Genomic DNA, 922,746 nt, shown 5'->3' on the forward strand with positions numbered 1-922,746 from the left:
TTGGCTCCGGCCCTGCGGGCCTGATGGCTGCCAGATCCGCAGCTGCATCCGGTGCACGGATTATTCTTGCCGAAGATTCCGCCACATTGGGTGGTGCACTGCCGGAAGAAAGCCAGACTATCGATGGACTGCCTGCTGCGGACTGGGCGTCCCGGGAACTGGACAGGCTGGCAGAGCTTGAAAGCGTCCGCATCATGCCGCGCACTGCTGTGTTTGGCTATTACGATGACAACACGCTTGGAGCTGTTGAACGGGTCGCTGATCATGTGGCCGTTCCCGGTGAAGGGGTGCCACGCCAGAAATACTGGACCATCCGCACAGCTCAGGTGGTCATCGCCTCCGGTGCTCTTGAGCGGCCTCTGGTCTTTGCGGGCAATGATACGCCAGGTGTCATGCTGGCAGATGCCATGCAACGCTATGCGGCGCGCTATGGTGTCAGTGCCGGTCGGTCGGTCGCAATCTTCACCTGTCACGATGGCGGATGGGCAACGGCTCAGGCTCTGGTCGAGGCGGGTGTGCCGGTGACGGCGATCATCGATCCGCGCAAGGAGATGCCAGCTGCCTATGCGGAAGCCTTGCAGGGCAAGGGCATTACCTTCTACCCAGGTCATGTTGTGGCAGAAGCGTCAGGCGGCAAGGCACTGAAGACCATCCATGTGGCTCCTTATGATGCGATGGGGGAACGTCTGACAGGCCCGGCGAAGGCTGTCTCTGTTGATGCTCTGGGTGTGTCTGGTGGCTGGACACCGAGTGTCCATCTGGTCAGTCAGGCTGGCGACAAGCCGGTTTTCCGTGAGGATATCAGTGCATTTGTTCCTGCTGAAACAGCTGGCAAGGGCTGGCGTTCTGCTGGCTCTGTCAATGGCGCGTTTTCACTGAAAGCCTGTCTGGAGGAAGGCCAGGCCGCAGGTCAGGCTGCGGCTGTCGATGCCGGTTTCCCGATTTCGGAAGACAGCACCCCTGTCGTTGAAGGGGCTGAAGCGTCAATGGTTCCCCTGCCGCTCTATGAGGTGCCTTCGCCAAATGGCAAGGGCAAGAAGTTTGTCGACTTCCAGCATGATGTGAAAGCCAGCGACGTGCGTCTGGCCAATCAGGAAGGCTTCCGGTCCGTTGAACACCTGAAGCGCTATACCACGCTGGGCATGGCGGCGGACCAGGGTAAGACGTCCAACGTCAACGGCCTTGCTATCATGGCCGCTGCCCGTGACGCCAAGATTGATGATGTGGGCACAACTCGCTTCCGTCCGCCCTATACGCCTGTGGCATTGGGCCCGCTTGCGGGTCGTGAGGTGGGCGATGAGGTTCTGCCCGAGCGGCGTACGGCAGCGCAGGACTGGCATGAAGCCAGAGGGGCTCGCATGGTGTCTGTCGGGCTCTGGCGCAGGCCGCAGGCCTATATCAGGCCGGGTGAAAATCTGGAGGCAGCAGCCACTCGCGAAGCCCGCGCTGTGCGTGAGCGGGTCGGCATGGTCGATGTCTCTACACTGGGCAAGATCGATGTTCAGGGCCCGGATGCAGCAGAGTTCCTCAACCGGGTCTATTCCAATGCGTTTGCCAAACTGCCTGTGGGCAAGGCCCGATACGGTCTGATGTTCCGTGATGACGGGCTGGTTTATGATGACGGCACCACCTGGCGTCTGTCGGAAAACCAGTTTCTGATGACCACAACAACAGCAGCGGCTGCTACTGTGATGCAGGAACTTGAGTTCCTGCTGGCAACCGCCTGGCCGGACCTGAAGGTTCAGCTCACCAGTGTCACCGATCATTGGTCGGGTCAGGCTGTGGCCGGACCAAAGTCCCGCGAGCTCCTTTCATCTGTCATCACGGATGTTGATTTCTCCAACGAAGCGTTTCCGTTCATGGCGATCCGCACGGGTAGTCTCAACGGCGCGCCTGTGACCATTGCCCGGTTGTCGTTCTCGGGTGAGCTGGCCTACGAGGTGTTTACGCCTGCGCATTTCGGCCTGTCCGTTTGGGAGCAGTTGATGGAAGCCGGGCAGTCCTTCGGCATTGAGCCATATGGAACAGAAGCGTTGAATGTGCTGCGTGTTGAGAAGGGTCATGTGACCCATGCCGAGATTGACGGACGCACCACAGCCGATGACATGGGTCTTGGCGGTCTTGCCTCGAAGAAAAAGCCTTTTGTCGGCAGTGTCCTGCATCAGCGCCCGGCACTTCAGGCAGAGGGCCGCCATCAGCTCGTGGGTCTGATGTCAAAAGACGGACAGGAGCTTCTGGCCGGGTCCCATCTGGTTGCCAACAGCGCTTTGCAGCAGCCGGCCCAGAGCCTCGGTCATGTGACATCGCCCTGCTACAGCGTCGTCAAAGAGCAGTATATTGCCCTGGCGTTTCTGGAGAATGGCCGGGCTCGTCATGGCGAGACGCTTTATGCCACCTATCCGCTGAAAGACAGGCATCAGCCGGTCGAAATTGTCGATCCGTGTTTTTATGATCCAGAAGGGAGCCGGATGCATGTCTGATCTCCATTTTCCTCTTGAGCATGTTGCTGTTGCCGGAAAGGGCGCAGGCGCATCCCCGGCCAGAATAACCGTGTCCGAGCTGCGACCGACCAGCTTTGTGCAGGTGGGCGCATGGCCTGAAACCAACGAACTTGTGGCGTCTGAACTGGCCGCTGTTATGGGTGTTGAAGCACCCAAGGCTTATTGTGATGCCCGGCATGTGGATGAGCGGTCACTGATGCTGACAGCACCGGGGCGTTATCTGGCTGTGTCCAACCGGCCTGGTCTTCATGCGGAACTGGCCGCCCGTTTCAAGCCGGAAGAAGCATGCGTTACGGATCTGAGCCATGCCCGTGCGGGTGTGCGGGTTGAAGGTGACCCAGTGGTCGAGATTCTGCAGAAGGGGATCGCGATTGATTTCCACACCAGCGTCTTCCCTCATGGAAAAGCGGCCCAGGCCAGTCTCGAGGCCCTGTCTGCTCTTGTCCACAGACGGGATGAAACTGTGTTCGATCTTTATGTCTTCCGTGGTTTCGGATTATCCTTGTGGCACTGGGTCACGGATGCGGCGCTTGAATACGGCTATCGTGTCGGAGATCCGGTCGGCTGACAGAGCCGGGCAATCACGGGCAGATAGTGACGGGCAGGGGCACGAGAAATGGACTTCCCGCAGGGCTTTGACCTGAAAGCGTTGAGAATATTTCTCGTTGTGTCCGAACATGGGTCGATGACCGAGGCGGCTCAACGGCTTGGTCTGACCCAGTCCACCATTTCCCAGATTATCAGCAATCTGGAAGCAGCAGTCGGCACCCAGCTTCTTGACCGCTCCATGCGTCCGATGGCACTGACGACGGCGGGCAGCACGCTGTTTGCCTCAGCTCGCGCGTTACTGCTGGATGCCGGTGATGCTCTTCAGTCGACCCGGGGAACATCAGGTCAGCCGCTGCCGGATATTACCCTGGCTGTGGCTGACAGTATTGCCAGTACGGTGATTCCACAGGTTGTCAGTCGCCTGACCTCATCAGCGCGTCGCTGGCGAGTGTGGTCGGAATTCTATTCCGATGCCTATTCCGCTCTCTCCGGGCGCACGGTTGATCTCACCATCACCACAAGCCTTGAAGATACTCCGGGGGATCGCTTCCAGATTGTGCCGTTCATCCGCGAGCCCTTCGTGCTCGCCCTGCCAAACCGCCTGGCGGATCATGACGGGGAGCTGGAGGCTCTGTCCGAGCATCCCTTTATCCGTTTCTCCTTGCGGTCTTCTATCGGACGTATGGTTGAGCGGCAGGTGCAGAGATTACGGCTGGATCTGCCCGTGTCCCTTGAGTTTGATCTGGCCGTGGGTCAGCTTGTTGCGGTTTCGGAAGGGCTTGGGTGGTGCATCACGACACCTCTTTGCCTGTTGCAGAACGAAAGCCTGATGCAGAAGATGACTATCCGCCGTCTGCCCCGTGGCCGGTTCTTCCGGGATATGGCTGTCTCAGCCCGTCAGGGTGAGCATACGGAACTGGCCGAGAAGCTGGCTCTGACAACAGAGACAGTCATCAGGGAGAAGCTGCAGGCTCGGTTCACCGGAGATCTGGCCTGGGTGCTGGATGACATCATCTGGCCCAATCCCTGAAACGGCTGTTCCGGTCACTGAGACTCGATCCCGCACTGTCGCCCCGCGCTTTGTTTCTGTCGCAATTGGGGAAGGTGTGTCCTGTATCCCGATGATAATCCTACAGCGTGCTTCTGAAAAGTTGACAGACTTTTCAGATAAAAGCTCGCTTAGAAATAAACTCTTAAAGCACCACCGCCAATTCAGGTTAAAGGTCTGGTGCTTTATGGTCCTTGATATAGGCGGATTCTGTCTGTTGTTTTGCGCGGCAATCGTCTAAAGGAAAGCATGGACGGTGCCCCTTGAACGGGGCTGCAAGAGAGTCCAGTGAGGCGGACCCATTCCGGGCGTCAACTCTGGAACTGTCCGGTGACACGTGTCCGGCCGCACCAGCGGCCTTTGGCGCATGCCCCGGCCCGTTCAACCTGATGATGACGGGGTCGGCCCAGATCTCGCATCATCTGAAAAGAAGCCTTTGAAGGGCCAAGGGGAGCGTAACGTGTGCGCGGGTTTGGAAAGCAGAGTGACGACGGACATGTTTGACTATATTCGCGATCCGGCAGCGATTTATGAAGAAAGCTTTCGCCAGATTCGCGATGCGGTGGATCTGAGCCAGTTTCCGGAATCCATGCACGGTATGGTGCAGCGGTTGGTTCATTCCTCCGGTATCCCTGAAATTGCGGACGATCTGGCCTTCACAGACGAAGCCGTCACAAAAGGCCGTGCAGCGCTTGAAGCGGGTGCGCCAATCCTCTGTGATGCCCGCATGGTCGCCATGGGAGTGATCGAGCGGGTTCTCCCGGCCTCTAATCCGGTTCTCTGCATGCTTGAGGATGAGCGGACGCGTCCCCGCGCGCTGGAAATCGGCAATACGCGCTCAGCTGCAGCCGTTGACCTCTGGCAGGACAGACTTGATGGCGCTGTAGTGGCCATCGGCAATGCGCCGACTGCGTTGTTCTACCTGTTGGAAATGATCGCAAAGGGCGCGCCGAAGCCCGCTGTTATTCTGGGTTTCCCGGTCGGCTTCGTCGGTGCCGCTGAATCGAAGCAGGCTCTAGCGGAGAGCGATCTCGGTCTTGAATTCATCACCTTGCACGGACGCAAGGGCGGTTCGGCTTATGCGGCGGCAGCTGTCAATGCTCTGGCTATCGGGGCGGGAGCTGTTTCATGAGCGAACGCTGGCTGAAAGTCATCGGCATTGGTGATGATGGCTGTGCTGGTCTCAGCCCTGCAGCGCGCGCGCTTGTGGACGCAGCAGATATCGTTGTCGGCGGTGAACGGCACCTTGCCTTTCTCTCCGATGGCAGGGCAGAACGCCATCCCTGGACGTCACCCCTATCCGATATGGTCGAGCGCCTGAAAGACTGGCAGGGACGGTCTGTTGTAGTGCTGGCCACAGGTGACCCTATGTGGTTCGGCATTGGTGCCACCCTGCGGCGGGTTTTTTCAGCAGATGATATGCTGATCGTGCCGTCACCATCCGCCTTTTCTCTGGCGGCGAGCCGTCTCGGCTGGTCTCTTGATCAATGTGAGACGATGACCCTGCATGGCCGTCCTCTAGATCTCCTCAATGCCCGGCTTTATCCCGGTGCACGCATTCTTGCGCTCACAGCAGATGAAACAACGCCGAAGGCTGTTGCAGATCGTCTGGTTGAGCTGGGATATGGTGATGCCCGGCTGACGGTTCTGGATCATATGGGCGGGGACCGCGAGGAGGTTCAGACGAGCGCTGCCAGCGCGTTCGCGTTTGACGTGACACCGTTCAATACGCTGGCCATTCAGTGTCCCGCGGATGCGCCGTTCCACAGTCGTTGCCCCGGCTTGCCGGATGAGGCTTTCAGCCATGATGGCAAAATGACCAAGCAGGAAGTGCGGGCTGCGACCCTGGCGCGTCTCAAGCCCTATCCGGGCGCATGCCTCTGGGATGTGGGGGCTGGCTGCGGGTCAATCGCCATTGAATGGATGCGCGCGGCTCACAGAGCCAGTGCTATCGCCATCGAACCGCTTGAAAAACGGCGGGCGATGATCCTTGAAAATGCGGCCACCCTTGGTGCGCCGGGCCTTGAGGTGGTGACAGGGCGCGCTCCTGAAGCGCTTGATGGTCTGAAACAGCCGGATGCGGTCTTTATTGGTGGCGGATTGAGTTTTGAAACGGTGGAATTGTGCCAGGACAGGCTCCGACCGGGAGGTGTTCTGGTGGCCAATGCTGTGACGCTTGAAAGTGAAACCGTTCTTCTTGAGTGTTTTAATCGTTTTGGCGGTGAACTCAGCCGCATTGCTGTCTCCCGAGCAGAACCGGTCGGCCCGTTCCACGGCTGGCGACCGTTCATGCCGGTGACGCAATGGCAGCTGACAAAGCCGCATGTGAACAGGAGTTGAGATAGGGAATGAGTGGAATTCTCTATGGTGTGGGTGTCGGGCCTGGTGACCCGGAGCTGCTGACCCTGAAGGCTGCGCGCCTGATGTGGGAAGCGGATCTGATTGTCTATCCGGCACCGGATACGGGGCCGAGTTTTGCCCGTGAAATTGCGTCACCGCATATCCCTGATGGGGCTGCGGAAATGCCGATTATCGTCCCGATGCGGCCAGAGCGGTTTCCCGCACAGAATGTCTATGACACAGCATCGGAAGAAATTGCGGCTGTTCTGGATCAGGGAAAAACGGTTGTGGTTCTCTGTGAAGGGGATCCGTTCTTCTATGGTTCCTTCATGTATCTGCATGATCGCCTGGCAGACCGGTTCAAAGTGAAAGTGGTGCCCGGGGTCTCGTCCCTGATGGCCTGTGCGTCTATGTATGGGCGTCCGCTTGCGGGCCGCAATGATGTGCTGACCATCATTCCAGGCCCGCTCGATGATGAAGCGATAGAAGCCCGGCTGAAGTCAACAGATGCTGCTGCCATCATGAAGGTGGGGCGGCATTTTCCGCGCATTCGCGCGCTCATTGAACGGCTGGGTCTGACCAACCGGGCCGCCTATGTGGAGCGGGCCACTCTGGAAAACCAGAAGCTTTGCCCGCTTGCTGATGTGGGGGAGGATTCCGCTCCCTATTTCTCTATGATTCTGATTTATGATGGGAGTCGCCTATGGACAGGTTGACCAATCCGGCCATTGTTGTGCTGACCCAGAGTGCAGTTGATGTGGCTAAAACCCTGCATGGGGCTCTGAACGGTTCTGAACTGCATCTGAAAACCGGTCTTGGTGATGCGGATCAGGTGTTTTCTGACACCACGACCCATCTGCAATCCCTGTTCAAGGCTGGTCAGCCGATTATCGCGCTGTGTGCATCAGGGATTGTCATCCGGGCTCTGGCATCTCTTTTGGACGATAAATGGCAGGAGCCACCGGTTCTGTCGGTTGCCCGTGATGGTGGCGCAGTGGTGCCGCTTCTGGGTGGGCACCGTGGTGCCAATGATCTGGCACAGCAGATTGCCGGGATCATCTCCGGCACTGCTGCGATCACAACTGCGGGTGAATGCCGGTTCAAGCTGGCTCTTGATACACCGCCCGCCGGATGGGAGCTTGCCAACAAGCGCGCTGCCGGCCCTGTTATGGCAAAAATGCTGGATGGTGCGCCGGTGCGTCTTGAAGGCGCTCTGCCATGGATTGAGGAAAACGGCCTTGCCTCCGATGACAGTGCGGATCTGGTGCTGAAGGCAACAGATCGGCGCGAAGAGGGTGATGCATCAACGCTGGTCTACCACACCAAGACCCTGGTTCTGGGGCTTGGGTGTGAACGTGGTGCAGGCGCAGATGAGGTGATTGCGCTGGCTGAACAGATCCTGTCAGACAATAATCTGGCTCCGCAGTCCCTAGCGGCGATTGCCTCCATTGATGTGAAGGCGGATGAAGCCGCTATCCATCAGGCCGCAGCGCATTTTGGTGTTGAAGCCCGGTTCTTCCCGGCGGCCCGCCTTGAAGAGGAAACGTCAAAGCTGGCAAACCCGTCTGATGTGGTGTTCTCGGAAGTCGGCTGTCATGGGGTTTCTGAAGGGGCTGCACTGGCCGGTGCCGGACAGGACGGAGACTTGATCGCGCCGAAAATCAAGTCACAGCGGGCAACAGCTGCTGTGGCGCGTGCGCCGGAGCCGCTTGATACAGATGCGATCGGTCGCATCCGTGGCCATCTGTCCGTGGTCGGTATCGGCCCGGGGCAGGCCGCCTGGCGAACGCCTGAAGCAACCCGCCTTGTGGCTGAAGCTGAAGAACTGGTGGGCTACGGTCTCTATATCGATCTGCTCGGCGATCTGGCCGCAGGCAAAGAGCGGTCTGATTTCCCGCTCGGTGGTGAGGAAGATCGCTGCCGCTATGCGCTTGAACAAGCTGGCACGGGCAAGAATGTGGCGCTGATCTGCTCAGGCGATGCGGGCATCTATGCCATGGGCGCTCTGGTCATGGAACTGCTGGACCGGGATGAGAGCAATGGCGGGGTGAGCTCGTCTGCTCGCCGTGTCAGCATCACCAATGCTCCGGGTGTCTCCGCCCTGCAGGCAGCGTCTGCTCGTGCAGGTGCGCTTCTCGGGCATGATTTCTGCACCATCTCCCTGTCAGACCTGCTGACCCCGTGGGAGACCATTGAACAGCGCCTGAAAGCCGCTGCAGAGGGTGATTTTGTCGTGGCCTTCTACAATCCGGTTTCCATGCGCCGCAGAACCCAGCTGGCGCGTGCCAGGGAAATCCTGCTCGAAAAGCGGCCAGCTGACACGCCTGTGGTTCTGGCGTCCAACCTTGGCCGCCCGACAGAAGAGCTGAAACGCCGGACACTTGGTTCGCTTGAAGTGGATGAAGTGGATATGCTGACCGTGGTTCTGGTTGGCTCGTCCCAGTCCCAGACCTTTGATACCGGTTCCGGTGGCTGGCATGTCTATACACCGCGTGGTTACGCCAAGAAAATCGATGCGCCGTCTTCATCAGGCGATGCCAACGGAGAAGCAGCAGAATGACCGTTCACTTTATCGGCGCCGGGCCCGGAGACCCGGATCTCATCACCGTCAAGGGCCGTCGCCTGATTGAAAGCTGCCCGGTCTGCCTCTATGCGGGATCTCTCGTACCGGAAGCGGTTGTTGAGTGTGCGCCAGAGGGGGCTCTGGTTCTGGACACGGCTCCCATGCATCTTGATGCCATCATTGAAGAGATCAAGAAAGCCCATGACGCCGGCCGGGATGTGGCCCGTGTTCACTCAGGTGATCCGTCTCTCTATGGCGCCATTGCCGAGCAGATCCGTCGCCTGAAGGCCTTGGGGATCGACTACGACATCACACCGGGCGTTTCCGCCTATGCGGCCGCAGCCGCAGCGCTCGGTCAGGAGTTGACGGTTCCGGAGATCTGCCAGACCGTGATCCTTACTCGTACGGCTATGCAGTCATCCTCCATGCCGGAAGGCGAGGACCTTGAGACTCTGGGCAAATCCGGTGCTCTTCTGGCAATCCATCTGTCCGTCCGCAATGTGCGTGAAATTCAGCGTAAGCTGATCCCGCTCTATGGTGCCGATTGCCCGGTTGTCGTGGCCTATCGGGTCGGCTGGCCGGACCAGATGTTCATCAAGGGAACGCTGGAAGACATTCAGTCGAAAATCCGCGATGAGAAGATCACCCGCACGGCACTGATCTTTGTTGGTCCGTCTCTGGCCGAGGTGGATTTCCGAGATTCCGCGCTCTACGATTCCGAATTCTCGCATGTGCTGCGCGTGGCCGAGAAAAAGCAGAAGAAGTCAGCCTGACAGGAGTGGTGAGCATGTCTATCGAGCGCCTTGAAGTGGGGCAGCGCATGAGTAAGATCGTTATCCATGGCGAGACGATCTATCTCTGCGGGCAGGTCGGTACAGCGGGGGATTCCGTTGCCGACCAGACCCGAACCATCCTCCAGAAGGTGGAAGACCTTCTGGCTCAGGCAGGCAGTGACAAATATCACATGCTCCAGTGTGTTATCTGGCTGGCTGATATGGCCGATTTCGCCGAGATGAATGCAGTCTGGGATGCCTGGGTCCCTGAAGGTCACGCTCCCGCACGGGCTTGTGGCGAAGCAAAACTGGCCCGTCCGGAACTGAAGGTCGAAATGATCGTGACCGCAGCGAAAGCGTGATGTTAACCGGGATATGGTCTCGAACAAGTTCGGGGCCGTATCAGGGATTTACTGTGCATTCATTGTTTAATTTGAACACATTGAATCCTGTTGTGCACTCGACGGGTTCTATTTTTGCGGTGACGAAATTTAAGTTAGCCGCCTGCTCTTTTCCAAATGTCTTTTCAAAAGCAGACCGGGCAGATGAAATTGCAAAGTCATCGTCCGCGTTTGGATGCAGCACAAAAACGGTGCCGCCGGATTGAATGTCTATAGTTGTTGTCTGGGTTTTGGCAGCATGTATCTGGTCGCCAACTTTTGTATAGGCCAATGCAAACTTGCCGGACGAACTGAAAGTTGTTGAGCGGATGTCGTATTTGGTTATCCCGTCTTCAACAAAAACAGAATCTCGAGTCCCTGGTACGACACTCCATCCCACGAGCGGTGTCTTGAATGTTGAAAAAACATAGGGTGCTTCGGCAGCATCGCATGTCTTGAACTGACCATCAGCTGAAACCGGACAGAATATATCTGTTGAGGCGCGAATGTTTCTGGCGGATGCAAGAGCGAAGTACACCTGATTGGAGGCCAGGTCAAAATCCTGAAGCTCTTCAAGGCTGGATGCCGTCCGACAAGCTGACAAGGCACCAAGCAGCAGGATAAGGATAATAGATCTAGGCATAATATCTCTGATCAGCTCGCAGATCTGCACTCAACGATCATGCGTTTTGCAGGAAGCTCGTTGCCGTGCTCATCCTGGACAGTTACATCCTCGGTTTCATCCTTTTCCCTCTTTACGGGCTGGCTTCCAGGCTCTTTGTGGGCGCAGAATGTCGTGAAACGGGACACGGCTTCCTCTTCACTGATCTGGTCGGCGAAGTAGGTTACCAGCAGAATGTCGCTGAAAGGGAAAGCCAGGTGTATGCCGACACGGTCCGCCGGATCCGGAAGGATACCGGCATTGTGGCGGGCACGACGATCTGCGAAATCTTTAGGCGTGCCGCATGCTGACAATAGCAGTGAAGCGAGAACGGCAACGAGAAGAGTTTTGAAGGTCATAGTCGTCATTTGGTACCCCGGAATCATTTCGGCGCACGCTATAGACCAATCTGTAGTTTTGCAATTAAAGATATTAAATATCTCGTATAGAGGGAATTGCTGTGCCTGGGATCAGGCTGCGCGTTCGACCGCCTGACGGATCGTCTCGAGAAACAGTTCTCCGTAACGCTCCAGCTTCTTGTCACCAACGCCGTGAATATCGCGCATGGCGTCCAGGCTTGTTGGGCAGCGCGTGGCCATATCAATCAGGCTGCGATCTGGAAAGATTGTATAGGCGGGAACGGCCTTCTCAATAGCGATCTCGCGGCGGAGACTTTTCAATTCCTTCAGGACAAACGGATCGGCGTCCGCTTCAGCCAGGGCAGGGGATGAAGCCTTGCTGCGGTCTTTCTTGGAGACCAGTTTGTCCTTGCGGAGCTGGACCTGCCGTTTGCCTCGCAGAACTTCCCAGCCCTGTTCAGTCAGAAGCCAGCGGCCATAGCGTGTCATGTCAATATTGGCGTAGCCACCTGCAAAAAGCTGGCGATAGATGGATCGCCAGTCATTGCGGCTGATTGCAATGCCAACGCCGAAAGTGGGCAGCTGGTCATGCAGATGCCGCTCCACCATCTCATTGGTTTCGCCACGCAGAACCGTGATCAGATGCTCGACGCCAAACAGTTCCCGGGTGCGGGCGATGGCTGAGAGGGCTTTCTGGGCGTCTATGGTGCCGTCATAGGTTTCGATATCACCAAGGCAGAGATCACAGTTCCCGCATGGTTTTGATTCCTCGCCAAAATAGGCGAGCAGTGTGACGCGGCGGCAGGACGGTGCCTCGCAGAGAGAGACCATCGTATTGAGTTTTTGCCGCTCAATCCGTTTCTGTTCTTCGCCTGCATCGCTCTCGTCGATCCACTGGCGATATTGTCTGATTTCGTTCAGGCCATAGAGCGTATGGGCAATGGCAGGCAGACCATCCCGGCCCGCACGACCGATCTCCTGATAGTAGCCTTCGATATTCTTCGGCAGATCCATGTGGAACACAAAGCGCACATCCGGCTTGTCGACCCCCATGCCGAAGGCAATTGTTGCCACCATGACAACGCCATCATTCTGCAGAAAATGATCCTGTGCCGCTGCGCGGTCTTCCGACGGCAGGCCGGCATGGTAGATCTGCGCATCAAATCCCTTGGCGCGGAGGAAGTCGGCTGTCTCATCCACCTTGCGGCGTGACTGGCAATAGATAATGCCGGATTGGCCTGACTGGCTTTTCAGAAAATCGAGCAGTTGCTTGCGGGCGTTGTTGCGCGGCGACATGGCCAGGCTGATATTGGGTCTGTCAAAGCCGCGCAGAAAAACCTTCGGAGTACGGGAAAACAGGCGGCTTTCCATATCCTGGCGGGTGGCGGCATCTGCCGTTGCGGTAAAGGCAACCACCTGCACATTGCCGAGCGCATCGCGAACTGTGCCGATCTCCCGGTATTCCGGCCGGAAATCGTGTCCCCACTGAGAGACACAATGAGCTTCATCCACCGCGATCATGGCCACATGAACAGCCTGCAGAAGCTGGATGGTTTCTGCGCGCAACAGCCGCTCGGGTGACAGGTAGAGAATCTTGATCTGTCCACCCTCTACAGCACGACGGGTGGCAAAATTCTCTTCAGAGGTATTGGCTGAATTGAGACAGCCAACGGCGACCCCCAGCTCTTGCAGCTGGGCAACCTGATCGCGCATCAGGGCAATAAGCGGAGAGACGACGACGGTAAGGCCGTTCCGCAGCAGAGCAGGGAGCTGATAGCACAGGGATTTGCCGCCCCCCGTCGGCATGATGGCCAGCAGATCGTCGCCTGCAAGGGCAGCGGAGACAATATCCTCCTGCCCCGGGCGGAACCGGGGGAAGCCGAAAACCTGCTCGAGGACAACCTGAGCATCACTCTGTTGTTCGGCTGAGACGGATTGTAGAGACGAATCACTGACCATAGCGCCATCATAGCCGCCGGAAACAGCCAGGCAACGGGTCCTATGCGTCCTGACAAACCCTTGATGCCAGATATTGGGCAAAGTCGAAGTTCGGCCGTTCCAGATGAGACAGAGGACCAGGCGCTGCAAGGTCAGAACAAAGTCCGTTGAAGACCTTTTCCGTGCAGCCGCGATCTTCGATATTCACCTCGTCCAGCAGGGTCTTGAGCTGGGCGAAATGCGCCTCTGCATCCTCATCACCCATATAGTCGGCTGACATGCCTCCGCCGAACATGATCTGAACCTGTCCAACGCCTTTCGGGTGAAGCGACAGATACCAGAAGTAGCCGGGCGTCAGGGTGATCAGCAGGCTTGGATAGATCGCCAGAAGATATGTGGTGCGTCTGCGGTCTCCGGTCATCCGCGTATTGCTTGGATGCGCAAGAGCGATCTTCAGGGATTCATCCTTGAGGATCGTATGATAATTGAAAGCCTTGCGGCCCGGTGGGCAGATCATTTCATCAAGACGGGACAGGCCGCCAATTGTGCCTGCATGGCAGACCGGCAGATGGTAGCTCTCCATGAAGTTTTCGGCGAGAACCTTCCAGTTTGTATCCCAGACATGGGTTTCAAAGAAGGTTTCCTGATAAGTCTCCATGCCATAATCGGAAATGAGTTCCTCAACCTCTGCCAGTTCTTCGGATACAGGTCTTGCGTCCGGATTAAGCGAAATCATGATCCAGCCAAGCCATTCCTCACACCGGACCTGTGGCAGTTTCAGCTTGTCCTTGCAGAATGCCGAGTTCTGGCTCATAGCAGGTGCCCCACGCAGACTGCCGTCGAGATTGTAGGTCCAGGCGTGATAGGGACAGACGATGCTGCGGGTTCTGCCGCGCCCTTCCAGCAGGGTGGACATGCGATGCAGGCAGACATTGGACTGGGCGCGAAGCGTTCCGTCCCGGTCGCGAATGATCATGATTGGCTGTCCGGCCAGTTCGAGGGTCGTATAATCTCCCGGCTCGCTCAGAGAACTGGCCCGACCCGCGCAGAACCAGTCCTTGCGGAAGATATGCTTCAGTTCCTCTTCCAGGAATTTGGGCGATGTATAGACGCTCTTCGGCATGGCCTCAGCCTGCTCGAAGGGGCTTTCCACATTATGCTGCAACTGAGCGATGGGATCACTGATCGAAGCACTCATTTTCTTCCCTCTTCCCGGCTTGGCAATCATGTTGTTCTTGAGAGGATAGCGAGACAGAAATGACAGACATGTCACTCGTGCCTCACTGTCCTCCCAGAATGTTTTTTTTCCGCCAGGAGATAAAGCAATCTTTTGGTGGGTCTGAGATTAGAAAAAAACGAAACTGTCAGCAGCACCTATTTTCCGTAGATGAGTTCCGGCAGCCACAAGGTCAAAGACGGAACAAAAGAGAGCAGGAGAAGAACGCCAAGAAGCGGCACAAGGAACGGCATGGTTGCCCGCACACATTGCTCGAATGGTATTTTCGACACGCGTGACAGGACAAACAGCACCATGCCCACAGGCGGCGTCAGAAGACCTAGCATCAGGTTAAGTATGACGATAATGCCGAGATGGACCGGATCAATGCCGAAATTCGCCGCCACAGGCATGAGAACCGGCACCAGAATGGAAATCGCGGCAATGGTCTCCATGAACAGGCCGACCACGAGGACGACCGCCATGATGAGCAGCAGGATCATGGTCTTGCTGTCCGTAATCGACAGGGCGAAGTCTGCAAAGTGAGTTGCCACCTGATTGGCCGTCAAAATCCAGGCAAAGACGCTGGCGGTGCCGACAATCATCATAATGGCTGCTGTGGTCTCTATGGTCTCGAGCGAGATGACAGCCAGTTTGCGAACCGAGAGGCTGCGATAGACCACCAGTCCGAGAAAGAGCGCGTAAGCCGCCGCCGCTATGGCAGCCTCTGTCGGTGTGAAGGCACCTGAAACGATGCCGCCCACGATAATGACAGGGGTGAGCAGCGGCAGGATGGCTGATTTGAAACGCGTCGCAATGATGCTTGGGTTGAAGGCCACATCCCTTGGATAATTGCGGCTGCGAGACATCCACCAGACCATGGCTGACAGGGAAAGGGCCATCAGCAGGCCGGGAATGATCCCTGCCACAAACAGTTTGCCGATGGAGACAGAGGCCATAACACCAAAGATCACCAGTGGCAGAGATGGCGGGATGATGGGGCCTATGGTCGATGAGGCCGCGGTAATGCCGACACTGAAGTCATCGTCATATCCGGCTTCACGCATGGCCTTGATCTCGATGGACCCGAGCCCTCCGGCATCGGCAACAGCCGCGCCGGACATGCCGGCGAAGATGATGCTGGCTCCGATGTTCACATGCCCCAGGCCGCCATGCAGCCAGCCGACAATCGCACGGGCAAAGCCGAAGATCCGGGCAGTAATCCCGGCAGAATTCATCAGCGCGCCTGCCAGGATGAAGAACGGGATTGAGAGCAGCGGAAAGCTGTCCATCCCGTTCACCAGATTATGGAACAGCAGGACAGGAGGGAGTCCGGCATAGAGAATATAGGCAAACGAGGACAGGCCGAGTGCATAGGCGATTGGAACACGCAGCAGCATCAGCAGGACCAGTGAGGAAAACAGGATTGTCAGTGCCATGATCTATCTCCCGGCCGGTTTGCGAACGTGCAGGGCAATCTGCCTGAGAATGATGGCTGCATTGACCGCTGCCAGGGTCATGACACCAGCATGCAGGTAGTATTTCGGAAACGGCAGGGAAACCATCTGCTGGAACGAGGTGCGCTGAATCAGCTCATAGGCCGACCAGAGCAGGACGCTCATCAGAACGAGAACCGCGCAAAGGGCCAGAAGCTTGATCAGCGGAAGCGCTCGTCCGTAATATTTGTCGACAAACTCAAGGACAATATGCGTGCCCTTGACCTGGCAGCGCACAGCACCCGCAAAGGACAGAAGGATCAGAAGATATCGTGCGGCCTCTTCAGTCCAGGCCAGTGAGTCATTCAGAATGTAGCGGGTAAAAAACTGCAGGAAGACCACAAGAAACAGCGCTGTAAACAGGGCGATCAGAACCGCGTCGGCCTTGTGAATGGAAAAGGTCGCAAAGTGCTCCTCGTCCTCCTTCGCCATGGCATTGAAGTCGATAGCGACCTCGGAGCCCGAACCGGGTGTCGTCATAATGTCCTCTCCTCCTCGTCACCCGGGCCTCTGGTGAGAGGTCCGGGGTCTTTCGTATCAGGGGCGAACCTTAGTCCTTGATTGCCTGCAGTCGCTCAAAGGTCTCTGCATCCCAGGGGACATCAGAGCCGGTCAGCAAGGGAGCGACAGCTGCCATGAACGGTGCCCGGTCGATCTCATTGACTGTGACACCCTGAGCGCGGAACCAGTCGGCCAGCTCAGCCTCTGACGCGACAATTTCGTCAGATGTGGAGGACGCAGCGCCTGCCAATGCATCCAGGAGAGCCTGTCCGTCATTACCCATTTTGGACAGGGTGACCGGAGAGACCACTACGGCCAGTGAATTGGTGATGTGGCCAGTCAGGTTGATGTTCGACTGGACCTCATAGAATTTCTTGAACTGGATGGTCGGAAGCGGGTTTTCCTGGGCATCGACCACACCCTGCTGCAGAGCCAGATAGACCTCGGCAAATGCCATTGGTGTCGGGTTGGCGCCGGTTGCTTTCGGGAACATCTGATAGGCAGGGGCATTTGGTGTGCGGATCTTCAGACCATCCATGTCGGAAGGCTGCAGGATGGGCTTGTTGGATGTTACATGCCGGGCTCCGTAATAGGTCATCGCCGCAATCGTGTTGCCGGATACGGCCTTGTACTTGCCAGCCATTTCAGCGAACAGATCCGAGTTCACATAGGCTTTCCAGTGATTGTAGGAGCGCATGGTGAACGGATAATCCGAAATGCTGATTGGTCCGTAACTCTGCCCGAGAAAGGCGACGCCCGTATAGATCACATCCACCGTCCCGATGGACAGTGCCTCATTGAGAGCGGCTTCCTTGCCCAGCTGGGAGGCTGGGAAAACATCCATCTTGTAACGGCCCTCCGTCGCCTTCTCCAGAGCCTCAGCAGCTTTCAAGGCGGCTGCATGATAGGGTGTTGAGGCCTCATAGACATGGCCAAAGCGCAGAACCTGCTGGGCGTTGGCTATGGTTGACCAGGCCGTGGCTGCAAGGGCAGTAACAATGGATGCCTTTATCAGTTTTCTGAACATGACTGGATTTCCTCCCAAGTTTGAATATTCAGATCTAGAATGTGTTAAGTCGTTGGTTTAGCTCGTTCTATTAGTGTTACTTGTTTTTGTTTCGGTATCGAAATCCTAAAATTTCGAGCAAAAGCTATATTTTTAGACGGTCGTCTACCTAGTGGTTGCTTTCTGTATCCGAAACAAAGGGTTATTCCGCTGCAAGCCGATGAGAAAACTCAAAATCGCGCAGCGTTGCGTTTTTGATCTGGACTGAGAAGCCTGGTTTTGATGGCGCGCGATAGACACCATTCTCAACCACACACGGATCAATGAAGTGCTCATGCAGATGATCGACAAATTCAATCCGTTTGCTGTCCTTCTCTGCGGAGATCGCCACGTAATCGATCATCGACATGTGCTGGACATATTCGCAAAGGCCAACACCTCCGGCGTGCGGCCAGACTGGCAGATTGTATTTCGCTGCCATCAGCATGACTGCGAGAACCTCGTTCAGCCCGCCCATCCGGCAACTGTCGATCTGTACAACATCGATGGCGCCCTCTGAGATGAACTGCTTGAACAGAATCCGGTTCTGGCACATCTCACCAGTGGCAACCTTGATAGGGGCAACACCCTGGCGGATCTTGCGGTGACCAACCACATCATCAGGACTTGTCGGCTCTTCGATGAAATAAGGTCGGGCGAATGCCAGCTCCTTCACCCAGTCTATGGCCTCATCCACTTCCCAGACCTGATTGGCATCAATCATGATGTTCATCTCATCGCCCAGTTCCTCCCTGGCGATGGTCAGGCGGCGGATGTCGTCTTCCAGATCTCTGCCGACCTTGAACTTTGTGTGGGTGAACCCGGCGGCCTTGGCCTCACGGCAGAGACGCCGCAGCTTGTCGTCCGGATAACCGAGCCATCCGGCAGAGGTGGTGTAACAGGGATAGCCCTCGTCCCGGAGCGTCTTCATGCGCCCGGCCTTGCCTGGTTCAGCTTTCCGCAGAATGTCCAGCGCCTCTTCAGGCGTCAGCACATCCGTCAGATATCGGAAATCAATCAGTTTCAGGATGTCTTCGGATGACATCTCCGAGACCAGCTCCCAGACAGGTTTGCCTGTCTCTTTCGCCCAGAGGTCCCAGACCGCATTGATAACAGCACCGGCAGCCAGGTGGATGGCACCCTTGTCCGGCCCGATCCAGCGCAACTGGCTGTCACCTGTCACGTGCCGCCAGAACCGCCCCATATCGTTCTTGATCCAGTCGAGATCAAGGCCGGTTATCAGAGTGCCAAGCGCCCTGATGGCAGTAACGCACACTTCGTTGCCGCGCCCGATGGTGAAGGTAAGGCCATGTCCTTCATGGGAGCCATCGGTCTCAAGGATCACATAGGCCGCCGAATAATCGGGGTCCGGGTTCATTGCGTCTGACCCGTCCAGGGACTGGGATGTGGGAAAGCGCAGATCGTGGGTGCGAAAGCCAGTAATGCGGGTCATGCGCTTGCCACCACAGGCTGCTTCTGAACGCCCAGACCGGCAATGCCCAGTTCCATCCTGTCACCTGGCTTAAGATAGGTTTCAGGTTTCTGACCCATGCCAACACCCGGAGGTGTTCCGGTTGAGATAACATCACCAGGCTGAAGGCTCATGAACTGTGACAGATGGGAGATGACGGTTGCGACGCTGAAATGCATGGTCCGGGTGGATCCGTCCTGATAGCGATGCCCGTTCACGTCCAGATACATCGGAAGATCCTGCGGATCAGGAATTTCGTCACGGGTTACAAGCCATGGGCCGATCGGGCCGAAGGTATCGGCAGATTTTCCTTTCACCCACTGACCGGAGCGATGAAGCTGGAAATCCCGTTCTGACAGATCATTGATGACACAATATCCAGCCACGTGATCAAGGGCGTCGGCTTCTGAAACATATTTGGTTTCCTTGCCGATAACGACGCCGAGCTCCACTTCCCAGTCGGTCTTCACCGAGCCACGTGGAATTTCTACCGTATCGTCGGGGCCGATAATGGCCGAGGTCGCCTTGAAGAAAATCACCGGCTCCTCAGGAAGCGCCATGCCGCTTTCTTCTGCATGATCAGCATAATTAAGCCCGATACAGACAAACTTGCCCACCTGGCCGACACACGGGCCGATACGGGGATTGCCGCCCACCCAGGGCAAGTCTGCGATGTTGAGCTCGCGAATCTTGTCCAGAGAAGCATCGCTCAGTGTGTCTCCTGACAGATCGGAAATATGTTCTGACAGATCCCGGATATTGCCGTCTGCATCAAGCAAACCGGGTTTCTCCGACCCCTTGGGGCCGTAACGCAAGAGTTTCATAGGTCTGGTCTCCGGTGAATTACATGCTCCAGCCGCCATCAATGGCGAAGGCCTGGCCGGTGGTGTAAGCGCTTTCGTCGCTGGCGAGATAAAGTGCCAGCGCGGCGATCTCGTCGGCTGTGCCGATCCGCCCCATGGGCTGGCGGGCAATGAAGTCTTTCATCGCCTGATCGTAGTCGCCTGTAGCCCTCAGCCGGTCATGCAGGCTCGGGCTGTCAACCGTGCCCGGGCAGATGGCGTTGCACCGGACGCCGCGCGTGATGAAATCCGCGGCAATGGCTTTCGTCATACCGATAACGGCGGCTTTTGAGGCGCAATAGACAAACCGATTGGGCACACCCTTCATGGAGGATGCCACCGACGACATGTTGATGATAGAGCCGCCACCCTGTTCAAGCATGCCGGGGATAACCAGTTTGGACAGCCGGTACATGGCTTTCACGTTGAGGTCGAAACTGAAATCCCAATCACGCTCGTCGCATTCGAGGATGGAGCCGTTTGCGACATAGCCCGCACAATTGAACAGGACATCCAGCCTGCCGAGACTGGTAATGGCATCCGCGACAGCCTCTGCATCAGTTACATCAAGCTTGAGTGCGGTAATGCCGTCAATGCTGGCCAGCTCTGCCAGGGAGGTATCGTTGATGTCACTGGCAATGATTTCTGCGCCTTCAGCGGCAAAGCGCTCGGCTGTAGACCGGCCAATGCCCTGGCCTGCAGCAGTAATCAGAATACGTTTTCCGGCCAATCTTGAGGATGTCATGTCAGGTGTCGCTCGTTACAGGGTGAAGATAGAAACTTGGCTCCCGACCCGGCAGGAGTGATCCGGGTCGAGAAGGGTTGGACGTATCAGTCGTAAAGAACCGCGGCGATTTGCGGGTCGTCGATATTGGACGCGTCGTAGTAGAAGAAACCGGTGTCGATCAGGTCTGGCACGGTTTCGCCCTTGATCGCGGCGACAGCCGCCTTGACGGTTTCATAGCCGATACCGACCGGGTTCTGGGTGATTGCTCCGGACATCAGCCCGCTGCGAATGGCATCTTTCTGGGCCTTGCCAGAATCATAACCAATGATCACAAGGCCCTTGGTGCCCAGCTCACTGACGCCATTGACCACGCCGATGGCGGAGCCCTCATTGGTGCCGAAAATGCCTTTCAGATCAGGGTTGGCTGTCAGAATGGCCTTGGTCACCTCTGTGGATTTCAGATGATCACCCTGACCGTATTGCACGGTTACCACTTCGATATCGGGATATTTCTCTGCAATTCTGTTGACGAAGCCATCCCGACGGTCAATGCCGGTACGGCTGGTCTGGTCATGGGCAACAACGGCAACCTTCCCCTTGCCACCGATCATTTCGGCCATTTTGTCAGCGGCAAGACCTGCGGCTGCGCTGTTGTCTGTTGTTGCGGTTGACAGTGGAATGTCACTGTCGACGCCGCTGTCAAAAGCGATCACCGGAATGCCTGCTTCATTCGCCTGACGCAGAAGAGGAATGGCAGCCTGGCTGTCCAGTGCGGCAAATCCGATAGCAGCCGGTTTATTGGCAAGAGCGGCGGCCAGCATATCGATCTGCCGGTCCACCATGGTCTCGTTGTCCGGGCCTTCAAATGTGATCCGTACATTGAATTCACCGGCGGCCTTTTCCGCACCAGCTTTGACAGCTTGCCAGAACTGGTGCTGAAAGCCCTTCGAGACCAGCGGGATGTACACCTCATCCGCAGCGGATGCGATTGATCCGGTGGCGCTCAAGGCAACAGCACTCAAGGCACCGATAATAAAACGGCGTGTAAACATGATTTCCTCCCTTTGCGATGTCAGATTGACCCTGGATATGCTTCATTCCTTGGCCAAGGTTTATTTCGCTTTCTGCCGGCGCAGCATGTCTGCATAGACGGCAAGAATGATGATTGCTCCCGTCACAACGGTCTGCCATTCCTGGGCAACAGACAGAACGCGCAGGCCATTGGTCAGAACAGCCATGATCAGGGCTCCAATCAGAGTGCCGAGCACCGTGCCACGCCCGCCGGACAGGGATGTTCCGCCGATAACCACGGCTGCGATTGCTTCTAGCTCGTAGCCAAGCCCAAGGGCTGGCTGTGCAGAATTCAGACGGGATGCGATAAGAATGCCGCCAATTCCGCAGATGCCGCCTGCAAGGGCATAGATGCGGATTTTCCAGGCATCTGTATTGACGCCGGAAAGACGGACGGCTTCTTCATTGGAACCCAGCGCGAAGGTGTAACGGCCAAGGACAGTACGACCCAGAATGTAGGAGGTCAGAATGGCGACCAGAAACAGGATCAGAACACCGTTCGGAATAGGCAGGGCGGGAAAAACCTCGCCAATCAGGGAGCCGCGTGAGATCTGGTCAAACCCGGGTGTGTCGTTGAAATAGATCGGACGCGTGCCCGAGATCACCAGGGACAGACCCTTCAGGATCAGCATCATGCCCAAAGTGGCGATAAAGGGCGGAATCTTCATTTTGGCAATGAATGTGCCGGAACACAGACCGCAGCAGGCACCGGCTGCAATCGCTGCCAGAACTCCGAGGGGCAGCGGCATGCCCCAATAGGTCAGAACCACGCCAGCGACAACAGCGCAGAAGGTCATCATGGTGCCGACCGAAAGGTCAATGCCGCCAGTGATGATAACCAGTGTCGCCGCAACGGCCAGAACACCGTTAACCGATGTGGCCTGCAGAATGGCAATCATGTTCGAGGTCTGCATGAAGTTGGGGGACGCGATTGAGAAAGCAATCAGCAGTGCGATCAGGCTGGCGAAGGCCAGAACCTTCTGGTAGGCACCACTGTCACCCAGCCCGGAAAGCGCTGACTTGGATTCATGCTTCTGCTTGGCGTCGCTTGTGACACTCATAGTGCTATTCCTGTTACCTGCATGGCGGCATCCCGTTGAGTGGCCAGCTTCATAATATCTTCCTGTGTGGTGTCTTTTCCGCCTGGCAGGATGCCGGTAAGGCGTCCTTCGCACATCACCGCGATACGATGGCTGAGGCGCATGATCTCGGGCAGTTCTGACGAGATCACGATGATGGCCTTGCCATCTGCTGCAAGTTGCTCCAGCAATTTGTAGATTTCCGACTTGGCACCGACGTCAATGCCGCGCGTGGGCTCATCAAAGAACAGGATATCGCAGTCTCTCAGAAGCCATTTCGCCACAACCACCTTCTGCTGGTTGCCACCTGAGAGCAGCTTGACTTCCTGACTGTCGGAGGGTGTGCGAATGCCCAGGGTCCGGATATAACCCTTTGCGGTCTCTCTCATGGCGGTGTCATCCAGAACACCGGTTTTGCCGTGAAACCGGTCCATCGATGCCATGGCGATGTTATCGCGAACCGTCATGCCTGTTGCGAGGCCAAAATGCTTCCGGTCTTCAGACAGATAGCCAATTCCGGCTTTCACCGCATCTTTCGGAGATGAGATGGCAACCGCCTTGCCATGGACGCGAATTTCGCCGCTGTCATGCGGGTCCGCGCCGAAGACTGCACGGGCCACCTCGGTCCGACCCGCACCCATCAGGCCGGCAAAGCCAAGGATCTCACCCCTCCGGACAGAGAAACTGATGTTCTGCAAATCATGGCCGCGATTGAGGCCCAGGACTTCGAGCGAGAGTTCAGCATCACTCAGATCAGGTACATCAAGAGGCTCTTCTGTCACCTCGCGACCAACCATCATGGAAATGATGCTGCTGATAGGCGTATCCTTTGCGTCCACCGTATCGACAGTTTCACCATCCCTCATCACAGTGACGCGATCTGCGATCTGCTTCAGCTCATCCATCTTGTGACTGATATAGACAATCCCGACACCTTCCTGCTTGAGGCGTCGAATGATCACGAACAATTCGGCAATTTCAGCATCATTCAGCGCGGCGGTCGGTTCATCCATAATGAGAACCCGGGACCGGTAGGAGAGAGCCTTTGCAATCTCGATCATCTGCTGTTTGGCAATTGTGAGTGTGCCAACGAGTGCTTTTGGGTCCAGATTGAGATTCATCGAAGCGAAGATGTCAGCAGTTTCTGCATTCAACGCTGTATCGTCCAGCCGTCCAAAGCTCTTGCGGGGCTCGCGGCCGATAAAGATATTCTGGGCTGCGGTGAGGTCATTCATCAGGCTCAGTTCTTGATGAATAATGCCGATACCAAGTGCCTGCGCTGCACGCGGGGTGTCCGGGTTCGCAGGTTGGCCATCAATCAGGAGCTCACCGCCGTCGCTTTGATAAATGCCCGACAGGATCTTCATCAACGTGGACTTTCCGGCACCATTCTCGCCCATCAGGGCGTGGACTTCTCCCGGGCGCAGCTCGAATCGGGCATCCTTCAAGGCATGGACGCCTGGAAAGCGCTTGTCGATGGCTGTCATTGTGACGATCGGTGTCATCTTCTCCCCTCTGATGACGTCGAAATACTGTCGAAGGCCCACCTGAGTGGAACTTCAAGCGTCGAAACAGCTGATAATTCAAATGATTATGCCGTGTTCCTCCGCCACCTGCCCACTTTGCTGTTATTCCCTCCCAGGCTACAGCTTTGTGATAGACGATCATGAGATTTCTAGATTGACTTCCATGATATGTCAACTAACATGTTAGTATGCTTATGACCAAAGATATTGATGCGAGCCATCTGGCTGACATTGCGGAGTTGGAAGGATCTCTGGCGCAAAGGGTCTACCAGACCATCCGCGAAGCTATTCTGTCCCTTGATTTTCCACCCGGAGCCATCCTTCGCAAGGGTGCGATTTGCGATGCACTTGGGGTGTCGCGATCGCCGGTTTCAGAGGCTATTGCCCGTCTGTCAGCGGAAGGGTTGGTCAATGTGGTGCCTCAGTCTGCCACGCGTGTCTCATACTTCTCCATGTGGGAAATTCGGGAGGGGTCGTTCCTAAGAGAGGCTCTGGAGCTGGCCGCAGTTGCGAAAGTGGCTGAAGATGTCACGGATGAGCAAATTGCTCAGCTTTCCCGCAATATGCGGCTGCAGCAATTGCTGGTGGAGGATGGCGATTATTCGGGCTTTTATCAGACCGATGAGGAATTCCATGGGCTGATGATGCAGTTTACCGGCTTCAAGCGTGTCACCACTGTAGCGTCTACGGTTTCTCTTCAGGTGACCAGGGCCCGCATGCTGCTGTTGCCAACACAGGGTCGTGTTTCAGAGACCCTGGTTGAGCATCAGGCCATTGTTGATGCGATAAAAAACCGGGATCCGTCTACAGCGCAAGACGTTATGCGGTTTCATTTACGGCAACTGATGCCACGGATTGAGATGCTCGCCAAAGAGCGTCCCGATCTGTTCCTGACTGAATAGAACTGGCCGTTGAACCATGAAGATTGATGATATCTGTAAACTGAACAGTCGTACGGCCAGGCCTGTATTGCTGACCCGGATGGGATTCGGTGGCGCGCCGCTCGGAAATCTTTATCGCAAGGTCAGAGAGGACGATGCTCAGTCTGCGCTGCAGGCCGCGTTTGATGCAGGCATTGGTTATTTCGATACTGCGCCTCAATATGGACTGGGCCGGTCAGAGGAGCGGTTTGGCAGAGCCATCAAGCGGTTCGGGCGCGATAACATTCAGCTGTCAACCAAGATTGGCCGTCTGTTGCTGGACTGTGAGCCTCATGAAGTGACGCCGGAAGCCTTTGTGGATGTGCCGCAGAAGCGGATTGTCTTTGATTACACCTATGACGGGGTCATGCGGTCTTATGAGGCCAGCCGAAAACGGCTGGATGTAGCCTGCGCCGATATTCTTCTGGTCCACGATGTCTGTGCTTTCAGCCAGGGCAGCCAGGAGGCGTCGGACGCAAAGGTGCGTGAACTTTTTGATGACGGTGGTTTCAGGGCGCTGACCGAATTGCGGGCATCCGGCGACATTGCTGCTATTGGTGCCGGTGTGAATGAGTGGCAAGTCTGCGAGAAGCTCCTGGGGCTTGGAGATTTCGACGGCTTTCTGCTGGCCGGTCGCTATACCCTGCTGGAGCAGGATGCTCTCGACAGTTTCCTGCCTCTCTGTGCGCAGAGAGATGTGGGGATCATTCTTGGTGGGCCCTATAATTCAGGTATTCTGGCCACTGGCCCTGTCCCGGGTGCAAAATATAATTATGCTGATGCGCCACCGGAGATTCTGGACAGGGTCCGCAAGATAGAAGCAGTCTGCAATGCTCATGAGACGCCTCTCATTGCGGCTGCCCTGCAGTTTGTTCTTGGGCATCCATCCGTCAAGACTGTCATTCCGGGTGCGGTCAGCGCGGAAGAGGTCAAAGCCAATGTGGCTCTGCTCGAGCGCCCCATAAATCCGTCTCTCTGGTCTGATCTGAAGGCGGAAGGTCTGATCCGCCCTGATGCGCCGACACCAGAGGAGGCGGCACATGCTGCGTAACATCGACCCTGTTCTGTCGCCTGATCTGTTGCATGCACTGCGCGCCATGGGGCATGGCGACGAGATTGTCATTGCGGATGCCAATTTCCCTGCTGAGAGCAGTGGGACGCTCTGTCTGCGGGCTGACGGGGTGACCGCGGATGTGATGCTGCGCGCGGTCTTGTCCATCATGCCGCTCGATACATTTGTCCCCGATCCCGCTTTATCCATGCAGGTGGTAGGCGATCCGGACGCTATACCGGAAGCCGTGTCCCATTTCCAGGGCATCATTGATGAAGTAGCGGATAATCCGATCCCGATCAGGGCGCTGGAGCGGTTTGCGTTTTATGAGCGCGCACGACAGTCTTTCGTGGTGGTGCAAACCGGTGAACAGCGTCTGTACGGAAACATTATCCTGAAAAAAGGTGTCATCGGGTAATGCGCATTGATGCTCATCAGCATTTCTGGACCATTGCACGTGGGGATTATGGCTGGCTTAAGCCAGAGCTCAAGCCGCTCTACCGGGATTTTGGCCCTGATGACCTCCACCCCTTGCTGCAGGCTGCCGGTCTTGATGGAACCATACTGGTTCAGGCGGCGCCGACACGTGCAGAAACAGATTTCATGCTTGGTCTGGCACGTGAAACGCCATTTATAAAAGGTGTGGTTGGCTGGGCTGATTTCGAAAGCCAGACAGCATCGGATGATATCCGGCAGATGGCAGGCAGTCCGGCACTTGTGGGTCTGCGGCCGATGATACAGGACATACCCGATCCCGACTGGATGCTGCGCCCTGATCTTGCGCCCGCATTTGACGCGCTAATTGAGGCCGGGCTGGTCCTTGACGCACTCACCCTGCCGCATCACCTCAGCAATCTGAAAACACTGCTCGCACGTTATCCGGACATGAAAGTGGTGATCGATCATGGGTCAAAACCATTGATCAGGGACGGCATTTTTGAAGGCTGGGCCGAAGACATGGCGGCCATTGCCGCAGAAACAGGTGCCTTCTGCAAACTGTCCGGCCTTATTACAGAAGCGGCTGAAAACTGGACGGCCGATGACCTCCGCCCCTATGTGCGGCATCTGCTCACCTGCTTCGGACCTGAAAGGCTGATCTGGGGCAGTGACTGGCCAGTCTGCACCCTGGCAGGAACCTATCATGCCTGGCTGGCGGCGACCGCAGACCTTCTGAGCGACCTGTCAGATGGGCAACAGGCAAAAATCCTGGGCCTCAATGCGGTGGAGGTCTACGGTCTCGCGCTGTGAGCGAAACTAGGCCTGTATTCAACGCTGCCATACCAAACAGCTTCCAAAGCAAATCGAATGCTTCAGAGCATATTATATTCGTTTGATTTTAAAGAAGAATGGTGCCCAGGAGAGGACTCGAACCTCCACTTCCATACGGAAACTAGCACCTGAAGCTAGCGCGTCTACCAGTTCCGCCACCTGGGCCTTGGAGGGGTGAATAAGGATCGGGTCTGCTCTTGTCAATCGTCTTTTGCATTTATGTGTGATTTGTAGGGGAAAACTCTTCAGACGGCATCTGTCACCGCTCTTCTGGAGTGGCTTATGGATCGATTGTCGCCTGTACAGCGTATAGACAAATAGCTAAAAGCAATATCAGTGAAGAAAACCGCTTTGCCGGGGCGGGGACAGGGAATGCGCCGGATATCCGGTATGAAGCAGGAAAGGCACGTCATGGGTTCTGCAATCAACGGCAAACTGGTCACGGTTTTCGGAGGCTCAGGGTTCCTGGGGCGTCATGTTGTCAACGCTCTGGCCCGTCGCGGATACCGGGTTCGGGCTGCTGTCAGACGGCCCGACCTGGCACATCATCTGCAGCCTTTGGGCATTGTCGGGCAGGTGACACCGGTGCAGGCCAATATCCGCTACAGACAATCTGTTGATCAGGCTGTTGCTGGTGCGGATGCGGTGGTCAATCTGGTGGGGATCCTGTTTCCGACCGGTCGCCAGTCATTCGATGCCGTGCAGGATACAGGCGCGCGCGCCATTGCAGAAGCCAGCCAGGCCGCAGGAATAGAAACACTGGTTCATGTCTCGGCAATCGGGGCAGATGCCGATAGCAAGTCAGCCTATGCCCGATCGAAAGCCGCAGGGGAAGCCGCCGCGCTTGAGACCTGTCCGGATGCCATCATCATGCGCCCGTCTATCGTCTTCGGACCGGAGGATGATTTCTTCAACAAGTTTGCCGAAATGGCGCGCCTGGCACCGGCACTGCCTCTTGTCGGGGGTGGGGGGACCAGATTCCAGCCGGTTTATGTGGGCGATGTGGCGGATGCCATTGCTGATGCCGTGGATGGCAAGCTGAAGCCAGGCACCACTTATGAACTGGGTGGACCGGATGTCAAAAGCTTTGCCGAATTGCTGCAGATGATGTTGCAGCTTACCTGCCGCCGCCGGGCGCTGGTACCTCTGCCATTCGGGCTGGCCAAGACCATCGGGTTCTTTGCGGAATTCCTGCCAAAGCCGGTTCTGACGCGGGATCAGGTGGAATTGCTGAAGCGGGACAATATTGTCTCGGACGAAGCTCGTGCCGAAGGGCGCACCCTTGACGGGATGGGCTTCAAGCCGCGAACACTTGCATCTGTCCTGCCGACCTATCTTGAGCGGTTTCGCCCGCAGGGGCAGTTTCAGCCGAAAGACAACGGTGCCTGAAATCCCGCAGGGGTTGTTTGCCGGTACCTGACCCTAGCCAAGAAGCTGAAGGGCGATCAGCCCGCATGTGCCGACGATAATGCGCCACCAGGCAAACAGCATGAAGCCGTGACGACTCACAAAATCGAGCAGCACCTTGACCACGGCCAGGGCGCAGAAGAAGGCTGCGACAAAGCCGATGGTAATCAGCCAGACATCATCAAGGGAGAGAGCGTCGCGGTTCTTGTAGAGGTCGTAGACAAAGGCACCAGCCATGGTTGGCATGGCCAGAAAGAATGAAAATTCCGCAGCTGAGCGTTTGTCTGTTCCCATCAGGAGGGCACCTGCAATGGTCGCGCCTGAGCGTGAGGTGCCCGGCACCAGGGCAAGGCACTGGAACAGGCCGATTTTCAGGCAGAGCGACAGGGGATAGTCCATCACATCCGTATAGACCGGCTGCTGTTTGAGGCGATCGACCCAGGCCAGAAGCACACCGCCGATAATCAGCACAACACAGATGAGGGCCGGGGTTTCAAACAGAACGGTCTTGATAAAACCGTGCAGTGACGCGCCCAGTATGGCGGCGGGCAGGAAGGCAATCAGAATCCCTGCGACAAAACCGCGGGCTTTCGCGCTTGTAGGCAGGGCGGTTGCCAGTGACCACAGGCGGGTGAAATAGACCGACAGAATGGCCAGAATGGCACCAAGCTGAATGAGGACTTCAAAAGTCCGCCCGGTGCTGTCAAAACCCAGGAAATGACTGGCCAGCAACACATGGCCGGTGGATGAAACCGGCAGGAATTCTGTCAGGCCTTCAAGGATGCCAAGCAGAAGCGCCTGAATGATGGTGTCATTGTCCATAAAACGGCCTTAATGAAAATGTGTCTGGACAGTCGGCCGGAAAGTCTTGTGACATTGGCCAACCCGCACTATAGGGAAAACTCCTCAATCCCTTAACAAGCCCCTGAACACACTGCAAGCAACCTGTTATAGTTCCCGCATGTTGAAGCTTCACCATTACACATTGTCCTCTGCCTCCCGGTTTGCCCGCCTTGCTCTGGGTGAATATCGGGTTGGAATGGCTTTGATTGACGAGAAACCCTGGTTGCGACGGGAAGAGTTCCTGAAGCTGAACCCGGCGGGTGTCTTGCCGGTGCTGATCGAGAATGACGGACCGCCTGTCTGTGGTGTGGGGCCGATCATGGAATATCTTGATGAAACCCGTGGCTATGCCATGGGAGATCGGCGGCTGATGCCGGACCATCCTTATGCGCGGGCTGAAATGAGACGGCTGTGCGAGTGGTTTTTCCTCAAGTGTGAGGCCGAGGTCACTGAATTTCTGGTGCGGGAAAAGGTGATGAAGCGGGAAAGCGGGTCCGGTTCTCCCGATACCGGTATCATGCGCGCTGCCCGTGGCAATCTGAAAATCCATCTCACCTATGTTGATCATCTGCTCAGTGAGCGGAACTGGATTGCCGGCGACCGTCTGAGTTATGCGGACCTGGCTGCCGGGGCGCATATTTCCTGTCTTGATTATCTGGATGAGATGGACTGGTCGGCGCACCCCAATACGCGTGAATGGTATGCGCGTATCAAGTCGCGCCCCTGCTTCCGCCCGATCCTGGCCGACAAGGTTCTGAGCCTGCCACCATCCAAGACCTATGCCAATCTGGATTTCTGATCGTGTCGCCCGAGGCCATCAAGGAGCTGATTCGCAAACGGGCACAGACAGAAGGGTTTGATGTTGTCCGGGTCACCCGGCCAGACGCTATCCCTGAAGCCGCTGGTCGGCTGAGAACCTTTATCGAACAAGAGCGATACGGCACCATGGACTGGATGCCGGAGACCGAGCAGCGCCGGGCTGACCCCCGCGCATTATGGCCGGATGTGAAATCCATTGTCATGCTGGGCATGAATTACGGGCCTGACTGCAATCCGCTGGACCTGCTGGACCGTCGGGATCGTGCAGCTATTTCCGTTTACGCCCGCAATCGTGATTATCACGACGTCATGAAAGGTCGCCTGAAGCAGATAGTCAATATGGTTGCGCAGAAGGCGGGTGTTGATCTCAAGGTCTTTGTTGATACCGCACCGGTCATGGAAAAGCCGCTGGCTGCCGCAGCCGGGCTCGGGTGGCAGGGCAAACACACCAATCTTGTCTCCCGCGAGTTGGGCTCATGGCTGTTTCTCGGAGCGATATTTCTGGCAGCCGAACTGCCTGCTGACGAGGCGGAAATGGATCATTGCGGGTCATGCCGGAAATGCCTTGATATCTGTCCCACGCATGCTTTTCCGGCGCCGTACCAGTTGGATGCCCGCAAATGCATTTCTTATCTGACCATCGAGCATAAAGGGCCCGTGCCGCGCCGGTTCCGCCATGCGATGAAGAACCGGATCTATGGTTGTGATGACTGCCTGGCCATTTGCCCATGGAACAAGTTTGCGCAGGAAGCGCGGGAAACCAGGCTGCAGGCGCGGGATGATCTGAAAGACCCGCATCTGACCGAACTGTCAGAGCTGGACGATCCGGCATTCAGAGCCCTGTTCTCCGGCTCGCCGGTCAAGCGGATTGGTCGGGACAGGTTTCTGCGCAATGTGATGATCGCTCTGGGCAACAGCCGGGATCCTGACGTGATGCCCTGGGTTGAGCGGCGTCTTGGAGACGACAGTGCTTTGGTGCGTGGTGCTGCGGTCTGGGCTTTCGGCCGTCTTGAGCCTGAAGCGTTTCTTGCTGCCCGGTCTGTGTATGAAGGCCGGGAAAATGACCCGGATGTACTTGAGGAATGGCATCTGTCGGCTGAGCGCATTATATCGAAACAAAAGACCGCAAGCGGTCATGGTGAGCATAGGTGATCTGATGCGGTTGTTTATTTTCGGAATGGGATATTCGTCCCACGCAATTCATGAACGCATGAAAGATGAATGCGAATGGGTGTGCGGGACAACGCGTTCGGTGGAAAAAGCAGAGGCACTCACAGAGCTGGGCATTGATGCGTTCCTGTTTGATGGTTCGACCCCAAATCCTGAGATTTCGGACAGGCTGAATGAAGCGACCCATCTGGTGATATCAGCAGGGCCGAATGAGGCCGGTGATCCGACAATTAATCAGCACCGTCAGGACATTCTGAATTCGGAAAGTCTCGCGTGGATCGGTTATCTCTCGACAGTTGGAGTCTATGGTAATCACGATGGTGCCTGGGTAACCGAAGAGAGTGAGTGCCGCCCTGTCTCGCAGCGGTCTGTGCAGCGTGTTGCTGCAGAACAGGCCTGGCGCGCGCTTGCAGAGGAAGCGGGTCTGCCACTGGCTATCTTCCGTCTGGGTGGAATCTATGGGCCGGGCAGGAACGCTTTCGTCAATTTTGAAACCGGTCGTGCCAAACGCATCATCAAGAAAGATCAGGTTTTCAACCGTATCCATCGTACCGATATTGCAGAGGCTGTCGCTCTGGCTGCCGGTGTAAAATCGGGGCTGACGTTCAACGTGATTGATAATGAACCGGCACCGCCCCAGGATGTTGTTACAATGGCTGCCGAGCTCAAAGGCGTGACTCCGCCGCCTGAAATCCCGTTCGAAGAGGCCGAGCTTCGCCCTATGGCGCGGTCGTTCTATGGGGAGAACAAGCGGTGCTCCAACGCGCGGCTGAAGGCGGAGCTGGGCATGCGGTTCCGCTATCCGACTTACAGGGAAGCGCTGACAGAAATGTGGGAAACGGATAGCTGGCGCGGTTAGGAAGAATACCCGCTGCCTCAGGCCAATCAACGCTGCCGCTGATGAACAGACAGGGCTTGAAGAGAGTGTCTTGAGCTTTGGAGCCGGATTTATCCAGCGTGAACTGTTCTGACTTATGTATTCTTACTTATTAAGTTGACAGGTGGCGGATGTGCTACATGGTTTGTGGGTGCGGCATAGTGTTGTAGACAATAAGTAATTAAACTTAGGATAAATGCTTATTTTTGAGAATTTCAATTAAAATAATACTGATTATTGTGGTTTAATACTTATTTACTAGAGTATTTCCTGCGTCGATTTACCAAGTGTTGACGGCTCAAGCGTATCGTTTTGCCATCTGATGAACCTCTACCGGCTGATTGGCGAGGGACGGCTGGCCAGGGTTTGAACCCTAGAACACTGCTTGGGGAAGTGGCACAAAATGTTCCGGTTGAACGATCTGAAGATTAGGACAATTGCACTGTTTCTGATTGCGATTGTCGTGACATCAAGTCTCATCATTATTGGTGCGTCTATTCTGGCAACAACGCGAATTGTAGACTCCAAGGCTGTCTGGGCACAGTATCAGGCTGACACGGAACCCAGGTCACAGGCTCTCGAAGCAATTGTGGGGCATCTTGGTTATGGTGGTATGATCCACCATTTCAAGAACTACGTGCTTCGCAAGGACGAAAAGCGGGTAAGCCGGTTTCATATTTCTGTGGGCGGTGTCATGACCGCATTGGACCAATATGCCATAGCCGGGCTTGATGCTGAGGAGAAACGGGCGATCGAAGCTATCCGGTCGGTTGTTACCGAATACAATCGTAAAATTGATGTCGTTGGAACGTTGGCGTCGGAAGCCCGAAGTGCTTCGGAAATCGATAAATTAGTCAAGATCAATGATGGACCAGCCGTAGAAGGTCTGAAACTTCTGCACGAGCGCTTGTTGGCAACGATTGCCCATGAGCATAGGGCTGAAAGCAAGATGGAATTGATCAGTGATCTGCGCGGTGCCCTTGGTTATGGTGGCATGATCCACCACTTCAAGAATTATGTGCTTCGCGGCGATGCCCCAAGAATTGAGAAATTCAACAATGCCGTTGCCCTAGCGGAAAAGGCAATTGCTGAATATCGGTCCCTTCATACAGTAGATGCAGAAACCGCTGCCTTGAGAGATATTGAAGCGGCCATTCAGGCCTATAAGAGTGCGATTAATCAGATCAAGGTGATGATTGGTGAGGGGGCAACCCCGGAAGCTATTGATAAGGTCGTGAAAATTAATGATGGACCTGCCGTCTCCGGTTTGTCCGGCCTGATCGGTGCGGTTGCTGCTGAGCGTCGGGAAGAAGGAAAAAAACTGTCTGTCGCAATGAATGAAGCCGAGAGCATTGCCCGCTGGTCAGCAGGTATTGCGATTGTTTCGGCTCTGCTGCTGGCAACCATGATGTATATGGTGCTGTTCCGTCAGATTATTCGGCCCGTATCCCGCATTGTGGATGCCATGGTGCATCTGGCGAAAGGTGAGCTGCATGTGGATCTGCCCCCGGCACGCGCCAATGAGATCGGCGATCTGGTTCGGTCCATGGACGTGTTCAGGCAGAACGCCCAGGAAAAGGCCTCCATGGAACAGGAACAGCTCGAGTTCCAGCGCCGGAGTGAGGCTGAAAAGCATGAGATGATGCAGCGACTCGCATCGGATTTTGACGCCAGCATCGGCGGTATCATCGAACAGGTATCCCAGGCGTCCACAGAACTGAATGTAACTGCCCAGACCATGGCTGGTGTTTCTGATGCTGCGCGTCAGAAGGCGGCCTATGTGGCGGAAAGCTCAGCAGGAGCCACATCCAATGTGGAAACTGTTGCAGCGGCGACCGAGGAAATGGCGTCATCCATCAGGTCGATTGAGCAACAGATGGCAGATGCCTCTGCGGCATCCCGTGAAGCGGTGACCACCGTTGGTCAGACCAGTTCAACAGTTGAGAGCCTGGCCGAGAAAGCAGAGACAATTGGCGAAGTGGTCAAGATGATCTCCGAAATCGCCAAACAGACCAATCTGCTCGCGCTGAATGCGACGATTGAATCTGCCCGGGCAGGTGAGGCTGGCAAAGGGTTTGCCGTTGTCGCCGCCGAAGTGAAGGCTCTTGCCACACAGACCGGTGATGCAACAGACAAGATCAACGATCAGATCGAGTCAATCCAGGCAGCAACCCAGGATGCGGTTTCATCAATGAAGGCGATCAACGAGGTGGTGCGTCAGCTTGACGAAACCTCCGCTCAGATGGCGGCAGCCGTCGAGCAGCAGGGAGCAGCGACCCAGGAAATCTCCCAGACAGTGCAGGCGACTGCTGTCGGAACCCGTGAAGTGTCTGAAAATATTGCCGGAGTATCGGATGCGGCGGGTCAGGCTGGAACTGCATCGGAGCAGGTCAAGACAGCAGCTGTTGATCTGTCATCTCAATCTGAACTGCTGAAATCGGAGGTGTCCCGCTTTATCGGGCAGATCAGAGCCGGATAATGTGGTGCCTTGTTTAGGAAAGACCGGATCGGCGGGGCCTCAGGCAGGCTCCGCCGATTGTGTTTAATCAGCCCTGTCTCTGATCTGGTTTGCCATCGCTTCAACAGATTTAAGGATGAGAGCAATATCCTGCTCGCGGGACAGCCGATGGTCGCCATCCTTGACCAGGGTCATCAGGGCATCATCGCTGGTCATAAGTTCAAATGTTGCCTCCGCATGCTGCCAGGGCACATCTTCATCTCGCATCCCCTGCAGAATATGAACCGGACAACCGGTTTCAATCGGTGCGTCCATCAGCAGATTGTCGCGGCCATCCTCAATCAGATCGCGGGTGATGATATAGGGTTCATCGGAATATTCGGATGGTTTCTCGAAGCGGCCTTTGGTCAGAATATCCTGACGAACAGCCTCGGGGAAATTAGCCCACATCAGCCGTTCCGTGAAATCAGCGGCGGGGGCTATCAGAACCATTCCGGCAATGCGGGACTGATCCTTGCCGACACTCTCAAGATGACGCTTGGCCAGCAGCAGGGACATCCATCCACCCATGGAAGAGCCGATCAGGATCTGAGGCCCTTCCGTGACACGATCCAGCACCGCCTGGGATTCCTCGGCCCATTTTGAAATGGTTCCATCGGCAAAATCACCGCTTGAGAGACCATGGCCGGAATAGTCGAACCGGGTACAGGACAGGCCATTGGCCCCGGCCCAGTCATCAAGCGCAATGGCCTTGGTGCCGTCCATGTCCGACTTGAACCCGCCGAGCCAGACCAGGCCGGGTCTGCTGCCGCTTCTGTGACGGACCGCAATGCGGCGCTGATCATTCTCCGGGCCGACCTCGATATATGTTGCCTCTGTCATGCAATCCCTGCCGAACTGTTGGTTTGCGCCGATCCTCGCCTTGGCTTATACCGGCTGATCGTTGATCTCAGCTGAACGCTCTATGATGTCGATTCGACACTGGCATTATCGCTTCCGGCTTGTGTGAAAGAAAGACCATGTCCTCTTCGGCCAAGACCATTCTTCAAATTATTCCGGCGCTGGATACAGGCGGAGCCGAGCGGACGACCGTTGATATCTCGAACGCTCTTGTCGCCCGAGGCTGGAAATCTCTGGTGGTCTGTGAGCCGGGACGGTTGATCGAGCCGCTTGAGAAAAATGGTGGCGAATGGATTGGTATGGCTGCTGCCAGCAAAAACCCGCTGATTATTCTGGCAAACGGGTTTCGTCTTGCGGGTCTGATCAGGGAACGGGGCGTTGATCTCATTCATGCCCGCAGCCGTGCGCCGGCCTGGTCAGCCTTGCTGGCCGCGCGTCTGACAGGGGTTCCCTTTGTGACCACCTGTCACGGCAAGCTCAATCAGAAGAGCTGGATAAAGGGTCTCTATAATTCGGTCATGGCCCGGGCCGATGCGGTGATTACCAATTCAGCCTTTACCGATCACATGGTGCGGAGCAAACATCCCCGTGCCCATGGCAGAACCACAATCATACACCGTGGTGTGGATATTGATCAGTTCAGCATGGCAGCCGTCGAGCCGTCTCGGATCTCGGCGCTGCAGCAGGCATGGGGCGTCTCACCGGACCAACCGGTGATTCTCAATCTTGGGCGCCTGACCCGTTGGAAAGGCCAGGGTGTGCTGATTGACGCAGTGGCCCGCTTGAGTGCTGACAAAGCCGCGCGACTGCCGGACAATGCGGTGGTGATTATCGCCGGAGGTGATCAGGGGCGTGAGTCCTACAGGCAGTCTCTGGAAGAGCGGATAAAAGAACTTGGTCTTGAAGGGCGCGTTCGGCTCGTTGGACATTGTGATGATCCTGAAGCCGCGATTGCCTTGTCCAGTGTGGTTGTTGTTGCCTCAATCGAAGCCGAGACCTTCGGCCGTGCTGCGGCAGAAGCCCAGGCCCTCGAGAAGCCGGTAATCGTGACGGATCTTGGGGCCGTGCCTGAAACTGTGTTGTCTGTGCCGGCTGTCTCGAGCGACGAGCGGACCGGCTGGCGCATCGCCCCGGATGACCCAGATGCAATTGCGGGAGCCTTGTCGGATGTGTTTGCCATGAGCCCGGCAGAACAGCATCAGATCGGCCATCGAGGCAGGCGGCATGTGGTAGAGAACTTCTCCCTCAAGGCCATGTGTGACAAGACTTTGGCCATTTATGATCGGCTTCTCGGAGTTGATGAGGGCATTACCTAGAAACGCGCCTTACTATTTGGGTGCAAAATCAACCTTGCAGAACGATTCGACGTTGACTTATGGGCGCTTTCGCAGGATTCTTGCACCAAAGCCGGATTCAAGGATCGCGGCATGTTTTGCAATGGATGATTTGATCGTGTTCTAAACCTGCGCCAGCCTGTGCAAAGACCTCCGGTTTGGGAGGGCTTGTCTGCGCCGCTTAGAGCCATTCACTATGATGTCAGTCAATATAGGAGACTAAGACCATTCGCCGCCCATTTAGAGCTCAGCCTCAGAAGAAGGAAGGTCCTCGTACAAACCGGGATATCCGTGTTCCTGAAGTTCAACTGATCGATGCAGAAGGCACCAATGTTGGTGTCATTGATACGCAGGAAGCCCTGCGTCAGGCCGAAGAAGCGGGCCTCGATCTGGTGGAAATCTCTCCTAACCAGGAACCTCCAGTCTGTAAAATCCTTGATTATGGCCGGTACAAGTACCAGGCACAGAAGAAAGCCGCTGAAGCCCGTAAGAAGCAGAAAGTGGTCGAGATCAAGGAAATCAAGATGCGCCCGAACATCGACACCCATGATTATGAGGTGAAGATGCGGAACATGCAGCGCTTCTTCGACAATGGCGACAAGGTCAAGGTGACATTGCGCTTCCGTGGTCGCGAAATGGCGCACCAGGAACTGGGCATGGAACTGCTGAAGCGTGTGAAAGCCGAAACCACGGAAGTGGCAAAGGTTGAAGCAGAGCCGAAGCTTGAAGGCCGTCAGATGATCATGGTGCTGGCACCGAAGTGATTTGGGCGAAGCGCTTGTAGGCTTTCGAAAAGCATTCTCTTAAAGCGCAAGACCTTTAACCTGAATCGGCGGCGGTACTTTAAGAGTTTGTTTCTGCGCGAGCTTTTATCCGAAAAGTCTATCAACTTTTCAGAAGCACGCTGTAGATCTCAGGATTATATGGGCGGGGCATCAGGCTCCGCCTTTTTTGTGTCTTTCATCCGGGCAAGAGCTGTTGCCAAAAGCATCCTATTTATGCGCCAACGGTCTGGCTCGTCGGCCGTGAAGTGAAGGCAAAAAAAACCGGCCTTTCGGCCGGTGAACAAAATGGTGAAACAGTTCATGCAGTTGGTGGTACTGGGATAGCTCCGATACCACAAACAACTTATCCGTCCTGTTCGACCTGCGCATGATGCAAATGCACTAGGAATGTAAATTTATTCAATTTTTCGAATATAGGCATAAAATGCTGCAAAATAAGAAAAATTCTTACCGTAAATGCCTTTTCAAAGTCACAATATGACCACAGCCTTACCGTCTTTCTGACCGGATTGGAGTTCAGAACCCTGTCCAGGAGACTGAAACAGACGCAATTGCGTCAGGTGAACTGGAGTGGACATAATCAAAATGACATTTGGCAAATATCTTATCCCGACCGCCGCTTTGATCATGGCATCTGTTGGAGTGGTTCAGGCTGCTGACCTGCCATCTGAACCCGTTCTTCCGGAGGTGCGGGGCAGTCATGCAGAACAGGATGCTGAGGCTTATGTCAAAGTCGGTGTTCTGGTCTGTGAAAGTGAGGGCGGGTTCGGTTATCTGATCGGGTCATCAAAGGATCTGGCGTGCACCTTCGATGCGCAGAATGCGGCTCTGGACGGGGCGGAATACAGCGGTCGGATTGTCAAGGTCGGCGCAGATGTCGGCTATACGGCTGGCGGTGTTCTGGCCTGGGCTGTTCTGGCTCCGGCCTATGATGTGCCTGCCAGCGGGCTTGACGGGACTTATCTGGGTGTCTCTGCAGAAGCCTCTGCCGGGATTGGAGCCGGGGCCAATGTGTTGATGGGCAGTTTCGAGCGGTCGATCAATCTGGTTCCGGTGAGTGTGTCCGGCACGGTTGGCCTTAATGTCGCCGGCGGCCTTGGTGCAATCACGCTGACCAGCATCAATTGATCTGAGTTGGCTATAGTTTATCCCACAGGCAGTCCTGAACAGAATGGGTGTGAGCAATGAGTCTTTACCCTGGCGGTGGAAGAGAGGCGATTCCGCCGCTTTTCTGTGATTTTCAAGGTTGCACTTCGCCGCCAAGCCGACTATAACCCCTCGGTCTCAAGCGGCCCGGCTCAAGGCGGCCATGGTTCACTCGTGTGTCATGGTAGTCGGTCGGACAGGACTGGATGCTTCAAAACATCAGGTCTCTCGTCACATCTTCAGATGTGTGTCCGGTTTTCAGGGCATGCCGTGGCTGCTTGAATTCGCTCAATCAAGGAGTAAGAGCAAAATGCCCAAGCTGAAAACAAAGTCCGGCGTCAAGAAGCGTTTCAAGCTGACCGGCACTGGCAAGGTTCGTGTGGCTCAGGCTGGCAAACGCCATGGCATGATCAAGCGTACGAACAAATTCATCCGTAATGCGCGTGGCACCACTGTTCTGTGTGATGCCGATGAGCGTATCGTCAAGAAGTTCATGCCGTACGGCTGAGCCGCGGCTTTTTTCTAGTTCGGAAGGATTTGTTCCATGTCACGTGTGAAAAGAGGCGTCACCGCGCACGCTCGCCACAAAAAAGTTCTGAAGGCCGCCAAAGGTTATTATGGCCGCCGCAAGAGCACCATTCGCGTTGCCAAACAGGCGGTTGAAAAAGCCGGCCAGTACGCATATCGCGACCGTAAGGCTCGCAAGCGCAGCTTCCGCGCGCTGTGGATCCAGCGTATCAACGCTGCTGTCCGCGAGCACGGCCTGACCTATAACCGCTTCATCGACGGTCTGTCCAAGTCCGGTGTTGAAGTAGACCGTAAGGTTCTGTCCGATCTGGCCATTCACCAGCCGGACGCATTTGCAGCCCTGGTTGAAAAGGCCAAGGGCGCGATTGCTGCATAATTATCGAAGCAGCAGAGTTTCAGAAAACCCGCGGCCTTACGGTTCGCGGGTTTTTTGTTGCTTTGCCCCACTGGATTGCCCGGCAAATTCTGCTAAAACCCATATCAAATTCACATCCCGGAAATCTGATAGACCTTCCATGTTGGACCTAGAACAGCTTGAAACAGATATTCTCGCGCGCCTTGAGGCTGCCGAGAGTGAGGCGGCTCTTGAAGAGATCCGCATTGAAACCCTCGGCAAGAAGGGCTCCATCTCTGAAAAGATGAAGTCGCTTGGCAAGATGACGCCGGAGGAGCGGAAAGAGGCAGGCCCGGCTTTGAACGGCCTGAAGACCCGTGTTGGTGATGCGATTGCGGCCCGCAAGGATGTGCTGAAGGCAGCAGCCCTTGATGCACGATTGAAGGCCGAGACGGTCGACATCACTCAGCCGGTCCGTTCCGGTCCCGCTGACCGTGGTCGGGTCCATCCGATCAGTCAGGTGATGGATGAGCTGACGGCCATCTTTGCCGATATGGGCTTCTCCATTGCTGAAGGGCCGGATATCGAGACGGATTTCTACAATTTCACGGCCCTTAACATCCCTGATGAGCATCCGGCCCGTCAGGAACATGACACCTTCTATTTCAACGAGAAGGAAGACGGCTCCCGTATGGTTCTCAGAACCCATACATCACCGGTTCAGATCCGCACCATGCAGTCGGTGACACCACCGATCCGCGTTATCTGCCCGGGCCGGACCTATCGTTGCGACTCTGATCAGACCCACACACCGATGTTCCATCAGGTGGAAGGTCTGGTGATTGATAAGGAAGCCAATCTTGGCAATCTGAAATGGACCCTGCAGGAATTCTGCAAGACCTTCTTTGAGGTTGAATCTGTTGAAATGCGCTTCCGCGCCTCGCATTTCCCGTTCACTGAACCCAGCATGGAAGTGGATATCCGCTGCGAGCGGGTTGGCAACGAGCTGCGTATCGGCGAAGGGGATGACTGGCTGGAAATCCTCGGCTGCGGCATGGTGCACCCGAATGTGCTGCGCAATTGCGGCCTCGACCCTGATGAGGTGCAGGGCTTTGCCTGGGGCATAGGCATCGACCGGATCGCCATGCTGAAATATGGCATGCCGGATCTGCGCGCCTTCTTCAATGCGGATACCCGCTGGCTGAACCATTACGGCTTCCGCCCGCTTGACCTGCCGACGCTGTTCGGCGGTCTGAGCGCATAGGTCGGGGGAGAGAGACATGAAATTCACACTGTCCTGGCTGAAGGAATATCTCGACACCGACGCGTCGCTGGACGAGATCCTTGAAAAGCTCACAGTCATTGGCCTTGAGGTTGAGGAAGTCGTTGATCGCGCCAGGGAACTGGCCGCTTTCACGGTGGCCTATGTTGAAGAGGCTGAACAGCACCCGAATGCGGACCGCCTCCGCGTCTGTAAGGTGAACACCGGTTCTGAAGTGCTGCAGATCGTCTGTGGTGCTCCCAATGCCCGTGCGGGCATCAAGGTGGTTCTGGCCCAGAACGGGTCCACTATTCCCGCGAACGGCATGGTCCTGCGCCCGACCAGCATCCGTGATGTCGATTCGAACGGCATGATGTGCTCCGAGCGTGAAATGGGCCTCTCGGATGAGCATGACGGCATTATTGAACTGCCGGAAGATGCGCCCATCGGAGAACCATTCGCGCCGGTTCTCGGGCTGGATGATCCGATTATCGACATTGCAATCACGCCGAACCGTGGCGATTGCCTTGGCGTTTACGGGGTTGCCCGTGATCTGGCAGCAGCCGGTCTTGGCGAGTTAAAGGAAAATACGCCAAAGCCGGTCGCCGGATCCTTCAAAAGCCCGGTTGATGTGCATTTGAACTTTGATGCCGAGACGGCGAATGCCTGCCCGGTCTTTGCCGGTCGCTATGTGCGTGGCGTCAAGAACGGTCCAAGCCCGAAATGGATGCAGGACCGCCTGCGGGCCATCGGTCTCCGCCCGATCAATGCTCTGGTGGATATCACCAACTACGTTTCCTACGACCGTGGACGTCCGCTCCATGTCTATGATGCGGACAAGCTGAACGGCAACATCCAGGCTCGTCTTGGACGCGAGGGAGAAAGCTTCCTTGCGCTGGATGGCAAGGATTATGCCGTTGATGAAACCATGTGTGTCATCGCCGATGATACATCTGTACTCGGCTTTGGCGGCATTATGGGAGGCGAGGAGAGCGGCTCGACCAACGAGACCGTCAACGTCTTCATCGAATGCGCCTGGTTTGATCCGATCCGCACAGCGACCACGGGTCGGAAAGCGGGGATCAATTCTGATGCGCGCTATCGTTTCGAGCGGACGGTTGATCCGGAAAGCGTTATTCCGGGTGCGGATCTCGCAACACAGATGGTGCTGGATCTGTGCGGCGGAGAAGCATCTGAGCCGGTTCTGGCTGGTGAAGTGCCGACCACAGACAGGATCATCGAATTTCCGCTGACGGAAGTGAAGCGCCTGACGGGTCTTGATGTGCCGCTGGTGGAAATCAAGGCTATCCTCAAACGCCTTGGCTTCTGGATGTCCGGTGCTAGTGACGTTGTGAAGGTGGCTGTGCCATCCTTCCGGCCGGATGTGTATGGCAAGGCCGATCTGGTGGAAGAAGTGATGCGGATCGTAGGTGTTGACCGCGTGCCGCTTCAGCCTTTGCCGCGCATTGGCACCGTTGGCCAGAAAATCCTGACCACAGGGCAGATTCGGAAAAACCGCGCCCGCCGGGCTCTTGCGGCCCGTGGCATGGTGGAAGCGGTCACATGGTCCTTCATTTCTGAAGAACAGGCGAAACATTTCGGCGGTGGTGACAAGGCTCTTCAGCTGGCCAACCCGATTTCGTCTGACCTGTCTGACATGCGCCCGAGCCTGTTTGCCGGTCTCCTGGCTGCAGCCCAGCGCAATGCAGACCGCGGTGTGACGGACAGCGCCCTGTTCGAGGTGGGGCAGGTCTTCCACGGTGATCAGCCTGACGATCAGAAGACTGTCGCAACCGGCATTCGCAAGAACACTGCTGTTCTGACGGGCTCAGGTCGCGATTGGGCCGGGAACAGTGCCAGCGTTTCTGTCTTTGACGCCAAGGCGGATGCCTTTGCCGTTCTTGAAGCGCTGGGTATGGAAACTTCCAAGCTTCAGATTGTGGCAGAAGCTCCGGGTATTTTCCATCCTGGCCGGTCCGGACGGATTCAGCTGGGGCCGAAAAATCACATCGGATGGTTTGGCGAACTGCATCCATCCACGCTGGAACTGATGGACGTGGATGGGCCGGTCTGCGGCTTTGAGATTGTTCTTGATGCCATTCCGCAGCCAAAAGCAAAGGCCACCCGGACAAAACCGGCGCTGGTTCTGTCTGATCTGATGGCCGTGAAGCGTGACTTCGCTTTCGAGGTGGACAAGGACGTGTCCGCACAGAGCATCATGCGTGCCGCCATGAGTGCAGACAAGAAACTGATTACGAATGCGTCTGTTTTCGATGTCTATGCCGGTGAGCACATGGCAGAAGGGCGCAAATCTGTCGCCATCGAGGTGATGCTGCAACCGAAAGACAAGACACTGACAGATGTGGAGATTGAAGCTGTTGGCAGCAAAATCGTCGCAGCTGTGGAAAAGGCGACAAAGGGAACCCTCAGAGGATAAGCGAAATCCTGCTGGTTTCCGGTGTTAGAAAACAAAAGGGCGCTGTCTTCGGGCAGCGCCTTTTTTGCTCGTATCTGCGATTTGGAAAAATTGACATGGTTAATTGATACAGCTTCTGGTACATATTTCTCTATCGGACATCCGGGGACAGGGGGGATGTTCGGCAGGCCTTTTCTGGCTGATTTGGGGAGAGAACCAGACGATGCCCTTATGGCGATCCGGCGTATTGAGCGCCTTGTTTTTATTATTGATTTTACCATCTCATGCCGAGACGGCTTTTCTCGATGGCCCGACAATCGACAGAGCCCTGCGTGGCAATACGGTAAAGGGGACGCGCCCGAACGGAACGCCCTGGTCCCAGTATTTCGCCGAAAGCGGTCGTACGCAGTATCGCGAGGGCGGCGCGGCGGTCCAGACCGGTCGCTGGGAAGTGCGGGACAATCAGTATTGCTCGAAATGGCCACCATCCAATGTCTGGTCCTGTTATCAGATCAAGGGTGACCTGGCCAACCAGCCCGTCACTCTGACTTGGCTCTTCGCCGATGGAGATGAATGGGATGGTCAGGTCATGTCGGGAAACCAGTTCTAGAATACATCCACTCTAGGGTTCAGGCGAACCTCGTCGTGTAACCATGGCCGGGGGCTTGCACAAATGTCGGAGCGGGAGAGTCTTGATCGCAGGCTGACAGAGATTGTTCTGGCTGACCCGGTCTTGATGAGAATCCTTCGAACCTGCCGTGACGCTGACCTTCCGGACTGGCGGCTCGTCTCGGGAGCCGTCTATCAGACGGTCTGGAATGTGCTGACCGACAGACCTCGGGGCTTCGGCATCAGAGATTATGACGTCGCCTATTTTGATGCTGATGATTTGAGCTATGAAGCGGAAGACATGCGGATCCGTAAGCTGTCCAGAGACATGAGCGATCTTGCTCCTCTTGTGGAACTGCGGAATCAGGCCAGGGTCCATCTCTGGTTTGAACAGCGATTTGGTCGGCCTTATCCTCCACTCGCGTCGACGGATGAAAGCCTGATCCGCTATCTCTCACCAACCCATGCGGTTGCTGTCAGGCTGGAGCGGGATGACCGTCTTGATATTGCCGCTCCCTTTGGCCTTGAGGATATCTTTTCCATGATCATACGTCCTAACAGGCTGCGGACGGATGCGGGCCAATATGATGAGAAAGCCAGGCGGATGAAAGAGACCTGGCCTGAACTGACAATTCACCCCTGGTCTTGATGCGCCCGGATGGAACCTTGCTTAGCGGCTGGCGGTGCGGTCCGCCCAGACCATGGCGGCCAGTGCTGCGCAGCTGAGGATGGCAAAACCTGCGACCAATGGCACGACGGTTCCATCATAGGCCTGGCCGATGACCATGCCGAGACCAAGGGATATGAAGGTTGTCAGGGAACCGATAACTGCAGATGCCAGCCCGGCAATATGTCCAAGCGGCTCCATGGCCAGAGCATTGAAGTTTCCAAACAGAAGGCCGATGCAGAAGAACACGACCGAGAAGAACAGCATATAGATCCAGAGTGGCGGTGTATCGCCATGAAGGGCAGCATAGACTGTGAAGGCCGTACTCAGAACGATCATGCTGATGACGGCGCGCATGGACAGGTATCGCATGCCCAGTTTCATCACCAGTCTGGCATTGACCAGAGAGGCTGCCCCGATAGCCAGAGCCAGCACTGCGAAAAACAGCGGGAATTTCTCACCCAGTTCATATTGCTGCTGAAAGATCTGCTGGGCGGTCGAGAGGTAGCCGATAAAGGCGCCGAAAACGAACCCGGCTGCCAGGATATAGCCCACGGCAACGCGGTTGCTCAGGCAGTCGCGCAGTCCTGCAACAAGGTGGCTGAGCGAGAAAGGAAGGCGTTTGTCTTGCGCGAGCGTTTCATCCTGGCGCAGGAAAAACCAGACTGTGACGACCATTGCCAGGCAGACAAAGCTGAGAAAAATTGCCCGCCAGTCGGCAAACAGCAGAATGCCCTGCCCGAGGGCTGGTGCGATTGCGGGGACAAGGATGAAGACAGCCATCACAAAGGACATCAGCCGGGCCATGGCGCGACCTTCATACTGGTCACGGACCAGCGCAATGGCAACAATGCGGGGCCCTGCAGCTCCCAGACCCTGCAGGAACCGGCCAAGCAGCATGGATTGGAAATCCCAGGAAATAAAGGACAGCAGGCTGCCCAGCATGAAGATGCCCAGTCCGGCATAGATGGGGCGCTTGCGGCCAAAGCTGTCCGACAGTGGCCCATAGAGGATTTGTCCGATAGCCATGCCGAGAAACAGTACGATCACAATCAACTGGTTATCGTTTGGGTCTTTTGTACCCAGATCCTGCCCGATCTCCTGCAGGGCTGGCAGCATGGCATCAATCGACAGAGCGACAAGGGACGTGAGCAGGGCGAGCAGGCTAACAGTCTCGGCAAAACCAGGGCCGACCCTGCCTTTGTCGCCAGCCGGTTGATCAGACATGAAATGGCCCCCTAACGCACATATACTCGTTGCATTCCTAGCGGGAAAGCAGGCGCGGTGACAGCAAAATTTCGCTCCGCCTGCAAACTTGAGAAAAACCGCTTTCCGAGTGAAGAAAGCAAGGCTATAAGCGCCCTCATGAGCACAGAAACGCTAAATCACATTCGCAATTTTTCCATTGTCGCGCATATCGATCACGGCAAGTCGACCCTTGCCGACCGGTTGATCCAGAGCACCGGATCCCTGACCGAGCGCGAAATGAAGGATCAGATTCTCGATTCGATGGATATCGAGCGGGAACGCGGCATTACCATCAAGGCCCAGACCGTGCGGCTGATTTATCAGGCGCAGGATGGTGAGAAATACACTCTGAACCTGATCGACACGCCAGGCCACGTGGATTTCGCCTATGAAGTCAGCCGGTCCCTGTCTGCCTGTGAAGGTTCGCTTCTGGTGGTTGACGCCAGTCAGGGCGTGGAAGCCCAGACGCTGGCCAATGTGTATCAGGCTATCGACAATGATCATGAGATCGTCTCTGTTCTCAACAAGATCGACCTGCCTGCAGCGGAGCCGGACCGGATCAAGGCTCAGATCGAGGATGTGATTGGTCTGGATGCGTCTGATTCCGTGATGATTTCAGCCAAGACAGGTCTCGGGATCGAGGATGTTCTGGAGGCAATTGTCCAGCGCCTGCCTGCGCCGGAAGGTGACCGCTCAGCACCGTTGAAAGCCATGCTGGTGGACAGCTGGTATGACACCTATCTTGGCGTCGTGGTTCTGGTGCGGGTGATCGACGGCACTCTGAAGAAAGGCCAGCAGATCAAGATGATGGGCACCGGTGCCACATATCATCTCGAACGCGTTGGTGTGATGACACCCAAACTGATTCTGACTGACAAGCTGGAGCCGGGCGAGATTGGTGTCTTCACCGCGTCCATCAAGGAAGTGGCGGATACCCGTGTCGGTGACACGATAACCGAGGACAAGAAGCCTTGTGCAGAAGCCCTGCCGGGCTTCAAGCCTGCTCAGCCGGTTGTGTTCTGTGGTCTGTTCCCGGTTGATGCGGCTGATTTTGATGATCTGCGTGCCGCCATGGGCAAACTGCGTCTGAATGATGCGAGCTTCTCGTTCGAGATGGAAAGCTCGGCAGCGCTCGGATTTGGTTTCCGTTGTGGTTTCCTCGGGCTCCTGCACCTGGAAATTATTCAGGAACGCCTGTCCCGTGAATTCAATCTGGATCTGATCGCGACAGCTCCGTCGGTTGTCTATGAGATGACCATGACAGATGGCACGGAAATTGAGCTACATAACCCGGCAGATATGCCCGACGTGGTCAAGATCTCGGAAGTGCGTGAGCCCTGGATCAAGGCCAGCATCATGACGCCTGATGATTATCTTGGTGGTATCCTGAAGCTGTGTCAGGAGCGTCGGGGCATTCAGACCGATCTGTCCTATGTGGGTTCCCGCGCCATGGTCCAGTATGATCTGCCGCTGAACGAGGTGGTGTTTGATTTCTACGACCGGCTGAAATCCATCTCCAAGGGCTACGCATCCTTTGACTATCAGATTTCGGACTATCGGGCCGGTGATCTGGTCAAGATGCAGATTCTCGTGAATGCTGAGCCGGTGGATGCTCTGTCGGTGCTCGTGCATCGCAGCCAGGCTGAACGTCGCGGCCGGGCCATGTGCGAGAAGCTCAAGGAACTGATCCCGCGCCATCTGTTCAAGATTCCGATCCAGGCTGCTATTGGCGCCAAGGTGATTGCGCGTGAGACCATCGCAGCGCTGCGGAAAGATGTGACCGCCAAGTGTTATGGCGGTGATGCGACCCGTAAGCGGAAGCTTCTGGAGAAGCAGAAAGAGGGCAAAAAGAAAATGCGGCAGTTCGGCAAGGTCGAGATTCCGCAGGATGCCTTCATTCATGCACTGAAGATGGACGACTGATCCTCATCTGTTGTCCATCTTAGCCGGGCTTAGCCGGGCACATGGTCTCGCCAAATCAGGAAACTCCTGTTAAAACCCTCTCACATTTTGATCCGGAGGGGAGCGCCACTGCATCAGGGCGGAAGCTTTGATGCATAAACGTAATGGTGCAATGGAGTTTTTATGACTTTGAATGATATCAGCATTCGACTGGCTGGAGCGTCCGACGCCGAGGCTCTGCATGACATGTTGCTGACGCTGGCTGATCATACGGGCAATCGCCACAAAGTCACTGCCACACCTGAATCCCTGCGGAAATACGGCTTTGGTGACAGACCGGCTTTTGCGACATTTTTCGCTGAGCTGTATGGCGAGCCGGTGGGCTTCTGCACATTCATTTACCGGTTCTCCACCTGGCGCGGTGAGCCGGGCGTGGCCGTTCAGGATATCTATGTCAGCGATAAGGTGCGTGGACTGGGTGTCGGGCGTGCGCTGCTGGCACAGGTTATCCGGTTTGGGCTGGCAGATGGATGTACCCATTTGCGCCTGAATGTGGATACGGAAAATACGACCGCCAGAGGTTTTTATGAAAAGCTCGGCTTTACCGAGCAGCCGGATGAACATACGCATATGCTGACTGACGAGGCCTTCGAAGCCTTGATTCAGGCAGGATAACAGCGAACTGAGTTTGAAAGCCATTAATGGGTGTCATGGTTGCAACTGGCACGGCGACCATGGTCGTTCTTGCTGGCCCCATAGATGACTAAAAACTGGTTGCGTAGACTGGTTTTGCCTGATACGCGTCTGCGAAAGGCATATTTTCCTATTGCGCTGTAAAATCGGTAATTGGCGTTCTTTCCGCTCTCCGGCGCTGGCTGTAGAGTTCGCGCAATAATTTCAATGTGTCAGGACAGGTCGGTTTGCGACCGGAGCGTTCTGACCATTTGACAGATGAAAGGGTCTCAGGTGTCTGCCCGTCACGATCACCTTCGCCGCCTGGAAGCGGAATCCATTGATATCATTCGTGAAGTCGCGTCCGAATTCAAGAAGCCGGTTATGCTGTATTCAATCGGCAAGGATTCGTCCGTCATGCTTCATCTGGCGCGGAAAGCATTCTATCCTGCACCGCCTCCCTTCCCGCTTTTGCATGTGGACACGACCTGGAAGTTCAGGGAAATGATCAGCTTCCGTGATCGTATGGCAAAAGAAGCCGGGATGGAGCTGATCGTTCATACCAATCCCGATGGCAAGCGTGACAATGTCAATCCGTTTGACCACGGATCCAGTTTCTATACCCATATCATGAAGACTGAGGCACTGAAGCAGGCTCTGAATGAGCACGGCTTTGATGCGGCTTTCGGTGGTGCCCGGCGTGATGAAGAAAAATCCCGCGCGAAAGAGCGTGTTTTTTCATTCAGAACATCAACCCATGGCTGGGACCCGAAAAACCAGCGGCCGGAGCTTTGGTCCACCTACAACACCCGGGTCAAGCAGGGCGAATCCATTCGCGTCTTCCCGCTGTCCAACTGGACCGAGCTGGATATCTGGCAGTATATCCTGTCTGAGAACATCCCGATTGTACCGCTCTATTATGCGGCAGAGCGTCCGGTCGTTGAGCGCGATGGACAGTGGATTATGGTGGATGATGAACGCTTCAAGCTGAATGAGGGTGAAGAGCCTCAGCAGCGTCTGGTTCGGTTCCGGACCCTTGGCTGCTATCCGCTTACAAGCGCGTTTGAATCGGATGCAGCAGATCTTGAATCCATTGTCGGCGAAATGTTGATTGCCCGCACATCAGAGCGGGCCGGTCGCCTGATCGACCACGACGACAATGCATCCATGGAAAAGAAAAAGCGTGAGGGGTACTTCTGATGACACAGGCTGCCCAGACCAGACAGGATACAATTTCAGAGTATCTTGAAGCACAGAGCGACAAGTCACTGTTGCGCTTTCTCACATGCGGCAGTGTGGATGATGGAAAATCCACGTTGATCGGTCGCCTTCTCTATGATTCCAAACTGCTGTTTGAAGATCAGCTTGCCACCCTTGAGCGGGATTCCAAAAAGCGCAGCTCAGCGGGCGGTGATATCGACTTCTCATTGCTGGTGGATGGCCTTGAAGCCGAACGTGAGCAGGGTATCACCATTGATGTGGCATACCGCTTTTTCACAACAGATCGTCGCAAGTTCATTGTGGCTGATACGCCGGGCCACGAACAGTATACCCGGAATATGGCGACCGGGGCATCGTCTGCTGATTTGGCCGTGATCCTGATTGATGCGCGCAAAGGTGTTCTGCAGCAGACCCGTCGTCACTCCTTTATCGCGTCATTGCTGGGTGTCCAGCATGTGGTTCTGGCGGTGAACAAGATTGATCTGGTTGACTATTCAGAAGAGCGTTTCAACGAGATTCTGGAAGAATACCAGAGCTTCAGTTCCGGCTTTGACTTTGCCACTTTCCAGGCGATTCCGATGTCCGCCAAACTGGGTGACAACGTTACGATACGTTCGGACAAGATGCCGTGGTATGCAGGCCCGACCCTGATTGACCATCTGGAAACGGTTGATGTCGAGACAGACCGGCAGGCAGGTGCCTTCCGCATGCCGGTGCAGTGGGTAAACCGTCCCAACCTTGATTTTCGCGGGTTCGCCGGGACCATTGCAGGCGGTGTCATTCGTCCGGGTGACGAAGTCGCCGTGGCCAAGTCAGGCCGGACCTCCCGGGTCGAGCGGATTGTCACGATGGATGGTGACCTGACCGAAGCGTCCGCCGGAGATGCGGTGACACTGACGCTGGCCGATGAGATTGACATCAGCCGTGGTGACGTTCTGGCTGATCCGACGGATCGCCCGGAAGTCACGGATCAGTTCTCCGCTCATCTGATCTGGATGGGGGAAGACAGCATGCTTGCCGGTCGTCCTTACCTTCTGAAAGTGGGACGTAAAACGGTCACTGCCACGATCACGGAGATCACCCACAAGGTGGATGTGAACACATTCCAGCATCTGGCAGCCAAGACCCTTGAGCTGAACGAGATTGCGTTCTGTTCCTTCTCACTGTCAGAGCCGGTTGCTTTTGACCCCTATGAGATCAACCATCAGACAGGCTCTTTCATTCTGGTTGACCGGTACAGCAACCAGACGGTCGGAGCTGGCATGATCTGGGGTGCGCTCCGTCGCGCGTCAAACATCCACTGGCAGGCGCTGGATGTGAACAAGCAGTCCCGTGCCAATCTGAAACTTCAGAAACCGGCTGTGCTCTGGTTCACCGGTCTCAGCGGCTCCGGAAAGTCCACAGTCGCCAATCTCATTGAGAAGAGGCTGCTCAACCTTGGTCGCCACACCATGCTTCTGGATGGAGACAATGTGCGCCATGGCCTCAACCGCGACCTCGGCTTCAATGATGCGGACCGGGTGGAGAATATCCGTCGTGTTGGTGAGGTTGCCAAGCTGTTCTCGGAAGCCGGACTGATCACGCTGGTCTCGTTCATCTCTCCCTTCCGGTCAGAGCGCCAGCTGGCGCGTGATCTTCTGGAAGATGGGGAATTTGTCGAGATCTTTGTTGATACGCCGATTGAGGAGTGTCGCAAGCGCGATCCAAAGGGATTGTATGCCAAGGCTGATCGCGGTGAGATCAAGAACTTCACGGGTATTGATGCACCTTATGAAGCCCCGACAAACGCTGAAATTGTTCTGAAGGCAGGTCGATATTCTCCTGAAGAGCTTGCCGAGCAGGTGTTCAATTATCTCGAAAGCAAAGGTTATCTCAGCGGGGCTTATGAGAGCCAGTCCAGCTCTGATTGGGTGATCTGATCGCTCATCCGTTGCGTTAGTCTGCAAAGACTTTTATGAACAGCCATCCCGCATCAGGCGGGATGGCTCTTTTTATTTGGATTGATGGTATGGCAGGACAGAAGCCTCCAAGGCAGGATCGGCAGCGTCGCCCCAACAAAGGCGGCGGCCATATGCAGAAGCGGAAACCGCAGGCAAAGGCTGCTTCGTCAGGTGCTGCCGCAGAGCGTGGTGGCCACAAGCCCGTTCAGAAACCTGCCCAGAAGTCTCCCCAAAGGGCTACTCAGGGGGCTGCACCAAAAGTATCCCGCGAGACGGCCAGCGCGACTGCCCGACAGGTATCTGCCACCATCCTTGAAACCCGTCCCTGGGATGATTACGCCCTGGTCGATATGGGGGCTGGTCAGAAGCTGGAGCGCTATGGTCCTTACCGGATCGTACGTCCTGAGCCCCAGGCCATGGGGCAGCCGCTTCTGCCACAGGCGGACTGGGACAAGGCTGATGCAATTTTCTCAGGCAACACGGATGAGGAAGGGCCGGGGCGCTGGCGCTACCAGACCCCGCTTGGAGAAACCTGGCCGATGGCCTACAGGGATATTCGGTTCCATGGCCGGTTTACCTCATTCCGCCATGTGGGCGTCTTTCCCGAGCAGGCCGCCCATTGGGACTGGATGATTGATCGGGTCAGCCAGTCCAGCCGCCCGCTGAAGGTGCTCAATCTTTTCTCTTACACCGGTGTCGCCAGCCTGCTGGCTGCTGCAGCCGGGGCCCAGGTCACCCATGTGGATGCGTCCAAAAAGGCGATTGGCTGGGCGCGGGAGAATCAGGAGCTTTCGCGTTTGACCGAAGCTCCGATCCGCTGGATCTGTGATGACGCGGTCAAGTTTGTGGCGCGGGAAAAGCGCCGTGGCAACACCTATGACGGCATCCTGCTTGATCCGCCCAAATATGGTCGTGGTCCGAAGGGAGAGGTCTGGCAATTGTTTGATGGACTACCGGATCTCCTTGCCGATTGCCGGGATATTCTGAGCCCGAATGCAAGTTTCCTTATCCTTACGGCCTATTCCATCCGGGCGTCCTTTGTGGCGCTGGACATGCTGATGCAGGATGTGATGGCAAACAGAGGCGGCCAGGTTGAATCCGGCGAGCTTGTGCTGAAGGCGGAAACCGGTGGACGTTATCTCTCCACATCCCTGTTCAGCCGCTGGCAGGGAGGGCAGGGCTGATGTCTGAAGAACGCCCGGGTCTCGTCAAGGAAATCACCAGTCTCAATAACCCGCTGGTGAAAGAAATCCGCGCCCTGATGCAGCGGAAAAACCGTGAAGCCGACGGCCTGTTTGTGACCGAAGGCATGAAGCTGGTGGCCGATGCGGCAGAAGCTGGCTGGCCAATCAGGACGCTTGTCTACGCCACCAAAGTCAAGGACCATCCACTGGTGGAAAAACTGGCGCGGACCTGCAAGTCCGGTGGCGGTCTTGTCCTTGAGGTGACAGAGGCTATTCTGTCGAAAATCACCCGTCGGGATAATCCCCAGATGGTCGTGGGTGTTTTCACCCAGCAATGGGCCGAGCTGCCTGTGAAGACTGGAGAAAGCGGTGACCTCTGGATCGCGCTTGAAGGGGTCAAAGACCCCGGGAACCTCGGCACGGTGATCCGCACGGCTGATGCTGTCGGAGCCAGAGGGGTGGTTCTGGTGGGTGAGACAACAGACCCGTTCGGCGTGGAAGCGGTTCGGGCGACCATGGGCTCAATCTTCCATGTGCCGCTGGCGAAGGTCAGTGTGGCGGAATTCTCATCCTGGCGTTCATCCTGGTCCGGACAGCTGGTCGGTACGCATCTGAAGGGTGCTGTTGATTATCGCTCGGTTGATTATGCACAGCCCACCATGCTGCTGATGGGCAATGAGCAATCCGGGTTGCCTGACAATGTGGCGGAGCTTTGCGACAAGCTCATTCTCATTCCTATGGCAGGAAAGGCGGATAGCCTTAATTTGGCCATCGCAACAGCCGTGACAGCCTTTGAAATCCGCCGGAATCATCTGAGCTTATGATGTGAGCCAGTCGAACGCGCCCTCAGCGCTTTCCGTGGTGAAGCATTCTGGCAGCGATGGTCTGTCAATCATGATGACTGGAAGGCCGAGCTGCCGGGCGGCTTCAATTTTGGCATAAGACGCTGACCCACCGGCATTCTTGGTGATAAGACAGTCGACCCGGTGCTTGTCCATCAGGTGGATTTCGTCCTCTACTGCGCTGGCTGGACGGGACAGAATGATCTCGCCATCTGGTCGGGCAATCGGTCCCGGATCATCAATCATTCGCATCAGGAACCAGTGATCCCGGCAGTTGCTGTAGCCAGCCAGTTCCAGACGACCAATGGCAAGGAAAACACGTTTATAGGGCTCAAGCGCAAGGCGCGCGCTGTCATGATCTGACACATGATGCCAGGCGTCCCCATCTCTTGCCTGCCATTCAGGGCGGTTGAGACGACAGAGAGGAATATTTCCCTTCTGTGCGGCTTCATAGGCATTGTGGCTGATCTTGGCCGCAAAGGGATGGGTTGCGTCCACCAGATGACTGACACCATGGTCCTTCATCCAGGCGATCAGCCCGTCAACACCACCAAATCCACCAACCCGCACCTGGCCAGCGAGGGCTTTTGCCGACCGGGTCCGCCCGGCCAGAGAGGTCGTGACAGGAATGCCCTGTTCCGTGAGTAAACCAGCCAGATGGGCTGAATCCCGTGTGCCACCTAATATGAGCACATGATCAGGCCGGGAGATGGGCAAGACAGTTCCCCTTCCGGTCGACAACAAAGATGCCCACTGATATCGGCGCATCTTTCAGTATCCTGCGGGCTTCTGTCTGTGCGCGCCTGGCCACGGAGAGGGCAAGGTCCGGCGCTCTGTCCCCCGCCATCTGCAACACTTCCATGGCCGTGTTGGCTCCAAGGGCCTGTTCGGCCAGATTAGCCCCGAGGCCGTCTTCCGAGATCACTCCGGAAAGCCAGTCGAAATCCACCTGAGAACGGCCTGAGTGAAGGTCCATATGGCCCTGCGCCAGTTTTGACAGTTTGGCAAATCCGCCTGCAATCGTTGCCTTGGGCACCGGGTTCTGTCGCAGATATTTGAGCATGCCTCCGACGAAATCACCCATATCAAGAAGCGCTGTCAGAGGCAGGTCAAGCGCCTGCTGGACGGCCTTTTCCGATGTGGAGCCGGTGCTGCCTGCCACATGATCACGGCCTTCGGCGCGGGCCACATCGATGCCGCGATGGATGGAATGGATCCAGGCTGCGCATGAGAACGGCACAACAACACCCGTTGTGCCGAGAATGGAAAGACCGCCGAGAATGCCGAGGCGCGGGTTCCAGGTTTTCTCAGCCAGTTTTTCTCCGGTTGGAATGGAGATTTCAATCTCCACATCACCGGAATGGCCATGTTCTTCTGCAAGGTTTTCAATCACCCCGGTCATCAGGCTGCGGGGAACCGGGTTGATGGCAGGTTCACCGGGTGGAATGGGCAGCCCGGGCCGGGTCACCATGCCGACACCGGTGCCAGCCTTAAACGTGACGCCGCTGCCTTCAACTCCATGGCGCACGCGGGAGAGAACCAGTGCGCCATGGGTCACATCAGGATCATCACCCGCATCCTTGATCACCCCGGCTTCAGCACAGCCGTCTGACAGGTCTTCCCGCGCCAGCGCAAAAGCTGGCGTCTCTCCCTTTGGCAGGGTGATTGTGACGGGATCAGGAAATTGCCCGGTCAACAGAGCCTGATAAGCGGCTTTCGTCGCCGCTGTCGCGCAGGCTCCCGTTGTCCAGCCACGCTTGAGCGGGCCCTCAGGCTTTTTTGCCATCTTCGTTTATCCGGTCGTCAAATTTCCTGTAAATGTCGTACATGAAATAGCTTTTCGAGCACAGGAAATCCAGATAATACAGAGGAAACAGGGACAGACGGGTCCGATAAGTGAACCGGATCAGATGTTCCAGACCAGTGGACCAGCAGCAATGACAGATACCAGAGCCCCGATAGATACGGCCTTTGCCAACCTGCCTGAATTCGAGCAGGGCTGGGTCTGGCTGGTGGGTGCCGGGCCGGGTGACCCCGGACTTCTGACATTGCATGCCATGAATGGCATCCGTCAGGCGGATGTCATCGTCTATGATGCGCTGGTTGATGAGAGTGTTCTGTCTCTCGCCCGCCCGGATTGCAAACTGGAATATGCCGGGAAGCGTGGTGGGCGGCCATCACCCAAGCAGCGGGATATTTCCCTGCGCCTTGTGGAACTGGCCCAGCAGAAGCTTAGGGTTCTGCGGCTGAAGGGCGGTGATCCCTTTGTCTTCGGGCGTGGTGGTGAAGAAGCGTTGACCCTGGTTGATGCGGATGTCCCGTTTCGGATTGTACCGGGCATTTCCGCCGGTATTGGTGGCCTGGCCTATGCTGGCATACCGGTCACCCATCGGGATGTGAACCAGTGCGTGACCTTCCTGACCGGTCACGATCAGACCGGACAATCACCGCAGAAGATCAACTGGACGGCTCTTGCCCAGGGTTCTCCCGTGATTGTCATGTATATGGCGATCAAGCATATCGGCACCATCCGCGATAATCTGATTGCCGGTGGCAGAAGCCCGAGCGAACCGGTGGCCATTGTCACCGACGCAACACTCCCCACAATGCGCGTGGTTGAAACCACTCTGGAACATGCTGAACAGGCGATCCGGGACAATGACCTGGCTCCTCCTGCCATCGTCGTGATCGGTGGTGTGGTTGATCTGAGAAAATCTCTCGACTGGCTTGGAGCTATGGGCAGCCGTGTGCTCCAGTCAGATCCGCTTGGAACCCGCAGCACAGATCTGACGGCTTAGGGGATGACCAGAGGTCTGATCCTTGCAGCACCCTCATCCAATTCCGGCAAGACGACCGTAACGCTTGCCCTGTTGCGGGCCTTGAAACGCCTTGGTGTCTCTGTGGCACCGGCGAAGACAGGGCCGGACTATATTGACCCACGCTTTCATGAGATTGCAGCCAGTCATCACTCGGTCAATCTTGATCCCTGGGCCATGCGAGCTGACCTGATCCAAAAGCTTGCCGCAAATCATGCGGCGATAGTGGATTTTCTCCTGATAGAAGGGGTTATGGGTCTGTTCGATGGGGCAACAGGTGGTGCCGGGTCTACCGCAGATCTGGCAGCCGGTCTGGGTCTCCCCGTCCTGCTGGTGCTTGATGTGAAGGGTCAGGCGCAGTCTGCCGCTGCAATCGCGCAAGGGTTCAGACATTTCCGTCCGGATGTTCATATTGCTGGTGTTCTGTTGAACCGGGTCGGGTCTGATCGCCATCTGACCTTGCTTAGAGAAGCTTTTGAAACCATTGATCTGCCGATTATCGGCGCGCTCCGGAATAATCCGGATCTTGTTCTGCCATCCCGGCATCTCGGGCTGGTGCAGGCGATGGAACAGGACGGCCTCGATAGTCTGATCGACAAGGCTGCCGAGACACTGGTTGGCCATCTGGATCATGAGAGGCTTCTTGCTATTGCAGGCGAAATGCCAGGATCTGTTGCATCTGCCTCATCAGATGCAGCGCCACTGGCACCACTCGGCCAACGCATCGCCGTGGCATGGGATGAGGCCTATGCTTTCTCCTATCCCCACATGCTGAGGGGATGGCAGGAGGCTGGAGCGGAGCTCAGTTTCTTCTCACCACTGAAGAATGGAGCACCTGATGAGAGAGCCGACGCGATCTTTTTGCCCGGTGGCTATCCCGAATTGCACGGCGCAACACTCGCCTCTTCAGACGTGTTCAAGACCGCCATGAAAGCTGCCGCTCGGCGTAATGCTCTGATCTATGGTGAGTGTGGTGGCTATATGACCCTCGGCAAAGCCATCATAGACACAGACGGCACCAGTCATCCGATGCTGAACCTGCTGCCGCTTGTGACCAGTTTCCAGACCCGGAAGCTGCATCTGGGCTATCGGCGCGTGACGATACCCGGAGAAAGCGGCCTGCCATGGCGAGGGCCGCTCAGGGCGCACGAATTCCACTATGCCTCTATCGTGGAAGAGGGGGATGTGCCGCGTCTTTTTGAGGCAACGGATGCAAGCGGCACGGAGCGTCCGCAAATGGGCTTGCGTTCCGGTTCTGTTATGGGATCATTCGCCCATCTGATTGATCACGAATAGAGGGCAGTCTGGCGTGCAGCCTGTTATCGGAATTACAGGATCGGGCCTGTCTGAGGTGCCCGCAAGGACCGCTCACTATGATGCGTTCTATACATCGCCCGCGCTCTATAGCCAATGTGTGGCAAGAGCGGGTGGTATCCCGGTTGTCCTGCCGCCACTGGATGGAGACTGCGACACTCTTCTGAACCGGTTGGATGGCATTATCTTCACTGGCGGGACAGACATTAACCCCGCGCTTTATGGCGGTGACGAGCAGCATCCTAATCTCTTTGCGGCAGATACGAACCGGGACCGTGCCGAGCAGAACCTGATCAGACATGCTGTTGAACGAAAGGACCTGCCGATTCTGTGTATCTGCAGGGGGATGCAGATGCTCAATGTTGTGCTTGGTGGCACGTTGACAGAGCATGTTCCTGATCTTGGCAGAGGTGATATGCATCGTGACGACAAGGGTCTGTGGGTCCGCCATGATGTCGCTGTTGAAGAGAAGAGTCGTCTGGCCCGCGCCATAGGAACGGAGACGGTCAACACAACATCCGGTCATCATCAGGCGCTTCATGAGGTCGCAGCCGGTCTGACTGTCGCTGCAACGGCTGCGGACGGCATTGTTGAGGCCGTGGAACTGGAGAGCCACCCCTGGTGCCTTGCGGTTCAGTGGCATCCAGAGCTGACAGCGCATGCAGATCGGACACAACAGGCTCTGTTTGATGAGCTTGTGCGCGTTGCCCAGGATGCCTGATCTCTCACTCCTGCCGATTGATGACGTTCTGCCAGACCTCCTTGGAGCCCTCCGGCAGTCAACAAGAGTTGTGCTCGCCGCGGAGCCCGGGGCAGGTAAAACCACCCGAGTGCCACTGGCTCTTCTTGATGCAGCTTGGCGCGATGACGGCAAAATCATCATGCTGGAGCCTCGCCGTCTTGCTGCGCGTTCTGCAGCGGGGCATATGGCGCACCTCCTAGGTGAGGATGTGGGCCAGACGGTCGGCTACCGAGTGCGTATGGACAGCCGGATATCTGCGAAAACCCGCATAGAACTCGTAACAGAGGGGGTCTTCATCCGCATGTTGCAGGATGATCCGTCTCTTGAGGGGGTGGCTGCCGTTCTGTTTGACGAGTTTCACGAACGGAGCCTGGATGCAGATCTGGGGCTGGCTCTGGCGCTTGATTGTCAGGATGGTTTGCGTGATGACCTGCGTATTCTGGTCATGTCTGCAACGCTGGATACAGATGCTGTGGCGGGACTTCTCGACAATGCCCCGGTGATCTGCAGTACAGGCCGGTCTTTCCCCGTCGAATTGCGCCATGAACCACGCAGGCCCGATCTGGCTATCGAGGATCAGATGGCAGAAACTATCCGCTGGATACTGGCAGAAGAAACCGGATCGCTTTTGTGCTTTCTGCCGGGTGAGCGGGAAATACGCCGCGTTGCGGAGCGTCTGGGAAACCGTGTTGATGGGGGAACGCTGATCGCCCCGCTTTACGGACGGCTGGACCGGGCCGATCAGGACAGGGCCATATCCCGGCCGCCTGAGGGGCGTCGGAAAGTGGTGCTCGCCACAGATATTGCCGAGACGTCTCTGACGATTGATGGCATCCGGGTCGTGATTGATTCAGGGCTCAGCCGGAAACCCATTTTTGACCCTGCATCGGGCATCAGCCGTCTGGAAACCGTCAGGGTGTCACAGGCTGCGGCCAATCAGCGGCGGGGACGTGCCGGACGCCTGGAGCCCGGGCTTTGTATCCGCCTCTGGCATGAAGGGCAGACAGCCGCATTGCGCGCCTTTGATCGGCCCGAAATACTGGAAACAGACCTGTCCGCACTGGTTCTGGGGCTGTTGCAGTGGGGCGTGAAAGACCCGCAGCAATTACGCTGGCTTGACCCGCCGCCTGCCATTGCCTGGCGTGAGGCAAGGGATATGCTTCTGGATCTGGGCCTGATCAGCGCGGCTGACCACCTGACGGAGCTGGGTGTTGAAGCCGCGCGCCTGCCCGTGCGACCGCGATTGGCAGCACTGATTGCCAAAGCCGCAGCTTACGGTCAGAGCAATGTGGCAGCCCGGCTTGCGTGTCTGATTGACGAACCGGGTCTTGGTGGTCGGGCAACAGATCTGGAAGATCGCCTCCAGGCGCTTGAGCGGGACAGATCCCCTCGGGCAAAGCAGGCAAAAGCGCTCGCTGATCGATGGAGCAGGCTGATCCCGTCGGCCATATCAGACGCTACGGATGGTCCTCCGGTGGCCGTAATGCTTGCCTGGGCTTTCCCCGACAGGATTGCCAGACGGCGAGGGCAGAGCAACCGTTATCTGCTGTCCAACGGCAAGGGCGCTTTTCTGCCTGAGCATGACAGTCTTGGCGGACAGGACTTCCTGGTGATCGCGGATGTTCTGGGGCAGGGCGCTGAAGCCCGTATCCTGTCGGCTGCCCCGCTTTTGCGTGTTGACCTTGAGAATTATCTGTCAGACCGCATCGAGGATGTGCACCTAAACAGCCTTGATCCTGAAACCGGAGCCTTGAAGGCGCGGCGTGTGTCACGACTGGGGCAGATTGTCCTGTCGGAGGCTACAGTAAAGCCGGACCCGGCTGTCTGGCCGGACGCATTCTGTGATCTGGTAGCAGAGCGTGAATTGACAATTCTGCCTCTTGGAGACGGTGGTGAGCGGTTGCTTGCCCGCATGCAGTTTGCCCGGGAGCGACTGGCTCTGTCAGATGAAGGAACAGACTGGCCGGACCTGACAGACGTGGCCCTGAAAGAGGCCGCCTCAGACTGGCTGAAGCCGTTTCTGGTGGGCAAGACCAGAGCCAGCCAGATTTCCGAACAGGACATGACCCACGCCCTTCTGTCGCTTCTGCCGTGGGAAGGACAGCAATTCCTCAAAGCGCATGTGCCGGACCGCTGGACGGTGCCGACAGGCTCGTCTATTCGGCTCGATTATTCCGGAGATGAACCGGTTCTCGCTGTACGCGTTCAGGAGCTCTACGGGCTGTCAGAGCATCCGACCATCTTCAATGGCACCCTGCCGCTGACCCTGTCGCTTCTGTCCCCGGCCGGGCGTCCGATCCAGATCACCAAGGACTTGCCCGGATTCTGGACCGGAAGCTGGTCTGAGGTTGCCAGAGAGATGCGCGGACGCTATCCCAAACATGTCTGGCCGGACAAACCGGCTGAGGCTGAACCAACCCGACGGGCCAAACCGCGGCCCTGATCAATGGAAATGGATCATGCTGCGTTCCTGTCTTGCTGTTTTTCTGACTTTTTCATCTCTGGTCTTTTTATCTCTAGCCCCTTCATCTCTGGCCATGGCGGAGACGCTGAAACCCGCCGTTGTGTATTCGGTAGGAGGCAAGTTTGATCAGTCGTTTAATGAAGCGGCCTATCGCGGACTTGAGACATTCAAGGAAGAGACCGGAACGGCTTACAGAGAGTTTGAAATTCTCAATGACGCCCAGAGCCTTCAGGCGGTCCGGTCTTTTGCGCGCAAGGACTTCAGCCCGGTCATTGCCGTCGGGTTTAATCACGCGGCTGCAGTTACTGCTGCTGCCAGTGAATTTCCGGATACACGGTTCATTCTGATTGATGCCTTTGTGGATGCACCCAATGTTCAATCTGTTCTCTTTCGGGAACATGAAGGCGCCTATCTGGTTGGGATTCTGGCCCAGATGGCATCAAAGACCGGCAAGATTGGCTATGTGGGCGGTATGGACATTCCGCTGATCCGGAAATTCGAGTGTGGGTACAGGCAGGGCTCGTACGCGGCTAACCCGAACGGAACCGTGTTTGCCAACGTGGCTGGAACGACTGTTGCGGCCTGGACTGATCCGGCCAAAGGTGCCGAGCTGGCCCGCTCCCAGATGGATCGCGGGGCTGATGTTATCCTGCATGGGGCTGGAACGACGGGCCTTGGTGTTCTGCAGGCTGCCGCTGATGCCGGGAAGTTTGGCATTGGTGTTGATTCCAATCAGAACGGGCTTCATCCGGGATTTGTACTCACCAGCATGCTGAAGCGGGTTGATGTTGCCGTCTTCGATGCACTGACGGCTTTGAATAAGGGAGACTGGCAACCCGGTGCCCGCGTTCTCGGTCTTGCTGAAGGTGGGATTGGCTGGGCATTGGATGACAACAACCGGTCTCTCATCACGGAACAGATGCAGGTTGCTGTCGAGAAGGCGGAGCGTGACATTGTTTCCGGGATAATCAAGGTGCATGATTCGACCCGGGATGGGGCCTGCCCGCTCTGATATCTTCCAGATTCCACCTCCTGCCCGCCGCGGGCAGATGAATTCAGCCTGAAAACGCTCGGAATTGCGGTTTTCCTTGACCGCTTGGACGTTCTGTGTTGAGTTTTGAAAAATTTCTCATTCAATGAAGAAATTTTCAAAGCAGGGCAAATGAACCGGGGCGCGTGAGATGGCGGGAGCGGAGACCGATTGGCCGACCTATCTGGCAATTCGTGCTGCCTGGATGTCATTCGTGGGTGGTTCCACTCAATCAGAGATTGCCAGTCATCTGGGTATTTCTTCTGCAAAAGTTCACCGGCTCATCGCTCAGGCCCAGCGTGACGGTCTGATCCGCTTCCAGATTGAAGGACGTCCGATTGAATGTCTGCAGTATGAGGATCAGTTGCAGGCTACTTTTGGTCTGAAAACCTGTCTGGTCGTTCCGCGTGTACGACCGGCGGGGCAATCTGAAGCGCATGTGATTGATGCGATTGCCTCCGCTGCGGGACCGTTCCTCGGTAATCTTCTTTCCCAGCCCCATATCGGCAGCGTCGGCGTGGGAATGGGGCGAACATTGAAAGCCGCGTTCTCCGCTCTGCCCAGGCAGCGAAGGGATGATCTCAGTGTTATGGCCGTGTCCGGCAGCCTGACGCCCAAGCTGGCGGCCAACCCCTATGACGTTATCCAGCTCTTGCAGGAGCGTACCGGGGCTGAGGGTTATTTCCTGCCGGTTCCGTATTTTGCCTCAAGCAGGCAGGAACGCGACACCTTTCTCAATCAGCCCAGCGTCCAGGATCTGATGGCGCGAGCCCGACAGGCGGATCTGTTTGTCATCGGCATCGGTTCCATTGATGATAAAAGCCACCTGATGACCACGGGTATGATTTCGACCGAAGAACAGTGCCGTCTGGAAAAGGCCGGAGCAGTCTGTGATCTGATGGGTCGTTTCCTCAATGATCAGGGGAGCCAGGTACAGACAGAGCTGGAGCGCCATCCAGTTGGTCTGCATTTCAATGATATCCGTGGCGCGCGTGTTGTTGCTCTCGCCGGGGGGCTCAACAAACTGGCTGCGACACGTGCCGCTCTTCTGAGCGGCGTCATATCAGACATCGTGCTGGACGAAGCCCTGGCCGCCGAACTGGTCGCATCCGGAGCAGGTGCAGCAAGATCCACATCGAAACTATCAACGCAATATTCTGAAGCATAACAGCATAAAGGAGCGTGGGAGGTCCCATGACATTCATGAAAACCCTGATGGGAGCCCTGGTTGGCACTGCATTGGCCAGCGCCGCCTGGGCCGCGGAAATCAAGCCTGCTCTGGTCTATGATGCGGGCGGGAAGTTCGACAAGTCCTTTAACGAAGCGGCCTATACAGGCGCAGAGAAGTTCAAGTCCGAGGCTGGCATCGCTTATCGCGATTTCGAGATCCAGAATGACAGCCAGCGTGAGCAGGCAATGCGGAACTTTGCCCGCCGTGGCTATTCGCCCATCGTGGCGATCGGCTTTTCTCAGGCCGAAGCCGTGCGCAAGGTCGCCACAGAGTTCCCGGATACGAAGTTCGCCATCATCGACATGTTTGTTGATCTGCCAAATGTTCGCTCGGTGGTCTTCAAGGAACATGAAGGATCCTATCTGGTCGGGCTTCTGGCAGCGCTGAAATCGGAAAGTGGCAAGGTCGGCTTTGTCGGTGGCATGGATATTCCTCTGATCCGCCGCTTTGCCTGCGGGTACGTGCAGGGTGCCAAGGCTGCCAGAGACGGAGCGGAAGTTTTCCAGAATATGACCGGCACAACAGGTGCGGCCTGGAGCGATCCGGTCAAGGGCAGTGAACTGGCCAAGGCGCAGTTCGACAAGGGTGCGGATGTTGTCTACCACGCAGCAGGTGGTACCGGCCTTGGTGTGCTGCAGGCTGCAGCGGATGCCGGGAAACTGGGTATCGGGGTTGATTCCAACCAGAACCATCTGCATCCGGGCAAGGTTCTCACATCCATGCTCAAGCGGGTGGATATCGCTGTCTACAACGCCTTTGAAGATGACAGAAACGGCAAATGGTCCAACGGCCTGCAGGTTCTGGGTCTGGCGCAAGGCGGCGTTGACTGGGCGCTGGATGACAACAACAAGGCTCTGATTTCTGATGAGATGATGGCTGCGGTGCGGGCTGCTGAGGCGGATATCAAGTCTGGCAAAGTGGTTGTCCATGACTACATGGCCGATTCCACCTGCCCGTTCTGATGAAAGACGAGAATGACCGCGGCGATTGAGCTCGCAGGAATTGACAAGCGGTTTGGGGCGGTTCACGCCAACCGGTCCATTGACCTGACGGTTGATCGTGGCAGCATCCACGGGATCATCGGGGAGAATGGTGCGGGTAAATCCACCCTGATGTCGATCCTCTATGGCTTCTACACAGCGGATAAGGGCGAGATAAGGGTTGGCGGCGCGCCGGTCAGTATCTCCGACAGCCAGACGGCCATCTCCCTTGGTATCGGCATGGTTCATCAGCATTTCATGCTGGTGGATACGTTTACTGTGCTTGAAAATATCATGCTTGGCGTCGAGGGAGGCGCATTACTGAAGGCTGGAGCGGCTAAAGTCCGTGCGGAATTGCTGCGTCTGGCGCGGGATTATGCCCTTGATATCGACCCTGATGCACTGGTTGCTGACCTGCCGGTCGGGCTGCAGCAGCGGGTCGAAATTCTGAAGGCTCTTTATCGCGGGGCGGATATTCTGATCCTTGATGAGCCGACAGGGGTTTTGACACCTTCTGAAGCTGATCATCTGTTCCGGATTCTCGACAAGCTGCGTGCGGAAGGCAAGACGGTTCTTCTGATCACCCACAAGCTCCGCGAAATCATGGCAATCACGGATACGGTTTCTGTCATGCGGCAGGGTGCTATGGTTGCCACGGTCAAGACGGCAGAGACACGGATTGAGGATCTGGCGGAGCTGATGGTTGGTCGTCGCGTGCTGCTGCAGGTCGACAAGGAGGCCGCCCGGCCCGGTGACGATCTGCTGACTGTGCAAGACCTCACAGTAACCGACAGCCGTGGCGTTACCCTGCTCGATACGGTTTCTTTCTCTGTGAAAGCTGGAGAAATCCTAGGGATTGCCGGGGTTTCAGGCAATGGCCAGAGTGAGCTTCTGGAAGTGCTCGCGGGGATACGGCAGGCATCAGGCGGGGCAATCATGGTGCTGGGCCATACAATCGACCCGTCTGACACACCGGACCCGGCGCGGATGCGCACGTTCGGTGTTGCCCATGTGCCGGAAGACCGCCATCGCATGGGGCTGGTCACACACTTCTCAGCCGAGGAGAATGCCATTCTCGGCTATCATCATGATGATGAACTGGCCTCCGGTCTTTTGTTTGACCGGACAGCTGTGCGTGCCAGAAGTGAGGCGGCGATTGAGGCTTTTGACATCCGGCCCGCCAGCTCTGAACTGAAAGCCGCCAACTTCTCAGGTGGCAATCAGCAGAAAATCGTCCTGGCCCGCGAGATCGATCAGGATCCCGGCCTGCTTCTGGTTGGGCAGCCAACCCGCGGCGTTGATATTGGTGCGATTGAGTTCATCCACAAGCGCCTGATTGAATTGCGTGATGCAGGCAAGGCCATTGTGCTGGTGTCAGTGGAACTTGACGAGATCAGGGCGCTGGCGGACCGGGTTCTGGTCATGTGCGCCGGGCGCATAGTTGGCGAACGGCCGCCGGAAACCAGCGAGCAGGAGCTGGGGCTAATGATGGCTGGTGTGTCCGGAGTGGATGAGACTGGCCCAACGAAGAGAGACGTTGCATGAGTGCACCGCGCGCAGCACTACCGGCCTGGGTGGACTATGGCCTGATCCCGATACTGAACCTGGCCGCAGCCTTTCTGGTCTCCGGCCTGGTGGTTCTTCTGATTGGTGAAAGCCCGGTCGAGGCTGTTAAGGTTCTGCTGTTCGGCGCGTTCGGCTATGAGGAAGGGCTTGGCTTCACGCTCTACTATGCCACCAACTTTATCTTTACCGGCCTTGCTATGGCTGTCGCCGTCCACTGTGGTCTGTTCAATATTGGCGGCGAGGGGCAGGCCTATGTGGCAGGCCTCGGGGTGGCGCTGGCCTGTCTGGCCATGGACAGCTTTGCACCCTGGTGGGTGATCCTGCCTTTCGCCATTCTCGGGGCTGCACTCTTCGGGGCTGCATGGGCGTGGGTGCCGGCCTATCTTCAGGCCAGGCGCGGCAGCCATGTGGTTATCACCACCATCATGTTCAATTTCATTGCCGCGTCGCTGATGGTCTATCTGCTGGTCAATGTGTTGAAAGTGCCGGGATCGATGCAGCCGGAAACCCGCACCTTTGAAGAAGGTGGTCGGCTGCCGTTCATCCATCAGGTGGTGGAATGGTTCGGCGGTACCATGGCCCATTCGCCTCTGAACCTGTCCTTTGTTATCGCGCTGCTGGCAGCGTTCGGCGTCTGGTTGCTGATCTGGCGGACACGGCTCGGCTATGAAATCCGCACGATGGGGCACAATCAGACGGCAGCCGTCTATGCCGGGATCAAGCCGGACCGGATTATCATCATCACCATGATGATTTCCGGCGGGCTGGCCGGAATGATGGCGCTGAACGAGGTGATGGGTGTTCAGCATCGCCTGCTGATAGACTTCACCAGCGGATACGGTTTTGTCGGCATCGCGGTCGCCTTTATGGGGCGGTCTCACCCGGTGGGCATCATTCTGGCCTCTGTCCTGTTCGGGGTGCTTTATCAGGGCGGGGCCGAGCTGGCGTTTGAAATTCCCGCCATCACCCGAGACATGATCATCACCATTCAGGGTCTGGTCATCCTGTTTGCCGGAGCCCTTGAGCATATGTTCCGGCCTGCACTTGGGGCGATGTTTCGCCCTCAGCCGGCATAGGAGGCGATAATGACGCTCCTTGATCTGATCGCCATTCTGGATTCAGCCGTTCGCCTGTCGGTGCCACTGTTGTTTGCTGCCCTTGCGGGGCTTTATTCCGAGCGGTCCGGCATTTTTGATATTGGCCTTGAAGGCAAGATGCTGGCTGCGGCCTTTGCAGCCGGTGCTGCAGCCGGTGTCACCCAATCGGCCTGGATCGGTCTGTCAGCCGGAATTGCCGTCTCCATCGTGCTGGCACTCGTTCACGGGTTTGCATCCATCACCCAGCGCGGCAACCAGATTGTCTCAGGCGTTGCAATCAACTTTGTTGCTGTCGGCCTGACGGCTCTTCTCGGGCAGGCCTGGTTCCACCAGGGCGGGCGCACACCGGCAGTCTCAGGTGACGGGCGCTTCAATCCTGTCTATCTGCCCTTTGCCGAGGATCTGGTTCAGGTGTCGGTACTGGGGCCCATTTATGAGGGCCTGATCTCGGGGCACAATCTTCTTGTCTATCTCGCCTTTCTGGCTGTTCCCGTAACCTGGTGGGTTCTGTTCCGAACCCGGTTCGGCCTGCGCTTGCGGGCCGTGGGTGAAAATCCGGCGGCCGTTGATACAGCAGGTATCTCGGTTATCTGGCTGCGATATCGTGCGGTGATCATCTGCGGGATCCTGTGCGGGTTGGCCGGGGCCTATCTGTCGATTGGTCAGTCGGCGGGGTTCATCCGTGATATGACGGCGGGCAAGGGTTTCATCGCACTGGCGGCCCTGATCTTTGCCAAATGGCGGCCGTGGCCGGTTCTCGGATCATGCTTTCTGTTTGGTTTTCTCGATGCGGTTGCCATTCGGCTGCAAGGGGTGGCCCTGCCGGGTGTGGGAGAGCTGCCTATCCAGATTTTCCAGGCACTGCCCTATGTGCTGACCGTTATTCTGCTGGCCGGGTTTATCGGCAAGGCTGTGCCGCCGAAGGCAGGCGGCATCCCCTATGTGAAGGAACGCTAGATCATGGCGAATGATCTGTTCGAGGCGGCTCGTGCCGCCCAGGAAAAGGCTTATGCGCCCTATTCGAACTTCCCGGTCGGCGCGGCCATCCGGGCAGGATCAGGGGCGATTTATACCGGCTGCAATGTGGAAAATGCCTCCTATCCGGAAGGATGGTGCGCAGAGACCTCTGCCATCGGCCAGATGGTTGTGGCAGGCGATCTCAGAATAGTCGAGATCTGCGTCATCGGCAGTGCTGATATGGTGATCACACCATGTGGTGGTTGCAGGCAGCGCCTGGCGGAGTTTTCAAGCCCGGAGACACGTGTCTTCGCTGCAGGCCCGGATGGAATTCGCGCGACTTATACCATGGCGGACCTGCTGCCCGCTGCGTTCTCACTGGAACAGGACAGGTCCGAATGAGTATCGAGACGATCATCAGGACTATCCGCGAGCGCACCGGTCTTTCTGTGCGATATGGTCTTGTGCTTGGCTCGGGACTTGGAGATCTGGCTGACGAGTTCAGCGATCCGGTACGGATTCCCTATGAGGATCTGCCGGGCTTTCCGGTCTCTGGCGTGGCATCCCATGCGGGAGAACTGGTAATAGGGCATCTGGAAGAAAGCCCTGTGGTGATCCTCTCCGGTCGCGTCCATTATTATGAATCAGGAGATTCCCAGGCCATGCGCCTGCCTCTTGAGACAGTGAAAGCGCTGGGCGCAGAAGGTGTTATCCTGACCAATGCGGCGGGATCTCTGAGAGACGACATCCCGCCTGGAGATATCATGCAGATTGCCGATCACATTAATCTCGGCAATCGTAATCCGTTGATCGGGCACGATATCGACGACCGGTTTGTGGATATGACGGAAGCTTATGACGGTGCGTGGCGTGCCTGGATGAAAGAGGCAGCCAATGCCGAAGGTATCGCGCTTGAAGCGGGTACCTATATGTGGTTTTCCGGCCCCAGTTTCGAAACGCCTGCGGAAATCCGTATGGCGCGTGTGCTCGGTGCGGATGCTGTCGGCATGTCCACGGTGCCTGAGACCATTCTGGCCCGTTGGCTCGGGTTGAAGGTTGCCGGGTTCTCGACCATTACCAATTTTGCCGCGGGGATGACGGGAAATGCATTGTCCCATGAAGAAACAATGGCGCTCGGCCCCATCGGGGCTGACAAGATCAAGCGGGTAATCAGACGGTTCATGAGAGATCAATCCATACGGGACAGGGACGCTGCAATCCGCGCTATCCGACTGCTCGATCTGACCAATCTGAATGATGACTGTGATACAGCGGCTATTAGCAGTCTGTGCAAGCTGGCCCAGACACCATTTGGCAATACGGCAGCAATCTGTATCTGGTCACAGTTTGTGGAACAGGCCAAAGCCGAGCTGGCTGGCACGGGTATCAGGATAGCAACTGTCATCAATTTTCCCCATGGCGGAACAGATATACAGGCCGTCTTGCAGGAAGCGGATGAGGCGATGGCAGCCGGTGCGGACGAGCTGGATCTGGTCTTTCCTTATCATGCTTTCATGGAAGGCAATCACCAGCTCGCCAGCGATATGATCAGGCAGGTCAAGGATCGCTGCACGGGGGATGTGCGGCTCAAGGTTATTCTTGAAACCGGTTGTCTCGAGACTGAAGTCCTGATCCGGGAGGCAAGCCGGCTCGCCATTGAGGCCGGGGCCGATTTCATCAAGACCTCCACCGGCAAGGTGGCGGTCAATGCCACGCCGGAGGTCGCGGCCTACATGCTTGAGGAGATTGCCAGCTCGGGTCGGGATGTGGGTTTCAAACCGGCAGGCGGGCTGAAGACAGCGTCTGATGCCGCTGCATATCTGGCTCTGGCAGATCGTATTCTGGGCCTGGACTGGGCCATGGCAGACCGGTTCCGCTTTGGCGCCAGCAGTGTGTTGAAAGCTCTGCTTGCCACGGCCGAGGGGCGTGAAGCCGGACAAGTGGATGAGGGGTATTGATCATGCTGCCGCAGGAAGTGATCCGCCACAAAAGGCAGGGCAAGGTTCTGTCGCTTGAAGAGATAGAGTTCTTCGTTCAGGGCATGACGGATGGCTCCATCAGCGAAGGTCAGTTGGCGGCTTTTGCCATGGCTGTGATTTTCAACGGCATGACGCTCACCGAGCGTGTCGCCCTGACCCGTTCCATGCGGGATTCGGGGTCTGTCATGTCCTGGCCGGATCTGGATGGTCCTGTGCTCGACAAGCACTCGACTGGTGGCGTTGGCGATAATGTGTCTTTGGCGCTGGCTCCCATTGTTGCGGCCTGTGGCGGCTTTGTTCCGATGATTTCCGGACGGGGGCTTGGTCATACGGGCGGTACGCTCGACAAATTCGAGGCCATTCCCGGTTACAAGACCAAGCCGGATAACGACCTGTTCCGTTCCGTGGTCAAGGATGTTGGCTGTGCGATTATCGGGCAGACAGACGATCTGGCACCGGCAGACAAGAGGTTCTATGCGGTTCGGGATGTCACCGCGACGGTTGAGTCCGTCGATCTGATTACCGCGTCCATTCTGTCAAAGAAACTGGCCGCTGGCCTTGATGGGCTGGTACTGGATGTGAAATGTGGTTCGGGCGCATTCATGGAAAACCCGGATGATGCGCGGGCGCTCTCGGAAAGTCTGGTCCTTGTTGCCAATCGGGCCGGAGTACGCACATCTGCTTTGCTGACAGACATGAGCCAGCCTCTTGCCAATGCTGCAGGCAATGCGGTTGAGATGCGTAACGCGGTTGAGCTGCTGACCAATGATGGCCATGACACGCGATTACGAGCGGCAACCCTGGCCCTTGCTGCTGAAATGCTGGTGGTCGGGGGGCTCTATCCGGACAATGGGCAGGCTCTAGAGGCTGCAGAGGAGGCCCTGACGTCAGGGCGGGCTGCAGCGCGCTTCGGGCGGATGGTCAGCGCTCTGGGCGGGCCTTCAGATTTCATCGAATGGATGGATCATTATCTGCCGAAAGCCGATCATGTGGTTCCGGTTCCTGCGCTGAAACCCGGCCTTGTCACGACTATTGATACAAGAGCCGTCGGTGTTGCCGTGGTCGAGCTCGGCGGTGGTCGTGTGCGCCCGGAAGATGACATTGACCATGGTGTCGGGTTGACCGGACTTGTGGAAGTGGGAACCAGGATTGAGGCGGGGCAGCCACTGGCACTTGTTCACGCCCGCACAGAGGATGATGCAGAACGCGCCATTGCCCGCGTGCAGGCCGCCTACACCGTTTCCGATATGGCAGATGCACCGGAAATCAGCTCCGTTGTTCTCGACAGGGTGGATTTTGATGATGCCTGACTTTGAGATGGGGATGTGTTGCTGATGGCCCGGGCTTTTCTCATGGTTATGGATTCATTTGGCATCGGCGGTGCGCCGGATGCGGCGGCATTTGGCGATGAGGGCGCTGATACATTCGGCCACATTGCTGAGGCCTGTGCAGAAGGGCGGGCGGATGTGCCGGGCCTGCGTCATGGCCCATTGCTCCTCCCCAATCTGCAAAGGCTTGGCCTTTTGGAGGCAGCCAGGAAGGTTGCCGGGAAGACTGTTGCCTCTCTGGGGTTTGAAGGGGAGATCACAGGCTTCTGGGGTGCTGCTCATGAAATCTCGAACGGCAAAGACACACCATCGGGCCACTGGGAACTTGCAGGCGTGCCGGTCACGTTTGACTGGGGCTATTTCCCTGATACGCGCCCTTCGTTCCCGGAGGACTTCACCCGAGCCTTTATTCGTGAGGCGAGATTGCCGGGGATCCTGGGAGATTGCCATGCATCCGGGACGGTGATCATTGATGAATTCGGTGAAGAACACGTCCGCAGCGGTAAACCCATCTGTTATACAAGTGCGGATTCCGTTCTCCAGATTGCTGCTCATGAGGAGCATTTCGGGCTTGAGAGGCTTTATGATATCTGCGCCATCGCCCGTGAAATGCTCTACGACCTGAACATTGGCCGGGTGATCGCAAGGCCCTTTGTGGGAGAAGACAGGGCCAGTTTCGAACGGACGGCCAACCGGCGGGATTTCTCCGTATTGCCACCTGCTCCCACATTGCTGGACCGGGCAAAGGCGGCTGGTCGGTCTGTTCATGCGGTCGGCAAGTTGAATGATATCTTTGCAGGCCAGGGCGTGACAGATGTTCACAAGGCTGCGGGGACAGACGCGCTTTTTGACCTGACCCTGTCGCTTGTAGACACAGCCCGGGATGGTGATCTGGTTTTCGTGAACTTTGTCGATTTTGACACGCTCTATGGACACCGTCGGGATATTCCCGGTTATGCCGCTGCTCTTGAGGCATTTGACGCGCGGCTGCCGGAGCTGGAAGCCCGCCTGCGGCCCGGTGACCTTGCGGTTCTGACTGCAGACCATGGCTGTGATCCGAGCTGGCATGGAACAGAACACACGCGGGAGCAGGTTCCGTTTCTGGCGTTTGGGCCTGGTCTTGAAGCTGGAGAAGCCCGTGATTCCATGACTTTCTCGGATATAGGCGCCAGTGTTGCCCATCATCTGGATATTGATCAGGGGCCAGTGGGGAGGAGTGTCTGGATATGAATGCGAGACGGTTTCAGGCAACCGAAGACGGTCATCTGACGGGCGATATGCAGCAGGCCTATGAGGATGACGGGTTTCTTGTTCTGGAAGGCTTTGTCACCCCTGAAGCATGCGACCGTTTAAGGGCGCGCATGGATCAGTTGATTGACGGGTTTGATCCACAATCCGTGGCAACCGTCTTCTCAGCCCGGGATCAGGGGCATGGCCAGGACACCTATTTCCGGGACTCCGGCGACAAGATACGGTTCTTCTTTGAAGAGGAAGCGTTTGATGCCGATGGTCAACTGACCAAGGACAAGCATCTGGCGCTGAACAAGGTTGGCCACGCCCTGCATGATCTAGACCCGGTTTTCGAGGCGTTTTCGCATACGGACAAGCTGGCTTGTCTGGCCAGAGATCTGGGGCTGGCCCAGCCTCACCTGATGCAGTCCATGTATATCTTCAAGCAGCCGCATATTGGCGGAGAGGTGAATTGCCATCAGGATTCGAGTTTCCTTCATACGGAACCGCTTTCCTGTACCGGCTTCTGGTTTGCCCTTGAGGACGCGGATTCAGGCAATGGTGGTTTGTATGGCGTTCCGGGCGGGCACAGGGAAGCCCTGCGGCAGCGTTATCATTATGCCGGTGATGACCTTGTGATGGACACGCTTGATGAAACCCCGCATGCCCCGGACCATAAGCATGTAGCACTGGATGCGCCGAAAGGAAGTCTTGTTGTTCTGCATGGTTCAGTGCCTCACAGATCAGCACCAAACCGGTCTGACCGGTCTCGTCATGCCTATGCGATCCACGCGGTCGATGGACTGGCGCACTGGTCTGATGACAACTGGCTGAGACGGGACAACGCGATGCCACGTCGGGGGTTTGCACTCTGATGCAGTCGGGCACTCTGCCGAAAGTCGAGCTTCATTGTCATCTGGAAGGAACCATTACGCCAGACTTTGCCTTGAAGCTGGCGGAGAAGCGAGGCGTTGATCTCAAAGCACTCGGGAACCGGGACGGGACGTATAGCTGGCATGATTTCACAAGCTTTCTGAAAGCCTATGACAAGGTCAGTGACCTTCTGAACAGGCCGCAGGACTATTACGATCTGACCCTTGATCACCTCACCCGTGCAGCTGGGCAAGGGGTGATCTACACGGAATTTTTTCTCTCTGCTGATCACGGTCGCCGTATCAATATCGACTATGCAGACATGGTGGAGGCCATTGACGAGGCCTGCCGTCATGCGGAAGAGGCGTCTGGCATCATCTGTCGTCTGATATCCACCTGTGTCCGGCATCTTGGGCCGGATGCCGCGCTTGATGTGGCGCGGGAGACCTGCGCCAGAAGCCATCCAAGGGTCACAGGATTCGGTATGGGAGGCGATGAGCGTTGTCATCACCCATCCGAATTTACACCGGCTTTTGCAATGGCCCATGAAGCCGGCCTTGGCTGTACCGTTCATGCCGGAGAATTCGGTGGACCTGAGAGCGTGTCCTCCGCTCTGGATTGTCTGCCGGTAACCCGTATCGGGCACGGAGTGCGGGCCGCGGAGAGCCCGGATCTGGTCAAACGTCTCGTAGACGAACAGATTGTTCTTGAAGTCTGCCCGGGGTCAAATATCGCGCTGGGGCTCTATGAAAGCCTGGCCGCCCACCCCTTGCCCGCACTGCTGGCAGCAGGTGTTGCCATAACGGTTTCCTCTGATGACCCGCCTTTCTTTCATACGGATATGCAGGCCGAATATGAGACGCTCGAAACAGTATTCGGGCTGTCTCACAGCCAGATCAACGATCTCAACTGTACCGGGCTTCAGGCGGCTTTTGTCGATGAAGACACAAGAAAGAGCCTGATTAATCGTCTATAAACCCCGGATTGCCGAAATATTCCTGTCACAGTTCGGTGTTCATCTTTTGGTTTGCTGAAGCCTGTAGCCTTTGGGATACTGAACTTTTGGTTCATTCGAACCGAGCCTTGGGAGATGTAATTCATGCATGGCAAGGATAACAAACCCACGCGACATATCCGGCTGACCTCCCATACGGGCAGTGCCGGTGATGTCATCCATCCGATTGACTGGGGCGCAGCCAGCGCCGGAGAGCGTGGCCCCGTGGTCGCCACCGTCACAAATCAGCAGGATCGCAACGCCATTGGCGCGCACGGGGGCTCTTACTCCCTTTACAGAGCGCTTGCTGTGTCATCCGGTGCACTCAATCCGGTACAGAGGCCGGACTACACCAATACCCGGCCTGTGGTGGATATTGGGCCTTATCCGCAATGGTTCGATCCGGACAAGATCGTTTCGCTCGACCCGTTCGGTCATCAGGTGATGGATTGTTTCGCAGATGAAATCGCCGCAGGGCACGATATCAGGCCGACAATTGCGGTAACGCGTGCGCGGATCTCCATCATTGAACTGGACGAAGCCATTGCTTCCGGGCGGATCAGGGTGGATGGTGATATTGTCGGAGAAGCCGGAGATGTTTCGGTGATCAAGGCGGCAGTGGACCCGGTCTGGCACCTGCCGGGCATTGCCCGTCGCTTTGATGTGACAGAAGATGAGTTGCGCCGCACTCTGTTTGAGCAGACCGGTGGCATGTTCCCCGAACTTGTGACACGCCCGGACCTGGATGTCTTTCTGCCTCCGATTGGCGGCATCACGCTCTATATTTTCGGCGACCCGGCGGCCCTTTCAGATCCGGGAAAGAGCCTGACCTGTCGGGTTCATGATGAATGTAACGGTTCCGATGTCTTTGGGTCCGATATCTGCACCTGCCGCCCCTATCTGATTCACGGTATTGAGGAATGCGTGAAAGAGGCTCAAGCGGGCGGTGTCGGGCTGATTGTCTATAATCGCAAGGAAGGGCGGGCGCTCGGAGAAGTGACTAAGTTTCTGGTCTACAATGCCCGCAAGCGCCAGGAAGGTGGAGATAGTGCCGCCACCTATTTTGCCCGCACGGAATGTGTGGCAGGCGTACAGGATGCCCGTTTTCAGGAATTGATGCCGGATGTTCTGCACTGGCTTGGTATCACACGCATTGATCGCTTTATCTCAATGAGCGACATGAAATATGATGCGGTCACTGGATCGGGGATTGAAATCGTCGAGCGGGTGGCAATCCCGGATGATATGGTGCCTATGGATGCACAGGTAGAACTGGAAGCCAAGAAAGCAGCGGGGTATTATGCGCCTGACGGAACACCGGATGAAACAGATCTGGAGTCAACCGTCGGCCGGTCTCTTGAGGAGTTCTGACCCCTATGACGGAACTTGAAACGCTGTCTGCACGTCAGTTGCTGTCCGCTACGGCAGTCAGGGAACGTGCACATGGGCTTTTGGCACTGGGCGTGCTGAACCAGCTTGACCACTTCAGTGTGGATATGGATGCACTGAGCGAAGTGGCAGACTTCGTGCTGGATGTGACACGGGACACTTACCCGGACGGACGGATACCGTTTCATGCCCGTTGGCGGCATTTTGATGATCCGATCACTGATGCCCTGCCAAATCTCATTCCTGAACTGACCAATGATGAAGCAAAGGCTGCGGCACGGCTGGCGGTTGATCTGACATTCGTCTCTGTCCTGCTTGATGCTGGTGCCGGGCCGGACTGGTCTTATGAGGATGACAATACAGAACAGGTCTATACCCGCTCTGAAGGCCTGGCCCAGGCCAGTCTACGCATGTTCCGCTCGGGGTTCTTTTCAAGCGATCCGCTGGATCCGATGCGAGTGGACGCACAGGCTCTTGCAACGCTCACCCTTGATGAGCTGGAACGCGGGTTCAAGGTCAGCCCGTCAAACCCGCTTGTGGGGCTTGAGGGCCGTTTGAGTCTGCTGCAGAAACTGGGCGGTGCGCTGGTCGGTAATCCGGATGTCTATGAGACCGAAGATGGCCTGCGTCCTGGCGGCCTGGTGGACCATTTCACAATCCGTGCCGAGGAAGGGCTGGTGACCGGAGAGGATATTCTCAAGACGCTGCTTGAATCCCTCGCGTCTATCTGGCCAAGCCGCTATGCCATTGGCGGTTATCCGCTGGGGGATACCTGGCAGCATCGCAAGGTGACAGTGCCGGACCCGACCAACAGCTTCATTCCGTTCCACAAGCTCTCCCAGTGGCTGACCTATTCACTGGTTGAGCCGCTGCAGTGGGGGCGTGTGCCGGTTCATGGGCTGGACACACTTACGGGCCTGGCCGAATACCGCAATGGCGGGCTCTTTATCGATCTGGGCGTGCTGACGCCAAAAGACGCCACGGCGATGGAGCGGTCGCACAGCGCTGACAGTGAGCTGATTGTTGAGTGGCGGGCCCTGACCATCGCATTGCTCGACAAGCTTGCTGATGAGCTGCGTAATCGGACGGGGGGAGATCCTGAGACCCTGCCGCTGGCGCGTATTCTCCAGGGTGGCACATGGAATGCCGGTCGCAAGATTGCCAAAGCCCGGAGAGAGGACGGAACACCGCCGCTCAAAATTGAAAGCGACGGGACCGTTTTCTGAGTTCCGGGCCATAGTCTGCCAGAACAGAATGAACGACATTAATGGGTCTTGACCCTAGCCTTCTGTTTTAAAGGCCAGCGTCGCCTCCATGATCGGATGATAGCGACAATAATAGTCAAGAACCATGTCTTCGGTCACTGTGACAGTCGCTGACTGATCCTTGTCGATCTGCCCTGTATCCCAGGAATGATCGCGCGCGGTTGCCGTATGCGGGGCGATGTCGAGGTTGGTCCAGGTGATCCGGTCACCAGGGCGTACGGTCAGATGCGCCGGTTCAAAGACAAAGCCTGTGATCGTGACCATGTGGTGGACTGGATTTTCAGCGGTGTAGCCCATTGTTGCTCGGGCTGGCAAAGAAAGACCCGCGGCGAAGAGGCTCGCCGCGGTTCCTGCAAGAAGGTCTCGTCGTTTCATAATGATCAGCCGCCGTTGACAGCCTTGACCATCATTTCAGCGTGATGCTCATGACCCTTGAAGATGTTCAGGCCAGCCTTGAACAGTTCTTTCACTTCAGGATTGTCAATATTCGGGATGAAGGTCTTCTCCACAAGCTCATTGACGGCCTTGTGGTAAGCCAGCTCGTTTTCGGCGTAGCGCTTATCAAAGGCAGCGCCTTCGAGTGCGCTCATTTCGCGGACCAACTGGTCAGCACCTTCATTCAGGGACTGGCTGAGGAAGTTGTCCTGCGGCTGGGCTTTGAGTTTCTTGAGAAGGGCCAGAGCCTGGTCGTTGACGGCTTCATGATCCCGGATCATGGTTTTGGCAAACTCGCGAACAGCCGGGTTGCTGGACTTGGCAAGCGCCAGGTGAGCATAGCGGATGTCGATATTGTCTGCTGTATAGGCCACGTGGGCGATCTGCAGATCGTTCAGATCAGCCGGGGATTCCGCCTGCGCGGCAGTCGCAAGCATAAAGGCGGTGGAAATAGCGGCAAGCATTGTTTTAATGGACATTTTAGGCTCCCTTGAAGACGTGAAAAGCATCCCTCCTGATGCCTGCGGTCTAGGTAATCATCAGGGCCCCAAGAGAAATAGACCTGATATGCCGGGTTTTTTGACCAATCGTACGGAAGGTTCTGTGGGTTGCGTGAGAGAAGCCCTATTATCGCATTCGTATTTGTCTGCGGTTGCGGTAGATTGCCAGTAAAGCGATTCATATAAAGCTCCGCATGAATCTGCGGAGGCAATGAGGAAGAAAGGACCATCGTCATGGATGGCGTAACCGTCATTGATCATCCGCTTGTCCAGCACAAGCTGACCATCATGCGCAAGAAAGAGACATCGACCGCGAGCTTCAGGAGGCTGCTGCAGGAGATCTCAACATTGCTCTGCTATGAGGTGACGCGTGATCTGGAACTGACGACGGTTATGATAGACACGCCGCTTGAAGAGATGGAAGCGCCGACGCTTGCAGGCAAGAAGCTGGTTTTTGCCTCTGTTCTCAGGGCGGGCAATGGCCTTCTGGAAGGGATGCTGGATCTGGTTCCATCTGCTCGCGTGGCGCATGTGGGGCTGTACCGGGATCCCAAGACGCTTGTCGCCGTTGAATATTACTTCAAGGCACCGGAAGATATTTCCGACCGGCTGGTTGTTGTGGTGGACCCGATGCTGGCTACGGCCAATTCGGCAATCGCCGCCATCGACCGCCTGAAGGAGCGCGGTGCTCACAATCTGCGCTTTGTCAGCCTGCTGGCTGCTCCGGAAGGAATCGCGAATTTCAGGGAACATCACCCGGATGTGCCGATCTTCACCGCCTCCATTGACCAGCGTCTCAATGAGAAGGGCTATATCATGCCTGGCCTGGGAGATGCCGGCGATCGCATGTACGGCACTAAATGATTTACCAATAATCCAGATTTGATGCGCGATTAGAGGTTATTCCGGGGTTTTCTGCCTGTCGTGCACGGATTGGCAATCTTGTTGGCTTAGGCGAGAACATATCATTTATGAGTTTACGACCCGGTTGCCATGCAATTGTCACAGAGTCTTTTCTATGACTGACGCAGAAGTGTCGTTCAATGTCTTGAGGTTATGATCCATGTTCCCGAAGCCACAGCCAAAGCTGGTTGAAAACACGTATGAATATGAAGCCCGTCCAATGGTGAAAGCCACGGGCTTCCGGGAATATGATGCGCGGTGGCTGTTCGGTGCTGAGATCAATCTCATGGGCATCCAGGCTCTTGGAATGGGGCTGGGGACACTGCTGCATGAGATGGGTGTGCGTCCCGAGCTGGTGACCGGCCATGACTTCCGTGGTTACTCGGCATCAATCAAGATGGCACTCACCACCGGATTGATGGCCGCAGGCATCAAGGTTCACGATATCGGCCTGGCCCTGTCGCCCATGGCCTATTTTGCCCAGTTCGAGCTGGATGTGCCAGCTGTTGCCATGGTGACCGCCTCGCATAATGACAATGGCTGGACCGGTGTGAAGATGGGGGCCAACAGGCCGCTGACTTTCGGGCCGGATGAAATGACACGGCTGAAGGAAATTGTGCTGGCGGCGTCTTTTGACCTACGCGGTGGTGGCTCCTACGTCTTTGTGGATGACCTGGCCGAGCGTTATATTCGCGATCTGACCAATAGACCCGGCCTTGAAAATCCGATCAAGGTTGTGGCTGCTTGCGGCAATGGCACAGCAGGTGCCTTTGCTCCGCGTGTTCTTGAGGCCATTGGCTGTCAGCTGATCCCGCTTGATTGCGAGCTTGACCATACGTTCCCGCGCTATAATCCGAATCCGGAAGACATGACCATGCTCCATGCGCTCCGGGACAAGGTTCTGGAGACCGGGGCTGATGTGGGGCTTGGTTTTGACGGCGACGGTGACCGGTGCGGCGTGGTCGACAATGAAGGTGAGGAAATCTTTGCAGACAAGGTCGGCGTCATGCTGGCTCGCGACCTGTCAGCCCTGCACGAGAACGCCCGGTTTGTTGTGGATGTAAAATCCACGGGGCTTTTCAATACGGATCCGGTTCTTCTCGGGAATGGTGCAAAGACCGACTACTGGAAGACCGGTCATTCCTATATCAAGCGTCGGGTCAATGATCTGAACGCACTGGTCGGATTTGAGAAATCAGGTCATTTCTTCTTCAATGCCCCGATAGGCCGTGGCTATGATGATGGTCTGGTCTCAGCTCTTGCTGTCTGTGACATGCTGGACAGGAACCCGGGTAAATCCATGGCTGATCTTCGCCGCGGATTGCCCAAGACCTGGGGGTCTCCGACCATGTCACCCCATTGCGCCGACGAGATTAAGTATGACGTCGTGGATCGTGTGATTGCCCGTTTCAAGGCCATGAAAGAGCAAGGAGAACAGGTCGCCGGGTCAGAGATTACAGATCTCGTGACGGTCAATGGCGTCCGCGTTGTAACCGAAGACGGCACCTGGGGTCTCATCCGTGCGTCATCCAACAAACCTGAACTGGTTGTTGTTATCGAAAGCCCGGCATCTGAAGAGCGTCTCCACGCCATGTTCAAGGCGATGGACGCTGTTCTGCGGGAGAACCCGGAAGTCGGAGCCTATAACCAGACCCTCTAGCTTTCCGATGCCGGAGGGGCTTGCGGTTAATTTCATATTGACCCGACCTGTCTCTTCACCCACCCTCCGAATCTAGCCGGATGTTTTCCGGCGCGATACGGAGGGTTGTTGTGAAAACCGTTTTCTCATCACTGCAATTGAACCATCGCCCCACCAAGGAAATGGCTGACGGGCAACTGGTCGATGCTGTCGAAATCCCGCGTCGCGCGGAAATCGTTCATGAGCACGTGAAGCTGGCCGGGTTTGGTGAGATTCTTGAGCCGAAAGATTTCGGGCGTGCACCGCTGACCCGTGTGCATACGGAGGATTATGTCTCTTTCCTTGAAACATTCTGGGCAGACTGGCTTGCCGAGGGACGCGACGGTAAGGAGGCCTTTCCCTTTGTCTGGCCGGTGCGAGGACTGCGCGATGACCGGGTGCCGGAACATATTGACGGCAAGCTTGGCAGGTTCTCCTTTGATGCGGGCTCGCCGCTGACTGTTGGCACGTGGGAAGCTGCAGCGGCTTCGGCCAACACAGCACTGACGGCTGCGGAGCTGGTCAAGTCCGGTGACAGGGTGGCATTCGGGCTCTGCCGCCCGCCAGGGCACCATGCGGGTCCGGATTACTACGGCGGCTATTGTTTCCTCAATAACGCGTCAGTCGCAACACAATGGTTGCTGGATCAGGGCGCATCGAAGGTCGCGCTGCTGGATATCGATTATCATCATGGCAATGGCAGTCAGACGATCTTTGAGCATCGCTCTGATGTTCTTTTCCTGTCGGTTCATGCTGACCCGGCCCATGAATACCCGTATTTCCTCGGATATGCAGATGAAACCGGCAAGGGAGAGGGTGAAGGCTATACGGCAAACTATCCGCTGCCTTTCGGAACGCCGATTACGCCCTGGATGGATGCGCTGGAGCATGCCTGCAAACGGATTAAGGCTTATGGCGCAGAGGCACTGGTCATCTCGCTTGGCATGGATACGTTCGAACGTGACCCGATCTCCAAATTCAAACTGAAGACGGATGATTTCCCGGGTGTTGGGGAGCGGCTAGCACAGCTCAATCTGCCAACCACCTTCATCATGGAGGGAGGATATGCAGTGGATGACCTGGGCCGGAATACGACCGCACTTCTGGGCGGCTTTCTGTCTCGGCTATAGTCCTTCAGCCCGGAATATCCTGCCAGAACGAGGCGTTGAACCCGGTTATTGTGGCTGAGACAAGATCCTGTGCCACAAAAGGATCAGCATCGACAAACTGCTGTGCATCATCGATGCTGTTGCATCTCAGGATGACGATGCCGCCATCACCGGACGTCTTGCCTCCAAAGGCGAGAACGATCCCGTCCCGTGCTCCATCTTTTAGTTGAGCAACATGGGACGCCATTGCCGGCTCCAATGCATCTGTTGGAACCTTGTAGGTCAGTTCAACGACAAAATGTTTTGGATTGGCTGCCATGGTTGACCTTTCACGCGGATATGGCTGCGGCGTGGACTGCCGGAGAGATCAGGCCGCGGTTGGTGAGGGCCTGATGCAACTGTGCAGGCGAACGGAACAGGATTGCATCCATTCCCAGAGCCGCACCTGTACCAATATTAGCCGGATTGTCATCGATGAAGATGCAGTCCTCAGGTTTGAGAGCGTTGCGGTCCAGGAGGCAACGATAGAAACGGGGATCCGGCTTGATGATCTTTTCAATGCCGGAGACCGCAATGTCCTGGAACAGAGAAAAGAAGTCGTATTTCTGCCGGGTTTCCTCGAAGGTATCAGCTGCGAAGTTGGTCAGGCCATAGATTGGGTGCCCGGCAACGTGCAAAGCTTCCAGAATATCGATACTGCCCTGTATCGGGCCCGGAACCATCTCGTGCCATCTGCTGCGGAAAGCGCGGATCATCCGTTCCTGGTCAGGATAGGCACGAATACGCTCTGCAATGGCTTCGTCCCAGTCGCGGCCCGCATCCATACCTTCATTCCACTCGATCGAGCAGACGTCTGACAGGAATGTTTCCATCGCCTTATTGTCGCCCTCAAACAAAGGCTCGAATAGAAACCTGGGGTCCCAGTACAAAAGAACATTGCCGATATCAAAAACAATCGCTTTCATGGAACCTACCCGAATCAGACCGGCACCAGATACGCACAGCATTGTGTCATCTGCAACACGCGGGGCATATTTGGTCGGACGGACTGAGCATGGCGCGAGAGAAAAGGCGCGAGAAGAACGATGACAGGTTGGTTGGGGGACGTGCCAGAAACAGGATATGGAGCGCGCAGAATGGACAAACCCTCGGCAATGAGTGGTCTGTACCGTTCAGTGCTGGCGATCCTGTGTCTGCTCTGCTTCTCTGGAGGGCTGTTCGCCATCCAGATATCTGCCCTGGCGCAGAATAGTGATGTTCTCGAGGAAATCATCATTGAGCCGCTGGATGGGCTCGAGGATTTTGATCTCAACGATGGTGAGATCGGTTCGGACCTCCCTGATATCTCGATAGAAGAAGTGCCGGTTGAGCAAATCCCCGTAGAGCGCCTGCCTGTTGAACAGTTGACGATCAATCCGCCTCAGGAGAATGCTCCTGAAGGAAGTGAGGAGGTCAACGCGGAAGATGGAACCGGTCCGCAGCCGCAGCAACCAGCTACAGCCGGGACGGATACTGAGACTGTGGATTCAGTGGCGTCTGAACTGATCGCAGAACAGGGGCGCCCCCTGAGGTATGGGCTTGTCAGTCGTGATCTGAAAGTGGCTGTTGAGCGTGACTATGCTCCGGTCACCGACTATCTGTCTGCACAGACTGACCGGGATGTGGATCTGGTTATTCTGCCAACCTGGAAGGCCCTTCTTGATGCGATGGAAAGCGGGCGTATCGATGCGGCCCGCATGCCCAGTTTTGCCTATCTCACAGCCAGAATACGATGTGATTGTGTTGAGCCGGTGGTTATCCCGGTTTCAGAGACCGGCGCGACCGGTTTCCGGAGCCTTTTGCTGGTCCGGTCCGGCAGTGATGTGGAGACGCTCGCAGACCTGTCCAGTCGGTCCGTGGCGCTAACAGATCGGTCATCCATCAGTGGACACTTCATGCCAATGCGTCAATTGGCACGCTCGGGAGTGTTGGTGAAGAAGGCGGTTGGGGGCTCTTTTGCTGATATTCTCGGCGCGCTGGTCAGCGGGGAGGTTGATGCCGTGTCCGGCTGGGCCCTTGATCAGAACGGCCGTTCAAATCTGGCTGGAGAAGGGTCTCTTGGCTGGTTCCTGAGGGACCAGGGACTGACTGTCGATCAGTTCAGGCTCGTCTGGCAAAGCGCACTCGTTCCATTTCCGCCGCTCGTCGTGCGCAGTGCAATGAACGGCAATGATCGCATAAACCTGCGACAGGCTTTCATTGATATGAATGAAATTGCGCCAGAAATTTATGACATTGTCGAGACGCACCGCACGGGTGGTTTCCGCCTGGCGAGGAGTGAGCAGTTTGATCCGCTGAAGCCTCTGCTACAACCGGATATCAGAGGCACATCAGCTGGTTCCGTAGAGAAGTCTTCATTGGAGGATAATGATCTGCGCACCGGTGAATCCGGTCTTTAAAACACCAGACCTTTAGCCCGCAGACAAACTCGTGGTGGATTAACCGGTCTTCTTCAAGGCTACCGAAGCGCCTTCACGGTCGTCCAGCGGTACGCGAATGGAAAGCTCGGGTTTGGGATCTGATGGTGAGGCCGTGAGAGAGACGATTTCACCGCTGGCCTCGGCCAGAAGACTGCGCAGTGCGGCGTAGGGCAGGGCCCATTGCAAGGCTGCATGACCACGGGCTCCGGCAGACTTGCGTACTGCAAATGTGAACGTTGCAGATCCTGCGCCGTCTTTCTCCCCGGAGATGTGGATATCCGGCTCCGAGACACGAGCACGTGCCACAAGCAGCAGCATGCACTGCCTGATGATGTTGCGGATCACCGGTTGCCTGTTGATGATCAAAGGCAGGGTTGTGTGCGTGAGTGCGCCAAGAGCAAGGCCGTCCTTAAGGACTTCATCATGCCATTCATTGGCAAAACGCTCGATGCGCAACTCTTCCCTGGATTCTGTCTCCGTCGGTCCGCCGATCAACAGACTGCACGTCTCGAGCAATTGCTTCAGCTCTTCACGGCTTTGCTGCAGCTGGGTTATTGTCCCGGTCTTCTCCTGATTGCTGGTCCGCAGATCGCGCAGGCTCTTCGAGAACATCGACAGATCAACGATCACCGCGTTGATGCGCAATATGTCACCCTTGTCATTGCGCACAGCCTGTAGGGACATGAAACCGTCCACGTTTCTCTGGCCTGTGACGATAGTAACCGCACCGGAGAAGGTGTCGGACGCCGCAATATCTGTAAGCTGTTTGTCAACATAAGTGTCGCCGGTCTGGACCCGGATAAACTGGTTCGTATGATCCTTGAATTCTGCAACAGTGGTAAACTTGAACAAGGCAAGAGCTGCAGCATTAGCCGTGCGTACAAAGCCATCGGCATTGGCTTCCAGAACCGCAATGTCTGCATCAGCCAGAACGCGGGAAAGAGAGTTTGCCCGTCCACCGCTTTCTGAAACTGACGTTGCCAGTATCAGCATGTCGACGGCGCGAGCCGTCTCACTCAATTCATCACGGCCTCGCCAGCCAAGGCGCATATCGGCTGCGCGTCCAGGCTGTTCCATAGCTGAGATGGCCGCTCGTCTGATCTCCTGCAGCGGTTTCAGGAGCCAGGAAACCAGGAAGAACACAACGGCAAGGCTTGTGAGGCCGGTGAGGACTGGAATCCAGTAGGGAATCTGCAGGATGTCCGTCCAGCCTTGGCTGTAAATCGCCTCACGATCAAGCCGGATGATCATGTGATAAGGCGCATTGATATTTTCAGGGGAAAGATAAACGTCGAGATAAGTCTCGCCATCTTCGGCCAGCCGGGTCAGGCCATTGCGTTGCCACATGAGGAAAGACAGGCTTGGCCTCTGCCCGAATGTGCCGACAACAGCACCCAGGTCATCATGAAGAACACCACCACTGAGCATGGTTCGTGCCGTCAGACGTTCTCCGATGGCAGCCTGTTGCATGGCTGCAGCTTTGGGGGATGTCGATGGAGCAACCGCCCATGCGGTCTCAAGCTGTTTGATGACGGAGTTGACCGCCTGATTCTCCCAATGCATCCGAAGCCCGGACAGGATCAGGAACTGTGGGGCGGCAACACAGATGAAGACGATCAGCGCAAGTGCATAACGCACGCGCATCCTCAGAAGCCATCTGAGTGTCAGTTTTACCAAGCCTGGTCTGCGACTTCCACGCAACTCTGTCCACTCCCCACCCGGGACAAAACGGTCACCACAGCGTGCTTCTGAAAAGTTGATAGACTTTTCGGATAAAAGCTCGCGCAGAAACAAACTCTTAAAGCACCGCTGCCAATTCAGGTTAAAGGTTTGGTGCTTTAAGCCAGAGAGGGTAACCGGGAACCGATTAATATTTTGTTCACGATGAAAGCTGACTGCGAATTCTGGATAGAAGTGCGCGCAAAGGCAAGACCCAGGACGACTGGCGCTTTAGCAGTTTGAGCAGGTGACTGGGTTTTCCGTGCGTGGCCGCGAAAAGAAAAACCGCTCGATCCTGTACTCGGGGAAAATCGTCTCTGCCAATGATGGCCTGAAGATGTAGCGGGTGCCTGAAGCAATGAATGAGCTGTTTGGCTGCAACAGAAAAGCGGGAACATTGTCTGTATCAATCCGCAGGGTTCCGTTTCTGGAGTGAATCCAGTCCCGTCTCACCCTGCCATTGCCATCGACCACAAAGCTGGCGATTGTCAGAGTCGTCTCTGCAGACGAAAAAGGCTGCATTAGAGATGCAGACAGATTGAAAACCCTGTCCAGCCCGGCGCGATTGACGGTCTGCTCACGGCCAACCAGGTCGCCAACGGCGCTGGCCAGATGGTATACGCGACGCTGGGCACTGAGGGCTGTGCCGATTTCTACAGAACCCAGATACATGCTCAGCATAAGCGGCAGAATGATTGCAAACTCAACCGCTGCCACGCCGGCTATACTGTTGTCCCGGAACCGTCTTTTGATACGACGGGCCGCCTGATGTTCGCGAATGAGCTGTTTGCGAAAGAAGCGCTGGAGCATGTTATTCTTTTTCATAAGGAGCTCCGTCAGCCGCAGGCACTGGTTGTCCGGTTCCCGGTGGCACCCTGAAATGGCTCGTTCACAAATACGGTTGCTGAAGACAGCTCGGTAGAGGTGGCTGATGCAAACCCTGTAAAGAAGTTCCAGGTGTAGAAGGCCCGGACAACAACGATGTCATTGGGATTGCCGGTGCTGAATGTCAGATTGTTGTTGTTCAGCGTTCCGTCTGGATTCCTGATATTCTGATCGGTAATGTCGTTGAAATTCGCATAGGTTCGGACGTCAAGCTGAAGCCGTGCGGTACATTTTGGCAGGAGCACACCTGCGCAACCGCAAATCATTTCACGAAATTTGGTTTCCGTGATGTTGCCACTGGCAACCTGACCCGTTCTGATCAGGCGTCCATTCAGTTCAGTCCCTGACTCAAGAACCTGCCCGGCCCAGAAGGCCATGGCTGTCTCAAAAATCAGAAATACAAAGAGAAAAAAGGGGATAGCCACAAAGGCGAACTCAATTGCAGCTGTGCCGCTTTCATCAGATCGGAAGCGGCGGAGCCGCTGATGCAAATTTCTGATCTTTTCAAGTCTGGACATTATAGCTGCCGTTACTGGTTCGGAACCTCTTTGGACTTTTAGTCGAAATGTGTGTCTATTCCGTTCAGGAGGTCGCTAAGGTTTTAATCGAATAGCTCGTTTTACTCTTCGGTAGTCCCGCTGGAGGCAAGACCGAGACGTCCTTGAACATCAGACTGTATTTTGGCGAAGTTGGCGTCGCCGACACGCAGATCCGGCTGACATTTGGCATCGCAGGCCAGCGTCTCGCGCGCGTTGCCTCTATAAACTGTAACAGTCTGGGTATCACTTGACGGAACGTGGATGATCTCATTGGCAATCGGTTCGCCATCAGCATCCAGAATGATGACATTGGTTGTGCCGAAATTCTTGCCGGTGATGATCAGCATCTGGCCGTTCTGAACCGTCGCATCCGCAATGACCGGGTTGCCGATGATCACAGTGGCCGCAGGCCTCGTGATACGCATGACCTTTGCCTGGTCGAGAGCAACGATGATCGGTGAGCCACCCTTCTCGTCAGATTCCGTCTCAGCCCAACTGGCTGAAAAAGACATGAAAACAAGTGCAATGGCACAGAGGCCTGAGCGAATTAATTTATATATCTCTGCACGAGCAGCACACATGGCTCGACACTCCTTGGCGCAATTACTCCTTACAGATTGCTCATTATTGGTTGACGTTTCGTTTAAATCGGCATGTCGCCAGCGTGTTTTGTACGCTGGCGACATGCCGACATGCGTCGTTTTGGATGCCTGATAGGTTGTTTTATGTTGTAAAGGTCGCAATATGACGGAAATCTAGATGTTGTTATGTGTCAAAATTTGGAATATTATAGTAATATAGTTAGATATATAAAATTTGAATTAAATAAATTGTGCATTTTATTTATTATTTACTTATAAATCTCAACTTAATTGCATGTTAACCACGATAGTTTTGCTTTGTGTTATTGTTTTTAAATATAGAAATGACGCTTCTGCTTAAGATTTTTGTAACGAATAGGCTGTAGATTGCTCCTCAGTTCCGATCGACAGGAAGAAATCGACGGGATGGTGCTCAAAACAGTGGAGTAGGAGTTAGTCATGACCAAGTTTCTTGCACGTTTCGCAAACGATGAATCCGGCGCTACCGCCGTTGAATACGGCCTTATTGCCGCTCTGATTTCCATCGCAATTATCGCTGGCACAGAAATCGTTGGTACGCAGATTAATGCGACCTTTGATAATATCGGTGCCAAAGTTCAGGCTTCTGGTGCTGCAACAGCGAACTGATTGAACTTGCAATCAGTCATTGTTGTATAGAAGTTGATTGAGAAATTGGGCAGCCCGTCAGGGTTGCCCTTTTTTGTTGGCCTGTCGCCGAAGAGGTATGGTTGAGCATTGATCAGGCTCGTTATTCAGACCTTAACCCATGAGGGTCTATGATTCTTAGGCTGTATGCAGTCTGCGTTGGAGATCCCCGATGACATCATTTCTTGCCACCATATTGCTCTGCGTGTTCCCGCTTTTGATGATCTATGCGGCTCTATCTGATCTGTTCACAATGACAATCCCCAACCGGATCTCATTGGTTCTTATCGGGGCTTTCCTTGCAATTCTGCCATTTTCCGGGCTCGACCTGCATACAATAGGGCTTCACTTTGCTGTAGCTTTTGGCGTGCTTGTTGTCGGTATGTGCTGCTTCGCAATGGGTTGGGCAGGCGGTGGCGACGTCAAACTTGCTGCTGCAACAACCCTTTGGCTTGGGCTGGGCAGTCTGGCGGAGTACTTCCTCTATACGGCTCTGTTGGGAGGAGGGGTCACACTGATGCTGGTCCTGTTCCGGAGCCAGCCTCTGTTGCCATTCCTCTATCGGTATGACTGGATGCAGCGTCTGCACAGCAAGACAACTGGTATTCCATACGGTGTTGCCCTGGGAATAGCAGCTCTGATTGTTTATCCCGAGACTGGCTGGGTTCGATCAGCCCTCGCTTTGACATCCTGATTCAGACGCCTCTGATTTTCCCGACACACTTGGTGAACGATGGTCCATTGCGGATGATCAGCAGAACAGATCCAATTGATTAGAATACGTTAACCATAATTTGACGATTCATGGACGACACTAGGCTCTGAACAGTGAACCAGATTGGGTCTCGTGTAGTCGAGTGTCGGACCATGAAAATAATTCGTATTGCTATTCTTTTTGTTGCATTGGGAGCAGGGCTTTTCGCTGCGATGCTCGCAATGGATCTTACTGCTCAAAACGAACGTGTCGCTGAAAAGCCGGTCAATGAGAATGTCAGTATGGTACTGACAGCCTCCAAGGACATCCGTATCGGTGCGAGGGTCGCCGAAGGGGATCTGACCTGGGTTTCATGGCCGAAAGAGTCTGTGCAGCCAACCTTTGTGACACAGGTGGCAACGCCCGATGCCCATGAGAGTTTTGTTGGCCATATTGCCAGAACAAACTTCCTTCAGGGTGAACCGATCCGGTCCGGTCGTCTTATTGCATCAGCTCAGGGCTTTCTTTCTGCGATCCTGCCGGCGGGAATGCGCGCCATCGCTGTGCAGATCTCAGCCAATACCAGCGCAGGCGGGTTCATCCTGCCGAACGATCGCGTGGACGTTATCCTGACCTCCCAGCAGGAACAGGTCGACGGTACAACCGGTTTTTCCAGCAACACTATTCTGGAGAATGTCCGTGTATTGGCCATTGACCAGCAGATTGAAGAGAAGGGCGGCGAGAAAGTTGTTGTCGGGCAGACTGCCACACTCGAACTGGACCGTCCGCAGTCAGAAATTATCGCCGGTGCTGAACGCCAGGGCGATATTATTCTGGTGCTGAGAAGCCTTGCCGACAACGGGACAGAAACACCCAGCATCACCACGGACAGTCGCGAGAGCCCGACGATTAACGTGGTGAAGTTTGGTGTCCAGAGACAGGTTGCGCCGAAATGATGACGCTTGCCGTAATGTCCTTTAAGGAGAAGCCGATGATCCGCAGCTTGATTGGAAGACTTCCGGCTCTGGTAACCGGTGCGATGTTGGCTCTGATGCCGCTGGCGGATCATGCGTTGGCGCAGTCATCAGGTGACAGAGAAATCGTTGACGGAAACTCCGCTAATCGAAATCTCACACTCGGCTTGCGTAAGTCACTTGTTGTCGAGGTTCCCCGCGCCGTCGGTGAGGTTCTTGTCGCTGATCCGAGTATTGCTGATGCTGTGGTCAGGACTCCTTATAGAATTTATCTGTTCGGCAAGCAGTTGGGTGAGACCAATATCTTCATCTTTGACAAGAACGGTGCCCAGATTGCCGGTTTTGACGTATCAATCTCTGTTGATACCGCAAAACTGCAGCGTCAGTTAAACCGGATGATTCCGAAAGCCAAGATCAAGATTGAACCTTTGGGTCGCTCCATTGTGCTCACCGGATCAGTCTCATCAGCAGCCGACGCCAAGAAGGCTGAAGAAGTTGCACGAAAATACATCGATCTTGGTGATGGAAGTGGCGCGGCCGCGCCGGAAGAATCAGTTCTCAACTACCTGTCTATCACGGGCAAGGATCAGGTGCTTCTGAAGGTTACGGTTGTTGAAGTTCAGCGTAACTTGTTGAAACAACTTGGCGTTGATCTGACGGCACAGTTCTCTGCAAGTAATGTTTTTGGCCTTGGTGCCATATCCAACCCGCTGTCTTTGGGGCAGGGATTTGCTGCTCCAGGATTGAATTTCAACGGCAACACCAATGTGACTGGTCTGGCTGGCGGGTTCAATGATGGATCGACATTTTTCGCAGCTCGCTTGCGAGCGCTGGAGCGGGATGGACTGGTCAGAACTCTGGCCGAACCAACACTCACGGCTGTTTCTGGTGAACAGGCCGAATTTCTGGCGGGTGGTGAATTCCCGATCCCGGTTCAGCAGGATGAGAACGGCATTACTGCGGAGTTCAAGCCTTTCGGTGTGTCTCTGGCCTTTACGCCGATTGTCCGGTCTGAAAACCGGATTACCCTGCGTGTGAAGACTGAAGTCAGTGAACTGTCCAGTAACAACTCGGTGGTTCTGAGCGAGATTGCCCTGCCATCTCTGGAAGTCAGGCGAACAGGAACAACTGTTGAACTGCCGTCCGGTGGTTCCATTGTGCTGGCTGGCTTGCTGAGAGACCAGATTCGCCAGGATGTGAATGGCTTCCCTGGTCTGAAACGTGTTCCAATCCTTGGATCTCTGTTCCGTAGCCGTGACTTCCTGCGAAACCAGACAGAACTGGCGATCTTCGTAACGCCTTACATCGTGTCACCGAAAGCGCCGTCAAAACTGAAAAAACCAACCGACAATCTCTTTATCGCATCCGATGCGGAAACGATCTTTCTGGGTCGTCTGAACCGCCTCTATGATGTCTCCGGTGGTGCTGCCGGAGGTGATTATGAAGGCGATGTCGGTTTCATCTTCAAGTAAGGGGAGGGGTGAATATGTCTCGAGAAACCATCATAGCATCTGCTTCCCGGTCTTCTGTGGGCAATGGCTTTACAATCTCAAAGGTTGGTCCAATGACGCGCACATGTCTTGTGATTGGTGTGGCTCTTCTGGCCGCGTCCTGTAAGTCGATTGTGTCTGAAGTAGATGTCGCCGGGCATGATTACCGGAAGAACCACCCTATCATTGTCGAAGAAGCACCTGCGGTCCTTGATGTGCCGGTTGCACGTCAGACGGCACGTATTGATCCTGGCCTCAAGCAGGCCATCCGGCTCTATGCGGAAGGCTACAAGCGGCGTCATGCTCAGGTCATGCATATTCTGGTGCCATCCGGTTCAGGCCATGATGCAGCAGCAGTGCGAACCGCCCGGCAGATCACCAAGATTCTCAACCAGTCCGGTGTCCCGACCAGCCGCATTCACAGACGACCTTATCGTTCAGAAGGGGGGCGGGATGCTGCTCCTATCCGCTTAGCCTATCACCGTTTGACAGCACGGGTTGAGCAGTGCGGAAACTGGCCGGATAATCTCGCAGTCAGTCCGGAAAATGAGAACTGGCACAATTATGGGTGCGCGAGCCAGTCCAATCTGGCTACCCTTGTCGATAACCCGTCTGACCTGCTTTATCCGCGCGGTTCCGCGTCCGGTGACACAGCACGCCGTATCCGGGATCTCGATGTCTATCGGGATGGCTCAAGCCCCGCGACAGACTGGAAGGATGAGGATGACGGCTTTGCTTCGGAGGTTCAGAACTGATGGCTGACCCTGCAGTTTACAGTGAACAGGATTCCGAAGAAGGTATCCTGACTTCAACCGATATCCGACCTGTTCCCCGTATTGCGATCCAGGCGTTCTATGAGAATGCGTCGGTTGCTGAAGAGCTTGAAGATGTCTTTGCAGACCGGCGTCTGTCGCGTGCAAAAACAAGCCTGCATACCGGAGGGCTTGCTGCCGCCATTGAGCTGTTTCTCGGGTCTCCAACCCCGAATCTGGTGATTATCGAGACCACATCAACTCATGACAAGCTTCTAATTGATCTTGAGCAGCTCGCCGAGGTTTGTGACCCGGGAACTAAAGTCGTTCTTATCGGGCAGACCAATGATGTGCAGTTGTATCGCGAGCTTATCCGTCGCGGTATCAGCGAATATATTGTTGCGCCGCTTAATCTGGTCGAGGTCGTCCAGCTTATCTCCGAGCTCTATACCGGCCGGGATACGGATCCGGTTGGAAAAGTCATCTCTTTCATTGGTGCGAAGGGTGGTGTTGGTGCATCAACGATTGCTCACAATGTAGCCTGGTCGATTGCCCGGAATTTCAACAACAATGTTGTGATTGCCGATCTGGATCTTCCATTTGGCACCGCTGGCCTCGATTTTAATCTCGACCCGGTTCAGGGGATGGGTGATGTCATTGCACATCCTGATCGTGTTGATGATGTGCTGATTGACCGCCTTCTGTCCAAATGCGCTGACAATCTCAGTCTTCTTGCAGCACCGGCAACGCTTGATCGCACCTATGATTTCGAAGAAATGGTGTTTGACCCGCTGCTGGAGGTCATTCAGGGGAATGTGCCGCTGACCGTGCTTGACGTTCCCCACAGCTGGAACGCATGGACCAACCGGGTTCTGCTGGCATCAGATGAGATCGCAATTGTTGCAGCACCGGACCTTGGCAATCTGCGCAATGCCAAGAACCTGATTGATCAGCTCAGGCAGATGAGACCCAACGATCAGAAACCGCATCTGATTATCAACCAGCAGGGCGTGCCCAAACGTCCTGAGATTGGTGCCGATGATTTTGCGGATGCTGTGGGCATTGAACCTGTCGCGGTCATCGGGTTTGACCCGCATTTGTTTGGTCAGGCGTCCAACAATGGTCAGATGCTGGCGGAAGTCGACCCGAAAGCAGGGGCTGCCGCTCAGCTGGAAACACTGGCATCGATTGTCTCCGGGCGGTCTGAAGTGAAAAAGCAGGCCAAGCGCGGATTGGGGCCGATTTTGTCAAAACTGATGGGCAAGAAATCATAAGGACGGTACAGGGGTCTCATGTTCGGTAAGAGAGGAAATCACAACAGGCCGGCTGGTGCTGATGTGGCAGTGCCGCCAAAGCCGCAGTCACAGGCCCGTCCGGTCGCGCAGCGACCTGCTGCGGCTGCAAAGCCTCAGACAGAAGCCAAGCCGAAACAGGACATGACGATCCCTATGGATCCGGGTGCGCTGTCAGAAGGCAAGGAAAAGTCCGAACAGTACTATGACATCAAGACATCGATCTTCTCGGCCCTGATCGATTCCATCGATTTGTCGCAGCTTGCATCTCTTGATGGAGATACTGCCCGAGAAGAAATCCGCGATATCGTCAATGATATCATCGGGTTGAAGAATATCGTCATGTCGATTGCCGAGCAGGAGGAACTGCTCGAAGATATCTGTAATGACATTCTGGGCTATGGTCCGCTCGAGCCCCTTCTGGCTCGCGATGATATCGCTGATATCATGGTCAACGGAGCTGATGACACCTATATCGAGGTGGACGGCAAGGTCTACATGACCAATATCCGCTTCCGCGACAACACGCAGCTGATGAATATCTGTCAGCGGATCGTGAGTCAGGTCGGTCGTCGTGTGGATGAAGCCAGCCCGATCTGTGACGCCCGTCTGCCGGATGGTTCTCGTGTCAACGTTATTGCACCACCCCTGTCTATCGATGGTCCTGCACTGACCATTCGTAAGTTCAAGAAGGACAAGCTCACTCTTGAACAGCTGACACGCTTTGGTTCGATTTCCCCGGAAGGTGCCGAGATCCTTGAGATTGTCGGTCGTGTCCGCTGCAATGTGGTGGTGTCCGGTGGTACAGGTTCCGGTAAGACGACGCTACTGAACTGTCTGACGCGTTACATCGATGCGGACGAACGCATCATCACCTGTGAAGATGCCGCAGAACTTCAACTCCAGCAGCCGCATGTGGTGCGCCTTGAGACGCGCCCGCCCAACCTTGAAGGCGAAGGTCAGGTCACCATGCGGGATCTGGTCAAGAACTGTCTGCGTATGCGCCCTGAACGCATTATCGTTGGCGAGGTGCGTGGCCCTGAGGCATTTGACCTGTTGCAGGCTATGAACACGGGTCACGATGGCTCCATGGGAACCCTGCACGCCAACTCTCCCCGTGAAGCTCTGTCCCGTATGGAATCGATGATTACCATGGGAGGTTTCTCACTTCCTTCCCGTACCATCCGCGAGATGATTGCCGGTTCAGTGGATGTGATTGTGCAGGCCGCACGCCTCAGAGACGGATCGCGTCGGATCACACATATTACGGAAGTTCTGGGTATGGAAGGCGATGTGATCACCACCCAGGACCTGTTTGTCTACGATATTGTTGGTGATGATGCCGGCAAGATTCTCGGTCGCCACAGGTCAACCGGTATTGCCCATCCGGCTTTCTGGCCGCGCGCCCAGTACTATGGTGAGCATACCCGCCTGGCGGCCGCTCTCGACAGCTCTTTTGCTGAAGCAAGCGATGAGTCTCGTGTTGCGTAATAAAGGACAGATGGGTTTCGGCCCAGGGAGTGTGTAATGGATTCTCCTGTGTTGTTTGCGATCGCTCTTGCATTGCTGGTGATGTTCTCGATTGGAGGCGTTGCCTATGCGATTCTCTATCCAATGCTGGCTCGGGAAGCGCGTAAGGAAAAGCGCATGGGCCGGATCAGTTCGAGGGCGGACCTGTCCGTTGGGCAGCGTGAAGCTGCGCGCGATCGTTCCCGTCGTCGCAAATCCATTGAAGATACGCTGAAGGAAGCAGAAGAAAAGCAGAAAGCCAAGAACCAGGCTGGCAAGATTTCGCTGAAAGCCAAGATCAAGCAGGCGGGGCTTTCCTTGGAGATTACACATTTCTGGCTGGCAAGTGGCGCAAGCGGGCTGCTTGCTGCCCTTGTGGCCCTGGTCTTTGCGGGAAGTCCTCTTATTGCTCTTTGTGGTGGCCTGATTGGGGGGTGTCTCCCACTTTGGGTTATTACCTATATCCGCAAGAAGCGTCTCGCAAAGTTTGTTCTTGAATTTCCCAATGCAATTGATGTGATCGTTCGTGGTGTGAAGGCTGGCCTGCCATTGGGCGAGTGTATTATCCTGATTTCAAAGGAAGCGCCGGAGCCCGTTCGCACCGAATTCAAGGCCGTTGTGGAAGCTCAGTCCATTGGGGCGTCTGTATCCGAAGCGATTCAGCAATTGCCGAAACGTATTCCGGTGCCGGAGGCCAACTTCTTTGCCATTGCAATCACCATCCAGCAGCAGGCTGGTGGTAACCTTGCCGAGGCCCTGTCGAACCTGTCTACCGTGTTGCGTAGCCGAAAGGCTCTGCGTCAGAAAGCTGACGCCATGAGTATGGAGGCAAAGGCATCAGGGGCAATCATTGGATCCATGCCACCTGCTGTCATGTTTCTGGTGTACATCACCAGTCCCGATTACGTGACTATTCTGTTTGATACAGAAAGCGGCAATCTTGTTCTTGCCTTTGCGCTTGGCTGGATGTGTGTCGGGATCGGCGTCATGAAAAAAATGATCAACTTTAATATCTAGGCGACGAGGACAACATGGATCCACAAATCTTGCAATATGTTGTCGCTGGCCTGACCCTTATTGCGGTATCGGCAACAGTTCTTATGGTCGCTCTTCCCTACATCCAGGGTGACAGGCTGCAATCCCGCATGAAGGCAGCCGCAACGGAACGTGACCGGCTGCGCCGGGAAGCACGGGCACGACTGGAACAGGAAGAGGAGCGCAAGTCACTGCGCGGCCAGGAATCCCGTGCCTACATGCGTGATGTAGTCCGGAAGTTCAATCTGCGCAAGGCACTGGCCGATGACAAGGCTATCGAAAAACTGCGCATGGCCGGTTTCCGTGGTGAAGCCCCGCTGACCGTCTTTCTGTTTGCCCGCGCAACATTGCCTTTCCTGTTCTTTGCCCTTGGCCTTGTCTATTTCTTTATCGTCAGTGATCTGCAGTATTCCACTCTGACCAAGTTTCTCTTCTCGCTCATGGTGGCTTATGGAGGCATCTTTGCCCCTAACCTGTTTGTCAGCAACCGGCTTCAGAAAAGGCAGGAAAGTATTCGTCTTGCATGGCCGGACGCGCTGGATCTGATGCTGATCTGCGTTGAATCGGGTATGTCGATTGACGTGACCCTGAAGCGTGTGTCCGATGAAATCGGCGCACGGTCCCCGGAACTGGCAGAAGAGCTGGTTCTGACCAGCGCTGAACTGTCCTATCTTCAGGATCGACGGGCAGCGTTTGAAAATCTCGGCAAGCGGACCGGTCTCGAAATGGTGAAAGCTGTCATGACCAGCCTGATGCAGGCCGAGAAATACGGGACATCACTGGGTACGTCTCTCAGAACCATGGCCAAGGAAAGCCGTGATGAGCGAATGACGGCCGCCGAGAAAAAGGCCGCCGCCTTGCCGCCGAAGCTGACAGTTCCGATGATTCTGTTCTTCATGCCAGCTCTTTTTGCGGTGATCATGGGCCCAGCCATCATCCAGGTAATGGCAACAAACTTCAGTGCTTCCCATTAGACCAGAATAACAGTGCGAGGCCGCGTCTTGTCTAAGAGCGGTATCAAAAAAGGGCCGATCCTTATATATGCGGATCAGCCCTTTTTGTTTTGTTTAAGGTGCCAGGTCTCTAGCCTGAATTGGTAGCGGCACATTTAATGTACTGTTTTCAAAAGAAGTTTTTATCCAAAAAGTCTGTCAATTTTCCAGAAGCACGCTGTAGCTTTGAAATTTCTATGACCGTTTTTTCAGCTTGTTCCAGGCGTTTGGCTGGGACAGCATCCGGCGCAGATAGCGGATATTGGCGCTGGCCTGCTCCTGAGAGAGCTCGTTGCGGGCAATTTTTTCGGCTTCATCGAACCGGCCCTGAAGGCCAACCACCAGAGCAAGGTTCTGTCGGACACGGCTGTCGGCATTCGGGCGTGATGCAGCCCGGCGCAGAATACGTTCGGCTGTTTCCAAATCGCCGGACAACACATGAGAAAGCGCCAGGTTGGACAGGATTGATGGCTCATCAGGCTCAATGGTCAGCGCCTGTTTGTAGAGCTTGCGGGCTTCCTGGCGGTTGCCAAGCTGGTCGACCAGAGCCGCTTCTGCTGAAAGCAGTTTCCAGTCCGGTCTGTCCCGGCGCTGGGCGCTTCGGATCACGGTCAGTGCCTGCTTGAACTTGCCATCGGATGCCAGTGCCTTGCCATAGGCCGACTGCAGTTCCACATCTTTCGGGTTGGCAGTTATGGCTGACTGCAACACGGAAACCGCCTGACCGCTCTGTCCGACACGACGGAGGAGAAGCGCATAGGTAATCGCCGCTTCCTTGTCCTCGCGATCCTTCTCGTAGCGCTGACCCCACTGGTTCAGTGCCGAGTGGATTTCGGCTTCTGATGCCGGCTGACTGCTCAGGCGGTTATGGGCCGAGGTCGAACTTGTTTTCTTGCCCGCACAGCCTGCGAGCCCGATGGCGGTGGCAAGAAGCAGCACACGAACAAGGGATCGGCTTCTGACAGAAGGTCTGCCTGACAGCAACATATCCTGACCCATAATGAACTCCCAGCAAGCTGATAAGGATGCGTCGCGGCATCCGGGTGATTTACTCAAGCAATAAACCGTTAACCCTAACGCTTGGTTAAATCTGCCTTGCAGAAGGAGGCTTGAGCCGGGCCGGAGGGCTCGCTAAAACTCATAGACGAGTCTGTTGCATGGACGGCTTGAAGCGATGCTGTTTATGTCTGGTCTGTGCCCTGCCTTTCGGTCCTGAGGAGATAATCTGTGCCAAGCCGTTTTTTTGCTGAACAATCCACCGATGCGGTTCCTGTCTGGTTTGTTGAACCGTCATCCCTGGAGGATATTCTTGGCTCACTTGACGCGGCAGCCCGTGCTTGGGCCGATGCAAACGGGTTTAGTGCAGCGGCCGGGGCAAGTCTTCTTGTCCCGGGGTCCGATGGAACGCTTGCACATGTGTTGTTCGGCCTGGGAGAGGCCGGTACAGCTGCGCGGACGGCTCTGTTGCCGGGCAAACTGCCATTGGCATTGCCCGACGGCGACTACCGGTTTGCCAATGAGCCGGATGACCTGTCTCTGGCATGTCTTGCATGGGGGCTTGGGGCTTATGAATTTGATGCCTACAGACCACGCCAGGCCAAGGTACCCAAACTCTGTTGGCCTGATACGGTTGATCGCGCGGAGGTTTTGAGGATCTTGTCCGGTGCTTATCTGTCCCGTGATCTGATCAACCGGCCCTCCAATGATATGGGGCCTGCTGAGCTGGCTGCAGCCGCATCAATGCTTGCAGAGCGCTATGGAGCTGATTGCAAGGTGATCGTGGGGGATGACCTGCTGACGCAGAACTTCCCGATGATTCATGCGGTTGGCCGAGCCAGCAGCAGGGCACCCCGTCTGATTGATATGAGCTGGGGCAAGGAAACAGATCCGAAAGTGACGCTGGTTGGCAAAGGTGTCTGCTTTGATACCGGTGGTCTTGATATCAAGCCGTCGAGCGCCATGCTTTTGATGAAGAAGGATATGGGCGGGTCCGCTGCCGTGCTGGGTCTGGCGTCAATGCTGATGGATGCAGGGCTGCCTATCCGCCTGAGGGTTCTTGTCCCGGCAGTTGAGAATTCGATTTCCGGCGATGCCTTCCGGCCCGGTGATGTGTTGCCAAGCCGCAATGGGTTGACTGTTGAGATTGGCAACACGGATGCCGAGGGGCGTCTGGTTCTTGCTGATGCGCTGACTTTGGCCGGAGAGGACAATCCGGACCTGCTCATTGACATGGCGACCCTGACAGGGGCTGCACGTGTAGCCCTTGGCCCGGATCTGCCACCTTACTACACGCGTCATGATGAGCTGGCGGCAGCCTTTGAAACCAGTGCGGATACACAGACGGACCCGGTCTGGCGCATGCCGCTTTGGCCTGCTTACGATGCCATGCTGAAATCAAAGATCGCTGACGTCAATCACATCTCTTCCGGCGGGTTTGCAGGCTCAATCACCGCGGCTTTGTTCCTGGGGCGTTTTGTTGAGAAATCCGTTCCCTGGATGCATTTCGATATTTACGGCTGGGTGCCATCCGCTCAGCCGGGACGCCCGGAAGGTGGGGATGCGCAGGCAATCCGCGCTCTTTATGATCTGATCAAAACCCGTTTTGAGGGTTGACTGGACATAAATTTTCCTTGCGGATTGAAACGGTTCCGAAACATTATCATGGTTTCATGAGCTTGTACGAGTTTCACCACAGGCGGGGAAAATATGCCGGTTGAGTTGCGTCCAAGTCAGGCGCTTAAGTTATGGCATGATGTGACCATGGATCTTGTCCTTGATGGAGGGCAGGATCTGTCGGCGCGACAGATTTCCATTCTGCTGACGATTTATCTGGAACCGCCGCCCCATACTGTGCGGGGCCTTGCTGCCAAACTTGATGTGACCAAGCCGGCTATTACGCGGGCACTGGATACAATGGGCAAGATAGGGCTTGTGACCCGGAAACGGGATGAGGCGGACCGGCGCAATGTGATTATCCAGCGTACCGTTGAAGGTGCGCTTTATGTGGAACGTCTTGGAGACCTGATCGTGGAACGGGCGCGGAGTGTACCGAGATGACCGGCTTCTCATTTGATCGCAGAATCCATGCAGCGCGCCCTGATCTGGCAGATGTCCGGTTGAAAGATCATGTAACGGCTGAGCGGTATGTGGAAGGTAGTCCGGCCTGGGTTAAGGCGGCAGGCGTTCCCTTGCGGCCGGGGCCGGATCCTGCCCGGCCGATTGATACCGAACTCCTGATGGGAGAGAGCGTCCTGGTCTTTGATGAGCGGGATGGCTGGTCCTGGTGTCAGAATGACGAGGATGGCTATGTGGGCTATTGCCCGTCAGACAGTCTGGAAAGCGGCCTCGACAGGCCGGCTGCAACCCATCGGATCTCCGCGCCATCCAGCTTTATCTATCCTGAAGCTGATCTGAAATATCCGCCGCGTGCCCGGCTCAGCATGGGAACAGGCCTTGCGGTTGTCGGGGAAGCGGAAACCAGGGGCACGCCATATCTGCAGCTGGCTGATGATCTGGGCTGGATCGTGGCCACTCATGCATCTGCTGCAGACAAACAGCGGTCCGATTATGTCGATTTTGCCGAGGCCTTTCTGAATGTGCCCTATCTCTGGGGTGGTCGGACAGGGCAGGGGCTTGATTGCTCAGCACTTGTTCAGATCCCCATGATGATGGCAGGGCAGACTGTCCCGCGCGACAGTGACATGCAGGCCAGAGCCATCGGCGCGTCTCTCGGACATGATATTTCTGCCCTGTCGTTCAGGCGAGGGGACCTCATTTTCTGGCGAGGTCATGTGGGCATTATGTCGGATGCCGAGACACTGCTGCATGCAAGCGGCTATCAGATGATGGTCGTAAAGGAACCGTTGCAGAATGCTGTCGCACGGATCGGGGCAAATGAATTCGGGGCTGTGACTGATATCAGACGTCCCTGAAGTACGTCAGAAGCGAGCCTGAAACGTGGCAAAGACAGGTTTGCGATAATCCTGCCTCACCCCGAACAGGCGTGACACAAAAACTCACAATCGCGAAAACAGCCTTGCATCATGGGTCTTGTTACCCCCAATCTCTATTGGAGTATGATGAGGTATGGTCTGATTGGGAGGTGTTCATGAGGCAGGTTCTGTCCGGGTTTCTGGGTTTTGTGTTGATCTTGGCAAGTGTCGGTCTGGTTCATTCAGCAGATCTTCATGCGGGATACTATTATCCGACACCACAAACGCAGGAAGTGTTTGTCGCCCGCGTTCCGAAATCTGAAAACGTCTCAAAGGAATCGCGAACGGCCTTCACTGTCGGCCTTGAGAAGCAACTCCAGATGCGGGGATATGCCCCGTCATATCACCTCTTTCCGAAGGGGCAGTATGACGAAAAGCTGATTATCGTTGTGGTCGACAGTAGCAAATACAATACGCTCTACCGCATGCGGGCCTTGATTGCCTCGCTGACATCTCTTGTGCGCTCCACACCGATCTTCAATGAGGTGGAAGACCCGACTGATCTGACTTTTCTGGATTTCAGCAAACTGATGGGCTTCAAGTGGGTGACGATCACCGATGGTGCCAACTTCGCCCATCGTTATATTATTGAGTGAGCCTAGAGCATATTCCCGAAAAGTGTGTGCGGTTTTCGGATAAGAATATGCTTGGAAACAAAGAGATAGAGCATTTGGGGTGACTCTGTTCTCACACAAAATGCTCTATCTCAAACTGACTTGATGGGTTTCTTCCCGGAGAGGCTTGCCGTTCCGAATGAGGGAGACGCGGCCTGAATAGGTGCCGTGGCTCCAGCCGGCTTTGGGTTGCCGTTTGCCGGTGAAAAGAAACTGCTGGGCGCGATTGCGGTCAAGGGTCAGAGAACGGGATGCCGAGAAGCCACCCGGTCCCGTAATCGATAGCCGGATTTCGTCGCCTTTGACCACATTGATGGCCCAGATATAAATCACCAATGCCTCACTTGAGTTCTGAAAGTCCGGTTTCTGTAAGCCTTTGGCGGTCAGAATGCCAAAATCGGGGGCCTGATCTGTAAAGCCTGAAGCCAGCAACTGGCCTGTGCCGCCGGACAGTTTGTCCAGTGTGTCAGGCTGCCAGAGGGTGTCGGCTGTAGAATGACCACATCCTGCATCAAGGCGCTTGCCGGTAAATGGGTCGACGGGCTGACCATTCTTGCGGACGCTGAGGTGAAGATGCGGGAAGGCCGCATCGCCGGAATATCCCATAAGACCCAGTGTTTCGCCTCGCTCGATGGTCTGGCCTTCACGAACGGAAACGCTGTTCTGCTTCATATGGCAATATTGCGTTTCGAAACCGCCTTCATGACGGATAACAACACCATTGCCGCATTCCTTGCCCCTGATTCGGGCACGGTCTTCAGCGGTGGCCACAATCCTGTCAGGCTCAGAATTCCGAAGTGCGACCACGGTTCCTCCTGCAGAGGACAGAACCGCAACGCCTGTCTCAATCTCACGGAGCGTACGGACGCGGATATCAGTTCCCTTGTGGCCATCATAGGCAGAGCTGCCACAGGTATAATCAGCAATGCCTGACCCCTGATCCACATCAGGGTACTGCTGGACAAAACAGTCGTCACCGATTGTACAGGCGACCGGCAGTGACAGAAACGGTTCTGCGGAAACGGAACTGATGAAAAGCGTCGCAACAAAAAGCGAGGCTGTCCGGGTTGCTTTATGAAGAGGGGAGAGTGTCATGAACCTGTCCTGTCTGTTCGGTCCCGATGCATCCGCCCCCTGTGGATTGCGCCTGTGCTGATCTCGCTTTCTTACGAGCGTATCTCCGGCCGCAGATCACGATTGGCTTCCGGTTCCTTGATCTTCTCACGGAACGGAGAGGCCGGATAAATGCCGACAATCTTCAGTTCTGCTGAGAAGAAGGCCAGTTCTTCCAGTGCCAGAGCCAGTGACCGGTCATCCGGGTGTCCTTCCACATCCGCATAAAACTGAGTTGCGAAGAATTCGCCGCCAAGCTGATAGGATTCAAGCTTGGTCATATTGATGCCATTGGTGGCAAAACCACCGAGACCCTTGTAGAGCGCGGCCGGAACGTTGCGGACCCGGAAGATGAAGCTGGTTACCACCGGGCCACTGTCAGCCTTTGCTTCAAGCTTGTCGCGGGACAGAATAATGAAGCGGGTCGTGTTGTGATCTTCGTCCTCAACATCCTTTTTCAGGATATCAAGGCCGTAAATATCGGCAGCCAGATCAGAGGAAATAGCCGCGACACTCGGATCATTCAGCTCAGCAATCTGCCGGGCGGACCCGGCCGTGTCAGCACCAACGACGGCCTGAATGCCAAGCTGGCGGATGATTTTCCGGCATTGCCCGAGGGCCATCACATGGCTCTGTACGGATTTCAGTCCTTCCAGGGTGGCCCCTTTCGGCGCGACAAGCTGGTGATGAATGGGCAGGAAATATTCACCGATAATGTGGAGGTCGGCTGTGGGCATCAGATGATGGATATCAGCAACACGACCGGCGACGGAGTTTTCAATCGGGATCATGCCCAGATCGGCCTCACCGGAACTGATCGCCTGAAAACAATCCTCGAAAGTAGCGCAGGGAACGGCTTCCGCATCGGGAAATACTTCATTGCAGGCTATATGGGAATTCGCCCCGGGTTCCCCCTGAAACACAACTTTTTTGGCAGTTTCGATCATTCTGGTCTCACAAACTCAACAGCTTTATTCTGTGATGGCGGGTTACGACTGGTCCGTCAAGAGTGTGCGGGCCTTCTCGAGGTCTTCGGGTGTATCCACCCCGAGTGGTACAGAAGAGACCAGTGCCACATCAATGCGCATGCCTGCCTCAAGCGCCCTTAACTGCTCAAGCTTCTCGCGGCTCTCAAGTGGTGACGGTGGCAGACTGACAAAGCGCTCCAGTGCGGCCCGCCTGTAGGTGTAGAGCCCGATATGATGATAAAGCGGTCCGTCACCCCATGGCGCTGTCGCCCGCGTAAAATAAAGGGCACGCAGGCGCTGGTCATCCAGAGGAGAGCCGATCACCTTGACCACATTGGGATTGGTAATCTCCTCGGGATCAGTAATCTCTGCTGCTATGGTGGCCAGATCCACTGCATCGTTGCTGAGTGGTGTGAAACAGGCACGGATAGATGTCGGGTCAATCGTCGGCAGATCCCCTTGAACATTGACGATCACATCGTGATGGCCATCCGGGTCCAGCTTGGTGATCGCCTCATGGATGCGATCGGAACCGGATGGGTGGTTCGGGTCGGTGAGAACCGCCTCGCCCCCGGCGGCCTCAATGGCACTGACAATCTCGTCTGAATCAGCTGCAACAGCAACACGGCCAATACCGGCTTCCTGAGCGCGCTTCAACACCTGTACAATCATCGGCAGGCCTGCAATGTCGGCCAATGGCTTACCAGGAAGGCGCGTTGAAGCAAGGCGTGCGGGAATCAGTACAATCGGATTCATTGATGTTGTCATAGGTGTTTAGCTCCAAACTGTCGGTGCACCACCGGCCTATCACAGCCTGTAAAGTGCGAAAAGTGGTAGCCGAAGACAAAAACTCCACTTTAGACCTTTTATAGAGCTGGACAGTCGGGGTGCATTCCTTGTAATTTCCGCCAAACTTTTCGTGATCCTGTCTGCGACTGCCGATTCAGAGCCGGACGAGCAGACCAAGACTGCAGGAGCCTGGAGCGAATGGATTCGTTCGAACTGAACAAAATCTTTGGAGCCCTTTGCCTGAGCGTGCTGATTGTCCTCGTTGTGTCAAATCTCGCAGGCATTCTCTACCACGTGGACAAGCCGGAAAAGCCGGGCTTTGTCATCGAGGTTGCTGAAGCATCTACGGGCGATGCGCAGACCGAAGAAGTGGTGGAAGAGCCATCCATCGCTGAGCTGCTTGCAAGTGCAGATGCCGGCAAGGGCGAGAAAGTCTTCAAGAAGTGCGGCGCATGTCACACCGTAGACAATGGTGGCGCTAACAAGGTTGGCCCGAATCTCTGGAACATTGTGGATCGCAAGCCGGGTTCTGTTGATGGCTTTAAGTATTCCGCAGCTATGGTCACCTTCGGTGAAAGCGCGTCTTGGGATTATGACAATCTCGACGGGTTCCTGAAAAAGCCGAAAAGCCACGTGAGCGGAACGACCATGAGCTTTGGCGGTATTAAGAAGCCGGACCAGCGCGCTGATCTGATTGCTTACCTGCGTGGTTTTGCAGACAGCCCGGCACCGCTGCCTGCTGCTGAACCAGAGCAGGAAGAAGAAACAGCACCGGCTGCTGCTGAATAGACGTCAGCAACAAGGTCTGAAATTAAGAGCCCGGCCATCGCGCCGGGCTTTTTGCTGTCGTGCTATTAAATTTTCGTCATCTTGGCGCTTGCATCTGGGCTTGGCGATGCCGAACGACTACATTGAAGCAAATCAATGTGTTGAAGCGAACGCTCGGGTGATCAATGTTCAAACTAGCCAAGCCGTTTTTCATCGCTCTCGGTCTGACGGTTCTGTCTGTCACCGCTCTGCCAGTTACAGCCCTGGCTGAAGAACCTGAATGGCGTCATGCAACAGCCCTCACGGGGACGCCGAAATACCCCCGCGATTTCAAGCGCTTCGATTATGCCAATCCGGATGCCCCAAAAGGTGGGTTGGTTCGGCAGGCCACATCCAACTCCTTTGATACATTTAACCCGATTCTTCAGAAAGGGTCGCCGACAGCCGGTCTCAACCTGATTTATGAGACCCTGATGACATCCTCCCTGGATGAGCTGGATATAAGCGCTGCCTATGGGCAAATCGCTCTCGAAACCCGATATCCGAAGGATTATTCCTGGGTCGAGTTCCGTTTGAACCCCAAGGCCAGATGGCATGATGGTCAGCCAATCACTGCAGAAGATGTGATCTGGTCTTTCGAGAAAGCTATCGAACACAATCAGGGGCAACGGGCTTATTATCACAATGTGACAAAAGCCGAAGTGCTGGCCACAGATGTGGTGCGCTTCACCTTTGACGGGCCGGACAATCGCGAGCTGCCGCATATTATGGGTCAGGTTCTGGTCCTCCCCAAACATTGGTGGGAAGGAACCAATGCCAAGGGTGAACAGCGTTCCATCGGCAAAAGTACTCTGGAAATTCCACTTGGCTCGGGCCCCTATCGCATGAAGGAATTTGTCGCCGGGCGGTCGGTGACCTATGAGCGGGTGCCGGACTACTGGGGTAAAGATCTGCCTGTAACCATCGGTCACTACAATTTCGACCAGATCCGTTACGACGTCTATCTGGACCAGACCGTTCTGGTAGAAGCCTTCAAGGGTGATCAGTACGATTTCCGCACAGAGAATTCTGCAAAGAACTGGGCAACGCAGTACAAGTTCAAGGCCGCCGAAGAAGGTAAAGTCATCCAGGAAGCTTTTGATGACAAGGCTTCTGGTGCAATGCAGGCCTTTGTTCTAAATCTGCGTCTTGACAAGTTCAAGGATCCCCGCGTCAGGCGCGCCCTGAACCTGGCATTTGATTTTGAAGCGCTGGCAGAAACCATCTTTTTTGGCCAGTATCAGCGAACAGGTAGCTATTTCGCCGGCACAGAACTGGCTGCGTCCGATGTTCCGACAGGACTCGAACTCGAAATCCTGGAGGGGGTTCGCGGTGAGGTTCCGGAGCAGCTGTTCTCAGAGCCCTACACCAATCCGGTTGGCGGCTCCCCCCGCAATGTCCGCAACAATTTGCACGAAGCCGTGAAGCTTCTGAAGGAGGCAGGCTGGGTGTTGAAGTCTGGCAAGCTGGTCAATGCGAAGACAGGTGAGCCCTTCACCATCGAGTTTGTTGACAATTCTCCAAGCACGGAGCGGATCGCATTGCCCTATCAGTCTGCACTGAAGCGGATTGGTATTGAGATGACCCTCAGGATTGTTGATACCTCCCAGTATATCAACCGGATCCGCAGCCGGGATTTCGAGATGACCACGCTGGGTTGGGGGCAGTCTCTGTCCCCTGGTAACGAGCAGCGGGAATACTGGGGATCTGTTGCAGCGGATTCCAACAGCTCCCGTAACTATGCCGGTATCAAGAACCCCGCTATCGACAAGCTGATTGATCGGGTGATTTTTGCAAAAGACCGGGCTGAGCTTGTTGCCGCCACCAAGGCTCTGGACCGGGTGCTGCTCTGGAACAATTACATGGTCCCTCAGTGGTATGTGGCAAAGACGCGGACCGTGCGCTGGAACAGGTTCTCGCATCCTGAAAACCTGCCGGAATACAATCACGGCTTCCCGCATATCTGGTGGTATGATGAAGAGAAGGCGCGGAAAACCGGATTGGCCCGATGACGGTGTCTGATCTCTCACGCCGGACGCTTCTGAAAGGCGGGGCCGCTCTTGCGACCCTGTCCGGGCTTCATCTGCCTGCACGGGCAGCGGGAGAGCAGCACGGTCTCTCTGTTTTCGGGGATCTCAAGTATCCGGCGGATTTCAAGTATTTCGATTATGTGAATCCGGAAGCCCCAAAGGGCGGTTCCCTGTCCATGACTGCGCCGAACTGGCAGTACAATCAGAACGCCCAGACCTTCAATACCCTGAACAGTTATATCTTCCGTGGTGACGCGCCACCGCGTATGGAGCTGACTTTTGACACCCTGATGGTCCGGGCCTTCGATGAGCCTGATGCGCTCTATGGCCTCGTGGCAAAGAGCGTGTCTGTATCGGATGACGGCAATATCTATCGTTTTCATCTGCGCCCGGAAGCGCGGTTCAGGGACGGTTCACTGCTGACTGCAGACGATGCCGCGTTCACCATCAATCTGCTGAAAGAGCAGGGGCACCCGCAGATCCGTGATCCGATCCGCGAGCTGGTATCGGCGGAGGCTGAGGCGGAGCACGTCCTGCGTTTGACATTCTCCGGCAGGCAGTCCCGTCAGGTGCCGCTGATTGTCGCTTCCGCCCTGCCGGTCTTCTCAAAGGCCTATTACTCCGAACACGCCTTTGACGATGCCAATCTGATGGTGCCGCTAGGATCCGGCCCCTATCGGGTTGGAGCGTTCAAGCCTGGTGACTTTATCACCTATGAGCGTGATGAGACCTATTGGGCCAGGGATCTGCCGGTCAATCGCGGGCAGAACAATTTCGATACGATTCGCATCGAATTTTATCGCGACAGCACGGTGTCCTTTGAAGCATTCAAGACGGGAAGCCTGACATTCCGCGAGGAGTTTTTCTCAAAGCTCTGGGCCACCTCCTATGACTTCCCGGCCATGAAGGATGGCCGTGTGAAGAGGGTCACCTTTTCTGACAAGACGCCTGCCGGAGCGCAGGGCTGGTTTCTCAATACACGACGGGAGAAGTTCGCGGACGTGCGCACTAGGGAAGCCCTGGGCCTGACCTTCGACTTTGAATGGTCCAACAGAAAGCTGTTTTACGGGCTTTACACGCGGACAGCGTCATTCTTTGAGAACTCCATTCTGAAAGCGGCAGGAAAGCCCGGTGCCGAAGAACGTGCTCTCCTGGAACCCTATCGGGGACAGGTCCCTGACAGTGTCTTTGCAGATGCCTTTGAACCGCCGGTTTCAAGCGGCACCGGCAAGGACCGCAATCTGCTGAGGCGTGCGGCAAAACTGCTGAATGAGGCCGGTTGGCGACGGCAGGGTGGTCGGCTGGTCAATGCCAGAGGTGAACCGTTCACCATGGAGATCCTTGGCAATTCACCTGCTTTCGAACGGATTATCGGTCCATGGGTCCAGAACCTGAAAGCGCTTGGCATTGAGGGGTCTTTCCGTCTGGTTGATCCGTCCCAGTATCAGGCACGGCTGAACAGCTTTGATTTCGATGCGGTCGGGCGCCGTTATTCTTTCCCGCCCACACCAGGCGAGCAGGTCAGGCTCTATTGGGGCTCGGAAGCGGCCAGAACCGAAGGCAGCTTCAATCTGGCAGGGATTGCCGATCCGGTCGTGGATGCCCTGATGGAGAAGATGTTTGCAGCCGACAACCGCAAGGATCTGGTCGTGGCGGCTAGGGCTCTGGACAGGGTTCTGCGCTCCGGACACTATTGGGTGCCGAACTGGTACAAAGCCAGTCACACCACAGCGCTCTGGGATATGTATGGCTGGCCGGACCCTCTACCGGATTTTGCCTTTCCAGTAGAGCGCCTCTTCTGGTACGACAAAGAGAAAGCCGAAGCCTTGAACAAGAAGGGGTCCTGATCCTCCATGGGTGCCTATATTCTCCGCCGCCTTCTGCTGATCATCCCGACCATGTTCGGAATCATGGCGATCAGTTTTGCTGTCATCCAGTTTGCCCCTGGTGGCCCTGTTGAGCAGGCCATTGCCAAACTGACCGGCACGGATGTGTCAGCCACGGCTCGTATTGGCGGAGGTCAGGGAGGTGATTTCACCGGCACCGGTGCAGGAACCGCGAGCGGTGCAGATGCCATCTCGTCGAAATATCGCGGGGCGCAGGGGCTTGATCCGGAATTCATCAGGGAGCTGGAAAAGCAGTTCGGCTTTGACAAACCGCCGCTTGAGCGGTTCGGGCTGATGATCTGGAACTATATGCGCTTTGACTTTGGCGAAAGCTATTTCCGCGACATTGCCGTGGTTGATCTCATTGTCGAGAAGATGCCGGTCTCCGTCTCGCTTGGCCTGTGGCTGATGCTGATTTCCTATGGTATTTCCATCCCGCTTGGTATTTCCAAGGCGGTGAGAGACGGGTCTGCCTTCGATATCTGGACCTCTGCCGTGGTGATCGTGGCCTATGCCATCCCGGGGTTCCTCTTTGGTATCCTGCTAATTATCCTGTTTGCTGGCGGCTCGTTCTGGGATCTGTTCCCGCTCAAGGGTCTGACCTCCGATAACTGGGCTGACCTGAGCTGGCCCGAACGGATTGTCGATTATTTCTGGCACCTTATTCTGCCGCTCTTGGCATTGGGTCTTTCTGCCTTTGCAACAACCACGCTTCTGACCAAGAACTCGTTTCTTGATGAAATCCGCAAGCAATATGTGGTGACAGCACGGGCCAAGGGGCTCGGCGAACGGCAGGTGCTTTACGGGCATGTGTTCCGGAATGCCATGCTGATCATCATTGCCGGTTTCCCGGGGGCCTTTATCGGTGCCTTTTTCACAGGGTCCCTGCTGATCGAGCAGATTTTCACGCTGGATGGCCTGGGATTGCTCGGGTTTGAATCCGTCTTGAACAGGGACTACCCGGTGGTCTTTGCCACGCTCTATATTTTCTCGCTGGTGGGGCTGCTCGTGGGGCTCCTGTCCGACCTCATGTATACGTGGATTGACCCGCGTATCGATTTTGAATCGCGGGAGGTCTAGACCGATGGAGGCAAGCATCTCCCAGCCCGCAGCAGAACCGGTCAAGCGCCCGTTCTTCTCGCCGCTCAACCAGCGTCGCCTGCAGAATTTCCGCGCCAATAAACGCGGCTACTGGTCCTTCTGGATTTTCATGGTGCTGTTTGTTCTGACCCTGTTTTCAGAACTCATCGCCAATGACCGTCCGATCCTCGTGCACTATAAGGGAGAGCTGCTGGCACCGATCCTGGTGGATTACCCGGAGGAGAAGTTCGGCGGGTTCCTGGCAACAACCGATTATCGCGATCCCTTCATCCAGGAAGAGATAGAGGCCAATGGCTGGATGCTCTGGCCGTTCATCCGCTATTCCTACAACACCACCAATCTGGATCTGCCACGCCCGGCTCCCTCGCCACCTTCATGGTCTCTGAGCAAGGAGGAGCGCTGCAGTCCCTATCCCTCAGGCACCGAGGATATGAATTGTGTGGTCGGCAACTGGAACTGGCTCGGTACGGATGATCAGGGTCGGGATGTGGTGGCGCGGATGCTCTACGGCTTCCGGATCTCAGTGTTGTTTGGTCTGGTGCTGACCTTGTTTTCATCTGTCATCGGTATCGCTGCAGGGGCCATCCAGGGTTATTTCGGCGGCTGGACTGACCTTCTGTTCCAGCGCTTTATCGAGATCTGGACATCAGTCCCCCAGCTGTATCTGCTGCTGATCATTGCGTCGGTCCTGCAGCCCAATTTCTGGATCCTGCTTGGTATCCTCCTGCTGTTCTCCTGGGTGGCGCTGGTCGGCGTTGTGCGGGCTGAGTTCCTGCGGGCCCGGAATTTTGAATATGTGCGAGCAGCGCGTGCTCTTGGTGTCAGTAACGGAACCATCATGTGGCGGCATCTTCTGCCCAATGCCATGGTGGCAACGCTGACCTTCATGCCGTTTATCCTGAATGGATCGATCACCACTCTGACCTCGCTGGATTTCCTTGGTTTCGGCCTGCCTGCCGGATCAGCTTCGCTTGGTGAAATGCTGGCCCAGGGCAAGCGTAACATTCAGGCTCCGTGGCTGGGGCTCAGCGGTTTCTTTGTCATCTCAATCATGCTCAGCCTGTTGATTTTCATCGGCGAAGCGGTGCGCGATGCCTTTGATCCCCGGAAGACATTCAAATGAGCGGAGACAGCATGACAGAACCTCTTCTCTCCGTTCGCAATCTGAGTGTTGATTTCTCGCAGGGTAATGCGGTCAATCACGCAGTCCGCAACGTATCCTTTGATATTGCCAAGGGTGAGACCGTGGCTCTGGTCGGGGAATCCGGGTCCGGGAAATCCGTAACGGCCCTGTCTGTCCTGAAACTGCTGCCCTATCCATCAGCATCTCATCCGGGCGGCGTGGTGCTCTGGAATGGAACGGACCTGCTCAAGGCCGACGACAGTGCCTTGCGTAAGGCACGGGGCAATGAAATCTCGATGATTTTTCAGGAACCGATGTCCTCGCTCAACCCTCTTCATTCCATTGAGCGGCAGATTGGTGAAGTGCTGAAGATTCACAAGGGCCTGTCCGACAGTGCAGTCCGGGAGGCCGTGATTGATCTCCTGAACCAGGTCGGCATTCATGATCCTGAAAGCAGACTTGGATCTTATCCGCATCAGTTGTCAGGTGGTCAGCGCCAGCGCGTGATGATCGCCATGGCGCTGGCCAATGAGCCTGAATTGCTGATTGCCGATGAGCCAACCACAGCGCTGGATGTGACAGTGCAGGCCCAGATTCTCAAACTCCTGAAAGAGCTGCAGCAGCAGCGTGGTATGGCGCTTCTGTTTATCACCCATGATCTGGGGATCGTCCGCAAGTTTGCCGATCGGGTCTGTGTAATGACCAATGGCGAGATTGTCGAAGCGGGCAAGACTGCGGATGTGTTCGAGAACCCGCAGCACAGCTACACCCAGCATCTGCTGGCGGCTGAGCCCAAAGGTGATCCGCTGCCGGTGGCTGATAATGCGGAAACGATTATCGATGCGACGGACATGAAGGTCTGGTTTCCCATCAAACGGGGTTTCCTGCGGCGTACTGTGGATCATGTGAAGGCGGTTGATGGCATCGACCTGTCCTTACGTGCTGGTGAAACGCTGGGCATTGTAGGCGAATCGGGTTCCGGCAAAACCACATTGGGCCTGGCCCTTTTGCGGCTGATTTCATCTGAAGGGCAGATCCGGTTCTCGGGCGGGCAGATTGACGGTCACTCCTGGAAGGAGATGAAGCCGTTGCGCCGGCACATGCAGGTGGTGTTTCAGGACCCGTTCGGCTCGCTCAGCCCGCGCATGTCAGTTGCGGGGATCGTGGCGGAAGGCCTGCGTCTGCATCATCCCGATTTGACTGATGACGAGGTGGACCAGAAGGTCGTTGCGGCGCTTGAGGAAGTGGGGCTCGACCCGGCCAGTCGTCACCGGTACCCGCATGAGTTTTCCGGTGGTCAGCGCCAGAGGATTTCCATCGCGCGGGCCATGATTCTGGAACCGAAATTCGTCATGCTGGATGAGCCCACATCAGCGCTGGATATGAGTGTCCAGGCTCAGGTCGTTGACCTGCTTCGTGACCTGCAGAAACGTCATGGCCTCGCTTATCTGTTCATCTCCCACGATCTGAAGGTGGTTCGTGCCCTGGCCAATAATGTGATTGTCATGCGCCATGGCAAGGTGGTTGAGCAGGGGGCGGCAGAGCAGATCTTCGATGCGCCTGAGACGGATTACACCAGAGCCCTGATGGCGGCCGCTTTCCGGCTTGAAACGGTCGCAGAAGGCGTTGTATCTCAGTAATTGCAAAGATGCGATTTCACGTGCTGTTTCGGGAGGCAGGGCATGTCTATTCTACTTGCGCTTAAAGGTATGGATATCCCGGCCTGGGTTGCCGGATTAAAGGAAGCCTTGCCGGATCATCCGATTGTTCTGGCCGATGAGGATTACGACCCGGCAGCGATAGACTATGCCGTTGTCTGGCAGCCGGACGACGCTCTGTTCAGGCCTCTTTCCAATCTGAAAGTGATCTTTTCAGCGGGCGCTGGTGTTGACCATATTCTGAGACATCCGGCCCTGCCCGATGTGCCGATTGTGCGTGCGGTGGATACGGAACTGTCCCAGCGGATGACTCACTACATTCTCTCCCAGGTCTTCTTTCATCACCGTAAGATGTTTGAGGTCCAGGCTGCTCAGGCCAGAGGGGAGTGGATCATGCTTGATCAGCCATCCGCGTCCCGTATTCGTGTTGGCATTATGGGGCTTGGCGTTCTCGGTACAGATGCGGCAGAGAAGTTGAAACTGCATGGCTATGATGTGGCGGGCTGGAGCAGAACGGAAAAACAGATCGACGGCATCAGGACCTATTCCGGTGAAGACGGGCTGGATGCGCTTCTTGGCTGGAGCGACATTCTGGTCTGCCTTCTGCCGTCCACACCAGCAACGGCAGACATCCTGAACTATGATCTCTTCTCCAAGCTGCCACAGACCGGTGTTCTGGGTGGTCCTGTCCTCATCAATGTGGGACGAGGTGCCCTGCAGAAGGAAGAGGATATCATCCGGGCGCTGGATGATGGAACTCTGATGGCGGCATCACTCGATGTCTTCAAGGTTGAGCCTCTGCCTCAGGACAGCCCGCTCTGGGGTCATCCACGAATCGTGATTACCCCCCATGTGGCTGCAGACAGCGACCCGGCAGCCTTCTCGCGCAGTATCGGCACCCAGGTGCGAAAATTTGAAAGTGGGAAGCCGCTTGATAATCAGGTGGATAAGACCGTCGGCTATTGATCAATGGATCTGAGACAGCGGATTTATCTGAATTACCTTCGCTTCCGTGAGCATGTACCGTCTGTACTGATGGTCATTGGGATGTTTGCCGGGTTAGCCGGTATTATACTCTGGTACATCCACTCGACTGAAGTGGTTGCGCGGTACAATGTGGACGGTGTGGTGCAGTCCTGGACGCGGGTGCAGAGTGAAGAGGGTACGGGCGGCTACGTCGTTTATGTCACACTTGAGAATGGCAGAAAAGTCGTTGCGTCAATGAGTAAGCACAGCTCTTTATTTCTGAAGCACGGCATGACCATTGAACTGACCGTTCTGAAACAGAAGAATGATTCTCTGCGCTATGTGATCAGGAAACAGTAAGCCTGTATTTTTTGTAATTTAGACAAAGTTTGACCGGCAGCCCCGTCTGTGGGAGGGGAACTGCCGGTCTGAAAGCCGCACGGGTACTGCAGAGTGGGGGGAACGCTGTCAATACGAGAGTGCGCGGCTAACCCTGATCAGGTGCTTACTTGTGCAGCTTGGCGACGCCGAGCGGAACCGTGAACTTTTTGCACCAGATGTAAACTTCGTTGAAGTCACCAGCCTTGTCGGCTTTGATCTTGTAGGTCTGAGCACCGTCTTTGTTCTTCAGAACCGCGATCTCAGCGCCGTATTTACCGTTCTTGCCGAGGCCGACCCATGGGTCCGGAGCGCCATCAAGAGAGAAGTCTTTGCCGAGCTTGACCACGTAGTAGCCGCCTTCTTTTTTGACTTCCACTTTACCGGTGGTGATGTGGTCAGACTTACCGGTGAAATTGCCATGCTTGGCGCCACCAGCCTGAACGCTGGTTGCTGCGAGTGCGAGGCCTGCTGCGAAAACCAGACCGGTAGCAATGCGAGAAACAAGTTTAAAGAACATGGCCAATCCTCCTTGGATGCCGTTGCACATTATTCATTGTTGTGAAGGATCGAAGACGTCCCCCAGCAGTCGATTGCACATCCGACATAGGACGACTTGGCGAAGATTTCACTTCACACGTTCACACAGCTTGGTGATTTATCTATATATATTCGAATACGCGAATGAGTAGATTGGCGATGGACATACGGGTTGGTGCGTAGAGATTTACGCCATCTGTATCCTGGGAAACACTGGTGGTTTCCCGTGGCAACAGGGCGCGGACTTCTTTCCTTGTGAACCAGCGGCAGTCATCAAGTTCCTGCCGGTCAAAGTTGATCTCTGTCGTCTTGGCCTCTGCAACACATCCCAGCATCAGGGAGGACGGGAACGGCCAGGCCTGACTGGCGCAATAGCGCACCCGCCCAACCTCAAGACCTGATTCTTCCTTGATTTCCCGCCTGACGGCAGCCTCCATGGTTTCCCCCGGTTCCATGAAACCGGCAAGAGCGGAATACATGCCGTCCGGCCAGGAATGCTGACGACCCAGCAGGCATCGGTCACCATCAACCACCAGCATGATGACCACCGGATCAACCCGCGGGAAATGAGCCGCCTTGCAGTCCGGACAGTCGCGCCGGGCTCCACCCCAGACCTTCAAGGTCGCCGAGCCGCAATTGGCACAGAACCCGTGCCTGTCATGCCAGTGCAACTGGCTGCGGGCCTGGGCAAGGGCACCCATGTGATTGGCAGCCAGCACCCCCTGAATGGCAAGTGATCGGAGGTCGATGGCCTTGTGATGATCATCGAGACCATCAAGCGCCTGCTCCGGCACCAGGCCTGCCAGATAGGGGATGGCTTCGTCATGGCCGAGCAGGATCAGGCTTTCCGGTGTGAGCCCCAGACCAAGGGCCTCTTTATGCGAAAAATCCGCCCTGAGGCCGTCCGGAGCAACCCGGTTGATGACCCGGTCCTGATGCAGCAGGTAAATGCGGGCTTCCGGATTGGCCAGCGCGTCATCAAGGCATGTGGCGCTACGCTGTTCTGCCTCGCGATCCAGGCGGTTTCCCGCATAACCTGGAACGAGGCTCCATTCGTCCTCCGGCATATGAGAAAACAGATCCTGTGCCATGGTAAGCCTTCCTATTTGCCGAAAATCATCTGAGCGAAAGAGACACCGGGGCGTCCCAGAGTATCGCCAACCCGTTTGTCATCCAGGCAGACAAGCCCTGCTGCAAGCGCCGAGTTGAGTACGTGATCGACACTGACCGGATACATCGGCCGCCCCAGTGGGGCCGGTCCCTGCCGGTGCAGCAGCGCCAGTCGTCCATGGGCTTTGAGAAGCGGTCTCAGCCGTTTGAAGACCATAGGGATAATGGCCGGGCGCAAGTGGATGAGAACGGAATTGATCAGAATGAAATCCGCGGTCACACCGCGACGGTAAAGCTCGGGCAGGTTCGGCAGGGCATCACCCAGCCAGGTCACCCGTTCATCCGGTGCGGTTTTCTGGCCCATCCTGCGCATGGCATCAGACGGCTCAACGGCCAGGACCCGGTGGCCTCGCCGGGCCATCAGCCTGGCAGGTTCACCAGTGCCGGCACCCAGGTCCAGAACGAGGCCGGTCGGGCCGGGCAGATGGTCAAGCCACCACTGGTTCTCCGCCTCGTAAGTCAGGCGCCCCATCCGGTGAGCATAGGTCTGCGCCTGTCGATCGTAAGCCTCAATCTGCAGCGGTGTGCCCATCACGCTTTCCTGTCGGCGGGCAGGGCCAGCCGGTCCTTGAGCTGAGCCATAAGAGCGTCACGCTCAGCGTCGTCCCATTCCTTCGGCTCCGCGACACCCCAGACCGGTCCGGGCCAGGCTGCATCGTCTTCAGTTCGGGCGATAACATGCACATGAAGCTGGCGGACCATGTTGCCGAGCTGGGCCACATTCAGCTTGTGGCAGCCGGTGAATTCCTTCAGAGCTTCCGAGACCTTGGAAATCTCCAGCATCAGCTGCAGGCGCTCATCGGGTTTCAGATCGATGATTTCAACGAGATCGTTCTGCCGGGGAACCAGAAGCAGCCAGGGATAGTTGGCATCCTTCATGATGCGCAGGTCGCAAAGCCAGAGTTTGGTAATGTGCAGGGAATCCGCTTCAAGCCGCTCATCCAGTTGGAAATTGTTGATCATCGCCGAATCACCGTGAAATTGTTGTCTCTCTACTCTTGCCATAGCACGAACAACATGTGATATGGTTGCTCTTGAGAGGTTGGCAGTGGACGAGCCCCTCGCCAATCGGGTCAGGTCCGGAAGGAAGCAGCCCTAACGAGTTTCGGCACGGGTCATTCGTCCAGCCTCTCACCTTCGGGTCAACCGCAAGGGTAACCTGATGATCTGCGTCATTGCACGGCAGGTCGTCTCGCAAACTTCCGGATCGGTTTATATGGACGATACTTCTGCCAAGACACCGGAAAATAAGGCATCCGGTCAGGCAGGCTATCGCGTACTGGCCCGGAAATACCGTCCCCGTACCTTTGATGACATGATCGGCCAGGAGCCTCTGGTCCGGACATTGTCCAATGCGTTTGAGACCGGGCGCATCGCGCAGGCCTATATGCTGACCGGTGTCCGTGGTGTGGGCAAGACGACCACAGCCCGTATTCTGGCCCGCGCGCTCAATTATGAAGTCCCTGGCGAGATTGATCAGCCCACCATTCACATGCCTGCTTTCGGCAGTCATTGCGAGGCGATTATTGAAGGTCGCCATGTGGATATCATCGAGATGGACGCGGCCTCTCATACGGGCATTGGCGATATTCGCGAAATCATCGAGGCCACCCGCTACAAGCCGGTGTCGGCCCGGTACAAGGTCTATATCATCGATGAGGTGCACATGCTCTCCACAGCGGCCTTCAACGGTCTGCTGAAAACGCTGGAAGAGCCGCCGGAACATGTGAAGTTCATCTTTGCCACAACAGAAATCCGCAAAGTCCCGGTTACGGTCCTGTCCCGTTGCCAGCGGTTTGACCTGCGACGGATTGATGCCAGTGATCTGACGGGCCATCTGCGCATGATCTGCGATAGGGAAGCGGTCGAGATTGATGACGAGGCGCTGGCGATGATCGCGCGGGCCGGTGAAGGATCAGCCCGTGATTCGCTGTCTCTGCTGGACCAGGCCATGGCTCACGGGGCCGGGCGGATCACGGCGGATGACATACGCCAGATGCTGGGCCTTGCCGACCGTGCCCGGGTTATTGATCTCTTCGAAGCCGTCATACGCGGGGCTCTGCCTGACGCGCTGACAATTCTGAAAGACCTCTATGACGTGGGTGCCGAACCCTTTGTGGTTCTGTCTGACCTGTCCGAATTTACTCATCTGGTGACACGCCTGCGGGTGATTCCGGATTCAGCTTCAGATGCCTCCTTGTCGGAGGAAGAGCGGACGCGTGGCCTTGCGCTGGCCGAGAAACTGTCCATCCGGGTTCTGAGCCGCGCCTGGCAAATCCTGCTGAAGGGATTGCCGGATGTGCAGGCCGCACCGCGACCGCTGGCAGCAGCCGAGATGGTACTTGTCCGTCTGGCTTATGCTGCTGACCTTCCCACGCCCGATGAGGCGCTGAAGGCCCTGCTGAACGAAGGCGTGCAGACAGATGGTTCGCCAGCACCAGGTGGTGGTTCAGGCAGTGGTTCAGGCGGAGGGGGAGGTGGTGCTCCCGCGCAGGCCCGGTTCCAGTCGGTACAGGGAGGGCGGGTTGCCACGGCTCCACGCGCCATGCCACAGCGGGAGACAATCGCTCAGGCCGACGCAGGCCCGCAGCTCAGGCGGTTCGAAGACATCATCGCGCTGGCTGAAAAACATCGCAACGTGGTGTTGAAACTTGACCTTGAGAACAAGGTCCGTCCGCTGCGTCTTGAACCGGGTCGTCTTGAAATCGGTCTGACCCCGGACGCACCGAAGGATTTTGCCAACAAGCTGTCCCGCCAGCTGAAGGAATGGACCGGTTATAACTGGATCATTGCTGTTGAGCAGGATGCGGAAGCCGATACGCTTGCGGAACGGCGGGACAAGACCAAGCGGAAGATGCTGACCGATGCCCGGTCTGACCCTCTGGTGGAAGCCGTGCTGAAACGCTTCCCCGGCGCGGAAATCGTCGATGTCCGGGTGCATGAGGATCTCGAAGATCCCATATTGGAAGCAGTGCCCGAGGCTGATGACGAGGTCGCTGTTGATGATCTCGGGCTTGACGAATTTGATTCTGAACTGGATTGAACAACTGTTGACGTTAAAGCACCAAACCTTAATGTTGAATCGGCGGAGGTGCTTTAACATATTGTTTTCACGCGAGCTTTTATCCGGAAAGTCGGCCAGCTTTTCGGAAGCACGCTATAAACGGCGGCCTGGCCCGTCGCAACGCTTATGGAGGCTGACATGCGCGATCTGATGGGCATGATGAAAAAGGCGCAGGAACTGCAGGGTAAGATGCAGACCATGCAGGCCGAAATCGAAGATCTGACCGTGGATGGCACAGCAGGTGCGGGCATGGTGACTGTCACCCTGTCCGGTAAGGGTGAAATGCGTGGCCTGAAAATCGATCCGTCCATGTTCCAGGAAGATGACGTGGAGATTCTTGAAGACCTGATCGTCGCAGCCCACAATGATGCCAAGGGCAAGGCGGAAGTGATGATGCAGGAGAAAATGCAGGAAATCACTGGTGGTCTCGGCCTGCCCGACGGCCTCAAACTGCCGTTCTGAGAGACGATTAAAACGTGTCCCGTTCCGTCACCGGCCCTGAGATTGAGCGCCTGATTCAGCTTCTGGCGAAACTGCCCGGCCTTGGCCCGCGTTCGGCCAGGCGCGCGGCTCTGCATCTGATCAAGAAGAAGGATCAGGTGTTGAAGCCTTTGTCAGATGCCATGTCTGTGGCCGTTGACAAGGTGTCGGAATGTTCGACCTGCGGAAATGTGGATACGTCTGACCCCTGCACCATCTGTACAGACCCGCGCCGGGAACAGGGGGTGATCGTGGTGGTGGAAGATGTGTCTGATCTCTGGGCACTGGAGCGGGCTGCTGCCATCAATGCCCAGTATCACGTGCTTGGCGGCGTTCTCTCGCCGCTTGATGGCATTACCCCGGACGACCTCAGTATCGGCCGGTTGGTTGACAGAATTGCAGGCGGTGCCGTCAGCGAAGTGATCCTCGCGGTCAATGCAACGGTGGAAGGCCAGACAACGGCCCACTACATCACCGATCAGCTCTCAGCCCACGACGTCAAGGTGTCCCGCCTCGCCCATGGCGTACCAGTCGGTGGTGAGCTGGATTATCTCGATGAGGGCACCCTTGCCCAGGCCATCAGGGCGCGGACGAATTTTTGAATGAGGGTGGGGCGATCTGATACCCACTCATACTCTTCAGGTTCCAGTTTGATTGTGTGATGTTCGTAAGGGCCGAAATCCTTGCTGACCCAGACATAGCCATACTCGTCGATCTCTGTAACAGCGCAGATGTCACCGATAAAAGACATGACCTTGTCGCGGGTTTTCGTATCAAATTGAAAGCCGGTTGGGTCGAATGTGATGACGCGGACAAGAGAGCGCTTTGTCACGACTCGGCCATTGCAATCCACAGCCATACAAAATCCTCTGTCTCTTTGTTTCCAAGCATAGTCTTATCCGAAAACCGCACACACTTTTCGGGAATATGCTCTGGTATCCGGCGATCAGATAAAGCGGAGAGATGGTGGATTGATGGACAGAACGTGGTGAGTTCGTGGAACCGTCAGGCCTGGAACAGGCGCGCCAGTTTGCGGACCAGAAAACGCGGAGCGAAGCGACCCGAAAAGGCCAGAAGCCAATTGTGCAGACCTGGAATGGTGAAGGCCCGGTTCTTTTCAAGCGCCCGGATGGCCTGGCGGACAACAGGCGGTGACGGAAGCGCGGTTTTAAACAGCAGCGTGTCGGTCATGTCCGCGGTTTCAGCAAATTCTGTTGCGACGGGACCGGGGCAGAGTGCTGAGACACGAATGCCGTGCGGCTTCAGCTCTTCATGCAGGGCTTCGGTAAAGGACAGAACATAAGCCTTGGTCGCGTAGTAGATTGCCAGCAGCGGGCCAGGCTGGAAAGCAGCAAGAGAGGCCACATTGAGAATGCCGCCGTCGCCCCGTTCAATCATCTGAGGGATGAAGCGATGGCACAGATCAGTCAGCACGGAGATATTCAGCTGTATCATCTCAAGCTGACGCCGACGGTCGAGAGTGTGGAAAGGGCCACGCAGGCCAAAGCCTGCATTGTTGACCAGAATATCTACGGTCAGGCCTTCTTCGGTGAGGCGGGCTTCAAGCTGGTCGAGCGCGCCCGGAGCGATCAGGTCCAGAGCGATAGGCAGGACTTTGATGCCGTATTTGCGCTCCAGTTCATCGCGCAAGTCATCCAGCCGGTCGCCGCGTCGAGCCACCAGAACCAGATTGCGGCGCTGCTCTGCATAAAGCCGGGCAAAGTCGACACCCAGGCCGCTGGAAGCACCGGTAATCAGAACGCGCAAATCGGCCATGGTGGGCTCCTGTCTTCACTCAGCTCCTGTCGGAGCCATTCTGAAATGTTTCGTGGTGCCGGATCACTTCCTCAATCACAAAACGGATGAACTTCTCGGCAAAGTCCGGATCAAGGTCTGCATCCGCTGCCAGTTTGCGCAGGCGTTCCACCTGTCGGGCCTCGCGGGATGGATCAGACACATTCATGCCCTGCATTGCCTTGAGACGGCCAACGCGCTTGGTCAGCTTGAACCGCTCGGCAAGCAGGTGAATAAGTGAGGTATCCAGATTGTCGATGCTGCCCCGGATTTCCAGAAGCTCAGAAGGGATATCGTCTTGTGCCAAGGCCCGTTGCTCCATCTTGCATGATCGGCGACACCCTACTTTCAAGCCCTGAATGCTTCAAGTTAGATTTGGCGCCTCGGGCAGGATTTTCCGGAGATAAAGGCTACTCGCCTGCCAGAAGGTCACGCGGTACAGAAGATCCCTCTGGGGCCTGATCATCCCCCACATCAAGGGCCTCGATTTTCCGGCCGCGCTTCACCACCTTGTCGGTGGAAATCAGGATCTGGTCGATATCTTTCGTGGTCATGTTGAAATGACTTTGCAGTTTGCGCACACGGTCATCCAGCCGCCCCACATCATCCATCAGCTTGATGACTTCCGCCTGGATCAGATGGGCCTGTTCCCGCATCTGGGCGTCACGCAGAACGGACTGGATCACCTGGATGGACAGAAGCAGAAGCGATGGCGAGACGATGACAATCCGGCTTCTGTGCGCTTTCTGTACCAGATCCTCGAACTGTTCGTTCAGATCAGCGAAGATCGATTCCGACGGTACAAACAGAAAAGCCGTGTCCTGGGTTTCACCAGGAATGAAGTAGCGCTCGGCAATATCCTTGATGTGTTTCTGCACATCCTGCCGGAACTGGGCACGTGCCGCCTTGTCTTCTTCGGAACTGTCCGCATTGCGGATGCCGTTCCAGCCCTCCAGTGGAAATTTGGCATCCACCACAAGAACCGGTGCGTCATGAGGCAGGTGAATGACGCAATCGGGTCGTTTGCCATTGCTCAGGGTGGTCTGGAAGGAATAGCCGCCCGGCTGCAGGCCATCCTGAATGATGGCTTCCATTCTCCCCTGACCGAATGCCCCGCGTGTCTGCTTGTTGGACAGGATATGCTGCAGCTCCACCACCTGACCGGTTAGGGAGGTGATGTTCTTCTGCGCGGTATCAATCACCGCCAGTCGTTCGTGCAGCTGCGTGAGATGGTCATGGGTGTTTTTGCTGGTCTGGGTCATGGATTGACCGATTTTGTGGCTCATGGAATCGAACCGTTCGGACATGGCGCGGGTCATGTCAGCCTGTCGTGAGCCAAACACCTCGGCCATGGTCTGCATGCGGCCGGTCATCTCAGCCTGCAGCTTGCCCATCTCTGAGAGCTTTGCTTCCAGATCCTGTGCCCGTTTCTGCGCGTCTGCTGCGCGGCTGTCATGGACACCGCGTCCTTTCAGAAGAGCGGCAAGAATAACCAGCAGCAAGACAACAGCAACGACGGACAGGCCTGCCATAAGGGCAGCCATCGTCACCGGCGTCTGGCCGAGCATGAAGACAATCTGATCCATCCGGCCAGTCTATACATGATTCGCTGAGGTGGCGAGATCAAACCATGAACATGATCGGTTTTATGAAGAGCGCGTGCGACGGCGTACCCGTTCACGGCGGCGGGCTGGAGCGTGGCCCTTGAGCTGGTCGGCACGGGAGGGCAATTCCGCTTTCCGTGTCAGCCGATCCTCCTGGCTGTAACGGGCCCAGTTGGCAATTTCTTCAGCGGTGCGATGGCAGCCGATACAAAGACCCGCAGCAGGGTGGATCATACAGATCTTCTCACAGGGAGAATCCGGCTCATTCCGCTTCCAGACCTCATCGGTGGCGGACGAATTCCCGATCGAATCTTCTGTCACTGGCTGTCTCCGTTCCGGCTGTCTATCCGATATAGCCACCACCCCGCAGAGCCACAAGTCAAACGCGCGTTTTTTCGCCTCAGGCAGGTCATAGATCATTGACCCGTTCCCGTTGATCTTCTATCCCCACAGCATGTCTGTACTCGATATTGTAAAAATCCCTGATGATGTTCTCCGCCAGACCGCAGCGCCGGTCGAGCGGGTGGACGATGAGCTGCGCCGGTTCCTCGATGACATGATGGAAACCATGTATGACGCACCGGGCATCGGGCTCGCTGCCCCGCAGGTTGGTGTGCTGCGCCGGGTGGTTACGGTTGATGTTGCTCGGGAAGATGAGGAGAAGCAGCCGCTGTTTCTGGTCAACCCGGAAATCGTCACCTCGTCAGAGGAGCGGTCGACTTATGATGAGGGATGTCTCTCTATCCCGGATTATTATGCCGAGGTGGAACGTCCTGCTTCCGTGACCGTGAAATATCTGGACCGTGACGGCAAGGAACAGCAGCTCGACTGTGAAGGGCTTCTGGCCACTTGTGTGCAGCATGAGGTGGATCATCTGAACGGTGTTCTGTTTATCGACTATCTGTCGAAACTGCGTCGGGACCGGGTGTTCAAGAAATTTGCCAAGGCCAAGAAACTCGGCCTGCTGTAATCGATAATCCGCTCTGAGAACGGGAGAACCATCGCCATGCCATTGCGTGTTGTCTTTATGGGAACCCCGGATTTCTCCGTTCCGGTTCTGATGGAAATCATGGGGCAGGGGCATGAGGTCGTGGCGTGTTATACGCAGCCGCCAAGACCTGCCGGTCGCGGTATGGCTGAACGCAAGTCCCCGGTGCATGACAAGGCGGAAGCGTTTGGTATCCCGGTTTTCACGCCAACCAGCCTGAAAAATGAAGACGAGCAGGAGTTGTTCCGGTCTCATCAGGCTGATGTCGCCGTGGTCGTCGCCTATGGTCTGCTTCTGCCAAAAGCCATCCTGGATGCACCTGAAGAGGGCTGCCTCAATCTTCATGCGTCCCTTCTGCCGCGCTGGCGCGGTGCCGCGCCTATTCAGCGCGCTATCATGAGCGGCGATGCGGAAACCGGTGTTATGGTTATGCAGATGGATGAAGGGCTGGATACAGGTCCGGTCGCCATGGCGGAAAAACTCCAGATTACGGATCAGATGACCGCGTCCGATCTTCATGACCGGTTGGCTGTCCTTGGTGCGGACCTGATGGTCCGTGCTCTGGCTGCCCTTGACCGCGGCTCGCTTGGGGCGCAGCCGCAGTCTGATGATGGCGTGACCTATGCTGCCAAGATCGATAAGGCTGAAGCCCGCATCGACTGGGCTCGTTCAAACCGCGATGTGCACAACCATATTCGTGGCCTGTCTCCGTTCCCTGGCGCATGGTGCGAGATGGATCTCGGTGGCAAGGTTCAAAGGGTCAAAATCCTGAGAACGGAGCTGGCAGATACAGAACACGAGGCGGAGGCTCCCGGTAGCCTGCTTGATGACGGTTTGACCATCGCCTGCTCTTCCGGCGCTATCCGTATCCTTGAGCTTCAACGGGCTGGCAAGGGTGCGATGAAAGCGGATGAGTTTCTGCGTGGCAATGATGTCCGTACGGTTGGGTAGACGGCCCTATATCTCCGGGTCTGTGCGCTGTTTGCTTATCCAGGGAAGTTTGAAGCGATCGGTATGGTAGGGCAGTCTTATCTGTGCCCGCTCGACGGCTGATTTCTCGAGGACCGCCAGTGACAGGCCGGAGTTCGCCTGCTCGGCTCGCGCCAATGCCTTGCCGTCAGGGGCAATGATACAGCTGCCACCATAATAGTGCATGTGGTTTTCCTGTCCGGTATAGTTGGCGTAGCAGAGAAAAACCCCATTCTCGAAAGCCCGGGCCGGAACCACTGATTCCGCAACAACTCCCCACTGTGCGCCGAGCGCGGTCGGGACTAGGACAAGATCTGCACCATTCAGGGCCACGTGGCGCAGGGCTTCTGGAAACTCCACATCATAGCAAACCAGAATGGCGACGGTGAAATCGGCAAGCTGAAACAGCTCGCAGCCGTGTCCGGGTGCGAAATAGTTCTCCTCAAAGCCAGGAGGCAAGACCAGCTTCCGGTGCTGCCCGATGAGCCTGCCGGTTCTGTCTATGCATTGGGCCGTGTTGAAAAGTGTTTTGTCCTGTCGCTCGGCAAACCCATAGAGGATTGCCGTCTGATGATGCCGTGACAGCTCGGCAATTGCTTCAGCAAATGGCCCGTCCGGTGTCTCGGCCCTGTCGAGGATGGCTTCACCGATATTGTATCCGCACTGAAACAGCTCGGGCAGAACAATCAGATCCGGTCGCAGGCCTGTATTGCTGGCCAGCGTGTTGGAGAGCCAGCGCAGGCGCTCTTCGGAGGTTGCAAGGTCCGCTGGGCACTGCGCGACACCCACTGTCAGGGACGAGGTCATGGATCAGCTCTTGCTCAGCAGGATTTCACGCGGATAGTGCGTGATATAGTCTGCGCCCGTTTCCGTGACCACAATGCTGTCGCCAATGCGTCCGGCGGTCTCCCCGTTGACGGAAATGCCCCCATCCACCGCGAAAGTCATCCCCGGCTGCAGAATAGTCTTGTCACCGGCTTTCAGTTCCGGTGCTTCAAGATAGGCAACGCCGATTGACCGACCTGTTCTATAGCCGGTTTCGTAGCCACGTTCGCGGTAAACATCATTGGCTGCGGCGGCCACATCCTCGGCCTTGACGCCGGGGCGGATGGCTGCGATGGCAGCCTGCTGTGCATCAATAGCCGCCTGCTGAACATCCCTGTCCTTATCCCTGATATCGTCAATATGAAACATCCGGTCAAAGCCCAGCTTGTATTGTTTGAACTGTGCCATATTGCAAAAGCAGAAATAGACCGGATCAAATCGCTCATAGGGTTTGACGCTGGCGCGCTGATGGACCATGGATGTGTTCTTGCCGCTCTGCAGAATTTGCAGATTGTGAATCATGGGCGACACAAACCGGTCCCATCCCCTGTCGGTCAGGAACCCGGCTGCCTTATGTGATCCTGCTTCAATCACGGCAAGGGCCGATTCGTATTCCCGGGCTCCTTCGCGCAGGCTGTCATGGGCCGCCGCCATCATGGCTCCGGCAATCTGCCCGGCTTCCTTCATAATGCTGATCTCAAAGGGCGTCTTGATCATGCGCATGGCCCCGAGCACAGGTGAGATATCCCGCAGCGGTACACCGGGATAGGTGTCGTCCAGATGATTCCGGACCAGGGCTGGCACTGTCGGTTTCTCAATCCAGATGTCCTGCGGGTTATCCCCCAGAGTTTCCGCAAGCGCCCGGCCCCAGCTCCGTTGCCCCATATCTTCCCATGTCTGGACATCATCAACCCAGGTCATGGCAGAAACCATTTCCGATTCCATCAGAGGGGTGATGACTGTCGGTTCACCATCTGCATCAACAATCAGCATGGTCGGGCGCCCGAATTCGATGCCCAGATAGCCCCAGAAGCCCGCCAGATAGGCAATCGAACTTTCATCGGTAAAGACGGCTTTCCGGATCTTCCGGTCTTTCATCTGCGCCTGAAGAAGGCGGGTGCGGGCTTTGGCTTCATCCAGCATGTGGTGCTCCCTGTCCGATGTGTGGTCTGGCTTTACGCGTGGACGGTCTCATTTAAAGCCAAGCTGTATACACCTGTCGAGAAAAAAGATAATAATATAGAAGGATTCAGTCGAAATCTGAGAGAGCTGTATGCATTTGTAAGGTTCTCTCGTAAAAAGGGGTCGTAATGACAAAGGGTTTCAGGGCATCAACGGAGAGTTCAGATGATGAAAAAATGTCCGTTGACGCTATACAGAAAGAGATTGTTCGTCGGATCTGTTTCCTTGATTACGCCCCGGGATGTCAGCTGAAGGAGGCCGAGCTGGCCAGGGAGTTTGGCGTTAGTCGTACGCCTGTCAGAGATGCGATCAGTCGGATCAAGCACCTTGGCCTGGTTGATACACGCAACGGTGTCGGAACCGTGGTTGTCAGGCTTACGAAGGATCAGATCCGGGATGTCTATGACATGCGATTAAATCTGGCCCAGCTGATTGGCAGCATGTCTCCAAGGCCCGTAACCGCTCATGATATCCAGCAGATCAATGACCTTCTGAACTCGGCTGTCGAACTGGAACAGGTCTTTGACGCCCGCCTTTATGTTGCGTTGAATGATCGGCTGCAGAACCTGATTGCCGGTCTCATCGGTAATGAGATGTTGCGGGCGTTCTGGTTGCACGCCTATGTGCAGGCTGCGAGCACCTGGTACCGTGTTGCAGCGCTTGCGGGTCAGGAAGTGGCCGGTGCTTTTGTGCAGGAGCTTCAGGGCGTCAGAGAGGCGCTACTGCAGGGGGACATGGTCGCGCTGGGGCTCGTCCAGAGAATCCATATCGGCTACGGCTACCAGAGAATTATTCAGCATGCGTCGGCTGACGTGGGAGCCGGTTCTGCAGTCTCACCTCATGGGAGTGCATCCTGACCCTAGAGATGCAACACGTCCAGACGGCCGTCTGCATAGGCATTGAGCAGGCAGGTCACCAGCGGTATCAGATCTGAATCCACCATATTGCACGCAAAGGCCGGGCTGAAGATGGAGATTTCTCCGGCGAAGAACTGGTCGAGCAGACGCTGGCAGACCGGATGTATGTCGTCCGGCAGACTGCAGAGGTCAGGCGTCGGGATAGGCAGTCCTTGTGTATCCGTCATCTGTCCAGTGTGCCGAAGAATGGGCTGACTGTCTTCTGAAAACCGCTCAACAAATTCGTGAAGATCAAATCGCGCTGGCGCGGCACACTATTTTCTACGGTTTTGCCGTCTTATCTGCTAAGAGGTGCGTCTGGGCGGTCCTGAGGCTGCCCCATGACAAGACTGATCCGCATGGACAGATGAATGGGAGACGTGCTCGTGCGTTATGTCAGTACGAGGGGGGAAGCCCCGGAACTCGGTTTTTCAGATGTATTGCTGGCTGGCCTGGCCCGTGATGGTGGCCTTTATGTGCCTTCCGACTGGCCGCAACTTGATGAGAAGACCATCAAGAGCTTTGCCGGTAAACCTTATGCGGATGTGGCTTTTGAAGTCATCAAGCCCTTTGTTGGTGGCGAGATTGCTGACAGCACTCTGAAGACCATGGTTGATGAGGCATATGCCTCCTTCCGTCATCGTGCCGTCACCCCGCTTGTCGAGATCGGCCCGGAAGAATGGGTGCTGGAGCTGTTCCACGGCCCGACGCTGGCTTTCAAGGACGTGGCCATGCAATTGCTTGGCCGTCTGATGGATCATGTGCTTGGCGAGCGCGGACAGCGGGCGACCATTGTCGGGGCAACCTCCGGCGATACTGGCGGTGCTGCCATTGATGCATTTCGTGGTCGCGACAATGTGGATATCTTCATCATGTTCCCGGACGGGCGGGTATCGCCTGTACAGCGGCGACAGATGACCACAATTGAAGACCGCAATGTGCATGCGATTGCTGTTGAAGGCACGTTTGATGACTGTCAGGCCATCGTCAAGGGCTGCTTCAATCATCATGCATTCCGGGATCGGGTTTCGCTGGCTGGTGTCAATTCGATCAACTGGGCACGGGTCATGGCCCAGATTGTCTATTATTTCACCAGTGCTGTTGCCGTTGGCGCGCCGCACCGTCCCATATCCTTTACGGTACCAACGGGCAATTTCGGCGATATCTTTGCGGGCTATGTAGCCATGCAGATGGGCTTGCCGGTCGACCGTCTGGTGGTTGCCACCAATGAGAACGACATTCTGACCCGGGCGATGGATACGGGATCTTATGAGATGCGCGGCGTCAAGGCGACCATCTCGCCCTCCATGGACATTCAGATCTCGTCGAACTTCGAGCGTCTGCTGTTTGAAGCCTATAACCGTGATGGCGATGCGATTGATACGCTGATGCAGCGTCTGGGACAGGCCCGCCGGTTCGAAATCACCGATGATGCACTGATGCAGATCCGGTCGGATTTTGCTGCGGGTCGGGCTGATGAAGATGAGGTCCGGGCGACCATCCGCACCGTGCGGGAGGAGAGTAATTACCTGCTTGATACGCATACGGCCATTGGTGTTGCCGTCGGGCGCAAGCATGTGAAAAAGGGCGTTCCGATGATCGTCCTCGGCACAGCCCATCCGGCCAAATTCCCTGATGCTGTCGAAGAGGCTTGCGGTTATCGCCCGCCTTTGCCTCTCTGGGCCGAAGGGATGATGAGCAAAGAAGAAAAGTTCTCGGTTCTTCCTAATGATCAGGCTAAGGTCGAAGCCTTTATTGAAGAACACAGCCGCGCAGTCGGCATGGAGGTATAAGCATGACTGTCAGGGTGACACAACTGGAAACCGGACTGACAGTCGCTACTGAAACCATGCCTCACCTGCAAAGCGCCGCCCTTGGTATCTGGGTAGCCGCTGGCGCGCGGGTCGAAACAGCTGCACAGCAGGGGATTTCCCATCTGCTTGAGCATATGGCATTCAAGGGCACCAAAACCCGCAACGCCCTTGAAATTGCCGAAGAGATCGAAGCCGTTGGTGGTGAGCTGAACGCCTCGACCGGGGTTGAAACCACGGCTTTCTACGCCCGGGTTCTGAAGGAAGATACGCCTCTGGCCCTGGATATCCTCAGTGATATCCTGACCCATTCGGTGTTTGATGATCAGGAATTGCGCCGCGAACAGCACGTGATCCTTCAGGAACTTGGGGCCGCTCTGGATACGCCGGATGACCGGGTTTTTGATATCTTTCAGGAAACGGCATTCCCCGATCAGCCGCTTGGGCGGAATATTCTTGGTACTCGCGAGACGATCACCCGGATCGGGTCAGCGGACCTGCGCAGTTTCATGAAGACTCATTATCGCGGTTCTTCCATGGTTCTGGTTGCGGCCGGTGGTGTTGATCATGACGAGATCGTCGCTCTGGCCCGTGAAAAACTGGCGGATGTCTCCACCGGAACCACACCTGATATGGAAGAAGGCAACTATGTGGGCGGAGACCGTCGGGAGGTTCGCGACCTGATGGAAGCCCAGCTGACCCTTGGCTTCAAGGGGCGGACCTATCGGTGCGATGATTTCTACACAGCCCAGCTTCTGGCAGCAGTCATGGGCGGCGGTATGTCATCCCAGCTCTTCCAGGAAGTGCGCGAGAAGCGTGGCCTCTGCTATTCCGTCTATGCTTTCCACTGGGGCTTTTCCGATACGGGACTGTTCGGCGTTCATGCAGCGACCGGCGAAGAAGATATCGAAGAACTGATGCCGGTGATCATCAATGAACTTGGCAAGGCTAAGGACCGGATTGAAGATGATGATGTGGCCCGCGCCAAGGCCCAGATGAAAGCGGGTCTTTTGATGGGGCTTGAAAGCCCGGCATCCCGCGCAGGCCAGATTGCCCGGCAGATCATCGTGTTCGGCAAGCCGATGATGCTTGATGAAATCGTGGCACGGATCGACAATGTATCGACCCAGGCCATTCGGGATCTGTCTGTCGAGATCTTCTCCCAGTCCATGCCGACACTGGCAGCCGTCGGGCCCGTTTCGCGTATTCCGGCTGCGTCAGATATCGCGTCAGCGCTTGCGGCCTAGGGTGAGTGTTATGCCGGTGCCGTTTTTTCAGGTGCTGAACAGACTACCGGAGATGCCGCCACTGCAGCATCATGATGTGGTGTTGCGGATCCCTGCGCTGACGGATTACCAGGACTGGGCCGCATTGAGAGAAGAAAGCCGGGCTTTTCTCAAGCAATGGGAGCCGACCTGGCCCTCAGATGATCTGACCAAGCCCGCTTTCCGTCGTCGCATCAGGCGTTATCATCAGGATATGCGGTGTGACCGGGCTTATTCGTTTTTCCTGTTTCGTCAGAGTGATGACCGCCTGATTGGTGGTCTGTCCCTCTCCAATGTCCGGCGGGGGATTACGCAGGCCTGCACGCTTGGGTACTGGATGGGGAAGCCCTATGCCGGATCCGGTTACATGACAGCAGGTGTTACAGCTGCGTTGCCCTTTGTTTTCCAGACCCTGCGTCTGCACCGGCTCGAGGCAGCCTGCCTCCCGTATAATGCAGCATCTATCCGGCTCCTTGAAAAAGTCGGATTCGACCGTGAAGGTTACGCGAAACGCTACCTGAAGATCGATGGTGAATGGCGGGATCACCTGCTGTTCGGCCTGATCTCATCGGATGAGTCGCGTTAGCTTCAGCCGTATCGCGATATCTGACAGGGTGGGGATGCAAAAACCCTTGTTCCTGCTCTGATATGCCAATAAAACCGGCTGGGGTTCGGAAAGCGCTTTGCTTTGAATCGCAAAAGGCCTATCACCGATAGGGGCGGCTGGTTTTCCGGCTGAATGAGAAAGAACGTTGAACATCAGTTTGTATGCTGGGCATCTGATAGTTCGGGGCAGAAGGTCAGGTTAGGTACGAGTGTTCACGCGCGGACTTCTTCTATGTCTGTTGGTCTTGTTTTCGATGCTGGGGGGCATCGGCTCGGCACAGTCTGTCGAGGCCATTTCTGTTCCCCTTGACGTCCCTGTTCTGGATCTGACGACAACGATTGAACGCCATTCCGGGACGGACCGGAAGGTTCAGGTTTCAACGGCCCCCGGGTCTGACGGAATCGTTCGCCGGATCGAGGTGCAGAGCCGCAGCTCGGAAGGCGCTGAAGGCTGGGCTGTCTTTGCTCTGGCCAATACCAGTGATCAGCAGATTGACCGTCTGCTTGTTGCCCCGCATTTCAGACTGGCCGGATCTGGGCTGGTCTGGCCGGATCTGGGGTCTGCTCGCATCGCCAACATTACCCGAAGCGAGGGTTTTGCCCCGCGCCGTCAGGACGCGACAGAAGCCGATGTGTTTCTCGTCACGCTTGACCCGGGCAGTGTGGTGACGTTCGTTGTGGAGCTTAGAACTGCAGAGCTGCCGCAATTCGCTCTCTGGGATCCGAATGCCTACAAGGATTCAGTCCATTCCTACGCGTTCTTCCGGGGCATTGTGATTGGCATTGCCGGTCTTCTGGCGCTGCTGCTGACCATTCTCTTCATTGTGAAATCGACAGCCATGTTCCCGGGCGCAGCTCTCTTTGCCTGGTCTGTACTGGCTTATCTGTCGATCGATTTCGGTTTCCTGACCCGCGTTTTGCAGATTGACCCGGGTGCCGAGCAGATCTGGCGCGCGATGACTGAGGTTCTGCTTTCCACCTCACTGGTTATCTTCCTGTTTGCCTATCTCAATCTGAACAGATGGCATGCGCGCTATTCCCATGTGACCATTGGCTGGCTTGTCATTCTTGGCCTGGTGCTCGGTATCGCCGCCTTCGACCCCGCCGTCGCCGCAGGAATTGCACGCATTTCGCTCGGCCTTATCGGCATTGTCGGCCTCGGCGTGATTATTTATCTGGCGCTGCATCACTATGACCGTGCCATCATGATCCTGCCCACATGGGTTCTGTTGCTGTTCTGGCTGCTGGGCTCTCTGCTGGCTATCTCGGGTGATATCGTCAACGATATCATTCAGCCTGCCCTGTCCGGCGGAATGGTGCTGCTGGTGCTCCTGATCGGCTTCACCATCATGCAGCATGCGCTTGCTGGTGGTTCAATTGGCCATACGGCGCAAGGCGATGTGGAGCGCAAGGCTCTGGCCCTTATCGGCTCGGGCGACATTCTCTGGGACTGGGATATCGAACGGGACCGGATTCATACGGGAAATGCCGCAGAGGATCTGCTTGGCTTGAGCCGTGGCAGTCTTGAAGGCCCGGCGCGCGACTGGCTGGAAATCCTGCATCCCTCTGACAGAAGCCAATTCAGCGCAACGCTTGATGCGGTGATTGACCAGAGGCGAGGGCGGGTCTCTCAGGATTTCAGACTGCGGTCAGAGGACGGCCACTATCGCTGGTTCCGCCTGCGTGGACGGCCGGTTCTGGGTTCAGATGGCGAAGTGATCCGCTGTGTTGGTACTCTGGTTGATATTACCGACCAGCGCCTGACAGAAGAACGGCTGCTGCATGATGCCGTTCACGACAATCTCACCGGTCTGCCCAATCGAAGCCTGTTTGTTGACCGTATGGAAACGGCAATTCGCCTGGCTCAGGCCGGGGCGGCCCCGTTGCCGGCCATGCTGGTGATTGATGTGGACCGGTTCAAGAATGTCAATGACAGCCTTGGCGTCACGGTCGGCGATTCCATTCTGCTGACGATTGCCCGGCGCCTGGCGCGGCACCTGAAGCCGCAGGATACGCTGGCGCGTCTCTCTGGTGATCAGTTCGGCCTGCTGCTGATTTCCGAGACCCAGCCAGACCGAATTGCAAGTATGGCGGACCATCTGCGCAAGGCTCTGCGCGCGCCTATTCTGTTTGGGGACCGCGAGATCTATCTGACGATTTCCATTGGCATAGCAATCGGGCAGGCCAACCAGACGAGCCTTGATTCCTGTCTGGGCGATGCGCAGCTGGCCATGTATCACGCCAAGCGGGGCGGCGGCGATGCCGTCGAGATCTTCCGACCCAGCCTGCGCCAGCATGAGCCGGACTACCTGTCGATTGAATCAGATCTTCAGAAGGCGCTGGAACGTAAGGAAATTGTTGTCTATTACCAGCCGGTCATTGACCTGAGCAGCCAGTCCGTTGCCGGGTTTGAAGCACTGGTACGCTGGAAGCATCCCCAGCGCGGGCTGCTGTTGCCGGGTGACTTTATTCCGGTTGCTGAGAATACAGGCCAGATCACAGAGCTCGGATCCTATGTTCTCGAAGAAGCCGCAAGGCAGCTTGCGGTCTGGCAGAGCAACCGTACGGATGGCCCGGGCCTGTTTGTCAGCGTCAATGTCTCCAGCAGACAGCTTTTCGCCAATGATCTTCTGGCTGAAGTGAAGGCCATTCTGGCGCGCAACCACATTGCCCAGGGTACCCTGAAGCTGGAACTGACAGAATCGCAGATTATGGAGAACCCGGAGCAGGCGTCGAAGATCCTGACCCGGATCAAGGAGTTCGGCGCGGGTCTGTCTCTGGATGATTTTGGAACCGGTCACTCATCGCTGTCTTATCTGCAGCGCTTCCCCTTTGATACGTTGAAGATTGACCAGTCATTCGTTCATCCAAGTGACCGCGGTACAGGCCCTGTTATCCTGCGGACGATTATCGGCCTGGCCCATGACCTTGGCCTCGATATTGTTGCTGAGGGAGCCGAGACAGAGTCAGATGCGCTGCAGCTTTATCAGATGGGCTGCCAGTATGCGCAGGGCTTCCTCTATGGACAGGCTGTTGAGGCCAATGACGCAACAAAGCTTCTGAACAGTGCTGACTTCACCCCAAGCAGCCAGGCCGGGCAATAGGCGGGATAGGCGCTATGCCACGTTTTCGTCTTCACGTTGAATATGCAGGCACGGGCCTGGCAGGATGGCAGAAGCAGGCTGATGTGCCCTCGGTCCAGCAGCAGATAGAAGAGGCGGTCAGAGCGTTCTCCGGTGAAGCGGTGACCATAAGGGGAGCCGGCCGGACGGATGCCGGTGTTCATGCGACCGCGCAGATAGCCCACCTTGATCTTGAGAAAGATTGGCCAACGGATACGATCCGGGATGCGCTCAATCATCACCTGAGGCCAACGGCAACAGCGATCCTTTCCGCAGAGATGGTCGATGATGATTTTGATGCCCGCTTCTCTGCAACAAAGCGTGCCTATGTCTACAAGATCGTCAACAGACGGCCTCAGCCAACGCTTCAGCGTGGACGGGTCTGGCAGGTGCCGCGCCCGCTGGATGTGGAAGCCATGCAGGCTGCTGCTGACAGCCTGATGGGAACCCATGATTTCACCACCTTCCGGTCTTCTGAATGCCAGGCCAAGTCACCGGTCAAGACCCTGGACGAGCTTTCCGTGCACAGGACAGGCGACCTGATCACCATCCATGCAGTGGCGCGGTCCTTTCTTCACAATCAGATTCGCTCTTTCGTCGGTTCATTGAAACGGGTGGGGGAAGGTGTCTGGCCTGTGGAGCAGATGGCCGAGGCGCTTGAAGCGCGGGACAGAAAAGCCTGCGGCCCGGTTGCACCACCGGACGGGCTCTATCTGATGCGGGTCGATTACCCGGACAGGTCCTTTGTCAGCTGGCCCTGAAAATACAGAAATGGCCCATGAGCCTTGGCTCTGGAACAGTTTGCACCACCGACAAGATCCTTTAAAGGCCTGCGAGCTTTTCCAGCCCCTGGCTAAACAGGATTGCCAGCAGAATATCGATTACGATCAGTCCGACAGCAGCTGATACAGGGCAGTGCAGCGTCCGGCGGATGATGATGAACTGATAGCGTATGATCAGGGCAACAGCGATGATCCTCAGGAACATAAATGTGGCGATATCGACCACACCCAGAAGATAGAGCAATGCAGGAGCGGTAACGAACTGGATGGCAATCAGTGAGGCCCAGTTTCTGGCGACAATCAGCCGTGCATAATGCTCACTGCCGCCGAATGCTCTCACAAAAAAGATCGCCAGAACCGGAAAGACAAGCCAGTCTATGCCGATGGTCACAGCCTCAAGCAGGTAGTGGTTCCCCGTCGGCGTGAATCCGTCCGGCGCGGCATTCTCATCCAGAAGAGCAAACCGGGCCAATACATTGATGGCATAGAAAGGGACAAGATAAACCAGCACCAGAAACGAGCGCCAGAACCCCGAGTAGCTCGTATCTAATGCTGACAGCCCGCTTGTGTCACCAAAAAACAGGCGCCAGACGCCTTTTACAGAGCGGGTTGTTTCCTCAATGCTTGGCAGGGCCATCAGGTTTACAGATCCGTATTGAGTGACCGCCGGATAAAGGCTGCATAGATGAGGGTCAATTTCTGAAGATCGGCAACAGGGACGCATTCATCCGTCTGATGCATGGTCTGGCCGACCAGCCCGAACTCGACAACCGGGCAATAATTGCGGATGAAACGGGCGTCAGAGGTGCCGCCACCTGTGGACAGCGCCGGTTTATGACCTGTCACATCCTCAATAGCTGCGGACAGGTTACCGATAAGCGTTTCATCGCGTGTCAGGAAGACCCGGCTCAGAGCGGGTTCCATGCGGATGTCAAAGCCGGTGCCGTCAGGCAGGGCCGAAGACAGTTTCGCGCTGATCCAGTCTTCAATGGCCTCCGGCGTCCAGAGATCGTTGTAGCGCACATTGAAGGTGGCACGAACCTCAGACGGAATGACGTTGAAGGTGGTGTTGCCGGTATCAATGGAAACAATCTCAAGATTGCTTGGCTGGAAATGATCCGTGCCCTGGTCAAGTGGCTCGTCAAACAGGCTCGTCAGAGCTTTTGCCAATCCGCGCATCGGGTTGATGGCCCGATCCGGATAGGCCACATGCCCTTGCTTGCCGAGAATACGAATTGCTCCGTTCTGGCTGCCGCGACGGCCGATTTTGATGGCATCGCCAATGGTTTCCGGATTGGTCGGCTCACCAACAAGGCACATGTCGAAACGCTCGCCGCGGTCATGGACCCATTGCAGCAGCTTGATGGTGCCGTTGATGGCCGGGCCTTCCTCATCCCCTGTAATCAGGAAGGAGAGGCTGCCCTTTTCAAGACCGTGTTCCCGCAGATGGTTCAGGGCTGCCGCTGCATAGGCAGCAATGCCGCCCTTCATATCAACCGCGCCGCGTCCATGCAGGATATCGTCCGCAATCACTCCGCCAAAGGGCGGGTGTGTCCAGTCCGCTTCGTCCCCGACGGGAACCACATCCGTGTGGCCGGCAAAACAGATATGCGGTGACCCGGAACCGATGCGGGCATAGAGATTGTCGATATCCGGTGTGTTGTCATCGGAAAACGGTACCCGATGAACTTCGAAACCTGCATCCGACAGCAGAGTGCCAAGATAGTCCAGCGCGCCACCTTCGTGCGGCGTGATGCTGGGGCAGGTGAGGAGAGACCGGGCTATGGCCACCGGATCGGTGCTGTCGACATCATGTTTCATGACCTCGGTTTAGCCCGAGCATGATGGGGCGTCAAACGTCAATTCCGGATCTGAACAGACTTTACAGCTTGCTGATTTTCAGCGGGTTCTGCCAGGGGCAGACGATCGCGGAATGGCTGCTTCAACCTCAGCAGAGCGCTGATAACATCAAAGGCGGTCGGAGGCAGGAAATGGAACCCCTGACCAATCGTGAGACCCAGATGTGTGATCTTTGTAAGCTGGTCGACGGTCTCGATGCCTTCGACCACAACATCCATGTTGAGTGGCCCTGAGAGGTCGCCGATTGCTTTGACGATTGCGAGACATTCGCCAGAGCCATCTCCGAGCTTACGGGTGAAATCCCGGTCCACTTTGAGTTCCGCCACTGGCAGTTCCATCAGGTGGGTCAGGGAGGCAAAGCCTGTACCAAAATCATCCAGTGACAGGCGATATCCGGCCGAGCTCAACTCTTTCAGGAAGCGAGGGACATCTTCTGTGCCTCGACCGACAACGCAATCCTCGGTGATTTCCAACGTCAGACATTCCCGCGGTACACCGGTTTCTTCAAGCCGATTGAGCAACTGGCGCAGGACACTGGATGTTCTGAGCTGGGTTGGATGCAGGTTCACGGCAACTGGAATCCAGCGACCTGTCTGGCTGTGCCATTTCTTCAGGTCCCGGCCAACAGTGGAGAACAGCAATTCGCTTAGCTCGCTGACCAGCCCGTAACGTTCGGCGACCGGGATAAACTCGCTTGGCGGAATGATACCGTCTTCTGGATCAGGCCAGCGCATCAGAGCTTCAAGCCCGAGCAGATTGCCAGCGGTAAGGCAGACCTTCGGCTGATAATGCACGGTCAGATAATTCATGCTGATGGCATGCTGCAGACGTTGTCCCAGGTCTCTGGCGCGATTGGTTGTATGGCGCAAGGCGTCATCAAAGACACAGAAACCGTGACGGCCTGCAGCCTTTACAGAGCGCAGAGCATGCCCGGCATTGACCAGAAGACGGTCCGGATCAATACCGTCGAGAGGCGTCCGAACTGCACCGATGCTGACACTGGGCATCAGGTGCTGGCCGTCATAGACCACAGTCTGGCCCAGTATGTCTCTGGCCGTTCTGCAGCAATCCTCTAGAATCTGCTTGTCCTGATGGTCTGTAATAATCAGGGCAAACTCATCGCCGGACAGGCGCGCAACCAGACCATCTGGCCCAGCCAGTTTGACCAGACGGTTGGCTATCTCGGCCAGCAGGAAATCCCCGGCCTCGTAGCCATAGCTGTCATTGACATTCTTGAAGTGGTCCAGATCAACCAGAACGATAGCGTAGCTCTTGCCTTGCTTGGATACTCTGGACAGACAAAGATCAAGCTCGCGGCGGAACATGACGCGGTTGCCCACTTGAGTAACGCTGTCTGTGTAGGCCAGCTCGGAAATCTGTCGTGCTGCGCGCTTCAGCTTGACGTTCTTCTCCTGCATGGCGTTTTTCTGAAACCGTTCCTGCTGGTATTTCGTCATGAACAGGAAGGCGAAGAAAACCAGAGCTGAAAGCAGAGCATAAAGGCCAAGCACCAGATAGATTGATGAACCCAGTTCACCAATGGACCAGATCGAATAGTTCTGGACCGGGACGGTAACACCCAGAACGCCCCGAATCTCTCCGACCTTCCAGTCGGTCTTGGGAGAGCCTGCAATTGTGTTGTGGCAGTCCACACAGCCCTGCTCCATACGGATCGGCTGTGCCAGACGAAAAACCGTCTGTCCATTGATGGTGTCCAGTTTCTGGAACCGATCCGTCTTCCCCTGGCTGAGAACGGACAGGGCATCATTTTCAAACTGATCCCGTGGCGTTCCGTCTGCAGCCTCCCGGAATGAGTAGTCACTGTAATAACGGAACTGCAGGTCTTCGTAACGTTTGCTCAGATTCCGTGTCAGATCGATCGTGAAGCTGGCCGGGAAGGGAATGGTTGGTGTTTCGCTTGTGCGATAATCCCGTTCAATCCGGATACCGGTTCGCTTGCCGTGTTTGACGATGGCATCTGAATAGAAGTTCTGGATATCCATAATGACGGTGGCGTAGGTCTCAGCAGACCGTTCTGCGAACTGTTCGCTGACCCAGTCAGAGACCTCGGTCGCCGTCAGCATGAGAAACAGACCACTGGCTAACGAGAACAGGCCGGCTGCGATCAGCGTCCTGACTGAATAGACAGTTGTCGAAAGTGTTTTCATGCGCCCCATCCTGAAAAACAGGCTAAAATTAGAGATAATAATTTAACAATTGGTAAGGAAGTAATGGATTCCAGTTTGTTAGGACGCGGAAAAAAGCCGGAAGCTGTATGATACAGCCTCCGGCTTTATAAGGTGCTGATTCTTGATAAAGTTGATTTCTAATCGCGCAGCAGCTCGTTGATTGAGGTTTTGGAACGCGTGCGCTCATCGACCCGCTTCACAATAACGGCGCAATAGAGATTCGGGCCTGGAGTGCCGTCAGGGAGCGGCTTGCCTGGCATGGTACCGGCCACGACAACGGAATAAGCCGGAACTTCACCCATGTGAACTTCGCCGGTTGTGCGGTCAACAATCTTGGTGGACTGTCCGATGAAAACGCCCATGCCGAGAACCGCGCCCTCACGGACGATGCAGCCTTCGACAACTTCCGAGCGGGCACCGATAAAGCAATTGTCTTCAATGATAACCGGTCCGGCCTGCAGGGGCTCGAGAACACCGCCAATGCCGACACCGCCGGAAAGGTGAACATTCTTGCCAATCTGGGCACAAGAGCCAACCGTGGCCCATGTATCCACCATGGTGCCTTCGCCGACAGACGCGCCAAGGTTGACGAAAGATGGCATCAGGACAGCACCCGGAGCAATATAGGCCGAACGCCGGACAACGCAGCCCGGTACAGCGCGGAAAGCTGCATCCCGGAAGCTGTCAGCAGTCCAGCCGTCAAATTTTGACGGAACCTTGTCCCACCAGACAGCGTCACCCGGGCCACCCTTGATGATGTCCATGTCATTGAGGCGGAAAGACAACAGAACAGCTTTTTTAAGCCACTGGTTGACGTGCCAGTTGCCGTCATCCTGGCGAACAGCCACGCGCTCTTTGCCGCTGTCCAGCAGCAGTAGAGCTTCATCGACAGCATCCCGGATTTCACCTTTGGTGGAGGTGGAAACGGAATCGCGGTTGTCAAAAGCGGTTTCGATAATGGATTGAAGCTGTTCGGTCATAATGTGTCCGTCATCAAGAAGGCCTTTTCTCCCGGAGAGGGCGGAAACAGGCAGGTTGAGTTGCGCTGACAATAGTCGACAGAACTGGCCTGTCAACGCGATGATTGCGCGGTTCTATAGAGAATGTTTTTTGTGAATGCAAGTCTGTATACAGTCTTGCGGAAGTATTATTTTTTTGCGTTGGCCGATGCGCTGTCATTACAGCGTGCTTCTGAAAAGTTGATAGACTTTTCAGACAAAAGCCCGCACGGAAAAAACTCTTAAAGCACCGCTGCCAATGCGGGTTAAAGGCCTGGTGCTTTATGGGTCTGAACCCCAGATCAAGGAATGAAAAGGAAGCTGCTCCCGGCAACCACCAGAAAAGCACCCAGCCATGCCGCGCCTGCGGGTCTTTCGCCTGTTTTGATCCAGAGCAGCGGCAAAAGCAGAACCGGCGTCGTTGCAGACAGGGTGGAGATGACACCAACTGATCCGCCTGAAAGAGCGAACAGCAGCAGGGTCATGCCGATGCCCATTCCCAAAAGCCCGGTGATACCGGCAAGTGCAGCTATTCTGGGGGTCAGAGGATTGCGTTGTTTGACCGCAGGAAACGGCAATTGCATGGCCAGGATAAGACAGAGTGCGGCAATACCCACCCGGATAGCAGATACAGCCACCGGGTCGGCACCACTTTCCATGACCGGTCTTGCCAGGATAGAGCCCACGGATTGAGACAAAGCCGTGACCAGACCGAAACCAACGCCAACAGCAAGAGAGCCTCTCACCTGTTCCCATTGGTGGAGCTGATCTTTCCGCTTGCCGAAGATAATGGCCAATACAACGCCGATGATGATCAGAAGGATACCGAAAAGCGCAGAGGGAGACAGTGTTTCGCCCAGAAATATCCAGCCGAGCAACACCGATATGGGCGCATTCATTGCGAACAGGATACCAGTCCGTCTTGGCCCGAGCCGGATCAATGTCAGATAGAGAGCGGTATCACCAAGAAAGATGCCGATAAATCCGGACAGGATGATTGGTACGGCCTGCGACACAGAGATCGTATCCCATGTCTGAGTGGCTGTGCAAAGACTGGCGAGCAGAACGAAGACAAAAATCTGGCGGATACGATTGAACCCGACCGCGCCCAGATGATCGGCTGGCTCTCTGGAAAGGAGTCCGCTGAGCGTCCAGCAAAGAGCGGCTGCCAGTGCGGCAAGTTCATAGATTGGCATGCGGGAACCGATATTGGAAAAAGAGAAGTATGCCGGTTCTGATGATTTCCGCAACTCAAGAGATTTGATGGATAGGACCACCAGGGCTGATCAATCGGGGCATGCCTGAAAACAAACAAGCAGGCTGTGAGACACAGCCTGCTTTGTGTGCTGTCGCGATATGACAGGGATAAAACCGCTTGTCAGAACAGGCTGTTGCTGCCCTGTTTTTTGAGCTCTTCGCGTGAATAGCCGTAGGTTTCAAGTGTGGCGTCATCAAGCGCCAGCAGAACACCATTCACATAGCGGCGCGCCTGGGCCATGCGGGCCTTTTCGTAGCGTGCGAAGATATCGCTGAAGAAGCGGCGTTTTACATTCGACATAACTGTTCCCTTCGATCTTGGCGAGCATAATGGCTGTCTGAAAGTCGCCATCCATGTCGCATGGAGAACATAGTTTGAATTTCTGTCGGTACCAGAGGCAATCACGCATAGGACCTATGCGTCAGGCGGGAAGCAAAGAGCATGGTAGATGCCCTTCTAAAGAGAAATTCTAACTATCTGAAATCGTGTATCTTTGCCGATATTCCGAGGGCGTATCGCCAATCTCCCGCTGAAAAAGGGCTCTGAACGCGCCTGTATCCTGATAGCCAACAGCCCAGGCAATCTGCTCAACAGACTGGACCGTTGTCTCCAGAAGGCGACACCCCTGGTCGAGGCGATGCTTTTGAAGATAGCGGGTTGGGGTCAGGCCTGTTGCACGCTTGAAACGACGCAGGAAGGTGCGGGGTTCAAGCCTCGCAGCATCTGCCAGAGCCGCGATGGTATGATGGTGTGCCGGGTTCTGCCGCATGATGTCTTGTGCCCGAAGGATATGGTCATCGCCATGAGACGTAACATCCTGAAAACGTGCATAGACACGCTGGTCTCTGCGCCCGGGATCTGCGAGGACAAAATGGGCGGTTTCCATCATGACGGCCTGGCTGCAATACCTCCTGATCAGCGCCAGTCCGAGATCGATCCAGGCCAGAAAACCACCGGCGGTGATCAGGTCCGGTTCTTCTATCACGGTACGACTGCAATCAAGTTGGACTGTGGGAAACTGTTGGGAGAAGGAAGCTGCCGCGCTCCAGTGCGTTGTCGCCGGACGTCCGTCCAGAAGCCCGGTTTCAGCAAGGCGGAACGCCCCCATGCAAACGGACCCGATAAGGCTGCCATTCTTATGAGCAGTTTGAAGATGTCGCAGGCCGTCGGATAACCCGTCCGGCTTTTGGCAGGGCAGAATGATCAGAGCATCCAGATCATCAAATCTGGCATCCGGTTCACAGATCTGAACGTTCAGAGGGGCTGTTGTCGAGAAAGTGTTGGCAGTTTCCAGAAGATCGGAAAGGCCATGGAGAACGGATTGACGGCAGGTCTGCCCCGTGATGAGGCCAATATCAGTCATGTGTCACTTATGCCCTCTGAAATGTCAATTTAGACACTCGTGGTCACACAATAAGCAGATTACGGAAGAGCATGCAATCCAATTGAAGGACGATAACAATGAATGATGTGCTCAAGGCAGCGGTCGAGAAAGCAAGCAATGGCTGGAAAGAGGCGTTCAATGCAGGCAATGCGGAAGGCTGCGCCTCTTTCTATGAGACTGATGCCACAATGACGGCCCAACCGTTCGGCACGTTCACAGGCCGTGAAGCAATCCAGGCGTTCTGGCAGCAGATCATTGATGGCGGCTATGCGGATGTCTGCTATTCCGACATCGAATGCGTCCAGGTTGATGACCAGAGCGTTCGTCTGTCTGCAAGCTGGACCATGAACAAGGCCGGTGGCGTTATTACCAATGAGCTCTGGGTTCTGCAGGCCGATGGCAGCATGCAGCTGCGGATCGATGAATTCGAGGCCAGATCATAGGCTGCGTGCCAAGCTTGTGTGATAGGCAGCCTGGGCTGTCTCAGGCTGCATCAAACTGAAGATTGTAAAGAGCCGCATAGTGGCTCTTTCTTGCCAGAAGCTCCGTATGTGAGCCTTCTTCCACAACGGTCCCTTCCGAGAGAACGGCAATCTTGTCAGCGTTCCGGACTGTTGACAGGCGATGAGCCACAACGATAACGGTCCGGTTCTCCGACAGAGCATCAAAGGCAGCCTGAACCTTGGTTTCAGACTCGCTGTCAAGCGCTGACGTTGCCTCATCCAGCAGAACAATCGGGGCGTCCTTCAGAATGGCACGTGCAATGGCCAGTCGCTGTCTTTGCCCGCCGGATAGCTGAGCGCCGTTCTCACCGACTTCCGTATCATATCCATGATCCAGAGCCGTTATGAAGTCATGGGCAAAAGCGCTGCGCGCGGCGGCCTCGATATCTGTATCGCTTGCATCCGGACGGCCAAGGCGCAGATTGTCACGGATAGTGCCCGAGAACAGGAACGTGTCCTGACTGACGAGGGCTATTGAATCCCTGAGACTGGTTGTGGTGACGGAAGCGATCTCCTGCCCGTCGATCTCAATCCGGCCGCTACCCACATCATAGAAGCGGAGGATCAGGTTGATGATTGTCGTTTTACCGCTGCCCGACGGACCAACCAGTGCGGTGGTCTTGCCACCTTCGGCTTTAAGAGACAGGCCATTCAGAATAGGGCTGTCCGAACCATACTGGAATGTCACATTGTCGAGCGCGACCGCACCTTGTGAGAGGGAAAGCGGCCTGGCATCCGGTTTCTCCCGTATTGTGAGCGGCAGGTCGAGAATCTCATACATCAGCCGGACACCGACAATATTCTGCTCAATCACGCCGCGCATCTTGGCGAGCCTCTTGGCAGGCTCATAAGCCATCAGCAGGGCGGTCAGAAAGGAGACGAATTCGCCGGGTGTCTGAGTGCCGCCAATTGTGCGCCAGCCGCCATAGAGGATGAAAAGGCCTACGGTCACACCGCCGAGTGTTTCCATCACCGGGCCGGTACGGGCTTTCAGCTTGGCAATCTTGTTCGCCTTGTCCTCAACGCTGGCCGTGGCATTTTCCATCCGGGCGTTCATATGACCCTCAAGACGGAAGGACTTGACGATCCTGTTGCCCTGAGTGGACTCCTGGACGACGGAGACGATCTCGGAAAGGGAGAGAAATTCCGCCTTGGCGATCTTCTTGATCTTGCGAATGATCCGCACCACCAGCGCGAAAGCCGGAATCCCCAGAAGAACGGCCAGGACCGAAAGCAGCGGATCCTGTATCAGCATGACAACAATCAGGCCGATGACTGTGAGCAGGTCGCGTCCGAACCGGGTTACGATGATCTCAAGCAGCATGCGGGCTGCTGTGGCATTGTGCGTCAGCCGGGTAACCAGTTCGCCAGTGGCGTGGCTGTGATAGAAATTGACACCCTGCTGTTGCAAATGAGCGAAGATTCGCCTCTGGCAAGTGGCCACAACGGCATTGCCGATCACATTGAGAATGACGGTCTGGGCGAAGGTCGCGAAACCCTTGGTCAGAAAGATTGCAACCACGGCTGCAGAGACCAGCGCAACCTTCTGCATGTCGCGTTCGACAAACAGCTCGTTGATCACATCCTTCATGATCCAGGCGCTTAAGCCGGTCATGGCAGCTGTGATAGCCATGAACAGGAAGGCAAGCAGATAGCGTCGTGCGTGGAGATGAAAGTTCTCGCGCAGCAACCGGATGATCAACTGCATAGCGCCATCCTGATCAGGAAACAGGCGATCTAACAGGCGTTGTGACACAGGCGATGCTATCTTTCTCTTTCGGGCTTATGCTTTGATAAGGGGCCCTTATATGGTTCCTTGCTTCTACATTTCATCGCGTGGCAGAAAAATCAAACAGTTTCATGGCAAATTCCTGTTATGGAGCATCAGGACGCGTGAGATGGCATTGTCAGCCTGTCACCTAATCTCTATGGTCGCTCCACATGAGAGAGGGACAAGATCAGATGGCGAATCCGGCAACGGGATCAGCCGAGATGCCGGATTGGCGGCGGGCAGCTGTTATGCTGATGCTGATGGCAATTGCCATGCAGATAGCCTTTGCCACCTGGTGGAACCTGCTGAACAATTTTGCCATCGAAGAGATCGGCTTCACTGGCCGTGAGATCGGAATTCAGCAGTCTATCCGCGAGATTCCCGGCTTCCTGGCCTTTACGGCAATTTTCCTGCTGCTGTTTATCCGCGAGCAGAGCTTTGCGCTTGTTTCTCTGGCCGTCATGGCCGTCGGCATCGCCGCCACTGGTTACTTCCCGACAATTGTCGGGCTCTATGTCACCACACTCATTATGTCCGTTGGTTTTCACTATTATGAGACGGCCCATCAGTCCCTGTCTTTGCAATGGCTGCCGCGCAGTGAAGCGCCGCGCGTCATGGGACGGATTGTCGGTATGGCATCTTTTGCCAAGCTCGGTGTGTTCGGCTTTATCTTTGTCGGCTGGAGTTATCTGGGGCTCGATTATTCCACTCTGTTCACCATGGCCGGTCTTGTCGCCCTGTTGATCGTTGTCTGGCTTGTCATGGCCTTTCCGGCTTTCAAGCAAACCGTACCCCAGCACAAGAAGCTCATTCTGCGGAAACGATACTGGCTCTATTACGCACTGACATTCATGAGCGGCGCGCGGCGGCAGATTTTCATCGTCTTCGCGGGCTTTCTGATGGTTGAGCGTTTTGGTTATGATGTGCACGAAATTGCTGGTCTGTTCATCATCAACAGTGCGTTCAGCATGGTCTTTTCACCGGTCATTGGCGAGCTTATTGCCCGGTTTGGCGAGCGCCGGATCCTGACGCTTGAATATATCGGTCTGATCGGAATTTTTACCGCCTATGCCTTCGTCTCCGACCCTTGGGTCGCTGCCAGTCTTTATGTTCTGGATCATGCCTTCTTTGCCATGGCTATTGCCATGAAGACCTATTTTCAGAAGATTGCAGATCCGGCTGACATTGCGCCGACCACGGGTGTTGCCTTCACCATCAACCATATTGCTGCGGTGATAATCCCGGTCATCTTCGGTCTGATCTGGCTGGTCAGTCCGGCAGCAGTGTTCCTGGCCGGTGCCGCGATGGCTGCTGTATCCCTTGCCCTGGCCCGTCTGGTCCCCATGGACCCTGATATGGGGCGTGAGACAATCGTACCCCGCCTTAATTCTGTACCAGCAGAATAGGCCTATAGCGCGCGTCCGAAATGCTGACGGGCTTTTCGGGTAACGCTTCAGATTGTGTTCGTATCCGGGCCGGCAATGGAACCGTCCGCCTCGAGGCCAGGATGCAAACCCTGTTCGTCGCAGACTTCCTTCAATGCGCGCAGGGCTTTCTGGACCTTGTGGTCATGGCGACGTCGAACATGGGTTGCCACATAGGTGCGCTGCTCGAAATCGGGCGCATCTTCCACCCGCATGAAGCCCTCATTTTCCACAAAATCATCAGCCAGCGCCTCGGGCAGATAGCAGGATCCGCCTTCACGGCGCAGCAGAGTGACGGCCATACTGCCGAGCCCGACGGCCAGTCTGCTGCGACAGAGGTCAGGCAGAAATTCCGAATGCTGCTTGTCAAAGGTTCCTGAATAGCTGACCCGAATATAGCGTTCCGGCGTCTGGTCTGACAGATGCGGGCTGTCTGAAGACACCATCACCATACGCTCGCGGAAAATCTCTTCATAAGAAATATCGGGGATATAGCGCGGCATATAGAGAAGGGCGATATCGAGATTGCCGAACATCAGGTCTGTGACCATCTGGTTCGAATAGTCCGCCTCAAGATAAATGGCTGTCGAGGGCAGGGCCACTTTCAGCTTGTCGACCCATTTCAGCAGAACCTGATCCATCAGGCTGACCTGGCTTGCAAAGCGCATCAGGCCGTCGAACTTGTCGAGAACGCCGATATCCTGCCGTGCCATAGTCCAGGACAGTTTGATCGAGCGGGCATAGTCAATAAACCTGCGCCCTGCAGGGGTGGCATGCGCGCCTCCGCGTCCCCGTTCAAACAGAACGGCCCCCACATGTTTTTCAAGAGACTGGACCCGGGCACTCACTGTGGACTGGGTGATGTTCAGACGTTCTGCAGTTCGGTTGAAGTTCTTCGTTTCCAGCAAGTCGAGGAACGTATCTATCCAGTCCAGTTGCATCAACAGTCTCCACTAGGAGTGTGGTTTCGCGATTGAAGAGGGCTATATAATGAAGAATATCGATTTACAATGCAAAACACAGCTCCGAGAAGGTATTTCGGTAGCGTATTTGTGTGACCTACCCGATGGGGTGGGCTTCAGCCCATTCGAAAGAGACAATTTCCTATCCTGTCGGAGCTTTTGCATGGTGTGGCCAACGCGTATGGTTTGAGACGTGTTCTCCTCAACACACGAACTGGACCCTGATTGTCATGGCACAATCCGATGACAGCATCGCCGGACTTCTTCAGGCTGCCACCGAATATGCGGCGGCGACGGCGGCGCATTGTATCCAGAACGGCGATGAGGACCATCTCGAAGACCGCGCCCGTGAGTCTATGGCCGTGGCTCTTGCGAAGATACCCGGCGCGACACGGCTGGTTCTTGGCGGTGGAGATGCGGGCTCAACCACGCTGGTCGACGGTGCTCTGCTTGGGCGGACTACTGATAGCGATCCATCCGGTGATCTGGCGATTGACCCGGCGGAGGGGACGACATTTCTGCAGCCGGGCCTGACCAATGCCATGGCTGTGGCGGCACTTGTGGAGCCGAACGGGTTCATGAATCCAGGCCCGGCTCTTTACATGGAAAAGCTGGTTCTGCCACCGGAAGCCAGAGGCAAGGTCGACCCTTCTGCTTCTGTTCCTGAGCGTCTGCAGCAATTGAGTGACGCTTTGAGGAAACCGGTCGCCCGGCTGACGGTCTATGTGCTTGAGAAAACACGCCACAATGCGCTGATAGATGCTGTCCGGTCAGCTGGCGCGTCTGTTGCTCTTTACCCGGCGGGAGACATAGCGGGCGCGCTTCTGGCAGGGGCTGGAGGCGGCGATATTGATGCGCTGATGGGCACAGGAGGAGTGCCTGAGGGGTTTCTGGCGGCTGCGGCAGTAAAGTGTCTGGGAGGAGAGTTTTTGGGTCGCATGGATCCCCAATTGCCAAGTGAGCATGCTGCAATGCGGGCGGAAGGGCGCTCGACAACGCAATGGCATGATCAGGACAAGCTGGTTCCGGGATATGTTCTGGGGTTCAGCGCGACGGGGATCACGTCGGGCCTACTGCTATCTGGCGCAACCGTTCAGCAAACAGAGGTAGCGCTTGAAACTCTGACCTTGTCTTCCGGACGGTCGAGCTGGGAAAAGCAGCCCTCTATCCTGTCCGCTTGGCCCGGGCAGGAAGGTCCGGGGGGCGCATGATGATTGCAGCAAAGCGGACCGGGCCGGTTATTCTCGGCATTGTTGGTGACTCAGGTGTGGGGAAAACCACTCTGGCACGCGGTATCGCCCGTATTCTGGGGCCTGAGCGTGTCACGATTTTCTCAATGGATGACTATCACCGCTACACCCGCGCCGAACGCTATGAGCGGCAGCTGAGCGCTTTGGAGCCCGATTGCAATCATCTGGATATCCTGACCCAGCATTTGAAACTGCTCAGGAAGGGAGAGGCTGTTCTCAAGCCGGTCTATGACCACACCAATGGTGAGCTGGTACGCCCGGAACTGATGCAGCCAGCGGACTTCATCATTGCTGAGGGGCTGCTCGGCTATGCCAGCCGCGAACTGCGTTCCTGCTATGACGTGAAAATCTTCCTTGAACCGGAGGAAGACCTGCGGCTGCGCTGGAAAATTCATCGGGACACCACCCAGCGCGGTTATTCCCAGTCGGATGTCCTGTCCATTCTCGAGCGGCGTCAGCGTGCGCGTGATACCTATATCGTTCCCCAGCGCCTGTTTGCGGATATTGTTATTCGGTTTGTCAGACCGGCAGTGGAGACAGGTCAGCAGGACGACCAGCTTGATGCATGCCATGTGTTGCGGCCAACACTCCCGCACCCGGATTTCACCAGCCTCCTCGACAGTATCCATGCGGATCGCGATATCCGTCTGCAACTGACACGGGACCATGGCAAACCGGTTGATCTTCTGGAAATCTCAGGGGGCATCTCTCCAGAGCGGGCTAGCGATATTGAGCGCTATCTGTGGAGTGAACTGCAGGATGCCAAGCCGGATCTGGATGATGTCGGGCTGTATGAGTCGAGCGTCGGAATGCGGGTCAGCCACCCGCTGGCACTGACACAGCTCTTTATTGCCATCCATATGATGAAAGCTGCACAGGGAGAATATGCGATCTGATGCAGCGATGTGTTCTGACCGATCGCCGTCTGGGTGATCGGTCATCTCGGTTGGGTCCCCTCATGGGCTGATGGACGGGACCTGAACGCTCCGGAGAACCCACTCCTCCGGAGACCGGGCCAGACGCGTTTCGTGTGAAGCGTGTCTGGCTCACTTCGAACGCTCGCTCAGGCGGACGTTCACCAACGGAAGGAACTTTCCGGTTATCTGTCTGTGTCTGCCGTCACAGGCAGAAATGCCGGACCGGTGAAGGCAGGATGACAAGCCCTGTCTTCGCCGTGCTTTTCGGGAATCTTGACCCTAGTGATGCGGAGCCTGATGCCAGCCGGTGTAAAGCATGGCCAGTCCCACCAGCACAATCAGCACAGCCGAGACATAGGGTGCCCGGTCCATGAAACGGTCGAACGCTCCCGATTTGGCCAGAACATAGTTCATGCCAATGGCAGCGGCGGATCCAACGGCAACCAGCATGACAGCCAGGCCGATCGAGAATCCGGCCACCAGTGTGACGCCAAGCCAGAACTGTTGCAGGTTCAGGCAGAGAATGAGAACGGTAATGGCGGCTGAGCAGGGAATAAGACCGCCGGTCAGACCGAACAGGATTGTCTGCCCCGTTGTCGCGGAACCATCACCAAACCGTTCTTCGATCTCGCGTGCATGGGCGCGTGCATGGGCGTCGTCATCCAGATGGTCATGCCCGTGAGAATGGTCGTGGTCATGTGAGTGATCGTGGTTGTGGCTATGCCCGTGATTGTGCCCATGACCATGATGATGTCCATGGCTGTGCGCTGCACGTTTTTTGGCTCTCCGCCATTGCTGAATGAAAATCCATGCGCCCATCACGATGATAATGCCGCCTGACGCCATCATGAAAACAGGCTCGAGCTCTTCACCAATCAGTTCATTGCCGAGGCTGAGGGCAATAAGCGCAAGAATCCAGACAATCGCTGTATGGGAAAGGGCTGCCGAGAGGCCCAGCAGGATAGCCTGACTGACCGTGCCGCGCACAGCGATGATAAAGGCCGCCATCATGGTTTTGGAATGGCCGGGCTCAAGGCCGTGCAATGCACCAAGAACAATGGCCGCAGCCATCAGAAAAACGGGAGAAACAGAACCAGACTGGATCAGCGAGGTGAGATCCATAGCAGATTTCCTTAGAGGTATTTCGAGATTGCCTTGAACTCATCCAGTGCCGATCTGCCTTCGTCCCGCAGTCGGTCACTGTCTCCAAGACAATGATCGATATGGTCGTGAATGAGGGTGCGTTTGGCATTGGCAATGGCACGTTCAACCGCATGCATCTGCTGTGCAACGTCCGCGCAGGGACGATCATCCTCCATCATCGATATGATCTTGCGAAGATGGCCTTCCGCCCGCTTCAGCCGCTTGATGATATCCCCATGGGATTGATGCCGCATGTCCTGCTCCAATGCTGGGGCGCGGTCCCGATCATGGATGCGCCCTGTCCTCGTCCCGATTTGGGTCCCGACGGATCGATTGCAGATGGCTGAGCCATCAAATCAGGCGCTTCTGTAATCTCATCAAAGGCTTCTGATGAAGCCAAAGCAAAGACCGAAACGTTCCGCTCGCAATCCGCCATATCCTATCCTGGGGGAGGGGATAAAAGCAATGAGACCTCGATCACATTTTGTGTGAGGAGACGTCGATGGGTGGAGAGTCGGAGTTTATGGGTCTGAATCTTGGAACTGCAGAAGAATTGCGTCTCTCAGATGTCCGGTCTGAAGTCCTGGAAAATATCAGGCCGTGTCCGCAGCATGGCGACACTTGGGCTGGAGTTCTTCAATCCTGCCATCTTGCAGCTTCAGGGTTCTGGTGCCGATACGGGTTCGGAAATGGGGGTCATGGGAAATGACGACCATGGCCTGCGGCAGATTGCAGAGGATATCCACCAGATGCTCGGTGGTTCCTTCATCCAGCGCGTTTGTCGGCTCGTCCAGCAACAGGACATCCGGCTTCATCGCCAGAACGGATGCAAGGGAAACCAGGCGTTTTTCTCCGCCGGACAGTTTGTGTGTCACGCGGTCACGAAACTTGCCCAGATTGAGCTGATTGAGGGTTTCTTCCACAATAGCCAGTGCTTCTTCCCGCGACTTGCCAAGGTTTAGTGGGCCGAAGGCGATATCATCAGCCACAGTCGGGCAGAAGAGCTGGTCATCAGGGTCCTGAAAGACGAGACCCGCCCGCTGACGGACCTCGCGGAAATCAGCTTCAGTTCCGCGGATTTTGCCGAAGGCTTCAACAGTTCCGGACTGAGGTTGAATCAGGCCGACCATGATGTGGAACAGAGTGCTTTTCCCCGCACCGTTATGGCCGGTAAGACACAGACGCTCACCACCAACGAGCGCGAATTTGGCGCCGGTCAGGACGGTATGGCCATCCGGGTAGGAATAATGGATATCGGCGAGATTAAAAAGAACGTCCAAAGCCGACCTCCATGAGGATAAGCCCGATCAGTGCCATGACGGACAGCGCTGCGAAAGAATAGTCGCGCGGATGCAGGTGCATGGAATCGAGCAGGTAGAATTTTCCGGAAAAGCCCCGACATTTCATCGCTTGAAGGATACGCTCTGACCGCTCCAGTGAACGCACAAGCAGCATGCCGATAAGATAGCCGAAGGACCGATAGGTATGCAGGGAATTCCTGGCCTTGAAGGCCCGGGCCCGCATAGCCAGACGAAGGCGCTGATACTCCTGCTGGATAACGTCAATATAGCGGACCGTAAACAGTAGCAGATGGATCAGGCTTTCCGGCACACGCAGCCGATAGAGCGCATGGCCAAAAATGACCGCATCCATGGTGCCGACCAGTGTCAGCATCATCAACACCACTGCATTGGCTGTCAGGGCAATTTCAGACGCCCGATAGAAACCTTCAAGACTGGCCGGATAGCCGAACAGGGTGAAGAGCTCTGTGCCTGGCATGGTAAAGGGCAGGGTTGCCAGCATGAAGATGATGAAGCTGTCCATGGTAATCATGCGCTTCAGGGTCCGCCGCATGGGCAGGCGGGAACCAAAAAGAGCCATAAAAGACAGACCCAGCGCCATAAACAGCGCCGGGAAACTGTCAAGCGCCACGGTCACGAAGGAGAATGCCACGCAGGTCACAATCCGCAGACGGGGATCGGCACCGCCGATTAGTCCGGCAGGGCCGATAAGCCGTCTCGCGTCCTGTGACATGGCGTGACCCATGATCAGGCCTTTCCGCTGTTCTGGTCAGCCAGCTTTCGCCGGGCTGCTAGATAAAAACCAACGCCGAACAGGCCGACAATATAGCCGATACCGCCGAGAACCCTTTGCAGGTCCAGCTTGTCCTGGAAACTCTGCAGTTCCTTGCGCAAGGGCCTGACACCCTTTGCAACAGCCTTGGCAATCGCTGCTTCCAGCTCTTCCTTGTTCACGGCTGCTGAGGCGGAATTATTAGGTTCGCCAGTTTCTGTTGTTGCAGGGCCTGATGTGGTGGAGGCTTGCTGTTGGGGGGTAGATCCCGCCTTCAGGCTTTCCGGCATTTCATCAACAGTCAGCGTGCCATTGGCCACATGCCCCTGTCCGAGATTGGATGTAAAGACATGGTCAATCCGGATTGTCGGTTTGAAAATGAAAATGCCTTCATCATCGGTTTTGGTTTCGCCCAGTTTCTTTCCGGACGAATCAAAAACCTCGACGAGCACATTCTTCGCCATATCTCCGTTGGAAAAGCCGACTTCCCCTTCGATATGATCTCCTTCCGCGTAAAGCCCGATAATGACTTTATGGGCCAGGGCAGGTGTGAGCATGGAAAGGGAGAAGCAGGCGACCAGGGCCAGGCGTGCAAAAAACTGAAAGAGTGTCATGAGGATCGCCCCGCAGTTGGAATGGAGGCCGACAGAAGTTCCGGCTTGACCTTGCGGACCAGAAGAATAGCTGCACCGGTCAAAAGACCCTCGATAATCATTACGGGAATATGGGCGAAGAAAGCAAGCTTGGCTGCAGGAATCAGCTCTTCACCGGAAAAAGCCAGACTGATACCGACAAACAGGGCTGTCAGCCCGATGGCCAGCGCCCCTGCAATACCGCCTGAGATCATGGCAATCTTCAGATTGGGAGAGGAGATGCCACGGCGGCAGATTGCAGCTGCAATAACTGCTGACAACGCAATATTGGCTGCATTGACGCCGAGAACGGTAACGCCGCCAAATCCGAAGAACACGGCCTGTAGCAGAAGGCCCACAAAAAGCGCGGGAAAGGCGGCCCAACCGAGAATAACACCTGCCATGCCGTTCATGATCAGGTGCACGCTGGACGGACCAAGCGGCACATGCACAAGAGACGCCACAAAGAATGTGGCGCTCAGAATGCCCGTAGCCGGAATGCGCTCCATATCAAGCTTTCGGAGCCCAAGTGCCAGGCCGGCGGCGGTGATGATACCGCCCCCGATCAGGACTTCTGTTGAAAGTGCTCCGTCAACGATATGCATTAGGGTCAAAACTCATTGTTTACGTCCATTCCGCGATAGTCATTTTTTCGTCCGGCGCTCTTGTTTCTGCCCATTCTGTACGTCCCAGATGAACAGAATGGGCATGAGCAATGAGTCTTGACCCTAGGCTCTATTCCATATCGTAGGCGCGGATCCAGATAACTGCATCCTGGGAAAGTTCCTTGCCTTCATGTTCCTTGACAGGACCAGAGCCAAGAGCGGCAAAGCCCCAGAAACCGGCTTTTGGAACGCCGAAGGAGAACATGCCGTTTTCGTCGGTCACAAGAGCAACGGCACCGCCCGGAGGAGGCGTAACTGTTGCCGGTTTGGCCGCATTGGTTTCCATATCCGGCTCAGCAGCCATGTACTCGATTTCGAGCTCGGCATTGGCGACCGGCTTGCCGTCTGCCAGAACCTGACCGGTAAAGGTGGAACCGGCAAGAATGTTGGTTGGCTTTACAAGCGGCACGATTTCGGTCTTAAGGCCGAGGGCAGAATTCCAGTCAGTCGGCACACCGCCCTTGTTCACAAAGCTTTTTGTGATCTGCTGAATGTAGATGTCTTCGCTGCCTTCATAATAGGGAGCCGGCTCGACGACGAAGATATAGTCGCCGTTGCGCTTGACCTTGGCAGATGCTTCAAAAGCAGCGGCATCATTGGTCGGGCCCTTGAAGGAGATCGGCTTAACAGCGCCCAGAAGGTCGGTCTTCTTGCCTTTGTGGATGACAAAAAAGGCTTCCGGCTGGCCCATATCCATCACATGGCCTGCTTCATACGGATGCCAGAAGATGAGCTTGAACGGAACGTCGCCAGCTTTTTCGAGATTGACTTCCGGTGTGTAGACAAGCTGGAAATGGGCTGCAGCAGACACTGTGCCTGCGATAAGTACGGCGGTTGTGGCCGCCAGGATTTTCTTCAACATGTAAGGTCTCCATGAGCTCACGAGGGAGCGGAAAACAATGGAGACGCTCGGGGACTTCAAAGGCCAAAGACGCATACGACTGGTGTCAGGCAATGCCGCCTTTAGACCTGACGCTCACCCCGGCGTCGGGACACCATCGATGAACGCCCGCATTTGGTCGCGATCATCGGTTGACGGCAGGTCTCCTGGCTTGCGGGTCATGCGAGCGGTTCGCCTTCCCGGACAAAGATCTGTCCAGTGGCTTTATGAACCGTCGTAGTCGCTTACAGTTGCGGGGGCAGCTGAGGATTTGGCCGGAGGCCGCACCACATTCCCTATTAATCTACGGAACCGTCAGCGACGGGATGTAGCACTGGATTGCCGTAAGCGCAATTCAGATATGCCACGGTTATGACAAATTTTCCCCATTCGGATGATTGCGGATTGCAATCTGCATGAAACCTCGTGATGATGAGTACGTTAGGTGCTGCGATTCACCCACAAGATGTGTCGCAGATAATTGGGAAGCCGGTGATGCGTATGCTAAGTCCGGCACTGCCCCCGCAACGGTGATAGAGTTGCGCGTAACCAAGGCCACTGGGATGTCTGTCCTGGGAAGGTGTTACGCAGGTTCAGATGTCATCTGACCGCTCTTCAGTCCGGAAACCAGCCTGATGAAACCGGCATGCCTGATGGTGTGCCTTGGCTACCGAATCGCGGAGGGCGATTGCAGGGGCGATTTGGTGGCTCAGGCCATCCGGCGTCCATCTGACAACTCCCCGCGAACATACCACAGCAGGCTGGAGCCTGTACGAAAGGATACTGGTATGGACGCGACAGACCTGAATTCCATAAATGGCCGAATGACCGGCATGCGGAGACGATCAGCCAGATCCTCCCGCAGAGAGAGAAGAGAGCGGACGCATTATGGCCGGTCAGACCAGGCCGGTCTGGCGCTGGGGCTCTGGCTGGCAAGTCTGCCTGATCACGTCAATCCTGTAGAAGCGGCGCGGGCACTTCTGAAAGAAGCCGGTCCTGACGCGTCCGGGCCAGTTGCCGAGCTCATGGAGCAGGTGGCCAGTATGCCGCTCGACTGGCGCGCCACATCGCAGCCTGCAGAGCGACGAGCTCTTATGAACTGAGAGTGTGGAGTATTTTGGGGGCAAGACTCCAATCTGAAAACGGGAGTGCATGGCGCTCCCGTTTTTGTGTTTGAGGGATACGGCGCGGCGCGATAGATCGTGATACTTATGTAGATCACTGATAAATCTCTGAAAAATATAGCTTCTGAAAATCCCGATGATGTGTGCGGCCTAGTGTTCTTGTTGCAAGTCATTCGCAAAAAAGTGTGATCTGCTCTTGCAGTTGCGAATTATTTGCATTAAAGATCCAGGATCGAAGTTCAGAAGTGAGAATGCGTTGATGCGTCGTCTGTCTGTCTTGATTGTTGCTGTTCTGATGATGGTTATGCCAGCCCATGCGGGCAAGCTGAACATTGTCACCACGGTCGGGATGATCGGTGATCTGGTATCCGAAGTTGCCGGAAACCGGGCGGATGTCAGCACGTTGATCGGCGAGGGTGTCGATCCGCATTCCTATCGCACCACCCGCAGCGATGTGATCCTGTTGGGGCGGGCGGATGTGATCATTCACAACGGCCTCTATCTGGAAGCCCAGATGGAGGAGCTGCTTCATAAACTGGCGAAGAAAAAGCCGGTCATCGCGCTGGGAGAAACCCTGCCGAAGGAGCAGCTGTTTGCCAGTGATGAATATCCTGACAAGTTTGATCCACATATCTGGATGAGCCCTGCTCTCTGGAAGGAAGCAGCGGAGAATGCCCGCGACGAACTGATCCGCCTTGATCCGGAGGGCGAGTCGGAATTTCGCAAAAATGCTGCAGCCTACATCACGAGACTGGATGCTCTGTCCGATTATGTAAAACGCTCGGCCCTGTCGGTTCCGGAAAACAGCCGCGTGCTGGTCACAGCTCACGATGCCTTTGGCTATTTCGGCAAGGCCTATGGCTTCGAGGTGCTTGGTATTCAGGGTATCTCCACCCAGAGCGAGGCCGGGCTGCTGCGGATCGAAGAGCTGGTCAATCTGCTGGTCGAGCGCAGGGTTTCAGCGGTTTTCGTGGAAAGCTCCGTATCCGAGCGCAATATCAGGGCGCTGGTCGAGGGAGCTGCCGCCCGTGGGCACAAGGTCATTGTGGGTGGTGAGCTGTTCTCAGATGCCATGGGTGCGCCTGGGACTTATGAAGGCACCTATATCGGTATGCTGGATCACAATGCCACGGTGATTTCCCGTGCACTTGGCGGTAATGCTCCAGCGCGCGGATTGAACAATCGCCTCGGGGCCGGGAGCTGATCATGTCTGGAGCCTCTGTGGAACTGATTGCTGATCATGGGGTCATTGCCCCGCGTCTGGACCCGAAAAGCCCGTTTGCGGTCAATGGTCTGACCGTTGCCTATCACCGTAAGCCTGTTCTCTGGAATGTGTCTTTCTCGGCACCTGCCGGAAAACTGGTTGCGATTGTCGGCCCGAACGGCGCCGGGAAGTCCACTTTCCTCAAAGCGTCACTTGGTCTGATCCCGCGTATTTCCGGTGATGTAAGTGTGTTCGGCAGCGCGTTTGACCAGGCCCGCCGCCAGATCGGTTACGTCCCGCAGCGATCCTCTGTCGACTGGGATTTTCCCTCAACGGCTCTGGATGTTGTGCTGATGGGGCTGTATGGCGAAATCGGCTGGTTCCGCTGGGTTGGCCGGTCCCATCGCCGGAAGGCCATGGATTATCTGAAACTGGTTGAGATGGAAGAATTCGCTGACCGTCAGATCGGGCAATTGTCCGGCGGCCAGCAGCAGCGTATTTTCCTGGCACGTGCTCTTGCCCAGAATGCTGATGTCTATTTCATGGATGAACCGTTTGCCGGTGTTGATGCGGCAACCGAACGGGCCATCATCACAGTCCTGCGCAAGTTGGTGGATGATGGCAAGACGGTGATCTGCGTTCACCATGATCTTGAAACCGTACCGGACTATTTCGATCATGTGCTTCTGCTCAGTGGTCAGACCATTGCCGATGGTTCTGTCCGCGATGTGTTCACCCCCGATAACCTGCAGAAGGCCTATGGTGGCCGTCTGGCCGAGACACAGTTGAACGCCCTGCGTCACTCAGCCGAACTGTAAGCCGGAGCTGATCCCATGAAGTTGATCTCATGAGGCCGATCCTATGAGTGCTGTCTGGGGAACGTTCTGGTCTGCCTTCTTCATGCAGGCCGGATACAACACCGTTCTGGTCTCTGTCGGGGCGGCACTGCTGGGAGCTGGTGCCGGGGCTATCGGGGTTTTTGTCCTGTTGCGCAAGCGGGCGCTTGTTTCTGACGCGATCAGTCATGCAACATTGCCCGGCGTGGCAATTGCTTTCCTCATCGGTACAGCCTTGTTTGGTGACGGACGCAGTCTGCCGCTGCTTCTGGCCGGTGCAGCCGCATCCGCTGCCATCGGGGTTTTGAGTGTTGAGTGGATCAAGAACAACACGCGGCTGACCGAAGACGCTTCCATTGGCACAGTGCTGTCGACCTTTTTCGCTCTTGGCATTGTGCTGCTGACCATTATCCAGGCCATGCCAACCGGAGGGCAGGCCGGCATGGAAGGGTTTCTTCTTGGTGCAACAGCAGGTCTGCTGAAGAGTGAGGCCGTTCTGATTGCCGTGGCTTCCTTTGTGGTCTTCTTGATCATCCTTGCCTCTATGAAGGAATTCGGCCTGGTCTGTTTTGACCCCGACTATGCAACAGCGCGAGGCTGGTCATCCCGTCGCATTGATCTTGCCATGCTGGGCCTGCTTCTGGCTGTCGTGGTGATCGGGCTGAAAACTGTTGGGCTGATCCTGATCATTGCCCTGGCCATTATTCCACCGGTGGCGGCGCGCTTCTGGACAGACCGCTTACCGCCCATGGTGGCGATTTCATCCGGTCTGGGGGCTGTGGGCTCTTATACAGGAGCCGTCATCTCCTCAACAGCACCGGACCTGCCGACCGGAGGCGTGATTGTGCTGGTGCTGTTCGCACTGTTCGTTCTGTCGCTGCTGTTCGCACCGCACCGGGGTGTTCTTGCGGCCTTGATCCGGCACCGTCGGTTCCAGCGTGTGGTGCATGAACGTCAGGGGCTTCTGGCACTGGCACGCGGAGAACCGATCTTCGATACCATGACACGCTGGGTCCTGCGCCGGTCCCGCTATATCCGCCGGGATGGAACACCAACCCTGGAGGGTCGTGGTGCGGCGGCGCGGATGGTTCGCGATCAGGCTCTGTGGAACAGGTACCGTGAGGATTACCCGGAAGAGGCGCTTGTGATGGATGACTGGTCGCTCCGCCCGATAGAGGAAGTGCTGCCGCGCGATCTGATCTCAGAGCTGGAAGCCCGGCTGACCGTGCAGGAGCTGCCCGCATGAGCCTTGAGATTTTCCTGCAGTTCGACCTTCCCTCCATTCTGCTCGGTGTCCTGGCAGCACTGTCCTGTGGTCTGCTTGGCAATTATCTGGTGCTGAGACGACAGAGCCTGATGGGCGATACGATAAGCCACGTGGTTTTGCCCGGTATCGTTGTCGGTTTTCTCGTGACCGGCACAACAGGCACCTGGCCGATGATGCTGGGTGCGGCGCTGGCGGCTCTGGTCTCAGTGGGCCTGATTGAAGTTATCCGGCGTGTGGGCAATGTGGAGCCAGGAGCGGCCATGGGGGTGGTGTTTACCACCATGTTTGCAGCGGGCGTGGTTCTGCTGGAGCAAAGCGACACATCCGCGGTGCATCTGGATGTGGAACATGCCCTCTATGGCAATCTGGAAAGCGCCGTATGGCTGTCTGCATCCAGCTGGTCGGACCTGCTAAACCCGGAAGTGCTCAAGGATCTGCCTGATGCTGTGCATCGTCTGGCTCTGGTGACAGCCTGTGTGCTCATCTTCATCCTGGCTTTTTTTAAGGAACTGAAGCTGACGAGTTTTGATCCGGGACTGGCGGACAGCCTGGGCATCTCATCCCGGAAGCTCGGTTTTGCCCTCACATTCATGACGGCTGTTGCAGCCGTCGCCGCCTTTGATGCTGTGGGCTCCATTCTGGTCATTGCCATGTTTATCTGCCCGGCCGCGACCGCACGAATGCTGACGGATCGCCTGTCGCGACAATTGGTGATCAGCGGTGTGGTCTCGGTGTTCAGCGGAATAAGCGGTTATGGGCTGGCAGCGTTCGGTCCCCTGTTGCTGGGGTTCGATCATTCGGTGTCTGCCGCAGGTATGATCGCTCTGGTGGCCGGGCTTTGTCAGGTGCTGGCCATGGTGTTTGCCCCCCGTTACGGGGTTGTGCCGCGTCGCCGGGCCCAGCGTCGTCATACCAGTTTGATGACTGACTGATATCCTGACAGCTGATGACAGAGAGGCTTTGACTGACCGACCGGTCAGCCTTAACCTGTTCCTGTAATGCCGAAGGAACTCAGGAGATGTCATGGCAGAGCACAGCCCGGTTTCCATTCTGGTTGATGGCCCTCTGGCGATTATTCGTGTTGATAATCCGCCGGTCAACGCGCTCTCCCAGACTGTTCGCCAGGGACTGCAGGATGCTGTTCATCAGGTGGAGCAGGATGCGACCGTCAAGGGTTGCGTTCTCATCTGTGCGGGACGAACGTTTATCGCAGGGGCTGATATCCGGGAATTTGGCAAAGGGCCTCTAGAGCCGCCCTTGCCTGATGTGATCAATGCTATTGAACAAAGCAACAAGCCGTGGCTGGCTGCAATCCACGGGACAGCGTTGGGAGGTGGCTTTGAGCTGGCGCTCGGCTGTCACTACCGGGTCATGTCAGCAGATGCCGAGATCGGTCTGCCGGAAGTTGCTCTTGGAATCATTCCCGGCGCTGGCGGCACCCAGCGCCTGCCTCGGCTGACTGGTGTGGCCAAGGCGGTTGAGCTGGTAACCTCGGGGCGGAGGATTACGGCATCAGAAGCCGAAAATCTGGGTATCTGCGATCTGGTCGCGGTGGACGGGCTTGAAGAAGCCGCGAAGGCTTTTCTGACTGAGCGCCTGAAAGGTGACCGGGCTCATGCGAAAACCTCGGAACGACCGGTTGAAGGCCTATCGGATGAGGATGCCGCGACCGCTCTTGCAGCTATCGGGAAGAAAGCCCGAGGGCAGGTCTCTCCGGTGAAAGCGGCCGAATCCGTCCTGAACAGCCAGGCGATGACGTTCCCGGACGGACTGTCTGCAGAGCGGGCGATCTTCATGGAGCTTGTTCAAAGTGATCAGGCGAAAGCGCTTCGGCATGCGTTCTTTGGTCAAAGGGCCGCTGGTAAGGTCAGCGAGATAGAAGGAATCAGCCCCAGGCCTGTCAGTTCTGTGGCCGTGATTGGTGCTGGCACGATGGGAGCGGGGATTACCGTTGCGTTTGAACGGGCGGGATTTGCCGTAACCTTGATTGAGCAGACAGCAGAAGCCCTGTCGGCGGGTGTCGAGAGGGTCAGCGGGCTGTATCGCGCTTTGATCGTAAGGGGAAAAATAACGGAAGAGGACGCGGGCGATGCACTTGCTTCCATTCTCCGCTCGACCAGCCTTGATGCTGCATCAGAGGCTGACCTGATTGTCGAGGCCGTGTTTGAAGATATGGCCGTGAAGTCAGACCTGTTCCGCAGACTGGACGGTGTGGCAAAGCCCGGTGCCATTCTCGCCACCAATACGTCTTATCTGGACCTGAATGCGCTTTCAGCAGAGACAGCACGTCCTCAGGATTGTCTGGGCCTGCATTTTTTCTCCCCCGCCCATGTGATGAAGCTTCTGGAGGTTATTCGCGGTGCTGAAACGGCACCTGATGTTCTTGCGGCCGGGCTTGGAATTGCGAAACGTCTCGGCAAGACCGGTGTCGTGGCCGGGGTCTGTGATGGGTTTATCGGCAACCGGATCTGGTCAACCTGTCGCAAGCAGCTTGAATGTCTTCTCGAAGATCATGTGATGCCCGAAGACGTGGATGCCGCAATGACCCGCTTCGGTTTTCCCATGGGGCCTTTTGCGGTCTACGATCTGTCGGGGCTGGATATCGCCTGGGCTCAGCGCAAACGTCTTGCGGCCAGTCGGAACCCGCAGGAGCGCTATGTCTCCATTCCGGACAGGCTGTGTGAAGCGGGTCGTCTGGGGCAAAAGGCGGGGCGCGGATATTATCGCTATGAAGCGGGAGACAGGCGGCCTCAAACGGATCCTGACGTTCTGGCAATCATCGTGGAAGAAAGGGAAGCGCAGGGCATCTCGCCTGAGCCACTGGAAGCCGGAGAGATTCAGCAACGGGTGCGTGCCGTCATGGTCAATGAAGGGGCACGTATCCTGGAAGAGGGTATTGCCACGCGCCCTGTTGAAATCGACATGGTGATGATCCACGGCTATGGCTATCCAGCCTGGCGCGGCGGGCCTATGCACGAGGCGGATCAGATCGGTCTCGACAGAATTCTCGAGGATGTAAAGGCGGTCTGCCGGACAGGAGGGTTCGGCTGGCAACCTTCGGAACTGCTTGTGGAACTGGTTCGGTCCGGTCGTTCCTTTGAGAACCTGAACAGTTGAATGGTGTACAGGTCGCCGGTGTTGGTGTTGGACTTCCACCCGTGACATGATAAGGACAGGCTGACAGTCACAACATGGTCTCGTGAGAACTCGATGACAGAAGCCAAGTCGTCGGCACCCGTTGCCGACCAGACGCAAATGACACCCATTGCGTCAGCCGATCGTACCCTGCAGTTGGAAATCAATGGCCTTCTGGCTGTGAAAGAGAGCCTGAACAACGGTCTTCAGGATCAGTTCAAGGCAGCCGTCGAGACCATTCTGAAGGCCAGCGGGCGTGTCATCGTATCCGGCATGGGCAAAAGCGGTCATGTGGGCAACAAGCTGGCCGCGACCCTGGCATCAACGGGAACTCCGTCCTTTTTCGTGCATCCTGCAGAAGCCTCTCATGGCGACCTTGGCATGATTACCAAGGATGATGTGGTGATCGCCTTGTCATGGTCCGGCGACACGGCGGAGCTGAGCAGCCTTCTGGCCTATACCCGCCGGTTTGGTGTGAGCATGATTGCGATCACCTCAAAGAATAACAGCGCGCTTGGTCGCAATGCCGATATTGTCCTGGCCCTGCCGCGTGAAGAAGAAGCCTGCCCGCATGGACTGGCACCGACCACCTCCACCACCATGCAGCTTGCCCTGAGTGACGCGCTGGCCATTGCGCTTCTTGAGGCCCGTGGGTTCACGGCGGAACATTTTGGCGTCTATCATCCGGGTGGCAGCCTTGGGGCCAACCTCAAATACGTGCGTGATCTGATGCGCAAGGGCAATGCCATGCCGTTGGTCGAATCGGGCATCAACATGACAGACGGCCTTATTCTGATGACTGAAAAAGGTGTCGGCTGTCTCGGGATTGTCGGCCAGGACGGTGAGCTGGTCGGCATGGTTACCGATGGCGACTTGCGGCGTCATGCCCAGGATAACCTGCTTGAGCTGACGGTTGATCAGGTCATGACCGCCGGCCCAACGGTGGTGTCGCCTGACATTCTCGTCAGCAAGGCCATGGAGATCCTGTCACAGGGCAAAATCAATGTGATCTTTGCCGTTGAGGAAGGACGTCCTGTCGGTGTTCTCCACGTTCAAGACCTGATCCAGCAGGGTGTTGTCTGAACCCTATTCCGACCCGATCAGAAATCCGGGGCCGTTGCCGAGAACAAGTGGATCGGTCGCCCCGATAGTATCCTGATCCCTGCCCGGATAGTCGATTGAGGTGAGGACATGCTGAATAGCATTCAGCCGCGCCCGCCGCTTGTCGTTTGAACGCACAATTGTCCATGGGGCAATATCTGTATGGGTCCGGTCAAGCATCTGGTCGCGGGCGGACGTATAGGCGTCCCATTTGCCCAGTGCCGAGACGTCAATGGGAGACAGTTTCCAGACCTTCAACGGACTGTGACGCCTGTCGTGGAATCTTTTCCATTGCATTTCCCGTCCGATATTGAGCCAGATCTTGAACAGATGGATGCCTTCATCCACCAGCATGCTTTCAAAGCGGGGGACATCTGTCAGGAATTTCTCGGTTTCGCTGTCCGAGCAGAAGCCCATGACCGGCTCCACCCCGGCGCGATTGTACCATGACCGGTCAAACAGGACGATCTCGCCCTGGGTCGGCAGGTGATCCACATAACGCTGGAAATACCACTGGCCGCGCTCGCGCTCGGTCGGTTTTGAAAGGGCCACAGTGCGCACCCAGCGCGGGTTGAGATATTGCCGGAAAGCCCCGATTGTGCCGCCTTTCCCCGCAGAGTCCCGACCTTCAAAAACAATAACGACCCGTTCGCCCTTGTGTTGGACCCACTGTTGGAACTTGACCAGCTCAATCTGCAGATCTGTCAGGTGTTTCTCATATCTGGAGCGCTTCAGTTTGCGGTCATAAGGGTAGCCACCGCTGGTCAGGGCTGCATCCTTCAGTGCTTTGGGGAACTCGGCATCCTCAAGATCAAATGGCAGAGCATTACTCATAAATTGGCCCTTTTTGAAAACTCGGCGAAGGTCATACCAAAGGAATTTAATATTGACCCTGGTGACCGAGATTTATCCGTTTTCTGACAAGGAGCAGTTGGCGAGGTGGTATGGATACCATAAGCCAGCTGCAACGCTGCTCAGAATGCGGATAAATCCAGCCTTCGGCGCCTTGCAATCGCCCACTGGACTTCGTTGCTTTCCTCGACCGATGCGCCGCATCGCCCTTCGAAAAGCGCCTTGCCAGTAAACGATTGTAAGGCATCACATGGGTCAATATTAAACTCCTTTGGTATCAGTTCCGGCAAGTATACAAGGTCGGGTCACCGGGAGTCGATCCTGTGTCAGAATACTGTCGCCGAATACGTCTATACTCATGATTCGTTTTTCTGTGCACAGATGGGCTGCAGGCCCTATCTTTGCAGCACGAAGCCTGATTGGTGAAAAGAGTATGGTGGAACACAGTCTGGATGAAAACAGGTTGCCGACCCTGTCCCGATCCCGCGAATTGCGGGAGCGGTTGCTGAATGGCAAATGGGTTATTGGCGCGTCTGTACTGGTCCTGTCCCTGCTTGGCTATTTTGAAGATGTGGCATGGCCGCTTCTTGCAGCCTCGTTCCTGGTTCTGGCTTTCGCCGTTGTCCTGACCCCGCGCAAGCCGCGTCTGGCCAAGATCAGGGCAGGGCTGGCCCAGCGTAACGTCTGGCCCGATACGCGGATCAAGGCTGCAGTGGAAGCGCTGCCGGAGCCTTCGTTTCTGATCGGGCCAAAGGGTATCGTCCGTTTCGGCAATATGGCAGGGCATCAGATGTTTCCGTCTGTCGAGGTTGGCGAGCCTCTTTCATTCAAACTCCGGGTTCCGGAATTCCTCGACGCGCTGGCCAGAGTGACGCAAGGGGGAGACGCTGAATCCGTTGATTATGCGGAGCGCCTCCCCACAGCCCGGTATTTCCGAGCCACATTCACAGGAATCCGTCTTGGCCCGGGCAACAGGCGCTCCGGCAAGCTGCCGCCGGACTTTGTCTTGCTGGTCTTCCGGGATCAGACGGAACAGCGACGTGTTGAGCAGATGCGTGGGGACTTCATTGCCAATGCCAGTCATGAGCTGCGAACGCCCCTTGCCTCTCTTTCAGGGTTTATCGAGACCCTGAAAGGACCGGCCAGGGATGATGCAGAAGCGCGCGATCGATTCCTCGATATCATGTCCAGTCAGGCCCAGAGGATGTCCCGTCTGATTGATGATCTTCTGTCTCTCAGCCGGATCGAAATGAAACCGGCCATGAGTGATGCGGAAGAGATTGATCTGAACAACCTCGTTCATCAGATCGGAGATACCCTGGCTCCGCTCCTGGAAGAGCTGAATGTCAGCCTTGAGATGGATCTGCCGGAGACGCCTCTTCACGTCCACGGCGTGCGGGACGAGATGACCCAGGTGTTCAGCAATCTTATTGAAAACGCGATCAAATACGGCCAGAGCGGTGGTCGTGTTCGTGTGTCAGGTCGCCTCGAGACGCGGGTACCTGACGGGCGGATAAATGCAGTTCTTTCGGTGCGGGACTGGGGTCCGGGAATTGATGCCGAACATCTGCCCCGGCTGACGGAGCGATTCTATCGTGTGGATGTTCAGACCAGCCGTGCCAAGAAGGGTACAGGACTGGGGCTGGCCATCGTGAAACACATTATAGGGCGGCATGGTGGGCGGCTGGCAATCCGCAGTGAGCCGGGAAATGGTGCCTGTTTTGATGTCATTCTGGAATCATCAGAATCTTGAAGAGAATAAATTAGTAATGATATCAATAGTTTAAAATGTCGCAAAACTGTCATGAAGACGTCATATAACGATGATGTCAGGTGCCTATTGTGCGGGCAGAGCTTGGTCCGGAAGAGATCAGGTTTTAAACCTTTCTAGGAGAGAACTCGTGTTGAACAGATTGACAGTAAGCGCTGTTGCTCTTGCCGTGGCTGGCACCATGTTTGCCGGTGCTGCAGAAGCACGCGACCGTATTCAGATCGTTGGCTCTTCAACGGTATTCCCGTTCGCAACAGCGGTTGCTGAGCGGTTTGGTCAGAAAACCGAATTTGACACCCCGGTCGTTGAGTCCACCGGTTCCGGCGGCGGCATGAAGCTGTTCTGTGCAGGTGTTGGTGAAAACACCCCGGATGTGACCAATGCATCCCGTCGCATCAAATCCAGCGAATTCGAAAAATGTGTTGCCAATGGCGTGACCCCGGTTGAGGTCAAAGTCGGCTTCGATGGCATCGTTATCGGTAATGCAAAAGCAGGTCCGGAGATTGACGTAACCCGTCAGCAGCTGTTCCAGGCTCTGGCTCGTCAGGTTCTCGTTGATGGCAAGCTGGTCGATAACCCGAACCAGAAGTGGTCTGACATTGACCCATCCCTTCCGGATGTGAAAATTGAAGTCCTCGGCCCGCCACCGACCTCCGGTACCCGTGATGCTTTCGCTGAGCTTGCTCTCGAAGGTGGTGCCAAGAAATTCCCGATCCTCAAGGAGCTGCGCGGCCTGAAAGCTGGTGACCCGCGGATTGCTGAGATCGCAAAAGAAATCGGCATTCCGGAAGCTGCTCTCAGCAAAGACGGCAAGGCTCTTAAGGGTAAGAAAATCTTCGGCGCAATCGCTCACGCCGTTCGCGAAGATGGCGCTTACATCGAAGCTGGTGAGAACGATAACCTCATCGTTCAGAAGCTGGAAGCCAACCCGAATGCATTCGGCATCTTTGGCTTCTCCTTCCTTGATCAGAATGCTGACAAGATCCAGGGTGCTCAGGTTGGCGGTGTTGCTCCGGAATTCGATTCCATTGCAGATGGCGACTATCCGGTTTCCCGCTCCCTGTTCTTCTACGTGAAGAAAGAGCATGTGGGTGTTATCCCGGGCATCGAGGGTTATGTTGCCGAGTTCACCAAAGAGGGAACCTGGGGTGATGAAGGCTACCTGACCGACAAGGGTCTGATCCCGCTTCCGGCGGCTGATCGCAAAAAAGGCGCTGAAGAGGCCAATGGCCTGGTTCCGCTGAGCCTTTAAGACTTTCTGGACCGGCCCCGCATTCTGACGGGGCCGGCCTTTCTGATTTTCGGCCGAAAGGTCGACCCGAAGGCCTGCAAAAAAAGGCCGTCTGCTGGGGCAGGGATGTCATGTCTGTTTTCTGGATTGTGCTTGCAGGACTCTGTGTTCTGTTCGCTGTAGGGTTTGGTGCTGGCAAGGCCCGAGCTTACGCGGTGTGTAACGGAAGTGTTTCGGACCTTCATTCGCGGCCTGGCTACCACGGAGCCTATGTGGCTCTGTCAATCTTCCTGCCCTGTCTGTTTGCCTTGCTGGCCTGGGCGATCGTTTCCCCGTCCATTCTGGAATCCTATGTTCTGTCCGAAAGTGCTGCCGTAACTGCGGGCATGAGCGCGCCGGAAGTTCAGGCTTTCGCACGTGATGCCCGGGCTCTGGCCTTTGGCGGTATCGTTGGACGTCCGGAGCTGGTGAAGGATGCGGCAGAGCTGTATCGATCCTATTCCGCCGTCAGTGATACCCTGATCCTGGTTGTCGCCGGTCTTCTGGCCGCTGCCGGGTTTTTTCTGAGCTACCGCAAGATCCAGGTCGATACGCGCACCCGGCATACGGTTGAGCGCGTTATCCGCATCACACTGATCGCCTGTTCAGCTATTGCCATTCTGACGACGATTGGCATTGTGATGTCGCTGATCTTTGAATCCCTGCGGTTTTTCCAGAAAATTCCGCTGCTTGACTTCCTGTTTGGTATCGAATGGAGTCCGCAAACCGCGCTCCGTGCGGATCAGGTTGGCGGTTCCGGCACATTCGGCATGATTCCGCTGTTCGTCGGTACTCTTTTGATTACGCTGATTGCGATGCTGGTTGCAGCGCCTGTCGGTCTTCTGGCGGCAATTTACCTGTCTGACTATGCCACCAACCGGGTGCGTGCAATTGCCAAGCCGGTGCTTGAGATTCTCGCCGGTATCCCGACAGTGGTGTACGGCTTCTTTGCAGCGCTGACTGTTGCGCCCATGTTCCGGGGGTTTGGTGAGAGTGTCGGCCTGACGGTATCGTCCGAATCCGCGCTCGCTGCCGGGGTTGTCATGGGTATCATGATCATCCCGTTTGTTTCTTCGCTGTCCGATGATGTGATCAATGCGGTTCCGCAGTCGCTGCGAGATGGCTCTGCCGGTCTGGGGGCAACCAAGTCCGAAACCATCATGCGCGTCGTTCTGCCCGCTGCCCTGCCGGGTATTGTCTCGGCTCTGCTTCTGGCTGTCAGCCGGGCCATCGGTGAAACCATGATTGTGGTGATGGCAGCAGGTCTTGCAGCCAATCTGACAATCAATCCGCTTGAGGCGGTCACCACAGTGACTGTGCAGATCGTCACCCTTCTGGTCGGTGACCAGGAGTTTGACAGTGCCAAGACGCTGGCTGCCTTTGCGCTGGGTCTTGTCCTCTTCTGCGTCACGCTGGCGCTGAACGTAATCGCCCTTCGTGTGGTCCAGAAATATAGAGAGCAATATGACTGATATGGCAAATCAGGCTGCGCCTGCGACCCATGCGTCTGGCGCGAATTTCCAGTCAGATGCCGCTCGTCGTCATCTGGCCCGTCGATATGCAAGGGAGCGCCGGTTTCGCTTGCTGGGCATGAGTGCGGTACTGGTCGCTGTCCTGTTCCTCGCCATGCTGCTGTCAACGGTGGTGTTTCAGGGCATTCCGGCCTTTACCAGCTATTCGCTGTCCCTGACCGTGAATGTGCCGAAGAGTGAAGTCGACCCGGAAGGGACGGGCGATCCGGCTGTCCTCCGTCGTGGTGACTATGAACTCTATCTGAAACAGGCCATGGCTGAGGCGCTGCCGTTCAAAATCGGTCGTAAAGACCGACGCTTGCGCAATGGCCTGATCTCAAGCGGGGCCGGTTTGTCAGTGCGTGATGCGCTCATCGCCGATCCGTCCCTGATGGACAGGCCGAATGCCTATTCCGTCCCCCTGTCGGATTTTGCGGATCTTTATTTCAAGGGTCTTGTTACAGATCGCGAGATGGTGGCTGTTCAGGGAACCCTGTCTCCGACGGTGGATGGCAAGGATGCGGAACTGCTGTCCACCAGCAGCAGTGATTTTGCGGCCATTCTGGATGAAGTGAAGGACCATCTGGCGGGACGCGCCAATGGTTTGCGTCAGAAAGCCCGTCTCTCACAACTGTCCGAGAAAGCGCTTGAGGCTGATCTGGCGGATTACAGACGTCGCCTTGCAGATGCAGATGCGGAAACACGGGAGACCCTTGAAGGCCGTATCGAACGGGCCGACAAGGATCTGGCTGCGGTCAAGGCCCGTATTGCCAACCACCTGGCGGAAGCTGACAAACTCGACCAGAAGGCTGCAGATGTCAGTGAAAGTCTTGAGCTTGATACAACGCTGCCGTCTTACCTGATCCGCATCAATGATGGCGTTGTTCGCCTGAATCAGGTCTCGGCTGCCGGTGTGAAGGGTGAAGTGCTCATTCCGCTGTCATCGGATGAGGATGCTGCAGCCGTTAACTGGACAATGGAACGTCTGGTCAAGCCGGAAAGCAATCGCAAGCTGTCTGATAAGGAAATCGTCTGGCTCGATCATCTGAAAAGCCAGAATCTTGTCTCCTACGGCTTCAACACAACATTCTTTTCGGCCGGAGCCAGCCGCGAGCCGGAACTGGCAGGGATCTGGGGTGCCATTGTCGGCTCATTCCTGACGATGGTAGTGACCCTGCTGCTGGCTTTCCCGCTGGGTGTTGCTGCTGCCATCTATCTTGAGGAATTCGCGCCCAAGAACCGCTGGACCCAGCTGATTGAGGTGAACATCAACAATCTGGCTGCGGTACCATCCATTGTTTTCGGTCTTCTGGGTCTGGCCGTCTTCCTGAATGTTTTCCACTTGCCGCGCTCCGCGCCGATTGTCGGTGGTATGGTTCTCGCTCTGATGACCCTGCCGACCATCATTATTGCGGCGCGGGCCGCTCTGAAGGCCGTGCCGCCCTCCATCCGTGAGGCTGCACTGGGCATTGGGGCCTCGAGAATCCAGACCGTGTTTCACCATGTTCTGCCTCTGGCAATGCCGGGGATCCTGACCGGCACCATTATCGGCATGGCCCAGGCCCTGGGTGAAACTGCACCGCTGCTGATGATTGGCATGGTCGCCTTTATCGTCGACATTCCGGCAGGTCCACTGGACCCGGCGACCGTGCTGCCGGTGCAGATCTTCATGTGGGCGGATTTCCCGGAAATCGCGTTCCAGCAGAAGACGGCGGCAGCCATTATGATCCTGCTCGGCTTCTTGATTTTGATGAATGCGCTGGCCGTTGTGCTGCGCAAGAGATTTGAACGGCGCTGGTAGACACAGGTCTCAGCTGCTTTAGAGGAAAAAGCAATGTCACTTCAGGAACAGACCGCGTCAGAAACCGCGATGGCTTCCGCATCGGCTAGCCCGAGTTACAAGATGCGCGGCAAGTCCGTTGACGTTTTCTATGGAGAAAAGCAGGCGCTTTTCGGCGTTGATCTCGATATCCGTGAGCGCCAGGTGACAGCCCTGATCGGCCCGTCCGGCTGCGGCAAGTCGACCTTTCTGCGCTGCCTGAACCGGATGAATGACACCATTGATGTGGCTCGGGTTCAGGGTGATATCACACTTGATGGTCTGGATATCTATGACCCGTCCATCGATGTGGTCGAGTTGCGCGCCCGTGTTGGCATGGTGTTTCAGAAACCTAACCCGTTTCCGAAGTCCATTTTCGAGAATGTGGCCTATGGGCCACGCATTCATGGCCTCGCCCGGGACAAGGCGGAGCTTGAGGAAATCGTCGTGACCAGCCTGCAGAAGGCGGGTCTCTATGAGGAAGTCAAGGATCGGCTTGATGCGCCTGGTACAGGTCTCTCCGGTGGTCAGCAGCAGCGCCTGTGTATCGCCCGCGCCATTGCCGTGAGCCCGGAAGTCATCCTGATGGATGAGCCATGTTCGGCGCTTGATCCGATTGCAACCGCCAAGGTTGAAGAGCTGATGGATGAGCTGCGGGAGAACTATACGATCGTGATCGTGACCCATTCCATGCAGCAGGCCGCGCGCGTGTCGCAACGGACAGCCTTCTTCCATCTGGGCGTTCTGGTTGAAGAAGGGGCGACAGACCAGATCTTCACCAACCCGGCGGACAAACGGACGCAGGATTACATCACAGGCCGTTTCGGCTAAGCCGGATTGCACAGAATACAGAGCACCTGATCAGCCCGGCTGATAAATGGTGCTCGTGACAGGGATCAGATCAATGACAGATCATATTGTATCGTCTTTTGATGAAGAATTGCAGCGGCTTGCCGGCCGCATTGCAGAAATGGGCGGTCTGGCTGAAAAGCAGGTGGCTGAGGCTGTTACTGCGCTGAACCGCGGCGATATTCCGTTGGCCAAGTCTGTTATTGAGTCGGACAAGCGGCTGGATGATATGCAGCGCGAAATTGAGGACCAGGCGATTATTCTGATCGCGCGTCGTCAGCCGATGGCCTCTGATCTGCGTGAAATCATTGCAGCCATGCGAACCTCAAGTGATCTGGAGCGGGTCGGTGATCTGGCCAAGAATATCGCCAAACGTGTTGTGGCAATGGATGGTGGCCATCACTTCAAGGCGTTTATTCTGGGCGTTGAAAACGTTTCCGAGCTGGCTCTCGGGCAGCTGCAGCGGGTGCTGGATGCCTATACGGGCAAGAACATGGCTCTGGCTGAAGAAGTGCGGATGCGCGATGATGAAATCGACGCGCTTTATACGTCTCTTTTCCGCCAGCTTCTCACCTATATGATGGAAGACCCGCGCAATATCACATTGTGCACGCATCTTCTGTTCTGCGCCAAGAACATTGAGCGGATTGGTGACCATGCAACCAATATCGCTGAGACTGTCTACTATGTGAAGACAGGCGAGCAGTTCGAGGAAGAGCGTCAGAAAGCCGATGAGACGTCTTTGCTGTCGCATGAAGACATCAGTCAGCCGGAATAGCTGAAGGGGACAGACCAGGATGGGACCGCGCATACTCGTTGTGGAAGATGAAGAGCCGCTCAGTGTTCTGCTGCGGTACAATCTTGAGGCGGAGGGCTACAGTGTCAGCACCGCTATGACGGGAGACGATGCAGAACTGTCATTGCAGGAGGCAACCCCTGATCTGATCGTCCTGGACTGGATGTTGCCCGGCCTGTCAGGTATCGAACTGTGCCGACGCATTCGTGCTATGCCGGACACCGAGCGGGTGCCGGTGATCATGCTGACAGCACGATCTGAAGAGACAGATCGTATTCGCGGCCTCACCACTGGCGCCGATGATTATATGGTCAAGCCTTTCTCGGTGCCCGAGCTCGTGGCTCGCGTAAAGGCGCTGTTGCGCCGCGCCAGCCCGGAGCTTGTCTCAAGCCTGCTGAAAGCCGGTGATCTGGAACTGGATCGGGAAACCCACAGGGTGCACCGCAACGGTCGCGAGATCCATCTCGGACCTATCGAATTCCGTCTGCTTGAGTTCTTCATGCAGAGCCCGGGGCGTGTCTTCAACCGTGAGCAGTTGCTGAATGGCGTCTGGGGGCACGATGTCTATGTGGATGAACGCACCGTCGATGTTCACGTAGGCCGCCTGCGCAAGGCGATCAACCGTGGCCGCAGCAAGGACCCCATCCGCACAGTCCGCGGCGCTGGTTACGGGCTGGACGACAAAATTCACTAGGGTCAGGACCCATTAATTTCATTCATCCTGCGGAGGAGATTTTTCTGTTCGGCGCGGCGAAGGTCTGAAGGAAACCTGGCAGGTTTTCGAAGAGCTTCAACAAAGCCGGGCTGTAAAATCACCCCGCCCTACGGGTTCATCAGGGAAATGCAGCCTGGACACAAACCAGATCTTGAATAGGGTCCACCTGTCCTGCGTCCTGCTTTGCGCCCATTCTACATTTCCCTGATGAACAGAATGAACGAAATTAATGGATCCTGACCCTAGAGCGCGTTGCGCCAAAGTGGGAACCGGTTTGGCGAATAACAACACGCTTCAGCAAAGTAGTGAGCGCGTTGCGCCAAAGTGGGAGCCGCGTCAGCTCAGTATTTCAGGTCGTAGTGAGCCGTCACCACATTCCGCATGGCATCCTTCAGGGCTGCCAGGTAACGGGGCATATCCGTCCGGATGACATTCGTATGGCTTGGCGCGAAAATCCGAATGTCATAGGCCTCGAAGAAACGGTCTATCGCGCTGATGATCTCATCAGGATCTGCCCACCGGAGCCAGGGAAAGACCACACAGTTTGTTATTGAGACATCGGTGGTAAATCGCTCGGCGGAATAGCCGACATCCTCCATCTCGTCCATGAAACGGAAGCACTGGTGCTCATTGTGGGCGTTAAGAGCCCAGTCCACCGGACACAGAAATCCGGTCTTGTGCTCATAGATCCATTGGGTCAGCGCATGATCGACGAACAGCGGCTTGATGATTTCTATCGTATGCTCGCCAAGCTCAATCCTGTCGCCATAATCGAGTTTTACCGCGTCACCGAGCCCGTGGATGTCGTAGTGGTCATGCCCGCTGACCGTCAGAACCTGCATATCAGGATAAGCCCGTTGAATAGCGGCTGTATTGGCCGCATGCGGTAGCTCTGTATGACTGATCCAGAGATAATCCAGACTGCGACCCTGGAGCAGGTCTTCAAGGGCTGAGAGAATTGTAGTGTGCTGAGCCGGGCCAAGTGTATCAATCAGAAATGTCTTCTGATCGATAAACAGATAGGAGCTGTAGATAATATCGTTGGCTTTGGGGTCGAACGCCGGATCAATCCGTGCGAAATCTTCGGCAAAACCGCGATTGAGGCGGGCGGCATCTGCGCCCGCACAATGGCAGATCCAGTATATCTCAGGCGTGATCTGTCGCACACCGACGCGGGTTGCGCCGTCTCCGTACACTTTCATGGTGGTCGGCAAGGTCATTGGCACAACTCCGAAATAGCGTCCTGTATCTTTGCAACATGGCCTGGAACGTCCCCACGGATCGCATTGCCATGGGTCGGTGCGATGACATTGACCTGCCTGCTGGCAAAGACCCTGGTGATGTCCGCATTGGCGGCCTGCCCCTGAACCATGGGAAGAAACCGGAAAGCCGCGCCGTGATAGTGACGGAACCATTGTGTCGGAATGCCGTCTTCCATCTCATCGTCAAAGGCGTCATCGGCTGTTTCCGGAAACAGATATCCAAAGGCATCGGCTGTAAACAACGTGCCTGTCTGTGCGTCATACATCCACTGGGTGCCGGGCTGATCCTTCAGTATCCCGTCAGTGAAGGAGATCGTGCGCCCGCCATAGGAGCCTTCAGTCCCCGCATAGGCGAAGTCTACCTGTTCCTCTGAAACCCACCATGGGAGCTCGACATGAGGCAGGATCGCGCTTGAGACGACCAGTCTTGTCTGCGGCCAGGCGTCAAGTATGGCGCTCAGATTTCCCGTATGAGGCAGTTCCGTATGGGTCAGGAAAACAAAGCCGGGTGAGCTTTCTCCCAACAGCTCCTTGAGCTCGGCCATAATCTGTTTGCGGTGCAGATGTGAGCCTGCATCGAAGATCAGAGGACATCCATTATTGAGCAGAACAAACACACGGACAGCCTCACACCAGCCGTCTGCACCCAGGGCACTCTCTCCGATCTGATATAGATCGTCACGAACCTGTCTGAGCATGATCCGCCTCCCTTGCCTCTTTCATGCCACGCAATATTCGAGTTCAGTGAACGATAAGGTCGGGAGAGGTGGGACGACTATTGCTTTTTATGTAAATAATAATATCAATATTGATATGAGTGGGCTGAGACGAAATCTGCCGTCTATTCGTGCATTGGAAGTGTTTGACTGCGTTGCCCGGGTGCAGAACGCGACACGGGCGGCTGAAGAGCTGAGCACCTCCCAGTCCGCTGTAAGCCGTCATATCCGGCAGCTTGAGATCCAGCTGGGAGCGGCTCTCTTTGCCCGACACGGTCGCGGCATCATTCTGACCCCGGTTGGGGAGGTCTATGCCCGGGAGGTCGCGGATATTCTGCAAAGGCTGCATGAGGCGGGACAAAGCGTTGCGTCCGGCAGGCATGAACTCACCATTGCCTGTACCCACGAGGTTTCTCATCTTCTGCTGATGCCACGATACAACGCGCTTAAGGAAGCCGTTGGATCGGGCACTCATATCCGGATTCTGACCTGCGAATATACCGCTATTCCCGGGATGATAGACGAGGGCGCTGACATCGTGTTTGATTATCTCCCAAAGCGACCAAGAGGACATGCTGCCATGGTGTTGCGGGAGGAGGTGACACCGGTTGCCGCTCCTGACTTTCTCGCCGGGATCAAGGATATTCTGGCTGAACCACCGGATCGGTGGGGTGGTATTCCTCTTTTGTCTCTTACAAAGGACAATACCGGATGGGCAACCTGGAGGGACTGGTTCTCATTTCAAGGCGTCACACCGCCTCCAACTGCGAAACAGGCGTTCAGCAACTATGTTTATGCGCTTGAGGCCGCAACACGCGGTGAGGGGCTGGTTCTGGCCTGGCGCGGTTTCGCTGACCGGTATCTTGAATCTGGTCAGTTGGTTCCGGTACGGGAGACCTGGCTTAAGAGAGAGAACAGACTTTATGCCGTCATGACACGCAATGGAGATCTGAAAGATGTGGCGAGAAACTGCCTGCGCGCCCTTTCAGGTTTCGGTTCTTCGGTCGGGCACCGCCTGAAATAATAAAAGCCGGTCCATGACCGGCTTTCATCTGATGCTGATAATGTCGGGATCAGCCTTGCGCGGCTTTCTTTTCGCGACGGCGATCACTGACCGGCTGATAGGCAACCTTGCAGTGATAATCGCAATAGGGCAGGCCGCTCTTGGACTTGTTGCCACAGAAATGGAATTCCTGATCACCCGGATCGCCAATTGGCCATTTGCAGGTGTATTCGGTCAGGCTCAGGATTGTCGCGCGCTTGGAAATCGGCACAACCACATCTGATTTCGGTTCAGCCTGAGGCTGCGCCTGTGGCGCTGCTTCCGGTTTCATCTGCGGTTCCATTTTCAGAGCCGCATTGCCGACACTCTTGGGGGCAGCTCCACCGGAGCTGCGAGCCCCTGGCTGGCTCGGAGTTCTGGCGCGTCGCGGGCGCGGTGCGCTGGAAGATGTGGTCTTGGCACGGCCCGATAGCCCCAATCGGTGCACTTTGCCAATGACTGCGTTTCGGGTGACGTCGCCCAGCTCAGCTGCGATCTGGCTGGCGCTCAAACCCTCTGTCCACAGTTTCTTTAAAGTTTCAACACGCTCGTCTGTCCACGACATTGAGATGCCCCTGAAGTCCGTGTTTGCTCAGAATCCTGCCCCGTCATGCCAAAATACATATGGCACGCTCTTTCAGAATCCGTTTATGGTAATGACTAGTCCGCCGCACGAGATGTAGTCGTTAACAATTTAGAAACTACTATATGCATCGACTCTCTGGCAAGAGTCGCCGTGCTGATTTCTGTTGATAGCGTCGATTTTATGACAGAAATCCGGCACTTGCTGCATCGCAGCGATGGGTGATCCTGATCCTCCGGCCTTGTCTGCCCTCGAAGCGCCGGGAAATGTTGACAATCCGGCGGATTTCGGAAATAAACGGTTTTCAGGAAATGCCGCCTGGAGTGCGGCATTTTTTGTTTTTCTAGGCATTAAGTGAATAATCATCGGAAATATATAATTTTTCCGCAGATAATTCTCTTTTTGTTGAAGAGCTGATATCCGGGTGCTCATTTTGCCTGACAGCGGGCAGGAGAGGTGTCCGGATAAGACCGTAACGGATCGGTTCAGACCGTCTGGACTGATAATGCAGGAAGACGAACATGCAGACCTCGTCGCTCTATGGAACCTATGCGCGGGCCGACCTGGCCTTCGAAAGAGGTGAAGGTGCATGGCTGTATGATGAGGCGGGAAATGCCTATCTGGATTTTGCGGCTGGTATTGCCGTCAACTCAGTTGGCCATTCTCACCCCCATCTGGTTGAAGCACTGAAAGCCCAGGCTGAAAAGCTGTGGCACGTGTCCAATATCTATGGCATTCCCGGCCAGGAGCGACTGGGGCGACGACTGTGTGAAGCAACCTTTGCTGACCGGGTCTTTTTCACCAATTCCGGCGCTGAAGCGCTGGAATGCGCGATCAAGACTGCGCGGCGCTGTTTCTACGACAGGGGTGAGGCAGATCGTTTCGAGATCATTACCTTTGAAGGCGCCTTTCACGGCCGGACACTGGGTACGATTGCTGCAGGCGGTAATGAGAAATATCTGGAGGGCTTTGGCCCGAAGGCTGATGGCTTTACCCAGATTGTTCATGGTGACCTGGATGTGGTGAAAAAGGCGGTGTCCGCCAGAACAGCAGCATTGCTGATTGAACCTATTCAGGGTGAGAGCGGAATTCGCTCAGCTGATCCGACTTTCCTGCGTGGATTGCGCCAGATTGCCGACGAGGCCGGTTGCCTGCTGATCTTTGATGAGGTCCAGACTGGTGTCGGGCGGACAGGTCGTCTGTTTGCCCATGAGCTGTTTGGTGTGGAGCCGGATATCATGGCAGTGGCCAAGGGAATTGGTGGCGGCTTCCCGCTCGGGGCCTGTCTGGCCAGGGAAAGTGTGGCTGCCGGCATGGTTCCGGGAACCCATGGGTCGACCTATGGCGGTAATCCACTTGCCGCCGCAGCCGGAAATGCGGTGCTGGATATCGTCCTTGAGGACGGTTTTCTGGATGAGGTTGCACGCAAGGGCCTGTTGCTGAAGCAGAAGATTGCAGCGCTTGTCGACCAGCACGGAGATATTTTCGAGCTGGTCCGTGGCGAAGGCCTGATGCTTGGCCTGAAGTGCAAGCCGCCGGTTGGTGATGTGCTTGCTGCGGTCCGTGAGCGCAAGTTCCTTGCTGCTGCTGCCGGAGACAATGTCCTCCGTCTCCTGCCACCGCTGGTCATCACCGAAGAGGACATGGATGCAGCCATTGAGCGTCTTTCCGCTGCTGCATCTGACCTTGAAGCAAAATTGAAGACAAAGACGACAGAAGGGCAGGCATCATGACCGGCCGGAGCTTTATTGACTTAACGGATTTCTCCAGATCTGAGCTGAAAGCCATTCTCAAGGCCAGCCATGATATGAAGGCGGACAATCCCTGTGTGCGTGCTGGTCAGGGCCCTCTGGCTGGCAAGGTCCTGGCGATGATTTTCGACAAACCGTCGACCCGCACGCGAATTTCCTTTGATGTGGGCATGCGTCAGCTGGGTGGCGAAACCATTATGCTGACCGGAGCTGAAATGCAGCTTGGCCGCGGCGAGACCATCGCTGATACGGCGAAGGTTCTGTCTCGCTATGTGGATGCCATCATGATCCGGACCCTGAGCCACACGGATGTGCAGGAACTGTCCGAACATGCCACCGTGCCGGTGATCAACGGCCTGACCCGCTTTTCCCATCCATGTCAGATCATGGCTGACCTGATGACCTATGAAGAGCATAAGGGTGATATCGAAGGCCGCAAGGTGGCCTGGGTTGGCGACACCAACAATGTGCTCGTATCCTGGATGCATGCAGCAGAACGGTTTGGCTTCAACCTTTCGGTTGCCACACCGCCGGAACTGAGCCCGGGAGACGAGATCAGGAGCTGGATCAATACCGCCAGTGCACCGGTGTCTCTGACCAGCGATGCCTATGAGGCGGTCGAGGGAGCGGATTGCATCATCACCGATACCTGGGTTTCCATGGGTGATGACGATGCGGAACGACGTCACAATCTGCTTATGCCCTATCAGGTCAACAGCCGCCTGATGGCAGAAGCCGACAAAGACGCCATCTTCATGCATTGCCTTCCGGCCCATCGTGACGAAGAAGTGACGACAGATGTGATGGATGGTCCCCAGTCCGTGGTCTTTGATGAAGCGGAAAATCGCCTACATGCACAGAAGGGCGTTCTGGCCTGGTGCTTTGGTGAGGTTGCCGTCTAATGAGTTCTGAAGACACGATGGAAGCGTTGAGCGGTTTCTCTGAAACCGACGACCGGGTGTTGCCGTTTCAGGTTGCCCCGCTGGATGTACGTGGGCGCGCGGTCTATCTGGGCCCGGCCATCGACACGATCCTGTCCCGGCATAACTATCCCCGCTCGGTGTCAAAGCTTGTGGCCGAGGCAACTGTGCTGACGGCTCTTCTGGGCACGGCGCTGAAGTTTGATGGCCAGTTCATTCTGCAGACCCAGACGGATGGCCCCGTCAGTATGCTGGTGGTGGATTTCCGCAGCCCCGGAGATATCCGTGCCTGTGCCACATTCGACGCCGAGGCAGTGAAACAGGCCGAGGCTGAAGGGCTGCTCGGGCATGCGGATCTGATAGGCGATGGTGTTCTCGCCATGACAATCGACCAGGGCGCTCATATGCGGCGTTATCAGGGGATCGTCCCGCTGGAGAACATGACGCTGGAAGATGCGACCCATCACTATTTCCAGCAGTCAGAACAGATCCCGACAGAGGTGCGGGTTTCTGTGGCTCAGGTCCAGACCCGGGGAGAAAACGGCGCTCAGCCCATGTGGCGGGCTGCCGGGATCATGGTTCAGTTCCTGCCGGAATCCGAGGAGCGCATGCGGCAGGCCGATTTGCCGGGCGGCGACAACCCGGATGATGAGGCTGAAACCACGCGGTTTGATGAAGATGACGCATGGACAGAGGCCAAGGCCCTGCTGCGTACGGTCGAGGATCATGAACTCACAGAGCCGTCCGTAACCGCAGAACAGCTTCTCTACAGGCTCTATCATGAGCGCGGTGTCCACGTGTTCGACAGTCAGAAGCTGGTGGAACGTTGCGGTTGTTCGGAAGCACGCATTCGCGATGTGCTGAGCCAGCTCAGTCCTGAAGAGATCGAGGACAGCATTGAAAACGGCGAAATCTCGGCCACATGTGAGTTCTGTTCCGTTCATTATCGCTTTGATCCGTCCGAATTCCGCTCGTAACTGATCCGCACCACCTTATATGCATTATAAGAGACGAACCGCATCGGCACTCATGGCTTCTTCGGGATTTCAGAAGGAACATGAACGGTTTGTAACTTGCCGCCTCTTGTCGCAGGCCAGATAATGGTCTGGTCCGATCGGGAGCCGGGCAAGCATCTGTGAAAATGCGTTGTTTGGCGGTATATGGCAGATTTGCTAGACTGACCGCCACGGCGCACTCCTGAAAGGTTGAAAGACTTTTCAGACAAGAGTTCGCGCAAGATAGTGTTTTAAAACGCCGTCCACGCCTTTGGGTCAATGATGCGGCGCTTTAAAATCAGGTGGCAGTTTGTGATGGATGGCAGCATCGAAACGGAAGACGTGAAAAATCCGGGAAGCCTGACGGGACGGTTTCTGAAAGCCTGCATACAGTTGAGTCTGATTGTTGGTGTCGGCTACGGGACCTATACGGGCATCGGCGCGCTGTTTGGCGAAGCAGACGGTGCGAGTGGATTCAAGCCGCGCGAGAAGGAATATACCGTTCAGACGCAGATTGCCGATCCGAAGGCTCTGCGGCAGGAAATTGGCGTGTTTGGCACGATCGTTGCCGGCCGTTCGGTTGAGCTGCGCGCGCTTGTTGGCGGGCCGGTTGTCAAGGTCAGCAGCAATCTGAAAGCGGGCTCTGTGGTCAGAAAGGGCGAAGTTCTCGCCGAGATTGATCCGTTCAATTTCAAGGGTGCTCTGTCTGAAGCTCGGGCCAATCTGGCTGAAGCCAAGGCAAGGCTTAAAGAAGCGCGTGCCCGGATTGACCTCGAAAACACCATGCTGCGACATGCACGCTCCCAGCTGGATCTGGCTGTTCGGGATGAAGAGCGCGCCCTGTCCCTTGTGGAGAATGGCACCGTCACCAGCCAGACGGTTGATACCCGCAGACTTGTCACCAGTCAGCGCCGTCAGGCCGTTGGTCAACGGGAACGAAATCTTGAAATCGAAGCGGCCCGTGTGGGCCAGCAGCAAGCAGTGATCGCGCGTCTTGAATGGCAGGTCGAACGGGCCGAGCGAGATGTGGAGAACACGCGTCTTCGGGCTCCGTTCGATGCGGTTGTGATGACCGAGACCGTCGAGCCGGGTCGGATGCTCTCCGTCAATGATGTGGTCACCTCTCTCTATGATATCGGTTCTCTCGAAGTGCGGTTTACGCTCTCGGATGCACAATTTGGCCGGATATCAAAAGATGACCGCCCGCTGATTGGGCGTGCCGTTGATCTCAAATGGCGGCTTGGTGACGAGCTTTACAGCCGCAAGGCGGTGATTGACCGGGTTGGCGCTGAAGTGGCTTCAGATCGTGGCGGTGTGGATGTGTTCGCCCGTCTTGAAGATGGAGCAAAACCATCGAGTATCCGCCCGGGCGCATTCGTCGAGTTGCAGATCCCGGGACATCGTGTTCTGAACGCGGTGCGCGTGCCGGAAGCCGCTGTCTATGGCGGCAATCAGGTCTTTATCATCAAGGACAATCGCCTGAAGTCTGTGTCGGTCAGTCTGGCGGGCTTTGAAGGCGAGCAGGCTATCATTCAGGGTGGTCTGAAGAAGGGCGACGAGATTGTCGTCAACCGTCTGTCCCGCGCTGGAGATGGCCTTCTGGTTATCCGGGAAGGCGAGGCGTCGAAAACGTCTGATGAGGATGACAGCTCAGACAAGATTGCCGAGCTGAAACCGTCCGGTCACCCTTGAGGTCAGGTCGCCCATGAACCCGTCGGAGCATCGCCAATCGCTGATCCGCACCTTTGTGCGGCATCGTAATGCTGCCAATCTTCTGATGGTGCTGATGCTGATTTTCGGTGCCTTCGGCATTCTCAAGCTCAATACCCAGTTCTTCCCGACTGTAGCCAGCAATATCATTACCGTTGTTGTTTCCTGGCCGGGGGCCAGTGCGGAAGATGTGGAAACCAATCTTCTTGCCGCGATTGAGCCGGAGGTCCGGTTCCTTGACGGGGTAGATGAAGTTATTTCCAGTGCCCGCGAAGGCGGAGCCGATGTCAGTATCGAATTTGTGCGCGGCGCGGATATGCAGAAGGCGCTGTCCGACGTGGAAGCTGCCGTTTCGGCGCTGACAACATTGCCCGAGGAGGCGGAAACGCCGAGTGTTTCACGCAGATTGTCCCGTGAGCGTGTGGCGAGACTGTCTGTAGCCGGGCCTTTCTCGGAAGCGGCCTTGCGGGAATATGCAAAAGAGTTGCGCGATGCCCTGCTGACCGCAGGCGTGGACGCTGTGACATTTGAAGGTCTGCGTGAGCAGGAAATCCGCGTGACCATTCCTGAATGGCAATTGCGCCGGTTTGGCCTCACCGTCAACGATGTTTCAGAAAGAGTGGCAGCGGCCAGTCGGGATATCCCGTCCGGGACACTTGATGGTGCCGTGGACAAACAGGTCCGTGCACTGGCACAGGACGAGACGGAATTCGGCATCCGGGATATCGAAATCCTCACCTTGCCATCGGGAGAACGGGTCCGGTTGCGAGATATTGCCTCTGTGGATGTGGATCATGATCGGGATGGAATTCTGTCATTTATTGACAGAAAGCCGGCAATTGAGCTGACCATCCTGCGGTCTGTCGACAGTGACATGATCGAGACGTCGGAGATCGTTGATCGGGTTCTGGCGCAGTTGACGCCAACCTTTCCGCCAACGCTTGAAGTCAAGAAATACGGTGTTCGTGCAGACCGGGTTCAGGCGCGGATCAACCTGCTGCTGTTCAACGGCCTCTCCGGCCTGGTGCTTGTGGTCACCATCCTGTTTATCTTCCTCAATGCACGGATTGCCTTCTGGGTTGCGGCGGGCATTCCGGTCGCCCTGATGGCAACGCTTGGGATCATGTGGCTGAGCGGCCAGACACTTAATATGATCTCGTTGTTTGCCCTGATCATGACACTGGGCATCATTGTTGATGATGCCATTGTGGTGGGCGAGCATACAGCGACGCGACTGGCTATGGGGGACAGCCCGGCCATGGCAGCGGAGAACGGTGCCGGTCGCATGATTGCCCCAGTGGTTGCTGCCAGCCTCACCACCATGGCGGCCTTCATGCCGATCCTGCTTGTGGAAGGGCGCATTGGCGACTTCATGAGTGCCTTGCCGCTTGTGGTCATTGCGGTGCTTATTGCCAGTATCATCGAGTGCTTTCTGATCCTGCCAGGCCATCTGCGCCATGCCCGGGACGAGCGGCTGAATATTGTCATTCTGACTGCCCTGCTCTCAGCGGGACTTGCCGCGTCTCTGGCGGTTGGTCACCGGCTTGTGGAAGCCGGCGCGTTCAGTGCCTGGCTGGACTATTTCACAGCCGCAGCTGCAGCCTTGCCTCTCTGGATCTGGGTGGGCCTGGCCGCTGCTGCCATCCTCATTGGCCTGATGATCAGACGCGGCTTCCGCCAGAGCTTTGACCAGGCCTTTGAGTGGTTCAAGATGAACCCGTTCAACTGGTTCGTATCCTGGGCTTATGACTTCCGTTATCTCACGGTTGTTGTGGCTTTTGCTGTTTTTGCACTGACCCTGGCATTCTACATGTCTGGCCGGGTCGGGTTCTCCTTCCTTCCGTCTCCGGAGCCTGAGAGCATCCGCGCCTCTCTGGTCTTTGCGTCCGGCACCCCGCGTGATGCTGTTGTCGATGCGGTTGAGAAGGTAGAGGACAGTCTGAGGGGCGTTGAGACGGAGCTGGGACAGGGTGAACCTCTGATCATCTCAAGCTTTTCCGTCGTTGGGAAATCGGGTCGGGGGCGGGGCGACAATCTGGCATCCATCGATGTGGAACTGACGGCATCCGAAGAGCGATCCGTGCGAACGGAGCCGATCATTCAGGCCTGGCGCAAGGCTGTGCCGAAGCTTGCCGGGCTGGAACGGTCCGCCATTTTCGCCATTCGCGGTGGCGGTGGTCGCAGTGGTGATACATCCCTTGAAATCCGCCTGCAGGGTCAAAGGGCAGCCAATCTCAAAGAGGCTGCGCTTGAGTTGCGCAATATTCTGGCAGGTATCCCCGGCCTCTCCTCCTTTGCCGACGACCTGCCTTACGGGCGACCGGAATGGGTAATGGAATTGACCGATCGCGGTCGGGCGCTCGGCTTCACCATTGACCAGGTCGGGCGGCAGGTTCGCGATGTTTTTGAAGGCCGGATTGCACGCAGGCTGTCGGCCGGTGATGAGGAAATCCGTGTTCGCGTGGAGCGCGAAGCGCGCGAACGTGGCAGTGGAGCCCTGTTCAATCTTGAACTCAGAAGCCCGACAGGTGTTTTTGTTCCACTGGCTGAAGTGGTCAGTTTTGAAGAAAAGCGCGGCTTCACCTCAATCCAGCATTATGACGGCAAGACAACGGTAATTGTAACCGCCGATGTGGACTTTGACGTTGTCACAGAAGAGGTTCTGGCGGCGCAGCTGGCCGCTGATGTCATGCCGCAACTGGCTAGCAAATATGGCATCTCTTATGAGTTCGGCGGTGAGACCGAGCAACGGGAAGATGCTCTTGTCGATCTGCGCTATGGATCGATTGTGGCGCTGGCCCTGATGTACATCATTCTGGCGTGGGTATTTGCCAGTTACTGGCGACCGCTTGCGGTGATGATGATCATTCCTTTCGGCATTGTTGGAGCCATCTGGGGTCATTACCTGATGGATTTCAAGCTCAGTATCCTGAGCCTGTTCGGCCTGATGGGCCTGGCCGGTATTCTGGTCAATGACTCGCTTATTCTGGTGAGCAGGCTGGATGAACGGCTCGGCTTTGGAGAAACTCTTCGGGCCGCGGCTATTGGCGCGAGCCGTGATCGCCTGAGAGCTGTTCTGCTGACATCCCTCACCACAATGGGCGGTCTGACGCCGCTTCTGTTCGAGAAGAGCCTTCAGGCCCAGTTCCTTCTGCCCATGGCTATTACCATTGTCTTTGGTATCGGCTGTGCCACGATTTTCGTGCTGTTCCTTATTCCGGCACTGGTGGGCATCGGCGGTGATATCTCATCCGGTGCCCGCTGGGTGATCGGCAGCAGCAGGAAAGCGTCTGATCTTAAGCCCGCCAGAAGCGTGGAAGAAACAACACCAGCACAGTAAAGAGCTCAAGCCGTCCCATCAGCATGCCAGCGGTAAGCAGCCACTTGGCGGTGTCGTTCAACGGCTTGAAATTTCCTGATGGTCCGATGATATCTCCGAGCCCGGGCCCCACGTTGGAAATGGCGGTTGCCGCGCCTGAGATGGCAGTCAGGTCGTCAAGTCCGGTAAAACTCAAAGCGACCGCAAGAACCGCCACGCTGCACAGATAGAGGAAGAAGAAGCTCATCACGGCGCCGGAGACGGAATCCGGCAGCTTGCGGCCATTGAAGCGGGTGACAAAAATGCCGTTGGGATAGACGATCCGGCTGAGATGCTGGCGCACATTCTGATAGAGCACCTGAAAGCGGAAGATCTTGATGCCGCAGGATGTTGAGCCAGCGCAGCCGCCGATAAACATGATGACAAAGAAGAACGTGACCGCAAAAGGCCCCCAGGCACCGTAGTCGGTGGTCGCATAGCCGGTGCCTGTCATGATCGAGATGACATTGAACGCCGCATAGCGCAGGCCTTCAATACCGGGATTGAACCCGCGCGCATGTTCATAGATCCAGGCAACCAGAACCAGGGCAAAAACGGTCAGCATGAAGGCTTTCACCTGGCTGTCACGCCACAGGATGCTGGTCCGTCCCTGAACCGCCTGCACATAAAGGAGAAAGGGCAGGGATCCGGCCAGCATGAAGGTGATGCCGATCATGTCAATCGCCGCACTGTCGAAATGACCGATAGAGCCGTCCTTGGTGGAAAAGCCCCCGGTTGCTACCGTGGTCATGGCATGGATCAGCGCGTCGGTCATGCGCATTCCGGCAGCCCAATAGGCAATCATGCAGAGCGTCGTGAAGATCAGATAGATCATCGTCATGGAGCCGGAGATCTGCGTCGCACGCGGCAAGATTTTATCCGGTGTTTCAAAGGCTTCCACCTTGAACAACTGCATGCCACCGATCTGCAGCATAGGCAGAACAGCAACCGCCATGACGATAATACCGAGACCGCCCAGCCATTGTTGCAGACCGCGCCAGAACAGGATGCCCGGCGGGGCATTGTCCAGCCCGACAATAACCGTCGCGCCTGTGGTTGTGAGCCCGGACATGGATTCAAAAACAGCATCCGTTATGCTTGGCACAACACCGGACAGGTAGAACGGAATGGCTCCAAAACCCACCAGAGAAACCCAGGCGGCTACCGTCATGATGAAGGCCTGGCGCAGGTTCATCTGACCGGCAGACCCCTGAGCAGAGAGAAACAGCATGCTGCCCGTCAGCATGGTGAACAGTGAACTGGCGACAAAAACCTGCCAGTGCGGATTGCCAAGCAGGATGTCGAGCAGAGCAGGTGCCAGCATGGCCGCACCCAGACCGGTGGTCAGGGCTCCGACAATCAAGGTGATGGGACGTGGATCAATCACGCAGCCGCTTCCTGCAAGGTAAATGGTCGCCGGACTTTATGAGCCTATGTGCCAATCCGCAATGGAAACTTGCAGCCCCGATAACAGGTATGACAGCACGGATGGCGGCTGTACATGACAGCTCTGCGATTGCCGCTTACACTTCCGAGTGTGATTCCGCTGGCCCGATTGCTGCTGTCTGAATTCCGCTACGCTGTTTCAGAGAGGCGTAATCTGCCGGGGATTGCGAGGGAGAAGGGGGAAATGCGGATGATGAAACGGGTATCGACTGGCTGCGTCATTAGCTTGTTCTGGGGGCTCTTCTGGCTGTGGCCAGCAGCGGCCCAGACCATTGACAGCCCAGAACGCTGGGCCGACGGGTTCATGAAAACTCTGTCAGAGAAAGGCGTAGACCCCGCTCATGATATCATCAGGATGACCATGAGTGGTCAGGGAGATGGGCACAGTCAGGGCCTTGCCAGCCTTGAACAGGCCATGAAAACGGCGGAGGCCAATTATGGGTCATCGCTTGGCTATGAGTTTATCAGCAAGAGGGCCGTATCAGACTCTGTTCGTCTGATTTTCATGATCAACAAGCGCGGCAAAGCACCCATCTTCTGGAAATTCGCATTCTATAATCCGGATGAAAACTGGACGCTGCTTAATATCAATCTGAGTGATCAGCTGGCAGACCTGGATGATTTCAAGCGGTTCACTTGGCCCTAGAGTGAATCCTACAGCGTGCTTCTGAAAAGTTGATAGACTTTTCGGATAAAAGTTCGCGCGGAAAAAGTCTAAAGGCACTGCTGCCAATTCTGGTTAAAGGTCTGGTGCTTTAGTTTACCGTTCTTGGTGTGTCCGGCAGGTCAAGCGAGAAGGCAGGGACATCCACGAGAAATCTCTGCCCGTCCGGGCTTTCCATCTCATAAGCCCCAACCATGATACCGGAGGGTGTTGGTAACGGGCAGCCACTTGTATATTCATAGGTAGAGCCGGGATCGATGACCGGCTGCTCGCCGATGACACCTGCGCCACGCACTTCCTCAATCCGTCCCAGACCATCCGTGATATGCCAGTAGCGGTTCAGAAGCTGGACCGGGCTGTCGCCAAGATTGGTGATTTCCACCGTATAGGCCCAGAGATAGCGGGGCAGATTGGGATCAGATTCCTCTTCCAGATAAAGAGGGGTCACCGAAACCTCTATTGACCGCGTTACCGCCGTATACATCAAAGCGCCTCATCCTGCTGATAATGATAGTGTTATCGTGTTTTCCCTTATACGGCCAGCAAAAGCCGATGGGTTCGCGGAACTGTGACAGGTCAGGCCTGTATAAACTGGTGTAGTGTCAGGACAGATTGCCCACGCTCTAGGGTCCTGACCCTACTCTGTTGCCATCTTTGGGGAGACTGCCGCCATGGTTCGCGCCTTCACTGAATTGACCTTCACACCCACGGTTCTTGACCTTCAGAAAGAGGATGGATCATCCGGGCTCTATGCGCCGTTTATGGAGGCGGACGCCGACAGGCGCGATCGTCTGGGGGATGCCGAGGCGGAGTTTATCCATCAGCGTGACGGGTTCTATCAGGCCAGTGTGGCAGAAACCGGCTGGCCCTATGTGCAGTTCAAGGGCGGGCCACGCGGGTTCCTGAACGTTCTGGATGAGAAGACCATCGGCTACGCGGATTATCGCGGCAATCGCCAGCATCTGAGTGCGGGTAATCTGACCGCAGACAGCCGGGTCTCCCTGATCCTGATGGATTATCCCAACCGTCGTCGGCTCAAGCTTTGGGGGCGAGCCAGGCTGACCAGCCGCAAGGATGCGCCGGATCTGGTCCAGTCTCTCCATGTGGACGGCTACAAGGCCCTGCCGGAGCGGGCAATCCTGATTACGGTCGAGGCTTTTGACTGGAATTGTCCGGCTCACATTCCTCAGCGTATGACGCTGGAAGAGCTTGAACCACAGATCACCCCGTTTCGGGAGAAGATGGAAGACCTGATCCGCGAGAATACAGCGCTCAAAGAAGAGTTGGAGCGGCTAAAGCAGGAACGTTGAGTTTCGGACAGAAAACAGCGAGCGGTTATTGGCGCTGATCCAGTCGCCGGTTTGTCTGCTGCAACGTCTCGCCCACTTCAGAAAGCAGGGCCGAGCCTATAAACAGATAGCTGATGGCGGATGAAACCTTTGTCTCTCCGAAACGGCCAGCCGCTTCTGCCGTCGTGGTAACATCCCGCGCCACAGCCCGTATACCGTGCAATGGGTCGTTGATCAGATCATTCGTGAACCGTTCATAGCTGCCATTGCTGTGCAAAATAGCGAGCCCACTCAACCACCCAAACAGAAACGTCCCCAAAATCATGCGCCCCATCGCACATTCTCCATCATGCAACCCCAAACGCCGTCCCAGCGAATGTTAACAGAGTCTTAATTTATACACCTATGGAGTGTGATGCAAATTTATACATGGTTAATATGCACAAGTTTCAATTATGGGCTGTATCGGAAGGGTTTTATTCGGAGCGCGTTGGGATATCTGCTCCGCAGACAATATCCGGCTGGCAGATTTCGGCTGGAGCGGGTGAAGAGAATCGAACTCTCGTCTTAAGCTTGGGAAGTTTCTGCTCTACCATTGAGCTACACCCGCCTTTGCATTTCATTTTGCGAATGGTGACGAGCCTGTCAAGCGGTCAGGTTGTCGTCTTTCGACAGTCTCACCACTTGACGACACCCCGGTGCCTTGCCAAATAGGCTGACTATCTGGAACCCTCAAGAGGCCTGCCTGTCATGGACCGCCTGAAGCAGCTGTTGTCGTCCCGTTCGTTTGAATATTTCATCACCGCCGTGATTGCGATCAACGCGATCACCCTGGGGCTGGAAACCAGTGAAACGGTGATGAATTCTGTAGGCCCGCTTCTGCATATGCTGGACCGGATTGCCCTTGGCATCTTCATTGTGGAGATTCTGGCGCGGCTTCTGGTCTATCGCCTGTCTTTCTTCCGTGACCCGTGGAATATCTTTGACTTTGTCATCGTCTCCATCGCCCTGGCACCAGCTACGGCTTCGTCGTCCATTCTGCGTGCATTGCGCATTCTGCGTGTGCTGCGGCTTCTGTCCTTTGTCCCGACGTTGAAACGGGTGGTGGGCGCGCTGGTTTCGGCCCTGCCGGGTATGGGCTCGATCATCCTCCTGATGACGCTGATTTTCTATGTCTTCGCTGTCATGGCGACGCAGCTTTACAGCAATTCCTTCCCGGACTGGTTCGGCACCATCGGACATTCAGCTTATACGCTGTTCCAGGTGATGACACTGGAGAGCTGGTCTATGGGCATTGTCCGCCCGGTTATGGAAACCTATCCCTTCGCCTGGGCCTTTTTCGTGCCGTTCATTCTGGCGACAACCTTCACCATGCTGAACCTGTTTATCGGTATCATCGTCAAGGCGATGCAGTCAGAGCATGAGGCAGAAGCTGATGCGGAGCGGCAGGCCATTCAGGAGGAAACCGAGAACATGACCAGCGCTCTCAAGGACCTGAAGCGGGAGGTTGTGGAGCTGAGGGCTGAGATCAGACTGCTGAAGCAGCCTGATCCCAAGCCATGAAATTAATGGGTCCTGACCCTAGAGTGGATGTGCTCTAAATGACGATCAGGCTCTGGCTTGTTCCAGAGCCGAGACCAGGTCTTCAAGCAGGTCTTCCTGATCTTCCAGGCCCACAGACAGGCGCAACAGGCCGTCGGTAATACCGAGCTCGGCGCGCTGTTCTTCGCTCAGACGCTGATGCGTGGTGGTGGCCGGGTGGGTCAGCAATGTTTTTGCATCACCCAGATTGTTGGAAATCTTGCCGATCTTCAGGTTGTTCAGCACCTTGAATGCGGCTTCCTTGCCACCCTTCACATCAAAGGCGATCAGGGTGGAGCCTGCCTTCATCTGTTTGGCCACAATATCGGCATGCGGATGGTCGTCACGACCCGGATAGATCAGCCGGTTGATATTGCTGACCTCGGCAAGCTGGTCAGCCAGATAGCGGGCGCTCTGGGTCTGGCGTTCCACACGAACCGGCAGGGTTTCAAGCCCTTTCAGCAGAACCCACGCGTTGAACGGGCTCATGCTTGGCCCTGTATGCCGGATGAGGTTTTTCATCTGGCCGTCGAGCCATTCCACATCAGACAGCACCACACCGCCAAGACAGCGTCCCTGGCCATCAATATGCTTGGTCGCCGAGTAAACAACCACATCAGCACCGAACTTAAGCGGCGACTGCCACAGCGGAGTGGCGAAAACATTGTCGATGACAACGCGTGCACCCACTTCATGGGCAATGTCCGAGACGGCCTGAATGTCGATCACATCAAGGGTCGGGTTGGTTGGCGTTTCAAGGAAGAAAGCCTTGGTGTTGGGCTGAACCGCATTCTTCCATTCTTCCAGACTGTTGCCGTTGATGATGGTGGAGCTGACACCATAGCGGGGCAGAAGGTCTTCCACCACATAGAGGCATGAGCCGAACAGCGCACGCGATGCCACCACATGATCACCGGCTTCCACCTGCGCCAGAAGCGCAGCGGAAACAGCTGCCATGCCGGAGGAGAAACCGCGTCCGCCTTCCGCGCCTTCAAGAGCGGCCATGCGGTCTTCGAACATGGAAACGGTCGGATTGGCATAGCGGGAATAGATATAGCCCGGGTCTTCTCCCTTGAAACGCGCTTCCGCGGCTTCCGCGGTGGGATAGACATAGCCCTGGGTCAGAAACAGGGCCTCGGAGGTTTCGTTGAACTGCGAGCGCAATGTGCCGCCATGTACAAGCTCAGTGGCCGGGCGCCATTTTTTTGTATCAGACATATCGTCACCATCATCTTGGGCCGAAACTATGGCCCGAATGCAAAGAACCCGGCCTGCTTATCTGCAAGACCGGGTTCTTTGCCCCCGGTCTTTTTAGCAACTTGTTTAACGTGGCTGCAAGCCGACCGGCCTCAAATCACCACACAGTGATCGGTGTCTTAGGAGGATTGACCGCAATCGTCAAGAGACTTTGCCGTGAACAGCAATTCCCTGCGAAACTGGGCTGGAAATGCGCCAGACTGTCAGCTAAGACAGGAGAAAGATCCAATCGGGAATCGACAATGAACGAAAGACGATCCGGCATCCTGCCCGCCCATGAACTGGTCTCCATGGTTGAGCGTGGCGAAATCGCGATTGCCGACCCTCTTCAGGACGATCAGGTTCAGCCTGCCAGTCTTGATCTGCGCCTTGGTACTGTGGCCTATCGTGTCCGTGCCAGCTTTCTGCCGGGACCGGGGCAACCGGTCACGGAAAAGCTCGAGCGTCTGCGTCTACACGCCATCGACCTGACACAGGGAGCGGTGCTGGAAACCGGCTGTGTCTACATCGTGCCCTTGCTTGAAGCTCTGGCTCTCCCGGCGCATGTGGCCGCAACGGCCAATCCGAAGAGCTCCACAGGACGCATCGATGTATTCACCCGGGTGATTGCAGACAGGAGCCAGGAATTCGACAAGATCCCGGCAGGCTATAACGGGCCGCTCTATCTGGAAATCAGCCCGCGCACATTCCCGGTTCTGGTTCGTACCGGCTCGCGTCTGTCGCAGATCCGGTTCCGTGTCGGCAATGCGGTTCTCACCGACGCTGAACTTGGCTATCTGCATGACAGTCAGCGCCTGATGGTATCTGACAGACCGCCACACATCTCAAATGGTATTGCCGTTTCCATTGACCTTGAACCATCGGGCGAGACGCCGGTGGGATACAGGGCCAAACGGCACACCGGTGTTATCGATGTGGACAACAAGTCTGGTTATGACGTGCTGGATTTCTGGGAGCCCGTGTTCCTGAGGCGCGAGCGGGAACTGGTTCTCGATCCGGATGAGTTCTACATCCTCGCCTCACGGGAAGCGGTCCATGTGCCGCCTGACCATGCAGCTGAAATGGTGCCGTTTGATCCGCTGGTTGGGGAATTCCGTGTGCATTATGCGGGCTTCTTTGATCCGGGCTTCGGTCACGAGGCCGCTGGTGGTGCTGGCAGTCGGGCCGTGCTGGAAGTGCGGTCGCACGAGGTGCCGTTCATTCTTGAACACGGACAGATCGTCGGTCGATTGGTGTATGAGCGGATGCTGGAGCAGCCGGAAACCATCTACGGATCAGGCATGGGCTCCAATTACCAGGCTCAGGGCCTGAAACTGTCCAAGCATTTCCGTCTCTGACGCTCATGAGCCTTTATACGGTTCAGTCAGAGACGATAGCGGAACTGGAGGACCGCAAATCGCGGTTCCTTGCCTATCTGGTTCCTTATGCTGATTTCGCCCGGCGTCTGGATGAACTGCGCACCGACGAGCATCCCAAGGCGAACCATCATGTAACAGCCTTCCGCCATATGCTGGAGGATGGCCGGATAGATGAAGGCGCCAAGGATGATGGTGAGCCATCCGGTACATCTGGCATGCCGGTGCTCAAAGTGCTTCATGGCGCAAACCTGGTGGATACAGGTGTAATCGTGGTGCGCTATTTCGGAGGCACCAAGCTTGGCGGTGGCGGGCTCGTCAGGGCCTATTCGGGCGCCGCGAAACGGGCTATCGAAGATGCCCGGCTTGTTCCCTGGCTGAAGATGGTCCGGAGAACCGTTGATACAGATTTCGCGGATGCATCTGCTCTGGAGAACAAGCTGTCAGCGCTTGAAAACGTGACTGTGGAAGAGCGAACCTACACGGAAACCGGTGTTACTTTTGCTCTCTATGGACCAGAGCAGGATCTGTCTGGTCTTCAGTCTTGACGCCTGAGCTCTGATGAGGGGTTTTGTGCCAGTGATGCGGGCGGGTGACGAGATCCCAAAGCGCCAGATAGGCACCCGCTGACATCAGGACCCAGTAGACCGGCAGTCCGAATATGGCCTGTCGGTTCAGATCGGGATGAGCCCGTGGCAAGGTCCTGTAGGCCAGCAGCATTGCAGCCCCGTACCCGACAAAGAGATTGATGGTATTGAGGAAGAACAGGCTCAGCTCGGCAATGTTCTTTGTGGAAACCGAGCCGAGCTCATACAGGGCGTAGCCTAGGGCAAAGATAAAGAACGGGTGGATAAAGGCGGCCAGCAACATGCCGCCGATCATGATCTGGAAAAACAGGAAACCGGCAAATCCCATATTCCGCTTTGTCGCGAGCGGTCGCCGCATGTGAACGAGCCAGGTCTGCATCCAGCCCTTGAACCACCGGGCCCGTTGTTTCAGCCACGGCATCAGGGTGGTGGGGGCGTCTTCCAGAGTGGATGAGGCCAGTGTCCGGCAATCATAGCCGAGCCTGAACAGTCGCATGCCGAGATCAGCATCCTCTGTGACATTGTGCGGGTCCCATCCACCAACGGCGACCAGTATGTCACGTCGAAAATGGTTGGACGTCCCTCCAAGAGGCAGCGGCAGGCCATGATGGGACAGATCCGGCAAAAGTCCGTGAAAGAGGGCTGCATATTCTATGGTGAACTGCTTCGCCAACCAGCTGTCTCTGCTGTTTCTGATATCGAGTCTGGCTTGCAGGCAGGCCAGCTTGCTGCCTGCCGCATTGAAGGCCGTAACCGCCTTTTTCAGCTGGTCCGGGTCCGGTCTGTCCTCGGCATCATAAACAACCACATAGGTCCCCCGAGCCATCTGCAGCCCCACATTGAGCGCTTTGGGCTTGGTCCGCGGACCAGATCCGGCAATGCGGTGGCTTTCAAAGTCCAGCCTGTGCCGGTGTTTCTGTAAAGCCAGATATGTTTCGCGGTCATCAGCTTCCAGCAGGAACTTGATGTCCAGCTTATGCCCTGGATAGTCCAGCGCTCGAAGAGTATCAATCAGACCAGAGACCATTTCGGCTTCCCTGTAGAGAGGCACCAGAATGGTATATGTGGGACACTGGTCTGAGGGCAGATATGCGGCCTCCGGGTCTGTTTCAGCCGGGCCGGAAGTCCTGGAGATGGAAGCAGCTGCGTCCAGACGCAGCAAGGCGACCGATAGAAAGGTAAAAGCAAGAAGAGCATTCAATCCGACCAGAAGAACAGATGGAATGCTCCAGCCGAGCAGCAGCAGAACGGCCAGGCCGGCGATGCAGAGATATGCCTGGGCCGGTGTCATCACATGAAGCGCGGAGAGAGCTGCATCCCGCTTGTGCAGATATGTGGTGGCCTCCCGCGCCAGCCGGAGGGTGTAAACCTGTGACAGGCTTTCCCGGAGCGTTCTGACATTGATGGCCGCAATCCGGTTTCGGATGCCGGGTGATCGGTCACACAGTGCCTTCAGTTTCCTCAGCCCCGGCATGGTGATGCTGACAAGGGTCATGCCGTCGCGGGTGCGTAGGCTATGGGCATGGGGGATCAGCCGGTCCGGCGCGAGACCCTGCGGCTGGGCAAGTTGCGCGGGATGAAGATGATCGAGAATGGCAATACCCAGATAATCTGCGAGGACCTGGCAGCATTCTTCATCGTTCAGGGCCAGATGGGATTTCAGATAATCCGACAGAGTGAGGCCTTGCGCTTCGGCCTCGCTCATGGCGGTGTCCAGTGGGTGGACTTTGTCAGTTTCTGATGCAAACGCCCCGTGCCTCGCCGTCAGAAGGGCGTGGCGGGTCTCATGCGGGTGCTGTCCGGGGTATCTGCTCACATCAGAAATTCTTTTATCGGCATTCGAAGATGATTAGGGTATGAGGGAAGAGGTTTGTGATCCGCAGCTTCTCAGAATTGCGACTTTAAGGTGTAAATATGGTGTATGGCAAGTCAGATGCGTCCGGTTTGATGGCCTTTCTTGCAAGCATGATCCTGACAAGTCTCATGGCATTGAGCCCGGTTGCGGCACAGCAGGCGGCAGATGGTGAGAGTGGAACGGCTGCGACACTGCAGCGGGATTTCCCCAGCTTCGCCGATCCCACTGTCCGGCACACAAAACCTGAAGACGGCACCATCGGTGGTATCCGGTTTGTCACCACCACTGATTTCCCACCGTTCAACTATATGGGGCCAGACAAACGTCTGAGAGGGCTGCATGTCGATCTGGCTGGAGCCATATGCATGGAGCTGCTTGTCCCGTGCACCATTCGCTCTGCCCGGTGGGATGAACTGGAAAACCTGCTTGAAACGAGAAAGGCTGACGCGGTTCTGGCTGGCTGGGGACCTGATACAGGGACAGGAGACGGGGTGCGCTTCTCGGATATCTATCTGAAGCTGCCAGCGCGGTTTGCCGTGCTTCGTCAATCAGATCTGAAGCTGGCAGACCCGGAACGCCTGGCTGGCAAGCTGGTGGGTGTGGTGGCAGACAGTCGTCACGACACCTTTCTGACGGACTATTTTGCCAGTGTTGTCATCAAGCGCTTTAAGACAGCGGAACAGGCCACGCAGTCCCTGAAAGATGGTGATCTTGATGCTCTGTTCGGAGATGGAGTGCATCTGGCCTTCTGGATAAACGGTCAGGGTGAAGAGGCCTGTTGCCGTTTTCTTGATGGAGCATTTGTCGAGCCGGGTTATTTTGGAGCCGGTATGGCAATCGGCGTTCGCGCTGATAATGACCGCCTGCTTGCGGCCCTGAACTATGCTCTCCAGCACCTGGATGAGAAGGGTGATTTCTACAGTCTGTATCTGAGGTCGTTTCCGATCTCGATTTATTAGGGTTCAGACTCATAAATTCCGTTCGTTCTGCGGAGGATGTTTTTCTGTCCGGCGCGACGGAAATCTGCAGGAAGCTTGGATGGCTTTTAAAGATTTCCAACAAAGTCGGGCTGAAAAACAACCCCGCCCTTCGGGTCTACGGGAAAGACACAGCCTGCACATAAATCAGGACTTGAATAGGATCCACCTGTCCTGCGTCCTGATTTCCGTCCATTCTGTATCTTTCCCGTAGACAGAACGAACGGAATTTATGGGTCTGAACCCTAGGGCCAAGGCCTGTTACGGTGAGGGTCGCCTGCTTGTGCGGAACGGCAGCAGCAGGGACCAGAGGATCTGGGTCGGTCCGTCATCCTGATGCATTTCAAGACCGATGGTCATCCCGGTCTGCCCGCCTTCCGGCTCCGGGATATAGGTCTGAAACCATCTGTCCCAGATAGACAGGTTGAACCCATAATTCGAGTTGGTCTCTGTCATGCGGACAGAATGATGAACCCGGTGCATGTCCGGAGTGACAATCAGCAGCCGCAGGACGTTGTCCAGTGTCTTTGGCAGATGGACATTGGCATGGTTGAACATGGCTCCGCCATTCAGAATGATCTCGAACAGCAGGACGGCTTCAACCGGGGCGCCAAGCAACAGGATGAAAGTGCTTTTCCAGACCATGGACAGGAGGATCTCTCCGGGGTGAAACCGAACGGCAGAGGTCACATCCAGATCGCGGTCCGTATGATGAACCTTATGGAAGCGCCAGAGAAACGGCACATGATGCGAGATCACATGCCAGAGCCAGACGGCAAAATCGAGCACAAGGAAACTGATAATTCCAGCGACCCAGAGGGGTAGAGGCAGCCAGTGAAACAGGCCAAACCCGAGATCAGAGGCCCATGCGGCGATACCAACAGCTGCCGCAGGAAAGACGACCCGCAGCACGGTCCCGTCCACTGCAAGCATCAGCCAGTTGGTGATCCAGCGCCTGGGTTTTGACGCAATCAGCACCCGGCGTGGCAGCCATAGCTCCAGGAGGGCCATTGAACCGAAAATACCAAAGAATGCCAGAAGGCGGATAGTCGGTTCATTGTCTGTGAGAAACGCCTGCAAAAGATACTCCGGTGCCTTGTTTCTTTCACCTTGACCATAGCGCCATGCCGGGTCAAGAGGATGCAGGGCCGCATGCGAATCTGTGATTGCCATGTGACCATTAACAAACCAGAGGCGCGGGGTATCATGTCGGAGTGGCTATGGACGGGCGACAGAGATGGGGATGGACCAGTTCTTCTGCTGGCCCACGGCTCAGGCGCGCCGATGGATTCCGCTTTCATGAACCGGTTTGCGGATAGTCTGGCAGAGTTCGGCGGTACGGTGGCCCGGTTTGAGTTTGCCTATATGGCCCAGCGACGGACCGGTGGCAAGAAGCGTCCGCCGCCCCGGGCTGATAAACTGATTGATGAGTTCAATGCAGCAATCAACAGCCTGAAGGAGCAGTCTGACAGGCCAATTGTTATCGGTGGCAAATCACTTGGTGGCCGGGTTGCAGCCATGACGTCTGGCACGGAGCTTGATCCGGCTGTGCGCGGTGTTCTCTGCCTTGGATATCCGTTCCACCCGCCAGGCAAGGTGGACGCAGAGCATTGGCGTCTGCCGCCACTGGAGGAGGCGCGCCTCCCTGTACTTGTCTGTCAGGGAGAACGCGATCCGTTTGGCAAAAGAGCAGAGATCGAAGACATCACCCTGCCTGAAAGAGTCAGGCTTGAATGGATCAGCAATGGCGACCATGATTTTGGCCCGACTGGCCGGGCCGAGGCCACGCTGAAAGGCAATATCCGGCATGCTGCCGAGCTGGCCTTGTCCTTCATGAAGGCTGCTTAGGGTCAAAACTCATTGCTGGCCCTTAAAAGGTGAGCTCGCGTCTTCCTTCCGCAACGGCGGTCAGAATGGCCTGGCACTCTGCTTTTGACATGGCCTTTGGCGGTGCATAGGAGAACCTTGCCTCGTTCAGAGCGTTGCGAATAATGGTCGGGAAATCTCCGACCTTGAGATCATCCAGATGATGCGGGATGGATACGCGGTCTGACAGGGCTTCTATCCGATCAATGAACCGTGTGGACAAAACCAGCGGACTGGTCTCATCCCGGTCGTTGCCCAGCATGGTTTCCAGAGCGGCAAAGTCATCCTGACAGACCGTCTTGTTGAAACGCATGACGCGGGGCAGCAGAATGGCATTGGCGACACCATGCGGTGTGTCGTAGTGCGCACTGATCTGATGAGAGATGGCGTGTACATAGCCAAGGCTTGTTTTGGCAAAGGCATACCCGGCAAGAAAAGATCCTATGGCCAGCTTCTCACGGGCCTCAAGATCATCTCCATCATCGATGGCTGCAGGCAGGTTCTCGACAATCAGTCTGATGGCCAGTGCAGCATCACGCCGCGCATCTTCAAAGCGATTTAAAGAGGTGTATGCTTCGATGGCATGGGTCAGTGCATCCATGGTCGTTGCTGCGGTCATGGCTGGCGGCAGTGACTTGAGCATTGCAGGATCCAGCGCAGTGGCTCGCGAGATCAGCTTGGGGTCAACCACAAAGGTCTTGCGGTGGGTCTTGTTGTCGGACACCACCGCAGCCGGGGTTGCCTCGGATCCTGTGCCCGATGTGGTCGGCACCACATATATTGGCAGAGGCGGCGTTTTGACTTTGAGAAGGCCTGCCAGTTTTTCACCTGACTTGCCATTTGTATAGCTGGCGGCAATGACCTTGGCCGCATCAATGGCGGAACCGCCGCCGACAATCAGAATACTGTCGCAATTGTTAACCCGGCAGGCTTCAACCCCGTCATCAACGACTGAAAAGGTTGGGTTTGGGGGCACCGTGTCAAAAATGGTGACGACACAGCCTTCGGCATCAAAATAAGCCAGCAGGTCATCCAGCATGCCGACACGCAGCGCAAACTTGCCGGTGACCAGCAGCGGTCTCCGATGCCCGGCTGCGACCATCAGTGATGCCAGCTTGAGAGATGAGTTGAGGCCTGAGAACAGCAGAGGTTTCTGAGGCGGGAACAGGGTGGATAATGTTCGCAATGCGAACCGGACTGTTGGTCTGATCATCACAAAAGCCCCTCCTTAAGGGCCGGTGAGTTCTGAAGTGCAGAATGATGACGGGCTGTATCAGTCAGAAGACGACGGTTCAGCCAGCTCGGATCTTGGGAGATAAGTCAGGCGGTCCAGCGGAATTGGCGCTCCGGTCTCATCTCTGATGATCTGGCGCGGGATCTGCGTGCCGGTCGCGGTGTCGACGACAACGATTGCTTCATCATGCGTTGTGCCTGTCCACTGCTCTCCCCATTGGCTGAGAGCAACAAGAACGGGCAGCAGATCAGCTCCTTTTTCGGTCAGCTGATATTCATGATATTTCGATCCGGCGCTGTCCGGGACCTTTTCCATGACGCCCGCTTCAACGAGCAGTCTGAGCCGTGACGTCAGCGTTGTTTTTGCGATGCCAAGCGAGCGTTCGAAGTCGCTGAAGCGTCGGATACCCAGAAATGCATCACGGATAATAAGAAATGCCCACCATGGCCCAATGGCCTCAAGAGCCTGGGCGATTGAACAGGACATGTCCGCATAGGATGTGTGCTTCATGAGATGTCTTATCTAGTATCGATATAAAACTAGTTTTCATATGATACCAAATTCTCATCATGTCAAGCCTGCTTCCTTCAAATGTCCGGGTGATGAGACAGGCATAGAAAAACCCGGCTGAAAATTCAGCCGGGTTCCGTATTCTGTCCGTGTCTGGCGCGGGAGAGTTAGAGCGTTCTGTAACGTGCCCGCGCGCCGCGTTCGATGGCTGCCACTGTGAGCTTGTCCAGATCCAGCGTATCCCGGAGGAATTGCAGATAACGCAGTTCTTCCTGATGAACTTCCAGGTCGGCGGCGGCGACTTCCACAGCCAGTGCATAAGCCGTATCGTAGAACTGGCTTGGCAGGGATTCACGAATCTTGTCGATGATCACGTCCAGCCCGTCTTCGTCCTGCAGAAGTTCGCCGCAATCCTCGGCGACCTGTACCAGCTTTTCCTCATTGAAATCGGAAAAGGCAGGCAGGGACCGCACGATGTCGCCGATCTTCATGAGCTCGGAGTCAGTCATGGTCCGGTCTGCGGCAGACATGGTAACCATGACATAGATGAGGGCTTCGTGATGGGAAATCTTGGCGGTCATGTGATTGATGTTCCGTGGTTAAGGTCTTTGCCAATTTATCACGCATGATCCGTAAACCAAGCGTTTATCCGTACAGATCTTGCCTGCCAAGATAGGGATGCTCACAACGTGATGCAATGTGCAGGCTGTAATGCAGAGCCCGGTATGCAGAGTCTTATTGACGCGAGCCACGTCTGTTTCTAGACAAGGCGCGTTGAGTGCCGCGCTGTCGCGCGGGCTCTGCGGATTTCAAACAGTCAAAGGACATATGTCATGACCACCGGTATTTCCCCGGATCTCGTCGATGCAGCCCGCACCTCCAAGGCCTGGCCTTTTGAGGAAGCAAGGAAGGTTGTTGCGCGTCTCGAGAAACAGGGCAAACCGGACAAGACGGTGATCTTTGAGACAGGGTATGGACCTTCCGGCCTGCCCCATATCGGAACCTTTGGCGAAGTCGCACGGACGACCATGGTACGTCATGCGTTCAATCTGATGACGGACAATGCCTACAAGACCCGCCTTATCTGCTTTTCTGATGATATGGATGGCTTCCGCAAGGTGCCGAGCAATGTGCCCAACGGGGAGGAGCTCGAAAAGGCGCTGGGTCAGCCCTTGACGAAGGTGCCGGACCCTTTTGGTGAATATCCGAGCTTTGCCCATCACAACAATGCCCGCCTGCGCATGTTCCTCGACCAGTTCGGCTTTGATTATGAGTTTGCCAGTGCGACGGATGCCTATACATCAGGACAGCTGGATGAAGCGCTTCTGCGCATGCTGGCGGTGTATGACAAGGTCATGGATATCATTCTGCCGACGCTTGGGGCAGAGCGGCAGAAGACCTATTCACCATTCCTGCCTGTCTGCCCGAGAACCGGTGTGGTTCTTCAGGTGCCGATGATCGAGCGGAATGTTGAGGCCGGGACGGTTGTCTATGAAGACCCCGAGACAGGCGAGAGAATGGAAACACCGGTCACGGGTGGCCGTGTCAAATGTCAGTGGAAGGCAGACTGGGCTTTGCGCTGGTTTGCCCTTGGGGTGGACTATGAAATGGCCGGTAAGGATCTGATTGACTCGGTCAATCTCTCCGGCCGTATCTGCCGGGCCATGGGCGGCACACCGCCGGAAAACCTGAGCTACGAGCTGTTTCTGGATGAAAAGGGGGAGAAGATCTCCAAATCCAAAGGCAATGGTCTCACCATCGAGGAATGGCTGACCTATGCCAGCCCGGAGAGCCTGTCCCTGTTCATGTTCCAGAAGCCGCGCACGGCCAAGAAACTCTATTTCGATGTCATTCCGAAGAATGTGGATGAATATTTCACATTCCTCGACAAGGCCGGCTCGGAAGAAGGGGATGCCCTTCTGAAAAACCCGGCATGGCATATCCATTCCGGTGATGTGCCTGGCGAAGGGGTGCCTGTCAGCTTCTCAATGCTGCTCAATCTTGTCAGTGCCTCAAACTCCGAAGATAAAGCCGTTCTCTGGGGCTTTATCAGGCGCTATGCACCGGATGTGACACCGGAAAGCAATCCTGTTCTCGACAATATGGTTGGATATGCGATCCGGTATTTTGAGGATTTCGTCAAGCCGAACAAGGTGTTCCGCCTGCCGACCGATCTTGAGCGGGATGCACTTGAGGATCTGGATGCAAGGCTTGATGCGCTGCCTGCAGATGCGGATGCCGAAACCATCCAGAACGAGGTCTATGCTGTTGGCAAGGCACATGCATTTGACAATCTGCGGGATTGGTTCAAGGCACTCTATCAGGTTCTGCTTGGCCAGGATCAGGGTCCGCGCTTTGGTTCCTTTGTTGCGCTTTATGGCATTGAGGAAACCCGGGTGATGATCGGCAAGGGGCTTTCCGGAGAACTCGCGGAATAAGGCTGCGAGCTTGAGCATATTCCCTAAAAGTGTATGCGGTTTTCGGACAAGAATATGCTCACAAACAAATAGACAGAGCATTATGAGTGACTCTGTTTAAGCTCAAAATGCTCTGACAATTGGTCCGTGTGTGTTTATGGGGACGTCCACAGGATGCGTGCGGACCATCCTATTCTAGAGGAAGGCAGTGGATCGGGCAGATGGGCGGGTTCGGTACTGTCCAGATCAAGCGTCTGATCTGTTTTCCTGCTTAGGCGCCCGGTTCTGAAACTGCCGTCCGTGAGCTGGACAAGCACTGTGTCCTCTTCTTCAATGTCATGCCCAAGGTCGAGGACAATCCGGTCACCGGGCTTGTAATCCGGACGTAACGCATCGCTGGTGACAGCCACAACGCAAACAGGCTCATCGCGGGGGCTCATCACACGGGAGGCCCAGTGGTTGTCTGATGTCAGGTCATCAAGCGCCACGCGCGGAAGGGCGCGGTCGAGTGGTTCTGTGAGCTTGCCCGTGTAGAGCAACTGGCAGAGCAGCTCAGGCGTGATGCCGGTATAATCGAGAATTTTGGCGATGGATTGTGTGGAGGGCCAGTGTAACTGGCCGTCTGCTCTGACCCGCTTCGACTTGTTGAAGGTGGTGGGGTTCAGCCCGGCCTGGCGTGCGAGTGCTGAGACAGACATGCCATGATGTCTCGCAAGCATATCGATTGCCGCCCATAGTCGAGAATGCAATTGCTTCGACATGATCGGGCTACCACATCTGTCTTAAGATATGGCCAGGTGCCCAAATGAGGACAAAATGACGGTCAAAGTGTGGACATGCGCCTGAGGGTAAGGTCACAGCAAAGACTCGCTTAATTAGAATCAAATATTATATGCAATCTAGAATATATGCTTCTGTACCCTTGGTGCAATTCAAGATGTGCCTCTGTGGCAAAGCTTGCTTTCCTTGCCCCAAAGAGGCAAGAAGAGGCCCGTGTTCGTATCGGAATTTGTGGAATGTCATCCCTAATCTATAAAATCGTATCCGAGGAGCTGTGGGCTGCAGCTCTCAAGACTGGCCGCTTTGATGGTGCGCCGATTGATCATCAGGACGGATATATCCATCTGTCATCTGCTGGTCAGGTTCAGGAAACGGCGGCCAGGCACTTTTCGGGTCAACGCGACCTGTTGCTGGTGGCTGTGGAGGCTGACAGCCTCGGTGAGGCGTTGAAATGGGAGCCATCCCGCGGTGGGGCGCTGTTCCCGCACCTCTATGCCCCGCTGGATGTCAAAGGTGTCGCCTGGATCAAGCCTCTGCCTCTGGGTGATGATGAGGTCCATGTCTTTCCCGATGAGGTTCTGTGATGATTGGTTCCTTCTCTGATCTTGCCCGTCCACTGCTTCTGACGATGGATCCGGAAAAAGCGCATGGACTGGCCATAAAGGGCCTGAAAGTGATGCAGGCGACAATCGCCTGTCGTCCCACGGATGACCGGCGACTGGCTGTTGATCTGTTCGACTGGTCCGTACCCAATCCGGTCGGCATCGCCGCCGGGTTCGACAAGAATGCGGAAGTACCTGATGCTCTTCTGGCGCTTGGTTTCGGCTTTGCAGAGGCTGGCACCGTAACGCCACGGCCACAGGCGGGTAATCCGCAGCCGAGGCTCTTTCGCCTTGAGAAGGATCGCGCCGTCATCAACCGCATGGGCTTTAACAATGACGGGCATGCGGCGGCTCTTGCGCGCCTCGAAAAGAGACGTGGCCGCGGTGGCGTTGTCGGGATCAACATTGGTGCCAACAAGGATGCTGATGATCGTGTTGCGGACTATGTGACGGGCATCCAGCGTTTCGCGCATCTGGCCAGCTATTTTACGGTCAACATTTCATCCCCGAATACACCGGGCCTGCGGGACCTTCAGGGGCGCATCGCCCTGGATAACCTTCTGGCGCGGGTGGCAGAGGTCCGGGACGAGAAGAAAGAGGAACTCGGACGATCTGTTCCGATACTCGTAAAAATTGCGCCGGATATAGATGAAGTCGGACTCGATGACGTGACCGAGGTGGTTCTGGCGCGCGGCATGGACGGCCTGATTGTCTCAAACACCACCCTTGACCGACATGGCCTGAAAGACGTGAAGAAGGCTGAAGAGCAGGGTGGGTTGTCCGGACCTCCTGTCTTTGAAAAATCAACCATTGCCCTGGCGAAAACCCGCCAGCGCGTTGGCAACGATTTCCCGATCATCGGGGCGGGTGGCATCTCGTCGCCGGAAACCGCTGTTGAGAAGATCCGGGCTGGTGCGACTCTGATCCAGCTGTACTCCTCTCTGGTGTTCGAAGGCATGGGGCTGGTCAACCGTATCAAGGACGGTCTGGTGGCTGAACTGGAACAGGCAGGTGCTGACAGCCTGGATGGAATACGCTCGACAAAAGTCAATGAGTGGGCTGCAAAGCCCCTGAAGCACTAAGCATAGTCCCGAAACGTGTGTGCGGTGTTTGGATAAGCTCCAGAGGACAAGACAATGACCAAGACAACAATCTGGCATAATCCACGATGTTCGAAGTCCCGCCAGACCCTGGCCCTGTTACAGGAGAAGGGGCTTGAGCCGGATATTGTTACCTATCTGGAGACGCCACCGTCTGTAGATGAGTTGAAGGCCGTGCTTTCGCTTCTGGATCTGAGCCCGAGGCAGCTGATGCGGACCGGTGAAGCGCTTTATAAGGAGCTCGGCCTTGCGGATGCGTCGGACGATGGCGCCCTGATTGATGCCATGGTTGCCAATCCAAAGCTGATTGAACGCCCTGTGGTAATTGCAAACGGTAAAGCGCGCCTTGGTCGGCCGCCCGAGCAGGTTCTGGAAATTCTCTAAAGCACCAGACCTATAATCTGAACGGGCGGTGGTATTTTAGGAGTTTGTTTTTGAGCGAATTTCAGTGAAGCGTGGCCTCGAATTGTCCGGCCTCAAAAGCATTGCGGAAGTCACGCAGATGAGTTCCGTCGTGCCTGGCCAGCATCATGGAGATGAAGGGCTTTGCCAGCTTCCATGTCAGCGTTTCGGCACGGCACCTTGCTTCCAGCATCAGGAGCGTGCCGTTCTTATGGGGCTCAACGCTGTAGGTATAGTCTGCGGTAACGCCACCGGCCTTGGATGTCAGCGTGATTGAGAAGCCGAGGTCATAGTCGGTCACATACATATCGCGCACGGCTTCATGGCTGCCATTGCCAATGACAACCTCAAACTGCTTGCCGTGGGTAAGAGGGGTGTCATCGACAGCCCGGACCTGATGAATGCCCGGCATCCACAAGGGTGCATCTTCAAGCGTAACCAGAGCTGCCCAGACGTCTTCCAGCGGGGCTCCAATCCATTCAGCTCTCTCAAAAGAAACGCTCACAATCTCTACACCCTGTTCTGCTGATACGCGCAGTATAGTTAAACTATAACACAGTTTTTAGACAAATTCGAATCACTGCATGTATATGAATATTTGACCCTAACTCTAGAGGCTATCCGGAAAAGGTCTGACGTGCCCGCGGAATACTGATCACGGATAAGGACAACCCCCGCGCGCCAAGGAAAACCAGAAGGGCTATCCATAGCGCGTGATTGCCCCAGAGGTCGGAAAAGCTGTGTAATGTCAGAAGGTAGAGCCCGAGAGACAGCAGCATCATGTTGCGCATGTCTCTCGACCAGGTGGCTCCGATGAAGACCCCGTCCATCTGGAAGGCAAGCACACCGGCCAGTGGCGTGAGGGCCGCCCAGATCAGATAGTCACCCGCATGAAGGCGGACGTCCTCGGATGTGGTCATCGTGTCAATAAAGGCTGGTCCGAAAACCAGCATGACAGCTGTCAGGAAACCGGACAGGATAAAACCCCAGACCACAGTCAGCCACAAGGTCCGGTCATAGGCCGGACGCCAGCGGGCGCCCACGGCCCGTCCGACCAATTGCTCGGCAGCTGTTGCAAAGCCATCAAGGAAATATCCCGCAACGAAGAAGAAATTCATCAGGATGGCGTTGGCGGCCAGGACCACGTCGCCTGACTGCGCGCCTTGAGCTGTGAAATAGGCAAAGGCAAAGACCAGGCAGAAGGAGCGGATCATGATGTCCCGGTTGAGCCCGAACATGGCTTTGAACCGGGAGGCATCAAAGAGCCGTGCTCGACTGGGCCACTGACCGCTGTGAGACGTTGCGCGGGCCTGAGCCAGGATGAGGCCCACCCCGGCAAAGGCTGTCACCAGCTCAGCGGTAAAGGTTGCCCAGGCCGCCCCTGCGACCCCCCAGTCATAGACGAGGACCAGCAGGAGGCTGAGACCGATATTCAGACCATTCAGCATTGTTTGCAGCAAAAGACCTGTTCCGGCGCGCCCCAGTCCCAGCACCCAGCCAAGAATTGCAAAGTTCAGAAAGGTAAAGGGGGCGGCCAGAATGCGGATGAGAAAATAGGTTTCTGTTGCCTGTGCCACCTCCGGACTGGGCTCCATGAAAGCCAGCCCAAGCTGGAGAAAAGGCTCACGCAATGCCAGCAGCAGAAGACCCAGAATGACAGCCGTCATGCAAAACCGCAGCAGAACAGCGCCGATCTCCACATCATCCTGCGCGCCATAGGCCTGTGCTGTCAGTCCGGTGGAACCGGACCGCAGGAAATTGAAGCTGGAAAACAGCAGGTCAAACAGAATGGCTCCGACGGCTATCCCGCCGAGCAGGGCCGGGTCTCCCAGCTGGCCGATGACAAATGTATCGGTAATGCCCACAATCGGCGTCGACAGATAGGCAATGGTCATCGGAACGGCAATCTTGAGAACAAGACCGAGCGAGACGTCAAACGCCTTAGACTGATCTGCGGAGACCTGTGACATGTATGATTCGACCAGACAGGAACAAAGCAGGAATTTAGAACTGTTCTATTGTCCTGTCTTCTGTTTTGTTTGAGAGCCAACAGTCAAGGTCCAGAAATCAACGGATTTTCATGCTGCCTATTGTCCATAATCCGGCCTATCACGCTGATCTGCCCCAGGGGCATCGTTTTCCTATCCTGAAATTTCGCAGGCTGGCCGAGGTGCTGGTTGATGATGGTTTAGTGAGCGGGAGCGGCTTTCACGTGCCTGACCCGGCCCCGGCGGACTGGCTGAAGCTGGCGCATGAACCGGGCTATGTGGATCAGGCCCTCGCACTTGATATTCCGCCTGCCGTGATGCGTGAAATCGGCTTTCCGCTCCATGACGACGTGATCATGCGGGCCCGTTGCGCGACAGGGGGAACGGTTCTGGCGGCAGAACTGGCTTTGCAGCATGGTCTGGCCTGCAACACGGCTGGCGGCAGCCATCATGCGCGCTATCGGCATGGGGCCGGGTTTTGTACGTTCAATGATGTGGCTGTGGCCATTCGTGTGTTGCAGACCCGGGGGCAGATCCGGACTGCCATGGTGGTGGATTGTGATGTTCATCAGGGAGACGGAACTGCGGATATTTTTGCAGGAGATCAGAGCGTAACAACTCTGTCTCTTCATGCGGAGAGGAATTATCCGGTCAGGAAGAAAACCTCGACCAGGGATATCGCTCTGCCTGATGGAACAGAAGACCGGGATTATCTGGCCGCTCTGACCGAGGCTTTGCCGCGTCTGCTGGATCAGAGACGGCCCGATATCATCTTCTACAATGCAGGTGTTGATCCGCATGCGGACGATATGCTCGGGCGATTGGCGCTGACAGATGTGGGGCTTGAGGCCCGAGACCGGTTTGTGATTGAAACCGTCCGCGATCGTAATTTGCCTTTTGTTGGCGTTATCGGTGGTGGTTACCTGAAGGATGAAGACGCTCTGGCCCGTCGTCATGCCATTCTGCATCATGTCGCCGCCTGCTTCTGCTGACGGGCTTTAAAGTGGACGCGATCTAGCGTCGCCGACCAAGCCCCATCATCCGGCTGAGCGTGCCATCCTTTCGAATCCACTGGTGCTTGATGGCGGCAAGGCTGTGCAGCAGGATCAGCACCAGCAGCATATTACTGGCCAGTTCATGGACAGCGCTGCCCCAATTGGCCAGATGGCGTTTGCCATCCACATAGGCAGGCACCGTGAACAGACCGGCAATGTCTGTGCTGTATCCCACCCCGGAGGCATAAGCGAGGCCTGACAGGATCATGACCAGAATGAGCAGCAATTGTCCGCGGTGCACCAGCTTTCTGGCCAGAGCCTCAGGTCGTGAAAGCGGGGAGAGCGACGGCGGGAAGGGTCGATAGCACCTGAGCAGAAACCGCACCAGCAGAAGAAACAGGATTGCGATACCAATCTGCCGATGCCAGTGAACCAGCTCAAAGGTCAGGCCATCATCGGGCAGGGTCTCGATGATCAGACCGTAAGCCAGCATGAACAGCGTCGCCAGGGCAATCAGCCAGTGGAGCAGAAGGTCTGCAGGTGGCAGGCGGTCGAAAGTGTGCCGGGAAGGCATGACAGCAGGATCAGTCGCGACGCCCGAACCGGGTGATCCGCATGATCAGCCAGATCGGCACCACAATGATTGCCCCAAGCAGGAAATACTGGACAGCCCATTCGATTGCCTCAAAGCCCATCTCGTAGATGCGCTTGAAGAAATCCACCACCCAGTCGAAAATATCCAGAGGGTGAATGTCGATGGCACTGAGGATGAACCCGACCATCAGGGAGAGGAGGATCAGCCGGACCAGAACGGCACCGGGGCTGCCGCCAAGAAAGCGATTGAGCGTGTTGGAGCTCATGATGTGATCCTCTGGACTTCTGACAAATATCTCTGGTGACCAAGATAGGTCGTTTCATGTCGAATTTCTACATATCTCACCACAATTGGGGCGATAGCATGTGTACAAAGCCGGAGATGAACCACTATGCATATCAATCCTGAAAGTTCCCCGCCGGAACTGCTCGCCCTTGATCGGGAAATCGCGCCGCTTGGTATGGTCAGGTTGGGCGCATTCTGCCCGGGTCCCGATGAAAACGCTGTGCCGGGCCAGGATGCGCAGCCGGGCACGATTGTGCTGGTTGGCAATGCCGGTTCGGCTATCTGGCAGCCGTTCAATGAAAGCCGGGTTCTGTCTGACAAGGATGCGATGAACCATTGGACTGAAGCGGTTCTGAAGCCGATTGCAGGCCGTCTTGGCTGTGATCTGGTTTTTCCGTTCGGCGGTCCGCCCTGGTATCCGTTTGTAAGCTGGGCAGATCGGTGCACAAGTATCGTGAAATCTCCGCTGGGTATGGGATTACATCGACAGTATGGCCTGTTTCATGCCCATCGCGGGGCCTTCCTGTTCAGCCAGCGTCTGCCGCTCCCCGCAGAGGATGCTGCAAATCCGTGTGATGATTGTACTGAAAAGCCGTGTTTGTCTGTCTGTCCTGTTTCAGCCTTTGATGGACAGTCTTACGCTTATGACGCCTGCAAGACCCATCTGCGCAGTGGCGATGTTCCATGCTGGTCAGGCTGCCTGGCCCGCAAGGCATGCCCTGTGGGACGGGACTATCATTATGACCCCGACCATGCCGCCTATCACATGACCGCTTTTGTGAGACCGGACATTGAGTGACGCATTTGGTATTCCAATAAACGAATATTTACGTAGAATTACAGGTAGGGATGTGGCGGATCTGTTTGCAAGATCCTTCCTGTAAATCTGGGAGAGGCAATTATGCTCAAGGAATTCAAGGAGTTTGCTGTCAAAGGCAACATGATCGACATGGCGGTGGGGATCGTCATTGGTGCTGCTTTCAGTGGCATTATTTCATCGCTTGTTGATGATGTGATCATGCCGCCTATCGGTCTGATGCTGGGCAACGTGGATTTCAGCGAACTTTTTGTCATTCTGAAGGAAGGGGCAACTGCAGGGCCGTACGCCACCATTGAACTGGCCAAGGAAGCCGGTGCAGTGACCTGGAATCTTGGCCTCTTTATCAATGCCATCATCAAGTTCCTGATCGTGGCTTTTGCGCTGTTCATTGTGGTGAAAGGTGTCAACCGCATGAAACGTGAGCAGGAAGAGGCTCCGGCTGCGCCTGCAGCGCCACCCAAGAGCGAAGTTCTGCTTGAGGAAATTCGAGACCTTCTGAAGAAGTAGACCGCCTACTCATCGGGAAGCAGGGCTGTCAGACTGTCAAGACGGTCCGCTTCATGAGGAGGCTTGTCCCATCTCAGGCGTGAAATACGCGGGAACCGCATGGCCACACCGGACTTGTGGCGACTGGAGCGATTGAGACCTTCAAAGGCAATTTCAAGCACCAGCCCTGTGTCTTCTGTATGGGTGACTTCCCGCACAGGTCCGAACCGGTTGATGGTATTGCGCCGAACGAAACGATCGAGCTCTTTCAGTTCTTCATCGGTAAAGCCGAAGTAAGCCTTGCCCACGGGCACAAGCTCGTGTTCGTCACTGCCCGCGCGCCAGACGCCGAACGTAAAGTCCGAATAGAAGCTTGACCGCTTGCCATGCCCGCGCTGGGCATACATCAGCACTGCATCAATGATATGCGGATCGTTTTTCCACTTGTACCAGTATCCTTTAGGCCGTCCGGGGAGATAGGGACTGTCAGCCCGTTTGATCATCAGGCCTTCGACTGCGTCTGCGTCAATTCCCGCGCCATGTGTTGCCGGTTCGGCACGGGCCAGGCCCAGCGCATCCCAGTTCTCGAAGGCCACAAGAGATGAGAGATGGATACGAGGCTCGGAAAGACCGTCGACCAGCGCCTCCAGGCGACTGCGCCTATCGGTGAACATCTGCTCACGCACATCGACACCATCAACAGCGAGAAGATCGTAGGCGCGGAGAAAGGCGGGACTTTCCGCCATCAGTTTCTTCGACACGGTCTTGCGGTTCAGGCGCTGTTGCAGAACGTTGAAGGGCTGAACTCGGCCATCGCGAAGGATCAGCAATTCACCATCCAGCGCTCCATCAAAGGTGAACGTATCGACCAGATCTGGAAAGCTTCCGGAAATATCATCGCCGGTCCGTGAAAACAGCCGCCTGACAGTCTGACCGTCCTTATCCCGGCCACTGACGGCCTGCACGCGGATGCCGTCCCACTTCCACTCTGCCACATAATCTGATGGATCCATGGATGGAAAGGCCTCGGGATCAAGCGGGTGCGCCAGCATGGCCGGGCGAAATGGAGCCGGGTTGGTGTTCTCGGGCCGGTCACCCTGGCCTTCAGCCCAGGCGAAAAGGCTTTCATAAGGCGGGAGAAGGCCGTGCCAGACTTCCTCAATGTCGTTCGGTGCAAGGGTGCCCAGTTCTGCGACGGCTGTCTTGGCCAGGCGGGCTGACACACCGACCCTGAGCCCGCCCATGATCAGTTTCAGAAGTGCCCAGCGTCCCGTTTCGTCCAACTGATCAAGCCAATGCGAGATAAGGCCGGGTGCCTCGGATTTCCCCGCCTGTTGCAGATCAGAGACAATGTGGATGAGAGCTGGTGGAGTGTCCGGAGTGTTAGGGGTTGCAGGCCAGAGAAGTGCCGTGGTTTCGGCCAGGTCACCCACAAAATCATAGGACAGCCTGAACAGGGTTTCGTCCACCCGCTCCATAATAAGTGTCCGGACCAGGGCCGGTTTTGCAGTCTTGAATGTGAGGCTGCCAGTCAGGGCGGCAAGCGCTATACCACGATCCGGATCGGGCGTGGTGCGGAAGTAATCTGTCATCAGTCGCAGTTTTCCATTGCGACGAGGCTCGTAGGACAGGCGATCAAGAAGGTCGGCAAAGGCCTTCATGCTGCCGGCTCCTCATCACCATAACCAATCAGCCGCAAGGGCTTGGCATCAAGGCCTTCACCTCGGCACCAATGAACCAGAGCGTCCTCCTGTCCATGCGTCACCCAGATTTCGGATGCTCCTGTATCCCTGATTGTCCGACAGAGATCTGTCCAGTCCGCATGATCCGAGACAATCAGTGGAAGCTCCGCACCGTTCTGGCGTGCTCTGGCGCGGACCCGCATCCAGCCTGAAGCGCAGGCCTTGATCGTGTCGCCGAACTTGCGTGACCAGATATCATTCAATGCACCGGGCGGGCAGAGCACAAGCTTGCCTGTCAGGCTCTTGGGGTCATGATCCGCGACCGGTGAGAGCTGCCCAAAATCAAAACCGAAGGATTGATAGAGCGCGAACAATGCCTCACAGGCCCCGTGCAGATAGATAATATCGTCGAACCCGGCCTCTCGAATAAGCGCAACAAGTCTCTGCGCCTTGCCGAGTGTATAGGCGCCGAGCATGTGCGTTTTGTCTGGAAACAGCTGCATGGAGGATAGCAGCTTCCTGATTTCATCATGTACGGGTGGGTGACGAAAGACCGGCAGAGCAAAGGTCGCTTCAGTAATGAAGATGTCGCACGGGACCACTTCAAAAGGCAGGCAGGTGGGATCAGCTGAGCGTTTGTAGTCACCTGAGATGACAATCCTCTGCCCGCTCTTCTCAAGTCTGATCTGGGCGGACCCAAGCACGTGTCCTGCCGGATGAAAGGATACACCCACATCCCCGATACGCAGTGGGTCATTGTAGATGACCGTCTGGCGAGTGGCGCAGAAGTCTTCGCCATAGCGGGTGGCCATGATCTGCAGCGTTTCTTCCGTGGCCAGCACTGTGTCATGTCCGGCACGGGCATGGTCCGCATGGCCATGGGTGATGAGTGCGCGCGGGACCGGGCGCATCGGATCAATATGAAAATCACCACCCGGGCAATAAAGCCCGGCCTCTGTCTGCGTCAGCACGGAAACGCCTTTGTTCTGAATGACGAATCCCCCCTATAGTCAGATGAACGCGCAAGGAAACGCAAGATGGATACGAGAGAGGCATGCCTGCCGGATCGGTTTCAGGCCTGGTTTGACAGCCGGGGCTGGCAGCCGCGACGCCATCAGCTTGACCTGTTGGAGAAAGCACAGTCCGGGCAATCCACTCTTCTCATTGCGCCCACAGGCGCCGGTAAAACGCTCGCCGGATTTCTACCGAGCCTCACGGAGCTGGCAGCAGAGACGGATGTGCGGCGTGGCGTCCATACGCTTTACATCTCCCCGCTCAAGGCGCTGGCGGTTGATATTGCCCGTAATCTGGAAGACCCGGTGCGGGATATGGCGCTGGACATACGGATGGAAACCCGCACTGGTGATACCAGCCAGCACAAGAGGCAACGGCAGAAGCTGAACCCGCCGGATATCATGCTGACCACACCGGAACAGGTGGCCTTGCTGATCGCATCTGACTATGCCGAAGCCCTGTTTTCTGATCTGCGTATGGTGGTGCTGGATGAACTCCACGCGCTTGTGACATCAAAACGTGGAGAACTGCTGGCCCTGGGACTGGCACGATTGAGAACGCTCTCCCCGGATCTTCGGATGATTGGCCTGTCGGCAACGGTGGCAGAACCAGACGAACTGCGTGCCTGGCTGGTGCCTCAGAGACCGGGCGAGGAGAGGAATCTCTCCGGGCTGGTCGAGGTTACCGGAGGGGCGCAGCCTCAGATTACAGTCCTCGAAAGTGATGAACGGATACCATGGTCCGGTCATTCGGCCCGATATGCTCTGTCTGATGTCTATGACGCGATCAGGCAGCATCAGATGACGCTGGTTTTCGTCAATACCCGCAGTCAGGCTGAGATGCTGTTTCAGGAGTTCTGGCGGATCAATGAAGACCTCCTGCCCATTGCACTGCATCACGGGTCCCTTGATGCAGGCCAGCGCCGCAAGGTGGAAGCGGCTATGGCTGCGGGGCAGTTGAAAGCTGTTGTCTGCACATCAACGCTGGACCTCGGGATTGACTGGGGGGATGTGGATCTGGTGGTTCATGTGGGCGCGCCAAAAGGGGCAAGCCGTCTCGCTCAGCGCATTGGGCGGGCCAATCACCGGATGAACGAGCCTTCAGAAGCCCTGCTCGTGCCCTCAAACCGTTTTGAGGTTCTGGAATGCCGGGCTGCGCTTGATGCCAACTATCTGGGTGCTCAGGATACCCCGCCAGTCCGGCCCGGGGGGCTGGATGTCTTGGCCCAGCATGTGCTGGGTTCAGCCTGCGCCGGGCCATTTGACGCGCAAAAGCTCTACGATGAAATCACCAGTGCAGCACCCTATTCCGGCCTTGAATGGGAGGTGTTTGAAGAGGTTGTAGGGTTTGTCGCAACCGGCGGCTATGCTCTTAGGACCTATGACCGTTTTGCCAGGATCAAACGTCGTCGGGATGGCCTCTGGCGTATTGCACATCCGCGCGTTGCCCAGCAGTACCGGTTGAATATCGGTACGATCATCGAGGAGCCGATGATCCGGATCAGGCTCACCTCGCGACGCAAGAACGGGTCTCTCGGCAGGGGCGGGCGCGTTCTGGGGGAGGTGGAAGAAGTTTTCATTGAATCCATGGTTTCGGGTGACACCTTCGTGTTTGGTGGGCAGGTGGTCCGGTTCGAGGCTATGCGGGAGAACGAGGTTCTGGTCACCAAAGCTCACGGCAATGACCCGAAGGTTCCGGCCTATGCTGGTGGCAAGTTCCCGCTCTCAACGTATCTCGCCGACCGGGTGCGGGCCATGCTGGTGGATGAGGAGAGCTGGTCCCGGTTGCCGGAGCAGGTGCGCGACTGGCTGTCTCTGCAGAAGGAAACCTCCTGTCTGCCGGGCAGAGAAGGTCTTCTGGTCGAAACCTTCCCGAGAGCGGACAAGCATTACATGCTGCTCTATCCGTTTGAGGGACGCCTGGCCCATCAGACCCTCGGTATGCTGCTGACCCGCAGGCTTGAGCGAGCCGGGCAGCGTCCGCTTGGATTTGTTGCTACCGATTACGCTCTTGCGATCTGGGGACTTAAGGATCTCGGGCGGGGGATCCGACAGGATATGCTGTCGCTGGATGACTTGTTTGATGCGGACATGCTCGGCGATGATCTGCAGGTCTGGCTTGAGGAAAGTGCTCTGCTGAAGCGGACTTTCCGCAATTGCGCGATTATTTCAGGGCTGATTGAGCGTCGGTTTCCGGGGCAGGAAAAATCCGGACGGCAGGTGACCATGTCATCCGATCTCATCTACAACGTTTTGCGGGATCATGAACCGGATCATATCCTGTTGCGGGCCACCTGGCAGGATGCGGCGGGTGGCTTGCTCGATATTGCCCGGTTGAGTGCCATGCTGTCCCGGATTAAAGGGCGGATTGTGCATAAGGATCTTGAACGCATTTCGCCATTGGCGGTGCCGGTTATGCTGGAAATCGGACGAGAACCCATTTACGGCGCGGCTCAGGATGATCTGATTGCCGAGGCTGCCGGTATCCTGTTGGATGAAGCTGGAATAGAGGGACGTGCCCCATGACATCTGCGGCTCTGGCAGGCGACAAGACAGAGATGCTGTTCTGTGGCGAGACATTTATCCTGCTGCCGGAGGGTGCATTGTACTGGCCGGCGCAAGAGACGCTGGTCGTTGCTGACATGCATTTCGAGAAAGGCTCGAGCTATGCCCGGCGAGGGGTCTTTCTGCCGCCCTATGATACGCGTGCCACTCTTGCAGTTCTCGGTCAGCTGATTGAAGCCTGTCGTCCGAAGCGGCTTGTGGCTCTTGGCGACAGTTTTCACGACAGAACAGCGGCAGAGCGCCTGTCAGACGATGATCGCAACAAGATTGTTACGCTGGTCTCCCGGTGTGATGAATGGGTCTGGGTGACAGGCAATCATGATCCGGATACACCGCAGGAACTGGGCGGCATCGGATGCGCGGTTTATCGTCTGAAGAATCTCACCTTGCGGCATGAGCCGACAGGACAACCGGGCGAACTTGCCGGTCATCTCCATCCGGCGGCAAAAATCCGCAGGCGCGGGCGTTCAGTCCGAAGGCCCTGTTTCATCTCAGACGGGCGCAGTCTTATCCTCCCGGCTATGGGGGCTCTGACAGGCGGGCTTGATATTGGTGACAAGGCCTTTGATGCGGTCTTGCAGCCTGGCAAACGCTCAGTCTGGATGCTGGGAAGCCGGGGTGTTTATCAGGTCCAGGGCAATGAATCTTGACTCTAAGGGGTTGTTTTTGCGCGAGCTTTTATCTGAAAAGCCTATCAACTTTTCAGAAGCACGCTGTAGAATCAGTTGCGGCGGAAGACGACACTGCCGACCCAGCCCGTGAAAATGGCGATAAGTACGGATGCAATTCCGTAATAGAGCGCATAATCGCGTGAGGCTTCATAGGTCCAGGCTTCAAACCCTGTTTTGTCGATGGTCAGAAGCTCTTCCTTCCGGTCGAGCAGCACACCGCCGCGGAAAAGGAAGATCTTGACCCGGTACGGGCCGGTCTTGACGTTACCCGGCAGGAAGAAATCTGTCTTGAAGATCGTGTCGTTGAGGAACTCGATCTTGCCTTCGACCTGCTTGTAAAGCCCGTCTTTTTCTCTGAGGCGACTGACAGCTTCCTTGTGGTCCAGAGTCGGGTCCTGATCTGCATCAGGGATAACAAATGTATCCCCCACATCTTCGATCAGAACCCGGTTTGTAAGACCGATCTGATGACGGGCCAGGGTTCTGTCCGTGGCGATATCGCTCAGTGGGCGGCTCGAATGGATGGACAGGAAGGACGGAACACCGGCAAAGGTGTGGGACTCCCTGTTGATCCACAGGCCTACCACGCGTTCTTTCTTGCGGCTGACGATGGTCTCACGCGGGCCTTCAACCATGGCTACGATGTCATAGGGGTCGGCACGGGCAACAGTCTGTGCATCCCGCTCGATCGCCCCGAAGATGACGATATCGGTGCCGGTGAACTGTGAGTGGATCTTCACCTCAAGCGAGGACAGGGTGGCAATCAGGCTTTCAGAAGCGGTAGGTGACACCATCAACAGCGACAGAAGCAGGGAAAGAAGCAGTCGATGCATGATCAGCCTCCCCCGAACTGTCCGATGGAGTAAAGCTCGCCCGGTTTTGTGATCAGGTCCACAGCAAACCGGACCCCGACGCCAAGCACGATCAATGCCAGAAGCGCGCGCAATTGTTCGCCGCGCATTTTCTGCCCCATGGATGCACCGAACTGGGCACCGATCACGCCACCGACCATCAGGAGAACGCCCAGAACCACGTCCACAGTCTGGTTGGTCACAGCGTGGAGAACGGCTGCAACCGCCATGGTGACGATAATCTGGTAAAGTGAGGTGCCTATGACCACGCTTGTTGGCACCCGCAGCAGATAGATCAGCGCAGGCACCAGCATAAAGCCACCGCCAATCCCGAGAAGGGAGCCGAGAAAGCCGATTGATCCGCCAATCAGGACAACCGGGATAACGCTCACATAGAGTTTGGAGCGCTTGAACCGCATCTTGAAAGGTAGACCGTGGATCCAGTTGTGCTGTCCCGGTTTTTTCAGGGCAACATCTTCCCCCCTATGCCGGTTCAGGATGGCTTTCACTGATTCCACCATCATCAGGCTGCCGATAGCACCGAGAAAGGTCACGTAGGACAGGGAAATAATGAGATCCAGCTGACCGGCAGAGCGCAGCAGGCTGAACACCCAGACGCCGAGACTTGAACCGGCGATACCGGCAGTCAGCAGAACTGTGCCGAGCTTCACATCCACAAGTCCGCGACGGAAGTAATTGATCGTTCCAGAGGTGGAGGATGCGATAATCTGTGTTGTCACCGTGGCAACGGCAACCGAGGTCGGGATGCCTGTAAAAATCAGCATCGGTGTCAGAAGAAAGCCACCGCCGACGCCAAACATGCCGGAGATAAAACCGATAGACGCACCCATGCCCAGGATCAGGAAAATGTGAACAGGAATCTCGGCAATCGGCAGATACAGTTCCACGACAAATCCGGCAGGTTTGGTGCGGTCAGGGCATCAAGGGTGCTTGCACAAGCCAAAAAAGCACGCCAAAGGCCCTATCTCGTTGTTTAAACGCATATTCTATACTGTTAAGCGCCTTTTTTCGATGTCTGTCAATGGACCATAGGCCAGTTCGGCCTATGGTCCCAGCACTTGTCCAAAGGTGGCACCACGCGTGGCGATAGGGAGCTCGCTGACGTCCGGTATGATACCTGGCAATCCCGGCACTACTGAGCGTGCGCTGTCAGGGCGGTCATCAGTTGCTGATCAACCTGGCCCGTTACCTGCATACCGCTTGCGCGCTGGAATGAAGAGATCGCTTCCCGTGTCTTCGGTCCCATGACGCCATCGGCCGGTCCGGCCTCATAACCGAGCTTGCCCAACAGGGACTGTGCCTGGCTGATCTGGCCGACCCGGTCCAGCGCAGGGCTGTTGGTGATCTGGCTGATCGCGCTCGGCAGGGCATCCGCCCAGCCATCTTCCGGCTGCAATACCACATTGGCCAGGTCCGGAGCCTTCCGGGCTTTCCAGATGGCAATCCGGCTTTCCACTTCACGCAATTCCTCAGGTGTCATGGTTGCTGCAACCTTGTCACGTTTGGATGCGGAATCCCTGTCACCCTGCTGAGCCGCAAGAGCAAACCACTGATAGGACATGGATGGATTACGTTTCACCCCAAGGCCCTTGAAGTGCAGAATGCCGAGATTGTACTGGCTGTCGCGGACGCCGTGTTCAGCGGCCATGGTGAACCAGTGAACGGCCTGTTTGAAATCAGGCTTGCCGCGTGCATTTCCGGCATAGAGAACTGCGAGATTGTGCATGGCCTTGGTGTTGCCGAGATCAGCAGCGCTTGTGTACCAGCGGATGGCCTGTTCAACACTGCGGTCGACACCTTCACCCTTTTCATAAAGGCTGCCAAGGCGGTATTGCGCCGGCGCAAGGCCGCTCCGTGCCGCATGCTCATACCAGGTCGCGGCCTGCTTCAGGTCGCGGACAACACCCTCGCCGTGGGTAAAGCGTGCAGCCACCTCAAACTGGGCAATCGGATCACCACTGGCTGCGGCCAGGCGCAGGCGTTCAGAGCCGATTTCAATCGGTGGCATGGGCACAGTTGGACCCGCTGCATTGGTATCAAGACGTGACAGCTCGGTGCCAGAAGCCTGTGTGGCATCGGGAAGGGCATCATCTGCGTCCGTATAGTCAAATGTGTCGTCCACAGGCGAATAGGTAATGTCCTTGGGTGGAGATTGCTCTGGCAGAATGCTGGCCAGGTCCTGATGGCCAGTGACCGCAGACCGGTTGATTGAACCGGTGACTTCAGGCTCCGGAGTATGCAGCTGCTCTGCAGGCGTGGCAGGCGCTTCAACAACAGGCGGCGTCGGGTTGAGCAGGCCACCAGGCTTGAGCTGGCCCATGGTCAGCGTGCCGACACCGAGAACGATCGTAGCGATGGCCAGGATGAGAATGCGCTTGCGTGAACGGGCTGCTTTCTCTGCCTCTTCATCGGTGAGGCCTGAGCCGGTCTCTTCGTCATTCACAGAGCTGAGGCGAGCACGCAGAGCATCAGCACCGGCTGTACGGACTGAGCGCTTCAGCTTGGCATCGCGGTCTGTTTCAGTGGCTGCCTGCGCTGCGCGGCGGGCAGCAGCAATGAAGTCGCTGCGTGGCTGCTCGCCACCGGCAGCCGCTGCATCGCCCTCGGCTGGCATGGCCTTGTCGGAATTATCTAGCCGCCCGAAATCAGGGCGCTGGCCCGGTGCCAGAAGTGCGTCCCCTTCAAGGCTGTCCTGTTCAGTCGTGTGCTGATCCAGATCATCAGAGATGGCCTGGGACAGAACATCGTCAAGATTTGGCTCCGCCGCGTTGATCGGGCCATGATCCATGTCCCAGTTCCGGTCGTCGCCTTTGGCCGCGCTGCCCATTGGCGCAAGCGGCGCTTCATCCTGATCAAGCAGAGCATCCAGATCCGATGGCGGAGAAACCGGAGGTGTCTCCAGGGCCTGGCTGGGAGCAGGCATAGCCGGAGCCTGTGCCTGTACTGGTGCCTGTACTGGAGCTGGTGCCGGAGCGGTTTCCAGCGCATCCATGCGGGTTGCAAGACGCTCCAGCGCCAGATGCATCTGCTCCAGGGCTTTATGGGTGTTCTGATCAGGCTTTGCTTCACGCTGAAGAAGCGCCTGCATATCCTGCTGGAGCTGGCTGAGCAAAGCGTCGTTTGACGGCTGTGACGGACCGGCAGCCAGAGCATTTGTCACCGTGTCACGGATGGTATCGAGCAATCCGTCCTGTTGTGCAGGCTCCTGACTGCTCATGGCGGTGATCAGGTCTGCCAGATCGTTAACGCGTTCATCCAGCTGCTGGATAGAGGCCTGATCAAGCCCGTTTCCGGCGGCCTGGTCGACCTTGCTGCTGAGATCGCGAATTTCACGCGCCAGCACGGACATGTCATCACCGGCTCCTGCATTCTGCAGATGCTGGGTCAGGGCGCCAATCTGGTTATCGAGGTCAGCAAAGCTGTTGGGATCAGGTGCTTTTGCAAAAGCCTGTTCAACCCGTTCGATGAGGTCATCCAGCGGGGCGGCTGGTCCATGGGGCTTCTTGGCCAGAATGCCAATTTCTGAAGCAAGACCATCAAGGCGCTGCTCTACCTTCTCAAGAGCGCTTTCGAGCCTGTTGCTGTCTGTCAGGTTCTGAACCGCATCCACTTCTGCGGCAATCCGGTCCAGCTGCTCCGCAATGGCACCAAGGCTCTGATTGTCTGATGCATCGGCCAAGTGGTCGGCCAGAACGTCCATCTGCTGCTCGAGCTTGTCGAAACGCTCATCCATGCTGCCGCGAGACATCATCTGGGTCAGCGTCACCAGTTCGGATTGAAGCGCATCCAGAACATCTGTGCGACCACCAGCAGACTCAATATCTCTGATCCGCTCGATAACCGTATCAAGACGCCATTCGAGCTGGTCAAAGCGATCTGTGTTGCCAATCTGGGCAAGAGCATTCTCGACTGCGGCAAACCGGTCGATCATCATTTCGACGGGGCGTGTTGCAGACTGAATCTGGTTGGAAATCGTTCGTCCCAGCATTTCCAACCGCTGTTCGAGCGCCGACAGTTCCGGCTCCTGATCGAGGCGGGTGCGAATAACGTCAAGCTGGTCCTGAACCGAGCGGAGATCATCGCGTCGTGGCATATCAGCAAGCTGCAGACGCAGTTCCCCGACTTCACCGGCAAGACGCTCACTGAACGGATCCGGCTGCTTGGGGGATTGCAGCAGTTCGCCAATCTGACCCGCAAGGCTGTTGAAGTGACGTGTGATGGTCTGGTCAAACTCATGCTGCGACAGGGCGATATTGCTCTGTTTGCGCTGGTCATCGGAAATCCGCTGCAGGGTTTTCTTGAGATCGACCGGACGAGCTGTCCGGGCCGGGCTCTGAACAGGAGGCTGAGCTGGTGCCTGAACTGGGGCCTGAGGAGCAAGGTCCGGTGACAGGCGAACCTGAGGTCTGGGGTGTGGCGCTGCCTGGGGCTGCTGCATGTGTGGTGCTTCAGCATGCTGGTGAGACATGCTCTCAACCTTGCGTGCGAGCGATCCCAGCTTGATCCGCAAGCGTTCGGCTCTGTTCTGGTCGGGCCCTGGAGGGGTTGGATTTGTGCGAGGTGCTGTGCGGTAGGGCGTGCCTTCGATATCCGCGCGGGCGGCATCATCACCGTAATGGGGGGCATTCCGCTCCGGGTAAGCTGGCCGGGCACGTGTTGTTCCCATCCGGTCCGCAAGAGTCTCAATGTCAGAAACGAGCTGATCTATAGAAACGCTTTCAGAATGCTTTTGCCGCATGTCTTCGGCCTCGCGTGATATAACATTATCAAAATCCGAAGTGGCAGGTTGGCGAAGAAACACGGCGTGGGGAACGCTGAATGAATCACCAGAATCATGCCCACCTCGGCAAAATTCGTCACGCAAACATTTTGCGATTAGGGTAAACATAGAGTTAAGATTTCTTAAAATGACACGGTTGAGCAGTGTGGTTTTGCGTGCTGGCTGTCGGCAGAAAACCGTCTCTTGTGTCCCGATGTCATATCCCGGCTTTCGCCTGTAAGAATTGGTTCTGGACAGTTTACGTTTACGTAATGTAAGATTTACGGAAGGCCTCGTATGGGGCGTATCCGTAAATTCATCTGTGTGGCCCGAAGGGGGAGACCATGAACAAGACCGTGCTTGATGGGACTGTAGAACTTGAGCAGGGCAGTGAACGTGAAAACCCGAACCGGCTGTTTTCCATCGGTGATCTGTCAAAAGAGTTTGATGTTACGCTGCGGACTCTGCGGTTTTATGAGGATAAAGGCCTCCTCAACCCGCGTCGTGACGGCATGACCCGGCTTTATACCCGCCGTGATCGCGCGCGTCTGAAGCTGGTCCTGATGGGGAAGCGTGTTGGCTTTTCGCTGACCGAGATCCGCAAGATGCTGGACCTGTATGATTTGCGTGACGGCCAGGTAACCCAGTTGAGAGTTTCTCTTGAGCGCTTCCGCGAGCAAATCGACGTGCTGCAGAAGCAGAAAGACGACATTGAGGAAGCTATCCAGGATCTGGAAAGAACCTGTGATGTTGTGGCAGGCATGCTGAAAGAGCGCGAAAAAGCGGGGGAATCCTGACATCTTACTGATGTCTGAATTGTCGGATAATCAAGAAACGCAAGCAAAGCATTGAAACGGGCAGGCAAGGGATCTATATTGAGTTTACGTTTACGCAAACGTAAGGTGTTGGGAGGATGATATGCCGACTTATAAAGCTCCAGTTGATGATACGCTTTTCATTCTGAATGATGTTCTGAATCTCGGACAGCATGCGCACCTTGAGGGCTTTGCGGAAGCGAGTCCGGATCTTGTTGAAGCCATCCTCTCCGAAGGCGCGCGTTTTGCGGAAGGGGTTCTTCAGCCTCTCAATACGACAGGTGACGAAGAAGGCTGCAGCCGGGCTGACGATGGCGCGGTGACAGCCCCTGCGGGCTTCAAGGATGCGTACGATACCTATCGTGAAGGCGGCTGGATGGGACTGGATGTCTCGACCGACCATGGTGGTCAGGGCCTCCCGTCTTTTCTCAATACTGCGCTTAGCGAATTTGTCTCCTCTGCCAATATGGCATGGGCCATGTATCCCGGTCTGACAAAGGGGGCGATTGCGGCTCTTGACCATCACGCCTCAGATGAACTCAAGGCGAAATATCTGCCGTCCATGGTCGCTGGCGACTGGACCGGCACCATGAACCTGACTGAGCCCCATTGCGGGACGGATCTTGGCCTGATCAAGACCAAGGCCCAGCCTAATGGCGATGACTCCTATGCGATTTCCGGCACCAAAATTTTCATCTCAGCCGGTGATCACGACTTGTCAGACAATATCATCCATCTGGTCCTGGCGCGGATTGAAGGCGCTCCTGAAGGTGTTCAGGGTATCTCGCTGTTTGTTGTTCCGAAATTCCTTGTCGGAGACGACGGTGTGCCCGGTGAGCGCAACGGGGTTGGATGTGGCGCTCTTGAAAAGAAGATGGGTATTCATGGCAACGCCACCTGTGTGATGAATTATGATGGCGCCACCGGCTGGCTGGTCGGTGAAGAGAACAAGGGTCTCCGGGCCATGTTCACCATGATGAATGAGGCCCGCCTGGGCGTTGGCGTCCAGGGGTTGAGCCAGTCAGAAGTCGCTTATCAGAATGCCGTTGTCTATGCCAAGGAGAGGCTGCAGGGCCGCGCTCTCACCGGTGCAAAGGAAGAAGACAAGGCAGCAGATCCGATTATTGTCCATCCGGATGTGCGGCGGACACTGATGACAATCAAGGCCTGGAATGAAGGCGGTCGGGCGCTGGTCATGTGGACTGCTTTGCATGGCGACCTGTCCCGCTTGTCGAATGATGAGGCCGAACGTCAGGCATCGGACGATTATATGGGCCTGCTGACACCGGTGGTGAAAGGTGTTCTGACCGATGTGGGTTTCGACAATGCCGTCAATGCCCAGCAGATGTTTGGCGGTCACGGCTATATCCGCGAATGGGGTATGGAGCAGTTCGTCCGTGATGCCCGTATTGCAATGATCTATGAGGGTGCCAATGGCATTCAGGCTCTGGATCTTGTGGGTCGCAAGCTACCCCGCGACGGCGGCCGTGCCATCATGGCTTTCTTTAAGGAAGTCGGTGAATTCATCGAGGCCAATGGGGCTGACGAGACGTTGGCACCCTTTATCGGAGGTCTGAAAGCCGGTGCGGAAGATCTTCAGAAAGCCACCATGTGGTTTATGCAGAACGCTATGGCCAAGCCGGACAATGCGGGTGCCGGGTCTGTCGACTATATGCATCTCTTTGGTCTGGTTGCCGTCGGATATATGTGGGCGCGCATGGCAAAGGCCGCTCAGGAAAAACTTGCCGCGGGTGAAGGCAATTCCGATGTGTGGAAGACCAAGCTGGTGACCGGCCGTTTCTTCATGGAGCGGATGATGCCCGAGACCCGTCTGCGTCTAAAGCGGATCTCGACCGGGTCCGATACCATGATGGAGCTTGACGCGGAGCTGTTCTGATCACTGGGCGGGAGGCTGTCATGTCTGTTCTCGACATTCCAAGACCGGACTGGAAAACAGAAGATGTTGTGCTTCTGGAAGAGGCTGCGACGCGCTTTTTTGAAGCGGAGATTGTACCGTTTCATGACCAGTGGATTGCCAATTCGGAAGTGGACAGGCAGGCCTGGAACAGGACAGGCGAAGCCGGGTTCCTGTGTCCGAGTGTCCCTGAAGCCTATGGCGGTTCCGGCGGGTCTTTCGCCCATGATGCTGTCATAGATGATGTGCTCGGAAAACTTGGCTGTGATCATTTCGGGATCGCACTGCATTCAGGCATTGTCGCGCCCTATATCGTCAAATATGGCACGGAAGAGCAGAAGCAGCGCTGGTTGCCCCGGATGGTATCAGGTGAGCTCGTCGGAGCCATTGCAATGACAGAACCCGGTGCCGGGTCTGATCTTCAGGGTGTGCGGACAACGGCCGTCAGGGATGGCAATGGCTATCGTGTCAACGGTCAGAAAACCTTTATCACCAATGGTCAGCAGGCCGATCTGATCATTGTTGTGGCAAAGACAGACCCGGGGGAAGGTGCCAAAGGCACATCTCTTGTGGTGGTTGAGGCAGCAGAGGCGGACGGGTTCCGGCGCGGGCGCAATCTCGACAAGATCGGCCTGAAAGGCAATGACACATCTGAGCTGTTCTTTGATGATGTCTGGATTCCGGCAGAGAACCTCATCGGTCTTGATGAGGGACAGGGCTTTGCTCAGTTGATGAATGAATTGCCGCAGGAACGTCTGATCGTCGCCATACAGGCTATCGCCATGGTCGAAAGGGCGCTGTCTGTGACCCTTGACTATGTGAAGGAACGCAAGGCCTTCGGCAAAAGGGTGATCGATTTCCAGAACACCCAGTTCAAGCTGGCAGAGCTGAAAAGCGAAGCCACGATAGGCCGGGTGTTTGTGGACCATTGTATTGCCCGGCACGTGGCCGGAGAGCTGGATACGACCACTGCGTCCATGGCCAAATACTGGCTGACGGATCTGCAGTGCAAGGTGGTCGATGAATGCCTGCAGCTTCACGGCGGCTACGGCTATATGAGCGAATACCCGATTGCCCGGATGTATCAGGATGCCCGGGTGCAGAAGATCTATGCAGGTACAAACGAAATTATGAAAGTTCTGATTTCCCGCAGTCTCTGACGGGACAGGCGGCCTTGGAGGAAGGGACGACTTATGACAGACGCATTCATTTATGACTCGGTGAGAACGCCGAGAGGACGCGGCAAGGCAGACGGTGCATTGCACGAAGTGCCCGCCGTTGAACTGTCAGCCGGAACCTTGCGCGCCATTCGCGACCGCAACGGCCTGGATACGGGCCTTGTGGATGATGTTATCCTTGGTTGTGTCGACCCGGTGGGGGAAGCGGGCGGTGATATCGCCCGTGCTGCGGTCTTTGCTGCTGATTACGACACGTCGGTTCCTGGTATGCAGATCAACCGCTTCTGTGCGTCGGGCCTTGATGCTGTCAACACAGGCACGGCTCAGGTGATGGCCGGGCAGCATGATCTGGTGATTGCAGGTGGTGTGGAGAGCATGAGCCGGGTGGGTATGGGCGCGTCCGGCGGGGCGTGGTTCATGGACCCGGGCGTCAATGTTCCCTCCTATTTCATGCCCCAGGGTGTTTCTGCTGATCTGATCGCCAGCAAATACGGTTTCTCCCGCGATGATGCGGATTCCTACGCGGTAGAGAGCCAGCGTCGGGCTGCCAGGTCCTGGGAAGAAAACCGCTTTGAACGGTCTGTTGTGCCGGTGAAGGACATTAATGGCATCACCATTCTGGACCGTGATGAGCATATGCGGCCCGGGACTGATATGCAGTCTCTCGGCAGCCTTCAGCCATCGTTTGCGATCATTGGCGAAATGGGCGGCTTCAATGCGGTGGCCACAGCACGTCATCCGGAAATCGAGGTGCTCAATCATGTGCATCACGCGGGGAACTCATCCGGCATTGTGGATGGTGCAGCTGCGGTGCTGATTGGCAATGAAGATGCCGGAAAGGCCGCTGCCCTGACACCGCGTGCCCGTATCCGGTCCTTCGTCAATACAGGTTCTGAACCGGCCCTGATGCTGACAGGCCCTGTGGATGTGACGGAAAAGCTTCTGAAACGCACCGGTATGGAGCTTGGCGATATTGATCTGTTTGAGATCAATGAGGCGTTTGCGTCTGTCGTACTGCGCTATCAGCAGGCCTTTGATCTTGATCCTGAAACGGTCAACGTCAATGGCGGTGCGATTGCCATGGGGCACCCGCTGGGGGCAACGGGAGCCATGATCCTCGGAACCGTTCTTGATGAGCTGGAGCGACGGGATCTGAACACGGCCCTTGTGACCCTGTGCATCGGTGCAGGCATGGGGACCGCAACAATCATTGAACGCGTTTGAGCCGGGAGGACAGATCATGAGCTACAAGAATTTCACGCTCGATATTGATACAGACGGCCTGGCGCTGGTGACCTGGGACATGCCGGACAAATCCATGAACGTGATTGACCTTTCGGTCATGGATGAGCTGGAAGCCATTGTTGAGAAAGTGGCCGGTGATGAGGCTATCAAGGGCGCAGTTGTCACCTCTGGCAAGGATGCTTTTTCCGGTGGTGCCGACCTCAAGATGCTGGAAGGCCTGCTGGGCCAGTTCGAAGCCGAAAAGCGCGAGCTGGGTCACGAAGAGGCGGCCCGCCACCTGTTCGAAGGTTCACGCCGCCTGACGCTCATCTTCCGCAAGCTGGAAACCTCGAAGAAGCCGTGGGTCGCCGCCCTGAACGGAACGGCCATGGGCGGGGCGTTTGAGCTGGCTCTTGCCTGCCATGCAAGGATTGCAGCAGACAAGTCTTCCACCAAGGTGGGCCTGCCGGAGATCAAGGTTGGCCTTTTCCCCGGCGCTGGCGGAACCACTCGTATCCTCCGCATGATGGATACCCAGAACGGCATGCAGATGCTGCTGCAGGGCAAGACCCTGGATCTGAAAAAGGCCAAGGGCTTCAAACTGGTTGATGTCGTGGTTCCTGCAGACGACCTGATCGGTGAGGCAAAAGCTCTGTTGAAAGCAGGCGTTGATCCGGTCAAGCCGTGGGACAAGAAAGGCTACCGTCTGCCGTCCGGTCGGGTCTATTCACCTGCAGGATTTCAGCTCTGGCCAGCAGCCGGGGCTATCTATCGCCGTGAGACCCACGACAATTACCCGGCGGCCCGCGCTCTTCTGCGTGCGGCCTATGAAGGCCTGCTACTGGAGATGGATGATGCCCTGAAGGTTGAGTCCCGTTATTTCGCTCATGTGCTGCAGACCAAGGAAGCGGCATCCATGATCCGCTCGCTGTTTGTCTCCATGCAGGACCTCAATAAACTGGCCCGCCGCCCGAAAGATGTGGCAAAGACAGCGCTCACCAAAGTGGGCGTTCTGGGTGCCGGTTTCATGGGCGCCGGTGTGGCCTATGTCTCAGCGCGTGCTGGACTTGAGGTGGTTCTGATTGACCGGGAGCAGGAGGCTGCGGACAAGGGCAAGGCTTATGCCGATGAGGTCATGAGCAAATATATAGCCCGTGGACGTGGTTCCGAGGAAGAAAAGCAGGTGGTGCTGGGTCGCATCACGGCGACCACTGACTATCAGGCACTGGAAGGCTGCGATCTGGTTATCGAGGCTGTCTTTGAAGACAGGGATGTAAAGGCTGGTGTCACCAAAGAGGCAGAAGCCGTACTGGGTGAAAATGCCGTCTTTGCATCCAATACGTCCACGTTGCCGATTACCTCACTCGCTCAGAATTCGGTGCGGCCAGAGCGGTTCATCGGCATTCACTTCTTTTCACCGGTCGACAAGATGATGCTGGTCGAAGTTATCATGGGCAAGGAAACCGGTGATGAAGCCTTGGCTACGGCTCTTGATTATTGCCGCATCATCAAGAAGACGCCGATTGTGGTGAATGACAGCCGCGGATTCTACGTCAATCGTCCGGTGACAGCCTATGTGCGGGAAGCGCATCTGATGCTGATGGAAGGAGTTCCTGCACCCATGATTGACAATCTGGCCCGTCAGGCGGGGATGCCGGTCGGCCCTCTGGCTCTCAATGATGAGGTCGCGCTGGATCTGGCCCGGAAAATTCTTCAGGCAACCAAGAAGGACCTTGGCGAAGCCGCTGTTGATCCACGACAGGAGAAGCTGCTTGAGGAAATGGTGGTTCGTCAGGAACGCCTTGGACGCAAGAACAGCAAGGGCTTCTATGACTATCAGGGCAAGAACAAACGCCTCTGGCCCGGTCTTGCCGACCTGCAGGAGACCAGACTGGATGCTGACAGCATCGATCATGACGAGATCAAGGACCGCTTCCTTGTCATGATGGCGCTTGAAGCGGCCAGGTGCTTCGAAGAGGGTGTGCTCACGGATATCCGTGAGGCTGATGTGGGGTCGATCCTCGGCTTCGGGTTCGCGCCCTATTCCGGCGGCACGCTCTCCTATATCGATAATATGGGACTTGCCGAGTTTGTGGCCCGCGCTGAAGAATTGGCGGAGCGCTATGGCGACCGGTTTACACCACCGGCTCTCGTGAAAGAAATGGCCGCAAATGGTGAGACATTCTATGGCCGCTTCTCACCTGATGAGAGTGCGGAAGCAGCGTAGGGTCAAGATCAAACCTTCACCCGGAACGCGGTTGCCCCCGTTCCGGGTGATGCCTTTTTGCGATCAGATGCGGACGCCTGATCGGTTTGATTGTTCTTAAGGCTCTGTCATTGGCAGAAACTGGCCGATTTCAGAACGAAACCCTTGCTTTTTTGCGGTATCATGCAGATAAGCTGCGTTTCGATTCTTTTGGGGCAAAATAAAAGAATGATCAGCAAGGCACTTAAAGAGAGCCTGAAGGGGCGTCTGACACGTCGGCTTGTTATGGTCGTTATCGGGATCAGTCTTCTGACGGCAATCCTGACGACAGTCTTGCAGGTCTATTTTGAAAACTCGCATCGTCGCGAGCGTTTTGCCTATTTCGTAGAGCATATGGCTGCGTCCCATATGCCGCTCCTGTCACGCTGGATCGAGAATGGTGATCAGGACGGTCTGGCTCTCGGGCTGTCCAGTCTGGACAACCTGCCGAAAGTGGATTTCGCTGCAATTCAGATTAATGGCCGTACGCTGGGTAGTTCTGGAGCCCTGCCGGAAGAACCGACTATCGAGAAACGTCTGCCGTTTGACGTATCTGTGGATGGGGTCACAAAGAAGGCCACTCTGCTGGTTATTTCCCACTATCCGACGATTACGCGGGTCATGATCCTGGATGGTGCGACCCTTCTCATTCTCAACATGATCCAGATCCTGTTTATTGCCTGTGCGTTGTTGCTGGTCTTCCATCTTCTGGTCATCCGGCATCTCGACAAGCTTGCCGATTATGTCAGCGGCCTTGATGTGCGTCGCTTGCAGAAGCCGCTGGTGTTCGAGCGTCCGGCTGCCGATGATGAGCTGCAGGATGTGGCGGATGCCACCAATGAGATGACCCAGCGCCTGGCTCAGACCTATGATGACCTGCAGCAGTTCAATTACTTCGCCTCCCATGATTTGCAGGAACCCCTGCGCAAGGTCTGCATCTTCGGGGACGTGCTGAAGGATTCGATTGAAACAGGCGATCGCAAGGAAATCGAATACTCGATCAGTGTTATGCAGGATTCGGCCGACCGCGCCTCAAATCTTGTAACGGACCTTCTGACATTCTCGCGTATCTCGCGCCGGGACAGCCAGTCTGACTGGGTGCCGCTGGAAACGATTGTTTCGATTGCGCTTGAGAACAACCAGACTGCCATTGCGGAAACCGGAATCCGCGTCATCAGCAATCTGCGTGATCTGTCGATCCGCATTGACCGGGGCATGGGAACCCAGCTGTTTGACAATCTGATTTCCAACGCGGTGAAATATCAGCACCCTGACAGGCCGTCCTTTGTCCGGATCACCGCGGATGTGGACGAGGAACATGTTCTGAAAATCTTTGTCGAGGACAACGGCATTGGGTTCGACAATCGACACCTCGACAAAATCTTCGAGCCATTCAAGCGCCTGCATCCCCGTGCTGATTTTGCGGGAAGCGGTATCGGGCTTGCTATCGTACGCAAGATTGTCGAACGGGCAGGCTGGCAGATTACCGCCCGCGGCGAACCTGGTGGCGGTGCGACCTTTATCGTCACCGTCCCATCCGATTGTGTGATCGAAGGGTCTCTTCGGGACTGATCGGACAGAATTTATGGGTCCGGGCTCTTGACCGAATCGATAGTGTCACGGGAAAGAGACTTGACCTCGACATGATTTAGACCAATCATTCTGCAATCCCGGAACATATGCAGGAGCTGTTCATGTCTACGACTGTCGACTATTTCTACACGTCCATCAGCCCCTTTTCCTATCTTGGCCATGCCAAGCTGCTTCAGATGTCGGAAAACCTTGGTTTTTCCATACGGTTCAGGCCAATCAAGCTGGCCGGTGTCTGGGCTGAATCCGGTGGCGTTGCACCACCCCAGCGGCATCCGGCCCGGCTGCGCTACCGCTTGCTTGAACTGCAGCGCTGGCGGGAAGAATGCGGTGTTCCTCTGAACCTGCAACCAGCCCACTTCCCGACCGATCCCTCACTCGCTGATCGCTGTGCCATCACCCTTCAGGAGCAGGGAGAGAATCCGGGCATCTTTATTGAGCGCGTGTTCCAGGCCTGCTGGATGCACGACAAGAATGTGGCCGACGAGGCGGCTATAAGCGGCCTTCTGGATGATGCCGGTTTTGATGCCCATGCGGTTCTCGCTCAGTCAGGCTCAGATGCGGTTTCCGGAGTGTATGATCAGAACACCGCTGATGGTGTGCGGTTTGATATTATCGGTGCTCCGGGCTATGTGCTGAACGGAGAGGCTTTCTGGGGACAGGATCGTCTGCCCCTGCTCGAAAGTGCCATTCGCTCCGGCCGGGCACCGTTCCACGCGGAATGATCCCGATGTGAGTATTTTCCGATTGCCATGCTCTTGCCATGTGTCAAGTCTATGACAGAGGCGTAGGGAACAGCGACAGGTCATCGGGACACTATCATGATCAGATCAGTATTCTGGATTTTGCTTGCCAGTGGAACGTTGGTGAATTCCGCCGTTCTGGGTGAAGATGGGCAGACGGAGACTATCGACAAAATCCAGCCGGAAGGGCGCTATGCACTGGTCGAGCGGTCAGATGGTGTGATCCGTCTTGATACCAGAACCGGCGCGATGACAATCTGCAAGAAGGTTGATGACAACGACTGGGCCTGTCGGGATCTCATCTCAGAAAAACCGCAGCTGGATGACGACGAGGCCCGGTTGGAATCCCGCCTGGCAGAGATGGAAGAACGTCTTGCTGCTCTTGAAGCGACGCCAGGGGAACTGCTTGGGGCCGGAACACCCGATGCCCGCCAGCAATCCCGACCGGACCAGACTGGCAAACGGTCTCCAGAGCCATCGAAAAAAGACAAGCTGGACAGAGACGTAGATGAGGTCTTCACCTTTGCCGAGAAGTTCTTTCGCCGGTTCTTCGACATGGTGGACGACCTGAAACAGGAGCGGGAGAGCAAGGAGATCTGACAGGATCGTCTTTGTTCTATCCGATGGCCTCATCAAGTCTGGCGCGGATCTCCTTTGGCCAGATAACCGCTTTCCGTGCCCCAAGATCCATGGCAAGGCCGGTCACATCGACAACAGCTGAAAGCGCGCCTGATCGTGTGTTGATCAGGTGGTGGCGGAAAGAGAAAGTCCTGTTCGCGGCAGATGTGGTTACGCTGACAAGATGAACCGGGTCATGCGCCTGCAAGGGCGCCAGACGGGATAGCTTCATCTCGACCGCGACCCGGCCAAGATTGTTTTCATTCAGCCAGTCTGTTGTCAGCCCGGCTGCCTCCCAGGCATGTGAGGCACCATCTGTTGCGCAATGGATGATATAGGAATCCAGTGCCCGGCCATTCTGGTCACACTGATCCGGCGAAACCTGGCCGCGATAGGACGTCACGGCTTTCGGGCTGTGCCTGGTCTGCTCTGCATCGTCTCTGGAAACCGGGACGGGTGAGAAACTTCGTGGCGCGGCCTCAGTGGTCAGGGGAGCCCGATAGGGATAGGCCAGCCCGGCCCAGTGCTCCATATCACTCAGGTCATAGCGGTCGATAAGGGTTGCGGACAGCCTGTTGCTGATGGCGTCGCGCATCTCATGAATGATGGCAAAAGGATATGAAATATCGAGTGTCACAAAGGACTGGACAGCAAGAGGCGTTGCCGCGCCAACCTCTGAGTGATAGCGGATATGGCGACTGGTCCTCGCATCTTCCGGCAGCTCTTCAAGCCCGGTCTGAAGGCGGAAATGCAGGGCGGCTGCCTGAAATTTCGTCCAGTAGAACTGAACGTTCATATGATCGTTTTCATCGCATTCCCAGCGATTGACAAAGCCTTTGCCACTCTCGATACGACCCATCAGCCTGCCACCGCCTGCTTGAGAAACAGATCCATTCTGGCCTGACTGTCTTCACTGAGCGCTGATGTGAAGGCCTGGAAAACGTGGCACCCGCCGGGATAAACCTCCAGCGCGGCCTGAAGACCGGCAGACTGCCAGCGCTGTACCATGAACAGGCTGTCATCCAGCAGAAGATCGCGGGTGCCGACAGAAAAGAGCGCAGGCGGCAGCCCTGTCAGATCTGCATAAAGCGGAGAAATGTCCGCGTCGTTCGGATCGCCATCATCTTTCAGGAAATTCTCGACAAATTTCTGCACATCCCTTGTGTTGATGATCAGTGGTTCTGTCCCCCAGTTCCGCACACTGGGTGTCAGTGTCAGATCATAGCAGCCGGCCACAAGGTTGGCGGCACGGAATGGTACTGTGTTATGCCGGTCCCTGAGGCGCAGGAGTGTCACCACGGCCAGATGGGCGCCAGCGGATTCTCCGCCAATCAGCAGGATGTCCGTGTCAAACAGCGCTTTGCACTGCTCGATCAGCCAGCATGCGGCAGCCTCGCAATCATCCGGCCCCTGGGGGTAGGGATGTTCAGGGGCCAGTCGATAATCGACAGAGACAACGGCAAGACCGCACTGGTCGGCAATCCGGCGATTGCGAGGGTCATTTTCAGCCGCCGTTCCAAGAACCCATCCGCCACCATGAATGTGAAAATAAACCCCGCGACACGCTCCTTGAGATGGGCGCATGATGCGAAGCGGTATCGAGCCGTGCGGACCATCGATTTCGCGGATTTCTGCGGCCGGGTCGGGCTCTGCCAGCGGGAATGGGCCCTTGCCCTCCAGCCGGGCTTTGCGAATATCAGCAGGCGGGAAAGCCCATTTGTCCGGCAGCCGTTCGAGACGGGAAATCAGCTCCTTGTTCTGGGCTTTGATTTCGTCTGACACCGCATCCGGTTCGAATGGTGAAAGGGCCTTGCTGGACATGAAAACCTCAACGGAACACGTAATCTTGGACTTTGGAGAGGAAATCTAGCGATTTCACATCAGGTCGTATACTGATTTTATGAATGAAATTAATGGGCCCTGACCCTAGGAATGCCATGTCCAGCCAGCCAGTCGAGATCAGAACGCACCGGTCAGAGCCGGTGACCCGTTCAATAGCAGCAAGTGTCGTCATCCGCAGTTCCGGACGATCGATGATTGATATCACCAGAGCGATTTCAGGATGGCTGCTTGACCAGCAGGTGGGCGCAGGCCTGTTGACCCTTCATATCCGGCATACATCTGCGTCACTGACCATTCAGGAGAATGCCGATCCGGATGTCCAGGCCGATCTGCTGGATGCCTTTGACCGGCTGGCACCGGACCATCACGCTTACAGGCATGATTGTGAGGGACCTGATGATATGCCGGCCCATATCAAGGCGGCTCTGACAGATGTGAACCTGTCAATCCCGGTGCGGGATGGTCGTCTGACTTTGGGAACCTGGCAGGGCATCTATCTTGTTGAACACCGGACTAGGCCGCACAGCCGCACCATTGACCTGGCCTATATCGGAAACTGACCTGACCTGATCTGAAGCTGTCCTAAAGTTGTCCGGGGCGGGGGCTGTGATAGAGCGGGCGTCCGTCTCTCTTGTGGAGGTTCCTGAGCAGCTCTCTGGTCCGCTCATCAGGCTGAGTGCGCTTCAGGAGTGAGACAAGAACACAGACCAGTAATCCGGCAGGCATGCCGAAAACTCCGGCAGCCTTGTCTGTGAGCCCCCAGAGAAGCGGCTCGCCAAGGCCGAATGGTGGTTCTGAGACATAAAGCATATAGCCAAGTGTGACAGCAAAACCACTGAGCATGCCGAGAGACGCACCAAGAGCAGTACAGCGTTTCCACCAGATGGACAGAAGCAGAACCGGCAACAGGGATGCAGCCGTCAGGGAAAATGTCCAGGTGACCAGATCAAGAATCATCTGCGGGATGTAAAGTGCGGCTGCCACGGCTGCTCCCAGAACGGCCAGCAGGCTGAGGCGGGACAGGGTCAGGCGACGTCCTGAGGGCGCTGTGCGATCAACAAGCCCGTAAGCCACATCATGTGACAATGCGTTGGCCATGGAAAACAAAAGGCCATTTGTGGTTGCCAGTGTGATGGACAAAAGGCCGACACCCAGAAGGGCAATAGCAATAAACGGAATCTCCATGGCCATCAGGCTTGTCAGAAGCAGAGCGTCTTTTGCGAGGCTGATATCATCCAGAGTAATGGTACTGACACCAGCTGCACGACAGGCGGCTCTGATCTGCTCTAGATTTGTGGTGGCCGTGCCGCAGATCTGTATTCCATTGGTGAGAACAGGATGAGAGATCCAGTCCGGGAGGGCTGTAAGCGTGCTGCCTACAAGCTGATCCTGAAGACCCTGTCCGGCAAAGAATGCATAAGCAGGCAGGCATGTCAGAAGCAGGGCTATAAACAACATGGCCCAGCCTGCGGACCGGCGGCTGTCTGATACGGTCGCGCTGGTCAATGTCCGCATCAGCACAAAGGGGAAGGCAGCTGTTCCTGCGGCCAGACAGGCGACAATCGCGATGAAATTCCTGTTCAGGTCAAGGCCTTGAAGCGTTGCTCCAATCAGGGCCGGGGTCGGGTCCAGCATGGCCTCGATTGTTCCGGGTGCCGATGGCAGGGCCTCCGTATTGAGAAATTCGGCATAAGCGAGCTGTGGCAGGGGGAAACCAAAAAAGGCGGCAGACATCAGAGCAACAGGAAGCACAAGACCGGCCGTGAGAACAATTGCCTGAAGAATCTGCGTACGTGTCACACCGCGCATGCCGCCAAGAGTGGTGCAGCTCAGAACTGTTACGATGACAATACCCAGAGACCAGGGAGCGGGAAGGCCCAGGAAACGCTCTCCCAGAAGAACGGCTATTTGCAACTGAACGACAAGAAAAAGAAAAGAAACCACAAGCACAAGGAGCGCCGCCACAAACCGGACCCACTGGCTTTCAAAACGCAGGAACAGAAAGTCCGGAAGTGTATAGGCACCACTCTTGCGCAGGTAGGGCGCTATCAGGACTGCCATAAGGAGGAAGCCGCCAAGCCCGCCCAGAAGGAGCGCGGACGCATTGCCCATCATCTGAAACGGATCACCGGCCAGACCCAGAAAGGCAGACGCACTTGCCCAGCCGACCCCCATGGCCAAGCCGTTATAGGGAGCCGTGATGCGCCTGTCGGCCACATAGAACGTTGTTGTTGACATGGTGCGGGCCATCAGCCCTGTTGCAACATAGGTCAGGATGACAAACCCGAACAGAACCGATGTCAGCACGAAGACCGGGACGCCGAGCTGCTCCAGAATAAGCAGGAGGGCCAGAAAACTTCCGAAACCGGCGCAGAAGAACGATATGGCCTTACCCATTCTTGAGTGCTGGCCGGTATAGTCATTTTGCATTGCGGAAGCCTTCATCAACAAAACGCGTATCTGTTTCACCTATACTGTCTTGTCACTTGCTTCCAGAAAATTTGTCCAAAAGGCCATGTCTGCATTGGTCGAAAATGATTCTATAAGTGCATATGGTAGTCAGGTCCGCATCTGTGTGGCTGCAGAGATTATGGCGCTCAAGAAATAGCGAGTAGGATTGTGGATTTGTGACGCCATTGGGAAAACAATGGCCATACTTCGCCTAATTACCAAGCGTTTGCGAGGAATAAGGGCAATCATGTCTTGCCGCGCACGCTACTTTTGTAGAATAATCGGTCAACCGCGTGATGCGACGGGCAAAACATGCAAGAAATTGCCACGGAGCTCATTGATTCAGGCTGCCAGTTGGGTATGTGCCTGATCGAGCTGACCGGGAGGGAGCGACAAGTTGGGTCTATCAGCCAATTCGTTTGTTATTGCAGATGACCACCCGTTGTTTCGGGGCGCAATGAGACAAACCCTGGAAACGGGATATCCCGGAGCCAAGATTGAAGAAGCCGGAAGTTTGGACGAGGTTGTCCAGCAGCTTGAAAACAATGATGGCATAGATCTGGTCCTGTTTGATCTGACCATGCCTGGTGTACGCGGCTTCTCCGGGCTTATGTATCTGCGCGCACAATATCCAATGGTCCCTATCGTCGTTGTCTCCGCGTCGGAAGAGGCCCCGGTTGTCCGGCGCTGCATGGAGTTTGGCGCGTCCGGGTTCATCCCAAAATCCCTGGGCATTGAGGCAATCCGCGAAGCTGTCAGTGTCGTTCTGGATGGCGACCAGTGGCTGCCTGAAGATGTGGATGGGGCCAGCGGTGAAGACAGCGAAATCAGCGACCTTGTCAGTCGCCTTGCCTCGCTGACACCGCAGCAGGTGCGCGTATTGATGATGCTGAGTGAAGGCTTGCTGAATAAGCAGATCGCCTATGAGCTGAGCGTTTCGGAGGCAACTGTAAAGGCCCATGTTTCCGCAATCTTGCAGAAATTGAACGTGGACAGCCGGACACAGGCTGTTATCGCTGCCTCAAAGATTGAGCAGGGTCAGTGGCAGGCCGTTCTGTCTGACGGTGACTGATCACCAGCTTTTCTGAATTCTCGGATCAAGGACACATCCAGGCCGGATAGCTATTCAGCTGCGGCATGTCGTGATGTGTGGTGGGTGAGAATGGCACGCAGGGCTGCCGGTTTGATCGGCTTGTTCAGGACCGGCATATCCTTCTGAGCGGCCTCCTGTTTGACCTCGTTGGACCGGTCTGCGGTAATCAGAATGGCCGGGAAAGCCATGTCGAATTTCCAGCGCAGTTTGACCACGGCATCCGGGCCTGATCCACTATCCAGATGGTAATCAACCAGCATGATATTGGGTGGTGTATGGAGACGTCCGACCACATCCACAGCCTCGTGATAGCTGGATGCCGTATAGACCTCACATCCCCATCCTTCGAGCAGAGCCTGCATCCCGTCCAGAATATCAGCCTCATTGTCGATACACAGGACAACAAGACCATCAAAACGGGATCTTGCCCGCTTGGGTTTGGCCTGTGTCTGAACGGTTCTGAGCGGGACGGCCGGGCCGATTGTTTTCAGATCAAACGAGAAGACAGTGCCTTTCCCTGCTATTGAGGAAAGCGTCACGGGTACATCAAGCACACGGGTAATTCTGTCCACGATTGAGAGGCCAAGACCCAGACCCGGCGCGATGCGCGCGCCCTGATCCAGCCGCTGGAATTCCTGGAAGACCATGTTCTGCTGCTCTTCCGGAATACCGACACCGGTATCAAGCACCTGAACCGAGACCCGTCCCTTGCCGCGACGACATCCGACCAGCACGCGACCTTCCGGCGTATACTTGATTGCGTTGGAAATCAGGTTCTGCAGCAGACGGCGCAGCAGGCGGCGATCCGTATTGACATTGACCGAAGTGGACAGGATCCGGAGGTCAAGGTCCTTCTCCGCTGCCTGGGGTTCAAAATCCACCCGCAACTGCTCAAGCAGCTCACCCAGACTGAAGATACTCTTGTCAGGCTGCATGGCTCCGGTGTCGAGGCGGGAAATATCCAGCACGGCACCAAGAATATCATCCACCGCGTCAAGTGACGCGTTGATCTTGCCCAGCTGCTCCGCTTCCCGACCGTTTTCAAATCGTTCGGACAGGCTTGATGTATACAGACGTGCAGCATTCAGAGGCTGTGCCACGTCATGGCCGACCGCGGCGAGGAACCGTGTCTTGCCGAGGTTTGCAGCATCCGCATCAGACTTGGCTGCGGTCAGTTCCTCGTTCAGATGGGTCAACTCTTCCGTTCGCTCGCGCACCCGTCGTTCAAGAGTGACGTTGGCCTGCGCCAGTGCATCGGCCGCACGCACACGGTCTGAGATATCTGTCAGGGTAATGACCAGACCGCCATCGGGAATGGCGCTGACGCTCACATCCAGAACGATATCGCGGCTCGGAATCGTTTCCTGAAACTTGCCTCTGTCAACGGCGATGCGGCGGATGCGGTCCTCAACCAGCGCATCCGCAGCTTCAGGCGTTTCGGTTGCCTGCAAAGCATGATGGCGCAGGATCTGGTCCAGTCGCATGCCCACCTGGCCAAACTCGGTCGGTAGGTCCAGAAGGTGCCGGAATTGCCGGTTCCAGATGATCAGCTGCAGCTCTGAATCAAAGACGCCGATCCCCTGTTCCACATGCTCAAGGGCAGAATGCAGAAGATCACGATTGTACTGGATGGCTGCGGATGCATCATCCAGCAGCTTCTTGGCGCCTTTCGGAGACGGGTCATTCTTCTTCAGCACCAGCATCAGGACAAGTCGGGCAGAGGGCGCTCCGATGGCACTGGCAAGGAGCTGCTCGGCAAAGCGAAGAACGTGAGAGCTGGCAGGCTGGTCTATGGAGAGGTCGATACCATACTCGCGTGAAAAGCGCTCAAAGGACCGGTCGGTCCTCTCATCACCCAGATAGCGGGCAACGGTCGCTCTAAGCTCGAAAGTTGAGATGCCGGGTTTTGTATACCGAAAGGCAGGAACAGGTGTCAGGTCACTGGGGACGAAAATCCCGGCCTGGATGCGTTCCACAGGTTCCGGTGCTCTGGAAAACGAAACCAGGAAATACACCAGGACATTGAGCGTCAGGCTCCAGAGAACACCATGGGTCAACGGATCAAGTGATGATATACCGAAGAGGGCCTGGGGGCGCAGGAGATTGAGGCCGAAGGGGCCGTTTTCCACGAAACCGGAGGAAATCAGACCGGACTGGGCAAAGCTTGGAAGAAGCAGGGTGTAGAACCAGAAGGCGAAGCCGACAGTGAGCCCGGCAATGGCTCCGCGTGCCGTACCGCGCCGCCAGAGAAGGCCTATGGCCGCAAGTGCTGCTTCGCCTGAAAGCCTGTAATAGAGATAGGCGAGAAACAGCAGCCCGAAGATCGCGCCACGCCGGATAACCATCAGCAGGGACGCCATGCCATAGGTTCCCGGACTGTCAGCCTTCTGGTTCCTCAGAACGATGGGCATGACGATGTCGTTCGAGATCATGATAGACAGAGTGACGGCTGCCACAATCACCATTGCAGTTGCCGCAGAAAGGCCGCCGATAAAGGTGATCAGGGTTACGAGCTCAGCTTCTGCCGACATGGGAAGCGCCAGGACAAACATATCTGCATTCACCCCGGTGCCGCCGAACTTCAGAAGACCTGCAAGGGCGATCGGGATGATGGGCAGGTTGATGAGAACCAGATAGAGCGGAAACAGATAGGACGCCCATTTCAGGTCTTTTTCGCTGGCATTTTCAACAACGGTCACGTGAAACTGACGCGGTAGGAGAAGGATGGCCGTTGTGGACAACAGGATCATCACTGTCCATGTACTGCCATTGATACTCTGGGAGAAGATGTCTCGAATATGCGGCCGGGCGGCAGCCTGGGTAATCAGATCTCCGACACCATCAAACATGATGAAGGTCACATAGGCTCCGACGATCAGGAATGCGAAGAGCTTGACGAGAGACTCGGTCGCGACCGCCAGCATCAGACCGTCCTGATGCTCTGTGGCATCGATGTGACGGGTTCCAAACAGAACCGCAAACAGGGCCATGGCCAAAGCGATGTACAGTGCAATATCGCCAGTGATAGGCGGTCCGTTGGGGTCTTTGATGCCAAAGGTGAAATAGCCCATATGGGCCACGAGGGTCTCGACGGAAACCGCCACGGCCTGAAGCTGGAGCGAGAGGTAGGGAAGGACACCGACAACGGCAATGAGCGTGACAACGGCGGCAACGGCCTGACTTTTCCCGTAGCGCGCGGCGATGAAGTCGGCAATCGAGGTAATGCGCTCGGCCTTTGACAGCCGGATGACCCGCCGGATCAAAGGGAACCCGAACACAAGAACAATGATCGGTCCGATATAGATTGTCAGGAAGTCATATCCCGTGCTTGCAGCGAGGCCGACGGAACCAAAGAATGTCCAGGATGTGCAGTAGATGGCAAGGGACAGGGAATAGATGATGGGACGGCTGCGCAGCAGCTTGCCCTTGACCGCCATGCGATCACCCCAGCTGGCGATTGCAAACAAGGCCCCCATGTAAAGCAGTGCCGCACTGGCAACAACCCAGCCTTGAAGCATCCTGATGTCCTTCTCGTCTTTTGCTGATCCGACCACAGATGCCCGGCGATGTCCAGTCTCCGGGCATTCAGTCGATGTCAGCCTTGTGTCTGATCCTGAGTCTGCGGTCTGAAGGGCTCTGGCGGTGAAATTGTGAGGTTGTCTTCCAAATCGGCGCTTGAATCTGGCATGGATTCATGATGATTTCAGCCGGGGTGCCGACAAGGCATAACCGGGGTGCGGTCAGGACGGGAAAACAACCCGTTGATGACCCGAATCCACTCAGGATGGACAGAGTGACAAGACAGCCTAATGCAAGCGCAATGCCGTTGGCGGCAATTGACGCTGTCGTTCTTGGATTGCAGGCGTCCGATCAGGATTGTCGTGAAGCTGAAATCATTGATCTGGGGCTGATCCCTGTATCGTCAGACGGACTGGATGAAGCTGAGGCCTTCGCATTGTCTGCTGCAATGGAGGGTGTCGGATCCAGACCTTCATTCGCTGAAATCTGCGATGACATTCTGAACAGAATGGATGACAAAATCTGGATCGGACACCGGATTGGTTTTGACCTGGCTGTTCTGAAGCGTGATATGCGCGAGAAGGCGAGGCAGCCATGGATTCAGCCGCGATCGCTTGATGTGCAATTGCTGGCGCAGGCTGTTGATCCCGAATGTGCCGGTTTGTCTTTGACTGATCTTCTATCCTGGCTTGAGCTGGAGCCGGTTGATGAAGACGCACTGACCGCGCTTGAGCGTGCCCGCTGTATCGGTCGTATTTTTATTGCGTTGCAGCCGCATCTCCGGCGCGTGGATATCCGGACCCTTGCAGAAGCGGAGATGGCGTGCCTTCAGTTTGATGACATTCTCGATGATCAGAAAGAAGAGGGCTGGGAGGAAGCCGTGATGGCGCCACCACCTCTGCCGGAATTCAGCGGCGGCGGTGATCATCTGGAACCCTATGCCTATTCCCATCGCACCACTGATGTCATGTCCTCACCACCGCTTGGTATTGATGGCAACAGAACCCTGTCTGACAGTATGGCCGTGATGGTTGAGGAGGGCGTGTCATCCCTGTTCGTGCGCATGCATAACGAGGCGGATACAGGGGATGATGAAATGGGATTGGATGCCCATGGCATTATCACTGAGCGGGATGTGCTGAGGCACGTTTCGGACCGGCAGGCGGCAGCGCTTGCCGAACCGGTGAAAAACCTGGCCACATATCCGTTGATCTCCATTCCCCAGGACGCTTTCGTTTATCGTGCCGTCGGGCGCATGACCCGGCACAGGCTCAGGCATCTGGCGGTGGTCGATGAACGGCTGAATGTTGTCGGAGCTCTCTCAGCACGTGACCTCCTGCGCCTGCGGGCCGATGGGGCGGCAGAGCTGGGCGACGAAATTGATGCCGCTGATAATGAATCAAGTCTGCTGAAGGCCTGGGCCAAGCTGCCCATGGTGGTCGAAAGCCTTCTTAATGTGGATATTGATCCGCTGCATATCACCAATGTCATCAGTCGGGAGCTCGGTGCTCTGACCAGACGGGCTGCGCTGCTTGCAGAGCGTCAGATTCGTGATGAGGGTGAAGGCGATCCTCCCTGCAGCTATGCTATTGCTGTGCTCGGGGATGCAGCGCGCGGAGAGATGACACTTCAGGTCGAGCAGAGCCATGTGATCGTCTATGACAATGCTGCCTCCGATGAGGGTGCGGACCGCTACTTTGCGCATCTGGGTGATCGTCTTGTCCGTATTCTTGATCTGGTTGGTGTCCCGCGCACGGCTTCAGATCTCATCTCGTCAAACAAGGCTGGACGTGGTTCTGTTTCTGACTGGCGGGCTCTGGTTGCTGCCTGGCTGCAGGCTTCTGATGATACATCGAACCTTGACCTCTCCGTACTCCTGGATATGAGACCGGTCCATGGCGCGTCCGATCTGGTGACGGCATTGCTGGAACAGATCCGTGACGAGGTTTCCGAAGGATCCGGCCGTATTCCGGTTGCCATTGAGACAGCGGATACCGTTCCAGGTTATTCCGGTCGCCTGAAAGCCCGGGATGGTCGTATTGAACTTGGTCGGGATGGACTGGACATTATTTCCAGCACAGCCCGGATCCTGGCTTTCCGTCATCAGGTTGATTCCAGATCAAGCGTTGACCGCCTGCAGGGGCTGCTTGATGACAACAAAGGGGCCGAGTTCGGGCTCTATCGCCTGCAATCGGCTCTTGGGATTTTGTCAGACGTGATCCTGCGCCAGCAAATCCGGGACGTCTATGCGGGCATCCGGCCCACACGGGCTGCCCGTTTGAAAGATCTCCGCCGCGCCCGTCAGGATCGTCTGCTCGATGTCCTTAAGGAACTCGCGTCCGTCAGGGATCTCACCGAGACCGGTTAGGCAAACTTGGAGTGGCATCTGTGACTTTTGATCTTTTGGCATCCCTGCGTCCGGCATCCATGTCGGTGCCGGAAAGCGGTATTGTTCGCCTGGTGAACCATGGCCGGACCAAAGAGGGACTGATTCCGCTCTGGGTTGGCGAGGGGGATATGCCGACCCCGGCATTTATCAGCAAGGCCGCTCACCAGTCGCTGGAGGCCGGCGAGACCTTTTATACGGCCCAGCGTGGCATCCCGGAATTGCGGGAAGCTCTGGCCGACTACCATACACGTCACTTCGGGCGGCCTTTCTCATCTGAAGAGATGTTCGTTGTCGGCTCCGGCATGCAGGCGCTGCAGATTGCTGTCAATATGACGGCTGGTGATGGTGATGAGGTGGTTATTCCGTCTCCGGCCTGGCCCAATATGGCGGCTGCAGTTCAGATCGCTGGCGGAACACCGGTCTTCTGTCCCATGTCCCTGAGCAATGATGGGTGGTCGCTGGATCTTGACCGCCTGTTCGGGATGGTCACCGAGAAGACCCGTGCGCTGTTCATCAACACACCATCCAACCCTACCGGCTGGGTGGCAGAGCAGTCTGATCTTGAACAGATCCTGAACTTCGCCCGCCAGAAGGGTATCTGGATCATTGCTGACGAGATCTACAGTCGTTTCTACTATGGAACAGCCCGTCGGGCACCGTCCTTCCATGACATTCGAAAGCCGGGTGATCAGATCCTGTTTGTGAACAGCTTCTCCAAGAACTGGGCAATGACCGGATGGCGTATAGGCTGGATGGTTGCTGATCCGTCTCTGGGGCAGGTGATCGAAAATCTGGTTCAGTACTCCACATCAGGCGTGCCGGTTTTCAACCAAAGGGGCGCGGTTGCAGCGCTGAACGAAGGCGAGGCCCTTGCTGAGCAGCAGATTGAGAGGGCAGAAGCCGGGCGGGCTATTGTCGACGAGGCGATGGCCTTGTGTCCGTCTGCCCGGTTTGTTGCTCCAAAGGGTGCGTTTTACGGGTTCATATCTCTGGACGAGGTTGATGACATCGAGGCGATCGCCTTCAGGCTGGTTGATGAGGCCAATGTGGGTCTGGCGCCCGGCACGGCGTTCGGCCCGGGTGGTGAGACATCATTGCGTCTGTGTTTCCTCAGGGATGCTGACCAGCTTCGGGAAGGCTGTAGACGTCTGGTCCAATGGCTGAACAGTCGCTGAACCGGAAAAAAACTCGGGCAGACTGCATATATTGGCCCTGTTGCATCAGAACTCAGGGTCTGACCATAGTTGGCAACGACAAGAACAGAAGTACGGCGCTTCTCTTATGACTGAACCTGATATGTTGATTGATCCCCGCCTGGGATCAGTGCTCGATACTGCTGTAGACGGTATTGTGGTTATTGATCAGATTGGCTCTATTCTGATGTTCAACAAGGCGTGCGAGATCCTGTTCGGGTATCAGGCCGATGAGGTGCTCGGAAAGAACGTCAAATGTCTGATGCCTCCGGTCTTCTCCCGTGAGCATGACCATTACATCTCCCATTATCAGGAAACTGGTGAGAAGAAGATTATCGGTATCGGGCGTGAGGTTCAGGGGCAGCACAAGGATGGCACCATCTTTCCACTGGAGTTGTCGGTGGGTGAGGCCAATGTGGAAGGCGGCCGTCAGTATATCGGCATTATCCGGGATCTGCGTCCTCGAAAGGAAGCGGAAGACAAGCTCGAGGAACTGCAGGCAAAGCTCGTCCACATGGCTCGTGTCAGCGCGCTGGACGAGATGGGAGCAGCCATCGCCCATGAGGTGAACCAGCCACTGACCGCACTTCTGCTCTATCTGCAGGCCTTGAACCGGGCCATTGACCAGCGAGAGGGTTCTCTGCCGGAAAATGGTGCGGAAATTCTTCAGAAAGCCGAGCGTGAAGCGCGGCGGGCCGGAGGCATCGTCGATCGCCTGCGCCGGTTCGGGGAGCGCCACAAGCCGGGCTGGGAACGTGTGGCGCCCATTACCCTGATGGAAGATGCACTTGAGCTGATCCTGATCGGCAAGCGGGCAGGCGATATAACGATTATACGCGATTATGAAGCGACCTTGCCCGAGGTCGCAGTTGATCCGGTCCAGATCCAGCAGGTGCTTGTCAATATTCTGCGTAATGCGGTTGATGCTCTGCGGGACAGACCGGAGCGGCGCATCCGGCTGAAAATCAGCCGACTTGATCGTATGCTCGGTATCAGAATTGAAGATACCGGTCCCGGTATTTCAGAGGCAGTGCGAGCAGATTTGTTCAAAACTTTCGCCACAGGGGGCAAAGGGATGGGATTAGGTCTGGCAATTTCGCGCTCAATTGCGCAAAATCATGGCGGCGATCTGACTATTGTGGATTCTGAGGTGGAAAATGGGGCTGCATTCCTCCTTCAGATCCCTGTCGGACAAGAAGCGGATCAGCCTTGAAATGGTCTTTACGACGGAAAGCGCGGGCTTTTCTGTGTAAGGAATGAATGGCTGTGGAGTTTTGTCTATGTCTGATCGGCTGATCCATATTGTTGATGATGATCTGTCTGTTTGTGATGCCCTCAAAATCGTGTTCGAGCTGGACGGGTTCGAAGCTGAGGCTTTTACGGATGGAGAGCAGTTTCTGAAAGCACAGGCGGAGCGACGTCCTGATTGTGTCATTCTGGATGTGCATATGCCGGGCCGGTCAGGGATCGATATTCTCAACGTCCTCAATGCACCGGGTTATCAGGCTCCGATTTTCATCATTTCGGGGCAGGGTGATATCCCCATGGCTGTGGCGGCCATGAAGCACGGTGCCACCGATTTCATCGAGAAACCGTTTGACGCCACCGATGTGGTCAACCGTATCCGGGCCGCGATCGAGACCAGACGCGAGGAAAGCCTGACTGCGGATCTGAAGGGCGCATTTCCCGGCAGTGACAAGCTGACCCAGCGTGAGCTTGATGTGGTGGAAGCGATCACGGACGGTCTGTCGAACCGGGAAGCTGGCGAAAAGCTCTCGATTTCCCCACGCACAGTCGAAGTGCACAGGGCCCGTATCATGGATAAACTGGGTGCGCGCAACGCCGCTGATCTGGTGCGGATCGTTCTGTCGAGATAAAATCTCGTTCGGTCTTCCTATAAAAGAACGTCCTGGACATCCTTGCCCCAACCCAGATATCGGCCTGTGTCGGTTTCAATGACAGGTCGTTTCATCAAGGTCGGGTTTGCCTGCAGCAGGGTCAACGGATCCTGAGCCCGCTCGGCATCATCCAGCCCGCGCCATGTGGTTGACTTGCGGTTGATCAGGGCCTCTGCGCCAAAGGCATCAAGAAAGACTGAGAGACTGTCGGCAGACACGCCATCAGCACGCACATCCACATAGTCCGGTGCATGGCCAGCAGCCGTCAGAGCCTTGAACGCCTTGCGGCAGGTGTCACATGTCTTCAGCCCGTAGAATTTCATCGACCATCCTCATCTTTGATATGATCCAATACCGCGATTCCGAGGGTGGGCGTCAAGACTCTAGGTGCTGGCCGGGGTCGGAACCTGCCATTCAACCCCTGGCCGCTGGTGATAAAAGCCATTTGAAAAGGGCACATCAAGGCTTGAAGCCTTCAGCATGACATGGGCCTCGTCTGCATCAAGTGCCCCGTCCATCAGGGAGCGGAATGTCTGTGCCACATCCACCGTGCCCGCGCTGTGAGGAGACAGGCGGAACCGGCCAATTCCCATTTCTGCAAGCTCGGTCAGTGAATCGGCCATATTCAAGCAGGTGTAAGACATAGTCTGAATGCCGTTGATGGTCAGGAAAGGCTTGTCGTCCAGCGTCTTCAGCACCATGCCGTCAGGGTCTTCATCACAGACAAACAGGCAACTGTCCTTGGTGCGGTTATGGGCCCGAGCATGATAACAGCGGGCGGAAAGCGCCAGTGGTACCCGCCCGAAGATCTGAAGTTCCAGCGAAACGCCTCGGGTTGCGGCCTCCGCCGCCATGACGCGCAAGCCGCTCTTTGGCATCTCCGTTGGCAGGCAGATGGAGGTCGCTCCGCCATCCGCAAAGATATGGAGCGCGTCCTCATTATAGCAGTTGATAAAGGGGCCAATGTGATGAGGTCTGCCGTCCAGATAGGACAGGGCCGAGATGTCATTGGCCTCAATCAGCAGACCATCACTCTCTGCCACACGCCGGATCAGTTTGCGATCAATGGTGCTGGTAACCTCCGACAGGCTGGAAAAGACAAGCTCCTTGCCTGCAGCCTCAAGCCGCTCGACAACCGGCGTGAGAACCTTGTCGAAAAGGGGTGCACGCTTGGAACAGACAGCCTCGCCCAGATAAACAGTCGAGACCGGAGCCTCATCGGCAATCTCGAAATAGAAATCCCGCCACAGTTCTGCGGTCCAGTTGAACAGAACCGGCCCCAGCGTCAATGTGCAATCTTTGAGATCCATGTCTGTAATTCCCTTACAGCGTGCTTCCGAAAAGTTGGCAGACTTTTCGGGTAAAAGTTCGCTTTGAAAGCAATGTGTTAAAGCGCCTCCGCCGATCCAGCATTCAGGTCTGGTGCTTTAACGCCAGGTTTTTGAGCGGAATGCGCCCTGGGTTTCGCGGTGGCCTTCGGTCAGGGCCAGCAGATGGCTTACATCGGGCACATCGCCACGGGCATACCCGTCCACCGCATCGCGGAAGGCGGAAACCACAGACCGGACGTAAGCGCGGGATCGCTGGCGGCCTTCAATCTTCAGTGCTGTGACCCCGGCCTTCATCAGGTCTGGCAGAAGGTGGGTGAGGTTGAGGCTGACCGGCTCCTCGAAAGCGTAGAAATTGTCCTTGGGACCGGTCGAATAGCGCCCCTTGCAGATGGTCGGGTAACCGGCCGTCTCACCGCAGGCGAACTGGTCAATTACCGTGTCGCCCAGGCGGGAGGTCAACGTACCATCATCATCCTCGTCATAGTGGACGTGGTGGGCCGGAGAGCAGACCCCGTCCATATTGGTGGAGGAGCCGGTGACATAATTGGTCAGCGAGCAGCGCCCTTCGGCCATCATGCCGATATTGCCAAAGACGAAAGCCTCGATCTCGCAGGGAATTTCATCGTGAACGGCCTTGATCTCGGAAACCGTCAGAATGCGCGGCAGAACCACCCGCTTGATGTTGAACTTCTCGCACCAGTAGCGGATTGCCTCCGCCGAGGAAGCCCCGGCCTGAACCGATAGATGCACACGCTGATGGGGATGGGTCTGCATCAGATATCGGGCCATGCCGATATCCGCCACGATCACCGCGTCCACGCCGCAGGCAACCGCGTCATCAGTAGCCTTTTTCCAGATCTCGGTCCGCCCGGCTGTAGGGAAGGAATTGATCGCCGCCAGCACCTTTGCGCCCCGGTCGCGGGCATAGATCACCGCATCCGCCATCTGCCTCGGGGTAAAGTTGAGGCCGGGGAAATTCCGGGCGTTGGTTGGCCCCTGAAAGCCGCAATAGACAGCGTCCGCACCCGCATCAACGGCGGTGCGGAGTCCTGCCGGTGTACCCGCCGGGCAGACCAGTTCCGGCTTTGTCATGGAGGAAAAAGGCATATTGCTCATCTGGAAGGGCTCCCGCTTCTGGCGGCATAATCCATGATGGCCTTGACCGGCTTTGCCAGCGGTCCGAAACAGGCAATCACATCCTGCGCCAGGGTTGAATCCATATCGTCCAGCGCATTGCGCAGGGCAACCACGGCCTCTGTATCTCCGGTAATCAGCAAATCGCGGTTGAAGAACAGCGCGTCACTGTCGGTCTCGCCATCAATCATCCGCAGAAGGGTGCCGAGTGAGCCCGAGATATGCACATCATGGGCGGGCCTGTCCCGGCGCCCGTAGGCTGTCAGCCGCGGGGCTGCCGAACGCGGTTCCAGAAGCAGGGTGAGGGGCAGACCTTTCGGGTCGATCAGAAAGCGCTTGTCCTGGCTTGTGCCCAGCCGGTCAAACAGATCAGGGTGATTGCGACCCACCGTTGTCACGATATGGCGCAGAAGCGGCTGCACCAGAAACAGGGGCAAGGGCGGCTGCAGACGATGGCTCGCCTCTGCCTGTCCTGATAACCCGTCTGTCCCCGCAGCGTGTGTGTCTCTCTCGCTCAACATGACCCGCGTGATAACGTGAGAACCCGCCACGGCTTTTGATCAACATCAAGCAGGCAGCACATTGGAATGATTGGAATGTGCAGGAGGCCAGGACAGGAAGGCGCGATAGAATAAAGCTCGATACGGCACGGAGGGTGTAGTGACTCTCTGTCTTCCTGCCATCCAGAGCCTGTCATCCCGGACAAGCACAGCGCAGATCCGGGAACCAGAGGCGGCAGGTTCTGAGTGTGTGGAATCCTTCCGACTGGATGCCGGATCAAGCGCATTCCTGAAAAGTTGCAGACTTTTCAGACAAGAATACGCGACAGAATAAAGTCCGGGATGACATGGAGAGTGTGGCGCGCTCTGTGCCTCTGCTCTACCCCCTGCCTCCGACCCACCCAAAGGATGTCATCCCGCACTCGATGCGGGATCCAGAGCGGCAATAAAGGTAAGGAATAGTATCAGCACCCAGGCTATCTTGATCCAGTCTGGCATGGACAAAAGCTGTTTATCATATGACTTTCTCCCCCGATGGTAGTACTCAACCAGTGTCGGAGGCTGATATATGTGTCTCTGCGGCTATAGGGATTCTCAGGAGGCAGAATGAAAAAAATCAGCACCCTCAATCTTTTAAAGAACGGAGACGTGTCTCCTCTACATCTGGGTATGTACTACAAAGATATATTGAAGTTGTGGGGGAGCCATTTGAATTTTTTCCCGTGTCATCGTGTGACCCTACGCCTTCGCAGATTGTTTATCCCGGAGTTAATTTGTATTTTGGCTGGAATAGTACAGGGCATCTGCAAAATGTAGGCTTTGAAAGTTTGGATATATACAGTTATAGAGTAGAAAAAGGGTTTATGAGATTCAAAAAATTTGATAGAAAGTGGTTTAGAGATAGTAAAAGATTTTACAATTACGCCTATAAATCAGATAAGAGGCATATAAGATTTCGAGATTTCAGGAGTAGCTGGTTTAAAGGTCGTTACGGTAGTCTGAAATTTCTCAAATTTTTGGAGAAAAATAATATTAAGCACGAGAATTACATTAGTAATTATAATGATTTGGTCACTATGGTGAATGAAAATACGCTATGTCATCATGGTGGATGCGATTCAAGTTCTGACATAAATGACATTCTGATGAATTCGCAATTAGAACTCATCTATTTAAAAGAAGAGCTAACGAATACATTTACCTGGACAAAAGCTTCCTTGTAAAATGCGCGATCAATCGCTGTTACCGTGGTGCAGTGCTTGGAGGGGCATGTCGACTATCCTGCCAGGGCCAGCCGGTAGTGGTTTTGTATTACTCATCGACTTCCGATAAAACAGCCTCTATAGCATGTTCTAATTCTTCGATAAGTGCTTCTCGATTCAGATCAGATTTCTCGCGTGCAATCCTTGCTCGACACGCAGGAAGGACCTGGTCGGCATATTTTCGATAGATTCCGGTCTCGTCCAGACTGATGATGCCGCATGCATAATAAACCGAATAAAAATCATCATTTTCCAGCTGTTTCAAGAACTTACCCAGGAATTCATCTTTCCCCAGTTGAAGGAACAGTCCGTATGCTGTGACGATTTCATAGATATGGGAACGCAATCTGAGCCGTTCACTTACGATCTCAAACGTATCTGCGCGGTTTTGTTCAAACAGGCAATTCAATGCGTAACGACGGACCTGTGGTTCATCATCAGTCAGCCGTTTGTATATTGCATCAAACGGAATTTCAGCTTTCTCAAAACACCCTCGCGCTATGGCCTGAAGACACTCGATCCTAATCAAATCGCAGCTGTGATCCAGGTAATCGGTGTAGATGTCCATGAAATCGTCGTCGCTTCCCGTCGTGTATTCCGACAGTCTTTCAATGGCATACTGTTTGTATATATTGTCCATAGTTGCGATAATTTCACGCAACCTCGTGGCATCTTCTGCGATTTCAGGGTTGAGCGTTTCTATCTCAAGAAAAATATTCATTTCTAGTGGTCACTATTTGGATTGCAATTCGAAGGCTAATCTCTTGGATTGCCTGTATCAATGGAGCATTTGCTTTCTCTAACTTCTATATCCTGTTCGATGGACCAGGAAGAATTCAGGGATCCGAACTCTAAATTCGGAATCGTCTTAATCCTTCTATGGAGTGTGTTACCAGCATAACCAGGATTGGGAAGATCGACACCGCGGAAGATCCTTCCTTTGACTCTAAGTATTCAATAAGAAAAAGTAAAGAAATAATATAAGAAGGTGCCACAATAAAATTGACTAAATATGTATTGTCTCTGAGTAGCAGCAAGCCAAAGCTTCGATACAAATCGTGTAGAGTAATTTCTTGAGGGTCGTCTATTAAAAACAATATATAATATGACGAAATCAATATGCTTATTATTGCTGTGTATAATATGAAGTTGTAGTTGAATATTCCTGAAATATAAATTATTGACAGTAATATATTAAAGAGAATTATTGTACATAGTATAATGCGTTTTTGGTCTGGTGTTATTTTCATCTCATTGCTGTCCGGCGGTTGATTCAGGCGTTTGCTCGTAGCGTAAAGATAATTTTGCTAAGCGTGTAGAGTGGCTCTGTTGCTATAAACTGATGCCTCGCAGATGGAGCTCTCTCCAGGTCCGAGGCTGGACCGGTGTCGAATTTATTGCAATTATAGCGAGAAATTGAGTGACGGGGAAGGGAAGATACTGTCTGCGTTATTGGTTGAAAGTCGGAAATGGTGACAAAGGAGAGATTGCTTTTCAAATAAGCTGAGTGTGACGAGGCGAGTTGATCCGGGATCTGGAACGGCGCTTCCAGATGAAGCAATCGACAATAATGAGGATGAAATTGATGAGGGTAGTCAGTAATCTATTTCGATTAATTTGGAGGCAGTCTAAAGAATATCGAGGCAGTTACTGCTTATTTTTCCTTCTGGTTTTCGTGAGTGTTTTGGCGAAAGATGCGAAGTTTTTATTAAACAATATGATTATTTCAATTGGATTGGTAGCTATTTTCGCCTATTTTATATTTTCATTTTTCATATTGATTGCATTCTTTATATTTGTTGTCGGCAGTAAGGTTAGATTTCTCTGTTTTATTCGAGGAGATTTGAACGATTTTAATCGTTTATATGATGAATATTTGGATTTTTGAAGTAAAGGGTATTTGTGAGCGTTTTAAATGTTTTCGTCACAAATAGTTCCTGGAGTTGCGGTGGCAGACGCTGAACGCGTGGTAGCTTCCCCCGCCGGATGCCTGATCAAGCGCATTCCGGAAAAGGTACAGACTTTTCAGATAAAAGTACGCGACAGAATAAAGCTCGGTACGGCACAGAGGGTGTGGTGACTCTCTGCACCCATTCCACCCATAGTCTGCGATCCCGGACAAGCACAGCGCAGATCCGGGAACCAGAGGCAGCAGGCTCTGAGTGTTTGGAATCTTCCCAGCTGGATGCCGGACCGGTGTCCGGCATGACACTGAGGAAAAGGCGCGTTCTTTGCACAAATCAGCCTTTTGAAAAAGGGTCTTTCACCCGATCTCTACAGTGAAAAGCCCCTGTGCAGGCTTACCCCACATCCCGGAAGCTTTCGGCTGTTTCCAGGTCGACGGAGACCAGTTGGGAAATGCCGCGTTCGGCCATGGTGACGCCGAAGAGGCGGTTCATGCGGGCCATGGTGATGGGGTTGTGGGTGATGACGATGAAGCGGGTTTCGGTCTCGCGGGCCATTTCATCCAGCAGATTGCAGTAACGCTCCACATTGGCGTCATCCAGCGGGGCGTCCACCTCATCGAGCACACAGATGGGGGAGGGGTTGGTCAGAAACACCGCAAAGATCAGCGCGGTTGCCGTCAGGGCCTGTTCACCGCCGGAAAGCAGGGTCAGGCTCTGGGGCTTCTTGCCCGGTGGGCGGGCGATGATCTCAAGACCGGCTTCCAGCGGGTCGTCGGATTCAACCAGTTTGAGCTGGGCGGTGCCGCCGCCAAACAATCGGGTGAACAGGCTTTCAAAGTGATCGTTCACAGTCTCGAAGGCGGCCAGAAGACGCTCGCGACCTTCCTTGTTGAGGCTCTGGATACCCTGACGCAGGCGGCGGATGGCCTCGATCAGGTCATCCCGCTCTTTGGTCATAGTCTCGATCCGCTCTGAAACCTCCTGAGCTTCCTCTTCAGCACGCAGATTGACGCCGCCAAGGCGTTCCCGCTCGCTCTTCAGGCGGGCTAGACGGTCGTCTACCTGCTGCTCTGTGGGCAGGTCATCGGCCTCAGCAACATCAGCCATCCGGTAAAGCGCGTCAGGACGGCATTCCAGCGCTTCCGCAATCTGGCGAATGATCTCGTGAAGCCATGTCTGGGCACCGACCACCTTTTCCTCAGACCGGGCAGCTGTCTCTCGGGCAGACGACAGGGCCGTTGAGGCCTCCTTCGCCAGCCGGTCCGCTTCCATCAGCTCAAGCTCGGCCTGGGACAGCACATTGCTGGCTTCCGTCCGTTTGATCTCGGCTGCCTCTATTTCACGGAACAGCTTGCGGCGTTCGCCGGAAATGGCCTCCGGCCGCTCTGCCAGAGTGGTACGCTCGGTTTCGGCTTCTGTAATCCGGTCTCTGAGTTTTTTCACCTGGGCTGAGGCGTTGGCCGCGCGCTTCTTCCAGCTCTGCCGCTCACGCTCAATGGCCTGCAGACGATCCCGCCGGATGCGTGTTTCCCGCTTCAGACCATCCAGCTCGGCGCGGATTTCGCTGAGCGCCGCCCGTTGCTGGGCCACTTCAGCCTTGCCGGTCTCAAGAGCAGCCCGCTCCTGACCCGGATCAGCCAGAGCAGCACGGGCCTCTTCTGCTTCCTTCTGGTTGGCATGGGCCTCATCCAGAGCCGCAAGCAGATGGGCGCGATTGTCCTTGAGGGCGGTGAGCCGGACCTGCAGGCTGTCCTGCGCCCGCTCGGCCTTGGTCAGGGCCGCCTGCGCTTCACCCAGAAGCGATTGACAGCGACGACGGGCCTCGCGCGCGGTCCGCTCATCATCCTGCGCGGCCCTTACGGTTTCAACGGTTCTCAGGTGCTGCTGCTTGATGCCGTCAACTGTGGCACGGCTGGCTTCCGCCTGACGGTCCAGATCGGTCAGACGGTTTTTGTGGGCCAGCCGCTGCGCTGCAGCTGTAGGCGCATCTGCTGCGGCCACAAGTCCGTCCCAGCGCCAGACTGCACCATCACGGGTTACCAGTTTCTGGCCCGGCTTCAGATCCTTGTGCAGCCGGTCGCCATCTTCAGCCGTCTCGACCAGACCAATCTGCGACAGAGCCCGCTTGAGCGCATCCGGTGCGGAAACATGATCAGAGAGCGCGGTAACGCCCTGGGGCAGCAGGGGATCATCTGCAAGCGGAGCAATGGCCCGCCAATGCAGTGGCGAGCAACTGTCGAGCGGCGCATCAAGGTCATCCCCGAGGGCTGCCCCCAGCGCGGTCTCAAAACCGCTGTCAGCGCGGATATCATCAACAACCGGGCTCCAGCCACCAGCATTATCGACCTGAAGAATGCGGGCAATGGTCTTGGCTTCGGTCAGAAGACCGTCCAGTTCCCGTTCCGCAGCAGACAGGGTCTGGCGGGCTCCGGTTTCGGCATCACGGGCCGCTTGAAGGTTTTTCTGCACCGTATCGATACGGGTTTCGGCATCCTGCAGGGCACCTTCGGCCACGGCCACGGCGCTGCGCTTTTCCTGCAGGTCCGAGGATTGCGCCAGCTGCTGCTCAATGGTGGCACAATCCCGGTCCACCTGATCGAGTTGCCCTGTTGCCCGCTCAACGCGACTGCCCGCGTCCTGGGCGGCTTTCTGCAATTGCGCCTTGCGGGCTTCAAGCTCGGCCAGCCGCCGGGTCATGTCATTCAGTGCCTGCTCGCGTTCTCCCAGGGCGCGGCTGGCGGCCTCCAATCGGGCTTCCACATCAGCGGCCTGCTTGTCAGCACCCTTGTCGGCGGTCTTGAGCTGTTTTTCCTCATCCGTCAGCCGGGCGAGGATTTCGCTGTTCTCGCTGGCAAGGCTTTCCTCACGCTGGATGTCATCCTTCAGCTGGGCAATCCGGCGATCAAGTTCTGTCAGGCGCTCCTGCACCCGCTTGTCTTCGCTTTCAAGCTCCCGTTCTGCCACTTTCAGGCGCTGCAGAATAGCGGCCGCTGCAGCTTCTGCCTGCCTCAGGGCAGGGAGCTTGTGGGCGACAACAGCCTGATCGCGAGCGGTCTTGCCCTGCTGTTCCGTACGCTCTGCTACAAGCCGCATATCAGCAGCGGCGGCATCCTGCGCGGCCTTCAGCGCCAGCCCGGCGCTTCTGTAACGGATGAGAAACAGTGCAGCCTCCGCCTTGCGGATTTCAGAGGAGAGGTTGCGATAGCGGGTTGCCTGTCTGGCCTGTCGCTTGAGGCTGTCGAGCTGGGCTGTGATCTGGCCGAGAATATCCTCAAGCCGGTCGAGATTCTGCTCAGCCGCCCTGAGGCGTAGCTCGGCCTCATGGCGTCTTGTGTGAAGCCCGGAAATGCCTGCAGCCTCTTCGAGGATGGCGCGGCGCTGTTGTGGTTTCTGGCTGATCAGCTCGCCAATGCGACCCTGGCCCACCATGGAGGGAGAACGGGCACCGGTGGATGCGTCGGCAAACAGCAATTGCACATCGCGGGCACGGCAGTCGCGGGCGTTGATCTTGTAGGCGGAACCGGCTTCCCGCTCGATCCGGCGGGTAATCTCAAGCTGGTCGCTGTCATTGAAGCTGGCCGGTGCGGTGCGCTCCGCATTGTCGGCAAACAGGGTGACCTCGGCTGTGTTGCGGGCCGGACGGTTGGCCGAGCCGCCGAAGATCACATCGTCCATGCCGGTGGCGCGCATATTCTTGTATGAGCTTTCGCCCATCACCCAGCGCAGGGCTTCCACCAGGTTAGACTTGCCGCAGCCGTTTGGCCCGACAACACCGGTCAGACCCGGCTCGATCAGGAAGTCGGCCGGTTCGACAAAGGATTTGAAACCAAGGAGACGGAGCCGCGTAAACTTCATGACGCGACCCCATGGGTCAGACTAAAAACGGAAGAGCGGGACTCGGACTCTCTCTGTTCCGGATCCCGCAGGATCCGGGCGGGGAAGGCTCTACTTGAGAAGCTCCTCAAATGCCGCAAATGAAATTGCCCCTTCTACCTTCTCTCCGTTCACGAAGAAGGTTGGCGTTGACCTGACGCCAAAATCCCTCTGGCCACGATTTTTCACTTTGTTAATCCCGTCGAGCAGTGACTGATTCGTCAAGCACTTTTCAAAGGATTCCTGTGTAAAACCGGCCTGTTTGGCCACATTTTGCAGTCCCTGGAGCGGATTTCCACCGGTCCACTGCCTTTGTGTCTTGAACAGAAGGTCGACCATTTCGAGGTGTTTTCCACCCGGTGCGCAGCGCGCCAGCATGAAGGCGGCTGCCGAGAACGGGTCAAACGGGAACTCGCGGAAGACGAAATAGACCTTGCCGGTTTCCACATAATCCTTCTTGATCTGCGGCCATGTTTCAGCGTGGAAGCTGGCACAGTGCGGGCAGGTCATGGAGGCGTATTCAATCACCTTGAACGGCGCATTCTCGTCACCAAGGGTGAGTTCGGGAAGCGGGCCGGGCTCCATCAGCTTGTCCACATCAACCGACTGGGCCTGAGCGTCTGTGGCAAAGCCACCCGCAGCCAGTGCGGTAAGGGATACGGCACCTAGGCCTTCCAGAATTTGTCTGCGCGTTGCGTTCACCGGAATTCTCCTGACAAAAGATGTTTGTTGCCTGATAGCAAAATCTGGGCGGGTCTGAAATCGGATATTCCTCAAAAGAGGCTGACCAATTGACACATGCAGAAATTTACATGGGAAGAAGAGTGGGGCGGTTTTGTGATAATTGCGACCGGGGTTGTCTTCACGTTTTCTTGAGTGGAGAACGGATGCCGCGACCAAGCCGCGCCAGAGCCTCATGCAGGCCTTTGTCCTCAATCCCGGCCAGGTCATCCTGAAGAGATGCTTCATCGCTCTGGTCAAGACTGGGTGCTGGGCGACGAAGGGGTGCTTTCGGTTTGCTGACCGGGCGCTGGATCAGGCGGATACGGCCAATGGCACTGTAACCGAACATGGCATTGACCCGGTCAATGATCTGCGGAATCTCATGCTGGAAAAACAGGGCCTGCGCCCCCGAAATCCGCACATGCAGTGTGGCGGGCTCGAACTGTTCTACCGTGTCTTCCTTTTGCTTGGGCCAAGCAATACGATCCGGCTCGCTGCAATCCGCATAGCGCTCGCCGACAATATCAGGCCACCAGGCCACAATATCGGCAGTGGCAAAACCGCGCTTTCGGCAGACCGGGTCGACAATATCGCCGATAAGATCTGCGATGGGTTTGCCCACGGGCCGCTTGCGATAGGGGCGGGAATAGGATGCCAAGGCATACTCCTGAAGCACAGTAATAAGTCTGTGTGAATTTATGGCTCTGAAGCTTAATATCCCGGCTCTTGTGCGGCAAGGGGCGGTGTGAAACGAAAAAAGAGGCTCCGACGTCTCGGAGGCCTCTTTTTTAGGCGTTGACGAGCCACTGTCACATGATCGTCTCTGGAGATCAACCGATGACACGTGTCAGAACCGGCCCGGCTGGTTCGATGTTGGGGTGCGTTTCGAGCGCCAACCGGGCTGTCTTCCCATCGGTAAATCTGATATGGGGATGCCAATATTCACCTTCAACTGACATATCCGTGTGGGGGCATTGACAGCCTCTCCGGGAACACAAGGGCACATCAGATGAACTGGTCCGTATACCTGTCTGGCGAGATCCACACCAACTGGCGCGAAGAGATTGAAGAGGGCGTGAAGGCTCTGGACCTGCCGGTTGTCTTCCACGCTCCGGTCACGGATCACGCGGCATCAGATGATTGTGGTGTCCACATTCTGGGGCAGGAAGACAAGAAATTCTGGCATGACAACAAGGGTGCCAATGTCAATGCCATCCGCACCCGCACCCTGATTGAGCAGGCCGATGTGGTCGTGGTCCGCTTTGGGGATAAATACAAGCAGTGGAATGCCGCTTTTGACGCGGGCTATGCAGCAGCGCTTGGCAAGCCGATCATCGTTATGCACGGGGATGATCACCAGCATGCCCTGAAAGAAGTGGATGCGGCGGCGCTGGCGGTAACAGAGACCCCGGCTCAGGTGGTTGATATTCTGAACTACGTGATCAATGGAACGCTGCGGTAGATCAATATTCAGCCAGAATAATAGTCGACGCCACTGAGGCGACGTGATCAAGGCCCGACAGGCGGTCGATGAGCAGAGACAGCTCCTCGGCCGTTCTGACGCTGGCAAGCGCAATCGCGTCCATCTGCTCCCCGGACACCGAATAACACCGGTCTATCCCCGCGCATGCCGTGATCGCCGTCAGAACTGGCGCGCAGGGTCGTGTGGAGATCCTGATATGCAGAATGGCGCGAGTGTTGTCTGCGGTTTCAGCCAGGCGGGCATGATAGCCCGGGGTCAAGACTCATTGCTCACGTCCATTCTGTTCATCAGGGAAGGACAGAATGGACAGAAACAAGAGCGCAGGACAGGTGGACCCTATTCAAGCTGTTGTTTGTGGTCAGGCTGCGCTTCCCTGATGAACCCGACGGGCGGGGTCATTTTAGCGCCCGGCTTTGTTGGAGATCCTTGAAAACCGGAAGGTTTCCTGCGGACCTCCGTCGCGCCGGACAAAAAAATGACCATCGCAGAATGGACGTGAGCAATGAGTCTTGACCCCAGAATCAGACCGTCGGTTTCAAGCCGTCTGATACGATCCTGAACAGCCGGGCGTGACAGATGCACAGCCCGCGCCAGATCAGTGGCTGAAATCCGGGCATTCATTCTGAGTTGTTCAAGAATCTTCCGGTCAATCCGATCAAGTACGCGCATGTGTTCAGGCCCTGGCCAGCTTCTTTAAAGCACAAGACCTTTAACCTGAATCGGCGGCGGTGCTTTAAGAGTTTGTTTCTGCGCGTGCTTCTGAAAAGTCTATCAACTTTTCAGAAGCACGCTGTAATCCCGTCAGATTGCAGGCCCTTCCGTCACACTGCAGGCATCAGGTTTGTCATATATCCGCAGCAATGACACATAACCTGAGGGAGACGGATATGAAACTCATTGATCCGCAGGATTTCACCGGTGACTTTGCCTGGCACGCTCTGGATATTGCCGAGATTGACAATGCAACTGTGCGCCTGCACTGGACCAACGAACCCTATATCTGGCATGTGAACGACGGGCCAGAGGTCTTTGTGGTTCTGTCCGGCGCTGTCGACATGCATGTGCGGGATGGTGAACAGGAAAGGGTGCTCGCCATGTCGCCCGGACAGATTTTCCATGCGGAGCCGGGCGATGAACATGTGGCTCATCCCCGGGGAGATGCCCGCATTCTGGTGATTGAACAGGCGGGCAGTCTGTGAGTGGGACCCTCGGGGTCGAACCCTATTTGCCCTGAAGTTTGCCCCGTTTCAGATGCTCATCCAGCCGCGGCATGATTTCGACGAAATTGCACGGAAGGTGCCGGTAATCGAGCTGCTGGGCGAGGATGCCATCCCAGGCATCCTTGCAGGCTCCTGATGAACCGGGAAGGACAAAGATATAGGTGGCATTGGCCACGCCGCCTGTGGCGCGGGACTGGACTGTCGAGGTGCCGATTTTCTCATATGAAATCCGGTGGAAGACAGCCGAAAAGCCATCCATCTTTTTCTCGAACAGAGGCTCGAAGGCTTCCGGGGTGATATCCCGTCCGGTAAAGCCTGTGCCACCTGTGGAAATGATCACATCCACATCGTCCCGGTTGATCCAGAGTTTGGCCTGTGCCTGGATCCTGTCCACGTCATCGGTAACGATGGCCCGGTCTGCCAGCACATGACCGGCTTTCTCAAGGCGATCAACCAGTGTCTGGCCGGATTTGTCATCAGCCAGACCACGTGTGTCCGACACGGTCAGAACCGCAATCTTCAGCGGGATGAACGGGCGCTTTTCTGACGGGTCAATCTTGGACATGACATGCTCCTTTGGTGTCAGCTGACCACAGACCTATCCGCTCTATTGGTCAGAGGCATTGCGTTAAGTCAAGCGGTGGATACAGGAAATGCGGCCTCGGATAGCAGCTCAGCCGAGGGGATAATCTGTTTCATGGTCAGGGGTAAATTAATTCGATTGCCCGAATGCCCGCGCTCACTCAAACTGGATACTCTTTTAAGCCGGATAAATGTCAGACTGTCGGGAGGCCTGGCTGTAGGGAGAACTGAGTGCAGAACGCGGACTATATCATTGTGGGGGCCGGGTCTGCTGGCTGTGTGCTGGCGGACAAGCTTTCGGCGGATGGCCGCAACCGTGTGCTGGTCCTGGAGGCCGGCGGTCATGACAGCCGCTTCTTTATCAAGATGCCGATTGGCTACGGACGGATCTTCCATGACCCGACCCTGAACTGGCGCTATGAAGCCGCCCCCGATGATGGTCTGAACGGACGGGCTGATTATTGGCCGCGTGGCAAGGTTATTGGCGGCTCCAGCTCCATCAATGCCATGGTCTATTTTCGCGGGCTGCCTGGTGATTTCGATGACTGGCGGGATATGGGCAATACCGGCTGGGGCTGGGAAGACGTTAAACCGGCCTTCGAGCGGTTTGAGACCTTCACTGATGATGAGGGACATGAAACAGGGTCCGGGCCCCTGCATATTTCAACAGGCGTACGGGACCTGCATCCCATGCGGCATGTCTTTGCCAGGGCCTGTGGAGAAGCCGGATTACCACAGACAGATCATATGAATGGGGATAACCCGGAGGGCTTTGGCACCTATCAGATCACCACGCGGAATGGCATCCGCTGTTCTGCGGCAGATGCGTTTCTGCGTCCGGCTCTGAAGCGCCCCAATGTTGAGCTTATGACCAATGTTCATGTCACCCGAATCCTGTTCGAGGGCGGCAAAGCTGTCGGTGTGGTGGCCAGGCGAGGCAATGACGAGATTGAGTTTCGGACAGCGGGAGAAGTGATCCTGTCAGGCGGGGCCGTGAACTCGCCGCAGCTGCTTCAGCTTTCAGGCATCGGCCCCGGATCGCTGTTGCAGCGAATGGGGGTGAAGGTCACCTTTGAAAACGACAATGTGGGTGGAAATCTGCAGGACCATCTCGGGGTGAGCTATTTTTACCGCTCACGCATCCCGACATTGAACAATCAGCTTGCGCCCTGGTGGGGCAAAATCTGGCACGGCCTGCGTTATGTTCTGCTGCGGCGCGGTCCATTGCGTTGCTCGGTGAACCAGAGTGGTGGTTTTGTCCGGTCATCATCGGAGCTCGACAGGCCCGACTTGCAGCTCTACATGGCCCCGGTCACCTATAATCGTGATCCGATGTCGGAAAAGCGTCGCCTGATGAACCCCGACCCCTGGCCGGGCTTCCTGATATCATTCCAGCCCTGCAGACCGACCAGCCGTGGCCGCATCGATCTGGCGTCTCCTGATCCGTTCAGCCAGCCGCTGATTCAAAGCAATTCGCTGTCGACCAATCAGGACATCGAAACCGTGGTGGCTGGTGGCCATCTCATGCGACGCCTGTCGGAAACTGACGCCCTCCGTTCGGTCACCGAAAGTGCTTATGATCATAGTCTTGCTTCGATGAGTGATGAGCAACTGGTCGATGATTTCCGCAATCGCTGCGGAACGATCTTTCACCCGGTCAGCACGTGCCGCATGGGATCGGACGCAGCAACGTCCGTGGTGGACCCGGGCTTCCGGGTAAGGGGTGTTGAAAGCCTCCGGGTGGTCGATGCATCCACGTTTCCTGCTATCACATCCGGCAATACCAATGCGCCAACCATCATGCTGGCGCACAGGGCTGCTGACATAATTCTGAGCGCCCGCTAAAGCATGTTGCGTGAATCCTGTTCAGTGCAACCTGCTCCAGGCGGACCCTTTATAATCCTGAACTTGGTTCTGTGATGAGCAGAGAAGGTGCCGTCATAATTGGCCTGTTCCTTTGGTATAAGGAACAGCGGGCAACAGGAGAGCGGGCATGGACGAGCGTATTGCACGAGAGGCCGAAGCTGTAGAATTTGGTCAGTCCCTTTCAGGACTGGGGATCAATCTGGTTGTCTCTGACGTGGAGCGGGCTGCGCAGTTTTTGCAACAGGTCTTCGATATGACCATTTATCGCAGCGATCGGGATTTCGGAGTTATCGGAACCCATGGCACCGTGTTCCAGCTGCATGCGGATCATACCTATTCCAGCAATCCGCTTCTGTCGCTTCTGCCGGAAAACGGGGCCAGAGGAGGTGGGGCTGAATTACGGCTTTACAATATGGACCCGGATCTGTGCGAAAAGCGCGCTCTGGATCTGGGTTATGTGGTGCTCCGCGGCAGTGAGGACAGGCCACACGGGCTTCGTGAGTGCTTTATCCTTGATCCGGACGGCTATTGCTGGGTGCCAGGCGCGGCTATCTAGATTTGAACCCTGGATAAAACAAAACCGGGCTGCGTTGTCGCAACCCGGTTCAAGAACAGTTCTGGCGTAAGACGCTTTAGAAGCGATAGCCGAAGCCTGCGCCGATGATCCACGGATCAATATCCACGTCAGCCTGGATCGCACCGTTGATGGTGACATCTGTTTCCAGAAAGATTTTCTTGACGTCCACGTTGAACAGCCAGTTGTTGCCAAGATCGACATCAATGCCAGCCTGCAGAGCCCAGCCGAAAGCGTCGTCATAATCGATGCTGGTGGCAACCCCATCAGGATCTTCGTTGAAGAAGATCGTGTAGTTGATACCGGCACCCACATAGGGACGGAACTTCTCGTTCGGCAGGAAGTGATACTGCAGTGTCAGGGTCGGTGGCAGCAGCCAGACATCGCCGAGGCGACCAACGACAGTTGAAGACACATCATGCGGCGTGGTTGCAAGAATAAGCTCTGCCGCGATGTGATCGGTGAAGAAATAAGTGATATCCAGTTCCGGAACAAAGGTATTGTCGATATCGACGCCACCGCCGATCGTTCCGACCTTTGCGCCTTCATCTGGAACAACGAAGATACCGCGAACGCGAACCTGCCACGGGCTGTCGCCTTCTGCAGCCTGGGTTGCATCAGAAAATGTTGTCGCTGCGAATACCAGTCCGGTGAGCAGTGTGCAGGCTTTCAAAGCCTGTTTGATTTTTGCCGTCATAAGCCTAACCCTATAATTTATAGGGGAAAATCCGTATGCTCTGATTTGCCCCGCTGCAAACTGACTCCAACAGCAGTGAATGGGTTTGATTTGAATCAAAGATCTGGGAAAAGTTGTAAAAGGTGCAAAAATGCCGCAGATGACCCGGCTTCCAGAGCACCTATCCGCATTATTGCTTGCCTGGGTCGCCATATCGCGTTAGCGCGGTAAGAGTGGAAAACAGTCAATGGTGTCGTGGAAGGTGCCCGGTTAATGTCCAGTTCCCCCTTGAAAGCAGCGGCATGGATGATGGGTGCTCTGACATCCTTTCTGGCCATGGCGATTTCGGGGCGGGAACTGTCATCGGACCTGACCACGTTTCAGATTCTGTTCTGGCGTAGTCTCTCGGGCCTTCTTGTTTTAAGCCTGCTGCTGAGTGTGATCGGATGGCAGCGCATAGCCACCAGGAGACTGACATTCCACGGGGTGCGAAATGTCATTCATTTCGGTGGTCAGTATGGCTGGTTCCTCGGTTTGAGTCTTTTGCCGCTGGCGGATGTGATCGCGATTGAATTCACGACGCCGGTCTGGTCTGCGCTGCTGGCCATGCTGCTTCTGGGCGAACAGCTCACAAGGGCACGCATGCTGGCAATCGGATTGGGTTTCCTGGGCATTCTGGTGATTTTGCGACCGGGTGTCGAGGTTCTCAGTGCTCCGGCTCTCATCGTCCTGGGCGCGGCGATCTGTTACGCGGCGACCTATATCAACACCAAGATTCTGGCAAAGACCGAATCCGTTATCGCCATTCTCTTCTATATGTGTCTGATCCAGCTCCCCATCGGGGCTGTCCCCACCCTGTTGAACTGGGTGACGCCGTCATCATCCATGCTGTTCTGGATTCTGGTGGTGGGCTGCAGCGGATTGTCCGCCCATTACTGCCTGACCAGAGCGCTGTCTCTGGCGGATGCAACGATTGTCGTGCCGATGGATTTCATGCGGCTGCCGCTGATCAGTCTTGTGGGGTTCTGGTTCTATCAGGAGGGCATTGACCTCTGGCTCCTGTTTGGAGCGGGCCTGATTGCCTTCGGGACCCTGATTTCCCTGAGGGCAGAACGGCACAGGAATCGCCAGCTTGAAGGGCTGAAAGAAGAAGGCCGCCCGTAGGCGGCCAACAACAGAGCTTTTTTCAGTTCACCGGTTTAGCTGTTTTGCGGTCCAACCGTGGTGACCAGAATATCTGATCCGAACACACGCTTGGCAGCCCGTTTGACATCCTCAATCGTGATCGCCTCGATCAGACTGTTGCGCTGGTCGATATAGTCGATGCCGAGATCCTCGATCTGGATGCCCAGCAACTGGCGGGCAATCTTTGAGGAGCTGTCAAAGCGCAGAGGATAGGAGCCGATAAGGAATTTCTTGGCCTTTTCCAGCTCTTCCTCGGTCGGACCTTCTGCTGCCATGCGATCGATTTCAGCACGCACCACATCAATGGCCTGTTGAGCCTGATCGGCGCTGGTGCCGAGACCGCCAAAATAAAGGGCTGTGTGATCATAGGGCAGCAGGGTCGTGAAAACGGAGTAGACCAGTCCGCGTTTCTCCCGCACTTCATTGTAGAGCCGGGACGTGAAACTGCCACCGCCGAGAATATGATTGGCCACATGAGCGGCCAGATAGTCCGGGTCCTTGCGCTTCAGACCCTTGCCGCCGAACTGAATGGTAGTCTGCGGCACATCCAGGGTGCTGGTGATCAGGCCCGCTTCAAGTTTCGGCTGCACCTGATCCACACTTGTAACCTGCCCTTCAGCAGGAAGGGACACGAACAGGGTGTCGAGAACCTCTTTCAGTTCTTCAGCTGAAATCGCACCGACAACCGAAACGGTCAGATGATCACGGGTGAAAACCCGCTTGTGAAAATCAACAAGATCGTCTCTGGTGATTGCAGTAACGCTGTCTTCTGTACCTTTGGACGGACGCCCATAGGGATGATCTGGAAACGCCGTCTGGAACCAGCTTCTTGATGCGATGGCATCAGGGTTTTTGAGATCAGAGCGAATGCCGGAAATGATCTGCGCCCGGATGCGGTCGACCGCATCCTGATCGAACCGCGGTGATGTCAGGGCCTGGTTCACCAAAGCCAGTGATTCGTCCTGATTCTGTTTCAGCAAACGGACCGTGCCGTAGAACCAGCCCCGTCCGACGGAATAGGACATTTTAAGGGCCTGTTCCTGCATCTGCTGCTGAAAATCCCGGGCAATGGTCTCACCGGACCCCTCGTCAATCAGCGCCGTTGTAAGATTGGCAAGACCTTCGCGGCCTGCCGGATCATGAGCGCTGCCGCCACGAAAGGCGAAATTGATCGCAACGATGGGAACTGAATGCTCTTCAACCAGCCAGGCTTTGATACCAGACGCGCTTGTCACTTCCTGAATGTCGGCTGCCTGTGCCATTCTCGGCATCATCAGAACAACCAGCAGCACAATCGCGAGTGTGAAATGCGTGAAATGACGGTGGATCATGTGATCAGACATCTTTGTCACTCTTCTTCAAATAACCGGTAACGGAACGGCGTTTGTCCAGCCAGCGGGAGGCCGCTTTCCGCACATCTTCAACAGAAACCTTGTTGATGGCTTCCGGCCACCCCTGAACGGCTTCGATGGTTTCGCCGGACGTCAGTGAGGCGCCGAAGATCCGGGCGAGGGACGTCTGGCTGTCCTGCGCATAGATGGTATCGGCAATCAGGCTGCGTTTGGCCCGTTCCACATCGTCTTCGGTCAGGCCGGATTTGATGAACTCGGCGAGAGTCTCGTCGATGGCTGCTTCCACCTCGGTCAGGGTCTTGCCCGGCAGGGGGACGCCATAAAGACCGAATGTTGTGTCATCATAGGCCGATGAGCCATACCAGCCGCCTGCCGTTGCGGCGATTTTCTGCTCGACGACGATTTTCTGATAGAGATAGCTGGTTGCTCCGGCGCCGAAAACCTGGCCCAGAACATCAAGTGCTTCTGCTTCGCCATCCGCTGCATTGGCATAGGACGGCACCAGATAGGACCGGCGGACCATCGGCTGGTTGACCCTGTCATTGACCATGGTCACCGTGCGTGCAGTGCGAGCCGGGGGCTCCTGCGGACGGACACGTTCTCCCGGCTCTGCTCGACGGGCAACCTTGCCATAGGTTTTTTCTGCCAGACCTTTGACGTCTTCAGCGGTAACATCTCCTGCAACCACCAGAATGGCATTGTTCGGCGTGTAATAGCGGTCATAGAAAGCAAGAGCATCTTCTCTGCTCAGCGTTTCCATCTCATGTCTCCAGCCGATGATGGGGATCCCGTATCGGTGATTCTGGAACAGAGCCGCGCTGATTGCCTCTCCAAGCTGGGCACCTGGGCTGTTTTCAATGCGCTCATTGCGCTCTTCCAGAATGACCTTGCGTTCCGGCAGGACCACCTCATCGGTGAGAACCAGATTGGACATCCGGTCCGCCTCCAGCTCCATCATCAAGCCGAGATGCTGTTTGGCAACACGCTGGAAATAGCCTGTATAATCATAGGACGTGAAGGCGTTTTCCTGACCGCCCAGCTCCGCGATCACCTTGGAGAAATAGCCGTCCGGATGGTTGGATGTGCCCTTGAACATCAGATGCTCAAGAAAATGCGCAATGCCGGACTTGCCTGGTGGCTCATCGGCGGAACCGACCTTGTACCAGATCATATGGGTGACCACCGGCGCGCGACGGTCTGGAATAACCAGAACCTGAAGGCCATTGGCAAGCGTGAAGCTCTTCAGATTCGCAGCGATGGTTGGCAGGGTGGTTCTGGCCTCGGCCTCGGCAATGGAAACACCCATCTGGGCAAAGCCAAGGGACGGAATTGCAACCGTCAACGGCAGAACAAGTGCGGTTGTCGCAAGAATGTTCCGGAATGCGGACATGAACAGGTCTCCGGGCACGAACAAATCAAGATTTATTCAAAATAGAAAGGGCTTGGGCGAAACCCTAATGAAAAGTCTGTAATGTTTTCGTCACCATGGGCACACGCTCCACGGGAGCGCCCATCGAGCAGCCCATTGAGCCACCCAGGGAGTCATGTTGACGCGGCTTAAGGGTAATTACGGTCAGGATTCGACATCTTTCCTATCGCAATTTGGCCTATTGTTCGTTGATTTTCACTAAAAATATATATTTTTCAATATGTTATTGTATTTTTAAGCTGCCTTGACACTGTCTTGGACGGCAATTATGGTGCGCGCGGTTCTGCTGGGGACCCGGTGACTTGAAACCCTTTGGGAAAGAGCTCTTCAAATGGGTGATCGCGACACCAATGACAATCCTGCAGAAAACGGCACCGGAAGCCCGGATGCGGATCTTGAAAGCCGGCGGCACAGACTTGGACAGGCTATTTCCGAGCGCCGTACGGTAGAAGACAAGACCGTGTCTGACGCATCTTCCGGGATTGCCGGTCTGGGGCAGGCCTTGCGTCTCTCCACCGAGTTTATCGCCGGTGTGGTTGCCGGGGGTGCTCTTGGCTGGGGGATTGATCAGTGGTTCGAAACCGCACCTTGGGGGATGATTGTCTTCCTGCTGCTTGGTTTTGCCGCTGGTGTTCTGAATGTGATGCGCTCCGCTGGCGTGGTCAGCGAACAGGGTGCAGGACTGCGCGGAAAGTCTGATAACGAGCCGCGCAATTAATTGAGACATTCGGTGGAATGTCTGTTAAACGAGGTCCGGGCGCAGCGCCCGGTTTACGAATTCAGGCAGCGTCTGCTGCCGAAAGGCAACGATAAGGACTGTACGCGGTGGCAAACGATCCGATCCATCAATTTAACCTGTCCAAGGTTGTGCCGATTGAGGTCGGCGGAATAGACGTATCGCTCACCAATTCAGGCATCTTCATGATCGCAACCGTTGCGACGATTTGCCTGTTTCTGATGTCAGCAACCCGTGGCCGTGGTCTTGTGCCGGGCCGCTGGCAGTCTCTGGCTGAAATGTCCTATGAATTTGTGGCCAGTACGCTCAGAAGTTCCGCGGGCAGCGACGGAATGCGCTTCTTCCCGCTGGTTTTCTCCCTTTTCATGTTTGTTCTGGTTGCCAACCTGTTTGGCATGTTCCCCTACTTCTTTACGGTCACCAGCCACATCATCGTGACGTTTGCGCTGGCCATGATCGTGATTCTGACAGTGGTTCTGGTTGGTTTTGCCAAGCACGGCCTCGGCTTCCTCAAGCTGTTTGTGCCGAGCGGTGTGCCGGCTGCCCTGATCCCGCTGGTGACGGCGATTGAAGTGATTTCCTTCCTGTCCCGCCCGATCAGCCTGTCAGTTCGTCTGTTCGCCAACATGCTGGCCGGACACATCACTCTGAAAGTTTTTGCCGGTTTTGTGGTCAGCCTGTCCAGCCTGGGCGCAATCGGTGTTGTCAGCGCAATCCTGCCGCTGGCCATGACGGTCGCTCTGACCGGTCTCGAGTTTCTTGTAGCCTTCCTGCAGGCTTACGTGTTCACGGTTCTGACCTGCATGTATCTGCATGATGCGCTGCATCCGGGTCACTGATCCGGCCACATGTTTCCTGCATCGGGCCTTGCTCGGTACAGGTTGAGAATACGCCAACACGATCCGAGGGGACATAGTGTCTCCAAAGATCAGACCAAACACTGACTATTGCTTGAATCTAAAGGAGCAAGACTATGGAAGCAGAAGCTGCAAAGCTCATTGGTGCAGGTATCGCATGTCTCGGCATGGGTGGTGCTGGTATCGGTCTCGGCCAGATTTTCGGTAGCTACCTCGCAGGCGCTCTGCGTAACCCGTCTGCCGCTGATGGCCAGTTCGGTCGCCTGATCTTCGGCTTCGCCGTGACTGAAGCTCTCGGCATCTTCTCGCTGCTCGTCGCACTTCTCCTCCTCTTCGCTGTCTAATCTGACACGACGAGTTAAAGTTTGCCGGTTGTCACCCGCGTGGTGACGACTGGCTTCTATTGGAGAGACGTCGATGGCGAGCGAGACAACGCATACGGAAACCCAGGTGGCCGCGGATGCAGCCCATTCCGGTGCTTTCCCTCCGTTTGACCCCACTTCCTTTGGATCTCAGCTTCTCTGGCTGGCGATTACATTTGGCGTGCTGTACTACGTCATGTCGAAAGTCGCTCTTCCACGGATTGGTGAGATTCTGGAAACCCGTCGTGACCGGATTGCAGGTGATCTGTCTGAGGCAGAGCGTCTGAAGCGGGAAACGGATGAGGCAATTGCGTCTTACGAGCAGGCACTGGCAGAAGCCAAGGCCAAGGCTCACGGCATTGCCCAGGATGCACGGGAACGGGTGAAAGCCGACATTGATGCACGGAATGCCGCAGCAGGTGATGAGCTTGCGGGCAAGATGGCTGACGCAGAAAACCGCATCAGTGCCATGAAGACAGAAGCTATGGCGGAAGTTGGCAGCATTGCTGAGGAAACCGCAGCAGCTATCGTGTCAGAACTGGCAGGCAGTGCGGATGCATCAGCAATTTCTGGTGCCGTGAAAGCGGCCGGGAACTAGGGAGGGCGATATGGACGCAACTTTTTGGGCAACCGTCGCTCTCATTATCTTCCTGGCGATCCTCTTCTACATCAAGGTCCCGGCAAAGATTACCGGTTCTCTTGATGACAGAGCGGACGGCATTCGCAAAGAACTGGATGATGCACGCAAGCTTCGTGAAGAAGCGCAGGCACTTCTGGCGGATTATCAGCGTCGTCAGCGCGAAGCTGAAAAAGAAGCCGAAGGCATTATCGCTGCTGCAGAACGTGAAGCCGATCTGCTGCAGGAAGAAGCCAAAGCCAAGATTGAGGATTATATCGCCCGTCGTACCAAGATGGCCGAACAGAAAATCGCTCAGGCAGAAGCTCAGGCCGCGGCCGATGTAAAAGCTGCTGCTGTTGATCTGGCCATGGCTGCCGCTGAAACGGTTCTGACAAAACAGATTACGGGAAAAGATGCCAGCGCCCTGGTGGATAAGTCCATCGCTGAGGTGAAGGCCAATCTCAACTGAGATTGAACATCCCGAAACGCTTAGAAGCCGGTCCTTGTGATCGGCTTTTTTGTTGCCGGGTGGTCTGTGTGATCCGAATCAGGCTTTGAATCCCCTATAACATCGAAGAACCTTTGGTATGGCATCCTGGATATGAGACGAGAGGTGTTGCTGTGATCCTGGCTGAAGCACTGCTTGACTGGTATGACCGGCATGCCAGATCGTTGCCCTGGCGCGTGAGCCCGGATGACCGCCGTCAGGGTATCGTGGCTGACCCTTATGCGGTCTGGTTGTCGGAGATCATGCTGCAGCAGACAACAGTTCAGGCGGTGAAGCCCTATTTCGAAAAGTTTCTGTCTCTTTGGCCCACTGTCGCGCATATGGCTGCAGCGGATGAAGAAGACATTCTGAGGGCGTGGGCCGGGCTGGGATATTATTCGCGAGCGCGGAATCTCCATAAATGTGCCCGCATGATTGCCGCAGAATGTGACGGCCGTTTCCCCGAGACAGCCTCGGAGCTGAAGAGTCTGCCTGGGATCGGGGATTATACAAGTGCAGCCATTGCCTCCATTGCCTTTGATGAAGCGGTTCCTGTGGTCGATGGCAATGTTGAGCGCGTGATCACCCGCCTGCAGCGCATCGCAACGCCTTTGCCAAAGGCCAAGCAGGAGGTGAAAGCGTTCACAGCTGACATTCTGTCTGTAGCCCGGCCCGGTGATTATGCCCAGGCAACGATGGACCTTGGCGCGACAGTCTGTACACCCAAACGGCCTGCCTGCGGCGTGTGTCCCTGGATGGAGCCCTGTCAGGCGCGCCACCACGGTGACCAGCTTCTCTATCCGGTTAAGGCCCCAAAGAAGGAAAAACCGACCCGCTATGGGCATGTCTTCGTCATTCTCAACGACCGGAATGAGGTCCTGCTCAGGAAACGACCTGACAAGGGCCTGCTCGCCAGTATGATGGAAGTGCCCGGTACTGAATGGAGAGAAGGTGAGCTTCTGCCTGTCGCCTACGCCGATGCGCCAGCTGGCACGTCATTCAGAGAGTTGCCGGTCCCCGTGCGCCATACATTTACGCACTTTCATCTGGTTCTGACCGTCCATGTGGCGGAGCCGGTCAGTCCGGGTAACTCCGTGCCGGAAGGACGCTGGATTGCAAGGGCAGCGGTTGTTGATGAAGCGCTTCCAAATGTGTTTCGCAAGGTTCTCGCCGCCGCGCTCTGAAAAAGGCCCGTTCTGATTATTGATTCGGATGGAGCCTACTTTTGCGCATGTTGAAAGTACCTATCAGATACAGTTCCCTGGCGAATAAACGACCAGAAAACGCACGGTATGCGCTGTGCGGTAGTGCTCATGAAGCTTTTCTGTTGTGCGCCGCGCAGAATGAGTATGATTACGTATATGAATCATCTGTATTCAGATACCATGCTGTCTCGACTTGATCCTTTCCCGGACCAAATGCAGACAGCACATCATGAGGGGGCATCATGATACGTTTTCCGGTACTCATTCTTTTACTTGCAGTATTCGTCGGAGGTCCAACTGGTCCGGCGTCTGCTCAACCCAAATCACTGACGATCGTTGCTGATGACTGGCCGCCGTATTCCGGCAGCCAGCTTCCCGGCAAAGGCCTGTCGCTTGAATTGATCAGCACTGTGTTGAACCGGGCAGGCTACGAAACCCGTGTTCTGGTGGAGCCCTGGGCCCGCATCATGGAAGGCGCGCGGAATGGCCGTTATGATATTGTCGGCAGTCTGTTCCTGACCGATGATCTCAAAGAGACAATGGTCTACAGCTCCGCCTACTACACCACCAAGGTCCGCTTTCTGAAGGCACTGGGCAGCCCGCACCAATACACCACATTGGACGCGCTGAAGCCGTACTCGATTGCTGTCGGGGACGGGTTTCTATATGCGGAAGACTTCGACAATGCGGCCTTTCTGAACAAGGTGGTCGTGACGACAACGCTGCAATGCGTGCATATGGTGGCCCATGAACGGGCAGACCTGACACTGGACAGTGAGGAAGTCATCAAGTTCGCGCTGAACCAGGAAGCACCAGAGCTCAAGAACAGGGTGGAATTTGTTGACAAGCCCCTGGCGGAACGGGGCATCCACATGGCTATCAGGAAGTCTCTGCCGAACCATGATATAGTTCTGGAAGACTTCAACAGGGAGCTGGATGCAATGCGGGCTGATGGAAGCTATGACGCCTTGGTTGCCAAGCATCTGGCGTCGCTTGAATGATTGTTGACAGGTTCCTGTCTCATCGACCCAGACTCTGGGGCAACAGGCTTGCCCGACGACTGATCGTGCTGACGGTGATCTGCAACACGGTTCTATCCCTGTTTGCAACAGGATATCAGCTCTTCCATCGGTATGAACGGGATGTTCAGGACACGATGGAGATCTACGATATTTTCGATCAGAGCTTCAAGGCGTCTCTGGCGAAGTCTGTATGGGAGTTTAATTTCCGGCAGGCTGAGGAGATCCTGAACGGTCTGGCCAGTCGGCGGGATGTGGTTTTCATTGAACTGCGAACCAGCACCGGCCAGCGCCTGACCCAAGGTCAGCAGCAGAATACCGAGAATGTCCTCAGCCGCAGTTTTCAGCTTGTCTATGACACGCCGGAAGGCAACCGCCGTCCTATCGGCAAGCTCACTATGGATATCTCACTGGAGCATGTCGAGGAACTGTTCTGGGACCAGCTTGTTACCATCCTCTCCGCCAATCTGCTGAAGACCTCTCTCGCATCGATTGTGATGTTCGTGCTGTTTTATTCTCTGGTGACGCGTCACCTTCACCACATCGCATCCTTTGTCGACAGGCCGGACTGGTCGGGGAACCTGACCCTCGACAGAGCGCGTTCGGAAGCCAATGACGATCTGGACAGTGTGGTTGAAGCAATCAACACCACGTATGACAGGCAAAAGCGTTATGTGGATCGTCAGGACGAGATGAACGAGGAATTGCGACAGAGCAATGCCAAGCTTGTGGCCAGCAATGAAGAGCTGAGGCAGTTCTCGACCATTGCAGCCCATGATCTGCAGGAACCGCTACGCAAGATCCAGATTTTTGGCGACCTTCTGAGGGATGAATATACCGACGGGCTTGACGAGCAGGGGCAGGGCTATGTGGATCGCATGACCCAGGCTGCGGAACGCCAGAGGCTTTTGATCAAAGATCTGCTCGCTTACTCGAAAGTCTCGCAGTCAGAACAGCTGTTTGAGCCTGTCCATCTCAATCGGATTCTGAAACAGGTCCTTGCGGAGCATGAAAGCCAGCTGGCAGCCATTGACGCTTCCGTTACTGTTGGAACCCTTCCTGTGGTTTCTGGTATTGAGGTCCTCATGACACAGCTCTTTGATAATCTGGTCAGCAATGCGATCAAGTATCGATCGCCGGACCGCCCGCTGGAGCTGAATATTTCCGTCATAGACGTGGCGGAGAGCGATGAAGGGTCAATCTGTGCTATCTCGGTATCTGATAACGGCATCGGTTTTGAAGAAAAATATGCGGAAGTTATTCTTGAGCCGTTCAAGCGCCTCCAGTCCGATATTTCCATCAGCGGAACAGGCATGGGATTGGCAATCTGCAGAAAGATCGCCCAACAGCATCACGGTGATCTGACGGCTCAAGGGCATGCCGGAGAGGGGAGTGTCTTCACCGTTACGTTGCCCGTGGTCAAGGGCTGATAATCCGGGTGAGACAAAAAAAGAGCGCCCGAAGGCGCTCTAAAAAGTTTCGTCTGGAGGTCTGTTATTGTGAAACTTTATCGCCGTCAGGCGGCGTTCATGCCGTCGCGGATAATCTGCCGCAGGGCATCGATCGGTTTGAGGGTTTCACCGTCGCTAAAATGCCAGAAGGTCCAGCCATTGCAGGCTTCAAGGTCCTGGACCTTGGCTCCAACCTTGTGAATGGAACCTGTCTGCCCATCTGCGTCCAGTGAGCCGTCCAGCCGGACGATGGCGCGATGCTTGCCCTTCGCACATGTGAGCACAGTACCCGGTTCCATCAGGCCATTCTCAATGAGAGAGCCGAATGGAACACGGGGCTGTGCCCGCTTGCCGGTGCTCACAGATAGGGCTTCGAGCGGTAAAGGCTCGACAGCATCGATGCGAGCGCCGGCAGCGGAAATATAGGCGTCTTCACGTTCAACGCCGACAAAATGACGACCCAGTTTCCTGGCGACAGCACCTGTGGTGCCGGTGCCGAAGAACGGATCCAGAATGATATCGCCCGGATTGCTTGATGACAGCAGCACGCGGAACAGCAGGGACTCCGGCTTCTGGGTCGGATGAACCTTCTTGCCATCCTCACCTTTCAGTCGTTCCTGGCCTGTGCAGAGTGACAGGGTCCAGTCCGAGCGCATCTGGGTGTCATCGTTGAAGGCCTTCAGGGCCTCATAATTGAAGGTATAGCCCTTCGCATCAGGGCTTTTGGAGGCCCAGATCATGGTTTCATGGGCGTTGGTGAAACGCTTACCGCGAAAGTTCGGCATTGGATTGGTTTTGCGCCAGACAATGTCGTTCAGCACCCAGAACCCCAGATCCTGCATAATCGTACCAACACGGAAAATGTTGTGATACGAGCCGATGACCCAGATCGTGCCGGTGTCTTTAAGGACCCGGCGACAGGCCAGAAGCCAGGCACGGGTGAACATGTCATAGGCTTCAAAATCGGCGAATTGATCCCAGTGATCATTGACCGCGTCAACTTTCGACTGATCAGGACGATGAAGGTCCCCTGCCAGCTGAAGGTTGTACGGCGGGTCTGCAAAGATCACATCAACGGATTTCGGCGGGAGCTTTTCAAGAGCCGCGACGCAATCACCTTTGATGATGGTGTCCACCCACTCAGGCTGGGCCAACGGGGCCCGCGTGCCTGCGGCCTTACTCGATACTGACATGAACTCGATACTCCAGACGCAACTGATAGCATCATGGTCGCCGCTTATGGTAAATGACGCGTAAATCTGGTTAGAAAAAGTTGGCTGGGTTGAAATGCCCTCTGATGACCTGGACACTCTGGCCGCTAGTAAAAATAAAAAAAGCCCCGGATTACCGGGGCTTTCATGTTAATTCGGGCTGAATATCAGAAGGGGTTCAGCTTTGAAAAGAACCCGCCACTCTTTTTCTCAGGGACTTTCGGAGCAACGATCTCACCTGTCTCCGTTCTCGCAGGTTCGCGATATTTGCTCGGTGGTTCCACTAGGTAGCGACGCTTACCTGTTCTGAAGCTGTTTTCGCTGTAACTGATGGATCCGTCAGCATTCTTGTTGTCACTGCCACCGGCCAGTTCATTGGGAGACAGGACCGCATTCCGCTCCCCATCACCTGTAATCGCAGCACGCTTCTCGTCATCTGTCCGGTTATCGTATGTATTGCTTTGACCGAACAGTTCACTTTCAGGCCTGCGGTGCCCCTGCTGGAGTTCCTTGTTGGTCAGAAGTCGGGGGCCATCTGCAGACGCGCCACGGTGTGAACGGAGCGTCTCTTCATTAATTGCGCCTCCACGGCCACCTGCTTTCCGAAGACGTGTCACTTCATCAATTGGTGTCAGGCCATCCTGACCGTTTGGATTGGAGAGAACAGCAATCTTTTCAGCCTCACGCTGTTGTTTCCTGCGTTCCCGGGCCAGTTTATCCGGATCCTGAGGCCAGTTGACGCTGCCGGTCTCGGCATTCTGGCTTGGTGTTTCCAGACCTTTACCTTTTCCGGGCACAACGAGAGGCGCGCGTTCTGTATAAACAATGGGTTCTTTTTCTTCTTGGGCAATGCCAACCAGACCACTGACAGATTCCAGAAGTTGCTGCTCTGTTGTCTGACCTGTTCCGTAAGTCGCGCCGGTGCCACATGCGGCTAAACCGGACAGCAGGGCAACAAGCCCGCTGACTCTCAGGGCTTTCTTCAGTGAAAGGCGGTCAAGATCAGTCATGATGGTCACCGAGCTCTATCAGGTTACGCAACAGGCGCAGGAATTCCAGCGTGTGCTAGTCTTCGTTTGCGGCATTTCCGTGGCATCCGAAAAAGGAGTCATACAGGAGTCCGATCACGCCCGCAACGATCCAGACATCAGCCACGTTAAATACATACCAGTCAAAGGAGCCGATATGAAGATAAAAGAAGTCTGCGACCGCTCCATGATAGATCCGGTCGATAATGTTTCCGACAGCTCCTCCGATCACCAGGCCGAGTGAAACTGCCACAAGTCGGGAATGAGCCCGCGTTAACCAGACCCACAGGCCAATAACGACCAGGCAGGTCACAGCGATCAGAACATAGCGCCCCAGATCGCCATCCTGAGCGAACAGGCCGTAGGAAATACCCTCATTCCAGACCAGCACCAGATCAAGAAAAGATGAGACCCGAACCCGTCCCCACTGCTCGATATTGTAATGGTTGAGCATCCAGTATTTGTGGCCCTGATCGGTCAGAAGAGCAAACAGGGCCAGAAGGCCGCCGAGGCGACCATAGGGACCAAAAAGGGATGGGTGCGGACTTGTCATCTTTACTCTGCCGCGGCCTCTGCATCCAGTTCGCGCATTGCGGCAGCATCGCGCGATGAGAGGTCAGGATAATCCGGGTCTGAGCCGATATCCGGCAGAACCTTCCAGGAGCGGGCGCATTTGCGACCCTCTGCCCGGGATGGAACCACAGAAATGCCGGAGACGCCTTCAAGGCGAAACGCATCAGCGGGACCTTCTCCTTCAACAAGGCTGGCCTGTGATGTGATGACAATCTCGGCCAGATCAGCACCCTTGATGGCGTCGATCACAGCCTCATCAGTCACATGGATCTGAGGTGCTGCTTCCAGGGAAGAGCCGATCCGTTTTTCGCGACGTTCAATCTCGAGAGCGCCGGTTACAACGCGACGCAGGCGGCGGATATGCTGCCATTTTGCAGCCAGTGCATCATCACGCCAGTCTGCTGGAGCGGCTTCGAACTGCTCAAGATGAACCGAATGATCCGGATTGCTGAACCGTGACTGCCAGATTTCTTCCATGGTGAACGGTAGAAGCGGAGCCATCCACTTGGTCAGGTAAACATGCAGACGATCAATCACCTGCAAAGCCGCCTTGCGTGTGGTGCTGGATGGAGCATCGCAATAGAGCGCGTCCTTCCGGACATCGAAATAGAAGGCCGACAGGTCGAGCGTCATGAAATTGAACAGGCGGGAGACAATCCGCTTGAAATCAAAGGCGTCATAAGCCACTGTAATTTCACCATCGATAACAGCCAGCTCGTGCAGCATCAGGCGCTCAAGCTCAGGCATGTCAGAAAGCGCGATCTCATCACCACGATAATGGGACAGGGTGCCAAGCATCCAGCGGAACGTGTTTCTGAGCTTGCGATAGGCATCCACATTGGTCTTGAGGATTTCCTGACCGATGCGCTGATCATCGGAATAATCAGTCGATGCCACCCACAGCCGGAGAATGTCGGCACCGTATTGTTTGATGATATCCTGAGGGGCGATGATGTTGCCCAGTGACTTGGACATCTTGCGTCCGTCTTCCGCCATGGTGAAGCCATGGGTCAGAACCGCATCATACGGCGCACGGCCGCGGGTGCCACAACTCTCAAGCAGGGAGGAGTGGAACCAGCCGCGATGCTGGTCAGATCCTTCCAGATAGAGGTCGGCTGGCCATTTCAGATCATCCCGCTGCTCGAGACAGAACGCGTGGGTGGAGCCTGAATCAAACCAGACGTCGAGAATGTCGTCGACTTTTTCCCAGTCGGCCGGATTGTCCACCAGACCATCAAGGAACCGATCGCGGGCGCCGTCAGCAAACCAGGCATCGGCACCTTCAGCCTTGAACGCGTCCAGAATGCGCTGGTCCACGGCATCGGACTGCAGAATATCGGCGGGGTCATCCTTGCGGATGAAAATGGTGATCGGCACACCCCAGGCACGCTGACGCGAGATAACCCAGTCGGGACGGCTTTCGATCATCGACCGCAAACGGTTCTGCCCGGCTTTTGGTACAAAGCGGGTTTCATCAATCGCTTTCAACGCCCGGCTACGCAGAGTGGTGCTGTCGCCCAGATCCTTGTCCATGGCGATGAACCATTGCGGTGTGTTGCGGAAGATCAGGGGAGCTTTCGACCGCCAGGAATGCGGATAGGAGTGCTTGACCCGGCCACGGGCAAGGAGCGCACCGCACTCGGTCAGCTTCTCGATAACGGCCTTGTTGGTCGAGCCATCCTTGCCCTTCCGGTCAAGAATATATTTGCCCTCAAAAAAGGGCACATGCGGATAATAGGCTCCATCTTCCTGCACCGTGTGGGGCACCTGATCGGTTCCGCAATCTGCAAACGTGTCACGATATTTGAGGAACATCTCATAATCGTCGGCACCATGACCCGGCGCCGTGTGAACGAAGCCTGTACCGGCATCGTCGGTCACATGGTCGCCATCCAGAAGCGGGACATCAAAATCAAAATAGCCGTCTCCACCTTCCGCTCCGCGGAACGGATGGGCACAACGATTGATATCAGCCGGATTGATGGTGCTGACACGCTCATAGGCATCAACACGGGCTGCCTTGAAAATACTCTCGGCCAGATTGTCGGCAACGATCAGCTCATCACCTGTTCTGGCCCAGTTTTCGTCCGGAGCATCGGTGACTTTGTAAAGTCCGTAGCTGATGCTGGAATTGTAGCAGATGGCCCGGTTGGCGGGGATTGTCCATGGGGTCGTGGTCCAGATGATGACATCCTTGCCCATGAGGTCCGCAGGGCCGTCCACTACGGGAAATTTCACCCAGATGGTATGGGATTCGTGGTCGTGATACTCAACCTCGGCCTCGGCCAGAGCAGTCTTCTCGACAATCGACCACATGACCGGCTTGGAACCCTGATAGAGCTGGCCGGAACGGGCGAATTTCATCAGTTCGCCCGCGATCAGAGCTTCTGATTCAAAGTTCATCGTCTTGTAAGGCGTAACGAAATCGCCAATCACCCCGAGGCGTTTGAATTCCTCGGACTGGATGCCGATCCAGTGGTCGGCGAAGTCACGGCATTCCTGCCGGAACTCATTGATCGGCACAGCATCCTTGTTCTTGCCCTTCTTGCGGTACTGCTCTTCGATTTTCCATTCGATCGGCAGGCCGTGACAATCCCAGCCCGGCACATAGTTGGAATCGCGTCCGCGCATCTGGAAGGAACGGGTGATGATGTCTTTCAGGATCTTGTTCAGGGCATGACCGATATGCAGATTGCCGTTTGCATAGGGAGGGCCGTCATGGAGTACATATTTCTCCCGACCCTTCGCATCATCCCGCTGGCGCTGATAGAGATTGATCCGGTTCCAGTGATCAATGATTTCCGGCTCTTTCTTGGGCAGGCCTGCCCGCATGGGAAAGTCGGTTTCCGGCAGAAACAGTGTCTTGGAATAATCGCGTTCGGTCTTGTCGGTCATGGAAAGTGAATCCGGTTCGGTCAATGTCATCTGTCCCGTATGGAGAGGACATGTCGGCATGTGTCATGGGAGGGGTGAAACGGGACGCGATATCACTCTGCGTCCTTGCACAGCATCTCTATCCCGGTCCTGCGCACCGCGGCTGTCAGAGCCGTGAGGCGAAGGCCGGGCCGCTAATTCGTATGCCCTCAAACGGTACCATGACGAAACCCTGCTAAACTCGCCGGTGTTTCTAACAGGGGCAGGGGCAAACAACAAGCGGGAAGATGGGCGCGATCCGGTGCTTTAGAGTTCAGACACGTACAGCCGGTGCCTAATCCGCTCTCGCATAAGCGTCATCGTAGCGGATGATATCATCCTCTCCGAAGTAAGAGCCGGTTTGCACTTCTATCAGAATAAGTGGAACAGGCCCTGGATTCTCCAGCCGGTGGATGCTGCGGGCGGGAACATAGATAGACTGATTGGCCGCAAAATCCCTGGTTTTCTCATCCAGTGTGACACGTGCAACCCCGCCAACAATCACCCAGTGTTCGGAGCGGTGAGCGTGGCTCTGGAGAGACAGAGCTGCACCCGGTGCTACCATCAGGCGTTTGACCTGAAAGCCGTTGCCCGTCGCCAATATATCAAACCAGCCCCAGGGACGGTGGCTTCGCTGGTGGCTCTTAGCCTGTGGAGCGCCTTTCTGCTTCAGAATCTCGACGGCGTTTCTGACATCCTGGCTGCGGGACTGATCAGCAACAAGAACTGCATCCGGCATGGCGATAACGATCGTATCGGTAAGGCCGATGCCGACCAGTTCCAGTTTGTCTGTCTCGGAACGGAGGAGAGAGGTTTCACAATCGATCGCCGTGACTTGATCTGAAGAATCAGGTTGGCTTGGTACTTCCCGGGCCACGGCGTCCCAGTCTCCGAGGTCGGTCCAGCCTTGCTCAAGTGGTATGGTGACCAGATCAGACCGCTTCTCCATGATTGCGTGGTCTATGGAGATGGCTGGTACCCGCATCCAGGGTGTTTTTTGGAGGCGAAGGAAGTCGAGATCGATTGTCGCTCCATCAAGCGCTTCAGAGACCGGTTGGACTAAGTCAGGGGCGCTGGCTTGGAAGGCCTTCAGGATCGTTCTAACTGAGGCAATAAAGATACCGGAATTCCAGAGGTAGTCTCCGTTAGCTAGCATCCGCTCTACGTCATCCAGGCCAGGTTTCTCAACAAAACCGTCAACCTCTAAAACATCATCCTTCCTTCTCGTTGGATCAATGCGCAGATAACCATATCCGGTTTCCGGCCGTGTTGGCTGGATGCCAAGAGTTACGATTCGACCAGCGTCGGCTTGCACTTCGGCTGCTGTCAAAACTGCCCTGTAGGCTATATCATCTGAAATCATGTGGTCGGATGGCTGGATCAGCATGATGCCGTATGGATCGTGCGCTTTCAGATAAAGAGCTGCTGCAAGGGTCGCAGGCGCTGTGTTACGGGCATCCGGCTCAAGAAGGATAGCTCGTGCTGATCGACCGATTTCATCCATCTGGTCTCTGACAACAAACCGATAGGCTTCGCCAGTCACAATGATCGGGGCGGTGAAGTCTCCTTCAGGAAGCCGATTGACTGTTTCCTGAAACAAGCTCAACGGCCCGGTAAGTCTGGTGAACTGCTTCGGAAAATCTCTGCGCGAGAGGGGCCAGAGCCGTTCCCCTGAGCCGCCACAAAGAATGACAGGATAGAGCATGAGCCGTAATCTGATCTGGTGCAATACAACCTGAAACAATCATGAGTCGCATAATTTTACCAGATTTATATTTCTATGGTTGTGGCGCAGAGAGCCTCGAGGCCATGCTCATGCACCTTTTCCCTTGAAATGATGAAGCAAAAGCCGACATTGTCAGAAAAACCTGGGGAGGAGCTATGCGGTTCCTGGCGTCGATTGTTTTGTTGTTTCTGGCGGGGCTGATGCCCGGGTCCTTTTTTGCGCCTGTGACGGCTGCTTATGCCTGCGGGGTCGAAACCGACTGTGTTATGGGCGACAGAACCTACCGTATCCGGATGCCGGAAGGCCATGATGGCAAGACGCGAATTGGTGCGCTGGTCTTCATGCATGGCTACAAGGGCAGTGCTGCGGGTACGATGCGCAATGCCAATCTGGCTCGGGTGGCCGATGAGCTTGGCGTTGCCCTGATTGCCCCGAAATCCGCAGGCAACGACTGGGATCTGCCCGGTGTGCCGCGCAATACGAAGTCCACCGGTGAGAATGAGTTCCGGTATTTCGAGGCCCTGATTGCCGATGTGAGCAAACATTTCCCCATTGATACAGAGCGGCTTGTGGCAACCGGGTTTTCCGCTGGCGGCATGATGGTCTGGAACCTTGCCTGTCATCGGGGACACCTGTTTGCAGGCTTTGCGCCACTGTCCGGTACATTCTGGGATCCGATCCCTGATACCTGTCCAAGTGCTCCGGTTCATCTAATCCACATGCATGGCACCAGTGATCCCGTTGTGCCTCTGGCAGGGCGCGCGATTGTCGATACAAGTCAGGGCGACGTGCTGGAAGCCATGGCGCTTTTTGCAACAGCCGGTGGCTTTGAACGTGAAAGCCCGTCTGACGTTCTGGACCTTAAATGCAAGCGGCGAACCAATGCTGACAAGCGCATTCTTGAGCTCTGCCTGCATGCGGGCGGTCATCGGTTCAGTGCGGACTATCTGCTGCGCGCCTGGGAAGAGTTCAGAAAGGCTGGTGCCTTGTGAATCATTCTGTAGATATCAGGCGCTTGTCAGAGCGCATCGTGGCGCTGCATGAGGCGGGCGCTCGCTATGACGAAATTCTGTCCATGCTGGTGCAGGCTGGCATGGGTGAAAACCAGGCTGCAATCCTCATCGGAAGTGTCCTTGATCTGTATGACGAGGCAGGCCGTCTCTATACGCCGAAAACCTGGTTGCAGCGGCACACCCGTATCCGGGCAATCCTGCTGGCTCTGGCGGCTTTTGCGCTGATGCTGGGCGGGTCTCTGGTGCTGTATGGCATAGGGTTTGGCCTTCGAAACCTCTTCGAGGCTGCAGGACAGTTCACGCTTGCAAAACTGCTGGGAGGCGTTCTCCAGTATCCGGCAGGCGCGGTTCTCGGTTTTCTGTCGCTGGGGGCTGTGGGTGACTACCGATCCGCAGGCCTCTTTCTTGGCCTCTGGCTCGGGGTCGTTTGTTATTATCTCTGGCTGTTCGGCTTTCTTGACTGGCTCTGGGCCCTGACCTAAGTAATTTAGTCGGTTTTATCAGTTGAGTTGCAGGGCGGTAAGCTGTCTGAACATTGTTGATTTTCGTCGTATGATTGATTTCAAGTCAATCGTATGGCGTTCTTTTGTAATATTGAGCCAGCTTTGCAGGCTCGCTACGTTTTCCGCAGATAACGGGATCAACCGAACACGGAAAACGAAATGTCTGACGCCTTGATTGCACAATTGGACGACAAATTGCGTGCCAAACGGGAATCATTTGACCGGATCCCGGTGGTGGATCTGGCTCCACTCCTTGACGGCAGTGACAAGATGGCAGTGGCAAAGGCCATGCGCTGGGCTTTGAGCAATGCGGGGTTCATGTATGTGAAGAACCACGGTGTTGCCGCCTCGCAGCTGGAAGACATGTTCTCGGTGACGAGCCGGTTCTTCGATCTGCCGCTTGAAGAGAAAATGGATCTGCATGTAAGCCGGTCCGGCACGGCTATGCGCGGCTATATTGAGATCTTCGGAGAGAACACCGACCCGACCAAGACCAGGGACCTGAAAGAGTGCTTTGACATCGGGCCGGAAACGCCGGATGACACGACGCCTTTCTTCGGGGCCAATCAATGGCCGGAGAGCCAGCCGGATTTCAGGGCAGTCGCTTATGCCTATCATGAGGCGATGGTGGATCTGTCCCGCAAGATGCTGGGCTGCATCGCGCTCAGCCTTGATCTGGATGAAGGCTTCTTTGAGCCGAAGATGACCAGACCGATCAGCATCCAGCGGCTGCTGCATTATCCGTCCCAGAGCGGTGTGGTGGATGAGAGTGTCATCGGCATCGGTGCCCATACGGATTACGGTAACCTGACCATTCTCGCCCAGGATGATGTGGGTGGCCTGCAGGTGATGAACCGCAATGGGGACTGGATCGAAGCACCGCCGATCCCCGGCACCTATGTGATCAATATCGGCGATCTGATCCAGCGGCTGACCAATGACGTCTATCTGGCCAATCTGCATCGGGTAATTAATACATCCGGACGGGAGCGCTATTCCATCCCGTTCTTTATTGATGCGGATTATGATGCCGAATTTGCGCCTCTTGCGTCCTGTGTTTCTGATGACAATCCGCAGCGTTATCAGCCGGTTGTTTGCGGTGTGCACAAGTTCGGGCGTTTCGTTGACAGCTTCCCGCATCTGCAGAAGAAATCCGCGTGACGGAATGAGCAATCAGGGATAGGCTCCCGGACAGGTGTTGGCCCTGAGTGTACTCGGTCTGGGAGGATTGGATGGAGCGGAAGGACCGGATTGATCTGTTCGGTGGCACCGTGCTTGTGGTGTTTTCGGCCCTGCTCGGTCTCAATCAGGTCATGGTCAAACTGGTCAATGCTGGCCTGCAGCCGGTTTTTCAGGCCGGATTGAGATCGGTTTGTGCCTTCCTGCCCGTTCTTCTCTATGCGCTCTTCATGCGGAAGAGATTGTCCATATCAGATGGCAGCTTCTGGCCTGGGGTGCTGTGCGGGGTTTTCTTTGCTGGTGAGTTCATGCTGCTGTTTTCAGCGCTTGAGTTCACCACTGTCTCCCGGGCCTCTGTTTTCTTTTACACCATGCCGTTCTGGGTTGCTCTTGTCGGGCATTTCATTATCCCGGGCGAACGTCTGACACCCTTGCGGCTTGGTGGTCTGGTTCTGGCTATTGTCGGGGTCGCCCTGGCTTTGTCGGGACGGTCCGGTACGTTGCCTGAAACCGTGATCATTGGTGACATCATGTGCCTTCTTGCGGCCTGCGGCTGGGCCGGGATTGCTCTGGTCGCACGAACCACAAGCCTCTCCAGATCATCGCCCGAGATGCAGTTGCTTTACCAGCTTGCTGTGTCTGCGGTCATTCTTGTACCGGCTTCCCTGTTTTTCGGTGACTGGATCAGGGATATGACGCCGGTTCTGGCCGGTATCTTTGCCTTTCAGGTTCTGGTGGTGGTCGGCGTCGGTTTTCTGACCTGGTTCTGGATCCTGTCGATCTATCCGGCCTCTGATATGGCGTCATTCAGCTTTCTGGCACCACTATTCGGCGTGTTGCTGGGCTGGCTTATTCTGGATGAAACCATCACGGGTGCCGTTGCACTTGCCCTGGTGCTGATCTGTTGTGGCATCGTGATGGTGAACTACAAGCCTCGTGTCAGACCTCCAGTGTCAGCAGATGCTTGAACGGGGCATATAATGCCCAACATGGATTGAAGAATATCAGCGAAAAAACGCGGTCGGGAGAGATAAATGGAACAGAAAGTGATGCATGGTGTGTATCTTACAGGCCATGGTGGCTTTGAGGCGTTGTCCTATCAGGATGATATCCCCATGCCGACACCGGCAAAGGGCGAGGTTCTGATCAAGGTCGGGGCTGCCGGAATCAACAATACCGATATCAACACCCGCATTGGCTGGTACTCGAAAAGCGTAACCGGTGATACCAATTCCGGTGGCGCGGGCGGGCTCGACAGCGCCGAAGATGATGATGCGAGCTGGTCTGGCGAGCCCCTGAAATTTCCGCGCATTCAGGGCGCTGATTGCTGTGGCACTGTTGTGGCAGTCGGCGAGGGGGTGGACCCGTCCCGCATCGGTGAGCGGGTTCTGGTCAGAACCATGCAGTCCTATGCAACGGAAACAGATCCGGTAGCCTGTATCACGCTCGGGTCGGAGCGCGATGGCGGGTTTGCACAGTATATGACGGCGGATTCCATCCATGCGCTGGCAATCAACAGTGACTGGTCCGATGTGGAGCTGGCTTCCATCCCGTGTGCGTATTCAACGGCGGAAGGCATGCTGCACCGGACTAATGTAGGGGCTGAAACCGTCCTGATCACGGGGGCGTCCGGCGGTGTGGGCTCTGCGGCCGTTCAGCTTGCCAAGCGTCGGGGGGCAACGGTTATTGCTGTTTCAGGCGCCGCCAAGGCGGATGAAGTGCGTGCGGCTGGTGCGGATAGGGTCATTGACCGAGACGCGAACTATCTCGCCGAACTGGGCCCGGATTCCGTTGACGTGGTGGTTGACCTTGTGGCCGGTGATCGCTGGCCTTCCCTGTTGGATGTACTGCGCCGTGGCGGACGTTACACCACTGCTGGAGCCATTGCCGGGCCTATTGTCGAGCTGGACGTGAGGACGCTTTATCTGAAGGACCTGACTTTCTACGGCTGCACCTATCAGGAAGATGCGGTCTTTGAAAATCTGGTCGGCTATATTGAACGCAACGAGATCAAGCCGCTTGTGGCCAAAAGCTATCCGCTGAAGGATATCGTTGAGGCTCAGACCGACTTTCTCTCAAAGAAACATACCGGCAAGCTGGTGCTTGTGCCGCCACAGGACGACTAGACAGTGAAGATAGCCAGAATTGATGTATTCCAGCGTGACCTGCCTTATTCAGGAGGCGTGTATCTTCTCTCTGGTGGCCGGACCTATGAGAGTTTTGATGCCACCTTCGTTCGGGTGACCACTGATACGGGGCTTGAAGGGTGGGGTGAATCCACGCCCTTCGGTTCCACCTATGTCGCGGCTCATGCCAGAGGTGTCCGTGCCGGTCTGGAGGAAATTGCTCCTGGGCTGCTCGGCCTTGATCCACGCCATGTGGACAGGGTGAATGACCGGATGGACGAGCTTCTGATTGGTCATGCCCATGTAAAAACTCCGGTGGATGTGGCCTGTTGGGATGTGTTTGGTAAATCAGTCGGTATGCCGGTCTGTGACCTTCTCGGAGGCCGCACCCGGAATCGGATGCCGATTATCTCATCCATCTATGCGGGCGATCCGGAGGATATGCGGGCGCGGGTTGCCGATCATCGAGCGCGCGGCTATCTGGGACATTCTGTCAAAGTTGGTGCGCTTGAACGGGAGGGTGGTCCTGCGCTGGACGCTGAGCGAATCAAGGCTTCTCTGGCAGACGCCGTGCCGGGAGAATATTTCATTGTCGATGCCAATGGTGGCCTGACGGTTGAGCATGCCATGCGCATGTTGCGTCTCCTGCCGCAGGGGCTGGATTTTGTGCTTGAAGCGCCCTGCGCCACCTGGCGGGAACACCTGGCCCTGCGCAAGCGGACTGATTGCCCGATCATCTTTGATGAATTGGCCGATGGCGATGCGGCGGTTGCCAACATTGTCGGGCTGGATGCGGGCGAGGGGATCGGTCTCAAGATCTCCAAGAATGGTGGCCTCACACGCGGGCGACGACAGCGGGATATCTGCCTGGCTTCTGGTCTGACAGTCAGTGTGCAGGATACTGTGGGCTCGACAATTGCCTTTGCGGGCATTGTTCATCTGGGGCAGTCAATCCCGGAACGCTCTCTGCGCTGCGTGCTTGATTGCCGGGATATGGTGACAGTGACAACAGCCGCCTTTGACTGTCCGGTCGAGAATGGTGGTGTTGTCGCTCCCGACGCGCCAGGGCTCGGTATTAAACCGGATATGGATGTTCTCGGTGAGCCTGTTCTGACCTTTTGTTAAAGGCCGGGGCTGAACAGTTAGGTCTATCCCAGATCCAGAATGCCCCGTCCGTGCCTGCGGGCCTCGGACGGGGTAATGCCATACTGGTCCTTGTAGCATTTGGAAAAATGTGACGGGGACGAAAAGCCACAGGACAGGCAGATCTCCGAGATTGAAATACGTGATTTCAGAATCAGGTCACGGGCGCGCGCCAGCCGCAGTTCCAGATAATACCGGTTGGGCGTCTGGTTGACATAAGTCTTGAACAGCCGCTCAAGCTGGCGCAGGGACACGCCAACGGCTTCTGCAATATCCTCGCACTGCACCACATCCTCAAGCCGGGTTTCCATAATCTCGATGGCTTTGATCAGTTTGGCATTCGCCACATTCAGGCGCTCTCCAACCCCGGCACGTTGGGGTTCTGAGGGAGAACGTCCGCCGCGATAGATGGCAATATCAGCAATGGCTGTTGCCACCTGCGGGCCAAGCAGGCTGGTCGCATAGTCGAGCATCAGCTCGAAGGGGGCCGTGCCGCCGGAACAGGTGCAGATCGTCTTGTCGAACAGATAGATCTGGTCAAGAACCTCGATATCGGGGAACTGTTCTTCCATCAGCGGACGGTATTCCCAGTGAATGGTACATTGCCGATTGTTCAGAAGCCCGGCGCGCGCCAGAATATAGGCCCCTGTACAGATGCCGATGATCGTATGGCCATGCCGATGCAGCGTGTTGATGCCGGAGAGAAAACCTGAAGTCAGAGTCTGATGTTCGACACCATCACCGGCACAGATGAGCACCAGTCCCTTGTCACCGATTGCGCTGAATGGCTGCACGTCGTGGATCATAAGGCCGTTACTGGCTTCGACTGGTGAGCCGTCAGGTGAATAGAACTGCCAGCGGAAGACCTCCCGGCCGACGCTCTTGTTGGCCATGCGCAGAGCATCCACAGCCATGCCGAATGCGACCAGTGAAAACTGGTTCACCAGAACAAAATGCACATGGTGCAACTGAGGAGGTTCTGTGGGGGTGGAGTCCGCGTGTGTCATACGGCCATTCATTCCGTATTTATTCCGCCTTCGCAAGTGGCACGTCTTGACGATATGGAAAACTTCTGTCACGCCTTCGACAGTGACATTCATCGATATCCATCCGGACTCTGAGGCATCTATGTCGAGCGCACGGCATGCGTTTTCCGTAATTCGATCTCTTGACGCGTTTCCTGCACATCTGCGGGGCGGAGTGGTGGCTATCGGCAATTTCGATGGTGTCCATCGGGGACATCAGGCGGTTCTGGAAGAAGCCAAGGCGCTGGCCAGGGCTGGCAATGTGCCGGCGATCATGATGACCTTTGATCCGCATCCAAGAACAGTGTTTCGCCCCGACAACCCGGTTTTCCGACTGACGGATGAGGCCGGAAAAGCCCGGCTTGCCGAAGCTCTGGGGCTTGATGGTATTCTGAGTTTGCAGTTCACGCGCTCCTTTGCTGACCAGAGTGCGGATTCCTTTATCGAGACCATCCTCATTAAGACGCTCGGCGTTCGCCATGTGGTGACGGGATATGATTTCCATTTTGGTCACAAGCGTCAGGGGACCCCGGACTATCTCAAGGAAAAGGCGTCCGAACACGGCTTTGGTGTGCTGATCGTCGATATGAAATCCGATCGCAGCGGTGATGCTGTCTCATCATCCCGTATCCGTGCGGCCCTGAAGGACGGGGATATAGCCGGGGCCAATCGCCTGCTCGGTTACAGTTATTTCGTCGAAGGTCCGATTATCCATGGTGAAAAGCGCGGGCGCAATCTGGGGTTCCCGACGGCGAACATGGCACTGGCCGAAAACAGTGAACTCCGGTGCGGCGTCTATGCCGTGACCATGACACGGGCTGACGGAACAGAATTTCACGGTGCCGCCAGTTTTGGCCGACGCCCCACATTCGACAATGGTGCGCCGCTGCTTGAAACCCATGTCTTCGATTTCTCTGAAAGCCTTTATGACGAAGTGGTCAGGATTGCTTTCCATGGCTGGCTCAGAGGTGAGGAGAAATTCGCCTCCGTTGATGATCTGGTCGCACAGATGAAAGACGATTGCGAGAAAGCCCGGGTCCTGCTGTCACAGCGGGACATTCAACCTCTGGACCGGGTGCTGGCGGGATGAGCGCCCCGGATCAGACTGCCTCGTCAAATCCCATGGTCGGCATCGGGCTGATGGCCGCGGCCATGGCTGTTATTCCTCTGATGGATGTTTTCGCCAAGCTGCTCAGCAGTGATCATGGTGCGATCCAGATTGGCCTGGGGCGCTTTATTGGTCAGGCTGTCATGGCACTGGTCGTTATGGCACTGCTGCGGCAGAAAACAGCCTGGCTGCCGACACGGCTTTCGCTGCATTTCTGGCGCGGAGCCCTGCTGGCGATAGCAACCCTGTTTTTCTTTGCAGCCCTGAAAACAATGCCGATTGCCAATGCGCTGGCGATTTTCTTTGTGGAACCGATGATTCTGACGGCACTGTCGGCTGTTCTGCTGAAAGAGCAGGTTGGTCCTCGACGCGTGATCGCGGTGGTCGTCGGTTTCGGTGGTGCTCTGCTGGTGATTAAGCCAAGCTGGTCTGTTTTCGGTCCAGCGGCCCTGTTGCCGCTTGTTACAGCGACAGCATTTGCGGGTTATCTGCTGCTGACCCGGATTCTGAGCGGTACTGGAAATGTCTGGTCCCAGCATCTTGCTACCGGGTTGTCAGGCTCATTGATCCTGGGTCTGGCTTTGATCGTAGCGACGGTCTTCGGGTTCGAAGAGGTGGCCGCAAAGGCAATCTCGTCCACACAATGGGCTTACTATATCGGCCTTGCTCTCGTCGGGGCTGGCGCGCATTCCCTTATCGTGCTTGCCTTCGCAAGGGCTCCAGCTGCAACACTCGCACCGCTGACCTATCTTGAAATCGTCTCGGCAACGGTCCTTGGTTATCTGGTCTTCGCAGATTTTCCTGACGCACTGACCTGGCTTGGTATTGTCATCATTGTCGGCAGCGGGCTTTACATCATGCACCGTGAGCGTATTCGGCAAAGCCCGATTGCAGGTCGCAGGCGTCCGGTCAAGCGATAGGCCGAGATGTATCTTAAGCCTCCGGTCGGCGTGGGACAGAGACAATCGCCTCGCCATCAAGAACCAGTCTGTCACCCACATAGGTTTCGCATTTGAGGAAAATCCGTCGGCCCTTGTCCTGCTTTTCCACAACTTCGACCCGTGCCAGCAGTTCATCACCCAGATAAACCGGCGCACGGAAGTGCAGAGTCTGATCCAGATAAACCGCGCCAGGGCCGGGCATCTTGGTTCCGATAATAGTTGAATACAGGCTGGCCGACAGAAAACCATGGGCTATGCGTTTCTTGAAAATTGTCTCTGCTGCATAGTCGTCATCAAAATGCACCGGGTTCATGTCACCGGACAGCTCACCGAAACTCTGCACATCTTCATCTGTAACAAGCTTGGTGACTTCATCGTGCATACCAGGCTGCAGATCTTCATAATAATGCGGCTGCATGGCCGTTTCTCCCAAGTGACCAATCCCCGGAATAGCCCGGATTTTCGCCGAGCTTATGGGCGCTCTTGAGGCCCGCCAATGGGTCATTTGGATAAGAGTAATTCGGATAATACGACTACAGAAAAAATATGGTTTCCAAAGCTTTACTAATTGGTTTCATAGAAAATTAACGAGGATTCCAAGTAACGGGTACCCAAGTTAACCTCCTTTTTAAGACCTCGCGTTAGATTGGCTGTAGGAAACGGGGAGGTCGGCGATAAGCCACCTGTTCTCCTGGAGCGCGTAAAGCGCGAGGCGTAAATGGCCCCTTTGGGGTTGGGGTAGCTGAAAGTGTATGGAGTAAACTGATGGCCCTTGATATGAACATGCCGGTCTTGGTGGTGGATGACTACAAGACCATGATCCGTATCATCAAAAACCTGCTGAAGCAGCTTGGTTTTTCTGATGTGGACGATGCCGCAGACGGAACCGAAGCGTTCCAGAAGATGAAAGACCGTAAATATGGTCTGGTCATCTCTGACTGGAACATGGAGCCGATGACTGGCTATGAGCTTCTGAAACATGTCCGTTCCGATGAGCACCTGAACAAGACACCGTTCATCATGGTGACCGCGGAATCCAAGACGGAAAACGTGATCGCTGCCAAGAAGGCAGGCGTGAACAACTATATCGTTAAGCCGTTCAACGCCCAGACGCTGAAAGCGAAGATCGACGCGGTCTTCGGCGAATAAGCGTCTTCTCCGGCCATCAAGGCGGCCAGATTGGCCGCCTAACGGCGGGATACGGATTTCAGGTTGCGTGTGGGGATACGCGCCGGAAAAACGGGGAATAAAAAGGGCGGCAACAAAGAATTGCAGCCCAATGGGGAATGTCATGTCTCATTATATCTCTACGGAGAATGTCGACAGCATCGTATCCTTTCTCGAAAGGGATCGTGCGGGTGATGTCTCTCTCAATGATGTCATTCAACTCGCCGAAGTGATGGCAGGATCGCTTCATTCCTATTTTGAATCGCTGGATATCTCTCTCTACGAAGAGTTCAAGGGTATTGCTGACGAGATTTCCGTTATGAAGACGGAAGTGGCAAACCTGAGGCCGTCGGACATGCGGGAGAACCGGATTCCGGAAGCCGGGCGCGAACTTGATGCGGTTGTCAATGCCACTGAGCAGGCAACAGAAACCATCATGGCCGCAGCCGAAGACATCATGGCGACAGAGGCAACGGATCTCGAGAGCTACCAGGCTCATGTCAATGACAAGATGATCGAGGTCTTTGAAGCCTGCAGTTTCCAGGACATCACCGGGCAGCGTATTTCCAAAGTGGTTGAGACCATCAATCACATTGATGAGCGGATCTCCAACTTCATCGACCGCCTCAAGGTGGCAGAAGTTGCTGATGCGGAGGTTGAGGAAACCGAAGAGGAACGCCGCCGCCGCGAGTTGATCTTGCACGGTCCGCAGCATGCGGGCGAAGGGGTTGCGCAAGATGATGTTGATCAGCTTTTTGATGCGGTCGAGGCTGACGGTGTCGATCAGGACGAGATTGACAAACTCTTCGGCTGATATCCGCTGACACAATTTCAGTTTGAACCCGCCCGAGGCTTTACCGCCCGGGCGGGTTCCTGCTTTGGGATCTCAGTTTTTGGCTCAAATTGGGCGTAATTGGTTTGAAATGTGGTGGCCGAGGGTGCGTTTCCGGATGTATGTGCGATTTTACCCAAATTATTGAGGTAATATCGCGGAATGCCCTTGTTTTGGACTTATACCGTTTCTAAAAGCCGTGGAGAGGATCCGGTGAAGAGGGGCGGTTGATGGATCTGAATCAGACGGTTGATTCACTGTATGAAACCATTGTTGAACAAAATGGGTTGCAGGGTGTAACCGGGATTTTGGCTCGGGCCATGCCTGGTTCCGCTGTCGCAATGCAGCTCTACGACGCTCGTACCAACCAGTGCCATGGTGTCGCGGAAACAGGCTTTGATCCTGGCAGCCGGGAAGCCTATTTCGAGCATTATGCGCCTCTCAACCCATGGGCCAGAGTCTTCGTTCAGGGGAAACCTGATCAGGTTCTTCGTGCGGAAGAAACGGTTGCAAGGGAAGATCTGCTCTCTGGTGAATATTACAATGACTGGCTAAGGCCTCAGGGAGATTTGTCTCTGGCGCTCGGATTGGTTCTCAATAGGTGGGATACGCAGCGTCTGATTCTGACCACTCGCCTTGGTGAGGGGCAGGATGATGTACTGGCAAGCTGCTCGCAGACCCTGCATCAGCTTATGCCTCACCTCAACCGGGTCAGTCAGATTGAAGCCCTGTTGTCAGAGAGCCGTGACGCGCGGGCCTTCATGAAAGCAGGTTTCCAGTCTATGCGCGGTTGCGCGGTTCTGGTTAATGGAAGCGGCCGCGTCATTGCTGCCAGCATGGCTGCTGAAGAACTGTTCGAACGCAGAACGCTGTTCAGAATCAATATGAACAACAATCTCGCCGGAGCCAGCCTGTCCATTGACGGGACCTTTCGCTCCCTGCTGGGTGATCTGGCACAGCTTGACGACATTACCGGCCCGATTGTCGTGCGTGATGAAAACCGCAACGCAGCGGCAGCTCTGATCACCATTCCGGTTCACCCGGATTATGACGGTGTCAAGGGTGCCTTGCTCAGAGGTGCCACGGATCGTCACCAGCCGGCCAAGCTGGTGGTGGTGATTGAACCGGATCAGCTGGCTCTTCCTTCGCTGGACCTTCTGAAAGCCTTTTTTGATCTCTCCACATGCGAAGCCCAGCTTGCCCTCGCGGTCAGTGAAGGGGTGACCCTGTCGGATTATGCCAGGAAGAAAGATCTGTCCCGCAATACAGTGCGCAATCATCTGGCTAATATTTTCACAAAGACCGGGGTCAACAGACAGGTTGATCTGGTCCGGATGCTTGGCGCATTGGGAGAAGCCCAGTCCAGTCAGGACCAGCTCTAAATCTGGAATGCCATTCTATTCAACCCTATGAAAGGGCCTGTTTGATGGCCAGGAAGTCTTTCCAGGATAGCCGTTTTTCGAGTGGCTGACGCAGCAGGTAGGCTGGATGATAGGTGGCTATGGCCTTGATCTTACGATTGGGCAGTTCATAAGGCATCCATCGCCCGCGCAGTTTGCGGATACCATCACTGGTGCCGAGAAGGGCCTTAGAGGATGCCGCACCGAGAAACACCAGAACATCCGGATTGACCAGTTCGATCTGCCGCTGGATGAATGGCTTGCAGGTTTCGGTCTCTTCCGGCGTCGGTGTCCGGTTTCCGGGCGGTCGCCAGTAGAGAACGTTGGCGATATAGACAGACTGCCTGTCGAGTTCGATGGCCTGAAGCATCCGGTTCAGCAATTGGCCGGAGCGCCCGATAAAGGGCAGGCCCTGCATATCCTCATCCCGACCGGGGGCTTCTCCGACAAACATCAGCCGGGCATTCGGGCTGCCATCCGAGAAGACGGTGTTTTTCGCCGTGCGTTTCAGATTACAGCCGTCGAAAGCCTGAACAGCTTCATGCAGGGCCTCAAGGCTGGTGGCAGATGCTGCCAGATTGCGAGCGGATTGCACCACATCGGCGGAGCCGGGAATGACTGGCTGCGGCATATGGCGTGCAGGTGCGTCTGGTTCCGGAGACCGCTCCCGGGGGGCTCCTGGTGCATGAGAAGGGGCGGCCTGTGCCTGCCTTGCAGCTTGAGGTGCAGTCGGAGCCCGGCGTGCGGCTTTTGCCTGGGCTTGTGCTTTTGCCTGAATTTCTGTTTCTGCGAACCGGTCCTGCGGGGTGTCCTCCAGAACCCAGTCCACGCCCATATCCGCATGCCAGCGGAGGGCTTCTATCAGCGCAGCGCGCGTCTGTCCGGAGGTGGGTGAGGAAGATGTCATGACGGCATTATATACAGGAAACACGCATGTGCGTCTGGTTTAATCGACAAAATCGAATGCCACAAACATGTCGTTACGACAAGATGCTGATGAGCTGGCTGCATGGTCCATAATTGGGTCCATAATTTGTATGAAATCTGCTCAAAATGGCGAAAAAGGACAAGAGACGCGCGCTCTTGGCATTGCCGGAGGCATTCTGATCCCTTAAGAAACCTGTTGGCTTAGGGTCAAGACTCATTGCTCACGCCTACTCTGTTTATCAGGGAAGAGCAGAATGGACACAAACAAAAGCGCAGGACAGGTGGATCCTATTCAAGCTGTTGTTTGTGGTCAGGCTGCGCTTCCCTGATAAACCCAAAGGGCGGGGTCATTTTACCGCCCGGCTTTGTTGGAGGCCCTTGAAAACCAGAAGGTTTCCTGCGGACCTCCGCCGCGCCGGACGAAAAAATGACCATCGCAGAATGGATGTGAGCAATGAGTTTTGACCCTAGGAAAATGGGCGACTGCCGCCGGAACAGATTGCCCGCCTGAAGAATAAATAGGCAATAAACGGGTTTTGAAAGCGTGACATATGCTGGTTAACCGGAACCGGTCGGGACGTCACGCTGTGGGAGAAACAGATGTCTGACGCGATGGAGCTTCCTGAACGCGAAAGCATGGAATTCGATGTGGTGATTGTCGGTGCAGGCCCTGCTGGCCTGGCTGCTGCTATCCGTATCAAGCAACTGGCCAATGACAAGGGTGAAGACCTGTCAGTCGTTGTTCTGGAAAAAGGCTCCGAAGTCGGGGCGCATATCCTGTCCGGCGCTGTTGTCGATCCGATAGCACTTGATCGCCTGCTGCCGGAATGGCGCGAGGAAGACACGCCGCTGAAGACGGAAGTGAAGGAAGATATCTTCACCTTCATGGGTCCGGCCGGCTCCATCCGCCTGCCAAACTTTGCGATGCCGCCGCTGATGAACAACCACGGCAACTATATTGTCTCTCTGGGCAATGTCTGTCGCTGGATGGCTGAAAAGGCTGAGGCTCTGGGCGTTGAAATCTATCCGGGTTTTGCCGCCGCTGAAGTGCTCTATGGCGAAAACGGCGAAGTCATCGGCGTAGCCACCGGCGACATGGGCGTCGGCAAAGACGGCGAGGTGAAAGACACCTACATGCGTGGCATGGCGCTGCTCGGCAAATATGTGCTGATCGGTGAAGGCGTCCGTGGTTCTATCGCCAAGCAGCTGATTGCCAATTACAAGCTGGATGAGGGCAGGGAGCCTGCGAAGTTCGGCATCGGCATCAAGGAATTGTGGGAAGTTGACCCGTCCAAGCACAAGCTGGGCCGCGTGCAGCACTCCTTCGGCTGGCCGCTGGACCTGAAAACCGGTGGTGGCTCCTTCCTCTATCATCTGGAAGACAATCAGGTGGTTGTCGGCTTTGTGGTCCACCTCAACTATTCCAATCCGTGGCTGTCACCGTTCGAGGAGCTGCAGCGCTTCAAGACCCATCCGGAAATCCGCGATGTGTTTGAAGGCGGCAAACGCCTTGCCTATGGTGCTCGTGCGATCACCGAAGGTGGCTATCAGTCCGTGCCGAAACTGTCCTTCCCGGGTGGCGCGCTGCTCGGCTGTTCTGCCGGTCTCGTCAACGTTCCGCGTATCAAGGGCTCGCACAACGCCATGCTGTCTGGCATGCTGGCTGCTGAGAAAGTGGTGGAAGCGCTTGCCGATGGCCGCACCAATGATGAGCTGGCCGCTTATGAAGCGGAATGGCGCGACACCGATATCGGCAAGGACCTGAAGAAGGTCCGCAACGTCAAGCCGCTCTGGTCCAAGCTTGGGACCATTGGCGGTGTTGCGCTTGGTGGTCTCGACATGTGGACCAACACATTTGGCTTCTCACTGTTCGGCACCCTGAGCCATGGCAAGCCGGACCATGCCTATCTGAAGCCTGCCGATCAGTGCAAGAAGATCGAATATCCGAAGCCGGACGGCAAGCTGACCTTTGACCGCCTGTCCTCTGTCTTCCTGTCCAATACCAATCATGAGGAAGACCAGCCGATCCATCTGAAGCTGAAAGATGATGCGCTGCAGATGTCATCCGAGCTGAAGGTCTTTGCCGGCCCATCCAACCGTTATTGTCCGGCTGGGGTTTATGAGTGGCGGAAGGATGATGAGACCGGTGCCGACAAGTTCGTCATCAACAATCAGAACTGCGTCCACTGCAAAACCTGTGACATCAAGGACCCGAACCAGAACATCAACTGGACGGTGCCGGAAGGTGCAGGCGGACCGAACTACCCGAATATGTAAGGGCTGGAGCAAGGTTCTCTGAAAAATTGGAACAGGCCTCGGAGCTGATCGCTTCGGGGCCTGTTTCTTTTTACCTGTCATCCCTGCAGAAAGTGTGTCCATATACAGGACAACTGGAGCATATTCCCGAAAAGTGTGTGCGGTTTTCGGATAAGAATATGCTTGAAAACAAAGAGATAGAGCATTTTGAGTGACTTTTTTTCACACAAAATGCTCTAGGTCAACGGGGGCTTGTGCCATGCAGTTTGAAATCTCCGGCCTCTATGTGGGATTGCTCGGTCTGTTCATGGTTGTGATTGCGTTCCGGGTGCCTCTGCGCCGACGGTCGGAAAAAATCGGATTGGGCACCGGTGGAGACAGTGAACTGACCACCCGGATACGGGTGTTCGGCAATTTCATCGAATATGTGCCGATGGCACTGCTGATGCTAGTCCTGCTTGAGAACCGCTCTACACCTGAATGGGCATTACATGCTCTGGGGCTGACCCTGCTGGGAGCACGTATTCTGCATGCTGTGGGTCTCAGTGCGACCGATTATGGGAAATGGCGGCTCAGAGCCCGTTTTTACGGGGCGCTTTTGACGTTTATTATTCTGCTGATTGAAGCGCTTTGGCTGATTTCTGGTGCTTTGGCAGGGGTTTAAGGCCATTTCTCACATGCTTACGTTCACGTAAGCTCAAACGCGCGTCATAACCGCGTGTTCACGGTTGCACTTTGTCTCTCCACGCCACACATCCGGTGCACAATCAAGTTCAGGAGAACGGAGCAGCACCGATGAAAGCGCTTATTGAAAATCTTCCGCCGCTGAATGCCAACACAGCCATGACCATGCTTCTGGCTGGTGCATCTGCCCTTGTTGCCTTTGATCTTTTCGGCCAGAGTCTCAGCCCTCTTTTGGGGCAGGCCCGACTGGCTCCGGTTCCGCTTGCCAACAGCGTGATCAAGACGCTGACGGGAGAAGGCTATGCTCCGGCGGCTCATCTTATGCATTATATGGCTGGCCTGGTCGCCTATCCGCTCGGCTGGATGCTGATTGCCCGGCCTCTGGCGCAGCGGGTCATGCCAAGTCTGCACTGGTTGGTTTCATCAACGCTTTATGGTGTAGCGCTCTGGGTGTTCGCTCTCTATTTCATGGCGCATCTCGTGGCCGGAAACCCGCCATTCCTCAACTTTGGCAACATCACCTGGGTCGCTCTTGTGGGGCATGTGGTTTATGCGGTCGTTGCTGCTGCGGTGGTGCAATGGCGAGAAACGGGCGAGAGAATCGCCTATCAACCTGGTTAAATCCGACCATACAGGGAATAAGAATTGGTCCGCTCCGGCGGGCCTTTTCGTATATTGGGTTGAAAACAGGGCGAATTGTCGCAAAGCGGTCGATAAACCGGCGGTAACCGTGGCAAAATCGGGACAAGCTCTTGCAAATATGCTACGGGCGCGCCAAGTTTCTCATTCTGACTCGAGCCGGATGGGCGAGCGCAAACGATAAAGGAGCCAAAGGTGGGCGTTGTCGTCTCTTTGGAAGATAAAAAAAAGCAGCTTAGCACCATTCAGCCGCTGCTCGATCTTGTCCATGCCGACATGCAGGATGTCATAGCCATTCTGGATGAGCGTGTCCGCTCCCATGTTGAACTGATCCCCGATCTGGCTAACCACTTGATTTCACTAGGCGGCAAGCGCCTCAGGCCGATGATGACAATCACCGCAGCCCAGATGTGTGGCTATGAAGGCGATGGTCACATAAAACTGGCTGCTGCCGTTGAGCTGATGCATACGGCTACTCTGCTGCATGATGATGTGGTCGATGAAAGCGACATGCGACGCGGCAAGCCTGCGGCCCGCCTTGTCTATGGTAACGAGCGTGCGGTTCTTGTGGGCGACTTCCTGCTTGGTCAGGCATTCAAGCTGATGGTTGAGGTCGGGTCGCTCGATGCGCTTGATATCCTCTCAGATGCGGCTGCTGTTATTGCGGAAGGCGAGGTCTGGCAGCTTGAGGCGGCCAAGAATCTGACCACAACGGAAGATGAATATCTGAATGTCATTCGTGCCAAGACGGCTGCCCTGTTTACCGCTGCAGCGGAAGTCGGGCCAATTGTTGCCGGTAAGGGCCGGGCCGAACGCGGAGCATTCAAGTCTTATGGTACCAATCTTGGTCTGGCCTTCCAGCTGATTGATGACGCGCTTGATTATGGCGGCTCCGCCAGCCAGCTCGGTAAGAATACCGGTGATGACTTCCGCGAAGGCAAGATCACTCTGCCGGTTGTCCTGACTTACAGGCGTGGCAATGACGAAGACCGGGCGTTCTTTGAGCGGACCCTGCAGCGTGGCGAGGTTGAAGAGGGTGATCTGGAACACGCCATGGAGTTGATGCAGGCGCATAATGCGCTGTCAGACACGGTTGAGCGTGCCCGTCATTATGGTGCTATTGCCCGTGATGCGCTGGCAACCTTCCCGGATACTCCACACCGCGCAGCCCTGTTGCAAGCGGTTGATTTCTGCATCAGTCGGGTTTCCTAAAGCGCGTTGCGCCAAAGTGGGAACCGGTTTGGCGATAACAACTCGCTTCAGTCCCTAAAGTGCGATCCTCAAAGCCAGATAGGGTGAGAGGTTCAGAAGCAGAATGCCGATCTTGTAATGCGCAAGATAGGCAAAGTAGCTGCGTTTTAGTGTGTCCCGGTCAAGACCAAACTGGCGGCTGTGAAGGCGTGCTGCCCAGTCGCCACAAAACACCAGGGTCAGACTGGATAGAACCAGCAAGCTGAGATTCAGCACAAGACTCCATCCGAGCATGGTTTGAAGCAGTTCGGCTGACATGACCTTCCCCCTCTCGCAGTCTCACTAACTTTCATATGGGGATGAGTGCGTTTCCGCGCAAAGGGGAGGCCGTTATCCGAGGAGGCTGGTCCAGCTCGCGCCCAGAACCACGGCTGCAGCAATCGCCAGGATGTGGTTGCCACTCAACAGGGTAACCAGCACCGCAAGCGCTACGGCTGATATTTCTCTGAGACCTCCGGCTGCCAGATTGCTGGCCACAATGGCGACGAGAACGGAAACGGCCATGGATCTGAGAGCGGCGCGCAGGCGCGGGGTCAGGGGAACAAAATGCATCAGTTCCGTTCCCACAAGACGGGTGAAGAGCGTCACAAATGCCGTAATGAGGATAACGAGAACTGCAAATGTATCAGCGGACATCGGAATGCTCCGACCCGTCATTGCTTGTCATCAGCCCGCCGATCAACCCGCCTGCAAGGGCCGCGACCACAATGTTCCAGCCAGGTGGTAGCCAGTAGAGGCCCGCGATGGCTGTAACGGCTGCAGCAAGAGCTGGCAGAACGTCCGGTTTTCCCTCCCATTGTTTGACCAGAAGTCCGGAAAATAGCGCCAGGATCACCACATCCAGACCAAAGACGCTGAGATCCCCCAGGGCCTGGCCCGCATAGGCTCCAATTCCGCTGCCTGCAACCCAGGCAATCCACATGGTTATGCCGTTTCCAAGCAGGCGGCCTGCATCAAGCGGTTCTGTTCTGAGCCGAACCATGGTGTCGCCGAAATTCGGATCGCTGGTAAAGCACATTGCAAGCCAGCGTTCCCACAACGGAAGCCGGTTCAGCCATGGAGCCAGTGCTGCCCCCATCAGAATATGGCGGGCATTGGCCGCAAAGATCGTCAGGACCAGAGTGACAAGCGGCAATGGCTGATGCCACAGATCAAGGGCCGCAAATTGTGCAGCGCCGGAAAAATGCAGAGCACTCATCAGCAGTGCATGATCCGCAGACATGCCCACTTCAACTGCTGTTGCTCCAAATGCCAGCCCGAACGGCAAGATAAAAAGACAAACGGGAATAAAGGCAATCATTCCCTTGCGCACACCCTGAAGGCTGAGCACGATGACAGGCGAAGCAGACTGATCCATAAAGCGATGGACTCTCCGGTTGGACGTAATGTGAGAGGGGGTGAGCATTACACAAGTCTGACTGCAGTCAACGATTTCCGTTCACCGACCTATCACAATCCCAACAAGCCCTTGCCTTTGACCTGCAAATCGCCCCATTCTGTGCCTAGATGACCAGCGACCGATACCAAGGGATGTCAACGCGGGCCTGTTTGATACACGCCCGGGGCAAGTTTGAAATCCATTGGTGTTAACCGCACCCGTTTCGATATCGACAGGCAGGCTTCATGACACTTCGACAGGCAACCCGTTCCATGCGCCGGAAAACTGCATTGGCTCTATGTGCAGCCACCCTGATGTTGGGTGCCAATTTCGGGATGCAGCCGATCAGCGCTCATGCGGCTGCGGAAGAGGACGATATCGGGCTGCCTAATCTGTCGGGCCGCTATCTGGCCGCGATTGTCGCCAATCGGGCGCAGGATGCCGAACGGGCATCACGATATTTCCGTGATGTGATCTCCCTTGACCCGGAGACACCTGAACTAACCCATTCGGCTTTTATCTCCCTGCTGACCAATGGTGAAATACCGGATGCCGCCAAGCTGGCGAAGGAGCTGATGAAGCGGGAAAATACCGGCTGGTTCCCGCGGTCCACTCTGGGCGTGGTAGCTTTGCGGAAGCGGGCTTACAAACAGGCGCAGAAATATTTCTCTGAAGGCGATCAGGGGGATCAGGTCACGCGGCTGGTTTCAGGCATTCTCAATGCATGGAGCTTGCACGGAGAGAAGAAAACAGATCTCGCCATCGAAACATTGGGTCAGCTGGAAGGCCCCGGCTGGTACGACCTGTTCCGCAGCTATCACAACGCGCTGATGCTCCATCATGTGGGGCGGAATGAGGAAGCCCGCAAGGAGATGGAAAAGGCGCTGGAAATTGACAGCCGCTCCGTGCCGATGGCTGCGACCTATGCCCGTATTCTCTCCCGCCTTGGTGATGACAAGGCCGCACTGGATCATTTGCGCCCGCTTTACAGGCAGGCTCCGGGCAACCGCATTCTCGGCTATCTTGTTGGGGAGCTGGAAAAAGGGCGGTCACTCAAGCCCACTGTATCGTCTGCCCAGTCCGGTGCCGCCGAGGGGCTCTACGGCATCGGAACTCTGCTGGCGCGGGAAGGGGGCGCGGAGGCAGGCTCCGTCATGCTGCGTCTGGCGCTTCATCTGGATGAGGAGCATGAGCTGGCTATCATGTCCATGGCGGATCAGCTTGAGGCCGTGAAGCAATATGACAAGGCGAATGCTCTTTATGCCCAGCTTGATAACGAGTCTGTCCTGCAGCCTGTCTCGGTCATTCAGACAGCACTCAATCTTGAACGTCTTGAGAAAACCGATGATGCCATCGGGCTGCTTGAGGAATTGATAAAGACCGAGAAGAGCAATCTGTCTGCCATCAATACACTGGGTAATCTTCTGCGGTCCAAGGAGCGCTATGAAGACGCCGCGCTGGTCTATAGCAAGGGTATCAGCACTATTCCGCAGCTGCAGCCAGGGCACTGGTCCATCTACTACACACGCGGCATCGCCTATGAACGTTCCAAGGACTGGCCGAAGGCGGAAGCGGATTTCCGGAAAGCGCTGGACCTGTCTCCCGACCAGCCCCTTGTGTTGAACTATCTTGGTTATTCCTGGGTTGATCGTGGTGAGAATTACGATGAAGCACTGGATATGATCAAAAAGGCCGTCGAACAGCGGCCGCAAGACGGGTACATCGTCGACAGTCTTGGCTGGGTCTATTACAAGCTTGAGCGCTTTGAAGAGGCCGTCCCGCATATGGAACGTGCTGTTGCACTGAAACCGGCGGACCCGATTATCAATGACCATCTGGGCGATGTTTACTGGAAGGTGGGGCGCAAGCGTGAAGCGATGTTCCAGTGGCAACATGCGCGGGATCTGAAACCGGATGAGCCGGAAGTTCTCGAACGGGTTCTGAAGAAAATCGAGCATGGTCTGGACAAGGTGGAGCTTGAAGAGGCAAAGGCCGGGAAAGACGACACCGCATCGAACTGATCTGATCCCAGGAATTTCAGCGGATGCAGATCACGGAATTCGCGCCAGCCAAAATCAATCTGGCACTGCATGTTACGGGCCAGCGGGCAGATGGATATCACCTGCTCGACAGCCTTGTCGTGTTCGCGGATGTGGGTGACAGTCTTCATGTCCGACAAGCGGAGCACCCGGACTTCTCCATAGTGGGGCCTTTCTCGATTGGCCTGCCTGTAACAGGTGACAATCTGGTCCTGAAAGCGCTGCAGGCAATCGCTGGGCGCGTTGAGGGCAGCGCTATGCCCCTGGCTGTGACGCTTGAAAAGAACCTGCCCGTTGCATCCGGTATAGGCGGTGGTTCTGCTGATGCCGCTGCCATGGTGCGTGCTGCCAACACCTTGTGGGGACTCAAATATTCAGAAAAGGACCTTTGCCAGCTAGTCGACCGTCTGGGCGCGGATTTGCCTATGTGTGTTCGCTCTCGGCCACTAAGAGCCCTGGGGGTCGGTGATCAGCTGTCAGATGTGCCTGATGTTCCGGATCTGGCTCTTGTGCTGGTCAATCCAGGTATCCCTGTCTCAACGCCGCCTGTTTTCAAGGCGCTTGCTGTCAGGAATAATCCGCCGCTTGTTCTGCCGGAGTCTTTTCCTGAAACGGCTGAAGGCTTTGCCGACTGGCTTCTGACCACGCGGAATGACCTTGAAGAACCAGCCCGGCGTCTGCATCCGATCATCAGTCATGCACTGGATATGCTGACCGGATCAGATGAATGTCTTCTGGCCCGTATGTCCGGATCAGGGGCGACCTGCTTTGGTCTTTATCCCACCCATGCGGCAGCATCTGAGGCTGCCGCGTCCATTGCTCTGGAAAAATCTGAATTCTGGTGCCGGGCCGCGCGTTTGTATTCGGGTCTTTCGCAAGCCGGGGAAGTTTGATAACCGAAGAACACTTTGTGTGGCAGTGAGCGCGTATAATCCATGGATGAACTGATCAAGACCAACGATATGGTGGTAATTTCCTTCGTGGAAGCGCTGCTGAAAGATGCCGGTATTCCCTATCTGACGGCGGATCAGAACATGAGCATCGTTGAGGGGTCACTCGGAATTATCCCTCGCCGCATTCTGGTTGAGAGCGATCATCTTCAACAGGCGCGCCGCATCCTGAGAGAGGCCGAGATTGGTCACGAACTACCAGAAGAAAAGCCGTAGGCCATGTCCAACACCACCATAGATGCCTTCCTTGGCGACGGGCTTGCAATTGAGCAGCCCAGGAATGGCGCCCACCGGTCAGGGATTGATGCGGTGCTTCTGGCTGCAGCTGTTCCCGCAAAGCCGGGGGATGATGTGGTAGACCTTGGCTCTGGTGTAGGGGTTGCCGGTTTGTGTGTGGCGGCGCGGGTCGGCCAGGTGAATCTGACACTTGTCGAGCGGGATGCAGACGCAGCATTTCTGGCGCGGAGCAATCTTGAGAGGTCTGAGAACAGCCGGCATCTGCGATCAGCCCGGGTGCTGGAAACTGATGTTACCCAGCGCGGCGGCGCGCGGGAAGCCGCGGGCCTTGTGCCGAAAATGGCGGATCACGTCCTCCTCAATCCACCCTATTATAGACCGGGAGAGGTTCGTCAGTCTCCCAATGAAGCCCGCGCCCGCGCACATGTGTTGACGGATGAGGGTATTGAGCCGTGGATACGGACCGCTTGTGCATTGCTCAAACCCCGCGGGACAGTGACGGTGATTTTTCGGGCTGATGGTCTTATGGATCTGGTCTCCGCTTTGTCTGGCCGGGTGGGAGACATCAGGGTCCTGCCGCTTCATCCCGAACCAGGGCAACCGGCCTACAGGATTATTGTGCATGGCATTCAGGGAAGCCGGGCACCCTTGTCACTGTTACCTGGCTTTACGCTCCATGAGGGCGCGAATAAAACCTTTGTCAAACGTGCTGATGATATCATGCGGTTCGGAGCCCGCCTCTCTTTTTAGTCGTAGCCTGGCGCGAATCACTGAGTGTGAAACGACATGTTTTCAATGTTTAAGACGCTTCTTCCACGATTTATCAAAAAAAGTGAACGTGAAAAATCTGCGGCGGAATGGCTTGAAAAAGACTTGGAATAATCACCTGAAAAGGACTCAGATTAGAATGATTTAGACTCTCTGAGCCACCTTCTGATACCGGCCATTTTGGGGGGATTTGAGCGCAATGCTTGTGAAATCCAGGTCGTGCCAATCGCCTTATTTAGTTGTGTTTTTTCCAGTTTTTGATAAATAGTTTGTTAAGGAATATTGGCATTTGGCACTTAGGTTATGTCGTCATGCGCAGGGGCAGCTATGGCGTGTGACATCAGGAGGGGCGCGTGATTAAGCTTTTTTCTAAAGATCATTCGAGTAAAAAGAGCGTCAAAACTGAACAGGCGACTGATAAGGAGACGGTAACGGAAGCCATTGAAACACCTGTGCCTGCCGCCCTCGAACGATCTTCCATGGCAGCACAGAATGAGGATACCTCTCCTCTGGCCCTGAAACTTCAGGAAAAGCAGCGCCAGCTTGATTCCCTCAAAATCAGGGTAGCCGAGCTTGGAAACTCCTTCCAGGAAATGGAAAGCCTTGCCGGGCAATCAACCCGCAGCATTCGGCACCTGTCGAACTTCCTGAGCGATGCCAAGGTCAATCTTGAGACGGAAATCCGACTGAAGAGCGAAAATGCCAAGCTGACCACAGAAAAGCTGGATCTGGCGCATGAGAAGGATCTCACGCAGCAGAAGCTGCAGGAGAGCGAAGCCATGTGCGCGTCCCTGCGTCAGCGTGGTGTGGAAACCAGAACAGCCCTTGAAACCGCTCGTGATGATATCATCCGTATCAAGGAAGCCCATGACAAACTGGATGCGGCTTACCACAACGATATGGTGGAGCTTGCCAAAAAGACGGCTCAACTTGAAACCCTGCAGGACAAGTTCGATACGCTGAATGATCGCTATTCCGATCTTGAAGCGCAGCGGGAGCAGTTGAAGGGTGATCTGGACAGCCAGTCCAAGATCGGTGTTGAGAACAAGAAGACCCTCTCCGAAAAGACAGTTCTTCTGGAAGAAGAGATTTCAAAGAACTCACAGCTCTCCGGCAATGTTGAAGCGCTGAAGCGAGAGATCGCTGAGCTGCGCGCCCAGTCCATTGAGCACAAGTCCATGCTGGATGAGACAACAGAAGAACTCAGCTATCACAGGAATACGCTTGAGGAAGAGCGCCGCAAGCACGACAACGAAGTTTATGCGCTGAAATCCGAGATCGACAATCTCAATTCGCAGCGTCGCGTTCTGACCCAGTCTGTTCAGGAATCCAATACGGAAGCCAAATCATCCAAGAACCGTATCCGGTCTCTGACATTGCGCCTGCACGAGATGGAAGACCAGATCGAGAAAGTTCAGTCATCTCATGATGGTGACAAGCACGAGATGGAAAACCTCAATATCAAGCTCCGCGAAATGGGGCTGCGTTACAATTCCATCCTCACTGACCTCAACCATGAGCGCAGTCAGAACAGCAAGCTCAATCAGTCTATTCAGAACATGATTGAAGAGAACAAGTCTCTGCAGAACATGAAGATCAAATACGAGACATCTCTTGATCAGATCCGTGAGCTGAAATCCCTGATCACCAATTATCAGATGGTCATTAGGGAAAATGACGATTCGATCGATCAGTTCATGCCGGACCCTGCCGTCGATGAGAAAGACGACAAGGTGGTCGTCTCGATCAAGAAGCGTCCTGAATAGGATTCTTTCGGGCTCACACTAATCGTTGAAATTCTGAGGGGTGCTGGCTATCAGCACCCCTTATTTTTTGGGTTTTGTAAGCTGGAACAAGCTGCTTGATCTGAAACTCGGATCATGTGTTTTGGCCATGGGGGCTAAATCGCGTATTATGAATGCCCTACTGGCACGAGGCGTGACCGATGACCGAGAGATGCTCGATGATCGCCCATGGAGAGGCGCATTCAACCTTCATCATTACCCATGCGGATGGGACGCATTCTGTCGTCCGTTATCTTGATGGCGCGGAGGTTGGACGGCAGTCACTTGGGCCCGATCATTCCCATGAGAATGTGGTGGATCAGTTCCGGTCAGACAGCGAACCCGTCGTTGACGGGATCTGCCCTCAGGCGACCTGCTGACTGAATGCGTTCCAGTCACGAAGAACCAGCGTCACACACAAGATGGGACGCCGGTTTTAAAAATGAGATGTAGAGGGTGGCGATTATCCGATCAGTGTGAGCAGAATGGCTGCCATGGCAAACCACCCCGTGGCGAAGCTGAGTGTGCGTCCGAACGGTACGCCGCTCACATAGGCAATCACATGAGCCAGACGGGCCCAGAAATAGACGGTGGCAGCCAGCGCGGTCGTATCATTGCTGACACCGGCAAGATGCGCGGTGATAACCAGTGCGGCAAATGGCACAAGGTTCTCGACTGCATTGTAATGTGCTCTTTTCAGACGTTCCGCCCACGGTGCGTTTGGCTTGTCATCAGCCTTGTAGGTCAGCGCATCCATCAGGCCATACTTGCCGATAAAGGACAGGATATAAGGAACCCAGAGAACCATGGTCAGGGCAGCTGTCCAGGTCAGCATGGTAAGTTCGGTGGTCATCGTCCAACTCCATCTTGGTACAGGGGTACGCAGGCAAACTATATGCGCACATTCGCATATATGCATAATTTCGATTTTTCTAAATTAATCAAGACCCCCACGAGAATTTGACCTGCGGCTTGAAACCGCAGCCCAGATACGCCACTTATGCGTCAATCTATATGAAGCAAGACCGGAGATTTCATAAATGCGTGACTGGCTTTCCCGTTTTCTGCCAAAGAAATGGCGTAAAACAAGTCCGGTGATCCCGGTCATCCGCATGACCGGCCCAATTGGTCTTGGCGGTTCTCCACTGAAGTCCGGCTTGTCTCTGGCAACCATTGCCGGTCCGCTTGAAAAGGCGTTCTCGCACAAGCAGGCTCCGGCTGTGGCCATCAGCATCAATTCTCCCGGTGGGTCTCCTGTTCAGTCACGGCTGATTTTTGAGCGTATTCGTCAACTGGCGGAAGAGAAGGAAAAAGACGTCTTTGTCTTCGTTGAGGATGTGGCTGCTTCCGGCGGTTACATGATCGCCCTGGCCGGTGATGAAATCATTGCGGATCCGTCTTCTGTTGTGGGTTCCATTGGCGTGGTCTCTGCAGGGTTTGGTTTTGTAGACGCAATCGCCAAGCTCGGGGTTGAGCGCCGGGTTTACACATCCGGTACCCGCAAGGCGGTGCTGGACCCGTTCCGCCCGGAAAATGAAGGCGATATCGAACACCTCAAGGCGCTGCAGTCTGAAGTGCATGAGATCTTCATCGAGATGGTCAAACTGCGCCGCGGTGAGGTGCTGGCCGATGATGAGGACCTGTTTTCGGGTCTGTTCTGGTCAGGCAAAAGCGGTCTTCAGTTGGGATTGGTGGATCGCCTGGGTGATATGCGTAGCGTCCTCAAAGAGAAATTCGGCAAGGATGTCAAACTGAAGCTGGTTGAGGCATCAAAGCCGTTCTTTGCCCGTCGACTGGTTGGCCAGATGACTGGTCTGCCCAACTCAGACACCATGGCGCGCGATCTGGTCGCAGTTGCTGAGGAACGGGCTCTGTGGCAACGTTATGGCTTCTGATCTGATCAGAAACACAGGACTGTGGAGCGCATCATGATTCAGCTTCTGCCTGCAGCATTGATCGGTGCCGCCGGATATCTGGCCTATAAGGCCGTCAGGAAAGAGATGAAGAGGGTTGGTGATGAGATCCGCGAAGCGGACCGGAAAGCCAATCATATCCCGACCCTTGAACGTGATCCTGAGACGGGCATCTATCGTCCACGGGATGACGGGTCCTGAGGTGCAGGCCAGTCGATGTTATATTTGAGCCCCCGGTTAATCTATCAGGAAGTCCATGCCCGGATCTTGTAGCCACGGATACCTTTGTCCGGTTCAACGGTGCGAATCTCCAGAGTTTCTTTCAGGCTGAGCGGGGCAATCTCCAGGTCTGATGTGAGGATAGGGGCCATCAGTGCCAGGCTTGCGATCAGCACTGTGTAGGCCTGTAACAGATGAAAGATGATGTGTTTGATATGCATCTGTCTGCCCCTCGCTGATCTTCCCTTAGGCCCTTTGGCCTGTCCCGTATCAATGGGTCGCGGCTGGAGGGGAAAAGGTTCAAAGCGATTGGAGTGGAGAGAAGATACGTGGCTTGCTTGACCGGGCTCTGTTGTGTTTGTAGTGTCCGCGCCGACCCTTTTGCGCCGTGGGCGCTTCTGATTTCCGGACAGACACATGACTGCAGAGACCTTGCCGCCGCATATGCGCCCTGAAAATTCCTTTCAGGGACTGATCCTGACCCTGCAGCGCTACTGGGCTGACAAGGGCTGTGTCATCCTGCAGCCTTACGACATGGAAGTTGGTGCGGGCACGTTTCATCCGGCAACAACATTGCGCGCGCTCGGGCCTCGCCCCTGGCGGGCCGCTTATGTGCAGCCTTCCCGTCGTCCGACGGATGGGCGTTATGGAGAGAACCCGAACCGGCTGCAGCATTACTACCAGTTTCAGGTTCTTCTAAAGCCGTCTCCCAGTGATTTACAGGACCTTTATCTCGGTTCGCTCTATGCCATCGGGATTGATCCGACAGTCCATGACATCCGTTTTGTGGAAGATGACTGGGAAAGCCCGACCCTGGGGGCCTGGGGGCTTGGCTGGGAATGCTGGTGTGACGGGATGGAAGTCTCCCAGTTCACCTATTTCCAGCAGGTATGTGGCATTGAGTGCTCGCCAGTCTCTGGAGAACTGACCTACGGACTTGAGCGTCTCGCCATGTATGTGCAGGGCGTTGATAATGTCTACGACCTGAACTTCAACGGCCAGGACGGGGATGCCCGGATCAGCTATGGAGATGTGTTCCTGCAGGCAGAGCAGGAATATTCACGGCACAATTTCGAGCACGCCGATACCGAGATGCTGTTTGCCCATTTCAAGGATGCGGAAGCCGAATGCCGCCGCCTGCTGGCTGCTGGCGAGGCCGCCCGTAATGGTGATGAGACAAAGCCGCATCAGGTGGTGCTCCCAGCCTATGACCAGTGCATCAAGGCATCCCACGTCTTCAACCTGCTGGATGCGCGCGGCGTGATCTCTGTCACCGAGCGGCAATCCTATATCCTGCGGGTGCGCGAGCTGGCGAAGGCCTGTGGTGAGGCCTTTGTTCAGACCGAAGCCGGTGGTTTCGGATATCAGGCCGCCGCAGCGGAATAGACCCGCTGCGATGCAGCTCTGTTTCAGGTCAGACCCTGTTTTCTCTCAGGCCCTGGTTTTTCTTAGGCCATAGACAAATGCCCCCATATTCTGGCCGGGCAGATGATCTCCATAGGCTTTATGGAAAAGGGTACAAGCGCCGCTCTGCAGCAACTCGTCCAGATAGGCTTCGTAATGCGGGTCTTTCAGAGCCTTGTCATTCAGGGAAAAGACCAGAACGCCATCCGGTTCCAGCACATCAAGCCCTCGCTTGAGGGCAGACACGGGAGCGTGCCCCGGATTGATGACGCCAGCAGCGACAGCTCCGTGATAAGGCGCTTCGGGTGGGGTGATTGGTTCTGAGAGATCAGCCGTTGCCAGATGGCGGTAAAGACCGTCCTTCTTTGCAGCTTCTGCAAGCATCTCGGCGCTGAAATCCAGACCGTCTATGGTCTTGAACCCCTGATTGCGCAGGGCAAGACCGGCAAGGCCTGTACCGCATCCCATATCAAGAATGGCGGCAGACGGATCAACGCCGGCTTCGGCCAGCACTGCTGCACAGCGACCCGGCGTCACATAGCCATTCTGCGCGACAACCTCTTGCTCATAAGTTGCCGCCCAGTCGCCGTAGAATGTCTCTGTAGCTCCCGGCGCGCTCAGGTCATAGACGTTATCCAGAAAACCTGTTTTAGGGGTCATGACTACTCTCCTCCTGTAAGGAAGGATCGGAGCAGGCGCTCCTTCTGTCAAGTTCATGGCGCTGACATCGGGGAACAGTTTGTTGAACCTTCCGGACCTGTCGTTCCGTATCAGGAAGGCCTATCATGCTGAGAGGACGTTGAAATCTGGCACGACAACAAATGGAGAAACAGAATGAGTGAGCCGGTTATCGCGCAGAAGTCGCCGATCCCCGTAGAAGTGGAAGAGGGAAAGTCTTACTTCTGGTGCACCTGTGGTCAGTCTTCCAAGCAGCCTTTCTGCGACGGGTCCCACAAAGGCAGTGACTTCACACCGATGAAATGGACTGCTGAAACCTCAGGTCGGAAATTCTTCTGCGGTTGCAAGATGACCGAGGGAAAACCAATGTGTGATGGGACACATAAATCCCTCTGAACTGTTTCTGACATCCTTTGAGATACGGAGATACAATCCCCGTATCGCTCTCATCGAGACTTGTGTAAGCTATGAGGTAACCCGGATCTCATCGCTGTACACAGAGGCCGGGCTGACCCGTCCAGCCTCCTGTCGGCCGTTGACCAGGCCGGTCGGGAAAACGGGCGGGTCACCACATTTCTTCTGAGTCTTGACCCTAATAGGTCCTGACCCTGGTCTCAAAGGCCTGCACCAGTGCTTCCAGTTCAGCTGCACGGGCCGCGTCGGTAATCCGGCGGGCGTCCACATCCACCACATCCTGGAAACTGCCAAGGCTGAAAGACCCGGTAACATCAGCACCCCACCAGGGCATCAGGGTTGTCACCATATCAAGATTGGTCTTGCCGCCGCCCTGGCCAGGAGATGTGCTGAGCAACAAAACCGGCTTTTCCTGAAAGATCTTGCCGCCCATGCGGGACAGCCAGTCAATCAGGTTCTTGAAGATTGCCGGCATGGAACCATTGTGCTCCGGTAGAGCAATGATGAAACCATCATGATCACTCAGAAGAGCCTTGAACGCAGAGGCCTCATCAGGAAAACCGTCAGACTGCTCCAGATCGACTGAGTAAATCGGCAATGGATAGTCACGAATGTCAACAAAGGTGAAATCTGTATCAGAAAGATGATTGGCCGCAGTTTCAGCCAGAATGCGATTGATTGAGCGGGCAGAACTGCTGCCTGAAAAGGCGAGGACTTTGGTCATGGGAAGGCTCCGGAAAAGATCGTGAATTGGTTGGATCAGTCAGGTCATGGTGGACAGAACATCATGTTCCGGCCTGTCAAAGAAACGATGCTTCAGGGCCCCGCCAATATGGGCGACAAGGACGGCAATCATGCCGTATCCAACCCATTTGTGCAGGGTGATGAAAAACTTGGTCGTGTCGTAGTTCTTCTCTACAGGGAACAGCGGCAGCTCGAGGCCAAAGAACCAGATGGACTGCAGGGGTGAAATGCCTGGGAACTCAGGCAGTGCTGAGCTTGCGATGTAGCCGAACAGAGGCACGGACAGCATGGCTGCATAGAGGGCGATCTGGGCGAGTTTTGCGCCGATCCGCTCATACCATGGCATCGTGTCTGGCAAAGCTGGTACCCGGGATTTCAACCGAACCACCAGGCGGAGAATGACCAGAAAGAAAGCCAGCATGCCAAAGGCGCGATGAAGCGGATAAAGATCCCACTTGTTCGGTGCCTCAAGCGGGATGTTCTGGATATAGAGACCCAGCGCCAGAAGGCCTATCAAAAGAAGAGCCATGCTCCAGTGCAGAACCCGCATGGCGAGCGGAAATCTGGCTTTTTGTGTTGCTGCGATCATCTTGCTCTCCTGGCTTCGAGGGCTTTCATTTCTGTTTCTATCAAGGCGTGTGCTGGCCAGCAGCGCCGTCTTCACCAACAGATATGCCTTTTCTGTTTGATGATTAATATGCGATATGGAAAGCCATTGTTTCCATTTGATAGGTAATTGACCATGCTGGATGGGCTCGACAGCTTTGTGAAAGTGGTGGAAGCGGGCAGTTTCAGCGCCGCTGCCGAGGAATTGGAGAGATCAACCTCCTTTGTCAGCAAGGAGGTGACACGGCTCGAAAACCGGCTTGGAACACGGCTTTTGAACCGGACAACCCGATCCATCAGTCTGACCGAAGCCGGGCGGCTGTATTTCGAGCGGTGCCGGGATATCGTCTCAGAGGCGGAGCAGGCTGCCCTTGCCGTCATGGAATGTGACAGCGCACCACGCGGGCGATTGAAGGTCAGCGCTCCGGCCAGCTATGGGCATGTGCATCTGGCAAAGCTCCTGCCGCAGTTCCTCAAGGACAATCCGGCCATAACTCTTGATATCAGCTTCAGCGACAGCCGCGTTGATGTGGTGGCGGATGGTTATGATGTGGTGCTGCGGATCGGGGCTCTGAAGGATACGAGTCTGATTGCCAGGCGGCTTGCGGTCTCCCCTGGCTGGCTGGTCGCATCGCCGGATTACTGGGCCACCCATGGCATGCCTGAACACCCCTCTGACCTGGTGCATCATAAAGCCATTGTCTATGCGCTTACTGACAATCCCGGGCGCTGGGACTTCAGCGATGGAAAGGGTGGCCGGATCAGCGTGGATGTAACAGCCCGGGTTATCTGCAATACAGCAGAGCTTGAGAGAGATATGGCGCTGGCCGGGCTCGGTGTCTCGCGCATTCCCTACTGGGCCTGCCAGAAGGAGATTGAGGATGGGCGTCTGGTCAAGGCGCTTGATGACTTCGCTCTTGAACCGGCAACCATCTATGCGCTGTATCCGCACAGACGTCACCTCTCGCCGAAAGTTCGTGCCTTTGTGGACTTTCTAAGCCGGAATCTGCCTGAGCTTGTCTAAGTTGGGTAGTGGCTGAAAAGGACGGGCAGGCGGATAAACGAGGCATCAGGGAGCAAACTGCGTGACATCCCCCCTCTGCCTTGCTAAATGCTGCACAGCATTATTTTCCATCGACAAACTATCCCGGACACACCATGCCTGATCTTCTGCTTGAACTCTTCTCGGAAGAAATCCCAGCGCGGATGCAACGCCGTGCTGCCGATGATCTGAAAAAGCTCATCACGAACGGTCTGGTCGATGCCGGTATTACCTATGATGGTGCTCGGGCCTTTGTTACCCCGCGGCGTCTCGCCCTGCGGGTGGATGGTGTTCTGGCGAAAGCGCCGGACTTGAAGGAAGAGCGCAAAGGCCCCCGCGTCGGAGCGCCGGAAAAAGCACTGGAAGGTTTCCTGAAAGCGGCTGGCCTGACCTCTGTTGATGAGGCTGAAGTGCGGTCTGATCCCAAGAAGGGCGAGTTCTACGTGGCCCTGATTGAAAAGCCGGGCCGCAATGCTGAAGACGTGATCCGCGAACTGGTGCCGGATGTGATCCGCAAGTTCCCCTGGCCAACCAGCCAGAAATGGGGCGCATCATCCCTGCGTTGGGTGCGTCCGCTGAAAAATATTCTCTGCACTTTTGGTCCGGAAACCGAAGAGCCCGCCCATATCACCTTTGATGTGGAAGGGGTGACCTCGCTGGCGGAAACACGCGGTCATCGGTTCATGGGGCCGGATGCTTTCGCCGTGCGCCGGTTTGATGATTATGCCGCCGGCCTTGAAAAGGCACGGGTGGTGCTGGACCTCGATCGCCGCAAGGACATGATCCTGACAGATGCCAAGAACCTGGCCTTTGCGCAGGGGCTTGAGCTGGTACCGGACGAGAAACTTCTGGAAGAAGTGGCGGGTCTTGTGGAATACCCGACCGTTCTGATGGGGGCGTTTGATGAGCATTTCCTCGAAATGCCGGATGATGTGGTTCGCCTGACCATCCGCGAGCATCAGAAGTGTTTCGTTTTGCGTGATGCGACAACCGGCAAACTGACCAACCGCTTTATTCTCACATCGAATCTGGAAGCCAGCGATGGCGGTGCCACGATTGTCGATGGCAATGAGAAAGTGATCCGGGCGCGCCTGTCTGACGCGAAGTTTTTCTGGGAAACCGACCTCCAGACACAGCTCGAAGACCTGTTGCCGAAGCTTGATAATGTGGTGTTCCACGAAAAACTCGGCAGCCAGTCTGAGCGTATCCGGCGTATCGAAGCCCTGGCCGCCGAAATCGCGCCACTTGTGGGTGCTGACAGTGAGAAAGCCCGGGAAGCCGCACGCCTCTGCAAGGCCGATCTGGTTTCCGGCATGGTTTATGAATTCCCGGAACTGCAGGGCCAGATGGGGCGCCGCTATGCAGAGCATCAGGGTAAGGATGCCTCTGTGGCAGCTGCCATTGAAGACCACTACAAGCCGCAGGGCCCTTCCGATGATGTGCCGTCCGACCCGGTCGCGATCTCGGTTGCTCTGGCAGATAAACTCGACCTGCTCACCGGTTTCTGGGCAATTGATGAGAAGCCGACCGGCTCGAAAGATCCCTTCGCGCTCCGCCGCGCGGCGCTCGGCGTCATCCGCACGACACTGACCACGGAACAGCGTCTGCCTCTGCTCAAGCTCTTTAACGCGTCACGGGACGGTTTTGCAGAAGCCGATGACCTGCTGTCCTTCTTTGCGGACCGTCTGAAAGTCCATCTGAAAGACCATGGTGCCCGTCACGACCTGATCGATGCGGTCTTTGCCCTTGGCGGTCAGGATGATCTGCTGATGGTCACCCGACGGGTTGAGGCTCTTGGGGCGTTTGTTTCCTCTGAAGATGGCCAGAACCTGCTTCAGGGCACCAAGCGCGCCGCCAATATCCTCCGGGCTGAGGAGAAGAAAGATGGCCATGCCTTTGACGGCGCCATCGATCCGGCTCATCTGGTTGCAGAAGAAGACAAGGCACTGGCCACAGCCATCAGCGAAGCCGAAGCCAGTGCTGCAGATGCCATAAGGGCTGAGGACTTCGAAGCAGCAATGACGGCTCTGTCCAGACTGCGCGCGCCGGTCGATGCCTTTTTTGAAGCGGTGCACGTGAATGACGAAAACCCGGCCATTCGTGAAAACCGCCTGAACCTCCTCAACAGCATCCGCGCCGCGACCCGTACAGTGGCCGATTTCTCCCGGATTGAAGGGTAGGGTCAATGAGACAGGGCCGGACGGATCTCGATTGTGATCTGGATGGCACGCTCACTGGCCTTGCGGTAATCAGTCTGGGTTTTGTTAAGTTTGTTATCTGGTGAAAATGTTTATTTAAGGTTGTGGTTCCGGGTGCATGAGGTAATTTATCGCCATTGTCTGTTTCAGGGGTGATTATCATGTGTCTCAGGTTGCGATTGTGTGTGCTGATCTGTCGTCTGGCGTTTGGCGTACTGGCCATTCCACCTGTTTTTATTACGGATATAGCAAAGAGCCATGCAGCCAGCCTGGATGAACAGACTGAAAAAATCGTCGCACTTATGGAGAAAGATTTCCGGATATTTGGAATTGTATTTAAAACTTATCCGGATGAACGGAGGAAGGCCAAGCGGCAAGCTCGGCGAGCGCTGAAGAGTAAATCTGCCAGTCAACGTTCCAAGATTATGAGAGACTATGGGCTGGCAGTCAGCAATAAGTATTTTCACAGCTCGGTGCAGGCAGCTAAAAACAGTAAACTGTACAATTATATGAAAGTAGAGTTGCAGACTTCTAAGGCGCTTAGGCGAAACCCTCGTGTGTGTTTGAAATTTATATTTGGCAAAGGCCTTGCCAGAAATGATTTGTCTGGTTCCATGATCAAAAGGATATCAGATGCCAAAGCGGGCGTCATTGAGTCCGCATTGAAGCACCCGCAAAAAAGAGTGCCAAATGTTTCGGATGACCGCTTGGGCGAGTTGCTCCGAAAAGGATATAGCCGGATAGGCGTGCCGATTGAGAACATTTTGCTTGTTGAAGAGGCTGAGAAAAAGGTTTCGAAGGAACATTGTCAGGCGATGATCAATTTTCAGAAGGCAGTCATTGCGTTAGGTCGCAAAGAAGGCGTGGACCTCTATAAATTCCTTGCTCGATAAATGAGGGTGGTGCTAACCGGCCTCAAAAGCGGATCCGCCAGCCCGTGCCCGCCTCATCAGGGCCTGCAGGCAGACGGCCGCGAGGACAATTGCTCCACCCAGCAGGACGAAGGCTGAGGCATCCTCACCGAGAAACAGCCAGACCCAGAGCGGGCCAAGCACGCTTTCAAACAGCACCAGAATGCTGACCTCTGCTGAAGGCAGATAGGCAGACCCCCAGGTGACAAAGGTCATGCCTGCGCCGATAGCAAAAAAGCCCATGAAAATGCAGAGCGCAATATCGTAGGTGCTGGCCTCAAGCCCGTTGAACAGGGTGAGGGCAAGAATCGCGTTCAGGATCAGGGCAAACAGGCCGCCGAAAAACGTACCGCCCAGCACATCCTCCCGTTTGCTGCGCCGGACAAAACCCAGCATCAAGGCAAAGCAGAAGGCCGAGGCGAGGGCGAACAAGTTACCTGTCAGGTGCCCGGTCGAGAGACCGTCAACCACCATCAGCAACACACCCAGTGTTGCCAGAGCCATGGCAGCCCAAGTGATCCTGTCGGGCTTCTCGCCATTCCAGACCCAGCCGATAATCGCCGCAAAGAAGGGTGCTGCAGACAGAAGGAACAGCGTATTGGCCACAGTCGTTGCCATGATTGAAAAGATGTAGAAGCTGAAGGCAAGCCCGAGGAACAGTCCCATGATCGCATCTGTTCGGTCAAGGGAGCGGAGGAATTGAAGCGGGCTGACCCTGCGACGCAGAGAGGCAATCAGTATGACGACAAGGCAGATTCCGATGGACCGGTAGACAAGAACCTGGAAATTGTCTGCTGCCTCAAGAAGGCGGATCAGCAACCCCATAAAGCTCATACAGGCCGCGCCAAACAGAATGATTCCGGCTGCTGCTTGTCTGGTCATCAATTCATCCGCTGGTTCTGTCTTCAGATAAAAGCTCGCGCAGAAACAAACTTTTAAAGCACCTCCGCCGATTCAGGTTTGAGGTCTGGTGCTTTAATAGGATCATGCTCCACAAGAGGCGTCCAATAAATTTACGACCGTTTCGGACAGGAAAGGGTCAGCTCTGAATTGAAATGTCGAGGCCGAGATCAAGAACCGGCGCAGAATGGGTTATCCAGCCGGTGGAGATCATATCGACACCGCTTTCGGCAATCGCCTGAACGGTTTCAAGGGTGACGCCGCCAGAAGCTTCAGCCACGGCTCGTCCATCAATGATTGCGACGGCCTCTTTCAGAAGGTCTGGCCCCATATTGTCGAGCAGAACAGCATCCGGTGAGGCGGTCATGGCGTCTTTCAACTGATCAAGCGTGTCCACCTCGATTTCCACCTTGACCAGATGGCCGACAAAAGCACGGGCGGATCGAACCGCTTCGGCCACACCACCAGCGACCGCAATGTGATTGTCCTTGATCAGAACCGCATCATCCAGACCGAACCTGTGGTTCATGCCGCCACCACAGCGAACGGCGTATTTCTCAAAGGCGCGCAGCCCGGGTGTGGTCTTGCGGGTGCAGCAGACTTTCGCCTTCGTGTGGGCAATGCGATCTGCGAACCGGGCTGTGGCTGTGGCAATGCCGGAAAGATGCCCGAGATAATTGAGACCAACGCGCTCCGCCGACAGAAGTTCTCGCGCCGAGCCGGACAGGTGGGCGACCACATCACCTGGACCAACCCGGTCACCATCGGATTTCTCAAACTCCACCGTCACATCGCCACCAATCTGCCGGAACGCGGCAGTGACGAAGTCCAGGCCGGCCAGGCAGCCATCCTGCCGCGATGCGATGACCGCACGGGCTGTCGCACCCTCGGGAATGGTTGAGAGTGTGGTGATGTCTCCGGCGCGTCCCAGATCTTCTCTGAGCGCCATGGAAACCGCATCATCAATCAGCGGCTGGGGAAGGGTGAAACCGGGTTTCATGAGGTGGTGCGATCCTTGGTGTCGCGATCAATGGTCTGGCGTATTGTCCGGTCCAGACTTGCGAGGGTCCAGTAGCTGCGCCTGGCCTGTGCCGGGTCTGTTTCGGTGCAGTCGCTCCGGTAATGACCGCCGCGGCTCTCGGTTCTGAGAAGAGCGGAGCCCGTCACGATACGGGCCGCGAGCGCCATATTGCGGAACCGGTCGTTGAAATTTTCAGCCGTCAGCCTGTCGATGGCGGACAGGGCGTCAAGCAGACCGTCGCGGTTGCGGACGACGCCCACATGGCGGCTCATGATCTGGCGGAGTGCTTTCACGGCGTCCACATCCGGGGCCTCGCTGACGAAGCCCGGCTGTTCATCAGCCTCACCGCTTTCATAGGTTTGCGGGTAGGGCAGGAGGTCGCGGATATCGCGCGCGGCGCGTCCGGCAAAGACCACGGCCTCCAGAAGAGAATTGGAGGCGAGCCGGTTGGCACCATGTGCGCCGGTGGATGCGGCTTCACCAATCGCCCAAAGGCCGTCAAGACTGGTCCGGGCTGATGCGTCGGTCAGCACACCACCCATGTGATAATGGGCGGCGGGTGCCACCGGGATGGGCTCTTTCACCGGATCAATTCCGGCATCAAGGCACATCGCATGGACACTCGGGAAACGCTCTGGGAACGAGGCACCCACGGCATCCCGTGTGTCCAGATAGGCACCCTGGCCTGATGTGTTCTGCTGGTGGATTGCCCGGGCCACGATGTCACGTGGGGCCAGCTCTGCCAGCTCGTGACAGTCCGGCATGAACCTGTGTCCGTCCCGATCAACCAGCCAGGCTCCCTCTCCACGCAGGGCCTCGGTCGCCAGGGGTGATGGGTCGCGCTCGCTGACAATTGCGGTCGGGTGGAACTGGACAAATTCCGCGTCCGCAATGACGGCACCCGCCCTGGCTGCGAGTGCCAGACCAGAGCCTTGCGCTTCTGCCGGATTGGTGGTGGTCTCATAGAGATGACCAATGCCGCCGGTTGCCAGAACAACAGCCCGTGTTGGCAGAAACAGGGTGCGGGTGGCGCTGCCTTCATTGGGGCGTCCAAAGACCCCGGTAACGGCACGCCCGTTCCGGTAAAGCTCTTCCGCGACAACCCCTTCCATCAGTCGAATGGATGGCGTCTGCCTGACCTGCTCAATCAGCGCTGCCATGATAGCTTTGCCAGCCGTATCACCTCTGACACCAACGACCCGGTGGAAGGAATGAGCTGCTTCTTTGTGGGCTTTCAGACGACCTTCAAGATCTGTATCGAACGGAACGCCATAAGACAAGAGGTCATGTACCCGATCGCGCGCTTCAGACGCCATCAGCTGCGCAATGTTTCGGTCCACCAGTCCGGCGCCGGCTGCAATCGTGTCCGCCACATGCGCCGCGACCGTATCACCTTCTGTCACGGAGGCGGCAATACCAGCCTGAGCCCAGGCAGAGGATGCCCCGCGCCCGATAGGAGCAGCGGCCAGGACCGTGACAGGTCTTGGAGCGAGGCACAGGGCGCAGAACAGTCCGGCCAGTCCTGCACCGACAATCACCACATCATCGGTTGTTGAGGCCGAAGCCCTGTTATCCGACATGAAAGAGGGCTCCGCTACGGCGTCAGCTTTTCAGGTTGACCATGCGTTCAACGGCCAGGCGGGCCTTGTCGGCTACGGCAGGATCAACGGTCACCTCGTCAGTCATATAGACAAGGCTGTCGAGGATCTTGCTGAGCGTAATACGTTTCATATGCGGGCAGAGATTGCACGGGCGTACATAGTTCACATCCGGTGTTTCGGATGCAATGTTGTCCGCCATGGAGCACTCGGTGATCATCATTACCTTTTCAGGCCTGTTGGTCTTGACCCATGAAATCATGTCCGCGGTCGAGCCGGAATAATCCGCTTCCTGGATAACTTCCGGCGGGCATTCCGGGTGCGCGATGATCTTCACCACCGGATCGGCCTTGCGATAATCCTGCAGCTCTTCAGCGGTGAACCGTTCATGAACCTCGCAGGCGCCGGCCCAGGTGAGGACCTCAACATCAGTCTTGGCCGCCACGTTGCGGGCCAGATACTGGTCCGGAATCAAGAGGACGCGATTGGTGTCCCACTGGGCGGCGACCGCTTCAACCACTTTTACTGCATTGGAAGAGGTGCAGCAGATGTCGCATTCCGCCTTCACATCAGCAGAAGTGTTTACGTAAGTGATGATCGGAACACCGGGATAGTGCTCGCGCAGGCCGCGCACATCAGCTCCGGTGATGCTTTCCGCCAGCGAGCAGCCGGCCTTTTCATCCGGGATCAGAACCGTCTTTTCCGGGCTGAGCAGCTTTGAGGTCTCGGCCATGAAGTGCACGCCACACTGGATGATGATATCTGCTTCTGCCTTTGTGGCTTCCTTAGCCAGCTGCAGGCTGTCACCAACGATATCGGCCACCCCGTGATAAATTTCCGGCGTCATGTAATTATGCGCCAGAATGACAGCGTTGCGCTCTTTCTTCAGATCATTGATAGCCTTGATATAAGGCGCATAAACGGGCCACTCGATGGCTGGAATAATATGCTTCACCCGCTCATAGGCGTCAGCGGTTTCCCGCGCCACCTCGTCGGTATAGGCAAGAGACGGCATGTCAACGGCTCCGTGACGAGCAAGAGCATCACTTGAACGGGAGCGTTTCAGTGCCGATGCATCTGTCGTCTGACGAGGGTCAAAAGCCAGTGCCATGAGAATTCTCCTTCACCCGGAAAATGGTTATACTCACATTGAGTATAAGATGGGTGTTAAAATAGCTGACCGAAGTCAGCCAGTTACGAGTCACCGTTAATATAGGCATTCACTCTCTTCTTGACCAGCCATAATTTAACCGGCTGATCAGCGGCAAGATGCATCTCATCATCATGATTGATGAATGGTGTCACAATCTCTGACTTTTCGGATCTGGCAACCGCAGTTATCGTGATCAGATAGATCATTCGGATCGCCTGAAGGAGAGAAGCAGAATGACAGCACACGCCCAGACCGGACAGCCCTTCTGGCGACTGCCCGTTGTCATTATTGTCTGCGGATGTCTGATCGGGATGATCGGCTTCGGTGCCCGATCCACAATGGGCTTCTTCCTTGTTCCGATGACCGAAACCTATGGTTGGTCGCGTGAGGCATTCTCAACGGCGATTGCAGTCCAGAATCTGATCTGGGGCATGGCGCAACCCTTTGTCGGCATGCTGGCAGACAGATACGGCACGGCCCGTGTGTTGTCTGGTGGCGCTGTTCTTTATGGTCTTGGCATGGTCGCCATGGCCTATACGACAAATCCGTTGATGTTGCAGTTCACGGCAGGCGGATTGCTGGGGTTTGGCATTGCCGGTTCCGCCTTCTTCCTTGTTCTTGCTGCGTTTGCTCGGCTTCTGCCTGAACATTTGCGATCTCTCGCTTTCGGATTGGGCACCGCTGCGGGCTCCTTCGGGCAGTTTCTCTATGCGCCGCTTGGCCAGGCCTTCATCGGGGCTTATGGCTGGCAGACTACGCTCATTCTGATGGGGGCCAGCGCTTTTCTGATCCCCGTGCTGACGCTGGTGCTGAAAGGCAAACCACAGGCGGCGACCGGGCCGGGACATGTTGATCAGACCGTCAGACAGGCACTGGCTGAAGCCTTCGGGCACGGCAGCTATTGGTGGCTGATTGCGGGCTTTTTCGTCTGCGGCTTCCATGTGGCCTTCATCACTGTTCATCTGCCGCCTTACATCAATGACCTGGGTCTGCCGCCGCATATTGGTGGGTGGGCCATCGGCCTGATCGGACTGTTCAATGTGATTGGTGCCATCGGTTCAGGAGCCTTGAGTGGCGCTTATTCGAAGCGCTGGGTGCTGTCATCGATCTATTTCGGCCGGGTGATTGTCATCACTGTCTTTGTGCTGACGCCACCCAGTGTGGCTAGCGTGCTTATTTTTTCCGGAGCAATGGGTATTCTCTGGTTGTCGACCATTCCGCCAACCCAGGGGCTTGTCGCGGTGATGTTCGGAACGCGTTATATGGCCATGCTGTTTGGCTTTGTGTTCTTCTCCCATCAGGTCGGGTCATTCCTGGGTATCTGGCTGGGAGGTCTTCTGCGCGATATCACAGGCTCTTATGATATTTTCTGGTGGATTTCCGTTGCCCTCGGTGTCTTCTCGGGCCTGGCGCATATGCCAATCCGGGAAGAGGCCGTCCCTCGTCCGGCACCCGCTTCCTGAGTAGGGGCCACGATGGTATTCGTACAGGCCTCTCGCAAATTGCGTGACATATGTGCGAATGCCCTGAAATAGTCTCAGAAGTCCCGAATCTGCGACAAACTTAAGCCGTCCTTGTCCATTTCTTTCGCCTTTAACGCGTTCTGTTAACGGCTTCGCAAGGTTAATGAGACAAAAACAGAGTCTATGGACGGCTGAAATGCTGCCTTTCCGGTTGTGGAAAGAGGCCATTCAGCCCTTGAAACTTTCTGTAGAGAGTATGGCCAAAGGGCCCCGATCCAATCGATGCCCGGCTGGTTACTGGTGGTTGAGTATGCGTAGAGTAAAAACCGGAACCCCGTCTCGGGGCCAGCGTCTTCTGAGACATACCACGTCCCATCTCCTCGGCGCCGTCGCCTTTCTGGCCATGACAGACACTGTGGCCTATCAGGATATTGCCGCCCTGATCCTGAGCGAAGGTCGATCAGGACTGTATCTGGCAGCCGCTCCGGAGGGCTCGACCCATTCCGCTACTCTCAGTTTCGGCAATCGTCCGACAGATGTGGATACCGCTGGTCTGATTGTTGGTTCCATTGACAAACAGCGCGCGGTTTCGGTTCCATTGCCTACGATGCCGAAAACGGTAAGTGGTCACGATGTGGGCCATGAGGGCACCGTTGCCAATCGCAGCACCAAGGGCGATTTCCTGATGACGGATGTCATTCGCCGCAAGCGCGCTGTTGAAGAGCAGAAGAAGCTGCGTCAGGACACATCTGTTTTCCATCTGGCGAGCCTGTTTGCTCCGACAGAAGAGGATCTTCTGCCGCGCCAGCAGTTTACGCCACTGGTCTGGGCGGGTCGTACGGATACCCGTCTCGCCAAGGTTGACCCTGTGCCTCGCGACCCGGTTGATATTCCGGCTGCTGAAGTGACAGAAGTGGCTTATGCGCCGGATCACATCAAGGAACTTGAGAAGCCGTTTGATGCGGTGCTGGCAGCCCCTGATCCGGAAGCCAACGAGAAACAGGCTCCTGTTACAAAGACGGAAGAGCCTGCCGTTACAGAAACCGCAAAGGTTGAGCCAAAGGCGGAACTTGCGCCGCCCGTCCCGACCAAGCGTCCAGAGGCACCGGCCCGCCGGACCGTAAAGCGTGGCACCAAGCCGAATGAAAAGGTCGTCTCCGCGTCGTTCTTTTCCAACACACCGAAGCGTCTGCCAAAAGGTGAACATGCCTGGCTGCTGAATAAGCTGCCCAAGAATTCCTACACCAAGCGTCAGCGTGACTGTCTGGCTGAAGCGATCTATTTCGAGGCGCGCAGTGAATCGGAAAAAGGTCAGATTGCGGTCGCCCAGGTGGTTATCAACCGGGTGAAGAACCCGACCTATCCGAATTCCATCTGTAAGGTGGTCTACCAGAACCAGAAATGGCGCAACCGCTGTCAGTTCTCTTTTGCCTGTGACGGAATTCCTGAGCGTATCCGTTCCAAGAAGGCCTGGAAAACCGCGTTGCGTCTGGCAGATGACGTGATTTCCGGAAAATCTTATCTGAAGGATATCGGATCAGCGACCCATTATCACGCGACTTATGTGAAGCCGCGCTGGCGCAAAAAAATGCGCAATCGTAAGCGGATCGGAACTCACATTTTCTATCGTACCCGCAAGGGTGGCTGGAGCTGATCACCGTTCGGCTTCCGAGGTGATGTCTTATGATTGAAGGCCTCAGCCATATGACCTTTATTGTCAGCGATCTCGACCGCATGGAAGAGATTCTGACCCGGGTTCTGGGTGCCCGTAAGGTCTATGACAGTGGTGATGCGACCTTCTCCCTCTCAAAAGAGCGGTTCTTCGATGTGGCAGGTCTGTGGATTGCTACCATGGAAGGGGAACCACTTCCCTCACGAACCTATAATCATATCGCCTTCAAGATCAGCGATGATGCCTATGATGACAGGCTGCAGGAGATAAAGGCCCTGGGGCTTGAGGTCAGGGAAGGGCGTTCCCGCGTGGATGGTGAAGGACGATCAATCTACTTCTATGACCATGACAATCACATGTTTGAGCTGCATACGGGCACGCTGGATGAGCGGTTGAGACGATACGCAGAGGGTAATTAGAGCCTATCCACTCTATGTTGGTTCACTTGACCAGCTTTCCTTGCCCGCTGAGCGGCGTTGAGCAGTCTTTATGATCAACCAGATCACCACAGACTGCTCGCCTTGTCAGCAAACAAGGAAAGCTGGTCAAGTGAACCAACATAGAGTGGATGTGCTCTAGATCGGTCAGCGTCCCTGATGCATGACAACGGACCGTTCCTGCTCAATGAAATCACGCAGGATATCGATGTCGGAGATTGAGGCTTTGTTCTGCTGGATGCGGACACCATAGGACTTCAGCTTCTGGAAGGCCCGTGACAGACTTTCGGGCTTCATACCGAGACGACCGGCAATCAGTGCTTTGTCATAAGGCAGGATCAGCGTGCAGTCGCCGTCATCGACGGAGGTAAGGCTGACCAGGAATTCCGCCACCCTCTGTGCGCCCGTATGGGCTTTCAAGGCTTCAATCTGACAGACCAGCTCGTGCAGATGCTTCGACGTTGACGCCAGCATGGTCAAGCCGATCTGCGGATTGGAGGCGATGGTCTGGGACAAGTGGGCTGCTGAGATCCGGATAATCCGGCATTCCGTCACAGCTTCGCTGGTTGCGGGAAATACCCCGCCGGAAAACGCTGCGGCCTCTGCAAAGCTCTGACCACGGGTGAAAACACCGACAACCGCCTCCTCGCCGGACGACGTCATCCTGTAGACCTTGATCCAGCCATCCAGCACGATGAAGAATGCATCTGCCGCATCCCCCTGCATAAAGATGGTCTCGCCGCGCTCGTAGACCCGGATGTGGGAACCGCGCAGAAGCTGATCGCGCGCATCGTCGCTCAATCCCTGAATAATTGGAATTTCGCGCAAGGCTCGCATGTCGATTTTGTCGGCAGTATGCATGGCATCCTCTCCTGTGAGGCGCAATCATACAGAATTGCTGTCTTGTCGGATTTGATCTGGCGCAAATTGCCGCAGTACAGATGGACTACGAAAAAAAGCGTACGGATCTCATTGAATGGATGACGCGATCAGTTGAGCGGCCTGTACAGAGTTGCCGACAATCCCGGTGACGCAGGAATGCTCAGGCAGAGCCTTGAGCGCTGCTGCTATATCCTCAATCCCGTGCGCTCCTTCACCAGCAAAGAGTGGTACCACAACAGTCGGGCGGTGCAGGGTCTCTATGGCCGGTTCCAGAAAGGGAGGCTCAGAGATATAGGCGCATCGGACCGCGGGGAATGTCCCCAGTGCCTGCAGCCGGGCTGCCAGGGCCTCTGTGCAGTCTTTCGGGCGTGGACCTGATGTGGAGCCGTGAGCGGCTATCAGAACATCCAGCGCTGACAGGTCCCTGTTCCCGGCTGCATCCCGCACAAGTGATGTGATGAGATCGGGGAGCATGTCAGACAGGCCAAACGGCTTCAGGATCTTGAAGCGCCGCTTCAGGGCACTGCAGCGGGTTTGCGACAGGCCGAGGCGTCGGGGCAGAACGGTGCGTACAAAATAGCCGTCACTCAGGAAATACGGATAGACCAGTATCCGCTCATTCCGCATCCGGCTCAGAACGTCTTCCAGACTTTGCTCGCCGTTCAGCACCGCGCTGCAGACAGTCAGTTCCGGCAGGGCCAGGGAAACCGCCTCGGTAAGCTGGGCAAGGCCATCATTGTTGCCCTTGCCACCCCGTTCTCCGTGGGCCACGATCAGCAGGCCTGTTTCCGGCTCCGAATGCTTGCGGAACAGACCTGCAGCGACCTTAGTGGCTGGTGCCTTCGGAAAATGTAATCTTGTTCCAGACATTGTATTTCCCGGACGGTTTGCTCATGGGGATACGCTTTACTTCTTCGAAGGTTTCCGCGTTATAGATCACAATCGCCCCGTCATTTTCCCAGATGGAGAGGATGGCGTGACTGCCGTCCCGGTCAAACTCGATATGGGCGGCGGTCTTGCCTGGAGCGGGCTTCAGTGTCCTGACGATCTCAAGCGTCTGCTTGTCGATAATGTGCATCAGATCCTTGTTGGGACCGAAGAACACGTCTGTCCAGGCATAGCGGGATTTCTCGTGACTGCGCATGAAGAAGCCAGGGCCCTTGGTGGGAATGGTCTTGACCACAGACCAGTCCTTCATGTCGATCACACTGATCTTGCTGTCGCGCAGATGCGGCGTGGCCATGACCGTTTTGCCCTGCCAGTTCCAGCTTATGCCTGATCCCAGATGAGGCAGGCCTGACAGAGCCAGATCACTGATCTTGCGCCCGATGACCAGATCCACAACCTGGCCATTCTTGGCATTGCGTGCAGCCCCCATCAGAAACTCATATTTCTGATCGAAGAAGAAATCGTCCAGGTAATCGTCCAGTTTGATCCGGCGTACCGGGAACGGATCGGTCTGCTCCGGTGGGCCTTCATCCCTGTAATCATGGACAAAGCCGTAAAATGGCGGGTCTTCTCCATAAAAGACTTCCCAGACCTCTGGAATGTCTTTCAGGGCCATGATGAAACTGTTGCGGGGAGGGGCCTGATAAACGGCACTCACCCGTGAGGTCTTACCGTCAGAACCCTTAATATCGATAATCTTCTCAACGCTAAGGTCATCAGCACTGAGGATAACCAGTGTGTGCGGCAGATAGTTGGCCAGCGCGATGTGCTTGTTGTCAGACGACAGTGCAATATTGCGCGAGTTCAGTGCCCCGCGTACACGACCGACTTCCTGCATGGACCAGATGTCATATTTCATCACCCAGCCATCGCGGGACATGAAGAAGACATAGCGGCCATCAGAGGTGAATTTCGGCCCGCCATGGACAGCAAATGGTGTCGGGAAGCGGGTCAACCGTTCGAAACTATCCCCGTCCAAAAGCGAGGCGTGATGATCGCCCGTCTCCACCACAATGAACAGATTCATCGGATCAGACGAGAATTGCGGCTTGTCCGCCGGAACATAATCCGGGTTGAGTTCAAGGGATGCTGCGATTTCCTCCGCACCCCATGGCGGGATGGCATCGAGCGGTGTCTTGACCAGATCGGCAAGAGCCTTGATTTCGTCTTCGGTCAGGCTGTCGCTGAAAACAGGCATCTGGGTTGCTGGTCGACCATCACGGATGGCCTCCATAATCGCGTCCCCCTTCAGTCGCTTCAGGGTCTGGGGGATAAGCGCCGGGCCTGTTCCACCCAGTCGGGTTTCCGCGTGGCAGGACGCACAATTCTCCTGAAACAGAAGATTTGCGTCCGGGGCAGCTGAAAGAGGGGCGGTTGTGACCCCCAGCAGCATGGCTGCCAGCTTAAGCGTAGACATGTTTCGCTTCATGACGCGCTCCTCTGAAAGGTTTGAGGGTGACCCGGTCGCCGACGGGCGTGTGCAGGCCGATTTCCTCGTCACTGAGATAGCAGGACGGATCTTCCGCCCACGGATCACCGGTGAGCTGCAGGGCCCGGACGCGGGTATTGCCACCGCAAATGCTGAAATGCTGACAGGCACCGCAGCGCCCTTTGATGGCGCGTGGCTTCTGCTTCAGCCCGGCCATGATCGGGTCGGACAAATCGCTCCAGATTTCAGAGAACTTGCGGTCCTTCACATTGCCCAGCGTGTAATGCCACCAGAAGGAATCTGGATGCACATTCCCGAGATTATCGATGTTGCCGATATTCACGCCCGAGGCATTTCCGCCCCAGCGGAGCAGCAGTTGCTCAAGATGATCGGCCTTTTCAGGCATGCGCTCCCTGACCCATTGCAGTAGAAAAACGCCATCTGCATCGTTGTTGCCGGTGACATATTCGCGGCTGAGGCCAGCCTGAACATCAGCCCAGGCGCGCTCGAACAGTTTGACCATGGCATCGCGAGTGATCCTGTGACGGGCATCGTCACCACGGTTCTTGTTACCGCGCCCAGCATAGACCAGATGAGACAGGTAGACCTTGTCGAGTTGTTCCCTGTCACAGAGAGCCAGATAGTCGTCCAGCGTGTCGGCATTGTCTTCTGTGAGTGTAAAACGCAGGCCGACTTTGACGGACCGGTCCCGCAGATGCCTGACCGCTTCAAGAGATTTGTCAAAGGCCCCGCGCACACCACGGAAGGCATCGTGAACAGCACCGATGCCGTCGAGGCTGATACCCACATAATCATAGCCAACCTCTGCAATGCGGTCAGCCATGGCCCCGTCAATCAGGGTGCCGTTGGTGGAGAGAGCCGTATAGAAGCGGAGGTTTTTGGCATGAGCTGAAAGCTCCAGCATATCCGGCCTCATCAAGGGCTCACCACCTGAGAAGATGATGACCGGCACCCGGAATGCCTTGAGGTCGTCAATGACATTGAGAGCCTGCTCCGTGCTGAGTTCTCCCGGAAAGTCAACGTCGCCGGATGTGGTGTAGCAGTGCTTGCATTTGAGATTGCAGCGGCGAATGAGATTCCAGATGACCACCGGCCCTGGTGGCTGGCGATGTGGCCCGAGCGGCTTGGGGTCAGCGATTTCTTTCAGGTAGTGTGTGAGGCGAAACACGGTATGCCCTCCAGGCCTGACGAAGACCTGCCGTTGCGAAATTTGGTGAGGGAAAACGCGCCCGGCAGGTTTGCGCTATCTGTCTTGTTCCAAACATGCGGTAAGAGACGTGGGCTCGCCTTGATCACGGTCAAGCCGGATATGGTTGCTTTGAGAAGGGCCTGTAACGTCGGTTGGCAAAGAAACTGGTGTTAAATGCAGTACATTTGCAGCCATAGTGAGGTTGGGTTCTGGTGGAATCGTGAGCCTAACAGTCGATCCAATTCAATACATCAAACTATACAATCGTGGTTACTGATTGAAACCGATTAAATCGATTAAAAAACTCTAACCTAGTGCTTAGTACTTTAGGCGAATGCGAGGTAACCTCGCGGAGGGGAACTAGGATAATTTTATCCGTTCTTTTGGGAGGCCGTGTGTGGAGCACGGACGTAATTGGGAGAGCAGAATGTCAATAAAACCTCCATTGTCGGATCTGCCGATTAAAACTGCTGACAGCGGTTTTTATCGGGGATTCAGCGTAAATGTGGCCGTTGTCAGTAAGATTATAATCAGCGCGCTGGTGGTGTGGTGTATCGTATGGCCCACCCAGGCGGGGCGTGTTCTGGGGGATTGGAACGCCTCGATTCTATCGCATTTTGCTGCCTGGTATATTTGGGTCGTTGCTGCCTTTGTCATTGTCTGTCTTGGTCTCGCCGCCTGGCCGACCGCTGGTCGCATGAAGCTGGGCGCGGCAACAGATAAACCTGAATTTTCCAACTTCTCCTGGTTCTCAATGATGTTTGGGGCCGGTATTGGGGTCGGTATGTTGACCTGGGCGGTTGCAGAGCCGGTAGCCCATTTCAAGAATAATCCGTCGGTTATTCAGGGCGTGACGACTGCTCTCGCGGAGGACAATGTCCGCACGGCTTACGTCTGGTCATTCCTGCACTGGGGTGCCGGTGCATGGGCCTGTTATGCGATTATCGGTCTTGCTCTTGCGTTTTTCGCTTATCGCCGGGGGTTGCCGCTGACAATCCGCTCCGCATTGACACCTATTTTCGGAAAGAGCCTGTCCGGTACTGTTGGGCATATTATCGATATTGTGGCTGTGGTTGCGACTATTCTTGGTGTGGCTCAGACATTGGGTTTCGGCGTTGAACAGTTCGTTGCTGGCCTGAACCGTATTGGTATCGGTGGTCTTATGGCCGAAGATGGCAGTGCCACGTTCCTCGGTATTATTGTTGCGCTGCTTGTGATTATGGGCGCATCGACCCTGTCCGCCTTGTCGGGTGTCGGAAAAGGCATCAAATGGCTGTCTAACATCAATATGGTGCTGTCGATTGTCCTGCTTGGCTTCTTTATCATCTTTGGTGCCACCTGGTTTGGCGCAACGGCTCTGATTGTTGGAATCTGGGATTACGTCCTGGCCCTGCCTTATCTCAGCTTCAACGTCTACCGCTCGGATGGTGTGGAAGGTTCTGAAGCGTTCCTGTTGGCTCAATGGCAAGGATGGTGGCCGGTCTTTTACTGGGCCTGGTGGATTGCCTTTGCTCCTTTTGTGGGTCTGTTCCTGGCGCGTATTTCCAAAGGAAGAACCATTCGTGAGTTTGTGCTTGGCGCAATGATCGTCCCTGGACTGATGTGTATGATCTGGTTCTCATGGGCTGGCGGTACCGCGATCGACCTTGAATTGAACGGTACAGCCAATGGCCTGATCCTGAATGCAGCCAATGGTGACAAGATTTTCGCCATGACTGAATTCATGCTGGCTCCGATTGCTGAAGTGTTGGCCTGGGCCATGGCGGTTCTGATCGTGGTGCTGCTGCTCACCTTCCTGGTGACCTCAGCTGACTCGGCCGTTCTGATTGTCAACACGATTAACGCAGCTGGTGATGAGGGGCCGAAGGCTCGCCCGCATATCCTGTTCTGGGGCAGTGCTCTGGCCCTTGTTGTGGGCGGTCTGCTGATCTCTGGCGGAACAGGGGCGATTCAGACTGCAATGGTCATTGGCGCGCTGCCGTTCTCCATTGTGATGGCGCTGATATGCATTGCCCTGATCAAGGCAATCTACAACGACGGTCGTCGGGAGGCCGCTGGCGTAGCCACTACGATTGACCCTGAAACATCAACGATGCCCGCTGAATAGGGGCGTTTAACAGGAGGCTGATTCTATCAGTCTAGAGGGACACGGAGTTCCTCGTTGCTATTCTTCTGGTCTGGTGGCACTCCGCGATCACCAGGTCTGAAGCGGACCCACCCGGGCATTGAATTGTCCGGGTGGGACTTTGCTGTGGACGTTTCTGCAGAACGTAGTTCCTTGAAAGATCAATTCATTTTCTTGCTGAAGCGTTTATTGGCCGACGTTGCTATTTCATTGAAAAGTATAGTGATTCAAAGCCGTTGACTTTGGTCAAGGGTGAATCATCTGTGATCGCTAGGCTCAGGGTCGGGAAACAATCCTCGACTGGAGGGCTTTATGAGCGACATGATGACGAAGTCGAGAGCCCGCAATATCTTTTATGGCGGATCTCTCTTCTTCTTTGCAATTTTTCTGGCATTGACCGTGCATAGTCATCTCTATGTGGTCAATACTTCGACAGACAGCGCCGGGCTGACAGAGTCCGTCGCCAACGGCAAGCATGTTTGGGAAAAACATGCCTGCATCAACTGCCACACCATTCTGGGTGAAGGCGCCTATTTCGCCCCTGAACTGGGCAATGTCTGGGTCCGTTATGGCGGCCCTGATGATGCCGAAGGCGCGCGGGAAGCCCTCAAGGCCTGGATGAAGGCACAGCCAACCGGCATTGAAGGCCGTCGGCAGATGCCGAACTTCAATCTCAGCGAAAAAGAGCTGGATGATCTGGTCAATTTCTTTGAATGGGTCAGCCGCATCGACACCCAGGGCTGGCCGCCCAATGAAGCGGGTTAAGGAGGGAGTCACACCATGAAATATCAAAGTCAAAAAGTGGCATTTGCCTATTTTGCAGTGGCACTGATCCTGTTTGCTTCCCAGGTTCTGTTCGGCGTGGTCGCAGGCTATGTCTATGTGGTTCCGAATTTCCTGTCGGAACTGCTGCCTTTCAACATTATCCGCATGGTTCACACTAACTCGCTGGTTGTTTGGCTGTTGCTGGGCTTCTTTGGGGCTGCCTACTTCCTGATACCGGAAGAGGCTGAACGGGAGCTTCATTCACCGAAACTGGCCTATCTGCAGCTCATCATTCTGGTGATCGGTGCAGGCGGGGCCGTGGTCGGATATCTGTTCCGCATTCATGAAGGTCGTGAATTCCTCGAGCAGCCGCTCTGGGTCAAGCTCGGCATTGTGGTTGCGGCGCTTATCTTCCTCTACAACGTCTCCATGACCGTGCTGAAGGGCCGCAAGACGGCAATCACAAACGTCCTGCTGCTTGGTCTCTGGGGTATTGCCCTGTTCTTCCTCTTTGCGCTCTACAATCCATCCAACCTGGCGTTGGACAAGATGTACTGGTGGTATGTGGTCCATCTCTGGGTGGAAGGTGTCTGGGAGCTTGTGATGGCATCCATCCTCGCCTTCATGATGCTGAAACTGACGGGTGTTGACCGCGAGGTGGTGGACAAATGGCTCTATGCCATCGTGGCCCTGGCCCTGTTCTCGGGCGTACTGGGTACCGGTCACCATTACTACTGGATTGGCACGCCGGGCTACTGGCAGTGGATCGGTTCCATCTTCTCCACCCTTGAAGTGGCTCCATTCTTCGCCATGGTGGTCTTCACCTTCGTCATGGTCTGGAAAGGCCGCCGGGAGCACCCGAACAAGGCTGCGCTTCTCTGGGCGCTAGGCTGTTCAACCCTGGCTTTCTTCGGCGCAGGCGTCTGGGGCTTTCTGCACACTCTGTCATCGGTCAACTACCTGACCCATGGCACGCAGATCACGGCAGCCCATGGTCACCTGGCTTTCTTCGGTGCCTATGTGGCCCTGAACCTGGCCATCATCAGCTATGCCATGCCATTGCTGCGCCAGCGTGAGCCCTACAATCAGGTGCTGAACATGGTCAGCTTCTGGATGATGGCCGGTGGTATGTCCTTCATGACCTTCACCCTGACCTTTGCCGGTGTCATTCAGACACATCTGCAGCGGGTCCTTGGTGAGAACTATATGGACGTACAGGATCAGCTGGCCTTCTTCTACTGGCTGCGGCTTGGCTCCGGTGTGGTTGTGGTTCTTGGTGCGGTTCTGTTCATCTACGCGATGTTCGTACCACGCAAGGAAATCCTGACCCGCCCGGTCGCGGATACTCAGCCGGCAGAATAGGACCTGACAATACAAACTGAACGTGAAAGGGGCAGAGAGATCTGCCCCTTTTTCTTTGGCATAACTGATTCCAATGGTGCTTGAATCAATAATTATTCGTATTTGCCCTTACGTAAAAACCAGAATTCCTGTTCTTTGCAGCAATGATCTTGTGATGAATCGTCTTATCTTCACGGTTTCGTCAGAATGACTTGATCTTGGACAAGGAGCTCTTTCCTGTCTGACTTACGGTTCTTGTACTTCTTGGGAAATAGGAGTCGCGAGAATGTCCAAAACATTGAAGAGAAGTTTGATTAGCGCTGGCGCAGCACTTCTGCTGTCTGGCGTCGCAACAGGGGTGATGGCGCAGGATGCTGCTGTGCCAGAGCTGTCAAAGGAAGCTTATGAAAGCTCCAAGACACTGTACTTCCAGCGCTGTGCTGGCTGTCATGGTGTTCTGAGAAAAGGCGCGACCGGCAAGAGTCTTCTGCCGGAGGAAACCCGCAAGCTGGGTCAGGAACGCCTTGAGCGGATCATTACGCTGGGTACCGAAGGCGGTATGAACAACTTTGATGACGTGCTCACCGAGCAGGAAATCAAGGACATGGCCACCTACATCCAGCTGGAGGCACCAAAGCCACCTGAAATGTCCCTGGCTCTGATGAAAGAGCGCCGCAAGATCTATGTGGAAGAGAAGGATTACCCAACCGCGCCGTTGCATGACCGCAATTGGGAAAACTTCTTCATCGTCATCGAACGTGACGCCGGTAAGGTGGCCATTGTTGACGGCGACAAGCACGAGATCATTGCCCACCTTGACACGGGTTATGCTGTTCACGTGATCAAGGGCACCGAGCATGCCGAAATGGAAGGTGCTGCGAAGGATCCGGGCCGCTTCTGGTACACGATGGGTCGTGACGGCAAGCTGACCAAAATCGATCTCTGGCAGACACCGGACAAGATGCGTGTTGCCGAAGTCCAGGTCGCCTATGACGCCCGTGACGTGGCCGTCTCCAATGATGGCAAGTACATCATCGGCGGTGCTTACTGGCCTCCACACTTCGTGATCGTTGATGCTGAATCCATGGAGCCGAAGAAAGTGGTTTCCACACGTGGTGTGAACGTCAACGGTGATTATGTGGAAGAATCCCGTGTGGCTGCTGTTTACACAGTGCCGGATGAGAATTCCATGCTCGTTTCCCTGAAAGAGCTTGGCCAGATGTGGCAGGTGGATCTGAACGATATCGATAACCTTCGTATCGAGCAGATGGATACATCCCGCTTCCTGCATGACGGGTTCTTTGACCCGACCGGTCGTTACTTCCAGATTGCGGCGAACGCCTCCAACCAGATGGTTGTTGTGGATGCCAAGACCCGCAAGCATGAAGCCACCATTGATGTTGGCAAACTGCCGCATCCGGGCCCTGGCGCGAACTGGATCGATCCGAAATGCGGACCGGTTGGCGGCACGACCCACCTTGGTGAAGGCACGGTCACTGTCTGGGGCAACGACCCTGCAGGTCATCCGGATCAGGCCTGGAAGGTCTGCTACACGGTTGAAACCGACGGTCCTGGCCTGTTCATCCGGACACATCCGAAGAGCAAGTATGTCTGGGCTGACCAGACCAAGCATCCGGAGCCGGAAGTTCAGCAGTCTATCCAGGTTATCTCCAAGGAAACCGGTGAAATCGTGAAAACCATGCAGCTGACCGACAAGGAAGGCTACGCAGTGGTTCACTCCGAATTCAACGCCGATGGCACGGAAGTCTGGGTCTCCATCTGGAACCGTTCCACCAGCCTTGAGCCGAATGGTGAGATTGTTGTGTTTGACGCGGAAACTCTTGAAGAGAAAACCCGCATCAAGGGCTTCTTCGCGCCGACCGGTAAGTTCAACGTCTACAACCGTGTCCATCACGTGACATAGGGACGTCTGGCAATAACAGGGGAGGCGGATCTGATCCGCCTCCCGTCTTTGTCTCAGGATACAAGGTGCTGGCACAATGGGCGATCAGGCAAAACCAGGTTGGTGGGCGCGGTGGCGAAAGGTCATTCTGTTCGGCACACCACTATCTGCTGCTCTTATTTTCTTCTCCGCAGGGATTGTCTTCTGGGGTGGTTTCAACACCGCCATGGAAGCCACCAATACCCTGCCATTCTGTATTTCCTGCCATGAGATGGAAAACACCGTCTATCAGGAGTACAAGACCACAATCCACTATCAGAACCGTACAGGCGTGCGCGCCACCTGCTCTGACTGTCACGTGCCGGACCCCTGGGTGCACAAGATGGTGCGCAAGGTCCAGGCTTCGCGTGAGCTCTACGGCAAGGTGGTTGGAACCATCGACACACCGGAGAAGTTCGAGGCCAAACGGCTGGAACTGGCAAAGCGGGTCTGGAAGACCATGAAGGCGACCGACTCCCGTGAATGCCGTAACTGTCACACGCTTGAATCCATGGCGCCGGAATATCAGCGCCCGCGCGCCCGGAAGCAGCATCTGAATGCCATTAAAACCGGCCAGACCTGTATCGATTGCCATAAGGGCATTGCCCATAACAGTCCACGCCATCTGCTGACGGAAGAAGAGCTGGAAGAGCTTGAAAAACCGGATATGGCCTTCGCCCGGGATATCCCCGAAACCTTCCTGGCCAGCCTGAAGAAGATCGAGACGCTTGAAGCGGAAGCTGCGGCGAAAGCCGAAGCCGATGCCAAAGCGGCCCAGGATGCCGTCAAGGCTCGCATCGCTGCAGCTGTTGCAAAGCGTGAAGAGGAAGTTCGCGCCGAGCTGGCCGGAACCGTCGATACCTCCTCTGGTGCAGGTGCAAGCGGTGGTGCAGACGCTCTGGCTCCTGTGGACTGGGATAGTGTGGATAGCAAGAACATCACGCTGTTCTATCCCGGGCAGGCCTCGTTTGAATGGGTCCAGACCGGCAAGGATCATGGCGGAGCACGTCCGTTCACCAAGGCTGGTGACCGTTGCTCGACCTGCCATGCCAAGGAAGTCAAGGATATGGGGGCAAAGATTGTCTCCGGCTCCAAGGCTGAAGAAACGCCCATTCCCGGCAAGCCTGGCCATGTGGACATGACGGTCCAGGCCACCCATGATGCGGACAATCTCTATCTCCGCTTCCAGTGGCAGCAAAGCGCTCACGCGCCCGTACCCTTCATCGATGGTGGCAAGCTTGATCCGGCCAACGAGACCAAGATTGCCGTGATGATTGCCGGCAAAGATATCAAATATGCCGAACAGGCCGGGTGTTGGGTGACCTGTCACCATGACTCCCGTTACATGCCGCACGCGCCGAAAGACGATCAGTTGAAGGCTGTCGATTTTGGTGATCGGGTGGATGTCTCTGACGGTATCCGGAAATATCTGGCCCAGTCCCGGACCAAGGTTGAAGTCAAGGGGCGTCGTGGCAAGATCCGTGGTGGCTGGGACAAGCTGCGTGACAAGGCCGAGATCGATGAGGCCAGGGCTGCCGGTCAGTTTATGGATCTGCTCCGCTATCGCTCAGGTGAAACTGCGGAGAACGGTTCAATCCAGGAAGACCGGATCATGGCCGACGGTGTGGCTCTTGAAGCCGCGGGCACGCTCGACGGTGATATCTGGACCGTGGTCATGAAACGACCGCTGAAAACCGGCGAAGCAGGTGATGTGGACCTTGAAGCGGGCCAGCAATATGTGGTTGGGTTTGCGATCCATGATGACTATGCATCAGCCCGTTTCCACCATGTGTCTCTGGAATTCACGCTTGGTCTTGACGACCCGTCAGCCGAGATCAACGTCCAGGGTCAGTAAGACATGAAAAATTACCGCCCGGTCCAGGCACCACCTGGCCGGGTGGTTCTGCTTGAACCAACTGAAGACAGGGAGACTGCAATGAACAGGGCAATCATCTTATCGGCACTTGGTTTGGTGGCGGGTCTGGCCTGGGGCATGTCGCAGGCATCTGCGTCTGATCTTGTGGAAGGGTTTCTGGAAAAGAAAGACCCCGCAAAAATAGAAAAAATCTGCGCCAAGGCTGAGAAACGCTATCAAAAGATTTTCGGCAAGCCGAGCGAGGACGAGGATGCAACAGTTATCCTCATGTACAAATACACGTTCTGCCCGGAGCGGGTTTCGGTGCCGCAGGGCACTTTGGTTCGCTGGGTCAATGTGGATAAGCGCACCAGCCACAGCACCTGGTTGAAAGAGGCCGGGCAGCCGGAATCAGAGCGGATTTTCCCGGAAGAGATTGTTGAAATCCCGTTCGACATGCCGCCGGGTGACTATCCCTATCTGTGCGGGCCTCATTGGGAGGCAGACGGGATGGTCGGGATTGTCACAGTGACCCCTTGAGACATGGAGAGACAAAAGGCCGCCTGACAGGTGGCCTTTGATGTTTGCTGCATTCCGTTGAAGCAGGAGATCCTGCCGGTCAGACGAGCCCTTGTGAGGCCTGCTTGATGTCTGCCGTGCCGGACATGATGGTCTCAGTCGCAGTGGCAATGTCATTCATGTTGTTTGTAATCGTAGTGACACCATCCGAGGCAGACTGCATATTGGCCGAGATATCCCGGGTAACCGCAGACTGTTCTTCAATGGCCGCTGAGATTCCGGTCGAGATCTCGTTGATGTCCTGAATGATCTTGGCAATGTCATCAATTGCAGACACGGCATTGTCTGTTGATGTCTGGATATCTCCGGTATGATTGCCGATGGTCTCAGTCGCCTTGGAGGTCTGGCTGGCCAGTTCTTTGACTTCTGTAGCGACAACCGCAAAGCCCTTGCCCGCTTCGCCAGCACGCGCGGCCTCGATTGTCGCGTTGAGGGCCAGTAGATTGGTTTTTTCTGCAATATCGGAGATCAGGCTGACCACATCGCCGATCTGATTGGCAGCCGTAGAGAGGCTGGAGATGATCTGTCCGGTTCTCTCAGCCTGGTCCACAGCTTCATTGGAAATACCAAGCGCTTTTGAGACCTGACGGTTGATTTCTTCCACGGACGCGGCAAGTTCTTCAGCGCCGGATGCAACAGCCTGCACAGTGTTGGATGTTTCGCCAGCCGCTGCTGCGGATGACGTTGCACCATTGCTGGCCTGAGCAACAAGATCGGAAATGGTATCGAGATCAGCATCAATCTTGCGCTGTGTCTCTGCCTTGCGTATCCGTTCCTGTACCTGAGCTGTGATGTCGCTGGCGAACTTGACAACCTTGAACGGCTTACCGTTCCAGTCGAAGATCGGATTATAGGATGCCTGAATCCAGATTTCCTTGCCGCCTTTGCCAAAACGTTTGTATTCGGCCGCCTGGAACTCACCCCGGGCCAGCTTTGCCCAGAATTCCCTGTATGACGGGCTTTCGCATTCCTCAGGGTCTACGAACATCCGGTGATGCTTGCCCTGGATTTCTTCGAGAGAATAACCAACCGCACCGAGGAAGTTGGCATTGGCCGTCTGGATTATTCCGTCAAGGTCAAACTCGATCACCGCCTGCGACTTGTGAATGGCGTCAAGCTGCCCGGCAGAATTCGCCTGGTCAAGTTTTTGGTCGGTGATATCAGATGCGAGTTTGATGACGCGTGAGACAGAACCGTTTGCGCCCATGATTGGATTGTAGGATCCATGCAGCCAGAGTTCTTCACCCGATTTCTTTTGCCGCTTGAATTCGCCACTGAAGAATTCACCGCGTGCAAGGCGACCCCAGAAGGCCTGATAATCTGCAGTCTGGCGCACGTCATCGGGGACGAAAATGCTGTGATGCTTGCCTTTGATCTCGTCCAGCCTGTAGCCCATCGTCTTGAGCAGGTTTTCATTTGCCTCAAGAATAGTCCCGTCCGGCTTGAATTCAATAATTGCCTGGGAGCGATGAAGTGCACCAAGGCGCGCGGTATCAAGACTGCGAAGTAAATTGAGAGGCATCTGTAAATCCTGTAGGCTGAATTTGTCTCCATAGAAATATTTATGTAATTCGTTTAAGTATTTCCTAACATGATACCTTCTTCTGCGGCCTATTAACTTATACGTAGTTATTAGTTGTAGGTATGGCGACTTTTGAATGAGAAAGGTCGTATTAATTAGAGGTTGAACATCTTTTGAACAGGTTTTTTATGTTCAAAAGGTGGCTTTGGTCTAATTTAATTTCGAGTAATTTGTAAGGTTCAAATGAGTTGCGGAGCGTAAAGCATCAAATATTGCCCTGTGTTAATCTGAATCCGGTTTTCTTCAGAATGCTCTTTGAGAACAAGACGTCATGCTGATGAACAACATCGCCCAGTTCCTGTGCGATCAGAGAGACCTGTTTCATCACGTCATCCCGATTCGCACCATGGACCATGGCAAACAGGTTATAGGGCCAGTCCGGCATATGGCGCGGGCGTCTGTAGCAATGGCTCACATAGGGCAGAGCGCCTATCACTTCGCCCAACCGGTCGACCGCCTCATCATCTATATCCCAGACAGACATGCCATTGGCTGTCATGCCCAGGGCATAGTGATTGGGAACCGCCGCGACCCGGCGGATGATGCCTTCCTCCTGCATCGAACGAACACGGGCAAGGACATCATTTTCAGTCATGCCTGTCTGGTCTGCAACCACCTGCCAGGGACGCGAGCAGCGCGGCAGCCCGGCCTGAAGGGCAGCAATCAGTTTCCGGTCCTGTTCGGAGAGAGAGGTCATACGGCTACCTTCAGTCTGATAAAGAACTCGCGCTCCTTGGGGAACAGCAGAACCGGATATCCGGTCTTCCTTTCAATCCTGTCTGCAACAGACTGGATCTGATTCCGGGTTTCGGTCGCGAGGACAAACCACATATTCAGTTGATGGTCGCGTTCGTAATTGTGTGCCACCTCGTCAAAGCTGTTGACGATTTCAACCACTGACTGGAAGGCATCTTCCGGCAGGGCCATGGCGCAGAGGCAGAATGCTCCACCCAGTTTCTCCACATCGAACATGGGTCCGAAGCGGGTCAGCGCCCGCTCGTCCACCAGGCGTTCCAGGCGCTCCAGCAGCAGGGTTTCAGTGATGCCGAGTTCTTCAGCCACGGCGGCATAGGGCTCTGCCACCAGAGGCAGGCCATCCTGCAGCCGGTTCACCAGCGTGCGGTCCAGATCATCAAGGAGCACCTGCTGATGTCTCATTCTGCCGCCTCCCGGTAAACCGGTGTCAGCGTTGCGCCCCGCTGCTTGAAGCAGCGTCGTGAAAACAGCACATCCCGGCCATTGAGCGCATCACCAGCGACTTCTGCCAGCTCATCAAGCACAGCCAGCGCGTCTTCTCGTGCGCCAGCATGGACCATGCAATAAAGGTTATAGGGCCAGACGCCATTAACGCGGTTCCGCTCATAACAGAGTGTAACCTGCGGGTGGCAGGCAAACTGTGCTGCAACATCATTGATCCGGTCATCTGCAATATCCCAGACCGCCATGGCGTTGGATCGGAAACCGAACCGACGGTGATGAAGAACCGTGCCAAACCGGCGAATGATGCCATGCTCTGACAAGCACTGAAGGCGAGCCAGAATGTCCTCTTCGTCGCGCCCGAGTTCCGCGGCAATCTGGTGGAACGGTTCTGCTACAAGCGGCAGGCCGTTTTCGAGATGTTGCAGAAGAGGGCGGTCATCGGCCTGAAGGCAGGAGAGATTCGCTTGTCCCGGACGGGGAGCCTTGGGGGCCGAACGCTTGTCCGTCAGTGAAAAGCCGAGATCAAGGTGATACGCCCTCTGAAGCCGGAAGGCATAGACCGGCAGGCCGGTCTTCTGCTCAATCCGTTGAAGCGTTGCATCCACTGCATCCCGATCGGCGCCCGTGACAACGAACCAGAGATTCAGTGTGTTTTCCCGTTCGTAATTGTGATTGACGCCGGGCTCCTCGTTGACCAGTTCCGCGACCAGCTCCAGATAGCCGTCCATCACGGACATGGCAGCCAGAGTGCTGGCACCGATTGTGTTGGGAGCCAGAATGGTTCCGATCCGGCTCAGCAGGCCGTCCGCTTCCGCCTGGATATAGGTGTTGAGGACATCTTGCTCGGGCAGGTCATGGCGCACCGCGATATGGGTGAAGGGGCGTGATATCAGCGGAAAGCCGTGCTGCCAGTCGTTCAGGAGGGCCAGTTCATGCGTGTTGAGATGCTCTGCCATGGATCAGAGCCCCAGACGGTGAGCACGGGCAGTGAAGAAGATGCCGCTTGGCTTTTGAGCTGGCAGGACCTGCTTCTTCTCGAAGGTGGAGGTGTCATAGACGTGGACCTCGCCCGCATCCCGGACGGACATCCACACTTCTGCACCGCGCGGTTCAAACTCCATGTGCAGCACAGCCGGGCCTGGTTTGAATGTTTTGATGATGCTGCGGCTCGGCACATCAATCACCTGAATTGTGTCGTTGTGCGGTGGTGCGAAATTGACCCAGATCTGCCGCCCATCCGGTCGGGCCATGGCAAAGACGGGCTGCCCATGCACGGGGACGCGCCCCACTTCTTCAAAGCTCCGGTCATCCATCAGCAAAATTTCGTGCCGCCCGATAGCAGGCAGGGCAAACAGGCCATCCGCATGGGCCCAGCCTTCAAGATGTGGCATCTTGTAGACGGGCAACTTGCGCTCGCCGCGCCCATAACCGGCCAGAATCCGTTTTGGCTGAAGAGGCGTCTGCCAGAAGTCGATATGTGTCAGGCCGTCCTCGCCAAACAGACCGGCAATGTAGTGGCGCCCGTCACCGGTCACCAGCGCGTCATAGGGATACTCGCCAATATTGTCGAGCTTGGAGATCTGTGGTGCGCCCTCCGCAGAGAAGTCGGCTATCCACGTTTCCCCGGCATCCCAGAGCGTGAAGGCAAACCGGCGACCGGGCAGGTCCACAAGGCCGATCACTTTGGAGCGGACGTCGTCATCATCTCCATAGGCTGCGGGAATATCGGCCACGAGCTCCAGGCTGGCGGCGTCAAATACTTTGACGCCGCCCGGCTCATAATTGGACACAGCAATCAGCGTCCCGTCATCAGAAATGGCACCGCCAATCGAATTGCCACCCTGGACCACCCGCTTTTCGATTACGCCTTTCAGCATGTCGATCTTGGTTAGCCCGCCATCCCGTCCGAAGACATAGGCGTAACGCTCATCCCGGGAATAGACCGCTGAGGCATGCGAGACGTCCCCAAGACCCTGAACCTGTTTCAGAATTGTATTATCGGTGGTCTCGACAATCAGCGCGGCACCGGTAGCGCGCTCAATGATCAGGCCAAGATCCCCGGTTCCGCGCAGCTCGTCAGACTTTGCCTGGGCGGGCAGCAGGAGCGCGGTAGAGAGAAGAAGGGCAGAGAGAAGCTGTTTCATCGGATTGTTCCATTCTTCAGAGCGGTGGCGATCCACGCTGCATCCGCTTCGGTCAGAAGACCGCGCCATGGGGGCATGGCCGTTTCCGGCAACCCGTCGAGAATGATGTCCCGCAGGGTTTCTTCATCCAGATGGGTGATGGCCTGGGGCAGGAGCGGGCGTCCGAGACCGCCTTTAAGGGTCAGTCCATGACAGGACCCGCAGTCCTGAATGACCATGTTACGCAGGTGTTCCACATCCACATCATCCGCCAGGACCGGGAAGGAGCAGAGCAGACCAGTGGCAGCCAGAACAGCTCTCCAGATCCTAGCCATGAACGACCTCCAGCCGCGCCGGGCGGCGGCTGGAGGCCTCAACCTCCGCGCAGTCTTTCAACCGCTCCGGATGCAGGATGTTGCCGAGCCGGGTGACCTCGCCAATCATGAACAGGGTTGGAGACGGCAAGGCGGCAGCCTTTGCCTGTTCTGCGATGGTCGCCAGGGTTCCGGTCACATGGCATTCATCCGGCGTGGTGCCACGAGATACGGCCATAACGGGTGTTTCTGAATCAAGGCCATGGGCGATGAGCTGGTGACTGATCTGCCCGATGGCAGAAAGCCCCATATAGACAACCAGAGTGGTGTCGGGATCAGCCAGGCTTTTCCAGTCCAGATCAAGGGGTTTATCTTCCCGGCAGTGCCCTGTCACATACCGGACGCCGGTCGCCAGTCCCCGATGGGTGAGAGGGACACCCAGTTGCGAGGCGCAGCCCTGTGCGGCCGTGATCCCTGGTACGATCTCGAACGGCACTTCGGCTTCCACAAGAGCAAGCGCTTCCTCGCTGCCGCGTCCGAATATGAACGGGTCGCCGCCCTTCAGACGAACCACCCGCAGCCCTGAACGGGCCAGGTCCACCAGCATCTGATTGATCTCATGCTGGGGTACGGGGTGATTGCGCGGGGTTTTACCAACGGGGTAAAGCGCTGTCCGTGGCGGAACAAGGTCGAGAATATCCTTTGAGATCAGCCGGTCATAGACCACGGCTTCCGCCTGCTCGATCCGGCGCAGGGCCTTGACTGTCAGAAGTTCCGGATCACCCGGTCCGCCGCCAATCAGGGAAACTGTTCCAATACGTTTCATGGTCCCGGCCTTTCCAGTTGATGCTTTTCAGCGTTGGCCTCATGAAACTGTGTGAGGGACGATTCCACATTGACTTTCATCAAGGTTGAAACTGGAACCGTTCCAGAATCTCAAAAAACTGTGAAAAATGGCCCGTTTCTGCCGATCTTGACTTTGGTCAAAGGCGATTCCCGTGAAGCTGCCTAGGGTCAAGACTCATTGCTGACGCCCATTCTGTTCATCAGGGAAGTACAGAATGGTCGCAAACAAAAGCGCAGGACAGGTGGACCCTATTCAAGCTGTTGTTTGTGGTCAGGCTGGACTTCCCTGATGAACCCAAAGGGCGGGGTCATTTTACCGTCCGGCTTTGTTGGAGATCCTTGAAAACCGGAAGGTTTCCTGCGGACCTCCGCCGCGCCGGGCGAAAAAATGACTATCGCAGAATGGACGTCAGCAATGAGTTTTGACCCTAGGGTCCATACATACGGATTATTCCTGAGGGAATGGACCGGAGGATCTGCCGCTTCATACACAGCCACACTGACGTAGTGATGCATTCCAGACCCTTGCAGACCTGCTCATATGCCGGGAGACACACCTCCCGACATATGGGAAATGACAGCAAACGTGGAGACCATGATGACCGGATCAGTTGCTCATCTTGATGGTGTGGAGAACACCGATCAGCCTTTCTATCAGCCGCAGTCGGACGAGTGCTCCATTTTCGGGATGGCCTATGACCGGAAACTGCCGGTATTGCTCAAAGGCCCGACCGGGTGCGGCAAGACGCGCTTTGTCAGCCACATGGCTGCCAGGCTTGGGCTGCCGCTTTATACGGTTGCCTGTCATGATGACCTGTCCGCAGCCGATCTGACAGGCCGCTATCTTCTGAAAGGGGGCGAGACGGTCTGGTCTGACGGGCCGCTGACACAGGCTGTCCGCAATGGCGGCATCTGTTATCTGGATGAGGTGGTCGAAGCCCGTAAGGATGTGACAGTGGTTCTGCATCCTCTGACGGATGATCGCCGGGTTCTGCCGCTTGAACGCACGGGAGAAACGCTTGTTGCGCCAGACAATTTCATGCTGGTCGTCTCTTATAACCCGGGCTACCAGAACATTCTCAAAACCCTCAAGCCCTCTACTCGCCAGCGGTTTGTGGCGCTGGATTTCGATTTCCCTGCCATGGAGCAGGAAGTGGCGATTGTCGCGCGCGAAAGCGGTCTTTCAGATGATCGGGTCAGGCCGCTGGTGCTGCTGGCCAGGAAATATCGTGAGCTGAAAGGGCAGGACCTGGAAGAGGGCGTCTCAACCCGTCTGCTCGTCTATTGCGCCGGACTGATAGCGGACGGCATGTCCATGGACCGGGCAATTGATATTGCCATGATCGGACCGCTGACTGACGACGAGGATACCAGGGCCGGTCTCAAGGACCTGGTCTCCGTCACTATCGGCTAATCTTCAGGGTCGCAGCATTCGGGAGTAATGCTATGGGTGAGTTTCATATCAAACCGTGGGAACCGGAAGAAAGTGTCGGCCATCTCTGGCATGGCTACGCATCACGTCTGGATCAGACACCACACTTCCCGGATGCTGCTGTTGCTCTGGATGATATGACCACCCGTCTCGGCATTCTGTTTCGCGGGCTTGGTGGAGACGCATCCGTAGAGCTGGCTCCGGCTCCTCGCGAAACCGCCCGACACAGACTGTCCTGGCTGCGGCGGCTGGGCCATGCAGCGGATCATGTGGAAATGGCAAGTTTTGATGGCAGCACTCTGCGTCTGCCTGAAACACTTGATTGCCTGCCGAAGGAAGGCCTCAACGAGGACCTCTATAAATGGCTGGCGGTGACAGCCGCCATCATGCCGGAAATCCGTCTGACTGAAACCGATCCTTTGCGGCGCGATCTGGAAACACTGTGCTGGGCCTTCCGGATGAACTGGCTGATGGAAGCCACATTCCCGTCAATGAAGCCAATTGCGGATCGTCTGAAGGCCGGGCTGCTGGCTTTGCGTGCAAAACGCAAGCTGCCGGAAACAGAGCAAGCGGTCGAGTCTATCATTCGTATTCTGCTGGATGACCCTGCAGGCCTGTCAGAGCCTGCGGTTCTGTTCTATGCCGAAATTGTTGCCGAGAAGCCTGATTTTTCAAGGTTTTCTGCACCGCGCCGTTATCGACCCTTCCGTTATGTTCCGTTCTGGCTGGATATCCGGGAGCAGAAGTTCTCTGCTCCGAGGCAGCGACAGGAGGCGGATGAGACACCGGTTGGTGGTGACCAGTCCAACGACAAAAAGAAAAAGGCCCAGCGACGGGAAAGTGATCAGGCGGATCGTAATGATTCCCTGATCCTCAACCGGTTCGAGACCATCCTGTCCTGGACAGAGTTCATGAATATCAACCGCAAGGTTGAAGATGATGATGAGGCCAGCGCCAAAAAGGTGGCGGATGATCACAACGAGATGGGTCTTGCAGAAATCAAGGAGCGTCCGGCAACCCGTCTCTCCTTCGATCTCGACATGGCTCCTGAGGACCTCGACAGGGAGCGTCTCTCCGGCGAGCGGCTCTATCCCGAATGGGATTGTCACTCCGGCAGTCTTCTGAAGGATTATTGTCGCATTCTTGTGAACAGATCCGAGAGTGAAGATGCGCCTGACCTTCAGCCGCTTTCGGCGGACATGCGTAAGCAGATCAGGCATGTGCGTCAGCGGTTTGAAGCTCTGAGGCCGCGCCGGACCATCCTGCCGCGACAGCTTGACGGAGATGACCTGGACATGGATGCAGCCATTCGGTCCTGGGTTGATATCAAGGCCACCGGTGAGGCCAGCGACCGTGTGTTCCGCCAGATCCGCAATGCCAGCCGGGACCTGTCTGTTGCCACTCTGTTTGACACATCCCGCTCAACAGAAAGCCTTGTGGAAGAACAGCCGGTTATCGAGATTGCCCGCAACGCGGTGACAGCGTTTGCCTATGGGCTCGATCACACCGGTGATGACCATGCGATCTATTCCTTTTCGTCGCTGAAACGGGACCGTGTCTTTGTGGATGTCTGCAAGGAGTTCGGCGAGACAATGAACAGCCGGGTTGTCAGCAGGCTCGCGGCTCTCAAGCCGGGCTTTTATACCCGCATGGGCGCGGCCATCCGTTTCGCCTCAGACGAGCTGCAGAAACGGGGTGCCAGCAAGCGCCTGCTTCTGGTGATCACCGACGGCAAGCCCAATGATCTCGACCATTATGAAGGGCGCTATGGCGTGGAAGATACCCGCAAGGCCGTGACGGAAGCCCGGATGATGGGGCATACGGTTTTCGCGGTTACCATTGACGCAAAGGCCAGAACCTATCTGCCGCGGATTTTTGGTCGGGACGGATATGCGATTGTGGCAAAACCTGAAAAACTGGCAGACAGCCTGCCGATGATCTTCAGGCATCTTGTCACGTGAGACCAGAATGTCGGAAGAGGTGACAGGCCCGCGCACCCCTGATGATGACTGGTCGCCAGACCGTCTGCCCGGTGATCTGATGATGTGGATCCTGATCGCCAGCGAGCTTGCGGTCTTCGGGATTGGCCTGATTGCTTTTGTCATAGCGGGCAGTCTCAATCCGGATCTTTTTGCCAGGGGGCGGGCCGGTCTTGATAGCGCTCTTGCCGCCATCAACACGATGGTTCTGCTCACAAGTGGCTACTTTGCAGCATGCGCGCTTGAAGCCGTTCGTTCTGATAATCATCGGAAGACCTGTCTTCATCTCGGACTGGCCGGAACACTCGGTATCGGTTTTGTCGTGCTGAAGTGGATGGAGTACAGCGCCAAGTGGCAGGCAGGATACGGGCTTGAAAGCGACGTGTTTCAAACGCTCTATTTCATGATCACCGGATTCCATGCTGCCCATGTTGTCTTTGGTCTCGCAATCCTCGGTTATGCGGCCGTCTACCGGGATCGGGACACCGTGCAGACCGCAACGGTTTTCTGGCACATGGTTGATCTCATCTGGCTGCTGATTTTCCCCGTTATCTATCTGATGGGGGCAGCGTAATGATCGGCAGACCCAATGGACTGCATCGTCTGACAATAAGCTGGCTTATACTGATGGTCATGACGGCATTGAGCCTTATCACAGCCATCGGCGGGCTCGAGGCGTCCGGTCCCTATGCGACCATGACCCTGATTGTTGTGGTCACCTGGATCAAGGTCAGACTGGTCCTGAAGAACTATCTTGAGCTTCATCTGGCACCCGCATGGCTCGGTCTTCTGAGTGGATTGATCGGAACGCTGGTGATTGTGACTGCAGTTCTTTCACTTCTGTAAGCGGGCAAGATCGTTCACTTGGGATTGTCCTACCTAACCAAAGTCAAGGCTGGACCAACTGTGGAGGACTAGGGTCGATTCCGTAAGGAGACGACCAATGCCCCTGGTTCATAAGGCGTGGCCAATTGCTTGGCTGCGAACCCTTATCCTATGTCTTTTTGCTGCTGTATTCTCTGCCTTTGGTCCGGCAGACAACGCAGAAGCGGACGTGCTTTTAACGCGTTATCTCGACAAGGTAACGCCTGGAGAACTCGTTCCGGGTGCTGATGCATTCGGGTCGCTGCATGCTGATTTGCCGGTCGTACCCGTTCTCCAGGGTGGAGAGCGCGTGGCCTGGGCATTTCTGACATCGGACTTTGTTGAAACCGGCGGTTATTCCGGCAAGCCGATCCATGTGATCGTTGCCGTGGATGATGGCGCGGTTGTGCGTGGCGTAAACCTGGTCAAGCACTGGGAGCCGATTGTTCTCATCGGTATTCCGGAAAAGCGCATCGTGGCGCTGATGGAGCGTTACAAGGGGCTGGACCTCAAGGCGGAAGCGGTTGCTGAAGGCAGTGCGCACGAGCTGGATATCATCTCCGGTGCGACTGTCACTATCATGGTGATTGACGATTCCATTGTCCGCGGTGGCCTCAAGGTCTCACGTGCATTGGGTCTTGGCGATCTCAAACCGGAAGATTCGGCCTCTGGTCCGAAACAAGTCATCAACCCTGACAAAAGCGAAGTCAGCGACTGGATGACATTGACCGGAGATGGCTCGGTTCGCCGTCTGTCGCTGGATATCGGACAGATCAACGATGCCTTTGCCCGGTCCGGTGATGTGAAGGCTGCCAAACGACCGGAGCCAGGCCCCGGCACAGATACTTATATCGATCTCTATGGCGCTCTTGCCAATGTGCCGACCATCGGGCGGACTCTGATGGGAGAGGCCGAATACGGCAATCTGGTCACCGATCTGAAAGAGGGCGAAAATGCCCTTATTCTGGCGGCGCGCGGACGCTATTCCTATAAAGGGTCCGGCTATGTGCGCGGCGGGTTGTTCGACCGTATCCAGCTGATCCAGGGTGATCTGAGTGTCCGGTTCCGGGACAGGCACCAGCGTCGCCTTGGGGTGATTGCAGCCGATGGTGCGCCTGAATTCACAGAAATCGACATTTTCAGAATCCCGGCAGAGAGTGAATTCGATCCGACCAAACCCTGGCGGTTACAACTTCTGGCCCAGCGGGCAACCGGTCCGGTCGACAAAGCTTTCCTGACCTTCGATCTGGGCTATTCCATTCCCCAGCACTATCTCAAGACTATTGCTCCACCGGTTCAGGCACAGGCTGCTGAAGAGGATAATGGTCGGGCGCTGCTGTGGAAACGGATCTGGCAGGACCGCCGGTCTGACGTGCTGATCCTTGGTCTGATGCTGACGGTGCTGACCGGTCTCTTCTTCTTCCAGAAGCTGGCGACCATTGATGAAACCGTCTTCCTCTGGATCCGGATGACCTATCTGGCGGTCACTCTGGTCTGGCTCGGCTGGATGGCCAATGCCCAGCTGTCCATTGTCAACATCTTTGCCATTATGGGGGCCTTCGTAAACGGCTTCGCCTGGGACACGTTCCTGACGGATCCGCTGGTTTTCATCCTGTGGTTCTCGGTGGCGGCGGCGCTGATCTTCTGGGGCCGAGGGGCGTTCTGTGGCTGGCTCTGCCCGTTTGGCGCCCTGCAGGAGCTGACCAACAGGTTGGCGAAAATCTGCCGTGTCCCGCAATGGACTGTGCCCTGGGCTCTGCATGAACGCCTGTGGCCGGTGAAATACATGATCTTCCTCGGCCTGTTCGGTCTGTCGCTCTATTCAATTGAATCGGCCGAACACTATGCAGAAATCGAACCGTTCAAGACCGCGATCATTCTCAAGTTCGACCGTGCCTGGCCTTATGTGCTGTTTGCGGTCGGACTGCTGGCCATCGGCCTGTTCGTTGAGCGGTTCTATTGCCGTTATCTCTGCCCGCTGGGTGCAGCGCTCGCCATCCCGGCCCGTATCCGCATGTTCGACTGGCTGAAACGCTATCGGGAATGCGGCTCGCCCTGCCAGCGCTGCGCCAGGGAATGCATGGTCCAGGCCATCCATCCAGAAGGCGACATCAACCCCAATGAATGCCTGAACTGCCTGCACTGTCAGGTTCTTTATCAGCATGACCAGAAATGCCCGGTCTGCATCAAGACACGCGTCAAGCGGCAGAAGTTCAGGGACCGTAATCAACCAATATCCGGCGACCCCAGTGTTGCATGACGCCGGACAGATATGGAGCCGCAAAGGCAACGGGCTCCGAAACCAAGGGAGATCGACATGACGATCAAAGATGACAACACCACGCTTTCCAGACGTGCTCTTTTGGGCGGAACCGCCAAGACGGCGATTGTAGCGGGTGCCGCTGCTGCTTCCGGCGGCGCGACCATCGCAGTGACCCAGTCGAGCCCGGCACTGGCTGCTGAAGCAGACCACGTGCTGCATCCGGGTGAACTGGATGAATATTATGGCTTCTGGTCCAGCGGTCAGGCTGGTGAGGTGCGTATGATCGGTGTGCCGTCCATGCGCGAAATCATGCGTATTCCGGTGTTTAACCGCTGTTCAGCCACCGGCTGGGGCCTGACCAATGAGAGTAAGAAAATCCTGACGCAGGATCTGCTGCCCGAGACGCAGGAATTCGTGGCGAAGCAGGGCGGTGACTATTTCAACGGTGACCTTCATCACCCGCATATGTCGTTTACAGAAGGCACCTATGACGGTCGTTATCTGTTCGTCAACGACAAGGCCAACACCCGCGTTGCCCGTATCCGCTGTGACGTGATGAAGTGCGACAAGGTGATTGAAATCCCCAATGCCAGCGATATTCATGGTCTGCGGCCGCAGAAATATCCGCGCACCGGCTATGTGTTTGCCAATGGCGAACACCGGATTCCGCTGCCCAATGATGGTTCTGTGCTTGATGAGCCGGAGAAGTACGTGGCGATCTTCACGGCTATCGACGGTGACACCATGGAAGTGGCCTGGCAGGTCATCGTGGATGGTAACCTTGATAACTGTGATGCGGACTATCAGGGCAAATATGCCTTCTCCACCTGCTACAATTCTGAAGGCGGCGTGACCCTTGCTGAAATGACCTCAAGTGAGCAGGACTGGGCTGTTATCTTCAACATCCAGCGCATTGAAGAGGGCGTCAAAGCCGGCGATTACAAACTGTACAATGGCGTCAAGGTTCTGGATGGCCGCAAGGGCTCCAAGTACACCCGCTATGTACCGGTCTCAAACAGCCCGCATGGCTGTAACACCGCCCCGGATGGCAAACATGTTGTCATCAACGGTAAACTGTCACCGACGGTAACGGTTCTTGACGTGAACCTGATCGATGATCTGTTCGAGAAAGATGCCGATCCGCGGTCCTGTGTTGTTGCTGAACCTCAGCTTGGCCTTGGCCCGCTTCACACCGCATTTGACGGTCGCGGCAACTGCTATACGACCCTGTTCCTCGACAGCCAGATGTGCAAATGGAACATGGAAAAGGCCCTTGAACAATATCAGGGCAAGGATGTGGACCCGATCATCCAGAAAGTGGATGTGCAGTATCAGCCGGGCCATAACCACACGTCCATGGGCGAAACCAACGAGGCCGATGGCAAGTGGCTCATCTCGCTCAACAAGTTCTCCAAGGACCGCTATCTGAATGCCGGCCCGCTGAAGCCCGAGAACGAGCAGTTGATCGATATCTCGTCTGATCCGATCAAGGTGGTCCATGACAGCCCAACCTTCGCCGAGCCCCATGATTGTATTCTGGTCCACCGGTCCAAGGTGAACCCGAAGAACATCTGGGATCGCAACGATCCGACCTGGGCTGATGCAGCCGCCCAGGCCAAGGCTGATGGCATTGACCTTGAAGACTGCGCCGATGTGGTTCGTGACGGCAACAAGGTCCGCGTCTACATGACCTCGATTGCACCGAGCTTCTCGCTTGAGCAGTTCACGGTCAAACAGGGTGATGAAGTGACCGTCTATGTGACGAATATGGACGATATCGATGATCTAACTCATGGCTTCACCCTGGGTAATCATGGTGTAGCTATGGAAGTTGGCCCGCAGGCAACGGCATCTGTCACCTTCACCGCGGATCGTCCGGGCGTTCACTGGTTCTACTGCCAGTGGTTCTGCCATGCCCTGCATATGGAAATGCGTGGCCGCATGATTGTTGAGCCTCGCGCGACCTGACCGGAGATAGACTGATGGTTTCCCTGCCCAGAATCCTGTTTGCTCTTGCTGTTCAGACCGCTGCTTTCTGCGGTCTGGCCCAGGCGGCTGACCGGATTGTTGAACCCGGGCAGGGGACTTTACAGTCTGCCATTCTCAAGGCTGAGGCAGGGGACCATCTTCTGCTTCAGCCCGGAGATTACCGGGGGGCGGTTATCATTGATCGCCCTCTGGAACTGGACGGCAGCAATAAGGCCCGGGTGATTGGTCCGCACAAGGGGACCGTCATCACCGTTGAGGCCGCAAACGTGACCATCCGAAACCTGACTGTCACCGGTTCCGGCCTCAGGCTGGATACGCTGGATTCCGGTATCAAACTTCTGAAAAAAGCCAAAAATACAAAGGTTCTCGGCAATCGCATTCTCGACAATCTGGTCGGCGTTGATGTGCACGGGGCTCGAAAGGCGCTTGTTGCGCGCAACCTGATCGAAGGTCGTCAGGATCTGCGCCTGAACGATCGCGGCAACGGTGTCTATGTGTGGAACGCCCCGGGACTGGTGGTCGAAGACAATATTATCCGCTTTGGCCGGGATGGCATTTTCGCCAATACCAGCCGCAAGAATATCTTCCGCAACAATCATTTCAGCGAACTGCGCTTTGCCGTGCACTACATGTACACCAATGACGGTGTGGTCACAGGCAATGTCTCGGTTGGCAATCATATCGGTTATGCCCTGATGTTCTCGAGCCGTCTCAAGGTGGAGGGAAACCAGTCCATCGGTGACCGTGATCACGGCATCATGCTGAACTACGCCAATGATGCGGATGTGAAGGGCAATCTCGTCCGCAATGGCGGCACCAAGTGCCTGTTTCTCTACAATGCCAATCGCAATGATCTGATCGGCAATCGCTTTGAAGGCTGCCCGACAGGCGTACACTTTACCGCCGGATCAGAGCGAAACACCCTGTCCGGCAATGCCTTTATCCGCAATCGTACCCAGGTGAAATATGTGGGCTCACGCTGGCTCGACTGGAGCCGGGACGGAGAGGGCAATTACTGGAGTGATCATCCGGCTTACGACCTCGACAGCGACGGCATCGCTGACAATGTCTATCGCCCCAATGATGTGGTGGACCAGCTTCTGTGGACGCAGCCCTCCGCCAAGCTTCTGCTCGGCAGCCCGGCCATGCAACTGATCCGCTGGTCCCAGTCCCGGTTCCCGGCCCTGCTGCCCGGCGGCGTCTATGACCCGTCCCCTCTGATGCGGCCGGTGGAGCTGACCGGACTGAGAAAGGAACCATCCCATGACTGATCCTGTTCTTTCTCTTTCCAATGTGACCCGACGCTTTGACAATCATGTGGCGGTCTCGGACCTGTCTCTCTCCGTCGGCAAGGGAGAGCGTGTGGCTCTGCTCGGCCACAATGGTGCGGGCAAAACAACGCTGATGAAGATGATTCTCGGGCTGATCCCGGTAACCTCCGGCGCGATCAGTCTGTTCGGTCTCAGCCCCGGCACAGACGAAGCCCGTCGCCGCACAGCTTTCCTGCCGGAGAATGTCAGCTTCCAGAAAGCTTTGACGGCTCGGGAATATCTGACACTCTTCGCACGTTTGAAGGGCGAGAACGTCCGCAAGGCCCATGACCTTCTCGATCTGGTTGATCTGGCCGCTGCAGCAGACCGCCGGGTCGGGACTTATTCAAAAGGTATGCGTCAGCGCCTTGGCCTGGCCCAGGCTCTTATTGGTCAGCCTGATCTCCTGTTGCTGGATGAACCCACCAGTGGCCTTGATCCTGTCTCCCGACGCGGCTTCTACACCATCATTGAAGCCATCGCGCGCGAGGGAACAGCGGTTCTACTGTCCTCTCACGCCCTGACCGAGATCGAAGCGCAGACAGACAGGGTCGCAATTATGCGGGCCGGTTGCCTGATGGCGGATTCGCCCATTCAGGAGTTGCGCCGGGCCTCCAATCTGCCCGTGCGGATCAGAGTACGGGCTGTTGAAGGGACCGTGGATGCGCTGAACGAGCAGATCGGCGGAGAACGCGTCAACTGCCAGTCCATTGAACTGACCTGTCTGTCGGAGAACAAGCTGCGGACACTGGGCGATCTGTCCAGGCACCAGCATATGATCGAGGATCTGGATATCAGGTTGCCTAACCTTGACGATATCTACCGGCATTTCAGCCTTGACGACTCAAAGAGCGGGGGCATGTCATGATCAGACGTATTCTCACCATCTGTCAGGCTGAATTGACCTTGCGTCGCCGCAATTTCTGGGTCGTCATGGCCATCAGCGTTCTGACCCTGTTTGCGCTCGTTCTCGGGTTGGCCGGTGCTGCACCGGCGGGTGCGCGGGATGTGACCCATCTTCTGGCAACCACGGTCAGCCTGACTAACTTGAGTGTCTATCTGGTACCGCTTCTGGCTCTTCTGCTGTCGTTCGACGGCCTGTCCGGAGAGGCAGAGCGCGGCACCCTTCTGCTGCTGCTCACTTATCCGCTGAAGCGTGGGGAACTGATTATCGGAAAGTTTCTTGGGCACCTGCTCATTCTGTCTGTTGCCATCCTGTTTGCCTATGGGCTTGTGGGTGGTCTGATTGCCCTGAAGTCCGGTACCCTGGACGGGGTTGACCACATGCTTCGCCTGATCTGGACCAGTGTGATGCTTGGAGCGGCTTTTCTGGCGCTTGGTGCGCTGATCAGCGCGTCGACCCGGCAGACCGGAACCGCAGCCGGGCTTTCGGTCGGCTTCTGGCTGTTGTTTGTGGTGCTTTATGACATAGGCCTGCTTGGCGGGCTTGTGGCCGATAATGGCGGCACTTTCACCAAAACCGTGTTCCCGTGGATGCTGGTGGCCAATCCGGCTGACAGTTTCCGCCTGTTCAACATGGCTATGGTGGAGACGGGCGAGCTGGCCACGGGCCTTGACGCCATCAGTGCCACATTCCCGTTACCCCTGTGGCTGGCTGTCGCCTCGCTTGTTACCTGGACAATCGGCGGTTTGCTCGGTGCCGCCGCCCTGTTCCGGAGGATTGAACCATGATGTTTGAAACCTCAAAGAAAATATGCCTTGGAATAGCGCTGGCAGCGTCCATGCTGACCGCCTGCCAGGAAGAGCAGATTGTTGTTCCGGATGCAGTGTCCATGACCCGTGAAGCGGTCGGACATTATTGCCAGATGATCATTCTGGATCATGAAGGCCCGAAGGCGCAGATCCATCTGAAAGGCAATCCCTTCCCGGTTTTTTTCAGTCAGGTCCGTGATGCAATCGCATTCATGAGGCTGCCTGAAGAGACCCAGGAGGTCACAGCCATCTATCTGTCTGATATGGGGCAGGCTGAGAGCTGGTCTGATCCGGGTGCGGATAACTGGATGCTGCTGGATGATGCGATTTTCGTTATCGACAGCAAAGCACGTGGCGGTATGGGCGGACCGGAAACGGTGCCCTTCAAAACCCGTGCGGATGCAGAGGCCTTTATCGCCAGACAGGGTGGGCGGATTGTGGCTCTGAATGATATCTCCGATGATTATGTTCTGGCACCTGTGGATGTGGGAAATGTGTTGGACAGTCACGGCCTCAACCATGGTGAAACAGCCCTTCGATAGGATGGCGGGGATGACAATGAACCAGCCAACACGCAGACGCTTCCTGACCATCACCGCAGGTTTTACAAGTGCGATGGCAGGGCCGGGTCTTGCCTCAGCCCGTGAGGACCGCAGCCTTTATTCCTGGCAGGGATCAAGCCTTGGAGCGGAAGCATCCTTGCAGTTCGCCCACAGGGATGAAGCGAAGGCGCGAGCTGCTCTGAAGGCCTGCAGGGCCGAGCTTGAACGGCTGGAGAATGTCTTCAGCCTTTATAGGGGAGAGAGCCAGGTCTCACGTCTGAACCGGCAGGGCTTTCTTGATGCGCCTGATCTGGATCTCGTGCGTTTGCTGGGCCTATCCCGGACGCTCTGGCAGATGACAGGCGGCCGCTTCGACCCAACGGTTCAATCAGACTGGAAGGCATTGGCTGAGGGGTATCAAGCCGAAACAGACCGGGTTCATGACCTCTCCATGGTCTCGGTCGCACCGGACAGGGTCACCTTTGCAAAACCGCGTATGTCCATCACCCTGAACGGCATTGCGCAGGGTTGCATCACAGATCGGATTACAGAACTTCTGAGCCGTTTTGGTTATACAGATACGCTTGTGGATATGGGTGAGATACGCGCATCAGGTCATCACCCGGATGGCTCGGACTGGCGTGTTGGCCTCGCGCCAGATAATGAAACTGACAAGAAAACGGGCAGGATAATTGGCAACAGGACTGTGCGGCGTGTCAGCCTGAAGGACGAGGCTCTGGCGACGTCTGCACCACTCGGCACGCTGATTGATGCGGAAAAAGGCATCGGCCATATCCTTGTCCCCGGTCAGGGGTGGCAGACCCTGCCGCAAACGCAAGTCAGCCTTACAGCACCGAGCGCCGCCCTTGCTGATGGCCTTTCAACGGCCTGCTGTCTGATGAATGACGATCAGATCCAGGCCCTGATCAGGACTATCCCGGGAGTGCGCAGAATCGCTTGAAACTTAGGATCTACTTCCCGTAGCGACTCAGGATCATATCAACACTGTCGTCGATCAGAACATCCATCTCCTCGCGCGAGATGATGTCGTCTGAGAAAACCATTGGCCAGAAAGCCTGGGCCTTGATCAGACCGACAAACTGGGTTGCAACCAGCTCGGCATTCTCCGCATCAAGTGCCGTATCCGCAATTGCGGCTTCCATGAACCGGTTGAACATGGACATGTGGTCCATCTTCCGGTTCATCTCGGCAGCGAGATCAGGATCGCGCATGGTCTCGCCAACCACCATGCGGGCCAGTTTCATGAAATCCCGTGATGTGAGCAGCTGGCCCTCGGCCCAGCCCAGTTTCACAAGCTGATCCTGGATGGGTTCTCCCGGAATGTAGCTTACTGTGAAGGCCTCGCTACAGGCCTCGAGCATGATATCAAGGATGGCGCGAAACAGGGCTTCCTTGCTGTCGAAATGATTGTAGACCGTACGCTTCGACACATTCGCACGCGCGGCAACACGGTCCATGCTGACGCCTGAAAACCCGTGTTCCTGAAATTCTGCAACGGCACCCTCTATGATCTGCCGTCGTTTGCCACTCAGTTCGCTCATTCCTTTGGTAATATTCCATTTCTCCCAGGTTTCAAGCCCCTCTTTCAGGTGCCGCGCGGTAACGACGCCCCGTAATGTTCAAAAAAATGACGCAGGGCACTTGTAAACTACACCGTACAGTTTACATTAAGCTCACCAGGCTGCAACGGGAAACCAGTCTGGTCATCCAAGAGAGACGGGAGTGGTCGTGATGACGACGACATTGAATCTGAACGGCAAGTCAGTTGTCGTGGAAGCAGCGCCGGACACGCCGCTGCTCTGGGTTATTCGTGACGAGTTGGGGTTGACGGGTACAAAGTTTGGCTGCGGTGTTGCCGCATGTGGTGCCTGCACCGTGCATGTGGATGGGGAACCGATGCGGTCCTGTTCTACAGCGCTGGAAGATGTGGCTGGCACAAATATAACAACCATCGAAGGCATCAACAGCCCGGTGGCAAATGCTGTCCAGTCAGCCTGGCGCGATCTTGATGTGGTCCAGTGCGGCTATTGCCAGTCCGGCCAGATCATGAGTGCAGTCGCGCTTTTAAGCGAGAACCCGAAACCCAGTGATGCCGACATTGATGAAGCCATGTCGGGCAATGCCTGCCGGTGTGCCACCTATCACCGCATTCGCGCGGCTATTCATCATGCTGCCGACAAGCTGGAGGCCTGATCCATGACAGTTCATACCAATCGTCGCGGTTTTCTGAAGGGTGCAGCCGGTCTGGGTGCGGCCCTCTTCGTTGGTGTCTCGCCATCCGGCGTTCTGGCGGCCAGTTCTGAAAGCACGGTGCTGAATCCGTTCGTCAGGATTTCAGAAGATGGTGTTGTCACCGTTATCATCAAGCATTTCGAAATGGGGCAGGGCACAACAACCGGCCTGTCCACTCTGGTCGCTGAAGAACTGGATGCGGACTGGGACAGCCTGACTGTGGACTTTGCCCCCTCGGATAATAACCGCTACGCCAATCTGCTGTTTGGTAGCCAGGGAACCGGCGGCTCCACGGCCATTGCCAATTCCTTCATGCAGTACAGGCAGGCCGGTGCGGCTGCGCGTGATGTGCTTGTACAGGCGGCTGCAAAACGCTGGGCTGTTGCGCCATCAGATATCCATATCGAGAAGGGTGTTATGAGCGCAGGCGACAGAAAAGCCTCGTTCGGTGCGTTCATTCAGGATGCAGCAAAGCTGACCCCGAAGAGTGAACCGGCCCTCAAGGATCCCTCCGCATTCCGGCTGATCGGCAAGGATCATATTCCCCGCAAGGACAGTGCCTCCAAGACCAATGGCACGGCGACATTTGCCATGGATGTGACCGTTCCCGGCATGGTCTATGCCGTGGTGCTGCATGCCCCGCGTTTCGGGGCCGTACTCAAGTCCTTTGACAGCTCAGAAGCGGCGAGCATGCCGGGCTTCATTGGTGCAAAGGCACTTGCAAACAAGACGGGTGTCGCCGTCTATGCCAAATCCACCTGGGCAGCCATCAAGGCTCGTGACGTCATCACAGCGGACTGGGATGACAGCAATGCCGAGACACGCAGTTCAGACGCCCTGATAGCCCATCACAAGGATCTGCTGGATACCCCACAGCATCAGGGGCGCAAGGGGAGTGATGCCAAGACTGTCGAAGCGGCAGTGGCCGGAGCATCGTCTCATGTGGATGCCGAATTCATCTTCCCCAATCTGGCGCATGCCCCGATGGAGCCGCTCAATTGCGTCATTGAGCCAACGGAAAATGGTGTCAGGGTTCATGATGGCTGCCAGTTTCCTGCCATTACCCACCCGACAATTGCCGCAATTCTCGGTCTCAAGCCCGAGCAGGTCGAGATCAAGACGGTTTATGCAGGTGGCTCATTCGGACGCCGGGCCACGCCTACGTCCGATTATCAGGCTGATGCGGCCTTTGCCTTTGCAGCTCTTGGCGGCAAGACACCGGTGAAACTGGTCTGGACCCGTGAGGATGACATTCGTGGCGGTTACTACCGGCCCATGGCGGCCCATCGCGCCCGGATCGGCCTTGATGAGGCTGGCAGGATTACCGGTTGGGACCATCGCATTGCGGCCAAGTCTATCCTGAAGGGAACACCGTTCGAGGCTGTTCTGGTGCATGACGGCATTGATGAAACCTCTGTCGAAGGTGTGGGCAATTCGCCTTATGACCTGCCGAATTTCTCTGTCGGTCTGTCGGACGCGGAAAGCAGGATGCCGGTTCTCTGGTGGCGGGCCGTTGGGCACACCCATAACGCCTATGCGATGGAAGTGTTGATGGATATGGCTGCGCATAAGGCTGGGCGGGACCCTGTTGAATTCCGGCTGGACTATCTGTCTGGCGGGAGCAAAGACCATCAGCGTCTGGCCGGTGTTCTCAAAAAGGCGGCGGAGGCCTCCGGGTGGGGACAGGCTGTGCCGGAAGGCAAGGGGCGCGGCATTGCGGTCCACAAGTCTTTCAACTCCTATGTGGCCCACGTTGTGGATGTCTCACTGAATGATGATGGTGCCATTCGGATTGACAAGGTCACCTGCGCGGTTGATTGCGGTGTACCTGTGAATCCGGATGTCATTCGTGCCCAGATGGAGGGTGGCGTCGGTTATGGTCTTGGTGCCGTAATGCGAAATGCCATTACACTCACTGACGGTGTGGTCGATCAGGATAACTTCCCTGACTATGAGCCTCTGCGCATGAGCGATATGCCCGATGTCGAGGTTCACATCATCCCGTCAACTGAACCACCGACCGGTGTCGGGGAACCTGGCCTGCCACCGGCAGGGCCTGCCCTTGCCAATGCCATCCATGACGCCACGGGTCGCTGGGTGACCAGTCTGCCCATGGCTGAGAATGGTATTGAATTCGCCTGATGGGCGAGAGAGTTGGCGATCAGAAACCGGGCGCAATCAGTGTTGTGCCCGGTTTTGTATAGAGGGACGGCACAGACGTGGCGGGTTGTCGTTCATCCGGCACCCAGCCGCACAGGGGCTGTGATGTCTGCCGGGGCAGGCCGTATTGGCGGGCCAGAAGTTCGGCGGCCTCTGTCATATCCGTGTAGGACAGAGTTGCAGTCTGCAGGCTGTTCTGCTGGCTTAAAACAGAGACAAGCCGGTCCGGGCCCGGGCCGCGATGATCCATCTGGCGGGTAAGCAGCCTGATCATTCGTCCGACATTCCCGGGGCTGAGACTGGCCTTGCTGTTCTGCTTCTGCTCCAGACTGACAAACCCCAGCAGAGGGCGTGTTTCACCATAACCGGCCAGGCGTCGCTCATTCAGTGTCTGATAGCCGGATCGGGCTATAGACTGGGCCATAGACCGGGATAGGCCGGAACCCGTCAGATCGGTCTGTTCCCTCGGTTGCAGACCCAGGGCGCTGGCTGTTCTCAGGTGGTGGGACAGGCGCACGGCGTGGGTGCCAAAAATACGTCCGCCGATGCGGGCGAACTGGATGCACAGTCTTTCCGTTGCGCTGCGGTGCTCTGGCGATGATACCAGCAGGATCACACCATGCCGTGTCTCCAGCGCCGATGTTTCCAGGATCAGCTGATCGGACAGGCAATAATGAACCCAGTCAAGAAGATCGTCATGGAAGTCAGACAGGACTTTAAGGGGTCTGGCTGCGGGGAGAATCCCAAGCGCAGGCATGGATCCTGAAGGCTGACCAGGCAGGGGCGTTTCCCAAAAATACTGACCAGCAGATTGCCGGAAAATAACGCCCGGCTGATCGGATGACGATTCACGGCGCAGTTCCACAGGCCAGCCCAGAAAAATCCGGCGGAAGGCTTCCGCCAGATCGGCACAGTCCCGAAATGCAAAGCTGGATCCGAATGGATCCAGGCGCAGGCAAAGGCCGGACATGGGCTGTTCCTAAACCGTTTGTTCCAAAACGTGGATAGCAGCCTTAGCCCAAATCGACGGGCGTGAGGAGGGGGAGAGACGTCACATCCCATCACGCTTTGGGCACAATCAATCACCCTGCTGTTATCAGCGGTAAAGAGGGACCGCCGCGAGATTTCAGGTGGTATTTCAGGAGGCTGAGAGTGCTTACACCCTGAGGCCGGGAGCAGGGCGTTCAGCCAGAACCGGGGACCGGAACTGAAAGAGGGCTGCAGGCCGCCCGCCGGTGGCTGTGGATGTCTGGCCTGTTGGTTCCACCAGCTCGGTGTTCTCCACCAGGCGTCTGAAATTCTGTTTGTGCAGAACGCGTCCTGAAATGGATTCCACAATCTGCTGCAGCTCAGTCAGGGTAAAGGCCTCCGGCATCAGCTCGAACACGACAGGTCTGTATTTCAGCTTGCTGCGGAGACGGGCCATGGCTGTGGCCAGAATGCGCCTGTGGTCATGCTGCATGCTGTGTCCGAGATCCGGGCGATCCTCGCGGTCGATGGCAACCGGTCGTCCGTCGCGTACGGCCTCATCCACTAGACCGGCTTCATACAGCAGCTCGTAACGCTCTAGGACACGTTCTTCATCAAAGGCGATCGTGTCTGACCCGAAGGCCAATGCCAGCCGTTGGGCTCGCCCGAGCGCGCGGGGAGGCTGGTCGGTTGATGGTGGCTGGCTGCTCCACTCTTCAAGCTTAGGAAGGATGACCTGGTCCAGAATTTTCGGGCGGCCATTCCGCCAGTCCTCCCAGGGGAAATACCGGTACCAGGGCTGCCATTGTGCGCCATGCGCAAGAGCACTTGTTGAGGTCTCATCAGAGTAACGTGTCAGTGCGAGATAACCGACAGAGACCATATGGTGTTCCGCCTCCGCGGAAATGGCATGTCGTCCCCGGTCCCCGAACGTATAGAGCTGCTCCACATAACCGAGCGGCAGAGCGGTCTGTTCAGCCACCCAGGCCCGGAGGCCGGTTTCAAGGGTTCTGTGCTCAAGAGGATTGAACGGCCCGAAGGGCAGGGCGGTGTCTGATGAGGATGTCTCATCTGCAGGAGGAGCGGCCAGAATATGCGGTTGTCCGTCCCTTACGGTGACGATGGCAGCATTCAGGCCAATCTCAACAGGAAGTGCCATCAGGATCTCCTGCCGGAAGTGTGAAGACTTCACCCTCAAAGCAATCGGCACCGCGCCCGATCCGCTCTATGGCCCGTATCATGCGGCCGTTCCGGCCTAGGCGACCATCGGCCAGCCGGACCAGATGAGCGTTGGGGGTGGCAGAGGGGGACCTGTTTCTCAACATCTGTGCCAGGGTTTCCTCATCCTTGTCCGGGTTGAGAAGATTGGCTACGATATATGCCCCGGCTGTGGAGCGGGACACGCCAGCCCAGCAATGAACCAGCAGTGGCCCTGTCTGACTTCCTGTCTCATACCAGTCTCGGATGAACTCAAGCAGTGCCGTCATATGCTCGTCACTGGCAAAGACAAGGCCGGGCGTCGGGCTGGTGATGTCGTTGAAGGACAGGGTCAGATGATCTGCGTCCGTCAGGTGCTGCGGTCGTTCCACAAGCGTTCCCTCGCTCACAAGAGACAGCATGCGAGCAGGGCGATACTGTTCAGCGGTCTGCGCCAGCCTGGACAGGGGACAGACAACGATCTGCCTGTTTGAGGAAGCCGTCACGATGAACGCTCCTGACCCATGGCCTTCAGGAGACTGTGGAACCGTTCAAGGAAAGCGGCTTGAGCCTGGCCAGAGGGCAGGGGGTCAAGCCTGTAGCGATCCGGGTTGATGCCCCGCGGTCTGCCAAACAGTTTTGCTGCCTCAGTCTCGGCAAAGCCTGCCAGTTGCGTCGCTTCAAGATAGGCTGAGATATGGTCGGCCCGTTTGATATGGCTCTTGACCACCTGTGGCAGACTGGCTGGCAGGGCAAACCGGAGGTGAATGGCAGATTGCAGCCGGTCTTCCACAGCCTTGTAGCCACCGCCGACAACCGCCTTGAACGGTGAGATCATATCTCCGATCACATATTCGGGTCCGTCATGCAGCAGTGTGGCCAGTTGCCATTTTATCGGCCAGTCCGGTTTCAGATCGCAGGCAATTGCATCCACCAGCACGGAATGCTGGGCGACAGAAAAGGCGCTGTCTCCGTGTGTCTGTCCGTTCCAGCGGGCCACGCGCGCCAGGCCATGGGCAATGTCCTCTATCTCCACATCAAGCGGAGACGGGTCGAGAAGGTCCAGTCGTCTCCCCGATAACATGCGCTGCCAGGCGCGGCGGTCTTTTGATGCTGTGGCCATTGATTCCCCGTATGAGTAAGCAGAAAAGACCGTGCTTTTCTTTCCTGGGAGGGTCAAGAGGCAAAGACCGGTGGTCAAGATCGGAGGAATGCGGCATGGTGGTAAAAAAGGGAGTGAAATATGATCAGAACGGGTTTCAGAACGCTCATCAGCGCGCTTGCTTTCCTGGGCCTTGCAGAGGCGGCTTCTGCAGAAGGCATCAAGATGAATGTGCAATTGTTCGGCACAAAGGACCTTGAGGGGTTCGATGGCTGCCGGTTCGCGCTCTGGCAGCGGGGACGTAACCCGGAGAAGAATAAATATGCCTATGTGTTCTTCATGCCGTTCGGCGGGGATGGTGCTCCGCTTCCAGCCTGGGTGAAAACCAGTGGCAAGTTCTATGAACTGGAACGCCGTGCCGAGGATTTCGAACAGGTTGGCAATGTGGCCCGTAACAGCTTCTACAAGGATGCGAACGGTTCAACCGCGGCCCATGTGGAGGTTTTCGAAGCGGAAGATACGGGCCGTGTGACGCGGATTACCAAAGCAGATGTCACGATTTACCGCTCAAAGAAACAGCCGTTCCGGGTCAATGCGGAAGGCATTATGGGATGTCCGGGCAGCCAGGATACTGGAGCGGATGCCAAAAGTGCATCAGGTGTATCCAGTACTCCGGCGGGGTACTCAGTGGCTGACGCTATTTCTCTCGGCGCAGAGCAGACATTCGATGATCTGCGTTATATTCCCAGGCCTGTAAGGCAGGGCGTGCGCAACGAACTCTATAATCTTTGCGATCTGGATGCGACGCCTCCCTTTGGCAGCAGCTACGAGATTTCAAGCGCTCTCACCCTGTGGCAGGTGCCCTGTTTCTCCGGTGCTTATCAAGGGGCATCGGTGTTTGCTGTCGTAACCAACAGCAATCCCAAGCATTTTGTCTTCCTGCCCCTGCAACAGCCGCCAGCGCTTCATGGCTCTGACAAATATGATGCCATGCTGGCGCAGATGGACACGAAAACCGGTATTCTGACCACAACCGAATTGAGCCGCGGTGTTGGCGATTGCGGCGTCTTCGCCCGCTATCAGCTTGTGGCGACAGAGGGCGAGGCGCTGGAATTCCGCATTCTGGAATATCGGGAAAAGCTGGACTGCGATGGGCGTGAAGAGGCGCCTGAAACCTGGCCGTTGGCCTGGTCTGCCCAGTAGAGCAAGGTTGCGTTGAACGGGTTTGATGGGGCTCAGCCCCATCACTCTATTCCGGATAGAATGTTGCCCTGCCACGTTTGACATAATCCATCAGGAGAGGGTCATCGGCGACAAGCCTGCTGAGTGCGGTGCGCTCCGGGAAACCGGCCATTGTGCTCAGCATGGTCACCACGGTTATATCAGCTGCTGATGGCGTCTCGCCGAACAGGAACGGCTTGTCAGCAAGGAGATCGCGGATGGCATCGATGTCATGCCGGGCGCGGTCAAGCCGTTCTTCTTCCGAGTGGCGACCCATGCCCTGGGCTCTGGCCTGCTTGAACACATCCTTACGGATGAGGCCCGGCAGAAACAGACTGAGCGGGAAGGGCAGATGCGCAAAGAAGGTGGCCTTGATGTGTTCCCAGCTCGCATCTCCCATCCAGCGGTCACTGAGAACGGCGAAATAGAGATGCTCTTCCACCATGCGGATGACAGCACGGCCCGTGGCCCGTTGTGAAGGTGTCAGCCCGGCATCAAAATCAATGCCGGTACGCTGTTCCAGATAGTCGCGGATCTGATCACTGTCCGGGATCAGTGTGCCGTTATCATCCAGAACGGGAAGCTTGGCCTTTGGCATCTTTCGAGGGTCATCCAGGTAGGAAACCTCCCAGTCGACCCCTGCCAGTTTGAGCATGCAGGCCGCCTTGACGCAAAAGGGGCTGCCGGACATCTCACCAAAGGCGGGACGAAATACAATAAGTTTCATCATGATCGTTTCCTCAATCCTCTTCTGCGTTCTGGATAGCTGGTTTATGCTGACACTTTCTGTCAGTAGAGAATTACATATTCAAAACTATGTCACGAACCACACGCCTGCTCCAGCTCATGCATTTGCTCCGGATGCTCCCCAGCCCGGTTCGTGGCCAGGATCTGGCCTCGGAACTGGGCATATCGCTCCGATCAGTTTATCGCGACATTGAAACCCTGCGGCAGTCCGGCGCTGTCATCGACGGGGAGGCGGGATATGGTTATGTGCTGATCGAGGACCCGGCTCTGCCGCCCCTGATGTTCAGTCGTGAGGAAACCGAAGCCCTGGTGCTTGGTCTCCGGGAAGTGGGGGAGGTGGGCGACGAAAGCCTTGCAGCTGCTGCCGGCAGTGCCCTTGCCAAGCTGAAGGCCAGCCTGCCGGATCATGTGAGGCATCGACTGGAACACTCGGTGCTTCACGCCAAACGCTTTGCGCCGCGCCCGGAGGTGCGGATCGATATAGCCGCGCTCCGGGCTGCTATGTGGGATGAGATGATTGTCGAGATTGGCTACTCAGATGGGCATGGGCGTGAGACCAGACGGATGATCAAGCCATTGTCCATTGTCTATCTGGATCGCGCCCAGATGCTCCTGGCCTGGTGTCTCCTGCGTTCAGCTTTTCGTGCCTTCCGGGTTGATCGCATACAGCAACTGTCTGTTACAAAAGACAGTTTCCGCCCCGCCCGGGTGGCGCTGCTGAAAGAATGCCTGATCGCAGTTCGCGGAGATTGATATTAAATCTATTATGACAGTTATTTTTGTTATTAAAGGTTCTGTGAAAGATCTGTATCCACCCAACCTGCCAAATTGGCACCATTGAATGGGCCCAACTGGGGCCTTCCTTTCCCGAAATCTCTATGGACTGATAGATGCCAAGGATTGGATGCCAGCCGTACGTTTCGACGGCTGCGCAGACGGGTTAGGAAATCACAATGGAACGTTCTGACGGATACAATGATTTTTCCGAAGTCATCGAGAATGACCGGGCACATGTCTGGCACCATCTGAGCCAGCACAAGAAGTATGAGACCGTTGATCCTCTGATGATCATTGAAGGCAAGGGCATGCGTGTCTGGGACGCAACAGGCAAAGAGCACCTTGATGCGGTCTCCGGCGGTGTCTGGACGGTCAATGTGGGCTATGGCCGCGAAAGCATTGCAGATGCGGTGCGTGACCAGCTGGTCAAGCTGAACTATTTCGCCAATTCCGCAGGCAATGTCCCTGGTGCCAATTTTGCCAAGGCTCTGATTGACAAGATGCCGGGGATGAGCCGGGTCTATTTTTCCAACTCCGGCTCAGAAGCCAACGAGAAAGCTTACAAGATTGTCCGTCAGATTGCTCACAACAAATATGGCGGCAGGAAGCATAAGATCCTCTATCGGGAACGTGATTATCACGGCACGACCATTGCCTGTCTCAGTTCAACCGGACAGCCTCAGCGTAAAGGGCAATATGGCCCGTTCACGCCGGGCTTCGTCGAGGTGCCCCATTGCTGCGAATATCGCTCCCAGTATGGTGATGTGGCTGACTATGGTGTTCGGGCTGCAAGAGCCATTGAAGATGTGATCCTGAGGGAAGGGCCGGATACGGTCGGAGCCATTGTTCTTGAGCCGATCACGGCAGGCGGTGGTGTGATCACTCCGCCGGAAGGTTATTGGGAGACGGTTCAGGAAATCTGCCGCAAGTACGATATCCTGCTGCATATTGATGAAGTTGTCTGTGGTCTCGGACGGACCGGCAAATGGTTCGGCTATCAGCACTACGGTATTCAGCCGGATATCGTCACCATGGCCAAGGGCGTTGCGTCCGGTTATGCGGCGATTTCCTGCACAGTGACAACCGAAGCTGTATTTGAGCAATTCAAGGCTGATCCCTCTGATCCAATGAGCTATTTCCGTGATATCTCCACTTTTGGCGGTTGCGCGGCAGGACCTGCGGCCGCACTCGAGAACATGCGGATCATCGAAGATGAGAACCTGCTCGAGAACACCACCAGAATGGGCGAATATCTGCTTGGCCGATTGAACGAGCTGAAAGACAAGCACCCGATTATTGGTGATGTGCGCGGCAAGGGTCTGTTTGTGGGTGCAGAGCTTGTTGAAGATCGGGAGACCAAGAAGCCGGTTCATGAAAGTGTCACTCAGGCTATCCAGGGAGACTGTGCGGCCAATGGCGTTATCATCGGAGCGACAAATCGCAGCTTTGATGAGTACAACAACACGCTTTGCCTGAGCCCGGCCCTGATCTGTACAAAGTCTGATCTGGACGAAATCGTCGATGCAATTGATGCAGCGATTACGCGGGTGACATCCGCCTGACGGATATCGCCTTGAGCAACAGATAAACCGCCCGCGCTTTCACTTAAGCGCGGGCGGTTGCGTTTATGGAGACATGCTGGAGCGGATGTCCTCCTGAAGCGTTCTATTCGCTGCGACGGGTCAGTGAGACCGCGTAGGAGGAGCTGCGGGCTTCCAGCATCGGATCGTCAGAGGGTTCAATCCCGTCCGGCAGTGCAAGCGGATCATAGACCTGACCCGTGCAGTCATTCGCAGACCCTTTTGTAACGTAGCTGTTTGCCACAAGGGTTCCGACTTTCATGGTTTCCCGATCATCCGGCCAGGCGATGTTAGCATTGTTAAGCGGGTCTCCCTCTTTGGGGAACTGAACCATGATGGACCAGCGAGCGGGTGCAGAAGTGACCCGGCCCTTGAATTCAGCCTCAAGAAAATCCTTCGGCATGGTTTTTTCCTGTTCCGCTGTAAGGCCCACATAGCCACCCTCAGGCTGGAAGACCCAGCGAACCGGATGGGACTTGCCGTCCTGGCCCTCAAGATAGAAGGTGTGAATCATGAAGTAAGGCGTGCTTGCAACACTGGCAGGGGCCGGGCGGGCCTTGATGTATTTGCCGGTCTTCAGCGTGTGAGGATTGGCCTTGCTGTAAGCGTCAATCGCAGCCTTGTCCTTTTTGCCTGTCACAGGATCTTTGGCGCGAACCGTAAGGTACTCGACAAATTCTTCCGGTGTACTGGCAACAAACATGGGGACGTTCGACCCGGCCCAGTCCATGGTGTCATCATCCGGCAGCTCCATCTTGACGCCGATGCCGCGTGTGGATCGCGCACGGTCATCGGATGCAGGGTTGCCACCGCCATTGGAAAAGCGAATGGAGGCCTGATGCTGACCAGGCTGAAAAAGAGGTGAGGTGAAGCGCTGTCCGGCTTCGGCTGTCGGTTCAAGATACCCGGCAGCACAGAAGCCTTTCGCTCCTGATGCACGTTTTGCTGCATGACGCCCAAAAACGCCATTCAGCTTGTTGACGAGGACTTCTCCGTCAACCGGATTGGTTTCTTCAGCCTGGGCTGTCACACCTGTGGCTGCCAGCGCCAGACTACTCCATAAAAGAAAGGTTTTGCTCATTGTTCGTTCGTCCCGACATACTATGAATTTTAGGTATCAAAATACCAATGCGAGGCTGTTACGTTAGAGTGATTGCTGCTTCAGGCTGAATCAAAAAACTGTTTGTTTTGGGTCAGAATAAATGGAACAACTCGAGTGTTGCCAAAAGGCCTGAGATCGGACTAACGAAGATGTATCAGCTTTATTTCGCGCCCGACAACGCATCAGTTATCGTTCGTATTGCACTTGAGGAAGCCGGGCTTGAATACCAGGACATCCTGGTTGACCGGGCGGTGGAAGAGCAGAAAAGCGAAGCCTATCGCGCACTCAATCCTGCAGGGCTGATTCCGGTTCTCATTATGGATGGGCAACCCGTTCATGAGACTGCGGCTATCCTTCTGGCACTGTCTGAACGTCATCATGTTCTAGGGCCGGGCCTGGGTGATGCCAACCGGAGTGAATTCCTCAAGTATTTGTTCTTCTTGAGTAATACGGTTCACATCGAGCTGCGTCAGATCTTCTATCCGCAGATTTTTGTTGGCAGTGACGGCACAATGATTGCGACCCTTCGTTCGCGTGCCAGAGCGCGGTTCCTTGAACACCTTGCCATGCTCAACACACGGTACGAAACAGGCCCCGGGCCGTATCTTTACGGTGAGGCTCTGTCTGCGGTGGATATCTATCTGGCATTGTTTCTGCGTTGGGTGCAGCTTTATGGCGACGCGAAGGAATGGGTGTTTGATCTTGCGGAGTTTCCCTCACTCAAGCGGATGACTTCAGATTTCGAAACGCGCCCGGCTGTTATCCGAGCGTTCGGACAGGAAGGAATCCACCCGCCATTCATTGACAAACCGACGGGGCCGGACGGTTCTCGGGGGGCAGCTGTCTGAAGGTCAACGTCAGGTTCCGCAAAAGGTTTTGCGGACCTGCTCTTCCGGTTTCGGTGGTGCCTGATAAGCCTTCTTGTCCGGCTGGTCATCAAACGGGCGGGACAGAACGTCAATTAAGATCTCAAAAGGGGTGAAATCATCCCGTAGGCCCGCCTGAATAGCGTCTTCAACTCGATGATTGCGCGGAATATAGGCGGGATTGATACGCTTCATATGGGCCTGTCGCTCAAGATCGGACCGTGTTTCCTGGCCAAGGCGTCGCCGCCAGTCGGACAGCCATTCCACAGCACGATGCGGGGCTTTGAAAAGGTCAAGAAACGCCTGATCTGCTGTGATGTCTGCCTCAATGGCAAGATCCGAGAGCGTGCGGAAGACCAGAGTGAAATCGGCCTCATTTTCTGCCATCAGTGTCAGAAGTCGGTGAGCCAAGTCGAGGTCTGTACGCTCTTCAATGGCTAAGCCTATCTTCTGCCGCAGGGCCTGCTCCCAACCTGTGTTGAAGTGCTCCGAGAACTGGCCCAGTGCATCCTTTGCGAGGGTGGCGGCTGTATCACGGTCATTATCGATCAGGGGCAGCAGTGATGTTGCAAGCTGGGTCAGGTTCCACTGGGCCACAGCGGGCTGTTGCTGATAGGCATAGCGGCCGTACTGATCGATGGAACTGAAGACCCGGTCGGGATTGTACGCATCCATGAAAGCGCAGGGGCCATAGTCAATCGTCTCGCCGGAGATGGTCATATTGTCGGTATTCATCACCCCGTGGATGAAACCGACAGACAGCCAGCGGATGACCAGTTCAGCCTGACGATGAACGACCGCTTCAAGAAGAGCTAGATAGGGGTTCTCTACGTGTTTCAGGTCCGGGTCATGCCGGTCGATTGCATAGTCTGCCAGCCGCATCAGAGCATCATCATCCCGGCGGGCGGCAAAATACTGAAATGTCCCGACCCGGAGATGACTGCGGGCAATGCGCGTCAGAACAGCACCGGGGTAAAGCAGTTCCCGAATGACCCGGTCAGCTGTGGTGACAGCAGCGAGTGCACGTGTGGTCGGAATGCCAAGAGCGGCCATGGCTTCAGAGAGAATATACTCCCTCAGAACAGGTCCCAGCCAGGCCCGTCCATCACCACCTCGGGAATAAGGTGTGCGACCTGCTCCCTTGAGCTGAAGGTCATAGCGCAGGCCATCTGAGCCGATAAGTTCTCCCAGAAGGATGGCTCGCCCGTCACCCAGTTGCGGGACCCAGCCGCCAAACTGGTGGCCAGCATAGACCATGGCCAGTGGAGCAGCGCCATCCGGTACGTGGTTCCCGGCCAGCATGGCAATGCCGTCTGATGTCTTCAGGTTTTCCGGATCAAGGCCCAGATGGCGGGCCAGAGGCTCATTCAGACGGATCAGCCCAGGCTCGGCCACAGGGGTTGGGGCCAGGCGTGCATAAAACCTGTCCGGCAGGCGTGCATAGCTGTTGTCGAACGGAATTGCTTCAATGTCTGCCATGCTCGTGCTCGCCACCATAACCTTATATCGTCCCTGACAATATAGGGCTTGGTGTCGGCAATGCCATCATTCAGCCGCGAGGGCCGTTGGCGTGCAGCAGGTCAGATAGCGCCGGGTTGCATCAGCAAAGCCATAAAGCAGTGCATCCGCTGTCAGGCCATGCCCGATAGAGACTTCCCGGACAAAGGGAATGCGCGCAAGAAGCGGCGGCAGATTATCCAGTGTCAGGTCATGTCCGGCATTCACATCCAGACCACAGGCTCGAGCCGCTTCAGCCGTTGCAGCCAGTCTGGCTAGCAGCTGTGCCTTTTCCTGTTCGTCAAACATGTCACCATAAGGACCGGTGTAGAGCTCGACCCGGTCCGCTCCAACATCGCGGGCCAGCAGTGCGATGGCCGGGTCGTCATCCACAAACAGGGAAACCCGCATGCCGCCTGTTTTCAGGCGCGAGATAACCGTCTTGAGGAGGTCCTGATTGGCGGCAATATCCCAGCCGTGGTCTGACGTATTCTGGCTGGGATCATCGGGAACAAGTGTAACCTGATCCGGTTTCACCTCTTCCACAAGAGACAGGAAGCGCTCGTCCGGATACCCTTCGATATTATATTCCCGGTCTCCATAGGTGTATGAGCGGATAACCTCATTCAGTTCAAACACATCGGTACGGCGAATATGACGCTCATCCGGACGCGGGTGAATGGTAATGCCATGGGCCCCGGCATCCAGAACAATACGTGCCATCCCGGTCACACTTGGCCATGGCAGGTCACGACGGTTACGGAGCATTGCCACCGCATTCAAATTGACACTCAGATCCGTCGACATCATCGCCTCCCGGTCAAACCAGTAGGAGTCTTCGGCCAAAACAGCCGGAACTCATCACAGTTTTAACAGGATGATGTATTTTTGGCCCTATGAAAAGTGCCAAATAAACAAAGAGACAGAACCAAGGTATGTTTGGCTTGGTACTACTTCAGCAATTCACCATCCGGATGGAAGGCCCGATAGGCGAAGGCGAATGTTACATCATAGACCACCGCGCTCTGCCGGTTGCCGCTATGTCTGAGAGCGGTGACATTGCCGACATCCTTTCCATCGGCAATCGCTTCTGTATCAAGAGCTGAGTTCTGACCTGCAATCCAGCGCAGTTCCACGTCGCCCAGGCGCAAGCGACCGTCCTCCCGCAGACGCGGCAGGGTAACAGCTCTCGGCTGTCCCGCTTTTGTATCCTTGATAACGACCACACGGGTCATCGGGTCCACATCACTCGGCAGATTGCCCATGAACAGCGGATAGGGGCGATCCCGGCTGTCATAATTCACATATGGATTCTCTCCATAGCGTCGAAGACCGTCATGGTTGGGGACGAGAACCTTGCCGTTTGGATAGGCTGTCCGGAACAGTTCGAAGGATTCAACCGTGACCGGCAACATGGTCAGCCGATCGCCTGTCTTCTTCCCGACAATGGCCTCGCCGGTGAACTGCTGCCACCAGCTTTCCGTCTTGCGATCATACATGATCATGTCGGACTTGCGTAAAAGGCCCGTTGTTCCGAACTCAACGCTCTCGCCATCAAGCTGCCGTTGAAAGGCAATTGCTGAATTGCAGAGCGGGCAATAGGTGACAGCGACAGGAACACCGCCCACCGTGTCGTTGACGATTTCGTGCCATGTCATGATACGCAGGGGATAGGCGCGTACATCGCCATTGATCTCCAGGCGAATGACCGGTTCTTTCGGCTGGACTGTCTGCTCGCTTGTTGCCGATACAAACCGGGGGTCATCAATGGAGGGAATGCCATCGCGGGGCGGGCCGCCGGAAACGATTTCGTCCATCTCGACTGACGAGACATTGAAATCCGTCATCCAGCCATGGGTCATGAAGCCCTGACTGTAGGACGTGGCAGCACCTGACAGGGTTGCGATAACAAAGAGGCCGGCAGCAATCAGTCGGCGCATTCAAGACTCCATTGAGCAGAAGAAAACAGGAGTCTGATGGATTTTGAGACGTCAGGAAAGACAGGCGCCGGTCAATACGGTTCAAGCCTCCGTGAAATTCCGTCAGGTATCCGAGCAGAAGCGTCAAAAGTTCCGTCAGTCGGAGAGGATTTTTGAGGCTTCCGAGATGAGAAGGCTCAGTTCCGGTGTGGTGCGCAGCTCTGCCAGTTCGTCCGGATGAACCCAGCGGGCAGATTGGGCATCATCGCCCGCCTGTAGGGTACCGTCCGTATAGTGAGCGGTGTGAACGGCAATAACAAAATGCGCGTTCAGAAGACCATCATCACCGCGGCTGATCACCTCATTCAACCTGACAAAGACCGGGTTGTCACAATTGAGGCCGGTTTCCTCAAAGAGTTCCCGGCGGGCGGCATCCGCCACAGTTTCCCCGAATTCCACATGACCGCCAGGCAGGCTCCAGACCCCTTCAAGAGGTGGTTTCCCGCGCTGTATCACAAGAACGTCGTCCCCTTTCCAGAGAGCGAGACTGGCCGCCATTTTGGGGCGAGGGGAATCAGAGTGAGATGAAGATGAGGATGCGTCCCGGGTCATTCAGGATGAACCACACCGCTTCGGATCAGGGCGGGTAGCCACAGGCTTTTGAAATGTGGCAGGGCTTCAGACAGCGCCCGCAACCGCTCTGTCTGGTCGGTCACGGCAACACCATTCTGAACCCATGTTTTGCCGGATTCTGCGATCAGGCGTTCTGCGGTAACAACAGCCTGGTCCTCTCCGGCTTCCACTGTCGCCCGCAACAGCACAGCCGTTGTGAATCCGAGCCGGATCGGCAGGCCTGTGGCCGGTGCAGGCAGATAAACGTGGCCTTCCCGGAACAGTGTCTTGCCAAGCAGAACCTTTGACAGTTCATGACCATACTGAAGCTGTGCTGAAGCCGAGGCCTTGCCCGGGAGGTTGAATGTCTGCGCCGTGATAAACGGGCTGACCCAGCGCTGGACAATCAGCAACTTGATCCGCTCAGCCAGCTCATCCATTGACATGCCGCCAAGGGCTGGCAGAGCCTTGAGGTCTGCAAGTGTCAATGTCTGGTGCTGAAGGGCGTTGATGATCAGTGTGTTCTCGACATCAAGCGGTCGGGGGCCGTAGGTGTTGATTGCGCTGGCATCAGCAAGGGCACCAAGCTGAAGTCCTGCAAGACTGGTGGCAAGATCTTCAAGCGCCGGTGGTTCCGCGCAATTCAGATAGGTATCGGAGCGATGCTTCTCCAGTCGTTGAATGGAGCGCAGATCCTCACTCAGAAGACGGTCGGAATAGCGGCGGAGTTTGCTGCTGGAAGGCTCCCGGCCCATATTGTGGTCAAGCTTGGTATTGCCACAATAATACATGCCGATATTCGAGAAATCGTTGGAGACTTCCGAGAAACTGAACGGTTGCCAGTGATCGTTGAAAAACTCATGGGCAACATAGTTCAGTGACTTGTTGGCCAGTTCGTCAAAGATGGCTTTTGCATCCGGATGCGCATCCGCATAGTCGAAGCCGTTCTCCATCATGGTGCGCAGGGACTGATAAGCTTTCTGGATGCGTTCGGCCGTGGTGCCGAAATGCCGATTGGCCGCCTGAACAAAGAGATTGCGCAGCGGCAGGAAAGAGGCCCAGCCCGGCAGGGTGTTATAACTGATGTTACAGGTGCCGCCCGGTTTCAGAAGCTCGTGGATGATCTGCCGGATGTGGCGGCGGGTCGGTTCGCCGACCCAGCTGTAAACGCCATGCAGACTGATATGGTCAAACGGACGTATGTCCCTCTGGCCGATCACCTCTGAAAAGTCGGCTTCGTGGAAGAACAGGTTCTTCAGACCAGCCTTTTCCTTCAGCCGCTCGCCATTGTCGATATGCACCGGATTGATGTCGACAGCATGGAAAATGCCGCGCGGGAAACTGGCCGCGAGGGTCGCAATGCCAAGGCCGTTGCCGCAGCCAAGTTCCAGATATCTGAACCGCGGATTGGGCATGGAAAGCGGAATGCCGTTTGTGCAGGCCGAAAGAGCCATCATCGATGGAGACTGGCCGGGGAAGTACCGCGCAATATAGGGCGTGTCGAGAACCACACCGGCATTGGCCAGATCGGAAGTGTGCGACTGGGAAGACGGAGCAACCGACATAGTCAAACCTCAGTCAAACAGCGCATCGACGGCCACCTGGGCAGTCGGCAGCTCGGCGGCCAGCATCGGATCGGTTTTCTCGGAAACCCCGTTGATCACACTGCTCGCCTGATCCAGGAGCGGACGAATTTCGGAGGACACCTTGAAGGCGATCATGTCAAAGGCGGACGGGTCATCGGTATGAACCGCATTTTCCACGTTTTCAAGAACCTGCAGCATATGCCGGTCAATCTCTGCGACCACGGTGTCGAGGCGATCTCTGGTTTCGTGTGAAGCTTGATTGAAGGCTTCAAGGGCAAGGGCCTTGTCCTTGAAATGGGAATGTTTGAAATAGGCATCATAGGTCATCGGTGACCAGCCCAGGACATCCTCCGCACAGTCCGGCATGGAACTGAGCATCTCAATCAGCATGACAACTTCATTGAAGTGATTCAGGTAATCAGTCGCAAGGTAGGTATCCGGATTGATATTGGCAGCAGTCAGAGCATCTCTGTTAAGAGATGCGGCAGAATCTGACGGACTGCCATTTTGAGAAAACGAGTTTTCCATCAATCACTTACCCCATATTTACCAAGAATTTTAACGCTCGACGGTTGCCAATCGGTTACGATTCACGCTTTTCTTTGAAAAAAGATCGGAAATTCGGGAGGCACCGTCTATGTGTGGCCGGTATGCGCTGAACAGCGAACTGTTTGAGGTTCAACAGGCCTTCAAGGTGGATGAGCAGCCGCAATGGGCCGCCCGCTATAATATTACCCCGACCCAACCGGCTTTCATTGTGCACCGCCAGAGCCAGGAGCGGACCGGACAGCTTGTGCGCTGGGGGTTCGTACCATCATGGGCCAAAGATCCGGCGGCCATGAGCCTGATTATCAATGCGCGATCTGAAACGCTTGAGGAAAAGCCGTCTTTCAGGGCGGCCTATAAGCATCGGCGCTGTCTTGTCCCGGCAACCGGATTTTATGAATGGCAGCGGTCGGGCAAGACCAAAACACCCTATTGGGTGCCACCGGCAGGGGGAGGCCTGATTGCCTTTGCCGGGATCTGGGAAACCTGGAGTGATGCGGCGGGCACGGAAATGGATACAATGGCTATCCTGACCACCGAGGCCAATGCGACGCTGGCCGCTATACATCACAGACAGCCGGTCGTCATTCACCCTGATCAGTTTGATGCCTGGCTTGGAATTGACCCGGTTTCTCCCTCGGAACTGAAAGAGATGACGCGACCCGCTCCTGACGATTTCTTTGCCCCTGTCCGGGTGGGAGAGCGCATCAACAAGGCCATCCACGATGATGCGGACCTGCAGAAGCCGCTCAGTACCGAAGACATTGCAAAGGCCGATGCCGCCGTACAGGAACAGTTCAGTCTGTTTTGAGAACCCGACCCGGATTGAGAATATGGTTCGGGTCGAAGCTGTCTTTCAGCCGATGCATCATGGCCAGCTCCAGAGGATCCTTGACCTCAGCCAGAAGGTCGCGTTTGAGGCGACCTATGCCATGCTCTGCGGAAATGGAGCCGTCATAAGACAGGACGATGTCATGCACGAGCCTGTTCATGTCGTCCCAGAGGGCAAGGAAGGCCGCCTTGTCCATGCCAACAGGCTGGCTCACATTGAAGTGCAGATTGCCGTCTCCCATGTGACCGAAGGGCACCGGGCGGGCCCCGGGGAGAAAGGCTTCGACGGCTGGCAGAGCCTCGTTCAGAAAAGCCGGGATGCTGGCAACCGGAACTGAGATATCGTGCTTGATTGAACCGCCTTCATGCTTCTGGACTTCCGATAGTCCATGTCGCAATGCCCAGAATTCCTGTGAATGTTGCAAGGATTCTGCAAGTGCGGCGTCTGCAATCTGCCCGGCCTCAAGCCTGCCTGAAAGAATGCTCTCGATAAGCCGGCGCGGCGAGGCATCCGGCTGACTGGTGCTGAGATTCATCAGCACGTACCATGGATAGCGCCTCTCTATCGGGTCGCGGGTGTCCGATAGATGTCGCAGGGCGAAGTCTACGCCGATCCGCGGCATCAGTTCAAAGGCGGTCAGCATGGTGCCGGCCTGGGCCCGGGCTGTATTGAACAGGGCCAAGGCGTCCTCTGGCGAATGAACCGCAACAAAGGCTGCTTCTTCCTTAAGCGGTGCCGGAAACAGTTTGAGCACTGCGGCTGTAATAATCCCAAGGGTTCCCTCTGCACCGAGAAACAGCTGCTTCAGATCATAGCCGGTATTGTCCTTGCGGAGCTTTCGGAGTCCGTTCCAGATCTCGCCGGTTGGCAGGACCACTTCCAGCCCGAGAACCAGATCCCGGGCGGAACCATAGGCGAGAACGCCGGTGCCGCCTGCATTCGTTGAGAGATTGCCGCCAATCTGGCAGGTGCCTTGAGAAGCCAGGGAAAGAGGGAAAAGACGGTCGGCATTCTCCGCTGCCTGCTGGACCGCTTCAAGGGTTACCCCTGCTTCAACGGTCATGCTGTTGCCCGATGCATCAACCTCTCGAATGCGGTTCAGACGGGAAAGCGAGAGAACGAATTCCTGACCATCCTCGGATGGGACCTGGCCACCAACCAGCCCTGTATTACCACCTTGCGGGACCAGGGGGACCTTGTGGTTGTTCGCTATCTGGATGATGCGGGCCACCGCTTCTGTGCTGTCAGGCCTCAAGACAGCAGGCGTCCTGCCGCGATAGAGATTCCGCCATTCGACCAGATAAGCGTGCTGGTCATCATCAGGAAGCAGTACAGTGTCCCTGCCGAGAAGAGCGATAAACTCCTCAAGTGCAGCCTGTGTTCGAGATGCGGATGTCACATGGCCTCCGACAGTTTGGGCGTTTCCGGGACCATATCCGATAAGCGTCTCGCGCCAAAGCAGGAACAGGCCGGTTTCAAGGGCTTTAACAAATTGTTGCAGAGATTTACCGCACCTGGGCCCGCAGATCGGCTAACACAGTCGCAATCTGGCTGCAGCCGGACGAATCGGGCAATTGTCGGATAGGGATCAAGGACGAAGCGTACACGCGCTTGCAGCCCGGCGTCTCCTGTGTCATAGGAAGCCGCCAGCATGTGGGGCGGTTTCGGTTTACTCGAGCATGCAACAGACGGTTTGGGCTGGTCAAAGACGAGGATGAAGATGGTCGAAGTTCAGGGTTTGATGGCTGGCAAGCGCGGGCTCATCATGGGGGTCGCGAATAACCGTTCGATCGCCTGGGGAATTGCCAAGGCCTGTGCCGATGCTGGTGCTGAGCTGGCGTTTACCTATCAGGGTGATGCGCTGCGCAAGCGGGTCGAACCTCTGGCTGAACAACTTGGCGCCCATGTGGCCGGTCATTGCGATGTGACCGACGGAGCGACAATTGATGCAGTCTTCGCCAATCTTGAAGAGAAATGGGGCAAGATCGACTTCCTGGTTCACGCCATTGCCTTCTCAGACAAGGATGAGCTGACGGGCCGCTATGTGGACACTACGGCTGAGAACTTCACCCGGACACTCGATATTTCCTGTTATTCGCTGACAGCTGTTGCCCAGCGTGCGGAAAAACTGATGACCGATGGTGGCTCCATCCTGACACTCACCTATTATGGTGCTGAGAAGGTCATGCCGCACTACAATGTCATGGGCGTTGCCAAGGCTGCACTGGAAGCCAGCGTCAAATATCTGGCTGCCGATCTCGGCAAGAAGGGTATTCGCGTCAATTCCGTTTCCGCCGGACCGATCAAGACTCTGGCTGCTTCCGGCATTGGTGACTTCCGCTATATCCTGAAATGGAACGAATACAATGCACCGCTGCGTCGTACGGTCTCGATTGAAGATGTGGGCATGTCGAGCCTCTATCTCCTGTCAGACATGTCTCGTGGCGTGACAGGCGAAACCCACCATGTGGATTCCGGTTATCATGTGGTTGGCATGAAAGCTGTTGATGCGCCTGATATCTCGGTGGTCAAAGACTGACGCCGGAAAACGTTATCTGGAAAAATAAAAAAAGCCGCAGCTTCCCCAAGCTGCGGCTTTCTTGTGACTGGATCGGATGCTTATTCAGCAGCGACCGGAGCCGTGTAATCTTCTGCCTCTTCATCCCGCTTGGCGAAGAACAGATTGTCCAGAGCCAGACGGTCCATGGACCGGAAGACAATCAGTGTAGCGGATGCTGCCAGGATGATGGCTGATGGGTAAAACAGGTGCTGGATGCCAGCAACCTTGGCAACCGGCAGATACAGACCAAACGGGTCCAGAAGAGCCTGCCAGATGGCCAGAGAAGAGATGCCGGTAATCATCAGCTGAGCCGGTACTGCGAAACGACGCAGGAAACCGCTGGCCACACAGGCACCAACGACGATCTGCACATAACCGAAATAGTATTGCAGCGTCTTGATGCTGAACATGTCGAAGTAGAATTTCTTCGAAACCATGACGCCCATGCCCGGATTGACCACTTTAGCCAGGCCCCACCAGACCAGCAGCATGCCGATGGTGATGCGAAGAATAAGAAGAGCGATTTCCTGAGATGTAATCTGTTTGTTGTTCATACCCCTAACCCCTTTTGCGTTTGAGTGAGGGCAGGTTACGGGCAACTACTTAAATAAAAGCTATGGTAACAGCTCTAATCTTAGCGTGATGTGGTATGAATTTGTGGTTTTATGATACTCAAATACGAATAAGAAAATATATTACAAAGGCTTGTGGAGATTTTACACAAAAGTAACAATACTTGCGATTTGCCTCAAAAAGGGGCTCGACAGTGTGCGAGACACCCTTTTTGAGGTCTTGACCTTAGGCAGAATGCTGCCCCAGCCAGCGATCAAGAGCCCATCTGTCCATAGATTTAAAGGCGATAAGCGTCAGTGAGCCAGCGATAATGACGGCAGATGGGTAGAAGAGGTGCTGAACCTCTGAAATCTTCTCCAGCGGCAGGTAAAAGCCAAACGGATCAAGCAGAGCCTGCCAGATGCTCAGAGAAGAGAGACCGGTAATGAGGAATTGGGCCGGAACCGTGTAGGTTCGCTTGAAGCCGACAACAACACAGAGGCCAATCAGAACCTGTGCAAAGCCGAAGTAATACTGCAGTGCGTCAAGGCTGAAGACATCAAGATAGAACTTGGCAGAAACGGCAACGCCCATATCAGGGTTGACGATACGGGCCAGGCCCCACCAGACCAGCAACATGCCTATGGTAACTCTCAGGGCCAGCAGAGATGCTGCCTGGGCAGACGTGGATTGATGAGACATGATCAGATAACCCCAAACAAGGTAAGCAGGTGCGCTTCCTGTTACTTGGGATCATGAAAGGGAAAGACAAGAGACAGACTAGAAAAACAGGCATCCAATCTGAACGTTGAAAGCGATGACCGGTCAGTCTGCCTGAAGCGGTTCCTGACCGGCAGGTGTACCATCCTGTGCGAGGCGGATTTTTTCCACCTTCTGTTCAGCCTGTTTCAGCAGTCCGTCACAATGGGTCTTGAGCGCCTCGCCGCGTTCATAGATGGCGATGGACTTCTCCAGAGCCACGTCGCCCCGCTCAAGCTGGCTGACGATGGCTTCCAGTTCCTGCAAGGCCTGCTCGAAACTCAGGGACTTGATATCCTCGTGGCTTGCTTGCTCAGACACGCGCTGCTCCTGCGGCTTTTAGAATCAACTCGCAAACAATGGGCGAGTTGGGCGGGCCGGTCAACAAAGGCGATGGCCCGCCTGTAGAAAAGGCATTTATTTGATCGGGTCAAGCGAGGCAGGCGCTTCCGACCAGTCCGGCACAAAGAAATCCGGTGTCAGGCGCTGGGTCGGGTCCACACGATACTGGTCGAAATCGGTGACGCCTTCTTCTGACAGGAAGGTGTCGTCAATCAGAAACTGACCGGTCAGCTCCCGTGATGGCTTGTTGAAGATCCGATAGGCGCTGTCGGCCAGTATTTCCGGCGTCCGGCTGCTGCGCATCATGGCTTCGCCACCGAGAGCAAACTTGATGGCGGCTGTGGCAATGGTTGTTCGCGGCCAGAGTGCGTTGACTGCGATACCCTTCGATCGCAGTTCACCGGCAAGGCCCAGAACACAAAGGCTCATGCCATATTTGGCGATGGAATAGGCGGTATGGCCCTTGAACCATTTCTCGCTCATGTCGAGCGGTGGCGAGAGCATCAGAATATGCGGGTTCTCTGCTTCCGTCAGATAGGGCACAGCATGTTTGGAAACCATGAAAGTGCCGCGCGTATTCACCTGATGCATGAGGTCGAAACGTTTCATCTCGGTCTGCTGCGAATTGGTGAGCTGAATGGCACTGGCATTGTTGACCACGATGTCAAGGCCGCCGAACGTATCGACGGTTTTCTCAAGCGCTCCTTTGACCTGCCCCTCATCCCGCACATCAACCACCAGAGGCAGAGCTTTGCCTCCGGCTGCCTCAATCTCTTCAGCTGCCGTATAGATCGTGCCTTCAAGCTTGGGGTGTGGGTCTGCGGTCTTGGCTGCAATCACCACATTGGCCGCGTCTCTGGCCGCGCGAAGGCTGATGGCCAGGCCAATGCCGCGAGATGCGCCGGTGATGAACAAGGTTTTTCCTGAAAGTGACATGACGATCTCGCTTGTTAGAAATTGGGTTTGCGTTTCTGGGTAAACGCCATAAAGGCTTCCGTGGCCTCTTCCGATGACAGGCAGGATTTGAAGTGATCGGCCTCTTCATCAATCCGAGCATGAATCTGGGGCGTGTCAGCCCGCATCATCTGCCGTGACAGGCGCAGGGCAGAGGGAGGGCGTGCCGCAATGCGTTCCGCCAGGGCTCGGGTTTCTGTCTCAAGGGTATCTGCTGCAACAATACGGTTGATAAACCCGGTCTCCACAGCACGTTCAGGGCCGACAGCTTCCCCAAGGCACAGCATTTCAAAGGCACGGGCATAGCCCATGCGTTTGGGAAACAGCAGGGTGGATGCGGCTTCCGGTACAAGGCCCAGATCAAGAAACGGGGTCTTGAACAGTGCCCGGTCTGTGGCCAGAGCCATATCACAGTGAAACAGCATGGTGGTGCCAACACCGATTGCAATGCCATCAACACCGGCCACAAGCGGTGTCTGGGACGAGGCGAGGGCATGCAGGAATCTCAGCACATCAGCGCCGAGACCATCACCGCCCTGGGCTATGCTGAGAAAGTCGAGAATGTCGTTGCCCGCCGTGAAACAGCCTTCGGTTCCGAGAAAGGCGATAGCCCGGACATCGGGATCATCGTCTGCGGTTTCAATCGCCCCGGCGAGGCTGGCATACATGGCCGCCGTAATGGCATTTTTCTTGTCAGGGCGGTTGAAACGGACCGTGCGAACCCGGTCGCGGTCTTCAACAGTGATGAAATCGGTCATCAGGTTTCTCCTTCGGGTCAGGACCCATGAACTTCGGCAAGATCATCGAGGGACAAAGACAAAGCCGTGCTGTGTCCGCTTTCGATGGTCCGGCGAAGTGAAGCTGTTTCGCAAAGATGGTTCGCCCCGAAAAACAGGGTCCGGCTCGTGATCAGCCGGGTCTTGGGGGTCTCATCTGACGGGTCGAGAGCCAGAAGGCCTCGCGCCATCACCATGGACCCCACGACAAGACTGAAGAGCTTGAGATAAGGTGAGGCCCCTGCAAGGGCCGTATCCATGGCGCTGTTCTTCATGGAAGCGGTTATCCAGTCCGTGACAGCCCGCAGGTCATCAAGTCCGCCTGAAAGCTGATCGGCCAGGCCATGCCGCTCCGGCGTGTTGGACAGGCGAAGATCTGCGATGACCTTCTCCACCTCTCCAAATAGCGCATCCACACAGGCTCCATCCGATTGCGTTATCTTCCGGGTGACAAGATCAATGGCCTGAATGCCGTTGGTTCCCTCATAAATCGGAGCAATACGGGCATCGCGCAGAAGCCGTGCAACGCCGGTTTCCTCCATATAGCCCATGCCGCCATGAACCTGGACGCCGATAGAGGCAACCTCGACACCGGCATCGGTGGAGAAGGCCTTGGCCAACGGGGTCAGAAGATTGGCCCGCTCCTGCCAGAACCGGGCGTCATCGCCCTCTGTGATGCGGGCCATGTCGATGGCATGGGCGCAGGCATAGCAGATAGCCCGCGATGCCGCTGTCAGGGACTGCATGGCGAGAAGATTACGCTTGACATCAGGATGAGCGGCAATCGGGTCCATCGCTCCGTCTTTGGGCGAACCTGTCGCTTTGCCCTGTTTGCGCTCCAGCGCATAGGCTATGGCATGCTGGGTGGCGCGCTCCGCAACACCCACGCCCTGAATGCCAACGGACAGACGGGCATTGTTCATCATGGTGAACATACAGGCGAGGCCGCGGTTCTCTTCTCCCACCAGCCAGCCTGTTGCACCGCCATGATCGCCGAAGATCATGGTACAGGTTGGCGACGCGTGAATACCGAGCTTGTGTTCGACGGAATGACAGATGACATCGTTGCCCTCGCCAAGGCTTCCATCTGCATTCACCAGCACTTTTGGCACCAGAAACAGCGAAATACCCCGCGTCCCCGGAGGAGCATCGGGCAGGCGGGCGAGAACAAGATGGATGATATTCTCCGTCAGGTCATGGTCGCCATAGGTGATGAAGATCTTCTGCCCGAAAATCCGGTAGGTTCCGTCTTCAGCACGCTCTGCCCGGGCTTTCAGCGCATTGAGGTCTGATCCCGCCTGAGGCTCTGTCAGGTTCATTGTGCCCATCCACTCACCGGATACAAGCCGGGGCAGATAGGTTTCCTGCAGGTCCTTTGATGCGTGAGTGTGGAGGGCCTCGACAGCACCCACGGTCAGCGTCGGGCCAATGCCGAAGGCCATGGAGCCGGAGTTCCACATGTCCTGAACCGCAACGGACAGCATGGTGGGAAGACCCTGGCCATCATAATCCACTGGGCCGGTGAGGCTGTTCCACCCGGCATCGCACCAGTCGCGATAGGTCTCTTTCCAGCCATCCGGCATGGTGACAATGCCGTCTTTCACAATCACACCCTGGGTGTCGCCTATCTCGTTGATCGGTGCGATCCGCTCGGTTGCAAACTTGCCCGCTTCTTCCAGAATTGCAGAGACGAGATCCGCACTGAGATCATCAAAAAGACCAGCCTGCAGCGCATCAGACAGACCGGCGCATCTGTTCAGAGTGTGCGCAATATCGTCAACAGGTGCTCTATAGGTCATCTGCTCTCCTCCCCGGGCGTTCTGTACCGACAGAAACATGCCAATCCAGCTTGACGCCACTTCATCCTGTGAGCATAACCGACCCGACCGGAAGGTAAATGCCTTCCATTAACGTCAACTAGACGAAAGACGCATGACCCGGGACAAGAAAAGCGCCAGTGCTGAAGCAGGTGTGGAGACGATAGTCTGGCCACATGGCCCGGACGGTACCCCGGCCGATGAGCATTTGACCGCAGCTGTCGCCGTCCTGGCTGATGGTGGTCTCGTGGCTCTACCAACGGAGACCGTATACGGGCTTGCCGGTGATGCCACCCGTGCTGAAACGGCAGCCGCTATCTTCGCCGCCAAGGGGCGCCCCAGCTTCAACCCGCTGATCAGTCATGTGCCTGATCTTGAGGCTGTCGAGCGACACGGGTTCCTGACAGGGGAGGCCCGCCAGCTTGCGGAACGCTTCTGGCCGGGGCCGATGACGCTGGTTCTGAGAAAACGACCAGACAGCCCGATTGCCGATCTCACCACATCAGGGCTGGACAGTGTCGCCCTGCGCGTCCCGGCGCATCCGGTCTTCCAGCGCCTGTCACAGATGTTCGGCAAGCCGCTTGCTGCACCGAGCGCCAACAGATCCGGCAGGATCAGTCCCACCTGTGCCGCTCATGTCTATGAGGAACTCTCAGGGCGTATCAACGGCATTCTTGATGGCGGCCCGACCGAGGTCGGACTTGAATCAACGGTTATCGCCTGTCTTGATGATCAGCCTGTTCTGCTTCGCCCCGGCGGCATCGCGCATGCGGATGTGGAAGCTTGTCTTGGTCGCACCCTTGCCCGTGCCGACGCTGAAGATCAGACCAGGCCACAATCTCCCGGCATGCTTCTGTCCCATTATGCTCCGGATGCTGCCGTCAGACTGAATGCCACCCATGTGGAGCCGGGTGAAGCCTGGCTCGGTTTTGGTGGAGACAGGCCCGCGGGGGCTGAAACAGCACGCGCGGGACTTGATCTCAGCCCATCCGGCGATCTGTTCGAGGCTGCAGCCAATCTGTTTGGTGCCCTGCGCAGCCTTGACGGACAGACGGAAACAGGCATTGCCGTCGTCGCCATTCCCGAAGACGGCCTGGGCGAGGCCATCAATGACCGCCTCCGACGGGCCGCTGCGCCACGTGGTTAGGGTCCTGGCCCTCTTGCGTGCGCTGCCGAACAGGCTTATCTCGGGATAAACGACAGTGAGGTGACCGTGTCGGATCGTGCCTTTTCAGTTCTGCCGCAGCGCGGCCTTGTTCGATTGTCCGGTGATGATGTCAAGGCGTTACTGCAGCGCCTGATCACCACAGATATGGACATCGTGGAGCGTGATGGCGTCGGGTTCGGGGCTCTCCTCACGCCGCAGGGAAAGATCCTGTTTGATTTCATCATTGCACAATCAGATGCTGACCTCTGGGTGGATCTGCCCCGTGCCGTGGTGGGAGATTTCATCAAGCGGATGACGCTCTACAAGCTCCGCGCCGATGTCACATTGACCGATTGCAGTGACAGTCACGAGGTTTGCGTGGCACCTGAGGGTGTGGCACCTGACGGTGACGTGGTCGCGCTCTTTTCTGACCCGCGCGCGGAGGGTCTGGGGCTACGACTTTTCAGATCCGCGAAGGGTGGTGAAGAGGATACAGGCCACTGGCAGGAGCGACGCATTGCGCTCGGGGTGCCGGAGGTTTCCTCGGATTTTGGTTATGGTGACCTGTTCCCGCACGATGCCGGGATGGATCACCTCAACGGTCTGGTCTTCGACAAGGGGTGTTATGTAGGACAGGAAGTCGTTTCCCGCATGCATCATCGCGGCACAGCGCGCAAGCGGCCGGTTATTGTGCGTGGTGCCGGTTTGTCAGAAGGGGCCGAGTTGATGGGGGGCGACAAGTCAGTGGGCATTCTTGGTTATGTCTCGGGTGACCACGCTGTGGCGATTGCGCGGCTGGACCGCCTGAAATCAGCACTCGACAATGGTGCGGAAATTTCCGTTGCAGGCGCACCTGTCGAGGTCTCTCTGCCTCAATGGGCGGGGTATGACTGGCCCTGAAGCGTAGTGTTGGGCCCCAAAACCTACTGAAAGCGATCTGCCAGAGTTCTGGACAGGCTGAGCATGGTTGAAAACGGTCCCGGGTTCTGACCAAGCGCATCCGGGATATCTGCCTGGGAAAGACCGGCACGGCCAAACTGTGAGCGGATGACATCTTCCACCCAGAACCGCTCCTGTGCCTGTCTGAGACTGGCCAGACGATTATCCTCATGCAGATAAGCCTCATAACGGTTTACAGCGGAGACCAGATCGTCGAGCCCGTCGCCGCGCATGGCTGAAACCATAATTACCGGTGCTGTCCAATCACGATCCGGTCCGTTGAGGGTGAGGGCACCTTCCACATCAGCGCGGGCGCGTCTGGCCTCGGCTTCCATATCCGCCTTGGTGACGCAGATGAGATCTGGCAATTCCATGACGCCAGCCTTCATGAACTGCAGGGAATCTCCCGACCCGGGCTGAATGCAGAGGGCAACACCATCTGCGGCAAAGGCAATATCAGCCTCAGACTGGCCGATGCCGACCGATTCAACAATAACCCGGTCATAGACAGCGCGCATCAGCACGATCCCGGCCACGGCATGATCGGAAAGACCACCGAGGCGATCCCGAGCGGCCATGGACCGGACGAAAACCTGCCGGTCTTCGGGGTCTGTCTTCAGCCGTGTCCTGTCGCCAAGAAGAGCTCCACGGGTAAAGCGGGATGAGGGATCGACCGCCAGCACCCCCACCGAGAGGCCGTCCGAGCGCCAGGCCCGCAAAAGCGCATTGGTAAGAGTTGACTTGCCGACCCCAGGTGGACCTGTGAGGCCGAGAACAAACCCACGGGGATTCTTTGCAGCCTCATCAAGGAGCGTGGCAAGTTCGTTTGTGCCCTGATGAATCTCCACGGCTGTCAGCGCGCGCGACATGGCCGGTTTGCCACCATTCCGCAAATCATCAAGAGTCGGGATTGTCATCGCTAGTAAGGTCCTTTGGTACAAGGCCTGAGCCTCCCCAGAAGACCCGTATAACGATTTTCAATGCGCTTGACGATAGGCCGGATGACCCAGAACCGCCTGATGCGTTTCAGTGTGTTGCAGTCCGTTTATTCGCGATCCACATAGCCAGAACGCGGATGACAAGCGCAATGCTTGAAGCTGCTGCTGCACCAGCCAGGCCATATGGCGGAATCAGTGCCAGATTGAGCAGAAGATTCAGAACCAGACTGAAGGCTGCAATATAGGCAAGTGATTTCTGCTGCCCATGTACAAGAAGGATATCCTGCAAAGGGCCGGAGGCGGCCTGAACCAGGAGACCAGCAATGAGAACAGGGACAAGTGCTGCTCCTGCAACAAAGGACGGACCGAATATCTCGAAGAAATAGGGTGCGATAAGGACAAGAAACACACTGCCGAGGGCTGTGGGCCAGAAAGCCCGTTTCCGGGCTCTGATAACCAGCTGATGAAAACCTGACTTGTCTTCAGAGGCATAGGCCTCTGACAGCCCCCGCACAGCCGCCAGTGATACAGCCTGATGCATAAAGGCGACCAGGCCGACGGTTTTGGCGACAGCGAAATAAAGGCCAACCTCCGCGGGGGACTGGTAGAAACTGATAACCAGAATATCCAGATTGATCGACAATACGTAAAAGCTCTGGACAAGAAGTAGAGGGAAGGAGGCCGTAACCCATTCCCTCAGATGATAACTTCGAGCTCCCGGTCCAATTTCCCCACGAAGCGCGCGATAGATAAGGGGTGTCTGGAAAGCAAGTGTGATTGTGGCGGCAAGCACAAGTGCTGCTACAGCCAGACCAGCCTGGCCTGGCAGTTCAAGGCCGAGAACGAGTGCAACGACGATCACGCCGGTCAACAGGGGTCTGAGCACATAGCCTGGCAAAAGCCCGCGCAATGCATGAGATCGACTGACAGCCAGGCATTCCTGGATATGGGTCAGCGCCAGAATGGGAACAGCACAGAGCCCGATCAGGACCGGCAGTGGATAATCCGAGGGCAGATAGTCCTGAAGGCTCCAGATTCCCGAAGCCGCTGCGACACTCAGCGGGATGGAGATCAGCATGGGCAGCACTTGTGCGGTCGTTATAAATCCACGCGCGGATTCCAGATCACCAGTCACAATATAACCGGGCAGGAAGCGCTTGACTGACTCATTGAAGCCGATAGCAGCCAGTTGCGCGACAACAGTGGTCAAGATCCAGACAAAGGCGAAGACACCGAAGGCGGTTGGTTCAAGAAGACGGGCGATCAGGACGTGGAGCAGAAAGACTGCACCGGCGCTAAACACACGGACCATGTAAACGGACAGAGTGGCAATAGATGTCCGCCTGTCGCCTAGGCCCGCCATGCGACCCAGAAAAGCCGCCAGTCGTTCAGCCTGCGGAACGCGATCGCGTACTGGCACCGTCGGCAGGGGATCTTTGGTCTTGTCAGAGATGATCGTGGCCTCGTACGTGTCTTTCAAAGGTCTTGAAACAGCTTCAAGGCCATCAGATTTTCCCCCCAGGATTGACTAAAACAGATTAAGCCAGAGGGAAAGAGATAGATAAAGGATTGATGAGTTGAAGTTAACGAATCCGAATCTTCTGAGCCGGCGTGTAGGCCGTTCGAATAAGAGCCTCGAATTCAGGACCGGAAACGGCAGGGCTGAAGAGAAAACCCTGATATTCATGGCATCCGCGCTGTTTCAGCCAATCGTGCTGATCGACAGTTTCCACGCCTTCAGCAATGATCTTCACATCAAGGATGCGAGACATCGAAATAATCAGTTCGGTAATGGCTGCCTTGCTCTGATCGCCAACAAAGGAGCGGTCGATCTTGATGCAGGAAATTGGATAGTTCTGGATATAGGCCAGATTGGAATAACCGGTCCCGAAATCATCCACAGCCAGACCAATGCCAGCCTTGTGGAAGGCCTGGAAACTGCCCCGGACAACAGGATTATCGCCAAGCAGAACTGATTCTGTGATCTCGAACTCGAGACCATCGGTATGGCAGTTCGCATGATCGACAATAGCAAGAAGGCGTTCTGCCGCGCCGGGTCTGAGGCATTGTTGCCCGGAAATATTGACGGAAACGGTCAGGTTCGGATCAAGCGCCTGCCAGCTTGCAAGGGATTTGCAGGCCTGTTTCAGAACCCATTCACCCACATCAAGAATCAAGCCTGTCTCTTCCATCAGCGGAATGAAGTCTGCTGGGCTGATCAGGCCCTCTTCAGGATGACGCCAGCGCAGAAGTGCTTCGGCCCCGACAATCTCTCCTGTCTCAAGAGACAGACGCGGCTGATAGTGAAGTTCCAGTTCATCACGCTCAAGAACAGTCTGAAGCTGCTTCTCGAGCTGGAACTTGCGTGAAAACCGGCTCGACATCTCGCGACTGAAGACCCGGAACGATCCGCGGCGGTTTCGCTTGGCTTCATACATGGCGATATCGGCATTCTGAAGCAGCTGGTTGATATCGGTTCCGTTGTCAGGCATGCGGCACAAGCCCATGCTGACGGAGCATCTGACCGTGTGATGGCTGAGGTCATAAGGCTGATTGAGAGCTCCCTCCAGCCTGTTTATCCAGCTCTCCAGCTGTTCGGCCGTCTGTGGTTCCTCAGTCAGGATTATGAACTCATCGCCGCTGAGGCGCGCCAGAAGGTCTTTTGTGTCAGTTGCTTGTCTCAGGCGCTCGGCAAAGGCGATCAGAAGCTCGTCGCCAACCATATGCCCAAGGGTATCATTGATGGATTTGAACCGGTCGAGGTCAACGAAAATCAGCGTTGCAGACTGCCTGCGTGCCATGATCTGGGCGAAGAGGGTGGGGGCTTTCTGAAGAAGCTGAGCCCGGTTCGGCAGGCCTGTCAGGGTGTCATGAAAAGCCAGAAAGGCGGCTTTGTCCTGAGCGATCTTGCGGTCTGTCACATCGGTGGCGCTCATCAGAATAGCCGGGTGTCCGGTCACTGCATCGAATGTGTAGCGCAGATCAATTTCGTGCCAGCGCTCGCCAGCTGATGTATGAACTTCAACGACCGTCTGTGTCTCGCGACTGATAGCCAGCTGACTCAGGGCAGATACATAATCCTGTTTGGCCACGAAATGATCGGCCAGGTTTTTCGTATGTTCCGGCCATGCATCATAGGCAGCCGGGTTGTTGTGCAGTGGAACGCCATCCAGATCATAAAGCGAGACCTGGACGGATGTGTGGAGCAGCGCGTTCAGACTGCGCAGGTTTTCCGGCTTCTCCTGAGTGCTGCCGGTATCGCCGCAGGCCTGGTTCAACATGGCCATCCGCCCGTCAGGAAGGACGATGCCACTGAACCGGCAGGTCAGAGACTTGGGTATGCCTTTCGGGAAGATCGTATACTGCTCTGTGGAGGTGCGACCGTTGAGAAAATCATCCCGAAGCTGCTCAAGCTTAATGGCTACGCGGCTGCTCTGGTCGGAAAAGAAGTTTCTTGAACGAAGTTCATTCAGATCATCTGCTTCCCACAGGAGGAGAGCAGGTTCATTGGCCCAATCGATAATGCCCTTGTCGATGTCAAAGACCCAGATCGGCAGGGCAACATCCGCCAGGACCGAAAGCCTGTCAGCATAGGACAGAGACGAACCGGTTGGCGATGAGGACATCTTTCGCTCCAACAGAAAAAACTATATGGAACGAGATACCTCATTTATGGTTTCTGTGCGGTTAATGAAACCTCCGAAAGATCCAGGTCTTCCGGAGGCCTCTATCTTTATCGATTAGCTCTGGTTCTTGGCCTTCAAAGCGGCCTGGGCGGCAGCCAGACGGGCGATGGGCACACGGAAGGGTGAGCAGGATACATAGTCAAGACCAACCTCTTCACAGAAGTGGATTGAGCTTGGATCACCACCGTGCTCGCCACAAATGCCGAGTTTGATGTCCGGGCGGGTCTGTCGACCCCGTTCAACCCCGATACGGACCAGTTCGCCGACACCGTCCTGATCGATGGAGACAAACGGATCCTGCTCCAGAATGCCAGTTCTCTGATAGGCACCGAGGAAAGATGCCGCGTCATCCCGGGAGATGCCGAAAGCGGTCTGTGTAAGGTCGTTGGTGCCAAAGGAGAAAAATTCGGCGCTCTCGGCAATCTTGTGAGCCCGCAGGGCCGCGCGTGGCAGTTCCACCATGGTACCCACCTGATAACTCAGGCTCTCACCGGTTTCTTGCTGGACAGCGTCTGCCATGGCATCAATCCGGGCTTTGACCAGATCAAGTTCGGCTTTCATGCCGACCAGCGGCACCATGACCTCCGGAATAACCGGTGCGCCGGTCTTGCGTCCGGCTTCAATGGCAGCCTCAAAGATGGCTCGGGCCTGCATTTCGGCAATTTCCGGATAGGAAATGGCGAGACGGCAGCCACGATGGCCAAGCATCGGATTGACTTCATGCAGTTCTGCCGTCCGATGACGGATCAGCCCGATATCAACACCGAGCGACGTTGCCACATCAGAAATCTCCGCGTCTGTCTTCGGCAGGAATTCATGCAGCGGCGGGTCGAGCAGGCGGATGGTGACAGGCAGCCCGGCCATGATTTCGAACAGGTCTGTAAAGTCAGCCTTCTGCATCGGCAGAATTTTTGCCAGGGCATCACGGCGATGGTCGTGGCTTTCCGCCAGAATCATCTCACGGACAGCCAGAATGCGATCCTCGCTGAAGAACATGTGTTCGGTACGGCAGAGGCCGATACCTTCTGCTCCGAAATTACGGGCAGTCCGTGCGTCTACAGGCGTGTCCGCGTTGGCCCTTACGCCCATCCGACGCACCTTGTCAGCCCAGCCCATAAGCTGACCGAAGTCGCCTGAAAGCTCAGGCTGCAGCATTTTGACAGCGCCACGCAGCACTTCGCCGGTAGAGCCGTCGACCGTGATGATATCGCCCTTGGACAGAGTAACCGGGCCGGCCATAAGGGTTTCAGAGGCTGCATCAATCCGTATGGACCCGGCACCGGAGATGCAGGGTGTTCCCATACCCCGGGCGACTACGGCCGCGTGGCTGGTCATGCCGCCGCGAGACGTCAGGATAGCTTCGGCTGCATGCATGCCATGGATATCTTCCGGGCTTGTCTCAAGACGCACCAGAACAACCTTGATCCCTTTCTGGGCCATGGCTTCCGCATCATCAGAAGAGAAGACAATCTGCCCCGATGCTGCGCCCGGAGAAGCTGGAAGCCCCTTGGCGATCACATCACGCTCTGCATTGGGGTCAATGGTCGGATGCAGCAACTGGTCAAGGGCAGCAGGATCAACCCGCTGAATAGCCTCATCTTCGCTGATCAGGCCCTCGGCTGTCATATCCACCGCAATTTTCAGGGCAGCCTTTGCAGTGCGTTTTCCCGAACGGGTCTGCAGCATCCAGAGCTTGCCATCTTCAATGGTGAACTCCAGATCCTGCATGTCGCGATAATGGGTCTCAAGCTTGTTGCAGATATCCATGAAAGCGGCGAAGGCTTCCGGCATCAGATTCTCAAGCGATGGCTTGTTGGAGCCCGCGGCAATGCGGGCAACTTCCGTGATGTCCTGCGGCGTTCTGATGCCTGCGACCACGTCCTCGCCCTGGGCATTGACGAGAAACTCACCATAGAGCTCGTTGTCACCGGTGGACGGATTGCGGGTGAAGGCGACGCCGGTTGCCGATGTATCCCCCATATTGCCGAACACCATGGCCTGCACGTTAACCGCAGTGCCCCAGCTGGCAGGGATGTCATGAAGGCGTCTGTATGTGATGGCGCGCTGGTTCATCCAGGAGGAGAAAACCGCACCAACGGCACCCCAGAGCTGGTCCATCGGGTCCTGAGGGAAGGGCTCTTCAAGCTCTTCTTCAACGAGGGCCTTGTAACGCTCCACAACCCGCTGCCAGTCATCGGATGTGAGATCTGTGTCCAGGTCGTAGCCGTTCAGATCCTTTTCTTCGTCCAGGATCATCTCGAAATCATGATGATCCAGTCCGAGAACCACATCGGAGTACATCTGAATGAAACGGCGATAGGAGTCATACGCAAATCTTGGATCACCGGAGGCGGTCGCAAGAGCCTGAACAGTCTGATCATTGAGGCCGAGATTCAACACCGTGTCCATCATGCCGGGCATGGACGCACGTGCGCCGGAGCGGACGGAAACAAGCAGAGGGTCCTGAGCATCGCCGAATCGCTTGCCTGTCAGCCGGGCCATATGCTCAAGCGCCTGAGCCACGTCATCGCGCAAGGTCTCCGGATAGCTGCGACCATTGTCATAATACCAGGCACAGACATCGGTGGTAATGGTAAAACCGGGTGGAACCGGTAGTCCCAGATTGGACATTTCTGCGAGGTTGGCGCCTTTGCCACCCAACAGATTGCGCATTGAAGCGGAGCCCTCAGCAAGTCCGTCACCGAACGTGTAGACCCATTTCGTCATGTCTCATGCCTTTTCTGCCCCGTCTGGCCAGTAGGCCCGTGATAGATGGGGCGTCTTTCCCTGGATGTTGCACTGCAAGGTACAGGCACAGTGTGAAGCGCGTTTTGAACCCGATTGCAACGATTTTGTGACAGAACATGTCGGTTTTCATCGATTTGTATGAACAGACCTGAACGGGGCCTGATTTGGGAAAGATGCAATCCGGCTAAATTATGCATATCAGCTATGCCGCTATTGCATTGGAATTTACGCGCTGGAGCGCCCATATCCGGCACAGCAAAAAACGGGCTCGTGGCACCTGAGTTCCAAAAAGAGACGGGATCAACCAATGTTGTCAAAATTTCGGAGGACACTGAGCCTCTGGCACAAGAATCGTTCCTCCAGCCGGGAGCTGTCACGCCTGTCGGGTCGTGATCTGGATGATCTCGGTTTCATCCCGGGTGACATTTATCGCGGGTGGCGCCGCTAAGCGCAGCCGCCCTGTCATTCTCACAAGAAAACCCGCTCTCAGTGATGAGGGCGGGTTTTTGAGTTTTGACCCCAGGAGCTGGAAAATCGAAGGATTTATAATTCTCAAATTATGGATAGGGACCAAGCCATGCTTCTGATGCATGGCTGAAGAGCAATAATTGCGCTTCTTCTTGAGAAGTAGCCGGCTTATGTAAAGAGCATCGAAAGCGACACATTCTGACACACAGAAAGGGATGCTCTGATGTTCTCTAATCTTTATGGTTCTTTCAATCAGTGGCGTAGATACCGCAACACTGTTTCCCAGCTTGAGCGCCTGTCCGGCCATGAGCTGAACGACCTCGGCATTGTTCGTTCCGACATCAAGTTTCTGGCCAAACGCGCTGTTCGTCAGGGCTGATAATCAGAACTGATACCAGATACTTATTACTGCTGTGAGCCTGTCTCACACCGGTTTGCAAAAACCCCGCTTCCTTTTACAGGCAGCGGGGTTTTGTGTTTTATGCATACCAGATCTGGTTACCAGGCAAGAATCGACACGTGTTATTTTGTCTGCTGCAGCTGTACAGAAAGCCAGTCGGCTATCGGGTCAGCAAATTTTCGGGGCAAATAGTGCCTGAAACGCATGATCAGCCGCTCATGTGAACCAAAGAGCTGCTCAATGAGTCTGAGCAGTGGGGCACCCAGACCGAGACCGGTTCGCAGTTCAAAAGCCTCATAGAGGAAACGACGACGTGAATGTCCGAGTTGAACCAGGTCTTCGGCCAGTGTCTTTCGCATCTGGGTCGGGCCGCAGAAGGCCACAGTAGCATTTTTGAGCGTGTCCCCATGAGTTGACTGCAACAGGGATGAGGTCAGTCGAGGCTCTCTATCTGTATCAATTAGATGGAGGGTGACTTGAGGAAGCCGCTTTGCAGAATTCGTGAATTCGTCAAAGATCGTACGATCTCTTGAACCGCGACCGCATATATAGAGGTGGATTTCTCTGTGAGTTTCTGGTGAAAGCGCCTGAAGCCATGCCAGATAAGGCGTAACACCTGCACCTGCACCAATCCATATCTGCAGGCCTTTGCTCCGTGGTGCAAGAAAGTGTCCGTATCCGCCATGGACAGTTGCGAATGATCCCACACGCAATTGGCTGGCTAACCGCCCGGTATAATCTCCAAGCGATGCTATGCTGAACCGCAGGGTTCCATCTTGCTGCGGGCCGCTTGAAATGGTGAACGGATGAGTTTCGTTGAATCCCGGGATGTGGAACTTCAGAAAGGCAAACTGACCGGCTTTATGCCCAAGGTGTTTCCCACCAGGTTCAAGAATGATGTGATTGAGTGAGCTTGATCGCTCAATGCTGGCCACCTTGTAAGACCCGCCTTTCATGAGAGACGCGCGGAACAGGCAGGCGATATAGCTTAATGATCCAAGAATGCAAAAGCCGAGAATGTAGACACCAATCGGATCAGTCAGGTTAAACGGTTTTTCAATAAGGACGTAGTGGGTTGCACCGAGAATGAAGAATATCCCGATAAAACGATGAGACCAGCGCCAGATGCGATATGGAATAAGCGTTACAACGGATGCCGCTCCCAGGATGAGTAATCCGTAATAGGAAAATTCTCCCAGTTGTTCGGCCAGATCAGACAGGCTGTTTTCGTTCCCAACCTTGAATTCAGCATCAAGGGTGTCATGCAGCAGAACAGCCCCTATGGCCAGAACGGCGCTCCATTTATGGAGAATATAGATCCGGTCAAGACTGCCGAACACGGTTTCCAGCCAGCGCATTCGTGTGGCCTGCAGCTGGATAATGGCCATCAGAATAAGGGCGCTTGCTCCGAGGTATTGGCTGAAAAGTGCCCCGCCATCAAAACGGGGTGCGAGTTCGAAAAACCAGGGGAGAGGTATGACCAGTGCAGCTATGATAATCAGAATGCCTGTAATGCGCATGATGACTCCGTCGATTGCCTGGTTTGTCGTTTTTGTTGTTGGATGTTTGGCAATTTATGGGGGAATCCTGCGACAGAACAGTTACAAGTTCTTAATCTGATGCAGAGTGGCGTCTGTCTCATGATAGTCAATCCGGTCCTTTGATCAGCGTGAGGCTCCAGATACGCAACTGAGCCGTTCATTTGTTCTGAGAGTAATGATGTCCCAAAAGACAGTCGAATCCCGTGGAAACCTGCCTGACGAGGTCGATACCGTTATCATCGGCGGAGGGATTGCCGGTGTGTCAAGCGCGTTGTATCTGGCTCGAAAGGGGCTTCGGGTCCTGCTCTGTGAAAAGGGACGGATCGCCGGAGAGCAATCCTCTCGTAACTGGGGTTGGGTTCGGGTTCAGGGGCGTGACCCGCGTGAGGTGCCGATTGCAGTTCATGCCATGGGGCTATGGCAAGCGCTGGCCGATGAGCTGGGGGCGGAGACCCTCGGTTTTGTGAGAGGCGGCGTTGCTTATATCACAGATGATCATTCTGCTTTGTCCGGCTACGAGCAATGGATCAAGCGCACTGCACCAGACCGGCCGGATGGCGGTGACAGCCGTCTTCTTGATGCAGCCGATGTCCGGGCCTTGTTGAAAACCAATGATGACAGATGGCAGGGCGGAATGATCACTCCGTCTGATGCCCGGGCTGAACCGTCTCTGGCAACCGCGGCCTTTGCCCGGGCTGCAGTTGCCAGCGGAGCGGTGATTGAAACCGGCTGTGCGGTCAGAGGACTTGAAACATCCGGCGGGCGTGTTTCTGGCGTGGTGACCGAGAGGGGAGCGGTGAAAGCATCGTCTGTCATCCTTGCAGGTGGGGCCTGGTCGGGTCTGTTTTGCCGATCTCTGGGCCTGCGCCTGCCCCAGTTGAAGGTGCTTGCGACTGCGTGCAGGACGAAACCGGCTCCCCTGGTGACAGATACCAGCGTCTACGCGCCCGGTGCAGCCTTTCGTAGGCGGCAGGATGGCGGTTACACACTGGCTGCAGGGAATTCGGAAGTTTTTCCGCTTGTTCCTGACGGGTTTCGCTTCCTCAGGGATTTCTGGCCTCTGGTGCGCTCGGAAGTGATGTTAGGCGCGATCAGGCCGCGTCTGAGCGGGCAGTTTTTCACGGAACTGAGCTATGAGCGTCGGTGGGCGATGGATGCCGCGAGCCCGTTCGAACGCTGTCGGGTTCTGGATCCGAAACCTGAAATGCAACATGTGCAGCGCGCGCTGAAAACAGCGAGCGGGTTTTCATCGGCCTTTGGTCAGCTTGAGCTTGCAGAGGCCTGGGCCGGAATGATTGATGTACTGCCCGACGTGCTGCCGGTCATTGGTCCGGTGGATGAGATTCCCGGTTTCCATCTGGCAACCGGTTTCTCGGGTCATGGCTTTGGCCTCGGGCCAGCAGTCGGGCATGTTATGGCCGATGTAATCACCGGGAATAAGCCTGCCGTCAGCCTTGATGCTTTCCGTTTTTCCCGCTTTTCAGATGGCACCGACCTTCAGGCCCACGTTCATCTATAACTGCTCGTAATGGACGATTGTTCCGGTGGTGGAGGCCAGGATCAGCCCGACAACTGGTGGCTCATCTGTGGGCTGGAAGGATGACAGATCCGTGTCCTTCCATGAAAGAGGGCCCTGGAACAGGGTGGAGCCGAGGCCTGAATAGGCAATCCCGTTGATGGTACCGCCGACTGTCCGGTGACTGTGGCCGAAAAACAGATGCCGAACACAGGAAAAGGTGTTCAGAAGACCAAGAAAGGCTTCGCCATTATCGAGCCGGATCGTGTCCATCACCTTGAGGCCCAGATCAAGCGGAGGATGATGGAGGAAAATCAAGGCCTTTTCTCCAGCCGCCTCAGCCTCTTCCAGTTCAGCCTTAAGCCAGGCCAGGCGCTCCTCGCAAAGATGACCATAGGGCTTGTGCTCCACAAGCGTATCAAGGCCAATGAGGCGCAAGCCGTCTCTTGAGCGGGACCATTGAACGAAACCGTCCATATCCGTTTCAGCCAGCTCCGGCTCTGTCAGAAGCGTGCTGCGAAGGTCATGGTTCCCCGGCAAGAGAAGATGGGGCATGGGAAGAGGGGACAGGATTCTCTGCAGAAGATGATAACTCTCCGGTGCTCCGTGATTGGCGAGGTCCCCCGTCAGCACGCAGAGGTCGGCGTCCCCATAGGAGCTGACCACGTGAGCGACGGCCTTTTCCAGACAGGCAGCAGGGTCGCGATCATAGAGAGTCTCGCCTTCAGGCAGCAGGTGAGGGTCGCTTAACCAGACGATCTTGAGCCCGTCGCTCACCCGTCAAACTCCGGCCCGCGCACCGGATAGGGCTTAATGTCCTGCCAGTCACGCATCATGGCTTCCAGTGCACTGTCATTGGTGTCAGGCAGCACAATGCGAAGGGAAACAAGCAGGTCACCGCGACCTCCGGATTTGCCTGGCAATCCCTTGCCGCGCAGGCGCATCACCTTGCCGCGATTGGCACCAGCCGGAATGGTCAGCGATACAGCACCTTCAAGTGTCGGAACCCGTATCTTCGCACCCAGAACCGCTTCATACAGCGTTAGCGGCAGCTCTATGCGAAGGTCGTCACCCGATGGTTTGAAAACCGGGTGGCTGGCAAACTCCACCGTGATCATGGCGTCCCCTGATGGCCCGCCAGCCGGTGATGGCTGGCCTTGCCCTTTCAGGCGGATCTGCTGGCCGGGCTGCACGCCATCCGGCAGGGCAACATTCAGTGATCGACCACCGGGAAGGCTGACACGGACCTTCTCGCCTTTGACCAGATCCTCAAGAGCCACTTTAAGGGTGACGGCAACATCATCACCTTTGGCAGCACGCTGTCTGCTCTGTCGTCCACCACCAAAGCCGCCTCCCGGTCCGCCCCCATGTCCGCCGCGCTGGCCGCCGCCCATGGAGCCGAAAATCTCGGACAGAATGTCTTCAGGATTGAAACCGGCACCACCTGCCTGACCACTACCCGGATGTCCGCGCCCGCCGCGCTGACGGAAGCCGCCGAACGGCCCGCCTGCGCCCTGGAACCCCTGGAATTTCTGTTTCCCATCCGCGTCGATTTCGCCCCGGTCAAACTGGCCGCGCTTGTCCTTATCGCCCAGGATTTCGTAAGCCGTGTTGACTTCGGCAAACTTGGCCTGTGCCTTCGGGTCATCCTTGTTCTGATCAGGATGATAGCGTTTGGCCTGCTGCCGGAAAGCTTTCTTGATGGCGGCATCATCCGCATTTCGCGGCACGCCGAGAATGTCATAAGGGTCGCGCATGAACGTCCAGAATTGTGTCAGCCTGGGAGAAGTCCCATCAGCGGTCTATAGACTGACCGCAAACAAATCAACTTCACCTCCCTTATATGGGAATTTGCAGATAAAGGCCAAGCCATAGATAAGCCGTAGACAAGGTAGGTGGTTGCTATCCGGAATTCGTCATCATGTCGAATTCGCGATGATATACTTTGTTGAAATGAAGAGATAAACGACGTTGTTTGTAAATTCACGACAAAATTCAATATTCACGTAATTTTACTTTATTTCATCTGAGGGTGTGGGTCACACTTCTGTCTATCGTCCCAACGCGGCGGAGGATTGGCCATGTCCGAGACAGCAAAGGCAGCGCAAGGTGATGCACCGGTCGCCGGTATTCTGTGCCTTGTGGTCGGCGTCTTCATTTTCATGCTGCAGGATGTGGTCATCCGGCAGTTGTCGTCAGACTTTTCCGCCTATCAGATCGTTTTCGTTCGCGGCATTGTCGGCATTGTCGTGTTATCCGTCATTCTCTATGCGGATGGGGAAGAGGGACTGATCTATACAGATCGACCTATCCTGCTGATTGTGCGCGGCTTTCTGGGCCTGATGTCTTATTCGCTCTACTATCTGGCGCTGTCTTCGCTACCACTGGCCACCACGGTGACCCTCTTCTATGCGAGCCCGCTATTCGTGACGGCACTATCGGTCGTATTTCTGGGAGAACGGGTTGATATAAAGCGCTGGCTGGGTGTTCTGGTTGGATTTGGCGGTGTGGTTGTGGTCACCAATCCGGGTGCCGGTCTGGTGGAGCCGGCAGCGCTTCTGGCGATTGCGTCTGCGGTGACCTATTCCCTGATGGTTCTGCTGACGCGCAAGCTCTCAAAGAATGCGTCAGGCGCGACCATGTCATTCTACTCAATGCTGACCTTCATCGTGGCATCAGGTCTGTTTGGGGTCGGGGCAGGGGACGGTTATCTGGATGTCTACGAGAATGACAGCCTGCAGTTTCTGTTGCGCGCATGGGGCTGGATGCCAATGCGGGAATTCCTGCTGATGGCATTCACCGGCCTCACCGCAGGGATAGGCTTTTATCTGCTGTCGCAAGCCTATCGCCTTGGGGAAGCAAGTGCCGTGGCGCCGTTTGAATACTCTTCTCTGCCCTGGGCTATTCTGTGGGGTTATGTGTTCTGGAACGAGATCCCGTCCGCAAACACACTGGTTGGTGTGGTGCTGATTGTCGGTGCCGGTCTCTATATCCTGCACAGGGAAGCGCAGGACGGCCGCAAACTCAATTTCGGGCGGCCTATCAGACCAAAGATATAGGCAGACCGGTCAATTTCCACATGTTCGGGGTTGACCGGCATGTCATTGTTCCGTCACATGGTTTTCTGTCCTGATGTGCGGGCTTGTCTGAGAGATGACCGCGCTCAGAGAGCTTGGGGTGTGTTTCGGAGCTTGATCCATGTCGACCTTATATCTTCACAATTCGATTTTTCTGGATCATGAGGTGCCGGAAGGGCATCCGGAGCGACCGGATCGTATACGGGCTATTGACCATGCCCTCGAGAATGAGAACTTCACCTTTCTGAGCCGGGAATATACCGAGCCGGGTCAGGATGAGGATATCCTGCGGGCTCATCCTGAAGAGCATCTTGCACTGGTGCGCCGGGCTGCGCCAAACGAGGGTAGAGCGCATATTGATGCGGATACATCCATGTCACCGGGTACCTTGAGTGCGGCACTGCATGCGGTTGGCGGTGCGACCACTGCCATTGACGAGGTGATGACGGGCAAGGTCAACAACGCCTTTGTTGCGGCCCGCCCACCGGGCCATCATGCAGAGCGGACCCGTGTTATGGGCTTCTGCTTTTTCAACAATGCGGCAATTGCCGCCCGTCGGGCCCAGGCGGTCTACGGGGCGGAGCGGGTTGCTGTCATCGATTTCGACGTGCATCACGGTAATGGCACTCAGGATATCTTCTGGGATGACCCGAGTGTCATGTATTGCTCGACCCATGAAATGCCGCTGTTCCCCGGGACCGGTGCAAAAGATGAAGTGGGCGCAGGCAATATTGTCAATGCTCCGCTTGGCCCTGGTACGGGGAGTGACGGGTTCCGCGAAGCTGTCCAGAGCCGTATTCTGCCCGCGCTGGATAATTTTGCACCGGACCTCGTGATCATTTCAGCCGGGTTTGATGCGCATCATCGTGATCCTCTGGCGACCATGCAGCTTGTTGAAGAGGATTATTCCTGGGCTACGGCCAAGCTGATGGACGTGGCCAACAAGCATTGTGATAACCGGGTGGTTTCCCTGCTGGAAGGCGGGTATGACCTTGTCGGCCTCAGCCGGTCCGTTGCTGTGCACGTGGCCAGACTGATGTCCGGCTAGGGTCAATCCTGCTTCCTGTACACGGTAATGTGGGGCAATTTACCGCCTTTGGGGCCGGTTGATTGCATTGCGCAGGCTGTTGTTCTGGTGTAGGCCTATCAGGCTGACACAGGGAATGCCTTTCAAGTGCCTGATTGATCTGGAATCCGCGCTTGAACCTATAAGGAATAAGAAACGCGAGACCGGATATATGGGATCGACTACGCCTCTTCTTGACCGGGTCAAAACGCCGGACGATTTGCGCCAGCTTGAGCCGGAAGACCTGCATCAACTGGCCGATGAACTGCGTCGTGACATGATCGATATCGTGTCCGTCACTGGCGGTCATCTTGGAGCGGGGCTTGGTGTGGTCGAGCTGACCGTTGCGTTGCATTATGTGTTTGAGACACCGCGCGACCGGGTGATCTGGGATGTGGGCCACCAGTGCTATCCACACAAGATTCTCACCGGGCGCAGGGATCGCATGCGCACTCTCCGTCAGGGTGGCGGACTGTCAGGGTTCACCAAGCGTTCCGAGAGCGAATATGATCCGTTCGGTGCGGCGCATTCCTCCACATCCATTTCTGCCGGGCTTGGCATGGCAGCGGCGCGGGATCTGTCCGACCGCGATAATCATGTTATCAGCGTGATCGGCGACGGTTCCATGTCGGCCGGTATGGCTTATGAAGCCATGAACAATGCCGGGGCGCTGCATTCCCGCCAGATCGTCATTCTGAACGATAACGACATGTCCATTGCGCCTCCGGTTGGTGCAATGAGTGCCTATCTGGCGCGCCTCATTTCCGGCAAAACATTCATCGGTCTCCGGGAGACCGGCAAGCAGCTTGCAGCCCGGTTGCCCAAATTCTGGCATGACAAGGCTGCAAAGGCAGAAGAGTTCGCCCGGAGCTTCGTGACCGGCGGCACCCTGTTCGAGGAGCTGGGTTTCTATTATGTGGGCCCGATCGACGGTCATAATCTCGATCATCTTCTGCCGGTTCTGCAGAACGTCAAGGAAACGGCACAAGGTCCTGTGCTGATCCATGTGGTGACCCAGAAGGGCAAGGGCTATGGTCCTGCCGAACAGTCTCCGGACAAGTATCACGGCGTCTCGAAGTTCGATGTGGTGACCGGCACCCAGGAAAAGCCAAAACCCAACGCACCGAGCTATACGTCCGTTTTCGGCAAAGCCCTGGTGCGGGAAGCTGAAGAAGATCAACGGATCGTCGGAATTACAGCAGCCATGCCGTCTGGAACGGGCATTGACACATTTGGTGCAAGTTTCCCGGAACGCACGTTTGATGTTGGTATCGCTGAACAACACGCGGTGACATTCGCAGCGGGCATGGCAACCGAAGGCTACAAGCCTTTTGTGGCGATCTATTCCACCTTCCTGCAGCGGGCCTATGATCAGGTCGTCCATGATGTGGCGATCCAGAATCTTGCCGTCCGCTTCCCGATTGATCGTGCCGGACTGGTTGGCGCAGATGGGGCAACCCATGCGGGCTCGTTTGATGTGGCCTATCTGGGCTGTCTGCCAAACTTCACGATCATGGCAGCCTCCGATGAGGCAGAGCTGGTGCATATGGTTGCAACTGCTGCGGCCCATGACACGGGCCCCATTGCTTTCCGTTATCCGCGCGGTGAAGGGGTTGGCGTTGATCTGCCTGAGAAAGGCGTGCCGCTTGAAGTCGGCAAGGGCCGGATTGTCAGGCAGGGCAGTACCATTGCCATTCTGTCCTTCGGGGCTCGCCTGAGTGAAGCGCTCAAGGCTGCGGAGAAACTGGAAGGTCATGGCCTGTCTGCGACTGTGGCTGATGCCCGCTTCGCCAAGCCTCTTGATGAAGATCTGGTTCGGGAGCTGGCTCAGAATCATGATGTTCTGATCACGCTCGAAGAGGGATCAATCGGTGGATTTGGCAGTTTCGTTCTGCACTTCCTCGCCGAAGAAGGTCTGCTGGACAATGGCCTCCGGGTGCGGTCTATGGTGCTGCCTGATATCTATCAGGACCAGGACAAGCCGGACGCCATGTATCAACAGGCTGGCCTTGATGCAGATACCATTGTTGCCAAGGCCTTCTCAGTTCTTGGGCGTGATAGCGATGACAGCTGTGAAGAGCCTCTGTCACGGGCCTGACTCTAGAGTACCGCGGTCCAGCGCTTGTGAGCCCACATCCACTGTTCGGGCTTTTCCTTTAGCCAGGTTTCAATCTGCGACTGGATAGCCTGTGTGGTGGCGTGAATATCTGCGTCAAGATTACCGGTCTGGCTGACCGGAAGTTCGACAAGGTCAAGCTCAAACCGCACATTGGGCAATCGATTGACCCGGGTCAGAAGAACGGACCTTCCATAGCGGCAGGCCAGCATGGCAGGAAAAGGGTTCGTTGCCGCAGGCTGACCAAAGAAATCAATTTCCACACCCGTTGCTTCCCGCAAATCAGTCAGCATGCCGATATAGCCACCCGTTTTGGCGATCTTGATCAGCTCTTTCAGGGCATGCCTGTCTTTACGGAACAGACCCGTTGGATAATAGGGCGCTCTTGTACTGGCGATATAGGCCTCGACATACGGGTTTTTGACCTTCTGATAGATCCCGGCGATCGGCATGTCGTGTTGGATAGCAACGGATGCCAGAACTTCCCAGTTTCCATGATGAAAAGACAGAAAAAGCCCGCCGTCATTCTGTTGTCTGACCTGGTCAAGCAGCTCAGGATTGTTGACGGTTACACGGCCGGGGTCGCTCAGAAGACGGTCAATCTGCAGGCTTTCGGCAAAGGTTTGACCAAGATTATGCCAGCTCGCCCGGGCAACGCGCTCTCGTTCTTCCGGGCTGGATTGCGGGAAGGCTGTTGCCAGATGCTGAAGGGCGCGGGCATGACGCGCGGTAAGTGGCGCGATTTTCTGCCAGACCCAGCCCATCAGAGCTGACCCTGTTTCAAGCGGCATCAGCCGCAGCAGAAAGATCACAAACCGCAAGCCTGCATATTCAAGTCTGAAGGTCAGACCTCGAAGGCGTTTGTTCTTGGTTTTGGCCAATGGTCAGGCTTTCTGTGTCGCACATCCGTTAAAGCACCAGACCTATAACCTGAATCGGCGGCGGTGCTTTAAGAGTTTGTTTCTGAGCGAGCTTTTATCTGAAAAGTCTATCAACTTTTCAGAAGCACGCTGTAGGGGCCTGCCCCTGGTTATCCGGGCCGGAGACAGGCTCAGCGCGCGCCATCTGTGCCAAAGCTGAAAAGCGAGGTCAAGGACGATGATACAGAATTTATGGGTTTGAACTTCAGGTGAAGCAGCCACTCAATCCGACGACAAGCGCGTTCAAGAACACTTCATCCCCGAAAGCCGCCCACAGCACACCGGTTGTCGAGAAAAGTCCGACAACACCAAGAGCAACGACAACTGTGGCAAGGCGCGGCATGATGAGCGTCCGTTCTTTAGAAAAACAGAGCGGATGCAGGCAATCCGCACCCGTTCAGGTTGTTATGATGATGGCAGAAGACGCTTCAGTTTGGCAAGAGCATTCTGCTGCTGCTCGCCATAGGCAACGGTCCCGAAGAAATCACCCTTTGCATCCAGCAGATAGACAGCAGCTGTGTGATCCATTGTGTAATCGCCATCATCAAGCTCCACTTTCCGGGCATAGACCCGATAAGCCTTGAGAGCTGTTTTGACTTCGTCAGGTGTCCCGGTCAGGCCAATGAAGCGCGGATCAAACGCGGACATGTAATCGGCGACGACTTCAGGCGTATCCCGCTCCGGGTCAACTGTGAAGAAAACATAGTTGAACTTGTCTCCATCAGTACCCAGCGCTTCGGCCCAGCCAGCCATATCAAGCAAGGTCGTCGGGCAGATTTCCGGGCATTGGGTAAAGCCGAAATAGACGACACTCGGTTTTCCCTTGAAGATGGTCTGATCGACCCGCTCGCCTTTGTGATTGACGAGAGAGAACTCGCCACCGATTGCAGCTTTGCCGGAAACGGTTTGCTGGGTACCAAAAAGGTCCAGGGACAGGGCACCAAGGCCAAAACCCGCAACAGCGACCAAAGCCCAGAGAACATAACGGATGGTTTTCATGATCTGCCTCTCGTCAAACACTGTAATAAACGCAGCACACCGAATACCTGTCTCGGCACGCTGCCAAAGCTCTAGTTGGAACCGTGATCGGACCCATGACCATGATCGCTGCCATGGTTGGCGCCGTGGCCTCTTTTCAGCACCTTGATAGGCAAGGACAGGGTGGTGTCACCAGCCTTTTCAAACGTCAGCGTGACGTCAACGGTTTCGCCTGCCTTGAAACCCTCTGGCAGTTTCATGAACATGATATGGAAGCCGCCCGGCTTCAGTTCAACAGTGCCGTGCGCAGGAATATCAAGCCCACCATCAACCGGTCGCATAACCATGACGCCGTCATTGACAGACATCTGATGGATTTCTGTTTTGCCTGATCGTTGAGCTGAGGCGCCGACAAGTTTGTCTGCCTCTGCGGAATGGTTGGTGATGGTGACATAACCGCCGGATACTTTGGTGCCCGGAAGAGTTTCTCTAGCCCAGTAGCCGGAAAGCTCCAGATTGCCGTGCTTATGGGCCTTCGGGCCGTGTTCGGCATGATCGGACCCTGCAACGGAGGCTGTGATTGCAGCAAAAGTCAGGGCTGCAGCGGCAGCCAGTTCAAGGATAAGACGCATAAGTGTGCCCCTGTAAACACAATGCCGCATTGAGAAGCGGCCAACAGATAGATTGGAAACGTGCAGAACAGGGCGTCTGCCCTGTTAAAGGCCTGCAGCGTGTTTCTGAAAAGTTGATAGACTTTTCGGATAAAAACTCGCGCAAAAACAAACTCTTAAAGCACCACTACCAACTCAAGTTAAAGGTCTGTGCTTTAAGGCCTGGATGGCGTAAGGAGACGCCATGGCAAGGGGAGGGCCACGGGTCGGAGCTGTCTGAAGTCGGGAGATATGCCCCATCTCCACCGCGCGTCGGGGAATTGGTCCGTTCCCGTTAAGCGCAGGTGACTTCGGAAAGCTGTCCCCTGTCAGATCCGCCAGTTTGTCCGGCCCTGCAGCGACCGTGCAGGCCATGAGGCACGAGATCTGATGAATGGTGCCGGGCCGCTGTTCGGGTGGCCCATCCAGATTGTGTATCGCGATGGAATCGATCACACATAGTGTGCCGAACTCAACCGCATAGGCAGTCTGGCTGCCAAACAGGAACGATGCGAACAGGGCATAAAATGCAAAATAGACCCCCTGCAGACGCGCTATGGCACGTCCGTCACGGGATCTCATCTGTTGCATTACGCCATGTTTCAAAAGACAGGCACCTTCAAGCGAGTCAGTTCAGACTTATAACGGTACCTCTAGCCGATCTTTGTGGCTATGGGAATGGGACGTTCCGTCCCACTCCCTGAAATGTCATTACGAGGGGTGCCCCTGTTCCTGACGCCAGGTCTGTGGGGTTTCCACATGCTCGTCTTCTTCAGAGATCAGCTCAGGAGTCACAGCAGCGCCGACCACTGGGGCGGTGGAGGCCATGTCAAAGTCTCCCTTGTCTTCGCCTGTGGGAGCCACACGTGCCTGAATACGGACCATCAGGTAGACGACGATGAAGCTGCATACAACAAAGACGAAATAGAAGATGGCACCCGGGCCGATCACATCTATCAGTGATGAGGCCACGACGGGGCCGACAGCGGAGCCAACCGCATAGACCACCATCAGGCCGGACGCCATTTCCACATATCCGTCACTGTCCGCATGGTCGTAGCCGTGGGCCAGGGCAATGGAATAGGCAGGCTGCAACGCGCCACCAATACACAGGGCAAGACCAAGATACATGTAGAAACTGAACCCATCGGCCATCGCGATAAACAGCGCCAGCGCACCACCTGTCAGGCAGAGGGCGATCAGCACCAGACGCCGGTCGATACTGTCGGACAGACGCCCGATTGGCCACTGGGTCAGAACACCACCCAGCACCACGGCACCTGCGAAAAAGGGTGCCTGCTCGATGGTCAGGCCAACGCCTGTGGCATAGATCGGTGCAAGCATCCAAAGGGTTCCGAGCATGGCACCGACGCACATGCAGGAGACGATAGCTGTGGGCGATGTCCGATAGAGCCGTTTGGGCCGGAAGCGCACAAGAGCAATCGGCGCAGGCTGATTGGCTCGTGTCAGGCTCATGGGAACGACCGCAAAGGAAATCACAACGGATGTCACAGCAAAGAGCAGGAAGTCTGACGGCTCGTGCAGAGCTGCCATAAGCTGGCCACCCACAAGAGCCGCATAGCTGACCACGATGTAGATCGACATGATGAAGCCACGGTTCTGATTGGTGGCTTTCTCATTCAGCCAGCTTTCAATCACCAGATAGAAACCGGCAATACAGAACCCGGTGATGCCGCGAAAGACGAGCCAGGCAATCGGATCCTTGATCATCGCATGCATCAGGGCTGCGGCTGAGCCGGATGAGACCAGAGCCGCGAATGCGCGAATATGGCCAGCCCGGAGAATGGCAAAGGGAGCGACGAGCGCGCCAATGACCATGCCGACAAAATAGGATGATGAAGCCGCGCCAATAAAGATGTTGGAAAACTGGTAAGTCTCAGCAGCCAGAGGAATAATTGTGGTCTGCAAACCGTGACCAATCATCATGAAGGCGACGCTGATCAACAGCGCTGTAATCGGGGCCAGAGTTCTAGCCATGGCGCGTCTTTCTCTAAAGGAGACCAAATGGTCAATGATATCAGTTCATTAAGGGGGATGTACCCAAGTCTCGGCAGCTCACCTGATTGAGGGGGCCGTACAAAGACCTGTCCATTATCAGCTTCACCACATCCTTGCCTTCTCTTCAAGCAGTTTCATGTCAACTTCATGAACTGTCCAGAGAGATTTTGCTGCGACAGGCCGTGTAAAAAAATGAAATAATACTGTGTTGAGCAGTTTTGTTTGTGAATTGCTAACCACTCTTGCGCACACTGCGCGCAGCAGGGGTGTTCCGATGTGTGTTGAGTACGGAAAAGTGTTGGCGCTTGCCTGTGGGCTTGTGCTGTCCGGCGTATTGAGTTCCGCTTCGGCGGAGGACAGCTGGGACCTGCGGCTATCGCCACTCGCCCCTGTTAAACCATTAGATCATGACGCGGCACCGGTAGCCGGGCCGCAGGTTGCGCCGACCAGTGGGGCGTCTGATGTTCCCGCGCCGCCACCATTGGACGCGGCAGAACAAGACCGGGCCAGGCCGGGCAAACCGACACGCTCCCATGACGGGATCAGCCCCATCCGGTTCGCAAGAATGCTTTTCCTTGTCAAAGATGCGCTCGATCGATAGATCGGGGCATGACTGAAACGACCAGACAGAGAATCCGCCTGGACCAGCTTCTTCTAGATCGTGGCCTGATGCCGAGCAGGGCCCGAGCGCGGGATGCGATCAAACGCGGTGCGGTGAAGACCGACGGGCAGGTTGCCCGAAAGGCCGGTCAGCTGGTGGCGTCTGATTGTACGCTTGTTCTCGATGATCCTGCAGAGGGTTATGTGTCTCGCGCTGCTCTCAAACTGCTGGCCGCACTGGACCACTTCTCGCTTGATGTCACTGGCAGGCACGCGCTTGATATTGGCGCGTCTACGGGTGGATTTACTCAGGTCCTTCTGGAAAGAGGCGCTGCCCGTGTGACGGCAATCGATGTTGGTCATGGTCAGATGGCAGACACGGTGGCCGCGGACCCCCGGGTCACCAGTCTCGAGGGTGTTAATGCCCGTGCACTGACCTCTGACCAGATATCGGGGTCGGTCGGGGTTGTCGTCTCTGATGTGAGCTTTATCTCCCTGAAGCTTGCTTTGCCTCCCGCACTGGATCTGGCCGAGCCTGATGCGCTCGGTGTCTTTCTGGTCAAGCCTCAGTTTGAGGTGGGGCGGGCTAATATCGGCAAGAACGGTCTCGTCAGGGATTCTGAGTTGGCCCGGTCCATGCCGGATCAGATTGCAGAATGGCTGACAAAGGAGTATGGCTGGCAGCTTATCGGGATTACGGATAGCCCGATTGTCGGCGGGGACGGCAATCAGGAATATCTTCTGGCAGCCAGGAAACAGCATTCATGACGGAGAAATCAGGCGTCACGGTTCGCGTGGACCGCCTCGGCCATCGCGGTGACGGTATTGCGAGCCGGGATGGGCAGGACATCTATGTCCCTTTCGCGCTTCCCGGAGAAGAGGTTCGTGTCAGACTGGATGGCGATCGCGGCCATCTGGATGCCGTCGAGCAGGCCCATCCCCAGCGGCAGGAACCGGCATGCCCTCGTTTTACGGAATGCGGCGGTTGTCTTCTCCAGCATTTGCCGGATGACCTTTACACGGCCTTCAAGACAGGTCTGTTGACCGATGCCCTGAAGGCGCGTGGGATCACCCATCAGCCGGAATCTCTTGTCAGGGCTGCACCGCGTCAACGACGCCGGGCGGCTTTCACGGCCCGTGGTCTCTCATCCCGCGTCGGGTTTGGCTATAATGGTTTCAAATCCAGTACCTTGGTGGAAATCGAGCATTGCCCGGTCCTGACACCGGCACTGGAAGCGGCCATTCCGGGCCTGAAGACACTGCTGAGCCGGTTGCCGTTGCCAAAAGGCCCGGTCAAGCTTCAGGTACTCGAGACCGAGAGCGGCCTTGACGTGGATATTGACGGGATAGTCAAGGATCTGTCGCGTGGTCTGCGGGCTGAGATTGATCTGGAAGTCAAGCGGCTGGGCTGGGCGCGTCTGTCGATCAATGGCGAGATAGTGGTGGAAGTAACAGCCCCGCTGCTGACCATGGCTGATACACCTGTATCGCCCCCGCCGGGCGGGTTTACGCAAGCCACCGAAGAGGCTGAACAGGTTCTGGCGAAACTGGTGCTGGATGGTCTGGGTAAATCCAGGAATGTTGCAGACCTTTACAGCGGCATCGGAACCTTTGCACTCAGGATTGCCCGCAAGGCCAAGACCAGTGCCTTTGAAGGCCATGGAGGCGCGGTTAAGGCACTGACCCGCGCGGCCAGGTTTGGCGATCGGCTGAAACCGCTTGCAGTCGAGCAGAGAGACCTCACCCGCCGTCCGCTTCAGGTCAGGGAGCTTAACAAGTTCGATGCCATTGTCCTCGACCCGCCACGGGCCGGTGCAAAGGAACAGGTGCGCTATCTGGCACAATCAGATGTGCCTGTGGTGGTGATGGTGTCCTGCAATCCCGCGACGCTTGCTCGGGATCTGAAGACGTTGCTTGATGGCGGCTATGTGCTGAACCGGGTGGTTCCGGTTGACCAGTTCCTCTGGTCACCGCATCTGGAAACGGTTGCCGTGTTGAGTAAGGAACAGAAGAAGAAACGGCGGATGCTGGGATAGACCAGTGGCCTCTAGGTTCAATCGACATTCAGTCTTCCCAAGTTGGGTACAGATGTGATTCATAGGTTTCCAGATTCGATGAACTGGAGATGCTTTGATGCCCAAGCGCTATGAATTGACGGTTTCGCAATGGCGTAAGATTGAAGGGGTTTTGCCGGGCAAGCCTGGAGATCCAGGACGTAGCGGCAGAGATAACCAGCTGTTCGTAAACGGTGTTTTGTGGGTTCTACGATCCGGGGCGCACTGGCATGATCTTCCTGAACGCTACGGCAAATGGAAGACAGTGCATAAACGCTTCACTCGCTGGGCCGAGGCGGGCGTGTGGGAACGGGTGTTCGAGCATCTGATCAAGGACCCTGATAACAGCTACGTCTCGCTCGACAGCAGCCTTGTGCGCGCGCATCAACAGGCGGCGACAGGCAAGGGCTCAAAAGGGGGGACCAGGCTTTGGGGCATTCCCGAGGTGGTCTGACGACAAAGATCCACCTCGCGACGGATGCTCTTGGCCGTCCTCTGCGTATCATCCTGACGCCAGGCCAGCGTGGAGATGCACCGATTGCACCTGATCTTCTGGACGGCCTGACACCGAAGCGTGTGCTGGCGGACAAAGCCTATGATTCCAATGCGATCCGTGCTTTGATCCGCGCAATGCGGGCTGAGCCGGTGATCCCGTCTAACCCGACACGAAAACATCGCATCCCCTACGACTTCGAAGCTTATAAAGTCCGTAATACGGTGGAGCGATGCTTCAACAAGCTCAAGCACTTCCGACGTATCGCAACACGCTTCGACCGAAGGGCCATATACTTCCTCAGTTTCGTCCAAATCGCAGCTGCAATACTATGGATGAGATGAATGTCGATTCAGCCTAAAGCGTGCTTCTGAAAAGTTGATAGACTTTTCAGATAAAAGCTCGCGCAAAAACAAATCCTTAAAGTGCTACTAGCAATTCAAGTTAAAGGCCTGGTGCTTTAAAGGCTATTCTGCCGCCTTTGCTTGAAGCCGATGGATGCCTTGGCAAAGCCGCCGTCTGCGCCGTCAATGAAATGCACATGCTGGCTGCGGCGCAGATCGAAGACAAGGCAGGTCATCAGTGCTCTGCCGGCCCGATGCAGGCCGTAAATGGCAAGGCCACGCTGGTAGTTTTCTTCCAGCATGGTCTCGATCGCATCGGCCTGTGACGGGGTTACATCGAGGACCATCCGCAGGGTGTCGTCGAACTTCCTGAAATCCGTATTTGTTTGCAGCTCACCGCGATAACTTGCGCCATTATAGGGCCCAAGTGTGATCTTGAATGTCTCACACAGCAATTGTGCGAAGGACTCAAACACCAGACCGGGCAGGCGCATTAATGCAGACGCCCGGCCTGCGAGAGAGCGGGCTTCAAGCATCAATCCGCGCGGCGGCCAGCGGAAACGGAGCGACCGGTCATTGGCAGGCGCTGCGGATGCGATCTGGCCGCCCAGGTGCTTGCGGATTGCCTCAAGAATCTCTGCGAGGGCTGCCCGCCCATTATCAGCCCTGTCGAGCGGCTGAACCATGAGTGTCAGCATCACGCCGCCTTTCGGCTCCAGCGGTTCCCATCGACAGGAGAGCCCGGCCAGATCGGGCTCCTGGTCAGGGCTTGGCTTGAGGGCAAACGGATTATCCGGGGACGGATCCTTCATCAACCTGTCTGCCATATCCAGTCCGCCGCCCGCAAACAGTGCCAGATGATTGCCGGGACTGAGCCGGAACTTGCGGATCAGAATGTCTCCGCCGTGTTTCCGGATTTCCGAGACCGGCACAACAGCACCACGCAGGGCAAGCCCGAATGTCTGCTCAGACGTTGCCATCAGTGCACAGACGGCGTCAGCAGCCTTGTGGCGGACACCGGGTGGAACCACCAGAGTGCCGCCATCTCCACCGAAGACGAATGGAACGGCAAGATCCCCGATCTGGTTGAGAACAGCCGTAATAGAAGCCGCCCCGACCATGTTCACATCCTTGTACCGACCCGCCTCAATGGCAATTGTGGAGTTCACCACATCGGTCAGAACCACATGCCAGTCATCCGGCACTGGTGTATAAGACCCGAGATCGGAAAAATCCGAAAAGTCGTCAAATGGCTCAAGTGTCTGGTAGAACAGATCGGTCAAGCTGATATCTCCCCCCAAAGATAATATGAGACCACATGGGACCACACCCTAGCAAAGGAGCTTACGGGTCTCGACCCCGGAGCTGAGATTTATCGGTTCAATGAGCCTGTCCGCAGGGCTGCAGGTGTCTCAATAATCCTGATACGTGGAGAACAGCGGCCGCGATCAGATTCTGGCAGCAATTGTCTTTATCTCTGCTAGTGTGGCTCACTTGCAAAGTGCAATCTGATTCTCCAGCTTCGAGTTCATCATGTCAGAGTCCCGCCCCGGTCTCAGGGAATATGCCTTTCTTGTCTTGCTTGCTGCAATCTGGGGCGCGAGCTTCATGTTCACTGAGCTGGCGATTGAGACTATCCCGCCAGCAACAACGACAATCCTGCGCGTCGGTCTGGGTGCTCTAACCTTGCTGGTGATCGTCCGGGTGATCGGGCAGAGCCTGCCACGCGGCCGGATCTGGATCTGGATCTTTGCCGCTGGTTTCTTCGGCAATGCCCTGCCATTTACGCTGATTGCCTGGGGGCAGCAGCAGATCGACAGCGGGCTTGCTGCAATCCTTATGGCCCTGATGCCGCTGACCACCATCCTGCTGGCCCATGCGCTGACCGACGATGAAAAGATGACACCGGCCAAGTTGATGGGCGTGCTATTCGGTCTGGCCGGGCTTGTGGTCCTGATCGGGCCATCAAAACTCCTGTTGCTTGGTGGTGAAACCATCAGTCAGCTTGCGGTGGCTTTTGCTGCATCCTGCTATGGGCTCAACGCCATCATTACCAAGAAACTGGTGCACCTGCCGCGCCGGGCCATGGTAGCATCTGTCCTGCTGGCCGGCTTTATTCTGCTGTTGCCTGTTTCCGCTATCAGCGATCAGCCCTGGACCCTGCAGCCAAGCTGGACGTCACTTTGGGCAATTGTCGTGCTTGGTATCTTCCAGACAGCGCTGGCGACGCTAATGATGATGACCCTGATCAGTTGGCAGGGTGCGTCATTCTTTGCCCAGATCAACTTTCTGATTCCGCTCTTCGGCGTGTTCTGGGGCGCTCTGTTTCTGGCAGAGCGCCCATCAGCCAATGCCTGGCTGGCACTTGTTCTGATTCTCATCGGGATTGCCATCACGCGTGGCATGGTGCCGTTCATCTCAAATCAGAACAGAACAAAGGCCTGATAGGCATAGCCTGTGACAATGGCTCCGGCCAGGCCGCAGGCAAGATAGGTGAAGAAGATTGGCAGTCTCACCAGCGAATAGACCGCAATAGCTGCCGGGATGGATGACACGGCTCCGGCTGTCATGAACGCAAGAGCGGGACCATCTGCCATGCCGAGATCCATCAGGCCGGAGACCAGAGGAATAGCAGCATAGCCGTTCAGATAGGACGGCATGCCGATAAGGGCTGCCAGAATGATGGCAAACGGGTTCTCGGGACCAACCACCGACAGCACCAGATCTGACGGGACATAGGCCACCATCAGGCTTTCGAGGAAAAAGGCCAGTGTCAGCCAGCGCAGCAGAAACCAGCCGGTTTCCCTGAGCGACAGGCCAAAGGCTCTGAGCCGGTCCGGGGCCTGCCAGATAGACCAGATAATGCGGGGTTCTTCTGCCTTGCTGGTGCTGCAGGATGTGCTGCAGCAGGATGCTGCTGCACCGATCAGAGGATTGCTGAACAGACCACGCTGATCCAGCAGGTGGGTGAGGAAGCCTGCTGAGAGGCCCATCAAAACAGCTGCGAAGGTCTTCGCGATGGCGAATTCACTGCTGATGCCGCCAAGTGTCAGCAGGAACATCTCCGGGTCCATAATCGGTGATGCTATCCAGAACGCCATAACCGGACCAAGCGGGACCCCGGCCCCAAGCAGGCCGGCAATCAGGGGAATGACACCACAGGAGCAGAAGGGAGACAGAGCCCCGAAAATCGACGCTGTCAGAATGGCAATGGCCGGGCTGCTCGAAAATGCACGGGCAACAATCTTGTCGAACCCACTGGCCTGAGCATAGGCTGCAAACCCCACAGCAAGCAGGAGAAACGGTGCAATCTCCAGCAAAGCCTGGCCAGTAAAAATGAGGCTTGTTGCTGCTTGAGGGCTATCCAGCACAAGAAGAGCCACAAAGCCAAAACCAAGCGCCAGGAGAACGCGGTCCTTCATCAGCGTGCGGCCCAGGACCAGAAGTGATGAGCGCCTGTTGCCCGGATAATCTGATGTGTGCATCGTCATGTTTTTATTCCTAGTTTCCAGAATAATAGAATTATTTGATAAAGCAATTTCGATCCATTCCGATGGGATAGGTCCTGGTCCTATACTGTTGAGCTCTCCAGATCACCTGCCGTTAGGTCAGGCAGGACACCGCCCTTGCAGCAGTTTTCTGTCAGGGTCGTCACGAGAGCATTGATCCGGTCGTAATTGGGGCGGCAAAACAGGGTTCGCCCCTCTCGCTGCTGAGTCAGCAGATCTCCCTGCATCAGGTGGCTGATATGGTGGGAGAGGGTCGAGGCCGGTATATCCAGAACCTTCTGCAAGGCCCCGACGGGTAATCCCTCAGGTCCCGCCTGAACCAGAAGTTTGATGATCTTCAGCCTGACCGGATGGCCCAGTTTTTCCAGACTGCGTGCTGCGCCTTCGATATCCATGATTTCTAAATAGCGGAGGTCAGGTCGAGTTTCAATGATATTTCCAGAAAGACAGAAATATTATTGAAAAATGTTGATTTAACGGTAAATTAGTACGCATCGCACATGATTGGGTGAAATACGTATTAAGCGCCTCTAAAGCATGTTCGTTACGTGGTTCTTAGCATTGTGCTGGTATGATTTTACTTCTTGGGGGCAGTAAATGATTGACCGATCTGAGAATATAAGAAATCGAGAAGTAGCGTTGGGCGTTTTCTGCCTGTTTTTTGCCGTTACTGTGATTGTCTCGTTTTCTCTGTTCCAGAGCAGGCAGGATAATCTGGACCTGAAGCAACGGGCGGACATCAAAGCCGTTGGTGATATTGTCGAAGAGCTGTCATCTTCGCTCTATGAACCTGTATCCAGCATCAGCAGCCTGATCTCACTTAATCATGTTCATGATATCCCGAACAAGACCGAGGCTTTTCACCGGTTTGTTGAAAGTAAGGAACTGAGGGAAACCTTCCCGAGTGTCATCGCCTGGTCCTATGCGGCCGTATCCGACTATGCCTCACTGGCCGAGGATTTGCGCAAGGTTAATGGTGAACCCGGACGTGGTGCACTTGGTTATCAGCCTGTCCGGGTCTTTCCCGAAGTCAAGCCGGGAGACCCTGTTGCATTTACAACAATGGCCCGTCCGGATCATATCGCCAGAAAGGTTCTCGGGTATAATATTCTGTCCAACGAGCTGCGCCGGGAGGTTGCGCTTCAGGCACTGGCACGCGGGCAAATGCAGATCAGCCAACGTATTGAGTTGAAGACCCAGGAGCCGGGCGTCATCCTGTTTTCGCCGGTTTATGCCACTGCCAGAACACCAGAAACTCTTGAAGGGCGGGAAAACAGCGTCATCGGTTACGTGATGGCAGTCTATTCAACGAAAAGCCTGTTCAGTTCGGTTCTTGGTAAGTTCGACAATATCGGTCTGGATGTGGATGTTTACGATTACGGCTCGCAGAATGTAGTCAACCGGCCTGAGCTGAGCATGCTGACTTTGCTGTCAAGTAGCCATCTCGGTCAGGAAAAGCAGGATCTCGATAATGCCAGCCGACTGATCAAGGTATCAGCGTCCAGTGACAATTACATCGATATTGATGTTGCAGGCCGTGTCTGGCGCATTGTCGTACGATATAAGGCTGGCTTTGCCGGTGTGAACCAGAGCCTGGATTATCAGACGTTGCTGGTTTTCGTCGCAGGCAGTCTTCTGTCTCTGCTGTCATCCTTGCTGGTCTACCAGCAGCTCAGTGCGCGCAGCATCCTGTCGACCCGGATCGCGGAGAAAACCCGGGCCTTGCTTGAGGCACAAAAGAAACTGGAAAAGTCGCGCGATGAGGCCGAGACCCTGTCCTTGCTGGACCCGTTGACAGGCCTTTCAAACAGGCGTGCACTGTTGCTCGGTTTTGAAAAACTGATCGGGGAAAAGTCTTACAGGGACTACTCGATCTCGATTGCGCTGATCGACATTGATTATTTCAAAGCGATCAATGATACACATGGCCACGAAGTGGGGGATGCGGTTCTGATGTCGTTCTCCAGGCTGGCGAAGGCTGAATTTGACAGCAGCAACATTTGCTTTGCGAGATTGGGCGGAGATGAGTTTGCAGCGCTGTTCTGTACGCCGAAAGGGCAGTGCAAAACAGTGAGGACCTCGCAAAGGCTGCTGGAAGCGATGGCGGATGTAGGTCGGGAAAACGGTATTCCATCTGTGACCGCGTCAATCGGCGTGGCCAAGCTGACAGCCAGAAACCAGACCATTTCCGACCTGATGAAGCAGGCTGATGCCGCACTCTATGAGGCAAAACGTGATGGCCGCGCGCGGGTGGTGAAATATACACAGGCGATCAGTGACAGGTTGAAGCAGAAGGACGATCTGTTTAACGCTGTTCAGGTCGGCCTTGAGAAGGATGAGTTTGTTCCGGCCTTCCAGCCCTATATCGGGTTGGAAAATGGTAAGATAATCGGTTTTGAAATCCTGGCACGATGGCAGCATGAGGCAAAAGGCCTTCTCACACCGGCTGCTTTCTGGGAAGCTCTGTGTGACGATGGGATAGCAACATCGATCACTGAAATGGTGCTGAAAAAGGCGTTCAGGACAGCGGGTCAGCTGAAAGCGGACGGAATTGATGTGGGACGCCTTGGGATCAATGTCACCACGCAGATGCTTGAGGACAGGACTTTTGCCAAGACACTGGTTCAGTATGCGATGTCCTGCGGTCTGACAGCGGCCAATCTTGAGGTCGAGGTGACAGAACGGACACTGCTGTCAAAGAATTCCGAAAAGATAGCCAGAACACTTGAGCAGCTCTCCCGATATGGCGTGCTCATTGCTTTTGATGATTTCGGTACCGGGTTTGCGTCTTTGACACACCTTCGGACATTCCCGATTGACTGCGTCAAGATTGACCGTTCCTTTGTCCGGGAGGTTGAGGGAGATATACGGTCGCGCGCTATTATCTCCGGTGTGGTCAAGATGAGCCATGACCTTGGCTTTACGGTCACTGCAGAAGGTATCGAAACGGATGCCCAGCAGGAGATTTTGCAAGAGCTTGGCTGTGATTCAGCCCAAGGGTTCCTCTATGGAAAACCGGCAGACATCACAAAAATTGTAAAGACACTGGCCGACAGGGTTGCCGTAGCGGCGTAACCTGTTTCAAAGAAAACGGCCACACCGTGAGTGCAGCCGTTTGATGCTTATAATCCGTGTGGATTAAATCAATCGAGAATTTCAGTCTCGACAATCTCGATGCCGAACCCGTCAAGCCCCACGTAATGGCGCTCGCGGGAGGAGAGAAGCTTGATCGAGCTGATGCCGAGGTCCGCCAGGATCTGGGCCCCGAGGCCAATCTCGCGCCATTGCTCCTCGCGTTGCATGGCACTTTCATGCTCTTCCTTCTCATCACCAACCGGCAGATCAGCGCGCGGGCGAGCAGACGACTGCGCAACGCCTGATGACCCTTCACGAAGATAAACGATGACGCCGCATTCTTCTTTGGACATCCGGTCCATGATTGTGTCGAGCGGGTTGCCCGTCTCAAACACATCAGCAACCACGGATTCCAGATGCAGGCGTACAGGGATGTTCTGTCCGGAGCGGATATCGCCATAGACAACGGCGAGATGCTGCATGGGATCAAACGGGGTTGAATAGGCAATGGCCTTGGCTCTGCCGGAGCGGGTGTCGATTGCAAATTCCTCGACCCGTTCCACCAGCCGGTCCTTGCGCTGGCGATAGGCAATCAGCTCGGCAACAGAGACCATCTTCAGGCCGAATTCAGCGGCAAAGGACGTTACATCCGGGCCGCGCTTGACCGTGCCGTCATCATTGACCAGTTCACAAATCACTCCGACGGGAGGCAGGTTGGCCAGCTTGCAGAGATCGACGGCCGCTTCTGTATGGCCAGAGCGCATCAGCACGCCACCTTCGCGGGCCACCAGCGGAAAGATATGGCCCGGCCGGACAAAATCGTTGGCACCGGAATTCGGATTGGCCAGATTCCGCACGGTCGTGCAGCGCTCTTCGGCCGAAATGCCCGTGGTGGTGCCGTGTTTGTAGTCGACGGTGACCGTAAAGGCGGTGCCGTGCGGGGCATCATTGTCGGCAACCATCGGTATCAGGTTCAGCCTGCGCGCTTCTCCCCGGGTCATCGGCGCACAAACGATGCCGCTCGTGTGACGGACGATAAAAGCCATCTGCTCCGGGGTCACCAGAGATGCCGCGACGATCAGATCGCCTTCATTTTCGCGATCGTCATCATCCGTGACAACCACCATTTCGCCGTTTTCAAATGCCCGGATTGCCTCGGCAACCCGTGTCATATCCATGCTCATAAGGGTACTCCCCCGAGAAGTCTGTTGGGATCAGGCGCCGACCTGACCACGATGTCTCAAATAATGATCTGCTATCACCAGGGCCAGCATAGCCTCGCCGACAGGAACAGCCCGGATTCCGACGCACGGATCGTGTCGACCTTTGGTGCGGACATCCACCTCTTCGCCCTTGGCAGTGACGGACTGTCGTGGGGTGAGAATGGATGATGTGGGCTTGACCGCAAAGCGTGTCACAACCGGTTCGCCAGTGGAGATGCCACCCAGAACGCCGCCCGCATGATTGCTGAGAAACACCGGCTTGCCATCCGGTCCCATCCGCATTTCATCTGCATTCTCTTCACCGGTCAGAGATGCGGCGTCAAAGCCATTGCCTATTTCCACGCCCTTGACCGCATTGATGGTCATCATGGCGCAGGCAATGTCTGAATCAAGTTTGCCATAGACGGGTGCACCCAGGGCCGCGGGAACGCCTTCAGCCACCACTTCGACGACAGCACCGACGGATGAGCCGGATTTGCGGATATCGTCCAGATAGTCAGCCCAGAGTTTTGCTGCATCTGCGTCCGGACAGAAGAACGGGTTATTGTCTATTTCCGCCCAGTCCCAGTTGTCGCGGTTGATCTTGTGCGGGCCAACCTGAACAAGTGCGCCACGCACGTTCAGTCCCGGCACAACCTTGCGGGCCAGTGCGCCTGCGGCAACCCGGGCTGCTGTCTCGCGCGCTGAGGAACGCCCGCCGCCACGATAATCCCGGACGCCATATTTTGCGTCATAGGTAAAATCGGCGTGGCCAGGGCGGTAACGGTCACGGATTTCAGAATAATCCTTGGACCGCTGGTCCGTATTCTCGATCATCAGGGAAATCGGTGTGCCTGTGGTGACAGGGCCACCCGTTCGGTCATCTTCAAATACACCGGACAGAATTCGGACAGCGTCCGGTTCCTGACGCTGAGTGGTGAACCGAGACTGACCCGGCTTGCGCTTGTCGAGCCAGGTCTGGATTTCTGCCTCTGTAATCGAAATGCCGGGAGGGCAGCCATCAATGACAACCCCAAGACCAGGGCCATGGCTCTCGCCCCAGGTGGTAAACCGGAAAAGATGTCCAAAACTGTTGTGCGACATGAAAGCTTGGTCCCGACGGGCTGTTCCCGAGTGGCAATGGTGACTGGCAAGCTTTCTAGTGCGTGATCACGTCCGGGTCAAACGGCCAGATGGCCATTGACCCGTTTTCTCGATGAGAAGTTGACTGATTTATTTGACTGTAATTTCAAAATTGGTGTCAGACGTGTCGTAGGTAGGACTGCCATCATAAGATGACCAGCGGAACCGGACTTTGAAGGTATCGTCACCCCGATAGCCGCGATTGGGTTTATAAAAGACATTAATCGCCTTAACCCGTTTGCCTGCGCAGAAGCCAGTATTCTTGCTAAGCTTCTGTGAGCTTTTGCCAGTTGTGACCTTGCCATGTTTGGGATCTCGTACAATCACCACCTCTGGCATCTGTGCATAGGTGCAGTGCCGTCTGTTGTAGATCGCCATATTGTAAACGGCAGTCTTCTTGTTGGCTCGTACAGTCTGTGTATGAGTATCTGCGAAAGAGACAGAGGCGGGCAAAAGCCCCATGAACAAAAAGATGAACGTCAGAAAGCGCATCACAACCCCGATTTATTAAGACACGAAACTATGTGCCGAAATATATCTCTAATATTGGAATTATCTACCCAGAATGGAGGTAATTGAATAATGAGTTGTGTGAATGTGATGAGTTATCCAGTGTTTTCGGTATCTGTACCGCTATGCTGATTTTAATCTCAATTAAAGCCAACAGGCCTGCCCGTTTTTCCAGAGATAAAACTGATCCTGGGGTACGGGCTGGTAAGGGACTTCATCATCGGGAATGTTCTCGAGCAGCTTGCGCAGGGACCGGTTGACGCCCCCATGGGCGACCACAACGGTATCCTCGCCGATACTCTCCACCCATGGTGTCACCCGCTCAGTCAGAATCTTGTAACTCTCGCCATTGGGCTGAATAAAGGCCCATTTGTCCTGATTGCGCGCCTTGTGAAGCTTGGGAGTAATCGCCTTGATCTCCGGGCTGGTCATGCCTTCCCAGTCTCCAAACGAAATTTCCACCAAACGATCATCAGTTCTGTAGTCAGCAACAGGGAGGTCCAGGATCTGGCGGATGATTTCCATGGTCTCGCGTGTCCGCCCCAGAGGGGATGCAACAAAATCGAGTCCTTTTGGATGAATTCCGTGTTCCTCGAAATAATCTTTGAGGGCGAAACCGTTGCGGCGGGCCTGCTGCCGCCCCAGTTCGTTTAGCGGAATATCCTTTTGTCCCTGATATCGTCCCTCGCGATTCCAGTTGGTTTCGCCATGGCGAACAAAGAAAAGTGTATGAGGGCAGGTCATCGCATGCTCATCAGGAGAGTTCTCAGGAAACAGAATCGTCAGACCAATGTGGCGGGTGTCACCCGGGTCCGTCAAGGCGATCAATTTCCTACAGCGTGCTTCTGAAAAGTTGACAGACTTTTCAGATAAAAGCTCGCGCAAGAATAAGTTCTGTGCTTCTGAACCCTAGGTGGTGCCGGGGAGGTTGCCAGTGTTTTCTGGCATTGTAATGGTGAAACAGGAGCCTTCACCAGGTTTGCTGCTTGCCTCAATAACCCAGCCGTGCCGATAGGCAATCTTGCTCACGATCGCCAGGCCTATGCCGGTGCCGGCTCTGTCAGATGCCGTTGTCAGGCGTTTGAACGGCTCAAAGATCTGCGCCGCATGTTTGGGGTCAAAGCCTTCACCATTGTCGCGGATCGTAATTCTCAGACCGGCTGGCGATGGTTCTGCGCTGATTGAAATCTCGACGGGTCGGTCATGGGAGCGATACTTGATGGCATTCGACAGGAGGTTCTGAAAGATCTGCGGTGCCAGTGATCCATCAGCTGAAACCTCAAGGCCCGCAATATCCAGTGTGATCTGTGCACTTGCCTCTTCAATCTGCATTGAAAGATTGTCCAGCGCAGTCTGGATGATCTGATGCAAGGGTTGAAAGGTAATGTTCAGGTCTCGATGAGAAACCCGGGAGAAGGCCAGAAGGTCGGTCACAAGCTGGCTGGCGCGTTCCGCCGAGGAGCTCATGACATTCAGTGCATAGTGAATTTCGTCCTCGTTCTGATCGGATACGGCATCTGACAGAACTTCGGCAAAGCTGCGGATCTTGCGCAGGGGTTCCTGAATGTCATGGGAGGCGATGGAGCTGAACTGCTTCAGGTCCTCATTGGCATCTTCCAATGCCCGGATAGCTGCATTGCGCTCTGTTACATCGACCAGCACGGCGAGCGAACGTGATTCTTCATCATCAAACTGGCGGTCGGCAACGGCGGAGAGCTCGATTTCCACCACATCACCCCAGGATGTCTGGAACTGATACTGGATGTCGTTCGAGTATCCGCGCTTCCAGAAGCCAGGCAGTGATATCGTCTTTGCATATTGGCGCGACGCAGGTGTCATGAAGTCAAGAACGCTGCGTCCGACCACATCTTCCCGTTTATATCCAAGCTTGCTCAGCCAGTGCTCACTGACATCTAGAACCTTGCCTTTGGAGTTTATGGAATGCAGCATGGCCGGGGTGCGGTGATAAAGGTCAGTTATGGCTCGTTTCTGCCGCGTGAGGACCTCGTTCAACGTCCTCAGCTCTTCTTCGCGGCGAATCTGCTCGCTGATATCTACGGCAACCAGCATCATTCGTGGATCACGGCTGACCGGATCGAAATAGGGCAATCGGCTGCCGTGCAGGCAGATCATGTTTCCTTCAGCGGTCACAAGCTCCATCGTTTCCCCCTGAATGGAATGGCCGGTCTGCCACATCCAGTCGTCGCTGGCTGACAGAACGTCGACTGAAGAGGCCGGAAGAACATCCGGGAGAAACTGTCCGACAAGGGTGTCGGCTGGTTTTGCGCAAATGCTGGCGAATGAAGGGTTCACCTGCAGGATGCGGTTGTCATGATCCTTGTGCATCACGTAAATCGGCGACGCAGACAAAATGGCATCCAGATCTTCATGCATGCGATCGCACTTGATTTGCTCGCCGATCCAGTCAGCCAGCATGGTCACCAGATCGGCGTCGCGCGGGTCGAACTGCTCGGTCTTTGGCTCCAGACCCTCAAAGCATATGGTGCCGACCAGTTGCTGGTCAGCATAGATTGGCGCACCGATATAGGACTCAAACTCAAACGGTGAGGGGGTCAGAGTAGGGCCGACCTGGCTTTCTGACAGATGAGTGAAAGCCTCGACTGAGCCGCTCTGGAGGACAAACTGGCAGACTGTGTCTCGCGTTGGCAGCTCATCAAGATTCTGAGCTGCCGGGTCAGACGACGAGACATATCTGACAAAATATCTCTCCTGCCTGATCCGGCTGACAATTGCATATTCTACATTGAAATAAGATCGACCGAGTTCCAGCAGGTGCCGGATTCTGCCTTCGGTGTTGAGAGAGCCATCGCTAAACGCTCTGAGGAGAGCAAGAACAAGGTCTTCACGGCTCAAAGGGGTCATTCTATCTATGCCTGTCCGATACATCTGAACATCTGTCGGCAAATACGCGTCAGATGATACCGCTGCTGAGTCTCTCGGAGATTAACATAAACCGTAATTTGGTTATAGGCAGTTTCATCAATGTCGGAAGGCTTATCTTCGGGCCCAATGGAGAGCCAAAGCTATGGGAGGTGAAAAAAACTCATGCCGCAGAGCGGGATGATTCAATTTGGTATGCACATATAATTCGTTTTCTTGTCCCTAACGCAAAGATTCTGCAGCTATGGAATGTCGGTATCGTCTCTTTTCGACGCGTCTTGCCAATAGGCGACATTGATGAATGTCAGGCTCTGAAAGAGAAGAGCCGAGTCTCAAATCGCATCCGGAAAATAGTCGCCTGAAACGATCTCTTCGACCTTATGCCTAATGAAAATTAACTTTTTAAATGGTTCAATCCAGTTATTGTTTCACTAACTAAGTTTTTTAGATGTCAGTGACTTGGAGTAAGATCATGGCAGACACGGCAAAAAAGAGCTCAACGCTGAACCAGAGTGCGTTGGATTCTCAGTATAAACAGATCGGTATTGCCGCTGTTGCTGCTGCCGCTGCGCAGTGCGGGAAAAAGTCTGCGGTGCGTTAAGCATCAGACGTTTTCCTGAAGTTGAATGGGGCAGGCATGTGAGTTCGCCTGTCACAGGGTGTTCTTTATATTGTTTTACGGCAAGGCAAACTCTGTGACGAGCTTTGCCGCAATGGCCCACATGACAAGGCCAATCAGGGTGTCGAGTACGCGCCAGGCGACGGGCTTGGCAAAAATTGGCGCAAGGAATCTGGCGCCGTACCCAAGCGCGAAAAACCACACGAATGATGCGATGACGGCACCAAGACCATAGGCAAACTGGCCTTGGTCCGAGTATCGTGCTGACAGGCCTCCAAGCAGAACGACCGTATCCAGATAGACATGTGGATTGAGGAAGGTGAAAGCCAGTACGGTGGTCACCGCCTTGGTCAATGAGACATTTGCTTTGTCATCTGCTTTCAGGGCAGAGGGTTTTAGTGCCTGCCGGAATGCCATCAGCCCATAGACAAAAAGAAACAGGCTGCCGCCGATAGTGATGGCAGTGAGGAGGGACTGTGATCCCTTGATAAAGGTTCCGAAGCCAGCAACACCCAGTGTGATGAGCGCTGCATCAGATGTGGCGCAGATCAGGACAATGGGCAGAACATGAAGCCGCAAAATCCCGAGTTTCAACACATAGGCGTTCTGCGCGCCGATAGCGATGATCAGGCTGGCACCCAGGACAAAACCCGAGAAACCAGCGGTCAGGACGCCTGATGACAAGCCATCGGCAACAGTGAGAGTATCGGTCATATCAGCTTGCAGCCTTGAAATGCCTGGGAGTATGAGCGTCTGGGCAGGGTGATATGCGCTTAGGGATAGAGGCGCGTTTTGGACCAGCTCTCTGAAGCAGAGGCCCGTTTGAACATCACGCGGTCGTGCAGGCGGAATTTCCTGTCATGCCAGAATTCGATTTCGAGCGGGGTCAGGCGGAAGCCGGACCAGTGCTCGGGGCGGGGAATCGATCCCACCGCATAGCGCGCGGTATATTCTGCCACTGCTTTCTCAAGGGCAAAGCGGGATTCAAGCGGGCGGGATTGTTTGGAAGCCCAGGCGCCGATACGGCTGCCGCGCGGACGGGTGTCGTAATACGTGTCCGCCTCTTCATTGGTGACAGAGCTGACGAGACCCCGCACCCGCACCTGTCTGCGCAGTGACTTCCAGTGAAAACACAGGGCAGCCTTGCCGCTCGATAGAAGTTCCTGCCCCTTCGCGCTTTCATAATTTGTGTAGAAGACGAAGCCGGTCTCATCTGCATCCTTCAAAAGCACCATGCGGATATTGGGCAAACCATCCTCGTCCACAGTGGCAAGCGCCATGGCTGTGGGGTCGTTCAGTTCAGCGTCAGAGGCGTCGCTGAGCCAGTCGGCAAACAGCCGGAAAGGTTCTGACGATTCTGTAAAGTCACCACTTGTTAAGGTTGCTGAGTCATTCTGAATTTTATCGGACATGAAAAGCTCGGATTAACCATGACAGGAACAGCTCAAGTTCATGCATACACTGTCTGTCATCGAGTGCGCCACCTCTTTGTTCTTGCTGTGGTCGCATGCGGGATGATGCTGTCCGGATGTTCTTTTTCCTCTTTGCCGAACAACACCTCCACCAGCCATTATGACGGTCCGCCGGTCCTCCCCACTTCGGGCCCGGATCTGGAGCGTCCGCTTGGAATCGAGAAGGCTGAATGGAGTGCTATCCGCACGGCCATGGGGAAGCATCTTCTGTCAGTTCAGCCTGGCGGTGCGTTTGAATTTTCCAGTGAAGAGGCTGCGATTTCCGGCGTGGTTCATGTCAACCAGGATCAGGCACCGGCAACCGGCACAGCCTGTCGCAGCTTTGACATGACGGTCGAGCGGATAAGCGGCATTGAGCGCTGGCTCGGAACCGGATGCCGGAATGCTGTCGGCCAGTGGGTATTCTCCAATGTGCAGCCTTTTGCTGTGGATGAAACCACCTGAATTTCTGACCTACTGACTGGTGCTGTGCAGCGGCATGGTGAGCCGGTCATCCAACCCCAGTTGAACCATCATCTGAAGATGAGCCCGGGCAAAGGCCCGCCACGCATCCGGTGCATCCTCGTCTGACATCAGCTGTACATTGTCCGGTTGCCTGAAGTCCGCATAAAGCAGTTCCGGTTCCGGATCGCCCTCCATTAGAAAGACAGCAACGGACGGACCGCTTTCCTGTGGATGCGGCAGGGCGAACAGAAAGACCCCACCACATTCTCCGATGGCAGTCTTCAAGTGATGCTCGAACGGTTCATCCTGCTCTTCAGCAATCAGGATGGCCATATGTACATCGACGATCAGATCGCTCTGGTCTGCTGCAGGTGCCATTGTCAATCTCCATGTTTTGCCCATAGGAACAGCAAGACTCTGCAGCAGAGAATGGCTGTGCTGAGACCCGAACATGGTCATTTCTTGGCATCTTGACCGGGATAATGTGGCGGTCATGCCCGTGTGTTTGAATTTGTCGTCGCACTTTCAGAATGTGCGTGGTATCGACAGACGGAGGCGTGCAGGAGGAACAGGCGTGTCAATCAAGGCTATCGTTTTTGACAGGGACGGCACGCTTCTGGACCTCCAGGCCACATGGGGGGCGGTGTGTTTCAAGGCGATTGAACACATGTCAGACGGCAATCCTGATCACATGGCTGCCATTGCCGAATTGTCCCTGTTTGATCTGAACGCCAAGCGGTTTCTTGAGCGTTCACCCATTCTGTTTCAGTCACCAAAGGACTATTGCCCCGATTGGGCGCGGGTGACAGGCCGGGTTTATAATCAGAAGTATCTGGCAGCCTTTGAAGCCTGCATCTCCCGTTATGCGACGGAGAACGTCACGCCCTTTGCTGACACACTCTCAACCGTCGAACAACTGGCACGGCTTGAACTGACTCTGGGCATTGCTACAAACGGCACCGAGCAGAGTGCACGGGACCAGATGAGCAGTCTTGGCCTCGACAGGCATTTCAGCTTTATAGCCGGTTATGATTCAGGCTTTGGAGCCAAGCCGGACCCCGGGCAGATCCTGGCCTTTGCGGAGCATGCGCAACTGACCTGTGATGATATTGCTGTTGTCGGTGACAGCCTCCACGATATGGAAGCAGCGCGCGCAGCGGGTGCCGTCGCCATTGCTGTGACCACCGGCGCTCACGGATTTGAGGACTTGCAAAGGCATGCTGATCAGGTGCTGAACAGCCTGTCCGATCTGCTGGCCCTGTTCCAACCTGATACTCTTTCGCTCTCCGCACATGGACAATCATAATGGACATTTCGCATATCAAGGCTGTTCTGTTTGACAAGGATGGCACCCTGCTGGATTTCGACCAGACGTGGGGCCCGGCTACGGCAGCTGTCATCATGCATCTGACCGAGGGAAATGCCGAACTGGCTGGGGCATTGGCTGAGGCTGTCGGGTTCGTTCTGGACGGAGGCTCCTTTCTGTCTGACTCCATTCTGCTGGGTGGCTATACGGAAGACTACGCCGGAGACTGGGCTGGGATCCTGGATGTTAAGGCCGATGCGGCGTTCGTCAGCATGGTCGATGGTCTTTACGGCCGGTTTTCAGTGGATCACGCCCAGGCTCTACCCGGTGTTGTAGAGGGGCTTGATCAGTTGCGGTCTGCCGGGTTGCCGCTCGGTATTGCCACCAATGACAGTGAGGCCAACGCAAAAGCTCATGCGGATGCGATGAACATAGCCGATCGGATGACGCTGATTATGGGATATGATTCCGGCCATGGTGGTAAGCCTCAGCCTGGTATGGTTCTGGCCTTTGCAGCGCATCTGGGACTGAAACCTGAAGAGATCGCCATGGTCGGTGATACCATGCACGATATCCATGCCGCCAGGAATGCGGGTGCCCTGGCCGTGGGTATCGGGACAGGGACATTCGGTTCCGCGCCTCTTGAGGCGGACGCAAACCTGATTGTCCAGTCACTGCCGGAGCTGTCAGCAATGTTCGGGTAAGGGGAAACGAGGAAAAGCCTCTAACTGATACCCGAATACGGGGAGATCTGAAACTTCGTCTTGTTCACGCAATGGCATTCCGTTACACCCGTTTGGATTTCAACTTTGGGGTGCGGTAACGTGGAAAATGAAGCAACAGCTGATGCGGAACAGGTGAGTGAAGCGCGTGATTCACGCGTGTTTTTCTGGGATGAACATAACCGTCTGTCATCATTGGCGCTCAAGGGTAGTGCTTTGCTTGTGCTGACGCTTGGGATTTACCGGTTCTGGTATACCACACATCTCCGGCAATTCTTCTGGGGGTCGACCAAGATTGATGGAGCGCCTCTGGAATATACGGGGCGAGCCGTAGAACTTCTGATCGGTTTCCTGATTGCCTTGGCTATTCTAGTGCCGGTCTATGTGCTGTTCTTCATCGGGGCCACCTTTACAGATGATATTGCGCTCGCACTTGGTGCCAACGGGCTGGCTTATGTCCTGCTGTTTCTGTTTGCGCATTACGCCATCTACAGAGCCCGCCGTTATCGTCTCAACCGGACAATCTGGAAGGGTCTCCGGTTCCGGCAGGAAGGCAGCGCCTGGACCTTCACCGGCAAGGCTATCTTCTGGTGGTTCCTGGTGCTTGTAACCCTCGGTTTGGCCTATCCCTGGAAGGATGCGGCGCTGGAGCGCTACAAGGTCGACAACAGCTATTACGGTAATCTGAGGCTGTCATCTTCAATCAATGGGCGGGTTCTGCTGAAACCCTTTGCCATCGCCTGGGTCGGTATCCTGCTGGCCATTGTCTGTGCCGGTTTGCTCATTCCTGAGGCGCTGAAAGCTACCGAGACTGGAAGCATCTCTGAGGATGTAAATACCCGTCTGGCCTGGCTCCCTATTCTGGCACTGATTGCCTATGGCATCATAATTGTTGGTATCCTCATCTATATTCCGCGCCGGATTCGGGCTTTCATTAATGCCACCAACGCCGGTGGTGTCAGCTTTGAGAGTACACTCAAGGCAAGATCGTTCTTCTGGGCCTATTTTCTGTTCTTTCTGATCGCTATTGGAGTGAGTGTGGTTGGTGGCTTTGCCATAGCACTCCTCGGAGCGGGTGGATTACAGTTCATCGCCGGGCAGGGCGGTTCTCTGCTAGCTCTGATTCCCATGATCCTCGGCTATGTGGGGCTGTTTGCGATCCTCAACTATCTGGGAACTATTATTCTGCAGAAGAAAATCTGGGAGGCGATCGCCAACACGATGACGGTCCGCAATGTGCATTGTCTTGATGAGGTTCAGGCCGCAGCCCGTCAGGACCCGTCTCTGCTCAATCAGGGACTGGCCGATGCACTGGATACTGACTTGGGCGTCGGCTTCTGATACATCCGACTGACGATTTGTCACTCTGATCATCGAGGCTGTTCATGCTCGAAACCAATGCTGTTTTTCATGACGGCAAAAGCCCGCGCAGCCGGTCTGTGCGGGCTGACTTTGATAATGGCCTTGTGATCCTTGCTGAAGACGGCGCACTGATTGAGCGCTGGCCTCTCGAAACCCTGGAGGTGATCGAGCGGCAGGGCCATACTGTTACCCTGACCCAGACCGGTCGGGAGGATGACGCCCGTCTGCGGGTGATCGGCCATCGCTTCTCGACGCTGCTGCTGTCCAAGGCGTCTCATCTGGGGCAGCGCCGGAAAAGCGAGCAGCGAACGGCTCGTCTCATCGCCTTCTGGTCTGTGGCTGCAGCCCTGTCTCTGGTGCTGCTCACCATATTGGGTATCCCCTATCTGGCTGATCGTCTGGCACCTCTGGTGCCGCCCTCTGTCGAGGCACGCCTTGGCCAGAGTGTAAAACCTCAGATCTATTCATTGTTTTCCATTGACGAGACCAAGGTCTGTCGGGAGGAGAAGGGGCAGCGTTTGCTGGACGATCTGGTCCGGCGACTGTCGATTAAGGCGGATATCCCGTTTGATATTTCTATCGAGATGGTCCAGCACTCACAGACCAATGCCTTTGCATTGCCAGGCGGGCAGATTGTGGTGCTGAACAAGCTTCTCGACAGAATGCCGGACGGGGAGGCCTTTGCAGCGGTCATTGCACATGAGATCGGGCATGTGGCCAACAGGGATGTGATGCGCCGTCTGATTGAAGCGGGCGGTCGGTCGTTTATATTGTCCTCGGTTCTGGGAGATTTCACCGGAGGCACGGTTTTGCTGACGGCAGCGGAAGTGCTGTCCAATGCGGCCTATTCGAGAGAGCGGGAAAGCGCTGCTGATGCATTCGCGGTCACACAGTTGGCAGCCGCAGGTGCAGACCCCGGATCAGCCTACAAGGCTCTGGAAGCTCTTGTGGGCAAGGAAAAAGCATCCGATATTGGTCGCCTGCTGGCATCCCATCCCGTGGGTGACGACAGGCTGGCGGCATTGCGGGAATTCGAGAAACAGGTCAATGTGGATGAGACAACAGCCCTCTTGACGGAAAGTGACTGGCAGGTGATCAAGTCCATGTGTGCGGAGACTGCGGAATGAAGCAGATCCTGTTCAGCGGCCATGGGGCCTTTACGCGTCGGGCCCACTATGATCCGGGGCTCAGCCGCTCGGCCTACTGGAGCATGTGGCTCGGGATTATGAGCTGGCCGCTCTTTGTGCTGACAGCCGTTGGCCGGCGGTTCCGTCTTCTGGATGATGTGCAGTCCTTCGTCTTGATGGGAGCAACTTTTGTTACGGCTGTGCTGGCAATGGTCGTTGCCCTGATTGCCTTCCGGTCCATCTGGTTGCGTGGCCAGAAGGGGTTGCGGCGGGCCATTGAGGGCTTTCTCATGGGGCTTTCCGTTGCTCTTTTTCCGCTGGCTGGTGCATTGGCAGTACTGGTCTATCCGACCCTGAATGATGTCTCCACAGATCTGGCGGTGCCGCCACACTTTACAGAGGCGCAGAAGCTTCGCGATCCCAGGATGAACACGATCAGACGCCTGGCTGGTGAAGACCGGCTGCTGCAAAGGGAGGCGTATCCGGGGCTTGTGGGCAAAGTCTGGCAGTTCGAGCTGGATACGGTGCTCAGGGCAGTGGAAGCTGAAGTTGCCCAGCGGGACTGGAAACTGGTCAAGCGTTCCCAGTCGGATATCGGGACACCGACCATCAGCCTTGAAGCGGTCAGTCGCAGTCTTGTCTTCGCTTTTGAGGACGATGTGGTGATCCGTCTGGAAGAACTGGACGAGGCCGGGGTCAAGGTCGATATGCGGTCATCGTCCCGCTGGGGTAAGCATGATCTTGGTGCCAATGCCCGCCGGATCGAGGTGTTTCTTGATGACGTGGAACTGCGTTTGCAAGGTGCCCCGCGGGAAAGCATCATCCGTTTTGTCTTCGGGCGGGATGTACCATCCAACGGCACGCGCCTGAACGTGCCTGTTACTCCGGATATACCGAGTAATGTGCCGAGACCGAAGCCGGACCCGGGTCAGCAATAACCCGCTTGCGGCCTTCAAGGTCCTCGAGATGGGCAAGAACCGAGAGACCTGCCGCGCCTTTGAGATGGTCCGGCAGGCCTTTGTAGATATGCTCGACCATGGAGGGAATGTCTGCATGACCCTTCTGAACCGCGTCCAGAACCGCAGCCTCGCGCTCCAGGCGATGAGCACGCAGACCCGCAAGGTGCGGTGCGGGTGTTGAAATCTCCGCTCCATGAGCCGGAATGATCAGGGCGTCCTGTCGTTCAATCAGAAGATCAAGGGACGTCATATAATCTGCCATGGAACCATCCGGCGGGGCGACGATTGATGTGGACCAGGCCATGACGTGATCGCCGCAGAACAGAATATCCCGATCAGGCAGGGCAAAAGCCATGTGATTGGCGCAATGCCCTGGTGTGAAAACCGCTTCAAGACAGTAGGAATCTCCCTCGACCCAGTCGCCATGACGCAGAGCAATGTCAGGCTGGAAAGCATCATCGGCACTGGCATCCAGCGGGTTGACTTCGCCTGTATTCAACGGTCGTGATGCTCTATGCGGGCCTTCCGCGTAAACCGGCGCTCCGGTAAGCCTGGCCAGAAGGCGCGCGCCCGGAGAATGGTCCCGGTGGGTGTGCGTGACCAGAATATGCCTGACAGTTTCGCCGGACAGGCCATCAAGCAGAGCCTGAATATGGCCGGGGTCATCGGGCCCCGGGTCAATGACTGCTACAGATCCGTCACCAATGACAAATGTATTTGTGCCCTTGAAGGTGAAGGGGCCGGGATTGTTTGCTGTGATCCGGCGAATGCCCGGCGCAACCTGGACCAACTGGCCATAGTGCGGATCAAAGTTTGTATTAAATTCCAGACCCGCCATGACGCAGCATCTCCCTTATCTGCCGGGGAGAGTGCCGTGTCGAAGGCAAAAGAGCAAGCCCATCAATTGTCTGCAACTGCCGGGCTATTCAGCCGCCTGAATGACGCCACGGCGGATCTGGTCTTCTTCAATGGATTCAAACAGGGCGCGGAAATTACCTTCTCCGAAGCCATCATCACCCTTGCGTTCAATGAATTCGAAGAAGATCGGGCCGATCACGGTTTTGGAGAAGATCTGTAGCAGAACCTTGGTCTCTCCACCGCCGACAACGCCCTCGCCGTCAATCAGAATGCCATTAGCCTTCAGGCGGTCGACCGGTTCTCCGTGGCCCGGAACCCTTTCATCAACCTTGTCGTAATAAGCGTCCGGTGGCGATGGCATGAATTTGAGCCCCCGGTTTTGCAGGCCTTCGACCGAGGCATAGATATCATCGCTGCCGCAGGCGATGTGCTGGATTCCTTCGCCTTTGTAACGCTTGAGATATTCCTCGATCTGGCTGTGCTCATCGGCTGATTCATTAATCGGAATCCGGATGCGCCCGCAGGGGCTGGTCATGGCGCGGGAAAAGAGCCCGGTGACTTTGCCTTCAATGTCAAAGAAGCGGATTTCAGAGAAGTTGAACAGCTTCTCATACCAACCGGCCCAATGGTCCATCCGTCCACGAAATACGTTGTGGGTCAGGTGGTCGAGATAATAGAGCCCGACACCCTCCTGCCTGTCAGTGGGATCCACCAGCCAGGTAAACTCATCAAACGGGGCCGTTGAGCTATCGCTGCGTTCAATGAAATAGAGCAGCGAGCCGCCGATGCCATAAATTGCCGGAGCATCGATAACTTTCTCCCCGCGGGCACCATCATAGGGCTCGGCACCCAGAGAGACCGCACGGTCAAAAGCGTGCCGGGCATCCACCACGGACCAGGCCATGGATGGCGCGCAGGGGCCGTGTTCGGTGACGAATTCATGCGCGAATGACCGGTCATCCGCATTAAGCACGTAATTCACCTGTCCCTGTCGCCAAACTGTCACGTTGCGTGATGTATGCTGCGCAACAGGATCAAATCCCATCTGTCGGAACAGAGCTTCAAGCTGCTCGGGTTCGGGATGGGAGAACTCCACGAAGCAGAGTCCATCGGTTCCAGCCGGATTGTGTTCATCAATAACGGCAGGGGCGGAACTGTGTGGAAAGGGTCCCATGACGACGCTCCTTATTCTGATTGCTTTCAGAATATCAGAGCCGTTATGCGAGAGGTGCGCGTAATTGCGAGGTAACGAGATTATATATGCGTGATTTGCGCGTAGTAAATCTATATGATGCATATCATGATTGATTTAGACCATTTTGATGTATTGATCCTCGCATGCCTTCAGCAGGCCGGGAAACTGTCCAACCAGGATCTTGCCGAGCGGGTTCCCTTATCCGCCTCACAGTGTTCCCGCCGCAGGCAGCGGCTGGAGGAGGCGGGTATCATCCGGGCCTATCGCGCGGTTCTGGATGAAGAAGCTGTCGGGATCGAAATCGGCGCGTTCGTACAGGTGGTGATGGCATCCCACAGCTCGGAAAATGCCGAGGATTTCAAGAGATTGGTGCGTCGCCAGCCGGAAGTGCTGGGGGCGTTCACCCTGACGGGAGAAGCGGATTACATGCTGCAGGTGGCAACAACAGACCTGAAAGCACTGGCCCGCTTCATGAACGATGTTCTGTTGCCGCATCCGGCGGTAGCGCGCGTTCAGTCCCAGATTGTTCTGGAAGCGATCAAGGCCGAGGGGCCTTTGCCGCTTGACCATTTGAAAGAGAGATTATGAACAAGTTTGACAATCGTCATACATCATCCATCCGTCGTGCAGACAGCCGCGATTGTCCTGTCATCGCACAGATGCTGGCCGCACTGTTCAGTGAACTGGATGGCGGTGAGGAGGCTCAAGGCGACGCGCCGGGCAAGGCGCAGCTTGAAGGCACGGTGCGTGAGCTGATTGACGGCCCCGCCCGGGTCTGGGCGCTGGTTGCCGAAGACGAGAATGAGGATGTGGAAGGTGTCGTTCTGCTGAACGAGTGCGCCGCGATTTACGCTGGTGGTGTCTTTGGCGAGATTACCGAGCTTTATGTAAAAGCGGATGCCCGGTCACGGGGCGTCGGCGCGAATCTGGTTGAAGCGGCCCGGGCTTTTGGCGGCAAGAAAGGTTGGAAGCGCCTTGAGGTTGGCGCTCCCGATATGCCCCGCTGGCAGCGGACATTCGACTTCTATTCCCGTGAGGGGTTCGAGCTGGTTGGTCCGCGTCTGCGTTTTCTGCTCTGAGATCACGGATCAGCATTCACGGACCGGCATTCACAACCGCATTCCGCACATCATAGAGATCGTGAAAGAATCTGAGGTTCAGCGCCGCCTTCAGGTATCCGACACCGGACGAACCGCCTGTGCCCTTGTTGTGGCCGATGATGCGTTCGACCGTTGACATGTGGTCGAACCGCCATCGCTGGAACAGGCCTTCTACATCCATCAGCTTTTCCGCCAGGCTGTAAAGCGCCCAGTCCTGGTCCGGGCTCCGGTAGATGTCGCACCAGATGGCCACCATGCGCTCATCGCCACTATAGGGCTCTGAAACATCCCGCGAGAGAATGTCGTCGGGAATGGCGTAGCCACGCTCCTTCATCATCTGCAGCGTGGCATCATAGACGGATGGAGCTTCAAGGGCGGCCTGCAGCCTGGCCGTTGCGTCCGGGTCATGGGCATGGGCCTTCAGGTGATTGGCATCCTTGTTGCCAAGCGCAAATTCAATCAGCCGGTATCCCCAGCTCTGGAAGCCTGAGGAATGACCAAGTGCATGTCGGAAGGCCACATAGTCGGTCACCGTCATGGTCTGCAGCACCTTCCAGGATGAAATGAGCTGCTCCTGGATGGCCTTCACACGGGCGAGTGCCTTGTCGCAGCGTTTGAGATCCTGACGAGCGAGGCTGTCGACACAGTCTTCCAGCTCTGACCTGATGAGCTTGAGCCAGAGTTCAGCCACCTGATGGATGATGATAAACATAAGCTCATCCCGTTGGGGTGGATCCTGAAAGGTCACCTGAGCGTTCAGAAGCTGGTCGAGCGCCAGAAAGTCGGAATAGGTCTGTCGGTCGCCGCCCCGCTGAAATTCGGTGCGGATCTCAGGCTCCATATCCCGTTTGAGAGGGCGACCAGAGGGATGGGGCGTGGTGCCGGATGGCGTGTCAGATGAACGACTCATGAGAATGTCTCGTCAGAAAAGAGGGCGTGATAGACAGCGCGCGTAAAGGTCACATGCTCTTCAAGAAGGGCGAGGGCTGATGGCTGATCCCGGTCGAGGGCTGCGGTCATCAGGGCTGCGTGGTGGTCTGGCCCAAGCGCCTGCCGCATGAGGTCGGACAGATCAGAGCGGCCTGTATGACGTCCCGCAGCTGCAGCAACAGCGGGGCCAACCAGCATGGCCCGATGGTGGCGTTGCAACTGTTCGTGGAGTTGCTGCTGGAACCGGTGCAGCCATTGGGATGATGCAGCAGACAAAAGGGCCTGATGAAAGCTGTCATGAAGGTTTATCCAGCGGCTATGCTGGTCCTTGTCATCAGTATCGAGCGGCAACGTAGCCTTGTTGAGCAGGTGATAGCTGGCCAGCAGACCGGCTTCCCATTGATCTGAACCCTGGCGGATGGACTCGGACAGGAGACTCTGTTCCACCGCAAGCCGGGCCTGCTCCAGATCTTCCAGCTCTTCGCGCGAGACCGGGGCAACACGAAAGCCGCGATTGGTCTCTGAGATGACCAGCCGCTCCGCTTCAAGCCGTGACAGGGCTTCCCTGACCGGTGTCCAGCCAAGGCCGCTTTCATCCCCTATCGTACGGGCCCGCAGAGGTTGGTCGGGCAAGAGGCGGGCGGACAGAATATCGCCTCGCAAGGCCTGATAGGCCTGTTCTGTCTTGGAAAGTGCTTCAGTCATAAGATGCCACTTTATATATGATATGATTTATTATATATAATCTCTCTCAGTAAAAGCAAATGGCGATCGCGCACCAGCCTGGTCCTGCCTGATATGATCCGGGAGTTCTTTTCATGTTCACACGTCAGGATGCCGAAACCCTCGACCAGACAGATCCCTTGCGGGATTATCGGCAGCGTTTCCGCCTGCCGGAGGGAATGATCTATCTGGACGGTAATTCGCTTGGGCCCGCGCCTAAAAGTGTCTTTGAGGAACTGGCCAGCGCTGCGGGAACAGAATGGGCAGATGATCTGATTACCAGTTGGAACAAGGCCGGCTGGTTCAAGCTGACGGATACGCTCGGTGACAGGGTCGGTCAGCTGGTCGGTGCAGCACCAGGGCAATGCGTGGTCTGTGACACCACATCAATCAACATTTACAAGGCCCTGCATGCTGCCCTGTCTCTTCGCCCGGACCGAACCGTCATCGTTTCAGAAGGGGGCAGCTTTCCAACCGATCTCTATATGATCGATGGTGTCATACAGACGAGACCCGATCTGACTGTCCGTCTGGAAGGACGGGATGCTGTGACGCTTGAAGAGCTGATCGACGAGACTGTTGCGGTGGTTCTGGTCAATCAGGTGGATTACCGCTCCGGTCGCATTCGGGATATGGCCAAGGTCACGGAGCAGGCTCACAAGGCGGGCGCAATCGTCGTGTGGGACCTCTGTCATTCTGCCGGAAACATGCCTGTTGATCTGGATGGTTGCGACGCGGATTTTGCTGTTGGCTGCTCCTATAAATATCTCAATGGTGGGCCTGGTGCTCCTGCATTCATTTATGCCGCCAGACGGCATCATGGGCAATTTCGGCAGCCATTGAGCGGGTGGTGGGGACATCAGGCGCCGTTTGAATTCAACCAGAATTATCAGGCCGACCCGGGTATCAGGGCCATGCTGTGCGGAACCCAGCCCATCCTCTCCCTGCGGGCCATGAAAGCGGGCCTTGATGCGGTGGCCGATGTGGACCTGCAGCTCATCCGCCAGAAAAGCATGGCGATGACAGACCTGTTCATCCGGTTGGTGGAAGAGCGCTGTGAAGGCTACGGGCTCAGCCTGTTTTCACCGCGCGAGGCGCGTATGAGGGGCAGCCAGGTCTCTTTCCGGCACGAGAACGGTTTTGCCATTGTGCAGGCCCTGATCGACCGCAAGGTCATCGGTGACTTCCGCAAACCGGACATCATGCGCTTCGGCTTCGCACCACTCTACCTGCGCTTTGCAGATGTCTGGGACGCAGCGGATCATCTTGAACAGGTCCTCAGAACAGAAGAATGGCGTCAAGATCGCTTTCAGGTGAAGGGCGAGGTGACGTGAGACAAGACGAGATCTGGATGGAGAGCGGGTCTCTAACCGTTCGGCAGGGATAGCTCCACAGCGAGGCCACCATCGACTGGTGAGTAGAGGGTGAGCTGGCCGCCCATGGCTTCGGTCAGGATCTTCACGGATGTGAGACCCAGGCCGAAGCCCTCTGTCTGTCGGGTGGTGAAGAAGGGTTCCACTACTCTGCTGTGCTGTTCTGTCGGGATGCCGGGGCCGTTGTCGACAACGGTAAACACCACATCGCGAACCCGGCGCTCGGCGAAGATCTCTACAAGGCCTTCTTCCGGGCGATCCCCTTCCGGCATGCCCAGGATGGCGCGTGAGGCATTTTCTGCCAGCTCGGCGAGGGCAATCTGAAGGTTGTTGGCATTGCCCGTGACATGAATGGCACCGCGTACCGGACGGGTCACGCGGAGCTGGATCGTATCGGGCAGATTCTCCCGGATCAGTTCTTCCGCCTCGCGCAGGATAACGGAAATATCCAGCTTTTCGGTGTTTGGCGCATCGGCCCGGCGAGACAGGATCATCAGCTCCCGTGTCACCTTTGTCAGCTTGCCCGACGCGGACAGGATCTGCCCGATATCCTCTTCCTGCCCGGTAATCGCGGTTTTCCGGATACGGGCCGCATAGCCGTTGATAGTGGCAAGGGTGGAATTGGTCACATGTGCCAGGCCACCGGCCAGCGCGCCGAGCAATTCCAGCCGTCCGCGCCGCTCGGTGTTCTCTCTTTTGAGCTTGTCGACCTCTCTGCCATAGGCGATCCAGACAAAGCTCAGAATGCCCAGTCCGGCGGCCATGTTCAGCAGGGAGGCAACCCAGAAGATCTCTGACGACTTGCCGATCTGTTCGCGGAGGGAATCATCAATAGTCTGTTTCGCAGCTGCAGCTTCATTCCGGAACCGGCCCATATCCAGAAGAATGGTTCTGACCTCGCCGAGCAGGCTCGGATGCTGACTGGCGAGCAGGGTTTTGTTGTCGATACGGCTTGCAATGGAATCGACAATATCCCGCAGCGCCTCCAGCCTGTCAGGGGAGAACAGATCATCCGTGTTGGTCAGGTTGTTGAGGTCATGAATATCGGCATAGAGATAGTCGAATTCCTCAAGGGCCCGCTGCCAGTCCTTGGGGTTGTTGGAATAGGAATAGATCCCCAGCCGGTCGACCATGCGTGAGCTGCGCAGATGGGCGTTGGATGACCGCCAGATCACCTCGGCATACCAGCGTCCTGCGGTCATCACCCGTTGCTCGGAGTTCTGATACAGCATGACCAGATAGCTCTGGGTGCCGACAAGAACAGCAAGCGCGATGATGGCCGCAATAGTCCAGCGTGATTTCGGAACTTCAAGCCGAATCCAGCTTTGCAGCCGTTTCAGGACGGTCACGATGATATCCTCAGCAGCAGGGATTTGATGACAGCAAGCGGATGTTCCGGACTATTCGGCAACCTGCAACTCAATCAGGTTCCATACCCAATAGGAATCGCGGTTGATATCAATCTCATCAGGGTGGTTGTCGCGTGGATAGACAATCCGTGCCGGACCCTTGCGGCGACGGGAAATCGGTTCGCCGTTTTCGCGTATGGCAATGATGACGTCAAACCCGGAGAACTCACTGACAGGAATGGGGACCTGGAAATTGTTGCTGGCGATGGCGGTTACTGTTTTGCCCTTTGCAACTGCTTTTGCCAGAACATCACGGACAAGAGGGCCTTCGAACTCGGCTGCTTCGGCATTCCATGTGGACGTGGTCCGGACCTTCGTCATGCCAAGCGCTTTCAGGTCATCAAGGCTGAGCACAAGTTCCTGTTCGACATTTCCGCTGATTTTCAGGGTGAAATCATTGGCCGTGGCAAGGCCCTGTGCCGACAGCAGTGGTAACAAGCCTGCCAAGGCGGTCAATATCCAACGCATTGTTATTATCTCCGATTGTGTGCGTTGCCGGAGAAACATGCCGTATTCCGGGGAACAACATTGCCAGGCTTTTTTCGGAATGTGCCCCCACATGGCCGTTTCTTGGAGAAAGATACCAGTTATTCGATTGCGTTGCATAGTCCGTAAGTAGGGTTGTCAGAATTATTGTGCCGCCGGGCTTGAGAAGGCGCTCAAGGATCGGGGGCAGTGCGAGCGGCTCGGCAAGATGCTCGAGAACCTCAACGCACAGGATGCAGTCAAACCGGCGCTCCGGAACGTCAGCCCAATCGCCGAAATAGGGGTCGTATCCTTCCGCGTCATATCCGGCCCGCCGCAGCCGCTCGACCACATATCCCTCACCGCAGCCGTAATCGAGAAAGGAGCAGTCCCGGGGCAGGCAGTTCAGCAAGGCGTCTGACAGGGCCCTGCACCGGCTTCCATCTGCTGGCGGATCAGCCCTGAGATAGGCCTCATTGTAGATATGTCGTGCATAGTCCTCTGGCGTCCAGTGGTCAAAGAAGCGGGTGAACAGATATGAACAGCCGATACAGCGCCAGTAGTGAACCGGGATATCCGCTTGGGGAAACTGTGCCTCACCGGCAAAGGCATCATTGCAGGACTTTGAGAAATCACAGCTCAGATAATGAAGCCCGGGCATGCCGCAGACCGGGCAGAGGCAATCACCTTTGCCCCGATGCGGAGCGGGGCTGTAATCTCTGGGAAACTGAGCTAAATTCTGCGCCATACCATGACCATTGATTCTGACACTTTGGAAACAGGGTTGAAGATACTATATCAAATGGTGCAATTTATCGACTGGCAATCTGAAGCGGGGGCTCCATGGACAAGGTTCTGGTAATCGAGGACGATCATCTTTTGCGTGGGTTTCTGACCGCTGAAGCCCATGCTCTGTTCGGTGATTGTCAGCTGAGAGCGACCGATACACTGAGGGCTGGCCTGCAATCTCTGGAAGTGGATGATGCGGATCTGATCGTGCTCGATCTGGGACTGCCGGATTCATCAGGCCTCGACAGTATCCCCCAGGTTCGCGGCAAGTCGGCTGATGCCATTCTGATTGTTCTGACCGGCTCTTATGTGCCGCAGGATGTTGAGCTGGCTTTTGAGAAGGGGGCCAGTGCCTATCTGCCGAAAAACGGCCTGTCGCCGGATGAACTTTCCGCTGCCATCAAAAAGGTCAAGGCCGGTGCAGCCGTGAAGGTGCAGCCGCGGGTCAATGACCAGGTGGATGTGGCTTATTCAGGGCTGACCAGAATGGAACAGAAGGTTCTCAGTCTGAAGCTGGCAGGGGAAACCAATCGAATGATTGGTGAGGCGCTCAATATCGGCATTGAGACGGTCCGGACGCATCTGGCTAATATCAGAAGAAAGCTGCCAGATACGATTTAGCAGGACCTGGCATCGCCCGGTTAGCTTGCGCCAGGCAGAAGAGAGGGCTCCCGCCCTCTCACTCTGAAAGTGGTCAGTCAGCCCGGCTGTCGAGCATACGATCCAGATTGGCAAGCATCCGGTTCGTCGTATCCAGGTTCTGCTGCAGTGACTGACGGAGCTGCGAAAACTCTTCCCTCAGAACAGTCAGTTCATCATCTTTGCTGTTGTCGTTTGGTGAGGCACCAAGACCCACCAGCAACCAGCTCGGGCTGACATTGAGGATACCTGCCAGCATGGTCAAGCGATTGGAGCGTGGCTCGCTCCGGTCCGCTTCCCAGGACTGCAGGGTCTGTGTTTTGACGCCAAGGCGACGGGCCAGTTGTGACGTGGACAGACCAGCAATGTCACGTGCGCGGGTGATGCGACCGCCAACTGTGTTCTGAACATCATGGTTCTGTTCTGTCGTGGTGTCCACCAGAAGAGGAAAAGCCATAGAGTCTCCGAATTGCAAAGATTATTGAAAGATAAGAATCACCAGATAGATAGTTTTTATGCTGATGGCTTGTCAATTTTATGACCGGAATTACGTCTGGTAAAAAAGTATAATGATATTTTGTATTATATACGTATTCAATCATCAGATTTGTTGTTTTTGAATTATTTTGAAAATGGCCGGTGGTTTTCTATAATAAAATTACTTAATCGGTATTTTTATTGAAATTTTGTTATGATTGCGACCTGGCGCGTTTATTCTGTGCAATCACTTCGACAACCGCACCACACCCCACAAGCAGGGCGCCGATGGCTTCGGGCCAGCCAAAAGGCTCGTCCAGCATGATGGCGCTGGACACGACCCCGGAGATAATCTCCGCTGTCAGAAGGAAGCTCATAAGAGCTGGCGGCAGACGCTGTGCACTCCAGATCGTAATCAGGAGAACCGGGGCAAAATACAAAAGTCCAAAGCCCAGTGATGTTGAGGTAGCCGCTGAAATTGCCTCAACTGGCGGGAAGTCCGGCGCAGACAGGACAACGGGAATGGCCGCGCTCAAACCGCCGATTGCTGTCAGAAGAACCAGCTTTCTTGTGTCCTGCGGAGGGCCTGTGAAAATGAGGGCTGTCCCTATGGCCCAGCCGAGACCTGCTGCAGCTGCCAGAATGTCTCCGGTGTTCCAGTCAGTCAGGGCGAGATTGCCCCGAAAGATGAAAACCACCCCGGTAAAGCTGAACAGAAGAGCGAGGGTGCTGTAGCGGGTCCAGCGCCGGCCCATGAAAACGCATTCAATGATCGTGCTCCAGACCGGTGCCATATAGAACAGCAGAACGGCGCGCACCACGTCTGTCAGAACCAGTGATGTCCCGTAGAGAATTATGGTGGTACCGGTCAGAAGCGCACCAAAGACGGCCTTTCGGGCAAGGGCTGGCCCGGGTTTTCCCATAAAGGCAAGTGGCGCAAGGATTGGCAGGGTGCCCAGAGTAAGGGCAACGCTTGACCAGATACCATGAAGCCCGGCTTCTTCAAGAAGGCGAATGGGCAGCCACAGGAGCCCCCACATGACCGCGCCGATTATGGCGGTCAGAACTGGCAGATTGTTCCCTTGCATGGCCTTCCATCAGTCAAGTCGGGATGTGGCCAATCTGGTCAGGCACCCGGTTCAGCAGGGAAAAAGTGTGCAGGCCCCGGCATGGCTTGGCAACATCAAAAGGCGACATCTCCTGTCACCTTTGGGACAATGGGCGCAAGGGCTTCATGCAGTCGTGTCTCCATTTCCCTGAGCTTTGTCTTGCCACCGGAAACGGGGTTCAGATCTGCAAACAGGGAATAGAGCGGCTCGATACCATAACGCTCAAGCCCGCGGGCTGATCGGATGCCGGTACGGTGTTCCATAAAGCGTTTCTCGACCGGCTTTACGGTTGACCCCACATAGGCGCCATAGGTGCCATTCTGTTCCGTATAGCCATGACGCAGAATGACGTAGACCCGACCGCGGCCTTTGGGAGATGCCTGAGCGTCCGAAAGGGCTTCCTTGACAGCCTGGCGTGCATCATCGAGCCAGGCAACAGGGATAAGGCCGGAGGCTGCGAACTTCATCTGCGCGTCGAGATCGTCCCGTCTGGATGTCAGTTCCGACAAGGCCAGTGTTGCGAGTTCAAGCTGCGGTGGATTCTGTTGCAGCCAGCCGCCAATCAGCGCCGTGAGATGGATGCTCTTCCAGCTGCGAAAAGGACGAGCAGCACTGTAATCCAGCCGGGGGAGCGGGCCATAAGAAACGGCTGCAAAACGTTTTGTCATTCCGATCCTCATGCTTGATCCGGCTGGTCCCACTTAGATAGCGTGTTTTCTCAATGAAGGATAGAACGGGGAAGGATAGAACGGGGAAGGATAGAATGGGAAAGCAGGAACATACGGGAGAGCAGGATGTCGGACGTTGACCATCGCGCGCTGATTGCCAGTCTGTCAAAGGATGAGCGGGATCATCTGCTGACGCTTGAGGACAGGCCGGGCCTTATCAGGCTGGGCGTTCATATGGGGCTTATCCTCGGTCTTGGCTGGGCTGTTGCTGCTGGTGTCTCCTGGTGGCCGCTTCTGCTTGTTCCTCAGGGCGTTCTGATTGTCTTCCTGTTCACTCTTCTTCATGAGACGATTCACAATACAGCGTTCAGGACCCGATGGCTGAACAGTCTGGTTGCGCGCATATGCGGCGTCATGATTCTGCTGCCGTCAGACTGGTTCCGGTATTTCCATTTTGCTCACCATCGGCATACCCATGACCCTGACAAGGACCCGGAACTGCAATCACCGAAGCCTGAACGTCTGTGGGACTATATGGTTCATCTGTCCGGAGGGCCGGTTTGGCTCTCACTTGTGAAAACACTGGTGCTGCACGGGGCAAAAGAGCCCGGTGATGCCTTTGTGCCAGAGCGTGGCAGGCAAAAGGTGCGGCGTGAGGCGCTGGCTCATCTGGCGTTTTATGGTGTGCTCGCCGGTACGTCTGTTGTGATGGGGAACGCCGTTCTGTTCTGGGTCTGGCTGCTGCCCATGCTGCTGGGGCAGCCCTTCCTGCGGGCCTATCTGCTGGCCGAGCACACCCGCTGCCCTCACGTGGCCAACATGCTGGCCAACAGTCGCACCACCTTTACCAATGCAGTGATTCGTTTTGTTGCCTGGAACATGCCTTACCACGCTGAACATCATGCCTATCCGGCCGTGCCGTTCCACAAGCTGCCGGAATTCCATCGCTTGACGGCTCCGCATCTTCAGGAGACGGAACAGGGCTATACCCGGTTCCACCGTACGATGGTCCGGGACTTTCAGGCATAAAAAAGCGGCGCTCGTCAGCGCCGCCAGTCACGCTCCTCCTGGGAGGGAAGTGTGGAAAGAGCGTGGTTTCAGGTTGTTGGCAGAGCAAGGCTTGGCCAGAGGCGATTGGCCAGCGCCACGAGCTGCGTACGGCGGTAATAGCCGAGCTTCTTCAGGATGACTGAAACGTGGTGCTTGACGGTGGCTTCCGACAGGCCGAGCTGATAGGCGATTTCCTTGTTCAGGTGGCCAAAGCGCATCTCCCGGAAAACGGCGAGCTGCTTGGGTGGCAGGCGGCTGATTTCGCCATAGATATCTTCATCAATATCCAGATGGGCTGAATAGGCCTGTTCTTCATCCGGCTCGTCTTCGGTTTTCGGCAGGCCGCGCCCGGCAATCAGGTCGACGAACACATCGGCATCAGCGGATTTGGAGACGAGGACAGCGGCACCATTGTCGCGCATGAAGGCTTCAAGGCCGGTATCAACGATTTCTGTTACCAGAATGATCATGGCTTTCGGGAAAGACTGGCGCAGGGCCGCAGCCGTTGTCAGTCCCGGAGAGCCGGCAATGGCCGGGTTGACGATCAGGATCGGGTTGTCCGAACGCCGCGCGCGGGCTGACAGGGTGTCGAAATCCGTGGCCGTATCAATGCGCGCTGTGGGTAGGGCATCTTCAAGCGCCTGCATCATGGCACGTGCGTAAAGCGGATGTGGGTCCGCAATGACAATCTGGCGTGCGGTCTGTGCCGGGCGTACCGGTTTTGCCGTAATCCGATCTTCCCGAAAAACCGTCCCGTTATAGCCGTCCAGCATGATCAACTCCCCTTTTGCCAGTCTGTTCGATCTTTTCCTTAAGCCAGAGGGGCCCGAAAAAGACCAATGAGCTTTTGAATGCCTCGCGTGCAGCGGGTCTGGTGCAAACCCTGCAAAGTGCGAAGCGATGCTCGACTTATCGAATGACGGTCATACTAGTTCGATTGGCCTGAAAAAGGCAGCGAATTGGTGCAAATTTGCAAAATATGTATGTTTGCAACATTGCATATGTGATATTGTAAAGTCTCTATACAGGGATGAAACCTTCGGAATTAGACTTATGGCCAATGAGAAGATATTTGCCGGAGCAAAGGTCCGTGCCATCCGCGCAGGCGAGCAGCTGACCCAGGCGCAGTTTGCTGAAAAGCTTGGTGTATCTGCCAGTTATCTGAGTCAGGTGGAAAGCAATCAGAGGCCATTGACGGCGGCTATTCTGCTGGCTCTGACCCGTGCATTTGATATCCCGATCGACCATCTGTCTGCCGATGAGACGGATCAGATTACGGCCCACCTGCAGGAGGCCTGCAACGATCCGCTGGTCGCGGGTGGCGGCGATATCGGCCTTCAGGAAATGAAAACCGCGTCTCAAACGGCTCCCAACCTGTCACGGGCCTTCATCAAGATGCATGTGGCCTACAAGCAATTGCATGAGAAGGTGCGGGATATTGATGACGCCCTGGCGGACCCGCTGCCGGACGAAACATTGCTGCCTTATGAGGAGGTGCGTGACTTCTTCGTCTTTTCCAACAATTACATTGATGAAATTGACCGCACCGCCGAGCAACTGGTTCATGATCAGGATCTGCACGGTGCCAACAAGTTCGGTCGATTTGCGGATTATCTGGCGGCCCATCACGGTATCGATGTTGAGATCGCGCTTGAAAGCCACAAACCGGATTTCATGTGGCGGCTGGACAGGACGAAAGACCGGCTGACCCTGTCTGCAAATCTGGACGGTCCAAGCCGGACCTTTGTGCTTGCCCACAATATCGCGCTGCTGGTTGGTGGTGACCTATTCACCTCTACGCTGAAAGGAGCGGGATTCCGTACAGAAGAGGCGGCCGCTATCTGCAGGCGGGCTCTTGCCAACTACTTTGCCGGTGCCATGATCCTGCCCTACAAGGCTTTTCTGGAGGCCTCACGCTCGACTAGGCATGACCTGGACCGGCTGTGCTACACATTTGAGGCCAGCATGGAGCAGGTCTGCCACCGGTTGTCCACCCTGCAGCGGCCGGGCGCGCGCGGTGTGCCGCTGTTCTTTGTGAAGATTGATCGGGCTGGAAACATCATCAAGCGTCACAGCTCGACCCGGTTCCAGTTCGCCCGCTTTGGCAGCGCCTGCCCGTTGTGGAACGTCTATCAGGCGTTTGAGACGCCGGACCGGTTTGTCTTCCAGACAGCGGAAATGCCTGATGGCATTCGCTATTTCAATATTGCCCGCGCCTTTACCAAGCATGGCGTCGACTGGGCGGCACCCGAACGTCGTTACGCCATTGCGGTTGGGTGTGAAGTGACCCATGCGGACAAGTTTGTCTATGCGGACCGGATGGATTTTGACAATCATGCGCGCGTAACGCGGATCGGGGTGTCCTGCAGGATCTGCGAAAGACTTGATTGTCCCAGCCGCGCTGTCCCACCCATCGGCAAACGCTTCAGGGTGGACGAGAGCAGCCGGGACATCGTTCCATTTCGTTTGCCCGAGTAGAGTGAAATTCTCTATGCAGCAGCCACGTCTGACAGGAAGCTGCTGATGCGCTGTTTCAACTCCCGGGTCTGGGTGTTGATGTTGTGAGCCGCTTCCTCAGCACTCCCGGCAGACTGACGCGCTTCTGTCACGGAGCGGGAGATATCATCCGTGCTTCTGGACATGGCCATGGTCTGATCGGTGGCCTGGCGGATGCTGCTCGAAATCCGCGCAGTGGATTCGCTCTGTTGCCGGATTGCGTCTGAGGTGGCACTGGTGGCCTCGTTCACTGCTGCCATCGTGTCGGCAATACCGCTGATGGACGACAGGGCATTGGCTGTTGAGGCCTGCACCTGCTCGATGCTGGTGGAAATATCCTCGGTGGCCTTGGCCGTCTGGCTGGCCAGCCCCTTGACCTCGCTTGCAACAATGGCAAAGCCTCGCCCGGCTTCACCGGCGCGGGCTGCTTCAATGGTTGCATTCAGCGCAAGCAGGTTGGTTTGCTCGGCAATGGCGCGGATCAGTACCACGACCTCGCCGATACGCTGGGCAGCATCATGCAGCTCAGCAACCTCCGCATTGGTGCGGTTGGCCTGATCTGACGCATTGGTCACCGTTTCCTGCGTCCGGATAAGCTCCTGATCAATCCGGGCAATGGCATCAGACAGGGTTTCAGCCGATTGTCCGACAGTCTGCATGTCTGTGGAGATTTCTCCGGACTGGGAGACGGTCTGATGGGCTGTCTGTTTCGCGCTTTCGGAAACCGCAGAAAGAGAAGCCGCCGTATTGGTCATGTTGGAGGTGGCGTGGTCCAGTGTTCCGATCACCCGCTCGATATCGTTCTCGAAACTTGCGATCATGGTTTGGACGCGTTCCTCGCGGGCAAGGCGGGCCTCAGTCACGTTCTTGTTTTCGTTCTCAAGGGTCTGGCGGTCCTCGGCGTTCTGGAGGAAGGTCTTGAGAGCCTGGGCCATGGTGCCGATCTCATCTTTCCGTCCATCTTCAGAGAGAGTGATGTCCAGATGACCAGCGGCCAGTCTGTCCATGGCACTGATGATCCGTGCAAGGGACCGGGACAGGCCGTTGGCTATCAAGAAGCCCAGAAGACTGGTACCTGCAAGAGCCAGCAGAACGATGGCAATGGCGAAGGTGAACTGCGTCTCTGTCCGGCTGGTGACAGCCGCCGCGTCAGCCTGGGCCACGTCCTTGACTGTTTTCAGCAAGGTTTCCATCCGGGCCGTCAGCTCATCATGCTGGGCCGTCATGACGTCCAGCATTGGCAGTTGGGTCACAGGCTCACCGGAAATCGCCTGCCGGGTGTTCTGGCTCCACTGGTTGAACAGTGTGCTGAACTCTTGGAGTTGACGGGACAACTCCCCTGTGGAGGCAAGTCCGGCCAGGGTTTGAAGCTCGGCTTTTGCAGCGGCAATATGCTGATCATAGTCCGGCATATAGCTGTCTGGCAGAGAGAGCTGTGTCATGGTCAACTGGCTCTCGACAATCTCGTGAGCTGCTTCCATGTGAGCTTTGGTTTTGCCGGTCCCGTCTTCCGTTTTCAACAGGCGGGTCATCAGCGATCGCGTGTCTTCGGCGGCAGTCCAGCCAATCCAGGTAATGCCCGCTGATGCGGCCAGGCTGGCGGCGGACAGGATCAGGATGATGGCAATCAGGCGTGCTTTAATCGACATGATATGGCCTCATCAGTTCGGCAGCAGAGGAACGGGTGTGAGAGATTTCTCAGCCGTCAGGGATTGCAGGAAGGCGACCAGATCCCGCCGCTCATCTTTTTTGAGACGGAAGCGGATCATCTGCGGAGAGATGGAGGGCCTGTTTTCCCAAAGGCCCTCGTAGTGAATGATTACATCCTCCAGAGTGCGGATGGATCCGTCATGCATATAGGGCGCACGATGGGTCAGGTCGCGAAGGCCTGGTGTCTTGAAAGCATGCTGTGCCTGCGGATTATCAGGCTCCAGCGCACCACGGCCAATATCATCAGATGGCAGACCGATATCGTGAAACCGGTTGTCTGTCATGTTCCAGCCGGAATGGCAGGCTACGCAGCCAGCCTTACCGACAAACAGCTCAAATCCTCGCTTCGCTTCCTCGGAAATAGCCGTCTCGTCGCCGTCGACCCATTTGTCAAAGGGCGCGCGGGCTGACACGATGGTCCGTTCATAAGTGGCAATGGCCCGCAGGATATTTTCCCGCGTTATACCGGTCTCCGGGAAGAGCCGCTTGAACCATTGACGATACTCATCAACCTCGCTGAGCCTGTCTGTGATCTGGCCGAAATGACCGTTCATCTCGACGGCTGCCGTAATTGGCCCTTCGGCCTGTTTGGCCAGTGTCGGCGCACGGCCATCCCAGAAAAACTCATCAGTCCAGGCCAGATTGAGTACGGTCGGGGCGTGGCGGCCAAGTGGGGTATTGGCCGCCCCGATGGCGCGAGCCACCGGTGCCTCGTAACCGAAGGAAGGATTGTGGCAGGTGACACAATTCATGTTCTGCGCACCGGACAGACGCGGATCGTAATACAGCATCTTGCCCAGAGTGGCGATGTGAAGGGAGTAGGGAGACCCTTCAGGGAACGGGATTGTGTCTGGTCTTTTGAAGGTTGATCGGTCTGCCCCGCTCGATGCATAGACAGGTCCCGTCAAGGCCGCCGCCAGCACGGCAGCCAGTGTGATAAGCGTTTTCCGCATGTTTTTGCCCCGGTCATAAAATACCACAGACGACCCTGTATGGGGTAAGTGAATGCTTTATTAAGGCGGGGATCACATTTTAGCGAATATTCGAATTATCGAATGAATTAACTGAAACTCCGTGAAGAATTGAAAGCTGCTGGTGTGGAAAACCGAGAATACATCAGCTCATGACTTGCCCGAGTCACAAAAGATTTGTCTGTTTACTTGGATCGCCTTGCGACTTTAGTCGTGTAGTTGTTGTGCTAACCCACCACTTGCATGTCCTGAAGTGATGCTGAATGCTGCAACTTTAGATATTTGAGGGGCGAACATCGTCTGGTATACCGGATATGATAAAGCTCGTTTTGGTTGGGATAAAGTTATTGAGAAAACTGAGGGCCAGGGATACTGCAGAAGACGCCAATGATCGTGGTTTTGAGGCTTACGAAGCCGGCAACTATCGTGAAGCGGTCAGCCAGTTCAAACGCGCTGTAAAATTACTCCCGGAGGAGCGGCTTTATCAAACCTGGGCAGGTCTTTCAGCGAGAAAAGCAGGAGATGATGAGGATGCAGAGCGCTATTTCAAGGAGGCCTTGAGGCTTGCGAAAAGCGGTGCATGTCCTGACCAGGAAGCTATATCCGCAAGCTTGTGTCATCTTGCCAATCTTTATAAGTCGCAAGAGAGATACTCCGAGGCAGCACTGCTTTATGAGCAATCTCTCGCAATTGACCATGCCATTGGAGCACCGGACTATCCGGATATTGACGCAACCTCAGGTAATCTCGCCCATGTCTATCTGGAAGAAGGGGCCTACGAGAAAGCTCAGCCTCTCTATGAATGTTGTCTTGATGTAAGACGGAAAGTATTGGGTGCTGATCACCCGGAGGTCACCTCTGTTCTGAACAGGCTTGCTGATCTGTATCAGAAACTGGGGAATTACAAAAAGTCGGAAGAAGCCTACAGAGACATTCTCGAAATAGAGGAGAACAGACCTGAGCCGGACACTCTTGCGATTGGAGAAATTCTTTGGGACTGCGCGGATGTTTATGTAGAGCAGGGGCTCTATGCAAGAGCACAGGCCTACTACGAGAGGTCTCTCCAGATTTACGAAGAAAAGTCAGGGCGGGATAGTCAGGAGGCTATCCTTGTGGCTGGATGTCTTGCGGAACTTTATGGGTTGCAGGGGCAATATGAGAAATCCCGGGCTCTGCATGAGAAAGTCCTTCTTATGAAGGAAAAGATCATGGGGCCTGATCATGCTTCAACGGGCGTAACGCTCAATGGTTTGGGGTCTGTGTGTTGCGACCAAGGGAACTATCAAGAGGCTGAGGCGTTTTATAATCGAAGTTTGGCCATCAAGAAAAAGGCACTCGGTCCTGACCATCCGTCTGTCGGTGCAACACTCGGTAATCTAGGCGAGCTTTATAAGATAAAGGGCGATTTCAACAAGGCTACGAAATACCTTAAGCGATGTCTTGCCATCGATGAGAAGAGGCTCGGCCCGGAGCATCCGGATACTGCGGTGACTTTGAACAATCTTGCCAGTGTTTACAAAGCGCAGGGTCTTCATGAGAAAGCAGAAGCGCTTTTCATTCGGTCGCTGGCGTTCAAGGAAAAAGCATTCGGGTCCGAGCATCCTGGCGTGGCGATAACGCTGGACAATCTCGCAGGTCTTTATGAGAAGCAAGGCCTGTATGAAAAGGCTGAATTGAATTACGAGAGAGTCCTTGCCATTGGGGAAAAGACACTGGGCCTTGATCATCCTGAAGTCGCAGTAATCTTAAACAATTTTGCTGATTTTCTTGAAAATCAAGAGTTTACCGAAAAGGCGGAGCTGCTTTTCAGGCAAGCTGAGGCAATTTGCAAAGCAAAGCTACCGGCAGAGCATCCGCGTATTGTGGATATTGAGAAGAGGCTGGCGGATTTTCAGAACAGCGCCGAAGAACCGGGAAACAAAATAATACATTGAGGGAGAAGTCTGGTCGGAGTGGCAAGATTCGAACTTGCGACCCCCTCGTCCCGAACGAGGTGCGCTACCAGGCTGCGCTACACTCCGTCAACCAGTGAGCGGGCTTATAACTTGCCGGGGGCGCTTGTGCAAGTCTGCTTTGTGAGACGCCTCGCTGTTTTTCACAGATGGCCCAGGGCGGGTTTGCAATATTCGCAGCAGGTTTTGAATGAAGCGTGCGCCGAGGGGCAGGGCGCGGGATCAAAGAACCCCGCGTCCGTTTACCCAGTCCATCATATGCGGCCTGTAGGCGGCGAGTTCGGCTTCAACGGCGGGCTGTTCTGCAAGCCAGGTGCGATAGGCTGTGACCGGCTCCGGCCAGACTACATCAAGGCTTAAGGGGTGTGAGAAGACATCTATCCAGGCAAACGTGATCGGGAAACCGCAATCGCCAATGGTCAGGCCCTTGCCCCATAAAACGGGCGACAATTCCAGCAGCCGGCCGAACTGGTCGAGCCGCAGGTTCAGCATGTCACACAGGCGAGGCAGGGCATCAGCATGCTGCTGCTCGGGTTTGACATAGGGAAAGAAGGCCCGCAGGGCTGGTTCCAGTCGCGTATCATGAAACCGCGCCCGCTCCCGTGCCTGGGCTCGTTCAGCCGGTGTCCCAGGCAGAAGAGCCGGTTCGGGATATTGCTCGTCGAGATATTCCAGAATGGCTTCTGAATCCGCCAGCAGAAGATCACCATCCAGAAGCGCGGGCAGGGTGCCTGACGGGACGCGGGCCTGATAGTCCTCAGATCCGCAGCCGTCAGATGGTTCTGTCTCCTGCCAGTCCAGCCTCTTGTGACGCAGGCCCACGCGCAGCTTGGCGCAGTAGAGGCTTTCGGGTGACGTGTAGACTGTCAGCATGAACCGGGATCCTGATCAGGAATTGCCTTCGCTCAGCAATTGCCATTTCCGGCCAAGCTCGTCGAAGAAACCGCGCTCCTGCTTCAGCTGGATCCAGGTATTCACATAGTTGATCCAGACCTGATCGCCCTGGGGCAGCAACATGGCAATCGGTGTTGGAGATTTCGGCTTCGAGACCGGCACAATCATCATGTTCTTGTATTTGGCGACCAACTTGTTGGCTTCCACATTGGAGGTGATGTGCGCATCAGCCCGTCCGGCCAGCACTTCCTGAAAGTCTCGGGCCGGAGCTTCTACAATCGTGTGCTGGGCATTGGGGAAAAACTGCTTCACCTGCTTTTCCTGAGTGGTGCCAAGGGTGGCGGCAACCTTGACATCCGCCTTGTCCAGATCTGCCCAGTCCTTGAAGCGGTCTGCATTCTTCTTCAGGGTCAGCGGCACGGTGGCGAGCGAGAAATAGCTGTTGGAATAACCGGCTGCCTTGGCACGGGCCGGGGAAATGGAGGCAGAACCGGTCATGTGATACTTGCCGGAGGTGACGCCGCTGACCAGTGTTTTCCAGTCGGTCGGTACGAATTCAAGCTTGACGCCAAGGTCATTGGCCAGCTCGGTCATCACATCGATATCATAGCCGCGATAGGAGTTGGTGGCCGGATCCTTCATGGTCATCGGGTTCCAGTCACCGGTGGTTCCCACTTTCAGCACGCCTTCGCTGAGAATTTCCTGAAGCACCGATTGCGCCTGGGCCTGGGCCGCAGACAAAACAAGCAATGCAGATGCCGCAAGGGCGTGAAAAAGTCGCATCATTTCCTCCAGAACATTGGTTCATTCGGTGCCAATAGTGCCCGAGTGCATTCTGAATGCAAGGCCTTTGACCCCGTTTTCCGATTGATTGAGAGGGCAGATCCGCTCATTTCGTTCTTTCTTTGTTTCAGAGAGCGTTAGAATGGATAAAATAGGCGAATCTGAACCTTTGGTATCACACAAAAGTGTAGTGCTTTTCTCATACGCATCGTACCTAACACTCAGATTACAAAGCAGGACTGCTGGGAGAATCGGGATATGGAAGCCGGGGCATCTGACCCGATCATCCGCGTGAAGGATGTGAACAAGTATTTCAATACCTTTCAGGCGCTCAAGGCAGTCTCGCTTGATGTGGCCGCAGGTGAGCGTGTGGTTATTTGCGGGCCATCCGGGTCCGGCAAGTCCACGGTTATTCGCTGCATCAACGGGCTTGAGCAGCATGACAGTGGCACAATCCATGTGGATGGGACTGAGCTGACCCGCAGCAAGGCGTCGATGGATGCGATCCGCTCAAGCGTCGGGATGGTGTTCCAGCAGTTCAATCTGTTCCCGCATCTCACGGTTCTGCAGAACCTGACCCTTGGCCCGGTCCGTGCCCGCAAAATGGCCCAGCAGGAGGCTGATGATCTGGCGCGCCATTATCTCGAGCGCGTTCAGATCCCGGATCAGGCCGACAAGTATCCGCGCCAGTTATCAGGTGGTCAGCAGCAGCGTGTGGCGATTGCCCGGTCTCTCTGCATGCAGCCGAGGATTCTTCTGTTTGATGAACCCACCTCGGCTCTTGATCCGGAAATGATCAACGAGGTGCTGGATGTGATGACAGAGCTTGCCGGCTCCGGCATGACCATGATCTGTGTGACCCATGAAATGGGCTTTGCCCGCAAGGTGGCTGACAAGATGGTGTTTATGGATCACGGCGAGATTGTCGAGACGGGAGAACCGGAGCAGTTCTTCACCGCGCCGGGAAGCCGTCGCTGTCGCGATTTCCTCCAGAAAATCCTGCAGCACTGAGCGGAAGGACGAAACTCATGCGCCGTATGTTTCTGTGTCTTCCGCTGTTTTTGGTGCTGGGCGGCTGTGCCGGTGATCAATGGGGCTGGTATGTGGTTGATCCGTCCACACCTGCCGGTGCCCGTAATCTGTCTTTCCTGCTGAGCGGAGCCTATTACACGATCCTGTTGTCGCTCACAGCAATCAGTATCTCTGTTGTGGTCGGGCTGGCGGTTGCTCTGCCGGGTCTCTCATCCAGGCGACCACTGCGCTGGTTCAACCGGACTTATGTGGAAATCGTTCGGGCCATTCCCATTCTGGTGCTGATCCTGTGGGTTTACTACGGTCTGCCACAGGTTGCGGGCATTGCCATCAGTGTCTTCTGGGCCGGTGTCATCGCCCTTGCCCTGTCCGACAGTGCGTTTCAGGCTGAGATTTTCCGTGCCGGTATCCAGTCCATTGACAAGGGACAGTATGAGGCGTCCCATTCGATCTCGCTCAACTATACCGATACCATGCGGTTCGTAATCCTGCCTCAGGCGATCCGACGTATTCTGCCTGCACTGGGCAACCAGTTTGTCTACATGCTGAAGATGTCCTCACTGGTTTCGGTCATCGGCATGCAGGAATTGACCCGCAAAGCCAACGAGCTGGTAGTGTCTGAATATCGGCCGCTGGAGATCTATTCGATCCTGGTGCTCGAATATCTGGTGCTGATCCTGCTGGTGTCCGCAGGCGTTCGCTGGCTGGAACGGCGGATGAATGCGGATCAGGAGCGCTAAAGCACCAGACCTTTCACGTGAATTGGCAGCGGTGCTTTAAGAATTTACCTCTGCGCGAGCTCTGGCCTGGCTGAATGTGTCTCTGAATATCCGGGAAGAGAGTGGCTGGGGCGGCTGGATTCGAACCAGCGATACACGGTACCAAAAACCGATGCCTTACCACTTGGCTACGCCCCAACAGGCGACAAATCACATCTGCCGCCAAAAGGTGGGGGCTTCTATACCCCGTTCCCCTGTCTGCTTCAACCGGCTTTTCCAGTCTTTTTTCACCTGTGGATCAGAAGCCGGTTTGTGGAGCACAGACTATCCCTTCACGCGCTCGTTCTGCGGGTCGTAGAGACAGTCATCCACTACGCGTGCAGGCGTCATCCGGCCCAGCATCTGAACGTGGCATTCTGTGCCGGGTGCGGCGTGTGCCGGGTCCATGAAGGCCATTGCGATGTTCTTGCCTGTCCGGTGTCCCCAACCGGCAGAGGTGACTGTACCGATAACTCTGCCATCGAGAATGAGAGAGTCGCCCGGATGCGCCGGAGCATCATCACAATCGAGAACCAGTGTGACAAAAGTCTTGCGCAAGCCGGCTTGAACGCGCGCGTCCATGGCCTCTTTACCGAAGAAGTCCTTGCCGCTCTGAACAAAACGTTTGAGGTTGCTTTCAATCGGATTGAACTCGGTGATCAGATCCGCTTTCCAGTGCCTGTAGCCCTTTTCAAGCCGCATGCTTTCTGTGGCGTAGAGGCCAAACGGCGTGATGCCATGGGGCCTGCCTGCTTCGTTCAGCAGCTTCCAGACAAGGTAGAGCTGGGCGTTGGGCACATGGATCTCATAGGCCAGCTCGCCGGAGAAACTCACGGACATCACCACAGCTTCGGCAGAACCGATGAAGCAGCGACGGGCTGACAGCCACGGGAAGCCCGCAGACGACCAGTCCTGACGGGGGGAGGCGCTTTCCAGAACCGTGCGCGACAGCGGACCTGCGAGAACCAGAATAGTCCAGTCATTGGTCAGACTTTTGATTGTAATCGACCCGTCATCCGGCAGATGGTCACGCAGCATGTCCATGTCGTGATATTCAGCCGCAGCAGCTGATCCATACCAGACTGTGTTGTCATCAAGATTGGCCAGGGTGGCTTCGGCCCGGATATTGCCGTGCTCCGAGAGGAAATAGGTCAGCCCGACCTTGCCTTCCTTCTTTGGCACCCGGCTGCAACTGAGACCGTCCAGCCAGTCGTGAACATTCTCACCGCAGATCTCGAACCGGTTGAAGCCGGAAACTTCCATGATGCCGACACGGTTCTGGACGGCATCCACTTCAGATGCCACCAGATCGTGAGTATTGTTGAAACGGAAGGAATGCTGTTCCTCGAACTCTGCATCCGGCTTGAAATAGGTTGCCCGCTCCCAGCCATTGACGGTGCCGAACTCTGCGTTCATGCCATCCAGAACCGCGTAGAGTGGTGTGGTTTTGGCAGGCCGTCCGGCAGGGCGGTGCTCGTGCGGCATATGGAAACGGAACTCGTTCTGATAGTCCTCAATGGCCTTGAGAGCGGTATATTCCACATTGGCATAGCGCGTGAACCGCCGGGGATCGAGACACCATGTGTCCCATTCGCTTTCCCCATGCACAATCAGCTCAGCCAGAATTTTGCCATGACCGCCGCCTTCGCCCAGACCGGCACGCAGGCCGATGATTGAGAAAGCGTTGCGGACACCAGGAATGCGCCCGACCAGGGGCAGGCCGTCGGACGTGTAGGTAATCGGACCGTTGACCACCGTGTGAATGCCGGTTTCCGTGAGGCACGGCAAACGCATGAAGACCCGTTCCATATTGTCCAGACAGCGGTCGAGATCATTGGGGCAGAGGGCATTGGTGAAGTCAGGCGAAATGCCATCCATGCCCCAGGTCTTGCAGCCCTGCTCATAGATGCCGACCAGAAGACCGTTCTTCTCCTGGCGGGAATAGAAATCATCCAGTGGGTCTCGCAGCAGCGGCACCCTGTGGTCCATGGCCTCGATCTCGGGGATGGGCTCAGTGAGGAAATACATGTGCTCCATCGACATGACCGGATGGTGCACACCCATCATCGCACCCACTTCATTGACCCGGTAGCCGCAGGCATTGACAACAATCTCGCAATGAATATCGCCAAGCCTGGTGTGGACGATCCATTCCCCATTGGCTTTCTGTGTCAGGGCTTCTACCGGATTGAACCGCACCACTTCAGCTCCTGCATTGCGGGCACGACGGGCAAGAGCCTGACAGAGCTGGGCCGGATCAATATCGCCATCCAGTGGGTCCCACAGCCCGCCGACAAGCTCATGGGTCTCAATCAGTGGGTGACGTTTCTTGCATTCTTCCGCATCAATGACTTCAAAATCGACGCCCATGCCTTTCGCCATGGAGACAAAATGGTGATAGCCGTCCAGGTGGTCCTGGGTTGAGGCAAGGCGGATGCCGCCGCTGGCATGGTGATAGTTGATCGGATAATCCGGGTCTTCAGCCAGTTCCTTGTAAAGGCGAATGGAATGAGATTTCAGGCCGACCATGGTCTGGACCGCGCCGAAATTGGTGACCTGGGCAGCAGAGTGCCAGGTGGTGCCCGAGGTCAACTCATCGCGCTCCACCAGCATCACGTCTGTCCAGCCTTCCTGGGTCAGATGATAGAGCGTTGAACATCCGGCGATCCCGCCGCCGATCACCACCACGCGCGTCTGTGTTTTCATCCTGAACCGGTCTCCGTCGAAGATTGACTGTTACCGCAGAAGCTGCGCGATAAGTGTATCGGGCGTCAATCAGGGAAGATGAGGTTCAGCTTTCCTGAACAGGCAGTTCGGAAACACATTTCAGACGCTCTGTTGTCCATCCGGATCGTCAAGCAGTTCAAGCCAGTTGCCAATTGTCTCGTGAAGCGCTCCTTCGGCAAAATACTGCTTGCGGATCAGACGTCTCATCAGATTGGCGAACTCGCGTGGCAGCTCACCAAGCTCATCCTTCCGGGCGAGAAGAGTGATGGTCCGGCTGAGGCCAGGGAAGGGCGGTTTGATCACATCCAGCTCGCCATGGAAGCGCTGGCACTGCGCGTAGGAAAGCGGAGTTGAGAGCGTCCAGCCTTTAGCCTGTTTCAGGGCAGCAAACACTGAATAGCTTGAATCGAATTCCAGTGTTTTAGGTGCCTTGAGTTTGACCCGCCCCAGATGGGCTTCGACCATCCGCGCCATGGGCAGGTATCGGGCATAACGGATCAACTGGCTGCGCCGAAGCACATCCATCGGATCACTGCCGGTCTTGAGCAGGCCGGGGCTTGTCACCAGAACAAACTGCTCGCGCAGGAGGTCGTGCTGTTCAAAACTGTCGTCAAGATCATCGGTGCGCGCCACGACCACAAGATCTGCATCCCGATTGGCCAAAGCTTCCATGCAGTCGCGCGTGCCGCCGGACCACATCTCGAAAGACCCGTCGCGGTATTGCCGCGTCAGCTCGCTTGCGAGATCCGGGGTCACACCTGCCTCGAACTCGTCAATCATGGCAAACCGCAAGCTGGGCAGGGCTGAAATTGACCAGTCGGTCAGCCGCGCTTTCATCAGGCGGATATCACCGATAATCCGCTCTGCGGATTCAAGAGCGATCCGCCCGGCAGGGGTCGGGACAATAGGGCGGGCCATGCGGTCCAGCAGCTTGAGGCCGAGCGATTGCTCAAGATTGGTGATCTGCTGGGACACGGTTGCCGAGCTGACCGACAATTGTTCCGAGGCATGGGAAATAGAGCCGGTCTCGGCAACGGCCAGAAAGATCTCAAGACCCCAGAGTGTGACATGGTTTGTGGTCGGCATTCTTGTTATCCGTTTATTTGTCTGCGGCCTGACCTGTTTCGACCTTTGTGGCCAGTGTTGACTGAACTTGCAGCCGCCGTCAAACCATCATCGCGTCATGGGCATTGATCAGGCCGGACGTTGCCCGGAAGTCGCTGTTTCGGTTTCCTGACCGGGCGCTTCGAATCTGGCGAACAGATGAGATATCGGGGTCATTGGCCTTTTGTCTCGTCTAAGGTGCGTGACTGGCCAGCTCAGCTGTCTGTTCAGATGATCTGTTCAGGCCAATAAATGCAGTCAGTCTGTTCAAGCGGATGGAGGATAATCCGATGAAGCGGTTCAACGGTCAGTTCACACAGCAGGAGGCTTTGTCGCCAGAAGCCATTGAGGCTGCAGTGACCGTCCTCCAGCACGGTCGTCTGCATCGCTACAACACGCTGGGAGATGAGCTGTCTGAAACCGCTTTGCTGGAAGTGGACTACGCCCGCTATCAGGAGGCGCGTTATTGCCTTGCCTGCGCATCCGGTGGCTATGCCCTTCATATTGCTCTGGTGGCTTCCGGACTCAAACCGGGCGATGTGGTTCTGACCAATGCCTTTACACTGGCACCTGTCCCCGGTGCCATCAGGAATGCCGGAGGTGATCCGGTCTTCGTCGAGGTGACAGACGACCTGGTTATCGATCTGGACGATCTGTCCCGCAAGGCCCGCGACACGAAAGCCCGCTTCCTGATGCTGTCACACATGCGCGGACATCTGGTCGACATGGATGCGCTGATGGCCCTTGTTGATGAGCATGACCTGATCCTGATTGAGGACTGCGCCCACACGATGGGGGCGAACTGGGGTGGACGCAAAAGCGGATCGTTCGGCAAGGCTGCCTGCTTCAGTACCCAGACCTACAAGCATATCAATTCAGGTGAGGGGGGGCTGCTGACGACAGATGACCCCGAGCTGATTGCACAGGCCATTCTGTTGTCCGGATCCTATATGCTCTATGAGCGGCACGAGGCTGCACCGGGACCGGAACAGTTTGCCGAACTCCGCTATGTGACACCCAACTGCAGCGGTCGAATGGACAATCTCAGGGCGGCTATCCTCCGCCCGCAACTGGCTGATCTGGACCGCCAGGTCGAACGCTGGAACGAGCGTTACAGGGCCGTTGAAAAGACCCTTGAAGCATGCCCCGGAATTACCGTCCCCATGCGACCGGAGAAGGAATTCTACGTGGGCAGCTCCATCCAGTTTCTGCTCGATGATCTAGATGGTGAGGGAACAGAAAAGTTCCTTTCTGAATGTCTCAGACGTGGCGTTGAACTCAAGTGGTTTGGAGCAGCCCAGCCTGCCGGATACACAAGCCGCCATGACAGCTGGCGCTATGCCTGTGCACAGTCCCTGCCGCAAACAGATGCCGTCTTGACACGGCTCTGCGATATGCGCATACCACTGACCTTCTCTGTTGATGATTGCCGCCTGATCGGCGAATTGATCGCTGAAGCGCGTGGAGCAATCTGAGCTGACGTGTGAATAACCTGACCGGATGTCTGTTTCATCTGAATCGATTCATTCAGGACTGAAACAACAGATTGAGGGTCTTCATTCTGCTTCGCATCAGCTTTTGAATCACTTGTTGAGAGAACCTGATGTAATGATTCGCCTTGTTGAAGAAGGTGAGTCAATATATTGATGTTATTGTAGAAAAACAGATTACTTAAAGTATTTGAATCTGTTTGTTTAGGATATGAACGGGTTATCCTGACCAGCAAGAATGTGCATGGCAACCTGGTCAGCGCTCCACAAGGCGCACTCCATATAACCGCCCGAGAGATAATCGCCACACACATGAAGGCCAGGGCGCTGATTCATTGCTTGAAGAAATTTCAGCGCCTGCCCCTGATAGCCTGGCGGGTTTTGCGGGATGGCCCGGGCATGCCGCGTCACATGGGTTTCGATGACCTTTCCTGACAGGCCTGGGAAGTGCTGGTCGAGTTCACCAACCACGCGCATGGACAGAATCTCATCACTCAAACCCATCGAACTTTGAGAGGCCGGATGACAGATCCAGGCCTGCAGAATTGACTTGTTGTCAATTCGCGCAGCAGGATTTTTCTGGCTGGCATCTATGCAGAAACTGACGATCCGGAGCGGGTCAGGCCGGAACATGTAGGACCAGATTCCAGGCTCAAGTTCCTCATCGAGAAACAGGGTCACAACAACGGCCGGAGGTTGCTTTACCGACTGCAGGAAGGCCCGTTCTTCAGCATAGTCTCTGGGGAGCAGATCAGCTGTGATGGCAGGCGGTGTTGCCAGCACGACATGAGCGCCTTCATGGGTAGAGCCATCGTCCGTTTCCACAGCAACGGCCTTGCCATTGTCCATCACCAGACTGATCGCGCGACGATCATAGAGCGGGTCGACCAGGTCGGCGAGCGCGTGATGGAGGGAGGCAATGCCACCCTTCAATCCGAGATAATCGGTCATCACGATGATCCGCATCAGACGGACCACATGCAGCAGTGAGATGTCGCTGTGATCCGGCTCCGTGAGCGCGCCTGCGGCCACGAGTGAGCGGATATTGTACTCTCGCTCAAACGGGTCGCGGATCACGTCATAGGCCGACAGCCTGTCTACCGGAGAAGGGGTGTTGATGCCGTAGGGGTCAATCCGGTGACGGAGCATCAGCCAGCTGCCTTTCAGCAACAGCCTGAGATTGTCCATCAGGTCACCGGACCTGATTGTCGGGATGCGGTGCCCGGTGGTGAAGGAGCCGGACGGGACGCGGTCATCAAAGAAACGGGTCTTGCCTTTGATCGTGAACAGATCATCCGCAAGCCCGCAGCGTTTGATGAGGGAGAGGGCCCGGCTGTAGTTGCTGTGGAAATATTGTGTGCCCACATCGACAGGGCCGATATTCTCGGGACCGGTTATGGTCTGGGCCCGCCCTCCCGGTCTGTCATTGGCTTCCAGAACGGTGACATCATATCCTGCATCCTTAAGCCTGAGTGCGGTAGACAGCCCGGCCAACCCGGCACCGACAATGACAGCGGATGACATGAATACGCTTTTGCTCCCGTTTTCTTATCCTGCATCACGTTCTGATAGGATTCGCAGACAAAATAAAACCCCGATCAGATGACCGAGGTTGATATGTCTTGGGTGTAGCGTCAAGCAGTGCTTCAGACACTCAGTCGAGCGATCTGTTCAATGCGGGATGATCCTGAGCTACCAATCGCCTTTGCCTCGCCGATGAACTCGACGCCAAGCTCCGAACCTTTGCGCCATTTACGCTGGCAATCATAGACGATTTTGTCCGCCTTGAGATAGAGCTGGAAATGACTTGGAATCTCGACAGATTCATCAACTTTCAGCTTTGCGCCCTGATCGGAAACATCACGCATCACGCAATCGACTACAAATGCGGAGTTGCTGTAAACGATCTTGGCCGCTTTAAGAACACGTCGACGGGATCCCTGCCGCTGCTCGTTCTGTTCTGCCTGCATGTCTGGCCTCATACTGCCGTTAAAATGCGCACCCCTACGCCGTTTGCTCAACTATGCCGCAAAGCTGCTTTCAAAACACTTAATGCCAAAGGTAGCATTTTACCAAAACCGTCTATTTCAGAGGACTTTGGTTCAAAAATCGGGTGTTTATATCACAGATAGTTCACATGTACGGAAGCTAAAATGTCGGATCTAGCGTGGAATTGACAGCGTATTTGCCTGCCGCATTTTAACGAATCGGATGGCCCGCTGTGCAGATGGCAGGTCGATTTTCTTGTATTCCGACAGTGAACGATGAGCCGTTGACTCAGGCAGGCGCAATTTCCTTGCACGCAGAAGAGCCACCTTGTGGAAGGATCCATCGGACAGGTCAACCGAGCGGCAGAGCACAATTGATGGTTCGTCTTTCACCTGAAGCAAGACATTATTGGCGACTGATTCCGGCAGCTCTGCCACACTTGACAGAACAAGGGCTATTTCCCTGATCTGATCATGATCAGCGAGATCATTCACAGCGTCATCAAGAGAAATCTGGCCATTCTGGATTTTGCGGATCAGGATACGGGCATCGAGCCTGTCCTGCCGTGTCGCCAGGCTTTCAGCCTGTGCTTTGAACTGGGCATCATCAAGCAGCTTTTCCGCCTTGTCATGATCCAACTGGAACAGCCGTGCCAGACGGTCCTTGGCATCCGGCGGCAGGATAGGCAGCAATTGCTCTGCCACATTTTTCGGCAGATCGTGCCGTTCGGCCAGATTGTCACGGAGGACGTCATCATGGCAGGCCTCTTCGGCCATGCGATTCATGCCGTTCTCAGAGAAGCAGGCACCCTTGTTGGAGGAGACCTCCTGCCAGACCGGCTTTCCGCCATGCTCAAGCAGGGCGTCAGTCACAGGCTCGCTCAGGGTTTCACGTTTGGCAAGCGCGACCCGGTGCTCGTCACCTTTGTCGCGACTGATGGAAATCATGTCGTTGTCGGTCAGCACCGGCGATTGCTTCAGAATCGGCTCGGCAACGTTGATTTCATCATTGGCCAGCTTAAGGGCCAGTTCGCGAGGCAGGCAGGCATTGTTTGCTGATACATTGGAAAACTGTTCACGAGCATCCACATCGACCAGATCCAGCATCCGGGTCAGAACGTCTCGGAAGAGCAGAATCTCCCGATCTGAATGCAGTTCGGAATCTGTCAGGAAGAGATCCGAGATCTCTGACAGGAGTTCACGGCGCTTTTCGCTTGATGTATCTGAAGCCAGTGCCGTTAGTCTGTCTAGCATTCTGCTTGCCCCACTTAATATTCAGGAGAGCCTTTCTGGCTGCTCTGACTATGAAGCTAACCCATACGGGTAAACAAACCGGTAGCAAAATTTCAAAATAACCGGAAATCGGTAAAGCCGTTTCTATCGTTAAAGAAGCGTTGATGGCGCTGTGTGTCGAGAGGTACAGCGCCGGGCGCGATCAGCGTTCTGTAAAGGCTGAATCGATAGACCGGTAGATCGGTTTGAGAAGATAGCGGGCCAGCGTCTTGTTGCCGGTGATAATATCGGCCTGGACCACCATGCCTGGCAGAATGGGATAATCCCTGCCACCACGAGTCAGCGATGAACGATCCATGCTGATCTGGGCCTTGTAATAAGGCTCGCCTTCTTCGGTTGTGAAGGTGGACGGTGAAATCGAGTTCACAACGCCATTGATCGTTCCATAGAGAAACGGATCGAAGGCTGTGAGCTTGACCTCGGCAGGTGCACCTTCCTGCACATGGCCGATATCGTTGGGCTGGACACGAACCTCAGCCACCATGCGCTCGCCAAGTGGGACGATCTGAGCAACCACATCGCCTGGTGCAATAACCGAACCTGAAGCCTTGTATTTCAGCTCCTGCAGAATACCGCGTACAGGTGCCGTTACCGTCAGGCGATGGACGCGATCCTCGAATTTAGCGATCTGGGTCTGGGTCTCGTTCAGCGATGCATCAGCTTCTGCGCGTTCACGGGAGAGCCGCTGTCTGAAGTCAGCCGTCAGCTTTTCAATCTCTGCCCGGATTTCCTCAATCGACTGCTTTGTGGTCAGAACCTGACCTTCTGCAGACGCCAGATCACTGGACAGTTCGCCATGCTGTGCTTTTACGTCCAGGACGGCCCCACGGGATGAAACTTTTCTTTTGAAGAGCTCTTCGGCCATCTGCAACTGTTCAGCTGCAATCTCGAGACGGGCTGTATAGGCGGCTCTGTTTTTCTTGGCGTTCTCGTGCTCTGTCTCACGCAGTCTCAGCCGGGTAAGGAGTGCTTTCTTATCCTTGATATGCTGCGACCACTCCACATTATAGAGGGCCTTCTGCCGGTCACGGAAATCATCTGAGATCTTGAGGGACGAGAAATCAGGGCGCCTGCCTTCCAGAAGGGCTGTCAGCCTGACAACCGTCGCCTTGAGGCCCTGCGCACGCACAACCAGCTGCTCCAGGTCACTGGTGCTGGCCACTGGCAGCAACTTGAGAATAGGTGTGCCTTTTTCGACGATCTGGCCTTCGCTTGCAAAGACCTGATCGACCTGTCCGCCTTCAAGATGCTGGATAGACCGGATATGGCCTGCCGGTTCAACCTTGCCCTCCACGAGAGCCACCTCGTGGATAGTGGTCATTGCAGACCAGGCCATGGCACCAGCCACAAACAGCGAGGCACCAAGAAGGAACCGGCGAAACAATTTCGGCGGCCTTTCTTTCTCAAGCACAAGCGGCAAGGTCAGTCTGTTCGGACTGAACCCATCCGTATGGCTTTTGCTCTTGCTGCTCTTTGTCATGGTTGACTCAATACTAGACCGTGACGCGTAATCCGAATGAGTATGCACCTGATAGGGTAAAGGAAGTGTTGTTAAAACCGTTGAGACTGCTCACCATGGTTTAATGGTTTGCCAGGATCAGGCCCTAAGACTGGTCGGCTTGAGGTTGCCGCAGTCGGCGTGGAGAAGGTTTTGCTAAAGCCTTATTTCAAGCGCTTTTCTTGTCTCCACCATAAAGGGCGGGGATCACCTTGTCCGGAACCTCATTCATGACCAGCATGCCCTCATGGAGCACCAGCACACGATCAGCGAGCTTCATGTGGCTGGGTCGTTGCGTGGTGAACAGGACAGTGGACTTGCCTTTCAATGACGAGAGTTTGTCCATGAACAGCTGGTCACTGCGGTTATCAAGGAAGTTGGCCGGTTCATCCATCATCATCACAGAGGCGTTCTTCACATAGGCGCGCGCCAGCAGCAATTGCTGTTTGTAGCTGTCAGACAGGCTGGCAAGGCGCTTCGCATTGAGCCTTGTTTCAAGCCCGTCCGGCATGTGAGTGCAGGGCAGGCTAATGCCGGCTTCCACCAGGGCGCGCTCAAGATCTTCGCGGCGCGCAGTCGGATTGGAAAAGCGCAGGTTCTGAGCGACAGTTCCGTAGAAGAACTCCGCAACATCAGGCACATAGCCGATTTCTGCGCGATATTCTCCCATGTCGAGCTGACGCAGATCCAGTCCATCAATCTGAATGGCTCCGGCTTGTGGAGAATAAAGACCGGCAAGAGTGCGGAGCATGGTGGTCTTGCCTGACCCTGATGCTCCGGTAATCGCAACAATCTCTCCAGCCTCAATCTTGGCTGCAATGCCTTTAAGGGCAGGCTCCGTCTGAAGAGGATAGCGGAAGGAAACACCTGCAACAGTCAGTTGGCCGATGAAGCGGCGGAAAATGGTCGGCACCACGCCAGGCTGGCGCTCTGTCTTGATGGTCATCATGCGATTGATCTGCTTGACGCTCTCAACCACCTGTCCAATGCGATAGAGGCTCAGGAAAGCGGTCTGGATTGGTGCCAGAACGCGCCAGACCAGTGCCATAGAGCCGATCAGACCGCCAATGGACAGAACCTGATTGAGTACCAGCAGTGTGCCAATGGTCAGTGTGCCGACGCCGGACAGCATCATCAGGGTCTGGGATATGGTCTGGACCCGCAGATTGAGCTGCTGCACTCGGAACGAGATGGCTGTGTGCTCCGCATTCAGCTTACCAAACCGCTCAAGCCAGATGTCCTCGATACCGTTATCACGGATGGCGCGATGCTTGGAGAATGTCTCCACCAGCATATTCTGACGTTCTGCCCGGACGCCTGCGCTGTCCAATGCATAGCGGCGGGCTGCTGGCAAAGTCAGGATGGCCAGCACCAGATAAGCTGCCATCAGGGCTAGGGGAACCATCACCAGCCAACCGCCGATAAAGCCGATTACTGTCAGGAATATCAGCATGAAGGGCAGGTCAAGCACCGCGGTGCCGAAAGCGCCTGTGAACAGGTTCCTGATCCCGTCAAACTGCTTGATTCGGGTAATCTGGGTACCGAGCGGAGCTGATTGCGTCATGGTCAGCGGCATATACAGCAGCTGCTGAAACACATTGATGGCCAGAAGACTGTCAAAGCGCGCGCCGATATAGGCCAGCGCCCGCGATCGCATGCGCCGTAACATCCAGTCAGCCGCAAGCACAATCAGAATACCGGACGCCAGAGCAATCAGTGTGTCGAAGGATTTTGACGCAATGGCCGTGCCGTAGACTGCCATAATAAAAATGGGAACAGCCAGCGCGGAGAGGTTGATCAGGAAGTTGATGGCCAGAAGCCGGATGAATAGACCGCGAAAGGCCCCGGCGACTGTTGCAACCCAGCCGAATTTGAGCACCTTCCGCTGAACGGCCTGACTGTTGACGGCCGTCACCATATAGATGCGGACCTTGGTTCTGTTGGCCGGAACGGTTTCAGTCTGCCGGGTGATGCCGTCGAATTTTTTGATGAACTTGCCATCGTCCGTGTAAGAGAGCAGCACGTGGCACTCGCCGTCATCATCCACCAGAATGCAGGGCAGCTCACCGGGAGCGATATCCTTGAGGCGGGTAATACGGTCAAATGAGGCGTAGTTCAGACGCGCCAGAACGGCGCGGACGCTGTCCACATCATCAGCAATGTCGAAATGGGGCAGAACCTCTTTGAGATGCCGGGCCGATCCGGTCCACTCCAGAGCATCCAGAAGCTTTTCCAGGGCTGCAATCGCGGATGGGCCGCCAAATTCATGCAGGACTTCGGAACGGGCCTGGGTAGAGGCAGACAGGTTTTCGTCCACCTCCGGCTCAGCCATGGTTGCCTCTTTTTCCGCGTCCTCTGTGCTGTTTTCAGGCTTGTCCTCGTCAGAGGGTTCCCGATCAGATTGCTCTGCGGAACTGCTGGCATCCGGCAATGCTGCATCAGAAACCGTGGCCTCTGGTGCTTCTGCAGCCGTGTCGCCCGATGTTACGTCACTTGTCGCGCCGATATTTTTCGCGCCATCGTCTTCGGGCGTTGATTCTGAACTGGATTCATTTCTGGCATCTGCCTTGGCAGCAGGACGGGCCGGTTTGAAAACAAAGGCGTCTGTCTTGCCGTCTGCAGTTGTGCCGAACGAGAACGAGCTGCGCAGGCGTTCCTGCTGTTCACGAACGCCATTGTCAGCATTGTTATCGGCATCAGGCGTCTTGAGTTGCTGCCCCAGTTCCGCCTTGAGTTTGCTTTCAAGCGGATTGGACGGCTTCTCTGTCTTGCCGTCTGCTGTGGTGTCAGCTTTGTTCCCGGCCTTGACCTCTGGCGGTGCGGTCTTGTCCTGATCTGTCATGATGCCTGCTCCACCTGCTGTGGCACAACAGTCGTTCTGTCTTCCAGAAGGGACAGGTTTCCGTCCTCAAGCATGTAGACCCGATCGGCGATTGCCAGGAATGACGGTCGGTTGCTGATCAGCACCATGGTCATGTCGCCTTTCAACTGCAGGAGAGCATTTCGCAGCTTTGTATCGCCCCCCTGGTCCAGCATGCTGTTCGATTCATTGAACAAGAGAACCTTGGGTCGGGTCGCCAGCGCCCGGGCAATGGCCACACGCTGGATGAAGCTTGCAGGCAGGGCTTCTCGTACGCCCTGGGCCATCTGGGTATCATAGCCGTCCGGCAGGCGGTTGATATCGGCCTCAAGCCCCAGAAGCTGGGTTGCTTCTCTCGCCCGTTCCAGACTGTCCCCGCCACGGAACATGGTGATGTTATCCAGAATCGTGCCATTGAAAATGGTCGGGTTGCGAGGGACGAAACAGACATTCTGGCGCAAGGCGCTGTTGAACACCTCAGCGGCATCAAAGCCATCCAGATGAGATGAGCCGGAGGTCGGCTTGATTTCGCCTCGCATGATGCGGAGCAGGGTGGTGCGCCCGCAATGATCGGAGCCGCGGATGCCGATGATGGTTCCCGGTTCCATCTCAAGATCGAGGCTCTTGAACAGATCGGTTTCAGCGCCCTCGTGCCGGAAAGACATAGATTTGAGCGAAAGCGAGCCCTCCAGCTTGTCCTGATCAAGCTGGGTGGGTTCGGATGGTGCAGGAAGCGTAAACAGCTCCTCCACATGTTCACGGACGATGGTCAGATTCTGCAACTCGCCCCATACACGCAGAGCGCGAACGAAAATCTCCACTGTCCGGCCGCCCAGCAGCAGACAGGCTGCCAGGGCGCCAAGTGACAGATTCTGCCCGATCACCATCGCACCACCGACAGAAGCGATCAGGACCATGGAAAGAGAGGACATAAGGCCGTTCAGGCTCTGGCTGGTTCCATCCAGATCAATGCTGTGCAGGGAGTTTCCGGCATGAGTGCGCTGCAGACGCTCATAACGCCTCTGCATCTGCGGCTCACACGCCATAGTCTTGATGGTTTCAATCCCTGACAGACATTCAATGATGAAATCACTCTTGCGGTGATCAAGTGTCCGTCGTTCGCTCTCAGCCGCCTGCAGGGCTTCAGATCGTTTCACGCTGACGATGGCAAAAACGCAGAACAGGCCCAGGCTAACCAGTACCAACTGCCCGCCGATAAAGGCCATAAGCCCCAGATACAAAAAGATAAACGGAAGATCGATAACCAGCAGGCGCGCCTGCCCGCCATAGGCAGCAGCCAGGGAGGTCAGCGCATTCATCCGGTCAATATGAAGGCTTGGAATATCCTTCTCGATCGTACGCGATTGCGCGGACAGGACCCGCGACAGGGCATCCTGACTGGCAGCGTAGTCGAAATGGGTAGCAGACCACCCGATCATATTGGCACGGACGGTTTTCATAACCGCATCAAGAACAATTGCAGTGGTCGTACCCGCAATCAGGTAGAAGAAAGTGCCGAGTGCCTGGTTCGGCACAATCCGGTCATAAACCTGCAGGATGACCAGCGGCATCACCAGGCCGAGAATATTGATGAAGAGGGATGAAAACTTGATCGAGAGCGGGATCTTCACCAGCTTGGCAAACCAGAGGTTCCGGACCTTTCTGGGAAGCCTGATCAGTGTCATCGCCGCCCGCACAGATGCACGGCGTGGTTGATTAGAACCCTGCTTGAGTTCAGTCGGACCGGACTGCTGTGTCTGCGCTTTGCGCTGTTTTTTTTGTGTTTTTTGCCGCATGGACGATCAGTCTTTCGCCGAAGCTACCGGAGCACAATGTTTCGAAACAGCCCCATACTGACCCGGATTGTGTTTACGCAGGCTTAACCATGACAACAAAAAGTCACACTTCGATGGGGTGTTTGGGTACTTGATTGAGGTGGTCGTTCAAAAGTTTTGTTGTGATTAAACCTCAGCTTAAGCTTATTCCGCCAGACTGCTGCCAAAGAAATGCACCCGCGCGGACGCGCGCAATCGGAGGCAGACATGGCAAAGCCAACTGACGGATCGCAGAACGGACAGCAGAATGCAAAGGGCTATCTCTCGCAAGCCAACAGCAAAACACGCGATGAGACCCTGGACGCTGCAGCGGCCAATAATGGTATCGGTGGTGATCCGGTAGAACGTCGGGATATTGTCAATCCGAACCTCCATTATGGTTTTGATCCTAAGCCAGAGACCATGGCTGTGTCCGGCGAGGACGATGGCGCGAAGATGGATGACGGCATGGTGCCGGATTATTCTCTGCCGGGGATGCCGCATACAACGGATCTGAGCGATGCGAAAGGGACCGACGGGTCTGCTTTTGCTCCAACAACCATGCTGGATGGTGGTGCAACATCCAACGGTGAGACCAATAAGGACGCCATCGAGCTTGGTCGTGTTGAGGGCCAGGGCGGCGTAGAAACCATGCAGCTGGACCCGTTCCGGTCCGAGGACCAGAACGGGATTGCTGCGCGGTCTGCCGGAGGCGTTGACGGTGCAGGTGCTGGCTCATCTGTGCGTGGCGCACAGAACCTTGATGCTGTCGCTGTCGATGGTGATGAGACAACAACCGAAAATGAATCTGTTGACGGCATGCTGTCTGCAACGGACGCAGAGGGCGATGGTCTCAGCTTTAATCTCGTTTCCGGCCCGGATTCCGGTTCTGTCATCATCAATGCGGATGGCAGCTACAGCTTTGATCCGGGATCAGATTTCGATCACCTCGCGGTTGGCGAGAGCCAGACGGTCACGTTCACATTCCAGGTGACAGACGGTAAAGGTGGTTTTGATCAGGGTGAAATGGAAATCACCGTAACGGGTACCAATGACGGCCCGACTGATATCCAGATCACCAATACGACAATTGCGGAAGAAGATGCGGGCGCGGTCATCGGAACCTTGTCGACCAGTGATCTGGATGCATCTGATACACATACTTATTCTGTATCTGATCAGCGTTTTGAGGTGGTTACCGATGGAGACGGCAGCCCGCAGCTGAAGCTGAAAGATGGCGTGACGCTTGATCACGAAGCTGAAAATGGCTTCGTCTCTGTGACGATCACTACGGATGATGGCAATGGCGGTACCTATTCTGAAGATGTCACGATCAATCTGACAGATGTTAATGAGGGGCCGTCTGCACTGAACTGGACACCATCCCCTGTTACTGAGGGTGATGGCGGGGCAGCGGCAGGCGTCTTGTCCGTTACGGATGTTGATACTGGTGATACGCATACCTTCACGGTTTCCGATCCACGGTTTGAAGTGGATACATCAGGTCCGAACCCGGTTCTGAAGCTGAAAGACGGCGTGACACTCGATCATGAGGCCGCATCCACTGTTGATGTTGCTGTGACGGTGACCGATTCAGCCGGTGCTTCAATCACAGAAACGCTGACTGTCTCTGTCAGCGATGTGAATGACGGTCCGACAGATATCTCCATCTCGGGCAATACCATTGCCGAGAATGCAGATGGTGCTGTTGTCGGCTCGCTGTCGACGGCTGATCAGGATTTGGGTGATACACATACCTATACTGTTTCTGACCCGCGCTTCGAGATTGACACCTCCGGTGCGTCTCCTGTGCTGAAACTGAAGGATGGTGTGAGCCTGGACCATGAGGCTGAGGGAGGATCGGTCACGGTTTCTGTCACTACAGATGACGGCAACGGCGGCACCTACTCTGAAGATATTACCGTCAACGTTTCTGATGTGAATGACGGACCTTCCGCACTGGGCATAACGCCGTCTGCTGTTGCTGAGGGCGATGCAGGCGCAACAGCGGGCGTTCTGTCCGTCACAGATGAAGATGTTGGTGACACCCATACGTTTGCTGTGTCCGATCCACGGTTTGAAGTGGACACGTCCGGCCCTGATCCAGTTCTGAAACTGAAAGACGGTGTGACGCTCGACCATGAGACCGCGTCCACAGTGGATGTTTCCGTCACAGTGACCGATGTGTCCGGCTCTTCAATTACAGAGACATTTTCCGTTTCTGTGACAGATGTGAATGAAGGCCCGACGGATATCGACATCACCGGCACAACGATCGCCGAGAATGCCGATGGCGCTGTCGTGGGTACTCTGTCCACGACCGACGAAGATGTTGGTGATACGCACAGCTATACCCTGTCTGACAGCCGCTTTGAGGTCGTCACTGATGCAGACGGCGATCCGGTTCTGAAACTGAAAGATGGTGTGTCGCTTGACCACGAAACCGAAAGCAGCGTGACAGTTACGGTTACGGCTGATGACGGCAATGGCGGCACTTATTCCGAGGACATCACCGTCAACGTCTCTGATGTGAACGAAGCTGTAACGGCCGTTGATTCAACGGCAACCACGTCAGAGAATACGGACGTTTCAGGCTCTGTATCAGCTTCTGATCTCGACGGTGATGCGCTGAGTTACTCTCTGGTATCAGGCCCTGCCGAAGGGTCTGTAACGGTGAACCCGGACGGAAGCTACAGCTTTGATCCGGGCGCAGATTTCGATGATCTTGCTGTTGGTGAAACCCGTGAAGTACGGTTCACCTTTGAAGCCGATGATGGTCGAGGGTCGACCGATCAGGGCGAGATGGTGATCACTGTAACCGGAACCAACGATGGCCCGACAGATATCAGTATCAGCAATGCGACGATCAACGAGAATGCAGACGGTGCCGTTGTTGGCACGTTGTCCTCGTCCGACCTGGATACATCTGACACGCACACCTATACGGTCTCAGACAGCCGTTTCGAGATTGATACCTCCGGCGCATCTCCGGTTCTGAAGCTGAAGGATGGCGTCAGCCTCGACCATGAAGCTGAGGGCGGTTCTGTTACGGTTTCCGTGACCACCGATGATGGCAATGGCGGCACCTATTCCGAGAACATCACGGTCAACGTGTCTGACGTGAATGACGGCCCGACGGACATCAACATCTCCGGCAACACGGTTGCCGAGAATGCCGCTGGTGTCACGGTCGGAACCCTGTCCACTGTTGATCAGGACAGCGGCGATACGCACAGCTACACGGTCTCAGACAGCCGCTTCGAGGTTGATACCTCTGGTGCGTCTCCAGTTCTGAAACTGAAAGACGGCGTTAGCCTCGACCATGAAACTGAGGGCGGCTCTGTCACGGTTTCTGTGACCACAGACGATGGCAATGGCGGCACCTATTCCGAGAACATCACGGTCAACGTGTCTGATGTGAATGACGGCCCGACGGACATCAACATCTCCGGCAACACCATTGCCGAGAATGCTGCCGGTGCCACGGTCGGAACCCTGTCCACCGTTGATCAGGACAGCGGCGATACGCACAGCTACACGGTTTCAGACAGCCGGTTTGAGATCGACACTTCCGGTGCGTCTCCGGTTCTGAAGCTGAAGGATGGCGTCAGCCTCGATCATGAGGCCGAGGGCGGTTCTGTTACGGTTTCCGTGACCACCGATGATGGCAATGGCGGCACTTATTCCGAGAACATCACGGTCAACGTCTCTGATGTGAATGAAGGCCCGACAGACATCAACATCTCTGGCAACACCATTGCCGAAAATGCAGACGGTGCTGTTGTCGGCACTCTGTCCACGGTTGATCAGGACAGTGGTGACACGCACACCTACACGGTCTCAGACAGCCGCTTCGAGGTTGATACCTCTGGTGCGTCTCCTGTTCTGAAACTGAAAGACGGCGTCAGCCTTGACCATGAAGCTGAAAGCAGCGTGACAGTTTCTGTGACCACAGATGATGGCAATGGTGGCACTTACTCCGAAAACATCACGGTCAACGTCTCTGACGTGAGTGAGGGTGCTGTCTCGGCGATTTCTGACACGAACAGTGCTGCTGACGCGGTGCTTGAGAATGCGTCTGTCGGTTCTTCCGTGGGCATCACAGCCTCTGCCAGTGATGCAGATGGTACGGACAGCGTGACCTATTCCCTGTCTGATGATGCAGGCGGTCTGTTCGCCATCGATGCCAATACAGGTGAAGTGACTGTTGCTGGCTCCATCGACAGGGAAGCAGCTGCAAGCCACACCATTGAAGTGACGGCGACGTCCACAGACGGGTCCACCTCAACCCAGAGCTACACCATCAATGTTGGTGATGTGAACGAGTTTGGCACCGGTGCAACAACCGACACGGATGCTGCTGCAAACAGTGTTGCCGAGAATGCAGCCAATGGCACAAAAGTCGGTATCACGGCCTCTGCCTCTGACGCGGATGCAACGGACAGCGTGACCTATTCTCTGTCCGATGATGCAGACGGCCGCTTTACCATCGATACGAATACGGGTGAGATCAGCGTTGCTGATGGCAGCAAGCTGGATCATGAAAGTGATGCTTCCCACACGGTGACGGTCCTGTCCACCTCCAGCGATGGCTCCACGTCCAGTGAGACTTTCACCATCAATGTTGGTGACGTGAATGAAGGCCCGACGGATATCTCCATCTCCGGTGACACAGTTGCTGAGAATGCCGCTGGTGCCACGGTCGGAACCCTGTCGACCACCGATGAAGATGTGGGTGATACACATACCTATACAGTCTCTGACAGCCGGTTTGAGATCGATACCTCCGGTGCATCTCCGGTTCTGAAGCTGAAAGACGGCGTCAGCCTCGACCATGAGGCCGAGGGCGGCTCTGTCACGGTTTCTGTGACCACTGATGACGGCAATGGCGGGACATACTCTGAGAACATCACGGTCAACGTCTCTGACGTGAACGATGGTCCGACGGACATCAACATCTCTGGCAACACCATTGCCGAGAATGCAGATGGTGCTGTTGTCGGCACACTGTCCACGGCTGATCAGGACAGTGGCGATACGCACACCTACACTGTGTCTGATAGCCGCTTCGAGATCGACACCTCTGGTGCGTCTCCTGTTCTGAAACTGAAAGATGGCGTCAGCCTCGACCATGAGGCCGAGGGCGGCTCTGTCACGGTTTCCGTGACCACTGATGACGGCAATGGCGGCACCTATTCCGAGAACATCACGGTCAACGTCTCTGACGTGAATGATGGCCCGACGGACATCAACATCTCCGGCAACACGGTCGCTGAGAATGCCGCTGGTGCCACAGTTGGCACGTTGTCCACTGTTGATCAGGACAGCGGCGATACGCACAGCTACACGGTTTCTGACAGCCGGTTTGAGGTTGTTGATGACGGCAGTGGCAACAAGCAGCTTAAGCTGAAGGACGGCCAGAGCCTCGACCATGAGGCCGAGGGCGGTTCTGTTACGGTTTCCGTCACCACTGATGACGGCAATGGCGGGACATACTCTGAGAACATCACGGTCAACGTCTCTGACGTGAACGATGGTCCGACGGACATCAACATCTCTGGCAACACCATTGCCGAGAATGCAGATGGTGCTGTTGTCGGCACACTGTCCACGGCTGATCAGGACAGTGGCGATACGCACACCTACACTGTGTCTGATAGCCGCTTCGAGATCGACACCTCTGGTGCGTCTCCTGTTCTGAAGCTGAAGGATGGCGTGAGCCTCGATCATGAGGCAGAGGGTGGTTCTGTCACGGTTTCTGTGACCACCGATGATGGCAATGGCGGCACCTATTCCGAGAACATCACGGTCAACGTCTCTGATGTGAATGACGGTCCAACAGACATCAACATCTCCGGCAACACGGTCGCTGAGAATGCTGCTGGTGCCACAGTTGGCACGTTGTCGACGGTTGATCAGGACAGCGGCGATACGCACAGCTACACTGTTTCTGACAGCCGTTTCGAGATCGACACCTCTGGTGCGTCTCCTGTTCTGAAGCTGAAGGATGGCGTGAGCCTCGATCATGAAGCTGAGGGTGGTTCTGTCACGGTTTCTGTGACCACCGATGATGGCAATGGCGGAACCTATTCCGAGAACATCACGGTCAACGTGTCTGATGTGAATGAAGGCCCGACAGACATCAACATCTCTGGCAACACCATTGCCGAGAATGCAGACGGTGCTGTTGTCGGCACTCTGTCCACGGTTGATCAGGACAGTGGTGACACGCACACCTACACGGTCTCAGACAGCCGTTTCGAGGTTGATACTTCCGGTGCATCTCCGGTTCTGAAACTGAAGGATGGTGTGAGCCTGGACCATGAGGCTGAAAGCAGCGTGACAGTTTCTGTCACCACAGATGATGGCAATGGTGGGACATACTCCGAAGATATCACGGTCAATGTTTCTGACGTGAATGAAGGCCCCACAGGTTTCACCACGCCAACGAGTCACTCCGTCTCTATTCAGAATGCAGGGTTTGAAGCACAGCAGCTCTCAGACGGTATGTCGGCTAATCAAAACATTGACGGCTGGGATACAACTGGCAGTGTCGTCGGTGTCTGGGATGTCAACAATTCCGGTTTCACCGATGCACCGGAAGGCGAGAATACAGCCTATTTGCTGGGTGATGCGACTGCATCCCAAACGCTCAATGAAGATTTTGCACCTGGTCAGAGCTACTCTCTGTCAGCAATGGTCGGTGACCGTGGTCCCAGCATTGATGCGAATGGATGGGAAATCCGCATCTATGCGGGTAATCAGCTCCTCGGCAGCGTTGACAATTCGGATTTTGATCCCCCGGAAGGGCAGTTCATTGAAGCGTCCCTGACATTAAGCGCAGACGAGCTGGAAGCATTCTCGGATCATTATGGCGAGCCGCTTAGAATTGAGCTTTTCAATACCGGAAACGGGGACGAGATCAATTTCGACGATATCCGTCTTGAAACAACAGCCGAGATCTCTGTTGGCGAGGGTGATGGTAACGGAACGCCTGTAACCCAGATCACAGCCACTGACCCGGATGAAGGTGATACGCATACCTACAGCCTTGTCGATGACGCGAATGGTGCTTTTGCCATTGACCCGAACACCGGCATTATCACGGTCGCTGATTCCAGCAAGATCGATTATGAAACCGCGCAATCCATGGATGTCACCGTTCAGGTGACAGATTCAGGCGGCCTGACTTATAACGATGTGGTCACGATTACCATCAACGATGCAGATGAAGCCGATGTCTCGGCGATTTCTGACACGAACAGCGCTGCTGACGCGGTGCTTGAGAATGCGTCTGTCGGTTCTTCCGTGGGTATCACAGCCTCTGCAAGCGACGCGGACGGTACGGACAGTGTGACCTATTCCCTGTCTGATGATGCAGGCGGTCTGTTCGCCATCGATGCCAATACAGGTGAAGTGACTGTTGCTGGCTCCATCGACAGAGAAGCAGCTGCAAGCCACACCATTGAAGTGACGGCGACGTCCACAGACGGGTCCACCTCAACCCAGAGCTACACCATCAATGTTGGTGATGTGAACGAGTCTGGAACCGGTGCAACAACCGACACGGATGCCGCTGCAAACACGGTCTCCGAGAACGCTGCCAATGGCACAACAGTCGGTATCACGGCCTCTGCCTCTGATGCGGATGCAACGGACAGCGTGACCTATTCCCTGTCCGATGATGCAGACGGCCGCTTTACCATCGATACGAATACGGGTGAGATCAGCGTTGCTGATGGCAGCAAGCTGGATCATGAAAGTGATGCTTCCCACACGGTGACGGTCCTGTCCACCTCCAGCGATGGCTCCACGTCCAGTGAGACTTTCACCATCAATGTTGGTGACGTGAATGAAGGCCCGACGGATATCTCCATCTCCGGCAACACCATTGCCGAGAATGAAGACGGTGCTGTTGTCGGAACTCTGTCCACCACCGATGAAGATGTAGGCGATACGCACACCTATACAGTCTCTGACAGCCGTTTCGAGATCGACACCTCCGGTGCATCTCCGGTTCTGAAGCTGAAAGATGGTGTGAGCCTCGACCATGAAGCCGAGAGCGGTTCTGTCACGGTTTCTGTTACCACTGATGACGGCAATGGTGGCACCTATTCCGAGAACATCACGGTCAACGTCTCTGATGTGAATGAAGCTGTGACCGATATCAATATCAGCGGTTCTCAGTCCGTTCAGGAGAGTGTTACAGATGGTGGCACGATTGGTTCTGCCTATGACCCTGCTGGTACAGTCGTTGCCAATCTGAGCGCCATTGACGAGGATGGAGGGGACAGTCATACCTTCACCATCCAGTCAGCCACAGATCAGAATGGTGATCCGGTCACGATCGACAGTTCCTTCCCGTTCGAGGTTCAGGGCAATACGATTGTTGTCAAGGCTGGCGGGCATCTCGATCATGAGACAATTTCCCAGTATGACATCGTTGTCGAAGTTGAGGATGGCGCGGGCAATACGGTCTCGAAGACGGTCTCTGTATCCGTCACGGACTATGAAGGATCCAAAGCACAGGATTCAGCTGCTGAGATCATTACGGGTACCTCTGAAGAAGACCATATCATCGGCGGTGATGGCGCAGATACGATCAATGCCGGCGACGGCAATGATGTTATCGACCTGTTCACAGGTACTGGCGCGTGGTCAATTGAAGCCGACTACGCAACGGATCATGTTGATGCCGGAGCTGGTGATGACCAGATCATTGTCGGGTTCGGTAATAATGAAACGATTGATGGCGGTACAGGAACGGACACGCTTTCGTTCAACGGATTTGGCGGCGTCAATACGGTCAATGTTGATCTGGGCGCGGGAACTTACAGCGTCTATGCGGCTGGCAATGGCACCATATCCAATGTGGAGAATGTCTACGGCGGTCATTTGAGCGACACGATTACCGGTGATAGTGGTGACAACGTCCTGCATGGTGGTGGAAACGGCAATGACCGACTGACCGGCGGTGGCGGCAATGACAGCATCGACGGTGGCACCGGCACAGATACAGCTGTTTTCTCCGGTGATCGCTCCGATTACACAATCACGGATAATGGTAACGGCGGTTACACGGTTGTTGATAATCGTCCGGGCTCTCCGGATGGCACTGACACTGTGACCAATGTGGAGAATTTCGAATTTGCAGACGGGACAATCACCGTCGGCAATATTTTGAACGAAGGCCCGACAGACATTGATATCAGTGGTGATACCATCGCTGAGAATGTGGATGGCGCTGTTGTTGGAACCCTGTCTGCAACCGATGCAGATGCGGGTGACACGCATACCTACACTGTTTCTGACAGCCGGTTTGAGGTTGTTGACGATGGCAGTGGCAATAAACAGCTCAAGCTGAAGGATGGCCAGAGTCTTGATCATGAAGCCGAGGGTGGAGATGTTGTTGTCACTGTGACGGTTGATGACGGTCGCCAGGGATCTTATTCCGAGGACATCACGATCAATGTGTCGGATGTGAACGAGGGTCCGACGGACATCAACATCTCCGGCAACACGGTCGCCGAGAATGCTGCCGGTGCCACAGTCGGAACCCTGTCTACTGTTGACCAGGACAGTGCCGATACGCACACCTATACAGTGTCTGACAGCCGGTTTGAGGTTGTTGACGATGGCAGTGGCAACAAACAGCTCAAGCTGAAGGACGGCCAGAGCCTTGACCATGAGGCCGAGGGTGGTTCTGTCATGGTTTCCGTGACTACCGATGATGGCAATGGCGGCACCTATTCCGAGAACATCACGGTCAACGTGTCTGATGTGAACGATGGCCCGAGTGATATCAACATTAGCGGCAACACCATTGCCGAGAATGCTGCCGGTGCTGCGGTTGGCACTCTGTCCACAGTTGATCAGGACAGCGGTGACACACACACTTATACGGTTTCTGACAGCCGGTTTGAGATTGATACCTCTGGCGCATCTCCAGTTCTGAAGCTGAAAGACGGTGTGAGCCTCGACCATGAGTCTGAGGGTGGTTCTGTTACAGTTTCTGTCACAACTGACGACGGCAATGGCGGTACCTATTCCGAGAACCTCACGGTTAATGTGTCTGACGTCAATGAAGGACCGACCGATATTGGACTCTCCGGTTTTCACAGGGTTGCAGAGAATGCAGATGGAGCCACAATTGGTATCCTGTCGACCGTGGATGAGGACAATGGCGATACGCATACCTATACGGTTTCTGACAGCCGCTTCGAGGTGAACACTTCAGGTGATTTCCCAATTCTGCGGTTGAAGGATGGTGTCAGTCTTGATTATGAAACCGAAACATCGGTCAATCTGACGATTACCACTGATGACGGCAACGGTGGTGTCTATTCCGAAAACATGACGATTAATGTGACCGACGTTGTTGATACAATCACGCTGTCAGACAGCTCGTCGCATACTCCTGAGGATGCTGCATCTGTCTTCAGTTTCAGCACGCCGACTGGCGCGCTCTCGACGGGATACAGCTATCAGATTGTGTCGAACCCAAGTGAGGGAACCGTCTCCCATCTCTATGATGACAGATACTTCTTCAGTTCGGAGATAAATCCGGATGGCAATGAGGCGGCGTTCGATTATCTGGGTGTTGGCGAGAGCACGACCGTCTCCTTCCAGTACAAGGTTGTCAACGACGATGGCCTTGAGAGTAACGTCGCAACCCACACTGTGACGGTTACAGGGCGTAACGATCAGGTCACCGACATCAATCTGTCGGCCAATACAGTTACGGAAAATGATGCGGGAGCAGTGGTCGGAACACTGACATCCGTAGATCGGGATGTTAATGACACTCACACTTACACGGTCTCCGACAGTCGTTTTGAAGTGGTTGATGATGGCAGCGGCAACAAGCAGCTCAAACTCAAGGATGGCGTAAGCCTGGATCATGAGACCGAAAGCAGTGTGACTGTCTCGGTCACCGCAAATGATGGTAACGGCGGCACCTATTCCGAGAACATGACGATCAACGTGTCCGACGTGAATGAGGCGCCAACGGATATTTCGATTGGCAGCACTACGCGTAGTGCAACGATTGTAAATGCAGGATTTGAGGATGATGCGTTCGCCGATGGTGGATTCACAAGATCAGCACCGACCGGCTGGACGCAGAATGCGGTACAGGCGGGCGCATGGGATGTCCAGGATTCGCACTCGTTTGCACCGGCTGAAGGCGAGAATGTTGGTTATATAAATGCGGGTGGTGGGACATTCTCACAAACCTTGAGTGAGAAGCTCTCCGCAGATACGGATCTGAACCTGTCTGTCAAGGTTGCGACAAATGATGCTGGAGGCACACCAGCCGGGTATGAAGTTCGGCTCTATGCGGGCAACACTCTGCTGAAATCAGTAGATGAAGGAGATTTCGCGCTCAATGGCGAGAACTTCGTTGACGTGTCGATCAATCTGAGTGCTCAGGAGCTTCAGGCTTTCTCAAGCCAGTATGGTGAGGATCTTCGGATTGAACTGGTTAGCGACAACACCGGAGACAATAACTACTTCGATGATGTGCGTCTGGATGTGACGGACTATGCTGACTCCGCCACCATTGACGAGAATGATGCAGGCGCGATTGTCGGAAACCTCCAGACAGATGACCCGGATGATGGGGATACGCACAGCTACACGGTGTCTGACAGCCGCTTTGAGATCGTTGATGATGGCAATGGTACCAAGCAGCTGAAGCTGAAAGATGGCGTCAGCCTTGATCATGAGGCTGAAGGCGGGCCCGTCACGGTGACCGTGACAACCAGTGACGGCAATGGCGGGACGCACTCTGAGAATCTAACAGTCAACATTGCAGATGTGGCTGAGGTCACGGTGTCTGGTTCTTTTGGTACGCCGACACATCAGGACCGAGAGATGTCTCAGGCCTTCTCGGATAACTTTAACGACGGGAATGCCAATGGATGGAGTGTTGTTGACGTCAGTGGCGAAAACAAAGCGAACAATTGGTCTGTGTCGGGCGGCCGCGTTGTTGAACAAAGTGATGCTGGAAACAGCTTCCTGGGAAGAGACCTGAGCGGTGATGTTGGAGGTAATTCTTATGAAATTAATGTCAACATCAGTACCGATACCGGGAATTCCTATAATGATAATGTTGGTATCGTTTTTGGTTATGAGGACAGCGATAATTACTATGAAGTAAAATGGCTTAAAACCTCGATAAGTAAAGATGATTCAGATAGCCATCGTGACTTTGTGCTTATTAAGGTTGAAGATGGTAATCCAACTGTTCTGCAGACTGTCGACGAGGTGAATCTTGGCAGCAATTTTGATCTGCAGGTCGTCGTTGACAGTTCAGGCATTACGGTTTCGACTGATGGCACTGAACGAATTAGTGTTTCCGGTGAACAGCCGGCAATCGGTACATTTGGCTTGAGCTCGAATGACAATGATAGCGGTGTCAGCTTTGACAATGTGGTTATTAATGAAATCACTGAGGAAGGGCATAATATTCCGCTGAATATTTCGGTTGGACTCGACACACCAGATGGGGCTGTAACGATTTCCCCGGTTGTTATATCTGGAATCCCGGATGGGGTAACGCTCTCCGCGGGTACTGATAATGGAGATGGGACCTGGACTGTAGCAACCTCCGATCTGGCCGGTTTGTCGGCTCATGTTCCGGATGGCTCTCCTCAGTTCTCAGTATCTGTAACAGCTACCAGTACGAACTCTGCGGACGGTAGCACAACAACGGCCACCGATACGGTTGGCACAATCAAATCTGGCACGGCAGGGGATGATATTCTCACAGGGACGTCCGGTGATGATGTGTTCCTGACCCAGGGCGGTGCAGACACGGTGACGTTTACTGGCAATCAGGGTGATTACACGATTACGGATGAAGGCAACGGGGTTTATACAGTTGCTGATAATCGCCCGGGCTCCCCAGATGGCACAGACAGGATTGTCGATGCAAAAACTCTTCAGTTTGCGGATGGTTCGGTAGAGATTAACCAGGCACCAACCGACATCGGTCTGTCCGATCGGTTTGTTTTCGAGAATGCCAGCAATGGTCATGTGGTCGGTACGCTCTCGGCGACCGATCCGGACAGCGGTGAAAGCTTCACCTACAGCCTGACCAATGATGCAGGCGGCAAGTTCGAGATTGTCGGTGATGAACTGCGGGTGAAGAGTGGTCTGGATTACGAGACCAGCACCAGCCACTCGATTGGTGTTCAGGTGACCGATTCAGCCGGAAACACCTACACAGAAAACTTCACCATTCATGTAGATGACTATGCCGAGCACAATGTGCAGGTGGCGACTGTACGTGTTGGCTCTAGCTCTGATGCTTACTACACCAGCGCGAATTATAACGGAACCAGTCAGGCAGAAAACATCAGCGGTACAAGCTACGGTGAAACCATCAATGGTAATGATGGTAACGATGTTATCCGAGGCTACAACGGAAATGACACCTTGAATGGTGGCGATGGCAAGGATCACATCTACGGGGGCAATGGCAACGATCTGGTCAGGGGCGGCGCCCATGATGATTATCTCCATGGTGGTAACAACGATGACCAGCTTTGGGGTGGTACCGGATATGACTGGTTAGATGGCGGTGCTGGCAATGACCAGGCCTGGGGAGAGACCGGAAGTGATACCTATACCTTCGGCCTTGGCGATGGTCAGGATTACTTTGATGGCGGTGCCGGGTCTTCATGGACGGATACCATTGATATCCAGTCAAATGCCGGAGAGTACAACACCGACTGGACCCTGGCACTGACCAGCGGCAGCATTGTCGGTCAGGATGGTGATACACTATTGCTGAGCGACGATGCCGACGGAACCATCACCCTGTCTGATGGCAGCCAGCTCAGCTTCGAGAATGTTGAGCAGATCGAGTGGTAGGGGCAAGCCGTGGTGGAAGGAACCTACGAAGCCTTTAGGGCGCAATTGGCAAAGGAAGCCTGGAGAGTAAACCCTCATGGGCCAACTCCAGGCCTTTCTGAGACTTTGCATGGTGTCGAATGCCTGTCGGATGACCAGGCCTGGGCTGTATGCCAGCATCTCTGCAAGAGCCCCGAAAGTCTGGCCCCTCTCGGGGGAGAGGCACGCGACGTCTGGCGGGTTTCTTTTGCTGGACGACCATCCCTTGTCCTGATGTACCGCAAGGTGAGACAACGTGCAGTTCTTGAACGCAATGTACTGGTGCATTTGCGCAAAGCCGGACTGTCTGTCCCGAAAGTGCATGCGGCACAAGGCCACTGGCTTGTGACAGAGGATCTGGGCGATCTGCGATTGCCGCTTGTTCTGTCACAGAAATCACGGCACCAGCAGCAGATTCTCATTGAAAAGGCGCTTCAGTCTCTTCTGACTTTGCAGAAACTGGGACATCAGATTGGTTTGAGCGAGAAGGTCGCCCCCATTGGCAAGAGTGCCAGCTGGGTGAGCAATCTGTCCAATGCGCCGAGAAAACTCGCAAGACTGGCGCAAGTGGAACCAAGTCCGGCTCTTGATCTGGATGGCATTCATCAGCTTCTAACCTGCACGGAACGTCGGTTTATCAAATGGGATGCGCGTCTTGGCAATGCGATGGTCGGGGAAGGTGGTACCATCCGCTGGTTTGATTTTGAGCATTGCGGCACACGCGATCCTCTCGACGACCTTGCCTGGTTCTTTGGTGATGAGACCCTGCCCAACGATCTTGTTCAGGATGACTTCATCTTCGAGGAAATTCTGCCCGCTTTCTGCAGACACCGGCCACAGGCTGCGGGGCAGCGCTATCTCAGGGTAATGGCGACGCTGCACATGTGTATTCGTCTGTCGAATATTCTCATCAAGAAAGACGGCCGGTTGTGGTGGGATAATCAGGCCTGCCTGGACAATGACAGCATACTGGTGACAGAAAGCGGGTTCGCCGCTCTGTGCCAGCGTGCTGCATCATGGGCAGGTCGGGACAAGCTGACAGCACCGCTTGTTGAATGGCTGCTGGATCTGCCCGATCATATCCAGACAGAAAAAACGGCGCTGGTTGGTCCGGTTACGGTTCAGTTTACCTGAAGGACCTACAGCACATTCATTCTATGTCGGTTCACTTGACCGGCCTTTGCTGCTCATGCCACATCTCTGTCAGCACAATGATTAAGAGGGTCCGGCATGAAGCCCACAAGTTCCACCTATACCGGAATGCCGACGACAGTGTTTGAGGTTATGTCCGGCCTTGCCCGCGAGCACGGCTCGATCAATCTGGGGCAGGGGTTTCCAGACACAGATGGACCGGAAGATATCCGCCGGGTTGCAGCTGATGCCCTGATGGAAGGCCCCAATCAGTATCCGCCCATGGTCGGTATTCCGGAGCTCAGGCAGGCGGTTGCTGCTGCCAATAAGCGGTTCTATGGGCTGGATGTGGACTGGCAGCGAGAAGTCTGTGTGACCTCGGGAGCAACAGAAGCCATTTCCGACTGTATCAATGCCCTGGTCGAGCCGGGCGATGAAGTGGTGCTGATTGAGCCGCTCTATGATTGCTATCTGCCGCTGGTGGAGCACGCAGGCGGCATTGTCAAAAGCGTCCGGATCACGCCTCCCGACTGGACGCTTGATCTTGGCGCGCTGGAAGCGGCCTTTTCCGAGAAGACCAAACTGCTGTTGCTGAACAGCCCGCATAATCCGGCGGGCAAGGTTTTCTCACAAACCGAGCTGCAGGCCATTGCCGATCTGCTGCTGAAATATGATGCTTATGCTGTCTGTGATGAGGTCTATGAACATCTGACCTTTGACGGACGACGTCATATCCCGTTGATGACACTGGACGGCATGCGCGACCGGGTGGCACGGATCGGTTCAGCTGGCAAAACGTTCTCGCTCACCGGCTGGAAGATTGGCTATATCACCGCCGCGCCGAACCTTCTTGACCCGATTGCCAAAGCCCATCAGTTCTGCACCTTCACCACACCGCCAAACCTTCAGAAGGCTGTGGCCTACGGGCTGAACAAAGGTGATGACTACTTCACGGGCTTCACCGAAGGGATGCAGGCCCAGCGCGATCATCTGGCCAAAGGGCTTGCGGATATCGGCTTCGAGGTGGCCCCCTGTGAAGGAACCTATTTCATTACGGTTGATGCCCGGTCTGTGGGGCTTGACGGAACGGATGTGGACCTGTGCCGGGACATGACCGTTGAGGGAGGAGTGACGGCTGTTCCGGTTTCCGCCTTCTATCGTTCGGATGCGCCGACCCATTTCCTGCGCTTTTGCTTCTGCAAGCAGACGGATTTTCTGGATAGTGGTCTGGAACGGCTGGCCGCCTGGGTCAGGATGCGGAGAGGTTGATCATGAGCACAGAACAGCTTGAAGCACGGATCGACAGTCTGGAAATCACCATTGCCGATCAGCAGAAAACCATCGACGATCTCAACGAGATGGTCACCCGTCAATGGGACACACTGAAACAGTTTGAGCGGGAAATCCTGAAACTGTCCGGTCAGATAGAACTGCTGGAAGAAGCCAGCCCGGCACCTGAAAACCAGAAACCGCCCCATTATTGAGCGGAAAAAAGAAGAGGCAGCGCGGAGGTGCTGCCTCTTCTCAGTCGCGGAGTGAAAGCTCAAGGCCTAGGCATGAAGCTCCTGGCTGATCCGAGTACCATCGGATGCCGTTCCGCTTTGATTGCTGATCGGTGAGGCGGACGGGTCAGACTTAAGAGATTTGTACAACCCTGTGGCCATGGCAAGGATCACAAATGATATCGGGAACGCAGCAGCAATGGATGCTGTTTGCAGCGCTCCGAGACCACCGGCGACCAGAAGAACAATGGCGGTCGCACCGATACCGAAACCCCAGATAATCCGGAACTTCTTAGGTGGATTGTCGTCACCCATGGACAGCATGGTGGTGATAACCAGCGTGCCGGAATCAGCCGATGTTACGAACCATGATACAAGCAGGAGCGTAGCAAGCGCTGAAAGAGGCCAGGCTGTCCACCCGAGGTCTCCCATCCAGGATGTCGCTCCCAGATTGCCTATTGTGCCATAGAGAGCAGAAGGCAGGTCCCAGTTGCGAACCGTTGTGATAATGCCCGCTCCGCCGTCTGCAGCAGGACCACCCGCCATGTTCATCTCTTGCCAGATCGCGTTGCCGCCAAACATGCAGAGCCAGAAGAAGGCAATGGCCGTTGGTACAAACAGAACGCCGACCATGAATTCACGAATGGTTCGTCCGCGAGAGATACGGGCAATGAACATGCCGACCATCGGAGCCCAGGCAATCCACCAGCCCCAGTAGAAAATCGTCCAGCCACCCTGCCATGAGATGTGTTCTTCGGTGCTGGCTGTCCAGAAGCCCATCGGGATGAAGTTCCACAGATAGTCACCAATTGTGGTGACATAGAAACCGAGGAGCCATTTGAACGGACCTATGAGAACAAAGGCGGCCAGCAGAATCATGGACAGCCAGATGTTCCACTCGGAAATCATCCTGATGCCCTTACCAACGCCGGAAACCGTAGAGATGGTGGCGATAAGGGTAACGACGATGATCAGAATAACCTTGGTGAAGGTTCCGGGGTCAATTCCGAACAGGACGTTCAGACCGGTTGCTATCTGGCTTGAACCAAGACCGAGCGATGTGGCGATACCGAAAACAGAGCCAAACACGGCGAGAAGGTCAACCGTATGACCCCATGGACCATAAATGCGCTCACCAATCAGCGGATAAAGCGCTGACCGCATGGTCAATGGCAGTTTCTTTCGGAAGCCGAAATAGGCAAGGCAGAGCCCAACGATCACATAAAGGGCCCATCCATGGAAACCCCAGTGGAAATATGTGACCCGCATGGCATCAATGGCTCGCTGCATGTCCATTGCGCTATGGCCCGCAAGTTCAGCATGCGGGTTGTTCGGATAACCAAAGGCCCCTGAATTGTCGAAGTAGAAAATTGGCTCGGCAACACCGAAGAACAGGATGCCGATGCCGATCCCTGCCGAGAACAGCATTGCAAACCAGCTGAAATTGCTGAACTCGGGTCTCGCATCATCGTCGCCTAGACGCAGGTTGCCGAACTTCGAGAACATCAGGAAAAAGCAAAAGAGCATAATGCCTGCAAGAACCGTGATGTAATACCAGCTGAGGCCGTTCTCAATCCAGCTGCGTACAGACTTGTAGAGCCCGCCTGCGAATTCAACATTCAGAACGGTGAAGATGACAAATGCCGCGATCATGGCCTTTGAGGCAATGCCCATGCCGGGATGCAGCCCGGTAAAAAAGCCTTTTTGGGCGACAAGGTGATTGTTAGGATTTGTATCAGACAACGATGTCTCCTCCATCAGATGCCCAGGGGGCAAATTTCAGGCAATCAACACAAAGGTCCTTCTTTCCGGAACATTGAAAAATGCCGGATTGCCTGTTCTGTAAGATTTTTGATGCCGTCTTCAGTCTTCAGACCGGCCAGCCTGATGATCACTGGTTGAGCCAGAGACCTTCGCAGCGGATGATCTGCAGCAGCAAGTTGCGCTAGGATCAAGCAGATTGAATTGCAGTTTTCGACAATAAGTCCGCATTATACGACGGATAAGTACAAAATCAGGTCGATAATTTCGTTTCCTGTTGCCGTTGTAAAGAGATGGGTTCCGTAACGGTACTTTCTCGATTCGGAAGAGTGAATGATCTAAACAAGTGGTATCGACTCATCTTTCTCCCCATCTTATGGGGGAGCAGAATGCGACGAAAGGGAAACAGTCATGACGGCCTGTATTGTCGGTTGGGGACACACACCATTCGGGAAACATCAGGACAAGACGGTTGAAAGTCTGATCGTCGAAGCGGCAACAGCGGCTATTGCGGATGCCGGAATTGAGCCGAAAGATGTGGACGAGATTATCCTCGGTCATTTCAATGCCGGGTTCTCGGCTCAGGATTTTACGGCAAGCCTTGTCCTTCAGGCATCCGACGACTTCCGCTTTAAGCCAGCGTTGAGAGTTGAAAACGCCTGCGCGACTGGCTCGGCAGCTGTCCATCAGGGCATCAAGACACTCGCCGCCGGGCAGGCGCGGATTGTGCTTGTGGTGGGGGTCGAACAGATGACCACAACGCCCCCCGCAGATATCGGCAACAACCTGCTGAAGGCGTCCTATCTGCCGGAAGACGGGGACACGCCTGCGGGCTTTGCCGGGGTTTTCGGGATGATCGCCGACAAGTACTTCCAGAGATATGGTGATCAGTCTGATGCTTTGGCAGGAATCGCCGCAAAGAACCACAGAAATGGTGTTTCCAACCCTTATGCCCAGTTGCGCAAAGATCTGGGGTTTGAGTTCTGTCGGGCTGAATCAGACAAGAACCCGTTTGTGGCGGGGCCGTTGAAGCGGACGGATTGTTCGCTTGTCTCAGATGGCGCTGCTGCGATTGTGCTTGCAGATACGGCCACAGCCCTGTCCTTCGACAAGGCGGTGGCTTTCCGTTCTCAGGCCCACGTGTCAGATTTCCTGCCGATGTCGAAGCGAGATATTCTGGACTTTGACGGGTGCTCGGTCGCCTGGTCGCGGGCGCTGGAAGCTGCCCGGCTGACCCTTGACGACCTGTCCTTTGTGGAAACCCACGACTGTTTCACCATCGCTGAACTGATTGAATATGAGGCCATGGGGCTGGCACCAAAGGGCGAGGGTGCCCGCGTAGTTGCAGACGGGACTACACAGATGGACGGCAAGCTTCCGGTCAATCCATCAGGTGGCCTGAAGGCAAAAGGTCACCCCATCGGTGCAACCGGTGTGTCCATGCATGCTCTGACGGCCATGCAGTTGACTGGCAGGGCAGGGGACATGCAGGTCAGCAATCCGAAGCTTGGCGGCATCTTCAATATGGGCGGAGCAGCCGTTGCCAATTATGTGTCGATCCTTGAGCCCATCAAATAGATGAGTGGCATTTTTCCTGTCGCACAGCTGGGCGCTGGCCAGCTGTCACTTGTGATCAGGCCAGAGCCTCATCGGGTGCCCGAGACAGTGTCCGGCTGGGTAACGCATGGCATCACATCGGTCATTTCCATGCTGGAGCATGAAGAAGCCTGCGAGCTGGGCCTTTTGGATGAAGAAGCGGTTTGCCTGGAACGCGGCCTGTCTTTCACCTCTTTTCCAATTCCTGATTTTACCGTCCCGGATGACATGAGCCGCTGTCGAACTCTCGCGGAAACACTGGCGCAGTCGGCGCGGCAGGGCGACCATTTGGCGTTTCATTGCCGGGGAACCATCGGACGGTCTCCGATGATGCTCGCAAGTCTGTTGGTCATTGATAATCGGGAACCCGGAGCCATCTGGTCAATGATCCGGAACGCCAGAGGTGTTGAGGTGCCGGACACGAGGGAGCAGGAAGACTGGCTCTATCGGTTTGCCGACCAGCTCAAGACCAGTTAGGGGGCATCCCGGTCAGGACGCATTTGCTCTTTCTGCCAGTGATCCTGCTTTTGTCGGTTGCTGGAATGGCAGTTCCGTGCCGATCCGGCCAAAGCCTGGAAGCTTGATTGCCGGATAACGGATATCAACACCCGCCACAGCCCCGGCCATATGGACTTCAAGACCTTCAGCCCATCCCAGCGACAGACCGAAGTAACCGCCCAGTGACAGCCGGATGCCGGTATCGCTGGGTGTGGGCGAGAATTCAAAAGCGCGAGGAGAGAAGTCCTTGCCGAAAGCGGTTGGCGGCAGGGCTGCATCAAGGCCGGGTGTATGGGCTATCACATAGGAAACGAACGTGTTCGAGTTGGGGCCGGGCCAGACAGTATAATCGCCCCGCTCACTGTGAGGGTAAGAGCGGATGGCATTGCGGATGGCCGGAATAAGAGCTTCGGCTTCCGCCCCATAGACCGCATGGATCAGACGCGGCTGGTTGCTGTACCAGCGCCCGTCTGCCGCATAGGCGTTGCGTCTTACGGGGCGCCCCCAGCCAACCACGTCATACCGTTCATAACGATTCGCAGCCCTGTCTTTGATAACCAGCCAGGTGTGGTCGGCAAAGATGCCACGCCAGCGCCCGGTCCGTGCCGCATAGATCTGCACAAGCGCCTTATCAAATGTGGACGCCTCTGGTAACTGTCCGGTGCTTGACCAGTCAGCGGCGTGCCAGCTTTGCGGTTGCTCCTGTGTGACCCACAAGGCAGCATGAAGCGACAGGGGCAACAGCCATATGACGAACAGGGCAGCAAGGGTTATCTTGAGCAGTCGAAGGATCATGATTGGTTCAGAATAGAGAAGAAGCCCGCAACAATCAGGCCCCTGAATGGAGGCAAAACCATGGCAGATGGTCGACCGTGTCTCCTGATCTCGGACTTTGCTGATAAAAGTCAGGGGAAAGGCCGTTGACCTCTCCGGCATATTGAGCCACCGTCTGGCGCCTACAGCGTGCTTCTGAAAAGTTGGCAGGCTTTTCAGATAAAAGCTCGCGCAGAAACAAACTCTCAAAACGTGCTTCTGAAAAGTTGATAGACTTTTCGGATAAGAGTGCGCGCAGAAACAGTGTCTCAGAGCTAAAACGAATGAACACTGTTCTGAGAAACGACAGCTAGACGATGCAGTGAAGGACGTGACGTGCATGGATAATCCGGTTCTTGTTGAGGTGACACGCGGGTCGCTCGTTGAATCCCGTCATCGGGGTGCAATCGCCATTGCCGATGCGGATGGGGCGATCGTGCAGGCCATCGGAGATATCGATCGCCCGGTCTTCCCCCGTTCGGCCATCAAGGCTCTCCAGGCCCTGCCTCTGCTTGAGACAGGTGCTGCTGATGCACTGGGGATAACTGCAGAAGAGCTGGCATTGTGCTGCTCATCTCACAATGGTGAAGACGGTCACGTTCATGGCGCGCGCGCGATCCTGACAAAGGCCGGGATGGATGACGGCGCTCTTGAATGTGGTCCTCAGCCGCCATATCACGAGCATGATCAGGCTATTCTGCACAAGACGGATAGTTCACCCTGTCCCATTCACAACAATTGCTCTGGAAAACATGCGGGCTTTCTGGCGTTGGCCAGCCATATGGGCGTGGAGCCGGGCGGATATATCGAAGCGGGCCATCAGGTGATGTCTGAGGTGCGTCAGGCGCAAGCCGAGATGGTGGACTACACCCTGTCTGATGAGGCAAGCGGAACCGACGGGTGTTCCATCCCGACCTATGCCATGCCGCTGAAGAATCTCGCTGTTGCCTTTGCAAGGTTTGGCACGGGCGCAGGGCTTGAGCCCGTCCGGGCAGATGCCTGCAGAAGGCTTTATGATGCCTGCGTGTCCCACCCTTTAATGGTGGCAGGAACCGGGCGTTTTTGTACGAACGCAATGGCGCTCTTTGGAGGCAGGGTCTTCGTGAAGACTGGTGCTGAGGGTGTTTTCACCGCTGCGATCCCGGAACTGGGGCTTGGTGTTGCACTCAAATGCGATGATGGGACGACCCGGGCGTCAGAGGTCATGATGGCGGAGGTCATCAACAGGCTGCTTGATGACGCCTCTGATGTCGAGGGGTTTAGACAGTTGCTGACACCGGAATTGCGGAACCGCAATGACCGGCTGGTTGGCGTGGTCAGGCCGGTGAACTGGTAAAATAGAGCTCCAGAAGGGGTGCGCATTTACCGCTCGTCAACTGCTGACCCGCTAAGGTCAGTTCTGATGAGGGGACCGTGCCGAATGGATGACGTCACATTTCTGTCCAGAATTATCCAGGAAAGCCCTGAAGGGGTTGTCCATGCCGTGTGGCATGATAACCGGCTGGATAGTGATGCTCTGCCCATTGTGCATCTGGACGACGATGGCGGCTTATCGATCTATGGGGTCGATGGCGTTAATCGGAAGACGGCAGATGGCAATCCGGCATCCTCTCCTGTTCCCCCAGCGAGCCGTCACAAGTTTGATGATGGTACCTTGCTGGCGCGGTGCTGGCGTGCAGTTCATATCCTGAATTTTGCAAAACAGGCAAATGATACAGATCGTATCTTTGTGGATGTTCATCCGAATATCTGCGCGGATACGGATGTCATTCCAGCGTCTATCTCCCGGCTGGTGGACGGTATTCTCGGTTGCGGCCTGCGTCTTGAGCAGGTCATCCTGCAGATCAGGTCTGAAGGCTATCCGAACTACGAGAATGTTCTGAAGCTTGTCAGTCTGTCGCGCTCATGCGGATTCCGGATCGCGTTCTCGGGATTTGGTGTGGGTGGGGTCAATCTGGACAGAATGATTGAGCTTGAACCGGAATTCGTCCGTATTCACGAGCACATGCTGCATATGGCCAGAGAAACACCAAATGGTCTTGTCCTGTTGAAGGGGATGGTGCGTATTCTGCGTGATCTGGATATTCACACCATTCTTTGCGGTGTGCACACCGAGTATGATCTGGCCTATGCGCGACAAGCCAATGTCTGCATGGTGACCGGACGGCTGTTTGGAGAGCCTGCACCGATGCAGCCCATGTGTCGCGGCGAAGGGCTGGTCCGGGATGATGTCGCCGTAACTCTGCCGAAATGGCGGTCGGTGGCATAGCTGGAAATCTCGTCAATTCTGACAAGACAAAATTAACGGTGCTTGCAGAAAAGTGGCCATTCGGTTGTCGAAACCTTCAAAAACGAGCGGGAATTAAGTCTTTACCAGAGTGCACCTGTTAGGGTCCGTTAGAACAACAACCGGATCTGCGCAGATGACAGCGGACTACAAGTATTATTCGATCAGGGAAGAGGATGACGGAGAATTGGTCGCCTATTACGGCGATTATACTCTCAGAAGCCATCTTCAGCCTATCCTGGCCTGCGAAGATAACAGCCGTACCGTGCTCATCGGTGCGGAGGCCCTGGCGCGTGTCGCGCTGAACGATCAGCCTATCCGGACAGAAGCATTCTTTGACAATCTGCCAGACAGTGAAGTCAAGGCGCGGGATCAGCTCTGTCGGGCTCTTCATCTGGCCAGCTTTGCGACCGTCAATGATGGTCTGATGCGCCTGTTCCTGAATATCTTTCCTGAATCCTGTGCAAGTGCTGAAGATGCCATTGCCGCAGCCCGGATGATCACTGGCTATCTGTTCCCTCTGGGTATCAATCCCAAGCAAGTCGTCTGTGAAATCATTGAGGCCAAGGTGGATGATCTGGGCGCACTCAAGGAAGTGACCCAGTCCATTCGTGAGGCCGGAGCATTGATCGCGATTGATGATTTCGGCTGCCGGTATTCCAATATTGACCGTATTTTCGAACTGAAGCCGGATATCGTCAAACTGGATGCGATGATTGTCCGTCGAGCCGGCGAATTCAACAGTGGCCCGCGCATGCTGTCTGCGATCATTAACATGATCCACGAGATGGGTGCCCTGGCGCTTGTTGAAGGCATCGAAGGACGCTCGGAAATGGACATGGCGCTTGAATCAGGCGCAGACCTTCTGCAGGGCTATTTCATTGGCAGGCCCACAGCGTCCCAGACCGGTATGGAAGACACCAAAGAGCGGGACAGGAAGAATTTCCTGTCAGGCTTTATCGGCTAATGCATATTCCCGAAAAATGCGTGCGGTTTTCGGATAAGAATATGCTTACAAACAAGTCGATAGAGCATAGAGCATTATGAGTGACTCTGTTTAAGCTCAGTATGCTCTAGCGCCTCAGGCCTTGGTCCGCCATAGGCCCAGTCCAGCAACTCCACAGTATGAACAATCGGCGTTCCGGTGCCGCTTGCCAACTGGGTGATGCAGCCGATATTGCCTGCTGCAATCACATCCGGGTTTGTGCGCATGATGTTGGAAAGCTTGCGCTCCTTGAGTTGCTCTGCGATCTCCGGCTGCATGATGTTGTAAGTGCCTGCCGAGCCGCAGCAGAGATGGCCTTCCGGAACATCCTTGACTGCAAATCCTGCTTTCTTCAGCAGAGCCTTCGGAGTTGTCTTGATCTGCTGGCCATGCTGCATGGAGCAGGCGGAGTGATAGGTTACCTGCAGGCGCTCGGGTAGCTCTCCCTTTGGCAGGGACAGGCTGTCCAGATATTCGGTGATGTCCTTTGCAAGCGCAGAGATTTCGGCAGCCTTTTCCGCGTAAGCCGGATCATCCCGCAGCATATAGCCGTAATCCTTGATGGTCGTGCCGCAACCGGACGCGGTGATCAGAATGGCATCCAGGCCGCCAGCCTGTTTCTCGCGCCACCAGGCATCCACATTGCGACGCGCGGCATCAAGAGAGTCGGTCTCTCGACCCATGTGATGAACAAGAGCTCCGCAGCAACCTTCACCCTCCGGCAGAACAACATCCACGTTCAGCCTGTTCAGTAGGCGTATGGTGGCGTCATTGATCTGGGGCCTCAGAACAGGCTGGGCACAGCCTGTAAGGAGGGCGACCCGTTGCCGTTCCGGCTCCTCGACAGGTGCTGGATAGTGCCCTGGCGCCGGATGATCCGCCTGCGCTAATGATGTGGAGGGGACAAGGGAGAGCATGGCACTGAAGCGCTGCATCGATGGAATCCGGTCAAGAACCGGCTTGAACACGCGTCCGAGTTTCCCGCCCATAAGAGCAAGGCGAAACCGGGAGCGATGAGGCAGAACAAAGACCAGGATGGATCGGATCAGGCGATCCATAAACGGGCGATCATAAGTCTCCTCAATATAGGCGCGGGCATGATCCACCAGATGCATGTAGTGCACCCCTGACGGACATGTGGACATGCAGGACAGGCACGACAGGCAGCGGTCCACATGCCGGACAACATCCGCATTGGCCGGCTTGTCGTTTTCCAGCATGTCCTTGATCAGATAGATCCTGCCACGCGGGGAATCGAGCTCGTCATTCAGCAGAACATAGGTGGGACAAGTCGCCGTGCAGAAGCCGCAATGAACACATGTCCGCAGGATTTTTTCAGACTCTTTGAGCCCGGCATCAAGCAGTTGCTCGGTGGTGAAATTGGTTTGCATGGCAGTCAGAGCCCCTCATACATGCGGCCCGGATTGAGCAGGCCGTGCGGGTCAAAGGCATTTTTCAGAGAGCGGCTGATCTGCATCAGCGGTGAAGCAAGCGGCTGGAATACGGCATTGTTCTGCCGGATGTCTTCACTGGCCAGGGTCAGGGTCGCATGCCCGTCCAGACCCTCAAGAGCTCCGCGGACAAGGCTCGCCCCCCCGTCAGGCAGATCGGTATCAAAGGCCAGCCAGGCAAGACCTCCCGACCAGTCGAGCAATGTCCGTACAGATGCTTCGGACGTGTTGAGTGCCCTGAGGAAGTCAGGCGTCTCTGTCGGTTTCAGGGAGACACGCCAGAGGGAGGCAGCCGGATGCACGAGAAGCGGCTTGACGTCGCGGATTTCACTCCATGTCTGGCGTGAAGCATCTTCCGAAAGGCGTTCCATCTCTCCACCACGGGCCGACAGCTCTTCGGTCAGGCCGTTCAGGCGGTAGACGACGGAAGGGGCAAACCCTTCCACCCGCAGAAGGGTTCTCGGGTCTGTGCCGGGGATATGGGCAGCGCCGGACACCTCAAAAGGTGTTCCCATGGCCTCACAGAGCGCAGCTACGGCATCCTCGACAGACAGCCCGTGAAGAACCAGGGTCTGCTCGGTCTCCGGTCGGGGCAGGAGCTTGAAAGTGACATCCGTCAGAATGGCCAGAGTCCCGTGTGAACCGGCCAGAAGTTTCACCAGATCGTAGCCGGTGACATTCTTCATCACCCGTCCGCCGGAGGAAATCTGTTCCCCTTTGCCATTGATGGCCTGCACTCCGATAAGGCTGTCGCGGGCAGCGCCTGTCTGGATGCGGCGTGGGCCGGAGATGTTGCAGGCGGCAAGCGCGCCCATGCTGGGTGTGCCATTTGTTCCGTAAATCGTCCGGTGATCCATCGGCTCAAACGGCAACATCTGATTGTTGTCTGCCAGCAGTTTTTCAACATCAGCAACAGGCGTGCCTGCCCGTGCAGACAGAACAAGTTCTGCGGGTTCATAGAGAGTTACACCGGTAAGACCGCCAGTGTTGAGGGCATAGTCCGTATGGATGGGCCGCCCCAGACCGGATCGCGTTCCTCCTCCGGATATGGCCACGCTTTTACGCTCACCTGCGGCCTGTTCCATAAACCGCGCCATGGCGTCTGTGCTGTCTGGCTGAACAGGATCGGTCATGGGGCCACCTCGCGACCATCAAGTGGAAACACCTTGGCCGGATTGAGCAGCCATTGCGGATCAAAGACAGACTTGATCCGCCGCTGCTGGGCCAGATCGGTTTCGTTGAACTGATGGCGCATCAGGTCGCGTTTTTCGATGCCCACACCGTGTTCTCCGGTCAGGCATCCCCCCACATCCACACAGAGCTTGAGAATTTCCGAGCCGCAATCCTCGGCCTTCTGAAGACTTTCAGGATCGTTGATATCGTAGAGGATGAGTGGATGGAGATTGCCGTCTCCCGCATGGAAAACATTGGCGACTGCCAAACCCTGAGCTTCGCAGATCTCTGTAATTTTCTGCAGCACATAAGGAAGCTGACCGGTCGGGATGGTCCCGTCCATGCAGAGATAATCAGCAATGCGTCCCATGGCGCCGAAGGCGGATTTCCGGCCTTTCCAGATGGCCGCGCTTTCGGCTTCCGATTGCGAGACCTTCATGATGGACGGACGGTATTCTTCGGTAATGGCGGTGATCCGGCCGATCAGATCCTCGATTTCCTCGTCCGAGCCTTCCACCTCGACAATCAGCAGCGCTTCCACATCCAGCGGGTAACCGGCCTTGGCAAAGGATTCGCAGACTTTGATGGCAGGCTTGTCCATATATTCGATGGCGACCGGGATAATGCCGGAGCCGATAATCGCGGCGACGCAGCGGCCTGCACTTTCTGCAGCATCGAACCCCATCAGGATGGGACGTGCACTTTCTGCCTTGCGCAGGATGCGGACAGTTGCTTCGGTCACCACCATGAACTGGCCTTCGGAGCCATTCATCAGACCCACAAGATCATAGCCCGCACTGTCCAGATGAGCGCCGCCAAGCTCGATGATGGTCCCGTCCATCAGCACGCCTCGAAGCCCGTGCACATTATTGGTGGTCACGCCATATTTGAGACAATGCGCGCCACCGGAATTCATGGCGATGTTCCCCGCTATCGTACACGCAAGCTGGCTGGACGGGTCCGGCGCATAGAAGAACTCTTCGTGCTCAACAGCGGCTGAAATATTCAGATTGGTAACACCAGCCTCAACAGTCGCCGTCCGGTTGGCATAGTCGATATCGAGAACCCGGCTGAGACGTCCGACCCCAAGGACAATGGCATCCTCAGCAGGCAGGGCACCACCCGCCAGTGAGGTTCCGGCACCGCGGGCAACAATCTTGACGCCAGCCCTGTGACAATAGGCAAGGATGGCGGAAACCTCTTCAGTGCTCTGGGGCAGGACGACCGCCAGCGGCACTCGTCTGTACGCGGTCAGGGCATCGGTCTCATAGGCCCGTCGCTCATCTTCCGATGTGATGAGATTTTCGGGCCGGGTGACAACGTTTGCCAGGCCCGAAAGGATCTCATCCCGACGCGCGAGAATGGACGGATCGGGAGCAGGAAGTGCTATGGCAGTCATGGCTCTCTCCAGATTGGTAAAATCTTTTTACCTCTTTGTGTAACTGAAATCAAGTGAGCAGGCTTCCAGGTAGATTTTGTGGCAGGTTTCAGGGGATTTTGTGCGGCTGGCAACCAGGTCTGGTCGCGCGGCATTCTTCACGGGGTACTCAAATCTTTGCGATAACGCACAAACACCGTCAAAGCCTGATAGATTGTTCGCTAACTGGAAGCCTAAGATGGAATGGGAGTTACGACGAATGAAATATGCGCTTGTCTTCGTGGGGGCCCTTGCGGCGGGCATTACATCCGCCCAGGCAGAAGGGGATGCCGCAAATGGCGAAAAGCTCTTCAAACGGTGTGCGGCCTGCCACACAATCGGTGAAGGAGCAAAGAATCGCGTCGGACCGCAACTGAATGGTATCGTCGGACGCCAGATTGCAGCGGTTGACGGCTTCAAATACTCAAAGGCCTTCAAAGCCAAGAAAGAAGCCGAGCCGGATTTCGTCTGGTCCGTGGAAAACCTCGACGGCTTCCTGACCAAGCCCAAGAAGTTCATCAAGAGGACCAAAATGAGCTTCCCCGGCCTCAAAAAGGAAGCTCAGCGCGCTGATATGATCGCCTATCTGAAAACGTTTAATGCGGATGGCAGCGCTGCAGAATAAAAGCGAAGGCAAAGTGCCAGAATGGTATCTGAACTTTGCCTGAATTCTGCCTGAATGCGGATTGAAAAACCGGCCTGCAGATTTGCCTGTGGGCCGGTTTGTTTTTGTGTCTTGCCGCTCTCGACGTGATGGTTTGGTCATGTTAAGCGGGAGTGCTTTCCTCATGTGTTTGTAAGATTATGCTTCGATTAAGAACAGCTTTCCCGGCTCTGTGCCTGACCGTTCTCCTGGCTGCCTGCCAGCCCGACAGCCAGAATGATTTCATTGCCGCTGCCAGCCTGCCGCAACCTGTGACGGCCATTCGGACGGAGCGTGCTGCCACCATTACACCGGAAACGCGTTATGGCAGCAGAGCCCTGAAAAACGCGCTTCCCGGATATGAACTGGAAGGGGTTCAGATTGCGGTTGAAGACCGGACCCTCTGGACGCTCGCAGCCTTTCACAATGGTGAGCAGATGCTGCAGATTCTGAAGGGGGATGACGGGGCAGTCAGTGCTGTTCATGGGGTCAGCCAACGCGTGGCCGGGCCGAATGGTGAGCAGATCGGTATGACCTTTGTGGAGAGCGGGCTCAGACGATCTGAATGCCGGGTCGGTCGCAATCTGTGGCGGGGTATGGCCGTCTGTCAGGCGCGCAACGCTCAGAATGTCAAACTGGTCTTTTCCGTGCCCGGTTATGAAGGTCCGTTCGATCAGATCCCTGAGCCAGCACAATTGCGTACGGCCACCCTGCAGCGGATTGTCTGGACGCCAGAGAACTAAGTGAGAGAACTAAGTCAGAGAATTAGTCCAGAGAACCGGGCCTAAGAAATATCTGAAAACTGATCCAAAAGACCTGCGTGACCTGCGTTCTCCTCTGGGTTATGACCGAGGACTGAACAACGAATCCAGTCTCGGGTGGCGTGATGCGATCGGTTGATGAGCTCTATGATGGTATTCTGGCAGGCAAGCGGGCGGCGCTTGCTCGATCCATTACACTGGTGGAATCCCGCAAACGCGAGCATCGCGAGCAGGCTCAGGACCTGCTGACCCGCCTTCTGCCTCACACGGGCAAGGCGCGTCGGATTGGTATCACCGGTGTGCCGGGTGTGGGCAAATCCACGACGATCGATACATTGGGCAGTAATCTGACGGAAGCCGGTCACAAGGTTGCCGTGCTGGCAGTTGACCCCTCATCCACGCGTACCGGCGGCTCCATTCTGGGTGACAAAACCCGGATGGCGCGGCTTTCGGCTGACCGTAATGCATTTATCAGACCGTCCCCGTCTTCCGGTACCCTGGGCGGTGTCGCAGCCAAGACCCGTGAGACAATGTTTCTTTGTGAGGCTGCCGGATTTGATGTGATCCTGGTGGAAACCGTCGGCATTGGCCAGTCTGAAACCACGGTAGCGGATATGGTCGACTTCTTCCTGGTGCTGATGCTGCCGGGTGCAGGTGACGAACTGCAGGGCATCAAGAAAGGTGTTCTGGAAATCGCTGACATGATTGCCGTCAACAAGGCGGAAGAGGAGGGCGCGTCCCGCGCTAAGGCCGCCGCTGTTGAATATCGCGCCGCCATGCACATTCTGACACCCAAATCCGCGCATTGGACCCCTCCGGTTGTCACGATTTCAGGCCTGGTCAACCAGGGCTTGGACGATGTGTGGCAGAAAATCGAAGACCATCGACGAATCCTGACGGAGAATGGTGCCTTTGAGGAGACGCGGCGGGCGCAATCCGTGCGCTGGATGTGGTCCATGCTGGAAGACAGGCTGATGGAAAGTCTGAAGGCCAATCCGGATGTTTCGGCTGCTCTGCCATCTCTTGAGACCGGTGTCAGAGAGGGCACATTGCCTGCCTCCGTTGCAGTGGACAGAATTGCCGGACTGATGGGTTTATAACCCCCTGCGGACATCGCATCACACCGGATCAGCACGGATTTGTGATGACACCGGCCGAATAAGTGCCCTGATCAATCGTTAACCTTTTGGATGCGGTCTGTTTCATTCTGGAACAGTTCGCTGCGCAGCCTGACGTTGTGCGCGGAAAGTGCCGGAATCTATGGTGAATGTTCCATGAAGACACATGTTTTTCTGGCATCACCTTTGCACCTCATGGCCATGGGGTTGACCGGAAGGTGTAGGGATTATGGTCACGAGACGGATTTTATTGACTGCAGGAGCCCTGGCGGGAACGCTGGCGGCAACGAAGGCTGTCAGCCTGACATCTGCCAGTCTGGACACGGTAGCCAGTGCAGCGCAGCCACGCCTCAGGCCCGGACTCCTGGACGATCAGAGCTATTGGCTGCAACAGGCCATCAATCAGGCTGCGCTCGACAAGCAACCGCTTGAGCTGCCCGCTGGTGTCTTCAAGGTCTCTAACATCACAATCCGCAACAAACGCCTTCTGATCCGCGGCGTGCCCGGGGCAACGAGATTGCTTTATGGCGGCGGCGGTCATCTGATCTCGGGTGAGGATCTTGAAGAAGTCCGGATGGAGGGCGTCGTTCTTGATGGTGGCAATCTGCCTCTTGGCGATTATGTCTCAGGTCTGCTGCATCTGTCGAACTGTCCGGATCTCACACTCGATCAGGTATCCTTCAGAAATTCCACAACAGGCGGGGCCTATCTGGTGCGGGCCGGAGGGCGCATTGCCAATTGCCATGTCCGCGATGTGGCTGATACCGGTCTCTTCAGCATTGAGGCACAGGGCCTGTCGATCCGCGACAATGATATCGCCCGATGCGGCAATGGCGGGGTGCGGGTCTGGCGCTGGGCTGACGGGGAAGATGGCACCATCCTGACGGGAAACAGGATTGCGGATATCGGCTCAGACAGTGGTGGAACAGGGCAGAATGGCAATGGAATCAATATTTTCCGAGCCAATTCCGTTATTGTTGCCAACAACCATATCAGTGACTGCTTCTTCTCTGCCATTCGTGGCAATTCAGCAAGCAATGTGCAAATCATGGGGAATTCCTGCCGTGGCCTCGGGGAGACCGCTATTTATGCGGAATTCGGCTTTGAGGGCGCTGTCATCTCCAACAACATTATCGATGGAGCGACCACGGGGATCTCGATCACAAATCTGGATTCCGGCGGGCGGCTGGGCGTCTGCTCCGGCAATCTTATTCGCAATCTCAATCCTCATACAAAAAGCCCGGCGGGTGATCTGTCCTTCCTTGGTACCGGCATTGCGGTTGAGGCGGACACAGCAATCTCCGGCAATGTGATTGAGAACGCGCCCGCCATTGGCATGCTGCTGGGCTGGGGTCCCTATATGCGGAATATCACGGCTACAGGCAATCTGGTGCGCAAGGCCGGTATCGGTATCGGAGCGTCAGTGGTTGACGGCGTCGGCTCTGCTGTCATCACCGATAATGTGATTGCAGACGCGCAGAAAGGTGCGATCCTGGGGATGCAATGGACAAAGATTGTCTCAGATGATCTGGCCCGGACGGACAGGCAGCCCTACGCAAACCTGACGGTTAAACGCAACCGGGTGGTTACGAGCTGACATAATAAAAAGGGGCCGGAAAGGCCCCTTGATCAATTCAAGCCGCGCAGCGTGCTTATTTCACGACCACCTTGGCACCGACTTTCACCCGCTTGTACAGATCGGTGACATGGTCATTGACCATGCGGATGCAGCCTGATGACATGTTGTAACCGATGGTCCATGGCGCATTGGTGCCATGGATGCGGTAAATCGTGTCACGACCGCCCTTGTAGAGATAGAGCGCGCGTGCGCCGAGCGGATTGTCGGGGCCGCCTGCCATGGAAACTGGCAGCTTGATACCCTTGCGGGCTTCACGGATACGCATTTCCGGTGGAGGTGTCCAGCGCGGCCACTTGGCCTTGCGTCCGACCTTTACCTTACCGGACCAGCCAAAGCCGTCACGTCCAACACCAACACCATACCGAACAGCCTTGCCGTTATCGAGGACGTAGTAGAGGTAGTGTTTCTTGGTATCGATAACGATTGTGCCCGGCTTTTCCTTGGTGGAATAGCTGACCGTCTTCTGCCGGAAGCGGCGGGGAATGACGCGGGACCGCGCCTTGATACGGTTGACGGTGATATAGGTCCGTGTCACCGGATCGAAATAACGCTCGTCGCCGGTATTCGCCTGAACGGCTGGAACCGTCAGGGAAAGTGCCAGAAAACCGGCAAGAAACGTGAGCATGCTGCGCATGGTTGCCTCATTCGTTCAAACATCTGACTCGCAATTGAATGGGCGAACCATACTGGACCGTTGGTTCTATGCCAAGCAAAACTGCGACAATCCGTCAGATTCCGACCAATTGCCGATGTCACCGGATTTCCTGAAGCAAAAAAAGGGGCAGATGACCGCCCCTTAATATCGTCGTATGTCTTTGTCCGCTCGGGATCAGAGAACGACCACCTTGGCGCCCACCGGAACCCGCTCATAAAGATCGGTTACGTCCTGGTTCCGCATGCGGATACAGCCGGACGATACAGCATGTCCGATGGTCCAGGGCTGATTAGAGCCGTGAATGCGATAAAGTGTTGATCCCAGATAAAGCGCACGGGCGCCCATTGGGTTTTCCGGTCCGCCCGGCATAAAGCGCGGCAGGATACGGCCCTTCTTCTTCTCGCGGGCAATCATTTCCGCTGGCGGACGCCAGTTCGGCCATTCTGCCTTGCGGGTCACCCGGTGCGAACCGGCCCACTCAAATCCAGGCTTGCCGACACCCACGCCATAGCGCCGGGCCTTGCCGTCTTTCATCACCAGATAGAGATACCGGTCATTGGTATCAATCACCAGCGTGCCGGGCTTGTGTCCGCCATAATAGGAGACCACCTGCGGCAGGAACCGCTTTGGCAGCGTGCGCGAATAGCGCGGCTTGTTCTTTTTCTGAGTACCACGGGATGCGGTACGATAGCCCTTCTTGCGCTTGGCACTGCGGACAACCGGATCGGCGATTGTGGCCTGCCGTTTGCGTGGCTGCAATTGCAGAACCCATGGATCGGCCAGATCCGGTGACAGGACAACCGGCGGACGCGGTATCGAATAACGATCCTGCGCTTCTGCGATGCCTGTCAGGGCAAACAGGCCGAGACCTGCTGTCACAAGGCTTTTCAAAACTGTTTTCATCGGTCTACTCACAACTCTTGGTCCAATGACAACTCTGTTGTGAAGATGGACACGGATGCCTCAACCAGGCTCCCAGCCTGGCAATCTGGCATATATGTCCCCCAACCGGATCCGCGTTGTCACACGCAAAGCCGGAGCTCCCATCTTCAGGTCCCCACTATCAGGAAGAATGGAATCCGTTCGGTGAATCCGGAAGCCGGAAATCGTTTATAGGTTAATGGAACCCTAACAACTTAATTCAAATGCAATCGATTGGATTAAGGTTTCTAGGTCCTGATCCTAGGCCTAACGGCTCTGCGCCTGGATTGTCCTGCGGGCATCGCGAATGATGAAGGGCAGGAAGGACAGTGTCTCCTCAGCGCGCATTCCGGGCTGGATGCGCGGATCATAGAGCATATTCAGAATGAACCGGTCAAGGCGGGTAAAACGGGAATGGCTGGAATAGTCGTTGAAGATACTGTCAGCCAGATCATCATGATCATTCAGAGGACCGAGCCCCTGCAGCACTTCCTCAATCAGACAGCGACGGAACAAGTACTCCCCTTCATCTGCCACAATGACAGCAGTGCTGGCTGTTATCCGCCCGAGGCCGTCTGAGTCCACCTGTACCATGCATTTGCCCGGCACGAGCGCCGTAGGATCGCGGAATATCTCGTGGCGTGCCACAGCAACATATTGCTCCCGGTCAACAATAAAGACCCGGAAATTGGCCAGCTCTGCGCGACCAACCAGCTGGACAGCAATGCCGCGAATGGATGAATTCAGGCTGAGGACGAAATGCTGAGCTGTCCCAAGGCGATTGGTGCGTGACAGGTTCATAATATGAAACCGCACCGGTACGATATATTTCTTCACATGCGCATTTACGCCACCAAACCAGGACAAAAACCCATCTGAATATTCAACGTCAAAAACGGTCTTCAGGAAAGCATCCTGCAGGACGGCATCGCTGTAGCGATCAGCAGCCTGCAGGGGGGAAGGGAACAGGACGCAGGCCAGAAACCATCCGCAGAGAATGCGGCGCAACAGCATCAGTCTGGTGCGTGGTAACATCGGGTCTCCATTGCAAGGCCTGTTTTGCAAATGCCGGAAAACTCTACTCGAACCGAATTTCGGGGCAAGCCCTTTATGAGTGATGTGGGGTATTCTTGTAAGAAATTGATGGTTTTCGGGAACCGATTGTTAAGGCTCTCGATTCTAAACTGAGCGCGGGATTAAACACTGGGATAAGTTGTAGGGGTGGTCAATGGCGCGGGTGCAGCGAGCCTTCAAGATTGAACATATGGCAGCGGGAGGCGAAGCACCGCTTACGGAAGAAGCGCGTCATGAAGAGCTTCTGTCTGAAATTCGTGCTCTGAAAACGCATATGCAGCCACAGGCGGACTCAAGTCAGCAGGTGCTTGAAAGCTACAAGCATGAAATGCAGGAAGCGCTCAAGCTCAAGGCTGAACTCGATTCAATCTATGAGGCGATTGCCCAGACCAAGCGCGAGATTGCCACACTCCATCATTCCGGCTTTCAGGGTGAGGAAATGGGGCGTGTCTCAGATGAACTGGACGCGGTGGTCCAGGGAACAGAATCTGCGACTGAAGCCATTCTCACTGCAGCTGAATCAATCGATGAACATGCTGAAAGCCTGTCGAAAATGCTGACGGGTGAAGAAGAGATCCATGCCAATCACATCTCTGAAAAAGTCATTGAGATCTTTGAATCCTGTAACTTCCAGGATCTGACTGGTCAGAGGATTACCAAAGTGGTCAACACGCTGAAATTCATCGAGGGTCGTGTTGTCAACATGATGGACATCTGGGGCGGAATGGAAGCCATGGCAGATGTTGAAGTTGAGTCCATGCCTCAGCGTGAGGGTGATGATGCACTGCTGAACGGCCCGGCACTCGACACTGATATGGATGTTGCATCTCAGGATGACATCGACGCCCTGTTCGATTAAGCGGACAGGCAGACTGTGCCAGGGCCCCGGCCCTGGCAGAGCTTTCAAGCTTCACACTTTGCACCTATTTCGGCTTTTTGATCGCATCATGATCAACAAGGTCCCAGCCCATGCCTGCATTACGATAAAGACGCTTCGCCTTTTTGGGATAATCCCCCATATCATGAGGCAGGCGGTCTCCGACAACGATACACTTCAACACCGTGTTGCCACTATTGTGAATTGAGTGGGGCAGGCCTCCCTTACGGTATCCGATGAAATCACCAGGGCTAATAGTGAAGGCTTCATCGCCGATAAAGGCGGTTGCTTCACCGTCCAGCACATAGACGCATTCATCTTCGCAGTGATGCAGATGATACTCCGTTGTGTCGTATCCCGGCTCCACCTCAATCAGATGAAAGCCAAAGCCTGTAAGTCCGGTTAAATCGCCGAGAGACTTGTTTATGCGCTGGGCATTGGCATTGAGAAAGTGAATTTTGGTCTCGCCATCCATCGCCGCAATCTCATCGGCCTTGATGAGATAGACGGCATTCCCATCATCGTCGGGCCTGCTGTTGCTCATCGCGTTTCTCCTTTGTTTGTAGAGCCTCGACTCTATCGGCCAGTGTAGGCGCGCTGCCCTGTCTGGACGAGGCAGATGAGGTAAAGCTGTCTGTTTTCGTTCAATTCTCCGGCATGTATTCGCATTTTTCGCGTTTTCGTCTTATTGTGTCTGCAGACTATCGCTGGGCAAGCCCGCCTGGAACAGGCTGTCATTCAGAGGGGGGCTCCGCTATTTGGAGCCGTAGAATTATGATCAAGCGTCAGTTTATCGCAGCAGGACTTGCTGTGACCTTTGCATTATCATCCATCGTGCCGGCATCTGCGGCAGGATTTTCAACGCCATCCGGTGCCGTGAACTGGTCAGGTGTGGCCGCGGTCAACAATGACCGGCCGGTGATTCAGGTTCATCGTATTGGCAAAAAGCATTCTCACAAGCGTAAGAAAAAACGACGGGCTGCGGTTGGAGCTGCAGTAGCCGGTGCCGTGCTGCTTGGTATCCTGGGAGCAGCAGCTGCCAGTGCCAATGATCATGACGATGATTATATCGACTATGATGAACGCAATCTGCGACGTAACTGGCGGGCCTGCGAAAATGCAGTTCACCATGAATTGCGTCGCGAAGGCGGACGTCGTATTCGGGTCAGGAACCCGGATGAGGTCGTCTACCTGTCGCCAGGCCGTCACCGGATCTTTGGTCGGGCAAAGGCCCGCCGCATTGGCCGGGTCGACTATCGCTGTACAGCAAAGCGCGGTCGTGTACAGCGCCTTCGTATCTTCTGATATCGCTACGCAATGAATGCCAAAAGACCGGATGAGCTCAGCATCCGGTCTTTTTATTTGTGTCGGAATCGGTTATTGAACAAAAGAAGAACATTCGGGAGGTGCAGGATGTCAGAAAATGGTCTGATCACTGGGGAAGATGGCAAGACACGGTGCTGGTGGCACGGTAACCTGCCGGACTACACGCGCTATCATGATGAAGAATGGGGGCGGCCTGTTACTGATGATACGCGCCTGTTTGAGAAAATCTGTCTGGAAGGTTTCCAGTCCGGTCTGTCCTGGCTGACCATCCTCCGCAAGCGCGAGAATTTTCGCAAAGCCTTCGCCGGGTTTGATATTGCCAGGGTTGCTGCCTTTACAGAGGACGATGTTGAGCGACTGGTGCAGGATGCGGGCATCATCCGCCATCGCGGCAAGATCAATTCCACCATCAACAACGCAAAGAGGGCAATGGAGCTGCAACAGGAGTTCGGCAGCCTGGCGGCCTATTTCTGGGCCCATGAGCCAAAGCCGGAAAACCGTCCTGCCATGCTTGACCATGCAACGGCCATGACGCTTGGCAAGACAGCTGAATCCACGGCTCTCTCGAAAGAGCTGAAGAAACGTGGCTGGTCTTTTGTCGGCCCCACAACAGTCTATGCCTTTATGCAGGCTATGGGCCTTGTGAATGATCATCTGGAGGGCTGCTGCTGCCGGGAGGAGGTTGAGGCTGAACGTCAGGCGCTCAAACGGCCTGGATGACACATTTCCGGGCGACCCGCAAAGAGGTTCGCCTTGCGACCCAACCCGGCTTCGTATAGGAAAGGCCTGCTCAATTGCTGCACTGCCAACCTCTTGGCATGCATCATGATACACGAACCGGAACGGGGCATTGGCACGGTGTCAGATGCCCTGATGAGTTAGAAGTCGATGGCCAAGAAAAAATCAGACAAGCTGAAAGCGCGCCTGCCGCGCGGTTTTGTAGACCGCCCGGCAAATGAGATCAGAATGACCGACAGGATGATCACAGCCATCAGACATGTCTATGAGCTTTATGGTTTCGACCCGGTCGAGACGCCGATGTTCGAATATACAGATGCGCTGGGCAAGTTTCTGCCTGATCAGGACCGGCCCAATGAAGGCGTGTTCTCACTACAGGATGATGACGAACAGTGGATGAGCCTGCGCTATGATCTGACAGCGCCACTGGCCCGCCATGTGGCAGAGAATTACGATCGCCTGCCAAAACCTTACCGCACGTATCGGGCCGGTTATGTGTTCCGCAATGAGAAGCCGGGGCCAGGGCGGTTCCGTCAGTTCATGCAGTTCGATGCCGACAGCGTTGGTGTGCCAAATGTCTCAGCAGATGCCGAAATCTGCATGATGGCCTCTGACGTGATGGAAAAACTCGGTATTGGCCGTGGTGATTACGTGATCCGGGTCAATAACCGCAAGGTCCTCGACGGGGTGATGGACGTCGCTGGCATTGGTGGCGAGGAGCAAGCTTCAACACGTCTGACCGTTCTGCGGGCGGTGGACAAACTGGACAAGTTCGGCCCGGAAGGGGTCAGGCTTCTCCTCGGTGAAGGGCGCATGGATGAGTCCGGTGATTTCACCAAGGGCGCCGGGCTGGGTGATGAGGCTGCCGCCAAGGTGATTGCCTTTGTGGAAGCCGGTGGCGGCACACCGGATGAAACCATCGGTAATCTGCGGGCGCTGATCGGTTCGTCCGAGCGCGGCGCGGACGGTGTTCAGGAACTGGCTGATATGGCCGCTCTCTTCGCCGCTGCCGGATATGAAAGTGATCGCATTCTGATCGATCCATCCGTGGTGCGCGGCCTTGAATATTATACCGGTCCTGTCTTTGAGGCCGAGCTGACCTTTGAAGTGACCGGCGATGATGGCAAGCCGGTCCGCTTCGGTTCTGTCGGCGGTGGTGGTCGCTATGATGGCCTGGTTGGTCGGTTCCGTGGCGAGGATGTTCCTGCAACAGGCTTTTCGGTTGGCGTCTCCCGCCTTCTGGCCGCTCTGAAGACCCTGGGCAAGGGAACGGAGACCGAAAGCGCCGGGCCGGTTGTCGTTCTGATCATGGACCGGGATCGTGTTGCTGATTATCAGAAGATGGTGACTGAGTTGCGCTCTGCGGGGATCCGCTCCGAGCTTTACCTCGGCGGTTCGGGCATGAAGGCGCAGATGAAATATGCAGACCGTCGCAATGCGCCGGTGGCCATCATCCAGGGATCTGATGAGAAAGAGCGCGGGGAAGTCCAGGTCAAGGATCTGATCGAGGGCAAACGCCTCTCAGGTCAGATTGAGGACAACGAGACATGGCGTGCCAGCCGCCCGGCGCAGGTGACTGTGCCGGAAAGCGATCTGATCAGCGCCGTGCGCGATATGCTGGAAGCTGGAGAATAGGGCTATGGACCGTCTGGCGGATCTGAGGCGCTTGCTGAGTGAGGCGGGATACGGGTTCGTGGAACCGGCAATCCTGCATCCGGCTGACCTGTTCCTTGAGGTGGCGGGTGAGGATATCCGTCGCAGGGTGTTCACCACCGAAGGCGCAGACGGCAAAACACTCTGCCTTCGGCCTGACTTCACGCTGCCTGTCTGTGCCATGCATCTGGCAGGTGACAATGCCCGTCGTCCGGCGTCTTACGCCTATCTCGGCCCGGTGTTCAGAAAGCGGGCGGGCGATGAACCGGACGAATTCCTCCAGGCCGGAATTGAAGCGATTGGCGACCATGCGGTGCCGAGTGCCGAGGCGGATGCCTCTGTCTTTGCACTGGCATCAAAGGCGGTGACGCTCACCGGTGTCGAGACACAGGATATCCGTCTTGGGGACGTGTCGCTGTTCGAGCATGTACTGGACAGCCTGAAACTGTCTGAGACACCGCGCCGTCTGGTTCGTCGTGCCTTTGGCAATAATGAAGACCTGAGCCGGGCACTTGATCGCCTGCGCGGGGAAGGCAGCGACGCTGGTGCAGGCCAGGGTGATGGCACCCGGACCGGTGGTGCATTGGCTCAGTTCTTTGATCAGGCCGGGCAGGACAATGCGGAACAGGTGATTTCCGAACTGTTCGAGCTGGCCGGTCTGGCCCATACAGGCGGTCGTCCGGTATCTGATATTGCCCGCCGGTTTGTGGAGCAGGCAACGCTTGCCGGTGGCAAGGCCGTATCCGCCGAGCAACTCGTCCTTCTTGAGCGCTTCCTCACCATTTCCGGCACACCGGAACAGGCTGCTGACGCGCTTGAGGAGCTGGGCAAGGCTGGAACGCTGGATCTGTCTCAGCCGGTGGCGGCGTTCCGCAAACGGATGGACGCCATGGCGAAAGCCGGACTGGACCTGAAGAGCATGACATTCTCGACCGATTTCGGGCGCAGGCTCAGCTATTACACCGGCTTTATTTTCGAGATCTACAAGGCTGGTGATACCAGTGCTCCGGTTGCGGGTGGCGGGCGATATGATGCGCTTCTGCGCCTGATGGGCGCACCGGGTGACGTGCCTGCAGTCGGGTTCTCGCTCTGGCTGGATCGTCTGGATATGGAGGGTTCATGATGAGCGCGCCTCTGATCATTGCGGTTCCCTCCAAGGGGCGTCTGCAGGAAAACACCAACGCGTTTTTTGGTCGGGCCGGTCTCAAGGTTCTGCAGCCGGGCGGAGCGCGGAACTATCGCGGCAAAATCCGTGAAATGGACAATGTGGAAATCGCTTTCCTGTCCGCGTCCGAAATTGCACGTGAACTGGCCGCCGGAAACGTGCATCTCGGGGTTACCGGTGAGGACCTTATCCACGAGACCATTCCGCACTCTGATGGCATCGTCGAGATTGTCATGCCGCTGGGTTTCGGCCATGCGGATGTGGTGATTGCCGTGCCGGAAGCGTGGATTGATGCGCGCACCATGTCGGATCTGGATGATATCGCCCATGACATGCGCGGCCGTGCAGGCCGCCAGCTCCGGGTGGCAACAAAATATATCAATCTGACCCGCAGCTATTTCGCCAGACACGGCATTGCGGATTATGTGATTGTCGAGAGCCTCGGCGCGACCGAAGGTGCTCCGGCATCAGGAGCAGCCGATATCATCGTCGATATCACCTCCACTGGCTCAACACTGCGGGCCAACAATCTCAAGATTCTGGATGATGGGGTTATCCTGAAATCCGAGGCCAATCTTGTTGCCTCGCTGACAGCAGACTGGTCGGACAATGCGATTGCCGCTCTCAGGGAAATCCTCGACCGGACATCGGCTGAAGAACGGGCCCGGTCCGTCCGGCAGGTGATGGCATCCGGTGTCGATATGGCAGAGGCAAGCCGCATTGCAGAGGAAACTGGCAGCAGCATTCCCTTTGCTGGTCTGGGCGAATCGGTCATCCTGCATGTGCCGAACAGCAAGGTCTACGAGGCAGCCAGCGGCCTTCGCGCAGCCGGTGCCAGGGCGGTTTCCGTCTCGTCTCTGGATGATGTGTTCGGCGCGGAGAATCCGGTCTTCGACAGATTGCGGCCCAGGCTTGGTTGATGTCACCTCTGCCGAACCGGGATTGGCAGGGGAGGTATGGCGCAGCAACAAACTCTCAAAGCATCGCTGCCAATTCAGGTGAAAGACTTGGTGCTTTAAGACAAAATTAACCATAAAGATGCGGGATGGGGTGGCATTCCCACGTGTTGGGCCTTGGATGAGGCGCAGCACCGGGGGCTGTATCGCCCTCACATTTGATATTTTTGTTATCCGGGCTGGCTCATGACACTTAACCGTCGTTCTTTTCTTTGCGGATTATCAGCCGGTCTTGTGGCTGCTCCTGCGGTGCTGTCGCCAAGCCGGGCGCTTGCCGCGCTTGAGGGGGAAGCGGGTCGTCTTCTGATGATCGGCTTTCACGGTTCATCAGCCAATGCCCGCTCGGCCCGTGCTCTGGCCGCGCATATGAAAGAACGCCGCGCCGGTGGGGTTGTCTTCCTCGGTCACAATGTGAAGAGTCGCAAGGGGATCGACAGTCTGACAGATCTGTTCGGCTCTGCCTCCCGTGGTGGGGGACTCATCGCCATTGATCATGAAGGCGGGGCGGTTCAGCGCCTGAAAGCCAGACATGGATTTACCCGCCTGCCAAAGGCCTTGCGTGTCGGGCACAAGCGCAGCTCTTCAGAAGCGCGGGCGCTCTATGCCCAGGCAGCACGGGAGCTGAAAGCTGCAGGGTTCACTCTCAATCTGGCGCCGGTTGCCGACCTGCACTGGAAACGCAATCCGATTATTGGCCGTAACGGCCGGGCCTTTTCAAGCGATCCGGCAGAAGTGGCCGCTTATGCAGAGGCTTTCGTGAAAGCCCATCGCCGCAATGGCGTGCTCTGCGCGGTAAAACATTTCCCCGGTCACGGCCTGTCCCGGGGCGATACCCATGCCGGGCTGGTCGATATCACCGATTCCTGGTCAGAAGCCGAGCTCGAGCCGTTCAAAGCACTGGTGCGCAAGGGGGCTGCGGATATCGTGATGAGTGGCCATCTCTATCACCGCAGTCTTGAGGATGGTGGCGTGCCGATCACTTTCTCCCGTCGTGCTCTGCGCGGTACACTCAGAACGCTTTTGGGCTTTCGGGGGGCGATCATGACCGATGATCTGGACATGGGAGCCATCCGCAAGCGCTATGCGCAGAAGGAAGCGGTGATCCGGTCTCTGGCTGCGGGCAACGATCTGGTTCTGATGACCAATTCGGCCCGCCCGGACAAAAACCTGCCCAAAAAGGCAGTCCGCTGGATCAGTGAAGCGGTGGAAAATGGTCGCCTGAACCGTCGTGAGCTGTCCCGGTCTATCGATCGGGTGCGGGCTCTGTCCTGATTTGAAGACCATCCGGCCGACCTGAAACAGGACATGCTCCAGGTGGGCCGGATCGTAAAGAATAATCAGGCGCGGGCCATGCGGGAGGCCACATAGTCCCAGTTGACCAGCTTGTCGACGAAGGCCGCGATATACTCCTTGCGGCGATTGCGGTAGTCCACGTAATAGGCATGCTCCCAGACATCGACGCCGAGAAGCGGCATCATGTCATCGACCAGCGGGTTTTCACCATTTGGAGTGGACGTGACAACCAGCTTGCCGGATTTGTTGATTGAGAGCCAGCCCCAACCTGATCCGAACTGGCCGCCGGAAACCTTGATGAACTGGTCACGGAAGGCTTCAAAACTTCCGAAGTCAGCCTTGATCGCTTTTTCAAGAGAGCCAGGCATGCCAGTGCCACGCGGGGTCATCATTTTCCAGAATTCGGAATGGTTCCAGTGCTGGCCGGCATTGTTGAGGACCACCTGATATTTGCCACGATCTGCAGCTGCAGCCTTGACGATCTCTTCAAGAGACAAGCCATCCAGTTTCGAACCCGGGATCAGCTTGTTGAGGTTTCGGGCATAGCTGGCGGCATGTTTGCTGTGGTGCAACTCCATGGTCTCGGCACCGATGACGGGAGACAGCGCGTCATAGCTGTAATCCAGCTTGGGCAGGGAGAAAGCTTCGCCAGCAAGGGCTCTGTGGGTAAATGAGGGGGCACCGGCAATGAGCAGGCCTGCGCCGGTTGCGGTGAGAAACTTGCGACGGGACATGGTCATCTGGAATTCCTTTCCGTTGTCTGTCTCGGGAGGGGACAGATGACCGGTAAACAGTTTGCTGATTTTTTTATTCAGGAAAAGGAATGTGCAGATTGTCGCAGGCGGGAGAGGGCAGGCTTGCCTTATCGGCGCATGGCCTGTTTCAGCCGGAAAGCATCAGACGGCCAGCGTGCCACGAGAGCGGCAAAGAGGCCTTCATCCATGGCGATGGTGCAGCCGGAGAGGTGAAGTTCTGCCCAATGCGCAAGCCTCAGGCTGCGCTGGCGCTCGGACCATGCCTGTCTCTGTCCCAGTACCATTGCGTCTTTCAGGGAAAGGCAGCGGCATTTGAGGCCGCTTTTCAGCGCAAGGCATTCCGTCTCGCTTGGCTTCTGATGCGACCATGAAACGGGTTCAGCATCCAGTCCGCCGGGATAATCCCGCGAAAGGGCGTCAGACATAAAAAAAACCTCCATCGGTTTTAACCGTGGAGGGCTGGCTGTTCGCTCTGTTGCTTCCCAAAGAAGCCACATCTCACCGAAGTGACGACCACCTTGCCGCGACAGGCAGGTTGGCGAGGGCGCCAGCCCTTCTCTTGATGATTTAGTCTCATTTGCCAGATACGAACAGGAAATTCAAGTCACATTCTTGTGCCGTATTGTGCTGGAACCCGCGTCAGTCAGGCCGCTTGGCGGAATAACGTTGCTCGGCTTCATAGTAATCATTGAAGCCCACCCGGTCTTTCAATTCCTCAAACGGCAGGATCAGATCCTCGGTGGTAGCCTCGTCTTTCAACCGGTCGAGCGCTTCTGTCATTGCCTTCATGGCAGCAGACAGGAGTGTCAGCGGATAGGCCGAAAGCTTGAAGCCCATTTCCCCCAGAGCCTGATGTCCGAGAAGAGGTGTCTTGCCGCCCTCCAGCATATTGGCCAGATGAGGGCCGGGAGCGCTTCGTCCGATCTCCTTCATTTCCTCGACAGATTGCGGGGCTTCCACAAACAGGATGTCGGCACCGATCTCACGGAAAAGATTAGCCCGCTCAATGGCCTCTCCCAGTCCATGCTGATGGCGGGCATCGGTACGGGCAAGGATCAGAATATCCGCGCCTGTGTTCCGGGCATGAACGGCAGCCCGAATGCGGTCCAGCGCCTCGTCCCGCTCCACAACAAGCTTGCCCTTTGTGTGTCCGCAGCGTTTCGGAGCCACCTGATCCTCAAGCATGATGGCAGCGAAACCGGCCTGGGCATAGGCTCTGACCGTGCGTTCCACATTCAGAGGATTGCCATAGCCCGTATCGCCGTCGCCAATGACCGGAATAGACACTGACGCGCAGATATTCCGCCCCTGGTCCGCCATCTCGGCAAAGGAGATCAGGCCCGTATCCGGTGCGCCTATGCGGCTGGCGGAGACGCCGAAGCCGCTCATGAAGGCAACAGGAAATCCGGCCTGTTCGATCAGCCGTGCCGAAAGCGCATCAAATGCGCAGGGCATGGTCTGGCAGCCGGGGGCATCAAGAAGAGATCTGAGACGGGATACGGATGTGGTCATGACGGGTTCTCATTGTACAGAGAACCAATGGATAGGCCCGCCGGGCAGGCAAGGCAAGATGGTGCATGAAAAATGGCCGATTGATGAAAGAGATGTCGATCCGCATCCTTTCATCAATCGGCCATCGCAACCGACTTGGCTTTGTTAGTGTAGCGCCCGCAGGGGCTCCGTGCACGCCCAAATGTCTGGTTTCGGGCGTGGACAGGATGTTCGTTTTTTGTGAACGCAGATGGTTGAGCCTACGTTCGGGCTACGATTTCGCGCTCGTTATAGACCGGGAAGTGGCCTGGCAGCCCGATTTTCCGGCGTACGAGAAACCGCGGTCTGCGGGCCGCAAAGTGAGCGTGACGCCGACGTGGCTGTTGAGGTTTCACCACCAGCGGGCCAAGGCGGTCTTCCACGATGGTTTCACGGCCGTCTTCTCCATAATGAAGAGCTGGCAGGCTGAGAATGCCTGCCCAGGCCTTGACCGCAAGGGCCGCGTCTTCTGCGTCGGTAAAGCTGTCGAGCCGCAGGGACAGGGACGGATCCCGATGAACGAGCCAGAGCGTAATGACCGGCTCCTGGCTGCCGTCTTCCGTCTCCCATCTGAGAGCAACATGTCGGAAGGAAGAAACCGGAATCGAGAGTGTCAGCGGAAAGCCCGATTTCAAACGGCCTTTCAGTATCACTCTGGTGCGATCCAGATAGAGTTCTCCACCGCATTCCAGTCTTGAGCGCTGGCTGACGGTGATGAGCGACCGCGCGGGTAAACAAAAGGGGTCGAGCCTATGGGTCGACCCCTCCTGTACCGGAGCGGCTGCTTCCGCTAGGGAAAATTGACGCCTCACAATGCCTCTCCTGAGCCGTGTTTTTTTGTGGCTCTTGTTTATGGCTCCACTCTAGCGGGCAATGTTGAGAACCGTCTTAAGAAGCAGGGTTAAATTTCTGTGTTTTCTGAAAGGGTTAGCGAAGTCTTATTGCGTTTGGTTAAATTGCAATTATCTCTTTTGAGTGGTGTGGACACGTGTCTCGGCCACGCTCGTGATGACCATCCGGCATGGCCCGGTGCTGAACAGCAGCCCCTCCCCAAGAGAAGGCTTCTCTCGGACCACGCTTTGCTCTAAACAGAACCCAGTCCTTTCCATCTGACGGATTCCCGCATGACAGATCAGCTTGATACCCAACTTCTTCAAAGCCGCGCCGAGGCGCTGGTCGAGGCGGCACGCAAGGCAGGAGCCGACCAGGCAGATGCTATTGCAGTGCGCGGGGTGTCGCAGTCAGTCAGTGTCCGGGATGGCAAGGTCGAGGAGAGCGAGCGCTCGGAAGGGGATGATGTGTCCTTGCGGGTTTTCGTGGGCCGCAAGACAGCCTCTGTCTCCACCAATACAGGGGATGATCCATCCGCGCTTGCCGAACGGGCTGTTGCCATGGCGCGGGTTGCCCCTGACGACCCCCATGTGCGGCTTGCAGATGAAGCGGATCTGGTGAGAGAGCTGCCGGAACTGGATTTGCTGGATCGGACGGACGTTTCATCATCAGATCTGACAGAACGCGCTCTTGCTGCAGAGTCTGCCGGGCTTGATGTAAAGGATGTCAGCAAATCCGGCGGGGCATCGGCCAGCTGGTCACTTGGCGGGCTGGTGCTGGTCACGTCCACAGGGTTCTCCGGTGCCTATCTTGGCACCCGCCATGGTGTTGCGATGACGGCGGTTGCCGGTGAGGGAACCGGCATGGAACGCGACTACGATTATGCCAGTGCTGTACATCTTGAAGATCTGGATGATGCGGAAACCATCGGACGTAACGCTGGTGAGCGGGCCATCAGGCGCCTGAACCCGCGTAAGATTGAGACCCAGTCGGCAGCCGTCCTTTATGATCGCCGTGCAGCAACCGGTCTTGTGGGGCATTTTGCCAGCGCGATTAATGGCGGTGCCATTGCGCGCGGCACCAGTTTTCTTAAGGACCGTATGGGTCAGCAGCTCTTTGCCGATGATGTGATGATTACGGACGATCCACGCCGCAAGCGTGGACTGGCGTCAAAGCCGTTTGACGGCGAAGGGTTCGCAGCGGAAGCGCTGACCCTGATTGACAAAGGCTGTCTCACCACCTGGTTGCTGGATTCAGCCACCGCCCACGAACTTGGCCTCAAGACCAATGGTCGAGCGGCACGTGGTGGCTCTGCCCCACATCCCGGCTCAACCAATCTTACGCTGCATGCAGGCAGACAGTCGCCGGAAGAGATGATGGCTGCGATCGGAACCGGTCTTCTGGTAACCGATCTGATCGGCCATGGTGTTAATGGTGTCACCGGGGATTACAGTCGCGGCGCTGCCGGGTTCTGGATCGAGAACGGCGAGCCGGCTTATCCCGTGAGCGAGATTACGATTGCGAGCAATCTGGTTGATATGTTCCGGGCGCTTACTCCGGCCTCGGATCTTGAATACAGGTTTGGCACCAATGCGCCCAGCGTCCTGATCGAGGGGATGACCATTGCAGGACGATAAGGATCTTGCCACCTTGAGCGAGCTGGCCCGGGAGGCCGGTCGCATCGCACTCGGCTATTTCAAGAACAAGCCGGATGTCTGGACCAAGGGCAATGATTCTCCGGTGTCAGAAGCAGATCTGGCAGTGGATACATTCCTGAAAGAGCGTTGCCTGGAGTTTCGTCCGGATTATGGCTGGCTGTCTGAGGAGACAGCGGACAATCCGGATCGGCTTGGTCATAAACGGATTTTTGTCGTGGACCCGATTGATGGGACGCGGGTTTTTCTCAAGGGCGGTGATGAATGGACTGTCTCGCTCGCGGTGGTCGAGGATGGTCGCCCGACCCTGGCGGTTCTCTACAATCCCGTCCGTGATGAAATGCTGTGTGCTGCTCATGGCAAAGGCGCGTCTCTGAACGGGCAGGCTCTTGAGGCGCAAAGCAGAACAGATTTTGCCGAGAACAGCATCAGCGGCCCGAAGATTCACATGGGGCATGGTGCGTTTGACACGCTCAGACCAGCCGTGGGCCGGAATATTGGTTCTCTGGCCTATCGCATGGCTCTGGTGGCAACAGGAAACCTGTCTGCGGCATCGGCTCGCCCGAGGGCTCATGACTGGGATCTGGCGGCGGCTGACCTGATTGTTTGCGAAGCCGGAGCCCATATCACCGATCTGGATGGGCAACTCATCCGATATAACCGGCCAGAACCACGTCATCCGGCCCTTGTCGCCGCTGCACCGGGCCTGTATGAACCTTTCCTGAAGCGTGTCGTCCAGGCAGAGGCCGACCGCACCCACTGACAGGATTTTCTCATGAGCGCATCAGATAAAGAACAATTGCTTCATCTTGTTTTCGGCGGTGAGCTGGAAAGCCTTGACGGTGTAACGTTCAAGGATCTGGGCGCTTTGGATGTGGTCGGTGTTTTCCCGAACTATGCCACAGCCTATGACGCGTGGAAGTCCAAGGCTCAGGCAACGGTGGACAGTGCGCAGACCCGCTATTTTATCGTCCATCTGCACAGGCTTCTCGATCCGTCCTGATCGGCAGCACCCGGTATCGTCATGCGTCAGGCTCTCAAGCGCTTTATGAAGTCGAGAGGCTTGCAGGTCTTCCTCGGCCATGTCTTCTCGAGCTATCTGCGGTTCGTCAAGGCAACCAGCCGGAGGGTTACGGACCGGCAGGATACCCGCGCCTATATCTTTGACAACCTGCCGTTCATCACCACGTTCTGGCACGGAGAGCACTTTGTAACCCCGTTTGAATTGCAGGACGGGGTGGATGTGACCGTGATGATCTCCAAGAGTGGTGACGGGGAAATCAATACTGTCGCCGTTCAGGATCTTGGCTTCGGGGTTGTCCGCGGGTCCGGTGCCAATGACCGCCAGACCGGCGAACGTGTTTTGAAACGCGGTGGCATTACCGGCCTCAAAAACCTCCTGTCCCTGGTCAGGAAACCCAATCAGGTTGTGGCCATGACCGGCGATGTCCCCAAGGGGCCCGCCAAGCAGGCTGGTATGGGGCTTGTGACCCTGGCCCGATTGAGCGGACGACCGATTATTCCGCTCGGCGCTGCAACAAGCCGCTTCATCCGCCTGAAGACCTGGGACAGCATGGTGATCAATCTGCCGTTCAGCCGTCTTGGCATCTGCTGGGGAGAGCCTATTCACATCCCGCGCAATCTGACAGAAGATGAGCAGGAGCACTGGCGACGGGTTGTTGAAGATGAACTGAATCGCGTGACCCGGAAAGCCTATGAACTGGCAGGACGGGATTGGCATGTCTGATCAGGACCAGACGCAGGAGCCGGAACGCAAGGGCAGTATGATGCTGGGGTTCTATCAGCTTCTGGCCCGGTTGCTGACACCGCTTGCTCCTCTGGTTCTTAAACACCGTCTGAAACGCGGCAAGGAACACCCTGACCGTCTGCCTGAACGCAAGGGCATCGCAACCCGGGAGAGGCCGGGCGGTCCGCTGATCTGGGTCCATGCCGCCAGCGTCGGCGAGTTCAACGCCGCGCTGCCGATTGTCAGGCGATTGCGGGACCACAGGGTTACGGTGCTTGTTACCACCGTAACACAGACATCGGCACAGCTGGCAGAGACAGAGCTACCGGACGGAGCCATTCATCAGTTTGTCCCGCTCGATTTTCCATCCTATGTGGAGCGGTTTCTGAGATCCTGGGAACCGGATCTGGCACTTTTCATGGAATCGGAAATCTGGCCCGCCACCATGTCAGTCCTGTCGGACAAGGCGGTACCGCTTGTTTTTGTCAACGGACGGTTATCTGAGCGATCCTTCAAGGGCTGGCAGCGGTTTTCCGGACTGGCCATGCGGCTGTTTTCCACCGTCGATATGGTCCTGGCACAGAGCGAGGCTGACGGAGACCGGTTTCGCAGTCTTGGTGCCGGGCGGGTGCTTGTGACGGGTAATATCAAGTTCGACCGCAAGCCGCTTGAGGCAGACTTTCTCGGCCTGATGGAGCTTGAGCAGCAGATTGGCAAGCGGCCCGTCTGGCTGGCGGCCAGCACGCATCCGGGTGAAGAAGAGATTATTGCAGAGGTCCATGACCGCCTGTCAGACCGGCATTCCGATCTTGTCACCCTGATTGTCCCGAGGCACCCTGACAGAGGCCCGGCGCTGGCAGAGGGTCTCGGCAGGAAATACGGCCACCAGGTTGCTGTCCGGTCAGCAGGAGGGGCTATTCCGGACGGGTCGGCGCTTTATCTGGCAGATACTCTTGGTGAACTTGGACTGTTCTATCGTCTGTCACCGGTCGCGTTTATCGGGGGGTCGCTGGCGGAGCTGGGCGGGCAGAACCCGATTGAGGCGGTCCAGCTCGAAAGCCTTGTTCTGCATGGGCCGCATGTGACGAACTTCCGGTCTGTCTATGACGCCTTATCCGGGGCGGAAGCCTGTATTGCCGTAACCGATGCAGCCTCTCTTGCGCAGGCCGTTGATACAGCATGGATGGACCCGGAGCGGGTCGAGCGGCAGAATCTTATGGCCAGTGAGACGATAAAGGAATTCACCGGCGCACTGGACCGGACGATGCAAGCCCTGCTACCTTATCTGAGCCGGTTGGAGTGATATGAGTCTGTCTGAACCCCGGGGGCACAGGGGTAGTATGAATAGGATTGGGGCAGTATGAAAGCGCCGAGCTTTTGGTGGCGGCGGGCCGGTTTTTTGGCCCTTGTGTTTTTACCGATCAGTATTGTGATCGCGCTCGTGGCGCGATTGAGATTCCGGCGCAAGGGCAAGTCCTTTGATATTCCGGTCATCTGCGTTGGCAACCCGGTTGCAGGCGGTGCAGGGAAAACGCCGACCGCAATCGCATTGGCCGCCCTGTTGAAGGAAGCGGGATATAATCCGGTTTTTGTCAGCCGTGGCTATCGTGGCCGATTGTCCGGGCCTGTTGTCGTAGACCCTCAGCGCCACAGAGCACGAGATGTGGGCGACGAACCGTTGCTTCTGGTCAGAACCGCTCCGACGATTGTGTCGAAGGACCGTGCAGCTGCTGTGGCCCTGGCGGAGAAGGAGGGCTATGACGCTGTCATCATGGATGACGGCTTCCAGAACCCGTCCCTCACGAAGGATTATTCATTTCTTGTGGTTGATGCCCGGCGCGGTGTGGGCAATGGTCTTGTCATGCCGTCAGGCCCGCTGCGGGCACCTCTTGGCGATCAGCTTGACCGGGCCGACAGCCTGGTGGTGATTGGTCATGCGCCGGAAGCTCAGACCATTGTTCGCCCGGCAGCCAAACGGGCCATGCGGATTTTCGAGGCGGCGATTGCTCCGGACAAGGCCGTGGTCGAACGTCTGGGTGATCTGCCCATTGTTGCCTATGCCGGACTGGGACGACCGAGCAAACTGTTTGATACCCTGAAGGAGATCGGCAAACCGCCGGTTAAGGGTATCGGCTTTCCGGACCACCACAGGTTCAAGCCCAAGGATGCCAACAGGCTTCTGACGGAGGGCTGGTATCACGCGGCCCGGCTGGTGACGACGGAAAAGGATATGACCCGTCTGCCCGGCGATGAAACCATTCTGGGCGAGCTGAAGCGCAACTCAATCGCGCTTCCTGTAACGCTCACCTTTGATGACCGGGTGACCATTCTGCGGGAGCTGAAGCCGATTATCGAGCGGCAGAGGCGACGGCGCAGAGCGCCATAACGTGTTCAGGTGCCGGGATGATCAATCCGGGCGTCTGTTTCCTGATAGCGCTGGGTGGCTGCATGCGCATCCACATAGGCTTCCTGCCGGGTGGCGCTCCAGTATTTCAGCTCTTCAAGGGGAATGGCGGTTCCAGTGACAGCGCACAGTACATGGGAGCCTGGAGACAGGACCTGAAAATCACTGTCCAGATAACGGACTTCAGCCTGCTTGCCTGATGTGTTCTTGCTGAACGGGTTCATCATCTTCTCCGAAACATCGTGCGGGGTCGTGGTGCGAACTCTCCTGTTCCTATGAAGCGTTTATCGAGGAAGATCAAGCCTTCCCCGATAAACATCTTCAACGATGATGGGGCAGGGGAGCGCGGGCCTCGCGAAATTCTCCAAGGCTCTGACGCAGGATTGACCAGGCGGATGAAATGAAGAGTACGGCCATCAGACCGGCAACGGCTAGGTCGGGCCAGCCAGTCGCTGTTGCCCAGACGCCGCTTGCGGCCAGCATCACAGCCACATTGCCGATGGCATCATTACGGCTGCAGAGCCAGACAGATCGGACATTGGCGTCACCATCCTTGTACTTCATCAGAAGCAGGACGCTGATCACATTGGCGGCCAGCGCCAGAAACCCGACCACGCCCATCACATGGGCCTCGGGAACACCCGTGACAAAGACCCGATACAGTGTAGCACCAAAGACAAACAGGCCCATGACAAGAAGCGAAAAGCCCTTGAACAGAGCCGCAGTCGAGCGAATGGCAAGAGACTGGCCGATAACGGCAAGGCTGATGCCATAGGTCAGCGTGTCCCCGAGAAAATCGAGCGCATCGGCCTGAAGTGCCTGGGAACGGGCTGCCACACCAGCCGTCAACTCAACAGCGAACATGATGCCGTTCAGAGCGATAACCGTCCAGAGAACCCGTTTGTAAGCGGGTGAGAGACCGTCGAAGCGGGCGTTGTGATTGCAGCATCCGGCTGACATGGAACCATCCTTGGTCTGAATCGGGTTGAAAAGTTCCGGCTCTCCTCTCATGTAATCTCTACAGTCACTGTAGGTTCAAGGGAAAAGTCATGTTGTCGATCGGCCAGATGGCGAAGCAGGCGGAAACCAAGGTTCAGACGATCCGGTATTATGAGGAGATTGGTCTGATGCCCGTACCAGACAGGAGCGAGGGTGGTCAAAGGCGCTATGGCACGGACAGCCTCGACAGACTGTGTTTCATCCGGCACGCAAGGGCGCTCGGGTTTGCTATCCCCGCGATCAGGGAGATGATCGACATGGCTCAGAAGCCCGAGCAGTCCTGTGCGCTGATTGACAATCTTGCATCCCGGCATCTGGCTGACGTACGATCACGGATCGAGAGATTGCAGTCTCTCGAAAGAGAGCTGGAACGAATGCTCGACCATTGTCGTGGCGGGCATGTTGCCGATTGCAGGATTTTAGAGGTTTTGGGAAATCACAGCCTCTGCCTTGAAGAGCACGACCGAGACTGATGAGACCGGATCAGGCGTTTGACGCCACTCGCAATTTGCCACGATGGATATCGGGATCCGCAGTGATCTCAGTTAGCGAGCGGGCTTTTGCATAGTACCAGCCCTGGCCGAGGGTGCAGCCCGCTGCCTGGAGCAGGGTGACATGATCTGATGTCTCGACGCCTTCCGCAACGATGGTCATATCCAGCGCGTGGCCAAGGCCGACAATTGAGCTGACGATCGCATCAACCGTACGGCTGTGACCGAGCTGGTTGATGAAACTGCGGTCGATCTTGACCTTGTCGAACTGGAAACTGGCCAGATAACTGAGGCTTGAATAACCGGTGCCGAAATCATCCAGGGCAATCTTCACGCCCATTTCCTTCAGGGATTTGAGCACACGAATATGCTCCTCGGCCTCGCTCAGGAAAACCCGTTCGGTGATTTCCACTTCCAGACGCTCAGCGGGCAGGCCACTTTGCCTCAGCGCAGACCGGACTTCCTTGACCACATCCTGTCTGCGGAACTGCGCCGGTGACAGATTGACGGAAATGGTTGCATTGCCGGGAAGCTTGAGGGCGTCACGGCAGGCTTTATGCAGCACATAGGAGCCGATCGGGCCGATCAGTCCCGTATCTTCGGCGACCGAGATGAACTCGGCCGGTGACTGGGGACCGCGGACCGGATCTGTCCAGCGGATCAGCGCTTCATAGCCAACTGTTTCGCCGGACGAGAGGGCGTGCTGAGACTGATACCAAACCTCAAGACTGTCGCTTTCAATGGCCTTGCGGAGACCCGCCTCCGTATCCCGGCGGCGTTCCAGCTCGGCTTTCATTTCAGGTGTGAACAGGCGCGATGTAGATCGGCCATCCTGCTTGGCGCGATAAAGTGCGAGGTCTGCATTGCGCAACAGGCGGTCGGGTTCCTTGGCGTCCTGATTGGCACGGGCGATGCCGACGGATGCCGTTGAGACAATCTGATGACCATTGGCGGCAAAGGGTTGCTCGAACCGCTCGACAATATGCTGACCCAGCGCTGCCACATCATGAATGGGAGAATCAAAGGAAATCACGATAGCAAATTCATCGCCGCCTAGTCGGGCAACAAAACCGCGTTTCTTGATAATCATCGACAGGCGTCGCGCCATTGCCGAGATGAGCGCATCCCCCGTCGGGTGGCCCAGCGTGTCGTTGATTTCCTTGAACCGGTCAAGATCTATCAGCAGAAGGTAAGTGATTGTTTCATTGTCCGGCCTGGTCGTGACCGCGATGTCTTCCAGTTTCCGCATCAGGCTGGCCCTGTTCGGAAGGCCGGTCAGAGGATCATGATGAGCCAGGAAACGCGCTTCCTGCTGGATTTTCAGATGTCCGCGCAGTCGCTTCCAGCCCAGCAGCGCGGCGAGGGCCATCATAATAGCAACGATGATGGACATGATCCGCGTGGCTTCGGAAGCCGAGACGATCAGGATCCGGCCTGCATCGGAGACAGTTGATTCGATACGGGCAACACCGGCGATAGTCCCGTTCTTGAAGAGCGGCACATAGGTCGTTGTCTGCCAGTTTTCCTGAGATGAGTTGAGTACGACCTGCATCTGGCCGGATTTGAGGGCCGCTTCAAAATATGGACGCTGTGTCCCCGGCAGTCCGGCAAATGAGGCCTGGACGTCCGGTGCGTAGCGGCAGAAGCCGGTATATCTGCACAGATCGATTACCCTGCCACTGCGGGTCAGCATCGTAATCTTGCTGATCTTGGAGAGATGTCCCTTGGGCTGAGTAAAAAAGGAAAAAACCGTGTTGAAAATTGGATGGGCTGCGCTGGGCTTGAACTCGCCCTGCAAGTAGTAACTGCCGGATCTTGGGGCATTCACCGTGTCGGCAAAGCCGGTCTTCTCTACCAGATAGGAGGACCAGGAATAGGTGTTGGCCTTGACGTTGGAAACAAAGCGATGATGCAGGACTGAATCTTCCCCCTGCATCAGCCCCATGATGATGGCGGCTGTGATGCAGGCGAGCACGAGAAACTGCTTGATTTCTGATCGCGTCGCAACAAACAAGATGAGGTCCCCATTTAGCTGCCTAAATGGTTGCAGAAAAAACTTTCAATTTCTCTAACATGAATGAGAATTGCCTCTCTGCTCCGTATAAGGATACCACCTTCTGCCGGAAGACAGTTTCCGCGTTGCTGTTTATCCATGTTGCTCTTAAATAAGAACCTGGCGGACAAAGCGGGGTGGGGACAGTGACAACGGAAATTGCGGCGAGATTTGTAACCGGCTCGACCCTGCGCCATGTGGTCAATATGACAGCTGCCGGTTCTGTAGGGCTGATGGCGGTTTTTCTGGTTGATTTCGCCAACCTCTTTTACATCTCCCAACTGGGCGAGCAGGAGCTTGCAGCGGCAATCGGCTATGCAGGGACCATCCTGTTTTTTGGTATTTCCGTTTCCATCGGTTTGACCATTGGCGGTGTGGCTCTGGTCTCGCGTGCGCTTGGAGCAGGGGAGAGTGACAAGGCTCGTCGTCTGGCCATGTCATCCGTTGTGTCGTCCTTTATCGCGCTGAGTGTTATATGCATGGCATCCCTGCCATTCATTGACATATTTGTGGCAGCCCTTGGCGCCGAAGGCTTAACTGCTGAAATTGCTGAAGATTTTCTGATTATCGTCTTGCCATCCATGCCTCTCATGGGCCTGGGTATGGCCTTTTCCGCCCTGCTGCGTGCGGTAGGAGATGCCAAGCGATCCATGTATGTGACCCTGGCTGGCGCTGTGGCTTCTGCCTTGCTTGATCCACTGTTTATCTTCGGTTTTGGCTGGGGCGTGGAGGGGGCGGCCATTGCCACAGTCTGTGCCCGCGCCACAATGGTGATTGTCGGCTGGTATGGCGTTGTCGTGCGCCATGATATGCTGCGGCGGATCAGCTGGCGCGAAGGGCTGTCGGATTGTGACAAACTGGCCCGAATTGCGCTGCCTGCCATTCTGACCAATGTTGCAACACCTGTCGGCAATGCCTTTGTGACCTGGTCAATCGCTGATTTCGGTGATGATGCCGTGGCTGGCTGGGCTATCATCGGGCGTCTGATCCCGGTGGCTTTCGGAGCGCTTTTTGCCCTGTCCGGAGCCGTCGGGCCGATCCTTGGTCAGAACCTTGGAGCAAGACAATTCGAGCGGGTGGTCAGCACGCTGAATGATTGCCTGAAGGTGACGTTGATCTATTCCGCTGTAGTGTGGTTGTTGCTGTATCTGCTGCAGGACCAGATTGTAAGCCTGTTCCTGGCGGAAGGGGATACAGAAACACTGATCCGTTTCTTCTGCTCACTGGTTGCCGGGATGTTCCTGTTCAACGGGGCTTTGTTTGTAGCCAATGCGGCCTTCAACAATCTTGGTTATCCCTTGATGTCGACCCTGTTCAACTGGGGCAAGGCAACGGTTGGAACGGTACCATTCGTGCTGGTTTTCGCTCATTTCTGGCAGGCCGAGGGTGTTTTGATCGGTCAGGGGATTGGGTCAATCCTGTTTGGTCTTGCTGCCATTATCGCCTGCTACAAGGTGGTGGCCCATCTCAAGGACGTTGACCCGGATATGTCCAAACCACCGGTCTGGCGTATGGCTCTCTCGGCCTTTACCAGCGGCAAGGGTGCCAGTCTCTGAAATCTGTGAGCGGTTCCATTCAATGTTCTGATCACGTCCAAAACGGTTTTTGATGTCGTCTTTGCGCTGGTCAAGGTCCACTCAATTCGCTTTATTGGCAAATATGTTTCGATTCGATCAGGGGGAGTCCCTGCGTAAATGGGAGGTTCATAATGGACGTTCGTGCTGCGGTCGCATTTGAGGCCGGCAAACCGCTTGAAGTCACCACTGTACAGCTGGAAGGCCCGCGTGCTGGTGAAGTACTGGTGGAAATCAAGGCCACGGGCCTTTGCCATACCGATGAATTCACCCGTTCCGGTGCTGACCCGGAAGGCATCTTCCCGGCTATCCTCGGCCATGAGGGCGCGGGCATCGTCCGGGAAGTGGGCGCAGGCGTCACCTCGCTGAAACCAGGCGATCACGTGATCCCGCTCTACACGCCGGAATGTCGCGAGTGCGATTACTGCCTTAATCCGAAAACCAATCTCTGTCAGGCAATCCGTTCAACGCAGGGGCAGGGTCTGATGCCGGATGGCTCCAGCCGCTTCTCCATCAACGGCGAGAAGGTGTTCCACTATATGGGAACATCCACATTTGCCAATTTCACGGTTCTGCCGGAAATCGCGCTGGCTAAAGTGCGTGAAGACGCCCCGTTCGATAAGATCTGCTATATCGGCTGTGGTGTGACCACCGGTATTGGTGCTGTCATCAACACTGCGAAAGTGGAACCGGGTTCGAATGTTGTGGTCTTCGGTCTTGGTGGTATCGGCCTCAACGTGATCCAGGGTGCCCGTATGGTTGGCGCTGACAAGATCATCGGTGTGGACCTGAATCCGGCCAAGGAAGAGCTCGGCAAGCGTTATGGCATGACCGACTTCATCAATCCGAAAGACGTGGACAATGTGGTGGAAGCCATTGTTGACGCCACCAATGGCGGTGCGGACTATTCTTTCGAATGTATCGGCAATATCACCACCATGCGACAGGCGCTGGAATGCTGCCACAAGGGCTGGGGTGAAAGCGTTATCATCGGCGTGGCCGGTGCCGGTCAGGAAATCGCAACCCGCCCATTCCAGCTGGTAACAGGCCGCGTATGGCGCGGTACAGCTTTCGGCGGTGCCCGTGGCCGGACCGATGTTCCGAAAATCGTCGACTGGTACATGGACGGCAAAATCGACATCGATTCCATGATCACAAGCGTCATGCCGCTTGAAGACATCAACAAGGGTTTCGACCTGATGCATGCCGGTGAGGGTATCCGTTCTGTGGTGACATTCGACTGATTGTCTACAGACCGTGACAGGCCCTGAATGCAGGGCGAAACAGGTATCAGAGGCCGCCTTTCAGATGAAGGGCGGCCTTTCTCTTGCGCGGTGCGTTAACCCTTTTGAAAGATTTGTTCTGGCGATCCGGTTCAAAATTGCGTTATCCTGCCTCCCATCGGGGTCAAGGCATGCACCAGAACTGATCAGTTCGGGGGTGCGCAGCTGAAGTAAGGGGTAGGGTAGAATGAAATCCGTATCTTCCATGATGGGTGATATCAATTCACGACTGATGCGCGGCGCGTTGGTTCTTGGTGCTGCGGCAGCCATGGTGCTGGGCACCGTGTCTCTGTCTCCGGCGGCAGAGGATACGCCATTTCACGCAGGCGTCTGGGAACTGCCCGAAGGTGATGGCTTCAAGTCTCTTGTGATCAGTGACTGGCTTCTGTTTGAAGGGCAGTTGCCGAAAACATGGCTGTATCTTGAATCGGGCTCTGCTGCGGAAGGGCGCTATACATTTCTCGCCCGCCACCTGAATGGCACGGGTTATCTCGGTGCCCGGATTGATGTGGCCCGGATCGATGACACCCATATGACCTACAAGATCTCCACCAGAGACGGTGTGCTGACCGAAACAACGGCCCGCCGTCTGAGTGTGCCGAATGCCAAAAAATCCTGCCTTGCGGTTCTCACCAAACTGGAAGACCTGCTCGGGGCTTATGCATCTGCTGACGGCAAGACCAAGAAGAAGCTGGTTCTCACCAAGGACAAACTGACCTGGAACGGCCAGGATCAGGCGGTTTCGGTTCAGCAGCTGCGGGTTGGCCAGGTCGGGATTTCCGCCAATGGCAAGCCGCTGGCCATTCTGGCGGATGCCGGCAGCGATTACGCTGTTATCCAGTGGCTGCACGATGGTGAAAAATCCTTCACCCGTGGCCCTCGGGACGCCCAGCTGCTCAGCTTCAAGAATGAAGAAGTACTGTACCGGTCACGTGTGAACTGCAACAAGCAGATCAAGGACCGGCTGAAATTCATGGGTAAAGGCAAGAAAAAGAAGAAAAAGAGCTGACGCGGCTCTATCTGCATATTCTCCTTTAGTCCTGGTCTCTGGCTCGCAGGTGGTTTGCTCCACCTTGCGGGCCTTATTGTTTGTACAATACACTTGCGCTGATATTTGTGAGGATACCATGGTCGCTTCTCAGGTTGTTCTGATTGCCAGCGCTGTTGCTCATCATACCGTTCCGCTGGTCGCCGGACGGTTCCCCGAACTGACCTTCGTACCGGCCCGAACGGATGAAGAAATCCGCAAGGTTCTTGAGGATCACAAGCCCGTCGCGGCCTTCTCAGTTAAAGGTCCTGATTTCCCGGGAGAACAGCACCGGCAGATCACGCTTTGTCCATCAGTGAAATGGGTTCAGGTTGGCGGGTCCGGGTATGATCACCTGTTGCCGCTGGAACGTGATGACCTGACGGTTACCAATTGCGCCGGACTGCATGCACCATTTCTGGCGGAAACCGTGATGGGGGCAATGATTGCTCTGAACGGCAATTTCCTGCCCTATCGGGATTTGCAGACAAGACGAACCTGGCAGCAGATCCAGTTTCGCCCATTGGCTGGCCAGACGCTTCTGGTTATCGGGCTTGGTCATATTGGTGGTGCGGTTGCTGACCGGGCAAAGGCCTTCGGCATGACGGTGATCGGCTGCCGGAACAGGGATGAACCACACCCGTCTGTTGACAGAATGATCAGGCCTGAGCAGCTGGATGACGTAATCACGGATGCTGATATCATCTCTCTGCATGTCAGGCTCGATGAGACAACACACCACCTTTTTGACGAGACCAGGATCGCACGGATGAAACCCGGCTCTATCCTTCTGAATACGGCCAGAGGTTCGGTGGTCAAGGAGGCGGCATTGGTGGCTGCTCTTGAAACCGGTCACCTGAAGGCGGCCTATCTGGATGTGTTTGAACAGGAACCACTCCCGGCAGACAGCAGACTATGGGATCTGGAGAACCTGCTGATGACCCACCACACGGCTGATTCCGTTCTCGACTGGGAAGAGCGGTTTACACATTTCTTTGGTGATAATCTGGAACGGTGGCTGAAGGGCCTCCCACTGGCCAATAAGGTCTAGAGCGATTTCGGACTTGTGCTGTTGTGCGTCCTGTGTCACCGGTGATGGCAGGATAATGAGAACAGAGCAACAGGAACTGCCAGAGATCATGGAACTCGTATCATCAGTAAAGTGCTTTGACGGTCAGCAGCGTGTTTACCGGCATACTTCTGAAGCAACCGGAACCGAGATGGAATTCGCCGTCTTCCTTCCGGCTCAGGCATTGGCAGGGCTCGAATGTCCGACCCTGTTTTATCTCTCCGGTCTGACCTGCACCTGGGAGAATGTCACCACCAAGGCCGGCGCCCAAGCCTGGTGCGCCAATCATGGCATGATCTTCATTGCGCCTGACACCAGCCCGCGCGGTGAAGGGGTTGCCAATGATGAGGGATATGACCTCGGCCAGGGCGCAGGTTTTTATGTGAACGCAACGGAAGAACCATGGGCACCCCATTTCCGCATGTATGATTATGTGGTGAAGGAACTCTATGACATGGTCATTGAGGCACTTCCCATTGATGAGGATGCAATAGGAATCACCGGTCATTCCATGGGTGGTCACGGTGCATTGACCATCGCGCTGCGCAATCCTGAGAAATTCCGTTCGGTTTCGGCCTTTGCCCCGATTGTGTCTCCGATGAACTGCCCATGGGGTGAGAAAGCTCTGACGGCTTATCTTGGGTCTGACACGGGCCAGTGGGCAGAGCACGATGCCTGTGAACTGGTCAAGGCTCACGGCTGGAGTGGTGATATTCTGGTCGATCAGGGCAGTGCTGATGGTTTCCTGGAAGAGCAACTTAAGCCCTGGCTGTTTGAAGAGGCATGCCGCAAGGCGGGTGTCGAGCTGACCCTCCGGATGCTGGGTGGTTATGATCACTCATACTACTTTATTGCATCTGTCATTGGCGATCACATCGAGTGGCATGCGGAACGCCTCTCCCTGTAATCTGTTTTGAAGCGGGACTGCATAGTAAGTCTCTGAGACCTGAACCCTAAAGCGCTCACTTGGTACATTGCAGGCTTAAAGGCCTGCAATGTGGTATTAAAATATTGCGAAATTGTATGGTTCGGAGATGCAATCCAGGGTAAAATTCTGGCAAAACGTAGAGTTTCCTTGATCTTTAGCGCTTGTTCAGATTTTCGTGATAGCGTGCTCGTTCTAAGATCCAGAACGGGACATGATCATGCGTTGGGGCACGCAATCAGGATCTGGTCTATGGCGGCTTCTGGCCTGCATTTTGAGTGCAGGTCTGTTGGCTGTCTCCCCCGCAGACAGCGGAGAGCAGACCGGGACAGATATAAGGGAACCGATCCAGCCTTTGGCGGGTGCCCCGGCCTATCCGGCTGAACTTGTCGAGCTTGGTAGAAAGCTGTTTCATGATACCGGACTGTCCAGTGATAATCGTATCAGCTGTGCATCATGCCACCCGATAGAACTGGGAGGCATGGACAACAGACGTCTTTCCACCGGTACGTATGGCTTTGAGACAACGGTCAACACACCCACTGTCTTCAATGTGGGTGGACAGTTTGCTTTCGCCCGGGACGGCCGCTCCCATGAGCTGCAGGCGATGATTGAAAGCGTGCTTGAAAGCCCGGAAATGGAAGTCAACTGGGTTTCTGTAACCAGGCGGCTTGCCGCTGATGCGGATTATACGAGCCTTCTGAAACAATCTGGCCTGATGAGGCCGGATAAGGACGACATCACCCGAGCTCTCTCTGCCTATGTGGATACGCTGCGGACACCATCCCGTTTCGATCGCTTCCTCAAAGGGGATCTGGATGCCATAACCGGCGATGAAGCGCGCGGATACCGTCTGTTCAAGGATCTCGGTTGTATTTCCTGCCACCAGGGAATGGGAGTCGGCGGTAATCTTTATCAGCAAGTGGGGATCTTCAGTGAATTCGACTATCTCACGGTGACCGGACATGAAGGTCGGGCTGGTCTGTTCGAGAGCACCGGGCGGGAGAAAGACCGGAACATGTTCAAGGTTCCGAGCCTGAGAAATGTGGCACTGACGGCGCCCTATTTCCATAATGGCGGGGTGAATACCCTCGACGATGCCATCCGCCTGATGGGCAATTATCAGCTTGGGTTGGATTTGAATAATGAGGAAGTTCGACTGATTGCACTGTTTCTCGATAGCCTGACTGCCGAGGAGATCCCTCAATGAGGCAGTCCGGACGTATTGTCTTTCTGGGTGTCATCCTGACAGGCGTCGTTATCGCGGTTCTGACCGTCGGTATGCCTGATGCCAGCCGACAGCATCGCGTCTTGCAGCAATTGCGTATGCTGCATGAGTACCAGGCCAACCTGACCCGGGATATCCTGCTGGTCGACAATGGCGAATTGCTCCACTACGACACGCTGGTTAAGACACTGCGGGCGATGCAGGAGGTGTCCGGAGACATCAAGCGGGAGCTGGATGAAGCATCCACCGCGCGTAGGGATGATCTGGCCCTTATTGAAGATTATGGTTTCAAGCTTGTTGAGCTAAGAGACCAGATCGAGACGTATAAATCTGAGAATGCGGTTCTGCGCAATTCCAGGAACTATCTGTTTGGTATTCTGGACCGTCTGGCCGAGCTGGAGCATGAGGTGTCTGAAGACCTGGAACCGCTTCTTCATGCTCTTGAGGCCAAGATACTGCATGTGTTGATAGATGGCAGTCTGGGACTTGCGGATACGCATGTCCATAATGAGGGACTGATGTCTGAGAGCGCGATGATATCCAGTTCCTATGACCGGCTACCAACGGCACTACAACGCATTGTCAAAAGCTTCCAGCGTCATGCCTTCCTGATCCGGAACCGCGCGGAAAAGAACAGGGCGCTGGTAAGGCATATCTTGTCAGGTGAGCATCTGCAGCTGTCTGAACAGATAGCAGAACGCATCAATGCCTGGCGGCTCAAGGCGGATCAGGATCAGTCTGTCTACAATTACAGCCTGATTGCTGCGATCGTTATAGGGGCGGGGATGATCCTGTACCTCTTCACCCTGATGAGCAGGCTGACAGACCGGCTTGAAGTGTATAACTCCACCCTTGAGCTGCGGGTTCGCCAGAGGACCGGGGCGCTGGAAGAAGCCAATGCGAATCTTGAGAGAGAGGTTGAAGAACGGCGGATTGCAGAACGGACTATCCAGAAACTCGCCTGGCGGGATTCTCTGACTGGCCTCAGCAACCGGTCCTACCTCAATCAGGAGCTGGAAAAGCTTCTGCACAGCGAAGAGTACAAGCGCTGCGATATCTGTCTTCTTCTGCTTGATCTTGATGGGTTCAAGGCAGTGAATGACCAGTTTGGCCATCCGGTCGGGGACAGATTGCTGTCATCCATTGCACAGCGCATTGTTGAAACCTGTCAGCCTGACGATACGGTCGCGCGGCTCGGCGGTGATGAATTCGCTATTATTCTCAAAAACCTGTCCGATCCGGAAATCGCGATGATCCTTGCGGACCGGTTGCGTGATATTGTGCATCAGCCGGTTGATATTGATGGGTTGTCTATTCAGGTTGGCGTCAGTATCGGTGCCGTACTTGCACCTCTTGATGCCACCGAGGCTCACGATCTGATGAGAAAGGGCGACCTGGCTCTCTATCACGCAAAAAGCCGTGGTCGGAACCAGGTCAGCCGTTTTGAGCCACGCTTTGATGTGGAACAACGGAACCGCCGCAAACTCGAAGCGGATCTCAGACGGGCACTTGAAACAGAAGATGGTGTCTACCTGGCCTATCAGCCCAAGGTGAACCTTCAGACAGGAACTATATCTGGACTGGAAGCGTTGTTCCGCTGGGATCATCCGGTTCTGGGTACGATCCGGCCTGATCATGCAATCTCAATTGCTGAAGAGAGCGGATTAATTATCGAGCTGGGTCTGTGGGTGATGGAAGAGGCCGCGCGCAAGATGCGACAATGGTCACAGGCGGGGCATGATCTGGGGCGCATGTGGGTGAATGTGTCGGCCCGTCAGTTGCGTCAAGATACCTTTGTCAATCACGTTCAGCTTATTCTGGCCGAAACAGGACTATCCCCAGCAAAGTTGGGTTTTGAGATCACCGAAAGCCTTGAGATCGAAAGTGAGCCCTTCCTTCTGGCCCGGCTGGAACAAATTGATACAGCAGGCATCGCCTTGGCCATTGATGATTTCGGCACCGGATATTCTTCATTGAGCTATATGAGACAGCTTCCGGTCAGCAGTGTGAAAATTGATCGAAGCTTCATCAATGACATGTTGTCTTGCACTGAAGACATGGCCATCACCAGTGCCGCTGTACGTCTGGGGCATGCTCTATGCCTGCCGGTGGTTGCAGAAGGGGTGGAGACCCTCGATCAGTGTCAGAGTCTGCATGAGATCGGCTGTGATGAGCTGCAGGGATATTTCTTCACGATGCCGTTGCCAGCACATCAGATTGAGCCATGGTTCAATAGGTTTCAGCGCGATATCGCCGATACGGTTTCTGGCCCCTTTATTGACTGGGATAGGCTGGAGCAGCTTATTCTGTCCTGCCGAAACAGCAGTCTCTCGGCTCCAGTCCTTGGAGATCGTAAATCTGGCTAACCAGTTGCAGGTCATGCATAATTCACTGATTTATATCAATTTTTACAACCTAAGATTTATTTGATTAATTCTGTTTTAACGTGATGCGGTTAGAGTCCTGTTTCCGCATAATTTTGCGGTATTTGGGGGACGCATATGCCTGTTTTGGATGGTATTGGCCTGGAAGTTGGCCTGGTGGCTGGATCGTGCTTAGGCATTGGTCTGACCTATTTGTTTCACTGGCTCAGACCTCCCCGGCAGCGGAAATCCGTCACTAATATTCTCACCCCTCCGTTTGACGATACAATCAACAACCTGACCGAAGGGCTCTATCAGACCAGCCTTGAGGGACGACTGCTGCGTGTGAACAAGGCCCTGATCCAGATGGTGGGCTTTGAAAGCGAGCAGGATCTCCGTGCCCATGGCCCCTGGACGCGGGGGGAGTGGTATGTCGAACCCGGACGGCGGGAGCAGTTCAAGCAACTTCTGGCAGATCAGGACAGAGTGACCGATTTTGTCTCGGAGCTGCATCACCGGGCGGAAGGCAAGACAATCTGGATTTCTGAGAATGCCCGTCTGGTCCGCCATCCAGAAAGCCATGCACCGCTCTATTACGAGGGGTCTGTTCGAGACGTAACCGCCAGTCGTACCCGTGAAAAACTTGAGCGGAAACTCGAGAATCTTGCGGCGTCTGTTCCGGGTGCCCTGTTCCAGCTTGTTCTGAGAACTGATGGCGCATACTCCACCCCCTATGTCAGTGCTCGCTTCGGAGAGTTGACAGGGCTGGATCTCGAACGGCTGAAGCGAAAGCCGGGTGCCTTCGTGAACTTCATCGCCCCTGAGGATCGGGATGTTTATCGACGCAATCTCAGGCGGTCAGCGGACCAGTTGACCCTCTTTGAGGCGGAGTTTGAGTTTATCAGGCCAGGTGGTGACCATGTGTGGTTGATGGTAACGGCCAAGCCGGAGCGCCAGGATGATGAGTCCGTAATCTGGCATGGATATCTGTCAGATATTTCTGACCGCAAACATGCCGAGATGGAAATCCGCAAACTGGCCTATTTCGATGCCCTTACCGGCTTGCCAAACCGCAGGCTGCTGAAAGAGCGGCTGGACCGGGCTCTTGAAACCAGTCATTTCTCCGCTTCGCATGGTGCGGTTCTGTTCATTGATATGGATAATTTCAAAGCGCTGAATGACACGCAAGGCCATGAGCTTGGAGACATGCTGCTGCGTCTCGTGGCCAGACGTCTCTCAGATGTGGTGCGCCCCGGTGATACAGTGTCGCGGTTTGGTGGTGACGAGTTCGTGGTGGTTCTGGATGACCTAAGCCGGGATCAGGACGAAGCGCTGGCCAGCGCACGCTACGTGGCCAGCAAGATTCTGGATGCCTTCAGCGACAAGTTTGATCTTGGCAAAATCCGGCACAAGGCAACACCCAGTATCGGTGTAATCGTGTTCAATGGTATGGCTCAGGCGTCGCAGGATCTTCTGAAATGTGCTGACATTGCCATGTATGAGGCCAAGCGGAATGGCCGGAACAACTTTGTTCTGCACAATCCGGAGAATGTGCAGAGGGTGTCGGAGCTGTTTACCCTTCAGTCAGAACTGAAGGTCGCCCTGGAGCGTAATGAACTCACATTTGCTTTCCAGCCAATTGTTGACGGAGAGGGAAGGATTACCTCCGCGGAGGCTCTTATCCGCTGGAACCATCCGCAACGCGGGTTGATCATGCCATCAGAGTTCATCCCGGTGGCAGAACAGACCGGAGTAATCCTTGATATCAACGAGTGGGTGCTCAGAGAGGGCTGCGCTGTGCTCGGGCGCTGGAAGCATCATCCCGTCCTGAAAGATATTGGCCTGTCGGTGAATGTCAGCATTCAGCAGTTCCATACAGAAAGCTTCGTCTCTGATCTGGCCTTGCTGATGACGCGGGAGCGGCTGGAGCCTTTCAAGCTGACCATTGAGCTGACCGAGCATGTGATGGCTCGTGATGAAGAGCATGTGTCGGCCCGTATGCGTGAGCTCAAGGAAATCGGTATTCGCTTTGCGCTGGACGACTTCGGGACGGGTTATTCATCTCTGTCTCAGCTCAAGACCTTCCCGTTTGATGTGGTCAAGATTGACGGCAGCTTCATTTGTGACCTTGAACGCGTCAAGAGCACCCGGGCGCTTGTGGAGGGTATTCTGGCGATGGCCAAAACGCTGCGGCTCGAAACCATTGCCGAGCACGTGGAGTGCTCGAGTCAGTATGATTTCCTCAATGAGCGGCAGTGTGATTTCTACCAGGGCTACTATTTTGGCAAGGCCATGTCTGAGGATGACATGGCCCGGATGGTATCAAATTCTATTCCGCTGCCTCTGCAGGACCATAGCCAAGTCGCTTGTTAAGCTCAGCGATAAGCCCTTCAGCTGCTTCCGCAATAACGGTCCCGGGAGGGAAGATGGCGGAGGCACCGGATGCCAGCAGCTCATCAAAATCCTGAGGCGGAATAACGCCGCCGACCACGATCATCACATCGTCACCGCCTTCATCGGCAAGAGCCTGCTTGAGAGCCGGGACAAGCGTCAGATGACCGGCAGCCAGTGACGATGCACCGATAATATGCACATCATTCTCAACAGCCTGGCGTGCGGCTTCTTCAGGGGTCTGGAACAGCGGACCGATATCCACGTCGAAACCAAGGTCTGCAAAGGCTGAGGCAATCACTTTCTGGCCGCGATCATGGCCGTCCTGTCCCATCTTTGCGATCAGGATACGCGGGCGGCGACCATCATTCTGCTCGAATTCGTCGACCAGCTTCTGGATACGCTTTACCGGTTCACTCATTTGACCCACCTCTTCGCGATACACGCCGGAGATTGACCGTATCTCGGCTTTGTGGCGACCAAAAGCCTTTTCCATTGCCAGAGAGATTTCGCCAACAGTGGCCTTGGCGCGAGCGGCCTGAATGGAAAGGTCAAGCAGATTGCCTTCTCCGCTTTCCGCAGCCCGTGTCAGAGCATGCAGCGCCTGATCCACATCTGTCTGGTTTCTCTCGCCGCGCAACCGCTCGAGTTTCTCGATCTGGCGGGCACGAACAGCGGAATTATCCACTTTCAGCACGTCAATTTCGGCTTCGCTGTCCGGTTTGTACTTGTTGACGCCGACCACCGTCTGCTGGCCTGAATCGATCCTGGCCTGGGTTTTCGCCGCAGCCTCTTCAATGCGGAGTTTCGGAATGCCGGCCTCGATTGCCTTGGCCATGCCGCCAAGCTCTTCAACCTCACGAATGCGCTCAAGAGCCCGCTCTGCGAGATCAGCGGTCAGGCGCTCGACAAAATGAGAGCCGCCCCATGGGTCGATGGCTTTGGTGGTGCCGGACTCCTGTTGCAGGAAGAGCTGCGTATTGCGGGCGATCCGGGCTGAGAAATCAGTCGGCAGAGCCAGCGCCTCATCCAGCGAATTGGTGTGAAGGCTCTGGGTATGACCCTGTGTTGCGGCCATGGCCTCAATGCAGGTCCGGACCACATTGTTGAAAACGTCCTGCGCGGCCAGCGACCAGCCGGATGTCTGGCTGTGGGTCCGCAGAGACAGGGACTTCGGATTTTTCGGGCCGAACTCCTCATTCACCAGCTTGGCCCAGATCAGGCGTGCAGCCCGCATCTTAGCCACTTCCATGAAGAAGTTCATGCCAATGGCCCAGAAGAAGGACAGGCGTGGTGCAAAGGCATCCACATCAAGTCCGGCCGCTGTTCCGGCGCGGATATATTCAATCCCGTCAGCGATGGTGTAGGCCAGTTCCAGATCAGCCGTCGCCCCGGCTTCCTGCATGTGATAGCCGGAAATCGAGATCGAATTGAACTTTGGCATATGCCGGGATGTATAGCTGAAGATGTCGGAAATGATCTTCATGGATGGCGCAGGCGGATAGATATAGGTATTGCGCACCATGAACTCTTTCAGGATGTCATTCTGAATGGTTCCTGATAGCAGATCCTGCGACACACCCTGCTCTTCCGCGGCCACAATATAGAGGGCCAGACAGGGCAGGACAGCACCATTCATGGTCATGGATACGCTCATCTGGTCGAGCGGAATGCCATCAAACAGGGTGCGCATGTCATAGATGGAATCGATGGCCACACCGGCCATGCCCACATCGCCCATCACCCGCGGATGGTCTGAATCATAACCACGATGGGTGGCCAGATCGAACGCAATGGACAGGCCTTTTTGCCCTGCAGCCAGATTGCGCCTGTAGAAGGCATTGGAATCCTCAGCAGTTGAGAAACCGGCATATTGCCGAACCGTCCATGGACGCTGCACATACATGGTGGGGTAGGGGCCACGGAGGAACGGTGCAAGGCCCGGCCACGTCTCAAGGAAATCCAGTCCGGCCAGATCAGCCTCGCTGTAGGATGCTTTCACATCGATCCCTTCCGGTGTCGCCCAGGGGGTGGTCTCGACACCGGTACCAGAAGCGGTGCGACTGAAATCCATTGTAGAAAAATCAGGAATACGGCTCATGGTCTTATTCCCCAGAAGGTTGATCTGAAAGCAGGTCATGGGCCTCGTTCAGGAGGTCCAGAATGTTGGCGCCGGCATAGACAAAACCATCCACTCCGGCCTCCCGCAGCGCGGTTTCATTGTCACCGGGCTTGCCCGCCAGATAGATGTGGGAGGCACCAGCCTGCTTGAGAGCTCGAGCAGTCTCTTCTGCCAGTGTCTCATATACAGTGTCAGATGAACACAGGCAGACAAGACGAGCACCAGAGGCCTTGAAGGCCTCAGTGGCTGCGGATGAACTGTCAAAGCCATCATTGCCCGGGGCCTTGATGCCGCCTGTCTCAAACAGATTCTTGATCCAGGTGGAGCGTGCGGTGAACTGGGCGATTGTTCCGAGATTGGCGAGAAAGATCTCCGGTGTTTCTCCGGTCTCTTCTGCAGCTTCCCGAAGAGCCTCGAAAGGTTCTGCCAGGCGGCGGGCTTCAAGAGGTGCTGCCTGGATGACATCCGGCTCCGGCAGGAAGGCCGGATGAACCGCATCACTTTCGACCGTCACCGGAGCTTCTGCGATATTGGGGAAAGCACTGACACCGGTCAGCTCATCCTTGCGCCGGGCGATGTTGCGGTCGCGGGCGTCGACGGCGCTGTTGATTGCTGTCTGGAGACTGCCTGAGATCAGGGCATTGGCCACACCGCCTTCAGTCTCAATAGACTGCAGCAGAGACCAGGCAGCTGCGCCGATATCATCGGTGAGGCTCTCGGTGAAACCTGAACCGGCCACCGGGTCGCAGACCTTATGCAGATTTGACTCTTCCGACAGGATCAGATGGGTATTGCGGGCCACCCGGCGGGCAAATTCATCCGGCAGGCCCAGGGCCTGGGTGAATGGCAGGACAGTAAGGCTGTTTGCCCCGGCCACAGCTGCAGCGAATGTTGCTGTGGTGACACGCAGCATATTCACGTAAGGATCTCGCCGGGTCATCATCCGCCAGGCGGTCTCTGTATGAATGCGGGGTTCAACACCGGAAATGCCGGAGGCCTGCAGGATACGGGCCCAGCCAAGCTTCAGGGCACGGATCTTTGCAATACCTGCGAACTGGTCAGCGTCAAGGGCAATTGTGAAAGAGATCCACCCGGCGGCATCGTCCAATGCGATACCTGCCGCCTCAAACGCGCGCAGATAGGCGAGGGCGGTAGCCAGAAGAATGCCGACTTCCTGCCCGTCTGTTGCACCGGCTGCGTGATAAGGGCGTCCGTCGGCCACGGCGAAGGGGCCTTTGAAACCCTGTTCGGCCAGGGCCTGTGTGGTGGCCGCGAGTTTTGGTGCCACATCATCCCAGGGCGCGGCCAGTATCCCTGTGGCAGCAAGGGCACCCAGCGGATCAAGATTGAAGGTCACAGACAGACTTGAGGCGTCCAAGCCGCGTTCACCCACCCATTCGGCAAAGCTGTCCGCCACGCGGCGACTGTTCCAGCCGCCATCCAGATGCAGATCTATGGCCGTGAGCTCGATATCAGCAAGCGTTTCCGAGAAAACAGTGCTGTCCCATCTGGGCAGTCCGAAACCATAAGCCGCCGGAGAGCTCGCAAAAACCAGCGCAAGGGTTGAGCAGCCGTTCTCCAGATCAATCAGCGCTTGGTGATTGGCTTTGGTCGTGTCAAAATGATCGACGCGCTGCACAACCTGCCAGGGCGCGTTGTCGGGGCGGCCTGAAAGGGCCTCGGTTCCCTGCGCTCGCTCATAGATCGGGTGAATAGAGATGGCGTCATAGGTCCTGCTCTGCAGAGAATCCGCAGAGCGCCCCTTGAGAGCTTTCTCAACAGCTTGCGTCCAGAGCTCGCGATTGCCGCTCGGAAAGTCGTTTGTGAACGAAGTACCAGAAGTCGTCATGGTTGCATGATCCCTTGATCGTTGGGGTCATTTACGCCGCAAGTGCCCTTTCCGGCAAGCTAGCCGAAAGACGTGCATCAGACATTTAGTGTCATGCGTAGCAGTGACTAAGACAGACATTATACACCATAGCGTGAGTTTTTAGACCGATGTCGGCTGCGGGCCATATATCGTGCACGTAACGGATGTTTCCAGGGTTGGATCTGGCCGGTCAATTTGTCATAAGCGGTACTGGGGGAAGTAGGCGCCAGGGCGAAGGTGTAGGGAAAATGCGTTGAACCACCTTGAATTAGTGGAAGTTACTGTCAGTTTCGCCAATTGAATAGAAGCCTAAAGTTGCCTAGCAAAATGAACAAAAATAACAGGGCCGACCAATCAGAGCATATAAAGCACATAACAATGACAATAGAGAGCGAAATCTATGCAGAGGTCCAGAAGCTACAACTGACGGAGGACCGTGAGGAGATCATCGATCGTCTAATCGAGTGTTTCAGACAGTTTGGAGCTCAGGCGGTTGTAATCACGGGCATACCGATGCCGCACGGTATGCTTGATCCTCTGATTATCAGGGCGTGGAGTCTGACAATTTCCCGTGACCGGTCTGCCCTTGGGCCAGTCCGGTCGGAAGATGGGCTATTGCAGCGCTGTCTTGTGGCGCGAAAACCGTTTTTCTGGGCTGACGAGAGAACAGATCAGGACGAAACCTCATCACTGGCTTCAGTGCTGACCCAGGCCGGGACGAGCCGCAAGATTCTGGCGCTTCCCAGCGTGGAACCAACAGCCATACAAGGGGTCGTTCTTCTTGTTGGCAGCGATCTGCCGGAAGATTGCATGGACTTGCGCGCCCTGCATTTCCTGACAGGGCATCTATTCCGCCGGCTGGCGGAACTGGGAGCTTTGTCGAATAACAGGCCCGGGGAACTGTCCACCCGCGAACGGCGTGTCCTTGAGCTCACCGCACGTGGCAAGACCGCGGCCGATATTGCAGACCTTCTGTCCATATCCCAGCGTACAGTCCATGCTCACCTGCAGAATGCCAGTGGCAAACTGGATGCCTCAAACAAGACCCAGACCGTTGTAGAAGCAATCCGCTATGGTCAGATTGTGCTTTAAAGCGTGTTGGGAACCGGCTTGGCGAAAAACAGCCCGACCGTCTGAAGGGGTATCCCTGAGACGGTCGGGTTTTGGTTTTAAGCTCCGAGTTTACTCAGCAAGTCATGAGTTCACTCAATAGGTCATGATCGGGTCGAGGGTTTTTGCATGCTCAACCCAAGCCTCGACCTGACCATCGCCGGGTGTCTGGCGAACCAGCTTCTTGGCTTCATTCACTTCCCGCATCTTGGCAGCCAGATTGGCTGCATTGCGATTGCGCAGTTCCTTGACCGTATCGACGCCAGCGGCTTCAAGAAGCTCAGAATATTCTTCTCCGACGCCTTTGATGCGCATCAGGTCAGCCATATTCGCCCATTTCAGAACGCGGCTGGCATCAATGTCAGCCGCTGCGGCAAGCTCTTTGCGGCCCTTAGGGTCCTTCGCTCTGTCAAGCAGGTCTGCAGTGGTCTTGATGCCCTGTCCGGCGAGCTTTTCGGCATAGGTCGGTCCAATGCCTTCAATCTCTGTAATTGCATATGCCATGTGTATTCCTTTCCTGATTGGACGAATCCCCATTCGTCATCTGGTCGACCGCCCCCCTCGGCGGGAATCTAGGGTCAAGACCCTAGGGCCTGGCTTTTGCGGTTACAGAACCTGGCTCAGGCCCGGGATTGAATTGACGATCTCATCGACCGCTTCTTCTCCGATGGCCTCTTTGGAGACACTCATCAGCTCGCGGGTCACACCCTGGATCTGACTCATGTCGAGGCCGGACGATGTAAGTTCATTCAGGGCTGCCATCGCACCCATGCCGCCCATAAGGCCGCCAAGCAGACCGCCGCCACCGCCGGCCTCTTCGCCGTCAATCATATTGCGGGCGCCTGGAACCGCATCCAGAAGCTGGCTCATCTGATCTGCAGGGCCTTCCTTGTTCAGGAAATTCAGAATGATTTTAACGGCCGTTTGTGCCAGTCCTTCATCGATTCCGGCAGCTTGTGCGACGCGTGCAATCAGATCGTCCATAAAAATGTTCCTTCAGAGTGATGAACCAAGTGTCGTTTCTGCGCTATTGTTCCCCCAATTTTCGCCTCGACACAAGTACAAGAACGGCTGAACGGCCTTCCATATCCCGTCTTTTTTGAGAAGCAGTACAGGTGACGCAGGGGCATGCTGGCCTTTGACGTCAGCGCAGCCTGGCAGGTTGGTAATCAGTTACAGCCTTGTCTTTCGCAATGACAATCAGATGGTTCAACAACGTCGGGAAGTTCACTATAGTCCGGTTGGGGAGAACAAGCGGATGCGGGAATCATGACCGATAACACTTCGATTTTTATTGGCGGAAGCGGCAAGGATGAGCTTCTAAGCCTGAAACTGGCCAACCGCCACGGCCTTGTTGCCGGGGCTACAGGAACCGGCAAAACGGTTACGCTTCAGATTCTGGCAGAAGGATTTTCCAGGGCTGGCGTGCCGGTGTTCTGCTCTGATATAAAGGGTGATCTGTCAGGCATCGCCGCTACGGGCGAGCCGAAAGACTTTCTTCTGAAACGGGCCGAACAGATTGGGCTTGAGGACTATGAATTCTCAGCAAGCCCGGTTGTTTTTTGGGACCTTTTCGGCAAACAGGGTCATCCGATCAGAACAACGGTTTCAGAAATGGGGCCCTTGCTTCTGTCCCGCCTCATGGATCTCAATCCGACCCAGGAGGGTGTGCTGAACATCGCCTTCCGCATTGCCGATGATGAAGGCATGCTGCTGCTGGATCTGAAAGATCTCCGGGCCATGATGAGTTATCTCGCGGAGCATGCCAAAGAGATTTCGACTGAATACGGCAATGTCTCGAAAGCATCCATCGGCGCAATCCAGAGGCAGCTCCTGGTGCTGGAAGAGCAGGGCGGGGACAAATTCTTCAGCGAACCGGCCCTGAAGATTCCCGATCTCATGCGGACGGATTCATCCGGTCGCGGTGTGGTCAATGTTCTGGCGGCCGACAAGCTGATGGCAGCGCCTAAACTTTATGCCACCTTCCTGCTCTGGCTGCTGTCTGAGCTGTTTGAGGAATTGCCCGAGGTTGGTGACCCTGACAAGCCGCGTCTGGTTTTCTTCTTTGATGAAGCCCATCTTCTGTTTGATGAAGCGCCCAAGGTCCTGCTGGAGAAAGTCGAGCAGGTTGTTCGTCTGATCCGCTCCAAAGGGGTTGGTGTCTATTTTGTCACGCAGAATCCGATTGATGTGCCGGATTCGGTTCTGGGTCAGTTGGGCAACCGGGTGCAGCATGCCCTGCGCGCTTTTACCCCACGGGATCGGAAAGCCGTGAAAGCGGCTGCGGAAACCTTCCGTCCAAACCCTGATTTCAAAGCGGTTGACGTGATAACCGAACTCGGAGTCGGTGAAGCTCTGGTCTCGACTCTGCAGAAAAAGGGCGTGCCATCCGTTGTGCAGAAAACCCTGATCCGGCCTCCGGTCGGCCGTCTTGGCCCGCTGACCGCAGATGAGCGGAAGGCTGTTATCCGGCAGAGCCCTGTCTTTGGCCAGTATGAAGAGGCCGTGGACAGGGAATCAGCCTATGAGGTGCTGAAGCGCAAGGCGGCGGAACAGGATCAGAAGGAACAGGATCAGCGTCAGCAGGAGGATCGTGACCGAGATGAGGGGCGCCGCATGAAGCGGACCCGTACCGGTTTCCAGCTGCCTGACTTCGGCAGGGATGACAGGCCGACACGGTCCTCGCGCCGCAAGAGTGAAACCCGAACAAGGCGACGGACCACACGGCGAAAATCCAATCGCCAGTCTGTTGCGGAGGCCGCTCTCAAGTCCGTTGTGAGGTCTGTAGGTTCATCCCTTGGGCGAGCTCTGGTTCGCGGCATTCTGGGATCATTAAAGCGCGGATTTTAATTGATATTTTTACCAATGAGCAACCACGCCCAATAGGGTTTTCGTAACCGGCCTCCGTTAGATTGGATGGTGTTCCCCGGGACGGGATACATGATCATTCTTCAAGGAGGTCGGAATGGAGCTGGAAGGGCGGCTGCAGATTCTGATTGTAACACCAGAACGTACGATTTTTCAGCATTGGTCGAAAATGCTGCGGGACAGCGGTGCACGGCATTTCTATCACGCGTCAGATGCACCCTCCATGCTGAAGCATCTGCGGAATGGTGTCATCGATGTCATCTTCGTTGACGGCATCATCCGGTTTATCAATCCTCTGCAATTGTCTGCGGTTCTGACCAAGGCTATGCAGCAGCTCAAACGAGAGATGCCGGCGCTTGTGCTCTGCCAGAAAGAGGACAAGAAGCTGTCTCCGTCCGAGTTGAAGACAAGTGGCTACAGCCATCAGATCATCACGCCTGTCCTGAAGCCGGATTCAATGGCCCGGGTGGTCGAGGAAATTGTCCTGACGAAAAGGGCTGGATATGAAATGGCTCGCGTCAGACCGGAAGCCATGCCGGAAGCCGCTGCTGTCGAGCAGGAGCCGCAAGAGCAGATCCAGGTCGATGTTCCGCGCAACATGCCGGTACCGGAACCTGCGGACAGCGACGTTGCCTTCCTCTGATAGTTATTGCCTTTGCATCAAGCCTCTCATAGCCTGCGTGTTTGTTTCAGAATCACACGGGAAGAGACAGCATGTCTATCGTCGAGCAGGTCCTCAGTCAGGCCGATCAGCAAATTGAGCAAAGCCTTGAGCGCCTGTTCGCGCTGATGCGGATTGAAAGCATCTCGACGGACCCGGCCTATAAGAGTGAATGCAGTGCTGCGGCTGACTGGCTGGTGAGCGAATTGCAGGATCTGGGCTTTGATGCATCAGCCCGTAAGACGCCCGGCCATCCCATGGTTGTCGGGCATGACCATGGTTCAGACAATGGCCCGCATGTTCTGTTCTACGGTCATTATGATGTGCAGCCGGTGGACCCGATTGAGCTGTGGGACCGTCCTCCCTTTGAACCGGGTCTGATTGAAGGATCGGATGGCCGCAAGCAGATTACCGGTCGCGGGTCTTCGGATGACAAGGGGCAGTTGCTGACCTTTGTGGAAGCCTGCAGGGCCTGGAAGGCGGTGACCGGAAGCCTGCCTGTAAAAGTCTCGATTCTGTTTGAGGGGGAAGAGGAGTCCGGCTCCCCGAGCCTTGATGGTTTCATGCAGGTCAACAAGGACGAGCTGAAGGCTGATATCGCACTTGTCTGCGACACCACCATGTGGAATGCGGATACACCTGCCATCACTGCAAGTCTGCGCGGCATGATGAAGGAGAATTTCACCATTGAGGCTGCCAGCCGCGATCTGCACTCAGGGTTCTATGGTGGTCTGGCCCGAAATCCGCTCCATCTGCTGTCGCGCATAGTGGCTGACCTTCATGACGAGAATGGCCGCGTGACCATTCCCGACTTCTATGATGGTGTGCCGGAACTGACGGAGGCGCAGAAGGCTGAATGGCAGCGTCTCGGGTTCGATCAGGATGCGTTTCTTGGTGATATCGGCCTGTCTGCTCCTGCATCAGAGCCCGGATGTTCCGGCCTCGAGACCCTCTGGGCCCGACCCACATGTGAAGTCAATGGCCTGTGGGGCGGTTATAATGGTGAAGGCTCCAAGACGGTTATCCCGTCCCGTGCCAATGCGAAATTCTCCTTCCGGCTTGTGGGCGATCAGGACCCGGTGGCAATCCGCAAGGCATTCCGGAATTTCGTTGAAGAGCGCCTCCCGGACGACTGCACCATTGCCTATGACCTGGACGATGAAAGCGACGGCCTGCCACTTATTGTGGACACGGACCAGCCGCTTCTGAAAAAGGCTCAGGAGGCGCTTGCAGAAGAATGGAATTGTGAAGCGCCATTGATCGGATGTGGCGGTTCCATCCCCATTGCCACGGAATTCAAACGGGTTCTGGATATGGACACTCTGCTGATAGGATTTGCCTTGGAGAACGATCGCATTCATTCTCCCAATGAGAAATATGAGCTGAAGAGCTTCCAGAAGGGTATCCGGTCCTGGGTTCGGATTCTGGCCAATCTGGCCTAAAGCGCGTTGCGCCAAAGTGGGTGCCGGTTTGGTGCAGCCTGCTCAGGGCAAGACAGATATGCGTGCGTGCAGCATAACGGAGGAGGGAACGTTATGGACAGTCCAGTGAAAAGCGTCTGTGTCTTCTGCGGTTCCAGCATGGGGGCGGATGCCGCTTATGAAACCGCCGCCGTCGATCTTGGCCGAACCTTGGCCGAGCGCGAAATCAAGTTGATCTATGGTGGTGCGAGTGTTGGCCTGATGGGAACTGTGGCGGACGCGGCCCTGGCTGCAGGCGGTGAGGTTATCGGCGTCATCCCCACATCTTTGGCGGAGAAGGAGCTGTCCCATACAGGCCTGACTGAACTGCATGAAGTCGATTCCATGCATGATCGCAAGGCTCTGATGGCAGATCTGTCGGATGCTTTTATTGCGCTGCCAGGTGGTATCGGCACGCTGGAAGAGCTGTTTGAGACCTGGACCTGGGCGCAATTGGGATATCACAAGAAACCCTGCGGTGTTCTCAATACAGGTCGGTACTACGATGCTTTATTGGGTTTCGTGGACCAGATGGTCGATGAGGGTTTTCTCAAGGACATCAACCGCCAGATGCTGGTGGTCGCCGAACGCCCCGAGAGCCTTCTGGCTGCATTCTCTGCCTATGATCCGCCGATGGTTCCGAAATGGATCGACAAGACCTGACCCGGTTATCCGGGACAGGCTGTCACTGTTTTGGAGCGTGTTGCGCCAAAGTGGGGACCGGTTTGGCGACAAACAACTCGCTTTATCAAAGATATAGAGCATGCGCATGAATCCTATTCATCGCAAAATGCTCTAAGACCTGCCATCTGTCAGGCTAGACTATCAAGCCAGACTTATCAGGTTAGGGCTGGCAGGCCGTCCAGAGACTGCAGAACAACAGCTGGTGACAGGTCGGTATATTCATCCGGCTGACCGGCCCGGTTGATCCAGACCGTGCGGAAGCCGAACGCGGTGGCACCTGCCACATCCCAGCGGTTTGATGACTGGAACGAGATCGCTTCCGGGAACACCCGGTAGTGGGTGGCGACCATGTCGTAGACTTTCTGGTCTGCCTTGTAGAGGCGGAGTGACTCCACCGAGAAGATATCATCCAGCAGCGTATCGAGGCCAGCGGACTTGACGGCTGATTCCAGCATGGCTTCCGTACCATTGGACAGGATAGCCAGCCGGGCGCCTGCCTCCTTCAGCTGTCTCAAAACAGAGACCACTTCCGGATAGGCATCGAGCTCCCGATAGGCATCCAGCAAGGGGGCTTTCATGGAGGTGTCAGCACTTGGGACCTTGCGGAAGGCATAATCAAGCGCCTGCTCTGTCAGGGTCCAGAAATCCATGTAGCGGCCCATCAGGGAGCGGGTCCAGGAATATTCAAGCTGTTTGGCGCGCCAGATTTCGGACAGGAGCTGCCCGTCCGGTCCAACGGCTGCTTCATGGCGGCGGACGGCCGCATGAACATCAAACAGGGTTCCATAGGCATCAAATACATAGGCAGAATAAGCCATAAGCGCGTCTCTTCGTCAGGATTGGTATCGGAGCATAGCCGATTTTTGCCGCACGATACCGTGCTCTTGCCTCTTGAGAAAGGGGGTAAAATGTATCGACGGTGGAAGAGTGTTCCCAAGCGCCGCGATGGTGGAAGAAATTTTCCCCATATCACGCCCTGAAAGGATATTCCCTCCGAGTTTAGTGGTCTCTCAGGTAAGGAATTGACGTTTTGGCAGAGATGGGGTCGACTCCCTCTCTCGGATCAAAGGGAGGTGATGGCAATGGCGGAATTTTCCAAGACATGGACCTGGTACAAGGGTGAGTGGCTTGAAGGCAATCCGCCGATCCTTGGTCCGCGATCTCACGCCTTCTGGCTGGGATCAAGCGTTTTTGACGGTGGTCGCGCTTTTGAAGGGGTGACGCCGGATCTTGATCTGCATTGTGAGCGTGTCAATCGCTCGGCGCTGTCGCTGAACCTGAACCCTACCCGCAAGACAGGTGAGATTCTCGATATCTGTCACGAGGGTATCGCAAAGTTTGACGGGGAGACGGCCCTCTATGTCCGCCCGATGTATTGGGGTGAGCTCGATGGTCATGCGACCGTTGCGCCTGACCCGGACGCAACCGGTTTCTGTGTAACCATTTTCGAAGCACCGATGCTTGCCACGTCGGGCATTTCCATCAGCCTGTCGCCGTTCCGCCGTCCGACCCAGGAATGCATGCCTGTGGATGCCAAGGCAGGCTGCCTCTACCCCAATAATGCAAGGGCGCTTATGGAAGCGAAGGAGCGTGGCTTTGATAATGCTCTGGTGCTGGACATGCTGGGTCATGTGGCAGAGCTGGGAACGGCCAATGTCTTCATGGTCAAGGATGGCGTGGTTCATACTCCTTATCCGAACGGCACATTTCTCAATGGCATCACCCGGCAGCGGGTCATCAGTCTGCTGAAGGCTGATGGTTATGATGTCCATGAGCATTCGCTCTCCTATCAGGACTGCCTTGATGCGGACGAGATGTTCTCCACCGGCAACTATTCCAAGGTAACGCCCATCGTGCGTCTGGATGACAGGAACTTCCAGCGCGGCCCCGTGGCAGACAGGGTGCGTGAACTCTATTGGGACTTTGCTCACTCTTAAGCGTTCCGGACGTGCACACCGCTTCGTGAAATGGCACCTTCTGGTATGCTTTTTTTAAAGGAGATGATGGCGTGGCCGAAATAGAATAACAGGCAGCTTGCGAGTGTTGATGCTCCAAAGAATGCTCTGGAGATCTCTAGGAGGTGGTAACCGGAGTAACACTGAATTGTGAGAAACGGTCATTCGCGATATGCCGCTGAACACTCCATTTAATAGGTATCAAATGACCTTTGGAGGAAAACAATCATGCTGACCGCGCGCACAATCGCTACTGTGGGATTTACGGTTGCCCTTACTGCATCTTCGTTTGGTAATGCGGCCTTTGCGGCAAAAGATCAAAGTATTGAAGATTTTATCAACGGTTTCCCTGAAGCGGCTCCAAACCGTTGTGTGGAGTTGAGCGCCAAGCACGGCGCCGGCAACGTATGGGTCGGCAAGTTCCGTGGTCGCGACAGCGGTCGCTATAATGCCCGTAAATCTGCGAATGCGACGGTCTGCTTCACCAAGCGTGACACATGCAAGCGTTGGCTTGCAGCCCTAAATCGTGACTTTAGCCTCTTTCAATATGTGTCCAAATGCACCAGAGGCTACAATAAGAACTTCTAGATCGAAGACATCTACATATTAGACGCCTTCTGGATACATCTGTATCCGGAAGGCTTTTTCTATTTGAAGGTTTGTTATCGGGCGGTTATCAAGCTGAGGTATTCAGACACCCATTTGTGACATAAGGTCATTCGCGATCTCAGGCTGGGGCTCCCATGTCTATAGGACATTGAGCCCGATAAAGGAGGCCTGAATATCATGACTAGGAAAAGCAATTTTATCGCAATCAGTGCCACAACACTGATGCTGTCGTTAACAGCCTTTCAGCCTGCTCATGGCGCCCGTGGTGAAACGATTGAGGACTTCATCAGCGGATTTCCAGAGGCTGCTCCCAATCTCTGTAGGCAGATGAGTGCACGCCATGGTGCATCCAATCTCTGGGTCGGCCGGTTTGCAGGGACGGCAGGTGGGCGTCGTGAAGCGCGTCGGTCTGCGCATGCAACAGTTTGCTTTACCCAAAAGAATACATGCAAACGCTGGTTGAATGCACTGAACTACCATTTCACTCAGAGACAGTATGTCTCCCAATGCACCAAGGGCTTTTCCGGGCGCTGGTAACGGCGTGTCTCAATCGTGTCACAACTGTGGCAGTATCGGCTCTATTCGCCATGATTGATCGGTAGTTTCTGCAAGCTTTTGTGACACTTTGTCAGTCGTAATTTCAGCCGTGCCTGCCAATATTGTGGCAAGGGCAAGTGAAAAAGGAGAACCAGATATGACTATCAGAACAATTGCCATTTCGGCAGTTTCCGCGTTGACTTTTTCGCTCGGTGCATTGGGGCAGGCTCATGCTGCCAATACGGCCAGCCAGGCTGAACCATTCATCCAGGGTTTTCCGGAAGCTATTCCATCCCGTTGTGAATCTGTTGAACACAGCAGTAAAAAAATCTGGGTTGGCCGCTTTGACGGGCGCAGTTCCAGTGATGAGTTGTTCGGTCGCCAGCGAGCGTCTCGTATCGTTTGTTTTACAAGTCATCAGACCTGCAAGCGTTGGCTCGGCGTGATGAACCGTGATTTTTCCGGTTTTCAGTACGAAGCAGCCTGCTTGCGTGGTGCGAAGCACATCTGATGTTCAATTTCAGATAAAGCGAATAAACAACAACCTCGCATCGAAAGATGCGGGGTTTTATTTTGGATTTAGTTGTTTTGAAAATATGAATATAGAAGTAACAATTATTATTGTCAGTGAATAAATGGTATTTATATATAGGTATATACACTTATATTGTGGTATCATTATAATATAGTACAAATGATTTCTTTGAATTAATCGTGTGTTAATACGTATTTTCGAATTTTATAGGGAGGGAATTTTGTAAAGCAGTAGGGGTGCTTGCAATGAAAAAAGCGATTACACCAACGGGACGTGAGGTGTATTTTGCTGAGAACGATATCATCGTCAGTAAAACAGATCTCAAAGGTAAGATTACCTACGCCAATACCACTTTCATGGATATATCCGGGTACAGGAAGAACGAGGTTATTGGAGCGCCGCACAATATGATCCGGCATCCTGATATGCCGCGCTGTGTCTTCAAGCTGTTGTGGGAAACCATATCTTCCAAGGCTGAGATCTTCGCCTATGTGAAGAACATGACCAAATCCGGAGACCACTACTGGGTCCTGGCACATGTGACGCCATCCCTGAATGCGGACAATGAGATTGTAGGATACCACTCCAATCGCCGCGTACCCAATCGGGATGTTCTCACCAGAACTATCGAACCGCTCTATGCCAAGCTGAGGCAGGAAGAGCTTAGTCAGGACTCGAAAAAGAAGGGTCTTGAACTGTCACAGGATACATTAACGGCGCTGATCGCCGACAAAGGAGTGAGCTATGATGAATTTGTCTTCTCTCTCTAAGGCGACGCTGAGTTTCATATCAGCTGTGGTGTTGGGTGGATGTGCAATCACTGCTGCAGGATCTGCCAATGGTAGTCTGTGGACATCTGGTCTTTCGGTCATGGCCTTGGTTGCCGGGGCTGCCGGGTTCTTCTGGCTCTGGCGCGTGCGACTGGTGCTGAATGAAGTGTCTGATGTGTGCTGCAAAGTTGGTTGGGGTGACTTTGAAGCACGTGTTATCAGATATGATGACAAAGGCGAGCTGCTGACGCTCCAGAACAACGTCAATCACATGATTGACCGGACTGACGCCTTTGTGCGTGAAGCCCGTGCATCTCTCGACTTCATTCGTCAGAACCGCTATTTCCGCCGGATCAAGCCTGAAGGTCTGGAAGGGGCACTGAAGATCAGTGCCGAGATCATCAACTCGGCAACGGAAACCATCCAGGGTCGCATTGAGGCGTTTAATACCTCGACGGAATCCTTTGAGCAGGCGATCAACAAGATCAGCTCAGAATTGTCGAATGCGTCTTCCGAGATGTCGGGTACGGCCCAGACCATGGAAACAGGTGCGATTGATACCAATGCCCGGGCGACGGCTGTTGCTGCCGCAGCAGAGCAGGCATCGGCCAGTGTCCAGACCGTTTCCGCGTCAGCTGAGCAGTTGTCCGCATCTGCTGCGGGCATCAGGGGTGAGGTTGAGCGGACAGCTGAAGTCGCTTCAAGCGCGTCCGTGCAGGCTGAACAGTCCACCGAGATTGTGCGTGGCCTGAGGGCTGCAGCAGATCGGATCGGTCAGGTCATTGATCTGATCAACACGATTGCTGAGCAGACCAACCTTCTGGCTCTCAACGCGACGATTGAAGCGGCACGTGCCGGAGAGGCCGGCAAGGGCTTTGCAGTCGTGGCCAATGAGGTGAAGGATCTGGCTTCCCAGACGGCCAAGGCGACCGAAGAGATCAGCTCTCATATTGTCAGCGTTCAACAGACCACCTCCGAGGCTGTAACGGCCATTGAGGGAATTGGTGGAACTATTGGCGAGATCAACGAGATTATCGGTCGTGTAACCCACGCGATTGAGGAACAGAGTGCGGCGACATCAGAAATTGCCAGCAATGTGACCCAGGCTCATGCCGGAGCCCAGGATGTTTCTGCCAATATTCTGGAAGTCTCCAACACCATGAAAGACACAGAAGGCATGGCCGGAATGGTCAAGGTTGCCTCAGAATCCCTCTCGGTTCAGGCCAGGAACCTTGGTGATGAGGTTTCACAATTCCTTGTGGCGCTGAGGCGAGGTCCGATGGATCGTCGTAAACGGGATGACCCGGATTATACGGGCCCTGAGCGGCGTTCCGGCCGCAGGGAGAAGAAGGCTGCTGCCTGATACTTTCTATGACGGATATGGAACAAGAAAGCCCGGCATTTCTGCCGGGCTTTCTCATATCAGATAGGCAATGCAGCCTTATGATGCTGCTTCGAACAGCTCTGCCACATAATCCCAGTTCACCAGGTTGTCGAACCAGGCTTCCAGGTATTTCGGGCGGGCATTGCGGTAATCGATATAGTAGGAGTGCTCCCATACGTCGCAGCCGAGAATCGGTGTTGCACCGTGAACGAGCGGGTTTTCGCCATTGGCGGTTTTCATCACTTCCAGCTTGCCGTCTTTCACAGCAAGCCAGCACCAGCCGGAACCGAACTGGGTAACGCCAGCCTGAATAAAGGCTTCACGGAACGCAGCAAAGCCACCAAGGTCGCTGTCGATCTTCGCCTGCAGGGCGCCAGGAAGTTTGTCGCCACCGCCATTCGGCTTCATCCAGTTCCAGAAATGGATGTGGTTGTAATGCTGACCGGCATTGTTGAAAAGGCCTGCATTCTTGCCGAAGCTCTCGCGGCAGATGTCTTCAAGCGACTTGCCTTCCAGGCCGGAATCTTTCAGCAGGTTGTTGCCATTGGTCACATAGGCCATGTGATGCTTGTCGTGGTGGAATTCCAGCGTCTCGGCAGACATGAAATCGCCAAGGGCATCATAAGCATAGGGAAGTTCGGGAAGTTCAAAAGCCATTACTGCCTCCTCATGGACATGGATCAAAAGCCATGTACGTGTGATGTCAGCGAGACCATAATCGGGCTCGGATTTCGGGGCAAGGGGAAAGACGGGATATCGGGCCGAAACCGGAACCTGTCTTCAAGGAAGAAGCATCAGATCGCGATATATCTTTGTCTTTGAGCAAACCTGATACCAATGCTGGAATTCACCGAGCACAATATCATCCAGTGTCTCAGGTCTGATATCTGTGTGATATGTGCAACCGGTTTCTTCCAGATCTCTCCATGTCCAATAGAGACCCGAAATCGTATATTGACCACCATGTTCAAAGTGAACGTGCTCAATGCTGAAGAGCTCTGAAAGAACCAATGACCAGGATGTCTTATGATTGAGGACGGCTCTGGTTCGGCTCGCACAGAAAATCTGACATGCTTCAGCGTCGGTTTGAACTGAAGGTAAGCCAAGCTCGAACATCGACCGATCAAACAAGTCATCCATCTCGAATGCATTGAATGGCTGTATTTCACCGGCCATCATACAAAGACCGGGCATGTCGTGACCGACTGCCAGCATATTCTGAGCCCACTCAGTCCATCGTAAATGGTCGCCCAGGCCCAGACGACGCCGAGCAGCGATTTCAGCTGTAGTCGCGATATCAGTCTGGAAGGTCAACGTCTTGTATCCTTAACCTCGCGTCTCCGTCTTTTCTGCACTTCCCAGGTCATGCCGATGCGCAGTGCACGACCGGCACTGACGGCAACGGCCATCACAAAGCCTTCAAAGCCCAGAAAGACCAGACGGCGAAGGAAATAGTTCTTGATGAAGAACCATGGCGGATCAAGCAGAAGGCGCAGCCAGCCGGGCTCTCGCCCCTTGTCCGCCCAGTCTTCAGCCTGCAGGCGGGCATAATCGGCGATTTTACGCCACATCTGGTCAAAGCTCTTCATCGAGATATGAGCGACGTCGCCAGACAATGTCTCAACCGGGCTGCCATCGTGGACAACCACCTTGTCATGCACCGCACTGTCCTTGAAACCGGCGCGTTTACGGTGATAAAGCCGCGGAGTGATGTTGATCGGGCTGAGTCTGTGCGGGGTGATGTTATCCACCAGCATGCTCACATGCCGGATCCGGAGTGAATAGGCGGCAGCACGCTGGTCTTCGGGTAGGTCGAACAGCGCCCGAATGCTCTGGCGAACCTCTTCCAGCAGCACTTCATCAGCATCCAGATTGAGAACCCAGTCATGGCGGCACAGGCTTTCCGCATAAACCTTCTGCTGGCCAAAACCCTCCCAGTCGCGATGAAAGACATGTTTGGTGTAGCGCCGGGCAATCTCCAGTGTGCCGTCCGTGCTGCCGCTGTCGACAATCACCAGGTCGTCTGAAAGGTCAGCGAGAGCATCCAGAACCAGAGGCAGGCGCTCTGCCTCATCCTTGCAGATGATGAAGATCGAGAGGGGAAGCGTTTGAGACACGGTCTGCGTCCTGTTCTGATGGCAAATCAGGGTCAATCATAGCGATGTCCGTCGGGCGGTCACCAGCTTTGTTGTTCAAGATGGTCCCAGACCCGGCCTGCCGCCTGGCCATCTCCAAATGGATTGGGCGCGCTGGCCATGGCCGCATAGGCCTCCCGGTTATCAAGAAGGCGCTTTGTCTCGGACCGGATGAGGGCAGGATCGGTGCCGACCAGTCGGAGACATCCGGCGGTGACACCTTCGGGGCGTTCGGTGGTTTCACGCAGGACCAGGACCGGCTTGTTCAGCGATGGTGCCTCTTCCTGCACACCGCCTGAATCAGACAGGATCAGCTTCGCGCCAACCATAAGAACAACGAAATCCAGATAATCCTGGGCAGGAAGACGAACCAGGTTCTCCGGTGCATCTGACAGGAACCGGTAAAGCCCTTCGCGAAGGCTGGGATTTGGATGTTCGATCAGCACAACCTTCTGGTCTGGATGATCGGCGCACAATCCCTTTAAGGCCTCAGCAATTTGCTCAGGGCGGCCTTCGGTAAAGTTCTCCCGTCTGTGGCACGTTACAAGAAGATAGTTCCGGGCCTGAAGGTCAAACGGATCCAGTCGCTCCTGAAGCCGACGACCCGCAAAATTGCCCTCCAGGAGCTTAATGCTGTCGATAGAGGTGTTGCCGGTTACAAGGATTGACTGAGGAGATGTTTTTTCGTCAATCAGGGTTTGGCGAGCATCTTCGGTTGCCGCGAAGTGGTAGCTGGCGAAACGGGAAACCATCTGCCTGTAGCATTCTTCCGGAAACGGGTGCTCCAGATCATAAGTCCGCAGTCCGGCTTCGAGATGGGCAACCGGAATGCGCCGGTTGAAGGCGGCCAGTGCGCCAACGAATGTGGAGGTCGTATCACCCTGGATCAGAACCAGATCTGGGCGATGAGCCGACAGTTCCTGATCAATCGTTCGGAACAGGACTGATTGCAGGATATTGAGATTGCCCTGTGCGTTCGGCAGCTCCAGCGTCACGTCCGGCTCAAGGCCGAAAATCGGAAACAACGGTGCCACAAGGTCGGTATGCTGCCGAGTCCAGCACAGGCGAACGGATTGCCCCCGGCGGATGGCTTCAAGGGCAATCGGTGCGATCTTGATAAATTCGGGCCGCGTGCCAAAGATGATGGTCAGGTTCATTGGGCAGCGCTCCCTGACAATGCATTCGCATAGTGCATTTTGAGATCCGCTGCGCGGCTGCCCCAGGAATAGCCTTCCTTGGCAAAGTCGCGTGCTGTCTCACGCAGGCTTGCCAGCTTTCCGGGCTGTTCCACAAGCTCCTGAAGCTTTTTCGCGAAGGCTGGGCCATCCCCTGTTGGAACAAGCCAGCCCGTATGGTCTGTAAGAACAATTTCCGGGATACCCCCGGTATCAGTACCTAGAACCGGCACACCGCAGGCCATGGCTTCCAGTCCGGCGATGCTGGTTGCTTCCATCAGGGAGGGAAGCAGTGCCAGGTCAGCGGCGTTCAGAAACGCATTCATGCGATGGTTCGGGACAGCACCCAGCATGTGCACGACCATTCCTTCCGGGGGATTAGCTGCAACACCTTCCAGAGCCGGACGCAGCTCACCGTCACCGGCAACCACCAGTGTTACGGGGAGGCGGTCAAGGCTGCGCAGGCCGTCTGCCAGAACACCAATGCCGTTCTTTTCCACAAGTCGACGGGCCAGAATAACCATCACCTGATCATCGGACAGGCCGAGTTCTCTCCGTGTCTGTGCGCGTAATTCCAGATCCGGTTTGAATCGCTCTGCATCCACTGCGTTGGTCTGCCGGATACAGGGCTTGCCCGAGAACTGCTCGCTATAGGTTGCAAGCTCGTCACTGGGGGCGAGGTGCAGCGCGCATTTCGGAAACAGCGTCTCATAGGTTTTGCGGCGTCTGGCGGAGGTCAGACCCTTGAGAAAGCCGGATGTGTGATTGGTAAAGGTAACAGGTAATCCGGTCGCGAGAGCAGCTCGCAGCGGGCGCAGGCCGTGCACGTGGATCATATCGACAGATTTTGCTTTTGCTATTCGCGAAAGCTGGTGCCCCAGATGCCAGTCATAGAATGGTCGCGCCCGTATTGTCCTGGGTCGTAGAACATCAATACCCGGATAGGTCTCCGTATCGTCGCCCTCATTGGGTGCGACGACTGTAATGTCCAGTCCGCACTGGCTGAGTGCAAGGGACAGGTCTCGTACGTGATTGGCGACGCCGCCCACATGAGGCGGGAATTCGCTGGTCACCTGAAGAATGTGCATCCTGGGCTGTCCGTCCGGGTGTTTTGCGTTGGCGCGGCCCTGGTCCGGCTGTCGGCAATTATGGTCTGAAACTGACGGAAAGCTTTATCGAACCGGGCCGGATTCCGCAACTCCTGCCTGGGAAAGGGCGTGTCCCGGCGGGAAGTATGGAAAACCGGTCATCTTTCACAAGTGAGAGTCGGTTTCGGAATGGGGGGCGAATCCCCGGATAGATAAGGATTCGTCAGCAAGATCTGTATCAGGTGAGAAATACAGACTTCACCAGTAATGGCGCCGCGTTGATTGGGTCAGGACAGTTTGGATTTTGCTGCGGGGCAAAATCTGTTAAACTTGAGAACGACTGAACCGTCAGGCCAGTATTCGGATCCGGAATTGGAGGAGATCCGCATCCTGAGTGGGATCGTCCGGCAAAGCCCATGTTGTCGGACAAAATGTGTTGCGTAGTCTGATTGGCTTTGGAGGATCTTCTGGCTGATCAGAGACATGCACAGTCGGCATGCGCCGGTTGTGATCCTGTGGCAAATGAGAGAGGTCATATGATTATTTACCCCGATATCGAGCTTCAGAACGGAAAATGCGTCAACCTGCTGCGCGGCCAGATGGACCAGCCGGTTGTTTACGACGTAGATCCGGTCGAAGCAGCTCGCGCGTTCGCAGAGCAGGGGGCCAAACGACTCCATGTGATTGACCTTGACGCAGTGTCAGGGACAGGCAGCAATGCGGACATCATCAAGGAAATCATTCGCGTTGGACCAAACGTCCAGGTCGGCGGTGGCATCAACTCAATGGAGCAGATCCGTGAGTGGATTGACGCCGGTGCAGCCCGTGTCGTGATCGCGACTGCAGCCGTGAAACAGCCGACCCTGGTCAAAGAAGCGGCCCATGCTTATCCGGACCAGATCGTCGTCAGTGTGGACGTCCGCGACAACAAGGTGCTGTGTGCAGGCTGGAAAGAAACATCCAGCTTCTCCCCGGTCGAGTTCATCGAGATCTTCCAGGACGACCCGATGGCAGGCTTTATCCTGACAGATGTGGGCCGTGACATGGATGATCCGGTCGAGAGTTTCGCAATGACCACAGCGGTAGCCAAGGAAGTTCGGGTTCCGATCATCTCCAGCGGCCTGATCTCCAGCATTGATGATGTGTCCATGCTGAAATATCTGCCGAATATCGCTGGAACCATTGTCGGTCGTGCGCTGTTCAACAAGGAATTCACCCTTGAGGAAGCGATCGCGATTGGTGATGCGGTTGATCCGACCGCTCAGTTCGCCTGATATGTCGAGCGTTTCGGTGAACCGGTAACAGGTCACTGACGACTCTGAAGAGAATAAAACCCCCGAGTTATCGGGGGTTTTTTTATCATCTGAGTTAAGTATCAACCAAACGTCTTGATCCAAATCAATGACAGGATTCAAGAACAGTCCAAGATAATATTGCTAGTGCTAGCGTAAAATTGACCCTTCAGGAGAGAGGAAAATTTTATGTTTAGGACAATCCTTGTTCCGGTAGACGTTGAACATAAAGATAAAATGGAGAAAGCACAGCAGGTTGCTGCAGATTTGGCTAGACAATATGGCAGTAAAATCCACATCGTCGGTGTTGCTGCCTTTGCCAGTGGCAAGGACGACTATACTGCTAAACTGGAATATTATGCGGGTGAGCTAGCCGAACGCCATGATATGGAGTTTGTTCCCCATGCCGTGATCTGCCATGACCTTGGTGCCGAGTTGGTCAGGATGTTAAGCGAGCAGGTGGACGAACTTGATGTGGATCTTGTGGTGATGGCATCGCATGCTCCCGGGTTCATGGATCACTTCTTCTCATCTAATGCTAACCTGCTGACGGCTCACATTGACCGATCTGTACTTGTTGTTCGTTGATCAGATCAGGTCTGCTAAGGTCGTTTTTTACACACCGAGCCCCGGAGCCTGCTCCGGGGTTTTTCTTTTGACTACATAACGACTGTAGCCTGTCAGCATCTAAAGAAGATTGTCGCGCCATCTTCGGCTTTAAAGCGCAGGCCCACCCAATTGCCTGACCGGTCATACCAGGCCTCTGTATTGAGCCCGCCACTATACTGATAGCGGGTCGCCTCGATTGGAGGTCCCTTGCGACAGTTCAGTGTCTCGGTTCCGCGTCTGGCTATGGTGACCCGGTTGATGTTGCCTGTCAGCGTGTTGAGCACCTTGTTCTGTTTCAGAACCGCCTTGTTCCAGTGATTGGTTGGGAAAACAGCTCCGTTTGCCCTGTCGTTCTGGCCATTCATCGACCAGCTGAAACTGCCGCCGGATCGCTTGCCGGACAGGTTGCTCTTGTCGCCATTGTCATTGACGCTGACTTTCAGGCTCTGCAGCTGATTGCCGTTCCAGGTCTCGTTGGCCTTGTACCGGAACCGGTAAAGCGGAATGCCGAACAGGCCTGCTTTCAGGGACATGTTTATCGTGACTGATGTGGTCTCGCCACGTTTGGAGATGGTGGTGGCGTGTGTGCCGATTGGCTTGCCGTCGCGCTCGACGGAGAACTGAATGTTCCTGGCATCAGCCATGGTCGACAAGGGTATCAGACCTGTGGCCAATGCCAGAGCTGTCACTGCTGAATGCACCCTCATGTCACCCTCTGGCTTTGTTTTCATCGTCATAAGAGCCTTACGAGCGAGGTGTTCCAGCGGATCAGGGTGAAACTGCTTGAAGTCCACAGGTGAGTGGTTACATTTCCCGCATGACAAAGAACCTGCTTCCCCCTCGCGCTGAAAAGCGCCCTGTCACCGCCACCCATCACGGCATCACAAAAACCGACGATTACGACTGGCTCCGGGCCGGGAACTGGCAGGAGGTTATGCACGACCCATCCGCTCTTCCCGCAGATATCCGCGCCTATCTTGAGGCAGAGAACGCCTATACCGAAGAGCAGATGGCCGATACGGACGCGCTTCAGGAGCAACTCTTCAAGGAGATGAAGGGCCGAATCAAGGAAGATGATTCAAGTGTTCCGGCACCGGATGGCCCTTATGATTACGCCTCACGCTTTGTTGAAGGCGGGCAGTATCCGATTGCGTATCGCATCGTGCGTGACACCGGTGAGGAGGCCGTGCTTCTTGATGGCAACAGGGAAGCGGAAGGCGTTGATTATTTCCGCCTTGCTGCTCTCTCTCACAGCCCGGATCATGCCTTTATGGCCTGGTCTGTTGATGACAAGGGATCAGAATATTTCACCATCCGTATTCGGGATATCGAAACGGGGCAGGATCTGGACGATGTCATTGAACGGACCACCGGCGGCATGGTCTGGTCGGCGGACAGCCAAACCCTGTTCTACACATGGCAGGACGATAATCATCGCCCCTGCAAGGTCTACAGGCACCGGCTCGGCACTGCGTCATCAGAAGATGTTCTGATCTATGAGGAGCAGGACCCGGGCTTCTTTGTCGGTCTCGGAAAGACCCAGTCCGGTGCATACATCATGATTGACTGCCATGATCATGATACATCGGAAGTCCATCTGATCCCTGCTGATAAACCTGATACTGCGCCGGTTCTGATGGCAGAGCGGGTAAGGGAGCAGGAATATGCCGTGGACCATGCTGGAGATACATTCTTCATCCTGACCAATCGGGACGGCGCGGAAGATTTCAAGCTGATGACAGCGCCTGCAGAGGCTCCGGGGCGGGAGAACTGGCAGGATCTTGTTCCACATCAGTCCGGGTGTCTGATTCTCAGCCATTGCAGCTATCGCAATCACCTGGTGCGACTGGAGCGGCAGGACGGTCTGCCCCGCATCGTGATCCGTCGCCTCAGCGATGGCGAGGAGCATGCGGTCAGTTTTGACGAGGAAGCCTACGGTCTTGGCATGTCATCCGGCTATGAGTTCGATACCACGAGCTTCCGGTTCACTTACTCATCCATGACCACGCCTGCGCAGACATTCGATTATGACATGGAAAGCCGGGCCCGGGTTTTGAGGAAACAGCAGGAGATCCCGAGCGGGCACAATCCCGATGACTATGTGACCCGGCGGCTGATGGCTCCGTCTCATGATGGCGAACTGGTGCCGGTGACGCTGTTGTACCGCAAGGATACAAAGCTTGATGGAACGGCTCCCTGCCTGCTCTATGGGTACGGGTCCTATGGTATCGCTATCCCGGCCGGTTTCAGCATCACGCCGCTGTCGCTGGTGGACCGCGGATTTGTCTATGCCATCGCCCATATTCGCGGTGGCAAGGAGAAGGGTTTCCGCTGGTATCTGGATGGTCGGAAAGACAGGAAGATCAACACGTTCCTTGATTTCATCGCCGCCGGTGATCATCTGGTGTCGGAAGGTTTCACCTCCAGAGGCCGGATTGTTGCCGAGGGCGGGTCTGCTGGTGGCATGCTGATGGGGGCGGTTGCCAATATGAGGCCGGATCTGTTTTCCGGCATTCTGGCGCTGGTGCCCTTTGTTGATGTACTCAACACCATTCTCGATGACACTTTGCCTCTCACACCGCCGGAATGGCCGGAATGGGGTAATCCGATTACGTCCCCGGATGATTATCGGTATATCGCGTCCTACAGCCCCTATGATCAGGTTTCGGCCCAGGACTATCCGGCAATCTTTGCCATTGGCGGGCTCACTGATCCGCGCGTGACCTATTGGGAACCGGCAAAATGGGTGGCCAGGCTGCGGGACACGAGAACGGATGACAATCTGCTGCTGCTGAAGATCAATATGGGGTCAGGCCATGGTGGTGCCTCGGGTCGGTTTGACCGTCTGAAGGAAACCGCGCTCGAATATGCCTTCGCGCTGAAAGTTTCGGGCTGAGAGTACAACTCCGAAAAGCGCGTGCGGTTTTCACGGTGAAAGAGCACGCTCCAGAAAGACCCGGAGAACATCCGGGTCAATCGGCTTGTGCATAAGGCTGATGTCTTCCCGGCTGCAAAGCTCATGCAGCCTGCCGTCGCGATTGGCCGTGATGAGACAGGCCGGAATCCTGCCATGGCGGTTGCGGAGATCCCTGATAGCGTCTGTGCCAAGCGCTGCATCATCCAGCTGGTAATCGGCAATGATGACATCCGGGGCGATGTCCACTTCCTTCAGCACTTCCTCCGCTTCGGCCTGGCTGGCACAGGGCAGCACATCCAGCCCCCAGTTCTCCATGGTGATGGTAAGGGCGGAGCGGAGCTCTTCATCATTCTCGATCAGAACGGCAATGTGATGGTCAAGCGGGATGGCGTTCAGCACCCTGAATTCTGCCGGTTTCAGGGTCTGGTCAGCACTTGAGCGCGGCAGTTCCACACTGAAGCACGTGCCGCGCCCTACATGGGAGGTCAATTGCAGAGGCTGGTTCAGAAGGCGGCAGGCTCTGTCGACAATGGCCAGGCCGAGCCCCATGCCTTCTGACGGACTGGCTGACGCATTCAGCCGGTGAAACTCATCAAAGACCTTATCCTGCTGATCTTCCGGTATGCCGGGGCCGGTATCCCAGACCTCGAGGCGGACGGTGGATTTCCGATGCCGGACGCCAATCAGCACCTTGCCATGTTCCGTATAGCGAATGGCGTTCGAGGCGAGGTTCTGCAGGATCCGCCGCAGATAGGAGGCATCGCTGTCCACCAGAGCCCGGCAGGGGACCACCCGAAATTCAAGGCCGCTCTGGCGAGCCAATGGTTCCAGCTCATCGTGGATCTGCGCCAGCATGTCATTGAGATTGATTGTTGAGATATCAACAGAGGCCAGGCCTGAATCGAGCTTGGAGATATCAAGAAGAGCGCTCAGGATGCTTTCCACACTCACCAGCGCGTTGCCAGCCTTTGACAGGCGCTCCTTCAGGTCCGGGCTTTCCAGATCGGTCTCAAGGGAAGCCACATAGAGTTTGGCTGCGGAAAGGGGCTGCAACAGGTCGTGACTGGCTGCAGCCACAAATCGTGATTTTGATGCGTTGGCCCGCTCCGCCTCAGACAGGGCATCCTCAAGATCCAGCGTCCGCTCGGCAACCCGCTGTTCCAGCATTTCATTCACCTGACTGATGGCGCGAACCGCAGCCCGTTCGGCAGACACATCGGTGAAACTGATCACAAAACCCTTGTCTGGCATCTGCTGGGCGAAGACGGCCAGAGTGCGATCCCGATCTATCCCGATTTCAAAAGAAAGCGGTGCACGTGCCGTCTTGCGGGAGACCCAGTGCTGGATCGTGTCCTGATCGGCCCTGTCGAGAAACCGTACCTGCCTGCGGATCTGGTCATAGAGAGAAGAGAAATGCGTGCCGATCTGAAGGCGATGGGCCGGGATGGAGAGCAGTTCTCCGACACGGCGGTTACGACCCACAAGGCGGTTCTGGTCATCAAAGATACAGACACCCTGATTGAGATGTTCAAGCGTGGCCTTGATCAGCTGCGCCTGATCGTCCAGCAGCCGGTCACGTTCCTGGCGCTCCAGCCGCATCATGTCGGTGATGTCGGTCTGCAGGATAACCGTGCCGCCATCAGTGGTCCGGTGTTCACTGACCTGAAGCCATCGTGTCCCCGCCATCCGGACATTGAAGACCGCATGCTTGTCCTTGTGCCGTGCCAGGCGATAGGCCTCCCAGCCGGCCGAGGTTTCTCCTTCAGGCAGAGCCAGATAGGGACTGTTGGCGACCAGATGAACATAATGTTCAAATCTGAGACCCGGCTTGAACAGGTGGTGGATGTCGATCATATGCTGGCCGAACCGGCTGTTGCTCATCACCAGCTCGTCTTCGGCGTTGAACAGGGCAAAGCCTTCTTCGACCGTCTCAATAGCATTGGCCAGATTGGCCCGGGCCAGTTCTGTTTCGGCATTGGCATGGGCAAGCTTGGCATTGGATTCGTTGAGAAGGTCCAGTGCCCGTTCCAGCTCCCGGGTTCTCAGTCGCACCTCATCCTCGAGCAGTACAGCACGCTGAAACTGGGTATAGGCCGCACCGGATGCTTCCGTGCTCTGCTCCACCCGCCGCATCAGGGTTTCGGTGATCTTGAGCAGCTTTTCGTTCTGACGTTCCAGAGAATCCTGTGGATCAATCAGGTCGCGGGACATACCAAAGGCGCTCCATTCATCAGTCTGTGGCCTGACTGTCCTCGGGGGGATAGATGGCCACCCCGGTCAGCGTCTGGTTTACATGCATGGAATTGACCTGCTCGCCATAGGTTGAAAAGCCGACAACCCGGTTTTTTGCCAGAATGCTGGAGATATCACCGGTCATCTGCTTCTGCTGGGCTTCAAGCCGTCTGAGAATGCAATCGCAGGCCAACACCATTTCCGGGGCATCCGTCTCTGACAGTTTCGCCATCTCATCCTTGAGGTGATCGACCATGTTCTTCGGCTCGGCCAGGGTCAGCACCACACCCTCATCAATGGCTGAGAAGAAAACCAGATCGCCATTATCTGCCACCTGCTGAATGGCGCGCACATGATGCTGGTCACCAATCCGCACCACAACGGGATGGGCGGCAAAGGTGAAGGCGGTCAGTTGTTCGGGGTCTTTCCCAAGCACACGGGCATATTCCCGTGCAGCCGGTTCCGCATTGATTTCATGAACAATCCGGCGGGCCGGGTCCGCACCTGTCACCACCATGCGGGTGTCGGCGGGAACCAGATGGTCAGTCTTGAAGACACGAATGGGGCAGCGGCTGCGCACCTGCACCAGAACCGCTGCATTGGAACGGGCCTCGCCCCCGTGCAGGACGTAGGTGTCGGAGAAATCGGTTCCATCTCCGGCAGAGCCGCCAAAGAAAGGCACAGGCCCGAAACCCACGGATAATTGCGAGATCAACGTGTCTTCCCGCGTTGACAGACCATCAATCATCAGAAAGGTGAAGTCGGAGATCCAGTCCGGTTTTTCATTGCCCAGATCGTTCCGGTTGCGGATCATCTGTTCTATCAGGTCATGGGAGTCAAAGGCGTTCAGATCATCAATCAGAAGTGTCCGGGTCTGGAAATGAGCCTCTGGAAACCCGACCGCAACAATCCGGCCCTCCGTATAGCCGATATCAGAAATCTCGCCTGCAGTCGTGCAGCCGACAACCTCGGCTGGAGCGAACAGGGTCTGTGCCTCTTCAACCACACGCTTGATATCAGACTGCGGCGACAGAAACAGCACCACAAGTGACAGATCGCCCGGATGCAAAGCCTCAGCAAGCTGCATGACAGCACCATCGACCTCGCAATCAACGCAAGCGGAGCGCACAACGTCGGCGGCTCCGTTCATCAATCCGGACGGACCTCCGGCATGGCCCATCCATAATCCTCCCTGTTATTCAGGCAGATAGTCTATGACGTGATAGAACCTGTGTCATCTGATCTATTCGGTCCTGATCATAGGCAGAAAGAATGACCCGGCCAGGTCCTCAGGACGACGAACCCCACGTCTATCCTCAACGTCTACCCGATGCCTCGCCTATGTCTGGGCAGGTGGCGAGCCTTCATGCATGATATTGGCAAAGCTTGCCTGCTTGGCGATGAGTGCTGCCTGGGTGCGGCTTTGTACACCGAGTTTGCGCATGATCGCCGTCACATGGGCTTTGACTGTGGTCTCCACAATGGACAGATCATAGGCGATCTGCTTGTTGAGCTTGCCTTCGCAGATCAGTTGCAGAATACGGGCCTGCTGGTTGGTAAGCGATGCCAGGCGCTCCATCACATCATCCCTGTCGGTGATGTCTGCCTCTTCCAGCAGGACATAACCAGCCGGAATGTAGACCTCTCCCTGCTGTAAGGTGCGGACAGCATTGTGGAAGACCTCACGCTGGCTGTGCTTGGGGATGAAGCCGGAGGCTCCGGCCCTGACCACTGAGCTGATAATGCGGTTGTCAGCCATGGAAGACACGACGATGATCGGGCTCTGGATTGCATTGCGAAGCCGCAGGAGACCATCCAGTCCGTTCACATCCGGCAGGTTGAGATCCAACACCACCAGGTCGATCTGAACATTGGTGCCGATCAGGTCGAGCGCTTCCTGAAGAGTAGGAGCGGTATGCATGCTTTTGATGGACGAGACCGCCTGCAGGGTCATGGATAGCGCATCACAGAAGAGCGGGTGATCATCCACGATCAGGGCTGATCGAAATTCGTTTGGTTCCGGTGTGTCTGTCAGTACGGCCATGGTGACCTCTATTCGAATTCATCTTCAAAAGCGTAACAGACCAGAGAGAAAGCACGAAATACGGCCAAGGTCTTATACCCGAAAGGGGCTATGCGCACCAAGGCGCGCATAGCCTGTCCTGTTGCCGGTTCAGTTGGCGCCTGCCAGTTCTTTCGGCAGCTTGAAGGTCCAGAGCAGGCCGCCCTGATTGAGATAGTTCACCTTCTTGGCCACTTCACCGCCCCAGAGCGGCACAGCACCACCCCAGCCGGAGATGACAGAGACATATTGCTCGCCGTCCTGTTCCCAGGTGACAGGCTGGCCGACGATGCCGGAACCGGTCTGGAAGGACCAGAGTTTCTCACCGGTTTCATCATCAAAGGCGATGAACTCACCCTCAGGTGTTCCGGTGAAGACAAGGCCGCCTGCCGTGGTCATCACGCCAGCCCAGAGCGGGGCATCATTCTTGTATTCCCACTTGATAGCGCCGGTATCGGGGTCAATGGCCTTCAGGCTGCCAATATGGTCTTCATAGTTCGGCTTGATGGTAAAGCCGGCACCCAGATAGGCTGCACCCTTCTTATAGGTGATCGGCTCGTTCCAGATATCCATGCCCCATTCATTCGACGGCACATAGAAATTGCCGGTTTTCTGCGAGAATGACATCGGCATCCAGTTCTTGCCACCAAGGAAGGACGGTGAAGCAAAGATCACCTTGCCCTTCTTGCCATCCGCTGCATCTGCCGGATTACCCGGACGGTTATCCTCGACAAAGATCGGACGACCGGTCTCGTCAATGCCACTGGCCCAGGAGATGTCCTTGACGAATGGTGTGGCGGAAACGAAGGCACCGTCTTCCCGGTTCAGCACATAGAAATAGCCGTTCCGGTCTGCAGTGGCATAGCGCTTGTTGCCGGAGCGATCCGTGTAAGCCACCACTTCGTTGACGCCGTCATAATCCCAGCCCTCACGCGGAGTGGTCTGGAAATGCCATTTGATTTCGCCGGTCTTGGGGTCAATACCCAGGCGGCTGGCGGCATAGAGGTTGTCGCCCTTGTTGCCCTCTGTCGGTGTGCCTGCATTGCGCAGATGACTGTTCCACGGGGCAGGGTTGCCTGCGCCGAAAACCAGCGTGTCCGTGTCAATGTCATAGGAGCCGCCAAGCCACGTGGCACCACCGCCGGTTTTCCAAAGATCCCCGGGCCAGGTCGCGTTCAGCGTTCCGGTCATGGTGGATTCCTTGCCGTTCAGCGTACCCATGTGACCCTCGATCACCGGGCGCGTCCAGACAAGTTCTCCGGTCTCTGCATTGCGCGCCTGTACCTCGCCGACAATGCCGAATTCCCCTCCCGAGTTGCCGGTAATCACCAGACCGTCAACAATCAGCGGAGCCGCTGTATAGGAGTAGCCAGCCTTGTAATTGGCGATTTTCTTGCGCCATTTCACATCGCCGGTTTTCAGGTCCAGAGCAACGATGCGGGCATCCAGCGTGCCGAAATAGAAATTGTCGCCATAAATGGCACCGCCTCGGTTGACCACGTCACAGCAGGGCAGGATTCCTTCCGGCAGGCGGGCGTCATACTGCCAGATCTCCTTGCCGGTTTTCACATCGATTGCGTAAACCCGGCTATAGGAGCCGGTGATATACATGATGCCGTCATAGATCAGCGGTTGGGTTTCCTGTCCGCGCTGCTTCTCGCCTCCCAGACTGAAAGCCCAGGCGGGAACAAGCTTGCTGACATTTTCCTTGTTCAGTGTGTCCAGCGGGCTGTAGCGCTGCAAGTGCCGTCCCATGCCGTTGGTGACGATCTGGCTGGTGGCTGACTGGTCTTTCTTCAGGTCATCTTCCGTGACGCCTGCATGGCTGGTGCCAGCCTGCAAAACGCCCGCGACGACCGCAATCATTAAGCGGTTCATAGGGATCCTCCCGACATCTCCTCGTAAGCGAATCCGGCCCCTCTCCCAAGGGCATCCGGCTCCGCATATTATTGAAGAGCGCAGGGCGGCAGGGTATTGCACCAAGGTCGTAAAGCTGAAAATCGGCAGAATTGCTAGCTTTTCCAGGTCTTCCAACCGGAGGGGAGAGGGTGGAAATAATGAGAACAAGAACTCTTTTGTCTGGCCTCATGGGGGTGATGATACAGCCTGTTCTGGCCGCACCGCTTGAGGGTGAAAAACGGGTTCTGCTGAGAGATGAAGCAGGCCAGACCCATCAGATAGGCTCGGTGCGGTTTGAGGCCGGAGCAGATGGCAGTCGCTATCACTTCACACTCAATGATGCTGTCTTCAAGGATCACTTCCTCTCCATGCGGCCGTTCAAGTGTCTGGAGGGTAAGGACAAACACTGGTGCTATGTTCCTTATCCCTACAACAATCGACATACGGTTTCTGATCGTGACCTGACGGATCTCGAATATGATCTGCTGTTTGTCTGGAAAGGAGCGACAGACTACGGCATCAACATGTGGAACGGGATTTACTACAGACTTGCTGTGGAGGACGGGCGGCTGAAAGGGACGCTCCACGAGATGGATATGGATAGGCTCTCGGCACCACCCGAAGACGACGATTTTCGTCCGCTCGAGGACAAACACCTGCATGAAGCCGATCCGGACAGCCATTGGCTGCCCTTTCTCATCATCGAGTAGAGACTAAAGCATCATTCCGGCCGGATCACCCTAGGTCGGCATTGTCCGTCTTGTCAGCCTGAGACGTACGGCCCTGACAGCGTTCCGGGAAAGCGGGAACCGGGCCATCAGAACCAGAATACCCAGTTTGATGATGATTGGCCCGAAGGCGTAGAGTGTTGCCAGCGCCATAAGCGTATCGGTGCTGTTGTCGGTCTCTGTTTCAAAACCAAGACCGGCAAGAAGTGGCAGACTGATCCCGGCCGCCAACGCCAGTGCCAGCTTTGACAGCAGCATCCACCCCGCATAAAGGCGTCCGCGGCGCGCGCGCTTTGTCTTGTAGTGATCCCAGTCGGTCACATCGGCAAAGAGAGAGGCGGGCAAGGCCAAGTCCGCACCAAGGCAGAGCCCTGTAATCAGGCAGACGATGCCGAATTCCACAATGGCGCGTTCGCCCAGAAACGGCACCACGCTGAAGGTGACAGAGACAATCAGGATCGAGACAAGCCAGAGGCGGGTTTTCTCGAACAGGCGATTGAGGCGCAGCCAAAGCGGCAGGCCAAAGACGGCGGAGGCAAAATAGATGAAGATAAGCAGGCTCTTCTCCTGCTCATCCGCCTTGAGATAATCGGTCAGATAGAAGGGAAACAGAACCGTGCCGATCCCGTTGGCAAGGCTGTTGAGAAACCAGGCAACCAGAATGATGGTGACGGGACGGCTCAGGTTCAGTTTGAAGGACAGCGAGATTCCGGTTTGTTCGTGAGGCGCCATCCGGGTGAGTGGCATCCGCTGTGGTTCTCTCAGAAAGGCCAGCAAAGCCGTAATGGAAACCGCGCCGACAGTGAGCGTGATCAGGGCGATCAGCAGAAAGTGATCCTCAGCCGGAATGGATATCTGAAGAAACAGAACCGGCAACAGGCTGGCAAGTGTAATGCCTGCGACTACGGCTCCTTCGCGCGCTCCGGCCAGGCGGGTGCGCTCCACAGGCGCTGTGCTCAGTTCGGCACCAAGGGCGTTATAGGGGATGGTGAACAGGGTCCATCCCGCGTAAAGCAGACAGAGTAGGGCGACCAGTTCCACCAGTGTTGTGTCGGGGCTGGGAAGCGCCAGCAGCACAAGACCCGGACCACAGAGCAGAGCACCCAGCAACATCCATGGCTTGCGGGTGCCCCAACGGGTTGGAAAGCGGTCCATCAGCCATCCCGCCAGCGGGTCGGTGATCATATCGAACAGCCGCGCAATCAGAAGAGCAATGCCGACACCAGCCAGCCCGATGGCCGTCTGGCTGGCATAGAATTGCGGCAGCAGCACCAGAATAGGCAAGGTAGGAAGGGCGGTTGCCAGACCCGGGAAAGCATAGAGCAGCAATGTCCGGCGGGAGACCGGTTCTGTCATTCTGGTCTGGAGTGAAGGCACGTCTGGAACTCCCGCAAAGCAAAGAATGGTCTTTCATACGATGCAGGATGCTGTTTCGCTCACTTGCCAAACAGAAAGGCCGGAGCTTATGCCCCGGCCTGTGCTTCTAGGTGTTTCTGTCTTTATCAGAAACAGCTTTCGATCAGAGCCCGTGTGTTGTCTTCAGTCATCTCTATAGGATTGCCACCGGTGCTCGGGTCAATCAGGGCACCTTTGACCAGGCGGTCGATATCCGGATTGGTAATGCCCATCTCGGTCAGATTGGCCGGAATGCCCAGAGCTGTGTTCAGCTCACCCACATAGGCATAAAAGCCCTCATAGCCTCCCTCAATGCCGAGATAGTTGGCGGCATGGAGCAGTCGGTCTTCAATAGCCGGGCGGTTGAACGTCAGAACCTGCTGCATCACAGCCGCATTGGTGGTGCCGTGATGGGTGTGATAGATGGCACCCACCGGGTGAGAAACCGCATGAATGGCCCCAAGGCCCTTCTGGAAGGCGGTGGCACCCATGGCTGCGGCACTCATCATATGAGCACGTGCCTCGAGATTGCTTCCGTTCTGATAGGCGGTGAGCAGGTTCTCTTTCACCAGCCGCATGCCTTCAAGGGCGATGCCTTGCGACATGGGGTGATAGTGCGGAGAGCAGAACGCTTCGAGACAGTGAGCGAATGCATCCATGCCGGTGCCTGCGGTGATGAACGGCGGCATGCCTACGGTCAGTTCCGGATCGCAGATAACAACAGCTGGCAGCATTTTCGGATGGAAGATGATTTTCTTCTCTTCCGTCACCGAATTGGTGATAACGCCGGCACGTCCCACTTCAGAGCCGGTGCCTGCGGTGGTAGGAACCGCCACAATCGGATCAATCCCGTCCGGGTCAGCCCGTGTCCACCAGTCACCGATATCCTCAAAGTCCCATAGCGGGCGTGTCTGACGCGCCATAAACGCGAGGGTCTTGCCCAGATCAAGACCGGAACCGCCACCAAAGGCAACAACCCCGTCATGACCGCCGTCACGATAGACCTTGAGGCCCGCATCAACATTCTTCTCATTCGGGTTCGGGTCCACATCGGAAAAGATGGCGCGTCCCAGACCAGCTGCCTCAAGAAGGCTGAGCGTCTTCTCGGTAATGTCGAGACTGGCGAGGCCTTTATCGGTCACAAGAAGCGGCTTTGTCATGCCGGACGCCTTGCAGGCTTCGGCAATCTCGGAAATCCGCCCGGCACCAAAACGGACAGCGGTCGGATAGGACCAGTTAGCGGTAAGTGTCATCGGATCAGGCTTTCTTCAGATGATAGGATTTTGGTCGTGTCAGGGCCTGGAAGCCAAGGACGGACAGGCCAGCGCCCCGGCCCGTATCCTTGCAACCGGTCCAGCAGAGGGCCGGGTCAAGATAATCACAGCGGTTCATGAACACAGTACCGGTTTCAAGCTGGTCGCCAATCGCTTCAGCCCGTGCCGCATCTTTTGTCCAGAGAGAAACGGTGAGGCCGAACTGGCAATCGTTCATCAGCGCGATTGCTTCCTCGTCCGAGCTGACCTTCATGATGCCGACAACAGGACCGAACGATTCATCCCGCATGATGCGCATGTCATGGGTCACATCGGTCAGGATCTGCGGCGTCAGATAAACCCCGGCATCGTCTTCCGGGAAGGTGTCGATATGGGTTTTTGCGCCATCGGCCAGCGCTTCCGCAATCTGCTCACGCACTTCTCTGGCAAACCGCACATTGGCCATCGGGCCGATGGTGGTGTCTTGGTCAAGCGGATTGCCCAGCTTGTAGGTTTTGACCAGCGCAACGGCTTTTTCGACAAAGGCGTCATACAGACTGTCATGCACATAAATCCGTTCAATACCGCAGCAGCACTGACCGGAATTGAACATGGCACCGTCGATCAATGTATCAACCGCCGCATCCAGATCGGCGTCTTCCATCACATAGCCGGGATCCTTGCCGCCAAGCTCGGTCGCAACGGTCGCGAATGTCCCTGCCGCCGCCCGTTCCATGGCCTTGCCGCCACCCACAGAGCCGGTGAAATTGACAAAATTAAAGGCACCGGATGCGATCAGGTCAGATGTGGTGTCATGGTCGAGGAAAACATTTTGGAACACATCGTCCGGTACACCTGCGGCGGTAAAGGCTTCCACCAGCCGTTCACCCACAAGCAGGGTCTGGGTCGCGTGCTTGATGATAACGGTATTGCCTGCAATCAGCGCCGGAGCGACGGTATTAATCGCGGTCATGTAAGGATAGTTCCACGGCGCTACCACCAGAACCACGCCCTGCGGCTCGCGTTTGATCTGGCGAACGAAAGCGTCACTGTCTTCCACAACAAGCGGGGCCAGAGCCTCTTCAGCAATGGAAGCCATATAGGTGGCACGCTCGTTGAAGCCGCCAAATTCACCGCCATAGCGGACCGGGCGTCCCATCTGGTGGGCCAGTTCTTCGGCCATTCTGCCGGTATCTTCGCCGATTTTGGCAACACCGGCCTGAACAAGCGCGATCCGCTCGGCAAGTGGCCGGGCCGCCCAGGCTTTCTGTGCCGCACGGGCTTTGCTCACCACGGCATCGGCGTCAGCACGGCTGAGTGTCTGCCGTGTGGCATAGACGGAATAGTCAATCGGTGAAACACATTCCAGGGTTTTGGTCATCTGTCTTTAAGCCCTTTCAAAGCCGCGGGCGACTTCCCAGTCGGTGACCACGCGGTCGAACTCTTCCTGCTCCCATTCCGCCGCGCGGACATAATGGGCAACAACATCTTCTCCGAATGCCTCTTTCAGCATGTCGGACTGTCTCAAGGTTTCTGTGGCAGCGCGCAAGGAGGAGGGGATTTCCCGTGCCTTGTCTGCGTCATAAACATCACCACGGGTCGGCGGTGGAAGCTCCAGCTTGTCTTCAATCCCTTTAATTCCGGCGGCCAGCTGCGCGGCCTGCGCCAGATAGGGATTGATGTCCGAACCGCCGATGCGGCACTCAATCCGGACACCTTTTGTACCATCACCACAGAGACGGAAACCGGCGGTCCGGTTATCCACCGACCAGACGGTCTTGGTTGGCGCAAAGGTGCCTTTGGAGAAGCGCTTGTAGGAATTCACATATGGCGCGAGGAACACCGTGTAGTCCGGCGCATATTCAATAAGCCCGGCCACGTAATGCTTCATCAGTTCGGACATGCCGAATTCAGCGTCCGCATCATAGAAGGCCGGTTTGCCATCGTCCGTCCAGAGAGACTGGTGCACGTGAGAAGAAGACCCGACCTTCTCGTGATGCCACTTCGGCAGGAAGGTTGCCGCATGGCCATGCTGCCAGGCAATTTCCTTGGTGGCATGCTTTGCAATGGTGTGGTGATCGGCACAGGCCATGGCCTCCGCATAGCGGATGTTCAGCTCTTCCTGACCGGTCTCGGCCTCACCCTTGGTGTTTTCAACCGGAATACCGGCAGCCACCAGGTGATTGCGCAAGGGGCGCATGATGCCTTCTTCCTTGGTGGTCTGGAAGATGTGGTAATCTTCATTATAACCGCTGATCGGCTGAAGATCGCGGAAGCCGGACCGGCGGATATCATCAAAGCTCTTCTCAAAGAGGAAAAATTCCAGCTCGGTGGCCATCATCGCATTGAGCCCGAGTGCCTTCAGGCGCTGGATCTGCTTGCGCAGGATGGCGCGTGGCGTATGGGTGATATCCTCATGGGTATGATGATCGAGAATGTCACAGAGCACCATGGCCGTGCCCTCAAGCCAGGGCATCAGGCGGATGGTGGAGAGATCGGGCTTCATGACATAATCGCCATAGCCTTTCTCCCAGCTTGTGGAGGCATAGCCGTCCGGTGTCGCCATTTCGAGATCGGTCGCAAGCAGATAGTTGCAGCAATGGGTTTCTTCAAAGGAATGATCAATGAAGTTCTGCGCATGAAATCGCTTGCCCATCAGGCGGCCTTGCATGTCCACAAAGCAGACCAGAACCGTATCAATGGACCCGTCTCTTACGCGGGTTTTCAGATCGTCGAATGACAGGATACCGGACATAGGCATTTCTCCGAAAGTAAGCATGAAAACGAGGCGCTGGGTGCCAGCGCCCCGCGAGTGGTCAATCAGCCTCAGCCGTAACGATAAGGCCGTCCGGCCTTCTGCATATCCGCGTTGTACTTGCGGAAGATGTCGACGATCTTGGCCTTGGTCTCGGATTCAGCTGCGATTTCGTCCCAGAACTTGACCGCGGCATTTTCCACCTGTGCCCATTCCTCATCCGGAATGGTGGTCAGCTTCATCTTGGTGCCGTTCACACGCAGATTGGCTTCACCGCCCCAGTACCACCACTGACGATAATAGTGGCTCTGTTCGAAGCAGACTTTCATCAGCTCTCTCAGATGCTCTGGCAGCTCGTTCCAGCGGTCCATATTGGCAAAGAACGATCCGATCCAGGCGCCGGAAATGTTGTTTGTGAGGAAGTAGTTGGTCACGTCCGCCCAACCCACTGTGTAATCCTCGGTGATACCGGACCAGGCAATGCCGTCAAGCTCGCCCGTCTGAACGGCAACTTCGATGTCTTCCCATGGCAGGGTTACCGGGACCACGCCGAACTGGCTGAGGAAGCGACCAGCCGTCGGGAAGGTAAAGACCCGCTTGCCCTTCAGGTCAGCCAGAGAGTTGATCGGATCCTTTGTGGCAAAGTGGCAGGGATCCCAGGCACCGGCGGAGATGTGCTTGACGCCGACAGCCTCATATTCCTTTTCCCAGATTTCCTTCAGGCCATACTGGTTGAACAGCACCGGCACATCGAGAGAATAGCGGCTGCCGAACGGGAAGTAGCCGCCAAAGGTGGTGACTTCTGTCGGAGACGCCATGGAATCGTCATCGGACTGAACGGCATCGATGGTACCGCGCTGCATGGCCCGGAACAGCTCACCGGTCGGAACCAGCTGATCGGCGAAGTAAAGCTCGATTTCCATCTGGTCGCCGGCAATCTTGTTAAAGCTGTCGATCGCAGGCTTGACCACATGTTCAGCCAGGGCAGCACCGGCATAGGTCTGCAGACGCCACTTGATCTTGGACTGGGCGATGGCCGGAGTGGCCAGTGCCGCTGCAGGAGCCGCGATTGCGGCGCCTTTTATAAAACTACGTCTTGTCGTCATCGTCACTCTCCCATTTTATCACATTGACAGGTCCGGCGAGATTGCCGGATCTCCTCCCGATAGCGTTACTTTCCGTAGATATATTCCGGCAGCCAGAGGGCTATCTGCGGAAAGGTCATGATCAGCGCCAGAGCGAGTACCATCACCACAACAAAAGGCAGGATGGACGCGTAGATGTCTTTCAATCCGATTTCGGGTGGCGCCATGGCCCGCATCAGAAACAGGTTATAGCCGAAGGGCGGGGTCATATAGGCGATCTGAGTGGTGATGGTGTAGAGCACCCCGTACCAGATCAGATCGAAGCCCAGCAGTTTGACCAGCGGCACATAGAGTGGCGCCACAATCACCAGCATGGCCGTGTCATCCAGGAACGTGCCCATCAGGATGAAGGACAGCTGCATCAGGATGAGGATCATCCAGGGATCAAGACCAAGCTGCTCGGTAAAAAGGTTATCGATGGCGCGCACCGCACCAAGTCCGTCAAACACCGCACCAAAGCCGAGGGCAGCCAGAATGATCCACATGAACATGCAGGAGATGGCAAGGGTCTGGCGGACGGATGTTTCAAACACTTTCCGCGTCATCCGGCCCTTGACGATGGCCGCGACCAGGGCCGCCAGTGCCCCGATTGCGGAGCTTTCAACAAGAGATGTCCAGCCATTGACGAACGGCACCATCATGGTGGCAAAGATGACCACTGGCAGAAGCCCCGCGCCAAGCAGGCGGATTTTCTCCTCCATCGGCACCTGACGTTCCTCTTTCGGCAGCACAGGGCCAAGGTTCGGCTGAAGCTTACAGCGGACATAGATGTAGATGACGAACATCGCCGCCATCATCAGGCCGGGGACCACACCAGCCAGCCACAATTGTCCCACGGGCTGGCGGGCGATCATCGCGTAAAGCACCAGAACCACCGATGGCGGCACCAGAATGCCGAGAGATGACCCCGCCTGAATAACGCCTGTGACCATGCGTTTGTCATAACCGCGGCGGAGCAGTTCCGGCAGGGCGATGGTCGCGCCAATTGCCATCCCGGCAACCGACAGGCCATTCATGGCTGAAATCAGCACCATCAGCCCGATTGTACCAATCGCAAGCCCTCCATGAACCGGACCCATCCACACATGGAACATCTTGTAGAGATCATCGGCCAGCTTTGATTCCGACAGCACATAGCCCATGAAAATGAACATTGGCAGGGTCAGAAGCGGATACCATTTCATCAGCTTCATGGCCGCGGAAAACGGGATATCTGATCCGCCTGTGCCCCACAGCATGATGGCGAAAATAGCCCCGATGGCACCAATAGCGCCGAACACGCGTTGGCCGGTGAACAGCATCAGCATCATGGTGGCGAACATGAACAGGGCAATCATTTCATGGGACATTAGAGGCTGACTCCCCGGATTTTGGCCACATCCTTGATCAGTTCGGAGATCGCCTGAAGCAGCATCATGAAGACGCCAGCGCACATGATAAGTTTGATGGGCCAGAGATAGGGTCGCCAGGCCGTGGGGCTGCGCTCAAGCCGCCCCACATCTTCATAGCCGGTGATGAGGCCGAGGAAGAAGCTGTAGGTATCGCCCTTGAAATGCCCGAGTGAATAGGCAAGCGATGTCAGTCCGCCATGCAGCAGAACACCCAGATAAAACATGAGGAAGAAGACGGTGAACGCATCAATCTGGGCTTTCCGCGTATCCGACCATTCGCCATAGAAAAGGTCCATCCGCACATTAGCCCCGAGCTGCATCGCATAGGGTCCACCCAGCATGTAATAACTGACCATGGCAAACTGGGCGATTTCCAGTGTCCAGAGAGACGGTTCAAAGAACGTCTTTGAGACCGAGGACCAGAGCAGGATACCGATCATCAGGAAAATACCATAGATGACAAAGCGGCCAGTTCTGTAATTGACTGCGTCTACTGTGCGGACAAAGCGGGAGAGAAACGCCTTCATGCAGATTTCTCCCCGCCATTGGTCTCTATGCCAAGCTGGTCAAGGGCCGGTATCAGCATTCGGTGGAGGCAGTCAGCCATGGCAGCACAGTCCCCTGGTGTCGTGATCAGGTCATTGCGAACCTCAATCATGACATTGGGAATGCCGTTGGCAAGCCCGTGCTCCTTGAGCGTGTGGGTGACACCGGATAGAGGGCCGTAAGGATCGTTTCGTCTGACTTCGAGGTCGGTGTGTGCACTGGCATCATCAAGCATCAGGTCCGCCAGACGGCTGTCGTCATCGTGGAGAATGCCAAGTTGCACAGCACGCTGCTGCCCGTGATAGATCGGCGTGAAGCTGTGAATGGTGACAAGCGCACCAGCCCGTTTCGCGGCTTCAGACAGGCAGGCTTCAAAGGGGCGGTAGACCGAGGCGACACGTCGGGCTTTGTCTTCTTCTGTCAGGTTCTGATTGCCCGGAACATCGAAGATCTCGCTGCGTGCTGGCATCGCGTCATGGGCTTCAGGTGGCCGGTTACAGTCATAGACCAACCGTGAGACTTCACCGCGCACATAGGTGGAATCCATCAGCCGGGAGAGCTCTGCAGCCACGGCATCCGCACCCGGATCCCAGGCAATGTGGCTCTGTCTAACATCATCGGTCAGGCCAAGCCCTGAAAATGATTCGGGAATTGCGTTTGAAGCATGCTCGCAGACGATCAGCACGGGGCTTGTGCCTCCCCCGTTGATCAGGCTGACTGCTGAAAGGTCAGCTCCCTGCTGGTCCGCCGCAGCAAACACCATTCCGTTTCTCCCTGTTGTTTTGTATAATTTGTTTCAGAAACAATTTTCTTGTCAATTATTTTTCTTTTAGTTGACGTGCAGGTGCTCCTGAAACAACCGGCGCGAACGAAAAAAGCCCGCAGGCGGAACCTGCGGGCCTTGATAATAATCAGTTGAAACAGCTTGTATTTTCCATGAACGCCAAATGATGGCGTGCCCGGTTGCTGCGGTGTTATGGCTTCAGCAGAATTTTTCCGTGATGCTGGGCCTGCTCCATCATCTTGTGGGAGGCAACGGCTTCATCAAAGCTGAAGATGGTATGTGTCATAGGCTTCAATTGGCCTGTCTGGAAGGATGACCAGACCCGATCGCGCAGATCGGCTGCAACTCGGGATTTGAAGGCTTCCGGCCGCGATCTCAAGGTCGAGCCGGTAAAGGTCAGGCGTTTCAGCATGATCGGCATCAGGTCGATTTCCATCCGTGATCCCTTATTGAAAGCCAGCTGGACAATCCGGGCGTCGGGGGCGGAGGCCTTGATGTTGCGGGCCACATAATCGCCGCCAATCGTATCGAGAATCAGATTGGCACCGCCCATGTCACGAGCAACGGCCACGAAATCCTCGTCCTGATAGTTGATGGCCCGGTCAGCGCCGATATCCGTGCAGAATGCGATACTTGCGTCATCTGCACAGGTTGTGAGAACGGACATACCGTTCAGCTTGCCAAGCTGGATGGCGGTCGAACCGATGCCACCCGCGCCGCCATGGGCCAGAAGCAGCGCATTGGCAGCAGGGGTGTGATCAAGAAAGAGATTGCTCCACACCGTGAAATAGGTCTCCGGCAGACCGGCTGCGTCGACCGGATCCACGCCCTCGGGAATGGGGAGGCAATGGGCGCCGTGCACGGTTACATATTCTGCGTAACCACCGCCATTGGTGAGCGCACAGACCAGATCACCGGTGGACCAGTCCGCTACATCCGCACCCACAGCGACGATCTCACCTGAGACCTCAAGCCCGAGCAGATCAGATGCGCCCTTTGGTGGCGGATAGTGTCCGCGGCGTTGCACCAGATCCGGGCCGTTCACACCGGCTGCAATCACCTTGATCAGAACTTCATCAGAGGCTGGCTGGGGTATGGGGCGTGTGCCTGTCTCAAGGACATCAGCTTTGCCCGGCTCACGCATTTCGATGGTGCGAATACTCTCTGGAAGCATGCGAATGACCTCCCTGATCATCTTGCAGACTGCCACCATGGTTTTGGCACCTGCTTGCTATGTTCGTCATATCGGATTCCTGGAAAGGCAGACGGAATCACGGGTGCAGAATGTGCAGATTGATGCCTGAATTTGTGAAAAGACGACAGCAAAATGTGGAATCCGGTGTCAATCCTGCAATCATTTCTGATGGTTTTCGATAGTGTGAAAATAAATTTAGCCGCTTGCCATTAAATTGGAAGCCGTAATTTGTGAAGGCAACTACGATGCGTATTCTCATTCTGGGGGCGTCCTATGGCTCCCTGCTCTCTACGAAACTGCTGCTGGCCGGGCATGATGTCACCCTGGTCTGCCGTGAGCAGACAGCAGAACTGATCAATGCGGAAGGAACCATTGTCCGCCTGCAGCTGCGCGGTGAAGCCGACCATCGCGAAATCAGTTCGAACGGGTTGCCGGGGCGGGTTGATGCCAAAACACCGGAGCAGTCGAGACCCGAGGAGTATGACCTCATCGCTCTGGCCATGCAGGAGCCGCAATATGGGTCAGCGTCTGTGAAGGACCTGATGCAGCGCATAGCGGCGAGCCGCAAGCCGTGCCTTTCCATCATGAACATGCCGCCACTGCCTTATCTGCGCCGGGTTGAGGCGCTGAAGGATGCGGACCTGGCTGACTGCTTTGCTGATGTTTCCGTCTGGGATGGTTTCGAGCCTGGTCTCGTCAGCCTGTGCAGTCCGGACCCGCAGGCTTTCCGCCCGCCGGAAGAAAAGGCCAATGTGCTGCATGTAGGGCTGCCGACCAATTTCAAAGCATCGGAGTTTGAAGATCCTGCTCATAATGACATGTTGCGCCAGCTTGAAGCTGATATCGCAGCTGTCACTCTGGACGGCAAGGATGTGCCGGTGAAGCTGAGGGTTCACGCCTCTCTCTTCGTCCCTATGGCCAAGTGGAGCATGCTGCTGACCGGGAATTATCGCTGCGTTACGAGGGATGGGGTTATTCCGATCCGGGAGGCAGTTCATGGTAATATCGAACAGTCCCGCGCAATCTACGAATGGGTTGATGAACTGGCCCGGTCTCTTGGAGCGGACCCGGAAGATCAGGTGCCGTTCGAGAAATACGCTAAAGCTGCGGAAAGCCTGCTGAAGCCGTCCTCGGCCGCTCGTGCAATTGCTGCGGGTACACCAAGGATCGAGCGCGTGGAACGCCTGGTCCAGCGTGTGGGTGAAAAGCTGGGCCTGTCACTTGATGCGCTTGACGAAACCGTGGCGATTGTCGACGGTCGCCTTGAGGAAAACCGGGCAAACAGCGCCACCGGATAAACAGGTCGTATGGAGATTCAAAGGCCGCGGGTAGGGAAACCACCTGCGGCCTTTGCTTTTGAGCGGAGCCTCAGCCCACAGAACCCTCACTTGAAATGCTGATTTTCTGCGCTTCTCAAGGGATTTCTCTTGTGAGGTATCAGTGGATTTCTTGACTCGGTTAAAAATAAAATATAAAGAATTTGGTGTGTGGTATACCAGAGTTGGGTCTGAAATTTCTATTCGGGATATCCCGGAACAGGCTCTGAAGGGCGGGTGCAACACAGAAGACCACGGGTCGGAACAGGCCCAAAGACTATCAAGAGGACTTTCATTTGCTGCTCAGTGACAAACTGTCTCCGATCGCATCCAGCTTCACGCTGAAAGATCACACCTATGATGTTCTGCGGGATGCGATACTGGACATCAATATCTACGATGCTGACGCTGATCTTCGACTGGATGAGCGCAAACTGGCTGAGCAGCTTGGTATTTCACGAACCCCCATTCGCGAGGCTTTGGCTCGACTGGCCCATGAGGGGCTGGTTGATATCGTGCCACGTCGCGGCGTGTTCGTAACCCGCAAAAGCATCAAGGAAATCCTTGAAATGGTCATCACCTGGGCAGCGCTTGAAAGCATGGCTGCCCGGATGGCGACAAGTGTGGCAACGGATGATGAGCTCCGCGAGCTCAGGCAGTTTGCCATGTCCCATTCCATGGACGCATTGCGGGCCAATATCGAGGAATATTCCGAAGCCAATATCAAATTCCACCAGCAGATCCTGCAGCTTTCCGGCTGTGCTCTGCTGAAGGAGACGGCCGATCAGCTTTTCCAGCACATGCATGCAGTGCGCAAGCGCACCATGGGTGAGGGAAACCGGGTTGAGCGGTCGGTTGTTGATCATGTTGAAATTCTTGATGCGCTGGAGGCAAGGGACGCAGATCTCGCCAGCCGTCTCGTGCGTGAGCACACAATGAAGCTCCATGACCACATTCGTGAGACATGGCAGAGGCTGGATGGGGTGTAATCCAGCCACTCAGAAGACCAACAGATGGGAAAGACTGAGGGAAACTGATGAGTACCGAAAGCACGGCAGCGGTGACTGAACAGGTTGAGGTTATTCAGGAGGAGCAGGAGCTTACCGACGGGTTTCATCTGGTTATTGATGCATTGAAGCTGAATGGCATCAATACAATTTACGGGGTGCCCGGCATCCCCATTACAGATCTTGGCCGAATGGCACAGGCAGCAGGCATGCGGGTTCTGTCATTCCGGCATGAGCAGCATGCAGGAAATGCTGCAGCGATCGCAGGATATCTCACCAAGAAGCCGGGTATCTGTCTGACAGTGTCAGCGCCCGGCTTTTTGAATGGCCTGACGGCACTGGCCCACGCCACCACCAATTGCTGGCCAATGATCCTGATAAGCGGTTCTTCCGAGCGTGAAATCGTCGACCTGCAGAAGGGTGACTATGAGGAGATGGATCAGCTCGCCATCGCCAAACCGCTTTGCAAGGCTGCTTACAGAGTGCTGCATGCGGAAGATATCGGCATCGGCATGGCGCGAGCCATTCGTGCGGCTCTTTCAGGACGGCCAGGTGGTGTCTATCTGGACCTGCCCGCAAGCCTGCTTGGCCAGGTGATGACGGCTGAAGAAGGGGCGAAGTCCCTGATTGAAGTGGTTGATCCGGCCCCGGCGCAAGTGCCCGGCGCAGATGCGATTGACCGCGCATTGGATGTTCTGAAACAGGCTGAACGCCCGCTGATTATCCTGGGTAAGGGTGCGGCTTATGCCCAGGCTGACGAGGCCATCCGGGCCTTTGTCGAGAAAAGCGGTGCACCCTATATCGCCATGTCCATGGCCAAGGGGCTGCTGCCTGATGATCATCCCCAATATGCCGGTGCGGCGCGATCTCTTGTGCTCAAGGAATCCGATTGTGTCATGCTGATAGGAGCAAGGCTCAACTGGCTCCTGTCCCATGGCAAGGGCAAGCAATGGGGCGCACCGGGGTCGAAAAAGTTCATTCATATCGACATTGATCCAAAGGAGATGGACAGCAACCAGCCCATCGCCGCGCCCCTTGTCGGTGATATTGAATCCTGCGTCACAGCCCTGACGGCGGCCATGGGTGAAAGCTGGGTCAAGCCATCATCCGGCTGGCTGGATATGGTTCGCGCCAAGGTTCAGACCAATATGGATCGCATGGCACCGAAGCTGCAGAACAACAATGTACCGATGGATTATCACGGGGCGTTGGGTGCACTCAGAACTGTTATCAAACAGCGCCCGGAAACCATTCTGGTCAACGAGGGGGCGAACACACTCGATTTCGCCCGCAGCATCATTGACATCTATCGCCCGCGCAAGCGTCTCGATGTTGGAACCTGGGGCGTGATGGGCATCGGAATGGGAACCGCCATTGCTGCCGCTGTTGAAACCGGCTGTCCGGTTCTGGCGGTAGAAGGAGACAGTGCCTTTGGGTTCTCCGGCATGGAAGTTGAGACTATCTGCCGCTACAATCTGCCTGTCTGTGTGGTTGTCTTCAACAATAACGGCATCTATCGGGGAACGGATGTGAACCCGACGGGCCATTCTGATCCGGCCCCGACAGTCTTTGTAGAAGACTCCCGCTATGACCTGATGATGCAGGCCTTTGGTGGTGTCGGCGTGACGGCAACCTCACCCGATGACCTGAGCCGGGCCGTCAATGACGCGCTTTCCTCAGGCCGGCCAACATTGATCAATGCAGTGATTGATCCGCAGGCCGGAACGGAAAGCGGCCGGATCGGGAACCTTAATCCGCAGAGTGTCGTGTCGAAGAAATAGAAAAGGCACGCTGATTTTTTGATGAACAGGGAAGACTAATGAAAGCGCTCGAAGGTGTAAAAATTCTTGATTTCACCCATGTCCAGTCAGGGCCGACCTGTACCCAGTTGCTGGCCTGGTTCGGGGCGGATGTGATCAAGGTGGAACGGCCCGGTGTGGGGGACGCGACCCGCAAGCAGCTGGTTGATGTGCCGGGAGCAGACAGCCTCTATTTCACCATGCTGAATCACAACAAGCGGTCCATTGAGCTGAATTCCAAGAATGAGACAGGCAAGGAAGTTCTGACCCGCCTCATTCAGGAATGTGATGTGCTGGTGGAGAATTTTGCGCCGGGGGCTCTGGATCGTATGGGCTTTTCCTGGGAACGCATTCAGGAAATCAATCCACGGATCATCATGGCTTCCGTCAAGGGGTTCGGGCCTGGTCAGTATGAAGACTGCAAAGTCTATGAGAACGTGGCGCAATGTGCAGGCGGCGCGGCATCCACCACAGGATTCCTTGATGGACCGCCGGTGGTGACGGGTGCGCAGATTGGTGACTCCGGCACAGGCCTGCATCTGGCGCTCGGGATCGTAACAGCTCTGTTCCAGCGTGAGAAAACCGGGCGTGGCCAGAAGGTTCTCGCGGCGATGCAGGATGGGGTGCTCAACCTCTGCCGCGTTAAGCTGCGCGATCAGCAGCGCCTGGCTGCCGGTCCTCTCAAGGAATATTCCCAGTTTGGTGAGGGTGTTCCGTTCGGTGAGGCAACGCCCCGCGCCGGTAACGATTCAGGCGGTGGTCAGCCTGGTCGTATTCTCAAGTGCAAGGGTTGGGAGACCGATGCCAACGCCTACACCTATTTCATCACGCAGGCCGCGGTCTGGGAAGCTATCTGTGATGTGATTGGCAAGCCGGAATGGAAGACACAGGAAGGTTATGCAACACCACCTGAGCGGCTCGACAAGCTGAACGAGGTGTTTGATGCCATTGAGGCCTGGACCATGACGAAGACCAAGTTCGAGGTCATGGACATCTGTAATCCACTCAATATTCCGGTCGGCCCGATCCTGTCGATGAAGGAGTTGGCGGAAGATGATGGCCTGCGGGAGACAGGTACCATCGTGGAAGTCGACCATCCGGAGCGCGGCTCCTATCTGAGTGTCGGCTGCCCCATCAAACTGTCTGATAGCCCGGTCGATGTGACACGCTCTCCGCTTCTGGGTGAGCACACCACCGAGGTTCTGAGCGAAGTGCTCGGATATTCAGGCGAGGATCTGGACCGTGTAATCGGGTCCGGTGCGGTCGGGGAGGTTAAAGCAGACGCCGCTGAGTAAGGAGACTTTTCGGCCGGTCGCAGGAGGAGCGACCGCCAGTTCGGGAGGAGAATATGCGTCTCATCGTCATGGGACAGCAGGCCTTCGGCAAGGATGTGCTGGAACGGCTGCTGGAAGACGGAACAGATGAAGTTGTCGCGGTCTATTGTGAACCGGACCGCGACGGCAGGCCGGTTGACCCGATCAAGGCCTTTGCGCTCGAAAAGGGTCTTCCGGTAGAGCAGCCAGCGAGGTTCGAGGAGCAGGCCATTCTAGACAGGCTGGCCTCCTTTGATGCTGATCTGATGGTGATGGCATTCGTCAATGTCTTTGTCCCGGAAGCCGCAAGGGATACCCCGAAGCTCGGTTCAATCTGCTTTCACCCGTCACTGCTGCCTTTTCATCGCGGGCCATCAGCTGTGAACTGGCCGATTATCATGGGGCGCCAAAAATCCGGTTATTCCTGGTTCTATCCCACAGACGGTCTGGATGAGGGGGACAGCCTGCTGCAATGGGAATGTCCGATTGAACCCGATGATACCGTCATCGACTTGTATTTTAAGAAGATTTACCCATCAGCAGTTGAATCTGTTCTGGATGTCTGCAATCTTTTCCGATCCGGTGTTCCTCCGCGGCTGGTGCCTGATGAATCAAAGGCCACCTACGAACGGCGATGCACAAAGGCGCATGCCCGCATCGACTGGAACAAGCCTGTGGGTCAGGTCTATGACCTTATCCGGGGCACCAATCCGTCACCGGGCGCGTGGACGACAGTGAATGGTGAGGAACTGGGGATTTTCGATTGCCGCCGGGAGTCCGGCGACGGGGTGTCGAGCAAGGTTCTCGAGGTCTCCGAAGACGGTGTTCTTGTTCAGTGCGTCGGCGGACGCATCAGGATCAAGCGGGTACGACCAGCCGGTGGTGACAAGATAACGGCTCCTGACTGGGCGTCTCAGGCAGGCATCAAGGCAGGAGACCGGCTTGGGCAATAATATGACTACAGTGGATGTCCGAGGGGCGGATACAGAAGCATTGATGCTTCTTTCAAGAGGATAGAGTTTTGATTTACAAGATTATTGTTCCGGTAAGAGGCGATGGAAAGGGCGACAATGTTCTTGCGCATGTTGCCGCGCTGACAAAGCGCCACAGGGCGCATGTTGTTGTGACGCATTGCCGGGCACGATCAGAGGATCTGCTGCCCTTCGGAGTCCCTATCCCGAAATTCTTCCGTGAACAGATTGTCGAGAAGGCACAGGATGTGGCCGACCAGGTCGAAGAGCAGCTGAAGAAGGAGTTTACCGAGCTCACAGAGGCTTTCGGACTGACGGTAACGGATCAGCCTACAGGCAAGGAGGCCACGGCAACCTGGGTGGAAGAGCAGGGGCGGCAGGTTGAGGTTATCCGGCATCATGGACGTCTTGCGGACCTGATTGCTGTTGCCCAGCCGGATCGTGACCGGAACCTCGGTACCAACACATTGAAAGCGGCGCTGTTTCACACCGGTACACCGGTGATGATGTGCCCGCAGGCTGAAACGCCACCCAAGGATCTTGGCAGGCATGTGGCCATAGGCTGGAACGGATCAATGGAAGCCAGCCGGGCCGTGGCCATGACCATCGGTCTGATCACCATGGCAGACAAGGTGACAATCTTTGCCGGTCAGAACCAGATCGGCGGGGCGTCGGCTGATGATCTGCTGAAATATCTCGCCCTGCGCAATATCGAGGCGGAGATCGTTCCTTTCTCACCCAAACGCAATGCAGGGAGAGCATTGCTTGATGAGTGCGGCAATCACGGCGTCGATCTGCTCATCATGGGGGCATATGGCGACAGCCATGAGAGGGAAACACTGTTTGGAGGGAACACGCAGGCTGTTGTCGATAAGGCAAAGATGCCTGTGGTGTTCGTGCATTAACACGTTGCCTGATTGAGGCACAGGAGGATGAATTTGGAGGATTTGCCGATCCCTGACAGTTCCCTGACAAATCTCTGACAGGGAGACCGGGCTCGGTGGATGAAGCGCCGCGCGACGCTCCTCGCGTAAGATAGCATTTCTATCAAGGGAGGGAGACATGGCTATCACCAAGAGACTACTCATGGGTCTGGCAGGTGCGGCAGCACTCACAGCGACCGCCTTTACTGGCATCGCGCAGGCCTTTGAGCCCACGAAGCCTATCGACTTTGTCATCATGGCCGGTAAAGGCGGCGGTGCTGACAAAATGGCTCGCCTGATGCAGGCCATTGTTGAGAAGGAAGGTCTGTCAGCACGTCCGCTGGTTCCGACCAACAAGTCCGGCGGTTCCGGTGCTGAGGCTCTGGTGCATATGAAGAGCGCCAATGATCCCAATCATACGATCATGGTGACACTGAATTCCTTCTTCACAACGCCATTGCGTCAGCCTGGTCTGAACGTGGATATCATGACCTTCGCGCCTGTTGGCCGTATGGCGGAAGACACCTTCCTGCTCTGGGTCCACAAGGATACGGGCATCACTAGCTTTGAGGAATTCCTGAAGGAAGCAAAGGCACGTGGCAACCAGTGGGTCATGGGCGGAACCGGCAAGAATTCCGAAGACAACATCATCACCGATTTCCTGAACAATAATTATGGCCTGAGCATCAAGTACATCCCGTACAAGGGCGGCGGGGCCGTAGCCAAGGATCTGGCGGGCAAACAGATTACCTCCTCGGTAAACAACCCGTCCGAAGCACTCGGTTTCTATGAAGCCGGAACGGTGATCCCGCTTGTTGCCTTCACCAATGAACGTCTTCCGATGTTCCCTGATGTGCCGACCCTGAAAGAGACCGGTGGTGACTTCGCCTATTTCATGCAGCGGGCCGTTGTTGGCGCGCCTGGCATGTCTGACGATGCACTCGCCTATTACACCGCCATGTTCACCAAGGTGTTCAATTCGGCTGACTGGCAGAAATACAAGTCTGACAAGTCCCTGATGGGCGACTTCATGGCTGGCGGTGATCTCAAGTCCTATTGGGATACGCAGCGCTCACGTCATCAGACCATTCTGAAAGCGTCCGGCGCAATCAAGTAATCAGGTCAGTCCGGGAAGGGAAACAGGCGTAATGCGTAAGGCAGAACTTATCACGTGCACTATTCTTGGGATCCTTTCCCTCTACCTGATGTGGAAAAGTGGCGAGCCGCCGGCATGGAACCCCGATGTGGGGCGGTTCGCAAATATAGGGTTCATCGAGGGCGAAGGCCCGGGTAGCGGTTTCTGGCCGTTCTGGCTGTCGCTGGTGATGTTCCTCAGTTGTGTGTGGACCGGTATCAACTGGGTCAGGAGAACCTCTCCGCCGTCCCGGTCGCAGCAGCAATATCTCGACACATACGGCAAGAAGATGGTTGTCTTTGTCGGTGGCGGTATTTTCGGATTTCTGATCCTGATCGGTTTTCTGGGCTTTTATGGAGCGATCCCGCTCTTCCTGATCTACTACCTGAAATTTCTGGGCCGCCACAGCTGGCTGACAACGATCTCCATCGCTGTCGCAACGCCGGTGGTGTGCTTCTTCTTCTTTGATATCGCGATGCGGATTGTCCTGCCCAAAGGTCACCTGGAACCGCTGTTCCTGCCGCTCTACGACATCTTCTACTGATTTTAGCAAGGCATACAGGGAAACTGGACAATGGAAATTCTTGTTGCGCTCTTCCAGGGGGTCGGTATTGCTCTCGAGCCCGTCAATCTGGGCCTTGCAGTCCTTGGTGTTGTGGTTGGACTGTTTGTCGGTGCCATGCCTGGTCTCGGATCGGTCAATGGTGTTGCTATTCTGCTGCCTTTCACCTTTGTCATTCAACAGACGACCGGCAGTGCCACATCGCCGATGATCTTTCTGGCCGCCATCTATTATGGGGCCATGTACGGGGGGGCGATTTCGTCGATCACGCTCGGCATACCGGGGGCGTCGACCGCCGTGGCCACAACCTTTGACGGGCGTCCGCTGGCCCTTGCCGGCAAAGCGGACCGGGCGCTGGTGACTGCGGCGGTCGCATCTTTTATCGGCGGCACTATCTCTGTAGTTCTGTTCACCGCTTTTGCGCCGCTTCTGGCTTCTGTTGCCCTTAGTTTCGGGCCACCTGAAATCTGCGCCCTGATGCTTCTGGCGTTTGCCACATTCGTTGGCCTTGGCGGAGATGATATCCCCAAAACCCTGTTCTCGATCTGCTTTGGCCTTGTGATGGCCGCGGTCGGTTTCGACCAGATCTCCGGCGAACCGCGCCTTCTGTTCTTCGATTCAACGGAATGGTTCAGCCGTGGCATCCGGTTCCTGGTTCTGGCCATCGGTATCTATGGCATCGGCGAGATGTTGTGGACCATCAATACAACGCGCGACGAGAACACCATGTCGGACGTGAATTTCACCTTTGGCCGGATTGTTAAAGCCCTCAAGAGCTTCCGCGAGGCCTGGAGGGGCACCATGATCGGATCGCTTCTGGGATTCTTTGTCGGCATTCTGCCTGCAGCCGGTGCCACTCCAGGCTCGCTGATGTCATACGGCGTTGCCAAGATGACGTCGAAAAATCCGGAGGAATACGGGCGAGGGTCCGTTGACGGGGTGGCGGCTCCGGAAGCTGCCAACAACTCGGCCTCCACTGGTGCCATGCTGCCGATGATGACACTGGGTATTCCCGGGTCACCGACAACGGCTGTCCTTCTGGCGGGCATGGTGATCTGGGGCCTGCAGCCGGGCCCGCTTCTGTTCACCAACCAGCCCGATTTCGTCTGGCCGCTGATTGGCTCCTTCTACATCTCAAACCTTGTGGCGGTGCTGGTCAACCTGGCTTTCATCCCGCTGTTCCTGTGGATGTTGCGTATGCCGTTCACCATCCTGGCACCGCTGATTTTTGTGCTGTCGCTTGTGGGAACCTACGCGGCCTATCAGAATATGTATGAAGTCTGGCTGATGGTCTTCTTCGGCGTCGGCGCCTTCTTCCTGCGCATTCTTGACTATCCTGTTGCCCCCGCTGTTCTGGCCATCGTGCTTGGGCCGATTGCAGAACCAACCCTGCGTCAGTCGCTTCTGTTCTCTGACGGCAGCTTCAGCATTTTCTTCACTCGCCCAATCGCCGGGCCGATTACGGTGATCGCGATCATCCTGATCCTGCTGCCGCTGCTGAAAGCCATCTGGGACAGAACCGGAGGAGCAAAAAGGAAAGCCGCATCGTGACGCTGAAGGCCCTATGACCACCGGGGTGGAAACAGAACCCTGCACTGCCTGGGCTCCGGGGCTGGCCTCATCCATCCCCGGCAGGCTCATGCATCTGGCAACGATTTATCGGCCCGAGCATGCGCTGGTGTCCTATCAGGAGGCCAGCGAACTTGCCGAGTTCTGTCATCTGAAACCTGATTTCTTTATCGCCTTCCGGATTGAAAGGCTGGTTCAGCATGAAATTCTGATCCGGGTGACCGCAGACCTGTCTGTGCCTGACGGGCCGAGTTACGAAGAGCTGGGCATCAATCTCCGCAATATGGTCTCGACGCTTTATAACTGCGATATCCTGCAGGAAATGACCGACCTCGAAACCGAGTTCAACGCCCTAAGGCAGAAGGCTGAAGACCGTCTGCTGCATTATCTGGATCAGGACCTGTACGGCGTGTCGAAAGCTCAGAACCCGACTCCTGTCAAACAGGGCTTCTGGGCTCGCCTGTTCGGGGCAAACGCTGCGGAGGCCTCAAGACCACCGAAGAAACCTGCCTCATCTGAACAGCCTGAACTCGCCGCTCTGGAAGCCTGGAAGAGCTATCTGGAACAGGACCTGGAACCGCTTGATGAAGCCTGTCTCAAGGCTCTGGTCAGGGTGGTTGGCGGTATCTCCGGTCAGCGGGGTAGGCTGGTAACGGATCGGGGCCTGACGGCCCGCATCGCCGTCAATGTGGTGTCAAACGACTTTGGCAGCCAATGGGTCAGTGACCGCATATCGGACCTCTTTATCAATGCGGCCGGGCTGCGGCGTTATCGGCTTCTGCCCCGGCAGGAAAAGCCCGTGGTGATGAATGTGAAAGGCGCGTCCGCGGCTGGCAAGAGCACCATCCGGCCACGACAGAGGGCGCTTGCGAAAAAGCTGGATATCCCCTGGGAGGATTTCGCCCTCATCAGCCCGGATTACTGGCGCAAGTTCCTGCTCGACTATGACAGCCTCGGCGAAGATGCCAAATATGCCGCCATGCTGACGGGAACAGAGCTGGCGTTGATCGACAAGAAGCTCGACCGTTATATGTCCGCAAAGGCGCTTGGCGGCGGCATGTCCCACCTGCTGATTGACCGCTTCCGCTTCGACAGTTTCACGACAGAGAAAAACCGTGGGGCCGACAGCAAGCTTCTCACCCGCTTCGGCGACCGTATTTTCATGTTCTTCATGATCACACCACCATCGGAAACCGTGGAACGCGCCTGGCTGCGCGGCAAGAGTACCGGGCGCTACAAGGCTGTCGATGATTTGCTCTATCACAATATCGAAGCCTATACCGGCATGCCGGAGCTGTTCTTTTCCTGGGTTCTGTCAGCGGAGAAAACCGTCCATTTCGAGTTTCTCAACAATGACGTGCCGCTTGGCGAAATGCCCAGAACCGTAGCCTTCGGTTGGAATGGCGCCATGACCATTCTAGACATCGGCAAGATGATCGATATTGACCGCTTCAAGAAGGTGAATATTGAGGCCCGCTCGCCTGATGATGTGTTCAATGGCGCTGATCTTGAGGCAAAGGATAATCTGGGTTTTCTCAAACGCTGCATACGGCAATTGCCGCACATCACCTTTGCTGATCAGCAGAGCGGTGCTGTCTACGGCAAGGTGGAAAACGGCAGGCTTGTCTGGAGTGACCAGACCCAGGTGCAACAGGGAGAATGGCCGGGCGTCGGGGACAATGTCAGAGCATGTGTCTTCGAGGTGCTGAACGAGCCGGGCGAGGGCGGTGATCCTGCCCGGTTCGCTCTCGATATCGAACGGGAAAAACAGTTCACCTTCGGCCAGTGGGGGCCGAAGGCTTAGAGCGTGTTGCGCCAAAGTGGGCACCGGTTTGGCGAAAACAACTCGCGTCATCAAAGACATAGATCGGATGGGTTTTATGGAGCTTCTTGGCTTTAAGAGCGACAGGCCCCTGTCAGCTCCTTCAGGAAGGTTTCGACACCATCAAGACCGCTGGCCTCAAGCGTGTCGATGACGGCGCTGCCGACAACGGCAATCTCGGCCCCGGCTGATTTGATGAGCTCGATATGCTGGCCGGAAGACACCCCGAAACCAATGGCAACGGGCTGGTTGGTGACCGTCTTGATCTTGGCGACCTCATCGCCCAGATGTTTGGCCAGTTCCGCCTTGGCGCCGGTCACACCGGTGCGCGAGGGCAGATATAGAATGGACCGGCTGGTGGCGGAAATCTCTTTCAGCCGCTCAGGTGCATTTTCCGGGGCCAGCACAGCCACAATCGGAATGCCTGCCGCTTCAGATGCCGCATAAAAGTGCTCGAATTCCTCTTCAGCCAGCGGCATGTCTGGCACGATCAGCCCTTTTGCTCCGGCAGCCACTGCCGCTTCACAGAAGGCTTTCGGACCCATGGCATGGACGATGTTGTAATAGGTCATGAACAGCAGCGGAATATCCACCTCTGCGGCCAGCTCCCGCATCACATCAAAGCACTGCTGCGGCTCAACGCCGTTCTGAAGCGCTTCCGTGCTGGCCTTCATGATGGTCGGGCCATCGGCAATGGGGTCGGTGAAGGGGATCTGCAGTTCGATGAAATCAACGCCGGTCCGGGCCATGGTGCGGACCAGATCCCGGGATTCATCAAGGGACGGATAGCCGATCACGATATGCGTCATCAGGCCGATGCGGTTGTCTTCGGCGATTCTCTCAAGCTGCCGGTCAATGGTGGTCATCGTCTTCGTATCCTTGATCTTATTCGCCGTCGATCTGGCTTTTCAGATAGGCGTCCCACTTGGTAGGCGTCAGCTTCTTGGCGGTGATGAACAGGTCCTTGTCACCCCGTCCGGACAGGTTGACGATAATGGTCTTGTCCTTGTCCAGCGTCTTGGCGAGTTTCATGGCCTGCGCCACGGCATGGGCAGACTCAAGAGCCGGAATAATGCCTTCCGTGCGGGCCAGTGCCTGCAGGGCGGCCAGCGCCTCGTCATCCTCAATCGCCACATAATCCACCCGGCCTTTCTGATGCAGATAGGCGTGCTGGGGGCCGATGCCGGAATAATCCACCCCGGCGGAAATGCTGTGGGTGTTGGAAATCTGGCCGAAATCATTCTGCAGGAACAGGGATTTGTATCCCTCAACCACGCCGACCGTGGCCTTGCCGGAAATCTTGGACGCATGATCCCCGCGTATGGCCACACCGCGGCCGCCGGCCTCGACACCCACCAGCTTCACATCCGCATCATCAAGGAACGGATTGAACAGACCCAGCGCATTGCTGCCACCGCCAACACAGGCAATGCAGTAATCGGGCTTGTCCTTACCGGTCCGGGCGCGGAACTGGCTCTGTGCCTCAAGGCCGACAACGGTCTGGAAATCCTTGATGATGGTGGGGTAGGGGTGCGGGCCAATGACAGAGCCGAGCAGAAAATAGGTGTCGGTGATGTGGGTGGTCCAGTGCTTCATGGCTGCAATAGCCGCATCCTTCAGCCGTCTTGTGCCATCGCGCACCGGCACAACTTTGGTGCCCAGCTGCTCCATATAGAATACGTTCGGGCGCTGGCGGTCATAATCCACCTCGCCCATATAGACCACGCATTCAAAACCGAAGAGGGCGGAGATGGTAGCTGTTGCCAGACCATGCTGACCGGCCCCGGTTTCCGCCACGATCTTGCGCTTGCCCATGCGCTCGGCCAGAACCGCCTGACCGATACAATGGTTGATCTTGTGCGCGCCTGTGTGGGTGAGACCTTCATTCTTGATGTAGATCTGCGCCCCGCCCACATCCGCACTCAGATTGCGGCAATGGTGGAAAGGGGTGGGTCGCCCGACAAAGTTCTGAAACAGGTCCCGAACCCGCTCCACAAAGGCCGGGTCAGCCTGGGCCTGACGATACTCCGCTTCAAGATCCAGAAGAGGCTGACGCAGAACTTCCGGCACATAGGCCCCGCCAAATTCCCCGAAATGCCCCTTGTCGTCGACGTCATACGCCGTCTCGATAAATTCGAACGTCACCACACACTCTCCAAACTGTTTGCTTGTGAATATTACGGCTGGCCCGAACATGCAATCCGTTCAGCCCCTTTCCGCGCCTGAAGCGACCAAAGACGGAGAAAACAGAGGGGATTATTTGTGATGCTGGGGAGTGATGGGGCTGTTTGTTTGGAGCCCTGATTGCCCGAACGCCTGATTGCCAGAGGTCGCAATCCTGTGGCTGCAATCCGGAGGTCGAGGGTAACGCACCGCATCTGCCCCACCCCCGCTGTCATGCCGGACCAGGATCCGGCATCCAGCCAGACCATGCTGCAAGCTATTCCGTCTCAAGTCAGATTCATTGCCCGACACTGGAAAACGAGTCCAAAGAGTTGAATCAACGCTAATCACTACAACCAGCCTTGCCGCCCAACAAAACCCGCGCTAGCCTCCCCACCTGAAGGAGCCGGAATCACCCATGGCAGACCCGCAACATTTAAACTGGCTGAGGGAAGGCGTCGAAGCCTGGAACAGGCGGCGGCGCCAGGAGCCGTTTACGCCGGATTTGTCTGGGGCAGACCTCATAGGGGCATACCTCAGAGGGGCAGACCTCAGAAGGGCAGACCTCAGAAGGGCAGACCTCAGATCTCTACAATCGACACGGGACATAAACAATGAGGGCCGTGTCGATTGTAGGGCTAGTATCGGTCTCACTCAAAGCCAACTCAACACAATGATTGGTGACACTGGCGTTATCCTGCCGGAGCATCTCTCCCATCCGACGGACTGGCCGGTCTGGGAGGATATTCCGCATCAGGTTGCTGAGGAAATTGGGGAGGAGGATGAGCTTGATGCAGAAACCACCTCAGACAACAATAGAGTGGAAAAACCTGCCGATGAGGCCCTTGCCGATCTCGCCGCAAGCAGCTCTGTTTCTGCCGACCTGAAGGACGGTCGACTTCATGTGACTCATGCGCCCCTCAAAGGGCAACCGCGGCTCGATAATCCGGATGCGTTGAATGAGGCGTTCGGGGATCTGGCCTATTCCTGTCGCATGCTCCTTGACCGATGGGAGGAACGCCCACCTAATGTTTCCGACCGCTCGAAAGCGGAAATCCTCGCGTTCCGGGCCTTGTCGGAGGCAAGAGAGCGTGAATGGTATAAATGGCAGGTCCATAGCGAGATGTTGTCGACCTGGCTCCGGGAAGAGGCGGACAATCACTGGCAGGGGATGGACTCGCTTGCAAAAAGCCTTCTGGAAAAGGTGCAGGCGCTGAAGCCTTATCTGAAGCGGGAAAGCGCTTCTGAGACGGACAAGGACAAACCCGTTGCGCCAGACATCAGACTTTCCGAAGAGGATATGGACAAGATCGAGGACGGCCGGACAAGGCTGTCCAAGGTGCTTGATGATGAGACGGCCCGTAACGGGCTAACAGATGATGCCTCTGAGTTTCTGGAAGAAAGTCAGAAAGCTCTGGAGCAGGGAGCCGAGCGCATCGGCAATCCTGATCGAACCATCAGTCAAATCGGCCACGAACTCTTGCAGAAAGCCATCCATAACCTCGCCGGGTTCACGTCATCTGCCTGGGGATTTTTACGTGATGCTGGAAAAGACGCCATCAAAACAACGGTAAAAACAGCCCTCAAAACCCGCCTTCAAGACCTGCTCAACTGGCTGCTGAGCTTCTTCTGAAGCCTGAGTATCGGAACACCGTAGAACAACCGGATTTTCAGGGAGAAGCGATGGTGCTGCTAGAGAGGTGCGGAGTGGTCTTTCTTAAGCGTTGCGCGCAATCTCAACTTCTACGGCATCGGCATTTCGGTTTAGTCGCCTGATCAGTCGGATGACCCGGTCGCTTTCTTCATCATCAAAGATGCCTGAAAGCCCTTCGTGGTTGACATGTGTGAAGGGGGTTTCAAACAGAACTTTTGGCTCCATCGTTCCGTTCCGCACCAGATAGTCAACGACCTGATCCAGGAATGTCATCTGGTCCGGTAGCAAAGATGTTTTCGAGAAAAACTCAGCCAGTGCCTCCTTGGCGGCTTTTCTTGTAAGCCCGACTGTAGACCGGATCAGGACGCCGAGCGGCCGATCTCCAAACAGTATTTCATATTCTTCCCGGGAAAGCGGTCCTTCTTCAGCAAAAAGAATATCCTCCAGCGCCTCCACATCGCGTCGTGAGATCGGTTCATTGTTGCGCAGGCGTCGGATTGTCAGGTGATCCTTGTTATCCGAGATGAACCGCTGCACCCGTCTGCGATAGTCCGCCATGTTGGCATCCGTCTTGACCAGCTGGTGCTCTTCGCTGCTTTCTCCCAACTCATCCTCGAAATTGGTGAAAACGTTTGTGTAACCCGGTTCGTTGTCGATGAACTTGATGAGCTCGCGCAGCCTGATCCGCACGTCTTCAAGCAACGGGAGCGTGACATCCTGCCACCATTCGTCTGTCTGAAGAGCAAGGATTAGCTCCAGCTGATCGTTCACAGACGGGATGGCTGCTTTCTCTTCAAGGCCGGATGCAAGTTTACGCACATTCTTGATCGCCTTCTCCTGCGCCCTGCTGCGTTTCAGCACAGCCAGTTGCAGGTTGGCGATGAGCAGATCAAAACGCCGGGCGAATTCATCATCCTCGTCGTGGGACGGAAGCCCGCTTATTTTGTCCGACAGCACAACAACATGCTCCGGCTTCAGCGCATTCCAGTTGCTGCGATCACGGAAGAACTCCACATCACGCCGCTGACGTCGGACAATGAAGTTCTCCAGTTCCATGACTGTGACAAAGGCATGCATCTGATCCTTCAGACTGGTCGAGAGGTCCGGCTCTTCACCACGATCATCCAGCAGGACGACCAGATCCAGACGACGCTTGAAAGTCTTCTGTTTGACAGATTCCTGAATGCGGATCTCATACCCTTCCGGATTGGCATCAAAGAATTCGAGGTTCTGACAATAGTCGAACACAACAAATTCCCGTTTGTCCTCACCGGCCAGAAACAGATCCGGACATAGCCGGGTTCCACGCCCGATCATCTGCCAGAACTTGGTCTTGGAACGCACAATCTTGAAGAAGACGAGGTTCACCACTTCCGGGATGTCTATACCAGTGTCCAGCATGTCCACCGAAACGGCGATCTGCGGTTCCTTGCCGTTGATGCTGAAATCGTCAATCAGGCTTTGGGCATATTTAACGGAATGGTCGATCTTCTCGCAGAATTTTGCGCCAAGCGCGGGGTAGTTCTTGTTGAACTGCTCAACAATGAAATCCGCATGTTTCGAGTTTTTGGCGAAGATGATGGTTTTGCCGATCTTGTCGCCACCTTCTACCGTAATGCCGTTTTCCATCAGATGCGCCAGCACCTTATTGACTGTGTCGATGTTGAACAGCCATTTGTTGATGGCGTTGGCCTCAATCGCTTCGATCAGTTCGCCCGTTTCCTCATCGTAGAATTCATCCCGAAGTTCGTATTCCTCCTGCTCTTCCGGGGACAGCTCATCATACTTGATGCCCTCACGCTGGAATTTCAGCGGCACGGATATGGCCCGCGGTGGAACGAGAAAGCCATCCTCGACAGCCTGCTCCAACTCATAGGAAAAGGTCGGCTGATGATCATCCAGCTCGAACAGCTTGTAGGTGTTGCGATCCACCTCTCCGCGCGGGGTTGCCGTTAGGCCGAGCACCAGGGAATCGAAATAGTCGAAGATCGCACCGTATTTCTGATAAACGGACCGATGGGCCTCATCCACGATGATGAGATCAAAATGCGACGCGCTGAACCGCTCCTGCTGATCTTTCTTCGAACCATCGATCAGGTTCAGCATGGTGGGGTAGGTCGAGAACAGGATGCGGGCATCCTCTTCCGTCTTCTCCAGCAGGCTGGCAACGGAGACATGGGGCAGCAGCGCATTGAAATTGCGTTTGGCCTGGGTGACGAGTGACACCCGATCTGCCAGAAACAGCACCTTGCGCACCCAGCCGCCGCGCATCAGCATATCAACGATGGAGATGGCAAGCCGCGTTTTGCCTGTACCCGTCGCCATCACAATCAGGCTTTTGCGTTTGAGATCCTTGCCGAAGGTCTGCATCACTCGGCTGGCCGCTTCCATCTGGTAGTGACGACCAGCGATTTCGAGCTTGGATGACAGAAGGCTCAGATCCTTGCGGCCTTCACGCTGATTGATCTTCCAGGCCAGTTCGTCACGGGTTGCAAAGCCTTCCACCTGGCGCGGCGGATAGAGACAATCATCCCACAGCCAGGTCTCATAGCCGTTGGAATAGTAGATGACCGGGCGCTGCCCATAGCGGGCTTCAAGACAGTCTGCATAGAGCGCGGCCTGTTGCTTGCCGTTGCGCGGATCGACACGTGTGCGTTTGGCCTCCACCAGGGCAAGCGGTTTGCCATTGTCACCCCAGAGCACGTAATCGACAAAACCCTTGCCATCCCGGCTACCGGAAGTGGTTGGCATGCCGGTGACGGGAAACTCTTCCACATTCTCCGCTTTCGGGTCCCAGCCCGCTTCCCGCAGCATGACATCGATGATCAGGTCGCGGGTTTCCGCTTCCGAATAATCCCCGTCCGGAATGGCCTTGCGGTTGGTGTCTTTAACCTGTTGTAAGGCGGCGAGTTCGGCCCGGATCCGTTCCAGCTCTTCCTCGGTTTTGGAGAGTTTCTCCTTCGCCGCATCCGCCTCGGCCATCCGCTCCTTCACCAGCGCGAATATGCGGGCATTTGTCTCTTCCTGGGATTTGGGCAGCAGAGAGGGATTGAAGGCGGGGGGCACCGGGCCACCCTTGGTATAGACACGGACCAGCCAGCCAAGAAAGCTGTGCAGCGCCCTGGCGATTTTGACGCCTTCTGCGGAAGAAATGCGCTGATCGCCGTGGGCGGCGATATTGCCCAGTTTGTGAATGCTCTTGATGTCGGTAAACAGCCCCCGCCCCAGCATGGAACTGAAGCTCCGCTCGTGGATCATCGCCGCCAGATTGTCCTGAAAGGGGCGGTCGAGGGATGTGTCATTGTCGTAGAGCCATTTCAGCGCCAGCTCCAGCGCGCGCCGGGCATAGATACAGGCCGCCCGCGGATCCCCTTGAGCATATTTCTCAACCTGTCCCGCATCCTCGGCCAGAAAACCCCAACGGCCCGTAAGGAAGGAGAAATTGCTTGTGCTCATATGGTTCAAGCCCCCTCGTAACTCCGATGCAGATAAACCTTGGCGCGCTCGAAATCCTCTGGTGTCCCGACAGTGATTTCAAGGTTACCTGTGCCCAGATGCCCTACATGGGCCACATCGCGCATAAACCCCTCTTCCAATGGCACTGTGGAGGGGTCAAGTTTCACAAAGAGAAGAAAGTCTTGTGCTCGCGGATGCACACAGACGAAATTCTTAATCCTTCTGAAGGCGACATAGTGCTTCAACGGGCGGACCTGGACATCATCCCCCAGATTGACAAGATACTCCTTGATCAGTTCATAAAGGTCTGATGCCTTCGCATTAAGGGCATCAAACCGGTCCGCAGCTGCTTTACGATTGCTGTTGGTTGCGCTGTTGCCGGCCTGCGCGGGTATGCTGGCAGACACCGCATTGACCTGCTCCAGCAACAGAAGGTCCGCGCCAAACTGCACATAGCGGATCAGCTCGATATTGTGGTTCATCTGCTTGATGGCGTGCTCGTCATATTTGGTGAAATCACCGGCAATGCAGATGAGGCGCGGATTGCTCCATTCAACCGTTTTCGCAGATTCCTCACCGAGCACCCGCAGCACCAGCATCTCGAAATCGCCGCGATGGGTCATCAGCCAGTCGAGATAATATAGCCCCTGATTGATGACATTGGCATTGGTGGAGCGCTTGTATTCGATGATGACAGGGCAATTGTTTTCATCAATGCCAATCGTATCAATCCGCCCGCCATGCTCCTTGCCGGTGGAAAATTCCGATGCCAGAAACCGCACCCCGAGAAACGCCTCAAGATTCCGCTCAATCTTCACCTGCAGCGATTTCTCCAGCGCCGCCATGGTGCCCGGAATTTCAGACACCGTATCACCATCCATGCGAAAGAGCTTCAGATCAGACATCACGCGGCCTCATCTTTGGCGGTGAGCTCTCCGCGAAAAGCGCGCTGGGAGAGGGAGGCGAAGAGGGAGTCTAATTTTCTCAAGTGTCCTTGCTGACAGTCGAGATCTTCTTTGTGCTTTTGTATAACTTCTTGAAAACGCATCTGAATATCAATCGGAGTCACCAGCAATGGAAAATTCCGCAATTGAGACTTGTTAATCGAAGCGATGCCAGTGGTCTGTTTCGCCGCTCTTAGAAAATATCGCTTCCCGTATGGGCTACCAATTACCGCCCTCACATACTCAGCCTTAAACCCAGCCTCTTCTTTCAGCCTGACACAGAATATATGGTTCTGATGAATGCAATCTGGAATATCATCATTCCAAACAGCACCGCGGCCAAGTTTGTCAGGATCGCCGCCCTCAGTGAGCAAGATATCCTCTGTTTTCAATAAATACTTGAGAACTTCGCTCTTTGTCGCTGGTATCGTCGCGATGTTGTCGAGGTTGAGGAAGCCATCTTGTACGTTTGCAACTCGCATATACGGAGTTTCAACTAGTTCTTTGTCCTTGGTCTTCCGACCTTTGGTAATACCCGATCGGATTTCTGCAACGTCTTCCAGTTTACAAACCTCCCACCCCTTCGGATTGGTCACCGGATCGCCGAACATATCGAGGAAGACGGATTTGAGGAGGGTATCGGTGAGCTGGATGGCCTGTTGCCGTTTGCGGCGCAGAGCATCGGCCTTGTCCAGAACAGCCGCAATCCGCTTCTGCTCCTCAAGCGGCGGGAGAGGGATTTTGAAGTTCTCTACAACTTTCTTAGATACTTCCTTAAATGTTGCGCCGTTTCCAAGCGCCTCTAGATTGGGCGCAAGGTGCCTAATGCAATAATATAAATAGATTGAATCTACATCTTCCCCAGGTACTAGACTTTTAAAGCCCTGGTTCGTGCACATTGATCTTCCGGCGATTGCCACATTGCCGATGGGCGCACGCGAAGTCAGCAGAACGGTTCCTTGTGGCAACATGTATGTCGCACAACTTTCGTAGCCCGCTCTGGAAATGTACTCCGGTGCATCAGGCAACTCGGGTGTTTCTAAGTTAGAAACATCTTTTGGCGTTACCCAGGGAACATCCTCTGTCGACCAAAAATCTGGAACATTCCGCTTGGGAGTAGCACCTCCCACAACCGTGCAGCAATCTTTCAATGAAACCAACGGCCAGCTCACAACATCCCCCGCAATTCCTTCAGATCCTGCTGGATCTCCGCTTCAAGCGCCTCAAGCTGATCGAGAATAATGTGTGGCGGGTCGTAGGTGATTTCTTCGTATTCGACTTCCTTGTAGCGGTTGATGGAGAGGTCATAGCCCTGTTCGGCAATTGCGGCCTTTGGCACAGTGAAGGCCTTGGCGGTTCTGTCGGTGAAATCACCCTTGCCGGCCCGGTGGGCCTGATACTGCGTGATGATGTCGGGGATGTCGTTGGCGTCCACCGCTTCGCGCTTGTCATCCAGGCTGAAGCCGTCTGCTGCCATATCGTAGAAGAACACGTCATCCGTGCCGCCTGAATCCGTGCGGGTAAACATCAGGATGGCGGTGGACACACCCGCGTAAGGCTTGAACACGCCCGACGGCATGGAGATGATGGCCTCCAGCTTCTGGCCTTCCACCAGTTCCTTGCGGATGTCCTTGTGGGCTTTGGAGGAACCAAAAAGCACCCCGTCCGGCACGATGGCCGCACAGCGCCCGCCGGGTTTCAGCTGCTTGAGAAACAGACTGATGAACAGCAGTTCCGTTTTCTTTGTCTTGGCCACCTGCAGCACGTCTTTCGCCACCGCATCCGCATCCAGCGAGCCCTTGAAGGGCGGATTGGCGAGGATCAGCGTATAGGCATTCCGGTTTGTGGCATGGTCTTCGGACAGGGAATCCCGTCCTTCAATGACGGGGTTCTCGATCCCGTGCAGGGTCATGTTCATCGCACCAATGCGCAGCATTGAACTGTCGAAATCCGAGCCGTGGAACATGGAATGATGGAAGTGATAATTCTCTTCCTGATCCACCAGCACACTCGCATGGTGATGTTCCAGATATTCAGCAGCCGCCACCAGAAACCCGCATGTGCCACAGGCCGGATCGGCAATGATGTCCTTCGGTGTCGGTGCCGTCAGCTCCACCATCAGCTTGATGATATGACGCGGTGTGCGGAACTGCCCGTTCTGCCCGGCCGTCGCAATCTTCGACAGCATATATTCGTAAAGGTCGCCCTTGGTATCCCGATCCTGCATCGGGATGGCGTCGATCATATTGACGACCTTGTCGAGCAGCGCCGGCGTCGGGATGATGAACACCGCATCCGCCATAAACCGCGTGTAGGAACTGCCCGCCGCACCGTTCAACTGTTTGATGAAGGGAAACACCTCATCCTTGAAAACACGGAATTTCTCTTCCGGATCGGCATCCTTGAACCTCGACCAGCGCAGATGCGCCTGACCGTCGAGGAAAATCGGTTTGTCGATAGGCTCGCCCAGGAGGTTAGCCCGGTTCTCCCGGTTGGTATGAATGTCATCAATCCGCTTGGCAAACAGCAGATAGGTGATCTGTTCGATGACAGACAGCGGGTTCGATACCCCGCCAGACCAGAAGGCATTCCATAACTGGTCGACTTTGTTCTTGAGATCGCCGGTGATCACGACACGCGTCCCTCGTTATATCGTTTTGCCTATTGTTATGGAAACAAACGGCTCAGTTCAACTTTAAAGCGTGGAAGCTGTTGATATGTCACAGGAACCAGGCCAGCGAGGCGGGTCTGCTTTTCAAGACGGAATGCAACGGAGCTTTGCCCCGTGCCGGGATGGTTTGTCATACAAAACACAGCTTGCAGCCGCGGGTTGCCTGGGATGAAGTAAACTCATGTGATCCGACAGAGTTGGTTGACAAAAGTTTCGGGAAAAGCCCGATCGGGTCCGCCGCTGGGGCAAGGCGCATTCCATGTTCATCAATGGCCCATGTCTCATCCTCACAGAGAAACAGGCACCTACCATCTTCCATAACGTGAGCCAGCTCGCATTTATCCTCCAGACGCTGCCGGGCGGCATCCAAAGCTTCTGAGTTTTCCATGAGCCACACCACGGCCTCGTCGCGACCATCAAACGGGGCACCAAGCTTGGGTGGAAACCGAAACGCTCGGCTAGGCAGGTCAGGTAAGCGAAAGAACTGTTGGTTAACGGGGAGAAGACCAAGGCCGGGATCACGGCAATGTCCGGAGTGCCCCCGAGGATGCTTAGAAGAGCGGTAGAGACAGCACAGCCATCGGAAAGTTACGATAACTGGAAATTATGCATACTCTGGCAAATAACTCCGAGTTTGTCGCGCGAAAAGAAGAGGTGAGTTTCGTCGGTAGTTTTATCAGCGATGCAATCAACGACACAGGATGCTTCAAATCTAGCGTCTTTCTACTGCAAGCCCCATCAGGGGCAGGTAAATCCCGATTGATCAACGAGTGTTTTGGACGATTTCCAGAGGTCGTTCACCTGAGAGTTGATGTACGACATCACCATGGTTATCGGGGCTTCAGGTCTGAATTCCTCCAAACAATTATTGTTCACTATAGGTCCATTATCAGATCAGGTAATGACGCACAGCTCTCCGACTGGATGTGGTCTGCGCCTCGGAATCGCAAGTCGATCGGAGATGCATTCTCTTCACTGGCAGATGGGGTAACTTTTGGCGGACTCACAGCTTTCAAGTCACTTCTCTCAGTAGTGAACTCAAAGACCTCGGCACATATTGAAGAGCTTTTTGCAGAACAAAATCAACTCGAAGACTGGATCGAAAAATTGATTGTCGAGTTGGGGCAGCGGTTTGCTATCGCAATCAGCGTTTCCAACGCACAGGAACTTAACTCAGACGACCTAGCTTATCTCATCCAAATTTGCTCCAAAGCACAGCACTTTCTGACGCTAGAGTTCACAACCGACAACTTTCAACATGGCGTCATCGAACGAGAGAACATTGCATCGCTCACATCGCAAGAAGGATCGAAGGTTGCCGCACTTGTGTTAGGACCACTCAAATGGAGTGATGCAAAAACGATATCACACAACCTAGGCGAAGATGATGATTGGGCGAGATGTTACTATGAGCAGCACGGTTTTAACCTCTTCGATCTGAAGAATCTTTCAAACCCTGACGGTATTTCATTTGAAAGCATTTGCGTCAGTGATTTTAGCTTTGGCCCCAGTATCCTGCCTGGTATCAAGAACCGATATCCTGCAACGCGACAGAAAATCATAGGATTGTCCCGCGATGAACAGATGGTACTCTGTATCGTTTATCTTCATGGAGGGTACGCAACTGGAGAAGATCTAGACGTCCTGTTAGCCGGAATATCAACCGTACAAGACTCTGTCACAATAAAAAACTCACTAGTCCAGAATTTAGAGTTATTAAAAAACAGCGAGCGAAATCAAAGCTTTCGCCTCACACATGACTCGATATCAGCTGCCATTGACGACAGCCTGGAGTTGTTGCCTCTTGTCAAGATTGCCGCGAAACAGTGGCAGGGCTTTTATCAAAAAAAATTCGAAGAGGCATTAGCACGCGGAGTGCGAGAGCCAGCATTTGAGTGCTCTATTAAGCTAGCCTATTTTTCCGCCTTGAATGGGAGCAATGATGCGCTCCTAGAGGCGTGCCAAAGCATTTACAAGCTGTCGAGGTATGTTTCTATGAAAGGGGATGCAAGAAACACCTTTCAATTCATCTTAGACAAAATGGGTACTGGCAGCTTGGTGCCAAAGAAGCTTCAGCCAGTGATAGCTTACTATCTGGGAGCTAGCGCAATCAATTTTCAGGACCTTCATCTAGCAAGTGAAGTGCTCAGCACGATGGATATGGAACGGTTTGGTGCAAACATCCTTAGCGTTTTTGTTTATCAGAAGAGGGATGAATTTCAGGCGTCAAACCGAATACTTGCAAGTCTTCAGACTGACATCGCGGCAAATCTGGAGACAGAAGATCGTTGCCTTTTAGACCTAGTAAGCATCATCAATCAGCATTCCATCGCCGGGACATCAAAGGAGATTGAAGTGGCAAAAGACGCATACCGTCGACTAGCCACAGAAAGCAGTGCTTTTCCGGGACTTGAGCCGATTATACTCAAACATGCATCAATAGGCTATGGTTTCAGAGAGAGCATACCTCTTCTGAAATCTTCAATCCGCAGGATGGAGCGGAGCGCTAACTATTTTGAGGTCGCACAAGCCAAACTCGTTCTTCTTATGCAACTAACAAGACTGGGCCACATTACATCTGCGTCTCAACAATTGTCAGAGATACGCGATGCCTTTCCAAAGGACTTTGCTGAGGAAGCAAACCTTTTGAATATTGAAGCACTCCTGATCTGTTTTTCAACAGAAAATAAGGGGGTGGCAGTTGAGCCAGCAAGGGAGTTGTTTCAACGTGCACAAAGAGTCTGTCGTGATGAATATCGAAAATTGGTCCTAGCGTCCAATCTGTTTGTTTATGATCACTTTATTGCCCCACCATCCCTGGGTTCGAGCAGGATGAAGGATAGTCGTGATGAGCTTCTTCACCTGCTAGACACATCAACGATTGGATTCAGGTATCTCTATGTCCTTGGTTATTATAATCTAATGCGATATTACGAGAGCATTGATGATAGCACTATGATGAAGTTATACCGTAGGAGACTCGGTAAGATTGACGACTCGGATTCCTTATTGTGGCGTTGTGCAATGGGATTGAGTGATCCCGTTGGTACCGAGGTCGAGTTTCTCGTTTCAACACCCTATATGCTGGCATTCTTACCTAACTATCAGGTATCGCCACCCTCGTTTCTTAATCGCGTAGACAGGATATCGGAAATCATATCTAGATAGGATTTCCCTATCGAATAATACGAGTGTGCGAACAAGCTTATTGTACTTATCCCAGGATCTGTCGATAGTTCGAGGCACCAGAATTCACCTGTGTACTTACCGTCTATCCGCATATAGTCGATCTTGCCCAAGGCAGTGTAAATAGACTTGACCCTGTTGATTAGGTCTAAAGGCATTTCTTCAGTCACATTAATGAACTGGTGTTTCTTTTTCCTATCCTTTGAGCGCTTGTCATGCATTGAAAACAATTTGTTTTCGAAATAATCGCTCTCACCCTCTATTCTAACTTCCATAGCTTCAATGTGAGCAATATTTTCAGAACCAACAATGCAAAATGAGATCTCGCGACCTCCGATGAATTCTTCACATAAGATCGGTGGTTCATGGTGTCGTAGTAATGCTGAGATCTGTCGCTGGGCATTCTCCACGCTCGACACCTTGCTGTCTTGAGTGATGCCTATTGAGCCCCCTTCCATCAACGGTTTGACAACAATGGGGTAGTTAAGAACGGCAGCGTGACCCCATTGATCCTCTCTACGAATCAAGATGCCGGGAGGTGTATTCAAACCGAACTCAGAACAGATGCTCTTGGAGAGTTCCTTGTCGCCAGATATCATAGCAGCATAGGGATCCGCTCCAATGTAGTCGACGCCATGTGCTTCGCAGATCGAAGGGACTATAGCGCGCCTGTTCCTGTTGTTTTCTCCTGACCAAATGCTCAAGACAACAGCATTGTGGTTAGCGGCGAAAGCTGCTGACAGGAGTTGAGGGTCGTCCAGATGTGTGCATATGTACCCGTTTGTCTCTATTCCGTGGATGATATCTGCAATAGTGTCACGTTCAGACACTTCCAGGTCAAATCTGCTCAAATCCAAACTGTCAAAGTTGTCAGCAACGTCGGAGATCAGCAAAACATGTTGATTTTTAATATGCATAATTTCCAGTTATCGTAACTTATGAAAATACCATAAGCTACACGTATAAAACGAAAACACAATCAATAGCAATCATCTGAGTCTGATCATACTCGCCTGAGTAGATTCGAGGCGCCTAAATTACCACACTTTTTGGCTGACGAAGCAATAAATACACCAATAAATCATTGATGTAATTGAGATTTTATTCTGGCAGACATCAGAGCATAAAAATCCAAGTAAGGGATGGAAAATGCTCCGGATCGACATGACCAACTTTCTCGCCTATTGCCGAGATCAATTGAATCTTAGCGACCATTCACTCAGAGCTTATTGTCAGGACCTCAAAACATTTAGCCGTTACCTCGCATATGAAGGCGACTCAGTCATTTTTACGCCGGAGTTGATGTTACGATACCAGCAGCACCTTCGAATCACAGTCCGTTCCAGCCCCGCAACCATTCGCCGACGATTTGTCACCCTAAAATCATATTTCAATTGGGTGGAGCAGAACGGCGAAGAAAACCCGTTTATCGGGTTGCGCCTGGACTTGAAAGTGCCCCGTCGCCTTCCAAGACCGGTTGATCGTCCGACATTGGCGATGGTGTTTCGATCCGCCAGGCATCTGGTGGAGCTAAATCCTGACATGCCATGTATTTCAAAACGCATTCCGGCAGAACAAATAACCGGACTCGTTGCCCGGCTTCTGGTGGTTACAGGGTTACGCATTGGAGAGATAACAAATCTTAAACTCGAAGATGTGTCCGGTGCTTGTACGAAGATCCGTGTCCGGGGCAAAGGGAACAAAGAGCGGACTGTTTATGTCACCAACCAAAGGCTTCTAATAGATTTTCAGGCCTATTGGGAAAGTCGAAGTCGCAACGATGTTCCAACAGCTTTTCTCTTTCTGAATGCGCGAGGAACGCGGTTGACAGAAGCAGCTTTCAGAAAACGGCTTAGAGCTCTCTCCAGTTCACTGCTTATCGCTCCATATCTAACCCCTCATCAATTCCGCCATTCCGCTGCAACACTCCTCATTGAAGAGGGTGTTGACATTCGGATCGTTCAGAGACTGTTGGGGCATGCGAGTATCTCAACAACCGAGATCTACACCAAGGTTTCCGATAACTCCCTGGTCGCTGCAATCGAACGGGCAGACACGTTGGCGCAAGTGGATTCCTAGTTACGATAACTAGGAATTATGATGCATTTTTCCTTGGGGATTCATATTGGGCATGACAGGGGTGCCGCGTTGATAAACGACGGTGAGTTAGTTGCAGCAATCGCCGAAGAACGCCTTGATCGACTTAAGCATTCAAACTCACCTGACTTGCCGGTTAAGGCTATAAAGTCTGTTTTATTGGAGGCTGGGGTTCAGCGATCTGAGATCGCTGTTATTGGAATTAGCTACACCAATGTTGTGATCGACAATATTCTTGGGCAACTAAGAGACGAGATTCTTGACTTCTTTTCCCCATGGACACCCGATATTATCGGATGTGAGCATCATGATTGCCACGCATATTCGACATATTATACGTCCACTCTTGAAAACCCGCTCATCATTGTAGCAGATGGTGCTGGCGATATTGTTGGCTCAAAATTGGAAGCGGAATCTGCTTATGTTTGGCAACGAGGAGGCCTCACAAACATCGGACAACGCCTTCAAGATTTTGGAATGGTGCGACTGAACCGTCGTAATTCATATAACATAGATTATATGCATCCTGAAGATTTTGAAAAACAAATCAGTGTGGGGCGTAAATATGAGCAGTTAACCTATCTTCTTGGGTTCGGTCATGGCCAATCAGGCAAAACGATGGGCCTTGCAGCTGGTTACGCCCCCCTTGTACCGCCTCCTTCCCGAACACCTGCAGGGTTTGACTTCTCGCTTACGTTTTCTGATATCTTACGTGAAATACATGCCGTTTGGCGAAGTAGCGGGCAGTCCTGGCATCATTTCCTTACTTGTTATAGGGGAGAAATTGCGGCAACCGCCCAGGCTTGGACTGAAGCTATTATGACATCTCTGATAGATGAAGCCATGAAACTGGAGAAACGGCGCAATCTGTGTCTCGCTGGCGGGCTGTTCCTCAACTGCACCATGAATCATAAACTGCTTCAACTGAAGTCTGTTGAGAAAGTGCATATCATACCGGCTGCTGGAGATGACGGCCAATGTATTGGCGCTGCCTTCATAGCTTATCAAGCTCAATTTGGCGATCCGGATCGAGACGCTTGCACATTCCCGTATCTTGGTTGCTCTTATTCAGAAGCAGAGATTCAAGATGAACTGGTGTATTTTGGTTTGCCAGCAAAAAAAATGGATGATGGCTGGTTGGCAGAGCAAATTGCAAAAGACATTGATGCCGGTTTAGTTGTCGGCATGTTTCGTGGGCGATCAGAACTGGGGCCACGTGCTTTGGGGCATAGAAGCTTGTTGGCCGACCCACGGAGACAAGGAATGAAAGATAGTCTCAATTTAATTAAGGGACGTGAACTCTTCCGCCCGTTTGCTCCCATGGTTACCTGGGAAGATCAATTTGAATACTTTAATCTTGAAGCGCCTTCGACCTATATGTTGTTTGCTGCTGAAGTCAAAGATATCTATCGGGAGGATCTTCCTGCAATCACCCACGTTGATGGCAGCGCAAGAGTGCAGGCTGTCAAATCTGAGTCAGATGCGTTTCTTCACAGTCTCCTGAGAGCTATTGAAACACAGACCGGTTTCCCGATTGTTCTCAACACATCTTTCAATCTTGCGGGAGACCCGATCGTTGAAAGCCCACACGATGCAATTGCGACATTTCTCTCATCAGCAATCGATCGGCTGGTTCTTGGATCCTACTACCTGAGTGACAAATCCAATATTGGCTCTACAATCAGAACAAGACAGCGAAATATCCGGTAGAGGTTTGCCTCGGGCCTGTTGCTCGATTAACCTTCCAGAAGATCGGCCGCCCGGTCTGGGTTATCTGTACTAATTTTGTACATTCCATTTTGTCAAACAAATCGCGATTGGCGTAGCTGTCAGCGGTGGATTTCAGGATCGTGGTCGCTTGATTTTCCCCCCATTTCTGGGCCGCGAAGCGTGTGAGATTGGTCAAGACCAGTGGCGTTGGGTAAATTGCAGATCGTTCACCCATGAACGCAATTCCCCGTCGTTTCATCATCAGACGACAATTCTCGAAATAACGCTCGGCCCTGTCCCTGTCGGAACGCGCCTCCGCGAGAACAGCTGCAAGGTTGTAGAACGCCCAATCAAACAAACCGTTGCCGTAGCGTATTGAGTCATCCAGTCCCGAGGTTACAAAAAACTGCGAGGCATCTAACGCTTTCTCCGGGTCATCGAACCGAAACAAAGATATAACGGCAAGTAACAATTCAATCCGCATAATCGAGTCGGTATAATTCTCATGAGTGCATAAGCGCAACATGTCGCGAGCTTCATCATAGACAGCATTCATGCGCTCGAGATTCTTAAAATCATAGATAGCATCAATCACGAGTAACGTGAGCCGCGTGTATATCTGTAACCGCTTAATACTTGAAGCCTTTGCCAGATTAAAAGCAATTTCCCCATGATTCTGAGCTTTTTTCTTGCCACAATATAAGTAACGTCCGGCCCTGGTGATGGCATGACACAATTGCAAGCTTGGATCACCGGCTATTTTCGCCTCTTGCAATGCGAGCGCACCGAAGTGGTCTGATAGCACCTCATGATTGGTTTTCCGGTAATGCTCTTGCAATCGATCATACAGGTCAAACCTAACAGCGTGATCCCAGTCTGGTCCGCCTTGCTCCATATTGGCAAGCAATTCCAGCATGTCCCGTAATGCTTCACCAGTTCTGCCAATATTCTGACGTGCATGCGCACGCAGTTGCATAATCGCGGCTCTTTTACTGGATATTCGACCGATCTTGCCTTCGATATGACTCACCCACTGCTCTGCCCGGTTGCAGCATTCGATGGCTTGCAACAATGGAAAATTATGCACTGCCATATAACTATAAGCTGTCGCAACTGTAGCAAGCAGGTTCTCTTCCTTATTGAGTTTTGTTGCAGCCTCAAAAAGGGTCGGGATGAACCTGAAGAATTGCCTGTCAATCTCCAATGCGCTGAAGTTTTCAATCTTTATAAGTTGCTCCCAAATAGGAGACAGAATTTCGAAGACTTTTTCATAGTCACCCGCCAATGTATGGATCTCGGCTTGAACAAAATCAGGTAGTCGTTGCAGCATCCCGGGGCGTGTGCGAAATATTCGAATGGTCTCACTTACACGCTTTGCAGATATTACGTATTTTCTAGTTTCATGGAGAAGGTTTTCGTGAAAAAATGATGGCTCTCCAGAATTGAACTTCAAGAAAAACCGCTCTACCAACAACCGCTTGGCGGGCGTTGATGATTCTTCGCCGTCAAAGAAATCAACCCAAATTGACTGATCAAAAGTAAATCCGAAGAAACTCGCAACGGTCAGAAAATCCAATGCAAGAGAGCCTCCATCGGCCTGGGCAAGAGCATTCAAACGTTTTTCGTAAATAGTTTTGACGTCTGTCGGCAAGTCATCTTTCGAGGCAAAAATTTCCGGTTCTAGTAGCCCAACCGTTCTCCGAGAGGCAAATTCAGCAACATCCATATCCACCAAATAAAGGAAAACCTCAAAAATTATAAATGGATTGTTATCTCCCAGTTTTTGTATGCTTGTTCTTACATTTTGAGGGAAGTCGACAGCGGTTGCATCAATAAGTTTCTTACTGTCGGAATCGGTTAATTTATTTAGTTTGAAATCATGAACATATTTCTCATCGATTTGCCGAGTGAGAGATAGGAGAGAGAAGTATTCGTCATTTGGAAACGTATGATCGTCGCGACCAGTGACGATCAATGTGACAGCCCACCTACACTCTCGTGTTTCCGTCATCCAGTTTTTCAGTGCTTGTAGTTCGGTACGCTGTGCATGATGAGCATCCTCAATGATAAGGATAACGGGGAGCCCGTAATCAATTGCAGCACTCATAAGAGTGTCTATTGATCTGTCGTTGTGCTCGAAATCGTTGCGAGAGATTTGAAGTTCTTGCAAATGATTAACATAGTGCAGGCGACCATCACTTTCGAAACTAAGCTTTGCAATGAAATTACCTGATCCCTGAAAGGGTTTTACCGCCTCTTCTACTGTGCGCGTTTTACCTGCTCCTGCCTCACCTTGAAGACTGATGAAATGGAAAGTCGAATCTCTATCAAATATGCGCTTCAGCTTATCGCGAATGCTGAAGTGCTGGTTACCAATGAAGGATGGCTCGAACATCGGCATAAAAACATTCGGCGTAATGGTTATCTTGTGATGCTTGGCATTACAGTCCAGATCAAATCGGATTTGAGATTTCTCATCGACAGTCAAGGCTTGAGCCTCAAATATCCGCACCTGTGTTTCCCCAGGCTTGATGTGCATAGCGACAGGTTGCTCTGACAAACCCCACGTAATATCTGATGTTAAAGAGAGCTGAACAGGTTGGAAGTCATCGCTATAGTTACTGATCGACAGATAAAGTCGCAGTTTATCGCTTTGGCCGAAATCAGCGGCTTCATATTGATAACAAATTACAGGTTCTGATTTGTCAAAATCAGGTAATTGATGCGAGGTTGGGAGCGATATTTTATGTCGATTCAGAGCATAATGTTCAAGACCGGCATCCAATAATGTGGATACTAATCTGTATCTATCAACGATAAAAAAATTGATATCCTTTGTGGCCCAACTATCAATACCACGATGAAGGACATATGGTGTAATCGTTCCATTAGTAACGAGAATATAGGCTGATGCTTCTTGATAATGATGCTGGCTCATATCACTTAGAAAGCTCTCATCAAGCCTTTCAGCTGTTGTGGTCTTGCATTCCACATACAGACGTATGCCTGTTCTGGACGCTGGAAAGTTGATGCCGAACAAGCAGAAATCAACATCAATGGCCTCGACAATGATGTCTTTGCCTTTGTCATGTTTTCTCGGAGTCAACTCAATCGTGACTTTGTCTCGTGCTATAGCAAGAGACTGCTGGATATAGCGATAGATCAATCGCTCGAATTCATTGTGGGTTTCCGCTACCGATGGCCAGGCGAAAGCATTAGGATTTTTGGTAAGGAAGTGTGTGGGGCCTGCCATAATTTGCTACCAGAACTTCAACTTGGTTTCCAGCATGCTTAGACTTTGTTCCGCATATTCGCGTGCGCCAGAATCATTTGAGAGTATCGAGGCATATCGTGTTGCCGTATGCGAAAGGATGTCTGCAACTCTCATGTGTTGATTTTTGCGAATGGTTGCCAGGCGTTTCTGAGGACGCTCTAAATCGGAACTATCCTCTAGATAGGGTGGAATACCAGTATTGATATAGATTTGATTTAACCGGATAACCACGGAACCGGTATGATAATATCCGCCTCTATTATCTTTGCGTTTAGCAATACCACCAGTCAGGTAAACCGCGATATCTGATACGGCTGCTCCACGACAAAGCAGTTCGGCGCTAAGGGCATTTGCAACCTGTCGTCTGAATCGCCAGCTTCTTTCTTGGAACTTTGCAAGGGGGTCCTGGTCTTCGTTACGCCTTATTGCCCGTTCTGCAAACACACGATTACATCGGTTCAGCGCAAAAACACGTCTACAAATATCGCTGTTCGCAAGGCTTATCCGACCTCGGCAATTTATTACGCATCCATATGCCCGTAGTAGTAAGATATTTGCGATATTGTCCGCGGCAAAATCGCTGTCATATCGGGCGTCACCACCAAATTCATGAAAATTAAGTTCATTAATTTTCTGCAGCAGCGAATGGACTGTATTGTGCCAATAGTTCTTGACCAGATAATTGGTATAGGCCTGAGAGAAGGCTTTAACAGGGTCTTCGTCGAATAAATCGACGAGTGCTTTTATATCCGTTGCAGGCGGGTGAAGTCTCTGGAGTCCCCATTCCCGGAACGCTTCTGTTGAAGTAAAAGTAACATGCATCCGGTCTGGCTTGCGCCGCTTCTGGAATTGAAATCGTCCATAAAACTCGTGTTCAGCCCGAACATCATCCGGCGGTCTCGCCGCGCCTCTTATGCCTTCAGGGCGGTTAGAAACAAAATAATCAATGAGTTGGTCATCAAGCCCATTTTGTTCAAAGATCCTAGCGAGACAATCATCATTCTGCTTTAACCAGTCAAGAGAACACAAACGATTGGCCCCACTGTTCAAATAAGTGGCCACGCGACGCAAGGCATTCCGGAAACATTCGTCAGCATGATCCAGTGAGAACAAGTCGTTTCCTTGCCAATCAGTCGACACCCGTGTCATGCATAATAATTCCTAGTTATCGTAACTTAAGTAAAACAGTTGAGCAGACGATATAATGCAATCAGCCGAATGACAATCAAAACGAGATTAAATTTCCACACGCATCCAAAAAATGGATGCATAATGTCTCAAGGTTGCATAAATCTGGCCGTTAGCATCTGAGTCATCGGACGGGCCATGTTTGAGCGCCTTCCATAATCAGGTTTACCTATCGGTAGGGTTTTCCGATGCTTAACCCCTGGTTGATAGTTTTGATGCCGCTGTTCTTCGTATAGGGACGTATCGGGAAACTCATGTAGTTGGGTCGCTAGCGAATCTTGTCCTTGCGCGTGCCATCAAGGCGATTCTGAATGATCTTTTGCTGTGTCTTTGCTGGAGATGTGACATGAGCATCGGCTGTGATCTTGCCTGTCGCCGTTTGACTATGCTGTCGATGATATTTTTGTCTCTAAGTAGATCGAAGAAGGTTTGATCAGGCGAGCAGTGACCGGACATTGAAACAGTCAGGGGTTTTCCTAACATCTCAACCATCGCTGAGCCGCTTCACCGCATTGCGGTTGTGATAAAGATCGGGATGATCATGATCCCATCATTGGTTGGTGTCAGAATCTTGTCGAAGAGGATGTAGAGATCACGAAGAACTTCTTAGCCCTTCTTGCGTGGTACATGTCAAACGTTTTGCATCCTTGCGGGGGTAGCTGGCCTTCATACGTCGTGACCTCACCATCATGCGCGACACGAATGAATACCTCGCCACTGTCTTCCTTTACGATATCGATATAATCGTGCGATGGAAAATATGCCCCAACATCAAGAAGGCAGCGTCTGACCAGCCTGCAGCCAGTTTTTGAGGCAATAACTTTCGGGGCGTGACTGTCTTCATTCTTGAACAAGATCCAACATTCTCTCTGTTGGCGTTCGGATGCATGCTGAGCAACCGAATGGTCTTCGGGTGTGTCTTGTCGTTCTGATAGGCTTTGAGGACCGGTACTATCAGATTGGCGATTGCCAAGTGTTGTTTGCCCAGTCGCTCAGTGATGCCGCATCTCCAACACTCTGCCCCTGCCTTATGAGGGCGGCAAAGGTTTTGTCCTGGTCAATCTCATCCATGGGCCTGCGCACGACACTCTCGGCAAGAGAGGCTTCCAGCGTTATCGCATCATCCGCATCGCCTGTGATAATGCAGGAGACGGACACAAAGCAGGCTTTGGATTGGGGTTCCGTTTCCCCATTCAGTTTGGTGAGTGCATGAGATCGATGCTCGCCTGCCACGACCTCGTAATACTCGTAAAGACATCAGCGAAGATTTCCCTTTGCGTGGCGCTGTCACATGTAACGACTGCAGTTATCCATTCAAAGGCTGATGGTCGAAGAGTAAGAGCAAAAAAATACGCCTATTATCGGCGTGACAACAAATCCAGCGATAGCTATGGCAAGTCGATCCCATGAAACAAGTTGGAAAGCGAATTCGCTGAGATCTTAGAACGTCTTCAGCCAACCGAGACTATGGTGGTCTTGGTCAAGGCGACATTCTACTATGTCTGAAACCAGCGTTCGGCACAAGCGGCAGATATCAAGAAATCTCCCGTCAAAAAGCCTAACTATTTAGGATGTTAGTGACGTTTTCTGATGGGAGAGGCAAAATGGTGCCGCAGGGGAGGATTGAACTCCCGGCCTCGTCATTACCAATGACGCGCTCTACCACTGAGCTACTGCGGCGAACCGGAAAAGTGAGGCTGTGTTTATAGGGCAAGACCCGCAGAATCAAGGGGGATTTTCAGTTTATCCCATTTTTTCTGGCCTTTACCATTGCCGTTGTTTATGGCTGTCAGGTTGCTGGTCAGAAAAAGGCAGGTCTGGTGATAAATCGAATAATTGTACACTGCGGGCTGCACAAGACGGCCAGTACTTATCTGCAGGGCATTTTCCATTTGCGGCGTGAGGCGTTGCTGGCGCACGGTATCTGTTATCCTTTCACCGGCACTCATAATCATCATCGCGTGTCGCATGCCATGCTGCGTGGTGACACAACGCTCCTTGAACAGGTCTTCAGAGAAGCCCCGGAAGAGGCGTCGATCCTGGTTCTGTCGTCAGAGGATTTCGAGAATGCTCTGGCAGATGAGAGGCTGGCGGAGCGCATCAGCGGGCAGTTTGCATCCCTCGGTGTTGAGGATGTGCACTATGCCGTTGTGACGAGAAAACCGGATGACTATTTTTTCTCAATCTTCGCAGAGATGAGCAAGCACAAGGTCGTGCTGGACTTGCTGTCGGTCTTCGATGAGGTGATGAGGACGGGGAAACTGACGGTTCCCATGGACCCGGAGGCCTATAAGGGTGTCCCCGGCGGGTGGCAGTTCATCTTCGATTACAGCCGGTATATCGAGCAATTCCGGACGATCGTCAAAAAACCGGTCCATGTCTTTCCCTTTGAAGACAGTCCGGACTTTCCGGGGTCGGATATTCTTAAGCTTGTCGGAGGTGATGCGGGGCAGGCCATTGACGTGAGCATGCCGGAACCTGCCGATCTGGAAAAATACCGCAACACACGTCTGACGAAGAAAGACATCATCAGGAAGTATACGAGAACCCTTGTGAGCAATCTGGACTATACGGATGAGCAGATCAGGACAATCAGAAAAGAAGTCGCCCGCAAGGTGAACAATGAAGAGCTGGAAGCGGATATAAGAAAGGCTCTGCTGGCTCGGTTTCCCTGAACTGAGGACATAGCCCGAGCTGGGGCGGAGCTTGTCACAGACCAAGCGCTCCGCCTCCAGATACCTCGCTGCAGATGCCTTACTGGGGAAACAGAATTTCGCGGATCTTGACGTATTTCGGACTTTTCAGACGATACATGAAGCCGACAGGGTCTTTTCCAAAGGCTTCCAGGTCGCCTGGTTTCCCATGCTTCTTTACGACCCTTCGGATAAACGGAATGAACACCCGTCGCCAGCCAAGGAAACCGTAGTGAAGTTTCCCGGACTGTACCGGTGGCTTGGGAGCCGCGACGGGGGCATTACCCTTGAGCTGCTTTTCCACATAGCGTCTGGCCTGGTGCTCAAACAGAGATATCTCGTTGAACTCATTGAGGATATCAGAAAGCATCTCAGCAAAATCGCTGTTGTATGAGAGCTCTTTGTGCTGCTTGATGGCCTCTTCACAGGCTGCAATGACCTTTTTCGTATTGACGTCGCTCGACAGAACCGCCTTTGCCTTTGCAAGACAGGCTTCCTGAAGCTGTGCTGCATCTGCCTCGAACAGAACCCATTGCAGCCCGTTAAATAGCTCTCTTGCATCGAAAGCCGGAGCCAGCCAGCCGTTTTTCTTATGCTCGACCAGGTCGGTCAGACCGCTACCATCAAATGCAATCACCGGGACACCGGTTGCAATCGCGTCTGATGCGACGACTGACAGGCTTTCCTGCAGGGCAGGAACAACCACAGCATCAACACTGTTGTAGATCTCCAGCTTTATCTGCTCATCTGATATAAAATCGAAGGCATGGAACTGGTGGCGCAGCTCGCTCGGAATCTCGGACTTCTTCAGGCTTCCCATTACAACGAACAGAACATCACTCAGGGATTTTGTCCGGGGCAGCTGGTCAAGAATAACCTGGAACCCTTTTCTTGGGTTTTCCAGCCTGTGAGCATTCAGCAGAACAATCTTCTTGTCAGCGGGAAGGCCGAGCTTGTGCCGCAGTGTGGTTTTGTCCGACGGCAGCTTTCTGACTGTCTGCAAGTCGATCGGATTGTTGATCGTAATGATCTTGTGATCCGCAGTCAGCGGTGCGTCTTCCATGAACTTGTGCAGCCAGCTCGAAATGGGCGCAAAGACAATATCCTTCCTGTATTCAAGGAATATCTTCTTGAGCTGATATTGCAGAGCTGCCCTTGGGCTGTCTTCATTGTGGTTAAAAGCAGGACAAGATCGGCAGCCAGACTTGTACTGATCGCAGATCAGAGAGCCGAGGAACTGCTCATTTACATTGCTTGCTGTGAGAACCGCTTCCGGCTCAAGCTTGAAAAGGCAACCACCCGTATGTGACCAGTTATCTCTGGCAATCCAGACGATCGGCTTGTTGATCAGAGCGAGGTCGGCGACTGTCAGAATGCCGCTGTCAACAGCCCCCAGAATGATCACATCCGGGTCAATCAGATCAATCCGGTTCCGCAGTTTTGCTGAATGATCGAGATCCTGATAGCTGGCCCAGTATCCGATATTAGTTCCCTTGATCGGCTGCGCCGCCTTGGCGTTCCTCGCTGGCGCAATATTCTCGAGGCTGAGTGAGATGACTTCCAGCCCATGCTGCTGAAGGCAGCCGCGGAGGCGTTGGCTGGACATTGCGGCGCCTGCCCCAACCTTCGGGTCAAACGACCGGCTGATCATCAGCACACGCATGGTCTCTCCCTTGGACTTCAGGGGAGGGACTTTTTCCTTGGATGACTTCAGCACCTTCTTGAGGGTTCTTTCCTTGGCAAAGGCATTGGCCACTCTCTGCTTCTTGTGCGGCTTGTCCTTCAGAAGGCTGCCGAGCTCACGTTCCAGCTCAGGAACGGCCATGCTCAGTCGCTCACTGAGGTCTGCCACCTCAGTGCGCAGTTCCTGCTCAATATTGATCTGGTCATAGCTGAACAGTTGGCCATTCTTGTCGAGCGATGAAACGTGGGCTTTGCCACTGAGGAATGCATCGTTCTCGGTACACAGAACAGGCTTGTCCGTCGCCAGCGCTATGGCTTTGGTCTGTTTCCAGTTGCTCTCGACAAACAGGAGTTCATCTCTGCCGCTATATACTTCAGCCTTGAAGGGGGCGTGTGCACGCAGCCGCCGACGCTCCTCAGCTGTTGGGAGATCCAGCATGATGAGTTCACCATATTGAACGCCCGCCTTGTCGAGCCATTCGACGGTTTCCTTCCGATAACGTTCCAGTCGTGAGGTTACAATCGCGCTGATCTTCTTTTTGGGGATGAAAAGCGGTGGCGCATTCAGAATGTAGTCACGATAGAGAGGGCCGTCGTCATTCTTCTCTTCTGGTGGGTCCACACACAGGACACCATCCATGTCAAAACAGCAGCTTTCAGCAATGATATGGTTGCGATAGTTCCACTGAAAAACACGTGGCTGTGGCACAATTGAAAGAACCAGAGATCCGATATCTGCTGGCGTTTCACTGGACACGCCATAGACAGCGCAAAATACAAAGTCGAAACGATCCTGAAATTCAACCAGCCGGCTCTGTATGATCCGCATCTGATTGCCCGTATTGATCGAATCATCAACGATCAGGACGCGGGATTTGGCTTCTGGCTGTGAATTGTTCCGGCGAACACCTTTTCTTTTGACATTACTGAATATGAAGCTGTCGATATCAATATATTCAACGTTCAGAAATGAAGCGATGATAACGGCAGGAATGACACCTGATTTTGGAATTCCGACGACAATATCGACCTGGGGAAGGTGCTGTACATTTGCAGCGATATCTTTTGACAGATCATAGTAGCTTTTGAAATTTATCATAATTATTTCCCCGGAACACAGATCAGCACGATTTCTTTTGCAAAATCTGTAGTCATTTTTCGCACCAGAAATTTATAACCAAGGTCCATGTTTTCTATATACGGTTTGATCTCAAAAAAGTCCCGCGCGGTATGGTAGAGAGATACAAGCAAGATTGGGCGTTGCGTTTTTATCGTTTCCCGTGCGCCAGAAATCGTGTCGAACTCGCTGCCCTCTACATCCAGCTTGATCAGTTCGAGATTTGTGATGTGCTGTTCTTGAACGAAGCTATCGATATCCGTGACAGAGATGGTTTCGGCGTCATCATCAGACAGGCCAGCCTTTTGAATTGGTGAAGAGCCGACGCCCGCGCCCCAAATCCTGATTTCGCCCTTCTCCGCACCGGTCCCTGTTTGGACGGGAATAATTGTTTTTTCCGCGCCCCATTGCTTGACGAGTTCCTGCATACGGGCATTGTTTTTGGCATTGGGTTCAAAGGCAAAAACTTTTCCGGCTTTGTATATTTTCTGGAAGAGCCGTGCTGTATCTCCGATATAGGCTCCGGCATCAATCACGGTCCGCTTTTTGATAGCCCTCAGAGCGGCCTCCCTGATGAAAATAAGCCCGGAATGGGCTGCCATTTCACCCAGACACGGCTCGGGCAGTTCAAGGCTGTCGGCCAAGTTTCGAAGCTGCTTGCTGCCGATATTGTGTATGCCGTGCTTTCTCAGATCCTCAATCACATCAGATGGCAGAATTTCTCTTTCGAGTCCTCTTGCATAGTAGAGTTTTTGAAGGAGTGGGTTAGGCAGGCAATATCTTATAATATCCAAGTGATGCCGACAGGTTGATCTGGAAATACTGTCCATGCCCGCAACAAGAGTCTCATATTTGTCCTGAATTTCCGGCCCGTTAAACTGATCGAGATAATCGCGCCATTTTTCACGATATGAGGCATTGAAAGCGATGCCCTTCTCAAATGTCTTGATGCTGGTCAAGAGGTCCCCACACTTATCTTGAAAGCGTCGCCACCGAGAACTCTATCCTATGGGTTCCAATAGAGACGAGCGTAGCAGAAGCCACGCATTGTTTGTCGATACGTTTTAATGAGCGCAGTTACAGGATGCACAGGCCTGAGCCTGATATGAAGTCACGACTCCCGTTGTCATAATTCCGTATCCCGCTTACCATGATTCGACAACGCCAGATTGTCTCTTTTCCCGAAGCCGCCTTCATCGCTTCTACAGCGCTGTCAGTTTGCCGGGATGCTTTGGCATAATTCCCCATGAATTCATGTTATCTAGGGCACGATCAGTAGGGTCGTCAACAGCATATAATGACTGCCGGTCTCGAAATCGGATCGTATAACATATTGTGGTGCTGCCGATGTCCCAGAGTGCAGGGCTAAGTGCTTTCTGTGCAAGTTGTTTGACATCTGATCGCGCTTGCATGCGCCTCCCCCTATTCGTTTCAGAAGAGGGGGGCGGATTGCAGTAGCGTCGCTGTATTGATCCTGTCCAGAGCGGAATCAGGAAGGCTTTATGAGCCCCCTCTGAACATCTTATTGTAAAGACGAATGTCGTCAGCACAGCTCTTTTTCAACGTCGCAACCATTTCACGTCTGTTTTCTATACCAGCACCTTTAGCTTTCTTGCTGATATTATGTCTGACAGGCGTTATGTCCAGATCCATTAGGTCAGGGAGTTCTTTTGCGATGAAATCCGGTAAAATATCAGCATTGACCATTTCTTCAGGGACATATGGATAAAACCGGGTTGTTGGCCAAACTTCCTGAAGGGTTGTGATTTTTTCCCGTAGGCCGACGGTAAATTCAGTCGGGTTGATGGGTGGGGCTCCGTCCACACCGCCAATGGCTTTGGCACGTTGTGACATCAAGGAGAAATAATAGCTGATTGGTGGTCTGATCCAGGCACATGTCTGAATATCCGGAGTGATCTGCATTAGCAGCTCTTTGAGTTCCAGTTGAGATTCACGTGTCAGATAGAAAATATACTCCGTCGATAGAATGATTATTTCGACACCAGATGGTGGGCTTTTCAAAGCCAGGAGCTTTTCACGTGCTAGCTCACGACGTTCGTCCAATTCAGCAGTTGGGACTCTGCGGAAGCCTCTGGGAAAAGGATAGTGGCGACTTTTCATAACCAGAAGGGTCAAGTCGGAGTGAGAAACGGGGCCAGATAGTTCAGGATAAAGAACTCCGCGCTCCAGTAGCGCCTCTTTGTTCCTATGCAGCGCTACCTGCAATGCCGAAGTTCCGGTCTTGCCCATGCCAGAATGAAGAATAAGCTTCATCGTGTTTCCCTTTATTTTCAAGACCGGTGAGAACTCAAAGTCGCCTGTAACTAACACGAACCCTACAGACGTCTACCAAAAGTTATCTCTGTTCAGAATTTTCATCTCATACCTGGTGGAGCCACCAATATATGAAGCTAAAGACAGCAGGTATCTAATCCGGTTAATTCTCTTGATGCTTTCAAGATAAAAACAATATGTCGATTCAGGTGGCCTTGGGAAGAATGGTGCCCGGAGGCGGATTCGAACCACCGACACGCGGATTTTCAATCCGCTGCTCTACCAACTGAGCTATCCGGGCACAAAACGCTTGAAGAAGCGCGCCTTTTTGGTGAAGGCCCGCGCGTTATAGAAATTTCGCGGGGCCTTGTCCAGCCCCAAAAGCCGACTTTCCACCGATTGCTGGAAAAATGATTGAGCGCGCCTGGTGAAAGTCTGCTTTCACTTTAAGAAAAAGGAGGAATTCAATTAAAAACAAACGCTTAAGAGAGGTTTCTGAAAACTGTTTAAAGGACTGTCCTGGCAGGAGTGTCCTGCTCAGGTCATCTCGAATGGCCCTTGCGTGAAGGATTGCTGCAGGGAATTGAATCTGAATCACGGTTCCATGCCGGTACGGCAAGGGTCTGATAAGACGGGAAAACCGGTTTCGAGCTGAAGAGTGGTGGCGCTGTCAGTAGAGCCCTGCCTCATCCTCTTCATCCGGCAGGTCCTCTTCCTGAGCCGGAACGGCATATGACCCCTTCAACCAGCGGCTCAGGTCCACATCAGCGCAGCGCTTGGAGCAGAATGGATAGGCTTCGCGGCTGGATGGTTTCTCGCAGATAGGGCAGGGGCGCGGTTTGCGCAATGGCTCCACAGAGGCCCCTTCAGGCTTCCCGGAATCATCTGCGTCGCGATTTGCCATGTTGGTGGTTCCTCTGAGAGATGAACGTCAGCGTGCCAGCTGAAGCGTGGTGTCTTTTGCCAAACCGCCAGACTGCGTGCCGCTTTGGCGCAACACGATTTAGACGATCGAATCCCAACCGTCATGAACGGGAAAGCCATTGCCTTCCAAGAGCGCCATGGTCTCGCGCAGGGGCAGCCCGACCACATTGGTATAAGAGCCGACAAGCTTCAGAACAAAACTGCCTGCAATACCCTGGATAGCATAGCCACCGGCCTTGCCGCGCCATTCTCCGGCGGCCAGATAGGCGTCCAGATCACGACCGGTCAGGCGCTTGAAGCGGACGCGGGTCTCGACGATCTTCTGCCGGACCTTGCCCTTCGGTGTTGCCACTGCAAGGCCTGTATAGACCCGGTGCTGACGACCGGACAGAAGGCGCATGCAATGCTCGGCCTCTTCCATGGTCTCTGCCTTGGGCAGAATACGACGCCCTACGGCCACCACGGTATCAGCGGAAATCAGAAAGCTGTCATCAAAGACGGAATCAATCCGCGCTTCCCGCATCGCCACTTCCGCCTTGGTCAGAGACAGGCGCTTGGCAAGGGCACGTGGCATCTCGCGCTTCTGCGGTGTCTCGTCAATATCTGCAGGGCGGATGTGATCCGGTTCGATCCCGACCTGTTGCAGAAGGGCGAGCCGCCGGGCAGAGCCGGACGCGAGAATCAGTTTGGGCCGATCTGTCATGGATACTTCCCTATATCGCCTTCCTGTGACGCTGTCCTGTCACCATCCGAACCGAAGTCCGGATTACTTGTAGCGATAGGTGATGCGACCCTTGGTCAGATCGTAAGGGGTCATTTCCACCAGAACCTTGTCGCCCGCCAGAACGCGGATGCGATTCTTGCGCATGCGGCCTGCCGTGTGGGCAATGATCTCGTGGTCATTTTCGAGTTTAACGCGGAATGTTGCGTTCGGAAGGAGTTCGGTCACGACTCCGGGAAATTCGAGTACGTCTTCTTTCGCCATATGTATGTCTTGCTGGTTTCGACGGTCGCAACCCTGCTCGGTCGCCGTCATGGTGCCAAAAGCGGCTGAACCCTAACGGATAGTGCCGGAAAAGAAAACCGTTTCCGTTCATTCCGTGTCGCTTTTGTGTGATCTCTCGGTCGTGAGGTGCCAGAAGCGGACTTATCGTGTGAAGCGTTTGCCGATCTTCATCTGCAGAAGGTCACGCACCTGTCGGTAACTGTCGAGAATCTGATCCCGGGAACCCGTGGCTAGGCTGGGGTCCTGGGTTGGCCAGTATTCCACATCCACCGCCATGGTACGCGTAAATTCAAGGGCCTTGTGGTGGGCTTCGGGTGCCAGAGTGATGATGAGATCGAAATAGTCGTCTTCCAGCTCATCCAGCTCTTTTGGCCGGTGTTTGCTGAGATCAAGGCCTATTTCATCCATCACCGCCACAACGAAAGGGTCACGCTCGCCACAGCGGACGCCAGCGGATTGGGTGAAAATGCTCGGGAACAGATGGCGCGCCAGATTCTCTGCCATCGGAGATCGGATGGCATTCATACCGCAGACAAAGAGAATGGAGCCTGGCCGCTCTCCCACAGATTACCCTCTCCAGTACAGAGCGCAGATCAGGGTGAACAGGCGTCGGGCCGTGTCAAAGTCAACAGAGACCTTGCCTTCAAGCCGCTCCTGCAGAATGCGTGAGCCTTCATTGTGAAGACCCCGGCGACCCATGTCGACTGCTTCAATCTTGCTGGGCGTTGCGGTCTTGATGGCCTCGAAGTAACTCTCGCAGATGAGGAAGTAGTCCTTGATAACCCGTCGGAACGGGGTGAGGGACAGCATGTGCAGAACCACTTCTGCCTCATTTTCCTGGCGGATATCGAGAATCAGGCGCTTGTCCTTGATTGCCAGTTTCAGCTTGTAAGGGCCCTCGGTATGGCCTTCAGGCTGGAACGTGTTTTCCTCGATCAGATCATAGATGGCGATGGCCCGCTCGTGCTCGATATCGGGCGTCGCACGGCCAATCGTTTCCTCATCCAGACTGATATCAACCAGTCGCCCCGTGGGTCGTTCTGTTGCTGTATCGCCGCTGTCTGCTGCCCCAGCCATGTCAATCTCCTCGCCGCGTCTCTGTGTCCGGGTCAGACAGTTACAGATTGAGCCGGATCGCTACCGACCGTCCATGCGCCTGCAAACCTTCCGCATCCGCCAGTGCCATGGCCGCTGGGCCAATCTGCCTCAGGTTATCCGGATTGCAGCGCAGAATCGATGTTCTTTTGACGAAATCCAGAACCGACAGGCCCGATGAGAAGCGGGCAGAACGGGCTGTCGGCAGCACATGGTTCGACCCGCCCACATAATCTCCCACGGCTTCCGGTGTGTGGTGACCAAGGAACACAGCACCCGCATTGCGGACTTTGGCCAGCAGTGGTTCGGGATCATCTGTCGCGATCTCCAGATGCTCAGGTGCCATCCGGTCCACGAGAGGTATGGCACTGTCCAGATCATCGACCAGAATAATTGCGCCGTAATCACGCCAGCTTGCGCCTGCGATCTCTGAGCGGGGCAGGGTTGCCAGATGCCGGTCAACAGCAGCTTCCACCGCATCCGCCAGCTCAGTGCTGTCGGTGATCAGGACTGACTGGGCGGCTGTGTCGTGTTCCGCCTGGGCCAGCAGGTCGATGGCAATCCAGTCCGGGTTATTGTTGCCATCAGCCAGAACCAGCACTTCTGACGGCCCGGCAATCATGTCGATGCCGACCGTGCCAAAAACCTGGCGCTTGGCAGCGGCCACATAGGCATTGCCAGGCCCAACAATCTTGGCAACCGGCTGGATGGTTTCCGTGCCATAGGCCAGAGCCCCCACTGCCTGGGCTCCACCGATGCGATAGACTTCATCAACGCCAGCCAGATCAGCGGCCACCAGCACCAGAGGGTTGATCACCCCGTCAGGGGTCGGCACCACCATGACCAGACGGTCCACTCCGGCGACCTTGGCGGGAACCGCGTTCATCAGGACAGAGCTCGGATAGCTGGCTGTCCCTCCTGGTACATAGAGCCCAACCGATTCAAGGGCCGTCCATTTGGAACCGAGTTCAACACCAAGAGCATCCGTGTAGCGGTCATCTTTTGGCAATTGCCGTTTATGGTGACTTTCAATCCGGTCCCGGGCCAGAAGCAGGGCATCGTAGGTTGCCTGATCCACCTGGGCGCGGGCCGCCTTGATCTCGTTTTTTGTGATGGCAATACCGGTCTCGGACAGGTCCAGACGGTCAAAGGTCCGGGTATAGTCGATCAACGCCGCATCACCCCGCTCCTTCACGGCAGTCAGAATGCCGCGAACGGTCGCGTCCACATCTTCGGAGATTTCGCGCTTGGTATTCAGAAGAGCCAGATAGTCGGCATCAAAGGAGGGCGAACGGGAATCCAGACGTTTGGCCACGACATACTCCATAGGGCAGCAAATTCATGCTTTCCTATTGCAGATTTTATAGGCGCTGTCAGCAATGAGTCTTGACCCTACAGCGTGCTTCTAAAAAGTTGACAGACTTTTCAGATAAAAGCGCGCGCAAAAACAAGCTCTTAAAGCACCACTGCCAATTCAAGTTAAAGGTCTGGTGCTTTAGTCCAGATATAGGCCGTCAGCGGATCACTCTTCAGGATGTTCGGGGCGAGAGCCGGTTTCCCAGGCTGCACCCAGATCACAAAGCTGGGCCTCCACACATTCCACATTCAGGCGAATGGCACCACCACCGGCGAAGTGCAGCAGAATATGACCGGCAGGGTCATCTGACCCGTTGCCTTCAAACTGAACGGCCAGCAGTTCGAGAACCGCATCTTTCGCATCCTGGCGGATATTGTGAGCCTTTACACCCAGCACACGGTCAAAATGCAGGGCAGAGCGACGGCGTTCAAAATTTGACTTCTTTGTGGTGTCGTCACCGGCTTTTTCCCAGACGAACCGGTTCATGGCCACCATGAACTGCTTGTCCTTCGGCTGATAAGAGAGATCACCCACTTTCATCACCGCATCCTGGGTATAGACGGAGATCACATTGAGATCGTCCTGATCAAGGGCTGCGAGTTTGAGGGTATCCATCAGCGGCAACTCCGACTTTGGCGCGATCCTGAAAAGCCGACAGGCGTTTCAGACAAGAGCTCGCGCAAGACCAACATGCTGAAGCACCGCTTTATTTCCAGCGAAAGGACCGACGCTCCAGATCGTATCTGCCATACAGGTAGCCCCGACCTGATGGGGTTTCAAGCCGGGGTCTCAAAAATCTGATAACAGCGTTAGCGCCATGCAGGTCAGGCAGAAATCCGCTCGATCGTGGCACCGCATCGGCTGAGCTTTTCTTCCAGCCGTTCAAAGCCGCGATCCAGATGGTAGACGCGGTTGACGATGGTCTCGCCATCTGCCACCAACCCGGCAATAACCAGAGACACGGACGCGCGCAGATCGGTCGCCATTACTGGCGCACCTTTCAGCTCGTCCACGCCGGTGACAATGGCTGACTGGCCGTCAAGCTGGATATCCGCACCAAGACGAGCCAGCTCCTGCACATGCATGAAGCGGTTTTCAAAAATTGTCTCGGTAATACGGGAAACACCATCGGCCTTGGTCATCAGCGCCATGAACTGGGCCTGAAGGTCGGTCGGAAAACCCGGGAAGGGCTCTGTCTCGATGTCGACCGGTTTCAAAGCCGTACCGTTACGGGCAACCGAAATGCCTTCATTGGTTTCTGTGATCGTGACACCCGCATCGCGCAGGGTATCGAGCGCTGACTGCAACAGGTCCGCGCGACCGTTTTTCAGCATCACTTCACCACCGGTCATGGCTACGGCCATGGCATAGGTGCCCGCCTCAATGCGATCAGGCAAAACGCTGTGGGTTGCACCGTGCAGGCTTTCCTTGCCCTTGATCACCAGAGTGGAGGTGCCGACGCCGGAAATATCTGCACCCATCTTGATGAGGCAGTTGGCGAGATCACCCACTTCAGGCTCACGTGCGGCATTGTTCAGTACTGTGGTGCCGTCCGCCAGACAGGCCGCCATCAGCAGGGTATGGGTCGCGCCCACCGAAATTTTCGGGAAGGTATATTCCGCGCCCTTCAACCCGTCTGGAGCTTTGGCGATCACATAGCCCTGGTCAAGCGAGATATCCGCGCCCATGGCCTCAAGCCCTTCAATGAACAGATCCACCGGACGGGTGCCGATGGCGCAGCCACCAGGAAGGGAAACGCGAGCCTCGCCCATGCGGGCGACAAGCGGGCCAATTACCCAGAAGCTGGCCCGCATCTTGGAAACCAGATCATAGGGGGCGACCGTGTCCACAATGGCACCGGCGGTCAGATGAATGGTCTGTCCGGCGAGAGGGTCCTGCCCGTAGCGCTTGCCTTTTACGGCATAATCGACACCGTGATTGCCCAGAATATGGACAAGCTGTGCCACATCCCGGAGACGAGGCACGTTTTCAAGCGTCAGCGTTTCTTCGGTCAGAAGGCTGGCAATCATCAAAGGAAGAGTGGCGTTCTTGGCGCCGGAAATCGGAATGGTTCCGTTCAGGCGGTTACCGCCCACAATGCGAATGCGATCCATAAAGTCTCTGGTCCCCCAAGTGACCCGGTCGGGTCGGATATGACAGGACCCAACCCTTATGAAGATAATTTGTCAGAACAGCGGCAGAAGTGACGAGACCCGTCACTCCGCTTTTGGAACGGGTTTGTGTCGAAACTGCGGGCCGTCCGCCTCATCATCCGGCCGCTCACGTTTCTGCGCCTTGCGCCGCCGCAAATTGGTGCGCAGGGCTTCAGCCAGACGCTTGTCCCGCTCGGCCTTGGCCGACGGTTTCGATGAACCCTGATCCTGTGTCATGCAGCGGTTTTACCCAAGAAACGACAAGACGCAAGCGGTTTCCTGCCGGAGTAGTCGTCGAGTGGTCGGGAATTGGTCTTATATTTGCATGGGATTGGGAGCTCAGGCGGTTCAAATATCAGGTTGGCCCCTGTCCAAATGCTGTATGATGCTGTACATGCAACCGGAGTGTCGGAGGCGAGGCGCAGCTAATTGATTCTGAGTGTCTAAAGTGCAGGTAGGGCGGTGTCTGAAGGAGTGAAGAGCGCATCATCTGGTGACGGAGCTCCGGTATCCGGGGCGTTTCGGTCCGTGCGCGGAGCGTTTATGGGTGTCGGGCTCGTCAGCATGGTCATCAATATGCTGATGCTGACCGGCCCGTTGTTCATGCTGCAGGTCTATGACCGGGTTCTGGCCAGCGGGTCTGTGCCAACCCTGGTGGTTATCGGTTCGCTTGCCTTTGCACTTTATGTTTTCTACGGCCTCCTGGAAGGGGTGCGCAGCCGTATCCTGTCGCGGCTGGGCCAACGGGTTGATGCCCGGCTTTCAAGCCGGGCCTATGATCTGTCCACCTATCTGCCATTGGTCCTGGGCCCCAAGGCGGCCCGGCTGCGCCCGGTGCAGGACCTTGACACCATGCGGCAGTTTCTCTCAGGCCCCGGTCCTGCAGCCCTGTTCGACGTGCCCTGGATGCCGTTCTATCTGGCTGTGGTTTTCCTGTTTCATCCAATCCTCGGTTTTGTCGCGTTTGGCGGGGCGCTGCTGATTACTGTGCTGATCGGCCTCAACGAGGTTTTCACACGCAAGCCGGCTCGGGAAAGTGCTCAGGAAACCGGGCGCAGGCAGCAACTGGTCGAAGTCAGCCGCCGCAATGGTGAAGCAGTCCGGGCCATGGGTATGACAGAGGCTCTGAAAACCCGTTGGGAGGAGGGGAATTCGGCCTATCTCTCAAGCCAGCGGCGGGCGGCGGATGTGGCGGGCCTGTTCAGCACATCGACGAAAGCTTTCCGTTTCCTGCTGCAATCGGCCATCCTCGGTGTTGGTGCCTGGCTGGCGATCGGTCAGGAAATCACGCCCGGTGTCATGATCGCGGCTTCCATCATGACCTCACGCGCTCTGGCTCCCATTGAGCAGGCCGTGGCGCACTGGCGCGGGTTTGTCGCCGCCCGGCAGAGCCACGCACGTCTGAAAAAAATGATGGATCGTGGTGAAGAGCAGACAGCCCGCATGGATATGCCTCTGCCGGAACAAAGCCTGAAGTTCGAGGCGGTAGCGAGCGGACCTGCAGGTGATACAAAGCCTTTTATCCAGAACATTTCCTTTCAGCTGAAAGCAGGCGACGGGCTCGGGATCATCGGCGCGTCCGGCTCAGGCAAATCCACTCTGGCACGAACAATGGTTGGCGTTCTGCCTGCCTTGCGTGGCAAGGTGAAATTTGACGGCTCGGAATTGAGCCAGTGGCCATCCGAACGGGTCGGCCAGTTCATCGGTTATTTGCCGCAGGATATCCAGTTGTTCGACGGCACCATTGCCGAGAATATTGCCCGGTTCCAGACTGATGCACCGTCTGAGGCGATCATCAAGGCGGCGAAACAGGCTGATATTCACGGGCTGATTACCGAACTGCCGGATGGGTTCAACACGGTTATCGGATCGGCGGGCATGACCTTGTCCGGTGGTCAGAAGCAGCGGGTTGCGCTGGCTCGGGCGCTCTATGGTGAGCCGTTTCTGGTGGTGCTGGACGAGCCGAATTCCAATCTGGATGCGGAAGGCGAAGCCGCGCTGACCAATGCCATCAAGGAGATGCGTGAGCGCGGCTCAATTGTGGTGGTGGTCGCGCACAGACCCAGCGCCATTGCGGCCGTGGATACAATTCTCTGTATGACAAAAGGCCAGGCGAGTGCTCTTGGCCCGAAAGACGAGGTGATGAAGCAGGTGATCGCTCCCGTCCCTGGTGCCAAGGGGGCTGCGTAATGTCAGAGCAGAGTATGCCGCAATCGTCTCCGGCCGCGCACGGCGAACAGATTCTCAGCCAGAGCATCCGCAGGCATCTTGTCTGGGCGGCGGTGCTGATTGTCACGTTGTTTGGTGGCATCGGTGCCTGGGCCGCACTGACGGAAATCTCAGGCGCAGTGGTCGCGTCCGGCGTGGTGGTGGTGGAAACCAACACCAAACAGGTGCAGCATCAGGAAGGCGGCATCGTCAGGACCATTCAGGTGCGTAACGGGGATGCGGTCAAGGCTGGAGATCTGCTGATCCGCCTTGATGATACAGTGACCCGCGCCAATCTGTCGGTGATCACCCAGCAGCTTGATGAGCTGTCAGCCCAGGAAGCAAGATTGATCGCAGAGCAGTCCGGAGCAGACGGGATTACGTTTCCTGACCAGATCTCATCAAATGCGGACGCGCGGGCATTGCGTCTCATTCGGGACAGTCAGAGCCAGTTGCTGGAAGCCCGCCGCAAGTCGCTGTCTGGCCGCAAGACCCAGCTTCGTGAGCAGATTACGCAGTTTGAGAAGCAGATTGACGGCCTGACCGCCCAGCGTGACGCCAAGGCGAAGGAAATCAAACTCATTCGCGAAGAACTTGTGGATCTTGAAAAACTGCTGGCCCAGGAACTCGTATCCTCCACTCGGGTGACGGCTTTGAAACGGGATGAGGCCCGGCTTGAGGGTGAACATGGCGGCTTTATCGCCCAGATCGCCCAGACACGGGAAGGGATCAGCGAACGCTCCATCCAGATCCTGCAGATTGAGGAAGAAGCGCGGGCGGACGTTCTGCAGCAGCTGCAGGAAACCCGCTCCCGTATTGCCCAGCTGCAGGAACAGCGTATTGCTGCAGAGGACCAGCTGACCCGTGTGGACATCCGCGCCCCGCGCTCCGGCTTTGTGCACAATCTCTCTATTCACACCATTGGCGGCGTTATCGGCCCGGCCGAGACGGTGATGGTTATTGTACCAAGAGAGGACCTTCTGGTGGTCGAAGCACAGGTGCAGCCGGTGGATATCGACCAGTTGACCGCAGAACAGCAGGCGACTATCCGTCTGCCGAGCTTTGACCAGCGCACCACGCCAGAGCTTAAGGCAACCCTGAAGACCGTCTCCGCTGATCTGACGCAGGATCAGGTGTCCGGTCTCAGCTATTACCTTGTCCGCCTGACAATTCCCGATGAGGAATTGGCGAAACTCAATGGCAAAAGACTGATCCCCGGCATGCCGGTGGAGGCTTTCCTGAAGACGGAAGACAGGACGGTCCTGTCCTATATCGTCAAGCCGATTACAGATCAGATTGCCCACGCGTTGAAAGAGCGCTGAGCGTCCTGTCAGACAGGTTCTGAACAGTCTTCAAATCACCGCTCAAATTACTTCTGGTCTTTCACCGGAAGAGCCCCTAAATCTCTTCGCAGAATGAGATTTAAGGCCTGGGAACAAGAGCCGGTTCCTGAGCATGATTGAAAGGCTATCCCATGAAAAGACTGACAAAATTCTATATCGACGGGGCCTGGGTTGACCCGGTCGAACCGCGTGATTTCGATGTGATCAATCCGGCGACCGAAGAGCCGGCTGCTGTGATTTCCATGGGGTCTCCTGCTGATGTGGACAAGGCTGTTGCAGCAGCCAGGGCCGCCTTTGATGACTGGGCGGAAACTCCGGTGGAGGAGCGTGCATCCCTGCTTGAGCGACTGATCGAGATTTATCAGTCCCGGTCAGAAGCGATGGCCGTTGCCATGGTTGAGGAAATGGGAACGCCGTTGACCTTTTCCCGAGACTATCAGGCACCCTGTGGTGACGGACATATCCAGTCCACGGTTGACGCATTGCGCGCCCATGCCTTTGAGCGACCGAGCCCGCGTGGCGGGTCTCTCCTGCGTGATGAGCCGGTCGGGGTCTGCGGGCTGATTACTCCGTGGAACTGGCCCATCAACCAGGTGGTAGTCAAGGTTGCCCCGGCTCTGGCTGCAGGCTGTACGGTCATCCTGAAGCCAAGCGAATTCTCACCCATCTCCGCTGTCCTGTTCACGGAAATGATTCATGAAGCGGGCTTCCCCAAAGGGGTGTTCAATCTCATCAATGGTGATGGTCCGGGCGTTGGATCTGCACTCACGACCCATCCGGACGTGGATATGGTGTCATTCACCGGTTCCACCCGTGCCGGTATTGCTATTTCCAAGGCTGCGGCAGATACGGTGAAGCGCGTGGCACTGGAGCTCGGGGGCAAGTCTCCCAATATCCTGTTTGCTGACGCGGATCTTGAGCAGGCAACCGCGTTCAGTGTTGAAGCGGTCTTCTCCAATTCCGGCCAGACCTGTGACGCTCCAACCCGCCTTCTGGTCGAGCGCAGCGTTTATGACAAGGTGGTCGAGCTGGCACAGAAGGAAGCTGAAAACACCCGTGTGGCTGACCCGATGAGTGAGGGCGATCACATCGGACCGGTGGTCAACAAACGGCAGTTCGAGACCATCCAGATGATGATCGAAAAAGGTATGGGAGAGGGCGCGCGCCTGATCGCAGGCGGCCTCGGACGGCCTGAAGGGCTTGATAAAGGCTATTTCGTGCGCCCGACCATCTTTGCTGATGTGAACAATGAGATGGCCATTGCGCGCGATGAAATTTTCGGTCCGGTTCTCACTATCATCCCGTTTGACACCGAAGAGGAAGCCATTCGCGTGGCCAATGACACTCCGTATGGTCTTGGGGCTTTTGTCCAGTCCGGTGATAGGGCCAGGGCTCAGCGGGTGGCGAGAAAGCTCCGGGCCGGAACGGTTTCCATCAACGGTGAGGCCTACGACTATGATGTACCGTTCGGCGGCTACAAGCAGTCGGGTAATGGTCGGGAAAACGGCGTTTACGGCCTGCACGACTATCTGGAAGTCAAGGCTATCACTGGTTAAAGCATATTCCCGAAAAGTGTGGGCGGTTTTCGGACAAGAATATGCTTAGGGGATAGTGCATATTCCCGAAAAGTGTGCGCGGTTTTCGGACAGGAATATGTCTGGAACGAACAGGAAGAGGCGGCTGTCAGGGCCGCCTTTTTGCTTACAGAATCTGGCTGAGAAATTCTTTGGTGCGCGGGTCTTTGGCGTCATCGAAAAAGGTGGCCGGTGGTCCATGTTCGACAATCAGCCCTCTGTCGGTGAAGTAGATATGATCTGCCACCTCACGGGCAAACCCCATCTCATGGGTCACCAGAATGCAGGTCATGCCGTCTTCTGCCAGTTCCTTGATGGTGATCAGAACTTCGTTGACGGTTTCAGGGTCAAGGGCCGCGGTAACCTCGTCAAACAGCATCACGTCCGGCTTCATGGCCAGAGACCGGGCAATGGCAACACGCTGCTGCTGGCCGCCTGACAATTCACCCGGATAGCTGTTCTCCTTGCCCTCCAGACGGACCTTCTTGATCAGGGCTCGGGCCAGTTTCTCGGTTTCCGCCTTGTCCTGTTTCAGCACCCGGATCGGTGCCATCATCACATTCTGCAAGGCCGTTTTATGCGGAAACAGATTGTACTGCTGGAAGACCATGCCGACTTTCTTGCGGAGTTCCAGCTTGTCCAGGTCTGGATCGTTGACCTCCTGGCCTTCCACAAGAATGGAGCCCTGCTGAATGTCATTCAGTGCATTGATGCAGCGGATCAGGGTGGATTTGCCAGAGCCCGATGGCCCGATGATGCAGATAACCTCGCCCTTCATCACATCAAAGGATACGCCCTTGAGCACCTCCAGATCGCCAAACGCCTTGTGGACGTCCTTGACGGAAACCATTGGCTGATCGTCTGTCCAACTCATTGAATTACGTCCTCAGGTTTTCACGGCAAACTTCTTCTCCAGATACACGGTCCATCGCGCAATCGGATAGCAGTAGATGAAGAAGAGCAGCAGAACGAAAGAATAGAAGGGTGCCAGAAGGTCGGTACGTCCGCCTTCAGCAGCAAGCGCCTCGCCGGTCAGTGTCATGACCTCTGAAACACCCACGACAGAGGCCAGCACCGTGGCCATGGTCAGGATGGAATAGAGGTTCATCCAGGGCGGCAGCATGCGCTTTACACATTGCGGCAGGATAATCAGCCACAGGGTTTGTCGCCGTGTGTAGGCAAGGCTTTCGGCAGCCTCCCATTGACCGCTTGGTAGGGACACAATGGCACCGCGGACAATCTCCGACACATTCGCCATCACAGGCAGGGAAAGGCCGATAATGGCCTTCACCCAGTCCGGGAAGGGAATGGTGACAAAGCCCAGATTAAACTCGAAGGGCAACAGGAACATGGCAAAGAACAGAAGGACCAGCCACGGCGCATTGCGGAAGAACTGGGTAATGAACCAGGTGGATTTTCTCACCACCGGATTGAGCGAGATCTGTCCCAGCCCGAGAGCCGTGCCGACCACTGTCCCGAGAGCCATTGCACACATGGAAATGATGATGTTGAAAATGAAGCCCTGAAGCAGAAGGGGCATCCATTTCACCAGTGTATCAAGAGATGACGGGCGGGCCGTGCCATCTGTGGCATAGACGAGAGATGAAGAAACCAGGCAGAGGCCGAGAATAATCAGCCCGTGCCGCGGCTTCAGTGAGAACCCGTCACCCTGTGTGGAGCGGGTCTTGCGTGGCAGCATCACTGCCATATCGGATTTGAACTCTGGAGCGCTCATCAGCCATACCCCGGAATCTTGAGCCGGCGTTCCCAGCTGTTCATGCCCCAGACCAGAACACCGACCAGGAGGAAATAGGCGAGAAGCAGGAAGACCATCATCTCGGTGACATTCACATTGTCCGACCAGATCTGATTGGCTTCATAAAGCATCTCCGGAACCGCAATCGCATAGGCCAAGGTCGTGGTCTTGACCAGATTGACGAGATTGTTGTTGAGCGCAGGCAGAGCAACCCGGAAGGCAAGAGGCAATGTGATGTCGCGATAGATCTGCAGGCGGGTGAAGCCAAGCGCTTCGGCGGCTTCGACGGTGGATTTCGGTACCGCTTCAATGCCGGAGCGGAAAATCTCCACATTGAATGCACCCGCAAAGAAGGACAGGGAAATCACGGCCCATTCGAAACTGCCGAGAAGAGGCGCTTCGCCGCCCCATTCTGTCTGAACTTTCGGCATCAGGGAGCCAATGGCGAAATAGAAGAAGTAGAGCTGCACAAGTGGCGGTGTGTTGCGGAACAACTGGATATAGCCGTTAACGAAACGGCGGGTCCATTTGAAGGACGACCCCTGCAGCCAGGCTCCGATAATACCGATAATGACGGAAAAGATCAGGCAGATGACGGACAGCTTGATTGTGGTCAGAAAGCCGTTCAGCATCCGGCCACGGTCATAGGCATCATACAGGAATGGCAGATTGATGCCGGTGTTGTCGTACAACACCCGAAACCACTCGAAAAAGGCCTCCATGCCACCTCCCGGAGCTAATCCGACCCTGTCCGGACGAAACGACATAGCCTAAAGCTGGTCTGAAACTGGCCCGGAGCACATTCTATCTTGGAGAATAACGGCAGGGACGGGCGTCCCTGCCATCAGGTTTCAGGTGCAGATTATTTGAATTTATCGTGCATGGCCTTGGCAAATGGCGTGTTGGCAACACCCCATTTGGTTTCGAGCTCAAGGATGCGACCTGACTTGTGCCAATCCTCGATCATGCCAGCCATGAACGTCTTGAAGTTGTCCTCACCAAGACGAACAGCAAGACCCCAGGGGGCATCATCAATGGTGTTCAGCGGCATTTCGAAGTCCTTGAAGGCATTATCCTTTGTCTTGGCGACAATGGCTGAGTCATCATAGACAAAGGCGACGCAATTGCCTTGCTGGAGTGCCGCATAGGCTTCAGCTGTGCCTTTGAAGGCTACGATCTTTGCGCCATACTCCGTCGCTGTCTTCTTGTTGTAGAAAGCGCCCTGAATACCGCAGACTGGCTTGTCGCGCAGGTCTTCCCAATCCTTGAAGGCGAACTTCTTCGGAGACAGAATGTTGGTGCCGGATGAGTAGTAGTTCGGATCGACAATGTTGACGACCTTGCGACGGTCCGGACGGTCGGTCATGGTCGCAATCATCAGGTCAATCTTGCCCTGCTCCAGAAACTGCATCCGGTTGGAGCTTACAACAGGCACGTACTCGACCTTGACGCCGAGCTTGTCTGCCACGTCCTTGGCAAGGTCAGGTTCGATGCCGACAATACTGCCCGACGGGTCGCGGTAGCCATAAGGTTTATAGTCAGCTTTGACGCCGACTTTCAAAACGCCGGCTGCCTTGATGTCATCCAGAACATCGGCATTAGCCACCTGGGACGCCAGGGCAAAGGCACCAAGCGCAACGGCTCCAAGAAGAGTTTTGAATGTCATTGTATCCTCCCACACTACAATTCAATCGAAAGCCTATGCGAGGTGGTTTGCTGATGCAAACAGAAACAAGGGTCTAGGAATTGTGAGGTATCTGTTCTGCTGTCTGATCAGCGCGTATCAAGACTGTGGGATGGCCGTTTGTTTTACAATATCTGCAATCCGCGACAGCTGGCTTGCAAGCGGGCTGGTCTTGCGCCAGACCATGCCGATGGTCCGGGATGGCTTCGGTGCCTTGAACTGGCTGACACAGACAGAGGCTGACCGGGTTTCGACAGGGACCGCCATTTCCGGGATAAGGGTTACGCCTATCCCGGCGCTGACCATCTGAACCAGGGTGGACAGTGAGCTGCCGTCCAGAAGTTCACGTGGCCGGGCTGCGTGCATGTTGCAGAACGAGAGGGCCTGATCGCGGAAACAGTGACCTTCCTCCAGAAGCAGAAGCTTCATCTCTCTCAGCATGTCGCGGTTCGGCACCGGCTTGTCTTTGTCTTCCCCAGGGCGGACGAGGACGAAATTCTCGCTGAAGAGAGGGGTTTCCACCAGAGAAGGCTCTGAAACCGGCAAGGCAAGGATCGCCGTATCCAGCCTGCCGCCTGCGAGTTCCTCCAGCAGTTTTGGCGTCACCGTCTCACGGACATGTATCTCAAGACCTTCATAGGCCTTGCCGAGATCGCCGATAATCTTCGGCAGAAGATAGGGTGCAATGGTCGGGATAACGCCGATACGCAATCTGCCAACCAGCCGTTCCCTTGAAGCGCGGGCCAGATCTCCCAGTTCATTGACTGATCTCAGGATATCACGGGCTCTTAAGGCAAATTCCTCGCCAAAGTTGGTCAGGCGGACCTGCCGTGCTCCACGCTCGAACAGATCGGTCTCCAGTGTTTCCTCAAGTTCCTTGATCTGCATGGAGAGCGCAGGCTGCGAAATGGCACATGCATTGGCAGCCCGACCGAAATGTCCATGATGGGCCAGCGCCTCAAAATAGCGCAGCTGCTTTAGGGTCAGATTGATCATAAGGAAACCTTATTCAGGCAATCAGTAAATTCAACTTAAACTGATTAGGTCGCGTTGCTATATTCCTATCGTGAATGCTGGGAGATGCCAATGCTTCAATCCGCCGACATATCAATGCTGATGGCCGCTGGTCTTGTCTCTTTGAGTCTGGGAACGATGCTCTGGCGCAGCCTCCAACAGAATCATGCCAGGGTCGCACTCTGCCGGAAAGCCTCCAGCCGGTCATGAAACTGTATTCAATCGCAATGTCATTTAAGATGTCTGTCTGAACGACAATCATTATCAAACAAGCCTTCTACAGGAGAACAAGATGGCCGGGAATGGGAACAGCGCAGGCAAGTGCCCTGTCATGCACGCACAATCCGCGTCTGCTGGAACGTCAAACAAGGATTGGTGGCCGAATCAGCTCAATCTGAAAGTCCTTCGCCAGCATTCGTCCAAGTCAGACCCGATGGGTGCTGACTTCAATTATGCTGAAGCGTTCAAATCGCTCGACCTGCAGGCTGTCAAGCAGGACCTCTATGCCCTGATGACCGACAGTCAGGACTGGTGGCCGGCCGACTATGGTCATTACGGTGGCCTTTTCATCCGTATGGCCTGGCACAGTGCCGGTACATACCGCACCGGCGATGGCCGTGGTGGTGGTGGCACGGGCAACCAGCGCTTTGCGCCGCTGAACAGCTGGCCGGACAACGGCAACCTTGATAAAGCCCGCCGTCTCCTGTGGCCGATCAAGAAGAAATACGGCAACAAGATCTCCTGGGCTGATCTGATGATTCTGGCCGGTAACTGCGCGCTTGAAGATATGGGCTTCAAGACCTTTGGTTTCGGCGGTGGCCGTGCCGATATCTGGGAGCCGGAAGAAGACATCTACTGGGGTGTTGAGACCGAGTGGCTCGGTGAGAGCCGTTATACCGGTGACCGCGATCTGGAAAACCCGCTGGCTGCTGTGCAGATGGGCCTGATCTACGTGAATCCGGAAGGCCCGAACGGTGATCCGGATATCCTCGCGTCCGGTCGTGACATTCGCGAAACCTTCGCTCGCATGGGCATGAATGATGAGGAAACCGTTGCTCTGGTTGCCGGTGGTCATACCTTTGGTAAGGCGCATGGTGCTGGCGATCCTGGCCTTGTCGGTGCGGAACCTGAAGCCGCTCCGATCCAGGAAATGGGCTTTGGCTGGAAGAACGGCCTTGGCAGCGGCAAGGGTGATGACACCACCACCAGCGGTATCGAAGGAGCCTGGACTGCGAACCCGATCAAATGGGACAACGGATATTTCGATCTCCTGTTCGGCTATGACTGGAACCTGACCAAGAGCCCGTCCGGTGCCTGGATCTGGGAGCCGGTTGGTGTCAAGGAAGAGGACATGGCTCCTCAGGCGCATGATCCGTCCAAGAAGGTCAAGACCATGATGACCACGGCCGATATGGCCATGCGCATGGACCCGATCTATGGTCCGATCTCGAAACGCTTCCATCAGAATCCGGAAGAGTTCGCTGATGCGTTTGGTCGTGCGTGGTTCAAGCTGACCCACCGCGATATGGGGCCGCGGTCCCGTTATCTCGGCTCTGAAGTGCCTCAGGAAGAGCTGATCTGGCAGGATCCGCTTCCGGCTGTGGATCACGATCTGGTTGATGATGCAGACGTTGCTGCTCTCAAAGCCAAGATCCTTGCTTCTGGTCTGAGCGTCTCTGAGCTGGTCTCAACAGCCTGGGCCTCCGCATCCACATTCCGCGGTTCCGACATGCGCGGTGGTGCCAACGGTGCCCGCATCCGCCTTGCACCGCAGAAAGACTGGGAAGTTAACCAGCCTCTGCAGCTTGCGAAGGTTCTGGAAACACTGGAAGGCATTCAGGCCGAGTTCAACGGTCAGGGTGGTTCCAAGAAAGTGTCTTTGGCTGACCTGATCGTTCTCGGCGGTGCTGCCGGTGTTGAGCAGGCTGCGAAGAATGCCGGTGAGGACGTGACCGTACCATTCACGGCGGGCCGGACCGACGCGTCCCAGGAGCAGACAGACGCGGACTCCTTTGCTTTCCTTGAGCCGGTCGTCGACGGGTTCCGGAACTTCCAGCAGAAGCGTTTCACGGTTCCGACCGAAGAGCTTCTGGTCGACCGGGCTCAGCTGCTGACCCTGAACGTGCCTGAAATGACCGTTCTTGTTGGTGGTCTGCGTGTTCTGGGCGCCAATGTCGGTGGTTCAAAGCATGGTGTCTTCACAGATAAGGTTGACACGCTGAGTACCGATTTCTTCGTCAATCTGACCGACATGTCCACCGAGTGGGTGCCCACATCAGAAGACGAGCAGGAGTTCGAAGGCCGTGATCGTGCAAGCGGTGCAGTCAAGTGGACAGCAACCCGTGCTGATCTGATCTTCGGTTCCAACTCCCAGCTTCGTGCTCTGGCAGAGGTCTATGCGCAGGATGACAATCAGGCAGCTTTCGTCTGTGACTTCGTCTCCGCATGGAACAAGGTCATGAATGCAGACCGGTTCGATGTCGCATAAGCGGCTTCAGACCTGCTGAAAAGACAAGAAGCGCGGCTCATTGAGTCGCGCTTTTCTCATATTGGATCTGGATATGTGGACGTGAAAGGTTCTGTCCGGATGTGTGCAAACTGAAGTCGGGATGAACCGTCAGATGTTCTGGACCTGGGCAAACCCGCCAGCCTCAGCAGCTTGTTCTTCCTGTTGTCGGGCAGCCTCTTCTTCCTGATGGGCGGTCTCGCGCAGGGACTGGATTTTGCTGCCGGGAGCGGACTTGACCGTCTCACGCGGTTTTGGCCCGAAATAGGTCGGCGTCTTGATGAATTCGCGTGGTTTGAGCACGACGCTGGCTACACGCTGATACAATGCCTTGGCGGAAATCGGCTTCGACAGGATCTCGTGAACACCCAGATTGCGGGCTTCGACAATGGTGGAGCGTTCGGTATAGGCCGTCACCATGATCACTGGAACAAAGGCAAAGGGATTGTCAGGATTGCGCAGGATTCGCATCACTTCCGCACCATCCAGAACCGGCATGACCCGGTCCAGAAGAACAATATCCGGATTAGCTTTTTCCATGGCTTCAAGAGCGGCAACACCGTCTTCCGCCTCGACAATCTGGCGTACACCGAATGCCTGCAGCACCATTCTGAGGATGGTGCGCATATATGAACTGTCATCGGCGATAACGAAGGAAAGTTCCTTCAGATCCAGATTGTACACATGTCACTCCAGAGGCGGGACTCTCACAGCCTCGATTCCTCAACAGTCTGGCGCGGAAACCCTGAAAAATTATTAAGAATAATGACAAAAATGTAAGGGCAGCTTTTCTGCGTCGCTTTGACGCTGTTCAGGAAAAACACTTAAAAACCGCCATTCTTGATCTTCCTCAAACACCTGTTCTCAGATATGTGCTTCAAAAGTGCGCGAGCGCGTCAAACTGGCATTAGACTTTTGTAACGCGGTTGATTAACTTGGAGGAATTCCAATGTGGCACCAATCGACGAATACGCACGGGATACAGACAATGAACTATCAGTCATTCTTTGAAGGCGCAGTTAGCGCTCTCAAAGACGAGAAGCGGTATCGAGTCTTCGCAGACCTGGAACGTGTTGTCGGTCGTTTTCCCCATGCTATCCATCGCCGGGATGGAGAAGAGCGGGATGTGACGATCTGGTGTTCGAATGATTATCTGGGCATGGGTCAGAATAACCATGTGATCTCTGCGTTTTGCGACGCTGCTCAGGGCATGGGCGCAGGCGCAGGCGGCACCCGTAATATCTCTGGAACCAACCATCCTCTGGTGGAACTGGAAAACGAGCTTTGCGACCTTCACAACAAAGAAGCCGCGCTGGTGTTCACGTCAGGCTTCGTCTCGAACGAGGCGGCCATTTCCACCATTGCCAAGCTTCTGCCTGACTGCCTGATCCTGTCGGATCAGCTGAACCATGCTTCAATGATTGCCGGTATCCGGAATTCCGGTGCCCAGAAGCAGGTTTGGCGCCACAATGACATGGAGCATCTGGAAGAGCTCCTGAAGGCTGCCGGTCCCGAGCGGGCCAAACTGATCGTCTTTGAATCTGTTTATTCCATGGATGGTGATATCGCGCCGATTGAGCAGATTGCTGATCTGGCCGACAAGTACAACGCACTCACCTATATTGATGAAGTGCATGCGGTTGGCATGTATGGTCCGCGCGGAGCTGGTATCTGTGAACGTGACGGCGTCATGGACCGGATTGATATCATCGAAGGCACGATGGCCAAGGCCTATGGCGTGCTGGGCGGATATATTACAGCCAGTGCCGCTATTGTTGATGCCGTGCGCTCTTATGCTCCGGGCTTTATCTTCACAACGGCTCTGCCGCCGGCTCTGGCCCGAGCAGCTGCCACGTCGATCCGCTATCTGAAAGAATCAAACGCTGAGCGTGAAGGCCAGCAGCGTCAGGCTCAGCGGGCCAAGGATGTGTTTTCCGCCGCCGGTCTTCCGGTGCTGCCGTCTGAAACCCACATCGTTCCGGTGCTGGTCTGCGATCCTGATCTGTGCAAGCAAGCCAGTGATATTCTGCTGGATGAGTACGGCATCTATATTCAGCCGATCAATTATCCGACCGTGCCGCGCGGCACGGAGCGTCTGCGGATCACTCCAACGCCATTCCATGATGATCAGTTGATTGACACCCTGCGTGATGCACTGGTCGAAATCTGGGATCGTCTGGATCTGCCGAAAGTCGAGCCGGGCGCCTTTGTGGAGGTCGATGCCATGGCTGACAGGATGGCTGCGAAATTGCAGGTCTTCCCCGCAGCCGGTGGCTGATCACCCGCTTTCGGTTATAAGAACAACAAAAGAGGCCGGTTCTGTATGGAACCGGCCTCTTTTGTTATGTCAGGTAAAAACCCGAAATAATTATTCGTGCATGCCGGTCATATGGCACATGCCGCAGACATTCTTGATCAGGATGCGATCCTGCTTCGGCATGACGATCAGGCCACGCTTTTTCATAGTGGAAAGCACGCGGCTGACAGTCTCGATTGTCAGGCCCAGATAGTCGGCAATTTCCTGACGGGTCATCTTCAGGGTGACCAGGGACTCATCTGGCGCGTCCAGTTTGGGACCGACGCAACCCACGCCGCCGCGATCAATGACGAATTTCATCAGAAATGTCGAAACGCGCTCAAAAGCTGATTTCCGGCCAAGAAGAACAGCGTGTTCATGCATGTCCTCAAGCTGATGCAGCAGCTTGGTATACATATGCTGCTGCCATCCTTCCGACTGCTCGGCCTGACGGCGCACTGTATGGCGGATTGTAGCGGGTGCCAGTGTTTCCGCACTGGTGTCGTAGAGATCACTGGAGGCCATGCCGAAAATATCGCCGGCGCCCAGAATCTCGACCACCTGACGACGACCGTCCGGCAGGAGTTTATAAAGCATGACAACCCCGTCCACGATTTCGTAGACGCGATCAGACGGATCACCTTCAAAGAAGATCGTTTCGTGACTGTCAAAAACCGATTCGGTAATTTTGACATCGTCACCAGAACGGCTGTACTGAAGCAGCTCGTCGGCAACACCGTTGTTACGGCCCGGCAAGGCGTCCATTCGTCCCTCCAAATTACTCAGAAACCCGGCAGTCTACCTCTGCCATCAGGGCTTCTGATACCTACTCTAGCACTGCCCCAGCAAAAATGACCAGAGGCCAAACAGTCGCGCCGTGCAGTCGCGGCCTGCCTCTCTTCATTGTGATGCAGATAACATTAATCCGGTTGACGGGGAAGGGGGATCATGGACTCCGCAGGCACTGTGTACAGATTGCCGCAGGTGTCGCTGAACTGTCATGAAATCTCGATATATCGGGATTCATGGATAAGTTGAATGCTGTCACGGCCTTTCGCGCATTGGGTCATGATACCCGGATTGAGGTCTTCCGCCTGCTGATTGCGGAGGCACCTAAAGGTCTGCCTGCCGGAGAGATAGCGGACAGGGTGGGCGTGGTGCAGAACACCATGTCATCCCATCTGGCGACGCTCACGCAAGCCGGTCTGATCAGGGCCGAGCGTCGGGGGCGGACTATTCTCTATGGTCTGAACCCGGATCAGCTGACGGCACTTCTGTCTTATCTGATGGAAGACTGTTGCGGGACCCGGCCAGAGTGCTGTCTGCCGGTTCTGAAACGGAAGAGTGAAGAGGGGCACAGCGATGGCGTCATTGCATGATGAAGGCAGGATATACAATGTCCTGTTCTTGTGTACGGGGAACTCAGCCCGTTCAATCCTGGCAGAAGCCATTCTTAACAATGAGGGCGGGGAGCGATTCCGGGCTTTCTCTGCGGGTTCCATGCCAAAGGGGGAGCCGCATTCTCATGCTTTGGCTTTGCTCAATAAGCTGGGTCTGCCGACGGATGGGCTCCGGTCCAAGAGCTGGGATGAGTTTGAGGGAGACAGTGCGCCTGATCTCGATTTTGTTTTCACCGTCTGTGATAATGCGGCCAGTGAAACCTGCCCTGTCTGGCTGGGGCAACCCATGCAGGCCCATTGGGGCATACCGGACCCGGCTGCGGTTGAAGGAACAGATGCAGAGATCAGCTATGCCTTTGCCGATGCTTATCGGATGATGCGCAATCGGATCAGCATTTTCATCAACCTGCCGATTGAAACGCTGGACAGGCTGGCTCTCAAGTCTAGCCTTGACGATATTGGTGCAATGGCTGATCAGGATGAGGGGCAGGCTGAATGAGTGCGGATAATCTCTCCCGCCGTCTGGTGGCGGAAATGCTGGGGACCGGTATGCTGGTCTGTACCGTTGTGGGCTCCGGCATCATGGCAGACAAGCTCACAGGTGATGTGGCGCTTGCACTGCTTGGCAACACGATCCCGACTGGCGCTATCCTTGTGGTGCTGATCACTGTTCTTGGCCCGATATCCGGTGCCCATTTCAATCCGGCGGTCACCCTCGGCTTTGCCATCCGACGCGAGATTTCTCCGTCTGACAGCATGTTTTATGTTGGGGCTCAGATCATTGGCGGCATCCTTGGCACGCTGGCCGCTCATGGGATGTTTGACCTGAACATTCTGCAGACCTCTTCCACGGTCCGTACAGGCGGCGCGCAGTGGTTTGCAGAAGTCATTGCCACATTCGGTCTGATGTTCATCATTCTCGGTGGTCTGCGGGCCCGGGCCGATGCGGTTCCCTGGCTGGTCGGCCTCTACATTACAGCCGCTTACTGGTTCACCGCGTCCACATCCTTCGCCAACCCGGCTGTGGCCATTGCCCGCAGTCTGACAGACACCTTCTCCGGTATTCGTCCGGTTGATCTGCCTGGTTTTATCATTGCCGAATGTATCGGTGCCCTGCTGGCTGTAGCGCTCTGCGCCTGGCTCTTGCGTGGAGGCCGCAGCGGCCATCACTAGTCATTGCTGATAAGGGTAGAATTGATTTTCCTTTAGTTTCGAATTGATATATATCGAAATTAAACGCGTATTCATGATGATGCGAAACAAGGCGGAAAATCATGCGGACCCAGGTTGATATTGCCATTATCGGAGGCGGCATAAACGGCTGCGGTATCGCCCGCGATGCTGCTGGACGTGGTTATTCGGTTCTGCTCTGTGAGCAGGATGATCTGGCCAGCGGCACGTCATCGTCTTCGACTAAGTTGATCCATGGTGGTCTGCGTTATCTGGAGCACTATGAATTCATGCTGGTGCGCAAGGCGCTGATGGAACGGGAAGTGCTCTGGGCCAATGCGCCGCATATCATCTGGCCGCTTCGGTTCGTGCTGCCGCATCACAAGGGCCTGCGGCCTTCATGGCTTCTGCGGCTTGGTCTGTTTCTTTATGACCATCTTGGCGGACGCAAGCTGTTGCCGCCGACCAGTACTCTTAATCTGAAGACGGATGATGCGGGCAAGCCTTTGCGAGGGGATTTCGCTAAAGGGTATGAATATTCTGACGGCTGGGTGGATGATGCCCGCCTGGTGTCGCTGAACGCCCAGGATGCCGCAAGACTTGGTGCCGATATCCGGACACGCACCAAATGTGTGGGGCTTGAGCGCAAGGGCGGCCAGTGGGTCGTCGAGATGGAAGACAGAAGTACAGGCGAACGCTCGCTGGTTGAGGCCGCGACAGTGGTCAATGCCGCTGGTCCCTGGATCGACACGCTTCTGACGGAAAGTCTTGGCCAGAAGGATGCCCGCAATGTGCGCCTCGTCCAGGGCAGTCACATTGTCGTGCCGAAGCTGTTTGATCACGACAAGTGCTACATCTTCCAGAACGATGACGGGCGGATTGTCTTCGCTATTCCCTATCAGGGAGACTTCACCCTGATAGGCACCACGGATCATGATTATTCCGGTGATCCGGCCAATGCCAGGATCACTGACGCCGAGACGGATTATCTGTGCGAGCTGGCGTCGGATTACTTCACCACCACCGTTACCCGGGATGATGTGGTCTGGACCTATGCCGGTGTGCGTCCGCTCTATGATGACGGAGCGACCAAGGCACAGGAAGCCACCCGCGATTACGTCATTCGCCCAGATGGCAGCCGTGATGAAGGGGTGCTGATCAATATATTCGGCGGCAAGATCACGACCTACCGCAAGCTCGCGGAAGCCGTAATGGATGCTGTGGGTGACGCAATCGGCAGCAAGGGGCAGACATGGACAGAAGTCGCTCCTCTGCCCGGTGGCAATTTCGAAACAGAGGCGTTTGACAGGCTTCTGGCGTCAACCTATGCCGGATATCCGTTCTTTGATGACAAGACCCTGTACAGGCTGGTTCGGGCTTACGGCACACAGGTTCCGGAGATTTTTGGTTCTGCCCGGGTTCTGGAAGATTGCGGACGGAATTTCGGTGCGGGCTTGACCGAGCTGGAAGTCCGATATCTCATGCAGCATGAATGGGCTCAGACGGCAGAGGATGTGATCTGGCGGCGGTCGAAACTCGGTCTCTGGATGACAGAAGAGCAGGTCACTGCGCTGGCTCAGTGGATGGCCGACATGCAGGAAAAGTCAGCCGCCTGACATGGGTCTGAGATGGGCCTGAGGTGGATCTGGCTGGGGGCTGAAGGGCATCCGGGAATTGCTTGAAGGGGAGAATGTCGTGGCGTCTTATTGTCTGGCGATTGATCAGGGCACAACATCGTCGCGTGCGATTGTTTTTGATGGAGCGCTGAAAAGCGTCGCGGTGGACCAGCAGGAATTCCCGCAGCATTTCCCAAGCTCCGGCTGGGTGGAACATGACCCGGAAGACATCTGGACCACGGTTATGGAAACGCTGTCCGGCGCGGTCAGAAAGGCCGGAATCAATCTGTCCGATTTGGCTGCTATCGGCATTACCAATCAGCGCGAGACGACAATTGTCTGGGACAGGGCAACCGGCAAACCCGTTTACAACGCGATTGTCTGGCAGGACCGCCGGACGGCCGAGTTTTGCACCCGGCTGAAGGAGCAGGGGCACGAAGCACTGGTGTCAGAACGGACCGGCCTGCTGCTTGACCCCTATTTTTCCGGCACAAAGGTCGCCTGGATCCTGGACAATGTGGATGGTGCACGGGCGGCGGCAGACCGTGGTGAGCTGGCCTTTGGCACGGTGGACTGCTTCCTTCTTTGGCGGCTCACCGGTGGGCGGGTACATGCAACAGACGCCACCAACGCCAGCAGAACCATGCTCTATGACATTCATCGTGGCTGCTGGGATGAGGACTTATTGACGCTTCTGAACGTTCCGGTGTCGATGATGCCGGAGGTTAAAGACAGTGCGGCTGACTTTGGTGTCAGCGACGAAGCTGTTCTTGGTGGCTCTGTTCCGATTGCCGGAATAGCTGGTGATCAGCAGGCAGCAACGGTCGGTCAGGCCTGTTTCAGACCGGGCATGATGAAGGCGACCTATGGCACCGGCTGCTTTGCCCTGCTCAATACGGGCGACAAGGCCGTTCAGTCCCGCAACAGGTTGCTCACCACCATTGCCTATCAGTTGAACGGCAAGCCAGCCTATGCCCTGGAAGGATCTATTTTCATTGCCGGGGCAGCGGTGCAATGGCTCCGGGACGGGTTGGGCATTCTCGAAAAAGCCGAGCAGTCCGGTCCCATGGCAGATGAGGCGGATACACAACAGGATGTCTATCTGGTGCTGGCCTTTACCGGGCTGGGCGCACCTTACTGGGACGCAGAGTGTCGCGGTGCCATCTTCGGGCTGACACGCGGATCAGGCCCCAATGAGCTGGCCCGTGCTGCCCTGGAAGCCGTCTGCTATCAGACCCATGACCTTCTGGATGCCATGAGAGGGGACTGGGCGGATGCGTCCGGTGAGACGGTTCTGAGAGTGGATGGCGGCATGGTCGCCAGTGACTGGACCATGCAGCGTCTTTCGGATCTGTTGAATGCCCCGGTCGACAGACCGCACATCCTGGAGACGACGGCGCTTGGGGCAGCCTGGCTGGCCGGGTATCAGACAGGTTTGTATCCGGACATGGAGGCCTTCTCGGAGACCTGGGCGCTTGAACGGCGGTTCTCTCCGGATATGGATGCAGGCATCCGCGACCACAAACTCAGTGGTTGGGCGGATGCAGTTAGCCGGACGTTGAGCAATCGCAAAAACTAGGTCCTGACGCTAGTCCGTTATTCAGCGTCGTTTGAATGATTTCCGTCAGCTTCAGGCGGGAAGGCTACGTGTTTTGGGATTGTCATTCAGTTGCTTTATAAGCCACCTTGATACCAGACGAATGATTCGGAGAAAGTATGAGACGGAACAGATGCGCCAAGGTCGTTGCCACATTGGGCCCGGCCAGTTCGAGCCCGGAGAAGATCAAGGAACTCTACATGGCCGGGGCCGATGTCTTTCGTCTCAATTTCAGCCATGGCACCTATGAGGACCACAAGGCGCGGTTTGATGCGATCCGTGCTCTTGAGGCAGAGGTCGGTCGGCCTATTGGCATTCTTCAGGACCTTCAGGGCCCGAAAATCCGGATTGGCACGCTGCAGGGTGGAAAGCGCACGATCACTGCTGGCGATACCGTCACATTTGCTCTCGGCGAGACCGCCGGAGAAACCGAAATTCCTCTCCCGCACCCGGAAATCTTCGAGGCAATTGCCATTGGGCATTATCTGCTGATTGATGATGGCCGTCTGAAACTGAGGGTCACATCCTGTCTGGCTGAGAAGATTGAGGCGGAGGTGATCTATGGCGGGCCGCTCTCTGATCATAAGGGTGTCAATCTGCCGGACACCGTGGTCAACCTGTCACCGCTGACCAAGAAAGATCGCGCCGATCTGGATTATGGTCTGAGCCTTGGCGTTGACTGGGTGGCCCTGTCCTTTGTGCAGCGGCCGGGCGATATGCTTGAGGCTCGCGAACTGGTCGGCGACAAAGCTGGTCTGATGGCGAAGATCGAAAAGCCGACGGCGCTGGACAATATTGACGATATCATCCGCCTGTCCGACGCCATCATGGTGGCGCGTGGTGATCTGGGCGTTGAAATTCCGTCAGAAGATGTGCCGGGCCGCCAGAAGGAACTGGTGAAGAAATGCCGCCTGGCTGGAAAGCCGGTTCTGGTGGCAACCCAGATGCTGGATTCCATGACCAAGGCGCCAGCCCCGACCCGGGCTGAGGCATCTGACGTGGCAACCGCTATCTATGATGGTGCCGATGCCGTGATGCTGTCTGCTGAATCTGCTGCGGGTGATTATCCGGTTGAAGCGGTGTCCTTCATGGACCGGATGATTGCGCGCACAGAAGGTGACAAGGCCTATCGCTCCATTATCACGGCTCTTGAGCCCTCCGTTGAGCCCACGGTTCAGCACGCAGTGTCAGCGGCTGCATCAAGCGTTGCGGCGATGATCGGGGCCAAGGCCATTCTTGCCTATACCATGAGCGGGTCGACCGGCTCACGCATCGCCCGTATGCGCCCGGAAGTGCCGATTATCGTGGCCAGTCCGGACCTGAACATCGTCCGCCGGATGGTTCTGCTCTGGGGTGCTCATCCCATCCAGCATGAGGAAATCTCCAGTTTCCGCGAGATGGTGGAACGGGCCAGAAATCACGTTGTTGATGAAGGGTTCTGCGAACGGAATGACCGGGCCGTAGTTGTCGCTGGTGTTCCGTTTGGCGTGCGCGGCTCGACCAACAATCTCCGGGTGATCGAGGTCTGATCAGACCTGGAGCGTATTACAGCCAGTCATTGTAGGTCTTGAACCAGTCCTGCCGCAATCTGTTGCCCTGACCCGGAAAAGTGTCGGGCAACAGCGTTGCGCTCAGGATACGGTCCGGACGAAAATGCCGGAAATCCTTGCGAAGCTCACACCAGGCTGCAATCACAATGGCTTCGGCGTGATAGGCAATAGCAATCGGCCAGACTCGTCTTTCACTGATAACGCCCTGCGCATCGCGATAGACCAGTGCCAGTTTCCGTTCTTCGCGCACGGCCTGGCGCATCTCCGACATGTCGATGGATTCAGGCTCTTCTGCACCCCAGCGGCTTGAATAGAGAGACTGGCTGAGCTCAGTGACCGACGCCAGCTTGTCAGCAGCCCGTCTGGCCGCCTGGATCAGGCCCTTGTCACCGGACCGGCTCAGCATGGCCAGCCCCACCGAGATGGCTTCGACTTCTTCTATATCAAAATTGACCGGAGGCAGATCGAAGCCCGAACGCATGACATAACCAATGCCAGCGGCGCCCTCTATGGGAACCCGCATGCCCTGCAGGACAACCATATCCCGATAGACCGTCCGCTCCGTGACCTCAAGCCGGTCAGCAATCTGACGCGCCGTCATCGGGGCTGCGCTGGCTCGCAGGATCTGGATAATCTCAAACAGTCGAGTTGATCGGCTCATGGGTCTGAACCCTAACACTCCTGACATCCTGTTGTCAGGAGGTTTTTGCTATCCCGGCGGACTATCAGATTGGGAGGCAAGTAATGAGCGACGGTATTGTATCAGGATCGATGGGCAAGCAGGCCACGAACAGTGACAGGAACAGGGACAGAGACAGGCAGACCTATCTGGCCGGTGTGGTTCTTGTTTGCCTGTCGGCGGTGGTGTTCAGCACTGCAGGCCTGTTCACCAAGGGGGTCGGTGCGGATGCCTGGAGTGTCATTTTCTGGCGAGGTATCAGCGCTGCGCTTCTGTCGGTCCTCTTTCTTGCCCTTCGCTCCGGGGTGCGGTCCGAGCTTGCGCGGTTTGACGGCTATGCATGGGGGGCGGCTCTTCTTCTGGCGGCAGGGACAGCGGCTTTCATTCCAGCTTTCAAACTGACCACCATTGCCAATGTGGCCATGATCTGGGCGGCGGCGCCATTTGTCTCTGCGCTGCTGGCCTGGCTGTTTATTCGGGAGCGACCGTCAAAGATTGTCCTCGCGGCCAGTGGCCTCGCGATGCTGGGTGTGGTGATCATTGTTGGCGGGTCGATAGGCACGGGCCATTGGGTCGGCGATCTTCTGGCCTGCTGGATGACTGTGATGATGGCTGGTGCCATCGTCATCTATCGGAAGAGACCGGAGACACCGACTGTCCTGCCTGCGGCGCTGTCGTCTGTTTTGCTGTTGCCTCCGGCTCTGTGGCTGGCAAAGCCGCTTGAAACAGCATCAGGCGAGATTTCCATCCTGCTGGCGTTCGGGCTCATTTTCGCCGTGGCATCCATAACCCTGTCGGAAGGAGCAAAACGCCTGCCAGCCGCACAGACGGCGCTGCTTGGCGCACTTGAGACACCACTCGCGCCGCTCTGGGCCTTTCTGCTGTTCGCCGAGACGCCATCACAGGCCGCATTGCTGGGAAGTGGAATTATTCTGGTCGCCATTGTCCTGCCGCAAGTGGCAAGACACAGAAAGCCAGGGCCTGAAAACCGCTGTTCAAAGTGACAGACGGCAGGTATGGGCTTATACCCATGTGCCATTCTGCCGTTCTGAGGCAAACAGATTGTCGATCACCTGCTGGTTGGCGCGGGAGTCTTCAAGGCTGAACAAAGCTGTATCCACGCCCGTAATCCGGTCCCCGAAAGCCTCCACCTGGAGCTGATACTGGTCCTGTTTGCGGAATTGCCAGGTCTGGCTGGCGCTGTTGTTCTGATTATGCAGGATGATGTCAGTGGCATCATATCGTTCCGCATTGAATGGTGCGGGCACATCGATCCAGCCCTGGTCGCCATGAAACACCATGCCCTGTCGCGTCGCCAGCTGTGTGGCGCAATAGAAGCTCAGCTCAAACGTTCCGAAATCGAGGCGGCAGGATGCGTGGATATCCGTTCCGAATTCCGCGTCCCGGCTAACGGAAGCCTGAACACGTGCAGGCTCCAGACCGGTGACAAAACGCGTGGCAACGATGGGGTAGACACCGATATCCAGAAGGCCGCCGCCGCCGAGATCCATCCGGTTCCGCATATTGCCGGGATCCGTCAGATGATAGGCGAATGAACCCTGAACCTGCCTCAGCGTGCCGATGGCGCCTGATGCAATCAGTTCGCGGACCTTCAGCCATTGCGGATGATAGGTCACCATAAAAGCTTCGCTGACAACCAGTCCCGAACGGTCCCGGGCGTCTATGAGCGCATCAACGGCAGAGGCCTCAAGCGCAATCGGTTTCTCGCAAAGCACATGCTTGCCGGCCTCAATGGCTTTGAGGGTCCATTCCACATGGTGTGAGGTCGGCAGGGGGATATAGACCGCATCGATGTCAGGACTGTTCAGCAGGGCATCGTAATCGTCAAAGGTTCGGGAGAAACCATAGCGTTCGGCCCAGGCTGCCGCATTGCCATGGCTGCGGCTGGCTATCGCCTGCAAGTGGCCGTTATGTGAGGCCTGAACAGCCGGTACAAAGGCTTCCCGAGCGATTTTTGCTGTTCCCAGAACACCCCAGCGGATCATCTTGGTCGTCCTTTCACAGAGATACTATTTTGCCAGTCTCAGCAGCGCCGCCCCGGCCAGTGTAATGAATGTGGAGATAACCTTGGTGAGGTTCAGCTTCTCCTTGAGGAAGAAGACCCCGATCAGCAGCGCGAACACAATACTTGTTTCCCTGAGCGCTGTGACCATGGCAATCGGTGCCTGGGTAAACGCCCAGATAACCAGAGCATAGGCAAGAAAAGATGCCGGACCTCCCAGCAGAAAACCCAGGCGGCCATGGACGGCAATGTCGCCTAAAAGGCGAGGGCGACGACTGATCAGGACAGCCATGAGCAGAAGACTGTTGGAAATGTTCATCCAGCCGTAAAACCCGAGGGCTGTGCCCGCTTCCCTTGCGCCGATCCCGTCCACAAGAGAATAGCTTGCAATGAAGATGCCCGTCATCAGGGCAAGGAAGCCTGCATGATGATTGCGCTGACCCTCACTGCGCCGAACGATGCTGAGGCTGATAATCCCGAGCCCGATCATCAGGATGGCAAGGCCTTCCTGAAATCCCATCTCAACCCCGAGAAAGAGGACGGATGCAGCCGCGACCAGCAACGGCGCGCTGCCACGGGCAATCGGGTAGACCTGTGTCAGATCGCCAACCCGATAGGAGTTCAGCAGGAAGAGCTGATAGCCGGTATGCAGAACGGCGCTGCCAAGAATATAGGGCAGGCTGCTCAAATCCGGAGCGGGTGCAAAGAACAGTGTCAGCACACCGAGTGGAAAATACCCGGCAACCACAGAGGCCATGCCCAGTTCCTTGTCAGCACTTCCCTTCACCACCGCATTCCAGACTGCATGCAGCAGAGCGGCGGCGATAATCGCGGAAAAAACAAGGCCGGACATGATGGGGTCTCCAGAACGAGTAGGGGGCGAACGCTATCACAGCTTTCCGATTACGCCAGTATCTTTCATTCCGTCTGCCTTCATGGCTTCTTCGGCCACATCAAAGAAGGCGCGGACCAGCCGTCGCCGGATACGCGGGGCCGGGCAGACCATGGATTGCTCCATGGTGATATCCGTATCGGCGATGGAAAGGGCTTTCAGGCGCGGGTCCGGGCCAAGCTCGGGCAGGGAGACCACACCATAACCAACGCCTGTGGCGACGATTTCCCGGACGGCCTCCCGGCCTTCAGCCTCAATGGCGATATGTGGCTCAAGACCGGCCTGCTCTGCTGCATCCATATAGAGTTTGCGGGTCTTGGACTGCGGTTCACGCAGGATCAGGGGCCATGCTGCAAGTTCCCGAAGCGAGACCTCTGTTCTCGCGGCCAGAGGGTGATCCTGGGCGACAAAGGCAATCACCGGGTCTGACCTGAGCCGCTGCACATAGAGACTCTTGTCATCGGGCAGGTCAGCCAGAATGCCGATATCGGCCTGAAAGCTGAACAGGGCATCCACAATCATTGGTGAGTTGCCCGACTTGAGGGTGAGCGTGATCTGCGGATAGCGCTCCTGGAAACGGCCAAGAATAGGCAGGATATGACCGGCTGAGTCGCTCATCAGATTGAGGTGGCCGCTGCGCAGCGCTCTTGTCTCCGACAGGATTTCGAGCGCTTCCGCCTCCGCTTCAAACATGCGCCCGGTGCTTTGCAGAAGCTTGTGTCCAAGCTCTGTTAGTCGGGTAACCCGTCCCTGGCGACGGAACAGGGTCACATCATAGGCGTCTTCCAGCTTGCGAACCTGATCGGAGACACCGGGCTGGGTCAGGTTCAGCGCTTCGGCGGCCTTTGAGAAACCACCGGAAATCGCCACATAATGAAAGGCACGGAGCTGGGCATAGCGCATGAGATCAGTCCAATATGACAATATAACTTTGAGCGATAGATATCATAGATAATAACGATTTTACAGATAGAACAAGAATCGTCATTCTGACTTCAGATCACATATCCATCCGTTGGCCTGAACCAAGGACAAGAGAATGCTCAAGGAAGCCGTATCCGAGATGAACTCCTTTCCGGACCCCGCTCTTGGCGAACCGTTTCTGCTGACCCCCGGTCCGCTGACAACGGCCTATGAAGTCAAGGAAGCCATGCTGAAGGATTGGGGCTCCTGGGATGGAGACTTCCGCGCCATCACAGCGTCCATCCGGCAGAAACTGCTGCAGTTGGCTGATGCCGAAGATGAATTTGTCTGCGTGCCGATGCAGGGTAGCGGTACATTCTCAGTTGAAGCGATGCTGGGGACCTTCCTGTCCTGGAATACCAAGGCGCTGGTTCTGCTGAACGGTGCCTACGGCAAGCGGATTGTTGAAACCCTTGAATATCTTGGTCGTGACTATGTTGCCATCGACAAGGGTGATTACCTGCCGCCGCGCGGTGAGGAAGTGGAAGCCGCTATTGAGGCAGACCCGTCCATCACCCATGTGATTGTTGTGCATGTTGAAACAAGCTCCGGTATCCTCAACCCGATTGAGGAAATTGCCGAGGTGACAGAACGGCTTGGCCGGACCATGCTGATCGATTCCATGAGCGCATTCGGCGCCATGCCAATCGACTTCAAGAAAGTCCGGTTTGATGCACTGGTGTCATCAGCCAACAAATGTATCGAAGGCGTTCCTGGCTTCGGTTTTGTTCTGGCCCGTCGTGAAGCGCTTGAAGCGTGTGATGGTAACAGCCACTCACTCAGCCTCGACATCTACAAACAGTGGATCCATATGGAGAAGACCGGTCAGTGGCGTTTCACCCCGCCAACGCACACGGTCACGGCTTTTCTGACCGCGCTTGAACTGTATGAGCAGGAAGGTGGCGTCGAAGGGCGGTACAATCGTTACCGGACCAACCGCGATACACTTGTATCCGGCATGCGGGCGCTGGGCTTTGAAACGCTTCTGGATGACCGCTGGCTGTCACCGATCATTGTCACATTCTTCTGCCCGGCAGATCCATCCTTTGACTTCAATCGTTTCTATGAAGGAATGAAGGATCGCGGCTTTATCATTTACCCAGGAAAGCTCACCGTCGTCGACAGCTTCCGGGTTGGCTGCATTGGCCGGATGGACAATGACATCATGGAACGCGTGGTTGAAGCAGCCCGCGCCACACTGGCGGATATGGGTGTCGAGAATGCCGCGCCACCGGCTTTGGCGCTGGAAGAACGCGCCAAGCTGCTGAACAAGTAATAGAACGCATTCCCGAAGCCTGGGAATGCCTCAGAATTTGCCCTGAATGATTTGCAATACCTGGGACCCAACCCGGATTGCCTTGGAGAACAGAGATGACCGCTACAGAAATCGTTACCGTAAATGATCGCGTTTATGCATGGCCGAAAGTTCCGGCCATTGCCATTTGTCTGGACGGCTGTGAGCCAGCCTATCTGGATGAGGCCATCGACGCCGGTCTGATGCCGACCCTGAAAGCGATCAAGGAGCGTGGCACGGTGCGCACCGCGCACAGCGTGATCCCGAGCTTCACCAACCCGAACAACATGTCCATTGCCACAGGCCGCCCACCGAAAGTGCACGGCATTTGCGGCAACTATCTGTATGAGCCGGAAACCGGTGAAGAAGTCATGATGAACGATCCGCGCTTCCTGCGTGCACCGACCGTCTTCAAGACCTTCTACGATGCCGGTGCCCGCGTTGCTGTGGTAACCGCCAAGGACAAGCTTCGTGCACTGCTCGGTCATGGACTGAAGTTTGATGATGGTCGCGCGATCTGCTTCTCATCCGAGAAGTCAGACACCGCCACAAAGGCAGAGCACGGCATCGACAATGCCAGCGAGTGGCTGGGCCGTCCGGTTCCTGAGGTTTATTCCGCTGACCTGTCCGAGTTCGTCTTTGCGGCAGGCGTCAAGCTGCTGAAGGAATTCAAGCCGGATGTCATGTACCTGACGACCACCGATTACGTGCAGCACAAATATGCGCCGGGCGACAAGGAAGCCAACGACTTCTACGAGATGTTTGACAAATATCTCACCGAGCTGGATGCTCTGGGTGCGGCAATTGTTGTGACCGCTGACCACGGCATGAAGCCGAAGCACAATGCAGATGGCTCCCCGTCTGTGATCTATATCCAGGACCTGCTGGACGAATGGTTCGGCGAAGCGGCTGCACGCGTGATCCTGCCGATCACCGATCCTTATGTGGTTCACCACGGCGCTCTGGGATCCTTCGCAACAGCTTACCTGCCTGCCGGTGTCGATGCTGCTGAAACCTGCGCACGTCTGGCCGCCATTGACGGTGTGACGGTTGCTGTTACCAAAGCTGAGGCCTGCGAGCGGTTCGAACTGCCGGAAGATCGTATCGGCGATATTGTTCTTGTCTCCGGCGAGAACATCACCCTCGGTACCAGCGAAGACCGTCACGACCTGTCTGCTCTCAATGAGCCGCTGCGCTCCCACGGTGGTCTCACGGAACAGGCTGTTCCGTTCATCGTCAACCGCGCCATGGCTGATCTGGGCGATGCTCCGTCCCTGCGCAACTTTGATGCATTCAATGTTGCTGTTGCCGCTGCCGCACTCGGTGGCGACGCCGTTGAAGCCGCAGAATAAGGAGCGCGTCTGATGAACCAGCCAGCGCTCAAGCAGGAAATTCGTCACGAAGGCATGCGCATCGGTGGTGAGCATATCTTCACCGATAAGGTGGTGGAAGTCCGCTACCCTTATACAGATGAAGTCATCGGCACCGTCCCTGCGGGGACGGCCGAGCACGCCCGCAAGGCTTTTGAGATTGCGGCCAACTATACCCCGACACTGACCCGGTACGAGCGCAGCCAGATTCTGCGTAAGGCAGGCGACCTGATCGGTGAACGCCGTGAGTTCCTCGCCAAATGGTTGACGCTGGAGCTGGGGATCTGTCATCAGCACGCGATCTATGAGACAAAACGTGCTCAGGATGTCTATCAGTTCGCGGCAGCCGAAGCCCTGAAAGACGATGGTGAAATTTTCTCCTGCGACCTGACCCACAACGGCAAGGCCCGCAAGATTTTCACCACCCGTGAACCGGTCAACACCATCAGTGCCATCACCCCGTTCAACCATCCGCTGAACATGGTGAGTCACAAGATTGCCCCGTCTATTGCGACCAATAACTGCATGGTCTGTAAACCGACGGAGCTGACCCCGCTCACGGCAATTGCTCTTGCAGATATCCTGTATGAAGCTGGTCTGCCGCCCGAGATGTTCCAGGTTGTCACGGGTCTGCCGCAGGACATCGGCGAAGAGATGATCGTCAACGAGAATATCGACATCATCACGTTTACCGGTGGTGTGCCAGTGGGCAAAATGATTGCGTCAAAGGCGGTTTACAAACGTCAGGCTCTGGAGCTTGGCGGTAATGATCCGCTGATCGTTCTGAACGATCTGTCTGGTGCCGATCTGGAGAAGGCTGCGACCATTGCTGTTGCCGGTGCAACGGGCAATTCCGGTCAGCGGTGTACGGCCATCAAGCGCATTCTCGTGCAGGAAAGCATTGCTGACGAATTCGTGCCGCTGGTTCTGGAAAAGGCCAAGAAGATCAGGTTCGGTGACCCGCAGGACCCGGCCACAGAGCTCGGCTGTGTCATTCACGCACAGGCCGCGGAACTGTTCGAAAAACGGGTTTACATGGCCGAGGAAGAGGGGGCGGAAATCCTCTATCATCCGGGTCGTCAGGGCGCTTTGCTGCCGCCTATCGTTGTCGACAGGGTTCCTCACTCAAGCGAACTGGTGATGGAAGAGACCTTTGGTCCTATCGTCCCGATTGTTCGCGTGCCGGATAATGATGAAGAGGTGATGCGGATTTCCAACTCCACTGCCTTCGGTCTGTCATCCGGTGTCTGCACCAATGATTTCAATCGCATGCAGGCCTTTATCAAGGGTCTGAATGTGGGCACGGTGAATATCTGGGAACAGCCCGGTTACCGGATTGAGATGTCTCCTTTTGGCGGCATCAAGGATTCCGGCAATGGCGTCAAGGAAGGCGTCATCGAGGCCATGAAGTTCTTCACCAACGTCAAAACGTTCTCTCTGCCCTGGTCCTAGAACAGGGCGAACTTGAGCCGGTGGGGAAACTCACCGGCTTTTTTTATGGGGCTTTTTTATGGGGGCTGGCACGCCCTGAATCACAGGAGAGGTCTGATGGCTGAGTCGGAACGCCATACGCAGGATGGGTTTCTGTCTGAGGGCGAGAGCAATCGTTCTGAGGCGCGCGCCGCATGGCGGGCACGCAATGAGGCATCCAGCGACCCGCTGATCGAACGGGATGCCAGAGCCTTTCTGCATCAGTCCCTGTCGAGCCCGGTTCTCTCCCGCATTGTCAAGGCAGAGGGGATCTGGATTGAGGACAGCGCCGGAAACCGATTTATGGACTTCCATGGCAACAGCGCACATCACATCGGCTATGGTCATCCGGAACTGAAAGAAGCCATCCGCAGGCAGATGGACGAGCTGCCCTTCGCCCCGCGCCGCTTTACCTGTGAGCCTGCCGTTGAGCTGGCCGAGAAACTGACAGAGCTGGCTCCTGCCGGACTGGACAGGGTTCTGTTCACCACTGGCGGTTCGGATGCCATTGAAGTGGCGCTGAAGACCGCCAGAGCCGCCACCGGGCGGTTCAAGACCGTATCATTCTGGGATGCCTTCCATGGGGCCGGTTTCGGTGCAGCCAGCGTTGGCGGCGAACAGATTTTCCGCTCCCATATTGCAGGTCCCCTGCTGGCCGGAACAGAACATGTGGCGCCCTTTGCCTGCTATCGCTGTCCTTACAAGCATCAGGGGCCGGATACCTGCGGCCTGGCCTGTGCCGAGATGCTGGCCTATGTGCTGGAGCGGGAAGGGGATGTGGCAGCCGTCATCGCTGAACCCATGCGGGCTGTGCCCTATGTGCCGCCTCCCGGTTTCTGGAAGCGGGTCAGAGAAGCCTGTGACCGGCACGGCGCTTTGCTGATTTTCGACGAAATCCCCACCGGCCTTGGTAAGACCGGAAAATTCTATGCCAGTGATCATGACGGTGTGACGCCGGATATGATTGTGGTCGGTAAATCGCTCGGTGGCGGCATGTTGCCAATCGCGGCTGCTATCGTTCGATCCGATCTCAATGTGATGGGTGAATTCGCCATCGGCCATTACACCCATGAGAAAAACCCGGTAACGGCCCGGGCCGGACTGACCACAGTCCAGATTATTGAGCGTGATGGTCTGGCGGAGCGTGCTGCAAGGCTTGGGCAGGATGTTATCCACCGGCTTGAAGAGCTCAAATCCATATGTCCGATTGTTGGTGATGTGCGTGGTCGCGGTCTCTTGTTCGGCGTTGAAATTGTTGAGCCGGACGGGAGCCGAAAACCATCCCCTGAACGGGCGGAAGCCATCTATTATGCCTGTCTGGATCAGGGATTGAGTTTCAAGATCAGCATGGGCAACACACTTACTTTGTCGCCGCCGCTGGTCATTTCCGAGACGGATCTGGAACGGGCTCTGAGCATTCTGATACAGGCAATCAGGGACAATTCCGACGCGTGATAGGTTTCGCTGGATTTATTCTGACGACGCGATACGATTTCGACCATGATATCTGAATCGCTCGAAACACTTGCCGAACGTCTGGCCACTGGACAGGAGACATCCTGCAGCCTGGTGGAAGCCTGTTTTGACCGGATGTCGGTTGAGGGATCAGGCGCAGGTCGCACATTCATTCAGGTCAACTGGCACCGGGCCTTTGCCGAGGCCAAGGCCATGGACCGGCTGAGGATGGAAGACAGCCATCCAAGCCGGTATGCGGGTATCCCGATTTCCGTCAAGGATCTGTTCGATGTGGCTGGAGAGATCACCCGTGCCGGGTCTCAGGTCTTCGCCAGCAGACATCCGGCAGAGCGTGACGCGGTCGCAATCCGGCATCTGCGGCAGGCGGGCTTTGTCTTTGTCGGTCGTACGAACATGACCGAATTCGCCTATTCCGGTCTCGGGCTCAATCCGCATTTCGGAACGCCACTGAGCCCCTATAATCGGGACATTGGACATATCCCCGGTGGGTCCTCATCCGGTGCTGCTGTGTCTGTGGCAGACGGATTTGCCATGGCGGCAATCGGTACGGATACGGGTGGTTCCTGCCGCATTCCGGCAGCGTTCTGCGGTGTTGTAGGGTATAAGCCGACCGCCAGCCGTATTTCTCGCGACGGCGTGGTGGCGCTCTCCGACTCTCTTGATTCTGTTGGTCCGTTTGCAGCCGATGTGAGGTCCGCCCAGATTCTGGATGCGATCATGGCCGGAGATCCAATCCCGGAGGAAAGCCGGAGGCCGCTGTCATCCTTCCGTTTTGCTGTTCCCACCTCGCTGGTGCTGGATGGGATGGACGATGCCGTCGCCGGAGCCTTTGCCCAGGCAACAGCGGCTCTGAGAGCCTTTGGTGCGACGGTTGATGAGTTTTCGATACCATCGCTTCTGGACCTGCCACAGATCAACAGCAAGGGCGGGCTTGTGGCTGCAGAGGCCTGGCATGGTCACAAGCCGCTTCTGGAAGCACGTTTCGATGATTATGACCCGAGGGTTGCCGGCAGGATGATGAATGGCAGCCATCAGACAGCAGACGATTACATGACCTTGCTGGATGAACGTCGCCGGGTGATTGCGGAAGTCAGTGCGATGATGGAAGGCTACGACGCCATGCTGATGCCGACCGTGTCGATCACACCGCCCGCGCTGGCGCCGCTGCTTGACGATGATGACCATTATATGGCCACCAATCTGCAGGTGCTGCGCAATACATCTGTCATCAATTTCATAGATGGCTGCGCGCTTTCCCTGCCGATCCATGATGAGGGCACGGCACCTGTCGGGCTGATGATCGCGGGGCTTTCCGGAGCGGATCAGACCGTTTTTGCCGCGTCCCTTGCCATTGAAAGACAGCTTCATGGCAGCGGTTGAAGGGCGTCTCTACGACCCTCTGGCCTATGATTCATCAGAAGAGGTTGGCAGCTTCTGGCAGGATGATGTGGCAGCACCCCGTCCGGTCTGCCCGACCCTTGAAGGCGACACAACCGCAGACGTGGTGGTGATAGGAGCAGGCTACACCGGGCTCCATGCAGCACTGCAGCTAGCCAGAGTTCATGATCGCGATGTGGTGGTGCTTGAAGCGGGCTCTCCCGGTTGGGGAGCCTCGGGCCGCAATGGCGGCTTTTGTTGCATGGGCGGCTCAACGCTGTCGGACAGCCGGATGGCTCGGCAGTTCGGTGAAAGTGCCTTACACCAGTTTGAGCAGGCGCAGATGGAGGCTGTATCCTTTGTCCGGGGTTTTCTTGACGAGAACCGGATTGATGCGGATACCCATTCAAGCGGTGAGTGGCAACTGGCTCACAAGAGGCACCATGTGCCCGGCCTCGAGGCCGAAGCTGAGGCCCTGAAGGCCCGCCACGGGCTCGATGCCCGCGTTTTCCCGAAAGAAGCCCTGCACGAACTGGGCATGGCCGGACCTGAATTCCACGGCGTGCTGCATGTGCCCGTCGGCTTTGCGTTGCATCCGTTGAAATATGCGCTTGGCCTGACAGAAACCGCCCAAAGGGCAGGGGTTCGCATCCATGGGCAATCCGAGGTTCTTGGGCTTGAGCGCGACGGAGAATTTCACCTTGTGAGAACCGCGCGTGGTTCTGTTCGTGCCCGTCACCTCCTGATTGCCACCAATGGCTATGTATCCGAGGCAACGGTTCCGGCACTGACCGGGGTCACCCTGCCGGTGATGTCGAACATCATTGTCACACGACCTCTGACAGACAGTGAGAAGAAAGCCCAGGGCTGGTGGTCCGATCAGATGGCCTATGACACCCGTCGCCTTCTGCATTATTTCCGGCTTCTGCCAGATGGCCGGTTCCTGTTCGGCATGCGGGGCGGAACAGATGCAAGCGGCTATGGCATGGTGCTCAACGAGGTGCGGATCAGGCGTCATTTCGATCGCATGTTCCCCAAATGGCGAGATGTGGAGCATACGCATTTCTGGGCCGGTCTTGTTGCGATGACCTGGAAACAGGCCCCTTATCTCGGCCCGGTTGACGGGATGGAGAACAGCTGGGGCGCATTCGCCTATCACGGCAATGGTGTAGCACTTGGAAGCTGGTCCGGCCGGATGATTGCTGACCAGATTGCCGGTACAGCCTCACCGGATGCGATTCCCGTTGTGATGCGAGCGCCCCCTCAGACTTTCCCCCTGCCAGCCCTGCGCCTTCTGGCCCTCCGCACAGCTTATCTGGGCTACACGATCCGGGATGAGTGGTTGTAGAAGCGTGGTTCTTTGAAGGTTCTGGCGCTCTATTCTGCGGCACTGTGAACTTGGCGGGCCGTTTCCGGCGTTGCGCCGCTGGCGAGCTGGGCAAGCTGAGCATCCATCCGTTCCACGACGTAAGTGGAGTAGCCACCGAGATGCGCATAGAAGGCCGTCAGATAAAGGCAGGCTTTCAGGGCTTTAGGTTTGGTGAAAAGCAGATAACCCAACGTCTTCCAGAATTCCTTGCGATAGTCTGGATAATCCCGGTTGAACCGTTTCATCAGGCGAACAAACTGTTTGGCATCGTTCTTGAAACAGGATCGGCGAATAACCTTGCCATTTTCACCTGAAAGATTGAGCCTTTTTATGAGCGCTCGCAGGCGACTGAAATAGGCTTCGGGAGTATAGATACGACGAACGATATTGGCATAGTCCTGAATGATATCTTCCCGCGGGCGAAGGGTTTCAAAATTGAGCCCTGCTACACATTGATCGGACCCGTGTTCGCTGCTGTGGATCTCGAAGGCATCAAACAGGCGCCCTTCTGTTTCCAGGCGTCGGGTCAGTTGCGTGTTGGGCAGGGCGTAAAGCAGTCCCGGCATGGCTACAGGGATTGAGGCATCTTCAATCAGATCGACAATGGGATCTTCAACGGAATGACGCTCCTCATCAAACCCGACGATAAATCCGGCAACCGCGACGATCCCGGCATCGTAGATGGCCATCAGGCTTTCCGTGATATCCCGGCGGGTATTCTGTTTCTTCTGGGTGGCGTTGAGGATTTCAGGGTCAGGGCTCTCGATGCCGATAAAGATGATAAAGAAATTGGCATCCCGCATCATCTCAAGAAGCTCGGGGTCGTCTGACAGGTTCAGCGAAGCCTCGGTTGACAGGAGAAACGGATAGCCGTGATCCTTCTGCCATTGAATCAGGTGCGGCATGAAAGCCTTGATAGCTTTCTTGTTGCCGATGAGATTGTCATCGACAAAATCCAGATGCCCGCGAAAACCCATTCTGTAGAGCTGGTCGAGTTCTGCCAGGACCTGGGTCGTGGTCTTTGTGCGTGGTCGACGGCCATAGAGTTCGATGATGTCACAGAACTCACATGTGAATGGGCAACCGCGTGAGAACTGGACGCTGATCTTGGCATAATTGCTGAAGCGCAGAAGATCGTAACGCGGCAGTGGGGTTGTGGTCACATCAGCTTTGAACTTTTCGTCTTCGAAGTCGCCGGTCCGCTCTCCCCGGTTCCAGGCAGCAATGAAATCCTGAATGGAGTGTTCTACCTCTCCCAGCACACGGAAATCCGCGTCCTTGTAAACCTGGGGGCTTGAGGTGGCGTCTGGACCACCCACCACCACAGGTACACCAAGTTTCTTGCAACGCTTGATCAGGGCAAGACAGGTTTCCTGTTGGGGCATCATACCCCCGGTCATCACCATATCGGCGGCACAGATATCCTTGTCATGGAGCGGGGAGATATTACAGTCAATCAGCCTGACGGACCAATCCTCTGGCAGCATGGCGGCAACTGTTATAAGCCCAAGCGGTGGTGAAGGGTATTTTGCACCGACGAGACGGCAGCTTCGTGTGTAGCACCAGAACGAGTCTTCGCTCGACTTCGGGTAAACCAGCAGCACTTTCGGTGGCTTCGCCATGTTAGCCCCTCTCCCATTCCCCTCGTGGCAGCCTGATTTTATTATGGTCAGCCAACTTCACCCTAGCAGATACCTTCCAGGGAGTCAGGCGCAGGCGAGATCACGATGTTGAAAGGGTGCCCGCAATTGCTGCTTCATAGGTTTTGCCGAATTGCAGCCTCAGGAAGTCCATCAGTGCGCGCACGCGACGGGATTGATGTTTGAGGGGCGGGCAGACGAGTGAGAGCGGGGTCTGCTCCGACCAGTCAGGCAGGACCTCGATCAGGTCACCTCGGGCAATATCCGCTTCCACATAAACATCAGCCAGTCGTGTGACGCCCAGACCGGCAAGAGCTGCCTGCCGCATGACACGACCACTGATGACCTTGACGCCTTGCTGGACCTTGACCATGTGCCGCTCGTCCCCGCGCGCAAGGACCCAGTGATCGATGCTGCCATAAATGAGGGGCAGGGTTGCAAGGTCGCTTGGCTCACGGATTGGACCATGCTGTTTGAGAAAGTCCGGGCTGGCTACATAGCGGGTGGTGATGGTTTGCAAGGTCCGGGCAATCAGGGTGGAATCGGGCATCCGGCCCATACGCAACACCAGATCATAGCGCTCGGCGATCAGATCAACGCGGATGCTTGAGAAATCCAGATGAACCACAAGGCCCGGATGCTGCTTCTGAAAGGCGATCAGGAGAGGGGCGATAATATCCTCACCGATCAGGCCGCCGACCGCATTCATGTGAATGGTGCCTTCCAGCCCTTCCTGTGACTGTACGGCCCAGTCCCGGGCATTTTCCAGCTGTTGCAAAGCCTGTGAACAGCGTTGGTAATAGCCCTTGCCGATGTCGGTCAGACGCAGTTGCCGGGTGGTCCGGTGAAGCAGTTGCACGCCAAGTTTTTCCTCAAGGTCAGAGACATGCTGGCTGAGGCTGGTCTTGGACAGACCGGCACTGTCAGCCGCTGCAGTGAAGCTGCCATGCCGGGCGACTTCGATAAAGGCACGGATGGAACGCCAGGAGATATCGTTCATTTTATCCAAACAATCATTTCTGATTAGGTATATATATCACCATAATAAACGAGCCTAAAGTCCTTTTAACACAGACAGATGACCAGCGGGATGCCGTGGTCAAGACGAATGGAAGGACAGCGATTATGAGCAAGAAACTTGTTGTTATCACCGGTGCCAGCTCCGGTATTGGAGCAGCTATGGCGAAACGCTTCAGCGAGGCCGGGCATCCTCTGCTTCTTGTGGCCCGTCGGGTCGAGAAACTCGAAGCTCTCGGTCTGCCAAACACGCTCTGCCGCCAGGTGGATGTCACCAGAACCGATGACCTCAGACAGGCCATTCAGGAGGCTGAGGCCAGGTTTGGTCCTGTCGACTGCCTGGTAAACAATGCTGGCGTCATGCTGCTGGGACAGGTGGACACCCAGGATGCAGAGGAATGGCAGCGCATGTTCGACCTGAACGTGTTGGCCCTGCTCAGAAGCATGCAGATTGTTCTGGCTGATATGAAGGCCCGGAACGAGGGGACGATCCTCAATGTAAGCTCTATCGCCGGTAAGAAATCCTTCCCCAATCACGCCGCCTATGTGGGAACGAAATTTGCGGTTTCATCAATTACCGAGAATGTCCGGGAAGAAGTGGCCGACACCAATGTGCGGGTTATGTCAATCTGTCCGGGCGCGGTTGAAACCGAACTTCTGGGCCATACAACATCTGAGGATATTATCAGCGCCTATGAAGACTGGAAAACAGCCATTGGCGGTGCGCTTGTCGCTGACGATATTGCCAGAGCTGCAGCGTTCATGGTGTCCCAGCCACAGAATGTAAATATCCGCGAGCTACTGATCACGGCAACACGCCAGCAGCCATAAGTAAGAACGAGCGGGTTCTCAGGAACCCGCTCGTTAAGGTATCGGATCAGGCCGCGCGGAGCGTTTCCACCCGGGCTTCGGCACGGGCGGCATTGCTCTTGTCGCCGAGGCCGCGGAAGGCGCGAGCCACATAGGACCAGTTCTGCGGGCTGGTGGATTTGAGTGCGGTCCGCTCATTGGCAAGACCAAGAGCCAGATCAAACCGCTTGGCACGCAGGGCCGCTTCCAGAAGGGTCCAGCCGATCACATCCCGCTGGGCAAAGCTGCCTCCCAGACGATGGGTCATGTAGCGCACGGGCAGCAGCCGATCGACGCAGGATCCATAATCGCCCTTGTGGAAATCCCGCATGGCCAGGCAGAACGGCATGCCGATTTCCCGGCTCATGGCCACATTGGCGTCTGATGCGCTTTCCACATAGCGCTCATTGGCGGTCAGAAGTGCCGTCTGTGCGTCTGCCCGCTCATCGGACACAAAGGTCATCATGGCGTGTACGTCGTTAAAGGCGTAGAGCGTATCCTGCGCGGCGGGCTCCCACTTGTTGGCGAGGCGTTTCCAGCGGTCTCCCACATTGACATCCAGCAGTCTTAGCCGCCAAAGAAGAGCGGAGGCATCCAGCTCTTCATATTTATCACCGGATGTATCAGCAGACGTCAGGTGCTTGTCGTAAATATCCAGCACGCCATCCACATCGCCGATATCCAGATGGAACAGCGCCGTGTGCCACCAGAGGTGATTGGCGAAGTTTGATGTGCCCCAGCGATCCACCTGATCGGCCATGAAGCGGATGCCGCCGCCCTGGCGACCTTGCATCTCCATCACATGGCTGACGGCGTGCACCGCATACGGGTTGTCCGGGCGCAAGGCAAGCGCCTGCCGTCCCATTTCTTCGGCCTGATAGAAGTCGCGGTTTTCCTCAAGACCGAAGGAATAGAACCCAAGGACAAATTCATAACCCGGGATGGTTTCGTCCCAGAGATTGAAGACGCGTGCCACCACATCACGCTGGCCGACTACGTCGCCCAGCAGCACGTCGGTGAGGTGAACCAGCGCCAGTGCAAACAGATCATGCGGATATCGGGTGAGGACTTCTTCCCATTTCTGTACGGCGCCGAAGAAATCGCCATGCAGCCAGCACTGCACTGCGGCCAGGTGACCAAGCTCACGATCATTGGCGTGTGGTGCCAGACGTTCAGCGGCTTCGGCAGCAGCGACCATTTCGCTGTAGATACGGGTTTCCATGGCCTGGGTCATCCAGCACGCCTTGAACAGATACCCCATAATGAAGTCCGGATGCGCGTCCAGTGTTGCATTGATCTCGGCGATGGCATCACCGCGGAACGCCAGCGCATATTCCAGCGCCCGTTCCAGCCCGTCAATGGCATCCTGATGCGATGTGGAGACCGGAACGCCACGACAATCCTTGCGGGATACCGATACAACAGATGAGGGTCTCGAGCGGTCAGTCATTTTTGTCTCCGGCCATACCTGTAACGCGTCATGCTCTGCCTGAAAGTTCTTTCTTGAGGGAATCGCAAGCACGACTTGAGTGTTGCTCAAATATCTGGCTGCACAATAGGGCGGAAGCACGGCAAGAGCCACAAAACACCAGCAAAATTTTTTGTGATCAGGCGCTGGGTGCAAGCCTGATCTCATGACGCCTTGATTGAAAAGTGCGTTTGCTGAGTAGATTAACTTTAAAATTGAAATTTGACATATTAATACAATTTAATATTGTATTAAATCTACTTTAAATGGAGGGAAACAATGAAACGACTATTGATTGCTTTGTCTGTGCCGCTTCTGGTTCTTGCTGGCGGGGCGCATGCTGCAAATCTCGACAAGCTCAGCAGGCCGGGCGCGCTTCAGAGTATGGAAGATGGCATGAACAAGAGCATGATCGCCATGCTCTCTCGGGCGCGCAGTTCGATTCAGAAATCTGATGGCAAGAATATTCTGATGGGCGTCAGCTGTCCCAAGGCTATGCTGGCTCTCGCATCCATTGCCGTCGGTAACGTGGATAAGGAAACCGGGACGCGTCAGTTTCTGGCTGGCCTCGTCGAAGACCGGGAGGAAATGCTGTCTGACAGGATCAAAGGGCGCAAGGGCCTGAACCTGATGGGCGCAAACATCTCGCTCGACTTTACCCTCGCTGGTGATGTGTCAGCGGAAGATCTGATTGCCGTGATCGAAACCGGTCAGGACTTTCTGGCGCGATAAACTCCCGGCCATCCACAAGTGGGATGATGCCAGCTTCTATATAAGCCACCCTGGGGCGGAACAAGCTCTCCGCCCCAGGAGGGGGAGAAAGAGGCGGTGCTGCTTTGTCTGCCTCCACAACATCCCCCCTGCCTCTGCGCCACCCACAAACTGTGATCCCGGACAAGCGCAGCGCAGAGCCGGGAACCAGAGGCGGCAAGTGCTAAGTGCGCGGTACTTCCCGAGTGGATATGCTTCAGCCCCGAGGGCAGGCGCAGATGGTTCTATAGCTTGTCGCGCAGGGCGTAGTACATCATCCCGAGAACCAGCAGGGGGTAGCGGAGGCTGGCGCCGCCGGGGAAGACCGGCGTTGGAATGCGTTCCATCACGTCAAAACGGCTGGCCGTTCCGTCGATGGTTTCAGCCAGAATCTGACCGGCCAGCGACGCCAGAGCCACGCCCTGACCGGAATAGCCGCCAGCGCTCAGAATATTGGGTTTAAGCCGCGTGAAATAGGGCAGGCGGTTGAGTGTAATGGACAGGGTGCCACCCCAGCCATAATCAAGCCGTATATCTTTCAGCTGCGGGTAGATCTCCAGCATGGGCTTCCGGACAAAGGCCTTGATGTCAGCCGGGAAGCGGAAACTGTAATTCTCGCCGCCGCCAAACAGCAGTCGCTTGTCCGCAGACATCCGATAATAGTTGATGACAAAGCGAGAATCCGCCACCGCTACATCATCGCGGTTGATGGAGCGGGCGAGTTCGTCATCCAGTGGTTCCGTTGCCACGATGAAATTGTTGATCGGCATGACCCGACGAGCCACACTCTTGTCCAGATCATCCAGATAGCCATTGCAGGCCAGCACCACAAACCGTGCCGAGACAGATCCGTCTGCGGTGTGCACGACGGCCGGGTCGGTTTTCTCAAGACGGGTGACCGTTGATGTTTCAAAAATCCGGACGCCTGCCTTCTGTGCCGCATGTGCCAGACCAAGAACATAGTTCAGCGGATGCAGGTGCATGCTGCCTGTATCATAGGTGCCGCCGTGATAGGCATCCGTCCCGAGAAGGGCGCGGATTTCATCGCGATCAATAAACCGGATGGACGAGTAATCGTACTCAGACTGGAGTTTTTCGGCATAGGCCCGGCTCTCGTCCACATAACGCGCCTTGTGGTCGGCGTGGACAATGCCCGGCTTCAGGTCACAATCAATAGCGTGAGTCTCGACCAGACTACGGACCAGCGCCTTGGCCTCCTCGGCAATCTGCCAGAGCGCGTGCGCATGGGGCTTGCCGAGACTTTCCTCAAGACTCTCCTGATCCCGCCGTTGTCCGGTTCCTACCTGTCCGCCATTGCGCCCCGATGCACCCCAGCCCACCCGATGCGCTTCCAGAAGAACCACCGAATAACCACGTTCCGCCAGATGGAGTGCTGTCGACAAACCGGTATAGCCGCCACCGATGACGCAGACATCTGCGCGCTCTGAGCCTTCAAGGGCAGGGAAGGGCGGCAAGATGTTGGCCGTCGCCGCATAATAGGAGCGGGGATAGACCCCCGCTTCATCATTGGCAGTAAGAAATTGACCTGAAAACATGAACAGCTCTTGAGTTTTCCAGCCTCAGGCGAGACCTTTTTCCTGCGCGGCCTTGTAGGTCTGGTCGAGGGTCAGTGCGGCTTTGTCGATCAATTCGTCAATCTCGGCCTTGGTGATAACCAGCGGTGGTGAGATAATCATCGAATCCCGCACATGACGCATGACAAGGCCATTGCCAAAGGCATTTTCGCGACCGATCAGGCCGACGGTTCCCACCGGTGCATCAAAGGCTGCGCGATTGGCCTTGTCCGGGGTCAGTTCCAGAGCGCCGAACAGGCCGGAAATCCGGGCCTCACCCACCAGCGGATGGTCCCCAAGCTGCTTCCAGGCTTCAGCCAGATAAGGGGCGGTTTCATTGGCGACCTGGTCGACAATACCTTCCTCCTGCAGAATGCTGAGATTAGCCAGTGCGGCGGCACAGGCCGCCGGATGGCCGGAATAGGTATAGCCATGATTGAACTCGCCGCCCGATGCGATGAAGCCTTCCGCAACACGGTCGGAGACAATGACGCCGCCGATGGGCAGATAACCTGATGAGAGGCCCTTGGCGATGGGCATCAGGTCCGGCTCAATGCCGAAGGTCTCTGACCCGAACCATTTGCCGGTCCGGCCAAAGCCACAGATGACTTCATCGGCGACTATCAGGATGTCATGCTTGCGACAGATGCGCTGAATTTCCGGCCAGTAGGTCTCAGGCGGAATGACAACGCCACCAGCGCCCTGAACCGGCTCGCCGATGAAAGCCGCAACCCGGTCCGCACCAAGGCGCTCGATTTCCGCTTCAAGGGCACGAGCCCGCTGAAGACCGAATTCCGCCGGGCCCATATCGCCACCTTCGCCATACCAGTAGGGCTGGTCGATATGGGTGATGTCGGGAATGGGCAGTCCGCCCTGCTCATGCATGGCCTGCATGCCGCCAAGGCTGGCACCGGCCATGGTGGAGCCGTGATAGGCGTTCTTGCGCGAGATAATGACCTTCTTGTCCGGCTTGCCCATGGCGGCCCAGTAATGGCGCACCATGCGAACGACCGTGTCATTGGCGTCTGAACCGGAGCCTGCATAGAACACATGGTTCATGCCATCCGGGGCCAGCTCTGCAAGCCGTTCAGCCAGATCAATCGCGGGCGGGTGCGAGGTCTGGAAAAAGGTGTTGTAATAGGGAAGCTGCTGCATCTGCTTGTAGGCGGCTTCCGCGATTTCCTTGCGGCCATAACCCACATTCACACACCAGAGCCCGGCCATGCCATCCAGAAACTTGTTTCCATCCGAGTCCCACAGGTAGCAGCCATCTGCACGCACGATAATCCGGCTGCCCTTGGCATTCAGTTCCTGGGTATCTGTGAACGGATGCAGATGATGGGCAGCATCACGCTGTTGAAGAACTTCCGTTGGCTGCAGGTTCGGCATCAGGGTCATGGCATGTCCTACTTCTTGAAGGCGTTAAACAGTCAGGAGCAGGTGTTCCCGCTCCCATGGGCTGATCACCTGCATGAATTCTTCGAACTCATGGGCTTTCACCAGCCGGTACAATTCGGAAAAATTTGGTCCCAGAATTTCGTGCAGAGCCGTCGCGTCCTTGAATTCAGTCAATGATTCAAGCAGTCCGCGCGGCAGGCCGAAAGAGGCGTCATAGGCATCGCCCGAGAACTGGGCGCGGGGGACGATTTTGTCCCGCATGCCCAGATATCCAGCAGCAAGACAGGCCGCAATCGCGATATAGGGATTGGTGTCTGCGCCAACGATGCGGTTTTCAATCCGGCGGGCTTCGGGGGGTGAATTCGGCACCCGCAGGCCGACAGACCGGTTGTCGACACCCCATTCCACATTAATCGGTGCGGATGAGCCCACCACCAGGCGACGATAGGAATTCACATAAGGCGCAAGAAGGCACATGGCGGCAGGCATGTAATATTGCTGGCCACCAAGGAAATGCCGGAACAGATCCGTCTCATTGCCCTCATCGTCGGAGAAAATGTTTTTGCCGGTCTTCGTGTCAATCATGCTCTGGTGAATGTGCATGGCACTGCCGGGTTCATTGTCCATCGGCTTGGCCATGAATGTGGCATAACAGTCATGCCGGAATGCGGCTTCCCGGATAAGGCGCTTGAAGACGAACACCTGATCGGCCAGCTCAAGCGGATGACCGTGCAGCAGATTGATCTCAATCTGCGCAGCGCCACCTTCCTGGATGACCGTGTCTATTTCCATGCCCTGGACTTCGGCAAACTCGTAGATAGCCTCGATGACAGATTCATATTCATCCACTGCCATCATGGAATAGGCCTGTTTCCCGACGCTCTGGCGGCCGGAGCGGCCCACCGGCGGCTCAAGAGCATAGTCCGGGTCAATATTCTTCTGGGTCAGGTAAAATTCCATCTCCGGGGCGATAACCGGCTGCCAGCCTTCGGCCTCAAAATAGGACAGCACCCGCCGCAGCACGTTGCGCGGGGCATACTCCACTGGTTCTCCGGATGGATATCTGAGGTCATGAATCACCTGGACCGTGCGATCCTGCGCCCATGGCACAGCCCGCAGCGTGTTCAGGTCCGGAATGAGCTGGATGTCTTTCTCTGTCCAGTAATTCTCATCTTCAACCTCCACATATTCTCCGGTGATCGACTGGAAGAAGATCGAAATCGGCAGATAAGTAGGATTAAGGCTGGAGAATTTTGCGGCTGGCATGGCCTTGCCACGGGCAACCCCGGCAATGTCAGGTACCACGCATTCCACCTCGTCAATACGCCCTTTTTTAAAGAGAGCGCGTAGTTCATCGCTGGTCTGCGGTTTCGGAGCCGAGCTGAGCAGTTCGGCAAAATTGGCCATTTTGGGAGCCATGGGTCACCTGAGGGGTTGATATGTGCAAAAGCTGAATGTGATGGATCTAACGTGCCGTTTTGTTATCCGGCAGTCCACCCCACATCATCCGGTGAATCACAGCTATCCGTCGGAATTCTGCTTTCGGTCGGCCCGGTCACGACAATCGGCTCATGGTTCACACAGGGAACATGAGAGCAAACGTGCAGATCTGTGACGGCAGGCAAAGCCATGATGAGTCATCCATATCAAACAAGTCTAATTTTGTGATCACAAATTTCGCTTGTCAATGGATTTGTGCATAAAGGCCGGATTGTTGCCTGATGACTGCTGTTTGGTGACGGCTGGCTTGGGGCTCTTTAGCTGTCTGCAGAGAGGGCGTCGCCGATATAGTGCATGCCCTGACGGATATCTTCTGCGATAGCTGAGCGCAGGGCCATGGCATCACGCAACCGCAGGGCCTGCAGGGCTTCCTTGTGATAATCGACAAGATCAGTCAGCCCGTGGCGACCATAGACAAGCCGCATGAACGGGCCAAACTGCAGCCACAGACTGTCGACCAGCCCATGGATGACCTGTGACTGGGAATGCGCGTAGAGCCTTGAATGGAAAAGATAATTGCCGCGCATATAGCCTTCTGTATCGCCATTGGCCATGCTGATGTCTATGTGATCGTCAATCTGGCGCAGGTCGTCTATATCGTGGTCCGTAATCCGCGGCAGGGCCTGCAGGGCCAGCTCCGGCTCAAGCAGGCCTCGGGACAGGAGAATCTCTCTGAATCGCTGTCCTGTCATGGTCGGGATAGAGACCCGGCGATTGCCATGCAGCTCAAGTGCCCGCTCGGCAATCAGCCGGCGTACCGCCTCGCGAACCGGCATCAGACTGACATCCAGATCATCAGCCAGCCCGCGCAGAGTGACAGGTTTCCCGGGCTCGAATCCACCGAACAGGATACGCTCACGCAGAGCGGAATAGGTTTGCTGGTGAACCGGAGGTGCCGCGGAATCAGCGGGTTTGTCGGCCTGTGAAGTCTTAGGTCGTGCGTCTGTAAGAGCCATGCCGTCAGTATAGGGGCAGACGTATCCTTTGCAAGGAATGTGATCACATGCTCTTGTTTCCGGTTGTGAAATGTGATCAAAATATCGCCGTCACTGTGTCTGCCTTAAATTCGATACTGACAAATCAGACTGTTCCGGCGATCATAGGGGAGAGTGTCGCGGATCAAGCTGACACATCTGTGGTGAACCCGAACGCCAAGCCCTAACCTGATGGGCTTCAAGAACAATCTGGGAGGTTAAACATGCCTGCAATGCGTATTCGTCCAATGATCGGTCTTCTGTCCGGTGTGGCTATGCTGGCCGCATCATCTGCTGTGGCTGAGGATCGTGTGGTCAATGTCTACAACTGGTCTGACTATATTGATGAATCGATCCTTGAGGAATTTACCAAGGAAACCGGCATCAAGGTCCGGTATGACGTCTTCGATTCAAATGAGCTGCTTGAAACCAAGATGCTTGCAGGCGGATCCGGTTTCGATGTGGTGGTGCCATCCGGGACCTTCCTGTCCCGCCAGGTTCAGGCCGGAGTGTTCCAGAAACTCGACAAGTCCAAGCTCGATAATCTGAAAAACATGTGGGACCAGATCGAAGCCCGCACCGTCAAGTATGACCCGGAAAACTCCTATTCCATCAACTACATGTGGGGTACGACCGGCATTGGTTACAATGTGGAAGAAGCCAAGAAGCGCATTGGCGGCAAGGTGGATTCCTGGTCAGTGATTTTTGACAAGGACGTTGTGGCCAAGTTCAAGGATTGCGGCATTCACGTGCTTGATGCACCGGAAGAACTGATCCCGGCCGCGCTGAACTATCTGGGTCTCAACCCGGACAGTCACGATCCTGCCGATATCAAGAAGGCCGGTGCCCTGCTTCAGGAAATCAGCCCGAACATTCAGAAGTTCCACTCGTCTGAATATATCAACGCACTTGCCAATGGTGATATCTGTCTGGCCGTCGGCTGGTCCGGTGATGTTTTCCAGGCCCGTGACCGCGCTGCAGAAGCCAATAATGGTGTCACAGTCGATTACGCCATCCCCAATGAGGGTGCGCTGATGTGGTTCGACCAGATGGCCATTCCGACGGATGCCAAGAATGTGGAAGAAGCCCACATCTTCATGAACTACATCATGCGTCCGGACGTGATCGCCAAGGCGTCCAACTATGTCTACTACGCCAATGGCAACAAGGCGTCCCAGGCGTCGCTGGTGGAAGATGTAATCCAGGATCCGGCGATCTATCCGGATGAAGAGACCACCAACAAGCTCTATGTGACCACACCGTTCCCGCCGAAATCCCTTCGTGTGGCAACGCGTGAGTGGACCCGCGTCAAGACTGGTCAGTAAATCGATGAAACCATACGGCGCCGGTTTGTTATGCCGGTGCCGTATGGACCGTTCGTTCGATCTTCCTTCCGTTCCTGTCAGGCGCAGTCTTCATCATGACCCAATCGGCATCGGCTCAGGCCCCCCGCGAATTCGCTCCATGGAAAAATCCCGATGAGAAGCCACTCATCCGCTTCCAGAATGTAATCAAGCGGTTCGGGAGTTTTACCGCTATCGATGACCTGACCCTGAATATCTATGAGCGCGAGTTTTATGCGCTTCTGGGGCCGTCAGGCTGCGGCAAAACCACCATGATGCGGCTGCTGGCGGGTTTCGAGACCGTGACAGAAGGGCAGATTCTTCTGGATGGGGAAGACCTGTCAAACATCCCCGCCAATCGACGCCCGATCAATATGATGTTCCAGTCTTATGCGCTGTTCCCGCATCTGACGGTGGAAAAGAACATCGCTTTCGGCCTGAAACAGGATCGCTGGCCAAAAGCCGAGATCAAGGAACGGGTCGATGAGATGCTGGCTCTTGTCCAGCTTGAGAAATTCGCATCCCGCAAGCCACATCAGCTGTCTGGTGGTCAGCGTCAGCGTGTGGCGCTCGCCCGCTCGCTGGCCAAGAAGCCGAAAGTGCTGCTGCTGGATGAACCGCTCGGCGCGCTTGACAAGAAGCTGCGCGAGCAGACCCAGTTCGAACTGATGAATATTCAGGAGCAACTGGGCCTGACCTTCATTATCGTGACCCATGATCAGGAAGAGGCGATGACGGTCGCAAGCCGGATTGCCGTGATGGATCAGGGTGAAGTGCTGCAGGTGGCGACGCCTGCCGACATCTACGAATATCCCAACAGCCGCTATGTGGCTGACTTTATCGGCGACGTGAACCTCATTGAGGCCCATATTGCCGATACGTCCGGCGAGTTCATCGAAGCGGACTGGTCAGGCAACACGGACAGAATGCGCATCAGGCCGCATCCGGGAGAGACCCATGAGACCGGTGCCACGGTCTGGCTCGCACTCCGACCTGAAAAGGTGGGGATTTCCAAGGAGAAACCGGAAGCGGCACCAAATATCAATATGGTGGAAGGCGAGGTCTGGGAGATTTCCTACACCGGCAATATCTCCACCTATCACGTCAAGCTGGATGACGGCACCATGGTCAAGGCGCAGGAAGCTAACCGCCTGCACCTGGCCCGCCGCGAAATCACCTGGGAAGACAGGGTCTGGCTTCACTGGCGCGCGGGCAGCGGCGTGCTGCTGAACCGGTGAGGGGGCTCTTATGAAACCGTCATTGGGGCGCTTCCTTTTGATTGCCATACCGTTTGTATGGCTGCTGGCGCTGTTCCTTGCGCCATTCTTTATCGTTCTGAAAATATCGCTGTCTGATGTGGCCGTGGCGCGGCCACCCTATACGCCAACATTTGACCTGTCCGCCGGATGGGATGCGTTTATGGGCGCACTGTCCGAACTGGACCTGGAGAACTACACCTGGCTGACGGAAGATGACCTCTACTGGCGGTCCTATCTCTCCAGCCTGCAGATTGCAGTATTCTCGACCATTCTGACGCTGCTGATCGGTTATCCCATTGCCTATGGCATGGCGAAAGCCCCAAGTGAGTGGCGACCGACCCTCCTGATGCTGATTATCCTGCCCTTCTGGACCAGCTTTCTGATCCGTGTCTATGCCTGGATCGGCATCCTCAAAAAGGAAGGCCTGCTTAATCTGGTGCTCATGTGGGCGGGACTTATTGATGAACCGCTGATTATCCTCAACACCAATGTAGCGGTCTATATCGGCATTGTTTATTCCTATCTGCCCTTCATGATCCTGCCACTCTATGCGGCGCTTGAACGGATTGACGGCAGTCTTCTGGAAGCTGCTGAAGACCTCGGGTGCTCGCGTATGTCGGCGTTCTGGAAAGTGACCATACCGCTGTCCATGCCGGGTATCATTGCCGGGTGTTTTCTGGTGTTCATCCCGGCCATGGGTGAGTTTGTCATCCCCGATATTCTGGGTGGTTCGGAAACCCTGATGATTGGCAAGACCCTCTGGGTCGAGTTCTTCTCGAACCGCGATTGGCCGGTTTCCGGTGCGGTTGCCGTGTTGCTGCTCCTGCTTCTGGTGGTGCCGATTGTGCTGTTCCAGAAGCATCAGGAAAAGAATCAGGGGACATTGTGATGGTTCGGAATTTCACCTGGTTCAATGCAACATCGCTGACATTCGGCTTCCTGTTTCTTTATCTGCCGATTGTCCTTCTGATGATCTTCTCGTTCAACGAGTCAAAGCTGGTGACCGTCTGGGGTGGCTTCTCCACCAAATGGTACGCGGAAGTGTTTGCCAACAAGGGCATCATTGATGCGGCCTGGGTGACGGTACGGGTGGCGTTTTTCTCAGCCACCATTGCCACTGTCCTCGGTACCATTGCCGCCCTTGTTCTGGTCCGGGCAGGGCGGTTCTATGGTCGTACCCTGTTTTCAGGCATGGTCTATGCCCCTCTGGTGATGCCCGAAGTGATCACCGGCCTGTCCCTGCTGCTGCTGTTCGTGTCGATCAATTTCGACCGCGGGTTCTGGACTATTCTGCTGGCGCATATCACCTTTTCCATGTGCTTTGCCTCGGTGGTGGTCTCCTCGCGTCTGGTCACATTCGACAAGTCTCTGGAAGAGGCGGCGCTTGATCTCGGCTGTACGCCGCTATCGGCCTTCATACAGGTTACTCTGCCAGTGATCGCTCCGGCGGTGGTTTCAGCCTGGTTGCTGTCCTTTACCCTGTCGCTGGATGACCTGGTGATCGCGTCGTTTACCTCCGGGCCGGGCTCGACCACCTTGCCGATGAAAATCTACTCACAGGTCCGCCTTGGTGTGACGCCTGAAATCAATGCGCTCTCCACCATTCTGGTGGTGATCGTATCTGTCGGGGTCATCACGGCTTCCCTTGCGAGCAAGCGGGCAGAAGCCCGCCGCATCAAGGAAGAGCAGGCGGCCTTTGCCCAATAAAATGTTCAACAGAACCGAATTTTCGGAGAAGACACATGTCGGATCATGATGAGACGACCGTCCATGACGAACACAGCCAGAAGGATCTGGCATTCACCCGTCCGTCGCCCTATGGCACGCTGGTCGAGAGCACCTATTCCGGTGCCCTCAGCTTCATGCGCCGCCGCTATACCAAGGATCTGAGCGAAGCGGATGTGGCTGTGGTCGGCATTCCGTTCGACCTTGCGGTGACCAATCGTCCGGGCTCGCGGTTCGGTCCACGGGCCATCCGGCAGGCGTCGTCCATGATGGCCTGGGACAGGGCCTGGGGCTGGGAATTTGATCCGTTTGACCGTCTTGCTGTGGTCGATTTCGGTGATGTGATGTTTGATCCGGGACGTCCCGATCAGGTGCCGGAGGAAATCGCCGAACAGTTCCGCGCCATTCTGGGCCAGGATGTGGCGACCCTGATGCTGGGTGGAGATCACTTCTCCACCTATCCGGTGGTGAAGGCACATGCGGAGAAGCATGGTCCTCTCTCCCTCATTCATTTCGATGCCCATTCCGACACCTGGCGGGATGAAGAGGGGCGCATCGACCATGGCACCATGTTCTTCCATGCCGCTCAGCAGGGATTGATTGATCCCTCCCGGTCCGTGCAGACCGGTATCCGCACCAATAATGACGAGACACACGGCTTCACGGTCCTGTCTGCCGACTGGGTGCGGAAGAATGGTGTAGAGGCCACCATTGCGATGATCCGGGAAACCGTGGGTGACAATGCCTGTTACCTGACCTTTGATATTGACTGTCTGGACCCGGCTTTTGCCCCTGGTACAGGCACGCCGGTCATTGGCGGTCTGCAATCATCGGAAGCCCGTGAGATCCTGCGCGGCCTCGCCGGTATCAATCTGAAGGGTATGGATCTGGTGGAAGTGGCGCCGGCCTATGATGTGGGTGAGATTACAGCGCTTGCCGGAGCATCCATCGCCATGGACCTTCTCAGCATCTATGCCCATCAATTCCCCGACCGGACCTGATCCGTTCTGAAGAAAGACAGATACAGCCCTTAAGGGCAGACCGTTAGAATCAACTGGATAAATCCAATGCTTGCCAGCACCCATTCCGCTGAAAACCGTCGCCTGTTTGCAGAAGAGGTCGATCAGTTTCTGGCTGACAATCCCGATATCGAAAAATTCGAAATGCTGTTCTCAGGCCTGTGCGGCGTCCTGCGTGGCAAATGGCTGCCGCGAGAAGGGCTGCGGAAACTGGCCAAAGGCGGTGTGCGTCTGCCGCGTTCGACCTCGCTCCTGGATATCTGGGGCTATGACGTGCCGACCATCGGACGATCTATTGAACTGGGCGACCCGGACGGGCTTTGCCGTGGCGTGCCGGGCTCTCTGCAGCGGGTGCCGTGGCTGGATACGCCGACAGCCCAGGTGCTTGTCACCATGTCCGAGGAAGACGGTGCGGACGCCTGCATTTATGACCCGCGCACGACGCTTTCAGCTATGTGTGAGCGGATCAAGGCCATGGGCTATACGCCAGTGGCGGCTACCGAACTCGAATTCTACTTCGTTGATCCGGAACCGGGCGAATATGGCCACCCGCTCCCGCCGATGATCCCGGGTCTGAAACGGCGCCTGGATGGATCCCAGGTCTATGACATGAACATTCTGGCCCGTTTCGAGCCGGTAATGAACGAGATCACCGAGGCATGCCGCTTGCAGAATATCCCGGCTGATACAACAATCTGCGAGTTTGGTCCTGGCCAGTTCGAGATCAATCTCAGCCATGTGGACGATGTGCTGAGGGCAGCCGATCAGAGTGTGATGTTCAAGCGGGTTGTCCGTCAGGTGGCCTGGAAACACGGACTTGATGTGACCTTCATGGCCAAGCCCTATGCCGATCATACCGGCAATGGCCTGCACGTCCACATGAGCCTGCTGGATGAAGAGGGCAACAATGTCTTTGATGGCGGCAAGGAAGGCGAGGCGAATGATCTGTTGCGCCATGCGATTGGCGGCATGCTGGCGTCAAGCCGTCAGATGCAGGCCATCCTTGCGCCGCATCGCAACTCCTATCGCCGTTTCCAACCGGGCTCCTATGCACCGGTGACCCCGTGCTGGGGCTATGATCACAGAGCGGCGGCAATCCGGGTGCCGGAAAGTGTCGGCCCGGCCACGCGGTTCGAGCATCGTATTGCAGGTGCTGATGCCAATCCGCATCTGGTGCTCGCTGCCATTCTGGCGGGTGTCATTGACGGGATAGAGCGCAAGGTCGAGCCGGACCCGGCCATTCAGGAACTGTCTGACGTGGACAAGTACGAGATTCTCACCGCCAACTGGGAATTGTCCGTGGATGCGTTCGAAGCCTCTGACCTGGCTCGGCAGATGTTTGGCGAGACCTTCTGCGCGATTTACACGGAAGGCCGGAGAGCCGAACAGGCTGTCTTTGCCGCCACCATTACCGATATGGAATACCGCACCTATCTGCAGAAGGTCTAAGCGGCTTTCAGACAAAAAGGACCCGGCATTTCTGCCGGGTCTTTCAGTTTGGGGGAGGGGAGAGGTATCTTACTTCGGTACGATGGAGTTCCCTGCGACCGGGAGCCTGCTGCCAGTCCATTTCTTGCAGACAACCGGGACTTTGTAAGGTGCGCTATACTCAATGATCGGGTTCTTGTTGCCGGCCCCGTTGGCGGACACCTTGAACTTCACGTCAGCGAGGAAAGACACCGTGCGATCCTTGCCGAAGATCACCTTGTTTGAATGACCCTGCTGGCGCATGCTGTTGGCAAGCCAGTTACACATGCTCACTGCATTGTTCTGCAGAAGGCCTGTCGGGATGGCCATGGATACATTCTGGTTCACCTGCTTCGGACGCTTGCCCACTGAATAGGACTTCGATGCCTTGAAGGATGAAATCAGCGGCACCTTTGCGGCAATGCCGTAATTGTTGGTGAGCTCCGGGGTGACTGACCAGCTCTTGATCCGTCCTGATGTACCGGTGCTGTACTCAATCTTGGCGAACATGGTCACCTTGTGACCCTTGTAGCCGAGTTTTGTGTAGGACTGGCCATTGCTGACAACAGCCAGAGGTTTTGGCTGAAAGTTGGTAACCCGGCTGACCTGGGTATCGGCTGCAGATGAGACAGTTGTCGCCGCCAGAATGAGAGCGGCTGAACCCAGGGTGTGCAGAGCAGATTTGAAAAACATTTTGTGGTCTCCATAAACAATCAAAATCGATGTGACATGGATGTGTCGCGAGACCGGGGGAAAAGGTTCAAGAAAAGTTGAAAATTATTCCAAAATAATTACAAGTCTTTGATAATATTGATTTTTACTCTAATTCTGCGGGGATAAATTCCCCGCAGGAGGTTTATTCTGCAGCGGTCCGACGCTCGAATAGCTCTGTCAGAAAGCGGTTGATCCAGCGGGCCACAAAACCGGTATCAATGGCGTCGTGCACATCACCCATGGCGGCATCTGCCAGCTCTTCAGGAAGCGGCTTGCCGCGACGGGCTTTCAGCAGGGCTTCCACATAGGTCCCGTCGAATTCAGGATGCCCCTGGAACGACAGAGCCCGATCCCCATAAGCCACGACTGCATGCTCGCAGAAGTCTGATGAAGCAAGTGTCCGGGCCCCGTCCGGCAGTCTGGTGATCTGGTCCTGATGATAGGCCTGAATGGTAAAGCTCTGCCGGTCATCTGCCGGGCCGTCTGCGCCGGGGTGAATCCGGTAAACATGACGTCCCAGACCCCAGCCCTTGTCTGACTTGACTACCGTGCCGCCCAGAGCTTCTGCAACAAGCTGGTGGCCGAAACAGATCCCGATGACGGGAATGGTCTGCTCATAGGCGTCGGCGATGATGGCCTTGAGCGGCGGGATCCAGCTATGGTCTTCATAGACACCATATTTGCTGCCGGTAATCAGCCAGGCGTCACATTCGTCTGCGCTCTGCGGCAAGGCGCCGTCCAGCACCGCATAGTGACGGAACTGCCAGACCGGCCCACCCTCATCCAGCAGGGTTTCGAACATGGTCGGATAGTCCGGAAAGGCTCCATTGAAGTCTTCAGGCGGGCGTCCGGTTTCGAGAATTCCGATTGTTGGTCTTTGTGTCATGAATGCTGTCTCCCAGACCATCATATGGAGCCAGAAACAGGGAAAAATCAAGGCTGACAATGGCCGATTACAAGGTTTGTCAGCTTGGTAACAGGCAGCTTTGCTAAAGATCACTGAACTTTGGGAGGAGTTTGGAATGCAGTGGATGGCGCTGGACGTCTTGAAGGAGCAATATGCCCATATCAACCCGGCCCCTGCCTTTGCATCCAACGTTCTGAGAGAGGCCATCATCTCCGGCATTCTGCACCCCGGAACCATCGTGCGGCAGGATACGATTGCCGCGCGGCTGGGCCTCAGCAAGATCCCTGTCAGAGAGGCCCTCAGAATATTGGAGACTGAGGGCCTTGTCCGCTTCGAGATGAACCGCGGCGTTCTTGTAACGGATCTGTCTGTGGATGAGATGGCCGAGCTTTTCATGCTGCGCAGACTGATTGAATGTCGTGCACTGGAACTGAGCATCCCTCATCTGACCGAAGACGATCTGGCAAGGGCTCAGCACCTGCTCGATGAGGAAGCCTCCTGTCATGATCTTGTCCGGATCAGTGAAATCAACCGGGCCTTTCATGACTGCCTGATCTGTTGTGGACCCACCAGAAAGGCCCGCAGTGTGGTCTCTACCCTTCTGGCCCAATGTGAGCGTTATGTTCGTCTCCACATGAGCGGGGAAGAAGACAGGGCGCGGTCTCACCAGGAACACAAGGCCATTCTGGACGCGGCCCGGACCCGTGAGCCTGATCGCGTCATTGACCTGATGAATGACCACTTTGATCAGGTGATCAGGGCCCTGGGCGAACGGATCGCCTGAACGCCGAAAGGACCGGCTCTTGCGAACCGATCCTTCGGGGGAGGGGGAGAAAACTGGGGCAGGTCTTAGAAGGAGACGCCTACTCCGATAAGGCCGAACGGGCTGATTGTGATGACGGTGCGGGAACCGTCGTCATTGCCGATTGCTGTAACCCGTGTACCTGTTTCCGGATCGTATGAGCTTGCCCATGGGCGATTGCTGCGATTGACATTCCGGCGATCAACAACATTACCGCGTTTGTTGCGTTTGATGATCTCGCGACCGCCGGTCCGTGTCCGGCGAATGGTGCGGGAAGACCCGTCTGCATTGTGGACAGTTACAAAATCGTCGGTCCAGTGTGCGCCGCCACGGTCGCCACCACGTCCACCGCCATCGCCTGCATGAGCTGGAATAACAGCGAGGCTTGTTGCAAGAACGGTCAGGGCGAGGGTTGTTTTCAGAGCTGAGGCAAACATTGTGATCTCCATCGTGTTGTCTTGTTTCGTTGTGTTCTGAACATCTGTCGCGCCAGCTCAGGAAAAGGTTCAAAGAAATTTTGATTGCTTGTATCGGGCGGCATTTTGCGGAAAGGTCATGATCCCAAAAAGGAGATTGACCATGACAGACAAGCGTTCCTGGATGCCCCTTCACAGTCAGGATGTCTGGGCGCGAGTGGCGCATGAGGCCCATGGGCAATCAGGGGAGGCTCTTGCTGCACAGATTGAGAGCCTTGTTGCCGCCAATGCTGGCATTCATGAACGACAGTGCCTCAATCTCAATCCGGCCACCAATGTGATGAACCCACGCGCCGAGGCTCTTCTGGCCAGAGGGTTGGGGTCGCGACCCTCTCTCGGTTATCCCGGTGATAAATACGAGATGGGCCTTGAAGCCATTGAGCAGATCGAAGTCATAGCGGCGGAACTGGCAGCATCGGTCTTCAATGCCCGGTTTGCCGAAATCCGAGTGGGCTCCGGGGCTCTGGCCAACCTCTACGCATTCATGGCCACCACAAAGCCGGGAGATACTATTCTGGTGCCTGATGCCGCCATTGGCGGCCATGTAACCCATCATACGGCAGGCGCAGCAGGGCTCTATGGGCTGAATATCATCACAGCGCCGGTCAATGGTGCAGATTATACCGTTGATGTGGATAAGCTCAGAGTGCTCGCACAGGAAATCAGGCCCGCCCTGATCACCATCGGCGGCAGCCTGAACCTGCAACCTCATCCGGTGGCGGATTTGCGCGCGATAGCCGATGAGGTCGGCGCACGCCTCATGTTTGACGCGGCTCATCAATGTGGCTTGATCGCAGGTAAGGCATGGCCCAACCCGCTGGACCAGGGGGCTCACCTGATGACCATGAGCACCTATAAAAGTCTTGGCGGGCCAGCCGGTGGCCTGATTGTCACCAACGAACCCGATCTTGCGGAGCTGCTGGACCGTATTGCCTTTCCCGGATTGACGGCCAATTTTGATGCCGCCAAATCGGCCGCGCTGGCCATAACCATGCTCGATTGGCAGAGCTATGGTGAGGCCTATGCAAAGGACATGATAGAAGCTGCCGCAGCATTGCGGGCGGAGCTTTCGAGTGCCGGATTGCCGGTCTTTCACAGTGACCGGGAACAGTGCTCCCACCAGTTCGCCCTGGAAGCTGCATCATGGGGTGGCGGTCAGGCCGCAGCCAAACGCCTCCGTCAGGCAAATATCCTCACCTGCGGTATCGGCCTGCCGATTGCGCCTGTGGAGGGTGATATGAACGGGCTCAGACTGGGAACACCGGAACTGGTCCGCTGGGGCATTAAGGCCGGAGAAATGCCAAGGGTCGCTAACTGGCTGGCGGAAGCTCTCGCCGAAGAGGCTGACCTGAACCGGATTGCCCATGATGTCACAGAGTTTCGCCAGATGTTCACTGAGGTCGGGTATTCGGTTTAGACCCGGCCTCAAAGACAGCATGTCAACGACTATACAGGCACCGGGAGTGTCGGATCGTCCTTGATGGCTTCCATGACCATATAGGTGTGGGTCTGCTGGACCCCCGGCAGCAGGGACAGTGTGTCGCCCAGCAGGGCTCTGTAATGGGCCACGTCGCGGGTGCGGACCTTCAGCAGATAGTCAAAACCGCCACCGATCATATGGCAGGACTGGATTTCAGGAATGCGGCGGACCGCATCATTGAACCGGTCGAGAATATCGGTTGTTGTCCGCTCAAGCAGAACCTGCACGAAGGAGATGTAATTGGCTTCCAGCAGATCCGGGTCGAGCACGGCGCGATAGCCGGAAATATAGCCAAGTCGCTCGAGGCGCTTTACGCGCTCGGCGCAGGGGGTCTTGGTCAGATGGACGCGCTCTGCCAGGCGAACAATCGACAGGCGGCCGTCAGCCTGGAGAGCCGAGAGAATGCGGCGATCTATGGAATCGAGATCGATCATGGCTGGCTTTCTTTTCTGATAAGGTCTTTATGACTTTGTACGAAAGATAATAAAGGAATATTGCCTGTATTTCCATTGAAATAAGAGACAATTCCTACTGTTTCTCTGGCAGAATGGAGGAACGTAAATTCTCTGCCGGAGATACTTCATGGATCATTTGACCGCTCTCAGGGCTGATATTGCCGATCGTCGCTTCTGGTCTGAACAGGATGCCACGCTTGATAATCTGTCAAACCATCGCCTGTCGGCTGAAGAACGGGAGGCGGGCGTTACTGCGGCTGAAAAGCTGATTGGCAGTCTTCGTTCCCTGAAAACGCCCGGGCTGATGGAGACATTTCTCGCGGAATACGGGCTTTCCACCAAGGAAGGCGTTGCGCTGATGTGTCTGGCGGAAGCCTATCTGCGGACACCGGATGCCCGCTCGCTGGATGCACTCATCCGGGACAAGGTCGGTCCCGGCGACTGGGACAGTCACCGCGGCCGGGCACGATCTCTTCTGGTCAATGCATCGACCTGGGCGCTGATGCTGACCGGGCGGCTGTTCCGGGACAAGAACACGGCAGCAGCTGAGCTGGTTGACACCATGGAAGGAGCCGTGCGGCGGCTGGGCGAACCGGTTGCCCGTAAGGCGGTTGAGCAGGCCATGAAGGTTCTGGGTCGCCAGTTCGTTCTGGGGCGGTCTATTGCGGAGGCCGTTGAGAACGGTCGGGGCCGTACGGACGAAGGCTATGGATATTCCTTCGATATGCTGGGGGAGGCAGCCCGGACGGAAGAGGATGCACGTGCCTATTTTCTCTCTTATTCAAAGGCCATTGCCACGCTTGCTGACCATGCGAAATCATCGGATTTCCGGGATAATCCGGGTATCTCGGTGAAGCTGTCAGCCCTTCACCCCCGTTATGAATGGGTGCAGCGCGAGCGGGTGATGGCAGAGCTTGTCCCCCGGATCGGCGCGCTGGCTGAACATGCCCGAGCGGCCAATATCGGGCTGGCGATTGATGCGGAAGAGGCCGACCGGCTGGAACTGTCTCTTGATGTGATTGAGGCTGTTCTGCGCAATCCGGACCTGGTTGGCTGGGATGGCTTCGGTGTCGTGGTTCAGGCCTATAACAAGCAGGCGCCAGCAGTCCTCGACTGGCTGCATGCTCTGGCAAAAGACCTCGGACGACGGATCACGGTGCGTCTGGTCAAGGGAGCCTATTGGGATACGGAGATCAAGCAGGCTCAGGTGATGGGGCTTGAGACCTACCCGGTCTACACCCGCAAGGTGGCAACAGACCTGTCCTATCTGCGCTGCGCCCGGCTGCTTCTGGACAAGGCTGATCATATTTACCCGCAGTTTGCCACTCACAATGCCCATACGGCTGCAACCATTCTGCAGATGGCAGGCGACTTTGACGGCTTTGAATTCCAGCGTCTGCATGGAATGGGAGAAGCCCTGCATGAGCTTCTCCGTGAGACCGCCGGACGGCGTTGCCGGATCTATGCGCCGGTTGGTGTGCACAAGGACCTTCTGGCCTATCTGGTCCGGCGGCTGCTTGAAAACGGTGCCAACTCTTCCTTTGTCAATCAGGTGCTCGATGAGGAGGTTCCGGTTTCCGTCATCGCCGGTGATCCCATCACCCGGGTTGAAACGCTTGAGATCAAAGCCAACAAGAACATTCCGTTGCCTGCGGGCCTTTATGGTGAGGCGCGCCGCAACGCCCATGGTGTCAATCTGAACAGCCCGGCTGAAGCTGACGCGCTTGATCAGGCCATGAGCCGGTTTCGCGCCGTCCAGTGGCAGGCGCGACCAACAGTGGATGGAGCAGGGTCTGATGAGACGGCCCGGCCTGTTATCAGCCCGTCAGACCCGGATGATTGTGTAGGGCAGGTGATTGAGGCTGGCAGCGGCCATGTGGAGACTGCGATTGCCCGGGCCGTTAATGCAGCGTCCGGCTGGGCCGCAACGCCGGTTACAGAGCGGGCGGCGATGCTGGAGCAGGTTGCTGATCTGTATGAAGCCAATATGCCGGAGCTGATCGCGATTGGCTGCCGCGAGGCAGGCAAGACCCGGCTGGATGGCATCCTGGAAGTGCGTGAGGCGGTGGATTTCTGCCGGTATTATGCAGCTGAAGCACGGGGGAACCAGACAGGCAGACAGCCACTCGGCCCGATTGCGTGTATTTCACCATGGAATTTTCCGCTGGCCATCTTTACCGGCCAGATTGTGGCTGCTCTTGTGGCAGGAAATCCTGTTCTGGCCAAACCCGCAGAGCAGACGCCATTGATGGCCGCCCGGGCCATTGCCCTGATGCATCAGGCGGGTATTCCCGGCGACGTGTTGACCCTGCTGCCAGGGGACGGGGCCACGGTAGGCCGGGCTCTGACATCTGATCCGCGCATCAAAGGGTGCTGCTTTACAGGATCAACAGAGACGGCATCCCTGATTGATCAGGCAATGGCAGGCGAAGGCGATCCGGAGGCCATGCTGATTGCGGAGACCGGTGGTCTCAATGCCATGATTGTCGATTCAACAGCCCTGCCGGAGCAGGCCGTGCGCGACATCGTGCAATCCGCCTTCCAGAGTGCAGGACAGCGTTGTTCGGCCCTGCGGGTACTGTTTGTGCAGGAGGATGTGGCCGATACCATTCTGACCATGCTGGAAGGGGCCGCCCGGGAATTGTCGATTGATGATCCGTGGCTTGCATCAACTGATGTGGGGCCGGTGATTGATGACGATGCCCGGCAGATGATCCAAGTACATTGTGAAGCTCTGGAAGACAAAGGCCGCCTGTTGTTCCGTGTGCCTGTGCCCGCATCCATCGCCCGGCAGGGCACATTCGTCGCACCTGCGGCCTTCCGGCTTGAGTCGTTTGAGGAAATGAAGCGCGAAATCTTCGGCCCGGTCCTGCATGTGCTCACCTACAAGGCTGACGAGCTGGATGATGTGATTGACCGGATCAACGCGTCCGGATACGGGCTGACGCTTGGTGTTCATTCCCGTGTTGACCGCCGGGTGGACCAGGTCTGCGCCCGGGCCAGTGTCGGCAATATCTATGTGAACAGGAATCAGATTGGTGCGGTGGTCGGCGTGCAGCCGTTCGGCGGTGAAGGTCTCTCAGGCACCGGCCCCAAGGCAGGCGGTCCGGATTATCTGATGCGATTCAGCAGGCCAATGGACAGCGAAAGCATCCACCGTCCGGTCCTGTCTGTTGAAAGAACGCTTACGGGGCCAACCGGGGAAAGCAACACCTTGCGTCATGAAGCCCGCGGTGAGGTGGCCTGTCTTGGGGACGGTCCGTCACCGGACGTGGCATCACTGGTCAGACAGCTTCGGCTGGTCTCGGCGACCGGGAATACGGCCATTCTCGCCGATACGGAAGCCAGCCGGGCTGCACTCGCAAACGTTAAGCCGAACATGAAAGATCAAAACAAGGTGATTGTGACACCGGATGGTCACAATTCATCCCTAGATCAGCCGGGCTTGCGAGCGGTTCTGTTCGATGGAACCGGAGATGCCTTGCGGGAGCTCCGCCAGATTTTGGCGAAACGTCCGGGGCCGCGCATTCCGGTGATCAGGTCAGATGCTGATACGGCACGATGGCTGACAGTGGAACGGGTGGTGAGCGAGGACACAACGGCATCCGGTGGTAATGCCACATTACTTGCGGATGCAGACGTCGAATGACGCAGGATATGCACCAAACGTCATGTTAAGACTTCGGTGCGACAATTGGTAACGGGGCATAGTGCTCTGTGTAGAGGAAAGACAATGGGACAGTATAGTGAAGGTGCAGCACGGACCGAAAACGGTCACGCTGCGGAGCAGGACGAGTCAGGCCGACAAACCGCCGGTGAGCCGAGCCCGATTGATGAGGGACGGTTTCACCCGAAACCCAGTGTAGAAAACTGGAGCGAGGCCGTACGACGACAATTGCTCTGAACCCTTCAAGATGACAGATCCAGAGTTTTATAACTGAAAATTCAGGCCAGGAGTTTGGCCAGAAATATGGATCGTCTGACTGACAGAAAGCCGCCTGGGGAAACCCGGCGGCTTTCCTCGTTTCAGGGCAGGCATTCTGGCTTTCTTTCTGATCTGCTCTGCTTGCTGATATGTCCTTTCGCCCACCTTGCTGAGGCGTGGATTGGCGCTTTCCCTGGCCTTTTGAGTGCACCATGAGCGACCCGGAAAGCACGAAAAATCATCAGTTTAGAATTAGAATAATTAAAAGTTGACTTTTATAGTCAGAATTAAATTGACACTGCAACAGAACTGCATCATACCTGCTCTTGCGAGGCGCTTGCAGCTGGAGGGCAGTCAGTATCTCGCAAGAAATTACCAGCAGGGATTCTGAGGATTCTGGACTAAGCCGGGCCATTTGCTTTTGGTTGATCCCTGTTTAGCAGAGGTTGGACATACAACGATGAAACTTGCACGTATTCTTCTCACTGGCGCGGCGTTGTCGCTTCTTCCTGTCGGTGCCCATGCTGGAGGTCATCTCCACGGTATCATCGACAATTATGCAGATATTGCACATGCGTCTTACGAGGATTCTCTGATCACGGCGAAGGCTCTGCAGGCGGCTGTAGACGCATTTATTGCTGCACCATCTGATGAGACGCTCAAGGCTGCTCGCGAAGCCTGGCTGAAATCCCGTGAGCCATACCAGCAGACAGAGGTTTTCCGTTTCGGCAATGCCGCTGTTGATGACTGGGAAGGCAAAGTCAACGCATGGCCGCTTGATGAAGGCCTGATCGACTATGTTGATGAAGGTTACGGCACAGAAGCTGAAGAGAACGAGCTTTATGCAGCCAACGTCATCGCCAACACCAAAGTGAGCATTGGTGGCAGGGATATCGATGCGACCAGCATCACCCCCAAGCTTCTGGCTGAAGAGCTGCACGAAGCCGGTACGGTTGAGGCCAATGTCGCCACCGGTTACCACGCTATTGAATTTCTGCTCTGGGGTCAGGATCTGAACGGCAATGGTCCGGGCGCTGGCAATCGTCAGGCTTCCGATTTTGATACGCAGAACTGCACCAACGGTCACTGTGAGCGTCGTGTGGCATATCTCAAGGCTGCGACTGACCTGCTCGTAACCGACCTGGAAGACATGGTTGGTCAGTGGGCTGACGATGGTTCCGCTCGCAAGGAGCTTGAAGACAAGGGTGAGAAGGGCGGTCTGGCTGCCATGCTGACCGGCATTGGTTCTCTGTCCTATGGTGAGCTTGCCGGTGAGCGCATGAAGCTTGGTCTGCTTCTGCACGATCCGGAAGAAGAGCATGATTGCTTCTCTGACAACACCCACAACTCTCACTACTATGATGTTGTTGGTATCCGGAACGCCTATTTCGGCAAGTACACCCGCATCGACGGTTCAGTCATTTCCGGTGAATCCCTTGATCAGCTTCTTGCCAAGACGGACGCAAAGCTTGCTAAGGAAATCAGCGGCAAGATGGATGCATCTTATTCAGCCTTCAAGGCAATGAAGACCCGCGCTGAAACGGTTGAGGCCTATGACCAGATGATTGGTGAAGGCAATGCTGAAGGGAATGCGGTTGTTCAGGCAGGTATCGATGCTCTGGTTGACCAGACACGGTCGATCCAGCGTGCTGTCACAGCGCTGAAGCTTGATGGTGTAACGGTTGAAGGATCAGACAGTCTCGATAATCCGGGTTCTGTCTTCCAATAAGGCAGACTTCGGTGGTCGTTCCTACTCTTGTGTTCAAGCCGGTTTCCCGTACCGATTTGATCCAAAGCGACCACCGAGATCTGCGTTCTCAGCATGAACCTGTAGGTGCCAGTGCGGGTTCATGTTGCATGGGTGACCGAGGTCGTTTCCCGGCTCTCGCCCTCGGTCACCCAATAACTATATGGATTGTGAGGGGGGATGCAATCCATTAAATGAAAGCTGGGATCGGGGCGCGAGAGTACGCTGCCCCAAAGAGCTGGAAGACGACATTGCGATTACCTCTCAGGATAGCCGAATGGGTCATGCCATTGGGCTTGTTTTTGTGTGTTGGCGTACCCCTCGCGAACGCAGAGACAGAGCTGACCCGATCCGATCTTTCTGAAACGGATCAGAAGCGGGTTGAAGCGGTCACCCGTCCGGCAACGGATTTTTCCGAAGCCGAACCCTTCGAGCGAATGCAGGCGGGGGCCACGACCAGTCGCCGCAAGGCAGACCGGGATGCCTTCTCGCATCCGTCCGCCAATATCTCATTTGAACAGCAGCAGGATTTTCTGGTCGGCAACGGCCTGTTCAAGAAGATCTGGGTGTCTTCTCCGTCTTCCACTCAGGCATCTGATGGTCTTGGACCGCTTTACAACGCCCGGTCATGTCAGCGGTGCCATCTGAAAGACGGGCGTGGTCATCCACCGGTTGGCGAAGAAACCGCAAGCTCGCTTGCAGTCAAGCTTGGTGTGCCCCGGGATGGTGATGAAGAGGGGCGACTGCCTCTCTTCCCGGAACCTGTCTATGGCCGCCAGTTGCAGACATTCGGTGTCCCTGGCGCAGATGCGGAAGCCCAGCTTGAAATTGCCTATGAACGTCAAACGATCACCTATCCTGATGGGGTCGCGGTCCATCTGCGCAAGCCCCGGGTGGTGATTTCCGAGCCAGCCTATGGGGCGTTCTCCGATGAGGCTCGTCTGTCCCCGCGCGTTGCACCACCCATGATCGGCCTTGGTCTGATCGAAGCCATTCACCCGGCGGATATTCTCCGCAATGCCGATGTGGATGACAAAGATGGCGATGGCGTCTCCGGCAGGGTTCCGTGGCTTGATGATGAGAAGACCAGCATTGGCCGTTTCGGCTGGAAGGCGACGGCTGCGTCTGTGCGACGGCAATCCGTCAATGCGTTCTCCGTCGATATCGGCATCTCTACACCGGAAGTGCCTGCCAATTGGGGTGACTGCACGGAAAACCAGCCCTCCTGCCGCAATCTACCTCACGGTGAACAGGCTCATCTCGGTGTCAGTGAAGCACCCGAACCGGTGATGGATCTGGTGACATTCTACTCAAAGAACCTCGCCGTTCCGGTTCGTCGGGAAGAAGGTGAGGCCAATGTGCTGGCAGGCAAGAAGCTGTTCTATGAAACCGGCTGCGTCGCCTGCCACCATCCGAAATATGTCACCAGTCGCAAAGCAGAGCAGAAAGAACACCGTTTCCAGCTGATCTGGCCCTATTCCGACTTCCTGCTGCACGATATGGGTGAGGGTCTCGCAGACAATTTCCCGGAAGGTGCGGCCAATGGACGTGAATGGCGGACACCGGCGCTCTGGGGTCTTGGGCTGACGCAGAAGATCAATCCCAATGCGGGCTTTCTGCATGACGGCCGCGCCCGCACGCTTGAGGAAGCAATCCTGTGGCATGGCGGTGAGGCCGAAGGTGCACGGAACCGGTTCATGGAGCTGGATAATCTGGACCGGCGCAAGCTGATCCGCTTCCTCTCTTCACTCTGAGAAAAGGCAGACCATGATGCGGTCATTTCTGAATGCTTGTCTTGTTGCTTCCGGTCTTGTCCTGAGCTCCGCCTTCATTGTGATCCAGCCTTACAGAGCTGATGCGGCAGAGGGTCGTTTCGCCGGGGTGGCTGACAGAGTGCTGGACGGTTATCTGCGTCCGGGCTACAGGGCTCTTGAAGAGGATGCCGGGCGGATGGCAGATGATGTGGCCGCGTTCTGTGCGGCTTCTGAAACCATTGCTCCGCAGGCCTTGAAGGACCGGTTTGCCCGTCTTGCGCGGAGCTGGTCCCGGCTTGAGTTTGTTCGCTTTGGCCCGGTCATTGCGGGCCATCGCTATGAACGGCTGTTCTTCTGGCCGGATGTGAAAGGCCGGGGCCTGCGGCAGGTTCGTCGTTTGATGAAGGCGAGAGATGCCGTTGTGGATGATCCTGCGGCGTACCGAAAAAAGAGTGTTGCCCTTCAGGGCCTTCAGGCACTGGAATATGTTTTGTTCGATGGGAAGGCCGTTTTCGGACCTGACGAGGCCGGGCAGTACCGTTGCCGCCTGGCGATGCGCATTGCAGCGGGCATTCATGACACTGCGTCCAGTCTCAGGGCGGATTGGGACAGCGACGATGGCTATGCCCGGCTGATGAACAATCCGGGACCGGATAATCCTGTTTACCGGTCCGAGAAGGAAGTGGCGCAGGAGCTGATTACGGTACTGGTCTCAGGCCTTGAGGCCATCCGGGATCGCAAGGTGCTGGTTGCCCTCGGACGTGACGGAGCGACGCCCAAGCCGAAGCGTCTGCCATTCCGCCGCAGTGGACTGGCAATTGAGGCATTGGCTGCTAATCTGGATGGCCTGGCCGAACTCTACAGGGCCGCTGGTTTTGACCGGGATCTGAAGCAGAATGACCAGTGGCTGCAGCAGGGTATCCCCTTTGAATTCCGCAATGCGGATCGGGCGCTCTCCAGTCTTCAGATGTCCATTGAAAACGCCGTTGCAGACAAGGATGCAGCAGAGCGCCTGCGCTATGTCTCTGTGGTGGTTGATACGCTGGGGGAAGCGATTGGTGTTGATCTGTCAACCGCAATTGACCTGAAGGCCGGGTTCAACGCGCTGGACGGAGATTGACCGGGATGGAGATTGACCGGAGAGCTTTCCTTGCTCTGGCTGGTATGGGGGCCTGTATTGCGGCAATGCCCCGCCTTGCGGATGCCATGGACGGGGGAGACCCGCTCTTTCTGTCATCTGCTGAATTGCCGGAGGGTACCCATGCTATTCAGGTTCTGACAGAGCGGGGGGATATTCTTGCGTCCTTCCCGGTGTCAGACAGAGGGCATGGTGCAGCAGTGCACCACGGCACCGGTCGCGTGGTGGCGTTCGCCCGTCGCCCCGGTACGTTTGCCCTGGCCTTCGACAGGCAAAGGCTGGCCACTCCCGGGACACTGACAGCGCAATCCGGACGGCATTTCTACGGCCATGGCACATTCTCACCGGATGGACGTCTGCTCTATGCAACAGAAAACGACTTTGAACGAGGCGAAGGGCGTATAGGGCTTTATGACGCAACAGATGGCTATCGGCGTCTGGGGGAGTTCCCAAGCGGTGGTGTCGGCCCCCATGATATGGCGCTGATGCCTGACGGCAGAACATTGGTGATTGCCAATGGCGGCATTGAAACGCATCCGGATTTCGACCGGGAAAAGCTCAATCTGCCAACCATGAAGCCGCTCATCACGCTGCTGGACCGTAAGACCGGTGAACTTCTGGAACAGCATGAGGCACCGGCCTCCCTGCATCAGGTTTCTCTTCGCCATATGGCGATCGCGACCAATGGAGATATCTGGGTGGCCGGTCAGTTTGAAGGGCCAGCTTGGGAAACGCCGCCGCTTCTGGCACGTGTGAGGCAGGGCGAAGGGCTCAAGCTGTTCTCAGCCCCCCAAAGAGCGCAGATCAGCCTCAACAATTATATGGCATCCATTGCGCTGTCCGGGGATGAGACAACGCTCGCGATCACAGCACCTCGTGGCAACAGGCTGACATTCTGGAATGCTGAAACCGGTGCTTACTTGGATGGCGTGGATCTGACGGATTGCGGTGGCGTTGCTGCAAACCGCTCTGGCGGGTTTCTGATCTCAAGCGGCGAGGGTGATCTGGTGCACGCATCGCGACAACACCCTGGGTCCAGCTGGTCGAGAACATCCGTACCTGTTCGCTGGGACAACCACCTGACCGGTCTCTGAGACTGAAAAAGGCCGGAAGAAGGATCTTCAGAAGGGTCTTTAGAACAGTCCTCCGGCCAAGTCAGTTGGGTAGACCTTTTGCAAGCAACAAACGGTCTGATCGGTAATCAGGCCGTCGGTCTTGCGGAAACCGATTGGCCGGACGCTGACTCTGGTGAGTGAGTCGTGACTACCGAGACACCTCACTTTAGCGGCAACATTCCGTAACGGAAAGGGTCTGATCTCCGACTTATGATCAACTTTATCAGAAACTCTTCATTTCCTGGGTGCACTGTCATCAGTTGACATCCGCCATGTCGCCAAGCTCCTTTTCCAGCCAGCTCTTGAACGCAAGGGCGGCAGAATTCATCGAGCGTTCCGGCGGGGAAATCAGATAATACCCTTCGCGCAGGGGCAGGGTGAGGTCAAAGGGTCTGGCAAGGGCCCCCTGGGCGATCAGGTCATCCGCGATCAGGCTGTGGCCGAGTGTCAGACCAAGGCCCCGGCGGACGATTTCAAAGGTAACTGTAAATGTGCTGGCCCGATGGATGGGTTTTGACTTTGGCAGGCCTGAACCCGCAGCCTTCAGCCAATTGTCCCAGCCTTCCAGCATGCCGCTCAAATCAAACAGGTCATGGTCAAGCATATCAGATGGCGTCTGGAGCTGCGGCAGCAGGGACGGCGCGCAAAGCGGGAAATAGCGCTGCTCGCCAAGTCTTTGCCCACTGATCCCTTCCCATTCACCGCTGCCGAACCGGATTTCAACGCTTGCATAGGGGCGGGTGAATTCCGTTGTCCAGACCGAGGTGGACACATTCAGAACCACCCATGGATGCTCTTTGATGAAACGATGTATGCGCGGGGTCAGCCAGTAGATCGAAAAGGCAAGATTAACGTGGATCTCAACATAACGGTCTGAATCATTACCGGAGAAAATCCGCTGGGTCCCGTCTGCAATCAGTCGGAAGGCCGCTTCCACATTGGGCAGATAGGCCCGCCCGGTATCGGTCAGCTGCAGACCGCGTGGCCGCCGGATGAACAGGGCCTGCCCCAGATGAGCCTCAAGGGACTTGATCTGCTGGGAGATGGCAGACTGAGTGATATGCAGTTCCTCTGCGGCCGTGGTGAAGCTGAGATTTCTTGCAGCGGCTTCAAAGGCACGCAGCCAGTTGAGGGGCGGCATGTGGTCCGACATGGCAGGATTACTCCGATAAATTAGTTAGACATTAGCTGAACTAATGTATCGTGTCATTTTTATTCGTTTGCCCGGATCGGATTTCGAGCGCTTAATAGGCGCAGTTTGGAATTGTTCTCGTTTGAACTCCATGGTGAGGAGGAATGCCATGAGTGTGAGCCATCTGTCCGAAGCGCGGCTGTCGAATGACCCCTATTACGAGCAGCGTGTTGATCTGGCCTGTGCCTTTCGCTGGACGGCGCGCCTGAACATGCATGAAGCCGCAGCCAACCATTTTTCTCTGGCTGTCTCAGATGACGGCAAGAAGTTTCTCGTCAATCCGAATTCCCGGCATTTCTCCCGCATCAAGGCCAGTGATCTGCTGCTGCTCGATGCCGATGACCCGGAAACGATGAACCGACCGGATGCCCCGGACCCCACTGCATGGGATATCCATGGCGCAATGCACCGTAATCTGCCCCATGCCCGTTGCCTGATGCATGTGCATTCCAAATATGCCACCGTTCTGGCGACGCTGCAGGAAGCGACCCTGCCACCGATTGACCAGAACACGGCCCGTTTCTTCAACCGTATTGCCGTTGATGACGGTTTTGACGGCATGGGGCTCGGGGAAGAAGGCGAACGCTTGACCACGACGCTTGGTGATAGGAAGATCCTGGTCATGGGCAATCATGGTGTGATGATTGCGTCTGATACGGTCGCTGAAGCGTTTGACTCGCTCTACTATTTCGAGCGGGCCTGCGAGACAGCCATCACAGCCTATATGACCGGCAAAGAGCTGCGGATTCTCTCTGATGAAGTGGCGGAAAAGACAGCCCGTCAGTGGGAAGATTATCCGGGATCTGCAGAAAACCATCTGCGTGAGCTGAAGGCCATTCTCGACGAAGAAGGCTCGGACTACCGCCAGTAAAACACTGGATACGCTCTAAAACAAAATCACAAGGCGCGGGCTTGTCGCTTGCGTCAACGGGAAAGATGTATCGGGATTTAGGCGATGGCTGATTATATCGCAACCAATGCGGCTTCGTCCGGCGTCAAGTTGGATAAGAAACTCGTCAAGCAACTCTCACGCCGGTCAGACAGGCCGGGTCTGATCTATACGGCCCAATGGCTTGTTCTACTGGCCCTTACCGGAACTGCCGTGTGGATGGCACTTGGCACATGGTGGGTTATCCCGGCCATGCTGGCCTATGGAACGGTGCTGACCGTGCCGTCCTATTCCATGTCCCATGAATGTGCGCATGGAACCGCCTTCCGGACCCGCTGGCTGAATGAGACCATGTTGTGGATCTCGTCTCTGCTCTATTTCGAGGAGCCGTATCACCGGCGGTTCTCCCATGCCAGCCATCACACCTATACCTGGATGGAAGGCAAGGACAGCCAGATGCCGTTTGACACACCCATGGGGCTGAAAGAGTGGTTTCTGGAAGTCACGGGTATTGGCCTGTTTATCTATGAGTCCCCGCTCTACATCCGCAACGCACTGGGCCGGTTCTCCGATGAAGTCCGCCGTTACACGCCGGAAAGTGAACTGCCGAAACTGAAATGGGGGGCACGGGCCTGCCTCGCGATCTATGGCAGCCTCGCTGCTGTTGTTCTCGCAGGTTACTGGTGGCCGGTCATCTTCATTCTGATTCCACGCCTTGTGGGCGGTCCGATCATGCTGCTGTTCACCCTGATCCAGCATGTGGAGATGCAGGAGAATACGCTTGATCTGCGCGATTCAACCCGCTCGTTCCGGACCAACTGGCTGGGTCGGTTTCTCTACATGAACATGAACAACCACATTGAGCATCATCTCTATCCAATGGTGCCGTTCCACCAGCTGCCGGAGTTGAACAAGGCGGTGAAGGATCAGCTGCCTGAGCCGGATCCGGGCTTCTTCCGCACCAATATCGAAGTGTTCTGGGTGGTTCTGAAACGCAGTCTCCGTCTGGGGACTAAGGCCCCCAGCATTCGCCAGGCCCCGCATATGATTGCGGAACGGGGGGCGAAGGCAGAGCGCATTACAAAAGGCTATGTCTGATCTCTATGGCAGACAACAAAAGACCGGGAATAAGGAAGACGATTGATGAGTGAGAACTGGGTTCGAGCCTGCGCAACGGACGATATCGATGAGGAGGATGTGATCCGCTTTGATCACGATGGACAGACCTTTGCTGTCTACAATACACCGTCGGGCTTCTATGCCACCCATGGCATGTGCACCCATGAAGAGCAGCATCTGGAAGACGGTCTGGTGATTGATGATGTGATCGAATGCCCCCTGCATCAGGGCCGCTTCCACATCCCGACCGGAGAGGCCAAGGGGGCACCGGTCTGCGTGAACCTCAAGACCTATCCGGTCCGCGTGGACGGCGAGGATATCTACATCAACACTGCTGGCTGATGTCATAGCAGGACCGGCGGCTTTTACAGCAGTGCCGGTCTTTCTTTTTCAACGCGCTGACGAGCAGCAAGGCTGCTTTGGGAGGACAACAATGAGCGCGACGGATTATACCAAGAGATTTGCAGCCAAGCCGCAGCCCCTGACCCTTGAGAAGGCCGCGAAAATTACCCCGCCCATGCAGCTGGTAGATACGGAAGGCATGATTGATGTGCCCCGCATGCGCGCCTACAGGCTGGAGCGGGTGCGGGAGCAGATAAAAGCCCATGATTTCGGTGCGATTGTGCTGCTTGACCCTCTGTCTATTCGCTATGCGGTGGGTGTCAGGAACTGTTCCCTGTTCCAGATGCACATTCAGGCCGGTTACCTGTTTATTCCGGCAGAAGGCCCGGTCATCTATTTCGATTCCGAACCGGGCCGTGTGACAGGGTCACAGCTTGAAACCATCGATGAGATCCGGTCTGATATCCTGCCGCTCTCCTATATGTTTTCAGGCTACCGACATGAGGAATGGTCGAAACGCTGGGCTCAGCAGATGCTGGATCTGATGGACGAGCATTGCCCGGATAATCGTCGCCTTGGCATTGAGCGGGTTGGTGTGATGGGAACCCAGGCTTTCGATGGCCTCAATGTGGAGATTGTCGATCCGGCTCCGGTTATGGCGCATGCCCGGAAGATCAAGTCGCCTGAAGAAATCCTCTGCATGAACCAGACGATTGCCGTGGCTGAAGATGGCATGACCCGGATGCGGGACAATCTGCGTGCTGGCATGTCGGAAACCGACCTCTGGAGCTTCATGTGGCAGGCGAATATTGAGGGCGGTGGCGAGTGGATTGATTACCGGCTTCTGTCATCGGGACAGCGTACAAATCCGTGGCAGCAGGAAGCATCCTCGAAGATGATCCGCCCTGGAGAGCTGGTCTGCTTTGACTGCGGCATGATCGGCCCGTGGGGGTATGGGGCTGATATCTCCCGGGCGTTCTTCTGCGGACCGGGCAAGCCGAGTGACTATCAGAAGATGCTCTATACCCAGGCGCTTGAGGAAATCCGCCATAACACCGAGCTGATGCAGCCGGGAGCGAGTTTCCAGGAGATTATCGAAAAGCGCTATGTTCAGCCCGAGGGTCTCGGCGACAAGCCCTATCCGGCTCTGGCCCACGGCATTGGCATGGCGGACGAATATCCTGTTCTCTACTACCCCGCTGATGAGCAGTTCCACTTCGATGGCCATCTGGAGCCTGGCATGGTGATCTGCGTGGAAAGCTATGTGGGCGAGATGGACGGAGAGCAGGGTGTGAAGCTGGAGAACCAGCTTCTGGTCACAGAAAGCGGACCGATTACCCTGTCCACTTACCCGTTTGAAGATGAACTTCTGTCGCGCGAGATATGAGAAACCCCATGCGGAATATCTATACATTCGGCGGCTTTCCGGCGCGTCGCAACGTCACCATTGCCGACCTTCAGGCAGGCAAGGGCAAACGCAAGTTCACCGAGACAACCGCCTTTACCCCTGATGAGGCTCTGGCTGCGCAGGAAGCGGGGATTGATACACTGTCCTGCAATGCCTGGGACATTGCTGAGGTGCGCAAGGCGGCTGACACCATCTTCATGACAGGCGCCTTGCCTTATACGGACTACATCAGCGCCGATGATATCCTGAAAGGAGCCATTGAGACACTCGAGGCCGGTGCGGACATGGTCTATACCTGTCGCGGCCTGCACATAATCGAGATGTTGGCAAAAGAGGATATCCCGGTCATGGCGCATGCTGGCCTTGTGCCGCGCAAGAGCACCTGGGTCGGCGGTCTGAGAGCCATTGGCAGGACGGCAGAGGAAGGCATGGCGCTCTATCAGTCTGTCAAGGATATCGAGAATGCCGGGGCGGCTGCCGTTGAAATTGAGGTGGTGCCGGAAGAAACGCTCGCAGCGATTAATCCGCTGACAAGTCTGATTACCTTCTCCATCGGAGCCGGGTCAGGCGGCGATGTGATGTTCCTGTTTCAGGAAGATATCTGCGGTGAGACGGAAAACCCGGCCCGCCATGTCAGGACTTACGGCAATCTGAAACGCCTGAAAGACCAGATGCAACAGGAACGGATCGCAGCGCTGACGGCCTTTCGCGAGGATGTGGAACGCGGTGGATTTCCGGGCGACGATGTCTCTGTCAGGCTGAAGCCGGAAGAACATGACCGCCTTCAGGAGATGCTGGCGAAGCTGTAGCGTCAAAGACCTGCTCCAAAGAGTAAACGGCTGACCGGGGACGGTCAGCCGTTCCGCTCTCGACGCCAAGTCGGCGAGCGGTCAAACAGGACTCCGAGAGAAGGGGGGCGCGGTTCGGAGTCCCGCAATCTGTGTGAGCGATCCTGAAGGATCAGTATTTCATCTGGTTGTAGACCAGACGGAAGGACAGCGGCACGGCCAGATCAATGCTGTCGAGAGACGCAAGCTCGCGAAGCTTTTCAATGCCGGCTGTAAGGCCGAATTCATCCGCATCCAAAACAACGAAACCGTCGCTCACGACCATGACTTTGTCATCAGCCAGGCGGGTCACCACGACCGGGGCCTCAACCTCAACCGCATTGCCTGCGATGGTCAGCGTGCCTTCAAGATCGTAGGTCATGATGCCGCCGGTCTTCAGGTCTTTCAGCTCATCCAGGTCCAGTTTGCCGGAGAAGGTGGCTGCGGGGTGCTTTTCGGAATGAAGCACATGCTTGTGCATCCGCTCATTGCGGATATCGATGTTGGTCTCAAGGCTTTTCACGTCGACGGAAAGCGTTGCATTGCCTTTCGCATCGACTTTGCCCGAAACGGCTGAGAATGTGTGAACTTCACCAGTGGTGGTCTTCTTGACGGACCCGAATGTAACCACGGACTGTTCACTGTCTACAGACCATGTAGCCGCCTGAGCCGCGAACGGAAAAGTCAGAGCGGTAGCGAGGGCAAGCGTCTTGAGCATCGTTTTCATGATGAGGGTTCCCCTTTTGTTGTGTCTGACACGGAAACAGATGGTGCGACAATTTATTCATTCTGCCTATAAAAAGACGGATAACGAAAGCGTTATCACACAACGCTCACCTCTTTCAGGTGCAGTCGCAACTGCCTGGACAGCAGAAAATCAGAAGGGAAGCGGGCTATATGATGCACAAGGCCTGAGGCATATAGGTGTTCAGCAGAACGCTGCCTAAACCGAGACCGGCGATAGCCAGTCCGATGGACATTCGGGCCAGACCACGGGTATTGATCCGGGTCAGACTGGTTACTCCGAAGGCGGAGACCGTAACCGCTGGCAGGGTGCCAAGGCCGAACCCGGCCATCATCAGAACACCGCCTGTGGCCGATCCGGTCAGCATGGCTGTAAACAGTGCACCATAGACCATGGCACATGGCACAAGCCCCCAGACCATGCCCGCCAGAAACGGAGCAGATGAGGATGGCCGGGCGGAACCCCGTGGCATCAGCCGGGCCATGATAGGGGCGGCGAGGCGATCAAGACCTGACAAAGGCGGCAGAATGCCCGCAACCGAGAGACCAATCCCGATCAGCGTTACGGCAGCAGCCCATTGCAGAACTGAGTAGGCCAGTGACTGGTCGAACAGGCCATAGAGTTCAGCACCTGCATAACCAAGGACGCCGCCAGCAATCATATAGGATGTGATCCGGCCAAACTGGGAAACCAGCAGAACCCGGGCACGGGTCAGCCTGTCCTCCGGCCGGAACATGAACACCAGCCCGGATGCAATTCCACCGCACATGCCAGCGCAATGAAGGCTGCTGGCAAGGCCAAGCAGCAGGCCGCCCAGAAGGCTGAATTCGGAAACCGTAATGTCCACGCGTCAAGATCCCGATTGATAGGCTGATGACCATGTTTCTCATGGTCTCATCGTGATTGCTTTGATTCTGCTCAAACCGTTCTCACACCGTAGAACAATCCAGGATTCAGACTCATAAACAGTCTCTTTGAGATATGCGATTGGGCGCTTTGACACATCTTCTGGTCGTGAATTCGCCGGGAAAGAGTGGTTTATTTGACCAAAAGGTCGATATCGCCCCCGTTTGGGGGTTTAACATGACGTCAGTCTGGGGCATGTCTCGACAAGACGAAGCAGCTCTGTATTATCTGACCGACCGGTCGGGAAATAAGTTTAGACAGCCGTTTGAAGGGCTGTTTTTGGGGATGTAACTGGATATGTCGGACTTTTTTGCTAAACACCAAACTCTTCTTGCGGATGCCGTCGCAGCAACAGACAGCCGAGGCTATTGGTCTCCTTACCCTGAAGCACCATCCGGGCGCATCTATGGTGAGACGGCAAGAGATGATGGTGCCGCAGCCTTTGAAGCGCTAAAGAATGCACTGTTCGACATGGGCCAGCCTACCAATGGCGATGTGGTCGGGGGAGAGCATTCGCCGTTCGGCCCTGAGCTCAATATTTCCTATCCGGCCGAAGATGCGAAGGTTCTGATAGATACAGTCAAGGACGCGATGATCTCCTGGGGGCAGGCCAGCCCGGAGGTTCGCGCCGGGATCTGCTGTGAAATTCTGGAACGCCTCAACAGGCGCAGTTTTGAAATTGCCAATGCGGTGATGCATACCACAGGCCAGGCCTTCATGATGGCTTTCCAGGCAGGTGGGCCGCATGCCCAGGACCGGGCACTTGAGGCAGTCGCCTATGCTTATAAGGAAATGACCCGCATTCCCGATGCGGTGCGCTGGGAAAAGCCCCAGGGCAAGTATGATCCGATCCGGATCGACAAGAGCTGGCGGATTATCCCGCGCGGTGTGGCGTTGGTGGTCGGGTGTGCAACATTCCCCACATGGAATGCCTATCCTGGATTGTTTGCCAGTCTGGTCACCGGCAATGGTGTTCTGGTCAAACCGCATCCGAATGCCCGGCTTCCTCTTGCAATCACTGTTGAGATCGGGCGCGAGGTTCTGGCTGAGGCGGGCTTTGACCCCAATCTGCTGCTTCTGGCGGTGGATACGGTCGAGGAACCAGTGACCAAGCTTCTGGCCTGTGAGGAATGCGTGAAGATTATCGACTTCACCGGCTCATCAGCCTTTGGTCAGTGGTTGCGTGAGCATGTGGAGGGCTCTGTCTATACAGAGGAGTCCGGTCTCAACACCATCGTCATCAGCGGAACGGACAATTTCAAGGCCATGTGCCAGAACATCGCCTTCTCGCTGTCGCTTTACTCGGGGCAGATGTGTACCACACCACAGAACATCTTTATTCCCGATCAGGGCATAGAGACTGATCTGGGGCACAAGAGTTTTGATGATGTTGCGTCGGGTATTGGAGAGGCTATCGACTGGCTTCTGGGAAATCCGGATCGGGCCATGGGAGTCCTTGGGGCCATTCATAACCCGGATATTCTTGACCGGATTGATGAAGCGCGTGCGCTGGGCGATATCATTCGCGATTCAGGTCCTGTCGAAGGGGCCGGTGAGGCCCGCATGGCAACGCCTATCCTTGTCGCTGTCGATGCGGTGGATGAAGAGGCCTATATGGAGGAGCGGTTCGGCCCGATTGCCTTTGTGATCAGAGCCGCTTCAATTGAAGACGCCATTGCACGATCCGCTGAATCCGTTGAACTGGGTGGAGCAATCACAGCAGGGCTTTATGCAACGGATGAAGCGGTGATTGATCAGGCCATCGATGCCTTTGCACCAACCGGTGTCAATCTGTCGGTCAATCTGCTGGGAAGCTATCTGGTGAACCAGTCTGCTGCGTTTTCAGACTTCCATGTATCGGGTGCCAACCCGGCTGGGAATGCCAGCCTGACGGACAGTGCCTATGTGGCCAACCGGTTCCGCGTTGCCGCGGTCCGGCGGATGATCGCCTAGGGTTCAGACCCATAAATTCCGTCCGTTCTGTCTACGAGAAAGATACAGAATGGACGTCAGCAAAGGGTGATGGCCCTAAGCCGCTTTGATCCTGAAACGGCAGGTCAGGCGGTCGCTGCGATCGCATTGAACGTCAACCGTCTGACCGGTTGCGGTCTCAAAGAACTGTCCGACAGCGGTGCAGACGCAGCCATTCTTGCGCACGAGTGATGCGACAGGACAATTGTGACTCTCAATGATGATGTGATCCCCATCCTGATGGGCCTGGGTTGCGGCACCAAGCTGGTCGACATGATCTCTGGCCCGTGACAGGCGATCATCAAAATCTGATGTCTCGTCGATGGACAGATGATCAGCCATTTCCCAGCCCAGGCGGCGCATAAGACTGTCAAAAGCGTCGTCTGAAAGACCCTGGGAAAGAACTGAAACGAGCAGCTCGGAGAAAGGCTGATAGGCTTCCGACATGCTGTCTTCATATCCCGGCACGGCTTCATAACGGAGAGCCGGCTTGCCCACTGATCCGTCTGACGCTGGAGTTCCCTTGCGGATCAGATTTTCCGCGAGAAGCTGATTGACCTGAACGACAATGGCCGTGCGGGTTACTGCCAGCGTTTCGGTCAGTGCACGAATGGTTTTGGGACCCTGCCGGATTTCTGCCAGAACCCGGTCTCTGGTGCTCGTCATGCCGCCCTCCTGAACTGCCATTCTCTCCATACGAATCTTTTCGTAGATAGCGTGTGACAGTACCGCTAGCTGTAATGAAATTCATGAAGAAAATCAATTAAAATAAATATAACAACTATAATTGTTGTAATCCTCTGAGAGTTCATCTATGACTCCGGAAAACAAGGAGGATATCTTATGGTTTCGACTGGCACATCGGAGCGGTTAATCGGCGCGTTGAACGGCACATTCGGCACCCACAAGGGATGCCGGGCATCTCATGCGAAAGGGCTGTCGGTGAGTGGCACGTTCGTCCCCGGTGGGGATGTTGACCGGATGGACATTCCGATGTTGCACGGTGACCCGATGCCTGTCTCCGCCCGCTTCTCCATCGGTGGCGGCAATCCCGGTGTCTCGGACAAGAGCCGCAGCGTGCGCGGCATGGGGCTGACGATCGGCGGTAAAGATGAGAACTGGTCGCTCGCGCTGATATCCGCGCCGGTCTTTTTTGCATCCAGTCTTGAGCAGTTTGTTGCCTTCCTTGAAGCACGAAGACCCGTGCCGGAGCTGGGAGGCCCTGATCCGGAGCGGGTTGCCGCTTTCAATGCGGTGAACCCCAATACGGTTCCGCATCAGGCCTATGTGAAAGAAACATCTCCAACCCGAAGCTATGGGACGGAGGTCTACCATTCTTGCCATGCGTTTTTCGCCACCATTGCAGGAGCCGCCCGGGCCGGACGCTTCCGTCTTGAACCTGCAACCGGGCGACTGAGCCTGTCAGCGGATGAAGAGGCGAGTTTCCCTGATCAGTTCCTTGGCGATGAACTGGCAAACCGGTTGACGGATGGTCCTGTCGGCTGGACGCTGATGCTTGATCTCGCCCATTCAGATGACCCTCTCGATGATCCGACGGCGCCCTGGCAGGGAAATGGCGAAAGCCTTACATTGGGAACGATCCTGATCAGCAGGATTGCCGATCTTGCAGAAGAGAGACGCGTCTATGACCCTCTGGTTCTGCCCAATGGCATAGCCCCGTCGGCAGACCCGGTTCTGCTTGCCCGCAGCGAGGCCTACAGCCTGTCATATGAACGGCGCAGCATCGCCTGACAGAAGGGAAGGGGGCACTGGTCCTCCACAAATCCTCCACAAATCCTACAGGGACACTCAATCCTCTCTTGTTTCTCTATCGCCACATTCCTTGAGATGAACGCTCATGAATGACTGAAGTTGGAGAGGATTGATTAATGTCCCACAGATGGTCTGTCATAACTGCCCCGGCAATCGCTTTTGCTGCTTCTCTCGTTGCGTTGCCCGGCCAGGCATCAGCCAATGTCTCCTGTCACGATCTGTATCAGGTGGCGATGGATGCCAATGCGCTGGCCGATGTGCTTGAATACAGAAGAGATGTGAATACCCATCTGGATGAAACGCTTTACTATTTCATCAATGATGTCAGGAGCCTGGCCATTTACGAGAATGATCGCAAGCTGGCGCGGCATACAAGAAAGATGATCCGCAGCTGGGAGCGGAAGGATCGTTCGTCTTACATCTATCACTCGGATAAGCTGGTGAAGCGCCTGGCTCATCTGTACGACCGCGATTGTTGAGCGGAACAGGAGAAAAGACGAAACATCTGACCTGCCGGAAACCTTGACGGCGTTCCCGACTCTGTCAAAGGTGCGGGAATGCAGAAGCGTTCTCCACCACCGGTTTTATCAGTCGCAGCTCTTCATCGTCATCATGCTGTCGGGCTGATGGTCGCCAGCTCAATCATGATCAGTCTGGGTGGTCTGATTGTCCGTTCCATTGAAGACGCTGACGCCTGGCAGATCAATCTCTACCGTGCCCTCGGACTTGCCCTGGGAACGCTGGTTGTTCTTGTTCTGAAATACAGATCTCGAACGCCACAGGCATTTCATGCTGTTGGCAGAGCCGGGGCAATAGGGGCCTTTCTGGCTGCTATTGCAGGCATTTGCTATCTCCAGGCCATGACCAACACCACGGTGGCCAATACCCTGTTCACCATCAGTGCTATTCCGTTTATCAGCGCTGTATTCGGCTGGGTGATCCTGGGTGGGAAGGTATCTGGCATAACACTCGTCATGATGATGGTTGCGGCTCTCGGCGTCGGCATCATGGTGGCAGAGGGCTTTGGTGCAGGGTCGGCCTTTGGAAATGTTATGGCACTTTGCGCGGCATGCGCATTTTCCGGTTACACCATTGCCGTCAGAGGCAAGCGGTCGGTGGATATGATGCCGACGAATGCACTGGCTGGCCTGTTCATCCTGCTGGCTGCAGTGATCATGCGTTTCGACGACTGGCTGGTGCCGGTTTGGGACATGGGTCTGGCCTTTGTGTGGGGTGGTGTTATCGCGACACTTGGCAACATCATGTTTGTCATCGCCGCCCGGTCCCTGATGGCGGCAGAACTGACCCTTCTTATGCTGCTGGAATTTGCGCTGGGGCCCATCTGGGTCTGGCTGGTGGTGTCGGAAGAGCCCCGACTGCTCACTCTTTTGGGCGGAGCCCTGGTTTTTTCCGCAGTGATTGGCAAGGCCTGTTTTGAGTTGCTTGTCGAGCGGTCGCGAAAAGCCTGATCAGTCTGTGACCGTGTGTTTCATCACTTCAGGTAAACACGGAAATACCGTTTTTGCCGATGATGAAAGCCGCGAAAATCTGCGCCATTTGTGAAGAAGCTGAAACAGGTTCTTCGGCCCGGATGAAGGCTGTCTGTGCCGTGAATGACGCAGATATCTGATGGTCCTGTTTGTGACCAGCGTCCTGTAAATCGCTGATGATTATCGCTGAAAATATAGCGGCCATTCCGTTGAAGCAGGTGTGCTTCACCTCCCGGTTTGCTGCCCCATTTGCGACCGATCAGATCGGTCTGGAGGCGGTCAGGCGGGAGCGGGGAATAGCCTGAAGGCGGTCGCCCGTCGCCAGCAAGGCCCTGTGGGGCGTGGGCTGCAAGGGCGAAGGTGATGCAAAGAGTTGATATCAAACAGTGAAAACGATTTCCGATCATCTCGCAACCATAGCAGTTTTCGCCAGAAAGCGCCGGAAATCTGTTTTCCTGTTTGAGCCTCTTTGTGGAAAATTGAACTCATATTCCTGCGACTGCTGCGCTGGGGAGCCGGAAAGGGCAGGAAATTGGCCGACTGGTGCGGAAATTGTAATCGGGGTTTCCAAGGACGGCTGAGACTCTAGAAAAAAATTCCAAGGAACGGGAGGTGGGTGCAATAGGCTTTGGTTGCGCGATTGCCCCATGCAAAGGGAATTCTTTTCTAGATTCTCGTGAGAAATCAGAATGGAAAAGACGTCCTGTTCCAACTATTTCATTATCCAGAAAATCATTTTTCAAAAGAGCGGCTCTGCGGAGCTGTTTCGGAGATCACGGACATGGCTCACAACGGGTCACATAGCGGAAAGCTTGATGTTTTCCCTGCCTTTCACAAGGTCGCTGATCGTCCGGTCGTCATCATCGGTCATGGTGATGAGGCTGCGGCGAAAGTCCGTCTTGTGTCCGAAACCCGCGCCGATATCCGGATTTATGCATCAGTGCCGCTTGAAAAAGCCCTGCGCAAGGCTGCACGTGCTGCGTCGGCTCAGGTGGTTGAGGCTTTGCCGGGTCATGAGGACCTGGCTGCTGCCGCTCTGGTGTTTATCGCCACCGAGGACGAGGCGCTGGATCGTGCACTGGCAGATCAGGCGCGTGCTGCCGGTGTGCCGGTCAATGTGGTGGATCGTCCAGAGCTTTGTGATTTCTACACACCGGCCCTGGTCAACCGTGCGCCGCTGGCTGTGGCAATCAACACGGCGGGAACCGCGCCGGTTCTGGCACGCCATGTGCGGGCCCGGATTGAGGCACTGCTGCCGCTGCGCCTTGGGCGTTTGGCCGGTCTGGCCGATGCCTTCCGGGATGCGGCGCGCGACATGCTGCCGAGCGGTGAAATCCGCAGACGGTTCTGGGCCCGGTTTTTCTCAGGCTCTGTTTCCGATCACATGCTGGCGGGTGATGATCGCCGGGCGCGTGAGGAAGCTCAGCGCCTGCTGAATGGTGCTGCGGATACAGATGGCTATGTCTGGCTGGTCGGTGCCGGTCCGGGTGCTGAAGATCTGCTGACCCTGCGGGCGCAGCGTCTTCTGCAGGAAGCTGATGTGATTGTGCACGACAGTCTTGTTCCGAATGGCGTCATTGCCATGGGCCGTCGCGATGCCGAGCGGATTGATGTGGGCAAGCGCAAGAATTGCCATTCCAAGTCTCAAGGTCAGATCAACGATATTCTGGTGGCCGAGGCCCGCAAGGGACGTCGGGTGGTTCGCCTCAAGGCTGGTGATCCGCTGGTGTTTGGCCGCGCGGGCGAAGAGATGCAGGCCCTGCGTGATGCCGGTATCGGTTACGAAGTGGTGCCGGGCATCACATCCGCAGCCGCTGCAGCCGCCGATATGGACCTGCCGCTGACCCTGCGCGGTGTGGCGTCTACCCTGGTGTTTACCACAGGGCATGACATGAACGGCCAGACCCTGCCGGACTGGGCGAAGCTGGCCATCGGTGGTGCGACGATTGCCGTCTATATGGGCAAGACCGTTGCGGCTGATGTGGCCTCCCGTCTGATGGATGGTGGTCTCGGGGCAGATACCCCTGTCATGGTGATTGAGAATGCATCCCGGATTGATCGGCGCGCCCTGTCTGGCGTCGTTGCTGACCTGCCGGGACTTGAAAAGCGGGGCGACCTGGATGGTCCCGCACTGATTGTAATTGGCGAGGCGGTCGCATATGCGCGGCTGACCGATGCAGAGCCGCTGGCACAGGCGGCATCTGAACTGGCTGCGTAAAGGAGCGGATTATGAAAGTGATTACAGCAAATCGTCTGCGTGAAGGGGATGTTGTGTGGTTCGGAGCCGGAAATGTCTGGGTCCATTCTCTGGAAGCCGCTCATCTTTATGATCCGGCCGATGTGAATGACGCTCTGACAATCGCGCAGAAGTCCATCGAAGAGCAGCTTGTTGTCGATGTTTATGATTTCGATGTGCAGGTTGAGGCCGGTGCCGTTATTCCAAAGCGCATGCGTGAGAAAATCCGTGCCGCTGGCCCGACCGTTCGCCAGGACCTCGGCAAACAGGCCGAACTTCAGGTTTCCGCAGCCTGATCTGCCACGCTAATCTCAACAAGATAGCCCGGGTCTGCTGATCCGGGTTCTGTCGTCCATCCGATTTATAGTGTCCGCTGCTCACGGGAGACAGCGGAGCAGAGCCGAGAGTGCCGATCCAATGTATCGTTACGATGAGTTTGACCAGCAGTTCGTTGATGAGCGCGTCACCCAGTTTCGCGACCAGGTGCGCCGCCGTCTGGCCGGTGAACTGTCAGAGGATCAGTTCAAGCCCCTGCGCCTTATGAACGGGGTCTATCTGCAGCTCCACGCCTATATGCTGCGTGTTGCGATTCCCTATGGCACTCTGAGTGGCCGTCAGATGCGGATGCTTGGCCATCTGGCCCGGACCTATGACAAGGGTTACGGTCACTGGACCACCCGTCAGAACATCCAGTACAACTGGCCGAAGCTCGAAGAGATTCCTGACGCGCTGGCGGATCTGGCCAGTGTCGAGATGCATGCCATCCAGACCTCCGGCAACTGTATTCGTAACGTGACCACCGATCATTTTGCCGGTGCGGCTGCGGACGAGATTGCTGATCCGCGTCCATATGCTGAAATCCTCCGCCAGTGGTCTTCCCTGCATCCGGAATTCACCTTCCTGGGCCGCAAGTTCAAGATTGCCATTGTCGGCAGCCCGCATGACCGTGCGGCCATTCAGCTTCATGACGTAGGCCTTGAGCTGAAAAAGGATGAGAACGGCAAGATCGGCTTCGCCTATTACGTGGGTGGCGGTCAGGGCAGGACCCCGATGATTGCGAAGAAATTCCACGATTTCGTACCGGAAGAAGATCTGCTCTCCTACACCGAGGCAGTCCTGCGCGTGTACAATCTATATGGCCGTCGCGATAACAAGTACAAGGCTCGTATCAAGATCCTCGTTCATGAGACCGGTCTTGATGAGCTGCGCGCTGCGGTGGATGAAGAGTTTGCCCGTATCAAGGACGGTTATCTCAAACTGCCGGATGAGGAAGTTCGGCGGATTGAGGAATACTTTGCACCACCGGCTTTTGAAACCCTTCCCGCAGAAAGCGCAGCCTTTGAAGCAGCCAGAGCCTCTGATGCCGGGTTCAAGGCCTGGGCCGAGCGCAACACCCATCCGCACAAACAGGACGGCTATGCCTGTGTCACAATCGCGGTGAAGCCGATTGGCGGCATTCCCGGTGACATGACAGCGGATCAGATGGATGTGGCCGCCGGGCTGGGTGAGCAGTATTCCTTTGATGAACTGCGGATCAGCCATGAGCAGAACGTCATCCTGCCTCATGTGAAGAAGGGTGATCTGAAGGCGGTCTACGACACGCTGGTGGCTAATGAACTGGCTGATTCCAATGCTGGTCTCATCACCGATATCATTGCCTGCCCGGGTCTTGATTATTGTAACCTGGCCAATGCCCGTTCTATTCCGGTCTCTCAGGAAATCTCCCGTCGCTTTGGTGCCCAGGAGCGTCAGCGCGAAATTGGTGATCTGAAGATCAAGATTTCCGGCTGCATCAATGCCTGTGGTCACCATCATGTGGGCCATATCGGTATTCTCGGTGTGGAGAAGAGGGGCGAAGAGCTCTACCAGATCACGCTTGGCGGATCGGCTGATGAGAACTCTGCCATTGGCGATATCATCGGGCGCGGCTTCCCCGAAGAGGAAGTTGCCGATGCCATTGAGACACTGGTAGAGAAATATCTCTCCCTCAGAGCCAATGACAATGAAACCTTCCTCGAAGCTTATCGTCGGGTGGGTCAAGCACCGTTCAAGGAGGCGCTCTATGGCTGATGCAGCCCTTCGGAAATCGGCTGAAGAATGCACCAGCGAGCGAGCCGCAGCGCTTGAAGCTCAGTATGGTCATCTGTCTGCGGAAGAGGTGCTGAAAATTGCCATCACCGAAGTCTTTGAAGGCCAGATTGCTCTGGTCTCAAGCTTTGGTGCGGATTCATCGGTCATGCTCAACATGATCTCGGATATTGCTCCTGATCTGCCCGTGGTCTTTCTTGATACCGGCAAGCATTTCGGGGAAACCAGGCGTTACGGCAAGGTGCTGGAAGAAAAGCTCGGCCTGACCAATGTACAGACAGTCCTGCCTGATGCGGATCGTCTGGCAGAATTGGACAAGGGTGGGTTTCTGTTCAGCACCAATCATGATCTGTGTTGCCATATCCGCAAGACCGAGCCGCTGGAACGGGCACTTGAGCCGTTCGCAGCCAGCATTACCGGACGCAAGCGGTTCCAGAACAGCGCGCGTGACAGGCTGCCGGTGTTTGAGGCGGACGGCACGCGCATCAAGGTCAATCCGCTGGCCAGCTGGAGCTTTGAGGATCTGGTCGATTATCGGGAACAGCATGATCTGCCTGCCCATCCTCTGGTTGAGCAGGGCTTTCTCTCCATCGGCTGCATGCCGTGTACCTCTCCGGTTGAGCCGGGTGAAGACCAGCGCGCAGGGCGCTGGCGCGGCACGGGCAAGACCGAATGCGGCATTCATATCAAAACGCCCAAGGGCGAAACGTTTATCAGACGGGATTAGAGCAATGGCACAGCTCTGGAAAAATGGTGAATTTGTAGACGACGCCTGGCAGCGGCTGGCTGATGACGAAGCGCTGCCGAATGGTGGGCAGGCACTCGTTTCGCGGACGCGATGGCTTGCTGAGCGGGAGAGCCTCAAGGCTGCGGGTAGTATCGGCCTTTATCTGACAGCTGGTGAAGAACTGGAAGGTCTTGAAGAGGACCTGGACCTTTTCCCGGTCATCGCACTGGATTTCCCGAAATTCAGCGATGGTCGCTCATTCTCGGTTGCTCGCCTGCTGCGCGAAAAATGTGATTTCAAAGGCGAGATCAGAGCCTATGGCGAAGTGCTGATTGACCAGATCGCCTATATGTATCGCTGCGGTTTCTCCACCATGGAAGTCACCCATGAACCGACCCGGAAATCTCTGGTCAACGGAGACGTTCCAATGGTCAACCTGTTCATGCAGCCAGCCATCGGTGATGAAGAGAAAGCCGGTAAACGTGCCTGGGCCCGCCGTCCGACATCCTGAGGATTCAGGACCTGGCTCATTGATTTAAGCGTGAAAAAAGAAGCGGCCCTGAGCCGCTTTTTTGCTATGCTCCTTCCGTTGTTCTGGGAGGGTTTTATGAAAACAAGAAAAACAGATTGGTCTCTGGCGTCAGTTCTCTGTGCCGGATTGGTGATGGCATCTTTCAGTGTGCCGGATGCCGGAGCGCATGATCGAAAGCTGGACCTGAAGCGTTTCAATCTTGATGAGGTCAACCGGGACCCTGATCGCTGGGCGATTGACGGGTGTTCTTTTACCCTTTGGCAGAGCGACCAGCACCCCTGGAACGACAAATATCCCTTTGTCTTTGTTCAGTCCCTTGAGGGCGTGAAGGAAGTGCCGGGCTATATCCAGGTCGGATCGCAGTTTATTCCGATGAAACGGGCCGCCAGTGGCGGGGATGACGTGGGATATACCGTTCATCCCTTCATGTTATACCGATCTCTTGATGGCAAGACACTGGCTTACATGGAGCTGGCACTGGCTGAACAGAATGGTGAATCAGCGGAGGTTGAATCCGGCACCATTCGTGTAATGCGAACAGGACATGTGCCCTTTACCGTCAATGTGGTCGGGACAGCAGGCTGTTGAGATCTAGCCTGTAGCTGTGAGCTGGCCGGGCAATTCGTCCAGGTCGACTTTTTCCCGTTCGGCCACCAGCTGCCTGAAGCGGCGCATGTCATCCATATAGGAGCGCCGCGTCCGCCCGAGCCAGCGGTCCCGGGTCATGAGGAAGTGTTTGTAGAACTGTTCTGAGACACCGGTGCCGCTCATCATGCGAGAGAGGCTTGCATCCGCACGTGACATGAGGAGATTGCTCATACCATCCGGGCTGATATTCAGATGACGGCTGAGGAACCAGACAACCCCGTCCCGATCATCATCATTGAGCAGGAGCTGCAGTACACTCTCAAATGACAGGTCACCGGATGCAATGGAGACCTGGGCCTCGTGGCGGGAGAACGTTTCATCGCCGATCGAGATTTCTGTCGATGCCGTATGGCGATCCAGTTGCTCCACATAATGACCGAGCTCACCGTCCAGGACAGCCTGCTTGAATGCTGCGGACAGGAAAGGGCAGCCTGACTCGATCAGAGTGCAGAGCTGGGTTGAAAATCCGTCATCAATCAGGCAGCGATCCGCGATTTCAAACAGCAGATGATCCTGACCCTGAGCCCGTATGGTACTGACCAGAACCGCATTCTGGGTAAACAGGGCGCCACGATTGCGCAGCAGGGCGAGCAGAACCGGCTTCAGATCAGTGGAGATCAGTGCATCAACGACAATTGCCGACAGTGCGGTTCTCCGGGCGATGGCCTGCTTGCAGGCTGAATCCCTGTCCCGGGCAATCGACAGAAGTGTCTGATCATCAAGGCAGGGAGAATGCTCAAGGAGCAGCTCGCTCATATAGATGTCTTCTCGGGCGAGCCGGGCTGCCAGTGCAGGTGTAATCCTGTCTGTCCTGGCAAGCCTCACAACGATGTCCATGCGCACATCATCACTCAGCTGATCGTAGAGATCGAGAACGATGGATGAAAACAGCTCCCGTTCGACGGGCGAGGGGTTGTTGGCAGATCGGTCTGCATAAGCAGCGCTGACCTGGCGGATCAGACGTGATCGCGCAACAGGATCTTTGGTCTCCGCCAGCCTCTTGTAGTCTTCAAGCATCAATCATCACAGTTAGTCGGCTTCGTATAGTGACCGGCAGTATAGGCAAGAAGCCTTTCACACGCGTTAACTCGGCGGCGTGAATGATTAGGGTACAGACCCTAAGCCGGCAGGGCCTGAAAGATCATGGACAGCTGCGCCGAGTCCGGTTAGTCAGAAGTGGATGGCTTCCAGAAGGCCTTCATGATGCGGAGCGGAAAATATGACCAAGGATGTCCGGGTTCTCAAGCGTGAGCTCCTGCATGAAGGCGATGGCAGGCTGGAACGGGTGCGCTATGGATTCGAGCGCCGCGACGGCACAGCAGTGGAGATTGAAGAAGATTATCTTCACTATGGGCATTCCGTTGGCGTGCTGCCCATCGACAGAAACCGGGGGACCGTTCTCGTCATCCGACAGGTAAGGGTGCCGGTTCTTTTTGAGGGTGACGGAAGCTGGATCCTCGAAACTTGCGCCGGGATGATCGAAGCCGATGACGTGGACCGGACAGCGGCTGTGCGTCGTGAAGCCCTTGAGGAGCTTGGCTACAGGATCAGCAATCCGGAAGAGATCGGGCGCGTGTTTCTCACACCTGGCTGTGTAAGCGAACGCATCGGGCTTTTCCTGGCCGACTACACCCCTGACGATCGGGAAACCGGTGGTGGTGGTGTCGATGCTGAAGGCGAGGATGTGGAAGTAATCGAAATGCCTTTCGCCGATCTGGCCAGGCTGGCCAAAGAAGGCAGGATCCAGGATGCATCCCTATTGATGTTGACCCAGGCCGTTATGCTGCGCTACCCGGAACTCTGGACCTAAAGCACCAGCCTTTTATCCCCTCGGCGGTCGGAAAAGATAAAGCACAATCCACACCGGGATAATGACGATTGATCCCAGGATAATGTTTGGAACCGCCCATTCCGACGTCCAGACCAGCGCTGTTTCAACGGCCTTGTGCATAGTTTCCGGTGTGACGCCCAGGTCGGCCAGCACCTGATCAGCCTGAAGGTCAAGCTGCGTCAGAACCGCGCCGGTAATCAGCGAGGCCAAGCCTACTTTTGTGATTGTTGACAGAATGCGCAGCAGCATGGTCGGGAATCATCACCAGAGCGTGTTGTCAAAAGCCAAACGGAATGGAAGCACTATAGCGCGGTTCGGAAGCGGGATAAATGGGGTCTGACCCCGATGCAAGGGGCGCTACTGCCAGGATTTGCGTTTCTGTTTCAGCAGATATCGAAGGTCAGGCGCGATGATCGGGCGTTCGAGGCGGCCGGTCAGCGAAAACGGGCGTTCCTCCGGTTCTTCAGCCTCGCCGGAATTGGCTGTGTCACCAGCGGGAAGCTTGCTTCTAATCCGGCCCTTGCCATTGATCCCAAGTGTAATCAGGTCGCTTTCTCCACTCAGCTCCAGTTCCCGCTGATCGTTCTGCAGAAGAGCCTTCTCGATACGGGCGATGCCTTCCTCAAGACTGATCTCTGCTTCGATCCTTTGTGCCGGGGTGGTGTTTTCCAGATAGTGATCAGGGCGTGGCAGGTCGCCTTTTGCCAGCGCGTCATCCAGGCGGGACAGGTCAAAGCCTTTCACAGAGCCTCCGAGCACTTCAACAGAAATCCGACCGGTCAGATTTCGAATGAGGTCTCCGGCAAAACGACCTGACCCCTTCAGTTCGGCACTTGCCGTCAGCCGCCCGTCGAGAACGGCACGACCGAGCAGACCATCGCTGACCGTTGCTGCCGAAAGGCCGGTGAAGCGCATCTTACCTGAAACGGCAGGTTTACCGTCAAAGGTTGCCGACAGGGCACCACTGGCATGACCACCCATCAGCTCAAGCGAAGCAATATCCAGTTCTATGGTTTTCTGATGAATCCGCAGGGCCGCGGCCAGCTCTCCCAGACTGGTGTCGTGGTAGCTGGTCTGAGCTGCTGAAAAGCGGATGTCAGCGGACAGATTGGACCAGCCAGGGGCCGAAATACCCACCGTGGTCCAGTGCTGCTCGGGCAATGTTGGCTGTGCCAGGGCAAAAACATAGGTGCTTGCATCAAACACGTCGAATGCAACAGTGCCGGTTACTTCCGGGCCTTCCGGGCCAAACGTGAAATTCAGTGCTCCATCGCCCGTATTGCCGTCCATGACGATGGTGGCATCGGCCAGTGAAAAGCGTGTGAGAGTGCCGTTCAGAGTGCCGTTCAGGGCGAAGTGCCCGAACGCCGATCCCGGTCCCAGGTCAACACCCAGCCAGTTGGCCACATAGCGGATGGAGGGCGCGCGGGTGGTCAGAGCTCCCTGAAGCACCATATCGGTTTTCTGCACGGCCTGACCGTTAAACGACAGCTCCATAATATCGGATCGCAGATCAAGCGTCGCGGCTGTCGGTTCGCCATTGGCATATCCGGAAAGATCGCTGGACTTGATATCATATTGCAGCGTTTCATTGTTCCAGAGCAGCGAGCCGGAGATATTCAGCGCGTTATTGGGGCCTGAAACAGAGATGGAGGCGGCAATATCTGACACCGAATTCAGAGGCGTTTCCCGGGGCGCTTCCGGGGAGGCTTCCGAGGGGGCTGGTTGGTTGGGACGATGAAGAGATATCCGGCCGTCTTCAACAAGAATGTCTTCCAGCTGCAGCCGGTCTGAGCGGGAAATATCCGTGACAACCTGCTGCAAGAGCGGGTGATGGCTGAGGGCGCTGAAGACCGTGGAATACGTGTCGTTCAGGTCCAGATCAATATGGGGCCTGACAAGAGTAAAGCGCTTGGCATCGATGGTACCTGTCAGCGCACTCAGGAGATTGAGCGACACATCCAGCCGGTCCATGGACATCAGAACCGGGCGTTCCCCTGTGCCCCGGTCCCGGATCTGCACGTCCGACATCCGGACGGTCAAAAACGGAAAAACCCGGATATCCGTATCGCCTGTCAGGGTCACGGAATAGCCTGTCAGCGTGGAAATTCGATCAGAAATAGCTTCTTTCACGGACTGGGTGGAAAGCGCCAGCGGCAACCCTGCGAAAACAAGCACGACAGCGATTGAAACAAAGGCAAAAAGGGCTGCTATGCGCTTCATCTGCGGAGCTTTCACATCATGTTCTTGTATGCGCCGGGTCAGAGCAGGTTTATGACCTGCCTGAACAGGCACTCTGGAAGTGATTGGCCTGTGTCGGCGGTGAAATCAAGCCAAATCGGTATCTGTCGTGCATTGCGCCGGAATTGGATTGAATCATCCAGGATGACCCGGTGGCCATCACGGTTGGAATTATGTTGATATCATGTCGGTTTGTGCAAGAACTTCGTGAAAATACGCCTGTGTTATCCTGAAGATCTATGCAAAAACGGATCTGCATCCGTTATCAGGAGAGCAGATGAAACCTGCCCCTGATCGCAAGCCCTGATCAAAAGGCAGAAACAGAATTCGGAGATATGTGTCCATGTCCAGTTCTATGTCCGAGACCGCGCCACTCTGGTCACCCGATCCCGCAAACCTCGCTGGAACACCGTTTGACCGCTTTCTCAAAGAAGCGAGCATACGCTCCGGTCAGGCGCTGAATGACTATGATGAGCTGCATCAGTGGTCTGTCTCGAACCCGTCGGCCTTCTGGGATTGCATCTGGGATTTTGGTGATGTCATCGGAACCAAGGGGCGCGTCATTCTGGAAGATGGTGACAAGATGCCCGGTGCCCGGTTCTTCCCCGGTGGTGCGCTGAACTTTGCCGAAAACCTTCTGCGGCGCAATGATGACACAGATGCGCTGGTCTTCCGGGGGGAGGACAAGGTCAGGCGTCGGATGAGCTGGGCCGAACTCAACGGGCTGGTCTCTCAACTGCAGCAGGCCATGCTGGCCCGTGGTATCAAGCCGGGTGACCGGGTTGCGGCGATGATGCCGAACATGCCGGAGACCATTGCCTATATGCTGGCAGCGGTCTCGATTGGCGCGATCTGGTCGTCCTGTTCTCCGGACTTTGGTGAACGCGGTGTGGTGGATCGCTTTGGCCAGATTGAGCCGAAGATCTTTTTCACCTGCGATGGCTACTGGTATAATGGCAAGAAACAGGATGTTTCCGAAAAGCTCGGCCCGATCATTGACCAGCTGACATCCGTTTCCACTGTTGTGGTGACGCCCTATCTGGGGGAAGCCGCTGAGGTTGCCGGTGATTTGCCAAGGGCGATTACTCTGGACGCCTTCGTTGAGCCGTTTGAGGAAAAGGCGGTCGAGTTCGTGCGTATGCCGTTTTCGCACCCGCTCTACATTCTGTTCTCGTCAGGCACGACCGGTATCCCCAAATGTATTGTTCATTCCGCCGGTGGAACACTTCTGCAGCACATCAAGGAGCAGCGGCTTCAGTGTAATCTGGATAAGGGAGAGAAGCTGTTCTACTTCACCACCTGCGGCTGGATGATGTGGAACTGGCTGGTATCGGGTCTTGCCAGTGAGTTGACTCTGCTTCTGTTCGACGGGTCACCGTTTGCACCGGATGGAAAGGTTCTCTTCGACTATGCTGATGAGGAGGGCATGCATTTCTTCGGCACATCGGCAAAATATATCGATGCCGTGAAGAAATCCGGTCTGGTGCCGAAGGAGAGCCATGACCTTTCGACCGTACGGATGCTGACCTCGACCGGTTCTCCGCTTGCGCCGGAAAGCTTCGAATTCATCTACAGCGGCATCAAGAGCGATGTTCATCTGGCGTCCATTTCAGGCGGGACGGATATCGTCTCCTGTTTTGTGCTGGGTGTGCCGACACGTGCTGTCTACAAGGGCGAAATCCAGGGTGCGGGGCTCGGAATGGCCGTGGATGTCTGGAATGATGACGGGCAGCCTGTACGACAGGAAAAGGGTGAGCTGGTCTGCACAAAGCCATTTCCATCCATGCCTGTCATGTTCTGGAACGACGAGGATGGCGCGAAATATCGCGGGGCCTATTTCGAGCGGTTTGACAATGTCTGGTGTCATGGGGACTTTGCAGAATGGACCGAGCATGGCGGCATGATCATCCATGGCCGTTCTGATGCGACATTGAACCCTGGTGGTGTGCGGATTGGCACAGCAGAGATCTACAATGTGGTCGAGCAGATGCCGGATGTTATCGAAGGCCTGGCCATCGGGCAGGAATGGGACAATGACGTCCGTGTGGTGCTGTTTGTCCGGCTGGCAGACGGTGTTTCTCTGACGGACGAACTGACATCCCGCATCAAGACTCGTATCCGGGAAGGGGCCAGCCCGAGGCATGTTCCGGCCAGAATTGTTCCGGTGACCGACATCCCGCGCACCAAATCCGGCAAGATTACAGAGCTCGCCGTACGGGATATTGTTCATGGGCGTGAGGTGAAGAACAAGGAAGCGCTTGCCAATCCGGAAGCCCTTGATCTTTACAGGGATCTTGCCGTCCTGGCAGAATAGGAACAAGTTTAACGGTTCAGGTTATCCACTGTTTACACTGCGCTTCGCTTTTCGATGGTGTAAACTTTTGGGAAGGGTTCCTTTCGCACACTCTACCTCCAAGAGTGGGGTGTGTAATGAGTTCAATACGCTCGAGAATTGGCCGTTTCTGGTCACAGCAACCAGGCAATATATTTTCGTCCCTGAGAGGACGATTGCTGCTGATCGTGGCCTGTGTCCTTGTCTGTGCAACGATGCTGGTGGCTGCAATAGCCACGTGGTCCAACACCAGAGAGTCACAGGAAAAGACGGTCAAGCGCGTGAGTGTTATTGCTGACGCACTCAATAGAACCGCTGCGGATGCCCTGGCCCGTGGTGATCTTGATGGCGTGCGGCAGTCAATCCTCGGGATCGCTGATAGCCCCGTCCTCAACTATGTCCAGATCTGCCACAAGGCAACACGAACGATTATCGATCCCCATTCCCTGTCGCTGGAACACAAGGCCCGGGCCAGAACTCCCATTCTCGATCAGGCTGCCAGAACTGGCGAAACGATCATGCAGGAATTTGCATCTTCCGTTGTCGTGGCCCGGCCCGTCATCAAGGATGGAGAGCAGGTTGGAGCGGTCGTTGTTTCCCTCAAGCGGGCGACATTTGCTCATTTGTTCTGGCCGACATTCGGTCAGCTGGCTTCTGCTGTCCTGGCCATCTGCGTTCTGGCTCTCGGGCTGGCGCATATCTTCATCCAGCGTGCTCTCCGGCCTGTGACAGCACTGACCAATGCTGCAATCGGTGTCAGTCAGGGCCTCTTTCATGTGAACCTTCCAACAGCCAAGGATGATGAAATAGGCAAGCTGTCGGATGCCTTTGCGCGTATGGTGAAAACGATCCGTGGCAACTACGAGCGGATTCATGAGCTGGCCTATCGTGACATGGTTACGCGGCTGCCGAACCGCGCCCTGTTCAAACGTGAGACAGAGAGCGCCATTGTTCAGGCTCATGATCTCTGCGGCTACGTCCTGTTCATTGATCTTGACCGGTTCAAATGGGTCAACGACTCTTTTGGCCATGACTATGGCGATCAGCTTCTGAAGGCGATCGGCACGGAACTGCAGCGTCTCGCCGAAGAGTTCAGCTTTGATATGAGAGTTGAGAAGGATATGGCCGGTGCCAGTGAGGTTGAACTGACTGAGCCGCTGACAGCTCGCTTCGGCGGCGATGAGTTCGCCATACTGGTCCGGCCCGGCTATACGCGTGATGAGATTGAGTATTATGCAGATGCCCTGTTGCAGGTGTTCGAGAGCCCGATTGACGTAAATGGTCAGCCGGTCCGCATCGGTGCCAGTATCGGCATTGCTGTTTTCTCCGAGGCGGACACGCTTGACGTTGTGCTGAAGCAGGCTGATATGGCCATGTATGATATCAAGCACAGAGGTGGTCATGATTACTGCTTCTTCTCTGCTGAACTGGATCAGCAGCTGAATGCACGGCTTGAACTTGAACGCGATCTGCGTGTGGCGCTGGAGCGGGAAGAATTCGAGCTTTACTATCAGCCCAAGGTCGATTGCCGAACCGGCCGACCCGTCGGTCTGGAAGCCCTGATCCGCTGGAACCATCCGGAACGCGGGATGGTGTCTCCGCTGGAATTTATTCCGCTGGCAGAAGAAATAGGCATCATTGTCACGCTCGGTGCCTGGGTGTTGCAGGAGGCCTGCTGCCAGACGGCTGAATGGAACGAGCAGGGGCATGACATCACCATTGCGGTCAATCTCTCTGCGATCCAGTTCGAGAATCCCAAGCTGATTGATGAGGTTAATCTGGCGCTGGAAGTCAGCGGCCTTGACCCGGAAAAACTGGAGCTTGAAATCACTGAATCCATGATGATGGCCGACCCGGTCCGTGCGGCAGACATTATTACGCCGTTGCGAGATCGCGGTATTCGCTTTGCCATTGATGATTTTGGTACCGGCTATTCCAGCCTGAGTTACCTGACCAGTCTGCCTATGGATGCGGTGAAGATTGACCGGTCATTCATCAACAATATGGCCCGCGATGAAAACAGCCGCGTTGTGGTCGAAACCATTCTTGCCATGGCAAGGAGTCTCAATTTTGAGACGGTCGCGGAAGGGGTGGAAACCGAAGAGCACGCCGCGTTCCTCGCCCGGCAGGGCTGCTCTCTTGCCCAAGGCTATCTGTTCAGCAAACCCGTCCCGGCCAAAGATTGTGATGACTGGCTGAAATCGAACAGTGTGGCGGATATCAAATATCTGAACGAGAAGTTGGCAGAAGCCCTAGCCTGACCGATGTGACGTCTTCGATGTCCGGGCCAGCAGGGCAACCGGAATAAGCCCCACCAGCACGATCATCAGAGCGGCGGGAGCCGCATCCTCAAAGGCTTCAAGCGAGGCTTGCGTATAGACTACGGTTGCAAGCGTGTCGAAGTTGAAAGGCCTCAGCAGGATCGTCGCCGGCAGTTCCTTCATGCAATCCACAAAGACCAGCATGGCCGCGGAAACCAGCGCTGTGCGGATGATCGGTAAGTGAACATCGCGCAGGGTTTCTCCAGCCGATCGACCCAGCGTACGCGCCGCCATATCCAGGCTGGTGGTGACCCGGGACAGCCCGCTTTCAGCTCCGCCAATGGAAACCGCCAGAAACCGGACGGAATAGGCATAGACCAGGGCTGTGCCACTGCCTGCCAGCAGGAGACCGGTTGAAATGCCGAAAGCCGAGCGCATGAACCCGTCAACCGCATTGTCCAGGCTGGCAAGCGGGATGAGAATGCCGACCGCAAGAACCGTCCCCGGCACCGCATAGCCGATTGATCCCAGACGGGCTGCAAGTTTGGTGATCGGGCGCTGGTCATAGCGCTGTGTATAGGCAATCACCACACCGGCACCCACTGTGGCAGCCGCTGCAAAGGACGCCAGCATCAGGGAATTCAGTGCCGGTTCGATAAAGGTCAGCAGCAGGTCAGGCGTCAGGCGCTTGACGGCGCTTGAGGCAAGGAGGGCTGCCGGGAAGGCAAAACCGAGCAGGACAGGCGTTGCGCAGAGCAGGGAGGCAAGACCTGCCTGAGCGCCACGCAGCTCGAAATTCGGCAGGGCCTGATAGCGCTTTGATGTGATGTGAAACCGCTGTTTCCGACGGGCAAAGCGTTCTGCAATCACAAGCCCCAGAACAAACAGCAGCATGACGCAGGCAATCTGGGCCGCGCCGGCAAGAGAACCGCGATTGAGCCAGGTGTCATAGATGGTGAAGGTAAGCGTCTTCACGCCGAAGAACTCGACCGCGCCAATATCATTGACGCATTCCATCAGGGCCAGCGTTACACCAACGGCAATAGCCGGGCGGGCCAGGGGGAGGGCAACACGAAAGAATGTATGCAGCGGAGAAGACCCGAGCGTCCGCGCCACATCCAGCATGCAGGCAGATTGCATCAGGAACATGGCCCGGGTGGTCAGATAGACATAAGGGTAGAGCACCACAGACATCACAAAGACTGCGCCACCGAGAGAGCGGACTTCCGGGAACCAGTAGTCCCGGGCTGAGGTGACGCCGAGCACCTGTCTCAGTGCAGTCTGTACAGGACCGGTGAAATCAAGAATTTCCACATAGGCGAAGGCGACAATATAGGTCGGCATGGCCAAAGGCACGAGCAGCAGCCAGTCAAACAGTCTGCGGCCAGGGAAGTGGCACATGCTGACCAGCCAGGCCGTCGTGACGCCGATGAAAGCTGTCACGCTGCCAACACCGGCCATCAGCAACAGCGTGGTCCAGGTGGCGCGCGGCAGTACAGTGCTCACCAGATGTCCCCAGACACCATCGCTTGGCTGCAGGGCCAGATAAAACAGTGCCCCGATAGGAGCGAGGACGCTCAGCACCACAAGCCAAGACGCAATCATCCAGATCGGCAGATTGCGACCGGTCTTGATGATGGCTGGTTGGGTTGCAGGGGCTGGGCTATCGGTCATGGTAAGGCTTGAAGCTAATGCATGTCAGTCTTAGGGTTCAGACACACAAATTCCGTCTGTTCTGCGGAGGATATTTTCCTGTCCGGCGCGGCGGAAATCTGCAGGAAGCCTGGATGGCTTTCAAAGATTTCCAACAAAGCCGGGCTGGAAAAAATCCCCGCCCTTCGGGTCTATGGGAAAAACGCAGCCTGAACACAAATCAGGACTTGAATAGGGTTCACCTGTCCTGCGTCCTGACTTCCGTCCATTCTGCGTCTTTCCCATAGACAGAATAGGCGGAATTTGTGGGTCTGGACCCTAACAGCAAAAGCCGCCGAACAAAAGTTCGGCAGCTCTGTTATCTGTCGATAAGTGGCTGACTGAGAGCCACTTTCTCGTGAGGACCTTAGCTGGCGGGGCCGTCATCAAAGGCCACTTCGTCAACCAGCTCACTGGCCCGCTTGCGAAGCTTGGCAATCTCGTTGAGTGTCAGCTCGTCTGCTTTCAGCTCGCCCCAGCTTTTCACGCGCTCTGAAGCACCAACGCCCGCCTTGACCGGATATTCGAAATTGGCCTCGGCATAGATTTTCTGTGCTTCGTCAGAGGACAGGTATTCCATGAATTTCACGGCCGCATCACGGTTCGGCGCATGTTTCGCCATGGCCATGCCGGAAATATTCACATGGCTGCCACGATCCTCAGAATTCGGGAAGACGATACGAACGGAATCCGCCCAGTCCTTCTGTTCCGGGTCTTTGTCGTTCGTCTGCATCTTGCCCATGTAATAGGTGTTGCCGATAGCTACATCGCATTCACCGGAATAGATGCCCTTGACCTGCGCCCGGTCATTGCCGGATGGCTTGCGGGCCAGATTGCTCTTGAAGCCTTCCAGCCATTCCTTGGCGGCCGCTTCACCCTTATGGGCAATCATGGAGGCGATCAGGCTGATATTGTATGGATGCTGACCGGAACGGATGCAGATCTTGCCGTTCCATTTCGGGTCCGCCAGCTCTTCATAGGTCAGCGCTGTATCGGTGACGCGGTCTTTCGACACATAGGTGATACGGGCTCGGGTTGTGAGGCCGAACCAGTGACCTTCGCTGTCACGATAGGCAGCCGGCACGTTGGCGCTGATGACGTCGGATGTCACAGACTGGGTAACGCCAAGAGCCCGAGCGCCGTCAAGACGACCGATGTCAACGGTCATGATGACGTCAGCAGGGGAGTTGGCCCCTTCAGCTTTGATCCGCTCGCCGAGACCTTTCTTGGCGAACACCACATTGACCTTGATCCCGGTCTTCTCGGTAAAGGCTGAGGTGAGCGGTTCCAGAAGGAACGGCTGACGATAGGAGTAAACGTTCACTTCTTCAGAAAACGCGGATGTGGTGGTCGCACACACGGAGAGAAGCGCTGCACCGGCCAGAAGGCGAGCTGAAACTGTCATGGCACCTACCTTAATGAGCGAGGTCAAATACTCGCTAGTCAAGTTTGATTATCATCGCTCTTGCGAACGATACGCAATGGCAATAAATGTATCCTGACATTTAATGTCAACAAAAAACCGTGTGACTGCAGAAGTTTAGAATCGTTCTAGTTTATCTGTAGTTTCAAATAGTTATAAACAGGGGCGCAAGATATTGATGCGTCCTGAGTGCAGGTCGACATCTTGTGGTGTCATGGATGGGTGGCATGATCGTTTGTTCGTGTAATGTGTTTGGCGATCGGGATATTCTGCAGGCTGCAGACCGAATCGAATATGATGGCCGAAAGCTCACAGCTCTTGCCGTTTATGCCGAGCTCGGATGCCGTCCGCGATGCGGATGCTGTCGTTTGATGATCGAGTCTGTGTTGATGGGAGCAGGGCATAACGTCGCACTGCCGGACCCTGAAAAAAGCGATGAGCTGCATATCCGCCGGACAATCCCCGGTTCTTCCACGCTCAGCTACGTGCAGGATATGAAACGGGCTGCTGCCGGATAGGTGGATAAGTTTTTTAGAATTATTCTAAACTGTTGCGATCTGTCTCGCCCTTTGATAGCGTAGAAGCAGTACTAAAACCAAATTGCTTGGAGCGCTGTTATGAAGGGTGAACCTAAAGTCATTGACTATCTCAACAAGGCCCTGCGTCATGAACTGACTGCAGTCAGCCAGTACTGGCTGCATTATCGCCTGCTTGATGACTGGGGCATGAAGCGCCTCGCATCCAAAGAGCGTGAAGAGTCCATTGAAGAGATGGAACATGCAGACAAGCTGATCGAGCGCATCATTTTCCTTGAAGGTCATCCGAACCTGCAGCAGCTTGACCCGCTGATGATCGGCCAGGACGTCAAGGAAATCCTCGAATGCGACCTGAAGGCTGAATATTCTGCCCGCGCTCTCTACAAGGAAGCCCGTGACGTCTGCCGCGAAGAAGGCGACTACGTCTCCATGGAACTGTTTGAAGGCCTGATGAAGGACGAGGAAGGTCACATCGATTTCATCGAGACCCAGCTCGATCTGCTCGACAAGACCGGCCTGCAGAACTACATCCAGCTCAACGCTGTTCCGGCCAACGAAGCCGAATAAGACCGGCTGTAAGCTGCTCTTTTCAAGATTGTCAAACCCGCCCTTGTGGCGGGTTTTCTTATGAAAGATCTTTTAAGGGCGCTCAAGCCAGTCAGTTGCGGTACCGGTTTCCGGTCTGAAATAGGCAATCATCCGGCCATCGGCTGATGCCTTTGCCTCCGGTTGCCAGGGCGCCACGCCGTGAATGGCAAGACGGTGAATAACAGTCATCTCGCCAGGCCTGACAGGCAGCTCCCTGCGCTTGCAGATGTCGAAAACCTTGCGGCGCGTGGCCTGATAGATATCGGTCAGGTCCACATCCGGCCAATCCTCCGGTGGTGTATCGGCCAGATAGGCGCGAAAGGCGTCGCGAATGAGCTCATGGGATCCTTCCCAGACCACAAAGGGAGCCGCATCCGCATCCGCTTCCGTCAGAGGCACGCCCAGCAGAAACCCGTGAAACTCGCGGATATGTCGACGCCGGTCCGGGCCTTCCGCCATCAGCCCGTCCAGATGGGCCGCATCGCGATTGCGGCGATAGCGGTGGGCCGTCTCTGTCTCGTCATCATCTTTGAGCGGATAGCCCGGGTAGCAGATAGAGAGCTGGGCACGATCCCAGGCAAAGCCGTCAAGCTCAAGCACATCGCGAATGAAATCGAGCGCAGGGCCAGCCAGAGGCGGGCCATCGGATACCTGCCCGGTTTCCGAATTGGGCAAGGCATGCACGCCCGCGAACCAGGTTTGGCCATGGCGCAGCCAGCGGGCGTTCTGCGGGTCCTTTGCCGTTGCCTGTGCAACGGGAAGGGCGTGTTCAACCCAACGCTCAGCCGCCGGGTGAGCCGGGAACCTGATCCAGCCATGTCTGAAGAAGTCTTCTGTCACAAAACACTCCGAAGAAATCATACCGGAATGCAGATATGTGGCCAGAGCCTGGTCAGGTCAAGTGAACCCTAATAGAGATAACTGACGCCAACGCTTGTGTAGAAGGAGCTGTCCGTGTTGCGGCTGTCGCTGCCTCTGGTCCAGCCATGCCCGGCGGAAAGAGCGCCATAAAACCGGTCATAGAGCGGGCCCTGCAGAAAAAGGCCGAGACGGAGGCTGTCATAGTCCACCGCTCCCGAGACCAGCATGTCCGGGCCAAACAGATAGTCCTTTATCTGCAGTCCCGCGCGCAGGCGGGCCCAGTAGCTGTCAAAGACGGTGCTGTAGCTGCCGGACAGGCCGAAATAGGCCGGGCCATACCGGATATCCGCTTCTGCGATGGTCATGAAACCGACCCGTTCGCCCAGACGCTGGTTGCCCGGATCGGCTGGAAAGGCCTGATTGCGCTGATAATCCACGCCTGCAAAGCCTGCCAGTCTCAGCTGATTGCTGGTCCATTGATAGCCGACAAGTCCATGTGCTCGCGTCTCTCGTGTCTCCACTTTACCGCCAGGGACCGAGCTTGTGTGATAGGTCGTCAGCCCTTGTGACAACCCGCCACGCAGCAGAAAGCCGGATGCATCCACATCGCGACCGGGTGAAAAGGTGATGCTGGAGGAGAGGAAAAGACTGTCACCGGTCACATCCAGGCCGGTGAAACTGCGGAGGATGCGGGATTCAGGGGTTTTCTGCCAGAAGGCCACAAGGCTGGTCGGGTCAAAGCTGACAGTCTGAGCATGGGCAAGCGGTGCGGTGCCATGCCCCCACAGACAGAGCATGCATGTCACTATCAAGCGTCCGATGTGAACGCTGAGACATCTTTTGAAATCCTGCCCTGTCCGCCGTCCGGTATGCTGTTCAGGATACCACCCGGCGCAAAACGCCACTGCCACAAACACTTCCCCGCCTTGCGGTAGTCCGGACCACATCGTTGAGCGTGTGAGACATCCTGATACCACGACGGCAGGATATCAATCATGGGTAGAATTGCAAGAAAAGGTTGTATTTGATGTGTGCTGCGTGAGGGTATCACCTACAGCGTGCTTCTGAAAAGTTGATAGACTTTTCAGATAAAAGCTCGCGCAGAAACAAACTCTTAAAGCACCACTGCCAATTCAGGTTAAACGTCTGGTGCTTTAAGACACGGTTGGATGATGGCCGCCAAGAATGGTTTCCATCCAGTCGCTGTCGATATTCTGCCCGCTGAGAACAGCGCCAACACGTTGTCCAGCCAGTTGCGCCCGCTCCTTTGCAATGGCTGCAACCGCTGCGGCTCCAGCTCCTTCTGCAAGGGTGTGTGTTGTGGAGAAGATCAGACGGATGGCATCGGCTATTTCCCGATCCGTGACCGTCACGATATGATCAGCCCCCCGTTGAATAATGGCAAAGGCGTCTTCCGATGGCGTTCGCACAGCCATGCCATCAGCGAAAGTCAGGGCGCTGTTGGTATTGACCGTATGCCCCGCTTCAAACGATCTGGCATAGGCGTCTGCCTCCGTTGAGGTGACACCGACAATACGCGTCTTCAGTCCCAGCGCGTCGCGGGCGGTGATCATGCCGCAAATGCCTGACCCGAGCCCGATAGGCACATAGACCACATCCGGCTCAGCGGCCTGCAGGAATTCATAGGAATATGTGCCGACACCGGCCACCAGTTCAGGCGCAAAGCTGGGGACGAAGTGGAGGTCGCGTTCCTCAGATATCAGGCGCGCATGCGGCACGGCCTCGTCAAAGTCCCGGCCAATCTCTATGAGCTCAGCGCCAAAGGCCCGCATGGCCTCGTTCTTTTCCCGTGAATTGCCATGCGGCACCACAATCGTGCAGGGCACATCATAGGCGCGGGCAGCATAGGCAAGGCTCTGGCCATGGTTGCCGCGCGTGGCTGAAATAACCCCCTTGCCGGGTGTCCGCTTTGTCAGGGCATCCAGATAGCAGAGCCCGCCGCGCACCTTGAAGGCACCTGTTGGCGTATGGTTCTCATGCTTCAGCCAGATATCCAGCCCCAGAGCCTGCGCCAGATTGGGCCAGGCATAGCTGGGGGTCGGGCCGAAGAACCGATAGACGATCTCCTGTGCCGCTTCAAGCTCTGTCCGTCCGATCATGATATCTGCCTCGTTTCACGACAATCAGTCTGCAGCCGCATAGTTGCGGCTGCAGGGAATCACGGCAGAAGCTTACCGACTTAGCATGTCCATTGTAAGAACAGTCTGAATGACGGCCCGGGCAGCCTCCTGACCCTTTTTGACAAAGTGACCAGCGAAAAAGTCGAGATGGTCGCTGTGCTCATGGAAATGATGAGGTGTCAGCACCACGGAGAGCACAGGGGTTCCCGTATCAAGCTGTACCCGCATCATGCCATCGATAACGGCCCGGGCGACAAAATCGTGGCGATAGATACCACCATCCACAATCAGCGCTGTGGCAACGATTGCATCATAGGATCGCGTCTCGATAAGGCGCTTTGCCAGAAGCGGGATTTCATATCCGCCCGGCACGAAATGTCGCTCGATATTGTCTTCCGGCAGTCCGGCCTCAGACAGTGTGGCGACAAAGGACTGATGGCCCTTGTCCAGAATGTCGGAATGCCATCCGGCCTGAATGAACCCGATCCGGGCTTTGGCCAGAACGGTGCGGTCATCTTCAGCAAGGGGAAGGGGTGACTGATTCATGGTGCGTCCTTTCGCTCTCCAGAATCAGGGCGCACGCAAAACAAACCGTGTGCCTGAAGCTGACTCCTGAAAAGCGGACAGGCTTTTCCTGAAGGAGCCGCTCAAAAAGCATGACGGCATCATTCTGCTCTCTCTCATCCGGACTGTAACCGTCGGCTCCGGAATTACACCGGATCTGCTGACCCTGCAGCCGATCGCTACAGGCGCTCGCGGGCTTCGGGAGGTCCCGTCACCGCCGGTGGGGACTTTCACCCCGCCCTGAGAACATGCCGGTCAGACTGCCTGACCGGCTGAGGCGGTGATAGCGCCAGGGTTCGGGTCCCGCAAGCAGATTCTCAGGGTGCAGATCTATTCTGCCAGAACCCGCGTGTTCGGGAAGGTGATTTTCACCAGAGTGCCCTGGTTGACTTCGCTGTTGATGGCGAATTTGGCGCGGTTGGCTTCTGTCAGCGCCTTGGTCAGGGGCAGGCCGAGACCGGTGCCGTCATTCCCGGCGCGTGCGGTGGTGGAAATCTGCCGGAACGGTTCAAGTGCCGTCTCCAGATCATGCTCGGACATGCCGACGCCCGTATCGCGAACCCGGATGGAAACCTCACCGCTCTCCTCATAGGCCGTCGAGACGATCACCTGACCGCCCGCTTTGGTGAAGCGGATGGCATTGGAGAACAGGTTGAGAATAATCTGTCGCAGGCTCTTGGGATCCGCCACCACATGGGGAACAGAATCCGGCAGGCTGGTGCGGATGATGATCTGCTCACGATTGGCCTGTGGCTGCATCAGGGCGACGCATTCCCGGATCACCTCGTTGGCGTTGACACTCTCAAAGGCCAGATCCATCTTGCCGGCCTCGATCTTGGACAGATCGAGAAGGTCGTTGACCAGGCTCATAATGTGCATGCCGGAAACATGGATATCGCGCAGATATTCCTTGTAGCGGTCATTGCCGACGGTGCCGAAGCGCTCTTCCATCATCACTTCCGAGAAGCCGATAATGGCATTCAGAGGGGTGCGGATCTCATGGCTGATCTTGGCAACAAAGTCTGACTTCTGTGAACTGGCGGCCTCTGCGTGCTGCTTGGCGTTCAGGAGATCTTCTTCAGCGCGTTTCCACTGGGTGATATCGCGGAGAACAGCACAGAAACGCGGTGCATCGCCTGAATTGATCCGGCCAAGGGTCATGAACAGCGGGATCAGCCCGAACCCGTCTGCCTTACCGATAACCTCGCGGCCATCATTCAGCACACTGGCAACACCGTTCTGGGACAGGCCATCCAGGTAATCCAGGGCATCCCGATGGCTCTCTTCCGCCAGGAATTCCGTGAACGGACGACCAAGTGCCCGGGCGCGATCTATGCCGAACAGGGCTTCAGCGCTGCGGTTCATACGCAGGATATTACCTTCCATGCTCATCACCAGCACACCGTCGGTGGCTGTGTCGAGAATGGTCTCCAGCTCCTGTTCCGGATTATCCGGGTCACTGGCATCCATTGCCGTATCCGGCATCAGGGTCAGCAGCATTCTGTCGTGATGGATATCTGTTTCATCCAGCGGCAGCATTTCCATCACGGCCAGCACATCGAGCCGGTCGCCCGTGGCAGAAACGCCTTCAAGTGGCATCGGCTCGTCAAGGGTGCCCGCAAAGGCATTTTCGAAAGCCGGGAACAAGCGGTCAAGACCACCGGACAGGCGGATGTCATCAACACTGTCAAAGCCGGTCAGTGCCAGAAAAGCCTTGTTGGCATGCAGCAGTTCGCTGTCCTCGACAACGGCCAGGGCCGCAGCCACCACATCGATCAGCTTGGCGCTGTCGGGCAGAGACATGGTTCGAGGTGCGGCCAGAGGAGCGCTATCTGCTTTTCCTGTCTCGGAGAGTTCAGGAATTCCAGAGGATTCCGTCAAAGTCGGGAACTGAGAGATCACAGCGGAATCAAATGCCCCGAAGCCGGGATTGTTTTCGCCTTCTTCAGCAATGCCGGTTTCGTCTGTTTCCGGTTCTTCAGTGCCAGTTTCAGAGACTGTTTCAGCGTCAATTTCGGGGGCTGCTTTGTCAGCGCCCGTCTGGTCCGTTTCGTCGGACGCTGCAACATCCTCAGCAGGGTCAGAGAGACTCTGGTCCTCTTCCATTTCTTCGGGAGATGTCACTGCATTGGAAACAGTGCCAGTCTCAACACTGAGGTCTTCAGAAACCGGCTGGTTCGAATCCTCACCCGGAGCCGTGTCCGCTGTTGAGGTTTCCGATGTATCATCCTCTGATGACAGGAGGTCCGCGTCGGCCTCTCCAGAAACAGACTCAGAGAGGAGGTCAGTGGCGCCGTCTTCCGATGCTTCAGGCGTTTCGGCATCAATTCCGGTTTCGGCCTGGTTCTCAGGCAGTGTTGCATCTGCATCCTGAACCGGATCAGTTTCAGCATCTGGCTGACCCACATCCGGTTCTGCCTCAGCCTCTTCTGTCGGTGCTTCAGCAGCGGGTGTACCATCCGGGCTCTCGACAGAGCCTTCTGTTATCGAAGCCTCCTGCGAGGCTTCTTCGCCGGGGCCAAGCTCTTCGGCAATCTTGCGAAAATTGGCCCGCTCTGATGGTGAGAGAGACAGCTCATCTTCATCCGTATCAGTTTTTGACGGGCGAACCGGCAGCGGCTCAGACTTTGATCGCTCAGAGATTGCCTTGACCAGCGAAGCAATGGTGCCCTTGCTGGGCGATTTCTGTGCTGCGGGTGATGTGACCTTCACAGCAGCTTCATCCTCGACATTGTTGTCGTTGGCTTCAGATGAGGTGTCGCTTGACCAGTCCACATCAAGATCATCAGCAACCGTCGTACCGAAGCGCGGCCCGCCACCTTCTGCGCCGAGCAGGGCATGATCATCAGATGTGGTGTTGTCTTCTGGGGACGCGTCTTCCGACGGTGACGAAGTGTCCACTTCAGTGTCGGATGGAAGCACCTCGGCGCGCTTGTACCGCTTGCTGGATACCCCCTCAATCAATGCCATGGCCATGACATCTTCCGACGGCGCAGTCTCATCGTCTGCTGTGTCTTCTACATCAGCAGAACTTTCAGCTGCAGCATCGGATTGGCCTGCCGCTTCGTCAGAGGCAACGGCGTCTTCCCCGGCTGCAAGGTCCGGTGTCTCCGCATCAGGTTCGTCGGATGCATCATCCGGCTGCACAGCATCATCGCTCTCGACCGGTGCGCTTGTGGTGTCTTCACTCAGTTCTGCTGAAGGGGCCTCAGCCTCAGTCTGGCCTTGCTCGACGTCCGTAATTTCGGATGAAACATCTGGAAGCGCTTCAGACGCTTCAGGCGTTTCAGTAGAGGCCTCGATTTCCTCATCAGGGCCCTGTTCTTCAGGAGACGCAGCTGGGTGATCGGCCATGCGACCGGTCAGGCTCAAGCCTTCTGCGTCAGGTGCGTCAAAAGCTTGGCCGACCCGACAGACACCAAATCCGCGGAAGCCGGAAAAGGCGCTGTTCTCATGCATGGGGAGGGCGGCCAGATCCACCGGCACACGTTTGGCTTCCCCTTCAACGGGCCAGTTGACGGTAATCCCGCTCCAGGTATCCCGGCGGAGCAGGGCAGAGGCCACTTTCCCCATCGGGTCAAGGGAGAGGCTGTCATTCAGGCTCAACCAGTCACGACCGGTAACGTCAGCCACATCAGGGCCAAGTGTTTCCGGGAAGTCCTGAGAAACAAAGGTGAAGACCGCTTCATCATTCATCTCCCAGACAAAGCGTATCGCCTGACTGCCGGAGTTGAACCGGAAGGGCTTGCTGTCCCTGCCTGTATCGGCGTTGTCATCGTGAGCTGAAGACTCTGAAAACGCCTCATCCCGTGCGTCTTCTTCTGTTGGCTCTGCAGCAGGCGAATCCGGTTCGGCTGCACTTGTATCCTCTGCAGAAGGCTGGTCTGTCTTATCAGCGGATGCGAACAGGTCCGGCGTTGCCTCCGCAACAGGATCGGGCTCCGGGGATCTGTCCGGCTGGCCTGGCACTGTGTCTGCCGTGTCATCGTCGCTTTCGGTCACCGCTCCGATTGAAGAGGTCAGATTGTCCACCAGCCGCAACGGCATGGGCTTGGTCTGTTCATCTGGTGTATCCACCTGACCCCGGTCAGGATATTGGATAACTTCTCCACCAGAACGCTCTTCCAGGCTCGTGATAGCGGACTCCTCTCCAGCTGGAGCAGGATCCTCCACCGTGCGTTCCAGCTGGTGATTGACCGGCCCCACATAGAGATAGATCAATTGGGGCTCGCCATCTTCCTCAACGGACAGCGCTGTGGCCTCGCGCGGGCCTTCTGCCAGATCGAGCACCCGGTCCACCAGGCCGGTCAGAAGTGTGTCATCAATCAGGGCGTCCACAGCATCGGACTGCTCTGCCAGAGCTTCAAAGCCACCTGCTGCGCCAATGACCGGACCATCCGGGTCGAGAATGGCGGCAAGGCCTGTTTCTCCGGCAAGAATATCCGCCAGTCTTTCAGCCCGCTTGCGGCGCTTGCGCAATTTGACATCTGCATCATTGGCAATCAGCAGGACCGCATCCTCATCAAGTGTAATGAGTTTGGCCAGACAGGTGACATTGATGGACTTGACGCCAATGAAAAATCTCAGCCGTTCCAGAATGGGAACATTCGGGCGCGCATTGCGTCCGATACGGGCAATATGAGGGCGAACAGAATTGGACAGGGGGAAGCGCCGGTCAAGCAGGCGGAGCATCGAAGTCTCGCCAAGAAATGACAGGCCGCTTTCATTGGCCCACAGAATGCGTTCACCTGACTGGGACCACACCCAGGCCGGACGGGGATCCAGAAGCAAGGTCGCAACAGCCGGGTGGGCGGCTGTCTTGAAATAGGCAAACATCTGTCCGTTCATAAGATCGACCCGATTACATGTCTGTTTGCCTGAAATAGAGCGGCAGACAGATTGGTACTCATTAATAGATTGTTAACCTAGCCCGTCTCTTGCGACGGGTCTATGAAAAGGCGGCTTTATCGTCAGACTCTCGTGAATTGTAGTTAATTCATGTGGATATTGCTGCAGTGCAGCAAATGTGTTATATGACCCCTATCTTGCCCGTCGCTATAGAGACAGGGTGGCGGGTTTTGGCAAGGCATTGTGGGTCTGTCCACATGGTGCCGTTACCAATCTATTGAGAAAAACCGGGCCTTTTTTCGTATTTTCGGGAACACGGCCATCAAAGCGGGCATGCCCGCATGGAGCATAGAATGTCTAAGACACCGGAAGTGGAAATTCCTGAGCAGGTTCGGGAAATGGCCGAAAAAAGCGTCGAGCAGGCCCGCCAGACTTGGGAAGACTTCATGGGTCAGAGCCAGCAGGCCATGGCCAAGATCGAGAACAGCTCTGACACAATCCAGTCAGGCGCAGCTGAAATCAACGACAAGGCACGCAGCTTTGCGGAAAATTCTGTAACCGCTGCCTTTGACTTTGCTCAGGCCATGGCGCGGGCAAAAAGCCTTGAAGAAGTGGTGAGCCTGCAGCGTGATTACATGCAGAACCAGATGAAGGCTTTTGGTGAAAACGCCCGTGAAATGGGCGAGGCCGCAATGAATACGGTCAATGAGTTTGGCAAGAAAGCCAGCGAATAAAGATATTGTGCGTTGCAATAAATTGTTGCAACGCACAATAAATCACATTAGTCTCTTTGGAAATGGCGTCAATCTGTCGATGAGTTCAGGCGTCCATGGTGGGGCGTGATGGGACGCTCCGGCTGCTCGGCCTCTCTGCCTCGGCAGCAGACAATGGAGAGTGTGATGACCACGAGTGAATCAAAGACACCGACCAAAGGGGCTTCCGGTGCCAGCAAGGCCAGCCGGTCCCGCGCAAGCCGCCCGTCGGCTGCAGCCAAGACCAAGGCACCTGCACAGGAAACAGCGGCTGTGAAAACCGCCCCGGCGAAAACACCAGCAGCGAAAGTGTTAGCAGCCAAGTCACCGGCTGCAAAGACTGCCAAGACAGATACGGCTAAAGTGGCCGCAGACAAGGCCCCGGTGGCCAAGGCGACAACTGCTAAAACGACTGTGGCCAAAACGCCGGCAGCAAAAACCGCACCTGTTAAAACAGACACGGCACCGGCTCCGAAGACGGAGACCAAAGCTGCTGATGTCAAACAGACCGTCGCAGAGAAGGCTGAAGCCAAGCCTGCGAAAGCTCCCGCAACCAAAGCAAAGGCTGAACCCGTGAAAACTGTTCCGACCCCGCAGGCGGCGCTGGCCGCATTTGATATCAATGCCGTTGAAATTCCTGAAGTGGTGCGTACTGCTACGGAAAAGAGCATCGAGACAAGCCGTCAGGCCTATGACACGATCCGTGATATGTCGGAAGAGGCCGTTGACGTTCTCGAGGCAACAATCGATACGGTTCGCAAGGGCGTTATCGACATGAACGCGGCCAACATGGATCTGTTCAGAACCCATGCAGATGCATCTGCGGCTTTCTTCAAGTCAATTGTAGAAGTGCGCTCGGTTGCCGAGGCAATGGACATCCAGGTGGCATTCACCCGTGAGCGGACCGATGCACTGGTTGAGCATGGCAAGGCTGTGAGTGAGCGGTCCAAGGTGCTCGCGGACGATCTGTCTGCTCCGGTCAAATCTGCCGTCGAAAAGAACATGAAGCGCTTTAAGGCCGCCTGAGGCCTGCCTGCTTTGCCTGACGAGGCAGCATCATCCATGTGAACAGGGAAGGGGCTTTTGCCCCTTTCTTTTTGAATTCATTAAGTTTTCAGAGTGGGAAGTCAGGTGTTCCGGGTCGATGCGGAAGGGCAGAAAAGGCCAGTGTGAGGCACCTTTGGAAAAATCAAAATTGGCCCTTGCAAAACGTGTCAATTGCTCTTAGGTTCCGCCCACCGAAACAGAGCAGACGTAGCTCAGTTGGTTAGAGCGCCGGATTGTGGATCCGGAGGTCGCTGGTTCGACCCCAGCCGTCTGTACCATCTCTCTGTCTCCCTCAGGCACCGCCCTTATCTGGCAGATCGCTGAAGTGATCATAATGTGCGCGAATAAATTAACAACCTCCCGGTTAAGTCGAGAAATCCGCCACTTATCGCCCGTGGTAAGATACGCGCCCTGTCAGAATTACCTATGATTGTGGGGGTGGGGAGAGATATCCCCACCCCTGTTTGGGAAAAGTTAATTTTTGGCTTTACACAAAAAGCTTTTACTTTGCGTGGTTTATATTGTTGTTAAGTTTTTATTAACTATAAGCTTTAACAGCTTGTTAATCATCCTGTTCACAAACGTTAAGACGCGTTAACCTAGTCTGGTTGCGGCAGACACTCTTGATCTTGAACCTGGCGGCCGGGGAGGCAGGTTCTGGGCCGACTTGCGTCGGAAGACAGGGGAAGTGCCGCTTGGGCTAGAGGGTGCTTCCGATGCGTATTAATCGGTTTTTTACGACAGTTGGGCAGTCGCCATATTCCGGCGTTTCTTTCAAGACGGCGAGGAGTGAGATCCGTAACCCCGACGGGTCTGTGGTCTTTCAGCTTGAAAACATTGAAGTTCCTGAGAAATGGAGCACAGTTGCAGTTGATATTCTTGCGCAGAAATATTTCCGCAAGGCCGGTGTTCCAGCGTGCCTGAAGACGGTTGAGGAGAACAGCGTTCCGTCCTGGCTGTGGCGTAGTGTGCCGGATCAGGAAGCACTGTCAGAGCTTGAATCAGAGGACCGTTTTGGACCTGAAACCTGCGCTCGTCAGGTTTTCCATCGTCTGGCTGGAACCTGGACTTACTGGGGCTGGAAAGGCGGTTATTTCGACAGTGAAGAGGATGCGCGGGCTTTCTACGACGAACATTGTCACATGCTTGCCACCCAGTATGTGGCACCCAATTCGCCGCAATGGTTCAACACAGGCCTGCATTGGGCTTATGGTATTGATGGCCCGGGCCAGGGGCATTATTACGTCGACCCGTTCTCTGGAAAACTGACCCGTTCGGAAAGCGGCTTTGAGCACCCCCAGCCACATGCCTGTTTCATTCAGTCGGTCTCAGATGACCTGGTCAATGACACCGGTATTATGGACTTGTGGACCAGAGAAGCGCGCCTGTTCAAATATGGCGCGGGGACAGGGGCCAATTTCTCTCATATTCGGGGTGCCGGTGAAGCTCTTTCCGGCGGTGGCAAGGCGTCCGGTCTGATGCCGTTTCTCCATGTGGGCGATCGGTCTGCAGCCTCGTTTGCCGCCGGTGGAAATGCCCGCCGGGCCGCCAAGATGGTGGTGGTCGATATCGACCATCCGGATATCGAGGACTACATCAACTGGAAGGTCAGTGAAGAGCAGAAGGTTGCCGCACTGGTCACCGGCTCGAAGGTCTGCAATCTGCACCTGAATGCGATTATGCAGGCCTGTGCTGACTGTGCTGCACCGGGGGATGAGTGTTTCGACCCCCGGAAAAATCTGGCCCTCAAGCAGGCTATCCGGTCTGCACGCAAGGTGATGGTGCCCGACAGCTACATCCAGCGTGTCATTCAGTTCGCCCGTCAGGGCTACCGTAAAATCGAGTTTCGCACTTTTGATACCGATTGGGATTCAGAAGCTTACCGGACGGTTTCCGGTCAGAACTCAAACAATTCCGTTCGCGTGACGGATGCGTTTCTGAAGGCTGTCGAGACAGGCAGCTCCTGGTCGCTCGTGGAGCGCACGACAGGGGAAGTAGCACGGGTTCTTGATGCGGGTGATCTCTGGGATTCCATCGGCCATGCGGCCTGGGCTTCCGCTGATCCGGGATTGCATTTCCATACCACCATCAATGACTGGCATACCTGCCCGGTGGCAGGAGAAATCCGGGCCTCGAACTCCTGTTCCGAGTTCAAGTTTCTGGATGATACAGGCTGTGTCCTGGCCTCTCTCAATCTGATGAAATATCGCCGCCCCGATGCCAGCATCAATCTTGAGGCGCTGGACCATGTGACAAGACTGAGTACGATTGCTCTCGAGATATCCATCATGATGGCGCAATATCCGTCAGCCGCAATCGCGCAGAAAACTCACGATTACAGGGTTTTCGGTCTCGGTTATGCCAACCTGGGTACGCTCCTCATGACGTCAGGTATCAGCTATGATTCAGATGCTGGTCGTGCGTTGTGTGGTGCTTTGACGGCTGTTATGACGGGTGTGTCCTATGCGACATCAGCTGAGATGGCGGGTGAGCTTGGTCCGTTCCCGGATTACGAGCGCAATGCGGACAGCATGCTGCGGGTGATCCGCAACCACCGCCGAGCCGCTCACGGGGAGACCGGGGGCTATGAGGCTCTGAACACCAATCCTGTGGTGCTGGATGCGGCCAACTGCCCGGATCAGGCTCTGGTGGAGCATGCCCGGGCTGCCTGGGACAAGGCGCTGGAGCTTGGCGAGGCGCACGGCTATCGCAACGCCCAGGCCACGGTTATCGCCCCCACCGGCACAATCGGCCTGGTGATGGACTGTGATACCACGGGGATTGAACCGGACTTTGCGCTGGTGAAGTTCAAGAAGCTGGCCGGTGGCGGCTACTTCAAGATCATCAACCGGGCGGTGCCGGAAGCCCTCAGAACCCTTGGTTACACGGCTGAGGAGATTGAGGATATCGTCTCCTACGCGGTGGGCCGTGGCACGCTGAAGAGCTGCAATGCCCTCAGCCATGAGGCGCTGAAGGCCAAAGGCTTCACCGATGAGGCTCTGAAGGCAGTGGAAGACGGGCTGACCAGCGCGTTCGACATCAAGTTCGCCTTCAACCGCTTCTCTCTTGGTGACGCCTTCTGCACCGATGTGCTGGGCTTTGACAGCGAGCAGCTGAATGATCCCGACTTCGACATGCTGAAGGCGCTCGGCTTCTCGAAAGACGAGATCGAAGTGGCCAACATCCATGTATGTGGCGCAATGACCCTTGAGGGTGCGCCGCATCTGAAGGATGAGCATCTGCCGGTGTTTGACTGCGCCAATCCGTGCGGTCGTCTGGGCAAGCGGTTCCTGTCTGTCGCGAGCCACATCCAGATGATGGCTGCGGCCCAGCCGTTCATCTCCGGTGCGATCTCGAAGACGATCAACATGCCGAATGATGCGACGATTGAGGATTGCAAGGCCTCCTACATGCTGTCGTGGAAGCTTGGTCTGAAGGCCAATGCCCTGTACCGGGATGGCTCGAAACTGTCCCAGCCTCTGAATGCCCAGCTTTTGTCTGATGATGAGGATGAGCAGGACGAGGTTCTGGATCAGCTTCAGGCTGACAAGCCGGCACAGGCACGTGCTGCCGTTGCGGCTGAGCGGATTGTTGAGAAGATTGTCGAGAAGGTCGTTGAGCGTCCGCTCGGGGATCGTGAGAAGATGCCGCACCGGCGCAAGGGCTATACGCAGAAGGCTGTTGTTGGCGGTCACAAGGTGTATCTCCGGACGGGTGAGTATCACGATGGCCGTCTTGGCGAGATCTTCATCGATATGCACAAGGAAGGGGCTGCGTTCCGGTCTCTGATGAACAACTTCGCGATTGCGATCTCGCTTGGTCTTCAGTACGGGGTTCCGCTTGAGGAATATGTGGATGCGTTCACGTTCACACGCTTTGAGCCAGCGGGTCTTGTGACGGGCAATGAGGCCATCAAGAACGCCACCTCCATCCTGGATTATGTGTTCCGCGAGCTGGCCGTCTCCTATCTCAGCCGCCACGACCTCGCCCATGTGGACCCCGAAAACATCGGATCAACCGCAGTCGGTGCCGGGAAGGATGAGGCGGGTGCCATGCCAGCCAGCCGGGTTGTTTCGAAAGGACTGACCAGAGGCTATTAGGGTTCAGACTCATTTGTGATCCCCATTCTGTACTTCCCTGATGAACAGAATGGGCGTCAGGGATGAGTCTTGACCCTAATATCAAATCTGATCATTTGCGATTGAATGGGTGCTGAGTTCTTTTGCGTCTGATTGTGCAGTGTATCATCATTTCAGCGAAAATTTCTCATTATAGTAGCGGAAATTGACGTAAAATAACGATGTGTTCAACCTGTAATAATTGACAAGGTGCCGGTTGTGTGGTTGTAGAGGACTATAAATAGTAAAGTGCATTGGGGTGGAAAGAGAGAATGACTGCGACGTGGCCGGGGGAGCTGGAAGAGCATCTCGATGACCTTCAGCAATACAGCGTTGCACATTGTCCTGATTGTCCGGATCTTGCGATGCTGCTGCCGCTGAAAGACCCGGAAAAAGCCCATTGCATTGGTGGCATTGTTGACCTCTCCGACAGGGACTGGCGCAGACTGGACCAGTTCGCGTCACAGATGGCAGGCCGCACACCGGAAAATCGTCTCTTTACAATTCCTGGCAAGTCAGATGGCACACGGCTTCTTGCGACCCTGCTTCCAACGCAATGTGGCAGCAAGGTGCCTCTCCGGCGCATGAGCTCCGCAACAGGTGACGGGCGCGGCTGGCTTCACACAGTACGCCTTGACTTCCTGATCCTGGATGAAATGGCCTGACCAAAGGCTCTGTAAGTTCGGCCTTTATTTATACAGCCATAAGGCAAACCGTATTCCGATAACCTCTTTACTGCCTGTTCACAGACATAAATTGCGCGTAAAGACGACTGATAAGGATCCTCGTCATCATCTGCATGCTCGGGGGTAATCCGGCAGTGCGTCCGGATTTGAAGAAACCGGTTTTGAGGAGTTTGGCATGTCTCTTGTCGTTGGCGGTCACTACAGGCATTACAAAAACAAGGACTATACGATCCTTCAGCTTGCGCGCCATTCCGAGACCCACGAGGATTATGTGGTCTATCAGGCGCACTATGGTGACAGGCAAATCTGGGTGCGGCCTATGGACATGTTCATGGAAACGGTCGAGTGGCAGGGGAGTACTGTGCCGCGTTTTACCCGCATTAAAGCACCAAACCTTGATGTTGAATCGGCGAAGGTGCTTTAGCATATCGTTTTCACGCGAGCTTTTATCCGAAAAGTCTGTCAACTTTTCGGAAGCACGCATTGACTGAAGTAATGTCAGTCAGGCCGGGTCTGGCTTGGATAGATTTCTCATTGAATTGAGAGATAGAGATAGCAACCTTTCTATCTGCGACAAATTTGACGGAAAAGGTATGGCGGCTATCAGAGAGTACCGATAGCGTGACCGATCTGCGGATGCCGGAAACGGACACTTGGAACACCGATTTGTAATGGGGACTGGAAACAGGGAATGACAAAGCAGCTTGTGATTGTTGGTGCGGGTCAGGCCGCCGCCACTTTGGTCGAGCAACTCCATCGTGAAGGTTATGATGGAGAGATAACCGTTCTGGGTGATGAGACTGTGCTGCCTTATCAGAGGCCGCCACTGTCGAAGGACTATTTCAAAGGCGCGACGGATGTTGATCGTCTGGTTCTGCGACCGGCAGCCTATTATGACGATGCCGGTGTTACCATGAAAATGGGCACCCGGGTTGCGTCTATCGACCGTGAGAGCAAAACCATTACCACGGATCAGGGAGAGGCCATCTCCTATGATACGCTTGTGCTGGGAACTGGCGCGCGCCCGCGACCTCTGCCAATGGACGGAATGGATGCAGACAATGTGGTCACCGTACGCGATATCGCTGACGCTGACCGCATGAAGGCAATGAATGACCAGATCGACAATGTTGTTGTTGTCGGTGGTGGTTTTATCGGTCTTGAAGCTGCTGCAGTGCTGCGTGGGTTCGGCAAGAACGTCACGGTTGTTGAAGCTGCCCCGAGGCTGATGGGACGAGCCGTTTCTGAGGAAGTCTCGGAGGCTTTTCTCAATCTGCACCGGCAGCAGGGGATCGATGTGCGTCTCAATACCGGTGTCAGCGGTCTGGTGTCTGATGGTCATCAGGTTCAGGGTGTGACACTGGCTGACGGTACCGAGCTTGCCGCTGATCTGGTGATTGTCGGCATTGGTGCTATTCCCAACGACGAGCTGGCTCAGGCTGCTGGTGTCTCCTGTGATGGGGGCATTCTAACGGACCTGTCCTGCCGGACATCGGATGCTGACATCTACGCCATGGGTGATTGCACGCGGCTGAAACATGGCCGTTATGATGCGCTTTTGCGTCTTGAATCTGTTCAGAATGCCATCGATCAGGCCCGCATTGTGGCAGACAGCATTCTTGGCAAGGATGTCTCCTACGGAGCGTTGCCGTGGTTCTGGTCTGACCAGTTTGATGCAAAGTTACAGATTGCCGGACTTCTGCCGGACGGCGGAGAGAAGGTCAGTTTCGGCTCTTATGAGGACGGTGGTCTTCTGGTGGTCCATTTCGATGCGGACGGAACATTTGCTGCGGCCGAAACCATCAACCGGGCTGGAGATCATATGGCCTCACGGCGCATTATCGATATGGGTATGCCTGCAACCCGGGACATGATCATTGATGCTGCGGGTGATATGAAGTCGGTGATGAAGGCTCTGAGGTAACGATGAGCGGGTTCTGCCTGTGCATTCAGATCTCCCCGAAAACGGGGAGATTTTTTTATCAGGCAACGGATCGTTTCATGCGGTATCCAAGGATTGTAATAAACAACTCCTGCACTTCAGAATGTGCTGCTATCTTACGAAGGATTGCATTTCCAGCGCTTTGAGAAACGGCACTATTTCGCCATAAAATATGTGTATGGGTTTTGTTGTTTTCGTTAAAAATGTGTTATCGAATATTTCTCCGTCTGATATGTTTTCTTAAGTGTAAATTGGTTTGTAGCTTTTGAAATGACGCGTTCGCATCGGTTGTCAGCTTCTGTTTTTCGATCCTTGATGAGCTCCGTGGCTTTTTTCAGTGCGCCCGCGCTTGCTGATGTTGAGACGGATGGTTCTCTTGGTGGTATCGCCCAGTCCCTGTCCGGATCCACAGTGATGGTTCCCTCCAGTCTGGGGGTGGTCAACGGCGGGGCGCTGTTCCATAGCTTTTCGGAGTTTGATGTCTCGTCCGGGCAGACGGTGACGTTCACGGGCAATCCTCCTATCACGGATGTCATAACGCGGGTAACTGGCGGCGAGCAGTCCGTTCTCAATGGCCAGATCGTCAATTCAGTGCCGAATGGCAGTCTGCTGCTGCTCAATGAAAGTGGTTTTCTGCTTAAGTCTGATGTGAGCTTTAATGTCAGTGATGATGTATTCCTAGTCACTGCTGATAGGCTTACATTCCCGGACGGTGCCCAGTTTTCGGCATTACCTGCGGCTGGTGATGCGACCTCTTCAGCGATGATCGGTCAGGTCGAGTTCTCCGGAGACGAAAGCGAGATCACCGTTGACGGAAGCCGCATCAATCTGGCGTTTGGCCAGTTCAGCCTCGTTTCTGATGAGATTACGATTCGTGATGATGCTCGGATCCGGGTCAATAACGGACGGGTGAATCTGGTTGCCCGTGGTGGGAATGGGACTGCGAATGTGACAGCAACCAGTGTCACAACAACGGGCACAGGTTTCGGCGATATCCTGATTTCCGATTCCGTCATTGATACATCAACGACCACGGGGCCGGTGCCGGGCCTTCTGACAATTTCCGGTAATCTGGAAGTAACGGATAATGCGCTGCTGAGAGGTGACGTTCCTGCAGCCGGGTTTCCCGGTGGGATAAGCATTACCGGTGAGACAGCCGAATTTACCGATGGCGGGTTTCTGGAAGTCCGGGATGCCTCCGGCCTTTTGGGGAATGCTGATTTTGATGTAGACACTGTCACGTTCGAGCAGGCTTTCGGAACACGGACCCTGTTTGCAAATCTGACAGGTTCGGGCGACTTCGTGAAAACGGGTGAGGGAACGCTTGTTCTGCCTGGCGATAATTCAATTACCGGCACCACATTTGTTCAGGAAGGGCAGCTTTCGGTCACCGGGTTGCTGTCATCCTCAGATGTTGAGGTGCAGGCGGGAGCATTGCTGAGTGGAAACGGGCAGATTAATCAGGCGGTTTCTGTCGCCAGTGGCGGCTTCTTCGTTCCGGGCGGTGTTAATGGTACAACCTTTGTAACAGGCGGGCCTGTGGGTGCGACCAGCGGGGCGCTTGCAACAGGCGATCTGACTTTGCAGCCGGGATCGGTGTTTATTGTCGAGATCAATGAAACCACATCCAACAAGGCTGTCGTGAATGGCACGGTCAGCCTGAACGGTGCCAATGTTGGTGTCCTTATTCTGGATCCGTGTCTGGCCTGTACTGCTCCCGGGTTCACCAACACCTACACGATCATTGAGAACGACTTGACGGATCCTGTGAACGGGATGTTTGCCGGTGTTATCGATAGCCCCGCATTCTTTGACACAAGCTTCAACTTTGCCGGTGGTGATGGCAATGATGTGGATCTGACGCTGACCCGTAATAGCAACACATTCTCGAGCTTTGCTCAGGGTGAGAACCAGCTTGTTGGTGCTGGTATTCTGGATTCCTTTCTCAACAGTACAGACCCGGACGAGCAGGCATTTATTGCGAGTGTGATTGTTCTCTCCGAGGGAGAGGTTCGCGAGCTGTTTGATGATCTGGCTGGTGAGGCAAACGCCGATGTTCAGACCGTAGCGGCTGATATCGCAAGCGTCACACTGGGAGCTACAATCGGCGCTGGACGTCGGGTGGGTGACTTGCTTGGTGTGACAGGCAGCACCCTGTCGCAGAATGCATTGACCGCAAGCCCTTCTGCCCTGGCCTCACAATTGTCCTATGCCCAGAAGCAGAAGAAAGAGCAGAGCAAACAGAATGATCTGGCCTCTGCCTTTGATAGCCTTACTGGTAGTCAGGCTCTTGATACAGAAACCTTGCCGCCGGCTCCAAGGCAGGCCTGGGCGGCTTTTCTCGGGGGGTACAGCCAGCAGGATGGCACCGCCACGAGCCAGGGTGTTGAGAGCTATTATGGCGGTGGCACCGCCGGGGTTGATATTGTCTCTCTCGAGAATTGGCGACTGGGCCTTTCTGCGGGATACTACCGTTCATCCAACCGGGTTGAAGGGGTTTCGGCACGTGCTGATGTGGACAGCTTTGCAGGGGGCTTTTATGCGTCCTATGACGCCATTGACTGGTACGTGGATGCATCGGCCAACTACGTGTATCACGATATCGGGACGGAGCGGACGGTTACTGTCGGCTTGCAGACCTTTGATGCCGAAGCGGATTATGGAGCACACAGCCTGATCGGTGGTGTCGAAGCGGGTATTTATCTTGCTGGCGATAACATCACGTTCCAGCCCTATGTGGGTATGCGCGGCAGCTGGACCTATACGGAATCCTTCACGGAATCAGGTGGTGGAGTAACAACTCTGTCCGGTGAGTCAGAGACCTTCAGCCAGGTTGAAAGTACGATCGGTTTCCGTGTTGCCACGGTCTGGGAAATTGCAGAGCAATTCATTGTTCCGAGTATTGGAGCTGCCTGGGTCCATCGCTTCAATGACGATACCCCTGAAACGTCTTTGTCGCTTGCTGGCGGTGGTGGTGCCTTCACCGTGCAGGGGCTGGCACCATCCCAGGATCTGCTATCCCTGACGACCGGGTTTGCCGCCAATTTCACAGACAGCATGACAGGCCATCTGCAATATCAGGGTGATTTCGCATCTGACAGCGAGACCCATACGCTGATTGGTGGTGTAAGGATGCAGTTCTGATCCTGCAGAACGCATTGGGGCAGAATTGCCCCGATTTTCTACAAAATTACCCGGATTTGACCGAAATCAAGGTCGCCTGTCTGAGGCTGCGTTACAAGAGACCATCACTCGCGATGTGGTTCTCCCAGTCTGCATCGCCTGTGATCGACCTGAACCTTCGTGGCCTTGCCACCAAGCCAAGGTTGATCCCTTCCGTCTTTCCCTAGACGACGTAACTTGCCGCAGCTTCCGCTGCGGCATTTTTCTTTTGGCCCATATCCTACAGCGTGCTTCTGAAAAGTTGATCGACTTTTCAGATAAAAGCTCGCGCAGAAAAAACTTAAAGTACCGCTGCCAATTCAGGTTCAAGGTCTGGTACTTTAATGTTGAGGTGGTTGCTCTCACCGCATAGCAAAGGCACACTTCGTCTGAGTATATCCAGTATGCCTCGGGAGGACGAAAGAATGACCATTCACTGGCGTATATCCCTTGCCGCAGCAATTCTCATGGCTGTGTCATCATCGGCGCAAGCTGATGCCACAGGTGTATGGCGCACTGAAAAGGGCAAGGACGGGGCGATCGGTATTGTTCAGATCCATAAATGTGGCAGCCAGTATTGCGGTAAGATTGTTGGGGCAATCGGTAAAAAACCAAGGATCGGTCTTGTCATCGTCAAGGATATGAAGAAGGACGGCAAGACCTATTCCGGCGGGCAGATCTATGCTCCGGACGATGATCGCTGGTACTCAGCCAAGATGGTCGAACAGGGAGCGGGCAAGCTGAAAGTGTCTGGCTGTGTCCTGGGTGGTCTGATCTGCAGGGGACAGGTCTGGACGCGGCAGAAATAGCGGCTCTGCGCGTTATCGACCGTTCACTGCTGACATGTGCGGAGAAACGGACTTGATCTGGCGTACCAGGTCAGCCTGGCTGTCTGCATCCCGCATCTGCTCATCCTGAATGAAGGCGAGGAATTCGTCCGGCGGCATCGGCTTGGCGAAGTGATACCCTTGTCCCTCCCGACATCCGAGTTCCAGAAGATGATCAGCCTGGGCTTCATTTTCAATGCCTTCGGCAAGAACGGACAGGTTCATGCTGCGGCCAAGACCGATGATGGTCTTGACAATCTGGGCGCTGCGCGAGCTGCTCATCTCCTTGATGAAGGATTGGTCAATTTTCAACCTGTTCAATGGCAATTGCTGCAGATAGCTCAGTGACGAATAGCCGGTGCCGAAATCATCCAGAGCGATTTCAACGCCGAGCTTCTGAAGCTCGCTCAGGCTGTCCATCACCGTTTCAATCCGTTGGCTCATGGCGCTTTCGGTGATCTCGATTTCCAGCAGTTCTGCGGGGATTTCGTGGCGGGCAATGGCTTGCTTGACGGCATCTGCCACATTCTCCTCAGCAAAATGGAGCGCCGAGATGTTGATGGCCAGTCGGGGAACCTTGACGCCCTGTGCCTGCCACTGAGCTGCAGATGCACAGACCTGATCAATCATGAACTGACCGATGGGTGTGATCAGCTGTGCCTGTTCCGCGACAGGAATGAACACACCCGGCGGCACGAATGTACCGTCAAAGCGAGGCCAGCGGATCAGAGCCTCAGCACCGATCAGACGACCGCTGGCAATGTCAAACTGCGGTTGGAAAAATGGCTGTAGACGGCGCTGGTTCAGGGCTGACTTGAGGTCCTGGACGATCGTAATACGGTTCTGTGCCTCGTTGGCCAGCTCGCGCGAATAGGACATGGCGCTGTCGCGGCCCTGGCACTTGGCTTTATCCAGTGCGATATGGGCTGCGGTGATCAGGGCATCCGCATGGGAGCCGTGATCCGGAGCCCAGGAGAGGCCAAAACAGGCTGTGAGCTGGATGCTCTGATGATCGTAGTGAATACGATGGCTGAGAAGCGACCTGACCCTCTCAACCAGTTTCATCCGCTCATCTTCGGACTGGCCCCATTCGATGAGGCACAGAAGAGCAAAGGTGTCTTCGCCGTAACGGGCCGCCCGGACATGGGCAGCATCAAGGGTTCGCAGACGGTCAGCCAAGACGCGAAGGACGGCGTCGCCTGCCTCATGACCAAAGGTGTCGTTGATGTCCCGATAACGATCAATATCAAAGAGGACGACCATCGGAGAGATCGTCATCTCGCGTGTTTCATCCAGGTGATGCTTGAGGTGGTGCAGAAACCGTGTGCGGTTGGCGAGCCCGGTCAGGGGGTCAAAAAAGGCAAGGCGTTTGATTTCATCTGTCAGGTCATGCCTGTCTTTCTCCCGCTCCCGAAAAAGCTGGAAGGCCTTGGTGAGGCGACGGATTTCCTGGGCGCTTGTGGGACTGACGTGGCTGCCTGCGGACAGGTCACCCTTTTCCGAGAGAGACCGAAACGCCAATGCCAGGGTCTGTAAAGGGTCGGCGAGTGCCCTGGCTCCCAGGTGAGCGCAAAGAAGCAGCATCAGTATTCCAGCGAGAACGCCGGCAATCAGAGCCCAGGTTGGAAAAGAGTTGCCCTGAAAGTTCCGCGTTACGTCAAGCCTGATTTCAAGCAGACTTCCCAGCACACGGTCCTTCGTCGCAATCCGGTAGATATACCGGCTGCCAATCACGTTCAATTCGGAATGAACATCATTGCTGTTGCCGGTCAGGGTGGACCATGCTTCCCGCTGGAAACTGTCAGGTACGATGTTCGTCCCGCTGTTGAAGTCCTTGGCCTGAATGGTCAGAAAATCCGCCTTTGAGACTGAATATTCAGGAAGCTCCGCCAGGATTTCGGATGCGCTTTTCGTCGTACCGCTCTGGATGCTGTTTTCCAGCCGGTCCCGGGTATGCAGCAGCAACTCCGTTCCATGCAACAGAGCCGCGCGGGTGGCTGTCTGCTCCGTCATGGTCGGGACGATAAGACTTATCAATGCAACAAGAAGAAGACCCACGACAAGAATCGGGCTTACGAGACGCCAGTAAATTGTCTCTGGAAAAAACCGCATCACGTCCTGTGCCTGACCCAAATCCTTTGGTGTTGTCAGTCGGTACTATGGGACGAAAGGTGTGAATAAGGTGTGAACTTACAGGTGTTTAAAGTTTGCATAACTTATTAAAAAGAATGAATAATTGTTAAAATTCACAAGGATTTTTACTTGTCTTGTAAATCTTTATTCTGATGGAGCTTCGGACAGAGGCAGCTCCATGTCGATGGGGTTCAGATCTGTCAGGTCAAGTTTCACCAGCATGATGTCCCTGTCATCAGGGTCCCGACGGGCTTCAAAGCCGAGATGACGGCACATGGACAGCATTGTGGTGTTTTCTCTCAGAACTTCACCAATAATCTCGCGATAGCCATCGGCCTTGGCGAAGGTGATGATCATCCGCATCAGTTTCCAGCCCAGCCCCTGGCCCTTCAGATCGGACCTGACAAGCACCGCATATTCACCGGAATCATGATTGGCGTCGCCATGCATACGCACCACACCCAGCAGGTCACCACTGTCCGGATCAAGAGCCACAAAGGCCATGGCCCGGGCATAGTCAATCTGGGTCAGCCGGGCAATGAAGGAATGCGACAGGTCGCGGACGGCTGAGAAGAACCGAAGCCGGATATCCTCCCGGCTCACATGCTCAAAGAAGTCGCTATACAGGTGCTCATCTTCCGGCTTGATAGGCCGGATGTGAACCGGTCGACCGTCTTTCAGGCGGATATCCCGCCGCCATTCATCCGGGAAGGGGCGAATGATCATGCGCGGATTGCGACCGTCACGGTCCCGCTTGGCGGGTGCAACGGCAATGCGTCCGTCAACCGCGATCACCCCGTCTGCATTGGCAAGCACCGGGTTGAGATCGAGCTCCCGGATTTCCGGCATATCGGCGGCCAGCTGCCCAAGGCGGACCAGCATTTCCGCCAGCGCTTCCTGATTGGCTGCAGGGTGATTGCGATAACCACGCAGAACCCTTGAGACGCGGGTTTGTGCAATCAGATCGCGGGCCAGATTGGCATCAAGCGGTGGCAGGGCAAGCGCCTTGTCGTTGATCACTTCGACAGCAGTCCCTCCGCGACCGAAGACAACCACAGGGCCAAAGGTTGCGTCATCGGCCAGACCGGCAATCAGTTCCACCGCATTGCGGCGGCGGATCATCGGATGAAGGGTCACGCCTTCAATCCGTGCAGACGGCGCATGATTGCGGGCCCGCTCAAGAATATCGGTAAAGGCCCCGGCCACGTCCTCTTCGGTATCGAGGTCCAGAACCACACCGCCCATGTCCGACTTGTGAACGATATCGGGGGAGGCGATCTTGGCAACTACGGAGCCATGGTCTGCAAGAAGCTGCCGGGCTTTTACGCGTGCTTCGTCTGCTGTTCGGACCAGACAGGTCTGTGTAATGGGGAGACCATAGGCTGAGAGGACGTCGTAAACCTCGGTCGCCTGCAGCCAGGACCGCTTGTCATCAAGAGCTGCCTGGATGGCCTTGCGGGCCTTTTCCCTGTCCGGAACATGATCCTCTGTTGCCGCAGGCGGTGTCCGCATCAGGCGATCAAGACCGTCGGAATAGGCCACAAGGTCCATGAAGCCGCGCACGGCCTGAGCCGGTGTCTTGTAGAGCGGAATATGCGCGTCGGCAAAGACATCCATAACTCCACTGTGGTCACCCATCCAGTTGGCAAGCACAGGCTTGTTGCGATAGTGCTTGCGGGCGTCCTTGACTGCCTCGGCCACATCACGAGCCACTTCATCGGATGGACAGAGCGCGGTCGGGCAGTTGATGACCAGAACTGCATCTGTTTCCTTGTCCGCCAGCAGGGTGTTGAGTGCGTTGACATACCGGTCCGGTCCGGCGTCTCCGATAATATCGACCGGATTGGCGTGCGACCATGTTTCCGGCAGGATACTGTTGAGCCTTTCCATGGTCTCGTCTGAGAGGGAAGACAGTGAGCCGTTGAAATCCATCAGCCTGTCCACGGCAAGCACACCGGCACCGCCGCCATTGGTCAGAATGGAGAGGCGGCGCCCCTTGAACGGTTTCAGATGAGCCAGTGTTTCAGCGGCATCAAACAGTTCATCCAGATCAATGGCGCGAATAAGCCCGGCCCGTCTGAAAACGGCATCGTAAACCGCATCGCTGCCTGCAAGAGCGCCCGTATGCGAGCTTGCGGCTTTCGCTGCCTCATCATGGCGTCCGGACTTGATGACCACTACTGGTTTGACGCGAGAGGCGGCCCGAGCCGCTGACATGAATTTCCGGGCGTCAGTGATGGCTTCCACATACAGCAGAATGGCACGCACATGCGGGCTGGTGGCGAAATAGTCGATAAAATCACCAAAGTCCGCATCCAGCTGGTCACCGAGAGAGACCAGCGCACTGCATCCCACATCATGTTCGTGCATCCAGTCGACCAGCGTTGTGACAATGGCACCGGACTGGGACAGGATAGCCAGATCACCTTTTGGCGCAGCCCGATGAGCAAAGCTGGCATTCAGACCCGCATGGGGTGCCAGAAGACCAACACAGTTTGGCCCGGCAATCCGCAGTCCGAACGAGCGCGCGCGTCTGTTCACGTCTTCCGCGATGCTGCCCGGCCCGTGGCCAAGCCCCGCAGTGATGATGACCGCAGCCCGTGTGCCTTTGTAACCAAGCTGGGTAATGAGATCAGGGATGGTGTGGGGTGGTGTGGCAATCACCGCAAGGTCTGCCTGAGCGGGCAGGGCGTCGACAGAACCATAGACATGCCGACCGTCAATTTCCTTGAGCCGCGGATTAACCGCATAGACCCTGTCATGGGGAAAATGCTCGCAGATATTGTGATAGACAATTCCGCCAATGGAACCCGCCTTGTCACTGGCACCAATCACCGCAACCCGGTTTGGTTGGAAAAAGGCATCAAGATTATAGGTGCTCATAGGAAGGCATCCGTCCAAGTAGTAACAGGCTCTGTATTGGGTATGAATCTAGCGGGAAACCATGTCAATGACATGTCCCCGGCAGGCGTTCGGCAAAATGAAAAAGGGCGCCGGAGCGCCCCTGAACTGTTTTAGTGGGCCATCACCACCGGAACGGTGGTGGCAGACAGAATACTGCGGGTGGCTCCGCCAAGGATAAGCTCGCGCAGGCGCGAATGACCGTAAGCGCCCATGACAATCGTATCCATATTATTGTCGGCCACATAGTTCAGCATGGTGTCGGCGACGCTGATATGCTTGTCCGCATGGATGTTCTGAACCGAGACGTGGATATCATGACGGGACAGATAGGTGGCAATATCCGCGCCGGGCATGCCGGGATCGTTCTTGGTGGCGCCGTTGATGATGATCACACGCACATCTTCTGCAAGAGACAGAATGGGCAATGCGGCGCGCACCGCGCGGGCAGCCGCCCGACCACCATCCCAACCGATAACGATCTTCTTGAAATAGGGCCCGGTATAACCGGCATAAGGGGCCAGCAGCAGCGGCCGGGATGATTCAAACATCGCCGCCTCAATCAGCTGGCTGCGAAGCGGTTCGGGATTATCCGGATCATCCTGACGGGTAATCACCAAGTCGGTCAGGCGGGCATGCAGGGTGAAGTTCTCTACGGCCTGGCCGCCTTGAATCGGCACAAGACGGGTCTCTCTGGCAATGCCTTCCTGATCGGTACGCTCGTTGAACTTGGCAGCGGCCTTCTTGGACCGCGCCTCCACATCACGCCGCACGCTGGCCAGATAGTCATCCGGAATCTGCATTTCGGCAATGGAATGGATGGTCGGCTCCACAACGGGAATGTAACCGGTCAGATGAGCCGAAGTTCTGTTTGCAATGGCAACCGCAAGATCCAGAACGGATGAGTCGATATGACGGGTGTCGAGAAGCGTAAGAATATCCTTGATGGCCATGGGAGCCTCCGATGCTTGTCGCGATGGGTGTTCTCTAACATGCTGGGTCAGCGGCACTTTGATCCGGATCAAGCATCCGTGATTTTCCTCATAGACGGAAGGCGGATGGGCTCTCTCAGCAGATAAAATCATTACCCCAACCCCTGACAGGCAGGCGCAACAGATCTATGCTGCTGTCAGCGAGGAGGCTCGATCATGTCTGAACTTCAGGGGAAAATTGCCATTGTTACCGGAGCCAGCCGGGGGATCGGCGAGGAAACTGCCCGGGCGTTGGCCCGGCGCGGAGCATCTGTTGTCTGTGCGGCCCGGACCCTTGAGGCCTGTGAAGCCCTGACTGAAGAAATAGCGATGGAAGGCGGGTCGGCCCATGCCATGCGGTGTGACATTGCGGATCGCAGTCAGGTGGAAGCTATGATCGAGGCCACAGTCGCCCGTTATGGCCGCCTTGATATCCTCATCAATAATGCGGCGGTCATCGAACCCATTACCGCCTTTGAGGACACAGACCCTGCAGAGTGGAAACGCTGCATCGATATTAATGTGACCGGAACCTATTACTGTATGCGGTTCGCCATGCCGCATTTCCGGGAGCGGGGCTCAGGCACGATCATCAATATCAGTTCAGGGGCAGCCCATGCGGCCCTTGAGGGATGGAGTGCTTACTGCACGTCCAAGGCAGGGGCGGCGATGCTGACGCAGACCGCCCATCATGAGCTTGGTCATCATGGCCTGTTTTGTGTGGATTTTGCTCCGGGCACAGCGGATACGGGCATGCAGGCTTCCATTCGCGCCTCCGGCATCAACCCGGTCAGCCGTATGACACGGGAAGATCATTATCACCCGAGCGTCCCGGCAACTGTTATTGCCTGGCTGTGCACGGAAGATGCCGCTGACCTTGCCGGTCAGGCGGTCTCCATCCGGGATGAAACCATCCGCCGCCGGGCCGGGCTTGATTTCTGATCACCAGGTCTTGTTGACCCCGCGCGTATCCACATGAACGAAGGTTTTGTAGGCCTTCAGGCCGCCCTTGAACAGGCCGTCCGATGTTCGCATCACTTCGAGAATACGGGCCCAGTCTCTCGGGCCTGTACCGCTATTGAGAACAACGAGATCGGCAGCGTGGAACTGCATGTGATGGCTCTGCGTGGCACCACCGATACAGGCATTATAGGCCGGAGACCGGTAGACACTGAGCAGTTTGACCGGATGATCAATTCGGTTGCGGAATTCATCAAGCACCTTGGCCAGCGGCACGATCTTCTCCCACAGGTCTTCCGGAGGGTCAGTGTTGAGGCCAAAACAGGCGCTGCCTGAATTGTGGTGGGAATTGCCCTTCACCAGAAATTCGGCAGCTTCAAAATTGGTCACATGCGGCTTGATCGTATCGTTGTAGAAGGTGACAAAGCTGTTGGATGAGGGCTCAATTGTTGGCACCAGCGGAAGTGTTCCGTCCTCAATGGCCTTCTTTTCCGCACCCATGTCTGCATTCATGAGCTGTTCGTTTTCATCGGTATAGAGCGTTGCCTCACCGGCATCATAGAGATGACGGAGGAAAACGGCGACGCCGCATTGCTTTGAGACTGCGGTCGGGCTGTATTTGCCGTCAGCCACATATTTGCCCTTCTCATAGGCTGATGAAAAACTCCAGAGATAGGGGCTTGGTTTGCCCTTCATGCGGTAGCCCCAGCCATTATATTTCTCCCAGCGGTAAAGTGCGCGGGAGAGAGACCAGTCCGACTTGCCGTTATATTTCTTGTAGATCATCGCATCTCGCGCGCTCTCTTCCCAGGAGAAGGGCGGAGAGCCGGTCTTGGGGTGGCCGGCTGGAACCCGCGTTGTCCGGGCTGTCAGTCTGTCGCCATTATGCAGATGGGTGGCGAAATTATAGTTGGATTCCATCAGATGGATCCCGGCAATGAACCACCAGGGTATCCCGAGCGGATTGCCCACGGCCTCATATCGTGCCTTGTTGGCAATGGCCTTGTCCGCAAGCTTCTTGATGATAGCCTGCTTGCTGGACCTGATCTGAAGGCCGAAGAAAATCCGCACATAGTCTTTGGCGATTGTGCCGTAGTCCTTGCTGGTATTGACCACGGGCGGTTCTTCGATGGCCGGAACATCCGGCTTTTGTGCTTCAGGCTCGGGGGTGGTGGCGGGCGGTGCGTCCGCTTCATCATCCTTTTCGGTGTCCTGATCGGCTTCGGACGTATCACTGAAGGCTGAGGATGGAGCCCCGGTCTTGTAGAAACTCTGGTAGAGATCATTGGCCCTGTCGAGAAGGCCGCTGAAGATGCTGCGATCAGCGGAAGGGGCACCGTCAATCACCGTCTGCAGGTCTTCGACGAGCTGGCCCAGCTTCGCCGTGCCACTGTCAAAGCGCTTTATGGCCTTGTTCAGGCGTTCGTCAATCAGTGTTTCTGCAAGGCGCTGCGCAGCCTCGGCCTGTTCTTCAGTTGAGTCATCGCTGAGAATAAACTCTTCCAGCCTATTGACCGCCTCATCTGAATCGAGATTGGCAATCAGGTCCTGTATCGTACTCATGTCCGGTTCCCCCTTGAACATATTCCCGAAAAGTGCGTGAGCCTGTTTAAGCCCGAAATGCTCATCACTTTTGCTGGAGTGCGTTGTTTTTCGCCAAACCTGTTCCAACTTTAGCGCAACGCGCTCTAGCCCTGGCCGCGGATCGTTCTCCAGAAGATACGGGCTTCATTGCGGATCTCGATCGATTCCCGAATAACGGCGCGCAGGTTTTCTTCACTCAGTTGCGGGTTTTCAGCTGCATCGGCGAGAACATCCAAAGCCTTGGACGTACGGTGCAACAGGCGTGCATAGGACGTCACTGAATCATGGAACTGACGCAGATCACGGGTGATGGCTTCCCGCTGCTGTACAGCCACCTTGGCCCCTTCGCCGCCACGCTTGACGATAATGGCCAGCTGCACCTGGCGCTTGCGGCGAGGCCCGTAATAGATGGTATAGATTTCATCGGTGTCCTCGATGAGGGCGGCCAGGATGTCCTGGATGATCGGCTTTCCATCAATCAGAACCTGACGCAGATTGCGTGAGGCGCGCGCCTGCTCGATCCGCGCTACAAAGCCACCCAGCTGATCCGTGATCGTGCCAAAGGGAATGCCCGAACCGGGAATGAGACTTTGCAGATCGCTCAAAAGAAGCCCGAGACCGTTCAGCTGGCTTTTTGCAACATCGGCGGATCGGTTTTCCGCGTAAGCCAGAAGAAGAGCGTTATAGGTGGCAATCGCATCAAGGGCAGCGCGGCGGACGCGAATGCTGTCCGCTTCCAGAATCTGGTCGCCATGAATGGCCAGATCCGCGTCAAAGCAGGATGTGATGCCGGTTGCCCGTTGCTTGCATTTGGATTTGCCGCCTCTGGGTGCCAGGGTTGGCGAAATCTTGTCGAGCAACAGAGTGCCTGCAGCCTGCGCTTCGGTATAGGCCGTGGTATAGGTCTGAACTTCCTCAGTGGGTATTCCGCTACAGGCTACAAGGCCAAGGCCCACGCACAGGCTCAATACAAACTGACGCAACATATATCCCCCCGTTCCGGGATCGTATCCCGGGTCTGCTTGGCTCGGTCGTGAGGGGCACATGATCTCGGCCCGCCCCGCCGGTCTTGTTTACCGGATACCAGCATCGTCGTCGTCGGATGCATGTTCCGGGTGCAGAATTGGGATTATAACCGTTTCGGGCGAACTATACCATCAAAAGGAATGGCGGGGATAAAGGGAAAGAATATGCCCATGGCGCAAGCTCAGGCAAAGGCAGACAGAATATCCCGCGCGATGATCATGCGCTGAATTTCTGATGTTCCCTCATAAATGGTGGTGATCCGGGCATCCCGCGCATGACGTTCCAGCGGCAGGTCAGCTGTATAACCTGCACCGCCATGCAGTTGCAGTGCCGTATAGGTGGCGCGCTGGGCTGCCTCTGTCGCAAAAAGCTTGGCCATGGAAGCTGCCGTTGCAAAGGGCTTACCTCTATCCTTCAGGCTGGCCGCCTGCAGGATGAGCAGTCGTGCCGCTTCAAGTTCCGTCTCCCGGTCAGCTACTTGCCACTGCAGCCCCTGATGCTCAGCCAGCGCCTTGCCGAACTGACGTCGTTCCACCATGTAGCGTTCTGCAGTCTCCATGGCCGTGCGGGCAATGCCGAGCGCTAGCGCGGCAATGCCGATCCGCCCGCCTGCCAGTTCTCCGACCGCGATGCGGAAGCCGTCATTAAGCTCGCCCATCAGCGCAGAGGCTGGCAGACGGCACGTGTCAAACAGCACTTCATTGGTGGCTGATCCTGTCTGCCCCATCTTGCGCTCTTCCTTGCCGATGGTGAGGCCGGAGCTGTCTGCAGGCACAAGAAAACAGGATATGCCCTTGCCCCGTGGGGCATCCTGATCGGTAACAGCCCAGACCACGAACAGCCCCGCATAGGCTGCAGAAGTGATGTAGAGCTTGGCACCATTCAGCACCCACTCGTTTCCGTCCATTTCCGCGCGTGTGGTCATGGAGGAGGGATCAGAGCCCGCACCGGCTTCTGTCAGGCAGAAGGCACCCGCCGGAAACGTTCCGTCACAAAGCTTCGGCAGATAAGAAGACTTCTGCTCATCCGAGCCGACCTTGTCGATGATCTCGGCCACCATGTTGGTGACAGACAGGGTCACACCGGTTGAGGCGCAGGCCGCCCCCACTTCCTGAACAGCAAGGGCAAAGGCTACGCTTCCCGCTTCGCTGCCTCCATGGTCCGCGCTGACATTCAGCCCCATGAAGCCGTTTTCTGCCAACAGTCGAAGGTTATCCAGCATTGCCGCCCGGCCTTCGCCGCGATCAAGAGCTTCCGCGTGCGGGGCAATGGAATCGGCAGCCAGACGGGCAGCCGTATCTTTGATCATCCGATGTTCTTCTGAAAGCTCGAACGAAAGGCCTGCCATACCATGATCTCCATCTTCTGCTAGCCGGATCATAGGCGGCGTCTTGACAGACAACAATCCCGCCTGATGCGGCTATGACGGTGCGGAAGGGTCATCCTCGTCGGACGCTTCGTTGTTCTCCGTCGCCTGCTCCTGCTCAAAGCGCCGTTTAACCGAGAAAATGACAGACTGGACCGCATACCAGGTGATGATGGCAATTGTCACCGTGGCTGCCGCATCCGCAAGACTTAGATACGGATCAGCCAGTGATAGACTAGGCCGGATCAAGCCGCGATAGACAACCAGACTTATGGTAACGACCAGGATGATCAGCGGGATGAGCAGTTTCATTTATCTACACTCTAAAAGAGCGATCCCTGATTATCCTCAGATTTCGGCTTGCGTCTGGGGCGCGTGGTTTTCTCAGCCGGTGCCTGCGCTGCAGGCTGTGCCGGGGGAGGTGGGGTGTCACCGGGCGCGCCTGCAATTGCGGCAACCCGACCGTCGGCAAATTCAAGGCTGAGCGCCTCCCCGGCGGATACGGAGGATGCAGACCGGACAGGCTGATCCTGCTGATCGCGTACAAGCGCAAAACCGCGCGACAGAACACTTTGATAGGAGAGTGTCTTCAGCAGTTTTTCAAATCCGCTCAGAGAGCTGCGCTTGCGCTCGATCTGATGGATGAAAATCTGTTCCATACGACGACCGGACTGCTGCAGCCTGTCCTGAAGGAGGGCCGCCCGGTCTGAAAGCCTGTCAAGTCGCAGGCGCTGGCTTGTGTTCTGTAACTGGCTTGTCCTGCGCTCTAGATAGATATCCATGGCGCGCGCCGAGCGGGTCTGAAGTGTGATGAGCCTGTCGCGCGCATTCTGTGTCTGGCGGGCCGGGTTATTGGCTATCAACCGGGTTGCGGCCTGATCGAGCCTGGCCCTGTGCCGTGCGGTTCCTGCCGTCAGGGCCAGGCCGATACGCCCAGCCGCCTGATCCAGTCTCTGACGCGGAATGGACAGAAGGTCGGTGGCCCGTGGTAACGCCCGCGCTGCGCTGCGCAGATCCTGTCGCTTGCGGTCAAAGGACCGGATCAGAGCTTGCAACCGCCGACGGTTGAGGTCATCCACCTGCGCCAGCAGTTCAGAGCGAACCGGCACGGCCATTTCTGCGGCACCCGTCGGCGTTGGTGCGCGGCGATCTGCGGCATAATCAATGAGCGTCCAGTCAGTCTCATGGCCTACGGCTGAAATCAGCGGGATCAGGCTGTCAGCGGCAGCACGGACCACATCTTCGTCGTTGAACCCCCAGAGGTCTTCAAGCGAGCCGCCGCCCCGGGCCACTATGATGAGATCCGGTTTCTTCAACGGGCCATCATCGGGCAGGGCGTTAAAGCCCCGGATGCCATTGGCAACTTCCGCGCCTGACGTTTCTCCCTGAACACGCACAGGCCATACGGTCACGTCAACCGGATAGCGGTCTGCCAGCCGGTGGAGGATATCGCGGATCACGGCACCGGTTGGAGACGTCACCACGCCGATATGACGCGGCAGAAATGGGATAAGCTGCTTGCGACCCTCATCAAACAGGCCTTCGGCTGCAAGCTTCTTCTTGCGTTCTTCCAGAAGAGCCATCAGCGCGCCGACACCGGCAGGTTCCAGGTGATCAATCACCATCTGGTATTTTGACTGACCGGGAAAGGTGGTGAGCTTGCCGGTGGCAATCACCTCAAGTCCCTGTTCCGGCTGTATGGCCAGACGTCCTGCGACGCCTTTCCAGATGACACCGGCAAGAACAGCGCGATCATCTTTCAGGTCCAGATAGACATGGCCGGATCCGGGTCGGCTTACACGACCGAGTTCACCACGCACCCGCACATAACCATAGGTGTCTTCCACTGTCCGCTTGAGCGACATGGACAGCTCGGAAACCGTGAATTCTGCGGCATTGGATCCGGATTGTGAGGACACGCGTTGCTCCATTCGCGAGTTTGATACCGGAACTCTAACTGATTCCAAAGGTTAAAGCGGCAGTTTTGACGTCTTTTTCACGGTCCGGAGCGTGAGCTGGGACTGGACACGTTCAACGCCCGGCAGGTCGGTCAGAACCTCAGTATGAATCCGTTCGAGATCGGTGGTGTCCTTATAGATGATGCGGATCAGGTAATCCCGCTGGCCAGCCAGCAGATAGCAGTCGAGGATCTCCGGCTGGGTCATCACCGCGCGTTCAAACCGGTCAAGGGCGTCCCGCGACTGGCGCTCAAGGGAAACAAACACAAAGGCAGTACCGCTATAGCCACAGGATTTGGGATCCAGAATAAGTGCATAGCGCTCAACCAGCTCACTGTCTTCCATCAGCTTTGTACGCCTGAGGCAGGCCGATGCTGAAAGATTCACCAGACCGGCCAGCTCGGCATTGGTGAGGCGACCATTGTCCTGAAGGTAGTTGAGAATCTTGCGGTCAGTTCTGTCGAGTCCGCTTATTGGCATTTTATTCGATCCTAGTGAGATATTGCGGCAAAAAATATAGCTACTATCCTAAATCCGACGCAACATCAGAGACAAATTGCGCAAAAGATGAAGCATAATGGCAGAATATTCAAGCATTTGCTTCAGGAGGGTTGAAATGCTGATCGGGTGCCCGAAAGAAATTAAGGTGAATGAGGATCGCGTCGGCGTGATCCCAAGCACCGTAGCCGAGCTGGTCGCAGCCGGTCATGATGTGGTTATGGAAACCAATGCCGGTGTCGGTGCTGGTCTGTCCAATGAGGAATATATCGCAGCCGGTGCACGGATCGCCGATACTGCAGACGAAGTGTTCGCCTCTGCCGATATGATCATCAAGGTCAAGGAACCTCTGGCACCGGAACGGGCCAAGCTGCGCGATGGACAATTGCTGTTCACCTATCTGCATCTGGCTCCGGACCCCGAGCAGGCCAACGACCTGATGAAATCTGGTGCCACCTGCATCGCCTATGAAACGGTGACCAGCAACAATGGTACCCTGCCGCTTCTCTTCCCGATGTCTGAAGTTGCCGGTCGACTGGCCCCTCAGGTCGGCGCTGCTGCGCTTGAGAACAATGGCGGCGGCAAGGGCGTTCTTCTTGGTGGTGTTCCGGGTGTTGATCCCGCGGAAGTGGTTATCATCGGTGCAGGGGTTTCCGGTACCAATGCTGCCCGCATGGCGCTGGGTATGGGTGCATCCGTCACAATGGTCGATCGGTCTACTGACGCCCTGCGTGCCTCTGTTGATCGCTTCGGTACTGCTGTGCGCACGGTTCACTCAAATCGCGACAATATTGCCCGTCTGGTGGAAAGAGCCGATCTGGTTATTGGTACCGTACTCATTCCGGGTGCGGCTGCACCAAAGCTTGTCACCCGTGACATGCTGCAGACCATGAAACCAGGCTCTGCTGTTGTGGATGTGGCGATTGACCAGGGCGGCTGCTTCGAGACTTCAAAAGCAACCACCCATGCGGACCCGACCTATGTGGTTGATGGCATTGTTCATTACTGCGTGGCCAACATGCCGGGCTGTGTCGCACGGACCTCCACCTTTGCTCTGAACAACGCGACCCTGCCGTTCACGCTGGCGCTGGCCAACAAGGGGTGGAAGCAGGCTCTGGCTGATGATCCGCATCTGGCCAATGGCCTCAATGTGCATGCCGGCAAAATCACCCATGCCGCTGTTGCGGATGCTCTGGGCGAGAGCCTTCTAAACTTGGATCAGGCTCTGGCTGCATAGAAATCGCCATTGGCGTTCAGTTCAGCGTAGCTGACTAAAGACCCGGTATACAGCGTGTATGCCGGGTTTTTTGCGAGTGTTGCCTTGCTTTGGTAGTCAAAACACCGTATCCCAAGTGAGCCAGTTAATGGTTTATTTACCACATGACGATGGGGGCGTCGTCTCAGGGGCAACAGTAGAGTCATGCCACATAAGAGATCCTGTTCGACATCTGGATCACAGCTTCTGTTGAGTTGTGCCGTCACTGCCTTGATGGTCGCATCTGTTGAACCCGTATGGGCGCAGAGTTTTACGGTTCCCAATGGCACGACAGAAACCACCACTCAGACCCTGGCAGACAATCAGACCGGTACAGTTGAGGCTGGTGGCAGCATTTCTGTCACCGGTGACAATGTTGACGGGATCGTTGCGGGTAATGGCAATACGATCACCAATGCCGGATCGGTGCAGACAGGTGGAAATGTCGCGAATGCGATTGATGTGCTCGACAACAACACCATTACGAACAGCGGTACTTTAACCACGCTTGGTACAGGGTCCATAAGTATCTTCGGAGAGGATGACAATACCATCACCTCCAGTGGAACCATTAACGTCAATGGCGGTTTCTCGTTCGGCATCAATGTGAATGATGGCAATTCGATTACACAGTCGGGAACGATTAATCTGAATGGTGATCCGGCGGTTGGGATTCTGGCCAATGATAACAATACGGTGGTTCAGTCCGGGACCATCATCGGTATGCTGGCGACACCCGAAGGAAGCGCCGGAATTGTTGTTGATGATGACAGCACGGTAAGCAATTCAGGTCTGATTGCGTTGACCAACACGGGTGGCGGGTTCCTGCTGGGTATTCTCGGCGAGGTCAGCAATACGCTCAACAACACCGGGCAGATTGTCCTTGGTGGAGACAACAGTTTCGGGATTGCCGCTGAATCACTAAATACGATTACCAACAGTGGCCTGATTGTGATCAACGGCTCAGACAGTGCGGGTATTGAAGCCGAGGATGGTAATACAATCAATCATTCCGGGACTATTCTTGCTGTTGGTGATGTGACGGATGGTATCTTTGCCCTTGATGGCAATATGATTGTCTCATCCGGCTCTATCCTGACCAGCGGCTCTGACAGTGATGGCATCAACTTTGCTGACAACAACATGGTCATGGTCACTGGACTTGTTGTACCGGTGGGGAACGATTCCGACGGGATTAATGCCGGGGCCAACAATGATGTTTCTGTCTTTGGAACCATCCTGACGGTGGGCTCATCTTCGGATGGTGTCGATTTTGAAGATGAAGGCAATACACTGACCGTTGGCGGTACGATTATTACAGCGGGACCGATGTCTGACGCGATCGATTTTGACGGGACAGGTAATACGCTCAATCTTCTGGCGGGCCTGCGCGTTCAGGGCGGCGTTTCTTTGAGCAGCGGCATTGATACCCTGAATGTGGGAAATGGTCTGGACCTCAATTTCACCTTTGATGCGGCAAACGGCCTGCCTGAGATCATCAACACCAACGGCGCCCCGTTTGTAACCAATGGCAATACGATTGCTGTCCTTGATGAAACGGCTCTGTCGCTGACCGATGATCTTCTGGCTGATATTACCAACGGCCAGTCCAGCTCGGTTTTCAATGCGCTGAACAGTGGCCGCGGTCAGGGACGGACGACGATAGCGACACATGGCGGGGGAGATCAGCGTGGCGGTTCTCGCTGGCACAGCTGGACTCACTTGTATGGTGGTCTGCGCAGGCAGACAGATGACGGCAGTATTGCAGACGCCTATCAGGGATATGGTGGCACAGTCAGTGGCTGGCAGCTTGGGGAGCTGAATGGTACTCGTTTCGGCGTGTTTGGTGCCTCTGCTTTCGCTCGTACGGAAGTTGATGATAATTCGCAGGATATTGACACACGTGGATTTTCCGGCGGGGTATATGCAGGCATGGATACCCGTTTCGGGTTCCTGAATGCGCTGGTTTCGGGCGGCTATCTGGAGCAGGAAAGCAACCGTCAGGTCGCCAACAACCTTGTGGTCGGTGGTATTGAGCGCCTTGATGCTGACTATGATGGTTACTCGGTTTCCGCTGCAATTGAAGCAGGCTGGCAAACGGCTTTAGGGCAGCAGAGCATCGATGTCGTCGGTACGCTGGGCTATGCCGGGCTTTTCCTGGAGGACTATAACGAGACAGGGCCGACACAATCGATCGCAATTAATGATCGGGATATCCACGTCCTGACAACAGGGTTGCGCGTGCAATCGGTGCTGCATCGGGAAGAGACGGAAACAGGGCACTGGAGCCTGACAGGCTACGCCGGAGCCGATGCACGCTTCTCAATTGGCGACGATACGATTGACGCTGTATTGCTCGGCCAGTCTATTACTTTTGATCCGGATGACGACGACGTGGTCGGTTCGCTCTATGTGGGGGCTACCGGACACTATAATATCTCATCGAATGTTGCTTTCACCACCGGCGTTGAGAGCCGGGTGGATAGTGAAAGAGCCTGGTCTATCTCCGCCCGCACTGGTCTGGATGTGAGGTTCTGACCCTCAAGCCTTCCGATAGGCTGTTACCTTTGAGAGAAAAGCCGTCTCCGAGTAGATCGGTTCCAGACCATAATCAGCAAAGACAGATGTGAGATCATCGCTGCGGTAATGGTCGAAATAGGGCTCGTGGAACATTTGCGGGAACAACGACAACAGGCCATCAAAACCGGGCTTGTCGCCATTCTGTAAGGCATCGACGAAGATGAATGTTCCGCCGGGTTTCAGGATCCGGGCGATATCTGCAATTACCGTTCGCCGAACCTTTGGCGGCAATTCGTGAAACAGAAAAACAGCTGTGACAATATCCAGTGACCCGCTGCCAAAGGGTGAGCATTCCGCATTGCCCAGAACAAACCTGTGCGGACGATGGCCACTCCGTTTCTCCGCGCGGGCAAGATAGGGAAGGGACAGGTCAAGACCGGTTACGGGCAGACGCGGAAAAGCATCGCCGATCTGCTGGAGCATGGAGCCGGTTCCCGTCGCCAGATCTGCGGCCCGGAGGTCACGTTGATCGCGCCCATGAAGTGCATGATAGAGCGGTATCAGGCCTGCGCGGCGCATGGCATTGGCCGTGCCTGAAAACAGGATCTCCACCTGCATGTCATAGAGACGGGCAGAGTCATCCGTCAGCCAGCCCCCGGACTGGAAATGGAAGTTCTGCCGATAATAGGCCGGAAGGCCATCAAGACTGGCTTCTTCCCGCGCTTCCGTGAAATGGTTGGAGAGGCGGCGCTCTGTTGATCGGGGCAGGTCCTTGAACAGCAGACGGCTGCGTTTCACAAGGCTGACGAGAGAGCCGTCATGATCGCGTGGCGTCGGATAGTAACCCTGTTCTGAATGGATGAGATCCTGCTGCAGCAAAGCGCGTATCTCTTTGAGAAGAGCAGCGCGATCCGGTACCGCACCATCGGCTTTTGGAGGTGGTGTAGGCTCTGCGCGGCTGGTTGCTTCCTGACGGCGAACCGCGCGATCAATGGCAAGCCGATGGCCGATGTAAAAGCCCATACGGGATATTTGTCGGGCTGTATAGCTGACCCGAGCGACTGTTCGGCCTGCTCGTGACGCAATACCTGTGCTGTCAGCTTCCATATCCTCCTCCTTATAAGTCAATGTAGGAAGATCATTTGAAAATGTGAAGGCAGGCTTTGGCAGGCATATAAAAAGCCCGCCTGAACGCGCGTCCTGGCGGGCTTGAATATCGTCTGTGATCAGCGCTTAGAAAGAGTAGGATACGCCGATTGCGAAGTGATGCAGCAGCAGATCGGTTTCAAGAGACCCGCCACCATTCAGGTCTGCATCAACATCGGAATAAGAGAAGCGATATTCGCCGAAGACAGACCAGTCTTCATAGATCGCGATATCAACACCAACCAGAGCCTGCGCGGCCACGCCAACAACCTGGTATTCGTCCGTTTCCGGACCGCCTGCGGCAACCTCGACATTCGGGATTGAGAGGCCAACACCGACGCCAGCATATGGCGTGTAGCGTGTCTCATTCTGATAGCGATAGAAAACATTCGCCGTCAGGATGTTGATGCCGTCAGTGAATTCCAGTGTTGTGAAGGGAGCTGGAACTGGATCAGCTGCTGCTTTGGCATGAACGAAATCAACGCCAACACCCCATCCGGCATAAGCTGGATCTTCAAACCAGTATGTGCCCCGAACACCCCAGTAAGGCGGGAATTCGAATGACTCTCCATCAAAATCAACATTGCCGGAGAAATTGGCACTCGGTGATGTCAGGGTTACATCGTCATCCTGAACCAGGTTGCCACCGAGATATGCAGAAAACTGGAATTCTGCATGCGCAGGAGCTGCCATTGCCAACAGACCTGCCAGAGCTGTTACGCTCAAAAGACCTTTGTTCATATCGTCCCCGTCCGGACCTTAAGCCGTCGTCATCTACTTTTGCTGCCGGATTTTTCCGGTCAGCAACGTCCAAATTGTAATCCAGCTTTCCCCAAGGCCCTGTCTTTTGTGATAGGTGCCCTCTCTGCCGACTGTAAACAACCAGCCGCGTTGCGCGAAAGTAGAACGCATTCGGGCGCAGAAAACAAGAGCAAATAAGCCGCCAAACAGTATATCACTCGGGTAGTGTGCCCCTACGACAACACGACTTACGGCTAAGGTGATCCCAAGGGCTGCTGCAGCGAAGGTCAAACGGGGGATAAGAAAGGCGATAACCACCGCCAAAGCGACCCCGGTTGTGGCGTGACCTGAGGGAAAACTGGCAAAACTGGCGTCAAATGCGATCGGGTCGAAGGCAAAGACACCATGCTCGTCCATATGCTTTGGTCTGGCCCGGCCAATAAGCCGCTTGAGCAGTGTAACCAGCAGACCTGAACCGGCAACACAGACAAAACAGAAGGCGACCAGAGCGTTGATCTGCTGTGCTGCCTGTCGAATTGACGGTATATCAGTACGAATCCTTATGTCAGTCAGGCAAATCATCGCGATTGCGCTCAGGGCGATATAGGGCCCTGATTTTGCGATATCGGTAATCGCGTCGAAAAACCCGCGGGTGTCGGGGTCGAGCGCGCGAGCCCATCGCACGGCAGCCTCGTCAAACAGAATGGCAATGACAAACCAGATGACAAAGAGGCCGATTGCATAATTGACCAGATCAAGCAGGCCGAACCGGCGTTCTCCATCTGACGGGTGTGGATGGCGAACCACGCCACCGATCAGAAGGCCAAGGTCCTTCCAGAGCCTGTTGTGAATGGCCAGAGCGAACAGCAGAGCTTGCTTTGCGGTCATAAATGACGTCCTCTTTGATGGAGAGACTTCCTTACAGCGCCAAAAACGGTGCGTCAAAGCGCAAAACCCGTGAAAGGACCGTAATGACCTCGCCGTTGCAAAACAGGGTTAAACCGGATGGTGAGATTGTGCGCCATCAGGCCCGCGGCACATTGATGGGCAATCGGGGTGGGCGCCTTCATGATCCGGCGACAAGAGAGCTTGCAAAACGGCGCTGGTCCTCACGTGCGTGGATCTGTTGCGAGATGGACTTTCGTGGGCGTCAGAGGCAAGTGATGGGAGAGAGCTATACCGAGCTGTTCTTTCTTGATGAGGTTACGGCTCTGGCCGCTGGCCATCGACCCTGCTTTGAGTGCCGCCGTCAGGATTCCCTGCGGTTTGCCCGGCTGTTTGGCCAGCATGTTCTGGAGAAGGACGGTCGGGCAAGTGCAGGGGAAATGGACCGGATCCTGCATGATGAACGCCTTGACGGCCGGGCAAAGCGCCGCCATCAGGCCATCGCGACGACACTTCCCGACGGAACTCTCATAGAGCAGGCCGGTCAGGTCTATGCCGTTGCGTGTAATACACTGCTGCCCTGGTACATGGATGGGTATGGTGATGCGGAGCCGTTCAGGCAGTGCGGGTCTGTCACCGTTCTGACGCCACCCTCCGTCATGGGCGTTCTGGCAAAAGGCTACCAGCCCCGTTGGCATCCTACAGCCAGCGAGCGGCTCGCGGTACTGGGCCGTTCTCTATGATCTGCTAAGCCTGTGTGGTATAAGCAGGAATATCGATTCACCGGGGAGTTCAGGAATGACCACACCGTTCGATTGGCTTCATGAGTCTCTCAGGCAGGCCGGGCTTGGAACCCTGTCGGCGAACAATGCTTTTTCACCGGATATGATTGCCCGTTCAGCGGCTGCTTTTGCTCCGGTGTTTACGCTGGCCCTGCAGCGGTTGGCGACCAACCCTGATGCTTTGAAGAGCTTTTCTGATCCGGCGAACCTGGCGCGGTTCTCGCGTTACATCCAGGACCCGGCCTCGGCCTTCACTGCTGGCGGGTTCCGTGATGGCGAATCCCTTTTCCCCATGCTGTTTGGATCAAACGCATCGGCAAACACCATGGCCGACTGGGTTGCCCGCATGTGCGGTTTCGAGCCGGACCCGGTGCGTCGGCTGCAATCCGGTTTCACCACCATGGTTGCAGCGCATCTGGCCAAGGTGCTTGATATGCCCGAGCGGGACGCTGGCAATCTCGATAAGCTCGCCAGCCGGGTTCTTGAATTCGGCCAGTTGAAAATGCCCGAAGGCCTGCCGAGCTACAATCCCTTTGCTGAAGCCATGTCCAGTTTTATGGAGGGCTTTCTCGGCACAAAGGATAACGGAAAATCTGCAAAAGAGGGCAAGGGCGATCCGCAGGATCCACTGTCTGAAATGATGAAAGCCGGTGGCGCTTTGCAGGAAAGCTATTTCCGTGAGCTGAATGCGATGTTTGATCGCGCAACCGGGTCCTGATCTTCTATAAAACCAGACTGAAGGCCGTTTGGCGTAAGACAAAAAAGACCCGTCAGCAGAACTGACGGGCCAGGTTGTGGAACCCGCGAGGAATTTGGGTTCCAAGGGCATAAGGGTGCCTGAAGAACTTTGAAGAACTGGCCAGAAGACTTCTCTGAGGACTTCTTTGGGGAACTCTTCTGACGCAACGCGCTTTAGAGAGACTGGCGCTGATTGCGGCGAGCCGCATCGCTCAGTACAGTTGTCGGGTCCGTACCAAGATCAGACAGTCTGGCCTGAGCCAGATCTTCCGGTCGCAAGCCGATATCCTGCAGCATACGCTCATCAAGTGTCTCCAGATGTGGCAGATGACGGCGGTTCCACAGTGGACGGACGGTCTGTTTCGCGGCGCGCACCAATACAGCGAAGAGAGACGAGATAAGCGTTGGCCGCCGGGAAGCGGTTGGGGTGTAAAGGGTGTCATGCATTGACATCGGAGTCTCCTTTCCTGTGTCCTGCCGATCTTGGGAATCCTGTTTGGGAATTCGGCAGGGCGGTGATGACAAGAGACTCCGGACGAGTCCCTTGACGGCAGGCCCGCTGCAGGCGTCGCGCCGGAAGCGTGGCCCGAGTTCAATCGGGTTTGTGAGAGGTCATGAAGAGAATATGTCGCAGCTTTATTGATTTATCAAATGAATGTTTCTAATATAAATCATCACAATAAATAATGGGTCGTCCGATGTCCTATCTTCTCGATCTTGATCAGCTCAAGACATTCGTTGCCATCGCGGATACAGGCAGCTTTACTCGGGCTGCTGAGCGGGTAAACAAAACCCAGTCTGCGGTATCCATGCAGATGCGCCGTCTCGAGGAGAGAGTGGCAAAGCCCATCTTTGTTCGTGATGGCCGCCAGTCTCGGCTGACAGGTGAAGGGCATCTGCTGCTTGATTATGCCCGCAGAATGCTGGCGCTCAACAACGAGACCTTTGCGGCATTCTCTGAAGAAGCACTGTCTGGCACAGTGCGTCTGGGGTTGCCGGATGATTACGCACCACGGCTTCTGCCCTGTATTCTGGCTGCTTTTGCCAATTCCCATCCAACAATCGAGGTCAATGTCACCTGCATCAACAGCAACGAGGTGTCCCGGCGTATTCAGGATGGTGATCTTGATCTTGGAATTGTGACCCATGGTGACACCCAGATCGGCAGCCGTATCATTCGCCGCGAGCCGCTTCTCTGGGTGACGTCTGCCCATCATACAGCGCACTGTAGCGATCCTGTACCTCTGGCCGTTGCACCAAGAAACTGCTGCTGGCGGGCCAAGGCCATAGCCGCTCTGGAAGCTCAGGGGCGGGATCACCGGATCGCGTATTCCAGTGCCAGCGCCTATGCTTTGTCGGGCGCGGTTCTCGCCGGACTGGCTGTTGCCGTTCTGCCGGAAAGTGCGGTTATGCCGGAAATGCGGATCCTGAGGGAACGGGATGGCTATCCGGAACTTCCTCCGTGTGATATCGCCATTCTGAGGGCAACGCTGGCAACGGACCGGGTCCATGATGCCCTGGCCGAGCATATTATCGCTACTCTGGATAACCTTACATTCGAGGCCGCTGCCGCAGAATAGTATGGCTGGCTAAGGCTACCGGCCCCTTGGCGGAGGCTGTTTGGTCGGGTTCGCCGGCGGTGTGCCTGTGCCCAGATGTCGAGCGCCCTGATGCTGTGTCCCCTGATGCTGGCGGCTGAGGGCGTCCCGCAGAATGGTGTTTTCCATCTTGCGCTGATGGACTTCCCGTTCAAGGTCATGAATGCGGTTTTCCATCTCCTCCACGTCCGATGGACGCAGGAGAGCTTCATCAACGGCAAGTCCCGTCAGCCCGTATTCCAGCAAACGCGATTTCCAGAGTGCTAGCAGACGCGGATCGATTTTGTATCGGGCGGCAACGGAATCGAGACTCTCTCCATCATGGGTCAGCGCCTCCAGCGCCCGAAGCCTGTCCTCCAGACCCCATTCTGCCGGGTTGCGCTGGGGTCTCGTTTGAGCTGTCTCCCACAAGCGTTGTGGAAGCAGGTCCACCATGAGCGGCAGAAGAACGTCCTGATCCGGACTGCCAAAGCGGTTGCCACCGAACTGGCCGGATATGGATGTGTCCGGGGCCTGCGAGCGGGCCGTATGGCGGGGCCAGCCGGTCACCAGAGAGGCCGCGATAATCAGTAGAGCGCCAGCCACCTGATGCCCGAGAACCGGTTCTTTCAGGATCAGCCATCCGCCTGCCAGGACAACAACGAATTCAGCACCGGACAGAATGCCTGCAAAGGCCGGTCCGGTCATGCGTGCACCAGCAACAAACAGAAAAGCGGGGACCAGAACGCCGACAAGGCCAAGTGCTGCCAGGGCCAATGTGCCATTGGTGCCGTCTGGCAAAACGGCGGAGCTGGACAGCAGCATGAAGGGCAGGGCGGCCAGCATATTGCCCAGAGACAGACTGCCGAGCCGCGTTGAAATTGGCAGAGGCGCAAGGACCCCTGTGATCAGATTAATGGCAAACCCTTGAGCCAGCGGCGCGATCAGCGCCAACGTCAGCACCGGAACCAGGTGGGACGGTATAGTGATTGGCCCAAGGGCGAGGGCAACGCCGGACAGGATCAGGAGACCGGACAGGCCGTGGATCCATGTCAGTGTCTGACGGAAGAACAGCCAGCCAAACAGCAGGGCCAGAACCGGATAGGCATAGAAGATGAAGGCTGCCGAGGTCACGGGAACCTGTGTCAGGGCCTTGAAATAGGCCACATTCCCAAGCCCCATGATGACGCCACAGGCGATGCCTGAGAAGACAAGCCGTTTAGCATGGGTGCCGCCAAACAGATAGCCGAACATGAACAGGGCTGGGATGGCTGAACGCCAGAAAGCGATGGCTTCAGCCCCGACACCAGCGTCATGGGCCAGCGACACCATGAGAGGTGTTGAGCCAAAGCCGACCGATGACAGCACCACAAGGACAGATCCCAAAAGGAATCCGCCTTTCCCGGCCGTGTCAAATGCCTGAAAGCCCCGCAGCACTCTATCCTCATTAACTCAGGCGAAACGAAAAGAGCCCCCGCTCTCATTCCGCGTGTTTCCCCAGCCTGTCATACGTCTGATGGACCTTTGTGGCAAGATCCGTTAAGAACTTGAGAGGCGCTGGCCTGCCAGTGCTTTGATGCGATCCATTCAGGAGCATCATGTCGACCAAATGAGGGACATAAGATGAAGTCGGTTTTTGTTGCCGCTGCCATGCTTGCAGCGTTCTCCTCCCCTGCATTCGCTCATTTCAACCCGCTGGACCACAGCTCCTTCATGGCCGGGTTCAGCCATCCGTTGCTTGGCCCGGATCATCTGCTGGTGATGGTGGCCGTTGGCCTCTGGGGCGGATTGCTGGGCAAAAGTGCACTCTGGACCCTGCCAACAGCTTTTGTTGCTGCCATGGTTGCCGGGTTTCTGGTGGCTCTGAGCGGTGTGCCGCTGCCTTTTGTCGAGCCGATGATTCTGCTGTCCGTTATCGGTCTTGGCGGTCTGGTCGCCATGGCGATTCGGCCAGGAGAGGGCATGGCTGAAGCCATTGTGGCGACAGCGGCAGTCTTTCACGGCCATGCTCATGGTGCGGAAATGGGGCATGCGATTGCGCTTGAATATGGCGCCGGATTTGTAGCTGCGACAGCCATCCTGCATGCAATCGGCCTCGGTGTCGCCCTGCTCTTGTTCCGATTCACAGGCCAGGGCAAACGCGCTGCCCGACTGACCCGTGGTCTTGGCTGGCTGACGGCACTGCTTGGCATCTGGCTCGGGTTCGCCTGAATAGAGTAGCAACACAAAAAAGCCGGGCCTCGTAGAGACCCGGCTTTTTGATGACTGGATTCTGAGTTTAGGCGCTGGCCACTTCTTTCAGGAAGTCAGAAACGGTGTTGCGGAGTGATCCGGTCTGTTCTGCAACAGAGCGGGATGTGTTCAACACCTGACCTGCAGAGCTGTCGGTCTCGGATGCCACAGATGTCACCAGCGCAATATTGTCTGCGACTGACTGGGTGCCCGTTGCTGCAAGCTGTACGTTGCGACTGATGTCGCTGGTTGCAGCACCCTGCTGTTCTACGGCTGTTGCAATGGAATTGGTGTACTGGTTGACCTCAGTCATTGTGTTGGCGATGGCTTCAATGGCTTCAACCGCATCCCTGGTGGAGCCCTGAATTCCGGAAATCTGCGAGGAGATTTCCTCGGTTGCCTTGGAGGTCTGGTTAGCCAGTTCCTTCACCTCGGAGGCAACAACCGCGAAACCCTTGCCCATCTCACCGGCACGGGCTGCCTCAATGGTGGCATTGAGGGCCAGCAGGTTGGTTTGTTCGGCAATATCCTGAATGAGATTGACCACTTCACCGATTTTCTGGGCGGCCTGATCAAGCTCAGAGACCTTCTCGTTTGTCGAGCTGGCCGCATCAGAGGCATTGGCTACCATGGTGCGCGTCTCACCAACCTGTCGGCTGATTTCTTCAATGGATGCAGCCAGTTCTTCTGCAGCTGTTGCAACGGTCTGTACGTTGGCTGAGGCTTCGTCGGAGCTGGAGTTGGCCGCGTTGGCCTGGCCTGCTGCATCACGCGCCAGGGAGCTCAGCTGCTCCGCAGTCGACTGCATGGAATGTGTATCCTGGTCCACTGTATCAAGCACGCTGGACACATTGGTTTCGAAGGACTGGATCAGATCAGTCACCTTGGCCTGCCGCTTGGCGGCTCTGGCCTGATCGGTCTCGGTCAGTTCCTGCAGTCTCTGCTGTTCGATCACCGTTTCCTTGAAACTCAGGATAGCCTGGGCGACCTGGCCGATTTCATCGGAGTAACGCGCTTCAGAAAAGGCAACGCTGGTGTCACCCTCCGACAGACGCTTCGTATCTGACAGAAGACTTGAAACTGAACCGGAGACGGATCTCAAGATAAGAATGGCAACACCCAGACCCAGCAGGGTAATGATGCCAGTGATGATCGACACGGTGATGAGCGTTGAGCCATGTACAATGGCCAGATCGCAGGCAAGCGTCACCAGATCCTGCCCGAGGCGATCTTCAATTTCCTTGAGCATATTGATGCGCTGGGTTGAAAGATCAAACCAGGCAGGTCCCGAGATGGCGCTTACGGAGCCGCCGAAAGCGGACTGATAACCGATCTGTCTGGCCCTGGTGACCTCTTCCATGACCGGTCGGCTCATTACTTCATCCATGAAGGTGCGCTCTGCCGATGTGGCATTGTGATAGGCCACATCAAAATAGGTCTGCTGGGCTGCCGCCAGTTTAACGAAACGCTGATAGATGGCGGGTTTGAAGGTTCCACTGCCAAAACCGGCAGCACCCATGGCCCGCTCAATCCCGGCGCGTTCCTTGCCCTGCAGCAGGGCATCATAGGCCGTAATTGCGCGGGACAGAACCGCATCCGATTTGGAGAGGCCCATAATGCCGATGCCATCCAGCATGGTGGAAATGGTGGATGTATAATACTTGGCCATCTGCCCCACGGTCAGCGAAAAACTATCCACTTGACTGCGCGTGGTGGAGAGCTTGGACAGCCGGTCATTCACGTCCACAATCAAGGTTTCAAGCTTTGGCGAGATTGTTGCAAAATCGACGGCTTTTGAGGCTGCCTGATATTTGGCGATGGCCTTGTCCGTGTCACCGCGCTGCCGGGGTAGTGTGTCGGAGAACTTGGCACCCTTGGAGCCGATGAAGCCCGCTGAACGGCCCCGTTCTTTCTGCAGTTCATGAACCACAGCGCTCAACACAGGCGCAAACTGAGACAGCTTCTCCACTTTCTTGGCGTCTGACCAGTTTTCATAGGAACGACTAAGCTCGCTGCCGGAAAAATAGAGCATTGGGACAAAAGCGAGCAAAAAGAGAGCAGCGATGCGATATTTCAGCAAAACGGCACGCATGGAGGGTCTCCACTGGATTCCAAGTAAATACTGTCCAGATTTGTACTGCTGAGAACTTTAATAAAATGCAAAAGATAACGAAATACGGGTTAAGCGGTATTGTGGTAGCGATTTTGAAGTAAGTATCATTGTGTAGAGAGTTATTATGATACCGCTTTTTCTTGGGTGTTTCGCAATTTTCTGGGCAGGATATTCGATTTTTAGTTTGAAATAAGTATTCTTACATACGTATAATCGCGTAATTCAAGAAAAGGCGATCGATATGATCGCCCCTTCGAATCGAGTAAAGATCAAGCCTAGTAGGCGTAGCACTCAAAGACCCGTTCGAGGTCGCCCTGCCAGTCGCCATGATAGCGTTTCAGCATTTCCTCTGCCGGGGTCTCGCCAAGGGCAACGATATCTTCCAGAACATGCAGATACTGGGTCTCGTCAAATCCGGCTTCGCTGATGCGATTCCGGGCTTTCAGGCCTTCGCGGGCGATATCGACCACCTGATCCGCAATTGCGTGCACTGTGGTGTCACGGAATTTCGTTTTCAAGGCTGTTACCGGAACCTGATCGCGGAGTGCCTGCCGTTCCTCGTCAGTCCAGTCCTTCACCAGATCCCAGGCCGCATCAAGGGCGGTTGAATCATAGAGGAGACCGACCCAGAGAGCAGGCAGGGCGCAAATCCGGCGCCATGGGCCTCCATCTGTGCCGCGCATTTCAAGGAAACGCTTCAGGCGCACTTCCGGGAAGATGCAGGACAGGTGATTGACCCAGTCACCTTCATTCGGCTCATCGCCTGCCGGGAGCTGGTCCCGCATGGCTCCATCCAGATATTGCTGGAATGTGATGTGGGTCGCGTCATGATAGGTTTCACCACGCTTGACGAAATACATCGGCACCTGCAGGGCATAGTCCACATAGCGTTCGAAGCCGTAGCCCTCTTCAAACACGAAAGGCAGCATGCCTGCGCGGTTATTGTCCGTATCCCGCCAGATTTCCGAGCGATAGGAGAGGAAGCCGTTTGGCTTGCCATCCAGGAATGGTGAGTTGGCAAACAGTGCAGTGGCAATGGGTTGTAGCGCCAGGCTGACCCGCATTTTCTTCACCATGTCCGCTTCACTGGCGAAATCCAGATTAACCTGGATTGTGCAGGAGCGGTACATCATGTCCAGACCCATGGTGCCGACCTTGGGCATGTAGTTGGTCATGATTTTGTAGCGCGACTTGGGCATGACGGGCGTTTGTGCACGGGACCATATCGGGCTGGCACCGACACCCATGAAGCCAATACCGAGCGCATCACCGATCTCGCGCAGCCGGGCCAGATGTCCATGTACTTCACGGCACGTATCGTGAATTGTCTCCACAGGAGCGCCGGACAGCTCGAACTGACCGCCTGGCTCCAGAGAGATCGCGCCGCCGCCATTTGGATCAGCCAATCCGATAATATTGCCAAGATCGTCAATGCGATCCCAGCCTAGCAGGCCCTCCATACCTTCCAGCAGGCGGCGGATGCCGTTCTCACCGTCATAGGCTACAGGGCTGTGATCCTTGATGCGGAAAACGAATTTTTCATGCTCGGTTCCCAGGCGCCAGCGTTCTTTCGGTTTGCAGCCGGCCTCAAGCTCGCCAATGAGCTGGTCGCGAGAGGTGAGAGGTGTTTCATTGGATTGATCACGAGCCATGGATGAAGTTCCGCATGGTGAAGTCTGACTATGCCCCATTTGGGACGGATCTTGTTCAGAGACAAACTGTATTCGAGAAGACTTGGCAAGAGGAAACTTCGTTTCGCCCGAGGCGATGTCATAAAGAAACGCTCACAAATTTGCGAGCGCTTCCGATAAAGGGCGGGAGGCCCGGCGGTGATCCATTGCCTCCCTGATGATGAAAATCTGTCTTGTTCACCCTGTTGCCCGGATGGCGTCCGACGGCGCTATCGTCTGAAGAAGCGCCAACGCGCTTTGCCAGCCTTCGGATGGTTCGCTTTGTCTGCTGCTTGCCCCGGCGGATGATTTGGGCTCTGGCCATGATGTTCAAACGCATCCAGCCGTGTAGCGGTCAGTATAGATGTTGAGAAGAGCGTCAGCATGTCTTTCTCCTGTTTTGTAAGTTCATATTGAAAATATGTTGAAAGAGATGCTAGATTTCCAGTCAGGAAATTTAATCAATATGTAAGTTTAAGTTTAATGTCATGAGCGACTATCTGCCATCACTCTCGGCTTTGCGCGCGTTTGCGGCAACGGCACGGCACGGCAGCTTCTCTGCCGCCGGGCGGGAACTGAATGTAACCCATGCTGCTGTCGCTCAGCAGGTCAGGGCGCTGGAGGCGCATCTGGGACTTGGTCTTGTCGAACGTCGGGGGCGAGGTGTTGAGCTGACGGCCCTGGGTCAATCATTCGCACATGATCTGAATGACGGCTTTTCTGCATTGTCCCAGGCTGTGAAGCGTGTCTTGGCGCAGGACAGTGTTCGACCGGTGAGTATTACCATGACACCGAGTTTTGCGTCTGACTGGATGATGCCGCGCCTGAGTAAATTCCGTGACGCCCATCCTGATGTGGATCTGATGATTCACCCATCCACAGCCCTGATCGATCTCAAGACAAGTGATCATGACTTTGCGATTCGGTTTGGTTCCGGTGACTGGCCGGATACAGCATCAACATGGCTGATGCCCACAGTGTTCGTTATCGCGGGAATAAGGGACTTCCTGCCCAATGAGGAAGAGCCACTGGGCGATCAATTGGCGCGCTACCCCTGGCTACAGGAAGTTGGAACGGAGGAGCAGCAGCTCTGGTTGAGACAGCAGGGGCTTGAAGCAGCCGACGGTGCCCGTGTTACGCACTTACCAGGCTATATGGTTCTCTCAGCGTTGAGGCAGGGGCAGGGGATTGCAGCCACGGCACGCCTGTTTATCGAAGATGATATCAAGGCTGGTCATCTGCATATCCTTTGGGAGAATGACAGCCATAATTCCGGCTATTATCTGGTTCAGGCGCAATCCAGGCTCCGACCGTCAGCGCAGACGGTCGCCGATTGGCTGCATCAGGAAGCGCAGGACAGTGCAGGTTCTGCCGGTTCCTGACGTTTGAGAAAGACATCAAAAACCATGCGGTCGAAAGTCTTGAGAGCCCGGTCGCTGCGCTCGGCTTTCATGGACAGCAGAGAGCCTTCCCATGTATCGGCCAGATAGGAGGCGAGCTCGGTCGGGTCAAGCGTCTGGTCAATATCACCTTGTGCCTGAGCCTGCATGATCAGGGTCGACAGAAATGCGCTGAAATTGGCAAAGCCTTCTACCGTGCGCATGCGAATATGTTCACTTGAGCCCGACATCTCCATAGCCAGAAGGCCGACCAGACAACCGGTCTGATAGCCTTCAGCCTCCATCAGCTGGCTATAGCGTCTGAAAAACAGCCGTAGCTTGTCATAGGCGGACAAACCCGATTCAGCCAGAACAGGCTCCACCAGTTTCTCTCCCAGCAGGAAACCGAAATGGTCGATAATCGCCAGACCAAAAGCCTCTTTGCTGTCGAAATAGTAGTGAAAGGAGCCTTTTGGAATACCAGCCTCCTTGACAATGTCCTTGATGCTGACACCGCTATAGCCTGATCGCCGAATGGTATCGACCCCAACGTCCAAAAGGCGTTTTCGTGTTGCTTCGCTCATGATCGCCAGCCGCCCGTCTAGTGATTCAGTAACAGGCTAATAATAACCGTAAGTTGTTATTTTGGAAAGGAGTTCTTAAGAACTACCAGTCGCCGCGTGTGCTTTGCAGCAGAGTCAGAGCGGCTACTGCAGCGGTATCGGCACGAAGGATACGAGGCCCGAGCGGTAGCGGTGTAACGAAGGTCTGGCTTCGAAGCAGGGCTCGTTCTTCAGAAGAGAAGCCGCCTTCGGGACCTATCAGCAGGCCGAGCGGTTTCTCGGGAAGTGCGTTCAGAATATCAGCAGGCTGCGCGCCGTCATCGCGTTCATCACAGAAGATGAGGCCCCAATCCGAAGACCATGTGGCGAGCAGTTCTGTGAGCTTGACCGGTTCCGACAGGTCCGGGATGGCAAGAATGCCGCACTGCTCTGCAGCCTCGATCATGTTGGCGCGCATGCGATCCAGATTGACCCGGTTGACCTGTGTATGCTGGGTGAATACCGGCTGCAGATGCCCGGCTCCCATCTCGACCGCTTTCTGAACCATATAGTCAAGGCGGGCATGTTTCAGAGGTGCGAAGTAATAGGTGAGGGAGTTGGCTTCCGGCTGTGGCCGGGTCTGATGATCCAGGATCAACTGGGTTTGTTTCTTGCCGACAATGGAAATGCGGGCCAGCCATTCGCCATCGCGGCCATTGAAGGTCAGAACTGTTGCACCTTCGCCCATACGCAGCACATTGAGAAGATAGTTGGATTGAGCGCGATCCAGCGCCACCTCTGCGGATGCAGTCATTGGATGATCCACATAGAGGCGTTGCGTTCGGTAGTCGTAGTCGGGCATCTGGATGTAAAGGCCTTGATGATGACGATTGTCTGAAACCTACTCGGAAGAAGCGTCAACTACAACTGACTTGATCGTTACGCCCGCCATTATTTCCAGGAATTTCTTGCGGTAATATAAGTTACCGAAAGCGCATCTGATTAAACGTTTATCCATAAATTCAGAACATTCTGAATAAAAGAATTAGACCTTCATTAGCTTGGGGCTTTCTGATGATGACGAATGTCTTGAATGGATTTTCATTGACCAAACTGCTGCTCGCTGGCTTTGGCCTTGTGGTTGCGGCAATTGTCGGCTTTGGTTTTTTCGCCAATCTTGAAATGAACCGGTTGGCCACCCAGACCGAGAAACTTTACAAACATCCTTACGCCGTCGGCACCAACCTGCGGGATATTCAGGTGAATATGGTAGCAATGCACCGTTCCATGAAGGATGTGGCTCTGGCCGCTGATGACAGCCAGATCGCGACAGCGAGTGGATTGGTTGACCAGTATGAAGCCCAGGCTCTGAAGCATTTTGAAGTGGTCCGTGAGCGCTTTCTTGGTAATCCGCAGATGGTGCGCGATGCCTATGAGCCCTTTGTAAACTGGAAAGTCATCCGGGACGAAGTAATCCAGCTCCGCCGGGCAGGTGATAAGGCAGGCGCCGCCGCAATTACCAAGGGCAAGGGAGCCAAGCATGTGCAGAAAATCAACACGGCCCTTGGCGCACTGCTCGATTTTGCCAACACAAAGGGTGATGAATTCTACGGAAAAAGCCAGGCGCTTCGCGATGAGTCGATCACTGTGGTCTGGGCTGCGCTCGGTTTCATTACGATGCTTGCCATCGGAACGGGTCTGCTGATTGCATCTCTGATGAATAACCGTCTCCGGTCCTTGCGTCAGGCAATGGATGATCTGGTTCAGGACAAACTTGATATTCAGGTGCCCTTTGTAGGTCTGAAAACCGAGGTTGGCGGTATGGCCCGGGCCGTGGAGGTATTCCGCGACAATGCTATTGAGCGGCAGCGCCTTGAAAGCCAGGCCAGCCAGGAACAGGCAGCACGCGGTGAACGTCAGGCCCAGATTGATGCATTGGTTCGTGACTTTGACAGCAATGTCCAGTCTGCGCTTCAGACCGTCGGTGATAACTCTGAGCGGATGGAGCAGACAGCCCGCACATTGACGGGAATTGCGGAAGATACATCCGGTCGAGCCAGAACGGTGGCCACTGTTTCCGAAGAAGCATCCGGCAATGTTCAGACTGTTGCATCAGCCTCTGAAGAACTGTCTGCGTCCATCGAGGAAATCAGTCGCCAGGTCGGCCAGACAAAGACAATCGTGGCCAATGCAACAGCAGCTGCTGAATCCACCAATGAAACGGTTTCAAGCCTTGACCAGGCTGCTCAGAAGATTGGTGAAGTGGTTAGCCTCATTCAGGATATCGCCGAGCAGACCAATCTTCTGGCGCTGAACGCGACGATTGAGGCCGCACGTGCCGGTGAAATGGGCAAAGGTTTTGCGGTTGTTGCGTCGGAGGTGAAGGAACTAGCGAACCAGACATCGAAAGCGACGGAAGAAATTTCTTCTCAGATCTCAGGTATTCAGGGTTCCACTCGCGAAGCTGTCGATGCCATCAAGGGGATTGCCGAGACCATGGGTGAGGTGAACGAGTTTACCAATTCCATCGCGTCTGCTGTCGAGCAACAAGGCGCGGCTACGGTTGAGATCAGTCAGAACGTGCAGCAGGCAGCCATGGGTACGCAGAATGTGGTGCAGAACATGGATGGTGTGACCGCATCTGTCTCCGAAACAAGCCAGTCTGCCGGTCAGGTTCTGAGCGCGTCTCAGGAAGTGCTGCAGCAGGCCGACGGTCTCCGTAATCTGGTATCGGACTTCCTCGGCAAAGTACGCGCGGCATAAGTCGCGCCTGATGCCTGTCTGACACCTGTTAGCCAGATACAGAAAACCCGCCAGGCTTTACGGTCTGGCGGGTTCACTATTTTATCAGATATGAAGGGGATCAGCCGCCAAACAGGCCATCCAGAACCTGGTCTGTATCCATGCTGATGCCGACGCGGACAAGGTGCAGCTCATCAAATGTCGCCCTGAGTGGCAACACTGGAAAGTCAACACTGTCTTCCTCGTAGTTCACGTAGAGATATTCCGCGCGAACCCTCCATGTGTCATCGATAGCCCATTCAACACCACCACCAACTGTGAAACCATACAGGAAATCGCCTTTGCTGCCGAGGAATAGGGAAGAGTTAGTGGCCGCAAGTACCGACGTGGCGTCTACATAAGATGTGGCTAGGCCAGCTGTTACATAAGGAAGAAAACGATCATAAGTATATCCAACACGGGCACGGATGGTGCCAATATAGTTGGTATCTAACGACAGAGAACCGGCAAACTCATCCTCCAATGATGAGTATGAGAAGTCGGTATCAATCCCGACAACCCAATGGCCATGCTGCCAATTATAACCACTCATAACGCCGATTGTGACACCGTCCGCTGCATTGTGAAGAGTGCCGGAACTGATGACGCTGTTGGTTATGTTCGCATCGGAAAATATCGCTCCGCCCTTGATGCCGAAATAAGAACCGGACCAGTCGTAGGGTTCTTCAGCATTTGCGTTGATTGTCAGGTTTGAAATTAAAAAAGTGCCGAAAAATGCGGCAAGTAAAAGAAAATTATTCATGAATAACCTCAAAAAACTAGTTTTAAAAACCCCATCCTTTCTTCGTATGCGCATGCGGACAATACAATAAAATAGAAAATTGAGTAACTTGAATAAATACTAGTAAAAATTGTGAATTACATGACGATCTATACCGGAGGTATGCAGTGGAGACGGAAAGATAAGCGCTGAAAACAAGTAAAAGAAAACCCGCCAGGCCTTATGGTCTGGCGGGTTTTCCGTTTTATCTCGATGGAGACGGGATCAGTTGCCAAGCAGGCTGTCCAGAACCCAGTCTGTGTCCATGCTGATGCCGACGCGGACAAGGTGCACGTCTTCCACATCGATTTCAGCGATGCCGCCCGTGAACCGGAAATCTTCCTCAGCATAATCTATGTAAAGGTATTCCGCACGAAGCTGCCAGGTATCGTCGATTGCCCATTCAACGCCACCACCAACTGCGAAACCATAGAGAAATTCGCTTTCGCTTTCACCGCTCGCTGCAGTGGCGTCAACATAGGCAGTGGCCAGGCCAGCTGTAACATAAGGGAGGAGGCGGTCATAAGCGTAACCGACTCGAGCCCTGGTTGTTCCAATATATTTGGTCTCGACAGAAGCCGCCCCAAAACTTGTGTCCAGAGAAGAATAGGAGCTATCAGAATCGATACCAAAAACCCAATTGCCCTGCTGCCAGTTATAGCCGCTCAGAATGCCGATTGTGCCGCCATTGTCAGAATTGCTAATAGAGCCTCCATCAGTCACCTTTGTGTCTGAGAAGGCTGCGCCGCCCTTGATGCCAAAGTAAGAACCGGACCAATCGTGAGGCTCACCAGCATGGGCTGGCAGAGCTGCAGCCGCCAGAAAAGCCAATCCACTAATGGTTGAAAGAGCAAACCCGCGTGTCATTAAATTGTCCCTCGAATGCTACAATTTGAACACAACGTACAGACCTTCATAATCGATATCAATGTCCTTACGGGGCCTGAGATTGATCACGATAGAAAATCGGTTGTTTTTTACGATATGTGACAGAGTTGCATCACCCGGCGCAATCTAAACGATGCAAAAACGCCCGGAGCTGTTTTGCTCCGGGCGTTTCAGAATGATTCTGTAGGCGTCGTGCCTATTCAGCGGCTTCCTGGGCAGCTGCAGGCTCGATCTGGGCGGCGCAGACCTTGAATTCAGGGATCTTGCCGTATGGATCAAGCTGCGGGTTGGTCAGGAAGTTGGCCGGAGCTTCGGTGAAGCAGAACGGAATGAAGATCATCCCGTCTGGCACATCCCGGTCAGCACGGGCCATCAACTCAACCTCACCACGACGGGTCGAGACTTTCAGCATCTCGCCAGCGCGAACGCCAAGCTTGCGAAGCTGGCCCGGGTTCAGGTGACCGATAGCCTCAGGCTCGATGGCATTGAGAACCGTTGATGTGCGGGTCATCGCGCCCGTATGCCAGTGCTCAAGCAGACGGCCTGTGGTCAGGATAAACGGATAATCCTCATCCGGCAGCTCATCTGGCGGAACCAGGTCGGCAGGAACGATACGACCGCGGCCATCTTCAGTCGGGAAGTGATTGCCGAACAGGATCTCGTTACCTGGCTTGTCAGGTGCATCAACCGGATAAGTGACGGTATCTTCACGGTCCAGACGGTCCCAGGTGATGTTGTTCAGAGATTTCATGGTGGATGCCATCTCGGTGAACACAGCCGGGATGCCGTCATACTGCCAGTCGAGGCCAACACGGTTCGCCAGTTCCACAATCAGTTCCCAGTCCTGACGCGCCTGGCCCGGAGGAGAGACGGCAGGGCGACCAATCTGGACCTGACGGTTCGTGTTGGTGAAGGTGCCGAGTTTTTCAGCATGCGCAGAGGCTGGCAGGATCACATCCGCATGCCAGGCGGTTTCTGTCAGGAAGATATCCTGCACCACCAGATGCTCAAGCTTGGCAAGAGCGGCACGGGCGTGGTTCTGGTCCGGGTCAGACATGGCCGGGTTCTCACCCATCACATACATGCCCTTGATACCGCCAGCGAGAATGTCATCCATGATTTCGACAACCGTCAGGCCACGCTTCTGGTCAAGCGGACGACCCCAGAGGTCTTCGAAATTGTTGCGGATGTTTTCTTTCTCAACGTGCTGGTAGTCCGGATACATCATTGGAATGAGACCGGCATCAGATGCGCCCTGAACGTTGTTCTGGCCACGCAACGGATGAAGGCCTGTGCCCGGACGACCGATCTGGCCGGTGATCAGTGCCATGGCGATCAGGCAGCGGACATTGTCCGTGCCGTGCACGTGCTGAGAAACACCCATGCCCCAGAAGATGAGGGAGCGTTCGGAGGTCGCGTAGATCCGGGCGACTTCGCGCAATGTCTGGGCTTCGATGCCACAGATCGGCTCCATCGCTTCAGGTGTAAAGTCGACGATCTTCTCTTTGAGAGACTCAAAGCCATCCACATGGGCCTGAATATACTGCTCGTCATAGAGTTTCTCTGTGACGATCACATTCAGGATCGCATTGAGCATGGCCACATCGCGACCGGACTTGAACTGCAGGTGATAGTCGGAATGACGGGACATCTGCTGTCCGCGCGGATCCATGACGATCACTTTGGTGCCGTTCTTCTTGGCCTGCTTCAGATAGGTTGCAGCCACCGGATGATTCTGCGCCGGGCGGGATCCGATGATGATGATGCAATCGGAATCCTGGGCTGCGGTGAACGGAGCCGTCACGGCCCCTGATCCGATGCCTTCAATCAGAGCAGCAACGGAGGACGCGTGGCAGAGGCGAGTACAATGGTCCACATTGTTGGTGCCAAAGCCCTGGCGGATGAATTTCTGGAAGAGGTAAGCTTCCTCGTTTGAGCCCTTGGCAGAGCCAAATCCGGCGAGAGACTGACCGCTCTCACGATCCGCAATGGCCTTCAGTCCGGAAGCGGCCTTCTCCATGGCTTCTTCCCAGGTCGCCTCACGGAAGACCGAGTAAGGATTGGAGGGATCCATCCTGATCTGGGCATCTTTCGGCGCATCATCACGGCGGATCAGCGGCACGGTCAAACGATCAGGATTGTGAATGTAATCGTAGCCGAAACGGCCTTTCACACAGAGGCGGTTTTCGTTGGCAGGACCGTCGCGCCCGTCAATCTGGACAATCTTGTCGTCCTTGACGTGAACCGATGTCAGACAGCCGACACCGCAGAACGGGCAGACGGAATCAACGGTTTTCTCGGCATAAACCTCACGCTTGGTGTTGGTCTCGTCCATCAGGGATTTTTCGAACAGAGCGCCGGTCGGGCAGGCCTGCACACATTCACCGCAAGTCACGCAGGTGCTGTCACCCATGGCATCGCCGAAATCGAAGATCGGATGAGCGCCATGACCACGGTCGCCCATGCCGATGACATCATTGACCTGAACTTCACGGCAGGCACGAACGCAGAGACCGCAAGCGATACAGGCATCCAGGTTCACGGCAATTGCCGGGTTGGATTCATCCAGAGCGATCCGTTCTTTCTGCGAGAACCGACCGACCTTGCCATCGTCGATGTTCATGGCGTCGATCCATTTCCAGAAATCGGAATCCGGATCCGGGCTCTCTTCGCGCTTTGGCTGGTCGGATGCGAGGAGGTCGAACACCATCTCGCGTGCTTTCGAGGCACGTTCTGTTTCAGTTTTCACCACCATGCCGTCAGTCGGCATACGGATACAGGACGCGGCCAGTACGCGCTCGCCTTCAATGTCCACCATACAGGCGCGGCAATTGCCGTCAGACCGGTAACCCGGCGCATCTTTGTGGCAGAGGTGCGGGATGGCGACACCTTCGCGCTTGGCCACCTGCCAGATGGTTTCGTCTTTGGAAGCTTCGACTTCGCGTCCGTCGAGCGTGAATTTTACCGTGTCGCTCATTTGTAATCCTCCGCGAAATATTTCAGCAGATGCCCAACCGGGTTCGGAGCAGCCTGACCAAGGCCGCAGATGGATGCGTCACGCATCACATCGCTGAGTTCATTGATCAGATCTTCATCCAGCTCGTTCTCTTCAAGCAGCTTGACCATTTTTTCGGTCCCGGCACGGCACGGTGTGCACTGGCCGCAGCTTTCATACTCAAAGAAACGCAGCAGGTTCAGCGCGGCATCTTTGATGTTGTCCTGATCGGACAGGATGACAACTGCATGAGAGCCGACAAACGCGCCATATTTGTTGATGGTGCCGAAATCGAGCGGCTCATCACCAAGGCTTTCCGGCAGAATGCCACCGGACGGACCGCCCGGGAGATAGGCCTTGAAGGTGTGGCCTTCGACCATGCCGCCACAGGCTTCGATCAGATCGCGAGCGGTGGAACCGGCTGCGGTCAAAACGACGCCCGGATTTTTAACGCGACCGGACACGGAGTAGGAGCGATTGCCTGTTGAACCGTTTGTGCCCAGTGATGCGAACCAGTCAGCGCCTTTTTCAACGATGTCGCGGATCCACCAGAGGGTTTCCACATTGTGGTTCAGCGTCGGGCGACCAAATAGGCCGACTTCGGCGATATAAGGAGGCCGGTGGCGCGGTAGGCCGCGCTTGCCTTCGATGGATTCGAGCATCGCGGATTCTTCACCGCAGATATAGGCGCCAGCACCGCGACGCAGCTCAAAGCCAACTTCCCTGGTAAGGCCTGCTTCATCCAGTTTGGCAATCTCGGCTTTCAGAACTTCCGCAATTTCCGGATATTCGTCACGCAGATAGATATAAATCCGTTCAGCTTCCACAGCATGGGCGGCGATCAGCGCGCCTTCAAGCATCCGGTGTGGATCCTGACCAAGATAATGACGGTCCTTGAATGTGCCGGGCTCGCCTTCATCGCCGTTGATGGTCATCAGGCGCGGGCCTTCATAGGACTTCACAAAGCCCCATTTGCGGCCAGCCGGGAAACCGGCGCCACCGAGACCTTTGAGACCAGCGTCAGAAAGTGTCGCGATCAGGTCATCACCGGTAACGTCACCGGAGCGGACCTTCTCAAACAGCGCATAGCCGCCTTCGGCCTTGTAGGCGTCGAGATCGGTATAGTCAGGAATGACCGGCTTGGTGTCGCCCGCAGTCACATAGGAAAGGACGTTCTCAACGGTCGCATTGCCAACGGATTTCTTGCCGATGGAGACAGCCGGAGCCACATCGCAGGCACCCATGCAAGGAGCGTGGACAACGCGGACCTGTGATGGGTCGGTTCCCGCTTTCAAAGCCTCTTCCAGGGCCTTTGATCCGGCCAGTTCGCAGGAGAGCGAGTCGCAGACGCGGATGGTGATTGGAGCCGGTTCGGCATCACCTTCTTTTACAATGTCGAAATGGTGATAGAAGCTCGCCACCTCGTAGACTTCTGCCTGGGACAGACGCATCTCGGACGCCAGGGCGTTCATGTGGGCTGCTTTCACACAGCCGTAATGATCCTGAATGAGATGGAGGAATTCTATCAGAAGGTCGCGCCGAAGTTCCTGATTTCCAAGGAGTTCGCGGACCTCTGCCAGCGCCTGCTCATCGAGCTGGCGACCTTTTGTGAAGGCTGATTTCTTCACATTGGCAAGATTGGACCGTTCCATTTTCATAATTATAAAAGTTCCAGGCTTTGGTGGATTTGGCAGTATGAATTGCACAGGCAGCAATCCCCGGCTATCCAATTTCCGGCGATTAGAAGGCGCATTTGTCGAAGCCTGACCGATTGAAAGGTGCGGCGAAGATTCACAGCTAAACCTGACTCATGCAGTTGGATTTTTTGCCCTGCTGCGTGACTTTCATGCTAGAACAGCTTTTGGGAGGAGCAGGTCGGGTCTTGCATAAGGCTTTACCTTGACAGGTAAACCGGACAGGCCGGGCGCTGAATCCTTCTGTTTTCAAAAGGTTGAGAGTCGATGAGCAAACGGAAAACTCTGGTTCTGACAGGCGCAAGCCGTGGTATCGGTCATGCGACAGTGAAGAAGTTCTCAGCCGAAGGCTGGCGGGTTATTTCCTGCTCTCGTCAGGCTTTCTCCGACAAGTGTCCGTGGCCGTCCGGCCCTGAGAACCACATTCAGGTGGACCTGTCTGATCCCGACAACCTGGGTGTGGCCGTGGCGGAGATCAGAAACCGTCTGGCTGATGAGGGCGGAACACTGGATGCCCTTGTCAACAATGCCGCGATAAGCCCCAAAGATGAGGATGGTCAGCGTCTTGATTCCGTGACGACCCAGATGCATCTCTGGCGGACTGTTTTCCAGGTGAATTTCTTTGCGCCCATCATGCTGGCACGCGGCCTGTTCAACGAGCTGAAAGAAGCCGGTGGATCAGTGGTCAATGTAACGTCGATTGTCGGAAGCCGTGTTCATCCTTTCGCGGGAACCGCCTATGCGACTTCAAAAGCCGCGCTTGCTTCGCTGACCCGGGAAATGTCTGCCGATTTCGGCCCGCATGGCATTCGTGTGAATGCCATTGCGCCGGGAGAGATCGATACGTCCATCCTGTCCCCGGGAACAGAAAAGCTGATCGATTCGATCCCCCTCAGACGGCTTGGCAGCACAGAAGAAGTCGCCAGTACAATCTTTTTCCTGTGCTCGTCAGCTAGCTCCTATGTGACGGGATCTGAAATCCATATCAACGGCGGTCAACACGTTTGACGGTTGTGGCGGGGTTTGCTCACCTGCGTTTAAAGCACCAAACCTTTAACTTGAATTGATGGCGGTGCTTTAAGAATTTGTTTTTGCGCGTGCTTCTGAAAAGTCTATCAACTTTTCAGAAGCACGCTGTAATTGTAGAATTCCTCCCGAGCGCGTGCCGGTGCGCTGAATCTATCAGGGGAATTACTTGGGTTTTTGATGGGTGCTGAGGCTTCAGCAGAATAATAATTCTTTCCGGCTGATACTTAACTCAAATTTTAGTAAATTAGGCTGATGATCTCCGCCAAGTAACAAGTGCGGTGGGGTAACTATGCGTTTGACTATCGGGGCACGTCTTCTCGGACTGATCGTGATCTTTGCGATTGGTCTGGTTTCTCTGAGCGGCTTCCTGCTCTGGCATACGGATCAGAACCTGAAAGCTCGAAAGATGAATGAGCTTCAGGGGATCGTTCAGACTGCCATGGGTGTGATGAATGATGTGGTCCGCCAGCAGAAAGAGTTTCATCTTGATGACATGACGGCTCAGGCAACGGCCTTTGATGCGATCCGGGCCATGCGTTATGGCACCAATGGTTATCTCTGGATCCATGATCTCAACCAGGTCATGCTGATGCACCCGATCAAACCGAAGCTGGAAGGCCAGAACCTCACTGAGCTGAAAGATGCCAATGGCAAGTTCTTGTTCCAGGAATTCAACAAGGTGGTCAAGGCAGAAGGCGGCGGCATTGTCGATTATATGTGGCCGAAGCCGGGTCAGGAGAACCCGTCCCTGAAACTGTCCTATGTCGCCTATTTCGAACCATGGGATATGGTCATCGGAACGGGTGCATATCTTGACGATATCAGCGCGACCTTCTGGGAAGCGGCCAGAATGGTCTTCCTTGGCGGTACGGTTATCGTTCTGCTCTGTCTTGGTCTTGGCTTTGCCCTGTCACGTTCGATCACCAGACCGATTAGCACCCTGATTAATGACATGACCGCTCTTGCAGACGGCAAGACGGATGTGGCGCTTGTCGGTATGGAACGCCGGGACGAAATCGGTGACATGACCAAGGCCGTCGCCGTCTTCCGGGACAATGCACTCGAAAATGAGCGCATGGCTGAAGAGCGCAAGAAGAACCACATTGCCCGCGACAAGCGTCAGGCGATGATCGATGAGCTGGTTCATAATTTTGATACGGAAGTGGGAAGCGTCCTCGGTGAGGTAGAGAACCATTCCCGCTCCATGGAAGAAACGGCCCAGACCCTCACCAGTATTGCAGATGGCACATCCGGTCGGGCGAATTCTGCAGCCGCTGCCTCAGATGAAGCGTCCGGCAATGTGCAGACTGTGGCATCGGCTGCGGAAGAATTGGCAGCCTCCATCGAAGAGATTGGCCGTCAGGTCGGCCAGACCAAGCGGATTGTCGGCGAGGCTGCTGAAGCTGCCGGGGCTACGAACCAGAAAGTATCCAGCCTCGACACCGCCGCCCAGAAAATCGGTGAAGTGGTCAATCTCATTCAGGATATCGCCGAACAGACCAACCTGCTGGCCCTGAACGCCACCATTGAGGCGGCCCGCGCCGGTGAAATGGGCAAGGGCTTTGCGGTTGTGGCTGCAGAGGTGAAGGAACTGGCGAACCAGACCTCCAAGGCAACAGAAGAGATTTCCTCGCAGATTTCCGGCATCCAGGGTTCCACCAGGGAAGCGGTTGAGGCGATTGAAGCGATTGCCAAGACAATGACGGATGTGAACGAGTATACCAACTCGATTGCGGTTGCTGTTGAACAGCAGGGAGCTGCGACGGCAGAGATCAGCCAGAATGTTCAGCAGGCGGCAGCCGGCACGCAGGATGTCGCGCAGAACATGGCGGGTGTGACCACGTCTGTTGCGGAGACCAGTCAATCTGCGGGGCAGGTTCTGAGTGCCTCCCAGGCGGTTACAGGGCAGGCCACCAGCCTCAGACAAACTGTTGCGCGCTTCCTTGAAGGTGTAAAAGCGGCCTAGGTTGCAGCCTAAGGGAAAATCCAAGTATAAGAATAAAAAAGGTCGCTTATGCGGCCTTTTTTTTATGCAGTTGTTTAAGGAATAATTATCCTATTGTGCACAATATTGGCACTGATTTCTTCAGTGCAAAGCCATTTCATTTCAAGCTGCACTGTCTGGCATATAGAGATTTGGGGTAGGGGACTCTAATGAGCGTTTTCTGGAGCAAATTGAATCTGACAACCAAGGTAACCAGCGTGGTTGCCCTGATGGTTCTCGTAACTGCGACTGCTGTAGCTGGTGTAACCGTCAGCATCATCAACAGTAAGGTGAAACAGGACGTGATTGACCGCCAGCGGGCCAGTATCCGTGTCGCGGCTGAAGTTCTGGACCGGGCTGTTGACGGTGTTGATATCAACTGGTCAGCCGATGGCCAGGTCAACCGGGTGATCATGTCAGAAATTCCAGTTTTCAACGATCATGTGATGATTGACAGCATTGGGCGCACCACAGGTGAGACAGCAACGGTCTTCGCCTGGGATGACGAGACGCGTGACTTCTGGCGCAAGACGACCAACATCAAGAAAGGCGATGGCAGCCGAGCTGTCGGGACGCCGCTTGGTCAGAAAGGCGCTGTTTATCCGGTGATTACACAGGGTAAGACCTTCGTTGGAGAAGCCGTCATCCTCGGAATCCCGTATTACACGCTTTATGAACCGATCTTCACCCCTGCTGGCAAGACCATTGGTATCCTCTATGTAGGCATTGAGAAATCCCATGTTCAGGCGATTGTTGGTGATATTGCCAGCGGTCTTCTGTTGGCAACCCTGGCGGTTGGTACAGGGCTTCTGCTCGCAGCCTTCTTCGTGTTCCGCTCCATGCTGCGTCCGATCCCGACCATGACCGGCATTCTGGAAGCACTCGCCAACAACGAAGCTGATATGGATGTTCCTTATGGTCAGCGTGGTGATGAAGTTGGCAACATGGCACGTGCGATTGCTGTTCTGAAAGATAACAACCAGCAGCGTCTGAACCTTCAGTCCCAGAGCGAAGAGGAACAGCTGGCCCGTCAGAAACGTCAGGGTCGCATTGATGATCTGATCCAGTCCTTTGACCAGGAGGTCAAGTCAACGCTTCAGGCTGTCGGCAGCAATTCTGTTGAAATGGAAGAAACAGCACAAACAATGACCGGCATTGCCGAAAGCACAGCAGGTCGGGCAACATCTGCAGCAGCAGCATCCGAACAGGCGTCCGCCAACGTTCAGACGGTTGCGTCAGCGGCTGAAGAACTGGCTTCTTCCATTGAGGAAATCGGTCGTCAGGTTGGTGAAACCAAGCGCATTGTCGGCAGTGCAGCCGAGGCGGCAGGAGCAACCAATCAGAAGGTCTCCAGCCTCGACACGGCCGCCCAGAAAATCGGTGAAGTGGTCAACCTTATTCAGGATATCGCCGAGCAGACCAACCTGCTGGCCCTGAACGCCACCATTGAGGCGGCCCGTGCTGGTGAGATGGGCAAGGGCTTTGCAGTTGTTGCCTCAGAGGTGAAAGAACTGGCGAACCAGACATCCAAGGCGACGGAAGAGATTTCTTCGCAGATCTCCGGTATCCAGAGCTCGACCAGAGAAGCGGTTGAAGCGATTGAAGCAATTGCGCAGACAATGACGGATGTGAACGAGTATACCAACTCAATTGCGGTTGCTGTTGAGCAGCAGGGCTCGGCGACAACAGAAATCAGTCAGAATGTTCAGCAGGCCGCAACAGGCACGCAGGATGTAGCACAGAGCATGTCTGATATGACCAGCTCGATTGCTGAAACCAGCCAGTCAGCCGAACAGGTGCTGTCCGCATCCCGTTCCGTGGCTGGTCAGGCTGATACTCTGGAAAAAACCGTTGCGCGCTTCCTTCAGGACGTGCGCGCCGCATAAACCGAGCGGTACAGCAAGACGTTTCAACGGGGCCTTGTTAGGCCCCGTTTTTCGTGATGATGAAGATGTGCAGGTTTTGCGGGCCATGGGCACCGAGAACCAGCTTCTGGCCAATGTCGGCGGACCGGCTCGGCCCGGTAATCATGTTCACCGTGCGCGGCATGTCGGGTGCTGCCTGACGCAGGCGATCCCATGCAGCTTCCATGCTCGCCACCAGATCCTCCGCATCAAGCACCACCAGATGGTCCTCGGGCAGGAAGTTCAGACTGGTGGGGTTGGCATCCCCGGACGTGAGGATCAGTGTACCTGTCTCCGCAATCCCGGTGTCCGCGTGTGACAGGGTGACGAGATCCGTTCCGTCTGATGGGCCCGTCATACGCTCAAGTGTTGGAGCTTGTGACCAGTCAGGTTGTGTCAGGCGGTCATCAGAACCCATACGCAGCTTTGGTGCGCGATTGTGATCTCTCAGCCAGTTGGCAACGGCAGCAGGCAAGTCATCATAGGAACCGAGTTGCTGAACCGTGGCAGCGACGGCCTCAGCCTTGGCCTGAAACAGGTTGATCTGATCTGTAAGGTCCAGATAGCCGCGTTTCGGCACAACGCCTCTCACGGGCGTTTCGAGGCGGGCTCTGACGACAGCCTCTCGATGGTTGTCATCGGTCGGGACTTTCAGAGACCGACGCAGTTTCCCGAGAATGTTTTCGCGATTGATCATCGGTTCTTTCTCCGTTCAGCCCACAAGGCCTGAAAGGTCTTGCCCTCTGGCGCGGGGAGGTCTCTGTGTCTGGTCCAGCCACCAGCCAGCGGCATCTGCCGGAAACGACCGCGTCTGCGTCCCAGGCGGCCCATCACAGCCATGGCCATGCGTGTGCCGAACTGATAGAGGCGGGGGCGCTTGGCGGCAAAGGCCCAGAGACCGAGGGCCGAGCGCTGTGTTGCCGGATTGAGCTTTTTCTCAAACTCCTGTTCCCGCCAGTGACGCATCATCTTAGGCAAAGGAATTCTCACCGGGCAGACAGACTCGCATCGCCCGCAGAAGGTGGAGGCATTCGGCAGATGCCCTGCCTTATCAACCCCAATAAGCGACGGGGTCAGAACAGAGCCCATCGGACCCGGATAAACCCAGCCATAAGCATGCCCGCCCACAGCCTGATAGACCGGACAGTGGTTCATACAGGCCCCGCAGCGGATACAGCGGAGCATGTCCTGATACTCGCTGCCGATCATCTCGGAGCGGCCATTGTCCAGCAGAATAACGTGGTATTCCTCTGGCCCGTCCGGATCGTCAGCACGTTTGGGGCCGGTGGAGAGGGTCGTGTAGACCGACATTTCCTGACCGGTCGCAGACCGACCGAGCACCCGAAGAAACTGGGCTGCGTCATCCAGTGTTGGAATAACTTTTTCGATAGAGGCCAGAACGAGATGAACACGGGGCAGAAGCTGGGTAAGATCGCCATTTCCTTCATTGGTGACGATCACTGATGTGCCGGTCTCGGCGATCAGGAAATTGGCACCTGTAATGCCCACATCTGCAGCAAAATACTTGTCGCGAAGGATCTTCCGGGCTTCCTGCAGAAGGGTCGGAGCTTCTTCCAGATTCCGCTCTGCATCCAGATGCGTATGGTGCTCCCGGAAATCATCGGCGACCTGGTCCTGGGTTACATGCAGGGCAGGGGCAATGATATGGCTCGGATGTTCCTTGCGAAGCTGAATGATATATTCACCCAGATCGGTTTCGACCGGGGCAATGCCATTCTCCTCGAAAAACTCGTTCAGGCCGATTTCCTCGGAGATCATCGATTTGCCCTTGGTGACCGTTCTGGCGTTTTCCTTCCGGCAGATCTCAAGGGCGATACGACGGGCATCCTCTGCGGTTTCGGCCCAGTGTACGTGACCTCCGGCCTCGGTCACCTTCTTCTCAAAGGCTTCCAGATAGAGATCAATATGCGCCAGGGTATGGTTCTTGATGTCCCGCGCACTGTCGCGAAGACTTTCGAATTCCGGCAGCTCGCTTGCAGCCTGAGCCCGTTTCGCAACAAAATTGCCTTCGACGACGCTCATGGCCTTCTGCAGGTTGACGTCCTCAAGGGCTTCGCTGGTATTGGTCTTGAAGGTGGGCGACTGAATTTTCATCAGGGCCTCCTATTGTCCCGTTCCTGATGTCTTCGGCTGACCGATCGCTGGTCCGTCTGCCATATCGGCAAGCACTTCGGCCACATGACGAACCTCGATGGCTGACCCCTCCCGCTGCAGCTTGCCCGCCATATTCATCAGGCAGCCCAGATCACCGGCCAGCAGCGTTCCGGCCTTTGCCTCACGGATGCGGCTGGTCTTCTTCTCGACAATGGCATTGGAGATATCCGGATACTTGACACAGAATGTGCCGCCAAAGCCGCAGCAGACATCCGGTGTCTCCATTTCCTTCAACGTCACGCCATCAAGGCCCCGAAGCAGCTTGCGCGGCTGCTGCTTGACGCCCATTTCCCGCAGGCCCGAACAGGAGTCGTGATAGGTGACCGATCCTTCAAACCCGCTTTCAACCTGCTCAATGCCAAGCACGTCGGTCAGGAAGCTCACCAGTTCATGAACCTTGTCCGAAAAGGCTTTGGCCCGCTCATGCCAGACCGGGTCATCGGTGAAGAGCTCCAGATAATGATGCTTCAGCATCGCACCACAGGAACCGGATGGAGCGACCACATAGTCGAACGGTTCAAAGGCCGTGATGACCTGCTCGGCGATGGCGCGTGTGTCCTTGCGGTCACCGGAATTATAGGCTGGCTGCCCACAACAGGTCTGCGCTGCAGGCACGTCGACAACGCAGCCCGCATCTTCCATCAGTTTAACGGCGGCAAAGCCGACTGTGGGGCGAAACATGTCCACCAGACATGTGACAAACAAGCCGACGCGCGGTGGCGCCTGTTCAGATGAGGTCGTCATAAGTGTTCGGCTCTCGCTTGCGAGTGATTATTCAGCGGCCGGTTTGCGGCGGCGCTGTGCTGGTTGCGGCGTTGACAGGAAGGATTGCCGTGCCATTTCAAGACGCAGGTCTGAAACCGTCTGCCAGGATGCCATTCTGTCTGCATCACGCATGGCGTCCATGACATAGGTCATGTGGTTTTCGGCAGCCAGCCGTGCCCGGTCGGCTGCACCATCCATTATCGCCTGATAAATGGCTGTATGCTGTTTCAGAAGATCATTCCGCGACCCGTCATGAGCATAAAGGCGGGTTCTGTTGTAGAAGACACCGTCCGCCAGGAGGCGGTAATAGGCGCGCAGGGTATGCATCAGAATAATGTTGTGAGCACATTCGCTGACAGCGTTGTGGAACTCCACATCCAGGGTGGCCTCAATCCACGGGTCCCGCTTATCGTGGGCCTCGAGCATCTGCTCATGGATATGGGTGAGGATGGTCTTGTCTGCTTCCGTCGCCCTTGAGGCGGCATAATAGGCAGCTGTGCCCTCAATATCCCGGCGAAACTCCAGATAATCCAGAAGCGCCTTGGGATGCTCACTGATGAGATCAATCACCGGCTGGGAGAAGACGCTGCCGATGACGTCGGCAACGAATGTGCCTTCACCGTGACGGGATACGAGAAGACCTCTCTGTTCCAATTCCTTGAGAGCTTCCCGCAGGATGGGGCGGGACACATCCACTGTTTTGGACAGTTCTCTCTCGGATGGCAATTGGTCGCCAGGGCGCAGAATTCCCTCAAGAATAAGGGATTCAATCTGCCGGACAACGGCATTTGATGTCCTGTCATGCAAAATTTTTCGGAAAACCATAGGCTCTCGCGTGTTCACATCAAAAGTGCAGATAACCTGCATGTTCGAGTATCAGTTTATTCAGTTGTGGCCAAGTGGTCAATTAATTTGTCCACTATATTGCGGCTGGTGAGGCTATCTGGCAAAGCAATCTGACAGCTTGAGATGCGATAGGGTCGATACTGTGCCTTGTGGCGGTGTCGGAAGCTGCGTTAGGGTCAAAACAAAGGAAAGGGTCGGGGATCAGTAATGGTGGCTTTGAGTTTTGAGGATCATGAGGAGCGGGCCGCTCTTCTCGGCGAGGTTCATGCCCGTCCCTTCCGGCTTGTGGCGGGGAAGCGTGTGTTCCTGCATATGGCTTTCATGGTCAATCAGGATGAACTGGCTCGCGACAGGGCTTTTATTGACAAACTCTCTGCCCAGAACGGCCAGCCGGGGCCCGGTTCCAGGCGTTATCATGAATTGCAGGTTCAGGGCGGCATGCTGCGCTGGGAGGCCCATTCCGAGTTTGTGTCCTACAGCTGGGATGCCCCGACGCCGTTTATTCAGATTGCCGATATGGCGCATCCGTTCGGTAATGGCTTTCAGGCTCCGGGACGCCTGGTCTCTGCCACCCGCATAGACCTCAGTGATGATACTGGAGCCTGTCAGAAGGCCATCGACGGGCTGGACCCGGCATCGCTTTGTATTTCTTCGGTCCATGGCGGAAAGGCACAGATTGCCACGGATTTTCGCCAGGATGGTGATGGGTTCACCCACATTGTTGTGGTTGATGGCGGGTTGGAAACCTCCCGCGCCGGTGCGCTCGTACAGCGCCTGCTGGAGATTGATACCTATCGGGTCTTTGCCCTGTTCGGTTTGCCTGAAGCTCAGCGGGCCGGGCCGGAAGTCGCTGGCATCGAACAGGCTCTGGTCCGCATCACCGAGGATATGAAAACCACCGGCGGCCTTGAAGACAATAACCGGCTGCTGACAGAGCTCACAATTCTGGCTGCGCGACTGGAAGCGGTGGCGGTTGCCGGGCTTTACCGGTTTGGGGCCAGCCGTGCCTATCATGAAATCGTCCAGATGCGTCTTGGCGCGATTGAGGAAACGGTTCTGCCGGATCACGAAACCTGGGGGGCGTTTCTCAATCGTCGCCTGATGCCCGCCATGCGCACCTGTCATTCCATTGAGGAGCGCGAGGCGAACCTGTCCCGCAAGCTTGAGCGCGCCGCAACCCTGCTCAGAACCCGCGTGGATGTGGAGATGCAGAGCCAGAACCGGGATCTGCTTGAAAGCATGAACCGCAGAGCCAGCCTGCAATTGCGCCTGCAACAGACTGTGGAAGGCCTGTCTGTGGCCGCTGTCTCTTATTATATTGTCGGACTGGTGGCGTATCTCATCAAGGGCAGTAAGGGATTGGACCTGCCGGTCAGTCCCGCTGTGGCCACGGCCCTGTCCGTTCCTCCAGTCATCCTTGCAGTTTGGTGGATGGTAAGGCGCATCCGCAAACATCATGATGATGGAATAGAGAGCTGACCCATACAGTTCCGTTTGCAGGGGGCAGGCCTTTGCCCTATCTGATAATGATGTCTCTACAGCCAGGACAGGATTGATTCATGACTGATGCTCACACCGCCCCTGATTTGCTCAGCCTCGGAGATCTGGACCGTGATCGCGCGTCCCGAATGGTTTCAGAGGCCCTCAGGGGGGCGGATGATGGGGAGCTGTTCCTGGAATACAAGCAGTCTGAAGGCCTGGTCTTTGATAATGGGCGCCTGAAGTCGGCCAGTTTCGACACCAGTCAGGGAATGGCGCTGAGGGCGGTCGCCGGAGAATCTGCCGGGCTGTCCCATTCCAACGAGATCAGCGAAGCCAGTCTGAAGCGCGCGTCAGACTCGGTGCAGGCCGTCACATCCGGCTATTCCGGCACCTATGCAGCCGCGCCTGAGCGGACCAATATCAGCCTTTACAAGCCGGACAATCCGCTGGGCGGTCCGTCATTTGAGGAGAAAGTCCGGCTGCTTGAAAAAATTGATGCCTATGCCCGCGGCAAGGACAGCCGGGTTCGGCAGGTCACGGCATCCATGGCTGGCACATGGCAGGTGGTCGAAATTCTGCGGGCGGACGGGCAGTTCTACAAGGATATCCGTCCTCTGGTCCGCATCAATGTGTCTGTGGTGGCCGGTGACGGGGATAAACAGGAATCCGGCACCTATGGCTTTGGCGGCCGATCCGGTTTCGGGGAATTTCTGGCAGAAAACCAGTGGCAATTTGCGGTGGATGAGGCTTTGAGACAGGCGCTTGTCAATCTCGATGCGGTTCCCGCACCTGCGGGGGAACTGGATGTGGTGCTCGGTCCGGGCTGGCCTGGTATTCTGCTGCATGAAGCGGTCGGGCACGGGCTCGAAGGGGATTTCAATCGTAAGAAAACATCGGCTTTTGCCGGTCTCGTCGGCCAGCGTGTGGCAAGCCCGGGAGTGACTGTGGTCGATGATGGGCTTCTTCAGGATCGTCGGGGATCGCTTTCCATCGACGATGAGGGAACACCCAGCCAGCGCACGGTTCTGATTGAGGACGGTATTCTGGTCGGCTTCATGCAGGACAGGCAGAATGCCCGTTTGATGAACACCGTATCCACGGGCAATGGCAGACGCCAATCTTATGCCCATATTCCGATGCCGCGTATGACCAACACTGTGATGATGGCTGGCGATCATGCACCGGATGAAATCCTGTCATCGGTCAAGGATGGTATCTATGCAGTCAATTTTGGTGGCGGTCAGGTGGATATCACATCCGGCAAGTTCGTCTTCTCCTGCACGGAAGCCTACAGGATTGAGAATGGTCGCCTTGGTGCACCGGTGAAGGGTGCCATGCTGATCGGCAACGGACCGGACGCCATGACCCGTGTGTCCATGGTCGGCAACGACATGAAACTGGATACCGGCATTGGCACATGTGGCAAGCAGGGGCAGGGTGTTCCTGTTGGTGTGGGGCAGCCAACTCTGCGGATTGACGGGCTGACCGTTGGCGGAACAGCTGCCTGATAAAACGTCGGTGAGTGCCGAAAAAGCGTGCATTTGCAGTGTCGTATTAGTCGAAAGTCTAATGATCCATAAGTCTGGCTCGGCAATTTGGCCTACTTTTTCGCGATCACCCCGTCTTTAGGCTTGCACGGTAGCTCTGAGAGCGTAACATGCCCTCGTCAGTCTCCGATGCCAAAGCGATGTTGTCGGTAACCGAAAAGATATCCCTTCGGATTTTCTGTAGGCTGAAATGTAGAACTTCGGCGATATCATCGCCAATGGATGGACTATAGGGAGCCCACGGAAGTGAAACGCGGCACGGTTAAGTGGTTTAATACAACAAAAGGCTTTGGCTTTATTACCCCAGACGGAGAGAACAAGGACGATTTTGTTCACATTACAGCCGTTCAGCGATCCGGCCTGACCGAATTGCAGGAAGGGCAGCGCCTTGAATATGAACTTCAGGAGCATCGCGGACGGTTCTCGGCAGCAGAACTGAAGCTGATCGACTGAAGTCAGTCTTCCGCTGTATAGCAGCGCTCTACACAAGTTGCAGTCTCGACCGTTCCTCTGTCGGGACTCGTTTTGCTACAGCGTGCTTCTGAAAAGTTGATAGACTTTTCAGATAAAAGTTCGCGCAAGATAAGGTCTGAAATTGTGCTTCTGAAAAGTTGATAGACTTTTCAGGAAAAAGTGCGTTCGGAAACAAAGAGATAGGGCGTTTGGGGTGACTCCCTTTCCCGTAAAATCTCTAATGAATTCCGCTCGGTGGACTATGCTTTAGGAAGCTGTGGCTTCGTCGGTTTCGCGAAAGGCAGCGACCCGGTTTCGGCCATTGTTCTTGGCGTGATAGAGCGCCGTATCAGCCTGTTTGAGCAGCTTTGTCAGGCTTTCTCTATTTGTCCAGACACTGACGCCAAAGCTGCATGTACAGCGCACCGGACCGGTTCTTGTCTGGATTTCCAGCTCTTCAATCTTCTGGCGATAGGTTTCGGCCAGAGATAATCCGCCGTCCAGAGACGTGTCCGGAGAGAGAATGGCGAATTCCTCACCGCCCAGTCGTCCCAGAATGTGCCCTGTATCATCACAACCGTCCCGGCATATATGGGCAACGGCCTTGATAACCTCATCTCCCACATCGTGACCATAATTATCGTTGATCGATTTGAAGTGATCGATGTCAAACATCATGGCCGAAACGGGCGTGTCATCCTCGTTGCTTGAAAGATGGTCCTCAGCCTGCTCGAAGAATGCCCGGCGATTAAAGATGTCGGTCAAAGGATCCCTGGTGGCAAGGCGCACAAGCTCGTTCTGCATATCGATAAGCCGCTGGGCCGCGCGAATACGGGCGCGCAGTTCTTCATAGACGGGAGGCTTGGAAAAAAAGTCGTCAGCGCCACTGTCGAGCGCCTGGATAAGCTGGGTTTTCTCCGTGGTTGACGACATGGCAATCACGTAGATAGGGCGGCGGGACTGAGCGAGGATCCGTGTTTCCCAGCAAAGCTCCAGGCCGGATTTTCCAGGCACTTCAAAGCTGGTTATGAGCACGTCTACCGTCGGGTCTGTCGCGATTTGTTCATAGGCCTTCTGGCCGTTTGTAAAGGCCAGAACGGAATGGCCCTGATCTTCAAGCAGCTCAGTCAGCAAGCGCAGGACAACCCGGCTGCCGTCAACAACAACGATATGCATTATAGTCTGTTACCTTCACGGAACGCCCAATTCCGCCTCGTGCGATTTGCCCCTCAAGATAGATGAGCAGCCCGCGAATCGCACAGCGCAGGCCATCAGTCACACCATGTTACTACTTATGGTGTCGGGTCGCATGAGCAATTATACGTATTTTGCCGAATGTAGAAATGCGTATGCCTACTCGAGGCTGCAAATCTTCGGTAAGCAGATGTTATGGCAGAGCTTTGAAGCCATCGCTGAAGCCGGACAATGAAATCGGAATGCCGATGCCTTCCTCCGGTGTCTGGAAGATGATGAAGGTCGCGGTCTGGCCCTTGGACAGCTGGCTGAGCTGTTTGTCATCCATCACCACTTCGGCGATGCAACCGTTTGGCAGGCAGCGGACAAATCCGGCCCGGCCCACATCAGCCGTGTCAATCTTCAAACCAAGTCCGGCAGGAAGCAGGATGCCAAGCGGTGCCAGAACCCGCAGGATGCGGGCCTTCTGATCGGCCGTCTTCAGAACAATCACGGTGAGGCTGACATTCTTGCGGTCTTCTGCTGTCACATACTGCATCAGAACGCATTGCTCGGAGCGTGCGCCAGGGGGCGTATCACAACGAAGATCCCAGTCGCCATGGCGGGATTTCACCACACCCTGAGCCTGTGCAGTTGGAAGGACGGTGGCTGTTGTCATGACGGCAGCAGCGAAAATGGACCAAATCGTCTGAGCAAAAGCGCTGCGGCGTAACACGATTAAGGCCTCCCCATTTGGCGAATCACTGGAATAATGCGTTAGCATAGACATTTACGAACGTCCGGAAAGAGTATCTCTTGCCCTGTAAGGAGTTTTATCCCGGACTTTCCCTCAGATTTTTCCATGCCGGTTCATTGCGGCAGGAAAGGGGCATGAGAACGGATTTGATTGCATGGTGTTCGAGGACGTTTACCCCGGATATCCAAGAGGGATAGCTGAAATCTGATGGTTTGGATCAGGGCGGGATTCTGATTTGTCAAGCGGTCAGATCAAGGGCGCGAAAAAATGCCGCATCACTTTTTTGCGTCCTTTGCTTGCGAGGTCATCGTCATTGTGCTTTGAAACGTTCTAATAAGGGAATTTCTGAGTCTTTTTGTCGCGCCCGTGGCGCTAATGGCTTATCAGACTCGTAGAAGACGAATGATTGCGTGCCTGACATCTCTGAAGAGGCGCGTTACGGAAGGGAGTTACGCCGTGAAAAGCATCGTGGAGCGCCTCGTCGTTCTGGCCGGTACCGTCAGCGCCATCTCCATGGCGATGGTCGGTGGTGCGTTTGCCGCGCAGCCGGTTGACTGGGGAACCGGTTTTCAGCCTGCCGTCACTGATGTGATGCGCGACATTGCCTGGTTCGAGGACATGACATTCTGGATCATGGCCATCGTTGTAGCCTTTGTGTTGCTGCTGCAGGTCATTGTCTATTTCAAGTTCCGTGAGAGCGCCAACGCCACACCATCCAAGACCAGCCATCACACCATGCTGGAAGTGGCCTGGACTGTTGTGCCGATCCTGATCCTGGTAGCGATCTCCATTCCGTCCTTCCGTCTCCTCAACAAGCAGCTGATCCTGCCACCGGCAGAGCTGACCGTTAAGGTGACCGGCTATCAGTGGTACTGGGGTTACCAGTATCCGGATAATGGTGATTTTGAATTCGAGGCGCTGCTGCTCACAGAAGATGAAGCTGCCGAAGAGAAGAAGCCTTACCTTCTGGCGACCGACTATGACATGGTTGTTCCTGTGAACAAGGTTGTCCGGGTTCAGGTAACCGCTGCTGACGTTATTCACGCATTCGCAATGCCGGCTTTCGGTGTTAAGATCGATGCCATTCCGGGCCGTCTGAACGAAACCTGGTTCAAGGCTGAGAAAGAAGGCGTCTATTACGGTCAGTGTTCTGAGCTTTGCGGCAAGGATCACGCCTATATGCCGATCACGGTTCGCGTTGTCAGCGACGAGCAGTTTGAACAGTGGACGAAAGCCGCGGCTGACGATATCGACGAAGCCAAGGAGCTTCTCGCATCGTTTGATGCCGAGCATGAAGCGCTGGTCAAGGTCGCTCAGCAGTAATTCACTCAGGGTCCTCGGCAGGCCGGGGGAGTTTTGGTCGGCGCTTCGGGCGTCGACGTAAAGGAAAAAGCCAGGGAGCTTGAAATATGGCAGGCACCGCAGCACATGCGGCCCATGATCATCCGACAGGATGGCGCCGTTGGGTCTACTCGACCAACCATAAAGATATCGGAACGCTGTATCTGATTTTTGCAATTTTCGCCGGTCTGGTGGGCAGTGCGCTCTCCGGTGCCATGCGTATCGAATTGCAGGAACCGGGTCTTCAGTTCTTCCCGTTGATTGCCCAGTACGTGCAGGGTTCCGATGATCCGGAAGCCGCTGCCCGGCATCTGTTCAACGTGTTCACCACCGCACACGGCCTGATCATGATCTTCTTCATGGTGATGCCTGCTCTGATCGGTGGTTTCGCCAACTGGTTCGTTCCGATCATGATCGGCGCACCGGATATGGCGTTCCCGCGGATGAACAACATCTCCTTCTGGCTTCTGCCGCCAGCATTCATTCTGCTGCTGATGTCCATGTTCGTTGAGGGCCCTCCGGGTGGTCTCGGTGTCGGTGGTGGCTGGACCATCTATCCGCCATTGTCCACCTCCGGTCAGCCTGGACCGGCCATGGATTTTGCGATCCTGTCGCTGCACATTGCCGGTGCATCCTCCATCCTGGGTGCGATCAACTTCATCACGACCATCTTCAACATGCGTGCGCCGGGTATGACCCTGCACAAGATGCCGCTGTTTGCCTGGTCCGTGCTGGTCACGGCATTCCTTCTGGTTCTGTCCCTGCCGGTTCTGGCTGGTGGCATCACCATGCTGCTGACAGACCGTAACTTCGACACCACCTTCTTTAATCCTGCAGGTGGCGGTGACCCGATCCTGTTCCAGCATCTGTTCTGGTTCTTCGGTCATCCGGAAGTGTACATTCTGATCCTGCCGGCCTTCGGCATCATCAGCCACATCGTGGCAACCTTCTCCCGTAAGCCGGTCTTCGGCTATCTGGGTATGGCTTATGCCATGGTCGCCATCGGCTTCGTCGGCTTCATCGTGTGGGCGCACCACATGTACACGGTCGGCCTCAGCCTTGAAGCACAGCGCTACTTCGTCTTCGCGACCATGGTGATCGCTGTTCCGACAGGTGTGAAGATCTTCTCCTGGATCGCCACCATGTGGGGCGGCTCCATCCAGTTCAAGACACCGATGTGGTGGGCATTCGGCTTCATCTTCCTGTTCACCCTCGGTGGTGTGACAGGTGTGCAGCTGGCCAATGCCGGTCTCGACCGCGCCTTCCATGACACCTACTACGTGGTTGCTCACTTCCACTACGTGCTGTCCATGGGTGCTGTCTTCGCCATCTTCGGCGGCTGGTACTACTGGTTCCCGAAAATGACCGGCTACATGTACTCTGAAGCCATCGGCAAGATTCACTTCTGGGTCACCTTCATCGGCGTGAACCTGATCTTCTTCCCGCAGCACTTCCTGGGTCTTCAGGGCATGCCGCGCCGTTATGTGGATTATCCGGAAGGCTTTGCCGGCTGGAACCTCGTATCCTCGATCGGTGCCTATATCATGACCGCTTCCATGCTGATCTTCTTTGTCGGTGTCTTCATGGCCTTCTCCAAGAAAGTCAAAGCTGCAGACAATCCATGGGGCGAGGGTGCAACAACACTGGAATGGCAGCTGCCTTCACCGCCGCCGTTCCACCAGTGGGAAAAGCTGCCGCGCATCAAGTAAGGCGCGCCTTTCCTTCCAAAACAAACCCGTCGGGATACGTCCCGGCGGGTTAAGACAACGCCGAAGAGAGCCTGAACAGGCCGCATATGTATAGGGTCAGTCGATGACGGTTACGGATAACAGTCTGGAAACACGCAGCGAGTTTGGCGCTGATGCTTTCGTCAGCCCCGGCGATGCGCGGGATTTTCTGGCTCTTCTGAAGCCACGGGTGATGTCCCTTGTTATCTTCACAGCCTGTGTCGGCCTGGCGGTGGCTCCCGGTGCTATCCACCCGCTGCTCGGCTTCGTGGCTCTCTTGAGCATTGCCGTTGGCGCTGGTGCCTCCGGCGCGCTGAATATGTGGTATGACGCTGATATCGATCGTGTCATGGGCCGGACAGCCAAACGTCCTATCCCTGCGGGTCGTATTCTGCCCGGCGAGGCTCTGGTTTTCGGTCTGATCCTGTCGGCCTTCTCCGTTATGACCCTTGGCCTTGTGGCCAACTGGCTGGCGGCCGGCCTTCTGGCTTTCACCATTTTCTTCTATGCCGTCATCTACACGATGTGGCTGAAGCGCTCGACACCGCAGAACATCGTTATTGGTGGTGCGGCTGGCGCGTTTCCTCCAATGATCGGCTGGGTGGCTGTGACCGGCTCTGTCACCATTGAGCCTGTCATTCTGTTTCTGATTATTTTCATGTGGACCCCGCCACACTTCTGGGCGCTGGCTCTGGTCAAGTCAGGCGACTATGAGAAGGCAGGCATTCCGATGATGCCGAATGTGGCTGGACCAGAGTCCACGCGCACTCAGATCCTGCTGTATTCGCTGGTCTTCGTACCCATCTGCCTTGCGCCTCTGGCTTTCGGCTTTGCTGGCTGGATCTATGGGGCCTTTGCCGGTCTTGGCGGTGTTGCCTTCCTCTATTATGCGGTGCGTGTGTATCGCGACCGTGAGGGGGATAAGGCACGGAAATCCTGCATGAGCCTGTTCGGGTTCTCCATTCTCTATCTCTTTGGTCTGTTTGCGGCTCTTCTGGGAGAGACCCTGCTTGGAATGGGAACGCTCTGATGGCTGAAGATGATTTCGTAGAACTGTCAGACCAGCAGAAGCGCAGCCGTCGTTCGCGCGCAGTTGCTCTCGGCATCGTGCTGGCGCTGTTCGTGGTGCTGCTTTACGCAGTGACCATCGTGAAGTTTGGCCCTGAAGTTCTGAACAAGAGTTTTTAGAGATCCGCATGACCGATCAGAAGCAGCAGACAGAGACCAGACAGACCAGCCGTAACGGTGTCACCGCTCTTTTGTGCGTTGGTGCGGTTGCGGGCATGGTTGGCTTGTCATTTGCCGCTGTACCGCTCTATGAACTGTTCTGTCAGGTGACGGGATATGGTGGCACGACCCAGCGGGCGGAAAGCCCGACAGGCGAAATCTCCAGCAAGACGGTTACTGTCTTGTTCGATGCCAATCAGGCCGCCAATGTGGTTGGTGATTTCCGGCCCGCCCAGCGCAGCGTCTCAACGCATATGGGCGCGACAACGGAAGTTGCCTACCTCTATACGAACACGTCAGACAAGCCGGTCATGACCACGTCCACGTTCAATGTGACACCGTTGCAGGCTGGCCAGTTCTTTAACAAGATTGAATGTTTCTGCTTTACGGAGCAGCGTGTTGAACCCGGAGAGACTGTCCGCATGCCGGTGGTCTTTTTCGTCGATCCTGATCTGGCCGACGATCCGGAGACAACATCCATTAACACCATCACATTATCCTACACGTTCTTCCCTGTTGATGACGCCGATGAGGTAGCATCAGTAGAGACGGACGAGCAGGACGATGCGAGTTAGAATGAGGCAATGAGGGGTCTGTTCCGGACCGCTCACTAGGGAGACCGGGGAGCTCATATATGGCTGACGCTCACGCTAATAATCACGATTACCATCTGGTAGATCCAAGCCCATGGCCGTTTGTCGGCTCCATGTCCGCTCTGGTCATGGCTGTCGGTGCTGTCATGTGGATGCATGATGGCTCCATGCTGGTCATGCTGGCAGGCCTGCTGGGCGTGCTTTACACCATGTTTGGCTGGTGGCGCGATGTGATCAAGGAATCCATCGGCGGTCATCACACCCGTGTGGTTCAGCTCCACCTGCGCTATGGCATGATCCTGTTCATTGCTTCGGAAGTGATGTTCTTCGTCGCATGGTTCTGGGCTTTCTTTGACGCAAGCTTCTACCCTGATGAAGTCGCGCAGGTTGCGCGCGTAACCGTGACAGAAGGCCAGTGGCCGCCAAAAGGTCTGGAAGTTCTGGACCCATGGCATCTGCCGCTCCTGAACACGCTGATCCTGCTCACATCGGGCACAACGGTAACCTGGGCGCACCACGCACTCCTGCATGGTGACCGCAAGGGCCTTGTCTGGGGTCTGGCTGCAACTGTCTTCCTCGGCGCGATCTTCTCCGGCGTTCAGGTTTATGAATATGCCCACGCACCATTCGCATTCGGTTTTGATGCTGATGCGGTTGAAGCACGGAACTTCGCTGAAGGCGGCACCATCTACAGTGCGACCTTCTTCCTGGCGACCGGTTTCCACGGTTTCCACGTTCTGGTTGGCACCATCTTCCTGATTGTCTGCCTGGCCCGTGCAATGGTTGGTCAGTTCACCACAGAAAAACACTTCGGTTTTGAAGCGGCTGCCTGGTACTGGCACTTTGTTGATGTGGTCTGGCTGTTCCTGTTCGTCTGCATCTACATCTGGGGCAGCGTTGGTGCTCCTGTAGCGGCACACTAAACTATATATGGGCAGTCACAGGATTGCTCAGACAGGATTACGGGGGAGGCTGACGTCTCCCCCTTTTCTGTTGAAGAGACGGGTCACGTAAAGGATGGTTGAGCCAGGAATGACAGAGGACAGCGCAGCACCGAAGACGAGACTGGGCATCAGGGACATTCTTGCTCTCCTGATCGCCTGCGGAGCTCTTGCTGTGCTGGTTGGTCTGGGGACCTGGCAGTTAAACAGGCTGGCCTGGAAAGAAGCGCTGATAGCGCGTGTGACAGAGCGGGTCAAAACACCACCTGAGACACTGCCAGGCCGGAATGCCTGGCAGGCGCTTAAACCGGAAGATTATCAATATCGCAGGGTTACCCTGTCTGGCCGTTTTCTCCATGACAGGGAAGTGCATGTCTATGCGGTACTGTCATCACCGAAAGGCGGGGTCTGGCGCGGGCAGGGCTACTGGGTGATGACGCCACTGAAACAGGATGATGGCAGCCTCATCATCATCAATCGCGGCTTTGTGCCGGACCCGCTCAAAGCAGCGGATACACGCGGTGACGGACAGGTCCCTGGTATCGTGTCCGTCACAGGGTTGATGCGTGTCTCAGAGGAGCCGAATTTTGCCTCACCGGAAGACAATGTGCCGGACAATCTCTGGTACACACGCAATGTTGCCAAGATGGCCAAGGCCATGTGGCTTGAGCGCGAAAAGACAGCTCCCTTCTTCATTGACGCCGAGAGCTCTTCTGTTTCTGGCAGGTCTCCGCAGGGAGGCGAGACACGTCTTGTTTTCCCCAATCGTCATCTCGGATATGCGATGACCTGGTATGGTCTCGCTGCTGCATTGCTTTGCGTCGTTGTCGCCTTTGCCTTTACCCGTTTGCGGAAGGGGTAACCTTATGGGCCTGAGCCCCAGTCTGTCTCCTGCCGCTGACGGACAATAGAACCCCTCCCATAATTATCAGGCTGCCGCCGAGATAGATACCTGTACTGGGCTCTTCGCCAAAGACCAGCAGGCCCAGGAGAGCTGCGAAGATGAGCCAGGAATAATCAACCGGTCCGACAACGGATAGTGGCGCCAGCCGATAAGCACGGATGGTGCAATACTGAGCCAGAATGGCGAGCGGACCAAGGCCCAGACATCCGATCATGGTGGTCAGGTCGACCTCCTGCCATGTGCTGAAGGCGGGCCAGGCCATCAGCAGGATGCCAAACAGGTTCACATGCAGAAGAACAGCGAGTGTCCGTTCTCTGAGGCTGAGAACCCGGATCAAGACGCCCTCCGCCGCCAGCAATAAAGCGCTCGCGAAGGCAGCAAGCGAGGGCCAGATGTCAAAGCCCCCCGTAAAGGCCCCATTCAGGCCAACAACAATGCCAGCCCCTGACAGTGAGATGATGATGGCAAGCCAGTGCAGCAGGCCTACGTGCTCATTGAGAAACACAATGCCGAGAAAGACGGTGAGAATGCCATAGAGCATGCCGATGGCTGTGGCATCTGCTATGGGCATTCTGGCCGAGGACCAGGTGATGGCAACAGCTGCAAAGCAGCCAAAAACAGCACGAACGAAATGCAGATGTGGCTTCGGGCTGATGCAGCTCCGTAGTCCATCGGTGTTCAGTGCCAGAACAATTACAGTGGCAGATGCACCGATGTAACGGAGAAATTGGATCTGAAAGGTGCCAGCATTGCCATCGGCAAACTTGGCTGCCGCAAAGATCACGGTGAAAAGGCCTGTGCTGGCAAGAGCCCACAGAATGGCGAATATATATGTCTGATGGATTGGCATTGGGTTTCTCTGAATGCAATTTGCTCAGACGAAATCATTTCTATACGCTGCTCTCAAACGAGAATTTTATACTCTGAATGAGATTTTCTAATGCAACTCCATCGGAAAATATCCCTGAACAGTTTGCGTGTTTTCCTCTCGGCTGCCGGGCATGGAAGTCTCAAGGCTGCGGCCATGGATCTGGGGGTGACCCCTGGTGCTGTCAGTCACCAGATCAAAACGCTTGAGGCCGTGCTGGGTGTTGAGCTGTTTGTGCGGACCAACAACACGATCCGCCTGACAGAGGCCGGTGAGGGCTTGCTGGCTCAGGCCCTGCCAGGGTTGAAAACAATGGAGGCCGCTTTGGAAAATGTGGTCCGGCAAACTCACGAACTTACCGTGAGGGTATCTGTGACGCTGGCCACGCGATGGCTTATCCCGCGCCTGGGCCTCTTCAACCGGTCTTTCCCCAATGCGCGGGTCCAGCTTGAGACAGTGAATAGTACAGGGCAGCCTCCGGGCCCTGAACCGGATATCTCGATCCTGTACTATAAGTACTTCGAGATACCGCCACAGGCCGACTGCATCCTGTCAGATGCAAGCCGACCCTATCTCTCACCTATGCTTCTGCAGCGGATTGCTGACCCTGGTGATCTGGAAGCCATTCCGGCAATCGAGTGCACCCGCAACAACTGGGACTGGCACTCCTGGCTGGCTGCCACAGAGCAATCCGGAACAAGACTGTCCTATGCCGGTTCCTTTGATTTCGACGATGCCGCATTGCGGGCGGCGGTCGCCGGGGTCGGAATGGTGCTCTCTCCTGATTTCATGATCAGGGATGATCTTGAAGCCGGTCGCCTCTGCGCTCTACCAGGTGCCGAAGCAGCTGTCCTTGGAAGTTATGTCATTCGCAGAGGGGTCCGCGAGACTGCTCTGGCAGACAGTTTTGTCCGATGGCTGAAGCAAATGGCGGAGGATGTCCAGGCTCTGTGAGAACTGACTAGGGTCAAGACTCGTTGCTGATGAACAGAGTGGACTGGAGCTATTTGTCCGGATCTTTGTTCGGGAGACGGAACCTCAATCTTAAGCCTCAAGTTGCTTGCAAGCGTGGAAAAGTAGCATAACCTGAAGATGTGTAATGATTTGAACTGCAATCAATTGTTTGTAATACTGGTTGTGGGCATGGATAGGTATTTCTACCCGGGAGGGAACGATGAAGCTGCCATACTCAGAACCGACACCGAAAGGTTCTGCCCGCGCCATGCAGGCAAAGGAAGTACGGGACCTTGCAACGGAGGTATCGCGCCTTCAGCCGCAGGCCTTGACAAGAACCAATGGCGAGGAGACCGATCACAGTGACAGATATCCAGCCAACTTCACCAAAGGTCTGAAACACAACAAATACGGGGTGCTGAAGGACCCGGAGCATTACCGGTGTTTTGTCGAAGCGATCAATTCGCCAAGCGAGACGCTGTTTGAAAAGCATGTGCCCACAGCGAAGGATACAGCTTACAACTGCCGGGTGGGGCCGTCATCCGGCGACGAGGATAATCAAACCAAATGGCGTGGTTGGGAAAGTCCACGCGCCGGGCATGTCTATGACCTTGAGGGGCCAGACGCCGGTGCTGTCGGGATGGCGCCTGCTCCCAGAGTCGGTTCAAGCGAACTGGCTGCCGAAATGGCTGAAGTCTATGCGCTGGCTCTTTTGCGCGATGTGTCATTCACAGATATCTGCAATGGAGGAGGAAACCAGCTTTGCCACAAGGGTGGACAGGCCGTTCTGTCCGCCGGGGAGATAGTCGAGGAGCTGAACAGCATGTCTTTCTTCTGCAGGAAGAAAGGCAAGATGGTTGTAACGTCTTCAACGCCGCATCAGGTGGATGGGACAGGACTGAACGCCTTCGAGCGAAACCGGCGCTATGGCCGAACCCTGTCTCTGGATGGCAAGCTGACAACGGCGAATGTCTTTCGTGGCTCAACCAAAGGCGCTCATGCCGGGCCATATATTTCGCAGTTTATGCTGATTGGCGCGGAATCACTGGCAGGGGCAGGGAGTGGTCCTAATTTTCCTGGACTGGATGCCGGTTTCGGGCCGGAGCAAGGCTTCATTCCTTATGGATCCCTCGTCATTGATCAGCGGACCCTGAGCCATAAAGCATGCCTCGACTATATGACGGACTGGTGTTCCTGGCTGGATGTACAGAATGGTGCGAATTTCAGGGGGGCAGATCAGTTCGAGGCGAAAAGGCGCTTTATCACTACACCGAGAGACCTGGCAACCTATGTCCATTATGACGCATTGTATGAAGCCTACTTGAATGCGTGTCTGATCCTTTTGGCAATGGGCACAAAGACTTCAAAAGGATTTCCGGAGAAGAGCCCGACGGGGCATCGGGATGCGTTTGCAACATTCGGTGGGCCACACATTCTATCGCTTGTTTGTGAGGTGGCAACCCGTTGTCTGAAAGCGGTTCGTCGACAGAAATTTAATTATCACCGCCGGGCAAGACCTGAAGCGCTCGGTGGCCGTCTGACCCTGTCTAAACTGGGGTGCGGGCAGGAACTGGGATGCGCCGCATCCTCATTTCAGAAAACTCTGAAAGAGATCCCGGACAACCTGCTGAAGGCCGTGATTGAGCACAATCGCAGACAGAATTGTGCTTCTGTGGCTGAAGTGAGGAAAATGACCTGTAAGGGAAAAGGTTGCTTGCCGCCTGGTGTCAAGACCAGCAAACACTTTGAAGATCGCAATCTGCTTTTGCCGATGGCCTTTCCGGAAGGGTCGCCAATGCATCCGGCTTATGGGGCAGGACATGCCACTGTCGCTGGTGGCTGTGTAACCATGCTGAAGGCCTTCTTTGAAATGTTTGAGGATTGCGACAGCTTCAAGGAACGAGAACTGCCGTTCTGTTTTGTCCCTGAAGAAGATGGAAACAGCCTCCGTAAGGAGACGAAGTGGCAATCAGCCCTGACCATCCAGGGTGAACTGGACAAACTTGCAGCCAATATTGCCATAGGGCGCAATATGGCCGGGGTACACTACTACTCTGATTACTATGACAGCCTGCGTATGGGCGAGCGGGTCGCTGTTGGTATCCTGCTTGAGCAGGCGCCTACCTATGGTGAGACCATCGAGATGACTTTTACATCATTCGATGGAGACCACGTCACGATTACCGGTGAGGCCGGGTCCTGCCCGTCCCTTTCCGTTATGGACAGAAATGGTGCTGTTTTGACGCCAGAAAACTGGTGGTTGCGGCACGTCAGCGGAGCCGAACTGGTGAATGATCTGTAGACGGTTGAAGTCTTAGCCCTGTTGCAGGTGGACAATTGTCCACCTGTTCTTATTTTACCTTTTAGTGTAAAGAGTTAGGTGCCTTCATAATGAAGTCACGAGTCGACAGCAACTTTTTCACGTATAATAAATTACCTCAATTTTAGCGTAATTTTACCTATGGTTAAGACGTATACCATTAGCGTTCCCTCAAATATTAATAGATGGGGGAACACCATGAAAGACAGCTCACTAACTGGTGTTGAACGGTTTTTTGATACCAATGAATTGATTGTCAGCAAGACCAATCTCAAAGGTCATCTCACATACTGCAATGATATCTTTCTGAAGATTGCTGGCTACACAGAGCAGGAATGCCTTGGAAAGCCGCACAGCATGATCAGGCACCCGAACATGCCGCGCTGCGTGTTCCATATGCTCTGGCAGACTATTCAGAATGGCCAGGAGATCTTCGCCTATGTGGTCAACCGCTGCAAGAATGGTGATCACTACTGGGTCCTTGCCCATGTTACCCCCAGCCGGAATGCAGCGGGCACCGTAACAGGTTATCACTCAAGCCGCCGGGTACCGGATCGCGCTACTCTCGAAGGCCAGATCATCCCGCTCTATGACAAGCTTCTGGCTGAAGAGCGGCGTCATGCAAACCGCAAGGATGGCCTGAATGCATCCATGAAAATGCTGACTGAAATGCTGCAGTCTGAAGGACGAGCTTACGATGAATTCATCGCCAAGCTCCAGGCAGCCTGACGGGCTGTTTGTCGGAAACGGTTCTGCCAAAAGCAGCCCTGATGCTTTTGGATGTTGTTTTGAGCGAGCTCTTCTCTGAAAAGCCCATCAGCTTTTCAGGAGCGCGCTATAGCGAAGGTCTAGACCCATGAAACTCTCTCTCCCAGGCAGCCAGAAAGCAGCCATTCGGCGGATAACAGAAGTCTGTGATGCAATTGCGGACGGCGATTTCGATGCGCGGATCACCAATATTCCCTCCAGCGGCGATATGGCCAGGCTGATGCATGCGGTCAACCGCATGATTGACCGCTCTGACGCCTATGTCAGGGAAACGCGCGCCTCTCTGGAATACGTAGCGGCAAACAAATATTTCCGGCGTATCTCCGAAGTCGGGATGACCGGCGCTTTCAAGGAATCAGCCCACACGATTAATGGTGCAATGGAAGCCATGGAAACGCGTATCGACGGTTTCCGGGATGTGGTTGGTTCATTTGAAGCAAAGATGAATGAAGAAGTCAGCGCGGTTGCATCAGCTGCCAGCCAGCTGGAAACATCCGCTCGTACCATGGAAGCAGTTACACATTCCACAGGCGAGCAGGCGGCGAATGTTGCGGCTTCTGCGGAAGAAGCAACAGCCAATGTGAGCACAGTGGCTGCAGCTACAGAAGAGCTGACGAACTCCGTTCAGGAAATCAATTCGCAGGTCAATCACTCCACCCAGATCGTTTCAAATGCTGTGGGAGAAGTCGAGCAGACCAGCCGTGATGTGATGGAACTGTCAAACGCCTCTGAGAAAATCGGTCAGGTTGTTGCACTCATCACCGAGATTGCCGAGCAGACGAACCTCCTTGCTCTCAATGCCACCATTGAGGCAGCGCGTGCCGGTGAAGCAGGCAAGGGCTTTGCCGTTGTGGCGTCCGAGGTGAAGGAACTCGCTGTTCAGACCTCCAAGGCCACAGGCGAAATCAGCGAGCAGATTTCTGCCATCCAGAACGCCAGCCAGCAGGCTGTCAGCTCCATCAAACGCATTGGTGAAACCATCGGCACAGTGGATGAGGTTGCGACTGTTATTGCGGCTGCTGTCGAGGAGCAGGGAACAGCCACCAACGAGATCGCCCGCAATATTGATCAGGCTGCGGTGGGCACATCCGGCGTCAGCACCAATGTAGCTACCATCAGCCAGGCTGTTGGTGAAAGCGGTGAGGCCGCAGAGCAGGTTCTGAGGGCATCTGAGTCCCTGTCAAAGAGCAGTGATGCGGTCAGCAGAGAACTGGACCAGTTCCTGACCGAGGTGCGCAAGGTCGTATAAGACCTCGGGTTACTAGAGAGCTGCGAGGCCGGATGCAGAAGAGCGTCCGGCCTTTTTTGTTGTTACGTGCATCTGAAGGGCGAAAGCCCTCGTATCCTGCCCCCTGGTCTTGTGAAGCGTCTCATACTGGTGTTGACTGGACCCTTCTCTCGCGGAGCAGGGGATGGTCGCATGAGCATGGATGCTGAACGGGATACGAAAAGCCGATTTGCAGCACAGTGGCATTACAGGCCCGATGTGCCGATCCCGACATCACCAGTTTTCTCCTGGCCGCCTCATCCAAGAGCTATTGCCGTCTGGTTTGCAGCCCGCTGGTTTGTCTTTGGAGAGAATCTGGTGATCGCTGTCCTTGCTCTTGTCACGTGGCATTATTTCCAGCCGCCTCTAGAGCGGATGGTGACGTTTGAGATTGGCTGGATCGCCCAGATGCTGCTGCGTAATTTCATCTTGTTGGTGGCTGTTGCCGGGTCTCTGCATTTTTTCCTTCATGTTCGTAAAACCCAGCAGCAGCGCCTGAAGTTTGACCCTCGCGATCTGATATCCCGTGGACGATTGTTCAGTTTTAACAGTCAGTTGAAAGACAATATGTTCTGGACCTTGACCAGCGGTCTGGCTTTCTGGACGGCCTTTGAAGTCCTGATGCTATGGGCGATGGCCAATGGATATGCGCCTGTCCTGGGCTGGGCTGACAATCCGGTGTGGTTTGCTGGCCTGCTTCTTCTGACACCCCTGTGGATCTCATTTCACTTCTACTGGATCCATCGTCTGCTGCATTGGCCGCCACTCTATAAACTGGCTCATGCACTGCATCATCGGAACACCAATATCGGCCCCTGGTCCGGATTGTCGATGCATCCTGTTGAGCATCTTCTGTTTTTCAGCTCTGTTCTGATCCACTGGATCGTGGCGGCTCATCCGATCCATATTCTCTTCCATATGCAGCATCAGGCTTTGACGGCTGTGACCTCCCATGCCGGTTTTGAAGCCCTGCTTGTGCGGGATAGACAAGTCATCGGCCTTGGTAATTTCCATCACCAGATGCACCATCGTTACTTCGAGTGTAACTACGGCAATCTCGAAGTGCCATGGGACAAGGCCTTTGGCTCTTTCCATGATGGAACAGAGGAATCGCATAAGCTCTTCCTGGCGCGCCGTCGCAAGATGATGGGGCTTCAAAACAGCTCTTGACCCCCCGGAGTTTCAGTGCAAACGCCTTTCTAGAAACTCTCTCAGCTTTTCTTTGAGAGACGACTTCAATCCGGTGGAATAGCCGGGTCCCGGATAAGACGCTGGTCACTGGTACGGGCTGCCGGGCGCGGTGTCTGCGTGCCCTCATCACCTTCTGTGAATTCGGATTCGTCACGATCCGCCGAATTCCAGCCCAGTTCCACCTCTGACTTGTCGAAGCCGACCTTGTCAGAGCTGATGATGTCGATCAGATCCTGGGTCCGCTTGCGTACGGCAACGCCGTAAGACACGTCATCACCCCAGAGATCTGCCAGCTGGCTGAGGGATTCCTCATCATGTCGACGGAAGATCTTGCCAAGCCGCTCTGCCTGATAGGCACGAAGGCCAAGATGTTTGAGGGCCGAGACACCCATATCGAGAGAGGACCCGAAGGTTTCGCGGAAAATGCCGTCCACATCCCGTTTCATCAGCTCGTAGACGTGACGCCTGTCTGTGGCGCGCGCCAGGATCTTCAGATGCGGGAAATGGGCCTGCGCCGTATCGATGATCTCAAGCACCTTGTCCGGATCCTTGACGGTGATGATCAGGACTTCGGCGTCAGTGGCACCGGCAGCCCACAGCATGTCCATCCGTGAAGCATCACCGAAATAGACCTTGTTGCCGAACCGCTTCAGCATCTCGATCTGGCTGGGTGAGAAGTCAAGAACGGTTACCTCATAACCTGCTGCCATCATCATACGCCCGGTGATCTGCCCGAAACGGCCGAAACCGGCAATGATGACTCTGCTCTGTCCATGGATATCGTCCGGGTCGTGGTCGTCCTGTTCTGCCTGTTCCTGCTGCTGGCGACGGGCAAAGATCGGCTCAATTACCTTCTGATACAGGATCAGCAGAAGCGGTGTGATTGCCATGGAAAGAGCAACGGCCACAATCAGAGGGCTGGCAAAGGTCGCGGTCATCACCGTGTTCTGAACCGCAAAGGCAATCAGAACAAAGCCGAACTCGCCTCCTTGTGAGAGCAGGAAGCCGAACAGGATTGACTCCGACAGCTTCAGCTTGGCGGCAAGACCAAGGCCAATGAGAATGGCCGTCTTGACAGTGATCAGGCCGATAACCAGGGCCACGATGAACCAGATTTCCTTGAGGAACAGGCTGAAGTCGATGCTGGCACCCACGGATAGGAAGAACAGACCCAGCAGCATGCCCTTAAACGGCTCGATATCGCTCTCCAGCTCCTTGCGGAATTCACTTTCAGCCAGGACCACGCCAGCGATAAAGGTGCCAAGAGCCGGAGACAGGCCAACACTCTGCATCAGAAGGGCGATGCCCACCACAATCACCAGAGCGAAGGCGACGAAGATTTCCCGCATGCGTGCGTCCGCAATGTAGCGGAAGGCCGGGTGCAGAAGGAACCGGCCCGCAGCGATTGTCACCACAACGGCAACAAGAACCGCAAGACCCTGCGACCAGCCCGGCAGTCCGGCAATCCATTCAAGCCTGTGGTCCGGTGTATCTGGTTCAAGGCCGATACTGTGCCAGAGGGAAAGGAAGGGCAGAATGGCCAGGATCGGGATAATGGCAATGTCCTGGAACAACAGAACCGCAAAGCTCTTCTTGCCGACTGGAGAGTGGAAATGGCCTCGTTCCGTCAGGGTCTGGAGGACAATAGCCGTAGATGATGAGGCAAGCACCAGTCCGGTGGCGATAGACAGTCGCCAGTCAAGGCCGGACAGATATCCGATAAGCGCAATCGCAAAAGCAGTGATGACCATCTGCGCCCCGCCAATGCCCAGAATGGGCCAGCGCATGCGCCATAGCAGGGTCGGGTGCAGTTCCAGTCCCACCAGAAACAGCATCATGACAACGCCGAATTCGGCAAAATGCATCACATCAGCAGTATTGCCAGCCAGATGCAGGCCGAAGGGCCCGATCAGGACACCGGCAATCAGATAGCCGAGCACCGAGCCAAGACCCAGCCGCTTTGCAAGCGGAACCGAGACAACGGCAGCAGCCAGATAGACAAAAGCCTGAAACAGAAGAGAGCCGTGTTCCATATCGTCCCCCTATGCCCGCAGCCGACTGAGATCGCGGTTCAGAAGGTCGAGCCCGTCCAGATCATAGCTGTCGAGCGGTTCGTCCCGCAAGGCGATCAGAATGCGGCGATAGTCTTCTGCATGTTTCGAGACGTCATGATCGTTCAGCTGAGCTGTGTCGAAAATAGCGACCGGTGGCAGCCAGTTCATGTTGCAAAGGCGCACGGTCTGTTCGATGGGGCGCAGCAGTTCCGGGATCGTGTAGTGGTTATAGCCACCATTGGCATAGGATTGCTCAGGCCCGCCTGTGGTGATGGTACAGAATGCGGCCTTGTCCTGAAGCGCGGTGCCATTGCGTCCGAAGGCAAAGTCATGTTCGAGCACGAGATCGAACCACTCTTTCATCAGCGCAGGGCCTGAATACCAGAAAAACGGATGCTGGAAGACGATGATGTCATGCACCATCAACAGGTCCTGTTCCCGGTGCACATCGATCATAAAATCCGGATAGGCTTCATAGAGGTCGTGAAATGTAACATTGTCCAGATCGCTTGCTGCCCGGTAGAGAACGCGATTGACCCGCGAACGGTGCAGAGCAGGATGAAAGAAGAGTACCAGTATCGATTGTGCCATTCCCAGCCGAATTTCCGTTAGAATCAGAAGGTGTTGAAACACCATGATAGCAGGTTGGCCAGATTTTGGCGGCGATCAAGATAATTCCCCTGAAACGGTACAAATCTCTTGATCTCGGTTCACACTCAGGTCAGAACAGCGTGTATCACTCTTCATTTGCGAGGCCTTTATGCTGATCATCTTTGATGCCGATGGCGTGTTGCTGGATTCCGAAATCGTTGCTGCCAAGGTGGAGACGGAGGCCTTCAGGCAGCATGGCTTTGATCGTGATCCTCAGGATTTCGTCCGTGAATTTGCCGGTCTGCCAGGCTCTGAGATCAAAAGCCGTATTGAGGAAGAGCTGGGCAAGAACCTACCTGATGATCTGCTCGATCAGATTGAGCGCACCATTGATGAACGCCTCGCCAAGGATGTAAAGGCAATAGAAGGCGTGGAGGACATGCTCGACAGCCTTGATGATCCACGCTGTGTCTGTTCCAACTCACCGACAGAGCGGCTTGAAGCCACGTTCCGGAAAACGGCATTGTTCGACCGGTTCAGACCTTACATCTTCTCTGCCATTTCCATTGAAGATGTGGAGCCAAAGCCGGCTCCCGATATCTTTCTGCATGCAGCACGAGAGCTCGAGACCGATCCGGGCGACTGTATCGTCATTGAGGACAGTGTCCATGGTGTTGCTGGTGCCATTGCCGCAGGCATGCGTGTCATCGGCTTTGTGGGCGGATCACACAGCTTCACAGGCCACAGTGAACTTCTGATGGAAGCAGGTGCTGAAACCGTGGCCCGGCGGCTCTCCGAGATTGCCCCGATTATCGAAGCCATGAAGGTTTGGGACGGACGGGATCTCTGAAGGCGGGCTTACTGCTTGGCCTGATCGTCAAACCCGATAAGCACTCGAACCCGTTCGCCACGAGTGATCGGGAAGGGCGGTGTCTGGACCACTGCTGAAAAGGTCTTGCTGTCTGTCGGAGATGTGAAGGCGACTTCTGTCTTGGACAATTCCGAGAAGACAACGGTTCCATCAGCGCGGACAACAGCAAACCGAATAGGCAGTGCAACCGTCTCAGCCGATCCTTTGGGGCCCGTCAGCGCCCGGCCTGCCGCACCGATTTTCATGGTGATGTTAAGACCATCGAGACTGCACTCGCGTGCGACGTCAGCAATCGTTGCCTGATAACGCAGATAGCCCGGATCATCATTATGTCCGCGCTCAAAGACCTGGACTACCTTGGTGCCGGACTGAATATCGACGCTCGGGCAGAGAACCGGTGCCTGCGCGGTTACATCGGAATTGTATTCTTCCGTTGTACCGCGAATAAATGTGTCGAGCAGCGATGTCTCAGACTGACCGGAACCAGAAGTGCCACCAGAGCTCGAGCATCCGGCCAGAGCCAGTGCGCACAGGGACAAGGTGGTCAACAGACGGGAAGAGCGGTTCAAAGGCATTGCGACACAGATCTCTCTCTATTCGAAGGCTTATTTCCTATAGCAAGGGTCGTGCAGCAAGGGAAGACTGTTGTCAGCGGAAGCAAAGTGCTGGAACAGAAAACCCGCCTCACTGTTGAGGCGGGCTAAACAGGCGAAGACAGGTGAAGGCTTACAGTTGGCCAAGAAGGGCTTCGGCACCTGAGGCTTCGGCCTGTCCCGGGTTTTCTTCAACATTCAGCGCTGTGACAGAGCCATTGTCGACAATCATTGAGTAGCGGAGAGAGCGGACACCCATGCCGAAAGCGGTGGCGTCGAGCTCAAGGCCGATAGCCTTGGTAAACTCCGCGCTGCCGTCTGCCAGGAAGGTAATGGCATCGCCGGCACCTGTGGATTCAGCCCAGGCACTCATGACAAACGGGTCATTGACGGAAATAACCGCAATCTCATCCACACCTTTCGCCTTGATGGCAGCAGCATGTTCCACGAAGCCGGGCAGATGGTTCATGTGGCATGTTGGTGTGAATGCACCTGGTACGGCAAACAGAACAACCTTTTTGCCAGCAAACAGCTCCGATGTGCTCGCGTCAGCCGGTCCATCGGCCGTCACGGCTTTCACGGTGATATCCGGCAGGCGATCCCCCACGGCAATAGTCATGATCACACTCTCCCTGTTGTGTGTGCTGAATGATTGAAAACGAACTTTATGGTCCGATTGATTGCAGGCCTAATTAAGGTCAACAATTGCGTCTTTCGAGATGGAATACGATTGTTCAACCGCTTTGGACCCTTTGACAAGCACAAAAGACAGGGTAACCGGTTCGTCGGGGAAATCTTTAGGGAGCCGCTGTTCAAACTGGACGACCTTTTCCGCGTCTGACGTTTTGAGCTGCTTGGTCAGAGGCAGGGCCAGGGGCGCAGAACTGTGGGAAAACAGATCTGTCTTGCCTTCACCATCAGGAACGCGGGCTTTGATCTTCAGTTTGCCATCAACCCTGGTGATGCCTTCAATGCGGAAGGAGGCAGCCTGATCTGAAACAGGCACCTTCTGCTCGAAGGCACCGATACGGTCGGCCATGGCCGGGTCATCGGCCGCAAGCGGGTGGACCAGCATGGCAGCATTGCCCACGGCAGGTACACAGATTTCGGAGCAGACGCCATAGCGCATATCAAGCGTCAGTTTGATGGCCTTGCTCGGGTCTTCAGGGGTGATCCGCAGCGGCAGCACGATATGGTCGTTATAGACGAGAGACGTGGCATAGCCATCGAAATAGCGTTTGGGCGCGGGCCAGCGCACATCCACTGACTTCACGTTGGTGGAGCGCGAGAAATCAAGCTGCGGCGGAATACCGGCCCCGCCCGGATTGCGCCAATAGGTCTTCCAGTTCTTTTCAAGCTCAATTTCGATGCCTGCAACCAGATTACCGGTTTCCATGCCACCAGCAATCACCCGCATGCGCGCGCCCATTGTGTCAGACCAGTTCGACTGGGCTGCTTCGACAGGAGCGGATACCAGCGTTGAAACGCCTAAGGCCAGGGCGAGCAAAGAAAGAGCTTTCACGAACATACTCCACAATCACAATTTAAAGCATCTGACCTTTAACCTGAATTGGCAGCGGTGCTTTAAAAGTTTGTTTCTGCGCGCGCTTTGATCTGAAAAGTCTGTCAACTTTGCAGAAGCACGCTGTAATAACCAGTCAGGCGATCGGGCAGACTCTCTGGCTGAACGCTCTGCTGAACATAATCGACTGATGTTAATTTTGGACCCTTAACTGTGGCTGTTTCGTGCGGATTTCCATCATATTGCCGTGATCGCAGACTATGTGTTGCGGTCGACGGAGCACAGATCCGGCTGTCAAAGCCGCGAATGCATGATAGCATGTTGATGATAAGAACTGATTTGGAAGCGTTTATATGAACGGCGATGGCGACCACCGGAATGACAGAAGAGACGATCTGACGGACAGCCTGATGGATGACCTGTCGGATAGTCTATCTGATGACTTGTCCGATGAGCTGCCCGATGAACTGTCTGATGAACTGTCTGGGCAGGATTATCTGGACGGACAGTTTCTGATTGCCATGCCGGGTATGACGGATGAGCGTTTTGCCAGATCTCTGGTTTATATCTGCGCCCATTCCGAAGAAGGCGCCATGGGGATTATCGTCAATCGGGAAGCGCCGCAGATCTCCTTTTCAGAACTGCTGGACCAGCTTGAAATCACAACGCCCGGCGAGCCGATCCTGCTGCCTGATCCCGACGAGCAGATGACGGTCCACAATGGTGGTCCGGTGGATGGCGGACGTGGCTTTGTGCTGCATTCATCCGATTTCTACATCAAGGAATCCACTCTGCCGATAGATGATGATGTCTGTCTGACCGCAACGCTTGAGGTGCTGAAGGCAATCGCCCATGGTCGCGGCCCGCGCCATGCCTTGCTGGCTCTCGGTTATGCAGGCTGGGCTCCGGGGCAGCTTGAAACGGAAATTCAGGCCAATGGCTGGCTGAACTGTCCGGGCGACATGTCCTTGCTGTTTGATGAAGCACTCGACAACAAATACGACAAGGCTCTCGCCAAACTCGGTATCGACGAAGCGTTTCTGTCCATGGAACCGGGGCGGGCCTGAGCCTCTATCGCACCACCATCATCACCGGTTCATTGTCGGCTTCTAGCAGAACCGGTGTGTAGCCTGCTGCATCACCATCGGATTGCAGAGGTGCCCCGGAGCTTGAGGTCAGTTCGGCGGCCTCACAGGGCAGAATGGTGACGCCCGGCGTATCTGCCAGCCGGTTGCGCAGCAGGTTGATGGCGCAGCGGATGAGGAAGAGGGTGCTGTCTTTCTCAAGCAGAACCAGATGCAGGCCGGGCTTCAGAGCACTGGCTTCAGGGCAGATGACCATGGGTCCGCCGTAGTGGGGTGTGTTGGTGATCACGGCCAGACGTCCTTCATAGGTCAGGCCGTCAACGGTCACTGTGATCACGTCCCGCTTTCGCCTGAAGGCCTGCCGGATTGCGGTTAATCCATAAGCCAGCTTGCCAAGGCGACGTTTCAGTCCAAGGGGCAGGGCATGCACCACCTGAGCATCAAACCCGGATGACACCATGAGAATGAACACGTCGCCATTGCGTCGTCCGGTATAGACAGGCACACGGCGATTGCCTGCGATCATGTCGGCGAAGCTTCTCGCAGAAAAGCCAAGCCCGAGAGACAGGGCCAGAACATTGGCTGTGCCAAAGGGAATGACTGCCAAAGGCGGGCAGGGATCAGGACGCTGCCTCAGTCCACGGACGGCCTGCACCAGCGTGCCATCACCGCCAGCCACTGCAATGGCATCCGGTTGTTCTGAACTGTCGGCGCAATAGGCAACAATGTCATCTGCTGAGCCGGTCAGACGGACCTGCGTCGCGATGCCCTGTTGGGCGAGGGCGTTTACATATTTCCGCATCCTGCGCGGGGAATATCCGCCAGCCACCGGGTTGGCGAGAATGGTCAAAGTCCTGATTGCAGGGTGAGAGACCTGTCCATCCATGATCTGCGCCAGCCCCCTCGCACCCTGTGGTTAAAGGTGTTTCATGTATAAGTCTGTAACTCAGGCGGCCTTGAACGGAGCCATGCCTTCGCGGGCCAGTTCGTCAGCCCGTTCGTTACCTTCAATACCTGCGTGACCCTTTACCCAGTGCCAGGTCAGATCATGGCGGGCAATCTGCTCATCAAGCAATTGCCAGAGATCGGCATTCTTCACTGGTTTCTTGGCCGCCGTCTTCCAGCCATTGCGTTTCCAATTATGGATCCAGCCGGTAATGCCGCCCTTAACATATTGAGAATCTGTATAAAGATCGACCGGACAGCGCTTCTTGAGAGCCTTGAGGGCTTCAATCGCAGCCATCAGTTCCATCCGGTTATTGGTGGTCTCCGCCTCGCCGCCAGACAGGGTTTTCTCGTGCTCACCCCAAAGCAGCAAAGCGCCCCAGCCACCGGGCCCCGGATTGCCCGAACAGGCTCCATCCGTATAGATCACAACACGTTTGTCGCTCATGAGAAACCGTCCTGGAATTACGGATCAAGACCATAGGCGCGGCTGGTCTCCACGCTCTGGTGGAAGGTCAGCTTGCGCAGATATTCAAGCGGGTCTTTCGGGGTGACAAGGGCACCCGGAGGCACGCGAAGCCAATCATGCAGGCGTGTCAGCAGGAACCGTAACGCTGCCCCGCGAGCAAGAAGCGGCAGGGCATCGAATTCGACCGGTTCAAGAGGACGAACCCGACTGTAGCCCACAAGAAGGGCCTTCGCCTTTGTCACATTGAAAGACAGATCTGGCTCGAAACACCAGGCATTGAGGCAGATGGCCAGATCATAGACCAGGGCATCATTACAGGCGAAGTAGAAGTCGATCAGTCCGGAGAGGCGATCGCTCAGAAAGAAGACATTGTCCGGGAACAGGTCCGCATGGATAACCCCTTGAGGCAGATCCTGTGGCCAGTTCTGCTCCAGATAATCCAGCTCGTCGCGCACGATCTGCCGCAGGCCACCAGCGACCGTGTCAGCGTCATCTGCTGATTGCTCAAACAGAGGTCGCCAGCTTTCAACCGACAAGGCATTTGGCCGCTCGATGGCGAAATCCTGCCCGGCCACATGCATCTGGGCCATGGCTTCGCCAAGCTGACGACAGTTCAGCGCACTCGGGCGTCGGACCCACATCCCCTCAAGAAAGGAGATCAGCGCGGCAGGGCGTCCGGCCAGTTCTCCCAGCGTTTCACCAGTCCTGTTCCGGATCGGTGTCGGGCAGGACAGGCCGCGTGCTGACAGATGTTCCATCAGGCCGAGAAAGAACGGCAGATCATTGGGGTCCACACGTTTTTCATACAGCGTCAGAATATAAGACAGGCCGGTGGTGTGGAGCAGATAGTTGGAATTCTCCACCCCTTCTGCAATTCCCTTGAAGGAGGTGAGAGTGCCTGCTTCATACTGAGCCAGAAAATCGGCCAGCATGTCATCACTGACGTCGGTGTAAACGGCCATGGTGAACCCTTATGCCCGCAATTCGCGCGGCAGGTTGAAGGCAATGGTTTCTTCTGCTGTGGTGACCGCCTCGACAGTCACGGAATAACGGGACTGGAAGGCCTCAATCATTTCCTCGACCAGAACCTCGGGAGCCGATGCCCCCGCTGTGATGCCAAGTGCTTCAACCCCGTCGAACCGGGTCCAGTCGATATCGGACGCCCGCTGCAGCAGGAAAGCCTTGCTGCAGCCTTCCCGTTCAGCAACTTCACGCAGGCGCTTGGAGTTTGACGAGTTGGGTGCACCTACGACAATCACAGCATCGACCTTGGGAGAGATGGCCTTTACTGCATCCTGCCGGTTGGTCGTGGCATAGCAGATATCATCCTTGTGCGGCCCGGTAATGTTGGGGAAGCGCTGTTTCAGCTCGCCGATAATATCGCTGGTATCATCCACAGACAGGGTCGTCTGTGTGATCCAGGCCAGATTGTCCGGGTTCTTCGGCTGAAGCGCACGGGCATCTTCAATGGTCTCGATCAGTGTCACGGCCCCGTCGGGCAGTTGTCCCATAGTCCCCACCACTTCCGGATGGCCCTTATGGCCGATCAGCACGATGTCATATCCGCGCTTGTGATGAATCTGTGCTTCTTTGTGGACCTTGGAAACCAGGGGACAGGTGGCGTCCAGGTAGAACATGTTGCGGCTTTCCGCTGCCTCGGGAACCTTCTTCGGAACCCCATGGGCTGAGAAGATAACCGGCTGTTCCGTGTCAGGAATCTCGTCCAGCTCCTCAACAAAGACGGCACCTTTGGCTTTCAGGCCTTCCACCACAAACCGGTTATGGACAATCTCATGACGCACATAAACCGGCGGGCCGTATTTTTCGAGCGCCAGTTCGACAATCTGGATGGCGCGATCCACGCCAGCGCAGAACCCGCGCGGGGCAGCCAGATAGATTTTCAGATCCGGTTTGCTCATCTGTGATTACGCTCTCGTCCGGCAGCCGATGCCTGTTGATCTGTTTATCGTGAGATAGCCCCGAATTCAGGTGTGATCAAGGGGTAATCGGATGCAGTTTACCAGACGAGATCCCGCAGGAAACCGATACTTTTCAGATTGTTTTCCATCAGTGTGGCGGTCACCTTTTCGGCTTCCGGTGTCTCGCTGTCACCAACTTCTGAGGAATGAATGCCGCCTGTGACAAACAGGGCATCCAGCCCCTGCAGGGTGGCACCCTTGATATCAGTCCGGAGGCCATCGCCAATAGCGAGCACATCTGACAGGGCCGGGCGATCGCCCAGAAGCCCTTCCAGTACGTCAAAAGCCCGCTCATAGACCGGTGCATAGGGCTTGCCCACCAGAACAACCTCACCGCCAAGGGCGTCATAGGCTTCTGCCAGAGCACCGGCGCAGAAGATGGTCTTGCCGCCCCGCTCAACCACCAGATCCGGATTGGCGCAGATCATCGGCAGATCGCGCTCAATCATCCGCTCGAACTGGTGTACATAGTCTTCCGGTGTTTCTGTTGTGTCATCAAACAGGCCTGTATTGATGACAAGGTCCGCGTCATCTTCCTCAACCAGCTCGATATCAATCCCGTCAAACAGGGTGCGGTCACGCTCAGGGCCAAGGTGATAGGCGGCTTTGCCTTCCTCAGCTGCAGCCTGCACCAGAGCCAGAGTTACATCACCAGAAGTGACCACGGCATCAAAGGCTGTCTCAGGAACACCAAGACCCGCCAGCTGGGTCAGAATGGGCTGATGCGGCCGCGGCGCATTGGTGAGCAGGATAACCGCACCACCGGTTTCCTCACGATAGCGCTCAAGGGCATGGGTCGATGTCTCAAAGGACTGAACTCCGTTGTGAATGACACCCCAGACATCGCACAGAAGAGCGCGGTAATGTGGGGCAAGGTCACGGAGGCCATGGCATGGCGGCACAAGCGAGGAGGACATAGATGCGGAGTTCCGTTGAAAATGGGACTAGAGAGACAGTGGGTAGCGGCTCTTGCCTATGCGGTCAAGCAGCCTATTCCGCAGCTCTGCGGCTTTGCTGCCCGTCTCGCTCAAGCGGGCGCATGGCCTCGGCCCGGACCGGACGGGGCGGTGCGAACAGATTGCCCTGCCCATACTGGGCGTCACATTCCAGCACATCCACAACGGTTGCTTCGTTTTCGATCACATCAGCGATCATCTCAAGGCCATTGCGCGCCAGAAGCCGTGACAGATCGGCTGCATGGATGTCAGATCCGGAATCGGGCCAGCCGGTGATCAGCTTGCTGGCGGGAACCTTGACGAACTGGAAGCCAAGACGGTTCAGGTCGCGGAAATCAAACCGCAGATCTTCAAGTTGATCCATGGAGAACCGGAAACCAAGATCAGTCAGGGCACTGAGGGTCTCATATTCCAGCGGCCCCATCTCACGCACAGTGGCATGGCTGAATTCAAAGATCATATTGTCGGCCAGCTCACGATTGGCCTCTATATAATTCATGAAATTACCGAAGAATTCGCCATTGATCAGGCTGGCAGCCGAGATGTTGCAGAAAATCGAGACATCCCGCTTGCGCTGGTTCATGCGGCGCAGGATCTGTACCGACTTCAGCAGCATTGTGTTGTCGATCATCGGCATGACACCGGCACCCTCTGCTGCTGCCGTGTAATCTTCAGGCATCAGGATGGTGTCATTCTCGTCCCGCACGCGGGTCAGGGCTTCATAAGCGAAAACCTGGCGCTGAGGCAGGGTAACAATCGGCTGCAGATGCAGATCGATGCGGTTTTCCGCAATGGATCGTCTCAATGTTGCGGCCAGCGGGTCCGGTCCTGCCGGATTGGATTGCGGCCAGCGCTGGCGGATGCCATCCTGATTGCGGGTCGGTGCATCATGAGGCGCATCATGACGCTGTTGCCCGCCCAAAGCGGCTTGAGGCTGTTGCGGTGCACGGCGTTGTGGCGGAGCAGATAGTCTCCGTTCCAGCTCGGTCTTCCACTCATCAAGCGTGTCGATACGGGCATCCATCTGCGCCATGGTTTCTGCCAGTTGACGGATCAGGGTGCCAAAAACCTCCACCTCAGCTGTGAGAGGGTCGAGATTGTGGCGGATATGTTCCGGCAGGGTCTGGTGAAAGATTGCCAGTTCCTTGCGGATATCCTCCAGTGCCCGGTCCTGTTCTGTCTTGACGAGACGGACCTCATCCAGCTTTTCCTCCAGCCGTTCGCGGTCACGACTGCGCTGGAACTGGCTGTTGAACAGAACCAGAGCCAGGAGCATCAGGGTTGACGCAAGCAGGGCCTCAATCACGCTAAGGCCATATTGCATATGCAGGACAAGCCCCACAGATGCGGCAATGACCACCATGGACAGGCCAATGATAAATGCGCTGGTGCGGGCCATTTCGGCGCAGAAACCCTCTGATTCGTTAAAAGTCTTAATAAATTACCCTGACCTGAATTCGCTATCTGCGTCAACCGGAACCGGGGAAAGCCTTCAATAGTGCTGCCTCAACAGTGCTGCCTCAATAGTGTTAACCGTCATGCAGCGCCTTTGCCAGCGCTTCTGCACGGGCAACCGGGGCAAAGCTGAGCCGGTGGCAGGGCGATGGGCCAAGCCGTTCGAGCGCCTCTCGGTGCATTTTCGTGCCATAGCCCATATGCCTGCCCAACCCGTAACCGGGATAGAACTGCTCGAGCTGTTCCATCATTCTGTCACGGGTAACCTTGGCAATGATGGAGGCGGCGGCAATCGACAGGGACCGACCGTCGCCCTTGATAATGGCTGATCCGGGGCAGGGAAGGCCAGGCGGGATATCTCGCCCGTCAATCAGTGCCGCTGATGTCGGGAGGGCCAGGGCGGCAACAGACCGGCTCATTGCCTGTAAGGTTGCCGCGCGAATATTCAGCCGGTCAATGGTTGCCGGTGCGGCAGAGCAGACGGATATGGCGAGGGCGGCTTCGGTTACCGCATCAAACAGCGCGTCCCGTTTGGTCGCAGATAGCTTCTTTGAATCGTCAAGACCATCTGGAATGGCTTTGGGGTCGAGAATAACCGCTGCCGTGACCACAGGGCCGGCCAGAGGGCCGCGCCCGGCCTCATCGACCCCTGCGACATGGCCGCCATGTCTGGTAATTGCATCAGCCTCCAACTGATAAGTTGGCTCGTCCGGTTCCGGAAACAGGTCCCCGTGATCAGGAGGCTGATGAGAGGAACGGCGTGTGTGTTGTCCTGTCTTGCGCGATGACGGCATGGGCAATCCAATGATCAGAAGTCATTGACCTCAAGCCTATAGCGTCCCCAAAGGTCTTGGGAAAGGGGTGTCTTTCATTCCGGAACCTTATGTTCCCAAAGCGACGCTGACGGCGATGACCACAAGCAGAAGGGCAGCGGTCAGGTCAAAGATAGTGCTGGCCCGACCACTGCTTATGCGTCCCAGGGCGCTGGCGGCAATGGCGTAACCGGCCAGAATGGGCGCTTCAACCAGCAGGGAAACAAGGCCCAGCAGCACGAATTGCCAGAGGACGGGTTCGGACGGGTCGACGAATTGTGGAATAATGGAGAGGAAGATGACCAGATTCTTCACACTGGATGCCTGAACCAGAAAGGCCTTGAAGAAATCGGCCCAGAGTCCGGCCCGACGGGACACAACGGACCTGTCGGAGGTGACATAATGCTCATTCTCGCCCTTGCGGACGACATCTCTGACAATCTCGTATGCCATCCACAACAGATAGGCGCATCCGGCAATCTTCAGGCCGGTAAACAAGGCAGAGGAGGAGACCAGCAGCGCCCCGAGGCCGACGGCTGACAAGATGAAATAGAGCGTGTTGGCCGCCATGATCCCCATCATCGACGCAAAAGCTGCCGAGCCGGACTTGTGCAGGGCCTGGGAGACGACCAGAAGCACGGCAGGACCGGGGGAAAGGCTCAGGAAAAATTCGGTAATCGCAAACAGCAGCAGGGACTGGGACATGACGAGACTCCGACTGCAGACCTTCTGCACGAGGAAAACCTGATTTGCAATCTGAGTTTGTCGTGTGCCGGTATGAGATGAATGCTTGACTTTGACCGGCAAGTCATTGATAGGTGGCGGCGCTATCGCATGGCTGACGCGTGAGCAGCATTTTTTAAACATCGCGATTGGTATGGAAAGCAGAGGCTTTCCGCTGAAACGCCCGGATCGGTTTTGAAACCATCCTTGGCGCTCTTCCCGGTTCCCAGATCACGCGGGGTGCTGACGACCGACTGAGAGCCCGATGTCTTTCGGGGGCAGTCTGGGTCGCAACCGCAGCAGTTTATGCCCGACTGATGGCCGGACCTGATCTGCATTGTTTTGATACATTTGGAACGGTCACGATGGTGACGGTTTCCGAAAGGACGTGCTTTGTCACATTTCGATACGCTGGGCCTCTCGTCCAGCCTGCTCAAGACCGTTGCCGGGCTTGGCTTTGATACCCCGACCCCAATTCAGCGCGAAGCGATCCCGCTTGTTCTTGAGGGCCATGACATTATGGGCCTCGCCCAGACCGGAACCGGCAAGACAGCCGCCTTCGGCCTGCCGCTTGTGCATAAGCTGGTTGAAGAGCATCAGCGCCCTGAGCCGAAAACAGCCCGTGCTCTGATCCTGGCACCGACCCGTGAACTGGTGAACCAGATTGGTGCAAACCTGCGCTCTTACGTCAAGCGGACACCGCTGCGTGTGGAGCAGATCATCGGTGGTGCTTCCATCGCCGGTCAGTGTCGCCGGATGGAGCGTGGTGCTGATATTCTGGTGGCCACACCGGGTCGCCTGCTTGATCTGGTGGACCGTCGGGCCATCACTCTGGACAAGACCACCTTTCTGGTGCTCGATGAAGCTGACCAGATGCTGGATCTGGGCTTCATCCACTCTCTCAGAAAGATTGCCAAACTTCTGGCCAGACCGCGCCAGACCCTTCTGTTTTCCGCAACCATGCCGAAGCAGATGGAAGATCTGTCCCGCAGCTATCTGACCGATCCGGTCCGGATCGAGGTGAGCCCTCCGGGCAAGGCAGCTGACAAGATCCGTCAGTCGGTGCATTTCGTTCACGCACGCGGCAAACCTGACCTGCTGAAACGGTGCCTGTCCGAGCGCAAGGATGCCCTGTCTCTGGTGTTCGCCCGCACCAAGCATGGTGCCGAAAAGCTGATGAAACTGCTTGTCGCCAGTGGCTTCAAGGCCAGCTCTGTTCATGGCAACAAGAGCCAGGGCCAGCGTGAGCGGGCCATTCAGGCCTTCCGTGATGGCAATGTCCGGGTGCTGGTGGCAACCGACGTGGCAGCCCGTGGGATTGATATTCCCGGCGTGACCCACGTCTATAACTACAATCTGCCGGAAGTGCCGGATATCTATGTGCACCGGATTGGCCGCACAGCGCGCGCCGGTGCGGATGGCGAGGCAATTGCCTTCTGTGCGCCGGAAGAAAAGAAACTGCTGCGTTCTGTGGAACGGCTGATGAAGATGGGCATTCCCATCGCCAGCGGTCATCACGTGATCGAGGGCACCGAGAATGCTCAGCAGGCAGATGCCGAAGACGCGTTTGGAGATTTCCGCCCGGAAGGTCGGCTTGAAGGTCGGTCTGAACGCCGCCAGGAGCGTTCTCCGCGTCGCAAACCTCAAGGTAAGACCCAGGGTAAGGCGCAGGGTAAACCCCGTTCCAAGGACAAGACGCGCAGCAAATCCCAGGGTCAGGGTCAGGCTCAGGGCAAACCCAGAGGCAAGGCTCCGAACAGAGACCAGGATCGCTATCAGGACAGCGCCTTTGATACCGCCCAGAACCGTGCTCCCAGCCGTACTCAGAACCGGTCTGATGACAGGTCTGAAGGCGAGCGCGAGTTCACACGCCGTCCCCGCAAGGCGAAAGTCGCAGGTGGTAAACCTGATAACCGTCCAAAGAAACGGACAAAGTCAGGAAAAGACGGCTCCGGTCGCCCTGCAGGGAAGTTCACCGGCAAACCGGCAGGAAAACGCCGCGGCCCGGCCAATGACAACCCCAGAGCCAATGGCGGCAATCGGCCTGAGCGCAAGGCATCCTGACGGATATCTGTCGATGCATGGATGATATCAGAGGCCCGGCGGGATGCTCCTGTCGGGTCTTTTTGTGCGCGCATGCCTGTTTGAGGGAGCTCTGACATTAATCTCTGCAGGCGGTGAAGAACGATTTTTTCTGTGTTCTAATGTCTTTTCCCGTTAGGGTTGTGAAAACGTGTCACGCAGAGTTTCTTAAAGGTGTTTGATGTTACGATTTGATCATATGACAGTGATAGCGCCGACGCTCGGTGAGGGTATTGATTATGTTGGTGATTGTCTTGGTATCAGCTTGATAAACGGAGCCTCCCATATTGATATGGGCACACACAACAGGCGGGTCAGGTTGGGCACAGACTGCTATCTCGAAGTCATCGCCATTGATGCCGATGCCCAATCACCGATGACACCGCGATGGTTCGGTCTTGATCAGGTTGACACGGTTCGATCTGACTGGGCTGAAGGGCGTCGCCTGAGAGGCTGGGTTGCGAGAACCCGAGACATGGAGAACCTGCTTTCAGCGCACGGTCAGTATCTCGGTCAGAAACGATGGCTTGAGAACGATTTCTATTTCGCTGTTCCCGAGGACGGCTCGCTGCCCATGGATGGGGTTTTACCTTCTGTCATTGATATGGGAGACGAACCTCCAACCGCTGCGGGGCTTGAGGACCAGGGAATTCGGCTTTTGGAATTCGTTCTGGAACACCCCGAGCCATCCAGGGTTTTGGCGCTTTACAGCGCAATGGATGTCATCAATCCTCCCAAGGTGAGGCAAGGCGACAGTCCTGCGTATTTTGCACAGTTTGACACGCCCCGAGGCATCAGGACACTACGATAAGTGTTCTCTCTTTTCTCCGCCGGGGGTCGCTTTGTTCTTCAAAACAGATCAAGTTGCTCCCCTGCGACTCTTGGCCTTGTGAAACTATCTGAAGACAGGCGTCTTCGCATGCGGTTGAGGCCGAGGCGTTTCACGGCGAGGGTGAAACGGTTGCGGATGGTTTCGGCATAGGGGCCCTGGCCGCGCATTCGGCGACCAAATGTGGAATCGTAATCCTGACCGCCGCGCATGGATTTGAGCAGGGACAGCACGTGCCTGTACTTGTCCGGATAATGGGTCAGCAGCCAGTCCCGGAAAATCTCGCTTACCTCAAGAGGGAGGCGCAGGAGGATATACCCGGCTTCCTGCGCGCCGGCTTCTCTGGCTGCCTCAAGAATGCTTTCAAGCTCGGCATCATTCAGGGCAGGGACCATGGGAGCTGCGAGAACAGCGGTTGGAATACCCGCATCAGAGAGGGCCTGCAGGGTTTCCAACCGCCGTTCGGGGGCCGCGGCGCGAGGTTCCATGGCACGGTGCAGTTTGCGGTCAAGAGTGGTGACGGAGACGGCCACCTTGACCAGATTGCGTTCAGCCATGCGGCTCAGAATGTCGATATCGCGCTGGATCAGTGCTGACTTGGTTACAATGCCCACCGGGTGATTGCAGGCGTCCAGCACCTCCAGCACGTCCCGCATGATGCGGTATTGCTTTTCGATGGGCTGATAGGGGTCTGTATTGGTGCCAATCGCCAGAGTCTTCGGCTGGTATTTCGGATGGGCCAGTTCCTTTTCCAGAAGCCGGGCCGCATCCGGTTTGGCAAACAGGCGCGTTTCAAAATCAAGCCCCGGCGACAGGCCCATATAGGCGTGGGTCGGGCGGGCGAAGCAGTAGGAACAGCCATGTTCGCAACCCCGATAGGGATTGATTGACCGGTCAAAGGGAATGTCTGGCGAGTCATTCCGGGTGATGATCTTTTTTGGCTTTTCAATCTGCACATCGGTGCGGATAGGGAGAGCATCCTCGTCCGGACCCCAGCCGTCATCAAAGGCAACACGCGTCTCTGATTCATAGCGCCCGGATTGATTGGCAACAGCCCCCCGCCCGCGCCGGAAATCGGCAGAGATCCGTGTGTCTTCAGGAGCCCTGAACTCAGGCATATCCGGTTCGCGGGTTCCGGAGCCAGATATCTGGGCGTCAGATACCCGCGCACCTGGCGCTCCTGAAGTAGCGACAGACGGCTCCCTGTCCGAACTGCGAAATGCAGATTGGCGCATGATTTTTGTTCCTGTATTGTTCTTATTCAGATTAGTGAGTTAATAAGAACATATCAAGAACAAATAAGATGCTATCCAATCTGGAATATGTTGCGGTGCAAAAAATCCTATGGTGTGGCTGGGAAAGCATGATAAAACCCGCTCATGCTGTCTGTTGTTATACCTACGCTGAATGCTGGAAAGATCTTGCCACAGACCCTGTCGGCACTTGTGCCGGGGGCAGTTGCCGGGCTCGTGTCCCAGGTGATCATCGCCGATGGCGGGTCTGGTGATAACACCCATGCGGTGTCTGATGATGCCGGATGTGACTGGCTGAATGCGCCAGAGGGCCGGGGCAGTCAGCTGGCTGCAGCAGCCGAGCTGGCCCGCGGAGACTGGCTGCTGTTTCTGCATGCGGATACGGTTCTCTCAGAAGGCTGGATTCGGGAGGTCGAGCATTTTATCGAGCGGGCCGAACGAAATGACCAAACAGACCGTGCTGCCTATTTCCGCTTTGCCCTTGATGATCTCGGTGGCAAGGCCCGCTTGTTGGAAAAGATTGTTGCTCTCCGCTGTGCGCTGTTTGCCCTGCCATATGGCGATCAGGGGCTCCTGATCCACAAGCAGACTTATCGGGCGCTTGGCGGTTTCCGCTCCGTGCCGCTGATGGAGGATGTGGACCTTGTCCGCCGGGTGGGGCGCAGCCGCCTTTACGGGCTGAGGACAGAAGCGATTACCAGCGCAGTGCGCTATCGCAAGAACGGTTTCCTGCCCCGCATGATGAGGAATATCGTCTGCCTGTCGCTCTATTATCTCGGCGTTCCACCCCGTCATATCAAAAGGCTCTACGGGTGATCCGCAATCAGCTCGTCATCATGGTCAAGGCTCCGCGCATGGGGCTGGTGAAGACCCGCTTGAGCCGTGGCATCGGCGCGAGTGAGGCGCTGCGCTTTTACAGAACGGCAACGGGCAATCTGATCCGGCGGCTGGGCAGGGATGGGCGTTGGCAGACACATCTGGCAATCGCTCCGGATAGAGACCTGCAAAGCCCGGTCTGGCCGGATCACGTACGGCGAATGAGCCAGGGGCAGGGGGACCTCGGTGCCCGCATGCAGCATGTGTTTGACAGTCTGCCAGCCGGGCCAGTGGTGATTGTCGGCTCGGATATTCCCGGCATCAGTGCGGATCACATAGACACCGCATTCCGCGCGCTGGGGCAATCCGATGTGGTGATTGGTCCTGCACTGGATGGTGGTTACTGGCTGATCGGCCAGAAGCGCAGGCCAACGGTTCTCTCCCTGTTCGATGGGGTGCGCTGGTCGTCTGAAACAACGCTGGATGACACGCTGGCCAATGCGCGCCAGGCATCTGTTGCCCGGCTCGAGCCTCTGCCGGATGTGGATGAGGCTGAAGATTACAAGGCCTGGCGCGCGCAGAAGCCTGGCTATCTCTGCCGCTTCTGAGTGTGGCACTCTCCGTTTAATCTGTTGAAAAGCCTGTGAAAACACAGTGGATAAGCTGTGGATAGAGGCCGGATTCGCCCATCCATCGCCCGCTAAAGAGAGAGTCGGGCAGGGATATGTGAGCCCGTCTCTCTCTTTATCGCGCGGCTGAGCGCGGGGAGAATAAGAAAAAAGCAGTCCCCGCTCTGAAGAGATGTGGTTCACACATGGACTGTCTCTGTTCCACCCACAGACTGTCGACCCGGACAAGCATAGTGCAGATCCAGGATCCAGTTTAGAGGGGGGTATATATGCAGGGCGCGACCTGGCGGGCATAAACACAGTGACCGGTGGCAAAGACCATCATAATAAATATGTCAATATTATTGACCTATTATATTTTCTCTGCTTCACTGCCTTTCTGGCCTGATATGGGGCCATGTGCACCTGCTGAGAGGGGAGGTGGGTATGTTTGATGCTGTGTTTCTTGCGCCTTTGTTTCTGTTTGCCTTTACGGCCTCTGCCACGCCGGGGCCGAATGTGCTGATGCTGGCGGCCTCTGGTGTTAATTTTGGTTTCCGCCGGACCGTTCCTCATATGGCAGGCATTGTTATCGGTTTTCCAGTGATGATCGTGGCCGTCGGCCTGGGGCTGGGTGAGCTGTTCACGCGCTTTCCGCTTCTGCATCAGGTTCTGAAAGGGCTGGGTGCCGCCTATCTGTTATGGCTGGCATGGAAGATAGCCAATGCCTCGTCGGTCAGCGGAGACAAGCAGGCGGCAAAGCCGTTCGGTTTCTTTCAGGCGGCGGGTTTTCAATGGGTCAATCCCAAAGCCTGGATCATGGCCATCAGCGCCATTGCCGCCTTTGCCACACTGGAAGCCAGCTTTGCCGGGCAGGTGATGATGATTGCGCTGGTCTTCGGGCTGGTGGGCATCCCCTCGGTGATCATCTGGGCAGCGTTTGGAACCGGCATCCGCCGCTATCTCAAGTCAGATCGCCACCTGCGGCTTTTCAATCGCACCATGGCCCTTCTTCTGGTGGCCTCCCTGATACCGGCTTTCTGGCCCTGAAGTGTACGTCATGTCGCTTGCAATCTCCCGCCCGGGTGCCCAAGATGGGGGCCGGGTTGGGGGAGTAAGCATCCATGGATGATGGTTTAGGCCAGGAGTTGGAAAAGCGGCTGAGCGGGCTGGATGAAGACCAGCTCAGGGTGCTGGCAACCCGCATGTCCCTCCGCTGTATCCCCCTGCTGCATCGTTTGTGGCAAGTGGCGAATGATAAGGATGCGGCCAATCTGGCACTGCTTCACTTCAGATGTGCCCTGCTTGCCTGGGTGAGGGCAACCTTCCCGCTTCCTGAAATGGCTTTTGAAGAACTGGCGAGAACAGCCTATCAGGACGCCTGGCAGCTTGATCAGGACGTGGGCGTGGAGCTGTCTCTCGATGCAGATAATCCGGTCCGGTCCACATCAAGAGCGCTCTACATTCTCAGAACACCCCTACGCCTGAATTTCAGGAGTGATAATGAGCCACCTGCAAGCGGTATCGAGATTATAAAATGGATTTCCGGTGTCATTGCGTCCTATGACAACAGCCTGAATCACTCCACCGAAATTTTCGGGTCCGATCTTGGGCGACTCGAAAATGCCATGTTGCCCCACGAATTGGCCAAAGAACCTTTGTGGTCGTCACAAGTATTGTTCCCATTGTCAATCGATAGGGAGAAACTGTCAGAATATCTGTTCTCCAATGGTGGACATTGGAATATTTGGCTAGAATGGTTCAGCCGCCGATTGAGTGGTGTGTTTGTTGATCCATTGGCAGAGGTAAGTCTGGCCTTCATACCGAACAAATATTGGGATGAGGGGCCAGTAACCACCAATCAGGTTTTGAGAGATTTTTGGCAGAATTCTATAGATACTCCCTTCGACCCCAAAGCCCTGGAAAGCTACGCCCCGGGTATCAGTGAGATTCTGGGAGAGGTCGCGAACCGTCTTTCTGAGGATGAACCTGAGCGAAAGGCCTCACCGTCGTCTGCGGGCACCACCACACCGCCACCCTCAGACCCCAACGAAGCAGCGGCGGACACCTCTCCACCCATAACTGATGACGTCCAAACAGAAACAGATCATGTCTGGCTCTGCAAATATGCGCCAAATGAGGACGGTCTGACCGGCTTCGAGGGCCGTGCTGAGCCCGGACATTTAGAACCCTGGCCGCGCGGCAATTATGGGACGGGCAGGTTTCAGCCCGGGCAGCGGGTTTTCTTCTGGCGCAATATGGGCAACCGCGATCTGGGCAGTGGCGTCACGGCCACAGGCGAAGTTGTCGGATTTGATGAAACTGACGATCAGGTCAGGATAAAGGTGGTCGAAGCCTTCCCGGAGGATGCTGTTCAGCGGGATGATGTGCTCGCCGCCATTACCAAAACCGGTTCAAACTGGCCCTATCAGGGCACCATGCGGGCCTTGACGCCGCAGGAAGTGTCAGCCATCGACCGGCTTCTCAAAGAACGAAACCCTCAGAAAGAGAAAGACGAGACCGAGGCCGATGATACCTCGGTGGTCCAAGAGGACCCGCCCGAGCGGGAAAACCGTTTTGACGCGGATTATGTGCCGGATGCGCCCGAGAAACTGAATGATCATCTGGGCCGCGCTCCTCTGGCCCTCACACTGGCCTACAGGCTCAACAGGATCATTGATGAACAGGGCGGGCAAAGGCCTGCCCGGACGCCCGCAAACGGTAGAGTTGATGCTGCCTCATGGACAGGGGTTACGGAGGGACCTCGGGATCCGGATCAGGACGAGAACGGTTTTGTCGCCCATATTGATTCCCCCTGGGGCGGGGGCAAGTCCACCTTTGCCAATCATCTCTGCCGTATTCTGAGCCCCGGTCGCTACGGACTTGATCCATTCGCTGACAAACAAGAGACTGAGAGAGAAAGGGCAAAGAGACTAGGTTTTCTGGCTGACCTCGACCTTGCGAATGAGGAGCGCTGGCCGGAGAACTATCGTCGTCCGTGGTTCATCGCGCATTACAATATCTGGCGACACGAGACGGTCGACCCGCCCTGGTGGAATTTCTATGAAGTTATCCGGAAGCAGGTCTTCACTGCGGTCAGGCACGAAGAGGCACGCGGCGACCGGGCAGAACGGCTGGGGCGCTGGCTGGACCTCTGGGCAAGGGAATATATCTGGCGTCTGTTCACTCCGCAAACCAGAATACTGGTGCTGGCGGCACTCCTGTCCTTCACGCTCTATGCCCTGTTTTTCGGGCTCGGGCTCGATAGCCTTCTCGGCATTGAGGATGCGGCCCTGACTAAGGGAGTGAAAGGCGTGCTCGGCATTGCCGGTTCCACAGCCGGTCTCCTGGCGCTGACGCGACCCTTGTCCAATGCGTTGATGACAAGCCTGCTGTCATCCCGGGATGCCAAGGTCTTCGGCATCAAAGATCCGTTTGAGAGCTTCAGGCGCCACTATGCGGATATGATGGCGCGGCTGGGCGCACCGGTTCTGGTGGTGATTGATGATGTGGACCGCTGTCAAAACAAGAGTGTGACAGACCTGCTGATCGGCCTGATGACCATCTTCAAATCTTCCAATGTGGTCTATCTGCTGCTCGGGGACCGGTCATGGATCGAAAAGGCCTGCGAAAAACTCCATACCAATATGCGGCGAGATGGCGAGACACATTCCGAATTCGCCCGTCGCTATGCGGAAAAGGCTATTCAGATGTCTATCCTTTTGCCCGCAATCAGCGAGGATACGCGCAAGAGCTATATTGACCGGCTGCTTGTCTCTGATGCCGCGGTGGGAGACGGTGACAAGGTTGCGCTTCTTATCCAGCCCCATGACCTTGACGACGGACCAGCCCCTACAACAGAGACGGCAGACGAACCGCAGCCCGTCGAGAACGCTCCCGCCCAGAAGAAACGTGAACCGGTTGCCCGGTCTGTTCTGCAGGAAGGGGTGAAAACGGTTCTTGAGCAGGGGGCGGGCAACAGCAAGGAACGATTGCGGCAATATCTTCGCGCCCGGCAGGTCAGTGAGGCGGATATCTCCGCCAGCAAGGCCCGGATTGCTGAGACAGTGGCCATCGCCTCGGCCACATCTGATGAGGCGGACCGTCAGATCCGGTTTGCCCTGTCGGATTTCTCAACCCTGTTGCCGGATAACCCGCGCCGTATCAAGCTCATCATCAATATGATGGCCACCTATCAGAACAGTGCTCTGCAGGCACTGGATGCGTTCGATCTGGGCGGGGAGCGCTGGCAGCAATTGCTGGCCTTTGTGATCCTGAGCACAGAGCGGGCATGGATCTGGGAACGTCTTTTGAGGGATGAAGCCTTGTCAGGTCGCCTTCTGCCCCTGGTTGGCAAGCCGGAGGCAGACTGGCAGAAACTGGCACAATCAGACGAAGAAGGTGGCTCCAGCCTGGATCGTGATGTCTGTAAAATCCTGTCTGATGATCTCGCGCACGGGCTGCTGTTCACCGGCTGGAAGCAGAAAGAGGGCGGCACTGCCACCCCCATCCGGCTGACCCAGGACGCCCTGGCTGATTTCCGTATCCTCATGCCGCTCACGAAACGGCAGGGGTAAAGGTCCGGTACTTTAGTCGTCTTCGGCTTCGGAGAAATCCATAGCCGTGCCATTCATGCAATAGCGCAGGCCGGTGGGTTTGGGGCCGTCGGGGAAGACATGGCCGAGGTGAGCGTCACAGCGGGAGCATTTGACTTCCGTCCGCTTCATGAACCAGGAGCGATCCACATGCTCGCTCACAGCGCCGGGTTCCACAGGTTCGTAAAAGCTCGGCCAGCCAGTGCCTGAATCGAATTTGGTCTCGGATTCGAACAGATCCTGTCCGCAACAGACGCAGGAATAGAAACCCTTGCGTTTCTCATCCCAGTAAGGGCCGGTAAAGGCGCGTTCTGTGCCGTTCTGCCGGGTGACATAATATTGCTCTGGTGAGAGCTGGGTTTTCCATTCCTGATCGCTTTTGACGACTTTTTCACCGCTCATGGTCTCAGATCCGTCTTTCCTCGCAGCCTTACCGGCTGTCCCTGCCAAGCACTTGGCTCAATCTCTGAATTAGAGGTGTTTTGCTACCTGATCGTCCTGCAGCACCTCTTTCTGTTCTCATATTTGAGGACTTTGTCGGTCTCGCGCAAGCTTACTGGCTTTGGAAATGCTCAAATTCTCGCGAATCTGTTAAACCGGTGTTCACGATAAGTCCGTTTATTGAGAGGACCTGCAGCCGCCTTCGGGCTCATGCAGGCAAGGCAACGGCTTTGCGATCGCGGTTCGGATGCGATTGGAGAGGAGCATAAATGAGCTGGTTGGGGATTGATGCTTTCTACTGGGCGCTGGCAGCGCCGTTTCTGGCTGCCGCTGCCGCTCCGGTACTCACCGCACTTCTCAAACACCGGGCCGGATGGGTTTTAGCCCTTGCTCCGGCCTTTATTGTTTATCATCTCGGGTCTTATCTGGGGGTGATTGCGTCTGGCAATGTGGCGCAGATCGGTGTGCCCTGGGTGCCATCCTTCGGGGTTGACTTCTCCTTCTATATTGATGGTCTCAGCCTGCTGTTCGGCCTGCTGATCTCCGGTATCGGCACGTTTATCATCATCTATGCGGGCGGTTATCTGAAGGGGCATCCCAATCAGGGCCGGTTCTTCTCCTTCATCCTCATGTTCATGGGGTCGATGCTGGGTGTGGTTCTTGCCGATAACCTGATGACATTGTTCATCTATTGGGAACTGACCTCGATCACGTCCTTCCTGTTGATCGGCTTTGACCACAAGCGTGAGGCGTCTCGCCGTGCGGCTATTCAGGCGCTGGTGGTCACCGGCGGCGGTGGTCTGGTCATGCTGGCAGGCTTCCTGGTGCTGATGTCGGCCACCGGCATGGGCAGCATGTCAGAGGTTATCTCGTCCGGAGACCTGCTGCGGGATCATCCGCTTTATGTGCCGATCCTCTTCCTAATCCTTGGTGGTGCCTTTACCAAATCAGCGCAGTTCCCGTTCCACTTCTGGCTCCCCAACGCCATGGAAGCGCCGACGCCGGTTTCCGCATATCTGCACTCGGCCACCATGGTGAAAGCCGGTGTCTATCTGCTGATGCGCATTCAGCCGGTTTTCGGTGACACCATTGTCTGGAGCACGGTTCTGCCGTTGTTCGGTGGCGTGACCCTGTTGCTTGGTGCGGTGCTTGCCGTCCGGCAGAAGGACCTGAAACTGATCCTGGCCAATACCACCGTTGCGTCACTCGGCCTTCTGGTCATGCTGACCGGCACCAGTGTTGACTATGTCATCAAGGGTGCCGCGCTCTATCTCTTTGCTCACTCCCTGTTCAAGGGTGCCCTGTTCATGGTCGCAGGTATTATTGACCACGAAACCGGAACCCGTGACATCACAAGGCTGGGCGGGCAGATGAAGGCGATGCCCATCACTTTTGCCGCCGCCATTGTCGCGGCCTGGTCCATGGCCGGGCTTCCGGCCAGTATCGGCTTCATGGCGAAGGAAACCATGTATGACGGGCTCTGGCATGGCAGCAATGAATTTGCCATGGCTTTGCTTGCGGTAGCCATTGTCGGCAATGGTCTGATGTTTGCAGCCGGCTTTGCCGTTGCCATCAAGCCGTTCTTCGGACAGCCGACCAAGACACCGAAACACGCTCATGAGGCGCCGATCAGCCTGTGGCTTGGCCCTGTTGTTCTGGCAACACTCGGCATAGTCGCTATGTTCTATGGCGGCTTTACCAGTGCCCACCTGATCTCGCCGACCGCATCATCTATTGCGGGCAAGCCGCTTGATGTGCTGGTCGGCAATGAGATTCACATCAATGCGGCCTTTGGCTTCTCCCTGATTACCATCGCGCTTGGCATGCTGGTGTTCTGGAAGCTGAACCGTATCCGCACAACCGGTCTGTTCCTGCCATTTGAGAGCATGGGATATGGCCCGGATCGCGGCTTTGACATGGTGATCAAGGGGCTTGTGCACTTCTCGACAACCGTGACCCGCATTCTTCAGGGTGGTCGCCTTGAGGTCTATATGTTCGCCACGTTTGTGCTGACTGCCGTGGTTCTGATCTGGCCAATGATCGCTTTTGATGAATTGCCGCTGATGCCGGAATGGCCGGAACTGATGTTCTATGAGTGGGCCATCCTGCTGATTGCGGCTCTTGGCATCATAGCGGTCATCGTCGCTCCCAACAGACTGACGGCGATTGTGTCGCTCGGTATTCAGGGCTTTGCTGTCGCGCTGATCTTCATGCTGTTTGGTGCGCCGGACCTTTCCTTTACCCAGTTCATGGTGGAGACCCTGTCTGTGGTGATCCTGGCTCTGGTCATGACAAGGCTCAATCTGTCGCCACATGACCACAGGCATTTCAAGGAAAAGCTGGTGGATGGCGGCGTAGCGCTGGCCTGTGGTGGTGCGTTCGCGCTGCTGCTGCTGAAGGTCTCTCAGGTGCCATTCAATTCAAGCCTGTCCGAGTTCTTTGCAGAAAACAGCCGGGTGATTGCCCATGGCCGCAACATCGTCAACGTCATCATTGTCGACTTCCGCGGACTGGATACGCTGGGTGAGATTGCGGTGGTGATGATTACCGGGCTTGCCGTACTGGCGCTCATCCGGGTGAAAACCAGAAAAGACAAGACGGAAGAGGAGGCCACATCATGAGAACGGTGATCTTCCGAACCATTGCCCCCTATCTGACGGCACTGATGGTTCTGTTCTCGATTTTCGTGACCCTGCGTGGCCATAACGAGCCGGGCGGCGGGTTTATCGGCGGCCTGATTGCGGCATCAGCCATTGCCATCTACGGGGTGGCTGCTGGCGTCTCCTCTGTCCGGCGGTCCATTTATTATCACCCGATGGCCTTTTCAGGCTTCGGGTTGTTTATGGCGGCGATTGCCGGTCTTCCCTCTCTCTGGGAGCGAGTGCCGTTTCTGACCGGTCTCTGGGTTTTCCCGGAAATCTTCGGGGTAGAGCTGGCCCTTTCGACGCCGCTTATCTTTGATCTCGGGGTTTATTTCGTGGTGATGGGGGCGCTCAGCTCCATTGCCCTGGCGCTTGAGGAAAGGGAGGACAAATAATGGAAACCGCTCTTTCTGCGCTCGTGGGCCTGTTCTTTGCGGCCTCCATCTATCTGATGCTGTCGAGCTACACGATCCGCATTCTGCTGGGTGTGGCTCTGCTGGGCAATGCGGTGAACCTGCTGATTTTCACGGCAGGCCGGATCACCCGTGAAGTGCCGCCGATCATTGCACCGGATCAACAGGTGCCGGATGTGGTGACAGCCAATCCGCTGCCACAGGCTCTCATCCTGACAGCCATTGTGATTTCGTTCTCCTTCTTTGCCTTCCTGCTGGTCCTGGCTTTCCGGGCCTATCAGGCACTTGAGACGGATAATACCAACCAGATGCGCACAGCCGAGCCGGAAGGCGAACGCGTGCCGCCAACCAGCTATTGATCGGGGGCAAGTGAATGGCAGGCAAGAGCGATCACGCTGTTGATATTTCCAAGGCAATGGTAGTCGAGCCGGTCGCGCTCGGTGACATGCTGGTTATCGCGCCGATCTGTATCACCATCATTGCCGGGGCACTGCTTCTGATGTTCCGCAAGAATATCAGTCTTCATCCCACTCTGGCTTTCCTGGCGCTTGCGGGGCTCGTTGTCTCCAACAGTGCGCTGGTGATGCGGATTATGGATACGGGGCCGATCACCATGACCATGGGGCGCTGGTTGCCGCCCTTCGGTATTTCCTTTTCGGTGGACCTGCTCGGCGCAACGCTGACCCTGATTGCATCCGTCGTCGCTCTGGCGGTCAGCATCTACGCGGCAATAGACATTGACAAGGTCGGCAGACGCTACGGCTTCTATCCGTTTCTCATGCTGCTGATGACAGGTGTTTCAGGGGCGTTTCTCACAGGCGATATCTTCAATCTCTATGTGTGGTTTGAGGTCTTGCTGATCTCCTCTTTCGGTCTGATCGTGCTTGGCTCGGAAAAGGTGCAGCTGGATGGTGCCGTCAAATATGCTCTGCTGAACCTGATTGCCACGACCCTGTTTCTGGTGGCGACCGGCTATCTCTATGGAACGCTTGGCACCCTGAATATGGCCGATATCACCATCAAGGTCAGCAAGCTGGATGATACAGCGCCGATCAACACGATTGCCGCACTTTATGCGCTGGCTTTTGCCATGAAGGCTGCGGCATTCCCCGTCAATTTCTGGCTTCCGGCCTCCTATCATACACCGCGTATTGTGGTCTCTGCGGTCTTCGCCGGGCTTCTGACCAAGGTTGGTGTCTATGCTCTGCTGAGAACACTGGTGATGATCATGCCGGCCGCGCGTGACCAGTATGCGGATATCCTGCTTTTTGTGGCGATTTTCACCATGCTGGCAGGTGTTCTTGGGGCTCTTGCGCAGAATGACGTGAGACGGCTCCTGGGCTATCTGGTGATCTCCGGCATCGGCTCCATGATGGCCGGTGTTGCCCTTGGTGAGCAACTTGGCCTCTCCGGTGCCATTCTCTATGCGATCCATTCCATCATCGTGATGACCGGGCTCTATCTGGCTCTTGGGGTTGTCATGCGCCTGTCTGGCGGGCGGTACAATCTGGCAGAACTGGGGGGTGCCTATCAGGCGAGTTCCTATCTGTCGGCCATTTTCATTGTTCTGGCCTTTGCGGTTGCCGGTCTGCCGCCATTCTCAGGCTTCTGGCCCAAGGTGATGCTGGTCAGTGCGGCGCTTGATGCAGAACAGAACCTGCTGGCCGGTGTCATTCTTCTGGCGGGCCTGCTCACATCAATTGCCATTTTCCGGGTCTGGGCTCATGCCTTCTGGCGCAGCGGACCGATTGGCACGCCGGACGGCAATGATGGCCCGGCGCTTGAACCTGTTGCCAGATCTGACCGGTGGAGCCTTTACCTGCCAGTGACGGTGCTGACAGGCATTGTTATTGCGCTTGGCGTCTGGCCGGAGCCTGTCTTCCAGGTTGCTGGCAGCAGTGCGCTGGGCTTAATCCATCCCGGTGATTATCTTTCATCCGTCTTCGGAGGTGCCAGATGACAGGACTGTTTCTTATCAATGTTCTGATGGCGATTGCCTGGGGGGCGGTCACAGGTTCGTTCGACCCGGTCAATCTGCTGTTCGGCTTTGTGCTCAGCATGCTGGCGCTACTGCTGATCCGGGAGCAGATCGGGACGGTCGGCTATTTCCGCCGGGCGCGCAAGATAACGGGTCTGGCCGGACTGTTCCTGTATGAACTGGTCCTGTCGGCAGTGCGGGTTTTCGTGATTGTCATCCGCCCGGATATGAATCTGAAACCGGCTGTTTTCGCCTATCCTCTGACGGTCGACAGGGATTTCGAGATTACATTGCTTGCTAACCTCATCACGCTGACACCGGGCACACTGTCTGTTGATGTCTCTGAGGACAGAAAGACCCTGTTCGTTCATGCTGTCGACGGTGCCGATGTGGACGCGACTATTGCTGACATCCGCAATGGTTTTGAGCGCAAGATTATGGAGGCGTTCCGCTGATGACCATAGACAGTTTCTTTGACGCCTGTATCACCCTTTCGCTGCTGTTGCTGTGCCTGTCCTTTCTGGCGATTATTGTGCGCATCGTACGTGGCCCGACATTGCCGGACCGGATACTCGCGCTTGATATGCTGGTGGCTGTTGGTATCGGCTTTATCGCGGTGATCGGTCTTAAGACCGGCTATACGCTCTATCTGGATATCGCTATTGCGCTTGGACTGGTTGGCTTCCTGGCGACCGTGGCCTTTGCCCGGTTTGTTCTGCATCGTGGTCAGGCATCCGAACAGACGGATCAGATAGAGAAGAGCCAGCCAGAAAGTGCCCAGCCTGAGAGTGCCCAGAGTGAGGGGAACCCATCATGATCTTTAGTGTACTGGAAGCCCTGAGCGCAGTTCTGGTGTTGATTGGAGCTCTTTTTGCTCTGGTTGCCTCAATCGGTATCCTCAGATTTCCCGATCTCTACACCCGGATGCATGCGGCTTCAAAAGCGGGGACACTCGGGTCTGGCCTGATGCTGCTGGCATTGGCCATCCACTCCCTGGAGCCGGATGTGGTGACACGCGCTCTGGCAGGTATAATCTTCTTCCTGCTGACCGCACCTATTTCGTCTCACCTTCTGGCACGGGCGGCCTATGTGGTCGGTTACAAGCCTTGGGACGGGACTGTTCGCGATGACTACAAGGACTATCTGGACAAGGGTGGTCAATAATAATTTTTGCTTCGGTTCTGCAAATCATGCCTCCGCCACCTGGCGGAGGTTTTTTTATGGTCTGAGCCTTCCCTCGTGACCGTTGGATGGATGTTGTTGGGGAGGGTTGAAGATACAAGATACGTGTTAATACTTAAGTTTGATTGAGCTGTACGTTCTGTTCATATGGTGTTTTTTGCCAAAAAGTCGTTGTCATTACTGTTATTGCCATTTGCTAATATTGTTGTCGTGCTATTTACACATTTGTGTTCAATAAATTTCTTGTATGGCCTTGTAATATCTTATCTTACCAGTATAAACACGACATCGAGATAATTTTCAGATTTCAGAATCGCTAAAATTCAGAATTGGTACCCGCTAATTCCCCGAGCGTAAGAAATCGAAGCATTTATGACAGACTTCCGAAGGGTTCAACCTTTTTTAGAAAAGAAGAGAAGAGTTCAATGTCCGAAGAAATAGACACCGATCACCTTATTGAGCTGACCGCTGATATTGTATCTGCGTATGTGAGTAATAATGCTGTCGCATCAGCTGATCTTCCCGGGCTGATCACAGAAGTTCATGCTGCTCTTGAGCGTACTGTCGGTGTTGAAGAAGAGCCAGAGCCGGAGCCGCTCCGCCCGGCTGTTTCGATCCGTAAGTCAATCAATCCAGATTACATTATTTGTCTGGAAGACGGCAAAAAGTTCAAATCCCTGAAGCGTCACCTGCGCACCCATTACAACATGTCTCCGGAAGAATACCGCGAGAAATGGGGTCTGCCGACAGACTATCCAATGGTTGCCCCGAACTATGCTGCCGCTCGTTCAGAGCTGGCGAAGAAAATGGGCCTCGGCCAGCAGCGCCGCAAGCGCGGACGGTAAGGTTTTCTGACCCGACAGGGTTCTTATCGAATGATCATGTCAGCCGGGCTTCTCTTGATGAGAGCCCGGCTGATTTCGTTTGGAGCGTCGGGAATATGAATGGTTCCGGTGCAGGGAACGCAGATACAGCCAATCTGCTGTCCAATGGCCATACCTGATCCGTATCCGCTGAGCCCGGATCAGATTCAAAAGAGTTTCAGGCGCTTTATCCGTCAATCATCCGGTCCATAACAGTCGATCCTGGGATCAAGACTCATTGCCGACGCCCATTCTGTGCATCAGGGAGGTTCAGAATGGACGTCAGCAATGAGTTTCGGCCCTAACACGCGATGATGCCACCGTCCTTCCGCCCGTGAATAAGTTTCTGATCTCACCTGGCATCAGGAAGAGATTTTCGTGATGCGGCATTCTACACGAATGAAAGATACCAAAAGTTGCATTAAATTTAATTTCAATTGAAAAGAGAGGAGGATAGGATTTTTTTCCTAACTATGTGGTCTCCAGATGCGGTCTCCGCCAGCTCTGAACTTCTGCTGTCGGGCGAAGCTTCCAGAAGCTGCATAGCATTTGATTTATCCCCGTTGCTCGTCGGGGCCTCAAAATAGCGGAAGTCTTTCGGAGCAACAGCATCGGGAGACCGTGAAGATGAAGCTAAGGGGTTGGAGTTAATGGGATACATACAGGTGTCCACTGGTCTCAGCGGAAGCCGCAGTAACGGAACCGTGGAAAGTAAATGGGTAACGGCAGCCTGCCTGCAAACAATGTTCGTAGTGGCCGCAGCGTTTCGGTTGTCGCTGGATGATCTGCGGGGAACAAGCAGGGGATCAGCTGAGGTTGCGTTTGGCAGGCAGGTTGCGATGTACCTGTCCCACGTCAGCCTTGGTTTGAGTCTCACGGATGTGGGACGGGAGTTTACCCGTGACCGCACCACAGTGGCGCATGCGTGCCGGACAGTAGAAGATCAGAGGGATGATCCTCGGACAGAGGCGGTTCTGTCCTGTCTCGAAGCCACACTGAAATTCTGGTTCATCACAATTGGCAAGGATATGCAGTCATGACCCGATCTCTGACCCGGGACGGCGTCTCCCAGCTCAAACGTCTCCTCAAAAGCAAACAGGCGAGCCCGTCCAAAGACGGTTTCAGCGTCAAGGGAAGCCGTGACGGCCTCTGTCAGGAGCAGGCTCGTATGCTGATTGAAGCCGGTGCTGCCGTAATCAGTCGTGATGGCCTGCTTGTGCCCACCAAGGACGCACGAAAGATTCTGTTGCAGGCTTTAGGTGACATTGAGACGGAGAATCTCTCTGCACCATCACCTGTGGATGTCAAACAGGGCGCAGTTCGACAAGCCAGACCCTCCTCCATGCATCGCAATCGGGACGAAAGCCCCTTGGGGTGGCTTTACAGTCGAAAAGCTGCAGACGGACGCCCCATGATCCTGTCCCACCAGTTTGAGGCAGGAGAGCGCCTGAGGCGGGATTTTGAACGCGGTGCCATGGCGAAATCCATAACCATGGACTGGACGGCGGTCAGCTGTGGTCGGATCAGGGGAGGTCGAGGCGGCGAGGACCTGTCTGACATGGCCCATAGGGCTCGGGAACGTGTCAGAAGAGCGCTGGAAGCCGCTGGCCCCGATTTCGCCGGGCTGCTTCTGGATGTCTGCTGCTTTCTGAAAGGCCTCGCCGAAGTGGAGCGGGAGCGGCGATGGCCGCCCAGGTCAGCCAAACTGGTTCTGAAACTGGCTCTCAACAGTCTGGCTCGCCATTACGGGCTTTCAGAAGAGGGATTGGGACCTGATCGGGCGAAACTTTCGACCTGGCTTGGCAAAGGCGCGAAACCGAGCCTTTAGGGTCAGCAATGAGTCTTGACCCTGGAAATCAGGCAGCAAGGCTCATGGCGTCAGAACGGATTCGCTGCAGCATGGAGGAGAGGCCGTTGGAACGCTGCGGTGTCAGATGATCGCGCAGGCCGATCCGGTCAAACACATTGTTCGGATTGACATCGACAATGGCGTCCACCGTCTTGCCTGAATAGAGAGCGATGACGATGGCAATCAGTCCACGGACGATCATCGCATCGCTGTCACCCCGGAACGTCAGGCGGGGCTGGTCGCCGGACTGGTCGGTTTCCGTAATCAGCCAGACCTGACTGACGCAACCCTGTACCTTGGTCTGGTCCGTCCGCTCGGTATCATCGATTGGTTTCAGGTCACGGCCGAGCTCGATCAGGTACTTGTAGCGGTCTTCCCAATCATCGAGGAACTCGAAATTATCGACAATGTCGTCAATTGTGGTCATGTGACTGCAACCCGTTGCTGATGTGACACGGCTGATATAGCGGTTTGCCTGATGCCTGCAAAGTGTTTCCGGCTCTGAAAAAGAAAAGGCCACGCCGCAGGGGATGCAGCGTGGCAGTTTAACCAGCGGAACGCAGGTAGTCAGATGTCAGGAAACGCTGGCGTTTAAGGGGTGATCTCAGGAAAGGGCCTGAGTGGAAGTCTCAAGTCCTTCAGGCCCCTGCGGTGCGCTGGGTGAGGGCGCGGACGCAGGGGGCTCTGAAGGCTCGTCAATGAAGTCATAGACCAGTTTGACACCATATTTTGCCTTGGCCGCGAAGGTATTCATAAAGCTGCGACCGGTTTCACATGGCCCGGGATTGCGCTCACAGAAGCCGCTGAAGTCATCAACGGTCGCCTGGGCGGCAGACAGGGCCTGCAACGTGGAAACGCGATTCTGTTCTCCACCGTCATCTGACGGGTATGCGGGTAGAAACAGAATCACAAGGCTGAGCCAAAAGGCTGTCTTGAGAAGAAACATGGATCTGACCTTTGCGTTCTTTGCCGGGTTTTCCCGGTTCTGCCTCTGTTTTAGCAAAGACCTCTGAAAGTGCCGTTTCGATAGACAGCAGCATTAGAGACAAATTCGCTTCAACATTGTCTCAAATTTTATCGACCGCTGAAATCTGCCGTTTAAAGCCGGATATGACGGTAAAATGGGATGAAATAAAACTTCGAGTGAAGTCTTTTAGGTTCTTTTAAGTCCCATGCGAGAGAATGCCTTTGACACGTAATAGTATCGAGTCGTGATCAGAGTATTCCATTGGCAAACCAGTTGTTCGTCACATCGTTGAAAGCTTGGCTGCACGGGCAGGTTCATCCCTCCGTTGTGCAGGACCAGAGCTCCGCTTATCGGCATATGTCCTTCATTGCCTCTCATACGCTTGGGGCAGGGGTGGCCTTTGCGCTGATGCCGCTGGGGCTCGTCTGGAGCGCTATGCCCGGCCTTCTTGGAGCAGGTTTGCTCAGTGCCATTGCAGCTCTGTTCCTGTGTGGCCTTTTCGTTTCAAGAACCGGCAGACTTCAACAGGGTATTTTGGCGTCAAGTGCCGTTTTGCTGGGGCTGGCTCTCTGGGGTGGAGCGTTGCTTGGGCCACTGAGCTTGCTGCTGCTTCTGATGACACCACTTGAAGCAATGCTGACCGGAACACGCAGGACGGTCGCCCTGACATTCCTGATGACAGCACTCACGGTTCTCGTGAGTGCATCAGGTGTTGCTGGCGGCAATGGTGTGCTCTCAGTTGATCTCTCTGGCCAGGCCGGAGCTGTCTTTATTCTGGCGCTGCTTGGTTATCTGGGCAGCATCTATCTGCGCCTGGAACTGGCGCGGCAGGCCCCTGCCGAAGACCGTGATGAAGACGGTGAGACCCTTGCCTTGCTGAAGACCCATATGACGGATCTTATCACCCGTCATGACCAGCGTGGTGATGTGGTCTTTGCTACAGATGTTTCTGACAAGCTGCTCGGACTTGTACCGTCCAGTCTGTTCGGCAACGGCTTTTTCAATGCGGTCCACGTGGCAGATCGTCCGGCCTACCTGAAGGCTGTCTCTGATGCGATGACGGCAGGTGAGGCTGTTCTTGTTGAATGCCGGATGCTGAAACATCACGGTGATCAGGTTCGCCCGACCTATATCTGGACCGAAATGCGCTGCATGTCAGAGCAGGGGCAGGATGCTCCCTCAGTTATCGTCGCAACGCGTGATATCTCTGTCCGCAAGGCCCACGAGGACGCTCTGGTGGGCGCCAAGGAAGCGGCCAATGCTGCCAGCGTATCCAATATGCAGTTCCTGGCCAATATGAGCCATGAGCTGAGAACGCCACTGAATGCGGTGATCGGCTTCGCTGATATCCTGAAGCAGGAACTGTTCGGACCGCTGACGCCGCCGCGCTACAAGGATTATGCAACGCTGATCCATGAATCCGGCGAGCATCTGCTGGAACTGGTCAATGCGCTGCTGGATGTGTCCCGTATTGAGGCCGGCAAGTTTCCGATTGTGCCGGAGCCTTTTGATGCCACAACGCTGGTGGAAGGATCCTGCAAACTGATGGCACCGGCTGCTGATGACAAGCAGATCAATCTGGTGATGCAGATGGAAGCCGGGCTGCCGGAAATGGTTGCTGATCCGAGGGCCTGTAAGCAGATGGTTCTCAATCTGCTGTCCAATGCGGTGAAATTCTCACCAGATGGCGCAGAAATCCGTGTTCAGACCAAGCAGATCGGTCGCTTTATCGAAATCAGTGTCAAGGATCACGGACCGGGAATAGCTGCGGAAGATCTGCCGAAACTCGGTCAGCCATTCTTCCAGTGTGACGATTCATATGAGCGTCGTCAGGATGGCTCGGGTCTTGGCCTGTCTGTGGTGCGTGGCCTGGCTGAGCTTCACAAGGGACAGCTTGAAATCGCCAGCACTGTCGGCATTGGAACCACGGCCACCCTGCGTCTGCCGGTTGATTGTTCTGACGCGGAGGCGGTGATTGAAGAGCTGCAGCAGAAAGCCGTGTCGCTCGACAGGCATATCGTGAGTTCTCCAAGAAGACGTGCAGGCGGACAGGGGTAATGGCAATGCAGGCTTTTTCTCGCCTGGGAGATCAGGCGCTGGATAATCCGGTCGGGTTCGGTGGGGCCTGTGTGATGGCCCTGACAGCCGGGTTGATCATCTGGAATGCGGCCTTTGCCCAGACCGGTAAACATCCCGCACCTCTGTTTGGCTGGAATGCTCAGCTGGAAACAGGTCCGGCCAAGGTCGCACCGCAGCCCAACAGAACCGTTGTGCCCAAACCAACGCCAAAGCCGCTTTCCGGCGAGCTTTTGTCTGAGGGTGGTAACAGTCAGGTCGCAAGCCTGATTGCAAGAACGGATGGCCCGCCGGACAGCGCACCAGTGGTGCCTGCCGAGCCTGCAGCGTCGTCGATTGTCAGTCAGCTGCAAAATGCTCTCAAGGTGCACGGCCATTATGATGGTCCGATTGATGGTGTCTTTGGTGGCCAGACCCAGTCTGCCATTCTGGCCTATGAGCGCCAGAACGGCCTTAAACAGACCGGAGAGCCCAGCGAAGCGCTTCTGGCCCATGCTCTGCGTGGTGCACAGCCTGTGGGGCAGGAAACCGAAGAACAGCGCCGCTTCCGCAAGGTGCAGGAAGCGCTCACCAAGCTGGGTTACGGCCCGGTGACAGCTGATGGTCTTATAGGCCCGGAAACGCGTCAGGCTGTTCAGCGTTTCCAGCTTGATCGCAATCTGCCCATGACCGGCGAGATCAACGATCTGGTGGTCAAGGAACTGCTGATTATCGGCGGCCTGGATCTGTAACAGCCCAAAGCGTTGAAACTCCTGAAACACCGATGTTGTTTCAGGAGTTTGTGTGCCCGCTCACTTCTCCAAGAATCCCATCAAGAACCGTGATGATCATGTCCACATCATCAGAGGTGATCGTCAGGGGCGGGCGGATTTTCAGAATATTGTCTCTGGGACCTTCGCTTCCAATCAGGATCCGATGATCGCGCATCCGGTTCTTCACATATGAACAGATATCTGTGGCCTCAGATCCATCCGGATTGATGAGCTCAACCCCAAGAAAAAGCCCCATGCCGCGCACATCGCCGACACTGTCGTAACGCTCTTCCAATGCCTTCAGACCGGCCATCAGCCGCTTGCCCATGGCTTGCGCATTGGCCTGCAGCCCTTCCTCATCAACAATATCCAGAACAGCCTTGCCAATCCGACAGGAGAGCGTGGAGCCGCCGAAGGTGGAAAAGAACTCGATGCCGTTGTCAAAGCTCTCGGCAATGGCTTTTGTGGTGACCAGCACGCCAAGCGGATGACCATTGCCAATCGGTTTGCCCAGGACCACGATGTCAGGCAGGATGTCCTGATGCTCAAAGCCGAAATAAATCTCCCCGAGGCGTCCAAGACCTGTCTGAACCTCATCGGCAATGCAGACACCGCCAGCGGCCCGGATTTTCTCGTAGACTGCGGCGAGGTAGCCCTTGGGCGGAATAATCTGACCGCCAACGGACGGGAAGATTTCGGCGATAAATCCGGCAACACCCTGACCCCGGTGCTGCAGACGGTCTATGGCCCCGTCAACCAGCCCTGCGAATTTCTCGGCCCGGTGTGGGTCATCGCGACGGAAAGACCCGCGATAATCATCGGCAACATCAACCAGCTCAACCCAGTCCGCCTGACCGATGCCATTAGGTTTGTTGAACTTATAGGCGGAGATAGCAACAGCGCCGGTGGTGTTGCCATGATAACCGTGGTCCGGTGTAATGATGCCCTTGGCGCCGGTATGAGCACGTGCCAGCCGCAGAGCCAGCTCGTTGGCCTCACTGCCTGAATTGACGAAGAAACAGACCTCGAACACATCGGGCAACTTCGACAGAACCGTGTCTGCAAAGGCGGTCTGTGCAGGGTGTAGATAACGCGTATTGGTGTTGACCCGTTTCAACTGATCTGCGGCAATGGCCTGAATGCGTGGGTGCGCATGGCCCACATGCGGCACATTGTTGTAAGCATCCAGATAGGGCCGCCCCCATTCATCAAACAGATGATGCTGCCAGCCACGAACCAGCATGACCGGGCTGGTATAGGTCAGGCTGAGATTGCCGCCGAAATGGGCCGCACGTTCGGCCCTGATGCCGTCTCTGTCGGTCGGGTGGTATCGAACCTTGTCATCCGACAGGTTGAGAAGGGCAGCGGGGTTCGGGCAAATGGCGCGCCACAGATACATCTCGTCCGGATCACCCACGCCAGGCCAGTCGGTTTCAATGCCGTCCGTGGTCAATGCAAGCTGGAAATGCACATGAGGCGACCAGCCGCCATTCATGCCGGGGTCTCCGAGGCAGCAGAATTGCGCGCCTTTCTCAACGATATCTCCGGGCTTGAGCCGGTTGAGAAATTCCGGGTCCAGATGTCCGTAGAGGGTATAGAATGGATCACCCTCCGGTATCTCATGACGGAGGATGATGACCCCGCCATAATCCAGGTGCCCGTCACGATATTCAGCGACGAAGACCTCACCCTTGAGCGGCGCGAAGAGGGGGGCACCTGCCGGGGCAAAGGCATCAACGGCCAGATGCACCGTGCGCCTGTCACTGGCTTTCCATGGCCCTTTGCGAAACACATCATCAGTATAGATCAGCCGGGGCTCGTGATAATACCCAAGCCAGATGCGGCCATTGTCTTCGAATTCCTCGCCAACCCTTGCCGCTTCCTCAGCCGGCAGGTGAAACGGATTCTGCGGCCAGGTTGATTCTTCAACTGACAGAGACCCCATAGGAGCATGGGTGAGGTCTTCTCCCATCACCGGCGCAAATGTGCCGCGTTGCCGGTCCAGCCAGGCCAGGACCCGCTCAGCACCATCGACCACGGGCAAGCCGCAGGCCGCACGTAGGCGGGCAGCCATCAGCCCGTCATGCAGGTTATTGCCTTCCAGAAAACGCCAGGCCGGAGTTTGAGAGATGGTCACATAAGGATCGTCCGGGTTTTCTGCGGCCATCAGGGTGGAATTGACCACGCTGACGGCCAGCCGGGCCCTGAGAAGAGGCAGTATCATATCCGTCTCAGCACCGGTCAGCGGGTTGGCCGCGTGATATCCGGCCACCAGAGCGGCGATGGCGGCATCGGGTTTGGGATGGTCCAGCGCAATGTAAGCCGCTGCAATGGCCAGATCGCAGACCCGTGGTGCCGCACACATGTCGCCCAGATCAATCAGACCGGATACATGGCAAGGCCGGGTCAGCCCGCCATGAACCATGATGTTGTAGTCATTGGCATCATTATGGACGGCCTGCCGGGGCAGGGCCGCCAGTTGGGGCTCCAGAGCAGTGAAGTCGACACAGATCCGCTCAAGAAGCGCATGCCGGACAGGGTCATCAATTGCTGCCAGCCTGTCCCTGATCCAGCCTGCCTGCATCAGGTCCCACTTGAAACTGCGGTTCAGTCCCGAATGCTGGAAATCAGCCAGTGCCCGTGCCGTGCCACCAAGAACTGTGCCTATCTCATGAATAAGGGCGTCACTCTTCGGCTCGACCCGCGCATAGCAACGGCCCGGCAACTGGTTGAGCAGCCAGACAAGACGGGGCTCTCCGTCTTCATCAGGCAGCGTCAGGAGCGAGGGACCCTTCACGGGTGGCACTACACGCGGGCAGGGCAGGTCCGGCATACGATCGGCCATATGTTCAAATGCCTTGACCTGCATGTCGACCAGCCAGGTTTCGCACTGGCGGCGCATCACTTTCAGAATATAGCCTGTGCCATCCCTGGTCTTTGCCAGCAGATTGAGATCATATTCTCCATCGAGACGGCTCAATGCGACCTCAAGGCCCCAGAAGTCCCTGAGAGCGGTCGCCCAGTGCGAAAAGAGCTGTGTGGTGCTGGAACTCGTCGTGTCCTGATGGGTCATGGTGGCCCTGCATGCGTTGGTCGGCTCTATACTATCGGGGTAAGCGTTGTTTTTCGAAGGGCCTGAGTCAACACGGATTGTGGCTTTGAGCAGGATGGCCGGTTGAACTGGGGAAAACCGCCCGCTGTCTGTGCTTGCCTGCCTGCAGGTCTTTCCGCTAAGTCTTTGACATGCGAGTCACATCCGAATTCTGGGTTTCAGCCTATATCCGCCGCCACATGGCAGAAGGCCGCTTTGCCGCTGTGGGCCGACGGGGCGCCAGCGAAGCAGGTGCCATTGCTGTGAAGATTGCCCATCTGGACGGTACAGCCAGCCTCTATATGCCAGCCCCGCAAATGGTCTTTGATGATGCCAAACCCCAGGACAGACAGTTTATCTGCACCCTTGCCCGGCAGGCTGAGGCAGACATAGACACCAGACTGTCAAAAGAGGTCACCTTCGACAGCGACCTTTGGATTATCGAGGTCGAGCAACCCGGCGACGACCCGCTGCTGGACATCGCCCGGCTGGACGAGGATGAACGGGGCAAGGGGCTCTGGGGGTGAAGGGCGAAAGCAGACTTCTGTACTGATCCCGATATATGCCGAATACGGGATTCTTTTGCCTGTCTAATTCTGAGATTCTCGGACTTTTTGGAGTGGGCGTTCACGAAATATGATGGCCTAACTCTGTGAATTTGTACTCTAGAACTCTATGTTCTTGCGTGCTTTGTTCAACTGCTCGATCCGGTCTTTTTCAGCTAGTGAATTTCCATATTTCTTATAGGCTTGAACGCGTGTTGAATTGACTAGGAACAGCCACAACCGTGGTCCGTCTTTTAGCGTAAATCCGTGTAGCACGATCCCGCAATCACCTTTGAGTTCATATGAACTCAAATGGACAATCGGAACGTCTTGTCGGGTTCTGAGGGCCGCCGGATGGTTCGTTAGTCGGCTTTCCATAGCGCGTGGGAGGTATAGAAAACAGTTTTTGTTTTGCCGTATAAAACCTTCGGTCAACTTGCCGGAGTGCGCAGCCCAATACAAGCCTTCTCCATAATTGGGTTGATAGTACGGGTCACCAGATGGACCATATCGTCTCTCTAGCAACTCTCGTATGTCTTCCATTCTCAGCTTGTCAAAAGATGTATACCGGGCGATTGCGAAGACCTTTGAATCGCTCTCGTAGATATCCGGGTATATGTAGAAGTGATCGTACTCATGCTGGCTTCTGAAGCACTCCACAACGCGGGGTTTCTGGAAGACATGGTCTAGTTTGTAAATGGCTGGCACTTGTTTGGTTCTTAATGCAGGATCAATGACTTCTATCTCCGAGCAGCCTTCATCTCTTGAAAGTAGGATCTGGATAGCAACATCAATAGGTGTTCCCAGGACGATGTCCGCAATTGAAAGTGACGTTTTACTCTCTACACTTCCCTTCTGCTCAGGTAGTGGTTCAATTTCCGGTATGCTTATTTCTGGAAGGAGCGGGGTTTGTTTTTGGTCCTTAACAGCCACTTCTTGACTCTGTTGCGGCGAGCGGAAGAAGTCAGCTATCTGAGTGTAAACTGAAAAGAATGAAATACCTGCGAAAACAAAAATAACCACGGCTATAGGCCAATAAAAACCGGGGCGATTTCTAATATAGGTTGGAAGTCTGTCAGGTGACGTCAATACGATTGCGCCGAAAACTCCCGCAATAATTGAGACGATTTTTATAACTGTTTCCAGAAAATCGAGCGCTAGTATAAAACTGGTCATTCTCTCTTTTATCAGAAATGGCAAAGTTTGAAGAAGCAAATTTTGTTTGGGTGCCTGTATCGCAGACTTCCCTCAAAGCGCCCCCTCATCCCCCGCAAATCCAATCGAAGATCTCGGCCTCCAGTCCTGCCGTATGGCCTTTACGTTCAATCACATAGGGGCGGGGGCTGGTTGTGGTGAAGGGGGTGGCCTGGGTGAGGGTGCCGTTGTCGAGATAGGGGGTGATGAACTCGACCGGTGAGAGAAACAGACCATGCCCGGCAAGAGCGGCCTCGCAGCCGAGGATGAAGTTGCTCACTGTGACACTGGTCATCAGCTCCTGTGGCGCCCCGCTCATATCCTGATACCACTGATTCCAGTCGATACCCTGTGGACCTGTGCTCATCTCAAGGGTGATATGCGGAGCGCGGCGGAGGATGTCGGTGCTGTCAAACGGGCCGTATGTCTGAAAGAAAGCCGGGCTGCAGACGGCAGCTACTGTTTCGGTGAACAGGATGCGACGCTTGTCTGACGGGGCAGTGACTTCGCAGAACTCCACCATCAGATCCCAGTTCGACCGGTCAATGGTCGAAGGCTCATAGGCCGTGGTAATCTGCAGATCCAGATGGGGAAAGGCCCCTTGAAGATGGGCGAGCCGGGGCAGTAACCAGTATTTCGAGAAGGCGAAGTCGGTGGCAAGACGGACCCGGTTCTTGTTGGCTGGTGTCAGAACGGCCTGAAATTCCCTGCTGATCTCCTGGAAATGCGGTGCGCAGGCCTTGAACAGTTTCTGTCCGGTATCCGTCAGCACCACGCCCCTGTGTTGCCGATGAAAGAGGGGCTGGCCCAGAAGCTTCTCCAGCATGGCAATCTTCTGGCTGATGGTTGGCTGGGTCATCTGGAGTTCGCGGGCAGCACTGGTGAAGCTGCCAAGGCGGGCCGCTGTCACAAAACTGTGCAGCTCCTCAAGATGCGCATGAAATCTGGCATAGGAAAATCCGCTAGCAACCATTGAATATGCCCATATTTACGTGGCTTTTTGTCCGGGTATTATAGAAAATAACACCAGCAGACAAAGGATTGTTTCAATGGCCGGAAAAGCTCCCAACATTGTCCTGATCATGGCCGACCAGCTCGCGCCGCATTTCACCGCCGCCTATGGCCACCCGATGGTGAAAACGCCGCATATGGATGCGCTGGCTGCACGCGGGACCTTGTTCGAGTCTGCCTATTGCAATTCGCCACTCTGCGCGCCCTCACGCTTCAGTTTCATGTCCGGGCAATTGGTGACGCGTATCGCCGCCTATGACAATGCCAGCGAGTTTCACGCGTCCGTGCCGACCTTCGCGCACTATCTTCGTGCTATGGGTTATCGCACCTGCCTGGCGGGCAAGATGCACTTTGTCGGGCCCGACCAGCTGCATGGATTTGAAGACCGGCCGGTCACCGATATCTATCCGGCTGATTTCGCCTGGACCCCGGACTGGGAGCTGCCGGACGAGCGGATTGACGCCTGGTACGCCAACATGGATGTGGTGCGGGAGGCGGGTATTGCCGCCACCACCTATCAGCATGACTATGACGATGAAGTGGGTTTCTATGCCCGCCGGCAGATTTTTGACTATGTGCGGGACGGGGATGCGCCATTCTGCATGGTGGCAAGTTTTATTCATCCGCATGACCCTTACGTGGCGCGGCAGGAATTCTGGGACCTCTATGATCATGACAAGGTGGATCTGCCGCTGAACCCGATGACCCGCGAGGAGCAGGACCCGTTCTCCCAGCGGATTATGGACGGCATTGAAGCCAGTGTTGTGGAAGTGACTGATGAGGAGCTGCGCAACACCCGCCATGCCTATTATTCCAATGTCTCCTATTTCGACAGCAAGGTGGGGGAGCTGGTCAAAACCCTGGAAGAGGCGGGTGTCATGGATGATACGATCATCATTGTCACCGCTGATCATGGCGAGATGCTGGGCGAACGCAGTCTCTGGACCAAGATGAACTGGTTTGAGCGCTCCGCCCGTATCCCTTTGATTATTGCCGGCCCTGGCATCCAGCATGGTACGGTCGCAAACAATTGTTCGCTGGTGGATATCCTGCCGACCATGCTGGATATTGCCTGCAGCAACGGGGCGGAAGAGCCTGTTCTGGGGCAGCCGATTGATGGCCGCTCCCTGCTGCCTGCAGCCCAGGGCAAGCCTGATGAGGTTGACGAAGCCATTGGAGAGTATTGCGCTGAGCTGACATCACATCCGGTGTTCATGATCCGTCGTGGCCGGTTCAAGTTCATCTATTGCGAGATTGATCCGCCAATCCTCTATGATATCCCGGCAGACCCGGAAGAAACCAATAATCTGGCGACCGACCCGGCCTATGCTGATGTTCTGGCAGCGTTCATGGCGGAAGCGCAGGAGCGTTGGGACAGTGAAGCCATTCGTCAGGACGTGATCAAGACACAGAAGCAGCGCCGGGCTGTTTATGAGGCCATGAACAATGGCAGCCTGACATCCTGGGACTTCAACCCGCCGCGTGATGCCAGCCAGGAATATGTTCGCAATCACAAGCTCTGGACAGATGTGGCCGAGAAGACCCGTCTGCCGAGATGGTCAGAAACCAAGTGATTGATCTTTGATGACAGGGGGAGAGGGGCTATGTGCCCCTTTTCTCGGCACCGTCGATCTTTTCCTGTGTGGCAGGCTTTGAAAGCCGGATCTTGCCTTTCAGGGCGTCACGCAGATTGCCTTGCAGAACAGGGACATGGCGAGGGCGTTTGGGTTTCGTCGTATCCTGCTGCAGGGCCTTGAACAGGGCCTCTGTCGCTGCATCCGTAAGGCTTGAATAGACCTCGGAGAGATGGCGCAATGTATCCAGTGACTGGGTGTCAGCAGGCAATGCGGTCAGCAGGAATGTGTGAACGGTCTCAATGGGTATACGATGCTTGTGCAGGATCAGAAGCAACCCTTCGCGGCCCGGATCCCGTGCGAGTGCCCGCCCCAGATCAATCGGCAGTTTCGCCCGTTCGGCAAAGAGCTGTCCGAGGCCGTCCAGATCATCTGAGCTGATAAGGTCAGCGGCCTCTTCAAGAAGATCTTCGGTATAGGCTCCGGGAACCGCCCGTCCGACCAGCGAGGAAGGCGATACAGGCTCATTGGCCAGAGCGCGGATAACGGCCAGCTTGCCCGGAGCATCCAGCATCAGGAAAAGCGGTGCCAGCTGTTTGTGGGACATGTCCTCCCGCAGGGTCAGGCTCGTGGCCAGCTCCGCATCACGCCCGGCATGGGAAATCATAAAGGTCATCACATCCAGCGGCAGGGTAATGGCTGCGTTGGACGCCAGGCGGCGCACGGCATGTCTGTCTTCAGACAGAATGATGGCCCGCGCTGCTGCGTCGCCGAGGTCTGGCCGTTCTGCCACAAGAGCCCGGTGCTCGGATGAACAGCGCTGGATGACGTTGAGATAATCCTGTGCCGTCAGGGTTTTTGCGCGTTTCAGCACCGGCCGGGCCACCATGATATCGTCAAGGGCCATCAGAACCATCAGATCACGCGGAGCGTCTGGCCTGCTTGCAAGATTGCGGGCGGCAAAAGCGCGGTCGCGGATTTCTGCCCGGTCATAGAGGCTGCAGCCGAGCTCTGTAAACATCCGCATTTGCACTGCGTTGTGCTGTTCCGAGCTCTGGTAAAGGTCGACCAGAGAGCGGAGAACGGCTCCGGGTCTCTTTTCCTTTGAGGCATGAGCCAGGTCGGCGGCAAGGGTGGATGACCGGTTGTTACGCATAGGTGTCAAAATGCCCTGTAATAAGCGGCGGATCGCGCACGATGACAGTGTACAGACAGAATAGATGCAAATTGCATTGAATTTATTAACGCCTCGTTAACTAACCGAGTCTCTTAATGGTTCTTAACATTAATCCGGTTTCCGGGATGAGTCGTCCCTCAGAGGCAGGATTAGATCCGAGTGGCGTACAGGCCGTTTGAATGTGGAGTAGACTATCAGGCTGACTGGGATTCAATTCTGACAAACAGAGGTTCGACTGTTTCTGAAGCTGATGAGTGTGTCTGCCGCGCTGGCATTCCGCTGGTCCGGCTGGTCGAAAGGAGCCTGTTATGGGAATTGTTGTTCAACTGTCTGATCATGTCAGCAAGGCCGCTTCCCGGTCTGTTGCGTATTCAGGATCAGAGGACGCAGAGGTCGTGCTTTTTCCCGGTGTGCGGATTGAACGCGAAGAGGTTGACCTGTCTGTCCGGCTCAAGAAAAGACGTCGCAGAACCGCTGCAAAGCGCCCCTCTGCAATCAAGGATAACTAGCCCCGGTCTCAGCTGTGGCTTCAGGAGTGCAGAATGCCAAAGGCCAACAGTGCTGCCGTCACCCGGAGCACGGCATTAATCCTGCTGTTAGCCTTTACGCTGGCAGGCTGCGGTCGTCCGACCGGTGATCTTGGACGGGCCAGGGCATCTGTCTGGCATGATGAGGTTCTGCCGGAAGCCGGTCGTCTGGTCTCGGCCTATGGCCGTGAGGAACTGACGTCCGATTTCAATCTTACCAATGATGAACAGGAACTCCGGGATCTGAGCTGGAGCATTATCCGGCCTCCCCATGCCGCTGACTGGATTTCGGCCAGCGTGGTTGAGGCGCAGCGCACCCGCATTACACCGGAACTGGATCACAAGCTTGATCCGCGCTCCTATTACCATTTCCTCCGATCTGAGAAATTCCGCTCAAGTGATGCCCGCTATGACAGGCTGATTGAGGATGTAACCGCAGATCAGCACTCTGTTGTTGCATTCTTTCCCAAAGCCAACACGGTCTACAATGCCGATCAGGAACGGCTTCGGGCAACGCTCAAGACCCACGACATCACCATGGACGAGCTGAAATCCTCCTATGGGCGGATTGATGAGAATGCCAAGCTGGTGGAATGGGTGCGTCGGGCACTGGATTATCGCCTTCGTGCCTATAATCATGCCATCCGACGCCTGAAGATCGAAACACCTTCAGAAAACCGAACCATTCGTGCGGAACAGGCTTTGCGCTATCTGGCCTGGCAGATCAACAAATCGGACGGCCCGGCTTATGCGGAGCTTAAACGGCAGCATGATCTCTACAAAAAGCCGATCCCGTCCCGCTATACCCGTCAGAAAGACGACAGCAATCTGGTGAAATAGAGCGTGGCCCGCTGGGCTTGACTATGGTCAGCGAATGCGGCCGTCATCAATCAGTTCTGGCTGATAGGCCGTGCAGCTTGCCTCACCCAGTTCCTTCGTCAGGCGCTCCGCCTCGCGCGTGGAGGAGGCGAAAGCTCTGAGGACAACAAACAGATCCTGTTCGGATGTCTCAACCATCAGGGCATCGCTGAAATCCGCATCCTGATTTTCCTGAATTCCGGCCAGTTGCAGCGGGGTGATCACCATCAGCCGTAATTCACTCTGGTCTGATGCGCTGTCATTGGCGCTGAACACGGCAATGCCCAGCGGAGTGAACAGGCCCACGGACCAGAAGGGAGCCGAAATGGATGCCTTGATTTCACGGGCTGCGTTGGCAAGAGAGAACCGGCAGACCGCCTGAATGAGGAACGGGTCCTGTTCAGCAAGCCCGGCGGCCCCGGCTATCGATTGGGGAACCGGATGAAACGCATCGGTGGGCCCCAGTTTACCCACCTGCGACCAGGCGTCCCGGCTGGCATGGTGCGGGATCAGCAGAATGATGATGATATGCAGGATACCACCTAGAACAAGGCCGGACAGGACCGCTTTGGTGAACCGGTTCACAGGCAGCCCTCCCTGATGATCTGCGGTGCCACTGTGGTCGACAGGGTCAGGCCGGTAATCGGCGTATCATAAAGCCTCAGAACCAGGCGAATGCGTTCGCCACCGCTGGGCAGCCAGTTGCCGGGCTTGGCTGTGGGGCTGACAACAACATCGATCTTGCCGCCAGCACTGCGCAGAATGTTCCTGGCGTGAAAGCCGTGACGATTGGCCTTGCTGTTGAGCAGCCGTCCGTCCGCATCATAGACAGACAGGGTCCAGAGACGGGCAGACGGAACTTCACCCCTGATCCTGTAGGTGCAGGTGCCGAGAAAGGGCTGACCGTCACGACCGGTGTCAGCGTGTAGTTCCATGCCTTCACCTGGAGCGAGTGGAAGGCGTCCGGTTCTTGAAAAATGGGCTCGCGAATAGGGATCAGCCTGAGGCCCGGCAGCATCAGGCCATGCTGTCCAGTCGCCGGTCTTAACGGCACCGAAGACGCTGCCTCGCTCGAGCAGCAGATAGGCGGAACCAATCCCTGTTGAGAAAGCCAGAGCCAGGGCCAGGGCGAGCAGGGCAATCAGGCGCATTGATAATCAGTTCCTGCGAATATCTGCATCTTGCAGGCCAGCACCACCGCTGAGGGACAGATCGGTCAGTGCATTGCTGTTCTGCTCGGCTGGGGTGAGGGTACCCGCAGTCTGGTTCGGTGAGACGGTCTCAAGGGCTGCTCGCTGTTCCATCAGGCTGGTCAGGTCTTCAAGCACGGAACTGGCTTCAGGAGACAGAGTGGATGGGCTGCCATCAACCAGCAGGGGATCCCGAACAGGCTTCTTGCCGGTTTCTGCCCGGGCAACAAGCTTTGGCACAAACTGGCTGCCTTCCGTATAGGGAATGGGTTTCACCTCAATATTCTCATGGGCCTTGGCCATGACGGCCTGCCAGGTCATCGCCGGAAGGCGGCCGCCGGTCAGGCGTGCTGTGGGGCGGTTGTTGTCATTGCCATACCAGACAGCAGCAACATAATTGCCCGTATAGCCAACGAACCAGGCATCCACATAAGCGTTGGTGGTCCCGGTCTTGCCTGCGGTTGGCACATTGGGGATCGCTGCCCGGCGCGCCGTGCCCCATTGCGGGATCTGCACCAGAATGGAATTCATCTTCTGAACGGTTTCTTCAGCTAACACGCGTTCGGTCAGTTCAGTATCTTCCGGGCGCTCAAAAATCACCTCGCCCCGGCTGTTGCGTATGGTGCGGACGGCAAAGGATGGTGCCTTGTAACCACCATTGGCAAAGGCCGCATAGGCCTGGGCCATGTCATGGACCGTGACCTCGGCTGCACCAAGGGGCAGGGAGCGGGTAATCTTCAGCGGTGAGGTGATGCCCATCCGATAGGCGGTATCAACAATCTTGTCGCGGCCAACAGCCTGCGCCAGCCGGACCGGCACGGTGTTGACTGACTTCACCAGAGCGCGTGTGAGCGGGATATTGCCCGAATAACTGCGGGTATAGTTGCGCGGTGACCAGCCACCAATGGAGATCGGAGCGTCCGCCACAATGGACTTCGGTGAATAGCCATGCGCCATGGCCGTGGCATAGACAAAGGGCTTGAACGAGGAGCCAGGCTGCCGCAAGGCTTGTGTGGCGCGATTGAACTGGCTCTCACCATAATCACTGCCCCCCACCATGGCCCGAACGGCTCCTTCCGGCTCGCGAAGCACCATTGCGGCTTCAGACGCCTTGTAGGATGCGCCGAACTGGCGAAGGAAAGACTGCGTGGTTGCTTCAGCGTGCTGTTGGAGGCGGGTGTCGATTGTTGTCCGCACAGTCAGCACCCGGTCTGTTGATCCTGCCGCGAGTTGCTTGACCTCATCGAAGGCATAATCGAGGAAATAGTCGGGGGCATCCACCTGACTGCTGTCAATAGGCGTGGCCGGGTTGCGGCGGGCAGCCACCACCTGGCCTTCTGTCATGAACCCGGCCTGAACCATGTTGGTCAGCACTTCATCAGCTCGTGCACGGGCTGCAGGCAGGTTGATATGAGGCGCATATTTTGTCGGCGCCTTGAACAGGCCAGCCAGCATGGCTGATTCCGCCAAGGTCAGCTCTTTCACCGATTTGCCGAAATAGACTTCTGCAGCAGCCACAACACCAAAGGCACCGTTGCCCATATAGGCCCGGTCCAGATACAGCTTCAGAATCTCGCGCTTGGTGAGATTGAATTCAAGCCATATAGACAGGTAGGCTTCCTTGATCTTGCGCTCAAGGGTCCGCTCATTGGTCAGAAACAGGTTCTTGGCCAGCTGCTGGGTGATGGATGATCCACCCTGAACCACACCACCGGCACGGACGTTCTCCACCAGCGCGCGCAGGGTTCCGAAAACATCAATGCCGAAATGGGTGTAGAAGCGCCGGTCCTCTGTGGCCAAAGCCGCCTTCACCATATGGTCGGGAATCTCGTCAAGCGGTATGGAATCGTTCAGCAGAATGCCGCGCTTGCCGATTTCATTGCCATAGCGGTCAAGAAAGGTGACGGAGAACTCGTCCTGTGTGCGCCAGTCGGTTTCTGTTTCATCAAAAGCAGGCAGGGCCAGCAGGACCGCCAGAACTGCGCCCACAAAGCCAAACGTCAGACTGTCAGACAAAAGCTCAATGCCGATGCGCCTGTAGCCACGGACCCGAAAGCGGTTCATGAAGCTGCGCAGGCCCTCAAAGCTGCCCGACATGCTGTTCATCAACCGATAGAAACCGTCATCAATAAAAGAATCGATCTCCAGAAGACCAATGCGCCTGCGTCGCCTTGCCGGTGGCGTCTGAGGCTTGCTGGTCTCGGCCTCTTCCGTATCGGTCATCTTGTCTTGGTCGGTCACAGGTTCGGTTCACTCTGAAAACAATCTGGCAGCAATAGCACACGCGCCGAAAGTCAGTTATGTAACAGCAAATGGCACGTCAGGCAAAGCATCAACGCACTGCACAGGCATATATAATCACTGCGGGCACGCCCGGCTTATGAACAAGGATCACGGTTTTGGCACCTGAACCGTTCTGGAAAACAAAATCTCTGGACGATCTCACCCCGGTCGAATGGGAATCGCTCTGCGATGGCTGCGGTCGCTGCTGTCTCAACAAGCTTGAGGATTATGATACCGGGGAGATTGAATGGACCAATGTGGCCTGTACCCTGTTTAACGCGGAAACCTGCCGGTGCAATCAATATGAGGTGCGTCAGGAGACGGTTCCGGACTGCATTCCTCTGACGCCTGAAACCGTGCGTGAAATCACCTGGTTGCCACCAACCTGTGCCTATCGTCTGGTGCGAGATGGACAGGATCTCTACTGGTGGCACCATCTTCTGTCCGGCAGTCGCGATACCGTTCACGAGGCTGGAATCTCCGCTCGTGGCCGTGTGGTCAGCGAAAATGATATCCCCGTAGAGGATTTCGAGGATTATCTTGTCACCTGGCCAGATGAAGACCCGAGCGCAGAACCACACCAATGACCCGCATGTCTCAGGTGATTTAACTTGGTAGCGTCCACGGTCTTAATCCTATATAAAATAGAAAATAACAATTTATACGATTATTTCTATTGACAGTGGTGCGATGATTGTATAGTGTTTTGGCATAGTCACAGTTCTGCGCCTCGCGCAGTCCGGTCACTCCCAAGAATTCCTTGCCGGGTCAGCCATGCTGGTCCGGTTTTTTGTTGGACTGATCACCTATGGCAAACAAGGCGGATACGCCATGGTCGCGTATCAAGGCCCTGTATGAGGGGCAAAGGATGAGCGTTGCAGCGCTCAGCCGTCAATTTGGCGTGTCTCAATCCGCCATCCACAGACGCAAGAAACAGGAGCACTGGACATGGCAGCAGCCTTCCGAGGGAAAAGAGCAGGGCGTTCTTGCTGAAAGCGGTGCTGAACTGCCCGGTCGGACAGCCCTCGTGGCCCGGTTGCGACGGGTGTTCGACAAGCAGGTCTCGGAAGTTGAGGCCCGTCTTGGCAGGCTGGGCCAGACCTCTCTGGATGAAAAGGACGCCCGTACCCTGTCAACGCTGGTGCGAACCGCAGAAAAACTGATGGACCTGGAAGAGCAGGATTCAGGCGACATGGACAAAGATGAGGAGGTAAGCCTTGAAACGCTCCGCGAGGACCTTGCGCGACGCCTTGGTTGCTTTGTCCGATGAGGCCTCAGCCGTTTCTTTTCTGGCATCGTGTTCGGCTGCAGAAATCCGGGCGCTGGCCTTTGACTGGGAAGTCTGGGCCAGGGAAGACCAGTTACCGCCTACAGGAAATTGGACCACCTGGATGATACTGGGCGGGCGCGGTGCCGGAAAAACCCGCGCTGGTGCTGAATGGGTGCGCGGCATGGCCCTGGGCAAACCGCCCTTCGCGTCCGAGCCTGCCAGTCGTATCGCGCTGATTGGTGAAACCATTGCTGATGTGCGTGAGGTGATGATTGAGGGGGTCTCGGGGCTTTTATCAATCCATCCTCGGTCTGAACGGCCGGACTGGCTGCCATCACGCAGGCGGCTGACCTGGCCCAATGGCAGTATTGCGCAAGTCTTCTCAGCGGAAGACCCCGAAGGGTTGCGCGGGCCGCAATTCCATGCCGCTTGGGCGGATGAGCTGGCCAAGTGGCGCTATGCGGAGGAAACATGGGACATGCTTCAGTTCGGTCTGCGGCTTGGGCGTCAGCCCCGGCAGATTGTCACCACAACGCCGCGACCCATCCCGCTTCTGAAGCGGCTTATGGACGAGCCAGGCACCGTGCTGAGCAGAGCGGCCACCCGCGCCAATGCGGCCAATCTGGCACCGGGTTTTCTCGACCGGATTGTCGGACGATATGCCGATACCCGGCTGGGGCGGCAGGAGCTGGATGGCGAACTGATTGAGGACAGGCAGGATGCACTCTGGCACCGGCAGCAAATGGATGTGTTGCGGGTATCGTCTGCACCCGAGCTCACACGGATTGTCGTGGCTGTCGACCCGCCAGCCTCAAGCACAAAGAGGGCTGATGCATGCGGTATCATCGTAGCCGGTATCTGTGCCAATGGCGTGGCGTATGTCCTGAAGGACAGCACGCTGCGCGAGGTGCGGCCGACCGAATGGGCCAGTAAGGCCGCCGGGCTGATGCGCCGGTACGAGGCCGATGCGCTTGTGGTCGAGGTCAACCAGGGCGGAGAGATGGTCGAGACCGTTATCCGCGAGGTTGACCCGTTGATACCGGTCAAGCCGGTTCGGGCCACGCGGGGCAAGTGGGTGCGGGCAGAGCCGGTTGCAGCGCTCTATGAGCAGGGGCGGGTCCGTCATGTGGGTGGGTTTGCAGACCTTGAGGATGAAATGTGTGATTTCGGCCTCAATGGCCTGTCGTCCGGCAAAAGCCCTGACCGGATGGATGCTCTGGTTTGGGCACTGACTGCCTTGATGCTTGGCCCACAGGCCACCCCGCAAGTGCGGTCGCTTTGATGCGTGGCATCTGAATAACCTTTGAACAGAACAGAATGAGGACACTATGTTTGGCTGGCTCCGCAGGGAACCGGTACGGTCCGCCGTGCCTGTAGAACGGGAAGAAAAGGCGAGCCGAACCGGCGGCCTGATTGCATTTCAGCATCAGGGGCAGCCGGTCTGGACGCCAAGGGATTATGGTGCACTGGCGCGCGAGGGTTACACGAAAAACCCCATCGTTTACCGCTGTGTCCGGATGATTGCCGAAGCTGCCGCTTCCGTGCCCTGGATACTCTATCAGGGGCGGGACGAGTTGGACGAGCACCCGATTCTGACCCTGCTTGACGGGCCGAATGAGCGGCAGGGCGGTGCAGAGTTTCTCGAGGAACTCTACGGCCACGTACTGGTGGCTGGTAATGCCTATGCAGAGGCGCTTGCGGTGACCGATGGCATCGGTGAATTGCATGTTCTGAGGCCGGACAGGATGAAAGTGGTTCCGGGGCGCGACGGCTGGCCTGACGCCTATGATTATACGGTGTCTGGCCGAACGGTCCGGTTCCGCGCGGAGGAAGGCGGGTTGGTCCGACCAATCCTGCATCTGACCCTCTTTCATCCGCTCAACGACCATTACGGTTTTGCCCCGCTTGAAGCCGCTCAAACCAGCCTTGATGTGCACAATGCAGCCGGTGTCTGGAACAAGGCCCTGCTGGATAACTCGGCCAGACCATCCGGCGCGCTGGTCTATGCGGCCCGCGAAGGCGGGAATTTGACAGACGAGCAGTTCGAGCGCCTGAAAGCCGAGTTGGAAGACGGCTTCTCAGGTTCCGGAAATGCCGGGCGGCCTTTACTGCTCGAGGGTGGGCTTGACTGGAAAGCCATGGCGCTAAGCCCGCGCGACATGGATTTTCTTGAAGCCAAGAATGGAGCCGCCCGGGATATCGCGCTTGCCTTCGGTGTCCCGCCCATGCTGCTGGGCATTCCCGGAGACAACACTTTCGCCAACTATCAGGAGGCCAACCGGGCATTCTGGCGACAGACTATTCTGCCCCTTGTGGGGCGGACGGCCAAGGCTCTCACGACCTGGCTGGCGCCTGCCTACGGCGGGCGTCTCAGGCTCTGGTATGACGCCGACCAGATTGACGCGCTGTCGTCCGAACGGGAGGCCTTATGGCAACGGGTCAATGATGCGAGCTTCCTGTCTGACAGCGAAAAGCGGGAGGCGGTTGGTTACAGCCCGGAGCGGTCGGACGACCCGGTTTCCGGCTCGGGCTTTACCCCGATGGACTCCATGTGACCGAGCTTGCAACTCCCTTTGCCGAACGTGGAGACCTAGCGCATCTGGCGCTGTTTCTCTGGGCCTCGGGTGCCAGCACTCTGCTTGTCTGGTCCTTGCGTGAACTGGTGGCGTTGAATCGACGTTTTAACGACTTCGTCAATGAGATTGCCCGCCTGAATCAACAGTTTAACATTCGGAACTGAAGATGAAGACCTTCAATCAACTGATTCAAATGACTCATGTTTTCGCGACTTTTAAAGCGCCACTTCCACCCCATTCCGAAGTGTTTCATGAATTCGCTGAAGGGCTGTCTCGTGTTCTGCATCAACGGAATGCAGAGCTGCGCATCCGTACTGTGACGGGAGGATAAGCCATGGCTGATATCAGTGGTGCACCCGCAATTGAATGGCACGCAGCCCTTGACCGGGAGGTCAAGTTCTCTGTTGCCGACCTGACCTCGGTCGAGGCTGACGGGTGTTTTTCAGGCTATGCCAGCCTGTTCGGCAAAACGGACCTCGGGCGCGACATGGTGATGCCCGGAGCCTTTGCCAACTCGCTGGCCCGGCGCGGGACCAGGGGCGTCAAGATGCTCTACCAGCACGACCCGTCAGAGCCCATTGGCCAATGGCTTGAGCTGAAGGAAAACAGTCGCGGGCTGTTCGTCCGGGGCCGGTTGATGCCGGATGTTGCCCGCTCACGGGATGTGCTCAGCCTGATGCGGGAAGGGGTGCTCGACGGCCTCTCAATCGGTTTCAGAACAGTGCGCGGCAAGACCGATGCAAAGAGCCGTATCAGACGGCTCTATGAGGTCGACCTCTGGGAGATTTCAGTGGTCACCTTTCCGATGTTGCCGGATGCCCGCATCAGCGCGGTCAAGTCCGGCGGGGCACCAGGGCAAAGGCCGACACTCAGAGAATTCGAACGCTGGCTCACGCGGGATGCAGGGTTCAGCCGTTCCGATGCCCGGACGATTATCCGCTCCGGGTTCACCAGCCTCAAGGGCATGCAGGACGCTGCCGGGGACAAGGGGCTTGCCCGACGCATGCGGCAGGCCGCCCACCATTTTCGTACAGCAAGGACCTGACATGACAGACCAGACCTATCCGACCCGGCTTGAGACGCCGGTCCCGCTTGAAACAAAGAGCGGCCATTCGGCATCAGACCTCACCGATGCCTTCGATGAGTTCATGACCTCGTTTGAAGCGTTCAAGGATGCCAATGACGAACGGCTTCAGGCGCTTGAAACCCGGATGACATCCGACCCGCTCACTGATGAGAAAGTCAATCGCATCAATACCGCGCTTGATGAGCAGAAGCGCGCCATGGACCATCTGATTCTGAAAGCCGGACGTCCGGCCAGGGCAGGCGGTGACCGTCCATGGTCTCCGGCTCTGGCCGAACACAAAACCGCCTTTGAGCGCTATGTGCGTTCCGGTTCCGAACAGGGGCTTCATCAGCTTGAGGAAAAAGCCCTCTCGGCCGGCTCAGACCCTGATGGCGGATATCTTGTCCCTGATGAGGTGGAGACGGAAATCGGCCGCAGGTTGACGACCCTGTCGCCCATTCGTGCGATTTCATCTGTCCGTCAGGTGTCGTCGTCGGTTTACAAGAAACCCTTCGCCACCACAGGTCCGGCAACCGGATGGGTCGCCGAGACGGCGGTCCGCCCGCAAACAGCGACACCAACCCTGGCTGAGCTGCAGTTTCCGGTCATGGAGCTTTATGCCATGCCGGCGGCCACCTCCACATTGCTGGATGACAGCGCGGTCAATATCGACCAGTGGATTGCCGATGAAGTGCAGATTGCCTTTGCGGAACAGGAAGGCGAGGCCTTTGTCAAAGGCGATGGTGTCAACAAGCCGCGCGGTTTCCTCGACTATACGACGGTGGATGAATCCGGCTGGAGTTGGGGGAATATCGGCACCATCGCCACGGGCGCGGATGGTGATTTCGCCTCATCCAGCCCGTCAGATGTGCTGATTGATACAATCTACGCCCTCAAGGCGGGATACAGGCAGAATGGCAACTGGGTGATGAATCGCTCGACCCAGGCTGCTGTCCGCAAGCTCAAGGATGCTGACGGCAATTATCTCTGGCAGCCACCGGCGCAGGCGGGTGGTCAGGCCAGCCTGATGAATTTCCCGCTTGTCGAGGCTGAAGACATGCCGGATATCGCATCAGACGCAACAGCCATTGCCTTTGGTGATTTCCGTCGCGGCTATCTCATCATCGACCGCCTGGGTGTCCGCATTCTGCGCGATCCCTATTCCAGCAAGCCCTACGTGCTGTTCTACACCACCAAGCGTGTGGGCGGCGGTGTGCAGGACTTCGATGCCATCAAGCTGGTGAAATTCGGAACATCCTGACCCGCGCTTTTCTCCATCCTCCCTGAAGCCCAACTTGACGGCCTCGCTTTTGCGGGGCCGTCTTTTTTGGAGGACATATGACCCGCCTTCTTGTAACTCCCCCGGCTCTTGAGCCGGTGTCTCTGGCTGATCTCAAGGCACATGCCAGGGTGGAAACCGATGCGGATGACACTCTCATCGGAACCTATGTCATCGCCAGCCGCATGCATGTGGAAGCGTCAAGCCAGCTCGCCATGGTCAATCAGACATGGCGGTTCTATCGGGATGCCTGGCCGGAAGAGGGGCCCCTTGAACTTGCCATCAGGCCGGTTCAGTCGGTCCTGTCCATCACGGTCTATGATGAAGCAGGCAACCCCACTCTTCTGGATGCTGATGACTATCGGGTCGATCTGGTGTCGAACCCGATCCGGATCTATCCGGTCAATGCCAGAGCCCGCGCTATCGGACAGCAGATGAACGGCCTAGAAATAGAAGTGGTGGCCGGATATGGGCCCACATCCATTGATGTGCCCAAGGTCCTGCGCCTGGCGATCCTGCAGCTCGCGGCCTTCTGGTACGACAATCGGGCATCGCTGGTTGGCGATTCCATCAGCCTGCCAATCCCCGACATGATTGAGCCGCTTGTGGCCCCGTTTCGTACGGCCAGACTGTAGGAGGGCATGATGATTGTTCCTGATACAGGTGCTCTCCGCCACCGTCTGGTTCTGGAGACCTTGTCTGAAACCGTCGAGGATGACGGGGGACGGACAACGGTCTGGACCGGCTCTGATGAGCTCTGGGCCGGCATTACAGGCCTCGGCGCGCGAGAGCGCATTGAGGATAACCGGCTGGTGACTGAAAACCGCTGCCTGATCACCACCCGGTTCAGAGGTGATGTGAAAAGCGGCATGCGTTTTCGCAAGGCTAGCCGCGTGTTTCTGATCGAAACGGTCAGGGATCCTGATGAAACCGGACGCTTTCTGGTCTGCGAGACAGTGGAGGGTGGGCGATGAGTCACGTGGGACAGGCGTTTCAGAAAGCGCTCTATCAGGCACTGGCTGCGTCATCGGACCTTACAGGATTGCTGGGCGACGGTGGAATCCATGACTTCGTGCCACGCAATGCGAAGACACCCTTTGTCGCTTTTGCCGACCTGGTGGTTTCCGACTGGTCGACCGGTTCGGAAGCCGGGCACGAGCTGGTTCAGACTTTCGAGCTGAAGAGCAGGACCAGCCGTCGCGCGGATCTGTTTGCCCTGATGGATGCGGTGTCTACAGCCGTTGCTGCAACCGATCTGCAGCTGGATGGTCACACGCTTGTTCATATCCAGCTTGAGCTGCAGCAGGTGCGCGTGTCGCGAAACAGACGGGTTCAGGATGGCCTCATGCGCTTCCGTGCCCTTGTTGAGGCGGCCTGAAGCAGCATCCGGGCTGACCAGAATCTTCGAACAGTTTTTCAGAATGGAGCAATGCCATGACCGCACAACGCGGCAAAGACCTTCTTTTGAAAGTGATGAATGACCAGAACCAGCCTGTCACTGTGGCAGGTCTCAGGTCCCGACAGATCATTCTCAATACAGAGCCGGTTGATACAACGGATTCAGATTCAGCCGGGCGCTGGCGCGAACTGCTTGCCGGTGCAGGGACGCGGCGGGCTGCTGTCTCGGGCACCGGTATCTTCAAGGATGCGAGCTCTGATGCCCTGATCCGTCAGCTGTTTTTTGATGGCACAATCAGAACCTGGCAGATTGTCATTCCTGATTTTGTCGTTCTGTCCGGTCTGTTTCAGCTGACATCTCTGCAGTTTTCCGGCGAGCACGACCGGGAAGTCCTCTATGAACTGACGCTTGAATCAGCAGGCGTGATCACCTCTGCGGAGGTCTGATCGGATGGCAAACAGCAGACGTGGCGAAGTTGATGCAGTCATCGACGGGGAGCGAAAACGTCTCTGTCTGACGCTCGGGGCTCTGGCAGAGCTTGAGACGGCCTTTGGTGTCGGTGACCTCAGCGCCCTTGCAGAGCGCTTTGAAGGAGGACGCCTCAGTGCGCTGGATTGCACCCGAATTCTGGCAGCCGGACTGCGTGGTGCGGGGCATCCGGTAACGGATGATGACGTGGCCGCGATGGCATTTGAAGGTGGTGTCGCGGGATGCGCACGCCTCGTCTCAGAGCTTCTTGTTGCAACGTTCGGCGAAGGGGAGGAACCATCCGGCGCAACGCCGGGGGAGCCAGACCCCGCTCGTCCTTCCCCTGGGATGACCTGATGCACTGGGGCTTTGGCATGGCCCATCTGTCCACCGATGAGTTCTGGGCTCTCACACCCAGAGAAGTTGCCGCAGCGTTTCGCTTGCCGGGCAGGGGGGACGCGCCTGCCAGAAGTACGCTTGACGCACTGATGAGACAGTTTCCCGACCAGCAGGAAGAAGCGATCCAATCATGAACCAATCTGATGATGACCGGACCATGGATCTGACGATCAATGTAGATGACCGGAATGTGCAGGATGCGACCGACCGCATGCGACGCGCTGCAAGTCAGTTCCAGTCTTCTATTGAACGGGCTTTCAATTCGGCCATCTCGGGTGGCCGCAGTTTCGATCAGGTGTTGAAACAACTGGCACTGTCGATCTCGTCACTTGCCCTGAAACAGGCTCTTGCACCGGTGACGCAGGGCCTCACACAGGCCTTGACCGGGAGTTTTGGCAATCTGACAGGGTCGGTTCTGCCTTTCGCCCGGGGCGGTGTGATTGACAGTGGACGGGTACGCCCGTTTGCAAAGGGGGGTGTTTTGTCGGCTCCGGCCTTTTTCCCGCTTGCGGGTGGTGTGGGGCTCGCCGGTGAGGCCGGGCCGGAAGCTATCCTGCCCCTGTCCCGGGGGCCGGATGGCAGATTGGGCGTCCGGTCTGAGACAGGCTCTAAGCCGCTTTCCGTTGTGATGAATGTAACCACCAGCGATGCAGCCAGTTTCAGGCGATCTGAAGCACAGGTGACGGCAATGTTGGCCCGCGCCGTCGGTAGAGGACGACGCGGGCTTTAAACATGCCGCCCTATGAGGAGGGGACGGACGGCAAAACATCCTACCGGTCTGCCGGACCCGATTGGATGCTGAAACCGATCCTACCCAGACCTGATGCTGCACAACCTTGACCTGGATCAAGTTTCCCGAAAGAGACAGACAATGACTGACAGTTCTTCCGGATTTCACAATGTCCGGTTCCCGATTTCGCTTGCTTTTGGCTCATCTGGAGGGCCGGAACGGCGTACGGAAGTCATAACATTGGCCTCTGGCCATGAGGAGCGAAACAGTCGCTGGGCCGATTCGCGCCGTCGTTATGATGCAGGGCTTGCGGTCCAGACACTGGATGACCTGCATATGGTGCTCGACTTCTTCGAGGCCAGACGAGGGCGTCTCCATGCCTTCCGTTTTCGCGACCCGCTGGATCACAAGAGCTGTCGGCCAGGCGAAACCATATCCATCACCGATCAGGTCCTTGGTACCGGTGATGGGTCCACCCGTCTTTTCCAGCTCACGAAAACCTATGGCACTGGCAGTTCCGCTTACGTGCGACAGATAACCAAGCCGGTGGCGGGAACTGTCGTCGTCGCAGTGGATGGGCAGACCGTAACGTCCGATGTGACGATTGACGCTGGCAAGGGAGAAATCCTGTTTGCCGAGAGCGCCGTTCCCGCAGCTGGTCAGGTTGTTACAGCAGGATATGAGTTTGATGTTCCTGTGCGGTTTGATGCGGATCGTCTCGAAATCAATCTGGCCGCCTTCAATGCCGGTGATGTTCCAGCCATCCCGCTGGTGGAGGTGCGGCTATGAGAACCTTGCCCGACAGTCTGAAAGCATCACTCGCGACAGGATGCACAACGCTCTGCCATTGCTGGCGTCTGGAGCGGGTGGATGGCGTCACATTTGGCTTTACAGATCATGACCGGTCTCTGTCCTTTGATGGTCAGTCCTTTGAACCTGTTGCAGGGTTTGAGGCCAGTGAGGCAAGCAGTTCAGTCGGGTTCGGGGTATCCGGGCTTGAGATTCTGGGCGCAATTGACTCCGACCGCCTGAGTGATGGAGATCTGGCAGCAGGCTTGTTCGACAATGCCCGCATCGAACAGTTTCTGGTGGACTGGATGGATACGGACAGTCGGCTACGGCTCCGCGTTGGCAATCTGGGCGACGTGATCCGCAGCGACCATGGGTTTCGTGCTGAAATCCGGGGGGCTATGCAGCACCTTGATCAGGTGCAGGGGCGACGGTTTACGAAAGCCTGTGATGCCATTGTCGGAGACGGGCGTTGCGGCGTCATGCTGGATACACCCGTCTATGCATCTGAAGCGACTGTCTCTCGCGTGATTGATGATCTGAATGCGGAACTATCCGGGCTTGATGCCTATGACGATGGCTGGTTCTCACGTGGCAGCATACACTTCATTGATGGCGCTAATGACGGGCAACGGCGAGCCGTCAGCTTTCATGCCCGGGAAGAGGGGCGCACGCGCCTCAGTCTCTGGCAGGGCCCGGTCATGCCCTGGCAGGTCGGGGACCGGGTGAAGGTCTTTGCCGGATGCGACAACACACTGGCAACTTGTCGGTCCAAGTTTTCCAACCTTCTGAACTATCGGGGTTTTCCGCAGATTCCCGGTAATGATTTTGTCTTCGGTTATGCCTCTGGCCGGGACCGGAATGATGGCGGGAGCCTGTCATGATGCCCACTACACCCGAAGATCTTATTGCCGAGGCCAGAAGCTGGATTGGCACACCCTATCGTCATCAGGCCTCTCTGAAGGGTGTGGGATGTGACTGCCTTGGCCTCGTGCGCGGGCTCTGGCGGTTTCTCTATGGCACAGAGCCCGAGAGCCTTCCCGCCTATACGCCGGACTGGGCTGAAGCCAATGGAGAAGAAACTCTTGCTGAGGCTGGTCATCGTCACCTGTTGCCCATCTCTACTGATGTCGCTGAGGCTGGAGATTTGATCCTGTTTCGCTGGCAGCCTCACTGTCCCGCGAAACATGTTGGTCTGTTGAGCCGCACCGATCATTTCATTCATGCGCAAAGTGGAGCGGTTGTTTCGGAAGTGCCGCTGACCGGCTGGTGGCGACGACGCATCAGTCATGCTTTCCGGTTCCCTCATCTCAGAAAGGTCTAGTCCATGGCGAGCCTTGTTCTTCAGACCGCCGGTTCGGTTCTCGGCTCCGCTCTCGCAGGCAATATCGGTGCCCTGATAGGCCAGACCGTCGGTGCAATCGCTGGAAGTGCGGTTGATGCCGTGCTGTTCAATGACCCGCAACGGGTTGAAGGACCGCGCCTGCAATCGTTGGAGGTTCAGACATCAACCGACGGCAGGCCCATTCCAAGGGTCTATGGCAGAACCCGCCTGGCAGGTCAGGTTATCTGGGCAACCCGGTTTGAAGAAAGCGTTTCTGTAGAGAATACAGGAGGTAAGGGCGGTGGAGGTGCATCGGCTTCTGTAACTTCTTACTCCTATTTCGCAAACTTTGCTGTTGGTCTATGCGAGGGGGAAATCACACGGCTGGAGCGCATATGGGCGGATGGCCGTCTGCTGGATCTGACCGACCTTACCTATCGCATCTATCGGGGCACTGAAGACCAGCAGCCGGACAGTCTGATTGTCGCCAAGGAGGGTATGGAGAATACCCCGGCCTATCGCGGGCTTGCCTATGTGGTGTTCGAGCGGCTGCCGCTTGAGGAATTCGGTAATCGTCTGCCTAATCTGACCTTTGAGGTGGTGCGGTCCCGGGAGCCGCTTGAGCAACAGATCAGGGCCATGACGGTCATTCCCGGTTCCACAGAGTTCGGCTACGATCCCCGGCTGGTTACGACCATTTTCCGCCCCGGGGCATCTGATACGGATAACCGGCATACCCAGTCCCATAAGACCGACTGGGACGTTTCCATAGATCAGCTTCAGGCCAATTGCCCCAATCTGCAGCATGTCAGCCTTGTGATCGCTTGGTTTGGCTCGGACCTCCGGTGCGAGGCGTGTACTCTCGAGCCCAAGGTTGACCATCCCGATAAGCAGACAAGTGGTGACCAATGGCAGGTGTCGGGCCTTGGGCGTGCGACGGCTACGCTGGTTTCAACAGTGTCGGGACGCCCGGCCTTTGGCGGAACGCCCAGCGACGGCGGGGTTATCCGCGCTATCAGGGATCTGAAGGCGCGTGGGCTGAAAGTCACTCTATATCCGTTCATTCTGATGGATATCCCGCAGGGTAATGACCGCCCTGATCCCTATACGGGAGCAACTGGCCAGCCCGTTTTCCCGTGGCGTGGTCGGATTACCTGTTCTCCAGCTCCAGGAGAGGCCGGAACGCCCGACCAGACTGCAAGTGCATCAGCTCAGGTCCAGGCCTTTCTGGGGACAGCCCAGCCATCCCATTTCGGCAGTGCTGGTGATCGTGTGGTCTATTCCGGGCCGGTTGAGTGGTCATATCGTCGGATGATCCTGCACTATGCCAGACTGGCAGAGACAGCCGGTGGCGTGGACGGGTTTCTGATCGGCAGCGAAATGCGGGGTATGACCTCTATCCGGTCATCCCGCAGCGATTATCCCTTTGTCACCGGGCTGGTCAGTTTGGCTTCTGATGTGAAGGGCATGCTCGGAAGCGGTACGAAGGTATCCTATGCTGCGGACTGGTCCGAGTATTTTGGCCATCAGCCGCAGGATGGCTCCGGTGATGTTCTGTTCAACCTTGATCCGCTTTGGGCAAGTCCCGCTGTCGATATCATTGCCATCGACAATTACATGCCCCTGGGCGACTGGCGGGACGGGTCTTCTCATCTGGATCTGGATAGAGCCGACTCTCCGGCAGAAACAGCCTACATTCAGTCACAGATTACCGGTGGTGAGGGGTATGACTGGTTCTATGCCGGTTCTTCGGACCGCCACAGCCAGACGCGAACATTGATAAGTGATGGTGCCTATGGAAAACCGTGGGTGTTTCGCTACAAGGATCTGGTCAACTGGTGGTCCCAGCCGCATGTGAACCGGATTTCCGGTGTTGAAGTGGCCCAGCCGACAGCCTGGCAACCGCGATCAAAACCCATCTGGTTTACGGAGTTGGGGGTGCCGGCTGTTGACAAGGGGGGCAATCAGCCGAATGTCTTCCCCGACCCCAAGTCATCGGAAAGCCGCAGACCGTATTTCTCCTCTGGTGCGCGGGATGATCTTATTCAGCGGCGCGCGCTTGAAGCATCTCTGACCTGGTGGGGCGATGAGGCCAACAACCCTGTTTCACCGGAGACATCGCGCCAGATGATTGATCTGGATGCCTGCTTTCTCTGGACCTGGGATGCCAGACCCTTTCCGGCCTTTCCCGTTGCACAGGATATCTGGGCTGACGGGCCAAACTGGGAAACGGGCCATTGGCTGAACGGGCGCCTCGGCGGTATATCCCTGCGTCGTCTGATTGAGGATGTGCTTCAGGATCACGGCCTGTCGGATATCGATATCGGCGAGATTGACGGAATAGTCGACGGCTATGCTGTTGATCGCCCCCTGTCGGCGCGGAGCACGCTTGAAGCGCTTCAAGATCTGTTTGGCTTTGTTCTGACGGATAGCAACGGCATCATCCGTTGCCGACCACGGCGCAGGCGAGCCGATATGATCGTCGGTCCGGATCGGTTGGTTGAGGAGGGCGAGGGGGCACTGGTTGATGTGCGTCGTGCACAGGAAACCGAGCTGCCTGCCCGGCTGACCATCGGCTTTGCGGAGAGTCTGGAAGATCATCAGACCGCCAGCGTAAGCGCAGTACAAAATATGATCAGCAGTCAGCGAACCCAGACTGTAAATCTGCCGGTGATTGCCACGCGCAATGTCATGCAGCCTGTTGCAGAACAGGCGCTGTCGGACATCTGGACAGCGCGGGAGACGGTTCGCTTCACCCTGCCACCAAGCGCACTTGCTCTGGAACCTGGCGATGTTGCCGACTGGATTGATGGTGACCGAACCATCCCGCTGATGATCACCAATCTGGAGGATGCAGGGCTGCGCCGGATCGAAGCCCGCCGCCTTGATGTACCAAGACCCAGAACGCCTAATCGCGCTGCCTTTGGGAAGGTCGGTCGTCAGGCACGTTTCGGCAGACCGGAGGTGGTTGTTCTCAGCCTGCCGGTCCTGCCCGGCAGAAATGACACGACCCTTTCTTACATAGCGGGTTTCGCTGAACCCTGGCCTGGCAGACTTCTGGTCAGTCGCGCCGACGGGAACAGCGGCTTCTCGCCCGTGACAGCCCTCGAGCAGCGCGCCGTCATGGGACACCTTGAAACAGACTTGCACACCGGGCCTGTCGGTGTCTGGGATGAAGGCAATCAGCTTGATGTGCGGATTTTCGGCGGTCTGGTGCAGGGGCTGTCTGATGATGCAGTCCTGAATGGCGGAAATGCGCTTGCCGTGGAAACCGACAATGGCGGTTGGGAAGTTCTGCAGTTTCGTTCAGCGCAGATGGTTGGTGACAGGCTCTGGCGTTTGTCAGGGTTGCTGCGGGCGCAATTGGGTACAGAAGACGCAATGAGAGCGGGCAGCAGCTCCGGGAAGAGGGTTGTCCTGCTCGACCGGGCTCTGGTGCCGCTTGAAACCGACCCGGCCTTTGTTGAGCAGGCCCGCCGATATCGGGTCAGTCTGCCAGGGCGTAGCCTGTCTTATCCAACGACGGTCGAAGTCAGCCACGCTGCCTCCGCCAGAGCTCTGCTGCCCCTCAGCCCTGTGCATATCAATGCAGCTCTCACAGCGGACGGGCATATCGATATCCGCTGGGTCAGAAGAGGGCGTGTTTCCGCAGATAACTGGGCGCTGGCTGACATTCCTCTGGCTGAAGACAAGGAAAGCTATCTTCTGGAAATCCTGAGCGCTGGAACAGTTGTCAGGACAGAAACACTCGGTCAGCCAGCTTATCGCTATCAGAGCGCGGAGTGGCGCGCAGAACTGGGCGTTGATGCCACCCGGATCACCCTGAGGATCAGTCAGATCAGCGCGGTTGCGGGCCAGGGCGCACCGGCCACCGAAACATTGGCACTTTAATTCTCAACATTTCACCAGTCCCAAGCCTGTATGAGGAGAAACTATGAAACAGGATTTTAGCAAACCCTGGTATCAGTCACGAACCATCTGGGGGGCAGTTGTCAGTATCGGTGCCTCTGTTGCCGCACTGGCTGATGTGACTGTGCCTGACACGACGCAGGCCATTCTGGCCGATTCCCTCTTTCAGCTGACGGCTGTCGGTGGTGGTATCTTTTCGATCCTCGGGCGTTTGCGGGCCGAACAGCCGGTTCGCTGATCTACAGCGTGCTTCTGAAAAGTTGATAGACTTTTCGGATAAAAGCTCGCGCACCTAAGGCGTGCTTCTGAAAAGTTGATAGACTTTTCGGATAAAAGTTCGCGCAGAAACAAATTCTCCAGGCACCGCCGCTAAGTCAGGTTAAAGATCTGGTGCCTGCAGAACGCCTGTGTAACGCTACGTCATTTGCCAGCAGAGCAAGCAGCTTCGCGCCTCACAATGGTGCGGAGTTTTTACTAATTGTAAACAGTCTGTCAACTATATACGATCATTGACTATTTTTCTCATATTTATGTGCGTGGTTGCGCGGTTTTCATGACCGCAATGTTCATGCCGCGTTCAGACTCCTCCCCCTATATCTTCCCCCATGATTTCACTGCGTTGCACATTGGCAGTCGTTGCCCTCTCTTTGTTTGCCGTCACGACGGCCACGGAGACGGTATCTGCTGCGCCATGCCTGTCACAGGCCAAGGTGCGACAGCTCATCTCTTCCGGCCAGGCCTTACCGTTTTCCAAGATCAAGCGCAGCCTGCGTGGCAAGGTCCGCGGGAAAGTGGTCAAGGCTGAATTGTGTGCAGCTGGTGGAGGACTTGTTTATGTGCTGACGGTTCTGACACGGTCAGGCAAGGTCAGTCGGTTGCGGGTCGATGCCCGTAACGGTAGCTTGCGTTAACTGGTAAAGAGGGATTTGAGGGGGTTTGGATGCGTTTACTGGTGGTTGAAGACGACCCGGATCTGAACAGGCAGCTGGTTGAGGCACTGAAGGATGCCGATTACGCCGTTGACACCGCTCTCGACGGTGAAGAGGGGCATTTTCTGGGTGATACAGAGCCTTATGATGCTGTGATTCTGGATATTGGCCTGCCTGGAATGGACGGCATCAGTGTTCTGGAGCAATGGCGCAGGGATGGGCATACCATGCCGGTTCTGCTGCTGACAGCTCGGGACCGCTGGAGCGACAAGGTCGCCGGGATCGATGCCGGTGCCGATGACTATGTGGCCAAGCCCTTCCATATGGAAGAGATCCTGGCGCGCCTGCGGGCGCTCGTGCGTCGCTCTGCCGGTCTTGCATCAAACGAGATTGAGGTTGGCGGCGTCCGTCTCGATACAAGAGCGGGCCGGGCCACTGAAGATGGCATGCTCATCAAGCTCACCTCCCATGAGTACCGGCTGCTTGCCTATCTAATGCATCACAAGGGGCGCGTGGTCTCAAGAACCGAACTTGTGGAACATCTCTACGATCAGGATTTTGATCGGGATTCCAACACGATCGAGGTTTTTGTCGGCCGCCTGCGCAAAAAACTGAAGTCAGACATTATCCGCACGGTCCGGGGGCTCGGATATTGCCTGTCAGACCCGGAAGACGGCTGAGACCCGGGAAGCACCAAGGGCGATGACGTCTCTGTTCAAACGGCTGCCAAAACCGAAATCTCTTGCAGCGCGCCTGTTCCTGACAGGTGCGATCTGGAGTCTTCTGGCGCTTGCCGGTGCGGCGTTCATTCTGACCAGTCTGCACAGAGCATCGGTTGAAAGCGGGTTCGACCAGAGACTCGATAATCATCTGTCCCTGCTCATCGGTGAGACGTCCCAGATTGTTGAGACCGGAGGGTTCGAGACCGCCATTGTCAGTCTGGGAGACGCGCAGTTCGATCTGCCCCTGTCCGGCTGGTACTGGATTATCCGCGACAAGGCATCAGCTACGGTTCTGCTCACATCCGATTCTATTTTCGGCGAGACGTTTAACCTGCCCAGTGATGACGGTGTCGAGGCTGATGATACAGGCTATAGAAAAGCTTATGGCGTGGGCCCTGACGGCAAGTTTCTGAGGATTCTGGAACGCGATATCACCATCGGAGACAAGGTCTACACGATTGCTGTTTCGGGTGATTTTGATGAATTGCAGGCGGAAATCGGTCGCTTTGAGGCATCCACCGTTCTCACCCTGGCGGCCTTTGGTCTGGGGCTGTTGATGACGACTTATCTTCTGGTCCGGATCGGATTGCGACCGCTGGACGATATCCGTGCAGGCCTGACGCGGATCAGGCAGGGTGATGCAGACAGGCTGGACGGCAGTTTCCCAACCGAGATTGAGCCTCTTGTGCTGGAGTTGAACGAGCTGATCAAGTCCGTCAACGAAGTGATAGAGCGGGCACGCACCCATGTGGGCAATCTGGCCCACGCTCTCAAAACGCCTCTCAGTGTGATTACCAATGAGGCTCGGCGCAGCGAAACGGACTTTGCCGATAAAATTTCCGAACAGGCTGATCTGATGCGCGGCCAGGTGCAGACCTATCTGGATCGTGCCCGTATGGCCGCCCGGGTCAACACCATTACCTCTGTCACCGATGTCGCTTTTGTCGTTGACCGGCTTGTTCGTGCCATGCGCCGCATCTACGAAGCACGGGGCATCCGTATCGAGCTGGGGCCGATTGAAGGTCTGAGATTCAGGGGTGAACAGCAGGATCTTGAGGAAATGCTGGGCAATCTCATCGATAATGCCTGCAAATATTCAGATGGCGAAGTGCAGATCTCCTTCACGTATGCACCGGACCCGGACCGACAGCGGGCATTTCTGCATATCTGTATTGATGATAACGGCCCAGGGCTGACAGAGGATCAGTGCAAGGAAGCCATGCGGCGGGGGCGCCGGTTTGACGAAACCAAGCCGGGATCAGGCCTCGGGCTGAATATTGTTAACGAATTAGCGGAATTATATGGAGGAACACTGCGTCTGACACGGTCGACCCTTGGCGGTCTTCGTGTTGAGCTTGTTGTCCCGTCTCCTGTGAGAGAACACTAGGGTCAAGACTCATTGCTCATGCCCATTCTGTTCATCAGGGAAGGGCAGAATGGGCGCAAACAAGAGCGCAGGACAGGTGGATCCTATTCAAGCTGTTGTTTGTGGTCAGGCTGAGCTTTCCTGATGAACCCAAAGGGCGGGGTCATTTTAGCGCCCGGCTTTGTTGGAGATCCTTGAAAACCGGAAGGTTTCCTACGGACCTCCGCCGTGCCGGACGAAAAAATGACCATCGCAGAATGGACGTGAGCAATGAGTCTTGACCCTAGAAAGCGGGAAAATGCCTTGATTTCGACGTACTTCAAAGGCAACAGAAACACATATTAGAGATTTTTGGGGGCTATCATGATCCATGAGTCGGCCCGTTTGAACCGATAGGAAGATCATCATGATCACTCTACACACTTCAGCAAAAGTTCTGGCCGTTACATTGATCGGTCTGTCTGTTGTGGGCTGTTCCAATACCGGCCCGAAACAGGGTATCGGAACCGTGGCAGGCGCCATTGCCGGCGGCGTCATCGGCAATCAGTTCGGTAAAGGCTCAGGCAATGTTGTGGCAACGGCAGCAGGTGCTGTTATCGGCGGCCTGATCGGCTCTGAAATCGGTCGTGCGCTTGACGAACGTGACCAGCAGCTGGCTTACAACGCCCAGTACTCAGCTCTTGAACGTGGCCGTTCCGGAGCGCCTGTAGAATGGCGTAATCCTGATTCCGGTCACAGCGGTCGCGTGGTGCCGCAGAAGGCCTATACGGTCAACAACCGCCAGTGCCGTGACTACACGCACACGGTCTATATCGATGGTCAGCCAGAGACGGCTCGCGGCACAGCATGCCGTGAAGCAGATGGCACCTGGCGCACCGTGAGCTAGTATCTGTCCAGTCTGTGGACCGGATGATTTTCGACCGGGCGGATCAACAGATCCGCCCGGTTTGTCTTTGTGAGACTGATTATTAAAAAATATACCTTTTTTGGCGATTTTATTCGGACGTGTTTGTTATGGGACGCGGCACGTCTGGAGTTATAAATGAGTTCGCGCGCCGAGCTGGTAGACAAGATCAGTGCATATTTGACGAGCCTGGGGCCAGGCGCGATACAGATGCTTGCACGCAGCATCGAAACCGCCCGTGCGAATGGGGATATGGATGCGGCACTTGAACTCGTCATGGAAGCGGTCCAGCGGATTACCCTTTCTCCGGAAGAGCGGGCCCGGCGTCTGGCCCGCCCTGAAGCAGAGTTTTTCAGCGGTGTCGAGAGCTTCGTTATCGACCGGACTCCGGGCTGGAAACGTCCGGCACGGATCAGCCGCTCTTCACTCGCGCCAATCTGGTCATGGCTGCATCGTGAAATGTTCAGCCCTCGATTCTCCGAGCTGCAACTTGATAATGAGGATGCCGTTGTCGGAATGTCGGATGGCGATGTTTCGGACATTGTCGGCAAATTCCGTGCTCATTGCATGCGGCAGCTCTCGGACACGCTGGTTGATGCCTCGTCATCCCAGAAGATGACGCAGCATTTTTCTGCTCAGCTTGGCAGTGAAGAAATCTTCCAGGATCTCAATGATATTGTCTACTACAACAGCATTGAGCCCTTGATCACTCGGTTCTCCCAGTCCTTGCCCCCGGTTATCGAGAAGATCACCGATGGAGGCGAGAAATCCCTTATCAAGAAGCTCCAGCTTTTCATTCATCAGAGGCCTGATGACCAGGAATGGGCCTTTGCCAGCCTTATTCCCCGTCTTTCCAATCAGGCGCTTCTGGCAGAAATCGCGGTTAAGCTGGCGGGTAGTGATGACGTCCGCAAGATTGAGCGCTCGCTGGGCCAGACGCCGCTTGGACTCATTCACTATGATCTTGCAGGTCATGTGAAAGCAATTACAGATATCAGCCGCGGTCAGCCGAAGCTGGATACGGTCAAAACACATCTGAATGCTTATCACGATATGTTGCGTCGTGTTTCCGTGACCCTTGATCTTGAAAGCCCGAGTGAGCTGAACAAGAGCATTTCTGTTCTGCGGAATGAGATTTCCGGCTGGATTGATCAGGAGATCAGCAGCATATCCGGTCTGATGCGCCGGACACTGCGCGTGCCGAAGGACGGAAGTGGATCTGTCCCGGAGTTTGATGAGCATACGGTGGATGATTGTGAAAGAGCAATGGCGGTGCTCGATATTGCCAAACGGATCAAATCCTCTCTGGCGCTTAATCAGTCCCTGGGCAAGGTGACAAAGGAAGTCGAGCAGTCTTTCGAAGTGCTGTTCAACGGCGTTCTGGCCACGATGCGAGATGCACACGGTGAACTCTATCACTATTGTGAGCAGGTGACTGATGCCGGTATCCGGTTCGGCTCGGTCTATTTCGGCGACGACTATGCTGACCTCCTGAGACGTCAGCGCGGTGCCGCTCAGAAGCAATCTGCAGCTGGCTGAGACGATCCGTCACGCCCGATGGCAGTCTGAAATGGTCACATCCCGGTGATCACAAGTTCAGAACGGCTCTAAAATCCTTATATTTGACAGAAACCTGGCCATGCTGAGACAGCTTGTCTGATTGCGCATGAACGGGATACGGGATAACACGGACAAAGCGTTTGCCGTTTGAGCTTAATCAATGTCTCAATATCGGTATCTCGCTAAACCAAGTCCGTGATGATAATGACGGGATAAAGACGCCGACCATGGTTCTTTGGATACTCTTTGCTGGAATGACAGCGATGGCAGCGCTGGTTGTTCTGATGCCGCTGATGCGGCGAACCGGAGAAGAAGCGACCGGTTATGAGCAGGATGTGGCTGTCTACAAGGACCAGATCCGCGAAATTGACCGGGATCTGGCACGTGGCGTGCTCCCTGAAGAAGAAGCTGATGCAGCACGAGCGGAAATCGCCCGTCGTCTTCTCGCTGCTGATACACAGCAGGAAGAGCAGAAGATAATGCGTCAGGGGCGGACGCAATGGGCCGCGCTGTTTGCTGTTGTGGTGATTCCTGCAGTGGCGCTTGCGACCTATCTGTCCATTGGTCAGCCGGGTCTGCCGGATCAGCCCTTGCAGGCGCGCCTGAACAAGCCGCTGGAACAGCAGACCATTCCGGAAATGATCGCCCGGGTGGAAAGTCATCTGAAAGAAAATCCGAATGATGGCCAGGGCTGGGAAATCCTAGGACCTGTCTATATGCGGGTTGGTCGCGTGGATGATGCCATCAACGCCTACCGGAAATCTGTGGCACTGCTGGGTGAGACGCCGGTCAGCAGACTGGAGAGCTGGGCCGAGGCGATTGTGGTCCGGGATAGGGGAGCTGTGAACCAGGAAGCCAGAACCATCTTTGAACGGGCGGTAACTGTTGAACCATCCACGGTCAAGGCCCGGTTTTATCTGGCTATGCAGAAGCAGCAGACCGGAGACAAGGATGGAGCAATATCGGCCTGGTCAGCGCTTATCGAAAGCGCCAAAGACCCCGCAGCTCCGTGGGTCTCTGTTGCGCAGCGAGAACTTTCGGCGCTTGAAGGCAATGCTCCCGCTGAGACCCCTGCTGGAACCAGTGAGGCACCTGCGGGTCAGGTCACCGCTGAACAGAACGAGATGATTGCCTCCATGGTCACAAGCCTTGCCACACGTCTTCAGGACGAAGGCGGCTCGGTTGAGGAATGGGGGCAGCTGATGCGGTCCTATACGGTGCTGGAGCAGCGTGAAAGCGCGATGCAGGCACTCAAGGATGCCCGCGAGGCTTATGCCGGTGATGAGGCAGGATTGAAACAGATTGCGCAGATTGCTTCTGCGCTTGGATTGGCTGAATAAGAAAAGGTCCGGGACAATGGCTATGACGCGGAAACAGCGACGGCTGACAATGATTGGTGGAGCAGGCGCGGTACTCGCCTTCGCTATCGGTCTGGTGCTTTATGCACTGAATGACCAGATCGTCTTCTTCAACTCACCCACCGATGTGGCACAGAATTCAGTCAAGCCGGGCGAGCGTTTCCGCCTTGGCGGGCTGGTCAAGGATGGGACCTTCGAGCGTGGCCAGGGAACAACGGTCACCTTTACGGTAACTGATACAGCCAATGATGTGCCCGTGACCTATACAGGCATTCTGCCGGACCTTTTCCGGGAAGGGCAGGGCGTTGTGACCGAGGGAGCCATTGGCACAGACGGTATCTTTATCGCCGACAGCGTGCTGGCCAAGCATGACGAGAATTATGTGCCGAAAGAGGTCGCCGATGCCTTGAAGGAACAGGGCGTCTGGCAGGGCGAAGACGGCTAGGGAAAGAGGCGGACAACGGCATGATTGCGGAACTCGGACATTATGCACTGGTGCTGGCTCTGGCCTGTGCCGTCATCCAATCCACCCTGCCTATCTGGGGAGCTTACAAGCGTGACCCGCAGTTGATGGCGGTCGCTGTGCCGTCATCGGTCATGGTATTCCTCATGCTGGCGCTGTCCTTCGGCATTCTTACCTATGCCTATGTGGTCTCAGATTTCTCGATCAAGAATGTCTGGGAAAACTCCCACAGTCTGCAGCCGCTGATCTACAAATACACCAGCGTCTGGGGCAACCATGAAGGCTCCATGCTGCTCTGGGTGCTGATTCTCGGATTGTTTGGTGCTCTGGTTGCTGTCTTCGGCAACAATCTGCCGTCAACGCTCAAGGCCAATGTGCTGGGCGTTCAGGGCTGGATTTCCCTGACCTTCCTGCTGTTTGTGCTGTTCACCTCCAATCCGTTCACACGCATTGTGGAGGCTCCGATCGAGGGGCAGGATCTCAATCCGATCCTTCAGGATATCGGCCTCGCCATTCATCCGCCCTTGCTCTATCTGGGGTATGTCGGCTTTTCCATCTCCTTCTCATTTGCCATCGCCGCTCTGATTGACGGGCGCATGGATGCAGCCTGGGCGCGCTGGGTCCGCCCCTGGACACTGACCGCCTGGATGTTCCTGACCGTCGGCATCTCCATGGGCTCCTATTGGGCCTATTATGAGCTCGGTTGGGGCGGCTGGTGGTTCTGGGATCCGGTCGAGAATTCGTCCTTCATGCCATGGCTGGCGGGCACTGCACTGCTTCACTCTGCAATCGTTATGGAAAAGCGGGACGCCCTTAAGATCTGGACGGTTCTGCTGGCGATCCTGACGTTCTCGCTCAGCCTTCTTGGCACCTTCCTGGTGCGGTCGGGCGTGCTGACCTCTGTTCATACGTTTGCAACCGATCCCACGCGCGGATTGTTCATCCTGCTGATCCTGCTGATGTTCATTGGCGGTGCACTAACCCTGTTTGCAGCACGGGCACATACCCTGCGTCAGGGTGGCATCTTTGCGCCGATCAGCCGTGAAGGCGGCTTGGTGCTGAACAATCTCTTCCTGACGACAGCCTGCGCCACGGTTCTGATTGGCACGCTCTACCCACTGGCTCTTGAATCGGTCACTGGCGAGAAAATCTCTGTCGGAGCACCATTCTTTAATCTCACATTCGGGCCGCTGATCCTGCCGATACTGATTGCCATCCCGTTTGGTCAGCTTCTGGCCTGGAAACGTGGTGATCTGGCGGGTGTCACGCAGAGGCTCTATGTAGTTCTGGGCCTGACGATTGCTGCCGGACTTGTAAGTTTCACGATTATTGAAGGTGGTCCGGTTCTGGCGTCACTGGGTATCGGCCTGGCCGTCTGGCTGATGGTCGGCTCTCTCTGGGAACTGGTGGAAAAGGGCCGGTTCGGTAAGGTGCCGTTTGCCTCGAGTCTGTCCCGCGTAAAAGGCCTGCCACGGGCCACATGGGGTATGGTGGTTGCTCATTTCGGCCTTGGTATGGCCGTTCTTGGCATCGTCATGACATCCTCCTTCCAGACTGAAGCCATTCTGGTGATGAAGCCGGGCCAGACGACGGAACTGTCAGGTTACTCCTATACCTTCAATGGCGGACGGCCGCATAAGGAAGCCAACTTCGAGGAACTGCAGGCGGAATTCACCATCAGCCGCAATGGCGAATTCATTGCTGATGTGGCACCGTCCAAGCGGGTCTACATTGCCCGTCAGATGCCAACCACTGAGGCGGCCATCGTGACACTGTGGAGCGGCAGTCAGCTTTATGTCAGCCTTGGCGATCAGGTTGGAGACAACAGCATGACCGTCCGGATCTACTACAAACCGCTGATTACCCATATCTGGATTGGTTCTGTGGTGATGTTCTTTGGTGGCTTCCTGTCATTGACAGACAGACGGTTACGGGTTGGTGCTCCCAAACGCGCGCGCAAGGCTGCAAAGGCGGGTGCCGCTGCAGCTCCGGCGGAATAGGGCCAACGGAATAGGGGAAGACGCATGAGATCGATCACATCGGCCTTTCTGGCTCTTGCGCTTTTGATCGGCAGTGCTCTGCCGGGCTTCGCGGTAAATCCTGATGAAGTTCTGGATGACCCGGCGCTGGAAGAACGGGCCCGCGGTCTGTCGGCCAAGCTGCGTTGCCTCGTCTGTCAGAACCAGTCTATTGACGATTCAGATGCCGATCTGGCCCGCGACCTGCGTGTTCTGGTGCGTGAACGCCTTGTGGCGGGTGACAGTGACGATCAGGTCATCTCCTATCTGGTCGACCGCTACGGGGAGTTCGTTCTGCTGAAGCCACGTTTCGGGTCCCATACGCTGGTTCTGTGGCTGGGCGGCCCTCTGGTGCTGCTGGCTGCCGTGGGTGTCGTGGCTCTCACCATGCGCCGCAGGCATTTGCACGCTGCTGCCGGGAGTGCGACCGGAGCGAACCTCAGCGCAGAGGATCAGAAACGGCTCGATGCCCTGTTGAAGGATGGGGAATAGAGCCGTCCACACGCAAACGAGAACTCTTGTGATAACCGTCAGGCTCTGTCAGACCTATATGACCCTTATCAATTCAGGACCATATGGGGGACACCATGGCCGAGATCGTTCAGCGCATCAGTTTTGAAGGTGGATTGGGTGAAACACTGGCGGCACGCTTGCATGTGCCGTCTGGCACTGTTCGTGCCTATGCCCTGTTTGCTCATTGCTTCACCTGCACCAAGGATATTCTGGCTGCAAAGAAAATCGCCGACGAGTTGGCCAAACGCGGCATCGCACTGATGCGGTTTGATTTCTCAGGCCTTGGTCAGTCAGGCGGTGATTTCGCGGAAACAAGCTTTACGTCCAATGTGGGTGATATTCTCGCTGCTGCCGATTATCTACGCCAGAATTATGAAGCCCCTGCCGTTCTGATTGGCCATTCCCTGGGCGGTGCGGCCACACTGGCAGCCGCTGGTGACATTCCCGAAGCCAGGGCTGTTGCTACAATTGGCGCACCATCAGAAGCCGACCATGTGATTCATAACTTCGCTGCCCATCTTGATGAGATTGAGCATAGCGGCGAGGCGGAAGTCTCACTCGCCGGGCGGCCCTTCACCATTCGCAAGGATTTTGTCGAGGATCTCAGGGCACAGAGTGTCACCGAGCGTGTGGCAACAATGAAGAAACCTCTGATGGTGCTGCACTCACCCATTGACGACACGGTGAGCATCGACAATGCCCGGGACATCTTCACAGCCGCCAAACATCCCAAGAGCTTTGTCTCGCTGGATAATGCGGATCATCTGCTGTCGCGCGCTGAGGATATTGCCTATGCGGCTGAGATGATCGCCGCCTGGGCCTCCCGCTATATTGCCCAGGCCGAGGATGAGCGTCAGGAGCCTGAGACAACCGACGTCCATATCTCCGAAACTCAGGAAGGCAAATTCCAGAACTATGTCCGTGCCGGACGTCATCTGCTGCTGGCGGATGAACCGAAGAACGTGGGTGGGCTTGATTCCGGGCCATCGCCCTATGATTTCGTCTCAATTGCTCTTGGAGCCTGCACATCCATGACCCTGCGCATGTATGCGGACTTCAAGAAACTGCCGGTGAAAAAGATTGCCGTTGATGTGGACCACGCCAAGGTCCACGCCTCGGATTGCGCTGAATGTGGCGATATGGAAGGCGGCAAAGGCGGCAAGATTGATCGCTTCGAACGTATCATTTCCATCACCGGAGATATTGATGAGGCAACCCGCGAGAAAATGCTGTCCATTGCCGACCGCTGCCCCGTGCACAAAACACTGGAACACAGTGCCGCTGTGGTTACGCGGCTGAAATCCTGATAAACAGGCCCCTCTGTTACCTCAGGGGGGATATGTCTCACTGGAAAACCGGCCTTCCGATACCTCTTTATTACTGAACTGTAATGTGGCTGCCATTTGGCTGTAATGTTTGGAAAGCTAGGATGACTTTCATCAGATCAGGGTCTTCCACCTGATCGGACTGATCTCCAGAAGTCCTCCACCCTGCCTGTTGAGCACCAGGCATGATGATGAAAAAGCCCGCCGGCCTCATACCGGCGGGCTTTTCTTCTTTTGTTTTGCCAAAACAAAAAATCCGCCGAATCTGGTCCGGCGGATTGTTTCCATTCAGAAGCACGCTGTAGATCCCGAATGAAGACGCGATCCTCTCAAAACTGGTTGCCACCCGGCGATTCCAATGCAGCGGTTAGCTGGCAGCCAGTTCTGATCCTGAAAGGAGACTTATTGGTGTGATTTTGAATCGAGGATCGAGTAGAACTTGGTGAACACCATATCTTTCGTGGCATTGTCGATATGGCACTGGGCGCAAGCCTCAGCCGGTGCCGCTGCAGCCGTTTTGGCATAAGGCGGTGCATGGTGGCCGAAGTTGAAGAAGCCCCAGTTGTTGGTCTTCGCAAAGCGTTTTGAATCCTTCACCGAAATATCGATGCCATTCAGCGCGCCGGGGAAGAACCCGCGACCGGATACCTCGTTGCGGGACCCGTCTTCATGCTCGGCCTTCTGCGTCAGCTGCAGTTCCTTGAGCATGATGGTTCCTTCCGGAAATTCTCCGGTTTTCCGGTAAATGTCGAACGCTTCCGGCTGAACATAGACATTGTGATATTCAGGGAAACCGGCCTTGCCGCCATTCAGGGCGTGCGGGGTCAGCGGAGAACCGAGGAAAACCCATTTGTGAAAATTCTTCGGCAGAATGAGCTGGCCGTCTTCGGTCCATTTCGGTTTCCAGTCATAGGAATCCGCAGCCGTTGCTGACTGATAGGTCAGTGATCCGGCTGAAAGCGCAAGTACAAGTCCTGCAACGGCAGAAAGCGTTAGTGAACGTAGTCGCATTGATCAGTCTCCTTAGGTGCAGTTGAGTCCGACAGCTTTCTAAACATGGGGTATTCGGCAGAAATTTACCTTGATGGATCGTGCGTAAGCTGTTGCAGATAGTCCCGTTTCTCTAACGCTTCCGTGAGGTCTCGTGAATTACGCGGGATTTGAAATAAAACATTCGAAAACTTGAACGTTACGGATGTTTAATGTGTCGGTCAGGCGGCTGTAAGGTTCCTGTCTCTATCTTCACTCTCAACACTTCGGAGCATCCGTCCGGTGCTTCGCATCCGTCAAAGCCAAGTCGAGAAGACGAACAAGAGAGTGACACAATGACAAAGACGAAAACCCTGAAGGCTGTTCGTGAGACCCTGCTGGCCGGAACCCTGGCATTCGGGATGATGGGCGCTGTCACGGCCCAGCTGGTTCTGATGCAGTCTCCGGCCTTTGCCGAGCCGGTCAGCGTTGATGCTCCGGCTCCAGTCAGCTTTGCTCCGGTCGTTGAAAAAGTGAAGCCGGCCGTTGTCAGCGTACAGGTGAAGTCAGAAATCAAGGCCGCCTCCAACCAGCAGTTCGGTTTTGGTCTTGATCAGTTTCCGGGCTTTCGTGACCTGCCGGAAGATCATCCGTTCAACCGCTTTTTCCGCCGGTTTGGCGAGCAGGAGCGCCAGGGTGAGCGTCAGCAGCGCGAACGCCAGCCGCGTAAGCCCCGTTTCGCCCAGAGCCAGGGCTCAGGCTTCTTCATCTCTGAAGACGGTTACGTTGTCACCAATAACCATGTGATTGAGAATGGCAGTGCGGTTTCCATCACCATGGATGATGGCACCGAACTGGATGCGAAGGTCATTGGCACAGATCCCCGGACCGATCTGGCGCTCCTGAAAGTTGATGGTGGCGATCGTAAGTTCACCTATGTGGCCTTTGCCAAGGGTGATTCCCGTGTGGGTGACTGGGTGGTCGCGGTCGGAAACCCGTTCGGCCTTGGCGGAACGGTAACGGCAGGCATTATCTCGGCACGCGGTCGTGATATCGGCGCAGGCCCCTATGATGACTTCATCCAGATTGATGCGCCGGTGAACAAGGGTAATTCCGGTGGACCGGCATTCAACAGCCGGGGTGAGGTGATTGGTGTCAACACGGCCATTTTCTCGCCGTCCGGCGGCAATGTGGGTATCGCTTTTGCTATCCCGGCCTCCACCGCAGAGACAATCATTTCCGACCTGCGTGACGACGGCCTTGTCTCCCGTGGCTGGCTCGGTGTGCAGATCCAGCCGATTACGGAAGATCTTGCTGACAGTCTCGGCCTGGCCGGAACCGAAGGCGCACTTGTTGCAGACCCGACATCAGGCGGCCCGGCAGAAGAGGCAGGCATTCAGGCCGGTGATGCAATCACGGCTGTGGACGGCAAGTCGGTGAAGAGCACCAAGGATCTGTCACGACGGATTGCGGCCTATGCGCCGGGCTCCAAAGTGGAGGTGACCCTGATGCGCGACGGACGTGAACAGACGATCACGGTTGAACTGGGTAACTTCCCAACATCTGACAGACTCGCTGCACGCAGCATCCCAAAACCCGCCGTCAAAAAGGCTCTTGAGGAGTTTGGCATGACGGTCGAGCCAACCGAAGATGGCGTCGGCATGATGGTGACTGCCGTGAAGCCGAACGGTGCCGCTGCGGAAAAGGGCATTGCCAAGGGTGATGTGATCTTCCAGATCGGTCGAGAGAAGGTGAATACCCTGAAAGAGATTGAAGCCGCTCTGGAAGCAGAGAAAGAACGCGGCCGCAAGAAGGTGCTTTTCGGTGTGAAAAAAGCCAATGGCGGTTCCGGTTTCACGGCCCTGTCCATCGGCTGATCTGATCGCTTCAGAGCGATCTGGAACCCACAGGATTATCCCGGCAAGTATCATTGTCGCCCCCAGCTTGTCGGGATAGGGGGCCTTCCCAAGGGCCCCGAGTTGACTTCCACCCAGGACGTTCAACTGAACTGCGGCAGTCCGGCAAGGGCTGCCGCTCTTTTCTTATGGCGCTGAACAGGCTATGCGAGGGTATCGATGAGACCAACAGCGGCAGAGAGCATGCGGATTCTGATTGTTGAAGATGACCGGGAAGCGGCCAATTATCTGGTTAAGGCTTTGAAGGAAACCGGACATATTGCGGACCACGCCGCAGATGGCGATGATGGCTTTGCCATGGCGGACGAGGGTGGTTATGACGTTTTGATTGTGGATCGCATGCTGCCAAAGCGGGACGGGCTGTCGATCATTGAGGAAATCCGGCGTAAAGGCGATACAACACCGGTTCTGATCCTGTCTGCATTGGGGCAGGTGGATGATCGTGTGACGGGCCTCCGGTCCGGTGGTGATGACTATCTGACAAAGCCCTATGCCTTCTCCGAACTTCTGGCCCGGGTTGAAGTGCTTGCCCGCAGAAATGCCAAGACCTCGGAAGCGGAAACCTCTTATACGGTTGCCGACCTGACGCTTGACCGTCTGTCTCATACAGTTTCGCGAAGCGGTCAGGATATCGTCCTGCAGCCGCGTGAATTCCGTCTGCTGGAATATCTGATGAAACATTCAGGCACGGTGGTAACCCGGACCATGCTGCTTGAGAATGTCTGGGACTATCATTTTGACCCGCAGACCAATGTGATCGATGTGCATATCTCGCGGCTTCGTTCGAAGATCGACAAGGGTTTTGAAACCCCGTTGCTGCATACGATCCGAGGGGCCGGATATATGGTCCGGGCAGTTTAAAATTTAAGACCAAGACAGAACAGGGTGGGGCAAACCAACAGATGGCACTGCGAAGGCTCTACAGAACCACCGCTTTCAAGCTGGCGACAATCTATCTGGTCATCTTCACGCTGTTTGCGGGCGGTCTGATCTATTACCTCGCTTCCAGCACCCATTCCCTGCTGAGGACACAGCTGCAGCTTCGCCTGAATGACGAGGTTGGTGAGCTTGACTCAATCTACCAGCGCGGTGGACTCAGGCGTCTGGTGCGGGCAATTGAGTGGCGCAGCAGACGCCCGGATTCGAGCCTTTATCTGATCACCGACCCGCAAGGTCAGCCAATCGCCGGTAATATTCTGGATGTGCCACCCGATATTTTCCAGGAGGAAGGCTGGGTAAAGGACCCGATCACCTATACCCGCTTCGAGCAGGCCAATGGCAGCGGCTTTGATCCGGACGAACAACTGGTGCACAGGGCTGTTGCCCAGATCTATTTCATGCCCAACGGCCTCCGCCTTCTGGTCGGGCGGGATATCGGTGAAGGGGAACGCTTCCGCGATATCTTCAAGCGGGCCTTTAACCTGTCTGTGGTTCTGATGGTTCTGTTGGGGCTTCTGACCTGGCTGTTCGTGTCGCGCCGGGTTCTGCGTCGTGTGGATGATGTGGGCAAGGCCAGCAAGCGCATCATGGCGGGGCACCTGGATGAACGCCTGCCGATCCGTGGTTCCCATGATGAGTTTGATCGTCTTTCGGTCAGCCTCAACACCATGCTGGACCGCATTGAAACCCTCATGGCCGGACTAAAGGAAGTCTCCGACAATATTGCCCACGACTTGAAAACCCCGCTGACGCGCATGCGAAACCGGGTCGAGATTGCCCTGCGGGGTGAAGGCGGTGAACAGGAGCTGCGCGAAGCACTGTCCACCACATTGGAGGAATCCGAAAACCTGATCCGCATTTTTGACGCTCTGCTGCGGATTGCCCGTCTTGAAGCAGGGTCCGCCACGGGAGATCTGAAGCCGGTCGATCTGGCTGGTATTGCCCGCGATGTCTCAGAACTCTATGAGCCTGTGGCCGAAGAGGATGGCATCGGGTTTGTCATCAGCGCCTCTGAACCCGCCTTTGTGACAGGAAGCCGCGAGCTGCTGGGGCAGGTGATTGCCAATCTGCTGGATAACGCGCTCAAATACGCACGAGAGCCAGGCAAGGAAGGGCTGACCCCAGAAATCACCCTGTCTGTCGAAAGTCGCGACAAGTCCGTGGTCCTCTGTGTGACCGATAATGGTCCCGGGATTCCGGAAGCGGACCGCGACAGGGTTCTGCAGCGTTTCGTACGGCTTGAGGAGAGCCGCAGTCAGCCGGGTTCCGGTCTTGGCCTTAGCCTTGTGGCCGCCGTTGCCCGTCTTCTGGACGGAAAGGTACAGCTTGGCGACAACAAGCCGGGACTCAGTGTAGAACTGCAGTTGACGCAGGTTGAGACGATCGGGAGTACGCCGGGTGAGTGAGCCGGAAAACGGGCTGGAGCGTGTGGAAGCGGTAACCAACAGAGCCGCCTTGTTAAGCAGGATTGCGCGAGACCTGGAGCCTTTGTCGCCTGAAGCAGCCGAGCAGGTGCTCAGTGATTATCTGGAGCGAGCCGGGCGTGACGGACTTGAAGAACGACTGGATGGTCTGCTGGCTGATCCCGCCGTTCGCCGTTTCCTGAGAGCCATACTCGATCTCTCACCTTATCTCCGGGATATTGCCATGGGGTCTCCGGTCCTGCTTCCGGACACGCTGGAGGCTGTGCCTGAAGAACGGTTCGATATGCTTCTGTCCGAGCGGCTGGACCGGTTCCATGAAACAGAAGCCGAGGTCATGGAAGACCTGAGGCGGATGAAGCAGGAGGGGGCACTTCTGATAGCCCTGGCGGACCTTGCGGGTGCCTGGACGCTGGATGCCGTCACGATTGCTCTGACCCGGCTGGCTGATACGGCCGCCCGTTGTGCTCTGCGGTTCATCCTTCGTGATCTGAACAGACGTGGCAAGATCTCCCTTGTTGATGAGAGCGATCCGGAAAAGGAATGCGGCTATATCGCACTGGCCATGGGCAAGCACGGGGCCTATGAGCTGAACTATTCAAGCGACATTGACCTGATCATCTTCTTCGAGCCAATCAATGCGCTGATTGCAGACCCCTATGATGCGCCGGATATCTTCGTGCGGGTGACCAAGAGCCTGGTGAAGATCCTCCAGACACGCGACCATAATGGCTATGTCTTCCGCACGGATCTGCGTCTGAGACCCGATCCCGGGGCCACTGCCGCTGCGGTCTCTGTTCCAGCAGCTCTGCAATATTACGAGAGCATGGGACAGAACTGGGAGCGGGCGGCTCTCATCAAAGCGCGCCCCTGTGCCGGTGATCTGAAAGCCGGCGATCAGTTCCTGAAGGAAATAGCGCCCTTTATCTGGCGCAAATATCTGGATTTTGCCGCTATTGCCGATATCCAGTCGATCAAGCGCCAGATTCATGCCCATAAGGGCCATGCGGCCGTTGCTGCAGCCGGACACAATATCAAGCTTGGACGCGGTGGCATCCGCGAGGTGGAGTTCTTTGTCCAGACCCAGCAATTGATTGCGGGTGGTCGGGTGAAGGAACTGCGCGGGCGTAGCACGCTGGATATGCTGGCGGAGCTGGTGCGGCAAGGCTGGATCAAGCCCAATGTTCACGACGATCTGAAGGCCGCCTATATCTTTCTCCGGTCCATTGAAAACCGGCTGCAGATGGTGCGGGATGAACAGACGCACATCATGCCTCAGAATGACGAGGACATGCTGCGCATCGCCCGGATGATGAATATGGATGATCTGGCCGCCTTTGAGGCTGAGCTGCTGAAGCAGCTCAATCTAGTCCAGCATCACTATGCCAATCTGTTTGAAGATGAGCCGGATCTGTCGTCAGGCGGCAGCAATCTGGTCTTTACCGGCGATGAGGATGACCCCGGCACGCTGGATGCCCTGATGACCATGGGGTTCAAGCGTCCACAGGATCTGACGCGAACGGTGAGAAGCTGGCATTTCGGGCGCTATCCGGCCACCCGGTCCACAAAGGCACGAGAGCGGCTGACTGAACTGACTCCGGTTCTGATCGAGACATTTTCCCGCACCAGTGAACCGGACAACACGTTCCTTGCCTTTGATCGCTTTCTCAGCAAGATGCCGACTGGTATCCAGCTGTTTTCTCTTCTGAAGAACAATCCGGCCCTGTTTGATCTGCTGATGACGGTGCTGGGTACGGCACCCCGGCTGACGGAGATTATCACCCGGCGGGTACACGCGTTTGATGCGCTTTTGGATCCGGCTTTCTTCGGAGGACTGCCATCGCGGGATGAACTCGCCGATCACCTGGCACGCTCTCTGTCAGAATCCACCTGCTATGAGGAAAGCCTCGACAGGGCACGTGTCTTCGGTCAGGAGCAACTGTTTCTGATCGGGGTCCGTGTGTTGTCTGGCGCGGTTAGTGCTCGCGATGCAGGGGCTGCCTATACGGCGCTGGCGGACGTGATCGTCTCGGCCATGCTGGAAGCGGTGCACATGGAGCTTCGCCGCACCCATGGGGATATTCCTGGCGGACGCATTGCACTGGTGGCCATGGGCAAGCTGGGCGGCCATGAGATGACGGCAGGATCTGATCTGGATATGATCCTGCTCTATGACATGGACCCGGATTGCACAGGCTCCGACGGCCCGAAATCCCTCTCAGCCAGCCAGTATTATGCCCGGCTGACCCAGCGGCTGGTCTCGGCCCTGTCTGCGCCCACAGCCGAGGGCACTATCTATGAGGTGGACTTCCGCCTGCGCCCCTCTGGCAACAAGGGACCGCTCGCTACCCATATCGACAGTTTCCGCAGTTACCAGACAAAGGATGCCTGGACCTGGGAGCACATGGCGCTGACCCGGGCACGGGTGATTGCCGGTGACGGCGGGTTTGCCGATGAGGTGCAGAGCGAGGTCCGTCGGATTCTTCAGAAGAGCCGGGATGCGGATGCGATCAGGGCAGATATTGCGGATATGCGTGGCCGGATCGCGCGTGAGAAGAAGCATGCGGGTCCGTGGGATATCAAGCTGGCTCCCGGCGGGTTACTGGATATCGAATTTATCGCCCAGACTGTGCAATTGCTCCATGCCCATGATCATCCCGGTCTCAACCAGACCAATACGGAACAGGCGCTGAGGGCTGCGGCTGATCTGGGGCTCCTGGATGGGGGAGATGTGGACGCACTGATGCCTGCCATTCAGCTCTATCAGAACCTGACCCAGGTTCTGCGTCTGGCGCTTGATAATCAGTTTGATGAGGCCAGTGCGCCAGACGGTCTGCTGCGTGTTCTGGCCAATGCGGCATCCATGCCGGACTTCAAGACCCTGTCCCTGCATCTGCTCGAAACCGAGACCGCCGTTCGCCAGGTCTTCGAGCGACTTGTGGGCTCGCCGGATGGCGAAGCCGGACTTTAGACATATTGTTTTCGCGCTTTAAGTCAAAAATTACCGATGTTTAATTTGAATTGTCTGCAGCTATCACAGATATGTGAAGGGTAGCCGGAGCACCATAGAAACGGGCGCGGCTTCGGGGCGACGTGAGGATTCTTTTTGAAATAAGGATTAGCGTCATGAAAAAGCTTTTGATTATCGGGACGGCTGCGACACTGGTCGCTGGATCACTTGCCGCAGCCTTTGCTGGCGGCCACAAATATAGCGGCCATCATAGCCCGCGCCATATGTTCGAGCGGCTTGATACGGACAAAAGCGGCACGATTTCCCGTGAAGAGTTTGACAAGATGGGTGAAAACCGTCTGGCCAAGGCCGACACGGACAAGGATGGTGCTCTGAGTGCTGAAGAACTGGATGCCCATCTGAACAAACGTCTTGCCAGGATGAAAGAGCGCATCCTCAAGCGGTTTGATGCTGATGGTGACGGCGTTATCTCTCAGGCGGAGATGGCCAATCATCGCCAGGACCGTTTTGCAAAACTCGATGCCAACTCCGATGGCGAGATTGAGAAGAGTGAGTTTCGCAAAGCCATGAAGAAACATCATGGCAAGTACAAAGGCCATCACGGGGGCAAGTATAAAAAGGACGGTGACAGCGCGGAGTAATCTGACCTCTGGTGTGCCCGACCTTTACAACGAACTCAGCTGAAACAAGACCCCGCTGTCATCTGATGGCGGGGCTTTCTGCCAGAGCATTTTGAGCCTAAATAGGATTGCTCATAATGCTCTATCTACTTGTTTGTAAGCCTATTCTTATCCGAAAACCGCACACACTTTTCAGGAATATGCTCTATTCAGTAATCTGCAAAAGAGCATGAACCGAGGTCAGAAAGCTGGCGTTTCCATTTGGTTCAGGAACGGCCTTGCCAAGGGCAGGGCGGACAGCGAAGGCATCTGCCATATCCAGCAGGGTTTCCGCCAGAGCGTCAGGCTGTTGCTGTGTCAGAAATTGTCTGGATCGGACGCCATCGCTGATCTTTGTGTCAAGGACGGCAATCAGCGCCTTCCGGTTTGTCAGAAACAGATCGGCAACAGCGTCATTCCGCGCAGCCTCTGCAGCCACTTCCAGCATCAGAATAGCATCTGACCGGTCAGAAACCTGCCCGACGATGAAGGACAGAACCGCCTCAATGGCCTCAAGCGGGTCTGTGATATCAGCAGCAGTTCCGGCAATGGAGGCAACGGAATCCGCTTCAAGAGCCGCAATCTCGACGATAAGGGCTTCCTTGCTCGCGAAGTAGTTATAGAGATTGCCGAGGCTGACCCCCGCCGCCCGGCTGATATCGCGCATGCTGGTGCTGTGAAAACCCTTCTGGACAATACAGCCCAGAGCCGCGTCCAGAATACGCAGGAACCGCCTGTCACGGTTCGTTGCCACCTCTGCACTCTGTGACGGGTCCTTGGACGACAGATCTTTGGGGGCTGGCTGGTCAGTCATGGGTTCACCTCGAACGACAGCTTCCGACGAACCGGCAGCATGCTGTTATATCTAAGACGAACGTTCGTTCTGTCAAGAAGTTCAAATATCAGGATTGAAGGGTTGCCAGTCAGGTAAATGAACAGGGCGGTTTATGGTACCAAGACCGAGGGCCCTTTACCGCTCGCTCAGCATCAGCCGTGTGGCAAGGCCGACGAAAATCAGACCGGCGACCCGGTTCATGATGATCTGGGCGCGGGTGGATTGTTTGAGCCAGTTGCCGAGGAACCCGGCGCACCAGGCAACCAGGCTGAATGTGGGGAAGGTAACCAGCAGGAAGATGGCACCGAGCAGCAGCATCTGGATACCCACAGAGCCACGAGCCGGGTCGGCGAATTGCGGCAGGAAAGCCAGAAAGAAAATGCCCACCTTCGGGTTCGTCACATTCATGATAATGCCACGCAGATAGAGCTTGCGCAGGCTCAGGCGTTCGGCTTCCGGGTCCGTCAGGTCAGAGGCCCCGGCACGGAAGGCCTGCCAGGCCAGATAGAGCAGATATCCGGCACCGGCAATCTTCAACAGGGTAAAGGCCAGCTCGGATGTCTGGAAGATGGCAGCGACGCCGATTGTCACCAGACAGGTATGAACCAGAAGCCCGGTACACAAACCGGCGGTCACAGCCAGACCGGCCGGGCGGCCATAAAGTGCAGACTGGGTCAGGACGAAGATGTTGTCCGGCCCGGGTGCCGCAGCAAGCGCCAGCGAAGCAATAACAAACAGCGACATAACTTCAAACGGGATCATCTTTGGGCTCCGGGAAAATAGACGATCACAATCAGTATCTGATTGTACCTCTTCATGAAAGTGTAGTTTCCGTCTTTTGCCAGTTGCCTGAAAGCCAATCGGTTGTAATCATCTCGCTCAGATAAAAGGGAGCCTGAGATGAAAGTCACCGTTTGCCAGCTGGACCCGCATCCGTCACATCTGGATGATCAACTGGCCGCCCTGGCCCGGCATGTGGGCGAGACCGGCAGCCGGTTTCTGCTTCTGCCGGAAATGTGTTTCTCCAACTGGCTGGCGGCAGACAAGGTGCCTGACGCGGATCGCTGGCAGGAGGCGGTTACAGCGCATCATCAACGTATCGCTGATCTGGCGACACTGGGCGCTGATGGCGTTATGGGAACCCGTCCGATTGTGACAGCCCATGGCAGTCGGAGGAACCAGGCTTACCTTTGGTCATCCGCCACAGGTGAGGCCGCGCCCCTGCATGAGAAATACTATTTGCCGGATGAACCGGGTTATTGGGAACACAGCTGGTATGATCGGGGAGACCGGCGGTTTGATCTGGGCCGGGCGCTTGGAATGCGGATCGGAGTGCAGATCTGCACTGAGATGTGGTTCTTTGAATGGGCTCGCCATTATGCGGCTGCCCGGGCTGACATGATCTGTGTCCCGCGCGCGACACCCCATGGTTCGGTGAGCAAATGGCTGGCCGGTGGGCAGGCCCAGGCCGTCTGCTCCGGTGCCTACAGCCTGTCATCAAACCTGTGGGCGCCTGAAGGTGAGGGTGCGGATCTGGGCGGGCTCGGCTGGGTCATTGATCCGGAAGGCAATGTGCTGGCCACCACCGACCCGGACAATCCGTTTGCCACCGTTGAGATTGATCTGTCCTTTGCCAGCCACAGCAAGTCCACCTATCCAAGATATGTGCCGGAATAGGTGTAGACTCTCAGACAGATCATCTGAGGCATAAACGGAGGCAACACCACCCCGCCAGCTGTTAATCATAAACCGAACTTGCGATATACGAGTACTGGTTCAAGCTGCTAGAATGTTTACATAAATTTAACCATGGGGTTGTCCGCAAGTTATCTTCGATACCGGAGAAACACGGACGTGGTTGAAACAAGCAGGGACCGAAGCGGTGGCATATGCACTTGATAGCTGGAGCATGATGTCCGGCCTGTCGACACCAAGATATCTGGTGGAGTACAGGCGGCGCTTCCATGCGGCTGAACTGCTGCAGGAATTGCGGGACCTGGAGTTCCGGGCCGGTCAGGCCAACTGCTTTTATGGTGCAGATTTTCTCGTTGCCGCCCAGGAAACCATCCTGGCCAGAGAGCCGGTTTCCGCTTTCCTGGTCTGGCGGGATAACGGCCCCGACCTGCGGCGGCTGGTGGGATTCATGCCAGGGCAGGTGCGCAACCTGGCTGTTGCGCCTGAATTCCAGCTGCTGGATACGCGCTACAATCCCTATTATGAGCCATTGATTGACCCGGACTGCCTGACCGGTGTGGTCGATGCGGTGCTCGGGCTTGCGAAAGAACGTAAGGATCTGCCCAGTATCTTCAATTTCGGCTCTCTTGTTCTGGGAAGTCCCTTTGCGGAAACATGGCTGAAGCGGATCATCGGGTTTGGTGGCGTCAACCGGATTGTCGGACGCTATCACCGTCCTGCTGTCAACGCGGCAACCGGGAACCCCACAGAAATTAAGGACCGGCTCAGCCCCAAGGCACGCTACAGGGTCAAGCACGGCCTGCGGGCGTTATCGGAACTGGGAGAGGTGCGGTTTGAGAGCCTCTCCGGCACTGACCCCGGCAAGGCACAGGCCGTCAGTGAGTTTCTGGTGCTTGAATCCCTTGGCTGGAAGGGATCAGGCCGAACGGCACTGGTCTGTCAGGCGGACACCGCGCGTTTTGCGCTCAAGCTGGCGCGTTCAAGGAACCTGCGGGTAGAACGTCTGATGCTGGACGGGCAGGCCATCGCCGCCAGTCTCAACCTCACATCAGGCCGCAAGCTGTTCGGCATGAAAATGGCCTATGACGAGACCTACGCGAAACACTCGCCGGGCACGCTGCTGGCCATGCATCTGGCGGAAACCTTCCAGAGCAATCCGGATGTGCGCGTACTTGATTCAGGCACCGGTGGTGGCCACCATCTGCTCAGGTTCTGGCCGGACCGCATCGAGTGCGGCCGCGTTATCAGTTCTGTCTCCCAGCCTGGCCATTGCCCCACAGCCATCACCCTTGGCCTCCACAGTGTGCCCTTTGTTGTAAAAGACCACGCAAAACGCGTCCGTGACATGGTCCGGCTGCACTATACCGGCAACGCCCAGTATCGCCCTGCGTAAGGGGAGTTTGTAGAGAAGGCCGCCTTGCTATTCAGGGCGACACTCTTTTGGCCAGCCTGTTCAGATTTTCAGGCTACCTTTATTGCCTCTATAGAAAAAGTTAGACACTATCGGCCAGACAGTGAGATATTCAATCTGTCTGATCTCAGCATCGCTGTTCCAAGGAAAAGATGACCGATGGATGACGCACAAGCGGAGCAGCAATCTGATGCTCTGAATGACTTCCTGAATGCATTTGATTTAGCAATGCGCATTCGCAACTACTCTCATGCTGAGATGCTGGCGATCGGGTTTTCCAAAACGAGGCCAGAGGCCCCGGAAGGCATCGAGAAACGTGCCTTGGTTCAGCTGGAGCGCTGTGAATACAGTGCTGCTATTGAGCTGTTCAATATTGCAATGAACACTTTTCCGGAGCGCCATGAAAACTTTGCGGGCGCGGGAAAAGCGCTTATGGCTCTTGGCAAGCATGGCGAAGCAAAGAAATTGGCTCAGGACCTCATTACGAACTTTCCCAGGAAAGCTGTCGGTCGCATCCTGATGGCAGATGTCTATAAGCATCTTGCTAAACCAGAGGCTCAGGAAAAGACCCTTCGCGCCTGTATCAAGGCCTTTCCACGCCAGTTGAAGGCGTATGTCGAATTGGGAAATTGCTTGTTGGCGCAAGGTAAGGCCAGCCAGGCAACTATTATGCTTGAGGCTGCTTCTGAGCAGTTTTCCAGACGGCCTGTGGTCCATGAGCTGTTATCGAAATCGTTTATAGCGGCGCAAGACTTTGCTGGTGCTGAAAAAGCCTTGTGTCACGGTATCGAACTGAATCCAGACGCTCTGCGCCTTAAGCGCAGCCTGTTGGGCATCAAGGTTCTACAGGTTCTTGAGGCTTATTTCCGGGCCCGGTTCGAAACGTGTTATGAACGCTTGAGTGAGCTCGAAGAAGTATATGAACCGCTAAGGGAGCGCTTTAAGCTACAGGGTGTTTATCGCGAAGTGCACTGGGCCTTCAGTCGTGACCATGCGCTGTCTGCCGCCCAGAAAGCACAAAAGGAAGCACCTGAAGCTACAGCAGGCTATCTCGCTGAAGCGATGATCCAGTTCGAATCTGGCGCCTTTGAAAAGGCCTCTCAGAAATTCCGAGAAGCAAAAGCTCTGGATGCTGAATGTGTCGAAGCTCAGATTGGCTCCGCTCTTGTTCAACTCAATACAAATGATCAGGACGGTGCTGTTCGGACGCTGACAGATAGTAACGTGAAGAGCCATTGTCTGACATTTTTGACGTTGGGCGCTCTGGAGGTTGGTCGTTTTGAGCTGAACCGGGCACTGAAGCACTTTGAAGCCGCATATGAAACTGCTGGCACACCTGGAATAAAGGCGTTCGTACAACGCCAAATCAATGCGGTGACGCAATCTCTGGAACTCGAAACACAGTACAGGTCGGTAGCCGATATGCTGTGTGATGAAGCGTCCGTTTCGCTCTTTCGCAGTTGGTCTGCGGGTTTCTGTATCCTGGACAGTGTCAGGATACCGCCACTGAGCCCGTATAAGCTTCCATCCATAGCGCGGGATTTCAACGAAGGCCTTACAAGCAAAGCGATTTCCTATTGTGAGGAAAATACCCGGAATGGCCTGGTTGATATAACCGGGTTGGGATATTCGGACCTGTATCTGGATATCTCACCCAAGGAAGTTCTGGATGTCATGTTGCTCAATCACTATCACTATGTGTCAAAAGATGGAGCAGTGAAGATTTCGCCTGAAGGGTGCTCTCATGTGCTTGATTGTGGTGCGCTGCATGGTGAGACAGGTCTGCTGTTTGCAGCGGAAGGACGTGACGATTGTACCGTCGCGATGTTTGAATTCATTCCCAGCAAAATCGAGCGGATTCGCCGTGCTATCAAAATGAATCCGCACCTCAAACAGCGGCTGACGATTGTCAGTCACCCCGTCTTTGAAACCGACGGACAGACGCTGTTCCTCAATCCATACATTCCAAGCCGAGTGTTTGACGAAGCAGCCAATGAAGACTGTACGCCGGTCCATACCCTTTCCATTGACGGCTATATGGAACAGTCCGGGCAAGAGCGACTGGATTTCATCAAGATGGATATTGAGGGGGCGGAGCTCCCTGCGTTGAAAGGCGGGATTAAAACCATCCGCAAGTGCATGCCAAAGCTCGGGATTTCAATTTATCACGAAGATGACTGGTTGAGGGTCCCACTGTGGTTTAAGAGCCAGAATCTGGACTACAAATATTTTGTGGGCCACCATTCCGCACAAGGGCGGGAGATGGTGCTGTATGCTATTCGGGCTGACGTTGTCCCCTCTTAAAGCGTGCTGCACCAAGGCGGGAGCCGGTTTTGTGATGGACAGCGCGCTTCAGCAAAAGTGGTGAGCATGTCGCGTGAACTCCGTTCAGCGTGACACGCTCCGGGCATTCCCATCGATTTATGATGAGGCGCGCTCCGTATTTCGGGGGCTGTATGGGCAGGTGAGTGGGGAGCGGCATGATATCGTTCCAGCCTCCACAGCATCCTTGTGTCATAAGAGACCGCGCAAAACGCGTTCGTGACATGGTCCGGTTGCATTGCACCGGCAGTGCCTAATATCGCCCTGCTGGAGGAGTTATCGGGATGTGTTCTGCGCTATTTGACGAAAACTTTGAGCTTTAGTTAGGCTGTGACCGGCGTTCTCAAGTTAGAATTTTAGTTCTTCAGATCTATAATATGATTGATTTCGTGATCCATACCAGGGCTTGAATTTCCCTGCCTCAGTGTAAGTACCGAGCCATGTATGATCTCCATTCAGTTGAAACTCGAAATCCCCTCCTACAAATCCAATCGAGTCTTTGCGCTGCCATGTGCCGGACCAGACACCAGCGTCGATTTCTCCTATGAGACTCCCCCAGACATGCTTGTTACTTCCTGTCAAATTGTCTCCAGTGTACAGCGCCGTTGCCCTGTTTCCCCGTTGTGTAATTTCCATTGTATGAAAGCAAAGTTCTTCATTTGAACAATTTACTTTTGTGTACCAGGTGCCACCCCAGTAAGTATCGTAAAAGCGCGCCTTAGAATATTCGACAGCCAAAGGAGCTAATATTTCTGAAAAGAACGCTCCAAAGGTTGCGCATGTTAGGCCAAACAGAATTCTTTTCATTGAAAATAGCCCTTAAAATTCAATTTATTTTATTTATCTTGCCTTAGTTTCATGGAATATCAACATGATATTTTGATACTGAAGTTAAAAAGGAAACGCTCTTATATCTAAAAAATACTTCATCTCCCTCTTCGCACACAAAAAAACGCTCCGGCGAGCCGGAGCGCAGTGGGTACTCTAGGGAGGAATACAGAACTTCTCAAATCTGGTCATCACGGCCTATCCGATGATGATCAGTGCGCCTGAGTGAACATGCAGAGGGGCACATGTTCAGACAGTTGGGTCGGAGCTAACCAACACTGCTGCTTTCGGAAGACGCATAGAGACGATTGTTCCCTCACCAACACGCGAACATATCCGCATGCTGCCCCCGTGCAGCTCAACCAGAGATCGTGCAATGGCCAGCCCAAGACCAGATCCCTGGTGATTTTTGGTGAACTGATTCTGCACCTGCTCGAACGGCCTGCCAAGTTTCCTCAGCTCGTTCTGCGGGATGCCTATTCCCGTGTCCCGGATGGTGACGATGACCGAATCAGCAACCACCTTTGCCTTAAGGAATATCCTACCATCTTCCGGCGTGAATTTCACGGAATTCGACAAAAGGTTAATGATGGTCTGCTTCATTGCCCGCCTGTCGGCCAGCAGTTCCAGGCTGTTGTCGAGGTCTGTTTCAAGGGTCAGTTTGCGCTGTTCCGCCTGTGTTTGAACAATGCGGAGCGCCTCTTCAACAAGCGGCTTGAGGCAGATCTCTTCTCTTTCAAGTTGCAGATGCCCGGCCTCGATTTTCGACATGTCGAGAATGTCATTGATCACACCCAGCAGATAGGTGCCGGAATGATGGATGTCTTCGCAATATTCCCGATATTTGTCAGCACCCAGCTTGCCGAACATCTCGCTGGTCATGATTTCCGAGAAACCGATGATGGCGTTCAGCGGTGTTCGCAGCTCATGACTGATATTGGCGAGGAACTCAGACTTGATCTTGTTGGCCTCTTCGGCCTTTTCCTTCTCGTCGGCGTATTTTTCTGCCAGTTCAAGAAGCTGCTGTGCCTGGGTTTCCAGGGTCTGCCGCGACTGGCGCAGGTCAGATACGGTGGACAGCAGACGGCTTTCGCTGTCGGTCAGGCGCTTGGCCTGCTGTTTCAGCAGGGTAATATCGGTGCCGACGGAGACGTAACCGCCATCCTTGGTCCGGCGCTCGTTGATCTGCAGCCAGCGCCCATCAGAAAGCTGAGCTTCATAGGTATGATGCATGCCGACAGCGTCATCTGCTGAAAGCCCTACATCCGGTAGGGTGGTGCTGACCATTGGGTGGCGGCCCGCTTCCAGAACCACCGCATAGGGCGTGCCCACGCGCACGGCTGAATCAGGCAGATTGTGCAGCTGCTGATATTTCGAGTTACACAGGACCAGTCGGTTATCGGCATCCCAGAGAACAAAGGCCTCTGAAATGGTCTCAACCGCATCACGCAGGCGGACATCGGCCTGCTTGGTGCGTTCGGCCTGCTTGCGCTGCTCGGTTATATCGACAGCGATGCCCAACAGGTGAGGTGTACCGTCAGCCGTCTCGACGATCTCGGCCCGGGCGCGCAGCCAGACCCATTCCCCGTTGGCATGGCGCATGCGGAACACGCGGTCCACATTGGTCTCACCGGATTTGAGCAGGGTGTCAGCCAGTTCGTAGAGATCGCCGTCATTCTTGTTGACCAGTGCATTGACTTCCGAGAAGCCGAGGAGGTCGTCCCTTGGTTCCATGCCAAGCAGGTCGAACATGGAGTGGGACCAGAACATGCGTCCGCGTCCCAGGTCCCAGTCCCAGAGGCCACTATGCCCGCGTTGTAGAGCCGCTTCGATCCGGCCATGAGCATCTCGATAAATCCGGTCGGCCTCGTCTGCCCGGGCGGACTGATTGAAGAAGCCGTAAATGATGACCAGGAAGATGAAGCTGGTGGCCACAAAGATGGTCACATTGATCGACACTTCCTTCCGCCACATCTCCTCAATGTCGTAGATGGGCTGGATGATGGCTACAGAGCCGAGCGGGGCAGGCAGGTGGTGCACAGCGCCAAGTGCGGCACGTTCGTCAGCCAGTTCAATCTGCAACACGCCAGCATCAGAACCAAATGTGGTCAGAGGCTGGGCCAGACCAAGCAGTTCGATAAGCGGGCGCTTCTCATATACATGGTCCTGCGGATAGGCCAGCAACACGATGCCTGTCTGGTCGGTGAAATAGATCCGCCGACCTTCTGCATAAATGTCTTCCGGCAGTGTGGAGGAAAGCAGCGTTGTCAGCTGACCTTTGATGTCGCTTCCCTCAGACAGGTCCAGCCCGTTAGCGGCCTGTGACAGAGTGCTGATAGCCAGGGAGAGTTCCCGCTTGGCTGAATCCTGCCGTTCAAGCTTCAGCCCCATCAGGTCGACAATACGCACAAAGCCCACGAGAGCGAGAAAGATAACGATGAGAAGCGGGATGGATCGTTTAAGGAAAGGTTCTGCGGCGATCAGCCGTTCATAGGTCGGTCTGGCGATCAGGCGCATATGTCCGGTGAGGGTCGGCTTGGAGAACAGCGGTTGCGAAACCTTGAATCTCTTCGCATCCGCCGTGCCGGTTGTCCCTGCACGGTGCATCTCTGTCCCCCTTGATTCCTCAGTTGATGATTCGTCTCTGCTGCCCATCCGAATCACCTCCATTTGAATCGAGGTGAATCGGCTTGTCTAGCCCCAAACGCAAAAAAAGCGTTAACGGGTTGGCAGCGCTGTTTCATCAGTGGAATCCGTGTCCCGGTCTCAGGAATCGGTGAGGTTTCAAGGGGAATGTTCCTATGCCAGGCTCCTTTCCGCGATATCGCGAACGTCTTTTGACAGGCTGTCCTTGTCGAGAATGCGCTGCAGCGCTTCTCGTGCATGATGCTGCCTGTCTTCAGTCATGGCGCGCCACGACCGGAAGCTGGTCAGAAGGCGTGATGCCACTTGCGGATTGCTGTCATCAAGGGTGATGACATGGTCGGCTACAAAGGCATATCCGGCACCGTCAGCCCGGTGGAACTGGGTTGGATTGCCGGTGGCGAAGGCGCCAATCAGCGAGCGGACCCTGTTCGGATTACTCATTGAGAACGAGCTGTGCCGGGTCAGGTCAATGACCTTGCCAAGGGTGTCCGATTGCGGAGCCATGGCCTGGACGGATAGCCATTTGTCGATCACCAGCGCGTGGTGCTGATAGCGCTCGTGAAAGTCATCCAGAACCGCGTCAGCTGTCTCCGCACCTGCCATCACCAGGGTGGAGAGGGCTGCAAAGCGATCTGTCATGTTGTTCGCCGTCTCATACTGGCTGTGAGCCAGCGCATAAGCCTCATCGGAACCACTGGCCAGCATAAGGTCAAGCACGGCATTGCGAAGTGACCGCCGACCGGCCTCGGCCGCATCTGGTGAGTAGGCTCCGGAGCCTTCAAGCGCCCTGTAGAGGGACGGGAGATCGGGGCCGAGTGTCTCGGCTGCTTTGACCTTCAGGGCCTTACGAGCCGTGTGGATGGCGTCCGGATCGACATCCTTGCCGATTTCCCTGGCGATATCAGCCTCACTTGGCAGGGTCAGAACCTGGGCGCGGAAGGCAGGCTCAAGGCTGTCATCCCGGATGATGGACAGCAATGCTGAGAGGAAGCGCGGGTCAACTGAAAGCGTGCCGCGTGCACCATCGATCAGATGCCGTGTCGCCAGGTCCTGGGCGGCCTGCCAGCGATTGAAGCCGTCACTGTCGGAGGCCATCAGGTGCAGGCGGCTGTCATTATCCGTCTGCAGAGTCAGATTGACCGGTGCGGAAAAGCCGCGCAGCAGGGACAGAACCGGAGGTGTCTCCATCGGCCCGAACACCACCCTGTGGCGGCCCTGGCGCATATGCAGAACGTCGCCCTGCAGATGATCTCCACCCTCATGGATCAGCGCGCTGATGGGCATGTCTGCGCCATGCTCATTGAGAAGGCCGAGCCGAACGGGGATATGCAACGGCTGTTTCACCGGCTGGCCCGGCGTTGGCGGGCAGGACTGTTCGATGGTGATGCCAAACAGGCCGGATGAGAAGTCCCAGTCGGTTGATACGATCAGTTCCGGCGTGCCGGCCTGACTGTACCAGAGCTTGAACTGGTCAAGATCCTGACCGGTTGCCTCGGCAAAGCAGGCGAGGAAGGATTCAATTGTGGTGGCGTCGCCATCGTGGCGATCGAAATAAAGATCCATTCCGGCGCGGAAACCGTCATCGCCCAGAATGGTCTTCAGCATCCGGCAAAGCTCGGAGCCCTTCTCATAGACGGTCGCAGTGTAGAAATTGTTGATTTCCGTATAGCTTTCAGGACGCACAGGATGAGCCAGCGGGCCACCATCTTCCGGGAACTGATGAGATTTGAGCAGCCTGACATCGCTGATGCGTTTAACCGCCCGGGACCGCATGTCAGAGGAAAATTCCTGATCGCGGAAAACCGTAAGGCCTTCCTTCAAACAGAGCTGGAACCAGTCACGGCAGGTGATGCGATTGCCGGTCCAGTTATGGAAATACTCATGCGCAATAACAGCTTCGATATTGGCATAGTCCTGATCAGTCGCGGTTTCCGGATTGGCCAGCACATATTTGTCGTTGAAGATGTTGAGGCCCTTGTTTTCCATGGCCCCCATATTGAAGTCGCTGACGGCAACGATGTTGAAGACATCCAGATCATATTCCAGTCCGAAGGCGTCCTCGTCCCACTTCATCGACCGTTTCAGGGCATCCATGGCGTAGGCGCAAAGATGTTCCTTGCCGTGCTCAACATAAATGCCAAGTTCCACCGGCTTGCCGGAGCTCGTGGTGAAACTGTCATGGATTGAGGCGAGGTCACCCCCAACAAGAGCAAAGAGGTAGGATGGTTTCGGATGCGGGTCGTGCCAGACGGTAAAATGCCGGTCCGTGCCCTCAATTGTACCGCTGTCCTGCAGATTGCCATTGCCAAGCAGAATGGGAGCCTCTGCCTTGTTTGCTTCAAGGCGCGTGGTGTAGACGGCCAGCACATCCGGCCGGTCGAGGAAATAGGTGATCCGGCGAAAGCCCTCAGCTTCACATTGTGTGCAATAGGTGCCGGAAGATCGATAAAGCCCCATCAGTCGGGTATTGGCCGTCGGATCAACCTTTGTCGTCAGCGTGAGGGTGAAGAGGCCTTCTGGCGGTGCAAGAAGGACAAACTGATCCCGGCTGACCGTATAGGCATCATCCGCAAGCGCAGCGCCGTCCAGATCTGCGGAAACGAAATCAAGGTCATCACCATCGAGAACCAGAGCGGCTGTCTCGGTTCCCGTACCCTCACGCTTTCTCAGCGTAATTGTGCTGGTGATCAGCGTTTCTGTCGGATGCAGTTTGATGTCCAGAGAGACCGTTTCGATCGAATAGGTGGAGGGTGTGTAATCATCCAGACGGATCACAACAGGCGTCTCGGTCCGCATCCGGTTTCCTTCTTGACCATTGGCCCGTCACTTTGCAGCGCAGACCAGAACAGAGCTTGAGTCCAATAGAACAGGAGTCCAGATGTAAGGTGATTTGCGCAGAAAACCAAGCTTCGCTCGCCTGAATACAGTCACTTCAGCAAAAGAATTCACAACTGTCGTGAAGAGATCATGATCTTGACCCTAATAAAGGCATTTGAGGAGTTTGAGATGGTTTTTCGTTATTTTATGGTTGTTGCTGCCCTGTTTATTTCAACCGGTATTGCGCTGGCTGGAGATCATGCCCATTCCTGGCTTGCTCCGGTTGATCTCTATTGCGTGCGGGTAGAGCAGTCATTCTGGGCCGAGCCTTTGAATGCCCTGTCCAATGGTGCCTTTCTGATTGCTGCTGTTCTTGCCTGGCGTCTGGTTGGTCGTCGTGGAGGTGGGTATGTCGCGTATGGCTTTGCCGCTTTGATTGGCGTGATAGGTCTTGGATCCTTCCTGTTCCACACATTTGCCAATCGCTGGTCACTGCTGGCGGATGTTCTGCCTATAACCCTGTTTATCTACGGGTTCTTCTTTGTTGTCCTGTATCGTCTGCTGGAGCTCCCTCTGTTACAGGCCGTTTTTGGAACAGGAGCTTTTCTCGGCGCATCTTTTGTGTTTGCCAGTGCACTGCCTCAAGGGTTTCTCAACGGTTCTAGCGAATACCTTCCGGCCCTGGCAGCGCTTTTGTACCTGGGTGCCCTGATCCGTCGCAGGAATGCGTATGCTGGTTATAGCCTGCTTACCGCAGCCCTTGTGTTTATTGTATCCATCACCTTCCGCTCAATCGATAATGCAATCTGCGAGACCCTGCCCATCGGCATTCACTATGTCTGGCATATATTGAATGGTGTGGTGCTCTATGCCTGTGTCAGAGCGTTGACGGGTGAGCCCGCACAGACCTCAAGGGTCATCACATCTTGATGAGCGGCGATCCGTCACCTTGACGGAAAGCAACGCACCAGACACATAAGGCGCATATAAACCGGATTGATAACGGTGACTTTGGGGCTGCATCACAAGATGCGCGGAATAGCTCTGGTTCAAATCACAAGATTGAGCCACGCTATCTGAAAGAGAGCAGACTATGGAATTCGACATTACGATCTGGGGCGCGTTGATTGCCGGACTGATCTCCTTCATCTCCCCATGTGTGCTGCCCATCGTACCGCCCTATCTGTGCTATCTCGCGGGCGTATCCCTTAACCAGCTGACCGGTGAGGATGGTGAAGGCGCTGATCCGGTCAAGGTTTTCACAGCGGCGCTGACCTTTGTGCTCGGCTTCTCGACTGTCTTTGTGGCGCTCGGAGCCGGGGCCTCTCTGGCCGGTATTTCGCTTGCAGAGCATGCCAGCTGGCTCATCTATGTGGCTGGAGCCATCATCATTGCCATGGGGCTGCATTTCCTCGGTGTGTTTCGTATCCGGGCACTCTATTCCGAAGCCCGCGTTCATGTGGACAAGAAACCGGCTGGTGCCTTTGGTTCCTATCTGATTGGCCTCGCATTCGGTTTCGCCTGGACACCCTGCATCGGCCCGATCCTGGGCACCATCCTTGTGGTGGCTTCTGCTGAAGAAACTGTATCACAGGGGGCTCTCCTGCTGGCGGTCTATTCCCTCGGTATTGGTATTCCATTCCTGCTGGCCGCTGCGTTTGCCGGACCGTTCATGCGGTTCATGGCAGGTTTCCGCCGTCATCTCGGCAAGGTGGAAAAGGTCATGGGTGGCCTGCTGGTCTTCACCGGTATCATGATCATGACCGGTCAGCTGGCCCGCCTGTCTTACTGGATGCTTGAGCTGTTCCCGGGACTGGCCACCATCGGCTGATCCGGATGTGCCCTAGGCCGTCTGTTCAACTGGCTTCAGCTCATGGCGGCGGGCGAAATACCAGACCCATGCCACACTCTGTAAGGCCAGGAATGCCGTGAACGTGACGGTATAGCCGGTTGAAACACCGCTCTCGAACAGATCAATCAGTTCTCCCGTCAGCCATTGCATGGCAAAAGCCAGGATGAAAACGAGAAAGTTGATCGCTGTGTTGACCCGCCCGGCCAGGGCGCGGGGGAAGAGCTGGGTCAGCGCCGCATATGAAATAATCCCTGATGTTCCCGCGAAGGTGTAAAGCAGCCAGACCGGCCACACAGTTTCAGCGGGAAGCAGGATCAACAGCACCTGGGCCACGAGAAAAGCGCCCATACCGCAGACGCTGACTGTTGCCGCCGAGATGCCCCGGTTGCCGAGACGTGTTGCCAGAGCCCCGAGCCCCAGAAATCCCGCCATCTGTGCTGCAGCCATAAAAGACAGAAGATTGGCCGCCGATGCTGGTGTAAACCCTGCCAGGTCTCTCAGCCAGGGGCCTGCCCAGAGCGTCGGGATAGCCAGATAGGTGGCCTGGCTTAAGACGCAGAGTGGCGTGATGGCCCAGAAGGCCGGATGAGTGACAACGGTCTTCAGACCCTGCATCTGCTGGCCAAAGCTCTGTGGAGAAGGGCGGTCACCATCTTTCCGCGGCACAATCAGATAGATGGCCAATGCCACTATTGCAGTTGCCACGGCCAGGGCAAAGAATACGGCGCGCCAGTCAAAGGCATTGATAAGGAAATCGGTCGGGCGACCGCCCACCAGAGCCCCAAGCCCGCCTGCGGTCAGGTGGATGCCATTGATCAGTGGCAGACGCTCCGCACTCGACCATTCCGCGTAAGCCTTGAAGGCCGCCATCAGGGCTGCGGAAACGCCAAATCCGATCAAGGCCCTGCCGATAGTCAGACCAACCAGCCCGGTTGAGGCCGCAAAAATGGCTGATCCGGCAGCGGCAAAGAGCAGAAGAACAGCTTCCACCTTGCGCGGCCCGAACTTGTCGAGCAGAAGGCCGAGCGGGATCTGTGCGGCGGCAAAGGTCAGGAAATAGGTGCTGGTCAGCAGGCCAAGGTCACCTGAATCAAGCTGCATGGATTCAGCCAGATGCGGGCCGGCAACACTATTCACCACCCGGAACAGATAGCTCAGGAAATAACCCAGCGCGAAAGGAATAAGCACACGAAGAAATAACATGCGCAATCGGTAAAGAGCAGCCCGCCAAAGAGCAAACTGTTTTTGACCA

Annotated in this window: 814 protein-coding genes, 7 tRNA genes, 1 other RNA gene, 5 pseudogenes and 5 riboswitches (1 of these 832 running past the window's edge); of the genes and pseudogenes, 462 read left to right on the forward strand and 365 right to left on the reverse strand. The window is 55.7% G+C overall.

The features are described 5' to 3' along the window. From RA157_RS08165 to RA157_RS08205, 9 genes are all read left to right on the forward strand, one after another. Nucleotides 1–2,480 carry the 3' portion of a sarcosine oxidase subunit alpha family protein gene (locus RA157_RS08165; protein WP_350335967.1) on the forward strand. It extends 532 nt beyond the left edge of the window, so 2,480 of the gene's 3,012 nt are visible here — the last part of the coding sequence; its start codon lies beyond the left edge, outside the window; its stop codon occupies nucleotides 2,478–2,480. Next, nucleotides 2,473–3,069 carry a sarcosine oxidase subunit gamma gene (locus RA157_RS08170; RefSeq protein WP_350335968.1) on the forward strand — a complete coding sequence of 199 codons (597 nt, stop codon included), beginning with the start codon at nucleotides 2,473–2,475 and terminating at the stop codon, nucleotides 3,067–3,069. The genes RA157_RS08165 and RA157_RS08170 overlap by 8 nt, the downstream gene beginning before the upstream one ends. Nucleotides 3,070–3,117: 48 nt before the next feature. Further along, the gene (locus RA157_RS08175; protein ID WP_350335969.1) at nucleotides 3,118–4,080 is read left to right on the forward strand and encodes a LysR family transcriptional regulator; all 963 of its coding nucleotides are present in this window, start codon (nucleotides 3,118–3,120) and stop codon (nucleotides 4,078–4,080) included. Between the two features lie 514 nt (nucleotides 4,081–4,594). Beyond that, nucleotides 4,595–5,230 (forward strand): precorrin-8X methylmutase, encoded by a 636-nt coding sequence (locus RA157_RS08180; RefSeq protein ID WP_350336174.1) that lies wholly within the window; start codon nucleotides 4,595–4,597, stop codon nucleotides 5,228–5,230. Next, entirely contained in the window at nucleotides 5,227–6,438 is a 1,212-nt protein-coding gene (cbiE, locus tag RA157_RS08185) for a precorrin-6y C5,15-methyltransferase (decarboxylating) subunit CbiE (protein WP_350335970.1), read from the forward strand. The genes RA157_RS08180 and cbiE overlap by 4 nt, the downstream gene beginning before the upstream one ends. Nucleotides 6,439–6,446: 8 nt before the next feature. Further along, a complete protein-coding gene (cobI, locus tag RA157_RS08190; protein WP_350335971.1) occupies nucleotides 6,447–7,154 on the forward strand; it encodes a precorrin-2 C(20)-methyltransferase in 708 nt (235 codons plus the stop codon). Next, nucleotides 7,142–8,998 (forward strand): precorrin-3B C(17)-methyltransferase, encoded by a 1,857-nt coding sequence (gene cobJ, locus RA157_RS08195; RefSeq protein WP_350335972.1) that lies wholly within the window; start codon nucleotides 7,142–7,144, stop codon nucleotides 8,996–8,998. The genes cobI and cobJ overlap by 13 nt, the downstream gene beginning before the upstream one ends. Further along, nucleotides 8,995–9,774: a precorrin-4 C(11)-methyltransferase gene (cobM, locus tag RA157_RS08200; protein ID WP_350335973.1), complete on the forward strand. Its 780-nt coding sequence runs from the start codon at nucleotides 8,995–8,997 to the stop codon at nucleotides 9,772–9,774. The genes cobJ and cobM overlap by 4 nt, the downstream gene beginning before the upstream one ends. A 14-nt stretch (nucleotides 9,775–9,788) precedes the next feature. Continuing rightward, nucleotides 9,789–10,136 (forward strand): RidA family protein, encoded by a 348-nt coding sequence (locus tag RA157_RS08205; RefSeq protein ID WP_350335974.1) that lies wholly within the window; start codon nucleotides 9,789–9,791, stop codon nucleotides 10,134–10,136. A gap of 40 nt (nucleotides 10,137–10,176) precedes the next feature. On the opposite strand, the gene RA157_RS08210 is transcribed toward RA157_RS08205, so the two are convergent. From RA157_RS08210 to RA157_RS08270, 13 genes are all read right to left on the reverse strand, one after another. Next, nucleotides 10,177–10,797: a hypothetical protein gene (locus RA157_RS08210; protein ID WP_350335975.1), complete on the reverse strand. Its 621-nt coding sequence runs from the start codon at nucleotides 10,795–10,797 to the stop codon at nucleotides 10,177–10,179. An 11-nt stretch (nucleotides 10,798–10,808) separates the two neighbouring features. After that, nucleotides 10,809–11,183, reverse strand: a complete 375-nt coding sequence (locus RA157_RS08215) for a hypothetical protein (protein ID WP_350335976.1) — start codon at nucleotides 11,181–11,183, stop codon at nucleotides 10,809–10,811. A 102-nt stretch (nucleotides 11,184–11,285) separates the two neighbouring features. Next, a complete protein-coding gene (gene recQ / locus RA157_RS08220; protein WP_350335977.1) occupies nucleotides 11,286–13,133 on the reverse strand; it encodes a DNA helicase RecQ in 1,848 nt (615 codons plus the stop codon). Nucleotides 13,134–13,173: 40 nt separating this feature from the next. Beyond that, a complete protein-coding gene (locus tag RA157_RS08225; RefSeq protein WP_350335978.1) occupies nucleotides 13,174–14,310 on the reverse strand; it encodes an aromatic ring-hydroxylating oxygenase subunit alpha in 1,137 nt (378 codons plus the stop codon). Between the two features lie 176 nt (nucleotides 14,311–14,486). Next, nucleotides 14,487–15,767 (reverse strand): TRAP transporter large permease, encoded by a 1,281-nt coding sequence (locus RA157_RS08230; RefSeq protein WP_350335979.1) that lies wholly within the window; start codon nucleotides 15,765–15,767, stop codon nucleotides 14,487–14,489. Nucleotides 15,768–15,770: 3 nt separating this feature from the next. Further along, nucleotides 15,771–16,304: a TRAP transporter small permease gene (locus tag RA157_RS08235; RefSeq protein WP_350335980.1), complete on the reverse strand. Its 534-nt coding sequence runs from the start codon at nucleotides 16,302–16,304 to the stop codon at nucleotides 15,771–15,773. Nucleotides 16,305–16,374: 70 nt separating this feature from the next. After that, the gene (locus tag RA157_RS08240; protein ID WP_350335981.1) at nucleotides 16,375–17,352 is read right to left on the reverse strand and encodes a DctP family TRAP transporter solute-binding subunit; all 978 of its coding nucleotides are present in this window, start codon (nucleotides 17,350–17,352) and stop codon (nucleotides 16,375–16,377) included. A 181-nt stretch (nucleotides 17,353–17,533) separates the two neighbouring features. Then, on the reverse strand, nucleotides 17,534–18,823 hold the full coding sequence (locus RA157_RS08245) for an L-fuconate dehydratase (RefSeq protein ID WP_350335982.1): 1,290 nt from the start codon (nucleotides 18,821–18,823) through the stop codon (nucleotides 17,534–17,536). Next, nucleotides 18,820–19,665: a fumarylacetoacetate hydrolase family protein gene (locus RA157_RS08250; RefSeq protein WP_350335983.1), complete on the reverse strand. Its 846-nt coding sequence runs from the start codon at nucleotides 19,663–19,665 to the stop codon at nucleotides 18,820–18,822. The genes RA157_RS08245 and RA157_RS08250 overlap by 4 nt, the downstream gene beginning before the upstream one ends. A 19-nt stretch (nucleotides 19,666–19,684) precedes the next feature. Then, nucleotides 19,685–20,428 (reverse strand): SDR family oxidoreductase, encoded by a 744-nt coding sequence (locus RA157_RS08255; RefSeq protein ID WP_350335984.1) that lies wholly within the window; start codon nucleotides 20,426–20,428, stop codon nucleotides 19,685–19,687. A gap of 86 nt (nucleotides 20,429–20,514) precedes the next feature. After that, nucleotides 20,515–21,462: an ABC transporter substrate-binding protein gene (locus tag RA157_RS08260; RefSeq protein WP_350335985.1), complete on the reverse strand. Its 948-nt coding sequence runs from the start codon at nucleotides 21,460–21,462 to the stop codon at nucleotides 20,515–20,517. 60 nt (nucleotides 21,463–21,522) lie between these two features. Beyond that, nucleotides 21,523–22,542 (reverse strand): ABC transporter permease, encoded by a 1,020-nt coding sequence (locus tag RA157_RS08265; RefSeq protein WP_350335986.1) that lies wholly within the window; start codon nucleotides 22,540–22,542, stop codon nucleotides 21,523–21,525. Further along, nucleotides 22,539–24,065: a sugar ABC transporter ATP-binding protein gene (locus RA157_RS08270; protein ID WP_350335987.1), complete on the reverse strand. Its 1,527-nt coding sequence runs from the start codon at nucleotides 24,063–24,065 to the stop codon at nucleotides 22,539–22,541. Before RA157_RS08270 ends, RA157_RS08265 begins: the two co-directional genes overlap by 4 nt. Before the next feature lie 215 nt (nucleotides 24,066–24,280). Between RA157_RS08270 and RA157_RS08275 the strand changes: the two genes are divergently transcribed. From RA157_RS08275 to RA157_RS08290, 4 genes are read left to right on the forward strand one after another with little or no spacing between them, the layout of a single operon-like run. After that, nucleotides 24,281–24,988, forward strand: coding sequence for a GntR family transcriptional regulator (locus RA157_RS08275; RefSeq protein WP_350335988.1), 708 nt, complete (start codon nucleotides 24,281–24,283; stop codon nucleotides 24,986–24,988). 16 nt (nucleotides 24,989–25,004) lie between these two features. Then, nucleotides 25,005–26,057, forward strand: coding sequence for an aldo/keto reductase (locus RA157_RS08280; RefSeq protein WP_350335989.1), 1,053 nt, complete (start codon nucleotides 25,005–25,007; stop codon nucleotides 26,055–26,057). Beyond that, nucleotides 26,047–26,475, forward strand: a complete 429-nt coding sequence (locus tag RA157_RS08285; protein ID WP_350335990.1) for an RbsD/FucU family protein — start codon at nucleotides 26,047–26,049, stop codon at nucleotides 26,473–26,475. Before RA157_RS08280 ends, RA157_RS08285 begins: the two co-directional genes overlap by 11 nt. Then, complete coding sequence (locus tag RA157_RS08290) at nucleotides 26,475–27,305, forward strand: amidohydrolase family protein (protein WP_350335991.1); 831 nt, start codon at nucleotides 26,475–26,477, stop codon at nucleotides 27,303–27,305. Before RA157_RS08285 ends, RA157_RS08290 begins: the two co-directional genes overlap by 1 nt. A 99-nt stretch (nucleotides 27,306–27,404) precedes the next feature. Here RA157_RS08290 and RA157_RS08295 read toward each other — a convergent pair. Further along, nucleotides 27,405–27,491 (reverse strand) — tRNA-Leu (locus RA157_RS08295). 246 nt (nucleotides 27,492–27,737) lie between these two features. Between RA157_RS08295 and RA157_RS08300 the strand changes: the two genes are divergently transcribed. Beyond that, nucleotides 27,738–28,715: a complex I NDUFA9 subunit family protein gene (locus tag RA157_RS08300; protein ID WP_350336175.1), complete on the forward strand. Its 978-nt coding sequence runs from the start codon at nucleotides 27,738–27,740 to the stop codon at nucleotides 28,713–28,715. Between the two features lie 33 nt (nucleotides 28,716–28,748). Here the strand turns inward: RA157_RS08300 and RA157_RS08305 are convergent, their stop codons facing one another. Further along, nucleotides 28,749–29,555, reverse strand: coding sequence for an undecaprenyl-diphosphate phosphatase (locus RA157_RS08305; protein WP_350335992.1), 807 nt, complete (start codon nucleotides 29,553–29,555; stop codon nucleotides 28,749–28,751). A 139-nt stretch (nucleotides 29,556–29,694) separates the two neighbouring features. Between RA157_RS08305 and RA157_RS08310 the strand changes: the two genes are divergently transcribed. From RA157_RS08310 to RA157_RS08325, 4 genes are all read left to right on the forward strand, one after another. Further along, on the forward strand, nucleotides 29,695–30,375 hold the full coding sequence (locus RA157_RS08310; RefSeq protein WP_350335993.1) for a glutathione S-transferase family protein: 681 nt from the start codon (nucleotides 29,695–29,697) through the stop codon (nucleotides 30,373–30,375). Between the two features lie 2 nt (nucleotides 30,376–30,377). Further along, nucleotides 30,378–31,547: a tRNA epoxyqueuosine(34) reductase QueG gene (gene queG / locus RA157_RS08315; protein WP_350335994.1), complete on the forward strand. Its 1,170-nt coding sequence runs from the start codon at nucleotides 30,378–30,380 to the stop codon at nucleotides 31,545–31,547. Between the two features lie 4 nt (nucleotides 31,548–31,551). Beyond that, entirely contained in the window at nucleotides 31,552–32,424 is an 873-nt protein-coding gene (locus RA157_RS08320; RefSeq protein WP_350335995.1) for an SDR family oxidoreductase, read from the forward strand. Nucleotides 32,425–32,845: 421 nt separating this feature from the next. Then, on the forward strand, nucleotides 32,846–34,921 hold the full coding sequence (locus RA157_RS08325; RefSeq protein WP_350335996.1) for a methyl-accepting chemotaxis protein: 2,076 nt from the start codon (nucleotides 32,846–32,848) through the stop codon (nucleotides 34,919–34,921). Nucleotides 34,922–34,984: 63 nt separating this feature from the next. On the opposite strand, the gene RA157_RS08330 is transcribed toward RA157_RS08325, so the two are convergent. After that, nucleotides 34,985–35,782, reverse strand: a complete 798-nt coding sequence (locus tag RA157_RS08330; protein ID WP_350335997.1) for an alpha/beta hydrolase — start codon at nucleotides 35,780–35,782, stop codon at nucleotides 34,985–34,987. Between the two features lie 137 nt (nucleotides 35,783–35,919). Here RA157_RS08330 and RA157_RS08335 point away from each other — a divergent pair, with 137 nt between their 5' ends. From RA157_RS08335 to RA157_RS08375, 9 genes are all read left to right on the forward strand, one after another. Then, on the forward strand, nucleotides 35,920–37,116 hold the full coding sequence (locus RA157_RS08335) for a glycosyltransferase family 4 protein (RefSeq protein ID WP_350335998.1): 1,197 nt from the start codon (nucleotides 35,920–35,922) through the stop codon (nucleotides 37,114–37,116). Nucleotides 37,117–37,361: 245 nt separating this feature from the next. Next, nucleotides 37,362–37,898 (forward strand): translation initiation factor IF-3, encoded by a 537-nt coding sequence (gene infC, locus RA157_RS08340; protein ID WP_350336176.1) that lies wholly within the window; start codon nucleotides 37,362–37,364, stop codon nucleotides 37,896–37,898. A 606-nt stretch (nucleotides 37,899–38,504) separates the two neighbouring features. Further along, nucleotides 38,505–39,047, forward strand: coding sequence for a DUF992 domain-containing protein (locus RA157_RS08345; RefSeq protein ID WP_350335999.1), 543 nt, complete (start codon nucleotides 38,505–38,507; stop codon nucleotides 39,045–39,047). 328 nt (nucleotides 39,048–39,375) lie between these two features. Next, complete coding sequence (rpmI, locus tag RA157_RS08350) at nucleotides 39,376–39,573, forward strand: 50S ribosomal protein L35 (protein ID WP_350336000.1); 198 nt, start codon at nucleotides 39,376–39,378, stop codon at nucleotides 39,571–39,573. A gap of 36 nt (nucleotides 39,574–39,609) precedes the next feature. Beyond that, nucleotides 39,610–39,969, forward strand: a complete 360-nt coding sequence (gene rplT, locus RA157_RS08355; RefSeq protein ID WP_350336001.1) for a 50S ribosomal protein L20 — start codon at nucleotides 39,610–39,612, stop codon at nucleotides 39,967–39,969. Between the two features lie 139 nt (nucleotides 39,970–40,108). Next, complete coding sequence (gene pheS / locus RA157_RS08360; RefSeq protein ID WP_350336002.1) at nucleotides 40,109–41,191, forward strand: phenylalanine--tRNA ligase subunit alpha; 1,083 nt, start codon at nucleotides 40,109–40,111, stop codon at nucleotides 41,189–41,191. 16 nt (nucleotides 41,192–41,207) lie between these two features. Then, the gene (gene pheT, locus RA157_RS08365; RefSeq protein ID WP_350336003.1) at nucleotides 41,208–43,625 is read left to right on the forward strand and encodes a phenylalanine--tRNA ligase subunit beta; all 2,418 of its coding nucleotides are present in this window, start codon (nucleotides 41,208–41,210) and stop codon (nucleotides 43,623–43,625) included. Between the two features lie 247 nt (nucleotides 43,626–43,872). Next, the gene (locus tag RA157_RS08370) at nucleotides 43,873–44,214 is read left to right on the forward strand and encodes a hypothetical protein (RefSeq protein ID WP_350336004.1); all 342 of its coding nucleotides are present in this window, start codon (nucleotides 43,873–43,875) and stop codon (nucleotides 44,212–44,214) included. Between the two features lie 63 nt (nucleotides 44,215–44,277). Further along, nucleotides 44,278–44,862 carry a nucleotidyltransferase family protein gene (locus RA157_RS08375; protein ID WP_350336005.1) on the forward strand — a complete coding sequence of 195 codons (585 nt, stop codon included), beginning with the start codon at nucleotides 44,278–44,280 and terminating at the stop codon, nucleotides 44,860–44,862. A 21-nt stretch (nucleotides 44,863–44,883) separates the two neighbouring features. Here the strand turns inward: RA157_RS08375 and RA157_RS08380 are convergent, their stop codons facing one another. After that, a complete protein-coding gene (locus tag RA157_RS08380; RefSeq protein ID WP_350336006.1) occupies nucleotides 44,884–46,107 on the reverse strand; it encodes a multidrug effflux MFS transporter in 1,224 nt (407 codons plus the stop codon). Between the two features lie 138 nt (nucleotides 46,108–46,245). On the opposite strand from RA157_RS08380, the gene lepA reads away from it, so the two are divergent. From lepA to RA157_RS08410, 6 genes are all read left to right on the forward strand, one after another. Further along, nucleotides 46,246–48,051 (forward strand): translation elongation factor 4, encoded by a 1,806-nt coding sequence (lepA, locus tag RA157_RS08385; protein ID WP_350336007.1) that lies wholly within the window; start codon nucleotides 46,246–46,248, stop codon nucleotides 48,049–48,051. 162 nt (nucleotides 48,052–48,213) lie between these two features. Further along, nucleotides 48,214–48,705 (forward strand): GNAT family N-acetyltransferase, encoded by a 492-nt coding sequence (locus tag RA157_RS08390; RefSeq protein ID WP_350336008.1) that lies wholly within the window; start codon nucleotides 48,214–48,216, stop codon nucleotides 48,703–48,705. A gap of 276 nt (nucleotides 48,706–48,981) precedes the next feature. Further along, nucleotides 48,982–49,902 carry a sulfate adenylyltransferase subunit CysD gene (cysD, locus tag RA157_RS08395; protein ID WP_350336009.1) on the forward strand — a complete coding sequence of 307 codons (921 nt, stop codon included), beginning with the start codon at nucleotides 48,982–48,984 and terminating at the stop codon, nucleotides 49,900–49,902. Beyond that, nucleotides 49,902–51,842: a sulfate adenylyltransferase subunit CysN gene (gene cysN, locus RA157_RS08400; RefSeq protein ID WP_350336010.1), complete on the forward strand. Its 1,941-nt coding sequence runs from the start codon at nucleotides 49,902–49,904 to the stop codon at nucleotides 51,840–51,842. The genes cysD and cysN overlap by 1 nt, the downstream gene beginning before the upstream one ends. Before the next feature lie 89 nt (nucleotides 51,843–51,931). Then, nucleotides 51,932–53,047 carry a class I SAM-dependent methyltransferase gene (locus RA157_RS08405; protein ID WP_350336011.1) on the forward strand — a complete coding sequence of 372 codons (1,116 nt, stop codon included), beginning with the start codon at nucleotides 51,932–51,934 and terminating at the stop codon, nucleotides 53,045–53,047. Continuing rightward, nucleotides 53,047–53,871 carry a TrmH family RNA methyltransferase gene (locus RA157_RS08410; RefSeq protein WP_350336012.1) on the forward strand — a complete coding sequence of 275 codons (825 nt, stop codon included), beginning with the start codon at nucleotides 53,047–53,049 and terminating at the stop codon, nucleotides 53,869–53,871. The genes RA157_RS08405 and RA157_RS08410 overlap by 1 nt, the downstream gene beginning before the upstream one ends. Here the strand turns inward: RA157_RS08410 and RA157_RS08415 are convergent. Beyond that, nucleotides 53,866–54,606: a cobalt-precorrin-6A reductase gene (locus RA157_RS08415; RefSeq protein WP_350336013.1), complete on the reverse strand. Its 741-nt coding sequence runs from the start codon at nucleotides 54,604–54,606 to the stop codon at nucleotides 53,866–53,868. The two genes, RA157_RS08410 and RA157_RS08415, sit on opposite strands and share 6 nt — an antisense overlap. Then, complete coding sequence (locus tag RA157_RS08420) at nucleotides 54,587–55,675, reverse strand: cobalt-precorrin-5B (C(1))-methyltransferase (protein ID WP_350336014.1); 1,089 nt, start codon at nucleotides 55,673–55,675, stop codon at nucleotides 54,587–54,589. The genes RA157_RS08415 and RA157_RS08420 overlap by 20 nt, the downstream gene beginning before the upstream one ends. A 172-nt stretch (nucleotides 55,676–55,847) precedes the next feature. Here RA157_RS08420 and cobA (RA157_RS08425) point away from each other — a divergent pair, with 172 nt between their 5' ends. From cobA (RA157_RS08425) to RA157_RS08515, 19 genes and pseudogenes are all read left to right on the forward strand, one after another. Beyond that, nucleotides 55,848–56,687 carry a uroporphyrinogen-III C-methyltransferase gene (gene cobA / locus RA157_RS08425; protein ID WP_350336177.1) on the forward strand — a complete coding sequence of 280 codons (840 nt, stop codon included), beginning with the start codon at nucleotides 55,848–55,850 and terminating at the stop codon, nucleotides 56,685–56,687. Nucleotides 56,688–56,690: 3 nt separating this feature from the next. Then, nucleotides 56,691–58,001 carry a cobyrinic acid a,c-diamide synthase CobB gene (locus RA157_RS08430; RefSeq protein WP_350336015.1) on the forward strand — a complete coding sequence of 437 codons (1,311 nt, stop codon included), beginning with the start codon at nucleotides 56,691–56,693 and terminating at the stop codon, nucleotides 57,999–58,001. Between the two features lie 13 nt (nucleotides 58,002–58,014). Next, on the forward strand, nucleotides 58,015–58,740 hold the full coding sequence (locus RA157_RS08435) for a gamma-glutamyl-gamma-aminobutyrate hydrolase family protein (RefSeq protein WP_350336016.1): 726 nt from the start codon (nucleotides 58,015–58,017) through the stop codon (nucleotides 58,738–58,740). Then, on the forward strand, nucleotides 58,733–61,204 hold the full coding sequence (gene hrpB / locus RA157_RS08440; RefSeq protein ID WP_350336017.1) for an ATP-dependent helicase HrpB: 2,472 nt from the start codon (nucleotides 58,733–58,735) through the stop codon (nucleotides 61,202–61,204). The genes RA157_RS08435 and hrpB overlap by 8 nt, the downstream gene beginning before the upstream one ends. A gap of 16 nt (nucleotides 61,205–61,220) precedes the next feature. Continuing rightward, complete coding sequence (locus RA157_RS08445; RefSeq protein WP_350336018.1) at nucleotides 61,221–62,237, forward strand: BMP family lipoprotein; 1,017 nt, start codon at nucleotides 61,221–61,223, stop codon at nucleotides 62,235–62,237. A gap of 169 nt (nucleotides 62,238–62,406) precedes the next feature. Continuing rightward, a complete protein-coding gene (locus RA157_RS08450; RefSeq protein ID WP_350336019.1) occupies nucleotides 62,407–63,423 on the forward strand; it encodes a sugar-binding transcriptional regulator in 1,017 nt (338 codons plus the stop codon). Nucleotides 63,424–63,458: 35 nt separating this feature from the next. Further along, nucleotides 63,459–64,448 (forward strand): BMP family lipoprotein, encoded by a 990-nt coding sequence (locus tag RA157_RS08455; protein WP_434058495.1) that lies wholly within the window; start codon nucleotides 63,459–63,461, stop codon nucleotides 64,446–64,448. Nucleotides 64,449–64,460: 12 nt separating this feature from the next. Further along, nucleotides 64,461–66,011, forward strand: coding sequence for an ABC transporter ATP-binding protein (locus RA157_RS08460; RefSeq protein WP_350336021.1), 1,551 nt, complete (start codon nucleotides 64,461–64,463; stop codon nucleotides 66,009–66,011). After that, on the forward strand, nucleotides 66,008–67,108 hold the full coding sequence (locus tag RA157_RS08465; RefSeq protein ID WP_350336022.1) for an ABC transporter permease: 1,101 nt from the start codon (nucleotides 66,008–66,010) through the stop codon (nucleotides 67,106–67,108). Before RA157_RS08460 ends, RA157_RS08465 begins: the two co-directional genes overlap by 4 nt. 9 nt (nucleotides 67,109–67,117) lie before the next feature. Next, a complete protein-coding gene (locus RA157_RS08470) occupies nucleotides 67,118–68,086 on the forward strand; it encodes an ABC transporter permease (RefSeq protein WP_350336023.1) in 969 nt (322 codons plus the stop codon). 3 nt (nucleotides 68,087–68,089) lie between these two features. Continuing rightward, nucleotides 68,090–68,488 (forward strand): cytidine deaminase, encoded by a 399-nt coding sequence (locus tag RA157_RS08475; protein ID WP_350336024.1) that lies wholly within the window; start codon nucleotides 68,090–68,092, stop codon nucleotides 68,486–68,488. Beyond that, a pseudogene (locus tag RA157_RS08480) lies at nucleotides 68,485–69,279 on the forward strand (purine-nucleoside phosphorylase); the annotation flags it as partial. The gene RA157_RS08475 and the pseudogene RA157_RS08480, both read left to right, overlap by 4 nt. After that, nucleotides 69,268–70,044 (forward strand): deoxyribose-phosphate aldolase, encoded by a 777-nt coding sequence (gene deoC, locus RA157_RS08485; protein ID WP_350336178.1) that lies wholly within the window; start codon nucleotides 69,268–69,270, stop codon nucleotides 70,042–70,044. The pseudogene RA157_RS08480 and the gene deoC, both read left to right, overlap by 12 nt. A gap of 2 nt (nucleotides 70,045–70,046) precedes the next feature. After that, nucleotides 70,047–71,375 carry a thymidine phosphorylase gene (deoA, locus tag RA157_RS08490; protein WP_350336025.1) on the forward strand — a complete coding sequence of 443 codons (1,329 nt, stop codon included), beginning with the start codon at nucleotides 70,047–70,049 and terminating at the stop codon, nucleotides 71,373–71,375. 24 nt (nucleotides 71,376–71,399) lie between these two features. Beyond that, a complete protein-coding gene (locus RA157_RS08495; RefSeq protein ID WP_350336026.1) occupies nucleotides 71,400–72,623 on the forward strand; it encodes a phosphopentomutase in 1,224 nt (407 codons plus the stop codon). After that, nucleotides 72,620–73,498, forward strand: a complete 879-nt coding sequence (locus tag RA157_RS08500; RefSeq protein WP_350336027.1) for a phytanoyl-CoA dioxygenase family protein — start codon at nucleotides 72,620–72,622, stop codon at nucleotides 73,496–73,498. Before RA157_RS08495 ends, RA157_RS08500 begins: the two co-directional genes overlap by 4 nt. Continuing rightward, a complete protein-coding gene (locus tag RA157_RS08505; RefSeq protein WP_350336028.1) occupies nucleotides 73,498–74,472 on the forward strand; it encodes an adenosine deaminase in 975 nt (324 codons plus the stop codon). Before RA157_RS08500 ends, RA157_RS08505 begins: the two co-directional genes overlap by 1 nt. A gap of 123 nt (nucleotides 74,473–74,595) precedes the next feature. Beyond that, complete coding sequence (locus RA157_RS08510; RefSeq protein ID WP_350336029.1) at nucleotides 74,596–75,861, forward strand: GTP cyclohydrolase II; 1,266 nt, start codon at nucleotides 74,596–74,598, stop codon at nucleotides 75,859–75,861. Between the two features lie 5 nt (nucleotides 75,862–75,866). Next, nucleotides 75,867–77,105, forward strand: a complete 1,239-nt coding sequence (locus tag RA157_RS08515; RefSeq protein WP_350336030.1) for a URC4/urg3 family protein — start codon at nucleotides 75,867–75,869, stop codon at nucleotides 77,103–77,105. Nucleotides 77,106–77,159: 54 nt separating this feature from the next. On the opposite strand, the gene RA157_RS08520 is transcribed toward RA157_RS08515, so the two are convergent. After that, on the reverse strand, nucleotides 77,160–77,519 hold the full coding sequence (locus RA157_RS08520) for a cupredoxin domain-containing protein (RefSeq protein ID WP_350336031.1): 360 nt from the start codon (nucleotides 77,517–77,519) through the stop codon (nucleotides 77,160–77,162). A gap of 5 nt (nucleotides 77,520–77,524) precedes the next feature. Next, a complete protein-coding gene (locus RA157_RS08525; RefSeq protein WP_350336032.1) occupies nucleotides 77,525–78,058 on the reverse strand; it encodes a DUF4142 domain-containing protein in 534 nt (177 codons plus the stop codon). Nucleotides 78,059–78,313: 255 nt separating this feature from the next. Here RA157_RS08525 and upp point away from each other — a divergent pair, with 255 nt between their 5' ends. From upp to RA157_RS08540, 3 genes are all read left to right on the forward strand, one after another. Further along, nucleotides 78,314–78,943, forward strand: a complete 630-nt coding sequence (gene upp / locus RA157_RS08530) for a uracil phosphoribosyltransferase (protein WP_350336033.1) — start codon at nucleotides 78,314–78,316, stop codon at nucleotides 78,941–78,943. Between the two features lie 199 nt (nucleotides 78,944–79,142). Next, nucleotides 79,143–80,642 carry a phosphomannomutase/phosphoglucomutase gene (locus tag RA157_RS08535; RefSeq protein ID WP_350336034.1) on the forward strand — a complete coding sequence of 500 codons (1,500 nt, stop codon included), beginning with the start codon at nucleotides 79,143–79,145 and terminating at the stop codon, nucleotides 80,640–80,642. 110 nt (nucleotides 80,643–80,752) lie between these two features. Continuing rightward, nucleotides 80,753–81,790 carry a histone deacetylase family protein gene (locus RA157_RS08540; RefSeq protein ID WP_350336035.1) on the forward strand — a complete coding sequence of 346 codons (1,038 nt, stop codon included), beginning with the start codon at nucleotides 80,753–80,755 and terminating at the stop codon, nucleotides 81,788–81,790. A gap of 4 nt (nucleotides 81,791–81,794) precedes the next feature. Here the strand turns inward: RA157_RS08540 and RA157_RS08545 are convergent, their stop codons facing one another. After that, a complete protein-coding gene (locus tag RA157_RS08545; RefSeq protein WP_350336036.1) occupies nucleotides 81,795–82,088 on the reverse strand; it encodes a YciI family protein in 294 nt (97 codons plus the stop codon). Between the two features lie 10 nt (nucleotides 82,089–82,098). Continuing rightward, nucleotides 82,099–82,734, reverse strand: a complete 636-nt coding sequence (locus RA157_RS08550) for an HAD family hydrolase (RefSeq protein WP_350336037.1) — start codon at nucleotides 82,732–82,734, stop codon at nucleotides 82,099–82,101. Between the two features lie 171 nt (nucleotides 82,735–82,905). Between RA157_RS08550 and RA157_RS08555 the strand changes: the two genes are divergently transcribed. Continuing rightward, nucleotides 82,906–84,207 (forward strand): phosphate/phosphite/phosphonate ABC transporter substrate-binding protein, encoded by a 1,302-nt coding sequence (locus RA157_RS08555; RefSeq protein WP_350336038.1) that lies wholly within the window; start codon nucleotides 82,906–82,908, stop codon nucleotides 84,205–84,207. A gap of 39 nt (nucleotides 84,208–84,246) precedes the next feature. Here the strand turns inward: RA157_RS08555 and RA157_RS08560 are convergent, their stop codons facing one another. From RA157_RS08560 to RA157_RS08575, 4 genes are all read right to left on the reverse strand, one after another. Further along, entirely contained in the window at nucleotides 84,247–85,866 is a 1,620-nt protein-coding gene (locus tag RA157_RS08560) for a hypothetical protein (protein ID WP_350336039.1), read from the reverse strand. A 312-nt stretch (nucleotides 85,867–86,178) separates the two neighbouring features. After that, the gene (locus tag RA157_RS08565; RefSeq protein ID WP_350336040.1) at nucleotides 86,179–86,772 is read right to left on the reverse strand and encodes a TadE/TadG family type IV pilus assembly protein; all 594 of its coding nucleotides are present in this window, start codon (nucleotides 86,770–86,772) and stop codon (nucleotides 86,179–86,181) included. Nucleotides 86,773–86,783: 11 nt separating this feature from the next. Continuing rightward, on the reverse strand, nucleotides 86,784–87,323 hold the full coding sequence (locus RA157_RS08570; protein ID WP_350336041.1) for a TadE/TadG family type IV pilus assembly protein: 540 nt from the start codon (nucleotides 87,321–87,323) through the stop codon (nucleotides 86,784–86,786). A 128-nt stretch (nucleotides 87,324–87,451) separates the two neighbouring features. Next, on the reverse strand, nucleotides 87,452–87,883 hold the full coding sequence (locus tag RA157_RS08575) for a pilus assembly protein N-terminal domain-containing protein (RefSeq protein ID WP_350336042.1): 432 nt from the start codon (nucleotides 87,881–87,883) through the stop codon (nucleotides 87,452–87,454). Between the two features lie 528 nt (nucleotides 87,884–88,411). Here RA157_RS08575 and RA157_RS08580 point away from each other — a divergent pair. From RA157_RS08580 to RA157_RS08620, 9 genes are all read left to right on the forward strand, one after another. Beyond that, a complete protein-coding gene (locus RA157_RS08580) occupies nucleotides 88,412–88,600 on the forward strand; it encodes a Flp family type IVb pilin (protein WP_350336043.1) in 189 nt (62 codons plus the stop codon). 190 nt (nucleotides 88,601–88,790) lie between these two features. Next, complete coding sequence (locus tag RA157_RS08585) at nucleotides 88,791–89,312, forward strand: A24 family peptidase (RefSeq protein ID WP_350336044.1); 522 nt, start codon at nucleotides 88,791–88,793, stop codon at nucleotides 89,310–89,312. Between the two features lie 173 nt (nucleotides 89,313–89,485). Further along, nucleotides 89,486–90,268, forward strand: a complete 783-nt coding sequence (gene cpaB, locus RA157_RS08590; protein WP_350336045.1) for a Flp pilus assembly protein CpaB — start codon at nucleotides 89,486–89,488, stop codon at nucleotides 90,266–90,268. A gap of 35 nt (nucleotides 90,269–90,303) precedes the next feature. After that, nucleotides 90,304–91,758: a type II and III secretion system protein family protein gene (locus RA157_RS08595; protein ID WP_350336046.1), complete on the forward strand. Its 1,455-nt coding sequence runs from the start codon at nucleotides 90,304–90,306 to the stop codon at nucleotides 91,756–91,758. 14 nt (nucleotides 91,759–91,772) lie between these two features. Continuing rightward, nucleotides 91,773–92,531 (forward strand): CpaD family pilus assembly protein, encoded by a 759-nt coding sequence (locus RA157_RS08600; protein WP_350336047.1) that lies wholly within the window; start codon nucleotides 91,773–91,775, stop codon nucleotides 92,529–92,531. Beyond that, nucleotides 92,531–93,802, forward strand: coding sequence for a CpaE/TadZ family protein (locus tag RA157_RS08605; protein WP_350336048.1), 1,272 nt, complete (start codon nucleotides 92,531–92,533; stop codon nucleotides 93,800–93,802). Before RA157_RS08600 ends, RA157_RS08605 begins: the two co-directional genes overlap by 1 nt. A gap of 18 nt (nucleotides 93,803–93,820) precedes the next feature. Further along, nucleotides 93,821–95,311 (forward strand): TadA family conjugal transfer-associated ATPase, encoded by a 1,491-nt coding sequence (locus RA157_RS08610; protein WP_350336049.1) that lies wholly within the window; start codon nucleotides 93,821–93,823, stop codon nucleotides 95,309–95,311. A 36-nt stretch (nucleotides 95,312–95,347) separates the two neighbouring features. After that, complete coding sequence (locus tag RA157_RS08615; RefSeq protein WP_350336050.1) at nucleotides 95,348–96,346, forward strand: type II secretion system F family protein; 999 nt, start codon at nucleotides 95,348–95,350, stop codon at nucleotides 96,344–96,346. A gap of 14 nt (nucleotides 96,347–96,360) precedes the next feature. Continuing rightward, nucleotides 96,361–97,338, forward strand: coding sequence for a type II secretion system F family protein (locus RA157_RS08620; protein WP_350336051.1), 978 nt, complete (start codon nucleotides 96,361–96,363; stop codon nucleotides 97,336–97,338). A 213-nt stretch (nucleotides 97,339–97,551) separates the two neighbouring features. On the opposite strand, the gene RA157_RS08625 is transcribed toward RA157_RS08620, so the two are convergent. Continuing rightward, nucleotides 97,552–98,355 carry a tetratricopeptide repeat protein gene (locus RA157_RS08625; RefSeq protein ID WP_350336052.1) on the reverse strand — a complete coding sequence of 268 codons (804 nt, stop codon included), beginning with the start codon at nucleotides 98,353–98,355 and terminating at the stop codon, nucleotides 97,552–97,554. 228 nt (nucleotides 98,356–98,583) lie between these two features. Here RA157_RS08625 and RA157_RS08630 point away from each other — a divergent pair, with 228 nt between their 5' ends. The 4 genes from RA157_RS08630 to RA157_RS08645 all read left to right on the forward strand — a co-directional run bounded on the left by RA157_RS08630 (nucleotide 98,584) and on the right by RA157_RS08645 (nucleotide 101,944). Then, a complete protein-coding gene (locus RA157_RS08630) occupies nucleotides 98,584–99,969 on the forward strand; it encodes a leucyl aminopeptidase family protein (protein ID WP_350336053.1) in 1,386 nt (461 codons plus the stop codon). A 93-nt stretch (nucleotides 99,970–100,062) separates the two neighbouring features. Next, entirely contained in the window at nucleotides 100,063–100,413 is a 351-nt protein-coding gene (locus tag RA157_RS08635; protein ID WP_350336054.1) for a MarR family transcriptional regulator, read from the forward strand. Then, nucleotides 100,410–101,288 (forward strand): C40 family peptidase, encoded by an 879-nt coding sequence (locus RA157_RS08640; protein ID WP_350336055.1) that lies wholly within the window; start codon nucleotides 100,410–100,412, stop codon nucleotides 101,286–101,288. The genes RA157_RS08635 and RA157_RS08640 overlap by 4 nt, the downstream gene beginning before the upstream one ends. A 176-nt stretch (nucleotides 101,289–101,464) precedes the next feature. Next, nucleotides 101,465–101,944: a hypothetical protein gene (locus RA157_RS08645; RefSeq protein ID WP_350336056.1), complete on the forward strand. Its 480-nt coding sequence runs from the start codon at nucleotides 101,465–101,467 to the stop codon at nucleotides 101,942–101,944. Nucleotides 101,945–102,049: 105 nt separating this feature from the next. Here the strand turns inward: RA157_RS08645 and RA157_RS08650 are convergent, their stop codons facing one another. The 3 genes from RA157_RS08650 to RA157_RS08660 form a co-directional block, all read right to left on the reverse strand. Further along, on the reverse strand, nucleotides 102,050–103,057 hold the full coding sequence (locus RA157_RS08650; protein WP_350336057.1) for a M23 family metallopeptidase: 1,008 nt from the start codon (nucleotides 103,055–103,057) through the stop codon (nucleotides 102,050–102,052). Between the two features lie 71 nt (nucleotides 103,058–103,128). After that, nucleotides 103,129–104,022: a prephenate dehydratase gene (locus tag RA157_RS08655; RefSeq protein WP_434058481.1), complete on the reverse strand. Its 894-nt coding sequence runs from the start codon at nucleotides 104,020–104,022 to the stop codon at nucleotides 103,129–103,131. Between the two features lie 42 nt (nucleotides 104,023–104,064). After that, nucleotides 104,065–104,811: a 3-deoxy-manno-octulosonate cytidylyltransferase gene (locus RA157_RS08660; RefSeq protein WP_350336058.1), complete on the reverse strand. Its 747-nt coding sequence runs from the start codon at nucleotides 104,809–104,811 to the stop codon at nucleotides 104,065–104,067. A 219-nt stretch (nucleotides 104,812–105,030) separates the two neighbouring features. Between RA157_RS08660 and RA157_RS08665 the strand changes: the two genes are divergently transcribed. The 8 genes from RA157_RS08665 (at nucleotide 105,031) to RA157_RS08700 (ending at nucleotide 114,763) form a co-directional block, all read left to right on the forward strand. After that, complete coding sequence (locus RA157_RS08665; protein WP_350336059.1) at nucleotides 105,031–105,621, forward strand: c-type cytochrome; 591 nt, start codon at nucleotides 105,031–105,033, stop codon at nucleotides 105,619–105,621. Between the two features lie 164 nt (nucleotides 105,622–105,785). Further along, nucleotides 105,786–107,651, forward strand: a complete 1,866-nt coding sequence (locus RA157_RS08670) for an extracellular solute-binding protein (protein ID WP_350336060.1) — start codon at nucleotides 105,786–105,788, stop codon at nucleotides 107,649–107,651. Further along, the gene (locus RA157_RS08675; protein WP_350336061.1) at nucleotides 107,648–109,516 is read left to right on the forward strand and encodes an extracellular solute-binding protein; all 1,869 of its coding nucleotides are present in this window, start codon (nucleotides 107,648–107,650) and stop codon (nucleotides 109,514–109,516) included. Before RA157_RS08670 ends, RA157_RS08675 begins: the two co-directional genes overlap by 4 nt. A gap of 6 nt (nucleotides 109,517–109,522) precedes the next feature. Further along, the gene (locus RA157_RS08680) at nucleotides 109,523–110,635 is read left to right on the forward strand and encodes a microcin C ABC transporter permease YejB (RefSeq protein WP_350336062.1); all 1,113 of its coding nucleotides are present in this window, start codon (nucleotides 109,523–109,525) and stop codon (nucleotides 110,633–110,635) included. A 4-nt stretch (nucleotides 110,636–110,639) separates the two neighbouring features. Then, nucleotides 110,640–111,779 carry an ABC transporter permease gene (locus RA157_RS08685; protein WP_350336063.1) on the forward strand — a complete coding sequence of 380 codons (1,140 nt, stop codon included), beginning with the start codon at nucleotides 110,640–110,642 and terminating at the stop codon, nucleotides 111,777–111,779. A gap of 11 nt (nucleotides 111,780–111,790) precedes the next feature. Further along, on the forward strand, nucleotides 111,791–113,419 hold the full coding sequence (locus tag RA157_RS08690) for an ABC transporter ATP-binding protein (protein ID WP_350336064.1): 1,629 nt from the start codon (nucleotides 111,791–111,793) through the stop codon (nucleotides 113,417–113,419). A 42-nt stretch (nucleotides 113,420–113,461) separates the two neighbouring features. Then, the gene (locus RA157_RS08695; RefSeq protein WP_350336065.1) at nucleotides 113,462–114,403 is read left to right on the forward strand and encodes a 2-hydroxyacid dehydrogenase; all 942 of its coding nucleotides are present in this window, start codon (nucleotides 113,462–113,464) and stop codon (nucleotides 114,401–114,403) included. Nucleotides 114,404–114,406: 3 nt separating this feature from the next. Beyond that, nucleotides 114,407–114,763, forward strand: coding sequence for a hypothetical protein (locus tag RA157_RS08700; RefSeq protein WP_350336066.1), 357 nt, complete (start codon nucleotides 114,407–114,409; stop codon nucleotides 114,761–114,763). 145 nt (nucleotides 114,764–114,908) lie between these two features. Here the strand turns inward: RA157_RS08700 and RA157_RS08705 are convergent, their stop codons facing one another. The 4 genes from RA157_RS08705 to RA157_RS08720 form a co-directional block, all read right to left on the reverse strand. Next, the gene (locus tag RA157_RS08705) at nucleotides 114,909–115,301 is read right to left on the reverse strand and encodes a DM13 domain-containing protein (protein WP_350336067.1); all 393 of its coding nucleotides are present in this window, start codon (nucleotides 115,299–115,301) and stop codon (nucleotides 114,909–114,911) included. A 142-nt stretch (nucleotides 115,302–115,443) separates the two neighbouring features. Next, the gene (gene nudC, locus RA157_RS08710) at nucleotides 115,444–116,412 is read right to left on the reverse strand and encodes an NAD(+) diphosphatase (protein ID WP_350336068.1); all 969 of its coding nucleotides are present in this window, start codon (nucleotides 116,410–116,412) and stop codon (nucleotides 115,444–115,446) included. Nucleotides 116,413–116,423: 11 nt separating this feature from the next. Then, entirely contained in the window at nucleotides 116,424–117,023 is a 600-nt protein-coding gene (locus tag RA157_RS08715) for a class I SAM-dependent methyltransferase (RefSeq protein WP_350336069.1), read from the reverse strand. After that, nucleotides 117,023–117,451 carry an HIT family protein gene (locus RA157_RS08720; RefSeq protein ID WP_350336180.1) on the reverse strand — a complete coding sequence of 143 codons (429 nt, stop codon included), beginning with the start codon at nucleotides 117,449–117,451 and terminating at the stop codon, nucleotides 117,023–117,025. The genes RA157_RS08715 and RA157_RS08720 overlap by 1 nt, the downstream gene beginning before the upstream one ends. A gap of 77 nt (nucleotides 117,452–117,528) precedes the next feature. On the opposite strand from RA157_RS08720, the gene ffs reads away from it, so the two are divergent. The 4 genes from ffs to recR all read left to right on the forward strand — a co-directional run bounded on the left by ffs (nucleotide 117,529) and on the right by recR (nucleotide 120,637). After that, nucleotides 117,529–117,626: signal recognition particle sRNA small type (ffs, locus tag RA157_RS08725), an RNA gene on the forward strand. An 81-nt stretch (nucleotides 117,627–117,707) separates the two neighbouring features. Next, the gene (locus tag RA157_RS08730) at nucleotides 117,708–119,534 is read left to right on the forward strand and encodes a DNA polymerase III subunit gamma/tau (RefSeq protein WP_350336070.1); all 1,827 of its coding nucleotides are present in this window, start codon (nucleotides 117,708–117,710) and stop codon (nucleotides 119,532–119,534) included. Nucleotides 119,535–119,693: 159 nt separating this feature from the next. Continuing rightward, nucleotides 119,694–120,017, forward strand: a complete 324-nt coding sequence (locus tag RA157_RS08735) for a YbaB/EbfC family nucleoid-associated protein (RefSeq protein WP_350336071.1) — start codon at nucleotides 119,694–119,696, stop codon at nucleotides 120,015–120,017. Between the two features lie 14 nt (nucleotides 120,018–120,031). Continuing rightward, a complete protein-coding gene (gene recR / locus RA157_RS08740; protein ID WP_350336072.1) occupies nucleotides 120,032–120,637 on the forward strand; it encodes a recombination mediator RecR in 606 nt (201 codons plus the stop codon). Here recR and RA157_RS08745 read toward each other — a convergent pair. From RA157_RS08745 to RA157_RS08765, 5 genes are all read right to left on the reverse strand, one after another. Continuing rightward, nucleotides 120,583–120,867, reverse strand: coding sequence for a hypothetical protein (locus RA157_RS08745; RefSeq protein WP_350336073.1), 285 nt, complete (start codon nucleotides 120,865–120,867; stop codon nucleotides 120,583–120,585). The genes recR and RA157_RS08745 overlap by 55 nt on opposite strands. Before the next feature lie 173 nt (nucleotides 120,868–121,040). Next, nucleotides 121,041–121,811, reverse strand: a complete 771-nt coding sequence (locus tag RA157_RS08750; protein ID WP_350336074.1) for an SDR family NAD(P)-dependent oxidoreductase — start codon at nucleotides 121,809–121,811, stop codon at nucleotides 121,041–121,043. 19 nt (nucleotides 121,812–121,830) lie between these two features. Beyond that, the gene (locus RA157_RS08755) at nucleotides 121,831–122,151 is read right to left on the reverse strand and encodes a chorismate mutase (protein WP_434058482.1); all 321 of its coding nucleotides are present in this window, start codon (nucleotides 122,149–122,151) and stop codon (nucleotides 121,831–121,833) included. An 88-nt stretch (nucleotides 122,152–122,239) separates the two neighbouring features. Continuing rightward, entirely contained in the window at nucleotides 122,240–123,415 is a 1,176-nt protein-coding gene (locus RA157_RS08760; protein WP_350336076.1) for a DNA recombination protein RmuC, read from the reverse strand. Between the two features lie 60 nt (nucleotides 123,416–123,475). After that, a complete protein-coding gene (locus tag RA157_RS08765) occupies nucleotides 123,476–123,754 on the reverse strand; it encodes a DUF1289 domain-containing protein (protein WP_350336077.1) in 279 nt (92 codons plus the stop codon). A 133-nt stretch (nucleotides 123,755–123,887) separates the two neighbouring features. On the opposite strand from RA157_RS08765, the gene def reads away from it, so the two are divergent. Next, a complete protein-coding gene (gene def / locus RA157_RS08770) occupies nucleotides 123,888–124,403 on the forward strand; it encodes a peptide deformylase (protein ID WP_350336181.1) in 516 nt (171 codons plus the stop codon). 42 nt (nucleotides 124,404–124,445) lie between these two features. After that, entirely contained in the window at nucleotides 124,446–125,372 is a 927-nt protein-coding gene (fmt, locus tag RA157_RS08775) for a methionyl-tRNA formyltransferase (protein WP_350336182.1), read from the forward strand. A gap of 6 nt (nucleotides 125,373–125,378) precedes the next feature. Here the strand turns inward: fmt and RA157_RS08780 are convergent, their stop codons facing one another. Further along, nucleotides 125,379–126,197: a carbon-nitrogen hydrolase family protein gene (locus tag RA157_RS08780; protein ID WP_350336078.1), complete on the reverse strand. Its 819-nt coding sequence runs from the start codon at nucleotides 126,195–126,197 to the stop codon at nucleotides 125,379–125,381. Between the two features lie 3 nt (nucleotides 126,198–126,200). Then, nucleotides 126,201–127,358 carry a M24 family metallopeptidase gene (locus RA157_RS08785; RefSeq protein ID WP_350336079.1) on the reverse strand — a complete coding sequence of 386 codons (1,158 nt, stop codon included), beginning with the start codon at nucleotides 127,356–127,358 and terminating at the stop codon, nucleotides 126,201–126,203. Nucleotides 127,359–127,573: 215 nt separating this feature from the next. Between RA157_RS08785 and RA157_RS08790 the strand changes: the two genes are divergently transcribed. Beyond that, nucleotides 127,574–128,254 (forward strand): GntR family transcriptional regulator, encoded by a 681-nt coding sequence (locus RA157_RS08790; RefSeq protein ID WP_350336080.1) that lies wholly within the window; start codon nucleotides 127,574–127,576, stop codon nucleotides 128,252–128,254. Between the two features lie 2 nt (nucleotides 128,255–128,256). On the opposite strand, the gene RA157_RS08795 is transcribed toward RA157_RS08790, so the two are convergent. Next, nucleotides 128,257–128,481, reverse strand: a complete 225-nt coding sequence (locus RA157_RS08795; RefSeq protein WP_350336081.1) for a hypothetical protein — start codon at nucleotides 128,479–128,481, stop codon at nucleotides 128,257–128,259. 183 nt (nucleotides 128,482–128,664) lie between these two features. On the opposite strand from RA157_RS08795, the gene thrC reads away from it, so the two are divergent. The 5 genes from thrC to truA all read left to right on the forward strand — a co-directional run bounded on the left by thrC (nucleotide 128,665) and on the right by truA (nucleotide 135,858). Beyond that, nucleotides 128,665–130,086: a threonine synthase gene (gene thrC, locus RA157_RS08800; protein WP_350336082.1), complete on the forward strand. Its 1,422-nt coding sequence runs from the start codon at nucleotides 128,665–128,667 to the stop codon at nucleotides 130,084–130,086. Between the two features lie 2 nt (nucleotides 130,087–130,088). Beyond that, nucleotides 130,089–131,351, forward strand: coding sequence for a M16 family metallopeptidase (locus tag RA157_RS08805; protein WP_350336083.1), 1,263 nt, complete (start codon nucleotides 130,089–130,091; stop codon nucleotides 131,349–131,351). A gap of 10 nt (nucleotides 131,352–131,361) precedes the next feature. After that, on the forward strand, nucleotides 131,362–131,955 hold the full coding sequence (locus RA157_RS08810) for a GNAT family N-acetyltransferase (protein ID WP_350336084.1): 594 nt from the start codon (nucleotides 131,362–131,364) through the stop codon (nucleotides 131,953–131,955). A gap of 274 nt (nucleotides 131,956–132,229) precedes the next feature. Continuing rightward, on the forward strand, nucleotides 132,230–135,079 hold the full coding sequence (locus tag RA157_RS08815) for an EAL domain-containing protein (protein ID WP_350336085.1): 2,850 nt from the start codon (nucleotides 132,230–132,232) through the stop codon (nucleotides 135,077–135,079). Between the two features lie 14 nt (nucleotides 135,080–135,093). Next, complete coding sequence (truA, locus tag RA157_RS08820) at nucleotides 135,094–135,858, forward strand: tRNA pseudouridine(38-40) synthase TruA (protein ID WP_350336086.1); 765 nt, start codon at nucleotides 135,094–135,096, stop codon at nucleotides 135,856–135,858. A 61-nt stretch (nucleotides 135,859–135,919) separates the two neighbouring features. On the opposite strand, the gene RA157_RS08825 is transcribed toward truA, so the two are convergent. The 7 genes from RA157_RS08825 to RA157_RS08855 all read right to left on the reverse strand — a co-directional run bounded on the left by RA157_RS08825 (nucleotide 135,920) and on the right by RA157_RS08855 (nucleotide 143,547). Then, nucleotides 135,920–136,516, reverse strand: coding sequence for a hypothetical protein (locus RA157_RS08825; RefSeq protein WP_350336087.1), 597 nt, complete (start codon nucleotides 136,514–136,516; stop codon nucleotides 135,920–135,922). A 5-nt stretch (nucleotides 136,517–136,521) separates the two neighbouring features. Further along, a complete protein-coding gene (dapE, locus tag RA157_RS08830; protein WP_350336088.1) occupies nucleotides 136,522–137,700 on the reverse strand; it encodes a succinyl-diaminopimelate desuccinylase in 1,179 nt (392 codons plus the stop codon). A 38-nt stretch (nucleotides 137,701–137,738) separates the two neighbouring features. Next, a complete protein-coding gene (locus RA157_RS08835) occupies nucleotides 137,739–139,907 on the reverse strand; it encodes an EAL domain-containing protein (RefSeq protein WP_350336089.1) in 2,169 nt (722 codons plus the stop codon). A 158-nt stretch (nucleotides 139,908–140,065) separates the two neighbouring features. Then, nucleotides 140,066–140,908, reverse strand: coding sequence for a 2,3,4,5-tetrahydropyridine-2,6-dicarboxylate N-succinyltransferase (dapD, locus tag RA157_RS08840; protein ID WP_350336090.1), 843 nt, complete (start codon nucleotides 140,906–140,908; stop codon nucleotides 140,066–140,068). A 320-nt stretch (nucleotides 140,909–141,228) separates the two neighbouring features. Next, complete coding sequence (locus tag RA157_RS08845; RefSeq protein WP_350336091.1) at nucleotides 141,229–142,122, reverse strand: DMT family transporter; 894 nt, start codon at nucleotides 142,120–142,122, stop codon at nucleotides 141,229–141,231. Nucleotides 142,123–142,304: 182 nt separating this feature from the next. Beyond that, a complete protein-coding gene (locus RA157_RS08850; RefSeq protein WP_350336092.1) occupies nucleotides 142,305–142,484 on the reverse strand; it encodes a hypothetical protein in 180 nt (59 codons plus the stop codon). A 169-nt stretch (nucleotides 142,485–142,653) separates the two neighbouring features. Next, nucleotides 142,654–143,547: a GlxA family transcriptional regulator gene (locus RA157_RS08855; protein ID WP_350336093.1), complete on the reverse strand. Its 894-nt coding sequence runs from the start codon at nucleotides 143,545–143,547 to the stop codon at nucleotides 142,654–142,656. A 98-nt stretch (nucleotides 143,548–143,645) separates the two neighbouring features. On the opposite strand from RA157_RS08855, the gene RA157_RS08860 reads away from it, so the two are divergent. Beyond that, nucleotides 143,646–144,011 (forward strand): YybH family protein, encoded by a 366-nt coding sequence (locus RA157_RS08860; protein WP_350336094.1) that lies wholly within the window; start codon nucleotides 143,646–143,648, stop codon nucleotides 144,009–144,011. Between the two features lie 40 nt (nucleotides 144,012–144,051). Here the strand turns inward: RA157_RS08860 and RA157_RS08865 are convergent, their stop codons facing one another. Further along, a complete protein-coding gene (locus tag RA157_RS08865) occupies nucleotides 144,052–145,779 on the reverse strand; it encodes an ABC transporter ATP-binding protein (RefSeq protein WP_350336095.1) in 1,728 nt (575 codons plus the stop codon). A gap of 254 nt (nucleotides 145,780–146,033) precedes the next feature. On the opposite strand from RA157_RS08865, the gene RA157_RS08870 reads away from it, so the two are divergent. Then, on the forward strand, nucleotides 146,034–147,248 hold the full coding sequence (locus RA157_RS08870; RefSeq protein WP_350336096.1) for an MFS transporter: 1,215 nt from the start codon (nucleotides 146,034–146,036) through the stop codon (nucleotides 147,246–147,248). A gap of 47 nt (nucleotides 147,249–147,295) precedes the next feature. Here the strand turns inward: RA157_RS08870 and RA157_RS08875 are convergent, their stop codons facing one another. Next, entirely contained in the window at nucleotides 147,296–148,207 is a 912-nt protein-coding gene (locus RA157_RS08875) for a LysR family transcriptional regulator (protein ID WP_350336097.1), read from the reverse strand. 251 nt (nucleotides 148,208–148,458) lie between these two features. Between RA157_RS08875 and RA157_RS08880 the strand changes: the two genes are divergently transcribed. Together RA157_RS08880 and RA157_RS08885 are read left to right on the forward strand one after the other, a co-directional pair. Then, on the forward strand, nucleotides 148,459–149,439 hold the full coding sequence (locus RA157_RS08880) for a fructose-bisphosphatase class II (RefSeq protein ID WP_350336098.1): 981 nt from the start codon (nucleotides 148,459–148,461) through the stop codon (nucleotides 149,437–149,439). Beyond that, nucleotides 149,436–150,374, forward strand: coding sequence for a phosphoribulokinase (locus RA157_RS08885; RefSeq protein WP_350336099.1), 939 nt, complete (start codon nucleotides 149,436–149,438; stop codon nucleotides 150,372–150,374). The genes RA157_RS08880 and RA157_RS08885 overlap by 4 nt, the downstream gene beginning before the upstream one ends. 300 nt (nucleotides 150,375–150,674) lie before the next feature. On the opposite strand, the gene RA157_RS08890 is transcribed toward RA157_RS08885, so the two are convergent. From RA157_RS08890 to RA157_RS08920, 7 genes are all read right to left on the reverse strand, one after another. Continuing rightward, on the reverse strand, nucleotides 150,675–151,517 hold the full coding sequence (locus tag RA157_RS08890; protein WP_350336100.1) for a nickel/cobalt efflux transporter: 843 nt from the start codon (nucleotides 151,515–151,517) through the stop codon (nucleotides 150,675–150,677). An 11-nt stretch (nucleotides 151,518–151,528) separates the two neighbouring features. Beyond that, nucleotides 151,529–151,792 carry a metal-sensing transcriptional repressor gene (locus RA157_RS08895; protein ID WP_350336101.1) on the reverse strand — a complete coding sequence of 88 codons (264 nt, stop codon included), beginning with the start codon at nucleotides 151,790–151,792 and terminating at the stop codon, nucleotides 151,529–151,531. Nucleotides 151,793–152,131: 339 nt separating this feature from the next. Then, entirely contained in the window at nucleotides 152,132–152,818 is a 687-nt protein-coding gene (locus RA157_RS08900; protein ID WP_350336102.1) for an energy-coupling factor ABC transporter ATP-binding protein, read from the reverse strand. Next, nucleotides 152,802–153,572 carry a cobalt ECF transporter T component CbiQ gene (gene cbiQ / locus RA157_RS08905; RefSeq protein ID WP_350336103.1) on the reverse strand — a complete coding sequence of 257 codons (771 nt, stop codon included), beginning with the start codon at nucleotides 153,570–153,572 and terminating at the stop codon, nucleotides 152,802–152,804. The genes RA157_RS08900 and cbiQ overlap by 17 nt, the downstream gene beginning before the upstream one ends. A 14-nt stretch (nucleotides 153,573–153,586) precedes the next feature. Then, complete coding sequence (locus tag RA157_RS08910; protein ID WP_350336104.1) at nucleotides 153,587–154,225, reverse strand: NikL family nickel/cobalt ECF transporter subunit; 639 nt, start codon at nucleotides 154,223–154,225, stop codon at nucleotides 153,587–153,589. Further along, nucleotides 154,222–154,848 (reverse strand): cobalt transporter CbiM, encoded by a 627-nt coding sequence (gene cbiM / locus RA157_RS08915; protein ID WP_350336105.1) that lies wholly within the window; start codon nucleotides 154,846–154,848, stop codon nucleotides 154,222–154,224. Before cbiM ends, RA157_RS08910 begins: the two co-directional genes overlap by 4 nt. Nucleotides 154,849–154,978: 130 nt before the next feature. Further along, a complete protein-coding gene (locus RA157_RS08920) occupies nucleotides 154,979–155,770 on the reverse strand; it encodes a DUF4198 domain-containing protein (protein WP_350336106.1) in 792 nt (263 codons plus the stop codon). 158 nt (nucleotides 155,771–155,928) lie between these two features. Continuing rightward, nucleotides 155,929–156,119: riboswitch (cobalamin riboswitch) on the reverse strand. 95 nt (nucleotides 156,120–156,214) lie between these two features. Beyond that, a riboswitch (cobalamin riboswitch) is annotated at nucleotides 156,215–156,438 on the forward strand. A 138-nt stretch (nucleotides 156,439–156,576) separates the two neighbouring features. On the opposite strand from RA157_RS08920, the gene RA157_RS08925 reads away from it, so the two are divergent. The 7 genes from RA157_RS08925 to RA157_RS08955 all read left to right on the forward strand — a co-directional run bounded on the left by RA157_RS08925 (nucleotide 156,577) and on the right by RA157_RS08955 (nucleotide 164,437). Continuing rightward, nucleotides 156,577–156,891 (forward strand): hypothetical protein, encoded by a 315-nt coding sequence (locus tag RA157_RS08925; RefSeq protein ID WP_350336107.1) that lies wholly within the window; start codon nucleotides 156,577–156,579, stop codon nucleotides 156,889–156,891. Between the two features lie 280 nt (nucleotides 156,892–157,171). Then, a complete protein-coding gene (locus RA157_RS08930; RefSeq protein WP_350336108.1) occupies nucleotides 157,172–158,116 on the forward strand; it encodes a metal ABC transporter solute-binding protein, Zn/Mn family in 945 nt (314 codons plus the stop codon). A gap of 2 nt (nucleotides 158,117–158,118) precedes the next feature. After that, nucleotides 158,119–158,934: a metal ABC transporter ATP-binding protein gene (locus RA157_RS08935; RefSeq protein WP_350336109.1), complete on the forward strand. Its 816-nt coding sequence runs from the start codon at nucleotides 158,119–158,121 to the stop codon at nucleotides 158,932–158,934. A 43-nt stretch (nucleotides 158,935–158,977) separates the two neighbouring features. Further along, nucleotides 158,978–160,198: a metal ABC transporter permease gene (locus RA157_RS08940; protein WP_350336110.1), complete on the forward strand. Its 1,221-nt coding sequence runs from the start codon at nucleotides 158,978–158,980 to the stop codon at nucleotides 160,196–160,198. After that, nucleotides 160,195–161,151, forward strand: a complete 957-nt coding sequence (locus RA157_RS08945) for a metal ABC transporter permease (protein ID WP_350336111.1) — start codon at nucleotides 160,195–160,197, stop codon at nucleotides 161,149–161,151. Before RA157_RS08940 ends, RA157_RS08945 begins: the two co-directional genes overlap by 4 nt. 91 nt (nucleotides 161,152–161,242) lie before the next feature. Further along, nucleotides 161,243–163,336, forward strand: a complete 2,094-nt coding sequence (locus tag RA157_RS08950; protein WP_350336112.1) for a 3-hydroxyacyl-CoA dehydrogenase NAD-binding domain-containing protein — start codon at nucleotides 161,243–161,245, stop codon at nucleotides 163,334–163,336. 93 nt (nucleotides 163,337–163,429) lie between these two features. Beyond that, a complete protein-coding gene (locus tag RA157_RS08955) occupies nucleotides 163,430–164,437 on the forward strand; it encodes a KpsF/GutQ family sugar-phosphate isomerase (protein ID WP_350336113.1) in 1,008 nt (335 codons plus the stop codon). Between the two features lie 3 nt (nucleotides 164,438–164,440). On the opposite strand, the gene ppk2 is transcribed toward RA157_RS08955, so the two are convergent. Then, the gene (gene ppk2 / locus RA157_RS08960; protein ID WP_350336114.1) at nucleotides 164,441–165,289 is read right to left on the reverse strand and encodes a polyphosphate kinase 2; all 849 of its coding nucleotides are present in this window, start codon (nucleotides 165,287–165,289) and stop codon (nucleotides 164,441–164,443) included. Between the two features lie 376 nt (nucleotides 165,290–165,665). Between ppk2 and RA157_RS08965 the strand changes: the two genes are divergently transcribed. From RA157_RS08965 to phoB, 7 genes are all read left to right on the forward strand, one after another. Further along, nucleotides 165,666–167,060 (forward strand): ATP-binding protein, encoded by a 1,395-nt coding sequence (locus tag RA157_RS08965; protein WP_350336115.1) that lies wholly within the window; start codon nucleotides 165,666–165,668, stop codon nucleotides 167,058–167,060. Between the two features lie 199 nt (nucleotides 167,061–167,259). Then, nucleotides 167,260–168,330 (forward strand): substrate-binding domain-containing protein, encoded by a 1,071-nt coding sequence (locus RA157_RS08970; RefSeq protein WP_434058496.1) that lies wholly within the window; start codon nucleotides 167,260–167,262, stop codon nucleotides 168,328–168,330. A gap of 110 nt (nucleotides 168,331–168,440) precedes the next feature. Next, nucleotides 168,441–169,820 carry a phosphate ABC transporter permease subunit PstC gene (pstC, locus tag RA157_RS08975; protein WP_350336116.1) on the forward strand — a complete coding sequence of 460 codons (1,380 nt, stop codon included), beginning with the start codon at nucleotides 168,441–168,443 and terminating at the stop codon, nucleotides 169,818–169,820. Continuing rightward, nucleotides 169,813–171,660, forward strand: a complete 1,848-nt coding sequence (gene pstA, locus RA157_RS17695; protein ID WP_434058483.1) for a phosphate ABC transporter permease PstA — start codon at nucleotides 169,813–169,815, stop codon at nucleotides 171,658–171,660. The genes pstC and pstA overlap by 8 nt, the downstream gene beginning before the upstream one ends. Nucleotides 171,661–171,729: 69 nt before the next feature. After that, nucleotides 171,730–172,509: a phosphate ABC transporter ATP-binding protein PstB gene (gene pstB, locus RA157_RS08990; RefSeq protein WP_350336184.1), complete on the forward strand. Its 780-nt coding sequence runs from the start codon at nucleotides 171,730–171,732 to the stop codon at nucleotides 172,507–172,509. Between the two features lie 73 nt (nucleotides 172,510–172,582). Continuing rightward, nucleotides 172,583–173,305 (forward strand): phosphate signaling complex protein PhoU, encoded by a 723-nt coding sequence (gene phoU, locus RA157_RS08995; protein ID WP_350336117.1) that lies wholly within the window; start codon nucleotides 172,583–172,585, stop codon nucleotides 173,303–173,305. Between the two features lie 19 nt (nucleotides 173,306–173,324). Continuing rightward, nucleotides 173,325–174,017, forward strand: coding sequence for a phosphate regulon transcriptional regulator PhoB (gene phoB / locus RA157_RS09000; RefSeq protein ID WP_350336118.1), 693 nt, complete (start codon nucleotides 173,325–173,327; stop codon nucleotides 174,015–174,017). 362 nt (nucleotides 174,018–174,379) lie between these two features. On the opposite strand, the gene RA157_RS09005 is transcribed toward phoB, so the two are convergent. Then, nucleotides 174,380–175,258 carry an MBL fold metallo-hydrolase gene (locus RA157_RS09005; protein ID WP_350336119.1) on the reverse strand — a complete coding sequence of 293 codons (879 nt, stop codon included), beginning with the start codon at nucleotides 175,256–175,258 and terminating at the stop codon, nucleotides 174,380–174,382. Further along, nucleotides 175,255–175,998, reverse strand: coding sequence for an oxygen-binding di-iron domain-containing protein (locus tag RA157_RS09010; protein WP_350336120.1), 744 nt, complete (start codon nucleotides 175,996–175,998; stop codon nucleotides 175,255–175,257). The genes RA157_RS09005 and RA157_RS09010 overlap by 4 nt, the downstream gene beginning before the upstream one ends. Nucleotides 175,999–176,113: 115 nt before the next feature. On the opposite strand from RA157_RS09010, the gene RA157_RS09015 reads away from it, so the two are divergent. Then, nucleotides 176,114–177,040: a LysR family transcriptional regulator gene (locus RA157_RS09015; protein WP_350336121.1), complete on the forward strand. Its 927-nt coding sequence runs from the start codon at nucleotides 176,114–176,116 to the stop codon at nucleotides 177,038–177,040. A gap of 49 nt (nucleotides 177,041–177,089) precedes the next feature. On the opposite strand, the gene RA157_RS09020 is transcribed toward RA157_RS09015, so the two are convergent. After that, complete coding sequence (locus RA157_RS09020; protein ID WP_350336122.1) at nucleotides 177,090–177,623, reverse strand: GcrA family cell cycle regulator; 534 nt, start codon at nucleotides 177,621–177,623, stop codon at nucleotides 177,090–177,092. Between the two features lie 539 nt (nucleotides 177,624–178,162). Between RA157_RS09020 and RA157_RS09025 the strand changes: the two genes are divergently transcribed. The 5 genes from RA157_RS09025 (at nucleotide 178,163) to RA157_RS09045 (ending at nucleotide 186,357) form a co-directional block, all read left to right on the forward strand. Continuing rightward, a complete protein-coding gene (locus RA157_RS09025) occupies nucleotides 178,163–179,374 on the forward strand; it encodes an aspartate aminotransferase family protein (RefSeq protein ID WP_350336123.1) in 1,212 nt (403 codons plus the stop codon). Further along, a complete protein-coding gene (gene argF / locus RA157_RS09030; RefSeq protein WP_350336124.1) occupies nucleotides 179,371–180,294 on the forward strand; it encodes an ornithine carbamoyltransferase in 924 nt (307 codons plus the stop codon). The genes RA157_RS09025 and argF overlap by 4 nt, the downstream gene beginning before the upstream one ends. Continuing rightward, entirely contained in the window at nucleotides 180,294–181,289 is a 996-nt protein-coding gene (locus RA157_RS09035; RefSeq protein ID WP_350336125.1) for an Hsp33 family molecular chaperone, read from the forward strand. Before argF ends, RA157_RS09035 begins: the two co-directional genes overlap by 1 nt. A 333-nt stretch (nucleotides 181,290–181,622) precedes the next feature. Beyond that, nucleotides 181,623–182,999 (forward strand): efflux RND transporter periplasmic adaptor subunit, encoded by a 1,377-nt coding sequence (locus RA157_RS09040; protein ID WP_350336126.1) that lies wholly within the window; start codon nucleotides 181,623–181,625, stop codon nucleotides 182,997–182,999. Between the two features lie 13 nt (nucleotides 183,000–183,012). Further along, complete coding sequence (locus RA157_RS09045; protein WP_350336127.1) at nucleotides 183,013–186,357, forward strand: efflux RND transporter permease subunit; 3,345 nt, start codon at nucleotides 183,013–183,015, stop codon at nucleotides 186,355–186,357. On the opposite strand, the gene RA157_RS09050 is transcribed toward RA157_RS09045, so the two are convergent. After that, a complete protein-coding gene (locus tag RA157_RS09050; protein ID WP_350336128.1) occupies nucleotides 186,314–187,762 on the reverse strand; it encodes a TrkH family potassium uptake protein in 1,449 nt (482 codons plus the stop codon). The genes RA157_RS09045 and RA157_RS09050 overlap by 44 nt on opposite strands. A 114-nt stretch (nucleotides 187,763–187,876) precedes the next feature. Between RA157_RS09050 and RA157_RS09055 the strand changes: the two genes are divergently transcribed. Further along, nucleotides 187,877–188,467 carry a hypothetical protein gene (locus tag RA157_RS09055; RefSeq protein WP_350336129.1) on the forward strand — a complete coding sequence of 197 codons (591 nt, stop codon included), beginning with the start codon at nucleotides 187,877–187,879 and terminating at the stop codon, nucleotides 188,465–188,467. Nucleotides 188,468–188,576: 109 nt separating this feature from the next. On the opposite strand, the gene apaG is transcribed toward RA157_RS09055, so the two are convergent. Then, nucleotides 188,577–188,969, reverse strand: a complete 393-nt coding sequence (apaG, locus tag RA157_RS09060; RefSeq protein ID WP_350336130.1) for a Co2+/Mg2+ efflux protein ApaG — start codon at nucleotides 188,967–188,969, stop codon at nucleotides 188,577–188,579. A gap of 187 nt (nucleotides 188,970–189,156) precedes the next feature. Here apaG and RA157_RS09065 point away from each other — a divergent pair, with 187 nt between their 5' ends. Continuing rightward, entirely contained in the window at nucleotides 189,157–189,795 is a 639-nt protein-coding gene (locus RA157_RS09065) for a pyridoxamine 5'-phosphate oxidase family protein (protein ID WP_350336131.1), read from the forward strand. Nucleotides 189,796–189,820: 25 nt separating this feature from the next. Here the strand turns inward: RA157_RS09065 and RA157_RS09070 are convergent, their stop codons facing one another. Both RA157_RS09070 and RA157_RS09075 read right to left on the reverse strand, forming a co-directional pair. Further along, a complete protein-coding gene (locus RA157_RS09070) occupies nucleotides 189,821–190,108 on the reverse strand; it encodes a hypothetical protein (protein WP_350336132.1) in 288 nt (95 codons plus the stop codon). Nucleotides 190,109–190,310: 202 nt separating this feature from the next. Further along, nucleotides 190,311–190,384 (reverse strand) — tRNA-Gly (locus tag RA157_RS09075). A 140-nt stretch (nucleotides 190,385–190,524) separates the two neighbouring features. On the opposite strand from RA157_RS09075, the gene RA157_RS09080 reads away from it, so the two are divergent. Further along, entirely contained in the window at nucleotides 190,525–191,337 is an 813-nt protein-coding gene (locus tag RA157_RS09080) for an ion transporter (protein ID WP_350336133.1), read from the forward strand. 45 nt (nucleotides 191,338–191,382) lie between these two features. Here the strand turns inward: RA157_RS09080 and RA157_RS09085 are convergent, their stop codons facing one another. Continuing rightward, entirely contained in the window at nucleotides 191,383–192,573 is a 1,191-nt protein-coding gene (locus RA157_RS09085; protein ID WP_350336134.1) for an O-succinylhomoserine sulfhydrylase, read from the reverse strand. A 72-nt stretch (nucleotides 192,574–192,645) separates the two neighbouring features. Further along, nucleotides 192,646–192,726, reverse strand: a riboswitch (SAM riboswitch). A gap of 128 nt (nucleotides 192,727–192,854) precedes the next feature. Between RA157_RS09085 and RA157_RS09090 the strand changes: the two genes are divergently transcribed. Together RA157_RS09090 and RA157_RS09095 are read left to right on the forward strand one after the other, a co-directional pair. After that, complete coding sequence (locus RA157_RS09090; RefSeq protein WP_350336135.1) at nucleotides 192,855–193,949, forward strand: 2'-deoxycytidine 5'-triphosphate deaminase; 1,095 nt, start codon at nucleotides 192,855–192,857, stop codon at nucleotides 193,947–193,949. 5 nt (nucleotides 193,950–193,954) lie between these two features. Next, on the forward strand, nucleotides 193,955–194,515 hold the full coding sequence (locus RA157_RS09095; RefSeq protein ID WP_350336136.1) for an IMPACT family protein: 561 nt from the start codon (nucleotides 193,955–193,957) through the stop codon (nucleotides 194,513–194,515). On the opposite strand, the gene RA157_RS09100 is transcribed toward RA157_RS09095, so the two are convergent. Next, nucleotides 194,463–196,259 carry a glycosyltransferase family 2 protein gene (locus RA157_RS09100; RefSeq protein WP_350336137.1) on the reverse strand — a complete coding sequence of 599 codons (1,797 nt, stop codon included), beginning with the start codon at nucleotides 196,257–196,259 and terminating at the stop codon, nucleotides 194,463–194,465. The genes RA157_RS09095 and RA157_RS09100 overlap by 53 nt on opposite strands. Before the next feature lie 242 nt (nucleotides 196,260–196,501). Between RA157_RS09100 and RA157_RS09105 the strand changes: the two genes are divergently transcribed. Next, nucleotides 196,502–197,368 carry a transporter substrate-binding domain-containing protein gene (locus tag RA157_RS09105; RefSeq protein WP_350332803.1) on the forward strand — a complete coding sequence of 289 codons (867 nt, stop codon included), beginning with the start codon at nucleotides 196,502–196,504 and terminating at the stop codon, nucleotides 197,366–197,368. A 279-nt stretch (nucleotides 197,369–197,647) separates the two neighbouring features. Here the strand turns inward: RA157_RS09105 and RA157_RS09110 are convergent, their stop codons facing one another. Further along, nucleotides 197,648–198,397, reverse strand: a complete 750-nt coding sequence (locus RA157_RS09110; protein WP_350336185.1) for a sterol desaturase family protein — start codon at nucleotides 198,395–198,397, stop codon at nucleotides 197,648–197,650. Nucleotides 198,398–198,559: 162 nt separating this feature from the next. On the opposite strand from RA157_RS09110, the gene RA157_RS09115 reads away from it, so the two are divergent. Beyond that, nucleotides 198,560–199,234, forward strand: a complete 675-nt coding sequence (locus RA157_RS09115; RefSeq protein WP_350332804.1) for an alpha/beta family hydrolase — start codon at nucleotides 198,560–198,562, stop codon at nucleotides 199,232–199,234. A 22-nt stretch (nucleotides 199,235–199,256) separates the two neighbouring features. On the opposite strand, the gene RA157_RS09120 is transcribed toward RA157_RS09115, so the two are convergent. The 3 genes from RA157_RS09120 to RA157_RS09130 all read right to left on the reverse strand — a co-directional run bounded on the left by RA157_RS09120 (nucleotide 199,257) and on the right by RA157_RS09130 (nucleotide 201,577). Beyond that, nucleotides 199,257–200,465, reverse strand: coding sequence for an iron-containing alcohol dehydrogenase (locus tag RA157_RS09120; RefSeq protein WP_350332805.1), 1,209 nt, complete (start codon nucleotides 200,463–200,465; stop codon nucleotides 199,257–199,259). A 60-nt stretch (nucleotides 200,466–200,525) separates the two neighbouring features. Continuing rightward, entirely contained in the window at nucleotides 200,526–200,996 is a 471-nt protein-coding gene (locus RA157_RS09125) for a winged helix-turn-helix transcriptional regulator (RefSeq protein WP_350332806.1), read from the reverse strand. A 167-nt stretch (nucleotides 200,997–201,163) separates the two neighbouring features. Continuing rightward, complete coding sequence (locus RA157_RS09130) at nucleotides 201,164–201,577, reverse strand: tellurite resistance TerB family protein (RefSeq protein ID WP_350332807.1); 414 nt, start codon at nucleotides 201,575–201,577, stop codon at nucleotides 201,164–201,166. A 252-nt stretch (nucleotides 201,578–201,829) separates the two neighbouring features. Here RA157_RS09130 and RA157_RS09135 point away from each other — a divergent pair, with 252 nt between their 5' ends. Next, nucleotides 201,830–203,434 carry a lysine--tRNA ligase gene (locus tag RA157_RS09135; protein ID WP_350332808.1) on the forward strand — a complete coding sequence of 535 codons (1,605 nt, stop codon included), beginning with the start codon at nucleotides 201,830–201,832 and terminating at the stop codon, nucleotides 203,432–203,434. Between the two features lie 134 nt (nucleotides 203,435–203,568). Here RA157_RS09135 and RA157_RS09140 read toward each other — a convergent pair whose 3' ends face one another. Continuing rightward, entirely contained in the window at nucleotides 203,569–204,132 is a 564-nt protein-coding gene (locus tag RA157_RS09140; RefSeq protein WP_350332809.1) for a S24 family peptidase, read from the reverse strand. Between the two features lie 297 nt (nucleotides 204,133–204,429). On the opposite strand from RA157_RS09140, the gene RA157_RS09145 reads away from it, so the two are divergent. The 3 genes from RA157_RS09145 to arsC are packed head-to-tail and all read left to right on the forward strand — an operon-like array spanning nucleotide 204,430 to nucleotide 206,279. Then, a complete protein-coding gene (locus RA157_RS09145; RefSeq protein WP_350332810.1) occupies nucleotides 204,430–204,777 on the forward strand; it encodes a DUF952 domain-containing protein in 348 nt (115 codons plus the stop codon). Beyond that, nucleotides 204,777–205,877: a quinone-dependent dihydroorotate dehydrogenase gene (locus RA157_RS09150; RefSeq protein WP_350332811.1), complete on the forward strand. Its 1,101-nt coding sequence runs from the start codon at nucleotides 204,777–204,779 to the stop codon at nucleotides 205,875–205,877. The genes RA157_RS09145 and RA157_RS09150 overlap by 1 nt, the downstream gene beginning before the upstream one ends. A gap of 54 nt (nucleotides 205,878–205,931) precedes the next feature. Beyond that, the gene (gene arsC / locus RA157_RS09155; RefSeq protein WP_350332812.1) at nucleotides 205,932–206,279 is read left to right on the forward strand and encodes an arsenate reductase (glutaredoxin); all 348 of its coding nucleotides are present in this window, start codon (nucleotides 205,932–205,934) and stop codon (nucleotides 206,277–206,279) included. A gap of 61 nt (nucleotides 206,280–206,340) precedes the next feature. Here the strand turns inward: arsC and RA157_RS09160 are convergent, their stop codons facing one another. Both RA157_RS09160 and RA157_RS09165 read right to left on the reverse strand, forming a co-directional pair. Further along, nucleotides 206,341–206,802: an SRPBCC family protein gene (locus tag RA157_RS09160; protein ID WP_350332813.1), complete on the reverse strand. Its 462-nt coding sequence runs from the start codon at nucleotides 206,800–206,802 to the stop codon at nucleotides 206,341–206,343. Nucleotides 206,803–206,914: 112 nt separating this feature from the next. Further along, nucleotides 206,915–208,267: an MATE family efflux transporter gene (locus tag RA157_RS09165; protein WP_350332814.1), complete on the reverse strand. Its 1,353-nt coding sequence runs from the start codon at nucleotides 208,265–208,267 to the stop codon at nucleotides 206,915–206,917. Nucleotides 208,268–208,377: 110 nt separating this feature from the next. On the opposite strand from RA157_RS09165, the gene RA157_RS09170 reads away from it, so the two are divergent. Beyond that, complete coding sequence (locus RA157_RS09170; RefSeq protein WP_350332815.1) at nucleotides 208,378–209,277, forward strand: histone deacetylase family protein; 900 nt, start codon at nucleotides 208,378–208,380, stop codon at nucleotides 209,275–209,277. A 22-nt stretch (nucleotides 209,278–209,299) separates the two neighbouring features. Here RA157_RS09170 and RA157_RS09175 read toward each other — a convergent pair whose 3' ends face one another. Next, nucleotides 209,300–209,854, reverse strand: a complete 555-nt coding sequence (locus RA157_RS09175) for a cytochrome b (RefSeq protein ID WP_350332816.1) — start codon at nucleotides 209,852–209,854, stop codon at nucleotides 209,300–209,302. A 10-nt stretch (nucleotides 209,855–209,864) separates the two neighbouring features. After that, entirely contained in the window at nucleotides 209,865–210,140 is a 276-nt protein-coding gene (locus RA157_RS09180) for a DUF6460 domain-containing protein (RefSeq protein WP_350332817.1), read from the reverse strand. Between the two features lie 126 nt (nucleotides 210,141–210,266). Here RA157_RS09180 and RA157_RS09185 point away from each other — a divergent pair, with 126 nt between their 5' ends. Beyond that, entirely contained in the window at nucleotides 210,267–210,959 is a 693-nt protein-coding gene (locus RA157_RS09185) for a hypothetical protein (protein ID WP_350332818.1), read from the forward strand. Between the two features lie 102 nt (nucleotides 210,960–211,061). Continuing rightward, nucleotides 211,062–211,487, forward strand: coding sequence for a large-conductance mechanosensitive channel protein MscL (mscL, locus tag RA157_RS09190; RefSeq protein ID WP_350332819.1), 426 nt, complete (start codon nucleotides 211,062–211,064; stop codon nucleotides 211,485–211,487). A 5-nt stretch (nucleotides 211,488–211,492) separates the two neighbouring features. Here the strand turns inward: mscL and RA157_RS09195 are convergent, their stop codons facing one another. Further along, nucleotides 211,493–213,127 carry a cisplatin damage response ATP-dependent DNA ligase gene (locus tag RA157_RS09195; RefSeq protein ID WP_350332820.1) on the reverse strand — a complete coding sequence of 545 codons (1,635 nt, stop codon included), beginning with the start codon at nucleotides 213,125–213,127 and terminating at the stop codon, nucleotides 211,493–211,495. Beyond that, complete coding sequence (locus RA157_RS09200; RefSeq protein WP_434058497.1) at nucleotides 213,124–214,140, reverse strand: ligase-associated DNA damage response exonuclease; 1,017 nt, start codon at nucleotides 214,138–214,140, stop codon at nucleotides 213,124–213,126. The genes RA157_RS09195 and RA157_RS09200 overlap by 4 nt, the downstream gene beginning before the upstream one ends. A 45-nt stretch (nucleotides 214,141–214,185) precedes the next feature. Between RA157_RS09200 and RA157_RS09205 the strand changes: the two genes are divergently transcribed. Then, nucleotides 214,186–216,687 carry a ligase-associated DNA damage response DEXH box helicase gene (locus RA157_RS09205; protein ID WP_350332822.1) on the forward strand — a complete coding sequence of 834 codons (2,502 nt, stop codon included), beginning with the start codon at nucleotides 214,186–214,188 and terminating at the stop codon, nucleotides 216,685–216,687. Then, the gene (pdeM, locus tag RA157_RS09210; protein WP_350332823.1) at nucleotides 216,684–217,376 is read left to right on the forward strand and encodes a ligase-associated DNA damage response endonuclease PdeM; all 693 of its coding nucleotides are present in this window, start codon (nucleotides 216,684–216,686) and stop codon (nucleotides 217,374–217,376) included. The genes RA157_RS09205 and pdeM overlap by 4 nt, the downstream gene beginning before the upstream one ends. Before the next feature lie 71 nt (nucleotides 217,377–217,447). Here the strand turns inward: pdeM and RA157_RS09215 are convergent, their stop codons facing one another. The 3 genes from RA157_RS09215 to RA157_RS09225 form a co-directional block, all read right to left on the reverse strand. Then, nucleotides 217,448–218,230 carry a TIGR02186 family protein gene (locus RA157_RS09215; RefSeq protein ID WP_350332824.1) on the reverse strand — a complete coding sequence of 261 codons (783 nt, stop codon included), beginning with the start codon at nucleotides 218,228–218,230 and terminating at the stop codon, nucleotides 217,448–217,450. Nucleotides 218,231–218,232: 2 nt separating this feature from the next. Then, nucleotides 218,233–219,156, reverse strand: coding sequence for a sulfite exporter TauE/SafE family protein (locus RA157_RS09220; RefSeq protein WP_350332825.1), 924 nt, complete (start codon nucleotides 219,154–219,156; stop codon nucleotides 218,233–218,235). Between the two features lie 245 nt (nucleotides 219,157–219,401). Then, entirely contained in the window at nucleotides 219,402–223,007 is a 3,606-nt protein-coding gene (locus RA157_RS09225; RefSeq protein ID WP_350332826.1) for a peptidoglycan-binding protein, read from the reverse strand. A gap of 365 nt (nucleotides 223,008–223,372) precedes the next feature. On the opposite strand from RA157_RS09225, the gene RA157_RS09230 reads away from it, so the two are divergent. The 8 genes from RA157_RS09230 (at nucleotide 223,373) to RA157_RS09265 (ending at nucleotide 233,338) form a co-directional block, all read left to right on the forward strand. After that, nucleotides 223,373–223,825 carry a MerR family transcriptional regulator gene (locus tag RA157_RS09230; protein ID WP_350332827.1) on the forward strand — a complete coding sequence of 151 codons (453 nt, stop codon included), beginning with the start codon at nucleotides 223,373–223,375 and terminating at the stop codon, nucleotides 223,823–223,825. Nucleotides 223,826–223,946: 121 nt separating this feature from the next. Further along, nucleotides 223,947–225,740 carry an acyl-CoA dehydrogenase C-terminal domain-containing protein gene (locus tag RA157_RS09235; RefSeq protein ID WP_350332828.1) on the forward strand — a complete coding sequence of 598 codons (1,794 nt, stop codon included), beginning with the start codon at nucleotides 223,947–223,949 and terminating at the stop codon, nucleotides 225,738–225,740. Nucleotides 225,741–225,760: 20 nt separating this feature from the next. Beyond that, nucleotides 225,761–226,918, forward strand: a complete 1,158-nt coding sequence (locus RA157_RS09240) for an acyl-CoA dehydrogenase family protein (RefSeq protein WP_350332829.1) — start codon at nucleotides 225,761–225,763, stop codon at nucleotides 226,916–226,918. A 33-nt stretch (nucleotides 226,919–226,951) separates the two neighbouring features. Then, a complete protein-coding gene (locus RA157_RS09245) occupies nucleotides 226,952–228,160 on the forward strand; it encodes an acetyl-CoA C-acetyltransferase (protein ID WP_350332830.1) in 1,209 nt (402 codons plus the stop codon). 16 nt (nucleotides 228,161–228,176) lie between these two features. Continuing rightward, nucleotides 228,177–230,387 (forward strand): 3-hydroxyacyl-CoA dehydrogenase NAD-binding domain-containing protein, encoded by a 2,211-nt coding sequence (locus RA157_RS09250; protein WP_350332831.1) that lies wholly within the window; start codon nucleotides 228,177–228,179, stop codon nucleotides 230,385–230,387. Nucleotides 230,388–230,594: 207 nt separating this feature from the next. Beyond that, nucleotides 230,595–231,977 (forward strand): sensor histidine kinase, encoded by a 1,383-nt coding sequence (locus RA157_RS09255; RefSeq protein ID WP_350332832.1) that lies wholly within the window; start codon nucleotides 230,595–230,597, stop codon nucleotides 231,975–231,977. Between the two features lie 122 nt (nucleotides 231,978–232,099). Beyond that, on the forward strand, nucleotides 232,100–232,720 hold the full coding sequence (locus RA157_RS09260) for a 2-hydroxychromene-2-carboxylate isomerase (protein ID WP_350332833.1): 621 nt from the start codon (nucleotides 232,100–232,102) through the stop codon (nucleotides 232,718–232,720). A gap of 96 nt (nucleotides 232,721–232,816) precedes the next feature. Continuing rightward, the gene (locus tag RA157_RS09265; protein ID WP_350332834.1) at nucleotides 232,817–233,338 is read left to right on the forward strand and encodes a hypothetical protein; all 522 of its coding nucleotides are present in this window, start codon (nucleotides 232,817–232,819) and stop codon (nucleotides 233,336–233,338) included. Between the two features lie 16 nt (nucleotides 233,339–233,354). On the opposite strand, the gene RA157_RS09270 is transcribed toward RA157_RS09265, so the two are convergent. Together RA157_RS09270 and RA157_RS09275 are read right to left on the reverse strand one after the other, a co-directional pair. After that, a complete protein-coding gene (locus RA157_RS09270; RefSeq protein ID WP_350332835.1) occupies nucleotides 233,355–234,215 on the reverse strand; it encodes an acyl-CoA thioesterase in 861 nt (286 codons plus the stop codon). Beyond that, a complete protein-coding gene (locus RA157_RS09275) occupies nucleotides 234,215–235,177 on the reverse strand; it encodes an alpha/beta hydrolase (protein ID WP_350332836.1) in 963 nt (320 codons plus the stop codon). Before RA157_RS09275 ends, RA157_RS09270 begins: the two co-directional genes overlap by 1 nt. Nucleotides 235,178–235,293: 116 nt before the next feature. Here RA157_RS09275 and RA157_RS09280 point away from each other — a divergent pair, with 116 nt between their 5' ends. Continuing rightward, a complete protein-coding gene (locus RA157_RS09280; protein WP_350332837.1) occupies nucleotides 235,294–235,758 on the forward strand; it encodes a secondary thiamine-phosphate synthase enzyme YjbQ in 465 nt (154 codons plus the stop codon). 22 nt (nucleotides 235,759–235,780) lie between these two features. Here RA157_RS09280 and RA157_RS09285 read toward each other — a convergent pair whose 3' ends face one another. Continuing rightward, nucleotides 235,781–237,628, reverse strand: a complete 1,848-nt coding sequence (locus RA157_RS09285; protein ID WP_350332838.1) for a VC_2705 family sodium/solute symporter — start codon at nucleotides 237,626–237,628, stop codon at nucleotides 235,781–235,783. Nucleotides 237,629–238,046: 418 nt separating this feature from the next. Here RA157_RS09285 and RA157_RS09290 point away from each other — a divergent pair, with 418 nt between their 5' ends. Next, nucleotides 238,047–238,721: a response regulator gene (locus tag RA157_RS09290; RefSeq protein WP_350332839.1), complete on the forward strand. Its 675-nt coding sequence runs from the start codon at nucleotides 238,047–238,049 to the stop codon at nucleotides 238,719–238,721. Nucleotides 238,722–238,771: 50 nt separating this feature from the next. On the opposite strand, the gene RA157_RS09295 is transcribed toward RA157_RS09290, so the two are convergent. After that, complete coding sequence (locus RA157_RS09295) at nucleotides 238,772–242,260, reverse strand: NahK/ErcS family hybrid sensor histidine kinase/response regulator (protein ID WP_350332840.1); 3,489 nt, start codon at nucleotides 242,258–242,260, stop codon at nucleotides 238,772–238,774. Nucleotides 242,261–242,535: 275 nt separating this feature from the next. On the opposite strand from RA157_RS09295, the gene RA157_RS09300 reads away from it, so the two are divergent. From RA157_RS09300 to RA157_RS09315, 4 genes are all read left to right on the forward strand, one after another. Beyond that, complete coding sequence (locus RA157_RS09300; protein ID WP_350332841.1) at nucleotides 242,536–244,629, forward strand: DUF294 nucleotidyltransferase-like domain-containing protein; 2,094 nt, start codon at nucleotides 242,536–242,538, stop codon at nucleotides 244,627–244,629. 20 nt (nucleotides 244,630–244,649) lie between these two features. Further along, nucleotides 244,650–245,825 (forward strand): pyridoxal phosphate-dependent aminotransferase, encoded by a 1,176-nt coding sequence (locus tag RA157_RS09305; RefSeq protein WP_350332842.1) that lies wholly within the window; start codon nucleotides 244,650–244,652, stop codon nucleotides 245,823–245,825. Nucleotides 245,826–245,931: 106 nt separating this feature from the next. Then, the gene (locus tag RA157_RS09310) at nucleotides 245,932–247,056 is read left to right on the forward strand and encodes a PAS domain-containing sensor histidine kinase (RefSeq protein ID WP_350332843.1); all 1,125 of its coding nucleotides are present in this window, start codon (nucleotides 245,932–245,934) and stop codon (nucleotides 247,054–247,056) included. Nucleotides 247,057–247,123: 67 nt separating this feature from the next. Then, a complete protein-coding gene (locus tag RA157_RS09315; protein WP_350332844.1) occupies nucleotides 247,124–247,720 on the forward strand; it encodes a response regulator transcription factor in 597 nt (198 codons plus the stop codon). Between the two features lie 17 nt (nucleotides 247,721–247,737). On the opposite strand, the gene RA157_RS09320 is transcribed toward RA157_RS09315, so the two are convergent. The 4 genes from RA157_RS09320 to ubiT all read right to left on the reverse strand — a co-directional run bounded on the left by RA157_RS09320 (nucleotide 247,738) and on the right by ubiT (nucleotide 250,727). Further along, nucleotides 247,738–248,064, reverse strand: coding sequence for an arsenate reductase family protein (locus tag RA157_RS09320; protein ID WP_350332845.1), 327 nt, complete (start codon nucleotides 248,062–248,064; stop codon nucleotides 247,738–247,740). Between the two features lie 60 nt (nucleotides 248,065–248,124). After that, nucleotides 248,125–249,051 (reverse strand): ubiquinone anaerobic biosynthesis protein UbiV, encoded by a 927-nt coding sequence (gene ubiV, locus RA157_RS09325; protein WP_350332846.1) that lies wholly within the window; start codon nucleotides 249,049–249,051, stop codon nucleotides 248,125–248,127. A 117-nt stretch (nucleotides 249,052–249,168) separates the two neighbouring features. Then, complete coding sequence (gene ubiU / locus RA157_RS09330; RefSeq protein ID WP_350332847.1) at nucleotides 249,169–250,188, reverse strand: ubiquinone anaerobic biosynthesis protein UbiU; 1,020 nt, start codon at nucleotides 250,186–250,188, stop codon at nucleotides 249,169–249,171. Continuing rightward, nucleotides 250,185–250,727, reverse strand: a complete 543-nt coding sequence (ubiT, locus tag RA157_RS09335) for a ubiquinone anaerobic biosynthesis accessory factor UbiT (RefSeq protein ID WP_350332848.1) — start codon at nucleotides 250,725–250,727, stop codon at nucleotides 250,185–250,187. The genes ubiU and ubiT overlap by 4 nt, the downstream gene beginning before the upstream one ends. Nucleotides 250,728–251,224: 497 nt before the next feature. Between ubiT and RA157_RS09340 the strand changes: the two genes are divergently transcribed. After that, on the forward strand, nucleotides 251,225–251,929 hold the full coding sequence (locus RA157_RS09340) for a hypothetical protein (protein WP_350332849.1): 705 nt from the start codon (nucleotides 251,225–251,227) through the stop codon (nucleotides 251,927–251,929). Nucleotides 251,930–252,017: 88 nt separating this feature from the next. Here RA157_RS09340 and RA157_RS09345 read toward each other — a convergent pair whose 3' ends face one another. The 4 genes from RA157_RS09345 to RA157_RS09360 all read right to left on the reverse strand — a co-directional run bounded on the left by RA157_RS09345 (nucleotide 252,018) and on the right by RA157_RS09360 (nucleotide 259,129). Next, entirely contained in the window at nucleotides 252,018–252,689 is a 672-nt protein-coding gene (locus RA157_RS09345; protein WP_350332850.1) for a hypothetical protein, read from the reverse strand. A 1,579-nt stretch (nucleotides 252,690–254,268) separates the two neighbouring features. Beyond that, on the reverse strand, nucleotides 254,269–257,730 hold the full coding sequence (gene smc, locus RA157_RS09350; RefSeq protein ID WP_350332851.1) for a chromosome segregation protein SMC: 3,462 nt from the start codon (nucleotides 257,728–257,730) through the stop codon (nucleotides 254,269–254,271). 90 nt (nucleotides 257,731–257,820) lie between these two features. Further along, nucleotides 257,821–258,450: a DsbA family protein gene (locus tag RA157_RS09355; protein WP_350332852.1), complete on the reverse strand. Its 630-nt coding sequence runs from the start codon at nucleotides 258,448–258,450 to the stop codon at nucleotides 257,821–257,823. 160 nt (nucleotides 258,451–258,610) lie between these two features. After that, nucleotides 258,611–259,129 (reverse strand): DUF721 domain-containing protein, encoded by a 519-nt coding sequence (locus RA157_RS09360; RefSeq protein WP_350332853.1) that lies wholly within the window; start codon nucleotides 259,127–259,129, stop codon nucleotides 258,611–258,613. A gap of 351 nt (nucleotides 259,130–259,480) precedes the next feature. On the opposite strand from RA157_RS09360, the gene RA157_RS09365 reads away from it, so the two are divergent. After that, complete coding sequence (locus RA157_RS09365) at nucleotides 259,481–259,933, forward strand: YtoQ family protein (protein WP_350332854.1); 453 nt, start codon at nucleotides 259,481–259,483, stop codon at nucleotides 259,931–259,933. A 1-nt stretch (nucleotide 259,934) separates the two neighbouring features. Here RA157_RS09365 and RA157_RS09370 read toward each other — a convergent pair whose 3' ends face one another. Together RA157_RS09370 and RA157_RS09375 are read right to left on the reverse strand one after the other, a co-directional pair. After that, nucleotides 259,935–260,213 carry an Lrp/AsnC ligand binding domain-containing protein gene (locus tag RA157_RS09370; protein WP_350332855.1) on the reverse strand — a complete coding sequence of 93 codons (279 nt, stop codon included), beginning with the start codon at nucleotides 260,211–260,213 and terminating at the stop codon, nucleotides 259,935–259,937. 77 nt (nucleotides 260,214–260,290) lie between these two features. Continuing rightward, nucleotides 260,291–260,623 (reverse strand): Lrp/AsnC family transcriptional regulator, encoded by a 333-nt coding sequence (locus RA157_RS09375; protein ID WP_350332856.1) that lies wholly within the window; start codon nucleotides 260,621–260,623, stop codon nucleotides 260,291–260,293. Nucleotides 260,624–260,841: 218 nt separating this feature from the next. Here RA157_RS09375 and RA157_RS09380 point away from each other — a divergent pair, with 218 nt between their 5' ends. Further along, a complete protein-coding gene (locus RA157_RS09380; protein WP_350332857.1) occupies nucleotides 260,842–261,153 on the forward strand; it encodes a cupin domain-containing protein in 312 nt (103 codons plus the stop codon). Nucleotides 261,154–261,175: 22 nt separating this feature from the next. Here RA157_RS09380 and moaB read toward each other — a convergent pair whose 3' ends face one another. Then, nucleotides 261,176–261,739 carry a molybdenum cofactor biosynthesis protein B gene (gene moaB, locus RA157_RS09385; RefSeq protein ID WP_350332858.1) on the reverse strand — a complete coding sequence of 188 codons (564 nt, stop codon included), beginning with the start codon at nucleotides 261,737–261,739 and terminating at the stop codon, nucleotides 261,176–261,178. 248 nt (nucleotides 261,740–261,987) lie between these two features. On the opposite strand from moaB, the gene RA157_RS09390 reads away from it, so the two are divergent. Together RA157_RS09390 and RA157_RS09395 are read left to right on the forward strand one after the other, a co-directional pair. Then, entirely contained in the window at nucleotides 261,988–263,601 is a 1,614-nt protein-coding gene (locus tag RA157_RS09390) for a GMC family oxidoreductase (RefSeq protein ID WP_350332859.1), read from the forward strand. Between the two features lie 148 nt (nucleotides 263,602–263,749). Further along, nucleotides 263,750–264,178, forward strand: coding sequence for a VOC family protein (locus RA157_RS09395; protein ID WP_350332860.1), 429 nt, complete (start codon nucleotides 263,750–263,752; stop codon nucleotides 264,176–264,178). A gap of 76 nt (nucleotides 264,179–264,254) precedes the next feature. Here RA157_RS09395 and RA157_RS09400 read toward each other — a convergent pair whose 3' ends face one another. Then, nucleotides 264,255–264,893: an OmpW/AlkL family protein gene (locus tag RA157_RS09400; protein ID WP_350332861.1), complete on the reverse strand. Its 639-nt coding sequence runs from the start codon at nucleotides 264,891–264,893 to the stop codon at nucleotides 264,255–264,257. Between the two features lie 252 nt (nucleotides 264,894–265,145). On the opposite strand from RA157_RS09400, the gene RA157_RS09405 reads away from it, so the two are divergent. Beyond that, on the forward strand, nucleotides 265,146–266,036 hold the full coding sequence (locus tag RA157_RS09405; protein WP_350332862.1) for a DMT family transporter: 891 nt from the start codon (nucleotides 265,146–265,148) through the stop codon (nucleotides 266,034–266,036). A gap of 35 nt (nucleotides 266,037–266,071) precedes the next feature. On the opposite strand, the gene RA157_RS09410 is transcribed toward RA157_RS09405, so the two are convergent. Together RA157_RS09410 and RA157_RS09415 are read right to left on the reverse strand one after the other, a co-directional pair. Next, complete coding sequence (locus RA157_RS09410; protein WP_350332863.1) at nucleotides 266,072–267,400, reverse strand: M16 family metallopeptidase; 1,329 nt, start codon at nucleotides 267,398–267,400, stop codon at nucleotides 266,072–266,074. Beyond that, complete coding sequence (locus RA157_RS09415) at nucleotides 267,393–268,799, reverse strand: M16 family metallopeptidase (protein ID WP_350332864.1); 1,407 nt, start codon at nucleotides 268,797–268,799, stop codon at nucleotides 267,393–267,395. The genes RA157_RS09410 and RA157_RS09415 overlap by 8 nt, the downstream gene beginning before the upstream one ends. Before the next feature lie 370 nt (nucleotides 268,800–269,169). Here RA157_RS09415 and RA157_RS09420 point away from each other — a divergent pair, with 370 nt between their 5' ends. The 8 genes from RA157_RS09420 (at nucleotide 269,170) to RA157_RS09455 (ending at nucleotide 275,553) form a co-directional block, all read left to right on the forward strand. Then, on the forward strand, nucleotides 269,170–269,556 hold the full coding sequence (locus tag RA157_RS09420; protein WP_350332865.1) for an AtpZ/AtpI family protein: 387 nt from the start codon (nucleotides 269,170–269,172) through the stop codon (nucleotides 269,554–269,556). A 107-nt stretch (nucleotides 269,557–269,663) separates the two neighbouring features. Further along, a complete protein-coding gene (locus RA157_RS09425) occupies nucleotides 269,664–270,413 on the forward strand; it encodes a F0F1 ATP synthase subunit A (protein WP_350332866.1) in 750 nt (249 codons plus the stop codon). Between the two features lie 134 nt (nucleotides 270,414–270,547). Next, entirely contained in the window at nucleotides 270,548–270,775 is a 228-nt protein-coding gene (locus tag RA157_RS09430) for a F0F1 ATP synthase subunit C (RefSeq protein ID WP_350332867.1), read from the forward strand. Between the two features lie 73 nt (nucleotides 270,776–270,848). Continuing rightward, nucleotides 270,849–271,391, forward strand: a complete 543-nt coding sequence (locus RA157_RS09435) for a F0F1 ATP synthase subunit B (protein WP_350332868.1) — start codon at nucleotides 270,849–270,851, stop codon at nucleotides 271,389–271,391. 10 nt (nucleotides 271,392–271,401) lie between these two features. Continuing rightward, nucleotides 271,402–271,881 carry a F0F1 ATP synthase subunit B gene (locus RA157_RS09440; protein ID WP_350332869.1) on the forward strand — a complete coding sequence of 160 codons (480 nt, stop codon included), beginning with the start codon at nucleotides 271,402–271,404 and terminating at the stop codon, nucleotides 271,879–271,881. A gap of 152 nt (nucleotides 271,882–272,033) precedes the next feature. Further along, a complete protein-coding gene (gene mutY, locus RA157_RS09445) occupies nucleotides 272,034–273,083 on the forward strand; it encodes an A/G-specific adenine glycosylase (RefSeq protein WP_350332870.1) in 1,050 nt (349 codons plus the stop codon). A 263-nt stretch (nucleotides 273,084–273,346) separates the two neighbouring features. Then, on the forward strand, nucleotides 273,347–274,105 hold the full coding sequence (locus RA157_RS09450; RefSeq protein WP_350332871.1) for a substrate-binding periplasmic protein: 759 nt from the start codon (nucleotides 273,347–273,349) through the stop codon (nucleotides 274,103–274,105). Continuing rightward, a complete protein-coding gene (locus RA157_RS09455) occupies nucleotides 274,102–275,553 on the forward strand; it encodes a sensor histidine kinase (protein ID WP_350332872.1) in 1,452 nt (483 codons plus the stop codon). The genes RA157_RS09450 and RA157_RS09455 overlap by 4 nt, the downstream gene beginning before the upstream one ends. Before the next feature lie 86 nt (nucleotides 275,554–275,639). Here the strand turns inward: RA157_RS09455 and RA157_RS09460 are convergent, their stop codons facing one another. The 5 genes from RA157_RS09460 to RA157_RS09480 all read right to left on the reverse strand — a co-directional run bounded on the left by RA157_RS09460 (nucleotide 275,640) and on the right by RA157_RS09480 (nucleotide 283,004). After that, nucleotides 275,640–276,767 (reverse strand): site-specific DNA-methyltransferase, encoded by a 1,128-nt coding sequence (locus RA157_RS09460; protein ID WP_350332873.1) that lies wholly within the window; start codon nucleotides 276,765–276,767, stop codon nucleotides 275,640–275,642. 185 nt (nucleotides 276,768–276,952) lie between these two features. Continuing rightward, complete coding sequence (locus RA157_RS09465) at nucleotides 276,953–277,795, reverse strand: hypothetical protein (RefSeq protein WP_350332874.1); 843 nt, start codon at nucleotides 277,793–277,795, stop codon at nucleotides 276,953–276,955. A 55-nt stretch (nucleotides 277,796–277,850) separates the two neighbouring features. Then, nucleotides 277,851–278,366 carry a signal peptidase II gene (lspA, locus tag RA157_RS09470; protein WP_350332875.1) on the reverse strand — a complete coding sequence of 172 codons (516 nt, stop codon included), beginning with the start codon at nucleotides 278,364–278,366 and terminating at the stop codon, nucleotides 277,851–277,853. A 2-nt stretch (nucleotides 278,367–278,368) separates the two neighbouring features. Further along, a complete protein-coding gene (gene ileS, locus RA157_RS09475) occupies nucleotides 278,369–281,281 on the reverse strand; it encodes an isoleucine--tRNA ligase (RefSeq protein ID WP_350332876.1) in 2,913 nt (970 codons plus the stop codon). 313 nt (nucleotides 281,282–281,594) lie between these two features. Beyond that, nucleotides 281,595–283,004: a mannose-1-phosphate guanylyltransferase/mannose-6-phosphate isomerase gene (locus tag RA157_RS09480; RefSeq protein WP_350332877.1), complete on the reverse strand. Its 1,410-nt coding sequence runs from the start codon at nucleotides 283,002–283,004 to the stop codon at nucleotides 281,595–281,597. A gap of 176 nt (nucleotides 283,005–283,180) precedes the next feature. Here RA157_RS09480 and RA157_RS09485 point away from each other — a divergent pair, with 176 nt between their 5' ends. The 6 genes from RA157_RS09485 (at nucleotide 283,181) to RA157_RS09510 (ending at nucleotide 288,971) form a co-directional block, all read left to right on the forward strand. Then, nucleotides 283,181–284,017: a CE1 family esterase gene (locus RA157_RS09485; protein ID WP_350332878.1), complete on the forward strand. Its 837-nt coding sequence runs from the start codon at nucleotides 283,181–283,183 to the stop codon at nucleotides 284,015–284,017. Further along, a complete protein-coding gene (locus tag RA157_RS09490) occupies nucleotides 284,014–284,520 on the forward strand; it encodes a hypothetical protein (RefSeq protein ID WP_350332879.1) in 507 nt (168 codons plus the stop codon). Before RA157_RS09485 ends, RA157_RS09490 begins: the two co-directional genes overlap by 4 nt. A gap of 180 nt (nucleotides 284,521–284,700) precedes the next feature. Further along, nucleotides 284,701–285,702: an isopenicillin N synthase family dioxygenase gene (locus RA157_RS09495; protein WP_350332880.1), complete on the forward strand. Its 1,002-nt coding sequence runs from the start codon at nucleotides 284,701–284,703 to the stop codon at nucleotides 285,700–285,702. Between the two features lie 71 nt (nucleotides 285,703–285,773). Then, nucleotides 285,774–286,688: a DMT family transporter gene (locus RA157_RS09500; protein ID WP_350332881.1), complete on the forward strand. Its 915-nt coding sequence runs from the start codon at nucleotides 285,774–285,776 to the stop codon at nucleotides 286,686–286,688. 66 nt (nucleotides 286,689–286,754) lie between these two features. After that, complete coding sequence (locus RA157_RS09505; protein WP_350332882.1) at nucleotides 286,755–287,846, forward strand: alcohol dehydrogenase family protein; 1,092 nt, start codon at nucleotides 286,755–286,757, stop codon at nucleotides 287,844–287,846. A gap of 3 nt (nucleotides 287,847–287,849) precedes the next feature. Continuing rightward, a complete protein-coding gene (locus tag RA157_RS09510; RefSeq protein WP_350332883.1) occupies nucleotides 287,850–288,971 on the forward strand; it encodes a mandelate racemase/muconate lactonizing enzyme family protein in 1,122 nt (373 codons plus the stop codon). Nucleotides 288,972–288,994: 23 nt separating this feature from the next. Here the strand turns inward: RA157_RS09510 and RA157_RS09515 are convergent, their stop codons facing one another. After that, nucleotides 288,995–289,996, reverse strand: coding sequence for a GlxA family transcriptional regulator (locus RA157_RS09515; RefSeq protein WP_350332884.1), 1,002 nt, complete (start codon nucleotides 289,994–289,996; stop codon nucleotides 288,995–288,997). A 121-nt stretch (nucleotides 289,997–290,117) separates the two neighbouring features. Between RA157_RS09515 and RA157_RS09520 the strand changes: the two genes are divergently transcribed. Both RA157_RS09520 and RA157_RS09525 read left to right on the forward strand, forming a co-directional pair. Beyond that, nucleotides 290,118–291,104, forward strand: coding sequence for a bifunctional riboflavin kinase/FAD synthetase (locus RA157_RS09520; RefSeq protein WP_350332885.1), 987 nt, complete (start codon nucleotides 290,118–290,120; stop codon nucleotides 291,102–291,104). Next, complete coding sequence (locus tag RA157_RS09525) at nucleotides 291,101–292,042, forward strand: DMT family transporter (RefSeq protein WP_350332886.1); 942 nt, start codon at nucleotides 291,101–291,103, stop codon at nucleotides 292,040–292,042. The genes RA157_RS09520 and RA157_RS09525 overlap by 4 nt, the downstream gene beginning before the upstream one ends. A gap of 13 nt (nucleotides 292,043–292,055) precedes the next feature. Here RA157_RS09525 and RA157_RS09530 read toward each other — a convergent pair whose 3' ends face one another. Beyond that, complete coding sequence (locus tag RA157_RS09530) at nucleotides 292,056–292,481, reverse strand: MaoC family dehydratase (RefSeq protein ID WP_350332887.1); 426 nt, start codon at nucleotides 292,479–292,481, stop codon at nucleotides 292,056–292,058. Nucleotides 292,482–292,828: 347 nt separating this feature from the next. On the opposite strand from RA157_RS09530, the gene RA157_RS09535 reads away from it, so the two are divergent. The 3 genes from RA157_RS09535 (at nucleotide 292,829) to RA157_RS09545 (ending at nucleotide 295,444) form a co-directional block, all read left to right on the forward strand. After that, nucleotides 292,829–293,212, forward strand: a complete 384-nt coding sequence (locus tag RA157_RS09535) for a response regulator (RefSeq protein WP_350332888.1) — start codon at nucleotides 292,829–292,831, stop codon at nucleotides 293,210–293,212. A gap of 142 nt (nucleotides 293,213–293,354) precedes the next feature. Then, on the forward strand, nucleotides 293,355–294,044 hold the full coding sequence (locus RA157_RS09540; RefSeq protein ID WP_350332889.1) for a protein phosphatase CheZ: 690 nt from the start codon (nucleotides 293,355–293,357) through the stop codon (nucleotides 294,042–294,044). A gap of 248 nt (nucleotides 294,045–294,292) precedes the next feature. Continuing rightward, nucleotides 294,293–295,444 carry a helix-turn-helix transcriptional regulator gene (locus tag RA157_RS09545; protein WP_350332890.1) on the forward strand — a complete coding sequence of 384 codons (1,152 nt, stop codon included), beginning with the start codon at nucleotides 294,293–294,295 and terminating at the stop codon, nucleotides 295,442–295,444. Between the two features lie 25 nt (nucleotides 295,445–295,469). Here the strand turns inward: RA157_RS09545 and RA157_RS09550 are convergent, their stop codons facing one another. Further along, a complete protein-coding gene (locus tag RA157_RS09550) occupies nucleotides 295,470–296,369 on the reverse strand; it encodes a uracil-DNA glycosylase (protein ID WP_350332891.1) in 900 nt (299 codons plus the stop codon). A gap of 620 nt (nucleotides 296,370–296,989) precedes the next feature. Between RA157_RS09550 and RA157_RS09555 the strand changes: the two genes are divergently transcribed. The 4 genes from RA157_RS09555 to RA157_RS09570 all read left to right on the forward strand — a co-directional run bounded on the left by RA157_RS09555 (nucleotide 296,990) and on the right by RA157_RS09570 (nucleotide 301,180). Beyond that, nucleotides 296,990–298,666, forward strand: coding sequence for an electron transfer flavoprotein-ubiquinone oxidoreductase (locus RA157_RS09555; RefSeq protein ID WP_350332892.1), 1,677 nt, complete (start codon nucleotides 296,990–296,992; stop codon nucleotides 298,664–298,666). A gap of 238 nt (nucleotides 298,667–298,904) precedes the next feature. Further along, nucleotides 298,905–299,309 (forward strand): MAPEG family protein, encoded by a 405-nt coding sequence (locus RA157_RS09560; RefSeq protein ID WP_350332893.1) that lies wholly within the window; start codon nucleotides 298,905–298,907, stop codon nucleotides 299,307–299,309. Nucleotides 299,310–299,440: 131 nt separating this feature from the next. Beyond that, the gene (locus tag RA157_RS09565) at nucleotides 299,441–299,950 is read left to right on the forward strand and encodes a hypothetical protein (protein ID WP_350332894.1); all 510 of its coding nucleotides are present in this window, start codon (nucleotides 299,441–299,443) and stop codon (nucleotides 299,948–299,950) included. 213 nt (nucleotides 299,951–300,163) lie between these two features. Beyond that, the gene (locus RA157_RS09570) at nucleotides 300,164–301,180 is read left to right on the forward strand and encodes a polyprenyl synthetase family protein (protein WP_350332895.1); all 1,017 of its coding nucleotides are present in this window, start codon (nucleotides 300,164–300,166) and stop codon (nucleotides 301,178–301,180) included. 54 nt (nucleotides 301,181–301,234) lie between these two features. Here the strand turns inward: RA157_RS09570 and RA157_RS09575 are convergent, their stop codons facing one another. The 3 genes from RA157_RS09575 to RA157_RS09585 form a co-directional block, all read right to left on the reverse strand. Then, complete coding sequence (locus RA157_RS09575; RefSeq protein ID WP_350332896.1) at nucleotides 301,235–301,477, reverse strand: DUF6868 family protein; 243 nt, start codon at nucleotides 301,475–301,477, stop codon at nucleotides 301,235–301,237. Between the two features lie 72 nt (nucleotides 301,478–301,549). After that, on the reverse strand, nucleotides 301,550–301,855 hold the full coding sequence (locus RA157_RS09580; RefSeq protein WP_350332897.1) for an AzlD family protein: 306 nt from the start codon (nucleotides 301,853–301,855) through the stop codon (nucleotides 301,550–301,552). Continuing rightward, nucleotides 301,845–302,576, reverse strand: coding sequence for an AzlC family ABC transporter permease (locus tag RA157_RS09585; RefSeq protein ID WP_350332898.1), 732 nt, complete (start codon nucleotides 302,574–302,576; stop codon nucleotides 301,845–301,847). Before RA157_RS09585 ends, RA157_RS09580 begins: the two co-directional genes overlap by 11 nt. 266 nt (nucleotides 302,577–302,842) lie before the next feature. Between RA157_RS09585 and RA157_RS09590 the strand changes: the two genes are divergently transcribed. The 6 genes from RA157_RS09590 to RA157_RS09615 all read left to right on the forward strand — a co-directional run bounded on the left by RA157_RS09590 (nucleotide 302,843) and on the right by RA157_RS09615 (nucleotide 308,755). Continuing rightward, complete coding sequence (locus RA157_RS09590) at nucleotides 302,843–304,618, forward strand: tetratricopeptide repeat protein (protein ID WP_350332899.1); 1,776 nt, start codon at nucleotides 302,843–302,845, stop codon at nucleotides 304,616–304,618. A 23-nt stretch (nucleotides 304,619–304,641) separates the two neighbouring features. After that, nucleotides 304,642–305,529, forward strand: coding sequence for a 4-(cytidine 5'-diphospho)-2-C-methyl-D-erythritol kinase (locus RA157_RS09595; RefSeq protein ID WP_350332900.1), 888 nt, complete (start codon nucleotides 304,642–304,644; stop codon nucleotides 305,527–305,529). A gap of 42 nt (nucleotides 305,530–305,571) precedes the next feature. Then, nucleotides 305,572–305,802 (forward strand): putative signal transducing protein, encoded by a 231-nt coding sequence (locus RA157_RS09600; RefSeq protein WP_350332901.1) that lies wholly within the window; start codon nucleotides 305,572–305,574, stop codon nucleotides 305,800–305,802. 3 nt (nucleotides 305,803–305,805) lie between these two features. Beyond that, on the forward strand, nucleotides 305,806–306,573 hold the full coding sequence (locus RA157_RS09605; protein WP_350332902.1) for a tRNA1(Val) (adenine(37)-N6)-methyltransferase: 768 nt from the start codon (nucleotides 305,806–305,808) through the stop codon (nucleotides 306,571–306,573). A 371-nt stretch (nucleotides 306,574–306,944) separates the two neighbouring features. Continuing rightward, nucleotides 306,945–308,357 (forward strand): coiled-coil domain-containing protein, encoded by a 1,413-nt coding sequence (locus RA157_RS09610; RefSeq protein ID WP_350332903.1) that lies wholly within the window; start codon nucleotides 306,945–306,947, stop codon nucleotides 308,355–308,357. A 179-nt stretch (nucleotides 308,358–308,536) separates the two neighbouring features. Beyond that, the gene (locus RA157_RS09615) at nucleotides 308,537–308,755 is read left to right on the forward strand and encodes a hypothetical protein (protein ID WP_350332904.1); all 219 of its coding nucleotides are present in this window, start codon (nucleotides 308,537–308,539) and stop codon (nucleotides 308,753–308,755) included. An 83-nt stretch (nucleotides 308,756–308,838) separates the two neighbouring features. Here the strand turns inward: RA157_RS09615 and RA157_RS09620 are convergent, their stop codons facing one another. Next, on the reverse strand, nucleotides 308,839–309,228 hold the full coding sequence (locus RA157_RS09620; protein WP_350332905.1) for an MAPEG family protein: 390 nt from the start codon (nucleotides 309,226–309,228) through the stop codon (nucleotides 308,839–308,841). A 187-nt stretch (nucleotides 309,229–309,415) separates the two neighbouring features. On the opposite strand from RA157_RS09620, the gene RA157_RS09625 reads away from it, so the two are divergent. Continuing rightward, the gene (locus RA157_RS09625; protein WP_350332906.1) at nucleotides 309,416–310,270 is read left to right on the forward strand and encodes a S49 family peptidase; all 855 of its coding nucleotides are present in this window, start codon (nucleotides 309,416–309,418) and stop codon (nucleotides 310,268–310,270) included. A 33-nt stretch (nucleotides 310,271–310,303) separates the two neighbouring features. Next, nucleotides 310,304–310,489, forward strand: a complete 186-nt coding sequence (locus RA157_RS09630; RefSeq protein ID WP_350332907.1) for a hypothetical protein — start codon at nucleotides 310,304–310,306, stop codon at nucleotides 310,487–310,489. A gap of 44 nt (nucleotides 310,490–310,533) precedes the next feature. Here the strand turns inward: RA157_RS09630 and RA157_RS09635 are convergent, their stop codons facing one another. After that, entirely contained in the window at nucleotides 310,534–310,728 is a 195-nt protein-coding gene (locus RA157_RS09635) for a hypothetical protein (protein ID WP_350332908.1), read from the reverse strand. A gap of 196 nt (nucleotides 310,729–310,924) precedes the next feature. Between RA157_RS09635 and RA157_RS09640 the strand changes: the two genes are divergently transcribed. Beyond that, nucleotides 310,925–311,893, forward strand: a complete 969-nt coding sequence (locus RA157_RS09640) for a glycine--tRNA ligase subunit alpha (protein WP_350332909.1) — start codon at nucleotides 310,925–310,927, stop codon at nucleotides 311,891–311,893. 45 nt (nucleotides 311,894–311,938) lie between these two features. Here the strand turns inward: RA157_RS09640 and RA157_RS09645 are convergent, their stop codons facing one another. Then, the gene (locus tag RA157_RS09645) at nucleotides 311,939–312,571 is read right to left on the reverse strand and encodes a class I SAM-dependent DNA methyltransferase (RefSeq protein ID WP_350332910.1); all 633 of its coding nucleotides are present in this window, start codon (nucleotides 312,569–312,571) and stop codon (nucleotides 311,939–311,941) included. Between the two features lie 174 nt (nucleotides 312,572–312,745). On the opposite strand from RA157_RS09645, the gene RA157_RS09650 reads away from it, so the two are divergent. Then, on the forward strand, nucleotides 312,746–312,985 hold the full coding sequence (locus tag RA157_RS09650; protein ID WP_350332911.1) for a CDGSH iron-sulfur domain-containing protein: 240 nt from the start codon (nucleotides 312,746–312,748) through the stop codon (nucleotides 312,983–312,985). 196 nt (nucleotides 312,986–313,181) lie between these two features. Here the strand turns inward: RA157_RS09650 and RA157_RS09655 are convergent, their stop codons facing one another. Together RA157_RS09655 and RA157_RS09660 are read right to left on the reverse strand one after the other, a co-directional pair. Further along, the gene (locus RA157_RS09655) at nucleotides 313,182–313,727 is read right to left on the reverse strand and encodes an NADPH-dependent FMN reductase (protein WP_350332912.1); all 546 of its coding nucleotides are present in this window, start codon (nucleotides 313,725–313,727) and stop codon (nucleotides 313,182–313,184) included. Nucleotides 313,728–313,766: 39 nt separating this feature from the next. Continuing rightward, nucleotides 313,767–314,336 carry a cytochrome b gene (locus tag RA157_RS09660; RefSeq protein WP_350332913.1) on the reverse strand — a complete coding sequence of 190 codons (570 nt, stop codon included), beginning with the start codon at nucleotides 314,334–314,336 and terminating at the stop codon, nucleotides 313,767–313,769. 153 nt (nucleotides 314,337–314,489) lie between these two features. Here RA157_RS09660 and RA157_RS09665 point away from each other — a divergent pair, with 153 nt between their 5' ends. The 3 genes from RA157_RS09665 (at nucleotide 314,490) to RA157_RS09675 (ending at nucleotide 318,486) form a co-directional block, all read left to right on the forward strand. Beyond that, nucleotides 314,490–315,377 carry a LysR family transcriptional regulator gene (locus RA157_RS09665; RefSeq protein WP_350336186.1) on the forward strand — a complete coding sequence of 296 codons (888 nt, stop codon included), beginning with the start codon at nucleotides 314,490–314,492 and terminating at the stop codon, nucleotides 315,375–315,377. A gap of 134 nt (nucleotides 315,378–315,511) precedes the next feature. Then, nucleotides 315,512–317,575 carry a glycine--tRNA ligase subunit beta gene (glyS, locus tag RA157_RS09670; RefSeq protein ID WP_350332914.1) on the forward strand — a complete coding sequence of 688 codons (2,064 nt, stop codon included), beginning with the start codon at nucleotides 315,512–315,514 and terminating at the stop codon, nucleotides 317,573–317,575. 179 nt (nucleotides 317,576–317,754) lie between these two features. Further along, nucleotides 317,755–318,486: a hypothetical protein gene (locus RA157_RS09675; RefSeq protein WP_350332915.1), complete on the forward strand. Its 732-nt coding sequence runs from the start codon at nucleotides 317,755–317,757 to the stop codon at nucleotides 318,484–318,486. Nucleotides 318,487–318,498: 12 nt separating this feature from the next. Here RA157_RS09675 and RA157_RS09680 read toward each other — a convergent pair whose 3' ends face one another. From RA157_RS09680 to RA157_RS09700, 5 genes are all read right to left on the reverse strand, one after another. Continuing rightward, entirely contained in the window at nucleotides 318,499–319,386 is an 888-nt protein-coding gene (locus RA157_RS09680) for a DMT family transporter (protein ID WP_350332916.1), read from the reverse strand. Between the two features lie 157 nt (nucleotides 319,387–319,543). Then, complete coding sequence (nadC, locus tag RA157_RS09685; RefSeq protein WP_350332917.1) at nucleotides 319,544–320,404, reverse strand: carboxylating nicotinate-nucleotide diphosphorylase; 861 nt, start codon at nucleotides 320,402–320,404, stop codon at nucleotides 319,544–319,546. Then, the gene (locus RA157_RS09690) at nucleotides 320,401–322,005 is read right to left on the reverse strand and encodes an L-aspartate oxidase (RefSeq protein ID WP_350332918.1); all 1,605 of its coding nucleotides are present in this window, start codon (nucleotides 322,003–322,005) and stop codon (nucleotides 320,401–320,403) included. Before RA157_RS09690 ends, nadC begins: the two co-directional genes overlap by 4 nt. 22 nt (nucleotides 322,006–322,027) lie before the next feature. Further along, nucleotides 322,028–323,134 (reverse strand): quinolinate synthase NadA, encoded by a 1,107-nt coding sequence (nadA, locus tag RA157_RS09695; protein ID WP_350332919.1) that lies wholly within the window; start codon nucleotides 323,132–323,134, stop codon nucleotides 322,028–322,030. Between the two features lie 83 nt (nucleotides 323,135–323,217). Next, the gene (locus tag RA157_RS09700; protein WP_350332920.1) at nucleotides 323,218–323,382 is read right to left on the reverse strand and encodes a hypothetical protein; all 165 of its coding nucleotides are present in this window, start codon (nucleotides 323,380–323,382) and stop codon (nucleotides 323,218–323,220) included. 27 nt (nucleotides 323,383–323,409) lie between these two features. Between RA157_RS09700 and RA157_RS09705 the strand changes: the two genes are divergently transcribed. From RA157_RS09705 to fosX, 3 genes and pseudogenes are all read left to right on the forward strand, one after another. Continuing rightward, on the forward strand, nucleotides 323,410–324,639 hold the full coding sequence (locus tag RA157_RS09705) for an MFS transporter (protein ID WP_350332921.1): 1,230 nt from the start codon (nucleotides 323,410–323,412) through the stop codon (nucleotides 324,637–324,639). A gap of 1,255 nt (nucleotides 324,640–325,894) precedes the next feature. Then, nucleotides 325,895–326,293: pseudogene (locus RA157_RS17700) on the forward strand (cell wall hydrolase); the annotation flags it as partial. A gap of 29 nt (nucleotides 326,294–326,322) precedes the next feature. Then, nucleotides 326,323–326,730, forward strand: coding sequence for a FosX/FosE/FosI family fosfomycin resistance hydrolase (fosX, locus tag RA157_RS09715; RefSeq protein WP_350332923.1), 408 nt, complete (start codon nucleotides 326,323–326,325; stop codon nucleotides 326,728–326,730). A 165-nt stretch (nucleotides 326,731–326,895) separates the two neighbouring features. Here fosX and RA157_RS09720 read toward each other — a convergent pair whose 3' ends face one another. The 4 genes from RA157_RS09720 to nirJ form a co-directional block, all read right to left on the reverse strand. Beyond that, nucleotides 326,896–327,609: a Crp/Fnr family transcriptional regulator gene (locus RA157_RS09720; RefSeq protein WP_350332924.1), complete on the reverse strand. Its 714-nt coding sequence runs from the start codon at nucleotides 327,607–327,609 to the stop codon at nucleotides 326,896–326,898. Nucleotides 327,610–327,717: 108 nt separating this feature from the next. Continuing rightward, nucleotides 327,718–328,500, reverse strand: a complete 783-nt coding sequence (locus RA157_RS09725; protein ID WP_350332925.1) for a sirohydrochlorin chelatase — start codon at nucleotides 328,498–328,500, stop codon at nucleotides 327,718–327,720. Continuing rightward, nucleotides 328,457–329,995 carry a cytochrome D1 domain-containing protein gene (locus tag RA157_RS09730; RefSeq protein ID WP_350332926.1) on the reverse strand — a complete coding sequence of 513 codons (1,539 nt, stop codon included), beginning with the start codon at nucleotides 329,993–329,995 and terminating at the stop codon, nucleotides 328,457–328,459. Before RA157_RS09730 ends, RA157_RS09725 begins: the two co-directional genes overlap by 44 nt. After that, nucleotides 329,982–331,196, reverse strand: coding sequence for a heme d1 biosynthesis radical SAM protein NirJ (gene nirJ / locus RA157_RS09735; RefSeq protein ID WP_350332927.1), 1,215 nt, complete (start codon nucleotides 331,194–331,196; stop codon nucleotides 329,982–329,984). The genes RA157_RS09730 and nirJ overlap by 14 nt, the downstream gene beginning before the upstream one ends. A gap of 448 nt (nucleotides 331,197–331,644) precedes the next feature. Here nirJ and RA157_RS09740 point away from each other — a divergent pair, with 448 nt between their 5' ends. From RA157_RS09740 to RA157_RS09765, 6 genes are all read left to right on the forward strand, one after another. Beyond that, a complete protein-coding gene (locus RA157_RS09740) occupies nucleotides 331,645–333,324 on the forward strand; it encodes a BCCT family transporter (RefSeq protein ID WP_350332928.1) in 1,680 nt (559 codons plus the stop codon). Between the two features lie 330 nt (nucleotides 333,325–333,654). Then, nucleotides 333,655–334,107 carry a c-type cytochrome gene (locus RA157_RS09745; protein WP_350332929.1) on the forward strand — a complete coding sequence of 151 codons (453 nt, stop codon included), beginning with the start codon at nucleotides 333,655–333,657 and terminating at the stop codon, nucleotides 334,105–334,107. Between the two features lie 15 nt (nucleotides 334,108–334,122). Then, nucleotides 334,123–335,469: a cbb3-type cytochrome c oxidase subunit I gene (locus RA157_RS09750; protein WP_350332930.1), complete on the forward strand. Its 1,347-nt coding sequence runs from the start codon at nucleotides 334,123–334,125 to the stop codon at nucleotides 335,467–335,469. Nucleotides 335,470–335,734: 265 nt separating this feature from the next. Further along, the gene (locus RA157_RS09755) at nucleotides 335,735–337,372 is read left to right on the forward strand and encodes a cytochrome D1 domain-containing protein (RefSeq protein WP_350332931.1); all 1,638 of its coding nucleotides are present in this window, start codon (nucleotides 335,735–335,737) and stop codon (nucleotides 337,370–337,372) included. Between the two features lie 76 nt (nucleotides 337,373–337,448). Beyond that, complete coding sequence (locus tag RA157_RS09760) at nucleotides 337,449–339,245, forward strand: NapC/NirT family cytochrome c (RefSeq protein ID WP_350332932.1); 1,797 nt, start codon at nucleotides 337,449–337,451, stop codon at nucleotides 339,243–339,245. 3 nt (nucleotides 339,246–339,248) lie between these two features. Next, a complete protein-coding gene (locus RA157_RS09765) occupies nucleotides 339,249–339,785 on the forward strand; it encodes a cupredoxin domain-containing protein (protein ID WP_350332933.1) in 537 nt (178 codons plus the stop codon). 79 nt (nucleotides 339,786–339,864) lie between these two features. On the opposite strand, the gene RA157_RS09770 is transcribed toward RA157_RS09765, so the two are convergent. The 7 genes from RA157_RS09770 to cobA (RA157_RS09800) all read right to left on the reverse strand — a co-directional run bounded on the left by RA157_RS09770 (nucleotide 339,865) and on the right by cobA (RA157_RS09800) (nucleotide 345,869). Further along, nucleotides 339,865–341,346 (reverse strand): methyl-accepting chemotaxis protein, encoded by a 1,482-nt coding sequence (locus tag RA157_RS09770; RefSeq protein ID WP_350332934.1) that lies wholly within the window; start codon nucleotides 341,344–341,346, stop codon nucleotides 339,865–339,867. A 265-nt stretch (nucleotides 341,347–341,611) separates the two neighbouring features. Next, entirely contained in the window at nucleotides 341,612–342,103 is a 492-nt protein-coding gene (gene ahbB / locus RA157_RS09775; RefSeq protein WP_350332935.1) for a siroheme decarboxylase subunit beta, read from the reverse strand. Continuing rightward, nucleotides 342,100–342,564, reverse strand: coding sequence for an AsnC family transcriptional regulator (locus tag RA157_RS09780; protein WP_350332936.1), 465 nt, complete (start codon nucleotides 342,562–342,564; stop codon nucleotides 342,100–342,102). The genes ahbB (RA157_RS09775) and RA157_RS09780 overlap by 4 nt, the downstream gene beginning before the upstream one ends. After that, nucleotides 342,561–343,562 carry a siroheme decarboxylase subunit beta gene (ahbB, locus tag RA157_RS09785; protein WP_350332937.1) on the reverse strand — a complete coding sequence of 334 codons (1,002 nt, stop codon included), beginning with the start codon at nucleotides 343,560–343,562 and terminating at the stop codon, nucleotides 342,561–342,563. Before ahbB (RA157_RS09785) ends, RA157_RS09780 begins: the two co-directional genes overlap by 4 nt. 3 nt (nucleotides 343,563–343,565) lie before the next feature. Next, on the reverse strand, nucleotides 343,566–344,750 hold the full coding sequence (locus RA157_RS09790; RefSeq protein WP_350332938.1) for a cytochrome D1 domain-containing protein: 1,185 nt from the start codon (nucleotides 344,748–344,750) through the stop codon (nucleotides 343,566–343,568). Further along, nucleotides 344,747–345,064 carry a c-type cytochrome gene (locus RA157_RS09795; protein WP_350332939.1) on the reverse strand — a complete coding sequence of 106 codons (318 nt, stop codon included), beginning with the start codon at nucleotides 345,062–345,064 and terminating at the stop codon, nucleotides 344,747–344,749. Before RA157_RS09795 ends, RA157_RS09790 begins: the two co-directional genes overlap by 4 nt. Beyond that, entirely contained in the window at nucleotides 345,057–345,869 is an 813-nt protein-coding gene (gene cobA, locus RA157_RS09800; protein WP_350332940.1) for a uroporphyrinogen-III C-methyltransferase, read from the reverse strand. The genes RA157_RS09795 and cobA (RA157_RS09800) overlap by 8 nt, the downstream gene beginning before the upstream one ends. Before the next feature lie 618 nt (nucleotides 345,870–346,487). Here cobA (RA157_RS09800) and RA157_RS09805 point away from each other — a divergent pair. From RA157_RS09805 to RA157_RS09855, 11 genes are all read left to right on the forward strand, one after another. Beyond that, nucleotides 346,488–347,303 carry a CbbQ/NirQ/NorQ/GpvN family protein gene (locus tag RA157_RS09805; RefSeq protein ID WP_434058498.1) on the forward strand — a complete coding sequence of 272 codons (816 nt, stop codon included), beginning with the start codon at nucleotides 346,488–346,490 and terminating at the stop codon, nucleotides 347,301–347,303. Between the two features lie 32 nt (nucleotides 347,304–347,335). Beyond that, nucleotides 347,336–349,282, forward strand: a complete 1,947-nt coding sequence (locus RA157_RS09810) for a nitric oxide reductase activation protein NorD (RefSeq protein ID WP_350332942.1) — start codon at nucleotides 347,336–347,338, stop codon at nucleotides 349,280–349,282. A 7-nt stretch (nucleotides 349,283–349,289) separates the two neighbouring features. Beyond that, entirely contained in the window at nucleotides 349,290–349,874 is a 585-nt protein-coding gene (locus tag RA157_RS09815; RefSeq protein ID WP_350332943.1) for a cytochrome c oxidase subunit 3, read from the forward strand. After that, the gene (locus RA157_RS09820; protein ID WP_350332944.1) at nucleotides 349,874–350,146 is read left to right on the forward strand and encodes a hypothetical protein; all 273 of its coding nucleotides are present in this window, start codon (nucleotides 349,874–349,876) and stop codon (nucleotides 350,144–350,146) included. Before RA157_RS09815 ends, RA157_RS09820 begins: the two co-directional genes overlap by 1 nt. Nucleotides 350,147–350,243: 97 nt before the next feature. Continuing rightward, complete coding sequence (locus RA157_RS09825) at nucleotides 350,244–352,424, forward strand: 4Fe-4S binding protein (protein WP_350332945.1); 2,181 nt, start codon at nucleotides 350,244–350,246, stop codon at nucleotides 352,422–352,424. A 57-nt stretch (nucleotides 352,425–352,481) separates the two neighbouring features. Beyond that, on the forward strand, nucleotides 352,482–354,395 hold the full coding sequence (nosZ, locus tag RA157_RS09830; protein WP_350332946.1) for a TAT-dependent nitrous-oxide reductase: 1,914 nt from the start codon (nucleotides 352,482–352,484) through the stop codon (nucleotides 354,393–354,395). A gap of 14 nt (nucleotides 354,396–354,409) precedes the next feature. After that, a complete protein-coding gene (locus RA157_RS09835; protein WP_350332947.1) occupies nucleotides 354,410–355,687 on the forward strand; it encodes a nitrous oxide reductase family maturation protein NosD in 1,278 nt (425 codons plus the stop codon). After that, entirely contained in the window at nucleotides 355,680–356,594 is a 915-nt protein-coding gene (locus RA157_RS09840; RefSeq protein ID WP_350332948.1) for an ABC transporter ATP-binding protein, read from the forward strand. Before RA157_RS09835 ends, RA157_RS09840 begins: the two co-directional genes overlap by 8 nt. After that, nucleotides 356,591–357,418 (forward strand): ABC transporter permease, encoded by an 828-nt coding sequence (locus RA157_RS09845; RefSeq protein WP_350332949.1) that lies wholly within the window; start codon nucleotides 356,591–356,593, stop codon nucleotides 357,416–357,418. The genes RA157_RS09840 and RA157_RS09845 overlap by 4 nt, the downstream gene beginning before the upstream one ends. Continuing rightward, nucleotides 357,415–357,981: a nitrous oxide reductase accessory protein NosL gene (locus RA157_RS09850; RefSeq protein WP_350332950.1), complete on the forward strand. Its 567-nt coding sequence runs from the start codon at nucleotides 357,415–357,417 to the stop codon at nucleotides 357,979–357,981. The genes RA157_RS09845 and RA157_RS09850 overlap by 4 nt, the downstream gene beginning before the upstream one ends. A 16-nt stretch (nucleotides 357,982–357,997) precedes the next feature. Continuing rightward, complete coding sequence (locus RA157_RS09855; protein WP_350332951.1) at nucleotides 357,998–358,942, forward strand: FAD:protein FMN transferase; 945 nt, start codon at nucleotides 357,998–358,000, stop codon at nucleotides 358,940–358,942. A 10-nt stretch (nucleotides 358,943–358,952) separates the two neighbouring features. On the opposite strand, the gene RA157_RS09860 is transcribed toward RA157_RS09855, so the two are convergent. Continuing rightward, nucleotides 358,953–359,543, reverse strand: coding sequence for a TetR/AcrR family transcriptional regulator (locus RA157_RS09860; RefSeq protein WP_350332952.1), 591 nt, complete (start codon nucleotides 359,541–359,543; stop codon nucleotides 358,953–358,955). Between the two features lie 190 nt (nucleotides 359,544–359,733). On the opposite strand from RA157_RS09860, the gene RA157_RS09865 reads away from it, so the two are divergent. Both RA157_RS09865 and RA157_RS09870 read left to right on the forward strand, forming a co-directional pair. Further along, the gene (locus RA157_RS09865; protein WP_350332953.1) at nucleotides 359,734–360,195 is read left to right on the forward strand and encodes a (2Fe-2S)-binding protein; all 462 of its coding nucleotides are present in this window, start codon (nucleotides 359,734–359,736) and stop codon (nucleotides 360,193–360,195) included. Between the two features lie 3 nt (nucleotides 360,196–360,198). Continuing rightward, nucleotides 360,199–362,376: a xanthine dehydrogenase family protein molybdopterin-binding subunit gene (locus RA157_RS09870; protein ID WP_350332954.1), complete on the forward strand. Its 2,178-nt coding sequence runs from the start codon at nucleotides 360,199–360,201 to the stop codon at nucleotides 362,374–362,376. A gap of 19 nt (nucleotides 362,377–362,395) precedes the next feature. On the opposite strand, the gene RA157_RS09875 is transcribed toward RA157_RS09870, so the two are convergent. From RA157_RS09875 to RA157_RS09890, 4 genes are all read right to left on the reverse strand, one after another. After that, nucleotides 362,396–363,364, reverse strand: a complete 969-nt coding sequence (locus tag RA157_RS09875) for a hypothetical protein (protein ID WP_350332955.1) — start codon at nucleotides 363,362–363,364, stop codon at nucleotides 362,396–362,398. A 186-nt stretch (nucleotides 363,365–363,550) separates the two neighbouring features. Then, the gene (locus tag RA157_RS09880) at nucleotides 363,551–364,522 is read right to left on the reverse strand and encodes an NUDIX hydrolase (protein WP_350332956.1); all 972 of its coding nucleotides are present in this window, start codon (nucleotides 364,520–364,522) and stop codon (nucleotides 363,551–363,553) included. Then, nucleotides 364,506–365,066 carry a tyrosine phosphatase family protein gene (locus RA157_RS09885; protein WP_350332957.1) on the reverse strand — a complete coding sequence of 187 codons (561 nt, stop codon included), beginning with the start codon at nucleotides 365,064–365,066 and terminating at the stop codon, nucleotides 364,506–364,508. Before RA157_RS09885 ends, RA157_RS09880 begins: the two co-directional genes overlap by 17 nt. Then, on the reverse strand, nucleotides 365,063–365,683 hold the full coding sequence (locus RA157_RS09890; protein WP_350332958.1) for an HD domain-containing protein: 621 nt from the start codon (nucleotides 365,681–365,683) through the stop codon (nucleotides 365,063–365,065). Before RA157_RS09890 ends, RA157_RS09885 begins: the two co-directional genes overlap by 4 nt. Nucleotides 365,684–365,803: 120 nt before the next feature. On the opposite strand from RA157_RS09890, the gene RA157_RS09895 reads away from it, so the two are divergent. Then, nucleotides 365,804–366,865 carry a DUF1176 domain-containing protein gene (locus RA157_RS09895; RefSeq protein ID WP_350332959.1) on the forward strand — a complete coding sequence of 354 codons (1,062 nt, stop codon included), beginning with the start codon at nucleotides 365,804–365,806 and terminating at the stop codon, nucleotides 366,863–366,865. Nucleotides 366,866–366,911: 46 nt separating this feature from the next. On the opposite strand, the gene RA157_RS09900 is transcribed toward RA157_RS09895, so the two are convergent. After that, nucleotides 366,912–367,613 carry a glutathione S-transferase family protein gene (locus RA157_RS09900; protein WP_350332960.1) on the reverse strand — a complete coding sequence of 234 codons (702 nt, stop codon included), beginning with the start codon at nucleotides 367,611–367,613 and terminating at the stop codon, nucleotides 366,912–366,914. A gap of 86 nt (nucleotides 367,614–367,699) precedes the next feature. On the opposite strand from RA157_RS09900, the gene RA157_RS09905 reads away from it, so the two are divergent. Together RA157_RS09905 and RA157_RS09910 are read left to right on the forward strand one after the other, a co-directional pair. Then, nucleotides 367,700–368,383, forward strand: a complete 684-nt coding sequence (locus tag RA157_RS09905) for a helix-turn-helix transcriptional regulator (protein ID WP_350332961.1) — start codon at nucleotides 367,700–367,702, stop codon at nucleotides 368,381–368,383. A 200-nt stretch (nucleotides 368,384–368,583) separates the two neighbouring features. Further along, a complete protein-coding gene (locus tag RA157_RS09910; protein WP_350332962.1) occupies nucleotides 368,584–369,969 on the forward strand; it encodes an aminotransferase family protein in 1,386 nt (461 codons plus the stop codon). 103 nt (nucleotides 369,970–370,072) lie between these two features. Here the strand turns inward: RA157_RS09910 and RA157_RS09915 are convergent, their stop codons facing one another. Further along, nucleotides 370,073–371,068 (reverse strand): catalase family peroxidase, encoded by a 996-nt coding sequence (locus RA157_RS09915; protein ID WP_350332963.1) that lies wholly within the window; start codon nucleotides 371,066–371,068, stop codon nucleotides 370,073–370,075. Between the two features lie 170 nt (nucleotides 371,069–371,238). Here RA157_RS09915 and RA157_RS09920 point away from each other — a divergent pair, with 170 nt between their 5' ends. Next, nucleotides 371,239–371,937, forward strand: a complete 699-nt coding sequence (locus RA157_RS09920; protein ID WP_350332964.1) for a glutathione S-transferase family protein — start codon at nucleotides 371,239–371,241, stop codon at nucleotides 371,935–371,937. 9 nt (nucleotides 371,938–371,946) lie between these two features. Here RA157_RS09920 and RA157_RS09925 read toward each other — a convergent pair whose 3' ends face one another. The 6 genes from RA157_RS09925 to RA157_RS09950 all read right to left on the reverse strand — a co-directional run bounded on the left by RA157_RS09925 (nucleotide 371,947) and on the right by RA157_RS09950 (nucleotide 378,097). Continuing rightward, entirely contained in the window at nucleotides 371,947–373,434 is a 1,488-nt protein-coding gene (locus RA157_RS09925; RefSeq protein WP_350332965.1) for a protein adenylyltransferase SelO, read from the reverse strand. A 66-nt stretch (nucleotides 373,435–373,500) separates the two neighbouring features. Continuing rightward, nucleotides 373,501–374,259 carry a pyridoxine 5'-phosphate synthase gene (locus RA157_RS09930; RefSeq protein ID WP_350336187.1) on the reverse strand — a complete coding sequence of 253 codons (759 nt, stop codon included), beginning with the start codon at nucleotides 374,257–374,259 and terminating at the stop codon, nucleotides 373,501–373,503. 143 nt (nucleotides 374,260–374,402) lie between these two features. Further along, nucleotides 374,403–375,392 (reverse strand): DUF3179 domain-containing protein, encoded by a 990-nt coding sequence (locus tag RA157_RS09935; RefSeq protein WP_350332966.1) that lies wholly within the window; start codon nucleotides 375,390–375,392, stop codon nucleotides 374,403–374,405. Between the two features lie 135 nt (nucleotides 375,393–375,527). Continuing rightward, the gene (locus RA157_RS09940) at nucleotides 375,528–375,983 is read right to left on the reverse strand and encodes an NUDIX hydrolase (RefSeq protein ID WP_350332967.1); all 456 of its coding nucleotides are present in this window, start codon (nucleotides 375,981–375,983) and stop codon (nucleotides 375,528–375,530) included. Then, on the reverse strand, nucleotides 375,980–377,548 hold the full coding sequence (locus RA157_RS09945) for a methyltransferase (RefSeq protein WP_350332968.1): 1,569 nt from the start codon (nucleotides 377,546–377,548) through the stop codon (nucleotides 375,980–375,982). Before RA157_RS09945 ends, RA157_RS09940 begins: the two co-directional genes overlap by 4 nt. 9 nt (nucleotides 377,549–377,557) lie before the next feature. After that, nucleotides 377,558–378,097: a hypothetical protein gene (locus tag RA157_RS09950; RefSeq protein WP_350332969.1), complete on the reverse strand. Its 540-nt coding sequence runs from the start codon at nucleotides 378,095–378,097 to the stop codon at nucleotides 377,558–377,560. A gap of 109 nt (nucleotides 378,098–378,206) precedes the next feature. Between RA157_RS09950 and RA157_RS09955 the strand changes: the two genes are divergently transcribed. Further along, entirely contained in the window at nucleotides 378,207–378,926 is a 720-nt protein-coding gene (locus RA157_RS09955) for an SOS response-associated peptidase (RefSeq protein ID WP_350332970.1), read from the forward strand. Here the strand turns inward: RA157_RS09955 and RA157_RS09960 are convergent. Beyond that, nucleotides 378,913–380,346, reverse strand: coding sequence for an FAD-binding oxidoreductase (locus RA157_RS09960; protein WP_434058439.1), 1,434 nt, complete (start codon nucleotides 380,344–380,346; stop codon nucleotides 378,913–378,915). The genes RA157_RS09955 and RA157_RS09960 overlap by 14 nt on opposite strands. 321 nt (nucleotides 380,347–380,667) lie before the next feature. On the opposite strand from RA157_RS09960, the gene fabI reads away from it, so the two are divergent. Beyond that, nucleotides 380,668–381,486 carry an enoyl-ACP reductase FabI gene (gene fabI, locus RA157_RS09965; RefSeq protein WP_350332971.1) on the forward strand — a complete coding sequence of 273 codons (819 nt, stop codon included), beginning with the start codon at nucleotides 380,668–380,670 and terminating at the stop codon, nucleotides 381,484–381,486. An 80-nt stretch (nucleotides 381,487–381,566) separates the two neighbouring features. Here fabI and RA157_RS09970 read toward each other — a convergent pair whose 3' ends face one another. The 6 genes from RA157_RS09970 to RA157_RS09995 all read right to left on the reverse strand — a co-directional run bounded on the left by RA157_RS09970 (nucleotide 381,567) and on the right by RA157_RS09995 (nucleotide 386,689). Continuing rightward, nucleotides 381,567–382,061, reverse strand: coding sequence for a hypothetical protein (locus RA157_RS09970; RefSeq protein ID WP_350332972.1), 495 nt, complete (start codon nucleotides 382,059–382,061; stop codon nucleotides 381,567–381,569). 244 nt (nucleotides 382,062–382,305) lie between these two features. Beyond that, nucleotides 382,306–382,761, reverse strand: a complete 456-nt coding sequence (locus RA157_RS09975; RefSeq protein ID WP_350332973.1) for a hypothetical protein — start codon at nucleotides 382,759–382,761, stop codon at nucleotides 382,306–382,308. Between the two features lie 123 nt (nucleotides 382,762–382,884). Continuing rightward, a complete protein-coding gene (locus tag RA157_RS09980; RefSeq protein WP_350332974.1) occupies nucleotides 382,885–383,139 on the reverse strand; it encodes an exodeoxyribonuclease VII small subunit in 255 nt (84 codons plus the stop codon). Nucleotides 383,140–383,235: 96 nt separating this feature from the next. Then, nucleotides 383,236–384,096: an SDR family oxidoreductase gene (locus tag RA157_RS09985; RefSeq protein WP_350332975.1), complete on the reverse strand. Its 861-nt coding sequence runs from the start codon at nucleotides 384,094–384,096 to the stop codon at nucleotides 383,236–383,238. Between the two features lie 14 nt (nucleotides 384,097–384,110). Beyond that, nucleotides 384,111–384,872, reverse strand: coding sequence for a crotonase/enoyl-CoA hydratase family protein (locus RA157_RS09990; protein ID WP_350332976.1), 762 nt, complete (start codon nucleotides 384,870–384,872; stop codon nucleotides 384,111–384,113). A 17-nt stretch (nucleotides 384,873–384,889) separates the two neighbouring features. After that, on the reverse strand, nucleotides 384,890–386,689 hold the full coding sequence (locus RA157_RS09995) for an acyl-CoA dehydrogenase family protein (protein WP_350332977.1): 1,800 nt from the start codon (nucleotides 386,687–386,689) through the stop codon (nucleotides 384,890–384,892). Between the two features lie 133 nt (nucleotides 386,690–386,822). Between RA157_RS09995 and RA157_RS10000 the strand changes: the two genes are divergently transcribed. Both RA157_RS10000 and ygfZ read left to right on the forward strand, forming a co-directional pair. Next, nucleotides 386,823–387,854: an L-threonylcarbamoyladenylate synthase gene (locus RA157_RS10000; RefSeq protein WP_350332978.1), complete on the forward strand. Its 1,032-nt coding sequence runs from the start codon at nucleotides 386,823–386,825 to the stop codon at nucleotides 387,852–387,854. 66 nt (nucleotides 387,855–387,920) lie between these two features. After that, nucleotides 387,921–388,754 carry a CAF17-like 4Fe-4S cluster assembly/insertion protein YgfZ gene (ygfZ, locus tag RA157_RS10005; protein WP_350332979.1) on the forward strand — a complete coding sequence of 278 codons (834 nt, stop codon included), beginning with the start codon at nucleotides 387,921–387,923 and terminating at the stop codon, nucleotides 388,752–388,754. A 23-nt stretch (nucleotides 388,755–388,777) separates the two neighbouring features. Here the strand turns inward: ygfZ and RA157_RS10010 are convergent, their stop codons facing one another. From RA157_RS10010 to ppdK, 4 genes are all read right to left on the reverse strand, one after another. After that, the gene (locus tag RA157_RS10010; protein ID WP_350332980.1) at nucleotides 388,778–389,710 is read right to left on the reverse strand and encodes an ArgK/MeaB family GTPase; all 933 of its coding nucleotides are present in this window, start codon (nucleotides 389,708–389,710) and stop codon (nucleotides 388,778–388,780) included. 109 nt (nucleotides 389,711–389,819) lie between these two features. Next, entirely contained in the window at nucleotides 389,820–391,151 is a 1,332-nt protein-coding gene (locus RA157_RS10015; RefSeq protein ID WP_350332981.1) for a lipopolysaccharide biosynthesis protein, read from the reverse strand. A 163-nt stretch (nucleotides 391,152–391,314) separates the two neighbouring features. Beyond that, nucleotides 391,315–393,357, reverse strand: coding sequence for a putative bifunctional diguanylate cyclase/phosphodiesterase (locus RA157_RS10020; protein ID WP_350332982.1), 2,043 nt, complete (start codon nucleotides 393,355–393,357; stop codon nucleotides 391,315–391,317). A gap of 114 nt (nucleotides 393,358–393,471) precedes the next feature. Continuing rightward, complete coding sequence (gene ppdK / locus RA157_RS10025; protein WP_350332983.1) at nucleotides 393,472–396,144, reverse strand: pyruvate, phosphate dikinase; 2,673 nt, start codon at nucleotides 396,142–396,144, stop codon at nucleotides 393,472–393,474. A gap of 328 nt (nucleotides 396,145–396,472) precedes the next feature. Between ppdK and RA157_RS10030 the strand changes: the two genes are divergently transcribed. Together RA157_RS10030 and RA157_RS10035 are read left to right on the forward strand one after the other, a co-directional pair. After that, nucleotides 396,473–396,613 carry a YjiS-like domain-containing protein gene (locus tag RA157_RS10030; RefSeq protein WP_350332984.1) on the forward strand — a complete coding sequence of 47 codons (141 nt, stop codon included), beginning with the start codon at nucleotides 396,473–396,475 and terminating at the stop codon, nucleotides 396,611–396,613. Nucleotides 396,614–396,856: 243 nt separating this feature from the next. Further along, nucleotides 396,857–397,012 (forward strand): DUF1127 domain-containing protein, encoded by a 156-nt coding sequence (locus tag RA157_RS10035; protein ID WP_350332985.1) that lies wholly within the window; start codon nucleotides 396,857–396,859, stop codon nucleotides 397,010–397,012. A 143-nt stretch (nucleotides 397,013–397,155) separates the two neighbouring features. On the opposite strand, the gene RA157_RS10040 is transcribed toward RA157_RS10035, so the two are convergent. Further along, nucleotides 397,156–398,553 (reverse strand): ferredoxin reductase family protein, encoded by a 1,398-nt coding sequence (locus tag RA157_RS10040; protein WP_350332986.1) that lies wholly within the window; start codon nucleotides 398,551–398,553, stop codon nucleotides 397,156–397,158. Nucleotides 398,554–398,752: 199 nt separating this feature from the next. On the opposite strand from RA157_RS10040, the gene RA157_RS10045 reads away from it, so the two are divergent. Beyond that, on the forward strand, nucleotides 398,753–400,093 hold the full coding sequence (locus tag RA157_RS10045) for an NAD(P)/FAD-dependent oxidoreductase (RefSeq protein ID WP_350332987.1): 1,341 nt from the start codon (nucleotides 398,753–398,755) through the stop codon (nucleotides 400,091–400,093). Here the strand turns inward: RA157_RS10045 and RA157_RS10050 are convergent. Together RA157_RS10050 and RA157_RS10055 are read right to left on the reverse strand one after the other, a co-directional pair. Further along, nucleotides 400,088–400,867 (reverse strand): metallophosphoesterase, encoded by a 780-nt coding sequence (locus RA157_RS10050; RefSeq protein ID WP_350332988.1) that lies wholly within the window; start codon nucleotides 400,865–400,867, stop codon nucleotides 400,088–400,090. The two genes, RA157_RS10045 and RA157_RS10050, sit on opposite strands and share 6 nt — an antisense overlap. Then, nucleotides 400,864–401,847: a DnaJ C-terminal domain-containing protein gene (locus RA157_RS10055; RefSeq protein WP_350332989.1), complete on the reverse strand. Its 984-nt coding sequence runs from the start codon at nucleotides 401,845–401,847 to the stop codon at nucleotides 400,864–400,866. The genes RA157_RS10050 and RA157_RS10055 overlap by 4 nt, the downstream gene beginning before the upstream one ends. Before the next feature lie 324 nt (nucleotides 401,848–402,171). Between RA157_RS10055 and RA157_RS10060 the strand changes: the two genes are divergently transcribed. The 3 genes from RA157_RS10060 (at nucleotide 402,172) to dxs (ending at nucleotide 406,331) form a co-directional block, all read left to right on the forward strand. Beyond that, the gene (locus tag RA157_RS10060; protein ID WP_350332990.1) at nucleotides 402,172–403,149 is read left to right on the forward strand and encodes a DMT family transporter; all 978 of its coding nucleotides are present in this window, start codon (nucleotides 402,172–402,174) and stop codon (nucleotides 403,147–403,149) included. A gap of 139 nt (nucleotides 403,150–403,288) precedes the next feature. Next, the gene (locus RA157_RS10065) at nucleotides 403,289–404,215 is read left to right on the forward strand and encodes a histone deacetylase family protein (protein ID WP_350332991.1); all 927 of its coding nucleotides are present in this window, start codon (nucleotides 403,289–403,291) and stop codon (nucleotides 404,213–404,215) included. A 190-nt stretch (nucleotides 404,216–404,405) separates the two neighbouring features. Then, nucleotides 404,406–406,331, forward strand: coding sequence for a 1-deoxy-D-xylulose-5-phosphate synthase (gene dxs / locus RA157_RS10070; protein ID WP_350336189.1), 1,926 nt, complete (start codon nucleotides 404,406–404,408; stop codon nucleotides 406,329–406,331). A gap of 2 nt (nucleotides 406,332–406,333) precedes the next feature. Here dxs and RA157_RS10075 read toward each other — a convergent pair whose 3' ends face one another. The 7 genes from RA157_RS10075 to RA157_RS10105 form a co-directional block, all read right to left on the reverse strand. After that, complete coding sequence (locus RA157_RS10075; RefSeq protein WP_350332992.1) at nucleotides 406,334–407,230, reverse strand: lysophospholipid acyltransferase family protein; 897 nt, start codon at nucleotides 407,228–407,230, stop codon at nucleotides 406,334–406,336. A gap of 244 nt (nucleotides 407,231–407,474) precedes the next feature. Next, a complete protein-coding gene (locus tag RA157_RS10080) occupies nucleotides 407,475–407,612 on the reverse strand; it encodes a hypothetical protein (protein WP_350332993.1) in 138 nt (45 codons plus the stop codon). 62 nt (nucleotides 407,613–407,674) lie between these two features. Further along, nucleotides 407,675–408,268 (reverse strand): SCO family protein, encoded by a 594-nt coding sequence (locus RA157_RS10085; RefSeq protein ID WP_350332994.1) that lies wholly within the window; start codon nucleotides 408,266–408,268, stop codon nucleotides 407,675–407,677. A gap of 71 nt (nucleotides 408,269–408,339) precedes the next feature. Further along, nucleotides 408,340–408,879: a copper chaperone PCu(A)C gene (locus RA157_RS10090; RefSeq protein ID WP_350332995.1), complete on the reverse strand. Its 540-nt coding sequence runs from the start codon at nucleotides 408,877–408,879 to the stop codon at nucleotides 408,340–408,342. A 174-nt stretch (nucleotides 408,880–409,053) separates the two neighbouring features. After that, nucleotides 409,054–409,488 carry a hypothetical protein gene (locus tag RA157_RS10095; protein WP_350332996.1) on the reverse strand — a complete coding sequence of 145 codons (435 nt, stop codon included), beginning with the start codon at nucleotides 409,486–409,488 and terminating at the stop codon, nucleotides 409,054–409,056. Nucleotides 409,489–409,608: 120 nt separating this feature from the next. Next, nucleotides 409,609–410,895, reverse strand: a complete 1,287-nt coding sequence (locus tag RA157_RS10100) for an MFS transporter (protein WP_350332997.1) — start codon at nucleotides 410,893–410,895, stop codon at nucleotides 409,609–409,611. A gap of 426 nt (nucleotides 410,896–411,321) precedes the next feature. Next, the gene (locus tag RA157_RS10105) at nucleotides 411,322–411,498 is read right to left on the reverse strand and encodes a hypothetical protein (protein ID WP_350332998.1); all 177 of its coding nucleotides are present in this window, start codon (nucleotides 411,496–411,498) and stop codon (nucleotides 411,322–411,324) included. A 27-nt stretch (nucleotides 411,499–411,525) separates the two neighbouring features. Here RA157_RS10105 and RA157_RS10110 point away from each other — a divergent pair, with 27 nt between their 5' ends. From RA157_RS10110 to RA157_RS10120, 3 genes and pseudogenes are all read left to right on the forward strand, one after another. Then, nucleotides 411,526–412,284: a TlyA family RNA methyltransferase gene (locus RA157_RS10110; RefSeq protein WP_350332999.1), complete on the forward strand. Its 759-nt coding sequence runs from the start codon at nucleotides 411,526–411,528 to the stop codon at nucleotides 412,282–412,284. Further along, the gene (locus RA157_RS10115) at nucleotides 412,281–413,552 is read left to right on the forward strand and encodes a class I SAM-dependent RNA methyltransferase (RefSeq protein ID WP_350333000.1); all 1,272 of its coding nucleotides are present in this window, start codon (nucleotides 412,281–412,283) and stop codon (nucleotides 413,550–413,552) included. Before RA157_RS10110 ends, RA157_RS10115 begins: the two co-directional genes overlap by 4 nt. Nucleotides 413,553–413,649: 97 nt before the next feature. Beyond that, nucleotides 413,650–414,407, forward strand: a pseudogene (locus RA157_RS10120) (IS5 family transposase). Nucleotides 414,408–414,523: 116 nt separating this feature from the next. Here the strand turns inward: RA157_RS10120 and RA157_RS10125 are convergent. Then, the gene (locus tag RA157_RS10125; protein ID WP_350333001.1) at nucleotides 414,524–415,690 is read right to left on the reverse strand and encodes a DUF3095 domain-containing protein; all 1,167 of its coding nucleotides are present in this window, start codon (nucleotides 415,688–415,690) and stop codon (nucleotides 414,524–414,526) included. 250 nt (nucleotides 415,691–415,940) lie between these two features. Between RA157_RS10125 and RA157_RS10130 the strand changes: the two genes are divergently transcribed. Continuing rightward, nucleotides 415,941–416,852: a DMT family transporter gene (locus tag RA157_RS10130; RefSeq protein ID WP_350333002.1), complete on the forward strand. Its 912-nt coding sequence runs from the start codon at nucleotides 415,941–415,943 to the stop codon at nucleotides 416,850–416,852. Here the strand turns inward: RA157_RS10130 and RA157_RS10135 are convergent. Both RA157_RS10135 and RA157_RS10140 read right to left on the reverse strand, forming a co-directional pair. Then, a complete protein-coding gene (locus RA157_RS10135) occupies nucleotides 416,831–417,898 on the reverse strand; it encodes a permease (protein WP_350333003.1) in 1,068 nt (355 codons plus the stop codon). The genes RA157_RS10130 and RA157_RS10135 overlap by 22 nt on opposite strands. Before the next feature lie 80 nt (nucleotides 417,899–417,978). Then, nucleotides 417,979–418,311, reverse strand: coding sequence for an ArsR/SmtB family transcription factor (locus RA157_RS10140; RefSeq protein WP_350333004.1), 333 nt, complete (start codon nucleotides 418,309–418,311; stop codon nucleotides 417,979–417,981). Between the two features lie 202 nt (nucleotides 418,312–418,513). Here RA157_RS10140 and RA157_RS10145 point away from each other — a divergent pair, with 202 nt between their 5' ends. Then, nucleotides 418,514–420,991, forward strand: a complete 2,478-nt coding sequence (locus RA157_RS10145; RefSeq protein WP_350333005.1) for a bifunctional diguanylate cyclase/phosphodiesterase — start codon at nucleotides 418,514–418,516, stop codon at nucleotides 420,989–420,991. Between the two features lie 68 nt (nucleotides 420,992–421,059). Here the strand turns inward: RA157_RS10145 and ribB are convergent, their stop codons facing one another. From ribB to RA157_RS10170, 5 genes are all read right to left on the reverse strand, one after another. Continuing rightward, nucleotides 421,060–422,175 carry a 3,4-dihydroxy-2-butanone-4-phosphate synthase gene (ribB, locus tag RA157_RS10150; RefSeq protein WP_350333006.1) on the reverse strand — a complete coding sequence of 372 codons (1,116 nt, stop codon included), beginning with the start codon at nucleotides 422,173–422,175 and terminating at the stop codon, nucleotides 421,060–421,062. A gap of 30 nt (nucleotides 422,176–422,205) precedes the next feature. Next, the gene (gene aroC / locus RA157_RS10155) at nucleotides 422,206–423,297 is read right to left on the reverse strand and encodes a chorismate synthase (RefSeq protein WP_350333007.1); all 1,092 of its coding nucleotides are present in this window, start codon (nucleotides 423,295–423,297) and stop codon (nucleotides 422,206–422,208) included. A gap of 129 nt (nucleotides 423,298–423,426) precedes the next feature. Further along, a complete protein-coding gene (locus RA157_RS10160) occupies nucleotides 423,427–423,828 on the reverse strand; it encodes a hypothetical protein (protein ID WP_350333008.1) in 402 nt (133 codons plus the stop codon). A 162-nt stretch (nucleotides 423,829–423,990) separates the two neighbouring features. Next, nucleotides 423,991–424,590: a histidine phosphatase family protein gene (locus RA157_RS10165; protein ID WP_434058499.1), complete on the reverse strand. Its 600-nt coding sequence runs from the start codon at nucleotides 424,588–424,590 to the stop codon at nucleotides 423,991–423,993. A gap of 165 nt (nucleotides 424,591–424,755) precedes the next feature. Further along, complete coding sequence (locus RA157_RS10170; RefSeq protein WP_350333010.1) at nucleotides 424,756–426,729, reverse strand: GAF domain-containing sensor histidine kinase; 1,974 nt, start codon at nucleotides 426,727–426,729, stop codon at nucleotides 424,756–424,758. Nucleotides 426,730–427,219: 490 nt separating this feature from the next. Between RA157_RS10170 and RA157_RS10175 the strand changes: the two genes are divergently transcribed. Beyond that, nucleotides 427,220–427,348 carry a hypothetical protein gene (locus tag RA157_RS10175; protein ID WP_350333011.1) on the forward strand — a complete coding sequence of 43 codons (129 nt, stop codon included), beginning with the start codon at nucleotides 427,220–427,222 and terminating at the stop codon, nucleotides 427,346–427,348. 75 nt (nucleotides 427,349–427,423) lie between these two features. Here the strand turns inward: RA157_RS10175 and RA157_RS10180 are convergent, their stop codons facing one another. Further along, the gene (locus RA157_RS10180) at nucleotides 427,424–428,080 is read right to left on the reverse strand and encodes a LysE/ArgO family amino acid transporter (protein ID WP_350333012.1); all 657 of its coding nucleotides are present in this window, start codon (nucleotides 428,078–428,080) and stop codon (nucleotides 427,424–427,426) included. A gap of 59 nt (nucleotides 428,081–428,139) precedes the next feature. Continuing rightward, complete coding sequence (gene pdxH, locus RA157_RS10185; RefSeq protein ID WP_350333013.1) at nucleotides 428,140–428,778, reverse strand: pyridoxamine 5'-phosphate oxidase; 639 nt, start codon at nucleotides 428,776–428,778, stop codon at nucleotides 428,140–428,142. Nucleotides 428,779–428,796: 18 nt separating this feature from the next. On the opposite strand from pdxH, the gene RA157_RS10190 reads away from it, so the two are divergent. Beyond that, complete coding sequence (locus tag RA157_RS10190; RefSeq protein WP_350333014.1) at nucleotides 428,797–429,282, forward strand: hypothetical protein; 486 nt, start codon at nucleotides 428,797–428,799, stop codon at nucleotides 429,280–429,282. Between the two features lie 9 nt (nucleotides 429,283–429,291). Here RA157_RS10190 and RA157_RS10195 read toward each other — a convergent pair whose 3' ends face one another. Further along, entirely contained in the window at nucleotides 429,292–429,660 is a 369-nt protein-coding gene (locus tag RA157_RS10195) for a hypothetical protein (protein WP_350333015.1), read from the reverse strand. Nucleotides 429,661–429,856: 196 nt separating this feature from the next. Between RA157_RS10195 and RA157_RS10200 the strand changes: the two genes are divergently transcribed. The 5 genes from RA157_RS10200 to RA157_RS10220 all read left to right on the forward strand — a co-directional run bounded on the left by RA157_RS10200 (nucleotide 429,857) and on the right by RA157_RS10220 (nucleotide 434,737). Continuing rightward, nucleotides 429,857–430,588: an HAD family hydrolase gene (locus RA157_RS10200; RefSeq protein ID WP_350333016.1), complete on the forward strand. Its 732-nt coding sequence runs from the start codon at nucleotides 429,857–429,859 to the stop codon at nucleotides 430,586–430,588. Continuing rightward, nucleotides 430,588–431,292 carry an HAD family hydrolase gene (locus tag RA157_RS10205; RefSeq protein WP_350333017.1) on the forward strand — a complete coding sequence of 235 codons (705 nt, stop codon included), beginning with the start codon at nucleotides 430,588–430,590 and terminating at the stop codon, nucleotides 431,290–431,292. The genes RA157_RS10200 and RA157_RS10205 overlap by 1 nt, the downstream gene beginning before the upstream one ends. A gap of 120 nt (nucleotides 431,293–431,412) precedes the next feature. Next, nucleotides 431,413–432,651: a DUF898 family protein gene (locus tag RA157_RS10210; RefSeq protein WP_350333018.1), complete on the forward strand. Its 1,239-nt coding sequence runs from the start codon at nucleotides 431,413–431,415 to the stop codon at nucleotides 432,649–432,651. 44 nt (nucleotides 432,652–432,695) lie between these two features. Further along, nucleotides 432,696–433,799, forward strand: a complete 1,104-nt coding sequence (locus tag RA157_RS10215; protein WP_350333019.1) for a M48 family metallopeptidase — start codon at nucleotides 432,696–432,698, stop codon at nucleotides 433,797–433,799. Further along, nucleotides 433,796–434,737: a DUF1499 domain-containing protein gene (locus RA157_RS10220; protein ID WP_350333020.1), complete on the forward strand. Its 942-nt coding sequence runs from the start codon at nucleotides 433,796–433,798 to the stop codon at nucleotides 434,735–434,737. The genes RA157_RS10215 and RA157_RS10220 overlap by 4 nt, the downstream gene beginning before the upstream one ends. Here the strand turns inward: RA157_RS10220 and RA157_RS10225 are convergent. Then, nucleotides 434,679–435,596: an MBL fold metallo-hydrolase gene (locus RA157_RS10225; RefSeq protein WP_350333021.1), complete on the reverse strand. Its 918-nt coding sequence runs from the start codon at nucleotides 435,594–435,596 to the stop codon at nucleotides 434,679–434,681. The two genes, RA157_RS10220 and RA157_RS10225, sit on opposite strands and share 59 nt — an antisense overlap. A gap of 84 nt (nucleotides 435,597–435,680) precedes the next feature. Next, nucleotides 435,681–436,790, reverse strand: coding sequence for a 4-hydroxyphenylpyruvate dioxygenase (hppD, locus tag RA157_RS10230; protein ID WP_350333022.1), 1,110 nt, complete (start codon nucleotides 436,788–436,790; stop codon nucleotides 435,681–435,683). Between the two features lie 126 nt (nucleotides 436,791–436,916). Here hppD and RA157_RS10235 point away from each other — a divergent pair, with 126 nt between their 5' ends. Together RA157_RS10235 and RA157_RS10240 are read left to right on the forward strand one after the other, a co-directional pair. Beyond that, nucleotides 436,917–437,399: an Lrp/AsnC family transcriptional regulator gene (locus RA157_RS10235; RefSeq protein WP_350333023.1), complete on the forward strand. Its 483-nt coding sequence runs from the start codon at nucleotides 436,917–436,919 to the stop codon at nucleotides 437,397–437,399. Continuing rightward, nucleotides 437,396–437,890, forward strand: coding sequence for a GNAT family N-acetyltransferase (locus RA157_RS10240; protein ID WP_350333024.1), 495 nt, complete (start codon nucleotides 437,396–437,398; stop codon nucleotides 437,888–437,890). The genes RA157_RS10235 and RA157_RS10240 overlap by 4 nt, the downstream gene beginning before the upstream one ends. Before the next feature lie 16 nt (nucleotides 437,891–437,906). Here RA157_RS10240 and RA157_RS10245 read toward each other — a convergent pair whose 3' ends face one another. Further along, complete coding sequence (locus RA157_RS10245; RefSeq protein WP_350333025.1) at nucleotides 437,907–438,821, reverse strand: tryptophan 2,3-dioxygenase; 915 nt, start codon at nucleotides 438,819–438,821, stop codon at nucleotides 437,907–437,909. Further along, entirely contained in the window at nucleotides 438,818–439,546 is a 729-nt protein-coding gene (locus tag RA157_RS10250) for a GntR family transcriptional regulator (RefSeq protein WP_350333026.1), read from the reverse strand. Before RA157_RS10250 ends, RA157_RS10245 begins: the two co-directional genes overlap by 4 nt. Before the next feature lie 113 nt (nucleotides 439,547–439,659). Between RA157_RS10250 and kynU the strand changes: the two genes are divergently transcribed. Further along, complete coding sequence (gene kynU / locus RA157_RS10255) at nucleotides 439,660–440,898, forward strand: kynureninase (protein ID WP_350333027.1); 1,239 nt, start codon at nucleotides 439,660–439,662, stop codon at nucleotides 440,896–440,898. A 32-nt stretch (nucleotides 440,899–440,930) separates the two neighbouring features. Here the strand turns inward: kynU and RA157_RS10260 are convergent, their stop codons facing one another. From RA157_RS10260 to RA157_RS10270, 3 genes are read right to left on the reverse strand one after another with little or no spacing between them, the layout of a single operon-like run. Continuing rightward, the gene (locus RA157_RS10260; protein WP_350333028.1) at nucleotides 440,931–442,286 is read right to left on the reverse strand and encodes an ATP-binding protein; all 1,356 of its coding nucleotides are present in this window, start codon (nucleotides 442,284–442,286) and stop codon (nucleotides 440,931–440,933) included. 51 nt (nucleotides 442,287–442,337) lie between these two features. Continuing rightward, nucleotides 442,338–442,793: a putative pterin-binding protein gene (locus RA157_RS10265; RefSeq protein WP_350333029.1), complete on the reverse strand. Its 456-nt coding sequence runs from the start codon at nucleotides 442,791–442,793 to the stop codon at nucleotides 442,338–442,340. Then, the gene (locus RA157_RS10270; protein ID WP_350333030.1) at nucleotides 442,741–443,559 is read right to left on the reverse strand and encodes a class I SAM-dependent methyltransferase; all 819 of its coding nucleotides are present in this window, start codon (nucleotides 443,557–443,559) and stop codon (nucleotides 442,741–442,743) included. The genes RA157_RS10265 and RA157_RS10270 overlap by 53 nt, the downstream gene beginning before the upstream one ends. A gap of 95 nt (nucleotides 443,560–443,654) precedes the next feature. On the opposite strand from RA157_RS10270, the gene RA157_RS10275 reads away from it, so the two are divergent. Continuing rightward, complete coding sequence (locus tag RA157_RS10275) at nucleotides 443,655–444,221, forward strand: response regulator (RefSeq protein ID WP_350333031.1); 567 nt, start codon at nucleotides 443,655–443,657, stop codon at nucleotides 444,219–444,221. A 73-nt stretch (nucleotides 444,222–444,294) separates the two neighbouring features. Here RA157_RS10275 and RA157_RS10280 read toward each other — a convergent pair whose 3' ends face one another. The 3 genes from RA157_RS10280 to RA157_RS10290 all read right to left on the reverse strand — a co-directional run bounded on the left by RA157_RS10280 (nucleotide 444,295) and on the right by RA157_RS10290 (nucleotide 446,493). Continuing rightward, entirely contained in the window at nucleotides 444,295–444,696 is a 402-nt protein-coding gene (locus RA157_RS10280) for a helix-turn-helix domain-containing protein (RefSeq protein WP_350333032.1), read from the reverse strand. 232 nt (nucleotides 444,697–444,928) lie between these two features. Next, nucleotides 444,929–445,804 (reverse strand): DMT family transporter, encoded by an 876-nt coding sequence (locus RA157_RS10285; RefSeq protein ID WP_350333033.1) that lies wholly within the window; start codon nucleotides 445,802–445,804, stop codon nucleotides 444,929–444,931. A 95-nt stretch (nucleotides 445,805–445,899) separates the two neighbouring features. Further along, nucleotides 445,900–446,493, reverse strand: coding sequence for a hypothetical protein (locus RA157_RS10290; protein WP_350333034.1), 594 nt, complete (start codon nucleotides 446,491–446,493; stop codon nucleotides 445,900–445,902). Nucleotides 446,494–446,619: 126 nt separating this feature from the next. On the opposite strand from RA157_RS10290, the gene RA157_RS10295 reads away from it, so the two are divergent. Next, nucleotides 446,620–447,522: a fatty acid desaturase gene (locus RA157_RS10295; RefSeq protein WP_350333035.1), complete on the forward strand. Its 903-nt coding sequence runs from the start codon at nucleotides 446,620–446,622 to the stop codon at nucleotides 447,520–447,522. Nucleotides 447,523–447,590: 68 nt separating this feature from the next. On the opposite strand, the gene RA157_RS10300 is transcribed toward RA157_RS10295, so the two are convergent. Next, nucleotides 447,591–448,316: a response regulator transcription factor gene (locus tag RA157_RS10300; protein ID WP_350333036.1), complete on the reverse strand. Its 726-nt coding sequence runs from the start codon at nucleotides 448,314–448,316 to the stop codon at nucleotides 447,591–447,593. A gap of 280 nt (nucleotides 448,317–448,596) precedes the next feature. Here RA157_RS10300 and RA157_RS10305 point away from each other — a divergent pair, with 280 nt between their 5' ends. Next, on the forward strand, nucleotides 448,597–450,021 hold the full coding sequence (locus RA157_RS10305) for a helix-turn-helix domain-containing protein (protein WP_350333037.1): 1,425 nt from the start codon (nucleotides 448,597–448,599) through the stop codon (nucleotides 450,019–450,021). 11 nt (nucleotides 450,022–450,032) lie between these two features. On the opposite strand, the gene RA157_RS10310 is transcribed toward RA157_RS10305, so the two are convergent. Together RA157_RS10310 and RA157_RS10315 are read right to left on the reverse strand one after the other, a co-directional pair. Next, on the reverse strand, nucleotides 450,033–451,688 hold the full coding sequence (locus RA157_RS10310; RefSeq protein ID WP_350333038.1) for a methyl-accepting chemotaxis protein: 1,656 nt from the start codon (nucleotides 451,686–451,688) through the stop codon (nucleotides 450,033–450,035). Nucleotides 451,689–451,700: 12 nt separating this feature from the next. Further along, nucleotides 451,701–452,702 (reverse strand): cytochrome-c peroxidase, encoded by a 1,002-nt coding sequence (locus RA157_RS10315; RefSeq protein ID WP_350333039.1) that lies wholly within the window; start codon nucleotides 452,700–452,702, stop codon nucleotides 451,701–451,703. A gap of 332 nt (nucleotides 452,703–453,034) precedes the next feature. Between RA157_RS10315 and RA157_RS10320 the strand changes: the two genes are divergently transcribed. Beyond that, the gene (locus RA157_RS10320; RefSeq protein ID WP_350333040.1) at nucleotides 453,035–454,654 is read left to right on the forward strand and encodes a tetratricopeptide repeat protein; all 1,620 of its coding nucleotides are present in this window, start codon (nucleotides 453,035–453,037) and stop codon (nucleotides 454,652–454,654) included. Between the two features lie 10 nt (nucleotides 454,655–454,664). Here the strand turns inward: RA157_RS10320 and RA157_RS10325 are convergent. The 3 genes from RA157_RS10325 to RA157_RS10335 all read right to left on the reverse strand — a co-directional run bounded on the left by RA157_RS10325 (nucleotide 454,665) and on the right by RA157_RS10335 (nucleotide 456,352). Continuing rightward, nucleotides 454,665–454,741 (reverse strand) — tRNA-Pro (locus RA157_RS10325). 153 nt (nucleotides 454,742–454,894) lie between these two features. Then, the gene (locus RA157_RS10330) at nucleotides 454,895–455,545 is read right to left on the reverse strand and encodes a glutathione S-transferase family protein (protein ID WP_350333041.1); all 651 of its coding nucleotides are present in this window, start codon (nucleotides 455,543–455,545) and stop codon (nucleotides 454,895–454,897) included. 15 nt (nucleotides 455,546–455,560) lie between these two features. Continuing rightward, entirely contained in the window at nucleotides 455,561–456,352 is a 792-nt protein-coding gene (locus RA157_RS10335) for a transporter substrate-binding domain-containing protein (protein WP_350333042.1), read from the reverse strand. Nucleotides 456,353–456,607: 255 nt separating this feature from the next. On the opposite strand from RA157_RS10335, the gene RA157_RS10340 reads away from it, so the two are divergent. Then, nucleotides 456,608–457,360 carry an amino acid ABC transporter ATP-binding protein gene (locus RA157_RS10340; RefSeq protein ID WP_350333043.1) on the forward strand — a complete coding sequence of 251 codons (753 nt, stop codon included), beginning with the start codon at nucleotides 456,608–456,610 and terminating at the stop codon, nucleotides 457,358–457,360. A gap of 17 nt (nucleotides 457,361–457,377) precedes the next feature. Further along, nucleotides 457,378–458,121: an amino acid ABC transporter permease gene (locus tag RA157_RS10345; protein WP_350333044.1), complete on the forward strand. Its 744-nt coding sequence runs from the start codon at nucleotides 457,378–457,380 to the stop codon at nucleotides 458,119–458,121. 102 nt (nucleotides 458,122–458,223) lie between these two features. Here RA157_RS10345 and RA157_RS10350 read toward each other — a convergent pair. The 3 genes from RA157_RS10350 to RA157_RS10360 form a co-directional block, all read right to left on the reverse strand. Beyond that, nucleotides 458,224–458,298, reverse strand: a tRNA-Gln gene (locus tag RA157_RS10350). A 126-nt stretch (nucleotides 458,299–458,424) separates the two neighbouring features. Further along, nucleotides 458,425–460,845: a GcvT family protein gene (locus tag RA157_RS10355; protein WP_350333045.1), complete on the reverse strand. Its 2,421-nt coding sequence runs from the start codon at nucleotides 460,843–460,845 to the stop codon at nucleotides 458,425–458,427. Between the two features lie 120 nt (nucleotides 460,846–460,965). After that, nucleotides 460,966–461,952, reverse strand: coding sequence for a LysR family transcriptional regulator (locus tag RA157_RS10360; RefSeq protein ID WP_350333046.1), 987 nt, complete (start codon nucleotides 461,950–461,952; stop codon nucleotides 460,966–460,968). Nucleotides 461,953–462,260: 308 nt separating this feature from the next. Here RA157_RS10360 and RA157_RS10365 point away from each other — a divergent pair, with 308 nt between their 5' ends. Next, entirely contained in the window at nucleotides 462,261–463,445 is a 1,185-nt protein-coding gene (locus RA157_RS10365) for a DegT/DnrJ/EryC1/StrS family aminotransferase (protein WP_350333047.1), read from the forward strand. A 219-nt stretch (nucleotides 463,446–463,664) separates the two neighbouring features. On the opposite strand, the gene RA157_RS10370 is transcribed toward RA157_RS10365, so the two are convergent. The 6 genes from RA157_RS10370 to RA157_RS10395 form a co-directional block, all read right to left on the reverse strand. Continuing rightward, a complete protein-coding gene (locus tag RA157_RS10370) occupies nucleotides 463,665–464,984 on the reverse strand; it encodes a protoporphyrinogen/coproporphyrinogen oxidase (protein WP_350333048.1) in 1,320 nt (439 codons plus the stop codon). Nucleotides 464,985–465,106: 122 nt separating this feature from the next. After that, the gene (locus tag RA157_RS10375; protein WP_350333049.1) at nucleotides 465,107–465,430 is read right to left on the reverse strand and encodes a PilZ domain-containing protein; all 324 of its coding nucleotides are present in this window, start codon (nucleotides 465,428–465,430) and stop codon (nucleotides 465,107–465,109) included. A gap of 192 nt (nucleotides 465,431–465,622) precedes the next feature. Beyond that, nucleotides 465,623–466,702, reverse strand: a complete 1,080-nt coding sequence (locus RA157_RS10380) for a DUF2336 domain-containing protein (protein ID WP_350333050.1) — start codon at nucleotides 466,700–466,702, stop codon at nucleotides 465,623–465,625. A gap of 181 nt (nucleotides 466,703–466,883) precedes the next feature. Next, on the reverse strand, nucleotides 466,884–468,221 hold the full coding sequence (locus tag RA157_RS10385) for an HlyD family type I secretion periplasmic adaptor subunit (protein ID WP_350333051.1): 1,338 nt from the start codon (nucleotides 468,219–468,221) through the stop codon (nucleotides 466,884–466,886). Nucleotides 468,222–468,408: 187 nt separating this feature from the next. Next, nucleotides 468,409–471,081 (reverse strand): ATP-binding cassette domain-containing protein, encoded by a 2,673-nt coding sequence (locus tag RA157_RS10390; protein WP_350333052.1) that lies wholly within the window; start codon nucleotides 471,079–471,081, stop codon nucleotides 468,409–468,411. Further along, the gene (locus tag RA157_RS10395) at nucleotides 471,078–472,784 is read right to left on the reverse strand and encodes an ABC transporter transmembrane domain-containing protein (protein ID WP_350333053.1); all 1,707 of its coding nucleotides are present in this window, start codon (nucleotides 472,782–472,784) and stop codon (nucleotides 471,078–471,080) included. Before RA157_RS10395 ends, RA157_RS10390 begins: the two co-directional genes overlap by 4 nt. A gap of 357 nt (nucleotides 472,785–473,141) precedes the next feature. Between RA157_RS10395 and RA157_RS10400 the strand changes: the two genes are divergently transcribed. The 4 genes from RA157_RS10400 to RA157_RS10415 all read left to right on the forward strand — a co-directional run bounded on the left by RA157_RS10400 (nucleotide 473,142) and on the right by RA157_RS10415 (nucleotide 489,424). Beyond that, a complete protein-coding gene (locus RA157_RS10400) occupies nucleotides 473,142–486,791 on the forward strand; it encodes a cadherin domain-containing protein (protein WP_350333054.1) in 13,650 nt (4,549 codons plus the stop codon). A gap of 12 nt (nucleotides 486,792–486,803) precedes the next feature. Then, nucleotides 486,804–487,943 carry a phosphotransferase gene (locus tag RA157_RS10405; RefSeq protein ID WP_350333055.1) on the forward strand — a complete coding sequence of 380 codons (1,140 nt, stop codon included), beginning with the start codon at nucleotides 486,804–486,806 and terminating at the stop codon, nucleotides 487,941–487,943. A 96-nt stretch (nucleotides 487,944–488,039) separates the two neighbouring features. Next, on the forward strand, nucleotides 488,040–489,209 hold the full coding sequence (locus RA157_RS10410) for an aminotransferase (RefSeq protein ID WP_350333056.1): 1,170 nt from the start codon (nucleotides 488,040–488,042) through the stop codon (nucleotides 489,207–489,209). Between the two features lie 2 nt (nucleotides 489,210–489,211). Beyond that, the gene (locus RA157_RS10415) at nucleotides 489,212–489,424 is read left to right on the forward strand and encodes a SlyX family protein (RefSeq protein ID WP_350333057.1); all 213 of its coding nucleotides are present in this window, start codon (nucleotides 489,212–489,214) and stop codon (nucleotides 489,422–489,424) included. Nucleotides 489,425–489,490: 66 nt separating this feature from the next. On the opposite strand, the gene RA157_RS10420 is transcribed toward RA157_RS10415, so the two are convergent. Beyond that, nucleotides 489,491–491,185 (reverse strand): BCCT family transporter, encoded by a 1,695-nt coding sequence (locus RA157_RS10420; RefSeq protein ID WP_350333058.1) that lies wholly within the window; start codon nucleotides 491,183–491,185, stop codon nucleotides 489,491–489,493. Between the two features lie 429 nt (nucleotides 491,186–491,614). On the opposite strand from RA157_RS10420, the gene RA157_RS10425 reads away from it, so the two are divergent. Then, the gene (locus tag RA157_RS10425; protein ID WP_350333059.1) at nucleotides 491,615–492,781 is read left to right on the forward strand and encodes an acetyl-CoA acetyltransferase; all 1,167 of its coding nucleotides are present in this window, start codon (nucleotides 491,615–491,617) and stop codon (nucleotides 492,779–492,781) included. Further along, nucleotides 492,782–493,276 (forward strand): protein-tyrosine phosphatase family protein, encoded by a 495-nt coding sequence (locus RA157_RS10430; RefSeq protein WP_350333060.1) that lies wholly within the window; start codon nucleotides 492,782–492,784, stop codon nucleotides 493,274–493,276. A gap of 12 nt (nucleotides 493,277–493,288) precedes the next feature. Here the strand turns inward: RA157_RS10430 and RA157_RS10435 are convergent, their stop codons facing one another. Then, nucleotides 493,289–494,092 (reverse strand): DUF3750 domain-containing protein, encoded by an 804-nt coding sequence (locus tag RA157_RS10435; protein ID WP_350333061.1) that lies wholly within the window; start codon nucleotides 494,090–494,092, stop codon nucleotides 493,289–493,291. Nucleotides 494,093–494,450: 358 nt separating this feature from the next. On the opposite strand from RA157_RS10435, the gene RA157_RS10440 reads away from it, so the two are divergent. The 3 genes from RA157_RS10440 (at nucleotide 494,451) to RA157_RS10450 (ending at nucleotide 497,364) form a co-directional block, all read left to right on the forward strand. After that, nucleotides 494,451–495,446, forward strand: a complete 996-nt coding sequence (locus RA157_RS10440; RefSeq protein ID WP_350333062.1) for an asparaginase — start codon at nucleotides 494,451–494,453, stop codon at nucleotides 495,444–495,446. 84 nt (nucleotides 495,447–495,530) lie between these two features. Next, nucleotides 495,531–496,379: an EAL domain-containing protein gene (locus RA157_RS10445; RefSeq protein ID WP_350333063.1), complete on the forward strand. Its 849-nt coding sequence runs from the start codon at nucleotides 495,531–495,533 to the stop codon at nucleotides 496,377–496,379. A gap of 154 nt (nucleotides 496,380–496,533) precedes the next feature. Beyond that, nucleotides 496,534–497,364 carry an EAL domain-containing protein gene (locus RA157_RS10450; protein ID WP_350333064.1) on the forward strand — a complete coding sequence of 277 codons (831 nt, stop codon included), beginning with the start codon at nucleotides 496,534–496,536 and terminating at the stop codon, nucleotides 497,362–497,364. 74 nt (nucleotides 497,365–497,438) lie between these two features. Here the strand turns inward: RA157_RS10450 and glcF are convergent, their stop codons facing one another. From glcF to RA157_RS10465, 3 genes are read right to left on the reverse strand one after another with little or no spacing between them, the layout of a single operon-like run. After that, a complete protein-coding gene (glcF, locus tag RA157_RS10455) occupies nucleotides 497,439–498,773 on the reverse strand; it encodes a glycolate oxidase subunit GlcF (RefSeq protein ID WP_350333065.1) in 1,335 nt (444 codons plus the stop codon). Nucleotides 498,774–498,778: 5 nt separating this feature from the next. Further along, nucleotides 498,779–499,966, reverse strand: coding sequence for a glycolate oxidase subunit GlcE (gene glcE / locus RA157_RS10460; RefSeq protein ID WP_350333066.1), 1,188 nt, complete (start codon nucleotides 499,964–499,966; stop codon nucleotides 498,779–498,781). Further along, nucleotides 499,963–501,405: an FAD-binding oxidoreductase gene (locus RA157_RS10465; RefSeq protein ID WP_350333067.1), complete on the reverse strand. Its 1,443-nt coding sequence runs from the start codon at nucleotides 501,403–501,405 to the stop codon at nucleotides 499,963–499,965. Before RA157_RS10465 ends, glcE begins: the two co-directional genes overlap by 4 nt. A gap of 238 nt (nucleotides 501,406–501,643) precedes the next feature. Between RA157_RS10465 and RA157_RS10470 the strand changes: the two genes are divergently transcribed. The 4 genes from RA157_RS10470 to RA157_RS10485 all read left to right on the forward strand — a co-directional run bounded on the left by RA157_RS10470 (nucleotide 501,644) and on the right by RA157_RS10485 (nucleotide 505,542). Then, on the forward strand, nucleotides 501,644–502,048 hold the full coding sequence (locus RA157_RS10470) for a c-type cytochrome (RefSeq protein WP_350333068.1): 405 nt from the start codon (nucleotides 501,644–501,646) through the stop codon (nucleotides 502,046–502,048). Between the two features lie 179 nt (nucleotides 502,049–502,227). Next, entirely contained in the window at nucleotides 502,228–502,809 is a 582-nt protein-coding gene (locus RA157_RS10475) for a DUF1131 family protein (RefSeq protein WP_350333069.1), read from the forward strand. A 143-nt stretch (nucleotides 502,810–502,952) separates the two neighbouring features. Then, on the forward strand, nucleotides 502,953–503,927 hold the full coding sequence (gene meaB, locus RA157_RS10480) for a methylmalonyl Co-A mutase-associated GTPase MeaB (RefSeq protein ID WP_350333070.1): 975 nt from the start codon (nucleotides 502,953–502,955) through the stop codon (nucleotides 503,925–503,927). A gap of 247 nt (nucleotides 503,928–504,174) precedes the next feature. Continuing rightward, nucleotides 504,175–505,542, forward strand: a complete 1,368-nt coding sequence (locus RA157_RS10485) for a TIGR03808 family TAT-translocated repetitive protein (RefSeq protein WP_350333071.1) — start codon at nucleotides 504,175–504,177, stop codon at nucleotides 505,540–505,542. A gap of 55 nt (nucleotides 505,543–505,597) precedes the next feature. Here RA157_RS10485 and RA157_RS10490 read toward each other — a convergent pair whose 3' ends face one another. The 3 genes from RA157_RS10490 to RA157_RS10500 form a co-directional block, all read right to left on the reverse strand. Continuing rightward, entirely contained in the window at nucleotides 505,598–506,218 is a 621-nt protein-coding gene (locus RA157_RS10490; protein ID WP_350333072.1) for a L,D-transpeptidase, read from the reverse strand. Nucleotides 506,219–506,413: 195 nt separating this feature from the next. Then, nucleotides 506,414–507,142: a L,D-transpeptidase gene (locus RA157_RS10495; RefSeq protein WP_350333073.1), complete on the reverse strand. Its 729-nt coding sequence runs from the start codon at nucleotides 507,140–507,142 to the stop codon at nucleotides 506,414–506,416. Between the two features lie 285 nt (nucleotides 507,143–507,427). After that, entirely contained in the window at nucleotides 507,428–508,195 is a 768-nt protein-coding gene (locus tag RA157_RS10500) for a DUF2927 domain-containing protein (protein WP_350333074.1), read from the reverse strand. 193 nt (nucleotides 508,196–508,388) lie between these two features. On the opposite strand from RA157_RS10500, the gene RA157_RS10505 reads away from it, so the two are divergent. Then, complete coding sequence (locus tag RA157_RS10505; protein WP_350333075.1) at nucleotides 508,389–509,093, forward strand: protein phosphatase CheZ; 705 nt, start codon at nucleotides 508,389–508,391, stop codon at nucleotides 509,091–509,093. 64 nt (nucleotides 509,094–509,157) lie between these two features. On the opposite strand, the gene RA157_RS10510 is transcribed toward RA157_RS10505, so the two are convergent. Continuing rightward, nucleotides 509,158–509,655, reverse strand: coding sequence for a cupin domain-containing protein (locus RA157_RS10510; protein ID WP_350333076.1), 498 nt, complete (start codon nucleotides 509,653–509,655; stop codon nucleotides 509,158–509,160). A gap of 230 nt (nucleotides 509,656–509,885) precedes the next feature. Here RA157_RS10510 and RA157_RS10515 point away from each other — a divergent pair, with 230 nt between their 5' ends. The 6 genes from RA157_RS10515 (at nucleotide 509,886) to RA157_RS10540 (ending at nucleotide 516,221) form a co-directional block, all read left to right on the forward strand. Beyond that, a complete protein-coding gene (locus tag RA157_RS10515; protein WP_350333077.1) occupies nucleotides 509,886–510,416 on the forward strand; it encodes a hypothetical protein in 531 nt (176 codons plus the stop codon). Between the two features lie 108 nt (nucleotides 510,417–510,524). Continuing rightward, on the forward strand, nucleotides 510,525–511,157 hold the full coding sequence (locus tag RA157_RS10520; RefSeq protein ID WP_350333078.1) for a DNA-3-methyladenine glycosylase I: 633 nt from the start codon (nucleotides 510,525–510,527) through the stop codon (nucleotides 511,155–511,157). A 168-nt stretch (nucleotides 511,158–511,325) separates the two neighbouring features. Next, complete coding sequence (gene hisS, locus RA157_RS10525; protein ID WP_350333079.1) at nucleotides 511,326–512,810, forward strand: histidine--tRNA ligase; 1,485 nt, start codon at nucleotides 511,326–511,328, stop codon at nucleotides 512,808–512,810. A gap of 4 nt (nucleotides 512,811–512,814) precedes the next feature. Beyond that, nucleotides 512,815–513,951 carry an ATP phosphoribosyltransferase regulatory subunit gene (locus tag RA157_RS10530; RefSeq protein ID WP_350333080.1) on the forward strand — a complete coding sequence of 379 codons (1,137 nt, stop codon included), beginning with the start codon at nucleotides 512,815–512,817 and terminating at the stop codon, nucleotides 513,949–513,951. Next, entirely contained in the window at nucleotides 513,948–514,913 is a 966-nt protein-coding gene (gene hisG / locus RA157_RS10535; protein ID WP_350333081.1) for an ATP phosphoribosyltransferase, read from the forward strand. The genes RA157_RS10530 and hisG overlap by 4 nt, the downstream gene beginning before the upstream one ends. Before the next feature lie 222 nt (nucleotides 514,914–515,135). Next, nucleotides 515,136–516,221 (forward strand): glycoside hydrolase family 3 N-terminal domain-containing protein, encoded by a 1,086-nt coding sequence (locus RA157_RS10540; protein ID WP_350333082.1) that lies wholly within the window; start codon nucleotides 515,136–515,138, stop codon nucleotides 516,219–516,221. Nucleotides 516,222–516,286: 65 nt separating this feature from the next. Here the strand turns inward: RA157_RS10540 and RA157_RS10545 are convergent, their stop codons facing one another. The 4 genes from RA157_RS10545 to RA157_RS10560 form a co-directional block, all read right to left on the reverse strand. After that, on the reverse strand, nucleotides 516,287–516,982 hold the full coding sequence (locus RA157_RS10545) for a superoxide dismutase (RefSeq protein WP_350333083.1): 696 nt from the start codon (nucleotides 516,980–516,982) through the stop codon (nucleotides 516,287–516,289). A 122-nt stretch (nucleotides 516,983–517,104) separates the two neighbouring features. Beyond that, complete coding sequence (locus RA157_RS10550) at nucleotides 517,105–517,422, reverse strand: hypothetical protein (protein WP_350333084.1); 318 nt, start codon at nucleotides 517,420–517,422, stop codon at nucleotides 517,105–517,107. Between the two features lie 38 nt (nucleotides 517,423–517,460). Further along, nucleotides 517,461–517,568: riboswitch (SAM-I-IV-variant riboswitch) on the reverse strand. Nucleotides 517,569–517,636: 68 nt separating this feature from the next. Then, nucleotides 517,637–518,509 (reverse strand): isocitrate lyase/PEP mutase family protein, encoded by an 873-nt coding sequence (locus RA157_RS10555; protein ID WP_350333085.1) that lies wholly within the window; start codon nucleotides 518,507–518,509, stop codon nucleotides 517,637–517,639. A 239-nt stretch (nucleotides 518,510–518,748) separates the two neighbouring features. Continuing rightward, nucleotides 518,749–519,339 carry a DUF6101 family protein gene (locus tag RA157_RS10560; RefSeq protein ID WP_350333086.1) on the reverse strand — a complete coding sequence of 197 codons (591 nt, stop codon included), beginning with the start codon at nucleotides 519,337–519,339 and terminating at the stop codon, nucleotides 518,749–518,751. A 312-nt stretch (nucleotides 519,340–519,651) separates the two neighbouring features. Between RA157_RS10560 and RA157_RS10565 the strand changes: the two genes are divergently transcribed. From RA157_RS10565 to lpxK, 6 genes are read left to right on the forward strand one after another with little or no spacing between them, the layout of a single operon-like run. Then, complete coding sequence (locus RA157_RS10565) at nucleotides 519,652–520,995, forward strand: TldD/PmbA family protein (RefSeq protein ID WP_350333087.1); 1,344 nt, start codon at nucleotides 519,652–519,654, stop codon at nucleotides 520,993–520,995. Then, on the forward strand, nucleotides 520,982–521,776 hold the full coding sequence (locus RA157_RS10570) for a 3'(2'),5'-bisphosphate nucleotidase CysQ (RefSeq protein WP_350333088.1): 795 nt from the start codon (nucleotides 520,982–520,984) through the stop codon (nucleotides 521,774–521,776). The genes RA157_RS10565 and RA157_RS10570 overlap by 14 nt, the downstream gene beginning before the upstream one ends. 12 nt (nucleotides 521,777–521,788) lie before the next feature. Then, nucleotides 521,789–522,016, forward strand: a complete 228-nt coding sequence (locus RA157_RS10575; protein ID WP_350333089.1) for a DUF4170 domain-containing protein — start codon at nucleotides 521,789–521,791, stop codon at nucleotides 522,014–522,016. A 21-nt stretch (nucleotides 522,017–522,037) separates the two neighbouring features. Then, the gene (locus RA157_RS10580; protein WP_350333090.1) at nucleotides 522,038–522,760 is read left to right on the forward strand and encodes a lysophospholipid acyltransferase family protein; all 723 of its coding nucleotides are present in this window, start codon (nucleotides 522,038–522,040) and stop codon (nucleotides 522,758–522,760) included. After that, entirely contained in the window at nucleotides 522,753–524,063 is a 1,311-nt protein-coding gene (locus RA157_RS10585; protein WP_350333091.1) for a 3-deoxy-D-manno-octulosonic acid transferase, read from the forward strand. Before RA157_RS10580 ends, RA157_RS10585 begins: the two co-directional genes overlap by 8 nt. A 57-nt stretch (nucleotides 524,064–524,120) precedes the next feature. Next, nucleotides 524,121–525,146 carry a tetraacyldisaccharide 4'-kinase gene (gene lpxK / locus RA157_RS10590; RefSeq protein WP_350333092.1) on the forward strand — a complete coding sequence of 342 codons (1,026 nt, stop codon included), beginning with the start codon at nucleotides 524,121–524,123 and terminating at the stop codon, nucleotides 525,144–525,146. Between the two features lie 5 nt (nucleotides 525,147–525,151). Here lpxK and RA157_RS10595 read toward each other — a convergent pair whose 3' ends face one another. Further along, complete coding sequence (locus RA157_RS10595; RefSeq protein ID WP_350333093.1) at nucleotides 525,152–525,391, reverse strand: DUF2093 domain-containing protein; 240 nt, start codon at nucleotides 525,389–525,391, stop codon at nucleotides 525,152–525,154. A 94-nt stretch (nucleotides 525,392–525,485) separates the two neighbouring features. Then, the gene (locus tag RA157_RS10600) at nucleotides 525,486–526,124 is read right to left on the reverse strand and encodes a cation efflux transmembrane domain-containing protein (RefSeq protein WP_350336190.1); all 639 of its coding nucleotides are present in this window, start codon (nucleotides 526,122–526,124) and stop codon (nucleotides 525,486–525,488) included. 89 nt (nucleotides 526,125–526,213) lie between these two features. On the opposite strand from RA157_RS10600, the gene RA157_RS10605 reads away from it, so the two are divergent. Then, nucleotides 526,214–526,636 carry a MerR family transcriptional regulator gene (locus RA157_RS10605; protein ID WP_350333094.1) on the forward strand — a complete coding sequence of 141 codons (423 nt, stop codon included), beginning with the start codon at nucleotides 526,214–526,216 and terminating at the stop codon, nucleotides 526,634–526,636. A gap of 10 nt (nucleotides 526,637–526,646) precedes the next feature. Here the strand turns inward: RA157_RS10605 and RA157_RS10610 are convergent, their stop codons facing one another. Further along, nucleotides 526,647–528,668, reverse strand: a complete 2,022-nt coding sequence (locus RA157_RS10610) for a putative bifunctional diguanylate cyclase/phosphodiesterase (protein WP_350333095.1) — start codon at nucleotides 528,666–528,668, stop codon at nucleotides 526,647–526,649. A gap of 185 nt (nucleotides 528,669–528,853) precedes the next feature. On the opposite strand from RA157_RS10610, the gene RA157_RS10615 reads away from it, so the two are divergent. The 8 genes from RA157_RS10615 (at nucleotide 528,854) to RA157_RS10650 (ending at nucleotide 540,549) form a co-directional block, all read left to right on the forward strand. Beyond that, nucleotides 528,854–530,263 carry an MATE family efflux transporter gene (locus RA157_RS10615; RefSeq protein ID WP_350333096.1) on the forward strand — a complete coding sequence of 470 codons (1,410 nt, stop codon included), beginning with the start codon at nucleotides 528,854–528,856 and terminating at the stop codon, nucleotides 530,261–530,263. 152 nt (nucleotides 530,264–530,415) lie between these two features. Further along, nucleotides 530,416–531,525: an S-(hydroxymethyl)glutathione dehydrogenase/class III alcohol dehydrogenase gene (locus RA157_RS10620; RefSeq protein WP_350333097.1), complete on the forward strand. Its 1,110-nt coding sequence runs from the start codon at nucleotides 530,416–530,418 to the stop codon at nucleotides 531,523–531,525. A 226-nt stretch (nucleotides 531,526–531,751) separates the two neighbouring features. Beyond that, entirely contained in the window at nucleotides 531,752–532,573 is an 822-nt protein-coding gene (locus tag RA157_RS10625) for a hypothetical protein (protein ID WP_350333098.1), read from the forward strand. A gap of 118 nt (nucleotides 532,574–532,691) precedes the next feature. Next, nucleotides 532,692–533,642: a D-2-hydroxyacid dehydrogenase gene (locus tag RA157_RS10630; RefSeq protein ID WP_350333099.1), complete on the forward strand. Its 951-nt coding sequence runs from the start codon at nucleotides 532,692–532,694 to the stop codon at nucleotides 533,640–533,642. Nucleotides 533,643–533,730: 88 nt separating this feature from the next. Further along, nucleotides 533,731–534,567, forward strand: a complete 837-nt coding sequence (fghA, locus tag RA157_RS10635) for an S-formylglutathione hydrolase (protein ID WP_350336191.1) — start codon at nucleotides 533,731–533,733, stop codon at nucleotides 534,565–534,567. Nucleotides 534,568–534,805: 238 nt separating this feature from the next. After that, nucleotides 534,806–535,795 (forward strand): cytochrome-c peroxidase, encoded by a 990-nt coding sequence (locus tag RA157_RS10640; protein WP_350333100.1) that lies wholly within the window; start codon nucleotides 534,806–534,808, stop codon nucleotides 535,793–535,795. Then, complete coding sequence (locus tag RA157_RS10645) at nucleotides 535,792–538,179, forward strand: putative bifunctional diguanylate cyclase/phosphodiesterase (protein WP_350333101.1); 2,388 nt, start codon at nucleotides 535,792–535,794, stop codon at nucleotides 538,177–538,179. The genes RA157_RS10640 and RA157_RS10645 overlap by 4 nt, the downstream gene beginning before the upstream one ends. A 135-nt stretch (nucleotides 538,180–538,314) precedes the next feature. Next, complete coding sequence (locus RA157_RS10650; RefSeq protein ID WP_350333102.1) at nucleotides 538,315–540,549, forward strand: putative bifunctional diguanylate cyclase/phosphodiesterase; 2,235 nt, start codon at nucleotides 538,315–538,317, stop codon at nucleotides 540,547–540,549. Here the strand turns inward: RA157_RS10650 and scpA are convergent. Continuing rightward, nucleotides 540,506–542,668: a methylmalonyl-CoA mutase gene (gene scpA, locus RA157_RS10655; protein ID WP_350333103.1), complete on the reverse strand. Its 2,163-nt coding sequence runs from the start codon at nucleotides 542,666–542,668 to the stop codon at nucleotides 540,506–540,508. The two genes, RA157_RS10650 and scpA, sit on opposite strands and share 44 nt — an antisense overlap. 4 nt (nucleotides 542,669–542,672) lie before the next feature. Beyond that, a complete protein-coding gene (locus RA157_RS10660; RefSeq protein WP_350333104.1) occupies nucleotides 542,673–544,538 on the reverse strand; it encodes a methylmalonyl-CoA mutase family protein in 1,866 nt (621 codons plus the stop codon). Between the two features lie 399 nt (nucleotides 544,539–544,937). Between RA157_RS10660 and RA157_RS10665 the strand changes: the two genes are divergently transcribed. Further along, a complete protein-coding gene (locus RA157_RS10665; RefSeq protein ID WP_350333105.1) occupies nucleotides 544,938–545,651 on the forward strand; it encodes a helix-turn-helix transcriptional regulator in 714 nt (237 codons plus the stop codon). A gap of 114 nt (nucleotides 545,652–545,765) precedes the next feature. On the opposite strand, the gene RA157_RS10670 is transcribed toward RA157_RS10665, so the two are convergent. Both RA157_RS10670 and RA157_RS10675 read right to left on the reverse strand, forming a co-directional pair. Continuing rightward, a complete protein-coding gene (locus tag RA157_RS10670) occupies nucleotides 545,766–546,173 on the reverse strand; it encodes a DUF4332 domain-containing protein (RefSeq protein WP_350333106.1) in 408 nt (135 codons plus the stop codon). Nucleotides 546,174–546,275: 102 nt separating this feature from the next. After that, complete coding sequence (locus RA157_RS10675) at nucleotides 546,276–546,653, reverse strand: DUF2267 domain-containing protein (RefSeq protein WP_350333107.1); 378 nt, start codon at nucleotides 546,651–546,653, stop codon at nucleotides 546,276–546,278. Nucleotides 546,654–546,938: 285 nt separating this feature from the next. Here RA157_RS10675 and RA157_RS10680 point away from each other — a divergent pair, with 285 nt between their 5' ends. The 4 genes from RA157_RS10680 to RA157_RS10695 all read left to right on the forward strand — a co-directional run bounded on the left by RA157_RS10680 (nucleotide 546,939) and on the right by RA157_RS10695 (nucleotide 551,321). After that, nucleotides 546,939–548,519, forward strand: coding sequence for a helicase HerA-like C-terminal domain-containing protein (locus RA157_RS10680; RefSeq protein WP_350333108.1), 1,581 nt, complete (start codon nucleotides 546,939–546,941; stop codon nucleotides 548,517–548,519). 115 nt (nucleotides 548,520–548,634) lie between these two features. Then, on the forward strand, nucleotides 548,635–549,180 hold the full coding sequence (locus RA157_RS10685; protein WP_350333109.1) for a response regulator: 546 nt from the start codon (nucleotides 548,635–548,637) through the stop codon (nucleotides 549,178–549,180). A 71-nt stretch (nucleotides 549,181–549,251) separates the two neighbouring features. Further along, entirely contained in the window at nucleotides 549,252–550,640 is a 1,389-nt protein-coding gene (locus tag RA157_RS10690) for a M20/M25/M40 family metallo-hydrolase (RefSeq protein WP_350333110.1), read from the forward strand. Nucleotides 550,641–550,733: 93 nt separating this feature from the next. After that, nucleotides 550,734–551,321 (forward strand): LOG family protein, encoded by a 588-nt coding sequence (locus tag RA157_RS10695; RefSeq protein WP_350333111.1) that lies wholly within the window; start codon nucleotides 550,734–550,736, stop codon nucleotides 551,319–551,321. A 176-nt stretch (nucleotides 551,322–551,497) separates the two neighbouring features. On the opposite strand, the gene RA157_RS10700 is transcribed toward RA157_RS10695, so the two are convergent. Next, nucleotides 551,498–552,160, reverse strand: a complete 663-nt coding sequence (locus tag RA157_RS10700) for a haloacid dehalogenase type II (protein ID WP_350333112.1) — start codon at nucleotides 552,158–552,160, stop codon at nucleotides 551,498–551,500. Between the two features lie 264 nt (nucleotides 552,161–552,424). Here RA157_RS10700 and RA157_RS10705 point away from each other — a divergent pair, with 264 nt between their 5' ends. The 6 genes from RA157_RS10705 (at nucleotide 552,425) to RA157_RS10730 (ending at nucleotide 557,111) form a co-directional block, all read left to right on the forward strand. Next, nucleotides 552,425–553,279, forward strand: coding sequence for a branched-chain amino acid aminotransferase (locus RA157_RS10705; protein WP_350333113.1), 855 nt, complete (start codon nucleotides 552,425–552,427; stop codon nucleotides 553,277–553,279). A gap of 246 nt (nucleotides 553,280–553,525) precedes the next feature. Then, a complete protein-coding gene (locus RA157_RS10710; protein ID WP_350333114.1) occupies nucleotides 553,526–553,885 on the forward strand; it encodes a hypothetical protein in 360 nt (119 codons plus the stop codon). Nucleotides 553,886–554,083: 198 nt separating this feature from the next. After that, the gene (locus tag RA157_RS10715; protein ID WP_350333115.1) at nucleotides 554,084–554,443 is read left to right on the forward strand and encodes a hypothetical protein; all 360 of its coding nucleotides are present in this window, start codon (nucleotides 554,084–554,086) and stop codon (nucleotides 554,441–554,443) included. Between the two features lie 157 nt (nucleotides 554,444–554,600). Beyond that, nucleotides 554,601–554,954: a hypothetical protein gene (locus tag RA157_RS10720; RefSeq protein WP_350333116.1), complete on the forward strand. Its 354-nt coding sequence runs from the start codon at nucleotides 554,601–554,603 to the stop codon at nucleotides 554,952–554,954. 269 nt (nucleotides 554,955–555,223) lie between these two features. Continuing rightward, complete coding sequence (locus RA157_RS10725) at nucleotides 555,224–555,748, forward strand: PAS domain-containing protein (protein WP_350333117.1); 525 nt, start codon at nucleotides 555,224–555,226, stop codon at nucleotides 555,746–555,748. Beyond that, complete coding sequence (locus RA157_RS10730; protein WP_350333118.1) at nucleotides 555,723–557,111, forward strand: methyl-accepting chemotaxis protein; 1,389 nt, start codon at nucleotides 555,723–555,725, stop codon at nucleotides 557,109–557,111. Before RA157_RS10725 ends, RA157_RS10730 begins: the two co-directional genes overlap by 26 nt. Before the next feature lie 78 nt (nucleotides 557,112–557,189). On the opposite strand, the gene RA157_RS10735 is transcribed toward RA157_RS10730, so the two are convergent. From RA157_RS10735 to RA157_RS10755, 5 genes are all read right to left on the reverse strand, one after another. After that, nucleotides 557,190–557,789 (reverse strand): superoxide dismutase, encoded by a 600-nt coding sequence (locus RA157_RS10735; RefSeq protein ID WP_350333119.1) that lies wholly within the window; start codon nucleotides 557,787–557,789, stop codon nucleotides 557,190–557,192. Nucleotides 557,790–557,912: 123 nt separating this feature from the next. After that, the gene (locus RA157_RS10740; RefSeq protein ID WP_350333120.1) at nucleotides 557,913–558,446 is read right to left on the reverse strand and encodes a hypothetical protein; all 534 of its coding nucleotides are present in this window, start codon (nucleotides 558,444–558,446) and stop codon (nucleotides 557,913–557,915) included. Beyond that, entirely contained in the window at nucleotides 558,443–559,249 is an 807-nt protein-coding gene (locus RA157_RS10745) for a glycosyltransferase family 2 protein (RefSeq protein ID WP_350333121.1), read from the reverse strand. Before RA157_RS10745 ends, RA157_RS10740 begins: the two co-directional genes overlap by 4 nt. Before the next feature lie 59 nt (nucleotides 559,250–559,308). Next, complete coding sequence (gene wecB / locus RA157_RS10750) at nucleotides 559,309–560,424, reverse strand: non-hydrolyzing UDP-N-acetylglucosamine 2-epimerase (protein WP_350333122.1); 1,116 nt, start codon at nucleotides 560,422–560,424, stop codon at nucleotides 559,309–559,311. Further along, on the reverse strand, nucleotides 560,421–561,530 hold the full coding sequence (locus RA157_RS10755; RefSeq protein WP_350333123.1) for a glycosyltransferase family 4 protein: 1,110 nt from the start codon (nucleotides 561,528–561,530) through the stop codon (nucleotides 560,421–560,423). The genes wecB and RA157_RS10755 overlap by 4 nt, the downstream gene beginning before the upstream one ends. 536 nt (nucleotides 561,531–562,066) lie before the next feature. Here RA157_RS10755 and RA157_RS10760 point away from each other — a divergent pair. Then, a complete protein-coding gene (locus tag RA157_RS10760; RefSeq protein WP_350333124.1) occupies nucleotides 562,067–562,804 on the forward strand; it encodes a 1-(5-phosphoribosyl)-5-[(5-phosphoribosylamino)methylideneamino]imidazole-4-carboxamide isomerase in 738 nt (245 codons plus the stop codon). 207 nt (nucleotides 562,805–563,011) lie between these two features. Continuing rightward, a complete protein-coding gene (locus tag RA157_RS10765) occupies nucleotides 563,012–563,410 on the forward strand; it encodes a universal stress protein (protein WP_350333125.1) in 399 nt (132 codons plus the stop codon). Nucleotides 563,411–563,502: 92 nt separating this feature from the next. Here the strand turns inward: RA157_RS10765 and RA157_RS10770 are convergent, their stop codons facing one another. Further along, on the reverse strand, nucleotides 563,503–564,168 hold the full coding sequence (locus RA157_RS10770) for a DUF6134 family protein (RefSeq protein WP_350333126.1): 666 nt from the start codon (nucleotides 564,166–564,168) through the stop codon (nucleotides 563,503–563,505). A gap of 80 nt (nucleotides 564,169–564,248) precedes the next feature. Here RA157_RS10770 and RA157_RS10775 point away from each other — a divergent pair, with 80 nt between their 5' ends. Further along, nucleotides 564,249–566,327, forward strand: coding sequence for a S9 family peptidase (locus RA157_RS10775; RefSeq protein ID WP_350336192.1), 2,079 nt, complete (start codon nucleotides 564,249–564,251; stop codon nucleotides 566,325–566,327). 30 nt (nucleotides 566,328–566,357) lie between these two features. Here RA157_RS10775 and RA157_RS10780 read toward each other — a convergent pair whose 3' ends face one another. The 4 genes from RA157_RS10780 to RA157_RS10795 form a co-directional block, all read right to left on the reverse strand. Beyond that, entirely contained in the window at nucleotides 566,358–568,559 is a 2,202-nt protein-coding gene (locus RA157_RS10780; RefSeq protein ID WP_350333127.1) for a hybrid sensor histidine kinase/response regulator, read from the reverse strand. Between the two features lie 19 nt (nucleotides 568,560–568,578). Continuing rightward, the gene (locus RA157_RS10785) at nucleotides 568,579–569,760 is read right to left on the reverse strand and encodes an FIST N-terminal domain-containing protein (RefSeq protein ID WP_350333128.1); all 1,182 of its coding nucleotides are present in this window, start codon (nucleotides 569,758–569,760) and stop codon (nucleotides 568,579–568,581) included. A gap of 159 nt (nucleotides 569,761–569,919) precedes the next feature. Then, entirely contained in the window at nucleotides 569,920–570,624 is a 705-nt protein-coding gene (locus RA157_RS10790; protein WP_350333129.1) for a response regulator, read from the reverse strand. A gap of 129 nt (nucleotides 570,625–570,753) precedes the next feature. Next, nucleotides 570,754–572,520 (reverse strand): PQQ-dependent methanol/ethanol family dehydrogenase, encoded by a 1,767-nt coding sequence (locus RA157_RS10795; RefSeq protein ID WP_350333130.1) that lies wholly within the window; start codon nucleotides 572,518–572,520, stop codon nucleotides 570,754–570,756. Nucleotides 572,521–572,738: 218 nt separating this feature from the next. On the opposite strand from RA157_RS10795, the gene RA157_RS10800 reads away from it, so the two are divergent. Beyond that, nucleotides 572,739–573,251, forward strand: a complete 513-nt coding sequence (locus tag RA157_RS10800; protein WP_350333131.1) for a hypothetical protein — start codon at nucleotides 572,739–572,741, stop codon at nucleotides 573,249–573,251. Nucleotides 573,252–573,281: 30 nt separating this feature from the next. Here RA157_RS10800 and RA157_RS10805 read toward each other — a convergent pair whose 3' ends face one another. From RA157_RS10805 to RA157_RS10845, 9 genes are all read right to left on the reverse strand, one after another. Beyond that, complete coding sequence (locus RA157_RS10805) at nucleotides 573,282–574,646, reverse strand: MFS transporter (RefSeq protein ID WP_350333132.1); 1,365 nt, start codon at nucleotides 574,644–574,646, stop codon at nucleotides 573,282–573,284. 125 nt (nucleotides 574,647–574,771) lie between these two features. Next, nucleotides 574,772–575,917 (reverse strand): iron-containing alcohol dehydrogenase, encoded by a 1,146-nt coding sequence (locus tag RA157_RS10810; protein WP_350333133.1) that lies wholly within the window; start codon nucleotides 575,915–575,917, stop codon nucleotides 574,772–574,774. A gap of 4 nt (nucleotides 575,918–575,921) precedes the next feature. Further along, nucleotides 575,922–577,298 (reverse strand): aldehyde dehydrogenase family protein, encoded by a 1,377-nt coding sequence (locus RA157_RS10815; protein ID WP_350333134.1) that lies wholly within the window; start codon nucleotides 577,296–577,298, stop codon nucleotides 575,922–575,924. 6 nt (nucleotides 577,299–577,304) lie between these two features. Then, nucleotides 577,305–578,672 (reverse strand): glutamine synthetase family protein, encoded by a 1,368-nt coding sequence (locus RA157_RS10820; protein WP_350333135.1) that lies wholly within the window; start codon nucleotides 578,670–578,672, stop codon nucleotides 577,305–577,307. Between the two features lie 71 nt (nucleotides 578,673–578,743). After that, the gene (locus RA157_RS10825; RefSeq protein ID WP_350333136.1) at nucleotides 578,744–579,778 is read right to left on the reverse strand and encodes a TRAP transporter substrate-binding protein; all 1,035 of its coding nucleotides are present in this window, start codon (nucleotides 579,776–579,778) and stop codon (nucleotides 578,744–578,746) included. Nucleotides 579,779–579,843: 65 nt separating this feature from the next. Then, a complete protein-coding gene (locus RA157_RS10830; protein WP_350333137.1) occupies nucleotides 579,844–581,166 on the reverse strand; it encodes a TRAP transporter large permease in 1,323 nt (440 codons plus the stop codon). After that, nucleotides 581,166–581,735 (reverse strand): TRAP transporter small permease subunit, encoded by a 570-nt coding sequence (locus tag RA157_RS10835; protein WP_350333138.1) that lies wholly within the window; start codon nucleotides 581,733–581,735, stop codon nucleotides 581,166–581,168. The genes RA157_RS10830 and RA157_RS10835 overlap by 1 nt, the downstream gene beginning before the upstream one ends. Beyond that, entirely contained in the window at nucleotides 581,732–582,517 is a 786-nt protein-coding gene (locus RA157_RS10840) for an N-formylglutamate amidohydrolase (RefSeq protein ID WP_350333139.1), read from the reverse strand. Before RA157_RS10840 ends, RA157_RS10835 begins: the two co-directional genes overlap by 4 nt. Nucleotides 582,518–582,728: 211 nt before the next feature. Next, complete coding sequence (locus tag RA157_RS10845) at nucleotides 582,729–583,712, reverse strand: NAD(P)H-quinone oxidoreductase (RefSeq protein ID WP_350333140.1); 984 nt, start codon at nucleotides 583,710–583,712, stop codon at nucleotides 582,729–582,731. A 266-nt stretch (nucleotides 583,713–583,978) separates the two neighbouring features. On the opposite strand from RA157_RS10845, the gene RA157_RS10850 reads away from it, so the two are divergent. From RA157_RS10850 to RA157_RS10895, 10 genes are all read left to right on the forward strand, one after another. Next, nucleotides 583,979–585,031, forward strand: coding sequence for a ketopantoate reductase family protein (locus RA157_RS10850; protein WP_350333141.1), 1,053 nt, complete (start codon nucleotides 583,979–583,981; stop codon nucleotides 585,029–585,031). A 314-nt stretch (nucleotides 585,032–585,345) separates the two neighbouring features. Beyond that, nucleotides 585,346–586,038 (forward strand): GntR family transcriptional regulator, encoded by a 693-nt coding sequence (locus RA157_RS10855; RefSeq protein WP_350333142.1) that lies wholly within the window; start codon nucleotides 585,346–585,348, stop codon nucleotides 586,036–586,038. A 47-nt stretch (nucleotides 586,039–586,085) separates the two neighbouring features. Next, the gene (oxc, locus tag RA157_RS10860) at nucleotides 586,086–587,837 is read left to right on the forward strand and encodes an oxalyl-CoA decarboxylase (RefSeq protein ID WP_350333143.1); all 1,752 of its coding nucleotides are present in this window, start codon (nucleotides 586,086–586,088) and stop codon (nucleotides 587,835–587,837) included. A 38-nt stretch (nucleotides 587,838–587,875) separates the two neighbouring features. Then, nucleotides 587,876–589,150, forward strand: coding sequence for a formyl-CoA transferase (gene frc, locus RA157_RS10865; protein ID WP_350333144.1), 1,275 nt, complete (start codon nucleotides 587,876–587,878; stop codon nucleotides 589,148–589,150). A gap of 53 nt (nucleotides 589,151–589,203) precedes the next feature. Continuing rightward, nucleotides 589,204–590,121, forward strand: coding sequence for a methionyl-tRNA formyltransferase (locus RA157_RS10870; RefSeq protein ID WP_350333145.1), 918 nt, complete (start codon nucleotides 589,204–589,206; stop codon nucleotides 590,119–590,121). Nucleotides 590,122–590,189: 68 nt separating this feature from the next. Next, nucleotides 590,190–591,044 (forward strand): universal stress protein, encoded by an 855-nt coding sequence (locus RA157_RS10875; RefSeq protein WP_350333146.1) that lies wholly within the window; start codon nucleotides 590,190–590,192, stop codon nucleotides 591,042–591,044. Nucleotides 591,045–591,201: 157 nt separating this feature from the next. Next, nucleotides 591,202–592,179 carry a Bug family tripartite tricarboxylate transporter substrate binding protein gene (locus RA157_RS10880; protein WP_350333147.1) on the forward strand — a complete coding sequence of 326 codons (978 nt, stop codon included), beginning with the start codon at nucleotides 591,202–591,204 and terminating at the stop codon, nucleotides 592,177–592,179. Nucleotides 592,180–592,210: 31 nt separating this feature from the next. After that, nucleotides 592,211–592,741 (forward strand): tripartite tricarboxylate transporter TctB family protein, encoded by a 531-nt coding sequence (locus tag RA157_RS10885; protein ID WP_350333148.1) that lies wholly within the window; start codon nucleotides 592,211–592,213, stop codon nucleotides 592,739–592,741. 30 nt (nucleotides 592,742–592,771) lie between these two features. After that, nucleotides 592,772–594,310: a tripartite tricarboxylate transporter permease gene (locus tag RA157_RS10890; RefSeq protein WP_350333149.1), complete on the forward strand. Its 1,539-nt coding sequence runs from the start codon at nucleotides 592,772–592,774 to the stop codon at nucleotides 594,308–594,310. A gap of 13 nt (nucleotides 594,311–594,323) precedes the next feature. Further along, nucleotides 594,324–596,132, forward strand: coding sequence for a DEAD/DEAH box helicase family protein (locus RA157_RS10895; protein ID WP_350333150.1), 1,809 nt, complete (start codon nucleotides 594,324–594,326; stop codon nucleotides 596,130–596,132). 92 nt (nucleotides 596,133–596,224) lie between these two features. Here RA157_RS10895 and trpA read toward each other — a convergent pair whose 3' ends face one another. After that, on the reverse strand, nucleotides 596,225–597,016 hold the full coding sequence (gene trpA, locus RA157_RS10900) for a tryptophan synthase subunit alpha (protein ID WP_350333151.1): 792 nt from the start codon (nucleotides 597,014–597,016) through the stop codon (nucleotides 596,225–596,227). A gap of 19 nt (nucleotides 597,017–597,035) precedes the next feature. Beyond that, nucleotides 597,036–598,295: a tryptophan synthase subunit beta gene (gene trpB, locus RA157_RS10905; RefSeq protein ID WP_350333152.1), complete on the reverse strand. Its 1,260-nt coding sequence runs from the start codon at nucleotides 598,293–598,295 to the stop codon at nucleotides 597,036–597,038. A 436-nt stretch (nucleotides 598,296–598,731) separates the two neighbouring features. On the opposite strand from trpB, the pseudogene RA157_RS10910 reads away from it, so the two are divergent. Beyond that, a pseudogene (locus RA157_RS10910) lies at nucleotides 598,732–598,887 on the forward strand (pentapeptide repeat-containing protein); the annotation flags it as partial. Nucleotides 598,888–598,986: 99 nt separating this feature from the next. Further along, nucleotides 598,987–599,946 (forward strand): hypothetical protein, encoded by a 960-nt coding sequence (locus RA157_RS10915; RefSeq protein ID WP_350336260.1) that lies wholly within the window; start codon nucleotides 598,987–598,989, stop codon nucleotides 599,944–599,946. Nucleotides 599,947–600,030: 84 nt separating this feature from the next. On the opposite strand, the gene RA157_RS10920 is transcribed toward RA157_RS10915, so the two are convergent. From RA157_RS10920 to RA157_RS10935, 4 genes are read right to left on the reverse strand one after another with little or no spacing between them, the layout of a single operon-like run. Then, complete coding sequence (locus RA157_RS10920; protein ID WP_350333153.1) at nucleotides 600,031–603,423, reverse strand: DEAD/DEAH box helicase family protein; 3,393 nt, start codon at nucleotides 603,421–603,423, stop codon at nucleotides 600,031–600,033. Nucleotides 603,424–603,428: 5 nt separating this feature from the next. Further along, nucleotides 603,429–604,328, reverse strand: coding sequence for a DUF5655 domain-containing protein (locus RA157_RS10925; RefSeq protein WP_350333154.1), 900 nt, complete (start codon nucleotides 604,326–604,328; stop codon nucleotides 603,429–603,431). After that, nucleotides 604,328–605,539, reverse strand: a complete 1,212-nt coding sequence (locus tag RA157_RS10930; RefSeq protein ID WP_350333155.1) for a restriction endonuclease subunit S — start codon at nucleotides 605,537–605,539, stop codon at nucleotides 604,328–604,330. The genes RA157_RS10925 and RA157_RS10930 overlap by 1 nt, the downstream gene beginning before the upstream one ends. After that, nucleotides 605,536–606,999: a type I restriction-modification system subunit M gene (locus RA157_RS10935; RefSeq protein WP_350333156.1), complete on the reverse strand. Its 1,464-nt coding sequence runs from the start codon at nucleotides 606,997–606,999 to the stop codon at nucleotides 605,536–605,538. Before RA157_RS10935 ends, RA157_RS10930 begins: the two co-directional genes overlap by 4 nt. Before the next feature lie 645 nt (nucleotides 607,000–607,644). Between RA157_RS10935 and RA157_RS10940 the strand changes: the two genes are divergently transcribed. Next, nucleotides 607,645–610,206: a hypothetical protein gene (locus tag RA157_RS10940; RefSeq protein ID WP_350333157.1), complete on the forward strand. Its 2,562-nt coding sequence runs from the start codon at nucleotides 607,645–607,647 to the stop codon at nucleotides 610,204–610,206. On the opposite strand, the gene RA157_RS10945 is transcribed toward RA157_RS10940, so the two are convergent. Further along, nucleotides 610,143–611,141 carry a D-alanine--D-alanine ligase family protein gene (locus tag RA157_RS10945; protein WP_350333158.1) on the reverse strand — a complete coding sequence of 333 codons (999 nt, stop codon included), beginning with the start codon at nucleotides 611,139–611,141 and terminating at the stop codon, nucleotides 610,143–610,145. The genes RA157_RS10940 and RA157_RS10945 overlap by 64 nt on opposite strands. 232 nt (nucleotides 611,142–611,373) lie before the next feature. Between RA157_RS10945 and RA157_RS10950 the strand changes: the two genes are divergently transcribed. Together RA157_RS10950 and RA157_RS10955 are read left to right on the forward strand one after the other, a co-directional pair. Then, complete coding sequence (locus tag RA157_RS10950; RefSeq protein WP_350333159.1) at nucleotides 611,374–612,303, forward strand: tyrosine-type recombinase/integrase; 930 nt, start codon at nucleotides 611,374–611,376, stop codon at nucleotides 612,301–612,303. Between the two features lie 18 nt (nucleotides 612,304–612,321). Next, nucleotides 612,322–614,031 (forward strand): carbamoyltransferase C-terminal domain-containing protein, encoded by a 1,710-nt coding sequence (locus RA157_RS10955; protein ID WP_350333160.1) that lies wholly within the window; start codon nucleotides 612,322–612,324, stop codon nucleotides 614,029–614,031. On the opposite strand, the gene RA157_RS10960 is transcribed toward RA157_RS10955, so the two are convergent. The 5 genes from RA157_RS10960 to RA157_RS10980 form a co-directional block, all read right to left on the reverse strand. Further along, complete coding sequence (locus RA157_RS10960) at nucleotides 614,003–617,284, reverse strand: AAA family ATPase (protein ID WP_350333161.1); 3,282 nt, start codon at nucleotides 617,282–617,284, stop codon at nucleotides 614,003–614,005. The genes RA157_RS10955 and RA157_RS10960 overlap by 29 nt on opposite strands. 6 nt (nucleotides 617,285–617,290) lie before the next feature. Then, complete coding sequence (locus RA157_RS10965) at nucleotides 617,291–618,454, reverse strand: hypothetical protein (RefSeq protein WP_350333162.1); 1,164 nt, start codon at nucleotides 618,452–618,454, stop codon at nucleotides 617,291–617,293. A gap of 993 nt (nucleotides 618,455–619,447) precedes the next feature. Further along, nucleotides 619,448–619,726, reverse strand: a complete 279-nt coding sequence (locus RA157_RS10970) for a hypothetical protein (protein WP_350333163.1) — start codon at nucleotides 619,724–619,726, stop codon at nucleotides 619,448–619,450. A gap of 372 nt (nucleotides 619,727–620,098) precedes the next feature. Next, nucleotides 620,099–620,173 (reverse strand) — tRNA-Thr (locus tag RA157_RS10975). Nucleotides 620,174–620,196: 23 nt separating this feature from the next. Continuing rightward, nucleotides 620,197–620,463 carry a hypothetical protein gene (locus RA157_RS10980; RefSeq protein WP_350333164.1) on the reverse strand — a complete coding sequence of 89 codons (267 nt, stop codon included), beginning with the start codon at nucleotides 620,461–620,463 and terminating at the stop codon, nucleotides 620,197–620,199. A gap of 3 nt (nucleotides 620,464–620,466) precedes the next feature. On the opposite strand from RA157_RS10980, the gene RA157_RS10985 reads away from it, so the two are divergent. Continuing rightward, nucleotides 620,467–621,168, forward strand: a complete 702-nt coding sequence (locus RA157_RS10985; RefSeq protein ID WP_350333165.1) for a hypothetical protein — start codon at nucleotides 620,467–620,469, stop codon at nucleotides 621,166–621,168. A gap of 79 nt (nucleotides 621,169–621,247) precedes the next feature. On the opposite strand, the gene RA157_RS10990 is transcribed toward RA157_RS10985, so the two are convergent. The 13 genes from RA157_RS10990 to RA157_RS11050 form a co-directional block, all read right to left on the reverse strand. Further along, nucleotides 621,248–623,968, reverse strand: a complete 2,721-nt coding sequence (locus RA157_RS10990; RefSeq protein WP_350333166.1) for a glycosyltransferase — start codon at nucleotides 623,966–623,968, stop codon at nucleotides 621,248–621,250. Nucleotides 623,969–623,970: 2 nt separating this feature from the next. Further along, nucleotides 623,971–624,945 (reverse strand): FkbM family methyltransferase, encoded by a 975-nt coding sequence (locus RA157_RS10995; RefSeq protein WP_350333167.1) that lies wholly within the window; start codon nucleotides 624,943–624,945, stop codon nucleotides 623,971–623,973. A 541-nt stretch (nucleotides 624,946–625,486) separates the two neighbouring features. After that, nucleotides 625,487–626,260, reverse strand: coding sequence for a hypothetical protein (locus RA157_RS11000; RefSeq protein ID WP_350333168.1), 774 nt, complete (start codon nucleotides 626,258–626,260; stop codon nucleotides 625,487–625,489). Between the two features lie 225 nt (nucleotides 626,261–626,485). Beyond that, nucleotides 626,486–626,561 (reverse strand) — tRNA-Phe (locus RA157_RS11005). A 369-nt stretch (nucleotides 626,562–626,930) separates the two neighbouring features. Continuing rightward, nucleotides 626,931–627,164 carry a DNA gyrase inhibitor YacG gene (yacG, locus tag RA157_RS11010; RefSeq protein ID WP_350333169.1) on the reverse strand — a complete coding sequence of 78 codons (234 nt, stop codon included), beginning with the start codon at nucleotides 627,162–627,164 and terminating at the stop codon, nucleotides 626,931–626,933. A 99-nt stretch (nucleotides 627,165–627,263) separates the two neighbouring features. Then, nucleotides 627,264–627,887, reverse strand: coding sequence for a Maf-like protein (locus RA157_RS11015; protein WP_350333170.1), 624 nt, complete (start codon nucleotides 627,885–627,887; stop codon nucleotides 627,264–627,266). Between the two features lie 63 nt (nucleotides 627,888–627,950). Next, on the reverse strand, nucleotides 627,951–628,169 hold the full coding sequence (infA, locus tag RA157_RS11020) for a translation initiation factor IF-1 (protein ID WP_350333171.1): 219 nt from the start codon (nucleotides 628,167–628,169) through the stop codon (nucleotides 627,951–627,953). 162 nt (nucleotides 628,170–628,331) lie between these two features. After that, nucleotides 628,332–628,754, reverse strand: a complete 423-nt coding sequence (locus RA157_RS11025) for an arsenate reductase ArsC (RefSeq protein WP_350333172.1) — start codon at nucleotides 628,752–628,754, stop codon at nucleotides 628,332–628,334. A gap of 3 nt (nucleotides 628,755–628,757) precedes the next feature. Then, complete coding sequence (locus tag RA157_RS11030; protein ID WP_350333173.1) at nucleotides 628,758–629,267, reverse strand: UPF0262 family protein; 510 nt, start codon at nucleotides 629,265–629,267, stop codon at nucleotides 628,758–628,760. Nucleotides 629,268–629,307: 40 nt separating this feature from the next. Then, nucleotides 629,308–630,600, reverse strand: a complete 1,293-nt coding sequence (gene hisD / locus RA157_RS11035; RefSeq protein ID WP_350333174.1) for a histidinol dehydrogenase — start codon at nucleotides 630,598–630,600, stop codon at nucleotides 629,308–629,310. 207 nt (nucleotides 630,601–630,807) lie between these two features. Next, nucleotides 630,808–631,257, reverse strand: a complete 450-nt coding sequence (locus RA157_RS11040) for a DUF2948 family protein (protein WP_350333175.1) — start codon at nucleotides 631,255–631,257, stop codon at nucleotides 630,808–630,810. Between the two features lie 209 nt (nucleotides 631,258–631,466). Further along, on the reverse strand, nucleotides 631,467–632,756 hold the full coding sequence (gene murA / locus RA157_RS11045; protein WP_350333176.1) for a UDP-N-acetylglucosamine 1-carboxyvinyltransferase: 1,290 nt from the start codon (nucleotides 632,754–632,756) through the stop codon (nucleotides 631,467–631,469). Between the two features lie 102 nt (nucleotides 632,757–632,858). Beyond that, a complete protein-coding gene (locus RA157_RS11050) occupies nucleotides 632,859–633,032 on the reverse strand; it encodes a hypothetical protein (RefSeq protein WP_350333177.1) in 174 nt (57 codons plus the stop codon). A gap of 237 nt (nucleotides 633,033–633,269) precedes the next feature. On the opposite strand from RA157_RS11050, the gene RA157_RS11055 reads away from it, so the two are divergent. The 3 genes from RA157_RS11055 to RA157_RS11065 all read left to right on the forward strand — a co-directional run bounded on the left by RA157_RS11055 (nucleotide 633,270) and on the right by RA157_RS11065 (nucleotide 637,902). After that, nucleotides 633,270–634,985, forward strand: coding sequence for a type I secretion system permease/ATPase (locus RA157_RS11055; protein WP_350333178.1), 1,716 nt, complete (start codon nucleotides 633,270–633,272; stop codon nucleotides 634,983–634,985). After that, on the forward strand, nucleotides 634,985–636,325 hold the full coding sequence (locus RA157_RS11060; RefSeq protein WP_350333179.1) for an HlyD family type I secretion periplasmic adaptor subunit: 1,341 nt from the start codon (nucleotides 634,985–634,987) through the stop codon (nucleotides 636,323–636,325). Before RA157_RS11055 ends, RA157_RS11060 begins: the two co-directional genes overlap by 1 nt. 152 nt (nucleotides 636,326–636,477) lie before the next feature. Then, nucleotides 636,478–637,902: an aldehyde dehydrogenase family protein gene (locus tag RA157_RS11065; RefSeq protein ID WP_350333180.1), complete on the forward strand. Its 1,425-nt coding sequence runs from the start codon at nucleotides 636,478–636,480 to the stop codon at nucleotides 637,900–637,902. A gap of 145 nt (nucleotides 637,903–638,047) precedes the next feature. Here the strand turns inward: RA157_RS11065 and RA157_RS11070 are convergent, their stop codons facing one another. The 5 genes from RA157_RS11070 to RA157_RS11090 all read right to left on the reverse strand — a co-directional run bounded on the left by RA157_RS11070 (nucleotide 638,048) and on the right by RA157_RS11090 (nucleotide 642,356). Beyond that, nucleotides 638,048–638,794 (reverse strand): amino acid ABC transporter ATP-binding protein, encoded by a 747-nt coding sequence (locus tag RA157_RS11070; protein ID WP_350333181.1) that lies wholly within the window; start codon nucleotides 638,792–638,794, stop codon nucleotides 638,048–638,050. Between the two features lie 12 nt (nucleotides 638,795–638,806). Beyond that, nucleotides 638,807–639,655 carry an amino acid ABC transporter permease gene (locus RA157_RS11075; RefSeq protein ID WP_350333182.1) on the reverse strand — a complete coding sequence of 283 codons (849 nt, stop codon included), beginning with the start codon at nucleotides 639,653–639,655 and terminating at the stop codon, nucleotides 638,807–638,809. After that, complete coding sequence (locus RA157_RS11080) at nucleotides 639,655–640,398, reverse strand: amino acid ABC transporter permease (RefSeq protein WP_350333183.1); 744 nt, start codon at nucleotides 640,396–640,398, stop codon at nucleotides 639,655–639,657. The genes RA157_RS11075 and RA157_RS11080 overlap by 1 nt, the downstream gene beginning before the upstream one ends. 140 nt (nucleotides 640,399–640,538) lie before the next feature. Further along, a complete protein-coding gene (locus RA157_RS11085; RefSeq protein WP_350333184.1) occupies nucleotides 640,539–641,342 on the reverse strand; it encodes a transporter substrate-binding domain-containing protein in 804 nt (267 codons plus the stop codon). A gap of 117 nt (nucleotides 641,343–641,459) precedes the next feature. Then, complete coding sequence (locus RA157_RS11090) at nucleotides 641,460–642,356, reverse strand: hydrogen peroxide-inducible genes activator (protein WP_350333185.1); 897 nt, start codon at nucleotides 642,354–642,356, stop codon at nucleotides 641,460–641,462. Nucleotides 642,357–642,666: 310 nt separating this feature from the next. Here RA157_RS11090 and katG point away from each other — a divergent pair, with 310 nt between their 5' ends. After that, a complete protein-coding gene (katG, locus tag RA157_RS11095) occupies nucleotides 642,667–644,862 on the forward strand; it encodes a catalase/peroxidase HPI (RefSeq protein WP_350333186.1) in 2,196 nt (731 codons plus the stop codon). Between the two features lie 129 nt (nucleotides 644,863–644,991). On the opposite strand, the gene RA157_RS11100 is transcribed toward katG, so the two are convergent. Further along, nucleotides 644,992–645,564: a response regulator gene (locus RA157_RS11100; protein ID WP_350333187.1), complete on the reverse strand. Its 573-nt coding sequence runs from the start codon at nucleotides 645,562–645,564 to the stop codon at nucleotides 644,992–644,994. Nucleotides 645,565–645,868: 304 nt separating this feature from the next. On the opposite strand from RA157_RS11100, the gene hemA reads away from it, so the two are divergent. Beyond that, nucleotides 645,869–647,158 carry a 5-aminolevulinate synthase gene (hemA, locus tag RA157_RS11105; protein ID WP_350333188.1) on the forward strand — a complete coding sequence of 430 codons (1,290 nt, stop codon included), beginning with the start codon at nucleotides 645,869–645,871 and terminating at the stop codon, nucleotides 647,156–647,158. A 90-nt stretch (nucleotides 647,159–647,248) separates the two neighbouring features. Here the strand turns inward: hemA and RA157_RS11110 are convergent, their stop codons facing one another. Further along, entirely contained in the window at nucleotides 647,249–647,941 is a 693-nt protein-coding gene (locus RA157_RS11110; RefSeq protein ID WP_350333189.1) for a helix-turn-helix domain-containing protein, read from the reverse strand. Between the two features lie 260 nt (nucleotides 647,942–648,201). Between RA157_RS11110 and RA157_RS11115 the strand changes: the two genes are divergently transcribed. The 6 genes from RA157_RS11115 (at nucleotide 648,202) to pyk (ending at nucleotide 654,488) form a co-directional block, all read left to right on the forward strand. Further along, on the forward strand, nucleotides 648,202–648,555 hold the full coding sequence (locus RA157_RS11115) for an ArsR/SmtB family transcription factor (protein ID WP_350333190.1): 354 nt from the start codon (nucleotides 648,202–648,204) through the stop codon (nucleotides 648,553–648,555). Then, a complete protein-coding gene (locus RA157_RS11120) occupies nucleotides 648,539–649,075 on the forward strand; it encodes an arsenate reductase ArsC (protein ID WP_350333191.1) in 537 nt (178 codons plus the stop codon). Before RA157_RS11115 ends, RA157_RS11120 begins: the two co-directional genes overlap by 17 nt. Next, nucleotides 649,072–649,749: an MIP/aquaporin family protein gene (locus tag RA157_RS11125; protein WP_350333192.1), complete on the forward strand. Its 678-nt coding sequence runs from the start codon at nucleotides 649,072–649,074 to the stop codon at nucleotides 649,747–649,749. The genes RA157_RS11120 and RA157_RS11125 overlap by 4 nt, the downstream gene beginning before the upstream one ends. A gap of 101 nt (nucleotides 649,750–649,850) precedes the next feature. Then, the gene (gene glpD, locus RA157_RS11130; protein WP_350333193.1) at nucleotides 649,851–651,362 is read left to right on the forward strand and encodes a glycerol-3-phosphate dehydrogenase; all 1,512 of its coding nucleotides are present in this window, start codon (nucleotides 649,851–649,853) and stop codon (nucleotides 651,360–651,362) included. Between the two features lie 79 nt (nucleotides 651,363–651,441). Further along, on the forward strand, nucleotides 651,442–652,941 hold the full coding sequence (gene glpK, locus RA157_RS11135) for a glycerol kinase GlpK (protein WP_350333194.1): 1,500 nt from the start codon (nucleotides 651,442–651,444) through the stop codon (nucleotides 652,939–652,941). Between the two features lie 137 nt (nucleotides 652,942–653,078). Beyond that, on the forward strand, nucleotides 653,079–654,488 hold the full coding sequence (gene pyk / locus RA157_RS11140; protein ID WP_350333195.1) for a pyruvate kinase: 1,410 nt from the start codon (nucleotides 653,079–653,081) through the stop codon (nucleotides 654,486–654,488). Between the two features lie 16 nt (nucleotides 654,489–654,504). Here the strand turns inward: pyk and RA157_RS11145 are convergent, their stop codons facing one another. Further along, nucleotides 654,505–655,170, reverse strand: a complete 666-nt coding sequence (locus RA157_RS11145; protein ID WP_350333196.1) for a helix-turn-helix transcriptional regulator — start codon at nucleotides 655,168–655,170, stop codon at nucleotides 654,505–654,507. Between the two features lie 83 nt (nucleotides 655,171–655,253). Between RA157_RS11145 and RA157_RS11150 the strand changes: the two genes are divergently transcribed. After that, nucleotides 655,254–656,192, forward strand: coding sequence for a DMT family transporter (locus RA157_RS11150; protein ID WP_350333197.1), 939 nt, complete (start codon nucleotides 655,254–655,256; stop codon nucleotides 656,190–656,192). Nucleotides 656,193–656,210: 18 nt separating this feature from the next. Here the strand turns inward: RA157_RS11150 and RA157_RS11155 are convergent, their stop codons facing one another. The 3 genes from RA157_RS11155 to RA157_RS11165 are packed head-to-tail and all read right to left on the reverse strand — an operon-like array spanning nucleotide 656,211 to nucleotide 659,006. Beyond that, a complete protein-coding gene (locus RA157_RS11155) occupies nucleotides 656,211–657,194 on the reverse strand; it encodes a Gfo/Idh/MocA family protein (RefSeq protein ID WP_350333198.1) in 984 nt (327 codons plus the stop codon). Between the two features lie 24 nt (nucleotides 657,195–657,218). Continuing rightward, nucleotides 657,219–658,064: an EamA family transporter gene (locus RA157_RS11160; protein ID WP_350333199.1), complete on the reverse strand. Its 846-nt coding sequence runs from the start codon at nucleotides 658,062–658,064 to the stop codon at nucleotides 657,219–657,221. 36 nt (nucleotides 658,065–658,100) lie between these two features. Further along, complete coding sequence (locus RA157_RS11165) at nucleotides 658,101–659,006, reverse strand: LysR substrate-binding domain-containing protein (protein ID WP_350333200.1); 906 nt, start codon at nucleotides 659,004–659,006, stop codon at nucleotides 658,101–658,103. 136 nt (nucleotides 659,007–659,142) lie between these two features. Here RA157_RS11165 and RA157_RS11170 point away from each other — a divergent pair, with 136 nt between their 5' ends. From RA157_RS11170 to RA157_RS11195, 6 genes are all read left to right on the forward strand, one after another. Next, on the forward strand, nucleotides 659,143–660,342 hold the full coding sequence (locus RA157_RS11170; protein ID WP_350333201.1) for a 2-aminoethylphosphonate--pyruvate transaminase: 1,200 nt from the start codon (nucleotides 659,143–659,145) through the stop codon (nucleotides 660,340–660,342). A 95-nt stretch (nucleotides 660,343–660,437) separates the two neighbouring features. Further along, a complete protein-coding gene (phnA, locus tag RA157_RS11175; RefSeq protein WP_350333202.1) occupies nucleotides 660,438–661,712 on the forward strand; it encodes a phosphonoacetate hydrolase in 1,275 nt (424 codons plus the stop codon). Between the two features lie 12 nt (nucleotides 661,713–661,724). Further along, nucleotides 661,725–663,182: a phosphonoacetaldehyde dehydrogenase gene (gene phnY, locus RA157_RS11180; protein WP_350333203.1), complete on the forward strand. Its 1,458-nt coding sequence runs from the start codon at nucleotides 661,725–661,727 to the stop codon at nucleotides 663,180–663,182. A 96-nt stretch (nucleotides 663,183–663,278) separates the two neighbouring features. Then, nucleotides 663,279–664,655: a (R)-1-hydroxy-2-aminoethylphosphonate ammonia-lyase gene (gene pbfA / locus RA157_RS11185; RefSeq protein ID WP_350333204.1), complete on the forward strand. Its 1,377-nt coding sequence runs from the start codon at nucleotides 663,279–663,281 to the stop codon at nucleotides 664,653–664,655. Between the two features lie 45 nt (nucleotides 664,656–664,700). Beyond that, complete coding sequence (locus RA157_RS11190) at nucleotides 664,701–666,056, forward strand: amidase (protein WP_350333205.1); 1,356 nt, start codon at nucleotides 664,701–664,703, stop codon at nucleotides 666,054–666,056. Next, the gene (locus RA157_RS11195) at nucleotides 666,043–667,401 is read left to right on the forward strand and encodes an NAD(P)/FAD-dependent oxidoreductase (RefSeq protein ID WP_350333206.1); all 1,359 of its coding nucleotides are present in this window, start codon (nucleotides 666,043–666,045) and stop codon (nucleotides 667,399–667,401) included. Before RA157_RS11190 ends, RA157_RS11195 begins: the two co-directional genes overlap by 14 nt. A 29-nt stretch (nucleotides 667,402–667,430) precedes the next feature. Here the strand turns inward: RA157_RS11195 and RA157_RS11200 are convergent, their stop codons facing one another. Continuing rightward, the gene (locus RA157_RS11200; RefSeq protein WP_350333207.1) at nucleotides 667,431–669,044 is read right to left on the reverse strand and encodes a B12-binding domain-containing radical SAM protein; all 1,614 of its coding nucleotides are present in this window, start codon (nucleotides 669,042–669,044) and stop codon (nucleotides 667,431–667,433) included. Between the two features lie 100 nt (nucleotides 669,045–669,144). After that, on the reverse strand, nucleotides 669,145–670,062 hold the full coding sequence (locus tag RA157_RS11205) for a LysR family transcriptional regulator (protein WP_350333208.1): 918 nt from the start codon (nucleotides 670,060–670,062) through the stop codon (nucleotides 669,145–669,147). 125 nt (nucleotides 670,063–670,187) lie between these two features. Here RA157_RS11205 and RA157_RS11210 point away from each other — a divergent pair, with 125 nt between their 5' ends. Further along, nucleotides 670,188–670,910: an SDR family oxidoreductase gene (locus RA157_RS11210; protein ID WP_350333209.1), complete on the forward strand. Its 723-nt coding sequence runs from the start codon at nucleotides 670,188–670,190 to the stop codon at nucleotides 670,908–670,910. Between the two features lie 46 nt (nucleotides 670,911–670,956). Here RA157_RS11210 and RA157_RS11215 read toward each other — a convergent pair whose 3' ends face one another. Then, nucleotides 670,957–672,378: a tetratricopeptide repeat protein gene (locus RA157_RS11215; protein ID WP_350333210.1), complete on the reverse strand. Its 1,422-nt coding sequence runs from the start codon at nucleotides 672,376–672,378 to the stop codon at nucleotides 670,957–670,959. Between the two features lie 297 nt (nucleotides 672,379–672,675). On the opposite strand from RA157_RS11215, the gene RA157_RS11220 reads away from it, so the two are divergent. Then, nucleotides 672,676–673,128 carry a hypothetical protein gene (locus RA157_RS11220; RefSeq protein WP_350333211.1) on the forward strand — a complete coding sequence of 151 codons (453 nt, stop codon included), beginning with the start codon at nucleotides 672,676–672,678 and terminating at the stop codon, nucleotides 673,126–673,128. Nucleotides 673,129–673,391: 263 nt separating this feature from the next. Here the strand turns inward: RA157_RS11220 and RA157_RS11225 are convergent, their stop codons facing one another. The 4 genes from RA157_RS11225 to RA157_RS11240 form a co-directional block, all read right to left on the reverse strand. Beyond that, a complete protein-coding gene (locus RA157_RS11225) occupies nucleotides 673,392–674,702 on the reverse strand; it encodes an NAD(P)/FAD-dependent oxidoreductase (RefSeq protein WP_350333212.1) in 1,311 nt (436 codons plus the stop codon). A 24-nt stretch (nucleotides 674,703–674,726) separates the two neighbouring features. Further along, nucleotides 674,727–676,118, reverse strand: coding sequence for an aspartate aminotransferase family protein (locus RA157_RS11230; RefSeq protein ID WP_350333213.1), 1,392 nt, complete (start codon nucleotides 676,116–676,118; stop codon nucleotides 674,727–674,729). A gap of 24 nt (nucleotides 676,119–676,142) precedes the next feature. Continuing rightward, complete coding sequence (locus tag RA157_RS11235) at nucleotides 676,143–677,537, reverse strand: glutamine synthetase family protein (RefSeq protein WP_350333214.1); 1,395 nt, start codon at nucleotides 677,535–677,537, stop codon at nucleotides 676,143–676,145. Nucleotides 677,538–677,875: 338 nt separating this feature from the next. Further along, nucleotides 677,876–678,574 carry a GntR family transcriptional regulator gene (locus RA157_RS11240; RefSeq protein WP_350333215.1) on the reverse strand — a complete coding sequence of 233 codons (699 nt, stop codon included), beginning with the start codon at nucleotides 678,572–678,574 and terminating at the stop codon, nucleotides 677,876–677,878. A 251-nt stretch (nucleotides 678,575–678,825) separates the two neighbouring features. On the opposite strand from RA157_RS11240, the gene RA157_RS11245 reads away from it, so the two are divergent. The 6 genes from RA157_RS11245 (at nucleotide 678,826) to RA157_RS11270 (ending at nucleotide 685,387) form a co-directional block, all read left to right on the forward strand. Next, nucleotides 678,826–679,917, forward strand: a complete 1,092-nt coding sequence (locus RA157_RS11245) for a polyamine ABC transporter substrate-binding protein (protein WP_350336193.1) — start codon at nucleotides 678,826–678,828, stop codon at nucleotides 679,915–679,917. 95 nt (nucleotides 679,918–680,012) lie between these two features. Then, entirely contained in the window at nucleotides 680,013–681,173 is a 1,161-nt protein-coding gene (locus RA157_RS11250; RefSeq protein ID WP_350333216.1) for an ABC transporter ATP-binding protein, read from the forward strand. Between the two features lie 10 nt (nucleotides 681,174–681,183). Further along, nucleotides 681,184–682,083, forward strand: coding sequence for an ABC transporter permease subunit (locus RA157_RS11255; protein WP_350333217.1), 900 nt, complete (start codon nucleotides 681,184–681,186; stop codon nucleotides 682,081–682,083). Continuing rightward, on the forward strand, nucleotides 682,083–682,901 hold the full coding sequence (locus tag RA157_RS11260; protein ID WP_350333218.1) for an ABC transporter permease: 819 nt from the start codon (nucleotides 682,083–682,085) through the stop codon (nucleotides 682,899–682,901). Before RA157_RS11255 ends, RA157_RS11260 begins: the two co-directional genes overlap by 1 nt. Before the next feature lie 35 nt (nucleotides 682,902–682,936). After that, nucleotides 682,937–683,920, forward strand: a complete 984-nt coding sequence (gene speB, locus RA157_RS11265; protein WP_350333219.1) for an agmatinase — start codon at nucleotides 682,937–682,939, stop codon at nucleotides 683,918–683,920. A 66-nt stretch (nucleotides 683,921–683,986) separates the two neighbouring features. Continuing rightward, nucleotides 683,987–685,387, forward strand: coding sequence for a glutamine synthetase family protein (locus RA157_RS11270; protein ID WP_350333220.1), 1,401 nt, complete (start codon nucleotides 683,987–683,989; stop codon nucleotides 685,385–685,387). 69 nt (nucleotides 685,388–685,456) lie between these two features. Here RA157_RS11270 and RA157_RS11275 read toward each other — a convergent pair whose 3' ends face one another. Beyond that, entirely contained in the window at nucleotides 685,457–686,098 is a 642-nt protein-coding gene (locus RA157_RS11275; protein WP_350333221.1) for a hypothetical protein, read from the reverse strand. Between the two features lie 163 nt (nucleotides 686,099–686,261). Beyond that, complete coding sequence (locus tag RA157_RS11280) at nucleotides 686,262–687,005, reverse strand: type 1 glutamine amidotransferase (protein ID WP_350333222.1); 744 nt, start codon at nucleotides 687,003–687,005, stop codon at nucleotides 686,262–686,264. 136 nt (nucleotides 687,006–687,141) lie between these two features. On the opposite strand from RA157_RS11280, the gene RA157_RS11285 reads away from it, so the two are divergent. Then, nucleotides 687,142–687,810: a GntR family transcriptional regulator gene (locus RA157_RS11285; protein ID WP_350333223.1), complete on the forward strand. Its 669-nt coding sequence runs from the start codon at nucleotides 687,142–687,144 to the stop codon at nucleotides 687,808–687,810. A gap of 65 nt (nucleotides 687,811–687,875) precedes the next feature. Here RA157_RS11285 and RA157_RS11290 read toward each other — a convergent pair whose 3' ends face one another. After that, entirely contained in the window at nucleotides 687,876–688,265 is a 390-nt protein-coding gene (locus tag RA157_RS11290) for a hypothetical protein (RefSeq protein WP_350333224.1), read from the reverse strand. 142 nt (nucleotides 688,266–688,407) lie between these two features. Here RA157_RS11290 and glyA point away from each other — a divergent pair, with 142 nt between their 5' ends. Next, complete coding sequence (gene glyA / locus RA157_RS11295; protein ID WP_350333225.1) at nucleotides 688,408–689,721, forward strand: serine hydroxymethyltransferase; 1,314 nt, start codon at nucleotides 688,408–688,410, stop codon at nucleotides 689,719–689,721. Between the two features lie 29 nt (nucleotides 689,722–689,750). Here glyA and RA157_RS11300 read toward each other — a convergent pair whose 3' ends face one another. Continuing rightward, nucleotides 689,751–690,218 carry an Lrp/AsnC ligand binding domain-containing protein gene (locus tag RA157_RS11300; protein WP_350333226.1) on the reverse strand — a complete coding sequence of 156 codons (468 nt, stop codon included), beginning with the start codon at nucleotides 690,216–690,218 and terminating at the stop codon, nucleotides 689,751–689,753. A gap of 148 nt (nucleotides 690,219–690,366) precedes the next feature. On the opposite strand from RA157_RS11300, the gene putA reads away from it, so the two are divergent. The 6 genes from putA to RA157_RS11330 all read left to right on the forward strand — a co-directional run bounded on the left by putA (nucleotide 690,367) and on the right by RA157_RS11330 (nucleotide 699,897). Beyond that, nucleotides 690,367–693,888 (forward strand): bifunctional proline dehydrogenase/L-glutamate gamma-semialdehyde dehydrogenase PutA, encoded by a 3,522-nt coding sequence (putA, locus tag RA157_RS11305; RefSeq protein WP_350333227.1) that lies wholly within the window; start codon nucleotides 690,367–690,369, stop codon nucleotides 693,886–693,888. 84 nt (nucleotides 693,889–693,972) lie between these two features. Beyond that, a complete protein-coding gene (locus RA157_RS11310) occupies nucleotides 693,973–694,143 on the forward strand; it encodes a hypothetical protein (RefSeq protein WP_350333228.1) in 171 nt (56 codons plus the stop codon). Between the two features lie 481 nt (nucleotides 694,144–694,624). Beyond that, the gene (locus tag RA157_RS11315; RefSeq protein ID WP_350333229.1) at nucleotides 694,625–695,893 is read left to right on the forward strand and encodes an imelysin family protein; all 1,269 of its coding nucleotides are present in this window, start codon (nucleotides 694,625–694,627) and stop codon (nucleotides 695,891–695,893) included. Nucleotides 695,894–696,195: 302 nt separating this feature from the next. Then, nucleotides 696,196–697,665 (forward strand): di-heme oxidoreductase family protein, encoded by a 1,470-nt coding sequence (locus RA157_RS11320; RefSeq protein WP_350333230.1) that lies wholly within the window; start codon nucleotides 696,196–696,198, stop codon nucleotides 697,663–697,665. A gap of 13 nt (nucleotides 697,666–697,678) precedes the next feature. Continuing rightward, the gene (locus tag RA157_RS11325) at nucleotides 697,679–698,785 is read left to right on the forward strand and encodes an imelysin family protein (protein ID WP_350333231.1); all 1,107 of its coding nucleotides are present in this window, start codon (nucleotides 697,679–697,681) and stop codon (nucleotides 698,783–698,785) included. A 5-nt stretch (nucleotides 698,786–698,790) separates the two neighbouring features. Continuing rightward, complete coding sequence (locus RA157_RS11330) at nucleotides 698,791–699,897, forward strand: DUF1513 domain-containing protein (protein ID WP_350333232.1); 1,107 nt, start codon at nucleotides 698,791–698,793, stop codon at nucleotides 699,895–699,897. A gap of 277 nt (nucleotides 699,898–700,174) precedes the next feature. Here the strand turns inward: RA157_RS11330 and RA157_RS11335 are convergent, their stop codons facing one another. Continuing rightward, complete coding sequence (locus RA157_RS11335) at nucleotides 700,175–701,071, reverse strand: LysR family transcriptional regulator (protein WP_350333233.1); 897 nt, start codon at nucleotides 701,069–701,071, stop codon at nucleotides 700,175–700,177. Nucleotides 701,072–701,219: 148 nt separating this feature from the next. Here RA157_RS11335 and RA157_RS11340 point away from each other — a divergent pair, with 148 nt between their 5' ends. The 5 genes from RA157_RS11340 to RA157_RS11360 all read left to right on the forward strand — a co-directional run bounded on the left by RA157_RS11340 (nucleotide 701,220) and on the right by RA157_RS11360 (nucleotide 705,677). Further along, the gene (locus RA157_RS11340; protein ID WP_350333234.1) at nucleotides 701,220–701,981 is read left to right on the forward strand and encodes a class II aldolase and adducin N-terminal domain-containing protein; all 762 of its coding nucleotides are present in this window, start codon (nucleotides 701,220–701,222) and stop codon (nucleotides 701,979–701,981) included. An 84-nt stretch (nucleotides 701,982–702,065) separates the two neighbouring features. Next, complete coding sequence (locus RA157_RS11345; RefSeq protein WP_350333235.1) at nucleotides 702,066–703,097, forward strand: fatty acid desaturase; 1,032 nt, start codon at nucleotides 702,066–702,068, stop codon at nucleotides 703,095–703,097. Nucleotides 703,098–703,142: 45 nt separating this feature from the next. Beyond that, nucleotides 703,143–703,460, forward strand: a complete 318-nt coding sequence (locus tag RA157_RS11350; RefSeq protein ID WP_350333236.1) for a non-heme iron oxygenase ferredoxin subunit — start codon at nucleotides 703,143–703,145, stop codon at nucleotides 703,458–703,460. 91 nt (nucleotides 703,461–703,551) lie between these two features. Further along, nucleotides 703,552–704,847 (forward strand): M24 family metallopeptidase, encoded by a 1,296-nt coding sequence (locus RA157_RS11355; RefSeq protein ID WP_350333237.1) that lies wholly within the window; start codon nucleotides 703,552–703,554, stop codon nucleotides 704,845–704,847. 8 nt (nucleotides 704,848–704,855) lie between these two features. Further along, the gene (locus RA157_RS11360; protein WP_350333238.1) at nucleotides 704,856–705,677 is read left to right on the forward strand and encodes a 3-methyl-2-oxobutanoate hydroxymethyltransferase; all 822 of its coding nucleotides are present in this window, start codon (nucleotides 704,856–704,858) and stop codon (nucleotides 705,675–705,677) included. A 151-nt stretch (nucleotides 705,678–705,828) separates the two neighbouring features. On the opposite strand, the gene RA157_RS11365 is transcribed toward RA157_RS11360, so the two are convergent. Continuing rightward, entirely contained in the window at nucleotides 705,829–706,422 is a 594-nt protein-coding gene (locus RA157_RS11365; protein ID WP_350333239.1) for a YceI family protein, read from the reverse strand. Nucleotides 706,423–706,588: 166 nt separating this feature from the next. Further along, entirely contained in the window at nucleotides 706,589–707,287 is a 699-nt protein-coding gene (locus tag RA157_RS11370) for a sulfite exporter TauE/SafE family protein (RefSeq protein WP_350333240.1), read from the reverse strand. Between the two features lie 356 nt (nucleotides 707,288–707,643). On the opposite strand from RA157_RS11370, the gene paaN reads away from it, so the two are divergent. Further along, complete coding sequence (gene paaN, locus RA157_RS11375) at nucleotides 707,644–709,299, forward strand: phenylacetic acid degradation protein PaaN (RefSeq protein WP_350333241.1); 1,656 nt, start codon at nucleotides 707,644–707,646, stop codon at nucleotides 709,297–709,299. A 75-nt stretch (nucleotides 709,300–709,374) separates the two neighbouring features. On the opposite strand, the gene RA157_RS11380 is transcribed toward paaN, so the two are convergent. After that, a complete protein-coding gene (locus RA157_RS11380) occupies nucleotides 709,375–709,983 on the reverse strand; it encodes a helix-turn-helix transcriptional regulator (protein WP_350333242.1) in 609 nt (202 codons plus the stop codon). Nucleotides 709,984–710,160: 177 nt separating this feature from the next. On the opposite strand from RA157_RS11380, the gene RA157_RS11385 reads away from it, so the two are divergent. The 9 genes from RA157_RS11385 to RA157_RS11425 all read left to right on the forward strand — a co-directional run bounded on the left by RA157_RS11385 (nucleotide 710,161) and on the right by RA157_RS11425 (nucleotide 718,751). After that, nucleotides 710,161–711,069 (forward strand): catalase family peroxidase, encoded by a 909-nt coding sequence (locus RA157_RS11385; protein ID WP_350333243.1) that lies wholly within the window; start codon nucleotides 710,161–710,163, stop codon nucleotides 711,067–711,069. A 137-nt stretch (nucleotides 711,070–711,206) separates the two neighbouring features. Next, entirely contained in the window at nucleotides 711,207–711,569 is a 363-nt protein-coding gene (locus RA157_RS11390) for a hypothetical protein (protein WP_350333244.1), read from the forward strand. 78 nt (nucleotides 711,570–711,647) lie between these two features. Beyond that, on the forward strand, nucleotides 711,648–712,559 hold the full coding sequence (locus tag RA157_RS11395) for a DMT family transporter (protein WP_350333245.1): 912 nt from the start codon (nucleotides 711,648–711,650) through the stop codon (nucleotides 712,557–712,559). Between the two features lie 802 nt (nucleotides 712,560–713,361). Continuing rightward, nucleotides 713,362–714,798, forward strand: coding sequence for a siroheme synthase CysG (gene cysG / locus RA157_RS11400; protein ID WP_350333246.1), 1,437 nt, complete (start codon nucleotides 713,362–713,364; stop codon nucleotides 714,796–714,798). Nucleotides 714,799–714,809: 11 nt separating this feature from the next. Continuing rightward, complete coding sequence (locus RA157_RS11405) at nucleotides 714,810–715,112, forward strand: DUF2849 domain-containing protein (RefSeq protein ID WP_350333247.1); 303 nt, start codon at nucleotides 714,810–714,812, stop codon at nucleotides 715,110–715,112. Nucleotides 715,113–715,233: 121 nt separating this feature from the next. Next, nucleotides 715,234–716,886: a nitrite/sulfite reductase gene (locus tag RA157_RS11410; protein WP_350333248.1), complete on the forward strand. Its 1,653-nt coding sequence runs from the start codon at nucleotides 715,234–715,236 to the stop codon at nucleotides 716,884–716,886. Further along, nucleotides 716,879–717,631, forward strand: a complete 753-nt coding sequence (locus RA157_RS11415; protein ID WP_350333249.1) for a phosphoadenylyl-sulfate reductase — start codon at nucleotides 716,879–716,881, stop codon at nucleotides 717,629–717,631. Before RA157_RS11410 ends, RA157_RS11415 begins: the two co-directional genes overlap by 8 nt. 4 nt (nucleotides 717,632–717,635) lie before the next feature. Continuing rightward, on the forward strand, nucleotides 717,636–718,142 hold the full coding sequence (locus RA157_RS11420; protein WP_350333250.1) for a DUF934 domain-containing protein: 507 nt from the start codon (nucleotides 717,636–717,638) through the stop codon (nucleotides 718,140–718,142). 96 nt (nucleotides 718,143–718,238) lie between these two features. Further along, nucleotides 718,239–718,751, forward strand: a complete 513-nt coding sequence (locus RA157_RS11425; protein ID WP_350333251.1) for a hypothetical protein — start codon at nucleotides 718,239–718,241, stop codon at nucleotides 718,749–718,751. A gap of 3 nt (nucleotides 718,752–718,754) precedes the next feature. On the opposite strand, the gene RA157_RS11430 is transcribed toward RA157_RS11425, so the two are convergent. Beyond that, on the reverse strand, nucleotides 718,755–719,828 hold the full coding sequence (locus RA157_RS11430; RefSeq protein ID WP_350333252.1) for a DUF2336 domain-containing protein: 1,074 nt from the start codon (nucleotides 719,826–719,828) through the stop codon (nucleotides 718,755–718,757). 202 nt (nucleotides 719,829–720,030) lie between these two features. Between RA157_RS11430 and RA157_RS11435 the strand changes: the two genes are divergently transcribed. Beyond that, nucleotides 720,031–720,621: an NUDIX domain-containing protein gene (locus tag RA157_RS11435; RefSeq protein ID WP_350333253.1), complete on the forward strand. Its 591-nt coding sequence runs from the start codon at nucleotides 720,031–720,033 to the stop codon at nucleotides 720,619–720,621. Between the two features lie 12 nt (nucleotides 720,622–720,633). Here the strand turns inward: RA157_RS11435 and RA157_RS11440 are convergent, their stop codons facing one another. Next, nucleotides 720,634–720,891, reverse strand: coding sequence for a DUF6460 domain-containing protein (locus tag RA157_RS11440; protein WP_350333254.1), 258 nt, complete (start codon nucleotides 720,889–720,891; stop codon nucleotides 720,634–720,636). Nucleotides 720,892–720,999: 108 nt separating this feature from the next. Next, nucleotides 721,000–722,865, reverse strand: coding sequence for an AsmA family protein (locus RA157_RS11445; protein ID WP_350333255.1), 1,866 nt, complete (start codon nucleotides 722,863–722,865; stop codon nucleotides 721,000–721,002). 373 nt (nucleotides 722,866–723,238) lie between these two features. Between RA157_RS11445 and RA157_RS11450 the strand changes: the two genes are divergently transcribed. Together RA157_RS11450 and RA157_RS11455 are read left to right on the forward strand one after the other, a co-directional pair. Beyond that, nucleotides 723,239–725,197, forward strand: coding sequence for an acetoacetate--CoA ligase (locus RA157_RS11450; RefSeq protein ID WP_434058500.1), 1,959 nt, complete (start codon nucleotides 723,239–723,241; stop codon nucleotides 725,195–725,197). Between the two features lie 194 nt (nucleotides 725,198–725,391). Continuing rightward, entirely contained in the window at nucleotides 725,392–727,476 is a 2,085-nt protein-coding gene (locus RA157_RS11455) for a putative bifunctional diguanylate cyclase/phosphodiesterase (protein WP_350333257.1), read from the forward strand. Here the strand turns inward: RA157_RS11455 and RA157_RS11460 are convergent. After that, a complete protein-coding gene (locus RA157_RS11460) occupies nucleotides 727,468–729,150 on the reverse strand; it encodes an ABC transporter permease (protein ID WP_350333258.1) in 1,683 nt (560 codons plus the stop codon). The two genes, RA157_RS11455 and RA157_RS11460, sit on opposite strands and share 9 nt — an antisense overlap. Nucleotides 729,151–729,535: 385 nt before the next feature. Further along, nucleotides 729,536–730,573, reverse strand: a complete 1,038-nt coding sequence (locus tag RA157_RS11465; RefSeq protein WP_350333259.1) for a Fe(3+) ABC transporter substrate-binding protein — start codon at nucleotides 730,571–730,573, stop codon at nucleotides 729,536–729,538. A 245-nt stretch (nucleotides 730,574–730,818) separates the two neighbouring features. Here RA157_RS11465 and RA157_RS11470 point away from each other — a divergent pair, with 245 nt between their 5' ends. Next, complete coding sequence (locus RA157_RS11470; protein ID WP_350333260.1) at nucleotides 730,819–731,109, forward strand: (2Fe-2S)-binding protein; 291 nt, start codon at nucleotides 730,819–730,821, stop codon at nucleotides 731,107–731,109. Nucleotides 731,110–731,208: 99 nt separating this feature from the next. After that, nucleotides 731,209–731,694, forward strand: coding sequence for a bacterioferritin (gene bfr, locus RA157_RS11475; RefSeq protein WP_350333261.1), 486 nt, complete (start codon nucleotides 731,209–731,211; stop codon nucleotides 731,692–731,694). 72 nt (nucleotides 731,695–731,766) lie between these two features. Here the strand turns inward: bfr and RA157_RS11480 are convergent, their stop codons facing one another. From RA157_RS11480 to RA157_RS11500, 5 genes are all read right to left on the reverse strand, one after another. Next, on the reverse strand, nucleotides 731,767–732,555 hold the full coding sequence (locus RA157_RS11480; RefSeq protein WP_350333262.1) for a hypothetical protein: 789 nt from the start codon (nucleotides 732,553–732,555) through the stop codon (nucleotides 731,767–731,769). A gap of 68 nt (nucleotides 732,556–732,623) precedes the next feature. Beyond that, on the reverse strand, nucleotides 732,624–733,373 hold the full coding sequence (bcsS, locus tag RA157_RS11485) for a cellulose biosynthesis protein BcsS (protein ID WP_350333263.1): 750 nt from the start codon (nucleotides 733,371–733,373) through the stop codon (nucleotides 732,624–732,626). 357 nt (nucleotides 733,374–733,730) lie between these two features. Next, nucleotides 733,731–734,696: a threonine dehydratase gene (locus RA157_RS11490; RefSeq protein ID WP_350333264.1), complete on the reverse strand. Its 966-nt coding sequence runs from the start codon at nucleotides 734,694–734,696 to the stop codon at nucleotides 733,731–733,733. Between the two features lie 72 nt (nucleotides 734,697–734,768). Beyond that, complete coding sequence (locus RA157_RS11495; protein WP_350333265.1) at nucleotides 734,769–735,263, reverse strand: 6,7-dimethyl-8-ribityllumazine synthase; 495 nt, start codon at nucleotides 735,261–735,263, stop codon at nucleotides 734,769–734,771. Nucleotides 735,264–735,385: 122 nt separating this feature from the next. After that, nucleotides 735,386–735,533, reverse strand: a riboswitch (FMN riboswitch). A 78-nt stretch (nucleotides 735,534–735,611) separates the two neighbouring features. Then, complete coding sequence (locus RA157_RS11500) at nucleotides 735,612–740,129, reverse strand: ATP-binding protein (RefSeq protein ID WP_350333266.1); 4,518 nt, start codon at nucleotides 740,127–740,129, stop codon at nucleotides 735,612–735,614. Nucleotides 740,130–740,482: 353 nt separating this feature from the next. Between RA157_RS11500 and RA157_RS11505 the strand changes: the two genes are divergently transcribed. The 9 genes and pseudogenes from RA157_RS11505 to RA157_RS11545 all read left to right on the forward strand — a co-directional run bounded on the left by RA157_RS11505 (nucleotide 740,483) and on the right by RA157_RS11545 (nucleotide 752,645). Continuing rightward, nucleotides 740,483–740,863 (forward strand): phasin family protein, encoded by a 381-nt coding sequence (locus tag RA157_RS11505; RefSeq protein WP_350333267.1) that lies wholly within the window; start codon nucleotides 740,483–740,485, stop codon nucleotides 740,861–740,863. Between the two features lie 165 nt (nucleotides 740,864–741,028). After that, on the forward strand, nucleotides 741,029–741,907 hold the full coding sequence (locus RA157_RS11510; RefSeq protein WP_350333268.1) for a phasin family protein: 879 nt from the start codon (nucleotides 741,029–741,031) through the stop codon (nucleotides 741,905–741,907). 222 nt (nucleotides 741,908–742,129) lie between these two features. Continuing rightward, nucleotides 742,130–742,206, forward strand: a tRNA-His gene (locus tag RA157_RS11515). A 438-nt stretch (nucleotides 742,207–742,644) separates the two neighbouring features. Next, nucleotides 742,645–746,025 (forward strand): annotated as a pseudogene (locus RA157_RS11520) (vitamin B12-dependent ribonucleotide reductase); the annotation flags it as partial. Between the two features lie 293 nt (nucleotides 746,026–746,318). Then, nucleotides 746,319–746,711, forward strand: a complete 393-nt coding sequence (locus RA157_RS11525; protein WP_350333269.1) for a hypothetical protein — start codon at nucleotides 746,319–746,321, stop codon at nucleotides 746,709–746,711. Between the two features lie 196 nt (nucleotides 746,712–746,907). Next, nucleotides 746,908–747,156, forward strand: coding sequence for a DUF1653 domain-containing protein (locus tag RA157_RS11530; protein ID WP_350333270.1), 249 nt, complete (start codon nucleotides 746,908–746,910; stop codon nucleotides 747,154–747,156). Nucleotides 747,157–747,423: 267 nt separating this feature from the next. After that, nucleotides 747,424–748,656 (forward strand): NAD(P)/FAD-dependent oxidoreductase, encoded by a 1,233-nt coding sequence (locus tag RA157_RS11535; protein WP_350333271.1) that lies wholly within the window; start codon nucleotides 747,424–747,426, stop codon nucleotides 748,654–748,656. Nucleotides 748,657–748,998: 342 nt separating this feature from the next. Then, on the forward strand, nucleotides 748,999–751,818 hold the full coding sequence (locus RA157_RS11540) for an autotransporter family protein (protein WP_350333272.1): 2,820 nt from the start codon (nucleotides 748,999–749,001) through the stop codon (nucleotides 751,816–751,818). Between the two features lie 443 nt (nucleotides 751,819–752,261). Then, entirely contained in the window at nucleotides 752,262–752,645 is a 384-nt protein-coding gene (locus RA157_RS11545; protein WP_350333273.1) for a DUF2147 domain-containing protein, read from the forward strand. 12 nt (nucleotides 752,646–752,657) lie between these two features. Here RA157_RS11545 and RA157_RS11550 read toward each other — a convergent pair whose 3' ends face one another. The 3 genes from RA157_RS11550 to RA157_RS11560 all read right to left on the reverse strand — a co-directional run bounded on the left by RA157_RS11550 (nucleotide 752,658) and on the right by RA157_RS11560 (nucleotide 758,650). Beyond that, entirely contained in the window at nucleotides 752,658–754,775 is a 2,118-nt protein-coding gene (locus RA157_RS11550; protein WP_350333274.1) for a putative bifunctional diguanylate cyclase/phosphodiesterase, read from the reverse strand. Between the two features lie 165 nt (nucleotides 754,776–754,940). Then, nucleotides 754,941–757,679 carry a bifunctional acetate--CoA ligase family protein/GNAT family N-acetyltransferase gene (locus RA157_RS11555; RefSeq protein ID WP_350333275.1) on the reverse strand — a complete coding sequence of 913 codons (2,739 nt, stop codon included), beginning with the start codon at nucleotides 757,677–757,679 and terminating at the stop codon, nucleotides 754,941–754,943. Nucleotides 757,680–757,810: 131 nt separating this feature from the next. Then, nucleotides 757,811–758,650 (reverse strand): universal stress protein, encoded by an 840-nt coding sequence (locus RA157_RS11560; RefSeq protein WP_350333276.1) that lies wholly within the window; start codon nucleotides 758,648–758,650, stop codon nucleotides 757,811–757,813. A 195-nt stretch (nucleotides 758,651–758,845) separates the two neighbouring features. Here RA157_RS11560 and RA157_RS11565 point away from each other — a divergent pair, with 195 nt between their 5' ends. Then, the gene (locus RA157_RS11565) at nucleotides 758,846–759,610 is read left to right on the forward strand and encodes an SDR family NAD(P)-dependent oxidoreductase (RefSeq protein ID WP_350333277.1); all 765 of its coding nucleotides are present in this window, start codon (nucleotides 758,846–758,848) and stop codon (nucleotides 759,608–759,610) included. On the opposite strand, the gene RA157_RS11570 is transcribed toward RA157_RS11565, so the two are convergent. The 6 genes from RA157_RS11570 to RA157_RS11595 all read right to left on the reverse strand — a co-directional run bounded on the left by RA157_RS11570 (nucleotide 759,611) and on the right by RA157_RS11595 (nucleotide 766,042). Further along, nucleotides 759,611–761,191, reverse strand: a complete 1,581-nt coding sequence (locus tag RA157_RS11570) for a D-Ala-D-Ala carboxypeptidase family metallohydrolase (protein WP_350333278.1) — start codon at nucleotides 761,189–761,191, stop codon at nucleotides 759,611–759,613. Nucleotides 761,192–761,316: 125 nt separating this feature from the next. Then, nucleotides 761,317–762,198 carry a hypothetical protein gene (locus tag RA157_RS11575; protein WP_350333279.1) on the reverse strand — a complete coding sequence of 294 codons (882 nt, stop codon included), beginning with the start codon at nucleotides 762,196–762,198 and terminating at the stop codon, nucleotides 761,317–761,319. Nucleotides 762,199–762,419: 221 nt separating this feature from the next. Then, on the reverse strand, nucleotides 762,420–763,619 hold the full coding sequence (locus RA157_RS11580) for an acyl-CoA dehydrogenase family protein (protein WP_350333280.1): 1,200 nt from the start codon (nucleotides 763,617–763,619) through the stop codon (nucleotides 762,420–762,422). 39 nt (nucleotides 763,620–763,658) lie between these two features. Further along, nucleotides 763,659–763,916, reverse strand: coding sequence for a hypothetical protein (locus RA157_RS11585; RefSeq protein WP_350333281.1), 258 nt, complete (start codon nucleotides 763,914–763,916; stop codon nucleotides 763,659–763,661). A gap of 11 nt (nucleotides 763,917–763,927) precedes the next feature. Further along, entirely contained in the window at nucleotides 763,928–765,535 is a 1,608-nt protein-coding gene (gene xseA / locus RA157_RS11590; protein ID WP_350333282.1) for an exodeoxyribonuclease VII large subunit, read from the reverse strand. A gap of 39 nt (nucleotides 765,536–765,574) precedes the next feature. Next, complete coding sequence (locus RA157_RS11595) at nucleotides 765,575–766,042, reverse strand: Lrp/AsnC family transcriptional regulator (RefSeq protein ID WP_350333283.1); 468 nt, start codon at nucleotides 766,040–766,042, stop codon at nucleotides 765,575–765,577. A gap of 136 nt (nucleotides 766,043–766,178) precedes the next feature. On the opposite strand from RA157_RS11595, the gene ald reads away from it, so the two are divergent. Both ald and RA157_RS11605 read left to right on the forward strand, forming a co-directional pair. Then, the gene (gene ald / locus RA157_RS11600) at nucleotides 766,179–767,297 is read left to right on the forward strand and encodes an alanine dehydrogenase (protein WP_350333284.1); all 1,119 of its coding nucleotides are present in this window, start codon (nucleotides 766,179–766,181) and stop codon (nucleotides 767,295–767,297) included. Between the two features lie 228 nt (nucleotides 767,298–767,525). After that, nucleotides 767,526–769,853 (forward strand): autotransporter outer membrane beta-barrel domain-containing protein, encoded by a 2,328-nt coding sequence (locus RA157_RS11605; RefSeq protein WP_350333285.1) that lies wholly within the window; start codon nucleotides 767,526–767,528, stop codon nucleotides 769,851–769,853. 3 nt (nucleotides 769,854–769,856) lie between these two features. On the opposite strand, the gene RA157_RS11610 is transcribed toward RA157_RS11605, so the two are convergent. The 3 genes from RA157_RS11610 to RA157_RS11620 form a co-directional block, all read right to left on the reverse strand. Beyond that, complete coding sequence (locus RA157_RS11610; protein ID WP_350333286.1) at nucleotides 769,857–770,942, reverse strand: class I SAM-dependent methyltransferase; 1,086 nt, start codon at nucleotides 770,940–770,942, stop codon at nucleotides 769,857–769,859. Nucleotides 770,943–771,068: 126 nt separating this feature from the next. After that, nucleotides 771,069–771,722 carry an outer membrane protein gene (locus RA157_RS11615; protein ID WP_350333287.1) on the reverse strand — a complete coding sequence of 218 codons (654 nt, stop codon included), beginning with the start codon at nucleotides 771,720–771,722 and terminating at the stop codon, nucleotides 771,069–771,071. A 33-nt stretch (nucleotides 771,723–771,755) separates the two neighbouring features. Further along, complete coding sequence (locus tag RA157_RS11620; protein ID WP_350333288.1) at nucleotides 771,756–772,610, reverse strand: phosphatase PAP2 family protein; 855 nt, start codon at nucleotides 772,608–772,610, stop codon at nucleotides 771,756–771,758. A gap of 83 nt (nucleotides 772,611–772,693) precedes the next feature. Here RA157_RS11620 and RA157_RS11625 point away from each other — a divergent pair, with 83 nt between their 5' ends. Both RA157_RS11625 and RA157_RS11630 read left to right on the forward strand, forming a co-directional pair. Continuing rightward, nucleotides 772,694–773,350, forward strand: coding sequence for a hypothetical protein (locus RA157_RS11625; protein ID WP_350333289.1), 657 nt, complete (start codon nucleotides 772,694–772,696; stop codon nucleotides 773,348–773,350). A 55-nt stretch (nucleotides 773,351–773,405) separates the two neighbouring features. Then, entirely contained in the window at nucleotides 773,406–774,107 is a 702-nt protein-coding gene (locus RA157_RS11630; RefSeq protein ID WP_350333290.1) for a hypothetical protein, read from the forward strand. 194 nt (nucleotides 774,108–774,301) lie between these two features. Here the strand turns inward: RA157_RS11630 and RA157_RS11635 are convergent, their stop codons facing one another. Continuing rightward, nucleotides 774,302–774,580: a hypothetical protein gene (locus tag RA157_RS11635; RefSeq protein WP_350333291.1), complete on the reverse strand. Its 279-nt coding sequence runs from the start codon at nucleotides 774,578–774,580 to the stop codon at nucleotides 774,302–774,304. Between the two features lie 245 nt (nucleotides 774,581–774,825). Between RA157_RS11635 and RA157_RS11640 the strand changes: the two genes are divergently transcribed. Further along, nucleotides 774,826–775,707 carry a LysR substrate-binding domain-containing protein gene (locus RA157_RS11640; protein ID WP_350333292.1) on the forward strand — a complete coding sequence of 294 codons (882 nt, stop codon included), beginning with the start codon at nucleotides 774,826–774,828 and terminating at the stop codon, nucleotides 775,705–775,707. Between the two features lie 15 nt (nucleotides 775,708–775,722). On the opposite strand, the gene RA157_RS11645 is transcribed toward RA157_RS11640, so the two are convergent. After that, nucleotides 775,723–777,141 (reverse strand): EamA family transporter, encoded by a 1,419-nt coding sequence (locus RA157_RS11645; protein ID WP_350333293.1) that lies wholly within the window; start codon nucleotides 777,139–777,141, stop codon nucleotides 775,723–775,725. A 186-nt stretch (nucleotides 777,142–777,327) separates the two neighbouring features. Between RA157_RS11645 and RA157_RS11650 the strand changes: the two genes are divergently transcribed. Next, nucleotides 777,328–777,915, forward strand: coding sequence for a HupE/UreJ family protein (locus tag RA157_RS11650; protein WP_350333294.1), 588 nt, complete (start codon nucleotides 777,328–777,330; stop codon nucleotides 777,913–777,915). 67 nt (nucleotides 777,916–777,982) lie between these two features. Here RA157_RS11650 and RA157_RS11655 read toward each other — a convergent pair whose 3' ends face one another. After that, the gene (locus tag RA157_RS11655; RefSeq protein WP_350333295.1) at nucleotides 777,983–780,028 is read right to left on the reverse strand and encodes a methyl-accepting chemotaxis protein; all 2,046 of its coding nucleotides are present in this window, start codon (nucleotides 780,026–780,028) and stop codon (nucleotides 777,983–777,985) included. Between the two features lie 296 nt (nucleotides 780,029–780,324). Then, nucleotides 780,325–781,701 carry a glutamate--cysteine ligase gene (locus RA157_RS11660; RefSeq protein ID WP_350333296.1) on the reverse strand — a complete coding sequence of 459 codons (1,377 nt, stop codon included), beginning with the start codon at nucleotides 781,699–781,701 and terminating at the stop codon, nucleotides 780,325–780,327. Between the two features lie 506 nt (nucleotides 781,702–782,207). Here RA157_RS11660 and RA157_RS11665 point away from each other — a divergent pair. Continuing rightward, nucleotides 782,208–783,101: a LysR substrate-binding domain-containing protein gene (locus RA157_RS11665; RefSeq protein WP_350333297.1), complete on the forward strand. Its 894-nt coding sequence runs from the start codon at nucleotides 782,208–782,210 to the stop codon at nucleotides 783,099–783,101. On the opposite strand, the gene RA157_RS11670 is transcribed toward RA157_RS11665, so the two are convergent. After that, on the reverse strand, nucleotides 783,062–783,682 hold the full coding sequence (locus RA157_RS11670) for a TetR family transcriptional regulator C-terminal domain-containing protein (RefSeq protein WP_350333298.1): 621 nt from the start codon (nucleotides 783,680–783,682) through the stop codon (nucleotides 783,062–783,064). The genes RA157_RS11665 and RA157_RS11670 overlap by 40 nt on opposite strands. A gap of 82 nt (nucleotides 783,683–783,764) precedes the next feature. Beyond that, nucleotides 783,765–784,502 carry a 16S rRNA (uracil(1498)-N(3))-methyltransferase gene (locus RA157_RS11675; RefSeq protein ID WP_350333299.1) on the reverse strand — a complete coding sequence of 246 codons (738 nt, stop codon included), beginning with the start codon at nucleotides 784,500–784,502 and terminating at the stop codon, nucleotides 783,765–783,767. 212 nt (nucleotides 784,503–784,714) lie between these two features. Between RA157_RS11675 and RA157_RS11680 the strand changes: the two genes are divergently transcribed. Continuing rightward, nucleotides 784,715–786,403 (forward strand): methyl-accepting chemotaxis protein, encoded by a 1,689-nt coding sequence (locus RA157_RS11680; protein ID WP_350333300.1) that lies wholly within the window; start codon nucleotides 784,715–784,717, stop codon nucleotides 786,401–786,403. A 100-nt stretch (nucleotides 786,404–786,503) separates the two neighbouring features. On the opposite strand, the gene RA157_RS11685 is transcribed toward RA157_RS11680, so the two are convergent. From RA157_RS11685 to RA157_RS11700, 4 genes are all read right to left on the reverse strand, one after another. Continuing rightward, a complete protein-coding gene (locus RA157_RS11685; protein ID WP_350333301.1) occupies nucleotides 786,504–787,184 on the reverse strand; it encodes an outer membrane protein in 681 nt (226 codons plus the stop codon). Between the two features lie 243 nt (nucleotides 787,185–787,427). Beyond that, a complete protein-coding gene (locus RA157_RS11690) occupies nucleotides 787,428–788,069 on the reverse strand; it encodes an outer membrane protein (RefSeq protein WP_350333302.1) in 642 nt (213 codons plus the stop codon). A 217-nt stretch (nucleotides 788,070–788,286) separates the two neighbouring features. Next, entirely contained in the window at nucleotides 788,287–791,067 is a 2,781-nt protein-coding gene (gene fdhF, locus RA157_RS11695; protein WP_350333303.1) for a formate dehydrogenase subunit alpha, read from the reverse strand. Next, nucleotides 791,064–792,737, reverse strand: coding sequence for an NAD(P)H-dependent oxidoreductase subunit E (locus RA157_RS11700; RefSeq protein WP_434058501.1), 1,674 nt, complete (start codon nucleotides 792,735–792,737; stop codon nucleotides 791,064–791,066). The genes fdhF and RA157_RS11700 overlap by 4 nt, the downstream gene beginning before the upstream one ends. Before the next feature lie 309 nt (nucleotides 792,738–793,046). On the opposite strand from RA157_RS11700, the gene RA157_RS11705 reads away from it, so the two are divergent. From RA157_RS11705 to RA157_RS11715, 3 genes are all read left to right on the forward strand, one after another. Further along, nucleotides 793,047–793,787 carry an SDR family NAD(P)-dependent oxidoreductase gene (locus RA157_RS11705; RefSeq protein WP_350333305.1) on the forward strand — a complete coding sequence of 247 codons (741 nt, stop codon included), beginning with the start codon at nucleotides 793,047–793,049 and terminating at the stop codon, nucleotides 793,785–793,787. Nucleotides 793,788–794,097: 310 nt separating this feature from the next. Beyond that, complete coding sequence (locus RA157_RS11710; RefSeq protein ID WP_350333306.1) at nucleotides 794,098–795,774, forward strand: methyl-accepting chemotaxis protein; 1,677 nt, start codon at nucleotides 794,098–794,100, stop codon at nucleotides 795,772–795,774. Nucleotides 795,775–795,962: 188 nt separating this feature from the next. Next, nucleotides 795,963–797,678, forward strand: coding sequence for a methyl-accepting chemotaxis protein (locus RA157_RS11715; protein ID WP_350333307.1), 1,716 nt, complete (start codon nucleotides 795,963–795,965; stop codon nucleotides 797,676–797,678). A 37-nt stretch (nucleotides 797,679–797,715) separates the two neighbouring features. On the opposite strand, the gene RA157_RS11720 is transcribed toward RA157_RS11715, so the two are convergent. From RA157_RS11720 to RA157_RS11735, 4 genes are read right to left on the reverse strand one after another with little or no spacing between them, the layout of a single operon-like run. Continuing rightward, complete coding sequence (locus RA157_RS11720; protein ID WP_350333308.1) at nucleotides 797,716–798,393, reverse strand: LutC/YkgG family protein; 678 nt, start codon at nucleotides 798,391–798,393, stop codon at nucleotides 797,716–797,718. After that, the gene (locus RA157_RS11725) at nucleotides 798,390–799,811 is read right to left on the reverse strand and encodes a LutB/LldF family L-lactate oxidation iron-sulfur protein (RefSeq protein WP_350333309.1); all 1,422 of its coding nucleotides are present in this window, start codon (nucleotides 799,809–799,811) and stop codon (nucleotides 798,390–798,392) included. The genes RA157_RS11720 and RA157_RS11725 overlap by 4 nt, the downstream gene beginning before the upstream one ends. Before the next feature lie 9 nt (nucleotides 799,812–799,820). After that, nucleotides 799,821–800,615 (reverse strand): (Fe-S)-binding protein, encoded by a 795-nt coding sequence (locus RA157_RS11730; protein ID WP_350333310.1) that lies wholly within the window; start codon nucleotides 800,613–800,615, stop codon nucleotides 799,821–799,823. A gap of 27 nt (nucleotides 800,616–800,642) precedes the next feature. Then, a complete protein-coding gene (locus RA157_RS11735; protein WP_350333311.1) occupies nucleotides 800,643–801,461 on the reverse strand; it encodes a GntR family transcriptional regulator in 819 nt (272 codons plus the stop codon). 228 nt (nucleotides 801,462–801,689) lie between these two features. Here RA157_RS11735 and RA157_RS11740 point away from each other — a divergent pair, with 228 nt between their 5' ends. From RA157_RS11740 to RA157_RS11750, 3 genes are all read left to right on the forward strand, one after another. After that, a complete protein-coding gene (locus RA157_RS11740) occupies nucleotides 801,690–802,961 on the forward strand; it encodes a DUF3422 family protein (protein ID WP_350333312.1) in 1,272 nt (423 codons plus the stop codon). A gap of 80 nt (nucleotides 802,962–803,041) precedes the next feature. Continuing rightward, nucleotides 803,042–804,472 carry a metalloprotease TldD gene (gene tldD / locus RA157_RS11745; RefSeq protein ID WP_350333313.1) on the forward strand — a complete coding sequence of 477 codons (1,431 nt, stop codon included), beginning with the start codon at nucleotides 803,042–803,044 and terminating at the stop codon, nucleotides 804,470–804,472. Nucleotides 804,473–804,757: 285 nt separating this feature from the next. Then, a complete protein-coding gene (locus RA157_RS11750) occupies nucleotides 804,758–804,964 on the forward strand; it encodes a cold-shock protein (protein ID WP_350333314.1) in 207 nt (68 codons plus the stop codon). 267 nt (nucleotides 804,965–805,231) lie between these two features. Here RA157_RS11750 and RA157_RS11755 read toward each other — a convergent pair whose 3' ends face one another. After that, nucleotides 805,232–806,140: a GGDEF domain-containing response regulator gene (locus RA157_RS11755; RefSeq protein WP_350333315.1), complete on the reverse strand. Its 909-nt coding sequence runs from the start codon at nucleotides 806,138–806,140 to the stop codon at nucleotides 805,232–805,234. A 211-nt stretch (nucleotides 806,141–806,351) separates the two neighbouring features. Next, nucleotides 806,352–806,816, reverse strand: a complete 465-nt coding sequence (locus RA157_RS11760; protein ID WP_350336194.1) for an invasion associated locus B family protein — start codon at nucleotides 806,814–806,816, stop codon at nucleotides 806,352–806,354. Nucleotides 806,817–807,407: 591 nt separating this feature from the next. On the opposite strand from RA157_RS11760, the gene coxB reads away from it, so the two are divergent. The 7 genes from coxB to RA157_RS11795 all read left to right on the forward strand — a co-directional run bounded on the left by coxB (nucleotide 807,408) and on the right by RA157_RS11795 (nucleotide 813,585). After that, nucleotides 807,408–808,217, forward strand: a complete 810-nt coding sequence (gene coxB, locus RA157_RS11765) for a cytochrome c oxidase subunit II (RefSeq protein ID WP_434058502.1) — start codon at nucleotides 807,408–807,410, stop codon at nucleotides 808,215–808,217. A gap of 86 nt (nucleotides 808,218–808,303) precedes the next feature. Continuing rightward, complete coding sequence (ctaD, locus tag RA157_RS11770) at nucleotides 808,304–809,944, forward strand: cytochrome c oxidase subunit I (protein WP_350333316.1); 1,641 nt, start codon at nucleotides 808,304–808,306, stop codon at nucleotides 809,942–809,944. Between the two features lie 103 nt (nucleotides 809,945–810,047). Then, on the forward strand, nucleotides 810,048–810,992 hold the full coding sequence (locus RA157_RS11775; protein ID WP_350333317.1) for a heme o synthase: 945 nt from the start codon (nucleotides 810,048–810,050) through the stop codon (nucleotides 810,990–810,992). Beyond that, a complete protein-coding gene (locus RA157_RS11780; RefSeq protein ID WP_350333318.1) occupies nucleotides 810,992–811,150 on the forward strand; it encodes a cytochrome c oxidase system small membrane protein in 159 nt (52 codons plus the stop codon). The genes RA157_RS11775 and RA157_RS11780 overlap by 1 nt, the downstream gene beginning before the upstream one ends. A gap of 8 nt (nucleotides 811,151–811,158) precedes the next feature. After that, nucleotides 811,159–811,764 (forward strand): cytochrome c oxidase assembly protein, encoded by a 606-nt coding sequence (locus RA157_RS11785; RefSeq protein WP_350333319.1) that lies wholly within the window; start codon nucleotides 811,159–811,161, stop codon nucleotides 811,762–811,764. Between the two features lie 59 nt (nucleotides 811,765–811,823). After that, a complete protein-coding gene (locus RA157_RS11790) occupies nucleotides 811,824–812,705 on the forward strand; it encodes a cytochrome c oxidase subunit 3 (RefSeq protein ID WP_350333320.1) in 882 nt (293 codons plus the stop codon). A 109-nt stretch (nucleotides 812,706–812,814) separates the two neighbouring features. Next, complete coding sequence (locus RA157_RS11795; protein WP_350333321.1) at nucleotides 812,815–813,585, forward strand: SURF1 family protein; 771 nt, start codon at nucleotides 812,815–812,817, stop codon at nucleotides 813,583–813,585. On the opposite strand, the gene RA157_RS11800 is transcribed toward RA157_RS11795, so the two are convergent. Next, on the reverse strand, nucleotides 813,563–814,477 hold the full coding sequence (locus tag RA157_RS11800; protein ID WP_350333322.1) for a DMT family transporter: 915 nt from the start codon (nucleotides 814,475–814,477) through the stop codon (nucleotides 813,563–813,565). The genes RA157_RS11795 and RA157_RS11800 overlap by 23 nt on opposite strands. A 90-nt stretch (nucleotides 814,478–814,567) precedes the next feature. Between RA157_RS11800 and RA157_RS11805 the strand changes: the two genes are divergently transcribed. The 5 genes from RA157_RS11805 to RA157_RS11825 all read left to right on the forward strand — a co-directional run bounded on the left by RA157_RS11805 (nucleotide 814,568) and on the right by RA157_RS11825 (nucleotide 820,974). After that, entirely contained in the window at nucleotides 814,568–815,449 is an 882-nt protein-coding gene (locus RA157_RS11805) for a LysR family transcriptional regulator (RefSeq protein WP_350333323.1), read from the forward strand. Nucleotides 815,450–815,669: 220 nt separating this feature from the next. Then, nucleotides 815,670–817,751, forward strand: coding sequence for a vanadium-dependent haloperoxidase (locus tag RA157_RS11810; RefSeq protein WP_350333324.1), 2,082 nt, complete (start codon nucleotides 815,670–815,672; stop codon nucleotides 817,749–817,751). Between the two features lie 216 nt (nucleotides 817,752–817,967). After that, nucleotides 817,968–818,498 (forward strand): PAS domain-containing protein, encoded by a 531-nt coding sequence (locus tag RA157_RS11815; protein ID WP_350333325.1) that lies wholly within the window; start codon nucleotides 817,968–817,970, stop codon nucleotides 818,496–818,498. Nucleotides 818,499–818,625: 127 nt separating this feature from the next. Continuing rightward, entirely contained in the window at nucleotides 818,626–819,786 is a 1,161-nt protein-coding gene (locus tag RA157_RS11820) for a methyl-accepting chemotaxis protein (protein WP_350333326.1), read from the forward strand. 171 nt (nucleotides 819,787–819,957) lie between these two features. Next, the gene (locus RA157_RS11825; protein WP_350333327.1) at nucleotides 819,958–820,974 is read left to right on the forward strand and encodes a sterol desaturase family protein; all 1,017 of its coding nucleotides are present in this window, start codon (nucleotides 819,958–819,960) and stop codon (nucleotides 820,972–820,974) included. Between the two features lie 65 nt (nucleotides 820,975–821,039). Here RA157_RS11825 and RA157_RS11830 read toward each other — a convergent pair whose 3' ends face one another. Beyond that, nucleotides 821,040–823,028, reverse strand: coding sequence for a monovalent cation:proton antiporter-2 (CPA2) family protein (locus RA157_RS11830; RefSeq protein WP_350333328.1), 1,989 nt, complete (start codon nucleotides 823,026–823,028; stop codon nucleotides 821,040–821,042). Between the two features lie 9 nt (nucleotides 823,029–823,037). Next, nucleotides 823,038–823,640 carry an NAD(P)H-dependent oxidoreductase gene (locus tag RA157_RS11835; protein ID WP_350333329.1) on the reverse strand — a complete coding sequence of 201 codons (603 nt, stop codon included), beginning with the start codon at nucleotides 823,638–823,640 and terminating at the stop codon, nucleotides 823,038–823,040. Nucleotides 823,641–823,809: 169 nt separating this feature from the next. Between RA157_RS11835 and RA157_RS11840 the strand changes: the two genes are divergently transcribed. Next, nucleotides 823,810–824,490, forward strand: a complete 681-nt coding sequence (locus RA157_RS11840) for an HAD family hydrolase (protein ID WP_350333330.1) — start codon at nucleotides 823,810–823,812, stop codon at nucleotides 824,488–824,490. 8 nt (nucleotides 824,491–824,498) lie between these two features. On the opposite strand, the gene RA157_RS11845 is transcribed toward RA157_RS11840, so the two are convergent. The 3 genes from RA157_RS11845 to RA157_RS11855 form a co-directional block, all read right to left on the reverse strand. Beyond that, nucleotides 824,499–825,086 carry a hypothetical protein gene (locus RA157_RS11845; protein ID WP_350333331.1) on the reverse strand — a complete coding sequence of 196 codons (588 nt, stop codon included), beginning with the start codon at nucleotides 825,084–825,086 and terminating at the stop codon, nucleotides 824,499–824,501. Nucleotides 825,087–825,237: 151 nt separating this feature from the next. After that, nucleotides 825,238–825,723, reverse strand: coding sequence for a peroxiredoxin (locus RA157_RS11850; RefSeq protein ID WP_350333332.1), 486 nt, complete (start codon nucleotides 825,721–825,723; stop codon nucleotides 825,238–825,240). Between the two features lie 69 nt (nucleotides 825,724–825,792). Further along, nucleotides 825,793–826,626, reverse strand: coding sequence for a protein-disulfide reductase DsbD domain-containing protein (locus RA157_RS11855; protein ID WP_350333333.1), 834 nt, complete (start codon nucleotides 826,624–826,626; stop codon nucleotides 825,793–825,795). Nucleotides 826,627–827,036: 410 nt separating this feature from the next. Here RA157_RS11855 and RA157_RS11860 point away from each other — a divergent pair, with 410 nt between their 5' ends. Further along, nucleotides 827,037–827,693 carry a YqgE/AlgH family protein gene (locus tag RA157_RS11860; protein WP_434058503.1) on the forward strand — a complete coding sequence of 219 codons (657 nt, stop codon included), beginning with the start codon at nucleotides 827,037–827,039 and terminating at the stop codon, nucleotides 827,691–827,693. A 4-nt stretch (nucleotides 827,694–827,697) separates the two neighbouring features. Here the strand turns inward: RA157_RS11860 and RA157_RS11865 are convergent, their stop codons facing one another. From RA157_RS11865 to RA157_RS11900, 8 genes are all read right to left on the reverse strand, one after another. Continuing rightward, nucleotides 827,698–828,597 (reverse strand): diacylglycerol/lipid kinase family protein, encoded by a 900-nt coding sequence (locus tag RA157_RS11865; RefSeq protein ID WP_350333335.1) that lies wholly within the window; start codon nucleotides 828,595–828,597, stop codon nucleotides 827,698–827,700. Between the two features lie 60 nt (nucleotides 828,598–828,657). Further along, complete coding sequence (gene rnhA, locus RA157_RS11870; RefSeq protein ID WP_350333336.1) at nucleotides 828,658–829,104, reverse strand: ribonuclease HI; 447 nt, start codon at nucleotides 829,102–829,104, stop codon at nucleotides 828,658–828,660. A gap of 17 nt (nucleotides 829,105–829,121) precedes the next feature. Then, nucleotides 829,122–830,087: a homoserine kinase gene (locus RA157_RS11875; protein ID WP_350333337.1), complete on the reverse strand. Its 966-nt coding sequence runs from the start codon at nucleotides 830,085–830,087 to the stop codon at nucleotides 829,122–829,124. Between the two features lie 9 nt (nucleotides 830,088–830,096). Further along, on the reverse strand, nucleotides 830,097–831,044 hold the full coding sequence (gene ispH, locus RA157_RS11880; protein ID WP_350333338.1) for a 4-hydroxy-3-methylbut-2-enyl diphosphate reductase: 948 nt from the start codon (nucleotides 831,042–831,044) through the stop codon (nucleotides 830,097–830,099). Nucleotides 831,045–831,142: 98 nt separating this feature from the next. Continuing rightward, nucleotides 831,143–832,021 carry a TIGR01459 family HAD-type hydrolase gene (locus RA157_RS11885; RefSeq protein ID WP_350333339.1) on the reverse strand — a complete coding sequence of 293 codons (879 nt, stop codon included), beginning with the start codon at nucleotides 832,019–832,021 and terminating at the stop codon, nucleotides 831,143–831,145. 73 nt (nucleotides 832,022–832,094) lie between these two features. Then, nucleotides 832,095–833,459 (reverse strand): EAL domain-containing protein, encoded by a 1,365-nt coding sequence (locus tag RA157_RS11890; RefSeq protein ID WP_350333340.1) that lies wholly within the window; start codon nucleotides 833,457–833,459, stop codon nucleotides 832,095–832,097. A gap of 130 nt (nucleotides 833,460–833,589) precedes the next feature. Further along, nucleotides 833,590–834,309 (reverse strand): ribonuclease HII, encoded by a 720-nt coding sequence (rnhB, locus tag RA157_RS11895; RefSeq protein WP_350333341.1) that lies wholly within the window; start codon nucleotides 834,307–834,309, stop codon nucleotides 833,590–833,592. An 87-nt stretch (nucleotides 834,310–834,396) separates the two neighbouring features. Continuing rightward, nucleotides 834,397–835,032, reverse strand: coding sequence for a LysE family translocator (locus tag RA157_RS11900; RefSeq protein WP_350333342.1), 636 nt, complete (start codon nucleotides 835,030–835,032; stop codon nucleotides 834,397–834,399). Nucleotides 835,033–835,443: 411 nt separating this feature from the next. Here RA157_RS11900 and RA157_RS11905 point away from each other — a divergent pair, with 411 nt between their 5' ends. Beyond that, nucleotides 835,444–837,114 carry a DEAD/DEAH box helicase gene (locus RA157_RS11905; RefSeq protein ID WP_350333343.1) on the forward strand — a complete coding sequence of 557 codons (1,671 nt, stop codon included), beginning with the start codon at nucleotides 835,444–835,446 and terminating at the stop codon, nucleotides 837,112–837,114. A 217-nt stretch (nucleotides 837,115–837,331) separates the two neighbouring features. Next, complete coding sequence (locus RA157_RS11910) at nucleotides 837,332–837,943, forward strand: VOC family protein (RefSeq protein ID WP_350333344.1); 612 nt, start codon at nucleotides 837,332–837,334, stop codon at nucleotides 837,941–837,943. A 38-nt stretch (nucleotides 837,944–837,981) separates the two neighbouring features. On the opposite strand, the gene RA157_RS11915 is transcribed toward RA157_RS11910, so the two are convergent. Further along, the gene (locus RA157_RS11915; protein ID WP_434058504.1) at nucleotides 837,982–839,079 is read right to left on the reverse strand and encodes a PA0069 family radical SAM protein; all 1,098 of its coding nucleotides are present in this window, start codon (nucleotides 839,077–839,079) and stop codon (nucleotides 837,982–837,984) included. 261 nt (nucleotides 839,080–839,340) lie between these two features. Here RA157_RS11915 and RA157_RS11920 point away from each other — a divergent pair, with 261 nt between their 5' ends. The 4 genes from RA157_RS11920 to RA157_RS11935 all read left to right on the forward strand — a co-directional run bounded on the left by RA157_RS11920 (nucleotide 839,341) and on the right by RA157_RS11935 (nucleotide 845,215). After that, nucleotides 839,341–840,030 (forward strand): TIGR04283 family arsenosugar biosynthesis glycosyltransferase, encoded by a 690-nt coding sequence (locus tag RA157_RS11920; RefSeq protein WP_350333346.1) that lies wholly within the window; start codon nucleotides 839,341–839,343, stop codon nucleotides 840,028–840,030. Further along, nucleotides 840,027–840,638 carry a TIGR04282 family arsenosugar biosynthesis glycosyltransferase gene (locus tag RA157_RS11925; protein WP_350333347.1) on the forward strand — a complete coding sequence of 204 codons (612 nt, stop codon included), beginning with the start codon at nucleotides 840,027–840,029 and terminating at the stop codon, nucleotides 840,636–840,638. Before RA157_RS11920 ends, RA157_RS11925 begins: the two co-directional genes overlap by 4 nt. A gap of 447 nt (nucleotides 840,639–841,085) precedes the next feature. Then, nucleotides 841,086–841,688 carry a LysE family translocator gene (locus RA157_RS11930; RefSeq protein ID WP_350333348.1) on the forward strand — a complete coding sequence of 201 codons (603 nt, stop codon included), beginning with the start codon at nucleotides 841,086–841,088 and terminating at the stop codon, nucleotides 841,686–841,688. Between the two features lie 74 nt (nucleotides 841,689–841,762). Beyond that, nucleotides 841,763–845,215, forward strand: coding sequence for a P-loop NTPase fold protein (locus tag RA157_RS11935; protein WP_350333349.1), 3,453 nt, complete (start codon nucleotides 841,763–841,765; stop codon nucleotides 845,213–845,215). A 12-nt stretch (nucleotides 845,216–845,227) separates the two neighbouring features. Here the strand turns inward: RA157_RS11935 and msrB are convergent, their stop codons facing one another. Continuing rightward, a complete protein-coding gene (gene msrB, locus RA157_RS11940; protein ID WP_350333350.1) occupies nucleotides 845,228–845,635 on the reverse strand; it encodes a peptide-methionine (R)-S-oxide reductase MsrB in 408 nt (135 codons plus the stop codon). Between the two features lie 308 nt (nucleotides 845,636–845,943). Between msrB and RA157_RS11945 the strand changes: the two genes are divergently transcribed. From RA157_RS11945 to RA157_RS11990, 10 genes are all read left to right on the forward strand, one after another. Next, on the forward strand, nucleotides 845,944–848,295 hold the full coding sequence (locus RA157_RS11945; protein ID WP_350333351.1) for a putative monovalent cation/H+ antiporter subunit A: 2,352 nt from the start codon (nucleotides 845,944–845,946) through the stop codon (nucleotides 848,293–848,295). Beyond that, nucleotides 848,292–848,711 (forward strand): Na(+)/H(+) antiporter subunit B, encoded by a 420-nt coding sequence (locus tag RA157_RS11950; RefSeq protein ID WP_350333352.1) that lies wholly within the window; start codon nucleotides 848,292–848,294, stop codon nucleotides 848,709–848,711. The genes RA157_RS11945 and RA157_RS11950 overlap by 4 nt, the downstream gene beginning before the upstream one ends. Further along, entirely contained in the window at nucleotides 848,711–849,088 is a 378-nt protein-coding gene (locus tag RA157_RS11955) for a Na+/H+ antiporter subunit C (RefSeq protein ID WP_350333353.1), read from the forward strand. Before RA157_RS11950 ends, RA157_RS11955 begins: the two co-directional genes overlap by 1 nt. A gap of 14 nt (nucleotides 849,089–849,102) precedes the next feature. Further along, nucleotides 849,103–850,689 (forward strand): Na+/H+ antiporter subunit D, encoded by a 1,587-nt coding sequence (locus tag RA157_RS11960; protein ID WP_350333354.1) that lies wholly within the window; start codon nucleotides 849,103–849,105, stop codon nucleotides 850,687–850,689. Then, nucleotides 850,686–851,162, forward strand: coding sequence for a Na+/H+ antiporter subunit E (locus RA157_RS11965; protein WP_350333355.1), 477 nt, complete (start codon nucleotides 850,686–850,688; stop codon nucleotides 851,160–851,162). The genes RA157_RS11960 and RA157_RS11965 overlap by 4 nt, the downstream gene beginning before the upstream one ends. Beyond that, entirely contained in the window at nucleotides 851,162–851,524 is a 363-nt protein-coding gene (locus RA157_RS11970) for a cation:proton antiporter (RefSeq protein ID WP_350333356.1), read from the forward strand. Before RA157_RS11965 ends, RA157_RS11970 begins: the two co-directional genes overlap by 1 nt. After that, complete coding sequence (gene mnhG, locus RA157_RS11975) at nucleotides 851,521–851,871, forward strand: monovalent cation/H(+) antiporter subunit G (protein WP_350333357.1); 351 nt, start codon at nucleotides 851,521–851,523, stop codon at nucleotides 851,869–851,871. Before RA157_RS11970 ends, mnhG begins: the two co-directional genes overlap by 4 nt. Before the next feature lie 443 nt (nucleotides 851,872–852,314). Then, nucleotides 852,315–852,734 carry a Ros/MucR family transcriptional regulator gene (locus tag RA157_RS11980; protein ID WP_350333358.1) on the forward strand — a complete coding sequence of 140 codons (420 nt, stop codon included), beginning with the start codon at nucleotides 852,315–852,317 and terminating at the stop codon, nucleotides 852,732–852,734. Between the two features lie 683 nt (nucleotides 852,735–853,417). Then, entirely contained in the window at nucleotides 853,418–853,792 is a 375-nt protein-coding gene (locus tag RA157_RS11985) for a helix-turn-helix domain-containing protein (protein WP_350333359.1), read from the forward strand. Beyond that, a complete protein-coding gene (locus tag RA157_RS11990; RefSeq protein WP_350333360.1) occupies nucleotides 853,789–854,580 on the forward strand; it encodes a DUF6456 domain-containing protein in 792 nt (263 codons plus the stop codon). Before RA157_RS11985 ends, RA157_RS11990 begins: the two co-directional genes overlap by 4 nt. 28 nt (nucleotides 854,581–854,608) lie before the next feature. Here RA157_RS11990 and RA157_RS11995 read toward each other — a convergent pair whose 3' ends face one another. After that, nucleotides 854,609–855,028, reverse strand: coding sequence for a SufE family protein (locus RA157_RS11995; RefSeq protein WP_350333361.1), 420 nt, complete (start codon nucleotides 855,026–855,028; stop codon nucleotides 854,609–854,611). Nucleotides 855,029–855,205: 177 nt separating this feature from the next. After that, a complete protein-coding gene (locus tag RA157_RS12000) occupies nucleotides 855,206–855,547 on the reverse strand; it encodes a DUF5330 domain-containing protein (protein ID WP_350333362.1) in 342 nt (113 codons plus the stop codon). Nucleotides 855,548–855,829: 282 nt separating this feature from the next. Between RA157_RS12000 and RA157_RS12005 the strand changes: the two genes are divergently transcribed. Then, nucleotides 855,830–857,626: a sensor histidine kinase gene (locus RA157_RS12005; RefSeq protein ID WP_350333363.1), complete on the forward strand. Its 1,797-nt coding sequence runs from the start codon at nucleotides 855,830–855,832 to the stop codon at nucleotides 857,624–857,626. Nucleotides 857,627–857,631: 5 nt separating this feature from the next. Next, nucleotides 857,632–858,375 (forward strand): peptidoglycan-binding domain-containing protein, encoded by a 744-nt coding sequence (locus RA157_RS12010; RefSeq protein WP_350333364.1) that lies wholly within the window; start codon nucleotides 857,632–857,634, stop codon nucleotides 858,373–858,375. A 40-nt stretch (nucleotides 858,376–858,415) separates the two neighbouring features. Here RA157_RS12010 and RA157_RS12015 read toward each other — a convergent pair whose 3' ends face one another. Beyond that, entirely contained in the window at nucleotides 858,416–861,469 is a 3,054-nt protein-coding gene (locus RA157_RS12015; protein ID WP_350333365.1) for an aminotransferase class III-fold pyridoxal phosphate-dependent enzyme, read from the reverse strand. A gap of 170 nt (nucleotides 861,470–861,639) precedes the next feature. Here RA157_RS12015 and RA157_RS12020 point away from each other — a divergent pair, with 170 nt between their 5' ends. Then, the gene (locus RA157_RS12020; protein ID WP_350333366.1) at nucleotides 861,640–862,014 is read left to right on the forward strand and encodes a DUF1491 family protein; all 375 of its coding nucleotides are present in this window, start codon (nucleotides 861,640–861,642) and stop codon (nucleotides 862,012–862,014) included. Between the two features lie 138 nt (nucleotides 862,015–862,152). On the opposite strand, the gene RA157_RS12025 is transcribed toward RA157_RS12020, so the two are convergent. Beyond that, entirely contained in the window at nucleotides 862,153–863,208 is a 1,056-nt protein-coding gene (locus tag RA157_RS12025; protein ID WP_350333367.1) for a hypothetical protein, read from the reverse strand. 85 nt (nucleotides 863,209–863,293) lie between these two features. After that, nucleotides 863,294–864,199, reverse strand: coding sequence for a LysR family transcriptional regulator (locus RA157_RS12030; RefSeq protein WP_350333368.1), 906 nt, complete (start codon nucleotides 864,197–864,199; stop codon nucleotides 863,294–863,296). Nucleotides 864,200–864,275: 76 nt separating this feature from the next. On the opposite strand from RA157_RS12030, the gene betC reads away from it, so the two are divergent. Further along, nucleotides 864,276–865,811: a choline-sulfatase gene (betC, locus tag RA157_RS12035; protein WP_350333369.1), complete on the forward strand. Its 1,536-nt coding sequence runs from the start codon at nucleotides 864,276–864,278 to the stop codon at nucleotides 865,809–865,811. Nucleotides 865,812–865,839: 28 nt separating this feature from the next. On the opposite strand, the gene RA157_RS12040 is transcribed toward betC, so the two are convergent. Beyond that, nucleotides 865,840–866,967 carry a DUF2336 domain-containing protein gene (locus tag RA157_RS12040; protein ID WP_350333370.1) on the reverse strand — a complete coding sequence of 376 codons (1,128 nt, stop codon included), beginning with the start codon at nucleotides 866,965–866,967 and terminating at the stop codon, nucleotides 865,840–865,842. A gap of 329 nt (nucleotides 866,968–867,296) precedes the next feature. On the opposite strand from RA157_RS12040, the gene RA157_RS12045 reads away from it, so the two are divergent. Both RA157_RS12045 and RA157_RS12050 read left to right on the forward strand, forming a co-directional pair. Further along, a complete protein-coding gene (locus RA157_RS12045; RefSeq protein WP_350333371.1) occupies nucleotides 867,297–867,497 on the forward strand; it encodes a hypothetical protein in 201 nt (66 codons plus the stop codon). 33 nt (nucleotides 867,498–867,530) lie between these two features. Continuing rightward, nucleotides 867,531–868,355 (forward strand): hypothetical protein, encoded by an 825-nt coding sequence (locus RA157_RS12050; protein WP_350333372.1) that lies wholly within the window; start codon nucleotides 867,531–867,533, stop codon nucleotides 868,353–868,355. Nucleotides 868,356–868,382: 27 nt separating this feature from the next. Here RA157_RS12050 and RA157_RS12055 read toward each other — a convergent pair whose 3' ends face one another. The 3 genes from RA157_RS12055 to RA157_RS12065 are packed head-to-tail and all read right to left on the reverse strand — an operon-like array spanning nucleotide 868,383 to nucleotide 871,786. Beyond that, on the reverse strand, nucleotides 868,383–868,958 hold the full coding sequence (locus RA157_RS12055) for a DUF1254 domain-containing protein (RefSeq protein WP_350333373.1): 576 nt from the start codon (nucleotides 868,956–868,958) through the stop codon (nucleotides 868,383–868,385). Continuing rightward, nucleotides 868,955–869,524 (reverse strand): DUF1214 domain-containing protein, encoded by a 570-nt coding sequence (locus tag RA157_RS12060; protein WP_350333374.1) that lies wholly within the window; start codon nucleotides 869,522–869,524, stop codon nucleotides 868,955–868,957. The genes RA157_RS12055 and RA157_RS12060 overlap by 4 nt, the downstream gene beginning before the upstream one ends. Before the next feature lie 6 nt (nucleotides 869,525–869,530). Continuing rightward, a complete protein-coding gene (locus tag RA157_RS12065) occupies nucleotides 869,531–871,786 on the reverse strand; it encodes a transglycosylase domain-containing protein (RefSeq protein ID WP_434058505.1) in 2,256 nt (751 codons plus the stop codon). Between the two features lie 176 nt (nucleotides 871,787–871,962). Between RA157_RS12065 and RA157_RS12070 the strand changes: the two genes are divergently transcribed. The 29 genes from RA157_RS12070 (at nucleotide 871,963) to RA157_RS12210 (ending at nucleotide 898,195) form a co-directional block, all read left to right on the forward strand. Next, complete coding sequence (locus tag RA157_RS12070; protein ID WP_350333375.1) at nucleotides 871,963–872,433, forward strand: YcgN family cysteine cluster protein; 471 nt, start codon at nucleotides 871,963–871,965, stop codon at nucleotides 872,431–872,433. A gap of 221 nt (nucleotides 872,434–872,654) precedes the next feature. Next, the gene (locus RA157_RS12075) at nucleotides 872,655–873,116 is read left to right on the forward strand and encodes a hypothetical protein (protein WP_350333376.1); all 462 of its coding nucleotides are present in this window, start codon (nucleotides 872,655–872,657) and stop codon (nucleotides 873,114–873,116) included. Further along, nucleotides 873,106–874,398, forward strand: coding sequence for a DNA-packaging protein (locus tag RA157_RS12080; protein WP_491047458.1), 1,293 nt, complete (start codon nucleotides 873,106–873,108; stop codon nucleotides 874,396–874,398). Before RA157_RS12075 ends, RA157_RS12080 begins: the two co-directional genes overlap by 11 nt. 46 nt (nucleotides 874,399–874,444) lie before the next feature. Then, the gene (locus RA157_RS12085; protein ID WP_350333377.1) at nucleotides 874,445–875,671 is read left to right on the forward strand and encodes a phage portal protein; all 1,227 of its coding nucleotides are present in this window, start codon (nucleotides 874,445–874,447) and stop codon (nucleotides 875,669–875,671) included. Further along, the gene (locus RA157_RS12090) at nucleotides 875,668–875,856 is read left to right on the forward strand and encodes a hypothetical protein (protein WP_350333378.1); all 189 of its coding nucleotides are present in this window, start codon (nucleotides 875,668–875,670) and stop codon (nucleotides 875,854–875,856) included. Before RA157_RS12085 ends, RA157_RS12090 begins: the two co-directional genes overlap by 4 nt. Nucleotides 875,857–876,026: 170 nt before the next feature. After that, nucleotides 876,027–876,737, forward strand: a complete 711-nt coding sequence (locus RA157_RS12095) for an HK97 family phage prohead protease (RefSeq protein ID WP_350333379.1) — start codon at nucleotides 876,027–876,029, stop codon at nucleotides 876,735–876,737. Nucleotide 876,738: 1 nt separating this feature from the next. Then, nucleotides 876,739–878,019, forward strand: coding sequence for a phage major capsid protein (locus RA157_RS12100; RefSeq protein WP_350333380.1), 1,281 nt, complete (start codon nucleotides 876,739–876,741; stop codon nucleotides 878,017–878,019). 77 nt (nucleotides 878,020–878,096) lie between these two features. Next, nucleotides 878,097–878,672 carry a head-tail connector protein gene (locus RA157_RS12105; protein WP_350333381.1) on the forward strand — a complete coding sequence of 192 codons (576 nt, stop codon included), beginning with the start codon at nucleotides 878,097–878,099 and terminating at the stop codon, nucleotides 878,670–878,672. Between the two features lie 6 nt (nucleotides 878,673–878,678). Beyond that, nucleotides 878,679–879,011, forward strand: coding sequence for a phage head closure protein (locus RA157_RS12110; protein WP_350333382.1), 333 nt, complete (start codon nucleotides 878,679–878,681; stop codon nucleotides 879,009–879,011). Next, nucleotides 879,008–879,415, forward strand: a complete 408-nt coding sequence (locus tag RA157_RS12115; RefSeq protein WP_350333383.1) for a DUF3168 domain-containing protein — start codon at nucleotides 879,008–879,010, stop codon at nucleotides 879,413–879,415. Before RA157_RS12110 ends, RA157_RS12115 begins: the two co-directional genes overlap by 4 nt. A 56-nt stretch (nucleotides 879,416–879,471) precedes the next feature. Next, entirely contained in the window at nucleotides 879,472–879,882 is a 411-nt protein-coding gene (locus RA157_RS12120) for a phage major tail protein, TP901-1 family (protein WP_350333384.1), read from the forward strand. A gap of 4 nt (nucleotides 879,883–879,886) precedes the next feature. Then, complete coding sequence (locus RA157_RS12125; RefSeq protein WP_350333385.1) at nucleotides 879,887–880,261, forward strand: gene transfer agent family protein; 375 nt, start codon at nucleotides 879,887–879,889, stop codon at nucleotides 880,259–880,261. Next, nucleotides 880,261–880,437: a phage tail assembly chaperone gene (locus RA157_RS12130; protein WP_350333386.1), complete on the forward strand. Its 177-nt coding sequence runs from the start codon at nucleotides 880,261–880,263 to the stop codon at nucleotides 880,435–880,437. Before RA157_RS12125 ends, RA157_RS12130 begins: the two co-directional genes overlap by 1 nt. Further along, nucleotides 880,434–881,033, forward strand: coding sequence for a phage tail tape measure protein (locus tag RA157_RS12135; protein WP_350333387.1), 600 nt, complete (start codon nucleotides 880,434–880,436; stop codon nucleotides 881,031–881,033). Before RA157_RS12130 ends, RA157_RS12135 begins: the two co-directional genes overlap by 4 nt. 141 nt (nucleotides 881,034–881,174) lie before the next feature. Beyond that, entirely contained in the window at nucleotides 881,175–881,822 is a 648-nt protein-coding gene (locus RA157_RS12140; protein ID WP_350333388.1) for a phage distal tail protein, Rcc01695 family, read from the forward strand. Beyond that, complete coding sequence (locus tag RA157_RS12145; RefSeq protein WP_350333389.1) at nucleotides 881,819–882,706, forward strand: phage/gene transfer agent baseplate hub protein; 888 nt, start codon at nucleotides 881,819–881,821, stop codon at nucleotides 882,704–882,706. The genes RA157_RS12140 and RA157_RS12145 overlap by 4 nt, the downstream gene beginning before the upstream one ends. Next, entirely contained in the window at nucleotides 882,703–883,146 is a 444-nt protein-coding gene (locus RA157_RS12150; RefSeq protein WP_434058440.1) for an NlpC/P60 family protein, read from the forward strand. The genes RA157_RS12145 and RA157_RS12150 overlap by 4 nt, the downstream gene beginning before the upstream one ends. A gap of 3 nt (nucleotides 883,147–883,149) precedes the next feature. After that, a complete protein-coding gene (locus RA157_RS12155; protein ID WP_350333390.1) occupies nucleotides 883,150–887,037 on the forward strand; it encodes a baseplate multidomain protein megatron in 3,888 nt (1,295 codons plus the stop codon). A 43-nt stretch (nucleotides 887,038–887,080) separates the two neighbouring features. Next, nucleotides 887,081–887,293, forward strand: coding sequence for a hypothetical protein (locus tag RA157_RS12160; protein WP_350333391.1), 213 nt, complete (start codon nucleotides 887,081–887,083; stop codon nucleotides 887,291–887,293). A gap of 388 nt (nucleotides 887,294–887,681) precedes the next feature. Continuing rightward, complete coding sequence (locus RA157_RS12165) at nucleotides 887,682–887,966, forward strand: PepSY domain-containing protein (RefSeq protein ID WP_350333392.1); 285 nt, start codon at nucleotides 887,682–887,684, stop codon at nucleotides 887,964–887,966. A gap of 29 nt (nucleotides 887,967–887,995) precedes the next feature. Then, nucleotides 887,996–888,664, forward strand: a complete 669-nt coding sequence (locus RA157_RS12170; protein ID WP_350333393.1) for a response regulator transcription factor — start codon at nucleotides 887,996–887,998, stop codon at nucleotides 888,662–888,664. 22 nt (nucleotides 888,665–888,686) lie between these two features. Beyond that, nucleotides 888,687–890,093 carry an ATP-binding protein gene (locus RA157_RS12175; protein ID WP_350333394.1) on the forward strand — a complete coding sequence of 469 codons (1,407 nt, stop codon included), beginning with the start codon at nucleotides 888,687–888,689 and terminating at the stop codon, nucleotides 890,091–890,093. A 385-nt stretch (nucleotides 890,094–890,478) separates the two neighbouring features. Continuing rightward, nucleotides 890,479–890,958, forward strand: a complete 480-nt coding sequence (locus RA157_RS12180) for an RT0821/Lpp0805 family surface protein (protein WP_350333395.1) — start codon at nucleotides 890,479–890,481, stop codon at nucleotides 890,956–890,958. A gap of 156 nt (nucleotides 890,959–891,114) precedes the next feature. Then, on the forward strand, nucleotides 891,115–892,515 hold the full coding sequence (locus tag RA157_RS12185) for a hypothetical protein (protein ID WP_350333396.1): 1,401 nt from the start codon (nucleotides 891,115–891,117) through the stop codon (nucleotides 892,513–892,515). A 248-nt stretch (nucleotides 892,516–892,763) separates the two neighbouring features. Next, entirely contained in the window at nucleotides 892,764–893,876 is a 1,113-nt protein-coding gene (ccmI, locus tag RA157_RS12190) for a c-type cytochrome biogenesis protein CcmI (protein WP_350333397.1), read from the forward strand. A 22-nt stretch (nucleotides 893,877–893,898) separates the two neighbouring features. Further along, nucleotides 893,899–894,339, forward strand: a complete 441-nt coding sequence (gene ccmE / locus RA157_RS12195; RefSeq protein WP_350333398.1) for a cytochrome c maturation protein CcmE — start codon at nucleotides 893,899–893,901, stop codon at nucleotides 894,337–894,339. 20 nt (nucleotides 894,340–894,359) lie between these two features. Beyond that, nucleotides 894,360–896,357 carry a heme lyase CcmF/NrfE family subunit gene (locus tag RA157_RS12200; protein WP_350333399.1) on the forward strand — a complete coding sequence of 666 codons (1,998 nt, stop codon included), beginning with the start codon at nucleotides 894,360–894,362 and terminating at the stop codon, nucleotides 896,355–896,357. Nucleotides 896,358–896,381: 24 nt separating this feature from the next. Continuing rightward, nucleotides 896,382–896,867 carry a cytochrome c-type biogenesis protein gene (locus tag RA157_RS12205; RefSeq protein WP_350333400.1) on the forward strand — a complete coding sequence of 162 codons (486 nt, stop codon included), beginning with the start codon at nucleotides 896,382–896,384 and terminating at the stop codon, nucleotides 896,865–896,867. A gap of 95 nt (nucleotides 896,868–896,962) precedes the next feature. Continuing rightward, nucleotides 896,963–898,195 (forward strand): bifunctional alpha/beta hydrolase/OsmC family protein, encoded by a 1,233-nt coding sequence (locus RA157_RS12210; protein ID WP_350333401.1) that lies wholly within the window; start codon nucleotides 896,963–896,965, stop codon nucleotides 898,193–898,195. Between the two features lie 70 nt (nucleotides 898,196–898,265). On the opposite strand, the gene RA157_RS12215 is transcribed toward RA157_RS12210, so the two are convergent. Then, a complete protein-coding gene (locus tag RA157_RS12215; RefSeq protein WP_350333402.1) occupies nucleotides 898,266–898,559 on the reverse strand; it encodes a hypothetical protein in 294 nt (97 codons plus the stop codon). 56 nt (nucleotides 898,560–898,615) lie between these two features. Further along, on the reverse strand, nucleotides 898,616–899,224 hold the full coding sequence (locus tag RA157_RS12220; RefSeq protein WP_350333403.1) for a cytochrome P460 family protein: 609 nt from the start codon (nucleotides 899,222–899,224) through the stop codon (nucleotides 898,616–898,618). Between the two features lie 314 nt (nucleotides 899,225–899,538). Between RA157_RS12220 and RA157_RS12225 the strand changes: the two genes are divergently transcribed. The 5 genes from RA157_RS12225 to RA157_RS12245 all read left to right on the forward strand — a co-directional run bounded on the left by RA157_RS12225 (nucleotide 899,539) and on the right by RA157_RS12245 (nucleotide 907,070). Further along, a complete protein-coding gene (locus RA157_RS12225; RefSeq protein WP_350333404.1) occupies nucleotides 899,539–901,059 on the forward strand; it encodes a Do family serine endopeptidase in 1,521 nt (506 codons plus the stop codon). A gap of 198 nt (nucleotides 901,060–901,257) precedes the next feature. Next, nucleotides 901,258–901,959, forward strand: a complete 702-nt coding sequence (locus RA157_RS12230; protein ID WP_350333405.1) for a winged helix-turn-helix domain-containing protein — start codon at nucleotides 901,258–901,260, stop codon at nucleotides 901,957–901,959. A gap of 41 nt (nucleotides 901,960–902,000) precedes the next feature. Then, on the forward strand, nucleotides 902,001–903,443 hold the full coding sequence (locus RA157_RS12235) for a sensor histidine kinase (RefSeq protein ID WP_350333406.1): 1,443 nt from the start codon (nucleotides 902,001–902,003) through the stop codon (nucleotides 903,441–903,443). Continuing rightward, nucleotides 903,436–906,429 carry a bifunctional [glutamine synthetase] adenylyltransferase/[glutamine synthetase]-adenylyl-L-tyrosine phosphorylase gene (locus tag RA157_RS12240; RefSeq protein WP_350333407.1) on the forward strand — a complete coding sequence of 998 codons (2,994 nt, stop codon included), beginning with the start codon at nucleotides 903,436–903,438 and terminating at the stop codon, nucleotides 906,427–906,429. The genes RA157_RS12235 and RA157_RS12240 overlap by 8 nt, the downstream gene beginning before the upstream one ends. 155 nt (nucleotides 906,430–906,584) lie before the next feature. After that, a complete protein-coding gene (locus tag RA157_RS12245) occupies nucleotides 906,585–907,070 on the forward strand; it encodes an EF-hand domain-containing protein (RefSeq protein ID WP_350333408.1) in 486 nt (161 codons plus the stop codon). 184 nt (nucleotides 907,071–907,254) lie between these two features. Here the strand turns inward: RA157_RS12245 and RA157_RS12250 are convergent, their stop codons facing one another. Together RA157_RS12250 and RA157_RS12255 are read right to left on the reverse strand one after the other, a co-directional pair. Then, nucleotides 907,255–907,902: a TetR/AcrR family transcriptional regulator gene (locus RA157_RS12250; protein ID WP_350333409.1), complete on the reverse strand. Its 648-nt coding sequence runs from the start codon at nucleotides 907,900–907,902 to the stop codon at nucleotides 907,255–907,257. Nucleotides 907,903–908,058: 156 nt separating this feature from the next. Continuing rightward, nucleotides 908,059–908,685, reverse strand: coding sequence for a LysE family translocator (locus tag RA157_RS12255; RefSeq protein WP_350333410.1), 627 nt, complete (start codon nucleotides 908,683–908,685; stop codon nucleotides 908,059–908,061). A 138-nt stretch (nucleotides 908,686–908,823) separates the two neighbouring features. Between RA157_RS12255 and RA157_RS12260 the strand changes: the two genes are divergently transcribed. The 3 genes from RA157_RS12260 to RA157_RS12270 all read left to right on the forward strand — a co-directional run bounded on the left by RA157_RS12260 (nucleotide 908,824) and on the right by RA157_RS12270 (nucleotide 913,333). Further along, complete coding sequence (locus RA157_RS12260) at nucleotides 908,824–909,600, forward strand: carbon-nitrogen hydrolase family protein (protein WP_350333411.1); 777 nt, start codon at nucleotides 908,824–908,826, stop codon at nucleotides 909,598–909,600. Nucleotides 909,601–909,805: 205 nt separating this feature from the next. Continuing rightward, nucleotides 909,806–911,011, forward strand: coding sequence for a GNAT family N-acetyltransferase (locus RA157_RS12265; RefSeq protein WP_350333412.1), 1,206 nt, complete (start codon nucleotides 909,806–909,808; stop codon nucleotides 911,009–911,011). A 177-nt stretch (nucleotides 911,012–911,188) separates the two neighbouring features. Continuing rightward, complete coding sequence (locus tag RA157_RS12270; RefSeq protein WP_350333413.1) at nucleotides 911,189–913,333, forward strand: FkbM family methyltransferase; 2,145 nt, start codon at nucleotides 911,189–911,191, stop codon at nucleotides 913,331–913,333. Between the two features lie 366 nt (nucleotides 913,334–913,699). Here RA157_RS12270 and RA157_RS12275 read toward each other — a convergent pair whose 3' ends face one another. The 3 genes from RA157_RS12275 to pepN form a co-directional block, all read right to left on the reverse strand. After that, nucleotides 913,700–914,158 carry a hypothetical protein gene (locus tag RA157_RS12275; RefSeq protein WP_350333414.1) on the reverse strand — a complete coding sequence of 153 codons (459 nt, stop codon included), beginning with the start codon at nucleotides 914,156–914,158 and terminating at the stop codon, nucleotides 913,700–913,702. A 270-nt stretch (nucleotides 914,159–914,428) separates the two neighbouring features. After that, nucleotides 914,429–916,786 (reverse strand): sensor histidine kinase, encoded by a 2,358-nt coding sequence (locus RA157_RS12280; protein WP_350333415.1) that lies wholly within the window; start codon nucleotides 916,784–916,786, stop codon nucleotides 914,429–914,431. 192 nt (nucleotides 916,787–916,978) lie between these two features. Then, on the reverse strand, nucleotides 916,979–919,621 hold the full coding sequence (gene pepN / locus RA157_RS12285) for an aminopeptidase N (protein WP_350333416.1): 2,643 nt from the start codon (nucleotides 919,619–919,621) through the stop codon (nucleotides 916,979–916,981). A 210-nt stretch (nucleotides 919,622–919,831) separates the two neighbouring features. On the opposite strand from pepN, the gene RA157_RS12290 reads away from it, so the two are divergent. Further along, the gene (locus RA157_RS12290; protein ID WP_350333417.1) at nucleotides 919,832–920,572 is read left to right on the forward strand and encodes a ceramidase domain-containing protein; all 741 of its coding nucleotides are present in this window, start codon (nucleotides 919,832–919,834) and stop codon (nucleotides 920,570–920,572) included. Between the two features lie 163 nt (nucleotides 920,573–920,735). After that, the gene (locus RA157_RS12295; protein ID WP_350333418.1) at nucleotides 920,736–921,473 is read left to right on the forward strand and encodes a cytochrome c biogenesis CcdA family protein; all 738 of its coding nucleotides are present in this window, start codon (nucleotides 920,736–920,738) and stop codon (nucleotides 921,471–921,473) included. Nucleotides 921,474–921,485: 12 nt separating this feature from the next. On the opposite strand, the gene RA157_RS12300 is transcribed toward RA157_RS12295, so the two are convergent. Next, nucleotides 921,486–922,697, reverse strand: coding sequence for an MFS transporter (locus RA157_RS12300; RefSeq protein ID WP_350333419.1), 1,212 nt, complete (start codon nucleotides 922,695–922,697; stop codon nucleotides 921,486–921,488). Nucleotides 922,698–922,746: the final 49 nt, after the last annotated feature.

The sequence above is a fragment of the Coralliovum pocilloporae genome (genome assembly GCF_030845175.1).
GTDB lineage: Bacteria > Pseudomonadota > Alphaproteobacteria > Rhizobiales > Cohaesibacteraceae > Coralliovum > Coralliovum pocilloporae.

Coding starts and splice junctions, on each gene's coding strand:
- RA157_RS08170 (WP_350335968.1), top strand. CDS start 2,473: ATGTCTGATCTCCATTTTCCTCTTGAGCATGTTGCTGTTGCCGGAAAG.
- RA157_RS08175 (WP_350335969.1), top strand. CDS start 3,118: ATGGACTTCCCGCAGGGCTTTGACCTGAAAGCGTTGAGAATATTTCTC.
- RA157_RS08180 (WP_350336174.1), top strand. CDS start 4,595: ATGTTTGACTATATTCGCGATCCGGCAGCGATTTATGAAGAAAGCTTT.
- cbiE (WP_350335970.1), top strand. CDS start 5,227: ATGAGCGAACGCTGGCTGAAAGTCATCGGCATTGGTGATGATGGCTGT.
- cobI (WP_350335971.1), top strand. CDS start 6,447: ATGAGTGGAATTCTCTATGGTGTGGGTGTCGGGCCTGGTGACCCGGAG.
- cobJ (WP_350335972.1), top strand. CDS start 7,142: ATGGACAGGTTGACCAATCCGGCCATTGTTGTGCTGACCCAGAGTGCA.
- cobM (WP_350335973.1), top strand. CDS start 8,995: ATGACCGTTCACTTTATCGGCGCCGGGCCCGGAGACCCGGATCTCATC.
- RA157_RS08205 (WP_350335974.1), top strand. CDS start 9,789: ATGTCTATCGAGCGCCTTGAAGTGGGGCAGCGCATGAGTAAGATCGTT.
- RA157_RS08210 (WP_350335975.1), bottom strand. CDS start 10,797: ATGCCTAGATCTATTATCCTTATCCTGCTGCTTGGTGCCTTGTCAGCT.
- RA157_RS08215 (WP_350335976.1), bottom strand. CDS start 11,183: ATGACGACTATGACCTTCAAAACTCTTCTCGTTGCCGTTCTCGCTTCA.
- recQ (WP_350335977.1), bottom strand. CDS start 13,133: ATGGTCAGTGATTCGTCTCTACAATCCGTCTCAGCCGAACAACAGAGT.
- RA157_RS08225 (WP_350335978.1), bottom strand. CDS start 14,310: ATGAGTGCTTCGATCAGTGATCCCATCGCTCAGTTGCAGCATAATGTG.
- RA157_RS08230 (WP_350335979.1), bottom strand. CDS start 15,767: ATGGCACTGACAATCCTGTTTTCCTCACTGGTCCTGCTGATGCTGCTG.
- RA157_RS08235 (WP_350335980.1), bottom strand. CDS start 16,304: ATGACGACACCCGGTTCGGGCTCCGAGGTCGCTATCGACTTCAATGCC.
- RA157_RS08240 (WP_350335981.1), bottom strand. CDS start 17,352: ATGTTCAGAAAACTGATAAAGGCATCCATTGTTACTGCCCTTGCAGCC.
- RA157_RS08245 (WP_350335982.1), bottom strand. CDS start 18,823: ATGACCCGCATTACTGGCTTTCGCACCCACGATCTGCGCTTTCCCACA.
- RA157_RS08250 (WP_350335983.1), bottom strand. CDS start 19,665: ATGAAACTCTTGCGTTACGGCCCCAAGGGGTCGGAGAAACCCGGTTTG.
- RA157_RS08255 (WP_350335984.1), bottom strand. CDS start 20,428: ATGACATCCTCAAGATTGGCCGGAAAACGTATTCTGATTACTGCTGCA.
- RA157_RS08260 (WP_350335985.1), bottom strand. CDS start 21,462: ATGTTTACACGCCGTTTTATTATCGGTGCCTTGAGTGCTGTTGCCTTG.
- RA157_RS08265 (WP_350335986.1), bottom strand. CDS start 22,542: ATGAGTGTCACAAGCGACGCCAAGCAGAAGCATGAATCCAAGTCAGCG.
- RA157_RS08270 (WP_350335987.1), bottom strand. CDS start 24,065: ATGACACCGATCGTCACAATGACAGCCATCGACAAGCGCTTTCCAGGC.
- RA157_RS08275 (WP_350335988.1), top strand. CDS start 24,281: ATGACCAAAGATATTGATGCGAGCCATCTGGCTGACATTGCGGAGTTG.
- RA157_RS08280 (WP_350335989.1), top strand. CDS start 25,005: ATGAAGATTGATGATATCTGTAAACTGAACAGTCGTACGGCCAGGCCT.
- RA157_RS08285 (WP_350335990.1), top strand. CDS start 26,047: ATGCTGCGTAACATCGACCCTGTTCTGTCGCCTGATCTGTTGCATGCA.
- RA157_RS08290 (WP_350335991.1), top strand. CDS start 26,475: ATGCGCATTGATGCTCATCAGCATTTCTGGACCATTGCACGTGGGGAT.
- RA157_RS08300 (WP_350336175.1), top strand. CDS start 27,738: ATGGGTTCTGCAATCAACGGCAAACTGGTCACGGTTTTCGGAGGCTCA.
- RA157_RS08305 (WP_350335992.1), bottom strand. CDS start 29,555: ATGGACAATGACACCATCATTCAGGCGCTTCTGCTTGGCATCCTTGAA.
- RA157_RS08310 (WP_350335993.1), top strand. CDS start 29,695: ATGTTGAAGCTTCACCATTACACATTGTCCTCTGCCTCCCGGTTTGCC.
- RA157_RS08320 (WP_350335995.1), top strand. CDS start 31,552: ATGCGGTTGTTTATTTTCGGAATGGGATATTCGTCCCACGCAATTCAT.
- RA157_RS08325 (WP_350335996.1), top strand. CDS start 32,846: ATGTTCCGGTTGAACGATCTGAAGATTAGGACAATTGCACTGTTTCTG.
- RA157_RS08330 (WP_350335997.1), bottom strand. CDS start 35,782: ATGACAGAGGCAACATATATCGAGGTCGGCCCGGAGAATGATCAGCGC.
- RA157_RS08335 (WP_350335998.1), top strand. CDS start 35,920: ATGTCCTCTTCGGCCAAGACCATTCTTCAAATTATTCCGGCGCTGGAT.
- RA157_RS08345 (WP_350335999.1), top strand. CDS start 38,505: ATGACATTTGGCAAATATCTTATCCCGACCGCCGCTTTGATCATGGCA.
- rpmI (WP_350336000.1), top strand. CDS start 39,376: ATGCCCAAGCTGAAAACAAAGTCCGGCGTCAAGAAGCGTTTCAAGCTG.
- rplT (WP_350336001.1), top strand. CDS start 39,610: ATGTCACGTGTGAAAAGAGGCGTCACCGCGCACGCTCGCCACAAAAAA.
- pheS (WP_350336002.1), top strand. CDS start 40,109: ATGTTGGACCTAGAACAGCTTGAAACAGATATTCTCGCGCGCCTTGAG.
- pheT (WP_350336003.1), top strand. CDS start 41,208: ATGAAATTCACACTGTCCTGGCTGAAGGAATATCTCGACACCGACGCG.
- RA157_RS08375 (WP_350336005.1), top strand. CDS start 44,278: ATGTCGGAGCGGGAGAGTCTTGATCGCAGGCTGACAGAGATTGTTCTG.
- RA157_RS08380 (WP_350336006.1), bottom strand. CDS start 46,107: ATGTCTGATCAACCGGCTGGCGACAAAGGCAGGGTCGGCCCTGGTTTT.
- lepA (WP_350336007.1), top strand. CDS start 46,246: ATGAGCACAGAAACGCTAAATCACATTCGCAATTTTTCCATTGTCGCG.
- RA157_RS08390 (WP_350336008.1), top strand. CDS start 48,214: ATGACTTTGAATGATATCAGCATTCGACTGGCTGGAGCGTCCGACGCC.
- cysD (WP_350336009.1), top strand. CDS start 48,982: ATGAAAGGGTCTCAGGTGTCTGCCCGTCACGATCACCTTCGCCGCCTG.
- cysN (WP_350336010.1), top strand. CDS start 49,902: ATGACACAGGCTGCCCAGACCAGACAGGATACAATTTCAGAGTATCTT.
- RA157_RS08405 (WP_350336011.1), top strand. CDS start 51,932: ATGGCAGGACAGAAGCCTCCAAGGCAGGATCGGCAGCGTCGCCCCAAC.
- RA157_RS08410 (WP_350336012.1), top strand. CDS start 53,047: ATGTCTGAAGAACGCCCGGGTCTCGTCAAGGAAATCACCAGTCTCAAT.
- RA157_RS08420 (WP_350336014.1), bottom strand. CDS start 55,675: ATGGCAAAAAAGCCTGAGGGCCCGCTCAAGCGTGGCTGGACAACGGGA.
- RA157_RS08430 (WP_350336015.1), top strand. CDS start 56,691: ATGACCAGAGGTCTGATCCTTGCAGCACCCTCATCCAATTCCGGCAAG.
- hrpB (WP_350336017.1), top strand. CDS start 58,733: ATGCCTGATCTCTCACTCCTGCCGATTGATGACGTTCTGCCAGACCTC.
- RA157_RS08445 (WP_350336018.1), top strand. CDS start 61,221: ATGCTGCGTTCCTGTCTTGCTGTTTTTCTGACTTTTTCATCTCTGGTC.
- RA157_RS08450 (WP_350336019.1), top strand. CDS start 62,407: ATGGCGGGAGCGGAGACCGATTGGCCGACCTATCTGGCAATTCGTGCT.
- RA157_RS08455 (WP_434058495.1), top strand. CDS start 63,459: ATGAAAACCCTGATGGGAGCCCTGGTTGGCACTGCATTGGCCAGCGCC.
- RA157_RS08460 (WP_350336021.1), top strand. CDS start 64,461: ATGACCGCGGCGATTGAGCTCGCAGGAATTGACAAGCGGTTTGGGGCG.
- RA157_RS08465 (WP_350336022.1), top strand. CDS start 66,008: ATGAGTGCACCGCGCGCAGCACTACCGGCCTGGGTGGACTATGGCCTG.
- RA157_RS08470 (WP_350336023.1), top strand. CDS start 67,118: ATGACGCTCCTTGATCTGATCGCCATTCTGGATTCAGCCGTTCGCCTG.
- RA157_RS08475 (WP_350336024.1), top strand. CDS start 68,090: ATGGCGAATGATCTGTTCGAGGCGGCTCGTGCCGCCCAGGAAAAGGCT.
- deoC (WP_350336178.1), top strand. CDS start 69,268: ATGAGAGATCAATCCATACGGGACAGGGACGCTGCAATCCGCGCTATC.
- deoA (WP_350336025.1), top strand. CDS start 70,047: ATGCTGCCGCAGGAAGTGATCCGCCACAAAAGGCAGGGCAAGGTTCTG.
- RA157_RS08495 (WP_350336026.1), top strand. CDS start 71,400: ATGGCCCGGGCTTTTCTCATGGTTATGGATTCATTTGGCATCGGCGGT.
- RA157_RS08500 (WP_350336027.1), top strand. CDS start 72,620: ATGAATGCGAGACGGTTTCAGGCAACCGAAGACGGTCATCTGACGGGC.
- RA157_RS08505 (WP_350336028.1), top strand. CDS start 73,498: ATGCAGTCGGGCACTCTGCCGAAAGTCGAGCTTCATTGTCATCTGGAA.
- RA157_RS08510 (WP_350336029.1), top strand. CDS start 74,596: ATGCATGGCAAGGATAACAAACCCACGCGACATATCCGGCTGACCTCC.
- RA157_RS08515 (WP_350336030.1), top strand. CDS start 75,867: ATGACGGAACTTGAAACGCTGTCTGCACGTCAGTTGCTGTCCGCTACG.
- RA157_RS08520 (WP_350336031.1), bottom strand. CDS start 77,519: ATGAAACGACGAGACCTTCTTGCAGGAACCGCGGCGAGCCTCTTCGCC.
- RA157_RS08525 (WP_350336032.1), bottom strand. CDS start 78,058: ATGTCCATTAAAACAATGCTTGCCGCTATTTCCACCGCCTTTATGCTT.
- upp (WP_350336033.1), top strand. CDS start 78,314: ATGGATGGCGTAACCGTCATTGATCATCCGCTTGTCCAGCACAAGCTG.
- RA157_RS08535 (WP_350336034.1), top strand. CDS start 79,143: ATGTTCCCGAAGCCACAGCCAAAGCTGGTTGAAAACACGTATGAATAT.
- RA157_RS08545 (WP_350336036.1), bottom strand. CDS start 82,088: ATGGCAGCCAATCCAAAACATTTTGTCGTTGAACTGACCTACAAGGTT.
- RA157_RS08550 (WP_350336037.1), bottom strand. CDS start 82,734: ATGAAAGCGATTGTTTTTGATATCGGCAATGTTCTTTTGTACTGGGAC.
- RA157_RS08555 (WP_350336038.1), top strand. CDS start 82,906: ATGGACAAACCCTCGGCAATGAGTGGTCTGTACCGTTCAGTGCTGGCG.
- RA157_RS08565 (WP_350336040.1), bottom strand. CDS start 86,772: ATGAAAAAGAATAACATGCTCCAGCGCTTCTTTCGCAAACAGCTCATT.
- RA157_RS08575 (WP_350336042.1), bottom strand. CDS start 87,883: ATGTCTTTTTCAGCCAGTTGGGCTGAGACGGAATCTGACGAGAAGGGT.
- RA157_RS08580 (WP_350336043.1), top strand. CDS start 88,412: ATGACCAAGTTTCTTGCACGTTTCGCAAACGATGAATCCGGCGCTACC.
- RA157_RS08585 (WP_350336044.1), top strand. CDS start 88,791: ATGACATCATTTCTTGCCACCATATTGCTCTGCGTGTTCCCGCTTTTG.
- cpaB (WP_350336045.1), top strand. CDS start 89,486: ATGAAAATAATTCGTATTGCTATTCTTTTTGTTGCATTGGGAGCAGGG.
- RA157_RS08595 (WP_350336046.1), top strand. CDS start 90,304: ATGATCCGCAGCTTGATTGGAAGACTTCCGGCTCTGGTAACCGGTGCG.
- RA157_RS08600 (WP_350336047.1), top strand. CDS start 91,773: ATGTCTCGAGAAACCATCATAGCATCTGCTTCCCGGTCTTCTGTGGGC.
- RA157_RS08605 (WP_350336048.1), top strand. CDS start 92,531: ATGGCTGACCCTGCAGTTTACAGTGAACAGGATTCCGAAGAAGGTATC.
- RA157_RS08610 (WP_350336049.1), top strand. CDS start 93,821: ATGTTCGGTAAGAGAGGAAATCACAACAGGCCGGCTGGTGCTGATGTG.
- RA157_RS08615 (WP_350336050.1), top strand. CDS start 95,348: ATGGATTCTCCTGTGTTGTTTGCGATCGCTCTTGCATTGCTGGTGATG.
- RA157_RS08620 (WP_350336051.1), top strand. CDS start 96,361: ATGGATCCACAAATCTTGCAATATGTTGTCGCTGGCCTGACCCTTATT.
- RA157_RS08625 (WP_350336052.1), bottom strand. CDS start 98,355: ATGGGTCAGGATATGTTGCTGTCAGGCAGACCTTCTGTCAGAAGCCGA.
- RA157_RS08635 (WP_350336054.1), top strand. CDS start 100,063: ATGCCGGTTGAGTTGCGTCCAAGTCAGGCGCTTAAGTTATGGCATGAT.
- RA157_RS08640 (WP_350336055.1), top strand. CDS start 100,410: ATGACCGGCTTCTCATTTGATCGCAGAATCCATGCAGCGCGCCCTGAT.
- RA157_RS08645 (WP_350336056.1), top strand. CDS start 101,465: ATGAGGCAGGTTCTGTCCGGGTTTCTGGGTTTTGTGTTGATCTTGGCA.
- RA157_RS08650 (WP_350336057.1), bottom strand. CDS start 103,057: ATGACACTCTCCCCTCTTCATAAAGCAACCCGGACAGCCTCGCTTTTT.
- RA157_RS08655 (WP_434058481.1), bottom strand. CDS start 104,022: ATGATCGAAACTGCCAAAAAAGTTGTGTTTCAGGGGGAACCCGGGGCG.
- RA157_RS08660 (WP_350336058.1), bottom strand. CDS start 104,811: ATGACAACATCAATGAATCCGATTGTACTGATTCCCGCACGCCTTGCT.
- RA157_RS08665 (WP_350336059.1), top strand. CDS start 105,031: ATGGATTCGTTCGAACTGAACAAAATCTTTGGAGCCCTTTGCCTGAGC.
- RA157_RS08670 (WP_350336060.1), top strand. CDS start 105,786: ATGTTCAAACTAGCCAAGCCGTTTTTCATCGCTCTCGGTCTGACGGTT.
- RA157_RS08675 (WP_350336061.1), top strand. CDS start 107,648: ATGACGGTGTCTGATCTCTCACGCCGGACGCTTCTGAAAGGCGGGGCC.
- RA157_RS08680 (WP_350336062.1), top strand. CDS start 109,523: ATGGGTGCCTATATTCTCCGCCGCCTTCTGCTGATCATCCCGACCATG.
- RA157_RS08685 (WP_350336063.1), top strand. CDS start 110,640: ATGGAGGCAAGCATCTCCCAGCCCGCAGCAGAACCGGTCAAGCGCCCG.
- RA157_RS08690 (WP_350336064.1), top strand. CDS start 111,791: ATGACAGAACCTCTTCTCTCCGTTCGCAATCTGAGTGTTGATTTCTCG.
- RA157_RS08695 (WP_350336065.1), top strand. CDS start 113,462: ATGTCTATTCTACTTGCGCTTAAAGGTATGGATATCCCGGCCTGGGTT.
- RA157_RS08700 (WP_350336066.1), top strand. CDS start 114,407: ATGGATCTGAGACAGCGGATTTATCTGAATTACCTTCGCTTCCGTGAG.
- RA157_RS08705 (WP_350336067.1), bottom strand. CDS start 115,301: ATGTTCTTTAAACTTGTTTCTCGCATTGCTACCGGTCTGGTTTTCGCA.
- nudC (WP_350336068.1), bottom strand. CDS start 116,412: ATGGCACAGGATCTGTTTTCTCATATGCCGGAGGACGAATGGAGCCTC.
- RA157_RS08715 (WP_350336069.1), bottom strand. CDS start 117,023: ATGGGCACACCGCTGCAGATTGAGGCTTACGATCGACAGGCGCAGACC.
- RA157_RS08730 (WP_350336070.1), top strand. CDS start 117,708: ATGGACGATACTTCTGCCAAGACACCGGAAAATAAGGCATCCGGTCAG.
- RA157_RS08735 (WP_350336071.1), top strand. CDS start 119,694: ATGCGCGATCTGATGGGCATGATGAAAAAGGCGCAGGAACTGCAGGGT.
- RA157_RS08750 (WP_350336074.1), bottom strand. CDS start 121,811: ATGGCCGATTTGCGCGTTCTGATTACCGGTGCTTCCAGCGGCCTGGGT.
- RA157_RS08755 (WP_434058482.1), bottom strand. CDS start 122,151: ATGGAGCAACGGGCCTTGGCACAAGACGATATCCCTTCTGAGCTTCTG.
- RA157_RS08760 (WP_350336076.1), bottom strand. CDS start 123,415: ATGGATCAGATTGTCTTCATGCTCGGCCAGACGCCGGTGACGATGGCT.
- def (WP_350336181.1), top strand. CDS start 123,888: ATGTCTGTACTCGATATTGTAAAAATCCCTGATGATGTTCTCCGCCAG.
- RA157_RS08780 (WP_350336078.1), bottom strand. CDS start 126,197: ATGACCTCGTCCCTGACAGTGGGTGTCGCGCAGTGCCCAGCGGACCTT.
- RA157_RS08785 (WP_350336079.1), bottom strand. CDS start 127,358: ATGCTGGATGAAGCCAAAGCCCGCACCCGCCTTCTTCAGGCGCAGATG.
- RA157_RS08790 (WP_350336080.1), top strand. CDS start 127,574: ATGTCCGTTGACGCTATACAGAAAGAGATTGTTCGTCGGATCTGTTTC.
- RA157_RS08795 (WP_350336081.1), bottom strand. CDS start 128,481: ATGACGGATACACAAGGACTGCCTATCCCGACGCCTGACCTCTGCAGT.
- thrC (WP_350336082.1), top strand. CDS start 128,665: ATGGGAGACGTGCTCGTGCGTTATGTCAGTACGAGGGGGGAAGCCCCG.
- RA157_RS08805 (WP_350336083.1), top strand. CDS start 130,089: ATGACTGTCAGGGTGACACAACTGGAAACCGGACTGACAGTCGCTACT.
- RA157_RS08810 (WP_350336084.1), top strand. CDS start 131,362: ATGCCGGTGCCGTTTTTTCAGGTGCTGAACAGACTACCGGAGATGCCG.
- RA157_RS08815 (WP_350336085.1), top strand. CDS start 132,230: ATGCTGGGGGGCATCGGCTCGGCACAGTCTGTCGAGGCCATTTCTGTT.
- truA (WP_350336086.1), top strand. CDS start 135,094: ATGCCACGTTTTCGTCTTCACGTTGAATATGCAGGCACGGGCCTGGCA.
- RA157_RS08825 (WP_350336087.1), bottom strand. CDS start 136,516: ATGGCCCTGCCAAGCATTGAGGAAACAACCCGCTCTGTAAAAGGCGTC.
- dapE (WP_350336088.1), bottom strand. CDS start 137,700: ATGAAACATGATGTCGACAGCACCGATCCGGTGGCCATAGCCCGGTCT.
- RA157_RS08835 (WP_350336089.1), bottom strand. CDS start 139,907: ATGAAAACACTTTCGACAACTGTCTATTCAGTCAGGACGCTGATCGCA.
- dapD (WP_350336090.1), bottom strand. CDS start 140,908: ATGACCGAACAGCTTCAATCCATTATCGAAACCGCTTTTGACAACCGC.
- RA157_RS08845 (WP_350336091.1), bottom strand. CDS start 142,122: ATGCCAATCTATGAACTTGCCGCACTGGCAGCCGCTCTTTGCTGGACG.
- RA157_RS08850 (WP_350336092.1), bottom strand. CDS start 142,484: ATGTCGAATGTAAAACGCCGCTTCTTCAGCGATATCTTCGCACGCTAC.
- RA157_RS08855 (WP_350336093.1), bottom strand. CDS start 143,547: ATGACTGATATTGGCCTCATCACGGGGCAGACCTGCCGTCAATCCGTT.
- RA157_RS08860 (WP_350336094.1), top strand. CDS start 143,646: ATGAATGATGTGCTCAAGGCAGCGGTCGAGAAAGCAAGCAATGGCTGG.
- RA157_RS08865 (WP_350336095.1), bottom strand. CDS start 145,779: ATGCAGTTGATCATCCGGTTGCTGCGCGAGAACTTTCATCTCCACGCA.
- RA157_RS08870 (WP_350336096.1), top strand. CDS start 146,034: ATGGCGAATCCGGCAACGGGATCAGCCGAGATGCCGGATTGGCGGCGG.
- RA157_RS08875 (WP_350336097.1), bottom strand. CDS start 148,207: ATGCAACTGGACTGGATAGATACGTTCCTCGACTTGCTGGAAACGAAG.
- RA157_RS08880 (WP_350336098.1), top strand. CDS start 148,459: ATGGCACAATCCGATGACAGCATCGCCGGACTTCTTCAGGCTGCCACC.
- RA157_RS08885 (WP_350336099.1), top strand. CDS start 149,436: ATGATGATTGCAGCAAAGCGGACCGGGCCGGTTATTCTCGGCATTGTT.
- RA157_RS08890 (WP_350336100.1), bottom strand. CDS start 151,517: ATGGATCTCACCTCGCTGATCCAGTCTGGTTCTGTTTCTCCCGTTTTT.
- RA157_RS08895 (WP_350336101.1), bottom strand. CDS start 151,792: ATGCGGCATCAATCCCATGGGGATATCATCAAGCGGCTGAAGCGGGCG.
- cbiQ (WP_350336103.1), bottom strand. CDS start 153,572: ATGTCACAGGACGCGAGACGGCTTATCGGCCCTGCCGGACTAATCGGC.
- RA157_RS08910 (WP_350336104.1), bottom strand. CDS start 154,225: ATGACACTCTTTCAGTTTTTTGCACGCCTGGCCCTGGTCGCCTGCTTC.
- cbiM (WP_350336105.1), bottom strand. CDS start 154,848: ATGCATATCGTTGACGGAGCACTTTCAACAGAAGTCCTGATCGGGGGC.
- RA157_RS08920 (WP_350336106.1), bottom strand. CDS start 155,770: ATGTTGAAGAAAATCCTGGCGGCCACAACCGCCGTACTTATCGCAGGC.
- RA157_RS08925 (WP_350336107.1), top strand. CDS start 156,577: ATGGACGCGACAGACCTGAATTCCATAAATGGCCGAATGACCGGCATG.
- RA157_RS08930 (WP_350336108.1), top strand. CDS start 157,172: ATGCGTCGTCTGTCTGTCTTGATTGTTGCTGTTCTGATGATGGTTATG.
- RA157_RS08935 (WP_350336109.1), top strand. CDS start 158,119: ATGTCTGGAGCCTCTGTGGAACTGATTGCTGATCATGGGGTCATTGCC.
- RA157_RS08940 (WP_350336110.1), top strand. CDS start 158,978: ATGAGTGCTGTCTGGGGAACGTTCTGGTCTGCCTTCTTCATGCAGGCC.
- RA157_RS08945 (WP_350336111.1), top strand. CDS start 160,195: ATGAGCCTTGAGATTTTCCTGCAGTTCGACCTTCCCTCCATTCTGCTC.
- RA157_RS08950 (WP_350336112.1), top strand. CDS start 161,243: ATGGCAGAGCACAGCCCGGTTTCCATTCTGGTTGATGGCCCTCTGGCG.
- RA157_RS08955 (WP_350336113.1), top strand. CDS start 163,430: ATGACAGAAGCCAAGTCGTCGGCACCCGTTGCCGACCAGACGCAAATG.
- ppk2 (WP_350336114.1), bottom strand. CDS start 165,289: ATGAGTAATGCTCTGCCATTTGATCTTGAGGATGCCGAGTTCCCCAAA.
- RA157_RS08965 (WP_350336115.1), top strand. CDS start 165,666: ATGATTCGTTTTTCTGTGCACAGATGGGCTGCAGGCCCTATCTTTGCA.
- RA157_RS08970 (WP_434058496.1), top strand. CDS start 167,260: ATGTTTGCCGGTGCTGCAGAAGCACGCGACCGTATTCAGATCGTTGGC.
- pstC (WP_350336116.1), top strand. CDS start 168,441: ATGTCTGTTTTCTGGATTGTGCTTGCAGGACTCTGTGTTCTGTTCGCT.
- pstA (WP_434058483.1), top strand. CDS start 169,813: ATGACTGATATGGCAAATCAGGCTGCGCCTGCGACCCATGCGTCTGGC.
- pstB (WP_350336184.1), top strand. CDS start 171,730: ATGGCTTCCGCATCGGCTAGCCCGAGTTACAAGATGCGCGGCAAGTCC.
- phoU (WP_350336117.1), top strand. CDS start 172,583: ATGACAGATCATATTGTATCGTCTTTTGATGAAGAATTGCAGCGGCTT.
- phoB (WP_350336118.1), top strand. CDS start 173,325: ATGGGACCGCGCATACTCGTTGTGGAAGATGAAGAGCCGCTCAGTGTT.
- RA157_RS09005 (WP_350336119.1), bottom strand. CDS start 175,258: ATGACCTTGCCGACCACCATGAAAGTGTACGGAGACGGCGCAACCCGC.
- RA157_RS09010 (WP_350336120.1), bottom strand. CDS start 175,998: ATGCTCAGACAGGTTCGTGACGATCTATATCAGATCGGAGAGAGTGCC.
- RA157_RS09015 (WP_350336121.1), top strand. CDS start 176,114: ATGAGTGGGCTGAGACGAAATCTGCCGTCTATTCGTGCATTGGAAGTG.
- RA157_RS09020 (WP_350336122.1), bottom strand. CDS start 177,623: ATGTCGTGGACAGACGAGCGTGTTGAAACTTTAAAGAAACTGTGGACA.
- RA157_RS09025 (WP_350336123.1), top strand. CDS start 178,163: ATGCAGACCTCGTCGCTCTATGGAACCTATGCGCGGGCCGACCTGGCC.
- argF (WP_350336124.1), top strand. CDS start 179,371: ATGACCGGCCGGAGCTTTATTGACTTAACGGATTTCTCCAGATCTGAG.
- RA157_RS09035 (WP_350336125.1), top strand. CDS start 180,294: ATGAGTTCTGAAGACACGATGGAAGCGTTGAGCGGTTTCTCTGAAACC.
- RA157_RS09040 (WP_350336126.1), top strand. CDS start 181,623: ATGGATGGCAGCATCGAAACGGAAGACGTGAAAAATCCGGGAAGCCTG.
- RA157_RS09045 (WP_350336127.1), top strand. CDS start 183,013: ATGAACCCGTCGGAGCATCGCCAATCGCTGATCCGCACCTTTGTGCGG.
- RA157_RS09055 (WP_350336129.1), top strand. CDS start 187,877: ATGACAGCTCTGCGATTGCCGCTTACACTTCCGAGTGTGATTCCGCTG.
- apaG (WP_350336130.1), bottom strand. CDS start 188,969: ATGTATACGGCGGTAACGCGGTCAATAGAGGTTTCGGTGACCCCTCTT.
- RA157_RS09065 (WP_350336131.1), top strand. CDS start 189,157: ATGGTTCGCGCCTTCACTGAATTGACCTTCACACCCACGGTTCTTGAC.
- RA157_RS09070 (WP_350336132.1), bottom strand. CDS start 190,108: ATGGGGCGCATGATTTTGGGGACGTTTCTGTTTGGGTGGTTGAGTGGG.
- RA157_RS09080 (WP_350336133.1), top strand. CDS start 190,525: ATGGACCGCCTGAAGCAGCTGTTGTCGTCCCGTTCGTTTGAATATTTC.
- RA157_RS09085 (WP_350336134.1), bottom strand. CDS start 192,573: ATGTCTGATACAAAAAAATGGCGCCCGGCCACTGAGCTTGTACATGGC.
- RA157_RS09090 (WP_350336135.1), top strand. CDS start 192,855: ATGAACGAAAGACGATCCGGCATCCTGCCCGCCCATGAACTGGTCTCC.
- RA157_RS09095 (WP_350336136.1), top strand. CDS start 193,955: ATGAGCCTTTATACGGTTCAGTCAGAGACGATAGCGGAACTGGAGGAC.
- RA157_RS09100 (WP_350336137.1), bottom strand. CDS start 196,259: ATGAGCGAGGCCGAAGCGCAAGGCCTCACTCTGTCGGATTATCTGAAA.
- RA157_RS09105 (WP_350332803.1), top strand. CDS start 196,502: ATGGCCTTTCTTGCAAGCATGATCCTGACAAGTCTCATGGCATTGAGC.
- RA157_RS09110 (WP_350336185.1), bottom strand. CDS start 198,397: ATGGCCCTCCTGGAGCTATGGCTGCCACGCCGGGTGCTGATTGCGTCA.
- RA157_RS09120 (WP_350332805.1), bottom strand. CDS start 200,465: ATGATCAGACCAACAGTCCGGTTCGCATTGCGAACATTATCCACCCTG.
- RA157_RS09125 (WP_350332806.1), bottom strand. CDS start 200,996: ATGAAGCACACATCCTATGCGGACATGTCCTGTTCAATCGCCCAGGCT.
- RA157_RS09130 (WP_350332807.1), bottom strand. CDS start 201,577: ATGACCGCCAAGATTTCCCATCACGAAGCCCTCATCTATGTCATGGTT.
- RA157_RS09135 (WP_350332808.1), top strand. CDS start 201,830: ATGACCACCGGTATTTCCCCGGATCTCGTCGATGCAGCCCGCACCTCC.
- RA157_RS09140 (WP_350332809.1), bottom strand. CDS start 204,132: ATGCTTGCGAGACATCATGGCATGTCTGTCTCAGCACTCGCACGCCAG.
- RA157_RS09145 (WP_350332810.1), top strand. CDS start 204,430: ATGTCATCCCTAATCTATAAAATCGTATCCGAGGAGCTGTGGGCTGCA.
- RA157_RS09150 (WP_350332811.1), top strand. CDS start 204,777: ATGATTGGTTCCTTCTCTGATCTTGCCCGTCCACTGCTTCTGACGATG.
- arsC (WP_350332812.1), top strand. CDS start 205,932: ATGACCAAGACAACAATCTGGCATAATCCACGATGTTCGAAGTCCCGC.
- RA157_RS09165 (WP_350332814.1), bottom strand. CDS start 208,267: ATGTCACAGGTCTCCGCAGATCAGTCTAAGGCGTTTGACGTCTCGCTC.
- RA157_RS09170 (WP_350332815.1), top strand. CDS start 208,378: ATGCTGCCTATTGTCCATAATCCGGCCTATCACGCTGATCTGCCCCAG.
- RA157_RS09175 (WP_350332816.1), bottom strand. CDS start 209,854: ATGCCTTCCCGGCACACTTTCGACCGCCTGCCACCTGCAGACCTTCTG.
- RA157_RS09180 (WP_350332817.1), bottom strand. CDS start 210,140: ATGAGCTCCAACACGCTCAATCGCTTTCTTGGCGGCAGCCCCGGTGCC.
- RA157_RS09185 (WP_350332818.1), top strand. CDS start 210,267: ATGCATATCAATCCTGAAAGTTCCCCGCCGGAACTGCTCGCCCTTGAT.
- mscL (WP_350332819.1), top strand. CDS start 211,062: ATGCTCAAGGAATTCAAGGAGTTTGCTGTCAAAGGCAACATGATCGAC.
- RA157_RS09195 (WP_350332820.1), bottom strand. CDS start 213,127: ATGAAGGCCTTTGCCGACCTTCTTGATCGCCTGTCCTACGAGCCTCGT.
- RA157_RS09205 (WP_350332822.1), top strand. CDS start 214,186: ATGGATACGAGAGAGGCATGCCTGCCGGATCGGTTTCAGGCCTGGTTT.
- pdeM (WP_350332823.1), top strand. CDS start 216,684: ATGACATCTGCGGCTCTGGCAGGCGACAAGACAGAGATGCTGTTCTGT.
- RA157_RS09215 (WP_350332824.1), bottom strand. CDS start 218,230: ATGCATCGACTGCTTCTTTCCCTGCTTCTGTCGCTGTTGATGGTGTCA.
- RA157_RS09225 (WP_350332826.1), bottom strand. CDS start 223,007: ATGCGGCAAAAGCATTCTGAAAGCGTTTCTATAGATCAGCTCGTTTCT.
- RA157_RS09230 (WP_350332827.1), top strand. CDS start 223,373: ATGAACAAGACCGTGCTTGATGGGACTGTAGAACTTGAGCAGGGCAGT.
- RA157_RS09235 (WP_350332828.1), top strand. CDS start 223,947: ATGCCGACTTATAAAGCTCCAGTTGATGATACGCTTTTCATTCTGAAT.
- RA157_RS09240 (WP_350332829.1), top strand. CDS start 225,761: ATGTCTGTTCTCGACATTCCAAGACCGGACTGGAAAACAGAAGATGTT.
- RA157_RS09245 (WP_350332830.1), top strand. CDS start 226,952: ATGACAGACGCATTCATTTATGACTCGGTGAGAACGCCGAGAGGACGC.
- RA157_RS09250 (WP_350332831.1), top strand. CDS start 228,177: ATGAGCTACAAGAATTTCACGCTCGATATTGATACAGACGGCCTGGCG.
- RA157_RS09255 (WP_350332832.1), top strand. CDS start 230,595: ATGATCAGCAAGGCACTTAAAGAGAGCCTGAAGGGGCGTCTGACACGT.
- RA157_RS09260 (WP_350332833.1), top strand. CDS start 232,100: ATGTCTACGACTGTCGACTATTTCTACACGTCCATCAGCCCCTTTTCC.
- RA157_RS09265 (WP_350332834.1), top strand. CDS start 232,817: ATGATCAGATCAGTATTCTGGATTTTGCTTGCCAGTGGAACGTTGGTG.
- RA157_RS09270 (WP_350332835.1), bottom strand. CDS start 234,215: ATGGGTCGTATCGAGAGTGGCAAAGGCTTTGTCAATCGCTGGGAATGC.
- RA157_RS09275 (WP_350332836.1), bottom strand. CDS start 235,177: ATGTCCAGCAAGGCCCTTTCACCATTCGAACCGGATGCGGTGTCAGAC.
- RA157_RS09280 (WP_350332837.1), top strand. CDS start 235,294: ATGTCCAGCCAGCCAGTCGAGATCAGAACGCACCGGTCAGAGCCGGTG.
- RA157_RS09285 (WP_350332838.1), bottom strand. CDS start 237,628: ATGCAAAATGACTATACCGGCCAGCACTCAAGAATGGGTAAGGCCATA.
- RA157_RS09295 (WP_350332840.1), bottom strand. CDS start 242,260: ATGCTTCAAGGCTGGGTTGTTGCCAGTGCGGCACTGCTTTACATGGGG.
- RA157_RS09310 (WP_350332843.1), top strand. CDS start 245,932: ATGACTGAACCTGATATGTTGATTGATCCCCGCCTGGGATCAGTGCTC.
- RA157_RS09315 (WP_350332844.1), top strand. CDS start 247,124: ATGTCTGATCGGCTGATCCATATTGTTGATGATGATCTGTCTGTTTGT.
- RA157_RS09320 (WP_350332845.1), bottom strand. CDS start 248,064: ATGAAATTCTACGGGCTGAAGACATGTGACACCTGCCGCAAGGCGTTC.
- ubiV (WP_350332846.1), bottom strand. CDS start 249,051: ATGGATCTCAAAGATTGCACATTGACGCTGGGGCCGGTTCTGTTCAAC.
- ubiU (WP_350332847.1), bottom strand. CDS start 250,188: ATGAGCAATATGCCTTTTTCCTCCATGACAAAGCCGGAACTGGTCTGC.
- ubiT (WP_350332848.1), bottom strand. CDS start 250,727: ATGTTGAGCGAGAGAGACACACACGCTGCGGGGACAGACGGGTTATCA.
- RA157_RS09340 (WP_350332849.1), top strand. CDS start 251,225: ATGACTTTCTCCCCCGATGGTAGTACTCAACCAGTGTCGGAGGCTGAT.
- RA157_RS09345 (WP_350332850.1), bottom strand. CDS start 252,689: ATGAATATTTTTCTTGAGATAGAAACGCTCAACCCTGAAATCGCAGAA.
- smc (WP_350332851.1), bottom strand. CDS start 257,730: ATGAAGTTTACGCGGCTCCGTCTCCTTGGTTTCAAATCCTTTGTCGAA.
- RA157_RS09365 (WP_350332854.1), top strand. CDS start 259,481: ATGAACTGGTCCGTATACCTGTCTGGCGAGATCCACACCAACTGGCGC.
- RA157_RS09375 (WP_350332856.1), bottom strand. CDS start 260,623: ATGCGCGTACTTGATCGGATTGACCGGAAGATTCTTGAACAACTCAGA.
- RA157_RS09380 (WP_350332857.1), top strand. CDS start 260,842: ATGAAACTCATTGATCCGCAGGATTTCACCGGTGACTTTGCCTGGCAC.
- moaB (WP_350332858.1), bottom strand. CDS start 261,739: ATGTCCAAGATTGACCCGTCAGAAAAGCGCCCGTTCATCCCGCTGAAG.
- RA157_RS09395 (WP_350332860.1), top strand. CDS start 263,750: ATGGACGAGCGTATTGCACGAGAGGCCGAAGCTGTAGAATTTGGTCAG.
- RA157_RS09400 (WP_350332861.1), bottom strand. CDS start 264,893: ATGACGGCAAAAATCAAACAGGCTTTGAAAGCCTGCACACTGCTCACC.
- RA157_RS09405 (WP_350332862.1), top strand. CDS start 265,146: ATGTCCAGTTCCCCCTTGAAAGCAGCGGCATGGATGATGGGTGCTCTG.
- RA157_RS09410 (WP_350332863.1), bottom strand. CDS start 267,400: ATGTCTGATCACATGATCCACCGTCATTTCACGCATTTCACACTCGCG.
- RA157_RS09415 (WP_350332864.1), bottom strand. CDS start 268,799: ATGTCCGCATTCCGGAACATTCTTGCGACAACCGCACTTGTTCTGCCG.
- RA157_RS09420 (WP_350332865.1), top strand. CDS start 269,170: ATGGGTGATCGCGACACCAATGACAATCCTGCAGAAAACGGCACCGGA.
- RA157_RS09430 (WP_350332867.1), top strand. CDS start 270,548: ATGGAAGCAGAAGCTGCAAAGCTCATTGGTGCAGGTATCGCATGTCTC.
- RA157_RS09435 (WP_350332868.1), top strand. CDS start 270,849: ATGGCGAGCGAGACAACGCATACGGAAACCCAGGTGGCCGCGGATGCA.
- RA157_RS09440 (WP_350332869.1), top strand. CDS start 271,402: ATGGACGCAACTTTTTGGGCAACCGTCGCTCTCATTATCTTCCTGGCG.
- RA157_RS09450 (WP_350332871.1), top strand. CDS start 273,347: ATGATACGTTTTCCGGTACTCATTCTTTTACTTGCAGTATTCGTCGGA.
- RA157_RS09455 (WP_350332872.1), top strand. CDS start 274,102: ATGATTGTTGACAGGTTCCTGTCTCATCGACCCAGACTCTGGGGCAAC.
- RA157_RS09460 (WP_350332873.1), bottom strand. CDS start 276,767: ATGTCAGTATCGAGTAAGGCCGCAGGCACGCGGGCCCCGTTGGCCCAG.
- RA157_RS09465 (WP_350332874.1), bottom strand. CDS start 277,795: ATGACTGATCTTGACCGCCTTTCACTGAAGAAAGCCCTGAGAGTCAGC.
- lspA (WP_350332875.1), bottom strand. CDS start 278,366: ATGACAAGTCCGCACCCATCCCTTTTTGGTCCCTATGGTCGCCTCGGC.
- ileS (WP_350332876.1), bottom strand. CDS start 281,281: ATGACCGACAAGACCGAACGCGATTATTCCAAGACACTGTTTCTGCCG.
- RA157_RS09480 (WP_350332877.1), bottom strand. CDS start 283,004: ATGCTCTATCCTGTCATTCTTTGTGGCGGCTCAGGGGAACGGCTCTGG.
- RA157_RS09485 (WP_350332878.1), top strand. CDS start 283,181: ATGCGGTTCCTGGCGTCGATTGTTTTGTTGTTTCTGGCGGGGCTGATG.
- RA157_RS09495 (WP_350332880.1), top strand. CDS start 284,701: ATGTCTGACGCCTTGATTGCACAATTGGACGACAAATTGCGTGCCAAA.
- RA157_RS09500 (WP_350332881.1), top strand. CDS start 285,774: ATGGAGCGGAAGGACCGGATTGATCTGTTCGGTGGCACCGTGCTTGTG.
- RA157_RS09505 (WP_350332882.1), top strand. CDS start 286,755: ATGGAACAGAAAGTGATGCATGGTGTGTATCTTACAGGCCATGGTGGC.
- RA157_RS09515 (WP_350332884.1), bottom strand. CDS start 289,996: ATGACACACGCGGACTCCACCCCCACAGAACCTCCTCAGTTGCACCAT.
- RA157_RS09520 (WP_350332885.1), top strand. CDS start 290,118: ATGTCGAGCGCACGGCATGCGTTTTCCGTAATTCGATCTCTTGACGCG.
- RA157_RS09525 (WP_350332886.1), top strand. CDS start 291,101: ATGAGCGCCCCGGATCAGACTGCCTCGTCAAATCCCATGGTCGGCATC.
- RA157_RS09530 (WP_350332887.1), bottom strand. CDS start 292,481: ATGCAGCCGCATTATTATGAAGATCTGCAGCCTGGTATGCACGATGAA.
- RA157_RS09535 (WP_350332888.1), top strand. CDS start 292,829: ATGGCCCTTGATATGAACATGCCGGTCTTGGTGGTGGATGACTACAAG.
- RA157_RS09540 (WP_350332889.1), top strand. CDS start 293,355: ATGTCTCATTATATCTCTACGGAGAATGTCGACAGCATCGTATCCTTT.
- RA157_RS09545 (WP_350332890.1), top strand. CDS start 294,293: ATGGATCTGAATCAGACGGTTGATTCACTGTATGAAACCATTGTTGAA.
- RA157_RS09550 (WP_350332891.1), bottom strand. CDS start 296,369: ATGACATCTTCCTCACCCACCTCCGGACAGACGCGCGCTGCGCTGATA.
- RA157_RS09555 (WP_350332892.1), top strand. CDS start 296,990: ATGTCTGACGCGATGGAGCTTCCTGAACGCGAAAGCATGGAATTCGAT.
- RA157_RS09560 (WP_350332893.1), top strand. CDS start 298,905: ATGCAGTTTGAAATCTCCGGCCTCTATGTGGGATTGCTCGGTCTGTTC.
- RA157_RS09565 (WP_350332894.1), top strand. CDS start 299,441: ATGAAAGCGCTTATTGAAAATCTTCCGCCGCTGAATGCCAACACAGCC.
- RA157_RS09575 (WP_350332896.1), bottom strand. CDS start 301,477: ATGTCAGCCGAACTGCTTCAAACCATGCTCGGATGGAGTCTTGTGCTG.
- RA157_RS09580 (WP_350332897.1), bottom strand. CDS start 301,855: ATGTCCGCTGATACATTTGCAGTTCTCGTTATCCTCATTACGGCATTT.
- RA157_RS09585 (WP_350332898.1), bottom strand. CDS start 302,576: ATGGATCAGTCTGCTTCGCCTGTCATCGTGCTCAGCCTTCAGGGTGTG.
- RA157_RS09590 (WP_350332899.1), top strand. CDS start 302,843: ATGACACTTCGACAGGCAACCCGTTCCATGCGCCGGAAAACTGCATTG.
- RA157_RS09595 (WP_350332900.1), top strand. CDS start 304,642: ATGCAGATCACGGAATTCGCGCCAGCCAAAATCAATCTGGCACTGCAT.
- RA157_RS09600 (WP_350332901.1), top strand. CDS start 305,572: ATGGATGAACTGATCAAGACCAACGATATGGTGGTAATTTCCTTCGTG.
- RA157_RS09605 (WP_350332902.1), top strand. CDS start 305,806: ATGTCCAACACCACCATAGATGCCTTCCTTGGCGACGGGCTTGCAATT.
- RA157_RS09615 (WP_350332904.1), top strand. CDS start 308,537: ATGACCGAGAGATGCTCGATGATCGCCCATGGAGAGGCGCATTCAACC.
- RA157_RS09620 (WP_350332905.1), bottom strand. CDS start 309,228: ATGACCACCGAACTTACCATGCTGACCTGGACAGCTGCCCTGACCATG.
- RA157_RS09625 (WP_350332906.1), top strand. CDS start 309,416: ATGCGTGACTGGCTTTCCCGTTTTCTGCCAAAGAAATGGCGTAAAACA.
- RA157_RS09630 (WP_350332907.1), top strand. CDS start 310,304: ATGATTCAGCTTCTGCCTGCAGCATTGATCGGTGCCGCCGGATATCTG.
- RA157_RS09635 (WP_350332908.1), bottom strand. CDS start 310,728: ATGCATATCAAACACATCATCTTTCATCTGTTACAGGCCTACACAGTG.
- RA157_RS09640 (WP_350332909.1), top strand. CDS start 310,925: ATGACTGCAGAGACCTTGCCGCCGCATATGCGCCCTGAAAATTCCTTT.
- RA157_RS09645 (WP_350332910.1), bottom strand. CDS start 312,571: ATGACCCCTAAAACAGGTTTTCTGGATAACGTCTATGACCTGAGCGCG.
- RA157_RS09650 (WP_350332911.1), top strand. CDS start 312,746: ATGAGTGAGCCGGTTATCGCGCAGAAGTCGCCGATCCCCGTAGAAGTG.
- RA157_RS09655 (WP_350332912.1), bottom strand. CDS start 313,727: ATGACCAAAGTCCTCGCCTTTTCAGGCAGCAGTTCTGCCCGCTCAATC.
- RA157_RS09660 (WP_350332913.1), bottom strand. CDS start 314,336: ATGATCGCAGCAACACAAAAAGCCAGATTTCCGCTCGCCATGCGGGTT.
- RA157_RS09665 (WP_350336186.1), top strand. CDS start 314,490: ATGCTGGATGGGCTCGACAGCTTTGTGAAAGTGGTGGAAGCGGGCAGT.
- glyS (WP_350332914.1), top strand. CDS start 315,512: ATGCCTGATCTTCTGCTTGAACTCTTCTCGGAAGAAATCCCAGCGCGG.
- RA157_RS09675 (WP_350332915.1), top strand. CDS start 317,755: ATGTGTCTCAGGTTGCGATTGTGTGTGCTGATCTGTCGTCTGGCGTTT.
- RA157_RS09680 (WP_350332916.1), bottom strand. CDS start 319,386: ATGACCAGACAAGCAGCAGCCGGAATCATTCTGTTTGGCGCGGCCTGT.
- nadC (WP_350332917.1), bottom strand. CDS start 320,404: ATGAAACCCGGTTTCACCCTTCCCCAGCCGCTGATTGATGATGCGGTT.
- RA157_RS09690 (WP_350332918.1), bottom strand. CDS start 322,005: ATGTCGGATAACAGGGCTTCGGCCTCAACAACCGATGATGTGGTGATT.
- nadA (WP_350332919.1), bottom strand. CDS start 323,134: ATGGCACTGGCTTTTGACCCTCGTCAGACGACAGATGCATCGGCACTG.
- RA157_RS09700 (WP_350332920.1), bottom strand. CDS start 323,382: ATGATCTATCTGATCACGATAACTGCGGTTGCCAGATCCGAAAAGTCA.
- RA157_RS09705 (WP_350332921.1), top strand. CDS start 323,410: ATGACAGCACACGCCCAGACCGGACAGCCCTTCTGGCGACTGCCCGTT.
- fosX (WP_350332923.1), top strand. CDS start 326,323: ATGATTGAAGGCCTCAGCCATATGACCTTTATTGTCAGCGATCTCGAC.
- RA157_RS09720 (WP_350332924.1), bottom strand. CDS start 327,609: ATGCATACTGCCGACAAAATCGACATGCGAGCCTTGCGCGAAATTCCA.
- RA157_RS09725 (WP_350332925.1), bottom strand. CDS start 328,500: ATGTCTGGAACAAGATTACATTTTCCGAAGGCACCAGCCACTAAGGTC.
- RA157_RS09730 (WP_350332926.1), bottom strand. CDS start 329,995: ATGTCTACGCTTAAGCTGGCAGCCATGCTGCTGGGGGTCACAACCGCC.
- RA157_RS09740 (WP_350332928.1), top strand. CDS start 331,645: ATGTCAATAAAACCTCCATTGTCGGATCTGCCGATTAAAACTGCTGAC.
- RA157_RS09745 (WP_350332929.1), top strand. CDS start 333,655: ATGAGCGACATGATGACGAAGTCGAGAGCCCGCAATATCTTTTATGGC.
- RA157_RS09750 (WP_350332930.1), top strand. CDS start 334,123: ATGAAATATCAAAGTCAAAAAGTGGCATTTGCCTATTTTGCAGTGGCA.
- RA157_RS09755 (WP_350332931.1), top strand. CDS start 335,735: ATGTCCAAAACATTGAAGAGAAGTTTGATTAGCGCTGGCGCAGCACTT.
- RA157_RS09760 (WP_350332932.1), top strand. CDS start 337,449: ATGGGCGATCAGGCAAAACCAGGTTGGTGGGCGCGGTGGCGAAAGGTC.
- RA157_RS09765 (WP_350332933.1), top strand. CDS start 339,249: ATGAAAAATTACCGCCCGGTCCAGGCACCACCTGGCCGGGTGGTTCTG.
- RA157_RS09770 (WP_350332934.1), bottom strand. CDS start 341,346: ATGCCTCTCAATTTACTTCGCAGTCTTGATACCGCGCGCCTTGGTGCA.
- ahbB (WP_350332935.1), bottom strand. CDS start 342,103: ATGACCTCTCTCTCCGAACAGGACCGGAAACTGATTGCTGCCCTTCAG.
- RA157_RS09780 (WP_350332936.1), bottom strand. CDS start 342,564: ATGAGACATCAGCAGGTGCTCCTTGATGATCTGGACCGCACGCTGGTG.
- ahbB (WP_350332937.1), bottom strand. CDS start 343,562: ATGGCAGAGCATCTCAACACGCATGAACTGGCCCTCCTGAACGACTGG.
- RA157_RS09790 (WP_350332938.1), bottom strand. CDS start 344,750: ATGAAACAGCTTCTCTCTGCCCTTCTTCTCTCTACCGCGCTCCTGCTG.
- RA157_RS09795 (WP_350332939.1), bottom strand. CDS start 345,064: ATGGCTAGGATCTGGAGAGCTGTTCTGGCTGCCACTGGTCTGCTCTGC.
- cobA (WP_350332940.1), bottom strand. CDS start 345,869: ATGAAACGTATTGGAACAGTTTCCCTGATTGGCGGCGGACCGGGTGAT.
- RA157_RS09805 (WP_434058498.1), top strand. CDS start 346,488: ATGACCGGATCAGTTGCTCATCTTGATGGTGTGGAGAACACCGATCAG.
- RA157_RS09810 (WP_350332942.1), top strand. CDS start 347,336: ATGGGTGAGTTTCATATCAAACCGTGGGAACCGGAAGAAAGTGTCGGC.
- RA157_RS09815 (WP_350332943.1), top strand. CDS start 349,290: ATGTCGGAAGAGGTGACAGGCCCGCGCACCCCTGATGATGACTGGTCG.
- RA157_RS09820 (WP_350332944.1), top strand. CDS start 349,874: ATGATCGGCAGACCCAATGGACTGCATCGTCTGACAATAAGCTGGCTT.
- RA157_RS09825 (WP_350332945.1), top strand. CDS start 350,244: ATGCCCCTGGTTCATAAGGCGTGGCCAATTGCTTGGCTGCGAACCCTT.
- nosZ (WP_350332946.1), top strand. CDS start 352,482: ATGACGATCAAAGATGACAACACCACGCTTTCCAGACGTGCTCTTTTG.
- RA157_RS09835 (WP_350332947.1), top strand. CDS start 354,410: ATGGTTTCCCTGCCCAGAATCCTGTTTGCTCTTGCTGTTCAGACCGCT.
- RA157_RS09840 (WP_350332948.1), top strand. CDS start 355,680: ATGACTGATCCTGTTCTTTCTCTTTCCAATGTGACCCGACGCTTTGAC.
- RA157_RS09845 (WP_350332949.1), top strand. CDS start 356,591: ATGATCAGACGTATTCTCACCATCTGTCAGGCTGAATTGACCTTGCGT.
- RA157_RS09850 (WP_350332950.1), top strand. CDS start 357,415: ATGATGTTTGAAACCTCAAAGAAAATATGCCTTGGAATAGCGCTGGCA.
- RA157_RS09855 (WP_350332951.1), top strand. CDS start 357,998: ATGAACCAGCCAACACGCAGACGCTTCCTGACCATCACCGCAGGTTTT.
- RA157_RS09860 (WP_350332952.1), bottom strand. CDS start 359,543: ATGAGCGAACTGAGTGGCAAACGACGGCAGATCATAGAGGGTGCCGTT.
- RA157_RS09865 (WP_350332953.1), top strand. CDS start 359,734: ATGACGACGACATTGAATCTGAACGGCAAGTCAGTTGTCGTGGAAGCA.
- RA157_RS09870 (WP_350332954.1), top strand. CDS start 360,199: ATGACAGTTCATACCAATCGTCGCGGTTTTCTGAAGGGTGCAGCCGGT.
- RA157_RS09875 (WP_350332955.1), bottom strand. CDS start 363,364: ATGTCCGGCCTTTGCCTGCGCCTGGATCCATTCGGATCCAGCTTTGCA.
- RA157_RS09880 (WP_350332956.1), bottom strand. CDS start 364,522: ATGGCACTTCCTGTTGAGATTGGCCTGAATGCTGCCATCGTCACCGTA.
- RA157_RS09890 (WP_350332958.1), bottom strand. CDS start 365,683: ATGGCCACAGCATCAAAAGACCGCCGCGCCTGGCAGCGCATGTTATCG.
- RA157_RS09895 (WP_350332959.1), top strand. CDS start 365,804: ATGATCAGAACGGGTTTCAGAACGCTCATCAGCGCGCTTGCTTTCCTG.
- RA157_RS09900 (WP_350332960.1), bottom strand. CDS start 367,613: ATGATGAAACTTATTGTATTTCGTCCCGCCTTTGGTGAGATGTCCGGC.
- RA157_RS09905 (WP_350332961.1), top strand. CDS start 367,700: ATGTCACGAACCACACGCCTGCTCCAGCTCATGCATTTGCTCCGGATG.
- RA157_RS09910 (WP_350332962.1), top strand. CDS start 368,584: ATGGAACGTTCTGACGGATACAATGATTTTTCCGAAGTCATCGAGAAT.
- RA157_RS09915 (WP_350332963.1), bottom strand. CDS start 371,068: ATGAGCAAAACCTTTCTTTTATGGAGTAGTCTGGCGCTGGCAGCCACA.
- RA157_RS09920 (WP_350332964.1), top strand. CDS start 371,239: ATGTATCAGCTTTATTTCGCGCCCGACAACGCATCAGTTATCGTTCGT.
- RA157_RS09925 (WP_350332965.1), bottom strand. CDS start 373,434: ATGGCAGACATTGAAGCAATTCCGTTCGACAACAGCTATGCACGCCTG.
- RA157_RS09930 (WP_350336187.1), bottom strand. CDS start 374,259: ATGTCGACGGATCTGAGTGTCAATTTGAATGCGGTGGCAATGCTCCGT.
- RA157_RS09935 (WP_350332966.1), bottom strand. CDS start 375,392: ATGCGCCGACTGATTGCTGCCGGCCTCTTTGTTATCGCAACCCTGTCA.
- RA157_RS09940 (WP_350332967.1), bottom strand. CDS start 375,983: ATGACCCGGGACGCATCCTCATCTTCATCTCACTCTGATTCCCCTCGC.
- RA157_RS09945 (WP_350332968.1), bottom strand. CDS start 377,548: ATGTCGGTTGCTCCGTCTTCCCAGTCGCACACTTCCGATCTGGCCAAT.
- RA157_RS09950 (WP_350332969.1), bottom strand. CDS start 378,097: ATGGAAAACTCGTTTTCTCAAAATGGCAGTCCGTCAGATTCTGCCGCA.
- RA157_RS09955 (WP_350332970.1), top strand. CDS start 378,207: ATGTGTGGCCGGTATGCGCTGAACAGCGAACTGTTTGAGGTTCAACAG.
- fabI (WP_350332971.1), top strand. CDS start 380,668: ATGGTCGAAGTTCAGGGTTTGATGGCTGGCAAGCGCGGGCTCATCATG.
- RA157_RS09970 (WP_350332972.1), bottom strand. CDS start 382,061: ATGAACAACAAACAGATTACATCTCAGGAAATCGCTCTTCTTATTCTT.
- RA157_RS09975 (WP_350332973.1), bottom strand. CDS start 382,761: ATGTCTCATCAATCCACGTCTGCCCAGGCAGCATCTCTGCTGGCCCTG.
- RA157_RS09985 (WP_350332975.1), bottom strand. CDS start 384,096: ATGTCACTTTCAGGAAAAACCTTGTTCATCACCGGCGCATCTCGCGGC.
- RA157_RS09990 (WP_350332976.1), bottom strand. CDS start 384,872: ATGACCGATTTCATCACTGTTGAAGACCGCGACCGGGTTCGCACGGTC.
- RA157_RS09995 (WP_350332977.1), bottom strand. CDS start 386,689: ATGACCTATAGAGCACCTGTTGACGATATTGCGCACACTCTGAACAGA.
- RA157_RS10000 (WP_350332978.1), top strand. CDS start 386,823: ATGACCCGGGACAAGAAAAGCGCCAGTGCTGAAGCAGGTGTGGAGACG.
- RA157_RS10010 (WP_350332980.1), bottom strand. CDS start 389,710: ATGACAATCCCGACTCTTGATGATTTGCGGAATGGTGGCAAACCGGCC.
- RA157_RS10020 (WP_350332982.1), bottom strand. CDS start 393,357: ATGTCCTCATCGCCAACCGGTTCGTCTCTGTCCTATGCTGACAGGCTT.
- ppdK (WP_350332983.1), bottom strand. CDS start 396,144: ATGACGAAATGGGTCTACACGTTCGGTGACGGACTTGCTGAGGGCTCC.
- RA157_RS10030 (WP_350332984.1), top strand. CDS start 396,473: ATGTTGTCAAAATTTCGGAGGACACTGAGCCTCTGGCACAAGAATCGT.
- RA157_RS10035 (WP_350332985.1), top strand. CDS start 396,857: ATGTTCTCTAATCTTTATGGTTCTTTCAATCAGTGGCGTAGATACCGC.
- RA157_RS10040 (WP_350332986.1), bottom strand. CDS start 398,553: ATGCGCATTACAGGCATTCTGATTATCATAGCTGCACTGGTCATACCT.
- RA157_RS10045 (WP_350332987.1), top strand. CDS start 398,753: ATGTCCCAAAAGACAGTCGAATCCCGTGGAAACCTGCCTGACGAGGTC.
- RA157_RS10055 (WP_350332989.1), bottom strand. CDS start 401,847: ATGCGCGACCCTTATGACATTCTCGGCGTGCCGCGAAATGCGGATGAT.
- RA157_RS10060 (WP_350332990.1), top strand. CDS start 402,172: ATGTCCGAGACAGCAAAGGCAGCGCAAGGTGATGCACCGGTCGCCGGT.
- RA157_RS10065 (WP_350332991.1), top strand. CDS start 403,289: ATGTCGACCTTATATCTTCACAATTCGATTTTTCTGGATCATGAGGTG.
- dxs (WP_350336189.1), top strand. CDS start 404,406: ATGGGATCGACTACGCCTCTTCTTGACCGGGTCAAAACGCCGGACGAT.
- RA157_RS10080 (WP_350332993.1), bottom strand. CDS start 407,612: ATGCCGCGCCTTGCCACAGTTGTCGTTGCTCTTGGTGTTGTCGGACTT.
- RA157_RS10085 (WP_350332994.1), bottom strand. CDS start 408,268: ATGAAAACCATCCGTTATGTTCTCTGGGCTTTGGTCGCTGTTGCGGGT.
- RA157_RS10090 (WP_350332995.1), bottom strand. CDS start 408,879: ATGCGTCTTATCCTTGAACTGGCTGCCGCTGCAGCCCTGACTTTTGCT.
- RA157_RS10095 (WP_350332996.1), bottom strand. CDS start 409,488: ATGCAACAGATGAGATCCCGTGACGGACGTGCCATAGCGCGTCTGCAG.
- RA157_RS10100 (WP_350332997.1), bottom strand. CDS start 410,895: ATGGCTAGAACTCTGGCCCCGATTACAGCGCTGTTGATCAGCGTCGCC.
- RA157_RS10110 (WP_350332999.1), top strand. CDS start 411,526: ATGACTGAAACGACCAGACAGAGAATCCGCCTGGACCAGCTTCTTCTA.
- RA157_RS10115 (WP_350333000.1), top strand. CDS start 412,281: ATGACGGAGAAATCAGGCGTCACGGTTCGCGTGGACCGCCTCGGCCAT.
- RA157_RS10130 (WP_350333002.1), top strand. CDS start 415,941: ATGTCAGAGTCCCGCCCCGGTCTCAGGGAATATGCCTTTCTTGTCTTG.
- RA157_RS10135 (WP_350333003.1), bottom strand. CDS start 417,898: ATGACGATGCACACATCAGATTATCCGGGCAACAGGCGCTCATCACTT.
- RA157_RS10140 (WP_350333004.1), bottom strand. CDS start 418,311: ATGGATATCGAAGGCGCAGCACGCAGTCTGGAAAAACTGGGCCATCCG.
- RA157_RS10145 (WP_350333005.1), top strand. CDS start 418,514: ATGATTGACCGATCTGAGAATATAAGAAATCGAGAAGTAGCGTTGGGC.
- ribB (WP_350333006.1), bottom strand. CDS start 422,175: ATGAGCATGGATATGACACGGGTTGCCGAGGCAATCCGGGCATTTGAA.
- aroC (WP_350333007.1), bottom strand. CDS start 423,297: ATGTCGCACAACAGTTTTGGACATCTTTTCCGGTTTACCACCTGGGGC.
- RA157_RS10160 (WP_350333008.1), bottom strand. CDS start 423,828: ATGCGCTTTCTGACGTTCATCTTTTTGTTCATGGGGCTTTTGCCCGCC.
- RA157_RS10165 (WP_434058499.1), bottom strand. CDS start 424,590: ATGACCTGCCCTCATACACTTTTCTTTGTTCGCCATGGCGAAACCAAC.
- RA157_RS10170 (WP_350333010.1), bottom strand. CDS start 426,729: ATGACCCCTTTGAGCCGTGAAGACCTTGTTCTTGCTCTCCTCAGAGCG.
- RA157_RS10175 (WP_350333011.1), top strand. CDS start 427,220: ATGGCAGACACGGCAAAAAAGAGCTCAACGCTGAACCAGAGTGCGTTG.
- RA157_RS10180 (WP_350333012.1), bottom strand. CDS start 428,080: ATGACCGATACTCTCACTGTTGCCGATGGCTTGTCATCAGGCGTCCTG.
- pdxH (WP_350333013.1), bottom strand. CDS start 428,778: ATGTCCGATAAAATTCAGAATGACTCAGCAACCTTAACAAGTGGTGAC.
- RA157_RS10190 (WP_350333014.1), top strand. CDS start 428,797: ATGACAGGAACAGCTCAAGTTCATGCATACACTGTCTGTCATCGAGTG.
- RA157_RS10195 (WP_350333015.1), bottom strand. CDS start 429,660: ATGGCACCTGCAGCAGACCAGAGCGATCTGATCGTCGATGTACATATG.
- RA157_RS10205 (WP_350333017.1), top strand. CDS start 430,588: ATGGACATTTCGCATATCAAGGCTGTTCTGTTTGACAAGGATGGCACC.
- RA157_RS10215 (WP_350333019.1), top strand. CDS start 432,696: ATGCTCGAAACCAATGCTGTTTTTCATGACGGCAAAAGCCCGCGCAGC.
- RA157_RS10220 (WP_350333020.1), top strand. CDS start 433,796: ATGAAGCAGATCCTGTTCAGCGGCCATGGGGCCTTTACGCGTCGGGCC.
- RA157_RS10225 (WP_350333021.1), bottom strand. CDS start 435,596: ATGGCGGGTCTGGAATTTAATACAAACTTTGATCCGCACTATGGCCAG.
- hppD (WP_350333022.1), bottom strand. CDS start 436,790: ATGGGACCCTTTCCACACAGTTCCGCCCCTGCCGTTATTGATGAACAC.
- RA157_RS10235 (WP_350333023.1), top strand. CDS start 436,917: ATGATTGATTTAGACCATTTTGATGTATTGATCCTCGCATGCCTTCAG.
- RA157_RS10240 (WP_350333024.1), top strand. CDS start 437,396: ATGAACAAGTTTGACAATCGTCATACATCATCCATCCGTCGTGCAGAC.
- RA157_RS10245 (WP_350333025.1), bottom strand. CDS start 438,821: ATGAGTCGTTCATCTGACACGCCATCCGGCACCACGCCCCATCCCTCT.
- RA157_RS10250 (WP_350333026.1), bottom strand. CDS start 439,546: ATGACTGAAGCACTTTCCAAGACAGAACAGGCCTATCAGGCCTTGCGA.
- kynU (WP_350333027.1), top strand. CDS start 439,660: ATGTTCACACGTCAGGATGCCGAAACCCTCGACCAGACAGATCCCTTG.
- RA157_RS10270 (WP_350333030.1), bottom strand. CDS start 443,559: ATGGCGCAGAATTTAGCTCAGTTTCCCAGAGATTACAGCCCCGCTCCG.
- RA157_RS10275 (WP_350333031.1), top strand. CDS start 443,655: ATGGACAAGGTTCTGGTAATCGAGGACGATCATCTTTTGCGTGGGTTT.
- RA157_RS10280 (WP_350333032.1), bottom strand. CDS start 444,696: ATGGCTTTTCCTCTTCTGGTGGACACCACGACAGAACAGAACCATGAT.
- RA157_RS10285 (WP_350333033.1), bottom strand. CDS start 445,804: ATGCAAGGGAACAATCTGCCAGTTCTGACCGCCATAATCGGCGCGGTC.
- RA157_RS10290 (WP_350333034.1), bottom strand. CDS start 446,493: ATGACAAAACGTTTTGCAGCCGTTTCTTATGGCCCGCTCCCCCGGCTG.
- RA157_RS10295 (WP_350333035.1), top strand. CDS start 446,620: ATGTCGGACGTTGACCATCGCGCGCTGATTGCCAGTCTGTCAAAGGAT.
- RA157_RS10300 (WP_350333036.1), bottom strand. CDS start 448,316: ATGCTGGACGGCTATAACGGGACGGTTTTTCGGGAAGATCGGATTACG.
- RA157_RS10305 (WP_350333037.1), top strand. CDS start 448,597: ATGGCCAATGAGAAGATATTTGCCGGAGCAAAGGTCCGTGCCATCCGC.
- RA157_RS10310 (WP_350333038.1), bottom strand. CDS start 451,688: ATGTCGATTAAAGCACGCCTGATTGCCATCATCCTGATCCTGTCCGCC.
- RA157_RS10315 (WP_350333039.1), bottom strand. CDS start 452,702: ATGCGGAAAACGCTTATCACACTGGCTGCCGTGCTGGCGGCGGCCTTG.
- RA157_RS10320 (WP_350333040.1), top strand. CDS start 453,035: ATGATAAAGCTCGTTTTGGTTGGGATAAAGTTATTGAGAAAACTGAGG.
- RA157_RS10330 (WP_350333041.1), bottom strand. CDS start 455,545: ATGCTGACAGTCTACACGTCACCCGAAAGCCTCTACTGCGCCAAGCTG.
- RA157_RS10335 (WP_350333042.1), bottom strand. CDS start 456,352: ATGATGCGACTTTTTCACGCCCTTGCGGCATCTGCATTGCTTGTTTTG.
- RA157_RS10340 (WP_350333043.1), top strand. CDS start 456,608: ATGGAAGCCGGGGCATCTGACCCGATCATCCGCGTGAAGGATGTGAAC.
- RA157_RS10345 (WP_350333044.1), top strand. CDS start 457,378: ATGCGCCGTATGTTTCTGTGTCTTCCGCTGTTTTTGGTGCTGGGCGGC.
- RA157_RS10355 (WP_350333045.1), bottom strand. CDS start 460,845: ATGAAAACACAGACGCGCGTGGTGGTGATCGGCGGCGGGATCGCCGGA.
- RA157_RS10360 (WP_350333046.1), bottom strand. CDS start 461,952: ATGCCGACCACAAACCATGTCACACTCTGGGGTCTTGAGATCTTTCTG.
- RA157_RS10365 (WP_350333047.1), top strand. CDS start 462,261: ATGAAGCGGTTCAACGGTCAGTTCACACAGCAGGAGGCTTTGTCGCCA.
- RA157_RS10370 (WP_350333048.1), bottom strand. CDS start 464,984: ATGTCATCCGCTGTCATTGTCGGTGCCGGGTTGGCCGGGCTGTCTACC.
- RA157_RS10375 (WP_350333049.1), bottom strand. CDS start 465,430: ATGCAGGCAGAACAGAACGAGCAGCGGCAGGGATCCCGTCGACGTGTT.
- RA157_RS10380 (WP_350333050.1), bottom strand. CDS start 466,702: ATGCTAGACAGACTAACGGCACTGGCTTCAGATACATCAAGCGAAAAG.
- RA157_RS10385 (WP_350333051.1), bottom strand. CDS start 468,221: ATGACAAAGAGCAGCAAGAGCAAAAGCCATACGGATGGGTTCAGTCCG.
- RA157_RS10390 (WP_350333052.1), bottom strand. CDS start 471,081: ATGACAGATCAGGACAAGACCGCACCGCCAGAGGTCAAGGCCGGGAAC.
- RA157_RS10395 (WP_350333053.1), bottom strand. CDS start 472,784: ATGACACTGATCAGGCTTCCCAGAAAGGTCCGGAACCTCTGGTTTGCC.
- RA157_RS10400 (WP_350333054.1), top strand. CDS start 473,142: ATGGCAAAGCCAACTGACGGATCGCAGAACGGACAGCAGAATGCAAAG.
- RA157_RS10410 (WP_350333056.1), top strand. CDS start 488,040: ATGAAGCCCACAAGTTCCACCTATACCGGAATGCCGACGACAGTGTTT.
- RA157_RS10415 (WP_350333057.1), top strand. CDS start 489,212: ATGAGCACAGAACAGCTTGAAGCACGGATCGACAGTCTGGAAATCACC.
- RA157_RS10425 (WP_350333059.1), top strand. CDS start 491,615: ATGACGGCCTGTATTGTCGGTTGGGGACACACACCATTCGGGAAACAT.
- RA157_RS10430 (WP_350333060.1), top strand. CDS start 492,782: ATGAGTGGCATTTTTCCTGTCGCACAGCTGGGCGCTGGCCAGCTGTCA.
- RA157_RS10435 (WP_350333061.1), bottom strand. CDS start 494,092: ATGATCCTTCGACTGCTCAAGATAACCCTTGCTGCCCTGTTCGTCATA.
- RA157_RS10440 (WP_350333062.1), top strand. CDS start 494,451: ATGGATAATCCGGTTCTTGTTGAGGTGACACGCGGGTCGCTCGTTGAA.
- RA157_RS10445 (WP_350333063.1), top strand. CDS start 495,531: ATGGATGACGTCACATTTCTGTCCAGAATTATCCAGGAAAGCCCTGAA.
- RA157_RS10450 (WP_350333064.1), top strand. CDS start 496,534: ATGACAGCGGACTACAAGTATTATTCGATCAGGGAAGAGGATGACGGA.
- glcF (WP_350333065.1), bottom strand. CDS start 498,773: ATGCAAACCAATTTCACCACCGAGCAACTGCTTGATGCCGGGCTCAAA.
- glcE (WP_350333066.1), bottom strand. CDS start 499,966: ATGACCGATCCTGTTCAGCCAGACAGCACAGACGCCATGGCGCGGTTT.
- RA157_RS10465 (WP_350333067.1), bottom strand. CDS start 501,405: ATGACTGCCATAGCACTTCCTGCTCCCGATCCGTCCATTCTCGCGCGT.
- RA157_RS10470 (WP_350333068.1), top strand. CDS start 501,644: ATGAAATATGCGCTTGTCTTCGTGGGGGCCCTTGCGGCGGGCATTACA.
- RA157_RS10475 (WP_350333069.1), top strand. CDS start 502,228: ATGCTTCGATTAAGAACAGCTTTCCCGGCTCTGTGCCTGACCGTTCTC.
- meaB (WP_350333070.1), top strand. CDS start 502,953: ATGCGATCGGTTGATGAGCTCTATGATGGTATTCTGGCAGGCAAGCGG.
- RA157_RS10485 (WP_350333071.1), top strand. CDS start 504,175: ATGGTCACGAGACGGATTTTATTGACTGCAGGAGCCCTGGCGGGAACG.
- RA157_RS10490 (WP_350333072.1), bottom strand. CDS start 506,218: ATGCGCAGCATGCTCACGTTTCTTGCCGGTTTTCTGGCACTTTCCCTG.
- RA157_RS10495 (WP_350333073.1), bottom strand. CDS start 507,142: ATGAAAACAGTTTTGAAAAGCCTTGTGACAGCAGGTCTCGGCCTGTTT.
- RA157_RS10500 (WP_350333074.1), bottom strand. CDS start 508,195: ATGTTACCACGCACCAGACTGATGCTGTTGCGCCGCATTCTCTGCGGA.
- RA157_RS10505 (WP_350333075.1), top strand. CDS start 508,389: ATGGCGCGGGTGCAGCGAGCCTTCAAGATTGAACATATGGCAGCGGGA.
- RA157_RS10510 (WP_350333076.1), bottom strand. CDS start 509,655: ATGAGCAACAGCAGGCCCGACGATGATGGGAATGCCGTCTATCTCATC.
- RA157_RS10515 (WP_350333077.1), top strand. CDS start 509,886: ATGATCAAGCGTCAGTTTATCGCAGCAGGACTTGCTGTGACCTTTGCA.
- RA157_RS10520 (WP_350333078.1), top strand. CDS start 510,525: ATGTCAGAAAATGGTCTGATCACTGGGGAAGATGGCAAGACACGGTGC.
- hisS (WP_350333079.1), top strand. CDS start 511,326: ATGGCCAAGAAAAAATCAGACAAGCTGAAAGCGCGCCTGCCGCGCGGT.
- RA157_RS10530 (WP_350333080.1), top strand. CDS start 512,815: ATGGACCGTCTGGCGGATCTGAGGCGCTTGCTGAGTGAGGCGGGATAC.
- hisG (WP_350333081.1), top strand. CDS start 513,948: ATGATGAGCGCGCCTCTGATCATTGCGGTTCCCTCCAAGGGGCGTCTG.
- RA157_RS10540 (WP_350333082.1), top strand. CDS start 515,136: ATGACACTTAACCGTCGTTCTTTTCTTTGCGGATTATCAGCCGGTCTT.
- RA157_RS10545 (WP_350333083.1), bottom strand. CDS start 516,982: ATGACCATGTCCCGTCGCAAGTTTCTCACCGCAACCGGCGCAGGCCTG.
- RA157_RS10550 (WP_350333084.1), bottom strand. CDS start 517,422: ATGTCTGACGCCCTTTCGCGGGATTATCCCGGCGGACTGGATGCTGAA.
- RA157_RS10555 (WP_350333085.1), bottom strand. CDS start 518,509: ATGACCACATCCGTATCCCGTCTCAGATCTCTTCTTGATGCCCCCGGC.
- RA157_RS10565 (WP_350333087.1), top strand. CDS start 519,652: ATGACAGATCAGCTTGATACCCAACTTCTTCAAAGCCGCGCCGAGGCG.
- RA157_RS10575 (WP_350333089.1), top strand. CDS start 521,789: ATGAGCGCATCAGATAAAGAACAATTGCTTCATCTTGTTTTCGGCGGT.
- RA157_RS10580 (WP_350333090.1), top strand. CDS start 522,038: ATGCGTCAGGCTCTCAAGCGCTTTATGAAGTCGAGAGGCTTGCAGGTC.
- RA157_RS10585 (WP_350333091.1), top strand. CDS start 522,753: ATGTCTGATCAGGACCAGACGCAGGAGCCGGAACGCAAGGGCAGTATG.
- lpxK (WP_350333092.1), top strand. CDS start 524,121: ATGAAAGCGCCGAGCTTTTGGTGGCGGCGGGCCGGTTTTTTGGCCCTT.
- RA157_RS10595 (WP_350333093.1), bottom strand. CDS start 525,391: ATGATGAACCCGTTCAGCAAGAACACATCAGGCAAGCAGGCTGAAGTC.
- RA157_RS10600 (WP_350336190.1), bottom strand. CDS start 526,124: ATGTCAGCCGGATGCTGCAATCACAACGCCCGCTTCGACGGTCTCTCA.
- RA157_RS10605 (WP_350333094.1), top strand. CDS start 526,214: ATGTTGTCGATCGGCCAGATGGCGAAGCAGGCGGAAACCAAGGTTCAG.
- RA157_RS10620 (WP_350333097.1), top strand. CDS start 530,416: ATGGACGTTCGTGCTGCGGTCGCATTTGAGGCCGGCAAACCGCTTGAA.
- RA157_RS10625 (WP_350333098.1), top strand. CDS start 531,752: ATGAAATCCGTATCTTCCATGATGGGTGATATCAATTCACGACTGATG.
- RA157_RS10630 (WP_350333099.1), top strand. CDS start 532,692: ATGGTCGCTTCTCAGGTTGTTCTGATTGCCAGCGCTGTTGCTCATCAT.
- fghA (WP_350336191.1), top strand. CDS start 533,731: ATGGAACTCGTATCATCAGTAAAGTGCTTTGACGGTCAGCAGCGTGTT.
- RA157_RS10640 (WP_350333100.1), top strand. CDS start 534,806: ATGCGTTGGGGCACGCAATCAGGATCTGGTCTATGGCGGCTTCTGGCC.
- RA157_RS10645 (WP_350333101.1), top strand. CDS start 535,792: ATGAGGCAGTCCGGACGTATTGTCTTTCTGGGTGTCATCCTGACAGGC.
- RA157_RS10650 (WP_350333102.1), top strand. CDS start 538,315: ATGCCTGTTTTGGATGGTATTGGCCTGGAAGTTGGCCTGGTGGCTGGA.
- scpA (WP_350333103.1), bottom strand. CDS start 542,668: ATGAGCCGTATTCCTGATTTTTCTACAATGGATTTCAGTCGCACCGCT.
- RA157_RS10660 (WP_350333104.1), bottom strand. CDS start 544,538: ATGACGACTTCTGGTACTTCGTTCACAAACGACTTTCCGAGCGGCAAT.
- RA157_RS10665 (WP_350333105.1), top strand. CDS start 544,938: ATGACAATAGAGAGCGAAATCTATGCAGAGGTCCAGAAGCTACAACTG.
- RA157_RS10670 (WP_350333106.1), bottom strand. CDS start 546,173: ATGGCATATGCAATTACAGAGATTGAAGGCATTGGACCGACCTATGCC.
- RA157_RS10675 (WP_350333107.1), bottom strand. CDS start 546,653: ATGGACGATCTGATTGCACGCGTCGCACAAGCTGCCGGAATCGATGAA.
- RA157_RS10680 (WP_350333108.1), top strand. CDS start 546,939: ATGACCGATAACACTTCGATTTTTATTGGCGGAAGCGGCAAGGATGAG.
- RA157_RS10685 (WP_350333109.1), top strand. CDS start 548,635: ATGGAGCTGGAAGGGCGGCTGCAGATTCTGATTGTAACACCAGAACGT.
- RA157_RS10690 (WP_350333110.1), top strand. CDS start 549,252: ATGTCTATCGTCGAGCAGGTCCTCAGTCAGGCCGATCAGCAAATTGAG.
- RA157_RS10695 (WP_350333111.1), top strand. CDS start 550,734: ATGGACAGTCCAGTGAAAAGCGTCTGTGTCTTCTGCGGTTCCAGCATG.
- RA157_RS10700 (WP_350333112.1), bottom strand. CDS start 552,160: ATGGCTTATTCTGCCTATGTATTTGATGCCTATGGAACCCTGTTTGAT.
- RA157_RS10705 (WP_350333113.1), top strand. CDS start 552,425: ATGGCGGAATTTTCCAAGACATGGACCTGGTACAAGGGTGAGTGGCTT.
- RA157_RS10710 (WP_350333114.1), top strand. CDS start 553,526: ATGCTGACCGCGCGCACAATCGCTACTGTGGGATTTACGGTTGCCCTT.
- RA157_RS10715 (WP_350333115.1), top strand. CDS start 554,084: ATGACTAGGAAAAGCAATTTTATCGCAATCAGTGCCACAACACTGATG.
- RA157_RS10720 (WP_350333116.1), top strand. CDS start 554,601: ATGACTATCAGAACAATTGCCATTTCGGCAGTTTCCGCGTTGACTTTT.
- RA157_RS10725 (WP_350333117.1), top strand. CDS start 555,224: ATGAAAAAAGCGATTACACCAACGGGACGTGAGGTGTATTTTGCTGAG.
- RA157_RS10730 (WP_350333118.1), top strand. CDS start 555,723: ATGATGAATTTGTCTTCTCTCTCTAAGGCGACGCTGAGTTTCATATCA.
- RA157_RS10735 (WP_350333119.1), bottom strand. CDS start 557,789: ATGGCTTTTGAACTTCCCGAACTTCCCTATGCTTATGATGCCCTTGGC.
- wecB (WP_350333122.1), bottom strand. CDS start 560,424: ATGAACCTGACCATCATCTTTGGCACGCGGCCCGAATTTATCAAGATC.
- RA157_RS10755 (WP_350333123.1), bottom strand. CDS start 561,530: ATGCACATTCTTCAGGTGACCAGCGAATTCCCGCCTCATGTGGGCGGC.
- RA157_RS10760 (WP_350333124.1), top strand. CDS start 562,067: ATGATTATTTACCCCGATATCGAGCTTCAGAACGGAAAATGCGTCAAC.
- RA157_RS10765 (WP_350333125.1), top strand. CDS start 563,012: ATGTTTAGGACAATCCTTGTTCCGGTAGACGTTGAACATAAAGATAAA.
- RA157_RS10770 (WP_350333126.1), bottom strand. CDS start 564,168: ATGACGATGAAAACAAAGCCAGAGGGTGACATGAGGGTGCATTCAGCA.
- RA157_RS10775 (WP_350336192.1), top strand. CDS start 564,249: ATGACAAAGAACCTGCTTCCCCCTCGCGCTGAAAAGCGCCCTGTCACC.
- RA157_RS10780 (WP_350333127.1), bottom strand. CDS start 568,559: ATGTCCCGCGACCTGATTGATCCACAGGATTCTCTGGAACGTCAGAAC.
- RA157_RS10785 (WP_350333128.1), bottom strand. CDS start 569,760: ATGGGCCATGCCGGAGGTCCGTCCGGATTGATGAACGGAGCCGCCGAC.
- RA157_RS10790 (WP_350333129.1), bottom strand. CDS start 570,624: ATGGCCGTACTGACAGACACACCGGAACCAAACGAATTTCGATCAGCC.
- RA157_RS10795 (WP_350333130.1), bottom strand. CDS start 572,520: ATGAACCGCTTAATGATTGCGGTCGTCGCGGGCGTTTTGCAGGCTGGC.
- RA157_RS10800 (WP_350333131.1), top strand. CDS start 572,739: ATGATACAGCCTGTTCTGGCCGCACCGCTTGAGGGTGAAAAACGGGTT.
- RA157_RS10810 (WP_350333133.1), bottom strand. CDS start 575,917: ATGACACTTACCGCTAACTGGTCCTATCCGACCGCTGTCCGTTTTGGT.
- RA157_RS10815 (WP_350333134.1), bottom strand. CDS start 577,298: ATGACCAAAACCCTGGAATGTGTTTCACCGATTGACTATTCCGTCTAT.
- RA157_RS10820 (WP_350333135.1), bottom strand. CDS start 578,672: ATGTCCGGTATCCTGTCATTCGACGATCTGAAAACCCGCGTAAGAGAC.
- RA157_RS10825 (WP_350333136.1), bottom strand. CDS start 579,778: ATGACGACAAGACGTAGTTTTATAAAAGGCGCCGCAATCGCGGCTCCT.
- RA157_RS10830 (WP_350333137.1), bottom strand. CDS start 581,166: ATGTCCCATGAAATGATTGCCCTGTTCATGTTCGCCACCATGATGCTG.
- RA157_RS10835 (WP_350333138.1), bottom strand. CDS start 581,735: ATGAAGGCGTTTCTCTCCCGCTTTGTCCGCACAGTAGACGCAGTCAAT.
- RA157_RS10840 (WP_350333139.1), bottom strand. CDS start 582,517: ATGGTGTTTGCTGCGGCGGACCAGCAGGGAGCTGACCTTTCAGCAGTC.
- RA157_RS10845 (WP_350333140.1), bottom strand. CDS start 583,712: ATGCTTCCAGAGAGTATTCGCACCATCGAAATGCGTGAGCCGGGCAAA.
- RA157_RS10850 (WP_350333141.1), top strand. CDS start 583,979: ATGCGTATTCTCATTCTGGGGGCGTCCTATGGCTCCCTGCTCTCTACG.
- oxc (WP_350333143.1), top strand. CDS start 586,086: ATGAGTACCGAAAGCACGGCAGCGGTGACTGAACAGGTTGAGGTTATT.
- frc (WP_350333144.1), top strand. CDS start 587,876: ATGAAAGCGCTCGAAGGTGTAAAAATTCTTGATTTCACCCATGTCCAG.
- RA157_RS10870 (WP_350333145.1), top strand. CDS start 589,204: ATGCGTCTCATCGTCATGGGACAGCAGGCCTTCGGCAAGGATGTGCTG.
- RA157_RS10880 (WP_350333147.1), top strand. CDS start 591,202: ATGGCTATCACCAAGAGACTACTCATGGGTCTGGCAGGTGCGGCAGCA.
- RA157_RS10885 (WP_350333148.1), top strand. CDS start 592,211: ATGCGTAAGGCAGAACTTATCACGTGCACTATTCTTGGGATCCTTTCC.
- RA157_RS10890 (WP_350333149.1), top strand. CDS start 592,772: ATGGAAATTCTTGTTGCGCTCTTCCAGGGGGTCGGTATTGCTCTCGAG.
- RA157_RS10895 (WP_350333150.1), top strand. CDS start 594,324: ATGACCACCGGGGTGGAAACAGAACCCTGCACTGCCTGGGCTCCGGGG.
- trpA (WP_350333151.1), bottom strand. CDS start 597,016: ATGACCACCATTGACCGGCAGCTTGAGAGAATCGCCGAAGACAACCGC.
- RA157_RS10915 (WP_350336260.1), top strand. CDS start 598,987: ATGATTGGTGACACTGGCGTTATCCTGCCGGAGCATCTCTCCCATCCG.
- RA157_RS10920 (WP_350333153.1), bottom strand. CDS start 603,423: ATGAGCACAAGCAATTTCTCCTTCCTTACGGGCCGTTGGGGTTTTCTG.
- RA157_RS10925 (WP_350333154.1), bottom strand. CDS start 604,328: ATGTCTGATCTGAAGCTCTTTCGCATGGATGGTGATACGGTGTCTGAA.
- RA157_RS10940 (WP_350333157.1), top strand. CDS start 607,645: ATGCATACTCTGGCAAATAACTCCGAGTTTGTCGCGCGAAAAGAAGAG.
- RA157_RS10945 (WP_350333158.1), bottom strand. CDS start 611,141: ATGCATATTAAAAATCAACATGTTTTGCTGATCTCCGACGTTGCTGAC.
- RA157_RS10950 (WP_350333159.1), top strand. CDS start 611,374: ATGCTCCGGATCGACATGACCAACTTTCTCGCCTATTGCCGAGATCAA.
- RA157_RS10955 (WP_350333160.1), top strand. CDS start 612,322: ATGATGCATTTTTCCTTGGGGATTCATATTGGGCATGACAGGGGTGCC.
- RA157_RS10960 (WP_350333161.1), bottom strand. CDS start 617,284: ATGGCAGGCCCCACACACTTCCTTACCAAAAATCCTAATGCTTTCGCC.
- RA157_RS10965 (WP_350333162.1), bottom strand. CDS start 618,454: ATGACACGGGTGTCGACTGATTGGCAAGGAAACGACTTGTTCTCACTG.
- RA157_RS10980 (WP_350333164.1), bottom strand. CDS start 620,463: ATGCGACACGCGATGATGATTATGAGTGCCGGTGAAAGGATAACAGAT.
- RA157_RS10985 (WP_350333165.1), top strand. CDS start 620,467: ATGCTGCGTGGTGACACAACGCTCCTTGAACAGGTCTTCAGAGAAGCC.
- RA157_RS10990 (WP_350333166.1), bottom strand. CDS start 623,968: ATGATAAATTTCAAAAGCTACTATGATCTGTCAAAAGATATCGCTGCA.
- RA157_RS11000 (WP_350333168.1), bottom strand. CDS start 626,260: ATGAAGCTTATTCTTCATTCTGGCATGGGCAAGACCGGAACTTCGGCA.
- yacG (WP_350333169.1), bottom strand. CDS start 627,164: ATGGCAAATCGCGACGCAGATGATTCCGGGAAGCCTGAAGGGGCCTCT.
- RA157_RS11015 (WP_350333170.1), bottom strand. CDS start 627,887: ATGACAGATCGGCCCAAACTGATTCTCGCGTCCGGCTCTGCCCGGCGG.
- infA (WP_350333171.1), bottom strand. CDS start 628,169: ATGGCGAAAGAAGACGTACTCGAATTTCCCGGAGTCGTGACCGAACTC.
- RA157_RS11030 (WP_350333173.1), bottom strand. CDS start 629,267: ATGGCTGGGGCAGCAGACAGCGGCGATACAGCAACAGAACGACCCACG.
- RA157_RS11040 (WP_350333175.1), bottom strand. CDS start 631,257: ATGGATACCCTCAAACTCGCAGCCCTTGATCAGGACGATCTCAATGTG.
- murA (WP_350333176.1), bottom strand. CDS start 632,756: ATGGATCGCATTCGCATTGTGGGCGGTAACCGCCTGAACGGAACCATT.
- RA157_RS11050 (WP_350333177.1), bottom strand. CDS start 633,032: ATGACACAGGATCAGGGTTCATCGAAACCGTCGGCCAAGGCCGAGCGG.
- RA157_RS11060 (WP_350333179.1), top strand. CDS start 634,985: ATGTCAGAGCAGAGTATGCCGCAATCGTCTCCGGCCGCGCACGGCGAA.
- RA157_RS11065 (WP_350333180.1), top strand. CDS start 636,478: ATGAAAAGACTGACAAAATTCTATATCGACGGGGCCTGGGTTGACCCG.
- RA157_RS11070 (WP_350333181.1), bottom strand. CDS start 638,794: ATGAGTTGGACAGACGATCAGCCAATGGTTTCCGTCAAGGACGTCCAC.
- RA157_RS11075 (WP_350333182.1), bottom strand. CDS start 639,655: ATGAGCGCTCCAGAGTTCAAATCCGATATGGCAGTGATGCTGCCACGC.
- RA157_RS11080 (WP_350333183.1), bottom strand. CDS start 640,398: ATGGAGGCCTTTTTCGAGTGGTTTCGGGTGTTGTACGACAACACCGGC.
- RA157_RS11085 (WP_350333184.1), bottom strand. CDS start 641,342: ATGACATTCAAAACTCTTCTTGGAGCCGTTGCGCTTGGTGCCTTTGCC.
- RA157_RS11090 (WP_350333185.1), bottom strand. CDS start 642,356: ATGATCAATCTGACCCTAAAGCAGCTGCGCTATTTTGAGGCGCTGGCC.
- katG (WP_350333186.1), top strand. CDS start 642,667: ATGGCCGGGAATGGGAACAGCGCAGGCAAGTGCCCTGTCATGCACGCA.
- hemA (WP_350333188.1), top strand. CDS start 645,869: ATGAACTATCAGTCATTCTTTGAAGGCGCAGTTAGCGCTCTCAAAGAC.
- RA157_RS11110 (WP_350333189.1), bottom strand. CDS start 647,941: ATGGACGCCTTGCCGGGCCGTAACAACGGTGTTGCCGACGAGCTGCTT.
- RA157_RS11115 (WP_350333190.1), top strand. CDS start 648,202: ATGGATAAGTTGAATGCTGTCACGGCCTTTCGCGCATTGGGTCATGAT.
- RA157_RS11120 (WP_350333191.1), top strand. CDS start 648,539: ATGGCGTCATTGCATGATGAAGGCAGGATATACAATGTCCTGTTCTTG.
- RA157_RS11125 (WP_350333192.1), top strand. CDS start 649,072: ATGAGTGCGGATAATCTCTCCCGCCGTCTGGTGGCGGAAATGCTGGGG.
- glpD (WP_350333193.1), top strand. CDS start 649,851: ATGCGGACCCAGGTTGATATTGCCATTATCGGAGGCGGCATAAACGGC.
- pyk (WP_350333195.1), top strand. CDS start 653,079: ATGAGACGGAACAGATGCGCCAAGGTCGTTGCCACATTGGGCCCGGCC.
- RA157_RS11145 (WP_350333196.1), bottom strand. CDS start 655,170: ATGAGCCGATCAACTCGACTGTTTGAGATTATCCAGATCCTGCGAGCC.
- RA157_RS11150 (WP_350333197.1), top strand. CDS start 655,254: ATGAGCGACGGTATTGTATCAGGATCGATGGGCAAGCAGGCCACGAAC.
- RA157_RS11155 (WP_350333198.1), bottom strand. CDS start 657,194: ATGATCCGCTGGGGTGTTCTGGGAACAGCAAAAATCGCTCGGGAAGCC.
- RA157_RS11160 (WP_350333199.1), bottom strand. CDS start 658,064: ATGTCCGGCCTTGTTTTTTCCGCGATTATCGCCGCCGCTCTGCTGCAT.
- RA157_RS11165 (WP_350333200.1), bottom strand. CDS start 659,006: ATGCGCTATGCCCAGCTCCGTGCCTTTCATTATGTGGCGATTTCCGGT.
- RA157_RS11170 (WP_350333201.1), top strand. CDS start 659,143: ATGCTCAAGGAAGCCGTATCCGAGATGAACTCCTTTCCGGACCCCGCT.
- phnA (WP_350333202.1), top strand. CDS start 660,438: ATGACCGCTACAGAAATCGTTACCGTAAATGATCGCGTTTATGCATGG.
- phnY (WP_350333203.1), top strand. CDS start 661,725: ATGAACCAGCCAGCGCTCAAGCAGGAAATTCGTCACGAAGGCATGCGC.
- pbfA (WP_350333204.1), top strand. CDS start 663,279: ATGGCTGAGTCGGAACGCCATACGCAGGATGGGTTTCTGTCTGAGGGC.
- RA157_RS11190 (WP_350333205.1), top strand. CDS start 664,701: ATGATATCTGAATCGCTCGAAACACTTGCCGAACGTCTGGCCACTGGA.
- RA157_RS11195 (WP_350333206.1), top strand. CDS start 666,043: ATGGCAGCGGTTGAAGGGCGTCTCTACGACCCTCTGGCCTATGATTCA.
- RA157_RS11200 (WP_350333207.1), bottom strand. CDS start 669,044: ATGGCGAAGCCACCGAAAGTGCTGCTGGTTTACCCGAAGTCGAGCGAA.
- RA157_RS11205 (WP_350333208.1), bottom strand. CDS start 670,062: ATGAACGATATCTCCTGGCGTTCCATCCGTGCCTTTATCGAAGTCGCC.
- RA157_RS11210 (WP_350333209.1), top strand. CDS start 670,188: ATGAGCAAGAAACTTGTTGTTATCACCGGTGCCAGCTCCGGTATTGGA.
- RA157_RS11215 (WP_350333210.1), bottom strand. CDS start 672,378: ATGACTGACCGCTCGAGACCCTCATCTGTTGTATCGGTATCCCGCAAG.
- RA157_RS11220 (WP_350333211.1), top strand. CDS start 672,676: ATGAAACGACTATTGATTGCTTTGTCTGTGCCGCTTCTGGTTCTTGCT.
- RA157_RS11225 (WP_350333212.1), bottom strand. CDS start 674,702: ATGTTTTCAGGTCAATTTCTTACTGCCAATGATGAAGCGGGGGTCTAT.
- RA157_RS11230 (WP_350333213.1), bottom strand. CDS start 676,118: ATGACCCTGATGCCGAACCTGCAGCCAACGGAAGTTCTTCAACAGCGT.
- RA157_RS11235 (WP_350333214.1), bottom strand. CDS start 677,537: ATGGCTCCCAAAATGGCCAATTTTGCCGAACTGCTCAGCTCGGCTCCG.
- RA157_RS11240 (WP_350333215.1), bottom strand. CDS start 678,574: ATGGCTCTTACAGACGCACGACCTAAGACTTCACAGGCCGACAAACCC.
- RA157_RS11245 (WP_350336193.1), top strand. CDS start 678,826: ATGCGTATTCGTCCAATGATCGGTCTTCTGTCCGGTGTGGCTATGCTG.
- RA157_RS11250 (WP_350333216.1), top strand. CDS start 680,013: ATGACCCAATCGGCATCGGCTCAGGCCCCCCGCGAATTCGCTCCATGG.
- RA157_RS11255 (WP_350333217.1), top strand. CDS start 681,184: ATGAAACCGTCATTGGGGCGCTTCCTTTTGATTGCCATACCGTTTGTA.
- RA157_RS11260 (WP_350333218.1), top strand. CDS start 682,083: ATGGTTCGGAATTTCACCTGGTTCAATGCAACATCGCTGACATTCGGC.
- speB (WP_350333219.1), top strand. CDS start 682,937: ATGTCGGATCATGATGAGACGACCGTCCATGACGAACACAGCCAGAAG.
- RA157_RS11270 (WP_350333220.1), top strand. CDS start 683,987: ATGCTTGCCAGCACCCATTCCGCTGAAAACCGTCGCCTGTTTGCAGAA.
- RA157_RS11275 (WP_350333221.1), bottom strand. CDS start 686,098: ATGTTTTTCAAATCTGCTCTGCACACCCTGGGTTCAGCCGCTCTCATT.
- RA157_RS11280 (WP_350333222.1), bottom strand. CDS start 687,005: ATGACACAAAGACCAACAATCGGAATTCTCGAAACCGGACGCCCGCCT.
- RA157_RS11285 (WP_350333223.1), top strand. CDS start 687,142: ATGCAGTGGATGGCGCTGGACGTCTTGAAGGAGCAATATGCCCATATC.
- RA157_RS11290 (WP_350333224.1), bottom strand. CDS start 688,265: ATGTTTGCCTCAGCTCTGAAAACAACCCTCGCCCTGACCGTTCTTGCA.
- glyA (WP_350333225.1), top strand. CDS start 688,408: ATGACAGACAAGCGTTCCTGGATGCCCCTTCACAGTCAGGATGTCTGG.
- RA157_RS11300 (WP_350333226.1), bottom strand. CDS start 690,218: ATGATCGATCTCGATTCCATAGATCGCCGCATTCTCTCGGCTCTCCAG.
- putA (WP_350333227.1), top strand. CDS start 690,367: ATGGATCATTTGACCGCTCTCAGGGCTGATATTGCCGATCGTCGCTTC.
- RA157_RS11310 (WP_350333228.1), top strand. CDS start 693,973: ATGGGACAGTATAGTGAAGGTGCAGCACGGACCGAAAACGGTCACGCT.
- RA157_RS11315 (WP_350333229.1), top strand. CDS start 694,625: ATGAAACTTGCACGTATTCTTCTCACTGGCGCGGCGTTGTCGCTTCTT.
- RA157_RS11320 (WP_350333230.1), top strand. CDS start 696,196: ATGCCATTGGGCTTGTTTTTGTGTGTTGGCGTACCCCTCGCGAACGCA.
- RA157_RS11325 (WP_350333231.1), top strand. CDS start 697,679: ATGATGCGGTCATTTCTGAATGCTTGTCTTGTTGCTTCCGGTCTTGTC.
- RA157_RS11330 (WP_350333232.1), top strand. CDS start 698,791: ATGGAGATTGACCGGAGAGCTTTCCTTGCTCTGGCTGGTATGGGGGCC.
- RA157_RS11335 (WP_350333233.1), bottom strand. CDS start 701,071: ATGTCGGACCACATGCCGCCCCTCAACTGGCTGCGTGCCTTTGAAGCC.
- RA157_RS11340 (WP_350333234.1), top strand. CDS start 701,220: ATGAGTGTGAGCCATCTGTCCGAAGCGCGGCTGTCGAATGACCCCTAT.
- RA157_RS11345 (WP_350333235.1), top strand. CDS start 702,066: ATGGCTGATTATATCGCAACCAATGCGGCTTCGTCCGGCGTCAAGTTG.
- RA157_RS11350 (WP_350333236.1), top strand. CDS start 703,143: ATGAGTGAGAACTGGGTTCGAGCCTGCGCAACGGACGATATCGATGAG.
- RA157_RS11355 (WP_350333237.1), top strand. CDS start 703,552: ATGAGCGCGACGGATTATACCAAGAGATTTGCAGCCAAGCCGCAGCCC.
- RA157_RS11360 (WP_350333238.1), top strand. CDS start 704,856: ATGCGGAATATCTATACATTCGGCGGCTTTCCGGCGCGTCGCAACGTC.
- RA157_RS11365 (WP_350333239.1), bottom strand. CDS start 706,422: ATGAAAACGATGCTCAAGACGCTTGCCCTCGCTACCGCTCTGACTTTT.
- paaN (WP_350333241.1), top strand. CDS start 707,644: ATGTCGGACTTTTTTGCTAAACACCAAACTCTTCTTGCGGATGCCGTC.
- RA157_RS11380 (WP_350333242.1), bottom strand. CDS start 709,983: ATGACGAGCACCAGAGACCGGGTTCTGGCAGAAATCCGGCAGGGTCCC.
- RA157_RS11385 (WP_350333243.1), top strand. CDS start 710,161: ATGGTTTCGACTGGCACATCGGAGCGGTTAATCGGCGCGTTGAACGGC.
- RA157_RS11390 (WP_350333244.1), top strand. CDS start 711,207: ATGTCCCACAGATGGTCTGTCATAACTGCCCCGGCAATCGCTTTTGCT.
- RA157_RS11395 (WP_350333245.1), top strand. CDS start 711,648: ATGCAGAAGCGTTCTCCACCACCGGTTTTATCAGTCGCAGCTCTTCAT.
- cysG (WP_350333246.1), top strand. CDS start 713,362: ATGGCTCACAACGGGTCACATAGCGGAAAGCTTGATGTTTTCCCTGCC.
- RA157_RS11405 (WP_350333247.1), top strand. CDS start 714,810: ATGAAAGTGATTACAGCAAATCGTCTGCGTGAAGGGGATGTTGTGTGG.
- RA157_RS11410 (WP_350333248.1), top strand. CDS start 715,234: ATGTATCGTTACGATGAGTTTGACCAGCAGTTCGTTGATGAGCGCGTC.
- RA157_RS11415 (WP_350333249.1), top strand. CDS start 716,879: ATGGCTGATGCAGCCCTTCGGAAATCGGCTGAAGAATGCACCAGCGAG.
- RA157_RS11420 (WP_350333250.1), top strand. CDS start 717,636: ATGGCACAGCTCTGGAAAAATGGTGAATTTGTAGACGACGCCTGGCAG.
- RA157_RS11425 (WP_350333251.1), top strand. CDS start 718,239: ATGAAAACAAGAAAAACAGATTGGTCTCTGGCGTCAGTTCTCTGTGCC.
- RA157_RS11430 (WP_350333252.1), bottom strand. CDS start 719,828: ATGCTTGAAGACTACAAGAGGCTGGCGGAGACCAAAGATCCTGTTGCG.
- RA157_RS11435 (WP_350333253.1), top strand. CDS start 720,031: ATGACCAAGGATGTCCGGGTTCTCAAGCGTGAGCTCCTGCATGAAGGC.
- RA157_RS11440 (WP_350333254.1), bottom strand. CDS start 720,891: ATGCTGCTGCGCATTCTGTCAACAATCACAAAAGTAGGCTTGGCCTCG.
- RA157_RS11445 (WP_350333255.1), bottom strand. CDS start 722,865: ATGAAGCGCATAGCAGCCCTTTTTGCCTTTGTTTCAATCGCTGTCGTG.
- RA157_RS11450 (WP_434058500.1), top strand. CDS start 723,239: ATGTCCGAGACCGCGCCACTCTGGTCACCCGATCCCGCAAACCTCGCT.
- RA157_RS11460 (WP_350333258.1), bottom strand. CDS start 729,150: ATGACCGATAGCCCAGCCCCTGCAACCCAACCAGCCATCATCAAGACC.
- RA157_RS11465 (WP_350333259.1), bottom strand. CDS start 730,573: ATGACAGTTTCAGCTCGCCTTCTGGCCGGTGCAGCGCTTCTCTCCGTG.
- RA157_RS11470 (WP_350333260.1), top strand. CDS start 730,819: ATGATCGTTTGTTCGTGTAATGTGTTTGGCGATCGGGATATTCTGCAG.
- bfr (WP_350333261.1), top strand. CDS start 731,209: ATGAAGGGTGAACCTAAAGTCATTGACTATCTCAACAAGGCCCTGCGT.
- bcsS (WP_350333263.1), bottom strand. CDS start 733,373: ATGCTCTGTCTGTGGGGGCATGGCACCGCACCGCTTGCCCATGCTCAG.
- RA157_RS11490 (WP_350333264.1), bottom strand. CDS start 734,696: ATGATCGGACGGACAGAGCTTGAAGCGGCACAGGAGATCGTCTATCGG.
- RA157_RS11495 (WP_350333265.1), bottom strand. CDS start 735,263: ATGAATCAGTCACCCCTTCCCCTTGCTGAAGATGACCGCACCGTTCTG.
- RA157_RS11500 (WP_350333266.1), bottom strand. CDS start 740,129: ATGAACGGACAGATGTTTGCCTATTTCAAGACAGCCGCCCACCCGGCT.
- RA157_RS11505 (WP_350333267.1), top strand. CDS start 740,483: ATGTCTAAGACACCGGAAGTGGAAATTCCTGAGCAGGTTCGGGAAATG.
- RA157_RS11510 (WP_350333268.1), top strand. CDS start 741,029: ATGACCACGAGTGAATCAAAGACACCGACCAAAGGGGCTTCCGGTGCC.
- RA157_RS11525 (WP_350333269.1), top strand. CDS start 746,319: ATGACTGCGACGTGGCCGGGGGAGCTGGAAGAGCATCTCGATGACCTT.
- RA157_RS11530 (WP_350333270.1), top strand. CDS start 746,908: ATGTCTCTTGTCGTTGGCGGTCACTACAGGCATTACAAAAACAAGGAC.
- RA157_RS11535 (WP_350333271.1), top strand. CDS start 747,424: ATGACAAAGCAGCTTGTGATTGTTGGTGCGGGTCAGGCCGCCGCCACT.
- RA157_RS11545 (WP_350333273.1), top strand. CDS start 752,262: ATGACCATTCACTGGCGTATATCCCTTGCCGCAGCAATTCTCATGGCT.
- RA157_RS11550 (WP_350333274.1), bottom strand. CDS start 754,775: ATGCGGTTTTTTCCAGAGACAATTTACTGGCGTCTCGTAAGCCCGATT.
- RA157_RS11555 (WP_350333275.1), bottom strand. CDS start 757,679: ATGAGCACCTATAATCTTGATGCCTTTTTCCAACCAAACCGGGTTGCG.
- RA157_RS11560 (WP_350333276.1), bottom strand. CDS start 758,650: ATGGCCATCAAGGATATTCTTACGCTTCTCGACACCCGTCATATCGAC.
- RA157_RS11565 (WP_350333277.1), top strand. CDS start 758,846: ATGTCTGAACTTCAGGGGAAAATTGCCATTGTTACCGGAGCCAGCCGG.
- RA157_RS11570 (WP_350333278.1), bottom strand. CDS start 761,191: ATGAGTACGATACAGGACCTGATTGCCAATCTCGATTCAGATGAGGCG.
- RA157_RS11575 (WP_350333279.1), bottom strand. CDS start 762,198: ATGTTGCGTCAGTTTGTATTGAGCCTGTGCGTGGGCCTTGGCCTTGTA.
- RA157_RS11580 (WP_350333280.1), bottom strand. CDS start 763,619: ATGATCCGGCTAGCAGAAGATGGAGATCATGGTATGGCAGGCCTTTCG.
- RA157_RS11585 (WP_350333281.1), bottom strand. CDS start 763,916: ATGAAACTGCTCATCCCGCTGATCATCCTGGTCGTTACCATAAGTCTG.
- xseA (WP_350333282.1), bottom strand. CDS start 765,535: ATGGAGCAACGCGTGTCCTCACAATCCGGATCCAATGCCGCAGAATTC.
- RA157_RS11595 (WP_350333283.1), bottom strand. CDS start 766,042: ATGCCAATAAGCGGACTCGACAGAACTGACCGCAAGATTCTCAACTAC.
- ald (WP_350333284.1), top strand. CDS start 766,179: ATGCTGATCGGGTGCCCGAAAGAAATTAAGGTGAATGAGGATCGCGTC.
- RA157_RS11610 (WP_350333286.1), bottom strand. CDS start 770,942: ATGGAAGCTGACAGCACAGGTATTGCGTCACGAGCAGGCCGAACAGTC.
- RA157_RS11615 (WP_350333287.1), bottom strand. CDS start 771,722: ATGAACAAAGGTCTTTTGAGCGTAACAGCTCTGGCAGGTCTGTTGGCA.
- RA157_RS11620 (WP_350333288.1), bottom strand. CDS start 772,610: ATGACCGCAAAGCAAGCTCTGCTGTTCGCTCTGGCCATTCACAACAGG.
- RA157_RS11625 (WP_350333289.1), top strand. CDS start 772,694: ATGACCTCGCCGTTGCAAAACAGGGTTAAACCGGATGGTGAGATTGTG.
- RA157_RS11630 (WP_350333290.1), top strand. CDS start 773,406: ATGACCACACCGTTCGATTGGCTTCATGAGTCTCTCAGGCAGGCCGGG.
- RA157_RS11635 (WP_350333291.1), bottom strand. CDS start 774,580: ATGTCAATGCATGACACCCTTTACACCCCAACCGCTTCCCGGCGGCCA.
- RA157_RS11640 (WP_350333292.1), top strand. CDS start 774,826: ATGTCCTATCTTCTCGATCTTGATCAGCTCAAGACATTCGTTGCCATC.
- RA157_RS11650 (WP_350333294.1), top strand. CDS start 777,328: ATGAAGTCGGTTTTTGTTGCCGCTGCCATGCTTGCAGCGTTCTCCTCC.
- RA157_RS11655 (WP_350333295.1), bottom strand. CDS start 780,028: ATGCGTGCCGTTTTGCTGAAATATCGCATCGCTGCTCTCTTTTTGCTC.
- RA157_RS11660 (WP_350333296.1), bottom strand. CDS start 781,701: ATGGCTCGTGATCAATCCAATGAAACACCTCTCACCTCTCGCGACCAG.
- RA157_RS11665 (WP_350333297.1), top strand. CDS start 782,208: ATGAGCGACTATCTGCCATCACTCTCGGCTTTGCGCGCGTTTGCGGCA.
- RA157_RS11670 (WP_350333298.1), bottom strand. CDS start 783,682: ATGAGCGAAGCAACACGAAAACGCCTTTTGGACGTTGGGGTCGATACC.
- RA157_RS11675 (WP_350333299.1), bottom strand. CDS start 784,502: ATGCCCGACTACGACTACCGAACGCAACGCCTCTATGTGGATCATCCA.
- RA157_RS11680 (WP_350333300.1), top strand. CDS start 784,715: ATGATGACGAATGTCTTGAATGGATTTTCATTGACCAAACTGCTGCTC.
- RA157_RS11685 (WP_350333301.1), bottom strand. CDS start 787,184: ATGAATAATTTTCTTTTACTTGCCGCATTTTTCGGCACTTTTTTAATT.
- RA157_RS11690 (WP_350333302.1), bottom strand. CDS start 788,069: ATGACACGCGGGTTTGCTCTTTCAACCATTAGTGGATTGGCTTTTCTG.
- fdhF (WP_350333303.1), bottom strand. CDS start 791,067: ATGAGCGACACGGTAAAATTCACGCTCGACGGACGCGAAGTCGAAGCT.
- RA157_RS11700 (WP_434058501.1), bottom strand. CDS start 792,737: ATGGAACGGTCCAATCTTGCCAATGTGAAGAAATCAGCCTTCACAAAA.
- RA157_RS11705 (WP_350333305.1), top strand. CDS start 793,047: ATGAGCAAACGGAAAACTCTGGTTCTGACAGGCGCAAGCCGTGGTATC.
- RA157_RS11710 (WP_350333306.1), top strand. CDS start 794,098: ATGCGTTTGACTATCGGGGCACGTCTTCTCGGACTGATCGTGATCTTT.
- RA157_RS11715 (WP_350333307.1), top strand. CDS start 795,963: ATGAGCGTTTTCTGGAGCAAATTGAATCTGACAACCAAGGTAACCAGC.
- RA157_RS11720 (WP_350333308.1), bottom strand. CDS start 798,393: ATGATCAATCGCGAAAACATTCTCGGGAAACTGCGTCGGTCTCTGAAA.
- RA157_RS11725 (WP_350333309.1), bottom strand. CDS start 799,811: ATGAAAATTCAGTCGCCCACCTTCAAGACCAATACCAGCGAAGCCCTT.
- RA157_RS11730 (WP_350333310.1), bottom strand. CDS start 800,615: ATGACGACCTCATCTGAACAGGCGCCACCGCGCGTCGGCTTGTTTGTC.
- RA157_RS11735 (WP_350333311.1), bottom strand. CDS start 801,461: ATGGTTTTCCGAAAAATTTTGCATGACAGGACATCAAATGCCGTTGTC.
- RA157_RS11740 (WP_350333312.1), top strand. CDS start 801,690: ATGGTGGCTTTGAGTTTTGAGGATCATGAGGAGCGGGCCGCTCTTCTC.
- tldD (WP_350333313.1), top strand. CDS start 803,042: ATGACTGATGCTCACACCGCCCCTGATTTGCTCAGCCTCGGAGATCTG.
- RA157_RS11755 (WP_350333315.1), bottom strand. CDS start 806,140: ATGCATATCGTTGTTGTTGACGGCAGCCGGGTTGTCCTGCGCTTGCTG.
- RA157_RS11760 (WP_350336194.1), bottom strand. CDS start 806,816: ATGACAACAGCCACCGTCCTTCCAACTGCACAGGCTCAGGGTGTGGTG.
- coxB (WP_434058502.1), top strand. CDS start 807,408: ATGGCGATGGTCGGTGGTGCGTTTGCCGCGCAGCCGGTTGACTGGGGA.
- ctaD (WP_350333316.1), top strand. CDS start 808,304: ATGGCAGGCACCGCAGCACATGCGGCCCATGATCATCCGACAGGATGG.
- RA157_RS11775 (WP_350333317.1), top strand. CDS start 810,048: ATGACGGTTACGGATAACAGTCTGGAAACACGCAGCGAGTTTGGCGCT.
- RA157_RS11780 (WP_350333318.1), top strand. CDS start 810,992: ATGGCTGAAGATGATTTCGTAGAACTGTCAGACCAGCAGAAGCGCAGC.
- RA157_RS11785 (WP_350333319.1), top strand. CDS start 811,159: ATGACCGATCAGAAGCAGCAGACAGAGACCAGACAGACCAGCCGTAAC.
- RA157_RS11790 (WP_350333320.1), top strand. CDS start 811,824: ATGGCTGACGCTCACGCTAATAATCACGATTACCATCTGGTAGATCCA.
- RA157_RS11795 (WP_350333321.1), top strand. CDS start 812,815: ATGACAGAGGACAGCGCAGCACCGAAGACGAGACTGGGCATCAGGGAC.
- RA157_RS11800 (WP_350333322.1), bottom strand. CDS start 814,477: ATGCCAATCCATCAGACATATATATTCGCCATTCTGTGGGCTCTTGCC.
- RA157_RS11805 (WP_350333323.1), top strand. CDS start 814,568: ATGCAACTCCATCGGAAAATATCCCTGAACAGTTTGCGTGTTTTCCTC.
- RA157_RS11810 (WP_350333324.1), top strand. CDS start 815,670: ATGAAGCTGCCATACTCAGAACCGACACCGAAAGGTTCTGCCCGCGCC.
- RA157_RS11815 (WP_350333325.1), top strand. CDS start 817,968: ATGAAAGACAGCTCACTAACTGGTGTTGAACGGTTTTTTGATACCAAT.
- RA157_RS11820 (WP_350333326.1), top strand. CDS start 818,626: ATGAAACTCTCTCTCCCAGGCAGCCAGAAAGCAGCCATTCGGCGGATA.
- RA157_RS11825 (WP_350333327.1), top strand. CDS start 819,958: ATGAGCATGGATGCTGAACGGGATACGAAAAGCCGATTTGCAGCACAG.
- RA157_RS11830 (WP_350333328.1), bottom strand. CDS start 823,028: ATGGAACACGGCTCTCTTCTGTTTCAGGCTTTTGTCTATCTGGCTGCT.
- RA157_RS11835 (WP_350333329.1), bottom strand. CDS start 823,640: ATGGCACAATCGATACTGGTACTCTTCTTTCATCCTGCTCTGCACCGT.
- RA157_RS11840 (WP_350333330.1), top strand. CDS start 823,810: ATGCTGATCATCTTTGATGCCGATGGCGTGTTGCTGGATTCCGAAATC.
- RA157_RS11845 (WP_350333331.1), bottom strand. CDS start 825,086: ATGCCTTTGAACCGCTCTTCCCGTCTGTTGACCACCTTGTCCCTGTGC.
- RA157_RS11850 (WP_350333332.1), bottom strand. CDS start 825,723: ATGACTATTGCCGTGGGGGATCGCCTGCCGGATATCACCGTGAAAGCC.
- RA157_RS11860 (WP_434058503.1), top strand. CDS start 827,037: ATGGATGACCTGTCGGATAGTCTATCTGATGACTTGTCCGATGAGCTG.
- RA157_RS11865 (WP_350333335.1), bottom strand. CDS start 828,597: ATGGATGGACAGGTCTCTCACCCTGCAATCAGGACTTTGACCATTCTC.
- rnhA (WP_350333336.1), bottom strand. CDS start 829,104: ATGAGCGACAAACGTGTTGTGATCTATACGGATGGAGCCTGTTCGGGC.
- RA157_RS11875 (WP_350333337.1), bottom strand. CDS start 830,087: ATGGCCGTTTACACCGACGTCAGTGATGACATGCTGGCCGATTTTCTG.
- ispH (WP_350333338.1), bottom strand. CDS start 831,044: ATGAGCAAACCGGATCTGAAAATCTATCTGGCTGCCCCGCGCGGGTTC.
- RA157_RS11885 (WP_350333339.1), bottom strand. CDS start 832,021: ATGTCCTCCTCGCTTGTGCCGCCATGCCATGGCCTCCGTGACCTTGCC.
- RA157_RS11890 (WP_350333340.1), bottom strand. CDS start 833,459: ATGGCCCGCACCAGCGCATTTATCATTGGCCTGTCCATGGTGGTCATT.
- rnhB (WP_350333341.1), bottom strand. CDS start 834,309: ATGCCGTCATCGCGCAAGACAGGACAACACACACGCCGTTCCTCTCAT.
- RA157_RS11900 (WP_350333342.1), bottom strand. CDS start 835,032: ATGTCCCAGTCCCTGCTGCTGTTTGCGATTACCGAATTTTTCCTGAGC.
- RA157_RS11910 (WP_350333344.1), top strand. CDS start 837,332: ATGACAGTGATAGCGCCGACGCTCGGTGAGGGTATTGATTATGTTGGT.
- RA157_RS11915 (WP_434058504.1), bottom strand. CDS start 839,079: ATGCCTGAGTTCAGGGCTCCTGAAGACACACGGATCTCTGCCGATTTC.
- RA157_RS11920 (WP_350333346.1), top strand. CDS start 839,341: ATGCTGTCTGTTGTTATACCTACGCTGAATGCTGGAAAGATCTTGCCA.
- RA157_RS11930 (WP_350333348.1), top strand. CDS start 841,086: ATGTTTGATGCTGTGTTTCTTGCGCCTTTGTTTCTGTTTGCCTTTACG.
- RA157_RS11935 (WP_350333349.1), top strand. CDS start 841,763: ATGGATGATGGTTTAGGCCAGGAGTTGGAAAAGCGGCTGAGCGGGCTG.
- msrB (WP_350333350.1), bottom strand. CDS start 845,635: ATGAGCGGTGAAAAAGTCGTCAAAAGCGATCAGGAATGGAAAACCCAG.
- RA157_RS11945 (WP_350333351.1), top strand. CDS start 845,944: ATGAGCTGGTTGGGGATTGATGCTTTCTACTGGGCGCTGGCAGCGCCG.
- RA157_RS11950 (WP_350333352.1), top strand. CDS start 848,292: ATGAGAACGGTGATCTTCCGAACCATTGCCCCCTATCTGACGGCACTG.
- RA157_RS11955 (WP_350333353.1), top strand. CDS start 848,711: ATGGAAACCGCTCTTTCTGCGCTCGTGGGCCTGTTCTTTGCGGCCTCC.
- RA157_RS11960 (WP_350333354.1), top strand. CDS start 849,103: ATGGCAGGCAAGAGCGATCACGCTGTTGATATTTCCAAGGCAATGGTA.
- RA157_RS11965 (WP_350333355.1), top strand. CDS start 850,686: ATGACAGGACTGTTTCTTATCAATGTTCTGATGGCGATTGCCTGGGGG.
- RA157_RS11970 (WP_350333356.1), top strand. CDS start 851,162: ATGACCATAGACAGTTTCTTTGACGCCTGTATCACCCTTTCGCTGCTG.
- mnhG (WP_350333357.1), top strand. CDS start 851,521: ATGATCTTTAGTGTACTGGAAGCCCTGAGCGCAGTTCTGGTGTTGATT.
- RA157_RS11980 (WP_350333358.1), top strand. CDS start 852,315: ATGTCCGAAGAAATAGACACCGATCACCTTATTGAGCTGACCGCTGAT.
- RA157_RS11990 (WP_350333360.1), top strand. CDS start 853,789: ATGACCCGATCTCTGACCCGGGACGGCGTCTCCCAGCTCAAACGTCTC.
- RA157_RS11995 (WP_350333361.1), bottom strand. CDS start 855,028: ATGACCACAATTGACGACATTGTCGATAATTTCGAGTTCCTCGATGAT.
- RA157_RS12000 (WP_350333362.1), bottom strand. CDS start 855,547: ATGTTTCTTCTCAAGACAGCCTTTTGGCTCAGCCTTGTGATTCTGTTT.
- RA157_RS12010 (WP_350333364.1), top strand. CDS start 857,632: ATGCAGGCTTTTTCTCGCCTGGGAGATCAGGCGCTGGATAATCCGGTC.
- RA157_RS12015 (WP_350333365.1), bottom strand. CDS start 861,469: ATGACCCATCAGGACACGACGAGTTCCAGCACCACACAGCTCTTTTCG.
- RA157_RS12020 (WP_350333366.1), top strand. CDS start 861,640: ATGCGAGTCACATCCGAATTCTGGGTTTCAGCCTATATCCGCCGCCAC.
- RA157_RS12025 (WP_350333367.1), bottom strand. CDS start 863,208: ATGACCAGTTTTATACTAGCGCTCGATTTTCTGGAAACAGTTATAAAA.
- RA157_RS12030 (WP_350333368.1), bottom strand. CDS start 864,199: ATGGTTGCTAGCGGATTTTCCTATGCCAGATTTCATGCGCATCTTGAG.
- betC (WP_350333369.1), top strand. CDS start 864,276: ATGGCCGGAAAAGCTCCCAACATTGTCCTGATCATGGCCGACCAGCTC.
- RA157_RS12040 (WP_350333370.1), bottom strand. CDS start 866,967: ATGCGTAACAACCGGTCATCCACCCTTGCCGCCGACCTGGCTCATGCC.
- RA157_RS12045 (WP_350333371.1), top strand. CDS start 867,297: ATGGGAATTGTTGTTCAACTGTCTGATCATGTCAGCAAGGCCGCTTCC.
- RA157_RS12050 (WP_350333372.1), top strand. CDS start 867,531: ATGCCAAAGGCCAACAGTGCTGCCGTCACCCGGAGCACGGCATTAATC.
- RA157_RS12060 (WP_350333374.1), bottom strand. CDS start 869,524: ATGCGCCTGATTGCCCTGCTCGCCCTGGCCCTGGCTCTGGCTTTCTCA.
- RA157_RS12065 (WP_434058505.1), bottom strand. CDS start 871,786: ATGACCGATACGGAAGAGGCCGAGACCAGCAAGCCTCAGACGCCACCG.
- RA157_RS12075 (WP_350333376.1), top strand. CDS start 872,655: ATGGCAAACAAGGCGGATACGCCATGGTCGCGTATCAAGGCCCTGTAT.
- RA157_RS12085 (WP_350333377.1), top strand. CDS start 874,445: ATGTTTGGCTGGCTCCGCAGGGAACCGGTACGGTCCGCCGTGCCTGTA.
- RA157_RS12095 (WP_350333379.1), top strand. CDS start 876,027: ATGGCTGATATCAGTGGTGCACCCGCAATTGAATGGCACGCAGCCCTT.
- RA157_RS12100 (WP_350333380.1), top strand. CDS start 876,739: ATGACAGACCAGACCTATCCGACCCGGCTTGAGACGCCGGTCCCGCTT.
- RA157_RS12105 (WP_350333381.1), top strand. CDS start 878,097: ATGACCCGCCTTCTTGTAACTCCCCCGGCTCTTGAGCCGGTGTCTCTG.
- RA157_RS12110 (WP_350333382.1), top strand. CDS start 878,679: ATGATGATTGTTCCTGATACAGGTGCTCTCCGCCACCGTCTGGTTCTG.
- RA157_RS12115 (WP_350333383.1), top strand. CDS start 879,008: ATGAGTCACGTGGGACAGGCGTTTCAGAAAGCGCTCTATCAGGCACTG.
- RA157_RS12120 (WP_350333384.1), top strand. CDS start 879,472: ATGACCGCACAACGCGGCAAAGACCTTCTTTTGAAAGTGATGAATGAC.
- RA157_RS12125 (WP_350333385.1), top strand. CDS start 879,887: ATGGCAAACAGCAGACGTGGCGAAGTTGATGCAGTCATCGACGGGGAG.
- RA157_RS12130 (WP_350333386.1), top strand. CDS start 880,261: ATGCACTGGGGCTTTGGCATGGCCCATCTGTCCACCGATGAGTTCTGG.
- RA157_RS12135 (WP_350333387.1), top strand. CDS start 880,434: ATGAACCAATCTGATGATGACCGGACCATGGATCTGACGATCAATGTA.
- RA157_RS12140 (WP_350333388.1), top strand. CDS start 881,175: ATGACTGACAGTTCTTCCGGATTTCACAATGTCCGGTTCCCGATTTCG.
- RA157_RS12145 (WP_350333389.1), top strand. CDS start 881,819: ATGAGAACCTTGCCCGACAGTCTGAAAGCATCACTCGCGACAGGATGC.
- RA157_RS12150 (WP_434058440.1), top strand. CDS start 882,703: ATGATGCCCACTACACCCGAAGATCTTATTGCCGAGGCCAGAAGCTGG.
- RA157_RS12155 (WP_350333390.1), top strand. CDS start 883,150: ATGGCGAGCCTTGTTCTTCAGACCGCCGGTTCGGTTCTCGGCTCCGCT.
- RA157_RS12160 (WP_350333391.1), top strand. CDS start 887,081: ATGAAACAGGATTTTAGCAAACCCTGGTATCAGTCACGAACCATCTGG.
- RA157_RS12170 (WP_350333393.1), top strand. CDS start 887,996: ATGCGTTTACTGGTGGTTGAAGACGACCCGGATCTGAACAGGCAGCTG.
- RA157_RS12175 (WP_350333394.1), top strand. CDS start 888,687: ATGACGTCTCTGTTCAAACGGCTGCCAAAACCGAAATCTCTTGCAGCG.
- RA157_RS12180 (WP_350333395.1), top strand. CDS start 890,479: ATGATCACTCTACACACTTCAGCAAAAGTTCTGGCCGTTACATTGATC.
- RA157_RS12185 (WP_350333396.1), top strand. CDS start 891,115: ATGAGTTCGCGCGCCGAGCTGGTAGACAAGATCAGTGCATATTTGACG.
- ccmI (WP_350333397.1), top strand. CDS start 892,764: ATGGTTCTTTGGATACTCTTTGCTGGAATGACAGCGATGGCAGCGCTG.
- ccmE (WP_350333398.1), top strand. CDS start 893,899: ATGACGCGGAAACAGCGACGGCTGACAATGATTGGTGGAGCAGGCGCG.
- RA157_RS12200 (WP_350333399.1), top strand. CDS start 894,360: ATGATTGCGGAACTCGGACATTATGCACTGGTGCTGGCTCTGGCCTGT.
- RA157_RS12205 (WP_350333400.1), top strand. CDS start 896,382: ATGAGATCGATCACATCGGCCTTTCTGGCTCTTGCGCTTTTGATCGGC.
- RA157_RS12210 (WP_350333401.1), top strand. CDS start 896,963: ATGGCCGAGATCGTTCAGCGCATCAGTTTTGAAGGTGGATTGGGTGAA.
- RA157_RS12220 (WP_350333403.1), bottom strand. CDS start 899,224: ATGCGACTACGTTCACTAACGCTTTCTGCCGTTGCAGGACTTGTACTT.
- RA157_RS12225 (WP_350333404.1), top strand. CDS start 899,539: ATGACAAAGACGAAAACCCTGAAGGCTGTTCGTGAGACCCTGCTGGCC.
- RA157_RS12230 (WP_350333405.1), top strand. CDS start 901,258: ATGAGACCAACAGCGGCAGAGAGCATGCGGATTCTGATTGTTGAAGAT.
- RA157_RS12235 (WP_350333406.1), top strand. CDS start 902,001: ATGGCACTGCGAAGGCTCTACAGAACCACCGCTTTCAAGCTGGCGACA.
- RA157_RS12245 (WP_350333408.1), top strand. CDS start 906,585: ATGAAAAAGCTTTTGATTATCGGGACGGCTGCGACACTGGTCGCTGGA.
- RA157_RS12250 (WP_350333409.1), bottom strand. CDS start 907,902: ATGACTGACCAGCCAGCCCCCAAAGATCTGTCGTCCAAGGACCCGTCA.
- RA157_RS12255 (WP_350333410.1), bottom strand. CDS start 908,685: ATGATCCCGTTTGAAGTTATGTCGCTGTTTGTTATTGCTTCGCTGGCG.
- RA157_RS12260 (WP_350333411.1), top strand. CDS start 908,824: ATGAAAGTCACCGTTTGCCAGCTGGACCCGCATCCGTCACATCTGGAT.
- RA157_RS12270 (WP_350333413.1), top strand. CDS start 911,189: ATGGATGACGCACAAGCGGAGCAGCAATCTGATGCTCTGAATGACTTC.
- RA157_RS12275 (WP_350333414.1), bottom strand. CDS start 914,158: ATGAAAAGAATTCTGTTTGGCCTAACATGCGCAACCTTTGGAGCGTTC.
- RA157_RS12280 (WP_350333415.1), bottom strand. CDS start 916,786: ATGCACCGTGCAGGGACAACCGGCACGGCGGATGCGAAGAGATTCAAG.
- pepN (WP_350333416.1), bottom strand. CDS start 919,621: ATGCGGACCGAGACGCCTGTTGTGATCCGTCTGGATGATTACACACCC.
- RA157_RS12290 (WP_350333417.1), top strand. CDS start 919,832: ATGGTTTTTCGTTATTTTATGGTTGTTGCTGCCCTGTTTATTTCAACC.
- RA157_RS12295 (WP_350333418.1), top strand. CDS start 920,736: ATGGAATTCGACATTACGATCTGGGGCGCGTTGATTGCCGGACTGATC.
- RA157_RS12300 (WP_350333419.1), bottom strand. CDS start 922,697: ATGTTATTTCTTCGTGTGCTTATTCCTTTCGCGCTGGGTTATTTCCTG.